The organism is Kitasatospora sp. NBC_01250, from assembly GCF_036226465.1.
Classification (GTDB): domain Bacteria; phylum Actinomycetota; class Actinomycetes; order Streptomycetales; family Streptomycetaceae; genus Kitasatospora.
This window is the reverse complement of the sequence record NZ_CP108476.1, coordinates 2,680,521-3,603,266: the sequence shown is the minus strand read 5'-3', so window position 1 is coordinate 3,603,266 and position 922,746 is coordinate 2,680,521. Positions and strand designations below refer to the sequence as shown.

The 922,746-nt window shown below is 72.2% G+C and carries 703 protein-coding genes, 7 tRNA genes, 9 rRNA genes, 12 pseudogenes and 1 riboswitch (2 of these 732 running past the window's edge); of the genes and pseudogenes, 406 read left to right on the top strand and 325 right to left on the bottom strand.

Features of this window, described 5'->3' with window-relative positions; all coding sequences use genetic code 11:
* The 3 genes from OG500_RS14580 to OG500_RS14570 all read left to right on the top strand — a co-directional run.
* On the top strand, positions 1-1,177 hold the 3' portion of the coding sequence (locus OG500_RS14580; protein ID WP_329580492.1) for a hypothetical protein. The gene continues 122 nt to the left of window position 1, outside the view; 1,177 of the gene's 1,299 nt are visible here — the last part of the coding sequence; its start codon lies beyond the left edge, outside the window; its stop codon occupies positions 1,175-1,177.
* 198 nt (positions 1,178-1,375) lie between these two features.
* Positions 1,376-2,587 (top strand): DUF445 domain-containing protein, encoded by a 1,212-nt coding sequence (locus tag OG500_RS14575; RefSeq protein WP_327071562.1) that lies wholly within the window; start codon positions 1,376-1,378, stop codon positions 2,585-2,587.
* Between the two features lie 68 nt (positions 2,588-2,655).
* Entirely contained in the window at positions 2,656-3,696 is a 1,041-nt protein-coding gene (locus OG500_RS14570; RefSeq protein WP_327067108.1) for an adenosine deaminase, read from the top strand.
* Here the strand turns inward: OG500_RS14570 and OG500_RS14565 are convergent.
* The 4 genes from OG500_RS14565 to OG500_RS14550 form a co-directional block, all read right to left on the bottom strand.
* The gene (locus tag OG500_RS14565) at positions 3,669-4,550 is read right to left on the bottom strand and encodes a YidC/Oxa1 family membrane protein insertase (RefSeq protein WP_327067107.1); all 882 of its coding nucleotides are present in this window, start codon (positions 4,548-4,550) and stop codon (positions 3,669-3,671) included. The genes OG500_RS14570 and OG500_RS14565 overlap by 28 nt on opposite strands.
* 123 nt (positions 4,551-4,673) lie before the next feature.
* A complete protein-coding gene (locus tag OG500_RS14560) occupies positions 4,674-4,970 on the bottom strand; it encodes a DUF6412 domain-containing protein (protein ID WP_327067106.1) in 297 nt (98 codons plus the stop codon).
* Between the two features lie 124 nt (positions 4,971-5,094).
* Positions 5,095-6,165 carry a Gfo/Idh/MocA family oxidoreductase gene (locus OG500_RS14555; protein WP_329580483.1) on the bottom strand — a complete coding sequence of 357 codons (1,071 nt, stop codon included), beginning with the start codon at positions 6,163-6,165 and terminating at the stop codon, positions 5,095-5,097.
* A 90-nt stretch (positions 6,166-6,255) separates the two neighbouring features.
* Complete coding sequence (locus OG500_RS14550; protein WP_329580480.1) at positions 6,256-6,834, bottom strand: dTDP-4-dehydrorhamnose 3,5-epimerase family protein; 579 nt, start codon at positions 6,832-6,834, stop codon at positions 6,256-6,258.
* A gap of 250 nt (positions 6,835-7,084) precedes the next feature.
* On the opposite strand from OG500_RS14550, the gene OG500_RS14545 reads away from it, so the two are divergent.
* The gene (locus OG500_RS14545) at positions 7,085-8,089 is read left to right on the top strand and encodes an NAD-dependent epimerase/dehydratase family protein (protein WP_329580476.1); all 1,005 of its coding nucleotides are present in this window, start codon (positions 7,085-7,087) and stop codon (positions 8,087-8,089) included.
* A gap of 16 nt (positions 8,090-8,105) precedes the next feature.
* On the opposite strand, the gene OG500_RS14540 is transcribed toward OG500_RS14545, so the two are convergent.
* A complete protein-coding gene (locus OG500_RS14540; RefSeq protein WP_329580473.1) occupies positions 8,106-9,323 on the bottom strand; it encodes a class I SAM-dependent methyltransferase in 1,218 nt (405 codons plus the stop codon).
* Between the two features lie 182 nt (positions 9,324-9,505).
* Complete coding sequence (locus OG500_RS14535) at positions 9,506-10,483, bottom strand: NAD-dependent epimerase/dehydratase family protein (protein WP_329580470.1); 978 nt, start codon at positions 10,481-10,483, stop codon at positions 9,506-9,508.
* A gap of 140 nt (positions 10,484-10,623) precedes the next feature.
* On the opposite strand from OG500_RS14535, the gene OG500_RS14530 reads away from it, so the two are divergent.
* Entirely contained in the window at positions 10,624-11,241 is a 618-nt protein-coding gene (locus OG500_RS14530) for a dTDP-4-dehydrorhamnose 3,5-epimerase family protein (RefSeq protein ID WP_329580467.1), read from the top strand.
* An 85-nt stretch (positions 11,242-11,326) separates the two neighbouring features.
* On the opposite strand, the gene OG500_RS14525 is transcribed toward OG500_RS14530, so the two are convergent.
* The 14 genes from OG500_RS14525 to OG500_RS14460 all read right to left on the bottom strand — a co-directional run bounded on the left by OG500_RS14525 (position 11,327) and on the right by OG500_RS14460 (position 28,259).
* A complete protein-coding gene (locus tag OG500_RS14525; RefSeq protein ID WP_329580464.1) occupies positions 11,327-13,015 on the bottom strand; it encodes an FAD-dependent oxidoreductase in 1,689 nt (562 codons plus the stop codon).
* On the bottom strand, positions 13,012-13,992 hold the full coding sequence (gene rfbB / locus OG500_RS14520) for a dTDP-glucose 4,6-dehydratase (RefSeq protein WP_329580461.1): 981 nt from the start codon (positions 13,990-13,992) through the stop codon (positions 13,012-13,014). Before rfbB (OG500_RS14520) ends, OG500_RS14525 begins: the two co-directional genes overlap by 4 nt.
* Before the next feature lie 43 nt (positions 13,993-14,035).
* Positions 14,036-14,938 (bottom strand): glucose-1-phosphate thymidylyltransferase RfbA, encoded by a 903-nt coding sequence (gene rfbA / locus OG500_RS14515; RefSeq protein ID WP_329580458.1) that lies wholly within the window; start codon positions 14,936-14,938, stop codon positions 14,036-14,038.
* Between the two features lie 66 nt (positions 14,939-15,004).
* Positions 15,005-16,216 (bottom strand): nucleotide disphospho-sugar-binding domain-containing protein, encoded by a 1,212-nt coding sequence (locus OG500_RS14510; protein ID WP_329580455.1) that lies wholly within the window; start codon positions 16,214-16,216, stop codon positions 15,005-15,007.
* 112 nt (positions 16,217-16,328) lie between these two features.
* A complete protein-coding gene (locus tag OG500_RS14505) occupies positions 16,329-17,096 on the bottom strand; it encodes an alpha/beta fold hydrolase (RefSeq protein WP_329580452.1) in 768 nt (255 codons plus the stop codon).
* A gap of 15 nt (positions 17,097-17,111) precedes the next feature.
* Positions 17,112-20,270: a non-ribosomal peptide synthetase gene (locus OG500_RS14500; protein ID WP_329580449.1), complete on the bottom strand. Its 3,159-nt coding sequence runs from the start codon at positions 20,268-20,270 to the stop codon at positions 17,112-17,114.
* Positions 20,257-20,703, bottom strand: a complete 447-nt coding sequence (locus tag OG500_RS14495; protein ID WP_329580445.1) for a nuclear transport factor 2 family protein — start codon at positions 20,701-20,703, stop codon at positions 20,257-20,259. The genes OG500_RS14500 and OG500_RS14495 overlap by 14 nt, the downstream gene beginning before the upstream one ends.
* A 26-nt stretch (positions 20,704-20,729) precedes the next feature.
* Positions 20,730-21,773, bottom strand: coding sequence for a methyltransferase (locus OG500_RS14490; RefSeq protein WP_329580442.1), 1,044 nt, complete (start codon positions 21,771-21,773; stop codon positions 20,730-20,732).
* Positions 21,774-21,937: 164 nt separating this feature from the next.
* On the bottom strand, positions 21,938-22,717 hold the full coding sequence (locus OG500_RS14485) for a cyclase family protein (RefSeq protein WP_329580439.1): 780 nt from the start codon (positions 22,715-22,717) through the stop codon (positions 21,938-21,940).
* Between the two features lie 6 nt (positions 22,718-22,723).
* A complete protein-coding gene (locus OG500_RS14480) occupies positions 22,724-23,977 on the bottom strand; it encodes an FAD-dependent monooxygenase (protein WP_329580438.1) in 1,254 nt (417 codons plus the stop codon).
* A 24-nt stretch (positions 23,978-24,001) separates the two neighbouring features.
* Positions 24,002-25,231, bottom strand: coding sequence for a beta-ketoacyl synthase N-terminal-like domain-containing protein (locus OG500_RS14475; protein ID WP_329580436.1), 1,230 nt, complete (start codon positions 25,229-25,231; stop codon positions 24,002-24,004).
* Positions 25,228-26,493 carry a beta-ketoacyl-[acyl-carrier-protein] synthase family protein gene (locus tag OG500_RS14470; RefSeq protein WP_329580434.1) on the bottom strand — a complete coding sequence of 422 codons (1,266 nt, stop codon included), beginning with the start codon at positions 26,491-26,493 and terminating at the stop codon, positions 25,228-25,230. The genes OG500_RS14475 and OG500_RS14470 overlap by 4 nt, the downstream gene beginning before the upstream one ends.
* Positions 26,494-26,524: 31 nt before the next feature.
* The gene (locus tag OG500_RS14465; RefSeq protein ID WP_329580432.1) at positions 26,525-27,256 is read right to left on the bottom strand and encodes a thioesterase II family protein; all 732 of its coding nucleotides are present in this window, start codon (positions 27,254-27,256) and stop codon (positions 26,525-26,527) included.
* 199 nt (positions 27,257-27,455) lie between these two features.
* Positions 27,456-28,259, bottom strand: coding sequence for an AfsR/SARP family transcriptional regulator (locus OG500_RS14460; protein WP_329580430.1), 804 nt, complete (start codon positions 28,257-28,259; stop codon positions 27,456-27,458).
* Positions 28,260-28,924: 665 nt separating this feature from the next.
* On the opposite strand from OG500_RS14460, the gene fabG (OG500_RS14455) reads away from it, so the two are divergent.
* The 8 genes and pseudogenes from fabG (OG500_RS14455) to OG500_RS14420 all read left to right on the top strand — a co-directional run.
* Positions 28,925-29,710, top strand: coding sequence for a 3-oxoacyl-ACP reductase FabG (gene fabG / locus OG500_RS14455; RefSeq protein ID WP_329587575.1), 786 nt, complete (start codon positions 28,925-28,927; stop codon positions 29,708-29,710).
* Positions 29,697-30,713 (top strand): aromatase/cyclase, encoded by a 1,017-nt coding sequence (locus OG500_RS14450; RefSeq protein ID WP_329580427.1) that lies wholly within the window; start codon positions 29,697-29,699, stop codon positions 30,711-30,713. The genes fabG (OG500_RS14455) and OG500_RS14450 overlap by 14 nt, the downstream gene beginning before the upstream one ends.
* On the top strand, positions 30,706-32,571 hold the full coding sequence (locus OG500_RS14445; protein ID WP_329580424.1) for an AMP-binding protein: 1,866 nt from the start codon (positions 30,706-30,708) through the stop codon (positions 32,569-32,571). Before OG500_RS14450 ends, OG500_RS14445 begins: the two co-directional genes overlap by 8 nt.
* Entirely contained in the window at positions 32,568-33,335 is a 768-nt protein-coding gene (locus OG500_RS14440) for an SDR family oxidoreductase (protein WP_329580421.1), read from the top strand. Before OG500_RS14445 ends, OG500_RS14440 begins: the two co-directional genes overlap by 4 nt.
* Before the next feature lie 140 nt (positions 33,336-33,475).
* Positions 33,476-34,519: a Gfo/Idh/MocA family protein gene (locus tag OG500_RS14435; RefSeq protein WP_329580418.1), complete on the top strand. Its 1,044-nt coding sequence runs from the start codon at positions 33,476-33,478 to the stop codon at positions 34,517-34,519.
* A gap of 123 nt (positions 34,520-34,642) precedes the next feature.
* The gene (locus tag OG500_RS14430; RefSeq protein WP_329580415.1) at positions 34,643-35,806 is read left to right on the top strand and encodes a nucleotide disphospho-sugar-binding domain-containing protein; all 1,164 of its coding nucleotides are present in this window, start codon (positions 34,643-34,645) and stop codon (positions 35,804-35,806) included.
* Positions 35,803-36,306 carry a PH domain-containing protein gene (locus OG500_RS14425; protein ID WP_329580412.1) on the top strand — a complete coding sequence of 168 codons (504 nt, stop codon included), beginning with the start codon at positions 35,803-35,805 and terminating at the stop codon, positions 36,304-36,306. Before OG500_RS14430 ends, OG500_RS14425 begins: the two co-directional genes overlap by 4 nt.
* Positions 36,303-37,643 (top strand): annotated as a pseudogene (locus tag OG500_RS14420) (PH domain-containing protein); the annotation flags it as partial. The gene OG500_RS14425 and the pseudogene OG500_RS14420, both read left to right, overlap by 4 nt.
* A gap of 41 nt (positions 37,644-37,684) precedes the next feature.
* On the opposite strand, the gene OG500_RS14415 reads toward OG500_RS14420, so the two are convergent.
* Positions 37,685-38,986, bottom strand: coding sequence for a nucleotide disphospho-sugar-binding domain-containing protein (locus tag OG500_RS14415; RefSeq protein WP_329580409.1), 1,302 nt, complete (start codon positions 38,984-38,986; stop codon positions 37,685-37,687).
* Positions 38,983-40,125 carry a nucleotide disphospho-sugar-binding domain-containing protein gene (locus OG500_RS14410; protein WP_329580406.1) on the bottom strand — a complete coding sequence of 381 codons (1,143 nt, stop codon included), beginning with the start codon at positions 40,123-40,125 and terminating at the stop codon, positions 38,983-38,985. The genes OG500_RS14415 and OG500_RS14410 overlap by 4 nt, the downstream gene beginning before the upstream one ends.
* Positions 40,126-40,310: 185 nt before the next feature.
* On the opposite strand from OG500_RS14410, the gene OG500_RS14405 reads away from it, so the two are divergent.
* Positions 40,311-41,441 (top strand): polysaccharide pyruvyl transferase family protein, encoded by a 1,131-nt coding sequence (locus tag OG500_RS14405; protein WP_329580403.1) that lies wholly within the window; start codon positions 40,311-40,313, stop codon positions 41,439-41,441.
* Positions 41,442-41,507: 66 nt separating this feature from the next.
* On the opposite strand, the gene OG500_RS14400 is transcribed toward OG500_RS14405, so the two are convergent.
* From OG500_RS14400 to OG500_RS14385, 4 genes are read right to left on the bottom strand one after another with little or no spacing between them, the layout of a single operon-like run.
* The gene (locus OG500_RS14400) at positions 41,508-42,737 is read right to left on the bottom strand and encodes a nucleotide disphospho-sugar-binding domain-containing protein (RefSeq protein WP_329580400.1); all 1,230 of its coding nucleotides are present in this window, start codon (positions 42,735-42,737) and stop codon (positions 41,508-41,510) included.
* A gap of 52 nt (positions 42,738-42,789) precedes the next feature.
* Entirely contained in the window at positions 42,790-43,617 is an 828-nt protein-coding gene (locus OG500_RS14395; protein ID WP_329580396.1) for an ABC transporter permease, read from the bottom strand.
* Positions 43,614-44,618, bottom strand: coding sequence for an ATP-binding cassette domain-containing protein (locus OG500_RS14390; RefSeq protein WP_329580393.1), 1,005 nt, complete (start codon positions 44,616-44,618; stop codon positions 43,614-43,616). Before OG500_RS14390 ends, OG500_RS14395 begins: the two co-directional genes overlap by 4 nt.
* 44 nt (positions 44,619-44,662) lie before the next feature.
* Entirely contained in the window at positions 44,663-46,363 is a 1,701-nt protein-coding gene (locus OG500_RS14385; protein ID WP_329580390.1) for an FAD-dependent monooxygenase, read from the bottom strand.
* A 113-nt stretch (positions 46,364-46,476) separates the two neighbouring features.
* Between OG500_RS14385 and OG500_RS14380 the strand changes: the two genes are divergently transcribed.
* From OG500_RS14380 to OG500_RS14370, 3 genes are read left to right on the top strand one after another with little or no spacing between them, the layout of a single operon-like run.
* Positions 46,477-47,523, top strand: a complete 1,047-nt coding sequence (locus OG500_RS14380; RefSeq protein WP_329580387.1) for a class I SAM-dependent methyltransferase — start codon at positions 46,477-46,479, stop codon at positions 47,521-47,523.
* A gap of 34 nt (positions 47,524-47,557) precedes the next feature.
* Entirely contained in the window at positions 47,558-48,742 is a 1,185-nt protein-coding gene (locus OG500_RS14375; RefSeq protein WP_329580384.1) for an acyl-CoA dehydrogenase family protein, read from the top strand.
* Positions 48,735-49,784, top strand: coding sequence for a methyltransferase (locus tag OG500_RS14370; protein WP_329580381.1), 1,050 nt, complete (start codon positions 48,735-48,737; stop codon positions 49,782-49,784). The genes OG500_RS14375 and OG500_RS14370 overlap by 8 nt, the downstream gene beginning before the upstream one ends.
* 30 nt (positions 49,785-49,814) lie before the next feature.
* Here OG500_RS14370 and OG500_RS14365 read toward each other — a convergent pair whose 3' ends face one another.
* The gene (locus tag OG500_RS14365; RefSeq protein ID WP_329580378.1) at positions 49,815-53,081 is read right to left on the bottom strand and encodes a BTAD domain-containing putative transcriptional regulator; all 3,267 of its coding nucleotides are present in this window, start codon (positions 53,079-53,081) and stop codon (positions 49,815-49,817) included.
* A 268-nt stretch (positions 53,082-53,349) separates the two neighbouring features.
* On the opposite strand from OG500_RS14365, the gene OG500_RS14360 reads away from it, so the two are divergent.
* The gene (locus OG500_RS14360; RefSeq protein ID WP_329580375.1) at positions 53,350-54,633 is read left to right on the top strand and encodes an NDP-hexose 2,3-dehydratase family protein; all 1,284 of its coding nucleotides are present in this window, start codon (positions 53,350-53,352) and stop codon (positions 54,631-54,633) included.
* A gap of 45 nt (positions 54,634-54,678) precedes the next feature.
* Here OG500_RS14360 and OG500_RS14355 read toward each other — a convergent pair whose 3' ends face one another.
* Entirely contained in the window at positions 54,679-57,747 is a 3,069-nt protein-coding gene (locus tag OG500_RS14355; protein WP_329580372.1) for an AMP-binding protein, read from the bottom strand.
* 242 nt (positions 57,748-57,989) lie between these two features.
* Between OG500_RS14355 and OG500_RS14350 the strand changes: the two genes are divergently transcribed.
* The 5 genes from OG500_RS14350 (at position 57,990) to rfbH (ending at position 63,807) form a co-directional block, all read left to right on the top strand.
* Positions 57,990-58,748, top strand: a complete 759-nt coding sequence (locus OG500_RS14350) for an SDR family NAD(P)-dependent oxidoreductase (RefSeq protein ID WP_329580370.1) — start codon at positions 57,990-57,992, stop codon at positions 58,746-58,748.
* A gap of 39 nt (positions 58,749-58,787) precedes the next feature.
* Positions 58,788-59,831 (top strand): ketoacyl-ACP synthase III family protein, encoded by a 1,044-nt coding sequence (locus OG500_RS14345; RefSeq protein ID WP_329580367.1) that lies wholly within the window; start codon positions 58,788-58,790, stop codon positions 59,829-59,831.
* Between the two features lie 20 nt (positions 59,832-59,851).
* Entirely contained in the window at positions 59,852-61,099 is a 1,248-nt protein-coding gene (locus OG500_RS14340; RefSeq protein WP_329580363.1) for a nucleotide disphospho-sugar-binding domain-containing protein, read from the top strand.
* Entirely contained in the window at positions 61,078-62,421 is a 1,344-nt protein-coding gene (locus OG500_RS14335; RefSeq protein WP_329580360.1) for an NDP-hexose 2,3-dehydratase family protein, read from the top strand. The genes OG500_RS14340 and OG500_RS14335 overlap by 22 nt, the downstream gene beginning before the upstream one ends.
* Before the next feature lie 84 nt (positions 62,422-62,505).
* Positions 62,506-63,807 (top strand): lipopolysaccharide biosynthesis protein RfbH, encoded by a 1,302-nt coding sequence (rfbH, locus tag OG500_RS14330; RefSeq protein WP_329580357.1) that lies wholly within the window; start codon positions 62,506-62,508, stop codon positions 63,805-63,807.
* A gap of 77 nt (positions 63,808-63,884) precedes the next feature.
* Here the strand turns inward: rfbH and OG500_RS14325 are convergent, their stop codons facing one another.
* Both OG500_RS14325 and OG500_RS14320 read right to left on the bottom strand, forming a co-directional pair.
* Positions 63,885-65,135, bottom strand: a complete 1,251-nt coding sequence (locus OG500_RS14325) for a nucleotide disphospho-sugar-binding domain-containing protein (RefSeq protein WP_329580354.1) — start codon at positions 65,133-65,135, stop codon at positions 63,885-63,887.
* 5 nt (positions 65,136-65,140) lie between these two features.
* Positions 65,141-66,403 carry a nucleotide disphospho-sugar-binding domain-containing protein gene (locus OG500_RS14320; RefSeq protein WP_329580351.1) on the bottom strand — a complete coding sequence of 421 codons (1,263 nt, stop codon included), beginning with the start codon at positions 66,401-66,403 and terminating at the stop codon, positions 65,141-65,143.
* A 155-nt stretch (positions 66,404-66,558) separates the two neighbouring features.
* Here OG500_RS14320 and OG500_RS14315 point away from each other — a divergent pair, with 155 nt between their 5' ends.
* From OG500_RS14315 to OG500_RS14275, 9 genes are all read left to right on the top strand, one after another.
* Entirely contained in the window at positions 66,559-67,197 is a 639-nt protein-coding gene (locus OG500_RS14315) for an SDR family NAD(P)-dependent oxidoreductase (RefSeq protein WP_329580348.1), read from the top strand.
* Between the two features lie 25 nt (positions 67,198-67,222).
* A complete protein-coding gene (locus OG500_RS14310; RefSeq protein ID WP_329580345.1) occupies positions 67,223-68,449 on the top strand; it encodes a nucleotide disphospho-sugar-binding domain-containing protein in 1,227 nt (408 codons plus the stop codon).
* A gap of 52 nt (positions 68,450-68,501) precedes the next feature.
* On the top strand, positions 68,502-69,182 hold the full coding sequence (locus tag OG500_RS14305) for a TylF/MycF/NovP-related O-methyltransferase (protein ID WP_442907038.1): 681 nt from the start codon (positions 68,502-68,504) through the stop codon (positions 69,180-69,182).
* Entirely contained in the window at positions 69,183-69,950 is a 768-nt protein-coding gene (locus OG500_RS14300; protein ID WP_329580338.1) for an NAD-dependent epimerase/dehydratase family protein, read from the top strand.
* A 20-nt stretch (positions 69,951-69,970) separates the two neighbouring features.
* Positions 69,971-71,470: an FAD-dependent monooxygenase gene (locus OG500_RS14295; RefSeq protein WP_329580335.1), complete on the top strand. Its 1,500-nt coding sequence runs from the start codon at positions 69,971-69,973 to the stop codon at positions 71,468-71,470.
* A gap of 60 nt (positions 71,471-71,530) precedes the next feature.
* Positions 71,531-71,788 (top strand): acyl carrier protein, encoded by a 258-nt coding sequence (locus OG500_RS14290; RefSeq protein ID WP_329580332.1) that lies wholly within the window; start codon positions 71,531-71,533, stop codon positions 71,786-71,788.
* Positions 71,789-72,109: 321 nt separating this feature from the next.
* A complete protein-coding gene (locus tag OG500_RS14285) occupies positions 72,110-72,889 on the top strand; it encodes an HAD-IIA family hydrolase (RefSeq protein WP_327067104.1) in 780 nt (259 codons plus the stop codon).
* Between the two features lie 170 nt (positions 72,890-73,059).
* Entirely contained in the window at positions 73,060-73,761 is a 702-nt protein-coding gene (locus OG500_RS14280) for a uracil-DNA glycosylase (RefSeq protein WP_442789332.1), read from the top strand.
* A gap of 137 nt (positions 73,762-73,898) precedes the next feature.
* On the top strand, positions 73,899-74,816 hold the full coding sequence (locus OG500_RS14275) for an alpha/beta fold hydrolase (RefSeq protein ID WP_329580328.1): 918 nt from the start codon (positions 73,899-73,901) through the stop codon (positions 74,814-74,816).
* A 4-nt stretch (positions 74,817-74,820) separates the two neighbouring features.
* Here the strand turns inward: OG500_RS14275 and OG500_RS14270 are convergent, their stop codons facing one another.
* From OG500_RS14270 to OG500_RS14260, 3 genes are all read right to left on the bottom strand, one after another.
* Positions 74,821-76,137 (bottom strand): hypothetical protein, encoded by a 1,317-nt coding sequence (locus tag OG500_RS14270; RefSeq protein ID WP_329580325.1) that lies wholly within the window; start codon positions 76,135-76,137, stop codon positions 74,821-74,823.
* A gap of 282 nt (positions 76,138-76,419) precedes the next feature.
* A complete protein-coding gene (locus tag OG500_RS14265) occupies positions 76,420-77,016 on the bottom strand; it encodes a DedA family protein (protein WP_329580322.1) in 597 nt (198 codons plus the stop codon).
* A 403-nt stretch (positions 77,017-77,419) separates the two neighbouring features.
* Positions 77,420-78,694, bottom strand: a complete 1,275-nt coding sequence (locus tag OG500_RS14260; RefSeq protein WP_329580319.1) for a multidrug effflux MFS transporter — start codon at positions 78,692-78,694, stop codon at positions 77,420-77,422.
* A gap of 121 nt (positions 78,695-78,815) precedes the next feature.
* Between OG500_RS14260 and OG500_RS14255 the strand changes: the two genes are divergently transcribed.
* The gene (locus tag OG500_RS14255) at positions 78,816-79,901 is read left to right on the top strand and encodes an LLM class flavin-dependent oxidoreductase (protein WP_329580316.1); all 1,086 of its coding nucleotides are present in this window, start codon (positions 78,816-78,818) and stop codon (positions 79,899-79,901) included.
* On the opposite strand, the gene OG500_RS14250 is transcribed toward OG500_RS14255, so the two are convergent.
* The 3 genes from OG500_RS14250 to OG500_RS14240 all read right to left on the bottom strand — a co-directional run bounded on the left by OG500_RS14250 (position 79,898) and on the right by OG500_RS14240 (position 83,428).
* Positions 79,898-81,877, bottom strand: coding sequence for a putative bifunctional diguanylate cyclase/phosphodiesterase (locus OG500_RS14250; RefSeq protein ID WP_329580312.1), 1,980 nt, complete (start codon positions 81,875-81,877; stop codon positions 79,898-79,900). The genes OG500_RS14255 and OG500_RS14250 overlap by 4 nt on opposite strands.
* 275 nt (positions 81,878-82,152) lie before the next feature.
* Complete coding sequence (locus OG500_RS14245; RefSeq protein ID WP_329580309.1) at positions 82,153-82,578, bottom strand: OsmC family protein; 426 nt, start codon at positions 82,576-82,578, stop codon at positions 82,153-82,155.
* A gap of 82 nt (positions 82,579-82,660) precedes the next feature.
* Positions 82,661-83,428 carry a VOC family protein gene (locus OG500_RS14240; RefSeq protein ID WP_329580306.1) on the bottom strand — a complete coding sequence of 256 codons (768 nt, stop codon included), beginning with the start codon at positions 83,426-83,428 and terminating at the stop codon, positions 82,661-82,663.
* A 300-nt stretch (positions 83,429-83,728) separates the two neighbouring features.
* Here OG500_RS14240 and OG500_RS14235 point away from each other — a divergent pair, with 300 nt between their 5' ends.
* Positions 83,729-84,109 (top strand): chorismate mutase, encoded by a 381-nt coding sequence (locus OG500_RS14235; RefSeq protein WP_329580303.1) that lies wholly within the window; start codon positions 83,729-83,731, stop codon positions 84,107-84,109.
* A 59-nt stretch (positions 84,110-84,168) separates the two neighbouring features.
* Here OG500_RS14235 and OG500_RS14230 read toward each other — a convergent pair whose 3' ends face one another.
* The 8 genes from OG500_RS14230 to OG500_RS14195 all read right to left on the bottom strand — a co-directional run bounded on the left by OG500_RS14230 (position 84,169) and on the right by OG500_RS14195 (position 92,069).
* Positions 84,169-84,471: a hypothetical protein gene (locus OG500_RS14230; RefSeq protein WP_329580300.1), complete on the bottom strand. Its 303-nt coding sequence runs from the start codon at positions 84,469-84,471 to the stop codon at positions 84,169-84,171.
* A 1-nt stretch (position 84,472) separates the two neighbouring features.
* Positions 84,473-84,628: a hypothetical protein gene (locus tag OG500_RS14225; protein WP_327067094.1), complete on the bottom strand. Its 156-nt coding sequence runs from the start codon at positions 84,626-84,628 to the stop codon at positions 84,473-84,475.
* Positions 84,629-84,670: 42 nt separating this feature from the next.
* Positions 84,671-85,660, bottom strand: a complete 990-nt coding sequence (locus tag OG500_RS14220) for an EamA family transporter (protein ID WP_329580297.1) — start codon at positions 85,658-85,660, stop codon at positions 84,671-84,673.
* 78 nt (positions 85,661-85,738) lie between these two features.
* Positions 85,739-88,084: a transglycosylase domain-containing protein gene (locus OG500_RS14215; RefSeq protein ID WP_329580293.1), complete on the bottom strand. Its 2,346-nt coding sequence runs from the start codon at positions 88,082-88,084 to the stop codon at positions 85,739-85,741.
* A 145-nt stretch (positions 88,085-88,229) separates the two neighbouring features.
* Complete coding sequence (locus OG500_RS14210) at positions 88,230-89,426, bottom strand: sensor histidine kinase (protein WP_327067091.1); 1,197 nt, start codon at positions 89,424-89,426, stop codon at positions 88,230-88,232.
* Positions 89,427-89,584: 158 nt separating this feature from the next.
* The gene (locus OG500_RS14205) at positions 89,585-91,228 is read right to left on the bottom strand and encodes an MFS transporter (RefSeq protein ID WP_329580289.1); all 1,644 of its coding nucleotides are present in this window, start codon (positions 91,226-91,228) and stop codon (positions 89,585-89,587) included.
* A gap of 257 nt (positions 91,229-91,485) precedes the next feature.
* Positions 91,486-91,559: transfer RNA gene (locus OG500_RS14200), tRNA-Lys, on the bottom strand.
* A gap of 69 nt (positions 91,560-91,628) precedes the next feature.
* Complete coding sequence (locus OG500_RS14195) at positions 91,629-92,069, bottom strand: MarR family winged helix-turn-helix transcriptional regulator (RefSeq protein ID WP_329580286.1); 441 nt, start codon at positions 92,067-92,069, stop codon at positions 91,629-91,631.
* 69 nt (positions 92,070-92,138) lie between these two features.
* On the opposite strand from OG500_RS14195, the gene OG500_RS14190 reads away from it, so the two are divergent.
* Positions 92,139-92,546 carry a VOC family protein gene (locus tag OG500_RS14190; RefSeq protein ID WP_329580283.1) on the top strand — a complete coding sequence of 136 codons (408 nt, stop codon included), beginning with the start codon at positions 92,139-92,141 and terminating at the stop codon, positions 92,544-92,546.
* A 50-nt stretch (positions 92,547-92,596) separates the two neighbouring features.
* Here OG500_RS14190 and OG500_RS14185 read toward each other — a convergent pair whose 3' ends face one another.
* From OG500_RS14185 to OG500_RS14145, 9 genes are all read right to left on the bottom strand, one after another.
* Positions 92,597-93,163 carry a DJ-1/PfpI family protein gene (locus tag OG500_RS14185; RefSeq protein WP_329580280.1) on the bottom strand — a complete coding sequence of 189 codons (567 nt, stop codon included), beginning with the start codon at positions 93,161-93,163 and terminating at the stop codon, positions 92,597-92,599.
* 167 nt (positions 93,164-93,330) lie between these two features.
* Positions 93,331-93,404, bottom strand: a tRNA-Lys gene (locus OG500_RS14180).
* A gap of 93 nt (positions 93,405-93,497) precedes the next feature.
* A complete protein-coding gene (locus tag OG500_RS14175) occupies positions 93,498-94,856 on the bottom strand; it encodes a nitrate/nitrite transporter (RefSeq protein WP_329580278.1) in 1,359 nt (452 codons plus the stop codon).
* Positions 94,857-94,884: 28 nt separating this feature from the next.
* A complete protein-coding gene (locus tag OG500_RS14170; protein ID WP_327067085.1) occupies positions 94,885-95,229 on the bottom strand; it encodes a hypothetical protein in 345 nt (114 codons plus the stop codon).
* On the bottom strand, positions 95,226-95,894 hold the full coding sequence (locus tag OG500_RS14165; protein ID WP_442789168.1) for a Rieske (2Fe-2S) protein: 669 nt from the start codon (positions 95,892-95,894) through the stop codon (positions 95,226-95,228). The genes OG500_RS14170 and OG500_RS14165 overlap by 4 nt, the downstream gene beginning before the upstream one ends.
* Before the next feature lie 55 nt (positions 95,895-95,949).
* On the bottom strand, positions 95,950-97,128 hold the full coding sequence (locus tag OG500_RS14160) for an MFS transporter (protein ID WP_329580275.1): 1,179 nt from the start codon (positions 97,126-97,128) through the stop codon (positions 95,950-95,952).
* A 146-nt stretch (positions 97,129-97,274) separates the two neighbouring features.
* Positions 97,275-99,353, bottom strand: coding sequence for an ABC transporter ATP-binding protein (locus tag OG500_RS14155; protein ID WP_329580271.1), 2,079 nt, complete (start codon positions 99,351-99,353; stop codon positions 97,275-97,277).
* Positions 99,353-100,324 carry an ABC transporter permease gene (locus tag OG500_RS14150; RefSeq protein WP_442907037.1) on the bottom strand — a complete coding sequence of 324 codons (972 nt, stop codon included), beginning with the start codon at positions 100,322-100,324 and terminating at the stop codon, positions 99,353-99,355. The genes OG500_RS14155 and OG500_RS14150 overlap by 1 nt, the downstream gene beginning before the upstream one ends.
* A complete protein-coding gene (locus OG500_RS14145) occupies positions 100,324-101,304 on the bottom strand; it encodes an ABC transporter permease (protein ID WP_327067082.1) in 981 nt (326 codons plus the stop codon). The genes OG500_RS14150 and OG500_RS14145 overlap by 1 nt, the downstream gene beginning before the upstream one ends.
* A 414-nt stretch (positions 101,305-101,718) precedes the next feature.
* Here OG500_RS14145 and OG500_RS14140 point away from each other — a divergent pair, with 414 nt between their 5' ends.
* The 3 genes from OG500_RS14140 to OG500_RS14130 all read left to right on the top strand — a co-directional run bounded on the left by OG500_RS14140 (position 101,719) and on the right by OG500_RS14130 (position 105,810).
* Positions 101,719-103,434 carry an ABC transporter family substrate-binding protein gene (locus OG500_RS14140; protein WP_327067081.1) on the top strand — a complete coding sequence of 572 codons (1,716 nt, stop codon included), beginning with the start codon at positions 101,719-101,721 and terminating at the stop codon, positions 103,432-103,434.
* Positions 103,435-103,907: 473 nt separating this feature from the next.
* Positions 103,908-105,098, top strand: coding sequence for a low temperature requirement protein A (locus OG500_RS14135; protein WP_329580268.1), 1,191 nt, complete (start codon positions 103,908-103,910; stop codon positions 105,096-105,098).
* 73 nt (positions 105,099-105,171) lie between these two features.
* The gene (locus tag OG500_RS14130; RefSeq protein ID WP_329580265.1) at positions 105,172-105,810 is read left to right on the top strand and encodes a pentapeptide repeat-containing protein; all 639 of its coding nucleotides are present in this window, start codon (positions 105,172-105,174) and stop codon (positions 105,808-105,810) included.
* A 126-nt stretch (positions 105,811-105,936) separates the two neighbouring features.
* Here OG500_RS14130 and OG500_RS14125 read toward each other — a convergent pair whose 3' ends face one another.
* On the bottom strand, positions 105,937-106,863 hold the full coding sequence (locus tag OG500_RS14125; protein WP_327067078.1) for an SDR family oxidoreductase: 927 nt from the start codon (positions 106,861-106,863) through the stop codon (positions 105,937-105,939).
* Positions 106,864-106,954: 91 nt separating this feature from the next.
* Between OG500_RS14125 and OG500_RS14120 the strand changes: the two genes are divergently transcribed.
* Positions 106,955-107,521 (top strand): TetR/AcrR family transcriptional regulator, encoded by a 567-nt coding sequence (locus tag OG500_RS14120; protein WP_327067077.1) that lies wholly within the window; start codon positions 106,955-106,957, stop codon positions 107,519-107,521.
* Here the strand turns inward: OG500_RS14120 and OG500_RS14115 are convergent.
* The gene (locus OG500_RS14115; protein ID WP_329580261.1) at positions 107,518-107,724 is read right to left on the bottom strand and encodes a hypothetical protein; all 207 of its coding nucleotides are present in this window, start codon (positions 107,722-107,724) and stop codon (positions 107,518-107,520) included. The genes OG500_RS14120 and OG500_RS14115 overlap by 4 nt on opposite strands.
* A 101-nt stretch (positions 107,725-107,825) precedes the next feature.
* Between OG500_RS14115 and OG500_RS14110 the strand changes: the two genes are divergently transcribed.
* A complete protein-coding gene (locus OG500_RS14110) occupies positions 107,826-108,146 on the top strand; it encodes a hypothetical protein (RefSeq protein ID WP_329580258.1) in 321 nt (106 codons plus the stop codon).
* Between the two features lie 35 nt (positions 108,147-108,181).
* On the opposite strand, the gene OG500_RS14105 is transcribed toward OG500_RS14110, so the two are convergent.
* The 7 genes from OG500_RS14105 to OG500_RS14075 form a co-directional block, all read right to left on the bottom strand.
* Positions 108,182-108,904 (bottom strand): class I SAM-dependent methyltransferase, encoded by a 723-nt coding sequence (locus OG500_RS14105; protein ID WP_329580255.1) that lies wholly within the window; start codon positions 108,902-108,904, stop codon positions 108,182-108,184.
* An 84-nt stretch (positions 108,905-108,988) separates the two neighbouring features.
* Positions 108,989-109,195, bottom strand: a complete 207-nt coding sequence (locus tag OG500_RS14100) for a DUF397 domain-containing protein (protein ID WP_329580253.1) — start codon at positions 109,193-109,195, stop codon at positions 108,989-108,991.
* 25 nt (positions 109,196-109,220) lie between these two features.
* On the bottom strand, positions 109,221-109,427 hold the full coding sequence (locus OG500_RS14095; protein WP_327067073.1) for a DUF397 domain-containing protein: 207 nt from the start codon (positions 109,425-109,427) through the stop codon (positions 109,221-109,223).
* 26 nt (positions 109,428-109,453) lie between these two features.
* Positions 109,454-109,660: a DUF397 domain-containing protein gene (locus OG500_RS14090; RefSeq protein WP_327067072.1), complete on the bottom strand. Its 207-nt coding sequence runs from the start codon at positions 109,658-109,660 to the stop codon at positions 109,454-109,456.
* Between the two features lie 25 nt (positions 109,661-109,685).
* Complete coding sequence (locus tag OG500_RS14085; RefSeq protein WP_329580250.1) at positions 109,686-109,892, bottom strand: DUF397 domain-containing protein; 207 nt, start codon at positions 109,890-109,892, stop codon at positions 109,686-109,688.
* Positions 109,893-109,918: 26 nt separating this feature from the next.
* Complete coding sequence (locus OG500_RS14080) at positions 109,919-110,128, bottom strand: DUF397 domain-containing protein (RefSeq protein WP_327067070.1); 210 nt, start codon at positions 110,126-110,128, stop codon at positions 109,919-109,921.
* Positions 110,125-110,955 carry a helix-turn-helix domain-containing protein gene (locus tag OG500_RS14075; protein WP_329580247.1) on the bottom strand — a complete coding sequence of 277 codons (831 nt, stop codon included), beginning with the start codon at positions 110,953-110,955 and terminating at the stop codon, positions 110,125-110,127. Before OG500_RS14075 ends, OG500_RS14080 begins: the two co-directional genes overlap by 4 nt.
* 140 nt (positions 110,956-111,095) lie before the next feature.
* On the opposite strand from OG500_RS14075, the gene OG500_RS14070 reads away from it, so the two are divergent.
* On the top strand, positions 111,096-111,446 hold the full coding sequence (locus OG500_RS14070; RefSeq protein WP_327067069.1) for a hypothetical protein: 351 nt from the start codon (positions 111,096-111,098) through the stop codon (positions 111,444-111,446).
* Positions 111,443-111,631 (top strand): hypothetical protein, encoded by a 189-nt coding sequence (locus OG500_RS14065; RefSeq protein ID WP_327067068.1) that lies wholly within the window; start codon positions 111,443-111,445, stop codon positions 111,629-111,631. The genes OG500_RS14070 and OG500_RS14065 overlap by 4 nt, the downstream gene beginning before the upstream one ends.
* Here the strand turns inward: OG500_RS14065 and OG500_RS14060 are convergent.
* Positions 111,618-112,064, bottom strand: coding sequence for a MarR family winged helix-turn-helix transcriptional regulator (locus OG500_RS14060; protein WP_329580242.1), 447 nt, complete (start codon positions 112,062-112,064; stop codon positions 111,618-111,620). The genes OG500_RS14065 and OG500_RS14060 overlap by 14 nt on opposite strands.
* 68 nt (positions 112,065-112,132) lie before the next feature.
* Here OG500_RS14060 and OG500_RS14055 point away from each other — a divergent pair, with 68 nt between their 5' ends.
* Positions 112,133-112,999, top strand: coding sequence for an SDR family oxidoreductase (locus tag OG500_RS14055; RefSeq protein WP_329580239.1), 867 nt, complete (start codon positions 112,133-112,135; stop codon positions 112,997-112,999).
* 97 nt (positions 113,000-113,096) lie between these two features.
* On the top strand, positions 113,097-113,345 hold the full coding sequence (locus OG500_RS14050) for a hypothetical protein (protein WP_327067065.1): 249 nt from the start codon (positions 113,097-113,099) through the stop codon (positions 113,343-113,345).
* Between the two features lie 117 nt (positions 113,346-113,462).
* Here the strand turns inward: OG500_RS14050 and OG500_RS14045 are convergent, their stop codons facing one another.
* Positions 113,463-116,660, bottom strand: coding sequence for a S41 family peptidase (locus tag OG500_RS14045; protein WP_329580236.1), 3,198 nt, complete (start codon positions 116,658-116,660; stop codon positions 113,463-113,465).
* A 58-nt stretch (positions 116,661-116,718) separates the two neighbouring features.
* Positions 116,719-117,705, bottom strand: coding sequence for a dTDP-glucose 4,6-dehydratase (rfbB, locus tag OG500_RS14040; RefSeq protein ID WP_327067063.1), 987 nt, complete (start codon positions 117,703-117,705; stop codon positions 116,719-116,721).
* On the opposite strand from rfbB (OG500_RS14040), the pseudogene OG500_RS38180 reads away from it, so the two are divergent.
* The 3 genes and pseudogenes from OG500_RS38180 to OG500_RS14030 all read left to right on the top strand — a co-directional run.
* A pseudogene (locus tag OG500_RS38180) lies at positions 117,661-117,804 on the top strand (hypothetical protein); the annotation flags it as partial. The gene rfbB (OG500_RS14040) and the pseudogene OG500_RS38180 overlap by 45 nt on opposite strands.
* 52 nt (positions 117,805-117,856) lie before the next feature.
* Positions 117,857-117,979, top strand: a pseudogene (locus OG500_RS14035) (carboxyl transferase domain-containing protein); the annotation flags it as partial.
* Positions 117,956-118,132, top strand: a complete 177-nt coding sequence (locus OG500_RS14030; RefSeq protein WP_329587566.1) for an acyl-CoA carboxylase epsilon subunit — start codon at positions 117,956-117,958, stop codon at positions 118,130-118,132. The pseudogene OG500_RS14035 and the gene OG500_RS14030, both read left to right, overlap by 24 nt.
* On the opposite strand, the gene OG500_RS14025 is transcribed toward OG500_RS14030, so the two are convergent.
* Entirely contained in the window at positions 118,133-118,582 is a 450-nt protein-coding gene (locus tag OG500_RS14025) for a hypothetical protein (RefSeq protein ID WP_327067062.1), read from the bottom strand.
* Between the two features lie 151 nt (positions 118,583-118,733).
* On the opposite strand from OG500_RS14025, the gene OG500_RS14020 reads away from it, so the two are divergent.
* A complete protein-coding gene (locus OG500_RS14020; protein WP_329580231.1) occupies positions 118,734-119,378 on the top strand; it encodes a TetR family transcriptional regulator in 645 nt (214 codons plus the stop codon).
* Positions 119,379-119,477: 99 nt separating this feature from the next.
* Here the strand turns inward: OG500_RS14020 and OG500_RS14015 are convergent.
* Positions 119,478-119,551 (bottom strand) — tRNA-Lys (locus OG500_RS14015).
* A 160-nt stretch (positions 119,552-119,711) separates the two neighbouring features.
* Between OG500_RS14015 and OG500_RS14010 the strand changes: the two genes are divergently transcribed.
* Both OG500_RS14010 and pgi read left to right on the top strand, forming a co-directional pair.
* Positions 119,712-121,292: a Na+/H+ antiporter gene (locus OG500_RS14010; RefSeq protein WP_327067060.1), complete on the top strand. Its 1,581-nt coding sequence runs from the start codon at positions 119,712-119,714 to the stop codon at positions 121,290-121,292.
* A gap of 97 nt (positions 121,293-121,389) precedes the next feature.
* The gene (gene pgi / locus OG500_RS14005; protein WP_329580229.1) at positions 121,390-123,039 is read left to right on the top strand and encodes a glucose-6-phosphate isomerase; all 1,650 of its coding nucleotides are present in this window, start codon (positions 121,390-121,392) and stop codon (positions 123,037-123,039) included.
* A 179-nt stretch (positions 123,040-123,218) separates the two neighbouring features.
* Here pgi and OG500_RS14000 read toward each other — a convergent pair.
* From OG500_RS14000 to OG500_RS13975, 6 genes are all read right to left on the bottom strand, one after another.
* Positions 123,219-123,292: transfer RNA gene (locus tag OG500_RS14000), tRNA-Lys, on the bottom strand.
* A 30-nt stretch (positions 123,293-123,322) separates the two neighbouring features.
* The gene (locus OG500_RS13995; protein WP_327067058.1) at positions 123,323-123,955 is read right to left on the bottom strand and encodes a bifunctional DNA primase/polymerase; all 633 of its coding nucleotides are present in this window, start codon (positions 123,953-123,955) and stop codon (positions 123,323-123,325) included.
* Positions 123,956-124,156: 201 nt separating this feature from the next.
* Complete coding sequence (locus OG500_RS13990; protein WP_327067057.1) at positions 124,157-124,504, bottom strand: hypothetical protein; 348 nt, start codon at positions 124,502-124,504, stop codon at positions 124,157-124,159.
* A 184-nt stretch (positions 124,505-124,688) separates the two neighbouring features.
* Complete coding sequence (locus OG500_RS13985) at positions 124,689-126,173, bottom strand: AAA family ATPase (protein ID WP_442907036.1); 1,485 nt, start codon at positions 126,171-126,173, stop codon at positions 124,689-124,691.
* Positions 126,164-127,825: a hypothetical protein gene (locus OG500_RS13980; RefSeq protein ID WP_329580222.1), complete on the bottom strand. Its 1,662-nt coding sequence runs from the start codon at positions 127,823-127,825 to the stop codon at positions 126,164-126,166. The genes OG500_RS13985 and OG500_RS13980 overlap by 10 nt, the downstream gene beginning before the upstream one ends.
* Complete coding sequence (locus tag OG500_RS13975) at positions 127,822-129,132, bottom strand: hypothetical protein (RefSeq protein WP_329580219.1); 1,311 nt, start codon at positions 129,130-129,132, stop codon at positions 127,822-127,824. The genes OG500_RS13980 and OG500_RS13975 overlap by 4 nt, the downstream gene beginning before the upstream one ends.
* A gap of 169 nt (positions 129,133-129,301) precedes the next feature.
* Between OG500_RS13975 and OG500_RS13970 the strand changes: the two genes are divergently transcribed.
* Entirely contained in the window at positions 129,302-129,952 is a 651-nt protein-coding gene (locus OG500_RS13970; RefSeq protein ID WP_327067053.1) for a histidine phosphatase family protein, read from the top strand.
* Positions 129,953-129,972: 20 nt separating this feature from the next.
* Here the strand turns inward: OG500_RS13970 and OG500_RS13965 are convergent, their stop codons facing one another.
* A complete protein-coding gene (locus OG500_RS13965; RefSeq protein ID WP_329580216.1) occupies positions 129,973-131,409 on the bottom strand; it encodes a tetratricopeptide repeat protein in 1,437 nt (478 codons plus the stop codon).
* 469 nt (positions 131,410-131,878) lie between these two features.
* Between OG500_RS13965 and OG500_RS13960 the strand changes: the two genes are divergently transcribed.
* Positions 131,879-132,280 carry a hypothetical protein gene (locus tag OG500_RS13960; RefSeq protein ID WP_327067051.1) on the top strand — a complete coding sequence of 134 codons (402 nt, stop codon included), beginning with the start codon at positions 131,879-131,881 and terminating at the stop codon, positions 132,278-132,280.
* A 107-nt stretch (positions 132,281-132,387) separates the two neighbouring features.
* A complete protein-coding gene (locus tag OG500_RS13955) occupies positions 132,388-133,290 on the top strand; it encodes a spermidine synthase (RefSeq protein WP_329580213.1) in 903 nt (300 codons plus the stop codon).
* A gap of 66 nt (positions 133,291-133,356) precedes the next feature.
* Here OG500_RS13955 and OG500_RS13950 read toward each other — a convergent pair whose 3' ends face one another.
* The 6 genes and pseudogenes from OG500_RS13950 to OG500_RS13925 all read right to left on the bottom strand — a co-directional run bounded on the left by OG500_RS13950 (position 133,357) and on the right by OG500_RS13925 (position 141,301).
* Positions 133,357-134,427 (bottom strand): hypothetical protein, encoded by a 1,071-nt coding sequence (locus OG500_RS13950; RefSeq protein WP_329580211.1) that lies wholly within the window; start codon positions 134,425-134,427, stop codon positions 133,357-133,359.
* 324 nt (positions 134,428-134,751) lie between these two features.
* On the bottom strand, positions 134,752-135,198 hold the full coding sequence (locus OG500_RS13945) for a DUF4442 domain-containing protein (protein ID WP_327067048.1): 447 nt from the start codon (positions 135,196-135,198) through the stop codon (positions 134,752-134,754).
* Positions 135,199-135,319: 121 nt separating this feature from the next.
* A tRNA-His gene (locus OG500_RS13940) sits at positions 135,320-135,395 on the bottom strand.
* A 160-nt stretch (positions 135,396-135,555) separates the two neighbouring features.
* Positions 135,556-136,158, bottom strand: a complete 603-nt coding sequence (gene orn / locus OG500_RS13935; RefSeq protein WP_329580208.1) for an oligoribonuclease — start codon at positions 136,156-136,158, stop codon at positions 135,556-135,558.
* Between the two features lie 1,649 nt (positions 136,159-137,807).
* Positions 137,808-138,864 (bottom strand): annotated as a pseudogene (locus tag OG500_RS13930) (helix-turn-helix domain-containing protein); the annotation flags it as partial.
* A gap of 1,639 nt (positions 138,865-140,503) precedes the next feature.
* Complete coding sequence (locus OG500_RS13925; protein WP_329580205.1) at positions 140,504-141,301, bottom strand: HAD family hydrolase; 798 nt, start codon at positions 141,299-141,301, stop codon at positions 140,504-140,506.
* 841 nt (positions 141,302-142,142) lie between these two features.
* Between OG500_RS13925 and OG500_RS13920 the strand changes: the two genes are divergently transcribed.
* Positions 142,143-142,595, top strand: a complete 453-nt coding sequence (locus OG500_RS13920; protein ID WP_327071555.1) for a universal stress protein — start codon at positions 142,143-142,145, stop codon at positions 142,593-142,595.
* A 341-nt stretch (positions 142,596-142,936) separates the two neighbouring features.
* Here the strand turns inward: OG500_RS13920 and OG500_RS13915 are convergent, their stop codons facing one another.
* From OG500_RS13915 to OG500_RS13900, 4 genes are all read right to left on the bottom strand, one after another.
* Complete coding sequence (locus tag OG500_RS13915; protein ID WP_329580202.1) at positions 142,937-144,127, bottom strand: acyl-CoA dehydrogenase family protein; 1,191 nt, start codon at positions 144,125-144,127, stop codon at positions 142,937-142,939.
* A gap of 173 nt (positions 144,128-144,300) precedes the next feature.
* Complete coding sequence (locus OG500_RS13910; protein WP_329580199.1) at positions 144,301-145,353, bottom strand: hydroxymethylglutaryl-CoA lyase; 1,053 nt, start codon at positions 145,351-145,353, stop codon at positions 144,301-144,303.
* The gene (locus OG500_RS13905) at positions 145,350-147,629 is read right to left on the bottom strand and encodes an acetyl/propionyl/methylcrotonyl-CoA carboxylase subunit alpha (protein WP_329580196.1); all 2,280 of its coding nucleotides are present in this window, start codon (positions 147,627-147,629) and stop codon (positions 145,350-145,352) included. The genes OG500_RS13910 and OG500_RS13905 overlap by 4 nt, the downstream gene beginning before the upstream one ends.
* A gap of 104 nt (positions 147,630-147,733) precedes the next feature.
* Positions 147,734-149,428, bottom strand: coding sequence for a carboxyl transferase domain-containing protein (locus OG500_RS13900; protein ID WP_327071554.1), 1,695 nt, complete (start codon positions 149,426-149,428; stop codon positions 147,734-147,736).
* A gap of 205 nt (positions 149,429-149,633) precedes the next feature.
* On the opposite strand from OG500_RS13900, the gene OG500_RS13895 reads away from it, so the two are divergent.
* The 3 genes from OG500_RS13895 (at position 149,634) to OG500_RS13885 (ending at position 156,260) form a co-directional block, all read left to right on the top strand.
* A complete protein-coding gene (locus OG500_RS13895; RefSeq protein ID WP_327067042.1) occupies positions 149,634-150,272 on the top strand; it encodes a TetR/AcrR family transcriptional regulator in 639 nt (212 codons plus the stop codon).
* A 446-nt stretch (positions 150,273-150,718) separates the two neighbouring features.
* Complete coding sequence (locus tag OG500_RS13890; protein WP_442907035.1) at positions 150,719-154,627, top strand: ABC transporter transmembrane domain-containing protein; 3,909 nt, start codon at positions 150,719-150,721, stop codon at positions 154,625-154,627.
* 208 nt (positions 154,628-154,835) lie between these two features.
* Complete coding sequence (locus OG500_RS13885; RefSeq protein WP_329580193.1) at positions 154,836-156,260, top strand: MFS transporter; 1,425 nt, start codon at positions 154,836-154,838, stop codon at positions 156,258-156,260.
* A 55-nt stretch (positions 156,261-156,315) separates the two neighbouring features.
* Here OG500_RS13885 and OG500_RS13880 read toward each other — a convergent pair whose 3' ends face one another.
* A complete protein-coding gene (locus OG500_RS13880; RefSeq protein WP_327067039.1) occupies positions 156,316-157,296 on the bottom strand; it encodes an ATP-grasp domain-containing protein in 981 nt (326 codons plus the stop codon).
* 188 nt (positions 157,297-157,484) lie between these two features.
* Entirely contained in the window at positions 157,485-158,486 is a 1,002-nt protein-coding gene (locus tag OG500_RS13875; RefSeq protein ID WP_329580190.1) for a hypothetical protein, read from the bottom strand.
* Between the two features lie 355 nt (positions 158,487-158,841).
* Between OG500_RS13875 and OG500_RS13870 the strand changes: the two genes are divergently transcribed.
* From OG500_RS13870 to OG500_RS13845, 6 genes are all read left to right on the top strand, one after another.
* Entirely contained in the window at positions 158,842-159,819 is a 978-nt protein-coding gene (locus OG500_RS13870; RefSeq protein ID WP_329580187.1) for a S66 peptidase family protein, read from the top strand.
* Positions 159,820-159,825: 6 nt separating this feature from the next.
* Complete coding sequence (locus OG500_RS13865; protein ID WP_329580184.1) at positions 159,826-160,518, top strand: nucleoside/nucleotide kinase family protein; 693 nt, start codon at positions 159,826-159,828, stop codon at positions 160,516-160,518.
* A gap of 602 nt (positions 160,519-161,120) precedes the next feature.
* Positions 161,121-162,642 (top strand): 16S ribosomal RNA (locus OG500_RS13860).
* Positions 162,643-162,919: 277 nt separating this feature from the next.
* Positions 162,920-166,039, top strand: a 23S ribosomal RNA gene (locus OG500_RS13855).
* An 87-nt stretch (positions 166,040-166,126) separates the two neighbouring features.
* A 5S ribosomal RNA gene (rrf, locus tag OG500_RS13850) occupies positions 166,127-166,243 on the top strand.
* Together the 16S, 23S and 5S rRNA genes form the textbook arrangement of a ribosomal RNA operon.
* A 119-nt stretch (positions 166,244-166,362) precedes the next feature.
* On the top strand, positions 166,363-167,220 hold the full coding sequence (locus tag OG500_RS13845) for a phosphatase PAP2 family protein (protein WP_327067035.1): 858 nt from the start codon (positions 166,363-166,365) through the stop codon (positions 167,218-167,220).
* On the opposite strand, the gene OG500_RS13840 is transcribed toward OG500_RS13845, so the two are convergent.
* Together OG500_RS13840 and OG500_RS13835 are read right to left on the bottom strand one after the other, a co-directional pair.
* Positions 167,213-167,782: an acetate uptake transporter gene (locus OG500_RS13840; protein ID WP_327067034.1), complete on the bottom strand. Its 570-nt coding sequence runs from the start codon at positions 167,780-167,782 to the stop codon at positions 167,213-167,215. The genes OG500_RS13845 and OG500_RS13840 overlap by 8 nt on opposite strands.
* Before the next feature lie 410 nt (positions 167,783-168,192).
* Positions 168,193-170,745 (bottom strand): SpoIIE family protein phosphatase, encoded by a 2,553-nt coding sequence (locus OG500_RS13835; RefSeq protein ID WP_329580178.1) that lies wholly within the window; start codon positions 170,743-170,745, stop codon positions 168,193-168,195.
* 551 nt (positions 170,746-171,296) lie between these two features.
* On the opposite strand from OG500_RS13835, the gene OG500_RS13830 reads away from it, so the two are divergent.
* From OG500_RS13830 to OG500_RS13790, 9 genes are all read left to right on the top strand, one after another.
* Positions 171,297-175,823, top strand: a complete 4,527-nt coding sequence (locus OG500_RS13830) for a HAMP domain-containing protein (protein ID WP_327071553.1) — start codon at positions 171,297-171,299, stop codon at positions 175,821-175,823.
* A 259-nt stretch (positions 175,824-176,082) separates the two neighbouring features.
* Positions 176,083-176,727 carry a response regulator gene (locus OG500_RS13825; RefSeq protein ID WP_327067032.1) on the top strand — a complete coding sequence of 215 codons (645 nt, stop codon included), beginning with the start codon at positions 176,083-176,085 and terminating at the stop codon, positions 176,725-176,727.
* Between the two features lie 140 nt (positions 176,728-176,867).
* Entirely contained in the window at positions 176,868-179,669 is a 2,802-nt protein-coding gene (locus OG500_RS13820) for a DNA translocase FtsK (RefSeq protein ID WP_329580174.1), read from the top strand.
* A 148-nt stretch (positions 179,670-179,817) separates the two neighbouring features.
* Positions 179,818-180,702, top strand: coding sequence for a helix-turn-helix domain-containing protein (locus OG500_RS13815; protein ID WP_329580171.1), 885 nt, complete (start codon positions 179,818-179,820; stop codon positions 180,700-180,702).
* Positions 180,703-180,788: 86 nt separating this feature from the next.
* Entirely contained in the window at positions 180,789-182,267 is a 1,479-nt protein-coding gene (rimO, locus tag OG500_RS13810) for a 30S ribosomal protein S12 methylthiotransferase RimO (RefSeq protein ID WP_329580168.1), read from the top strand.
* Positions 182,264-182,902, top strand: coding sequence for a CDP-diacylglycerol--glycerol-3-phosphate 3-phosphatidyltransferase (gene pgsA, locus OG500_RS13805; protein WP_327067028.1), 639 nt, complete (start codon positions 182,264-182,266; stop codon positions 182,900-182,902). Before rimO ends, pgsA begins: the two co-directional genes overlap by 4 nt.
* Positions 182,899-183,411, top strand: a complete 513-nt coding sequence (locus tag OG500_RS13800) for a CinA family protein (RefSeq protein ID WP_327067027.1) — start codon at positions 182,899-182,901, stop codon at positions 183,409-183,411. Before pgsA ends, OG500_RS13800 begins: the two co-directional genes overlap by 4 nt.
* Before the next feature lie 195 nt (positions 183,412-183,606).
* Entirely contained in the window at positions 183,607-183,975 is a 369-nt protein-coding gene (locus OG500_RS13795; protein WP_184937956.1) for a helix-turn-helix domain-containing protein, read from the top strand.
* Positions 183,976-184,082: 107 nt separating this feature from the next.
* Positions 184,083-184,346 carry a hypothetical protein gene (locus OG500_RS13790; RefSeq protein WP_329580163.1) on the top strand — a complete coding sequence of 88 codons (264 nt, stop codon included), beginning with the start codon at positions 184,083-184,085 and terminating at the stop codon, positions 184,344-184,346.
* Here OG500_RS13790 and OG500_RS13785 read toward each other — a convergent pair.
* Complete coding sequence (locus OG500_RS13785) at positions 184,275-188,981, bottom strand: ATP-dependent helicase (protein ID WP_329580160.1); 4,707 nt, start codon at positions 188,979-188,981, stop codon at positions 184,275-184,277. The two genes, OG500_RS13790 and OG500_RS13785, sit on opposite strands and share 72 nt — an antisense overlap.
* A gap of 214 nt (positions 188,982-189,195) precedes the next feature.
* On the opposite strand from OG500_RS13785, the gene OG500_RS13780 reads away from it, so the two are divergent.
* The 4 genes from OG500_RS13780 (at position 189,196) to recX (ending at position 193,217) form a co-directional block, all read left to right on the top strand.
* Positions 189,196-190,779, top strand: a complete 1,584-nt coding sequence (locus tag OG500_RS13780; RefSeq protein WP_329580157.1) for a S8 family serine peptidase — start codon at positions 189,196-189,198, stop codon at positions 190,777-190,779.
* Positions 190,780-190,841: 62 nt separating this feature from the next.
* Entirely contained in the window at positions 190,842-191,036 is a 195-nt protein-coding gene (locus tag OG500_RS13775) for a DUF3046 domain-containing protein (protein WP_327067023.1), read from the top strand.
* Positions 191,037-191,218: 182 nt separating this feature from the next.
* The gene (gene recA, locus OG500_RS13770) at positions 191,219-192,337 is read left to right on the top strand and encodes a recombinase RecA (RefSeq protein WP_329580154.1); all 1,119 of its coding nucleotides are present in this window, start codon (positions 191,219-191,221) and stop codon (positions 192,335-192,337) included.
* Between the two features lie 148 nt (positions 192,338-192,485).
* Positions 192,486-193,217: a recombination regulator RecX gene (gene recX / locus OG500_RS13765; protein ID WP_442907136.1), complete on the top strand. Its 732-nt coding sequence runs from the start codon at positions 192,486-192,488 to the stop codon at positions 193,215-193,217.
* A gap of 96 nt (positions 193,218-193,313) precedes the next feature.
* Here recX and OG500_RS13760 read toward each other — a convergent pair whose 3' ends face one another.
* Positions 193,314-195,005 (bottom strand): FAD-dependent monooxygenase, encoded by a 1,692-nt coding sequence (locus OG500_RS13760; RefSeq protein ID WP_329580148.1) that lies wholly within the window; start codon positions 195,003-195,005, stop codon positions 193,314-193,316.
* A gap of 684 nt (positions 195,006-195,689) precedes the next feature.
* On the opposite strand from OG500_RS13760, the gene OG500_RS13755 reads away from it, so the two are divergent.
* Together OG500_RS13755 and OG500_RS13750 are read left to right on the top strand one after the other, a co-directional pair.
* The gene (locus OG500_RS13755; RefSeq protein WP_327067019.1) at positions 195,690-196,550 is read left to right on the top strand and encodes a response regulator transcription factor; all 861 of its coding nucleotides are present in this window, start codon (positions 195,690-195,692) and stop codon (positions 196,548-196,550) included.
* A gap of 2 nt (positions 196,551-196,552) precedes the next feature.
* Positions 196,553-197,986 (top strand): sensor histidine kinase, encoded by a 1,434-nt coding sequence (locus tag OG500_RS13750; RefSeq protein ID WP_327067018.1) that lies wholly within the window; start codon positions 196,553-196,555, stop codon positions 197,984-197,986.
* 36 nt (positions 197,987-198,022) lie between these two features.
* Here OG500_RS13750 and OG500_RS13745 read toward each other — a convergent pair whose 3' ends face one another.
* On the bottom strand, positions 198,023-199,015 hold the full coding sequence (locus OG500_RS13745) for a TAXI family TRAP transporter solute-binding subunit (protein WP_327067017.1): 993 nt from the start codon (positions 199,013-199,015) through the stop codon (positions 198,023-198,025).
* A gap of 101 nt (positions 199,016-199,116) precedes the next feature.
* On the opposite strand from OG500_RS13745, the gene miaB reads away from it, so the two are divergent.
* Both miaB and OG500_RS13735 read left to right on the top strand, forming a co-directional pair.
* On the top strand, positions 199,117-200,646 hold the full coding sequence (gene miaB, locus OG500_RS13740) for a tRNA (N6-isopentenyl adenosine(37)-C2)-methylthiotransferase MiaB (RefSeq protein WP_327071552.1): 1,530 nt from the start codon (positions 199,117-199,119) through the stop codon (positions 200,644-200,646).
* Between the two features lie 48 nt (positions 200,647-200,694).
* Complete coding sequence (locus OG500_RS13735; RefSeq protein WP_329580144.1) at positions 200,695-201,393, top strand: class III extradiol dioxygenase subunit B-like domain-containing protein; 699 nt, start codon at positions 200,695-200,697, stop codon at positions 201,391-201,393.
* Between the two features lie 120 nt (positions 201,394-201,513).
* Here OG500_RS13735 and OG500_RS13730 read toward each other — a convergent pair whose 3' ends face one another.
* Positions 201,514-202,254: an antitoxin gene (locus OG500_RS13730; protein ID WP_329580142.1), complete on the bottom strand. Its 741-nt coding sequence runs from the start codon at positions 202,252-202,254 to the stop codon at positions 201,514-201,516.
* 170 nt (positions 202,255-202,424) lie between these two features.
* Here OG500_RS13730 and miaA point away from each other — a divergent pair, with 170 nt between their 5' ends.
* From miaA to hflX, 5 genes are all read left to right on the top strand, one after another.
* Positions 202,425-203,360, top strand: coding sequence for a tRNA (adenosine(37)-N6)-dimethylallyltransferase MiaA (miaA, locus tag OG500_RS13725; protein ID WP_327067014.1), 936 nt, complete (start codon positions 202,425-202,427; stop codon positions 203,358-203,360).
* Positions 203,361-203,611: 251 nt separating this feature from the next.
* Positions 203,612-204,238, top strand: a complete 627-nt coding sequence (locus OG500_RS13720) for a hypothetical protein (RefSeq protein ID WP_329580139.1) — start codon at positions 203,612-203,614, stop codon at positions 204,236-204,238.
* 86 nt (positions 204,239-204,324) lie between these two features.
* The gene (gene dapF, locus OG500_RS13715; RefSeq protein ID WP_329580136.1) at positions 204,325-205,212 is read left to right on the top strand and encodes a diaminopimelate epimerase; all 888 of its coding nucleotides are present in this window, start codon (positions 204,325-204,327) and stop codon (positions 205,210-205,212) included.
* 164 nt (positions 205,213-205,376) lie between these two features.
* Positions 205,377-207,833, top strand: a complete 2,457-nt coding sequence (locus OG500_RS13710; RefSeq protein WP_329580133.1) for a RelA/SpoT family protein — start codon at positions 205,377-205,379, stop codon at positions 207,831-207,833.
* 55 nt (positions 207,834-207,888) lie between these two features.
* Complete coding sequence (gene hflX / locus OG500_RS13705; protein ID WP_327067010.1) at positions 207,889-209,409, top strand: GTPase HflX; 1,521 nt, start codon at positions 207,889-207,891, stop codon at positions 209,407-209,409.
* Positions 209,410-209,472: 63 nt separating this feature from the next.
* Here hflX and OG500_RS13700 read toward each other — a convergent pair whose 3' ends face one another.
* Both OG500_RS13700 and OG500_RS13695 read right to left on the bottom strand, forming a co-directional pair.
* Positions 209,473-210,582: a trypsin-like serine peptidase gene (locus tag OG500_RS13700; protein WP_327067009.1), complete on the bottom strand. Its 1,110-nt coding sequence runs from the start codon at positions 210,580-210,582 to the stop codon at positions 209,473-209,475.
* Positions 210,582-211,751, bottom strand: a complete 1,170-nt coding sequence (locus OG500_RS13695; protein ID WP_329580127.1) for a trypsin-like serine peptidase — start codon at positions 211,749-211,751, stop codon at positions 210,582-210,584. The genes OG500_RS13700 and OG500_RS13695 overlap by 1 nt, the downstream gene beginning before the upstream one ends.
* 224 nt (positions 211,752-211,975) lie before the next feature.
* Here OG500_RS13695 and OG500_RS13690 point away from each other — a divergent pair, with 224 nt between their 5' ends.
* The 5 genes from OG500_RS13690 to OG500_RS13670 are packed head-to-tail and all read left to right on the top strand — an operon-like array spanning position 211,976 to position 219,667.
* Positions 211,976-213,853 (top strand): IucA/IucC family protein, encoded by a 1,878-nt coding sequence (locus OG500_RS13690; protein WP_442907034.1) that lies wholly within the window; start codon positions 211,976-211,978, stop codon positions 213,851-213,853.
* On the top strand, positions 213,850-214,392 hold the full coding sequence (locus tag OG500_RS13685; protein WP_442789163.1) for a GNAT family N-acetyltransferase: 543 nt from the start codon (positions 213,850-213,852) through the stop codon (positions 214,390-214,392). The genes OG500_RS13690 and OG500_RS13685 overlap by 4 nt, the downstream gene beginning before the upstream one ends.
* Entirely contained in the window at positions 214,392-215,759 is a 1,368-nt protein-coding gene (locus OG500_RS13680) for a lysine N(6)-hydroxylase/L-ornithine N(5)-oxygenase family protein (protein WP_329580122.1), read from the top strand. The genes OG500_RS13685 and OG500_RS13680 overlap by 1 nt, the downstream gene beginning before the upstream one ends.
* Entirely contained in the window at positions 215,737-217,566 is a 1,830-nt protein-coding gene (locus tag OG500_RS13675) for an IucA/IucC family protein (protein ID WP_329580118.1), read from the top strand. Before OG500_RS13680 ends, OG500_RS13675 begins: the two co-directional genes overlap by 23 nt.
* A 13-nt stretch (positions 217,567-217,579) precedes the next feature.
* Entirely contained in the window at positions 217,580-219,667 is a 2,088-nt protein-coding gene (locus tag OG500_RS13670) for an ATP-dependent DNA helicase (RefSeq protein ID WP_327067004.1), read from the top strand.
* Positions 219,668-219,763: 96 nt separating this feature from the next.
* Here the strand turns inward: OG500_RS13670 and lexA are convergent, their stop codons facing one another.
* Positions 219,764-220,471, bottom strand: coding sequence for a transcriptional repressor LexA (gene lexA, locus OG500_RS13665; RefSeq protein WP_327071550.1), 708 nt, complete (start codon positions 220,469-220,471; stop codon positions 219,764-219,766).
* A 715-nt stretch (positions 220,472-221,186) separates the two neighbouring features.
* Between lexA and nrdR the strand changes: the two genes are divergently transcribed.
* The 11 genes from nrdR (at position 221,187) to OG500_RS13610 (ending at position 234,582) form a co-directional block, all read left to right on the top strand.
* The gene (nrdR, locus tag OG500_RS13660; protein WP_329580115.1) at positions 221,187-221,684 is read left to right on the top strand and encodes a transcriptional regulator NrdR; all 498 of its coding nucleotides are present in this window, start codon (positions 221,187-221,189) and stop codon (positions 221,682-221,684) included.
* A 188-nt stretch (positions 221,685-221,872) separates the two neighbouring features.
* On the top strand, positions 221,873-224,785 hold the full coding sequence (locus OG500_RS13655; protein ID WP_329580111.1) for a vitamin B12-dependent ribonucleotide reductase: 2,913 nt from the start codon (positions 221,873-221,875) through the stop codon (positions 224,783-224,785).
* Between the two features lie 289 nt (positions 224,786-225,074).
* Positions 225,075-226,877, top strand: coding sequence for a sensor histidine kinase (locus OG500_RS13650; protein ID WP_329580109.1), 1,803 nt, complete (start codon positions 225,075-225,077; stop codon positions 226,875-226,877).
* The gene (locus OG500_RS13645; RefSeq protein WP_327067000.1) at positions 226,877-227,296 is read left to right on the top strand and encodes a roadblock/LC7 domain-containing protein; all 420 of its coding nucleotides are present in this window, start codon (positions 226,877-226,879) and stop codon (positions 227,294-227,296) included. Before OG500_RS13650 ends, OG500_RS13645 begins: the two co-directional genes overlap by 1 nt.
* A complete protein-coding gene (locus tag OG500_RS13640; protein ID WP_327066999.1) occupies positions 227,293-227,661 on the top strand; it encodes a DUF742 domain-containing protein in 369 nt (122 codons plus the stop codon). Before OG500_RS13645 ends, OG500_RS13640 begins: the two co-directional genes overlap by 4 nt.
* Entirely contained in the window at positions 227,642-228,307 is a 666-nt protein-coding gene (locus OG500_RS13635) for a GTP-binding protein (protein ID WP_327066998.1), read from the top strand. The genes OG500_RS13640 and OG500_RS13635 overlap by 20 nt, the downstream gene beginning before the upstream one ends.
* On the top strand, positions 228,304-229,563 hold the full coding sequence (locus OG500_RS13630) for a cytochrome P450 (RefSeq protein WP_329580102.1): 1,260 nt from the start codon (positions 228,304-228,306) through the stop codon (positions 229,561-229,563). Before OG500_RS13635 ends, OG500_RS13630 begins: the two co-directional genes overlap by 4 nt.
* Positions 229,560-230,768, top strand: a complete 1,209-nt coding sequence (locus OG500_RS13625) for a cytochrome P450 family protein (RefSeq protein ID WP_329580099.1) — start codon at positions 229,560-229,562, stop codon at positions 230,766-230,768. The genes OG500_RS13630 and OG500_RS13625 overlap by 4 nt, the downstream gene beginning before the upstream one ends.
* Before the next feature lie 340 nt (positions 230,769-231,108).
* Complete coding sequence (locus tag OG500_RS13620; RefSeq protein WP_329580096.1) at positions 231,109-232,488, top strand: ABC transporter substrate-binding protein; 1,380 nt, start codon at positions 231,109-231,111, stop codon at positions 232,486-232,488.
* 133 nt (positions 232,489-232,621) lie between these two features.
* Positions 232,622-233,629 (top strand): carbohydrate ABC transporter permease, encoded by a 1,008-nt coding sequence (locus tag OG500_RS13615; protein WP_329580093.1) that lies wholly within the window; start codon positions 232,622-232,624, stop codon positions 233,627-233,629.
* Positions 233,626-234,582: a carbohydrate ABC transporter permease gene (locus OG500_RS13610; RefSeq protein WP_327066993.1), complete on the top strand. Its 957-nt coding sequence runs from the start codon at positions 233,626-233,628 to the stop codon at positions 234,580-234,582. The genes OG500_RS13615 and OG500_RS13610 overlap by 4 nt, the downstream gene beginning before the upstream one ends.
* Before the next feature lie 60 nt (positions 234,583-234,642).
* On the opposite strand, the gene OG500_RS13605 is transcribed toward OG500_RS13610, so the two are convergent.
* Positions 234,643-236,187, bottom strand: coding sequence for an MFS transporter (locus tag OG500_RS13605; RefSeq protein ID WP_329580088.1), 1,545 nt, complete (start codon positions 236,185-236,187; stop codon positions 234,643-234,645).
* Between the two features lie 218 nt (positions 236,188-236,405).
* On the opposite strand from OG500_RS13605, the gene OG500_RS13600 reads away from it, so the two are divergent.
* The 3 genes from OG500_RS13600 (at position 236,406) to OG500_RS13590 (ending at position 238,655) form a co-directional block, all read left to right on the top strand.
* The gene (locus OG500_RS13600) at positions 236,406-237,044 is read left to right on the top strand and encodes a TetR/AcrR family transcriptional regulator (RefSeq protein WP_329580085.1); all 639 of its coding nucleotides are present in this window, start codon (positions 236,406-236,408) and stop codon (positions 237,042-237,044) included.
* Positions 237,045-237,170: 126 nt separating this feature from the next.
* Entirely contained in the window at positions 237,171-237,863 is a 693-nt protein-coding gene (locus tag OG500_RS13595) for a ribonuclease HII (RefSeq protein ID WP_327066990.1), read from the top strand.
* Positions 237,864-237,977: 114 nt separating this feature from the next.
* Positions 237,978-238,655, top strand: a complete 678-nt coding sequence (locus tag OG500_RS13590; RefSeq protein WP_327066989.1) for a hypothetical protein — start codon at positions 237,978-237,980, stop codon at positions 238,653-238,655.
* Positions 238,656-238,697: 42 nt separating this feature from the next.
* Here the strand turns inward: OG500_RS13590 and OG500_RS13585 are convergent, their stop codons facing one another.
* Both OG500_RS13585 and OG500_RS13580 read right to left on the bottom strand, forming a co-directional pair.
* Complete coding sequence (locus tag OG500_RS13585) at positions 238,698-239,354, bottom strand: hypothetical protein (protein WP_442789162.1); 657 nt, start codon at positions 239,352-239,354, stop codon at positions 238,698-238,700.
* 229 nt (positions 239,355-239,583) lie between these two features.
* Entirely contained in the window at positions 239,584-241,800 is a 2,217-nt protein-coding gene (locus OG500_RS13580) for a RecQ family ATP-dependent DNA helicase (RefSeq protein ID WP_329580080.1), read from the bottom strand.
* 182 nt (positions 241,801-241,982) lie between these two features.
* Between OG500_RS13580 and OG500_RS13575 the strand changes: the two genes are divergently transcribed.
* Positions 241,983-243,611, top strand: a complete 1,629-nt coding sequence (locus tag OG500_RS13575) for a DUF4192 domain-containing protein (protein WP_329580077.1) — start codon at positions 241,983-241,985, stop codon at positions 243,609-243,611.
* A 398-nt stretch (positions 243,612-244,009) separates the two neighbouring features.
* Here OG500_RS13575 and OG500_RS13570 read toward each other — a convergent pair whose 3' ends face one another.
* Positions 244,010-245,323: an alpha/beta fold hydrolase gene (locus tag OG500_RS13570; protein ID WP_329580074.1), complete on the bottom strand. Its 1,314-nt coding sequence runs from the start codon at positions 245,321-245,323 to the stop codon at positions 244,010-244,012.
* Between the two features lie 693 nt (positions 245,324-246,016).
* Here OG500_RS13570 and OG500_RS13565 point away from each other — a divergent pair.
* The 7 genes from OG500_RS13565 (at position 246,017) to OG500_RS13535 (ending at position 255,388) form a co-directional block, all read left to right on the top strand.
* Positions 246,017-247,969, top strand: coding sequence for a glycogen debranching N-terminal domain-containing protein (locus tag OG500_RS13565; RefSeq protein ID WP_442907135.1), 1,953 nt, complete (start codon positions 246,017-246,019; stop codon positions 247,967-247,969).
* A 146-nt stretch (positions 247,970-248,115) separates the two neighbouring features.
* A complete protein-coding gene (locus tag OG500_RS13560; protein ID WP_327066983.1) occupies positions 248,116-248,859 on the top strand; it encodes an NUDIX hydrolase in 744 nt (247 codons plus the stop codon).
* 226 nt (positions 248,860-249,085) lie between these two features.
* Entirely contained in the window at positions 249,086-250,378 is a 1,293-nt protein-coding gene (locus tag OG500_RS13555) for an ATP-binding cassette domain-containing protein (protein WP_329580069.1), read from the top strand.
* Positions 250,379-250,382: 4 nt separating this feature from the next.
* Positions 250,383-251,120 (top strand): hypothetical protein, encoded by a 738-nt coding sequence (locus OG500_RS13550; protein WP_329580067.1) that lies wholly within the window; start codon positions 250,383-250,385, stop codon positions 251,118-251,120.
* A 147-nt stretch (positions 251,121-251,267) separates the two neighbouring features.
* On the top strand, positions 251,268-252,200 hold the full coding sequence (locus tag OG500_RS13545) for a FadR/GntR family transcriptional regulator (RefSeq protein ID WP_327066980.1): 933 nt from the start codon (positions 251,268-251,270) through the stop codon (positions 252,198-252,200).
* Between the two features lie 482 nt (positions 252,201-252,682).
* On the top strand, positions 252,683-254,305 hold the full coding sequence (locus tag OG500_RS13540; RefSeq protein ID WP_327066979.1) for an RNA polymerase sigma factor: 1,623 nt from the start codon (positions 252,683-252,685) through the stop codon (positions 254,303-254,305).
* A 201-nt stretch (positions 254,306-254,506) separates the two neighbouring features.
* Positions 254,507-255,388 carry a S1 family peptidase gene (locus OG500_RS13535; RefSeq protein WP_327066978.1) on the top strand — a complete coding sequence of 294 codons (882 nt, stop codon included), beginning with the start codon at positions 254,507-254,509 and terminating at the stop codon, positions 255,386-255,388.
* Between the two features lie 238 nt (positions 255,389-255,626).
* Here the strand turns inward: OG500_RS13535 and OG500_RS13530 are convergent, their stop codons facing one another.
* Positions 255,627-255,857, bottom strand: coding sequence for a DUF7455 domain-containing protein (locus tag OG500_RS13530; RefSeq protein ID WP_327066977.1), 231 nt, complete (start codon positions 255,855-255,857; stop codon positions 255,627-255,629).
* A gap of 501 nt (positions 255,858-256,358) precedes the next feature.
* On the opposite strand from OG500_RS13530, the gene OG500_RS13525 reads away from it, so the two are divergent.
* The 6 genes from OG500_RS13525 to OG500_RS13500 all read left to right on the top strand — a co-directional run bounded on the left by OG500_RS13525 (position 256,359) and on the right by OG500_RS13500 (position 263,451).
* Entirely contained in the window at positions 256,359-258,470 is a 2,112-nt protein-coding gene (locus tag OG500_RS13525) for a DNA gyrase/topoisomerase IV subunit B (protein WP_329580063.1), read from the top strand.
* 143 nt (positions 258,471-258,613) lie between these two features.
* A complete protein-coding gene (locus OG500_RS13520; protein ID WP_327066975.1) occupies positions 258,614-259,099 on the top strand; it encodes a DUF1453 domain-containing protein in 486 nt (161 codons plus the stop codon).
* A 33-nt stretch (positions 259,100-259,132) separates the two neighbouring features.
* A complete protein-coding gene (locus tag OG500_RS13515; RefSeq protein WP_327066974.1) occupies positions 259,133-260,299 on the top strand; it encodes a sensor histidine kinase in 1,167 nt (388 codons plus the stop codon).
* A 168-nt stretch (positions 260,300-260,467) separates the two neighbouring features.
* Positions 260,468-261,124, top strand: a complete 657-nt coding sequence (locus OG500_RS13510) for a response regulator (RefSeq protein WP_442907134.1) — start codon at positions 260,468-260,470, stop codon at positions 261,122-261,124.
* A 186-nt stretch (positions 261,125-261,310) separates the two neighbouring features.
* On the top strand, positions 261,311-261,817 hold the full coding sequence (locus OG500_RS13505; protein WP_327066972.1) for a DUF485 domain-containing protein: 507 nt from the start codon (positions 261,311-261,313) through the stop codon (positions 261,815-261,817).
* Positions 261,814-263,451 (top strand): solute symporter family protein, encoded by a 1,638-nt coding sequence (locus tag OG500_RS13500; protein ID WP_327066971.1) that lies wholly within the window; start codon positions 261,814-261,816, stop codon positions 263,449-263,451. Before OG500_RS13505 ends, OG500_RS13500 begins: the two co-directional genes overlap by 4 nt.
* A gap of 100 nt (positions 263,452-263,551) precedes the next feature.
* Here OG500_RS13500 and OG500_RS13495 read toward each other — a convergent pair whose 3' ends face one another.
* The 3 genes from OG500_RS13495 to OG500_RS13485 all read right to left on the bottom strand — a co-directional run bounded on the left by OG500_RS13495 (position 263,552) and on the right by OG500_RS13485 (position 268,244).
* Positions 263,552-264,607: an NlpC/P60 family protein gene (locus OG500_RS13495; protein ID WP_329580054.1), complete on the bottom strand. Its 1,056-nt coding sequence runs from the start codon at positions 264,605-264,607 to the stop codon at positions 263,552-263,554.
* Positions 264,608-264,841: 234 nt separating this feature from the next.
* Positions 264,842-265,744: a sucrase ferredoxin gene (locus OG500_RS13490; RefSeq protein WP_329580051.1), complete on the bottom strand. Its 903-nt coding sequence runs from the start codon at positions 265,742-265,744 to the stop codon at positions 264,842-264,844.
* A gap of 52 nt (positions 265,745-265,796) precedes the next feature.
* Entirely contained in the window at positions 265,797-268,244 is a 2,448-nt protein-coding gene (locus OG500_RS13485; protein WP_329580048.1) for a DNA gyrase/topoisomerase IV subunit A, read from the bottom strand.
* 276 nt (positions 268,245-268,520) lie between these two features.
* On the opposite strand from OG500_RS13485, the gene OG500_RS13480 reads away from it, so the two are divergent.
* The 3 genes from OG500_RS13480 (at position 268,521) to OG500_RS13470 (ending at position 272,856) form a co-directional block, all read left to right on the top strand.
* Positions 268,521-269,891, top strand: coding sequence for a M16 family metallopeptidase (locus OG500_RS13480; protein ID WP_442907033.1), 1,371 nt, complete (start codon positions 268,521-268,523; stop codon positions 269,889-269,891).
* Positions 269,888-271,276, top strand: coding sequence for a M16 family metallopeptidase (locus tag OG500_RS13475; protein ID WP_442789160.1), 1,389 nt, complete (start codon positions 269,888-269,890; stop codon positions 271,274-271,276). The genes OG500_RS13480 and OG500_RS13475 overlap by 4 nt, the downstream gene beginning before the upstream one ends.
* 386 nt (positions 271,277-271,662) lie before the next feature.
* Entirely contained in the window at positions 271,663-272,856 is a 1,194-nt protein-coding gene (locus tag OG500_RS13470) for an RtcB family protein (protein WP_329580045.1), read from the top strand.
* Positions 272,857-272,880: 24 nt separating this feature from the next.
* Here the strand turns inward: OG500_RS13470 and OG500_RS13465 are convergent, their stop codons facing one another.
* On the bottom strand, positions 272,881-273,633 hold the full coding sequence (locus tag OG500_RS13465) for an SAM-dependent methyltransferase (protein WP_329580042.1): 753 nt from the start codon (positions 273,631-273,633) through the stop codon (positions 272,881-272,883).
* A gap of 154 nt (positions 273,634-273,787) precedes the next feature.
* Positions 273,788-274,069: an HPr family phosphocarrier protein gene (locus tag OG500_RS13460; RefSeq protein ID WP_327066965.1), complete on the bottom strand. Its 282-nt coding sequence runs from the start codon at positions 274,067-274,069 to the stop codon at positions 273,788-273,790.
* 169 nt (positions 274,070-274,238) lie between these two features.
* Here OG500_RS13460 and OG500_RS13455 point away from each other — a divergent pair, with 169 nt between their 5' ends.
* The 4 genes from OG500_RS13455 (at position 274,239) to OG500_RS13440 (ending at position 279,699) form a co-directional block, all read left to right on the top strand.
* Entirely contained in the window at positions 274,239-277,076 is a 2,838-nt protein-coding gene (locus OG500_RS13455) for a bifunctional acetate--CoA ligase family protein/GNAT family N-acetyltransferase (RefSeq protein WP_442907032.1), read from the top strand.
* Positions 277,077-277,180: 104 nt separating this feature from the next.
* Entirely contained in the window at positions 277,181-277,768 is a 588-nt protein-coding gene (locus tag OG500_RS13450; RefSeq protein ID WP_327066964.1) for a DUF5998 family protein, read from the top strand.
* Positions 277,769-277,778: 10 nt separating this feature from the next.
* Positions 277,779-278,966, top strand: coding sequence for an alkaline phosphatase family protein (locus OG500_RS13445; protein WP_329580037.1), 1,188 nt, complete (start codon positions 277,779-277,781; stop codon positions 278,964-278,966).
* A gap of 82 nt (positions 278,967-279,048) precedes the next feature.
* Complete coding sequence (locus OG500_RS13440; RefSeq protein ID WP_327066962.1) at positions 279,049-279,699, top strand: thymidine kinase; 651 nt, start codon at positions 279,049-279,051, stop codon at positions 279,697-279,699.
* 4 nt (positions 279,700-279,703) lie between these two features.
* On the opposite strand, the gene OG500_RS13435 is transcribed toward OG500_RS13440, so the two are convergent.
* The gene (locus OG500_RS13435; protein WP_327066961.1) at positions 279,704-280,480 is read right to left on the bottom strand and encodes a VOC family protein; all 777 of its coding nucleotides are present in this window, start codon (positions 280,478-280,480) and stop codon (positions 279,704-279,706) included.
* A 178-nt stretch (positions 280,481-280,658) separates the two neighbouring features.
* Between OG500_RS13435 and OG500_RS13430 the strand changes: the two genes are divergently transcribed.
* Positions 280,659-281,567, top strand: coding sequence for a sulfurtransferase (locus OG500_RS13430; RefSeq protein ID WP_329580033.1), 909 nt, complete (start codon positions 280,659-280,661; stop codon positions 281,565-281,567).
* Positions 281,568-281,631: 64 nt separating this feature from the next.
* Here the strand turns inward: OG500_RS13430 and sepH are convergent, their stop codons facing one another.
* Positions 281,632-282,720: a septation protein SepH gene (gene sepH / locus OG500_RS13425; RefSeq protein WP_327066959.1), complete on the bottom strand. Its 1,089-nt coding sequence runs from the start codon at positions 282,718-282,720 to the stop codon at positions 281,632-281,634.
* A gap of 593 nt (positions 282,721-283,313) precedes the next feature.
* On the opposite strand from sepH, the gene OG500_RS13420 reads away from it, so the two are divergent.
* Complete coding sequence (locus tag OG500_RS13420; RefSeq protein ID WP_329580030.1) at positions 283,314-284,273, top strand: hypothetical protein; 960 nt, start codon at positions 283,314-283,316, stop codon at positions 284,271-284,273.
* Positions 284,274-284,302: 29 nt separating this feature from the next.
* Here the strand turns inward: OG500_RS13420 and OG500_RS13415 are convergent, their stop codons facing one another.
* Both OG500_RS13415 and OG500_RS13410 read right to left on the bottom strand, forming a co-directional pair.
* Positions 284,303-285,619, bottom strand: a complete 1,317-nt coding sequence (locus tag OG500_RS13415; RefSeq protein WP_329580027.1) for a D-arabinono-1,4-lactone oxidase — start codon at positions 285,617-285,619, stop codon at positions 284,303-284,305.
* 67 nt (positions 285,620-285,686) lie between these two features.
* The gene (locus OG500_RS13410; RefSeq protein ID WP_329580024.1) at positions 285,687-286,952 is read right to left on the bottom strand and encodes an MFS transporter; all 1,266 of its coding nucleotides are present in this window, start codon (positions 286,950-286,952) and stop codon (positions 285,687-285,689) included.
* A 182-nt stretch (positions 286,953-287,134) separates the two neighbouring features.
* Between OG500_RS13410 and OG500_RS13405 the strand changes: the two genes are divergently transcribed.
* On the top strand, positions 287,135-288,280 hold the full coding sequence (locus OG500_RS13405) for a ferrochelatase (protein WP_327066955.1): 1,146 nt from the start codon (positions 287,135-287,137) through the stop codon (positions 288,278-288,280).
* A 40-nt stretch (positions 288,281-288,320) separates the two neighbouring features.
* Complete coding sequence (locus OG500_RS13400; protein WP_329587552.1) at positions 288,321-289,157, top strand: inositol monophosphatase family protein; 837 nt, start codon at positions 288,321-288,323, stop codon at positions 289,155-289,157.
* A gap of 133 nt (positions 289,158-289,290) precedes the next feature.
* On the opposite strand, the gene OG500_RS13395 is transcribed toward OG500_RS13400, so the two are convergent.
* Positions 289,291-289,473 carry a hypothetical protein gene (locus OG500_RS13395; protein ID WP_327066954.1) on the bottom strand — a complete coding sequence of 61 codons (183 nt, stop codon included), beginning with the start codon at positions 289,471-289,473 and terminating at the stop codon, positions 289,291-289,293.
* Between the two features lie 449 nt (positions 289,474-289,922).
* Between OG500_RS13395 and OG500_RS13390 the strand changes: the two genes are divergently transcribed.
* From OG500_RS13390 to OG500_RS13375, 4 genes are all read left to right on the top strand, one after another.
* Complete coding sequence (locus OG500_RS13390) at positions 289,923-290,576, top strand: response regulator transcription factor (RefSeq protein WP_035846216.1); 654 nt, start codon at positions 289,923-289,925, stop codon at positions 290,574-290,576.
* A gap of 37 nt (positions 290,577-290,613) precedes the next feature.
* Positions 290,614-291,918, top strand: a complete 1,305-nt coding sequence (locus OG500_RS13385; protein WP_329580019.1) for a sensor histidine kinase — start codon at positions 290,614-290,616, stop codon at positions 291,916-291,918.
* A 160-nt stretch (positions 291,919-292,078) separates the two neighbouring features.
* Positions 292,079-293,062, top strand: coding sequence for an acyl-ACP desaturase (locus OG500_RS13380; RefSeq protein WP_327066952.1), 984 nt, complete (start codon positions 292,079-292,081; stop codon positions 293,060-293,062).
* 588 nt (positions 293,063-293,650) lie between these two features.
* Entirely contained in the window at positions 293,651-293,947 is a 297-nt protein-coding gene (locus OG500_RS13375; protein ID WP_327066951.1) for a DUF4193 domain-containing protein, read from the top strand.
* A gap of 214 nt (positions 293,948-294,161) precedes the next feature.
* On the opposite strand, the gene OG500_RS13370 is transcribed toward OG500_RS13375, so the two are convergent.
* Positions 294,162-294,599 carry a DUF3093 domain-containing protein gene (locus OG500_RS13370; RefSeq protein ID WP_327066950.1) on the bottom strand — a complete coding sequence of 146 codons (438 nt, stop codon included), beginning with the start codon at positions 294,597-294,599 and terminating at the stop codon, positions 294,162-294,164.
* Between the two features lie 178 nt (positions 294,600-294,777).
* On the opposite strand from OG500_RS13370, the gene OG500_RS13365 reads away from it, so the two are divergent.
* From OG500_RS13365 to rrf (OG500_RS13340), 6 genes are all read left to right on the top strand, one after another.
* Positions 294,778-295,350, top strand: coding sequence for a PaaI family thioesterase (locus OG500_RS13365; protein WP_327071545.1), 573 nt, complete (start codon positions 294,778-294,780; stop codon positions 295,348-295,350).
* Positions 295,347-295,814 carry a dUTP diphosphatase gene (dut, locus tag OG500_RS13360; protein WP_327066949.1) on the top strand — a complete coding sequence of 156 codons (468 nt, stop codon included), beginning with the start codon at positions 295,347-295,349 and terminating at the stop codon, positions 295,812-295,814. Before OG500_RS13365 ends, dut begins: the two co-directional genes overlap by 4 nt.
* A 91-nt stretch (positions 295,815-295,905) precedes the next feature.
* Positions 295,906-296,733 carry a DUF3710 domain-containing protein gene (locus tag OG500_RS13355; protein ID WP_327066948.1) on the top strand — a complete coding sequence of 276 codons (828 nt, stop codon included), beginning with the start codon at positions 295,906-295,908 and terminating at the stop codon, positions 296,731-296,733.
* Positions 296,734-297,237: 504 nt separating this feature from the next.
* Positions 297,238-298,758 (top strand): 16S ribosomal RNA (locus tag OG500_RS13350).
* Between the two features lie 277 nt (positions 298,759-299,035).
* Positions 299,036-302,155, top strand: a 23S ribosomal RNA gene (locus OG500_RS13345).
* Between the two features lie 87 nt (positions 302,156-302,242).
* Positions 302,243-302,359, top strand: a 5S ribosomal RNA gene (gene rrf / locus OG500_RS13340).
* Between the two features lie 50 nt (positions 302,360-302,409).
* On the opposite strand, the gene OG500_RS13335 is transcribed toward rrf (OG500_RS13340), so the two are convergent.
* Positions 302,410-303,198, bottom strand: coding sequence for a VOC family protein (locus tag OG500_RS13335; RefSeq protein WP_329580012.1), 789 nt, complete (start codon positions 303,196-303,198; stop codon positions 302,410-302,412).
* Between the two features lie 262 nt (positions 303,199-303,460).
* Between OG500_RS13335 and recD2 the strand changes: the two genes are divergently transcribed.
* From recD2 to OG500_RS13320, 3 genes are all read left to right on the top strand, one after another.
* On the top strand, positions 303,461-305,716 hold the full coding sequence (gene recD2 / locus OG500_RS13330; RefSeq protein WP_327066946.1) for an SF1B family DNA helicase RecD2: 2,256 nt from the start codon (positions 303,461-303,463) through the stop codon (positions 305,714-305,716).
* Between the two features lie 217 nt (positions 305,717-305,933).
* Entirely contained in the window at positions 305,934-307,244 is a 1,311-nt protein-coding gene (locus OG500_RS13325) for a citrate synthase (RefSeq protein ID WP_376778505.1), read from the top strand.
* 506 nt (positions 307,245-307,750) lie between these two features.
* On the top strand, positions 307,751-308,470 hold the full coding sequence (locus OG500_RS13320) for an SDR family NAD(P)-dependent oxidoreductase (protein WP_327066945.1): 720 nt from the start codon (positions 307,751-307,753) through the stop codon (positions 308,468-308,470).
* 51 nt (positions 308,471-308,521) lie between these two features.
* Here OG500_RS13320 and OG500_RS13315 read toward each other — a convergent pair whose 3' ends face one another.
* Entirely contained in the window at positions 308,522-310,792 is a 2,271-nt protein-coding gene (locus OG500_RS13315) for a heavy metal translocating P-type ATPase (RefSeq protein ID WP_329580004.1), read from the bottom strand.
* A gap of 98 nt (positions 310,793-310,890) precedes the next feature.
* Positions 310,891-311,109, bottom strand: coding sequence for a heavy-metal-associated domain-containing protein (locus tag OG500_RS13310; protein ID WP_327066943.1), 219 nt, complete (start codon positions 311,107-311,109; stop codon positions 310,891-310,893).
* A 270-nt stretch (positions 311,110-311,379) separates the two neighbouring features.
* On the opposite strand from OG500_RS13310, the gene OG500_RS13305 reads away from it, so the two are divergent.
* Positions 311,380-312,549 (top strand): PP2C family protein-serine/threonine phosphatase, encoded by a 1,170-nt coding sequence (locus OG500_RS13305; RefSeq protein WP_329580001.1) that lies wholly within the window; start codon positions 311,380-311,382, stop codon positions 312,547-312,549.
* A gap of 30 nt (positions 312,550-312,579) precedes the next feature.
* Here the strand turns inward: OG500_RS13305 and dhaL are convergent, their stop codons facing one another.
* On the bottom strand, positions 312,580-313,218 hold the full coding sequence (gene dhaL / locus OG500_RS13300) for a dihydroxyacetone kinase subunit DhaL (protein WP_327066941.1): 639 nt from the start codon (positions 313,216-313,218) through the stop codon (positions 312,580-312,582).
* 89 nt (positions 313,219-313,307) lie between these two features.
* Positions 313,308-314,303 (bottom strand): dihydroxyacetone kinase subunit DhaK, encoded by a 996-nt coding sequence (dhaK, locus tag OG500_RS13295; RefSeq protein WP_329579998.1) that lies wholly within the window; start codon positions 314,301-314,303, stop codon positions 313,308-313,310.
* 127 nt (positions 314,304-314,430) lie between these two features.
* On the opposite strand from dhaK, the gene dhaM reads away from it, so the two are divergent.
* Positions 314,431-314,823, top strand: a complete 393-nt coding sequence (gene dhaM, locus OG500_RS13290) for a dihydroxyacetone kinase phosphoryl donor subunit DhaM (RefSeq protein WP_327066939.1) — start codon at positions 314,431-314,433, stop codon at positions 314,821-314,823.
* A 9-nt stretch (positions 314,824-314,832) separates the two neighbouring features.
* On the opposite strand, the gene OG500_RS13285 is transcribed toward dhaM, so the two are convergent.
* Positions 314,833-316,545, bottom strand: a complete 1,713-nt coding sequence (locus tag OG500_RS13285; RefSeq protein ID WP_327066938.1) for a bifunctional 3'-5' exonuclease/DNA polymerase — start codon at positions 316,543-316,545, stop codon at positions 314,833-314,835.
* A gap of 147 nt (positions 316,546-316,692) precedes the next feature.
* On the opposite strand from OG500_RS13285, the gene OG500_RS13280 reads away from it, so the two are divergent.
* Positions 316,693-318,720, top strand: coding sequence for a M3 family metallopeptidase (locus OG500_RS13280; protein ID WP_327066937.1), 2,028 nt, complete (start codon positions 316,693-316,695; stop codon positions 318,718-318,720).
* A gap of 97 nt (positions 318,721-318,817) precedes the next feature.
* Here OG500_RS13280 and OG500_RS13275 read toward each other — a convergent pair whose 3' ends face one another.
* Entirely contained in the window at positions 318,818-319,525 is a 708-nt protein-coding gene (locus OG500_RS13275; RefSeq protein WP_327066936.1) for a G1 family glutamic endopeptidase, read from the bottom strand.
* Positions 319,526-319,742: 217 nt separating this feature from the next.
* Positions 319,743-320,513 (bottom strand): G1 family glutamic endopeptidase, encoded by a 771-nt coding sequence (locus tag OG500_RS13270; RefSeq protein WP_327066935.1) that lies wholly within the window; start codon positions 320,511-320,513, stop codon positions 319,743-319,745.
* A gap of 266 nt (positions 320,514-320,779) precedes the next feature.
* Between OG500_RS13270 and OG500_RS13265 the strand changes: the two genes are divergently transcribed.
* A complete protein-coding gene (locus OG500_RS13265) occupies positions 320,780-321,745 on the top strand; it encodes a LuxR C-terminal-related transcriptional regulator (RefSeq protein ID WP_327066934.1) in 966 nt (321 codons plus the stop codon).
* 22 nt (positions 321,746-321,767) lie between these two features.
* Here OG500_RS13265 and OG500_RS13260 read toward each other — a convergent pair whose 3' ends face one another.
* Positions 321,768-323,321, bottom strand: coding sequence for a glycoside hydrolase family 5 protein (locus tag OG500_RS13260; protein WP_329579993.1), 1,554 nt, complete (start codon positions 323,319-323,321; stop codon positions 321,768-321,770).
* Positions 323,322-323,402: 81 nt separating this feature from the next.
* Positions 323,403-324,074, bottom strand: coding sequence for a TetR family transcriptional regulator (locus tag OG500_RS13255; protein ID WP_327066932.1), 672 nt, complete (start codon positions 324,072-324,074; stop codon positions 323,403-323,405).
* Positions 324,075-324,321: 247 nt separating this feature from the next.
* Between OG500_RS13255 and OG500_RS13250 the strand changes: the two genes are divergently transcribed.
* Positions 324,322-325,587 carry an acyl-CoA dehydrogenase family protein gene (locus tag OG500_RS13250; protein WP_327066931.1) on the top strand — a complete coding sequence of 422 codons (1,266 nt, stop codon included), beginning with the start codon at positions 324,322-324,324 and terminating at the stop codon, positions 325,585-325,587.
* 19 nt (positions 325,588-325,606) lie between these two features.
* Here the strand turns inward: OG500_RS13250 and OG500_RS13245 are convergent, their stop codons facing one another.
* Together OG500_RS13245 and OG500_RS13240 are read right to left on the bottom strand one after the other, a co-directional pair.
* A complete protein-coding gene (locus tag OG500_RS13245) occupies positions 325,607-325,798 on the bottom strand; it encodes a DUF1918 domain-containing protein (protein ID WP_327066930.1) in 192 nt (63 codons plus the stop codon).
* A 102-nt stretch (positions 325,799-325,900) separates the two neighbouring features.
* A complete protein-coding gene (locus OG500_RS13240) occupies positions 325,901-326,830 on the bottom strand; it encodes an enoyl-CoA hydratase/isomerase family protein (protein WP_327066929.1) in 930 nt (309 codons plus the stop codon).
* A 175-nt stretch (positions 326,831-327,005) separates the two neighbouring features.
* Here OG500_RS13240 and OG500_RS13235 point away from each other — a divergent pair, with 175 nt between their 5' ends.
* Positions 327,006-327,497, top strand: coding sequence for an NUDIX hydrolase (locus tag OG500_RS13235; protein WP_327066928.1), 492 nt, complete (start codon positions 327,006-327,008; stop codon positions 327,495-327,497).
* 114 nt (positions 327,498-327,611) lie between these two features.
* Positions 327,612-328,448, top strand: a complete 837-nt coding sequence (locus OG500_RS13230; RefSeq protein WP_329579987.1) for a 4'-phosphopantetheinyl transferase family protein — start codon at positions 327,612-327,614, stop codon at positions 328,446-328,448.
* A 31-nt stretch (positions 328,449-328,479) separates the two neighbouring features.
* Here OG500_RS13230 and OG500_RS13225 read toward each other — a convergent pair whose 3' ends face one another.
* Positions 328,480-329,460, bottom strand: coding sequence for a LysR family transcriptional regulator (locus tag OG500_RS13225; RefSeq protein WP_329579984.1), 981 nt, complete (start codon positions 329,458-329,460; stop codon positions 328,480-328,482).
* Between the two features lie 302 nt (positions 329,461-329,762).
* Between OG500_RS13225 and OG500_RS13220 the strand changes: the two genes are divergently transcribed.
* The 6 genes from OG500_RS13220 (at position 329,763) to OG500_RS13195 (ending at position 340,553) form a co-directional block, all read left to right on the top strand.
* A complete protein-coding gene (locus OG500_RS13220; RefSeq protein WP_329579981.1) occupies positions 329,763-330,452 on the top strand; it encodes a hypothetical protein in 690 nt (229 codons plus the stop codon).
* A gap of 140 nt (positions 330,453-330,592) precedes the next feature.
* The gene (locus OG500_RS13215) at positions 330,593-332,182 is read left to right on the top strand and encodes a TIGR02677 family protein (RefSeq protein WP_329579978.1); all 1,590 of its coding nucleotides are present in this window, start codon (positions 330,593-330,595) and stop codon (positions 332,180-332,182) included.
* Entirely contained in the window at positions 332,179-333,375 is a 1,197-nt protein-coding gene (locus OG500_RS13210) for a TIGR02678 family protein (protein ID WP_327066923.1), read from the top strand. The genes OG500_RS13215 and OG500_RS13210 overlap by 4 nt, the downstream gene beginning before the upstream one ends.
* On the top strand, positions 333,372-337,499 hold the full coding sequence (locus OG500_RS13205; RefSeq protein ID WP_329579973.1) for a TIGR02680 family protein: 4,128 nt from the start codon (positions 333,372-333,374) through the stop codon (positions 337,497-337,499). The genes OG500_RS13210 and OG500_RS13205 overlap by 4 nt, the downstream gene beginning before the upstream one ends.
* 4 nt (positions 337,500-337,503) lie before the next feature.
* Positions 337,504-338,775, top strand: coding sequence for a TIGR02679 family protein (locus OG500_RS13200; RefSeq protein WP_329579970.1), 1,272 nt, complete (start codon positions 337,504-337,506; stop codon positions 338,773-338,775).
* An 869-nt stretch (positions 338,776-339,644) separates the two neighbouring features.
* Complete coding sequence (locus OG500_RS13195) at positions 339,645-340,553, top strand: GNAT family N-acetyltransferase (RefSeq protein ID WP_329579967.1); 909 nt, start codon at positions 339,645-339,647, stop codon at positions 340,551-340,553.
* A 398-nt stretch (positions 340,554-340,951) separates the two neighbouring features.
* Here OG500_RS13195 and OG500_RS13190 read toward each other — a convergent pair.
* Positions 340,952-341,024: transfer RNA gene (locus OG500_RS13190), tRNA-Arg, on the bottom strand.
* Between the two features lie 623 nt (positions 341,025-341,647).
* Here OG500_RS13190 and OG500_RS13185 point away from each other — a divergent pair.
* The 5 genes from OG500_RS13185 (at position 341,648) to OG500_RS13165 (ending at position 348,278) form a co-directional block, all read left to right on the top strand.
* Positions 341,648-342,580: a single-stranded DNA-binding protein gene (locus OG500_RS13185; RefSeq protein WP_329579964.1), complete on the top strand. Its 933-nt coding sequence runs from the start codon at positions 341,648-341,650 to the stop codon at positions 342,578-342,580.
* A 641-nt stretch (positions 342,581-343,221) separates the two neighbouring features.
* Positions 343,222-344,706, top strand: coding sequence for a Cys-Gln thioester bond-forming surface protein (locus OG500_RS13180; protein WP_327066758.1), 1,485 nt, complete (start codon positions 343,222-343,224; stop codon positions 344,704-344,706).
* A 464-nt stretch (positions 344,707-345,170) separates the two neighbouring features.
* The gene (ettA, locus tag OG500_RS13175) at positions 345,171-346,835 is read left to right on the top strand and encodes an energy-dependent translational throttle protein EttA (protein WP_327066757.1); all 1,665 of its coding nucleotides are present in this window, start codon (positions 345,171-345,173) and stop codon (positions 346,833-346,835) included.
* Positions 346,836-346,930: 95 nt separating this feature from the next.
* A complete protein-coding gene (locus tag OG500_RS13170) occupies positions 346,931-347,401 on the top strand; it encodes an acyl-CoA thioesterase (RefSeq protein ID WP_327066756.1) in 471 nt (156 codons plus the stop codon).
* Between the two features lie 28 nt (positions 347,402-347,429).
* Entirely contained in the window at positions 347,430-348,278 is an 849-nt protein-coding gene (locus OG500_RS13165; RefSeq protein ID WP_442907031.1) for a hypothetical protein, read from the top strand.
* A 106-nt stretch (positions 348,279-348,384) separates the two neighbouring features.
* On the opposite strand, the gene OG500_RS13160 is transcribed toward OG500_RS13165, so the two are convergent.
* From OG500_RS13160 to OG500_RS13110, 11 genes are all read right to left on the bottom strand, one after another.
* Complete coding sequence (locus tag OG500_RS13160; RefSeq protein WP_442789326.1) at positions 348,385-349,398, bottom strand: ABC transporter ATP-binding protein; 1,014 nt, start codon at positions 349,396-349,398, stop codon at positions 348,385-348,387.
* Between the two features lie 47 nt (positions 349,399-349,445).
* Positions 349,446-352,430: an FtsX-like permease family protein gene (locus tag OG500_RS13155; RefSeq protein WP_329579959.1), complete on the bottom strand. Its 2,985-nt coding sequence runs from the start codon at positions 352,428-352,430 to the stop codon at positions 349,446-349,448.
* The gene (locus tag OG500_RS13150) at positions 352,427-355,825 is read right to left on the bottom strand and encodes an FtsX-like permease family protein (protein WP_329579957.1); all 3,399 of its coding nucleotides are present in this window, start codon (positions 355,823-355,825) and stop codon (positions 352,427-352,429) included. Before OG500_RS13150 ends, OG500_RS13155 begins: the two co-directional genes overlap by 4 nt.
* 239 nt (positions 355,826-356,064) lie before the next feature.
* Positions 356,065-356,466, bottom strand: coding sequence for a globin (locus OG500_RS13145; protein WP_329579954.1), 402 nt, complete (start codon positions 356,464-356,466; stop codon positions 356,065-356,067).
* Between the two features lie 76 nt (positions 356,467-356,542).
* The gene (locus tag OG500_RS13140; protein ID WP_327066752.1) at positions 356,543-357,607 is read right to left on the bottom strand and encodes an FHA domain-containing protein; all 1,065 of its coding nucleotides are present in this window, start codon (positions 357,605-357,607) and stop codon (positions 356,543-356,545) included.
* 55 nt (positions 357,608-357,662) lie between these two features.
* Complete coding sequence (locus OG500_RS13135) at positions 357,663-359,009, bottom strand: vWA domain-containing protein (protein WP_327066751.1); 1,347 nt, start codon at positions 359,007-359,009, stop codon at positions 357,663-357,665.
* 53 nt (positions 359,010-359,062) lie between these two features.
* Complete coding sequence (locus OG500_RS13130) at positions 359,063-360,256, bottom strand: PP2C family serine/threonine-protein phosphatase (protein ID WP_327066750.1); 1,194 nt, start codon at positions 360,254-360,256, stop codon at positions 359,063-359,065.
* A 4-nt stretch (positions 360,257-360,260) separates the two neighbouring features.
* Positions 360,261-362,795 carry a serine/threonine-protein kinase gene (locus OG500_RS13125; RefSeq protein WP_329579950.1) on the bottom strand — a complete coding sequence of 845 codons (2,535 nt, stop codon included), beginning with the start codon at positions 362,793-362,795 and terminating at the stop codon, positions 360,261-360,263.
* A gap of 5 nt (positions 362,796-362,800) precedes the next feature.
* Positions 362,801-364,150, bottom strand: a complete 1,350-nt coding sequence (locus OG500_RS13120; protein WP_327066748.1) for a hypothetical protein — start codon at positions 364,148-364,150, stop codon at positions 362,801-362,803.
* A gap of 98 nt (positions 364,151-364,248) precedes the next feature.
* Entirely contained in the window at positions 364,249-365,214 is a 966-nt protein-coding gene (locus OG500_RS13115; RefSeq protein WP_329579947.1) for a glutamate ABC transporter substrate-binding protein, read from the bottom strand.
* 50 nt (positions 365,215-365,264) lie between these two features.
* Complete coding sequence (locus tag OG500_RS13110; RefSeq protein ID WP_329579944.1) at positions 365,265-366,662, bottom strand: hypothetical protein; 1,398 nt, start codon at positions 366,660-366,662, stop codon at positions 365,265-365,267.
* Positions 366,663-366,979: 317 nt separating this feature from the next.
* On the opposite strand from OG500_RS13110, the gene OG500_RS13105 reads away from it, so the two are divergent.
* The 4 genes from OG500_RS13105 to OG500_RS13090 all read left to right on the top strand — a co-directional run bounded on the left by OG500_RS13105 (position 366,980) and on the right by OG500_RS13090 (position 369,688).
* The gene (locus tag OG500_RS13105; protein ID WP_329579940.1) at positions 366,980-368,002 is read left to right on the top strand and encodes a cytochrome c oxidase assembly protein; all 1,023 of its coding nucleotides are present in this window, start codon (positions 366,980-366,982) and stop codon (positions 368,000-368,002) included.
* A gap of 69 nt (positions 368,003-368,071) precedes the next feature.
* Positions 368,072-368,644 (top strand): nucleosidase, encoded by a 573-nt coding sequence (locus tag OG500_RS13100; protein WP_327066744.1) that lies wholly within the window; start codon positions 368,072-368,074, stop codon positions 368,642-368,644.
* Positions 368,645-368,718: 74 nt separating this feature from the next.
* Entirely contained in the window at positions 368,719-368,976 is a 258-nt protein-coding gene (locus OG500_RS38175; protein ID WP_442907030.1) for a hypothetical protein, read from the top strand.
* Positions 368,977-369,043: 67 nt separating this feature from the next.
* Complete coding sequence (locus OG500_RS13090) at positions 369,044-369,688, top strand: DedA family protein (RefSeq protein ID WP_327066742.1); 645 nt, start codon at positions 369,044-369,046, stop codon at positions 369,686-369,688.
* Positions 369,689-369,716: 28 nt separating this feature from the next.
* On the opposite strand, the gene OG500_RS13085 is transcribed toward OG500_RS13090, so the two are convergent.
* The 8 genes from OG500_RS13085 to OG500_RS13050 all read right to left on the bottom strand — a co-directional run bounded on the left by OG500_RS13085 (position 369,717) and on the right by OG500_RS13050 (position 378,725).
* Complete coding sequence (locus tag OG500_RS13085; protein ID WP_327066741.1) at positions 369,717-370,298, bottom strand: TetR/AcrR family transcriptional regulator; 582 nt, start codon at positions 370,296-370,298, stop codon at positions 369,717-369,719.
* A 150-nt stretch (positions 370,299-370,448) separates the two neighbouring features.
* On the bottom strand, positions 370,449-371,519 hold the full coding sequence (locus OG500_RS13080; protein ID WP_329579936.1) for an N-acetylglucosamine kinase: 1,071 nt from the start codon (positions 371,517-371,519) through the stop codon (positions 370,449-370,451).
* Between the two features lie 80 nt (positions 371,520-371,599).
* Positions 371,600-372,889, bottom strand: a complete 1,290-nt coding sequence (locus OG500_RS13075) for a family 4 glycosyl hydrolase (protein WP_327066739.1) — start codon at positions 372,887-372,889, stop codon at positions 371,600-371,602.
* Position 372,890: 1 nt separating this feature from the next.
* Complete coding sequence (locus OG500_RS13070; protein ID WP_327066738.1) at positions 372,891-373,793, bottom strand: carbohydrate ABC transporter permease; 903 nt, start codon at positions 373,791-373,793, stop codon at positions 372,891-372,893.
* A gap of 3 nt (positions 373,794-373,796) precedes the next feature.
* Positions 373,797-374,756: a carbohydrate ABC transporter permease gene (locus tag OG500_RS13065; RefSeq protein WP_327066737.1), complete on the bottom strand. Its 960-nt coding sequence runs from the start codon at positions 374,754-374,756 to the stop codon at positions 373,797-373,799.
* A 7-nt stretch (positions 374,757-374,763) separates the two neighbouring features.
* Positions 374,764-376,140, bottom strand: coding sequence for an extracellular solute-binding protein (locus tag OG500_RS13060; RefSeq protein WP_329579931.1), 1,377 nt, complete (start codon positions 376,138-376,140; stop codon positions 374,764-374,766).
* Positions 376,141-376,231: 91 nt separating this feature from the next.
* On the bottom strand, positions 376,232-377,419 hold the full coding sequence (locus OG500_RS13055) for an ROK family transcriptional regulator (RefSeq protein ID WP_329579928.1): 1,188 nt from the start codon (positions 377,417-377,419) through the stop codon (positions 376,232-376,234).
* Positions 377,420-377,609: 190 nt separating this feature from the next.
* Entirely contained in the window at positions 377,610-378,725 is a 1,116-nt protein-coding gene (locus OG500_RS13050) for a mechanosensitive ion channel family protein (protein WP_442789156.1), read from the bottom strand.
* A 380-nt stretch (positions 378,726-379,105) separates the two neighbouring features.
* Here OG500_RS13050 and OG500_RS13045 point away from each other — a divergent pair, with 380 nt between their 5' ends.
* Positions 379,106-379,723 (top strand): HNH endonuclease, encoded by a 618-nt coding sequence (locus OG500_RS13045; RefSeq protein WP_327066734.1) that lies wholly within the window; start codon positions 379,106-379,108, stop codon positions 379,721-379,723.
* A gap of 117 nt (positions 379,724-379,840) precedes the next feature.
* On the opposite strand, the gene OG500_RS13040 is transcribed toward OG500_RS13045, so the two are convergent.
* On the bottom strand, positions 379,841-384,055 hold the full coding sequence (locus tag OG500_RS13040) for a beta-N-acetylglucosaminidase domain-containing protein (RefSeq protein ID WP_329579924.1): 4,215 nt from the start codon (positions 384,053-384,055) through the stop codon (positions 379,841-379,843).
* A 349-nt stretch (positions 384,056-384,404) separates the two neighbouring features.
* Here OG500_RS13040 and malQ point away from each other — a divergent pair, with 349 nt between their 5' ends.
* Both malQ and OG500_RS13030 read left to right on the top strand, forming a co-directional pair.
* A complete protein-coding gene (malQ, locus tag OG500_RS13035) occupies positions 384,405-386,654 on the top strand; it encodes a 4-alpha-glucanotransferase (RefSeq protein WP_442907029.1) in 2,250 nt (749 codons plus the stop codon).
* 12 nt (positions 386,655-386,666) lie between these two features.
* On the top strand, positions 386,667-386,915 hold the full coding sequence (locus tag OG500_RS13030) for a hypothetical protein (RefSeq protein WP_327066732.1): 249 nt from the start codon (positions 386,667-386,669) through the stop codon (positions 386,913-386,915).
* A gap of 95 nt (positions 386,916-387,010) precedes the next feature.
* Here OG500_RS13030 and OG500_RS13025 read toward each other — a convergent pair whose 3' ends face one another.
* The 4 genes from OG500_RS13025 to OG500_RS13010 form a co-directional block, all read right to left on the bottom strand.
* Entirely contained in the window at positions 387,011-387,706 is a 696-nt protein-coding gene (locus tag OG500_RS13025) for a VIT1/CCC1 transporter family protein (protein WP_329579920.1), read from the bottom strand.
* 62 nt (positions 387,707-387,768) lie between these two features.
* Positions 387,769-388,551 (bottom strand): FAD:protein FMN transferase, encoded by a 783-nt coding sequence (locus OG500_RS13020; protein ID WP_329579917.1) that lies wholly within the window; start codon positions 388,549-388,551, stop codon positions 387,769-387,771.
* Positions 388,551-389,093, bottom strand: coding sequence for an FMN-binding protein (locus OG500_RS13015; RefSeq protein ID WP_329579914.1), 543 nt, complete (start codon positions 389,091-389,093; stop codon positions 388,551-388,553). The genes OG500_RS13020 and OG500_RS13015 overlap by 1 nt, the downstream gene beginning before the upstream one ends.
* Positions 389,094-389,107: 14 nt before the next feature.
* Positions 389,108-390,499 carry a ferredoxin reductase family protein gene (locus tag OG500_RS13010; RefSeq protein WP_442907028.1) on the bottom strand — a complete coding sequence of 464 codons (1,392 nt, stop codon included), beginning with the start codon at positions 390,497-390,499 and terminating at the stop codon, positions 389,108-389,110.
* Between the two features lie 182 nt (positions 390,500-390,681).
* Here OG500_RS13010 and OG500_RS13005 point away from each other — a divergent pair, with 182 nt between their 5' ends.
* Positions 390,682-391,443, top strand: coding sequence for a response regulator transcription factor (locus OG500_RS13005; protein ID WP_442907027.1), 762 nt, complete (start codon positions 390,682-390,684; stop codon positions 391,441-391,443).
* Positions 391,440-392,933 carry a sensor histidine kinase gene (locus OG500_RS13000; RefSeq protein ID WP_329579908.1) on the top strand — a complete coding sequence of 498 codons (1,494 nt, stop codon included), beginning with the start codon at positions 391,440-391,442 and terminating at the stop codon, positions 392,931-392,933. Before OG500_RS13005 ends, OG500_RS13000 begins: the two co-directional genes overlap by 4 nt.
* Before the next feature lie 79 nt (positions 392,934-393,012).
* Here OG500_RS13000 and pepN read toward each other — a convergent pair whose 3' ends face one another.
* Positions 393,013-395,586 carry an aminopeptidase N gene (gene pepN / locus OG500_RS12995; RefSeq protein ID WP_329579905.1) on the bottom strand — a complete coding sequence of 858 codons (2,574 nt, stop codon included), beginning with the start codon at positions 395,584-395,586 and terminating at the stop codon, positions 393,013-393,015.
* A gap of 138 nt (positions 395,587-395,724) precedes the next feature.
* Entirely contained in the window at positions 395,725-397,494 is a 1,770-nt protein-coding gene (locus OG500_RS12990; RefSeq protein ID WP_329579902.1) for an outer membrane protein assembly factor BamB family protein, read from the bottom strand.
* 451 nt (positions 397,495-397,945) lie between these two features.
* On the opposite strand from OG500_RS12990, the gene OG500_RS12985 reads away from it, so the two are divergent.
* From OG500_RS12985 to OG500_RS12960, 6 genes and pseudogenes are all read left to right on the top strand, one after another.
* Entirely contained in the window at positions 397,946-399,142 is a 1,197-nt protein-coding gene (locus tag OG500_RS12985) for an ROK family transcriptional regulator (protein WP_327071538.1), read from the top strand.
* A gap of 209 nt (positions 399,143-399,351) precedes the next feature.
* A complete protein-coding gene (locus OG500_RS12980) occupies positions 399,352-400,446 on the top strand; it encodes a sugar ABC transporter substrate-binding protein (protein ID WP_327066724.1) in 1,095 nt (364 codons plus the stop codon).
* A 117-nt stretch (positions 400,447-400,563) separates the two neighbouring features.
* Positions 400,564-401,340 (top strand): annotated as a pseudogene (locus OG500_RS12975) (ATP-binding cassette domain-containing protein); the annotation flags it as partial.
* Between the two features lie 113 nt (positions 401,341-401,453).
* On the top strand, positions 401,454-402,704 hold the full coding sequence (locus OG500_RS12970) for a sugar ABC transporter permease (protein WP_327066723.1): 1,251 nt from the start codon (positions 401,454-401,456) through the stop codon (positions 402,702-402,704).
* 219 nt (positions 402,705-402,923) lie between these two features.
* The gene (dxs, locus tag OG500_RS12965; RefSeq protein WP_329579898.1) at positions 402,924-404,855 is read left to right on the top strand and encodes a 1-deoxy-D-xylulose-5-phosphate synthase; all 1,932 of its coding nucleotides are present in this window, start codon (positions 402,924-402,926) and stop codon (positions 404,853-404,855) included.
* A 115-nt stretch (positions 404,856-404,970) separates the two neighbouring features.
* On the top strand, positions 404,971-406,482 hold the full coding sequence (locus tag OG500_RS12960; protein WP_327066721.1) for an ArnT family glycosyltransferase: 1,512 nt from the start codon (positions 404,971-404,973) through the stop codon (positions 406,480-406,482).
* A gap of 24 nt (positions 406,483-406,506) precedes the next feature.
* On the opposite strand, the gene OG500_RS12955 is transcribed toward OG500_RS12960, so the two are convergent.
* The 6 genes from OG500_RS12955 to OG500_RS12930 form a co-directional block, all read right to left on the bottom strand.
* Positions 406,507-406,956 carry an SPW repeat protein gene (locus OG500_RS12955; protein ID WP_327066720.1) on the bottom strand — a complete coding sequence of 150 codons (450 nt, stop codon included), beginning with the start codon at positions 406,954-406,956 and terminating at the stop codon, positions 406,507-406,509.
* A gap of 185 nt (positions 406,957-407,141) precedes the next feature.
* Positions 407,142-409,289: a 3-hydroxyacyl-CoA dehydrogenase NAD-binding domain-containing protein gene (locus OG500_RS12950; protein ID WP_329579893.1), complete on the bottom strand. Its 2,148-nt coding sequence runs from the start codon at positions 409,287-409,289 to the stop codon at positions 407,142-407,144.
* A gap of 2 nt (positions 409,290-409,291) precedes the next feature.
* Positions 409,292-410,509: a thiolase family protein gene (locus OG500_RS12945; RefSeq protein ID WP_327066718.1), complete on the bottom strand. Its 1,218-nt coding sequence runs from the start codon at positions 410,507-410,509 to the stop codon at positions 409,292-409,294.
* Positions 410,510-410,699: 190 nt separating this feature from the next.
* Positions 410,700-411,944 carry an HRDC domain-containing protein gene (locus OG500_RS12940; protein WP_327066717.1) on the bottom strand — a complete coding sequence of 415 codons (1,245 nt, stop codon included), beginning with the start codon at positions 411,942-411,944 and terminating at the stop codon, positions 410,700-410,702.
* 115 nt (positions 411,945-412,059) lie between these two features.
* Entirely contained in the window at positions 412,060-412,776 is a 717-nt protein-coding gene (locus tag OG500_RS12935; RefSeq protein ID WP_327066716.1) for a response regulator transcription factor, read from the bottom strand.
* Between the two features lie 344 nt (positions 412,777-413,120).
* Positions 413,121-413,771, bottom strand: a complete 651-nt coding sequence (locus tag OG500_RS12930; protein ID WP_327066715.1) for a DUF3000 domain-containing protein — start codon at positions 413,769-413,771, stop codon at positions 413,121-413,123.
* A 180-nt stretch (positions 413,772-413,951) separates the two neighbouring features.
* Between OG500_RS12930 and hemE the strand changes: the two genes are divergently transcribed.
* From hemE to hemQ, 3 genes are read left to right on the top strand one after another with little or no spacing between them, the layout of a single operon-like run.
* A complete protein-coding gene (gene hemE, locus OG500_RS12925; RefSeq protein ID WP_327071537.1) occupies positions 413,952-415,022 on the top strand; it encodes a uroporphyrinogen decarboxylase in 1,071 nt (356 codons plus the stop codon).
* Between the two features lie 54 nt (positions 415,023-415,076).
* A complete protein-coding gene (hemG, locus tag OG500_RS12920; protein WP_329579886.1) occupies positions 415,077-416,507 on the top strand; it encodes a protoporphyrinogen oxidase in 1,431 nt (476 codons plus the stop codon).
* Entirely contained in the window at positions 416,504-417,217 is a 714-nt protein-coding gene (gene hemQ / locus OG500_RS12915; protein WP_327066713.1) for a hydrogen peroxide-dependent heme synthase, read from the top strand. Before hemG ends, hemQ begins: the two co-directional genes overlap by 4 nt.
* Positions 417,218-417,219: 2 nt before the next feature.
* On the opposite strand, the gene OG500_RS12910 is transcribed toward hemQ, so the two are convergent.
* The 7 genes from OG500_RS12910 to OG500_RS12880 form a co-directional block, all read right to left on the bottom strand.
* Positions 417,220-417,999, bottom strand: a complete 780-nt coding sequence (locus tag OG500_RS12910) for a TIGR04222 domain-containing membrane protein (RefSeq protein ID WP_327066712.1) — start codon at positions 417,997-417,999, stop codon at positions 417,220-417,222.
* A gap of 81 nt (positions 418,000-418,080) precedes the next feature.
* Complete coding sequence (locus tag OG500_RS12905; RefSeq protein WP_327066711.1) at positions 418,081-418,578, bottom strand: SigE family RNA polymerase sigma factor; 498 nt, start codon at positions 418,576-418,578, stop codon at positions 418,081-418,083.
* Positions 418,579-418,669: 91 nt separating this feature from the next.
* Positions 418,670-419,455, bottom strand: a complete 786-nt coding sequence (locus OG500_RS12900; protein ID WP_329579882.1) for a hypothetical protein — start codon at positions 419,453-419,455, stop codon at positions 418,670-418,672.
* Between the two features lie 132 nt (positions 419,456-419,587).
* Positions 419,588-419,995: a peptide-methionine (R)-S-oxide reductase MsrB gene (gene msrB / locus OG500_RS12895; RefSeq protein WP_327066709.1), complete on the bottom strand. Its 408-nt coding sequence runs from the start codon at positions 419,993-419,995 to the stop codon at positions 419,588-419,590.
* Between the two features lie 51 nt (positions 419,996-420,046).
* Entirely contained in the window at positions 420,047-421,444 is a 1,398-nt protein-coding gene (gene murC / locus OG500_RS12890) for a UDP-N-acetylmuramate--L-alanine ligase (protein WP_327066708.1), read from the bottom strand.
* Between the two features lie 127 nt (positions 421,445-421,571).
* Entirely contained in the window at positions 421,572-422,030 is a 459-nt protein-coding gene (locus OG500_RS12885; RefSeq protein WP_327066707.1) for an indole-3-glycerol phosphate synthase, read from the bottom strand.
* 174 nt (positions 422,031-422,204) lie between these two features.
* Positions 422,205-422,999 carry a pyrimidine reductase family protein gene (locus OG500_RS12880; protein WP_327066706.1) on the bottom strand — a complete coding sequence of 265 codons (795 nt, stop codon included), beginning with the start codon at positions 422,997-422,999 and terminating at the stop codon, positions 422,205-422,207.
* 37 nt (positions 423,000-423,036) lie between these two features.
* Between OG500_RS12880 and zapE the strand changes: the two genes are divergently transcribed.
* The 4 genes from zapE to OG500_RS12860 all read left to right on the top strand — a co-directional run bounded on the left by zapE (position 423,037) and on the right by OG500_RS12860 (position 428,164).
* A complete protein-coding gene (gene zapE / locus OG500_RS12875; RefSeq protein ID WP_327066705.1) occupies positions 423,037-424,107 on the top strand; it encodes a cell division protein ZapE in 1,071 nt (356 codons plus the stop codon).
* 61 nt (positions 424,108-424,168) lie between these two features.
* Positions 424,169-426,259: an excinuclease ABC subunit UvrB gene (uvrB, locus tag OG500_RS12870; RefSeq protein WP_327066704.1), complete on the top strand. Its 2,091-nt coding sequence runs from the start codon at positions 424,169-424,171 to the stop codon at positions 426,257-426,259.
* Between the two features lie 205 nt (positions 426,260-426,464).
* Complete coding sequence (locus tag OG500_RS12865) at positions 426,465-427,046, top strand: TerD family protein (RefSeq protein ID WP_327066703.1); 582 nt, start codon at positions 426,465-426,467, stop codon at positions 427,044-427,046.
* 218 nt (positions 427,047-427,264) lie between these two features.
* Entirely contained in the window at positions 427,265-428,164 is a 900-nt protein-coding gene (locus OG500_RS12860; protein ID WP_329579870.1) for a TerC family protein, read from the top strand.
* Positions 428,165-428,259: 95 nt separating this feature from the next.
* Here OG500_RS12860 and OG500_RS12855 read toward each other — a convergent pair whose 3' ends face one another.
* Both OG500_RS12855 and OG500_RS12850 read right to left on the bottom strand, forming a co-directional pair.
* Positions 428,260-428,913 (bottom strand): MBL fold metallo-hydrolase, encoded by a 654-nt coding sequence (locus tag OG500_RS12855; protein WP_329579867.1) that lies wholly within the window; start codon positions 428,911-428,913, stop codon positions 428,260-428,262.
* 54 nt (positions 428,914-428,967) lie between these two features.
* Complete coding sequence (locus tag OG500_RS12850) at positions 428,968-429,729, bottom strand: maleylpyruvate isomerase family mycothiol-dependent enzyme (RefSeq protein ID WP_327066699.1); 762 nt, start codon at positions 429,727-429,729, stop codon at positions 428,968-428,970.
* A gap of 247 nt (positions 429,730-429,976) precedes the next feature.
* Here OG500_RS12850 and uvrA point away from each other — a divergent pair, with 247 nt between their 5' ends.
* From uvrA to OG500_RS12775, 15 genes are all read left to right on the top strand, one after another.
* The gene (gene uvrA / locus OG500_RS12845) at positions 429,977-432,880 is read left to right on the top strand and encodes an excinuclease ABC subunit UvrA (protein ID WP_327066698.1); all 2,904 of its coding nucleotides are present in this window, start codon (positions 429,977-429,979) and stop codon (positions 432,878-432,880) included.
* Positions 432,881-432,998: 118 nt separating this feature from the next.
* The gene (locus OG500_RS12840; protein WP_327066697.1) at positions 432,999-433,439 is read left to right on the top strand and encodes a Rieske (2Fe-2S) protein; all 441 of its coding nucleotides are present in this window, start codon (positions 432,999-433,001) and stop codon (positions 433,437-433,439) included.
* A 78-nt stretch (positions 433,440-433,517) separates the two neighbouring features.
* On the top strand, positions 433,518-435,572 hold the full coding sequence (gene uvrC, locus OG500_RS12835; protein ID WP_327066696.1) for an excinuclease ABC subunit UvrC: 2,055 nt from the start codon (positions 433,518-433,520) through the stop codon (positions 435,570-435,572).
* 57 nt (positions 435,573-435,629) lie between these two features.
* Positions 435,630-436,514: an RNase adapter RapZ gene (rapZ, locus tag OG500_RS12830; RefSeq protein WP_442789152.1), complete on the top strand. Its 885-nt coding sequence runs from the start codon at positions 435,630-435,632 to the stop codon at positions 436,512-436,514.
* 46 nt (positions 436,515-436,560) lie between these two features.
* Positions 436,561-437,640 carry a gluconeogenesis factor YvcK family protein gene (locus OG500_RS12825; RefSeq protein WP_442789151.1) on the top strand — a complete coding sequence of 360 codons (1,080 nt, stop codon included), beginning with the start codon at positions 436,561-436,563 and terminating at the stop codon, positions 437,638-437,640.
* The gene (gene whiA, locus OG500_RS12820; RefSeq protein WP_035841998.1) at positions 437,631-438,611 is read left to right on the top strand and encodes a DNA-binding protein WhiA; all 981 of its coding nucleotides are present in this window, start codon (positions 437,631-437,633) and stop codon (positions 438,609-438,611) included. Before OG500_RS12825 ends, whiA begins: the two co-directional genes overlap by 10 nt.
* 203 nt (positions 438,612-438,814) lie before the next feature.
* On the top strand, positions 438,815-439,819 hold the full coding sequence (gene gap, locus OG500_RS12815; RefSeq protein ID WP_327066695.1) for a type I glyceraldehyde-3-phosphate dehydrogenase: 1,005 nt from the start codon (positions 438,815-438,817) through the stop codon (positions 439,817-439,819).
* A gap of 177 nt (positions 439,820-439,996) precedes the next feature.
* Complete coding sequence (locus OG500_RS12810; RefSeq protein WP_327066694.1) at positions 439,997-441,208, top strand: phosphoglycerate kinase; 1,212 nt, start codon at positions 439,997-439,999, stop codon at positions 441,206-441,208.
* 3 nt (positions 441,209-441,211) lie between these two features.
* The gene (gene tpiA / locus OG500_RS12805; protein ID WP_327066693.1) at positions 441,212-441,997 is read left to right on the top strand and encodes a triose-phosphate isomerase; all 786 of its coding nucleotides are present in this window, start codon (positions 441,212-441,214) and stop codon (positions 441,995-441,997) included.
* Between the two features lie 93 nt (positions 441,998-442,090).
* Positions 442,091-442,327 carry a preprotein translocase subunit SecG gene (secG, locus tag OG500_RS12800; RefSeq protein WP_327066692.1) on the top strand — a complete coding sequence of 79 codons (237 nt, stop codon included), beginning with the start codon at positions 442,091-442,093 and terminating at the stop codon, positions 442,325-442,327.
* 141 nt (positions 442,328-442,468) lie between these two features.
* The gene (locus OG500_RS12795; protein WP_184938344.1) at positions 442,469-442,804 is read left to right on the top strand and encodes an RNA polymerase-binding protein RbpA; all 336 of its coding nucleotides are present in this window, start codon (positions 442,469-442,471) and stop codon (positions 442,802-442,804) included.
* A gap of 85 nt (positions 442,805-442,889) precedes the next feature.
* A complete protein-coding gene (locus tag OG500_RS12790) occupies positions 442,890-443,405 on the top strand; it encodes a GNAT family N-acetyltransferase (protein ID WP_327066691.1) in 516 nt (171 codons plus the stop codon).
* A 124-nt stretch (positions 443,406-443,529) separates the two neighbouring features.
* Positions 443,530-443,952 carry a GntR family transcriptional regulator gene (locus OG500_RS12785; RefSeq protein ID WP_327071534.1) on the top strand — a complete coding sequence of 141 codons (423 nt, stop codon included), beginning with the start codon at positions 443,530-443,532 and terminating at the stop codon, positions 443,950-443,952.
* Positions 443,949-444,881, top strand: a complete 933-nt coding sequence (locus OG500_RS12780; RefSeq protein WP_327066690.1) for an ABC transporter ATP-binding protein — start codon at positions 443,949-443,951, stop codon at positions 444,879-444,881. The genes OG500_RS12785 and OG500_RS12780 overlap by 4 nt, the downstream gene beginning before the upstream one ends.
* Positions 444,878-445,897 (top strand): ABC transporter permease, encoded by a 1,020-nt coding sequence (locus OG500_RS12775; protein ID WP_327066689.1) that lies wholly within the window; start codon positions 444,878-444,880, stop codon positions 445,895-445,897. The genes OG500_RS12780 and OG500_RS12775 overlap by 4 nt, the downstream gene beginning before the upstream one ends.
* Positions 445,898-445,963: 66 nt before the next feature.
* On the opposite strand, the gene pgl is transcribed toward OG500_RS12775, so the two are convergent.
* The 5 genes from pgl to tkt all read right to left on the bottom strand — a co-directional run bounded on the left by pgl (position 445,964) and on the right by tkt (position 452,844).
* A complete protein-coding gene (gene pgl, locus OG500_RS12770) occupies positions 445,964-446,749 on the bottom strand; it encodes a 6-phosphogluconolactonase (protein ID WP_327066688.1) in 786 nt (261 codons plus the stop codon).
* On the bottom strand, positions 446,746-447,915 hold the full coding sequence (gene opcA / locus OG500_RS12765) for a glucose-6-phosphate dehydrogenase assembly protein OpcA (protein WP_327066687.1): 1,170 nt from the start codon (positions 447,913-447,915) through the stop codon (positions 446,746-446,748). Before opcA ends, pgl begins: the two co-directional genes overlap by 4 nt.
* Positions 447,912-449,456 carry a glucose-6-phosphate dehydrogenase gene (gene zwf, locus OG500_RS12760; RefSeq protein WP_327071533.1) on the bottom strand — a complete coding sequence of 515 codons (1,545 nt, stop codon included), beginning with the start codon at positions 449,454-449,456 and terminating at the stop codon, positions 447,912-447,914. Before zwf ends, opcA begins: the two co-directional genes overlap by 4 nt.
* 79 nt (positions 449,457-449,535) lie before the next feature.
* Positions 449,536-450,678, bottom strand: a complete 1,143-nt coding sequence (gene tal / locus OG500_RS12755; RefSeq protein WP_327066686.1) for a transaldolase — start codon at positions 450,676-450,678, stop codon at positions 449,536-449,538.
* Between the two features lie 66 nt (positions 450,679-450,744).
* Positions 450,745-452,844 (bottom strand): transketolase, encoded by a 2,100-nt coding sequence (tkt, locus tag OG500_RS12750; protein WP_327066685.1) that lies wholly within the window; start codon positions 452,842-452,844, stop codon positions 450,745-450,747.
* 426 nt (positions 452,845-453,270) lie between these two features.
* Here tkt and OG500_RS12745 point away from each other — a divergent pair, with 426 nt between their 5' ends.
* The gene (locus tag OG500_RS12745; protein WP_327066684.1) at positions 453,271-454,218 is read left to right on the top strand and encodes a heme o synthase; all 948 of its coding nucleotides are present in this window, start codon (positions 453,271-453,273) and stop codon (positions 454,216-454,218) included.
* A 162-nt stretch (positions 454,219-454,380) separates the two neighbouring features.
* The gene (locus tag OG500_RS12740; protein ID WP_442789150.1) at positions 454,381-454,716 is read left to right on the top strand and encodes a hypothetical protein; all 336 of its coding nucleotides are present in this window, start codon (positions 454,381-454,383) and stop codon (positions 454,714-454,716) included.
* 97 nt (positions 454,717-454,813) lie between these two features.
* Here OG500_RS12740 and OG500_RS12735 read toward each other — a convergent pair whose 3' ends face one another.
* Positions 454,814-455,725, bottom strand: coding sequence for a COX15/CtaA family protein (locus OG500_RS12735; protein ID WP_327071532.1), 912 nt, complete (start codon positions 455,723-455,725; stop codon positions 454,814-454,816).
* Positions 455,726-455,922: 197 nt separating this feature from the next.
* Here OG500_RS12735 and OG500_RS12730 point away from each other — a divergent pair, with 197 nt between their 5' ends.
* Both OG500_RS12730 and OG500_RS12725 read left to right on the top strand, forming a co-directional pair.
* Positions 455,923-457,341, top strand: a complete 1,419-nt coding sequence (locus OG500_RS12730; RefSeq protein WP_329579844.1) for a choice-of-anchor A family protein — start codon at positions 455,923-455,925, stop codon at positions 457,339-457,341.
* Between the two features lie 334 nt (positions 457,342-457,675).
* Entirely contained in the window at positions 457,676-458,416 is a 741-nt protein-coding gene (locus OG500_RS12725; protein WP_327066681.1) for an LPXTG cell wall anchor domain-containing protein, read from the top strand.
* A 73-nt stretch (positions 458,417-458,489) separates the two neighbouring features.
* On the opposite strand, the gene OG500_RS12720 is transcribed toward OG500_RS12725, so the two are convergent.
* Positions 458,490-459,209 carry an ABC transporter permease gene (locus OG500_RS12720; RefSeq protein ID WP_329587537.1) on the bottom strand — a complete coding sequence of 240 codons (720 nt, stop codon included), beginning with the start codon at positions 459,207-459,209 and terminating at the stop codon, positions 458,490-458,492.
* Positions 459,210-459,250: 41 nt separating this feature from the next.
* Positions 459,251-460,177, bottom strand: a complete 927-nt coding sequence (locus tag OG500_RS12715) for an ABC transporter ATP-binding protein (RefSeq protein WP_329579841.1) — start codon at positions 460,175-460,177, stop codon at positions 459,251-459,253.
* Positions 460,178-460,342: 165 nt separating this feature from the next.
* On the opposite strand from OG500_RS12715, the gene OG500_RS12710 reads away from it, so the two are divergent.
* From OG500_RS12710 to OG500_RS12670, 9 genes are all read left to right on the top strand, one after another.
* Positions 460,343-461,191 carry a helix-turn-helix transcriptional regulator gene (locus OG500_RS12710; protein WP_327066679.1) on the top strand — a complete coding sequence of 283 codons (849 nt, stop codon included), beginning with the start codon at positions 460,343-460,345 and terminating at the stop codon, positions 461,189-461,191.
* Positions 461,188-462,603: a Fe-S cluster assembly protein SufB gene (sufB, locus tag OG500_RS12705; protein WP_329579837.1), complete on the top strand. Its 1,416-nt coding sequence runs from the start codon at positions 461,188-461,190 to the stop codon at positions 462,601-462,603. Before OG500_RS12710 ends, sufB begins: the two co-directional genes overlap by 4 nt.
* Before the next feature lie 59 nt (positions 462,604-462,662).
* Positions 462,663-463,910, top strand: a complete 1,248-nt coding sequence (gene sufD / locus OG500_RS12700) for a Fe-S cluster assembly protein SufD (RefSeq protein WP_327066677.1) — start codon at positions 462,663-462,665, stop codon at positions 463,908-463,910.
* The gene (locus tag OG500_RS12695; protein WP_327066676.1) at positions 463,907-464,227 is read left to right on the top strand and encodes a non-heme iron oxygenase ferredoxin subunit; all 321 of its coding nucleotides are present in this window, start codon (positions 463,907-463,909) and stop codon (positions 464,225-464,227) included. Before sufD ends, OG500_RS12695 begins: the two co-directional genes overlap by 4 nt.
* Before the next feature lie 2 nt (positions 464,228-464,229).
* Positions 464,230-464,994, top strand: a complete 765-nt coding sequence (gene sufC, locus OG500_RS12690) for a Fe-S cluster assembly ATPase SufC (protein ID WP_327066675.1) — start codon at positions 464,230-464,232, stop codon at positions 464,992-464,994.
* 2 nt (positions 464,995-464,996) lie between these two features.
* Positions 464,997-466,262, top strand: a complete 1,266-nt coding sequence (locus tag OG500_RS12685) for a cysteine desulfurase (RefSeq protein ID WP_327071530.1) — start codon at positions 464,997-464,999, stop codon at positions 466,260-466,262.
* 16 nt (positions 466,263-466,278) lie between these two features.
* Positions 466,279-466,731, top strand: coding sequence for a Fe-S cluster assembly sulfur transfer protein SufU (sufU, locus tag OG500_RS12680; protein ID WP_327066674.1), 453 nt, complete (start codon positions 466,279-466,281; stop codon positions 466,729-466,731).
* A gap of 55 nt (positions 466,732-466,786) precedes the next feature.
* Complete coding sequence (locus OG500_RS12675; protein ID WP_327066673.1) at positions 466,787-467,185, top strand: metal-sulfur cluster assembly factor; 399 nt, start codon at positions 466,787-466,789, stop codon at positions 467,183-467,185.
* Between the two features lie 171 nt (positions 467,186-467,356).
* Positions 467,357-467,527 (top strand): hypothetical protein, encoded by a 171-nt coding sequence (locus tag OG500_RS12670; RefSeq protein WP_329579832.1) that lies wholly within the window; start codon positions 467,357-467,359, stop codon positions 467,525-467,527.
* On the opposite strand, the gene OG500_RS12665 is transcribed toward OG500_RS12670, so the two are convergent.
* Positions 467,524-468,846, bottom strand: a complete 1,323-nt coding sequence (locus OG500_RS12665) for an MFS transporter (protein ID WP_327066671.1) — start codon at positions 468,844-468,846, stop codon at positions 467,524-467,526. The two genes, OG500_RS12670 and OG500_RS12665, sit on opposite strands and share 4 nt — an antisense overlap.
* A 384-nt stretch (positions 468,847-469,230) precedes the next feature.
* Between OG500_RS12665 and OG500_RS12660 the strand changes: the two genes are divergently transcribed.
* Positions 469,231-470,856, top strand: coding sequence for a hypothetical protein (locus tag OG500_RS12660; RefSeq protein WP_327066670.1), 1,626 nt, complete (start codon positions 469,231-469,233; stop codon positions 470,854-470,856).
* A gap of 25 nt (positions 470,857-470,881) precedes the next feature.
* Here the strand turns inward: OG500_RS12660 and OG500_RS12655 are convergent, their stop codons facing one another.
* Both OG500_RS12655 and OG500_RS12650 read right to left on the bottom strand, forming a co-directional pair.
* Positions 470,882-471,352, bottom strand: coding sequence for an SRPBCC family protein (locus OG500_RS12655; protein WP_329587533.1), 471 nt, complete (start codon positions 471,350-471,352; stop codon positions 470,882-470,884).
* Positions 471,349-471,804 (bottom strand): VOC family protein, encoded by a 456-nt coding sequence (locus OG500_RS12650; protein WP_329579828.1) that lies wholly within the window; start codon positions 471,802-471,804, stop codon positions 471,349-471,351. The genes OG500_RS12655 and OG500_RS12650 overlap by 4 nt, the downstream gene beginning before the upstream one ends.
* A gap of 245 nt (positions 471,805-472,049) precedes the next feature.
* Between OG500_RS12650 and OG500_RS12645 the strand changes: the two genes are divergently transcribed.
* Complete coding sequence (locus OG500_RS12645) at positions 472,050-473,270, top strand: hypothetical protein (RefSeq protein WP_327066668.1); 1,221 nt, start codon at positions 472,050-472,052, stop codon at positions 473,268-473,270.
* 55 nt (positions 473,271-473,325) lie between these two features.
* On the opposite strand, the gene OG500_RS12640 is transcribed toward OG500_RS12645, so the two are convergent.
* Positions 473,326-474,966, bottom strand: coding sequence for a PucR family transcriptional regulator (locus OG500_RS12640; protein ID WP_327066667.1), 1,641 nt, complete (start codon positions 474,964-474,966; stop codon positions 473,326-473,328).
* Positions 474,967-475,153: 187 nt separating this feature from the next.
* Here OG500_RS12640 and pruA point away from each other — a divergent pair, with 187 nt between their 5' ends.
* The 3 genes from pruA (at position 475,154) to OG500_RS12625 (ending at position 478,827) form a co-directional block, all read left to right on the top strand.
* Positions 475,154-476,782, top strand: a complete 1,629-nt coding sequence (gene pruA, locus OG500_RS12635; protein ID WP_327066666.1) for an L-glutamate gamma-semialdehyde dehydrogenase — start codon at positions 475,154-475,156, stop codon at positions 476,780-476,782.
* A 127-nt stretch (positions 476,783-476,909) separates the two neighbouring features.
* Positions 476,910-477,839 (top strand): proline dehydrogenase family protein, encoded by a 930-nt coding sequence (locus OG500_RS12630; RefSeq protein WP_327066665.1) that lies wholly within the window; start codon positions 476,910-476,912, stop codon positions 477,837-477,839.
* Between the two features lie 223 nt (positions 477,840-478,062).
* A complete protein-coding gene (locus tag OG500_RS12625) occupies positions 478,063-478,827 on the top strand; it encodes a CDP-alcohol phosphatidyltransferase family protein (protein ID WP_327066664.1) in 765 nt (254 codons plus the stop codon).
* A 112-nt stretch (positions 478,828-478,939) separates the two neighbouring features.
* Here the strand turns inward: OG500_RS12625 and OG500_RS12620 are convergent, their stop codons facing one another.
* From OG500_RS12620 to OG500_RS38170, 3 genes are all read right to left on the bottom strand, one after another.
* Positions 478,940-479,266 (bottom strand): nuclear transport factor 2 family protein, encoded by a 327-nt coding sequence (locus OG500_RS12620; protein ID WP_327066663.1) that lies wholly within the window; start codon positions 479,264-479,266, stop codon positions 478,940-478,942.
* Between the two features lie 18 nt (positions 479,267-479,284).
* The gene (locus OG500_RS12615; RefSeq protein WP_329579821.1) at positions 479,285-480,469 is read right to left on the bottom strand and encodes a M20 metallopeptidase family protein; all 1,185 of its coding nucleotides are present in this window, start codon (positions 480,467-480,469) and stop codon (positions 479,285-479,287) included.
* A gap of 308 nt (positions 480,470-480,777) precedes the next feature.
* Positions 480,778-481,533 carry a helix-turn-helix domain-containing protein gene (locus OG500_RS38170; protein WP_442907026.1) on the bottom strand — a complete coding sequence of 252 codons (756 nt, stop codon included), beginning with the start codon at positions 481,531-481,533 and terminating at the stop codon, positions 480,778-480,780.
* A 238-nt stretch (positions 481,534-481,771) separates the two neighbouring features.
* Here OG500_RS38170 and OG500_RS12595 point away from each other — a divergent pair, with 238 nt between their 5' ends.
* Positions 481,772-482,437, top strand: coding sequence for a DUF4097 family beta strand repeat-containing protein (locus OG500_RS12595; RefSeq protein WP_329579819.1), 666 nt, complete (start codon positions 481,772-481,774; stop codon positions 482,435-482,437).
* Between the two features lie 171 nt (positions 482,438-482,608).
* Here the strand turns inward: OG500_RS12595 and OG500_RS12590 are convergent, their stop codons facing one another.
* The 13 genes from OG500_RS12590 to OG500_RS12530 form a co-directional block, all read right to left on the bottom strand.
* A complete protein-coding gene (locus OG500_RS12590; RefSeq protein ID WP_329579816.1) occupies positions 482,609-483,655 on the bottom strand; it encodes a trypsin-like serine peptidase in 1,047 nt (348 codons plus the stop codon).
* 48 nt (positions 483,656-483,703) lie between these two features.
* The gene (locus OG500_RS12585) at positions 483,704-484,828 is read right to left on the bottom strand and encodes a trypsin-like serine peptidase (protein ID WP_329579813.1); all 1,125 of its coding nucleotides are present in this window, start codon (positions 484,826-484,828) and stop codon (positions 483,704-483,706) included.
* 218 nt (positions 484,829-485,046) lie between these two features.
* Complete coding sequence (locus tag OG500_RS12580; RefSeq protein WP_327066658.1) at positions 485,047-485,337, bottom strand: hypothetical protein; 291 nt, start codon at positions 485,335-485,337, stop codon at positions 485,047-485,049.
* Between the two features lie 273 nt (positions 485,338-485,610).
* On the bottom strand, positions 485,611-486,468 hold the full coding sequence (locus OG500_RS12575; protein WP_329579810.1) for a hypothetical protein: 858 nt from the start codon (positions 486,466-486,468) through the stop codon (positions 485,611-485,613).
* A gap of 146 nt (positions 486,469-486,614) precedes the next feature.
* Positions 486,615-486,809, bottom strand: a complete 195-nt coding sequence (locus OG500_RS12570; RefSeq protein ID WP_329579806.1) for a DUF6879 family protein — start codon at positions 486,807-486,809, stop codon at positions 486,615-486,617.
* Positions 486,793-487,314, bottom strand: coding sequence for a DUF6879 family protein (locus tag OG500_RS12565; RefSeq protein ID WP_329579803.1), 522 nt, complete (start codon positions 487,312-487,314; stop codon positions 486,793-486,795). Before OG500_RS12565 ends, OG500_RS12570 begins: the two co-directional genes overlap by 17 nt.
* The gene (locus tag OG500_RS12560) at positions 487,298-487,840 is read right to left on the bottom strand and encodes a DUF6879 family protein (protein WP_329579800.1); all 543 of its coding nucleotides are present in this window, start codon (positions 487,838-487,840) and stop codon (positions 487,298-487,300) included. Before OG500_RS12560 ends, OG500_RS12565 begins: the two co-directional genes overlap by 17 nt.
* Positions 487,841-487,908: 68 nt before the next feature.
* Positions 487,909-488,454 carry a DUF6879 family protein gene (locus OG500_RS12555; protein ID WP_329579797.1) on the bottom strand — a complete coding sequence of 182 codons (546 nt, stop codon included), beginning with the start codon at positions 488,452-488,454 and terminating at the stop codon, positions 487,909-487,911.
* A 169-nt stretch (positions 488,455-488,623) separates the two neighbouring features.
* Positions 488,624-489,838, bottom strand: a complete 1,215-nt coding sequence (locus OG500_RS12550; protein ID WP_329579794.1) for a methyltransferase domain-containing protein — start codon at positions 489,836-489,838, stop codon at positions 488,624-488,626.
* A complete protein-coding gene (locus OG500_RS12545; protein ID WP_327066650.1) occupies positions 489,835-489,957 on the bottom strand; it encodes a hypothetical protein in 123 nt (40 codons plus the stop codon). Before OG500_RS12545 ends, OG500_RS12550 begins: the two co-directional genes overlap by 4 nt.
* Before the next feature lie 103 nt (positions 489,958-490,060).
* A complete protein-coding gene (locus OG500_RS12540) occupies positions 490,061-490,888 on the bottom strand; it encodes a helix-turn-helix domain-containing protein (protein WP_327066649.1) in 828 nt (275 codons plus the stop codon).
* Complete coding sequence (locus OG500_RS12535) at positions 490,885-491,400, bottom strand: DUF6879 family protein (RefSeq protein WP_327066648.1); 516 nt, start codon at positions 491,398-491,400, stop codon at positions 490,885-490,887. The genes OG500_RS12540 and OG500_RS12535 overlap by 4 nt, the downstream gene beginning before the upstream one ends.
* A complete protein-coding gene (locus OG500_RS12530) occupies positions 491,384-491,587 on the bottom strand; it encodes a hypothetical protein (RefSeq protein ID WP_327066647.1) in 204 nt (67 codons plus the stop codon). The genes OG500_RS12535 and OG500_RS12530 overlap by 17 nt, the downstream gene beginning before the upstream one ends.
* 673 nt (positions 491,588-492,260) lie before the next feature.
* On the opposite strand from OG500_RS12530, the gene OG500_RS12525 reads away from it, so the two are divergent.
* Entirely contained in the window at positions 492,261-492,635 is a 375-nt protein-coding gene (locus OG500_RS12525; protein ID WP_329579786.1) for a hypothetical protein, read from the top strand.
* Between the two features lie 46 nt (positions 492,636-492,681).
* On the opposite strand, the gene OG500_RS12520 is transcribed toward OG500_RS12525, so the two are convergent.
* From OG500_RS12520 to OG500_RS12510, 3 genes are read right to left on the bottom strand one after another with little or no spacing between them, the layout of a single operon-like run.
* Entirely contained in the window at positions 492,682-492,894 is a 213-nt protein-coding gene (locus OG500_RS12520) for a hypothetical protein (protein WP_329579783.1), read from the bottom strand.
* 53 nt (positions 492,895-492,947) lie between these two features.
* Positions 492,948-493,193: a DUF397 domain-containing protein gene (locus OG500_RS12515; protein ID WP_329579778.1), complete on the bottom strand. Its 246-nt coding sequence runs from the start codon at positions 493,191-493,193 to the stop codon at positions 492,948-492,950.
* A complete protein-coding gene (locus tag OG500_RS12510) occupies positions 493,190-494,110 on the bottom strand; it encodes a helix-turn-helix domain-containing protein (protein ID WP_442789148.1) in 921 nt (306 codons plus the stop codon). The genes OG500_RS12515 and OG500_RS12510 overlap by 4 nt, the downstream gene beginning before the upstream one ends.
* Before the next feature lie 109 nt (positions 494,111-494,219).
* On the opposite strand from OG500_RS12510, the gene OG500_RS12505 reads away from it, so the two are divergent.
* Positions 494,220-494,687, top strand: coding sequence for an ATP-binding protein (locus tag OG500_RS12505; RefSeq protein ID WP_329579775.1), 468 nt, complete (start codon positions 494,220-494,222; stop codon positions 494,685-494,687).
* Positions 494,688-494,848: 161 nt separating this feature from the next.
* Positions 494,849-495,799: a hypothetical protein gene (locus tag OG500_RS12500; RefSeq protein ID WP_329579773.1), complete on the top strand. Its 951-nt coding sequence runs from the start codon at positions 494,849-494,851 to the stop codon at positions 495,797-495,799.
* Between the two features lie 7 nt (positions 495,800-495,806).
* Here the strand turns inward: OG500_RS12500 and OG500_RS12495 are convergent, their stop codons facing one another.
* On the bottom strand, positions 495,807-496,646 hold the full coding sequence (locus tag OG500_RS12495; RefSeq protein ID WP_329579770.1) for a putative protein N(5)-glutamine methyltransferase: 840 nt from the start codon (positions 496,644-496,646) through the stop codon (positions 495,807-495,809).
* Between the two features lie 270 nt (positions 496,647-496,916).
* On the opposite strand from OG500_RS12495, the gene OG500_RS12490 reads away from it, so the two are divergent.
* From OG500_RS12490 to OG500_RS12480, 3 genes are all read left to right on the top strand, one after another.
* On the top strand, positions 496,917-497,234 hold the full coding sequence (locus OG500_RS12490; protein WP_327066641.1) for a DUF6247 family protein: 318 nt from the start codon (positions 496,917-496,919) through the stop codon (positions 497,232-497,234).
* 124 nt (positions 497,235-497,358) lie between these two features.
* Positions 497,359-498,075, top strand: a complete 717-nt coding sequence (locus OG500_RS12485; RefSeq protein ID WP_329579767.1) for a TetR/AcrR family transcriptional regulator — start codon at positions 497,359-497,361, stop codon at positions 498,073-498,075.
* Positions 498,072-499,589, top strand: coding sequence for a glycosyltransferase family 39 protein (locus tag OG500_RS12480; RefSeq protein WP_329579764.1), 1,518 nt, complete (start codon positions 498,072-498,074; stop codon positions 499,587-499,589). The genes OG500_RS12485 and OG500_RS12480 overlap by 4 nt, the downstream gene beginning before the upstream one ends.
* Before the next feature lie 34 nt (positions 499,590-499,623).
* Here the strand turns inward: OG500_RS12480 and OG500_RS12475 are convergent, their stop codons facing one another.
* Together OG500_RS12475 and OG500_RS12470 are read right to left on the bottom strand one after the other, a co-directional pair.
* Positions 499,624-500,820 (bottom strand): TerD family protein, encoded by a 1,197-nt coding sequence (locus tag OG500_RS12475; RefSeq protein WP_327071526.1) that lies wholly within the window; start codon positions 500,818-500,820, stop codon positions 499,624-499,626.
* Between the two features lie 154 nt (positions 500,821-500,974).
* Complete coding sequence (locus OG500_RS12470) at positions 500,975-502,507, bottom strand: hypothetical protein (protein ID WP_329579762.1); 1,533 nt, start codon at positions 502,505-502,507, stop codon at positions 500,975-500,977.
* Between the two features lie 479 nt (positions 502,508-502,986).
* Between OG500_RS12470 and OG500_RS12465 the strand changes: the two genes are divergently transcribed.
* Positions 502,987-503,499 (top strand): SsgA family sporulation/cell division regulator, encoded by a 513-nt coding sequence (locus tag OG500_RS12465; RefSeq protein WP_327066637.1) that lies wholly within the window; start codon positions 502,987-502,989, stop codon positions 503,497-503,499.
* A gap of 43 nt (positions 503,500-503,542) precedes the next feature.
* On the opposite strand, the gene OG500_RS12460 is transcribed toward OG500_RS12465, so the two are convergent.
* The 3 genes from OG500_RS12460 to OG500_RS12450 all read right to left on the bottom strand — a co-directional run bounded on the left by OG500_RS12460 (position 503,543) and on the right by OG500_RS12450 (position 506,866).
* Positions 503,543-505,051, bottom strand: a complete 1,509-nt coding sequence (locus OG500_RS12460; protein ID WP_327066636.1) for a helix-turn-helix domain-containing protein — start codon at positions 505,049-505,051, stop codon at positions 503,543-503,545.
* 283 nt (positions 505,052-505,334) lie between these two features.
* Positions 505,335-506,447, bottom strand: coding sequence for a M48 family metalloprotease (locus OG500_RS12455; protein WP_329579759.1), 1,113 nt, complete (start codon positions 506,445-506,447; stop codon positions 505,335-505,337).
* Complete coding sequence (locus tag OG500_RS12450; protein ID WP_327066634.1) at positions 506,444-506,866, bottom strand: BlaI/MecI/CopY family transcriptional regulator; 423 nt, start codon at positions 506,864-506,866, stop codon at positions 506,444-506,446. The genes OG500_RS12455 and OG500_RS12450 overlap by 4 nt, the downstream gene beginning before the upstream one ends.
* A gap of 95 nt (positions 506,867-506,961) precedes the next feature.
* Between OG500_RS12450 and OG500_RS12445 the strand changes: the two genes are divergently transcribed.
* The 9 genes from OG500_RS12445 (at position 506,962) to OG500_RS12405 (ending at position 514,947) form a co-directional block, all read left to right on the top strand.
* Positions 506,962-507,654 (top strand): DedA family protein, encoded by a 693-nt coding sequence (locus tag OG500_RS12445; protein ID WP_327066633.1) that lies wholly within the window; start codon positions 506,962-506,964, stop codon positions 507,652-507,654.
* A complete protein-coding gene (locus OG500_RS12440; protein WP_327066632.1) occupies positions 507,654-508,271 on the top strand; it encodes a phosphatase PAP2 family protein in 618 nt (205 codons plus the stop codon). Before OG500_RS12445 ends, OG500_RS12440 begins: the two co-directional genes overlap by 1 nt.
* Positions 508,272-508,464: 193 nt before the next feature.
* The gene (locus OG500_RS12435) at positions 508,465-509,001 is read left to right on the top strand and encodes a pyridoxamine 5'-phosphate oxidase family protein (RefSeq protein WP_327066631.1); all 537 of its coding nucleotides are present in this window, start codon (positions 508,465-508,467) and stop codon (positions 508,999-509,001) included.
* A gap of 144 nt (positions 509,002-509,145) precedes the next feature.
* Complete coding sequence (locus OG500_RS12430; RefSeq protein ID WP_327066630.1) at positions 509,146-510,267, top strand: TIGR03364 family FAD-dependent oxidoreductase; 1,122 nt, start codon at positions 509,146-509,148, stop codon at positions 510,265-510,267.
* 12 nt (positions 510,268-510,279) lie between these two features.
* Positions 510,280-510,984, top strand: coding sequence for a phosphonatase-like hydrolase (locus OG500_RS12425; RefSeq protein ID WP_327066629.1), 705 nt, complete (start codon positions 510,280-510,282; stop codon positions 510,982-510,984).
* 227 nt (positions 510,985-511,211) lie between these two features.
* Positions 511,212-512,252 (top strand): hypothetical protein, encoded by a 1,041-nt coding sequence (locus OG500_RS12420; RefSeq protein ID WP_329579752.1) that lies wholly within the window; start codon positions 511,212-511,214, stop codon positions 512,250-512,252.
* 20 nt (positions 512,253-512,272) lie between these two features.
* On the top strand, positions 512,273-513,508 hold the full coding sequence (locus tag OG500_RS12415) for a hypothetical protein (RefSeq protein ID WP_329579749.1): 1,236 nt from the start codon (positions 512,273-512,275) through the stop codon (positions 513,506-513,508).
* A gap of 105 nt (positions 513,509-513,613) precedes the next feature.
* Positions 513,614-513,982, top strand: a complete 369-nt coding sequence (locus OG500_RS12410; protein WP_327066626.1) for an effector-associated constant component EACC1 — start codon at positions 513,614-513,616, stop codon at positions 513,980-513,982.
* Positions 513,979-514,947 (top strand): caspase, EACC1-associated type, encoded by a 969-nt coding sequence (locus OG500_RS12405; RefSeq protein ID WP_329579745.1) that lies wholly within the window; start codon positions 513,979-513,981, stop codon positions 514,945-514,947. The genes OG500_RS12410 and OG500_RS12405 overlap by 4 nt, the downstream gene beginning before the upstream one ends.
* Before the next feature lie 79 nt (positions 514,948-515,026).
* On the opposite strand, the gene OG500_RS12400 is transcribed toward OG500_RS12405, so the two are convergent.
* On the bottom strand, positions 515,027-516,280 hold the full coding sequence (locus tag OG500_RS12400; RefSeq protein ID WP_327066624.1) for an MFS transporter: 1,254 nt from the start codon (positions 516,278-516,280) through the stop codon (positions 515,027-515,029).
* A 181-nt stretch (positions 516,281-516,461) separates the two neighbouring features.
* On the opposite strand from OG500_RS12400, the gene OG500_RS12395 reads away from it, so the two are divergent.
* The gene (locus tag OG500_RS12395; protein ID WP_327066623.1) at positions 516,462-518,096 is read left to right on the top strand and encodes an APC family permease; all 1,635 of its coding nucleotides are present in this window, start codon (positions 516,462-516,464) and stop codon (positions 518,094-518,096) included.
* A gap of 238 nt (positions 518,097-518,334) precedes the next feature.
* Here the strand turns inward: OG500_RS12395 and OG500_RS12390 are convergent, their stop codons facing one another.
* From OG500_RS12390 to OG500_RS12355, 8 genes are all read right to left on the bottom strand, one after another.
* Positions 518,335-520,329 carry a phosphocholine-specific phospholipase C gene (locus OG500_RS12390; RefSeq protein WP_329579742.1) on the bottom strand — a complete coding sequence of 665 codons (1,995 nt, stop codon included), beginning with the start codon at positions 520,327-520,329 and terminating at the stop codon, positions 518,335-518,337.
* A 14-nt stretch (positions 520,330-520,343) separates the two neighbouring features.
* Positions 520,344-521,765, bottom strand: coding sequence for an endonuclease/exonuclease/phosphatase family protein (locus tag OG500_RS12385; RefSeq protein WP_329579739.1), 1,422 nt, complete (start codon positions 521,763-521,765; stop codon positions 520,344-520,346).
* Positions 521,766-521,997: 232 nt separating this feature from the next.
* Complete coding sequence (locus tag OG500_RS12380; RefSeq protein ID WP_327066620.1) at positions 521,998-522,318, bottom strand: DMT family transporter; 321 nt, start codon at positions 522,316-522,318, stop codon at positions 521,998-522,000.
* A gap of 5 nt (positions 522,319-522,323) precedes the next feature.
* Positions 522,324-523,010, bottom strand: a complete 687-nt coding sequence (locus OG500_RS12375) for an HAD family hydrolase (protein ID WP_327066619.1) — start codon at positions 523,008-523,010, stop codon at positions 522,324-522,326.
* Positions 523,011-523,018: 8 nt separating this feature from the next.
* On the bottom strand, positions 523,019-524,110 hold the full coding sequence (locus OG500_RS12370) for an ABC transporter ATP-binding protein (RefSeq protein ID WP_327066618.1): 1,092 nt from the start codon (positions 524,108-524,110) through the stop codon (positions 523,019-523,021).
* A gap of 31 nt (positions 524,111-524,141) precedes the next feature.
* On the bottom strand, positions 524,142-524,981 hold the full coding sequence (locus OG500_RS12365) for an ABC transporter permease (RefSeq protein WP_442789147.1): 840 nt from the start codon (positions 524,979-524,981) through the stop codon (positions 524,142-524,144).
* The gene (locus OG500_RS12360; protein WP_327066617.1) at positions 524,969-525,943 is read right to left on the bottom strand and encodes an ABC transporter permease; all 975 of its coding nucleotides are present in this window, start codon (positions 525,941-525,943) and stop codon (positions 524,969-524,971) included. The genes OG500_RS12365 and OG500_RS12360 overlap by 13 nt, the downstream gene beginning before the upstream one ends.
* A gap of 8 nt (positions 525,944-525,951) precedes the next feature.
* On the bottom strand, positions 525,952-527,109 hold the full coding sequence (locus tag OG500_RS12355; RefSeq protein WP_327066616.1) for an ABC transporter substrate-binding protein: 1,158 nt from the start codon (positions 527,107-527,109) through the stop codon (positions 525,952-525,954).
* Between the two features lie 374 nt (positions 527,110-527,483).
* Between OG500_RS12355 and OG500_RS12350 the strand changes: the two genes are divergently transcribed.
* Entirely contained in the window at positions 527,484-528,278 is a 795-nt protein-coding gene (locus tag OG500_RS12350; protein ID WP_327071524.1) for a GntR family transcriptional regulator, read from the top strand.
* 19 nt (positions 528,279-528,297) lie between these two features.
* Here OG500_RS12350 and tmpA read toward each other — a convergent pair whose 3' ends face one another.
* Both tmpA and OG500_RS12340 read right to left on the bottom strand, forming a co-directional pair.
* Positions 528,298-529,929, bottom strand: a complete 1,632-nt coding sequence (gene tmpA, locus OG500_RS12345) for a 2-trimethylaminoethylphosphonate dioxygenase (protein WP_329579732.1) — start codon at positions 529,927-529,929, stop codon at positions 528,298-528,300.
* A gap of 278 nt (positions 529,930-530,207) precedes the next feature.
* Positions 530,208-531,605 carry an FAD-binding oxidoreductase gene (locus tag OG500_RS12340; protein ID WP_329579730.1) on the bottom strand — a complete coding sequence of 466 codons (1,398 nt, stop codon included), beginning with the start codon at positions 531,603-531,605 and terminating at the stop codon, positions 530,208-530,210.
* 531 nt (positions 531,606-532,136) lie between these two features.
* Between OG500_RS12340 and OG500_RS12335 the strand changes: the two genes are divergently transcribed.
* From OG500_RS12335 to glnII, 5 genes are all read left to right on the top strand, one after another.
* Positions 532,137-533,228: an amidohydrolase family protein gene (locus OG500_RS12335; protein WP_327066613.1), complete on the top strand. Its 1,092-nt coding sequence runs from the start codon at positions 532,137-532,139 to the stop codon at positions 533,226-533,228.
* Between the two features lie 145 nt (positions 533,229-533,373).
* Entirely contained in the window at positions 533,374-534,051 is a 678-nt protein-coding gene (locus tag OG500_RS12330) for a uracil-DNA glycosylase (protein ID WP_327066612.1), read from the top strand.
* Positions 534,051-534,509, top strand: coding sequence for a hypothetical protein (locus OG500_RS12325; RefSeq protein ID WP_329579725.1), 459 nt, complete (start codon positions 534,051-534,053; stop codon positions 534,507-534,509). The genes OG500_RS12330 and OG500_RS12325 overlap by 1 nt, the downstream gene beginning before the upstream one ends.
* A 143-nt stretch (positions 534,510-534,652) precedes the next feature.
* Complete coding sequence (locus OG500_RS12320) at positions 534,653-535,852, top strand: SCO1860 family LAETG-anchored protein (RefSeq protein WP_329579723.1); 1,200 nt, start codon at positions 534,653-534,655, stop codon at positions 535,850-535,852.
* A 183-nt stretch (positions 535,853-536,035) separates the two neighbouring features.
* Positions 536,036-537,058, top strand: a complete 1,023-nt coding sequence (glnII, locus tag OG500_RS12315; protein WP_327066609.1) for a glutamine synthetase — start codon at positions 536,036-536,038, stop codon at positions 537,056-537,058.
* A gap of 82 nt (positions 537,059-537,140) precedes the next feature.
* On the opposite strand, the gene OG500_RS12310 is transcribed toward glnII, so the two are convergent.
* Entirely contained in the window at positions 537,141-538,520 is a 1,380-nt protein-coding gene (locus tag OG500_RS12310) for an MFS transporter (protein WP_327066608.1), read from the bottom strand.
* 71 nt (positions 538,521-538,591) lie between these two features.
* On the opposite strand from OG500_RS12310, the gene OG500_RS12305 reads away from it, so the two are divergent.
* Positions 538,592-539,581, top strand: coding sequence for an ArsR/SmtB family transcription factor (locus tag OG500_RS12305; RefSeq protein ID WP_329579718.1), 990 nt, complete (start codon positions 538,592-538,594; stop codon positions 539,579-539,581).
* Between the two features lie 7 nt (positions 539,582-539,588).
* Here the strand turns inward: OG500_RS12305 and cobC are convergent, their stop codons facing one another.
* The 3 genes from cobC to OG500_RS12290 all read right to left on the bottom strand — a co-directional run bounded on the left by cobC (position 539,589) and on the right by OG500_RS12290 (position 543,580).
* A complete protein-coding gene (gene cobC, locus OG500_RS12300; RefSeq protein WP_329579716.1) occupies positions 539,589-541,076 on the bottom strand; it encodes an Rv2231c family pyridoxal phosphate-dependent protein CobC in 1,488 nt (495 codons plus the stop codon).
* A gap of 125 nt (positions 541,077-541,201) precedes the next feature.
* Positions 541,202-542,920: a glycoside hydrolase family 27 protein gene (locus OG500_RS12295; RefSeq protein ID WP_329579713.1), complete on the bottom strand. Its 1,719-nt coding sequence runs from the start codon at positions 542,918-542,920 to the stop codon at positions 541,202-541,204.
* A 153-nt stretch (positions 542,921-543,073) separates the two neighbouring features.
* Positions 543,074-543,580, bottom strand: coding sequence for a MarR family winged helix-turn-helix transcriptional regulator (locus OG500_RS12290; RefSeq protein WP_329579710.1), 507 nt, complete (start codon positions 543,578-543,580; stop codon positions 543,074-543,076).
* A gap of 47 nt (positions 543,581-543,627) precedes the next feature.
* Between OG500_RS12290 and OG500_RS12285 the strand changes: the two genes are divergently transcribed.
* The gene (locus OG500_RS12285; protein WP_327066603.1) at positions 543,628-544,374 is read left to right on the top strand and encodes an SDR family NAD(P)-dependent oxidoreductase; all 747 of its coding nucleotides are present in this window, start codon (positions 543,628-543,630) and stop codon (positions 544,372-544,374) included.
* 3 nt (positions 544,375-544,377) lie between these two features.
* Here the strand turns inward: OG500_RS12285 and OG500_RS12280 are convergent, their stop codons facing one another.
* The 4 genes from OG500_RS12280 to OG500_RS12265 form a co-directional block, all read right to left on the bottom strand.
* The gene (locus OG500_RS12280; protein WP_329579705.1) at positions 544,378-545,817 is read right to left on the bottom strand and encodes a phosphatidylinositol-specific phospholipase C domain-containing protein; all 1,440 of its coding nucleotides are present in this window, start codon (positions 545,815-545,817) and stop codon (positions 544,378-544,380) included.
* A gap of 131 nt (positions 545,818-545,948) precedes the next feature.
* A complete protein-coding gene (locus OG500_RS12275) occupies positions 545,949-546,470 on the bottom strand; it encodes a Uma2 family endonuclease (RefSeq protein ID WP_329579702.1) in 522 nt (173 codons plus the stop codon).
* 69 nt (positions 546,471-546,539) lie between these two features.
* Complete coding sequence (locus OG500_RS12270) at positions 546,540-547,535, bottom strand: Lrp/AsnC family transcriptional regulator (RefSeq protein ID WP_329579699.1); 996 nt, start codon at positions 547,533-547,535, stop codon at positions 546,540-546,542.
* A 58-nt stretch (positions 547,536-547,593) separates the two neighbouring features.
* Complete coding sequence (locus OG500_RS12265) at positions 547,594-548,625, bottom strand: MDR family NADP-dependent oxidoreductase (protein ID WP_329579696.1); 1,032 nt, start codon at positions 548,623-548,625, stop codon at positions 547,594-547,596.
* 365 nt (positions 548,626-548,990) lie between these two features.
* Here OG500_RS12265 and OG500_RS12260 point away from each other — a divergent pair, with 365 nt between their 5' ends.
* Complete coding sequence (locus OG500_RS12260) at positions 548,991-550,553, top strand: hypothetical protein (RefSeq protein WP_329579694.1); 1,563 nt, start codon at positions 548,991-548,993, stop codon at positions 550,551-550,553.
* 6 nt (positions 550,554-550,559) lie between these two features.
* Here OG500_RS12260 and OG500_RS12255 read toward each other — a convergent pair whose 3' ends face one another.
* From OG500_RS12255 to OG500_RS12235, 5 genes are read right to left on the bottom strand one after another with little or no spacing between them, the layout of a single operon-like run.
* Entirely contained in the window at positions 550,560-551,921 is a 1,362-nt protein-coding gene (locus OG500_RS12255; protein ID WP_329579692.1) for a cobyrinate a,c-diamide synthase, read from the bottom strand.
* Between the two features lie 8 nt (positions 551,922-551,929).
* The gene (gene cobO / locus OG500_RS12250; RefSeq protein WP_329579689.1) at positions 551,930-552,526 is read right to left on the bottom strand and encodes a cob(I)yrinic acid a,c-diamide adenosyltransferase; all 597 of its coding nucleotides are present in this window, start codon (positions 552,524-552,526) and stop codon (positions 551,930-551,932) included.
* Positions 552,527-552,530: 4 nt separating this feature from the next.
* Positions 552,531-554,639 (bottom strand): putative cobaltochelatase, encoded by a 2,109-nt coding sequence (locus tag OG500_RS12245; protein ID WP_329587525.1) that lies wholly within the window; start codon positions 554,637-554,639, stop codon positions 552,531-552,533.
* Positions 554,640-554,674: 35 nt separating this feature from the next.
* A complete protein-coding gene (locus OG500_RS12240; RefSeq protein ID WP_327066594.1) occupies positions 554,675-556,201 on the bottom strand; it encodes a cobyric acid synthase in 1,527 nt (508 codons plus the stop codon).
* Entirely contained in the window at positions 556,198-557,163 is a 966-nt protein-coding gene (locus OG500_RS12235) for a cobalamin biosynthesis protein (protein ID WP_329579686.1), read from the bottom strand. The genes OG500_RS12240 and OG500_RS12235 overlap by 4 nt, the downstream gene beginning before the upstream one ends.
* A 32-nt stretch (positions 557,164-557,195) precedes the next feature.
* Positions 557,196-557,377: riboswitch (cobalamin riboswitch) on the bottom strand.
* A 211-nt stretch (positions 557,378-557,588) separates the two neighbouring features.
* On the opposite strand from OG500_RS12235, the gene OG500_RS12230 reads away from it, so the two are divergent.
* Positions 557,589-558,314 (top strand): XRE family transcriptional regulator, encoded by a 726-nt coding sequence (locus OG500_RS12230; RefSeq protein WP_329579683.1) that lies wholly within the window; start codon positions 557,589-557,591, stop codon positions 558,312-558,314.
* A gap of 24 nt (positions 558,315-558,338) precedes the next feature.
* Here OG500_RS12230 and OG500_RS12225 read toward each other — a convergent pair whose 3' ends face one another.
* The 3 genes from OG500_RS12225 to OG500_RS12215 are packed head-to-tail and all read right to left on the bottom strand — an operon-like array spanning position 558,339 to position 560,165.
* Entirely contained in the window at positions 558,339-558,569 is a 231-nt protein-coding gene (locus OG500_RS12225; protein WP_327066591.1) for a hypothetical protein, read from the bottom strand.
* Positions 558,570-558,620: 51 nt separating this feature from the next.
* Positions 558,621-559,805: a WXG100 family type VII secretion target gene (locus OG500_RS12220; RefSeq protein WP_329579680.1), complete on the bottom strand. Its 1,185-nt coding sequence runs from the start codon at positions 559,803-559,805 to the stop codon at positions 558,621-558,623.
* 12 nt (positions 559,806-559,817) lie between these two features.
* Positions 559,818-560,165: a type VII secretion target gene (locus OG500_RS12215; RefSeq protein WP_327066589.1), complete on the bottom strand. Its 348-nt coding sequence runs from the start codon at positions 560,163-560,165 to the stop codon at positions 559,818-559,820.
* 280 nt (positions 560,166-560,445) lie between these two features.
* On the opposite strand from OG500_RS12215, the gene OG500_RS12210 reads away from it, so the two are divergent.
* Positions 560,446-561,573, top strand: coding sequence for an alpha/beta hydrolase (locus tag OG500_RS12210; RefSeq protein ID WP_329579675.1), 1,128 nt, complete (start codon positions 560,446-560,448; stop codon positions 561,571-561,573).
* Positions 561,574-561,887: 314 nt separating this feature from the next.
* Complete coding sequence (locus OG500_RS12205; RefSeq protein ID WP_329579672.1) at positions 561,888-563,339, top strand: hypothetical protein; 1,452 nt, start codon at positions 561,888-561,890, stop codon at positions 563,337-563,339.
* A gap of 140 nt (positions 563,340-563,479) precedes the next feature.
* Here OG500_RS12205 and OG500_RS12200 read toward each other — a convergent pair whose 3' ends face one another.
* From OG500_RS12200 to OG500_RS12160, 9 genes are all read right to left on the bottom strand, one after another.
* The gene (locus OG500_RS12200; RefSeq protein ID WP_391447205.1) at positions 563,480-564,376 is read right to left on the bottom strand and encodes a CDP-alcohol phosphatidyltransferase family protein; all 897 of its coding nucleotides are present in this window, start codon (positions 564,374-564,376) and stop codon (positions 563,480-563,482) included.
* The gene (locus OG500_RS12195; protein ID WP_327066586.1) at positions 564,363-565,055 is read right to left on the bottom strand and encodes a phosphatidylserine decarboxylase; all 693 of its coding nucleotides are present in this window, start codon (positions 565,053-565,055) and stop codon (positions 564,363-564,365) included. Before OG500_RS12195 ends, OG500_RS12200 begins: the two co-directional genes overlap by 14 nt.
* Positions 565,056-565,340: 285 nt before the next feature.
* Positions 565,341-566,543 (bottom strand): acyl-CoA dehydrogenase family protein, encoded by a 1,203-nt coding sequence (locus OG500_RS12190; protein ID WP_327066585.1) that lies wholly within the window; start codon positions 566,541-566,543, stop codon positions 565,341-565,343.
* A gap of 147 nt (positions 566,544-566,690) precedes the next feature.
* The gene (locus OG500_RS12185) at positions 566,691-567,194 is read right to left on the bottom strand and encodes a MaoC family dehydratase (RefSeq protein WP_329579670.1); all 504 of its coding nucleotides are present in this window, start codon (positions 567,192-567,194) and stop codon (positions 566,691-566,693) included.
* A gap of 16 nt (positions 567,195-567,210) precedes the next feature.
* Positions 567,211-568,224, bottom strand: a complete 1,014-nt coding sequence (locus OG500_RS12180) for an HpcH/HpaI aldolase/citrate lyase family protein (RefSeq protein ID WP_327066583.1) — start codon at positions 568,222-568,224, stop codon at positions 567,211-567,213.
* Entirely contained in the window at positions 568,221-570,263 is a 2,043-nt protein-coding gene (locus OG500_RS12175) for a protein meaA (protein WP_329579665.1), read from the bottom strand. Before OG500_RS12175 ends, OG500_RS12180 begins: the two co-directional genes overlap by 4 nt.
* Complete coding sequence (gene ccrA / locus OG500_RS12170) at positions 570,263-571,633, bottom strand: crotonyl-CoA carboxylase/reductase (RefSeq protein ID WP_327066581.1); 1,371 nt, start codon at positions 571,631-571,633, stop codon at positions 570,263-570,265. Before ccrA ends, OG500_RS12175 begins: the two co-directional genes overlap by 1 nt.
* 309 nt (positions 571,634-571,942) lie before the next feature.
* The gene (locus tag OG500_RS12165; RefSeq protein WP_329579661.1) at positions 571,943-572,845 is read right to left on the bottom strand and encodes a TetR family transcriptional regulator; all 903 of its coding nucleotides are present in this window, start codon (positions 572,843-572,845) and stop codon (positions 571,943-571,945) included.
* A gap of 191 nt (positions 572,846-573,036) precedes the next feature.
* The gene (locus OG500_RS12160; RefSeq protein WP_329579658.1) at positions 573,037-574,845 is read right to left on the bottom strand and encodes a 3-hydroxyacyl-CoA dehydrogenase family protein; all 1,809 of its coding nucleotides are present in this window, start codon (positions 574,843-574,845) and stop codon (positions 573,037-573,039) included.
* Between the two features lie 566 nt (positions 574,846-575,411).
* On the opposite strand from OG500_RS12160, the gene OG500_RS12155 reads away from it, so the two are divergent.
* Positions 575,412-576,857 carry a glutamine synthetase family protein gene (locus OG500_RS12155; RefSeq protein WP_329579654.1) on the top strand — a complete coding sequence of 482 codons (1,446 nt, stop codon included), beginning with the start codon at positions 575,412-575,414 and terminating at the stop codon, positions 576,855-576,857.
* A gap of 9 nt (positions 576,858-576,866) precedes the next feature.
* On the opposite strand, the gene OG500_RS12150 is transcribed toward OG500_RS12155, so the two are convergent.
* From OG500_RS12150 to OG500_RS12125, 6 genes are all read right to left on the bottom strand, one after another.
* Positions 576,867-577,199, bottom strand: coding sequence for an ArsR/SmtB family transcription factor (locus tag OG500_RS12150; RefSeq protein ID WP_327066577.1), 333 nt, complete (start codon positions 577,197-577,199; stop codon positions 576,867-576,869).
* Between the two features lie 78 nt (positions 577,200-577,277).
* A complete protein-coding gene (locus tag OG500_RS12145; protein ID WP_329579649.1) occupies positions 577,278-578,057 on the bottom strand; it encodes a hypothetical protein in 780 nt (259 codons plus the stop codon).
* Positions 578,058-578,136: 79 nt separating this feature from the next.
* Complete coding sequence (locus tag OG500_RS12140) at positions 578,137-578,469, bottom strand: helix-turn-helix domain-containing protein (RefSeq protein WP_329579646.1); 333 nt, start codon at positions 578,467-578,469, stop codon at positions 578,137-578,139.
* Positions 578,470-578,689: 220 nt separating this feature from the next.
* A complete protein-coding gene (locus OG500_RS12135) occupies positions 578,690-582,892 on the bottom strand; it encodes a WD40 repeat domain-containing protein (RefSeq protein WP_329579644.1) in 4,203 nt (1,400 codons plus the stop codon).
* Positions 582,889-583,248 carry a CU044_2847 family protein gene (locus tag OG500_RS12130; RefSeq protein ID WP_329579642.1) on the bottom strand — a complete coding sequence of 120 codons (360 nt, stop codon included), beginning with the start codon at positions 583,246-583,248 and terminating at the stop codon, positions 582,889-582,891. The genes OG500_RS12135 and OG500_RS12130 overlap by 4 nt, the downstream gene beginning before the upstream one ends.
* Before the next feature lie 224 nt (positions 583,249-583,472).
* On the bottom strand, positions 583,473-584,354 hold the full coding sequence (locus OG500_RS12125; protein ID WP_329579639.1) for a HipA family kinase: 882 nt from the start codon (positions 584,352-584,354) through the stop codon (positions 583,473-583,475).
* Positions 584,355-584,420: 66 nt separating this feature from the next.
* On the opposite strand from OG500_RS12125, the gene OG500_RS12120 reads away from it, so the two are divergent.
* From OG500_RS12120 to OG500_RS12080, 9 genes are all read left to right on the top strand, one after another.
* Entirely contained in the window at positions 584,421-584,861 is a 441-nt protein-coding gene (locus OG500_RS12120; protein ID WP_327066571.1) for an SRPBCC family protein, read from the top strand.
* A gap of 250 nt (positions 584,862-585,111) precedes the next feature.
* Entirely contained in the window at positions 585,112-586,239 is a 1,128-nt protein-coding gene (locus tag OG500_RS12115) for a glycosyltransferase family 4 protein (protein WP_329579636.1), read from the top strand.
* A gap of 437 nt (positions 586,240-586,676) precedes the next feature.
* Positions 586,677-588,185, top strand: coding sequence for an exopolysaccharide biosynthesis polyprenyl glycosylphosphotransferase (locus tag OG500_RS12110; protein ID WP_329579633.1), 1,509 nt, complete (start codon positions 586,677-586,679; stop codon positions 588,183-588,185).
* Between the two features lie 7 nt (positions 588,186-588,192).
* Positions 588,193-589,560 (top strand): O-antigen ligase family protein, encoded by a 1,368-nt coding sequence (locus OG500_RS12105; RefSeq protein ID WP_329579629.1) that lies wholly within the window; start codon positions 588,193-588,195, stop codon positions 589,558-589,560.
* Positions 589,557-591,305: a lipid II flippase MurJ gene (locus OG500_RS12100; protein WP_329579626.1), complete on the top strand. Its 1,749-nt coding sequence runs from the start codon at positions 589,557-589,559 to the stop codon at positions 591,303-591,305. The genes OG500_RS12105 and OG500_RS12100 overlap by 4 nt, the downstream gene beginning before the upstream one ends.
* Positions 591,295-592,086 carry a polysaccharide deacetylase family protein gene (locus OG500_RS12095; RefSeq protein WP_329579623.1) on the top strand — a complete coding sequence of 264 codons (792 nt, stop codon included), beginning with the start codon at positions 591,295-591,297 and terminating at the stop codon, positions 592,084-592,086. The genes OG500_RS12100 and OG500_RS12095 overlap by 11 nt, the downstream gene beginning before the upstream one ends.
* Entirely contained in the window at positions 592,083-593,213 is a 1,131-nt protein-coding gene (locus OG500_RS12090) for a glycosyltransferase (RefSeq protein WP_327066565.1), read from the top strand. The genes OG500_RS12095 and OG500_RS12090 overlap by 4 nt, the downstream gene beginning before the upstream one ends.
* Positions 593,210-593,926 carry a Wzz/FepE/Etk N-terminal domain-containing protein gene (locus OG500_RS12085; protein WP_329579619.1) on the top strand — a complete coding sequence of 239 codons (717 nt, stop codon included), beginning with the start codon at positions 593,210-593,212 and terminating at the stop codon, positions 593,924-593,926. The genes OG500_RS12090 and OG500_RS12085 overlap by 4 nt, the downstream gene beginning before the upstream one ends.
* Positions 593,923-595,095: a GNAT family N-acetyltransferase gene (locus tag OG500_RS12080; RefSeq protein ID WP_327066563.1), complete on the top strand. Its 1,173-nt coding sequence runs from the start codon at positions 593,923-593,925 to the stop codon at positions 595,093-595,095. The genes OG500_RS12085 and OG500_RS12080 overlap by 4 nt, the downstream gene beginning before the upstream one ends.
* Here OG500_RS12080 and OG500_RS12075 read toward each other — a convergent pair.
* A complete protein-coding gene (locus OG500_RS12075) occupies positions 595,067-596,542 on the bottom strand; it encodes a glycoside hydrolase family 26 protein (RefSeq protein WP_329579616.1) in 1,476 nt (491 codons plus the stop codon). The genes OG500_RS12080 and OG500_RS12075 overlap by 29 nt on opposite strands.
* A 426-nt stretch (positions 596,543-596,968) precedes the next feature.
* Here OG500_RS12075 and OG500_RS12070 point away from each other — a divergent pair, with 426 nt between their 5' ends.
* From OG500_RS12070 to OG500_RS12035, 8 genes and pseudogenes are all read left to right on the top strand, one after another.
* On the top strand, positions 596,969-597,907 hold the full coding sequence (locus OG500_RS12070) for a hypothetical protein (protein ID WP_327066561.1): 939 nt from the start codon (positions 596,969-596,971) through the stop codon (positions 597,905-597,907).
* A gap of 230 nt (positions 597,908-598,137) precedes the next feature.
* Complete coding sequence (locus OG500_RS12065) at positions 598,138-599,736, top strand: ABC-F family ATP-binding cassette domain-containing protein (protein ID WP_327066560.1); 1,599 nt, start codon at positions 598,138-598,140, stop codon at positions 599,734-599,736.
* Positions 599,737-600,173: 437 nt separating this feature from the next.
* Positions 600,174-600,407, top strand: a complete 234-nt coding sequence (locus OG500_RS12060; RefSeq protein ID WP_035843861.1) for a helix-turn-helix domain-containing protein — start codon at positions 600,174-600,176, stop codon at positions 600,405-600,407.
* 274 nt (positions 600,408-600,681) lie between these two features.
* Positions 600,682-601,491: an enoyl-CoA hydratase/isomerase family protein gene (locus OG500_RS12055; protein ID WP_327066559.1), complete on the top strand. Its 810-nt coding sequence runs from the start codon at positions 600,682-600,684 to the stop codon at positions 601,489-601,491.
* 188 nt (positions 601,492-601,679) lie between these two features.
* Positions 601,680-602,111, top strand: a pseudogene (locus tag OG500_RS12050) (Asp23/Gls24 family envelope stress response protein); the annotation flags it as partial.
* Positions 602,112-602,344: 233 nt separating this feature from the next.
* Complete coding sequence (locus tag OG500_RS12045) at positions 602,345-602,728, top strand: hypothetical protein (protein ID WP_329579610.1); 384 nt, start codon at positions 602,345-602,347, stop codon at positions 602,726-602,728.
* Positions 602,721-603,323, top strand: coding sequence for a DUF6286 domain-containing protein (locus OG500_RS12040; protein WP_327066555.1), 603 nt, complete (start codon positions 602,721-602,723; stop codon positions 603,321-603,323). Before OG500_RS12045 ends, OG500_RS12040 begins: the two co-directional genes overlap by 8 nt.
* 38 nt (positions 603,324-603,361) lie before the next feature.
* Complete coding sequence (locus tag OG500_RS12035) at positions 603,362-604,021, top strand: alkaline shock response membrane anchor protein AmaP (RefSeq protein ID WP_327066554.1); 660 nt, start codon at positions 603,362-603,364, stop codon at positions 604,019-604,021.
* A gap of 66 nt (positions 604,022-604,087) precedes the next feature.
* On the opposite strand, the gene OG500_RS12030 is transcribed toward OG500_RS12035, so the two are convergent.
* A complete protein-coding gene (locus tag OG500_RS12030) occupies positions 604,088-604,858 on the bottom strand; it encodes an SDR family oxidoreductase (protein ID WP_329579604.1) in 771 nt (256 codons plus the stop codon).
* Positions 604,859-604,974: 116 nt separating this feature from the next.
* Positions 604,975-605,979 (bottom strand): DEDDh family exonuclease, encoded by a 1,005-nt coding sequence (locus OG500_RS12025; protein WP_327066552.1) that lies wholly within the window; start codon positions 605,977-605,979, stop codon positions 604,975-604,977.
* A gap of 145 nt (positions 605,980-606,124) precedes the next feature.
* Here OG500_RS12025 and OG500_RS12020 point away from each other — a divergent pair, with 145 nt between their 5' ends.
* The 4 genes from OG500_RS12020 (at position 606,125) to moaA (ending at position 610,635) form a co-directional block, all read left to right on the top strand.
* Entirely contained in the window at positions 606,125-607,168 is a 1,044-nt protein-coding gene (locus tag OG500_RS12020) for a zinc-dependent alcohol dehydrogenase family protein (RefSeq protein ID WP_329579601.1), read from the top strand.
* A gap of 358 nt (positions 607,169-607,526) precedes the next feature.
* Positions 607,527-607,922, top strand: a complete 396-nt coding sequence (locus tag OG500_RS12015; RefSeq protein WP_327066550.1) for a DUF485 domain-containing protein — start codon at positions 607,527-607,529, stop codon at positions 607,920-607,922.
* The gene (locus OG500_RS12010) at positions 607,919-609,541 is read left to right on the top strand and encodes a solute symporter family protein (protein ID WP_329579598.1); all 1,623 of its coding nucleotides are present in this window, start codon (positions 607,919-607,921) and stop codon (positions 609,539-609,541) included. The genes OG500_RS12015 and OG500_RS12010 overlap by 4 nt, the downstream gene beginning before the upstream one ends.
* A gap of 104 nt (positions 609,542-609,645) precedes the next feature.
* On the top strand, positions 609,646-610,635 hold the full coding sequence (gene moaA / locus OG500_RS12005) for a GTP 3',8-cyclase MoaA (RefSeq protein WP_327071522.1): 990 nt from the start codon (positions 609,646-609,648) through the stop codon (positions 610,633-610,635).
* Between the two features lie 7 nt (positions 610,636-610,642).
* Here moaA and OG500_RS12000 read toward each other — a convergent pair whose 3' ends face one another.
* The 6 genes from OG500_RS12000 to OG500_RS11975 all read right to left on the bottom strand — a co-directional run bounded on the left by OG500_RS12000 (position 610,643) and on the right by OG500_RS11975 (position 616,582).
* A complete protein-coding gene (locus tag OG500_RS12000; protein ID WP_329579595.1) occupies positions 610,643-610,906 on the bottom strand; it encodes a hypothetical protein in 264 nt (87 codons plus the stop codon).
* A 312-nt stretch (positions 610,907-611,218) separates the two neighbouring features.
* On the bottom strand, positions 611,219-611,617 hold the full coding sequence (locus tag OG500_RS11995; protein WP_442789146.1) for a DUF3099 domain-containing protein: 399 nt from the start codon (positions 611,615-611,617) through the stop codon (positions 611,219-611,221).
* 106 nt (positions 611,618-611,723) lie between these two features.
* Complete coding sequence (locus OG500_RS11990; protein WP_327066546.1) at positions 611,724-612,287, bottom strand: RNA 2'-phosphotransferase; 564 nt, start codon at positions 612,285-612,287, stop codon at positions 611,724-611,726.
* A 14-nt stretch (positions 612,288-612,301) separates the two neighbouring features.
* The gene (locus OG500_RS11985; RefSeq protein ID WP_327066545.1) at positions 612,302-613,714 is read right to left on the bottom strand and encodes a metallopeptidase TldD-related protein; all 1,413 of its coding nucleotides are present in this window, start codon (positions 613,712-613,714) and stop codon (positions 612,302-612,304) included.
* The gene (locus OG500_RS11980; protein WP_329579591.1) at positions 613,714-615,294 is read right to left on the bottom strand and encodes a TldD/PmbA family protein; all 1,581 of its coding nucleotides are present in this window, start codon (positions 615,292-615,294) and stop codon (positions 613,714-613,716) included. The genes OG500_RS11985 and OG500_RS11980 overlap by 1 nt, the downstream gene beginning before the upstream one ends.
* Before the next feature lie 142 nt (positions 615,295-615,436).
* Positions 615,437-616,582 (bottom strand): MBL fold metallo-hydrolase, encoded by a 1,146-nt coding sequence (locus OG500_RS11975; RefSeq protein WP_327066543.1) that lies wholly within the window; start codon positions 616,580-616,582, stop codon positions 615,437-615,439.
* Between the two features lie 274 nt (positions 616,583-616,856).
* On the opposite strand from OG500_RS11975, the gene fabG (OG500_RS11970) reads away from it, so the two are divergent.
* Together fabG (OG500_RS11970) and fabI are read left to right on the top strand one after the other, a co-directional pair.
* Entirely contained in the window at positions 616,857-617,576 is a 720-nt protein-coding gene (fabG, locus tag OG500_RS11970) for a 3-oxoacyl-[acyl-carrier-protein] reductase (RefSeq protein WP_327066542.1), read from the top strand.
* A gap of 4 nt (positions 617,577-617,580) precedes the next feature.
* Complete coding sequence (gene fabI / locus OG500_RS11965) at positions 617,581-618,354, top strand: enoyl-ACP reductase FabI (protein WP_327066541.1); 774 nt, start codon at positions 617,581-617,583, stop codon at positions 618,352-618,354.
* A gap of 131 nt (positions 618,355-618,485) precedes the next feature.
* On the opposite strand, the gene OG500_RS11960 is transcribed toward fabI, so the two are convergent.
* Entirely contained in the window at positions 618,486-619,169 is a 684-nt protein-coding gene (locus OG500_RS11960) for a FadR/GntR family transcriptional regulator (protein WP_327066540.1), read from the bottom strand.
* Positions 619,170-619,319: 150 nt separating this feature from the next.
* On the opposite strand from OG500_RS11960, the gene OG500_RS11955 reads away from it, so the two are divergent.
* The 3 genes from OG500_RS11955 (at position 619,320) to OG500_RS11945 (ending at position 621,450) form a co-directional block, all read left to right on the top strand.
* Positions 619,320-620,681: an MFS transporter gene (locus OG500_RS11955; RefSeq protein WP_329579584.1), complete on the top strand. Its 1,362-nt coding sequence runs from the start codon at positions 619,320-619,322 to the stop codon at positions 620,679-620,681.
* A 69-nt stretch (positions 620,682-620,750) separates the two neighbouring features.
* A complete protein-coding gene (locus OG500_RS11950) occupies positions 620,751-620,873 on the top strand; it encodes an SGM_5486 family transporter-associated protein (protein ID WP_281404038.1) in 123 nt (40 codons plus the stop codon).
* 49 nt (positions 620,874-620,922) lie between these two features.
* Positions 620,923-621,450 (top strand): SixA phosphatase family protein, encoded by a 528-nt coding sequence (locus tag OG500_RS11945; protein ID WP_329579576.1) that lies wholly within the window; start codon positions 620,923-620,925, stop codon positions 621,448-621,450.
* A 76-nt stretch (positions 621,451-621,526) separates the two neighbouring features.
* On the opposite strand, the gene serB is transcribed toward OG500_RS11945, so the two are convergent.
* Positions 621,527-622,795 (bottom strand): phosphoserine phosphatase SerB, encoded by a 1,269-nt coding sequence (gene serB, locus OG500_RS11940; RefSeq protein WP_327066537.1) that lies wholly within the window; start codon positions 622,793-622,795, stop codon positions 621,527-621,529.
* A gap of 286 nt (positions 622,796-623,081) precedes the next feature.
* On the opposite strand from serB, the gene OG500_RS11935 reads away from it, so the two are divergent.
* Positions 623,082-625,805 (top strand): FHA domain-containing protein, encoded by a 2,724-nt coding sequence (locus tag OG500_RS11935; RefSeq protein ID WP_329579571.1) that lies wholly within the window; start codon positions 623,082-623,084, stop codon positions 625,803-625,805.
* Positions 625,806-625,904: 99 nt separating this feature from the next.
* Positions 625,905-627,434, top strand: a complete 1,530-nt coding sequence (locus OG500_RS11930; protein WP_327066535.1) for a helix-turn-helix domain-containing protein — start codon at positions 625,905-625,907, stop codon at positions 627,432-627,434.
* A gap of 18 nt (positions 627,435-627,452) precedes the next feature.
* Here OG500_RS11930 and OG500_RS11925 read toward each other — a convergent pair whose 3' ends face one another.
* Positions 627,453-627,806, bottom strand: a complete 354-nt coding sequence (locus OG500_RS11925; protein ID WP_329579568.1) for a hypothetical protein — start codon at positions 627,804-627,806, stop codon at positions 627,453-627,455.
* A gap of 185 nt (positions 627,807-627,991) precedes the next feature.
* Here OG500_RS11925 and OG500_RS11920 point away from each other — a divergent pair, with 185 nt between their 5' ends.
* On the top strand, positions 627,992-628,564 hold the full coding sequence (locus OG500_RS11920) for a Uma2 family endonuclease (RefSeq protein WP_327066532.1): 573 nt from the start codon (positions 627,992-627,994) through the stop codon (positions 628,562-628,564).
* A 72-nt stretch (positions 628,565-628,636) separates the two neighbouring features.
* Here OG500_RS11920 and OG500_RS11915 read toward each other — a convergent pair whose 3' ends face one another.
* The gene (locus OG500_RS11915; RefSeq protein WP_329579563.1) at positions 628,637-629,506 is read right to left on the bottom strand and encodes a TIGR03619 family F420-dependent LLM class oxidoreductase; all 870 of its coding nucleotides are present in this window, start codon (positions 629,504-629,506) and stop codon (positions 628,637-628,639) included.
* A 211-nt stretch (positions 629,507-629,717) separates the two neighbouring features.
* Between OG500_RS11915 and OG500_RS11910 the strand changes: the two genes are divergently transcribed.
* The 5 genes from OG500_RS11910 to OG500_RS11890 all read left to right on the top strand — a co-directional run bounded on the left by OG500_RS11910 (position 629,718) and on the right by OG500_RS11890 (position 634,775).
* The gene (locus OG500_RS11910) at positions 629,718-631,283 is read left to right on the top strand and encodes a phytoene desaturase family protein (RefSeq protein ID WP_329579560.1); all 1,566 of its coding nucleotides are present in this window, start codon (positions 629,718-629,720) and stop codon (positions 631,281-631,283) included.
* Positions 631,284-631,466: 183 nt separating this feature from the next.
* Positions 631,467-631,658, top strand: coding sequence for a ferredoxin (locus OG500_RS11905; protein WP_329579557.1), 192 nt, complete (start codon positions 631,467-631,469; stop codon positions 631,656-631,658).
* A 169-nt stretch (positions 631,659-631,827) separates the two neighbouring features.
* Positions 631,828-632,868, top strand: a complete 1,041-nt coding sequence (locus tag OG500_RS11900; RefSeq protein ID WP_329579554.1) for a hypothetical protein — start codon at positions 631,828-631,830, stop codon at positions 632,866-632,868.
* Positions 632,858-633,721 (top strand): alpha/beta fold hydrolase, encoded by an 864-nt coding sequence (locus tag OG500_RS11895; protein ID WP_329579551.1) that lies wholly within the window; start codon positions 632,858-632,860, stop codon positions 633,719-633,721. The genes OG500_RS11900 and OG500_RS11895 overlap by 11 nt, the downstream gene beginning before the upstream one ends.
* A gap of 172 nt (positions 633,722-633,893) precedes the next feature.
* The gene (locus OG500_RS11890; RefSeq protein ID WP_329579548.1) at positions 633,894-634,775 is read left to right on the top strand and encodes a HEAT repeat domain-containing protein; all 882 of its coding nucleotides are present in this window, start codon (positions 633,894-633,896) and stop codon (positions 634,773-634,775) included.
* A gap of 143 nt (positions 634,776-634,918) precedes the next feature.
* On the opposite strand, the gene OG500_RS11885 is transcribed toward OG500_RS11890, so the two are convergent.
* From OG500_RS11885 to OG500_RS11870, 4 genes are all read right to left on the bottom strand, one after another.
* On the bottom strand, positions 634,919-635,110 hold the full coding sequence (locus OG500_RS11885) for a DUF397 domain-containing protein (RefSeq protein WP_329579546.1): 192 nt from the start codon (positions 635,108-635,110) through the stop codon (positions 634,919-634,921).
* Positions 635,107-635,988: a helix-turn-helix domain-containing protein gene (locus tag OG500_RS11880; protein ID WP_329579543.1), complete on the bottom strand. Its 882-nt coding sequence runs from the start codon at positions 635,986-635,988 to the stop codon at positions 635,107-635,109. The genes OG500_RS11885 and OG500_RS11880 overlap by 4 nt, the downstream gene beginning before the upstream one ends.
* 108 nt (positions 635,989-636,096) lie before the next feature.
* On the bottom strand, positions 636,097-636,966 hold the full coding sequence (locus OG500_RS11875) for an ABC transporter permease subunit (RefSeq protein WP_327066522.1): 870 nt from the start codon (positions 636,964-636,966) through the stop codon (positions 636,097-636,099).
* A complete protein-coding gene (locus OG500_RS11870) occupies positions 636,963-637,874 on the bottom strand; it encodes an ABC transporter ATP-binding protein (RefSeq protein WP_329579538.1) in 912 nt (303 codons plus the stop codon). Before OG500_RS11870 ends, OG500_RS11875 begins: the two co-directional genes overlap by 4 nt.
* A gap of 132 nt (positions 637,875-638,006) precedes the next feature.
* Here OG500_RS11870 and OG500_RS11865 point away from each other — a divergent pair, with 132 nt between their 5' ends.
* Together OG500_RS11865 and OG500_RS11860 are read left to right on the top strand one after the other, a co-directional pair.
* Complete coding sequence (locus tag OG500_RS11865) at positions 638,007-639,221, top strand: sensor histidine kinase (RefSeq protein ID WP_329579535.1); 1,215 nt, start codon at positions 638,007-638,009, stop codon at positions 639,219-639,221.
* On the top strand, positions 639,218-639,889 hold the full coding sequence (locus tag OG500_RS11860; protein WP_329579532.1) for a response regulator transcription factor: 672 nt from the start codon (positions 639,218-639,220) through the stop codon (positions 639,887-639,889). The genes OG500_RS11865 and OG500_RS11860 overlap by 4 nt, the downstream gene beginning before the upstream one ends.
* 7 nt (positions 639,890-639,896) lie before the next feature.
* Here the strand turns inward: OG500_RS11860 and OG500_RS11855 are convergent, their stop codons facing one another.
* Complete coding sequence (locus tag OG500_RS11855) at positions 639,897-642,563, bottom strand: hypothetical protein (RefSeq protein WP_329579530.1); 2,667 nt, start codon at positions 642,561-642,563, stop codon at positions 639,897-639,899.
* Positions 642,564-642,627: 64 nt separating this feature from the next.
* Entirely contained in the window at positions 642,628-646,584 is a 3,957-nt protein-coding gene (eccCa, locus tag OG500_RS11850) for a type VII secretion protein EccCa (RefSeq protein WP_442907025.1), read from the bottom strand.
* Between the two features lie 169 nt (positions 646,585-646,753).
* On the opposite strand from eccCa, the gene eccD reads away from it, so the two are divergent.
* The 14 genes from eccD (at position 646,754) to OG500_RS11780 (ending at position 697,512) form a co-directional block, all read left to right on the top strand.
* The gene (gene eccD, locus OG500_RS11845) at positions 646,754-648,136 is read left to right on the top strand and encodes a type VII secretion integral membrane protein EccD (protein WP_329579526.1); all 1,383 of its coding nucleotides are present in this window, start codon (positions 646,754-646,756) and stop codon (positions 648,134-648,136) included.
* A gap of 79 nt (positions 648,137-648,215) precedes the next feature.
* The gene (eccB, locus tag OG500_RS11840) at positions 648,216-649,667 is read left to right on the top strand and encodes a type VII secretion protein EccB (protein ID WP_327066516.1); all 1,452 of its coding nucleotides are present in this window, start codon (positions 648,216-648,218) and stop codon (positions 649,665-649,667) included.
* A gap of 62 nt (positions 649,668-649,729) precedes the next feature.
* Positions 649,730-650,074 (top strand): hypothetical protein, encoded by a 345-nt coding sequence (locus tag OG500_RS11835; RefSeq protein WP_327066515.1) that lies wholly within the window; start codon positions 649,730-649,732, stop codon positions 650,072-650,074.
* A 60-nt stretch (positions 650,075-650,134) separates the two neighbouring features.
* The gene (locus OG500_RS11830; protein ID WP_327066514.1) at positions 650,135-650,419 is read left to right on the top strand and encodes a WXG100 family type VII secretion target; all 285 of its coding nucleotides are present in this window, start codon (positions 650,135-650,137) and stop codon (positions 650,417-650,419) included.
* A gap of 10 nt (positions 650,420-650,429) precedes the next feature.
* Positions 650,430-650,849, top strand: coding sequence for a hypothetical protein (locus tag OG500_RS11825; protein ID WP_327066513.1), 420 nt, complete (start codon positions 650,430-650,432; stop codon positions 650,847-650,849).
* 112 nt (positions 650,850-650,961) lie between these two features.
* On the top strand, positions 650,962-653,166 hold the full coding sequence (locus OG500_RS11820) for a hypothetical protein (protein ID WP_329579519.1): 2,205 nt from the start codon (positions 650,962-650,964) through the stop codon (positions 653,164-653,166).
* 146 nt (positions 653,167-653,312) lie between these two features.
* Complete coding sequence (locus tag OG500_RS11815; RefSeq protein WP_327066511.1) at positions 653,313-653,756, top strand: YbaB/EbfC family nucleoid-associated protein; 444 nt, start codon at positions 653,313-653,315, stop codon at positions 653,754-653,756.
* Entirely contained in the window at positions 653,749-654,054 is a 306-nt protein-coding gene (locus tag OG500_RS11810; RefSeq protein WP_327066510.1) for a hypothetical protein, read from the top strand. The genes OG500_RS11815 and OG500_RS11810 overlap by 8 nt, the downstream gene beginning before the upstream one ends.
* A gap of 56 nt (positions 654,055-654,110) precedes the next feature.
* Positions 654,111-689,222 carry a protein-glutamine glutaminase family protein gene (locus tag OG500_RS11805; protein WP_329579515.1) on the top strand — a complete coding sequence of 11,704 codons (35,112 nt, stop codon included), beginning with the start codon at positions 654,111-654,113 and terminating at the stop codon, positions 689,220-689,222.
* Positions 689,223-689,241: 19 nt separating this feature from the next.
* On the top strand, positions 689,242-689,721 hold the full coding sequence (locus tag OG500_RS11800; protein WP_327066508.1) for a hypothetical protein: 480 nt from the start codon (positions 689,242-689,244) through the stop codon (positions 689,719-689,721).
* A gap of 157 nt (positions 689,722-689,878) precedes the next feature.
* Positions 689,879-691,465: a hypothetical protein gene (locus tag OG500_RS11795; RefSeq protein ID WP_329579512.1), complete on the top strand. Its 1,587-nt coding sequence runs from the start codon at positions 689,879-689,881 to the stop codon at positions 691,463-691,465.
* Between the two features lie 79 nt (positions 691,466-691,544).
* The gene (locus OG500_RS11790) at positions 691,545-694,913 is read left to right on the top strand and encodes a right-handed parallel beta-helix repeat-containing protein (protein ID WP_329579509.1); all 3,369 of its coding nucleotides are present in this window, start codon (positions 691,545-691,547) and stop codon (positions 694,911-694,913) included.
* A gap of 14 nt (positions 694,914-694,927) precedes the next feature.
* The gene (locus OG500_RS11785) at positions 694,928-696,217 is read left to right on the top strand and encodes a S8 family serine peptidase (protein WP_329579506.1); all 1,290 of its coding nucleotides are present in this window, start codon (positions 694,928-694,930) and stop codon (positions 696,215-696,217) included.
* Between the two features lie 215 nt (positions 696,218-696,432).
* The gene (locus OG500_RS11780) at positions 696,433-697,512 is read left to right on the top strand and encodes an alpha/beta hydrolase (protein WP_329579503.1); all 1,080 of its coding nucleotides are present in this window, start codon (positions 696,433-696,435) and stop codon (positions 697,510-697,512) included.
* 72 nt (positions 697,513-697,584) lie between these two features.
* Here OG500_RS11780 and OG500_RS11775 read toward each other — a convergent pair whose 3' ends face one another.
* Together OG500_RS11775 and OG500_RS11770 are read right to left on the bottom strand one after the other, a co-directional pair.
* A complete protein-coding gene (locus OG500_RS11775) occupies positions 697,585-697,818 on the bottom strand; it encodes a DUF397 domain-containing protein (protein ID WP_329579500.1) in 234 nt (77 codons plus the stop codon).
* Entirely contained in the window at positions 697,815-698,669 is an 855-nt protein-coding gene (locus tag OG500_RS11770; RefSeq protein ID WP_327066502.1) for a DUF5753 domain-containing protein, read from the bottom strand. The genes OG500_RS11775 and OG500_RS11770 overlap by 4 nt, the downstream gene beginning before the upstream one ends.
* Positions 698,670-698,893: 224 nt before the next feature.
* Here OG500_RS11770 and OG500_RS11765 point away from each other — a divergent pair, with 224 nt between their 5' ends.
* From OG500_RS11765 to OG500_RS11750, 4 genes are all read left to right on the top strand, one after another.
* Positions 698,894-699,391 (top strand): ATP-binding protein, encoded by a 498-nt coding sequence (locus tag OG500_RS11765; protein WP_329579497.1) that lies wholly within the window; start codon positions 698,894-698,896, stop codon positions 699,389-699,391.
* 63 nt (positions 699,392-699,454) lie between these two features.
* The gene (locus OG500_RS11760; RefSeq protein WP_329579495.1) at positions 699,455-700,375 is read left to right on the top strand and encodes a radical SAM/SPASM domain-containing protein; all 921 of its coding nucleotides are present in this window, start codon (positions 699,455-699,457) and stop codon (positions 700,373-700,375) included.
* A 92-nt stretch (positions 700,376-700,467) separates the two neighbouring features.
* Entirely contained in the window at positions 700,468-701,400 is a 933-nt protein-coding gene (locus OG500_RS11755; RefSeq protein ID WP_329579493.1) for a mevalonate kinase family protein, read from the top strand.
* An 82-nt stretch (positions 701,401-701,482) separates the two neighbouring features.
* Complete coding sequence (locus tag OG500_RS11750; RefSeq protein WP_329579490.1) at positions 701,483-702,832, top strand: phosphomannomutase/phosphoglucomutase; 1,350 nt, start codon at positions 701,483-701,485, stop codon at positions 702,830-702,832.
* A gap of 17 nt (positions 702,833-702,849) precedes the next feature.
* Here the strand turns inward: OG500_RS11750 and OG500_RS11745 are convergent, their stop codons facing one another.
* A complete protein-coding gene (locus OG500_RS11745) occupies positions 702,850-704,244 on the bottom strand; it encodes a MinD/ParA family ATP-binding protein (RefSeq protein ID WP_329579487.1) in 1,395 nt (464 codons plus the stop codon).
* A 274-nt stretch (positions 704,245-704,518) separates the two neighbouring features.
* On the opposite strand from OG500_RS11745, the gene OG500_RS11740 reads away from it, so the two are divergent.
* Positions 704,519-704,827 (top strand): hypothetical protein, encoded by a 309-nt coding sequence (locus OG500_RS11740; protein WP_327066496.1) that lies wholly within the window; start codon positions 704,519-704,521, stop codon positions 704,825-704,827.
* Positions 704,828-705,090: 263 nt separating this feature from the next.
* Positions 705,091-705,756, top strand: coding sequence for a sigma-70 family RNA polymerase sigma factor (locus OG500_RS11735; RefSeq protein WP_329579482.1), 666 nt, complete (start codon positions 705,091-705,093; stop codon positions 705,754-705,756).
* A gap of 91 nt (positions 705,757-705,847) precedes the next feature.
* Here the strand turns inward: OG500_RS11735 and OG500_RS11730 are convergent, their stop codons facing one another.
* Positions 705,848-708,943: an AfsR/SARP family transcriptional regulator gene (locus OG500_RS11730; protein WP_329579480.1), complete on the bottom strand. Its 3,096-nt coding sequence runs from the start codon at positions 708,941-708,943 to the stop codon at positions 705,848-705,850.
* 262 nt (positions 708,944-709,205) lie between these two features.
* Between OG500_RS11730 and OG500_RS11725 the strand changes: the two genes are divergently transcribed.
* From OG500_RS11725 to OG500_RS11715, 3 genes are all read left to right on the top strand, one after another.
* The gene (locus OG500_RS11725; RefSeq protein ID WP_329579477.1) at positions 709,206-712,169 is read left to right on the top strand and encodes an AfsR/SARP family transcriptional regulator; all 2,964 of its coding nucleotides are present in this window, start codon (positions 709,206-709,208) and stop codon (positions 712,167-712,169) included.
* Between the two features lie 220 nt (positions 712,170-712,389).
* Positions 712,390-713,466 carry a GAF domain-containing sensor histidine kinase gene (locus OG500_RS11720; protein ID WP_327071520.1) on the top strand — a complete coding sequence of 359 codons (1,077 nt, stop codon included), beginning with the start codon at positions 712,390-712,392 and terminating at the stop codon, positions 713,464-713,466.
* The gene (locus OG500_RS11715) at positions 713,459-714,106 is read left to right on the top strand and encodes a response regulator transcription factor (protein ID WP_327066492.1); all 648 of its coding nucleotides are present in this window, start codon (positions 713,459-713,461) and stop codon (positions 714,104-714,106) included. Before OG500_RS11720 ends, OG500_RS11715 begins: the two co-directional genes overlap by 8 nt.
* A gap of 32 nt (positions 714,107-714,138) precedes the next feature.
* Here OG500_RS11715 and OG500_RS11710 read toward each other — a convergent pair whose 3' ends face one another.
* Complete coding sequence (locus tag OG500_RS11710; protein ID WP_327071519.1) at positions 714,139-714,915, bottom strand: hypothetical protein; 777 nt, start codon at positions 714,913-714,915, stop codon at positions 714,139-714,141.
* A 290-nt stretch (positions 714,916-715,205) separates the two neighbouring features.
* Between OG500_RS11710 and OG500_RS11705 the strand changes: the two genes are divergently transcribed.
* The 6 genes from OG500_RS11705 (at position 715,206) to OG500_RS11680 (ending at position 721,139) form a co-directional block, all read left to right on the top strand.
* A complete protein-coding gene (locus OG500_RS11705; protein ID WP_327066491.1) occupies positions 715,206-715,997 on the top strand; it encodes an ABC transporter ATP-binding protein in 792 nt (263 codons plus the stop codon).
* Between the two features lie 215 nt (positions 715,998-716,212).
* Entirely contained in the window at positions 716,213-716,635 is a 423-nt protein-coding gene (locus OG500_RS11700; protein ID WP_327066490.1) for an NfeD family protein, read from the top strand.
* Positions 716,636-716,695: 60 nt separating this feature from the next.
* A complete protein-coding gene (locus OG500_RS11695; protein ID WP_327066489.1) occupies positions 716,696-717,754 on the top strand; it encodes an SPFH domain-containing protein in 1,059 nt (352 codons plus the stop codon).
* 167 nt (positions 717,755-717,921) lie between these two features.
* Complete coding sequence (locus OG500_RS11690) at positions 717,922-718,680, top strand: sulfite exporter TauE/SafE family protein (protein WP_327066488.1); 759 nt, start codon at positions 717,922-717,924, stop codon at positions 718,678-718,680.
* A gap of 100 nt (positions 718,681-718,780) precedes the next feature.
* Positions 718,781-719,080 carry a 4a-hydroxytetrahydrobiopterin dehydratase gene (locus OG500_RS11685; protein ID WP_327066487.1) on the top strand — a complete coding sequence of 100 codons (300 nt, stop codon included), beginning with the start codon at positions 718,781-718,783 and terminating at the stop codon, positions 719,078-719,080.
* Positions 719,081-719,219: 139 nt separating this feature from the next.
* A complete protein-coding gene (locus tag OG500_RS11680) occupies positions 719,220-721,139 on the top strand; it encodes an outer membrane protein assembly factor BamB family protein (RefSeq protein WP_329579471.1) in 1,920 nt (639 codons plus the stop codon).
* A 107-nt stretch (positions 721,140-721,246) separates the two neighbouring features.
* On the opposite strand, the gene OG500_RS11675 is transcribed toward OG500_RS11680, so the two are convergent.
* A complete protein-coding gene (locus OG500_RS11675) occupies positions 721,247-721,795 on the bottom strand; it encodes an HNH endonuclease (RefSeq protein WP_329579468.1) in 549 nt (182 codons plus the stop codon).
* A gap of 172 nt (positions 721,796-721,967) precedes the next feature.
* Between OG500_RS11675 and OG500_RS11670 the strand changes: the two genes are divergently transcribed.
* The 7 genes and pseudogenes from OG500_RS11670 to OG500_RS11640 all read left to right on the top strand — a co-directional run bounded on the left by OG500_RS11670 (position 721,968) and on the right by OG500_RS11640 (position 732,392).
* A complete protein-coding gene (locus OG500_RS11670; RefSeq protein WP_442907024.1) occupies positions 721,968-722,633 on the top strand; it encodes a DNA-3-methyladenine glycosylase in 666 nt (221 codons plus the stop codon).
* 99 nt (positions 722,634-722,732) lie between these two features.
* Positions 722,733-723,998 carry a tyrosine--tRNA ligase gene (tyrS, locus tag OG500_RS11665; RefSeq protein ID WP_327066484.1) on the top strand — a complete coding sequence of 422 codons (1,266 nt, stop codon included), beginning with the start codon at positions 722,733-722,735 and terminating at the stop codon, positions 723,996-723,998.
* A gap of 641 nt (positions 723,999-724,639) precedes the next feature.
* Positions 724,640-726,161: ribosomal RNA gene (locus OG500_RS11660) — 16S ribosomal RNA — on the top strand.
* 275 nt (positions 726,162-726,436) lie between these two features.
* Positions 726,437-729,556: ribosomal RNA gene (locus OG500_RS11655) — 23S ribosomal RNA — on the top strand.
* A gap of 163 nt (positions 729,557-729,719) precedes the next feature.
* A 5S ribosomal RNA gene (gene rrf, locus OG500_RS11650) occupies positions 729,720-729,836 on the top strand.
* A gap of 621 nt (positions 729,837-730,457) precedes the next feature.
* A pseudogene (locus OG500_RS38165) lies at positions 730,458-730,919 on the top strand (DEAD/DEAH box helicase); the annotation flags it as partial.
* A 555-nt stretch (positions 730,920-731,474) separates the two neighbouring features.
* Positions 731,475-732,392 carry a tetratricopeptide repeat protein gene (locus tag OG500_RS11640; protein WP_327071517.1) on the top strand — a complete coding sequence of 306 codons (918 nt, stop codon included), beginning with the start codon at positions 731,475-731,477 and terminating at the stop codon, positions 732,390-732,392.
* A gap of 93 nt (positions 732,393-732,485) precedes the next feature.
* Here the strand turns inward: OG500_RS11640 and OG500_RS11635 are convergent, their stop codons facing one another.
* Entirely contained in the window at positions 732,486-733,865 is a 1,380-nt protein-coding gene (locus OG500_RS11635; RefSeq protein ID WP_329579465.1) for a DUF1015 domain-containing protein, read from the bottom strand.
* Between the two features lie 359 nt (positions 733,866-734,224).
* Here OG500_RS11635 and OG500_RS11630 point away from each other — a divergent pair, with 359 nt between their 5' ends.
* Together OG500_RS11630 and OG500_RS11625 are read left to right on the top strand one after the other, a co-directional pair.
* Positions 734,225-734,767: a tetratricopeptide repeat protein gene (locus OG500_RS11630; protein ID WP_329579461.1), complete on the top strand. Its 543-nt coding sequence runs from the start codon at positions 734,225-734,227 to the stop codon at positions 734,765-734,767.
* Positions 734,764-735,807 (top strand): HAD-IIA family hydrolase, encoded by a 1,044-nt coding sequence (locus OG500_RS11625; protein ID WP_327066481.1) that lies wholly within the window; start codon positions 734,764-734,766, stop codon positions 735,805-735,807. Before OG500_RS11630 ends, OG500_RS11625 begins: the two co-directional genes overlap by 4 nt.
* A 22-nt stretch (positions 735,808-735,829) precedes the next feature.
* On the opposite strand, the gene OG500_RS11620 is transcribed toward OG500_RS11625, so the two are convergent.
* A complete protein-coding gene (locus OG500_RS11620; protein WP_327066480.1) occupies positions 735,830-736,177 on the bottom strand; it encodes a sterol-binding protein in 348 nt (115 codons plus the stop codon).
* Positions 736,178-736,328: 151 nt separating this feature from the next.
* Between OG500_RS11620 and OG500_RS11615 the strand changes: the two genes are divergently transcribed.
* The 4 genes from OG500_RS11615 (at position 736,329) to OG500_RS11600 (ending at position 739,255) form a co-directional block, all read left to right on the top strand.
* Positions 736,329-737,162, top strand: a complete 834-nt coding sequence (locus OG500_RS11615) for a hypothetical protein (protein ID WP_329579456.1) — start codon at positions 736,329-736,331, stop codon at positions 737,160-737,162.
* Positions 737,155-737,436 carry a hypothetical protein gene (locus tag OG500_RS11610; RefSeq protein WP_327066478.1) on the top strand — a complete coding sequence of 94 codons (282 nt, stop codon included), beginning with the start codon at positions 737,155-737,157 and terminating at the stop codon, positions 737,434-737,436. The genes OG500_RS11615 and OG500_RS11610 overlap by 8 nt, the downstream gene beginning before the upstream one ends.
* Before the next feature lie 20 nt (positions 737,437-737,456).
* Positions 737,457-738,263, top strand: coding sequence for a TlyA family RNA methyltransferase (locus OG500_RS11605; RefSeq protein WP_327071516.1), 807 nt, complete (start codon positions 737,457-737,459; stop codon positions 738,261-738,263).
* A gap of 92 nt (positions 738,264-738,355) precedes the next feature.
* The gene (locus OG500_RS11600; protein ID WP_327066477.1) at positions 738,356-739,255 is read left to right on the top strand and encodes an NAD kinase; all 900 of its coding nucleotides are present in this window, start codon (positions 738,356-738,358) and stop codon (positions 739,253-739,255) included.
* 13 nt (positions 739,256-739,268) lie between these two features.
* Here OG500_RS11600 and yczR read toward each other — a convergent pair whose 3' ends face one another.
* Positions 739,269-740,777: a MocR-like transcription factor YczR gene (gene yczR, locus OG500_RS11595; RefSeq protein WP_329579452.1), complete on the bottom strand. Its 1,509-nt coding sequence runs from the start codon at positions 740,775-740,777 to the stop codon at positions 739,269-739,271.
* 117 nt (positions 740,778-740,894) lie between these two features.
* On the opposite strand from yczR, the gene yczE reads away from it, so the two are divergent.
* From yczE to OG500_RS11580, 3 genes are all read left to right on the top strand, one after another.
* The gene (yczE, locus tag OG500_RS11590; RefSeq protein ID WP_329579449.1) at positions 740,895-741,524 is read left to right on the top strand and encodes a membrane protein YczE; all 630 of its coding nucleotides are present in this window, start codon (positions 740,895-740,897) and stop codon (positions 741,522-741,524) included.
* A gap of 75 nt (positions 741,525-741,599) precedes the next feature.
* Positions 741,600-743,333 carry a DNA repair protein RecN gene (recN, locus tag OG500_RS11585; RefSeq protein WP_329587509.1) on the top strand — a complete coding sequence of 578 codons (1,734 nt, stop codon included), beginning with the start codon at positions 741,600-741,602 and terminating at the stop codon, positions 743,331-743,333.
* Between the two features lie 87 nt (positions 743,334-743,420).
* Positions 743,421-744,605: a glycosyltransferase family 4 protein gene (locus OG500_RS11580; protein ID WP_327066474.1), complete on the top strand. Its 1,185-nt coding sequence runs from the start codon at positions 743,421-743,423 to the stop codon at positions 744,603-744,605.
* 76 nt (positions 744,606-744,681) lie between these two features.
* Here OG500_RS11580 and OG500_RS11575 read toward each other — a convergent pair whose 3' ends face one another.
* Entirely contained in the window at positions 744,682-746,685 is a 2,004-nt protein-coding gene (locus OG500_RS11575) for a glycoside hydrolase family 15 protein (protein ID WP_327071514.1), read from the bottom strand.
* A gap of 675 nt (positions 746,686-747,360) precedes the next feature.
* Here OG500_RS11575 and OG500_RS11570 point away from each other — a divergent pair.
* The 10 genes from OG500_RS11570 (at position 747,361) to OG500_RS11525 (ending at position 759,790) form a co-directional block, all read left to right on the top strand.
* A complete protein-coding gene (locus OG500_RS11570; protein WP_327066473.1) occupies positions 747,361-749,037 on the top strand; it encodes a CTP synthase in 1,677 nt (558 codons plus the stop codon).
* 114 nt (positions 749,038-749,151) lie between these two features.
* The gene (locus tag OG500_RS11565; protein ID WP_329579445.1) at positions 749,152-749,802 is read left to right on the top strand and encodes an NUDIX hydrolase; all 651 of its coding nucleotides are present in this window, start codon (positions 749,152-749,154) and stop codon (positions 749,800-749,802) included.
* 192 nt (positions 749,803-749,994) lie between these two features.
* Positions 749,995-751,824 (top strand): AAA family ATPase, encoded by a 1,830-nt coding sequence (locus OG500_RS11560; RefSeq protein WP_329579442.1) that lies wholly within the window; start codon positions 749,995-749,997, stop codon positions 751,822-751,824.
* 356 nt (positions 751,825-752,180) lie between these two features.
* Complete coding sequence (gene ald / locus OG500_RS11555) at positions 752,181-753,299, top strand: alanine dehydrogenase (RefSeq protein ID WP_442789143.1); 1,119 nt, start codon at positions 752,181-752,183, stop codon at positions 753,297-753,299.
* A gap of 420 nt (positions 753,300-753,719) precedes the next feature.
* Positions 753,720-754,775: a ParA family protein gene (locus OG500_RS11550; RefSeq protein WP_442789324.1), complete on the top strand. Its 1,056-nt coding sequence runs from the start codon at positions 753,720-753,722 to the stop codon at positions 754,773-754,775.
* 41 nt (positions 754,776-754,816) lie between these two features.
* On the top strand, positions 754,817-755,344 hold the full coding sequence (locus OG500_RS11545) for a hypothetical protein (RefSeq protein ID WP_329587506.1): 528 nt from the start codon (positions 754,817-754,819) through the stop codon (positions 755,342-755,344).
* Positions 755,345-755,373: 29 nt separating this feature from the next.
* Positions 755,374-756,297: a segregation and condensation protein A gene (locus tag OG500_RS11540; RefSeq protein ID WP_329579437.1), complete on the top strand. Its 924-nt coding sequence runs from the start codon at positions 755,374-755,376 to the stop codon at positions 756,295-756,297.
* Between the two features lie 253 nt (positions 756,298-756,550).
* A complete protein-coding gene (scpB, locus tag OG500_RS11535) occupies positions 756,551-757,198 on the top strand; it encodes an SMC-Scp complex subunit ScpB (RefSeq protein ID WP_329587503.1) in 648 nt (215 codons plus the stop codon).
* A 52-nt stretch (positions 757,199-757,250) separates the two neighbouring features.
* A complete protein-coding gene (locus OG500_RS11530) occupies positions 757,251-758,615 on the top strand; it encodes a pseudouridine synthase (RefSeq protein WP_329579434.1) in 1,365 nt (454 codons plus the stop codon).
* Positions 758,616-758,809: 194 nt separating this feature from the next.
* Complete coding sequence (locus OG500_RS11525; protein ID WP_329579432.1) at positions 758,810-759,790, top strand: helix-turn-helix domain-containing protein; 981 nt, start codon at positions 758,810-758,812, stop codon at positions 759,788-759,790.
* A gap of 40 nt (positions 759,791-759,830) precedes the next feature.
* On the opposite strand, the gene OG500_RS11520 is transcribed toward OG500_RS11525, so the two are convergent.
* The 3 genes from OG500_RS11520 to OG500_RS11510 are packed head-to-tail and all read right to left on the bottom strand — an operon-like array spanning position 759,831 to position 763,979.
* Positions 759,831-760,193, bottom strand: coding sequence for a DUF952 domain-containing protein (locus tag OG500_RS11520; protein WP_329579429.1), 363 nt, complete (start codon positions 760,191-760,193; stop codon positions 759,831-759,833).
* A gap of 20 nt (positions 760,194-760,213) precedes the next feature.
* Complete coding sequence (locus tag OG500_RS11515) at positions 760,214-761,830, bottom strand: mucoidy inhibitor MuiA family protein (RefSeq protein ID WP_329579426.1); 1,617 nt, start codon at positions 761,828-761,830, stop codon at positions 760,214-760,216.
* A 4-nt stretch (positions 761,831-761,834) separates the two neighbouring features.
* The gene (locus OG500_RS11510; RefSeq protein ID WP_329579424.1) at positions 761,835-763,979 is read right to left on the bottom strand and encodes a DUF4139 domain-containing protein; all 2,145 of its coding nucleotides are present in this window, start codon (positions 763,977-763,979) and stop codon (positions 761,835-761,837) included.
* On the opposite strand from OG500_RS11510, the gene OG500_RS11505 reads away from it, so the two are divergent.
* The 3 genes from OG500_RS11505 to der all read left to right on the top strand — a co-directional run bounded on the left by OG500_RS11505 (position 763,946) and on the right by der (position 767,642).
* The gene (locus OG500_RS11505) at positions 763,946-765,268 is read left to right on the top strand and encodes a prephenate dehydrogenase (protein WP_329579422.1); all 1,323 of its coding nucleotides are present in this window, start codon (positions 763,946-763,948) and stop codon (positions 765,266-765,268) included. The two genes, OG500_RS11510 and OG500_RS11505, sit on opposite strands and share 34 nt — an antisense overlap.
* 95 nt (positions 765,269-765,363) lie before the next feature.
* On the top strand, positions 765,364-766,080 hold the full coding sequence (cmk, locus tag OG500_RS11500) for a (d)CMP kinase (protein ID WP_327066461.1): 717 nt from the start codon (positions 765,364-765,366) through the stop codon (positions 766,078-766,080).
* Positions 766,081-766,187: 107 nt separating this feature from the next.
* The gene (der, locus tag OG500_RS11495) at positions 766,188-767,642 is read left to right on the top strand and encodes a ribosome biogenesis GTPase Der (protein ID WP_327066460.1); all 1,455 of its coding nucleotides are present in this window, start codon (positions 766,188-766,190) and stop codon (positions 767,640-767,642) included.
* Positions 767,643-767,759: 117 nt separating this feature from the next.
* Here der and OG500_RS11490 read toward each other — a convergent pair whose 3' ends face one another.
* Positions 767,760-768,425 (bottom strand): hypothetical protein, encoded by a 666-nt coding sequence (locus OG500_RS11490; protein WP_329587957.1) that lies wholly within the window; start codon positions 768,423-768,425, stop codon positions 767,760-767,762.
* Between the two features lie 184 nt (positions 768,426-768,609).
* A complete protein-coding gene (locus OG500_RS11485; RefSeq protein ID WP_442907023.1) occupies positions 768,610-769,617 on the bottom strand; it encodes a hypothetical protein in 1,008 nt (335 codons plus the stop codon).
* A gap of 584 nt (positions 769,618-770,201) precedes the next feature.
* Here OG500_RS11485 and OG500_RS11480 point away from each other — a divergent pair.
* The 8 genes from OG500_RS11480 (at position 770,202) to OG500_RS11445 (ending at position 777,368) form a co-directional block, all read left to right on the top strand.
* On the top strand, positions 770,202-770,972 hold the full coding sequence (locus tag OG500_RS11480; RefSeq protein ID WP_329579414.1) for a transglycosylase family protein: 771 nt from the start codon (positions 770,202-770,204) through the stop codon (positions 770,970-770,972).
* Positions 770,973-771,317: 345 nt separating this feature from the next.
* Positions 771,318-771,767, top strand: coding sequence for a transglycosylase family protein (locus tag OG500_RS11475; RefSeq protein ID WP_329579411.1), 450 nt, complete (start codon positions 771,318-771,320; stop codon positions 771,765-771,767).
* A gap of 120 nt (positions 771,768-771,887) precedes the next feature.
* Positions 771,888-772,787, top strand: coding sequence for a ribokinase (locus OG500_RS11470; protein WP_329579408.1), 900 nt, complete (start codon positions 771,888-771,890; stop codon positions 772,785-772,787).
* 67 nt (positions 772,788-772,854) lie between these two features.
* Positions 772,855-773,658: an alpha-ketoglutarate-dependent dioxygenase AlkB gene (locus OG500_RS11465; RefSeq protein ID WP_329587500.1), complete on the top strand. Its 804-nt coding sequence runs from the start codon at positions 772,855-772,857 to the stop codon at positions 773,656-773,658.
* A 225-nt stretch (positions 773,659-773,883) separates the two neighbouring features.
* Entirely contained in the window at positions 773,884-774,747 is an 864-nt protein-coding gene (locus OG500_RS11460; RefSeq protein ID WP_327066455.1) for an acyl-CoA thioesterase, read from the top strand.
* A 131-nt stretch (positions 774,748-774,878) separates the two neighbouring features.
* Positions 774,879-775,664, top strand: a complete 786-nt coding sequence (locus OG500_RS11455) for a DUF1684 domain-containing protein (RefSeq protein WP_327066454.1) — start codon at positions 774,879-774,881, stop codon at positions 775,662-775,664.
* A gap of 76 nt (positions 775,665-775,740) precedes the next feature.
* Positions 775,741-777,144 carry an MFS transporter gene (locus tag OG500_RS11450; RefSeq protein ID WP_442907022.1) on the top strand — a complete coding sequence of 468 codons (1,404 nt, stop codon included), beginning with the start codon at positions 775,741-775,743 and terminating at the stop codon, positions 777,142-777,144.
* A gap of 150 nt (positions 777,145-777,294) precedes the next feature.
* Positions 777,295-777,368 (top strand) — tRNA-Pro (locus tag OG500_RS11445).
* A gap of 612 nt (positions 777,369-777,980) precedes the next feature.
* Here OG500_RS11445 and OG500_RS11440 read toward each other — a convergent pair.
* A complete protein-coding gene (locus tag OG500_RS11440; RefSeq protein ID WP_329579403.1) occupies positions 777,981-778,964 on the bottom strand; it encodes a site-specific integrase in 984 nt (327 codons plus the stop codon).
* A gap of 408 nt (positions 778,965-779,372) precedes the next feature.
* Here OG500_RS11440 and OG500_RS11435 point away from each other — a divergent pair, with 408 nt between their 5' ends.
* Positions 779,373-780,458 carry a Fic family protein gene (locus OG500_RS11435; RefSeq protein ID WP_329579400.1) on the top strand — a complete coding sequence of 362 codons (1,086 nt, stop codon included), beginning with the start codon at positions 779,373-779,375 and terminating at the stop codon, positions 780,456-780,458.
* 143 nt (positions 780,459-780,601) lie between these two features.
* On the opposite strand, the gene OG500_RS11430 is transcribed toward OG500_RS11435, so the two are convergent.
* Together OG500_RS11430 and mycP are read right to left on the bottom strand one after the other, a co-directional pair.
* Positions 780,602-781,144, bottom strand: coding sequence for a hypothetical protein (locus OG500_RS11430; protein WP_329579397.1), 543 nt, complete (start codon positions 781,142-781,144; stop codon positions 780,602-780,604).
* A 31-nt stretch (positions 781,145-781,175) separates the two neighbouring features.
* A complete protein-coding gene (gene mycP / locus OG500_RS11425) occupies positions 781,176-782,339 on the bottom strand; it encodes a type VII secretion-associated serine protease mycosin (protein ID WP_329579394.1) in 1,164 nt (387 codons plus the stop codon).
* A gap of 915 nt (positions 782,340-783,254) precedes the next feature.
* Here mycP and OG500_RS11420 point away from each other — a divergent pair.
* Positions 783,255-794,450 (top strand): LamG-like jellyroll fold domain-containing protein, encoded by an 11,196-nt coding sequence (locus OG500_RS11420; protein WP_329579391.1) that lies wholly within the window; start codon positions 783,255-783,257, stop codon positions 794,448-794,450.
* Positions 794,451-795,043: 593 nt separating this feature from the next.
* Here the strand turns inward: OG500_RS11420 and OG500_RS11415 are convergent.
* Positions 795,044-795,169: pseudogene (locus OG500_RS11415) on the bottom strand (IS982 family transposase); the annotation flags it as partial.
* A gap of 317 nt (positions 795,170-795,486) precedes the next feature.
* Here OG500_RS11415 and OG500_RS11410 point away from each other — a divergent pair.
* Positions 795,487-796,182, top strand: a complete 696-nt coding sequence (locus OG500_RS11410) for a hypothetical protein (RefSeq protein ID WP_329579385.1) — start codon at positions 795,487-795,489, stop codon at positions 796,180-796,182.
* A gap of 19 nt (positions 796,183-796,201) precedes the next feature.
* On the opposite strand, the pseudogene OG500_RS11405 reads toward OG500_RS11410, so the two are convergent.
* Both OG500_RS11405 and OG500_RS11400 read right to left on the bottom strand, forming a co-directional pair.
* Positions 796,202-797,198 (bottom strand): annotated as a pseudogene (locus OG500_RS11405) (IS5 family transposase).
* Between the two features lie 113 nt (positions 797,199-797,311).
* Positions 797,312-798,919 carry an IS1182 family transposase gene (locus OG500_RS11400; protein ID WP_329578021.1) on the bottom strand — a complete coding sequence of 536 codons (1,608 nt, stop codon included), beginning with the start codon at positions 798,917-798,919 and terminating at the stop codon, positions 797,312-797,314.
* A 288-nt stretch (positions 798,920-799,207) separates the two neighbouring features.
* On the opposite strand from OG500_RS11400, the gene OG500_RS11395 reads away from it, so the two are divergent.
* The gene (locus OG500_RS11395) at positions 799,208-799,522 is read left to right on the top strand and encodes a hypothetical protein (protein ID WP_329579382.1); all 315 of its coding nucleotides are present in this window, start codon (positions 799,208-799,210) and stop codon (positions 799,520-799,522) included.
* A gap of 1,360 nt (positions 799,523-800,882) precedes the next feature.
* On the opposite strand, the gene OG500_RS11390 is transcribed toward OG500_RS11395, so the two are convergent.
* Positions 800,883-801,863: a tyrosine-type recombinase/integrase gene (locus OG500_RS11390; RefSeq protein WP_329579379.1), complete on the bottom strand. Its 981-nt coding sequence runs from the start codon at positions 801,861-801,863 to the stop codon at positions 800,883-800,885.
* 368 nt (positions 801,864-802,231) lie between these two features.
* On the opposite strand from OG500_RS11390, the gene OG500_RS11385 reads away from it, so the two are divergent.
* Positions 802,232-803,365: a Fic family protein gene (locus OG500_RS11385; RefSeq protein WP_329579376.1), complete on the top strand. Its 1,134-nt coding sequence runs from the start codon at positions 802,232-802,234 to the stop codon at positions 803,363-803,365.
* Between the two features lie 127 nt (positions 803,366-803,492).
* Here OG500_RS11385 and OG500_RS11380 read toward each other — a convergent pair whose 3' ends face one another.
* From OG500_RS11380 to OG500_RS11355, 6 genes are all read right to left on the bottom strand, one after another.
* Positions 803,493-805,325, bottom strand: coding sequence for an AAA family ATPase (locus OG500_RS11380; RefSeq protein WP_329579373.1), 1,833 nt, complete (start codon positions 805,323-805,325; stop codon positions 803,493-803,495).
* Positions 805,318-805,791 (bottom strand): ABC-three component system middle component 2, encoded by a 474-nt coding sequence (locus OG500_RS11375; protein WP_329579371.1) that lies wholly within the window; start codon positions 805,789-805,791, stop codon positions 805,318-805,320. Before OG500_RS11375 ends, OG500_RS11380 begins: the two co-directional genes overlap by 8 nt.
* Positions 805,788-806,849, bottom strand: coding sequence for an ABC-three component system protein (locus OG500_RS11370; RefSeq protein WP_329579369.1), 1,062 nt, complete (start codon positions 806,847-806,849; stop codon positions 805,788-805,790). The genes OG500_RS11375 and OG500_RS11370 overlap by 4 nt, the downstream gene beginning before the upstream one ends.
* Positions 806,850-807,128: 279 nt before the next feature.
* Entirely contained in the window at positions 807,129-807,422 is a 294-nt protein-coding gene (locus OG500_RS11365) for a restriction endonuclease (RefSeq protein WP_329579366.1), read from the bottom strand.
* Positions 807,423-807,459: 37 nt separating this feature from the next.
* The gene (locus OG500_RS11360) at positions 807,460-807,864 is read right to left on the bottom strand and encodes an N-terminal phage integrase SAM-like domain-containing protein (RefSeq protein WP_329579363.1); all 405 of its coding nucleotides are present in this window, start codon (positions 807,862-807,864) and stop codon (positions 807,460-807,462) included.
* Between the two features lie 199 nt (positions 807,865-808,063).
* Complete coding sequence (locus tag OG500_RS11355) at positions 808,064-810,313, bottom strand: MMPL family transporter (RefSeq protein ID WP_329579360.1); 2,250 nt, start codon at positions 810,311-810,313, stop codon at positions 808,064-808,066.
* 281 nt (positions 810,314-810,594) lie between these two features.
* Here OG500_RS11355 and OG500_RS11350 point away from each other — a divergent pair, with 281 nt between their 5' ends.
* Entirely contained in the window at positions 810,595-811,830 is a 1,236-nt protein-coding gene (locus tag OG500_RS11350; protein ID WP_327066430.1) for a sensor histidine kinase, read from the top strand.
* On the top strand, positions 811,827-812,528 hold the full coding sequence (locus OG500_RS11345; protein WP_327066429.1) for a response regulator transcription factor: 702 nt from the start codon (positions 811,827-811,829) through the stop codon (positions 812,526-812,528). Before OG500_RS11350 ends, OG500_RS11345 begins: the two co-directional genes overlap by 4 nt.
* A 98-nt stretch (positions 812,529-812,626) precedes the next feature.
* Here the strand turns inward: OG500_RS11345 and OG500_RS11340 are convergent, their stop codons facing one another.
* The 3 genes from OG500_RS11340 to OG500_RS11330 form a co-directional block, all read right to left on the bottom strand.
* Complete coding sequence (locus tag OG500_RS11340) at positions 812,627-813,799, bottom strand: serine hydrolase domain-containing protein (protein WP_442789140.1); 1,173 nt, start codon at positions 813,797-813,799, stop codon at positions 812,627-812,629.
* A gap of 112 nt (positions 813,800-813,911) precedes the next feature.
* A complete protein-coding gene (locus OG500_RS11335; RefSeq protein WP_442789139.1) occupies positions 813,912-815,078 on the bottom strand; it encodes a serine hydrolase domain-containing protein in 1,167 nt (388 codons plus the stop codon).
* A gap of 161 nt (positions 815,079-815,239) precedes the next feature.
* Positions 815,240-815,371 (bottom strand): DUF6192 family protein, encoded by a 132-nt coding sequence (locus OG500_RS11330; protein ID WP_327066428.1) that lies wholly within the window; start codon positions 815,369-815,371, stop codon positions 815,240-815,242.
* A 266-nt stretch (positions 815,372-815,637) separates the two neighbouring features.
* On the opposite strand from OG500_RS11330, the gene OG500_RS11325 reads away from it, so the two are divergent.
* On the top strand, positions 815,638-816,456 hold the full coding sequence (locus OG500_RS11325) for an SDR family NAD(P)-dependent oxidoreductase (RefSeq protein WP_329579355.1): 819 nt from the start codon (positions 815,638-815,640) through the stop codon (positions 816,454-816,456).
* Between the two features lie 857 nt (positions 816,457-817,313).
* Here the strand turns inward: OG500_RS11325 and OG500_RS11315 are convergent.
* Entirely contained in the window at positions 817,314-817,985 is a 672-nt protein-coding gene (locus OG500_RS11315; protein WP_327066426.1) for a hypothetical protein, read from the bottom strand.
* A 112-nt stretch (positions 817,986-818,097) separates the two neighbouring features.
* Here OG500_RS11315 and OG500_RS11310 point away from each other — a divergent pair, with 112 nt between their 5' ends.
* The 4 genes from OG500_RS11310 (at position 818,098) to OG500_RS11295 (ending at position 819,849) form a co-directional block, all read left to right on the top strand.
* A complete protein-coding gene (locus OG500_RS11310) occupies positions 818,098-818,532 on the top strand; it encodes an Hsp20/alpha crystallin family protein (protein WP_327066425.1) in 435 nt (144 codons plus the stop codon).
* A 114-nt stretch (positions 818,533-818,646) separates the two neighbouring features.
* Positions 818,647-818,940, top strand: coding sequence for an STAS domain-containing protein (locus OG500_RS11305; protein WP_327066424.1), 294 nt, complete (start codon positions 818,647-818,649; stop codon positions 818,938-818,940).
* Positions 818,941-818,992: 52 nt separating this feature from the next.
* Positions 818,993-819,397, top strand: a complete 405-nt coding sequence (locus OG500_RS11300; protein WP_329579351.1) for a DUF2267 domain-containing protein — start codon at positions 818,993-818,995, stop codon at positions 819,395-819,397.
* 56 nt (positions 819,398-819,453) lie between these two features.
* Complete coding sequence (locus OG500_RS11295; protein ID WP_327066422.1) at positions 819,454-819,849, top strand: DUF2267 domain-containing protein; 396 nt, start codon at positions 819,454-819,456, stop codon at positions 819,847-819,849.
* A gap of 224 nt (positions 819,850-820,073) precedes the next feature.
* Here OG500_RS11295 and OG500_RS11290 read toward each other — a convergent pair whose 3' ends face one another.
* The gene (locus OG500_RS11290) at positions 820,074-820,244 is read right to left on the bottom strand and encodes a hydrophobic protein (RefSeq protein WP_327071506.1); all 171 of its coding nucleotides are present in this window, start codon (positions 820,242-820,244) and stop codon (positions 820,074-820,076) included.
* 128 nt (positions 820,245-820,372) lie between these two features.
* Here OG500_RS11290 and OG500_RS11285 point away from each other — a divergent pair, with 128 nt between their 5' ends.
* Positions 820,373-820,546 carry a CsbD family protein gene (locus OG500_RS11285; protein WP_327066421.1) on the top strand — a complete coding sequence of 58 codons (174 nt, stop codon included), beginning with the start codon at positions 820,373-820,375 and terminating at the stop codon, positions 820,544-820,546.
* A gap of 126 nt (positions 820,547-820,672) precedes the next feature.
* On the opposite strand, the gene OG500_RS11280 is transcribed toward OG500_RS11285, so the two are convergent.
* The 3 genes from OG500_RS11280 to OG500_RS11270 all read right to left on the bottom strand — a co-directional run bounded on the left by OG500_RS11280 (position 820,673) and on the right by OG500_RS11270 (position 822,785).
* Positions 820,673-821,035 (bottom strand): hypothetical protein, encoded by a 363-nt coding sequence (locus OG500_RS11280; protein ID WP_327066420.1) that lies wholly within the window; start codon positions 821,033-821,035, stop codon positions 820,673-820,675.
* A gap of 161 nt (positions 821,036-821,196) precedes the next feature.
* Positions 821,197-822,168 (bottom strand): amidohydrolase family protein, encoded by a 972-nt coding sequence (locus OG500_RS11275; RefSeq protein WP_329579346.1) that lies wholly within the window; start codon positions 822,166-822,168, stop codon positions 821,197-821,199.
* Positions 822,165-822,785 (bottom strand): NAD(P)-dependent oxidoreductase, encoded by a 621-nt coding sequence (locus tag OG500_RS11270; RefSeq protein ID WP_327066417.1) that lies wholly within the window; start codon positions 822,783-822,785, stop codon positions 822,165-822,167. Before OG500_RS11270 ends, OG500_RS11275 begins: the two co-directional genes overlap by 4 nt.
* 123 nt (positions 822,786-822,908) lie before the next feature.
* On the opposite strand from OG500_RS11270, the gene OG500_RS11265 reads away from it, so the two are divergent.
* The 3 genes and pseudogenes from OG500_RS11265 (at position 822,909) to OG500_RS11255 (ending at position 824,470) form a co-directional block, all read left to right on the top strand.
* Positions 822,909-823,586, top strand: coding sequence for a TetR/AcrR family transcriptional regulator (locus OG500_RS11265; RefSeq protein WP_327066416.1), 678 nt, complete (start codon positions 822,909-822,911; stop codon positions 823,584-823,586).
* Positions 823,587-823,772: 186 nt separating this feature from the next.
* A pseudogene (locus tag OG500_RS11260) lies at positions 823,773-823,973 on the top strand (hypothetical protein); the annotation flags it as partial.
* A gap of 224 nt (positions 823,974-824,197) precedes the next feature.
* The gene (locus OG500_RS11255; protein WP_327066415.1) at positions 824,198-824,470 is read left to right on the top strand and encodes a hypothetical protein; all 273 of its coding nucleotides are present in this window, start codon (positions 824,198-824,200) and stop codon (positions 824,468-824,470) included.
* A 29-nt stretch (positions 824,471-824,499) separates the two neighbouring features.
* Here OG500_RS11255 and OG500_RS11250 read toward each other — a convergent pair whose 3' ends face one another.
* Positions 824,500-825,318, bottom strand: a complete 819-nt coding sequence (locus OG500_RS11250) for an alpha/beta fold hydrolase (RefSeq protein ID WP_329579341.1) — start codon at positions 825,316-825,318, stop codon at positions 824,500-824,502.
* 2 nt (positions 825,319-825,320) lie between these two features.
* Positions 825,321-826,139, bottom strand: a complete 819-nt coding sequence (locus OG500_RS11245; RefSeq protein ID WP_329579338.1) for an alpha/beta fold hydrolase — start codon at positions 826,137-826,139, stop codon at positions 825,321-825,323.
* 113 nt (positions 826,140-826,252) lie between these two features.
* On the opposite strand from OG500_RS11245, the gene OG500_RS11240 reads away from it, so the two are divergent.
* The gene (locus tag OG500_RS11240) at positions 826,253-826,840 is read left to right on the top strand and encodes a TetR/AcrR family transcriptional regulator (protein WP_327071505.1); all 588 of its coding nucleotides are present in this window, start codon (positions 826,253-826,255) and stop codon (positions 826,838-826,840) included.
* Here OG500_RS11240 and OG500_RS11235 read toward each other — a convergent pair.
* Positions 826,816-827,745, bottom strand: coding sequence for an alpha/beta fold hydrolase (locus OG500_RS11235; RefSeq protein WP_329587494.1), 930 nt, complete (start codon positions 827,743-827,745; stop codon positions 826,816-826,818). The genes OG500_RS11240 and OG500_RS11235 overlap by 25 nt on opposite strands.
* Positions 827,746-827,838: 93 nt before the next feature.
* Between OG500_RS11235 and OG500_RS11230 the strand changes: the two genes are divergently transcribed.
* Together OG500_RS11230 and OG500_RS11225 are read left to right on the top strand one after the other, a co-directional pair.
* Entirely contained in the window at positions 827,839-828,246 is a 408-nt protein-coding gene (locus OG500_RS11230) for a winged helix-turn-helix transcriptional regulator (protein ID WP_442907021.1), read from the top strand.
* A 76-nt stretch (positions 828,247-828,322) separates the two neighbouring features.
* On the top strand, positions 828,323-828,754 hold the full coding sequence (locus tag OG500_RS11225; RefSeq protein WP_327066412.1) for an SRPBCC family protein: 432 nt from the start codon (positions 828,323-828,325) through the stop codon (positions 828,752-828,754).
* Positions 828,755-828,780: 26 nt separating this feature from the next.
* On the opposite strand, the gene OG500_RS11220 is transcribed toward OG500_RS11225, so the two are convergent.
* Both OG500_RS11220 and OG500_RS11215 read right to left on the bottom strand, forming a co-directional pair.
* Complete coding sequence (locus tag OG500_RS11220; protein WP_327066411.1) at positions 828,781-829,200, bottom strand: hypothetical protein; 420 nt, start codon at positions 829,198-829,200, stop codon at positions 828,781-828,783.
* 264 nt (positions 829,201-829,464) lie between these two features.
* Positions 829,465-829,746 carry a helix-turn-helix domain-containing protein gene (locus tag OG500_RS11215; protein ID WP_327071503.1) on the bottom strand — a complete coding sequence of 94 codons (282 nt, stop codon included), beginning with the start codon at positions 829,744-829,746 and terminating at the stop codon, positions 829,465-829,467.
* Positions 829,747-830,559: 813 nt separating this feature from the next.
* Here OG500_RS11215 and OG500_RS11210 point away from each other — a divergent pair.
* On the top strand, positions 830,560-830,784 hold the full coding sequence (locus tag OG500_RS11210) for a hypothetical protein (RefSeq protein WP_329579334.1): 225 nt from the start codon (positions 830,560-830,562) through the stop codon (positions 830,782-830,784).
* A gap of 277 nt (positions 830,785-831,061) precedes the next feature.
* On the opposite strand, the gene OG500_RS11205 is transcribed toward OG500_RS11210, so the two are convergent.
* On the bottom strand, positions 831,062-831,460 hold the full coding sequence (locus OG500_RS11205) for an STAS domain-containing protein (protein WP_327066409.1): 399 nt from the start codon (positions 831,458-831,460) through the stop codon (positions 831,062-831,064).
* A gap of 359 nt (positions 831,461-831,819) precedes the next feature.
* Here OG500_RS11205 and OG500_RS11200 point away from each other — a divergent pair, with 359 nt between their 5' ends.
* The 5 genes from OG500_RS11200 (at position 831,820) to OG500_RS11180 (ending at position 835,743) form a co-directional block, all read left to right on the top strand.
* Positions 831,820-832,881, top strand: a complete 1,062-nt coding sequence (locus tag OG500_RS11200) for an acyl-CoA dehydrogenase family protein (RefSeq protein ID WP_329579332.1) — start codon at positions 831,820-831,822, stop codon at positions 832,879-832,881.
* Positions 832,878-833,690, top strand: a complete 813-nt coding sequence (locus OG500_RS11195; RefSeq protein ID WP_329579329.1) for a PIG-L deacetylase family protein — start codon at positions 832,878-832,880, stop codon at positions 833,688-833,690. The genes OG500_RS11200 and OG500_RS11195 overlap by 4 nt, the downstream gene beginning before the upstream one ends.
* Positions 833,687-834,352, top strand: coding sequence for an SAM-dependent methyltransferase (locus tag OG500_RS11190; RefSeq protein WP_329579326.1), 666 nt, complete (start codon positions 833,687-833,689; stop codon positions 834,350-834,352). Before OG500_RS11195 ends, OG500_RS11190 begins: the two co-directional genes overlap by 4 nt.
* Positions 834,349-835,065 carry a glycosyltransferase gene (locus OG500_RS11185; protein ID WP_329579322.1) on the top strand — a complete coding sequence of 239 codons (717 nt, stop codon included), beginning with the start codon at positions 834,349-834,351 and terminating at the stop codon, positions 835,063-835,065. Before OG500_RS11190 ends, OG500_RS11185 begins: the two co-directional genes overlap by 4 nt.
* Positions 835,066-835,206: 141 nt before the next feature.
* Positions 835,207-835,743 (top strand): ferritin-like domain-containing protein, encoded by a 537-nt coding sequence (locus tag OG500_RS11180; RefSeq protein ID WP_329579319.1) that lies wholly within the window; start codon positions 835,207-835,209, stop codon positions 835,741-835,743.
* 228 nt (positions 835,744-835,971) lie between these two features.
* Here OG500_RS11180 and OG500_RS11175 read toward each other — a convergent pair whose 3' ends face one another.
* On the bottom strand, positions 835,972-836,199 hold the full coding sequence (locus OG500_RS11175; protein ID WP_327066403.1) for a hypothetical protein: 228 nt from the start codon (positions 836,197-836,199) through the stop codon (positions 835,972-835,974).
* Positions 836,200-836,697: 498 nt separating this feature from the next.
* On the opposite strand from OG500_RS11175, the gene OG500_RS11170 reads away from it, so the two are divergent.
* The 7 genes from OG500_RS11170 to OG500_RS11140 all read left to right on the top strand — a co-directional run bounded on the left by OG500_RS11170 (position 836,698) and on the right by OG500_RS11140 (position 841,036).
* Positions 836,698-836,901, top strand: a complete 204-nt coding sequence (locus OG500_RS11170; protein WP_099897249.1) for a cold-shock protein — start codon at positions 836,698-836,700, stop codon at positions 836,899-836,901.
* Positions 836,902-837,279: 378 nt separating this feature from the next.
* Entirely contained in the window at positions 837,280-838,839 is a 1,560-nt protein-coding gene (locus OG500_RS11165) for a DEAD/DEAH box helicase (RefSeq protein ID WP_329579305.1), read from the top strand.
* Between the two features lie 202 nt (positions 838,840-839,041).
* Positions 839,042-839,413, top strand: coding sequence for a CBS domain-containing protein (locus OG500_RS11160; protein WP_327066401.1), 372 nt, complete (start codon positions 839,042-839,044; stop codon positions 839,411-839,413).
* 388 nt (positions 839,414-839,801) lie between these two features.
* Positions 839,802-840,215 (top strand): CBS domain-containing protein, encoded by a 414-nt coding sequence (locus tag OG500_RS11155; RefSeq protein ID WP_327066400.1) that lies wholly within the window; start codon positions 839,802-839,804, stop codon positions 840,213-840,215.
* A 111-nt stretch (positions 840,216-840,326) separates the two neighbouring features.
* Positions 840,327-840,560: a hypothetical protein gene (locus OG500_RS11150; protein WP_329579301.1), complete on the top strand. Its 234-nt coding sequence runs from the start codon at positions 840,327-840,329 to the stop codon at positions 840,558-840,560.
* A gap of 89 nt (positions 840,561-840,649) precedes the next feature.
* Positions 840,650-840,853 carry a CsbD family protein gene (locus OG500_RS11145; protein WP_327066398.1) on the top strand — a complete coding sequence of 68 codons (204 nt, stop codon included), beginning with the start codon at positions 840,650-840,652 and terminating at the stop codon, positions 840,851-840,853.
* Between the two features lie 18 nt (positions 840,854-840,871).
* On the top strand, positions 840,872-841,036 hold the full coding sequence (locus OG500_RS11140) for a hypothetical protein (protein WP_327066396.1): 165 nt from the start codon (positions 840,872-840,874) through the stop codon (positions 841,034-841,036).
* A gap of 165 nt (positions 841,037-841,201) precedes the next feature.
* Here OG500_RS11140 and OG500_RS11135 read toward each other — a convergent pair whose 3' ends face one another.
* Together OG500_RS11135 and OG500_RS11130 are read right to left on the bottom strand one after the other, a co-directional pair.
* The gene (locus OG500_RS11135) at positions 841,202-841,843 is read right to left on the bottom strand and encodes a carbonic anhydrase (protein WP_329579298.1); all 642 of its coding nucleotides are present in this window, start codon (positions 841,841-841,843) and stop codon (positions 841,202-841,204) included.
* 134 nt (positions 841,844-841,977) lie between these two features.
* Positions 841,978-842,733, bottom strand: a complete 756-nt coding sequence (locus OG500_RS11130; RefSeq protein WP_329579294.1) for a TetR/AcrR family transcriptional regulator — start codon at positions 842,731-842,733, stop codon at positions 841,978-841,980.
* A 95-nt stretch (positions 842,734-842,828) separates the two neighbouring features.
* On the opposite strand from OG500_RS11130, the gene OG500_RS11125 reads away from it, so the two are divergent.
* Positions 842,829-843,953, top strand: coding sequence for an FAD-dependent oxidoreductase (locus OG500_RS11125; RefSeq protein ID WP_329579291.1), 1,125 nt, complete (start codon positions 842,829-842,831; stop codon positions 843,951-843,953).
* 412 nt (positions 843,954-844,365) lie between these two features.
* Positions 844,366-845,217 (top strand): NDP-sugar synthase, encoded by an 852-nt coding sequence (locus OG500_RS11120; RefSeq protein ID WP_327066392.1) that lies wholly within the window; start codon positions 844,366-844,368, stop codon positions 845,215-845,217.
* 9 nt (positions 845,218-845,226) lie between these two features.
* Here OG500_RS11120 and OG500_RS11115 read toward each other — a convergent pair whose 3' ends face one another.
* The 8 genes from OG500_RS11115 to OG500_RS11080 form a co-directional block, all read right to left on the bottom strand.
* Positions 845,227-846,039: an inositol monophosphatase family protein gene (locus OG500_RS11115; protein ID WP_329579287.1), complete on the bottom strand. Its 813-nt coding sequence runs from the start codon at positions 846,037-846,039 to the stop codon at positions 845,227-845,229.
* Entirely contained in the window at positions 846,036-847,214 is a 1,179-nt protein-coding gene (locus tag OG500_RS11110; RefSeq protein WP_327066390.1) for a phosphotransferase, read from the bottom strand. The genes OG500_RS11115 and OG500_RS11110 overlap by 4 nt, the downstream gene beginning before the upstream one ends.
* A gap of 6 nt (positions 847,215-847,220) precedes the next feature.
* A complete protein-coding gene (locus OG500_RS11105; protein ID WP_329579282.1) occupies positions 847,221-848,867 on the bottom strand; it encodes a 1-deoxy-D-xylulose-5-phosphate synthase N-terminal domain-containing protein in 1,647 nt (548 codons plus the stop codon).
* A 74-nt stretch (positions 848,868-848,941) separates the two neighbouring features.
* Positions 848,942-850,222: an aromatic ring-hydroxylating dioxygenase subunit alpha gene (locus OG500_RS11100; protein ID WP_329579279.1), complete on the bottom strand. Its 1,281-nt coding sequence runs from the start codon at positions 850,220-850,222 to the stop codon at positions 848,942-848,944.
* 126 nt (positions 850,223-850,348) lie between these two features.
* Positions 850,349-852,739 carry a peptidase domain-containing ABC transporter gene (locus OG500_RS11095; RefSeq protein ID WP_329579274.1) on the bottom strand — a complete coding sequence of 797 codons (2,391 nt, stop codon included), beginning with the start codon at positions 852,737-852,739 and terminating at the stop codon, positions 850,349-850,351.
* Positions 852,740-852,793: 54 nt separating this feature from the next.
* The gene (locus OG500_RS11090) at positions 852,794-854,092 is read right to left on the bottom strand and encodes a condensation domain-containing protein (RefSeq protein WP_329579272.1); all 1,299 of its coding nucleotides are present in this window, start codon (positions 854,090-854,092) and stop codon (positions 852,794-852,796) included.
* 276 nt (positions 854,093-854,368) lie between these two features.
* Positions 854,369-854,881 carry a phosphopantetheine-binding protein gene (locus OG500_RS11085; protein WP_329579269.1) on the bottom strand — a complete coding sequence of 171 codons (513 nt, stop codon included), beginning with the start codon at positions 854,879-854,881 and terminating at the stop codon, positions 854,369-854,371.
* A complete protein-coding gene (locus OG500_RS11080; protein ID WP_329579266.1) occupies positions 854,865-856,424 on the bottom strand; it encodes a class I adenylate-forming enzyme family protein in 1,560 nt (519 codons plus the stop codon). The genes OG500_RS11085 and OG500_RS11080 overlap by 17 nt, the downstream gene beginning before the upstream one ends.
* 127 nt (positions 856,425-856,551) lie before the next feature.
* On the opposite strand from OG500_RS11080, the gene OG500_RS11075 reads away from it, so the two are divergent.
* The 9 genes and pseudogenes from OG500_RS11075 to OG500_RS11040 all read left to right on the top strand — a co-directional run bounded on the left by OG500_RS11075 (position 856,552) and on the right by OG500_RS11040 (position 863,140).
* Positions 856,552-858,975, top strand: a complete 2,424-nt coding sequence (locus OG500_RS11075; protein WP_329579263.1) for an ROK family protein — start codon at positions 856,552-856,554, stop codon at positions 858,973-858,975.
* On the top strand, positions 858,972-860,048 hold the full coding sequence (locus OG500_RS11070) for a hypothetical protein (RefSeq protein ID WP_329579260.1): 1,077 nt from the start codon (positions 858,972-858,974) through the stop codon (positions 860,046-860,048). The genes OG500_RS11075 and OG500_RS11070 overlap by 4 nt, the downstream gene beginning before the upstream one ends.
* Positions 860,041-860,286, top strand: a pseudogene (locus OG500_RS38160) (alcohol dehydrogenase catalytic domain-containing protein); the annotation flags it as partial. The gene OG500_RS11070 and the pseudogene OG500_RS38160, both read left to right, overlap by 8 nt.
* A gap of 18 nt (positions 860,287-860,304) precedes the next feature.
* Complete coding sequence (locus OG500_RS11065) at positions 860,305-861,060, top strand: FAD-dependent monooxygenase (protein ID WP_329579257.1); 756 nt, start codon at positions 860,305-860,307, stop codon at positions 861,058-861,060.
* Positions 861,061-861,176: 116 nt separating this feature from the next.
* A pseudogene (locus OG500_RS38155) lies at positions 861,177-861,659 on the top strand (phosphopantetheine-binding protein); the annotation flags it as partial.
* Between the two features lie 245 nt (positions 861,660-861,904).
* Complete coding sequence (locus tag OG500_RS11055) at positions 861,905-862,123, top strand: MbtH family protein (protein WP_329579254.1); 219 nt, start codon at positions 861,905-861,907, stop codon at positions 862,121-862,123.
* Positions 862,124-862,184: 61 nt separating this feature from the next.
* Positions 862,185-862,541, top strand: a complete 357-nt coding sequence (locus OG500_RS11050; protein ID WP_327066378.1) for a nuclear transport factor 2 family protein — start codon at positions 862,185-862,187, stop codon at positions 862,539-862,541.
* Between the two features lie 48 nt (positions 862,542-862,589).
* The gene (locus tag OG500_RS11045; protein ID WP_329579251.1) at positions 862,590-862,904 is read left to right on the top strand and encodes a hypothetical protein; all 315 of its coding nucleotides are present in this window, start codon (positions 862,590-862,592) and stop codon (positions 862,902-862,904) included.
* Positions 862,905-862,906: 2 nt separating this feature from the next.
* Positions 862,907-863,140, top strand: coding sequence for a hypothetical protein (locus OG500_RS11040; protein ID WP_329579248.1), 234 nt, complete (start codon positions 862,907-862,909; stop codon positions 863,138-863,140).
* Positions 863,141-863,571: 431 nt separating this feature from the next.
* Here OG500_RS11040 and OG500_RS11035 read toward each other — a convergent pair whose 3' ends face one another.
* Positions 863,572-864,537: a phosphatase PAP2 family protein gene (locus tag OG500_RS11035; RefSeq protein ID WP_329579245.1), complete on the bottom strand. Its 966-nt coding sequence runs from the start codon at positions 864,535-864,537 to the stop codon at positions 863,572-863,574.
* A 486-nt stretch (positions 864,538-865,023) separates the two neighbouring features.
* On the opposite strand from OG500_RS11035, the gene argB reads away from it, so the two are divergent.
* From argB to OG500_RS11020, 3 genes are all read left to right on the top strand, one after another.
* Positions 865,024-865,851 carry an acetylglutamate kinase gene (argB, locus tag OG500_RS11030; protein ID WP_329579242.1) on the top strand — a complete coding sequence of 276 codons (828 nt, stop codon included), beginning with the start codon at positions 865,024-865,026 and terminating at the stop codon, positions 865,849-865,851.
* A 347-nt stretch (positions 865,852-866,198) separates the two neighbouring features.
* Positions 866,199-877,427 carry a non-ribosomal peptide synthetase gene (locus OG500_RS11025; protein ID WP_329579239.1) on the top strand — a complete coding sequence of 3,743 codons (11,229 nt, stop codon included), beginning with the start codon at positions 866,199-866,201 and terminating at the stop codon, positions 877,425-877,427.
* Entirely contained in the window at positions 877,397-889,609 is a 12,213-nt protein-coding gene (locus OG500_RS11020) for a non-ribosomal peptide synthetase (RefSeq protein WP_329579236.1), read from the top strand. The genes OG500_RS11025 and OG500_RS11020 overlap by 31 nt, the downstream gene beginning before the upstream one ends.
* Positions 889,610-889,790: 181 nt before the next feature.
* Here the strand turns inward: OG500_RS11020 and OG500_RS11015 are convergent, their stop codons facing one another.
* Positions 889,791-890,585, bottom strand: a complete 795-nt coding sequence (locus OG500_RS11015) for a thioesterase II family protein (protein ID WP_329579233.1) — start codon at positions 890,583-890,585, stop codon at positions 889,791-889,793.
* A gap of 548 nt (positions 890,586-891,133) precedes the next feature.
* On the opposite strand from OG500_RS11015, the gene OG500_RS11010 reads away from it, so the two are divergent.
* Both OG500_RS11010 and OG500_RS11005 read left to right on the top strand, forming a co-directional pair.
* On the top strand, positions 891,134-891,922 hold the full coding sequence (locus OG500_RS11010) for an SDR family NAD(P)-dependent oxidoreductase (protein WP_329579230.1): 789 nt from the start codon (positions 891,134-891,136) through the stop codon (positions 891,920-891,922).
* Positions 891,923-892,011: 89 nt separating this feature from the next.
* Positions 892,012-892,548, top strand: a complete 537-nt coding sequence (locus OG500_RS11005; RefSeq protein WP_329579227.1) for a GNAT family N-acetyltransferase — start codon at positions 892,012-892,014, stop codon at positions 892,546-892,548.
* Here OG500_RS11005 and OG500_RS11000 read toward each other — a convergent pair.
* The 6 genes from OG500_RS11000 to OG500_RS10975 form a co-directional block, all read right to left on the bottom strand.
* Positions 892,532-893,260 (bottom strand): class I SAM-dependent methyltransferase, encoded by a 729-nt coding sequence (locus tag OG500_RS11000; protein WP_329579224.1) that lies wholly within the window; start codon positions 893,258-893,260, stop codon positions 892,532-892,534. The two genes, OG500_RS11005 and OG500_RS11000, sit on opposite strands and share 17 nt — an antisense overlap.
* The gene (locus OG500_RS10995; RefSeq protein ID WP_329579221.1) at positions 893,257-894,120 is read right to left on the bottom strand and encodes an alpha/beta fold hydrolase; all 864 of its coding nucleotides are present in this window, start codon (positions 894,118-894,120) and stop codon (positions 893,257-893,259) included. The genes OG500_RS11000 and OG500_RS10995 overlap by 4 nt, the downstream gene beginning before the upstream one ends.
* Before the next feature lie 678 nt (positions 894,121-894,798).
* On the bottom strand, positions 894,799-897,591 hold the full coding sequence (locus tag OG500_RS10990; protein ID WP_329579218.1) for a helix-turn-helix transcriptional regulator: 2,793 nt from the start codon (positions 897,589-897,591) through the stop codon (positions 894,799-894,801).
* A 222-nt stretch (positions 897,592-897,813) separates the two neighbouring features.
* Positions 897,814-898,005, bottom strand: a complete 192-nt coding sequence (locus tag OG500_RS10985) for a ferredoxin (RefSeq protein ID WP_327066366.1) — start codon at positions 898,003-898,005, stop codon at positions 897,814-897,816.
* A 32-nt stretch (positions 898,006-898,037) separates the two neighbouring features.
* Positions 898,038-899,258 carry a cytochrome P450 gene (locus tag OG500_RS10980; protein WP_329579213.1) on the bottom strand — a complete coding sequence of 407 codons (1,221 nt, stop codon included), beginning with the start codon at positions 899,256-899,258 and terminating at the stop codon, positions 898,038-898,040.
* Between the two features lie 48 nt (positions 899,259-899,306).
* On the bottom strand, positions 899,307-900,536 hold the full coding sequence (locus OG500_RS10975) for a cytochrome P450 (protein WP_327066364.1): 1,230 nt from the start codon (positions 900,534-900,536) through the stop codon (positions 899,307-899,309).
* Positions 900,537-900,848: 312 nt separating this feature from the next.
* Here OG500_RS10975 and OG500_RS10970 point away from each other — a divergent pair, with 312 nt between their 5' ends.
* The 10 genes from OG500_RS10970 to OG500_RS10925 all read left to right on the top strand — a co-directional run.
* Positions 900,849-901,799 (top strand): proline iminopeptidase-family hydrolase, encoded by a 951-nt coding sequence (locus tag OG500_RS10970; RefSeq protein ID WP_329579210.1) that lies wholly within the window; start codon positions 900,849-900,851, stop codon positions 901,797-901,799.
* On the top strand, positions 901,796-902,731 hold the full coding sequence (locus OG500_RS10965) for an ACP S-malonyltransferase (RefSeq protein WP_329579207.1): 936 nt from the start codon (positions 901,796-901,798) through the stop codon (positions 902,729-902,731). Before OG500_RS10970 ends, OG500_RS10965 begins: the two co-directional genes overlap by 4 nt.
* A 72-nt stretch (positions 902,732-902,803) precedes the next feature.
* Complete coding sequence (locus OG500_RS10960; RefSeq protein WP_327066361.1) at positions 902,804-903,055, top strand: phosphopantetheine-binding protein; 252 nt, start codon at positions 902,804-902,806, stop codon at positions 903,053-903,055.
* A gap of 36 nt (positions 903,056-903,091) precedes the next feature.
* Entirely contained in the window at positions 903,092-904,618 is a 1,527-nt protein-coding gene (locus OG500_RS10955; protein ID WP_329579203.1) for an AMP-binding protein, read from the top strand.
* 31 nt (positions 904,619-904,649) lie between these two features.
* The gene (locus OG500_RS10950; RefSeq protein ID WP_327066359.1) at positions 904,650-906,179 is read left to right on the top strand and encodes an AMP-binding protein; all 1,530 of its coding nucleotides are present in this window, start codon (positions 904,650-904,652) and stop codon (positions 906,177-906,179) included.
* On the top strand, positions 906,176-907,414 hold the full coding sequence (locus OG500_RS10945; protein WP_327066358.1) for a type III PLP-dependent enzyme: 1,239 nt from the start codon (positions 906,176-906,178) through the stop codon (positions 907,412-907,414). Before OG500_RS10950 ends, OG500_RS10945 begins: the two co-directional genes overlap by 4 nt.
* Positions 907,414-907,926 (top strand): cobalamin B12-binding domain-containing protein, encoded by a 513-nt coding sequence (locus tag OG500_RS10940; RefSeq protein WP_329579200.1) that lies wholly within the window; start codon positions 907,414-907,416, stop codon positions 907,924-907,926. The genes OG500_RS10945 and OG500_RS10940 overlap by 1 nt, the downstream gene beginning before the upstream one ends.
* The gene (locus tag OG500_RS10935; protein WP_329579198.1) at positions 907,923-909,218 is read left to right on the top strand and encodes a methylaspartate mutase; all 1,296 of its coding nucleotides are present in this window, start codon (positions 907,923-907,925) and stop codon (positions 909,216-909,218) included. Before OG500_RS10940 ends, OG500_RS10935 begins: the two co-directional genes overlap by 4 nt.
* Positions 909,219-909,349: 131 nt before the next feature.
* A complete protein-coding gene (locus OG500_RS10930) occupies positions 909,350-920,173 on the top strand; it encodes a type I polyketide synthase (RefSeq protein WP_329579195.1) in 10,824 nt (3,607 codons plus the stop codon).
* Between the two features lie 19 nt (positions 920,174-920,192).
* On the top strand, positions 920,193-922,746 hold the 5' end (the start) of the coding sequence (locus OG500_RS10925; protein WP_329579192.1) for a type I polyketide synthase. 7,940 nt of this gene lie beyond the right edge of the window; only the first 2,554 of its 10,494 coding nucleotides appear in the window; the start codon lies at positions 920,193-920,195; the stop codon falls past the right edge of the window.

Below are 922,746 nucleotides of genomic sequence, written 5' to 3'. Positions count from 1 at the left end.
GTCGATCCGACGCCGGCGCTCCGGCGCGCTGGAGGTGCTGGCCGTCGCCGACTGTGCCCACGGTCCGGCCGACCACTGCGCCACCGACTGCGCTGCGGGCCTGCGGCTGCGCGGCTGGGCCGAGCGGTACCCGGACCTGGTCCGAGCGGTCGAGCCGGCGGCCGCCGGGCAGCTGGCCGAGCTGGCGCGCGGGCGGTACCTGCTCCTGCTCGGCCCCGAGGAGCCGCTCGCCGCCCAGGCGCTGGAGCGCCTGGTGGCGCTGGCCGACCGGACCCGCGCCGACGTGGTGCTGGGGCGGCGGGCGTGGGACCGGCGGGCGATCTTCGACCGGTCCTGGACCCGGGTCGAGGCGGTGGACTGTGTGCTCTCCGGGGCGCTCGGCGCGGTCGCGCTGCTCCGGCGCGACCTGCTGACCGGCGCCGGGCTGCGTCCGCGGCTGGAGCTCGGAGAGCACGCGGCCCGCCCCCTCACCCTGGCGGCCTGCCTGAGCTCGCGCCGGATCGCGGTGCTGGGTGGGGAGGACTGCCTGGTGGCGGCCGAACCGGACGAGGCGACGGACGAGGCGGACGCGGCCACGGACGGGCCCACGGACGAGGAGCAGGATCGGGCAGCGGGAGGCCGGGCGGCCGGGCCGGTGGCCGGCCCCGGGCGGCCCCGGCACGAGGAGCGGCTGCGCGGGGTGGCCGCGCTGGTGGAGGTGGTCCGGCAGCTGGCCGAGCCGGGGGCGGAGCTGGCGGTGCTGCTGGACTGGGTGTTCGGCTGGGAGCTGCCGCAGCTGCTGTGCACCGACTTCCTGACGCTGGAGGTCGCGGCGCAGCGGCGGCTCTGCGCCGGGGTGGGCCGGCTGGTCGAGCGGCACTGCCCGCCGGTGCGGTTGCAGGCGGTGGCCGCCCGGGACCGGCTGCGGCTCGAACTGGCCTGCCGCGGCCGGGTGGCGGCGCTGCGCCGGTTGATCCGCTATCAGGCGGCCTACGGCGAGCCGGCCATGCACCTGGTCGCGGGGGAGCGGGCGGCGCAGCCCCTGGCGGTGGCCGCACCGGATGCCTCGACGCCGGCCGAGCCCGCGCTGGTGGTGCAGGTGTGGCGCGGGCTGGTGCCGGTCCAGCTGCGGCGGCGGCTGCGGCGGCAGCCCGCCTGGCGCGGCTTCGTGAACCGGGCCTACGCGCGCTGGGGCTGAGCCCGGCGCGGGCCGGGAGGGCCCCGGCCGGCGGGGGCTCAGGGTGAGGTCAGGGTGAGGTCAGGGACGGGAGAACGCTTGATCGCCCCGTCGATCGGTGACACTGGTCGGGTGGAGAGCGAGAACAGCGCGCAGGCAGCCGGGGCGGGCGTCCGGTTCACCGCGGCGGACGAGGAGAAGCGCCGCGGCGTGCGCCGGATGAAGGCGATCGCGACCGGGTTCCTGGCGGTGGCCTCCGTGGTCTACGCCCTGTCCACCTGGGCCGGCGCGGCCGGCTGGGGCAGCTGGACCGGTTACGTCTCGGCCGCCGCCGAGGCCGGCATGGTCGGCGCGCTGGCCGACTGGTTCGCCGTCACCGCGCTCTTCCGGCGTCCGTTCGGCCTGCCGATCCCGCACACCGCGATCATCCCGACCAAGAAGGACGCCTTCGGCCGTTCGCTGGGCCAGTTCGTCGGCGAGAACTTCCTCTCCGCGCAGGTGGTGCGCAGCCGGCTGGCCGCGCTCGGCGTCGCCCGTCGGCTTGGCGAGTGGCTGGCGGTGCCCGCCAACGCCGACCGGGTCACCACCGAGGCGTCGGCGGCGCTGCGCGGGGTGCTCGCGGTGCTGCGCGACGAGGACGTGCAGGCGGTGGTCGGCGAGGCGATCACCAGGCGGGCGGCGGCCACCCAGGTCGCCGAGCCGATCGGACGGCTGCTCGGCAAGGTGGTCGCCGACGGCGGCCACCACGGCGTGGTCGACCTGGTCGCCGTCCGGGCGCACGACTGGCTGAGCGAGCACCACCAGGACGTGGTCTCGAAGGTCGCCATAAAGTCGCCGGGCTGGACGCCCAGGTTCATCGACCACCAGGTCGGCGAGCGGGTCTACAAGGAGCTGATGCGGTTCGTCACGGCGATCCGGGACGACCCGCAGCACCCGGCCCGCGGCGCGATCGACACCTTCCTCGCCGACTTCGCGGTGGAGCTGCAGACCGATGCCGCCACCCAGGCCAGGGTCGAGCGGGCCAAGGCCGAGCTGCTGGCCCGCGACGAGGTGCAGGAGCTGATCGCCTCCTCCTGGAGCGCGGTGCGCACCCTGGTGCTGAACGCCGCCGAGGACGAGCAGAGCGAGCTGCGCCGCCGGATCCGCGCGGGGGTCGGCTCGTTCGGGCGGCGGCTGGCCACCGACGAGCGTCTGCAGGCCAAGACCGACGGCTGGCTGCAGGACGCGGCGCAGTACGTGGTGGAGACCTACCGGTCGGAGATCACCTCGCTGATCTCGGACACCGTGGCGGGCTGGGACGCCGCCGACGCCTCGCGCAAGATCGAGGCCAACGTGGGGCGTGACCTGCAGTTCATCCGGATCAACGGCACGGTGGTCGGGGCGCTGGCCGGTCTGCTGATCCACACCGTGGCCACCGCACTGGGCGGGTAGGCCGTGGCGCCGTCCGGCATGCCATGATGCGAAGTCTGTCCAGCCGGACGACCAAGGAGAAGATCAGCATGCCCCGAGGGACCGACGGGATCCAGGCGTTCATCGCCGGACTGCCCAAGGCGGAACTGCACGTGCACCACGTGGGTTCCGCCTCGCCGCGGGTGGTGGCCGAGCTGGCCGCCCGCTACGAGGGCCGCAGCCAGGTGCCGGCGGATCCCGAGGCGCTCGCGGAGTACTTCACCTTCACCGACTTCGCGCACTTCATCCAGGTCTACCTCTCGGTGGTCGACCTGGTCCGCGACGCCGAGGACGTGCGCACGCTCACCTACGGCGTGGCCCGGGACATGGCCCGCCAGCAGATCCGCTACGCGGAGCTGACCGTCACCCCGTACAGCTCGGTCCGCCGGGGCATCCCGGACGTGGCGTTCATGGAGGCCATCGAGGACGCCCGCACGTGCGCCGAGCGGGACTTCGGCGTGGTGCTGCGCTGGTGCTTCGACATCCCGGGCGAGGCGGGTCTGGCCTCGGCGGAGGAGACGGCGCGGCTGGCGCTCGAGGTCGGCGCCGAGGGGCTGGTCAGCTTCGGCCTCGGCGGGCCGGAGATCGGGGTGCCCAGGCCGCAGTTCAAGCCCTACTTCGACCGGGCCAGGGCGGCGGGCCTGCACAGCGTGCCGCACGCCGGGGAGTCCACCGGGCCGCAGACGGTCTGGGACGCGATCCGCGAGCTGGGCGCCGAGCGGATCGGGCACGGCACGCAGTCGTACCAGGACCCGGCGCTGATGGACTACCTGGGCGAGCACCGGATCCCGCTGGAGGTCTGCCCGACCTCCAACCTGGCGACCCGGGTGGTGGAGCGGCTGGAGGAGCACCCGATCAAGCGGTTCGTGGACGCGGGCCTGCTGGTCACCGTGAACAGCGACGACCCGCCGATGTTCGGCACCGACCTGAACACCGAGTACGCGGTCGCCGCGAACCTGCTCGGGCTGGACGAGGCGGGCGTGGCCGCCCTGGCCAAGAACGCGGTGGAGGCCTCGTTCCTGGACCGGAGCGGCAAGCAGCGGATCGCCGGCGAGATCGACGCCTACCTCGCGGGCTGGGACCGCCGCTGACGGGCCGGCCGGGCGGCGGTCTTCGCCGCCGGCCGGGGCGCGGGCAGGGCGGGCGCCTTGGCCCGGGCGGATCCCTTGACCGGGGCAGCTGCCTTGGTCCGGGCGGATCCCTTGGCCCGGACGACTGCCGTGGCCGGGGCGGATTCCTCGACCGGGGCGGCCGGCACGCCGGCCGCCCCGGTGCCGCGGTGCAGCAGGGCGCGCTCGGCGGCGGACCAGGCGCTGGTGGTCAGCAGGTAGAGCGCGGCGGCCAGCGGGACCAGGGCCGCGAACAGCACCGTGCCGAACGCGAGGTAGGGCGCGATCGCCGCGCCGGGAGCCTGCGGCGCGGCCTGGGCGGCGGCCCTGGCCCGGCGGAAGCCCACGTAGCCGACCGCGGCCAGCGCCGCGTAGAGCACGCCGAACACGGCGTACTGGCCCACCCCGTGCGCGGCGCCCAGGTGGGTGCCGAGCGGCACGCCGGCCAGCGTGTGCCCGAGCAGGTCGTTGTGGACGCCGTCGACGGTGGGCAGCGTGAAGAGGCGGTACATCACCGAGAAGAACGGGATCTGCACCAGCATCGGCAGGCAGCCCGCGAACGGTGAGGCCTGCTCCTCGCGGTACAGCTCGGCGAGCGCGGCCTGCAACTGCTCGGGACGGCCCTTGTGCTTCTTGTTGAGCTCGGCGACCCGCGGTGCCAGGCGGGTGCGGCTCTTCTCGCCGCGGGCCGCGGCCCGGGCCAGCGGGTGCAGTGCCAGGCGCACGCAGATGGTGAAGAGCACGATCGCGGCCGCGGCTGGCACGACGTGCGCGAAGGCGCCGACCACGGTGTGGGCGAGGCCGATGGCGGGATCGAAGATCGAGAAGATGGACATGCGGGGTGGGCCCTCCGGCGTCTGACGGGATGTGAGACGGCGGACGGCCGCGCAGCGCGCGGTGGTACGCGGGGGTGCCCGGACGTGGGTGCCGGACGGTGCCGGGAGGCTGGTCCCGGAAGGCTACGCGGCCGCCAGGGCCGCGCCCGGTGCCCTGGGCCGGCGGCGGCCCCGGGCGTCCGGATCGCGTTGCGGCAGGAAGGCGGTGCGCAGGGCGTGCCGCCGCAGGGTGCCGTCGCGCACCGCGTGCGGGGCGCGCGAGCCGAGCAGCCGGGCCAGCACGAACGTGGCCGAGAGCACACCGGCCAGCACCACCAGGGTGGCGGCCGTGGCCAGCGCGGTGAGGCCGCTGCTGCCACCGGGCAGCAGGTCGCCGGTCAGCAGCCGGAGCAGGCCGAGCAGCAGGACGAGCGGATGCACGACCGACCTCCTCGGGGCTGCGGCGGGGACGCGGGACACGACGCGGGACGCGGCGTGGGAATCAGACCTTCAGGCCGATGGTACGACAACCGGGGTCGGTCACCCAGGGTGTCGCCGGGGGCGTTCAGTGCAGCAGGACGGTGTTGCCGGTCGCGGCGCTCTGCCGGGCGGCCTCCAGCACGCCCAGCGTGGCGACCGCGTCCAGCGGGTCCACCGGGGGCGGGGTTCCGGTGGCCAGCGCATGGGCCAGGCCGGCGTAGAAGGCGGGGTAGTCGCCGGGGTCGGTGACCAGCTGCGTCGCGTGCTCGTCGGTGCCCAGGGTGCCGTGCCGGGCGGGGTCCTCGACGCCCCACGGCCGGCCGTCGCCCGGGCGCCGGCCGGCCCGCAGGTCCGCCTCCTGCGGGTCCAGGCCGTCCTTGACGTAGCCGGCACGGTCGCCGAGCACCCGCAGCCGGGGCCCGGCCAGGGGAGCGATCGCGCTGGTCCACAGGTGCGAGCGGACGCCGCCGGTGTGGCTGAGGGCGAGGAAGGCGTCGTCGTCGACCACCGCGCCGTCGCGCCGCACGTCGATCTCCGCGTAGACGCTGCCGACCGGCCCGAACAGGGTCAGCGCCTGGTCCACCAGGTGGCTGCCCAGGTCGTAGAGGGTGCCGCCGGCCTCGGCCGGGTCGGCCAGCTCGCGCCAGCCGGCCTTCGGCTTGGGCCGGAACCGCTCGAAGCGGGACTCGAAGCGGTGCACCCGGCCCAGCGCGCCGGCCTCGATCAGCCGCCGGGCGGTGCGGAAGTCGTTGTCCCAGCGCCGGTTCTGGAAGACGGTCAGCAGCGTGCCGCGGGCCTCGGCGAAGCCGCACAGCGCGCGGGCCTCCTCGGCGGTGGTGGCCAGCGGCTTGTCCACCACGGTGGCCAGGCCCACGGTCAGTGCCGCCCGGGCCAGCGGCAGGTGGGTGCGGTTCGGGGTGGCGACGACCGCGACGTCGTACTCGCCGGCCTCGGCGAACAGCTGCTCGGGGGTGTCCAGCGCGCGGGCGCCCGGGTGCTCCGCGGCCAGCCGGGCGCGGCGCTCGGGGTTGGCCGTGACCACCGTGGAGAGGCTCAGGCCCGGGGTGGTGGCGATCAGCGGGGCGTGGAAGGCGGCGCCGGCCAGACCGTAGCCGATCAGGGCGACGCGGTACGGGGCGGGGGAAGCGGCGGTCATGCTCCTCACTCCATCACGCGGGCCCGGGTCCGGTGGGCGGGACGCGCTGCCGCGGCGTGGACGGACCGGCGGGACACCCTTGCGGTCCGGTCAGGGGCGTGGTGGCGTGTAGCGGGGAAGTCGGCCGAGCTGGCGCGCTTGCGCGAGGGTCGGGGCCTGAGCGTCGCGCTCGGACAGGTTGGGTTCCAGGCCGGTGGGCCAGGGCAGGGCCAGGTCAGGGTCGAAGGGGTGGATGGTGCGCTCGCGCTCGGCGGCGTACGGGGCCGAGCACAGATAGAGAACCGTGGCCTGTTCGGTCAGCGCGGTGAACGCGTGGCCGAGGCCCTCGGTGAGGTAGAGGGCCCGCCAGTGGCCGGGGCCCAGACGCAGCGAGTCCCACTGGCCGAAGGTGGGTGAGCCCGTGCGGATGTCCACCGTGAAGTCGAGGATCTCGCCGGACACGCAGGTGACGTACCGGGCTTGGCCTGGGGGCGTCTCGACGTAGTGGACGCCCCGGACGACGCCGCGGCGAGAGATCGAGACGGCGGCCAGCGCGACCGGCAGCGGTGTGCCCAGGGCCTCGGCGAAGGCTCCCTGCGCATACCATTCGGCGAAGGTGCCCCGCTCGTCGTGGTGCGGGTCGAGCTCGATCTCCCAGGCGCCGGGCACCGTGAGCTGACGTGTCTTCATGACTCCTCCGGGCCGGGGGCGGAGATCCCCGGCCACCCGACCATGGCAGAGCGGAGCACACCGTGGCCAGAGCCGGCGGGCCTGCCTCGGTCCACCGTCGAGCGGTAGTCGAAGAGGACTCGAGCGGGCGTCGACCGAGGATCGAGCGGGGCTCGTCACTCCGCTGACAGAACTGGCGGTGGGCCGGACCGCCCGCGACTCGGTGAGCCGTGGACGCCTCCCGTTGGCCGGCCCGGAGAGGATGAGGACGATGCTTCCCACCAGGCCGCTCGTCGTGGTGCTCGGTGCGTCCGGCTACATCGGATCGGCGGTCGCGGCGGAGCTCGCCCGGCGGCCGGTCCAGCTGCGGTTGGTGGGGCGGCGGCCCTGCCTCGTCCCGCAGCCGGGTGCTGCGGCGGTCGAGGTCCGCACGGCCGACCTGGCGGCACCCGGTGCGGTGGCCCGGGCCGTGGCGGACGCCGACATCGTGGTCCACCTGGTCGCGCACATCGCCGAAGGGGTGAACTGGAGGGCGGCGGAGGGTGATCAGGTCGCCGAGCGGATCAACGTGGGCCTGGCGCACGAGGTGGTCCGAGCGCTGCGGGCGAGCCGTCGGCTCGAACGGCGCCCGCCGGTGCTGATCTTCGCCGGCTCGGCCTCCCAGGTGGGCCGGCCCGGGCGGATCGACGGCAGCGAACCGGACGAGCCGGTGACCACCTACGCTCGACAGAAGCTGGACGCCGAACGGGCGTTGAAGGCCGCCACCGCCGAGGGCGTCCTGCGGGGCATCTCGCTGCGGTTGCCCACCGTGTACGGCTGCGCCCCGGGCGTGGAGGGGCGCGGCGTCGTCACCACGATGGCGACGATGGCCCTGGCCGGCCGGCCGCTCACGATGTGGGGTGCGGGAGCGGTGGAGCGCGATCTGGTCCACGTGACCGATGCCGCGCGCGCCTTCGCCGCCTGCCTGGACCACGTGGACGCGCTGGCCGGGAGGCACTGGCTGGTCGGAACCGGGGAACCGGTGACGGTCGCCGATCTCTTCACCGCCATCGCCGGCAGTGTGTCCGGGCGGACCGGGCTGCCGCCGGTGCCCGTGCTGTCGGTCCAGCCGCCGGAGACGGCGACGGCGGCGGATTTCCGCGGCACTGTCGTCGACTCCTCGGCGTTCCGGGCGGTCACCGGCTGGCAGCCGCGGCTGTCACTGCGAGAGGCACTGGACGAGCTGGTGGCGGCTCTCGGGGAGCCGGTGACCGAGGGTCCGGCCTCCGGTCGGTAGCCGTGGGCGGGGTTGGTCAGCGGATGTGGACCTTGGGGACGTAGAGGATCCACTGGCCGCCCTGGCTCTGGAAGCGGCTCTCCTTGTGCATGATCTCCTGCGCGTGGTTCCAGGCGAACAACAGCGCGTAGTCGGGGTAGTCCTGGGCGAACTCCTCCGGGGAGCGCACCGGGATGTGCGTGCCGGGGCTGAGCAGGCCCTGCTTGGTGGGCGAGTTGTCACAGATGTAGGAGACCAGGTCGGGGCCGATGCCGCAGAAGTTGGTGACGGTGGCGCTCTTCGCGGTGGCGCCGTAGCCCGCGACGCTCTTGCCCTGCTCACGGCAGCGCAGCAGCAGGTCGCGCAGACTGTCGCGCAGCTGATGGATGTTGGCGGCGAAGCGGTCCAGGGTCCGCTGCTCGGCGATTCCGGTGAGGCGCTCGCGCTCCAGGTACCGGGCGACCGCGGGGCTCGGCGTACGGGCGCCGGGGCGTGCCACGGTGTAGCGGATCTCGCCGCCGTGCACGGTCAGGTACTCCACGTCGACCAGTTCGAAGCCGTACTGGGCGGCCATCGCCTGCACGGAGCGCACGGTGAAGAAGTAGTAGTGCTCGTCGTAGATCTGGTCGAACGAGGTCTTCTCGACGATGTCGGCCAGGTACGGATCCTCGAAGACGAAGATTCCGTCGGCGGAGAGCAGCACGTCGACGCCGCGGAAGATCGAGTCGACGTAGTCGACGTGCGAGAAGGTGTTGGCGGCGTAGATCACCTTGGCCGGGCCCTGTGCGGCGAAGATCTCGGTCGCCGTGGACTCTTCGAAGAAGGCGTTGCGCACCTCGATGCCCTTGGCGGCGGCGGCCTCGGCCACCCTCGTGGAGGGCTCCACGCCGAGGTGACGCACCCCCGCCCGGGCGACGGTCTCCAGCATGATGCCGTCGTTGCTGCCGAACTCGACGATGAAGGAGCCGGGATCCTTGAGCTCGTTGTCCAGGAAGTGCTGGGCGACGCCCTGGAAGTGGGCCTGCATCGCGGTCGAGCCCGACGCCAGGTACGGGTAGTCGGTGTGGAACATGCGCTCGCGCGGGATGCCTTCGACCAGTTGCATCATCGTGCAGGTCGCGCACATCGCGACCGCCAGCCGGTAGAAGAACTCGTTGGCGAGGTCCTTCGGGGCCACGAACGCGTCAGCCACCGGCTGGCGTCCGAAGTCGAAGGCCTCGCGAAGCGTACCGCCGCAGATGCGGCAGCTGGGCATGGCAGACATGGTATGTTCCTCAGCTCTTGTCGAAGACGCAACGTCCTGGGCCAGGCAGCGCCGCACGTCGGCGCGTTCCGAGAGGTCCTGCACGGTTTTGGGTATCGGGGCACCGTCCGTTCTGGCCGAGATCATCGCTGGCGGGGTTCGACAATCGCTTGAGGTTGGGCAGGACGCCGCTGTCAGCCGGCCGTCTCCAGCAGGTCGCGCAGCGACTGCTTCAGCGGCCAACGCGGATACCAGTGCAGCAGGCGGCGGGCACGGGTGATGTCGACCTGTTGCCACTGCGCGCCGGCGCGTTCACCGGGCGCCTCGTGCTCCTCGATCACCGAGGCGTCCAGCCCGCTGAGGGCGATCAACTGGTCGACCAGCCGGCGCACGCTGACCGCTCGACCGCAGCCGATGTTGACGATCCGTCCGCCCGCCGGCTCGTCGAACGCGGCCGTGGCGCAGGCGACCACCGCGGCGCCCACGTCGCGCACGTCGACGAAGTCCCGCCGCGCGCGCAGGGGGGACAGCCGCAGCGCCGGCATCGGCTGCTGACCGTGGTGCCGGGCGACGGCGATCAGGTGCGCGGCGATCAAGCCGAGCAGGCTGCCGCGCGGCGCGTGCGGGCCGAAGACGTTGGCGATCCGCAGCACCACGCCGTCCAGCCGCTGCTCCCTGGTGGCTTGCAGGACGGCCTCGGTGGCGAGCAGCTTGGAACGCCCGTAGGGGTTCGCCGGGTGGGGCGGATGGTCCTCGGCCAGGGCGGCGCCGGGAGCGCCGACGCCGTACTCGTGGACCGAGCCGAGGTGGATCAGCCGGGGCCGGCGGTCCAGCCGGGACACCGCGTCGACCAGGTTCCGGGTGAGCTCGACGTTGCCCTGGAACAGCTGCTCCTGCGTCACCCCCCAGACCGCGCCCGCCGCGTTGACAACGGTGTCGGCCCGATGCTCGCGCAGCAGCGCGGCCACTTTCTCCGGCGGGGCGCTGCTCAGGTCGAGCGGCACGGTGGGGGGCGCCGTGCCCGGCGCCGGTACCGACCTGGCGACCCCCAGGACACGAGCTCCCCGGTCCGTGAAGGCCTCACAGACGTGCCGGCCCACGAAACCGCCGGAACCCAGCACCACAACCGAGAGACGGTCGTTCTGGGACACTCTCCGCACCTCCCCGTGCATGTACCCGCGGCCGGTTCCGCGTCCTCATCCCGAACCAGGGAATCGTGACCGAAGCAGCTTGAGAACGGATCGACGGGGAAGGGGGCCGATGGTGGTGCGCGCTACCGGCATTCGATCGGCGCCCCCTACAGTCCGGCGTCATGGGTATTCATGAGATGGCCGTGCTCGATGCCTACCGCGTGACTCCGCAACTGATCGTCGACGAACGCGGCAGCTTCCACGAGTCCTACAAGTACCAGGAGCTCGCCCACGCCACCGGTCATGCCTTCCGCCCGTTGCAGGTCAACTACTCGGTCTCGTCGCGCAACACGCTGCGCGGGATCCACGGTGTGGTCATCCCGCCGGGACAGGCCAAGCTGGTGAGTTGCGTGCGGGGCAAGCTGCTGGACGTGGTGGTGGACCTGCGGCTGGGGTCGCCGACCTTTGGCCGGCACGACACCACGGTGCTCGACGCGAGGGAGGGGACGGCGGTCTTCATCGCTGAGGGCCTCGCGCACGGCTTCGTGGCGCTCACCGCCGACGCTTGCATCAGCTATCTCTGCTCCACCGAGTTCGTCCCCGGCACGCAGTTCGACATCAACCCCTTCGACCCGGAGCTGGCACTGCCCTGGGACACCGCGCTCACCGGCGCGCCGTTGCTCTCCGCGAAGGACGAACAGGCACCGACCGTGGCGCAGGCTGCGGAGCGGGGGCTGCTGGCGCGCTACGACGAGTGCCGTGCGCTGTACCGGCGGCTGCGGCTCGACGCGGTTCGGTAGGGCCGGACCGGCGGCACGCGGCGGCCGGCCGGGTCCGCACCATCAGGTGCGGACCCGGCCGGCCAGGTCGTGCGCGGTCGGCGGGTCAGCGCTCCAGGGCCGCTGCCTCGGGCACCGCCGAGGGGCGTGGTCCCACCGCCCGCAGGGCGGCCATGGCCGTCCCGGGGCCCTGGCCGGCGAGCCGGGTGCCACGCGCCGCCACGTACCCGTCGGGCCGGATCAGTACCCAGGCGCCGGTGACGGCGCCAAGGTCGGTGCGCAGGTGGTTGCCGGGGTCGGGCAGCGGCCCGAGCCGGCTGTCGTCGTCGGTGTTCCCGCTCGCGGACCCGACGGTACGCACCCGTAGGAAGCCCGCGTACTCGTCGGCGAGCGAGCGCAGGAGACGCCCGCCCTGGTCGCCCTGGTCGCCGGGGGAGACGAAGGCGAGCAGGCTCCAGTGCGGCTCGCGCAACTCCGCCACGAGTTGTCGCCAGCCGGCGGAGCCGTCCAGCCGCGCTGCGGTGACCTTGGCCGCCCGTTCCCCACAGTCCGTCCCGGCCGTGGCCGCGAGGGTCAGCGGGCTGGCGGCGTAGGAGAGGTCGAGCGCTGACATACCGCCCATGATCTTGCGTTGGATCTTGGACTTGAGCGGCGGCACGGACCGGACCACGGTGAACATCGTGCGCAGCCCGGCCGCCGCGTAGCGGTTGCGCAGCTGCACCAGGACGGTGGCCATCCGGGTCGACTTGAGCAGGGCGGCACCCACCGGGACGCGCTCAGCGCTGTAGCTGTCCAGCAGTGACTCGTCGGCCCCGCCGCGGATGACGTCCGCGAGCTTCCAGGCGAGGTTGACGGCATCCTGGACGCCGGTGTTCATGCCCTGGCCGGACGCCGGGCTGTGCACGTGAGCGGCGTCCCCGGCCACGAAGCAGCGGCCCGAGCGCATGTTCGGGATCATTCGCTGCTGGATGGTGAACACCGAGACCCAGCTGGGTGGGTGGACCTTGACCGCGCGGCCGCAGCCGGCCTCGATCTTCCGGGCGAAGCGCTCGGCCAGCGCCTGTTCGTCCGGGTAGTCGATCTCCGCGGTGTCCAGCAGCCGCCACTTGCCCGGCTGCGGGAAGGGGACCATCATCACCGTGCCGGTCGAGGTACGCAGCCAGTGGATGCTGTCGCGGGGCAGGTCGCAGTCGATGACCGCGTCGGCGATCAGCCAGGTGTCGGTGCTGGTGCCGGTCAGCTGCAGGCCCAGTTGCTTCCGGACCGTGCTGTGGCCGCCATCGCAGCCCACCAGCCACTGCGCGGTGACCTGCTCGGCATTGCCACCCGGGTGCCGCAGCACCGCCGTGACCTCCTCGCCGTGGTCCTCGAACTCCTCCAGCCTGACGCCCCATTCGACAGTGACGCCGTGCCGGGCGGCGGCCGCGCGCAGCACCTCCTCCGTGATCGCCTGGTCGACCATCAGGGTGAAGGGGAAGCGGGTGGGCAGCCGACTGTAGTCGGTATCGAAGCGCACCAGCCGTCGGCCGTTCTGGTGCAGGGTGAAGTGCTCCACCCGTTGTCCGCGTGGCAGCAGGTCGTCCAACACACCCATCTGGTCGTAGACCTCAAGGGTCCGGGCATGGGTGGCCAGGGCCCGGCTGGTGGTCGCCGGGCCGTCGGCGGCGTCGACGAGCCGTACCCGGATCCCGCGCCGGGCCAGCTCGTGTGCGGTAACCAGGCCGACCGGGCCCGCCCCCACCACGAGCACCTGGGGGTGCGCGGCCATGGTGTCGGCTGTCGGCTCGGCCGTCATCGCCGGGCCGCCTGCGGCAGCAGGGGCTTCCACCAGCCCGGGTTGTCCCGGTACCAGGCCGTGGTCGCCGCCAGCCCGTCCTCGAAGGAGATCTGCGGGCAGTAGCCCAGCTCCTCGCGGATCTTGCTGTCGTCCAGCGAGTACCGCAGGTCGTGGCCCTTGCGGTCGGCCACCGGCTCGACGCTGCTCCAATCGGCCCCGAACAGGTCCAGCAGGAGCTCGGTGAGTTGCCGGTTCGACTGCTCGCTGCCACCGCCGATGTTGTACGTCTCGCCGGCCCGGCCCTGGGTGAGCACCAGCTGGACCGCTCGGCAGTGGTCATCCACGTGCAGCCACTCGCGGACGTTCCGACCGTCCCCGTACAGCGGCAGCCGACCGCCTTCCAGCAAGCTGGTGGTGAACCGCGGGATCAGCTTCTCCGGGTGCTGGTGCGGACCGTAGTTGTTGCTGCACCGGGTGATCGACATGTCCAGGCCGTGGCTGCTCCAGTAGGCGCGAGCGATCAGGTCGGAGGCCGCCTTCGAAGCCGCATAGGGGGAGTTGGGCAGCAGTGGGCTCTGCTCGGTCCAGGATCCCTGGTCGATGGAGCCGTACACCTCGTCGGTGGAGACGTGTACCACCCGCTGGACCTTCGCGGCCACGCAGGCGTCCAGCAGGGTCTGCGTCCCGGCGACGTTGGTGCGCACGAACTCGGCGGCGGAGTGCAACGACCGGTCGACGTGCGACTCGGCGGCGAAGTGCACGACGGCGTCGTGTCCCGGCAGGACCTCCAGCAGCAGGGCGGGATCGCAGATGTCCCCCGTCACGAAGGTCAGCCGGGGATGACTCGCCGGCAGGTTGGCGCGGTTGCCGGCGTAGGTGATCTTGTCGATCACCGTGACCTCGGCCGTCTCGTAGCCGTCGTAGCCGCCGTCGAGGAGCGTGCGGACGTAGTGGGAGCCGATGAACCCGGCCGCTCCCGTGACCAGGACTCTCATCCTGCCGGTCCTTCCCATGTGGTTGTGAGCACGAATGATGGCGTCAAGGGGACACCGCGGTGGGGATGCGCTGAAGTCCGGTGGCCGCCGCGGTGGCCATGACGTACTGGCCGTAGCCGGAGTTGCCGAGCGCCTCGCCCAGTCGGTAGCACGCGTCGACGTCGATGAAGCCCATCCGCAGGGCCACCTCCTCCAGACAGGCGATCCGGATGCCCTGGCGGTGCTCAAGGGTCTGGATGTACTGGCCCGCGTCCATCAACGAGTCGTGGGTTCCGGTGTCCAGCCAGGCGAAACCGCGGCCCAGATTGACGAGTTGGGCACTACCCGCTTCGAGGTAGCGCAGGTTGATGTCGGTGATCTCCAACTCGCCGCGGGCGGACGGGCGCAGCCCGCGGGCGATCTCCACGACCTGGGAGTCGTAGAAGTACAGGCCCGTGATGGCCAGGTTCGACCTGGGGACCACGGGCTTCTCCTCGATGGAGACGAGTCGGCCCTCGGCGTCCAGCTCGCCGATCCCGTACCGCTGCGGATCGGCCACCGGGTGGCCGAACAGGACACAGCCGTTGGTCAATGATGTGTGCGCGTGCAGGAGTTCGGAGAACCGGTTGCCGTGGAAGATGTTGTCGCCCAGCACCAGAGCGCACGACTCGCCCGCGAGGAAGTCGGCACCGAGCAGGAACGCCTCGGCGATGCCTCGGGGCTCCTGCTGCTCGGCGTACTGGATGTCCAGGCCGAGCGTGGAGCCGTCGCCGAGCAGCCGCTGGAACAGCGGCAGATCCCGGGGTGCGGAGATGAGGAGGATCTCCCGGATGCCCGCCAGCATGAGGACGGACAGCGGGTAGTACACCATGGGTTTGTCGTAGACCGGCAGTAGTTGCTTGGAGATGCCTCGGGTGATCGGGTGAAGCCTGCTCCCGCTCCCGCCGGCGAGGATGATGCCACGCATGACCAGGTGCCTCCTTTGGGTACCGATGCCGCAGTGTGGTTCCGAGACTCGCCCGGCCGCGTCGAATCAGTTCGGAGCGCTGGTGGAGCGTGCCGACGCGACCTCGGCAAGGACCTCGACGACGGTGGCGGGGGTGGGCATCCGAGCGATCTCGGCAGCGATGCCGGCCGCCTTCTCCCGCAGGTCCGGGTCGTCGACGACAGCCAGTGTGGCCGCAGTGACCGCCTCGACGTCGGCCTCCGCGTCGGTGCGCACCAGCAGCCCGGCCCCGGCCGCCGCCACCTGGGTCCCCCACTGGCGATGCATGGGGTGGTGGGCCAGCACCAGCTGCGGGACGCCCAGCGCAAGGCTGGTGGTGCCGGTGCCGGTGCCGCCGTGGTGGATCACAGCGGCGCAGGTCGGCAGCAGGACGTTGAGCGGGAAGGACTCCATCACCCGGATGCCGTCCGGCAGTTGGCGCACTGCCGGGTGGTCCGCGTTCTTCACTGCCAGGACCACCTCGCAGCCGCGGCGCAGCAGGGTGTCGACCACCGTCTGCTGGACCGTGTCGTTCCACAGCGACCCGTCGTCGACCGAGATCCCGCTGGTCAGGCAGACGCGGGGGCCGCGCTGCTCACGCCACAGCCAGTCGGGGACCACCCCGGGGCCGCTGTAGGGCGTGTACCGGATGTCGATCCGTTCGATCGGCAGCGGTGAGCGCATGCTCGGCACGGTCGGATCGATCCACACCGGGGCGGCGCTCGGGATCTTGGCGCCGAACTTCTCGAAGAGCGGGGCGAAGTAGGGGTGGATGTGCTCGTCGGCGACGTCGAAGATGCCGTCGCCGGTGGCGCCCCAGATCTGACCGAACGAGGGCACGCCGGCCACCTCGGCGGCGACGATGCCCACCAGTGCTCCGGTGTCGTGCACGACCAGGGACGGACGCCAGGCCCGGACCAGCGCCACCGCGTCGTCCGCCATGCCCTCGGCGATCGCGACCATCTTGCGGCCGCCCGCGATCAGCATCTCGGTCTCGTTCGGTACGAACACGCTGCCGCCCTCCGCGGCGACGCGGCGGCCGACCTGGGCGAAGAGCTCGTCCTTGACCTGTTGGCTCAGCGCGGCGATGCGCTCCTCATCGCCGAGCGCCACCGCCGGCAGTCCGGCTCGGGTGACCTGGTCGACGCAGTACGACCTGGTCGCCACCAGGACCTCGTGGCCCGCTAGTTGGGCCGCCCAGGCGAGCGGTATCTGCCACTGCACATGTGACGGCCCCTGAGCTATGAACAGAAAGCGCATGGCGACTCCTCCAAGGAGAGTGCTTGACAAGGGTGGTGTGCGGGAACGAGGCCGACGCGTCCCGGACGCGTCGGCCTCGTTCCCGCGTGGGGGAGTGGCCGGCCTCGGGGACTCAGCTCAGCGGGAAGACCAGCATCTGCTGTTCCTCGCGCAGGAAGTCGAGCAGCATCAGGTTCACGAGTTCCGGTTTCTCCAGCGGTAGGGCGTGCGAGGCGCCTGGCACGACCGCGAGTTGGGCATCGGGAAGCGTGCGGGTCATGGCGAGGCTGTGCTCCACCGTGGTGCCGTCGTGGTCGCCCTGCATGACCAGCGTGGGTGTGGTGACCTCGGACAGGTCTTCGAGCTGGAGCAGCGGGCCCGCCTGCCACATCCGCATCAACTTCTCCAGCACGACGGGGAAGTGTGCCGGACCGTCCGGCGACAGCGCCGCGTAGGGTCCGTAGAACATCTGGGTGAGCACATCGCGGTTGGCGTCACTCACCAGCTCCAGGGTGGCTTCGGTGGCACCGTCCATGGTGACGCCGGCTCCGATCAGCACCTGCCTGGAGACCAGGTCCGGCCGACGCAGCGTGAGGTGAATGGCCACGATCCCGCCGTCGCTCCAGCCGACCACGCGGACCGGGCCCAGGCCCAGTTCCTCGATGAACGCGGCCGTGTCGTCGGCCATCAGGGGGAAGGAGATGGGCCCGTCCACATCGGGGGTCCGGCCGTGGCCGCGCCGCTCCGGGACGTAGACCCGGTAGTGCTGAGCGAGCACGGGCAGTTGTGCGTACCAGCTGTCCGCGGTGACGCCGCCGCCGTGCAGGAGCAGCAATGGTTCGCCCTCGCCCTGTACCTCGTAGTACGTCCGCAAGCCCCGCACGGTCACGTACGAACCCATTTCCAGCTCCCTCTCTCAGTCCTGAACCACCAGGGCCAGCTCGCGTAGAGCCGCCGCATCAATCTTGCCGTTGTCCGTCATCGGGAAGTCGTCCACGACGGCCCACCAGGCGGGTACGGCATAGCTGGGCAGCTCCTCGGCGGCGAACCGGCGCAGGTCCGCGACCGAGGGCGCCTCCTGCCGCGGAGTGACGGCGGCGAGGATGCGGCGCGAGTCGGCCGAGTCGCCGACTGTCAGGACGAGCGCGTCCCGCACGGCGGGATGGTCCAGCAACCGCCCCCGGATCGCGTCGAGTTCGATCCGGAAGCCGCGGACCTTCACCTGGTGGTCGCGGCGGCCCAGGAACCGCAGCCGCCCCTGGCCGTCCCAGCGGACGATGTCGCCGGTGCGGTACAGGCGGCCGCTGTCCAGCGGGCCGGCCGCGAGGAAGGCCCGTCGGGTCTGTTCCTCGTCCCCGAAGTAGTCCACCGCGAGACCGGGGCCGCCCACGTACAACTCGCCGATGCCGCCGGGCGGCACCAGCCGACCGTCCTCGTCGAGCACCAGCACGTGGTTTCCGGCCAGCGGTCGCCCGATCGGCAGTGGGGCGCTGATCTCACACACGTCGTCGAGATGGTGGGCGGTGGTGAGCGAGGTGTTCTCGGTCGGGCCGTAGGCGTCGGTGACCCGCAGCCCGGGGAAGCGTTCGAGCAGGGCCCGGACGTGTTCGACCGGGACGACCTCACCGCCGGTCATCACCTGCCGGACCGTGGCGAAGGCCGACGGGCGGTGTTCGGCCACCAGCCGGAAGAGTCCGGTGGTGAGGAACGCGATCGTCACGGCCTGCTGGTTGAGGAAGTCGGCGAGCTCGGCCGCCCCCAACGGTCCCTCGGGACAGACCTCGATGCTGCTGCCCGCCGCGAGCGGGACGAACAGCTCCAGGGTGGCGGCGTCGAAGGACAGCGGAGCCAGCCGCAGGAACCGGTCGTCCGGTCCGGTCTTCCAGCAGTCCGGGTCCATCGTCAGACGGACCACAGCACGGTGTGTGGCCCGCACCGCCTTCGGCAGTCCGGTCGACCCGGAGGTGAAGGTCAGGTAGGCCACCCGGTCGGGGTCGGCCGGGGCCGGATCGGGCACTGGCCCGGCCATGTCGTGGGGGCCCGCCGGGGGTACCAGCGGGCAGCCGGCGGCGGCCGCCAGTTCGCGCGCTCGTTCGTCGGAACCGATCACCGCCTTGGGAGCGCACAGCCGTAGCAGGCGGTGGGTGACGTTCTCGGGGTAGCCGGGGTTCAGTGAGGTGAAGGCGGCGCCCAGACGCAACGTCCCCAGGACGGCGGTGACTTCGTCGGCCGACCGGGGCACGGCCAGCACCACCTGGTCCCCGGCGCCGACACCTGCGGCGGCCAGCGCCGCTGACTGGGCCTCGGCGGCGCTGCGCAGCCGGGCGTAGCTGAGTGTGGTGCCGCTACCGCTGTCCCGGACGGCCACCCGGTCGGCGTGAGCGTCGACGCTGCGCTCGAATAGTTGCCACAGGCCCTGCTCGGCATCGACCTCGATGCCCGCGCCCAACTCCAGCACCCGCTGCCGCTGGCGCTCCGAGAGCCCGCGCACGGCGGACAGCAGGCCGTCCGGCTGCGCTGCCATCTCGGTGAGCGTGCTGCGGAACGACTCGGCCAGCTCTGCGGCTTCGAGCGGTGAGAAGGCCGAGGTCGCGTACTCTAGGGCCAGCCGGGGCAGGTCACCCCAGCGCTGGACGTACAGGGAGAGGTCCAACGCGGCGCCGCTGCAGTGGCCCTGATGGGAGATCAGTTCAAGGTTTGCGGTGCGCAGCCGGTGCGGGACGAAGTCGTGCTGACCGGAGAAGGCCGCTTGGACCAGCGGAACGCGGCTGGTCTCGGGCATGCCGCCCAGCCTGGAGACCAGGTCTCCGAACGGCACGTCCACCGCTGCCACCGCTTCGGCCAATGAACTCGAGGTGGCTCGCAGGTAGTCGATCGCGTTGGCGTCGTCGGCGATCCGGACGCCGACCGGGATCAGCACGGCGCACGGTCCCATGGTGCGCCGGATCTCGGCGTTCGCCCGGCGGGCCGCGGCGGTGCCCAGGATCAGCTCGGACACTGCGGCCCGGCGGGCGAGGGTCAGGGCCCAGGTGGCGAAGAGGACCACGGTCTTCGTCACTCCGGCGGCGGCGGCCAGTTGCTCGCAGGCGGCGCGCTCCGCGTCCGTCAGCTCGAAGCAGAGGCGCTCTCCCCGCAGGTCGAAGACTTCGGGACGGACGAGATCGCTCGGTACCTCCAGCACCTTGGGGAAGTCGGCCAGCTGGGCGACCCGCCGGTCGCGCTGCGCGGCCAGGTCGGTCGCCGATCGCCGGCCGGCCTGCTCGAGGACGACTTCGGAGGACAGTGTGGTGGGTTCCTCGACGTCCTGTCCCGCGAGCAGGGTGTCGTACAGGGCGGCGAGCTCGCGCCACATCATGCCGATGCCCCAGCCGTCGATCAGCGAGGCATGGTGGACGAAGGACAGCAGATGCCGCTCCTCGCCCAGGTCGGTGAGGACGAAGGTGTACGGTGGCCGGCCGAAAGTGTCGATGAACTGGCGGCTGGTGGAACCGAGTTGGGCGTGCACGGCGTCGACCGCGTCTGTGCCGCCCGGTGCCTTGACCCGCTGGCGTACCAGCGGCGGCCGCCAGGCCGCCAGGATCCGGCGGTGGAAGCCGCCGCCCTGTGCCACGAAGACCGTGCGCAGGGCGTCGTGTCGGTCGACCAGGAGCTGCAGTGCCCTGTCCAGCACCGCCACGTCCAACGGACCCACGAACTCGAGGCTCAGCAGCATGTGCAGGGAGGTTCCCCCGGCGTACTGCTGCATCATCAGCATGGTGTCCTGCCCTGGAAGGACAGGCCGCAGGCCGGAACCGGCACTCGGCGGCGCGTCCTGCGCGGCGGCCGCGGCGGCCGCGGCGGCGACGGGTGCGGCGGCCGCGAGGACCTCGGCCAGCGGGGCCAGGCTGAGCAGCTCGCCCAGATCGACGATCAGCCCGAGCTGGTCTGCGGCCTGTGCGACGAGGGACGCCGCACTGAGCGAGTTGCCGCCGAGTTCGACGAAGGAACGGTTCCCGATCAGCTCGCGCCAGCTGGCGGCCGGGGCGGCGCCCACGGCCGCGCAGGCGAGGGAGTCCAGTACGTCAGGCGATGTCATCACGGGTGACCTTCCGGTCCAGCACGAGCAGGGAGCCGTCCTCGCCGCGCACCAGGCGGTCCTCGCAGACGGTGCTGCGGTGCAGCACGGACGCACCGCCCAACTGGGTCTGGATGACCAGCGCGTACGACCGAGCGGAAACGCTGCCATCCGGCTGCGCCGTCACGGTCAGCATCCCCAGCCAGTGCCGGTGCACCAGCCCTTCGGCGGCCAGCCGGTCGCCGGCGGCCTTCGCGGCTGCGGCGATGGCCGCCCGGCCCTTGGCGGGCGCGGGCAGCCCATTGGCGTCGAACACCCCGTCCGGGGCGAAGGTGGCGGCCCACTCGTCGCAGCTGCGGCGATCGAGTAGCTGCATCTGCCGGGCGTAGTAGTGCTCGACCTCGGTGTGCAGGTCGGCGTCGGTCGCGGTGGCGGGGTGCGCGGAGGTGGTCATGATGTGTCCTTCGGTCGGGGGACGGCTCAGGCGGCGACGGCTTCGATGATGTTGTCGTTGGGCAGGTACGGGACCTTGAGCACGTTGGTGATCCGCAGGCCGGCGCCGGCGCAGAGGCTGGTGTACTCGGCAAGGGTGCGCTCGCCGTGACTGAGCGTCATCAGCTCGATGTCGCTGAGCGCGGCGTACTGGAACGCCGAAGGATCGTCCACGGGCCCCGGCTCGGGGAGCAGGGTAGCCACGATGAGGACCTTTCCGTCGGCGGCCATGGCCTGGCGGCAGTTGCCGAGGATGCGGACGCAGTCGGCGTCGCCCCATTCGTGCAGGACATTCTTCAGCAGGTAGATGTCGCCGCCGGCCGGAGCCGTGGCCAGGAAGTCACCGCTCTCACCGGTGCAACGGTCCGCGACACCCAGGCGCTCGGCGGTGGCGGGCAACTGCTCCAGTGCCTCGGGACTGTCGAACACCACGCCGTGCGCCTGCGGGTGGGCTGCGAGCAGCGAACCGAGCAGGGTGCCGGTGCCGCCGCCGACGTCCACGATGCGACGGCTCGCGCTCCAGTCGTAGGCCATCTGAAGCAGCGGCGCGAGCATGGCGGTGCCCCAGGGAAGGCCGTGGTGGTAGCTCTGCGCGAAGTCCGGGTCCTTGGCGAAGTACTCGAAGAAGCCCGCATCGGTGACCTTGGTGAAGGCTGGGCCGCCCGTGCGAATGGACTCCTCCAGGGCGCCGAACGCCTGCCACACCAGCGGTTCACCGAAGAACGCCACCAGGCCGCGGGCTTCGCCCGGGGCGTCCTCGCGCAGCTCCGCGCCGGTCTCGGTGAGGGCGAATCGCTGCCCGTCCTCGGTGTACCGCAGCAGACCGAACGCGACCAACGCGCGCAGCAGCCGGTGCAGATTGGCCTCGTCCGCGCCCAGCACAGTGGCGAGTTCGGCGGTGGACCGGGGTGTGTCCCCGATCGCGTCGGGCACGCCCAGGCGAACCGCCGTGGTGTGCACCTGGAAGGCGAGGAGCTGGAAGATGAGCGGGGCGAACGCGGTCGCCGCACCGCCCGGGGGAGTCTGGGACATGCTTCCTCCGAGTGTCTGTTCAAGGTTCGCGGCACTGGCCCGGTCGGCCTCGCACCCCGTGTGCCCGGTCCGCACAGCGACCACCCTGGTCGGTCCGCTTCGCACGCGGTTCAAGGACAGATCGTGGTTCGCGCCCGCACGTGTCCGGCTGCGTCGGGTTGCGGTCAGTCCTCGATCAGGGCGACCGCCCGGGTCCAGCCGGCCCCGGCCCCGGCCAGCTTCACCGGCAGGCAGGACAGGCGGAACCCGTGGGCCGTCGGCAAGGCGTCGAGGTTGTGCAACCGCTCGATCTGGCAGTACTCGCGGCGGCGGCCGGCGAAGTGGGCGGGCCACAGCACGCCGCGGTCCCCGGTTTCGTGGTAGCGCCTGATCATGTCGCCGAACGGGGCGTCGAGGCTGAAGGCGTCCGTGCCGATGACCTTCACCCCGAGGTCGAGCAGATAGTCCACGGCGGCGCCCGTGAGCCCGGTGAAGTCGGTGAAGTAGCGCTGGGTGCCCGCGTAGTGCCAGGCGCCGGTGTGGAGCAGCACGATGTCCAGCGGCCCGGGCCGGTGGCCGGCCCGGGCGATGGCCTTCTCGAGAACCGGCACATCGGCCGCCCCGGTGGGCTCCGCCCGCAGGTCCAGGACGACGGCCGGCCGCAGGAACCAGTCCAGTGGCAGCTGGTCGATGGTCCTGGGCTCGCCGTACTCGGTCACGGCGGCCGAACCGTAGTGGGCCGGGGCGTCCACGTGGGTCCCGGTGTGGCTGGTGAGCGTGAAGGTGTCCAGCGACAGCAACTCACCGCCCGGCAGGGCGGCCGGGTCGAAGTCGATGCCGAAGTGCGCCTTCATCTCCTCGGCCATGTGCCGGGCGCCCTCGGCGGGCGTGAGGATCGTGTGGACTACCGGGTCGGGCTCCCAAGCCGATGCGTCGACCGGGCTGGACAAATCGATCATGCGCATCGGGTTTCAGGCCCTCGCCTTCGTGTGGTGGTCGGATTCGAACAGGTCGGTGCGTACCTGGACCGGGGTCCGCCCGTGGGCGATCCGGCGGGTGAGGAACCCGCCCAGAGCGGTCCGCGAGATCAGCCGGGCGAGCACCGGACGGACCGTGTCGGCCACTGGGTTCGGCCGGCCGAGCATGGCCTTGGACTGCGTGACCTGGAAGCGGAAGACGGCGTCGATGTCGGGGGCGCGCAGTGTGGTGAAGCGGTCCAGCGCCCGGGGGTCCACCGCCCCTTCGCAGAGCGCGTCGAGCAGCACGGGATGCAGCACGGCCGCGTCCTGGAGCGCCAGGTTGATGCCCTGGGCGCCGAGCGGGCTGTGGGTGTGCGCGGCGTCGCCGATGAGGACCAGTCCGTCGCGCACCCACTGCCCGGCCCGGCCCGCGAAGACGTCGAGCAGGGTCAGGTCCGACAGCTCGGTGATCTGTTCCTCGATCAGGTCGGCGTACTCCGGCAGGGCGGTGGAAAGCTCCCGCTTGACCGCGAGGATGCCGCGAGCGGCGACCGCGGACCAGCTGCCGTGCGGCACGGTCCAGCCGATCTGCAGGTGGTCCGGGTACGAGCCGTAGACCAGCATGGCCTGTCCCGAGCGCCGGTGGACCCGCACCCGGTCGACGGTCACGCCGGGGGCGTGCACCTTGAACCAGACGACGTCCTGGTCGAAGACGTCCATCCGCCCGGGGTCGATGCCGGCCAGCCGCCGGGCCTTGGAATACCGTCCGTCGGCACCGACCACCACCCGCGCCCGAACGGTGCGGCGTTCACCCGCGCCGCCCACCGCCACAGCGCCGGCGAACCGGTTGCCCTCGCGCGGCAGTTCGGCCAACCGGTAGCCGCCCCAGTACGTGAAGGCAGGGTGGCGGCGGCAGGCGGACAGCAGTTCCTCGAGCACGTGCCGCTGCCCCACGGCCAACAGGTGGTCGTAGGGCGGACCGAGCCGGCGGTAGTCGATGTCCAGCAGGGTCTTGGCGCCATCGAGGAGCTGGAAGCCATGATGGGCGCGGGAACCGCGCTCGCTCGCGGCGGACAGCACGCCCAGTGCGTCGAGCACCGCCATGCCGCCGGGTTGCAGGATCTCGCCGCGGAACTCGCGGTCGAAGCCGGAGGCGCGTTCGATCAGGGTGACCCGCACTCCGGAGCGCAGCAGGAGCAGGGACAGCGCGAGACCGGCCGGGCCCGCGCCAACGACGCACACGTCCGTCGGATGATGGTCGGTCATGGAGAACTCCAGTCGCAGGGGTGATCAGCCGGCTGAGCTGACGACGCACGCCGAGTGGAAGCCCCCGCGTTCGCGCGCGAGCACCAGAAGGTGGCGCAGCTCGGCCGGCCTCGGAGTGCCGGTCACCAGGTCCAGGGTGTGCTCGGGCGCGGGCGTGGTGTGGATGGTCGGCGGCACCACCTGGTCGCGCAGCGCGCACATGGCCGCCGCGAGGTCGAGCGCCGCACCGCCCGCCGCGAGCCGCCCGGTCATCGTCTTGGGCGCGGTCACCGGTACCCCGTACGGTCCGAACAACTCGCGGATGGCGTCCGCCTCGGCGCGGTCCGCCTCCGGCATGCCCGCGGCGTCCGCGAAAACCGCGTCCACCTCGGCTGCGCTGATCCCCGCGTCGGTCAAGGCCGCTTCGGCTGCCCGCCGCAGGCCGCCCTGGTCGCCGGTGGGGTCGAAGGCCGCCCCGCAGCCGGTCACCGCGCCGTAGACGGTGGCGCCCCGGTCCCGGGCCGTCGCCGCGTCCTCCAGGACCAGCAGGGCCCCGCCCTCGCCGGCCACGTAGCCACCGGCGCCGCCGGCGAACGGACGGTAGGCGGCGGCCGGACGGTCGTCAGGGCTGAGCCCGCCGCCGGCCAGTCGAGCCGTCCACCCCCAGGGACACAGGGCAGAGTCGATGCCGCCGCTGATCATCAGGCGGGTGCCCCGGCGCAGGTGGCGGCGGGCCTGGGCCATCGCGTCCAGGCCGCCGGCGTCCCCGCTCACCACCACCGCGCTGGGACCGCGGAACTGGTGCCGGATAGAGATCTGGCCACTGTTCACGGCGTAGAACCAGGCGAAGGACTGGTAGACGCTGACGTATTCGCTGCCCTGGCTCCACAGCGCCTGCAACTCGCGTTGTCCGAACTCGAATCCGCCCGCAGAGCTCGCTGTCACCACCCCGGCCGCGTAGTCGGGCAGCGTGCTGGGGTCGACCCGGGCGTCGGCGAGTGCCTCGGCCGCCGCGTAGAGGGCCAGCCGGGTCATCCGGTCGGTCTGCGGCAGTAGTCGGCCCGGTATGTGCGCGGCGTCGTCGAATCCGGGCACCTCGCCGGCCAGTTTGGCGGGATAACTGTCCGTGTCGAACTGGGTGAGCGGGCGGATCCCGCTGCGGCCTTCCCGGACGGATTCCCACCAGGCTTTGGTGCCCAGGCCGTTGGGGGCGGCGACCCCGATGCCGGTGACCACGGCGGTGCCGGTCGCCGGCCGGGCGGTCGAGGTGGTCATGGGAGGTCCTTCCTGGGGGCGGTGAGCACCATCGCGCTCTGGAACCCGCCGAACCCGCTGCCGACGGTCAGCACGGTGTCGATCTGCTGGCTGCGGGCCACCAGCGGGGTGTAGTCCAGGTCGCACTCGGGGTCCGGCTCGTGCAGGTTGGCCGTTGGGGGGATCAGGCTGTTCTCGATGGCGAGCGCACAGGCGGCGATCTCCAGCGCGCCGATCGCTCCGAGCGAGTGCCCGATCATTGACTTGATGGAGCTCACCGGTACGCGGTAGGCGTGGTCGCCGAAGCTGCGCTTGAAGGCCGCGGTCTCGTGGCGGTCGTTCTGCTTGGTGCCGGAGCCGTGGGCGTTGATGTAGCCCACGGCCGTCGGGTCGATCCGGGCCTCCAGCAACGCCTGGGAGATCGCCTCGGCCATCTCCCGGCCGTCCGGCCGCAGGCCGGTCATGTGGAAGGCGTTGGACCTGTTGGCGAAGCCGGCGATCTCCGCATAGGCGTGAGCGCCGCGCCGGCGGGCGTGTTCCAGTTCCTCCAGCACGAACACGGCAGCCCCCTCGCCGAGCACGAAGCCGTTGCGGCTGCGGTCGAAGGGGCGTGAGGCGGACTGCGGCTCGTCGTTGCGCGGCGAGGTGGCGCGGATCGCGTCGAAGCAGGCGAGTGTGATCGGGGAAATGGGAGCCTCGGTCGCACCCGCGATCATGACGTCGGCGGAGCCCTCGCGGATCAGCTCCACGGCATGGCCCACCGAGTCCAGGCCGGAGGTGCAGCCCGTGGATACCATCGTGGCGGGGCCCAGCGCGCCGACCCGCCGGGCCACCTCAGCGGCCATGGAGCTGGGCACGAAGTAGTCGTAGAGCCAGGGGACCGCGCGGGTGTGGTCCACCTCCCAGTGCCGGCCGGACTCACTGACCACGGCGTATTCGCGGTCGAGGCCGGTGGTGCAGCCCACCGCGCTGCCCAGCGTCACGCCGGTGCGCAGCGGGTCGAGCTCCCCGGCCAACCCGCTGGTGTCGAGCGCCTCGTCGGCTGCGACCAGCGCGAACTGCACAGCCCGGTCGAGCCGCTGGATCTCCTCACCGCTGAATCCGTGGGCGGCCGGCGCGAAGTCACACTCGGCCGCGATGCGCGAACGGAACCCGGAGGCGTCGAACAGCGAGATGGGCCGGGTGGCGGTGCGGCCCTCGCTGAGCAGCGACCAGAACTCCTTGACACCTGTTCCGCCGGGCGCGACCACGCCCATCCCGGTGATAACGACCCGCCTGTTCATGATGCGGTCTCCAAGCTGATCTCTCCTGCGGTCAGGCCGTACCGGGTGCGATTCGCACGGCACGGGTGGTGGACTCCGGAGCACGGGTGACGGCCGCCAGGGCATCCATCAGGAGACCGGGGAGAGCCGTCTCCCGCACGAAGTAGTGGTCGCCCGGGATGGTGCGCTGGGTAAAGGCGGCGGTGGTCCAGCGAGACCACCCCGCCATCGTGTCGGGGCCGGCCAGCTCGTCCCGGGTGCCGCTCAGCGCGAGCAGCGGCACGTCGGCCGGCCGCTCGGCGGCCAGCCGCAGCGCCCGGGCCAAGGCCAGGTCGTCGCGCAGCAGCGGCAGGATCCGGGTCTGCAGCACCTCGACGGGTAGCGCTCGCGCGCCGGAGTGGCCGAGCAGCCGCAGCAGTTGGTGCTCGCTGGGCAGGGCGTCGTCGATGACCGGCACACGCATGTCCGGGGGTGGGGAGGCCCCCACGACGAGCAGTTGGGGTGGGGTAGGTGCGAACCGCTGCCACTGGTCCGCGACATGGTGGGCTACCAGCGCGCCCAGACTGTGCCCGTACAGTGCGTACGGCACAGGTGGACGGCTGTCGAAGACATTGCGCACCTCACGGTGCAGGTCGGTCAGTTCGGTGATGCGTGGTTCGTGGATCCGGGCGTCGCGCCCGGGGAGCAGGACCGGGACCACTTCGAACGAGGGCCCCAGCAGCCGGGGCCAGGGTGCGAACGATGTCGTGCCCGCGCCGGCATGGTGAAAGCAGTACAGCCGCATGCGAGGATCATGCAGGTCATCGATCGAGTGCCGTTCGAAAGGTGGTGGCCGCTGGGCCTGGTTCCCCGGGGCAATCCAAGGCCGTGGGCCTCGGGCATGGAAATGGCGCTGTTCGGCCGTGCCGAGGATCCGTCAGGGAGTTGAACAGGTCATGATAAAATGTTAGATCCATGGCCTGGGAAATGTGGAGCTGCGAGGGTTACGCGCTGCTGCCCACCGAAAGGACGTCGTGCTGCAGCTTCTGCAGTTCCGGTGAGGGGGCGAGGCCGAGTTCCCGGTCCAGCGTCTGGCGCAGCGCCTGGTAGGCCTGCAGCGACTCGCCGCGGCGCCCAGACCGGCTCAGTGCCAGGATGAGCTTGCCGTGGAACCATTCGTTGAGCGGATAGCGCGAGACCAGGGAACGCAGTTCGGCGATCAGCGCGCGGTGGCGGCCGAGCTGCAGGTCGGCCTCGATCCGGAGCTGGATCGCGTGAACGCGCTCCTCCTCCAAGTGGGCGACGGTGCCTTCCAGGAGGCGGCCGGGCGAGACGTTCGCCAGCGCGGGCCCACTCCACAGCCGCAGTGCCTCGGACAGTGCCTGCGCCGCGTCGGCCGGCCGGTTCTCCGAGAGCAGCTGCCGGCCCTTCTTGGTCAGCCGCTCGAAGTCATTCAGGTCGAGTTGGTCGGGGCTGATCCGCAGGGCGTAGCCGGGCGGGCGGGTGATGAAGAGTTCGTCAACGGATTCGCCGACCTGTCGGTCAAAGAGGCGCCGGAGATGGTAGATGTAGGTCTGCGCGGTGGTGATCGCGCTGCGCGGGGGCTTCTCGCCCCAGAGCTCCTCGATGATCGAGTTCGTGTCCACCACATGGTTCGCCCGGAGAATGAGAAGGGCGAGCACGCTGCGAACCTTCGGCGCGGTGGGCGTACAACTGGAGTCGAGGTGTGTGACTTCCAGCGGGCCGAGCACCCGGAATTTGAGATCCTGCGGCTGGAATGTGGTGCGAGTGAGCTCTTTGACTGCCATCCTTTTCCCCCTGATAGGCGAGGCGGTAACCTCAACGGTTACTTCTACCGCGACTCATGTCTCAATGGAACGATGGATTGTGGGCTCTTTTTGTGGATTTTTGCAGCGGCATTTTGGCGGCCGTGGAGAGAGTCGCCAAAATGCCGCCCGATGCCCGTCCGCCGTGCGCGCATGGCGGGTCGGCAGATTTTGGGCATGCGAAATCCCATAGGGCTCGGGAGAGTGAAACCTGAGCTCAGCTGCCGGCTGCGCGCCGAGAAGGCGGGGGCGCTGAGTTCGGACGCCACTTCGATGCGGGCATGTCAAAGACTTTTACCCTGAAGTACACACACGCCAGCACGCTCGTAGGCACGATCTCTTTCCCCCGTGATCGCATTCGCTGAACTGTTCGCCAGGCGGCCCGGACGCGGTCCGGCGTCACCTGGGTTCCTACGTATCAGGTCTCCGTTAGCCGCCCCCGCTGGAGTGGGAGTTGAGCGGCTCTCGTTCCAGTCGAGAGTACACAGACATGACGCAGTCGTGAAGGGGAACCGAAGCGGCCTTTAGCGATCCTCGAAGCCCGACGGCCGGGTCTGTGAGGTGGTCAAGGCGCCCGCCGCACAGCCTCGGATCGTTCTCGGTCCGGCATCGACTCCCCCTTGAAGCTGGCTTGCAAGGCTCCGGCCATGACTAACGAACATCGCCGCGTGGCCCTGGTCACCGGGGCAACACAGGGTATTGGTCTCGCTGTGACCCGCGCGCTGGCCGGCGCCGGCGCGCAGGTGTTCATCTGTGCCCGGGACGCCGACGCGGTGGCCGCCACGGTCAAGGAGCTGACCGCCGAGGGGCATGACGTGGCCGGCGCCGCGTGCGACGTGCGGCGGCGGGAGGAGGTGGCGGATCTGGTGCGGGCGACGGTGGACCGTTTCGGTCCGATCGACATCCTCGTCAACAACGCCGGGCGCAATGGCGGTGGTGTCACCGCGGATCTGCCGGACGACATCTGGTACGACGTCATCGACACCAATCTCAACAGTGTCTTCCTGGTGACCCGTGAGGTCCTGAACACCGGTGGCCTGCGCGGCCGTTCGTGGGGTCGGATCATCAACATCGCCTCCACGGGCGGAAAGCAGGGCGTCGTTCTGGGGGCGCCGTATTCGGCCTCCAAGCACGGAGTCGTCGGATTCACCAAAGCACTCGGCAACGAGCTGGCGAAGTCCGGCATCACCGTCAACGCGGTGTGCCCCGGCTACGTCGAGACGCCGATGGCACAGCGGGTCCGGGCCGGCTACGCGGACCACTGGGAGGTGAGCGAGGAGGAGGTGCTGAGCCGCTTCGAGGCGAAGATCCCGCTCGGCCGCTACAGCACCCCCGAGGAGGTCGCCGCCCTGGTCGGCTACCTGGCCACCGACGCGGCTGCCCCGATCACCGCGCAGGCCCTCAACGTCTGTGGCGGGCTTGGCAATTACTGAGGACTCCGGCGAGCCGATCGACGGACCGGGCGAACATGGGGAAAGAGGAGCGGTGGTAGAGCCGAAGACGCACTTCACGGAACACTCGGTCACGATCGCGGCACCGGCCGAGGTCGTCTACGACTTGCTCGCCGATGTCACGGGCTGGCCTAGCCTGTTCGGCCCGACGGTGCACGCGCAGCGGGTGTCGGGTGGCGCGCTGCAGGAGCAGATCCGGCTCTGGGCGCTGGCCAACGGCGAGGTGCGCAGCTGGACGTCGCGCCGCGAGCTGGACCGGGACGGGCTGCGCATCGCGTTCCGCCAGGAGGTGTCCCAGCCGCCGGTGGCTTCGATGGGCGGGGAGTGGCGGATCACCCCCGGTGCGGGTGGAACCTGCACAGTGGTGCTCGCCCACGACTTCGCGGCCGTCGGCGACGATCCGGACGGGCTGGACTGGATCGAGAAGGCCGTCGAACGCAACAGTCGCGCGGAGCTCGCCGCTCTGCAGAGCGGGGCCGAATCGCGCGAGCAGAAACCGGAGTTGGTGTTCACCTTTGACGACAGCGTCACGATCGACGGCCCGGCCGAGGAGGTCTACGCCTTCATTGCCCGTTGTGACCTGTGGCCCGAGCGGCTGCCGCACGTCTCCCGGTTGGCTCTCACCGAGGCCGCGCCCGGCCTGCAGGTGATCTCCATGGACACCCGGGCCCCCGACGGCACCGTCCACACGACGGAGTCGGTGCGGGTCTGCTTCAAGGCCGATCGGATCGTCTACAAGCAGACCCGGGTCCCGGCGCTGCTGACCGCGCACACCGGTGAGTGGTTCTTCCAGCCGACCGCCGAGGGGGCACGGGCCACGTCACGGCACACGGTGGCGATCAACCCCGGCGCCGTGACGGAACTGCTGGGCGAGCAGGCGAGCACTGCCGACGCGCGCGCCTACGTCCGCAACGCGCTGGGCTCCAACAGCCTCGCCACGCTGAGGTTGGCGAAGGCCCATGTCGAAGGCGGCGGGCATGCCTGAACCACGCACCGCCGCCGGCACGCCGCCCGCGGCACCGCCGGCCAGGCTGGACGACCTGCTCGCACGGGCGGCGCGCCGCCACGGCGACCGTACGGCGGTGCGTACCGACCGCGGGGCGCTCAGCTTCACCGAGCTGGATGCGGCCGCCACCCGCTGTGCGGCCGCCGTCCAAGCCCTGGTGGGCTCCACCGGCGCGGTGGTGGCCCTGGCATCCCCACTGGATCCGCTGTTCGCCGCGGCCTTCCACGGGATCGTCCGCAGTGGGAACGTCGTCGCGCCAGTCAACCCGCTGCTGCGCGCCGCCGAGCTGCGACACCTGCTGGGCACCACCCGGGCCGCGCTGGCCATCGTCACGCCCGCGATCCTCGCCGAACTTGAGCCGGTCCGAGGCGAGTTGCCAGACCTCCTGGACGCTGTGGTGCTTGACGGGCAGTGGCCCGACCAGGAGCCGGCCGAGGTGGCGGCCGGTGGCGACATCGCCTGCCTGCAGTTCACCAGCGGTACCACCGGCCCGCCCAAGGCGGCCGTGCTCACCCATCGCAACCTGCTGGTGAACGCGGCCCAGGTGGCCGAGGCACACCGGCTGGGCGCGGGGTCGGTGGTGCTGAACCACCTGCCGAAGTACCACCTGATGCACCTGAACTCGGCGCTGTACGCCGGGGCGACGCAGGTGCTGTGCGCGGAGTCGGATCCGGTCGAGGCGGTTCATGCGGCGAACCGGTCCGGGGCCACCCACTACTACAGCATCCCGATGCGGCTGATCCGGCTGGCCGCCGACGAGCGGCTGCCCGAGCTGCGGTTCGACAGCACCAGGATGATCGCCTCCGGTGGCGCGGCACTGCCGTCGCAGGCCGCCGAGGCGCTTCGCCGGCACTTCGGCGTCCCGGTCTTCCAGGGCTACGGGCTCGCCGAGACCTCGCCGCTCACCCACTCGGACGGCCCCGACCGCCCGAGGCCCGGTTCGGTCGGCCCAGTCGTGTGCGACACCGAGTGCCGGATCGTCGAGCTCGACACCCGCCGGGTGCTGTCGGCCGGCGAGGCGGGCGAGGTCGAGGTGCGCGGCCCGCAGGTGATGCGCGGTTACCTGCACGGTGAGCCGCCGCTGGACGCCGAAGGGTGGCTGTCCACCGGGGACGTCGGATACACAGACGAGGACGGATACCTGTTCCTGGTCGACCGGATCAAGGACGTCTTCAAGTGTGACAACTACCTGGTCTCGCCGACCGAGGTGGAGAAGACACTGCGTGGCCACCCCGCGGTCGCCGACTGCGTGGTGTTCGACGTCCCCGACCCGGTGAGTGGCGCGGTCGCCGCCGCGTTCGTGGTGCTCGCCGACGTTCCGGCCGACGCCGCGGCCGGTGCCCTGGACGCGGTGCTGGCCGCCGCGAACGCGCGGCTGCCGTACTACCAGCACGTCCGGGCCGCCCGGGCGGTGGACGCGATCGCGCGTTCGACCAACGGAAAGATCCAACGCAGAGAGCTGCGCGAGCAGTTCATCGCCCGGCGGGAGACCGTCCCGCCCCGTCACGGAGGTGCCCAAGTGTCCGAGTCCGCCCAGACGATCGTCGCTGTCACCAGGTTCACCGTCAAGGCAGAGCCGGCCGAGTTCGAGCAGGCGTTCAAGCAGCACGCGGAGTTCATGCGCAGCCGGCCGGGCTTCCAGCGCGCGCAGTTGGTCCGCTCCGCACGGAGCCCCGAGGTGTACATCAACATCGGCTGGTGGGATGACCGCGCCTCGTACTTCGCGGTGCTCCAGTCCGACGAATTCAAGGGGCACCTCGGTCTCTTCGGGCAGCTGGCAGACGTTGAGCCGCAGATGGGTCCGGTGCTGCTCGAACTGGAGCCGGGGGACGCATGAGCCGAACGACAACGCCCAGCACGCTGGCCCTGGACGGCCGGACTGCTCTGGTCACCGGTGCCACCCGGGGCTTGGGCCTGGCCATCGCGCGCAAGCTGTGCGCCTGTGGCTGCGACGTGGTGCTCAACTACGGGAGCAGTGAGGCGGATGCCGAACGGGCCCTCGAATCGCTGGCCGGACTGAAGGGCACCGCCACGGCGATCCGGGCCGACCTGCGTGACCAACAGGCCATGCCCGAGCTGCTGAAGACGGTCCGTCAGCAATTCGGTCGACTGGATGTGCTGGTGCACAACGCCGCCACCTTCTCGCCGATGGCCGGCCAGTCGGTCGACCTCGGCGTCCTGCATCAGGACCTGGCCATCTCGCTCGAACCCCTTCTCAGCGCGGCCGCACTGCTGCCCGAACTGATGGGCAGGCAGGGCCGGGTGGTCGCGGTGTCCAGCACCGGAGCCCACCGGGTGGTGCCCGGATACGTGAGTCTCGGTGTGGCCAAGGCCGCGCTGGAGTCCCTGGTGCGCTATCTGGCCGTCGAGCTCGCCGAGCACGGCATCGTGGTCAACGCGGTGTCCACGGCCAAGCTGGACAAGGGGCCGGGGACGGTGAACGCGCGGGCGGCCGCCGTGCTGGCCGAGCGCACCCCGGGCGGCCGGCTGACCGTTCCCGCCGACGTCGCCGACGTGGTGGCGCTGCTCTGCGCGGACGAGGCGGCCTGGCTGCGCGGCCAGGTCGTGACCGCGGACGGCGGTCTGAGTCTGCGCGCCTGACCCCTCGCCGGCACGGGCTCCCACACGCGGTGGCGGTGGGGGCCCGCGCCGGTGTGGGCGAGGCCCGCGGTCCCACCGCTCCCTCGAGGATGACTCGAAGCGGTTGGGGCAGGATCCCTCACGATGAGGGAGGCGAAGGTATGACAGACGGGAAGAGCGCAAACCGGCAGCTCACCGGCGGACAGGAGACCCGACAGGCGTCCACCGGGACGGTAGGCCTGGGGGTCATCGGGTGCGCGAGCATCGCCTGGCGGCGCACCCTGCCGGCGGCCGTCGCGGACCCGCTGACGCGGGTTGTGGCGGTGGCGGGCCGGGACCCGGAGAAGACGGACCGGTTCGCTCGACAGTTCGACTGCCAAGCGGTCTATGACTACCAGCAGTTGCTGCAGTGCGAGGACATCGACGCGGTGTACGTCCCGCTGCCCGCCGCGTTGCACGCCCGGTGGATCGAGGCGGCGCTGCACGCGGGCAAGCACGTGCTGGCCGAGAAGCCGCTCGCCACGGACGCCGACACCGCCGCGCGGCTGGTGTCGTTGGCCCGCGCCAAGGGGCTGCTGCTCATCGAGAACTACATGTTCACCCATCACGCGCAGCACCGGGCCGTACGGCAGCTCGTCGCGGACGGCACGATCGGTGAACTGCGCGCCTTCTCCGCCGCGTTCACCATCCCGCAGCTGCCGCCCGACGACATTCGCCACCAACGCGGCCTGGGTGGCGGGGCGTTGCTGGACGTGGCCGGCTACCCGATCAGGGCTGCCGAACTGTTTCTCGGTGACGGCCTGGAGGTCGTCGGCGCGGTGCTGCGCCACCATCCGCTGTGGGAGGTGGACACCGGCGGCGCGGCCCTGCTGCGCACGGCATCGGGGGTAACCGCCCACATCACGTTCGGGATTGAGAACGCCTACCATTCCTCGTATGAACTCTGGGGGAGCGTCGGGCGGATCACGGTGGACCGGGCCTTCACCCCGCCTGCCGACCATGCGCCGGTGGTCCGGGTCGAGCGTCAGGACGGCGTACGGGAGCACCTGCTTCCCTGCGACGACCAGTTCGCCCGGGTGATCCGTGCTTTCAGCCGCGCGGTGCTCGATGGTGCGTACGACCTGCCGGCCGGGGGCGGGCACCGGATGGTTGAGATCGTGCCGCACGCCCGCCTGGTCGACGCCGTCCGCGCGCTCAGCTCCTGACCCGCGGGCGCCCGACAAGATCCGCCGGACAGGCCCCAGTCCGACCCGACCAGCCAAGCTCCTGGAGGCTCCGCCATGCGCGTACTGTTCACCACTTATGCTGCGCGTCCACACTTCTATCCGATGGTGCCGCTCGCCTGGGCCTGCCTGAACGCCGGACACGAGGTGCGCTTCGCCAGTACCCCGTCACTGATGGACACCGTTCACGAGTCGGGTCTGCCGGGCGTCTCGGTCGGGCGGGACATCGACGCCGATTCCTGGTACCGGCGCGGCACCTTCGTGCCCAAGCCGGCCGCTGACGACGAGCCCGAGATCGCCGCCTGGATGCGGGTCACCGACCAGCTGGCGGCCAAGCAGTTCAGCGTATGCGAGCACATGGTGGACGAACTGGTGGACTACTGCCGTGACTGGCGGCCCGACCTCATCGTCCATGACCCGGTGACCTTCGCAGGTCCGGTGGCGGGCCGTGTCCTGGGCATTCCGACGGTCAGTCACCTGTACGGACTCGCACGGCTGTTGCGGCTCGACATCAAGGACTGGGTGGGCACCGAGCACCGCACCGGCTACCTGGACCTGTTCACCCGCTGGGGGGTCGAGCCGCTGCTGCACCCGGACGCCTGGATCGACCCGTGTCCGCCCAGCCTGCGCTGGCCCGGCCAACAGGAGATCGACCGGGTCCAGATGCGCTACATCCCGTACAACGGTCCCGGCATCGAGCAGGACTGGCTGCGCGAGCCGCCGAGGCGGCCGAGGGTCCTGGTCTCCTGGGGTACCTCCCAGCAGAAGAAGCTGGGCACCAGCATCATCGAGCTCTTCGGGAATATCGCCCGGAGCGTGGCCTCGCTCGACACCGAGGTGATCCTCACCGTGGGGGCCATGGAACCGGACCACCGCCGGTACCTGGGCGAGCTGCCGCCGAACGTGCGTACCGTGGACTGGGTGCCGCTCACCACCCTGGTGCAGAGCTGCCAGGCCATCGTGCACACCGGCGGTACCGGGATGATGATGACCGCCGCCGCTCACGGGGTACCGCAGTTGGGCATCACGAAGATCCCGGAGGGCCGGTTCAACGTGGAGCGCCTGGTCGCCGTCGGTGCCGGGCGGCACCTGGCACAGGACGAGGCGGACGCCGAAGCGGTCCGCGGAGAGGTCGCGGCACTCCTGACGGACGACGGGTACCGGCGCAGTGCCGCGACCCTGCGGCAGGACGTGGAGGCGCAACCGCTCCCCGCCACTGTCGTGCCCGTACTGGAGGAGCTCGTGGCCAAGGCGGAGGTGGCCAAGTGAGCGCCCCGGTCGCGCCGGTGCTGCGCCGGCCCGAGCACCAGGTCAGCCGCCAGGCGGTCGCCTACTGGACCGTCCGCGCGCTGAGTTGCTGGGTGCTGGCTCTGGTGGCGCAGGCCGTCTGGCTCGTGCTCGACGACGGTTCCCGGGCCGGTTGGCACTGGCTGGGTATCGCCGCCACCGTGCTGCTGGGCGTGTCGCACTGCGCGGTGATGCCCCGGTGGCGCTACCGGGTGCATCGTTGGGAGACCGCGCCAGGGGCGCTCTACGTCCAGACCGGCTGGCTGGTGCAGGACCGTCGGATCGCTGCGGTATCGCGGATCCAGACGGTCGACAGCAGCCGCGGCCCGCTGGAGCAGCACTTCGGACTCACCAACGTCACCGTCACCACGGCTTCGGCGGCGGGGCCGCTGGTCATCCAGGGGCTTGCGGACGACGTGGCCTCCCGCTTGGTCGCGGAGCTCACGGAGCAGGTCAAAACCACGAAGGGTGACGCCACATGACCGCCACCGCGTCGTCCGGCAGCCAGCTGTCCGACAGTGAGCAGCTCTGGCGCCGGCTGCACCCCCGGATGCTGGTCGTCCATCCGCTGCACGAACTGCTCCGCGCGCTGCCGCTCCTGGTCGCGACGCTGGTTATCGGCGTCAGCACCGGCAGCGGCGAGGGCTGGTCCCTGCTCGCCTCGGTCGGCGCGGTTCTGCTGGGCCCCGCCCGCTGGTACACCACGGAATTCCGGATCGCCGACGGCCAGGTGCAGTTGCGCCGCGGCCTGTTGCAGCGCCAGGTGACCCGGGTCCCGCTGAGCCGTATCCGAAGCGTCGATGTGACGGCGCATCCGCTGCACCGACTGCTGGGACTGGCTCGGGTCGAGATCGGTACCGGCAGTCGTGACCTGAAGGGTGAGGACCGGCTGAAGCTCGACGCGCTGAGCCTGGCGCAGGCCGAACAGCTGTGCGCGGAGCTTTTTCCGGCCGGCGCGCCGCGAACCGACGATCGCGAGTTGGCCAGGGCACACTCGGGATGGCTGAGGTACGCGCCGCTGAACATCGGGGGACCGGTGTTGCTCGGGCTGTGTCTTGTGATCCTGCACGAGGCCCGCCTGGACCTCTGGCACACCGCGCCGGCCCACGCCCTCGCGGACCAGCTGCGGGGCCCGCACCCCTGGGGTGGTGTGTTGCTGGCGGCCGGGGTCGCGCTGGCGGCCACCACGGTGGCGTCCACCCTGTTCTACGCCGTGATGTTCGGCAACTTCCGGCTGGTGCGGCTGCCCGACGGCACCCTGCGGACCTCGCACGGCCTGCTCACCACCCGCACGGTCGCGCTCCAGGAGGAACGGATCCGGGGCGTGGAGATCGCCGAGACCCTCCCGGTCCGCCTGGTGGGCGGTGCGCGCTGCCTGGCCATCACCAACGGGACGCGGGGCCGGCGGGGCGGTGCGCTGCTGGTGCCGTCCGCGCCGGCCGAGCAGGTCCGCCGGGTCGCCGCCGAGGTGCTGCGCGATCCGGCGCCGGTGCGCAGCCCGCTGGTGCCCCACCCGCCCAGGGCACGGCGTCGGCGGTTGGTCCGGGCGCTGTCCCTCAGCACGGTGGCCGCCGCGCTCTTCGCGGCGGCCACAGCCGACTCCCTGCTGCCGAGCTGGCCGTGGCCGCTGTTTGTCGCGATGTTCCCGCTCGGCCTGCTGGCGGCGCTCGACGGCTACCGCGGACTGGGGCACCAGGTGGTGGGCCGTTACCTGGTGGGCCGCTCAGGGGTGCTGGTGCGGCGCCACTGGGCGTTGTCACAGGAGGGGATCGTCGGGGTCCGGCTGCGCCAGTCCATCTTCCAGCGGCGAGCCGGCCTGATCACCGTGATGGCCACAACGGCTGCCGGGCGCGGCCGTTGTCAGCTCTTCGACGTCGCCACCGGGGACGCGACGCGGATCCTGTGCGAGGTACTGCCCGGTCCGCTGGCGCCATTTCTGGAGCCTGCCGGGTCGGCGAACCCGGCCAGCACGGACACCAGTTCCGCCGGCGTCGGCTGAGCGGCGATCTCCTCGGCGAGCTCGCGCGCCCGGTCCCGGTGCGCGGGCTCGCCGAGGAGCCGGCGGGCTTCGTCCCGCAGCGCCTGCGGATTGGTGCGGGCCTCGCCCTCCAGGATCCGGCCGGCACCCTGACGGGCCAGACCCCGCGCGCAGTCGAGCAGGGCGGGATGCTCGGGCGGCAGCAGCAGTTGGGGCACCCCGCGGGCGCACGCGGTCATCGCGGTGCCGGTGCCGCCGTGGTGGACGACCAGATCGCTCTGTGCGAGCACGGCGTCGAGCGGGACCCGGTCGACCAGCCTGACCCACGGTGGTACGGCGCTCAGCATGTCGTGGACCTGCGCCGGTGCGGTCATCACCACGTCGTGCTCCGACCACGGCCGCAGCGCCTCGGTGATCGCGTCGAGGAGCTGCGGCAGGTTGCCGCCCGCCACGAAGTCCGCCCCGGTCATCGCGGCCTGGCTGCCGAACAGCCCGAAGGTGACGCAGATCCGGCGCCGTGACGACCGGGTGTGCGCCCAGCCCGGCACCGATTGCGAGCCATTGTACGGCACGAAGCGCATCGACTGTACCGGCGTGGTGGTGTCCGACCGCAGGCTCGGCGGGCAGGGGTCCAACGTTGCTGCCGGTGCCGGGAGTTCACCGACCAGCCCGAGGCCGGCGCTCAGCTCGGCGAGGATCCCGCGGGCTCGGGTGATCGCCTCGGCGCTCATCGAGTCCGGGCCGCCCCAGCGCTGCACGACGACCGGAATGCCGAGCAGGCCGCCGGTGACCAGGCCGGCAAACTCGATCGGGTCACAGAGGATCACCTCGGCCCGCCATCGCTGGGCGAGGGTGATATAGCCGTCGATGACCCGGGCGACCCGGACCTGCCAGGGGTGTCCGCCAGAGGTCCAGCGCTGCCCGGCGAAGCCGCGCAACTGTTCCCCGGCCAGCATCTCCGCCATCCTGGGCAGGGCCGGCACGGTGAGGGCCGGCCCTGCCGTCGGGGGCGCCACCGACAGCTCGGTGATCTCGGCGGCGGGCAGTCCGGCCTCGACGGCGGCCCGCGCCACCTCGGCGCGCCCGGCGACCAGGACCTCGTGCCCGGCCGCCCGGGCCGCCCACGCCAGCGGGACCATGCAGAGCAGGTGGCTCGGGGCGAGCGCGGTGACCAGGAGTCTCATCGGCCCTCCCGCCGCGCCGCCAGCTGCTCCAGCCCGCCGACCAGTTCGGCCGGATCAGGCAGCGCGGCCATCTCGTCGGCGAGCTTGCGCCCGGCCGCCGCGTAGGAGGGGTCCTCCAGTAGGTCGCGCACCGCCTCGCGGACGGCCGCCGGGTCGTCCTGGGCGGCCGGATCGGTGAGTTCGCGCGCCAGGCCGTAGTCGCGCAGCCGGGCGGCCCACAGCGACTCGTTGCCGATCTGCGGCAGCACCAGTTGGGGCAGGCCGAAGGCACACGCGGTCAGCGAGGTCCCGGTACCGCCGTGGTGCACGATGGCGGCGCAGGAGTCCAGGAGCAGGTTGAGCGGGATCGGTTCGACCACGTGGGTGTCCGGGCCCACCGGGCCCAGCGCCTCGTGGTGTGCGCCCGGCAGCGTCACCACCGGCTCGACCCCGGCCAGGCCCTCCAGGGCGTCGACGACCGAGCGGAACAGCGGAACACCGTTGAGCGCTGCGGTCAGCCCACCCAGGCTCACCGCCACGCGGCCCGGGCCGGTCGGCCGGGTCAGCCACTGCGGGAGCGTGCCGGCTCCGTTGTACGGGACGTAGCGTACGGACCGCGCGGGCGGCTGCTGTCCGGCCGGCTCCTGACTCCGCAGCGAGGGCGGACAGGAATCCAGCACCAGCTCGGGGCCGGGAAGTTCGCCGCTCAGGCCGTGCCGGGCGAACCGGGCGCCGAGCAGCTGGCGCGCCATGGCGAGCGGCTGCGCGCCCAACGGGTCGATGTCCCACCGGTGGTGGACCACGGGAACGCCCAGCACGCCGCCGATGAGCAGGGCGCTGAACTCCATCGGGTCGCTGACCACGAGATCGGGACGCCACCGCGTGGCGAGGTCCAGGTAGTCCATCATCAGATAGCGGGCGTGCATGATCCATGGCATGACGAGGGTGAACGGCGCCGCGTCCGAAGTCTGCGCGCGCCCAGCCTGGTTGGGGCGCTGCCCGGCGGGCAGCCGGGAGGTGATCGCCTCGACGGCGTCGAAGCGGTCGCCGGTCTGCGTGGCCGGCAGCCCGGCGGCGAGCGCCGCGTCGACGATGTCCGGCTGCCCCAGGACCATGACCTCGTGTCCCGCCGAACGCAGTGCCCAGGCGAGTGGGACCATCGGAGTGAAATGACTGGGCACAGGTGTGGCCATGAACAGCACCCGCATTGGGCCTCCTCGTCGGTGTGGACGGGCGATCCTCCTCGCGCCGCTCCGCGAGTAGTGTCGGGGCCGACGTTCGACGCGCGTTCAAGGAGCGGCATGCCCTCGAAAGGGACTCGAAGGCCCTGTGGGGGGATGGGGGCATGGTGGATGGAGAGCGGTGTGAGTATTACCTGGTCTGTCCGGCGGGAATTCCCAACTACGGCGACGAGCTGATAGCGGCGACCTGGCTGAGGCATCTGGCGCAGGTCGCCCCGGACGCGGACGTGGTGGTGGACTGTCTCGGTCCCCAGGCAGCTGCGGATCGGCTACGCGGGCTGCACCCGCGGGTACGGTTCCAGAACGTGCTGTGGCAGCTGTGCGTGGACCACTGGTCGCCGGACCCGGCCGCAACGGCGCGGGCCGTGGCCGCCACGGTCGATGCGGCGGGCCGGCCGGCCGCCGCCGACGGGCTGGGGGCGCTGCGGCACGCGCGGGTGGTGCACCTGCTCGGCGGCGGCTTCATCAATGCCATCTGGGCGCCGTTCGCCGGCCTGCTGGCGGGGATCACGGCCGCGACCCGGCGCTCCGGCGGCCGTGCCGCGATGACCGGGCAGGGCCTGTGGCCGCCCGCCGAGGGGAAGAGTGGCCTGATCCGCTCCCTGGCGGAGGGTTTCGAGGTTGTCGATGTGCGGGACGAGGCCTCCGCCGAACTCGTCGGCTGTGCGGCGTCCCGCAGTTGCGATGACGTCTTCCTGGGCATGGGGCCGCACTTGTTCGACAGCAGGGACGAGGTGCCCGAGGTGATGGTGAGCCTGCAGTCGCTGCTCGCCGAGACCGGCCCGCAGGACCTGGTCGGGTTCGTCGTCAGGACGCTGCGGGAGTGGGGCGCGGACCGGGTCGGTCTGCTGGAGTGCGCCCCGGACCAGGACGTGGACGTCCTGGCGGCCGCCCGGCAGGCGCTGCCCGACGCTCGGGTGTACTCCATGGCGGATGTCCTGCGCGACGGCCTGCCGGCCCGTCCCGGCCAGGCTTGGCTGACCACCCGCTTCCATCCGCACCTGGTCGCCGCGGCGGCCGGAGCGGCCGGCGTGGCGCTGAGCATCAAGCCCGACTACTACGGGATCAAGCACCGCTCGCTCACCGACATCGGGTCCAAATGGCGGTTGCTGGAGGGCCTGGACGTGCCCGAGCGCCCCACGGCGGGCGGCTACCGCCCCGAGGATCTGACGCGGCTGCGGGCTGCCAAGCGCGCGGTCGCGGACCGCGTCTACGCCCCGGACACCGCCGGCTGACCGGCGACGCGCCGGTGTCCCCGATCCCACCGGTAGGTGGGATCGGGGACACCGGCGTTTGCGGCATCAGCCCAGGCGCACCAGGGCCTCCAAGGTGGGGACCAGCGCGCTGGGCGGCGGGGCGTCGCGCATCTCGGCTCGCAGCGCCAGTGCCGCGCCCGCGTGACCAGGGTCTTCCAGCAGGGCGTCCACGGCACTCATGACCTGCGCCGCAGTGGCCGACAGGCCTTCGAGCGCGATCACGGATCCGGTGCGCGCGAGCCGGCGGCTGAACGTGATCTGGTCACTGGCCAGGGCCAGGGCCAGTTGCGGCACTCCCGCGATCGCGCCGTTCATCAGGCAGTTGTCGCTGCCGTGGTGGATCAGTGCGTCGCTGGAGGAGAGCAGAAGGTCGAGCGGGAAGTCCTGGAGCACCCTGACCTCGTCAGGCAGTCCGCCGAGCGCGCGCACCTGCTCCGCGCTCGCGGTGAGCACCACCTCGGCGCCGCCGCGAAGGGCGGCCGACACCGCCTCGCGCAGTGAGGGGACGTCGGGCCCGTAGATCCCGGTCGCCGACCGGCCCCACACCACGCACACCCGGGGCCGGTCCCGGGGGCTGTGGGCCCACTCGGGCAGCGGGCCGGGGCCGTTGTAGGGCACGTAGCGCATGGGCAGCCGGGTGGCCGACCCGAGTGGTGGGATCACCGAGCCGGGCGACGGGTCGATCACGTGGCTGATCTGCTCCCGGCCCCAGGGCTCCACGCCCGGTCGGGACAGGTTGTTCACCAGGTCCAGCAACCCCAGGTCCAGCCCCAACTCCTCGTCGACGGTGCCGAACAGGCCAGGGGCGACGTAGACGCTCGGCACGCCCGCGTCCCGCGCCACCAGGGCGCCGGTCTCGGCGAGCACGTCGTGGCAGACCAGGTGCGGCCGCCAGGAGCGGGCGAACCGCGCAGTCTGCTCGTAGCCGGCCAGCACGGATTTCCCGTACTCCTGGGAGAACGCCTTCTGGGCGGTGGCCACGTCGAACTCGTCGAGGTGGGTGACCCGTTGTCCAGTGCCCGGATGCAGTGGCAGACCCGGGAGCCGGACCTGGCCCTCGGCGACCCGGGCGTACAGGTTGAGCCGCGACATGTACATCATGTCCAGGCTCTCGAGGACCGGGACGGGCACCAGCCCAGCCCGGCCGATCGTGCCGGCCTGATCCTGACTGCACACCACCCGGACCTCGTGGCCGGCCGCTTGGAGGGCCCATCCGAGCGGAACCATGCAGAAGTAGTGGCCGGCCCAGTTCGAGGTCGTGAACAGGATCCGCAAGCTTCTCTCCTCATCAGTGTGGCGTTCGCTGTGGAGGTGGTCCGGCGCCCGGTCAGCGGCGCCGGGCCAGGCCCCGCAGCGCCAGCGGTGCGAACAGCAGGCCCACGACGGCCGAGGAGAGCAGCGTGTAGCAGACCGGCCGGGCCACGGCTCCGCCCAGCAGTACCCCGCGCTCCGCGGTGCCGAGCCAGGTGACCGGGTTGAGCTTGACGAACACCTGGAGCCAGCCCGGCATGGTCTTGGGCTCGGCGAACGCGCCACTGATGAACGACAGCGGGATGGTGCAGAGGAAGGAGAGCATCTGGACCGTCTCCACGGACCGCACCGACAGACCGATGGCCATCGCCAGCCAGGTCAGGCCGAAGGAGAACGCGGCCAGGAGCAACACCGCGAAGCCCAGGTTCCACCAGTGCGTCATGATCCGGAAGCCGAGCGCGAAACCCACGCCGAGCACCAGGACCAGGGCCCACATCTGGAGCATCAGGTCACCGCAGTAGCGGGCGAGCAGCGGTGCGGTGCGGGCGATCGGCATGGACCGGAAGCGGTCGAAGACGCCTCGTCCGACATCGCCGAAGAGGGCGGGCGCGCCTGCCATTGTCGCGAACACCGCGTTGTAGCCCATCATCCCGGGCACCTCGTACTGCAGGTAGGCGTGGCTGGACCCGGCCATCTCCCCGCCGTAGATGTACGTGGACAGCAGCAGGAAGAGGATTGGCTGCACACCGAGGAGGAAGAGCGGCTCCGGGTTGTGGCGGACCTGGGTGATGATGCGCCAGGTGAGCGCCGCGGTATGGCGCATCAGCCGGATCGGGCCGATCCGGCGTGCCTCGGGGATCAGGATGCCGGCCGGGGCGGCCGGGGCGTTCAGCGTCGTGCTCATGCGGCGTGCTCCTTGCTGGTGTTGGCGGCTACCGGGGTCCGCTGGTCGGTCCCGGCCGTCTCGTCCTGCTCGGGCATGGCGGTTTCGCCCAGGATGGCCAGGAACGCCTCGTCGAGGCTCGGCTTGCGCAGGCCCGCCTCGTCCACCTCCACGCCGGCCGCCGACAGACTGCCCAGCACCGCCGACAGCAGGGCGGCGTCCGCAGAGCCGACCACCACGGTGCTGTCCTCCTCGGTGGCGCGGGCCGCCACCGCCTGGGCGGCGGTCAGGGCCGTGCCCAGCTTGTCGGGGTCGCTCGGCCGGATGACCAGGGTGCGTCCGCCGGTCTGCGCCTTCAGCGCCTCGGCGGTGCCGCTGGCCGCGACCCGCCCCTTGTTGATCACCAGGAGATCGTCCGCGAGCTGGTCGGCCTCCTCCAGGTACTGAGTGGTGAGCAGCACCGAGGTGCCTTCGGCCGCCAGGCGGCGCACCGCCCGCCACAGCTCGAAGCGACTCTTCGGATCGAGGCCCGTGGTGGGTTCGTCCAGGAACAGCACCCGCGGCCGGCCCACCAGGCTCGCCGCCAGGTCGAGCCGGCGGCGCATGCCGCCCGAGTAGGTCCGCGCGGTGCGCCGGCCCGCCTCGGTCAACCCGAAGGTCTCCAGCAGCTCCGCTGCCCGCAGGCGGGCCTGCGACCGGTTCAGCTCCAGCAGCCGACCCATCAGCACCAGGTTCTCGGTGCCGGTGAGGTTCTCGTCGACCGCCGCGTACTGGCCGGTGAGTGCGATGAGTTGACGCACCCGGGCGGCATCACGGACGACGTCGTACCCGTAGATCCGTGCCTGCCCCGCGTCCGGCTTGGTCAGGGTGCTGAGGATACGCACGGCGGTGGTCTTGCCGGAGCCGTTCGGCCCGAGCAGGCCCAGGACCTGGCCGGGGCGGATCCGCAAGTCGACCCCGTCGAGGGCGGTCACCTCGCCGAATCGCTTGCAGAGTCCTTCGGCGAGAATCGCCTCGGTCATGGCTGGGTTCCCTCTCTGTGATCATGCGTTGCCGACTTCATGGTTCAAAGCGCCTCTGATGTGGCGCTGACACGACTGACAGGGCGCTGATATGGGTCCTGACACCAAGGTCCGGCGCTCTCGGACCAGCCGAGCAGCCGCGCGAACACGGTGTCGAGCGTCTGCCGCCCGGTTCCCTCCGGGGCCTGGTCGGTGGCCCGCCAGCCGACGAAGCCGTCGGGCCGCACCAGCACCGCGCCGCGATCCGTGATCCCGTGCGCGCTCGCGAAGTCGCCGCTCTCGTCGTGTAGTTCATCGCCGATCCGGTAGACCCGAAGCCCCAGCCGGTCCGCGAGCCGCCGTCCGGCGGCGGCCCAGTGCTCGCCCTCGGACCCGCAGAGCAGAACGAATCCGCCGCGATACAGGTCCAGCGTGGAGAGCGGCTCGGTCCCGCGCAGCACGCGATGGTGCGGGGCCCGGCTGCCTGGTTCCCCGGCGAACTCCAGGGACGGCGGCGGGGGCGTGGCTGTGCCGTCCTCGGCCGCGACGGCGGCCGAGCGGTAGCGATATCCGAGTACCGCTGTCAGCGGGTGCGCGACCGGGCCCTGAGGCCGGGCCGAGTCGGCCGAGCGCCGGCTCAACTGCTGGCGCACCGACTGCTCGCACGCCGCCAGGGCGACCGGCCGGCGTTCCTGCTCGTAGCTGTCCAGCAGGCTCAGTTGTGCGGTGCCGCGCAGCACTGCGGCCAGCTTCCAGGCCAGATTGTGCGCGTCCTGCACACCGGTGTTCCCGCCCAGGCCGCCGGCGGGTGCCATTACGTGCGCGGCGTCGCCGGCCAGCAGCACCCGGCCTGTCCGGTAGCGGTCGGCGGTCCACGAGGCGAGCTCCCAGGTCTGCACGGTGGTCACGGCCGACGGATCGGTGCGGGTGCCGAGCGCCAGGGGAGCCGGGAGGAGGTCGGGAACCCCGGTCGCCGCCCGGATCAGTTCCAGGCACCGGGACGGTGTGAAGTCCTCGGCCCGCTCACCGCTTTCCGGTCGGTAGGGCACCATGAGGACCCAGTGCTCGGGGTGGTCGAACCGGGTCAGCATGGTGTGCGGCACCGGCTGGTTGAGATAGCACAGGGCCAGGCGCCGGCCACGCAGCGGGCCGGCGAGATCCGCCCGGAACGGGATGTTCACGTAGTGCGCGATGCTGCCCGTCCCGCTGGTGCCGATGCCGAGGGCGGCTCGCACGGTCGAACGGTGCCCGTCGGCGGCCACCAGGTAGTCGGCCCGCACCACCTGCTCGGCGCCGGTGGCGCGGTCACACAGCTGGACGGTGACCCCGTCGGCATCCGGTCGGAAGGATCGCAGTCGGGTGCCGAACCGCAGTTCAGCGCCACGTAGTTGGGCCTGTTCGCGGAGCACTGGCTCCACGTCGTTCTGGTCGCACATCAGCGGCGTGGTCGGGCTGAGCGCGGTGAAGGACTCCAGCGCGGGGCGGGCGGCGTGGAAGAGCTGGTCCCCCGCCAGAGTGTCGGCCCGTGCGATCTCCGGCAGGTCACGCAGGACCGAGGCGGGCGCGCCGCGCAGCGCCGCCTCGATGCCGGCGGCACGCAGGACCTCCATGGTCCGCAGGTTCAGTCCGCGGCCGCGGGGGAGCGTCGACGGGCCGTCGTGCTGCTCGACCAGCAGGGTCCGTACCCCCTGGTCGGCGAGGAAGAGAGCCAGTGACAGGCCCACCAGCCCGCCCCCCGCGATCACTACCGAGACTTCACTGTCCATGCCGTTTCCCGTCACGTCGGAGGTGGTCGGGTCAGCGTGACGGGCGTTCTTCGAACGTCCCTCGAAGTTCCGCCACGACCATGTGCTCACTTGTCCAGCCATGGAAGGTAGTCATGACCACCACCGAACAGCCCGGTTCCCAGGTGCCCGCCGTCGACACCAAGCAGTTGCACGACATCGCCCGCGGTTACGTCAAGACCGCGCTCCTGCGCACCGCCTTCGACCTACGGTTGTTCGACCCGCTCGGGGACGGTCCGCTGACCGCGGACCAGCTGGCCGCGCACACCGACGTCAACCCGCGCGGCATGCGGATCCTGCTCGACGCACTGGCCGCCATCGGCCTGCTGCGCGCCGACGGCGGCCAGTACGCCCTGCCGCAGGGCGGTCGGGAGCTGCTGATCAGCACGAGCCCCCGGTTCTTCGGTGGCGCGGTCCGGCTCGGTGCCAGCGACTGGGAGTGGGACGCCCAGAAGACGCTGATCGACGCGGTGCGGCACGGCGGCACCGTCGCTCCGACCCACGCGCTCACCCCGGACTTCGACTACTGGCAGGAATTCGCCACTAGCACGACCTGGTTCAACAACGGTGCGGCCGAGCTGATGACCCAGCAGCTGCTGCCGTGGGCCAAGGACCGTGAGACGCTGGACGTGCTCGACATCGCCTGCAGTCACGGAAGTTACGGCTTCACCTTCGCGCAGGCCGAGCCGCGTGCCACGATCACGGGCCTGGACTGGCCGAACGTCCTGGAGATCACCCAGCGCCACGCCGAACGGCTCGGGCTGGGCGACCGCTTCAAGACCATCGCCGGCGACATGTTCAAGACGCCGCTGGGCGGCCCCTACGACCTGGTGATGCTCACCAACGTGCTGCACCACTTCTCCCAGGAGGAGGCCACCGAGCTGCTGCGGCGCGCGGCCACCGCCGTCAAGCCGGGCGGCCGGATCGCGGTGGTCGGCCACACCACCGACGAGGGCGACACCCCGCACACCAACCCGCTGCCGTACATGTTCTCGGTGATCATGCTGGTGCAGACGCACCAGGGTGAGACCCACTCGGTGGACACCTACCAGCAGATGCTGACCGAGGCCGGCTTCGTCAACCCCACAAGCCACCGCAGTGAGGCGGCCATGCACCGGCTGTTCCTCGCCGACCGGCCCTGACGACACTAGGAGGCCACTCATGTGGGATATCGGCGTGTCCACGATCCCCGAGCCGCGCCCCGGGCAGCCGGGGCCACTGGCCGCTGCCGCCGTCACCGCCCGGTCGGTCGTCGAGCCGCTGGCACTCCAGGCGGACCGCGATCGCCAGCTGGCCTCCAAGGCGGTCGAGGCGCTGACCGACGCTGGGTTCAGCCGGCACTTCGTGCCCCGGCGGTTCGGTGGTTCGGCCGGTACGTTCAGCGACTTCGTCGCCGCAACGACCGAGGTGTCGCAGGGCTGCGCCGCCGCCGGTTGGTGCGCCTCACTGTTCGCCTCACACGCCCGCCTCGCCGCCTACCTGCCGGCCGAAGGCCAGCAGGCAGTGTGGCGGGAGGGGCCGGACGCCCGGATCTCGGCGGGCTTCGTGCCGAACGGCGAGGCCCGGTCGGTCTCCGGCGGCTGGCGGCTGAGCGGCAGCTGGAACTTCATCAGTGGCGTGGACTTCGCGCACTGGGTCTTGCTGACGGCCTGGGAGCCGGGTATCGCGGAGAAGCGGTTGCGTTTCTTCGCGGTACCGCGCCGTGACTGCGCGGTTGAGGACACCTGGTTCACGGTCGGACTGCGCGGCACGGGCAGCCGGACCGTCATCCTCGACGACGTGTTCGTGCCGGTCGCCCGGACGTTCAGCCAGGCCGTCCTGCTGGCCGGTACAGCCCCCGAGACGGAGCCGGTCGGTTGCCATGGGGTGCCCCTGCGCCTGGTCAACGGGCTCACCATGCTCACCCCCGCGTTCGGATCGGCCCTGGGAGCGCTGTCCGCCTGGACGGGGTGGATCGGCCGCAAGACCGAGGTGCTGATGGGGCGTACGGTGCAGGCGGCGGAGAAGCCGTCGGTGCAGTCGGTGCTGGCCCGCGCCTCGTTCGCAATCGATGCCGCGGGTCTGCTGCTCGGCCGGATCGCGGCCCAGGCCGACGCTGGTGCCGGGCCGCAGACCGTTCCCCGCAACCACCGTGACTTCGCCCTCATCGCCGAGACACTGACCGAGGCGGTGGACCGGTTGCAGCACGGCAGCGGCGCGCGCGGGCAGCTGGAGGGCAGTGCGGTGGAAAGGGCCTGGCGGGACGTGCACGCGGCTGCCAGCCATGCCGCTCTGGAGTTCGACAGCAATGTCGGCGTCTACGCCCGGAGCGTCCTTGCGACAGCCGGGCCCACCACTAAGGAGGAACCGTCCCATGGCTGAGTCGCCAGAGATGATCGAGCCCGAGGTCGCGGCGCCGCTGCGGCTGCACTCCTTGGCGTACAGCCTCGGTGTGACCGCCGCGATCACCGCGGCCGCTCGGCTGGAACTGGCCGACGCGCTCGGCGAGCAGCCGCTGACCGTCGGCGCGCTCGCGTCGGCGGTCGGCGCCGATGAGGAGGCGCTCGGCCAGTTGCTGCGGGCGCTCGCCTGCCAGGGGTTGTTCCGGGAGACCACCGAGGGTGTGTACGCCCACACCGAGCTCTCCCGGCTCCTGCGCGCGGACGCGCCCGGCGGGCGCCGGCCGATGGCCCTGCTCGCCGGGGCGCCGTTTGCCTGGCAGATCTGGTCGCGACTGGACGAGGCGGTCCGCACCGGCCGCAGCGTCTTCCCCGAGGTGTACGGGACGACGCTCTTCACCCACCTGCACGAGGAGGAACCGGAGCTCGGGGCACTCTTCGATCGGGCGATGGCCAAGTCCGGCGAGATCACGGCGGCCGCGGTGGCCGAGGCCTTGGATCTGGCGGACTGCGGGACGGTGGCCGACATCGGCGGGGGCCGCGGCACCCTGCTGAGGGCCCTGCTGGAGCGGTGGCCCCAGCTGCGCGGGGTCCTCTTCGACCTGGAGCGGGTGGTGTCCACCACGGATCCCGCGCTGCTCGACGGCGGGGAGCTGGGCGACCGCTGCGCGGTGCTGGCCGGCGACTGCCACCAGGACATCCCGGTGAAGGCGGACACGTACCTGCTCAAGGGCGTGCTGCACATGTGGGACGACGACACGGCGGTCGCCGTCCTGCGCACGCTGGCCAGCAGTGCTCCGGCGGGAGCCAGGGTCGTGCTGATCGAGCAGGTCCTGGACCTCTCCCGCACACCGGAGATCGCCACCGTGATGAACCTGCTGATGCTGGTCAGCCAGGGTGGCCGGGAGCGCACCAGCGGCCAGTTCCGCGCGCTGTTCGAGCAGGCCGGGCTGGAGTTCCGGCAGATCACGGGTACTGGCAGTCAGGTGCACCTGGTCGAGGGTGTCGTGCCCGCCGCCCGCTGAGCAGCGCCCGCGGCCGGTACGCGTGGGCCGTCAGGTCCTCCTGATGGCCGCGAAGACGCCCGCCAGTGTGGTCTCGGCCGCGCACGAAATCCCCCACTGGTGGGCCGCGGTCAGCTCTGTGTCGCTCAGTACCATCGCGCAGCGTTCCCGGATCCGCGTCATGTCGAGGTGGCCCGCCGCCAACGCCGCTGTCCCGGCCGTGACGCCGAGCAGGCGCATCGCTCGCTCGGCCTCGCCCCGGGCGGCGGCGATGTCGGCGGCCAGCAGTGCCACACGACCGGCCACCCGCGCGTCACCCAGCAGGAGGGAGTGCGACAGGGCCTCCTCGCAGTGGTCCCCGGCCAGGCCCAGGTGGTCTCGCGCCACCTCAACATGGCCCAGGCCGCACAGCAGCAGGGCGAGCTGTCCCACGTCAGGGCGCGGGGCGGCCCGCAGTGCGGCGATGCTTCGCGCGAGGCAGGCCGCGGCCACCGGAAGGTCGCGCTGCCAGCGGGCGATCTCGGCGAAGGCCCCGCGGATGTGCGGCAGGCAGCGGGTGACCCCGCTCTGCCGGGCCGTGCGCAGCCCGGTCTCCAGCAGGGCACGTGCCCCGGGCAGGTCACCGCTCCCGGCCAACACACTGCCGAGTCGTGCCCGTAGCAGCACCTGGTCCTCCAAGGCGCCCAACTCCGCCGCCAGCCGCAGCGCGTCCTCCAGCAACTCGATCGCCTCGCTCGGTCCGGCGGTGCTGGCGGCGATGTCGGCCAGCGCGCTGAGCGCCTGGATCTGCCCCCACCGCTCGCCGATGCTCCGCGACTCCCGCAGCGCGGCCCGGAAGTGCCAGATGGCGCGTGGACCGTCGCGCCGGGCGGAGTAGAGGTGGCCGCAGTTGAGATGCCCACAGGAGCGCACCCAGGCGTGCGGAGCCCGGGTGAGCTGCGCCATGGCGTCGAGTGCGCCGTCGGGGTCCTGGTCGAGCACGCTCAGCATGCCCCGGAACGCGGTGAGTTCTGGGCGTTCCTCAGTGCCTGGCGAGCAGCTCTGCTCGGCCAGGTCCAACCAGGAACGAATGCTCGCCAGCGCGTCGGCCATCCCCTGTGGCGAAGCGGTGGGCGCGAGCGCGGACATGATCATGACGATGGCGCGGGCATCGGCCGGGGCGTCCTCGCCCGGCACGGCCAACGCCCGGTCCGCCCAGTCCGCGGCCTCGATCTGCTGGCCGCACAGCGACCAGTACCTGCCCAGGGCAGCCACCAGGCGGATCGCCAGCGCACCCTCGCCGGCGGCGAGGGACCAGCGCAGCGCCGCCTGCAGGTTGTCGTGGTCGGCGGCTACCCGGCCCAGCCAGAGGGCCTGGTCCACCCCGATCAATCGCTGTTCGGCCGTCTCCGCCAGCTGGGCGAAATGCCTTGCGTGCGTGGCCCGCAAGGCCGCCTCCTCGCCCTCGTCGTCGAGCCGCTCGGCCAGATAGCCGCGCACGGTCTCCAGGGTGTGGTAGCGCGCCTGTGGTCCGGATTCGTCGAGCTGGACCAGCGACTTGTCCACCAGTGCCGTCAGCAGATCGACCACGTTGCGGGGAACAACCCCGACCCCCGGGTCGGTGCAGATCTCCTCCACCGCCCTCAGCGTCGCCCCGCCGGAGAACACCGCCAGCCGGCGGGCCAGTACCCGCTCCTCCAGGCGGAGCAGTCCCCAGCTCCAGCCGACGGCGGCGTGCAGCGTGCGATGCCGCTCCGGGCGGCCCCGAAGATCGCTGGAGAGGATCCGGAAGTGGTCGTCCAACCGTTCGGCGACCTCGGCCGGCGACAGGGCCCGCAGCCGTGCCGCGGCCAGTTCCAGGGCCAACGGCAGGCCGTCGAGCCGCCGGCAGATCCGCGCCACGTCCGCCGCGTTGCCCTCGTCCACCTGGAACGAGGAGCGCACCGCCCTGGTGCGTTCGGTCAGCAGCTGGACGGCCGGGCTGTCGCGCACCTGGTGGAGCGTGGCCTTGACGGGTGGCAGGGGCAGCGGTCGCACGGACAGCAACTGCTCGCCGTCGGTGGCCAACGGCTCCCGGCTGGTGGCCAGGATCCGCACCCCGGGGCACCACTGGAACAGTTCGTCGGCCAGTTCTGCCACCGCGTCGATCACGTGCTCGCAGTTGTCCAGGACCAGCAGCAGCTCGCGGTCCCCGACCGCGTCGATCAGCCGCTCGTACGGAGTGGCAACGGGTACCTCTGCGGCCCCCAGCACCGCCGGACTGCTCGCGGCGAGGGCGGCCAGCACGGTCTCCGGCACCCGGGCGGGATCCTCGACCGCGGCTAGCGCCACCCACCACACGCCGTCCTCGAAACGGTTCGTGAGAGTCTGCGCCGCCTCCACGCCGAGCCGGGTCTTGCCGACGCCGCCGGGGCCGATCAGGGTGACCAGGCGTGCTTCGACGAGCAGTTGGGAGAGCTCGGAGAGTTCCGCCGCCCGCCCGAGGACGCGGGTGAGCCGCATCGGCGCAACGGAGCGCATCGTGCCGGTGCGCCGCGCCCGGGCGGCGGTGGGCCGGCTCACCGCGGCCGGCTGCACGGCGGCGACCACCGCCGGTTCCTCGCGCAGTACCGCGAGGTGGGCCCGTTCCAGGTCCGGCGACGGGTCCAGGCCCAGCTCGTGGCTGAGTCGGCCGCGCACCCGGGCGTATACGTCCAGTGCCTCGGCCTTGCGCCCGGCCGCGTGCAGGGCCCGCATCAGCCGGGCGTGGCACAATTCGTCGATCGGCGCCGAGGCGGCCAACTGCTCCAGTTCGGGGACTATCTCGGCCCCGCACCCCAACGCCAGGTCGGCATCGATCCGGTCGCCGAGGACGGTGCGCCGCAGCTCCGTCACCCGGGCCGCCGCGGCCTGGACGAACAGGGCGCCGGCCGCTTCGCTGAATTCCTCGCCGCGCCACAGCTCCAGGGCCTCGCGCAAGGTCCGGGCCGCGAGCTCCGGCTCGGCGGCGAGCTCGGTGTGGCCGCGCCGCGCCAACTCCTCGAACCGCCAGAGGTCCACCGCGTCGCCCGGCACGTCCAGCGCGTACCCCGACGGGCCGGAGGTGATGGGCAGGGCGGGCGCCAGCCGGCGCAGCCGGGACACCAACGCCTGCAGGGCGTTGAGCGGGCGGGCGGGCGGCGCGGCACCCCACAGGTCGTCGATGAGACGTTCGGCGCTGACCGGACGGCGGTGGGCCAGCACGAGGCGGATCACCAATGAGCCGACCCGGGCACCGGGCAGGTCGACGGGATCACCCTGCGGGCCGCGGACCACCAGCGGCCCGAGGACGGCTACCTGGATCCCGGTCGCTGTACTCATGGCTCGACCCACTTTATCCCGTCGCGCCTGCGGCGGACCCCGGTGCCTCCCGCGGACCTGGTCCCGCCCGCTCCGCACGGGTCCTGTCCCCTCCCTCGGCCGCTCCTTGAGCGCCGCTCGGAGCAGACTCGTTAGGGTGCGCTGCGCCCACCCACACGAGGAGAAGGTCCGTCGTATGTCTGCTCCTTCCACGGATTTCGACAGCAGTGCGGAAACGGCCGAACAGGACCGCCGACTGGCCGTATCGGCGTTGGCGGTGGACAGTCCGGTGACACCGAACGCGTGGTTCGACTCCTGGTTCGCCGCGCACCGCCGGCGCAGCGGCTTCCGGGTGGCGCGCATCGCGTTCGACCGGCTCGTAGGCTGGGGCTTCGACCCGGGAGCGGGCACGCTGACGCACGACAGCGGCCGATTCTTCTCCGTGGAGGGGCTGCGGGTGGAGGCCGGCGACGAGGTCGGCACCTGGGAGCAGCCGATCCTGGTGCAGCGCGAGATCGGGATACTCGGCATCGTCGTGCGGGAGTTCGACGGAGTCCTGCATTTTCTGATGCAGGCCAAGCTGGAGCCCGGCAACACTGGCGCGGTGCGGCTGTCGCCGACGGTCCAGGCGACCCGGAGCAACTACACCGGGGTGCACCAGGGCAGGGCCATCCCGTACATCGAGCACTTCGTCGCGCCGCGCTCCGGCCGGCTGCTGGTCGACGGCCTGCAGTCCGAGCGCAGCAGCTGGTTCCTGCGCAAGCGCAACCGCCACATGGTGGTGGAGGCCGTCGGGGAGGTCGCGGCGCACCAGGACTTCTGCTGGCTGACCCTCGGCCAGCTTCGTCGCCTGCTGCTGCGGGACAACACCCTGAGCATGGAGGCCTGTTCGGTGCTGTCCTGCCTGCCGGGCAGTGCGCCGTCGGAGGGCGGCCGGCCGCGGCACGGCATCAGCGAGGTGCTCGGCGTGCTCTGCGAGGTGAAGGCCCGCCACGAGGTGGGGCAGCACCGGATTCCGCTGGCTTCGGTGACGTCCTGGCGCCGTCTCGACGACGAGATCTCCCGCACCGACGGAAGGTTCTTCAAGGTGATCGCCGCGGAGGTGTACGCGGACAGCCGGGAGATCCTGCACTGGACCCAGCCGTTGCTCGCGCCGGCCCCTGGTGGTGTGGCCGTGCTGCTGACCCGCAGGTTCGCCGGGGTACGGCACGTGCTGCTACATGCCCGGGTGGAAGCCGGTTCGCTGGACGTGGCGGAGTTCGGGCCGACCGTCCAGTGCACGCCGAGCAACTACCGGGACCTGCCCGTGCACCGGCGGCCGCGGTTCCTGGAGCTCGCGCTGTCCGCAGCGCCCGAGCGGATTCTGTACGACACCGTGCAGTCGGAGGAGGGGGCCCGCTTCCACCATGCCGAGAGCCGCTACCGGATCATCGACGTGGCCGATGAACTGGACGACGTGCCAGACGACTTCGTCTGGGTGACGGCTGGCCAGATCGCCCGGCTGTTGACCTACGGCTACCACCTGAACATGCAGGCGCGCACGCTCGTCGCGGCGCTGCACGCGCTGGCGTGATCCCTCGCCGCCCGTCCTTGGGCGGGCGGCGAGGGATCACGTGGATCAGCCAGGCAGGCCGCTGAGCACGGCCGCCTCGGTCGGCACTTGGGCGGCCAGCCGCTCAGCGTCGGCGGCCGACAGCACGTCGGTGCGATAGCGGATCAGACCGCCGAGGTCGGGGTGCGGCCGCAGCTCCAGGTGGACCTCCGGAATCCAGGTCTGCGGGGCGACCCGGATCTGCTCGCCGTGCAGCCCGTCGGCGATGTCCACCCGGGACGGCGGAACCTCCTCCAGAACGAAGTACGCCTGGAGCAGCGGGTGGCGCCCCGATGTGTCCAGAGGCCTGGGAAGCTGGAGATCGATCGACAGCAGGGGCGCGCTCATCGCCTCCCGCAGCTGCTCAGCGGCCTGCCGCAGCAGGACTCGGGGGGCGGCAGCTGGCGACAGGCGCAGCGCGATCATGCTCGCGTAGCAGCCGATCGAGTCGGCGCTGGCCGGCAGGAACCGGCCGGAGACCGGAGTGCAGAAGGCCAGGTCCGTGGCACCGGTGTGGGCGCCGAGCACGCGCGCCCAGGCGGCCAGGAACACCGCGCTCGCAGTGCCGCCGACTGCCGCCGCGGCGCGGCCGGCGCCGGCCATGAGCTCCGGAGTCAGCGCCAGGTCCACCTCGGCCGTCGGTCCGTAGCGCGGCACCTCGCGCGCGCCGGGGAACGCGATCGGGGCGATGTCGGCCACTCGCTCGCGCCAGGTTCGGGCGGCTGCCGGCCGCTGCTCCGCATGGGCCCGCAGCTGGTCCTGATAGGTGGCAAAGAAGGAGGCGGCCGGCTCTTCGAACGCGGGTCGTCCGTGTGCAATCGCCCGGTAGGCGTCGAAGAGGTCCCGCCAGAACACCTGGGTCGACCACGCGTCGAAGGCGATGTGGTGCCCCACGACGGCCAACAGCCGGTCGCCGCCGGTCGTGGCCAGCAGCCGCGCCCTGATCGGCAGGCCGTCGCGCAGCGTGAACGGCGCTGTGAGCCAGCGGCGCGCCTCGCGCTCGGCGCCGTCGAACGACCGTGGGACGGAGTCCACCTGGAGCACGCCGGTGGTCTCGGCCGGTGCCGCCACTTCGGCCCGCAGCCCCTTGGCGCCCGGGCCGAACCGGGCCCGCAGCACGTCGTGGCGCGCCACCACGGCGTCGAGCGCCGCCCGCAGGCGGGCCACGTCGAGGCTGCCGCGCAGCACGAACAGCATCGGCATGATGCTCTCGTGCAGGTCGGGCTCGTGTTCCGCCATGCGCCAGAACTTCTCCAGTGCGAACAGCGAGTACTCCGGCTCCACCGGGTCGGCCGCTGCCGGGCTCGCGGCCGTGGCCGGGCGCTGGTCCGTGCGGTGGGCCAGCAACGCGCCGATGGACCGGGCCTTGAGAACGTCCGTCTCGGTCACCTGCCGGTCGAGTGCCCGGGACAGCCGGGTCGCCAGCCGGATCGCGGTCATCGAGGTCGCCCCGCCGTCGAACAGGTCCTCGTCCGATGAAACGGGATGGCCCATGACGCCAGCGGCGATCGTAAGGGCCGTGACCAGGGCGCTCTGCTCGGCCGCGCTGTCCCCGGTCGGCGCCGATTCCCCGGCCGGCGCCGATTCGGGCGCGGCGGCTGCTGCCTCGCGGGGCGCGCGGGGCAGCAGTGCGGTCAGCGCCCGGTAGTCGACCTTTCCGTTGGGCAGCTTCGGCATCCGGTCGACCGGCAGGACGAGTTCGGGGACGAAGGCGGCTGGGAAGGCCGCGGCGACGGTCTTGGTGACCAGGTCCGCTGATGGTTGCGCACCGCCCTCGCTGCTCACCACCGCGGCGAGGCCGATCGCCCGGTCGGTGTCGTCACGCAGCGCCAGCACGGTCGCCCGGCTCACGCCTGGGACCTGTTCGATGACCGCCTCCACCTCGGTGGGCTCGATCCTGACCCCGCGGATCTTGAGCTGTCGGTCACGGCGGCCGATGAAGATCAGCCGCCCTTGCGGGTCGCGGCGGGCCAGATCCCCGGTGAGGTAGGCACGTTGCCTGACCCCGCCCAGCTCCAGGGTGGGAAAGCGCCGTCCGGTTGACTCCGGGTCGCCGAGGTAGCCGTTGGCCAGGCCCTGGCCGGTGATGACGATCTCGCCGGTCGCGCCCTCGGCGACCAGGCGATGCTCCTCGTCGAGGAGCCAGACCTCGGTGCCGGACACCGGCCGGCCGATCGGGACCTGGGTTCCGTCCTGCGGGTGGACCCGGTGCATGGTCGTGTACGTGGTGTTCTCAGCGGGCCCGTAGGTCTGCTGGAGCCGCAGCTGTGGGAAGTGCCGCAGGCACTCGGTGAGGTGGCGCGCGGAGTGCCGCTCGCCACCCGTGATGAGCAGGTCGAGGCCGCTCAGGCAGTCGATGTCGTCGTCGACCAGCGCGTTGAAGATCACGGTGTTCAGAAACAGTGCGTTGGTGCCCTCGGCGATGGCGGCGCGCACGCGCGGCCCGGTCGGGTGCGTTCCACCCGACAGCACGCAGGTGCCGCCGCTGACCAGCGGGGTCCACAGCTCCCAGCAGAGGGCGTCCCAGGCGCTCGACGCGGTCTGATAGGTCACCAGGTCGCCGACGACTGTGCAGTCCGCGTCGAAGGCGAGTCGCACGACGCCCCGGTGCGGCGCGAGGACGCCCTTGGGTGCGCCGGTACTGCCCGAGGTGAAGAACACGCACAGAGTGTCGGTTCCGCTCAACTCCGTTTCGGTGAAGGGGAACGGGTCATCGGGGGCAAGCCGGCCCAGGGCCTCCTCGACCGTAATGGTGGGCACGCCCGCCACCGCCGGGGTGCCCGGCTCGACCACGCACAGCCGCACCTCGGGGAAGGCGGCGATCTGTTCGAAACGGCCGGCGGGCCAGTCGGGCGGCACGAGCGTGTAGGCGGCGCCGCACCAGACGATGCCGAGCAGCAGCTTCACCGTGTCCGGCACGCAGGCGGCCCGGACCGCCACCACATCGCCACGGCCCAGGCCTCGCGCAGCGAGGAAGCCGGCGCTGCGGCGGGCCGCCTCGACCAGCTCGCGGTAGGACGTGTCCACCCCGTTCCAGCGCAGCGCGGTCGCGGTGGGTGTGCGCTGGGCGTGGCCGACGACCCACTGATGTGCCAACTCGCGCTCCAGTGGACGGTCCGCGCTCGTCGGCCCCCCCGCTGCGGATGGTTTCTGCCTTACCACGATGACCTCCTGAGCGACGGTCCTGATACGGGCGACACCCCAGCCTGTCCCGCGGACTTCGAGCACCCGTCGAATCGATGCGGCCTGGACCGAGCCTCGAAGGCGGGTCAGCAGGCTCATCAGGCCAAGGGTGGTGGTCGTGAGCCACCGCCCCACCTGCCGTTTGGAGGACCATCGTGGACTTGGGACTGGCTGACCGCGTCGTGCTGCTGACCGGGGCCACTCGGGGCATCGGCCTGGCCACCGCCCGGGCCTTCGCGGCGGAGGGCGCGCGGGTGGTCCTGACCTACCGCCGGGGGAAGGCGGAGGCCGACGCGCTGGTCGCCGAACTGGGTGGCCCTGAGCGGGCATTGGCAGTGCGGTACGCGCTGGACGAGCCCGGGTCGCCCGAGCAGGCCGTGGCCGAGGCGAGCCGCCGTTGGGGCGGCGTCGACGCACTGGTCGCCAACGCCTACCGGCGTGGTGGCCGTCGCCCCGCCAGCGAGCGGTTCGAGGAGGTGCCCGCCGAGGAGTGGCGGGCCGTGCTGACCGACAACCTGGCCGGTACGGTGCGCACCGCGCAACTGGTGCTGCCCGGCATGCGAGAGCGTGGCTGGGGCCGGGTGGTGCTGATTTCCTCGCACATCGCCACCCACGGCCGCCGGGGCCAGGAGGTCTACGGCGCCGCGAAGGCGGCGCTGCACGGACTGACCCGCAGCCTGGCCTGGGAGGCCGGCGCGGACGGTGTCCTGGTCAACGTCGTCGCACCCGGGCTCACACTCACCGAAGGCGTGCTGGAGATGCTGCCCGAGGCACTGCGCGAGCAGGAGCGGGAGCGCACGCCCACCGCCCGCCTGTCCGAGCCGGACTCGGTGGCCAGGGCGGTCGTCTTCCTCTCCTCCGCCGCGAACTCGAACATCAGTGGTCAGGTGCTCCATGTCGACGGCGGGCGCTGAGCAGCACGTCTGGCCGCACTCATCGACCGGGAGAGGGCGTTGAAGGTACAGGACATCTACATCGACTCCGTCGGCACGTACGTGCCGGAGATCTTCAGCTCCGCTGACGCCGTGGCGCAGGGACTCTACGACGCGGACATGTACGAGGAGGCGGAGCTCACCGGCGTCGCGATATCGCCGGGCGTCTCCGGCCCCGACATGGCGGTGCGTGCGGCCCAGCAGGCGTTCGAGCGGGCCACCCTGACCCGCGCGGACATCGACGCCGTGTTCCACGCGTCCTGCTTCTACGAGGGGCCGGACGCGTGGTGCGCCCAGAACTACGTGCAGTTGAAGGCGGTGGGGGAGGCCGTGGGCCACAGCGTGCCCGCCTTCGAGGTCCGGCACGGCTGCAACGGCATGTTCGACGCGTTCGAGCTGGCCGTCTGCTACCTGCGGGCCTCCGAGGACCGGGACACCGCGTTGATCACCACGGGCGACAACATGGACTCGCCCCTGATGGACCGCTGGCGGTCGGTGCCGTTCCAGCTGATCGGCGACGCAGGCGCCGCGACGGTACTGACCAAGCGCGGTGGCTTCGCCCGGCTTCGCTCGGTCGGCACAGTGCTGGTCCAGGAACTGGAGGGGCTGCACCGGGGCGCCGAGCCGCTGTTCCCACCGCCCCCGACCACCCGCGTCCCGCTCGACATGGCGACCAGGTCCGCGCAGTACTTCGCCGGCCGACCGTACGGGGAGTTCAACGAGCTCAGCCTGGGCGGACTGAACACCTTGGTCGCCCGTCTCACCGAGGAGGCGGGTGTCAAGCTCGCGGACATCGCCCGGGTCTCGTACATGAGCGTGTCGCGGGATTTCACCGAGCAGCGGCTGATGGTGCCGCTCGGGCTGCCGATGGAGAAGTCCAGCTGGGAGTACGCGCGGGGAGTCGGCCACCTGGCCACATCCGACCACCTGGCCGCCTTCGACCACCTGGTGGGGACGGGCGCCCTGGTGCCGGGTGACCTGATGCTCATGATCGGTCTGGCGCACGGCCTGTCCATCGCCGGTGCGGTCATCGAGATCACCGCCACTCCGCCATGGCTCCGCTGACCGGCCGGGGGAGACCGACCATGCGCATTCTCTTCGCGACCTGGGCCGCGCCCGGCCACTTCTACCCCTTCGTTCCGCTGGCCTGGGCCTGTCAGGCCGCAGGGCTGGAGGTCAGAGTGGCGGCTCCGCCGTCCTGCCAGGCCATGGTGCGCGCCGCCGGGCTGTCGGCCGTCGCGGTAGGCCCGGACAACGAGAAGCCCCCGAGCAAGGAGGCGGTCCGCCACGTCAGGTCCTGGGGCAGCGATCGTCCGTGGCCCGACGGCTGGACGGCCCGCCCCGAGCTGCTGGACGACCGGCAGACGCTGGTCCTCGACTACACCGCTGGCAAGCAGGTGGCGTTGGCCGCCGCCATGGCCGAGGACCTGGTGTCCTTCGCCCGGTGGTGGCGGCCCGACCTGGTGGTCTGCGACACGCTGTGCTTCGCGGGCCCCGTGGCCGCGGCGGCGATTGGGGTACCGCACGTCGCCGTCGGCTGGGAGCTGGCCACGCTGGTGCGCTCCGAGCGCGCCGGTCGGGGCCAGGGCTGGCTGCCCGGCTACGCCGAGTTGTTCGAGGCCTTCGGGGTGGCGCCCCGGGCCTGTGCCGACCGAGTGATCGAGATGAGCCCGCCCAGTCTGCGGATCGACGAGTCGTTCCCGTTGAGCCGCATCCCGATGCGCTACGTGCCCTTCAACGGGGCCGGCACTGCGCCGTCCTGGCTCGCCGACCAGCCCCGCCGACCGCGGGTCTGCGTGACCAGCGGTGTCTCGCTCGCCCGGTACGACGCCGGCACAGGAGCCGAGGTCACCCGCAAGCTGGCGGAGTCGGTCAGCGAACTCGGGCTGGACCTGGTGATCGCCGCGAGCCGTGGTACGGACCTCACCGGCCTGCCGCCCGGCACCCGGGTCGTCGAGGGGATCCCCTTCCACCTGCTGCTGCCCACCTGCGCCGCGGTGGTCCACCACGGCGGCGCGGGCACGGCGATGACCGCGGTCGCCTCCGGCGTGCCGCAGCTGATCATCCCCCAGTCACCGATGTACGCGGAGATCGGCCACCGGGTCCGGTCGGCCGGCGCCGGTGCGGTGACCGATGCCGACAGCACCCCCGAACAGGTGGGTGCCGCGCTGGCCGAGCTGCTCGAGAACCAGCGATACGCGAGCAGCCTGGCCGCAGTCAGGGTCGAGATGGCCGCCATGCCGGCCCCCGCCGACGTGGTGCGCGAGCTGACCGCCCAGGCCTTCACCCGCCGCTCCCAGGAAGGAATCCCATGCCCGACGACAACACGGTAGACCCGCTCGGCCGCTTCCACCGATGGTTCGGCCAGCGGGCCAGGGCCACCGACTACGCGGTGCGGGAAACGCCACTGGGCGCCCTCGACGGCTGGCGGGTGGACCGGAGCACCGGCGACATCGTGCACCGTACCGGCCGGTTCTACACCGTCGAGGGCCTGCGGGTGACCGCTTTGGACGGGACCGAACGCAGCTGGTCGCAGCCCATCATCCGGCAGCCCGAGATCGGCATCCTGGGTTTGCTGGTCAAGGAGTTCGACGGCGTCCCGCACCTGCTCATGCAGGCGAAGATGGAGCCCGGGAACATCAACACGCTGCAGTTGTCGCCCACCGTCCAGGCCACGCACAGCAACTACACCCGGGTGCACCAGGGGAACCCGGTCCCCTACGTCGAGTACTTCACCGTGCCGGGGCGCGGACGGCCGCTGGCCGACGCCCTCCAGTCCGAGCAGGGCTCGTGGTTCCTGGGTAAGCGGAACCGCAACATCATCGTCGAGACCACCGAGGAGGTGCCGCTCCTGGACGGCTTCCACTGGCTCTCGCTCGCCGAGCTCGACGCGCTGCTGCGGCTGGACAACGTGGTCAACATGGACTCTCGCAGCGTGCTCGCGGCCTATCCCGCGCCGCCGCGCGCCGCCGTCGCCGACGAGGACTCCTTCCGCGGGGCGCTGGCCCGTTCGGCGGCCGCGCCGGCCGACCGCACCGACCTGTTGAGCCGGTTCACTGCCGCCAAGGCCGCCCGCTCGCTGACCCGGGAGCGGGTCCCGCTCAACGACTTGCCGGGCTGGCACGACGACTCCGGGCGCGTCGTCCGTGAGGACGGACGCTACTTCGCGATCCTTGGGGTCGACGTCGAGGCCGCCGACCGCGAGGTGCCGCGCTGGTCGCAGCCGCTGCTGGCGCCGGTCGGCCGCGGTGTCATCGCGCTGCTGACCAGGCGCGTCGACGGAGTGCTGCACCTGCTGCTGCGTGCCCGCACCGAGGCCGGCACCTTCGACGTGGCCGAGTTGGGCCCCACCGTGCAGTGCGTTCCGGAGAACTACCAGGAGCCCGAGGCCTCGCAACCCCCTTTCCTCGACTACGTGTTGTCACTGCCGCAGGACCAGGTGCGGTTCGACGCCGTGCACTCGGAGGAGGGCGGCCGCTTCTACCACGCGGAGAACCGCTACCTCGTGGTCGAGGCGGATGACGACTTCCCGTTGGAGCTGCCCGACGGATACCTGTGGGCCACCCTGCGGGACATGACCGAACTGGTCCGGCACAGCCACTATCTCAACGTGGAGGCACGCTGCTTGCTTGCCTGCCTGAACACCCTTCGATGACCGAGGCGCGGCGGGACCTCCACTGGGCGGCAGCGGGCTTCCGGCGGCTCGGAGAACGTCCCCGTTCCCAGGAAGAGACGTGACATGAGTGAGGGAAAGACACATATCCTCGAGCTGGTACGCAAGTATCACCGGGAGAGCGCACAGCAGGAGTTCGTGCCGGGAATCACCCCCATCTTCCCGTCCGGGGCGACCTTGGACGAGGACGACCGGGTCGCGCTGACCGAGGCGGCCCTCGACATGCGGATCGCGGCCGGCGTGAGTTCTCGCCGGTTCGAGCGCGAGTTCGCCAGAGTGCTCGGTCTGCGCAAGGCACACATGACCAACTCCGGCTCGTCCGCGAACCTGCTGGCGCTCTCGGCGCTGATGTCGCCGCAGCTGGGGGACCGCAGGCTGCGGCGCGGCGATGAGGTGATCACCGTGGCGGCTGGCTTTCCCACGACGGTCAACCCGATCATCCAGAACGGGCTGCTCCCGGTCTTCGTCGACGTGGAGCTCGGCACGTACAACACCACGCCCGAGCGGATCGCCGAAGCCATCACGCCGAAGACCAAGGCAATCATGATCGCGCACGCGCTGGGCAATCCCTTCGCGGCGGAGGAGGTGGCCAAGCTCGCCGCCGACCACGGGCTCTTCCTCATCGAGGACAACTGTGACGCGGTGGGCTCGCTCTACCGGTCCAAGCCCACCGGGTCGTTCGGCGACCTGGCCACCGCAAGCTTCTACCCGGCCCACCACATCACCACGGGCGAAGGGGGTAGTGTCGCGACCGGGAACCTGGCGCTGGCCAGGATCGTGGAGCAACTGCGCGACTGGGGCCGGGACTGCTGGTGCGAACCGGGGCAGGACAACACCTGCTTCAAGCGGTTCGACTACCAGTTGGGGACGCTGCCACACGGCTACGACCACAAGTACATCTTCTCGCACATCGGGTACAACCTGAAGTCGACCGACCTGCAGGCGGCTCTCGGGCTGAGTCAACTGGCCAAGCTGGACCACTTCACCGAGGCGCGCAAGCGCAACTGGCAGCGTATGTGGGAGGGACTGGCCGAGGTGCCGGGCTTGCTGCTGCCGCGCGCGACGCCGGACAGCGACCCGAGCTGGTTCGGCTTCGTCCTCACGGTGCTGCCTGACGCGCCCTTCACCCGGCGGCAGTTGGGGGACTTCCTGGAGGCACGGCGGATCGGCACCCGTCGGTTCTTCGGCGGCAACCTCACCCGGCACCCCGCCTACCTCGACGAGCCGCACCGGGTCGTGGGCGACCTGGCCAATTCCGACATCATCACCGAGCGCACCTTCTGGCTCGGTGTCTACCCGTCGCTGACCGGCGAGATGATCGACTATGTGACCCGGTCCATCAGGGAGTTCGCCGCCGCGGCGGCCTGACCGGTGGCGGGGCCCAGCCACCGGTCACGACAACGGCTCCCCCTGCGGCACCCGACCGGGTGCCGCAGGGGGAGCCGTCACCGGTAGCAGGGCAGGTCGGCCGCCGTCAGCCGGCCGGTCCTCGCCAGCCGTTCGAGCGGGGCGACCAACTGCGCCGGAGTCGGCTGAGCCCGGATCACCTCACGCAGCTCGGCCGCCGCCTGCCGCGGACCGCTCGGCGAGAGCAGCCGCTCGGCGGCCGCCGCCACGTCGGCGGGATCGCTTCGCAGCGCGGACAGCGCGATGGCCGCCCCCGTGGCCGCCATGCGCCGGCTCACCGCCATCCCCTCGTCGGTGTACGCGAGGGCGAGCTGCGGTGTCCCCGAAGAGGCCGCGGTCATCAGCGCATTGGCGCTGCCGTGGTGGACGAGGGCGTCGCTGGCCTCCAGCAGCAGGCGCAGCGGGAAGCTGTGGAGCACCCGCACCTCTTCCGGCAGCCGCAGTGCTTCGGCCTGTGCCGGAGTCGTGGTCAGTACGACCTCCGCGCCCTGGCTGAGCAGCGCCGTGATCGCGGTCCGCAGCGGCGGGATGTCTGCGGCCTCCGCGGCGATCGACTCGCTCACCAGGACCGCGGCCCTGGGCCGGTCCCGCTCCCGGGTCAGCCACTCGGGCAGCACCGCGGGGCCGTTGTACGGGATGTAGCGCACCGGGAGCCGCAGCGCGGACCTCATCGGCGGCATCGCGCTGTCCGGCGACGTGTCGATGATGTAGTCGACATGACTGGTGTTCCAGCGTGGCCGGCCGTACCGGGGAAACGAGCCGGAGGGATCACCGTCGCCGAGGTCCACCCCTGGCTCGGTCTCGGCAATGCCGTGCATTCCCGGCGGGTAGTAGACGGAGGGGCAGCCGGTGAGCTGGGCGGCGAGCGCGCCCTCCGGCGCGGTCAGGTCGTGCACCACCAGATCGGGCCGCCAGCTCTTGGCGAAGGAGACGGCCCCGTCGTAGCTGCGCCGGATCGCCTGGTGTGCCTGCTCCTGGAACCGGGGCGCCTCGGCCGCCACGTCGAACTCGTCCAGGGAACGGACGGGTCGGCCGGTGTACGGGTGGAGCGGAAGCCCTGGCCGCTGGCCCGACATGGTCTCCAGGTAGCGGAACATCCGGCCCATGGTCGTCATGTCGACGCACTCCAGGACCGGGGCGGCCACCAGCCCGGTGCGGCTGACCGACTCGGCCTGACTGGGCGGGCAGGCCACCCTGACCTCGTGGCCGGCCGCCTGCAACGCCCAGCCCAGCGGGACCATGCAGTAGTAGTGTCCGCGCCAGTCCGACACGGTGAACAGGACTCGCACGGGTCTCACCACCCCGCCGTGACGAGTGCCTGGTCCCAGTGGCCGGTGCGGGCCAGCTGTTCCAGTCCGGGGACCAGGGCCGCCGGTGAGGGCCGTGCCGCCAGATCGGCCGCCACCTGCCCGGCCGCGCGCCGTAGGTCCTCGTCCGCCAGGACGGCGGCCACCCCGGCGTGGATCTCCTGCGGGGTCGAGGTGAGGGCCGACATGGCCAGGGCGCCGCCGCCGCGTGTCACCCGTTCCCGGTAGACGGGCTGGTCGATGCTCAGGGTGAGGCAGAGCTGCGGCACGCCCGCGGCGTAGGCGTTCATGACGGTGCCGGCGCCCCCGTGGTGGATCACCGCGTCGCAGCCGGCGAGCAGCAGCTGGACCGGGAAACCGGTCAGCACTCGGATCTGCTGGGGGAGTTCGCCCAGCGCCGCCACCTGTTCCCGGCTCGCGGTCAGCACCACCTCGGCACCCGTCGCCACGGCCGCCTCCAGCGCGTGGCGCAGCGCGGGGACGTAGGGCCCGTACATCGCCGTTGCCGAGTAGCCCCACAGCACGCAGATGCGCTGACCGGCCCGGGGCTCGATCAGCCAGTCCGGAACGGAACCGGTGCCGTTGTACGGGACGGGCCGCACAGGGATGCGCAGGGCGGTGCCGTGCGGTGGTACGGCCTGGTCCGGCGAGGGGTCGAGGACGTAGGAGATCTGTTCGCGGCTCCACGGCTCGGCGCCGTGGCGGGCGAACGAGCCGGTGGGGTCGCCCAGGCCGGTGTTGAGCACCGGATCGGTCTCCGCGGCGCCGAACAGGCCCGCCGAATGGTAGAGGGCGGGGACGCCCGCCAGCCGGGCCGCCAGCGCGCCCTCCGGGGCCATCAGATCGTGGACGACAAGGTCCGGCGGCCACGCCCGGCTGAGCCGCACCACCGCGTCGTAGCTGTCCATCACGCGCCGCCCGGCGTCCTGCCAAAAGGCGGTGGTCTGCGCCGCGATGTCGAACTCGGCGAGGTCGCCGACGGGTGCTCCGGTGACCGGATGCAGCGGCGGCCCCGGCAGCGCGCTCGTCCCGTCCACGGCCTCCTGGTAGCGGATCAGCCGGGTGCAGTAGGTCATGTCAGGGCCGTCCAGCACGGGGGCGGGGATCAGGCCGGCGCTGCTGACCGCCGCCGCCTGCGCGGGCGGGCAGGCCACCCGGACTTCGTGTCCCGCGGCCTGCAGGGCCCAGCCCAGCGGGACCATGCAGAAGTAGTGGCCGGCCCAGTCGGACACGGTGAACAGTGCTCTCATTCAGTGCTCCCGGCTCATCGATGTCGTGCCGTCAGCGTGCCGAGTCGGCTTCGACCGGAGGTAGAAGGGCCTTCGAGTCGCGCTCGGTGCGGCCCCGACCGCGATCGCCGGAACCTATAACGTGGCTCGAAGAGGCGCCCGTAGATTCTGTGGCCATGATGCAGTTGTCGTTGGACTCCAAGATCGCCGTGGTCACCGGGGCAGAGACGGAAACCGGTGCGGCCATTGCCGCGGAACTCGCCCGGAGGGGTGCCGCCGTCGCCGTGCAGTACCTCTCCTCATTCCCCCGTGCCAAGCAACTGGTTCGGGACATCGAGCAGGCCGGCGGGCAGGCCGTCGCCATCAAGGCCGATTTGCGCGACCCGCAGCAGACCAGACTGCTGTGCATGAAGGCGGCCGGCGCGTTCGGTGACATCGACGTCGTGGTGGCGGTCGAACCGGCCGACACCACGTCCGGCACCCCCGGCGCCGATCCGGTCGCGGAACTCGCCGAGGGGGTGCGGGCGCGGCTGGTGACCGGCCTCGGCCCGATGTACGCGGCGCTGCCCGACATGGTGGGCCGCGGCACCGGCGCGCTGGTGTACGTCGCGGCTTCCGCGCTGCCGGAGTCGGCCGAACCGGATCTGGTGCAGAGTGTCTCGCGTGCCGCGCTGCGTGAGGCGATGTCCCGACTCGAGACGGAGTTCGGCCCGTTCGGCGTATCAATGCACGCCCTGCCGGCCAGCTCCGCGCAGCAGGTCGCCCACGACGTCGCGCTGCTGGCCGCCGATGCGGTCAACGGCGCGACGGTGTGAGAGGCGGGCCGTCGCGATGAGGGTGATGTTCACCGCGACGAACTGGAAGGGCATCTACTTCTGCATGGTGCCGCTGGGCTGGGCGTTGCAGGCCGCCGGGCACGAGGTGCGGGTGGTCTGCGCCGAGGAGCAGGCACCGACCATTGCCCGGGCGGGACTCACCCCGGCGCCGGTACTCGAAGGCTTCGAGCTGATGGGGGTGGAGCGCATGTCGCGCTACGCCGCCGCGGTGGGCTCTCCCGGTGAGTTCGCGGCGGTGCCGCCGGTCCACCCGGTCACCGGGCAGTCGGTGGCCGACTACGCCGAGTACGACATCGCCAAGGAGCGGGAGGCCTTCGCGCGCCGCTACGACGAGACGATGGGGCGCAACTGTGACGCGGCCGTGGCGTTCGCGAGAGCGTGGCGGCCCGATCTGGTGGTGCACGACCTGATGACCCCCGAGGGCGTGCTGGCGGCCGAGGTCCTGTCGGTGCCGTCGGTCTACCACTCGCCCGGCCTGTTCGGAAGCGTGGAGGCCGGGCTGCACGACCCCACCGGGGCCTTCCCCCGGCACGGCGTCCACGGCTGGGACCGGTCGCGGATCGCCTACGCCATCGACCCCTCGCCGGACATGATGGCGCCGGACCTGGGGAACGCGCTGCGGCTGCCGGTCCGCTACGTCCCGTACAACGGGCCCGGTGCGATGGAGCCTTGGCTGATGGAGCGTCCCACCCGCCCGCGGGTCTGCCTTCTGTGGGGCAACTCGGCCTCCGGCATCTTCGGCACCTCGGTGCCGGCCCTGCGGTACGCGATCGACGCGGTGGTCGAGGCTGGTGCCGAGCTGGTGCTCACTGCGGCTCCCGAGCAGATCGCTGCGCTCGGGCTGCTTCCTGAGGGTGTCCGTGCCCTGCGCGACCAGCCGCTCCACCTCCTGCTGGAGCACTGCGACGCGGTCATCCACCAGGGCAGCGTCAATCCGATGATGACCGCAGCGGGGCTGCCGCAGCTCATTCTCGCGCTCACCGACGACCAGATCGAGATAGGCCGGCGGTTCGCCACCGGAGGGTCGGCGATCCTGCTGCCCGGGATCGACGCCACGGCGCCCCAGGTGCGGGAGGCGGTCGGGCGGCTGCTCACCGACGACTTGTTGCGTGCGGCGGCCATCCGCGTGCGAGCCGACGCCGACCGCCACCCGACTGTCGCCGAGCTGGTGCCGGCGCTCGAACAGCTTGCCCGTACCGGCGCGCTCCGTGCTGCCGACCTCCCCGGGTGACCGGCTGCCCGCCCGTTTTCGACCGATGACCTACGACAGCGAGGAAGAACCAGTGACGACGACCAAGCAGGCGGCTGACGAACGCGACCTGGAGGATCTGCGCGAGTGGCTACTGCGCGAGCACGGTGAGACCGTCGACCCCGACCGCCTCCGGTTCGTCCGGGCCGAGGTCGAACGCATCGTCGCGGAGGGCGTGCCCGGTGCGGTGGTGGAGCTCGGCTGCTTCCGCGGCGCGATGACGCTGTGGATCCGGTCGATCCTGGACGCGCTGGGCGACGACCGGCCGGTACACGCCTTCGACTCCTTCCAGGGCCTGCCCGACAGCACCGAGGAGGACGAGATCGTCATGCCGCTCGGGGCGATGTCGGCAAGCCAGGCGGAGGTCCTGGCGACCTTCGCCGAGCGGGGCAAGACCCCGCCGCTGATGTACCCCGGGTGGTTCGAGGACACGCTGCCCACCCAGCTGCCGGAGCAGATCGCGTTCGGCTACCTCGACGGCGACCTCTACAGCTCGACGGTGGTCTCGCTCGCCGAGTGCGTGCCGCGGCTCGCGCTCGGCGGGGCGGTCCTTTTCGACGACTACGCGGACCCCGAGGCCAACCCGCTGACCGTGGTCAAGTTCCCCGGCGTTAAGACCGCTTGCGACGAGTACTTCGGCTCGCCCTCGCCGGTCGAGGTGCTGATCGGCGAGGGTGATCTCGCCTACGGACGCTACGTGCGGCCGCTGTCCTGAATGGATATCGTCGGCAATGGGTTTCTGGCCGGGCACCTGGCGGCCATGGCGGAACGCCACAGCAAGGTGGTGGTCGCCGCGGCCGGGGTCTCCGCAGCCCAGCACACCGCACCCGAGGCCTTCCGGAGGGAGGCGGCACTCGTGCGCGGCCTGGTCGACCGCTGCCTGTGCAGTGGTGAGCGCCTGGTCTTCTTCTCCACGGCGTCCAGCGGCATCTACAACCAGCCCGGATCCCCGGGAACCGAGGACGGCTTGGTGTCCCCCGGTACCGCGTACGGGCGTCACAAGTACAGCCTGGAGCAGGAGCTGGCCGCCTCCACGGTGGACTGCCTGATCCTGCGGCTGGGCCACGTGGTGGGTCCGGACCAGCCGGCCCACCAACTGCTGCCCGCGCTGGCGGCGCAGGTACGGTCCGGCCGCGTGCGGATCCTCTCGGGTGCGCGCCGGGACCTGATCGACGTCGGCGACGTGGTGAGGATCATCGACGCGCTGCTCGCCGCGGGCGTGAGCCGTACCACGGTCAACGTGGCGTCGGGCCACGCCGTGCCCGTCGAGCGCATCGTCGAGCGCATCCAGTCGCGGCTCGGGGTGACGGCGGAGTGGAGCTACAGCGCGCCCGGCGTCACCCAGGAGATCTGCATTGCGAAGCTGCGCCGCCTCGTCTCGGCGGTGGACTCCATGGGCTTCGGCCCCGACTACTACCGCGGGGTCCTTGACAAGTACCTCCCGCTCGGCCGGCTCGACGAGCCGACCGGGTCACCCACGTAACTCCCTGTGAGGAGGACCAGATGGCTGATGTGATCATCGCCGGCGGCGGACCGGTGGGCATGCTGCTCGCCTGCGAACTGCGGCTACGGGACATCGATGTGGTGGTGCTGGAGAAGCTGCCCCAGCCCAGCCCGCACTCGCGTGCCTTCCGACTGCAGCCGCGGACGATGGAGCTGCTCGACTACCGCGGCCTGGCGGAGCGGTTCCGTCAGGGCCGCAAGGAGTGGCCCAAGGCCCATTTCGCCGGGCTGCAGCCGCTGCTGGAGCTGGGTGAGTTGGACAGTGAGCACCCCTACTCGCTGCTGATCCCGCAAGCGGAGACCGAGCGGTTGCTGGCCGCGCGGGCCGCCGAGCTGGGCGCCGTCGTCCGGCGCGGTCACGCGGTCGTCGCGCTGGACCAGCACGACGAGGGCGTGCGCGTCGAGGTGGCGGGTGACGATGGCCCGTACACCCTGCGGGCACGGTTCCTGGTGGGGTGCGACGGCGGCCGCAGCACCGTGCGCAGGCTGGCCGGCTTCGCCTTCCCCGGGTCCGAGGCCCAGGTGACCGCGCTGCTCGGTGACGTGGCCCTGCCGGATCCCGTACAGCTGCCGATGGGTCTGCCCGGTACCGCGCGCACTCCGCGTGGCCTGCTGATGGCGGTGGCCCTCCAGCCCTCCGTGACCCGTGTCCTGACAACCGAGTTCATCTCACCGCGGGCTGAGAGCGATGCCCCGGTCACTGTCGACGAGCTGCGCGCGGCCATCGACCGGGTCATCGGCCGGCCGGTCGACATCGGTGAGGCGCACTGGTTGTCGCGCTTCAGTGATGCCACGCGGCTGGTCGAGGAGTACCGCCGGGGGCGGGTCCTGCTGGCCGGCGACGCCGCGCACATCCACTTCCCGATCGGGGCGCAGGGCCTCAGCCTGGGTCTGCAGGAGGCGATGAACCTGGGCTGGAAGCTCGCGGCCGAGGTGCGCGGGGAAGCGCCGGCCGGACTGCTTGACAGCTACCACTTGGAGCGTCACCCCGTCGCCCGGCGGGTCCTGCGCGAGACCAGGGTCCAACTGGCACTGATGAACCCCGACGAGAGCACCGACCCGCTGCGGGAGGTCTTCGGTGAGTTGCTGGCCATCCCCGCCGTCAACCGGCACCTGGCCGCCCTGGTCTCCGGAACCGACGTCCGCTACGCGGCTGACGGGGATGATCACGCCCTGGTCGGCTGCCCCGCACCCGTGCTGGACCTGAAGACCGACGACGGCCGGACCACCCGGATCCCCGAGTTGCTCGCCTCCGGCAGGGGAGTGCTCCTGGTCCTGGCGGAGTCCGCGGCCGGGCAGCACCGCACACCCGTGCCGCTGCCAGACGGTGTCGACCTGGTGGTTGCCACCACCTCGCGGGATCCCGGCGTCGACGCGCTGCTGCTACGCCCGGACGGCCATGTCGCCTGGGCCGGCAGTGTGGACGACCTGGCGCTGCCCAGGGCCCTTGCGGCCTGGTTCGCGACGGATCTCGAAGCCGGCTTGAAGCGGGATACCTAGAGTGACCGAGTTCCTGGCGAACGGACACAGCCGACCAGCAGGACGGGAAAGGGAGAGCACATGAAGGAGTTCACTCTCGAGGACGTACGCCGCATCATGCGGTCCTGCGCCGGCGAGGACGACACGCTGAACCTGGCGGGCGACATCCTCGACGTCCGGTTCACCGAACTCGGCTACGACTCGCTGGCCCTCTTGGAAGCGGCGGCCGTCATCGAGCGGGAGTGTGGCGTTGAGCTCCCCGACGAGGGCCTGCACGAGCTCGACACCCCGGGCAAGCTCATTGACTTTGTGGGTGAGAGCCTCACCGTCTCGTCATGAGGCCTGCGGCTGGGCGCTGGACGGGGATCCACCCCGTAGGCGACAAACGCCCGTTCGGAATGTCGAACGGGCGTTTCGCCGTGCCGGCGGAGGAAGTCTCCGGTGACGTGGATCCGGCGGCCCGGGGTGATCGCCCGCTCCCTTGAACCCGCACCGGCGCACGGTCGACCTGGCATGCCACCCGACCGCACTGTGTGTCTCGATGATGGGCGACTACTCTGGTCCGCGTTGGGGCAGCCCGTGCTGGCCGGCCGAAGGTGTCCGGTCCGGAGCGATGTGCAAGATCGTTCAGAGCTTTTGCAAGACCGAGGAGACACCTGCATGGCAGAGCGCAAGCCGATCGAGTCCTGGCTGACCGACATGGACGGGGTCCTGATCCACGAGGGCACCCCGATCCCGGGCGCCGACGAGTTCATCCGCCGGCTCAAGGAGTCCGGCAAGCCGTTCCTGGTGCTGACCAACAACTCGATCTACACCCCGCGCGACCTGGCCGCCCGGCTCTCCGGGATGGGCCTGGAGGTGCCGGAGGAGTGCATCTGGACCTCCGCGCTGGCCACCGCGAAGTTCCTGGCCGGCCAGCGCCCCGGCGGCACCGCCTACGTGATCGGCGAGGCGGGCCTGACCACCGCGCTGTACCAGGCGGGTTACGTGCTGACCGACAACAACCCGGACTACGTGGTGCTGGGCGAGACCCGCACCTACAGCTTCGAGGCGCTGACCAAGGCGATCCGGCTGATCAACGCCGGGTCCCGGTTCATCTGCACCAACCCGGACGAGACCGGTCCGTCCACCGAGGGGGTGCTGCCGGCCACCGGCTCGGTGGCCGCGCTGATCACCAAGGCCACCGGCGTCGAGCCGTACTTCGTCGGCAAGCCCAACCCGCTGATGATGCGCGAGGCGCTGAACACCGCCGGGGCGCACTCGGAGAGCGCGGTGATGATCGGCGACCGGATGGACACCGACATCGTGGCCGGCCTGGAGGCGGGCATGGAGACGGTGCTGGTGCTCACCGGGCTGACCGCCGCCGAGGACGTGGAGCGGTTCCCGTACCGGCCGACCCGGGTGGTCAAGTCGATCGCCGACCTGATCGAGCTGGTCTGACGCACGGTCACGCGGCGGCCCGGTGCTGCCGGGCCGCCCGCCGCACCCGCGGGCGCGGCTGTTGTCGGCGCGGCTGTGTAGCGTTCGCGGTGAACGGTTGACGGGCGGGCCGGTTGGCCCGGTGTGGGAAGGTTGATGTGGTGACCGAGGTCGCTGAGGTGGATGCCGCCGTGTCGGGAGTCGAGCCCGGGGGAGAGTTCGAACTGCCGGACTCCTGGCGGGAGGTGCTGGCCGGGGAGACCGAGCAGCCGTACTTCGCCGAGCTGGCCGGCTACGTCGCCGCCGAGCGGGCCGAGCACGAGGTGTTCCCGCCGCGCGGGCAGGTCTTCTCGGCGCTGGCCGCCACCGCCTACCAGGACGTGCGGGTGCTGGTGCTCGGCCAGGACCCGTACCACGACAACGGCCAGGCGCACGGCATGAGCTTCTCGGTGCTGCCGGGGACCAGGACCCCGCCCTCGCTGCGCAACATGTTCAAGGAGCTCAACACCGACCTCGGCCTGCCGGTGCCGGACAACGGCTACCTGATGCCCTGGGCCGAGCAGGGCGTGCTGCTGCTCAACGCGGTGCTCACGGTGCGCGCGCACGAGGCCAACTCGCACAAGGGCAAGGGCTGGGAGAAGTTCACCGACGCGGTGATCAAGGCGGTCAGCGCCCGTCCCGAGCCGTGCGTCTTCGTGCTCTGGGGCAACTACGCCAAGAAGAAGCTGCCGCTGATCGACACCGAGCGGCACGTCGTGGTCCAGGGGGCGCACCCCTCGCCGCTGTCGGCCCGGCTCTTCCTCGGCAGCAAGCCGTTCTCGCAGATCAACGACGCGCTGACCGGCTTCGGCAGCGAGCCGGTTGACTGGCGCATCCCGGACCTCAAGGGCTGACGGGCGCCGGGCGGCCGACGGCGCCCGAGGTGGTGACGGGCACCACTGCGGGGCGCCGAGGGGGGTTGGCCGACGCCATGTCGGGGGGTGCCGGGGCGGCGGTACGGTGCCGGGACCCCAGCTGGAAGGTGGCGTCGATGAGGTCCGACCGGTCCGCGTGTCCGTCCGTGGTCGAGGAGGTGGCGGTCGCGGTTCCCGGCGGCGAGTTGGCCGTGCTGCGCTGGCCGGGGTCCGAGCCCGGTGCTCCGGTGGTGCTGGCGTTGCACGGCATCACCGCGAACGGGCGGGCCTGGGACCTGGTGGCCCGCGAACTGGCCGGGCGGGTCACGCTGCTGGCGCCCGACCTGCGCGGCCGGGCCGGCAGTGCGGGGCTCGGCGGCCCGTACGGGATGGCCCGGCACGCGGACGACATGGCCTCGGTGCTGCGCCAACTGGCGGGCGGGGCGGGCCCGGTGGTGGTGGCGGGGCACTCCATGGGGGCCTTCGTGACCACCCGGCTGGCGGTGCGGCACCCCGAACTGGTGCGCCGGGTGGTGCTGGTGGACGGCGGGGTCGGGTTTCCGCTGCCGACCGGGACCGGTCCCGAGGCGCTCGCCGCGATGCTCGGCCCGGCGGTGGCCCGGCTCTCGATGACCTTCGCGGACGTGGCGGCCTACCGTGCCTTCTGGCAGGCGCACCCGGCCTGGCCGAGCCTGGACGAGACGGTGGCGCAGGCCTATCTGCTGCGCGATCTGACCGGTAGCGAGCCGCTGTTGCGCTCCGGGTGCGAGCGCGAGGCGGTGGAGGCCGACGGCACGCAGCTGCTGCTCGACCCGCAGGCCGCCGCCGCGGTGCGCCAACTGCCGTGCCCCGCCGAGCTGCTCTGGGCCGAGCGCGGTCTGTTCGACGAGCCCGAGGCGGTCTACGACGAGAAGCGGCTGGCCAGGGCCGAACTGACCGGCCCTGACCTGGCGCTGCGCCAGGTCAGGGGCAGCAATCACTACTCGATCCTGATGGGCCGGGCCGGTGCCCCGCTGGTCGCCGAGCGGATCCTGGCGGCCGCGAACCCGGCCTGACGGACTACTGGGCCGCCGGGCTGCCGGAGGCGGGGGCGGCGCCGGGGGCGCCGAGGAAGCTCTCCCAGCCGCCGGCCGGCGCCTGGCCGATGCCCAGCGAGCGCAGCTTGCGCAGGGTGGACTCGTCCTGCACCTCCAGCCACTCGACCAGCTGGCGGAAGGACACCATCCGCACCTCGGGCTTGCCGGCGATGGCCTTGATGGTCGCCTCCACGGCGTCCATGTAGATGCCGCCGTTCCACTGCTCGAAGTGGTTGCCGACGAAGAACGGTGCCCGGTTGCCGTTGTAGGCGCGGTTGAAGCCGGCCAGGTAGGAGCCGGCCGCCGCGTCGCGCCACTCGTTGAACTTGCCCGGGTCGCCCTTGGGGTCGCCGTTCGACTGGTTGGCCATGATGTTGTAGTCCATCGAGAGCACCTCGAAGGAGTGCCCCGGGTACGGGATGGACTGCAGCGGGAAGTTCCAGATCGCGCCGTTCTGCACCTTCTGCGGCCAGACCTGCTTCTCGCCCGGCGAGCTGGCGTCGTACTTCCAGCCGAGCTTGGCGGCGGTCGGCAGCAGGTTCTTCTGCCCGTCCAGGCAGGGGGTGCGACCGCCGATCAGTTCCTTGGTGTAGTCGAAGGGCAGCGGCGGCAGGTCGGTGAAGCCGGTGTTGGTCTTCCACTGGGTGACGAAGGAGACCGCCTGCTGGATCTCGCTCTCCCAGTCCTCCGGCGACCACTTGTTGACGCCGTTGTGGTCGGGGCGGGTGGAGCAGAAGTGGCCGTTGAAGTGGGTGCCGATCTCGTGCCCCGCGAGCCAGGCCTGGCTGACCATCTTGATGGTGTTGCGTATCGCGCCGTCGGACAGGTACGGGATGTCGGAGGCGCCGACCGAGTGCTGCGGCGGGTGGTAGAGGCTGGTCTTCGTCTTGGGCAGCGTGTAGATGCCGGAGAGGAAGAAGGTGAAGGTGGCCTTGTACTGGTCGGCGAGCTTGAGGAAGCGGTCGAACTGGCCGTCGTCGGTGGCGCCGGCGCCGTCCCAGGAGAAGACCACGAACTGCGGGGGGCGCTCGCCGGGCTTGAGCTTCTCGGCCTTGGGCTGGTTCGGCTGCGGGCCGGTGTCGGAGGTCGAGCCGTCGCCGATCGGGGTCACCTTGCCGGACGGCGAGCCGGAGGGCGAGGGGGCCGGGCTGCCGCCGCCGGACGCGCCGCCCGGGCTGCCGGCGCCGCCCGGCGCGCTGTCGGAGTGTGAGGCACTGCTGCTGCCGCACGCGGTGAGTGCCCCGAGGGCGGCCGTGGCCGCCCCGGCGCCCAGTACGGTCCTGCGCGAGATGCTGCTCATGGTCTCCCCAGCCAGCTCGAACCAGGCCGCTTCCGCGGGCATTGCGGAAGCTGCCAGGGTAATTACGGCATTTGATCAGATTATTTAAACCAGGATGTCATGCGGCACTGGTTGGATCCAGGAGCAACCGTACCCGCGCCGCCTCTGGAGATGACGCCAAAAGTCGGCCGATGGCTGCGTCGGCGGGGTTCTGTTGCAGTCCTGGGACATTTCGGACGTGCGAGCGGGCAGGGGCAGGGGCAACACCCCGGCGGCCGTGGGGAACCCGGGGCCCGGTGGGTCTCAGACGGGGTCGACGGGCAGCGCGGCGGCCAGCCGCCGGTGCCGGCGGACCAGGCGCGCGACGGCGGCGCTGATCGCGGTCGCGGCGGCGCAGGAGACCGCCATGCTCAGCCAAGTGGTGTTGAACCAGTGGCTGTTCAGCCAGCCCAGGGTCACGATGTAGCCGGCCCAGACCAGGGCGGCCAGCGCCGACCAGCGCAGGAAGCGGTGCGAGGGGGCCGGCGAGTGGCCGATCGCCAGGTCCAGCACGGTGCGGCCACCCGGCACGAAGCGGGCCACGATCACCACGGCGGCGGCGGTCCGGTTGGTCCGCCCGTCCAGTGCGTGCTGCACCCGGCGGATGTTGCCGGCCATCTTCGGCCGCTTCGCCAGCCGGCGCCGCACGAAGGGTGCGCCGCGCCGGGCCAGGGCGAGCAGCAGCACGTCGCCGAGGAAGGAGGAGAGGGCGACGGCGCCGGCCAGGATCAGCGGCGCACCGGCTATCCGGTCGGTCTTCAGGACGGCCAGGATCACCAGGGTGCCGCTGGGCAGGAAGGGCAGGAAGGCGTCGCCGAGGACGGCCAGCACGGCCAGCACACAGAACCAGGACGACGTCACGAGCGCCGCGCTTCCCAATGGATCCAACTCCCTCCGGACCGCCCGGAGGAGAACAGGTGGCTCAGGGGTACCACGCTATCGGCTCTGTATGAACGCTTGCTGAGGGCCCCCTGCGCTGCGCGCTCCTCGGGTACCGGGCGGCGCCGCGGACAGGCGTGGACAGGCGTGGACCCCCGCGACGGGGTGTCCGTCGCGGGGGTCCACGAGGGTCGCCCGGAACTGGTCCAGTCCACTGGCGTGACTGAGGCGCGGGCGCTGATCGGCGCCCCGCTGCGGCATCCAGCCTGCCCGACCCGAGGGGCGCTTAGCGAGATCGGCGGCTGGCGAGAACCGGCGCTGGCGTGATCCCGCCAACACGCAGGGCGACGATGCGCAGCCGGCGGGCCGCCCCGCTGACACCGGATCAGCCGCGCAGCGGGTCCGGCACCGCCTGCCAGGGCCGGACCAGCAGCACGAAGGAGGCCAGCGTCGCCAGTGCCATGCCGAGGATCACCACCGCCATCGGCAGCGCGCTGTCGTGCCCGCCGAGGCCGACCAGGGCCGGCGCGATCGCCCCGGTGAGGAACTGCATGGTGCCCAGCAGCGCGGAGGCGGTGCCGGCCGCGTGCGGGGCGCGCTGCAGGGCCAGCGCCGAACTCGGCGTGCTGACGATGCCGAGCCCGGCCGCCATCACGAAGAGCCCCGCGGTGATCCCGGGCAGGCCGCCGTGGTGCCCGGCCGCCATCAGCACCAGCGCCACCCCGGAGAGTGCGAGCAGCAGGGCCCCGGCGAGCTGGATCAGGTGCGAGGGGAACCGGCCCAGCAGCCGGCGGCCGGTCAGCTGGGACAGGCCCGCCAGCCCGACCTGGACCAGCGCGAAGACCAGGCTGTAGCGCTGCGCCGAGCCGTGGTAGACCTCCTGCACCACGTAGGGCGAGCCGGCGATGAAGGCGAACAGCGCGCCGAAGCCGAAGGACACCGTCAGCAGGTAGGCGCTGAACAGCCGGTCGGCCAGCAGGCCGCGCATGGTCCGCAGGGTGTCGCGCAGCCCGCCGGTGCGGCGCTGCCCGGGCGGCAGCGTCTCGCGCACCAGCAGCACGGAGGTGACCAGGATCACCAGGCCGAGCACGGTGAGCACCCCGAACACCCCGCGCCAGGAGGTGACGCGCAGCAGCTGCCCGCCGAGCACCGGCGCCACCAGCGGTGCCGAACCGGAGATCAGCATCAGCGAGGAGGCGAACCGGGCGGCGGCCAGACCGTCGAACAGGTCGCGCACCACGGCCCGCGAGATCACGATCCCGGCCGCGCCGGACAGGCCCTGCAGCACCCGGCAGGCGATCAGCACCCGGACGTCCACCGCGAGCGCGCAGCAGGCGGTGGAGAGCACGTACAGGCTCATGCCCACCAGCAGCGGGCGGCGCCGCCCGAGCGCGTCGCTGAGCGGCCCCGCCACCAACTGGCCGAGCGCGAGGCCGACCAGGCAGGCCGTCAGGGTCAGCTGGACCATGGCGTCCGAGGTGTGCAGGCCGGTGGTGATGCCGGGCAGCGACGGGAGGTACATGTCCATCGAGAGCGGCGCCAGCGCGCTCAGCGAGCCCAGCACCAGGGTCAGCAGCAGGCCGACCGACTGGACGGTGGTGAGGGGTTCCGGGGCGCGGGCGGGCGCCGGGGTGGTCGCGAGGCGGCGGCTGTCAGGCATCACCCCACCGTAGGGCCTGTACCGATGTCTCGAACACCACAACGGCCGCCCCGGGGAACAGGCGCCGGGCGCGCGCTGTTGTCCCGCTGCGGAACGGCAGTGCGAAGCGGAAGGTTGACCCATGACCGGCGAGGACCAGCGGCAGACCAGGCAGGACATCCGGGGGGTCGCGCGCGGCACCGCCCCCGCCCCGCTCTCGATCCTCGACCTCGCCCCGGTGGGTGCCGGCTACACCGCGGCCCAGGCGCTGACCGCCACCACCGAGCTGGCCCGCGGCGCCGAGCGCTGGGGCTACCACCGCTTCTGGGTGGCCGAGCACCACGGCATGCCGGGGGTGGCCAGCTCCACGCCCGCCGTGCTGATCGCCCACCTCGGGGCGCACACCAGCACGCTGCGGCTCGGCTCCGGCGGCGTGATGCTGCCCAACCACGCGCCGCTCGCCATCGCCGAGCAGTTCGGCCTGCTGGAGGCGCTGCACCCGGGCCGGATCGACCTGGGCCTGGGCCGGGCGCCCGGCACCGACCCGGCCACCGCCCGGGCGCTGCGCCGCGGCGAGCACGAGGACCCGGACGACTTCCCGCGCCGGCTGTCCGAGCTGACCCACTTCCTGGACGGCGACTTCCCCGCCGGGCACCCCTACGCCCGGCTCAGCGCGGTGCCGAACGGTCCCGAGCGCCCGCCGGTGTGGCTGCTCGGCTCCTCCGGCTTCAGCGCCCAGCTGGCCGGGCGGCTCGGCCTGCCGTTCGCCTTCGCGCACCACTTCAGCGCGGAGAACACGGTGCCCGCGCTGGAGCTGTACCGCAGCAGCTTCCAGCCCTCCGAGGTGCTGGCCGAGCCGTACGCGCTGATCGGCGTCAGCGCGGTGGCCGTGCCGGAGGGCGGGCGGCAGGCCGCGCGCCGGCTGGCCGCCTCGGCCGGGCTCGGCATGCTGCGGCTGCGCCGGGGCATGCCCGGGAAGATCCCCACCCCCGAGGAGGCCGCCGCCTACCCCTACAGCCCAGCCGAGGCCGACTTCCTGGAGAACTGGCTCGGCAACGTGGTGCTGGGCGCTCCGGAGGAGGTGGCCGAGGGGCTGGAGGAGCTGCGCAAGCGCACCGGCGCCGACGAGCTGATGGTCACCTCGCACGTGCACGGCCACCAGGCACGGCTGCTCTCCTACGAGTTGATCGCCCAGGCCTACGGCCTGGCGGCCGGCCAGGAGGGTTAGGGCCGCAGCGCGGGGTGGTCGGAGCCGGGCAGCTGGATCCGGCCCTCGCGCAGTATCCCGGCGACCAGTGAGGCCTCGCCGGGGCGGGCGAAGTACCAGCCCTGCGCGGTGTCGCAGCCGGTCAGCCGCAGCCGCTCGGCCTGGGCCGCGTTCTCGATGCCTTCGGCCGTCACGGTCAGGCCCAGGTCGTGGGCCAGGCGCACCATCGCGCCCACGATCTGCTCGTCCGCCTCGCTGCGGCGCGAGCGCAGGTCGGGGCGGCCGACCGGGGCCGGGTCGCGGAAGCCCTCGATGAAGGTGCCGTCCAGCTTCAGCGCGTGCACTGGCAGGCGGGAGAGGTAGGCGAGGTTGGAGTAGCCGGTGCCGAAGTCGTCGATGGCGATCCGCACGCCCATGTCGGCCAGCGCCTGCAGGGCCTGCAGCGGCCGGCCGCTGGGGCCGAGCACGGCGCTCTCGGTCAGCTCCAGCTGGAGCAGCCGGGCGGGCAGCCCGGTGCGCTCCAGCACCTGGGCGACGTCCGCGACCACGTCGGAGTCCCAGACCTGACGGGCCGCCAGGTTGACGCTGACGAAGGCCTCGGTGTCGGGGAACTCCGCCAGCCAGCCGCGCGCCTGCCGGCAGGACTCCTCCAGCACCCATTTGCCGAGCGGCACGATCGCCCCCGACTCCTCGGCCAGCGGGATGAACCGGTCCGGTGACAGGGTGCCGAACCGGGGGTGGCGCCAGCGCACCAGCGCCTCGGCGCCGTGCACGGTGCCGTCCGCCAGGCCCACCAGCGGCTGGTACTCCACGGTGAACTCGCCGCGCTCCAGCGCCGGGCGCAGCGCGGTGGTGAGCAGCCGGCGGGTCAGCTGGTGGGCACCGCGGTCGCGGTCGTAGAGGGTCCAGCGGGCGCGGCCGTCGGACTTGGACCAGTAGAGCGTGGCGTCGGCGTCCTTCACCAGGTCGGTGGGGCTGGTGCCCTGCACCGGGCGCTCCACCACCCCGACGCTGGCGGTGACCGCGAGCCGGTGCCCGGCCACCTCGAAGGGCCGCTCCAGCAGGGTGAGCAGCTGGGCGGCGAGGCCGGTCAGCTGCTCGCTGCCCTCGCTGTCGGCGACCAGCACGGCGAACTCGTCGCCGCCCAGGCGCGCCACCAGCAGCCCCTCGCCGGTGACGAAGCGCCGCTCCAGCCGGGCCGCGACGGCGCTCAGCAGCTGGTCGCCGATGTGGTGGCCGAGGGTGTCGTTGATCGCCGCGAAGCCGTCCAGGTCCACGTAGCAGACGCCGACCCGGCGCCCCGCGCCGTCGCCGGGGCGCTGCGGGTCGGGCAGGCAGGCGGCGTTGAGCCGGTCGAAGAAGAAGGTGCGGTTGGGCAGCCGGGTCAGCGGATCGTGCAGTGCCTGGTAGGCGAGGCGGTCGCCGAGCCGGCGCCGCTCGGTGATGTCCTCGAACATCGCCAGGGTGTAGAAGGGCTTGCCCTGGGCGTCGCGGACCAGCGTGATGGTCACGTTGCTCCAGACCTCGCGCCCCTCGCGGTGCTTGAGCTGCTTCTCCACCCGCAGCCGGTCGCGCTTGCCGTTCACCAGCTCCAGGTAGAGCCGGCGCGGGGTGTCCTCGGGGTCGATGATCTCGTGCAGGTGCATCCGGACCAGTTCGCCGACCTCGCGGCCGAGCATCGCGGCGAAGGCGGGGTTGGCCTCGATCACCAGGTCGTCGGTGTCGATCAGCAGCATGCCGATGCCCGCATCGGCGAAGGCGGCCCGGAACCGGGACTCGCTGGCGCGCAGGGCGGCGAGCAGCTCGTCGGTGTCGGCCGCCAGTGGTGCGCCCCGCTCGGCCGCGGCCGCGGGCACCGCCGCGGACAGGGGGGCCGCGCAGTTGGGGCAACAGGCGGGGGAGGGCAACCGGGTCGGTGGCGGCTCGGTGATGGGGAGCAGCGTGTCGGGACGCACGCCGTTGCGGTGTGCGTCGGCCCCCTCGTTCCGGCCTCGCACTGCACGCTCCCGTCCGCCGCTGACGCTCGCTTGCTCACGCTCTTCAGGGGCGCTGCTGATTGACGACGCGTCAGCCGGGTGGGCCGGACGGCTGTCAAGAGCAGAGCACTGTGCCCGATCATAGGGCGCCGGGGGAAGCCGGGGCCACAGCCGTCAGGGTGAATCACGGCTTCCGGTGGGAGCACGGGCGGGGACGGATACGCCCCCGGCGGGCACCGTGTGGTGCCCGCCGGGGGCGTGCGCGGGGCGGACGAGCCCCGGTCGGGCCGGGAGCCTCAGGCCAGCTTCGCGCTGAGCGTGATGGTGGTGCCTGCCAGCGCCTTGCTCACCGGGCAGTTGGCCTTGGCGTTCTCGGCGGCCTTGACGAAGCCGGCCTCGTCCAGGCCCGGCACCTCGCCGACCACGGTCAGGTGGATCCCGGTGATGCCGGGGCCCGGCTGGAAGGTGACCTCCGCCTGCACGTCGAGCTTGGTGGGCGGGGTGCCGGCACCGGCCAGGCCGTGCGAGAGGGCCATCGAGAAGCAGGCCGAGTGGGCGCCCGCGATGAGCTCCTCGGGGCTGGTCCTGCCGTTCGGCTCCTCGGACCGGGCCGGCCAGGAGACCGGGAACTGCCCGATGCCGGAAGAGGCGAAGGTCACCTCGCCACTGCCGTCGAGAAGGTTCCCCTGCCATGCGGTGCGAGCGGTGCGAACAGTTGCCACGATCGGTACCTCCTGCTGCTCTGATGCTCTGGAAAGAGACGTCGGTATGACAGATCCGGTCACGCCGGTCCCAGACTACTGGTCAGGGCAACTGGCAGAAGGTCACCTTGGCGCCGCCGGGGTCGGTGCACGGCACCATCCGTCCGTACGGCGAGTCGAACGGGTCGCGCAGCACCCGGCCGCCCAGGCCCGTCACCTGGTCGGCCGCGTGGTCCGCCTCGGGCACCGCGAAGTACACCGACCAGTACGGCTGGGGAACCGCGGCCCGGTAGCGGCCGCAGACCGGCAGGCCGTCCGTGCCGGGCACGCTCCAGGCGGTGTAGTCGAACGCGCTCCCGTCGCCGACCTGCTTCTGCTGGTAGGGGAAGAGCTCGGCGTAGAAGGCGTCCGCCTGGTCGGCCTCGGGGGTGGTGAGGTCGTGCCAGCACATCGCGCCCGGCTCCCCGTAGACCGCCGCGCCCGGGTGGCCGCCCGGCTGCCAGAGCCCGAAGGCGGCGCCGGCCGGGTCGTAGCCGAAGGCGAGGCTTCCTGCGCCCGGCACCCGGTGCGGGCCGAAGACCGCCGTGCCGCCCACCCGGGTCACCCGGTCGTAGACCGCGTCGAGTTCACCGGCGGCCAGGTAGACGTTCCAGGACCAGGGCAACTGCTCGGCGCCGGCCGGCGGTGGCAGCAGTCCGGCCGCGGGCCGGCCGTCGAGCAGGCACATGGTGTAGCCGTTGTACTCGGCCCCGAGCTGCTCGAACTCCCAGCCCAGGATGGGGCCGTAGAAATCCGCGGCGTCCAGCGGGTCGGCACAGGTCAGGTCGGTCCAGCAGGGAGCGCCGTCGGGGTAGGAGTCGCGCAGGGGCATGGGGGCGGGCCTTTCCGTGGGGGAGCTGTCTCTGCGTCAGAATCCGGCCGGTTGTCACTGTCCGCAACTGGAGGGTGATCGCATGCGATCGGGGGGAGCCGGTCGCGGCGGCGCTGACCGCGGTGCCGGGCGCCGGGTCGCCCGGCGGTTGTCCGGATGGTGGGCGATCCGGGCAATTGGGGAGAGTCCGGGCCGGGCCGCCTGTTAGATTTGCCCGGCCCGCGCGCCGGGCAGTCCCCAGGCCACCGGCCCCTTTCGCGCCCGGCCCCGTGGCCCGGCGCCCGAACCGGAGCAGACGCGATGACCGAGCAGCCCGCGACCGAACCCACCGCCGCGACGGCGGACGTCGACGACGCCGTCCGCGAGGAGCTGGCCGACCTGCGCCAGAGCATCGACAACATCGACGCCGCGGTCGTCCACATGCTCGCCGAGCGGTTCAAGGCCACTCAGCGGGTCGGCACGCTCAAGGCGGCCCACAAGCTGCCCGCCGCCGATCCGGCCCGCGAGCGGGACCAGATCCGGCGGCTGCGGCAGCTGGCGGCCGGTGCGCGGCTCGACCCGGTCTTCGCGGAGAAGTTCCTCAACTTCATCATCGCCGAGGTGATCCGCCACCACGAGGCGATCGCCAGCGACGCCGCGACCGGCGGGCCTTGCGACAGCCGAGGGCCCGCCGACAACTGAGGGCTCGCCGACAACTGAGGGCGCGCCGACAGCTGAGGGCGCGCCGGTCGCGGCCGGGATCAGTGCAGCCGGGACCGGCCGCCGCCGGGCGCCGTGGCACCGCGGCGGGTGCGGGCGGGGCGGGACGGGCGGACGTCCGGCCGGCTCGGCCGGTCCTCGGTGGGCGGGGCCGCCGCGCGCTGGCGGGCGCCGAGCAGGGCCAGGGCCGCGGCCGCGGGGGGCTCGGTGACGCCGAGTTCGCGCATGGCGGCCTGGTGCTCGGTGCACCACAGCGGGCTGGCCGGACTGCCGTCGGCGTAGCCGAGGCCCTCGGGCGGGAGGTAGTGGACCCCGCACTCGGTGCACTGGAAGAGGAGCCGCATCTCAGTTCACGTGTCCCTTCCCGCCGCAGTGGGCACAGGGGGACAGGTAGTTCTCCTGCTTGGGCTGCCGCGTGCCGTCGGGCTCGGTCTCGACGGTGTGTCGGATCTTCTCGGTGACGCCAGTACCGCCGCACCGCGGGCAGATCTGGTGACTCACGGTGCCGACGCTACTCCTGACGGCCGATGCCCGGGAGGGGTTTCACACGTTCGTGGGAATGCTCGCCGCGGGCGGGTCGAGGGCCACCTGGTCGGGCTCCGCGCCGCCGCCCGATCCGCCGGCCTGGGCGGCGAAGGCGCCGAGCAGCACCAGCAGGCCGCCGAACAGCTGCAGGGTGCCGAGGTGTTCGTCCAGCAGGAACCAGGCCGTGACGGTGGCGACCACTGCCTCGATGTTGGCCACCACCCCGGCCACCGGCGGCGAGAGGTGGCGCACCGAGACCACACCGGTCAGGTAGGCGAGGACGGTGGCGACGAGGATCATCCAGGCCGCGGGCAGCAGCGCGGGGACCTGGTGCCCGGCCATGGTGACGTGGCCGCCGAGCTTGCTCCAGTGGCCCTGCCAGGGGCGGGCGACCACGGTGAGCACGAGCGCGCCGATCAGCAGCCCGAAGGCCGCCATCCCCAGCGGGTCGGCGGGCTTCTCGCCCCGGCCGCCGGCGTCGGCGAGCACGAAGTAGCCGACCTGGCAGCAGGCCGCGCCGAGCGCGAAGAGCACGCCGACGGCGTCGAAGCTCAGCCCCTGCCAGACCTCCACCACGCAGGCCAGCCCGGTGACCGCGACCGCGGCGCCGACCGCCGCGCCGCGGCTGACCGGGCGGCGCTGGACGAAGCGCACGTAGCCGAGCAGCAGCGGCGGCCCGAGGTACTCGATCAGCAGCGCGACGCCGACGGGTATCCGGGATATCGCCGCGAAGTAGCAGGCCTGCACCCCGGAGACGCCGAGCAGCCCGAAGCCGAGCACCAGCGCCGGGCGCTCGCGCAGCACCGCACGGTGGCGCCAGGCCACCGGCAGCAGCACCAGGGCCGCGCCGGTCGCCCGCAGCCAGACCACCTGGAGCGGGGACAGGCCCGCCTCGATCAGCGGTTTGGCCGCCGTGCCGGAGCCGCCGAAGGAGACGGCGGAGATCAGCGCCAGGGTGAGGCCGACGGCCCGGCGGGAGGGCGGTGCGGAGGCCGGGGTGGAGTGCATCGGATCATTCTGCCAGCAGCCCGAACACCTGTGCCGATGGCCAGGAGCTGGGCTGGGCCGGGTTGTGCGGGGCAGGGGTTAGCCGACCCCGGCCGGGACCGGCGGGGTGCTGCCTGCCCCGGAGGGCTGGGCGGGCGTCGTCGGTGTCGTCGGCGGACGGGACGGCTCGGCGGTGACCGGGGGCCGGGACGGCCGGCTCGGCGAGGTGGGCGGCGCCACCGGGGTGGACGGCGTCGACGGCTCCGCGGGCCGGGTCGCCGGCGGGCCCGGGGTCGGCTCGCTCGGCGCCTCGGGGGTGGCCGGGCTGCTCGACGGCCGGCTGTCGGCCGAGGGGCCGGTGCTGTCCGGGGCCGTGGGGCGGGAGGTGCTCGGCCTGGTCGCGCGCGGCGAGGCGGCGGACGACGCAGCGGGGGTGTCCTGTGCCGCCGCGGTGGTGCCGGGCGGGGTGAAGCCGCCGACCGGGGTGCCCAGATGCGCGGCCTTCATGTAGTCGGTCCAGATCTGTGCCGGGTAGCCGCCGCCGTTGACCCGCCCGCCGCCGGCCGTGCCCGAGAGCGTGACCTGCTTGCCGCTGCCCGCCTGCTCGCCGAACATCGCCACCGAGGTCACCAGCTCGGGCGTGTAGCCGACGAACCAGGCCGAGCGGTTGCCGTCGGTGGTCCCGGTCTTGCCGGCCGCCGGGCGGCCCAGCTCCTTGGCGCGCCACCCGGTGCCGCCCGGGTCGGCCACCACGCCCTGCAGCATGTCGGTGACCTGCCGGGCCGTCTGCTCGCTCACCGCACGGCCGCCGTTCTGCCGGGACGGCAGCGGCAGGTCGACGCCGTCCCGCTGGAGCGACTGGACCAGGTACGGGGTCTGCTGCCGCCCGTCGTTGTCCAGCGTCGCGTAGACCCCGGCCATGTCCAGCACGCTCGGCATCGAGACGCCCAGCGGCAGCGAGGGCACGGCGTTCAGCTCGTTGGTGTCGGCGGGCAGGCCGAGCGCGATCGCGCTCTGCTTCACCTTCTCCAGGCCGGTGTCCTGGGCGAGTTGGGCGAAGACGGTGTTGACCGACCAGTCGGTGGCCTGGCGCAGCGTGATCTGGCCGTACTCGGCCTCGCCCTCGTTCGGCGGCGCGTACGGCGGCTTGGCCGTACCGCCGCGCACCGGGCGGCGGTTGGCGCCGTCGTAGACCGTGTCGGGGGTGATGGTCCGCCCCTCCTGGGTCTTCGCGCCGCTCTCCAGGGCGGCGGCCAGCGCGATCGGCTTGAAGGTCGAACCGGCCTGGTAGTCGCGGCGGGTGGCGTTGTTGACGAAGTGCCGGGTGTAGTCGGTGCCGCCGTACATGGCCAGCACCGCACCGGTCTTCGGGTCCAGCGAGACCGCGCCGGCCTGGATGTCGCCGTCGCCCGGGCGCTTGGCCGCGTCCAGCTTGTCGGTCAACTGCCGCTGCACGGCGGTCTGCAGGTCCGCCTGGCGGGCCGGATCGATGCTCAGGGTGATCCGGTGGCCGCCCTTGGCGAGCGCCGCCTCGTCCACCAGCTTGTGCGAGACCAGGTACTCCTTGGCGGCGTCCACCAGGTAGCCGGCCTGTCCGGCCAGGCCGAGGGCCGGCTGCGGGGCGCGGACCTGCGGGAAGGTGGTCGCCGACCGGTCGGCGGCGGACAGCCAGCCCTCCTGGACCATGCCGTCCAGCACGTAGTTCCAGCGGGCGGTGGCCGCGCGCCTGCCCGCCTCGTTCGCGGTCGAGACGTCGTAGACCGAGGGTGCGTTGAGCAGCGTCGCGAGGTAGGCGCCCTGCGCGGCGTCGAGCCTGCTCGCGTCCACCCCGAAGTAGGCCTGCGCCGCGGCCTGGATGCCGTAGGCGCCGCGCCCGTAGTAGGTGGTGTTCAGGTAGCTCGCCAGGATCTCCTGCTTGTCGAGCGTGGCGTCCACCTTGAGCGCGATGAAGACCTCCTTGATCTTCCGGCTGACCGTCTGCTCCTGGGTCAGGTAGGCGTTCTTGACGTACTGCTGGGTGATCGTCGAGCCGCCCTGGGCGCCCTTGCCGGTGGCGGTGTTCCAGCCGGCCCGCAGCAGTGCGGCCGGGTTGACGGCGCCCTCGCGGTAGAAGCCGCGATCCTCGGCGGCCAGCACCGCGTGCTGGGCCTCGGGGGAGATCTGGTCCAGCGGCACGCTCTCCCGGTTGGTCTCGCCGGTCTGTGCGAGCACCGTGCCGTCCCGGTAGAGCCAGGTGTTGCGCTGCGCGGTGGCGGCGGCGTGCGCGTCCGGGACCTTGACCAGCAGTACGCCGAGCGCGAAGAACCCGGTGGCGAGCAGCAGTACGGACAGGGTGGCGAAGAGGCTGAACCGCCAGGTCGGCACCGCCCGGCGCCAGCCGCGGCGGCGCGGGCGCCCCGAGTGCAGCAGACGGCGTGGCAGGGAACGGGCGGCGGGTCGCGGCACGAGGCCATTCCTCTCAGCCAGGGCAGGGGACCGTGAAAGCCTGCCTGGCACCGCCCGGGGAACGGTAGGGACTTTTGTCCCTTCTGAGGGAAGTGGCGGGAGAACAGCTGATTGATGGTGAATTCGCCCCTTGGTGCAGGGGCGACTAGGCGGCCTGGTGCTCCGTCAGGTCCGTGGCCACCTCGGGCAGCGGCAGCCAGAGCCGCACCGCGAAGCCACCGCCGCACTCGGGCGCCGCCTCGATCGTGCCGCCCAGCAGGGCGGCCCGCTCGCGCAGCCCGATCAGGCCGTGCCGCCCACCGGGCAGGCCGGAGTCCGGACAGGGCCCGGCCGGTGCCTCGTTGCGCACGCTGACGTGCAGCGCCTCGGCGGTGATCCTGACCAGCACCTCGGTCCGGGCACCCGGCGCGTGCTTGCGCACGTTGGTCAGCGCCTCCTGCACCGTGCGGTAGGCCGCGCGCTCGACCGGCTCGGGCAGCGTCCGCTCCAGGCACCCGTCCACCTGCAGCGTGGCGGCCACCTCGGCCGCGCCCACCAGGCGGGGCAGGTCGGCCAGCCGGGGCTGCGGCACCAGCTCGGTGGGCCCGGCCCCCGCCGCGCGCAGCACCAGGATCATCGAGCGCAGCTCCTCCAGGGTGGCCACCGCCAGGCCGCGCAGGGTGGCGGCGGTCTCCCGGGTCACCGGGTCCTTGGTGGTCACCTGGAGGGCGCCGGCCTGCACCGCGATCAGCCCGGCCTGGTGCGAGACCACGTCGTGCATCTCGCGGGCTATCCGGGCCCGCTCCTCGGCGATCACGGTCTTCGCGTAGAGCGCGCGCTCGTGGTCGCGCAGTTCGGCGAGCTCGGCGACCCGCTCGGAGAGGTCCCGCTTGGTCTGGGCGAGCAGCCCGAGCGCCACCGGGCCGACGCCCAGCATGGTCGCGAAGATCAGCTGCTGGGTGATGCTGCTCAGGCTCTCGGTCCGGAACGCGGTGATCGGCCAGGGCAGGAAGCTGCCCAGCACCACCAGCAGCGCCGCGAGCGAGCGCTGCCAGCGCGCGCGCTCGGTCCGGGCCACCGTGTACGCGGCGATCACGGCGGCGACCAGCGCGTTGCCCGCGTACAGGCCGGGGAGGGTGAGCAGCAGCACGGTGCGCGGGAAGGGGCGGCGCAGCACCAGGACGGCGGCGGCCAGCAGCGAGACCGCGAAGTGCCAGTCGTGCGTGGACGGCACGTTGAGCAGGGCGTCGAGCGAGGCGGGGACCACCAGGAGGGTGTCCACCAGCCACGGGTGCCAGCGCCGCTCAGGACGCCAGAGCCGGCCCATCGACCGCTCGGTCCACCCCTTCGCTCTGGCTGCCACGCTGCTCGCTCCGATCCTGCCCGACCTGCCCCGACCTGCCCGGGCACTCTGGCGACGGTACCGCACCGCTTCGGGCGGTGCGGGCCGTGCGTCCAGGGGTTGGGACCCGCGCAGCACCGTGGTCGGTTCCCGGGCGGGCGGCCGGCCGGGGCGCGGTGTCAGCAGGCGCTGCCCCGGGGCAGCCGGTAGCGCGCGTCGACCTGGTAGTCGCCCGGGGCGGTCACGGTCAGCCTGGTCCAGTCGCCGTCCTGGCTCAGGCAGGCGCCGCCCGGACCGTGCACGGTGAGCCAGGGCGAGTAGGGGATGCGCAGCTGCACCTGGCCCGCGGCACCGACGGTGAGCTGGATCCGCTCCGCGTCCGCCCGCAGCACGGTGGCCGGCCCGTCGGCCAGCGGCTGGGCGTCGGTGAACCGGAAGAGCCGCCAGTGCTCGTCGTGCCAGACCTCCTCCAGGTAGCCGAGGCCGCCGCGCACCAGTGCGGCCTCGGCGTCGCCGGCGATGTCGGTGGGGCCGGAGGGCAGCGCGACGTAGCCCACCGCCCAGCGCTGCAGCCAGTCGTGGTAGCTGGCCGGGGTGAGCGTCCTGTCGTAGAAGAGCGGGTTGCGCTGGACGTCGGCCTGGCGGTTCCAGCCGCGGGCCAGCTGGGTGACGTCGGCCAGCCGCCAGGACTCGTAGTGGTTGAGCATCGGGACCGCCTCCACGCGGGCCCGCTCGGCGTGCAGCTGCTGCAGCTCGGCGACGAGCGCGTCCGCCTGGTGGGTGGGCGAGGGGGTCGGGATGCCGATGATGTTCGCGGTGATCGTCCAGTAGGCCGCCAGGCCGAACCCGGCGACCAGGGCGGTGACGCGCCGCCAGGACCGCAGGGGGCGCCACTGTTCGTTGCCGAGCAGGGCCAGCAGCACGACGCCGCCGAAGATCAGCGCCAGGCGCTGCACGTTCATGCCGATCGGCGTCGGGAAGGCCAGGGTCAGCGCGGAACCCAGCGCGTACACCAAGGCGCCCAGGCGCACCGCGCGCCACGGCCGGGGGACCAGCAGCGCCACCACCAGTGCGGTGCCCGCCGAGAAGACGGCGGTGGAGGCGGAGATCGGGTCGACCCCGAAGAACGGGAAGAGCGCGGCGCAGCCCAGCACCACCACCGGCGGCGGCACGGCCATCGCCCAGCCGGTCCGGTAGCGCCGGGTGAGCAGCAGCGCGGCGGCGGCCACGTCGACGAAGAGGCCGGCCACCGGGCTGGCCGTGGTCGCCAGCAGCGCGCACAGGGCGACCGCCGCGACCCGCCACCAGCTCGCCCTGCGCTGCTGACCGGCCACCACCACAGCGGCCAGGCCGAACATCAGGCCGAGCGCGAAGGTCACCCGCCCGGCGGCGATGTCGCAGGTCAGCGCGAAGGCTCCCCAGAGCGCGGCGGGCAGCGGCCGGCGCACGTGGGAGCGCTCCAGCAGTACCGCGAGCAGCGCGGTCGAGAGCACGGCCGCCGCGACCGCCGTGGTGCGCACCCCGAACAGGGCCATCAGCCACGGGGCGAGGACGCTGTAGGAGGCGGGGTGCATGCCGCCGTACCAGGAGAAGTCGTACGCCGAGCCCGGGTGCTTGCCCACGAAGTCGGCCCAGGCGAACTGCGCGGAGAGGTCGGCGGTGACCCCGGCCATGAGGCGTGCCCAGAGCAGGCCCATCAGCAGCGCGACCGCGGTGGAGACCGCGACGGGGGTGGTCCAGCGTCTCCAGCCGTCGCGTCGCTCCGCCGGGGCGGTGGGCTCCGGCGGCGTCGGGGGTGCGGTGGGCTGCTGCAGAACGCTCACTGCGCGTGGTTCTCCCGTCTTGGTGGGGCGCCGGGGTCGGCCAGGTCGACCGGTGCCCGCGATGCCGGGTAGCTCCGGCTCCCGTGAGCTGTCACCGCCTGATCGTCCATCTTGCGACGATGCTCCCGTGCCGCCGCCACCGGGGGTCGGCGCCGTACCGGGGAGAACGGATCGGCGGGCGGGAGCGGCTCACCGCACCGTGGCCGGGAAAGCCGGATGGGCCGCTCTCCCGAAGGAGAGCGGCCCATCCCGTGTTGTGCGCCGCCAGGGACTCGAACCCCGGACCCGCTGATTAAGAGTCAGCTGCTCTAACCAACTGAGCTAGCGGCGCTTGTTCAACGCGGAGAACAGTACCCGACCAGGGGGCCTATGCCGAAATCGGGCGGTACCGGCACTCCCGTCACGGGGCGCCGCCCGCCCGGAGGACCCGCAGCAGCAGCCCGTGCAACTGCTCCCGCTCGGTGGTGGAGAGCGGGGCCAGCACCTCGTCCTGCACGGCCGCCGCCTCGTCGTGGAGCTCGCCGAGGGCGGTGCGGCCGGCCGGGGTGAGCGCGACCTGCATGCGGCGGCGGTCGGCGGTGGAACGCGTGCGCTCGACCAGGCCGGCCCGGCTCAGCTCGTCCAGCAGGCGTACCAGGTCGCTCGCGTCGATACCCAGGCGTTCGGCCAGCTCGCGCTGGGCGTGCGGGCCGAAGTCGGCGAGCGAGGCCAGGACGGACAGGTGCCACAGGCGCAGCTCCCGCTCGGCGAGCCGGGCCGCCAGCCGGCCCCTGGCCCGGCGCCCGGTCTGGGCCAGCAGGTAGCTGGTGAGGTCGAGCAGGCTCGGGGGTGTGGCATCCATGGCAGGGATTGTAGGGTGATCACCAATGATGGGTGGTCACCCATTGATTTTCGCAGCCCGGAGGCTCCGTTGGACGCGCTCTACCCACGCCTGCTGGTCACTCGCTTCGCCGACTGCTTCCGCTTCTACGACGCCGTCCTGCCCGAACTGCTGGGTGCGGTGCGGCAGAAGGGCGACGAGTCGGGCCCGTACGCCAACTGGGACGTGGCCGACCAGGCCGTCCTGGTGCTCTACGACCGCGCCGCGCTGGCCGCCGCCGTCGGGACCGGCGAGCTGCCGCCGCTGGCACCGCCCGCGCAGGAAGCCGCGATGCTGGTCTCCCGGGTCGCGGACGTCGATGCCGCGCTCGCCCTCTGCCTGGCGAACGGCGCCACCCCGGTGACGCCGGCCACCGACCGCCCGGAGTGGGGGCCGACCCTGCGCTCGGCCCATCTGCGCGACCCCGAGGGCCACTTGATCGAGCTGCAGTCGTACTGAGCGGATCCGCGGGGGTGGGCCGGCCTGCCGGCGCACCCCCGCGGGCGGGGTCAGGCCGCCGGGGCCTTGGTCCGCAGCACCTCGATGAACGCGCGCAGCCAGCCCGGGTGGTCCGGCCAGGCGCGCGCCGAGACCAGCACGCCGTCCACCACGGCCTCGCCGTCGCGGTAGGTCGCGCCGGCGGCTCGCACGTCCGGCTCCAGGGCCGGGTAGGCGGCGGTGGTCCGCCCCTGGAGCACGCCGGCCGCCGCGGTGATCTGCGGGCCGTGGCAGATCTGCGCCACCGGCTTGTCGGTCTCGAAGAAGTGGCGGGTGATCCGCTGCACCTCGGGGTCGTTGCGCAGGTACTCGGGCGCCCGGCCGCCGGGGATCACCAGGGCGGCGTACCCGGCCGGGTCGACCTCGTCGAAGGCCAGGTCGGCGGGCCAGGTGTAGCCCGGCTTCTCGGTGTAGGTGTCGAAGCCGTCCTCGAAGTCGTGCACCACGAAGCGCAGCTTCTTTTGGCTCGGGGCGGCGATGTCCACCTGGTACCCCTCCTCGCGCAGCCGCTGGTAGGGGTAGAGCACCTCCAGCGACTCCGCGGCGTCCCCGGTGATGAGCAGCACCTTCACAGCCATCCATGGCCTCGATTCAGACGTTCCAAGGGGGTGGGCGATGCGCGCGGGCACGGTAGCCGCCCGCTCACGCAGCGGCACCGTCCCTCCGGCCCCGCGTACCTCCCCGCCCGGCAGCCCCGGGAAACGCCGAAGGCCCCTCGCTCTCGCGAGGGGCCTTCGACCGTCTGTGCGCCGCCAGGGACTCGAACCCCGGACCCGCTGATTAAGAGTCAGCTGCTCTAACCAACTGAGCTAGCGGCGCTTGCTGACGTCGAAGACTTTACACGGCCCGGTCGGAATCACCGAATCGTCACCGGGCCGTCGCGCACTGTCAAGGCTGCGTACGCGGGCGGGCTCAGCCCGGCGCCGGTGCCCCGTCCCGGGCGTAGCACCACCAGCAGACCGCCAGGCAGAGCGCGTAGAAGGCGACGAAGACGTAGAGCGCGTCGGTGGCGGGGGCGAGCGCGAACATCGCCGGGACGAAGAAGGCGCCGCAGGCCGCCACCGCGGTGCCGAGGCCGGCGGTGGCCGACAGCTCCGCGGGGCCCAGCGGCAGGCGGGAGAGCTGGCGCAGGCCGGAGCCGGTGCCGAGGCCGGCGAAGAGGAAGAGCAGCAGGAAAGCGGCGCAGCCGAGCCGGAAGTTGCCCGGATCGCCGGGCGAGGGCAGCGCCCGGACCGCCACGATGACGGCGAGCGCCAGCCCCGCGAAGCAGATCGTGGTGCACCAGGCGCCGCCCGCCCGTCTGCCCAGCCGACCGCCGAGCGGGCGGGCCAGCACGCCGACCAGCGGGCCGATCCAGACGAACCCGGTGGCCGAGCAGCCGGGGTCGGCCGCGGTGAAGGTGCGGTCGAGCAGGTTCGGCAGGGCGGCGGCGAAGCCGAGGAAGGAGCCGAGGGTGCCGAGCCGGAGCAGCGCCAGCAGCCAGGTGTGCCGGCGGCGCAGCACGGACCGGTACGGCGTGGTCGGCGCGCCGGGCACCCGCAGGTCGTTCATCAGGAACCAGGCCAGCACCGCCAGCAGCGCCAGCGGCGTGACCCACCCGAAGGCGGCGTTCGGCAGCCAGGCCTCGCCGCCGCCGTGCGTGGCCCGCCCCCGCCCGGCCGGTGCGCCGAGGAACCCGGTGGTGATCACGATCGGCGTGAGCGCCTGCACCAGGGCGATGCCGAGATCGCCCGCACCGGCGCTGCGGCCGCGGGCCCGGCCCTGCAGCGCCGGCGGGTAGAAGGGGTCGAGCGTGGCCTGCGCGGAGGAGGCGACGGCGCCGCCCAGCCCGCACAGCGCGGCGAGCGCCAGCAGCACCCCGTACGGCGTGCCGGTGTCGCGCACCGCCAGGCCGAGGCCGAGCAGCGGGCCGATCAGGACCGCCGTGCTGAGCGCCGTCCAGCGGCGCCGGCCGACCGCCGGGCCGAGCAGCGCGTAGCCGGCCCGCAGGATCGCGCCGGTCAGGCCCGGCAGCGCGGCCAGCCAGAACCGCTGCCCGCCGGAGAGCGCGAAGGCCGCCCGGCCGAGCTCCACCACCAGCACCGACCAGATCTGCCAGACCGCCGTGGCCAGCAGCAGGGCCGGCGCGGAGACCGCCAGGTTGCGCGCCGCCACCCGGCGGCCGGCGGTGGACCAGAACCGCGGGTCGCACGGGGTCCAGCGGCGGATGGTGGCCCCGGGCCGGAGATCCGGCCGGGGCCGGGACACCGCGGGCTCGTCGACAACGCTCAACGGTGCTCCCGGGAAAGGCGGTCGGCGGTCAGCGGTCCCCGCGTGGCGCGCGCCACCACAGGAGCAGCACGGCCAGGAAGGAGCCGATCGAGAAGGCCGTGGTCCACCAGGCGGTGTCGGTGTCGCCGACCATCCAGGCGTTGGTGGCCACCGTCAACGCCCACAACTGGCCGACCAGGACGGCCAGGGCGAGCACCGAGCGCGCCGCGAGCAGGGCCGGGCGATCGGCACCGCCCGATCGCCCGGCCCTGCTCGCGGCGCGGCCGGCCGGCGGGCGCAGGCGCGGCCGGCGGGCCGGGGTGCGGCGGTCGGCGCGCCGCCCGGCGCCGGCCGGGGGGTACGCGGGGGGCGGGGCGTCCTGGTGGTCCGTCATGTGCTGGCCACCGCCGTGGCGCTGGCGCTGGCCGGAGCCGAGGCGGGGGCGCCGGGCGCGTCGTTGCAGCCCGCCTGGTCGGCGAGTTGCGGATCGCGCTCGCGCAGCTGGCGGCAGAGGCCGTTCTCCTCGCTCTCGCCGGAGCGGGCGGTGCCGATCGCCCAGATGCCGCCGGCCGAGTCCTCCACCAGCACCACCTTCGGCAGTCCGCGCGGCGGCGGCCCGCCCGTCACGTCACCGGTCCGCACGTCGAAGGTGCCCTGGTGGCACGGGCAGTAGAGCTCGCCGGCGGTGCCGCCGTCGGGGCGCCAGAGCACCCCGCAGGCCCGGTGGGTGCAGACGGAGGAGTAGCCGACCACCGCGCCGTTGGCCAGCCGGATGCCGATCGCGCGGTCCTGCGCGGTGGGGTACTCGAAGGTCACCGTCTCGCCGGGGTCGAGCTGGTCGGCGACCTTGAGCGGGTCCGCGCCGCCGTCGCCGTGCCGGGGCAGCACGCCCGCGGCCACCACGGTGGAGCCGACCGCGAGGCCGCCCGAGACGGTGGCCAGCAGGCGCAGGCAGTCGCGGCGGGTGGCGCCGGGGTTGCCCTGGCCGAAGGCCGGGGGCAGGGCGGTGCCGGCCTCCTCGGGCCGGCCGGGCTGCTCCTCGGGGGGCGGCACGGTCACGCGGACACTCCCTTCCCGGACGCCCGGCGTCCGGTGGCTGCGATGCGCGCGGCGGTCACCTGGCGTCCCGTCGCGGCTGGGCGAAGTAGGCGTCACCGCGCAGCAGGCGCCGGCAGCGCCCGCAGTACGCGGCCCACCGGTCGAGGCCGAGGCGCGGCAGCAGGAGGCGGGCCCGCAGGGGGTCGGCGTCGGCTCCGGTGCGTTCGGCCCCGGCGTGCCCGGCGCCGGCGGGGGCGATCGCCTCACCGCAGCGGCGGCAGGCGAAGGCCGCGCCGCGCTGCCGGCCGGGCCCGGTCAGGCCCGCGAGCACGGCCGGCCGAAGGCGCGCGGCGGCCGGGCGCGGCAGTGGCCGGGTGAAGACGCCGAACGGCAGCAGGACCAGGGTCGGCACCACCGCGGCCAGGTGCAGCACGGCCAGGAACTGGTAGCCGCCGCCGTGCAGCGCGAGCGCCGAGAAGGTCAGCAGCAGGCCGGTCACCGCGATGGTCAGCAGCGCGATCAGCGGCAGGAACGCGGGGCCCGGCCGTGACCCCGCGCCGCTCGCGCCGTCGCGCGGGCGCTGCCACAGGAGGTAGCCGGCGCCCGCGATCACCAGCACCGCCGCCAGGTCCAGGCCGTGGAAGAGCACCCAGCCGAGCAGGCCGTCGGCGTCGAAGCCGAGGATGCGAAAGCCCCACACCCGCAGCTGGTAGCCGGAGCCGGTCGGGTCGGGCACGGTGCAGGTGAGCCAGCCCCAGGTCAGCGGAACGGTGATCACGGTGGCGAGCAGCGTGCCCCAGAAGATCAGCTGGTGGGCGACCCGGCGCCGCGGCGCGTCCGCGCCGGTGGGCGGTCGCAGGCCGATCAGCGCGAGCGCGCGGCGCGGCAGCGCGGCCGCCGCGGTGCGCAGCCCGCGGAAGGAGCGCGCGGCCCGTCCGCCCGTCCGCCCGCCCAGCCACAGGGAGCAGCGGTGGGCCAGGCCGAAGGCGAGGAAGACGGTGCCCACCGTGTAGGGGAGCAGCGTGATGTCGAAGTCGCGCAGGCCCCGGCTGCCCAGCAGGATCGCCGCCACCACCGCCAGCACCGTCAGCGTGCCCGCCAGCGAGGCCCGTTGGGCGGGGGAGCGGGTGAAGCGGTCCGGCTCGGCCCAGGGCGGCGGGTCGGCGTCGAGCGGGTCGCCGTCGGGCGGGCCGGGGACCGGTGGCTCGGCGTCCGGCGGCTGGGACGCGGCCCTCTCCTGATCGGACACGGCCACCTGGGGACCTCCACGGACGGCTGCCGCGCACGTCCGCCCGGCACTCCCTGGCACGTTAGGCGGCCCGCGGGTGCGCCGCCCGTGGGGGCGGGCGTCCGGGTGACGCGGGGTCAGTGACGGGCTGATGCCGCGTCAGCCATGACGGGTCACAGCTCCGGGTAGTGGCAGGCCGCCGCGTGGTCGACGTCCGGGGCGGCGGGGGTCAGTGGTGGCGGGGTCGTCTCGCAGGCGGGGCGGCGTTCGGGGGACAGGGTGGCGTAGACCGGGCAGCGGGTGCGGAAGGCGCAGCCGGTGGGGCGGCTGGTCGGGGAGGGCGGGTCGCCGGGGAGCAGCAGGCGGGTGCGGCCCCGCTCGGCGACCGGGTCGGGGACCGGCACGGCGGAGAGCAGCGCGCGGGTGTAGGGGTGGCGCGGGGACTCGAACACGGCGTCGACGGCGCCGTGTTCGACCGTGCGGCCCAGGTACATCACGCTCACCCGGTCGGCCAGGTGGCGGATCACCGACAGGTCGTGCGAGACGAAGAGGTAGGCCAGGCCGAGCTCGGCCTTCAGCCGGCGCAGCAGGTTCAGCACGCCGGCCTGGATCGAGACGTCGAGCGCGGAGACCGGCTCGTCCAGCACCAGGAGCTGGGGCTCGACGGCCAGGGCCCGGGCGATGGAGATGCGCTGGCGCTGACCGCCGGAGAACTCGTGCGGGTAGCGGGTGGCGTGGGCCGCCTCCAGGCCGACCTGGTGCAGCAGTTCGGGGATCCGGCGGGCGATCAGGGCGCGGTCGGCGCCCTGGGCCTGGAGCGGCTCGGCGATGATGTCGCCGATCGGCATCCGCGGGTCCAGGCTGGCCATCGGGTCCTGGAAGACGATCTGCAGCCGTCCCCGCAGCCGGTGCGCGGCCTTGGCGTCGAGGGCGGCGGTGGACTCGCCGAGGAACTCGATCCGGCCGGCCTCGGGGGCCCGCAGGCCGAGGACCTCGAAGAGCGTGGTGGACTTGCCGGAGCCGGACTCGCCGACCAGGCCCAGGGTTTCACCGTGCCGGATGTCCAGCGTGACGCCGTCCACCGCGTAGACCTCGCCGACCTTGCGCTTGAAGACGGTGCCCTTGAGCACCGGGAAGGTCTTGGCCAGGTCGGTGATGCTGAGCACGGCGGGCAGCGATGCGCGCGGGACGGGCGCGGCGGCGGGCTCGGGTGCGGCGGGCAGCTCGGGGACGGGGTAGACCTCGGCCGGGGCCGGCCGGTCGGCGGCCAGCTCGGCGGCGCGCAGGCAGGCGGCCCGGTGGTCCACCGGCCCGGTGAGCGCGGGCTCCGCCTCGCGGCAGCGGTCCTCCACCAGCGGGCAGCGGGCCGCGAAGGGGCAGCCGGGCGGCAGGTCGGTCAGGGCCGGCGGGTTGCCGGGGATCGGCACCAGCGGCCCGCCGCGCCGGTCCAGGCGCGGCACGGCACCGATCAGGCCCAGGGTGTAGGGGTGTTGGGGCGCGCTGAACAGCTCGTCCACCGAGGTGTTCTCCACCACCCGTCCGGCGTACATCACCGCGACCCGGTCGGCCATCTGGGCGATCACCCCGAGGTCGTGGCTGACCAGGACCAGGGAGGCGCCGGTCTCGCGCTGGGCGGTGCGCAGCACGTCCAGGACCTGGGCCTGGATGGTGACGTCCAGCGCCGTGGTCGGCTCGTCGGCGAGCAGGATGTCGGGCTCGTTGGCCACGGCCATGGCGATCATCGCGCGCTGGCGCATGCCGCCGCTGAACTCGTGCGGGAAGCCGTCGAGCGCCCGCTGCGGGTCGGGGATGCCGACCAGGTCGAGCAGTTCGGCGGCGCGGCGGCGGGCGGCGGCCTTGTCGAGGCGCTGGTGGACCTGGACGGCCTCGGCGATCTGGTCGCCGATCCGGTAGACGGGGGTGAAGGCGGAGAGCGGGTCCTGGAAGACCATCGCGATCCGGCGGCCCCGGATCCGCGACAACTCCCGCCCCGGCAGGCCGATCAGCTCGTGCCCGTCGAGCTCGACCGAGCCGCGCACGGTGGCGGTGCCGGGCAGCAGGCCCAGGATCGCGAGCGCCGTGACGGACTTGCCGGAGCCGGACTCGCCGACGATGCCCAGCGTCTCGCCGCGGCCGAGCGTCAGGTCGACGCCGCGCACGGCGGTGGTGGCGGCCTTGCCGCGGGCGCCGGCGAAGTCCACCCGCAGGTCGCGGACGGCCAGCAGCGGGGTGGCGGTGGTGGTGGTGCTCATCAGGCGTTGCCCTTGACTCGGTCCGTGCGGCGCTTGCGAGGTGAACTACTGCGCCCGGCGCGGGCGGTGGGGTCGAGCGCGTCGCGCAGCCCGTCGCCGATCAGGTTGACGGCCAGGACGAAGAGGACCAGCAGGCCGGCGGCGAAGTAGAACATCCAGGGGTAGGTGGGGGCGGCCTCGGTGCCGTCGGCGATCAGGGTGCCGAGCGAGACGTCGGGGGCCTTGACGCCGAAGCCGAAGTAGGAGAGCGCGGTCTCGCTCATCACCGCGGCGCCGACCGCGATGGTGGCGTCCACGATCAGGTAGGAGGCGGCGTTCGGCAGGATGTGCCGCCAGATGATCCGCAGCGGCCGCACGCCCATGAACTGGGCGGCGCGCACGAATTCGCGCTCCTTGAGGGAGATGGTCATGGAGCGCACCACCCGGGCGGTGATCATCCAGTTGAAGGCGGCGAGCAGCACCACGAAGGCGATCCAGCCGGTGTTCTGCAGCCGGGGCGAGACGATCGCGATGATCAGGAAGCTCGGGAAGACCAGCATCAGGTCGACGAAGAAGATCAGCAGCCGGTCGGTCCAGCCGCCGAAGTAGCCCGCGCAGGCGCCGACCGCGCCGGCCAGCACGGTGGAGAGCAGCGCCACCAGCAGGCCGATGATCAGCGACTTCTGCAGCCCGCGCAGGGTCTGGGCGTAGACGTCCTGGCCGAGGCTGCCGGTGCCGAACCAGTGGGTGCCGGAGGGGGGTTCGCGCAGCGCCGTGTAGTCGACGTCGGTGTAGCTCCAGTGCGTCAGGTACGGGCCGACGAAGGCGAGCAGGAAGAGCAGCACCACCAGGGCCAGGCCCACCAGCGCGCCGGGGGCGCCCAGCAGCCGGCGCAGCACCAGGCGGCCCCGGCCGACCGGTCCGGCGGGGGCGGCGTCGCCCGGGGCGGGCGGCGCGTCGAGGGCGGCGGTTGTCACGGCGGCATCTCCCATCACACACGCACCCGCGGGTCGAGGGCGGCGTGCAGCGTGTCGGCCAGGAAACCCGAGGCCAGGATCGTCACGGCGGTGAAGAGGTTGACGGCCACCACCGCGTTGATGTCGTTCTCCTGGACCGAGCTGATGAACCACTCACCCATGCCGTGCCAGCCGAAGATCACCTCGGTGAAGGTGGCGCCGGTGAAGATGCTCAGGATGTTGTAGGCGAAGAGGGTCGACATCGGGATCACCGCGGTGCGCAGCCCGTGCTTGAGCAGCACCTTGCGGCGGCTCAGGCCCTTGGCCTCGGCGGTGCGCAGGTAGTCCGAGCCGAGCACGTCGAGCATGGTGCTGCGCTGGTAGCGGCTGTAGGTGGCGATGCCGGTGAGCGCCAGCGAGAGGGTGGGCAGCAGCAGGTGCACGCCCCAGTCGAGCAGGTGGGCGCCGAGCCCGCCGCTGAGCCCCGGGGTCTCGTAGCCGGTGAAGTTGATCAGCTGGTGGCCCGAGGCCTGGTTGACCGCGATCGCGCCGTTCTTCAGGAAGAGCGCGATCAGGAAGACCGGCGAGGAGAGCAGGACGAAGGAGAAGACGGTCAGCGCCCGGTCGGAGAGCCGGTACTGGCGCACCGCGCCCCAGGCGCCGGCCGCGACGCCGAGGACGGTGCCGAGCAGACTGCCGATCACCAGCAGCCGCAGCGAGACGCCGAGCCGGCGGCCGAAGTCGGCGTTGACCGAGGTGTTGTGGATGGTCTGGCCGAGGTCGCCGTGCAGCACGCCGTCGGCCCAGTGCTCGAAGCGCACCACCACCGGGGTGTGGTCGTTGATCCCGAGCGTCGTCAACTGCCGGTCCACCGCGGCGGCCGAGGGCCGGGGCTGCTTGTTCTCGAAGTAGGCGCGGGGGTTGAGCGCGGCGCTGGAGAGCGCGTAGGCCAGGAAGACCGCGACGACCAGGAGGACCACGTAGTAGGCGAATCGTTTCGCCAGATAGCGCAGCATCAGCGCCCTCTTCTGGCGCAGCAGAAGCCGCGACTCCCGATAGTCATGCTCAATTGCCTTCGCTCGATGGGTCTTCGGAGCAGCTTCGTGCAGCGGAATTCTGGGACCGACCTGTCGGCCGGTCAAGACCACGCGCACGGACTACTTCGACGGGTTCGGCGAAGCAGCAGGTCAGAGTCTTACAGTCAGTCGCAGCCGGGGTGTTGCCGCTGTGTTGCGCCCTGTTGCGATTCGATCAGAAGTGATCACATCCCTCTGGTCGCCGACCTGATCGGCTGTTACGTTCTGCTGGCTGGACACCCACTTGGCTGCCCACGTTCAAGTGCTGCCACACCTGGCTGCCGCACGCCGATCCGCACACCTGATCCGTCCCGCGCAGCCCGATCCACCCCTGATGCCTGAGGAGAACCCTCCATGGATGCCAACCAGCGGCCCGGCCGCACCCGTTCGCGGTTCCTGCGGTCGATGGTCCCGGCCGCCGCGCTCGCCATGGTGATCACCGGCTGCGGCTCCGGCGGCTCGGGATCGGGGTCGCAGGCGGCGCCGAGCGCGGTGCCCAAGCTCAACGCGGAGGACATCAACCCGCAGCCGCTGGACAACGTCAAGGACGGCGGCGAGTTCCGCGAGCCGCTGCAGCAGTGGATCGACCAGTGGAACCCGCTGCAGGTGGACGGCACCTACGGCGACTCGGTCGAGATCATGAAGATGGTCGAGCCGATGCTCTTCCGGATCGACGCCAGCGGCACCTTCCAGCCGGTCCCGGACTTCCTGCAGTCCGCGACCGTGGTCTCCACCTCGCCGCAGGTGGTGCTCTACAAGCTCAACCCCAAGGCGCACTGGTCGGACGGCAAGGCGCTCAGCTACCTGGACTTCAAGGCCCAGTGGCAGGCCGCCAACGGCAAGAACCCGGCCTTCAACGTGGCCACCACCGCCGGCTACGACCAGATCAGCGACGTCTCCCAGGGTGACGACCCGACCCAGGTCAAGGTCACCTTCGACAAGCCGTTCGCGGACTGGCAGAACCTGTTCTACCCGCTGCTGCCGGCCGCCGGGATCTCCACCCCGGACCAGTTCAACAAGGGCTGGATCGACCAGATCCCGATCACGGGCGGGGCCTTCAAGCTCGGCTCGCAGGACAAGGCCGCGCAGACCCTCACCGTGGTGCCCGACCCCAACTGGTGGGGCCAGAAGCCCAAGTTGGACAAGTTCGTCTACCGGGTGCTGTCCTCCTCGGCGATCACCCAGGCCTTCCTGAACAACGAGATCGACTACGCGAGCGCCGGCCGCGCGGACGCCTACAGCCAGCTCAAGGCCGACTCGAACGCGGTGATCCGCACCGCCGGGCCGTGGGACGAGGTGCACATCTCGTTCGGCTCCAACGGCGCGTTGGCCGACCAGAAGGTCCGCCAGGCGCTGGGCAAGGCGATCGACCGCAACGCGCTGATCCAGGTGGCCAGCAAGGGCGTTCCGGTGGTCTTCCCGGCGCTGGGCAACCACATCCTGATGACCAACCAGGCCGGCTACCAGGACAACTCCGGCGAGTGGGGCAAGTTCGACCCGGCCGCCGCCAAGCAACTGCTCACCCAGGCCGGGTGGCAGGACGCCGGGTCCGGCAGGACGCGCACCAAGGACGGGCAGCAGCTGGAGCTGCACTACGTCATGCCGCAGGGCTCCCCGCAGCAGGCGGTCGACATCGCCACCGCGACCCAGAACATGCTGGCGCAGGTCGGGGTGAAGCTCGACGTCGACCGGGTGCCGGACAACGACTACAGCGAGAAGTACATCAACGTCGGCAAGTTCGACCTCGCGAGCTGGCGCAACACCGGGTCCTTCCCGCCCTCGGTGGCCATTCCGAACTACCAGATGCCCAGCGGCGACAACGTCTACCAGAACTTCTCCAAGCTGAGCACGCCGGAGATCGACGGTCTGCTCAAGCAGGCCGCCTCCACCCTGGACCCGGCCGCCGCCGCGAAGCTCTACAACCAGGCGGACGCCAAGATCTGGGAGCTGGGCCACACCCTGGAGATCTACCAGCGACCGCAGGTGACCGCGTTCCGCAAGGGCCTGGCCAACTACGGGGCCGCCGGTCTGGCGGACATCGACTACACGAAGGTCGGCTGGCAGAAGTAGGACCGGGTGGACATCGGAACGGCGCGCTGTCGGGCAGCGCGGTGATCACGAGGCCGGTGCGGACCGGCGGGGGTGTGCCTTCCCCGCCGCTGCCGTACCGACCTTGACCTTCCGCGTTGCCCGCAGGACGCCTCTCTCGCTGTTTCCCTGGGAGGGAATCTATCGGGACATTCGGGGCGATCGCACCACGCGACACCCCAGGCAGGCGTGGCGGCGGGGACGCTGTCACCCGGTTCGCGCACTGCTTCGTCAACTCTCCTTGACCGCCGGACGGTCGTCGGCGGGGCGGTTGCGCGGGCCAGGTGACGCTTCCCGGTGGCGTGCCGCCGCGGTGCGTGCGCGGACCACCCCCGACTGCCACGATCGGCCGGGAACGCCGAGCGTGTTGGGAGTGTCGAGCGTGTTGGGAGTGGCGCAGCGATGACCGGAGAAGCCGTACCCGGGGTCCGAGGGAACCGGGCAGGAGCAGTCCGATGAGTACCGGGGCCGCCGAGCAGGGCGGTGCCACCCGGGAGCCCGTGGTGCGGCGCATGGTGCCGCGCAGGCGGGAGGAGGCGCACCGCACCGCCACCTCGCTGGAGCTCTTCTTCGACCTCTGCTTCGTGGTCGCGGTGGCCCAGGGCGGACGCCAGCTGGCGAGCGCGCTGGGCGAGGGGCACCTGCGGGTGGCGCTCCTCGGCTACCTGCTGGTCTTCTTCGCGGTGTGGTGGGCCTGGATGAACTTCACCTGGTTCGCCTCCGCCTACGACTGCGACGACGTGCCGTACCGGCTCACCACGCTGCTCCAGATCACCGGTGCGCTGATCCTGGCGGCCGGGATCCCGCGGATGTTCCTGAACCGGGACTTCACCCTCGGCGTGCTGGGCTACCTGGTGATGCGCCTCGCGCTGGTCAGCCAGTGGCTGCGCGCCTCGCGCGGCGAGACCGGCGCGGCGCGCTCGATGACGCGGCGCTACGCGGCCGGGATCGCGCTGGTGCAGGCGGGCTGGGTGGTGGTGCTGTTCCTGCCGAGTTCGGTGGTCCCGTGGGTGCTGCCGCTGGGGGTGATCGCCGAGCTGTCGGTGCCCGCGATCGCCGAGCGGCAGGTGCAGAGCGCCTGGCACCCGCACCACATCGCCGAGCGCTACGGGCTCTTCACGCTGATCGTGCTCGGCGAGACGGTCTCGGCGGCCACCGTCGCGGTGCAGAGCGCGGTGGACGAGCACGAGGCGCTGGGCAAGCTGATCCCGGTCGCGATCGGCGGCATCCTGATCTGCTTCGCGGCCTGGTGGATCTACTTCGCCGCGCCGATCCACGAACACCTGCGCACCAACCGGCAGGCCTTCCTCTGGGGATACGGCCACTATCTGATCTTCGGATCGGCGGCGGCGATCGGTGCCGGGCTGGAGGTGGCCGTCGAGTACGCGGTCGGCAAGGCGCACATCTCCGCCGTCGCCGCCACCGCCACGGTGACCGTGCCCACCGCGCTCTACCTGGTCACCGTCTGGGCGCTGCACTCGCGGCACAGCAAGACCGGGGCCGAGCAGTGGGTGCTGCCGGTGCTCGCCCTCGCGGTGCTGGCCTGCACGGCGGTCGGCGAGTCGGGGGTGCTGGTGGCCGGACTGGTCGTGGCGGCGGCGATCGGGGTGGGGGTGTGGCTGCACAGCCGGCCCACGGCGAGGTGAGCGGGCGGGCGGTTGTCGGCGTCGCCTGCGAGGATGCCGTGACCCTTGTGTCCCGCCGCTGAGGAGCCCCCTCGTGTCACTCGCCGACCTGCCCTACGCGCACCTGCTCCAGCCGCACGCCGGACCGCTGCGCCGGGACCACCGGTACGACACGGTGCACTTCGACGGGCTCACCGTCGAGGGCGAACAGGCCGGCGGCACGCTCTTCCTGGAGTGCGCCTTCACCGACGTCACGCTCACCGAGGTGAAGCTGCGCCAGGCCCGCTTCACCGAGGTCTGGCTGGAGCGCTTCCGCCTGGTGGCCTGCGAGCTGGTGGAGAGCGAGTGGCAGGACGTCACCGCGCTGGGCGGGCTGCTCGCCGGGATCTCGGCCTACGGGGCGCAGCTGCGCCGGGTGACGCTGCGCCAGTGCAAGCTGGAGGCGGTCAACCTGCGCGGGGCGGTGCTGCGCGAAGTGGTCTTCGAGGACTGCCAGCTGCGGGACGTGGACTTCGGCGGCGCGAAGCTGACGGGCGTGAGCTTCCCCGGCAGCTCGCTGGAGGAGGTGCGGTTCGGCGGCGCCACACTGGCCAGGACCGACCTGCGCGGGGCGAGCCGGCTGCTGCTGCCGGACGGTCACGAGGGCCTGCGCGGTGCGCTGATCTCCTCGGCGCAGCTGATCGAGCTGGCGCCGCAGTTCGCCCAGGCGCTGGGCGTGCAGGTGCGCGACTGACGGACGGACGCGCGACTGCCGGCCGGGGGGCGTCGGGTGGCTGAGTGCAGGGGGCGCTTGCCGGGGGCGTGCTCGGGCGGCGGCCTGCCCCCCCACGGGCAGGCCGCCGCGGTGCGTCCGGTCCGGTCAGGCGGGCTGGGTGCGGAAGTAGTGGCCCGCGTCGAGGTCTTCGAGCAGGGACGGGCGGGTGGGCTGCCAGGCGAGTCGGGTGCGGGTCAGGTCCGCGGAGGCGGGGCTGTCGAGGGCGGCCAGGGCGCCCAGGAAGCCGAAGTGGTCGGTGGCCTGCTCGGGGGAGACGGACTCGACCGGCAGGTTCAGGTGCTTGCCGATCAGCTCGGCGATGCTGCGGAACGGCACCCCGGCGTCGTCGACCGCGTGCAGGGTCGAGCCGGCCGGGGCCTGCTCCAGGGCGAGGCGGAACAGATGGGCGGCGTCGAGGCGGTGCACGGCGGGCCAGCGGTTGGAGCCGTCGCCGACGTAGGCCGAGACGCCCTTGGCGCGGGCGGTGCCGATCAGCGCGGGCAGGAAGCCGTTGTCCCCTTCGCCGTGGCAGGTCGGCGGCAGCCGCAGGACGGACGAGCGCACGCCGCGGGCGGCCAGCGCGAGCGTCGCCTCGGCGTTGGCGTGGCGGACCGCTACGCCGGTCGCCGGGGTGCCGTGCAGGCCGTGGCCGTCGCGCTCGGTCGCCACCTGCCCAGAGGTCACGCCGAGCAGGCCGGAGGCGATGACGAACGGGCGGTCGGAGCCGGCGAGCGCCTCGCCGAAGGTGTCGATGGCGCGGCGGTCCGCATCGGCGGCGCCCTGGAAGTCGCCGGAGAAGGCGATGTCGTGCTTGAACGCGAGGTGGAGCACGCCGTCCGAGGCGGCGGCCGCCTCGCGAAGGACGTCGAGATCGTCCAGCGAGCCGTGCAGGGCCTCGGCGCCGGCCTTGGTGAGGGCGTCGGCCGAGGCCTGTGAGCGGGCCAGGCCGACGACCTGGTGGCCCGCGTCGATGAGTTCGGGGACGACGGCTGAGCCGAGCCAGCCGGACGCGCCGGTGACGAACACGCGCATGGGAAACCTCCACTGAGGACAGTGATGTCAGGTGCTGACATCACCAGCGTAGCTCTGATGTCAGCGGATGTCATCACGTATGATCTGGCCCATGGGTCGATGGGAGCCGAACGCGCGGGGCCGGCTGGAGCAGGCGGCCCTGGAGCTCTATGTGGAGCGCGGGTACGTGCAGACCACCGTCGCGGAGATCGCCGCACGGGCGGGTCTGACCGAGCGCACGTTCTTCCGGCACTTCGCCGACAAGCGCGAGGTCCTGTTCGGGGGCGCGGGCGGGCTGCGCGATCTCATGGTGGGCGCCGTGGTGGATGCCCCCGACTCGGCCGCCCCGATGGAGGCGGTCGCCGCGGCGCTGCGGGCTGCCGGCGCGATGTTCGAGGAGCGGCACGAGGGCGCCCGGCTCCGGCAGAGCGTGATTTCCGCGAACGCCGAGCTGCAGGAGCGCGAGCTGATCAAGCTGGCCTCGCTCGGCGCGGCGCTGGCCGAGGCGCTGCGCGGGCGGGGCGTTGGCGACCCGGCGGCGAGCCTGGCGGCGGAGGCCGGGATCGCGGTGTTCCGGGTCGGGTTCGAGCAGTGGATCAACGGGCCCGGCGAGCCGCCGATTTCGGAGGTCATGGCGGCGGCGCTCGGCGAGCTGAAGGCCGTGGTGGCTGGCGGTTAGCGCTGGCGCGCTGCACTGTCCGTGAGGCGTCCGAGCCGGACGAAGGTGACGACCGCCTGGGCCGCGAGTGCCACCAGGACGGCGGGGAGCACGGTCCACGGCAGCACCCCGGCGATCGCCAGCGCTGTGAAGACGACCAGCGCGGTCGCGAGGGTGGGCAGGGCGGCGGACAGGGCGATGCCGAGTCGGGCGCGGCGGGTCATGAGCACTCCTCTGGGCACGTGGTCGAGCGAGGAGATCAACGATGCTCCCTGACGTCGCGTGAGGTGCAAGCCCGGGGCGGGCTGGTGGGAGGGTGAGGGGCATGGGTGACGTGGGTGGGGTGTGGCGGTTGCTGCGGGGTGGGGAGGCCGTGGGAGCGGTGGAAGTCGACGAGGTCGACTTTCCGTGGCTGCGTGGGATGTTCGTGGCGGAGCCGGGCTTCGAGGGGGTGCGGCCCTGGTTCGAGGAGGCTCTCGCGGCGATCGAGGGTGAGGAGTTCGAGCGGTTCGAGGCTGTGTACGACCGGATCGAGGGGGAGCTGACGCTGGTGGCGCCGGACGGGCGGCCGGTGTCGTTCCTGCTGCATGTGGCGGGCGAGCGGGCCTGGTTCCGGTGGGACGACGAGGCGGCTGGCCCGGCGTGAGTGGGAAGTCGGCCGGGTCGACTTTCCGGTGACGGTCAGGCGAGGCGGGCGCGGATCACGAGGAAGGGGGGCAGGCCGACGCGCTGTGGCTGGTGGGCTGCCACGGCGGCGGTCGGGGTCGGCTCGGTGACGGCTTCCAGAACGAAGCCGTGCCGGAGCAGCGCGGTCAGGTAGGTGGACAGCGTCCGGTGCTGGTTGCCGGCCCGGCGGACGGCGGTGGGGTTGGCGGAGCGCCAGAAGCCCTCGGCGAGGTAGTCGCCGACCACCCTGCGGGCGGTGCCCTCGGTGGCCTGGGTCCAGGTGGCGTGGGGCGCTTCGAAGCAGGGGCGCGGGACGCTGAAGACCAGCACCCCCTGGGGCATCAGCACGCGCCGCACGGCGGTGAGCGCGCTTGCGAGGCTGGGCACGTGGTTCAGGGACAGCCCGGCGGTCACCCAGCCCACCGAGTCGTCGGCGACGGTGTCGAGCACGCATCCGTCGTCGACCGTGTAGAGCACTGTGCCCGGCCCGGTTGTCCGGGCGGCGCGGGCGTGTTCGATGAGGCGTGCCGCCGGGTCGATGCCGATGACGGCAGCCCCGCGAGCGGCGACCGCGCGGGCGATGATCCCCTCGCCGCACCCGAGGTCGAGGACGCGGTGGCCGCGAAGGTCGTCGGGGAGGTGGTCGAGCAGAGCATCCCGGTTGAAGTCGTTCAGGGCGGAGCCGGTCCGCAGGTGTTCGGCGTACCAGTCGGCGATGGTGTCCCAGGTGTCAGTCATCAAAGCCTGGAGGCTACTTGCACCTTCCGGCTGCCTCCACCGGTTTTCGCCCCGCCAGCCCGGGGGTGGCGGGGCGTCCGTGGATCAGGAGGTGGCGAGGTCTCCGCGCTTCACGGCTGCGAGGAAGGAAGTGAAGGAGGTGGCGGGGAAGGCGAGGGCGGGGCCGGTGGGGCTCTTGGAGTCGCGCACGGGGATGTGGCGGGGGAGGTTGAGGGCGACCTCGACGCAGTTGCCGCCGCCACCGCTGTGGCGGGACTTGGTCCAGTGGGGTTCGGTCGGGGTGGTGTGCACTCAAGTTCCTTCCAGGCGTGGTGGGTCAGGAGGTGGCGAGGTCTCCGCGCTTCACGGCTGCGAGGAAGGAACTGAAGGCGGTGGCAGGGAAGGCGAGGGCGGGGCCGGTGGGGCTCTTCGAGTCACGGACGGGGACGAGGCCGGGGATGTCGGGGGCGATCTCGACGCACTCACCGCCGTTGCCGCTGTGGCGGGACTTGATCCAGCGGGTGCTGCTCAGGTCGAAGTCCATGCGAGTCCCTTCCAGGGGTCCTGGGCTCAGGAGTTGTCGAACTGTCCGCTTTTGACACCGGCGACGAAGGAAGCGAAGGCCACCGAGGGGAAGATGAGGGCAGGCCCGGCGGGGTTCTTGCTGTCACGCACGGGGGCGGCGTCGGGGACGTTCGTGGCGACCTCGACGCAGTTGCCGCCGTTGTCGCTGTGGCGGGACGTGATCCAGTGGGGCTCGGCCGGGGTGGTGTGCACGCAAGTTCCTTCCGAGGACGGCGGATCAGACGGTGTCGAACTCGCCGTCCTTGATGCGGGCGAGGAAGGCTGCGAAGGAGGTGGTGGGGAAGGCGAGGGCGGGGCCGGTCGGGTTCTTGGAGTCACGGACGGGGACGAGGCCGGGGAAGTTGGGGGCGACCTCGATGCAGTTGCCGCCGTTGCCGCTGTGGCGGGACTTGATCCAGTGGGTGCTGCTCAGGTCGAGGTCCATGCGAGTCCCTTCCAGGGGTTCTGGGCTCAGGAGTTGTCGAACTGTCCGTTTTTGACACCGGCGACGAAGGAAGCGAAGGCCCTCGTGGGGAAGATGAGGGCAGGCCCGGCGGGGTTCTTGCTGTCACGCACGGGGACGGTGTCGGGGACGTTCGCGGCTACCTCAACGCAGTTGCCGCCGTTGTTGCTGTGGGTGGACTTGAACCAAGCGGCGCCGGACAGGTCGGGGGTAGTCATGAGAGAAGATCCTTTCGAGCCTTACGAATTAGAGCCAGGGATGCGGTCTTCGACAGCGCTTCCACTTGCAGGTGATCGTACGCTCTCTCCCATGCCGCAAGGGTGTCTCGTGCGCGTTCGAGGTGTCCTCGCGCCTGCGACTCGGCATAGCCAACTAGTTGCCGGTTGGGGAGGGTCAGTAGGACGACGGGCATGGTGAAGGGGAGGTGCTCCCCGAGCTCGAATGGCGCCACCTGAAGGGTGATGTTGGGTCTGGTTGCCAACTCCTCAAGGTGGTGGAACTGCTCCAGCATCACGCTCGGGCCGCCGACTGGTCGGACGAGGCAGCTCTGATCCATCACCGTCTGGATGATCGGCGGGGACTTCTGTTCCAGTAGGCGCTGGCGGGCGGCCAGGTACCCGATGCGCTCGTCGGCTTCGTCCTGGGTGATGGCGCCGCGCTCCACAGCTGCGGAAGCCAAGGCAGCCGCATAAGAGGGGACTTGAAACAGGCCAGGGACTACCGTCAGCTCGAACTCACGTAGGCGGATGCAGCGAGCCTCGGCGTCGGCGAACTCGGGGAAGCCTTCGAGGAGAGCGGCGGCGGCGCATCGGCGCCACAGCTCGACGAAGGTGCCACCCGTCTCGAAGAGCTCGTCGGCTTTAACAGCGAATTTGCGTGATGGTGGTCGCTTCACTCGTTCGATGTACGAGACCAGGGCGTTCGAGTAGCCCATGCGCCTCCCGAGTTCAACCTGCGACCAGCCTCGTGCGCGCCTTGACCTGCGAAGTTCCAGGGCGAAGCGCACTTGCGGTGATGATGCTGCGTCAGTTTCCTTGACGTTCAAGATCGTCAGATCCTTGCTACACGCCAGTTTCGTCAAAGTGCAAGCCCTATCGATCCTAGGGCTCCATGCCGATTCTTGTAGTGGAACGACTACAGAGCGCACTCTCTTCCCGATCGGTGCGCGAGAAGCAGGGGACCGTCATGACCTCAGACCTCACGCCCCAGGCTGCCAGCCACATCGAGACCTGGCGCCCCCCGTCCCTCGACCGCGGCCTGCCCGAGTGCGCGTGTCCCGCCGGCTGCGGTGGGCGCCCCGAGGCGATGATCCGCCTCGCGCCGGCGTACCCCACGATCGTCCCCGGCGACCTTCGTCCGCCGACCGACCCCTACGAACCCACCACGAGGGGCGAGTTGGTCTACGACGCGCTGAACCGCCGTACCGGCTCCCTGATGGCGCGGCTCGGCGGTGTGGCCTACCTGCGTCCCGAGGGCGGTGGTGTGGAGTGGGAGGTCCCGCTGTCCTGGTTGCAGCGGCCGGGGGTGGACTCGTGAACCCCGTGCGCCGTCAGTTCCGCTCCTCCGTCGCCGAGTTGACCGATGCGCTGGCGGCGAGGGGTGTCGAAATCGCGCCGCTCGCCGACGGCTTCCGGCTCACCGAGACCGGTACGGTCCTGATCGTCCTGCGCCCCCTGCTCCCGGCCGAGATCACGCAACTCGCGAAGGTCATCCGGGAGTAGTCGCCGGGCCCTGCTCGTCGAGCATCAGTGCGAGCAGGTCGCGCAGGGTCTCGCGCTGCTCCTGGCTCAGCGGCTCCAGGGGGTGGCTGGCGAAGGGCATGCGGGCGCGCAGGTCGGCGATCACCGTCAGGCCCGTTTCGGTGGCTGCGACGAGCTTGACCCGGCGGTCGCCCGGGCTCGGGCGGCGTTCGGCCAGGCCGCGGGCCTCCAGGCGGTCGACGATGGCGGTGACGTTGGACGGCTCGGCGTGCAGGTACTCGGCGAGGCGGCGCATCGCGACCGGCTCCTCGGCGGCGAGCAGGGCCTTGGCCTGGAGGGGGGTCAGCTCGTACGGGGTGGCGGCGGCCTCGGACTCGCGGGCGTAGCGGCGGTTGATCGCGGCGAAGAGGGCCACGACCTGGGAGGTCAGTTCATCCGAGGGCACGGGAGGCATGACACCAGTCTACCGAGATGCTTGACAACGGAAAACATCGGCCTGCATAGTTATCGAGCCAGGTAGTTATGGTTAATAAGTATGAGGAATGGACCACCGTGAAGACTGTTCTGATCACCGGCACCTCCTCCGGCATCGGTCTGGCCACCGCCGTCGCCGCTGCTCAGGCGGGCTGGCGGGCCGTGGCCACGATGCGGGACACCTCGAAGGCCGACGCACTGCTGAAGGCCGCCGAGGCCGCCGGTGTGCGCGACCGCGTCGAGGTCCGGGTGCTGGACGTGACCGATCCCATCTCGGTCGAGACCTGTCTGGCGCAGGTCGTCGCCGACCACGGGGGTCTGGACGCGGTGGTCAACAACGCCGGGGCCGGCCATCTCGGGACGATCGAGGAGGAGACGGTCGAGGACGTCCGCTCCGTGATGGAGGTCAACTTCTTCGGCGTGGTCCAGGTGACCCGGGCCGCGATGCCGCTGTTGCGCGCCGCCGGCGGCCGGTTGCTCGCCGTGACCAGCGTCGGCGGCGTGGTCGGGCAGCCGTTCAATGAGGCGTACTGCGCGGCCAAGTTCGCCGTGGAGGGCTTCATGGAGTCGCTCGCGCCGGTGGCCGCCACCGTGGGCGTCAAGGTGAGCGTGGTCGAGCCGGGTGCGGTGGCCAGCGAGTTCGTCGCCAACGTCGGGTTCGACCCGACGGCGGAGCCGGCCCCGGGCCCCTACGCGCCCGCGCTGTCCGCCTACCTGTCCCACGCCATGGCGGCCTTCGGCGCCGCGCAGACCATCGAGCAGGCCGCGGCCTCGATCATCGAGGTGCTGACCGCCGAGCAGCCCGCGTTCCGGGTGCAGACCTCGGAGGCGGCCCGTCGCTTCACGGCCGTCAAGCTCGCCGACCAGGACGGGTCCGCCGTTCGGGCGTTCACCGCGCCCTGGGTGGTGAAGTAGCGCGAGCCCGCCCGACCTCCTCCGAATGCGGCTGCGCGCGAGCGGTGACATGTTGGTGACAGCCCTGGTCGACGAACCGCGAGGAGGAGCCATGGGCATGATGGACAGGATCAAGGAGATGCTCGGCGGCCACAGCGAGAAGGCCACCGACATGGCGGACACCGCCAAGGGGCGGGCCACCGACGCCGGTCAGCAGACCGCCGACCAGGCCCAGCAGCATCTGCCGGGCCCGGCCTCCGATGCCATGGGGAACATGACCGGCCGGGCGAAGCAGGGCGGCGAGAGCGACATCCAGCAGGCCGAGTCGGACATGGAGAGCGAGGGCGGCCACGAGTGGGAGAAGTAGCCCACCCGAGCGGACCACGCAGGCCGAAGCAGAGCAGGCCGAAGCAGAGCAGACCGAAGCAGAGCGGGCGGGGCGCATCCGAGGACCGGATGCGCCCCGCCCGCTGTGCCGACCCGCTCACCCCCGGGGCGGCAGCGGCGGCCGGCGCAGGTCCGGGTGCGGGGTGTCGGCCGGCGGCGGGGCGGCGGCCGGGTGGGCGCGCAGCAGCTCCAGGGCGACCCGGACGGCCTCGGCCAGCTCGGTGTTGTGCCCGGTCGCCCAGTCGGCGGGGGAGCGCAGCACCGGGATGTCCGGCTCGACGCCCCGGTTCTCCATGCCGAAGCCGTAACCGCCGCTGAACCAGGAGGCGTTGGCGGGCACCGAGATCTGGGTGCCGTCGCCGAGGGTGTGCCGGCCGATGGTGCCGACCACGCCGCCCCAGGTCCGGCGGCCCACCACCGGGCCGAGGCGGAGCAGTTGGACGGCGGCGATGATCACGTCCCCGTCCGAGCTGGTGGCCTCGTCGGCCAGCGCCACCACCGGCCCGCGCGGCGCGTCGCGCGGCCAGCGGGCCGGGCGGCGCCCGCGGGTGTGGTCCCAGGCGAGCACCCGGCGGCTGAGCTTCTCCAGGACCAGTTCGGAGACGTTGCCGCCGGCGTTGCCGCGCACGTCCAGCACCACGGCGGGGCGGTCGAGTTCGCGGCGCAGGTCGCGGTTGAACTGGGCCCAGCCGGAGCCGCCGAGGTCCGGGATGTGCAGGTAGCCGCAGAGCCCGTCGCTGAACTCCCGGACCAGGGCGCGGCGTTTGGCCACCCAGTCCTGGTAGCGCAGCGGCCGTTCGTCGGTCAGCGGGGTGATCGCCACCCGGCGCACCGGCGCGTCGGGGCCGCGCCGGAAGGCGACTTCGAGGGTGCTGCCGCCGGCCCCGGCCAGCAGCGGGGCCGGGCCGCGCACCGGGTCCGGGGTGCGGCCCGCGATCGACACCAACTCGTCGCCCTCGCGCACCTGGTGGCCCGCCAGCGGGGCCCGGGCGCGCGGGTCGGAGGACTCGCCGAGCAGCACCCGGTCCAGCAGCCAGCGCCCGTCCGGCTCCTGGTGCACCCCGGCGCCGAGCAGCCCGAGCGCCTGCTGCACCGGGGCGGGCCCCTCGCCGCGCCGGGCCGGGGTGACGTAGGCGTGCGAGGTGCCCAGCTCGCCGAGGAGTTCGCGCAGCAGGTCGGCGAAGTCGTCGGGGGAGGCGATCCGTTCCACCAGCGGCTCGTACTGGGCGACCAGCACGGGCCAGTCCAGGCCGCCCAGCGCCGGGTCCCAGAACTGCTCGCGGACCACCCGGGCCGCCTCGTGGTAGGCCTGCTGCCACTCGGGGCCCGGGTGCACGGTGTGGGTGATCCGGCGCAGGTCCACGGTGGCCGCGCCGCCGCCGGCGCCCAGCGGCAGCAGCTTGAGCACCCCGGAGGCGAAGGTGGAGACCGCCGAGCCGTCCCCGGCCACCGCGTAGCCGTCCACCTGCTCCTGCACGGTGCTGCGGGTGGCGGTGGCCAGGTCGAAGTGCTCCAGCGCGGGGCGCCCGGAGATGTCGGTGGGGCTGGCGAAGGTCTCGCCGAGGGTGCCGGAGATCGGCCAGCGCAGCCAGAGCAGGCCGCCGCGCACCGGCGCGGGGGTGGAGTACTTGGAGGCGATCACCGGGAACGGCACCAGGCGCTCGGCCAGGCCCTCGGCGTCCACCAGCACGCTGCCGTCGCCGGGTGCCGGGTCGGCCTCGTCGCCCACCGGGGCGGCGAACGGCGAGGGCGTGTCGGCGGCCAGCGGCACCAGGTAGGGGCGGCAGCCCAGCGGGAAGGAGAGGTCGCCGGTGTGCACGTCGTGCACCGGGTCGAAGCCGCGCCAGGAGAGGAAGACCAGGTAGCGCCCGTCCCGGGTGAAGACCGGCTGCTCGTCCTCGAACCGCCCGTCGGTGACGTCCAGCGGCAGGGCCTCCGCGCTGTCCAGGCGCAGCAGCCTGATCCGGCGCAGCGAGCGTCCGGCCACCGGCTGCGACCAGGCCAGCCAGCGCGAGTCGGGGGAGAAGGCCAGGCCACGGATCGGCCCGTAGCCGGCCCTGGCCAGCTCGCGCACCTCGCCGTCGGCGCAGGTCACCAGCAGCAGCCGGCCGTCCCCGGCGGCCACCGCCAGGCTGTGCCCGTCCGGGCTCGCGACCAGCTCCAGCACCCGGCCCAGGCTTCCGGCGGCTATCCGGCGCGCGGGCGGCTGGCTCTGGCTGCCGGGCAGCGCGGCCAGTTCGATCGCGTCCTCGCCCTCGGCGTCGGTGACCCAGGCGATCTGGCCGGTGCGGCCGAGCACGGCGGGCAGCCGGGCCCGCACGCCGGGCGTGTCGGCCAGTGCCCGGGTCGGGCCGTCGCGGTGGGTGAGCCAGTACAGGCTGCCGCGCACCCCGACCACCCCGGCCCGTCCGGTGCTGTCGCAGACCAGGTCGTTGAGGTGGCGGGCGGCGTTCACCTGGTACGGGCGGCGCCCGGTGCGGGCGCCGCCGAGGCGGACGACCAGGCGGCGCGGGGCGGGGGCGTCCAGGCCGTCCAGCAGCCACAGGTCGCCGGCGTGCTGGTAGACCACCCGGTGGCCGTCGGTGGCGGCCTCGCGCGCGTAGAAGGTGGCGTGGTCGGTGTGCCGGCGCAGGTCGGTGGCGTCCGGGCGGCAGGAGTAGAGGTTGGCGATGCCCTCGTGGTCGCTGAGGAAGGCCACCCGGTCGCCGACCAGCATCGGCGAGGAGAGGTGCCCGGGCAGCTCGGGCAGCAGCTGCTCGCCGTCCAGCCACAGGCGCCCGGTGGCGCCGCCCCGGTAGCGCTTCCAGGCGGCGGGCTCGTGCGGGGCGGCGCCGGTCAGCAGCAGGGTGTGGTCGGCGGTCAGGTGGGCGTCGCGCACCGGGCCGAAGGGCAGCCGGCGGCCCGGCGCACCGTCCGGCGGCAGCGCGCGGGCCCAGGTGTAGTGGGCGAACGGCTCGTGGTACGAGGTGACCGCGAGCACCTCGCCGCTCGGCAGCCAGCCGCGCACCCGGGTGTCCTGGCTGCCGAAGTAGGACAGCCGCACCGACTCGCCGCCGTCGGTCGGGGCCGTCCACACCTCGGGGGTGAGCGCGGCCCAGCTGGTCCAGGCGATGGTGCGCCCGTCGGGGGAGAGCCGGGGGTGGCTGACCCGGGTGCGGTCGCAGCTGACCCGCCAGGCGCGGCCGCACGAGCCGTCGGGATCGAGCGGGGCGAGCCAGACGTCGTCCTCGGCGGTCAGGGTCAGCAGGTTGCCGCCCAGGTGCGGGTGGCGCAGGTATCCGGGCTTCTCGCTCATCTCTCCCATGGTTCGGCGGTGCCGGGGGCGCGGCAACCGGAAGCGGACGCGCGGCCGGTCAGGTGGCGCTCCGCCGAGCGCGCTGCAGGGCCGCCTGCCACCAGGCCCGGTTCTCCCGGTACCAGGCCGCGGTCTGCGCCAGGCCCTCGGCGAAGTCGATCCGCGGTGCCCAGCCCAGCTGCTCGCGGATCTTCGTCGCATCCAGCGAGTAGCGCAGGTCGTGGCCCTTGCGGTCGGCCACCCGCCGGATCGCGCCCTGGTCGGCGCCGAGCAGCTCCAGCAGCTGCTCGGTGACCTGGAGGTTGGTCAACTCGGTTCCGCTGCCCACGTTGTAGACCTCGCCGGCGCGGCCGTGGGTCAGGACGAGCTGGATCGCCCGGCAGTGGTCGTCCACGTGCAGCCACTCGCGCACGTTGCGGCCCTCGCCGTAGAGCGGGACCTGCTCGCCCGCCAGCAGGTTGGTGACGAAGAGCGGGATCAGCTTCTCCGGGTGCTGGTAGGGCCCGTAGTTGTTGGAACAGCGGGTGATCGACAGGTCGATCCCGTGGGTGCGCCAGAAGGAGCGGGCGATCAGGTCCGAGCCGGCCTTGGAGGCGGCGTAGGGGGAGTTGGGCAGCAGCGGCGAGTCCTCGGTCCAGGAGCCCTGGTCGATCGAGCCGTACACCTCGTCGGTGGAAACGTGCACTACCCGCCCGACGCCGGTTCGCAGGGCGGCCTCCAGGACGTTCTGGGTGCCGCCGACGTTGGTGCGCACGAACTCCGCGGCCGACTCCAGCGAGCGGTCCACGTGCGACTCGGCCGCGAAGTGCACCACCGCGTCATGGCCGGGCAGCAGCTGGAGCAGCAGGTCGAGGTCGTTGACGTCGCCCGGCACGAAGTCCAGCCGCCGCTCCCCGTGGGGCAGGTTGTCCCGGTTGCCCGCGTAGGTCAGCTTGTCCAGCACGGTGACCCGGGCGTCCGGGGTGCCCGGGTAGCCACCCGCCAGCAGGGTGCGCACGTAGTGCGAACCGATGAAACCGGCCCCGCCGGTGACCAGGACCCTCATGCCGCGTTCTCCATCCGGTCAGTATCCGGGGCTGCCCGCGCCGGGGCCCGGACCGGGGAGGGTGCCACGGCGCCGGCCGGCTACGGCGGCATCTTCCAGCGCAACATCCGCGCCTCCGGGATGATCCCGCAGATCTCCGTGATGCTCGGGCAGCGAGCTGATGCACCCGTACTACGCGGTCGAACGCAGCCTGGTGGACGACGTCATCGACCCCGCCGAGACCCGCGCCGTCCTCGCCCACGCCCTGGCCATGCTCCGCACCAAGCACGCCGACCAGTCCGACGAGGAGCTCGCCGCCCTCACCGCCGTCCTGCTCACCCGCGCCGCTGCGAACGCCGCCGCCGCGGCGCCGCCCGCGCGGCCGATGCTCCGGCCGGCCCCGCACCTGGCCTACCGCTCCCCGGTGAGCTGGCTGCAGGCGGCCTGATCAGCCCTGGCCGGGCCGCTCGCTGCCGGTCGGCCACACCTCGTGCACCCAGAGCCCGGCCCGGCGGGTCAGCCCCGCGATCTCGGCGGGCTCGCCGCCGGGGGTGCCGTCCCAGACCGCGATCAGCTCGTCCACCATGCCGACCAGGGCCCGGCCGAGGTCGTCCCCGAGTCCGCCGGCCGCGACCGGCGCCAGCCGGTGCACGGCGGTCGCCTCGCGGGCGAGCCGGGTGTCCGGCAGCGGCCCGGCGCCGGCCGGCAGGATGATCTCCACCTTGCCGCCGTGCTCGCGCACCGCCCCGGCGAACCAGGTCTCGGGGCCGGGGCGCAGCGCGGTGACGCCGACCAGTTCGTACGGTCCGTAAGCGGTCACCAGGCGCCACAGCTCGCCGCGCACCAGCAACTCGGTCAGGTCGGAGAGCCCTTGGTACCCGGTGATTCCGACGCGCATTCTCGTGCCCTTCGGTCAGGGCCGTGCCGCCGCCCAGAATAGCCCTGGCGGCTCCGCCGGGTCGGCGGGGTGCCCTGGTGCCGGCGCTCCGGAAAAACATCACCGAGTCACAAACGTAACTCGGTATCGCAGTGCCTGCTAGGGTGCTCGCATGGAACCCGTGCCAGGCCTGCGTGAGCAGAAGAAACAGCGCACCCGCGAGCACCTCGCCGCCACCGCCCTGCGGCTCTTCCTGGAGCGCGGCTTCGACGAGGTGTCGGTGGTGGACGTGGCGGCGGCCGCGCAGGTGTCGAAGCCGACCCTGTTCCGGTACTTCCCCAGCAAGGAGGACCTGCTCCTGGACCGGTTCGCCGACCACCAGGGCGAGGCGGCGCGGGTGGTGCGGGCCCGGCCGGCCGGGCAGACCCCGGTGCAGGCGCTGCACGAGCACTTCCTGGACCGGCTGCGCGAGCACGATCCGGCCACCGGGTTGAGCGATCATCCGGACGTGGTGGCCTTCCAGCGGCTGCTCTACGGCACGGCGAGCCTGCAGAGCCGGCTCCTGCACTACCTCGCCGGCGATGTCGAGCTGCTCGCCGAGGAGTTGGCGACGGTCTTCGCGGACCCGCTCGGCGCACGACTGGCCGCACTCCACCTGCTGGCGGTGCGCAACGAGCTGGGCCGGCGGAACTTCGAGCGGATCGCGGCGGGGTGCAGTGCGGCCGAGGCCTACCCGGCCGCGGTGGCGGACGCCGGCCTGGCCTACGGGATGCTGGCCGAGGGCATCGGCGGCGTCGGGATCGCGCCGGGCGCCTGAGCGGCGGTCGCTTGAATGCTGGGCGCCCGGGCGCCCGGGCGCCGGAAACTACTCAAGGCCTCTCTCGCCGAAGCGAGAGAGGCCTTGAGTACCGACAGGTGCGCCGCCAGGGACTCGAACCCCGGACCCGCTGATTAAGAGTCAGCTGCTCTAACCAACTGAGCTAGCGGCGCCTGCTGACGAAGAGAACATTACCTGGTCAGCAGCCGATTCTCCGAATCGGCCACCGGCCCCGGGCGGCCCCGGGCGCCGGCCCCCCGTCGGCGCGGCGGGGCAGGTCGCGTCGGTTTGTCATATCTACACTCTCCCTGTCCGATAGGAGAGGATCCGCGCGTGGCCCAGCTGTCCCTGCTCTTCCTGGTGCTGCTCGCCTCCGTGGTCACCATGCCGCTGGGCCGCCGCACCGGCGTTCCGCAGCCGGTGCTGATGACGGTGCTCGGCCTGGTGATGGCGCTGGTCCCGCAGATCCCCAACGTCGCGGTCGACCCCGACCTGATCCTGCCGCTGGTGCTGCCGCCGCTGATCTTCGCGGTGGCCCGGCGCGCCTCGCTCGCCTACTTCCGGGCCAATCTGCGCTCGATCCTGCTGCTGGCCGTCGCCCTGGTGGTGGTCACCACCACCGCGGTCGCCGCGGCCTTCCACCAGCTGGCGCCCGCGCTGCCGGTGGCCGCCGCGGTGGCGCTGGGCGCCCTGGTCTCGCCGCCCGACCCGGTGGCCGCGGTGGCGGTGGCCGGCAGCGTCGGCCTGCCCCGGCGGCTGGTGTCGGTCCTGGAGAGCGAGGGGCTGTTCAACGACGTGACCGCGATCGTGGTCTATGCGCTGGCCGTCGAGGCGGTGGTGGACGGCGACTTCTCGGTGCCGCACGCGCTGCTGCGCTTCGTGCTGTCGGCGGTGGTGGCCGTGCTGGTCGGCGGCGTGGTCGGCTGGCTGGCCACGAAGATCGGCTCGCTGCTCGACGACCCCACCCAGCAGGTGGCACTCAACCTGCTGGTGCCGTTCGCCGCCTACACCCTGGCCGAGGAGATCGAGGGCTCGGGCGTGCTGGCCGTCGTGGTGGTCGGTCTCTACCTGGCCGACCGGGCGGCGGACGCCGCCGACGTCTCCTACCGGCTGGTGGGCGGCGCCTTCTGGGACATCGTGGAGACCCTGATCACCGGTGTCGCCTTCGGCCTGATCGGCCTGGAACTGGCCACCGTGCTCAAGGACGCCGGAGCCGGCTGGCACTCGATGCTCGGTGACGCGGCGCTGGTGATCGCCGTGGTGGTGCTGGTCCGCCTGATCTGGCTGCTGCCGGCCGCCTGGCTCTCCCGACGGCTCAGCCGCGGCGAGGAGGACACCCCGATCAGCTGGCGCGAGACCGTGGTGCTCTGGTGGTCGGGCATGCGCGGGGTGGCCACCGTGGCGCTCGCGCTGGCCATCCCGTTCACCACGCACGGCGGCCACGACTTCCCCGGGCGCGGCCGGATCGTCTTCACGGCGTTCAGCGTGGTGCTCTTCACCCTGCTGGTGCAGGGGCTCTCGCTGCCCTGGCTGGTCCGGCGGCTCGGCATCGACCCGCACCTCGACCTGCGCGAGCAGGAGCAGCGGCGGCTGTGGGGCCGGGCGGCCCACGCGGCGCTGGCGCGGCTGGCCGAACTGGAGGAGGCGGACCAACTGCCGATCGAACTCGTGGAGAAGCTCCGGGAACGCCAGCACGACCGGCTGAAGCGGCTCTGCCCGGAGCAGTACGAGGAGGACGAGGCGGCCGAGGCCCGGCAGCGGGTCTCGCGGCTGCGCAAACTGCGCGAGGTGGAGCAGGAGTTGCTGGCCGCCTCGCGCCGCGAGGTGCTGCTCGCGCGCGGCGAGCCGGGCGCGGACCCGGAGCTGGTCGACCAGGTGCTGCGCGGTCTGGACCTGCGCTCGGACCGGAAATGACGGCACTGCGTCAGGTGCGGGTGGCGTGAGCAGCCCTGACTGTTCCGTAGGCTGTCCCCGACTGACGACATGCGGCGCAGAGACCGAGGAGAAACCGATGGCCGACGGCCGAACCCCCCTGGACCGTACCCCGCAGTGGGCCGCCCTCGGGAAGCACCGGGAGGAGATCGGCGAGCTGCACCTGCGTGAGCTGTTCGCCGCCGACCCCGAGCGCGGCAGCCGCTACACCCTGCAGGTCGGCGACCTGTACCTGGACTACTCCAAGCACCTGGTGACCGACCGGACCCTGGAGCTGCTGCGCGAGCTGGCCGAGGCGATGGACGTGGCGGGCCTGCGGGACGCGATGTTCCGCGGCGAGAAGATCAACGTCACCGAGGACCGCGCCGTGCTGCACACCGCGCTGCGCGCCCCGCGCGGCGCCGTGGTCGAGGCGGACGGCGTCAACGTGGTGCCCGAGGTGCACGCCGTCCTGGACAAGATGGCCGCCTTCTCGGACCGGGTGCGCAGCGGCGCCTGGACCGGCCACACCGGCAAGCGGATCAAGAACGTCGTCAACATCGGCATCGGCGGCTCCGACCTCGGCCCCGCGATGGCCTACGAGGTGCTGCGCTCCTACACCCAGCGCGACCTCACCGTCCGCTTCGTCTCCAACGTCGACGGCGCCGACCTGCACGAGGCGGTGCGCGATCTGGACGCCGCCGAGACGCTCTTCATCGTCGCCTCCAAGACCTTCACCACGATCGAGACGATCACCAACGCCACCTCGGCCCGGGACTGGCTGCTGGGGCAGCTGGGTGCCGGCCAGGAGGCGGTGGCCAAGCACTTCGTGGCACTGTCCACCAACGGCCAGGGCGTGGCCGACTTCGGCATCGACGTCGAGAACATGTTCGAGTTCTGGGACTGGGTCGGTGGCCGCTACTCCTACGACTCGGCGATCGGCCTGTCGCTGATGATCGCGATCGGCCCGGAGCGCTTCCAGGAGATGCTGGACGGCTTCCGCCTGGTCGACGACCACTTCCGCACCGCCCCGGCGGCCGAGAACGTCCCGCTGCTGCTCGGCCTGCTCGGCATCTGGTACGGCCAGTTCTTCGACGCCCAGTCGCACGCGGTGCTGCCGTACTCGCACTACCTCTCCAAGTTCACCGCCTACCTGCAGCAGCTGGACATGGAGTCCAACGGCAAGTCGGTGCAGCGCGACGGCAACCCGGTCGGCTGGACCACCGGCCCGGTCGTCTGGGGCACCCCCGGCACCAACGGCCAGCACGCCTACTACCAGCTGCTGCACCAGGGCACCAAGGTGATCCCGGCCGACCTCATCGGCTTCGCCAAGCCGGTCGCCGACCTGACCCCCGGCCTGGTCGCCCAGCACGACCTGCTGATGGCCAACTTCTTCGCCCAGGCGCAGGCCTTCGCCTTCGGCAAGACCGCCGAGGAGGTCCGCGCCGAGGGCGTGGCCGAGTTCCAGGTCGCGCACCGCACCTTCCGCGGCAACCACCCGACCACGGTCTTCCTCGCCGAGGAGCTGACCCCCTCGGTGCTCGGCCAGCTGATCGCGCTCTACGAGCACAAGGTCTTCGTCCAGGGTGCGATCTGGAACATCGACTCCTTCGACCAGTGGGGCGTGGAGCTCGGCAAGGTGCTCGCCAAGAAGATCGAGCCGGTGCTGCTGACCGGTGAGGGCGGCGACCACCTGGACAGCTCCAGCGCGACCCTGGTCGCCAAGTACCGCACGCTGCGCGGGCGCTGAGCACGGCTCGGAACCAGGCGAAGGGCCCCCGGACAGCCGTCCGGGGGCCCTTCGGCCACCCGGTGCCACCGGGAGGCAGCAACGGGAAACGCGGGAAACGGCTCCGGGAAACAGGCCGGGAAACAGGCCCAGGAAACGCCGAAGGCCCCTCGCTCTCGCGAGAGGCCTTCGACCGTCTGTGCGCCGCCAGGGACTCGAACCCCGGACCCGCTGATTAAGAGTCAGCTGCTCTAACCAACTGAGCTAGCGGCGCGTGCTGACAGAGAAGACTCTAGCAGCGGCCTCAGGCGGAGCCAAAATCGAATACCGCCAGGGGGGCGCCGTCCGCCGCTGCACCGGCCGGATCGGCGGCCGGCCCGGTCGCCGGATCGGCGGCCCGGCCGGAGGCCTGCCCCGCGGCACCCCGGGCCGCCCGCACGCAGGCCCAGAGCAGCACGCCGGCGCTCGGCAGCCAGGGCTCCCGGGCGTCCGGGGCGACGATCCAGCGCCCCGCCGCCGCCGGTGCGACCGACGGCTCCGCCGCCCGCCGCACCGGCGGCACGGTGACCGCGTCCCCGAGCCCGTGGCAGAGCAGCGGCGGAACGTCCCGGGCCCACTCCTCCCAGGCGAGCAGCGTGCGCAGCCGGGGTGCGGCACCGGGCTGGACGAACAGCAGGGTGCGCCCCCGGTGCTCGGCCACCGGTCCACAGCCCGGCCCCGAGGACCACAGTTCGTCCAGCACCCGGCGGCCGAACAGCGCCGGCAGGCTGATCACGTCGAAGGCCCGGCCGCAGGGCAGCACGGTCGGCGCCCAGGGCCGGGCCTCCCACAGCGCCCGCAGGCTGCGCGGGTACTGGCTGGCCGAGGCCAGCCAGGCCTCGCCCGCCGGGGTGAGGTGCGCCACGGACCGCTCTGATTGCTCCGTCCAGATATCCACGCGCAGCAGGGTGCGCCGACTCGCGCCGGGGCCGCAACGAAAGCCGGATTCGCCGGACAGGGCCGGGGCGGTCGGCGTAGGCTTCCCTCCCGCATATGCCAGCGGCCCGGTGGGGGCCGCTGCCCGAGCCGGTGTCCGACCCGGTGCTCAGGCCCGTGCTCAGGCCGGTGCGTGCGGGCCGCGCGGGGCTCCCGGCGGTGCTCAGTCCTCGTCGGGCCGACGCGGGCGCAGCAGACCGCGGCCGTACTCGACCATCCGGGCCGCGTAGTCCGCCGTCCAGTCCGCCCGGGCCGCCACCTCGGCGGGCGTCAGGGCGTCGAACCGGCGCGGATCGGCCAGCTGGGCGGCGGCGATGGCCTGGAAGTCAGTGGCCCGCTCGGCCGCCGCCCGGAATGCGAGCGCCAACTCGGTCGACCGGCGCAGCAGTTCCGCCGGGTCCTCGATGCTCTCCAACTGGAAGAACCGCTCCGGTTCGGCGACCAGGGCATCGGGCTCGAAGAGCAGCGGAGCCGGCCGCAGGCGGCGCGGCGGGTCTTGGCGATCGGGCATGCGAGGGCACCTTTGATGACGGGGACCGGCAGCATCGCCGGTCGGCGAGTGGCCGTCGTCCGTTCGGCCGTCGTCCATTGTCGCTCGTGCCCCACCCCGGACGGAACGGTGCCAAGACGGGCGCTCCCGCGGATACCGCGCCGGGGGGCGCGTGACCGGCCCGTTCGTACCGGTCCGACCGGTCCTACAGTCGCACCCGGTGCTCGCCCAGGTGCTGGAGCACCTGGTAGTTGGCCTCCCAGCCATCGGGGAAGTGGGCCCCGACCCGCTCCAGCAGCGGGATCATCCGGCTCCCGATCTGCTCGTCCCAGCCGGGCGGGACGCGCAGCGCGCTGCCCAGTTGCACCGGCTCGGTGGCCGGATGCTCGTCCAGCAGCTCGGGGATCCCGGCCCTGGCCACCACGATGCAGGCGTGCCGGTGGCGCGAGGCCAGCACGCAGAGCCGGCCGGTCTCCAGGTGGAAGGCGGTGGCGTCCGGGCGCCCGGAGAGCGGGTGCAGCACCACCGTCACGTCGTACTCGCGCCCCTGCAACCGGTTGGCGGTGTCCACGGTCACGGCCGGGCCGACCACCGGGTCCACCGGGACGCCGAGCCCGGTGAGCGCGGCCCGCACGGCTGCCGCCTGGTCGCGGTGCGCGGTGCCGACCGCGATCCGCCCGGGGGTCAGCGTGGTCCGGCCCTGCTCCGAGCTGGCCGTGAGGCCCCGGTCCAGCAGCCGGCGCACGGTGGCCGCGACCGCCGCCACCGCCTGCGGATCGGTGCGCACGGTACGCCGGGCGGGCAGTTCGAGCAGCGCCCAGCCGTGTTCGACGGCCTCGTCGATCGCCGCGTCCACCGGCCCGCCGTCGGCCCGCTCGCGCGGAACCAGCAGCCGGTCACCGGGCCCGGTTCCCGAACGGAACGGCGTGTACGGGTAGAACGCCTGCGAGATCAGCGGCGCCGCCGAGGCCGGCAGCCGCCAGGAGACCGGCAGCCGGTGCGGCACGATGGCCGGGTTGTGCGTGAGCAGGGTGACCACCGCACTGCTGGAGGGGTCGTAGGAGAGCCCCGTCCACTGCTCGGTGCCGACCACCGTGAACGGGTCGAGCTGCCCGGGGTCGCCGACGAACAGCGCCCGCTCGAAGAGCCGGGCGACGGCCAGCAGCGCGTCCGAGCGCATCTGGTACGCCTCGTCCACGATCGCGTGCCGCCAGGGCTCGACGTCCTTGACCCACTGCCACTTGGCGGCGGTGGAGACCACCACGTCCAGCTCCAGCAGGTCGCCCGGCTTGCTGCTCGCCGTCACGTTCGGGTGCCGCAGCGCCTCGGCCGCCGGGTGGGCGTCCCCGCTGTGCAGGCGGCCCACCGTCAGCTCGGGGCCCTTGGCGGCCAGCCGGTCGACCAGGTCGTCGACCTGACTGTTCGTCTGGGCCACGATCATCAGCCGCTCACCGGCCGCGACCAGCTCCCGGGCCGCCTTGACCACGAGTGTCGACTTGCCGGCGCCGGGGGGCGAGTCGACCACCACGCCGCGCGGTGCGCCGGGGGCGGGTCGGACGGTGGCCGCCAGGATCGCCGCGACGGCGGCGTCGGCCGCCGCGGACGGGTCGGCAGCGGCGGTCGCACCGGTGGCGGCGGTCGGGTCGGCGGGGCCGGGCGTCAGAAGGCTCACAGTGCTGCTCATGCCCATTCCTCCACTCCGGAAGTCGAACTCCGGGCGGCCGACGGCGGACCGCCGTGTGTCCACGGAGTGTCGGCCGGCTCGGGCAGCGGGGCGGACTGGCGCGGGGTCAGCTCGAAGAGGGTGAACACCACGGTCTGACCGGGCTCGGGCAGACTGCCGGGCTCGGGCTCCTTGCGGCGCCCCATCCCGGTCAGCACCCGCAGCGTGACCAGCCCCGCCGCCGGGTCGAACGCCACCACCTCGGCCTTCTGCGCGGTGGGTGCCGAGGCGCGGTGCACCTCCCGGCCCGGATCGGCGTGCGGCTGGTCGGCGGTGCGCAGCACCAGCAGCGGACGCGGCTTGGGGGAGCGACCGCTGGTGTCGTACTCCGGCACCACCTCGACCACCACCGCGCTGAACGCCTCGCCCGAGAGCCGCCGTTCGGCCATCGCCAGTGGATCGTCCAGCGCCTCCTGCACCTCGACCCGGACCTGCTCGCGCTCGCGCTGGGCGAGCTTGCGGGCCGCCGTCACCGCGTCGTCCACCCGCGGCTGGGGCGGCTCACCGGCCGCCAGGCGGTCCCGGTGACCGGTGTAGGACCAGCGGTCCCCCTCCCAGCGCTCACCGACGTGTCCGCCCGGCGGCAGCCCGCGCAGCAGGTCGAGCCCGCGCCAGACGTCCTCCCAGGTGGGCAGCAGCACCCCGAGCAGCAGTCGGCGCAGCTCAGCGACGCTCTCCCGCACCGCAGCCTCGGCCTCCCGCACCCGCGCCCCCTCGCCGCCCAGGACCGTTCCCCCCGCCACGTCCCCTGCTACGTCCTCGGCCACGGCCCCGGCCGCAGCGTGACGGCCGCGGGCCTGGCGCAGCGCGGCCAGCGCCGCGTCATGGCGGGTGATCGCCGGGGCCAGCAGCTTCTCGTCGAAGCGCGGGTCGGTGGCCGGTCCGGCCGGCGGGTGCAGCAGCTGGCCGCGCCCGTCCCGGGCGGTCTCGGCCAGCTCGGCCTGCTCCGCGCCGGTGGTCCCGGGCGGCGGGCTGTGCCAGGCCAGCTGGGCGGCCAGCTGCTGGTCCTCCAGCAGGCTCTGGCCGGTCGCCCAGTGCCGGGCCAGCAGCCCGGTCATCGGCAGCAGCAGGCTGGCCCCGGGCACCTGGGCGCGCTCGGTGAGGTGGGTGAGCCAGCGGCCCAGCAGCGGCACCCGGGCCGGTGCGGGGTAGGGGCCCGGAGCGGGCTCCTCCGCCGTGCGGCGGAACCGGGTGGCCCGCCCGAGCAGCGCCAGGTGCCGCACCGAGCCGGCGTTGGGCACGATCAGCTGCGGCGCGTCGGCGCACAGCTCGCGGGTGACCGGGGTCTTCTCGCCGGTGGCGGGGTCCTTCTCGGAGCCCTCGATCAGCTCTACGGTCCCGGCGTAGGACTCCAGGTAGGGCAGCAACTCGTCGGCCAGGGCGGCCAGGAACTCCGCGCGACCGTCCCGGTTGAGCGGCTGCGGCACGAAGTGCAGCCGCGGCTCGGCGCGGTCGGTGCCGAGCAGCACGGCCAGCGGCGCGCCGTCCTCCGCCGCGGTGGCGAGCGGGATCAGCACCATCGGTGAGTCCGAGAGGTGCCGGTGCCGCACGGTGGCCAGCGGCTCGGCGTGCCCGCTGCGGATCGCCTCCAGCCGGGCGAGCGTGCTCAGCAGGCTCACCCGGACACCGCCGCCGGCCCGACCGCCGCCGGCCCGACCGCTACCGGCTCGACCGCCACCGGCCCGGCATCGGTGACCAGCGCGGGCCCGCCCAGCGCCTCGGCGCGCAACGCGGCGGCGTACCGCAGCCGCTCGGCCGCCTCGTCACCGTCGCCGCCCACCGCACCGCCTCCGTCGCCGCCCGCGCTCTCCTGACGCGCTGCCGCCGCCCCCGGGCAGGCCGCCGCCAGCACGCCGTCCACCGTGCGCAGGTCGCCGAGGTCGGCCCGCACCCCGCGCCCCAGCTGCTCGACCGCGCCCGCCGCCCGCGCCTGCGCCCGGCAGTGGAACCCCAACTCGCAGGCCGACAGGCACTCCGGACCGTAGTCGGCCGGCACGGAGTCCACCGCCGTCGCCAGTTCGGCCACCGGCCGGGTCGGCCGGCCCGCGTCGTCCGGCGCGAGGTCGAAGGTGGTCCCGGGCGGCAGGGTGTCCAGCAGCTCCTCGATCCGGGTCATCCGGGCCAGCTGGCGCCGGGTGGTGGCCACCTCGCGCCGGACGTCGATCGCGGCGGCCACCGGCGTCTGTCCGAAGTCCTTGGGGCAGACCAGCAGCACCACGGGCTCCGGGGCACCGGGCAGGGCCGGGGCCGGCGGCTCGGGGAAGGCGGGCCCGTGCCGCTCGTCGTGCCCGGCCGCCGCCAACAGCGCCAGGACGTAGACCGCGGCCTGCCGGGTGGCCGCGCCGACCTTCGCGGGGTCGGCCGAACCGTCCAGCACCGGGAAGGACTTGATCTCGACCACGGTGCACCGCCCGCCGTGCACCAGGACCGCGTCCGGCTCCAGGTAGGCGGGTGCGCCGGCCACGGTGAGCCGAAGCAGCGGGTGGTCGAGCAGCGTCCAGCACCCCGGGTCCGCCAGCGAGGCGGCGACCGCCGCGGCCAGTGCCTCGGCGGTGCGCGCCGCCCGCACCGCCGGACCGGAACGGGGCAGCAGGTCCGGGGTGTCCAGCCGGGTGCCGTCGTCGGCCGGAAGGCCGAGGTGCCGGCGCAGCGGCTCCAGCAGCGCCGCACAGCCGTCGGCCTTCAGCCGGGCCTCGAAGACCGTGCCGCGGGCGATCGCGAAGGGTGAGCGGCCGAAGGGAGCGGGCCGGCCGAGCCGGCCCGCCACGGCGCCCTTGTCCACCCCGGCGGCGTCCAGCAGGGCCCGGCGCCGGCAGCCGGGATTGGCCGCCAGCGCGGCCAGCGCCCGGGCGTCCAGGCCGCGCTGCTCGGCGGTGCCGCGCAGGACCGAGAGCCGCGGACCGTGATCGGTGAGCGAGACGTTCATGGTGCTCGCCAGTCTCGCACCCGGCACCGACAACCCGGGCAGCACCCCGCCGGACCTCGCGCAGTGCCCGGGGCCGCCCCGGCAGGGGTGTACCGATCGGTAACCGACGGGTAGGGAATCATGGCAGTGCACCGACCGCTTCACCGCACCTAGTCCTCAGGAGTCCGCGATGCCCGCTCGACTGATCCTTGTCCGCCACGGTGAGACCGCCTGGTCGGCGAGCGGCCAGCACACCGGTCGGACCGACATCCCGCTGACCGAGGAGGGCCGGCAGATGGCCCGCGCCGTCGGTGCCCGGCTGCACCGCGCGCCGTGGTCCGGGCTGCCGGAGGCCGACGTCTACACCAGCCCGCTCTCCCGCGCCCGGGAGACCTGCGAGCTGGCCGGCTTCGGCGACCGCGCGGTGGACCGGCCCGAGCTGCTCGAGTGGGACTACGGCGCCTACGAGGGCCGCACCGGTGCCGAGATCCGCGAGCACGACCACCCCGGCTGGCTGATCTGGCGCGACGGCGTGCCGCAGGGCGAGAAGCTGGCGGAGGTCGGCGCCCGGGCCGACGCCTTCCTCGCCGGGATCGAGGAGGACCACGGCACCCCGCACCCCGAGACCACCACGATGCACGCCGCCGACCGCGACGTGATCGTCTTCGCGCACGGCCACCTGCTGCGGGTCCTGGCCGCCCGCTGGCTGGGCCAGGCACCGGAGTTCGGCCAGCGGCTCAAGCTCGGCACGGCGGCGCTCTCGGTGCTCTCCTGGGAGTACGGCCTGCCCGCCGTCGAGATCTGGAACGACCACAGCCACCTGGACACGCCGACCGCCTGAGGCCGGGCCGGGCCGCCGGATCAGGCCGCCGCGCGGTCGAAGCCGGCCAGGAACACCCCGACCTCGCGCACTCCCCGGAAGGGGCGCAGCCGCTCGGCCGTGTCCGCGAGCATGCCGCGGATCCGCGCCGAGCGGACGTCGCCGAGCAGGGCGACCGCCGCGCTGCCGTGCCCGGCGGCGCCGGCCAGGTCGCCGCGGCCGAGCCGGTCGTGGGCCAACTCGGCGGTGTACAGGGCCCGGTTGCGCACGAAGTGCGGCTCCTGGAGCGCTATCGCCAGCCCGGCCCGCTCGCTGGCCAGGTCCCACTCGCCCAGTGCCGACCAGCACTGCGCCTCCAGGCCGGCGATCTCGGCCTCGCCGTAGAAGGACATCCACTCCGGGTCGGACTCGCTCTCGCCGCGTTCGAAGAGCGTGTACGCCCGGGCCAGCGCCCGCTCGCAGGCACTCCGGTCGCGCAGCAGCGCCCAGCCGCCCGCCTCGCGCATCACCAGCAGCGAGAGCAGGCGCTCGGAGTCCAGGTGGCGGGCGGCGCTCTGGCCGGCCTGGGCGGCCCGCAGCGCCTCGCGCGGGCGCCCCGCGTCCCGGGCCAGGAAGGCGCTGTTGCAGAAGACATGGGCCTCCAGCGCCGAGTCGTTCGCCATCCGCGCGGTGGCCAGCGCCTCGGCGTAGAACGAGCGGGCATCGGCCAGCCGTTGTGAGTCGTGCGCCAACCAGCCCACCGAGATGGCCAGTTCGCCGGCCGTCGACTGCAACCGCCGCTCGGTGGCGAGGGTGTAGTCGCCCTCGTTGAGCAGCACGTACGCCTGCCGCAGCGACTGCCCGGCCCGCTCGAACAGGGTGTCGCCGCCACGCACGTCATCGGCCAACCGGATCTCCCGGACGGCCTCTTCGACGATCTGGACGTCGGCTCCGCCGACCTTGCGCGGTGCGGGCAGCGGCGGCAGCGGCGGCAGGCCGGGCAGCGGCAGCGCGGCGGGTGCGGCGGCGGCCGCGCGGGCCGGCGCATCGAGGCCGAGCACGGTGGCCAGGGCGGTCGGACCGCCACTCAGGAACGTACGGCGACGCACGTCGTCGTTCTCCTCGTCGGGATGGTGCGGGGAGAGCCGCAGGGCGGCCGGCCGGGCCGGCACGACCCCGCCGGCCGGGCGACCGCGGACGGCCGTCCTGGGGGAGAAGCCGAGGTCCTGCAGCGAACGGTCCGGCCACATATGGCGGAACACCCGCTCGTACGCGTAGTTGGGACAGCGGATCGCGCCGGCCTCGACCCGGCCGATGTACCGGGCGTCGCACGACACGTGCTCGCCGATCTCCCGCGCGGCGCGGCGGATCGCGGTGGCGAACTCGGCGGGGGAGAGGTCGCCGCGCAGCTCGCGCATCGCGGTGTTGGGCGTCGGCGCGTGGGTGGTCGTGGTCGCGGGACCGGTCACAGGTGCGGGCGCGGCGATTGTGGGGGCCATGGTGCGCTCCGGGGCGAGACGGTGCTAGCCGTACGGTCGGCGCCCGTCCGGTAACAGGGCGGGCGGCTGAGCCTCGATGGACCGAAGCGGCCCGGTGAGGCACAGCTCGACAGTACCGGCTGTCATCAGGTGATCACGATGGGTTTCCGGGAAAATAACCACTATTCAGTGGCAAATCCGACATATCTCAAGGGTTCTGCCATGAAATGCCATGGCTTGCTGTAGGAAGCCCCGTGGCTAATCCGGGCTCGGTTCCGTTGTGTTGATATCGGGCGGCCAGTGGGGACGGTCTCCCGACGCACCACCCATCCATCGTTCAGCTTCAGTAGCCATTCATACCATCAGTTCACTTCTCTCACTGACAGTCCCTCAGTCTGTCCTGTACGAGGGGGAGTTCGACGGCGGGCGGTCGAACGTGGGGGAAAGCGGACGTGAGCGGCGAGGAGCGAACCGAACCAGGAGGGCCCACATGATGGTCACCGGGATGCCGCAGTTCCGTACGTTCCTCACCGGGGAGTTGCCACGCCGCCGGGAGGGCGGGCAGCGCTGCGACACGGTCATCGTGCCGCTGCGGCTCGGCCTGGAGACGCTCGACATCCTCAGACTGCGCCGGGCCTGCGGTTCGGTCGCCCAGGGAGCCGGCGGCGCCAGCGTCAGCTTCCTGGTGCCGGCCGGCACCGCCGAGCGCTGGCACCTGCCCGGCACCTGCTGTCTGCCCGGCGCCATGCCGCTGGCCGCCACCGACCCGCGCTGGCTGGTGCCGCCCGCCGGTGCCGAGTCCGCCGTGGCCACCACCGACCCCTGGGTGCTGCGCTCGGCACTCTGCGAGGCCGCCCGCACCCTCACCGCGAGCGGCCTCGGTCCGTTCTGAGCCCGGTCCCCCCCGTCCGGGTCCGCTCTCCCCGCAGTCCGGCCCCCGAGCCGTCGCGTTGGCTCCCACCTGCGCGTTCACCCGGAAGCCGGGGGATACTTCGTTCCATGGGACGAGAGCAACGAGCCCCCCGCAGGCGTTCGACCACCCCCGAGGAGCCCGCCGCCACCGGCCCTCGTTCGCACCACACCGAGTTCGGCCTGGCCGAGCTCCTCCCCGACCGCGACCACCCGCAGGCCTGGTCACTGCTGCTCGACGGCGCCCCGCAGTCGCACGTCGACCTCGCCGACCCGACCCGGCTCGCCTTCGAGTACCAGCGCCGGCTCGGCCACCTCATCGACCTCGCCGCCGCCCCCGGCAAGCCGATCCGGGTGCTGCACCTGGGCGGTGGCGCACTGACCCTGGCCCGCTACACCGCCGCCACCCGCCCGCGCTCGCGGCAGCAGGTCGCGGAGCTGGACACCGCGCTCACCGAGTGGATCCGGGCCGAACTCCCCACCCCGCCCGGCTGGCAGATCAAGGTCCGCGGCGGTGACGCCCGCGCCGTGCTGGAACGCGCCCCCGAGGCCGGCGCCGACCTGGTGATCGCCGACGTCTTCGCCGGTGCCCGGGTGCCCGCCCACTGCACCACGGTGGAGTTCGCCACCCTCGCCGCCCGCGCGCTCGCGCCCGGCGGCTGCTACGCCGTCAACATCGCCGACGGCGGCGCGCTGGCCTTCGCCCGCTGCCAGGTCGCCACCCTCCTCGCGGTCTTCCCCGAGGTGGCGCTGATCGCCGACCCCGCGGTGCTGCGCGGCAAGCGGTTCGGCAACCTGATCCTGGCCGCCTCCCACGCCCCGCTGCCGATCGCGGAGTTGAGCCGCCGCACGGCCGGGGACGCCGCCCTCGCCCGACTGGAGCACGGCCGCGAGCTCGCCGCCTTCACCGGCGGCGCCCCGGTGGCCACGGACGCCTCGGCGGCCCCGTCGCCCGCGCCGCCGCCGGACACCTTCAAGCACGTGGGGCGCTGAGCCGTCCGGCGGCCGGGGAGTCTCAGCAGCCCGGGGCGAGCGGCCGGTGTGTCGCTGGTCGGCGCGTCAGTGGCCGCGCGGCAGTCCGCGGTGCTTGTACATCGCGGCCCCCGTCAGCAGCAGCCCGGCCGCGATCGGCATCAGTACCGCGTCCTGTGAGCCGGTCGCCGCGAGCGGCTCGGCGGACGTGGTGCCCCCTTCGGCCGCGGTGCCGCCCGGCGGGCGCGAGCCGCCGCGGCCCGCTGCCCCGGTTCCGGCGCCCCCGCCGGTCGTGTTCGGTCCGCCGACGGAGGCCGAACGTCCGCCGTCCCGTGAGGCGGTGAGCTCCACCGTGTGCGCGGAGGCCGCGAGCCCGGACAGTCCGTCGGCCGTCGGGCTCCCCGCGCGGGCGCCGGTGGAGCCGCCCGCGGCGCCCGCGCTCCGGGCCTGCGCGGCGGTGCTCCAGCCATCCGCCAGGCCCCCCTGGCCCTGGGTCGTCGTTCCGGTGGGCGGCAGCCCACCGCGCGGCAGCGGCAGGCGGGGGAGCGCGCCGCCCCGACCGGTCACGCCGGTCTGCGCGGCGGACTGCCCGTCCCCCGCGCCCGAGCGCGCGTCCTGCGGCGAGCGGCCCTGCGGCGGCACGGACGGGAGCAGGACGCCCGCGATCGCGAACGCGTCGGGCACCGCCTTCGTCGCCTGCCCGGGCAACGGCAGGTCGCCGGCCCGGATCCGGCTGTGCAGCAGCTGGTTGACGTCCCCGGTCCCGCCGGTCGCGCCGACGGCCGTGCCGGTCGCCGTGCCGGCGGCCTCGCCGAGTCCGGTCGAGCCGAGCACGCCCGATCCGTTCGGCTCGACCGCATCCGCCGCGCCGGGGGCCCGGATCGGCGTCGACCCGTCGGTGAGCCCGGCCGGCGGGGTTCCCGAGCCGCCGCCCGGCGCGCTGCCCGTGGCCGGGTCGTTCGCCGCCGGTCCGTGCGTCGTGCGCCGGGCGGGCGAGGCGGCGGTGTCGCGCGCGCGGGTCGTGGTCGTCCTGACCACCTGGGCCGGTGCCGCGGCGCGAGCGGGCTCGACCGCCCGGACCGGTCCGGCCGGCGGGCCGACGGCCGCGGCGTGCCCGGCGCCGAATCCCAGCCCCAGACCCCAGACCTGTGCCAGCACCGCACCACCGGCCGCCAGGACACGGGCGGGCGAGCGCCGGCTGCTCCGTAACCCGCGCTGTGCTGGCAGGACCGCCGCCGACCGCGAGGCAGACGACGGCTCGGGCGCGGGGAACGGATGATTGGCTCGCACGTGAGGGGAGAACGAGCCCACCCGCCGGAAGGTCACGCGGAAGGCTGACGCCAGGGACGGCCGAACGCGCCAACGAGGTCGATTTCCAGCCGATCCGGCGTCAAGTCGGCGGGAGGGGGCGCGCGCCGCCGCGGGCGGTCGGCGCGGGGCGCCCGCGGGTCGGCCCCGCGGTGCCCGAGTGCCCTGTGCGGCTCAGGAGTTGGGCCGCAGCGTCCAGAGCACGCTCATCTCGCCGGTCACCGCGCCGTCCGCGCGGGTGATCTCCACCGTGACCGGGAACTCCGGGCGCTGACCCGCGTCCAGCTCCGCGATGATCTCCGCGATCGGGCGCCCCAGCGTCGCGGTCGCGGTCACCTCGCCCTTCGCCAGCTTCTTGTAGGCGATCTGCGCGCTGACCGCGAGCGGCACGGCCCGCGAGAGCTGGTCGCCGAAGGCCGCCAGCACGATGCACCCGCTGGCCGACTCGCCCAGCGTGAACATCGCACCGGCGTGCGGGCCGCCCACGTGGTTGTGGAAGTCCGGCTGGTCCGGCAGGCGCAGCACCGCCCGCTCGGGGGTCGTCTCCAGGTACTCCAGGTTCAGCGTCCGGGCCATCGGGACGGTGGAGGCGAGCAGCTGGCCGATCGTGGGTGTCGTCATGGGCGCTATGTTACTTGCCGGTAGCCTGTCGCGGCAGGGGGGTCCTGCGACTGCTCTCCGCCCGGCCGCCCGGAAACGACTGAGGGCCTGATCTCCGACTGGAGATCAGGCCCTCAACTGATGGGGTGAGTGACGGGACTCGAACCCGCGGCCACCTGGACCACAACCAGGTGCTCTACCAACTGAGCTACACCCACCATCTGTCTTGCGCGTTCCCGCGCTGACAGGAAGAACTCTACAGGATCCGAGAGGGTGCTCGCGCCAGGGTTTCCGTGCCCGCCCAGGTGGGCGGCGGTGGCCGGCGCCGGAGGTGACCTGGGCCACAACGCCGGCGCCGGGACGGGCGGACGCCGGGGTTCAGTCCGACGACTGCTGGTACTTGGCCGCGATCTCGCGGGCCGCGTCACCGTCCGGGCCGGGCTGCGGGACGAACACCGCCTCGCGGTAGTACCGCAGTTCGGCGATGCTCTCCCGGATGTCCGCCAGCGCCCGGTGACTGCCGCCCTTCGGGGGGCTGTTGTAGTACGCCTTCGGGTACCAGCGGCGGGCCAGCTCCTTGATCGAGGAGACGTCCACGATCCGGTAGTGCAGGTGCCCCTCCAGGGCCGGCATGTCCCGGGAGAGGAACCCGCGGTCGGTGGCCACGGAGTTGCCGCACAGCGGGGTCCGCCCGGCCTCCGGGGCGTGCTGGCGGACGTAGTCGAGCACCAGCTGCTCGGCCTCGGCCAGCGTCACCCCGTCCGCGAGCTCGTCGAGCAGGCCGGAGGAGGTGTGCATCTCGCGTACCACCTCCGGCATGGTCACGAGCGCCTCCTGCGGCGGGCGGATCACGACGTCCACGCCCTCGCCGAGGATGTTGAGCTCGGAGTCGGTGACCAGCGCGGCCACCTCGATCAGCGCATCGCGCTCGAGGTCGAGGCCGGTCATTTCACAGTCGATCCATACCAAACGGTCGTTCACATGACTCACCCTACGGTGCAAGCCCACCGCGCGGGCAGCACCAGTACCGCCATCGTTGCCGTTGCCGTTCCCGTTGCCGCACCCGCCGGGCCGGCCGGCGCACATCCGGGCGCGGGGCCGCGCCCGGAATCCGCGGGCCGGGTCACCGAGAGGCTCCCCGGCTCGGACACCTGCTCAACCGGCCCCCCGCCCGGGCCGCTTGCAGGGGCCGACGGGACGCCGTGCCCGGCCCCCTCCGGGCCGAGCACCGTACGCCTTCCCGTCCCGGGGGCTCGCCCGTCGGCCGACCGGGACTTCTCGCGTGCAGCCGCCGGGCGGGTGAGGCCGGGCATCCTGCTCTCAGCCCTCGGCTCTCCGCCCTCAGGTATCCGCCGGGGCACCTCCCTGACCCTTCGGTCGGGAGGTGCCCCGGCGGAGCCGTCCACCGATCCGACGTGAACCGTCGGACAGGCCCTACTCGGCCGCGCTGTCGGCCCCGGTGTCCACCGCGTCCATGGCGTCCATCGCCTCCATGGCATCGGTGAGGTCCCGTCGGGACGGCGTGCCCGCCGACGGCTGGGCCCGGCGCTGCTCCGACCCACCCGGAGCGGTCTCCCCGGTGAACGCGCCGCCAGGACGGGCCGCCGGGTTCGGCAGGCCGTACCCGGCGCCCCGAGCGGCGGGCCGCTGACTGCCCGACAGCCCGGGGCGGTCCGCGTGATCGGCCGTGCCGCGACCAGCTGTCGGCCGAGTGCCACCGTCGGCCGGCCCTGGACCGCCGGACGCGCCGGTCACCCCGGCCGCCCGACCACCGGGCACGGCCCGGCCGCTCCGCTCTGCCGCAGCCCGCTCGGCTGCGAGCCGGTCCGTGGCCGAGCGGTCCACCTTCGACCGGTCCACTGCCGACCGGTCAGCCGCCGAGCGGTCCACTGCCGGGCGCTCGGTGCGATGCCCGCCGCCGGTGCCCCGAGCGCTCGGCTGCGAGTGGCCGTCCTCCGCCACCGCGTGCTCGACCGGTCGCGGCGGACCGGCCGGACCACGTCGGGTGGCCGGACCGGGCTGCGGCGGAACCAGCGGCCGTATCCGGTTCTTGCCCGGAGGCGGCAGCGCGCCGGGCGGCAGTCCCCGCCCGGTCGCGGCCGACCCGTTCACGCCCGGCCGACCGGTGCCCCGGGGAGCGCCGGTTCCCGCCGGGCCCTGGACCGCGCCGCTGTCGGCCGCTCCGTGGCCGGGCGGCAGTCCGCCGTAGCCCTTCCCCGCGCTCTTCCCAGCACCCTTCCCGGCCGCACCGGCGCCGCCCGCGGCGAGCGGGCCGGTGGCGCCGACCGGACTGCCGGGCGTCCCGGGGGCCGCGGCCCCCGGTCCCGCGGATCCGCCGCCCGCACCGCCGACGCCGCCGCCGACGCTGCCGCCCAGGGCACCGCCGGACGCCGCCGCGCCGCCGACAGCCGTGAAGCCCCCGGCCGGTGCCGCCGTCCCGCCGGGAGTGCCGGCGACACCGACAGCGCCGGAGACCCCGACGCCCGTGGCGCCGCCCACGCCGGTACCGCCGCCGAAACCCGCACCGACGGCCGGGGCTCCCGGTCCGCCGGTGGTTCCCGTCGCCCGCTCGGCAGCGCGGTCACCGCCGCGCTCGGCCGACCCGCCCTGTGCGGGCACGCCGACCACCGGGCCGGGCCCCGGGCGGCGAGCCCGGTAGCTGGTCCGGTAGGCGGCCGGTGAGACGCCGAGCTGGCGGCGGAAGTGCCCGCGCAGCGCGACCGGCGAGCGGAACCCGCAGCGCCGGGCGACGTCGTCGACCGAGAGCTCGGAGGTCTCCAGCAGCCGCTGTGCCTGCAACACCCGCTGGGTGATCAGCCACTGCAGCGGCGCGCTGCCGGTGAGCGTGCGGAACCGCCGGTCGAAGGTCCGCCGGCTCATGTACGCGCGTGCCGCCAGCACCTCGACGTCGAACTGCTGGTTGAGGTTCTCCAGCGCCCAGGTCACCACCTCGGCGAGCGGGTCGTTGCCGATCTCTTCTGGTAATGACTGATCGATGTACTGGGCCTGACCGCCCCCGCTGCGCCGGTTGGGCACCACCAGGCGGCGGGCCAGGGCGTTGGCGGCCTCGGCGCCGTGATCGCTGCGGACCACGTGCAGGCACAGGTCGATGCCGGCCGCGGTGCCCGCCGAGGTCAGCACGTCGCCGTCGTCGACGAAGAGTTCGCGCGGATCGACGTGCACCCGCGGGTACCGCTTGGCGAGCGTCGGCGCGTACATCCAGTGGGTGGTCGCGGGCCGTCCGTCCAGGAGCCCGGCGGCGGCCAGGACGAAGGCGCCGGTGCAGAGTCCGATGATCCGCGCGCCCTCGTGATGGGCCTTGCGCAGGGCGGCGATCGCCTCCACCGGCGGCGGCTGCGAGATCGAGCGCCATGCGGGCACCACGATGGTGCCGGCCCTGGCCAGTGCCTCCAGGCCGAACGGGGCGGTCAGGGTCACCCCACCCGTGGTGGTCAGCGGTCCGTCCTCGCCCGCGCAGACCAGCAGCCGGTAGCGCGGCACACCCGCGTCCTGGCGGTCGACGCCGAAGACCGAGAGCGGGATGGAGCTCTCGAAGATCGGTGCCCCGCTGAAGATCAGCACGGCGACGGTCTCACGCCGTCGCCGCCCGGCGAGCTTGCGCGGTGCGACGCTGACGGCGGGTGCACCGGAGCCGCCGGCCGTGCCGAGGCCGGGCGTTCCGCCCAGCGCACCGCCGCTCGCGCCGCTGCCGCTCAGCGCTCCGCCACCAAGTCCGTTGCCCCCCAAGCCGTTCCCGCTCAACCCGCCGGCCCCCAAGCCACTGCCCCCCAAAGCACTGCCCCCCAAAGCACTGCCCCCCAAGCCGCCGAGCCCACTGCCGCCCAGCCCGTTCGGGCCGCCCGGGGCCGGATTGCCCAACCCGCCGTGGCCGGTCGGCCCCAGCGGTCCACCGAGGCCGCCGCCGAGCGCGGAAGCGCCGCCGAGGCCGGAGCTGACAGGGTGTCCGCCCAGGACGCCGCCTTCGTTCGAGCCACCGATCGGACCTGATGCCACACCGCGTCCCAGGCCGATCCCGGCCACCGCACCCGCGCTCGTCGTCCTGGCCGTGGCCGCCGCCTGCTGGACGGCGAAGAGCAGCGCCTCCGGTCGGCCGGGGAAGGCCTCGCCGAAGGACTGCTGACGACCGGAGGGCTCCTGACGAGCCGTCCGGTTCCGCTCGGCCCCACTGCCGCCGGAGACGAGGGGGAGACGGGGCGAGGACGGGGAGCGGGGCGCGACCGCCGGCGGGGTGAGCGAAGCCGACGGGGCGAGCGGGGCCGCACCTCTCGGTGCGTGGCCAACATGGCCGGCCGGGGACTGGCCGCTGTCAGGACCTGTCTCGCTCCTGCTCACCCTGTTCAAGGCGCCCAAGCCCCCTCGGTGGTGTGGTGTGGTGATGCGGCACTGCTCAACAAGATCGAATCTAGTGGGTGCACCGTCGCCGTTGTGACAAGTTCACCATCCGACGCTATGTCGACATGGCAATTTGGCGTGATGCATTCGATCACGAAGCGTGGCACCCGTCGACCCCTCTGGGAAGGGGGCGGGCACGCGGGTGGCTGGTTGCGGTACGGCGGATCCCTGCGAGGAGCGGATCGTTGACCTCCTGAGGCGTCGTCGGCTGGAGGTATCTCCAACCTCAGTCGCTCGGCCCAAAACTGACTGAAAACAGGCGTTGCGGAGTTGGGGCGTGCAGTGTCCGCGTGCGCCTTGCGGACCGGTGACGAGCGCCCCGTTCTGCTGCCGGGCCCGGTCGGTCGGGCGATCGCCGCCGGTCGGAGCGCCGCTTCACCGATGATCCGGCTTGTCCGGGGGCCGCCGGAGCCGGCTCGAACAGGCCACGCGCCTCCGGGGTCGCGGGGCCGGCGGCGGGGCGGTCGGGCGAGCGATCGGTGGGGTTGCCGACAGGCCGGCCGTCGGCGCCGGGATGGTGCAGCCGAGTGGGCCGGCGGCTGGTGCCTTCGGCGGCAGGTGGCCCGCGGGCGGCGATTCCGGTGGAATTCCCGCCGGACGCCGTGGGCGACTCCGGATATCGGATCACTATTTCCCGATGGATCAATCATGCGCGCCATGATCTCTGTAGCCGAACTGACAGTAATACGAATAACCACTCGACGTCGTCCCTCCTCCCTATCCATCCCCTTCGCCCTCCTCCGTCGCAGAGAGTCGCTGCCCCCACGCGGACGATTACCCTGACGCTCATTCCGAGGGCGTCCTGCCGCGCTCCGTAGAGCCGCCCATCGCTGTGCGCGCTTCCGCACTCGAACGTCGCCCGCGTCCCGCGGCGCTCGTTTTTCTCCGTCCACAGTCGAACGGCTGCCGCGGGTCAGCCGACGGTGACGGCGATCGCCGCGGCGGCCGCCGGGCTGTCGCGCCCGGCCAGCCGCTCGAGCGGCACCAGGGCGGGCCCGCCGACCTCCTCGGCCCCTTCGGCCCACTGGCCGGCCTTCTCGGCCCACTGTCCGGCCTTCTCGGCCTGCCGAGCGGCGCCGGCTGCCTGGGCGCTCCCCTTCCCCTTCCCCTTCCTCTGTGCGTCGTTCGGTGCGGCCGCTGCTGCCGCCGGTACGGCCGCTCCCTCGGCCAGGACCAGGGCGACGGCCTCCGGCAGCGTCGCGGCGCTGTGCGTGGGCCGGTAGGCCTGCTCGGACCACGGGCGGCCGTGGTGCAGCCAGACGCTCCGCAGGCCCGCCGCGGCGGCGCCGGCGATGTCCGCGGGAGCGTGGTCGCCGATCACCCAGGCGTCGGCGGTCCAGTCGGTCGCGAGGTCGATGCCGCAGCGCTGTGCCGCCGTCTCGAAGATCAGCGGGTCCGGCTTGGCGCAGCCGGCCTCCTCCGACACCACCCAGGCGTCGACCAGCGAACCGAGCCCGGTCCGGCGGATCTTCGCCAACTGAGCGGTGGTCCCGCCGTTGCTCACGATGGCGATCGTCCAGCCTGCCGCCCGGGCGGCGCGCAGCGCCCGCAGGTGGTCGCCGGGGCAGCTGATGTGGGAGTTCATCCCCCTCCTGTAGTGGGTGAGGAGGCTGTCCAGGGACAGGTCGAGGCCGTAACGCCGCCGGGTGGCACCCAGCACCGTGCTCCGCGGGACGTAGCCGCCGCCGTCCATGACGGTGAGCCACCCCACGTCGCCGGGGGGGGAGCCCGAACTCTCCGAGAAAGCCTGCGGCCCAGGCCTGGAAGGCGGCGTCGCGCGGGAGCAGGGTGTTGTCCAGATCGAGCAGTAACAGCGGCATGGCGTGCATGCTGCCAGTGCGGACTGCCAGGAGGAAGCGTGCCTGCCTGGTGGAGGCCTCAGGCACCACATTCATCTCATCAACCCCAGGGGTCCCCGAAGTTCGTGCCTCTGGTCTGTGGTCGACCTGTTGCATCGGCAGACTCCGTCAGGCAAGCTCCTGGGAACCACGCGAGGGCGGGGCGTGATCTGGCTGCTGCGGGGCGCGTGCTGATTACCTCGCGCCGCTGCCATTAGCGGGATCATTGTCATACCTTGCCGCAATGGCTGGGCGACTACGCTCCCCCGTCGTACTCTGAAAGGAACAGGTCACTTACGGTGCCGCTCGGCCACAACCGACCACGTGCCAATGAATGGCCTGCCGCCTGGGCAGCGCTGTCCTTCCTGTCGGCCCATCTCACTCGAAGAGTCTCGATTCATGGCCGGTTTTGAGTCTCCGCGATCTGCGGACCCGTTCCGCATTCTCGGCGCGGCGGATTTCTCCTCCACGGATTCGCTGCCCGATTCCACCTGGTGTCGGCAGTCCCCGCCGACACCGCAGTCACGTCCCGGTGGTGCAAGGGCGCGCCGGGTTTGGCCCAAGCCACGGCAGCGTCGCGAGGAGTCGGCGGCCGCTGCGGCGGGGGGTTCGGATGGCGCCGGTACCGCACCTGGCGCCGGTCAGAATGGTGGAGGCGACGTGAAGTCCCGGCACTCCAAGCAGACTGTTCCGCTCGGCGGGCAGGCTCCCGACGTGCAGTCCGAGCCGGTCCGGCCGTGCGATCCGGCCTTCCAGCACGGCGTGGTGGTCGGCTTCGACGGCTCGCTCTCCAGCGAGCGGGCACTCGCCTACGCGGTGGGCATGGCCCGCCGCTCCCACTGCGGCCTGGTCATCGTGCACGTGGCCAACCGCCTGCCCGCCACCGTCTGGGCCGGCTGTGAGCCACCGGTCTTCGTCGACCTGCCCGACCACCGCACCGAGGTGCTCGGCCTGGAGCTGGCCTGTGCGGACTTCCTGTCCGGCGTGCCCTGGATCCTGGTCGAGCGTGGCGGAGACATCTGTCACGAGATCGAGGAGGTCGGGAAGGAGTACGCCGCCGACGCGATCGTGGTCGGTACGACGCACGGCCTGCTCGGCCGCCTCTTCGGTTCGGTCTCGGGCCGTCTCGCCCGGCGGGCCAACCGCCCGGTGATCGTGATCCCCTGATCCGCGCTCAGCTGCTCGACGAGACGCGGTTCTGAATGCCCCGAGGGTGATGGGCGGGCCATCGAGTGGAATGGCCAGCCGATATTCCGTCATTTCCGCGCCCAGGCGGGCGGCGCCTCCAAGCCGTGTGCCGCTGCCGCGAACTACGGGTCGTCGCTGGAGGGGACTGGCGGCGGGGTGGTCGAGCGGCCCCGCCAGAGCGCTCTGACGAAGGATCACCGCCCGACCGTCCACCAGTCGTCCTCATGCACAGCCGTCCCACGCGACGGCTCTCCCACCCCCGGCCGTCCGCACCGGGCCGTCCCCGTGCCTCCTGGCCGGCCTGCTCCTGGTGGCCAGCGTCAGGAGGACATCCCCAACTCGCGGGCGATCAGCATGCGCTGGACCTCGGAGGTGCCCTCTCCGATCTCCAGGATCTTGCTGTCGCGCCAGAAGCGGGCAACGGGATACTCGTTCATGAAGCCGTAGCCGCCGTGGATCTGGGTGGCCTCGCGGGCGTTGTCGACCGCAGCTTCGGAGGAGTAGAGCTTTGCGATGGCGGCCTCCTTCTTGAAGGGCTCGGCGAGCAGCAGCCGGGAGGCCGCGTCCCGCCAGGCGAGGCGTGCGAGGTGCGTCCGCATCTCCATGTCGGAGATCTTGAACTGGATCGCCTGGTTGGCCCCGATCGGGCGGCCGAAGGCGCGCCTGGTCGCGGCGTACTGGAGCGACTGGTCGACGCAGCCCTGAGCAAGGCCTGTGGACAGAGCTGCGATGGCAATGCGGCCCTCGTCGAGGATCCGCAGGAACTGGGCGAAGCCGCGGCCTCGCTGGCCGAGCAGGTTGGCCTCGGGGACTCGGCAGTCGGCGAAGGACAGTTCGCGGGTGTCGGAGGCGTTCCACCCGACCTTGGAGTACTTCTTCGACACCTGGAACCCGGGGGTGCCGACAGGCACGATGATGGAGGAGATCTCGCGCTTTGACGAGCCCTCGCCGCCGCCTTCACTCGAACGAGCGATCGGTTCGGTCAGGGCGGTCACGGTCACCAGGCCGGTGATGTCGGTGCCGGAGTTGGTGATGAAGCACTTGGTGCCGTTGATCACCCACTCCCGGGTGGCCTCGTCGAACCGGGCCGTGGTCCGGGTGGCGCCCGCGTCGGAGCCGCCCTCGGGCTCGGTCAGGCCGAACGCGCCGAGCATCTCGCCCGAGGCGAGCTTCGGCAGCCACTCGCGCTTCTGCTCCTCGGTGCCGAAGCGGTAGATCGGCATCGCGCCCAGCGAGACGCCGGCCTCCAGGGTGATGGCCACCGAGGAGTCCACCCGGGCGAGTTCCTCGAGGACCAGGCAGAGCGCGAAGTAGTCGCCGCCCATGCCGCCGTACTCCTCCGGGAACGGCAGGCCGAACAGGCCCATCCGGCCCATCTCCTTGACGATCTCGTACGGGAACTCCTCCCGCTCGTAGAAGTCGCCGATCGTCGGAGCGATCACGTCGGCGGCGAACTCGGCCACCGTGCGGCGCAGCTCCTCGTACTCGGAATCCAGTCGGTGGTCGAGCATCTGATCCTCCAGTCGTTCGCCCGGGTCGGATGGTCCGGGCGCAGAGTGGTGCGAAGGGCGGAAACGGGTGCCACGGGCGCGTGTTGAGAGCGCTCAGCGGCGCGTGGCAGAAGGGTGCGCCGACCGGCGCCACCAGCCAGTCGGCAAGGTGACGCCGGTCGGCGATGGACTTGTCAGTTGGCCGGGGACACGGTTCCGGCCAGTGCCTGCACGGCACGTGAGGGGCTGGGACGGCCGAGCTGCCCGGCCAGCCAGACGCTGGTGCCGACGAGTGCCGGGAGGTCCACGCCGGTCTCGATGCCGAGGCCGTGCAGCATCCAGACCAGGTCCTCGGTGGCGAGGTTGCCGGTGGCGCTCTTCGCGTACGGGCAGCCGCCCAACCCGCCGGCCGAGGAGTCGACCACGGTCACGCCGTGGCGCAGCGCGGTGAGCGTGTTGGACAGCGCCTGCCCGTACGTGTCGTGGAAGTGGACGGCGAGCTGCCCGACCGGCACCCCGCCCCGGGCGAACGCCGTGAGCAGCTGCGCCACCTGGCCGGGCGTGGCGACGCCGATGGTGTCCCCGAGGCTCAACTCCGTGCAGCCGAGCTCGATCAGCGCCCGCCCGGCCTCGACCACCTGCTCGGGCGCGACCGGCCCCTCCCAGGGGTCGCCGAAGCACATCGAGAGGTAGCCGCGGACCTTGAGGCCGTGCTCGGTCGCCCGCCCGACCACCGGGCGGAACATCTCCAGCACCTCGGCCATCGAGCGGTTGAGGTTGCGCCGCGCGAACGTCTCGGTCGCGCTGGCGAAGACGGCGACCTCGTCGGCGCCGTGCGCCAGTGCGCGGTCCAGGCCGCGCTCGTTGGGGACCAGCACGGGCAGCCGCAGTCCGGGGTACCGCGTGCGCAGCTCGGCCAGCCGGGGCAGCAGCTCCTCGGCGTCGGCCAACTGGGGGACCCACTTCGGGTGCACGAAGCTGGTCGCCTCGATGGTCCGCAACCCGGCGGCGGCGAGCCGCGCGATGAACTCGGCCTTCACCTCGACCGGGACCGGGGCGCTCTCGTTCTGCAGCCCGTCGCGGGCGCCCACCTCGTGGATGCGGATCCGGGCCGGCAGTGCCGGGTCCCTGAGCACGCTGGGCAGGCCCAGGTCGAGCGTGCTCGGGTCGCCGGCCGGTTGCGCCGTCCGGGTGGTTTCCGCGTCCTGGGATCCGTGCGGGCCCGCTGTCACCTGATCGGCGGTCATGAGTTCACCTCTGCGGATTCGTCGGCCTCGGCGGACTCCTCGGGGAGGACGACCGCGAGCAGCTGCTCCATCGCGACCGTGGCGCCCGCCACGGCGTGCAGTTCGCTGACCACGCCGTCGTGCGGCGCGGCGATCACGTGCTCCATCTTCATGGCTTCCAGGACCATCAGTGCCTGTCCGCGCCGGACCACCTCGCCGACCGCGGCCTTGACCACGGTGACCGTGCCCGGCATCGGCGCGGTGAGGGCGCCGTGATGGGCGGCGGTGGCCGAACCGCGCTCGGCCACCGGGTCGTACGGGTGCACCGCCCAGCTGTCGCCGCCGATGCCCAGCCAGAGCACCGGGCTGCCGCCGGGCGCCGAGGCGGAGTTGTCGGTCGCGTACGCGAAGGTGGTGCGCAAGCCGTCGACGGTGAGGGCGAGATCGGTGGCGCCGAGCACGGCGCGGGCCCGGCGGACCGGACCATCGCCCAGACGGACCAACAGATCCGAGAAACCACTTGAAGAAGTGTCGGTGGCCTCCACTACGGTGTCGGCACTGACAGGTCGTACTCGTACCGGCACCGGCTCCTGCCCGGGGATCCGCAGTCGGTGCGTCGTCCAGGCCGGCTCGCCGGCCAGGCGCCAACCGGAAGGGAGCGAGAACGGGTCGGTCCAGCCGTCGGAGGCGACGGCCGGTGCGAGCCCGAGGTGCCGCACGAGTGCCGCGGCGATCAGTACGGCCTCCGATGCCGCGGTGGCGTTCTGCGCCGCGCGGTCGCCCGGTTCGACCAGCAGTTCGGGGTGCTGCTGGACGAGTCGCTCGACCAGACCGGTGTCGAGCCGCCCGGCCACCACGTCGGGGTGGGCGAGGAGTCGGCGCAGGAAGCCGGCGTTGGTGGTGATGCCCAGGATCCGGGTGTCCGCGAGGGCGGTGCGCAGCCGCAGCAGCGCGGTGGCGCGATCTGGGCCGTAGGCGATGACCTTGCCGAGCATCGGGTCGTACGCGCTGGTGACCGTGGTGCCCGCGGTGAGTCCGGAGTCCACCCGGACCCCCTCGCCACGCGGCTCGTCCAGCAGCAGGATCCGGCCGCCGGTCGGCAGGAACTCCCGCGCGGGGTCCTCCGCGCAGATCCGAGCCTCTACGGCATGACCGAGAAAGGAGACGTCCGACTGGGCGAACGACAACGACTCACCAGCGGCGACGCGCAGTTGCCACTCGACCAGGTCGAGACGCTCGACGGCCGGTGCCCAGCCGGCGGGCGTTCCGTCCGGGGCCGGGCGGGTGATCGCGACCGCCAGCTCGGTCACCGGGTGCTCCACCTGGAGCCGGGTGTTCATCTCCATGAAGAAGAACTCGCGGACCGCGTCCGTCCCATCCTCGTCAGCCTTGCCCGAAGCCGAACCCGCGTGCTGGGCAGGGGAGATCTGGTCGGGGTCGTCGCCGGGCACGATGAACTCCACCGTGCCGGCGCCGGTGTAGCCGCAGGCCTCGGCGGCTCGCACAGCGGCGGCGCCCATCGCGGCCCTGGTCCGCTCGTCCAGGAGAACGGAGGGTGCCTCTTCGATCAGCTTCTGATGACGGCGCTGCAGGCTGCACTCGCGCTCGCCGAGGTGCACGGTGGTCCCGTGGGCGTCCGCGAGGACCTGGACCTCGATGTGCCGGGGGCGGTCGACCCAGCGCTCCAGGAGCAGGGTGTCGTCGCCGAAGGCGGTGCGGGCCACCCGGCGGGCCGCGGCGAGCTCGGAGGGGAGTTCGGCCGGGTCGCGGACCAGCCGCATGCCCTTGCCGCCGCCGCCAGCGGACGGCTTGATCAGCACCGGGTAGCCGATCTCCTCGGCCGCGCGGATCAGGTCCTCGTCGCTCGTCGCCCCGCCCCGGCTGCCGGGCACCACGGGGACGCCGACCGTGCGGACGGCCTCCTTGGCGTTGATCTTGTCGCCCATCAGCTCGACCGCCTCGGCGGGCGGGCCGATGAAGACCAGCCCCGCCTCGGCGCAGGCGCGGGCGAAGCCCGGGTTCTCGGCCAGGAAGCCGTAGCCGGGGTGGATGGCCTGGGCTCCGGTGCGCAGTGCCGCGGCGATGATCTGATCACCGCGCAGATAGGTCTCGGTGGCGGTGCTGTCGCTCCGGTCGGCCGGCCCGAGCCGGACGGCCAGGTCGGCCTCGCGGACGTGCCCCGCGTCGGCGTCGGCGTCGCTGTACACGGCGACCGACCGGATGCTGAGCCGCCGCAGGGTACGGATCACCCGGACGGCGATCTCACCGCGGTTGGCGACCAGGACGGTGTCGAACATAGGAGGCGTTCCTCCGGGACGAGGGGAGTGGTGCGAGGGAAGACGATCAACGGGACGGTGGCCAGGGGCTCACCCCCGGTGGTGACCAGGGGCTCACCTCCGGCTCACATCCGGAACACGCCGTACGGTGCGGGCGGCGCGAGCGGGGCGTTGGCACAGGCGGTCAGGGCGAGGCCGACCACGGTGCGGGTGTCCATCGGGTCGATCACCCCGTCGTCCCAGAGCCGCGCGGTGGCGTAGTACGCGTTGCCCTGCCGCTCGTACTGCTCGCGCACCGGCCGCTTGAACTCCTCCTCGGCCTCGGCGGCCCACTCCTCGCCGCGGGCCTCGAACTGGTCGCGGCGGACGGTGGCGAGGACCGAGGCGGCCTGCTCGCCGCCCATCACGGAGATCTTGGCGCCCGGCCACATCCACAGGAAGCGCGGCGAGTAGGCCCGGCCGCACATCGAGTAGTTGCCGGCCCCGTACGAGCCGCCGATCACCACGGTCAGCTTCGGGACCCTGGTGCAGGCGACCGCCGTCACCATCTTCGCCCCGTGCTTGGCGATGCCACCCGCCTCGTACTGGCGGCCGACCATGAAGCCGGTGATGTTCTGCAGGAAGAGCAGCGGGATGCCGCGCTGGTCACAGAGTTCGATGAAGTGCGCGCCCTTGAGCGCGGATTCGGCGAAGAGCACGCCGTTGTTGGCGACGATGCCCACCGGGTGGCCGTGGATCCGGGCGAAGCCGGTGACCAGGGTGGCGCCGTACTCGGCCTTGAACTCGGCGAAGCGGCTGCCGTCGACCAGACGGGAGATCACCTCGCGGACGTCGTAGGGCGTGCGCGGGTCCACCGGCACCGCACCGTACAACTCGGCCGGGTCGACGGCCGGGGGCTCGACCGGGGCGAGCGGCCAGGGCTGCGCGCTGCGCGGGCCGAGCCCGGCCACGATCGTGCGCACGATGTCGAGCGCGTGGCCGTCGTCCTCGGCCAGGTGGTCCGTCACGCCGGAGGTGCGGGAGTGCAGTTCGCCGCCGCCGAGCTCCTCGGCCGTGACCACCTCACCCGTCGCCGCCTTCACCAGCGGCGGGCCGCCGAGGAAGATCGTGCCCTGGTTGCGGACGATCACGGCCTGGTCGCTCATCGCCGGGACGTACGCGCCACCGGCCGTGCAGGAGCCGAGCACGGCCGCGATCTGCGGGATCCCGGCGGCCGAGAGGCGCGCCTGGTTGTAGAAGATCCGGCCGAAGTGGTCGCGGTCGGGGAACACCTCGTCCTGCATCGGCAGGAACGCGCCGCCCGAGTCCACCAGGTAGACGCAGGGCAGCCGGTTCTCCAGCGCCACCTCCTGCGCCCGCAGGTGCTTCTTCACCGTCATCGGGTAGTAGGTGCCGCCCTTGACGGTGGCGTCGTTGGCGACCACCACCACCTCGCGCCCGGCCACCCGGCCGATCCCGGCGATCACGCCGGCCGCCGGTGCGGCGCCGTCGTAGAGGCCGTCGGCGGCCAGCGGGCACAGCTCCAGGAACGGGGAGCCGGGATCCAGCAGTGTGTCCACCCGGTCGCGCGGCAGCAGCTTGCCGCGGGCGGTGTGCCGGTCACGCGCCTTGAGGCCGCCGCCGAGTGCGGCGGCGGCGAGCTTGCCGCGCAGCTCGGTCACCAGTGCCTGGTGCGCCTCGGTGTTCGCCTGGAAGGCGGCCGAGCCGGCGTCGACCGTGGAACGCAGGCGCGGCGCTGGGGCAGCGGCGGCCGGTGACGTGACGTGGCCGCCCACGGCGGCTGACAGCGGGCCGGGCGGCGGTGAGCCGGCCGCACGCATGCCGGCCGTCGCCGCTCCCGGGGTTCCGGCGGGCTCCCAGGGGTGCGGGGAGGTGTAGCCGGAGGTCGACAGGGCCATCCCAAGAGCTCCTTGCTCCAGGAACCCGCGGACGCGGAAGCCGGTGGGCCCCGCGCCCCCAAGTTAATGGTGGTTAACTCCTGCCGCCAGGTTAACCACCGATAACCGCGCTGTCTACGATGGATCCATGTCGAACGCTCCGGTGGCTCCCACGACCCCTCGCCGTGACCAGATCCGCCGCGAGGCGGCTCGGCTCTTCGCGGCACGCGGCTTCCTGGGTGTCGGGGTCGACGAGATCGGCAAGGCGGTCGGGATCAGCGGCCCCGGTCTCTACCGGCATTTCTCCGGCAAGGAAGCGATGCTGGCCGACCTGCTGGTCGGCATCAGCGAGCGACTGCTGGAGGAGGGCAGCCGCCGGGCCGAGACCCCGGGCGGACCGCAGGCCGTGCTGGACGCACTGATCAGTGGACATGTCGACTTCTCGCTCAATGATCCGGACCTGATCACGCTGCACGACCGCGAGCTGCTCCACCTCAAGGAGGAGGACCGCCGACGGGTGCGGCGGCTGCAGCGCGGTTACGTCGAGCTCTGGGTGGCGGCGGTCCGGGCCGCCTTCCCGGCGCTGGCCGTCGTCGAGGCCGAGTCGGCCGCGCGGGCGGCCGTGCACGCGGTGTTCGGGCTGCTGAACTCCACCCCGCACAGCATCGGCCGGCCCGCCCCCGGTGACCGCGCCGGTCTGCTGTCGCCCGCCGAGCTGGCGGCGCTGCTGCACCGCCTGGCCCAGGGAGCCTTCGCGGCCGCCGCCGACGGCTGGTCGCGCGCGTAGGCCGAAGCGGACGTCGAGCCAGGCGCAGGCGCTGAAGCAGGCGCTGAAGCAGGCGCCGAAGCTGGCATCGACGGCCCGGCTCGCGCCCACCGCCATCGCGGCCCCCGGTCCCCGGCCGCGCGCGCCCCGTGCACCCCAGCGTGCGACCTACCCGAATGGACGTAGGCCGAGCGCCCCGCTTGCCGTCCGTCGTGCGACCGGTGCGCCCCCAGCCTCCGAAAGAGCAGGCTGATCGGGAAGGAAAGTCGACGTCAGGCCGTTGGTTCGTGCCAGGGCCGCTTGGCAGCGCCGAATACGTCGTGGACGACCGCCTCATGAAATGGTTAGTATCCCTAAATATGCCTGAGACTCATGGCTCCACCAGGGAGATACCCGCGGAACCCGCCACCACGGCCGCGAGTCCCACCCCCACAGCCCGCACAGCCGCCGCCGAAGCGACCATCGCAGTGACCGCCGAAGCGACCGCCCCCGGCGCCCCGGCTCCGTCGGCCGCCCAGCCGTCCGGCGTCGACCCCGCCACCGGCTGGCTGCGTCGCCTGTCCGCCTACTGCTGGCGCTACCGGCGCAACTTTCTGCTCTCCTTCGGCGCCTCGCTCGGCGGCATGGCGGTCACCGCGATCGTCCCCCTGATCACCAAGCTGATCATCGACGACGTCATCACCACCCACACCCGCTCCCTGATGCCGTGGGCGATCACGCTGGTCGTGGCCGCCGTGCTGGTCTTCGGTTTCACCCAGATCCGCCGCTACACGGCCGGTCAGCTCGCCGTCGACGTCCAGCAGGACCTGCGGGTGGAACTGTTCCGCTCGCTGACCCGGCTCGACGGCGCCCGGCAGGACCGGCTCGACACCGGTCAGGTGGTCAGCCGGGCCAGCTCCGACCTGCAGCTGGTCAACGGCCTGCTGTCGATGATGCCGATGATGACCGGCAACCTGCTGCTCTTCGTCATGTCGATCATCGTGATGCTCTGGCTCTCGCTGCCGCTCACCCTGATCGCCCTGGTGATGGGGCCGGTGCTGTGGTGGGTCGCGACGCTCAGCCGCAAGCGCCTGTTCCCGGCGACCTGGGCGGCCCAGCAGGAGGCCGCCGCGGTGGCCGGCGTGGTCGACGCGGCGATCGGCGGCGTCCGGGTGGTCAAGGGCTTCGGGCAGGAGGCTCAGGAGCTCGACAAGCTGGAGAGCGCCTCCCGCACGCTGTACGGCGCGCGGCTGCGTGCGATCCGGCTCAACAGCCGCTTCGGCCCGGCGATGCAGGCGATCCCCGCGTTCGGGCAGGTCGCCGTGCTGGCGCTGGGCGGCTGGCTGGCGGTGCGCGGCTCGGTGACGCTGGGCACCTTCGTCGCCTTCTCCACCTACGTGGCCCAGATGACCGGCCCGGTCCGGATGCTGACCATGGTGCTGACCGTCGGGCAGCAGGCCCGAGCGGGCGTGGAGCGCGTCTTCGAGCTGATCGACGAGCGGCCGGTGGTCACCGACGCCCCCGACGCCCGCCCGCTGCGGCCGACCGCGCCCGAGCAGCGCGTCCCGGCACTGGAACTCGACCAGGTCGACTTCCACTACCAGGTGTCCCCGCAGGCCATGGCCGATCCCGACGGCGACGCGGCCGAGCCGATACCCGTGCTGCGCGGCCTCAGCCTCAAGGTCGCGCAGGGCGAGACACTGGCCGTGGTCGGGGCCTCGGGCTCGGGCAAGTCCACGCTCGCCCAGCTGATCCCCCGGTTCTACGACCCCACGGCGGGCAGCATCCGGCTCTACGGGCAGGACCTGCGCGAGGTCACGCTCGACTCGATCCGCTCCGTGGTCGGCATCGTGCCGGAGGACAGCTTCCTCTTCTCCGACACCGTGCGCGCCAACATCGCCTACGGCCGCCCGGGTGCCACCGACGCCGAGGTCGAGGCGGCGGCCCGCGCCGCGCAGGCGGACGGCTTCGTCCGCGAACTGCCGAACGGCTACGACACCACGGTGGGGGAGCAGGGCCTGACCCTCTCCGGCGGCCAGCGCCAGCGGATCGCGCTGGCCCGCGCGATCCTCGCCGACCCCAGGCTCCTCCTGCTGGACGACGCCACCTCGGCGGTCGACCCGAGGATCGAGGCCGAGATCCACGAGGCGCTGCGCACGGTGATGGTCGGCCGGACCACGGTGCTGATCGCGCACCGCCGCTCGACCCTGCAGCTCGCCGACCGCATCGCGGTGCTGGACCGCGGCCACCTGCTCGACCTGGGCACGCACGACGAGCTGGTGGCCCGATGTCCCCAGTACCGGGCTCTGATCACCGACCCCGAGGCGCTGGCCGGTCACCGTCCCCCGGCCACCGACACCCTCGAAGCCGTCCCCGGCTCCCGGGCGCTCCCGGGCGCCCCGGCGGTCTCCGCCACCACCACCTCGGCCCCGCCGGTTGCGTCCGTCCCGGCGTCGGGCACCGCGCCCAGGCGGAGCACGGCCGGCTCGATGGCCGGCCGCTCCGCCGACCCCGAGCTGCTCGCGCGGGTCGCGGCGCTGGCCCCGGCCACCGACACCCCCGACGTCCCGCTCGCCACGGCCTCCGCCGGTGACCCGGACTTCTCGCTCGGCCGCCTGCTCAAGCCCTTCCGCCCCGCTCTCGCACTGGCCTTCGTGCTGCTCGCACTCGACGCGGGCGCCAGCCTGGTGGTCCCGGTGCTGATCCGGCACGGCATCGACGACGGCGTCTCCAAGGGCCTGATGGCCGGCGTCACCGCCGCCTCGCTGACCGCCCTGCTGGTGGTCGTGCTCGACTGGCTGGTGCAGAGCGCCGAGAACCGGGTGAGCGGTCGCACCGGCGAACGCGTCCTCTACACCCTGCGGTTGAAGATCTTCGCGCACCTCAACCGGCTCGGCCTGGACTACTACGAGCGCGAGCTCACCGGTCGGATCATGACCCGGATGACGACCGACGTCGACGCCTTGTCGAGCTTCCTGCAGACCGGCGTGGTGACCGGCGTGGTCAGCCTGCTGACCTTCGTCGGGATCTTCGCGGCGCTGCTGATCATCGATGTCGGCCTCGGGCTGACCGTCTTCACCGTGCTGCCGGTGCTGGCCATCGCGACCGTGGTGTTCCGCCGCAAGTCGACGGCGCAGTACCAGGCCTCGCGCGAACTGATCAGCGCGGTCAACGCCGACCTGCAGGAGAACGTCTCCGGGATGCGCATCGTGCAGGCGTTCCGCCGTGAGACGGACACCGTCGCGCGGTTCGTCGAACGCGGGCGGGCGTACCGGCAGGCACGCGTCCAGGCGCAGTTCTACATCTCGCTCTACTTCCCGTTCGTCCAGTTCCTGTCCAGCGTGGCCGCCGCCCTGGTGCTGATCGCCGGCGCCTCACGGGTGGACGCCGGGACGCTCACGGTCGGTGCGCTGGTCGCGTACCTGCTCTACATCGACCTGTTCTTCGCCCCGGTCAACCAGCTCTCGCAGATCTTCGACGGCTACCAGCAGGCGGCGGTCGGCCTCGGCCGGGTCCGCGAGCTGCTGCGGACCCCGACCAGCACGCCGCAGGCCGAGGAGCCGGTCGCCACCGAGCGGCTGAGCGGCGAGATCCACTTCGACGGCGTCAGCTTCGCCTACAACGGCGGCGGCGAGGGCAACCCCGACGTGCTGACCGGCATCGACCTGCGGATCCCGGCCGGTCAGACGGTCGCGCTGGTCGGCGAGACCGGCGCCGGCAAGTCGACGCTGGTCAAGCTGGTCGCCCGGTTCTACGACGCGACGGGCGGCACGGTGCGGATCGACGGCACCGACATCACCCGCTTCGCCCTGGCCGACTACCGCCACCGGCTGGGCGTGGTGCCGCAGGAGGCCTACCTCTTCGCGGGCACGGTCCGGGACGCGATCGCCTACGGCCGGCCCGGCGCCACCGACGCGGAGGTCGAGCTGGCGGCCAAGTCGGTCGGCGCGCACGACATGATCAGCGCACTGTCGGACGGCTACCAGCACGAGGTGGCCGCGCGGGGCCGCAACCTCTCCGCCGGACAGCGTCAGTTGATCGCGCTGGCCCGGGCCGAGCTGGTCGACCCCGACATCCTGCTGCTCGACGAGGCGACCGCCGCCCTCGACCTGGCCACCGAGTTGGCGGTCAACAACGCCTCCGACCGGCTGCGCGACGGCCGTGGCGACCGGCCGGGCGGCCGCACCACCCTGGTCATCGCGCACCGCCTGACCACGGCCGAACGGGCGGACCGGGTGGTCGTGCTGGACCACGGCCGGGTGGTGGAGGACGGAACGCACACCGAACTCCTCGCCGCCGACGGCACGTACGCCAGGCTCTGGCGGGCGTTCATCGCGGACGGGCACCCCGAGCCGCTGCCCGCCGCCGAACCGGAGCCTGCCGAACTGACTGGCTGAGTCGACCGGTTGAGCCGGGTGATCAGTCACAGCCGTGGTTGTTCGATTGCGGATCGACAGCGCGGTAGGCCAACCAGGGTGACATGGGGTTCTCGGGGTGCCACCTGGTATCAGGGTGGTGCCCCGAGTGGTAGACAGGCGGGGCGACCGCGCGGACAGCGGTCTGCGACCTCCTTAGTGCCACCCTCAGGTCGAGAGGCCCCTGCCCATGTCTTCGCGCGCTCGCGAGGCGGGGCGCAGCACTGCGCACCACGCTCCAACCCCCGCACCCGGCCCGATCCCCGAGCCCGGCCCGGCCACCGAGGCGATCCCGCTGCCGCCCCTGGTGGCCCTCTTCGCGGTCGGCTGCCTGCCGGCCTATCTGCTCCCCACCATCGTCGGCCGACTGGGCGGCGAGTTCGGCCTGACGCCCACGCAGGCCGGCGGCGTCGGCAGCGCTCTGCTGCTCGCCGCGGGCGGCACCGGGCTGACGCTGGCCGGCCGGGTCCGCGGGCTCGGCGCGGCCCGGGTGGCCAGGGCCGGGCTGGCGCTGGTGACCGCGGGCTTCACCATCGCGGCGCTGGTGCCCACGGGCTCGCTGGCGGTGCTGGTCGTGGGCTGTCTGGTCGGTGGGATCGGGGCGGGGACGGCCTCCGCCGTCGCCGGCACGAGCGTTGCCGCCGCAGCCGACCCACACCGGGCCACCGTGCTGGGGCTGCTCGCCACCTCCACCATCGCGGCCGGGCTCTACCTGGTGCTGCCCCGGCTCGGCGCCGCCCACCCGATTCCGTACCTGGCGGTGGCGCTGCTCGGTCTGCTGGCGCTGCCGCTGACGACCATCCCGCTGCGGCCTTCCGTCGCCGCTCCACCAGCCGCAGTCCCGCCGCCAGCCGACGCACCAGCCGCAGTCCCGTCGGCAGCCGTCCCGCCGGCCGCCGCGCCGACAGCCGACGCACCGAATGCCGCCGCACCGGCCCCGCCCGCCCGGCACCCCCTGCCGCACCGCGCCGCCGGTCTGGTCATGGCGTCGACCATGGTGCTCTGGGCGGTCGCGCAGAACGCGCTCTGGGGCGTCAGCGGGCAGATCGGCCGCCGCCTGGGCCTCTCGGAACGGGACCTCGGCCTGGTCTTCGCCCTCGCACTGGGCGCCGCGCTGCTCGGTGTGCTGGCCTCCGGCGCGCTGGGTACCCGGTTCGGCCGGGCGCTGCCGATCGGCCTCGGCACCGCGGCGATCGCGGCCTGCGTGGCGCTGAGCGCGGGCGCCGGCTCGGTGGCCGGGTTCGCGGGCGGCGAGGTGCTCTGGAACGCGCTCTACCCGCTGGTCCTGAGCTACCTGATCGGCCTGGCCACCGAGCTGGACCCCGCCGGGCGGTGGACGGTCCTGGTCGGCGCCGCCACCACGCTGGGCGGGGCGGCCGGCCCGTTGACCGGCGCGACGCTCTTCGTCCAGCTCGGCCCCCCGCTGCTGGCCGCCGCGCTCGGCGGCACCCTGCTGCTCACCACAGTCCCCCTGGTGCTGCTGGCCCGCACCTTCGGCACAGCACGGGCGGTGCAGCGCACGGCGCAGGACGAGGCGCTCGCCCCGGTCACCCCGATCCCGGCCCAGCGGGCCGTGGATTCGCCCGACGAGCCGGCCGCCCCCAACGTCGCCTGACGGCTCGTCCGGCGCCTGCGCCGGTACCCCGTCCGCAGCTGGTGTCCGCCGATCCTCAGGTGGAGATCAGCGAGGAGAGCAGCCCGGAGACCTCGGTGCCCCGCGGCAGATCGCTCACCTGGCCGTCCCCGACCTCCACCACCATCCAGCCGCCGCCGTCCGCCCGCAGCGCGAGGTCGGTGGTGACGAACCGGCAGCCCAGCGCGCGGACCAGGGAACGCACCTGGGTGAGGTCGGGCGCGTGAAAGGCCTCGGGGGTGTCGGGGTGCGGCCCGGTCAGCACCGGCTCGCCGTCCACCCACCAGACCCGCGCCTCGGCGGCGGGCCCGGCGCCGTCCACCGGCGGTGTGCCACCGGCCACCGGTCTCACGCGCCCGCGGTTCGGTCTGCTGCGACCCCAGCCGCCGCCGACGGCCTGCTCCTCCTCGTCCGCCGCGCCGGCCGGGGCGAAGGCGTGGAACCGCCGCAGCACCACCCCGCCGGCCAGGAACTCGCCCTGCAGTTCGACGAACCGGCCCACCACCCGGGCGACCGCCGGCAGGTCGGCGAGCTCGGGGATGAAGCAGGCCTCGTGCCACTCGTGCTTGCGGGACTTCACGAAGTCCTTGACGATCGCCGGCCCCTGCCCGCCCAGCCGTGCCACCGCCGCGGCGAGTTCGGCCGGCCCGTGGGCGGCGGCGAGCCAGACGCTGTCCGGGGTGGCCCCCTCGAAGGTGCTGTACCAGCCGGGCAGCTCATGGGCGGTGGCGTAGGCGGCCGCACTGGTCAGCAGATGACAGCCGCGATCGGCGAGCGCGTGGACGAAGGCGGCGTACGCCGCCACCGGCAGCATCCAGCCGCGGTACCAGGCGGGCCCGGTGCCGTCCGGCACCCGGCGGACGCCTTCGGCGGCATCCCCGGCGAGCAACGCGTCGTGGTTCACCAACGCGGTCTCGCCGCCCAGCCCGCGGACCAGCTGGGCCTCGTAGGAGTAGTGCGGGTCGACGCGCCGGGGATTCAGCGGATCCTGGGGCAGCAGGATGGTCGGGGCTGGCATGGCCCACAGGGTAGCGGCGTGCCGGGCTCCTGACCGGGGCTTTGACGACCCGCGCGTCGGGCGCACGGTGAACAGGAGCGCCGCGGCGTGCATCAGGAGAAGAGGAGAGCGCACCAGTGCTCAACTGGCGCGCGGTGTGCGCCGAGCGCGAGCCGGTAGCGCGTTGCGCGCCCACCGGCGGGCAGGGGTCAGCCGCGGCGGCGCCGGCCTGAGCCGTGGTCCGGTGCGACCTGCCAGTCGCGGGGCCGCAACTCCCGGTCGTGCAGCGCTTCCGTGTTGATCAGCACGGTCAACTCGGCCCGGGCGAGTTCCTCGTACCCCAGGCCGGTGGCCTCGAGCAGCAACTCGGTGGGGACCGAGACGGCGATCGACGGCCGCCAGGCGGGGAGCACGGCCAGGGTGGTGCCCCGACCCACCCGGATCAGCTGGGCGGTGACGCGCCGCCAGCGCTGCCCCTCCAGCCGCTCGGCCGACGCAGGCACCGGGCGCGGACCGCCGATCAGGATCCCCAGCGGCGCCTCCGCCCCCGCGGCCTCGGCCGCCTCGTCCGGCTCCACCGCCTCGTCGCCCGGGGCCGGCGCCGAGGCCGGTGCCGCGGCACCGGCGTCCGGCTCGACCGCGGCCGGCCGTGAGACGGCCGCGGCGCCGTATCCCGGGACACCGGCCGCGGAGCCCGCCGGTGCAACAGCACCGGGACGCCCGGCCAGTCGCCGCGGCGGCGAGGGACGCCGGATCCGTGGCCTCGGGCGGGCACTGGAGGGACGCCAGCCGTCGTCCGGCTGGGCGGCGCCCCTCAGCTCCTCGCCCGGACCCCCCTGGTCCGCACCCGTGGAAAGCTCGCCGGTCAACCCGTGGCGCTGAGGCGGCACCATCCCCGCCCGCCCGGTCCGGTCCGCCGCCGGTCGCGTCCGGGCGGCGGCGGGATCGACTCCGGCCAGGGTCAGCAACTGCTCGACCTCGGCGATGGACTGGTGACTGGCCGCTGCCAACTCGTCCAGGTCGGCACCCTGTTCGTAGGCGGAGCGTAGCCGCGAGGCCAGCCCGGCGCGCAGGTTCGCCGTGGTCGCGGCGCCGGCGTCGCGCCGCTTGGGCTCCGCCGCCGGTGACACCTGGCTCGGCGCGGGGGGCGGGCAGACCTGTGACGGCTCGGCCGCCGCCTCACCGGCCGGGGGCTGGTTCGGTGTGTCCATAGGTATGAACGACGAGGTCATCGGTGAGGTCCTCCGGTGTACAGTCCGCCCGAATCCTGCCGTACCGGAGGGTGAACGTCCATGGGACCCTGGGTTCAACCGCATACGTCCGACTGCTGTCCGGTAACGGAACCGCCGTGGCGCCGACGGCGGTTCGTCAAGTCTTCTGACATAGAACCAAACTGACGTGTCATCGGTCACACGAGTCACAGGATTCTCATCCGGGCGACGCCCTTTGACCAGGTCACGGCACCCGGCAGGCCACAATGAGGACGAACGCACGACGGCGCGACGGCGTGGCAGCGCCGCATCGGCCGCCTGCCACCGCCCCGCCACCGGAAGGACGGACGGACCAATGGCCACGCCCGCTCACCCGCCACTCGGCCTGACCCGCCCCCGCAGACTGATACCCGGCGACCGGGTGGCCATCGTCGCCCCGAGCGGTCCGATCGACCCCGACCGGCTCGACGCGGGCTGCGCCGTCCTGCGTACCTGGGGCCTGGAACCCGTGCTCGGCGCGCACGTCCTGGACCACCACCCGCGGCTGCGCCACCTCGCGGGCACCGACGAGGACCGCGCCGCCGACTTCCAGCAGGCCTGGCTCGACCCCACCGTGGCCGCCGTCCTCTGCGCCCGCGGCGGCTTCGGCGCCCAACGCGTCAGCGACCTGCTCGACTGGGACGCGCTGGCCGCGGTCCCGCCCAAACTCCTGATCGGCTTCAGCGACGTCACGGTGCTGCACGAGCAGGTCGCGGGCCGGCTCGGCCTCGCCTCGCTGTACGGGCCGATGGGCGCGGCCTCCTCCTTCATCGCCGACCCGGCCACCGCCGAGCACCTGCGCCGCACCCTCTTCGACCCCGCTGCCGTGCGCACCCTGACCGGACCCGAGGCCGCCCCGCTCGTCCCCGGCCGCGCGTACGGGATCACCGCCGGCGGCTGCGCCTCGCTCCTCGCGGTGGAGCGCGGTACGCCGGGTGCCCGCCCGTCCTTCGCCGGCACGATCCTGCTGTTGGAAGACGTCAACGAGCACCCCTACGCCATCGACCGCATCCTCACCCAGCTGCTGCGCTCGGGTGCCCTGGACGGGATCCGCGGGGTGGCCCTCGGCTCCTGGGCCGGGTGCGGTGCGCCGGAGCGGCTCCGTGACGTCTTCCTCGAACGGCTCGGCCCGCTCGGCGTGCCCATCCTCTGGGAGCTGGGCTTCGGCCACGGCCCGTTTACCCTCACCGTCCCGCTCGGCCTGCCGGCCGCGCTGGACGCCGACGCCGGAACCCTCACCCTGGACCTGCCGGCCCTGGCCGACCGAGCCGGTCCAGCCGATCGAGACGGATGAATGAGCGTGCACCAGTCCAGTACCGTCCCGCAGGAGCAGCCCATCACGCGGCCCGCCGACCTGGCGGCCGAACTGCTCGCGACGCTGCGCACCGCCCGCCCCGGTGGGCGGACCCTGCTCGGTCTGACCGGTGCCCCCGGCGCCGGCAAGTCCACGCTCGCCCGCTTCCTGGTCGCCACGGTGAACCGGGCCGAGGGAGCGGGGACGGCCGCGTACGTCCCGATGGACGGATTCCACCTCTCCAACACCCAGCTCGACCGGCTGGGCCTGCGGCACCGCAAGGGCTCCCCGCCCAGCTTCGACGCCCGCGGCTACCTCGCCCTGCTGGAGCGGCTGGCCGGCGACCGCTTCCATGACATCTATGTCCCCGATTTCGACCGCGAGCTCGACGAGCCCGTGGCGGCCCGACACCTGGTCACCCCCAGCACCCGGCTCATCGTCACGGAGGGCAACTACCTCGCGGCCGACTCACCCGACTGGGCCAAGGCGCGCTCGCTGCTCCGCGAGGTCTGGTACCTCGACGTCGACGACGAGCTCCGCACCGACCGCCTGGTCCGCCGCCACCAGGAGAACGGGCGCGACGAACGGGCGGCACGCGACTGGGTCGCCTCGAACGACCAGCCGAACGGTGAGTACGTGAAGCTGAGCCGCGCCCGCTGCACCCGCACCATCCGGGTGGCCGAGTTGCCGCAGTCCTGATCCAGGCGTAGTGTTCCCTAGTCGCTCGGCAGGGAGCACCGGACACGCATCGGCGCGGACGGTCCCGGGGCGGCCACTTTCCTGAAACACCATTCCCGACATCAATGTCGGCCACCGGCGTGCTGCTTTTGCGCCTTTCGGTGGCTGGCTTCTTTTGTCGTGCCGGTATTTCGGTGAGTGGGCCGGATTCGCTTTTCGGAGCGGGGCTGGGCTAAAGTTCAACACGTCGGACAGGCCGTCAGGTCGGTTACGGCGAAGGCCTCTTGAGGCCGAGCGGTGCGGAAGACCTGGTAAGGTTGGAAACACCGAGAGCGAGTCGGGAAACGCCGAGAGGCGGGTCTGATAAGCTCGAAGAGAAGAAAGAACGAAGCGCCCGGAGGGGCCACGGGAGTGGCTGTAAAGGAAGCGTCCGTTCCTTGAGAACTCAACAGCGTGCCAAAAGTCAACGCCAGATATGTTGACATCCCCGGCCTCGATCGCTTGATCGGGGTTGGAGATTCCTTTTGAAGTAAAACACTAGCGAGGACGCAGTGCGCGAGGCCACCCTATTCCGGTGGTTGTCGTGCCGCTCGACGCGGGTGTTGCTCGATTACGAGCAGACATTCACGGAGAGTTTGATCCTGGCTCAGGACGAACGCTGGCGGCGTGCTTAACACATGCAAGTCGAACGGTGAAGCCCTTCGGGGTGGATCAGTGGCGAACGGGTGAGTAACACGTGGGCAATCTGCCCTGCACTCTGGGACAAGCCCTGGAAACGGGGTCTAATACCGGATACGACCTTCCTCTGCATGGGGGTTGGTGGAAAGCTCCGGCGGTGCAGGATGAGCCCGCGGCCTATCAGCTTGTTGGTGGGGTAATGGCCTACCAAGGCGACGACGGGTAGCCGGCCTGAGAGGGCGACCGGCCACACTGGGACTGAGACACGGCCCAGACTCCTACGGGAGGCAGCAGTGGGGAATATTGCACAATGGGCGAAAGCCTGATGCAGCGACGCCGCGTGAGGGATGACGGCCTTCGGGTTGTAAACCTCTTTCAGCAGGGAAGAAGCGCAAGTGACGGTACCTGCAGAAGAAGCACCGGCTAACTACGTGCCAGCAGCCGCGGTAATACGTAGGGTGCGAGCGTTGTCCGGAATTATTGGGCGTAAAGAGCTCGTAGGCGGCCTGTCGCGTCGGATGTGAAAGCCCGGGGCTTAACCCCGGGTCTGCATTCGATACGGGCAGGCTAGAGTGTGGTAGGGGAGATCGGAATTCCTGGTGTAGCGGTGAAATGCGCAGATATCAGGAGGAACACCGGTGGCGAAGGCGGATCTCTGGGCCATTACTGACGCTGAGGAGCGAAAGCGTGGGGAGCGAACAGGATTAGATACCCTGGTAGTCCACGCCGTAAACGTTGGGAACTAGGTGTTGGCGACATTCCACGTCGTCGGTGCCGCAGCTAACGCATTAAGTTCCCCGCCTGGGGAGTACGGCCGCAAGGCTAAAACTCAAAGGAATTGACGGGGGCCCGCACAAGCAGCGGAGCATGTGGCTTAATTCGACGCAACGCGAAGAACCTTACCAAGGCTTGACATATACCGGAAACGGCTAGAGATAGTCGCCCCCTTGTGGTCGGTATACAGGTGGTGCATGGTTGTCGTCAGCTCGTGTCGTGAGATGTTGGGTTAAGTCCCGCAACGAGCGCAACCCTTGTTCTGTGTTGCCAGCATGCCTTTCGGGGTGATGGGGACTCACAGGAGACTGCCGGGGTCAACTCGGAGGAAGGTGGGGACGACGTCAAATCATCATGCCCCTTATGTCTTGGGCTGCACACGTGCTACAATGGTCGGTACAAAGGGCTGCGATACCGTGAGGTGGAGCGAATCCCAAAAAGCCGGCCTCAGTTCGGATTGGGGTCTGCAACTCGACCCCATGAAGTTGGAGTTGCTAGTAATCGCAGATCAGCATGCTGCGGTGAATACGTTCCCGGGCCTTGTACACACCGCCCGTCACGTCACGAAAGTCGGTAACACCCGAAGCCGGTGGCCTAACCCTTGGGAGGGAGCCGTCGAAGGTGGGACCAGCGATTGGGACGAAGTCGTAACAAGGTAGCCGTACCGGAAGGTGCGGCTGGATCACCTCCTTTCTAAGGAGCACATGGCCGGATGCGAGCGAATGTCTCGCACGGTTGCTCATGGGTGGAACGTTGACTATTCGGCACACAGGGTTGGTTGTTTCCTAGTACTGCTTCGGCGTGGAACGGTTTCGGGTGATCTGGTGTGTCGGGCACGTTGTTGGGTCCTGAGGGAACGAGTAATCGTTGTCTCAGTGCCGGTCTCACGGACACGCCGGGTTTTTGCTTGGTTGTGTAGGTGGGTGTCTGGTCGTTGTTTGAGAACTGCACAGTGGACGCGAGCATCTGTGGCCAAGTTTTTAAGGGCGCACGGTGGATGCCTTGGCACTAGGAACCGATGAAGGACGTGGGAGGCCGCGATAGGCCCCGGGGAGCTGTCAACCGAGCTTTGATCCGGGGGTGTCCGAATGGGGAAACCCGGCAGTCGTCATGGGCTGTCACCCATACCTGAACACATAGGGTATGTGGAGGGAACGCGGGGAAGTGAAACATCTCAGTACCCGCAGGAAGAGAAAACAACCGTGATTCCGGGAGTAGTGGCGAGCGAAACCGGATGAGGCTAAACCGTTGTGGTGTGAGACCCGGCAGGGGTTGCCACTTCGGGGTCGTGGGAAAGTTCTTCGGTCGTCTGCCGGCGATCGGGTGAGTCAGAAACCGTATGGGTAGTCGAAGGACATGCGAAAGGTCCGGCGTAGAGGGTAAGACCCCCGTAGACGAAACTTGTACGGCTCACTTGAGCTTCTCCCAAGTAGCACGGAGCCCGAGAAATTCCGTGTGAATCTGGCGGGACCACCCGCTAAGCCTAAATATTCCCTAGTGACCGATAGCGGATAGTACCGTGAGGGAATGGTGAAAAGTACCGCGGGAGCGGAGTGAAATAGTACCTGAAACCGTGTGCCTACAAGCCGTGGGAGCGTCGTTGGTCAGCTTGCTGATCAGCCGTGACTGCGTGCCTTTTGAAGAATGAGCCTGCGAGTTTGCGGTGTGTAGCGAGGTTAACCCGTGTGGGGTAGCCGTAGCGAAAGCGAGTCCGAATAGGGCGGTTGAGTTGCATGCCCAAGACCCGAAGCGGAGTGATCTAGCCATGGGCAGGTTGAAGCGCGGGTAAGACCGCGTGGAGGACCGAACCCACCAGGGTTGAAAACCTGGGGGATGACCTGTGGTTAGGGGTGAAAGGCCAATCAAACTCCGTGATAGCTGGTTCTCCCCGAAATGCATTTAGGTGCAGCGTCACGTGTTTCTTGCCGGAGGTAGAGCACTGGATAGGCGATGGGCCTTACCGGGTTACTGACCTTAGCCAAACTCCGAATGCCGGTAAGTGAGAGCGTGGCAGTGAGACTGTGGGGGATAAGCTCCATGGTCGAGAGGGAAACAGCCCAGAACACCGACTAAGGTCCCTAAGCGTGTGCTAAGTGGGAAAGGATGTGGAGTCGCAGAGACAACCAGGAGGTTGGCTTAGAAGCAGCCACCCTTGAAAGAGTGCGTAATAGCTCACTGGTCAAGTGATTCCGCGCCGACAATGTAGCGGGGCTCAAGCACACCACCGAAGTCGTGTCATTCACAGAATACGCCCAACGGCGCTGTGGATGGGTAGGGGAGCGTCGTGTGCCGGGTGAAGCGGCGGAGGAATCCAGTCGTGGACGGTATACGAGTGAGAATGCAGGCATGAGTAGCGATACAAGAGTGGGAAACTCTTGCGCCGATTGACCAAGGGTTCCTGGGTCAAGCTGATCTGCCCAGGGTAAGTCGGGACCTAAGGCGAGGCCGACAGGCGTAGTCGATGGACAACGGGTTGATATTCCCGTACCCGCTTTGAAGCGCCAACGCTGAACCTCTGAATGCTAAAGCCGTGAAGCCGGCCCGGAGTCTTCGGACAATGGGACGTGGTGGAGCCGCTGATCCAACAGGGTATTAGGTGAGCGATGGGGTGACGCAGGAAGGTAGTCCAGCCCGGGCGGTGGTTGTCCCGGGGTAAGGGTGTAGGACGCAAGGTAGGCAAATCCGCCTTGCACATAGTCTGAGACCTGATGCCGAGCCGATTGTGGTGAAGTGGATGATCCTATGCTGTCGAGAAAAGCCTCTAGCGAGTTTCATGGCGGCCCGTACCCCAAACCGACTCAGGTGGTCAGGTAGAGAATACCGAGGCGTTCGGGTGAACTATGGTTAAGGAACTCGGCAAAATGCCCCCGTAACTTCGGGAGAAGGGGGGCCGGAACTGGTGGAGGCACTTGCTGCCCGAGCTGGGGCCGGCCGCAGAGACCAGCGAGAAGCGACTGTTTACTAAAAACACAGGTCCGTGCGAAGCCGTAAGGCGATGTATACGGACTGACGCCTGCCCGGTGCTGGAACGTTAAGGGGACCGGTTAGCTCTGATTCGTCGGGGCGAAGCTGAGAACTTAAGCGCCAGTAAACGGCGGTGGTAACTATAACCATCCTAAGGTAGCGAAATTCCTTGTCGGGTAAGTTCCGACCTGCACGAATGGCGTAACGACTTCTCGACTGTCTCAACCATAGGCCCGGTGAAATTGCATTACGAGTAAAGATGCTCGTTTCGCGCAGCAGGACGGAAAGACCCCGGGACCTTTACTATAGCTTGATATTGGTGTTCGGTTCGGCTTGTGTAGGATAGGTGGGAGACTTTGAAGCGGCAACGCCAGTTGTTGTGGAGTCGACGTTGAAATACCACTCTGGTCGTGCTGGATGTCTAACCTGGGTCCGTGATCCGGATCAGGGACAGTGTCTGGTGGGTAGTTTAACTGGGGCGGTTGCCTCCTAAAGAGTAACGGAGGCGCCCAAAGGTTCCCTCAGCCTGGTTGGCAATCAGGTGTTGAGTGTAAGTGCACAAGGGAGCTTGACTGTGAGACCGACGGGTCGAGCAGGTGCGAAAGCAGGGACTAGTGATCCGGCGGTGGCTTGTGGAAGCGCCGTCGCTCAACGGATAAAAGGTACCCCGGGGATAACAGGCTGATCTTCCCCAAGAGTCCATATCGACGGGATGGTTTGGCACCTCGATGTCGGCTCGTCGCATCCTGGGGCTGGAGTAGGTCCCAAGGGTTGGGCTGTTCGCCCATTAAAGCGGTACGCGAGCTGGGTTTAGAACGTCGTGAGACAGTTCGGTCCCTATCCGCTGTGCGCGTAGGAGTGTTGAGAAGGGCTGTCCCTAGTACGAGAGGACCGGGACGGACGAACCTCTGGTGTGCCAGTTGTCCTGCCAAGGGCATGGCTGGTTGGCTACGTTCGGGAGGGATAACCGCTGAAAGCATCTAAGCGGGAAGCCTGCTTCGAGATGAGCACTCCCACCTCCTTGAGAGGGTAAGGCTCCCAGTAGACGACTGGGTTGATAGGCCGGATGTGGAAGCCCTGTAAGGGGTGGAGCTGACCGGTACTAATAGGCCGAGGGCTTGTCCTCAGTTGCTCGCGTCCACTGTGTTGTTCTGAAACAACGACCCCCGCCAGGGAAAGAACGGGCGGGTTGCGGTCGACAGTTTCATAGTGTTTCGGTGGTCATAGCGTGAGGGAAACGCCCGGTTACATTCCGAACCCGGAAGCTAAGCCTCACAGCGCCGATGGTACTGCAGGGGGGACCCTGTGGGAGAGTAGGACGCCGCCGAACAATCATTCCAAGAAAGCCCCCTTCCTTCGGGAAGGGGGCTTTCTTGCGTTCAGGGTCGGGCACGCTACCCTCTCTGCCACGCAGCAGCAGCTGGATCAGCAGGCGGAGAGGCACCGGCATTGCAGAACCTGACCCTGTCCTGGCAGAGTGCCGGCGCTACGGGGGCGGCACTCCTCGGGGCCGCCTACGCCGTCCACCGCACCCTGCCGACCCGTCGGACCGCGGTGGCCCTGCTGCGCGAAGCCGGCATCCTGCTGGCCCTGTTCGCGCTCTGGCAACTGGTCGGCCAGCTCTCTCTGATGAGCACCGACCACGCACTCGACCGGGCCGAGTGGATCCACCGCACCGAGCTGAGACTCGGCCTGCCGGACGAAGCGTCCTGGCAGCGGGCGGTCCTGCCCCACTCGATTCTGGTCCGGCTGGCGAACGACTACTACGCGACCATGCACTTCGCGGTGATGATCGCGGTCCTGCTCTGGGTCTTCCTGCGGCACCGGGCACGCTACCCGTGGGTGCGGACCACGGTCGTGCTGGTGACCGCGGCCTGCCTGATGATCCAGTTCATCCCGGTCGCGCCCCCGCGGATGCTGCCGGACGCCGGTTTCGTCGACGTGGCGGCGCAGTACGGCCAGTCCGTCTACAACGGCGGCATCGGCGGTCTGCGCGCGGACGAGTTGTCGGCGATGCCGTCCGTCCACGTCGCCTGGTGCGTGCTGGTGGCCGTCGCGGTCATCCGGGTGAGTCGGTCGCCCTGGCGCTGGCTGATCCTGGTGCATCCCGTGCTGACCGTCGTCGTCGTGGTGGTGACGGCCAACCACTTCTGGGCCGACGGCCTGGTGGCCACCACGCTGCTGCTGCTCGCGTACGCCGTGCAGTACGGCGCCGGCCGGCTCGGCGGGCGAAGCCGGCGCAGCAGTGGGCGGGGCCTCCTGGGGAGGCCCCGCCCACCGGCATCCGGCGCCGAGCAGGTCACTTGACCGGCAGCGCCGCCCGGCCCCAGTGGTGGTTGGTCAGCGCTGCCGTGGCCCAGTACCAGCTGATCAGCCCGGCCACCGCCGCGATCCAGCCGGCCGCCTTGACCAGCCCGTCGGAGGTGGTGAGCACGCCGATCGCGTTCAGCAGCAGCGAGAGCGTCAGCAGACCGAAGACGGCCCGGTTGAAGAGACCGGTCTGCCAGCTCGCGGCCGTCAGGGTGAAGGCCAGCATGGCCCAGAGCAGCAGGAAGAGCCCGGCCGCGTTCTTGCCGCCGGCCGCCGAACCCGCGCCCATGGACCAGACCGCCCAGAAGGCGCCCAGCCCGGCGAACGCGGTGCCGTTGAGAGTGTCACCGCTGCGCAGCTGCCAGAGGCCGGCGATGAAGAGCGCGACCCCGCCGAGCAGGTGCGCGAGGCCCGCGGCATCGGCTACCTGGGTGTGGTGCAGGAGCCCGGTCTGCAGCAGGCCGTAGCCGAGCAGGGTCAGACCGAGCGCGAGGTATCCGAGGGGTCCCGCGTCGAGCGAGGCGGGTCGGGCATTGGCCCCGGTAGCGTCAGTGCTCACCGGAGGCTCCTTTCTGGTCGTTCCATGGATGGATCTGACACGTCGGATCCGACCCGTCGGTCCGCGGCCGGAATGGGCACAGCCAGGACGGGTGCGGCCAGGACGGGGCGGCGCCCGGGCGGCGCGGCTGCGCTGCGGGGCGCGCGGGGATGCGCGAGATGGACGGAGAGTGATGGCGACGGCGGACATGGCAGCCGTCGCGATGGCACGCCGTAGGCGTCCACGAGAAGCGTGCGGGCGGTGCCGACCTGCTGCGTCCCCGCAGCTCAGCTGCCGGGACTGGGCTCGCCGGGGAAACCCCCGGTCAGCTGGTCTCTACCCGGGCCGTGAGGCTTGTACCCTTGTGAATCACAGAATTTGTTCGTTTGTCAGCCGATTCGTCGTCAGTCCGTGACAAACAGTGACCCGGCTCAGCCCCGTCGCTGGAGCGGCACCCGGAGCGCGATGATCGCCATGTCGTCCGAGGGGGGCTCCGGCGCGAACCGTTCGACGGCGCGCTGCACCCGGGCCGCGACGGCTCCGGCCGTCAGTCCGGTGCACCCGGTGAGCACCTCGGCCAGCCCGTCCTCGCCGAGCATCCGCAGCCCCTCACGCCGCTCGGTCACCCCGTCCGTGACGCAGAGCAGCACCTCGCCCGGCTCCAGCACCACCTGCTCGGCCGTCAGCTCCAGCTCCTCCATCACGCCCAGCAGCGGCTGCGAGGTGGCTGCCGGGCTCACCTGGCCGTCGCCGCGCAGCCGCAGTGGCAGCGGGTGCCCGGCGCAGACCAGGCTCAGCGCGGTGCTGCCGTCCAGGCGGGGCGTCAGCTCGCCGTAGAGCAGGGTCAGGAAGCGGCCCCGGTCGCCCTCGTCGAGGATCGCCCGGTTGAGCCGGGAGAGCACCTGCGGGGCGTCCAGCCCCTCACGGGCCAGCAGGCGCAGGGAGTTCCGGGCCAGCCCGGTGACCGAGGCGGCCTGCGGGCCGGTGCCGCAGACGTCGCCGATCGCGAAGCCGTAGGTGCCCTCGCGGATCGAGAAGAGGTCGTAGAAGTCGCCGCCGACCTCGTTGCCCTCCCCGGCGGCCTGGTAGAAGACCTCCACCTCGACACCGGGGATCTTCGGCAGCTCCGGGGGCAGCAGGCTGCGCTGCAGGGCCTGGCTGATCGCGGTCCGCTCCGAGTAGAGCCGGGAGTTGTCCAGGGCCAGGGCGGCGCGGCGGGACAGGTCCTCGGCCAGCTCCAGGATCTCCTGGCGGAACGTCACCCCGGCCTTGGTGCCGAGCGCCAGCAGGCCGATCACCCGGTTGCGCGCGAACAGCGGCAGCGCCACGCACTGGCCGATCAGCCCGGCGGGTTCGGCGCCGGTGAGGGCCCCGGCCGGGGCGGGCCAGGGCGCGGCGCCGCCGCCCACCAGGCCCGCCGGCGGGTCGATGCGCCGCAGCAGGGCGCGCAGCGGGTCGATCTGCTCCTCGTCCTCGTGCAGCACGAAGGCCAGCTCGGCGAACTCGGCCTGCTCCGCGATGGTGTAGACGGCGCACCAGGCGGCGAGCGTGGGCACCGCCATCTGCGCCACCAGGGCGAGGGTCTGCTGGTGCTCCAGGGTGCCGGCCAGCAGGTCGGAGGCCTCCACCAGGAAGGAGAGCGCGCCGCGCCGCAGCCGCTCCCGCTCGGCCAGCCGGGCGTTCTCGACGGTCAGCGCGATCCGGTCGGCGGCGAACTGCAGCCGCAGCGCCTGGTCGTTGTCGTACTGTCCGGCCCGGTTGGCGGCCACCCCGAGCGAGCCGATCAGCCGGCCCTCCACCTTGAGCGGGACGGTGATCAGCGAGCGCAGCCCGGAGCCGCCGAGCAGCGGGGCCGCGCCCGGACGCACCGAGAGGTCCTCGTGGACGGCGGGCAGCCGGGCGGAGTCGTAGCGGCCGTTGCCGGAGTCGACCGGGAGCCGGACGTCCTTGGTGTGCCCGGCCGGCAGCCCGGTGGCCGCCCTGACCTCGAACTCGCTCTCGTCCTCGGTGATCAGCAGCAGGTAGGCCGCGTCCCCGTCGAGCAGGTCGCGGGCTCGTTCCACGGTCTGCTGGAGCATGCCTGACAGGTCGTCGGCGGGCACGCCGTCGAGCAGCAGGTCGATCGGCTCGACGGCGCCCGGCACGGGGCCGGTGGTGGCGATCCGGGTCGGCGTGTGCAGCACGGCCCGGTCGCGTTCGCGGACCAGCAGGCAGAGCGTGGAGGGAGCGCCGGTGGAGTCCAGCACGCGGACCTGGGAGCCGTAGACCTCGATGGTCCGCTGATCGCTCCGGCGGATACCGAAGGCTCCTTCCCAGCGGGCCAGTTGGAGCACCTCGGGCAGGCCGGTCTGCTCGCCGGGGGCTTGCGGCCAGACCACCAGGTCGGCCCAGGGCCGGTCGAGCGCTTCGGTGGCCGGCTGGCGGAACAGCTCTTCGGCGTCGGCGTTCCAGGCCCGCACCAGCCCCTGGGCGTCCACCTGCACGACGGCCACCAGCACCGTGCCGTCGGTGCTGGGCAGCACCTCGCCGGGGGCCTGCGGCAGCGCGTAGCGGGTGCCGGGCAGGGCACGCTGCAGCGGCAGCCGGAACCAGACGGTCTTCTGCCCGGCCGAGTACTCCACGCCCCAGCGGCTGGAGAGCGCCGAGCACATCAGCAGGCCGCGCCCGCCCTCGCCCTCGGCGTCGGCGAAGTGCTCGGAGACCGCGTCGCCCGCGACCGGCCCGGCGAAGGCGGGCAGCCCGCGCTCGGGGTGCCGGTCGGTGACGCCGATCTGGACCGAGTCCTCCTCGCGCAGGCAGCTCACCTCGGCGGCGGTCCCGGCGTGCACCACGGCGTTGGTGACCAGTTCGCTGACCAGGACCACGGCATCGTCGACGACCTCGGGCAGCCCCCAACCCAGCAGCGCGTCGCGGACGAAGCCGCGCGCGGCGGAGGCCGAGCGGCCGTCCGGCTCGAAGGTGGCGGCTGCGCGCGCGGTGACCACGGGCTGCTTCTCCTCTGGTTCGGGTACGGCTGCTCGGCGCCTGGTGTGCCACCCGGCTGCGGGTGGGCGGTCCCGGTGGCTCAGGCCAGGGCGAGGTGCAGCGCTCCACCCTACTTTCCGGCTGGTCTCCCCGGAGGCAAGGGGGAGTGAAACGGGCACTCGGGAGTGATTCTCCCCACGCCGCCCACACAGAACCTGCCTGGCATGTACTCCTGGACGGCGGATGAGCCTGGCCAAGGGGGCCAATTCGGTCGGTGGGTGCTGTCAGACTGGGGGATCCGCGGGAACGGCCTCGGTCCGACCCGGCGGACACCAGCCAGTCGCGACATGGGAGGGTCCCGTTGAGTTCGGCCACCAAGGACGCTACCGGTCAGAGCACGTCCGGACAGAACGCTGCCGGAGCAGGCACCGCAGGGCAGAAGAGCGCTCCCGGCGCGGCGCGCGGCGCGCGTTCGGTGACCGCGCCCCGCGGCGGGGCCGGGCGCCGTCCTGGGCACAACCGCGGGGCCGAGCCGGCCGAGCTGCGCAAGCTGCTCGGTGCGCTGACGGCGATGCGCGACGGCAACTTCCGGCGCCGACTGACGGTGCCGGGCGATGGCCCGATGGCCGAGATCGCGGCGATGTTCAACGAGGTCGCCGAGCGCAACCAGCACCTGACCGGCGAGCTGGCCCGGGTGCGCCGCGCGGTGGGCCGTGAGGGGCGGCTGACGGCGCGGCTGGAGAACGGCGCGGGGGAGGGCGCCTGGGCCTCGGCGGTGGACAACTGCAACGCGCTGATCGACGACCTGGCCCGTCCGATGGCCGAGGTCGGGCGGGTGCTCGCCTCGATCGCCGAGGGTGACCTGGACCAGCGGATGGAGCTGCGCTCCAACCAGCCGGACGGCGGCAGCCACCCGTTGCGCGGCGAGTTCCTCAAGGTCGGCCGGACCGTGAACGGCCTGGTGGACCAGCTCTCGGAGTTCACCGACGAGGTGACCCGGGTGGCCATCGAGGTCGGCACCGAGGGCAAGCTCGGCGGCCAGGCCCGGGTGCGCTCGATGTCCGGCAGCTGGAAGGACCTGGCCGACTCCGTCAACACCATGGCGGGCCGGCTCACCGCGCAGGTGCGCAACATTGCCGAGGTCACCACCGCGGTGGCCAAGGGCGACCTCTCGCACAAGGTCACCGTGGACGTGGCCGGCGAGATGCTGGAGCTGAAGAACACCGTCAACACGATGGTCGACCAGCTGAACTCGTTCGCCGCGCAGGTGACCCGGGTGGCGCGGGACGTGGGGACCGAGGGGCGTCTGGGTGGTCAGGCGCAGGTGCCCGGGGTGGCCGGGGTGTGGCGTGATCTGACCGATTCGGTCAACTTCATGGCCAACAACCTCACGGATCAGGTCCGAAATATTGCGCAGGTGACCACGGCGGTGGCGCGTGGTGATCTGTCGCAGAAGATCGAGGTCGATGCCCGGGGCGAGATCCTGGAGCTCAAGAACACCATCAACACCATGGTGGATCAGCTTTCCGCCTTCGCCGCGCAGGTGACCCGGGTGGCGCGGGACGTGGGGACCGAGGGGCGTCTGGGTGGTCAGGCGCAGGTGCCCGGGGTGGCCGGGGTGTGGCGTGATCTGACCGATTCGGTCAACTTCATGGCCAACAACCTCACGGATCAGGTGCGAAACATTGCGCAGGTGACCACGGCGGTGGCGCGTGGTGATCTGTCGCAGAAGATCCAGGTCGATGCCCGGGGCGAGATCCTGGAGCTCAAGAACACCATCAACACCATGGTCGACCAGCTCTCCGCCTTCGCGGACGAGGTCACCAGGGTGGCCAGGGACGTCGGCACCGAGGGCATCCTGGGCGGTCAGGCCAGCGTGCCCGGCGTCTCCGGGACCTGGAAGGACCTGACCAACAGCGTCAACCTGATGGCCAACAACCTGACCAGTCAGGTGCGCAACATCGCCGAAGTGACCACGGCGGTGGCCCGCGGCGACGTCTCCAAGAAGATCACCGTGGACGCCCGCGGCGAGATCCTCGAACTGGTCACCACCGTCAACACGATGGTCGACCAGCTGAGCGCCTTCGCCGACGAGGTGACCCGGGTGGCCCGCGAGGTGGGCACCGACGGGATCCTGGGCGGCCAGGCCCGGGTGCGCGGCGTCTCGGGCATCTGGAAGGACCTGACCGACAACGTCAACTTCATGGCGTCCAACCTGACCAGCCAGGTGCGCAACATCGCCGAGGTGGCCACCGCGGTGGCCCGCGGTGACCTGTCCAAGAAGATCACCATCGAGGCGCAGGGCGAGGTCGCGGCGCTGGCCGGCACCCTGAACACGATGGTCGACCAGCTGAGCGCCTTCGCCGTCCAGGTGACCCGGGTGGCCCGCGAGGTGGGCACCGACGGCATCCTGGGCGGCCAGGCGGACGTCCCGGGCGTCGCCGGCATCTGGAAGGACCTGACCGACAACGTCAACTTCATGGCCTCCAACCTGACCAGCCAGGTGCGCAACATCGCCCTGGTGATCACGGCGGTGGCCCGCGGCGACCTGTCGCAGAAGATCGACGTCGACGCGGCCGGCGAGATCCTGGAGCTGAAGACCAGCATCAACACGATGGTCGACCAGCTGAGCGCCTTCGCCGACGAGGTGACCCGGGTGGCCCGCGAGGTGGGCACCGACGGGCGGCTCGGCGGCCAGGCCCGGGTACCCGGCGCGGACGGCACCTGGCAGGACCTCACCGAGTCGGTGAACGAGCTGGCCAACAACCTGACCAGGCAGGTGCGGGCCATCGCCCAGGTGGCCACCGCGGTGACCCGCGGCGACCTGTCCTTGCGGATCGACGTCGACGCCTCGGGCGAGATCGACGAGCTCAAGGACAACATCAACCAGATGATCGCCAACCTGCGCGAGACCACGCGCACCAACCAGGAGCAGGACTGGCTGAAGACCAACATGGCCCGGTTCTCCGGCCTGCTGCAGGGCCGGCGCGACCTGGAGGCGGTCGCCTCGCTGATCATGTCCGAGCTGACCCCGGTGGTCTCGGCCCAGCACGGTGCCTTCTTCCTGGCCCAGCCGGCCGGGCGCACCGCGGAGATGATCACCGAGGACGACGACGAGTCCGACACCGTGCTGCGCCTGATCGGCTCCTACGGCTACCAGCGCCGCTCGATGCCGACCACCTTCCGCCCCGGCGAGTCGCTGGTCGGCCAGGCGGCGGTGGAGAAGCGCCCGATCAGCCTCACCGAGGCGCCTCCCGGCTACCTGCGGATCTCCTCCGGCCTCGGCGAGGCCTCGCCCGCGCACGTGGTGGTGCTGCCGGTGCTCTTCGAGGGCCGGCTGCTCGGGGTGATCGAGCTGGCGACCTTCGCCTCCTTCACCACGGTGGTGATGGACTTCCTGAACCAGATCGCCGATCTGATCGGGGTCACCGTCAACACCATCAGCGTCAACACCAAGACCGAGGGACTGCTCCTGGAGTCCCAGCGACTGACCGCCGAACTCTCCATGCGGTCGGCAGAGTTGGAGGCGCGTCAGGAGGAGCTGGAGCGCACCAACGAGGAGCTCCAGGAGAAGGCCGAGCAACTGGCCCAGCAGAACCGCGACATCGAGATCAAGAACAGCGAGATCGAGGAGGCCCGCAAGGTCCTGGAGGAGCGCGCCGAGCAGCTGGCCCTCGCCTCGCGCTACAAGAGCGAGTTCCTGGCCAACATGTCGCACGAGCTGCGCACCCCGCTCAACTCGCTGCTGATCCTGGCCAAGCTGCTCTCCGACAACAACGAGGGCAACCTCTCCTCCAAGCAGGTCGAGTTCGCCGACACCATCCACGGCGCCGGCTCTGACCTGCTGCAGCTGATCAACGACATCCTGGACCTGTCCAAGGTCGAGGCCGGCAAGATGGACGTCCGCCCGGCGAAGATCGCCCTGGTCCAGCTCACCGACTACGTGGAGGCGGCGTTCCGGCCGCTGACCGCGGACAAGGGCCTGGACTTCACGGTCACCGTCTCGCCCGAGCTGCCGCCCACCCTGCACACCGACGAGCAGCGGCTCCAGCAGGTGCTGCGCAACCTGCTCTCCAACGCCGTGAAGTTCACCGACAGCGGCGCGGTGCACCTGGACATCGAACCGGCCGGGTCGGTGGTGCCGCAGCACGTGCGCGAGCAACTGCTGGAGTCGGGTCAGATCGACGACCCCGACGCCACACTGGTGGCCTTCGCGGTGACCGACACCGGCATCGGCATCCCCGGGAACAAGCTGCGCGAGATCTTCGAGGCGTTCAAGCAGGCCGACGGCGGCACCAGCCGCAAGTACGGCGGCACCGGCCTGGGCCTGTCGATCAGCCGGGAGATCGCCCGGCTGCTCGGCGGCGAGATCCACGCCGAGAGCGAGCTCGGCGAGGGCAGCACCTTCACCCTCTACCTGCCGTTGCGCAGTGACGCGCCGCAGGGCTCGGCGGACCGTGAGCGGCCCGGTGCCGCGCCCGCGTCCGGCAGTGCGCTGCGGGCCGCGGTCGGCGTGACCCCCACCGGCCTGCCGGTGCCGGTCGGTGAGAGCCCGGCCGACCACTGGGCGCAGGAGGTGCGGGAGCTGGCGCTGGAGCGCCGCCGGGACGCGGCCGAGCGCCGCCGCACGGCCGAGAGCGCACCGGTGGCCGCCCGGCACGCGGAGGAGGAGGTGCCCGCGCCGCGGGCCGGGGCCGGACCGCAGTTCGAGGGCCGGTTCGGCGGCGAGGAGGTGCTGATCGTCGACGACGACGTGCGCAACGTCTTCGCCCTCACCAGCGTGCTGGAGCAGTACGGGCTGACGGTGCTGTACGCGGAGAACGGCCGCGAGGGGATCGAGGTCCTGGAGCAGCACGAGAACGTGGCGCTGGTCCTGATGGACATCATGATGCCGGAGATGGACGGCTACGCGACCACCGAGGCGATCCGCCGGATGCCCCAGTTCGCCGGCCTGCCGATCATCGCGCTGACCGCCAAGGCGATGAAGGGCGACCGGGAGAAGAGCATCGAGGCGGGCGCCTCCGACCACGTGACCAAGCCGGTGGACACCGACCACCTGTTGAACGTGATGCGCCAGTGGCTGGGGGCGCGTGGTTAGCTCGCGGGCATCGGCGTTTACTGGCGGGCCGGACCGGGAACCCGCTAGGGTCACTCATCGTTGCGAACAGTAACCGAATGGCGACGGTGTGCAGGAAAGCACCCGGGTCCTTCGGGGCGGCAGGCGCTTCGACGGCCTGTTGGGACTATCCGATAGGGCAGGGCTTGGGGGTGCGGCTAGCATGACCGGGTCGGTAGCAGGCGGTACACGGGTGCCGTCGCGCGCAAAACAGGTGGGCTATCCGGCAGGAGGGCGGGTCGTGGTGCAGAAAGCGAAGATCCTCCTGGTCGACGACCGACCGGAGAACCTCCTCGCGCTGGAGGCGATCCTCTCAGCGCTGGACCAGACGCTGGTGCGCGCGGTCTCCGGTGAGGAGGCGCTCAAGGCGCTGCTCACCGACGACTTCGCGGTGATCCTGCTGGACGTCCAGATGCCGGGCATGGACGGCTTCGAGACCGCCGCGCACATCAAGCGCCGCGAGCGCACCAGAGACATCCCGATCATCTTCCTGACGGCGATCAACCACGGCCCGCACCACACCTTCCGGGGCTACGCGGCCGGCGCGGTGGACTACATCTCCAAGCCGTTCGACCCCTGGGTGCTGCGCGCCAAGGTCTCCGTCTTCGTCGATCTCTACGTGAAGAACTGCCAGCTCAAGGAGCAGGCAGCGCTGCTGCGGCTGCAGTTGGAGGACGACCGGCAGGGCCGGGACCGCTCGGAGCCGCTGCTGACCGAGCTCTCCGCGCGGCTGGCCTCGGTCGAGGAGCAGGCCGAGGCGCTGACCAAGCAGCTGGGCGACTCGCCCGACGCCGGGGCGGCGGCCACCGCGGCCCACCTGGAGCGCAAGCTGGCCGGCCTGCGGGCGGCGCTGGAGGCGCTGCGCCCCGGCGCGGATCAGGCCTGAGGGGATTTCAGCCCGCGGCTGCGCCGGCCGGGTGACTTCGGATCGCGCCGACGGTGTGTCGCAGTGCGTCCGCGACACGCCAGGGTCATGACGGTCGGTCATGTGTCCACGGCTCAGGGCCGCCGGTAGGCTCTGGTGCCATGGCCCCACGGACGCCCGGCAGCACCGCACGCACCACGAGTCCGGGACCGGCGAAGAAGGCCGCCCCGGCGAAGAAGTCCGCGACCCGCAAGCCGGCCGCGAAACCCGCTGCGAAGCCGGCCGGGAAGGCGTCCGCCAAGGCAGGCCCGGCCAAGCCGGCCGGGAAACCCGCCGGCAGGCCCGCCGCGCGCAAGGCGGCCGCGAAGCCGGCCGCCCCCACCCCGGCCCCCGCCCGCCCCGCCAGGTCGAAGCAGCCCATACTCTTCCGCGCCGTCCGGGCCTGCTGGTTGGGCCTGGCCCACAGCATCGGCGCGGTGTTCCGCGGCGTCGGCGACGGCGCCAAGGGGTTGCACCCGGTGCACCGCAAGGACGGCCAGGCGCTGCTGCTGCTGGCGCTGGCCCTGGTCACCGCGGCCGGCACCTGGTTCAGCCCGCAGGGCTGGCTGGGCGGCGTGGCCACCAGCGTGGTCAGCGGCCTGTTCGGGCGCATGGACGTGCTGATCCCGCTGCTGCTCGCGGCGATCGCGATCCGGCTGATGCGCCACCCGGAGCTGCCGGAGGCCAACGGACGGGTCGCCATCGGCCTGAGCACCCTGGTGATCGGCGTGCTCGGCCTGATCCACATCGGCTGCGGTGCCCCGGGGATGCAGAGCGGTGCGACCCGGATCCGGCAGGCTGGCGGCATCCTCGGCTGGGCCGCCTCGACACCGATGATGGCTGCCGCCGGCCCGCCGCTGGCGGTGCCGTTGCTGCTGCTGCTGACCTTCTTCGGCCTGCTGGTGGTCACCGCCACCCCGGTCAACAAGATCCCCGAGCGGCTTCGGCTGCTCGGCGAGCGCCTCGGCGTGGTGGAGCCCGCGTCGGTGGACGAGCTGGACGGCTACGGCGAGTACGACGAGTTCGGCGAGTACGCCACCGGCGACCGCGAGCTGTCCACCGAACCGCCGGAGGACGCCGACCCCGACGCGCTGCCCTACACGGTGGAGGAGGACCCGGACGACGAGGTGGGCGCCCGGCGCCGCCGGCGCGGGCGCCGCAAGCAGGTGGACGAGCCGGAGCTCGCACCCGCCGTGCCGGACATGTTCCTCAAGGACCCGTTCCAGACCCGCGACCTGGCCGCCGGAGTGGCCGCCGACCTGGACGGCGCACTGCTGCACGGCGTGCCGGCCTCGCCCGCGGTGGCCAGCATCATGCACCAGGTCCAGGACCGCACCGCCGTGCCGGAGGAGCCGGCCGTTCCGCCGGCGCGCACGCCGGCGCCCGGCTCGCCCGGCGACCCGGCGGCCCCCGAGCACGGCGAGGCGCCGAGCCGGATGGAGCAGCTCCAGCTGCACAGCGGGGGCGGCTACGTGCTGCCCTCGCTGGACCTGCTGGAGCGCGGCGGCCCGGGCAAGACCCGCAGCGCGCTGAACGACCAGGTGGTCGCCCAGCTCACCTCGACCTTCGCCGAGTTCAAGGTGGACGCGAAGGTCACCGGCTTCACCCGGGGGCCGACGGTCACCCGCTACGAGGTGGAGCTGGGCCCGGCCGTCAAGGTCGAGCGGATCACCGCGCTGGGCAAGAACATCGCCTACGCGGTGGCCAGCCCGGACGTGCGGATCATCAGCCCGATCCCGGGCAAGTCCGCGGTGGGCATCGAGATCCCCAACGGGGACCGCGAGATGGTCAACCTCGGCGACCTGCTGCGCTCGCGCAGCGCCGCCGAGGACAGCCACCCGATGGTGGTCGGCATGGGCAAGGACGTCGAGGGCCACACGGTGCTCGCCAACCTGGCCAAGATGCCGCACATCCTGGTCGCCGGCGCCACCGGCGCGGGCAAGTCCTCGTGCATCAACTGCCTGATCACCTCGGTGCTGGCCCGGGCCACCCCGGACGAGGTGCGGATGGTGCTGGTCGACCCCAAGCGGGTCGAGCTGACCGCCTACGAGGGCATCCCGCACCTGATCACCCCGATCATCACCAACCCCAAGAAGGCCGCCGAGGCGCTGCAGTGGGTGGTCCGCGAGATGGACCTGCGCTACGACGACCTCGCGGCCTACGGCTTCCGCCACGTGGACGACTTCAACGCCGCGGTCAAGGCCGGCAAGGTGACCCCGCCGCTGGGCAGCGAGCGGGAGCTGACGCCGTACCCGTACCTGCTGGTGATCGTCGACGAGCTGGCCGATCTGATGATGGTCGCCCCGCGCGACGTCGAGGACTCGGTGGTCCGGATCACCCAGCTGGCCCGGGCCGCCGGCATCCACCTGGTGCTCGCCACCCAGCGGCCCTCGGTGGACGTGGTGACCGGCCTGATCAAGGCCAACGTGCCCTCCCGGCTGGCCTTCGCCACCTCGGCGATGGCCGACTCCCGGGTGATCCTCGATCAGCCGGGCGCGGAGAAGCTGATCGGCAAGGGTGACGCGCTCTTCCTGCCGATGGGTGCGAGCAAGCCGGTCCGGATGCAGGGCGCGTTCGTCACCGAGGCCGAGATCGCGGCGATCGTGCAGCACTGCAAGGACCAGCTGACCGCGGTCTACCGCGACGACGTCACGGTCGGCGGCGGCCCCAAGAAGGAGATCGACGAGGAGATCGGCGACGACCTGGACCTGCTCATCCAGGCCGCCGAGCTGGTCGTCTCCACCCAGTTCGGTTCGACCTCGATGCTGCAGCGCAAGCTGCGGGTCGGCTTCGCCAAGGCCGGCCGGCTGATGGACCTGATGGAGTCGCGCGGCATCGTGGGGCCGAGCGAGGGGTCCAAGGCCCGCGACGTGCTGGTCAAACCGGACGAACTGGACGGGGTGCTGGCCATCATCCGCGGGTAGTGCTCTGAAGGGGCGTCAGCGGTCCTGTGGGGCCGTTGGTGCGCCTGGGCAGAGGGCGCGCGTTCGGTCGAACTCCGGTTGAGAAACGATTCGCCCCCGCCCCTAGACTGTGTCCTCAGCAGGTGGCTCCGCTCGAAAGGCGCGCCCAGTGACCATCGGCAAGTCTTCCCACCGCGACCACGGCCGATCCTCCGACGCCCGCTCGGCCGAGACCGACAGCGCGGCCGGCCCGCAGCCCGGCGCCGTCTCGGATGCTGCACCGACCATCGGCCGGGTGCTGGCCGATGCCCGCCTCGCCGCCGGGCTGACGGTGGACGAGGTGAGCGCCAGTACCCGGGTCAGGGTGCCGATCGTGCACGCGATCGAGGAGGACGACTTCAGCCGCTGCGGCGGCGACTTCTACGCCCGCGGGCACCTGCGCTCGCTGGCCCGCGCCGTTGGCGCCGACGGCGACGCCCTGGTGGCCCGTTACGACGAGCTCCACGGCACCGCTCCGGTGGTGCTGGCGCCGGTGGCCAGGCTGGACGCCAAGCGGATCCGGCCCGACCGCGGCCGAGCGACCTGGACCGGCGCGATGCTGGTGGCGATCGCCGCGGTGGTACTGCTGATCGTTTTCAACCTGTTCAGCAGCAGGCCCGCCAAGGTCGCGGCCGGTGCCGCCTCCTCGCCGCTGCCCAGCGTCGCGGCCTCCGCCCCGCCCTCGTCCAGCGCCTCGCCCGCCCAGCCGCCGGCGCCCGCGCCGAGCGTGGCCCCGATCGCCGCCGCGCCGGCCGACAAGGTGACCGTGAAGCTGGTCGCCGAGGGCGGCACCAGCTGGGTCTCGGCGATGGACGGCGACGGCAACTCGCTCTTCCAGAACGACATGGACGACGGCTCGAACCAGACCTTCACCGATCCCAAGCAGATCAAGCTGGTGATCGGCAACGCGGCGGCCGTGCACCTGTACGTCAACGGCAAGGATCTGGGTCCTGCGGGCAAGGACGGGCAGGTGGTGCACCTCACCTACACCCCCGGCGACCCGCAGGCCGGCTAGCCGGCGCGGCGCCCCGAGCCATCCGATCATCGCCGCGCGGCCTCCGGGGGAAACGACACCGGGGGCCGCGCGTTAATCTTGGCCCTATGCCTGAACGCCGTACTGTCGCACTGGTCACGCTCGGATGCGCCCGCAACGAGGTCGACTCCGAGGAACTCGCCGGGCGACTGGAAGCCGATGGCTGGCAACTGGTCGACGACGCGAGCGAGGCGGACGTCGCCGTCGTCAACACCTGCGGCTTCGTCGAAGCCGCCAAGAAGGACTCCGTCGACGCCCTGCTGGAGGCCAACGACCTCAAGGGCCACGGCCGCACCCAGGCCGTGGTGGCGGTCGGCTGCATGGCCGAGCGCTACGGCAAGGAGCTGGCCGACGCCCTGCCGGAGGCCGACGGCGTGCTCGGCTTCGACGACTACACCGACATCAGCGACCGCCTGCAGACCATCCTGTCCGGCGGCCACCACGCCCCGCACCTGCCGCGCGACCGCCGCAAGCTGCTCCCGCTGACCCCCGTCGAGCGGCAGGCCGCCGCGGCCGAGGTCGCGCTGCCGGGCCACGGTGCGCCGGAGGACCTGCCCGAGGGCGTGGCCCCGGCCTCCGGGCCGCGCACCCTGCGCAAGCGGCTGGACGACAACCCGGTGGCCTCGATCAAGCTGGCCTCCGGCTGCGACCGGCGCTGCTCGTTCTGCGCCATCCCGGCCTTCCGCGGCTCGTTCATCTCCCGCCGCCCCTCGGACGTGCTGAACGAGGCCGTCTGGCTGGCCGAGCAGGGCGTCAGCGAGGTGGTCCTGGTCAGCGAGAACAACACCTCGTACGGCAAGGACCTGGGCGACATCCGCCTGCTGGAGACGCTGCTGAGCGAGATCGCGGCCGTCCCCGGCATCGAGCGGGTCCGGGTCAGCTACCTGCAGCCCGCCGAGATGCGCCCGGGCCTGATCGAGGCGATGACCTCGACAGCCGGTGTGGTGCCCTACTTCGACCTGTCCTTCCAGCACTCGGCTCCCGCCGTGCTGCGCCGGATGCGCCGGTTCGGCAACACCGACCAGTTCCTCGACCTGCTGAAGACCATCCGGGACAAGGCCCCGCAGGCCGGTGCCCGGTCCAACTTCATCGTCGGGTTCCCGGGCGAGAGCGAGCAGGACTTCGCCGAGCTGGAACGGTTCGTCACCGAGGCCGGGCTGGACGCGATCGGCGTCTTCGGCTACTCGGACGAGGACGGCACCGAGGCGGCCACCTTCGAGGGCAAGCTCCCCGAGGACGTGGTGGCCGAGCGGCTGGCCAAGCTGTCCCGGCTCGCCGAGGAGCTGACCGCGCAGCGTGCCGAGCAGCGGATCGGCACCGAGGTGGACGTGCTGGTGGAGGCCGTCCTGGTGGCGGAGGACGACGGCGAGCAGCTGATCGAGGGCCGCTCGGCGCACCAGGCGCCGGAGACCGACGGCCTGACCACGTTGATCGGCGCGCCCGAGGCCGAGGTCGGCCAGTACTACCGGGCCCGCGTGGTCGCCAGCGAAGGCGTCGACCTGGTCGCCGAGGCGATCGAGCTCGTCCGCAAGGCGGCCGCGGCATGACCGGCGGGCCGGGCAGCCCGGCAGCGGCCCGCCCGGCCCAGCAGGGGACGGCGCAAGTTGCGGTGCCCCCGCTGTGGAACCTCGCGAACCTGCTGACCATGCTCCGGCTCGCCCTGGTGCCGGTCTTCGCGTTCCTGCTGTTCGCGGACGGCGGGCACGACCCGAAGTGGCGCGCGGTGGCCTGGGCCTCGTTCGCGATCGCCATGATCACGGACCTGTTCGACGGGGAGATCGCCCGGCGCAAGGGACTGGTCACCGACTTCGGCAAGATCGCCGATCCGATCGCCGACAAGGCGATCATGGGCGCCGCGCTGATCGGCCTCTCGGTGCTGGGCGATCTGCCGTGGTGGATCACCGCGGTGATCCTGGCCCGTGAGCTGGGCATCACGCTGCTGCGGTTCTGGGTGATCCGCTACAGCGTGATCCCGGCCAGCCGGGGCGGCAAGCTCAAGACCCTCACCCAGGGCATCGCGGTGGGGATGTACGTGCTGCCGCTGACCGGCTGGCTGGCCACCGGGCGTGCGGTGCTGATGGGGCTCGCGGTGGTGCTGACGGTGGCCACCGGGGCCGACTACGTGCGCCAGGCCGTCCGGCTGCGGCGCGAGGGCATGGCCCGGGAGAGGCAGGCTCGATGACCGAGTACGTTCCGCTCGCCGAGCGGGTGCACGCCGAGTTGCGGACGCTGGGCGCCACGGTGGCGGTCGCCGAGTCGCTGACCGGTGGTCTGCTCTCCGCGCAGCTGGTCGAGGTCGCCGGGGCCTCGGAGACCTTCCGCGGCTCGGTCACCGCCTACGCCACCGAGCTCAAGGCCGCGGTGCTGGGCGTGGACGAGGGGCTGCTGGCGGTGTACGGGCCGGTCCACCCGGTGGTGGCGCGCCAGATGGCCGAGGGGGTGCGCCGACTGCTGGGCGCCACCTACGGGCTGGGCACCACCGGCGTGGCCGGGCCGACCGAACAGGACGGTCACGCAGTCGGCACAGTACATCTGGGATTCGCCGGTCCGGGGGGAACTGCGGTGAGATCGCCCCGGCTGTCGGGGGACCGTGCCACAATCCGACGCAAGGCGGTGGCGGGCGCGCTGGAGCTGCTGCTCGAGCGGATCGCCGTCGGGGCGGGCGCAACCGGCACCACACGCGTCAACTGAACAACGGCTGAACAGGCAGAATCCGGGAAGCCTTTTCATACAAGGGGCGTGCTGGCGCCCGGGGCGGGAACAACAGGGGAGGGCAGAGGCTTGCAGCCCAGAGTGAACACGACCACGGTCCCCGCACACGAAGCGGGCAAGGCGGTACGGTGGGGACGTGACATCTCGATCCGCAGTCCGAGGAGGGAGCCACCGATGATCCTGCTCCGTCGCCTCTTGGGTGACGTGCTGCGTCGGCAGCGCCAGCGCCAGGGCCGCACACTTCGCGAGGTGTCGGCCGCCGCACGAGTGTCGCTCGGATACCTCTCCGAGGTCGAGCGCGGGCAGAAGGAGGCCTCCTCGGAGCTGCTCTCCGCGATCTGCGACGCGCTTGACGTCCGGATGTCCGAGGTCATGCGCGAGGTGAGCGACGAGCTGTCGCTGGCCGAGCTCGCCGCGATGACCGCGCTCTCCGAAGACGGCCTGCTGCGTCCGGTGCTGGAGCCCGTGCAGCTGCCGGCCCCGGGTGAGCGGATGAGCTCGATCACTCCTAAGGCCGCTGCGGTGGACGTCGTCGCTGCCTGACCTCACCCTGCAAGAGGGGCTGAGTGAAGGAGCCGCACGTGCACCGGTCGACCGAGGACCGTTCCCCAGCTCGAATAGGCCGGACCGGTCGACGTAAGCCCTCGGCTGTGCACGGTCTGCGCCGCTGGGCGCCGGCCGTGCTGTTCGGCACCGTCGTACTCGGCACCCTCTGCTGGTTCCTGCTGCCGCAGACCGCTCGACCGGGCGGGCCGGGTGCACTCCTCGCGCTGCTGGGCGGCTGGGGACTCGGGCTGCTCCCGGTGCACAGCGACCGGCGCAACCAGGGACCGGCCCGCCGGCTAGCCGCGCAGCCGCAGCCCGCGCGGGGTGGCGTGGAACCCGCCGGCCTCCAGCGCGGCGCCGAGCACTGAGCCCAGCGCGCTCTCGCCGTTCGTCCGCTCCACGGTCAGACCGCTCAGCAGGCCGCGCCGCACCGCGTCGGCCAGCGCCTGCACCGCCGCCGTCAGCACCGCTTCGCGCTCGGCCCAGCAGAGCAGCGACTTGCCGCCGCGTTCCAGGTAGAGCGCGAGTTCGCCGTCGACCAGGACCACCAGCGCACCCGCCTTGCGGCCGGGGCGGTGGGCGCCGGACTGCGCACCCGGTGGCTCGGGCCAGGGCAGCGCCGCCCCGTACGCGTTGGCCGGGTCGGCCGCGGCCAGCACCTGCGCCTGAGGCCGGGCCTGGGAATGGGCCTGGGGCGACTGGCGGGGCGCACCGATCGGCGTCGCGCCGGTGGCCGCGGGCCAGCCCGTGGCGTCGAGGCGCTCCAGCCGGCCGTTGACCGAGCGGAGCCGGTCGACCGCGCCGTCCAGCGCGAACTGCGCACCGCCCAGCCCCTCGACCAGGTAGCCGCGGCGGGCCCGGCCGCGCTCCTCGAAGGCGGCCAGCACCCGGTAGACCGCGGCGAAGCCGCCCTGGATCCGCTCGGCCTGCACGGCGCCCCGGGTGAGCACGCCGTACCGGTCCAGCAGCACCTGTGCCTGGGCGGCGGCCCGGGCGGTCGGCTCGGCGGGCTCGGGCAGCAGCGACCAGCGACCGCCCACCGTGGGGTCGGCGAGCCGGGCCGGTGTGCGGCCCAGCGCGCCGTAGCGGCCGCGCGGGACGCTGCGCGGCGCCCGGTGCGCTGTGGCGCCCGCCGTGCGGGCCGAGCCCAGCAGGGCCCGCACCGGGCCGAGGGTGTCGTTGGTGACCCGGCCGGCCCAGACCAGGTCCCACAGGGCGGCGGTCAGCTCCGGATCCGCGGCGTCCGGCACCTGCTCGCGCAGCTGGCGGAAGTTCAGCCCGTAGCCGCTGGCCAGCGCGGCCAGCAGCGCCTCGTGCAGGGGCGTGCGGGTGAGCGGGAGCGGCTCGGGGCGCACCAGATCGGCGCTCTCGCCCAGGTGCAGGCTGATCCAGCCGTCCTTGCCGGGCAGTGCACCGGCACCGGTCCAGCCGATCTCGCCGTCGGTCATCAGCTTGTCGAGCAGGCCGGGCCGGTAGTCGTCGAGCCGGCCCGGGAGCACCAGGCGCTCCAGCGCCGAGGCCGGCACGGCGGCGCCCTGGAGCTGCTCGACCACCCGGAACAGGCCGTCCTCGCCCCGCAGCTGATGGCCACTCAGGTGCTGCCACTGGGGCAGGAAGGCGGCCAGCGCCCGCGCCGGTACCGCCTCCACCTCCTGGCGCAGCGCGGCCAGCGAGCGGCGCCGCAGCCGGCGCAGCGCCTCGGCGTCGCACCACTCGGCCTCGCCGGTGCCGCCGGCCTCCACCGGGCGGAACTCGCCCGCCACCAGGCGTCCGGCGGCGGTCAGGCGCTGCAGCGCGCCGGTGACCACGGCGGTGCCGAGGCCGAACCGGGTGGCGGCCTGCTGGGCGGTGAACGGTCCGTTGGTGCGTGCGTGGCGGGCCAGCAGGTCGCCGAGCGGGTCCTTGACCGGCTCGGTGAACGCCTCCGGGATGCCCACCGGCAGCGGGGTGCCGAGCGCGTCGCTGAGCCGGCCGGCGTCCTCGATGGCGGCCCAGCGCTGCTCGCCCGCGATCCTGACCTGGATGGCCCGGCGGGCGGCCTGGAGTTCGGTGGCCCAGCCCGGCTCGGCGCCGCGCACGGCCAGCTCGGCGGTGCTGAGCGGGCCGAGCAGGCGCAGGGCGTCGGCGACGCCCTCGACGTCCTTGATCCGGCGCTCGGGGGTGAGCCGCTGCAGCTCGGCCTCCAGCTCGGCCAGCACCACCGGATCGATCAGCTCGCGCAGCTCGGCCTGCCCGAGCAGCTCGGCGAGCAGCCGGGAGTCCAGGGCGAGCGCGGCGGCCCGGCGCTCGGCGAGGGGCGAGTCGCCCTCGTAGAGGTACTGGGCGACGTAGCCGAAGAGCAGGGAGCGGGCGAACGGGGAGGGCTCGGGTGTGGTGACCTCGACCAGCCGGACGGCGCGCGACTCCAGGTCGCGCATCAACTCGACCAGCCCGGGGAGGTCGAAGACGTCCTGGAGGCACTCGCGGACCGCCTCCAGCACGATCGGGAAGGAGCCGAACTCGCTGGCCACCTCCAGCAGCTGGGCGGCCCGCTGGCGCTGCTGCCAGAGCGGGGTGCGCTTGCCGGGGCTGCGCCGGGGCAGCAGCAGGGCCCGCCCGGCGCACTCGCGGAACCGGGAGGCGAACAGTGCCGAGCCGCCGACCTGGTCGGTGACCAGCTGCTCGATCTCGGCGGGGTCGAACAGCGCGGCATCGGCGCCCACCGGCGCCTCGTCGGCCGGGGGCGCGTCGGGTGACGGGAAGTCGAGCAGGTCGGCGTCGGGCAGCCGGAGCACGATGCCGTCGTCGCCGTGCATCACCTGGGGGTCCAGGCCGTGCCGCTCGCGCAGCCGGGCGCCGAGCGCCAGCGCCCAGGGGGCGTGCACCTGGGCACCGAACGGGGAGTGGATGACGATCCGCCAGTCGCCCAGCTCGTCGCGGAAGCGCTCGACCACGATGGTGCGGTCGTCGGGCAGGTGGCCGGCCGCCTCGCGCTGCTCGGCGAGGTAACTGAGCAGGTTGCCCGCCGCCCAGTCGTCCAGGCCGGCGCCGAGCAGGCGCTCCTTCGCCTGCGGCTCGGGCAGCGCGCCCAGCTCGCGGACGAAGGCGCCCAGCGCCCGGCCCAGTTCCAGCGGGCGGCCCAGCGAGTCGCCCTTCCAGAACGGGAGCCGTCCGGGCACCCCGGGGGCCGGGGTGACCAGCACCTTGTCGTGGGTGATCTCCTGGATCCGCCAGGAGCTGGTGCCCAGGGTGAAGACGTCGCCGACCCGGGACTCGTAGACCATCTCCTCGTCGAGCTCCCCGACCCGGCCGCCGCCCTTCTTCGGGTCGGCGCCGGCGATGAAGACGCCGAAGAGCCCGCGGTCGGGGATGGTGCCGCCGGAGGTGACGGCCAGGCGCTGGGCGCCGGGGCGCCCGCTGACGGTGCCGGCGACGCGGTCCCAGACCAGCCGGGGGCGCAGCTCGGCGAAGGCGTCCGAGGGGTAGCGCCCGGCCAGCATGTCGAGCACCGAGTCGAAGGCGGACTGCGGCAGGGAGCTGAACGGCGCGGCGCGGCGGACCAGGGCGAGCAGCTCGGTCACGTCCCAGGTGTCGAGCGCGGTGATCGCCACCAGCTGCTGGGCGAGCACGTCCAGCGGGTTGCGCGGCACCCGCAGCGCCTCGATCTGCCCGGCCCGCATCCGCTCGGTGACCACGGCGGACTGCACCAGGTCGCCCCGGTACTTGGGGAAGACCACGCCGGTGGAGACGGCGCCCACCTGGTGGCCGGCCCGGCCGACCCGCTGCAGCCCCGAGGCCACCGAGGGCGGCGACTCGACCTGGACCACCAGGTCGACGGCGCCCATGTCGATGCCCAGCTCCAGGCTGGAGGTGGCGACCACGGCGGGCAGCCGGCCGGCCTTCAGATCCTCCTCCACCTGGGCGCGCTGCTCCTTGGAGACCGAGCCGTGGTGGGCCCGGGCCAGCACCGGGGGCGCGCCCTTGGTGACGCCGGACTCCGCCATCAGCTGGGCGGGGGCGTGCGACTCGGGCAGCGGCCCGCCGGTGGCCCGCTCGTGGGCGATCTCGTTGAGCCGGTTGCACAGGCGCTCGGCCAGGCGGCGCGAGTTGGCGAAGACGATGGTCGAGCGGTGCGCCTGCACCAGATCGACGATCCGCTCCTCGACGTGCGGCCAGATCGAGGCGGCCCTGGCCGGATCCGGCTCGCCGTCGGAGGGGGCGGCGCCGCGCGGGCCGCCGGGCGGCCCTTGCGCCGGGCTGGGGGAGAGCTCGCCCAGGTCGGCGACCGGGACCACCACGGAGAGGTCGAAGCGCTTGGCGGACGGCGGCTGGACGATGGCCGCCTCGCGCTGCGGACTCAGGAAGCGGGCCACCTCCGCCACCGGGCGGACGGTGGCGGACAGGCCGATCCGGCGGGCCGGGCGCTCCAGCAGCTGGTCCAGCCGCTCCAGGCTCAGCGCGAGGTGGGCGCCGCGCTTGGTGCCGGCCACCGCGTGCACCTCGTCGAGGATCACCGTGTCGATGCCGCGCAGCGCCTCCCGGGAGGCGGAGGTCAGGAGCAGGAAGAGCGACTCGGGGGTGGTGATCAGGATGTCGGGCGGGTGGCTCTGGAACTTGCGCCGCTCGGGGGCGGGGGTGTCTCCCGAGCGGATGCCGACCTGCACCTCCGGCTCGGGCAGCCCGAGCCGGACGGCGGCCTGCCGCAGACCGGTCAGCGGCGCGCGCAGATTACGTTCGACGTCGACGGCGAGCGCCTTCAGCGGTGAGATGTAGAGGACGCGCAGCCGCCGGCGGGGGTCGGCGGGCGGCGGGGTGCTGCTGAGGTGGTCCAGGGCGGAGAGGAAGGCGGCGAGGGTCTTGCCGGAGCCGGTGGGGGCGACCACCAGGACGTCGTTCTGCTCGCGGATGGCCGCCCACGCGCCGGCCTGGGCGCTGGTCGGGCCGTCGAACGCGGCCTCGAACCAGGCCCGGGTGGCCGGGGCGAAGCCGGCCAGCGGGTCGGGGTGGGGGTGCTGTTCCGCCATGCTCCCCATGGTGCCGCGTGCCACTGACAAGCAGGAGCGGACGGCGCCGAGGGGGAGCGCGGCGGAACAGCGGGCGGTGGGGCCGGTGCGGCCGGATGGCGGCGGCAGCCGTTCTGAAAAATGGTCATACAGGATATTCCGCTCATATGGTGATGCTTCGTGAGAGCACGGCTGTGCCACGTGAGGGCAGGCCGCGAGGAGCGGAGGACACCCGATGGCCGAGGTGCGGCTGGTCTCCCGTCGTCCGCTGCGCCGCCGGTGGCTGCTGCTGCGCAGTGCGCCGGCCATGCTCGCGGCGGCCCTGCTGCTGGGCGGCGCCGTCCCCTATCTCTCCGGGACCGACCAGGGCTACCTCAGCTACCTGGTGCTGGCCGACCGGCCGGACGGCCAGGGCTCGGCCGCCGCGCAGACCGAGGTGCGCGCGGCGGGCGGACAGGTGGTCCAGGACTACCCGCAGGTCGGTGCCGTGCTGGCCTACGCCAACGAAGCCGGGTTCGCCGCCAGGCTGCGCGGCCGGCCCGGCATCGTCGCCGTCGGGGCGACCCGGACCGTGCCGGTGCCCGGGCCGCCTGGCGTGCTGGCCGGCTCCGGCGACTTCCGCCGCCCCGGCGGTGACGCGGCCGCGGCGTCCGGGACGGTCGAAGGGGACAACACCACGACTGTGCCCGACCCCGGGGAAAGCGGCGCCTGGAACCTCGCCATGATGGGCGGCGGGCAGAACTCCCCGCCCCAGGCGGGGCTGCTCGCCGGCACGGCGCCGAGCACCGCCGCACCGATCCACGCCGCGCCGAGCTCCGGCAGGCCGGCCCTCGGCATGCCGGCCCCGGGCGCGGTGACCACGAGCAGGGCGCTGCGCCAGGTCCTGGTGGCCGTGCTCGATTCCGGGGTCGACGACACTCATCCCGACCTGCGCGACGCGGTCAGCCCGGCCGACTCCGCCTCCTGCGCCGACGGCCGTCCCGACGCCCGGTTCGGCGCCTGGCGCCCCGACGGCGGGGTCGCCGAGAGCGGCCACGGCACCCATGTGGCCGGGCTGATCGGCGCGGCCCGGGACGGGCACGGCGTGGTCGGGGTGGCCCCGGGGGTGCGCATCGCGGCCGTGCGACTGCTCGGCCCGCTCGGGCAGTACTACCCGGAGAACATCGTCTGCGGGCTGCTCTGGGCCGCCGACCACGGGGCGGTGGCGGTCAACGACAGCTACTTCGCGGACCCGTGGAAGTACAACTGCCCCGAGGACCCGGACCAGGGCGCGATGATCCAGGCGGTGGGCCGCGCGGTCGCCTATGCCCAGCGCCACGCGCTGGTGGTCGCCTCGGCCGGGAACGACGCCCAGGACCTGGGCGCGGTGCGGGTCGACCAGCGCAGCCCGAACGACCGCGTCAGCGGCCCGGCCCGGGATCGCCGGCTCGGCACCGAGTGCGTCCGGCTGCCCGGCGAACTGCCCGGGGTGCTGTCGGTCAGCGCGGTGACCCGCAGCGGTGCCGTCGCGGCCTACTCGAACTACGGCGAGGGGCGGATCGCGCTGGCCGCGCCGGGCGGCGATCCGGACGGCGGGCCGGACGAGGCGATCGTCTCGGACTGGCCGGGCGGGCGGTACGCGGCGCTGGCCGGCACCTCGATGAGCGCCGCGGAGGTCACCGGCGCGATCGCGGTGGCCGCGGCGCTGCACCCGGGCTGGGGACCGGAGCGCCTGCACGAGCTGCTGCTGTCCCAGGCCCAGGCGAACTGCCCCGTCGGCCCGGGCGTCTGCCGGGACCGCGCGACCTACGGCGCGGGGATCGTCGCGCTGCCGCACTAGAGCTTGTCGGACGGATCTCGCCGGGCCTCGGGGGCGGGTGGGGCTCGGGGATACTGGGCGGCATGAGGCTGACCGAGTTCTGGCGACGGATGGACGAGCACTTCGGCCCGGGGTACGCGGAGTCGTTCGCCCGTGACCACGTGATGAGCGAGCTCGGCGGTCGCACGGTGCACCAGGCGCTGGACGCGGGGTGGGAGGCCAAGGACGTCTGGCGGGTGGTCTGCCAGGTGATGGGGGTGTCCGCGCGACTGCGCTGATCGGCGTGGTGCGACCGCGTCGTAGGCGTTCGGGTGCGGGCGTGATATCGAACAGGTGTTCCCTATACTGGGTTTCCCGGCGAGTTTTCCACAGGCCGAGCCCGTCCGGAGCCGATTGTCGGTGGGACGCGCTAGCGTCGAGGACGATGAAGCGCACAGCACAGAACCCGAGGGTGGAAGCCATGGCAGGCACGGACCGCGAGAAGGCTCTTGAGACCGCACTCGCCCAGATTGAGCGGCAGTTCGGCAAGGGCTCGGTGATGCGTCTGGGCGACCAGTCCCGTGCCCCGATCGACGTGATCCCCACCGGCTCCACCGCGCTGGACGTCGCGCTCGGCGTCGGCGGGCTGCCCCGCGGCCGGGTGATCGAGATCTACGGCCCCGAGTCCTCCGGCAAGACCACGCTGACCCTGCACGCCGCGGCCAGCGCGCAGAAGCTCGGCGGCACCGTCGCCTTCGTCGACGCCGAGCACGCCCTGGACCCGGAGTACGCCCGCAAGCTCGGCGTCGACACCGATGCCCTGCTGGTCTCCCAGCCGGACACCGGTGAGCAGGCGCTGGAGATCACCGACATGCTGATCCGCTCCGGCGCGATCGACCTGATCATCATCGACTCGGTGGCCGCGCTGGTGCCGCGCGCCGAGATCGAGGGCGAGATGGGCGACTCGCACGTCGGCCTGCAGGCCCGGCTCATGAGCCAGGCGCTGCGGAAGATCGCCGGTGCGCTGAACCAGTCGAACACCACCGCGATCTTCATCAACCAGCTGCGCGAGAAGATCGGTGTGATGTTCGGTTCGCCGGAGACCACCACGGGTGGCCGGGCGCTGAAGTTCTACGCCTCGGTGCGCCTGGACATCCGCCGGATCGAGACCCTGAAGGACGGCACCGAGGCGGTCGGCAACCGCACCCGGGTGAAGGTCGTCAAGAACAAGGTCGCCGCGCCCTTCAAGCAGGCCGAGTTCGACATCCTCTACGGTCACGGCATCAGCTGGGAGGGTGGTCTGATCGACATGGGTGTCGAGCACGGCTTCATCCGCAAGGCCGGCGCCTGGTACACCTACGAGGGCGACCAGCTGGGTCAGGGCAAGGAGAACGCCCGCAACTTCCTGCGCGACAACCCGGCGCTGGCCGAGGAGATCGAGAAGAAGATCAAGGTCAAGCTCGGCATCGGCGTCGACCCCAACGCCGCCGCCGAGGGCGAGGTCCCGGCCCCGGCCGAGGCGGACGGCGCGGTCAAGCCGATCACGGCCACGGCGGCGAAGACGGCGGCGGCCAAGAAGACGGCGGCTGCGAAGGCCTGATCAGCGGATGAGGAACGTGTGGAGTCCGGGCGAAGGGGAGCGCCCGGACCGGTGGATGGTGGAGGCCAAGGGCGAGGAGGAGGGGGAGCGCCCCGACTGGGTGGTCAACGCCCGCGGACCGAGGCCCGCCGCCGAGGCCGAGCCGTCGGTGGCGAGACCCGTCGAGCCGTCCGACAAGCCGGTGCGCCCGCGGAGTTCGCGCCCGGTCGGCCGTCGGACCGAGCCTGAGGCCAGGCCCGGCCGGTCGGAGCAGCCGGACTGGGTGGCCGAGGCCGAGGCCGAGCTGGCCGCCGCCAGCACGCGGGGGCGCCGTCGGCGCTCCGGGCGCCCGGAGCGCGGGGCCGGGCCGACCGCCCCGCCGGCCGCGGAGGCCGATCCCGCCGCCCGGGCCCGCGACATCTGCCTGCGCCTGCTCACCGGTACCCCGAGGACCCGCGGGCAACTGGCCACCGCCCTGCGCAAGCGGGAGATCCCGGACGAGGTCGCCGAGGAGGTGCTCTCCCGTTTCGAGGAGGTCGGCCTGATCGACGACGCCGCCTTCGCCGCCGCCTGGGTCGAGTCCCGGCACCACGGGCGAGGACTGGCCCGCCGCGCGCTGGCCCGGGAACTGCGCACCCGTGGCGTCGCCGGCGCGCTGGTCGAGGAGGCGGTGGCCCAGCTCGACCCGGACGAGGAGGCGGCCACGGCCCGCGCCCTGGTGGAGCGCAAGCTGCGGGCGACCACGGGACTGGAGCGCCAGGCCCGCTTGCGGCGGCTGGTCGGCATGCTGGCCCGCCGCGGCTACTCCGAGGGCCTCGCCTTCCGGGTGGTGCGCGAGGTGCTGGACGCGGAGGGCGAGAGCACCGAGGAGCTGGAGGAGTGGTCGCTCGGGTCGGAGTGACCCGGCCCGGCCGACCGTCAGCTCATCGGGTGACGCCGCGTCGGCCCGGCCCGCGTGACGCCGAACCGGTGACGCGCGCCGACACCCGGGAGACCCTCAGACCGACTGCTCCGCGCCCGCCAACGGCGTGGGCCCGCCGCGCGCCCGGTCGGCCAGCGCCTGCAGGTCCTCGGCCTTGCAGCCCTGGGTGACCCCGACCAGGTGCCCGTCCGGCCGGATCAGCAGCACCGTGTGCGCGCCGGCCCCCGGGTACTCCTCGGTGACCAGGACCTCGGTCGGCACCGGCAGCGCGGTCGCCACCTCGGCCAGCCGGGGCATCAGCCCCGCGCCCATCCAGTGGTCGGCCGACCAGACCGCCGTGCCCGGTGCGACCAGCAGCAGCAGGAAGGTCGCGCCCAGCCGCGCGTACAGCTGGTCCGGCACGCCCTCGGTGGTGACCACCGGAAGGTTCGGCACCAGCACCCCGGGTGCCGTGGCCGGCAGCTGCTCGCTCAGCGCGGTGCCCCGCCCGCCCCCGCGCTGCACCGGCACCCCGGCCGCCCGCCCCGGCACGCCGGAGGGCACCGCCGGATAGGCCGGTGCACCGCCGAACCGCCCGGTGCCGAGCAGCCCGTCGGTGAGCAGCGGCGCGTGCTTGCGGAACGAACCGGTCAGCAGCGAGCGCCGGGTCTGCTGCCAGCCTCGCAGCGGACGCAGCAGCGGCATCGCCTGGTCCACCGCGCGCAGCCGGGCCCCGACCGCCCCGCGCCGCTCCGCCTCGTACCCGTCCAGCAGCGACCCGCCGGGCTGTGGTCCGCCGACGTGCAGGTGCCAGGCGACCGCGAGCCGCCAGGCCAGGTTGTCCACGTCGCGCAGGCCGTCGGCCAGGTTCTGCATGCCGAGCGCGCCGTGCAGGTGGGCCGCGTCGCCGGCCAGGAAGCAGCGCCCGCTGCGGAACCGGGCGGCCAGCCGTTGCTGGGCGGTGTGGTCGGCAGCCGCGAGCAGCTCGTAGCGCGGCAGTTGGCCGCACCAGCCGGTCAGGGTGGCCTTGACCCGGGTCAGCAGGGTGTCGCCGGTGACCAGCCCGGGCCAGGTGGCGTGCGGGTCCACCGGCTCGCTGGGCGCGGGGCGCCCGATCGGCAGGCGCCAGTCCAGGCGCCACAGGCCGTCCGGCAGCGGTCGGGCCGAGGCCTCGCGGTCGCCGCGCCAGGGCGGCTCGCGGTGCAGCCGGGCCTCGCCCGCGAACGGCAGGTCGACCCGGACGGTGGCGATGGCGTGCCGGTCCACCGCCGGGCGGCCGGGGAACCGGATGCCCAGCAGCTTGCGCACCGTCGAGCGGGCCCCGTCGCAGCCGACCAGGTGGCTGGCCCGCCACCAGGTGTCGGTGCCGTTCTGCGGGTGCCGGCCGCGCACGCTGACCCCGTCCTGGTCCTGGTCGATCTCCTCCACCCGGGAGTGCGGCACCAGCTGGATCAGACCGGTGGCGCTGGCCGCGTCGCGCAGCCCGCGCTGCAGCCGGTGCTGGGGCAGGTGGAGGACCGGATGGTCGGTCAGGTCCACCCCCAGGACCTCCTGGCGCCGCCGCCAGACGCTCAGCCGCTCCCAGCGCGCGGCGTCCGAGGTGGCACGCAGATAGCCGAGCCGTTCGAGGAAGGCGGTGCTCTCGGTGCCGAGCACGGCGCTGCGCGGTCCTTCGGGGCAGAGGCCGCTGCCCTGGTCGAGGACGATGCTCGGGACGTCGTGCCGGGCCAGCGCGAGCGCCATCGCCAGGCCCACGGGGCCGGCCCCGACCACGATCACCGGGTCCACGGACGGCCTCCGCGCCGGGGCTGTGGGCAGCGCGAGAGCGCTCCGGTGGCGGGGGGAGCGGCGCAGGTCCCGGGTGGTGTCACGAAGAGCAATGCAACAGAGTGCCTGGGAGTCCGTCAAGCAGCGGTCGGTGTGCGCCGGTTCGTGCCGCGGCGCCCGGAGGAGGCCCGGCCGGGCGGCTTTCGGCCATCGGGGGCCGACGGGCGGGAGCGGGAAATCCCTGGTGCGTCGGCCCTGCGGAACACATCCGGGCGGGCGGGGCGGCCGTCGGCCCGGTGATCCGGCCACTGGCGCCGAGGCCCGGCCGGTGGGTGGCACGGCGGGCGAAAACCATCTCATGGGTGACCACCAAGCCGGTCACCCCTTGGGGTGGACGCGGCATCGGGGGCTGTGGCCGGCGGAGCACGCAGCCCCCGATGAGCCGACCCTAGGGGTGAGCGTCGGCCGGCGTCAGGCGATCTGAGCGGAACTTGAGCATCACGAAAGGGCTACGTGCGTCCCGGGCTGCCCCCGAGGGGCTGGCCGCGGCGGTGCGCCGTGGGGGAGGATGGCCGCTCCGCCGGCACACCAGGGCTGCCGGCCGGTGCCTGCAGGGCGGGGAACCCGGAGCCGGGAGACCCGCGGAGCGGGGCCCCGGGGCGGGGCGCGTCGGAGCGGGAAACCAGAGATGGGAAAGGTGTGGGCATGCGGCTGCTGCTTGTCGAGGACGACGACCGGGTCGCGGCGGCGCTGGTCGCCGTCCTCAGCCGGCACGGCTTCCAGGTGCGGCACGCGCGAAGCGGGCACGAGGCGCTCGACGCGCTGGTGCCGGACGGCAGCGACCCGTACCGGGTGGTGCTGCTCGACCTCGGCCTGCCCGACCGCGACGGGTTCGAGGTGTGCAGCCGGATCAGGGCCGGCAGCGGGGTGCCGGTGATCATGGTGACCGCCCGGGCGGACATCCGCTCGCGGATCCACGGCCTCAACCTCGGGGCCGACGACTACATCACCAAGCCCTACGACATGGGCGAGCTGCTGGCCCGGATCCACGCGGTGGCCCGGCGCTTCCAGCCTGCCGCGACCACCCCCGCACCGGACGGCCCGGCGGCGCCCGCAGGGCCGGGCTCGCTGGAGTCCTGGGGGATCAGCATCGACCGTGAGCGCCGCCGGGTCAGCGTGGCGGGGCGGGAGGTGCCGCTCACCCGCAAGGAGTTCGACCTGCTGGCGCTGCTCGCGCAGAGCCCCGGAGTGGTCTACCGGCGCGAGCAGATCTTCAGCGAGGTGTGGCGCAGCGGCTGGGAGGGCAACGGGCGGACCCTGGAGGTGCACATCGGTTCGCTGCGCACCAAGCTCGCGCTGCCCGGCCTGGTCGAGGCGGTGCGCGGGGTCGGCTACCGGCTGATCCCGCAGTCGCCCGCCCCGGCGGAGGGCGCGGCGGTGCCTCCTCCCGCGGGGACCCGTCCCACCGGGACACGCCCCGCAGCGGCCCGCAGACCCGGGACGGCGGCCGGTGGTGCCGGTCCGGCCGCGCGCGGTGCGGGCGACCCGGCGGCGGGGACCTCCTAGGCATGCGCAACCGCCTGCTCGGCATCCTGCTGACCCTGATGGCCTGCGTGCTGGCGGCGCTGGGCGTCCCACTGGCCGCCGCGATGGCCGCCGCCGAGCAGAGCCGGACCGTGGTGGACCGGATGGACGACGTGGCGCGCTTCGCCCAGGAACTGCCGACCCAGGGACTGCCCTCGCGCGGTGCGGTCGGCTCCGACCCCGCCGTGCCGACCGCCCTGGACGCGATCCAGCTGCACCAGCTGCAGCTGGAGGTCAGCCGCTACCAGGAGCTCTACGGGATAAGCATCGCGCTGACCCTGGCCGACGGCCGTCAGCTCGCCGTCGCGCCCGCGGACTGGCACCTGCCGACCAGCGGATCGGGCGGCGAGGCCGTCCAGGAGGCCCGGGACGGCCGGCGCAGCCACAACCCGCCGCAGGTCTGGCCCTGGACCCCGAACAGCACGCTGACCATCGCCTCGCCGGTGGTGCGCGACGGCGACGTGGTGGCGCTGGTGGTCACCCAGTCGCCGACCGGCCCGCTGCGGGCCCGGATCCTGCACCGCTGGCTGGTGCTGGGCGGCGGCGAGGCGATCGCGATGATCGCCGCCACGCTGCTCGCGGTCCGGCTGACCGGGTGGGTGCTGCGGCCGGTACGCACCCTGGACCGGGTCACCCACGACATCGCCACCGGGCGGATGAACGCCCGGGTCGCCTCCGTCAGCGGTCCGCCCGAACTGCGACGACTGGTCGGCTCGTTCAACGACATGGCCGACCACGTGGTGCTCGCCCTGGACCAGCAGCGGGCCTTCGTCGCCGACGCCTCGCACCAGCTGCGCAACCCGCTGGCCGCTCTGCTGCTGCGGGTCGAGCTGCTGGGCCTGGAGCTGCCCGAGCAGCACGAGGCCGAACTGGGGCAGGTCCGCGAGGAGGGTGCCCGGCTGGCCCGGGTGCTGGACGACCTGCTGGGCCTGGCCACCGCCGAGGGCAGCCGGCCCCAGCCGGAGCCGGTGGACCTGACCGCGCTGGTGCTGGCCAGGACCGACGCCTGGCAGCCGCTGGCCGCCCAGCGCGGGGTCCTGCTGGCCTGCGGCACCCCGCCGCTGGCCAAGGCCTGGGCGGATCCGATCGGCTTCGGTAGCGCGCTGGACGCGGTGCTCGACAACGCGGTCAAGTTCAGTCCCTCGGACAGCACGGTGGCGGTCACGGTGCGGGTGGGCAAGCACCAGGTGGCGGTGACGGTGACGGACAGCGGCCCGGGCCTCACCGAGGAGGAGCTGGCCCGGGTCGGCGACCGGTTCTGGCGCAGCCCCCGGCACCAGAACGCGGACGGTTCGGGCCTGGGCCTGTCGATCGCCCGCACCCTGCTGCTGGCCGGCGGCGGTTCGCTGGACTTCGCGCGGGCCGAGCCGGGGGGCCTGGCCGTGACGCTGAGCGTGCCCCGCCAGCGCGGCGACTGACCGCGCGGTGGCGCGGCGGCCCGGCCGGGGCCCGCCCTACGGCTTGGCGGAGCGGTAGTAGCGCTCGGCGCCCTCGGAGAGCGGCAGCGGGTCGGTGTAGACGGCGGTGCGCAGGTCCACCAGCTGCGCCGAGTGGACCTGGATGCCGATCCAGTCGCGGCTGTCGATCACGGCCCGGGTGAGGCCCTCGACCAGGCTCGAGTTCACGTCGGCCCGGGTGATCAGCAGGTTCGGCACCGCCATGGTGAGCACCGCCTGGCTGTTCGGGTAGACCCCGGCCGGCAGCACGGCGGTCCGGTAGGCGTCGGTGTCGCCGTTCTCCTGGTGCAGCTTGTCGGTCAGGCTGCCCAGCGGCACGATCCGGATCGGGAACTTGGTGGCCAGGTCGGTCAGCGCGGCGGTGGGCAGGCCGCCGGACCAGAAGAAGGCGTCCAGCCGCCCGTCGGCCAGTTGCGCGGCCGCGTCGCTGACCCCGAGCGTGTAGGGCGTGATGCCGGTGTCCGGGTCGATCCCGGCCACGTCGAGCAGTTGGCGGGTCACCAGGGTCACCCCGGACTTGGGCTCGCCGATCCCGACCCGCTTGCCCTTGAGGTCGCCGACCTGCTGGATCGGGGAGCCGGCGGGCACCACCAGCTGCATGTAGTCGTCGTAGAGCCGGGCGATGGCCCGCAGCCCGGTCTTGCCGGGGCCGGTGTAGTCGGCCACCGCGTCGGCGGTGGCGATCGCGAAGGAGTCCTGGCCGGAGGCGACCCGTTCCAGGTTGTCCACCGACCCCTCGCTGCTGTCCAGGCGCAGCTCGACGCCGGGCATCGCGGTGTGCAGGTAGGACTGCAGCAGCTGTCCGTACCGGTCGTAGACGCCCTCCTGGACACCGGTGGCGAAGCCGCTGACGCCCCTGGGGTAGCCGGACGGGCCGCGGCTGCTCACCCACCAGCCGCCGACCGAGCCCACCACGAGCAGCAGCGCGGCCAGCACCGGCCACAGCCGGGGCCGCAGGGCCGCACGCAGGCGATCGGTGGTCGACGTCATGCGGGGGATCCTGCCAGGTGATGCTGATGATCGGGAGGGGGGCGGTCAGGACGGCTCCGCCCGGCGGTCGCCCGGCTGCCCTTACCCTTGCTGCTGTGGGTATGGGAGAGAGCTTGCGAACTTACAAGGTCGTCACGCACGGCTGTCAGATGAACGTCCACGACTCCGAGCGGCTGGCCGGGCTGCTGGAGGACGCCGGATACGTGAAGGCCGACCAGGGCGGGGACCCCGACCTGGTGGTCTTCAACACCTGCGCGGTGCGCGAGAACGCCGACAACAAGCTGTACGGCAACCTCGGCCAGCTCGCGCCGGCCAAGTCGGCCCGGAAGGACATGCAGATCGCCGTCGGCGGCTGCCTGGCGCAGAAGGACCGCGAGACCATCGTGCGCAAGGCGCCGTGGGTCGACGTGGTCTTCGGCACCCACAACATCGGGCACCTGCCCGCGCTGCTGGAGCGGGCCCGGGTCGAGCGCAAGGCCCAGGTGGAGATCCTGGAGTCGCTGGAGACCTTCCCCTCCACGCTGCCCACCCGGCGCGAGTCGGCCTACGCGGCCTGGGTGGCGATCTCGGTCGGCTGCAACAACACCTGCACCTTCTGCATCGTCCCGGCGCTGCGCGGCAAGGAGGAGGACCGCCGCCCCGGCGACGTGCTCGCCGAGGTCGAGGCGCTGGTCGGCGAGGGCGTCATCGAGGTGACCCTGCTCGGCCAGAACGTCAACGCCTACGGGTCCGACCTGGGCGACCGCGAGGCCTTCTCCAAGCTGCTGCGCGCCTGCGGCCAGATCGAGGGCCTGGAGCGGGTGCGCTTCACCTCCCCGCACCCGCGCGACTTCACCGACGACGTGATCGCCGCGATGGCCGAGACCCCCAACGTGATGCACCAGCTGCACATGCCGCTGCAGTCCGGTTCGGACACCGTGCTGCGGGCGATGAAGCGCTCCTACCGCCAGGAGCGGTTCCTCGGGATCATCGAGAAGGTGCGCGCGGCGATGCCGGACGCCGCCATCTCCACCGACATCATCGTGGGCTTCCCCGGGGAGACCGAGGAGGACTTCGAGCAGACCATGCACGTGGTCCGCGAGGCCCGGTTCACCAACGCCTTCACCTTCCAGTACTCCAAGCGGCCCGGCACCCCGGCCGCCGAGATGGCGGACCAGGTGCCGAAGGCCGTGGTGCAGGCGCGCTACGAGCGCTTGGTCGCCCTCCAGGAGGAGATCTCCTGGGAGGAGAACAAGAAGCAGGTCGGCCGCACCCTGGAGGTCCTGGTCGCCGAGGGCGAGGGCAAGAAGGACGACCGGACCGACCGGCTCTCCGGCCGCGCGCCGGACAACCGCCTGGTGCACTTCAACCCGAGCTTGCGAGGGGTGAACGACGAGCACAGCACCCGGCCCGCCGAGCCGGTGCGCCCGGGCGACGTGGTGACCGTCGAGATCACCTACGCCGCCCCGCACCACCTGCTGGCCGAGGGCCCGGCGCTCGGTGTGCGGCGCACCCGTGCGGGCGACGCCTGGGAGAAGCGCACCGCCGCGCCCGTGGCCAAGCCGGCCGGGGTGATGCTCGGGCTGCCGACCATCGGTGCCCCGGCCCTGCCGGCCGCCGCACCGACCGGTGGCTGCTGCCCCACCGACTGACGTCCGCTCGGCCCTGCCCGGGCATCCGGCCCGGGTAGGGTGATCGCCATGCTGGTTGCCGCCGCCGTCTGCCCCTGCCCGCCCCTGCTGGTGCCCGAGGTCGCCGCCGGCGCCGCCGCCGAACTCGACAGCCTGCGCGCGGCCTGCGCCGAGGCCGTCGAGGAGCTGCTGGCCGCCGGGCCCGAGCTGCTGGTGCTGGTCGGCGAGGGGCCGCAGGCCGAGGTGTGGACCGAGGGCGGCGCCGGGAGCTTCCAGCAGTACGGCGTGCCGATCGGTGCGCGGCTGCCCACCGGCGGCGTGAGCGGTCCGGAGCTGAGCCCGGCGCTCACCATCGGCGCCTGGCTGCTGACGCAGGCCGGCGCACAGCTGCCCACGCACGCCTGTGCCGTGCCGGCCGACGCGCCGGTGGAGCGGATGCTCGGGCTGGGCGAGGGGCTGGCCGGCCTCGCCGACCGGGTCGGGCTGCTGGTCCTCGGCGACGGCAGCGCCTGCCGCTCGCTGAAGGCGCCCGGCTACCTGGACGACCGGGCCGAGGCCTACGACGCGCAGGTCGCACGGGCACTGGGCGCGGCGGACACCGCGGCGCTGGCCGGGCTCGATCCGCGGCTGAGCGCCGAGCTGCTCGCGGCCGGCCGGGCGCCGTGGCAGGTGCTGGCCGGCGCCGGCCAGCAGGCCGGACTCGGCGGCCGGCTGCGCTACGACGAGGCGCCGTACGGGGTCGGGTACTTCGTGGCGTCCTGGAGCTGATGCCGGTCGGAGCTGACGGCGGTCGTAGCTGACCGCGGACAATGCGGAGCGGGGTCGGACGGAGGAATCCGTCCGACCCCGCTCCGGTGGCCAGGGCGTGTTCCGCCCGGGGCCGCCCGCTCAGGCCTGCGGGCCGCCGTTGCCCTCGGGGCTGGGGGCCGCGGTGCCGCCGGAGCCGTCGGCGGGGCCGGCGGGGTCGGCCGGCTGCGGGGAGCCCGGCTTCTCGGCGAAGCCGTCCACCGCGTCCTTGGTCTTCTCGGTGCCGGTGGCGATCTTGTCGCTGTACTTGCCCTTGGTGGCCTTGTCGAGCGCGTCGCCCGCCTTGTCGACGAACTCGTCGATCTTCTCGTTGTGCTGGCCCGCCAGGTGGCTCGCCTTCTCCTTGAGCTCCCCCGCCAGCTCCTCGGCCTTGCCCTTGAGGTTGTCCATCAGGCCCATGGCTTCGTCTCCTGTGTCAGGCCGCTCGGGTCGGCTCTGCGGTTGGGCGTCCCCGGCCGGCTCCACGCCCTGCGAGGCCGCCGCGAGCGCTGCCGCGAGCAGCTCGGCCACGTCCGGCGCGAGCACCGGAGGAGCCGGCACCCCCGCCGTCCCGGTCTCGTCGGACTCGGCCGTACCCACCTCGGCCGAGCCTGCGTTGACCACGGCCAGGGCCGAGGCCACCACGGACTCGACCGGGTCGGACTCGGCCTCCGGAGCGCTGCGAGCGGCCGGCACCCCGGGCGGCGACTCCTGCTCCGCACCCTCGGTCGGCTCCGGCGCCGACCGCTGCGGCGCGGTGAGCACCGCGACCGAACCGCCGTCCGCCGCCCCGCTCGGCGGCGCCTCGGCGGCACGACGACGGAACCAGCTGAAAACACCCATATCTTCTCCCAACCTACGCGGTCTGCGGCGGACCCGGGGGCCGGTTCTGCGGCGAGCCGGTGCAGGGTGCCGCCCATCCGGGGAACGAGCGGGCCGGTGGCCGGTCACGTCCCCCGTTCGGATGAGGGGTCGCCCCGGGTGGGACTTGACGGTTTGCGAGACTTGACCGTGTGAGCAGCTCTCTTCCCCGCATCCCGGTGGTCTCCGTGGTCGGCGCCACCGCGGCCGGCAAGTCCGATCTGGCCGTCGCGCTGGCCCGCGCGCTGGGCGGCGAGGTGATCAACACCGACTCGATGCAGCTGTACCGGGGCATGGACATCGGCACCGCCAAGCTCACCCACGCCGAGCGCGAGGGGATCCCGCACCACCTGCTGGACATCTGGGAGGTCACCGAGACCGCCAGCGTGGCCGAGTACCAGCGGCTGGCCAGGGCCGAGATCGACCGCCTGCTGGCCGCGGGGCGCCCGGCGGTGCTGGTCGGCGGCTCGGGCCTGTACGTGCGGGCGGCGATCGACGAGATGGAGTTCCCGGGGACCGAGCCGGTGGTGCGGGCCCGGCTGGAGGCCGAGCTGGAGGAGCACGGGCCGGCCGTGCTGCACGCCCGGCTGGCCGTGCTCGACCCGGCCGCCGCAGCCGCGATCCTGGCCAGCAACGGGCGGCGGATCGTGCGGGCGCTGGAGGTCATCGAGCTGACCGGGCGTCCGTTCACCGCGAACCTGCCGAGCAACCGGGCGGTCTACCCGGCGGTCCAGATCGGCGTGGCCGTCCCGCGTCCGGAGCTGGACGAGCGGATCACCCTGCGGGTGGACCGGATGTGGCAGGCCGGTCTGCTGGACGAGGTGCGGACGCTGGAGGAGCGCGGGTTGCGCGAGGGGCTGACGGCGGGTCGGGCCCTCGGTTACCAACAGGTGCTGGCGCACTTCTCCGGTGAGTGCACGGAAGAGGAAGCGCGGGCCGAGACGGTGCGCGCCACCAAGCGGTTCGCACGCCGTCAGGAGTCCTGGTTCCGCCGGGACGAGCGGATCCACTGGCTCTCCAGGCCCGCCGGGGCGGACCCGGCCGACCTGCTGGAACGCTCGCTGAAGCTGGTCGAAGAGTCGTTCTGACGACGGGTTCAGGCCGGGCGGGGCACCGGATTCGGCCATCCGCCGGTGCAGCTGCGCTCGCACGTGCAGGTGCAGGAGGAAGCCGGGATCACGGCCGGATCACGTCATGGCCACGGATCACCCGGTGACCCGCGTTACGCGCTGTGAGCGCGTTGGGACATGCCATTATCGAGACAAGAGGGGCCGGTCGCGCGGGCCGGTCCCATCCGTTCGCGAGTTCCGGCTCGTGTCGAACTGTCAGGGGAGGCCGCGTGTCCACGGGTCCCGGCCCCGAAACCGAACAGTTCCCGCACCATGCCCTGGGCATGCCCGGGGCGGCGCACGGCCTCGATGCACCGGAGGCCGGCCGCGGCACGACCACTGATCTGGCCGAGGAGGCATTCGCCCTGCCGCCCACCGACCTGTTGCCCCCCGCCGAGCTGCTGCCGCCGACCGAGCTGCTGCCGCCCACCGGTCTGCTGGGCGGCGACGCACTGCTCGGCGACGCGTCGATCGACGCGGACCCGGACGCCCCGCTCGGCCCGCTGGGCGACCCGGTGGTGCTGGAGCGTGAGATCAGACCGCGCCGTCGGCTGCGCTGGTGGCAGCTGCTGCCGATCGTGCTGATCGGTGTCGCCGGCTCGCTGATGTTCGCCTTCCCGCTGGCCTTCGGCTCGGGTGACGGCGGCGCGATGGTCGGCATGCTCGGTCTGCTGCTCACCTCCGCGTCGGTCGGCTGGGGCGGCATGGCGGCCCGCCGGGCGGGCTACGCCTGGCCGGGGCTGCCCCGGCGCGGCTCCGGGCGGCGCGCGGCCTGGCAGGCCATCGCCGTCTACACGCTGATCGCGTGCACCGCCTTCGGGCTCGCCGTCTGGCGGGTCGTCCAGCTGCGGTCCTGAGACCGCCTCCCCCCGGGAGACCGCCGCTCTCCGGGACCGGCCGACCGGGCCGACCCGGCAACGCCCCTGGTGAGTACCATCGCGGGGTGAGCGCATCCACCCCGCAGGGCCTGCCCTACCTCAAGGGCCACGGCACCGAGAACGACTTCGTGATCGTCCCCGACCCCGACGGCCGGCTGCGGCTGGGCCCGGCCGAGGTGGCCCGGCTCTGCGACCGCCGCGCGGGCATCGGCGGCGACGGCCTGCTGCGCGTGGTCCGCTCGGCCAGGGACGAGGCCGCGGCGGCGCTGGCCGACCAGGCCGAGTGGTTCATGGACTACCGCAACTCCGACGGCAGCATCGCCGAGATGTGCGGCAACGGCGTGCGGGTCTTCGCCCGGTACCTGGTGCACGCCGGGCTGGCCGCACCCGGACCGCTCGCGGTGGCCACCCGGGCCGGGGTGCGGCAGGTGGTGGTCGCCGAGGACGGCCCGGACGGCACGCCCGGCGAGGTCACCGTGGAGATGGGCCGGGCGCTGCTGCCCGGTCCGCAGGACATCGAGGTGGCGGTGGGGGAGCGGCGCTGGCCGGCCCGCAACGTCAACATGGGCAACCCGCACGCGGTGGCCTTCGTCGCCGACCTCGCCGAGGCCGGCAACCTGTACGACGCGCCGCAGGTCAGCCCCGCGGGGGTCTACCCGCAGGGCGTCAACGTCGAGTTCGTGGTCGACCGGGGCGAGCGCCACGTGGCGATGCGGGTGCACGAGCGCGGCTCGGGCGAGACCCGCTCCTGCGGCACCGGCGCCTGCGCGGTGGCGGTGGCCACGGCCCGCCGGGACGGGCTCGACCCGGCGGTCACCGGGGAGGCGGTCAGCTACACCGTGGACGTCCCCGGTGGTCGGCTGGTGATCACCGAGCGGCCGGACGGACGGGTCGAGATGACCGGGCCCGCCGTGCTGGTGGCCGCCGGTGTGACGGAGCCCGGCTGGCTCTGAGGCCGCCGGGGCGGCCCGCTTTCCCCGTTCCGCGCGGGCGCGAATCCGCCCGTTCGAGTGATCCCGCTAACAGAGCGGAAGCAGGGCCTCGCGGAACGTGTTGTGCTCGGTAGCATGGACCACCGGGGCAGCGAGCGCTCCGGTGCTCGCTGCCGGAGGTTGCCATGACCGTTGAGACCGGCCGGCCCACCAGCCCGGCCCCGTCCGCAGAGTCGCAGTCACCCCAATCCCAGTCCCAGCCCCGACCGGAAGCCGGATCCGAATCCCGGCCCCGGGCGCCCGAGCCCGCGCCCGTCGAGGCGGTGGAGCCGCCGCCGCAGGGCCTTCGGCTGCTCGGCCGGGCCGCCCTCGGCCGTGCCGGCCGGGCCGCGCTGCTGGCCACCGGCCGCCCCCCGGTACCGGACGCCATCGAGCCGATCGTCCAGGCGCACCGCCGCCACCACCCGCAGGCCGACCTCGCGCTGCTCAGCCGCGCCTACCGGACGGCCGAGGCCAGCCACCGCGGTCAGAAGCGCAAGAGCGGCGAGCCGTTCATCACCCACCCGCTGGCCGTGACGATGATCCTGGCCCAACTCGGCGCCGAGACCACCACCCTGGTCGCCTCTCTGCTGCACGACACCGTCGAGGACACCGAGGTGACGCTCGATCAGGTCGCGGAGGCCTTCGGCCCCGAGGTCGCCTACCTGGTGGACGGGGTGACCAAGTTGGAGAAGGTGGACTTCGGTGCGGCGGCAGAGGCGGAAACGTTCCGCAAGATGCTCGTCGCCACCGGGGACGACGTGCGGGTCATGGTGATCAAGCTGGCCGACCGGCTGCACAACATGCGGACGATCCGTCACATGAAGCCCGCCAGCCAGGTGCGGATCGCCAAGGTCACCAGGGACGTGCTGATCCCGCTGGCCGAGCGGCTGGGCATCCAGGTGGTCAAGACGGAGCTCGAGGACATCGTCTTCGCCACCCTGCACCCCGAGGAGTACGCCGGGACCAGGGCCCAGATCGCCGCCCAGGAAACCGCGCAGGACGCGCTGCTCACCCCGTTCGCCGTCGCACTGCGCCGGCAGCTGGCCGAGTCCGGGGTGGTGGCGGAGGTCACCGTGCGGCCCCGGCACTGCGTCTCGGTGCACCGGGCGCTGCTGCGCGGCGGCCGGCCCGAGGCCGACCGCCCCGGGCCGGCTGACCTGGCCCGGCTGCTGGTGGTGGTCGAGGAGCAGGCCGACTGCTACGCCGTCCTCGGTGAACTGCACACCTGCTGGACCCCGCTGCCCGGTGAGTTCAAGGACTTCGTGGCCGCCCCCAAGTTCAACCTCTACCAGTCGCTGCACACCGCGGTCTCGGTGGACGGCGAGGTGGTCGAGGTGCTGGTCCGCACACCCCGGATGCACCAGGTCGCCGAGTTCGGGGTGGTCGCGCTCGGCAGCCCGCACGCGGGCGGGGCGCAGCAGCCGGGCGCCGAGCAGGCGGGCCGGGACGAGCTGGACGGCACCGACCCGGCCCGGCCCGGCTGGCTGCGCCGACTGCTGGAGTGGCAGCAGGAGACCCCGGACCCGGACGCCTTCTGGTCCACGCTGACCGCGGACCTCTCCGACGACCGGGAGATCACCGCCGTCACCGAGGAGGGCGCCACCCTGGTGCTGCCGGCCGGTGCCAGCTGTGTGGACGCGGCCTACCAGCTGGGCGAGGAGACCGGCCACCGCTGCATCGGCGCCCGGGTGAACGGGCGCCTGGTGGCGCTGGCCACCCTGCTGCTGGACGGGGACGTGCTGGGGGTGCTGACCGAGCCGGGTGGTGGGCCCGGGGCGCCGGAGCCCTCCGGGCCCAGCCCGCAGTGGCTGGAGTTCGCGCACACGCCGGTGGCCCGGCTGGCCATCGAGCGTTGGCTGGCCGGCCATCCGGCCGCCGCGGCGCCCGAGGCCCCGGCCGAGGCCGCCCACGGGGCCGGGCCGGGCGGCGCACCCGCGGCGTACGCCGCGGCCGAGCGGCTGCCCTCCGGCCGGCCGCACCTCGGGCACGGCCGGCTGGTGATCGCGCCGGGCCATCCCGGTGCGGCCGTGCGGCTGGCCCGCTGTTGCACGCCGGTGCCGCCGGACCGGGTGACCGGCTTCCAGATCCGTGGCGGTTCGATCGCCGTGCACCGCAGCGACTGCCCCACCGGTGAGCGGATGCGCGGTGCCGGGCGCGGTCCGGTGCAGCTGGACTGGGCGCCCGGAGCCGCGGTCGGGCCGGCCGGCGGCCCGGCGGCGCCGTTCCGGGTCACCCTGCAGGCCGAGGCGCTGAACCGCCCCGGCCTGCTGGCCGACCTCACGGCGGCGATGTCGGCCACCGGCCTGGACATCGTCTCGGCCGTGGTCGAACCGCCCCAGCAGCTGCGGGTCCGCCACACCTACACGGTGGAGTTGCCGGGAGCCGCGACGCTGCCGGTGGTGATGCGGGCGATGCTGCGGGTCTCCGGGGTCTACGATGTCCGCCGGCCCGGTCTGGAGGCCCCGCGCCCGCCCAGGCTGCGTCCGCTCGTCCGGTCCGCCGGAAATGCTGGTGACCCGGCCCCCGCGCCCGTGCGACCATCGAAGGGAATTCGGGACCGCTCCGCCGCGTTACGCGCTGTGGAGGGACAGCCCGAATAGTCCCGCCTCCTGTCAGTCCCGCCCCCCTGTGCCTCGTCGAGATATTAAGGACACGATGACCTCCACGTTCGAAGACCGCGACAATTCCAGCGCGACCCCTGGCCGCGGTGCCCGGCGTCCCGCTGACCTCCGGGCCGAAGCCCTGATGGACGAGGACCTCGCGGCCATCGACGAGGACCTCGGCCAGTACAACTACGACGGCGACCAGTACGACCGCAGCGAGCGTGCCGCGCTCCGCCGCGTGGCCGGACTCTCCACCGAGCTCGAGGACGTCACCGAGGTCGAGTACCGCCAGCTGCGCCTGGAGCGCGTGGTGCTGGTGGGCGTCTGGACCGACGGCACCGCCGAGGAGGCCGAGAACTCGCTCGCCGAGCTCGCCGCCCTGGCCGAGACCGCCGGCTCCCAGGTGCTCGACGGGGTGATCCAGCGCCGCGACAAGCCCGACGCCGCCACCTACATCGGGTCCGGCAAGGCCAAGGAGCTGCGCGACATCGTCGCCGCCACCGGCGCCGACACCGTGGTCTGCGACGGTGAGCTGACCCCTGGGCAGCTGATCCACCTCGAGGACGTGGTGAAGGTCAAGGTGGTCGACCGGACCGCGCTGATCCTCGACATCTTCGCCCAGCACGCCAAGTCCCGGGAGGGCAAGGCCCAGGTCTCGCTCGCGCAGATGCAGTACATGCTGCCGCGCCTGCGCGGTTGGGGTCAGTCGCTGTCCCGGCAGATGGGTGGTGGCGGCGCCGGCTCGTCCGGCGGCGGCATGGCGACGCGTGGTCCCGGTGAGACCAAGATCGAGACCGACCGGCGCCGGATCCGCGAGAAGATGGCGAAGCTCCGCCGGGAGATCGCCGACATGAAGAAGGGCCGGGACACCAAGCGCCAGGAGCGCAAGCGCCACCAGGTACCGTCGGTGGCCATCGCGGGCTACACCAACGCCGGCAAGTCCTCGCTGCTCAACCGGCTCACCGGCGCCGGTGTCCTGGTGGAGAACGCGCTGTTCGCCACCCTGGACCCGACCGTGCGCCGGGCCCAGACCCCGAGCGGCCGGCTCTACACGCTGGCCGACACCGTCGGATTCGTCCGGCACCTGCCGCACCACCTGGTCGAGGCCTTCCGCTCGACCATGGAGGAGGTCGCCGACGCCGACCTGATCCTGCACGTGGTGGACGGTTCGCACCCCGAGCCGGAGACCCAGCTGGCGGCGGTCCGCGAGGTGATCGTCTCGGTCGACGCGCAGAACGTGCCGGAGCTGGTGGTGATCAACAAGGCCGACGCCGCCGACCCGCACGTGCTGCAGCGCCTGCTGCGCCGCGAGCCGCACGCCATCGTGGTGTCGGCCCGTACCGGCGCGGGGATCGAGGAGCTGCTCGCGCTGATCGACCAGGAGCTGCCGCGCCCGTCGGTCGAGGTCCAGGCGCTGGTCCCGTACACCCGGGGCGACCTGGTCTCGCGGGTGCACGCCGAGGGCGAGCTGCTGGAGACCGAGCACACCGGTGAGGGCACGCTGCTGCGCGCCATGGTGGCGGCCGAGCTGGCCGCCGAGCTGGAGCGCTACGCGGTGGCCGTCCAGCACTGAGCGCACCCGTGACACGCGAAGGGCCCCGGATCTCCGGGGCCCTTCGCGCTGCCGCGACCCGTCTCAGCCGAGCTGGGTCATGGTGGTGAACATCTGCCGCGCCTCGTCGTCCAGCTCCGGACCGGCCACCCAGGCCGCCGGGCTGGGCCCGATCGAGGTGTTGCTCACCAGCGCCGGCCGGCCGTCGGGGCCGGTCGCCAGCCAGCCGCCGCCGCTGGCCCCGCCGGTCATGGTGCAGCCGATGGTCAGCATGGTGGGCCGGGACGGATCGTAGGAGAGCCGGCTCGGGCGGCCACCGGCGCAGGAGTCCAGCTCCTGGCCGTCGAACGGCTTGGTGGCCGGGAACCCGTAGGCGGTCACCGCGGCCAGTTGCGCGCGCGGGGCGTCGAACCAGATCGGCACCGAGCCGCCGACCTCCTCCTCCAGGGACTTCCCGGGCAGGTCCGGGTCGGTCACCCGGATGATCCCCGAGTCGTACTGGTTGACCGAGCCGCCCGAGTCCCCGCCCTCCGCCATCCACTGCGGCGAGACCATGGCGTAGTTCGCCCACCAGCGGCCGTACGGCGCGACCTCGGCCAAGGTGGCCTGCCGGCCGTCGCTGGCCGCGCCCGAGCTGTTGTAGTCCGGGACGAAGGCGATGTTCTTCAGCCAGTCGGCGCCCTTGCCGCCGTGCAGGCAGTGCCCGGCGGTCCACACCAGGTTGCTCTTGCCCGGGTGCTGCGGGTCGCTCACCACCGTGCCGGAGCAGACGTAGGTGCCCTGCGGGCTCTTGGCGAAGAGCTTGCCGAAGACCGCGAGCGGGGCCGGGTAGGGGTGCTGCTCGGCCTGTGCCTGCACGGGCGCGGGCAGCGGGTCGTTCTGGGTGTCCTGGGCGCTCGCCGTGCCGGTGGGGGCCGAGGCCGCAGGCTGCGGGGAGGGGAGCGGCGGCGGGGTCGGGGCGGCCCGGTCGGCCGGGGTGGCCTCCTTCATGGCGGCCGGCGACCAGAGGTCCTTGGCGATCTCGTTCTTCAACAGGTGCTGGTGGGCCCAGCGGGACCAGTCGGCGGCGCTCCAGCTGCGCAGGTTGCGCAGGTCAGCGCGGTGCTCGGGGCCGCTGCCGCAGCCGGCGACCAGGGTCAGGGCGACGGCCAGCGCCGCGCCGAGCGGGGCCCGGGCCATCGGGTGCCCGCCCATCAGTTCTTCTTGCTGATGTAGTCCAGCGCGCTCTTCGCCACGTCGTCCAGGTAGGGACCGGCCAGCCAGCCGCTCTCCTCCGGGCCGATCGAGGTGTTGCTGACCAGCGCGGGCTTGCCGTCCTTGACCGCGAACCAGCCGCCGCCGCTGGAGCCGGCCGTCATGGTGCAGCCGATCACCTCCATCGCCGGGCGGGAGGCGTCGAAGGAGAGCCGGGAGGGCTGGCCGCCGTTGCAGCGCTCCATCTCCATGCCGTCGAAGGGCGCGGCCGAGGGGTAGCCGACCGCGGTGATCTTCAGCTGGTCGCGCGGGGCGTTGAACCAGACCGGCACCGAGCCGCCGACCGTCTCCTCCAGCGACTTGCCGTTGCCGTCCGGGTTGGCCACCTTCATGATGGCGAAGTCGTACTGGCTGGCCGCGCTGCCGGTCTCGCCGCCCTCGGCCGTCCACTGCGGCGAGGTGATCGCGGCGCTGACGTCCCAGACGCCGAACGGCGCGAACTGGCTCTTGTCGGTGGGCTGTCGGCCGTGGCTGACCTCGCCGGAGCTGTTGAAGGCCGGTACGAAGGCGATGTTGCTGTACTGCTGGCCGGTCTTGCCGCTGGTCAGGCAGTGCCCGGCGGTCCAGATCAGGTTGCTCTTGCCCGGGTGCTGCGGGTCGGAGATGACGGTGGCCGAGCAGACGGCGTGCTTGTCGGGGCCGATGTCGAAGAAGACCTTGCCGTCCACCGGGTTCTGGCTGTACGGGTGGGCTATCGCCTGGGCCTGGATCGCGCTGGGCAGCGGGTCGTTGCCGCCGTCGGTGGGCTGCTGCGGCGGGGCGACGGGGTCGGCGGGCTTGGCCTGGAGCATCTTCTGCAGGTCCCAGAAGCCCTTGACCGCCTGGGTGAGCACATGCTGCTGCTTGGCCCAGGTGTCCCAGTCGTGGGCGTTCCACTTCTTCAGGTCGGACAGGCTGGGCAGGCTGCCCAGCAGGCCGCTCGGGCTCGCGCTCGCGACGCTGGCCGTGGCCGGGGCCGGGGCGGGCGCGCTCGGGGCCGCCTTCGGTGAACTGCCGCTCGATCCGCAGGCGGTGGCGGCGAAGAGGGTCAGCGCGGCGGCTGCCGCGGTGGTCGTGGCGCGCCGGAGCCGCGGTCCGGTGCCGGGACGGTGGCGCTCTGTCAGTGACATCTGTTCGGTTCCCCCATGCGGAATGTCTCGCGACGGCGTTCAGCAGGCCGCCATCGGGCATCAGAGGAGTCTGCCATGCGGCGCGGACGGCGGTGGCGCGGCCCTTGGCACCCGGGGTTGACGGCCGGTCACCGGATCGCGGACCCAGGACCGGCGACCCGGTGTCCCCGACTCGTGGCGGCCAGGCCGTGATTGGCGGGCGACCCGCTCGTTGGACCGATCGGATGCCCCCCGCCGGGGTGGCCACACGCCGGCGGTGCCCTCCCCATGCGCACCGAGGAGCTGCCTTGAGCACCGCCCTGACCGGAGCCCCGGCCACCGTCCCCCGCCAGCTGGACCAGTCCGCCGAGTCCGATCCGCTGCTGCACCAGGATCCCGCGGTCGCGGCCGAGCAGGCTGGCGTGGAGGCGTTGCTGCGCTGCTGGTGCCGGGAGACCGGAGCCGGCCCCGGCCAGGACGGCCTGCTGCGGATCCCGGTGCTGGACGGGGCGGCCCACCTGCTGGCGCCGGTGCGCCACTGGTCGCCGTGCGGCTGGCACCGGTTCGGCCCGGCGGTGCTGGCACCGGGGGCGGGCGACAGCTGCGAGCCGGTGGGCGGCACCCCGCTGGACGCGGTCACCGCCGCGGCGCTGCTGGCCCGTTCGGCCACCGGCCACCCCGACCCCGAGCAGATCGCCGACCTGGCGGGCCGGGTCGCCGACTCGGTGCGGCGCACCGCCGACCTGCTGCTGCACCGTCGCAGCCACCCCGATGCGGGACCGGAGAGCGTCTTCCTGCGCGGCGAGCAGGCCCTGCTGCTCGGCCACCCGCTGCACCCCACGCCCAAGAGCCGCGACGGGCTCGGGCCGGCCCAGAGCGCCGCCTACTCGCCCGAGCTGCGCGGCTCGTTCGCGTTGCACTGGTACGCGGTGGACCGCGAGCTGCTGGCCGCCGACTCGGCGCTGCCGGTCAGCGCCGAGCAGCTGACGGCCGGACTGCTCGACGCCCCGCGGCTGCTGCCGCCCGGCACCGCCGCACTGCCGCTGCACCCCTGGCAGGCGCAGGAGTTGGAGCGCCGACCGGGGATCGCCCGGCTGCTGGCCGAGGGCGCGCTGCACGACCTCGGCCGGCACGGCGACCCCTGGTACCCGACCTCCTCGGTGCGCACCGTCTGCCGGCCCGGCACGCCGTGGATGCTGAAGCTCTCGCTCGGCCTGCGGATCACCAACTCGCGGCGGGAGAACCTGCGCAAGGAGCTGCGCCGGGGCCTGGAGGCGCACCGGCTGCTGGAGGCCGGCCTGGGCGCCGAGTGGCGGGCGGCGCACCCGGGCTTCGACATCGTGCGCGATCCGGCCTGGATCGGCGTGGACCTGCCCGGCGCCGACCCCGGCGAGCCCAGCGGGCTGGACACGGTGCTGCGCTGCCAGCCGTTCGCCACCGGGGACCGGGCGCTCTGCGTGGCCGGCCTGGTCGCCGAGCGGCCACTGGGTGAACCCGCCCGCGGTGTGCCCTCCGAACTGGGCGACCTGCTGCGCGCGCTGGCCCGCCGGTGCGGGCGGCCGTTGCCGACGGTGGCCGCCGAATGGTTCCTGCGCTACCTGGACGCGGTGGTGCTGCCGGTGCTCTGGCTGGACGGGCAGGCCGGGATCGCGCTGGAGGCCCACCAGCAGAACAGCCTGGTCCTGCTGGACGCCGACGGCTGGCCCACCGGCGGCCGGTACCGCGACAACCAGGGCTACTACTTCCGGGTCTCGCACGCCGCCCGGCTGGAGCGCCGGCTGCCGGGCCTCGGGAAGGAGAGCGACACCTTCGTCGAGGACGCGGTCGCCGACGAGCGGTTCGCCTACTACCTGGGGATCAATCATATCCTGGGCCTGATCGGCGCGTTCGGCTCGCAGCGGCTGGCGGACGAGCGGGTGCTGATCGCGGCGCTGCGCCGGTTCCTGGCCGGCCCCGCCGCCCGGGCCACCGGCTCCACCCTGCCGGCCCATCTGCTGCACGCGCCGAGCCTGCGCTGCAAGGCCAACCTGCTGACCCGGCTGCACGGCCTGGACGAGCTGGTCGGACCGGTGGAGACGCAGTCCGTGTACGTCACCGTCCCCAATCCGGTGGTGGCGGGATGACCGCGCTGACCACCCGGGCCGGGGAGTTGCGGCTGCGCATCGTGCGGCCCGGGGACCTGCCGCTGATCACCGCCTGGATGAACGACCCGGTGGTGGACGCCTTCTGGGAGCTGGCCGGACCGCCGGAGGTCACCGAGCGGCACGTGAGTGCCCAACTGGTCGCGGACAGCCACAGCGTGCCGCAGCTCGGCCTGCTGAACGGCGTGCCGGTGAGCTACTGGGAGGTCTATCGGGTCGAACAGGACCGGCTGGCCGGCTACTACCCGGCGGACCCCGGCGACATCGGCCTGCACCTGCTGCTGGGACCGCGCGAGAGCCGCGGCCGGGGCCTGGGGACCGTCCTGCTCAGCGCGATGGCCGAGCACCTGCTGCGCACCAGCCCGCGGGTGGTGGCCGAACCGGACGTGCGCAACACGCCGTCGGTGCGGGCCTTCGCCCGGGCCGGCTTCCAGCACGCCGGCGAGATCGACCTGCCCGACAAGCGCGCGGCGCTGATGATGCGTGAGCGCCCGAGCGCCCCGAGTACGAGGGACACCTGATGGACCGCCAGGACAGCGGATACGACCTGCTCGGCGTCGGCATCGGTCCGTTCAACCTGGCGCTGGCCGCGTTGGCCGACCAGGTGCCGGGGCTGCGCGCGCTCTTCTGCGACCGGAAGCCGGAGTTCCGCTGGCACCCGGGCATGCTGGTGGCGGGGGCCAGGATGCAGGTGCCGTTCCTGGCCGACCTGGTCTCGCTGGTGGACCCGACCAACCCGTGGTCCTTCCTGAACTACCTGCGGGTGCACGAGCGGCTCTTCCCGTTCTACTTCGCCGAGCGTTTCCAGCTGCCGCGGCGCGAGTACGACCACTACTGCCGCTGGGCCGCCGAGCACCTGGCCGCCTGCCAGTTCGGCACCGAGGTCACCCAGGTGCACTGGACCGGGCAGGCGTTCCGCGCCACGCTGCGCTCGCCCGCGGGCGACTGGAGCGTGCAGGCCCGCAACCTGGTGCTCGGGGTGGGGACCGAGCCGGTGCGTCCGGCCGCCTTCGACGCGCTGGCGGGGCGGCCGACGGTCTTCCACTCCGGCGAGTACCTGGAGCGCCGCGGCGCGCTGGCCGGCGCCCGGGACATCACCGTGGTGGGCTCGGGGCAGTCCGGCGCCGAGGTCTTCCTGGACCTGCTGCGCGCCAGGGAGGGCGACGGCACCCGGCTGCGCTGGCTGACCCGGAGCCGGGCGCTGGCGCCGATGGAGTACTCCAAGCTCGGCCTGGAGCACTTCACCCCCGACTACACCCGCTACTTCCACGCGCTGCCCGAGCCGGTCCGCGACCGCCTGGTGGCCGAGCAGTGGCAGCTGCACAAGGCGGCCAGCGCCGAGACCCTGGCCGAGATCCACGACCTGCTCTACGAGCGGACCATCGGCCTGCCGCTCGGGGCGGCGGCGGCCGAGATCATCCCCGGCACCGCGGTGACCGAGGCGCTGCCGGGGCCGTGCGGCGGTCTGGAACTGCGCTGCCTGCACCGCGACTCCGGGGCCGCCCGGGTGGTGCGCACCGATGCGGTGGTGCTGGCCACCGGCTACCGGGCGGCTCCTCCGGCCGCCCTCACGCCGTTGGCCGAGCTGATCGACTGGGACGAGCAGGGCCGGTTCCGGGTCGACCTGGACCACCGGGTGGCCACCGTGCCCGAGTTGACCGGCGGTCTGTATGTGCAGAACGCCGAGCTGCACACCCACGGCGTCGGCGCCCCCGACCTCGGCCTCGGCGCCCACCGCGCGGCCGTGATCCTCAACGCGCTCACCGGGCGCCGGGTGCACCGGCTGCCCGCCCGGACCGCTTGGACCAGCTTCGCCCCGGCCACCCTGCCCGCCCAGGGGGTCGCCTTCCCCGAGGAGTGGAACCGTGCCCCGTCCGCCCGTCGTTGACCCGTCCGCCGTCGGTCCGCTGACCCGGCCGCGCTGGCGGCAGGCCTGCCGCGCCCTGCTGGCCAAGCTGCTCGGGGAGTTCGCGTACGAGGAGCTGCTGCACCCCGAGCCGGTCCCCGGCGGCTACCGGCTCCCGCTGCCCGAGGGCCCCGAGTACCGCTTCACCGCGCGGCGCGGGGCGTACGGCAGCTGGCGGGTCGACCCGGACTCGGTCAGCGCCGACGGAGCGCCCGCCGACGACCCGTTCGAGTTCCTGCTCGCGGCCCGCCGCTTACTCGGCCTCTCCGGGGACACCGTCGGCCACCTGGTCCGGGAGCTGACCGCCACGCTGCTGGCGGACGTCCGGCTGGCCGCCGGCGCGCTGAGCGCGGCCGAGCTGGCCGAGCTGGACCACACCACGCTGGAGGGCTACCAGAGCGGGCACCCGTGGCTGGTGCTGAACAAGGGCCGGCTCGGCTTCGCCGCCTCCGACAGCGTGGCCTGGACGCCCGAGGCCCGGATGCTCCAGCCGCTGGGCTGGCTGGCCGTCCACCGCGACCTGGCCGAGTACCGGGGCACCGGAGCGCTGGCCGAGGCCGAGGCGCTCTACCGCACCGAGCTGGACCCCGAGGTGCTGGCCGGCTACCGGCTGCTGCTGGCCGGGCGCGGCCTGGACCCCGCGGCCTACCTGCTGCTGCCGGTGCACCCCTGGCAGTGGGACGAGACGGTGCTGCCGCTCTTCGCGCCCTGGGTGGCCGAGGGGCGGATCGTGCCGCTGCCCGCCGACCGGGACCTGCGGCTGCCCCAGCAGTCCATCCGCTCGTTCTTCAACGTCACCAGCCCGCACCGGCACACCGTGAAGCTGCCGCTCTCGGTGCTCAACACGCTGGTCTGGCGCGGGCTGCCGACCGAGCGGACGCTGGCCGCGCCCGCCGTCACCGCCTGGATCCACGCGGTCCGCGACCAGGACGCCTTCCTGCGCGAGGAGTGCGCGGTGGTGCTGCTCGGCGAGGTCGCCTCGGTCACTATCGAGCACCCCTACTACGCGCGGCTGCCCGAGGCGCCCTACCAGTACAAGGAGCTGCTGGGCGCGATCTGGCGCGAGCCGCTCGGCAGCCGGCTGCGGGCCGGGGAGCGCGGGCGCACCCTGGCCGCCCTGCTGCAGACCGGGGCGGACGGGCGGGCGCTGGCGACCGAGCTGATCACCCGCTCGGGGCTGTCGGCGCGGGACTGGACGGCCCGGCTGTTCGGCGTGATGCTGCCGCCGCTGCTGCACTTCCTGTACCGCTACGGCACCGTCTTCTCGCCGCACGGCGAGAACGCGATCCTGATCTTCGACGCCCGGGACGTGCCGGTCCGCCTGGCGATCAAGGACTTCGTGGACGACGTCAACCTCAGCGACCAGGACCTGCCCGAGCTGCGCGGGCTGCCGCCCGAGGTCGCCGGGGTGCTGCTGCGCGAGCCGCCGGCGAAGCTGTGCCAGTTCCTGCACGCGGGCCTGTTCATCGGCGTCTACCGCTACCTCGCCCCGCTGCTGGAGGAGGGGCTCCAGCTGCCCGAGCCGGAGTTCTGGGGGCTGCTGCAGGCCGAGATCCTCGCCTACCAGGCACGGTTCCCCGAGCTGGCCGAGCGGTTCGCACTCTTCGACCTGCTCACCCCGGCCATCGACCGGCTCTGCCTGAACCGCAACCGGCTGCTGCTGGACGGCTACCGGGACCGGCCCGAGCGCCCGCACGCGGCGGTCCACGGACAGGTGGCGAACCCGCTGGCGGTCCGGCCGGCCGGTCTGCCCGCTCCACGGGACCGCGTTGTCAGTCCGGCCCCGTAGGCTGGGGAGCGTCATGACGAACGACTCCGCACCCCAGCTGCTGCCGGACTCCGGCGCTCCCGCGGCGACCGGCCGCATTCCCGAGCTGCTGCACGCCGCCGTGACCGCGGTCGGCGGCGTCGAGCGACCCGGGCAGATCCGGATGGCCGAGGCCGTCGCCGAAGCGGTCGACGGCGCCGAGCACCTGCTCGTGCAGGCCGGCACCGGCACCGGCAAGTCCCTCGCCTACCTGGTCCCGGCCCTCGCGCACGGCGACCGCGTGGTGGTGGCCACCGCCACGCTCGCCCTGCAACGCCAGCTGGTGGAGCGGGACTTGCCGCGCACCGTGGAGGCGCTGCACCCGATCCTGCGGCGCCGCCCGCTGTTCGCGATGCTCAAGGGCCGCTCCAACTACCTCTGCCTGCACCGGGCCAACGAGGGCACCCCGAGCGACGAGGGCGAGGGGCTGTTCGACCCGGTCGAGGCGCTGGGCGGTCCGAGCGGCAAGCTCGGCCAGGACGTGCTGCGACTGCGCGAGTGGGCGGACGAGACCGAGACCGGCGACCGGGACGACCTGACCCCGGGTGTCTCCGACAAGGCCTGGGCCCAACTCTCCGTCAACTCCCGCGAGTGCCTGGGTGCCAGCCGCTGCGCCTACGGCCAGGAGTGCTTCGCCGAGAAGGCGCGCGAGCGCGCCAAGCTCGCCGACGTGGTGGTCACCAACCACGCGCTGCTCGCCATCGACGCGATCGAGGGCGCCCCGGTGCTGCCCGAGCATGAGCTCCTGATCATCGACGAGGCGCACGAGCTGGTGAACCGGGTGACCGGCGCGGCCACCGCCGAGCTGACCGTCGGCGCGGTCAACCGGGCGGTCAAGCGCGCCGCCCGGCTGGCCAACGAGAAGGCGGTGGACGCGCTGCAGGCCGCGGCCGAGAGCTACCACGGCCTGATGGAGACGGCCCAGCCCGGCAAGGTCGACGAGCTGCCCGAGTACCTCGGCTACGCGGTGGCCGCGATCCGGGACGCCAGCCGCCAGGTGATCACCTCGCTCGGCGAGACCCGGGACAAGGGCCTGTCCGACGAGGACGCGGTGCGCAAGCAGGCGATGGCCGCCGCCGAGACGCTGCACGACACCACCGAGCGGCTGCTCTCCGAGTCGCCCTACGACGTGGTCTGGATCGAGCGCAACGACCGCTACGGCTTGGTCCCGGCCTCGCTGCGGGTGGCGCCGATGAGCGTCTCCGGGCTGCTGCGGGAGAACCTCTACAAGGAGCGCTCGGTGGTGCTCACCTCGGCCACCCTCAAGCTGGGCGGCGACTTCAACGGCGTGGCCGCCTCGGTGGGCCTGCCGGGGGAGGGCCGGCTGCCGCAGGAGCGCACGGCCGAGGAGCCGGAGCGCGAGCAGGGCGAGGACGCGCCGCCGTACTGGCGCGGGCTGGACGTCGGTTCGCCGTTCTCCTACCCCAAGCAGGGCATCCTCTACGTCGCCAAGCACCTGCCGCCGCCGGGCCGGGAGCCGGAGCGGCCGCAGATGCTGGACGAGCTGGCCGAGCTGATCGGTGCGGCCGGCGGGCGCACGCTGGGCCTGTTCTCCTCGATGCGGGCCGCCCAGACGGCGGCCGAGCAGCTGCGCGAGCGCCTGGACGTGCCGATCCTGCTGCAGGGCGAGGACACCCTGGGCGAGCTCATCAGGGCGTTCGCGAGCGACTCGGAGACCTGCCTGTTCGGCACCCTGTCGCTCTGGCAGGGGGTGGACGTGCCCGGCTCCGCCTGCCAGCTGGTGGTGATGGACCGGATCCCGTTCCCGCGCCCGGACGACCCGCTGATGAGCGCGCGGCAGAAGGCGGTCGAGGAGGCCGGCGGCAACGGCTTCATGGCGGTGGCCGCCACGCACGCCGCGCTGCTGATGGCGCAGGGCGCGGGCCGGCTGGTGCGGGCGGCCGACGACCGGGGCGTGGTGGCGGTGCTGGACCCGCGGCTGGCGACGGCGCGGTACGGCGGCTTCTTCCGGGCCTCGATGCCGGACTTCTGGTACACCACCGACCGCAACCAGGTGCGCCGCTCGCTGGCGGCGATCGCGCAGAGCGCGCCGCCGGTGCGGCCGGTCGCCCCGCGCGGCTGACGCAGGCCGTCCGCCCGGCGCCCGGCGCGATCGACGAACGCCTTGGGGCCCCGCACTGTCACCCAGTGCGGGGCCCCAAGGCGACCGGCGGCGCGATCAGAGCCTGCGCAGCACCGCGACGACCTTGCCGAGGATGGTCGCGTTGTCACCGGGGATGGGCTCGTAGGCAGGGTTGTGCGGCAGCAGCCAGATCCGGCCGTCCTCGCGCTTGAGGCGCTTGACGGTGGCCTCGCCGTCGATCATCGCCGCCACGATGTCGCCGTTCTCCGCGACCGGCTGGCGGCGCACGGTGACCCAGTCGCCGTCGCAGATGGCCGCCTCGATCATCGAGTCGCCGCGTACGGTGAGTGCGAACAGCTCGCCCTCGCCGACCAGTTGGCGGGGCAGCGGGAAGACGTCCTCGACCGTCTGCTCGGCCAGGATCGGGCCGCCGGCGGCGATCCGGCCGACCAGCGGGACGTAGGAGGTGGCGGGCCGACCGGCCGCCTCGGCGGTGTTCGGCCGGGTCACCTCGACGCCGCGCACCTCGTAGGCCCGCGGGCGGTGCGGGTCGCGCCGCAGGAAGCCCTTACGCTCCAGTGCCATCAGCTGATGGGCGACCGAGGAGGTGGAGGAGAGGCCGACGGCTTGGCCGATCTCGCGCATGCTCGGCGGGTAGCCGCGGCGCTGCACGGAGTCCCGGATGACGTCGATCACCCGGCGCTGGCGCTCGGTGAGCCCGGCCTCGTCGGTGCGGATGCCGGGGGGACGGCCGGGCAGGGAGCGCAGCTGGCCGTTCGGCAGGCCCAGTGGGACGTCCTGCACCGAGGCGTGCTCGACGCCCTGGTCGGGGAGGTAGCCCGGGGCGGGGCCGAGGCCGGGGGCTCCTCCGGACGGAGTCTGGTGGGTGTCGGTGCGATCCATGCTCTGGTCCAAGCTCTGCTGGTCCACGGCGGTGCGCCCCAGCAGGTGCTGGGCGCGGTCCTGCACCGGGATACCGCGGGTGTCGGCGACGGTGTTCACGGGCGTCTGGAAGGCGCCGGCAACGGCGCTGGAACTGGTGCTGCTGGTCTGAACGGTGCTCACGGCGGCCCCTCTCGTCGGGCGTACTCCCTTGCCTGCCCAGCCCAACGGCAGCACCTATCGAAAGGTTGCGCCAAACACACGTTCGAGTGAATTATCGGGGAGTTGGCTGACTTGATCAAGGCATTCGGTGTATGTCGAGTAAATGTTCGATCGATGCCAATTCTAAGGGGCGGTTCCGGGCGGGGCGGGGGCCGGGTCGTGATCGGCGGCAATCGGCTGAAATCGTCTGCTCGGCTGTCCGGGTGAGGCTCGGCGACTGACCAGCGCCGATTGCGCGCGGTGAGCCCGAGGCTACCCGGATCCGGCGTGTCCGAGCGGCATGTTCACCTAGATCTAGTGGTTACATAGGTGCTCGTGGCCCACAGGTTGTGGTCCCCCGGTAGTCGATCATGGTGGGCGTCGCCTAGACTGGAGGCCGCTCGCCCGCCAGTCCAGCCAGGAAGGGAGTCAACCCGTGCACTGCCCCTTCTGCCGGCACTCCGACAGCCGTGTGGTCGACAGTCGGACCACCGAGGACGGCAGCTCGATCCGCCGTCGCCGCCAGTGCCCGGACTGCAGTCGGCGCTTCACCACGGTGGAGACCGCCACGCTGATGGTGATCAAGCGCAGCGGGGTGACCGAGCCGTTCAGCCGGGAGAAGGTGATCTCCGGAGTCCGCAAGGCCTGTCAGGGCCGGCCGGTCACCGAGGACGCCCTCGCGCTGCTCGGCCAGCGGGTCGAGGAGTGCGTGCGGGCCAGTGGCAGCGCGGAACTCTCCACCCACGATGTGGGATTGGCCATACTCGGTCCGCTCAAGGATCTGGACGTCGTCGCGTACCTTCGATTCGCGTCGGTCTACCAGGCCTACGACGGACTTGCAGACTTCGAGGCCGCCATCGCCGAGTTGCGTGGCGCTGAGCCTCCCACCGCGTCGGAGGACGACGCCGCCGTCGTCTCCGTCGCCGCGCCCTAGGGCGCCACGCAGCCTTGGCCTCCCTTGGCCGAGGCATGCCTGAAAACAGGGTGCAAACCCACACAAACCGTGCGAAGCGGTCGGTGTTCCCGGCTGCCTGCCCGCACACCAGGAGAAGCGAAGCAGCGATACCCCAGAGGCGACAATTGGGGTGTTCGGGGCGTTTTGCCCAGGAGGAGGAGTACGAAGTGACAGACACGACGAGCGGTTCCGCACGCGGGTCGAAGTCCGACAAGGCCGCGAAGGGTGCCGGCAAGGCGTCCAAGGGCGGGCTGCGGATCGAGCGCATCTACACCACTCCCGGGGTCCACCCCTATGACGAGGTCAGCTGGGAGCGGCGCGACGTCGTCATGACCAACTGGCGGGACGGCTCGATCAACTTCGAGCAGCGCGGCGTCGAGTTCCCCGACTTCTGGTCGGTCAACGCGGTCAACATCGTCACCAGCAAGTACTTCCGCGGTGCGGTCGGCACCGAGCAGCGCGAGTGGAGCCTCAAGCAGATCATCGACCGCGTGGTGCTCACCTACCGCGCCGCCGGTGAGAAGAACGGCTACTTCGCCTCGCCCGCCGACGCCGAGGTCTTCGAGCACGAGCTGACCCACGCCCTCCTCCACCAGGTCTTCAGCTTCAACTCGCCGGTCTGGTTCAACGTCGGCACCAAGCAGCCCCAGCAGGTCAGCGCCTGCTTCATCCTGGCCGTCGACGACTCCATGGACTCGATCCTCGACTGGTACAAGGAAGAGGGGATGATCTTCAAGGGCGGCTCCGGCGCCGGCCTGAACCTCTCCCGGATCCGCTCCTCCAAGGAGCTGCTCTCCTCCGGCGGCAACGCCTCCGGCCCGGTCTCCTTCATGCGCGGCGCCGACGCCTCCGCCGGCACCATCAAGTCCGGTGGCGCCACCCGCCGCGCGGCCAAGATGGTCGTGCTGGACGTCGACCACCCCGACGTCGAGGCCTTCATCGAGACCAAGGTGAAGGAGGAGGAGAAGATCCGCGCGCTGCGCGACGCCGGGTTCGACATGGACCTCGGCGGGGACGACATCACCTCCGTGCAGTACCAGAACGCCAACAACTCGGTCCGGGTCTCCGACGAGTTCATGACGGCGGTCGAGAACGGCGGCGAGTTCGGCCTGCGGGCGCGGATGACCGGCGAGGTCATCGAGACCGTCGACGCCAAGAAGCTGTTCCGCAAGATGGCCGAGGCCGCCTGGGCCTGCGCCGACCCGGGCATCCAGTACGACTCGACCATCAACCACTGGCACACCTGCCCCGAGTCGGGCCGGATCAACGCCTCCAACCCGTGCTCCGAGTACATGCACCTGGACAACTCCAGCTGCAACCTCGCCTCGCTGAACCTGATGAAGTTCCTGCGCGACGACGACACGTTCGACGCGGAGAACTTCGCCAAGGTGGTCGAGCTGGTCATCACCGCGATGGACATCTCGATCTGCTTCGCCGACTTCCCCACCGAGAAGATCGGCGAGACCACCCGCGCCTACCGCCAGCTGGGCATCGGCTACGCCAACCTCGGCGCCCTGCTGATGGCCACCGGCCACGCCTACGACTCGAACGGTGGCCGTGCGCTGGCCGGTGCGATCACCTCGCTGATGACCGGCACCGCCTACCGCCGCGGCGCCGAGCTCGCCGGCGTGGTCGGCGCGTACGACGGCTACGCCCGCAACGCGGCCCCGCACCAGCGGGTCATGAAGCAGCACGCGGACGCCAGCAGCGCCGCCGTCGCGGTGGACGACCTGGACGCCCCGGTCTGGGCCGCGGCCACCGAGACCTGGCAGGACGTGCTTCGCCTGGGTGCGCGCAACGGCTTCCGCAACGCCCAGGCCTCGGTGCTCGCCCCCACCGGCACCATCGGCCTGATGATGGACTGCGACACCACCGGTGTGGAGCCGGACCTGGCGCTGGTCAAGTTCAAGAAGCTGGTCGGCGGCGGCTCGATGCAGATCGTCAACAACACCGTGCCGCGGGCGCTGACGCGCCTGGGCTACCACGGTGAGTCGGTGGAGGCGATCGTCGCCCACATCGCCGAGCACGGCAACGTGATCGACGCCCCCGGCCTGAAGGCCGAGCACTACGAGGTCTTCGACTGCGCGATGGGCGAGCGCTCCATCTCGCCGATGGGCCACGTGCGAATGATGTCCGCGATCCAGCCGTGGATCTCCGGTGCGATCTCCAAGACGGTCAACATGCCGCAGGACGCCACCGTCGAAGAGGTCGAGGAGATCTACTTCGAGGCGTGGAAGCTCGGCGTCAAGGCGCTGGCGATCTACCGCGACAACTGCAAGGTCGGCCAGCCGCTCTCGGCCAAGACCAAGGCCCCGGCCGCGGTCGAGCCGGCCGCGGCCCCGCAGCCGGCGGAGCAGGTCGTGGAGAAGGTCATCGAGTACCGCCCGGTCCGCAAGCGCCTGCCCAAGGGCCGTCCCGGCATCACCACCTCCTTCACCGTGGGTGGCGCCGAGGGCTACATGACCGCCAACTCCTACCCGGACGACGGCCTGGGCGAGGTCTTCCTGAAGATGTCCAAGCAGGGCTCGACCCTCGCGGGCATGATGGACGCCTTCTCGATCGCCGTCTCGGTCGGCATGCAGTACGGCGTGCCGCTGGAGACCTACGTCTCGAAGTTCACCAACATGCGCTTCGAGCCGGCCGGTCTGACCGACGACCCGGACGTGCGGATGGCGCAGTCGATCGTCGACTACATCTTCCGCCGCCTGGCGCTCGACTTCCTGCCGTTCGAGACCCGCTCGGCGCTCGGCATCCACTCCGTCGAGGAGCGCCAGCGCCACCTGGAGACCGGCTCCTACGAGCCGCTCGAGGAGGACGTGGACGTCACGGGCCTGGCCCAGTCCGCTCCGCGGGCCGTCGAGCCGGCCGCCGCGAAGCCGGAGGCGCCGGCCCCCGCCCCCGCCGCCGCCCCCGCCCCCGTGGCCGCCGCCAAGGCTCCGCACAACTCGACCGAGCTGCTGGAGATCCAGCTCGGCCTGAACGCGGACGCCCCGCTCTGCTTCTCCTGCGGCACCAAGATGCGCCGCGCGGGCAGCTGCTACCTCTGCGAGGGCTGCGGCTCCACCAGCGGCTGCAGCTGACGGCGGGCGCGCGGCCGCGTTGAGCGGGCCGGGGCGGGGAGGTCGGTGACAACCGGCCTCCCCGCCCCGGCCTTTTGCGCTGTCCGAGCGCCGCCGGGCCCGGTGGTGCGCCGACTGCGCTCAGTGGTCGTGTCGATACATAGACATCACGTCAACTAGCCGGTCGATCGGCTTATCTGAGTCGTTATGATTTGTTGACCGCGTGAACTGATCATGGGTCTCCAGCTGCTGCCGGAGGCCGGTGCGCGCTCGCCTGCCCTGCCTCCGACGCCCGCCGAGGAACCGCGCCATGACCGCACGCTCCCGCCAGTCCGGTAAACCGGCCGCGCTGGCCACCGCCCTGGTGGCAGTGGTCGTGGCCGGCGCCGCGGTAGTCGCGGCCGTCAGCAGTGCGCAGGCCGGGAACGGCCTGGCGGTCGGCCTCTGGTCCTCGCTGGCGGCGGCGGTGTGGTGCCTGACGGTCGGCGCGGTCCTGTTGCAGTGGCGCCGGGCCAGGCGGCTGGCGGTCGGACTGGCCACCGTCCGCACCAAGGGCGAGGCCGCGCTGGCCGCGGTGCTGCGGGCGGAGGCGGCCACCGCGGTGGCGATGGCCGAGGCGCGGGCCGCCCGGGCGCACGCCGCGGCGGCGCAGCGCGAGGCGGAGGCGGCCAGGGCCGAGATGCTCGCCGCTCGTGCCGAGGCCATCGAGGCGCGCAGCGAGGCGGCTGCCGCCCGGGCCGCGGCCGACGACGAGCGGGAGGAGCTCGCGCGGCTGGCCGAGCAGAGCATCCCGGAGGTGGTGCGCCGACTGCGCGCCGGGGCTTCGGTGGAGACCGTCCTGGTGGCCCATCGGCACACCGCGCACGAAGGCCTGCTCGCGCTGCTCGCCAAGGAGATCGGGTACGGCGAGCGCCAGCGCGCCGCGGCCCTGGCGGTCTGTGCGACGGCGGCCGGCCGGGTCCAGGCACTGGCCACCAGCATGCACGCGGAACTGCGCGAGATGGAGCACCGGCACGGCGAGGAGGTGCTCGGCGACCTGCTCCGGCTCGACCACAGCACCGCGCAGGCCGGCCGGATGGCCGACAGCATCGCCGTGCTGACCGGTGCCCGCAGTGGCCGGCGGTGGAGCCGGCCGATCCCGGTGGAGAGCGTTCTGCGCGGGGCGCTCGGGCGGATCAACGGCTACCAGCGGGTGCGGCTGCACTCGGCGAGCGGCGCGGCCGTGGCCGGCTACGCGGCCGAGGGCGTGATGCACGTGCTGGCCGAGCTGATGGACAACGCCGCCAACTTCTCGGCGCCGCCGGCCGAGGTGCACGTCTACGTCGAGGAGCTGCACGCGGGGCTCGCGGTCACCGTGGAGGACGGCGGGCTCGGGCTCTCCGAGGTCTGGCTGCGGCGGGCCGAGCAGGCGGTCTCGGGGGAGCCGCTGGACCTGACCACGCTCTCGGCGGGGACCCGGCTCGGTTTCGCGGTGGTGGGCGCGCTGGCACGCAAGCACGGGCTGGCGATCTCCTTCCGGCCGTCCTCGCGCGGCGGCACGGGGGTGGTGGTCCTGCTGCCCGAGCAGCTGATCACCCACCAGGAGCGGGAGGCGGAGCCGGAGCCGGAGCGCGCCGAGGAGGCGAGGCCGCCGGCCGGGGCCCGGCCGACCGCACCGGCCGTCTCGGCGGTGCCGGCGCTGCCGCGTTCCGCGGGGGCGGGGGGCGCGGTGGAACCGGCGTCCCCGTCCGCCTCGTCCTCCTCCACAGCACCGAAGACACCGGCCGCCCTCGGCGGGGCGGACGGCCTGCCCCGGCGGCGGCGCGGTCAGACGCTGGCGGCGGCCGGCGGCGTGGCACCCACGGTGGTCCGGGGGCCCGCCCGGCTGCCCGTCCGGACCGCCGGGCCGACCGACCGGACGGCGGACCGGAGGGCGGACGGCGGGGCGGACGAGGCGGGGGCGGTGGCCACCGCCGGCCGGTTCGGCGCCTTCCGCCAGGCCGCCCTGGGGGCGCGGCCGGCCGCACCGAGCACGCCTGCGGTGCCGCGCACCACCCCGGCGGCGGACGCTCCCGCGTCGCCCGACCACGCATCACCCGCGCACATCCCGAACACGGTGGAGGACAACACCTGATGACCAGCTCGACCGACCGCGACCTCGACTGGCTGTTGGAGAACCTGCTGGCCAACACGCCCGGCTCCCGGTACGCCCTGGTGCTCTCGGCGGACGGCCTGAAGCTCTGCCACAGCTCCGGCCTGAGTGCCGATCAGGCCGACCAGCTGGCCGCGATAGCCTCCGGCATCCAGAGCCTGGCGCACGGCGCCTCGATCGAGTTCGGCGACGGCAGCGGCGGGGTCCGGCAGTCGATGACCGAGTTCCACGGCGGCATCCTGTGCATCGTGGAGACCGGCCACGGCGCGCACCTGGCGGTGGTCACCGAGGAGAGCTCGGACGTGGGCGTGGTCGGCCACAACATGCATGGCCTGGTCGAGCAGATCGGCGAGTTCCTGAGCGCGCCGCCGCGCGGGAACGACACCACCGCGGGCGCGTGAGGCCGCCCCTGCGGCCGGGCGGCCTCGACGACGGCCCGGACCGGCTGTACACGGTGACCCAGGGGCGCAGCCGGCCCGGTTCGCACGCCTTCGACGTGGTGACCCTGATCGTCACCGAGCGGGCGCCGACCCCCGGCATGCAGTCCGAGCACGCCCGGATCCTGCGCCTGTGCGAGCGGCCGACCGCGGTGGTGGAGGTGGCGGCCGAGCTGAAGCTGCCGATCAGCGTGGTGAAGATCCTGCTCGGCGATCTGCTGGAAGCCGGGCGGATCACCGCCCGGCACCCGCGGTTCAGCCCCGCCCAGGCCCAGTTGCCCGATCTCGACACGTTGAAGCAGGTGCTGCATGGACTCCAACGGCTCTGAGGCCGGGGCCCGCACGCCGCCCCCGCGCATCCCGCTGCGGAGCACCGCCGACAACGCCTGGAAGATCGTGGTGGTCGGCGGGTTCGGCGTCGGCAAGACCACCCTGGTGGGGTCGGTGAGCGAGATCCGGCCGCTGGCCACCGAGGAGATCATGACCCGGGCCGGGATCGGCATCGACGACCCCTCCGCGGTGCGGGACAAGCGCGCCACCACGGTGGCCTTCGACTTCGGCCGGATCACCCTGTCGCCCGAGAGCGTGCTCTACCTGTTCGGTGCGCCCGGGCAGGAGCGCTTCTGGTTCCTGTGGGACCGGTTGTTCAGCGGTGCGCTCGGCGCGGTGGTGCTGGTCGACGAACGACGGCTGGCCGACTCCTGGTACGCGATCGACCGGCTGGAGCACCACGGGACGCCGTTCGTGGTGGCGCGCAACCTCTTCGGGCCGCCCACCCACTCGCTGGAGCAGGTCCGCGCGGCGCTGGACCTGTCGCCGCAGGTGCCGCTGCTGGACTGCGACGCACGCGAGCGCGCGTCCGGCAAGCAGGTGCTGATCGAGCTGGTGAGCCATCTCTACGCGCGTACCGAAGCCGGAATCCACGAGCGGGCGGCAGCGCACCGCGAGCCCGCAGAAGAGGAGAGCCACTCGTGACCGAGTCGGTGCCCACCCCGCCGCCCGGCTGCCCCGCGCACCGCGCCGCCGCGCCGCTGTACGGGCCGCGGTTCCAGACCGACCCGACCCAGGTCTACCGCGAGCTGCGGGCCGCGCACGGACCGGTCGCGCCGGTCGAACTGGCCGGCGGGGTACCGGCGTGGCTGGTGATCGGCTACCGCGAACTCCAGCTGGTGACCAGCCAGCCCAAGCTGTTCGGCCGCGACTCCAGCCGATGGAACGCCTGGCCCCGGATCCCGGCCGACTGGCCGCTGCGCCCGATGATGACCCCGGTGCCGTCGATCCTCTACACCGAGGGCACCGAGCACCAGCGCCGCTCCTCGGCGATCACCGACACCCTGGCCGCGGTCGACCCGTACGAGCTGAAGAAGTACTGCGAGCGGATCGCCGACCGGCTGATCGACTCCTTCGCCGGGCGCGGGGAGGCGGACCTGGTCGCCGAGTACGCGCACCGGATGCCGCTGCTGGTGCTCTGCTGGCTGCTCGGCCTGGACGACGCCCAGGTGCCGGTGCTGATCGAGAACCTGCTGGCGATGCTGGACGGCGGACCCGACGCGCAGCAGGCCTCGCAGCGGCTGCTGACGGTGATGCTGGAGCTGGTCGAGGCCAAGCGGGCCGAGCCCGGGGCGGACCTCACCTCCCGGTTGTTGGTCCACCCGGCCGGGCTGAGCGACGACGAGGTGGTGCGCGACCTGCGGGTGCTGCTGGCCGCCGGCCACCAGCCCACCGCGTACTGGATCGCCAACGCGCTGCGGCTGATGCTGACCGACGACCGGTTCGCGGCCTCGCTCGTGGGGGGTCGGCGCAGCGTGGGGCAGGCGCTCGGCGAGGCGCTGTGGGAGGACACGCCCACCCAGATCTTCGCCGGCCGCTGGGCGGTGCGGGACACCCAGCTGGGCGGGCAGCGGATCGCGGCCGGTGATCTGGTGCTGCTCGGGCTCGCGGGGGCCAACGCGGACCCGGCCGTGCGCCAGCCCACCGGGGAGGCGGCCGAGGGCAACCGGGCGCACCTGAGCTTCTCGCACGGCGAACACCGCTGCCCGTTCCCGGCGCAGGAGGCGGCCGAGGTGATCGCCGCGACGGCGGTCGAGGTGCTGCTGGACCGGCTGCCGGACCTGCGGCTCGCGGTCGCCGAGCACGCGCTCGTCTGGCGGCCCTCGGCCTGGGTGCGGGCCCTGGTGGCGCTGCCCGTCGGGTTCACGCCGTCGACGACGACCGGAGGAGCATTCGGATGACCAGCTTGGTGGCGCTCGACCCGCTGGCGCGTGACAACGCGGGGGAGGGGGCGGTGCTGCGCGCCGCAGGGGCGGTGGTGCGGGTGGAGCTGCCGGGGGGTGTGCGGGCCTGGGCAGTGGCGCGGCATGCGGCGGCCCGGGCGCTGCTGACCGATTCCCGGCTGGTCAAGGACGCCCGGCACTGGGCGGCCTACCAGCGCGGGGAGATACCGGGCGACTGGCCGCTGATCGGCCTGGCGGTGCCGGGACCGAGCATGGTGACCGCGGACGGCGAGCAGCACCGGCGGCTGCGCGCTTTGGTGGCACAGGCCTTCACCCCGCGGCGGGTCGAACTGATGCGGCCCCAGGTGGAACGGCTGACGGCCGAGTTGCTGGACGGCCTGGCGGCGGGGGAGCCGGCGGTCGACCTGAAGTCGGCCTTCGCCTTTCCGCTGCCGATGACGGTGATCGGCACGCTGCTCGGCGTCGACCCGGCCGACCACGGGTATCTGCGCGAGCTCTACGAGCGGTTCTTCAGCAGCGTGCCGGATCCGGAGGGGATCCAGGTCGTCATCGCGGCGCTGAACGCCTTCGTCAACGACCTGGTGCGGCAGCGGCGGGCGGCGCCCGGGGACGATCTGACCAGCGCGCTGCTGGCCGCCGATGTCGAGGGCAGCGAACTGACGGACGCCGAGGCGGCTGCGACGCTGCGGGTGATCATCGCGGCCGGGCACGAGACCACGGTCAACCTGATCACCAACGCGGTGCGCGCCCTGCTGGGGCACCCGGAGCAGCTGGCGCTGGTCCGCTCGGGGGCGGTGGGCTGGGGTGCGGTGGTGGAGGAGTCGCTCCGCTGGACGCCGCCGACCAGCAACTTCCTGTTCCGGTACGCGACGCAGGACATCGCGGTGGACGGGGTCGTGGTGCCGGCCGGAGAGCCGGTGCTGATCTCGTACAACGCGATCGGGCGCGATCCGCTGCAGCACGGGGACAGCGCCGAACTGTTCGACGTCACCCGGGAGGCGAGCCGGCACCTGTCCTTCGGGCACGGGCCGCACGTCTGCCCCGGCTCGCCGCTGGCCCGCCTGGAGGCGCAGGTGGCGCTGCCCGCGCTCTTCGAGCGCTTTCCCGATCTGGCGCTGGCGGTGCCGGATGCCGAACTGCGGCCGGGTGCTTCGATCGTGGTGAACAGCCTGCGCGAGCTGCCGGTGCTGCTGAGGGGCTGACAGCAGGTCAGAGCCCGCTGTGCTGACTCTGCTTGGGTGCGAGAAGTCGATCTCTCGGACTTCTCGCACCCTTGGCGTTTTCAGGCCTAGGACGGGTAGATATGCGCGGGCACGGACCGGTGGCGGTGCCGGCGCAGCCGGCGGGCTGTCCGGCCGGCGTCAGAAGGTGAAGTCGCGCCGGTGAAAGCTGAACGCTCCCTTGGCGCGGGGTGATAGGTGGGTTAACGTCTTCAAGCCAGTTGCCGTCGACTCGGCCGAGGCCAGTACCGCCGCGGCCCTTTCCTCGACCTTCGGTTCAGCGCAGTGTCATGTGGTTCGTCTCAGGCCGCAGGAGAACGCTTTGAACATCACGATGAGTGCCCGGCTTCGACATCGACTCCTGGTGGCTCCGGCGCTGCTGGGACTCGCTCTGACGGCTGCCTGCTCCAACAGTTCCGGGGGCGGTGGGAACAATGCCAGTTCGGGGCCGCCGCTGTCGGGCGCCTGTGCCAAGTACCAGCCCTACGCCGGGCACGCCGGGACCAAGGTGACGATGTTCGCCTCGATCCTGAGCCCGGAGTCGGACTCGCTGGAGAAGTCCTGGGCCGAGTTCAGTTCTTGTACCGGGATCAAGATCTCCTACGAGGGCTCCAACGACTTCGAGTCCCAACTGCCGGTCCGGGTCAGCGGGGGCAACGCGCCGGACCTCGCGGTCATCCCGCAGCCCGGTCTGCTGGCCCAGATGGTCAAGACCGGAAAGGTCGTCAAGCCGCCGGCCCAGACCGTGACGAACGAGAACCAGTGGAACCCGGTCTGGAAGACCTACGGTTCGGTCAACGGGACCTTCTACGCGGCGCCGATGAGCGCCAACATGAAGTCGCTCGTCTGGTACTCGCCCAAGGCGTTCCAGCAGGCGGGCTACACCGTGCCGAAGACCTGGGACGAGCTGATGTCGCTCAGCGACAAGATCGCCAAGGCGGGCGCCAACGCGAGCAAGCCCTGGTGCGGCGGCATCGGTTCCGGCACCGCGACCGGCTGGCCGGCCACCGACTGGCTGGAGGAGGTCGTGCTCGGCAGCCAGGGCGGTGACGTGTACGACCAGTGGGTGAGCCACAAGGTCAAGTTCAGCGACCCGCCGATCATCAACTCCATGCAGACGGTGGCGAACTGGATGCAGAACCCGGCCTGGGTCAACGGTGGGATCGGGGACGTGAAGTCGATCGCCACCACCACGTTCCAGGACGCGGGTGCGCCGATCCTCACGGGCAAGTGCTGGATGCTCCAGCAGGCCTCGTTCTACGAGGCGCAGTGGCCGCAGGGCACCAAGGTCGCCCCGGACGGCGACGTCTACGCCTTCGAGCTGCCGCAGACCAGCGCCTCGATCCCCCGGCCGGTCGAGGGCGGCGGCGAGTTCGTCACCGCCTTCTCCAGCCGGCCCGAGGTGCAGGCGGTGCAGAACTACCTCTCCACGGCGGACTGGGCCACCAGCCGGGTGAAGGTCGCCCCCGGTTGGGTCTCGGCGAACCGGGGCGTGGACAAGAGCCTCTACACCGACCCGATCGACAAGCTGTCGGCTGATGCGCTGACGGACCCGACGGCCACCTTCCGCTTCGACGCCTCGGACATGATGCCCGCGGCAGTCGGCTCCGGCGCGGAGTGGACGGCGTTCACGGCCTGGTTCGCGGAGGGCAAGCCGATCAAGCAGGTGGCTTCGGACATCGACGCCGCCTGGCCGCAGTAGGCGCCGCCGGTCGGTCAGCCGCTTAGTGGACCAGCCGGTCGATCAGTCCGTCGATCGGCTGGTCGACCGGCTGATCGACTGGCTCGCCGACCGGTAACGGGAGGACCCCGCTCGTCGGAAGGACACCGCTCGCATGCCTGTGACCAGTGCTCAATTCGCCGACTCGGCGTGGAGCGACGCCGCGATCAAGCTGGGAAACAGCTTCGGAGCGATAGCCGGCTTCCTCGGCATCCTGCTGGTGATCTTCTTCGCGGCCGGGCGGGCGACCGGGCGATTCGGCCGCCCGCTGGCCCTCCTGATCTTCCTGGGACCAGCAGTGCTGCTGCTCCTGGTCGGACTGGTGGTGCCGTTGATCCGGACGATCTATCTGAGCTTCCGCAACGACGACAGCAGCAGGTTCCTCGGCGTCAAGAACTACAGCTGGGCGCTGACCGACCAGTCGATCCATCAGGTGCTGCTCAACACCTTGCTCTGGCTGGTCATCGCCCCGCTGGCAGCCACCGGCCTCGGGCTTGCGCTGGCCCTGCTGGTGGATCGGATGCGCTGGCAGGCGCTCTACAAGTCGCTGATCTTCATGCCGATGGCGATCTCACTGGTCGGCGCGAGCATCATCTGGAAGTTCGTCTATGACACCCGCGACTCCGCACAGCGCCAGACCGGTCTGCTCAGCCAACTGGCCGTCTGGCTCGGGTGGAAGAGCCCACCGAACTGGATCCTGTCCCATCCGCTGAACAACTTCCTGCTCATGGTGGTCATGGTCTGGGTCCAGACCGGCTTCGCGATGGTGGTCCTCTCGGCGGCGATCAAGGCGATCCCGGACGAAGTCACCGAGGCCGCCCGGCTCGACGGTGCCAGCGGCCTGCGGCTCTTCTGGTACGTCACGGTGCCGATGATCCGCACCACCCTGGTCGTCGTCCTGACCACCGTCATGATCGTCACGCTGAAGGCCTTCGACATCGTCCGCACCATGACCGGCGGCAACTTCGGCACCCAGGTGCTGGCGAACGAGATGTACTCGCAGTCCTTCGTGCAGTTCAACGTCGGCCGGGGGAGCGCGCTCGCAGTGATCCTCTTCCTCGCGGTGCTGCCGCTGGTCGGCTACAACATCGTCCAGCTGCGCAAGGAGCGGGCCACCCGATGAGCAGTCAGACGCCAGATCAGGCAGCGACTTCCGGTACCGCTCCGCTGCCTGCCGCCAAGGCCATCCGGAAATCCTTCAGCAGCCCGCTCGGCTCCTTCTTCGTCATCGTGGTCACGATCCTGTGGACGATCCCCACCGTCGGGCTCCTGGCCACCTCTCTGCGCCCCAAGCAGGATGTCGCCGACAGTGGTTGGTGGTCCGTCTTCGCCCATCCGCATCTGATCCTCTCCAACTACCACACCGTCCTCTTCGACGGTGGGTTCGGCGTCAGCGGCGGCTTGATGCCCTACATGGTCAACTCGCTGGCGATCAGCGTTCCGGCGACGATCTTCCCTCTGGTACTGGCGGCGATGGCCGCCTACGCGCTGGCCTGGGTGCGCTTCCGGGGAAGCGACACGCTGTTCTTTCTGATCTTCGCCCTGCAGGTGGTGCCACTGCAGATGGCGTTGATCCCGCTACTTCAACTCTTCTCGGGCGGTGCCCACCTGGGCGGGGTGACGATCATCCCGCAGTTCAACCTGAGCGGTACCTACGCCCCGGTCTGGCTGGCGCACACCATGTTCGCGCTGCCGCTGGCCACCTTCCTGCTGCACAACTTCATCGCCCAGCTGCCCCGGGATCTGATGGAGGCCGCGGTGGTCGACGGTGCCTCGCACTTCAAGATCTTCCGGTCCATCGTGCTGCCGCTCTGCGCGCCGGCCCTCGCCTCCTTCGCGATCTTTCAGTTCCTCTGGGTCTGGAACGACCTCCTGGTGGCACTGACCTTCGCCGGCGGCACCCCCGATGTGGCGCCGATGACGGTCCGGCTGGCCCAGCTCGCCGGCTCCTTCGGTGGCCGCTGGGAGCTGCTGACGGCCGGGGCGTTCCTGTCGATCATCATTCCGCTGTTGGTCTTCTTCGGCCTGCAGCGGTACTTCGTGCGCGGGCTGCTGGCGGGGTCGGTCAAGGGCTGAGCCGGTGTGGGGTTGAGCTCCCCGGGCGGCGCCGGGAGCTCAACCCCTCGGCTGTCTGCTTCAGAGGCCCATCCCCACCGCCTCGGTCGGGAGGTCGCCCGGCTTGGCCTTGATGACCACGGCGGCTATCAGCAGGGCCACGCCGGACATCGCGGCGCCGACCACGAAGGCGTGTGAAATGCCGTACGCCAGGACTTCGTTCGCCCAGCTGGTGCCGACCGGGAACTGCTTGGTCGTGCCGAACTCGGCCAGCTGCGGGCCGGTCGCGTGTGCCCGGAAGTCCGGGAAGAGCGCTGTGCCCTTACGTGTGGATGCGCGGGCGAAGACGGTGGTGAGAATCGACAGGCCGAGCGATCCACCGATCTGCTGCATCGAGTTGAGCAGGCCGGAGGCGGCTCCGGTCTCGTGGGCCGCGATGCCGGCGACCGAGAGCAGCATCACCGGTACGAAGATCAGTCCCATGCCCAGGCCGAACAGCACCGTGGGGCCGAGCACTCCGTCGATGTAGCCGCTGGTCGCGCTCGTCTGGGTGAGCCAGGTCAGGCCGCCGGTGACCAGGAGCGAACCGCCGAGCATGAACGGTTTGGCGCCGAACCGGGCTTGAAAGCGAGAGGCCAGCTGGGCGGAGATGATGATCGCGACACTGATCGGCAGGAAGGCCACGCCGGCCTTCAGCGGGCCGTAGCCGAGGACACGTTGGACGAAGATCGTGATGTAGAAGAAGATCCCGAACATCGCCGCGGCCAGGCAGAGCATCATCACCAGGCCGCCGGTGCGGTTGCGGTCGGCGAACAAGTGCAGCGGGGTGATCGGCTGGTCCGTACGCCGCTCGATGACGACGAAGCCGGCCAGTAGGACCGCCCCGACGACGAACGAGACCAGGGTGCCGGTGTCGCTCCATCCGTCGGAGGCGGCTCGGATGAAGCCGTAGACCAGACCGACCAGGCCGAGCGTCGAGGTGAGGGCGCCCGAGAGGTCGAACCGGCCGCTCCGGCGCTCGGACTCGTTGATGTACAGCGGAGCGGCCAGCGCGATGGCGATTGCGATCGGCACGTTGACGAAGAGCACCCAGCGCCAGTTGAGGTACTGGGTCAGCAGCCCGCCGGCCAGCAGGCCGATGGCGGCGCCCGAGCCGGCCACTGCCGAGAAGACGCCGAAGGCGCGATTGCGCTCCGGGCCCTCCTCGAAATTGGTCGCGATCAGGGCGAAGGCGGTGGGGGAGCAGATCGCGCCACCGATGCCCTGCAGCGCGCGCGAGGCGAGCAGCATGTCGCCGTTCTGTGCGAAGCCGCCGAGCAGGGAGGCGAAACCGAAGAGCAGCACGCCGGTGATGAAGACCCGGCGGCGGCCCAGGATGTCGCCGGCCCGGCCGCCGAGCAGCAGGAGGCCGCCAAAGGCCAGGGTGTAGGCATTGATGACCCAGGAGAGGTTGGTGGTGGAGAACTTCAGGGCGTCCTGGATGTGCGGAAGGGCGATGTTCACGATCGTCGCGTCGAGAACGACCATGAGCTGGGTGGCCGCGATGACCGTCAGGGCGATGCCCTTGTGCTGGCCGCGGCTGGCCGTGGGAGGTGAGACCTTGCTGAGCGTGTCGGAGATAGCCATGTGATTCCCCCTGCTGGCGATGGTGTCAGGCTCGCTAGGGCGTCGCTGACGTGCTGGATCGGCAGAGCTGTTCAGGCATAGCTGTTCGGGCATAGCTGTTCGGGCATAGCTGCTGAGCTGGGCCGGCAGCGCCAAGGGAAGGAACGCTACCGTTCACTATGGTGGAACCATAGCGTGTCGAGTATTGTGAACGCAAGCGTTCCCTAAGATTGGCGACAATGAAGCAGACAACGGCTCGTCCGGGGGCCGGTGAGCCCGCGGCGCCCCCCGCCGCGACGGCCCGTCGCCGCGGGAAAGCACTTGAGCAGGCGATCTTCGAGGCCGCCCTGGAGCAGTTGACCTCCGGCGGCTATGCCCGCCTGACGATGGAGGGCGTCGCCGGCGCGGCCCAGACCGGCAAGGCGGCGCTCTACCGGCGCTGGCCGTCGAAGTTGGAGCTTGCTCTCGATGCGCTGGGCTCCACTCTGCCACCTCTGACGGACGTTCCCGATCTCGGCTCCGTCCGTGCCGAGTTGAGGCAGCTCATCGGCACCTTCCAGGTGGCCATGGACTCCCCGGCCGGCTCCGCGATGCGCGCGCTGATGGCCGAGGTGGACCACGGTGGCGGCGGGCTCCTCAAGGACTTCGTCATGGCCCGGTTGGTGGGGCCGGCGAGGCGGGCCGGGCTGGAGGTGCTGCGGCGCGGTGAGCGGCGCGGCGAGGTCCGCTCCGGTGCGGTCAACGAGATGGTCGCGGACGTCTGGCCGGCGATGCTGCTGTACCGGACGAAGTTCGGCGCGGAGTCGGTCGACGCCGAGTTCTGTGACCATTTGCTGGAGGATGTCCTGCTGCCGCTGATCCGCCCGCAGGCGGGCTGAACCACTGCGCGACCGCCGTAGGGTGGAGGGCGCGGGGCCCAGTCCTGCGCACCGCCCGCTGCCCTGTTCCACACCGCCCGCACTGCCCGTCGTTCTGACCGCCCGACCAGAAATGGACCGCCCGCCATGCCGTACCAGCCGCCGACTCACAGCGTGGAGCGTTCCCTGCGCCGGGCCGGAGCGACGATCGTGGCGGGCCTGGACGAGGTGGGCCGTGGCGCCTGGGCCGGTCCGGTCACGGTCGGCGCGGCGGTGACCGGCCTGCGGCGGCCTCCCGAGGGGCTGACCGACTCCAAGTTGCTGACCCCGCGCCGCCGCGAGCAGCTGGCCCCGTTGCTGGCGGACTGGGTCACGGCTCACGCACTGGGCCACGCCTCCGCCCTGGAGTGCGACGAGCTCGGCATGACCGCCGCGCTGCGGCTCGCCGCGGTGCGAGCCCTGGAGGCGCTCCCGGTGCGTCCGGACGCCGTGATCCTGGACGGCAAGCACGACTACCTGGGTGGACCCTGGCGAGTGCGGACGGTGATCAAGGGCGACCAGAGCTGCGTCTGCGTCTCCGCCGCCTCGGTGCTCGCCAAGGTGCACCGGGACGGCCTGATGGCCGAGTTGGCGCCGGAGTTCCCGCAGTTCGGCTTCGAGGACAATGCCGGATACCCCTCCCCGGTGCACCGTGCGGCACTGGAGGAGTTCGGCCCCACGGAGCACCACCGGCTCTCCTGGTCCTACCTGGATGCGCTGCCGCAGTGGAGCCATCTCAAGCGCTCGCGCCTCGTGATGGAGACAGCGGACGGCGACGAACAGCTCACTCTCGGCTTCTGACGGATCATCAGGAGCGTTCGACGGCGGTACGTTCCGCTGATCGGGTCGAGCCCGCGGTGCCCAACAGGTGGGGCGCCCGTGCGCATCCGACCGGCATTTGATAGATATCCGGGTATGCCTGTCTTCCCCGAGGAGCCGGAGATTCACGAGAGCATCCCGGGCCCCGGCGTTCCCTTCCCCCGCGAGTCGGACGCACAAGCCCTCAGCACGCCTGCCGCCGGCAGCGCGTCCCCTGTCAGCCCCACTGTCGAAGCGCCCGCCGCGGCCCGGCCGACCCCGGCGTCCGTCCAGGTGCCCGGCCCTCGTCCGGGCCCGCCCCGGCCGGCCGCGCCCCGGCCCGGCCCGCGAGCCGCGCAGATCCCGAAGCCCGGCCCGCGGCCGACTCCGGCCGGTCCGACCGTCCAACTGGTCCCCAGCGCCGTCGGTGCGGCTCTGGAGCGGGCCGATGAGGCCGTTGACCTGCTGTTGGAGTCAGGGCGCGAACCTGGCGACATCCTGGTCCTCACCTCGGACGGCCCGCACCCCTGGCAGCAGCATGAGATGTCCTTCGGTGAGGACCACTACTGGGCCCAGCTCGCCGAAGGCGGTGACGTCTTCTACGCGGATCTCGCGCTGACCCGGCCCGCCCGACGCGAGGTGGTCGTCCTCGTCCTCGGGGCGAGCGAGCCGGGCCGCGCGGTCCTGGCGCTGGAGAAGGCGCGCACCCACGCGGCGTCGCTGCTGGTGGTCTGCGGCACGACGGCGCAGCTGACCGAAGGGTCGGCAGTCGGAGGCCAGCCGGTCCCGGCCTGAGTGCAGCCGGTTGTGAGCATCCCGTGGCCGCGCCGCCCGTGTTCAGCGGGCGGCGCGCCGGACCGGCCCCGGGGTCGTCTCCTGGCCGGCCGGCCACGGTGCAGCGGGGTGGGCGTACGCCGTTGCCGGACGGACGCTCGGGGGCACTCGACTCGGCAGCTCGGAGACGGTGTGCACTGGCCGCTCGGACCAGGAACCCGCGTGCGGGGTACGCCCGGTGCGTCCGTCGCCGAGCACCAGCCAGCCGGACGGAGTCAGCGTCAGATAGGCGCCACAGCGCAGACCGTGCAGTGAGGCGGCGTCGCGCAGTGCCCACATCCAGGCCCCGTCCTGCTCCGTCCAGCCGGACACACCGTCACGGCAGCGCAGCAGCACGGCCGTCCGGCGCGGTGCGGGCAGTCGAAGGTCGTGCGGGATCACCCGCCGCAACTGGGTGAGCAGCGCGTTGCGGTGGAGCCAGCCGTCGGTGACGTGCGGTCGGGGAGTGAGGGCGGCGGAGGCGACCACCCGGTGGTCGATGTCCAGCACCGCGATCACGCTGGTCCCCGGTTGTGGCAGATGGCGCTGGTGAAGCCCGACCACCAGGTCCCGCGGATCGCGCAGCGACGGCACCTCCGTGCTCGACCAGCTCTCCAGATCCAGGCATCGACCTGTGGCGGAGGGAAGCTGACCTCGGTCGACCCCATGGATCATTGTCATCCTTCCCCGGCCTGTGAACGCGCAGGCACGTGTGTACGCCGAAGTCCGGTCCGGGGACCAGCAGCGGGGTACGCGGCAATTCTCACGTCAGATGGCCGGAGCGGCAACGACGAGGTGGCCAATTCCGCCCGAAAGCCGCGGTTCTGCCGGATATATTCCCCGGATGGCTCAAGCTCCGCTTGATCGCTCCCGCATCAGGAGAACTCAGCCGTCCCACACGGCCGTCCGATTACCCCTGCACTGCCAGAACCAGCGGCAACACGGCCTGCGCGCCGGCCCGGCGCAGCAGCCGCGCGGCCACGGTCACCGTCCATCCGCTGTCGACCAGGTCGTCCACCAGCAGCACCGGCCCGGGCGCACCGGCCAGCGAAGCCGCCAGCTCGGCGGGCAGTACCAGGGCACTTGCGAGGGAGTTCAGCCGCTGGGCACTGTTGCTGCGCGCGCCGTAGGGCGGTCGCCCGTCCGCGTACTCGATCCGGCCGAGCAGTGGCAGACGGCCGACCTCCGCGATTCGCGCCCCCAAGGTGCCCACCAGCTCCGGCCGGGAGGCGGACGCCATCGTGACCACGCCCACCGGGCGGCCGGTCTCCGGAGCACTGCTGGCCCAGCCACCCGGGCCGCGGGCCCAGTCGGCCAGGACGCTGACCAGGGCGTCCAGCACGTCCTTGGGCACGGCGCAGTCGGGTGCGCCCTCGGCGAGCAGGGCCCGCAGCCGGCCACCCCAGCCGATGTCGGAGAGCCGGCCGAGGGCCCGGCCGACCTGTGCCTGCTCATCGGCCGGGATCCGCCCCTTGAGGGGCACACCGAGGGCCTCCATGCCGGTGGGCCAGAGCCGACGCGCCTCGAAGCTGACCCCGGGGCGCCCCAGGGCGGCCCGGGCGGCTTCGAGGGCCTGCGTCGAGACGGAATCGCTGTGCCGGGGCCCGGCACAGACGTCGCAGCGCCCGCACGGCACGGCCTGTTCGTCGTCCAGTTGGCGGCGCAGGAACTCCATCCGGCAGTGCTGCCCGCCCGCGTACTCGCGCATGGCCTGCTGTTCGTCCGTCCGGGCCCGGGCGACCTTGGCGTAGCGCTCGCCGTCGTAGACCCACGGCACGCCGGTGGCCTGCCAGCCGCCGCGCACCCGCTGAACGGCGCCGTCCACGTCAAGGACCTTGAGCATGGTCTCCAGCCGGGCACGGCGCAGGTCGACGCGGGTCTCCAGGGCGGCTGTCGAAAGCGGCCGACCGGCTTCGGCCAGTGCGTCGAGCGTGCGCCTGACCTGCTCCTCGGCGGGGAAGCCGAGGGAGGCGAAGTACCGCCAGATCGCCTCGTCCTCGCGGCCGGGCAGCAGCAGGACCTCGGCGCGGTCCACGCCGCGGCCGGCTCGGCCGACCTGCTGGTAGTAGGCGATCGGTGAGCCCGGCGACCCCAGGTGCACCACGAAGCCGAGGTCGGGCTTGTCGAAGCCCATGCCGAGGGCCGAGGTGGCCACCAGGGCCTTGACACGATTGGCCAGCAGATCGGCCTCGGCGGTGCGCCGCTCGGCGTCCTCGGTGCGCCCCGAGTAGGAGGCCACGGCGAAACCGCGACCACGCAGGAAGTCGGTGACCTCCTCGGCGGCGGCCACCGTCAGGGTGTAGATGATGCCGGAGCCGGGCAGCTCGTCCAGGTGGTCGGCGAGCCAGCCCAGGCGGTGGGCAGGATCGGGCAGCGAGAGCACCGCCAGGCTCAGGCTCTCCCGGTCGAGCGGGCCGCGCAGCACCAGCGCCCGACCGTCGGAGCCGGCCGTGCCCAACTGCTCGGCGACGTCCTCGGTGACCCGCGCGTTGGCGGTGGCGGTCGTCGCCAGCACCGGGACACCGGGGGAGAGGTCGGCGAGCATGGTCCGCAGCCGGCGGTAGTCGGGGCGGAAGTCGTGGCCCCAGTCCGAGATGCAGTGCGCCTCGTCGACCACCAGTAGGCCGGTGGAGGCCGCGAGCTTGGGCAGGACCTGGTCACGGAAGTCGGGGTTGTTCAGCCGCTCCGGGCTGACCAGCAGGATGTCCACGGTGCCGGCTGCCACCTCGGCCTGGATCTCCTCCCACTCCTGCGGATTGGCGGAGTTGATCGTGCGGGCCTGGATCCCGGCCCGGGCCGCGGAGTCGACCTGGTTGCGCATCAGTGCGAGCAGCGGGGAGACGATCACCGTGGGCCCGGCACCGCCGGACCGCAGCAGGGCGGTGGCGATGAAGTAGACGGCCGACTTTCCCCAGCCGGTGCGCTGGACGACCAGAGCGCGGCGGTGGTCGACCACCAGGGCCTCGATGGCCAGCCACTGGTCCTCGCGCAGCCGGGCGTCCGGCCCCGCGAGCTCGCGCAGCACGGCCTCGGCGCGGGCGCGCACGGCCGCGCGATCGCCGCCGCCCGGAGCGGGGGCTTCGTGGGCGGGGCTGTGCTGGCTGGGGGCGGGCACCGACTGGTCCATGGCCCCTATGTAACCCTGCCGGGCGGACGAGAGGCGAACCGGCGGCCCCGGCTGTGGACAACTCGCCTACCCGGCAGCCCGATTCACTCACACGGCGGCAACCGGTTGTCCACAGGGCCGGGGTTTTCCACAGCCGTGGAGAGATTTCCCCGGGACGCGGCTGCGCGCCGCACGCTTCCCCCATGACACACGACGACTCGACGAACGCGTCCCAGAACGAACTCTCCGGGCTCTCCGGGCACCAGCTGGTGCGTATGCGGGGCCCGGCCGACATGGCCGCCATGCTGCCGTACCTGCTGGGCTTCTACCCGGACGACAGCATCGTGGCGGTCGGGCTGCACGGCCCGGCCGCCCGGCAGGGCGGAGCGATCCGGCTCGACATCCCCGAGGATCCGGACCAGTGGCCGCTCATCGCGGTCGAGCTCGCCCGGTTGCTGATCTCCCTCTCCGAGCGGCGCCAGCGACGGCCTGATGCGGTCCTGCTCTACCTGTGCCGGGATCCCGAGCCGGGGGCCCGGCCGGCCCGCAGGCAGCTGAGGCCGCTGGCCGACCAGTTGCTCCGGGTGTTCCGCGAATTCGAGGTGCCGGTGAAGGAGTCGCTCTGCCTCTCCGGCGGTCGCTGGTGGTCCTTCCTCTGTACTGACCCGGCCTGCTGCGATCCGGGCGGCACCGCGGTCTTCGCAGGCCAGGACCCGCTGGCCGTGGTGGCCGCTGCCACCTACGCCGGACTCGCGCCGCGCGGCAGCCGCAAGGCGATCGGCGTCGCGCTGGACCCGATCGGCCCACCGCAGAGCGCGGCGCAGCGCGAGGCCCTGGAGCTGCAGATGAGCTCCCTGATCGGGGACCTCAGCCGGCCGGACGGCAGCGAGCGGACGCACGAAGCCGTGGCGCGGCTGATCGCCGAGGCCATCGCCGACTCCCAGGCCGGGGCGCCGATGCCGGACGACACGCGTGCCGCCCGGCTGATCGTGGCCCTGCAGGACCGGGCGAACCGGGACCGGGCGGCCGAGTACGCAGAGCCGGACGAGCTGGCCGCCGCCCAGCGTCTGTGGCGGTTCCTCAGCAGACGCTGCGTGTCGCCCTACGAGGCCTTCGCGAAAGCGCCGCTGACGCTGCTGGCCTGGACGTCGTGGCTGGCCGGCGACACCGCCACCAGCCGGGTCGCCCTCGGCAAGGCACTCGATCTCGATCCCTCGTACACCCTGGCCGACCTGCTCTACCGCTCACTGAACGGCGGATTGGAGCCCGAGGGACTGCTCAGCATCGTGCGGGCGGAGCGTGCCCGGCGGGGCGATCCGGGCTCGTCCCCCGGTAGCGCCGAGACTCCGGGCTGGGCGGCCGGTCTGGGCGGTGGGCCCTTCCCGCGGCGCCCCGGTGATCCCGCTGCCCCGGTTGAGGCCGCCCAGGAGTCCGACGCGGCACCGGCGCCCGAGAGCTTCGAGACCCCGCCGGGAGATCCCGGCCCGCCGCCGCGGCCCGCGCGGGGCCCCGCGAGCCCACGCAGTCGAGGTCGTGCCGGCCCTCGCCCGGGTCCAGCCGACGCCGGTTCGGCGCACGGATCAGCCGGCGGATCAACCGGCTCGTCGCACCGGGCCACGCCGGCGGACCGGGGCTTGATCCCGCCGCAGCGCTCCCGGGACGGATCGAGGAAGCAGCGGCCTCCGCGGCCCCCCGACTCCTCGCCCGACACCGACCAGCCGCCAAGCGCCCGCATCGACCCGCCGCTGCCGGGCCGCCTCGCCCAGCAGACCCGTCGCGGCGGCCAGTTCCGCCGGAAGTCCACCACCAGCACGATTCGGAGCCTGACATGACCAGCCACCCCGCCACGTACCCGACCGCACTGGTGCTCGAGCCGATGCCCGCCGCGCCCACACCGACGTCCGCGCCGGTGGGCGGGACCAGGCCGGAGGCCACTCCCGCCCCATGGATGGTCGCCCGCCCGTTCCTGCGGCGCCCCGGTCGGCAGGCGGCGACGCCTGCTCCCGCCACGGGTGACCACGAACACGGAGCCGGACGTCAGGGCGCCGCCCGCGCCCCGGCAGGCCCGGCTCCTGCTCCAGCCACCCGCTGCGCCCCGGTCTCGACGCGAGCGCGCCGCCGGCCGAGGTCGGCGCTCGGTCCGCGCAGCCGCTGTTCCGCACGTGCCGTGCGCCGGCCGGCGCGGAACCCACCGCGCCGGCCACCGCACCGCTGGTACCGGCGACGGCCGCTACAGCTGTCCGCGGACCATCCGGATCAGCCGGTCCAGGACCTGCCCGCCGCTGACCCGCAGTCCGTCGTGCTCCCACTCGTTGGACACCCAGGTCCGCAGCCCCCGCACGGCATCGGCCGTCGCCAGCGAGTCGGCGGTGTCCACGTACATGTCGTCGTGGTACACGGCTGCGGCCACCGGGACCTCGTTCGCGGCCAGGACCGCCGGTGCGTAGAGGTCGGGCCATTCCGTGCGCTGGGCCAGCAGGTTCGCGGCTTCCTGAAGCGGGCGCAGGGCGGGGTCGGTCTCGAACATCCAGGGGTAGATCATCTCCCCGGTGAACCGCACCGGCGTGCCCTCCTCCAGAGCCCGGGCCGCGTCGAACTCCGGGAACTCCTTGCGGACCTGTTCGGCCGCCCAGCCCGTCGGTCCGGGGTTCACCGACCGCTGTCCGTAGATGGACTCGTGCAGCACGGCGTAGAGCGGGCCGTCCGCGAAGGAGAGCTTCGACTGGGCGCCGGTCAGGAAGGTGTCGGACAGTTCGAGCCCGGCGCTGCCCCGGACCCAGGCGTCCTCCAGCAGGTAGTGCAGCGAGTCGGAACCGGTGCCGGAGCCGAGCATCAGTCCGAGAGCCTGGAATGCCGGCACGGTCAGCAGCCCGCCGCCGGGCAGCTGGGCGGGCGCCACGGCCAGGTGCTCGACGACCCGCCGCACCGCCTCGACGTCCTGCGGGTAGCGCGCGTAGTGTGCGGTGTTCTTGCGGGCCACCCGTGGGTACGCCGCCCGGTAGACGTCCGTGGCGCTGCTCTGCAGACCGGCCAGGCCGCCGGTGATCAGCGCCTCGCGCAGTCCCTCGGGCGCCAGCGACAGGTAGGTGAGGGTGCAGAAGCCGCCGAAGCTCTGCCCGAGCAGGCTCCACTGCCCCCGGTCACCCAGCAGTTGACGCCGGATCAGCTCGGCGTCGCGGACGATCGAGTCCGCGCGGAAGTACGAGAGGTACTCGGCCTGCTCGGCGGCGCCGCCACGCAGCGGCAGGGTCTGCCGGGTCGCCGGCGTCGAGCGCCCGGTGCCGCGCTGGTCCAGCAGCAGGACCCGGTAGTCGTCCAGGGCGCGGTCGAGCCAGCTGTCCCGGCCGAGCGGCCGTGCCGCTCGGCCACCGGGGCCGCCCTGCAGGTAGAGCAGCCAGGGCAGGTCGGACCGCTCCTTGCCCGCCGCGACCACCTCACGGGCGTAGACCTCGATCTGCTCCCCTTGCGGTGCGGCGTGATCCAGCGGCACCTGGAAGAGATGATCGGTCAGGACGACGCCGGGCTGTCGGATCACGACGCTCATGAGACTCCTCGGTCAGTGCTCGGTGCGGCGGGTGCTCGCACGTTTCCGCAAGTGCCGTCGCCAAGGGCGGCACCCGAGCGGCGCCCGGGGGCCGATCGACGCCGACCTGTGGACTTCCCGGTACGGGCGGTGCCACGTCGGCACCGTATCCTGACGCCGAGTGAGCGCCTCCGGTGCCGTCCCTCGGAACCAGACGGTGCCCTCACAAGATCCCGGACCGCTCCACAGGCCACGGTCGCTTGTTCGGGATTCGCCCCCGGGGAGGTCCATCGAGCAGCGGGGCGTGACCTGTGCACCGTGCGCTGCGTTCACTCTGAGGGTCGCCACCGGCCCTGCCGCGGCCACAGGCTTCACCGACGGGGGAACACAGGGCCGGTGGATCCGGGCCGGGGCGCCGGTCTTCCCGGTGAGCCGGGCGATCCGCCGGGAGGTGCTTGCCCGGGCCCGCGCCTCGATGAGACCACCTGCGGTAGTCGTGGCCTGCGGGCCCGCCCTGCCGCTCGACAGGAGGAGAGTCCGGTGACGGCGCCCAGGCCAGTCCAGACCGCGCTGCCGGCCGAGACGGTCGGTGGCTCCCGGCCCACCCCGGGGCGGCCCGACCCCGTTGTCGCCGGTGCCGGCCGCCCCGCGCTGCCGGCCCGCCGACTGCCCGCATCGGCGCACGCCGATGTCCTCTGCGTCAGCGCCCCGGCGATGGCCGCTTCCGGTTCCGACGGTCAGCTGCGCGGCCACGGACTGCACGGCTTCTTCCGGTCCGGCATCCGTACGCTGAGCCGGATGGAGGTGCGGGTCGGCGGCGTTGAACCGCTCGCCCTGCAAGGCGCCCTCACCTCGGCGGCGCAGGCCAGGTTCCTCGGTGCGGTGCGGGTGCCCGGTGAACTCGACCCCGATCCGGCCCTCACCGTGGAGCGGTTGCGCCACGCCGACGGGGTGGAGACCCTCACGGTGCGCAACGCCGGCAGCCGAGCTGCCAGGCTGCCGCTGGAGATCGCGCTCGGGACGGATCTCGGCAGTCTTGCGGACATCGCCGCCGGAGCCAGGCCGCCGGACGTGGCGGGCCAGGTCCAGTCCTCGGGGCTGCGCTGGATCGGCCGCGGGCACAGCGCGACCGTGAGCGCCAAGCCCTCGCCGCACGCGGTCCTGGCCGGGGCGGGGGTGCTCCGCTGGGACTTGGAGGTCCAGCCCGGTGCCCGCTGGTCGGTGGAGCTGCGGGTGGAGGTCGAGGCCGCCGCGACCGCCCTCCGTCCGCCGGTCGGCCGTGGCGCCGGGGTGCCCGCGCCGTGGACCGAGCCCGCGATCCGCTGCGACGATCCCCGCGCCGAGCTCCTCGTCAGGCGCTCGCTGGACGCGCTCGGCGGTCTGCTGCTCGCCGACCCCGATCGGCCGACCGACCTCTACACGGCGTCGGGCGCGCCCTGGCGGTTCGGACTGGCGCCCGCCGACGCGCTCTGGGCGGCCCGCCTCACGCTCCCGCTCGGCGTCCGGCTGGCGGGCGGCACACTGCGGGCGCTGGCCCGCCGCCAGCAGACGGCGAACGCGGCCGGGGGCAGGGAGGAGGGGATCATCCCCGGCCCACTGCGCCATGCCGGCCCCGAGTTGCCCCCGTCCTGCACGGCCACCGAGGCGACCCTGCTCTTCGTCACGGTGCTGGCCGAGGCCTGGCGCTGGGGCCTGCCCCGGCAGGAGGTCACCGAGTTGCTGCCGGCTGCCGAGCGCGCCCTGGGCGCGCTGCGGTCGACGATGGCGAACAGTCCGATCGACGGCTTCGTCACCGATCTCGGCCGTTACCAGGACGACCGCACGGGGAAACCACCCACCGCACGCTGCGAGGTCCAGGCCCAGGCGCACCGGGCCGCCCTGCACGGTGCGGAGCTGCTGGAGGCGTTCGGGCGACCGGGAGCCGCGGACTGGCGGGAGTGGGCGCAGGGGCTGCGCGGCCGGTTCCGTGAGCGGTTCTGGGTGGACGACCTGTCCGGCGGACGCCCGGCCGCTGCGCTGACCGTCGATGGTCGTCCGCTCTCCGCGGTGACCGCCTCCTTCGGCCACCTCCTTGACCTGGGGCTCGCGGCGGAGGGCGCCGCGCTGCCGGGCCTGCTCGACCGTGAGCAGACCCGGCTGCTGGCCCAGCGGTTGGCCGCGCCCGAGCTGGACTGCGGCTGGGGGCTTCGAACCCTGAGCGCCAAGTCCCCGCGCTTCAATCCGCTGGGGCACCGCAGCGGGGCGGTCCGGGTCCAGGAGACGGCCCTCGCGGTTGCCGGGCTGGCCGAAGCCGGGTTCGAGCGCGAGGCCGGAGCCCTGCTGGAGGGGCTGCTGGCCGCCTCCGCACACTTCGCCGGGCGACTGCCGGAGATGTACGCCGGGGAGCAGCGACTACCGGACTGCCCACCGGTACCGCATCCGGCTGCCTGCCGCCCCGCTGCGGGGTCCGCGGCAGGCGCCGCGCACGCGGTCTTCGCGCTGGCCGGAGTGCGGCCCGACGTTCCCGCCGGGCGGGTCGTGGTCCGTCCGGCCAGTACCGCGCCCCTCGGCGAACTCGAACTTGGCGGCCTGCGGGTCGCGGGGGAGCCGTTCTCGGTCCGGGTGAGCCGAATCGGCGTGGCCGTCGTCGAGGAGGCCTCCGCGGAGCTCCAACTCGGCGCGAGCTGACGGCAGGTCAGCCACTCGGGTCGGCGGGTCCGATATGTGTGCTGCTCCGCCGTTCCGCGCGGCTGCGCTGCCCCGGAGCCTCACGCTCGGTTCGGGATTACTGCCGCCCCGTGTTTATCGTCAGAAAGACGACTATGATCGACGCCATGTCGCGCTATGACCCGTCGGCCTTTCCCCCGTTCGCTGTCACGGTCGACCTGGTGGTGCTGACGGTCCGGGAGCACGAACTCTGCGCGCTGCTGGTGCGCCGGGGCGAGCCTCCCTTCCAGGGCTACTGGGCGCTGCCCGGCGGCTTCGTGCGGCCGGGCGAGGGGCTCGGCGAGGCGGCCTCGCGGGAGCTGGCCGAGGAGACCGGACTGCGTGCCCACTCGTCGGCCGGTCAGGCGGCGGCCGGGGCACACCTGGAGCAGCTGGCCACCTATGGGCACCCGCAGCGTGACCCGCGGATGCGCGTGGTGAGCGTGGCGCACCTGGCGCTGGCCCCGGACCTGCCGACCCCCAAGCCGGGCGGCGACGCGCGCGGAGCCCGCTGGGCGCCGGTCAGCGAGCTGCTCGGCCCCGGCCCGGCCGATCGCGAGCCGCTCGCCTTCGACCATGCCCTGATCCTCGCCGACGGCGTCGAGCGCGCCCGGTCGAAGATCGAGTACTCCGCACTGGCCACCGCCTTCTGCGCCGAGGAGTTCACCGTCGGCGAGCTGCGCCGGGTCTACGAAGCGGTCTGGGGCGTGGTGCTGGACCCGCGCAACTTCCACCGCAAGGTGACCGGGACTCCCGGCTTCCTGGTGCCGTCCGGCGGCACGACGACCCGTCAGGGCGGGCGTCCCGCGCAGCTGTTCAGGGCAGGCGGAGCGACCGTGCTCAACCCGCCGATGCTGCGCCCGGAGTCCTGAGCCCGACCAGGACCTGGGCGACCCGCCGGTGCTGCCCGTGCCATGGGGTGAACAACGGTGCGGCCACTGTCCCCTGATCGAGTGAGCTGGGCAGCCGGGTGGCCCGCGCCGTCTCCGCAATGCCCGAAATCTCCCGATGTTCGCCCTAGGGTGCTGAATCCGGAGCAGGTGCTGAAACCGGAGCGGCCCGCGCCGCCGGGGCAGCCGGAGCACGTGGGAGCAGCCAGTGACGATCCAGGTCCATGGACTCACCAAGGTCTACCGCCGCGGTCAGGACCCCGCGGTGGCCGACCTCGGCTTCGACGTGGGCCCCGGCTCGGTGGTGGCGCTGCTCGGCCCCGAGGGGGCGGGCAAGACCACGACGCTGCGGCTCATGCTGGAGCTGGAGCGAGGCAAGGGCGTGACGCTCTTCAACGGGCGCACCTACCGTCGACTGCGCCGCCCCGAACGCGAGGTCGGGGTGCTCCTGCAGACGGTGCACCAGTTGCCCGGCAGCCCAGGTCGAACGGCCCGCGGTCATCTGCGGATGCTGGCCGCCGCGGTCGGTGTCCCGGCGCGGCGGGCCGACGAACTGCTGGAGCAGACCAGGCTGGCCGGCGTCGCCGAACACCGCCTGCGCTCCTTCTCCCCGGGCATGAACCGCCGACTCGCCCTGGCCGTCGCCCTGCTCGGCGCCCCCGAGGCGTTGCTGCTGGACGCGCCGTCCGAGGGGCTGTCCCCGCGCAACGCCGAGTGGCTGCACGCCTTCATCCGGGCCTTCCCGGCCGGCGGCGGATCGGTGGTGATCACGACCCGCGAACCCCGGGAGGCGGCGCTGCTGGCCGACCGGGTGGTGACACTGGACGCCGGTCGGATGGTCGCGGACCAGCCGGTCGCGGAATTCCGTCGCACCAGGCTGCAGCCCGAGGTGTCGGTCCGCGGACCGCAGATGGCCCGCCTGGCGGACCTGCTGGTGTCCCAAGGGGCCGAGGTCCGCCGGGACGGCGGTGCCGGCCTCGCGGTCAGCGGCCTCGGACGCACCGAGATCGGCGAGCTCGCCTACCGCAGCGGCATCCTGCTGCACGAACTGGCCGACCGCGTGGTCGAGCAGCCGGCGCCCCGCACGGTCCTGCCGCCTGCGGCGCAGCCGGGAGTGGTGTCCACCGTGAAGCTGCGCCGGGTCACCTCGCTCACCGCCCGGGAGCGGACCATGGCCCTGGCCGCGGTGAGTCCGGGGCGGGTGGCCGCGGCCGAACCGCAGGCGGTACTCCCGGCCTCGTCCCCGGCCGACCGCGCCCCGAGCCAGCCGCTTCCGGCTCCCCCCACATCCGGCCTCGCGCTCGACGCCGCGCCGTCCACCCCTGCGCCGTCCACTCCTGCGCCCTCCGGGTCACCGTTGTCCACGGCTGCGTCGACCGGCCCCGTGCCGTCCGCTCCGACCGGCCCTGCCGCGCTGCTCCCGGCCCCGGTGGCAGCTGCCGACCCCGTCACCGAACCGATTCCCCAGCCCCTGACCGGGCCCGATCACTGGAACGGATGATCCCGTGCGCGTACTGGCCTACGAAGTCCGACGCCTGCTGGGTCTTCGGTCGACCTGGCTGATCCTCGCCGCCACGCTGCTCGCCGGCTCCGCCCAGAGCGCCCTGCTCGCCCGGCGGATCGCTCCCGGCCCGCTGCACGTGTCCGAGGCCGTGGAACTGGTCACGGGCGTGCTCCCGCTGCTGGGCCTCCCGCTCGCGGCCCTCGGCGCCGGGCTGCTCGGCGCACTGGCCTCGGCCCACGAGGTCAGGTGTCCCGGGTTGGCGGCTTCGCAGGTTCGCTACGCGTCCCGGCTGCGCCTGCTGCTCGCCAAGCTCGCGGTCGTCGGGGCCGTTGCCGCGCTGCTCGCCCTGGCGTCCTTCCTGATCGGCGGCCTGACGGCCCGAGTCGCGGACGCGTCCGCCGCTGCGCCCGCGCGCCTGCTGCTGCCCCACCTGCTCCGCACCGACCACAGCCCGCTGCTGGCACTCGCGACCTTCACCGGCCTCGTCGTCGCGGCTGCCTGGATCGGCATCCTGACTGCGGCACTGACCCGCAGCGCGGTGGCCGGGGTGCTGCTGTTCTGCGCGCTGCCGATGCTGGTCGACGGATTCGCCCTGCCCCGGACGCTGGACCTGTTGCGGCACGAGGGCCTGAACTGGGGGCCGACCGCTTCGGCCCAGGCCCTCACCGTGCTGTTGCTGCCGGCTGCACTGCTGCTGGCGGCCTGCCTGGCGGTCCAGGCCCGACGCCGCTCGTACTGATGATCCGTCAGTCTGCTTCCGCGGTAGCTGACTCGGCGCAGGCCATGGTCGCAAAAGTCGGCGAACCGCTGGCAACTCGCTGCCCGATATGGCCATTTCTTCCTAATAAGAAGTCAATTATCCAACCATGGGCGATCACCCTTTCGTGTGCTTTTCACGAGAATCCTCAAGTCGTGCCTGCCGATCGCCGACAAAGGACGTGTGAGTACCCTTGCGCACCCCGCCATGACCGTCGCCCGCACCGCCGAGTCCACCGCGCCCGGCGCCAGCGAGCTCGACCGTTTCTCCTACGCCGATCGGCCGACCCCTCCTGTCCCCCGCTGGGACGGGGCGGAGAGTGATCTCGCCCGGGTCGGCCGCAAGACTGCCAGCAGCCGAGGCCGTGGGCTGCACGGGCAGCTCGTCCAGCAGCTCGGTCAGATGATCGTCTCCGGCGACCTGGGGGCCGACCGCCCGCTGGTGCCCGAGGAGATCGGCCAGCGCTTCGAGGTGTCGCGCACCGTGGTGCGCGAGTCACTGCGCGTCCTGGAGGCCAAGGGCCTGGTCAGCGCGCGTCCCAACGTCGGCACCCGGGTGCGTCCGGTCGCCGACTGGAACCTCCTCGACCCGGACATCATCGAGTGGCGCGCCTTCGGCCCGCAGCGTGACGAGCAGCGCCGCGAGCTGTTCGAGATGCGCTGGGCGATCGAGCCGCTGGCCGCCCGCCTCGCCGCCGGTCACGGCCGCGAGGAGATCCAGCAGCGGCTGGCCGAGATGACCGAGATCATGGGCCACGCAGCGGCCCAGGGCGATCTGATCACCTTCTCGCGCGCCGACGCCGAGCTGCACGTCCTGGTCCTGCAGATGGCCGGCAATCGGATGCTGGAGCACCTCTCCAGCATCGTGGCCGCCGCGCTCCAGGTCAGTGGTGGCCCGGCCACCGCCTGCGAGCGGCCGTCGGAGACCTCGGTGAGCCTGCACGCCCGCCTGGTCGACGCACTCGGCACCGGGGACGGCACGGCGGCCGAGGCGGCCATGCGCGCGCTGCTCACCGTGCACCCGGACGTCGAGCACGCGGTGCCGGCGCCTCGCGAGCACTGAGCGCGGCAGACCGAGCCGCGAGCGCCCGGGGCAGAGCCACTGGGCCGCGAGCGCCTGCGCGAACACCGAGTCGTGAACACTGAGTGAGGCCGGCCACGGAGCCATCGGATCTGGACAGTGCCCTCCGGATGCCCGCGCGAGACACATCGCGTCCACCCGGAGGGCCCGCGGCTGTGACGGCCGACGGTCCGGGACCTCAGTCCGGGGAGGCGTGTGACCTGTGCCACGAGCGGCATGCGTAACACTTGGGGAGCGGCAGCGATGTGTACGGAGCGGAAGCAGCTCCGGAATACCCGCGCCATGTCAGAATGCTGTGTTGGTCTGCGGCGCTGCTGCCGTCCCACCTACCCAGCGTCCTGCTAACCCAGTCCTCAAGTCCGAGCCGGTCGGAACCTGTCGTGCCCCGTGGCGCGTCTTTCCTCCTCGCCCACTCGGGCGGTCCGGTACGGGTTCGAGTCCACTCTTCGTCCGAGAGGTTGTTCGTGTCGGCCAGCACATCCCGTTCGCTCCCCCCCGAGATCGCAGAGTCCGCGGCCCTGCTGGCGCTCATCGAGCGGGGCAAGGCCCAGGGGCAGATCGCCGGTGACGACGTGCGCCAGGCCTTCGAGGCGGACCAGATCCCGGTCACCAAGTGGAAGAACGTCATGCGCAGCCTCAACCAGGTGTTGATTGAGGAAGGGGTGGACCTGATGGTGAGCGCGGCCGAGCCGTCCGCCGCCAAGCGCAAGAGCGTTGCGGCCAAGAGCACCACCAAGCGCACCGCCACCAAGGCGGTCACCACGCGTACCCCGGTTGCCCAGACCAAGCCCCCGGTGCGGATCGCGCCCGCCGCGACGGTGGCTCCGGCGGCCGTCGCCTCTGTGGTCTCGGTCACCGTGGACACCGCACTGGACGCGCAGTCGGACCTCGGCTCGACCCCCATGGTCGCGAAGAAGGTCGCCGCTGCCGCCCCCGCGAAGAAGGCCGTGGCGAAGAAGGCCGCCGCTCCCGCCAAGAAGGCGGTCGCCAAGAAGACCGCCGCCAAGGGGGAGAAGGGCGACGAGGAGCTGCTCGGCGATGACGAGCTGCTCGAGGACGTGGCGACCCCGGCCGGGAAGACCGACGGCGACGCGGAGCCCGAGGAGGAGTCGGAGGGCTTCGTCCTCTCCGACGACGACGAGGACGACGCGCCTGCCCAGCAGGTCGCCGTCGCCGGTGCCACCGCCGACCCGGTCAAGGACTACCTGAAGCAGATCGGCAAGGTCCCGCTGCTCAACGCCGAGCAGGAGGTCGAGCTCGCCAAGCGCATCGAGGCCGGCCTGTTCGCCGAGGACAAGCTCAGCCAGGCCGACAAGCTCGCCCCCAAGCTCAAGCGCGAGCTGGAGATCATCGCCGAGGACGGCCGCCGGGCCAAGAACCACCTGCTGGAGGCCAACCTCCGCCTGGTGGTCTCACTGGCGAAGCGTTACACCGGTCGCGGCATGCTCTTCCTGGACCTGATCCAGGAGGGCAACCTCGGTCTGATCCGTGCGGTCGAGAAGTTCGACTACACCAAGGGCTACAAGTTCTCGACCTACGCGACCTGGTGGATCCGTCAGGCGATCACCCGCGCCATGGCCGACCAGGCCCGCACCATCCGTATCCCGGTGCACATGGTCGAGGTCATCAACAAGCTGGCCCGCGTGCAGCGCCAGATGCTCCAGGACCTGGGTCGCGAGCCCACCCCGGAGGAGCTGGCCAAGGAACTCGACATGACCCCCGAGAAGGTCATCGAGGTCCAGAAGTACGGCCGCGAGCCGATCTCGCTGCACACCCCGCTCGGCGAGGACGGCGACAGCGAGTTCGGTGACCTGATCGAGGACTCCGAGGCGGTCGTCCCGGCCGACGCGGTCTCCTTCACCCTGCTCCAGGAGCAGCTGCACTCGGTGCTCGACACCCTGAGCGAGCGCGAGGCCGGCGTGGTCTCGATGCGCTTCGGCCTGACCGACGGCCAGCCGAAGACGCTGGACGAGATCGGCAAGGTCTACGGGGTCACCCGTGAGCGCATCCGCCAGATCGAGTCGAAGACCATGTCCAAGCTGCGTCACCCCTCGCGCTCGCAGGTGCTGCGCGACTACCTGGACTGATCCCGTACGCGAAGGCCCGGAGCAGCGCGTCTGCTCCGGGCCTTCGCGCGTTCTGGGCTCGGGGTCCGACTGCGGGCGTCATCCGGCCGCCTCGGATATCCCTCGTCCGGGTGTTTGAACGCCGACTCATGGAAACTCAGGGTGAGATTGTGACTACGCTGTGGCGGTTGCCTGCTGCCGAATCGCCCGGAGTGCACTGTGATGTCCATCTCGTCCGTTTCGACCGGCCCTGATGTCCGCCGCACGCCGCCGCCGGGGCCGGTGCCCCGGCGGCGGGTAGTGGTGGCGGCCCTGCTGGCCGCACTGCCGGTGGCGCTGGTCTCGGTGGGTGCCACGCCGGCCCAGGCGGACCGCCGGATCGTGGGTGGCCGCTCCGACAGCACCCTGCAGCGGCCGTGGATGGTCGCGGTGGCCAGTCGGCCGGAGTTCGGCGACGCCCGCTCGGGCCAGTTCTGCGGCGGCACGCTGGTCACCCCGACCAAGGTGGTGACGGCTGCGCACTGCTTCTACGACGAGCGCGAGGGCCGCATCGTGGAGCGCCCGGACCTGCGGGTGATCGTCGGTCGGACCGACCTGACCGGTCAGGACGGCGCCGAGGTGCCCGTGACCAACGTCTGGGTCCATCCGCAGTACTCGTTCCAGCAGAACATGCAGGACGTGGCGGTGCTCACGCTGGCCGCCCCGCAGGAGGGCCGGGCGGTCCTGCCGATGGTCGGGCAGGGAGAGACGCTGCCGTATGCCGCCGGTACGCGGGCGCAGGTCTACGGCTGGGGCGACACCACCGGCCGCGCGCGGTACGCCGACAGCCTGCGCAGCGTCGATGTGCCGATGGTGGCCGACTCGGTGTGTGCGCGTGACTACCCGGGTGGCCCCGACGGGGCCTTCGATCCGCGCGGCATGGTCTGCGCCGGCGAGGCACGGGGTGGCAAGGACGCGTGCCAGGGCGACAGTGGTGGCCCGCTGGTGGTCAACGGGCGACTGGTCGGCCTGGTCTCCTGGGGGACCGGTTGTGCGGAGGCGAACCATCCGGGTGTCTACACCCGGTTGTCGGCCGTCGCGGACGAGGTCGGCACCCAGCTGTGATCAGGGTGATGGTGTGAGCAGGGTCGCGCCAACGCCGCCGCTCGGCTCGGTCAAGGCCGACGGCGGGTCAGCTCCCGGATGAGGTGGCCGTCTTGCCGCGACGCCCGTAGCCCGAAGTGACCGGACGGTCACGGACTGGCAGATCCGGGTATGACGCTGGGCGGCAGGCCCTACGGCCTGCCGCCCAGTGGCCGGCCCGCAAGGGCCGACCTCAGCGCGTCAAGGGAGCGCCGAACGCTCAGCGCTCGTCGCTGGCGGCCGAGGCCGCCGTGGTGGCGAGACGACCGCTCTCGTCCTGTATTTCCACGGCGATCTTCTTGAGCTCCGGCTCGAACTTCCGCCCGTGGTGGGCGCAGAAGAGCAGCTCTCCGCCACTGGCCAGTACGACGCGCAGGTATGCCTGGGCGCCGCAGCGGTCGCAGCGGTCAGCCGCGGTGAGCGGGCTCGCAGGTGTCAGAACAGTAGTCACGTCGCCTCTTCTCTAGCTCGACGAGCTGTCGTACCAGGGTCAACATCCAACCAGGCCGAAAACGTTCCCGCTCGTGGCTTTTCTTCTCTGAGGATTCTGCTGTGTTGATGAGGACGTGCCCCGGGCGCCGGTGGTTCATGCGCGCCGGAAACCGCGACCTCTCCATCACTCGAACGCATCTTCGAACTGTTGTCCGAAGGTGGGCGTAGCATAATCCCCTACTGGGTTGGAGCATAAGCCCCGCCCCAAGCCCGGGTAGCCTGCATCTCGGCAGTTCCAGCGCTCGCGGACGGCTCGACGGTCCGCCAGGACCCGTCGGGCGCGGGCGAGATGGCACTCCCGCCGACCGGACCGGGCTCGACCCGTGTTCGCGCAGCGCGTACAAGCTGCGGAGTCGGGGCGGATCATGCAGTGGCCGGCCGTGCGCGAAAGCGGGCGCCGCCGGGGGAGATCCGGGAATCGCCGGACCGAGTCAGAAGTCTCTTTGGAGGAGTGCACCGCGTGAGCGCCGAAACGACCGTGCCGCCTGCCCTGCGTGCCACGGAAGACGGATCCAACTACACCGCTCGGCATCTGCTCGTCCTCGAGGGGCTCGAGGCGGTCCGCAAGCGGCCCGGCATGTACATCGGTTCCACCGACAGCCGCGGCCTGATGCACTGCCTCTGGGAGATCATCGACAACGCGGTGGACGAGGCGCTCGGCGGGTTCTGCGACCGGATCGAGGTCGTGCTGCACGACGACGGCTCGGTGGAGGTGCGCGACAACGGCCGCGGCATCCCGGTGGACGTGGAGCCGAAGACCGGGCTGTCCGGCGTCGAGGTCGTGCTGACCAAGCTGCACGCGGGCGGCAAGTTCGGCGGCGGCTCCTACGCGGCCTCCGGCGGCCTGCACGGCGTCGGTGCCTCCGTGGTCAACGCACTCTCCGCCCGGCTCGACGTGGAGGTGGACCGCAGTGGCCACACCCACGCCATCAGCTTCCGCCGCGGCACCCCGGGTGTGTTCACCGAACTCAGCCCGGACGCCCCGTTCGACCCGGCCAGCGGCCTCACCAAGGCCCGCAAGGTGCCCAAGACCCGCACCGGCACCCGGATCCGCTACTGGGCCGACCGGCAGATCTTCCTCAAGGAGGCCAAGCTCTCCCTGGAGAACCTGCACAACCGCGCCCGCCAGACCGCCTTCCTGGTCCCCGGCCTGACCATCGTGGTGCGTGACGAGCGGCTGACGGAGAGCGACAAGGTCGAGGAGTCCACCTTCCGCTTCGACGGCGGGATCGGCGAGTTCTGCGAGTTCCTGGCGCCCGACAAGCCGGTCTGCGACGTGCTGCGGCTGCGCGGCGAGGGGACCTTCAAGGAGACCGTTCCGGTCCTGGACGACCTCGGCCACATGACCCCCACCGAGGTCACCCGTGAGCTCGGCGTGGACATCGCGCTGCGCTGGGGCGCCGGCTACGACACGACGCTGCGTTCCTTCGTCAACATCATCGCCACGCCCAAGGGCGGTACCCACGTCACCGGCTTCGAGCGCTCGCTGGCCAAGACGGTCAACGAGGCGCTGCGCGCGGCCAAGCTGCTGCGGGTCGCCGAGGACGACATCACCAAGGACGACGCCACCGAGGGCCTGACCGCCGTGGTCACCGTCCGGCTGGCCGAGCCGCAGTTCGAGGGGCAGACCAAGGAGGTGCTCGGCACCTCGGCCGCCAACCGGATCGTGGCCGCGGTGGTCGCCCGAGAGCTCAAGGCCTTCCTGACCTCGTCCAAGAAGGACGAGAAGGTCCAGGCCAGGGCGGTGCTGGAGAAGGTCGTGGCAGCCGCCAGGACCAGGGTCGCCGCGCGCCAGCACAAGGAGGCCCAGCGCCGCAAGACCGCGCTGGAGACCTCCTCGCTGCCCGCCAAGCTGGCCGACTGCCGCAGCGACGACGTGGAGCGCAGCGAGCTGTTCATCGTCGAGGGCGACTCCGCGCTCGGCACCGCCAAGCTGGCCCGCAACTCCGAGTTCCAGGCGCTGCTGCCGATCCGCGGCAAGATCCTCAACGTCCAGAAGGCCTCGGTCTCGGACATGCTCAAGAACGCCGAGTGCGCGGCGATCATCCAGGTGATAGGAGCGGGCTCCGGCCGCACCTTCGACATCGACCAGGCCCGCTACGGCCGGGTGATCTTCATGGCCGACGCCGATGTCGACGGATCACACATCCGGATCCTGCTGCTGACGCTCTTTCAGCGCTACATGCGGCCGATGGTCGAGCAGGGCCGGGTCTTCGCGGCGGTCCCGCCGCTGCACCGGATCGAGCTCACCAACCCCAAGCGCGGCCAGGAGAAGTACCACTACACGTACTCCGACGCGGAGCTGCGCCGGACCCTGCTGGAGTTCCAGGCCAAGGGCCTGCGCTGGAAGGAGCCGGTGCAGCGGTACAAGGGCCTGGGCGAGATGGACGCCGACCAGCTGGCCGAGACCACGATGGACCCGCGCCACCGCACGCTGCGCCGGATCAACCTCGGCGACCTGCCCGCGGCCGAGCAGGTCTTCGACCTGCTGATGGGCAACGACGTGGCCCCTCGCAAGGAGTTCATCGTCGACTCGGCGGCCACCTTGGACCGCTCGCGGATCGACGCCTGACGGTGATCGCGAGGGGGGCTCTCCACCCAGGGGTGGAGAGCCCCCCTCGGCGTTGAATCAACCCTGGAGCCGATCAGCCGGCGGCGCGCGATCCGTAGCGTCGAGAGCGTCAGAAACCTCTCCGTTCGAGATGGAGCGCTCCGATGGTCGCGCTGAGCAACATCCTCATCATTCTCGTGGTGGTCGTCTTCATCGCCCGCCGCCAGTTCCAGGCGCGCAAGGTCAACACCGAGCGTCGCTTCTGGGTCCTGCCGGTGGTCCTCGGTGCGCTGGCGCTGCGTGACCCGCACCTGATCGACCCGGCCCACCGGGGGACGGCGATCGGCCTGCTGCTCGCCTCGGTCGTGGTCGTGGTGGCCATGGGCTCGGCCTGGGGCTGGACGGTCAGGATCTGGCGGGAGAGCGACGGCGCGATCTGGGTCAAGGGCACTGTCGCCACGGTCGCCGCGTGGGCGGGCCTGATCGTCCTGCGGGTGGGTCTGTACGGGCTCGGCAGCGCGATGCACGTGCACCAGAACTCCAGCTCGCTGCTGCTCACGCTGGGCGCGCTGCTGCTGGTGCGCGGTGTCGTGGTCAACTGGAGGGCCCGCATGCTGGACGGCTCGCAGAACCTGCGTGCGGTGGTCTGAATCATCGACGCCACCCTGGAAGGACCACTGCCCGTGCCGCTGGACACCTGGACGCGCTGGCCCTCGCGGGAGGCCCTGTCCCGGGAGAAGCGGTCGCTGCCCGGCCTGATGCTCTCCGGCGTCGGCCGGCTGGCCATGCTGACGGGGCTGGTCCTGGGGACCTTCAACGGCGACCGGTTGGCCGGGGGCGCCGGGACCGTCGCCGGGGCGGCGGTCCTGCTGGTCGCCGCGGTCGCCCTGCTCCAGTTGTTCTACCGGACCACCCGCCGGCACCGGATCCGCTGGTCGCTGGCGGTCGCCGGGCAGCTGCTGGTCCTGGCCCCGCTCGCGCACCACATCGGGGCCGACACCCTGGCCGACGTGATCTGGTGCGTGCTCGCGGTGGTGGCCCTGCAGCGCCTGCCGCTCGCGGCCGCGCTGCCCACCTGCGCGGCCGCTCTCGCCTCGTTCGCGGTGACCGGCGGGAACACCTTCCTCGCACTGCTCGCCACCGTGGCGGGCCTGCTCCTGCTGGGCTACCTGCTGCGACTGGACGCCGAGGCCCGTGGCACCGCGCAGCGCCTGCTCCAGCAGGAACAGGCGGCCCGGGCGGCCGAGGCGGAGAGCGCGGCGCTGGCCGAGCGGGCCAGGATCGCCCGGGAGATCCACGACGTGCTGGCGCACAGTCTCTCGGCGCAGCTGGTCCATCTGGAGGCAGCCCGGCTGATGCTGGACGGCGGGGCCGACCGGGAGCAGATCAGGGAGCGTGTGGTGGCGGCCCGCAGGATGGCCCAGGACGGGCTCAAGGAGACCAAGCAGGCGCTCTCCGCGCTGCGCGGCGAGTTCACCCCGGTCGGTGAGTTCCTGGTGGAGCTGGCCCAGCAGGAGCAGGCCCGGCTGACCGTGACCGGCACGCCCCGCCCGCTCAACGCCGAGGTCGGCCTGGCGGTGCGGCGCACGGCGCAGGAGGCGCTCACCAACATCCGCAAGCACGCGCCGCGGGCCCACCGCACGGTGGAACTGCAGTACCTCGACCAGGAGGTGGAGCTGCTGGTCCGCAACGACGGCGGACCGGCCGGGGGCGGGTTGTCGGAGCTGGCCGCCAGCGGAAACGGTTACGGACTGCTGGGCATGCGCGAGCGGGCCGAACTGATCGGCGGCAGTCTGCAGGCCGGCCCCGAGGCGGACGGCTGGCTGGTGCGGCTGCGGCTGCCTGCGTGACCGCGACGCGCCCGGCGCGGTAAGAAGGAGCGGTAGGCAGGACGGAACGAGCGCGCGCAGCGCGGAACGGGGTGGCCGGTGCACGAGCGGAGCGGGGCGAAGGACGCGGCGTCACAGACACGGGTGCTGGTCGCCGACGATCAGACCGTGGTGCGCGAGGGCATCGTGATGCTGCTGGGCCTGCTGCCCGGGATCACGGTGGTGGGTGCGGCGGCGGACGGCGAGGAGGCGGTGCGGATGGTCGCCGAGCACGCCCCGGACGTGGTGCTGATGGACCTGCGGATGCCGCGCTGCGACGGGGTGGAGGCCACCCGGCTGATCCGGGCGGACCACCCGGGCACCGAGGTGGTGGTGCTCACCACCTACGCGGAGGACGACTCGCTCTTCCCCGCACTGCAGGCGGGTGCGCGGGGCTACCTCACCAAGGACGCCGGCGCCGAGGAGATCGCCCGGGCCATCGCCGATGTCCGGGCGGGTGCGGCGGGTCTCTCGCCCCAGGTGCAGCGACGGTTGCTGGAGCGGCTCGCCGGTGCCGCGCCGGCCGCGCCCGCAGCACCGGGTGAGCCGCACCAGGCCGAGCCGGCGGCCCAGGCGCCGGCCGGCCAGCGCCCGCTGCCCGACGGACTGACGGCGCGTGAGGCCGAGGTGCTGGCGCTGATCGCCGAGGGATTGTCCAACGCGGAGATCGCCGAGGCACTGTTCGTCAGCCCGGCGACCGTCAAGACGCATATCAACAACCTCTTCGCGAAAACCGCCGTCCGGGACCGTGCGCAAGCGGTCAGCTATGCCTTCAGGCATGGGATTTCCGGTAGTTCGCGAACCTAGTGATCTCACCTCATCGGGTGAAAATCCTGGCTGAATGCCACATTTCGGTTTCTGACTTGCCATCATGGTTCCCGTCAGGGCGCCGTCGGTACGCCGCATGGATCTTCGGGGCGGGTCGTCCGGAGTGCCCGGTGCCGATACCCGACGCCCCACCGCTCGGTGGTGCATCCCGGGCCAGGAGCAGCATTGGCACAGCACGAAGTCACCGGATCGACCGGCCGGACGCCCCGGCAGGGCCAGCGATTTGACTGGTGGTCGACCCCAGGTGCGTCCGGTCCCCCCGGCGCGGCCGTCCGGCCCGCCACCCGCGAGGTCGCGACCCGCAGCGCGGTTCCTGCCCAGCGGCCACTCCAACCCGTCGAACCCGCCCCGGATCCGGCCGCCGCCGAGGTCTACCGCGAGGTCCAGCAGAGCGCCGCGTTCCAGGAGATCCGCCGCAACTACCGGACCTTCGTCTTCCCGGCCACCGCCGTCTTCCTCGGCTGGTACCTCTTCTACGTCACGGCCCAGGCGGCGGCGCCCGACCTGATGCGCACCCCGGTCGCCGGCCCGTTCAGCATCGCCTGGCTGCTGGGTGTGCTCCAGTTCGTCTCGACCTTCCTGATCACCTGGCTGTACGCCCGAAACGCCCGCACCAAGCGCGACCGAGCCGCCCTCGGCCTGCGCTGGGAGACCCAGGACCAGCTGCGATGACTCCTACCCCACACGCCGCTGTTCCCTCGATCGGCTCCGGGGACCACCACGGCCTGGCCGTCGTGCTCTTCGCGCTGGTGGTCGTGGTGACCCTGGCCATCACCCTGTGGGTGGGGCGGCGCGGTCAGGCCGCCGAGGACTTCTACACCGGGGGCCGCGACTTCGGTGCGCTGCAGAACGGCATCGCGCTCTCCGGCGACTACCTCTCCGCGGCCTCCTTCCTCGGGGTCACCGGACTGATCGCGCTGTACGGCTACGACGGCATGCTGTACAGCATCGGCTTCCTGGTGGCCTGGCTGGTCGTCCTGATGTGGGTGGCCGAGCTGGTGCGCAACACCGGCCGCTACACCCTGGCCGACGTGCTGGCCACCCGGATGCGGCAGCGTCCGGTCCGGGCGGCGGCCGGCAGCGCCAGCGTGGTGGTCACCCTGCTCTACCTGATCGCCCAGATGGTCGGCGCGGGCAGTCTGGTGGGACTGCTGCTGGGCACCACCGGGGCCGCCGCCAACACCTGGACCATCGTCGCCGTCGGCGCCCTGATGATCATTTATGTGACGGTCGGCGGCATGCGTGCCACCACCTGGATCCAGATCGTCAAGGCGCTGATGCTGATGACCGGCGCCGTCCTGCTCACCTGCTGGGTCCTGGTGCGCTTCCAGTTCGACCTCGCCGAGCTGATGCACGCCGCGGCGCGCAGCAGCGGCGCGGGTGACCGCTACCTGGAGCCCGGACTCAAGTACGGCGGCTCCGCCACCAGCCGGCTCGACTTCGTCAGCCTGGGCCTGGCCCTGGTGCTGGGCACCGCCGGCCTGCCGCACATCCTCTCCCGCTTCTACACCGTGCCCACCGCCAGGGCCGCCCGCCGCTCCACCATCTGGGCGATCGGCCTGGTCGGCTGCTTCTACCTGATGACCGTCGTCCTGGGTCTCGGGGCCACCGCGCTGGTGGGCTCCAAGGCGGTGAAGGCCGCCAACTCGGCGGGCAACACGGCGGTCCCGCTGCTCGCGCTCAACCTGGGCGGTGGCGAGGGCAGCACCGGCGGCACCCTGCTGTTCGCCCTCACCTCGGCGATCGCCTTCGCCACCATCCTCGCGGTGGTCGCCGGCCTGACCCTGGCCTCCTCCGTCTCCTTCGCCCACGACCTCTACGCCCAGGCCTTCCGCCGTGCGGACCGGCCGGCGGTGACGGAGCGCCAGGAGGTGGTGGTGGCACGGCTGGCCGCCGTGCTGATCGGCGGCGTGGCGATCGTGCTGAGCCTGTTCGCCCAGCGGCTCAACGTCGCCTTCCTGGTCAGTCTGGCCTTCGCGGTGGCGGCCTCGGCCAATCTGCCCACCCTGATCTACAATCTCTTCTGGCGCCGCTTCACCACCCGCGGCGCCTGCTGGGCCACCTACGGCGGGCTGGTGCCGGCACTGGTGCTGGTGTTCTTCTCGCCGGTGGTCTCCGGCAGCAAGACCGCGATGTTCCCCGCGGTGGACTTCCACTGGTTCCCCTTGGAGAACCCCGGGTTGATCTCGATCCCGCTGGGCTTCCTGCTCGGCTGGGTCGGCACGGTCAGCGGCGAGGAGCGGGCGGACGCGGACAAGTTCGCCGAACTGGAGGTCCGCTCGCTGACCGGGGCCGGCGCGGTCTGACTCCGGCCCCGTCCCCGGATCGGCGGGTGCTGTCACCCGTGTGGACCCCGGCCGCGCACGCGGCCGGGGTCCACACGGTGTTCACCAGGGGCGCGGCGGGTCACACGCGGCCGATGAAGGTCGGGAAGTAGCCGCTGTTCAGCGTGGAGATCCGGACGTAGGTGCCCGGGTGCGCGGCCTCGATGTAGCGGTTGTTGCCCAGGTAGAGCGCGGCGTGGTGGATGCCGCGGACGCTGCCGTCGTACGACCAGAACAGCAGGTCGCCGCGGCGCATCCGGCTCGCGGTGACCGGCGTGGTCGCGGCGTACTGGTCGTTGGCGATCCGGGGCAGTGAGATGCCGGCGTGCCGGAAGGCCGCGTGGATGAGGCCGGAGCAGTCGTAGCCGTCGGGGCCGTTGCCGCCCCAGACGAAGGGCTTGCCGAGTTGTGCCTCGGCGAAGTCGATGGCCGCCTCGACGCTGCCGCTGCTCGCGGCCTGCCCGGCGCGGGTGTCCGGCGACTCGGCCGTGCCGGAGTCGGTGCCACCGTTGCCGTCGCCGTCGTCCGCGCCGGTCGGGCCGGTCCGGCTCAGGTAGACGCCGCGGTCGCTGGTGTAGCGCCACTCGCCGCTGCCGTTGCGGAACCAGTAGACCGAGCCGTCCCAGCCCTGCTGGATGTCGCCGCTGGTCGCGCTGTCGCCGCCGCCGGCGGTCCCGTCCGGGGTCGCCTGGCCGGTGGCGCCGTCCTGGGTGGTGCTCTGGTCCTGGGTGGTGCCTTGGTCCTGGGAGGTGTCGGCCAGGGCCGCGCCCTGGTCGGTGCCCTCGTTCGTCGCCCCGTCCGTCAGCAGAGCGCTGTCGCCGGCCGCGTCGGTGTCGGTGCCGTCGCCGGTCGAGGCGTCGTCCCCGTTCACCGGGTCGTCGGCGCTGACCAGCCCAGGGCTGCTGTTCACGTGCTCGGGGGCGGGCGCCGCGCTCGCGAGATCGGCGCCCAGGCCGATCGATCCGGCTCCGGCGACGATCGCGGCGGCCAGGCCGACCCGGTGGCGCAGCCGGGTGGCCCGCTGGTGCGCGCCGTCCGCAGGGGGCGGGCTGTCGGCGGCGGGGGTCCCCGCCTCGGCCGCGCCGCGGTCGGGTATCTGGTCGGCAGAGGTCAGGTCCGGGCTCAGGTCCTGCTTCATATCCGGTGCATTCCTTCCGTGCGCCCGGCCGGGCGGCCGGGACGGCGGAACCGGGCCGGGAGCGACCGGTTCCGCACGGCACTACGGCTCCCGTTCGAGGCGAGCGGAAGCCGTTGCGCGGGCGGAGGCCCACGGCCGCCACGCTAGGCGGCCCGGGGCCCGTCCGGCGCCGTGGATTGCGCCGACAGAGGGTGCACGCTCGGTGACAGGGTGTCCCGGCAGGGCGGGCCGCACTCAGCTCCGCCGCACCGAGCGCACCTCCATGCGCACCGGTGTGCCCGGGGCCTTGCCGCAGCTCTCCGGCCGGGGCGGCTCGCTGAGCTTCCGCACCACCTCGACCAGCCAGCAGCGGCCGTCGACGTGCCGCACCAGGCAGCGCCACGCGCCCTCGGCCAGCAGGTCCTGGGTCACCGTCAGCGTCTCGGCGGCGTGCTCCCCGGTCAGCTCGCGCACCGCCTGCTCGGCCGCCTGGGCCGGGCGGTCCCAGCAGGAGCGGCCGCGGGAGAGGGCCGGCCACATCTGCCCGGCGGTGGTGACGGCGAGCACCTCCTTGGCCGTGGCCTCGGTCAACCGCCCGTACGCATAGCCGTAGGGCAGGACCAGCATGGTGGGGGAGAAGCGGTGTCCGCCCAGATGGGTGACCTCCCAGACCTCGCTGTGGCCGGCGGCGGCCAACTCCGCGGCCAGCGGGCGGCCGAGCAGTGCGCAGCAGCGGTCGCGCCGGCCGTTGGTGCACACCAGGGCGAGCGGCCCGCCGGTGTGCGCGGTGCCGAAGCCGCCGTGGTCGCCCGCTCCGGCGGCGGCCAGGTCCAGCGCCGACAGCTCCGTCAGGTCGGCCGATTCGGCCCGCCGGATCCAGCTCCGCCCCGGCACGGTGTGCGCGAGGATCACCTGGTGACGGGCCGCCGGCCGGTTGTCGGCGTGCCGTCCGGGGCGCCGGATCAGCGCCACCCGGACGCCCGTCCCCGCGCTGGCGGCCTCCAGCTCCCGGCCGAGCCGACTGTCGAGGTGGCTCTCGGTGAGTGCCTTGGCTCCCCAGGGGCCGCTCTGCTCGATCAGGAGCCAGGTCCGCGCGGTCGCGGCAGTGGCGGCCAGCGGCTCGGCCAGTTCAGCGGAGAGGTTCGTGCAGGTGCTCACTCGGGCACCCTACCGCCGCGCGGTCGGCTGCCCGAGTGGGGTTTTCCGCAGGTCAGACCGGCCCTGCCGCTGCCGAGACCGGCGTGCTCAACGGCGTGCCCGAACCGTCGCGGCGCGGGTCGCGCTCCGGCAGGGTGATCGGCGAGCCGCCTGCCGCCGACGCGCGGGCGGGAGCGGGCCCGGCCCAGGCGAAGGCCAGCGCGTCCTCCCCGCGCAGGAAGCGCTGGCAGCGCACCCCGCCGGTGGCCCGGCCCTTGCGCGGGTAGAGCTCGAACGGCGTGACCTTCCAGCTGCTCTGGGCCTCCCCGGTCAGGGTGCCCGAGGCACCCGCGACCGAGACCACCACCGCGTCCGCCGCCGGGTCCACCGCCGTGAACGACAGCACCCGGGCGCCGTCGGCCAGCTTGATCCCGGCCATGCCGCCGGCCGGACGGCCCTGCGGGCGGACCTGGCCCGCCGGGTAGCGCAGCAGCTGGGCGTCGCTGGTGATGAAGACCAGGTCCTCCTCGCCGGTGCGCAGCTCCACCGCGCCGACCAGCTCGTCGCCGTCCTTGAGCGCGATCACCTCGAACTCGTCCTTGTTGGACGGCCACTCCGGGACCACCCGCTTGACCACGCCCTGCACGGTGCCCAGTGCCAGGCCCGGGGAGGACTCGTCCAGCGTGGTCAGTGCGATCACCCGCTCGTCGGCGGTCAGCCGCAGGAACTCGCTCACCTGGGCGCCACCGGCCAGCGACAGCGCGGGCTGCGGGGGCAGCGCGGGCAGGTCGATCACCGGCAGCCGCAGCACCCGGCCGCTGGAGGTCACCGCGCCCACATCGCCGCGCGCGGTGGCCGGCACCGCGCTGACGATCACATCGTGCTTCGAGCGATCGGCGCCCTGCCCTGCCTCGCCGTCCGCGGTGCGGGCCAGCAGGCCGGTGGCGGAGAGCAGCACCCGGCACGGGTCGTCCGCCACCTCCAGCGGCACCGTGAGCGCCGCCGAGGAGACCGCGCCGGCCTCCAGCAGCACCGTGCGCCGCTCGGTGCCGAACTGCTTGGCCACCGCGCCCAGCTCGCTGGAGACCACGGAGCGCAGCTTGGTGTCCGACTCCAGGATCTCGGTCAGCTCGGCGATCTCCGTGGTCAGCTTGGACTGCTCGGCCTCCAGCTCCACCCGATCGAAGCGGGTGAGCCGGCGCAGCGGGGTGTCCAGGATGTACGCGGTCTGCGTCTCGGAGAGCGAGAAGCGCTCCATCAGGCGCTCCTTGGCCTGGGCCGCGTTGTCGCTGGACCGGATCAGCGCGATGACCTCGTCGATGTCGACCAGGGCCACCAGCAGGCCCTCGACCAGGTGCAGCCGCTCCTGGCGCTTGCGGCGCCGGAACTCGCTGCGCCGGCGGACCACCTCGAAGCGGTGGTCGACGTAGACCTCGAGCAGCTCCTTGAGGCCCAGGGTGAGCGGCTGCCCGTCCACCAGCGCCACGTTGTTGATGCCGAAGGTCTCCTCCATCGGCGTCAGCTTGTAGAGCTGCTCCAGCAGGGCCTCGGGCACGAAGCCGTTCTTGACCTCGATCACCAGCCGCAGGCCGTGCTCACGGTCCGTCAGGTCCTTGACGTCCGCGATGCCCTGCAGCTTCTTGGCGTTGACCAGGTCCTTGATCTTGCCGATCACCTTCTCCGGGCCGACCGTGAACGGCAGCTCGGTCACCACGATGCCCTTGCGGCGGGCGGTGACGTTCTCCACCGTCGTGGTGGCGCGGATCTTGAAGGTGCCGCGGCCGCTCTGGTAGGCGTCCCGGATGCCCGACAGGCCCACGATCCGGCCGCCGGTGGGCAGGTCGGGGCCGGGGACGAAGCGCATCAGGGTGTCGAGGTCGGCGCTCGGGTGCTTGATCAGGTGGCGGGCGGCGGCCACCACCTCGCTCAGGTTGTGCGGCGGCATGTTGGTCGCCATCCCGACCGCGATCCCGGAGGTGCCGTTGACCAGCAGGTTCGGGAAGGCGGCCGGGAGGACCACCGGCTCCTGCTCGCTGCCGTCGTAGTTGGGACCGAAGTCGACGGTGTCCTCGTGGATCGACTCCACCAGCGCCATCGAGGCCGCGGTCAGCCGCGACTCGGTGTATCGCATCGCGGCCGGCGGGTCGTCGTTGCCGAGCGAGCCGAAGTTGCCGTGCCCGTCGATCAGCGGCACCCGCATCGAGAACGGCTGAGCCATCCGGACGATCGAGTCGTAGATCGACGCGTCCCCGTGCGGGTGCAGCCGACCCATCACCTCGCCGACCACGCGGGCGCACTTCACGTGCGCGCGCTCCGGGCGCAGGCCCATCTCGTTGGCCTGGTACAGGATGCGCCGGTGCACCGGCTTGAGACCGTCCCGCGCGTCCGGCAGGGCGCGCGAGTAGATCACGGAGTAGGCGTACTCAAGGAAGGAACCCTGCATCTCGTCCACGACATCGACGTCGAGGATCCGCTCCTCGAAGTCTCCGGGCGGCGGGGTCGGCGAACTGCGGCGGGCCATCGCGGCGGGGCTCCCTTGCGTCTGTCAGCTGCTTCACATGTCGTCACCGGAGGGTACGGCGCCCCCCATTGTGGACCCTCGCACGGACAGCCCCGGCCAACGGTCACCTCGCCGGTGGCCCCGGTGGCCGTTCGCGCGGTCCCGGAACGAACCGGACGGCTTCCGCCGGTGGCGAACGGGCCGCCTGCGCGGACACATCCCGGCGGCCTGCGCGTTACACCACAATGGGGGGCGGAAGAGACCCCCGAGCCAACCTGACGGGAAGGATCCGAGCGCATGGCCAACCCGGCCCCCGCCTCCCACGGAGCCAGTTCAGCTAGTCACACCAGTTCAGGAAGCCAAGGCTTCGCCATCACGGAGCACCGGTTGGCCAACGGTCTGCGGGTGGTGCTCTCCGAGGACCACCTGACCCCGGTCGCCGCGGTCTGCCTCTGGTACGACGTCGGCTCCCGGCACGAGGTGAAGGGCCGCACCGGTCTGGCTCACCTGTTCGAGCACCTGATGTTCCAGGGCTCCGCCAACGTCTCCAACAACGGGCACTTCGAGCTGGTCCAGGGCGCCGGCGGCTCCCTCAACGGGACCACCAGCTTCGAGCGCACCAACTACTTCGAGACCATGCCCACCCACCAGCTGGAGCTCGCCCTCTGGCTGGAGGCCGACCGGATGGGCTCGCTGCTGGCCGCCCTCGACGACACGTCGATGGAGAACCAGCGCGACGTGGTCAAGAACGAGCGCCGCCAGCGCTACGACAACGTCCCGTACGGCACCGCCTTCGAGAAGCTCACCGCACTCTCCTTCCCCGACGGTCACCCCTACCACCACACCCCGATCGGCTCGATGGCCGACCTGGACGCCGCCACGCTGGAGGACGCCCGCACGTTCTTCCGCACCTACTACGCGCCCAACAACGCGGTGCTCTCGGTGGTCGGCGACATCGACGTCGAGCAGACCATCGCGTGGGTGGAGAAGTACTTCGGCACCATCCCGGCCCACGACGGCAAGCAGCCGCCGCGCGACGGCACGCTGCCCGAGGTCATCGGCCAGGAGATCCGCGAGCTGGTCGAGGAGGAGGTCCCCTCCCGCGCGCTGATGGCCGCCTACCGGCTGCCCCACGACGGCACCCGCGAGGCTGACGCCGCCGACCTGGCGCTGACCGTGCTCGGCTCCGGCGAGTCCAGCCGCCTCTACAACCGGCTGGTCCGCCGCGACCGCACCGCCGTCTCGGCCGGCTTCGGCCTGCTGCGGCTGACCGGCGCCCCTTCGCTCGGCTGGCTGGACGTGAAGACCTCCGGCGAGGCGACGGTCGAGCAGATCGAGCTGGCCGTGGACGAGGAGCTGGCCCGGTTCGCCGCCGAGGGCCCCACCGCGGAGGAGCTGGAGCGGGCGCAGGCCCAGATCGAGCGCGAGTGGCTGGACCGGCTCACCACCGTCGCCGGGCGCGCCGACGAGCTGTGCCGGTACGCCGTGCTCTTCGGCGACCCCAAGCTGGTGAACGGCGCGCTGGACCGGGTGCTGGAGGTCACCGCCGAGGAGGTGCAGGCGGTCGCCGCGGCGCGCCTGCGCCCCGACAACCGGGCGGTCCTGGTCTACGAGCCGCTCCCCGCCACCGCTGACGACGACGCCGCCGACGAGGAGGACGCCGCATGACCGCCTTCGTTCCCACCATGACGTTCCACCCGCAGCCGCAGCCGGGCACGCCCACCCCCTGGGCCTTCCCCGCGCCCGAGCGCGCCGCGCTGGCCAACGGCCTGACGGTGCTGCACTGCGACCGCCCCGGGCAGCAGCTGGTCGCCGTCGAGGTGTTGCTCGACGCCCCGCTCGCCGCCGAGCCGGAGGGCCTGGACGGCGTCGCCACCATCCTGTCCCGGGCGCTGAGCGAGGGCACCGACACGCTCACCGCCGAGGAGTTCGCCGCCGAGCTGGAGCGGGCCGGCGCGACCATGGACGCGCACGCCGACCACCCGTGCATCCGGGTCGCCCTGGAGGTGCCCGCCTCCCGTCTGGAGCGCGGCCTGACCCTGCTGGCCGACGCGCTGCGGGCGCCCGCGCTGCCCGCCGACGAGATCGAGCGCCTGGTCGCCAACCGGCTGGACGAGATCGTCCACGAGCAGGCCAACCCGGCCCGGCGCGCCGCCAAGGCGCTCTACGCCGAGCTGTTCGACGCCGCCGACCGGCTCTCCCGGCCGCGCTCGGGCACCGCCGAGACCGTCAAGCGGATCGACCGTGCGGCTGTCCAGGCCTTCTACAACGAGCACATCCGGCCCTCCACCGCCACCCTGGTGATCGTCGGCGACCTCACCGGCGTCGACCTGCCGGCGCTGCTGGAGTCCACCCTCGGCCGCTGGAGCGGTGAGCAGACCGCCCCCAGCAAGGCCGCCGCCGTCAGCGCCGACGACGCCGGGCGGGTGATCATCGTCGACCGGCCGGGCTCGGTGCAGACCCAGCTGCTGATCGGCCGGATCGGTCCGGACCGGCACGACCCAAGCTGGGCCGCGCAGACCCTGGGCGCCTACTGCCTGGGCGGCACCCTCACCTCCCGGCTCGACCGGGTGCTGCGCGAGGAGAAGGGCTACACCTACGGCGTGCGGGCCTTCGCCCAGCCGCTGCGCTCCAACGCCGAGGGCTCGGGGCGCGCGCTGCTGGCGATCAGCGGCTCGGTGGACACCGCCTCCACCGCCCCCGCGCTGGCCGACACCTGGACCATCCTGCGCACCCTGGCCGCGGAGGGGCTGACCGACGGCGAGCGCGAGGAGGCCGTGCAGTTCCTGGTCGGCGTCGCGCCGCTGAAGTACGAGACGGCCGGATCGGTGGCCGCGACCCTGGCCGACCAGGTCGAGCAGTACCTGGCCGACGACTTCCAGGCCGAGGTCTACCGGGAGCTGGCCGAGCTCGACACGGCGGCGGCCACCGCCGCCGTGGTGGCGGCGTTCCCCACCGACCGGCTGGTCACCGTGCTGGTCGGGGACGCCTCGGTGATCGCCGACCAGGTCAAGGAGCTCGGCATCGGTGAGGTCACCGTGGTCGCCAACTGAGGCTGACGGCTGATCAGAGGGCCTGGCGGGCACACCCGCCAGGCCCTCGCGTTATTGCGTTGCGCCGACCGGCCGGACTGTGGGTTGATAGCCCCGTCGCACCGGGCGGCACCCTGAACGGACGGAGAGGAGGCGGTCACCATGCGGGTCGAGCAACCAGGCAGGCGTATCGACGCCCGACGCTCCCCGAGGCCGTCTGCTCCCGCTTCGTGCCGCACCACCGCCTGAGCGCGGTGCCGCGCCTGCCGCGCGATCCTGGGCCCCGCTGAGCACTGCCGGGCCCGCTGGTCCTCGCTGGGCCTTCCTCCGTCTTCCCGAGCCACGCCGGACGCCTCGCGTGGCGGTCCTACCCTTGATCCTGTCGACCTTTGGGGGTCAGTTACACCATGTCGTACACCGAGGTACCCGGCGCGCGGGTCCCCATCCGGATGTGGGCCGACCCGGCCACCGTCGAAGGCGCCGCCATGCAGCAGCTGCGCAACATCTCCACCTTGCCCTGGCTGCACGGCCTGGCCGTGATGCCGGACGTCCACCTGGGCAAGGGCGCCACCGTCGGCTCCGTGATCGCGATGAACGGCGCGGTCTGCCCGGCCGCGGTCGGCGTGGACATCGGCTGCGGGATGAGCGCGGTCAAGACCTCGCTCACCACCCGCGACCTGCCCGACGACCTGAGCCGGCTGCGCTCGAAGATCGAGCAGGTGATCCCGGTCGGGCGTGGTCTGCACGACGAGCCGGTCGACCCGCGCACGCTGCACGGATTCCAGACGGCGGGCTGGGACGACTTCTGGGACCGGTTCGAGGGCGTGGCGCCGGAGGTGAAGTGGCGGCGCGAGCGGGCCATGCAGCAGATGGGGACGCTGGGCTCGGGGAATCACTTCACCGAACTCACGTTCGACACCGAGGGTGCGATCTGGCTGATGCTGCACTCCGGTTCGCGCAACATCGGCAAGGAGCTGGCTGAGCACCACATGACGGTCGCCCGGTCGCTTCCGCACAACCAGGGGCTTGTCGACCGCGACCTCGCGGTCTTCATCTCGGACACCCCGCAGATGAACGCCTATCGGCAGGACCTGTTCTGGGCGCAGGAGTACGCAAGCCGTAACCGGGCGATGATGATGGCGCTCTTCCAGGACGTGATCCGCAACGAGTTCCGCCGGGCCAAGGTCGGCTTCGAGCCGGTGATCAGCTGCCACCACAACTACGTGGCCGAGGAGCGCTATGACGGCGTCGACCTGCTGGTCACCCGCAAGGGCGCGATCCGGGCCGGCTCCGGCGACTACGGGATCATCCCGGGGTCGATGGGCACCGGTTCCTACATCGTCCGCGGTCTGGGCAACCCCGCCTCGTTCAACTCCGCCTCCCACGGCGCGGGTCGCAAGATGAGCCGGACGGCCGCCAAGAAGCGGTTCACCACGCGCGATCTGGTCGAGCAGACCAAGGGCGTGGAGTGCCGCAAGGACAGCGGTGTGGTGGACGAGATCCCGGGGGCGTACAAGTCCATCGAGAAGGTCATGGAGCAGCAGCAGGACCTGGTCGAGGTGGTCGCCCACCTCAAGCAACTCATCTGCGTGAAGGGTTGAGCGTGTGCCGGGCGGGAGGGCTGGTCAGTCCGCCCGGCGCAGCAGGAGGGTGACGAAGCCGATGGCGTCGCGGTAGCCGGTCAGCCAGTTGGTGCGGTGTTCGGCGGCGAGTTGGTGGGTGCCGGGGGCGTCGGGGTGGGTGGGGTGGTCCAGGGCCCACTCGGTGAGGGCGCCGGTGCGGGACCACTCGTAGTCGTCGAGTTCGTCGCGGGTGCTGGTGTGGGCGTGGACCGGGGCCCAGCCGGCGGTGGTGATCCGCTCGACCAGGGTCGGCAGGTCGTCGAAGTCGAAGTCGGCGGAGGCGGCGCCGAGGCCGGTCAGGGCCGCCTGGTCGGGCGGGCGCTGCCAGTAGCCCTCGCCGAGCAGCAGGGTGCCGCCGGGGGCGAGGTGGCGGTCGGCGGCGGCGAGGGTGGGCAGCAGGCCGCCGAAGGCCTCGCCGGTGCCGACGCAGAGCACCAGGTCGTAGGGGCGGGCCGGGTCGAATTCGGCGAGTGGCCGGTGGTGCAGGCCCAGGCGGCGGATCACGCCCAGGTGTTCCGCGGTGATGCGGGCCCGGGTCAGGGCCGCCGGGTCGGGGTCGACGCCGTCGGCGGTCAGCCCCGGGTGGGCGGCCAGCGCGCGCAGCAGCCAGGCGCCCTGGCCGCAACCGAGCTCCAGGACCCGCTCGTCGCCGCGGGGCAGGGCCCGGCGCAGCAGTGCGGCCACACTCTCGTCGGCGAGCGGAGCGGCGACGGGGTGGTGGGTATGGGCGAGGCGGGCGAGCTCCTGGCGGTCCACCGGTTCAGCCTGGCAGCTGCGGGCCCGATCCGCACGGGGTTCGGCCGGATCCGCGGCGCCCGGCGTCCCGGCTCGCCCGGGCAGGCCGAAGGGGCGTCCCGCGGCGATCGGGACGCCCCTTCGGAGCGTGGGGAGTGCGCGAGGCGCCCCGGGCTCAGGCCGCGGGGAGCTCGTCCAGGCCCTCCTGGACCATCTTGGCCAGGCGGTCCAGCGCGGCGTCCGCGTCGGGGGCGTCGGAGGCCAGCACGACCTCCTCGCCGCCCTCGGCGCCGAGCGCCAGCAGGCCGAGCATGGAGGCGGCGTTGACGGGGTTGCCGCCGGCGGCCTTGGTGATGGTGACGGGCACGCCCACGGCGGCGGCCGCCCGGACGAAGACCGAGGCGGGACGGGCGTGCAGGCCCTCGGGCCAACCGATGGTGACGCGGCGCTCAGCCATGTGACGTGCCTTTCAGGTGGTGCTGTGTGCAGACATGTTGTCTAGACCATTCTGGCACGGGTGGCGCGGAATGTGGCTCCGGGCGGCCACGCGTCCGCAAACCGGGGTCCACCCTGACGGGCGCGCACGCCGGGCGCCATCCGGCTCGCCGCCCGATAGCCTGGCGGCTGTGGACGACCCTCAGGACCCGCAGGCTCCGCAGGACCCGCCGGCTCCGCCCCCTGGCTCCCCGGCCGCGCCGGCCGACCCCGGCTATCCGCAGCACTGGGAGGCCGACATCCTGCTGCGCGACGGCGGCACCGCCCGGATCCGCCCGATCGTGCCCGCGGACGCCGAACGCCTGGTGGAGTTCTACTCCCAGGTCTCCGACCAGTCGAAGTACTTCCGGTTCTTCGCGCCCTACCCCCGGCTCTCCGCCAAGGACGTGCGGCGCTTCACCCACCACGACTTCGTGGACCGGGTGGCGCTGGCCGTGGTGGTGCGCGACCGGTTCATCGCCACCGTCCGCTACGACCGGATCGACACCTCGGGCCGGCCCAGTCAGGAGGGCACCGACGCCGAGGTGGCCTTCCTGGTCCAGGACGCGCACCAGGGCCGCGGCGTGGCCTCCGCACTGCTGGAGCACATCGCGGCGGTCGCCCAGGAACGCGGGATCCGCCGCTTCGTCGCGGAGGTGCTGCCGGAGAACCGGAAGATGACCAAGGTCTTCACGGACGCCGGCTACACCCAGAAGCGCAGCTTCGCCGACGGTCTGGTCCACCTGGAGTTCGACCTGGAGCCCACCGCCGCCTCGCTGGCGGTGATGCGGGGGCGCGAGCACCGCGCCGAGGCCCACTCGGTGCAACGGCTGCTGACGCCGCGCTCGGTCGCGGTGATCGGGGTGTCGCGCACCGAGCAGTCGGCCGGACGGGCGCTGCTGCGCGCGCTGCTCGGCGGCTTCCAGGGGCCGCTGTACGCGGTGAACAGGGCCGCCCCGCCCGGCACCGAGCTGGAGGGCGTGCCGGTGCACCGCTCGGTGCTGGAGATCCCCGGCCCGGTGGATCTGGCCGTGATCGCGGTGCCGGTGGACGCGGTGCCCGGGGTGGTCGCCGAGTGCGGTGCGCACGGAGTGCGCGGCCTGGTGGTGGTGACCGCCGGCTACGCCGAGACCGGGCCGGACGGGCGCGAGCGGCAGCGTGCGCTGGTCCGCCAGGCCCGGGCCGCCGGCATGCGGGTGATCGGCCCGAACGCCTTCGGCCTGCTGAGCACCAACCCCGAGCACCCGCTGAACGCCTCGCTGGCGCCGGTGCTGCCCGCGGCGGGGCGGTTCGGGATCTTCTGCCAGTCCGGCGCGATCGGGGTGGCGCTGCTGGAGGGGGCGCACCGGCGCGGGCTCGGCGTCTCCTCCTTCGTCTCGGTCGGCAACCGCGCGGACGTCTCCGGCAACGACCTGCTGCAGTACTGGGAGGAGGACCCGGCCACCGACGTGGTGCTGCTCTACCTGGAGTCCTTCGGCAACCCCCGCAAGTTCACCCGGATCGCCCGGCGACTGGCCGGCACCAAGCCGATCGTGGTGGTCAAGGGCGCCCGGCACACCGGCAGCCTGCCGCCCGGGCACGCCGTGCCGGCCGTCGCCAGCTCGCTGCGCGACGCCACGGTGGACGCGCTGTTCCAGCAGGCCGGCGTGGTGCGGGTCGAGACCATCACCGAACTCTTCGACACCGGTGAGCTGTTGGCCCGCCAGCCGCTGCCGGCCGGCGACCGGGTCGCGGTGGTGGGCAACTCGGACTCGCTCGGCCTGCTCACCCATGACGCCTGCCTCAGCGCGGGCCTGCGCCCACGCGCGCCGGTGGACCTGACCACCGGAGCGACCGGCGAGAACTTCCGGGTGGCGCTGGAGACCGCGCTGCGCGACCCCGGGGTGGACGCGGTGATCGCGGTGGCGATCCCGCCGATCGTCAGCCCGAGCATCGCGATCGGTGAGGAGCCGTCGCTGCCCGCCACCGACCCGGCGATCGGCGAGGGCCTGCTGGCCGCGGCGGCGATGGCCCGGGTGCTGGGCAAGCCGCTGCTGCTCACCCACCTCGCGCTGACCGACCTGCCGGCCGTGCTGAGCGCGGGGGAGTACCCCGTCCCCGCCTACCCCGCGCCCGAGCGCGCCGTGCGGGCGCTTGCGCATGCCGTGCGCTACGGCGAGTGGCGGCACACCGCCGAGACCGCCGAGCAGACCGCGCGGGTGCCCGAGCTGGAGGGGATCGACGACGCCGCGGCCCGGAGCCTGGTCGAGCGGGCGCTGGACTCCCCGATCGGGCAGGCCGCCCGTACCCAGCCCGGCGGCGCCCGGTTCGCGCTGTCCGACCAGCAGGCCGCCGAGCTCCTCGGGCACTACGGCATCCAGGTGCAGCGGGCGCTGCCCGCCCCGGACGAGCAGAGCGCGGTGGCAGCGGCGAGCGCGCTCGGCTACCCGGTGGCCCTCAAGGCCACCGCCGCCCACCTGCGCCACCGCCCGGACCTGGGCGGGGTGCGGCTCGACCTGACGGACGAGGAGGGGCTGCGCCGCGCGCACCGCGAGGTGGCCGAGCTGCTCGGCGGCGCGGCGCGGGCCGACCTGGTGGTGCAGAAGATGGCCGCGCGCGGGGTGGACACGGTGATCGGCGCCACGGTGGACCCGGCGGCGGGCGCGATCCTCTCCTTCGGGCTGGCCGGTGCACCGTCCGAGCTGCTCGGCGACCTGGCGCACCGGCTGGTGCCCGCCACCGACCTGGAGGTGGCCGCGCTGGTGCGCGAGGTGCGGGCGGCTCCGCTGCTGTTCGGCTGGCGCGGCGCCGACCCGGTGGACACCGATGCGCTGGAGGAGCTGCTGCTGCGGGTCTCCCAGCTGGTCGACGACCTGCCGGAGGTGGCCGCGGTGGATCTCGAGCCGGTGGTGGTGGCGCCGCACGGTCTGGCGGTGCTGCGGGCCCAGGTCCGGCTCGCACCGCTGCCGGTCCGCAGCGATCTGGGCCCGCGCGCCATGAGCACCCTGTAGCCTTCCTGGGTTGCGCCCGTGCGCGCGGCGGCCGGGGGCCGGTTCGCGCGGACGTACGGCGCAGTCCAGCCCGTCGCGTCGGCGGGGCATGCCAGGATGGAGTTATGGCGAAGACCGGTACCACCACCACGCAGGACCTGCGCTCGGCGATCGAGCGCAGTGGTTACTACCCCGCGCTGGTGTCCGAGGCCGTGGAGTCCGCGGTGGGCCCCGAGCCGATCACCTCCTACCTGGTCCACCAGGAGACCACCTTCGACGCCAACGAGGTCCGCCGGCACGTGACCGTGCTGGTGCTGACCGCCACCAGGTTCGTGGTGAGCCACACCGACGAGCAGGCCGCCGACGCCACCAGCCCGGTGCCGTACGCGACCACCTCCACCGAGTGCGTGCGGGTGGACCGGATCGGCTCGGTGGTGCTGAGCCGGATGGTGGCCAACCCCGAGACGTACACCCCGGGCCGGCTGCCGCGCGAGGTGGTGCTGACCATCGGATGGGGCGCGGTGCAGCGGATCGACCTGGAGCCGGCCGGCTGCTCGGACCCGAACTGCGAGGCGGACCACGGCTACACCGGCTCGGCCACCGCCGACGACCTGTCGCTGCGGGTCAGCGAGGCGGGGGACGGCCCGGAGACGGTGGCCCAGGCGCTGGTCTTCGCCCGGGCGCTGTCCGAGGCCACCATCAGCAGGGCCTGAGGCCCCTGTGATGTCCTACCTCCCGGCGCACGACCACGACGACTTCCAGCTCCTCGACCCGGCCGAAGCGCCCGCTCCGGGCTACGGCAGCGGTTCGCTCAGCGACCTGCTGCCCTCGGTGGCCGCGAACATGGGCGTGCCCGGCTTCACCAGCACGCTGCCGCTCGCCCCGGCCGACCGGGTCTGCGTCTTCCTGGTGGACGGCATGGGGTGGGAGCTCATCCGCCGCCACCCCGAGTACGCCCCCTTCCTGCACTCGCTGCTGGGCGGCTCGCTGGGCGGCTCGGGCCGTCCGCTCACCGCCGGCTTCCCCTCCACCACCGCGACCTCGCTGGCCTCGGTCGGCACCGGGCTGCCGCCGGGCCTGCACGGCCTGGCCGGTTACGCGGTGGCGATCCCGGGCCGCAACGAGCTGATGAACCAGCTGCGTTGGCAGCCGCCGGTGGACCCGCGCAGCTGGCAGCCCTATCCGACGGTCTTCCAGCGGGTGCAGGACGCGGGGGTGGCGGCCAGCCAGGTCTCCTCGCCGCTGTTCGCGCAGACCCCGCTGACCCAGGTGGCGCTCTCCGGCGGCCAGTTCCTCGGCCGCACCACGGGCGAGGAGCGGATGGACCTGGCGGCTCGTCAGCTGGCCTGTGCCGACCGCGCGTTGGTCTACACCTACGTCAGCGAGCTGGACGGCATGGGCCACCGCTACGGGGTGGACTCGGACGAGTGGCGGATGATGCTCAACACCGTCGACCGGCTGGCCCAGCGGCTGGCCGAACAGCTGCCGCCGCGCTCGGCGATGTACGTCACGGCCGACCACGGCATGATCGACATCGCCCCCGAGGACCGGATCGACTTCGACGAGGACTGGGAACTGAGCGCGGGCGTGGCCCTGCTCGGCGGCGAGGGCCGGGCCCGGCACGTCTACGCGGTGCCCGGTGCTGCCGCCGACGTGCACACGGTCTGGTCCGAGGTGCTCGGCGACCGGATGTGGGTGGCCACCCGCGACCAGGCGATCGAGGCCGGCTGGTTCGGCCCGGCCGTGGACGACCGGGTGTACCACCGGATCGGCGACGTGGTCGCCGCCGCCCGGGACGACGTCGCGGTGATCGCCTCCCGCAGCGAGCCGGGGGAGTCCGCGATGATCGGGCTGCACGGGTCGATGACCCCGGTCGAACAGCTCGTCCCGTTGCTCGAAGTCCGTCCCTGACCGCTCTTCGGCCCGACCCGGTCCACCGCCCCGCCGGTGGTCCGACCGACCATCAGTCTGATGAAAGGCCCGCGCACCACCCATGGCTGACCTGGTGTTCTTCTCCGGCACGATGGATTGTGGCAAGTCCACCCTGGCGCTGCAGATGAACCACAACCACGCCGCCCGCGGCCGGCAGGGCATCATCTTCGCCCGGCACGACCGGGCGGGCGCCTCCACCATCTCCAGCCGGCTCGGGCTGCGCGCCGAGGCGGTCGAGGTGACCGACGGCTTCGACTTCCAGCACTACGTGGTGCAGTTGCTCTCGGCCGGCGGCAAGGTCGACTACCTGATCTGCGACGAGGCCAACTTCTACGCCGCCGAGCAGGTCGACCAGCTGGCCCGGGTGGTGGACGAGTTGGGCATCGACGTCTTCACCTTCGGCATCACCACCGACTTCCGCACCCGGCTCTTCCCCGGCTCCCAGCGGCTGATCGAGCTGGCCGACCGGGTGGAGATCCTCCAGGTCGAGGCGCTCTGCTGGTGCGGGGCGCGGGCCACCCACAACGCGCGCACGGTCGGCGGGGTGATGGTCGTGGAGGGGCCGCAGGTGGTGGTCGGGGATGTCACGGTGAGCGAGGACGAGGTCGGCTACGAGGTGCTCTGCCGCCGCCACCACCGCCGCCGGCTCACCGCTGCCACGGCCAGGGCGGCCGCCCTGTCGCCGGACGTGCTCCCGTTCGAGCGCGGCTGACCGGTCAGGGCAGCCTGACCACCGAGAACCGCCCGCCCTCCGGGTCGGCCAGCCTGGCCACCCGTCCGTACGGGGTGTCGTGCGCGGCCACCAGCAGTGCACCGCCCAGCTCCAGGCACCGGCGCACCGTCAGGTCGACGTCCTCGACGGCGAAGTAGATCCGCCAGCGCGGCGGACCGTCGCGCAGGTCGGTGGTCTGCTTGATCCCCGCCACCCGGTGGCCCTCCACCTGCAGGGTGGCGTCCTCCTCGCCGCGGGCCACCGCCGAGGGGTCCGCCTCGACCACCGCGCGGCCGAAGACCGAGCCGTAGAAGGCGGCGGCCAGCGGCTCGTCCTTGGTGACCAGCTCGTTCCAGACGGGCGCGCCCGGCTCGCCGACCACCTCCCAGCCCAGGTGCTCCTGTGCCTCCCACAGGCCGAAGAAGGCACCCGAGAGGTCGGCCGCCACGGCCAGCCGCCCGGCCTGCCCCGAACTCAGCGGGCCGACCGCCACCGTGCCGCCGCACTCGCGCACCCGCGCCGCGGCCTGGTCGGCGTTGTCCACCGCGAAGTAGGTGGTCCACTCGGTGGGCAGGGCCGAGTGGGCGGGTGCCACCCCGATCCCGGCCACCTTGGCCCCGTTCAGGCTGGCGCGCACGTAGCCGCCCGGCTCGCTGGGGCCCGGGGTGAAGCTCCAGCCCAGCAGCGGACCGTAGAACGCCTCGGCCCGCTCCCGATCGTGGACCAACAGGCTCACCCAGCAGGGCGTGCCGTGGGCGATCCTGACCTTCAGCGCCGTCATTCCAGACCTCCTCGCGGGGGCGCCCGGCCCGGCGGCTCGGGCCCCAGCCAGATGGTCCCACCTGGCTGGGTGACAGACCGGGCGACGGCGCGGAAATCATGGCAAAGAGCGCACAAAGGAGCACGGAACGCCACCGGGCGACCGCCAAAGGTGTGAACGAGGCGTCAGAATGACGCCCATGGACAAGAATTCCGCGCTGAAATCCCCGCTGATCACGGTCGACGACCTGGTGAAGGAACTGGCCGGCGAGCGACCGCCGGTGCTGCTGGACATCCGCTGGCAGCTGACGGCGCCCGCCGCCGGAGCGGGCGGCGCCACCGGGCGGGGCGCGGCGGTCGGCGCCGCCGAGTACGCGGCCGGACACCTGCCCGGCGCCGTCTTCGTGGACCTGGACGAGGTGCTGGCCGCGCCGCCCGGGGCCGGTGGCCGCCACCCGCTGCCCGATCCCGACGGGCTCGGTGCGGCGCTGCGCCTGGCCGGGGTGTCGGTGGACCGGCCGGTGGTGGTCTACGACGGGGGACCGGCCACCTCGGCCGCCCGCGCCTGGTGGGTGCTGAGCTGGGCGGGGCACCCGGAGGTCCGGGTGCTGGACGGCGGCTTCGCGGCCTGGCGCGCGGCCGGACAGCCGGAGAGCACCGAGGCGCCCGAGCCCGCCCCGGGTGACTTCACGCCGAGCCCGGGCCGGCTGCCCACGCTGGACGCCGACCAGGCCGCGGAGCTGGCCAGGACCGGCCTGCTGCTGGATGCCCGGGCGGGCGAGCGCTACCGGGGCGAGGTGGAGCCGCTCGACCCGCGGGCCGGGCACATCCCGGGCGCGGTCAGCGCGCCGACCTTCGAGAACAACGCCGCCGACGGGCGGTTCAAGCCCGCCGCCGAGCTGGTGGAGCGATTCCGCGCGCTCGGCGTCGAAGAGCAGGAGGCCGGCGGGCAGCAGGTCGGGGTGTACTGCGGCTCGGGGGTGACGGCGGCGCACCAGGCGCTCGCGCTCGCCGTCGCGGGGCACCGGGCGGCGCTCTACCCGGGCTCGTGGAGCGAGTGGTCGAACGACCCGCACCGCCCGGTGGCCACCGGGGCGGACCGGGGCTGAGACGTCGTCACGCGGCGGTGGCCGCCCTGGTCCGGGCCGGCCACCGTCGCGTGATCGAGAACCGCTACTCCGTCTTCTTGCGGCGGCTGCCGAAGACGATCTCGTCCCAGCTGGGCACGGTGGCCCGGCGGCCCGGGCGCACGCCGTCCGCCTCGGCCTGGCGGTCGGTGGTGCCGACCAGCCGCTCACGGTGCGGGGCGACCGCGCGTGGCATCAGGATGTCCGCGTACGCCGAGCCCGCGCCGACGGCCGGGGCGGCGGCGGCAGCGGCGGCCGGTTCCTCGACCTCCTGCTCCTCCTCCACCGGGGCGGCCTCGATCGCCGAGGGGCCCACCGCCAGGTCGCCGCGGAACGCGGGGACCACGTCCAGCAGGCTGGTCAGCGAATCCCTGCTCTCGGCGGCCGCGACGGCCTCGCGGGCCGGCAGCCGATCGGGCGGCGACATGATCCGGTCGGCGGAGGGCCGCTCGATCATCGGGCGCAGCGGTCGGTCGTGGGGCAGCCGGGCGATCCGCGGGATGAACGGGAAGACCGACTCCTCCTCGCGCTCGACGCTCTCGCCGATCAGTGCGCGGGCCTCGTCGTCGTTGGGCTGGACCAGCCGCCGGGGCGGGTCGTAGGTCCAGCTCGCGGTGCGGCCCTCGCCGTCCGAGCGGTAGGAGAGGACGACCTCCCAGGTGCCGTCGTCGCGCCGCCAGGAGTCCCAGCGCTCGGTGTCCTTCTCGGCCGCGCGCAGCACCAGGCGCTCGCCGACGGCCTCGCCGAGCTGCGGGCCGGTGGACTCGCCGGGGCGGCGGATGGGGGTCTTACGGGCGCGCTCGGCCATGAAGGCACGCTCGGCGAGCACCGGGCCCTCGAAGCGGCGCACCCGGTCGACCGAGATGCCGGCCGCCTGGGCGACCTCCTCGGCGGAGGCACCGGCTCGTATCCGCGCCTGGATGTCGCGCGGGCGCAGGTGGCTCTCGACCTCGATCTCGATCTGGCCGAGGCGCGGGCGGTCACCGCGGATGGCAGCGCGCAGCCGCTCGTCGATGGCGAGGGTGTACTCCGTGCTGTCGGCAGCCTTGAGCACCAGCCGTGTGCCGTCGTTGCTGACGGCCACGACGCGCAGTTCGGGCACGGTTACCTCCCGGGTGGTGCCTGCCGACGTCACCTGCGTCGCTGCTCCCGTACTGAGTGTGGCCTGCCCACTGGCGACTTGCCACAACCTTGCAGAGTTCTCCGGCGTGTCGGACTTCCGTCCGGTCATGCCGCTGTGGCACGGTGGCCTGTTCGCCGCGTCATCAGGTGACACCGCGTCAGGCATTCCCGGCCGTTCCCCGCACGTGGATGTGGAGCGACGGTTCGGGTCGAGCGCCGCCGTGCGTGCCTGGACCGAGGCTGTCATATCGACTGTCGATGTCGTGGCAGTCGAGAGGATGACCGAAGGCTCAGGCTCCACGAACAGTACTCCATTCGTGGCATCCACAGGGGCGGCTCGCCGCTCAAGTCTCCCGCGATTCACGGGAATCTCAAGAGCGAAGACTCCGATGGCGGACCGCCGATCAGTTGACGGTGATCATCTTCACATATATCGACTTCAAGAAACCGGATTTTCGACCCTTGTGTCCTTCTTTGTGCACAATGGGCGGGCTTATCGGATCGGCCGACGAGTCCGCTGGACCGACCTGACGACTTACCGACCGAACTGCTGAGCGACTTCCCGACGCCGCTGGGCGGCCGACCGAACCGAGACTGAGAGCACCGATGCCCGAACAGAGTGAGCGGGCCGCCGCCCCGTCGACCGACCAGGGCAGGCGGCGGATCGACCTGAGCCTGGCCCAGGTGACGGCCAGTGCGCTGGCCGCCGTGGTCGGCGCAGTGCTCGCCTCGGAGCTCGGCGTCTACGGGACGATCATCGGCGCGGCGGTGGTCAGCATCGGCGCCACCACCGGCGGCGCGCTCTTCCAGCACCTGTTCCGGCGCACCGGGGAGCAGTTGCGGGAGGCCGCCGACCGGGGGCCCGGCAGGACGGTCAACGGGCTGCAGCAGGTTCCGCTCACCGAGACGGCGCCGCTGCCGAGCGCCTGGCGCTCCGAGGGCGGGCCGGCGGACGGCGACCGGGCGGAGCGCGACCGGGCGGTGGCGGGCGGCTGGAACGACTCCGGGGTGTTCCGGGCCCGGCGCCGCCGGAGCTGGAAGACCTACGCGGCGCTCTCCGCGCTGGTCTTCGTGCTGGCGATGACGCCGATCCTGATCGTCGAGCAGGCCACCGGCAAGACCGTGCACGACATCACCACCGGTCAGGACGGCGGCGGCAACTCGCTCTTCCCCGGCGGTGGCGGCAGGAGCGGCGACCGGGCGCCCGTGAAGCCGGGGGCCGGTGACCCGGCGGCGCCCAGCCGCGCCGCCGAGACCGGGTCGGGGGCGACCAGCGGCTCCGGCGGGGCGGGGGCCTCGCCCAGTCCGTCCGGCTCGGGCGGTGCCGGTGCGTCGGCCACGCCGTCGGCGCCGGCCACCCCGTCCGGCAGCCCGAGCCCGACGCCGCAGGGCTCTTCGTCCCCCTCGCCTTCGAGCGGGTCGACGAGCAGCTCCGGCGCGTCGCCGCAGACGGGCGCCGCCACGCCGCCGGCCTCCACCCGACCGCTGCCGCCGGCCGCCACCCCGCCGGCCGCCACCCCCGCCGATGCGCCGACCGGCCAGCCCGGCGCCGCCGCGACGCCCTGAACCCGGGCCGACCGGATCGGGCGGGTGCGCTACGCCCCAAGCACCCGGCGCAGGTAGGCGTTGGCGAACCGCCGCTCCGGGTCGACCCGGTCGCGCAGCGCCGTGAAGTCCTTGAAGTGCGGGTAGACGTCGGCCAGGTACTCGGCGTCCCGGCTGTGCAGCTTGCCCCAGTGCGGGCGGCCCTGGTACGCCGTCATCAGCTGCTCGACGGCCGTGAAGTAGCCCTGCTCGGCGGTGCCCCGGTAGAGGTGGACGGCGATGTAGACGGTGTCGCGGCCGTTGGCGGTGGAGAGCCACAGGTCGTCGGCCGGGGCGCAGCGCACCTCCACGGGGAAGCTGATCCGCCAGTCGCTGCGCTCCACCAGTGCCTTCAGCTCGCGCAGCACCTCGGTGGCCGCCGCGCGCGACACCGCGTACTCCATCTCGATGAAGCGCACCTTGCGCGGGCTGGTGAACACCTTGTGCGCCGTGTCGGTGTAGCTGCGCTCGGACCAGGCCCGGCTGGCGACGGTGGCGATGACCGGGATGGTGCGGGGGAAGGCGCGGCCGATCCGGCAGGCGCCCTCCCAGACGGTGTTGGAGAGGAAGTCGTCCTCCAGCCAGGCCTTGGCGGCGGGCAGCGGGGCGGCCGGCCCGTGGCTGCGGTTGTTGCGCTTGGTGCTGCACCGGTCGGTGTGCGGGAACCAGTAGAACTCGAAGTGCTCGTTGACCGAGCTCAGCTCCTCGAACCGGTCGAGCACCTCGGCGAAGCCCATCGGCTGCTCCTGGGCAGTGAGCAGGAAGGCCGGCTCGACCCCGAAGGTGACCGTGCTGAGCACGCCGAGCGCGCCCAGGCCCAGCCGGGCGCCCGCGAAGAGCTCCGGGTCCTCGGTGGGGGAGCAGCGGCGGACGGAGCCGTCGGCCAGCACCAGCTCGACCGCCTTGATCTGCGCGGCCAGTGAGGCCGAGTCGCGGCCGGTGCCGTGGGTACCGGTGCTGGTCGCGCCGGCCACGGTCTGCACGTCGATGTCGCCCATGTTGGTCAGCGCCAGTCCGGCCGTGGCCAGCAGCCGGTTGAGCCGGTTGAGCGGCAGGCCGGCCTCCACGGTGACCGTACCGGCGGCCCGGTCCAGCTCGTGCACGGCGCACAGCCCCTCGGGCCGCACCAGTACGCCGCCCTCGGCCGAGGCTATCGCCGTGAAGGAGTGACCGGACCCGATGGCCTTGACGGTGCGGCCCTGCTCGGCGGCCTGCCGGACCACCGCGGCCAACTCCTCGGCCGAACCGGGGCTGACCACCTGAGCCGGCGCGGCGCTCTGGTTGCCCGCCCAGTTGGTCCAGCGGCCGGCGGTGATGGTGGCGGGCATGCGGAGCCTCCCAGCGACGGGTGCATTACCAGTGGGTAGGGAGCCTAGCCACCGGTGCCCGCACGGTCTATGGTCGCGCGGGCTCGCCCGACGGGGCCAGCGTGCCCGGCTCCACCGGTGCGGGCTCCGCGCCGGCCGTGCGCAGCCGCTGGCCGCCGGCCAGGGCGACCAGCACGCCGAAGGCCGCCGCGGCCATCGGCACCTGGTAGCCGGCCGCCGCCCCGGCGGCGTCCACCCGCCAGCCGGCCAGCGAGGAGCCGCCGGCCACGCCGAGGGCGAGCCCGGTGGTGGTCCAGCTCATCCCCTCGGTCAGCTGGGCGGGCGGCACCAGCCGGGCGACCAGCCCCATGGTGGTGATCATGGTCGGGGCGATCGAGAGCCCGGAGAGGAAGAGCGCGGCGCCCACCGCGAGCATGCCCACCGGACCGGTGCACCAGCGCGCGGCCAGCACCAGCGGCAGCATGCTCAGCGCCATCACCCCGATGCCCAGCTGGAACCGCCGGTCGGCCGGGCCGCGCGGGTGCAGCGTGCCGAAGACGGCCCCGGCCAGGCCCGAACCGAGCGCGTAGACGGCCAGCACCAGGCTGGCGGCACCCTTGTGCCCCTGTGCCTGGGCGAAGGCGACGGTGACCACCTCGACCGCACCGAAGATCGCTCCGGTGGCGATGAAGGTGAGCATCAGCACCCGCAGTCCGGGCGAGCGGATCGCCGAGCCGCCCGACTCCCGGGCCGTGCGGTGCACCGGCGGCTCGGTGCCGCGCTGCGCGGTGAAGAGCAGCACCCCGGCCGCGAGGAAGATCCCGGCCAGCAGCACGCCGGCCTCCGGGAAGAACGAGGTGGCCAGGCCGATCGAGAGGATCGGCCCGACGATGAAGATGATCTCGTCGACCACCGACTCCAACGCGTAGGCGGTGTGCAGCTTGCCCGGGTCCGAGCGGTAGAGGTGCGCCCAGCGGGCCCGCACCAGCGCCCCGGTGCTCGGCATGGTGCCCATGCCGACCGCGCTGAGGAAGAGCGTCCAGTCGGGGGCGCCGGAGCGCGCGCAGAGCAGCAGCGCGACGGTGGACACGGTGGTGGCCGCGGTCGCGGGCAGCGCCACCCGGCGCTGGCCGTGCCGGTCGACCAGCCGGGAGATCTGCGGCCCGATGGCCGCGGCCGCCAGCGCCATCACCGCCGAGACCGCGCCGGCCACCCCGTAGGAGCCGCGCAGCTGGGAGAGCATGGTGACGATCCCGATGCCGACCATGGAGATCGGCAGGCGGGAGAGGAAGCCGGTCGCCGAGAAGGCGAGGCTGCCGGGGGCGGCGAAGATCTGGCGGTAGTTGGACAGCACGGCGGCTCCTGGGTGGGAAGAGCCAGGGAGGGCCCGGTGGGTTGCGACGGCGGCCACGGTTCCGCTGGGTAAGGAACATGGCTCCTCTACACAGCTTACGGAACGTGGCAAACGGAATTCCGGCCGCGGCCGGGCCCCGCCCTGCCCGCGCGCCCGAACGGCGCGGTGGCAGGATCGGTGCCATGCCCGAGATCCACAGCGAGCCCGCCCCGGCCGCCGCCGCTCCCTATGACGCCCTGCTGCTGCTCTCCTTCGGCGGCCCGGAAGGGCCCGAGGAGGTGGTGCCGTTCCTGGAGAACGTGACCCGGGGCCGCGGCATCCCCAAGGAGCGGCTGGCCGAGGTCGGCCAGCACTACTTCCGCTTCGGCGGGATCAGCCCGATCAACGAGCAGAACCGCGAACTGCTCGCCGCGCTGCGCGCCGACTTCGCAGCGGCCGGCCTGGAACTGCCGGTCTACTGGGGCAACCGGAACTGGGCGCCGTTCCTGGTCGACACCCTGCGGGAGATGGCTGAGGACGGCCACCGCCGGATCGCGGTGCTCGCCACCAGCGCCTACGCCGGCTACTCGGGCTGCCGCCAGTACCGGGAGAACCTGGCCGACGCGCTCGCCACGCTGGCCGCGGAGGGCCGCCCGGCGCTGCGGGTGGACAAGCTGCGGCACTTCTACAACCACCCCGGCTTCGTCGAGCCGATGATCGACGCGACCCTGGCGGCGCTGGCCGAGCTGCCCGCCGACCTGCGCGAGGGCGCCGAGCTCGCCTTCACCACCCACTCGATCCCCACCGCGATGGCCGAGAGCTCCGGGGCGCCCGAGGACCCGGCGCGCGGCACCGCGGGGGGCGCGTACGTGGCCCAGCACCTGTCGGTGGCCGAGCTGGTCGCCGAGGCGGTCGCCAAGGCCACCGGCGTGGCCGACCGCCCGTGGCAGCTGGTCTACCAGTCGCGCAGCGGGGCCCCGCACATCCCGTGGCTGGAGCCGGACATCTGCGACCACCTGGCGGAGCGTCAGCAGGACGGCGCCCGGGCCGTGGTGATGATCCCGATCGGCTTCGTCTCGGACCACATGGAGGTCAAGTACGACCTCGACACCGAGGCGGTCGCCAAGGCCGCCGAACTCGGCCTGCCGGTGGCCCGGGCGGCCACGGTCGGCACCGACCCGCGCTTCACCGCCGCCGTGCGCGAGCTGGTGCTGGAGCGGGCGGCCACCGAACGCGGCCTGGCGCCCCGGCGCTGCGCCCTGGGCGCACTCGGCGCCAGCCACGACGTGTGCGCCGTGGACTGCTGCCCCAACCCGCGCGCCCCCCGGCCTGCCGCCGCGCAGGCCTGACCGATCCCACACCGAGCCTAGGAGTACCGTGCCCGACCAGATGCCGAGCGACCGGCAGCAGTCCGACCGGCCCCAGCCCGACGCCGCCCTGCTCGACGAACTGCTCGCGCTCGCTCTGGAGGCCGCCCGGCTGGCCGGGGCGCTGCTGCGCGACGGCCGCCCCGCCGACCTGGGCGTCGCGGCCACCAAGAGCAGCCCGGTCGACGTGGTCACCGAGATGGACCTGGCCTCCGAGAAGCTGATCGTGGAGCTGATCACCGGCCGTCGCCCGCAGGACGGCTACCTGGGCGAGGAGGGCACCGAGCGGTCGGGCACCAGCGGGGTGCGCTGGGTGGTCGACCCGCTCGACGGAACGGTCAACTACCTTTACGGGCTGCCGAACTGGGGCGTCAGTGTGGCTGCCGAGTACCACGGGCAGGTCGTGGTCGGTGTGGTCGACGCCCCGGCCAGGAGGGAGCTGTTCCAGGCGGTGCTGGGCCGTGGCGCCACGCTGGACGGGCGCACGCTGAGCGGGCGGCCCACTCCGCCCTGGGGGCAGGCGCTGGTCGCCACCGGTTTCAACTACGTGCTGCCGAACCGGGTGCACCAGGCCGAGGTACTGCACCGCCTGATGCCCGAGGTGCGGGACATCCGGCGCGGGGGAGCGGCCGCCATCGACCTCTGCGACCTGGCGGCGGGCCGGCTGGACGGCTACTACGAGCGCGGCCTGGCCCCGTGGGACCTGGCGGCCGGTGGCCTGATCGCCCGCGAGGCGGGCCTGTTCACCGGGGGCCGACCCGGCGAGCCGGCCTCCGGTGAGCTGGTGGTGGCTGCCGGACCCGGCGTCTTCGAGCCGTTGCAGGCGCGGCTGGAGGAGCTGGGCGCCTGGCACGACTGAGCTGGATGCGGACAGCGTGGCAGATGTGGTGAGCCCCGGCGCACGGAGCGCCGGGGCTCACCACAGGTCGAGGGGTCAGCGGGCGGGGGCCGGTCTGTCGGCCGCGGTGAAGTGGTCGGCGACGAGCGCCGGGTCAGGCACTGCGGGGCAGGGAGAGGACCGGATCGACACCGTGGTCGGTGGCGATCCGACGCAGGTCGTCCAGTTCGGACTGTTCGACCTCGGCGAGGAACTCGTCCCCGGACTCGAGTGCGCGGTGCAGATCCTGCTCGGTGTTCCTTATGCGCTGCAGGATTCCGGCGGTGAAGGCGTCCATGCGGCAGACCCCCTTACGGTGTCGGACGTGCGCGGTCGAGCGTTCTCCGGTTGGGAGGTGCGGCATTCCAGCGGCTGCGCTCCACCGGCCGGCAGGCACCGGTGCGAACGCTGATGCGGCCTCGGGGCCGCTCCGTGGGACCTGATCCCCCAGCCGGTGCGGATGAACGCGCGGCGGGTGGGTGCGATCGCCTGACGGCGTGATCGCGGGTGTGCAGTCGTCCTCCCCAGTCAGGGGGACGGGAAACCTCACGGCCGCGAGAAACCGGAGAAAGTTGCCGCTGTCACATTCGAGCGGCGCCCTGGTGTGCGGGCCCGGGGGCGGGGGCGTACCGCCTTACCGGTGCTTTACGCCGCAAGGAGGCAGGATGGAGGCACCGTCGGAGTCGCAGGCCCGCGTACGGGACCTTCCGATCCCGCCGCGCGTGCCCCAGAGAAGGGACAACCGCTGTGCGGGTTCTTGTCGTCGAGGACGAGCAGCTGCTCGCCGAAGCCGTGGCCACCGGTCTGCGCCGGGAGGCCATGGCCGTCGACGTGGTGTACGACGGCGAGGCCGCGTTGCAGCGGATCGCGGTCAACGACTACGACGTCGTGGTGCTCGACCGGGACCTGCCGCTGGTGCACGGCGACGACGTCTGCCGCAGCGTGGTGGAGCAGGGCCTGGCGACCCGGGTGATCATGCTGACGGCCTCCGGGGACATCAGCGACCGGGTCGAGGGCCTGGAGATCGGCGCTGACGACTATCTGCCCAAGCCGTTCGCTTTCAGCGAACTCGTGGCCCGGGTGCGCGCGCTGGGCCGACGCGCCACCGTCCCGCTGCCGCCGGTCCTGGACCGGGCCGGGATCACCCTCGACCCCGGCCGCCGCGAGGTGTTGCGCGACGGCCGCTCGATCCAGCTGGCGCCGAAGGAGTTCGCCGTCCTCGAGGTCCTGATGCGGGCCGGCGGGGCGGTGGTCTCCGCGGAGCAGCTGCTGGAGAAGGCCTGGGACGAGCACACGGACCCGTTCACCAACGTGGTGCGGGTGACCGTGATGACCCTGCGGCGAAAGCTCGGCGATCCCGCCGTGATCGTCACCGTGCCCGGTTCCGGCTACCGGATCTGACTCCCGTCCGCTCTTCCACCGCAAGGGGACGACACTCATGACCACCCCGCCCACCACCGGCGGGCCCTCCGGCAGTTCCCGCACGTTGCCGCCGCGGCCCGGCCACCCACCGCGTCCCGAGCAGCCGCCGCGTCCGGCCGCCGCGGAGCAGCACGCCCCTTACCGGCCCGGCGAGGGGCTGAGCTGGCTGCCCTTCCGGCCGACCATCAGGATCCGCCTCACCCTGCTCTACGGCGGCATGTTCCTGATGGCAGGGGTGGTGCTGCTGCTGCTCATGTACGTCCTGGTGCGCAACGCCTTCCAGAGCCCCACCCTGCCGCCGATCTTCATCGATCCGAGCATCACGGCCCGGATCAACAACCAGGTGGTGACCGGCGACCAGTTCAACCAGTACCTGCAGAACCAGATGAGGCTCGGGCAGCACAGCGAGCTCGACCTGCTGCTGCGCCAGGCGCTGACCGTGCTGGTCGTGCTCGCCGTGATCGCCTTCGCGGCCGGCTACGCGATGGCGGGGCGGGTGCTGCGCCCGCTGGGCCGGATCACCCGCGCCGCCCGCGAGGTGGCCGGTTCCGACCTGCACCGCCGGATCGAGCTGGAGGGGCCCGACGACGAGCTCAAGGAGCTCGCCGACACCTTCGACGAGATGCTCGACCGGCTGGACCGCTCCTTCGACTCCCAGCGCAGGTTCGTCGCCAACGCCTCGCACGAGCTGCGCACCCCGCTGGCGATCAACCGGACGCTGCTGGAGGTGCAGCTCTCCGATCCCAACACCTCGGCCGACCTGCAGCAGCTCGGCAAGACGCTGCTGGCCACCAACGAGCGCAGCGAGCAGTTGGTGGAGGGCCTGCTGCTGCTGGCCCGCAGCGACAACGAGCTGGTCGACCGGCGGCCGGTCGAGCTGTCCGAGGTGGCGCTGCGGGCGGTCGAGCAGACCCGCGCGGAGGCGGCCGACCGGGAGGTGGAGATCCGCTCCGAGCTGCACCAGGTGGCGGTCTCGGGCAACGGCGTGCTGCTGGAGCGGATCGCGCTCAACCTGCTGCAGAACGCGGTGCGCTACAACGTCGCCGACGGCTGGGTGGAGATCACCACCGCGCCCCGCCCCGGCGGCTTCGGCGAGCTGGTGGTGAGCAACACCGGGCCGGTGGTCCCGGGCTACGAGCTGGAGCACATCTTCGAGCCGTTCCGGCGGGTCAAGGGCGCGGACCGGACGCGCAGCGACAAGGGCGTCGGGCTCGGCCTGTCGATCGTCCGCTCGGTGGTCCGTGCGCACGGCGGCTCCATCGAGGCCGCGGCGCGCCCGGGCGGGGGGCTGACCATGCGGGTACGAATCCCCGGAAGCTGAATCCCGCACCCCGTCGGCCTTGCGCCCTGGTACGCCCGTCACCTGCACGAAGGGCCGGACCAGGGCGCTTGTCATATCCGGCTCCGACAACTTACGGTGTCGTAACCTACGCTTGCGTAAGTGACGCGTCCGTAAGTCCCCTCCCTCAGGAGCCCCCGTCGTGACCATCGCCCCCGCCCAGCGCACCGGCTCGACCGCCTGGACCGATGCCCGGCTGATCCTCGCTCTGGAAGAGGTGGTCGAGACCGAGCTCAACCGCCACCTGAAGGTCGCCAAGGAGTGGATGCCGCACGAGTACATCCCGTGGAGCCAGGGGCGGGACTTCGACGGCGTGCTCGGCGGCGAGGCCTGGGAGGTCGGCCAGTCCAAGGTGACCCCGCTCGGCCGGGTCTCGCTGGTCGTCAACCTGCTGACCGAGGACAACCTCCCCAGCTACCACCACGAGATCGCCTCCATGTTCGGCCGCGAGGGCGCCTGGGGGACCTGGGTGCACCGCTGGACGGCCGAGGAGGGCCGGCACGGCATAGCGCTCCGGGACTACCTGCTGGCCACCCGGGCGGTGGACCCGGTGGCTCTGGAGCGCTCCCGGATGGAGCACATGTCGGCCGGCTTCGAGTCCGACAACGCGCACAGCATGCTGCACTCGGTGGCCTACGTGGCCTTCCAGGAGCTCGCCACCCGGATCTCGCACCGCAACACCGGCCACTACGCCGGCGACCCGCTCTGCGAGCAGCTGCTGGCGAAGATCGCCAACGACGAGAACCTGCACATGGTCTTCTACCGCAACCTGCTCAAGGCGGCGCTGGACCTGGCCCCGGACCTGGCCCTGCAGGCCATCCGCGACGTGGTGACCGACTTCCGGATGCCCGGCCACGGCATGTCCGGCTTCGAGCGCGCGGCCGCGCAGATCGCCATCGGCGGCATCTACAACCTGCGGATCCACCACGACGACGTGCTCCAGCCGGTGCTGCGGCACCTCAAGGTGATGGAGCTGGGCGGCCTCGGCCCGGCGGGCCTGCAGGCCCAGCAGGAGCTCGGTCTCTACCTCGACGGGCTGGACACCCAGGCCACCCGGTTCGACGAGCGCCAGGCCGCGCTGCTGGCCCGCCGGGCCGAGGCCGCGGAGCGCCGGGCGGCCGGCTGAGCGGAGTCGGGGCGGCCCGTGGCCCGCGTCCGCGCCCACGGTGGCGCGGACGCGGGCCACGGCTCTGCGGGGGCCGATCGTGGGCGGACGGAAAGACCCGAAGCCCGGGATTGGGTCGTACCGGGGCGCTCGGACGGTGGGCGGTTTGCGGCGCTTTTGGCCAAAAAATTCTCCCCCGTGACCAACGTCACATCAGTGGTCCGCACTCGTTCGGATGATCTCTCTGAGTGATCAGACGATCGGGGTTGATCATTGCACTGGGTAGTTGGAATCGGTGGATCGCACTCCCGTGCGATCGGCCGGAAAGTACGGCCCCACCTGGGTCAAGCCGGTCTGGCGCACGGGGTTTTCGAGGCGTACCATCACCATCCGTATTCGGCAGTGAGTGCCCGTCGGCCGCCGGTGGCCACTGTCCGCAAGCCCCGGGAAGGCGCCCCCGACCGCCCGGCCGGGCTCGCCGCTGAGTGTCGATTGAGTAACAGGGCTTGAAGTAAGGCACAATCTCGGCCTCGGGTCGGGCACAAGACCGGCCCCTCATGCGTTACGTGCGCTGGAGATACCGCACACACCCAGAGGGGGAGAGCGAACATGGCGACGGACTACGACACCCCACGCAAGACCGACGACGACATCAACGAGGACAGCATCGAGGAGCTCAAGGCTCGTCGAAACGAGAAGTCGACGACCGCCGCCGACGTCGACTACGACGACTCCGCCGAGAGTCTCGAGCTGCCCGGCGCGGACCTTTCCAACGAGGAGCTGTCCGTCCGGGTGCTGCCCCGGCAGGCCGACGAGTTCACCTGCATGAGCTGCTTCCTGGTGCACCACCGCAGCCAGCTGGCCGGCGAGAAGAACGGCCAGGCCTACTGCAGGGACTGCTCCTGAAGATCGCGCGGCCCGAGCCCGGCGATCGTGCCGCGGCAGACCGGCCCCGACTGGGCACCCCGCCCCGTCGGAGCGGGTCACCGCGGCGGTCGGACGCGGACCGCTTCGGCGGCAGTGCACGAACGGCGATGGGGCGGTCCGTCATGACGGACCGCCCCATCGCCGTTCGTGCAACTCCTGCGCTGCCCCGCCTGTGCCGCCTGCCCGCGCAGGATCAGGAGCGGGCCGCGCCGATCGCGGCGGCCAGCGCCTCGGGATCGCGGGTGGACAGGTAGAGGTAGGGAGTGGGGTCGGCCGGATCGGTGACCTCCACCCGCAGCGCGGTCGGTACGTAGCTGCGCAGCAGCATGAAGGCGCGCGGGTCGGCCTTGGCCGAGCGCCAGGCCACCGCCTCCTTGGCATCCAGCGGCCGCGCCTCGCCGAGCACGTCGAGCGGGATCCTGGCCTTGCCGGCCACGAGCGAGCCCTGCACCACACGGATCCGCGCGGAACCGTACGAGCTGAGTCCGACGGCCGCGGCGACGAGTCCCGCCACCAGACCGACCAGTCCGGGCATCGGGCCGTAGCGCAGCAGGATCAGGCCGATCGACAGGCCGGCCGCGACCGGCAGCAGCCACCAGGAGCGGGGCGCGGTGAGGCGTTCGTCGTACATGCCCCCCATTGTGGGTGCCGTTCCAACCAGCTCGGCACGGCCCCCCGGTCCAAGGGGCGGAATCGCCTGGCGCATCCGTTACTACCGGCGGGTAGGGTCTGGCGCTGTGACTGGATCCACTGCCCCCACACCGGCTCCGCAGGGCTCCGCGGACCCTGCCGAGCGCCCCCACAGAATCCTGACGCCGACCACTGCGCCGGACGACGCCGTGGCGGCGGTCCGTCACCCCGAGGCGCCGGCACCCGGCACCCCGCTCGGCTCGCACTATGTGCACTGCTTCGGGTGCGGACCGCAGCAGACCAGCGGCCTGCAGATTGATGTCCGCGCCGGCCAAGGAGTGGACGTCACCGCCGAGTTCGTCGTCAAGGCGGTGCACCAGGGCGGCCCGGGCCTGGCCCACGGCGGCATCCTGACCACGGCGATGGACGAGACCCTCGGCTCGCTCAACTGGATCCTGCACACCGCCTCGGTCACGGGCCGGCTGGAGACCGACTTCGTGCGCCCGGTGCCCGTCGACTCGCGGTTGCACATCCGCGCCTGGGCGACCGGTGTGCACGGCCGCAAGCTCTACTGCGCCGGCGAGGGACGTATCGGCGGACCCGAGGGACCGGTCGCGATCCGGGCCGCGGCGCTCTTCGTTCAGGTGAAACTGGAACACTTCACCACGCACGGTCGTCCGCAGGACATCAAGGCTGCCCTGGACGACCCCGACCTGTTCAAACGAGCAAGAGCCTTTGAGGTGAATCCGTGAGTTCCACCGCCCGCCCGCCGGTCGAGGTCCTGATCCGGCGACTCGACCCCGAGCTGCCGCTGCCCAGCTATGCCCAGCCGGGCGACGCCGGCGCGGACCTGTGCGCCGCCGTCGACGCCGACCTCGAACCGGGCGAGCGCACGGTGATCCCGACCGGCATCGCCATCGCGTTGCCCGACGGCTACGCCGCGTTCGTCCACCCCCGTTCCGGACTGGCAGCTCGTTGCGGAGTTGCGCTCGTGAACGCCCCAGGGACGGTCGATGCCGGGTACCGTGGTGAGATCAAGGTGATCGTCGTCAACCTGGATCCGCGCGAGCGGGTCAGTTTCCGACGTGGGGACCGGATCGCGCAGCTGGTCATCCAGCAGGTCGAGAAGGCTCGCTTCCACGAGGTGACCGAACTGCCGGGGTCCGCACGCGCCGAGGGTGGGTTCGGGTCGACTGGTGGCCACGCGGCGGTTTAACATGCCGCGGCCGTGCAGGCCGCAGCCGAGCAGGTAGCCAAAGGTACGAGCAGGATTTCGCATCGGTCTTGGACCGGGAAGGACAGTGACCGTGTTCCGTCGTCGCCACAAGAGCGAGGACGCTGTCGAGCAGCTCGCCGAGGACGCCATCAGCGCCGACGAGACGGCCGATGACGTCGAAGGTTCCGCCGACTCCGAGAGCGAGACGCCGAACGACGTTGACTCCGTCGAGGAGACGGAGGAGGACCCGGCCGACCGTGTCGGTCTGCCGCCGGCCCCGCGTCCCGATGGTCCCTGGGACGACTCCGAGCTGGAGAGCCCGCACGAGGGTCGGGTCGACCTGGGCGGTCTGCTGGTCCCCGGTGTCGAGGGCATGGAGCTGCGGGTCGAGGTGGCCGGCGACGCGATCGTGGCCGCCACCCTGGTGCTCGGCAACAGCGCCATCCAGCTCCAGGCCTTTGCCGCGCCGAAGTCCGAGGGCATCTGGAGCGAGGTCCGCGACGAGATCGCGACCGGCATCCGGAGCCAGGGCGGCCTCGTCGAAGAGGAGGAGGGCCCGCTCGGCTGGCACCTGCGGGCCCAGGTCCCGGTCCAGCTGCCGGACGGCACGCAGGGCGTGCAGCTGGTCCGCTTCGTCGGCTGCGACGGCCCGCGCTGGTTCCTGCGCGGCGTGATCTCCGGCCAGGCCGCGGTGCAGCCCGAGTCGGCGGACGTGCTGGAGCAGGTGTTCCGGCAGACCGTGGTCGTGCGTGGCGAGGCTCCGATGGCGCCCCGCGACCCGATCGTGCTCAAGCTCCCCGAGGACGCCCAGATGGTGGCGGACGGCGGTGTCGGCGCCCCGGAGGGTGAGGCCTCGCGCTTCGGTGACGCCTCGCTGAGCCCGTTCGCCCGTGGCCCGGAGATCACCGAGGTCCGCTGAGGCGGGTTCATCAGCCGTATCGACCGGCCCCGGACAGCTCGGCTGTCCGGGGCCGGTTTGACTCCCGGCAGGCCGGTGCGTAGGGTTCTCCGAGTTGCCCGGACCACGTGATGTGGCGGCGAGTAAATCTGATGAGCGTGAAAATCGCGAGACAGAAACTCTGCTAGAGTCTGGGAGCGCCGAAAGCCGAAAGGCCGGAAGCGAAATGCGGAAAGCGAAGCGGAAAAGGCACTGAGCCGGATCTGATAAGCTGGAAACACGAAAGAACGAAGCGCCCGGAGGGGCCACGGAAGTGGCTGCGAAGGAAGCGTCCGTTCCTTGAGAACTCAACAGCGTGCCAAAAGTCAACGCCAGATATGTTGACATCCCCGGCCTTGGTCTTCGGACTGGGGTTGGAGATTCCTTTTGAAGTAGAACACTAGCGAGGACGCAGTGCGCGAGGCCACCCTATTCCGGTGGTTGTCGTGCCGCTCGACGCGGGTGTTGCTCGATTACGAGCAGACATTCACGGAGAGTTTGATCCTGGCTCAGGACGAACGCTGGCGGCGTGCTTAACACATGCAAGTCGAACGGTGAAGCCCTTCGGGGTGGATCAGTGGCGAACGGGTGAGTAACACGTGGGCAATCTGCCCTGCACTCTGGGACAAGCCCTGGAAACGGGGTCTAATACCGGATACGACCTTCCTCTGCATGGGGGTTGGTGGAAAGCTCCGGCGGTGCAGGATGAGCCCGCGGCCTATCAGCTTGTTGGTGGGGTAATGGCCTACCAAGGCGACGACGGGTAGCCGGCCTGAGAGGGCGACCGGCCACACTGGGACTGAGACACGGCCCAGACTCCTACGGGAGGCAGCAGTGGGGAATATTGCACAATGGGCGAAAGCCTGATGCAGCGACGCCGCGTGAGGGATGACGGCCTTCGGGTTGTAAACCTCTTTCAGCAGGGAAGAAGCGCAAGTGACGGTACCTGCAGAAGAAGCACCGGCTAACTACGTGCCAGCAGCCGCGGTAATACGTAGGGTGCGAGCGTTGTCCGGAATTATTGGGCGTAAAGAGCTCGTAGGCGGCCTGTCGCGTCGGATGTGAAAGCCCGGGGCTTAACCCCGGGTCTGCATTCGATACGGGCAGGCTAGAGTGTGGTAGGGGAGATCGGAATTCCTGGTGTAGCGGTGAAATGCGCAGATATCAGGAGGAACACCGGTGGCGAAGGCGGATCTCTGGGCCATTACTGACGCTGAGGAGCGAAAGCGTGGGGAGCGAACAGGATTAGATACCCTGGTAGTCCACGCCGTAAACGTTGGGAACTAGGTGTTGGCGACATTCCACGTCGTCGGTGCCGCAGCTAACGCATTAAGTTCCCCGCCTGGGGAGTACGGCCGCAAGGCTAAAACTCAAAGGAATTGACGGGGGCCCGCACAAGCAGCGGAGCATGTGGCTTAATTCGACGCAACGCGAAGAACCTTACCAAGGCTTGACATATACCGGAAACGGCTAGAGATAGTCGCCCCCTTGTGGTCGGTATACAGGTGGTGCATGGTTGTCGTCAGCTCGTGTCGTGAGATGTTGGGTTAAGTCCCGCAACGAGCGCAACCCTTGTTCTGTGTTGCCAGCATGCCTTTCGGGGTGATGGGGACTCACAGGAGACTGCCGGGGTCAACTCGGAGGAAGGTGGGGACGACGTCAAATCATCATGCCCCTTATGTCTTGGGCTGCACACGTGCTACAATGGTCGGTACAAAGGGCTGCGATACCGTGAGGTGGAGCGAATCCCAAAAGCCGGCCTCAGTTCGGATTGGGGTCTGCAACTCGACCCCATGAAGTTGGAGTTGCTAGTAATCGCAGATCAGCATGCTGCGGTGAATACGTTCCCGGGCCTTGTACACACCGCCCGTCACGTCACGAAAGTCGGTAACACCCGAAGCCGGTGGCCTAACCCTTGGGAGGGAGCCGTCGAAGGTGGGACCAGCGATTGGGACGAAGTCGTAACAAGGTAGCCGTACCGGAAGGTGCGGCTGGATCACCTCCTTTCTAAGGAGCACATGGCCGGATGCGAGCGAATGTCTCGCACGGTTGCTCATGGGTGGAACGTTGACTATTCGGCACACAGGGTTGGTTGTTTCCTAGTACTGCTTCGGCGTGGAACGGTTTCGGGTGATCTGGTGTGTCGGGCACGTTGTTGGGTCCTGAGGGAACGAGTAATCGTTGTCTCAGTGCCGGTCTCACGGACACGCCGGGTTTTTGCTTGGTTGTGTAGGTGGGTGTCTGGTCGTTGTTTGAGAACTGCACAGTGGACGCGAGCATCTGTGGCCAAGTTTTTAAGGGCGCACGGTGGATGCCTTGGCACTAGGAACCGATGAAGGACGTGGGAGGCCGCGATAGGCCCCGGGGAGCTGTCAACCGAGCTTTGATCCGGGGGTGTCCGAATGGGGAAACCCGGCAGTCGTCATGGGCTGTCACCCATACCTGAACACATAGGGTATGTGGAGGGAACGCGGGGAAGTGAAACATCTCAGTACCCGCAGGAAGAGAAAACAACCGTGATTCCGGGAGTAGTGGCGAGCGAAACCGGATGAGGCTAAACCGTTGTGGTGTGAGACCCGGCAGGGGTTGCCACTTCGGGGTCGTGGGAAAGTTCTTCGGTCGTCTGCCGGCGATCGGGTGAGTCAGAAACCGTATGGGTAGTCGAAGGACATGCGAAAGGTCCGGCGTAGAGGGTAAGACCCCCGTAGACGAAACTTGTACGGCTCACTTGAGCTTCTCCCAAGTAGCACGGAGCCCGAGAAATTCCGTGTGAATCTGGCGGGACCACCCGCTAAGCCTAAATATTCCCTAGTGACCGATAGCGGATAGTACCGTGAGGGAATGGTGAAAAGTACCGCGGGAGCGGAGTGAAATAGTACCTGAAACCGTGTGCCTACAAGCCGTGGGAGCGTCGTTGGTCAGCTTGCTGATCAGCCGTGACTGCGTGCCTTTTGAAGAATGAGCCTGCGAGTTTGCGGTGTGTAGCGAGGTTAACCCGTGTGGGGTAGCCGTAGCGAAAGCGAGTCCGAATAGGGCGGTTGAGTTGCATGCCCAAGACCCGAAGCGGAGTGATCTAGCCATGGGCAGGTTGAAGCGCGGGTAAGACCGCGTGGAGGACCGAACCCACCAGGGTTGAAAACCTGGGGGATGACCTGTGGTTAGGGGTGAAAGGCCAATCAAACTCCGTGATAGCTGGTTCTCCCCGAAATGCATTTAGGTGCAGCGTCACGTGTTTCTTGCCGGAGGTAGAGCACTGGATAGGCGATGGGCCTTACCGGGTTACTGACCTTAGCCAAACTCCGAATGCCGGTAAGTGAGAGCGTGGCAGTGAGACTGTGGGGGATAAGCTCCATGGTCGAGAGGGAAACAGCCCAGAACACCGACTAAGGTCCCTAAGCGTGTGCTAAGTGGGAAAGGATGTGGAGTCGCAGAGACAACCAGGAGGTTGGCTTAGAAGCAGCCACCCTTGAAAGAGTGCGTAATAGCTCACTGGTCAAGTGATTCCGCGCCGACAATGTAGCGGGGCTCAAGCACACCACCGAAGTCGTGTCATTCACAGAATACGCCCAACGGCGCTGTGGATGGGTAGGGGAGCGTCGTGTGCCGGGTGAAGCGGCGGAGGAATCCAGTCGTGGACGGTATACGAGTGAGAATGCAGGCATGAGTAGCGATACAAGAGTGGGAAACTCTTGCGCCGATTGACCAAGGGTTCCTGGGTCAAGCTGATCTGCCCAGGGTAAGTCGGGACCTAAGGCGAGGCCGACAGGCGTAGTCGATGGACAACGGGTTGATATTCCCGTACCCGCTTTGAAGCGCCAACGCTGAACCTCTGAATGCTAAAGCCGTGAAGCCGGCCCGGAGTCTTCGGACAATGGGACGTGGTGGAGCCGCTGATCCAACAGGGTATTAGGTGAGCGATGGGGTGACGCAGGAAGGTAGTCCAGCCCGGGCGGTGGTTGTCCCGGGGTAAGGGTGTAGGACGCAAGGTAGGCAAATCCGCCTTGCACATAGTCTGAGACCTGATGCCGAGCCGATTGTGGTGAAGTGGATGATCCTATGCTGTCGAGAAAAGCCTCTAGCGAGTTTCATGGCGGCCCGTACCCCAAACCGACTCAGGTGGTCAGGTAGAGAATACCGAGGCGTTCGGGTGAACTATGGTTAAGGAACTCGGCAAAATGCCCCCGTAACTTCGGGAGAAGGGGGGCCGGAACTGGTGGAGGCACTTGCTGCCCGAGCTGGGGCCGGCCGCAGAGACCAGCGAGAAGCGACTGTTTACTAAAAACACAGGTCCGTGCGAAGCCGTAAGGCGATGTATACGGACTGACGCCTGCCCGGTGCTGGAACGTTAAGGGGACCGGTTAGCTCTGATTCGTCGGGGCGAAGCTGAGAACTTAAGCGCCAGTAAACGGCGGTGGTAACTATAACCATCCTAAGGTAGCGAAATTCCTTGTCGGGTAAGTTCCGACCTGCACGAATGGCGTAACGACTTCTCGACTGTCTCAACCATAGGCCCGGTGAAATTGCATTACGAGTAAAGATGCTCGTTTCGCGCAGCAGGACGGAAAGACCCCGGGACCTTTACTATAGCTTGATATTGGTGTTCGGTTCGGCTTGTGTAGGATAGGTGGGAGACTTTGAAGCGGCAACGCCAGTTGTTGTGGAGTCGACGTTGAAATACCACTCTGGTCGTGCTGGATGTCTAACCTGGGTCCGTGATCCGGATCAGGGACAGTGTCTGGTGGGTAGTTTAACTGGGGCGGTTGCCTCCTAAAGAGTAACGGAGGCGCCCAAAGGTTCCCTCAGCCTGGTTGGCAATCAGGTGTTGAGTGTAAGTGCACAAGGGAGCTTGACTGTGAGACCGACGGGTCGAGCAGGTGCGAAAGCAGGGACTAGTGATCCGGCGGTGGCTTGTGGAAGCGCCGTCGCTCAACGGATAAAAGGTACCCCGGGGATAACAGGCTGATCTTCCCCAAGAGTCCATATCGACGGGATGGTTTGGCACCTCGATGTCGGCTCGTCGCATCCTGGGGCTGGAGTAGGTCCCAAGGGTTGGGCTGTTCGCCCATTAAAGCGGTACGCGAGCTGGGTTTAGAACGTCGTGAGACAGTTCGGTCCCTATCCGCTGTGCGCGTAGGAGTGTTGAGAAGGGCTGTCCCTAGTACGAGAGGACCGGGACGGACGAACCTCTGGTGTGCCAGTTGTCCTGCCAAGGGCATGGCTGGTTGGCTACGTTCGGGAGGGATAACCGCTGAAAGCATCTAAGCGGGAAGCCTGCTTCGAGATGAGCACTCCCACCTCCTTGAGAGGGTAAGGCTCCCAGTAGACGACTGGGTTGATAGGCCGGATGTGGAAGCCCTGTAAGGGGTGGAGCTGACCGGTACTAATAGGCCGAGGGCTTGTCCTCAGTTGCTCGCGTCCACTGTGTTGTTCTGAAACAACGACCCCCGCCAGGGAAAGAACGGGCGGGTTGCGGTCGGCAGTTTCATAGTGTTTCGGTGGTCATAGCGTGAGGGAAACGCCCGGTTACATTCCGAACCCGGAAGCTAAGCCTCACAGCGCCGATGGTACTGCAGGGGGGACCCTGTGGGAGAGTAGGACGCCGCCGAACAATCATTCCAAGAAAGCCCCCTTCCTTCGGGAAGGGGGCTTTCTTGCGTTTTACGAGCCGGCGGGGACGCTCTTGATGATCGAGAAGACCGCTCCGTGCGGGTCGGCGAGCTGAGCGAGCCGACCGACGCCCGGGGCGTCCACCGCGGGGGCACGCACCGCGCCGCCGAGCTCCTGGGTGCGGGCGATCACGGCGTCGGGGTCCTCGACCTCGAAGTACGGCAGCCAGTAGGAGCCGCCGGCTGCCTTGTCCTCGGGAAGCAGGCCGACGATGCCGCCCTGACTGGCGTCCGTGCCGCCGCCGGTGGGGGTGACCACGGTGTAGGTGAAGTCGCCGAACGGGACGTCCTGCGTCTGCCAGTCGAAGACGCTCGCGTAGAACCGCTTGGCCGCGTCGGGGCCGCTGGTGTGCAACTCGGTCCAGCAGAGCGTGCCGACCGAGGTGACGGCCTCCAGGCCGGCGGTCTCGCCGGGCTGCCAGACGGCGAAGCGGGCGCCGGTCGAGTCGGTGTAACCGGCCATCCGGCCGTCGGTGAAGACGTCGAACGGGCCGAACCGGACCGCGCCGCCGGCCTGCTCGACGAGCTTGCCGGTCTGGTCGGCGTCGTCGGTCTTGAAGTAGAGCGTCCAGGCGGGGCGGGCGCCCTCCTCGGTGAGCGGCCCGAGTGCGCCGACGGTCCGCCCGTCGAGACGGAAGAAGCCGTAGCCGCCCGCATTGGGGCCGGCGGATTCGAAGGTCCAGCCGAGCAGGCTGGTGTAGAAGGTCTCGGAGGCCTGGAGATCGGGGCTGCCGAGGTCGAGCCAGTTCGGGGCGCCAGGGATGTAGCTGGTGGTCAGCATGGTGTTTTCCGCTTCTCTGCGGGCCCGGCGCGGTGGTCTGCGGCCACGGGGGGTCGAACCTGGGCCGGGCAGGACGGGATCGGTCCTCCACGTTCATGGTCGGCCTTGCACCGGGCGGTGACAATCGCGGGACCCGGCAGGCCCGGAGCGTCGGCGGGGTGTCACCGCGGCGGGGTAGCGTTCCTCACGCAGGGTTTGGCTTCGACACAGAACACGTGACACCGGACGAGTGGCACCGGCAGTGGCATGAGGGGGTCCCCGGATGGCCGGGCAGCGGTCCCAGACGGCGCAGGGGCAGGCGGCGGGCCAGGTGCCGGCCCAGCGGCAGCTGGCCGAGGTCGAGGGCGTGCTGGAACGGATCACCTATGCCAACGAGGAGACCGGCTACACGGTGGCCCGGGTCGACACCGGGCGCGGTGGCAACGACCTGCTGACGGTGGTCGGCGCGCTCCTCGGCGCGCAGGTGGGCGAGTCGCTGCGGCTGCACGGCCGGTGGGGTTCGCACCCGCAGTACGGGCGGCAGTTCACGGTCGAGAACTACACCACGGTGCTGCCGGCCACGGTCCAGGGCATCCAGCGCTACCTCGGCTCGGGACTGATCAAGGGCATCGGGCCGCGCTTCGCCGAGCGGATCGTGGAGCACTTCGGCGTCGACACGCTGACCGTGATCGAGGAACAGCCGGGCCGGCTGGTGGAGGTCCCGGGGCTCGGGCCGAAGCGGACCAAGATGATCGCCGCGGCCTGGGAGGAGCAGAAGGCGATCAAGGAGGTGATGGTCTTCCTCCAGGGGGTGGGCGTCTCCACCTCGCTCGCCGTGCGGATCTACAAGAAGTACGGCGACAGTTCGATCGGGGTGGTGAAGAACGAGCCCTACCGGCTGGCCTCGGACGTGTGGGGCATCGGCTTCCTGACCGCCGACCGGATCGCGCAGGCGGTGGGGATCCCGCACGACAGCCCGGAGCGGGTCAAGGCCGGGCTGCAGTACGCGCTGTCGCAGAGCAGCGACCAGGGGCACTGCTACCTGCCCGAGGAGCGGCTGATCGCCGACGGGGTCAAGCTCCTCCAGGTGGACGTCGGCCTGGTGATCGAGTGCCTGGCCGAACTGGTGGCGGAGGAGGGGGTGGTCCGCGAGAGCCTGCCGGGCGAGGGCGGCGAGCCGGTGGTCGCCGTCTACCTGGTGCCGTTCCACCGCGCCGAGATCTCGCTGTCGAACCAGCTGCTGCGGCTGCTGCGTTCGGAGACCGACCGGATGCCCGGCTTCGCGGACGTGGACTGGACGAAGGCGCTGGCCTGGCTGGCCCAGCGCACCGGGGCGGAGCTCGCGCCCGAGCAGGAGCAGTCGGTCCGGCTCGCGCTGACCGAGAGGGTCGCGGTGCTGACCGGGGGGCCTGGCTGCGGCAAGTCGTTCACCGTGAAGTCGATCGTCGCGCTCGCGCTGGCCAAGCGGGCCAAGGTGCTGCTGGCCGCCCCGACCGGGCGGGCGGCCAAGCGGCTGGCGGAGCTGACCGGCCATCAGGCCTCCACGGTGCACCGCCTGTTGGAGCTTCGGCCGGGCGGTGATGCGGCGTACGACCGGGACCGCCCGCTGGACGCGGACCTGGTGGTGGTGGACGAGGCCTCGATGCTGGACCTGATCCTGGCGAACAAGCTGGTGAAGGCGGTGGCGCCCGGCGCTCACCTGCTCTTCGTGGGCGATGTGGACCAGCTGCCCTCGGTGGGCGCGGGGGAGGTGCTGCGCGACATGCTGGCGGACGGCAGTCCGATCCCCTCGGTCCGGCTGACCCGGATCTTCCGCCAGGCCCAGCAGTCGGGGGTGGTGGTCAACGCGCACCGGATCAACGAGGGGCAGCCGCCGCTGACCGAGGGGCTGCCCGACTTCTTCCTCTTCGTGGAGGACGACACCGAGCGTGCGGCGGGCCTGGTGGTGGACGTGGTGGCCCGCCGGATCCCGCAGCGGTTCCGGCTGGACCCGCGCCGGGACGTGCAGGTGCTGGCCCCGATGCACCGGGGACCGGCCGGCGCGGGCAACCTCAACACGCTGCTGCAGGCCGCGGTCACCCCGGGCCGGGAGGGGCTGGCCGAGAAGCGCTTCGGTGGGCGGACCTTCCGGGTCGGCGACAAGGTGACCCAGATCCGCAACAACTACGAGAAGGGCCAGAACGGCGTCTTCAACGGAACGGTCGGCGTGGTGACCGCACTGAGCGTGGAGGACCAGCGCCTGACCGTGCTGACCGACGAGGACGAGGAGGTGCCGTACGACTTCGACGAGCTCGACGAGCTGCAGCACGCCTACGCCGTCACGATCCACCGTTCACAGGGCAGCGAGTATCCGGCGGTGGTGATTCCGGTCACCACCTCGGCCTGGACGATGCTGCAGCGCAACCTGCTCTACACGGCGGTCACCCGGGCGAAGAAGCTGGTGGTGCTGGTGGGCTCGCGCAAGGCGATCGGGCAGGCGGTGCGCACGGTGAGCGCGGGGCGGCGCCACTCGGCACTCGATCACCGGCTGGCCGGCTGAGGGCGAATGGGGTCAAGGGCTCCTGCGGGGGTATCTTGACGTGAAGAAATTGATGGACCAGCCTAGTCTTGTCACGATCTTGTCCGGTTCGTATGGGCGGGAGCATCGGTTCTTGTAGTACAGGGCTCTTTTGGGCCACCCCGGGTGCGCGGTCGTCCTCCGGATGGGGGAGGGTGGACGGGCAGGGCACCTTGGGAAGCGGATTTTCATTTCGTAGGTGAGGAAGCGCGTGAGCGAGAACAGTCAGGAATCTGTAGTACTGCGGTACCAGGGCGGCGAGTACGAGTACCCCGTCGTCGAGAGCACTGCAGGGAACTCCGGCTTCGACATCTCGAAGCTGCTCCCGCAGACCGGCCTGGTCACCCTGGACAACGGCTTCGGCAACACCGCTGCCTACAAGTCCGCGATCACCTTCGTGGACGGCGACAACGGCATCCTCCGCTACCGCGGCTTCCCGATCGAGCAGCTGGCCGAGAAGGGCAGCTTCATCGAGACCGCGTACCTCCTGATCAACGGTGAGCTGCCCACCGCCGACCAGCTGGCGGAGTTCAACAGCGAGATCACCCAGCACACCCTGCTGCACGAGGACGTCAAGCGCTTCTACCAGGGCTTCCCCCGGGACGCGCACCCGATGGCGATGCTCTCCTCGGTGGTCGGTGCGCTGTCGACCTTCTACCAGGACAGCCACAACCCGTTCGACGCGGCCCAGCGCCACCTGTCGACCGTGCGCCTGCTCGCCAAGCTGCCGACCATCGCGGCCTACGCGTACAAGAAGTCGGTCGGCCAGCCGTTCGTCTACCCGCGCAACGACCTGAGCTACGTCGAGAACTTCCTGCGGATGACCTTCGCGGTCCCCGCCCAGGACTACGAGCTCAACCCGGTGATCGTCAACGCGCTGGACAAGCTCTTCATCCTGCACGCCGACCACGAGCAGAACTGCTCCACCTCCACGGTGCGCCTGGTCGGTTCCAGCCACGCCAACCAGTTCGCCTCGATCTCGGCCGGCATCTCGGCGCTCTGGGGCCCGCTGCACGGCGGCGCCAACCAGGCCGTGCTGGAGATGCTGGAGCAGATCCAGAAGGACGGCGGCGACGTCGACGCCTTCATCCGCAAGGTGAAGAACCGCGAGGACGGCGTCAAGCTGATGGGCTTCGGCCACCGCGTGTACAAGGCCTTCGACCCGCGCGCCGCGCTGGTCAAGGGCCTGGCGCACGACGTGCTGGCCCAGCTGGGCAAGTCGGACGAGCTGCTGGAGATCGCGCTCAAGCTGGAGGAGCACGCGCTCAGCGACGACTTCTTCATCTCCCGCAAGCTGTACCCGAACGTCGACTTCTACACCGGCCTGATCTACCGCGCGATGGGCTTCCCGACCAGCATGTTCACCGTGCTGTTCGCGCTCGGCCGGCTGCCGGGCTGGATCGCCCACTGGCACGAGATGATCAACGACCCGACCAGCCGGATCGGCCGTCCGCGCCAGATCTACACCGGCACCGCGATCCGGGACTACGTCGCGCTCGACAAGCGCTGAGCCCTCTCCCGCACCGCACCTCGAAGGCCTCGCAGCACCGCTGCGGGGCCTTCGGCGTACCCGGCCGCCGAGCAGGGGCCGGAACAACAACGCACGGCGACCGGGGAGTGGACAAGGCCGGGAACGGCCGCTCAAAGCGTTCCCGGTCACCCCACTGCCCGGCGCCGTGCGCGCCGACCACCGCCGAGGCGACGGTCTTCCCGGGGCCCGCCGGGACCCCTTTGGCGGTGTGCCGACCGCGGGCGCGCGCCCCTCCCCGGGGGGAGGCGGGACGCGCGGTGCCGTTCCACGGTCGTACAGCCGCACTCACCAAGGTAAGACGTATCTGGGTCGGCAAAGTTACGTCCGGGGGGTGTGAGTTGCCTCTCGCTGCGTTCCGCGCCCCCTGCTTCACCCGCCCATACCACATGACTTCGGGCGCTCGGCGTCACCCTCCCCGCAGTGATGGCAACCCAGCGTGATAGGAATCGTGGCATTCCGGTACGGACAGGGCGGGAGAGACACAGATGGCCAGGAACGTTGTCGTCACGGGTGGTGGCACCGGAATCGGCCTCGAGATCGCCCGGCGGTTCGCCGACGCCGGCGACGCGGTGGTGATCGTCGGGCGGCGCCGCGCGGTGCTGGAGGCGGCGGCCGAACGGCTCGGCCCCACCGTCACCCCGCTGGTCTGCGACCTGGCCGACCCGGACGAGGTGGAGGCGGCGCTGACCAGGCTGCCGGCCCGGATCGACGTCCTGGTCAACAATGCCGGCAGCCGGGAGACCGGCTTCGGGGCCGGCCCGCACGCGCTGTTGGCCCGCTGGCGCGGCGACTTCGAGCGCAATGTGCTGACCGCCGTGCTGCTCACCGAGTCGGTCCGCGACCGGCTCACCCCGGGCGAGGGCCGGGTGATCACGATCAGCTCGATCGCCGCGCTGCGCGGGGCCGGCTCCTACGGGGCAGCCAAGGCCTCGCTGCACGCCTGGAACCACTTCCTGGCCGCCCAGCTCGGCCCCTCCGGGATCACCGCCAACCTGGTGGCGCCCGGCACGGTGGCCGGCACCGAGTTCTTCGGGCCGCGGCTGGACGAGGCCGAGGTCTCCCGGCGGGCCGCCCGCACGCTGCTGGGGCGGATCGGGGAGACCGGCGAGGTGGCCGCCGCCGTGCACTTCCTGGCCTCGCCCGAGGCCGGCTTCATCACCGGCGAGATCCTGCACTGCAACGGCGGCGAGCTCCTCGGGCGCTGACGGCCCGGCGTCCGCCGGACAGGCCCCGGGAACCCGCCGCGGGCGCGGGGGTCAGGCGCCGAAGCGGCGCAGCCGCAGGCTGTTGCTGACCACGAAGACCGAGGAGAAGGCCATCGTGGCGCTGGCGACCACCGGGTTGAGCAGGCCGGTGGCGGCCAGCGGGAGGGCGGCCACGTTGTAGGCGAAGGCCCAGAACAGGTTGCCCTTGATGGTGCCCAGGGTCCGCCGGGAGAGCCGGATCGCGTCGGCCGCCACCCGCAGGTCGCCGCGGACCAGGGTCAGGTCCCCGGCCTCGATCGCCGCGTCGGTGCCGGTGCCCATGGCCAGGCCCAGGTCGGCCTGGGCGAGCGCGGCGGCGTCGTTGACGCCGTCGCCGACCATCGCCACCGACCGCCCCTCGCCCTGCAGCCGCTTGATCACCGCGACCTTGGCCTCGGGCAGCACCTCGGCGATCACGTCGGCCGGCTCGATGCCGACCTCGGCGGCCACCGCGCGGGCCACCGCGCCGTGGTCGCCGGTCAGCAGCACCGGCCGCAGGCCGAGGGCGCGCAGCTCGCGCACCGCCGCCGCACTGGTGGGCTTGACGGTGTCGGCGACCACCAGCAGCGCGCGGGCGGCCCCGTCCCAGCCGATCGCGACGGTGCTGCGCCCGGCGGCCTCGGCGGCGGCCCGGGCCGCGGCCAGCTCGGCGGGCAGCGGCTGTGCCCGGTCGGCCAGCAGGCTCGGGCGCCCGGCGAGCACCGCGTGCCCGTCCACCACGCCCTGCACGCCCAGGCCCGGCAGGTTCGCGAAGCCCTCGACGGCGGGCAGCGGGCCCAGCTCGGCGGCGGCCGCGGCGGCGATGGCCCGGGCGATCGGGTGCTCGGAGGCGTGCTCCAGGGCACCGGCCAGGCGCAGCGCCTGCTCGCGGGAGACGCCCGAAGCGGTGTGCACCGCGGTCAGCGCCATCGCGCCGGTGGTGACGGTGCCGGTCTTGTCGAGCACGATGGTGTCCACCCGGCGGGTGGTCTCCAGCACCTCGGGGCCCTTGATCAGGATGCCCAGCTGGGCGCCGCGCCCGGTGCCGACCAGCAGCGCGGTCGGGGTGGCCAGGCCCAGGGCGCAGGGGCAGGCGATGATCAGCACGGCGACGGCCGCGGTGAAGGCCTCGGTGGCGCTGCCGGTGGCCAGCAGCCAGCCGATCAGGGTGCCCAGCGCGATCAGGATCACCACCGGCACGAAGACCGCGGAGATCCGGTCGGCCAGCCGCTGGGCGGCGGCCTTGCCGTTCTGCGCCTGCTGGACGAGCTCGGCCATCCGGGCGAGCTGGGTGTCCGCGCCGATCCGGCGGGCCTCGACCACCAGCCGCCCGCCCGCGTTGACGGTGGCGCCGGTGACCTGGTCGCCGACGGCGACCTCGACCGGGACGGACTCGCCGGTCAGCATCGAGGCGTCCACCGCGGAGCTGCCCTCGACGACCACGCCGTCGGTGGCGATCTTCTCGCCCGGGCGGACCACGAAACGGGTGCCGACGGTCAGTTCGGCCACCGGGACGCGGATCTCGCGGCCCTCGCGCAGCACCGCCACGTCCTTGGCCCCCAGGTCGAGCAGGGCGTGCAGGGCGGCCCCGGCCCGGCGCTTGGAGCGGGCCTCCAGCCAGCGGCCGAGCAGGATCAGGGTGGTGACGGCGGCGGCGGTCTCCAGGTAGAGGGCCGAGCCGGCGTCACCGCGGGTTATCGAGAGGGTGAACTCGTGCTTCATCCCCGGGTGGCCCGCGTCGCCCAGGAACAGCGCCCAGGTCGACCAGCCGAAGGCCGCCAGGGTGCCGAGCGAGACCAGGGTGTCCATGGTGGCCGCGCCGTGGCGCAGGTTGGTCCAGGCCGCCTGGTGGAAGGGCCGGCCGCCGTAGGCCACCACCGGGCCGGTGAGCGCGAAGGCCAGCCACTGCCAGTTGGTGAACTGCAGGGCCGGGACCATCGAGAGCAGGATCACCGGGAGGGTGAGCACGGCGCTGAGCAGCAGCCGGTCGCGCTGCGGGTCGCCGGCCGCGGCTGCCGCGGTGCCGGTGGCCGGGGCGTCGGGGGCGCTGGGGGCGGGTGGCGGCGCGGGGAGTTCGGCGGTGTAGCCGGTGCGCTCGACGGTGGCGATCAGGTCGGCCACGCTGACGCCGGGTCCGAAGTCGACCCGGGCCTTCTCGGTGGCGAAGTTGACGCTGGCCGCGACGCCGTCCATCCGGTTGAGCTTCTTCTCGATCCTCGCCGCGCAGGAGGCGCAGGTCATGCCGCCGATCGCGAGCTCGACGCGGTCGCTCGTGCCGACGGGGGCGGAGATGGCGGTGCTCATCGTGCGGGCTCCTTCGGGACCTTCGAGGAGGGGGAGGGGCGGGGGTGCCGGGGCCGGTCCGGCCCCGACCCCCGCGGGCGGCCTGACGGCGCGTGGCCTCAGGCCGCGGGGCCGACCAGCTCGTAGCCTGCCTCGTCGATGGCGGCGCGCACGTCGGCCACCTCCAGGGGCTGCTCGGAGGAGACGGTGACGGTGCCGGCCTTGGCGTCGGCGGCCACCTCGGTGACACCCTGCAGAGCGGCGAGTTCGGCACTGACCGACTTCTCGCAGTGGCCGCAGCTCATGCCGGTGACGGTGTAGGTGACGGTGTTGGACATCGCAGCCTCCAAAAGGGTGAGGGGCGCCGGGGACGGCGCGCCGTACTGTCGAGAACACGATACCCCCTAGGGGTATTCCAGGGGGAGGGTGGACGCCTGACGCGGTGAGACGGTCGCCATGGTCCGACGACCGACAGTAGCCCCACTGGTACCAGGCGTCGCTCTCCGCCGCTCGCGCTCCCCCGGACGGGCTGCGCTCCGGTCCGCCCGCCCGCCGATCGAGGGACGCGAAGGTGGGCGTCCGGGCGCAATGTCCGTAATGTTCGGCGGGTGCTCAGCTTCCGCCGCCCCAGCCCGCTGCTGGCCCCCGACCTCAAGGGGTTGCCCCGGGCGCGTCGGCGGAGCGCGCTGGCCGCCGTCGACCTGCGGGACCTGTCCTGGCGGCGGCGGGCCACGCCGGCGCTGCTGGCCATCGTCGGCGTCTGCATCGCGGACCTGTCCACCGGGCGGGAGCGTTACCTGGCCCCGCTGATGACGGTGGTGCCCTCGGTCGCCGCGCTCACCCTGTCGGCGATCGGCGTGCTCGGGGTCTGCGCCGTGGGCCTGGTGGCGCTGATCGGGCTCAACCACTACGACCAGGTCACCGCCGTGCACGACCAGCGCTTCCTGTTCGGCTCGATGATCACCTATGCCGCACTGACCGTGTTCAGCGCCTATGTCGCGGAGATCCGGATGCGCCGGGCGGCGGCCTTCGCCGCCGTCAGCTCGGTGGCCGAGGCGGCCCAGCGCGCGCTGCTGCGCCGGCCGGGGCCCGAGGTCGGCCCGCTGCGGCTGGCGGTGCGCTACGCCTCGGCGGCCGACGAGGCGCGGATCGGCGGCGACCTCTACTCGGTGCTCGACACCCCGCACGGCACCCGCGCGGTGGTCGGCGACGTGCGCGGCAAGGGGCTGGACGCCGTGCAGACGGCCGCCGTGGTGCTCGGCGCGTTCCGGGAGGCCGCCTATGACGAGCCGGGCCTGCGCCAGGTGGCCGCCCGGATCGAGGCGAGCGTCGAACGGCACGCGCCGGACGGGGAGTTCACCACCGCGCTCTTCGTGGAGGTGCGCGGCGGCGGGGCGATGGAGCTGCTGCAGTACGGGCACGTGCCGCCGCTGTGGGTGGGCGCGGACGGCTCGGTGACGGTGCTGGAGGCCCCCGATCCGTGGGTGCCGCTCGGGCTCGGTCGCCTGGCCCCGGGCCAACCGCAGAGCTGGGACCAGCGGTTCGGCGCCGGGGACGTGCTGGTGCTCTGCACCGACGGCGTGGTGGAGGCCAGGCGCAAGGGGAGCGGGGAGTTCTATCCGCTGGACCAGCGGGTCGGCGCGCTGGTCGCGGGGGCCGGCGGCTCGGTCTCCGAGCTGGACGACGCGGTCGGGCGGCTGTACGCCGACCTGCTCGCGCACACCGGCGGCGAACTCAACGACGACGCGCTGCTGCTGCTGGTCAGCCGGATCGACTGACCGGCAGCACGCGGCCGGGGCAGGCGGTGGTCAGGCGGTGACGGCCTCGGCCAGGGCGCGGAAGATCAGCGCGGTGGAGGTGGCGCCCGGGTCCTGGTGGCCGATGCTGCGCGGGCCCAGGTAGGAGGCGCGGCCCTTGCGGGCCTGCAACGGGGTGGTGGCCCGGGCGCCCGCCTCGGCGGCCTCGGCAGCCAGCGCGCTCGCCTCGCGCAGCGTGAAGCCGTCGAAGGCGGCGCGCTCCAGGGCGGCCACGCCCGGTTCGAAGGCGTCGACCATGGTCTTGTCGCCGACCGCGGCGCCACCCAGCTTCTGCACCGCGCCCAGCCCGGCCCGCAGGGCCTCGGCCAGAGCGGTCAGGTCCGCGCTCGGCGCCGGCAGGGCCGCCCCCGCGACGCGCAGCGCGGTGCCGTAGAGCGGCCCGGAGGCGCCGCCGACCTTGGAGATCAGCGTGCTGCCGGCCTTGCCGAGCACGGTGCCGGGCGTGGCGTCGGCATCCAGCGCGTCCACGGCGGCGGTCACGGCGGCGAAGCCGCGCCGCAGGTTGCTGCCGTGGTCGCCGTCGCCGATCGCCGCGTCCAGCGCGGTGAGTTCCTCGTGCTGCCGGTCGATGGCGGCGGCTGCGGCGCGCAGCCAGCCGAGCGCGAGTTCGCGGTCCAGGTCGTTGCGCATGCGGGCTTTCCTCGAAGGGCTCGGGTCCGGGCGGGCGTCGGGGCGGGGGGTGGTCCGGGCGGTGGTGCTCCTGGCAGCGGGGCGGCCGGTCAGTCGCGGCGCAGGGCCGCGGTGCGCACGGGGGCGTCCCACAGCTCCAGGAGGTCGGGGTCGACCTTGGTGAGGGTGAGCGAGAAGCCGGCCATGTCCAGGCTGGTGACGTAGTTGCCGACCAGGTTGCGCACGATGGTGATGCCGCGCTCGGCCAGCCGGGCGGCCACCTCGGCGTAGACGATGTACAGCTCCAGCAGCGGGGTCGCGCCGAGGCCGTTGACCAGGGCGATCACCTCGTCGCCGGCGGTCAGGGTGTGGTCGGCGAGGATGGTCTCCACCACCTCGGCGACAAGCTCGGCGGCCGGACGCAGCGGCGCGCGGCGGCGTCCCGGCTCACCGTGGATGCCGACGCCGACCTCGATCTCGTCCTCGGGCAGCTCGAAGCCGGGGCGCCCGGCGGCCGGCACGGTGGCGGCGGTCAGCGCCACCGCGAAGGAGCGCGAGGCGGCCACCGCGCGCTCGCCCATCGAGGCGACCTCGGCCGCCTTGGCGCCGCGCTCGGCCAGGGCGCCGGTCACCTTCTCGACCACCACGGTGGCGCCGGTGCCGCGCCGCCCGGCGGTGTAGGTGGAGTCCTGCACGGCGACGTCGTCGTCGACCAGCACGGTGCGGACCTCGGTGCCCTCCTCGGCGGCCAGTTCGGCGGCGAGCGAGAAGTTCATGACGTCGCCGGTGTAGTTCTTCACCACGAAGACCACCCCGGCACCGCCGTCGGTGGCGTGGACGGCGGCCAGCAGCTGGTCGGGCACCGGGGAGGTGAACACCTCGCCGGGGCAGGCCGCGTCCAGCATGCCGGGGCCGACGAATCCGCCGTGCAGCGGCTCGTGGCCCGAGCCGCCGCCGGAGATCACGGCGACCTTGCCGGGCCGGGGTGCGTCGGCCCGGTGGATCACCCGGTTCGCCCGGTCCACCGTCAACTCCGGGTGGGCGGCGGCGATTCCGGCCAGGGTGTCGTCGAGCACGGACTCGGGGGTGTTGATCAGCTTCTTCATCGGTGTCTCCGGTGGGGGCGATTGGACCGGCTCGCCTCCGAACCTACGCCACCCGGGGAGGGTTCCTCAGACGTTCGCCAGGACGTGGCGTGGCGGGCCCGGCACGGTCGGTCTAGGCTCGGTCGGCATGAGGAGCTCGGTGGGAATCGTCCTGGTGTCGCACAGTCCGCTGCTGGGCGCGGGGGTGCGCGAGCTGGTGGAGCAACTGGGCGGGGGCTCGGTGGCGGTGGAGGTGGCGGCCGGGACCGAGGACGGCGGGATCGGGACCAGCTACGAGCTGATCGCCGAGAGCGTGCGCAAGGTGGACGGTGGCGCGGGGGTGGTGCTGCTGCCGGACCTCGGCAGCTCGGTGCTGACCGCCCGGGCCGTGCTGGCCGACCTGGAGCGGGCGGAGCTGGTGCTGGTGGATGCGCCGTTCGTGGAGGGGGCGGTGGCCGCGGTGGTCACGGCCTCGACCGGGGCCGCGCTGGCCGAGGTGGTCCGCTCGGCGCAGGAGGCCTGGCAGGCGCACAAGTTCTGACGGGCAGCGCTATTTGGCGTCGGCGTAGCACTCCACCACGGCGGTGCTCATCGGGAACCTGACCGGGCTCGCCCCGAAGACCAGCCGGCTGGCCTCGTCCGCCGCGGCGGTGACGGCGGCGGCCACCTGATCGGCCGTATCGGCAGGGCTGTGCACCACCACCTCGTCGTGCTGGAAGAAGACCAGGTGCGGGCGGGACCCGGGGCGCTCCAGCTCGGCCAGCCGGCGGCGCAGTGCGGCCAGCAGGGCCAGCGCCCAGTCCGCCGCGCTGGCCTGGATCACGAAGTTGCGGGTGAACCGGCCGCGGGCCCGGGTGGAGCGCCCGCCCTGCTCGCCGCCCTCGCTGCCGGGCTCGGCGGTGCTCTCGGCCAGGTCGAGCCAGGCGTCGGAGGGCGGCGGGCAGGGGCGGCCCAGCCGGGAGCTGACGATGCCGCCGTCCTCACCGGTACGGGCGGCGGCCTCGACGTAGCCCATCGCGGCCGGATAGCGCTGGCGCAGGGTGGCCAGCAGCGGGCCGATGTCCCCGCTGGTCTGCCCGTACATCGCGCCGAGCAGGCCGAGCTTGGCCTTGTCCCGGTCGCCCTGGAAGGCGGTGGCGGCCAGCGCCTGGTACAGGTCGCCGCCGGCGGCGGTGCGGGCCAGCGCGGCGTCCCCCGAGAGGGCGGCCAGCACCCGGGGCTCCAGCTGGGCGGCGTCGGCCACCACCAGCCGCCAGCCGGGATCGGCCACCACCGCGCGGCGCAGGATCCGCGGGATCTGCAGCGCGCCGCCGCCGCGGCTGGCCCAGCGCCCGGAGACCACCCCGCCGACCACGTACTCGGGGCGGAAACGGCCGCCGCGCGTCCAGGCGTCCTGCCAGGCCCAGCCGTGCGCGGCGTGGATCCGGGACAGCTCCTTGTAACGGATCATCAGCTCGGCGGCCGGGTGGTCCACCTCGCGCAGCTCCCAGGAACGGGTGGAGGTGAGCCGGACGCCCTGCTCGGCGAAGGCGCGCAGCACCTGGGTGTGCGAGTCGGGGTTGAACGGCTTGCCGCCGAGCACCTGCTGGAGCCGCACGGAGAGCTCCGCCAGCCGGGCCGGCTGGGTGCCGGCGATGTGCGGGCGGGGGCCGAGCAGCTCGGTGAGCAGCCGGTCGTGCACCTCGGTGCGCCAGGGCAGGCCGTCCTCGGCCATCTCGGCGGCGGCCAGGGCGCCGGCCGACTCGGCGGCCACCAGCAGCCGGAAGCGTGCGCGGGCCTCGTCACCCTCGATGGCGCGCAGCCGGCGCTGCTGGTCCGCGTGGACCTCCAGCACGGCCGCCAGCGGATCGACGCCGGGCGGCAGTTGCAGGCGGTCGGGGGCGAAGAGGGTGTCCTGGGCCTCGCTCGGGCCGGCCTCGGGCAGGTCGGCGGGCACCGGCAGGCCGCGCAGCCGGGCCACGGCGGCGCCGAGCGAGCGCGGCGCGCCCCAGCGGCCCTCGTGCGCCAGCAGCAGGGCCTCGACCAGCCGCAGGTCGTGGCAGCGGCCGAGCCGGTGCGGGAGCTGGGGCAGCAGCGGGGCGTACCCGGACTCGGCGGCGGCCCAGACCCAGCGCGGGTGCTCGGCAGCCTCCAACTCGGCGACGGTGCTGGCGAGCTCGGCGGTGCGCAGCGGAGCGCCGACCGGCTCGCCCGCCTCGGTGAGGCGGTGCAGGCGGCCACCGCGCCCGTGGGCGTCGGGGACCAGGGCGATCCTGGCGGGCACGGCGGGACTCCGTATCGGTACGAGCGAGTGGTGCGGGGCGGGCGGGTGGTGCGGACAGGCGGGGCAGCAGCTGGGGCGGCGGGCCGGGGTGCTGCCCAGCCCCGACCGTAGCGCGCGGCACTGACAGCGGCGCGTAGGGTCGGCGGAATGACGGACAATCCCTTCTTCGCACCCAGCCGGCTGCCCTACGGACTGCCGCCCTTCGCCGAGATCCGCGTGGAGCACTACCGGCCGGCCCTGGAGGCGGGCATGGCCGGGCAGCTGGCCGAGATCGCCCGGATCACCGCGAATCCCGAGCCCGCCACCTTCGAGAACACCGTGGTGGCCCTGGAGCGCACCGGGGAGCTGCTGCGCCGGGTGCTGGCGGTGTTCGAGGTCAAGACGGCCGCCGACACCGATGCAGTCCTGCAGGAGCTGGACGCCGAGTTCAAGCCCCGGCTGGCCGCGCACCGCGACGCGGTCCACCTGGACCGCGCGCTCTTCGCCCGGATCGACGCGGTGCACGCCGAGCGCGCCGGGCTGGAGCTGGACGCCGAGTCGCTGCGCCTGCTGGAGCGCCATCACAGCCGCTTCGTGCGGGACGGGGCGCAGCTGCCCGAGGCCGACCAGCAGCGGCTGCGCGAGCTGAACGCCGAGCTGGCCGCGGCGACCGCCGCGTTCGGGCAGAACCTGTACGCCGCCAACGCGCAGGGCGCGCTGGTGCTGGAGCGGGCCGAGGAGCTGGCCGGGCTCTCCGAGGCCGCGATCGAGGCCGCGGCCGACAACGGCCGGGCCCGCGGGTACGAGGGCAGGTACGTGCTGAGCCTGCTCAACTTCACCGAGCAGCCCGCGCTGGCCCAGCTGACCGACCGTGAGGTCCGGCGCCGGCTGCTGGCCGCCTCGGTGGACCGGGCGCTCGCCACGAACGGGCCGGTGGCCGCGCGGATGGCCGCGCTGCGCGCCGAGCGGGCCGCGCTCTTCGGCCACCCGAGCCACGCCGCCTACGTGGTGGAGGACGAGACCGCGGGGAGCGTGGCTGCGGTCACCGAGCTGCTGGAGCGGCTGGTGCCGCCGGCGGTGGCCAACGCCGAGCGGGAGCTGGAGCGGCTGCGGGCGGCCGCCGAGGCCGACGGCGTCACCGACTTCGGCCCGCACGACCTGGCGTACTACGCCGAGCGGGTGCGGCTGGCCGAGTACGACCTGGACAGCGCCGCGCTGCGCCCGTACTACGAGTTGGAGCGGGTGCTGCACGACGGGGTGTTCCACGCGGCCGGCCTGGTCTACGGGCTGAGCTTCACCGAGCGCCCCGAGCTGGTCGGCTACCACCCCGACACCCGGGTGTTCGAGGTCTTCGAGCAGGACGGCACCCCGTTGGGTCTCTTCCTGGCCGACTTCTTCGCCCGGCCGTCCAAGCGCGGGGGTGCCTGGATGGACGAACTCGTGCTGCAGAACGGCCTGTTCGACCATCGGCCGGTGGTCTACAACAACCTGAACATCACCAAGCCGGCGCCCGGCTCCCCGGCGCTGCTGAACGCCGACGAGGTCCGCACGGTGTTCCACGAGTTCGGCCACGCGCTGCACGGCCTGTTCTCGGCGGTGCGCTACCCGCTGCTGGCCGGCACCCAGGTGCCGCGCGACTTCGTGGAGTTCCCCTCGCAGGTCAACGAGATGTGGGCGAACTGGCCCGAGGTGCGGGCCAACTACGCCCGGCACCACGAGACGGGCGAGCCGCTGCCGGCCGAGCTGGTGGACCGGCTCGCCGAGGCCCAGCAGTTCGGCGAGGGCTACCGGACCGTCTCCTACCTGGCCGCCACGCTGCTGGACTGGGCCTGGCACACCCTGCCGGCCGGCGAACTCGTCGAGGACGCGGGCGCGTTCGAGGCCGCGGCGCTGGAGCGGGCCGGCCTGGCGCTTCCCGCGGTGCCGCCGCGCTACCGGACGGCGTACTTCAGCCACCTGTTCACCAACGGCTACAGCGCGGGCTACTACGCCTACATCTGGTCGGAGGTGCTGGACGCCGACACGGTCGAGTGGTTCCGCGGCAACGGGCGGCCGGTGCGCGAGAGCGGGGAGCTGTTCCGGCGCGAACTGCTCGCCCGGGGCAACACGGTGCCGGCGCTGGCGGCGTTCCGCGCGGTGGTCGGGCGCGAGCCCGATGCCGCGCCGCTGCTGGCCCGGCGCGGGCTGGCCGGGTAGACCGGGTCATGCGGACGCGGGTGCGTCACGAGCGGACTCGTGGCGCACCCGCGCACCCGCGCACCCGCGCGGCCCGGGCCCGGCCCGGGGTGACGGCTCAGCCCGGGATGATCGAGAAGGCGCCGCCCTGCAGCGGGGTCTCGGTGTACTGGCCGCTGTCGATGGCCTGCGGCCCGTAGTTCGAGAAGCTCTGGCCGTTCACCGTGAGGTTGGCGAAGTCCAGCTCGTTGAAGGACGGGTAGCTCTGGCTCGGCGACTCGATGACCGCCTCGGCGCTGACGTTCTGGGCGCGCAGGGTCTTGGTGACGGTCTTGGTCCAGCCCTTGGTCACGTCGGTGAGCGTCAGCGTGTAGCTGCTGCGGCTGGTGTTCACCACGCTGGCGTTGAAGGTGTCGCCGGCGCTGACCGGGTTGCTGAAGTACTGCGGCGGCGCCGGGTACATCTCGTACCAGGCGGAGTAGACCGGGGAGCCGCTGGAGCAGTCCGCCTGGACACCGGTCTGCTCGACCGTCGACGAGCCGTAGCCGTCGATGCCGATCCACGGGGCGAACAGGTCGTTGGTGGTGTTGCACTGGACGTCCGGCATGGTCCAGGAGCCGGTGATGCTCTTGAAGCCGCTGCCCTGGGCGACGTAGCCGCCCCAGTTGCTGTCGCCGGAGAACGGCTGGCCGCCCCAGGTGTGGTGCGGGGCGTAGAAGTGCGGGGTGGCGGCCTGGGCCGCGGGGGCGGCGAAGGCGGCACCGGAGAGGGCGAGCAGCGCGGCTATGGCGGCGCGGGCGGGCTTGCGCAGGCGAGTGCTGGTCATGTGGGGCTGCTCCTTGAAACGTGGGGGGTCGACACGCCGAGCAGCCCTCGGGTGGGGCCTGAGGACTGCCGGGTGTGCGGATCAGCGTGCGGTCCGGTGGTCACCGGCTGGAAGGCGGAAAGGGGGACAGGAATCTGCCATGGCGGAAACATGACAGCTTGTCGGAACTCCTGGTAGTCGCCCTGGCGCACTCCGACACCGGATCGGCGATGGTCCGTCAGATGTGCCTGGCCGAGTCCCAGTTGCCGCCGCCCGCCGGGACGATGGCGAACGATCCGTTCTGCAGCCCGGTCTCGGTGTACTGGCCGCTGTCGATGGCCTGCGGCGCGAAGCTGTCGAAGACCTGGTTGTTCACCGTGACGTTGGAGAAGTCCAGCTCGTCGAAGGACGGGTAGCTCTGGCTCGGCGACTCGATGACCGCCTCGGCGCTGACGTTCTGCGCGCCCAGGTTCTGCGTGGTGTTCTCGGTCCAGCCGAGGGTGTTGTCGGTCAGCGTCAGCGTGTAGTTGCCGTTGCCGTCGGTGGTCACGCTGCCGGTGAAGCTGTCGCCGGTGTTCACCGGGTCGCTGAAGTACTGCGGCGGCGCCGGGTACATCTCGTACCAGCCGGAGAGCACCGGCGAGCCGCTGGAGCAGTCCACCTGGACGCCGGTCTGCTCGACGGTCTGCGAGCCGTAGCCGTCGATGCCGACCCAGGGGGCGAACAGGTCGTTGCTGGTGTTGCAGGTGACCTGCGGCATCGTCCAGGAACCGGAGATGCTGGTGAAGTTGCTGCCCTGGGCGACGTAACCGCCCCAGACGCCGCCGTCGTAGCGGCGCGCGCCGTGGCCGTAGCGCAGCGCGGTGTGCGAGCCGTGCTGGGCGGGGCCGAAGGTCGTGGTGGAGCCCGGGGCCGCGGCGAAGGCCGGCGTGGCGAGCGCGGCCCCGGAGACGGTGAGTGCGGCGGCGACGGCGAACCGCAGTGCACGAACGGTGCGAAGACTGGACACGGGGTACTCCTCATCCGTGGGGGTGGAGCACCGCGGCTGCCCTCGGGTGGGGGCCTGACGGCTGCCGGGCGATGCGGCTCAGCGTGCGGCCCCGTGGTGACCCGCTGGAAGGTGGAGGCCGGGGCCGGAATGCGACATGGCGGTAACATGACAGCTGTCAGAACTCTTGATTTCCGCCCTGACGTGCACCAAAGTCGGGTCGACAACAGGCCGGACGCCGAGGTGAGAGGCCGGTCGCGGAGCAGTGTGAGCCGGGGGCAGGGCAGGTGGCCGAGCAGTGGACGGGGCGGTTCGGTGGCCTGGGACTGGCCGCCGACCAGGAGTTGCTCTACCTCCACCTGCTGTCCAGCCCGGGCCTGAGCGCGGCTCAGCTCGCCGGCGCGCTCGGGATCGCCGCCGAGCAGGCACAGGCGGCGCTCGGCGCGCTGGCCGAACTCGGCCTGGTCGAGCGGCCGGTGGCGGACGGCGGGGTGTGGAGCGCGGCGGCCCCCGACGTGGCGCTGGAGGAGCTGCTGCTCCGTCGCGAGCTGGAGCTGCGCCGCACCCGCGGGCGGATCACCGAACTGCTGCGCACCTACCGGCGTACCAGCAGCGGCCCCGAGGGCGAGCTGGTCGAGGTGATCACCGGGCGCGAGTCGATCTCCGAACTGTGGCGCAGTCTCCAGGTGGGCGTGCGGCAGCAGTTGCGGGTGCTGGACAAGCCGCCGTACATCCGACGCTCCGACCCGGAGCTCGAACTCGCCGCGCTCGGCCGGGGGGTGCGGATGCGGGTGGTCTACGAGAGCCAGGTGCTGCGCGACCCCGAGCGGGTGGCCGAGATCCAGCTGTACGCCGGGGCCGGCGAGCAGGCCCGGGTACTGCCCGCCCTGCCGCTGAAACTGGCGCTGGTGGACGACCGTTGGGCGCTGCTGCCGGTCAGTTCGGGCACCGAGCTGCAGAGCGTGCTGCTGGTGCGCCCCTCCTCGCTGCTGGACGCGCTGGCGGGGCTGTTCGAGCTGTACTGGTCGCGGGCGATGCGGGTGCCCGCGGCCGACTCCACCGACCTGCCGCGCGACCGGCACCGCCAGTTGCTGACACTGCTCGCGGCCGGGCTGACGGACGAGAGCATCGCGCGGCAGATGGGCGTCTCGACGCGGACGGTGCAGCGCTGGGTGCGGGAGCTGATGGACCGGTTCGGCGCGCGCACCCGGTTCCAGGCCGGGATCCAGGCGGCGCGCGCCGACCTGCTCTGAGGGCTCCTTCGACCGGGGCCCCTCAGCTCGTGACCGTCAGGGTGGCCTCGGTGCCACGGGGGAGCCGGACCCGCGGGTGCCCGGGGGTGCGGGTGTCGAGGGTCGCCCGGTCCGTGCCGGTGACGGTGATCCTGGCGGTGGGCGGGGCGGCCAGCTCGGTCCAGCCGCCGTCGGCCCGGAAGGTGACGGTGTAGGAGCCGGCCGCCCAGCTCTCGTGCTCGGGGCGCCCGGCCAGGACGGGCGCGTACGGTCCGAAGGCCGGGCCGTCCCCGGGCGCGGGCGCCGCGTCCGTCCCCAACGCGCAGTAGCCGCCGTCGCCCTGGCACCAGTACCACATGGTCCAGGCGCTCGCGAAGCCCGCCATCGCGGCGATCTGCTGGCGCACCAGCTCGGTGTTGCCCGGGGTGCGGGAGTTCGGCGGGCCCCACTCGCCGACCAGCAGCGGCATCCGGTGGGCACTCGGGTAGGTGCTGATCGCGGCGGTGTAGGAGGCGATGAAGCCGTCGGCCGGGTTCCAGTCGGCGCCGTCCTCGACCGCGGTGTCGTAGAAGTGCGGGGCGTAGCCGAGCCGCGGCGGGCCCGGGCGCGGGTCGGTGAAGCCCGGCAGCCGGGTCGGCACGCCCTCGCCGACCAGGACGGTCGGCTCGACGAAGAGCCAACTGCGCTGGTCCACCGCGCGGATCGCGCCGATCAGCCGCTGGTACATGGCCGCCAGGCGTCCCTGTTCGAGCTGTGCCGAGGCGGCGGCGAGCACCGCCGGGTCGCTCGGGTCGCCGTCGACCGGTCCGAACGGCTCGTTGAACAGGTCGTAGCCCAGCAGCGAGCGGTGGCCGCGCAGTTCGGTGGCCAGGTGGGTGTAGAACTCGGCCTGCCAGCGGCGCAGGTCGGCGTCGTCGTAGAGGTGGCGGAAGGCGGCCTGCACGGCGGGCTGGAAGTAGCCGGCGAACCAGTCGTTCGGGTCCGGGACGAACGGCAGTCCGTCGTCCCGGGTGGCCCAGGGCGGGATGCCCCGGTCGCCGCCGCCGAAGGCCGGGCCGTAGACGTCCTGGTGGAAGTCGATCACGGCGAGCAGGCCGTAGCTGTCGGCCCAGCCCAGCAGGCGCTGGAGCTTGGCGAGTTCGGCCTGGTCGTCGTGGCCGCGGGCGGGCTCCAGGCGGTCCCAGGAGACCGCCACCCGGATCAGCGTGAAGCCGCGGTCGGCGATGGAGCGCAGGTCGGCCTCGGTGGTCTCGTCGTACTTGTCGAGATCGAAGCCGCGCGGTTCGAGGACCCGCCCCGACCGGTCGGTGAAGAGCACCCGGCCGTCGGGGGTGGGGCTCGCGCCGGTGGGGAAGTCGGCACGGGGGTAGCCGGGCTGCGGGGCACCGGAGTGCGGGGTGCCCGGTTGGGCGAGCGCGGGGGGCGCGCCGATCAGCAGGGCGGCGGCGGTCAGCAGGCTCAGCAGCAGGGCGGCGGTGCGGCGGGTGGCGGTGCGGCGGGCGGCGGTACGGGTGGCGGGGACGGAGGGGGGATCGGTGTGGCGGGCGGCGGTACGGAGGGCAGTGATGCGCAGGGCGGCGGTACGGAGGGTGTGCACGGACACCTCGCACGGGCGGCGGGCAGGATGGGCGCCGATGCTCGCGCACCGGCGCCGCCGCGCGCAAGAGTGCCGCCGTCGCTACGCGCCGTCCGCCGGCGGAGCAGGGATCTCGGGCGGCGAGGCGGAGGTGCCGCCCGGCAGCGGGGCCGCCGGCAGGGGCGCGGCGGCGGCCAGCCGTCCCCAGAGCAGGTCGGCCAGTGCCTGCACCATCCGGGCCCGGGGGCAGGGCCGCTGCTCCAGCCACCAGTCCCCGGCGGCCAGCACCATGCCGGTGATGCCCCGCCCCCAGGCCTCGGAGAGCAGCGGTCCGTCGGGGCCGAGGTCGACCTGGGCGGTGACCGCCCGGGTGATCTCCTCGGCGATCTGCCGCAGCGCGGGCGCCAGCGCGTTGCCCACGCCGTGGGGGTCGCCCGGCTCCGGGTGGGTGAGCAGTTGGTAGACCTGCGGACGGGACTCGATGCCGGCCAGGTAGGTGTCCAGCACGTGCTCCACCCGCTCGCGGCGCTCCAGCGGTTCGTCGAGCGCGGTGCGCACGGCGGCCAGCAGGCCGGAGGTGTGACGCTCGGTCAGCGCCTGGAAGAGTCCGCTGCGATCGCCGAAGTGCCGGTAGAGGATCGGCTTGGTGATGCCCGCCTCGGCGGCGATCGCGTTCATGCTCGCGCCCGGGCCCTCCCGGCCGACCACCCGGTCGGCGGCGTTGAGCAGCTGCTCCCGGCGCGGTTCCTCGCGCGGTTCCTCCAGGGCGGTCACCCGGCCCTCCGTTCTCTCGGCTCCCCGTTGCGCTGTGCGTTGACAGCCGTGAGCTATCAGTAGCAGACTCCGACCATGTTACCCGGGGTAACACCCCACGGGTCCCCGGTGGGTGTGGCCCCGTGCGGCACGCCGGTCCACACCCCGGGCGGCCCGGCGAGCGGCACCCCGGACAGCACACGAACAGCACACGGAACAGCGCGCGGACAGCACACCGCACGGCGCGATCTTGATCCTGGAGGACTTCATGAACCCCTTCTCGCTGGCGCTCGGCGAGGACCAGCTCGCCGTCCGCGACTGGCTGCACGGTTTCGCCGCCGACGTGATGCGCCCGGCCGCCGCCGAGTGGGACGAGCGCGAGGAGACCCCCTGGCCGATCATCCAGGAGGCCGCCAAGCTCGGGATCTACTCGCTCGACTTCTACGCGCAGCAGTACTTCGACCCCTCCGGCGTCGGGATACCGGTGGCCATGGAGGAGCTCTTCTGGGGCGACGCGGGCATCGGCCTGTCGATCGTCGGCACCACGCTGGCGGCCGTGGCCGTGCTGGCCAACGGGACCGACGAGCAGATCGGCACCTGGGCCCCGCAGATGTTCGGCACCCCCGAGGACGTCAAGGTGGCCGCCTTCTGCTCCTCCGAGCCGGACGCCGGCTCGGACGTGTCGGCGTTGCGCACCCGGGCCGTCTACGACCAGGCCAAGGACGAGTGGGTGCTGAACGGCACCAAGACCTGGGCCACCAACGGCGGCATCGCCGCGGTGCACGTGGTGGTCGCCACCGTCGACCCGGCGCTCGGTGCCCGCGGGCAGGCCTCCTTCGTGGTGCCGCCGGGCACGCCGGGGCTGGCGCAGGGGCAGAAGTTCAAGAAGCACGGCATCCGCGCCTCGCACACCGCCGAGGTGGTGCTGGACGACGTGCGGGTGCCCGGGCACTGCCTGCTGGGCGGCAAGGAGAAGCTGGACGAGCGCCTGGCCCGCGCGCGGGAGCGGGCGGCCGGCGGCGAGGCTGCCGGTGATGGGGCGCGGGGTGGTCAGGCGCGGGGCGGCGCGGGCAAGAACGCCGCGATGGCCACCTTCGAGGCCTCGCGCCCGGCGGTGGGCGCGCAGGCGATCGGGATCGCGCGGGCCGCCTACGAGGTGGCGCTGGACTACGCGAAGACCCGGGTGCAGTTCGGCCGCCCGATCATCGACAACCAGGGGGTGGCGTTCACCCTGGCCGACATGCGCACCCGGATCGACGCGGCGCGGCTGCTGGTCTGGCGGGCCTCCTGGATGGCCGCCAACCAGCAGCCGTTCACCGCGGCCGAGGGGTCGATGTCCAAGCTCTACGCCGGCGAGACCGCCAAGTGGGTGACGTCGCAGGCGATGCAGCTGCTGGGTGGCAACGGCTTCACCCGCGAGTACCCCGTGGAGCGGATGCACCGGGACAGCGCGATCTACACGATCTTCGAGGGGACCAGCGAGATCCAGCGGCTGGTGATCGCGCGGACCATCTCCGGGATGCCGATCCGCTGACGGCGGTCGAGCGGGCCGGTCAGGTGCGGTGCCGCTGCTCGACCGTGCAGTCGGGACCGGGGAAGATCAGCGTCTGCGTACCGTCGTCGAACCTGACCAGGTACGGGGGTTCGCCCTGGTCGCCGTGCACCTCGATGACCTCGCCCTCGCGGTCCACGATGCCGACCGCTCGGCTGTGGATATGCAGCCGGTCGCCCACGTCTGCGTGCATCTGCGGGACTCCTTTCGATGGTGGTTCCCGGTGGTGGATGGTCCTGCCGGGGGCAGTTCCTGAGGGCATCCCATCAGAGCGCGACCGTTCGCACGCCTTGCGTTACTCCGTCCGGCCGGGGATGTGGCCGGCGCCGGGGAGGGGGTCGGCGAGGGAGTCGGAGACGGGGGAGTGGGCGGCGGCGGTGGCAGCGGCGGCTGGGACGGGTGCGGGCGGCGCGAAGCGGGGTTCGCGGCGCTCCAGGAACGCGGCCAGGCCCTCGCGGACGTCCGGCGCCTCGCGGGAGCGGCGCTCCCAGGGGGCGAGGGCGGCGCGGGCGGCAGCCGGATCGGGCGCGGCCAGCGCCGCCTTGGCCGCGCCGATGGTCTGCGGCGAGCGGGCGGCCAGCAGCCGGGCGAACGCCAGGGCGCGGGCGTCGAGCAGCTGCGGCGGGTGCACCTCGTCCAGCAGGCCGAACCGCTCGGCGCGCTCGGCGTCCACCAACTCGCCGGAGAAGAGCAGGTACTTGGCCCTGGCCGGCCCGACCAGGCCGGCCAGCCGGGCGGTGGGGACCGCCGGGTAGACCACGCCGAGCTTGGCCGGGGTGATCCCCAGCCGCGCGTCCGCCGCGCCGAACCGCAGGTCGCAGGCGAGCGCGAGCTGGCAGCCGCCGCCCACGCAGGCGCCGTGCACCACGGCCAGCGTGGGGTGCGGGAAGGCGGCCAGCGCCTGCTCCGCCTCGACGTTGCGCGCGTGGTAGGCGTCGGCGCGGGCCGGATCGGCGTACACGGTGGAGAGTTCGGCGATGTCGGCCCCCGCGCTGAAGGTCCCCGCGGCGCCGGCGACCAGCAGGGTCCGCACGCCCGGTCGGGCCGCGAGGCCGGCCAGCAGTTCGGGGATCGCCTGCCACATCGCGAGGGTCACGGCGTTGCGCCGCTTCGGCCGGTCGAGGACGAGCACGGCCACGCCGTCCGCCTCGTCGTGGAAGACGCGCAGCCCCTCGGTGGGGGAGGGGAGTTCGGCGCGGTCGGCGGTGAGGGTCTGGTCGGTCATGCGGCCAACTCTCGCAGGTGGATGCGGTGGCCGACGGTGGTGGGCATGGTTGAATGCGCGGGACGGTGAGGGTGCGACCGAGCCGTGCCTGTCCGCGTTGTGCGTTGCCCGAGCTGTGCCTCTCCGCATTGTGCGTTGCCCCAGCCCGCCGAACCGGCAGACGAGGAGTCGATCAGTGGACCAGGAAAAGCTGCTGTCCCGGGACGCCTGGCTCGCCTCGCTGCCCCGCTCCTACACCGCCGCCGGCACCCTGCTGACCGACGAGGCGGGCCGGGTGCTGGTGGTCAAGCCCAACTACCGCCCCGGCTGGCAGTTCGCCGGCGGCGTCATCGACCTGGGCGAGGACGCGCTGGAGTGCGCGCGGCGGGAGCTGCGGGAGGAGACCGGGCTCGACCGGGAGATCGGCCACCTGCTGGTGGTCGGCTGGATCCACCCCTCCGAGCAGCTGAACCACCCCTCGGTGCACTTCCTCTTCGACGCGGGGAGCGTGCCGGTCGGCACCGAGATCACCCTCCAGGAGGCCGAACTGGAGGAGTACCGCTGGGTCGAGCCGGAGCAGGCCTGCGAACTCCTCGGCGAGGCACGCGCTCCCCGGCTGCGGGCCGCGCTGGCGGCCAGGGCGGACGGCGTGGTGCGGATCGTGTCCGGGACGGTGTCGGGGATCTGAGGCGCGGGCGCTTCGGGGCCTGACCGGTTGAGACGTGGCGGTGCGGAGTTGGTGAGCGAAGTGGGCATGGGGACGGGCATGGGTGTGGGGAGCGGAACGGACATGGGGACGGGCGTGGGTACCGGGACGGGCATGGGCTCGGGGGCGCTGGCGCCTGGGCAGGTCGAGGTCGGCTGGGTCGCGGTCACGGCGGCGAACGCAGCAGCCGCCGGCGCTGCCGCGGCCGGGGTGCTCGACGAGGCGGAGCGGCAGCGCGCCGCGGCGTTCCGGCGGGACGAGGACCGGGCGCTCTACCAGGTCGCCCACGTGGCGCTGCGCAAGGTGCTGGCCGAGCGCCTCGGCCGCGACGCCGCGGCGGTGACATTCCGGCGGGCCGTCTGCCCGGGCTGCGGCCAACTGCACGGCCGGCCCGAGCCGGTGGACGCGCCGGGCCTGGAGTTCTCGCTCTCGCACAGCGGCGACCTCGCGCTGATCGCGCTGGCCGCGCACCCGGTCGGCGCGGACGTCGAGCGGGCCGACGCCTTCGCGCCCGGCGCCGGTGCCGAGGTCGCCACCCAGCTGCACCCGGCCGAGCAGGCCGAACTGGCCGCGCTGGCCGATCCGTCGCCGCAGCGCTGGGCGGCTGCGGCGGTGCGCTGCTGGGTGCGCAAGGAGGCGTACCTGAAGGGGACGGGCATGGGCCTCGGGCGGGGCGTCGGCGTCGACTACGTGGGCCTCGGGCCCGGGTTCGGGACGGCGGCGAGGGGGTCCGGTGCGCTGCCGTCGGGTGCACAGGCGTTGGGTGCACAACCGTCGGGTGCACAACCGTCCGGTGCGCTGCCGCCCGCCGGGTGGGAGCTGCGGGCGGTCGAGGTGCCGCCCGGTTACGACGCGGCGATCGCGCTGCGGCTGCCGCCGGGCCTGTCGGGCGAGGCGGTCCGGGTACGTTCGGTGGAGTTGCGCCTGAGCTGACGGAACGTCGGGTGGTCCGATCCCTCCCGGGCTATTCGGTCCGGGTGCGCTCGCTCGGGTCGACCAGCCGCGGCCGGACCCTGGGCTCGCGTTCCAGCAGCCCCAGCCCGGCCATCCGTTCGGCCGCCAGCAGCACCGCCTGCTGCAGCGCCTCGGCCGTCGCCTCGACCGCCGGCACCGCCCCCGACGGCCCGGTGCGCCGCAGCAGGCGCACGACGTAGCCGCCGGGCACCGCGAGCCCGGCCACCACTCCGTGGGTCAGCCGGCTCGCGGCCGTTGCGGTCAGGATCGCCGGGCCGAGTCGAGCCGCCAGCATGCTGTAGACCGCGAACGGATAGCGGGCCACGTGCTGGACGGACGGCACGATGCCGTGCTCCGCGGCCAGCCGCTGGAAGACCACGCCCCGCGGTGAGTCGGCCGGTGCTCCGATCCACGGCCGGCCCGACAGTTCGGCCCAGTCGGCCGGCTCCGCCCACCCGTCGGGCAGCACGAGCCGGTACTCGTCCTCCAGCAGCGCCGTGGCCCGGACTCCGGGCGGCAGCGGGGTGGGTGCGTCCTGGTCGTCGGCGATGACCAGGGCGTCCAGCTCACCGAGCCGCAGCGCACGCAGGCCCTCGGCCGGCCCTGTTTCGACCAACCGCGGCTGCAGGGCCGGATGCGCCGTGGCGAGCAGGTGCAGGGCGGTCGTCGCGAAGTAGCTGATCGCGGTTGCCGGAACGCCGATCGCCACCGGCCCCGCCGCCTGCTCGCCCAGCGCGTTCAACTCCCGGGTGGCGTCGGTGAGGGCCTGCTGGATCCGTTCGCCCGCCTGGGCCAGCAGCCGCCCCGAGGCGGTCAGTTCGGCCCGTCCGCCGGTGCGGTCCACCAGCGGGACGCCCGTCTCCCGCTCCAGCCGGTTCAGTTGCTGCGACACCGCCGACGGCGTGTGCCCCAGGGCCCGCGCCGCGGCCGCCACGCCGCCGCCCTCGGCTATCGCCCGCAGGATCATCAGCCTTTTCGGATCGAGCTCCATTGCGCCACCTCTCCCGTCTCTCCCGTCCATGTGCGTCCCGGCGCCGGCCCTGGCTCTGCGCTGGCCCGGCCCGTGCTGCCGTGCCCGTGCTGCTCGGTCCGCGTTGCCGTGCCGTGCCGTGCCCGTGCTGCTCGGTCCGCGTTGCCGTGCCGTGCCCGTCGCACCGTTAGCGAACCTACCGGGGGCATGCAGCTGTGCTGTCTTCCGGCAGCCCGGGCGGTCGGCCACAGTGAGGACGCCCTCGTCGGGCCTCGCCCCGCCTGCCGCCCGCCTGCTCACCCCGTGCCTCTCGGAGACCGCTCATGCCGCTGCCCCGTCCGCTCACCGCCGTCTGTACCGGAGTCCTCCTCGCCGCCGCAGTGACGGGCTGCCAGTCCGGCGGCGGCCCGGGGCGCACAGCCGGCACAGCCGGCGCGGCTGCCACGGCTGCCACGGCGGCTGCAGCTGCCGAGGCCGCCCGCTGGACGATCGCCATGCCCCCGGTGGCCAACGGCTACCAGCAGCAGCAGCCCACCGCCGCCCAGTTGAGCAAGATCAACGACACCATGGCCAAGCTGACCGCCCAGCTCCACCTCGACGGCCAGACCGTCACGGGCCTCTACGACGACCCCGCCGAGGACGCCTGGCTGATCGTCACCGGAGTCAACGGCAGCGGCTTCGACCAGAACGCCCTGCAGACCCTGATCAAGTCCCCCGCCATCAGCGGCGACGGCGCCGGGGACAAGTTCAGCACCACCTACCAGTCGGTCGACCCCGGCCCGCACGGCGGCAGCGACACCTGCCAGCAGACCCTGGAGACCAGCCCGAGCATCTACGGCACCCTGGCCGTCGAGTCCACCACCTGCATGTGGCTCACCCCGACCACCTTCGGCGCCGTCTACTTCGACAACAAGCGGGACGGCAAGATCGACTCCCACTCCTCCGCGATCACCCCCGCGATCGCCGGCCCGATCATGCGGGGCATCCGGGACAGCGTCGAGCACAAGTCCTGAGCCGGGGCGGTAGTGGTACCGCTCCGGATCGGCGGTGGCGCGGGAGGTTGCCCGGTGGGTCGCCGCACGAAGTGGGTCGTATGCAAGCGGCTTTCGGTGAACCGGCCCAGGGCCGAAACGACTCTGGGATACTGAAGCGTGTGACCACCGCGCCGCCGCCGCAGCCCTTCGCCTACCTGAACGCCCCCAAAGCCCAGTTGCACGGCCAGGTGCTGGGCGTGTTCGCACAGGCGAGGGAACGGTTCACGGTGCACCTGCGGCCCGAGGACGTCGTCGCCGAGCTCCGACAGGCGCCTGAGCAGCAGGCCTTCTCGCTGGAGGCGGTCGGCGCTTCGCTGGAGCAACTGGTGGAGTGGGGCAACCTGCGGGCTGACGCCGACACCGGCCGGGTCACCTCCGTCGAGGACTTCCACCGTGCTCGCTACCTGTACCAGTTGACCCGGCACGGCCAGGCGGCGCTGCGTGCCGTCGCGCTCTACGAGGAAGCGCTCGGGCAACGCGGCCAACTGCAGTCCGTCGCCCTCGCCGACATCGCGGAGCAGCTCGGTCCGCTGCTGGCGCTCGCCGAGCAGGAGGACCCGGACCCGGCCAAGGTGCACCTGGCGCTTCTTCAACTGGCCGACCGCTTCGGCAGCCTGGCGGACAACGCGCAGGCGTTCATGGCCTCGCTGCGTCGCACGGTCGACTTCCAGGACGGTGACGAGGAGGCGTTCATCGCCTACAAGGACCGGCTGGTGGAGTACATCGAGCGCTTCATCGCGGACCTGGCCAACCGGGGCGCGCAGATCGCCGACCTGATCGACCGCCTGGAGGTGGCCGGGGTGGGCCGACTGCTGCTGGCGGCTGCCCAGCGCGAGGCCGTCGACGCCGTTCCGCTGGGCGATGAGGGTGCGGACGAGGCCGAGGCCGATCGGGCCAGGCAGGCGGCTCTGGCGCCGGCGCTGGCGGCCTGGGAGAACCGGTGGCGTGGGCTGTCCGACTGGTTCCTCAGCCGCTCCAGCCGCCGGCCCTCCCAGGCGAAGCTGCTGCGCGGTGCCGCGGTCAGCGCCATCACCGGGCTGGTCAACACCGTCGCTGCGCTCAACGAGCGGCGCGGCGGCCGTAGCGACCGCTCGGCCGATTTCCGGGCGCTGGCCCGGTTCTTCGCCGAGGCACCCGACGACGCGGCGGCGCACCGGCTGTGGCGCGCGGCCTTCGCGCTGACCCCGGCCCGGCACCTGACCGTGGACGCGACGACCGAGGCGGCGTGGCAGGACGCGGATCTCGCGCCGGCCACACCCTGGGGTGAGGCACCGCCGCTGGAGATCAGTCCGCGGCTGCGCGAGACCGGTTCGTACGAGCGGCGCGGCGCGCCCAACCGGGTCGCCGACCGGACCGCGGCCCGGCAGGCGCTGGCCGAGCAGGTCGAGCGGGAGGCGGCGCAGACGGCTGCCGCGAGGGCGAGGCTGGCCACCGACGGTCCGGTACTGCTGTCCGCCCTCGCGGGCCCGGACGGGCTGGACACCCAGGAGTTCCGGCTCTTCCTGGCCGTGCTGGGTGACGCGCTGTCGGCCCGGGTGCCGGGGGAGAGCGAGTCGTCCGCGATCACGGGCGACGGGACGATGGAGGTCCGGTTGAAGCTGGTGGACGCGGAACAGGTGGTCGAGATCCGCACGGTGGACGGTGTGCTGTCCGGCCCCGAGCACGTGGTCGAGATCATCGACCTCGCCCCGGCAGGAGACCCCGAGTGAGCGCCGTGCCGCTGGTCGACGCCCAGGCGGAGCGCCGCCGCGCGGCCCGGGCCCTGCTCGCCGCGCCGCTGCTGACCATCGTCGACGAGGCCGCCAAGGAGGACTTCCGGCTGGTGCGCAAGTACGCGGCCGAGCTCGCGGCCTGGTTCACCCAGGAGACCGGCTGGCGGCTGGTGGTCGACACCGAGACGGCCCGGCTGTTCAAGACGCCCGCACGACTGGACGACGCGACCCGCCCCGCCCGCGCGCCGCGCACCAAGGTGGCGTTCACCCGCCGGCGCTACGTCCTGCTCTGCCTGGCCCTGGCCGTGCTGGAGCGTGCCGACGCGCAGGTCACGCTCGGCCGGCTCGCCGAAGGCGTGCTGACCGCCGCGGCGGATCCGGCGCTGGCGTCGGCCGGCGTCGAGTTCCGGATGGAGCGCCGGGAGGAGCGCTCCGACCTGGTGGCGGCAGTCCGCCTGCTGCTGGAGTGGGGCGTGCTGCACCGGGTGGCGGGCGACGAGGAGGCGTACCTGTCCGCCTCCGCCAACGACGTGCTGTACGACGTGCGTCGGCGGGTGCTGGCGGGCCTGCTGGCCACGACCCGCGGTCCCTCCACCGTCACCGCGGCCGAGCCCGAGCGGCGGCTGCTTGCGCTGACCGAGGAGGTCCTGCCGGACACCGACGAGTTGCGGTTGCGCTCGCTGCGCCACCGGCTGACCCGGCGACTGCTGGACGACCCGGTCGTGTACTACGACGAACTGCCCGAGGACGAACGCGCCTACCTGGTCTCCCAGCGGCACGCGATCACCCGTCGGATCACCGAACTCACCGGCTTGGTGGCCGAGTCGCGCGCCGAGGGTGTCGCCATGGTGGACCCCGACGACGAGTTGACCGATGTGCGGATGCCGGAGCAGGGGACCGAGGGTCATGTCACCCTGCTCATCGCCGCGCACCTCGCCACCACGGACGGTCCGCACACCGAAGCGGAGCTGGTCCGGCTGGTGCGCGAGCTCGCCCTCCAGCACACCGCGTACTGGCGCAAGTCCGCCGCCGAACCGGCCGCCGCTGCCGACCTGCTGACGCAGGCCCTGGACCGCCTGAGCGCCCTGGACCTCGTCACCCGGGACGCCGACCGGGTCGGCGCCAAGCCCGCCCTCGTCCGCTACGCCCTCGCCGCCCCGACCATCCGGAAGGCCCGCACCCGCTCATGACGCTGCCGCAGCCGACCAAGACCCGCTGGCAGCCGTTGCGCGCCGGGCTGGTCGACATCTTCTACTACGACGCCGAGGAGTTCCGCTTCCACGACGGCCGACTGCTGCTGCGCGGCAACAACGGCACCGGGAAGTCCAAGGTGCTCGCCCTCACCCTGCCGTTCCTCCTCGACGGCGAACTGGCGCCGAACCGGGTCGAGCCGGACGGCGACCGGGCCAAGCGGATGGAGTGGAACCTGCTGCTCGGCGGCAAGCACCCCCACGACGAGCGCACCGGCTACACCTGGCTGGAGTTCGGTCGGATCGGCGAGGACGGCCTGCCGCAGTACCGGACCATCGGCTGCGGGCTGAAGGCCGTCAAGGGACGCGGCATCGCCAAGCACTGGTTCTTCACCACCCCGCTGCGGATCGGCCCCGAGCTGCCGCTGCTCTCCGCGACCCGGGTCCCGTTCACCCGGGAGCGGCTGCGCGACGCCCTGGGCGGCCGCGGACTGGTGCACGACACCGCCACCGAGTACCGCCGCGCGGTCGACGAACAGCTCTTCGGCCTGGGCCAGGAGCGCTACGAGGCACTGGTCGGGCTGCTGATCCAGCTGCGCCAGCCGCAGCTGTCCAAGAAGCCGGACGAGAAGCTGCTGTCGAAGGCGCTGACCGAGTCGCTCCCGCCGCTGGACGCGGCTCTGGTCGGCGAGGTCGCCGAGGCGTTCCGGGGCCTGGACGAGGAGCGGCATGCGCTGGCGGCGCTGTCCGAGGCGTCCGGTGCCGCCGCGAGCTTCCTCACCCACTACCGCCGCTACGCACAGATCGCCGCCAAGCGCCAGGCCGGCGTGCTGCGCGTCGCACACAGCCGCTACGAGCACCTGGGTCGCGACCTCGGCGAGGCGGAGGCCGAACACGGCACCGCCGAGCAGGAGCTGGCGCACGCCGAGCAGAGCCTCGCGGAGCTGGAGGACAGCCGGGTCCGCCTGACGGCCGCCCGTGACGCGCTGAACCGCAGCCCCGAGATGGACGCGGCCCGCGAGCTGGAGCAGGCCGCCCGCACGGCCGAGACGTTCGGCCGGGCCGCGCTCGACCGGGAGGCCGCCCGGGAGGCCGCCCGGCGCACCGCAGCCGACTGGAGCCGTCGCGGCGCCGCCGCGCTCGCCCAGACCACGACCGACCAGCACGTTCTCGACCAGGCCCAGCTCGCCGCCCGCCAGTGCGCCGAGGAGGCGGGACTCGACCACCGGGCGGTCGCCGAGGCGCTGGAACGCGATCACGCGCCCTACCAGGACACCCGCCGCACCGGCGAGCGGGCGCTCGAACGCCGCCGCCAGGCCGTCACCGGCCTGACCGAGCTGCTCGCCGCCACCGAACGGGCTCGCGGCCGGGCCCGTGACGCCCAGGTGGAGGCGGGCCGCCGGGCCTCGGACCTGGAGGCCGGGCGGGAACGCGTCGCGCTCGCCGATCAGGCCGTCCTCGGCCAGGGCGGCGAACTGGTGACCTTGTACCGGGCCTGGACCCTGGGCACCACCGAACTCCGGCTCGCCGACCCGGACCAGGCGTTGGCCGCCCTGGAGGCGTGGACCGAGAGCCTGGACGGACCGAACCCGGCGGCCGAGGCCGCGGCTCTCGCGCACCGGGATCACGCGGCCGTCCTGACCCGCAGGGAGACCGAGCTCGACGCCGAGCGCGCCGCCGTCCGGCGCGAGCAGGGCGCGGTGGCGGAGGAGATCGCCCGTCTGGAGTCAGGTGGTCACGACGCCCCGCCCGCCGTGCACACGCGCGACCACCACGGCCGCTCCGACCGCCCCGGCGCACCGCTGTGGCGGGCGGTGGACTTCGCCGACACCGTTCCGCCGGCGGAACGGGCCGGGATCGAGGCGGCCCTGGAGGCAGCCGGCCTTCTCGACGCCTGGCTCACGCCCGACGGCGCCCTGCTGGACCCGCGGACCCACGATGCCGTGCTGCTGCCCGGCCCACCCGCCGGGGGCGCATCGTTGGCGGCCGTCCTGCGCCCGGCCGTCGACCGGGACGACCCGCAGGCCGCCGCCCTCGGCGACGAAGCGGTGCTCGCCGTGCTCGCGGCGGTCGGACTGGGAGCGGACTCGCCGTGTGCGAGCTGGGTGGCCGCTGACGGTGGCTACCGGCTCGGTGTGCTCGCCGGCTCCTGGAGCAAGCCCGCCGCCGGCTACATCGGTGAGGGCTCCCGCGAGGCGGCCCGCCGCGCCCGGCTTGCCGAGCTGACCGAACGTCGCGTCGAACTCGCCGCCGCTCTGGGCATCTTGGACGAGCAGCGGGCGGTGGTCCGGGAACGCGCGGTGGTCCTTGCCGCCGAGTTGCGCGCCGCCCCCGCCGACCAGGCGCTTCGGGAGGCGCACGCCCGCCGTGGCCACGAGGCGGAGACGGTGCGACGCCTGTCGGAACGTCAGATCGAGGCGGAGGGCGAGGCGGTGACTCGGCGCGAGGAGGCCGAGGAGGCCGCCGCTCGGGCCGAGGAGTACGCCGCCGACACCGGCCTGACGGCCGATCGGGAGGCGCTCGACGCCGTGCGCGAGGCCCTGTCCGGTTACCGCGCCGCCCTCGCCGCGCTGCTGCCCGCGGCTGTGGCCCGGGCCCGCTCCGCTGCCGACGCCGCCGAGGCCGCCGCGGAGGCGGAGTCGGCCGCGCAGACCCTGGCCGATGCCGTCGAAGCCGCCGAGGGCGCGCGCCGCACGGCCGAGGCTGCCGCCGAACGGCACCGGGTACTGGGCGAGACCGTCGGGGCGAGCGTGGAGGAGCTCTTCCGGCGCCTGGCCGAGACGGACGCCGCCCTTGAGCGGCGCGACGGCGCCGAGAAGGCCGCCCGGGCCGCGCGCGACACGGCCCTGGCCGCGCGGGCGAGGGCGGAGGGCCGGTACACCGAGATCCGCGCCCGGATCGGCGAGGCCACCGGGGAGCGGGAGCGCGCGGTCACCGCACTGCGGGCCTTTGCCGCCACCGGCCTGCTCGCCACCGCCGTCCCCGGGCTCACCGTCCCGCCCTCGGACGAGCCCTGGGTCCCGACCCCGGCCGTCGCGCTGGCCCGGTCCGTCCACCAGGAACTGGAGGCCGTCGACGATGCCGACCGGCGCTGGGAGCTGATCCAGCAGCGGATCACCGCCGAACACAAGATCCTCACCGACGCGCTCGCCCGGCACGGCCACTCGGTGGGCATGACGCTCCACGAGGGCGTCATGGTCGTCGACGTGCTCTTCCAGGGCCGCAGCCACGACGTTCCCGCGCTCGCCGCCTCGCTGGGCGAGGAGGTCGAACAGCGGGGCCGCCTGCTCTCCGCGAAGGAGCGCGAACTCCTGGAGAACCACCTGGTGGGGGAGGTCGCCGGTGCCCTGCAGGAGCTGATCGCCGGTGCCGAGGAACAGGTCCAGGCGATGAACCGGGACCTGGCGGAGCGCCCCACCTCCACCGGTATGGCGCTGCGCCTGCTCTGGCAGCCCGCCAAGGACGCACCGCAGGGCCTCGAAGCCGTCCGCACCCGCCTGCTGCGCCAGTCCTCGGACGCCTGGCGTCCGGCCGACCGGGCGCTGGTCGGTGAGTTCCTGCAGGCCAGGATCGCGCAGGATCGCGAGGAGCACCCCGGCGACTCCTGGGCCGACCAGCTCACCCGCGCGCTGGACTACCGGGCGTGGCACATGTTCACCATCCAGCGCCGGCAGGACGGCCAGTGGAAGCCCGCCACCGGTCCGGCCTCCGGTGGGGAGCGGGTGCTGGCCGCCTCGGTACCGCTGTTCGCCGCCGCCTCCTCGCACTACTCCTCCGGCAGCCCGCACGCACCGCGGCTGATCGCCCTCGACGAGGCGTTCGCCGGGGTGGACGACGACTCCCGCGCCAAGTGCCTGGGCCTGCTCGCCTCCTTCGACCTCGACGTGGTGATGACCAGCGAGCGCGAGTGGGCCTGCTACCCCACCGTGCCCGGGATCGGGATCGCCCAGCTGACCCGGCGTGAGGGCTTCGACGCGGTGCTCGTCACCCCGTGGCGCTGGGACGGGCGCGAGCGCTCGCGGGAGCAGCGGCCGGTGCCGCACGTGCCGGCTGCGGCGCACGTGCCGGCAGTGGCGGTGAAGGCGGTACCGCAGTCCGACCTGTTCGAGTTCGAGGAGGCGTAGGCCGGTGGCCGACCTGCCCCGGCTGCGCCGCATGCTCGGTGGTCCCGAGACCGCCTGGCTGGTCGAGCGGGTGCGCGAGCGGCTGGCGGCGGGACGCCCGCTGGACACCGCGGTCGTCCTGGCCGCCGCCTCCGTCGAGCAGCGGCGCGCCGTCGAGCTGCTGCTCGGCCGCCGGCTGCGGGCCGGCCGCTCGCTCTCGGTGCCGCTGGCCGATGTGGACCGGGTGCTCCGCGAGTCCCTGGCCTGCTCGGACGGGCTCGCGGCCGCCGTAGTCCTGCTCACCGGGCCGGTCGCCGACCGCCGGGCCGAGGCGCTGGCCTCGGCCGAGGCGTGGCGGGCCGCGTTCGTGCCCCTGGACGCCGCCTGCGACCGGCCCGACCTAGCGCCCTGGCGCGCGCGGGTGGAGTCCACCGGCCTGCTCAAGCGGATCGCTGCGGGAGATCCTTCGGTGGCAGGTCGGTTGGCCGACCAGGCTGCGCGCGTGCTGGCCGAGCTGACCGCTGACGAGCTGTCCGCCGGCCCCGGGGCCGCGCTGACCCTGCCCGTCCTCGCCGCCCGCTGCCTCGGCGACGCGCACGCACTCGACGAGGGGCGGCCGCTCGCCTCGCTCGTCTGGTCCGCCGTCAAGGCGCTGGCCGGGCTGTCGGACGAGGAGGCCGGTGGCGCCGAGGGCCGCCGCGCGGGCTGGGCCGCGGTCGGTGTGGCGACCGACGAGCTCTCCTCGCGGGTGCTGACCCTGGGCCTGCCCGGATCGACCCACGGCACCACCGGCCGGATCCTCGCCGCCGCGCGGGAGGGCGGCGAACCCTGCGTGCTGACGCTGCGCCAACTCGCAGCTGGGGTTGGAGCGGTGCCCGAGTCGGTCCGGGTCTGCGAGAACCCGGCGGTGGTCGCGGCGGCGGCCGCCTCGCTCGGCGCGGACTGCCCGCCGCTGGTCTGCGTCGAGGGCAACGTCTCGCTGGCGGCGCGCACGCTGCTCGGCCGGCTCGCCGAGCGCGGCAGCCGGCTCGCCTACCACGGCGACTTCGACTGGGGCGGCGTCCGGATCGCCGCAGGTCTGCTGCGCCTGCCCGGTGCTGTCCCGTGGCGCTACGATCACGCCGCCTACCTCGCGGCGGTCGAACGCGGCCTCGGCGCGCCGCTCACCACCGGGACCCCGGCGCCCACACTCTGGGACCCCGCGTTGCGCGAGGCCATCGAGGCGCACGGGGTCAGGGTGGAGGAGGAGCTTGTGCTCGGTGAACTCCTGGCCGACCTGCGCGGGTCGTGCGGGTAGCGAGGCGGCCCCTCGCTCGGGTCGGGTCTCGGGTTGGGTGGCGAGGGGCCGGGTGCCGGGGCAGGCGGTGGAGTCGGCGTGGTGGTCGAACTCGCCGTCCTGGACGCCTTGGGTCCCAGGCGTCCAGGTAGGCGACGCCACGCTCGGGCGGCAGGGGCTCGCCCGTACCACTGTCCGTGCAGGACGCGTTGAAGACCTCGGCGGCGCTGAGCGGGAGCAGGCGACCTCCGCGCACGGCCCAGCCCCGGAGTTCCTTGACGGGGATCCGGAGCCCCGCTTCGGTGGTGATGGCGGTGCGGTCGGTGAAGGCACGCAGCAGTACGCCGGCGGCGTGGCCGTGGTCGAGCATGAGGCGGAGCGAGGCGGCCACGTTCGGCAGCTCGACTTCGGGGGCGCCGGTCTCGTCGATCCGGACCCCGGCGGTCATCTCGTTGACTGTCAGGATCCTGGTGCTGCCAGGTCCGCACGGTTCGACGAGGGCACGGACCAACTCCTCTACCCGCTGCCTCGGCAGCGTCTGCGCCAGTGCGAACAGGCCCAGCCGCCGCGCTCGCTCGGTGCCGCCCCGCGCCTCACCGTCCGTCTGGACGTCGGGCCGGCCTCGGAAGCCACCGGGTGTCTGCGCCTTGTCGCAACCGTCGTTCGAGCAGGTGGTCGTGATGCGGGGGGACTCCCCGGACGTGCTCATCGCAGCTTCCTCGGCAGCCGGGGCCGAACGCGGCCCCACCTGATGAACAATCTGTCACGGGAGGCTGACAATCCGTTCCGGGGCCGTGTTCCCGACTGCGGCCGGCGCTGCTGGGTGCATTGTCAGTGGCACTCCTTAGCGTAGTCGCATGGTCACGCCATGGAGTATCGCGGCAGGTCGAGTGCACGAGCGTCTGGGGTCGGCTGCCGGGCTGCGCCCGGTCGTTCTCGGGGAGGGGCGGCGATTCGCCCTGTGGGAGCTCGCCTCGCTCGCGGAGGGCGCGCTGGGCGAGCAGGTCGAGCCTGACGCGTTGACACCGTCAGCCGAGCGAGAGCTGCGCGCTCGGTCCGGGGCCGCGGGCCGGGAGGCTCCCGACTGTGGCCGCTATCGCCGGCGGTACTGGATCCTCGGGGCGAGCGGGTCGCCGGTCGGCACCATCGCCGTGGACAACTGGCCCAAGTGGGCCGGACAGTTGGGCCTGTCATCGCTGTACCTCCGTCCGTCCGCTCGCGGCCGGGGGTTCGGCGGTGCGGCGCTGGACACGGTGTACCGGGTCACTCTGGCCGAGGGTCTGCGCGGATTCCGACTGGATGCGCACTGGACCTGGCAACGCGCCGTCCACTACTACCTCAGGCGCGGCCTGTGGGTGGTCCTCTGGAAGCACGACCTCGGGTTCGCGCGGACGCCCCAGCTCCCCCGCTACGAGGTCCGGGGCGAGAGCGACCGCCTGGTCTTCCTGGTCGAGGAGGAGCGCTCCGGGTTCACGCCGCTGCTGGTCGCCCGGCGCGAGCGGCAGTGGCTGCGATTGCGGGAGACCGAGGCGTCCCGGCGAATGGAGGCGAGCGACGCGGGCAGTTGGGTCCACGGCTATGCCCGGTCCACGTTCGCACTGCAGCTCGCGGTACGGGGTTGGCCGCTGGTGCGGAGCTCCGAGAGCTGGGCGCAGGCGTGGCGGTGGTCCGATATCGGCGAGCCGGAGGGGCTCGCCTACAAGATCGAGCTCTTCGAGGCGGCTGCCCGCGACGACGGTTGGCGCGTCGACACCGCCTACCGCCCGGTGCCCGTGGAGGATCTCGCGGACGGGAGTTGACGAGGCGCGGGTCCGAGCGGGCGCAACGATCCGATGGCCGTCTTCGGGCGTCTTCCACCATCGCCACCGCCGGGATTCCAACCTCCCAGGCTCTCGGCCCCGCCGCCGGCAGACGACCGCGGGCCGGCGAGCGGCATGCCTGCGGTCGTCGCCCGCACTCCTGCTTGTACTCCGGTTCAAAGATCAACCCGAGGTCGCTTCTATCTGACCGATCGTGCGGTCGCTGACCGTACCGCGAGTGTGCCGCGGACCGCCCCGGAACCGACGCCGTCAGCCGCGAACGCTCGGATGGGTGTTCGATGCAGGGCTCCAGCCGCCTCCGGCAAGGTGGCCGCACGGTCGTGCTCCGACCTGCGAAACGCCCCGTCGGTCCGGTGTGGACCGACGGGGCGCAGGGGTGCCCCCGGCAGGACTCGAACCTGCGGCCAAGTGCTTAGAAGGCACCTGCTCTATCCGCTGAGCTACGGGGGCGGGGCGGGCGTTGGGCCCGGGGTGGGGCGGGTGGGGCCTTGTGAGCGTCCGGTGCCTAATCCCCTGGGGTGGGGTTGAGGAGTCCCTTGCCCTGCCGGGGACAGGATAAGGGGGTGGCGCTGCCTTGCTCGGCTTTCCACCGCTGGGATGGGTGTGTCGGCCTCGCGAGAGCGGTCTGATAATCGCAGGTGGAGAGGCAGGGTGCAGCATTGTGGGGGGTGTTGCCGCCGGACGTTGTGCAGTCGTTACGGCGATGTCTCCTCACCCGTTATGGACCTGCCGTGCTGGTAGCGGGGTGTGCTGGGAACGTGACGGTTGAGCAGCGGCGGCGCGGGGTGAGATTTCGGTTCCTCCGGTCGGATGACGTGGACAGAGCGTCCTTGCGGCCACTCGTTCAGGGGTGGGCGGGGGAGGGGGCGGGGGCTTTTGTCATGGACGCAGAGCGCCATCCTAGGTAATTGTGGAAATAATATCACCAAGGGATGGCAAATTTATCCACAGGGGCTTGGTTATCCACAGAAATCAAATCCATTCACCGCAGTTGTGGCGGGACGGGGCAACATCGTCGACAGCAGGTCAATTCTCCCGGTGCAGGAGAAACACGAGAAATGCGAGGGCATGCCGTGAACGAGACTCTGGTGACGATGATCGGAAATGTCGCCTCGACGGTGAGCTACGGGCAGACCGCCGCCGGGGTGCCGATGGCGAACTTCCGGCTGGCGGCGACGGAGCGGCGCTACGACCGGGCGCGCGGTGAGTGGGTCGACGGGGACACCAACTGGGTCACGGTGAACGCGTGGCGCTGGCTGGCGGCGAATGTGGTGAGTTCGCTCGGCAAGGGCGATCCGGTGGTGGTCAGTGGGCGGCTGCGGGTGCGGGAGTGGGAGGACGGCGGTAAGCGGAGATCGGTGGTGGAGATCGATGCACGGGTGGTGGGCCACGACCTCGGCCGGGGCACCTCGGCCTTCCGCTGGGCGGTCCGCGGCAGGGCGGAGTTGACGCCGGCGCAGCCGGTCGGCGAGGCGGTGCCGGAGTGGATCGTGGAGGCGGTCCGGGCGCACCGGGCGGCCGATGCGACGGCCACGGCGGGTGCCGGCCGGGCGGAGTCGGTGGTGGCGGGAGGTTCCGTCGCCGCAGGGGAGTTGGAGGGGGCCGGGGCTGCGGGCCGAAGCCCCGGGGGTGGTGCGGCGGCGCTGGCGTCGCCGGCGCGGCGGGTGGCGATCGAGCCGGCCGGCATGGCGGGAGGAGGCGCGGGCGGAGCAGCGGCTGGAGCGGGCGCAGTTGGAGGGGTGGGCGGGGCGGCGGAGGGCGGGGTGCCGGTGGCTCCGGCGGCAACTGGAGCGGTGGGGGTGTCGCGTTCCACCCGGTCGGCCCGGAGCGTGCGTGGCCCCGCCGTGGAGCGACCGCCCCGCTCGGCCGCGGCGGCCAGGGCGGCCAGGGCAAGTCGCGCTACTGGTGGGCCGGTCGGGCCGGCGGAGGTGGGCTCGCAGGTCGGAACCGGGTCGCCCGGGGGGCCGGACGAGGCGGGTTGGGCGGGAGAGGTGGTGCCGATGTGAGGAAGTGATGGTGAGGAGGGGGCAGGGGCAGGAGCGGCGAGAAGGACGAGAGGGGTGAGAGGTTGGCGAGGGGTGGGGCTTGAGGGAGTGTCGGGCGGGGCGGTGGCCGGCGGGGTGTCAGGCCGGCGGGGTGGTGCGAGTCCGCCGTGGGGTGCTCCGCCTCTGCTGTCTCCCCCACCCTCGTGCCGGGGCTGCGGAGCAAGTGCTGACCCGAACTCCGGAGCCTCGAAGCGCAGGTGGGCGAAGTGCCGGGCGGCTAGTGCGCGTAGCAACCACTACACGACGGTATCGATCAGACTGGCTCTAGCTCTTGAGCGTTAGTTGAGCTTTCATCGACACTAGTCGTCGGGCATCGTGCATTGGCGGGTCAGAGAGTCGATAAAGTGACGAATATCTGGCGACCCGTCAGTCTGCCGCCCGGGCAACCGGCTTGATAACAATTCCGATACGGAAGTCGCAACCCCTGGAATTTCGGTTTGCGCGCCCTGGGTTCTCCATATGATGCGTCTGGTTCAGACAAGTGCGGCGGCGCCACAATGGGCGCGGCATTGCGCGGCGGGCCGTCATGGGCGCGGCCCTGCCCGGAGGGGTCCTTCATGTACCACATGCAACGGCGGGGTATCTCCCGCATAGCTGCTGTCATGCTCACGTCGAGCATGATGGTCGGCGGCGGGTTCGTTCTGGCGGGTGCGGCCGTCGCGGATGGCGGCACCGGTGCCGGAGCGACCGCGACACTTCAGGACGGCCTGAAGTTCGGCGGCCAGATCAAGATCAATGACGGCGACTGGAACGCCGGCGGCGGTCTGATCGTCCTCAAGAACGCGGACGGCACCGAGTTCGACACGTACTGCATCGATCTCAACATGGAGACGAAGCCGCACGCCAAGTACCAGGAGACCGCCTGGTCCGGCACCTCGCTGGCGACCAACCCCGACGCCGGCAAGATCAACTGGATCCTGCAGAACTCGTACCCGCAGGTCTCCGACCTCCACAAGCTGGGCAGCGAGGTCGGTGTCCCCTCGCTCGACGCCAACGAGGCCGCCGCCGGTACCCAGGCTGCGATCTGGCACTTCTCGGACCACGTCAAGGCCGTCCCGCTGGACGCCGGCGCCGCGACCCTCGCCAGCTACCTGATCAGCCACGTGCAGGACGTCAAGGAGCCGGCTCCCTCGCTGACCCTGTCCCCGTCGTCGGTCTCCGGCAAGAGCGGCTCGCTGCTCGGCCCGATCACCGTCGCCAGCACGGGCAACTCCGTCAGCGCCTCGCTCGACAGCACCTCCAGTGCGGCCGGCGTGGTCCTCACCGACAAGAGCGGCAACGTTCTGTCCGACCAGAGCGGAGCCCTGACCAAGCCCGTCCAGAACGGTGACCAGCTCTTCGTGAAGGCCCCGGCCGGCGCGAACGCGGGTACGGCGACGGTCAGCGCCAAGGCGTCGGCCGACGTCCAGGTCGGTCGTGCGTTCACCAGCCTCGGCTACACGCCCTCGAACCACAGCCAGACGCTGATCCTCGCGGGCACCCAGACCGACACCGTGACCGCCAGTGCCACCGCCACCTGGGCGCCGACCGGTCCGGTCCTCGCCTTCTCGGCGATGGTCGACTGCACCAAGAGCGGCGTCGTCGTCACCGCCACCAACAATGGTGACCAGCCCTTCACCGTCGGTGTGACCGACGAGGGCAGCGGCATGCCGTCCCTCACGGTCGCCCCGGGCCAGACCCAGAGCGAGGTCGTCCCGGTCGGCGAGGGTGCGGCCTACGACATCAAGGTCACCGGCCCCAAGGGCCAGCAGGAGTTCCAGGGCATCCGCAACTGCCAGGTCGCCCCGAGCCACTCCCCGAGCCCGAGCACCTCGGCCACTCCGGTGACCTCGGCGACCCCGAGCAGCTCCAGCAGCAGCCCGGCCACCGCGACCCCGAGCAGCTCGGCCAGCGCCAGCAGCCCGGCCGTCGTGGCCCCGAGCGCCTCGGCCAGCCCGACCAGCACGAACGGCAAGACCCTCGCCTTCACCGGTGGCGGCAGCAACTCCGGCCTGATCGCCGGTGTCGCCGGTGCGCTGGTCCTGCTCGGCGGTGGCGCGGTCTACACGATGCGTCGTCGGGGCCGTCACAGCCGCACCACGGCCTGACGCCGATCGCCCGCACCGATCGCCCGACAGCGACAGCTGCCCATAAGTAGCTGAAGCCGAAGCGGTCCGCGTAGCCGCCCGAGCGGCGGCGAACGCAGCCCAGTGGCCTGATCCCCTGCACCAGGGGATCAGGCCACTGGCGTTCCGGCGCTCAGACGTCGCCGCCGGGCCAGGGCCAGGGGCAGGGGCAGGGGCAGGGGGGCAGGGCAGGGCAGGTCCGGGGCAGGGGCAGGGACAGGCCAGGTCCGGGACAGGGGTCAGGTCAGGGCCCGGACCCGGGCCGGGGCGCGGATCGGGGGCGGGGGTCGTAGCGCTGCGATACCGCAGCGCTACGACGCCGGAACGCCGCACACCGGAACCTCCGCCTGAGCTCCGGGGAGCGGGTTCGGGATGGGAGCCCGGGTGCGGCACAATGGAACGCTGACAGCCTGAAACACTCCTCGACGACGCCGGAGCGATCTCACGTGGCGGAATACATCTACACCATGCGCAAGTTGCGCAAGGCGCACGGCGACAAGGTCATCCTTGACGACGTGACGCTCAGTTTCCTCCCCGGAGCGAAGATCGGCGTTGTCGGCCCCAACGGCGCCGGTAAGTCCACCGTCCTCAAGATGATGGCCGGCCTGGAGCAGCCCTCCAACGGTGACGCCTTCCTTTCGCCCGGATTCACCGTCGGCATGCTCCTGCAGGAGCCGCCGTTGGACGAGTCCAAGACGGTCCTGGAGAACGTCCAGGACGGCGTCAAGGAGGTCAAGGGCAAGCTCGACCGGTTCAACGAGATCGCCGAGCTGATGGCGACCGACTACTCGGACGCGCTGCTGGACGAGATGGGCAAGCTCCAGGAGGAGCTGGACCACTCCAACGCCTGGGACCTCGAGGCCCAGCTGGAGCAGGCCATGGACGCGCTGGGCTGCCCGCCCGGCGACTGGCCGGTCACCAGCCTCTCCGGTGGTGAGCGCCGCCGCGTCGCGCTCTGCAAGCTGCTGCTCGAGGCGCCCGACCTGCTGCTGCTCGACGAGCCCACCAACCACCTCGACGCCGAGTCGGTGAACTGGCTGGAGCAGCACCTGGCCAAGTACGCCGGTACCGTCGTCGCGGTCACCCACGACCGGTACTTCCTGGACCACGTCGCGCAGTGGATCCTGGAGCTGGACCGCGGCCGGGCCCTGTCCTACGAGGGCAACTACTCCACCTACCTGGAGTCCAAGCAGTCGCGCCTCAAGGTCGAGGGCCAGAAGGACGCCAAGCGCGCCAAGCGGCTCAAGGAAGAGCTCGAGTGGGTCCGCTCCAACGCCAAGGGCCGCCAGGCCAAGTCCAAGGCCCGCCTCGCCCGTTACGAGGAGATGGCGGCCGAGGCCGACAAGATGCGGAAGCTGGACTTCGAGGAGATCCAGATCCCGCCGGGCCCGCGTCTGGGCAGTGTCGTGGTCGAGGTCGACAAGCTCAACAAGGCCTTCGGCGAGAAGGTCCTGATCGACGACCTCAGCTTCACCCTGCCGCGCAACGGCATCGTCGGCGTGATCGGCCCCAACGGCGCCGGCAAGACCACGCTCTTCAAGATGCTGCAGGGCCTGGAGACCCCGGACTCCGGCGACGTCAAGGTCGGCGAGACCGTCAAGATCAGCTACGTCGACCAGGGCCGTTCCAACATCGACCCGAAGAAGACCCTGTGGGAGGTCGTCTCCGACGGCCTCGACTGGATCAACGTCGGCCAGGTCGAGATGCCCTCGCGCGCCTACGTCTCGGCGTTCGGTTTCAAGGGTCCGGACCAGCAGAAGCCGGCCGGTGTGCTCTCCGGTGGTGAGCGCAACCGCCTCAACCTGGCACTCACCCTCAAGCAGGGCGGCAACCTGCTGCTCCTCGACGAGCCGACCAACGACCTCGACGTCGAGACGCTCTCCTCGCTGGAGAACGCGCTGCTGGAGTTCCCGGGCTGCGCCGTGGTCATCTCCCACGACCGCTGGTTCCTGGACCGAGTGGCCACCCACATCCTCGCCTACGAGGGCGAGAGCAAGTGGTTCTGGTTCGAGGGCAACTTCGAGTCGTACGAGAAGAACAAGATCGAGCGCCTGGGCGCCGATGCGGCCCGTCCGCACCGCGCGACCTACAAGAAGCTGACCCGAGGCTGACCTCGCCCCGGCCTGTGCGGCAGCGGCCCGGTCGGGTGCCCGTTGGGTACCCGGCCGGGCCGCTCGAAGTGACCGGAAGAGAAGGAGAGACGTTCGTGGCGCGCCACATCTACGCCTGCCCGTTGCGGTGGTCCGACATGGACGCCTTCGGCCACGTGAACAACGTGGTCTTCCTGCGCTACCTGGAGGAGGCCCGGATCGACTTCATGTTCACCCAGGCCACCGCCGCCGGTGCGGGGGAGTTCGCGGGCGGCTCGGTGGTCGCGCGGCACGAGATCGACTACAAGGTGCCGCTGGTGCACCGCCCGGAGCCGGTGACCATCGAGACCTGGGTGACCAGGATCGGTGGCGCCTCGCTCACGGTCAGCTACGAGGTGAAGGACCGGGCCGAGGACGGCACCGAGACGGTGTACGTCCGGGCGTCGACCATCGTGGTCCCGTACGACCTGAAGGCCGCCCGGCCGCGCCGGATCAGCCCGGTGGAGCGGGAGTTCCTCAGCCGCTTCATGGACGAGCCCGCCGAAGCGAAGAGCAGGGCGGACCAGGTCGCGGTGGCCGCGGCCTGAGCCGGTCGCGAACCGTGGCAGCAGGCGTGTGGTCGAGTCCGAGACCCAGCCCGAGACCCAGCCCGAGACCGAGACCCAGCCCGAGACGCAGCGCGAACAGAACGAAGTGAGTGTTCCCGTGATCAGTACGGCCCGGTTCGTCCTTGCCGACTCCCGCGAGGCGGCCGATCTCGGTGCGTTCCTGAGCCGCCTGCTGCGGTTCGACCGGGCGGCCGCGGTGCGGCTGCAGTTGGTCGCCGACGAGGCGGGCGGCCCCGGTGTGCTGGCCGTCTACGGGCGGTTGCCGCTGGGCGCCGCCGGGGTGCTCGCGCTGCGCACCACCCGGCTCGCCGCCGCCGAGCCGCTGCCGGGCGCCCCAGAGACCGAGCCGCTGCCGGGCGCCACGGAGACCGGGGCTCTGCCGGGTACCACCGACCTGACCGTCTCGGCGGGCCAGCTGCTGGAGGGGGTCGACGAGGCGGGGGCCGCGCTCGCCGTGCCGCCGCCGGTCACCGGACCCGCCTGGGCGGGACTGCTGCCGCCGCGCCGCGGCTGGCAGCAGCTGGGCGAGGTCGGCGCCGGGCTGGTGGTCCCGCAGGTGATGGCGGCCGTCGCCGAGTTCAAGGAGCGCACCGCCCAGGTGCCGGAGCACCACCGGACCCGCGAGGTACTGGACCGGCTCGCCGACGAGATCTGGTCGCGCCCGCTCGGCGCGCTCCCGGCGCTGCCGCTGCGCGCGGCCCACGCCGCCTACCGGATCGGCTTCCTGCACCCGGACGCCCGACTGACGGCGCACCGCGCGGGCAGCTGGCTGCGGCTGACCGCACCGCACGGGACGGTCGCGCTGCGGGCCACGGCCGCCCCGGGCGCGGGCCTGGGGCTGACCCCGCTGCGCTGAGCCGGAGAGCTCCGCAGCGGACGGCTCCGAGCCGCTCACGTCCGGGGCGGGGCGGCCCGAGCAGCCCGGGCCGCCCGAGCAGCCCGAGCCGCCCGAGCAGCCCGCCTCACGCCTCCTGCTGGTCGTCCGGCCGCACCGCGATGTGATCGGCGACCAGGTCGACCGCGACCCGGTGCTCCATCCCGAGCGCCGTGAGGAACTCGCGCGGCAGCTGCACCCGCCCGGTGCGGTCCAGCATCACGTACTCCCGCTCGTTGACGCGTTCCGTGCCGTCCGCCTCGGTCACGGTCCGGCGCAGCACCTCGGAGGCGGTGCGCCCGTCACGGATCGCCACCGTGCGGCGGACCTCCCCGGCCACCATGGGGTCGTGCGTCACGATCACCACGGTGGCGCCCAGCTCGCGGTTGACGGTGCGGAACGCCTCGAAGATCCCGGCGGCGGTCTCGGAGTCCAGTTCACCGGTCGGCTCGTCGGCCAGCACCACCGAGGGGTTGTTGGCCATCGCCACCGCGATCGCCACCCGCTGCTGCTCGCCGCCGGAGAGCTGGGCGGGCCGCCGGTCGGCCAGGTGGTCGATGCCGAGCGCGGCCAGCAGCTCACCGGCCCGGGCGGCGCGGCGCTTGGCCCGTCCCGCCGACCAGCGCTCGCCGTTCAGCTGCATCGGCAGCGCCACGTTCTGGGCCGCCGTCAGGAACGGCATCAGGTTCCTGGCGGTCTGCTGCCAGACGAAGCCGACCACCTCCCGGCGGTAGCGCAGGCGCTCCTTGGACGTCATGGTCAGCAGGTCGCAGCCGGCCACGGTGGCCGAGCCGGCGGACGGGACGTCGAGGCCGGCCAGGATGTTGAGCAGGGTGGACTTGCCGCTTCCGGAGGCGCCGACCAGGGCGATCAGGTCCCCCTTGCCGACCAGCAGGTCCAGGCCCTGGAGGGCCTGCACCTCGACCCGGTCGGCGCTGAAGATCCGCACCACCCGGTCGCAGGCGATCACCGAGTCCTGCCCGTAGGCCGGGGCGTCGCGGGCGCTCAGGGCCCGCTGCCGCAGCTCGTCGAGCGTGACGTCCGGCGCGGCGGGATCCGCCACCCCCGCCGCGCCGCCGGCCGCCGAGGTGTCACCCGCCAAGCCGTCAGCCCCGTCCGTCCCACGCCGCTTGCCGCTCGTCGGTGTGCTCACCGCTGGTCACCCGCTCTCAACTCGGTATTGATCTGCCGCCGCCCGGCGAACAGCGTCTCCGCGACCACGACCCCCGTGGACAGCCCGGCCAGGATCAGTGCCTGCCAGGCCACCTGCCCGGGGGCCGCCCGCAGCCCGCCGGGCACGCTCGCCCCGACCATGGCCGACAGGTTGACCGCCGTGCCCAGCAGCGGCGCGGACAGGCAGGCGATGCCGGCTCCGGCGACCGCGGCCACCAGGGTCTGCGGCAGCGCCTCGACCAGGATGAGGACCAGGCCCTGGCGCGGACGCAGGCCCATGGTGCGCAGCCGGGCCAGCAGCGCCGAGCGTTCGGGCGCCGCGCGCAGCAGGGTCAGCAGCAGCGAGAGCACGCAGTACCCGGCAGCGGCGACGACCGAGGCCCAGAACAGCTGCTCCGCCGAGCGCTGCAGCGGGTTGTCGGCCATCTCCCGGGCGTAGTCGTCCCGGGTGGCGATGTTGAAGCCGGCGTTCACCTGGGCGGTTGCGTCCTTGCCCGCACCCAGCTCCTGGTTCAGCAGCCCGCGCAGCGCCGCACCGGTGATCCCGTCGCCGGTGCCGAACCACGCGGTCGGTGCGTTCGCCAGCGCCGCCGCCGCCGGCCGCTGGCGGGCCACCGCGTCGCTCGACACCAGGAGCACCGGCCGCTCGCCGAGGACCGGCACCGCGGGGGTGGCCTGGATGGTGCCGACCACCTGGATCTTCAGCCTGCCGTAGGCGTTCGGCAGCTGGACGTAGTTGCCCTGGGTACCGAGCCGGCTCGCGTAGGTGGTGTTGACCAGGGCGGGCACCATGGCATCGGGGTCGGCCGGGGCCTTCAGCAGCGCCGGGTCGAACTGCCCGTAGCCCACGTCCCGGGCCAGCGCCGCATAGCTCTCCGGATCGACCATGACGAGGATCATGTCGGGCAGCGCGCTGCCGTCCGCGGTCCCGGTCGTCGCCCCGTCGTCGATCACCGCCGCGGTGCCGGAGCGCACTCCGGGCAGCTTGGCGGCGGCCGGGACGAACCCGTTCGGCAGCGTGCCGGAGTCGTTCGCCAGCACCCGGGCATCGCCGCCCACCGCCTGACGGACCGCCACCTGGCGCGCCGCGTCGGCGGAGCTGAGCATGGTGACCCCGAAGCCGGCGGTGGTGACCGCGAGCAGCAGCGCCAGCAGCGGCAGCATGGTCGGTCCAGGCCGGGCCGCCGTGCCGTCGCCGGCACCGGTGGACCCGCCGCCGGCGCCGCTCGCCGCCCCGGTCCGGGTGGCCCGGGCCAGGCCCAGAAAGCCGACCGCACCGGGCCGCCGGGCCGCCCAGCGCACGCCGGGGGTGAGCAGCAGCGGGAAGAGCCTGGCCAGCAGCACCGCCCCGGCCACCGCCAGCAGCAGCGGCGCGGCGGTCAGCAGCAGGTCGAGCGAGCTGCCCGGCGGCGCCATCCCGCGCCGCCGCACCGCGAGGACGGCGGCTGCGGCCAGCGCCAGCGCGGCCAGCTCGGCCACCAGCCGGCGCGGGCTGCCCAGCAGCCGGGTGAACCGCCGGCGCCGGGTGGGCCGGGTCGCACCGGCGGCGCGACCCTTGCCGCGCGGACCGCTGGCGCGCAGCAGCAGGACCGCCCGCAGCGGGAACGGCAGCAGCGCGAGCAGACCGACCAGCACGCCGGTCAGCACCGCCGCCGTCCAGCGCGGGGCGGGCAGCAGGAGCAGGGCGAGCGCCGTGCCGAGCCCTGCGGCGGGCACGGTCAGAACGGCGGTCTCGGCGAGCAGTCGCCCGCCGATCGCGGGCAGCGAGCCGCCGCGGGCCCGCAGCAGGATCAGTTCGGCGCGGCGGCGGTCCACCGCGAGCCCGGCGGCCAGCAGCAGGACCACCAGCGCCACCGTGCCGGCGCCGATCGGTCCGATCGCGTGCAGCGGGGCGGCGGCGGACTGCTGGTTCAGCGCCTTGGTGAACGCGTCCGGCAGCATCGAGCTGGGGCGCAGGCTGGGGACCTTGATGCTGGTGCCCAGGGAAGCGGCCAGCGGGCCGTCCAGCATGGAGCCGATCAGCTGCTGTGCCTGGCCGACCTGGTAGCTGTGCAGGTGGTGCGGGTCGATCGGGATCTGCCAGAACAGCTTGGCCCCGTTCCACTGGGGCAGCGCGGTCAGATCCGTGGGGGCGACCAGGGCATCGACGTCCCAGTAGGGCTCCGGCGGCGCGCCGACGGCCTCCAGACAGGGAGTCAGGAGGCAGCCGGCGGTGGACCAGATCGCCTGCTTCGCGTCGGTCGGCTCGAAGAGGCCGACCACCACGGCCTGGACCGAGTGCTCCGGCTGGTGCGGCCTGGACCGGCCGAGGGCCGAGAGCATGCTGGTGTTCAGGGCGGAGCCGACGCCGACCCCGAGGCGGTCGGCCACCGCTTTGGTGAGCGCGACGTCGAACTCGAGGTTGCCGTCGACGTCGAGGGTGTGGCCCTCGGGCAGCTTCCCGGCCACCAGCCGCAGGTGGGAGTCCTGGTCGTGCAGGGTGTAGAGGCTGAGCACCGGGTCCTGGCCGACACCGGGCCGGGGCAGCGCGGGGTCGGTCAGGTAACGGGTGCCGCTGCTCGCGCCGTAGGAGTCGTCGGCGGGCAGGGGCGCCAGTGGTGCGGTCAGGTCGCCGCGCAGCTTCTCGGCGACCTGGTCCAGGGTCTGCTGGTTGTACGCCGAGGTTCCGGTGCTGGGATCGGTGGTGTCGGAGCTCAGGGCGGCCGTCAGGCTGCGGGCCTGGGGCGTGGTGCTGCTGAGCACCTTGGTCAGCGCCCGGTCGCCGTCCCGGTCCAGGGTCCGCGGGAGCGCGGCGGCCAGGAAGGCGGTGCCGAGTACCAGCAGGGCCAGCAGCAGGGCGGCGGACCGGCTGGTGTGCAGCCTGGTCCTGACCCAGGGCGCGGGGGTGCGCCCGGCCGTGGCGCCGCGGGCGGTCCGCTCGGCGGCGGGCTCGCGATCGAGCGGTTCGCGATCGGGGCTCACATCTCCTCCGAGTAACGCAGACGGGCGATGGTCTCGCCGGGCCGGGCAGGGCGCAGCACCCGGTGGACGGTGAGCAGGACGGGCAGTGCGGCCACCGCTGCGAGCAGCACCAGGACCTGCCCCATGGGCAGCACCACCAGCACCGAGGGCATCGGCCGGTGGGCGTCCGTGGTGAGGACGGTCAGCGGTACCACCAGGTGGACCAGCGCCGTTCCGAGCGCGAGGCCGACGCCGAGGCCGAGGGCGATCAGGATGCCCTGCTCGGCGGCGGCGGTCCTGGCCAGCTGCCGGTGCGGGGTGCCGAGCGCGCGCAGCACGGCGAACTCGGCGGCCCGTTCGCCGGCGGCGCCCACCGCGGCGGCGGCGAAGCCGATCGCCGCCAGCACCGCGGCCGCGACGGTCAGGGCCAGCAGCCCGCTCTGCGGGGCGGCGCCCAGCGGATCGTCCTGCAGGCCGGTCACGAGCTCCTGGTACACCTGCAACTGCGCGGGGACGGTGCCCGCCCGCAGCGCGGTGGCGGCCTGGGCCGGCACGGGGTCGGCCGGTCCGGTGCCGGGCAGCCACCACTCGGTGGGGGGCAGCGGGGGGTTCTGGGCGGCGCCCAGCATCCGGTTCACGGTGGTCAGGTCGACCATCAGCGCGGTGGTCGGGCCGCCGGTCCCGCCGCCGACGCCGGGCAGCGTGGGCACCACGGCGGCGATCCTGACCTTCAGGCTGGCGGTGCCGAGCGACAGCGGCACCTCCTGGCCGACGGCGGCGCCGGTGGCGGTCAGGTAGTCCTTGGTGGCGAGCGCGTCGAGCACGGCCGGCGGGGCACTGCCCGGTGCGCCCACGGTCAGCTGGGTGGTGTTGTCCAGCTGGCCCTTCCCGGCCTTGTAGGTCACGCCGAACAGGTCCTGTCCGTTCGCCGGGGCGAGGGTGGAGCCGTCCAGGACCGACCAGCCCTGTCCCGCCGTGCTGATCGCCGTGGTCGCGCCGCTGTCCACGTCGGTCCCGGTCATCCGGTGGACCGTCAGCTGCTGTTGCATGGCGGCGAACGCGGGGCCGTCGTAGGTGAGTTTCACGCCGGCCAGGGTGAGCGGGTAGGCGGCCCGGCCGGCCGGGGAGCCGATCAGCGGGGCCAGATCGGCGGAGACGGCGACGTCGCCGTCGGCCGGGACGCCGGGGAGCACGGCCTCGAAGGGGAGCCCGTGCCGGTCCCGCAGTTCGAGCTTGACGGAGGGGGCGTGGATCGACGGGTCGACGTAGAACTCGCCGTCGGCCGACGGTGGTCCGGCGGACGTGCTGGTCCGCACCGACAGGTCCAGGTTCAGCCGGATCGGCTTGCCCGGCAGCACGAGCCCGCCGCCGTCGGTGCCCCCGGAGCCGGAGCCGGAGCCGGAGCCGGAGCCGGAGTCAGCGCCGGTGCCGGTCAGCGGGGCGAAGAACTGGGCCGGGGTGCGCCCGCCGGTCAGGTCCGGGCGCATCCGCACCGAGGTGGCGGCGGCCTTGGTGTCGATCGCCAGCAACTGGCCGATCCGGCCGGCCTGCAGCGGCAGGTCCTGCCGGGAGACGGGCAGGAACCGGGAGCCGCCGGGCAGTTGGTCCAGCACCCCGCCCTGGCCGAGGGCGGGCACCGCAAGGTTGGCCACCCGCAGCCCGCCGAGGCTGGCGAAGGCGGACTGGTCGCGCTGCGAGGCGCTCAGCGAGGCGCCCTGGCCGAGCGCCAGCATGCCCATCGAGACGGCGAAGACCATCAGCAGCACCGGGCCGGCGTTGCGCCGGGGCCGGCGGGCGAACTGCCAGCCGGCCAGCGCGCCGGGCAGCCCGCGCCGGCGCCCGGCCCACCGCTCGCCGAGCCGGGCGGCCAGCGGCAGCAGCCGCAGGGCCAGCACGGTGCCGGCGCACAGCGCCAGGGTGGGCGCGGTGACCAGCACCGGGTCCAGGCCGAGCCGCCCGGAGGCGTCCGCGGACAGGGCACCGCCACCGGCCGCGGCGCTGCCCGCCGCCGTGGCGGAGACGCTGCTGCTCGGCCCGGAGCCGTAGTGCGCGAGCTGGAAGTAGGCGAGTGCGGCCAGGGCGAACAGCGCGAGGTCGCTGCCGGAGCGGCCGAGCGCGGAGGCCAGTGCCTGGCGTCGCCCGGCCCGGCGCTGGAAGACCGCGCCGCCCAGCACCCGCGCGACCGCGGGCACCAGCACCACCAGCACCGCGCCGATGCCGACCCCGAGCGATAGCAGCCAGGAGACGGGCGAGAGCCCGCCGCTCAGCCGCATCTTCGCGTGGGCCAGCGGACCGATGTGGCTCAGCAACGACAGCAGCGCGGGGGTGAGCAGGGGGGCGAGCAGCACCGCGGGCAGCGCCAGCAGACCGGCCTCCAGCGCGGTCAGCCCGGCGATCCGGCGCCAGGTGGCGCCGCGACCGGTGAGCAGCGCGTTCTCGGAGGCCTGGCGCTCGCCCAGCAGCCGGGTCACCAGGACCAGGGCGGCGATCGCGAGGACGGCCAGCTGGAGCGCGCCGATCACCAGGGTGGAGCGGGCCACCAGCAGGTCGTTGTGCAGGTCGTCCAGGGCGGCGCTCAGCGACGTGGTCGCGGTCATTCCGGTGCCGGCCTGGAAGGCGTTGATCTGCTTGGCCACCCGGTCGCGCAGCGCGTCCAGGTCGGCGGCCTTGGCGTGCGAGAAGTCGCCGGTCAGCAGCAGGCCGAGGGTCTGCTGCTGGACCGTGCCGCCGGTGAAGACGGAGTCCTGGACCAGCAGCGGGCCGTAGGTGGTGAAGCCGCTGACGGAGACGCCGCGCCCGGCCAGCGGGTCGAGCTGCCAGTACGGGTCGGTGGTGTCGGTGGGGTGGTAGACGCCGGTGATCAGCACGTCCAGCGCCGAGCCGTCGTAGCGGTCGACCAGGTGCAGTGCGGTGGGAAGTGCCTCGGGCCGCAGGCCGAGGCGGTGGGTCACGGCGTCGGGCACGGCCACTTGGACCGGGCCGCCGGGGGCGGCGGCCTGCGGCAGCCGGCCCGCGCTGAGCGTGACCTCGGCCGGGTCGAGCGAGGCGAGCAGCGTCAGGTCCGGGTCGACGGGCTGGCCGTCCGCGCCGGTGGCGCCGGTGGCCGGCAGGCCGTAGGCGTGGCTGCGGCCGAGCTCGTGCAGCTGGGCGGGCAGCGAGCCGAAGATCCGGCTCGCCAGCCCCCGGACCTGCTGTTCGGCCGCCGCCCGGCCGGAGCTCGCGACGTCGTCGGAGACTTGGACGGTGGACCTGGCCCGGTCCTGGACGGCCAGCGCGCGGCGCACCCCGGCATCGCCGACCCCGGATTCGAAGGCGTTCAGCGTGCAGAGCACGGTCGCCGTCAAGACGATGGTCAGCACCGCCGAAGCGGCCAGTGCCAGCCTGCTGCGCAGTCTGCGCAGGACGAAGCCGCCCATGGTCGATGCCCCTCCCCGAAGCCTCGGTCTGCCCCCGTGCGGTGCCATGTCCGGGTCCACCGGACATGGCAGCGGCCATGTACCGGCGTACGGGACCCCTGCACCGAATAACGGGCGATGCTGTCAGAGAAGGTTCAGCCGGGGAAGGGTTTTGTAAAAAAGCGGTCAGTAACGAAACTAAATACGCACAGGGCATGTCAAAGACGTAATCGCCCGATGCTCAGTGCGAGTTGACCGTCTCAGTGCGAGTTCACCATCGAGGCCGCCGCGTAGCTCAGGTAGTCCCACAGCTGCCGCTCGGCCTCCGGGGCCAGGGCGAGCTCGTCCACCGCCACCCGCATGTGCCGCAGCCAGGCGTCGTGCGCGGCCTGGTCGACCTTGAACGGGACGTGGCGCATCCGCAGCCGCGGGTGCCCGCGCTGCTCGCTGTAGGTGCGCGGCCCGCCCCAGTACTGGATCAGGAACAGGGCCAGCCGCTCCTCGGCGCCGGCCAGGTCCTGCTCGGGGTACATCGGGCGCAGCAACTCGTCCTCGGCCACGCCCTGGTAGAAGCGGTGCACCAGCCGACGGAAGGTGGCCTCGCCGCCCACCGCCTCGAAGAAGCTCTCCTCGTGACTCTCCGCACGCCCGATCTCAGTCATCCGACCATGGTCGCAGACCGCCGCGGAAAGCCGGAACCGGCCTTTGGTCGTACGACCGAAGGCCGGTTCCGCGCGGTCAGGCGCGCAGCAGGGTGATGGTGGTCCAGGCGCCGATGTGGATCCGGTCGCCCTCGTTCAGCGGGATCGCGGTGTGCGGGGCCAGCGGATCGGCGCCGCCGTTGAGCGTGGTGCCGTTGGTGGAGTCCTGGTCGACCAGCACCCAGCTGCCGTCCGGCTGCTCGGCCAGCAGCGCGTGCTGGTGCGAGGCGCCCGGGTCCTCCGGCGGCACCGACAGGTCGATCTCCGGGACGGTGCCCCGGTGCTGGCTGCGCCGGCCGATCCGCAGCTGGCCGCGGCCGGTGATCGGGATCCGCCGCTCGGGGCAGTACGGCGGGAAGAAGAGACCCGAGGCCTCGGGACCGCTGCGCGCCATCATGTCGGTGAAGTACTGCCGGTCGGCGCTGACCACGGCCACCCAGGTGGAACGCACCGGCTCCGGCTGCACCTGGGCCGAGGGCGGTGCCAGGTGGAACGAGGTGCCGTACGGGTCGCGGGACGGCTGCTCGGGCGCGGGCGGGTAGCCGGGCGGACCGGGCTGCTCGGGTGGCGGCGGGTAGCCGGGCAGGCCGTGCGGCTGCTCGGGCGCCGGCGGGTACCCGCCCTGGTGCTCGGGCGCGGGGTGGTAGCCGGGCGGCCCCGGCTGCTCGGGCGGCGGCGGGTAGCCACCCGGCTGCTCGGGCACGGGGTGGTACCCCGGCGCACCTTGCTGCGGGTAGCCGTAGCCGCCCTGCGGGGCCGCAGCGGGCTGCTGGTAGCCGAACCCCTGGTGCTGCGGCGGCGCGGTGGCGGCGAGCTCGTAGTCGTAGCCGCACTCCTCGCAGTACCGCCCGGTCTGCGGGGTCCGGCAGATCGGGCAGGTGACCAGGCCCTCGGTCGCACCGGCGTAGCCGCCGGGCATCCCGGGGGCGCCGGGGTGCATGCCGGGCGGCGGGCCGGGCGGCATCGGCGGTGGTGGCGGCGCCTGGTAGGGGTCCATGCCGACCGACCCCGGCACCTGGCCGGAGGCCGGGTGCATCGGGAAGCCGCAGAAGTCGCACCAGTCCTCGGCCTGCGACTCATGGCCCCTAGGGCAGATCGGCATCAAGTCCCCCACATCTGAGCAGGTCCGGCCCGGAGCGGTACCAGGTCACGAAAGGTCACTTCTTCACACGAACGGTTTTGGTGGAGCGGGTCTCCAGCGTCATGGAGTCGGCCTCGCTCACATCCTTACGGAACCGAACCGTACCCTCCTTCGGGTCCACCACATCCACCACCTTCTGCAGAAGCTTGAAGGTGCCCTCGTTTCCGGTCTGGTGGGCCAGCTTGACGGCGGCGCCCAGCTTGGCGGTGGCCCGGTCCAGATCCCCGGCCCGGTGGGCCTCCAGGCCTTCCTGGATCGATTCGGCGAGCTCGGCCTGGCCGGTGTAGTGCGCGACCTGCGGGCTGATCCTGGTGGAGGAGGACAGGTCGTCGGTCCAGACCGCCTTGACCAGCCCTTGGGAGAGCACCTCGGTGCTGCCGTCGGGCTGCGGCAGCACCAGCGAGATCCGGGCGGCGAGCATCTCGTTGCCCACCGCGGCCGCGGGGACCTCCACGCAGACGTGGTAGTCGCGGCTCTCGTCGCCCCAGGACCCGGTGGGGTAGTCGCCGGCCCGCGGCCCGGCCTCGATCCGGCGCTCGGTGAGGTCCTCCAGGTTCGGGGCGACCTGCTTGACGAACCGGACGCTCGCGTTGGCCGGCGTCCAGACCCGCAGCGCCACGTCGGCGACCTGCTTGCCCATGGCGGCCTCCATCATCGAGCGGAAGTCGTCCGCCAGCCCCGAGGGCTCGGCCACGATGTCGACGGTGCCCAGCAGCGCGGAGGAGATCCGGCGCAGCTCGGCGATCTCCCAGTCCGTCCCCACCCCGCGGCAGTCGGCGGTGAAGTGGCCGCTCACCCGCTCCAGGACGCGCTGCAGGTCCTCCGGCTTCTCGTGCTCGTTGCGCCCGTCGGTGAGCAGGATGCCGTGCCGGATGGCGAAGTCACGGCGGGTCAGGAAGAGCCTGTCGGCCAGCGTCAGCCAGGTGCCGATGGCGGTGCCGCCGCCCGCGGTGAGCTTGCGCAGCGACTGCTTGGCCGCCTCCCGGGTGGCCTTCGACGCTATCGCCAGGCCGCCGTCGCCCGGGTAGACCTCCTTGGCCTCGTGGGTGCCGGCCACCACCGCGAAGGCCACGCCGTCGCGCACGGTGTCGATCGCCACGGCGGTGGCGTCGCGGGCGTTGCGCATCTTGGTCGGCGGGTAGTCCATCGAGCCGGAGCAGTCCACCATCAGCACCACGGCCGCGTTCTGGCCCGCGCCGGCCGCGCCGTCGGTGGCGCCCAGCGGCCGGCCGCCGGTGGTACCGCCGCCGGTGGCGGTGACGGTGACGATCGCGTTGACCTCGCGGGCACCCTCGGCGAGGTACTCGTTCTGGAAGATGTCGGTGCTGAACCGGGGCAGGTTGGACTTGGCGAGACTGGCCATGGCCGTGGACTCCTGAGGAGGGGAAAAGGGATGGGGATGGCCGGGGAGCGTGGTCAGCGCGGCGGGAGCGGGGGGTGCGGCGGCAGCGGCGGTGCGGCCGGCGGCGCGGGCGCGGGCACGGCGGCCGGTGGCTCGGACGGGGCCGGCGCGGTGATCACCGGGAGGTCGAGCAGGGTGTCGGTGTAGCCGCCGGCCGGGTCGGGCACGATCGGCAGCAGCGCCACCGTGATGTTGTCGTGGCCGCCGGCCGCGACCGCGAAGGCGACCAGCGCCCGGGCCGCGCGCAGCGGGTCCTGCCGGGCGTCGAAGCGCACCAGGTCGGCCAGCTCGGTGGCTGCCTCGGCGTAGTTCCACAGCCCGTCGGTGCAGATCAGCAGCACCCCGGGGACGTGCGGGGTGAAGGCGACGGTGTGCGGCTCGACCTCTTCGGCGTCCGCCCCCAGCCACCCGGTGATCGCGTGCGCGCGGGCGTCCGCGTAGGCCTCGGCCTCGGTCATCAGGCCCGCCGCCACCATGCCGGCCGCCCAGGAGTCGTCCTCGGTCAGCCGGTAGGGCTCGGCGCCGGTGCGGTCGTCCGGGATCCAGTAGGCCCGGCTGTCGCCGACCCAGCCCACCGTGACCACCCCGGCCGCCGCGACCGCGCCCACGAAGGTGCAGGCCGGGGCGTTGCGCCCGACCTGCCGGGAGCCGTCGCGGCCCAGCTCGGCCACGGCCTCGGCGGCCGTCATGATCGCCTGGCGCATCGCCTGCTCCGGCACCCGGCCGTGTTCCAGCGCGGTCAGCAGTGCCTCGCTGGCGCTGTCGGCGGCGGCCTGGGACGCCTCGTCGGGCCGGGAGGCCGAGGAGACCCCGTCGCAGACCACCGCGACCTGGGCGCTCTCGCCGCCCGGCAGCGAGGTGGCCGCGACCGCGAAGGCGTCCTCGTTGCGGTGGTGGCGCACGCCCCGGTCGCTCACCCCGGCGACTCCGGACAGCTCGCGCTCCTGGTGGTCGCGCGGGCGCGGCTGGACACCCCCGCAGGTCTCGCAGTAGCCGTCGGAGATCCGCGGCGAGCCGCAGTGCACGCAGCCGTCCGGGGCCGGCAGCTCGACGTCGTCGAGCTCCCCGGCCGCCGGGCCCGCCGCGGCGGAGCCCGGCGCCTGGGCACGGTCGGGGGGTGCGGCCAGCGCGCGTCCGCAGGCGCCGCAGAAGGCGTCCTCGGCGTCGAGCGGCTCGGCACAGAACGGGCAGACCCTCTGATCATCCATCAGCTCACACCCACGTTCGCGGTCGGGTCCGGTTGGCCTGTTCGACCAGCTCGATCCTGGTGGCAGGCTGCTCGGCCAGCCGGGCCAGCACGCGGTAGGACCGCTCCAGGGCGAACCGCAGGTCGCGCTCGACGGCGCCGTGCCCGAGCACGGTCACCTCCGGGCCGCCGGGCCTGCCGGACAGCGTCCAGCCGAGCGCGGCGTGCAGTACCTCCACCGAGAGCTCCTCGCGCCGCCGGTCGTCCAGGCCGAGCGCGGTCAGCTGGGTCGAGCTGGCGGCCAGGTCGGCGCCGAGCGGCTCGGTGCCGGAGCGCTCCCGCAGCCGGGCGCGGATGCCCGCGACCCGGGCGGCGGTGTAGTGGCTGGAGGTCTCCGGCACCGACTCCAGGACGCGCACCGCGCCGGCCCGGTCGCCGGCCGCCAGGCTCACCCGGGCCAGGCCGAAGGCGGCGCTGACGTAGGAGTGGTCGCAGGTCCACACCAGGCGGTAGAACTCGGCCGCGTCCTCGCCGCGGCCCAGCAGCTCGGCGCAGACGGCCAGCGCCAGCTTGGGCGCTGCCTCGCCGGGGAAGGCGTCGTAGATCGCGTCGAAGGCCTCGGCGGCGGCCTCGGCCAGCGCCCGGGACTGCGCGGTGCCCTCGGTGTCTCCCGCTGCTCGACCTGCCGCCGTCAGCTGGGAGAGGCCGCGGTACCAGACCACCCGCCAGTCGTCCGCGTGGTCGGACTGCAGCTCGGCCAGCGCCTGGGCGGCGTCGGTGTGCCGGCCCAGCTCGGTCAGCGCCCGCAGCTCGCGCAGCCGGCGCTCCACCGAGTTGACCGGCGCGCTCTGCAGCGCGCTGAGCACGTCGGCGGGCCGGGTGGCCATTAGGGCGGCCAGGAAGCCGGAGTTGGGGTCGTTCGGGTCCACCCGGGGCACCGGCAGGGCGAGCGCGGCGGCTGCGGCGTCGAGTGCGGCCAGCCTTGGCCGGCCCGGCGCCGTCGGCTCGCCGTCGGTCACCAACTCGGTGTCGACCACCCGCAGTTCGGGGCCGAACAGGGTGGACGGGGCGGGCCGCTGGCCGCCGTCCTTGAGCGCCAGGATCTCCCGCAGCACGCCGGTGAGCTGATCGGCCATCTCCTCGGCGGAGGAGAACCGGCGGCCGGGGTCCGGGTCGGTGGCGCGCACCAGCAGGCGGTAGAAGGACTCGTACTCGGCGAAGACCGGCACCTCTTCGGGGCCGGGCAGCTCGTCCACCCAGGTGGTGCTGTAGCCCTGGAAGTCGAAGCTGAGCACGGCCAGGGTGCGGGCCACCGTGAAGAGGTCGGAGGCGGGCGAGGGGCCGTCGGTGGCGATCTCGGGGGCCTGGTAGCCGACCGTGCCGTAGATCGGGCCGTCGTCGTCGAAGCGGCGCACCGCGCCCATGTCGATGATCTTGAGCGAGTCCTCGCTCTGGATCACGTTGTCGATCTTGAAGTCGCAGTAGACCAGACCACGGCCGTGCAGGTAGCCCAGCGCCGGCAGCGCCTCCAGCGCGTACGCGATGGCCTGCTCGACCGGCAGCGGCTCGCGCCGCCCGTCGGGCGTGCGCCGCTCGTTGGCGATGTCCTTGAGCGACTTGCCGCCGACGTACTCCATCACGATGTAGCCGTCGACCGAGCCGGAGCCCAGGTCCGGGTGCTCGACGAAGTTGATGATGCGCACGATGTTCGGGTGGTCCACCTCGGCGAGGAAGCGCCGCTCGGCGATCGCCACCGCCAGCGCGTCCTCGTCACCGGTGTCCAGCAGGCCCTTGAGCACCACCCAGCGGTCGGAGACCCGGCGGTCCACCGCCAGGTAGATCCAGCCCAGGCCGCCGTGCGCCAGGCAGCCGAGCACCTCGTACTGGCCGCCCACCAGGTCGCCGTGGCGCAGCTTGGGGGTGAACGAGTACGCCGTGCCGCAGTTGGTGCAGAAGCCGTCCGGGCGGCCCGGGCGGCCGTTCTTCTCCCGGCCCACCGGACGCTCGCAACTGCTGCAGTACCGCTTGCGCTCGGGGACCTCCGGGTTCTCCAGCACGGCCTGGGCCGGGTCGGCGCGCGGCACCGGAGGCACCGTCACCAGGCCGGCGCCCAGCCGGCTGCGGCTGCCCGAGGTGCCGGTGGACTTGCTGCTGCGCACCGAGACCGAGCCGCGGGTGCCGGTGCGGGTGGAGCGGTGCGAGCGGGAGCGGCCCGACATCGAACGCGAGCCGGTGCGGCTGGAGGGTATCGAGCGCACCGAGGAGGAGTCGGCGCCGCCCGAGCCGGCGGCGGGCGCCGGGACCGGGGCCGATCCGCCCGTCACGGGGGCCAGGCCGCACTCGTCGCAGAACCCGTCCGCGTCGATGGTGCCCGAGCAGCCGGGACGCCCGCAGGGCGAGCCGGGCCCGGCGGCCACCGCGCCGGCGGTCTTGGCCGCACCGGTACCGGTACCGGCCCTGGCGGCCGGTACCGCCTGCGGCGCCAGGCCGCACTCGGTGCAGTAGCCGTCCTCGTCGATCACCCCGCCGGAGCAGTCCGGCCGCACACATGCTTCGCCCATGGCTCTCAATCCCCCTGTCCGTCGTACCGCCGGGCGTCCTGCGGCGCCGCCGCCGGACGCAGCGCCTGCTGGAACCTGGCCACCGCGGCGGCTGCCGCGCGCAGATCGCACGGCGCGCTCCACAGCAGCCACCGGGCCTTCTCGTACCGCTCGATCACCTCGGGGTCCTCGGCCACCCCGAGCCTGGCCGCCATCGCCTTGTAGGCGTCCAGCCGCCCGCGCAGCTCGGCGCGCACCGCCAGCGGCGCGGTCACCTCGGTCAGCGACTGCCGGGCCCGGGTCAGCTCCTGGGCGGCCTGCTCCTCCAGGGCGTCCAGCAGCGGCGCCAGCCGGTGCCACTGCCCGCTCTGGCGCAGCTCCGCCGCCTGGTGCACGCCGTCGCGCAGCGCCGCCAGCGGCCCCGGCACGGCCGGCACCTCGGTGGCCGCGATCTTGGCCAGCACCTCGCCGCGGGCCTGCCGGGCCTCGCCCAGCGTGGCGTCCGCGCGCCGCAGCAGGTCGCCGACCTGGTGCAGCCGCTCGGTGGCCTCGTCGCGCAGCCGCAGCAGCTGCTCCAGCTCGACCCGGACGCTGTCCAGCGCCCGGCCCGCCCGGTCGAACCGCTCGGTGTCCACCACGCCGGCCGCGCCGGCCTGCGCGAGGCTCAGCTCGGTGCTGGTCTCCCGGCCGCGCTGCGCGGGCACCCGGGCCGGGCGCCACAGCGCCAGCGGATCGGCCAGCACCTCGGCCCGCAGTGCGCTCAACCCCTGCTCCAGCCGGGTCAGCTCGTCACCGAGCGGGTGCGCGCCGGGCCGCACGCCGACCGAGCCGGCCAGCGAGGACACCCGGCGCAGCTCGGCCAGCAGCAGATCGATCCGGGCCGGCAGCGCGGACCAGACCGCGTCGGCGGCGTTGACCACCTCCAGCACGGTGGCGTACCAGCTGTTCATCCGGTCCATCAGCTCGGTGAGGCTGATCTGCTCCACCAGCCGGGCCGGGCCCGCCAGTTGCCGGGCCACGTCGGGCAGTTGGCCGCCCGAGACGGTGACCGCCCGGCCGCGCAGCAGCTCGGTCAGCTCGGCCAGCTCGGGCGAACTCGGGCGCACCCGGCGCGAGCGCACCGCACGGGCGGCGGCCAGCGCCTCGGAGTAGCGGTCGAAGAAGGCCCACAGCAGGGCGAGCCCCGGTGCGGCCACCGCCCACCGCTCCTCGGTGCGCCCGGACAGGGCCGCGCCCTCCAGCAGGCGCCGGCCAGGGTGGTCCTGGAGCGCGAGCAGCGCGGCCTCGACGGCCTCGCGCTCGGCGCTCAGCCGGGCCAGCTCGCGGTCCACCTCCTCCCGGCTCAGCACCGGGCCAGCGGATCCTGTCAACGCCACGCCCTTCTCTCCTCAGGTCAGCAGTCGTGTTCTGGTTCGGCGTTCCTGTCCGGATCAGTCTCCACCCGGCGCCTGGTGAGCCGTCAGGCAGGTCGCCATCAGGGCAGGTAGTGGGCCGGCGGCGGGCCCGCGGAGGGGCCGAGGTAGGCGGCGAGCCACCGGTCGTAGCTCGCCTGCCAGCCGCCGCCGCTGCGGTAGTCGGCCAGCACCTGGTTGACCCGGGCCACCAGGTCGGGGGCGTTCTTCGCCATCGCGATCCCGTAGGGCTCATTGGTGATGGCGGGTCCGATCACCTGCACCGTCGGGTCCTGGGCGGCCTGGCCGACCGCGATCGCGTTGTCCGTCAAGGTGGCGTCCACCTGCCCGAGCTGCATCAGCACCAGGCAGTCGAGGTCGTTGCCGACCACCTTGACCGCCGCCGCACCGCGCGGGTTCCGGTGGAGCTCGTCCTGTGCGGTGGAGGAGCTCGACACGCACACCCTCTTCCCCTTCAGGGCGTCGTCGATGCTCTTCGCCCCGGCCGCCTTCGGCACCACCACCTGCTGGCCGGCCTGGAAGTACACCGTGGAGAAGGCGACGTCGGCGAGCCGGTCGCAGGTGATCGTCATGGTGCGCGCCACCAGGTCGACCTCACCGCTCTGGACGGCCTGCACCCGGTCGGCGGTCGGCACCGTCTTGAACTGGACCTTGTCCGGATCGCCCAGGATCGCCTGCGCGATCGCGCGCACGAGGTCGATGTCGAAGCCCTCCAACTGCCCGGTGGCCGGATCGCGGAAGCCCCAGTGGTAGTTGTTCTGGTCGACGCCGGCGATCAGCACGCCGCGCTTGCGGATCGCGCTCACGGCCGGGCCGCTGTCGCTGCTGCTCGGCGGCAGGCTCTTGGTCGGGTCGCAGTCCGGGGCGCCGGCCGCGGCATCGGCCCGCACGCCGGGTCCGGCCGCTGCCGCCAGCGCCGCGGGCCGCTCGGGGGCGCCCGAGGCCGCGCCCGCGAGGGTGAGCGGGGCGAGCAGGGCGGTGGCGAGCAGCAGGGTGCGGGCCCGCCGCGGCAGGTGTCCCCTGGTCATCGGTGCTCCGCTCATGGGTCCGCTCATGGGGCGGCTCGTGGGTCCGGTGCTCATCGGTACTCCGCCAGACGCCGGCCGAGGCCGCGCAGCACGCCGGCCGCGGCGAGCAGGGTGAGCAGGCTCGCGGCGGGGACGACGGTCGTGGTGGCGTCCCGTCCTCGCTGTGCCGCGCTCAGGAAGTCGGCCTGCTCGACCTTGACGGCGTCCGCGAGGTGCTGGTCCAGCTCCTGGTAGACCGGCTGGGTGCTGTCCGCGCCGGTGCCCACGGTGGCGTCCAGCGCGCCCTGGTAGTCGCCGGCGTTGTTCTTGGCGTCGGCCGCGTCGTGCCGCTGCGTCCAGAGCGCGAACTGGTCGCGGGCGGCCCCGATGGCGCTCGCCGCGCTCTGCGGAGCCAGCAGTTGGGCGGCGGCCAGCGCCGTGCTGTCGTCCTTCACCGCGCCGGTCCACTGGGTCGCGTACTGGGTGGTGGAGCCGCGGGCGACCAGGTTGAGGTTCTCCGCGGTGCGGGCCCGCAGCGCGTCGCTCCGGGCCAGGTCGAGCGCCTGGAGCGGGGTCGCGCCGTGCTCGAGGCTGTCGGCCAGCGCCGAGTCGGCCGCCCGCATCCCGCCGGTCAGCCAGAGAAGGGTGACCAGCACCGCCGCCGTGGCGGTCAGCAGCCCGGGGTTGAAGATCCGGTTGGTGCGCCGGAAGAGCCGCAGCTGGCACCAGAACAGCGCGGCCAGCACCAGGACCCCGAGCGCGTAGGCCGCCCAGGGGGTGGCCCGCGCATCGGCGTAGTCCTGGCCCAGCCGGGCCGCTTCGGCGTCTGCGAGCTGCTGGGCGACCGGCAGCAGCTGGGTCTGCATCGAGGTGGAGGCGTAGCTCAGGTAGGCCGCGCCGAGCGGCAGGCCCTGCCGGTCGTCGGTCCGCGCCGTCTCCACCAGGCCGGAGTAGACAGGCAGTTGCTGGTTGAGCAGGCTGATCGAGGCCTGCGCCTGGGCGGATCCGCCGCTCTGCGCGGCGGCCTGGCTGAGCAGCCGGGCGGCGCTCGCGAGGTCGTCCTGGTAGCGCTGGCGCACCTGTGGCGGCTCGCTGCCGGCCAGCAGGAAGCCGGCGGCAGCGGTGGTGTCGGCGTCCGCGAGCGAACGGTGGATCTCGGCCGCCTGCTGGCTCAGCGGCTGGCTGCGGGTGACCAGCCGGTCGGCGGCCTGGCTGCGACCGGTCAGCTGCCAGCCGGTCAGCGCGCCGAAGCCGAGCACCAGGACGACCAGGCCGACCGAGGCCAGCCGCAGCCGGCCCGGGGCGCTGTCGGCCGCCGCCCGCCACCGGTCGCGCCGCCGCGGGCGCGGTGCGGCCGCGGGCCGGCCGGGTGTGGCCGGCTGCTGCCCCGGAGCCTGCCCGGGCCGTGACGGCGGCGAGCCGCCGCCCTGCCCCGGCGGCCGAGCCGCCGTCTGCGCTGGTGTCGCCACCTGCCCCACCCTCCCCGGTGGGCCGCCCCGACGATCGGGGAGCGGCCCGTTGCCAGCAGTATGGCCATCAGGTCCGACGGCCACACGTGACGTGTGCTGCAGTTGTGACGCATCTGTGGCTTCCCGGGCGGCCCCGGCAGGTCCAAGACGCGAGGGGCACCTTATGCGGTTCCGGCCCCGGCGGGGGAGGGGTTCGGACCCTCCCTTACGGATCTTGCCGGGCCCGCGACACGGTGCCCCGCCGACCGTGATCGTCTTCCGGTCGGCCATGATGGCTCGGGAACCGCCGCACCCCGGCGGAGCATGGAGCGCGAACGATGCAGAGCACAGCAGTCCTGACCACGGCGGCCGGCTACCACGGGCCGCCGCCCTGGCAGTGGGCCGACCTGGCCACCTCGTGGACCGCCGAGCCGGTGGTGCTGACGCTGGCCGTGCTGCTCGGCGGCGGGTACCTGCTGGGCGTGCGGAAGCTGGCCCGGTCCGGCACCTGCTGGCAGCCCACCCGCACGCTGGCCTTCCTCGGCGGACTGCTGCTCTGGGTCTGGGCCACCTGCTCGGGCCTGGGCGTCTACGAGCGGATCCTGTTCACCGACCGGGCCGTGCAGGTGGTCCTGCTGCTGATGCTGGTCCCGCTCTTCCTCGCGCTCGGCGCGCCGGTCTCGCTGCTCGCCGAGAGCGCCTCGCCGGTGTGGCGGGAGCGGATCCTGCGGGCGCTGCGCAGCCGGCCGTCCAAGGTGCTGATGTTCCCGGCCGTCTCGACCGCGCTGCTGATGGCGCCGCCCTGGCTGCTCTACTTCACGCCCTGGTACGAGAAGTCGCTCAGCAGCGGGGCCTGGAACATCGGACTGCACGTGTCGCTGGTGCTGCTCGGGCTGGCGTACTTCTGGCCGCGCCTGCAGATCGACCCGGTCGGGCACGAGTACCCGCACCTGGTCGGACTCTTCATCACCTTCGCCGAGGTGATCTTCGACGCGGCCCTGGGCATCGTGCTCATCTACGGCGGCCACATCGTCGCCGAGCACTACTACGTGACGCTGGCCCGCCCGTGGGGCCCGAGCATCGCCCAGGACCAGACCTGGGGCGGCAACAGCCTCTGGGTGCTGGGCGACCTGGTGGGCCTGCCGTTCATCTGCGCGCTGGTCCGGCGCATGATCGTGCTGGGGCGCGAGGAGACCGCGGCGGTGGACGCGGAGCTGGACGCGCAGTACGAGGCGGCCCTCGCCGCCGCGGCGACCCAGGGCGCCGAGGCGACGGCCGCGGTGGGGGACGGCGAGGTGGGCCTGCGCCCGTGGTGGCTCGACGACCCCAACCTGAAGCACCGCTACGGCGCGGAGAGCTGAGCGCCGCGGGGCGGACGCCGCCCGGACGCCGGGGCGGGCGGCCCGCGGCGGCTGACTACGATCGGCAGCATGCAGCTGATCGGAACCGTCGCCCCTGACCGCCCGCTCCTCGTCCTGGCCGTGCCCGAGGAGGCCGCGCACCTGGACCAGGAGCTGCCGGTGCTGCTCACCGGCATCGGCAAGGTGAACGCCGCCGCCGCGCTGACCGCCGTGCTGGCGGGCGGCCCGCACCCGAGCCAGGTGATCAATCTGGGCACCGCGGGCGCGCTGCGGCCCGGCCTGGACGGGCGGTTCCACGAGATCGGCACGGTGCTCCAGCACGACCTGGACACCGAGGTGCTGCACACGCTCACCGGCCGCAGCTACGGCGGCCCCCTCACGCTGGCCGCCGAGGGCCTCACCCTGGCCACCGGTGACCTCTTCGTCTCCGACTCCGCGGCCCGCGAGCGGCTGGCCGCCGAGGCCGACCTGGTCGACATGGAGGGCTACGCGCTGGTGGAGGCGGCCCGGCGCGCGGATGTGCCGGTGCGGCTGGTCAAGTACGTCAGCGACCAGGCCGGCGAGGGTGCCGACCAGGTCTGGCGCGAGGCGGTCGACGGCTGCGCCCGGCGGCTCGCGCAGTGGGTCGGCGAGCACCTCTGACGGACGGGGCCACCGGGCGGAGGGTCCGCAAAAACCGGCGGCGACCGCCCGGCCGGGCGGGGCAGACTGGCCCCGTGCAGACGAGTGATCAGGTGACGGCGCCGCCGCAGCGGCAGATCAGGGCCGCGTACACCGAAGGGACGGTGACGGTCTACCAGGCCTACCCGCCGGAGATCGGCGGGCCCGCGGTGCGCGACGTGACGCCGCTCGCCCACGAGGTGCACCGGCTGGTGCGCTCCGGCGACCGGGCGGGCGCCGCCGCGCTGCTGCCCGCCGAGGCGCCCTACCCGCGGCCCGCCGAGTCGACCGCCCGGGAACTGCGGCTCTGCTGAGCCCGGCTGCGCCGCGCGGGGCACCGCGTACGGTGGGGAGGGACACGACGCGGAAGGAGCGGCGGCCATGGGCTCGATCACCCACTGGCTCGGCGGGCTCTCCGGGCCCCTGGTGTACGCGGTGGTGGCGGCGCTGGTCTTCGCCGAGGACGCGCTCTTCGTCGGCTTCGTGCTGCCGGGCGAGACCGCGGCGGTCCTCGGCGGCACCATCGCGGCCGCCCACCGCGGGGTGGACCTGCCGCTGATGATGCTGGTCGTGGTGCTGGCGGCGATCCTGGGCGACACCGTCGGCTACGCGGTCGGGCGGTACTTCGGGCCCCGGCTGCTGGAGACCGGGCCGGCGCTGCGGCACAAGGGCAAGCTCGACCGGGCCCGCGGCTTCATCCGGGAGAAGGGCCCCGCGGCGGTCTTCTTCGGCCGCTTCGTCGCGCTCTTCCGCGCCCTGGTGCCGACCCTGTCCGGCGCCTCGCACATGCCCTACAAGCGGTTCGCCGTCTTCAACGTGGCCGGCGGCACGCTCTGGGGCGTCGGCTTCACCCTGCTCGGCTTCGCGGCGGGCAGCGCGTACGCCCGGGTCGAGCACCTGGTCGGCACGGTGGCGGCGGTGGTGGTCGGGGCGCTGGTGGTGCTGGCGCTGGGCATCTGGCTCTGGCGCCGGCACCGGCGCGAGGCGGACGAGCCGGCCGCGCGGGCCGGCGAGCGATCGGAGTAGCCGGCGGGCGAGCGGGCCGCGGGCGGGCTCAGGAGGCCTGGGCACCCGGCCGCGCCTGGGCGGCGAGCAGACCGAGCACGCCGTCGACGGCCTCGGTGAACGGCTCGGTGGAGTCGGCGGCGCGGGCCAGCACGTAGCCGCCCTGGAGCACCGCGACGATGGTGGAGGCGGTGGCGACCGGGTCGAGCGACGGGTCGAACTCGCCGCGCTCGCGGCCCTCGGCCAGCAGCCCGGCGAGCCGGCCGCGCAACCAGCCGAAGGTCTCCCGGACCGGCCCGCGCAGCGTGGCATCGGCCATCACCTCGGGGTCCTGGGTGAGCCGCCCGACCGGGCAGCCCCGCAGTACGTCCCGCTCCCGGCGCAGGTAGACCGCCAGGCGGTCCAGGGCGCTGCCGGGGGCGTCGAGCTCCAGCGCCGCCTTGGCGCGCATCTCCTCGGCGGTGCGGGTGATCGCGGCGAGCGCCAGGTCGGGCTTGCCGTCGAAGTGGTGGTACATGCTGCCCTGGCCCACGCCCGAGTGCTGCTGGATGGCCTTGGGGCTGGTGCCGACGTAGCCGCGCTCCCAGAGCAGTTCGCGGGTGCTTTCGATGAGGCGCTCCGAGGTACTCACGCCCGTATCGTACCTACCAGTAGGTACAGATGCAAGAACGGTGCCCCCCCGGATGGCCACCCCGAGCGGCAGGGCGCCGGCCCTGGGTGCACCGGCGGCGCCGGCTCCCACCACCCCGGCCGGCGCCGCCGGTTGACGTCGGGCCCGGCCTCAGGCGGCCATCGCCGCCGGGCTGCCGTACGCCTCGCGCAGCCGCTGCTGGGCGCCGGGGCCGCCGCCCAGGCCCTCGGCCGCCAGCCGGTCCAGGCCGAGCAGTGCCGCGCCCAGCACCGGCGGCGCGGTGACGATCCGCGGCTGTGCCCACGGGGTGAGGGCGCGCAGCCGCTCGGTCAGGTTGTCCAGCAGCAGCGGGTGCCCGGCCGCCAGCACCCCGCCGCCGAGCACCAGCGGGGTGGGCTCGCCGAGCAGCTCCAGGCGGCCGAGTGCGACGAAGGCCAGCCGGCTGATCTCCTCGGCCTGGCGGTCGATCAGCTCCAGCGCGGTGGCGTCCCCCTCGGCCGCGCAGTCGAAGATCAGCGGGGCGACCTCGTGCAGCCGCTCCCGGGCCAGCTCGCCCAGGTGCATCGCGGCTGCCACCGCATTGGCGCCGGGCAGCGCGAAGTGCGCGGCGATCGCGCCGGTCAGCGTGGTGGCGGGCCCGCGGCCGTCCTCGGCCCTGGCCGCGTGCCACATCGCCTCGGCGGCGAGCCCGCCGCCGCCGCCCCAGTCGCCGGTCAGCTGGCCGAGCGCCGGGAAGCGCGCGGTGCGGCCGTCCGGCAGCAGGCCCACGCAGTTGATCCCGGCGCCGCAGACCACGGCCACCCCGCGCGGGCTGTCGGTGCCGGCCCGCAGCAGGCCGAAGGTGTCGTTGGCGACCGCGACCGTGCGGCCCCAGCCGTGCGCGGCCAGCGCCCGCTCCAGCCGCTCCTCCTCGATAGGGAGATCGGCGTTGGCCAGGCAGGCGTGGAGGTGCTGGACCGGCGCGCCGGGGGCGAGGGCGGGGCCGGCCTGTTCGGCCGCCGCCGCGACCAGCGGGGCGAGCGCGGCGACGGCCGCCTCGGGCCCGGTCAGCTGCGGGGCGAAGCCGCCGCCCCGGGCGGTGCCGAGCAGCCGGCCGTCCGCGGCCACGAAGGCGACGTCGGTCTTGCTGTTGCCGGCGTCGATCGCGAGCACGGCGGCGGGGCCGGCTCCCCCGGCTCCCTCGGCAAGGGTCGGGTCTGGTTCCAGCTGGTGGTGCTCCATCGGGCCCCCGGGCTCGTACGTGGGGCCCCGGCCGGTCCGGCCGGGGCTGGGTGTCAGGTGGCGCTCGGGCCTTCGGCCGGTCAGGCCCAGTCCAGGTGCTGGCGATTGTGCGCCAGCAGGCGGTCCGTCAGCTGCTCGGCCAGGTCGAGCTGGCCCACCAGCGGGTGCGCGAGGAGGGCGTCGAAGACCCGGTCCCGGCCGCCCTTCAGGGCCGCGGCCAGGGCCAGCTCCTCGTAGGCGGTGACGGCCGCGATCAGGCCCCGGTAGAGCGGTTCCACCGGGCGCTGCGGCAGCGCGGTCACGCCGCCCGCGCCGACCTCGGCGGGCACCTCGATCACCGCCTCGTCCGGCAGGAAGGGCAGGATCCCGTCGTTGCGGGTGTTGACCACCTGCACGTCGTGCGCCACCCCGCCGGTGCCGAGCAGCGCCGCGAGCAGCTGCACCGCAGCCTCCGAGTAGAAGGCGCCGCCGCGCTCGGCGAGCAGCTCGGGCTTGGTGTCCAGCGCCGGGTCCGCGTACATGGTCAGCAGCTCGCGCTCGATCGCGGCCACCTGGCCGGCCCGCGAGCCCTTCTCGCGCAGCTCCTGGACCACCTGGTCGTGCTGGTAGAAGTAGCGCAGGTAGTACGAGGGCACCACGCCGAGCCGCTGGATCACCGGCAGCGGCAGCAGCAGGTCCTCGGCGATCTGCGGGCCGAAGCCGCCGAGCAGCTCCGGCAGCACCTCGCGCCCGCCGGCCGCGCCGGGGGCGTCCAGCAGCGTGACGCCGCGCTCCCAGGTCAGGTGGTTCAGCCCGACGTGGTCCAGGCGGATCAACTCCGGTGCCACGCCCAGGTGGGCGGCGAACTTGCGCTGGAACCCGATCGCCACGTTGCACAGGCCCACGGCCTTGTGGCCGGCCTCCAGCAGGGCCCGGGTGACGATGCCCACCGGGTTGGTGAAGTCCACGATCCAGGCCGCCGGGTTGGCCCGGCGGACCTTCTCGGCGATGTCCAGCACCACCGGCACGGTGCGCAGCGCCTTGGCCAACCCGCCCGCGCCGGTGGTCTCCTGGCCCACGCAGCCGCACTCCAGCGGCCAGGTCTCGTCCTCGCCGCGGGCCGCCTGCCCGCCGATCCGCAGCTGCAGCAGGACGGCGTCCGCGTCGGCCACGCCGGCGTCCAGGTCCTGGGTCGTGGTGATGGTGCCCGGGTGACCCTGCTTGGCGAAGATCCGCCGGGCCAGGCCGCCGATCAGCTCCAGCCGCTCGGCGGCCGGGTCGATCAGCACCAGCTCGCCGATCGGCAGCCGGTCGCGCAACCGGGCGAAGCCGTCGATGAGTTCGGGCGTGTAGGTGGAACCGCCGCCGACGATGGCGAGTTTGAGAGACATATCAGCCCTTGACCCCTGTGAGTGTGACGCCTTCGATGAAGGCCTTCTGAGCGAAGAAGAAGAGAACGATGACGGGCGCCATGATCAGCAGGGTGGCCGCCATGGTCAGGTTCCAGTTGGTGTGGTGCGCGCCCTTGAAGGACTCCAGGCCGTAGGAGAGAGTCCAGGCACCGGGGTTCTCGCTCGCGTAGATCTGCGGCCCGAAGTAGTCGTTCCAGCAGTAGAAGAACTGGAACAGGGCGACGGCGGCGATGGCCGGGCGGGCCATCGGCAGGATCACCCGCAGCAGCGTCCGCAGCTCCCCGCAGCCGTCCACCCGGGCCGCCTCGGTGTACTCCCTGGGGATGGTCAGCAGGAACTGCCGCAGCAGGAAGATGGTGAAGGCGTCGCCGAAGGCCATCGGGATGATCAGCGGCCAGAGCGTGCCGGTCAGGTGCATCTGCTTGGCCCAGAACAGGTACATCGGGATGACCGTCACCTGGGGCGGCAGCATCATCATCGAGATGACCGCCATCAGGGCCAGGTTGCGGCCGCGGAACCGGAACCGGGCCAGCGCGTAGGCGACCGGCAGGCTGGAGACCACGGTCAGTACCGTCCCGGCGACCGCGTACACCAGGGTGTTGCGCCACCAGGTCAGGAAGCCCGGGGTCCGCCACACCTTGACGTAGTTGCCCCAGTCCCAGTGCTGCGGCCAGTAGTCGGTGGTCAGGGCCTGGCGGTCCGACATCACCGAGGTGAGGAAGACGAAGAGGAAGGGCAGCAGGAAGAAGAGCGCGGCGGCGATCGCGGTGGTGTGCACGGCCACCCAGTGCAGGGCGGCGCGGCGGCGGGCGGTGCGGTGCGCGGTGGTGCGGGCGGGCGCGTCGAGCGGCCGGCCCAGGCTGGGGGAGGAGGTCACGGCCATGGGTCAGTCCTCGCTGGTCACGAAGCCGGCCCGACGGCGCAGCAACAGACTGGTGAAGGCCATCGAGATGGCGAAGAGGATCAGGGCCACCACGCAGGCCGAGCCGGTGTCGAAGCGCTGGAAGCCGAGGTTGTAGACCATCTGCGGCAGCGTCCAGGTGGAGCCGCGCGGGTAGCCGGGCTCGAACTGCTCGCCGGAGCCGCCGATCACACCGCTGGCCACCTTCCCGGCCACGATCGCCTGGGTGTAGTACTGCATCGTCTGGATCACGCCGGTCACCACCGCGAAGACCACGATCGGCGAGATGTGCGGGACGGTGACGAAGCGGAACTTCTGCCAGGCCCCGGCGCCGTCCAACTCGGCCGCCTCGTACTGCTCCTGGGGGACGTCCAGCAGGGCGGCCAGGAAGATCACCATCAGGTCGCCGATGCCCCACAGCGCGAGCAGCGTCAGGGCCGGCTTGGACCAGCCGGGGTCGTTGAACCAGCCGGGCTGCGGCAGGCCGAGCCGGCCCAGCGCGTGGTTCACCGGCCCGGTGCCCGGGTTGAGCAGGAACGCGAAGGCGATCGTGGCGGCCACCGGCGGGGCCAGGTAGGGCAGGTAGAACGCGGTGCGGAAGAAGCCGGCGCCGCTCTTCACCTTGGTGATCAGCAGGCCGACGCCCAGACCGAAGACGACCCGCAGCGAGACCATCACCACCACCAGCCAGAGCGTGTTGCCCAGGCCCTGCCAGAAGAAGGGGTAGTGGCCCAGGACGTAGTTCCAGTTCCGCAGGCCGGTGAAGACGGGGGCGGTGAAGCCGTCGTACTTCATGAAGGAGAAGTACACGGTGGAGAGCAGCGGATAGGCGAAGAAGAAGCCGAAGCCGAGCAGCCAGGGGGAGAGGAAGGCGAGCGTGCGCCAGGCCTCGCGGCGGTGCTTGCGGCGCAGTGCGGCGGGCCGGGGTGTGCTGGTCAGGGCCATCGGGGGATCACTTCGCCTGGGCCACGGCGTCGTCGATCTCCTTGTCGGTGGCCGCGAGGCCGGCCGCCAGATCGGTCTTCTTGCCGCTCTCCACGTCGTAGGCGAAGTTCTGCAGGCTCACCTGGTAGGCGCCGCCGTTGATACTGGCGGGCGTGGTCGAGGAGTTGGGGTTGCGAGCCACGTCCAGGAAGGTCTTGAAGTTCGGATCGGCCGTCAGCTTGGGCGAGTTGAGCGCGGCTATGGTGCTGGGCACGTTGTGGATCGCGTTGGCGAAGCTCACCACCGCGTCCGTGTCGGTGGTCAGGTACTTCACCAACTGCCAGGCGGCGGCCTGCTTCTGGGAGCTGCGGGCGATGCCGATGATGGTGCCGGTCAGGTAGCCGCGGCCGTAACTGGCGGCCTGCGCGTCGGGCACCGGGAAGGGCGCGGTGGCCCAGTCGACGGAGGCGTTGTCGTCGGCGATCGACTGGGTCCGCCACTCGCCGTCGATCGCCATCGCCACCTGGCCGGTCTCGAACGGGTTCTTGGCGCTGAACTCGTCGCCGAAGGTGGTGCGGAACTTCTCCAGCTTGTCGTAGCCGCCCAGTTGGTTCACCAGGCTCCGCTGCCAGCCGAGCATGTCGGCCACCGTCGGGTCGGTGGCCAGGTCCGCCTTGCCGTCCGGGCCGAAGTAGCTGGTGCCCCACTGGCCCAAGTAGTGTGCGGGAGAGGACTCGTAGCCGTGGTAGTCGGGCATGAAGCCGAGCTGCTGGTAGCCGTCGCCGCTGGGGACGGTCAGCTTCACCGCGTCGGCGTCGAACTCGCTCAGGGTCTTCGGCGGGGCGGTGATCCCGGCGGCGGCGAACGCCTTCTTGTTGTAGTAGAGCCCGTAGGCGTCGCCGAGCAGCGGCAGCGAGCACTGGTCGCCCTGGAACTGGCTGTACTTGAGCATCTGGGCGGGGAAGGTGGCGGCCGGGTCGATGTTGTCCTGCTTGAGCAGGGGGTTGAGGTCGATCCAGATCTTGGAGTTGCAGAACGCGCCGACGTTGTCGGTGGTGAAGGAGGAGACCACGTCGGGGGCGTCGGAGCCGCCGGCCCGCAGCGCCTGCTCGCTCTTGTCGTCGGAGACGTTGGCGACCACCTTGACGTGGATGTTCGGGTGCAGCTGCTCGAAGGCGGCGATGTTGGCGTTGATCGCCTTGGTCTCGTTGTCCTGGCTCCAGCCGTGCCAGAAGGTGATGGTGACGTCCTTGCCGTTGGCGGACCGGTCGGTGCCGGTGGAGTCGGTGCCGGTGCAGCCGGTGGCCAGCAGCGCGACGCTCGCGCCGAGGGCCACCGCGGCGGCGAGCCGGTGGGTGCGGATCTGGGACACGCGTCCTCCTGGGAGTACGGGGGCGGGCGGCATCGCCCGTCGCCCCGGCGGGGGAAGGGGGGAGGCAGTGCGGGTGCGCGGACATCGGGCATGACGGTGGATCGGTTGCGGGTCACGAGGCGGATCAGGCGGTGGTGAAGGCCCTCTCCCGTGCGGCGGTCAGGGCGAGCTGCAGCGCGCCGTGCAGCACCGGCGAGCCGGGCACCGTGCTGCTGAGCAGCCGGGGACGCGGCACCGCGAGGCCGGTGAGCTCCTCCTGGACGAGCTCGCGCAGCGTCTCACCGCCCGCGGTCGGGATCCCGCCGCAGAGCACGACGAGTTCGGGGTCGACCACCGCGACGATCGCCGCCAGACCGGTGGCCAGCCGGTTGGCCAGCTCGGCCAGGAACTCCTCGCCCGCGCCGGGGGTGGCGAGGGCGCGGGTGACCGCCGCCTCGGCCGTGCGGCCGGGCAGCTTGTACCGCTTGGCCAGGGCCAGGACCGCGTTGGCTCCGGCCAGTTCCTGGAAGCCGCCGGAGTTCTCCCGGCGGACGTTGCGGACCACCGGTGCGCCGGGCACCGGCATGTAGCCGACCTCGCCGGCGCCGCCGGTGAAGCCGCGGTGCAGCCGGCCGCCGATGGTGATCGCGGCGCCGATGCCCTCCTCGGCCCAGAGCAGCACGAAGTCCGCGCAGCCGCGGGCCGAGCCGAGCGCCCGCTCGGCCACCGCGGCGAGGTTGACGTCGTTCTCGATCGCCACCGGCGCGCCGAGCGCCGCGCGCAGCTCCTCGGCCAGCCTGGGGGAGTGCCAGCCGGGCAGGTGGGCGGCGTAGCGCAGCTTGCCGGTGGCCGGGTCGAGCGCGCCGGGGGTGCCGATCGCGATCTCGCTCAGGCAGCCGGGCCGCAGACCGGCCTGGCGCACCGTCTGGGCGAGCCCCTCGGCGACCCGGTCGACGGTGCCGGCGGCATGCCGTCCGGGGGTGGGCAGCAGGTGTTCGGCCAGGGTGGTGCCGGTGATGTCGGCCACCGCGAAGCGGACGTGGGTGGTGGTCACGTCCAGCCCCGCCACGTACCCGGCGGCCGGATTGAGCTGGTACAGCTGCGCGTTGGGCCCGGGGCCGCCCGCGCTGGTGCCCACCGGGACGACCAGGTGGGCCGCCTCCAGGCGGGCCAGCAGCTGGGAGGCGGTGGGCTTGGAGAGCCCGGTCAGCGCCCCGATCCTGGTCCGGGACAGGGGGCCGTGCTCAAGCAGGAGGTCGAGCGCCGCCCGGTCGTTGATGGCTCGCAGTCGGCTGGGAGTGCCGGGGCGGGGGGTGCTGGTGGTGTCGGTCACGAGCTTGATCCTCCTCCATCGGCCGTGGTCGGTGCGGGGGTGGTGGCGCTCCCGATGATTGGAAACTTTACTAACAGTTCCTCCCCGGCTGTCAATGACTTCGGCGACTCTCGCGACCCTGGGCCGCGGAAAACGCGGCAGCCCCGCGACCCGGGTGGGTCGTGGGGCTGCTGGGCGGAGCGGGCGCCAGCTAGGGCAGCTTGCCGAAGGCCTGCTGCTCCTCCGGCGTGGGCGCCGGTATCGGCCGGGCGGCCAGCGAACGGGCCGAGGCCGGGTCGGCCAGCGCGGAGGGCGGCAGCGCGTCCGCCGGGGCGGCCGGCGCGGGGATCGGCGCGGCGACCTCCTCCTTCAGCTTGATGCCGGCGTCGTCGAAGGCGGTCTTGAGCCGCTGGCGCAGACCCCGGGTGACCAGGACCGCCTTGCCCGGCATGGTCCTGGCCTGCACCCGCAGCACGACGGTGTCGGAGGCGACGGACTCCACGCCCAGCACCTCCACCGGGTCCCAGAGCACCTCGTCCCAGGGCGCTTCCTTGGCGAACTGCTCGGCGGTCTGCAGGATCAGCTCGGTCACCCGGTCGAGCGGCTCCCGGTAGCCCACCTGGACGTCCACGGTGGCGGTCGACCAGCCCTGGCTCATGTTGGCGATCCGCTTCACCTCGCCGTTGCGGATGTACCAGATCTCGCCGTTCGCGCCGCGCAGCTTGGTCACCCGCAGGCCCACCTCCAGCACGGTGCCGGTGGCCACGCCGGTGTCGATCTCGTCCCCGACGCCGTACTGGTCCTCCATGATCATGAAGACCCCGGAGAGGAAGTCCGTCACCAGGTTGCGGGCGCCGAAACCGATCGCCACACCGGCCACACCGGCACTGGCCAGCAGCGGTGCGAGGTCCATGCCGAGCGCCGAGAGCACCATCAGCGCGGCGGTGCCCATGATGGTGAACGAGGCCACGCTGCGCAGCACCGAGCCGATCGCGGCCGAGCGCTGCTGGCGCCGCTCGGTGTTGACGAGCAGTCCGCCCAGCCGGCTGGGCCCGTCCTCGTCACCCTGCGGTTCGCGGGTCATACGGTGTATGAACTGCGAGATCAGCTTGCGCACCGCGGCTCTGAGCAGCAGCGCGAGCACCACGATGATGACGATCCGGACCGCGCCCTCGACCCAGCTCTGCCAGTTGGTGTCGAGCCAGGAGGCCGCCTGCCGGGTGCTGTCCGACACGTCGCTGGCGCTGGTGGGCAGCCGCAGGACGGGTGTCTCGGCGGGCGGACTGGGGGCCGCGGAGAGAAGGGCCGGGAGACCGGACCAGCTCACGGTGGAACCTTCCTGCAGACGGGCACACGGCCGGCCCCGCGGGACACGCCGCCCGCGCGGACCGTGCGACTCAGCCTAGCGCCCGGGCGGGCCCCCGATTTCCCCCGCCGCCGGCCGCCCGCCCCACCGGCGGGTCCCGGCGGGTGATCTTCGTAGGCCGCTCAGCGGCGCCGGGTGGACCGTTCGAGTGCGGCGCGCCGCACGCTTGGGCATAGAGATCAGTACGACCGGCGATGACCGAAGCCTCTTCGGGCCGTTACCCGGTAGTGGTGGCGCCGTACAAAGTCGTAAGGCGACACTGGGGGTGATCGCGCAGCGATGCGCGGTCATCCGCTCGTCCCGGCGCGAGCCACGCGCCGCAGGCGTCCAAGGAGGCATCCGTGCCGCATGTCCTGGTCCTCAACGCGTCCTACGAGCCACTCGGCGTCGTATCGACGCGCCGCGCCCTCATCCTCGTCCTCAACCACAAGGCGGTCAGCCTGGAGGACTCGGGTGTCACTCTGCACAGCGCCACCAGCGCCGTTACGGCGCCCTCCGTGGTCCGGCTCACCCGGTTCGTCCGGGTGCCGTTCTGCGGGCCCGTCCCTCTCACCCGCCGCGCTCTGTTCGCCCGAGACCACGGGCGCTGCGTCTACTGCGGGGCCGCCGCTACCAGCGTCGACCACGTGATCCCGCGCAGCCGCGGCGGGCAGCACCGCTGGGAGAACGTGGTGGCGGCCTGCCGCCGCTGCAACCACATGAAGGCCGATCGCCACCTGACCGAGCTCGGGTGGCGGATGAAGCGACCACCGGCCCCGCCCAGCGGGCTCGCCTGGCGCATCATCGGAACCGGGATCAAGGACCCGCGCTGGCGGCCCTACCTGGAGCCGTACGGCGGCACGGACCAGTTCCGTGACTTCGAACACCACGACCATACCGATCACGCGGGAGCACCGGTTCCGCTGGGCCGGTCCCGTCCCGTCCACCGCGGTGAGCACCCGGAGGCACTCACCGCCTGACCAGCGAGGGCCGAACGGTGCCTCATGGGCCGGTGGCGCGCATCGACGAGCGCGCCACCGGCCCGCCGCTGTCCCGGGGCAGCGGCGGGCCCCTGACCGGGGCCCAGCGCCGCCGGCTCAGTGCGGCTGAGCAGCCGTCCCGCTCGGGCTCGGCGAGGGGCCCGCGCCCGGGGAACCGCTGGGCTGCGGGGCCGGGGAGCCGCTGGGCTGCGCACTGGGCGTCGGCGTCGGGGCGGTGGACGGCGTGGGCGCAGCGGTGGACGGGCTGGGCACCGCCACCGGGGGCGTCGGCAGCCCGCCGCCCGGGCTCGGCGGCGCGCTCGGCACCCCGCTGGGCGTCGGGGTCGGCACCGGCACGCCCACCGGGGGCGCCGTCGGCGCCGGGCCGGTGCCGCCCGACTGGTCGGCGACCGCGTACAGCTCGATCCCGTACAGCGAGTAGCCGTACTTGGTGGCCCGGCCGACCCCCTGCATCCGCAGGTACACCGCGTCGGGTGCGTCGAAGCGGATGGTCTCGGTGCCGCCGTGGCCACTGGTGACGGTGGCCACCGTGGTCCAGGTGACGCCGTCCTGGGAGCTCTGCAACTGGTAGGCGCTGGCGTAGGCGTCCTGCCAGTGCAGCACCGCCTCGCCCAGGTGGGTGGCCTGCGGCAGCTTCAGCTGCACCCAGGCGTCGTCCACCGCGGGGGAGGACCAGCGGGTGGCCGGGTTGCCGTCGTTGACGGCCGAGGCCGGGAACTTCGCCGCCTCGTCGCCCGAGGAGCTCGCCGTCGCGGTCGGCGCCAGGTCCGGGCCGCCGGTCGGCGGCACCACGTGCACCCGCAGGGTCTGCTCGATCGTCGCCGAGCCGGCCACGAAGTCCACCGGCACCTGGTAGGTCCCCGGCGGGGTGGTGGCCGCCGCGGTGATCTGCACCGGGGTGCTGGCCCGCCCGCCGCGCGGCACGCCGACCGGCGAGCCGGGCTGGCCGGGCGCGGGCGCGGGGGAGACGGTGATACCGGCCACCCCGGAGGGCGCCGCGGCCCGGATCTCCCCGGTGGCGCCGTCGGGGCGCAGCGCGTCCACCACGGCCTGGGTCTGCGCGGGCGCCGTCGCTCCGGCGATCACGTCGAGCGACTGGTCGGCCAGCGAGAGGCGGGCCACCGGGGTGTCCGCGTACCAGGGCACGATCTGGTTGACCACCGGCGCGTCGCCGCCCGGCTGCCAGGTCAGCCGCACCGCGTCGGCCTGCTGGCCGCCGGCCGGCAGCTCGTTGTAACCGGGGTGCAGGGTGCCGATGTCGCTCCAGCTGCCGTCCTCCTTGCGCACCGCGACGGTGGCGGTGGCGTTCACGGTCGGGTCGGTCAGCACGGTGAGCCGGTCCAGCGGGCGCAGCGTGCCGAGCTCGACGGTGAGCGGGGCGTCGGCGGCGGTCGGTGCGGACGCCGCCCGGTAGGCGGTGTCCGGGTCGCCGTCCAGCACGGCGGAGGCCGAGGAGCCGGCCGCCGCGGGCGGCCCGCCGACCACGGTGATCTGGGCGCTGCCTGGTGCGGTCACGCTGAAGTCGCGCACCGCGACGGCCGTCTGCTGCGTCTTGGTGGCGCGCAGCCGGATCGCCTTGACCACCGCGCCGCCGGGCAGCTGGGCGGTGACGGTCTTCTGCTGGTGCACCGCCATCAGCTGGTGCCAGACGCCGTCGCCGGTGGTGTACTCGAGCACCCCGTCGTGCAGGTAGTCGTCGACCGCCGCGGCGGTGTCGCTGTCGGCGCTGGCGCTCCCGGCGGCGGCGCTGTCGGCCGACCCCATGGTGACGGTCACGCTGCCCACCGGACGCCCGTCGCCCAGGTTCACGCCGATGGCGTCGCCGGGCTGCGGCGGGGCCGCGCTCCAGTAGAAGGTGTCCGGCGAGGAGTCGGTCATCAGGGCCGGCGGGTGGTCGCCGGCGGTGCCCATGGTGCTGGTCGGCGTCAGGCTGCCCGCGCTCACCCCCGACCAGGTGTCGGCGGCCCGGGTGGCCCGGTCCAGGAAGGGGTCGAGCACCCCGGCGCCCACGGTGACCGCACCCTGGCCGAGCTGGGTGCGCAGCGCGCGCAGCTTGACCCTGGCCTGCCAGGCCGCCGCGCCGTCGCCGCGGTGCTGGGCCAGCAGCATGTCCAGCGCCGCCTGGCCGGCCCGTCCGTACAGGCCCAGCCTGGACAGCCACGGACCGGTCTCCTGGGTCAGGGTGTTGCCGGCCATGCCGGGGCCCGCCTGGTTGTCGGTGCCGCGCAGCGCGTCCAGGGCGCCGGCCATGGTGGTGAAGGCGGCCCGCAGCGGGTCGGCGGCCTGCTGGAGCCTGGCCAGGTCGGTGCTGCCGCCGCCGGTGGGCTGCAGGGTTGCCCAGAACGCGTCGATCAGCGGGGTCAGGTAGCCGGACTCCTGGGCGGACAGCGGGGAGGAGGAGCTGTTGCCCGCCAGCGCGGTGAGCGCGGCCAGCGCCGGTCCGGTGCCCGCGTCCGCCGCGCTGCCGGGCACCGTCTCGGCGGCCAGGGTGCGCAGCGCGTACTGCCAGGAGGCGTCGGACCGGTAGCCGGTGGGGTTCCAGGCGTAGTCCGCGGCGGTGGCCAGCGGCAGCTGCGAGGCGGCGGCCTGCTGCATGCCCGCCGTCAGCAGCATCGCCGAGCGGGCGGCCACCTCGGGGTCGCGCCCGGTGTAGGGGCCGAGGAAGAGCCGGTCGGGGGTCGAGTCGTTGACCGGGTAGTTGTCCATGGTGACCAGCGGGTGGCCGAAGAGCGCCGCGGTGTCGGTGGTCTGACCGGCCGTGATCTTGCCCGGGATCACCCCCACTCCGCTCCAGGCCACCTGGACGGCCTTCGGCAGCGCGGCGGCCAGCGCGGTGCGGTAGGGGCTGCTGCCCTGCTGGTGGAACTCGGTCGGGACGATCGAGAGCGCGGCCAGGTCCTGGTGCTGGTCGATCAGCCGCTGCTGCACGGCCGCGGCCAGCTTGGCCTGCGCCTTGGCGGCGGCGGCCGGGCCGGTGCCGAATTCGTCCTCGTCGGCCGAGCAGTGCCACTCGTCGTAGCTGACGTCGTCGAACTGCAGCTGGAAGGCGCCGAAGCCCAGGTCGCGCATGGCCGACAGCTTGGCCACCAGCGCGTCCACGTCCTTGCCCGAGCTGTAGCAGAAGTTCTGGCTGGGGGAGATCGCGTAGCCGAGGGTGACGTGGTCGGTCTTGGCCCGCTCGGCCAGCGTGCGCAGGTCGTGCTGCTGCGCGGCGGGGTAGGGGTCGCGCCACAGGTCCTGGCGGTACGGGTCGTCACCGGGGGAGTAGAGGTAGAAGTTCTGCTTGGTCCGGCCCAGGAAGTCGAGCAGGTCGAGGCGCTGGGCGGTGGTCCACGGGGTGCCGTAGAAGCTCTCGGCGGTGCCGCGCACCGGTGACCCGGTGGGCCAGTCGCGCAGCGTCAGGCCGGGGAAGCCGTAACTGCCGGGCCCCTGGCCCTGGCCGGCCGGGACGGCGGTGAGCAGCTGGCGCAGGCTCTGCGCGGCGTAGAAGGTGCCGGTGGCGTCCACGCCGGCGAGCACCACCGCGCCGTAGCTGCCGCCCGGGGTGGGCAGCTGACCGGTCGCCAGCGCGTAGCCGCCGTCCGGCAGCCCGTCCGGGGCGCCGCCGCCGAGCGTCTGCAGCACCTGGGCGGCGGCCGGGTCGGGCTGCTCCTCGGCGCCGCCGACGTAGACCACCAGCGAGCCGGGCGCGGGGGTGGGGGCGGCGGCCAGCGGGGTGACCAGGCTGGTGGCGCCCGCCTCGATCAGCACCTCGCGCACGGCCGCCAGCGCGCCCGGATCCGCCTGGGCGCCCGCCACCAGGGTCACGTCCGCGGGGACCGTCACCGGCTTGCCGGACTGCTGGAGCTGCTGCGGGCGCGGGAAGACCTGAGGGTCGGTCAGGCTGCCGAGCGGGGTGGGCACCGGAGTGCTGCTGACCGCGTAGGACGCCGGCTGTGCGGTGGCCGCCCCGGCCGGGACGGCGGTGGCCAGCGCGCCGATCACGGCGGCGGCCGAGAGGGTGGCGGCGATCCGCAGCGCGGCCCTGCGGTGCGAGAGCGCCTCGGGGTGCGCCGTGCCGGTGCCGCTGACGGTGCGTCCGGTGGGCTGCGCCTCGCGCTCGGCCCGGACGGCGGCGAGCAGCGGCTCGGTGCCCTTCAGGTCGGAGATCAGCCGGTCCGCCGTGCGCGGCGCGACCAGGCGGGCGGTGCGAGCGGTGGCTCGACGGGTGACATGGACGGCGGGATGCTGCAGGACCTCGCGCAGAACCGGGCTGGCTTCGAGCTGCTGCCGCAATCGCCGCCCGGCGGCTGCGGACACACGGGTCTGCACGGGGGCCTCCTCGCGACCGGGGCAATCGGCCGAACGGGGTGATCGACGGGCGTGCGACGACTGCCCCACGGCCCCCCGACCGACACGCCAGCCCTCGCTGCCACAGCCCACCAGGTGCGCATGTGCACTGTCAACGCGAGCCGGTCCGATGACCGTTCCATCCCATTTTGTCGCGCGTGTCGCATGCTCGGGCGGCGGCGCTCGCCGCGCCGCCGCGCCCCCGCCTCCGGCGCGCCGTTGCGGATGGTCGCCGGGCGGGCCGGGTAGGAGTGGAGCCTGACTGACGCTCACCCGGCCGCAGCAGCCGTACCGCACCGCGCAGTTGTCCTCGAACCTCAGGGAGACCGTGTTGGCCGCCTATCTCGACCACCATGACGAGAACAGTGACGCCTCCTCAGGGCCGGTACCGGACCATACGGACAGCGCGGAGGCGGGCGAGGAGACCCCCGGTCCCGCGCTGATCGCGCTGGCCCACGCGCACGGCGTGGACAGCAGCTACGACCCCGGCGAGGGCGAGCCGGTCCAGGTCGGCGCCGCCACCCTGATCGCCGTGCTCGGCGCGCTGGGCGTGGACGCGAGCAGCCCGCAGGCCGTCGAGCGGGAGCTGGCCGCGCACCGGGCCGCCGTCGCCGCCCGGCTGCTGCCGCCCTGCCTGGTGGTGCGGGCCGGCCGCCGTACCGCGCTGGACGTGCCCGCCGCCACCCGGCTGCGGATCGCGCTGGAGGACGGCGGCGAGTGGCAGCTGCCCTCGGCCCGGGCGCACTGGCTGCCGGCCGACCTGCCGCTCGGCCGGCACACCCTGCACCTCGACCTGGCCGGGCGCGCCGAGTCCGCCACCCTGATCGTGGCCCCCGAGCGGCTGGCCGCGCTGCCCGGGCGCGGCTGGGGGCTGCTGGCCCAGCTCTACTCGGTGCTCTCCGAGCGCTCCTGGGGCATGGGCGACCTCGGCGACCTGACCGAACTCGTCCAGTGGTCGGGCGGCACGCTCGGCGCGGACTTCGTCCAGATCAACCCGCTGCACGCGGCGCTGCCCACCGTCCCCTCCGACCCCTCGCCCTACCGCCCCTCCTCGCGGCGCTTCGCCGACCCGGTCCACCTGCGCATCGAGGCGGTGCCCGAGTACGCGTACGTCGAGGCGGCCGACCGCGCCGCGCTGGACGAGCTGGCGCAGCGCGGCGCCCGGCTGCGCGCCGAGGTGCTGGCGCACGACGGACTGATCGACCGGGACGCGGTGTGGACGGTCAAGCGCGCGGCGCTCGAACTGCTGCACGCCGTCCCGCGCGGCCCGGGCCGGGAGGCCGCCTACCAGGCCTACGTCCGGCGCGAGGGCCGCTGGCTGGAGCGCTACGCCACCTGGAACGCGCTGGCCGAGGTGCACGGCAGCGACTGGCGGCACTGGCCGCACGGCCTGCGCCACCCCGACTCGCCCCAGGTGGCCGCCGCCCGCGCCGAGCTGGCCGGGGCCGTCGCGTTCCACCGCTGGCTCTGCTGGCAGCTGGACGAGCAGCTCGGCGCCGCCCAGCGGGCCGCCGAAGCGGCCGGCATGGCGCTCGGCCTGATCCACGACCTGGCGATCGGCGCCCATCCCGACGGCGCCGACGCCTGGGTGCTGCAGGACCACCTGGCCGCCGGCATCTCGGTCGGCGCCCCGCCGGACGCCTTCAACGCGCACGGCCAGGACTGGGGCCTGCCGCCCTGGCGCCCCGACGCGCTGGCCGCCGCCGGCTACGCCCCGTACGCCGAGCTGCTGCGCGCCGCCGCCCGGCATGCGGGGGCGATCCGGATCGACCACGTGATGGGCCTGTTCCGGCTCTGGTGGGTGCCCGAGGGCCGCCCGCCCACCGAGGGCGCCTACGTGCGCTACGACGCCGCGGCGATGCTCGGCGTGCTCGCCCTGGAGGCGCACCGGGCCGGCACCGCGGTGATCGGCGAGGACCTCGGCACGGTCGAGCCCGGGGTGCGCGAGGAGCTGACGGCGCGCGGCGTGCTGGGCACCTCGGTGCTCTGGTTCGAACGGGACTGGACCGGCAAGGAGGGCGCCAAGGGCGCGCCGCTGGTGCCCGAGCACTGGCGACCCGGCTGCCTGGCCACCCTGACCACCCACGACCTGCCGAGCACCGCCGCCCGGCTGTCCGGCGATCACGTCCGACTGCGTCACCAACTCGGCCTGCTGGCAAGGCCATTGGCCGAAGAGGAGCAGGCCGCGGCGGGCGAGCTGGCCGACTGGCGGGCCGAGCTGACCCGGCTCGGCCTGCTGGCCGAGGGTGCCGAGCTCGATGCGGCCGCGCTCTACCGGTTCCTGCTGGCCACACCGGCCGAGCTGGTCGGCCTCTGGCTGCCCGACACGGTCGGCGATCCGCGGCCGCAGAACCTGCCCGGTACCTGGGACCAGTACCCGAACTGGCGACTGCCCGTGGCGGACGGCACCGGAACCCCCGTCACCCTGGAGCGGCTGGCCGCCGGAGCCGGTGCCGCCGAGCTGGGCGGACTGCTGCGCGAGGGGCTGGCGGCCTGGCGGGCCCAGCAGCGGGCGGGGCTGCCCGGGCGTGCGGCGACGGGTGAACTCGGAAGGCCGACCCCGCCGAGCGACCCCCAGTAAAGGGCCGGTACCTTGAGGAACGTGGACAAGAGGAACGCTATGCGCGCCGGTGCGGTCTCCGCGGCGGCCACGCTGATGATGCTGCTGTCGTCGCCGGCCTTCGCCGCGACCGGGACCGGGACCGAGGAGCAGGCGAGCCTGAGCGTCGCCCAGTCCCTCGGCCTGTTCGTCGCGACGCCGATCGTGCTGTTCGCGATCATCGCCGGCCTGGTCGTGCTGGGCACCTCCAGCGGCAACAAGGCCAAGGCCAAGAAGAAGTAACCCGTACCGTCCCGTCCGCCCCGCCGACCGTCGCCGGTCGGCGGGGCGGACGTGTGGCTGCCGCCCGGTTCCCGTGCCGCCGGTGAACGGCCCGGTCAGACCCCCGCCGCGCCCAGCAGTGCGCCGGCCGCGTAGGTCACCGCCATCGCCAGGCCGCCGCCCAGCACGTTGCGCAGCACCGAGGGCCGCAGCGGCGCCTCGCCGAGCCGGGCGCTCGTCCAGCCGGTGAGCAGCAGCGCGCAGAGCACCGCCAGGACCGTCACCGGCACCCGCAGCGCCACCGGTGGCAGCACGATCGCCAGCAGCGGCAGCAGCGCGCCCACCGTGAAGGACAGGAAGCTGGCCCAGGCCGCGTGCCAGGGATTGACGATCTGCTCGGGGTCGATGCCCAGCTCGACCCGGGCGTGCGCGGTCAGCGCGTCCCGCGCGGTGAGTTGCTCGGCGACCTCCCTGGCCACCTCGCGGGTCAGCCCGCGGTCCACCAACAGCCCGGTCAGCTCGTCGAGTTCCTCCTCCGGCTGCTCGGCCAGCTCGCGCTCCTCGTAGGCGAGCGCGGCCTGCTCGGAGTCGCGTTGGGCGCTCACCGAGACGTACTCGCCGGAGGCCATCGAGAGCGACCCCGCCAGCAGGCCGGCCAGGCCCGCGGTCAGCAGGGCGTCGGAGGACGAGGTCGCCCCCGCGACGCCGACCACCAGGCCGGCGGTCGACACGATGCCGTCGTTGGCGCCGAGCACCGCGGCGCGCAGCCAGTTCAGCCTGGTCCCCAGGGCGCCGTTTCGGCTCTCGTCCACGCTCCAGTGTCGCCAGCCGGGGTGCGGCGGCGCACCGACCCGGCGGTCGGCGGCGTGTCGGATCAGTCCTCGGCGTCGACCAGGTAGCCGCCCAGGCCGGGGGTGCCGAGCCGGCGGCCGTCGGGCAGCACCGCCAGCGCCTCGTAGCCGTCCTGGGCCGTCACCCAGTCCAGCGCCCGCAGCGGGCCCATCGCGAAGGCCGCCGTGGCGTAGGCGTCGGTGCGGGCCAGGCGCCGGCCGATCAGGGTCAGCGAGCGCAGCCCGCGGGCCGGGCCGCCGTGCTTGGGGTCCACGATGTGCCCGCCGCGCTCGGCGGTGCCCGAGGTGGCGACGGCGAAGCCTGCCGCGTGCTCGCCCTGGTCGGACCGCTGTGCGAGGACGGCCGCCAGGAACCCCGTACGGTCCGGGTCCGCCACGCCCACCCGCCACGGCTGCCCGGGCGCCGCCTCGCCGCTGGCCTGCACGTCGCCGCCGCCGGTCACGCTGTGGTGCCGGTAGCCGGCCTCGAGCAGCAGGTCGGAGGCCCGTTCGACGGCCCAGCCCTTCACCCAGCCGGAGGGGTCGAGCCGCCCGCCGGGTCGTGCGGTGAACCAGCCGCCGGTCTCGGCCGCGACCGCCGCGCAGTGCTCCAGCGCCTCGCCGACCAGCGGGTCGCACTGGGCGAGGGTCAGCTCGCCGCGGGCCAGCCGGCTGAGCTGGCTGTGCGGCAGGTAGGGGGAGAAGAGCGCGTCCAGGCGGTGCAGCTCGGCGAGCGCGGGGCCCAGGATGCCGGGCCGCCCCGGTTCCGCGTCGCGCACCGCGAAGGAGAAGACCGTGCCCATCGCCGCCTCGGCGTGCCGCAGCATCAGTGCGTGCCGGCCTGGTCGAGTGCGCTCTGCAGGGAGCGGGTGTAGCCCTGGCTGGTGTAGGTGGCGCCGGAGACCGCGTCGATCCGGGCGCTGCCGGCGGCGATCGCCTCCTGGTTCAGCTGGGGCAGCGCGTAGCTGTTGATCTCCTCGTCGCGGTTGGTGTCCGAGGGGTACTGCAGGACGTCGACCTTGCTGAGCTTGCCGCCGGTGAGGGTGATCCTGACCTGGACCGGGCCGTAGCGGGTGTCGATGGCGCTGCCGGTGACGGTCCTGGTGGCGGCGCCCGCGCTCGCGTTGGGGGCCGCGCTTGCACTGGAAGTCGGTCCGGTCGACGTTCCGTTCGACGGCTGGTCGGGGGCGACCGTCGCTCCGGTGTCGGAGGAGATCACCGGCGTGCTCTGCGCCGACGAACTCCCGTGCGGCTTGAGGGAGAGCAGCAGCACGACCCCGGCCGCCGTGGCCGCGGTGGTGACGATGGTTCGGCGCATCAGCCGGTGCTCCTTCAGCAGACTCAGGTTCAGCAGGTTCAGCAGGCTCAATGGGTTCAGCAGACTCAGAAGACGAAGGACTCGTGGTGGATCCGGTGGCGCGGCACCCCCGCCGCCCGCAGCTCCCGGATCGTCGCCGCGGTGAACCCGTCCGGCCCGCACACGTAGACCTCGTGCCCGGTCAGCCGCGGTACCGTCCGGGTCAGCCGGGCCGCCGTGAACGGATCGTCCAGCTCCGCCCGGCTGCCGACCAGGAAGGCCAGCCGGGCCCGTCGCCGCGCCGCCACCTCCTCCAGCTCCTCGCGGAAGATCAGGTCCTCGGCCCGTCGGGCCCGGTAGAGCAGGGTCAGCTCGCCGGGGCGGGCCGGGACCGTCTCGAAGAGCGCCCGGATCGGGGTGATCCCGACGCCCGCCGCGATCAGCAGCACCGGCCGCGCGCCGCCCCGGCGCGCCGTGAACGCGCCGTACGGGCCCTCGGTGCGCACCCGTACGCCCGGTTGCAGCGCGGCCACCGCCGCACTGTGCCCGCCGAGGTCCTTCACCGTGAACCGCAGGAAGCGCGGGTGCGGCGGCGCGGAGAGCGAGTACGGGTTGGCCGCCCAGCGCAGGCCCGGCGCCAGGAACTGGAGCCGGAAGAACTGGCCGGGGCGGCACCGCAGTTCGTCCAGCCGCTCGCCGGTCAGGAAGACCGACACCACGCCGGGCGCCTCCGGCCGCACCTCGGCGACCCGCAGCCGGTGCCGCCGGTCGCGCAGGAACGGCACCGCCAGCCGGTACCAGCCGAGCAGGGCGAAGGACCCCAGGTAGAGCCCCCACCAGCCGAGCAGCCCCACGCCCTCGGCCAGGTCGGCGCCGTTGGCCAACTGGTGGGCGAAGGCCAGCGCGATCGCCAGGTAGGTCGCCAGGTGCAGGTAGTACCAGGCCTCGTAGCTCAGCCGGCGGCGCGCCGCCCGCGCCGAGACGGCGCCGGTGCCCAGCATCAGCAGGGTGCCGATGGTCGCCTTGAGCATCTCCGGGTAGTGGAAGACCAGTTGGACGCCTTCCGGGAGCACCCCGCGGTGCGCCGTCAGCGCGTAGCCCCAGGTCACCGTCAGCACGTGCGCGGTGACCAGGCCCACCAGGTAGCGGCCGCCCAGCGCGTGCCAGCGGGCCAGCCGGTCGGCGCCCACCTCGCGCTCCAGCACCGGGATCCGGGCCATCAGCAGGAGCAGCACCGGCGCCGCGTACCCCGCCAGCAGTCCGGTGATCCGTGCCGCGCCGGTCAGCCACTGGTCGGCCCCGGTCACGGCGTAGGTGTCCCGCCACCAGAGCGCCAGGATGCCCAGCGCGCCCGCCGCGATCAGGGCCGGCACCAGGGCCGCCAGGTTCGCCAGGATCAGGCCCACTCCCGGCAGCTCGCGGGGCTGGTCCTCCGTGGGCGCGGCCTGCCGGGTGCGGCGGTGGGTGGCGGTGCTCACAAGCTGTTCTCCTCGTGCTACGGGCTTGGCCACAGTGCCAGGAAAAGCTCTCAATTCCCTCTGATCCCGAACCGTCCACACCCGGGCTCCAGGGCATTTGTGCAGGTCAGGGCGGTTCACCTGACTGAGACATCTCACCGTCTTCTCATCGGGACCCCGCAGACTGGACCCGTTCCCCGACAATGGGGAGGCCCGTCCCCCCGTCGCCCCCGAACGGACCCCACGACCTCATGACCCCACGCCGCATCCTGGTTGTCGACGACGAACCCGATCTGATCGAGGTCCTGTGCGGCGCGCTGCGTTACGAGGGCTGGCAGGCACGCGGCGCCGCGACCGGCGAGCAGGCCGTCGCCGCCGCGCTCGACTGGGCCCCCGACGCGGTCGTGCTCGACATGATGCTGCCCGACCTGGACGGCCTGGCGGTGCTCGCCCGGATCCACGCCGAGCGCCCCGAGGTCCGAGTGCTCTTCCTCACCGCCCGGGACGCCGTCGAGGACCGGATCGCCGGCATCACGGCCGGCGGCGACGACTACGTGACCAAGCCGTTCAGCCTGGCCGAGGTGGTGGTCCGGCTGCGCGGCCTGCTGCGCCGGGCCGAGCCCGCCCCCGTCGCGCCGCCGCCGGACGCGCTGGCGGTGGGGGACCTGGTGCTGGTCGAGTCGGCCCGCGAGGTGACCCGGGCCGGCGACCCGGTCGAGCTCAGCCCCACCGAGTACGCGCTGCTGCGCTACCTGATGAGCCACCCGCGCCAGGTGCTGAGCAAGGCCCAGCTGCTGGAGGCCGTCTGGTCCTACGACTTCGGCGGCCGGGCGCACGTGGTGGAGCTGTACATCAGCTACCTGCGCAAGAAGATCGACGCCGGGCGGCCGCCGATGATCCACACCGTCCGCGGGGTCGGTTACCTGCTCAAGCCCGCCGCCACCGCCGCCACCGCCGCGCCGTGAGCCGCCCCGCCCAGCGGCTGCGCCCGTCCGCGCTGCGCCCGCGCACCCTGCGGGCGCGGCTGATCACGGGCCTGGTCGCGCTGCTGCTGGTGATCTTCGCCGGGGTCGGCCTGGCGGTCACCACCGCGCTCCAGCACTACCTGCTGGTCCGCCTCGACCAGCAGCTCTCCGACACCGGCGGCCGCTACGCAGCCAGCCTCGAACACGGCGCCGTCGTCCCCGGCCAGCTCATGGACCCGCGCGACACCCGCGCCCAGGCCCCCGGCACCTTCGGCGCCCGGCTGCTGCACGGCAGCGTCACCGCCGCCGGCGTGGTGGACGGCGACGCGGACGACGCGGGCGTGGAGGCCGGCACCATTCCCGCCGACACCGACGACCTGGTCAAGCTCGGCCCCGCCGGCCAGCGCACCCTGGCCGCCCTGCCGGTCGCCGGGCCCGCCCGCACCGTCGAGCTGGCCAACCTCGGCTCCTACCGGGTCCGCGCGGTGGCCGGCCAGGACGGCGACGTGCTCGTCACCGGCCTGCCGCTGCGCCCGCTGACCGACACCGTGCACCAGGCGATCCTGGTCGAGGCCACCGTCTTCGCCGCCGCGCTCGGCGTCGCCGGCCTGGCCGGCGTGCTCTGGCTGCGCCTGGCGCTGCGCCCGCTGGACCGGATCGCGGTGACCGCCGAGCGGGTGAGCGCGCTCCCGCTGGCCCGCGGCGAGGTGGTGCTCTCCGAACGCGTGCCGGGCACCGCCGCCGATCCGGCCACCGAGACCGGCCGGGTGGGCCTGGCCCTCAACCGGATGCTCGGCCACGTCGAGGACGCCCTCGCCCAGCGCCACGCCGTCGAGGACCGCCTGCGCTCCTTCGCCGCCGACGCCGGCCACGAACTGCGCACCCCCGTCGCCACCGTGCGCGGCCACGCCGAACTGGCCCTGCGCCACCCCGAGCCGATCGCCCCGCCCGTGCGCCACGCCCTCGAACGCGTCGAGGCCGAGGCCCGCCGGATGGGCGCCATCGTCGACGACCTGCTCCTGCTCGCCCGCCTGGACGCCGGCCGCCCGCTCGCCGCCGCCGAGGTCGACCTCACCCGCCTCGCCCTGGACTGCACCGACGACGCCCGCGCCGCCGCCACCACCCACCACTGGCGCCTGGACCTGCCCGCCGAACCCGTCCTGGTCACCGGCGACGAGGACCGCCTGCGCCAGGTCCTCGCCAACCTCCTCGCCAACGCCCACTGCCACACCCCGCCCGGCACCACCGTCACCCTCCAACTCGCCGGCCACCGCCTCACCGTCACCGACGACGGCCCTGGCATCCCCCCGGACCTGGCCCCCCACGTCTTCGACCGCTTCGTCCGCGGCGACCACACCCGCTCCCGCACCACCGGCACCACCGGCCTCGGCCTCGCCATCGCCCACGCCATCGCCGCCGCCCACGGCGGCTCGCTGACGCTGCGTCAGATCGACGGCCCGGGAGCGGTGTTCGTGCTGGACCTGCCGTAGCGGCCCGGGAAAGACCGAGGGGCTGCCCTTCCGGAAGGAAGGGCAGCCCCTCGGCTGTGGCAAGGCCGGGCGTCAGGCGTCAGCCCGCCGCGCGGTCCGCCTCGCGGGCCTTGAGGGCGCGCTCCACGCCGGCGCGGGACTCGATGACCAGGCGGGCCAGGGCCGGGGCCGGGTCGGCGGTGGCGAGCCAGGTGTCGGTGGCTTCCAGGGTGGCGGGAGAGACCTGGTAGCTGGGGTAGAGGCCCACGATGATCTGCTGCGCGATCTCGTGGCTGCGGGTCTCCCAGACGCCGATGAGCGCATCGAAGTACCGTGCCGTGTACGGCGCCAGCAGCTCGCGGTGGTCGGCGATGTTGAAGCCGGTGATGACCGCGTCCTGGACGTAGTTGGTCAGGGTGTCGGAGTCGACGACCGAGGCCCAGGCGGCTGCCTTGGCGTCCGCGGTGGGGCGGGCGGCGCGGCAGGTGGCGGCCTTCTCCTGGCCCGCGGCGGTGTTGTCGCGGGCGAGTTCCGCCTCGATGGCGGCCTCGTCGGCGCGGCCGACCGCGACCAGGCGGATGAGCAGCTCCCAGCGCAGGTCGGTGTCGACGGCCAGGCCCTGCAGCTCGACCGAACCGTCCAGCAGGCCCGCCAGCAGGTCGAGTTGACCGTCGGTGCGGGCGACGGCGGCCAGCGCCTTGGCCCAGGCGAGCTGGTGGTCGCTGCCGGGGGCGGCGGCACGCAGCTGCTCCTCGGTGGCGGCGGCCCAGACGAGCAGGCCCTCCTCGCGCCAGGCGGGGTCGGCGTAGAGCTCGAGGGCGAGCTTGGCCTGGCGGTGCACCGACTGGACCACGCCGATGTCGGACTCCTCCGGCAGGCCGGCGACGGCGAGCGCGAGGTAGTCGCGGGTGGGCAGTTCGCCGTCCCGGGTCATGTCCCAGGCGGCGGCCCAGACCAGCGCGCGCGGCAGCGGCTCGGCGAAGGCACCCAGGTGCTCGGTGACCACGGCGAGCGAGTCGGCGTCCAGGCGCAGCTTGGCGTAGGACAGGTCGTCGTCGTTGAGCAGGACGACGGACGGACGCGCGCGCCCGGTCAGCTGCGGCACCGCGGTCAGCTCGCCGTCCACGTCGAGTTCGACGCGGTCGGTGCGGACCAGCTTGCCCTCGGTGAGCTCGTAGCAGCCGATGGCGATCCGGTGCGGGCGCAGGGCGGCCGAGCCCTTGGCGCCGGCCGGCAGCGCGGGCGCCTCCTGGCGGACCGCGAAGGAGGTGATGACGCCGTCGGCGTCGGTCTCGATCTCGGGGCGCAGGATGTTGATCCCGGCGGTCTCCAGCCAGGCCTTGGACCAGGCCCGCAGGTCGCGCCCGCTGGCCTTCTCCAGTGCGCCGAGCAGGTCGGCGAGGGTGGTGTTGCCCCAGGCGTGCTGCTTGAAGTAGGCGCGCACGCCCTCGAAGAAGGCGTCCTGGCCGACGTAGGCCACCAGCTGCTTGAGGACGGAGGCGCCCTTGGCGTAGGTGATGCCGTCGAAGTTGACCTGGACGTCCTCCAGGTCGTTGATCTCGGCCATGATCGGGTGGGTGGAGGGCAGCTGGTCCTGCCGGTAGGCCCAGGTCTTCATCTGGTTGGCGAAGGTGGTCCAGCCGTTGGGCCACTTGGTGCCGGTCGGCTCGACCAGCGAGACCATCTCCGCGTAGGTGGCGAACGACTCGTTGAGCCAGAGGTCGTTCCACCACTCCATGGTGACCAGGTTGCCGAACCACATGTGGGCCAGCTCGTGCAGGATCGTGGTGGCACGGGCCTCGTAGGAGGCGTCCGTGACCTTCGAGCGGAAGACGTACTGGTCGCGGAAGGTGACCGCGCCCGCGTTCTCCATCGCGCCGGCGTTGAACTCCGGGACGAAGAGCTGGTCGTACTTCTCGAACGGGTAGGCGAAGTCGAACTTCTCCTGGAAGTACGTGAAGCCCTGCCGGGTGACGTCGAAGATCGCCTCGGCGTCCAGGAACTCCCGCAGCGAGGGGCGGCAGTAGATGCCCAGCGGGACGACCTGGTCGCCGTCGGTGAACGAGTCGAAGACGCCGACGTAGGGGCCCGCGATGATGGCGGTGATGTAGCTGGAGATCCGGCCGGTCGGGGAGAACGACCAGACCTGGGTGTCGCCGTCGCCACTCGGCCGGGGGGTGGGCGAGTTGGAGACGACCACCCAGCCGCGCGGAGCGGTCACGGTGAAGGTGAAGCTCGCCTTGAGGTCGGGCTGCTCGAAGGAGGCGAACACCCGCCGGGCGTCCGGCACCTCGAACTGGCTGTACAGGTAGGTCTCGCCGTCCACCGGGTCGACGAACCGGTGCAGGCCCTCACCGGTGTTGGTGTACGCGCAGTCGGCGACCACCCGCAGCTCGTTCTCGGCGGCCAGGCCGGTCAGCGCGATCCGGCTGTCGGCGAAGGCGGACAGTGCCACCTGCTCGCCGTTCAGCACGATCTCGCGCACCTCGGGGGCGACCAGGTCGATGAAGGTGGTGGCGCCGGGCTCCTCGGCCGTGAACCGGACCACGGTGGTGGACCGGAACGTAGCACTGTCACGGGCCGAGCTCAGGTCGAGCTCGATGTCGTACGCATCCACATGGAGGAGAGCCGCTCGGGTGCGGGCCTCCTCACGGGTCAAGTTGGTGCCAGGCACTCGCAGGACTCCTTCGTCAGGCTTCTTGGGCGCATCCTCCCACGCCGCCCGAGCGGAGCCCGAGTGCTTTGTCCGGGAGGGCAATCCGGTTGCCCTCCCGGAACGGACCGACCGTGATGTCCGGTCAGCTCTTCGTGCTCAGCCCTTGCTGTACATGGTGGCGGTGTTCTCCATCGGCAGCTGCGGGATGTTGAGCACCCGGCCGTCGCTGAGGTAGAAGACCTCCGCGCCCTGGAACGGCATGAAGCTGCTGGCGTTCGCCTTGCTGCTGAAGGCGGCGAGCTGGGTCACGCTGCCGTCGACCGGGCTCAGCGAGACCACCCGGCCGCTCTTGCCGAAGCCGTCCATGGTGACCGCGGTCGGCGTGGACGGGTTGTCCACCAGGCGCAGGCCGTTCTCGGCGCCGCCGTCGACGGTCCACAGGGTCTTGCCGCCGACCAGGTCGATGGCCCGGATCGCGGTCTTGCCGCTCTGGTCGACCTCGACGTAGAGGTTGTTGCCGATCACCAGGCTCTTGGTCATCGGGTCCGAGGCGGCGGAGAGCTGCAGCCGGTCCTGCCCGGTGACCTTCAGCGGGATCTTGGCCTCCGGGTTGCCCGAGGAGTCCACGCCGACGAAGTAGTCGTTGTCGTAGCCCGAGGAGATCTGCACCACCAGCGGCGAGGCCGAGACGATGTTGGTGAGCCGCTCGCCGCTGCCGAGGTTGAAGGTTTCGGTGGTCTTGCCGGTGTTGGCGTCCAGGAGCGTCAGCTGCTGCTCCGGGGAGGCCTCGGCGCAGTCGTCGCTGACCGCGATCACGGCGCCGGCCGCGTCGGCGTTGTCCGAGCAGTACTTGGCGCGGTCGTTGTAGTGCCAGACGGAGCTGCCGTCGGTCAGGTTGAAGCCGGCCAGCAGCGAGCCGCTGGCGGCGGCGAGCGTGGTGTCGGTGACGGTGACCTGGGTCTGGAAGCTCTTGCTGCTGAGCGGCGAGCCGACCTTGTAGATCAGCCGCCCGGTGGTGGCGTCGATGGCGCCGACCGCCGCGCAGTCGTCGTCGCCGAGGTTGAAGCTGACGCCGCCGATGTTGTTCTTGTTGACGCTCTTGGACATGCTGCAGAACGACTTGGTGCCGTCCGGCACCTTCAGCGTCCAGGCGACCTTGCCGTCGCTCAGGTTGTAGCCGGTCAGGCCGGTGGCGTCGCCGCGGACCAGCAGCTTGTCGGTGGTCCACAGGCCGATGGTGCGCTGGTCGCTGGCGCTGCCGTCGACCTTGGGGACGGTCCAGGAGACGGCGAGCTTGCCGGCGTCACCCCCACCGCCCCCGCCGCCGGTGGTCCCGCCGCTGGTGTTGTGCGTCGGCTTGTTGCCGCCGAACAGCACCACCAGGCCGATCACGATGGCGATCGACAGCACGGTGCCGGCGATCGCGCCGAAGACCATCACGGGGTTGCGCTGCTTGGTCGGCGCGGGGCCGACCTGGACGGCGGGCCCGGGGAAGCCGTAGCCCGTGGCGCCCTGCTGGCCGTAGCCGCCCTGCTGCGCGCCGAAGACGGGCTGGACGGGCGGCGCGGGCTGGGCGTAACCGCCCTGCTGCGCACCGAAGACGGGCGGCGCGGGCGGCTGCTGCGGAGCGGTCTGCGGGTAGCCGTAGGACGAACCGCCCCGCGGGTCGTACGGGCCCACCGGCGCACCCGGGGGCGGCGTGGCGCCCGGCTGCGCGGGGAAGGCGGCGGCGGTCGGCTGGTAGCTGAGGTTGGCCGCCGCACCAGGCGCCGCCCCCGGCGCACCACCCGGAGCGCCCGCCGGCTGCGGCGGTACGGCAGGCGCGCCCGGTGGCGCCTGGGCCGGTACCGGCGCTCCGCCGAGCTGCGTCATCTGGTCCGCGACCGCCGCCGGGTCGACTCCCGCGCCGCGCTGATCCCCTGCCATGTGATGCCCCGTCATTATGCGTCTGGAAGGCCGTCCGCCCCGCCCGCTGTGGCTCGGGGGGCTGGATGGACGGTCGAGAATTACAGGACATCGTAAGGGCGCGGGGTTTTCGGACACTCCCAGGTCCTGCCCGGCACGCCCGCTTCCCGGGCCGGTGCGTCCCGCGGGCCCGTCCCGCCTCCCGTCCCGCCTCCCGGCCCGGCGGGCCGGGCCGCCGTCGGCACTGACTGCGCGGTTGAGCCGCCGCTGAGCTTTCCCGCCCACCGGGTGGCAGCCTTGACGAAGCCGTGCGCGGGTCACTCGGCATAGAGTTCAGAAGTTGAAGGTGACCTTGTCGGGCACCGGTGCCGACGGCAGCGGCGGCCGACGGCGGCGCGGAACCGACCGCAACGGCGCGGTGAGGGGCGGGAACCGTCGGGTTCCCGCGCCCGAAGGAGGGTATTTCATGTCCATGGACACGCCGGGTTCGCAGTCCTCGCTGCACCGCGCCAACCTCGAACGGGTGCTGCGCGCGGTGCGGATGGCGGGTTCGCTGACCCAGGCCGAGATCGCCCGGGCCACCGGACTCTCGGCGGCGACGGTCTCCAACATCGTCCGCGAGCTCAAGGAGGGCGGCACGGTGGTGGTGGCCGACACCTCCTCCGGCGGCCGCCGGGCCCGCAGTGTCTCGCTCAGCGGGGATGCCGGGATCGTGGTCGGGGTCGACTTCGGCCACTCGCACCTGCGGGTGGCGGTGGGCAACCTGGCGCACCGGGTGCTCGCCGAGGAGAGCGAGCCGATGAACGTGGACGTCTCCGCCGAGCAGGGCTTCGCCCGGGCCGAGGCGCTGGTGGAGCGGTTGCTGGCGCAGGCCGGCTTCCGCCCGGACAAGGTGATCGGGGTGGGCCTGGGCGTGCCGGGCCCGATCGACGTGGAGACCGGGGCGCTGGGCTCGACGGCGATCCTGCCCGGCTGGACGGGCATCGCGCCGGGCCGGGAGCTGTCCAAGCGCCTGGGCATGGAGGTCTACGTCGACAACGACGCCAACCTCGGCGCGCTCGGCGAGCTGGTCTGGGGCGCGGGCCGGGGGGTGAGCGACCTGGCCTACATCAAGGTGGCCAGCGGCGTCGGCTCCGGCCTGGTGATCAACGGCCAGATCTACCGGGGCCAGGGCGGCACCGCCGGCGAGATCGGGCACATCACGCTGGACGAGTCGGGCCCGGTCTGCCGCTGCGGCAATCGCGGCTGCCTGGAGACCTTCGTCGGCTCGCGCTACCTGCTCAACCTCTTGAACGCGAGCCATGAGCGCGAGTTGACGCTCTCCTCAATGGTGCAGCTGGCGCAGCAGGGCGATCTGGGCTGCCGACGGGTGATCGCGGACGCGGGCCGGCAGATCGGCACCGGTGTCGCGACGCTGTGCAACCTGCTGAACCCGCGTCGGGTGATCCTGGGCGGGGACCTGGCCGAGGCCGGTGAGCTGGTGCTTTCCCCGATCCGGGACTCCGTGGCGCGGTATGCGATCCCGTCCGCGGCACGGCAGTTGTCGATCGTCCCGGGCACGCTGGGTGGCCGGGCCGAGGTGCTCGGCTCGCTCGCGCTGGTGATGAGCGAGATGGGCGAAACCGGTGCAATCGGGCACAACTCGCAGGCGGTCGGCGCGCGCGGCTGAGTCGCGAAGTCCCGTGACACAAAGGGGCGAAAAGGACATTCGCTGAGTGGGGGCCGAGTATTTGGTCTCGGCTTAGGATTCACGAAGATAACGAAAGGGTCTGAATCCGCAGAGCGCTGGGTTTACTTGTTGACGGCAAGCGGGGTGGCGGGTTTGACTCCCTCCACCTCGCCGCGACGTTGCGGCTCTGTCAGGGAGGCACCCCCACCATGAACGCAATGATGCGTCGCGTCGTCATCGGCACTGCCGCGGTCTCGATGGCCCTCACCATGGCCGCCTGTGGCAAGGCCGGTGGCAGCAGCTCGAACTCCGCGAGCTCGGGTGGCAACAAGACCATCGGCCTGCTCCTGCCGGAGAACTCCTCGTCCATCCGCTACGAGTCCTTCGACAAGCCGCTCATCGAGGCCAAGGTCAAGGCCCTGTGCAGCGAGTGCTCCGTTCAGTACAACAACGCCAACAACGACGCGTCGACGCAGAAGCAGCAGTTCGACACGATGGTCTCGCAGGGCATCAAGGTGATCCTGCTGGACGCGGTGAACGCCCCCGGCACCGCCTCCTGGATCACCGACGCGGCGAAGAAGGGCGTCAAGGTCATCGCGTACGACCGGCTGGCCACCGGCCCGGTCTCCGCCTACGTCTCGTTCGACAACGAGAAGGTCGGCGAGCTGCAGGGCCAGGCGCTGGTGGACGCGCTGGGCGCGAACGCCAAGTCCGCCAACGTCGTCATGATCAACGGCTCCGAGACCGACCCGAACGCGGGTCAGTTCAAGGCCGGTGCGCACAAGGTGCTGGACACCGGCGTGGGCAAGATCGTCTACGAGCAGTCCGGTGAGTGGCAGCCCACCGTGGCCAGCCAGAAGATCGGTGCCGCGATCACCGCGCTGGGCAAGAACGGCTTCCAGGCCGTCTACTCCGCCAACGACGGCATGGCCGCCGCCATCATCACCGCCCTCAAGGCGAACGGCATCAACAACATCCCGGTCGGCGGCCAGGACGCCGCCCCCGACGCGATCCAGCGGATCCTGACGGGCGACCAGGCCTACACCATCTACAAGGCCTACAAGCCTGAGGCCGAGGGCGCCGCCACCATCGCGGTCGACCTGATCAACAACGTGAGCGTCACCGGCACCGCGACCGCCACCACCAACAGCGGCGGCACCAGCGTCCCCTCGCTGCTGCTGACCCCGGTCGTGGTGACCAAGAACAACATCAAGGACACCGTGATCGCCGACGGCCTGTACAAGGTCTCGGACATCTGCACCGCCCAGTACGCCGACGCCTGCAAGGCCGCGGGTATCCAGTAACAGACGCGCCTTCAGCAAGAGGCGGGCCGGCCGGGCCAGTTGGCCCGGCCGCCCCGCCGGCATCTCGGCGTGCGGGCTAGAGCCACGTGCGCCCCTTGACTCCCGAAGGAGCCATCGATGGTTCAGTCAGACATACCCGTCCTCGCCCTGCGGGGCGTCTCCAAGCGCTTCGGTGCGGTCCAGGTGCTCACCGGGGTGGACCTGGAGGTGCACGCGGGTCAGGTGGTCGCGCTGGTCGGCGACAACGGCGCCGGCAAGTCCACCCTGGTCAAGACGATCGCCGGGGTGCACCCGATCGACGAGGGCACCATCGAGTGGGCCGGCAAGCAGGTCCACCTGACCCGCCCGCAGGACGCCCAGGCGCTCGGCGTCGCGACGGTCTACCAGGACCTCGCGCTCTGCGACAACCTCGACGTGGTCGCCAACCTCTTCCTGGGCCGGGAGCTGATCCGCGGCGGCCGGCTGGACGAGGTGGCGATGGAGAAGCGCGCCAAGGAGCTGCTCGACACCCTCTCCATCCGGATCCCCAGCGTGCGGATCCCGGTGGCCGCGCTCTCCGGCGGTCAGCGCCAGGTGGTGGCCATCGCCCGCGCGCTGATCGGCGAGCCGAAGATCGTGATCCTGGACGAGCCGACCGCGGCGCTGGGCGTCGAGCAGACCGCCCAGGTGCTCGACCTGGTCGAGCGGCTTCGTGACCGGGGCCTGGGCGTGATCCTGATCAGCCACAACATGGCGGACGTGCGCGCGGTGGCCGACCAGGTCGCCGTGCTGCGGCTGGGCCGCAACAACGGCGTCTTCCCGGTGGCCGACACCAGCCACGAGACGATCATCTCGGCCATCACCGGCGCCACCGACAACGCGGTGACCCGGCGCCAGGCCCGCGTCGCGGACGCGACCAATCAGGCGAGCGCGGACGCGACCCATCAGGCGAGCGCGGACGCACCCGCCCAGGCGAGCGCGGAGGCGACCAAGTGAGCAAGAACGCCACGACCCCGAAGGCTGAGACGGTGACCGAGATATCCGACAGTGCGGCGCCCATCCCCGCCGTCGACCCCCGGCTGCTGGTGCGCGAGCAGGGCCTGGCCGGCTACCTGGAGGAGTTCAAGCGCAAGCTGCGCTCCGGCGACCTCGGCTCGGTGCCGGTGGTGCTCGGACTGATCCTGATCGCGGCCGTCTTCCAGGGGATCACCGGCAAGTTCCTCACCGCCGGCAACCTGTCCAACATCACCCTCTACATCGCGGGGCCCGGCCTGATCTCGGTCGGCATCGTCTTCGTGCTGCTGCTCGGCGAGATCGACCTCTCGCTCGGCTCGGTGGCCGGTGTCTCGGCCGCCGTCTCCGCGGTGCTCTCGATCCAGCACGGCCTCAACGAGTACCTGGCCGCGGGCATCGCGGTGCTCTGCGCGCTGGCGATCGGCGCGCTGCACGGCTTCTTCTTCGCCAAGATCGGCGTGCCCGCCTTCGTCGTGACGCTGGCCGGCCTGCTCGGCTGGAGCGGCCTGCAGGGCTACGTGATGGGCAACACCGGCACGCTCAACAACCTCCCCAACGGCTTCATCGCCAACCTGGACAACTACTTCTTCGACGATGTCGCCGCCGCCTACGGCCTGGCCGCCGTCGGCGTGGCCGGCTACCTGGTGGCCGCGCTGCTCGGCGCCCGCAGCCGCCGCGAGGCCGGGCTGCCGGCCCGCCCGGTGAGCGAGATCGCGCTGCGCACCGTGCTGCTCGCGGTCCTCGCCTTCGGTGCCGCCTACACCCTCAACCAGGACCGCGGCCTGCCGCTGGCGCTGGTGGTCTTCCTCGGTGTGGTCATCGTCACGGACTTCGTGCTGCGCCGCACCTCCTACGGCCGCAAGGTGTTCGCGGTCGGCGGCGGCGTGGAGGCGGCCCGCCGGGCCGGCATCAACGTGGCCTGGGTGCGGATCTCGGTCTTCATGATCTCGGCCGGGCTGGCCGCGGTCGGCGGTCTGTTCATCGCCTCGCAGTCCGGCTTCGCGGACAAGTCGCTGGGCGGCGGCAACGTGCTGATGAACTCGATCGCGGCGGCCGTGATCGGCGGCACCAGCCTGTTCGGCGGCCGTGGCAAGACCTGGTCGGCGCTGCTGGGCATGCTGGTGATCCAGTCCATCGTCACCGGTCTCGACCTGCAGGGCATCAGCCAGTCGATCCAGTACATGATCACCGGCGCGGTGCTGCTGGGCGCGGTGGTGCTGGACTCGGTCTCCCGCCGGACCCAGAAGTCCGCCGGCCGCGGCTGAACCGGCGGGGACGTCGGCCGCTGTGGTGAGCCGAGCCCGGGACGCGCCCGACCCAAGGGGCGCGTCCCGGGCCTTCGCACGCCTGGTCAAAGCCCACCGAATGCCCCGCGCCGCGAACCGTCGCACGGGCGGAGATTAGACTCGACCGCCGGGTACGGGCACAGATGCGCCCGCGAACGTCCCGACGAGCCGGACACGTAACTGACTGAGGAGGACCGGGTGCCGTTGCTGACCCGCATTCGGGGACCGCGCGATCTCGACCGGCTCACCCCGGGGCAGCTGACTGCCCTGGCCGAGGAGATCCGCGGCTTCCTGATCGAAGAGGTCGCCAAGACCGGCGGACACCTGGGCCCGAACCTCGGTGTGGTGGAGCTGACCATCGCGCTGCACCGGGTCTTCGACTCGCCTCGCGAGCGGATCCTCTTCGACACCGGGCACCAGTCCTACGTGCACAAGATGCTGACGGGGCGTCAGGACTTCAGCCGGCTCAAGATGAAGGGCGGCCTGTCCGGCTACCCCTCGCGCGCCGAGTCCGAGCACGACGTGATCGAGAACTCGCACGCCTCCACCGTGCTCGGCTACGCCGACGGCATCGCCAAGGCCAACCAGTTGCTCGGTCACACCGACCGCCCGGTGGTCGCGGTCACCGGTGACGGCGCGCTCACCGGCGGCATGGCCTGGGAGGCGCTGAACAACATCGCCGACGGCAAGGACCGCCCGGTGGTGATCGTGGTCAACGACAACGAGCGCTCCTACTCGCCGACCATCGGCGGCCTGGCCAACCACCTCTCCACGCTGCGCACCACCCAGGGCTACGAGCGCTTCCTCAGCTGGGGCCGCGACACCCTGCAGCGCACCCCCGTGGTCGGCCAGCCGCTGGCCGACGCGCTGCACGGCGCGAAGAAGGGCCTGAAGGACTTCATCGCCCCGCAGGGCATGTTCGAGGACCTGGGCCTGAAGTACCTCGGCCCGATCGACGGCCACGACATCGCCGCGGTGGAGTCCGCGCTGCGCAAGGCGCGCGGCTTCGGCGGCCCGGTGATCGTGCACGTCATCACCGAGAAGGGCCGCGGCTACCACGCGGCGCTGCAGAACGAGGAGGACCGCTTCCACGCGGTCGGCGTCATCCACCCCGACACCGGCCTGCCGGTGAAGACCTCCGGCAAGGACTGGACCTCGGTCTTCAGCGAGGAGATGGTCCAGCTCGGCCGCGAGCGCGAGGACCTGGTGGCGATCACCGCCGCGATGCTGCACCCGGTGGGCCTGGCCGACTTCGCCAAGGCCTTCCCGGAGCGCACCTTCGACGTCGGCATCGCCGAGCAGCACGCGGCCGTCTCGGCGGCGGGTCTGGCCACCGCGGGCCTGCACCCGGTGGTCGCGGTCTACGCGACCTTCCTCAACCGGGCCTTCGACCAGGTCCTGATGGACGTCGCGCTGCACAAGCTGGGTGTCACCTTCGTGCTGGACCGGGCCGGGGTCACCGGTACCGACGGCGCCTCGCACAACGGCATGTGGGACATGTCGATCCTCCAGGTGGTGCCCGGGCTGCGGCTGGCCGCCCCGCGCGACGCCGAGCAGGTCAAGGCCCAGCTGCGCGAGGCGCTGGAGGTCAAGGACGCGCCGACGGTGCTGCGCTACTCCAAGGGCTCGGTGGGCCCGGCGGTCGCCGCCGTCGGCCGGATCGGCGGCATGGACGTGCTGCACGGCAGCGCCGAGCCGCTGGACCGGGCTCAGGTCGCCGCGGGCGAGCGCCGGGCGGACGTGCTGATCGTCTCGGTCGGCGCGCTGGCCCCGATCTGCCTGGAGACGGCCGCGCTGCTGGACGCCCAGGGGATCAGCGCCACCGTGGTCGACCCGCGCTGGGTCAAGCCGGTGGACGCCGCGCTGCCGGGTCTGGCCGCCGAGCACCGCGTGGTGGTCACGGTCGAGGACAACGGACGGGCCGGCGGCGTCGGCTCGGCGATCGCCCAGGCGCTGCGCGACGCGGAGGTCGACCTGCCGCTGCGCGACTTCGGGATCCCGCAGGAGTTCCTGGACCACGCCAAGCGCGAGGAGGTCATGGCCGAGATCGGCCTGACCGCCCCGGACATCGCCCGCCAGGTGACCGCACTGGTCTCCCGGCTGGACGGCGCAGCGGTGGTCCAGGCCTGAGCATCCGCGTGATGCAACCAGGCGGGACTTTCCGACGTTCGAGTCAATATGACATTCATATCTGAATCCGGGACCGGCACCTCTTCTGCCGGTCCCGCCCGGTAGGTTGTCCCTCGTGCCCACCTCGACCTCGACCCCCAAGCGCCTTGCCATGCTCGCTGCCCGGCTTCGCTCGGGGTACTGGACCCGGCTGGTCCCGGTGCTGGCCGTGGTGGCCACGCTGACCCACATCCCCTCGTTCATGCGCCCGGTGTGGAGCCCGGACGAGGGGTACCTGGCGACCCAGGCCCGGATGCTGGCCAGCGGCGGGGTGCTCTACGACACCGTCGTGGACCGCAAGCCGCCGCTGCTGCCGTGGCTCTACGAGGCCTGCTTCTCGGTCTTCGGCTCCCTCTCGCTCTGGCCGCTGCGCACCCTGGCGATCGTGGCGCACGTGGTCACCGCCGTGCTGCTGGTCTCCATCGCGCGCGGTCGCTGGGGCAACCGGGCGGGCGGTGCGGCCGGGGTGCTCTACCTGCTGCTCTCGATCGGCCTCTCCCCGGAGGACACCCAGGCGGCGACCTTCGAGGTCTTCATGCTGCCCGCGATGGTGGCCGCCTTCCGCTACGCCGAGCGCCGCCGCTGGCTGGCCGCCGGGATCGCGGTGGCGGTCAGCTCGCTGACCAAGCAGACCGGCGGCGCGGTGCTGCTGCCGGTGCTCTGGATGCTCTTCCAGGACGCCCGCCTGCGCGGCGTGCGGTGGCGCAGCGCGCTGCTCAAGGTGGGCTTCGGCTTCGCGCTGCCGATAGCTGTGGTCGCGGTGATCCTCACCAAGCCCAAGGGCTTCCTGTTCTGGGTGGTGACCGGCAGCGGCGACTACGCCTCGCTGGGCGGGGACTGGCTGCAGATGATCGGCCGGGCGCTGGGCAACTCGGCGATCCTGCTGGCGGCCGGCCTCGGCTTCCTCTTCCCGCTCGGCCACCGGCTCTGGGTACGGCTGCGCACCGGCCGCTCGCTGCCGACCCGCGGCGAGTCGCACGGCGCGCCCAGCGACCTGTGGGTCTGGCTGGTCTCCTCGGTGGTCGGGGTCGCCACCGGCTTCCACTTCTTCGGCCACTACTACCTGCAGCTGATGCCGCCACTGGTGCTGCTCGGCGTCGGCGCCGTCTCGGTCTCGGCGGTGCGCTGGAAGCCGGTGCTGGTCTACAGCACGGTGGCCGCCAGCGCCTTCTGGGTGCTCGCCATGGCCTGGCCGGGCGAGCAGCTCAACCAGACCACCCAGGTGGCCACCGCGGTCGCCGAGCGCAGCACGGCGCAGGACACCGTGCTGGTCTGGGGCATGCACCCCGAGCTCTACTGGCTCTCCGACCGCAAGCCCGCCACCCGCTACCTGACGGCCGGCTTTCTGACGAACTTCAGTGGCGGCAAGGGCACCCAGGACGTCGGCGAGCAGTACAGCGTGCCGGACGCCTGGCAGACCTTCGACAAGGAGTTGGCCACCAACGGCCTGCCGGAGATCGTGGTGGACGACTCCGGGCGCGCGCCCTACCAGCCGCTGCTGGTGCCCAAGATCGAGAACCTGCTGGACGACCACTACGAGGTGGTCGGCGCCTACGGCGACACGGTGGTCTACCGGCTCAAGAAGTGAGCCGGTAGACCACCGGGCGAGGCGTCAGATCCGGCGTCGGCTCGCGCCCAGCACCATCCCTGCCGCGGTGAAGGCGAGCAGGCAGGTCAGTCCGCCCACGATCACCTGGTTCCAGATCATGCCCCGGGTCGCGGTGTGGCCCACGGTCACCACCCAGGGGGAGATGATCAGGAACACGCCGGTGGCGGCCATGGCCCAGGTCAGCCCGAACATCCGGGCCGGAGCGATGGTCAGGCCCAGACCGAGGGCGGCGATCCCGATCCCGAGGATCAGGTTGCAGATCACCAACTCGTGGCTGGCCGCACTGAAGTGCACCACGTAGGGCGAGATGGCCAGGTAGAGGCCGGTCAGCACGACCAGCCCGTCCACGGCGACTCCCTGGGGTCCGTCCATCATGCGCGCGTACCGGGTCCGCATCTCCGAGATGTCCGGATGGGTGGAGATGTCACCGGTTCGATGTGAGACGTCGGCCATACGACTCGCCTCCTCAGGTCTGCAAGTTCGTCTGCTTGGCCTAACGGTATTATGCGCTTTGTCCTGATTTGGTGTATACCGCAGCGGCTGCTGAACCTGCGGCCGGCGCAGGGCGGAGCCGGACATGCCGAAGGGCGGCCCGCTCCCTGGGGGGAGCGGGCCGCCCTCGTGGGCTCAGCCGTCTATCAGGCCGGGACGCTGGCCAGGCCGGGGGCCAGGAACTTCTTCCCGTTCACCCGCTCGGAGACGCCCGCGCGGTCCAGGTACGGGGTGATCCCGCCCAGGTGGAAGGGCCAGCCCGCGCCGGTGATCATGCACAGGTCGATGTCCTGCGCCTCGCCGACCACGCCCTCGTCGAGCATCAGGCCGATCTCCTGCGCGACCGCGTTCAGCGCCCGCTCGCGGACCTGCTCCTCGGTCAGCGCGCTGTCGCCGAAGGTGAGGAGCGCCAGCACCTCGGGGTCCAGGACCTGCTGGCCGTCCTGCCAGATGTAGAAGCCGCGCTTGCCGGCCTTGACCACCTCGGCGAGGTTCTCGGAGACGGTGAACCGCTCCGGGAAGGCGCCGTGCAGCGTCTCCGAGACGTGCAGCGCGATGGCCGGACCGACCAGCTCGAGCAGCGCGATCGGGGACATCGGCAGGCCGAGCGGCTGCACGGCCTTCTCGACGGTCTCGAACGAGGTGCCCTCGTCGATGATGTTCTGGATCTCGCCCATGAAGCGGGTCAGGATCCGGTTCACCACGAACGCCGGGGCGTCCTTGGTGAGGACGGCCGTCTTCTTCAGCTTCTTGGCCACACCGAAGGCGGTGGCCAGCGAGGCGTCGTCGGTCTTCTCGGCCCGGACGATCTCCAGCAGCGGCAGGATCGCGACCGGGTTGAAGAAGTGGAAGCCGACCACGCGCTCCGGGTGCTGGAGCTTGGAGGCCATCTCGGTGACCGACAGCGAGGAGGTGTTGGTCGCCAGGATGGTGGTCGGCGAGACCACCGCCTCCAGCTCGGCGAGGACGTTCTGCTTGACGCCCATCTCCTCGAAGACGGCCTCGATCACGAAGTCCGCGTCGCCGAACGCCGCCGCCTTGTCCAGGTGGCCGCTGACCAGGCCCTTGAGCTTGTTGGCCTTGTCGTTGCCGATCCGGCCCTTGGCGAGCAGCTTGTCGACCTCGGCGTGCACGTAGCCGACGCCCTTGTCGATCCGCGCCTGGTCGATGTCGGTGAGGACCACCGGCACCTCCAGGCGGCGCGCGAAGAGCAGCGCCAGCTGGGAGGCCATCAGACCGGCGCCGACCACGCCGACCTTGCTGACCGGGCGGGCCAGCGACTTGTCCGGGGCACCGAAGGGCTTCTTGGCCCGACGCTGCACCAGGTTGAAGGAGTAGATGCCGGCCCGCAGCTCGCCGCCCATGATCAGGTCGGCCAGCGCGGCGTCCTCGGCGTCGAAGCCCTGCTGCAGACCGGCTGCATCCCCGAGGCTGGCGTTCTTGGCGGCCGCCATGATGTCCAGCGCCCGGTAGGCGGCCGGAGCCGCGCCGTGCACCTTGGCGTCGGCGACCGCGCGGCCCCAGGCGATGCACTGGTCCCAGTTGTCGCCGCGGTCGATCTCGGGACGCTCGACCGTGATCTCGCCCTTGAGGACCTTGGCGGCCCACAGGATCGACTGCTCCAGGAAGTCGGCCGGCTCGAAGATCGCGTCCGCGATGCCGAGCTCGAACACCTCCTTGCCCTTGAGCTGCTTGTTCTGGCTCATCGAGTTCTCGATGATGACCTTGACCGCGTTGGCCGGGCCGACCAGGTTCGGCAGGATGGTGCAGCCGCCCCAGCCGGGGACCAGGCCGAGGAAGACCTCGGGCAGCGAGAAGGCCGGCACACCGGAGCTGACGGTGCGGTAGCTGCAGTGCAGACCGATCTCCACGCCGCCGCCCATCGCGGCGCCGTTGTAGAAGGTGAAGGTCGGCACCGGCAGCGCGGCGATCCGCTTGAAGACCTCGTGGCCGCCCTTGCCGATGGCCAGCGCGTCGCCGTGCTCCTTGAGCAGCTCGACGCCCTTGAGGTCGGCGCCCACCGCGAAGATGAACGGCTTGCCGGTGATCGCGACCGCGACCACCTTGCCGTCCGCGGCCTCCGCCTCGACCTGGTCCAGCGCCTCTTCGAGCTTGAGCAGCGAGCCCGGGCCGAAGGTGGTCGGCTTGGTGTGGTCGAAGCCGTTGTCCAGGGTGATCAGCGCCAGCTTGCCGGCCTGCAGCGGCAGGTCCAGGTGGCGGACGTGCGCAGTGGTGACGACCTCGCCCGGGAACAGCTCGGCGCCGCGCTTGAGGAGCTCAGTGGTGTTGCTCATGATCACTTACCACCCTCGAAGTGCGGGTTCTCCCAGATGATGGTCCCGCCCATGCCGAACCCGATGCACATCGTGGTCAGGCCGTAGCGGACGTCCGGGCGCTGCTCGAAGCGGCGGGCCAGCTGGTTCATCAGGCGCACGCCGGAGGAGGCCAGCGGGTGGCCGAAGGCGATCGCGCCGCCGAACGGGTTGACCCGCTCGTCGTCGTCCGCGATGCCGTAGTGGTCCAGGAAGGAGAGGACCTGCACGGCGAACGCCTCGTTGACCTCGAACGCGCCGATGTCATCGATCGTCAGACCGGCCTTGGCCAGCGCCTTCTCGGTGGCCGGCACCGGACCGATGCCCATCACCTCGGGCTCGACGCCGGCGAAGGCGAACGAGACCAGGCGCATCTTGATCGGCAGGCCGAGCTCCTCGGCCACGTCCTCGGCGGCCAGCAGCGAGGCGGTCGCGCCGTCGTTGAGACCGGCCGAGTTGCCCGCGGTGATGTTGCCGTGCGGGCGGAAGGGGGTCTTGAGGTTCGCCAGCGACTCCATCGTGGTGCCCGGGCGCAGCGGCTCGTCCACGGTGGCCAGGCCCCAGCCGGTCTCGCCGACCTCGGGGTTGGTGTTGCGGACGGTGATCGGCACCAGGTCGGGCTGGATGTCGCCGTTGGCGTAGGCCTTGGCCGCCTTCTCCTGGGAGCGCACGGCGTAGGCGTCGCACCGCTCCTTGGTCAGGTGCGGGAAGCGGTCGTGCAGGTTCTCCGCGGTCATGCCCATGAACAGGGCGGACTCGTCGACCAGCTTCTCGGAGACGAAGCGCGGGTTCGGGTCCACGCCCTCGCCCATCGGGTGGCGGCCCATGTGCTCGACACCGCCGGCCACCACGACGTCGTAGGCGCCGAAGGCGATGCCGCCGGCGGTGGTGGTGACGGCGGTCAGCGCGCCGGCACACATCCGGTCGATCGCGTAGCCGGGGACCGACTTCGGCAGGCCGGCGAGGAGGGCGGCGGTGCGGCCGATGGTCAGCCCCTGGTCGCCGATCTGCGTGGTGGCGGCCACGGCCACCTCGTCGATGCGCTCGACGGGCAGGTTCGGGTTGCGGCGCACGAGCTCCCGGATGCACTTGACGACCATGTCGTCGGCACGGGTCTCGTGGTAGATGCCCTTCGGGCCGGCCTTGCCGAACGGGGTGCGGACGCCGTCGACAAAGACGACGTCCCTCGCGGTACGAGGCACGGGGGCTCTCCTCCCAGGGGACATGGCATGGTGCGCAGACGCGCGCTCTCACGAGGCAGCGCTGCTTCACCGCCATGCTACTGGTCGGTAACCAACTTGCCCAGGGCCGGGTCCGGTGGGGCGGGTGTGTCCCGCGCCACGTGGGCGGATGTCTCTCCGTGCACCTTGCGCGGCCGGCCCGGGCGGCTGCCTACTGCGCGCCCTCGGTCGCCGCCCGGAAGGCCTCGGCCATCACCGGTGCGACGAGTTCGACCTGCCAGTGCCGGGCGCCCAGCGCGGTCAGCGCCCGGGCCACGGCCGGGGCGCCGGCCTCGGCGGGCGGCTCCCAGGAGACCCGGCGGACCAGGTCGGGGGTGATCAGGTTCTCGGTGGGCAGGTTGCGCTGCTCGGCCAGCTCGGCGACGGCGGCCTTGGCCCCGGCGAGCCGGGCGGCGGCCACCGGGTCCTTGTCGGCCCAGGCGCGCGGCGGCGGCGGGCCCTCGTGCGGCGCGGCGGCGGGCGGCAGCTGGGCCTCGGGGATCGCCCGGGCCCGGTCGAGCGCGGCCAGCCACAGCTCCAGCTGGCGGCGGTGCACCCGGGGGCCGAAGCCCTGGACGCTCTGCAGCACCGGCACGCTGGTCGGCATGGCCAGCGCGGCGGCCACGATCGCGGCGTCCGAGAGCACCCGGCCCGGCGAGACGTCGCGCTCCTGGGCCTGCTTGTCCCGGGCCTGCCACAGCTCCCGCACGGCCGCGAGCTGGCGGCGCCGGCGCACCTTGTGCAGCCCGGAGGTCCGCCGCCAGGGGTCGACCCGGGGGGTGGGACGCGGGGCGGCGGCGATCGCGGCGAACTCCTCCAGCGCCCAGTCGAGCTTGTCCTGGCCGGTCAGCTCCTGCTCCAGCGCGTCACGCAGCTCGACCAGCACCTCGACGTCCAGTGCCGCGTAGCGCAGCCAGGGCTCGGGCAGCGGGCGGGTGGACCAGTCCACCGCCGAGTGCTCCTTGGCCAGCGTGTAGCCGAGCACGCTCTCGGTCATCGGCCCGAGGCCGACCCGGGCGAAACCGGCGATCCGGCCCGCGAGTTCGGTGTCGAAGAGCCGGGCCGGGCGCATGCCGACCTCGGCCAGACAGGGCAGGTCCTGGGTGGCGGCGTGCACCACCCACTCCGCGTCCGCCAGGGCCGCGCCGAGGGCGCTCAGGTCGGGGCAGGCGATCGGGTCGATCAGGGCGGTGCCGGCGCCGGCCCGGCGCAGCTGGATCAGGTAGGCGCGCTGGCCGTAGCGGTAGCCGGAGGCCCGCTCGGCGTCGACGGCGACGGGGCCGGTGCCCGCCGCGAAGGCCTCGACCACCGCGGCCAGCGCCGTCTCGTCCGCCACCACTGGTGGCAGGCCCTCCCGCGGTTCGAGCAGCGGCACCGGGGTGGTCTCTAGGGCGATGGCTTCTGCGGCGTCGGTCACCCACCAAGGGTACGACGAGCCCCGCCGGCGGGACCCTGGTCGGCGGTGGTTGGGACCTGGCCGAATGCCAGTGGCGGCCCGGATGAAACGTTCCTCCGGACCGCCACGCGGTCACTCAGTGGATGATGCCGGTCCGCAACGCGACGGCGACCATGCCGGCCCGGTCGCCGGTGCCCAGCTTCCGGGCGATCCGGGCCAGGTGGCTCTTCACGGTGAGCGCGGACAGGCCCATGGCCACGCCGATCGCCTTGTTCGACTGGCCCTCGGCCACCAGCCGCAGCACCTCGACCTCGCGCCCCGACAGCTCGCGGTAGGCGGCGGGCTGGGTGCCGGGGGCGCCGGGCGCACCGCCGGCCCCGGGAGCGCCCAGGTGGCCGGGGGTGCCCGGCATGCCGGGGCGGCGCATCCGGCCGGCCAGGCCCGCCGCGCCCAGCGGCAGACCGGGGCGGCCCGGCATCGCGACGTTGGTCCTGGTCCCGGTGACCACGTAGCCCTTGACGCCGCCGGCCAGCGCGCTGCGCACCGCGCCGATGTCGTCGGCGGCCGACAGGGCCAGGCCGTTGGGCCAGCCCGCGGCGCGGGTCTCGGCCAGGATGGTGAGCCCCGAGCCGTCCGGCAGGTGGACATCGGCCACGCAGATGTCGCGGGGTGTGGAGACCCGGGGGCGGGCCTCGGCGATCGAGGAGACCTCGATGACGTCACGCACGCCGAGCGCCCACAGATGGCGGGTGACGGTGTTGCGGACCCGGGGGTCGGCGATCACCACCATCGCCGTGGGCTTGGTCGGGCGGTAGGCGACCACGTTAGCGGGGTGCTCTAGCAGGACCGACACCGTGCCTCCTGAGGGGAGTGGCGGACGGAACCCCGATGGGCGAAGGAGTCGGAGTGTTCCGCGTGTGGAAAGGGTCACAGACTGCTTCGGCATCATCCGTGCCCGGCTTTAGCGAATGATCACGATCTAGTGAGTCACAATACGGACAAATCGCTCGGGCGAATGATCCGACATGCCATCAGGACGGTATAAATCGATCGCAAACCGGAGGAAAAGGTCACTCGACGGTGATCGGTTGACGGCCTGTGCGGCGGCGTGGTGCCGCCCGCGAGGCTCTGAGCAGGCCAATGGCCCGCCGTGGGGATCGGCGGGTCGGCGACGGGGCGGTGAGGCCCCGTCAGCCTTCAGTGTGAGCGGGGCCGCCGTCGGGCCGGCATCGGGACCACTCCGCCGAGTGACGGCGCGTCGGACGTCGACAGGGGCGCGGGCGGGCTCGGCGGCAGCCCCGCGCAGACGCAGAGCAGATCGGCCCAGGCCGTCAGGTGCCGTTCGAACCGGCCGCCGGTGGGCGTCCAGGAGGCACGCAGCTCGATCTCGGTGGAGGAGGGCCGCTCGGCCAGCGCGCCGAAGTACTGCGAAGCGCACCTGGTCACCGTGCCGCCGGGGGCGGTGAAGCCCGCGCCGTGCGTCTGCAGCGCGTCCATCAGCCAGGCCCAGCCCACCTCGCCGACCATCGGGTCGCCGGCGATCTCCGGCTCCAGCTCGGCCCTGGTCATGGTGACCACCCGGAACTCGCCCTGCCAGGCCTCCTGCCCGGCCGGGTCGTGCAGCAGGACGAACCGGCCGTCCGCCAGCTCCTCGCCCTCCACCTCCACCTCGGCCGTGACCGCCCAGCTGAACGGGGCCAGCCGCCGCGGCGCCGGGGTGGCGGACAGGCGCACCTCGGGGCGCGGCCGAACGGCCGTCAGCGCCTCGACGGCGCTGCGGAACCCGACCGGCGCCGACTCCTTGCTCGTTCCGCCCTGCTGTGCGTGGTTCCCGCCGACCGCTGCCATGAGCTGAAGACTAGGCCCTGTCCGACAGTTCCCGGCGGAGCGGCACGCAGACCCGGCACCGGTGGCCGTGCCCTGCCGGGCCGAAGCCCCTGGAGGATCGCACCAGTGGGCCGCGGCGGTGATCAAAGGTGCGCGTGGGAGTATGGCGGCGTGACTGAGAAGACCGCAGCCCAGCCTGCCGTGCCGACCCCCGCAGCCCCGTCCGCCGAGCACGGCCCGGCCCACGACTCCGTCTTCCTGCGAGCCTGCCGGCACGAGCCGGTGGAGCACACCCCGGTCTGGTTCATGCGCCAGGCGGGCCGCTCGCTGCCCGAGTACCTGAAGGTCCGCGAGGGCATCGCGATGCTCGACTCCTGCATGCGGCCCGAGCTGGTCAAGGAGATCACCCTGCAGCCGGTGCGCCGGCACAAGGTGGACGCGGCGATCTTCTTCAGCGACATCGTGGTGCCGCTCAAGGCGGTCGGCATCGACGTGGACATCAAGCCCGGCGTCGGCCCGGTCATCGCCGACCCGATCCGCACCGCGGCCGACCTGCAGCGGCTGCGCCCGCTGGAGCCGGACGACGTCCCCTACGTCACCGAGGCGGTCGGCCTGCTCGTCGCCGAGCTGGGCGCCACCCCGCTGATCGGCTTCGCCGGTGCGCCGTACACGCTGGCCAGCTACCTGGTCGAGGGCGGCCCCTCGAAGAACCACGAGCGCACCAAGGCGATGATGTACGGCGCCCCCGAGCTGTGGGCCGAGCTGGTGGACCGGCTCGCCGTGATCACCGCGGGCTTCCTCAAGGTGCAGATCGCGGCGGGCGTCTCGGCGGTCCAGCTCTTCGACTCCTGGGTCGGCTCGCTCGCCCCGGACGACTACCGGCGCTCGGTCATGCCGGCCAGCACCAAGGTCTTCGACGCGGTCGCCGACCTCGGTGTGCCGCGGATCCACTTCGGGGTCGGCACCGGCGAGCTGCTCGGCCTGATGGGCGAGGCGGGCGCCGACGTGGTCGGGGTGGACTGGCGGGTCCCGCTGAACGTGGCCTCCGAGCGGGTGGGCCCGGGCAAGGCGCTGCAGGGCAACCTCGACCCGGCGGTGCTCTTCGCGCCGACCAAGGTGGTGGAGACCAAGGCCCGCGAGGTGCTGCACGCGGCCAACGCGCTCGGCACCAGCGGCCACATCTTCAACCTCGGCCACGGCGTGCTGCCGAGCATGGACCCGGACGCGCTGACCCGGCTGGTCGCCTTCGTGCACGAGGCCAGCGCGCGCTGACCTGTGGTGGGGCGGCCGGTCGGCGGCCGCCCGCCCTCTGCGAGACTGCGGGACATGGCAGAAGCACTACCGAAGGTCGTTGTGATCGGCGGCGGCATCGCGGGCCTGGCCGCGGCCGCCCACCTCGGCGGCGCGGCCGGCGGGCCGGCCCGGGCGGCGGTCACGCTGCTGGAGGCCGGCGAGCGGGTCGGCGGCAAGCTGCTCACCGGTGAGGTCGGCGGGGTCCAGGTGGACCTCGGCGCCGAGTCGGTGCTGGCCCGCCGCCCCGAGGCCGTCGAACTCGCGCGGGAAGTCGGCCTGGCCGACTTCCTGGAACCGCCCAGCACCGCCAAGGCCGCCGTCTGGACCCGCGGTGCACTGCACCCGCTGCCCGGCGGCCAGCTTATGGGCGTCCCCGGTGACCTCGCGGCGCTGGCCGCCTCCGGGGTGCTCACCCCCGAGGGCCTGGCCCGGGCCGCGGCCGAACCCGCGACGGCGCACGGTGTCGGCGAGGACGTGGCGATCGGCGCGTACGTGGCCGAGCGGCTCGGCCAGGAGGTGGTGGACCGGCTGGTCGAGCCGCTGCTCGGCGGCGTCTACGCGGGCCGGGCCGAGGAGATCTCGCTGCGCGCCGCGGTGCCGCAACTGCTCGCCATCGCCCAGGGCGGCGGTTCGCTGGTGGCCGGCGTGCACGCGCTGCTGGCCCGCCCGCAGGCTGGCGGCCCGGTCTTCCAGGGCCTGCGCGGCGGGATCGGCACGCTGCCCACCGCGGTCGCCGCCGCCTGCGAGCGGGCCGGGGTGGAGCTGCGGCTGCGCACGGCCGTCAGCGCGCTGCGGCGCACCGCCACCGGCTGGCAGGTGGTCACCGCCGACGGCGTCATCGAGGCCGACGCGGTGCTGCTGGCCGTGCCCGCCCCCGCGGCCGCCGCGCTGCTGGCCGCCGAGGCCCCGGCCGCCGCGGCCGAGCTGGCCGGGGTGGAGTACGCCGGGATGGCGCTGGTCACCCTCGCCTTCCGGCGCGCCGAGCTGCCCGGCCCGCCGCCCGGCAGCGGCTTCCTGGTCCCCCCGGTGGACGGCCGCTCGATCAAGGCCGCCACCTTCTCCAGCCAGAAGTGGGGCTGGCTGGAGCGCTCGGCGCCGGAGGCCTTCGTGCTGCGCACCTCACTGGGCCGCTACCGGGACGAGGCCGCGCTGGACCTCGACGACGCCGAACTCGTCGAGCGCTCGCTCACCGACCTGCGCGCGGCCGTGGGCCTGACCGCCCGCCCGTACGCGAGCGCCGTGACCCGCTGGCGCGCCGGGCTGCCGCAGTACCCGGTGGGCCATCAGGACCGGGTCGCCCGGATCCGGGCCGCCGCCCGCTGCCTGGGCGGCCTGGCACTGGCCGGCGCGGCCTACGACGGGGTGGGCATCCCGGCCTGCGTGGCCAGTGCCCGGCGGGCCGCCGACGAGCTGACGACCCCGCAATCAGGAGTTCCAGGCATGGAAGGGACAATGAGGGCATGACCGATACCGCAGAGCAGACGCCGCAGAAGAAGAAGGCCCGGGACCTCAACCAGGTCATCCGCTACACCATGTGGTCGGTGTTCCGCCTCAAGGACGCGCTCCCCGAGGACCGCGCCGCGCTGGCCGCCGAGGTCGAGGAGCTGTTCGAGCAGCTCGCCGCCAAGGACGTCACCGTGCGCGGCAGTTACGACGTCTCGGGCCTGCGGGCCGACGCCGATCTGATGATCTGGTGGCACGCCGCCTCCTCCGACGACCTGCAGGAGGCGTACAACCGCTTCCGCCGCACGGGCCTTGGCCGCCTGCTGGCGCCGGTCTGGTCGAACATGGCGCTGCACCGCCCCGCGGAGTTCAACAAGTCGCACATCCCGGCCTTCCTGGCCGACGAGCACGCCCGCGAGTACGTCTGCGTCTACCCGTTCGTCCGCTCCTACGAGTGGTACCTGCTCCCCGACGAGGAGCGCCGGGCGATGCTGGCCGAGCACGGCCAGATGGCCCGCGGCTACCCCGACGTGCGGGCCAACACGGTCGCCTCGTTCGCGCTGGGCGACTACGAGTGGCTGCTCGCCTTCGAGGCGGACGAGCTGCACCGGATCGTGGACCTGATGCGCGACCTGCGCCCGTCCCGCGCGCGGCTGCACGTGCGCGAGGAGGTCCCGTTCTACACCGGGCGCCGCAAGCCGATCAGCGAGCTGCTGGGCGGCCTCGCCTGAGCTCAGCCGCGCAGCGCCGCCCGTAGCCGGGCGTCCGGCACCGCGTCGGTGCCGTCGATCGCCACGGCGGTCAGCAACCGGCGCTCGGCGTCGCCTTCGCCGCCCCCGCCGCCCGAGCGGCGCGGGCGGCGCAGCTGTGCCAGCACCTCGGCGCCGGCCGGCGCCGCCCAGCGGGTGTAGGGGTGCACGTCCACCCGGGCCATCAGCAGGGTCCCGGTGGTGAGGATCAGCGGCAGCGAGAACCAGGCCAGGGTGGCGCCGGTGTCCTGGGCGCCCGGCCCGGTCAGGGTCAGCGCCGCCAGCAGCAGCACCAGCGAGAGCAGCAGCGCCTGGCGGACCTGGCGCACCGCCAGCTGGGTGCTCTCCCGGACCGCCACCGGCGTGGCCAGGCCGGCCAGCGAGAGCCGCGACCCTATCTCGGCGACCGTCGGATGCTCGGTCAGCGCCTCGCGCAGCTCGGCGGTGCGGCACTGCCCCTCGGGCCCGATCTCCTCGATCAGCGCGCGCTCCAGGCGGTTGCGGCCCTGCGGGTCGACCACCGTGGTCCAGCCGGTGTGCGCCAGGTGCAGCCGGCCGCGTCCGCTCATCAGCACCAGCGCGAGGTCCACCACCCGGTCCGGGCCGCCGGCCAGGTAGGCCGTCTCGTACAGCCCGATCGCCGTCCGGTCCATCTCGTCCTCCGACAGCTCCGCCAGGGTGTCGGCGACCGCGGCGGCGCGGATCAGGCGCAGACAGGCGAGCACCGCGACGACGCAGCACGGGACCAGGAAGAGCAACCACATGGGCCTTGTTCTAGACCCCCTGGGCACGAGCTGGGAACAGACTGTGGGCACGATATCGAATCGTGACCGGATCCGGCCGGTTCAGGAGCCCAGCAGGGTCCGGTCGCCGAGGTGGCGGCGGAGCACGGCCAGCGCGCGCATGCTCTGCGACTTCACCACCGAGGTGCTCAGGCCGAGGATCTCGGCGGTCGACTCCACGCTCTGGTCCTCCCAGTAGCGCAGCAGCACGATCGCGCGGTCCCGGCGCGGGAGCAGCTCCAGGGCGTCGAGCAGGGTCAGCCGCTCGGCCGTGGGCTCGCCGCCGTACTCCGCGCGGTCCGGCAGCTGGTCCACGGTCAGCTCGCTGCTGCTGCGCAGCCGCTTGTGGTCGAGCAGCGAGTTGAGCAGCACCTTGCGCGCGTACCCGAAGGGGTCGTTGCTCTGGCGGGCCAGCCGGTTCCAGGCGAGGTACATCTTGGTCAGGGTGGTCTGGGTCAGGTCCTGGGCCAGGTGCCAGTCCCGGCACATCAGAAAGGCGATCTGCCGCAGGCGGATCGCGTTGGCCTCGGCGAAGGCGGTGAATTCGGCTTCGTTGCGCACCGTCGGGCTCCTGGTCGGGATGAGGGCTGGGGCGGGAGCGTGGAAGCCGCGGCCCCACCTGGCTGGCGGGGGCGCGGCGACTGACGGCGGGTCAGGAAAGGGCGGGCAGGTTCGGATACTTGGCGTCGGCGGCTTGGACGAAGCCGACGGGCATCTCGGTTGCGAACCCTGGTGCCTGGGCCATGGCGATTGCCTGCTCCACGGTCAGGACCTCGATGCCGGGCGGATTGACCTGCTTCTGCGGGTCCCAGGACAGGCAGGTGCCGAGCTGGATGGAGACCAGGAGGTTGTTCGGGCGCTGCACCGTGACGAGGGTCGACTCGATGCAGTTGCCGGTCGTCTTGACGACCTGGTAGCGATCGCCGTCGGGCGAGGTCCCGCAGGCGGTGTCAGCGGTGCTCCCGCACGTGAGCGAACCCGAACTGAGTGTCACCTGGACCAGGCCGGTGCCCTGCGTGGTGGTCAGGTCGAGCCGGGTCATCAGGGCGTTGGGTCCGCTGTAGGTGGTGTAGTTGCCGCTCTGCCCGCCGATTGGCAGCGCGTTCAGCGCGGCGGCCAGCAGTGCGGGGCCGTCGGCCGGCACCAGCCCGGAGGTGCTGGGCTCCGGTGAGCTCGGTGCCGCGGCCGCCGGCTGCTGGACCGTCCGGCCCGGGCCACCGCCCGCCAGTGGCCAGAAGGCCAGCAGCGAGGCGATGGCGGCCACCGCGGTCACCGAACCGGCGACCGCGGTGAAGGTGCGTCGTCGCCGCTGCCGGCGGCCGAGATAGGTGGCCTGGGCGACCAGGTCGCCCAGCGGCGGCGGGGTGAGCGCGGCCAGCTCGGTACTGAGGGTGAAGCGGAACTCGTCGTCGGGGAGTTCTTCGAACTCGTCGTTCATCTCGGATGGTTCCTCTGGTGATCACCCGCACGCCGGCCATGCGGACCCGCTCTTGCGCGGGGCTCTGCTCAGCTAGACGTGTCGGAGTACCGGTTCGGTCGCACTGTGCTGCCGAACCGGTCCACCACCGGCTCAGCCCTCGGCCGGCCGCAGGGTCAGCGAGATGCTGTTGATGCAGTACCGCTGATCGGTCGGCGTCGCGTAGCCCTCGCCCTCGAAGACGTGGCCCAGGTGGCCGCCGCAGCGCGCGCAGCGGACCTCGACCCGGCGCATGCCGAGGGTGGTGTCCTCGATGTACTCGACCCGGTCCTCGGCCAGCGGCGCGTAGTAGGAGGGCCAGCCGCAGTGGCTCTCGAACTTGGTCTCGGAGCTGAACAGCTCGCTGCCGCACGCCCGGCAGCTGTAGACGCCCACCGTCTTGGTGTCGGTGTACTCGCCGACGAACGGGCGCTCGGTGCCGGCCTCGCGCAGCACGTGGTACTCCGCGGGGCTGAGCTGGGCGCGCCAGTCGGCCTCGGACTTCTCGATCTCGTAGCTCATGTCATTCCTCCCGGGTCCTGGACCGCCTTGGGACCGCAAGCACCGTGCTGCTCAGACAGCAACAGCGGCGAGCCGGGAAAGAATTTCCGGGCCCAGGTTGGTGACGTCGCCCGCGCCCATGGTGAGCACCAGGTCGCCGGGCCGGGCCAGGGCGGCCACCGCCGCGGGGGCGGCGGCGAACTCGTGCTCGGCGGTGACCTCGGCGCCCGCGCGCAGGGCCGCGTCGATGATCAGCCCGCTGGTCACGCCCGGGATCGGGTCCTCGCGGGCCGGGTAGATGTCCAGCACCACCGAGGCGTCGGCCAGCGCCAGCGCCTGGCCCATCTCCTCGGCCAGCTGCTGGGTGCGGCTGAACAGGTGCGGCTGGAAGACCACCAGGACCCGCCCTGCGGTCGCCTCCCGGATCGCCTCCAGGTCGGCGGTCATCTCGGTGGGGTGGTGCGCGTAGGAGTCGATCACCTGCACGCCGCGGGCCTCGCCCTTGAGCTGCAGCCGCCGGCGCACGCCGGTGTACGAGCCGAGCGCCTTGGCCAGCTGCTCCGCCGGGACGCCGAGCGCGACGCCGGCCGCCAGCGCGGCGACCGCGTTGTGCGCGTAGTGCCGCCCGGGCACCGAGACCGTGAAGGTCAGCGGGGCGCCGTCCAGCTCGACGGTGACCTCGCTGGTCATGCCGCGCGGCACCACCGAGAGCACCCGGACGGTGGCGTCCTCGGCGGCGCCGACGGTGACCACGTGCAGGCCCTCGCGCCCCGCCAGCCGCGCGGTCAGCTCGCGGGCACCGGCGTGGTCGGCGGAGACGACCAGGGTGCCGCCGGGCTGGACGCGGTGCACGAAGGTCTCGAAGGAGTCGTAGATCTCGTCCATCGACGCGTAGTTGGCGTGGTGGTCGAGCTCCACGTTGAGGATGATCGCCACCTCGGGGGCGTACTTGTGGAAGCTGCGGTCGCTCTCGTCCGCCTCGGCCACGAAGATCTCGCCCGCACCGTGGTGCGCGTTGCTGCCCGGCGCGTCCAGGTCGCCGCCGATCGCGTAGGAGGGGTCCAGGCCCAGGGTGTCCAGGGCGACGGCCAGCATGCTGGTGGTGGTGGTCTTGCCGTGCGTGCCGGCCACCGCCAGCGCGCGCCGGCCGCCCATCAGCGCGGCGAGCGCGTCGGAGCGGTGCACCACCGGGATGCCGCGCTCGCGGGCGGCGACCAGCTCCGGGTTGTCGGCGCGGATCGCGCTGGAGACCACGATGCTGCTGGCGCCGGACGGCACGTTCTCGGCGGCGTGGCCGACCCGGACGGCTGCGCCCAGCTCGCGCAGCGCCAGCACGGTCTCGGACTCCTTGGCGTCACTGCCGGAGACCTTGGCACCGCGGACCGCGAGGATCTTCGCCAGACCGGACATGCCGGCCCCGCCGATGCCGATGAAGTGCGGGGCGTGCAGGTCGTGGGCGGCGTCGTTCAAGGGAGTTCTCCGTAGCTGGGAAGGCGAATCGTCCTCGCGGAGCCCGGGGCCGACCCGGGTGTGCCCGGGTGGTTGCCCGGGACCGCAAGGACGATTCTGCACCACGCGGGCGCGGGGGCGGTGCGGCTCAGGCCTCGCTGGCGAAGAGCTTCAGCACCGGGACGCCGACCTTGTGCCGGGCCTTGGAGGCCCAGTCGCGGTGGAAGAACTCCTCCACGAAGTGCGGCGCGGTGAGCACCAGCACCTCGTCCGCCGAGGTCTCCTCGACCACCGAGCGCAGGCTGTCCAGCGGATCCGTCTCCACCACCCGGCCCACCGCCTCGGCGCCGGCCCGGCGCAGGTGCCGCAGGCTGTGCTCCAGCGACTCGGCCGCCACGGCCGCACCGTTCGGCTCCTCGTGCTCGTGCACCACCTTGTCCAGGTGTCCGAGGGCGACGTCGTCAAGGGCGCGCAGCAGCTCGTCCTGCTTGCCGCGGGGTTGCATCAGGACGACGAAGGAGACCTTCTCCTCGCCGTGGAGGGTGGTGACCAGCTCCACGTCCGCGTCGGAGAGCGCCTTTTCGATCATCAGTACGGTCTTGAACACAAGAGTCCCTTCCGTGTTGCAGGCCCCCGGGGTCCGGTGTCCCCTCCCATAGTGCCCGGAGGAAGCTTTCCTCACGCGGCACACGTGGCACTCGGGCCACGGGGGAGTGATCGCCGAACCGGGCCGCTGACGCCGGTGCGTTCAGGGGTGGTTCAGCGGCGATTCAAGGAACGGTTACCCGGGGGTACGGCAGTAGCGGGTGAAGAGGAAACCTTTCTGCTCGATCAATGAGACCAGCCGCATCCGTTGCGCGTCTGCCATTTCCGCACCGTGCATGATCCGTGGCGCCGCGCCCGCGGTCAGCAGCGGTGCCAGCGACAGGCAGAGCTCGTCGAGCAGGCCCGCGGCGGCCAGCTGACCCAGCAGGCGCGGGCCGCCCTCGGTGAGCTGGCGGGTCCAGCCGCGAGCGGTCAGCGCGGCCTGGGCCGCCACCAGGTCGACCGCGCCGCGGCCCACCGTGATCAGGTCGGCCACCTCGGCGACGGCGGCGCGGGCCTCGGCCGGCGCGTCCGCCGGCGCGATCACCACGGTGCGCACCAGCGGCTCGGTGAACAGCGGGGCGCCCAGGTCGAGCGAGAGGCTCCGGCTGACCACCGCGATGACCGGGGCCGGGGTCTGCCCCGCCGCCGCGCGGGCGGCGGCGAAGTCGGCCCGCGCGCGGGCCGGGCGGTAGCCCTCGGCGCGGACCGTCTCGGCGCCCACGATCACCACGTCGCACAGAGCCCGCAGCACGCCGAAGATCCGCTTGTCGGCCTCGCTGGACAGCCCCTCGGAGAGGCCGGCCAGCCGGGCCGCCCCGTCCAGCGAGCCGACCATGTTGGCGCGCAGCCAGGGCCGTCCCGACCGCACCGACTCGGGGTAGGCGTAGACCTCGGCCAGCTCGGCGAGCGAGCTGAGCGCCGCCCCTTCGGTGTCGGCGGGGTCGGCGTGTTCGACCGGGGAGTGTGACGGACGGATCAGCTGGCGCATGCCAGGCAGTCTTCCACGGCCAGTAGGCTTTATTACCGTGTCCGCAGCCTCCCACCCCGAAGCCATAGCGACCGGAGCGACCGCTACGGTCACCGGTGCCCCCATCGCGCTGACCGAGCGCCGCCCGGTGGTCCCGGCGCAGCGGCTGGTCGCGGAGATGGTCCCGCCGCCGCGGTTCGCCGGGGTCAGCTTCGGCTCCTACCTGCCGGACGCCACCCAGCCCAGCCAGCTGGAGGCGGTGCGGGTGCTGGAGGAGTTCGCGGCCGGTCTGAACGCGACGGCGGCCCCCAAGCGCGGCTGGTTCCGCAAGGCGGCGGCGCCCACCGGCCCGGCCGGGGTCTACCTGGACGGCGGCTACGGCGTGGGCAAGACCCATCTGCTGGCCTCGCTCTGGCACGCGGTGCCCGGTCCCAAGGCGTTCGGCACCTTCGTGGAGCTGACCAACCTGGTGGGCGCGCTCGGCTTCCAGCAGGCGGTGCAGACGCTCTCCGAGCACAAGCTGCTCTGCATCGACGAGTTCGAGCTGGACGACCCGGGCGACACCGTGCTGGTCTCCACCCTGCTCTCGCGCCTGGTGGAGGCCGGGGTCAAGCTGGCCGCCACCTCCAACACGCTGCCCGAGAAGCTCGGCGAGGGCCGGTTCGCGGCTGCCGACTTCCTGCGCGAGATCCAGGGGCTCTCCGCGCACTTCCGCCCGGTGCGGATCGACGGGCAGGACTACCGCCACCGCGGGCTGCCGGCCGCCCCGCCGCCGTACACCGACGAGCAGGTGGCCGAGCGCGCCGCCGGCACCCCGGGCGCGGCGCTGGACGACTTCGGCGCGCTGCTCGGCCACCTCTCGGTGGTGCACCCCAGCCGGTACGGCGCGCTGCTCGACGACGTGCACGCCGTCTTCCTGCGCGGGGTCTGCCCGGTGACCGACCAGTCCACGGCGCTGCGCCTGGTGGTGCTGGCCGACCGGATGTACGACCGGGAACTGCCGATCACGGCCTCCGGCATCCCCTTCGACCAGGTCTTCTCCGAGGAGATGCTGGCCGGCGGCTACCGCAAGAAGTACCTGCGGGCGATCTCCCGCCTGGTGGCGCTGGCCCGGGACTCCGCCCGCTAGCGCCTTCTGCGGATCCTGCCGGGCGTCTCCGCTTGTCGGTGCCGGGTCGTACGGTGGTCTCGTGCGACCCATCACGAACATTGAGCGGACCACGGCGCCCTTCGAGGTCGTCAGCCCCTACCAGCCCAACGGCGACCAGCCGGCGGCCATCGCCGAGCTGGAGCGCCGCATCCGCGCGGGCGAGAAGGACGTCGTCCTGCTCGGCGCCACCGGCACCGGCAAGTCGGCCACCACCGCGTGGATGATCGAGAAGCTCCAGCGGCCCACGCTGGTGATGGCGCCGAACAAGACGCTGGCCGCCCAGCTCGCCAACGAGTTCCGCGAGCTGCTGCCCAACAACGCCGTCGAGTACTTCGTCTCGTACTACGACTACTACCAGCCCGAGGCGTATGTCCCGCAGACGGACACCTACATCGAGAAGGACTCCTCGATCAACGAGGAGGTCGAACGGCTGCGCCACTCGGCCACCAACTCGCTGCTCACCCGGCGCGACGTGGTCGTGGTCGCCTCGGTCTCCTGCATCTACGGCCTCGGCACCCCGCAGGAGTACGTGGACCGGATGGTGCGGCTGAACGTCGGCGAGGAGATCGACCGGGACGCCCTGCTGCGGCGCTTCGTCGACATCCAGTACACCCGCAACGACCTGGCCTTCACCCGCGGCACCTTCCGGGTGCGCGGCGACACCGTGGAGATCTTCCCGGTCTACGAGGAACTGGCGCTGCGGATCGAGATGTTCGGCGACGAGATCGAGTCGCTCTACACGCTGCACCCGCTCACCGGTGAGATCATCAGCCAGCACGAGGCGATCCACGTCTTCCCCGCCACCCACTACGTCGCGGGCCCGGAGCGGATGGAGCGCGCGGTCGCCGGCATCGAGCAGGAGCTGGCGCAGCGGCTGGCCGTGCTGGAGAAGCAGGGCAAGCTGCTGGAGGCCCAGCGGCTGCGGATGCGCACCACCTACGACATCGAGATGCTCCGTCAGATCGGCAGCTGCTCGGGCGTGGAGAACTACTCGATGCACTTCGACGGCCGCGAGCCGGGCACCGCGCCCAACACGCTGCTGGACTACTTCCCGGAGGACTTCCTCCTGGTGATCGACGAGTCGCACGTGACCGTCCCGCAGATCGGCGCGATGTACGAGGGCGACGCCTCGCGCAAGCGCACCCTGGTGGAGCACGGCTTCCGGCTGCCCTCGGCGCTCGACAACCGCCCGCTCAAGTGGGAGGAGTTCCTGGAGCGGGTCGGCCAGACCGTCTACCTGTCGGCCACCCCCGGCCCCTACGAGCTGTCCCGCGGCGACGGCCAGGTCGAGCAGATCATCCGCCCCACCGGCCTGATCGACCCGGAGGTGATCGTCAAGCCGACCGAGGGCCAGATCGACGACCTGGTGCACGAGATCCGGCTGCGGGTCGAGCGGGACGAGCGGGTGCTGGTCACCACGCTCACCAAGAAGATGTCCGAGGACCTCACCGACTACCTGGTCGGCCTGGACATCCGGGTCCGCTACCTGCACAGCGACATCGACACGCTGCGCCGGGTGGAGCTGCTGCGCGAGCTGCGGGCCGGCAAGTACGACGTGCTGGTCGGCATCAACCTGCTGCGCGAGGGCCTGGACCTGCCCGAGGTCTCGCTGGTGGCGATCCTGGACGCCGACAAGGAGGGCTTCCTGCGCTCGGGCACCTCGCTGATCCAGACCATCGGCCGTGCCGCCCGCAACGTCTCCGGCCAGGTCCACATGTACGCGGACAAGATCACCGCGGCGATGGAGAGGGCGATCGAGGAGACCAACCGCCGCCGGGTCGTCCAGCAGGCCTACAACGAGAAGCACGGCATCGACCCGCAGCCGCTGCGCAAGAAGATCGGCGACATCCTGGACACCCTGGCCCGTGAGGAGGTGGACACCGAGGAGCTGCTGAACACCGGCTACCGGGACGGCGCGAAGGCCAAGGCCCCGGTCCCCGCGCTCGGTGCGGCCCGGGCCAAGGGCGGCAGCCGGCCGGCCACCGAGCTGGCCGACACGATCCAGGAGATGACCGAGCGGATGCACGCCGCCGCCGCCTCGCTCCAGTTCGAGGTGGCCGCCAGGTTGCGGGACGAGGTCAAGGACCTGAAGAAGGAGTTGCGCCGGTTGAAGGAGACGGGCATCGCCTGAGACCAGGCGTGATCCTCTTCCAACACGCCTCTTGACGCGCGGGGGGGCGCCCCTGGTGGGGGCGACCCCCAGGCCCTAGGGTTGGCAGGCGACGTATCCAGGCGGACAGCAGCCCGGGGGGCCTCAGCCGGGGGACGGCAGCGGGGTGATCCGACGCTGGTCCGTGCGCGAATCGCGTACGGGCCGAGATGAAGGGGAGAACACCGTGTCGGTGAATCTGACCAAGGGTCAGCAGGTGAGCCTGCGGAAGGTCAGCGGCGAGTCGCTGAGCGTGGTCCGGATGGGCCTGGGATGGCGCGCGGCGCCCAAGCGGGGCCTGTTCGGCAGCCGGAGCCGACAGATCGACCTGGACGCCTCGGCCCTGCTGTACGCCGAGCACACCCCCGCCGACGTGGTCTTCTTCCAGCAGCTGGTGAGCAAGGACGGCTCGGTGCGGCACACCGGGGACAACCTGGTGGGCGGCGCGGGCGCCGGTGGCGACGACGAGTCGATCGTGGTGGACCTGGCCCGCATCCCGGCCCAGATCACCCAGGTGGTCTTCACCGTCAGCTCCTACACCGGCCAGACCTTCGCCGAGGTGCGGCACGCGCACTGCCGGCTGATCGACGAGACCAGCGGCCAGGAGCTGGCCCGCTACGAGCTGAGCGGCGGCGGCGGGCACACCGGCCAGATCATGGCCAAGGTGTACCGCGACCCGGCCGGCGGCTGGGGGATGCAGGCGATCGGTGCCCCGGCGAAGGCACGGACCTTCCAGGACCTGCTGCCGGCCATCGAGCCGTTCCTGTAGCCGGTGCCGGGGCCGTCTTTACCTTCTCTTGGTACTAGCTGTTACTCTTCTTGGAACGGAGGGGAGTATTCCCCCTACGGTGTTCCCGTCATCACGGCGACCGCGTATCGGTCGGCCCGGGGCACCGGTCCTCGGCGGCGCCGGCCCTTGCGGCCCTTGCGCGGCCCGCAGGACGGAAGAGACCTCCGGCAGACGATGGATGCCGGAGGACCAGCTTCATGGACGTTTCCCTCGCCCTGTGGGCGACCACCATCGGGGTGCTGATCGCCCTGATCGCCGCCGACTTCTTCATCGGTGGCCGCAAGCCGCACGAGGTCTCCATCAAGGAGGCCGGCATCTGGACCGTGGTCTGGGTGGTGCTGGCGCTGCTCTTCGGCGGCTTCCTGTGGTGGTACGGCGGCGGGCAGCCGGCCGGTGAGTTCTTCGCCGGCTACGTCACCGAGAAGTCGCTGAGCGTCGACAACCTCTTCGTCTTCGTGCTGATCATGGCCAAGTTCGCGGTGCCCAGGATCCACCAGCAGCGGGTGCTGATGGTCGGGGTGCTGATAGCGCTGGTGCTGCGGGCGGTCTTCATCGCCGGCGGCGCGGCGCTGATCGCGAGCTTCTCCTGGGTCTTCTACTTCTTCGGCGCGTTCCTGATCTGGACGGCCTGGAAGCTGATCAAGGAGGCCCGGGGTGGCCATCAGGACGACGAGTTCGAGGAGAGCAAGCTGCTGACGGCGGTCCGCCGGCGCTTCCCGGCGATCTCCGCGATGACCGTGGTGATGCTGGCCATCGGCACCACCGACGTGCTCTTCGCGCTGGACTCGATCCCGGCCATCTTCGGTCTGACCCAGGACCCGTACATCGTCTTCACCGCCAACGCCTTCGCGCTGATGGGCCTGCGCCAGCTGTACTTCCTGATCGGCGGCCTGCTGAAGCGCCTGGTCCACCTGTCCTACGGGCTCTCGCTGATCCTCGGCTTCATCGGCGTGAAGCTGGTGCTGCACGCGCTGCACGAGAGCGGGCTGCACGTGCCGCAGATCGGGATCCCGGTCTCCCTCGGCTTCATCGTGCTGGTCCTGGGCGTCACCACGGTCACCAGCCTGCGCGCCTCCAGGCGCCAGGCGATCGGCTGAGGCGGGACGACGGTGCCGCCTCGCGCGGGATGCCCCGCCGGAACCGATTCCGGCGGGGCATCCCGGTGGTGTGACGGCGAGGATCGGCGGCGGTGTCACCAGCCGCGGTCGCGCCACTCGGTGAGGTGGGGGCGCTCGGTGCCGAGGGTGGTGTCCTTGCCGTGGCCGGGGTAGACCCAGGACTCGTCGGGCAGGGCGTCGAAGAGCTTGGTGGTGACGTCCCGGTAGAGGCTCTCGAAGGCGGCCTTGTCCTGGTGGGTGTTGCCGATGCCGCCGGGGAAGAGGCAGTCGCCGGTGAAGACGTGGGGGTGGCCCTCGGGGTCGTCGTAGACCAGCACGATGGCGCCGGGGGTGTGGCCGACCAGGTGGCGCACGGTGAGGGTCGCCTCGCCGACCCGCAGGGTGTCGCCGTCGTCCAGCAGCAGGTCGGTGGGGACGGGGATGCCCTCGGCGTCGTGGCGGCCCGCCGCCGTGCGGGCGCCGGTGGCCGCGACCACCTCGGCCAGCCCGGCCCAGTGGTCCTGGTGGCGGTGGGTGGTGACCACGGTGGCCAGCTGGTCACCGACGGTCTCCAGCAGCGTCGGGGCGTCGGCGGCCGCGTCGATCAGCAGCTGCTCGTCGGTGGCCCGGCAGCGCAGCAGGTAGGCGTTGTTGTCGAACGGGCCGACCGCCACCTTGGTGATGATCAGATGGGCGAGTTCGCGGACGTCCGGCGGACCGCCGACCTTGACGGCTCCGTGGTAGCTCAAGGGGTGCTCCTTCTGGCTGTTCCGGCCAATGGGTACGGGGCCTATGATCGCGCGTCAGCCCATCGGGGGGAGCGCGGGCAGGGCCGAGCGCGGGTCGGCCAGCGCGCCGCCGTCGCGGTGCACCTGCAGGCCGTCGCCGTCCGAGCGGCCGGAGAGCCAGGCGGTCAGGGCGCGCACCGGGCCCTCGGCCCGCTGCTCGGGCACCGCGCCCTCGCGGGTGCCGAGACTGGCCTTGGCACCGGTGTCCTCGGCGAGCAGTTCGAGCGGCGGCAGGCCGTCCAGCTGGGCGAACCGGGCCGCCAGCTTGCCGAACTCGACCGCGGCGAACTCCTCGGGCCAGTGCGCGGGGCTGTAGCCGACGGCCAGGTCGACGTGGTGGTACTCCAGTTCGGCCAGCCGCTTCCAGGGCAGGTCGCGCGCGGGGAAGACGTAGCCGAGCCGGTGCTTGAGCTGGGCGCCCCAGGCCGCCTCGGGCAGTGTGGCGACGGCCTCGGCCAGCCGCACGGCGCTGGCCCGCAGGTCGGCCAGCTGCTCGACGAGCGGACGCCCGGCGCCCTTCTCGATGTCCTCGTCGCGGGCCTGGCTGCTGGCGTACTGCGGGATGTCCCGGCCGGTGCGGGCCGACTCGACCAGGTTGACCAGCGAGTCGGCGTTGCGGGCGAGGTGGGTGAGCACGTGGCCGCGGGTCCAGCCGGGCAGCGCGGACGGCTCGGCGAGCGCGGCCGGATCGAGGGCGGCGACGGTGTGCAGCAGGCGCTCGGTGCTCTCCGCGACCTTGGCCAGGTCGGCGTGCGGGTCGGGCTGGGTGGTGGTCATCGAGGGCCCCCTCTTGGCGTGCGTGACGTGGCAGGCCCGGGCTCGTTGGGCCGTGCAGGGCGAAGGCTATCGCTGGGCCGGGCGCCGAGCAGGGGGGGTTCCCGGGATCCGGACGGTTGTCAGTGGGGTGCGCTTCACTCGTACGGGTGGACCCGACTGGACGCGATCGTTGTTCGAACGCATGAGCGATACGCTGATCGGTGACACTGGAAGCAATGCCCGTTCCCGGAGAAAGGCGCCAGAAGCAGTGGCCGACCGCCTCATCGTCCGCGGTGCTCGCGAGCACAACCTCAAGAACGTCTCGCTCGACCTGCCCCGGGACTCCCTGATCGTCTTCACGGGTCTCTCCGGGTCGGGCAAGTCGTCATTGGCCTTCGACACGATCTTCGCCGAGGGGCAGCGGCGTTACGTCGAGTCGCTGTCCTCCTACGCCCGGCAGTTCCTCGGCCAGATGGACAAGCCGGACGTCGACTTCATCGAGGGCCTCTCGCCGGCCGTCTCGATCGACCAGAAGTCCACCAACCGCAACCCCCGGTCCACGGTCGGCACCATCACCGAGGTCTACGACTACCTGCGGCTGCTCTTCGCCCGGGTGGGCAAGCCGCACTGCCCGCACTGCGGGCGCCCGATCGCCAAGCAGTCCCCGCAGGCGATCGTGGACAAGGTGCTGGAGCTCGCCGAGGGCACCAGGTTCCAGGTGCTCAGCCCGGTGGTGCGCGAGCGCAAGGGCGAGTTCGTCGACCTCTTCGCCGACCTGCAGTCCAAGGGCTACGCCCGGGCCCGGGTGGACGGCGAGACGGTCCAGCTGGCCGAGCCGCCCAAGCTCAAGAAGCAGGAGAAGCACACCATCGAGGTGGTCATCGACCGCCTCACCGTCAAGGAGAGCGCCAAGCGCCGCCTGACCGACTCGGTGGAGACGGCGCTCAAGCTCTCCGGCGGCATGGTGGTGCTGGACTTCGTCGACCTCGACGCGGACGACCCCGAGCGTGAGCGGATGTACTCCGAGCACCTCTACTGCCCGTACGACGACGTCTCCTTCGAGGAGCTGGAGCCGCGCTCGTTCTCCTTCAACTCCCCGTTCGGCGCCTGCCCCGAGTGCACCGGCCTCGGCAGCCGGATGGAGGTGGACCCCGAGCTGGTGGTCCCCGACGACCAGAAGTCGCTGGACGAGGGCGCCATCCACCCGTGGACCGGCGGCCACCTGCGCGAGTACTTCGGCCACCTGATCGACGCACTCGCCACCGAGGTCGGCTTCCGGACCGACATCCCGTGGGCCGGGCTGCCGGCCCGGGCCAAGAAGGCGCTGCTCTACGGCCACAAGGCCAAGGTCGAGGTCCGCTACAACAACCGCTACGGCAAGGCCCGGTCCTGGGTCACCGGGTTCGAGGGCGTGATCCCGTTCGTCCAGCGCAAGCACAACGAGGCGGAGACCGACAGCGGTCGCGAGCGCTTCGAGGGCTACATGCGCGAGGTGCCGTGCCCCACCTGCGAGGGCACCCGGCTCAAGCCGGTGGTGCTCGCGGTCACCGTGCAGGGCAAGTCGATCGCCGAGGTCTCGGCGATGTCGATCAGCGACTGCGCCGACTTCCTGAGCGCGATGAAGCTCACCGCCCGGGACAAGAAGATCGCCGAGCGGGTGCTGAAGGAGGTCAACGAGCGGCTGCGGTTCCTGGTCGACGTCGGCCTCGACTACCTCTCGCTCAACCGCGCGGCCGGCACCCTGTCCGGCGGTGAGGCGCAGCGGATCCGGCTCGCCACCCAGATCGGCTCCGGCCTGGTCGGCGTGCTCTACGTGCTGGACGAGCCGTCCATCGGCCTGCACCAGCGCGACAACCACCGGCTGATCGAGACCCTGGTCCGGCTGCGCGACATCGGCAACACGCTGATCGTGGTCGAGCACGACGAGGACACCATCAAGACCGCCGACTGGGTGGTCGACATCGGCCCCGGCGCCGGCGAGCACGGCGGCAAGGTGGTGCACTCCGGCGGGCTGAAGGAGCTGCTGGCCAACGAGCAGTCGCTGACCGGCCAGTACCTCTCCGGCAAGCGCTCGATCCCGATCCCCACCGTGCGCCGCCCGCGCGACAAGAAGCGCCAGATCGTGGTGCACGGCGCCCGCGAGCACAACCTCAAGGACGTCACGGTCGGCTTCCCGCTGGGGATGTTCACCGCGATCACCGGCGTCTCGGGCTCGGGCAAGTCCACCCTGGTCAACGACATCCTCTACACCCACCTGGCGCGCGAGCTGAACGGCGCGCGCAGCGTGCCGGGCCGGCACACCCGGGTCACCGGCACCGATCTGGTGGACAAGGTGGTGCACGTCGACCAGTCGCCGATCGGCCGCACCCCGCGGTCCAACCCGGCCACCTACACCGGCGTCTTCGACCACGTCCGCAAGCTCTTCGCGGAGACCGCCGAGGCGAAGGTGCGCGGTTACCTGCAGGGCCGGTTCTCCTTCAACGTCAAGGGCGGCCGCTGCGAGAACTGCTCGGGCGACGGCACCATCAAGATCGAGATGAACTTCCTGCCGGACGTCTACGTCCCGTGCGAGGTCTGCCACGGCGCCCGCTACAACCGCGAGACGCTGGAGGTGCACTACAAGGGCAAGTCCATCGCCGAGGTGCTGGACATGCCGATCGAGGAGGCGCTGCACTTCTTCGAGGCGGTCCCGGCGATCGCCCGCCACCTGCGCACCCTCAACGACGTCGGCCTCGGCTACGTCCGGCTCGGCCAGAGCGCGCCGACCCTCTCCGGCGGTGAGGCGCAGCGCGTCAAGCTCGCCGCCGAGCTGCAGAAGCGCTCCACCGGGCGGACCGTCTACGTGCTGGACGAGCCGACCACCGGCCTGCACTTCGAGGACATCAGCAAGCTGATCAAGGTGCTCTCCGGTCTGGTCGAAAAGGGCAACACGGTGATCGTCATCGAGCACAACCTCGATGTGATCAAGACCGCCGACTGGATCGTGGACATGGGTCCCGAGGGCGGCAACGGCGGTGGCACGGTGATCGCCGAGGGCACCCCCGAGGAGATCGCCGCCACCACGGACAGCCACACCGGCAAGTTCCTGCGCGACATCCTGGGCGACCGGGTGAGCGACGCGCCGGTCCCGGCCCCGCGGGCCGCCCGCAAGCGCGCGGCGGCCAAGAAGTAACGGCCACCCTCCCGGGGCCGTCCCTCGGCGGGCGGCCCCGGGGGCGGGGTCCGGCCCATGGGAGAGGGCCTAGACTGCCGCCCGTCCACCCGCCCCACCCCCGCAGGGAGCCAGCACCATGTCCGAGGCCGACCAGACGCCCACCACCACCCGCCGCACCCTGCTCTGCTGCGGCGCGGCAGCGCTGGCCGGCGGCTCCGCCCTCGTCCTGAGCGGCTGCGAGAGCTCGGGCGGCAGCAAGAGCCAGGCGAAGGCCGCGCCCACGCCGGTGGACCTGGGCGACGCCTCGGCCGTGCCGGTGGGCGGCGGCAAGGTCTACGCCGACCAGCGGATCGTGGTCACCCAGCCCAGCGCCGGCGAGTACAAGGCGTTCAGCGCCCGCTGCACGCACGCCGGCTGCCTGGTCGACCAGGTCAAGAACAACCAGATCCAGTGCCCGTGCCACGGCAGCCGTTTCAACATCGCCGACGGCTCGGTCGCCGACGGCCCGGCGCCGAGCCCGCTGCCCAGCTACCAGGTCGCGGTGGCCGGCGGCAAGCTCACCGTGACGCCGAGCTGATCTCGGCCGGCCGGCCCCGGCCGTCGGCCCCGGGAGCTAGGGTTTTAGCAGTCACAGCGCAGCACGAGGGGGACCACGATGGCCGACCCGTCCACCTACCGCCCGGCGCCGGGAGCGATCCCACCCTCGCCCGGGGTCTACCGGTTCCGGGACGAGCACGGCCGGGTGATCTACGTGGGCAAGGCCAAGAGCCTGCGCCCGCGCCTGTCCTCGTACTTCCAGGACCTGGCGAACCTGCACCCGCGCACCGCCACCATGGTCACCACCGCCGCCTCGGTGGAGTGGACCGTGGTCGGCACCGAGGTCGAGGCGCTCCAGCTGGAGTACTCCTGGATCAAGGAGTTCGACCCCCGGTTCAACGTCAAGTACCGCGACGACAAGAGCTATCCCGAGCTCGCGGTGACGCTGAACGAGGAGTTCCCCCGGGTGCAGGTGATGCGCGGGGCACACAAGAAGGGCGTGCGCTACTTCGGCCCGTACGGGCACGCCTGGGCGATCCGCGAGACCGTCGACCTGCTGCTGCGCGTCTTCCCGGTGCGCACCTGCTCCACCGGGGTCTTCAAGCGCGCCAAGCAGGTCGGCCGCCCCTGCCTGCTGGGCTACATCGGCAAGTGCGCCGCGCCCTGCGTCGGCAAGGTCAGCGCCGACGAACACCGGGAGCTGGCCGAGGAGTTCTGCGACTTCATGGCCGGGCGCACCGGCAACCACCTGCGCCGCCTGGAGGAGCAGATGGCCGAGGCCGCCGCCGAGATGGAGTACGAGAAGGCGGCCCGGCTGCGCGACGACATCGGGGCGCTCAAGCGGGCCATGGAGAAGAACGCCGTGGTGCTCGCGGACGGCACCGACGCCGACCTGCTCGCGCTGGCCGAGGACGAACTCGAGGCCGCGGTACAGATCTTCCACGTCCGCGGCGGCCGGGTGCGCGGCCAGCGCGGCTGGGTCACCGACAAGGTCGAGGACGTGGACACCGCCGCGCTGGTCGAGCACGCCCTGCAGCAGCTCTACGGCGGCGGCAGCGAGGCGGTGCCGCGCGAGGTGCTGGTGCCCGCGCTGCCCGAGCCGGCCGAGCCGGTGCGCGAGTGGCTGACCGGCCTGCGCGGCAGCCAGGTCGACCTGCGGGTGCCGCAACGCGGCGACAAGAAGGACCTGATGGCCACCGTCGGGCGCAACGCCCAGCAGGCGCTGGCGCTGCACAAGACCAAGCGGGCCTCGGACCTGACCACCCGCAGCCGGGCGCTGCAGGAGATCGCCGACGCGCTGGAGCTGGACTCGGTGCCGCTGCGGATCGAGTGCTTCGACATCTCGCACCTGCAGGGCGAGGACGTGGTCGCCTCGATGGTGGTCTTCGAGGACGGCCTGGCCCGCAAGAGCGAGTACCGGCGCTTCCAGATCAAGGGCTTCGAGGGCCAGGACGACGTCCGCTCGATGCACGAGGTGATCAGCCGCCGGTTCCGCCGCTACCTCCAGGAGCGCGAGCGGACCGGCGAGTGGGCGGTGCCCGAGCAGAGCCTGCCCGGCGACGGCGACGGCGGTGTGGACGACGACGCGCTGCCCGGCGGCCCGGTCGATCCGGAGACCGGGCGCCCGCGCCGCTTCGCCTACCCGCCGCAGCTGCTGGTGGTCGACGGCGGCCAGCCCCAGGTGGCCGCCGCCAGGCGCGCGCTGGACGAACTCGGCATCGACGACGTCGCGCTGTGCGGGCTGGCCAAGCGCCTGGAGGAGGTCTGGCTGCCCGACCAGGACGACCCGGTGGTGCTGCCGCGCAGCAGCGAGGGCCTCTACCTGCTGCAGCGGGTGCGCGACGAGGCGCACCGGTTCGCCATCTCCTACCAGCGCAGCAAGCGCGCCAAGCGGCTGACCGGATCCGGCGGCCTGGACGCCGTGCCCGGCCTGGGGGAGACCCGACGCACCGCGCTGCTCAAGCACTTCGGCTCGGTGAAGAAGCTGCGCGCCGCCAGCGTGGAGGAGATCTGCGCCGTCCCCGGCATCGGGCGCCGCACGGCGGAGACTGTTGTCCAGGCGTTGGCGTCCCGGCAACCCGCGGCATTCGCGGTGAACACCGCCACAGGCGAGATCATGGAGGATGGCCCTGCCGACCCGGTCCAGCCGACCGTGCGACCGGGCCAGGCGTGACGTCGAGCGCGGCGCACACGTTTTTACAGCAGATGCACGCGAGAGCGGGGAACCGAAGTGACAGTGTCTGATGTGGGCGAGACCCCACCGGAGCTGGTGATCATCTCCGGCATGTCCGGAGCCGGCCGCAGCACGGCCGCCAAGTGCCTGGAGGACCTCGGCTGGTTCGTGGTCGACAACCTGCCGCCGGCCCTCATCCCCACCATGGTCGACCTCGGCGCCCGCTCGCAGGGCGCGGTGGCCCGGATCGGCGTGGTGGTCGACGTCCGGGGGCGGCAGTTCTTCGACGACCTGCGGGCCTCGCTGGAGGAGCTGGACAAGCGCGGCATCCGGATGCGCGTGGTCTACCTGGAGTCCGGTGACGACGCCCTGGTGCGCCGCTTCGAGAGCGTGCGCCGCCCGCACCCGCTGCAGGGTGAGGGCCGGATCGTCGACGGCATCGCGCAGGAGCGCGACCTGCTGCGCGAGTTGCGCGGCGAGGCCGACCTGGTGATCGACACCTCGGACCTCAACGTCCACCAGCTGCGGGCCAAGCTGGACGCCCAGTTCGCCGACCACGACGAGCCCGAGCTGCGCTGCACCGTGATGTCCTTCGGTTTCAAGTACGGCCTGCCGGTCGACGCGGACCTCGTGGTGGACTGCCGGTTCCTGCCCAATCCGCACTGGGTGCCGGAACTACGGGCACGAACCGGTACGGATACGGACGTCGCGGACTACGTGTTCCAGCAGCCCGGTGCCAAGGAGTTCCTGGACGGTTACGCCGAGCTTCTGCGCATTGTCACCGAGGGTTATCGCCGAGAGGGTAAGCGCTACATGACGCTTGCCGTAGGCTGCACCGGTGGCAAGCATCGCAGCGTGGCCATGTCGGAGCGGCTGACGAAGCGTCTGATCGCCGACGGCGTGGAAACGGTGCTGGTGCACCGCGACATGGGACGGGAGTAGCGGCGGTCCCCCAGCACCGCCGACAGCACAGGAACGTGGGGTAGGTGTGACGGGATACTCGCCAGGGCGGCAATACCAGCACAAGGCCGCCGAGCGGGGTTCCCCGGGCGCACAGAAGAGGTCGGTCTCCGCGACGAAGGGGGCGGCGCCGCGGATCACCGCGCTCGGCGGCGGCCAGGGCCTGTCCGCCTCGCTCTCCGCGCTGCGCCGCCTCACCTCCGACCTGACCGCCGTGGTCACGGTGGCCGACGACGGCGGCTCCAGCGGGCGGCTGCGCGCCGAGCTCGGCGTGCTGCCCCCCGGCGACCTGCGCAAGGCGCTGGCCGCGCTGTGCGGTGACGACGACTGGGGCCGCACCTGGTCCGAGGTGATCCAGCAGCGCTTCACCGGCTCCGGCGAGCTGGGCGGCCACGCGGTGGGCAACCTGCTGATCGTGGCGCTCTGGGAGAAGCTCGGCGATCCGGTCGCCGCCCTGGAGTGGGTGGGCCGGCTGCTCAACGTGCAGGGCCGGGTGCTGCCGATGTCCGCCGTCCCGCTGGACATCGAGGCCCAGGTGCGCGGCCACGACCCGGCCCACCCCGCGCGGGTGACCGCCGTGCGCGGCCAGGCCGACGTGGCCATCACCCCGGGCACCGTGCAGTCGGTCCGGCTGCTGCCCGAGGAGCCGCCGGCGGTGCCGGAGGCGGTGGCGGCGGTCCTGGAGGCGGACTGGGTGGTGCTCGGACCCGGCTCCTGGTTCACCAGCGTGCTGCCGCACCTGCTGGTCCCCGAGCTGGCCAAGGCGCTGATCGAGACCAAGGCCCGCCGCCTGCTGACCCTGAACCTGGCCCCGCAGCCCGGCGAGACCGAGGGCTTCACCCCGCAGCGCCACCTGGAGGTCATCGCCGACCACGCTCCGGAACTGGGTGTGGATGCGATCCTGGTGGACGAGCGCGCGGTGACCGGCGGCGCCTTCGGGGTGGCCGACCTGGCCGGCCTGGAGAAGGCGGCCGAGCGGATGGGGGCCGCGCTGGTGCTGGACAAGGTGGCCGGCGCCGACGGGACCCCGCGACACGACCCGGAGCTTCTGGCCGCCGCGTACGACCGGATTTTCCGGACACATGGAAGGATCGGCCCATGGCGATGACGGCAGCGGTGAAGGACGAAATCAGCCGGCTCCCCGTCACCCGGGCCTGCTGTCGCAAGGCTGAGGTGTCGGCGATCCTGCGATTCGCGGGCGGACTGCACATTGTGAGCGGTCGGATCGTGATCGAGGCGGAGCTCGACACCGGCATTGCGGCCCGGCGGCTGCGCAAGGACCTGCTGGAGATCTTCGGCCACGCCTCCGAACTGGTGGTGATGGCCCCCAGCGGCCTGCGGCGCGGCAGCCGGTACGTGGTCCGGGTGATCAAGGACGGTGAGTTGCTGGCCCGGCAGACCGGGCTGGTGGACGGCCGGGGTCGACCGATCCGGGGCCTGCCCCCGGCGGTGGTCTCCGGCGCGACCTGTGACGCCGAGGCGGCCTGGCGCGGCGCCTTCCTGGCGCACGGCTCGCTGACCGAGCCGGGCCGCTCCTCCTCGCTGGAGATCACCTGCCCCGGCTCCGAGGCGGCGCTCGCGCTGGTCGGCGCCGCCCGCCGGCTCGGCATCCCGGCCAAGGCCCGCGAGGTGCGCGGCGCGGACCGGGTGGTGATCCGCGACGGCGACGCGATCGGCGCGCTGCTCACCCGGCTCGGCGCGCACGAGTCGGTGCTGGCCTGGGAGGAGCGCCGGCTGCGCCGCGAGGTGCGGGCCACCGCGAACCGGCTGGCCAACTTCGACGACGCCAACCTGCGCCGCTCGGCCCGCGCGGCGGTGGCCGCCGGGGCTCGGGTGCAGCGGGCGCTGGAGATCCTCGGCGACGAGGTGCCCGAGCACCTCGCGGCGGCCGGCCAGTTGCGGATGCAGCACAAGCAGGCCTCGCTGGAGGAGCTCGGCGCGCTCGCCGATCCGCCGCTGACCAAGGACGCGGTGGCGGGCCGGATCCGGCGGCTGCTGGCGATGGCCGACAAGCGGGCGATGGAGCTGGGACTGCCCAGCACCGAGGCCAACCTGACGGAGGAGATGGCGCTCAACTAGCCCGTGGGGCGGCTCCCGGCGCGGATATCGGTGCACATCGGCGAACATGGCGTGGCGTATTCCGAAATACGCCACGCCAGGGTCTTGACGAAGGGCGGATGTGCCTAGGCGACCGCGTGCGGGGTAGGGTCAGTGGTGGTCGGGGACATCCCAATTTCCACCCCCGTCGGCATAGCCCGGCGTACCTTAGAGGAGATCGGTTCGTGACGATCCGGGTAGGCATCAACGGATTCGGCCGCATCGGCCGCAACTTCTTCCGCGCGGTCAAGTCCCAGGGCGCGGACATCGAGATCGTCGGCGTCAACGACCTCACCGACACCAAGACCCTCGCTCACCTGCTCAAGTACGACTCGATCCTGGGCACCCTCCAGGCCGAGGTGAGCCACACCGCCGACAGCATCACGGTGGACGGCCACACGTTCAAGGTGATCGCCGAGCGCGACCCGGCCAACCTCCCCTGGGGTGAGCTGGGCGTCGACATCGTGATCGAGTCCACCGGTATCTTCACCAAGGCCGACCAGGCAAAGAAGCACGTCGCCGCCGGTGCGAAGAAGGTCATCATCTCGGCCCCGGCCACCGACGAGGACGTCACCATCGTCATGGGCGTCAACGACGAGAAGTACGACGCCGCCAAGCACACCGTCATCTCCAACGCCTCCTGCACCACCAACTGTGTGGCGCCGCTGGCCAAGGTGCTGAACGAGAACTTCGGCATCGTCAAGGGTCTGATGACCACCGTCCACGCCTACACCAACGACCAGGTCACCCTTGACTTCCCGCACAAGGACCTGCGCCGTGCCCGTGCCGCCGCGCTGAACATCATCCCGACCTCCACCGGTGCCGCCAAGGCCACCGCGCTGGTGCTGCCGGAGCTCAAGGGCAAGCTGGACGGCACCTCGCTGCGCGTCCCGGTCCCGACCGGTTCGATCACCGACCTGGTCGTCACCCTGGAGCGCGAGGTCACCGTCGAGGAGGTCAACGCGGCCTTCCAGAAGGCCTCCGAGGGCTCCCTCAAGGGCATCCTGCAGTACACGGAGGACCCGATCGTCTCCTCCGACATCGTCAACTCGCCGTTCTCCACGATCTTCGACTCGCTGATGACCATGGTCCAGGGCAACCAGGTCAAGGTCTTCGGCTGGTACGACAACGAGTGGGGCTACTCGAACCGCCTCGTCAACCTGACCACCCTCGTCGGTGGCCAGCTCTGACGCAGCGGAAGCTGACGTGATGTGAGGAGCAGGGCCCGGAGCGCGGACACCGCGTCCGGGCCCTGCCCCTGCCCACGCACCCTCTTCCCTGCGGGTGTTCCCGAGTTGCCGGGCGCTGCGCCACTCCCAGCGCCACTGTTCCTGGGCCCCCTCTCTCCCCCCTGGAGAACGAAGACCGTGAAGACCATCGACGAACTCATTCAAGACGGTGTGGAAGGCAAGCGGGTTTTCGTCCGCGCCGACCTGAACGTGCCGCTGGAGGGCACCACCATCACCGACGACGGCCGGATCCGCGCCGTCGCCCCGACCATCGCCAAGCTGGCCGAGGCCGGCGCCAAGGTGATCGTCGCCTCCCACCTCGGCCGTCCCAAGGGCGCGCCGGACCCGCAGTTCTCGCTCGCGCCGGTTGCCGTGCGCCTGGGCGAGATCCTCGACAGGAACGTCTCCTTCGCGAGCGACACCGTGGGGGACAGCGCGAAGGCCACCGTTGCCGCTCTGGCCAACGGCGAGGTCACGCTGCTGGAGAACCTGCGCTTCAACGCCGGTGAGACGAGCAAGGACGACGCCGAGCGCGGCGCCTTCGCCGATCAACTCGCCGCTCTGTCCGACCTCTACGTCGGCGACGGCTTCGGCGCGGTGCACCGCAAGCACGCCTCGGTCTTCGACCTGCCGGCCCGGCTGCCGCACGCGGTCGGCGACCTGATCGCCACCGAGCTCGCCGTGCTGAAGAAGCTCACCGACGAGGTGGCCCGCCCGTACGTGGTGGTGCTCGGCGGCGCCAAGGTCTCCGACAAGCTCGGGGTGATCGACAACCTGCTGGAGAAGGCCGACCGGATCCTGATCGGCGGCGGCATGGCGTACACCTTCCTCGCGGCCAAGGGCCACGAGGTGGGCATCTCGCTGCTGCAGAAGGACCAGATCCCGGTCTGCCTGGAGTACCTGGCCCGGGCCGAGAAGCGGGGCGTGGAGTTCGTCCTGCCGGTGGACGTCCTGGTCTCCTCGGACTTCCCCGACCTCAAGACCAAGGCTCCGGCCAATCCGGAGCTGGTCGCGAGCGACGCGATTCCGGCCGACAAGGAGGGCCTGGACATCGGCCCGAAGACGCGGGAGCTGTTCGCCGAGAAGCTGGCGGACGCGGGCACCGTCTTCTGGAACGGCCCGATGGGTGTCTTCGAGCACCCGGACTACGCCAACGGCACCAAGGCCGTTGCCCAGGGGCTGCTCGGCAGCCCGGGGTTCACCGTGGTCGGTGGCGGCGACTCGGCAGCAGCCGTGCGCATCCTCGGCTTCGACGAGAACGCGTTCGGACACATCTCGACCGGCGGTGGCGCGAGCCTCGAGTACCTGGAGGGCAAGACGCTCCCCGGTATCGCCGCCCTGGAAGGCTGATCAATGAGTGAGCGCCTCCCGCTGATGGCGGGCAACTGGAAGATGAACCTCAACCACCTCGAGGCCATCCAGCACACCCAGAAGCTGGCGTTCGCGCTGGCCGACAAGGACTACGACGCGGTCGAGGTGGCGGTGCTCACGCCGTTCACCGACCTGCGCTCGGTGCAGACCCTGGTCGACGGCGACAAGCTGAAGATCAAGTACGGCTCGCAGGACATCTCGGCGCACGACTCCGGTGCCTACACCGGCGAGGTCTCGGGCCCGATGCTCGCGAAGCTGAAGTGCACCTTCGCGGTGATCGGCCACTCGGAGCGCCGCCAGTACCACGGCGAGACCGAGGAGATCGTCAACGCCAAGGTCAAGGCCGCCTACCGCAGCGGGATCACCCCGATCCTGTGCGTGGGCGAGCCGCTGGAGGTGCGCAAGGCCGGCACCCACGTCGAGCACACGCTGGCCCAGCTGGACGGCGCGCTGGACGGCGTCCCGGCCGCGCACGCCGAGAGCATCGTCGTCGCCTACGAGCCGGTCTGGGCGATCGGCACCGGCGAGGTGGCCACCCCCGAGGACGCGCAGGAGGTCTGCGCCGCGATCCGGGCCCGGCTGGCCGAGCTGTACGACGCCGAGCTGGCCGGAAAGGTCCGTATCCTGTACGGCGGTTCGGTGAAGTCCTCCAGTGCGGCCGGCCTGATGGCCAAGCCGGACGTGGACGGCGCCCTGGTCGGTGGGGCCTCGCTGGACGCCGACGAGTTCGTCAAGATCGTGCGGTACCGTGAGCAGGCGGTAGGCTAACGCCCCCGCAGCAACGTAGTCTTTGGGCCGGGCCTCCGAGGGGGGTCCGGCCCTTAGCCCATGACCCAATAGAACGAGAGAGTTGGTCCCGCCGTGGTTCTCGGGTTCTCGATTGCCCTGATCATCTTCAGCCTGATCATGGTCCTGCTGGTGCTGCTGCACAAGGGCAAGGGCGGCGGTCTGTCCGACATGTTCGGTGGCGGCGCGATGTCGGCCGGCGGCGGTTCCGCGGTGGCCGAGCGCAACCTGGACCGCATCACCGTCATCGTGGGCCTCTGCTGGTTCGCCTGCATCGTCGTACTGGGTCTGCTGATCAAGGTCAAGAGCTGATCAGGCCTCAGTTCTGAAGGCGGTGCGGACAGATCCTTATTCGCTCCGTACACTAGGACAACTTGCCACTGTCCGCAGCGGGCGGCCGGTCGGCAGCGCTTGGGTTAACCAGGCGGATAAGGGCACGCAGGGAGTCAGACCGTGGCAAGTGGCAACGCCATCCGTGGCAGCAGGGTCGGGGCCGGCCCGATGGGTGAGGCGGAGCGCGGCGAGTCCGCCCCGCGCAATCGGATCTCCTTCTGGTGCGCCAACAAGCACGAGACGCGCCCCAGCTTCGCCGCCGAGGCGGTCATCCCGGACACCTGGGACTGCCCGCGCTGCGGGTTCCCGGCCGGTCAGGACGAGGACAACCCGCCGGCTCCCTCGCGCAACGAGCCGTACAAGACGCACCTCGCCTACGTCCGTGAGCGGCGCACGGACGCCGACGGCGAGGCGATCCTGGCCGAGGCGCTCGCCAAGCTGCGGGGCGAGATCTGAGCTGGTGGCGCGCTGCTTTCAGCGCGGTGGCGCGGGTGGTGGACCACGGGTCCACCACCCGCGTTCTTCATGTTCCGGGGGACGGATGAGAGACATCGAACCGATCGCCACCGAGCGGTTGGAGCTGCTGCCGCTGGGCGTCGAGCACGCTGCGGTGCTGCACGGGGTGCTGGACGATCCGGGGCTGCACGGCTTCATCGGGGGAGAGCCGGAGAGCCTGCGGGCACTGACCGAGCGCTACCGCCGGTGGTCGGCGGGTTCACCCGATCCGGCACAACGCTGGCTCAACTGGGTGATCCGCGTGGTCGCCGAGGACCGGCTGATCGGCACCCTGCAGGCCACCGTGGACGGCACCGGGGCCGAGGTGGCCTGGGTGGTCGGGACCGGCTGGCAGGGCCGCGGCTACGCCCGCGAGGCGGCCCGGGCGCTGGTCGGGTGGCTGGCGGGGGCGGGCGTGCGGCGGGTGGTCGCCCATGTGCACCCGGAGCACCACGCCTCCGCGGCGGTGGCCGCCGCCGCGGGGCTCACGGCGACCGAGCGGTTCCAGGACGGCGAGCGGTGCTGGGAGCTGCTGCTGCAGTCCGGGACGGGCTCCGGCTGACCCGGTCCGGGAGGGTGTTGACATCCGGGAGGGTGTGACACGCCCCGTCGTCGACGCAGCTTGACGGCGGGGCTCTTTTCCATCACCATTTCACTAATGCCTTAGTGAAATGGTGATGCTGACGATGGACTACCGCATCGACCGGCACAGCGGCGTGGCCACCTATCTCCAGATCGTCCAGCAGACCAAGCACGCCCTGCGGCTGGGGCTGCTGGAGCCGGGCGACCGGCTGCCGACCGCCAAGGAGGTGGTGGCGGCCACCGCGATCAACCCGAACACCGTGCTCAAGGCCTACCGCGAGCTGGAGCGCGAGGGACTGGTCGAACCGCGGCCGGGGCTCGGCACTTTCGTGCTGCGCTCGCTGGCCCGCGAGGAGGCGGGCAGCGACTCGCCGCTGCGGGCCGAGTTGGCCGACTGGGCCGCCCGGTCCCGCACGGCCGGGCTGGACCGGGAGGACGTCGAGGCGCTGATGGCGTCCGTGGTCGAGCAGGAGTTCGGCGGCCCGCGGGCCGACGGCCGCAAGGACACGAGCAAGGGGAACCGATGACCGAGCAACACCCCGCCTTGGCCGCCCACGGCCTCGGCAGGCACTACCGGCGCGGCTGGGCGCTGCGGAACTGCTCGTTCAGGCTGCCGGCCGGGCGGATCTGCGCCCTGGTCGGCCCGAACGGAGCGGGCAAGAGCACGCTGATGGGGCTGGCCGCCGGGCTGCTGAGCCCCAGCGAGGGGCGGATCGAGGTGGACGGGCGGGTGCCCCGCCCCGGCGGCAGCCCCGAGGTGGCCTTCGTCGCCCAGGACAAGCCGCTCTACCCGCGCTTCACGGTGGCCGAGACGCTGCGGATGGGCCGGGAGCTCAACCCGCGCTGGGAGCAGGGCGCGGCGGAGGAGGTGCTGGCCGGGGCCTTCCCGCTGACCGCCAAGGTCGGCTCGCTCTCCGGCGGCCAGCGCACCCGGGTCGCGATGGCGCTGGCCATCGGCAAGCGGCCCGACCTGCTGATCCTGGACGAGCCGATGGCCGACCTGGACCCGCTGGCCCGCCACGAGCTGATGGGCCGGCTGATGGCCGAGGCGGCCGAGCGCGGCCTGACCGTGCTGATGTCCTCGCACGTGGTGGCCGAGCTCCAGGAGTCGTGCGACTACCTGGTGCTGCTGGCGGGCGGGCGGGTGCGGCTGGCCGGTGACATCGAGGAACTGCTGGCCGCCCACCGGTTGGTGGTCGGCCCGCAGCGCGCCGCTGCCACCCTGGCCGGCCACCAGCTGGTGGAGAGCCGGGAGAACGGCCGCGGGGTCACCGTGCTGCTGCGCCCGAGCGGTGAGCTGGACGACCAGTGGGAGGGCGGCGAGCCGACGCTGGAGGAACTGCTGCTCGCGCACCTGCGCGCGCCCGACATCCCGGCCCTGCTGACCGCCGAGGCGCGGGTGCAGCCGAACGACCTGCCCGACCGGACCGCCCGTACGACCGAGGTGACCGCATGACCAGCACCCTGGCCCCCCGCCCCGTCGGCGCCACCGGGCCCGCCGTCCGCCGCGGGCTGCGGCCGCGCGGGATCACCTGGCTGATGTGGCGCCAGAACCGGCTGCTGATCTGTGGACTGCTGCTGGCGCTGGTCGTGCTGGCGATCGCGGCCCCGGTCCTGCGGGCCGAGATGGTCTCCTTCATCGACAGCCACCACATCAAGGGCTGCGCCATGATCAGCGCCGACCCGGCCTGTCAGCAGCCGAACCTCCAGCAGGCGGTGATGGACTTCCGCGCCGGCTACGGGGACATGCTGCGGGGGATCGGTCTGCTGCTGCTCCTGCTCCCGGCCGGGGCGGGGGCCGGCCTTGGGGCCACGCTGCTGGCCAGGGAGCTGGAGAACGGCACCTGGAAGCTGGTGCTGTCGCAGTCGGTGAGCCGGGACCGCTGGGTGGCCGCCAAGCTGGTCACCGCCGCCCTGATCGCCCTGGTCGCCACGGCGGTGCCGGCCGCGCTGATGCACTGGGTCTGGCTGCCCAGTGCCAACGACGTCTCCGGGGTCGCCTGGAACAGCCTGTTCTTCTACACCTCCGGCGGTCCGGTGCTGGTGGCGACCACGCTGCTGGCGCTCTCCGTCGGGGTGCTGGCGGGGGTCGCGCTGCGTCAGGTGCTGCCCGCGATGGGCCTGACCATCGTGCTGGTCGGCCTGCTCCAGTACGGGCTGGCCGCGCTGCGCCCGCACCTGTGGAGCTGGCAGACGCTGGTCGCGTCGCCGTCCGAACTGCCCAACAGCGTCTGGGGGTTCGCCCAGGGGATCATCCTGCCGGACGGCCGGAAGCTGTCGGCGGGCGTCTGCGACCAGGCGCTCGACTACGCGGCCTGCATGGGCAAGTACCCCGGGGCCCAGGAGTACAGCGAGGTGCACCGGGCGGCGGACTACTGGCCGCTGCAGCTGGTCGAGTCGGGGATCTGCCTGGCGCTGGCCGCGGCTCTGACCGCGGTGACCGTGCTGTGGGTGCGCAAGCGGCTCGCCTGAGGCGCACGGACACGCGGAAGGGGCGGTGCGCTCGATCGAGCGCACCGCCCCTTGGGCGTTGATCCGTCAGGCCGAGGCCGGCGGGTAGAGCTGCGCGGGCAGCTTGGCGGCCGCCGCGCGGTCCAGCAGCCAGAGCGTGCGGCTGGTGCCGTACGCGCCGGAGGCCGGGGCCTGCAGCTCGCCCGGGCTGGACAGGGCCAGCGCGACCGCGTCCGCCTTGTCCTCGCCGGCCGCCAGCAGCCAGACCTCGCGCGCCGCCCGGATGGCCGGCAGGGTCAGCGAGATCCGGGTGGGCGGCGGCTTGGGCGCCCCGCGCACCCCGACCACCGTGCGCGCGGTCTCCCGCACGCCCGGGTGCTCGGGGAAGAGCGAGGCCACGTGGGTGTCCGGGCCGACGCCGAGCAGCAGCACGTCGAAGGCGGGCACCAGGGCGCGGTCCTCGGGACCCGCGGCCTTGGCCAGCTCCTCGGCGTACCGCTCGGCGGCGGCCTCCACGTCGGCACCGTCCACGCCGTCCGAGGCGGGCATGTAGTGCACCTTGGCCGGGTCGAGCGGAACCCGGGCGAGCAGCTCGTCGGCAGCCTGCACCGCGTTCCGCTCCGGGTCGGCGGACGGCACGAACCGCTCGTCGCCCCACCAGAGTTCCAGGCGCGACCAGTCCACCGCGTCGCGCGCCGGGGAGGCGGCGATCGCGGCGAGCAGCGCGTTGCCGTTGCGCCCGCCGGTGAGCACCACGGAGGCGGTGCCCCGGGCGGCCTGCGCGTCGACGATCTTGGTGATCAGTCGGGCGGCGGCCGCCTGGGCCATCAGCTCCTTGTCCCGGTGCACGACCAGCTGCGGTACCGGGGTCATGCGCCGCTCCGCTTGCGGGGCGCCGCCTTCTTGCCGGTGCCGCCCTTGTCCGCCGAGGCCTTCTTGGTGGTGGCCTTCTTGGCCGCCGGCGCCTTCTTGGCCGGGACCTTGGCGGTCACCCGGGGGGTGATCACCGAGGCCTCGACCACGGGGGCGGAGGCCGCCTCGGCAGTCGCCTCGGCACTCGCCTCGGCGGCATCGTCGACCTGGGCCGGCGTGATGCCGTAGCTGGCCTGGGTCGGCTCCTGCAGCCGCTCCACGCCGGTGCGCACGGCCGCCGCGTAGATGGCGTCCTCGTCCAGGCGGCGCAGCTCCTCGGCGATCAGCTCGGCCGTCTCGCGGCGCTTGAGCGCCACCAGGCGGTCCGGCGAGCCGGGGATGGACAGCGTGCCCATCAGCCCGTCCGGCCGGTCGAGCACGATCTCGCCGTCCTCGCTGCGCAGCCGCACGGCGGTGATGCCGGGGCCGTCGGTGACCACCCGCTCGACCGGCACGTGCAGCCGGTCGGTCAGCCACAGGCCGAGCAGCTCGACGCTGGGGTTGTACGACTCGCCCTCGACCACGGCCGAGGTGACCTTGGTGGGCCGCTGGTCCAGGGCCGCCGCCAGCATCGAGCGCCAGCTGGTGATCCTGGTCCAGGCGAGGTCGGTGTCGCCGGGGGTGTAGTTCTCGGCGCGCACCGCCAGCTGGTCGACCGGGGACTCGGCGGTCACCGCGTCGGTGATCCGGCGCTGGGCGATCGCACCGAGCGGGTCCTGGGCCGGGTGCAGCGGCGCGTTCTCCGGCCACCAGACCACCACGGGGGCGTCGGGCAGCAGCAGCGGCAGCACCACCGACTGGGCGTGCGAGGTCAGTTCGCCGTGCATCCGCAGGATCGCGGTCTCGCCCGAGCCGGCATCGCTGCCGACCAGGATCTCCGCGTCCAGCCGGGCGCCGGCCCGGGCCCGGGGGGAGCGGCCCTCGCGCTTGATCACCGCGAGGATCCGCGAGGGGTGCTCGTGCGAGGCGTCGTTCGCGGCCCGCAGGGCGTCGTAGGCGCTGCCCTCGTCGGTCACGATGACCAGCGTCAGGACCATGCCGGCCGCGGTCGAGCCGCCGGCCCGGCGCGCGTCCATCAACGCGCTGTTGATCTTGCTGGACGTGGTGTCCGTCAGGTCGATCTTCATGGCCGGCGCCAGCTCCTGCCGTCTCGTGCGAGCATCTCGTCCGCCTCGGCCGGACCCCAGGTGCCGGCCGGGTACTGCGCGGGCTTGCCGTGCTGGTCCCAGTACTTCTCGATCGGGTCGAGGATCTCCCAGGAGAGCTCGACCTCCTGGTGCCTGGGGAAGAGGTTGGCGTCGCCGAGCAGCACATCGAGGATGAGCCGCTCGTACGCCTCCGGGCTCGACTCGGTGAAGGACTCGCCGTAGGCGAAGTCCATCGTGACGTCGCGCACCTCCATCGAGGTGCCCGGCACCTTGGAACCGAACCGCACCGTGACGCCCTCGTCCGGCTGCACCCGGATCACCAGGGCGTTCTGCCCCAGCTCCTCGGTGGCGTAGGAGTCGAACGGCAGGTACGGGGCGCGCTGGAAGACCACCGCGATCTCGGTCACCCGGCGGCCCAGGCGCTTGCCCGTGCGCAGGTAGAACGGGACCCCGGCCCAGCGCCGGTTGTTGATCTCCAGCTTGATCGCCGCGTAGGTGTCGGTCTTGGACTCGGGGTTGATGCCCTCCTCGTCCAGGTACCCGACCACCTCCTCGCCGCCCTGCCAGCCGGCCGAGTACTGGCCGCGCACGGTGTGCTTGCCCAGGTCCTTGGGGAGCTGCACGGCGCTGAGCACCTTGAGCTTCTCGGCGACCAGGGCCTTGGGGTGGAAGGAGGCCGGCTCCTCGATGGCGGTGAGCGCCATCAGCTGGAGCAGGTGGTTCTGGATGACGTCACGGGCCGAGCCGATGCCGTCGTAGTACCCGGCACGTCCGCCGATGCCGATGTCCTCGGCCATGGTGATCTGCACGTGGTCCACGTAGGACCGGTTCCAGATCGGCTCGAACATCGTGTTGGCGAACCGCAGCGCCAGGATGTTCTGGACCGTCTCCTTGCCGAGGTAGTGGTCGATCCGGAAGACCTCGTCCCGGGGGAAGACCTCGTGGACGACCTTGTTCAACTCCTGGGCGCTGGCCAGGTCGTGGCCGAACGGCTTCTCGATCACCGCGCGGCGCCAGGAGCCGGGCGGCGGGTCGGCCAGGCCGTGCTTCTTCAGCTGCTGGACCACGTTGGGGAAGAACTTCGGCGGCACCGAGAGGTAGAACGCGAAGTTGCCGCCGGTGCCCTGCGCCTTGTCGAGGTCCTCGATGGTCTCGCGCAGGGTGTCGAAGGCGGTGTCGTCGTCGAAGGTGCCCTGGACGAACCGCATGCCCTTGGCCAGCTGCTGCCACACCTCCTCGCGGAAGGGGGTGCGCGCGTGGTCCTTGACGGCGTCGTGCACCTCCTTCGCGAAGTCCTCGTCCTCCCACTCACGGCGAGCGAAGCCCACCAGGGAGAAACCCGGCGGCAGCAGGCCGCGGTTGGCCAGGTCGTAGATCGCCGGCATCAGCTTCTTGCGGGAGAGGTCCCCCGTGACGCCGAAGATGACCAGGCCGGACGGCCCCGCGATCCGCGGCAGCCGGCGGTCGGCCGGATCGCGCAGCGGGTTGGCAGGTTGCTGCGGAAGATCTCCTTGCGTCACCTCGGCCCCCTCCAGGTCGGGAAATGCCTGTGCATTGCTCACTGCTGGGCTCCGCTTCAATGCGTCGTGCGAGCGGGTGTCACTTGCCGTCGGAGAAGGAGGCCAGCGACGCCGTCACGGTGTCCAGCAGCTCCTGCCAGGAGACCTCGAACTTGGAGACGCCCTCGTCCTCCAGGACCTGGACGACGTCGTCGTAGTCCACGCCGGCCGCGGCCAGCGCGTCCAGCACCCCCTGGGCGTCGGCGTAGGCGCCGGTGATGGTGTCGCCGGTGACCTGGCCGTGGTCGCCGGTGGCGTCCAGGGTGGCCTCGGGCATGGTGTTGACGGTGCCCGGCGCGACCAGCTCGGTCACGTACAGGGTGTCCGGCAGGGCCGGGTCCTTGACACCGGTGGAGGCCCACAGCGGGCGCTGCGGCTTGGCGCCGGCCGCCTCCAGGGCGGTCCAGCGGGCGCTGGCCGGCTTCTTGCCGTCCACCGAGCCGAAGACCTCCTCGTACGCCTGGTAGGCCAGGCGGGCGTTGGCCAGCGCGGCCTTGGAGCGCAGCTTGACGGCGTCGCCGCCGATCGCCTCCAGGCGCTTGTCGATCTCGGTGTCCACCCGGGAGACGAAGAACGAGGCGACCGACTCGATCGAGGACAGGTCGATGCCCTTGGCCTTGGCCTGCTCCAGGCCGGTCAGGTAGGCGTCGACCACGGCCTGGTAGCGCTCCAGCGAGAAGATCAGCGTGACGTTGACGCTGATGCCCTTCGCGATGACCTCGGTGATGGCCGGCAGGCCGGCCTTGGTCGCGGGGATCTTGATGAACACGTTGGGACGGTCCACCAGCCACCACAGCTGCTTGGCCTCGGCCACGGTGGGCGCGGTCTGGTGGGCCAGGCGCGGGTCGACCTCGATGGAGACCCGGCCGTCGCGGCCGTTGCTGGCGTCGTAGACCGGGCGCAGCACGTCGGCGGCGTCCCGCACGTCCGAGGTGGTGATCATGCGGATCGCCTCGTCGGTGGTGACCTTGCGCACCGCCAGGTCGCGCAGCTGCGCGTCGTAGGAGGTGTCGCCGCTGCCGGCGATGGCCTTCTGGAAGATGGTCGGGTTGGTGGTGACACCGACGACGTGCATGTTCTGCACGAGCTCGGCCAGGTTGCCGGAGTTCAGGCGGGTGCGGCTGAGGTCGTCCAGCCAGATCGCCACGCCTTCGTCGCTGAGGCGCTTCAATGCGTCAGTCATGCTGTTCAGTCCTTAAGGTCTATCGGAAAATCAGTCAGGAACCGGGGAGCGGCCGGGCCGCCGCACTCAGCGGTTGACGGCTTCCAGCGAGCGCAGCGACTTGTGCGCCGCGTGCGCCACGGCCTCGGCCGTGATGCCGAACTCCTGGTAGAGCACCTTGTAGTCGGCCGAGGCGCCGAAGTGCTCCAGGCTGATGATCTGGCCGTGGTCGCCGACCAGCTCGCGCCAGCCCTGGGCGATGCCGGCCTCGACCGAGACGCGGGCCTTGACGGTGGGCGGCAGCACCTGGTCGCGGTAGGCCTGGTCCTGCTCGTTGAACCACTCGACGGACGGCATCGAGACGACCCGGGTCGGGATGCCCTCCGCCTCCAGGGTCTCGCGGGCCTGGACGGCCAGCTGCACCTCGGAGCCGGTGCCGATGAGGATGACCTTCGGGGCGTTGTCCGAGGCCTCGGCCAGCACGTAGCCGCCGCGGGCGGTGCCCTCGGCGGAGCCGAAGACCTCGCGGTCGTAGGTCGGCACGCCCTGGCGGGTCAGCGCCAGTCCCACCGGGCCGGGGTGGCTGGTGTGGCGCTCCAGGATGGTGCGCCAGGCGACCGCCGTCTCGTTGGCGTCGCCGGGGCGGACCACCGACAGGCCCGGGATGGCGCGCAGCGCGGCCAGGTGCTCGACCGGCTGGTGGGTCGGACCGTCCTCGCCCAGGCCGATCGAGTCGTGCGTCCAGACGTAGGTGACCGGCAGCTTCATCAGCGCGGCCAGTCGCACCGCCGGGCGCATGTAGTCGGAGAAGACCAGGAAGGTGCCGCCGTAGACACGGGTCTTGCCGTGCAGCGCGATGCCGTTCATGGTCGAGCCCATGGCGTGCTCGCGGATGCCGAAGTGGATCGTCCGGCCGTAGGGGCTCGCGCCCTTGAGCGGGTTGCCCACCGGCAGGAACGAGCTGCCCTCGTCGATCGTGGTGAGGTTGGACTCCGCGAGGTCGGCCGAGCCGCCCCACAGCTCCGGGATCACCGCGCCGAGCGCCTTGAGGGCGTCACCGCTGGCCTTGCGGGTGGCGACGTCCTTGCCGGCCGGGAAGGAGGGGAGCTCCTTGCGCCAGCCGTTCGGCAGCTCGCCGGCCTGGATCCGGTCGAACTCGGCGGAGCGGGCGGGGTTGGCGGTGCGCCAGGCGGTGAAGGACTTCTCCCACTCGGCGCGGGTGGCCTTGCCGCGCTGGATCACCGCGCGGGCGTGGCTGAGCACCGCGTCGGAGACCTCGAAGGTGCGCTCGGGGTCGAAGCCGAGGACCTTCTTGGTGGCCGCGATCTCGGCGTCGCCCAGGGCGGAGCCGTGCGCCTTGGCGGTGTTCTGCGCGTCCGGGGCCGGCCAGGCGATGATGGTGCGCATCGCGATCATGGACGGGCGCGAGGTCTCGGCCTTGGCGGCGTCCAGCGCGGCGGCCAGCGCCTGCACGTCGATGTCGCCGTTCGCCTTGGGGGCCACGCGCTGCACGTGCCAGCCGTAGGCCTCGTAGCGGGCGAGGACGTCCTCGGAGAAGGCGGTGTGGGTGTCGCCCTCGATCGAGATGTGGTTGTCGTCGTAGAGCGCGACCAGGTTGCCGAGCTTCTGGTGGCCGGCCAGCGAGGAGGCCTCGGCGGAGATGCCCTCCTCCAGGTCGCCGTCCGAGACGATGGCCCAGATGGTGTGGTCGAACGGGGAGGCGCCCTCGGCGGCCTCCGGGTCGAACAGGCCGCGCTCGTAGCGGGCGGCCATCGCCATGCCCACCGCGTTGGCGATGCCCTGGCCGAGCGGCCCGGTGGTGGTCTCCACGCCGGCCGTGTGGCCGTGCTCGGGGTGACCGGGGGTGCGGCTGCCCGCGACCCGGAAGGACTTCAGGTCGTCCAGCTCCAGGCCGTAGCCGGAGAGGAAGAGCTGGGTGTACAGCGTCATGCTGGTGTGGCCCGGGGACAGGACGAAGCGGTCGCGCCCCGCCCAGTTCGGGTCGGTGGGGTCGTGTCGCAGGAAGCGCTGGAAAATGAGGTAGGCCGCGGGGGCGAGGGCCATCGCCGTCCCCGGGTGCCCGTTCCCGACCTTCTGCACCGCGTCCATGGCCAGGACCCGGGCGGTGTCGACCGTCCGCTCGTCCAGCTCGGACCACTCGATTACGTTCGTCGGCGTCGTGCTCACCCTTCTCAGGGCTCCTTCCGTATTGAGGTGTGACCCCGTGAAGGGACCGGGTCGGCCACGACACTGTGGGCCTGACGCATGTTCGGTAGTGCCGGTCACGGAGGGTTTCCCGCTTCTCCGGGCGAGCCTACCGCCCAGCCCGGGGCACGCCTTCCGTACGGGGAGAACCCGGAGTTTCGTGACCCGATTCCCATGTGTACTGAGTGCAGTGCGCCGCTGCCACCGGAACCACCTTGACCCGGTTTGTCCGGTGCCGCCCTTCGGTGAACTGGGCAGTTCACCCACGGGGGTGCGGCGCGGCCCCGTCAGCGGACCCCGCGGCGGATCGGGATCTATGCACCGTCTAAGGTGGCGTGGTACGCGCAGGTGAACGGATTCACGAGCAATCGACCCGTGGACGCCTGCGAAGTTTCATCTTCAGTTGGGGTGTTCGTGACCGCCGTCGAATCCCGCCCCGCCGGGGTCCTCGGGACGACCCCCGCGCGTCGGCCGCTCGGGGCCCGTGTCGGGGCATTTGTCGCACTGACCAAGCCTCGGATCATCGAGCTGCTGCTGATGAGCACGGTTCCGGTGATGTTCCTGGCGAAGCGCGGGGTGCCCAACCTCTGGCTGGTGCTGGCGGTCGTCATCGGGGGCTACCTCTCCGCGGGTGGTGCCAACGCGCTCAACATGTACATCGACCGCGACATCGACGCGGTGATGAGCCGCACCGAGCGCCGCCCGCTGGTGACGGGGATGGTCTCGCCGCGCGAGGCGATGGTCTTCGGCATCAGCCTGGGCGTGATCTCCACGCTGTGGCTGGGCTACTTCGTCAACTGGCTGGCCTCCGGGCTGGCGCTGGCGGGACTGCTCTTCTACGTCTTCGTCTACACCCTGGGGCTCAAGCGCCGCACCGCGCAGAACATCGTGTGGGGCGGCATCGCCGGCTGCATGCCGGTGCTGGTCGGCTGGGCGGCGGTGACCGGCTCGCTGAGCTGGGCGCCGTTCGTGCTGTTCCTGGTGATCTTCTTCTGGACGCCGCCGCATTACTGGCCCCTGTCGATGAAGGTCCGGGAGGACTACGAGAAGGCCGGCATCCCGATGCTCCCGGTCACCGCCGGCAACCTGGCGGTTGCCCGGCAGATCGTCATCTACTCCTGGGTCATGGTGGCGGTCTCGCTGGCGCTCTGGCCGCTGGCGCACACCAGCTGGCTCTACCCCGTCTCCGCCGTGGTGCTCGGCGCCCTCTGGCTCAAGGAGGCGCACGGCCTGTACTCCCGCGCCAAGGCCGGGGTGGTGGGGGCCAAGCTCAAGGAGATGCGGCTGTTCCACTGGTCGATCACCTACCTGACGCTGCTGATGGTCGCGATCGCGATCGACCCGTTCCTGCGGTAGGCGCCGGTACGCCGGTACTCGGCCGACGGCCCCGGGGTGTCCCTGCGACACGCCGGGGCCGTCGGCGTTCTGCGGGGTGGCGCGGCGCGGACGGGCGTTTGTGGCCCGCGGCACATCGCGAAGCCGTCGCCAGCTGGGCTACCCGTGGGTAGCATGCCGGACATGAGCAGCGCAGAGACCTCCGCACCCGCCGCCGACGCCCGTACCGAGCGTCGGGCCAAGCGCGTCGCCAAGCACCTGACCGCCTTCAGCAAGCAGCACGGCGGCAACGCCGACGGCGTGGTGGAGTACGTGGGCGCGGTGGCGACCCGGATCGTGCTGGTGGGTCAGGACGGCGCCTGGGGCGACCAGGTGGCGCCCAGCTACGCCGTCGGCCGCCGGGCCGCCGAGCTGGCCGGGATCACGCTGCACGACTCCTTCGAGGGCGAGCTCGCCCTGAAGGTACGGACCGGACCGTACGAGTGGAAGCGGATGGCGGGCATCCAGCTCGGCGGCTGACCGCCGTTCGGTACGGCTCCCGGTCCGAAGGCGAAGGCCCCGGCCCCCCGGTGCGGTGGGGGTCGGGGCCTTCGCGGTCTGTCGGCCGTGACGGTGCTCAGACCGCCGCGGTCTGCGGCGCGGTCCGGGCGGGCGGCGCGTCGACGGGCTCCTCGGCGCGGGTGCGCAGCGCCAGCGGGACCCGCAGCACGGCGATCCAGGTCAGTGCGGCGCCCAGCATGTGCACGCCGACCAGCAGCTCCGGCGCGTCGGTGAAGTACTGCACGAAGCCCACCAGGCCCTGTGCCATCAGCACCGCGAACAGCTCCCGGGCCCGGGCCCGGGCGGCCGGGGGGGCCTTGACGGCGGCCAGCACGAAGATCACCGCGAGTGACAGTCCGACCGTCACGCAGGCGAAGTCGGTGTGCAGCTGGGCCAGCCGGTCGTAGCTGATCGGCACCCGCGGAACGTCGCTGGAGTCGCCCGGGTGGTGGCCCGCGCCGGTCACCAGGGTGCCGGCCACCACCAGCGCGCCGGTGGCGGCCACCAGCAGGTGGCTCAGCTGCCGGACCGGTCCGGTGACCAGCGGCCGGGGCGGCCCGTCGCCCTCCTTGGCCCGCTCCCAGGTCACCACCGCCACCCAGACCAGGGCCAGCGCCGAGAGCATGTGGCAGGCGACCACGTACGGGTTGAGATGGACCAGCACGGTGATCCCGCCGAGCACGGCGTTGCTCATCACCACCCAGAACTGCCACCAGCCCAGCCGGGTCAGCGACCGCCGCCACGGCTCGGCGCAGCGGGCCGCCAGGATGGCCCAGCCGATCGCCGCGCAGAGCACGTAGGTGAGCATCCGGTTGGTGAACTCGATGATCCCGTGCACGCCCATCGCGGGGGTGGGGGTGACGCTGTCCCCGGTGCAGGTCGGCCAGGTCTTGCAGCCGAGCCCGGAGCCGGTCAGGCGGACCGCGCCGCCGGTGACCACGATGACGACGCTCATCACCAGCGCGGCGAGTGCGGCGCGCCGCACCATGGTGGCGGACGGGTGCCAGCGCTCGGCGAGCTGGGAGAAGGGATTGAACACGGATTCATCCTAGGTTGCGCTGTTGCCGATCTTGCGGCGGGGGCGGCCTGCCGGTCCGGCGCGCCGCGCGGGGGCAAAGACGACTGTTGGGGCGGATCGGACATTGGTCTTGACCAATGCCGGAGATCGTCGACAGAGTGCGCGACATGCGCATATCCGCTCCCATCTCGGCCCTCGCGCTCGGCGGTTCGCTCGCGCTGGGCCTTGCCGTGGCGCCGGCCGCTCTTGCCGCGCCCGCCCCGCAGCCCTGCCAGAGCCTGGGGACCGCCAACCTGTACGGCGAGTTCGTCGAGGGCGACGACACCCACGCGCCGGATGCCGAGGGTGCCGTCGCGGTCGGCGGCAACGCCGACTTCAGCGGCGGCTTCAGCGTCGGCCAGGAGCTCACGGACGCCCAGGTGAAGGCGCTGCCGGGCGGCAACGCGCTGGTGGTGGGCGGCAACATCACGGTGGGCGGCGGCAACACCGAGGTGATGAAGGGCAACGGCGTCTACGCCGGCCAGAAGATCGGCGGCGGCCGGCTGGAGGGCCACGCCGGCACGGTGACCCGCGGTCCCTCGCCGATCGACTTCGCCGCCGAGTTCGCCAAGCTGCGCGCGCTCTCCGCCGGGCTCGCCGCGCAGGGCGCCACCGCCGGCACCACGGTGACCGCCGAGGGGCAGGGCGGCGCTGCCACCCTGACGCTGACCGGGACGAACGCCGCGTACAACAGCTTCGTGGTGAGCGCGGGCCAACTGCAGGGCGCCAAGGCCCTGCGGGTGCAGGTGCCGGCCGGGGCCACCGCGGTGGTCAACGTGACCGGTGACGGCTACGACTCGCGGGCGGCCGGCACCACCTCGGTCTGGCTCTGGGACCACGGCAAGCAGAGCTGGGTCGAGGACGACAAGCTGCAGAGCGCGGACGGCGGCGCGGTGCGCGCGTCGCTGCTGTGGAACTTCCCGACCGCCACCAAGGTGGTCAAGAACAGCGCGCTCGCCTGGGCGGGCAGCATCCTGGCCCCGAACGCGGCCGTCGACCTGGGCAGCGGCGGCCCGGTCAACGGCTCGGTGATCGCGCACTCGCTGACCGGCAGCGGGGGAGCGGAGACCCACCACTACCCGTTCACCGCCTGCCTGCCGATCCCCGGCGGGCCCACGGTGGCGCCGAGCGCCCCGGCCACCGGGCCGGCGGCGCCCTCCGCGACCGCTCCGGCCGCCGGGCCGGTGACCGCTGCGGCGAGCACGGCGCCCGCCGGTGGCGCCACGCCGGGTGCGCCGGTCACCGCGCCAGGGGCCGGGCCGACGGGGTCGGCCGGGCCGTCCGGTGCTCCGAGCAGCCGCCCCTCGGCCGGCGGCAGCGCCCCGGCCACGGCGACCCCCGCCCCGAGTGGCAGCGCCGGCGGGGTGCTGCCGGTGGGTGCGACCGGCGGCAGCCCGAGCCCGGCGCCCACGGCGCCCGCGCACGGCGGACTCGCCTTCACGGGAGCCTCCGGTGTGATCCCGCTGACCGTGGGGGGCGTCCTGGTGCTCGGGGCCGGCGCGGGGATCGTGGTCGCGACCCGTCGCCGCACGGCCAGAAAGGCCTGACCTTCCGCTGATCGTTGTCGGCTGTCCTGAACCGGCCCCCCTGTGATCGACGTGTATCACCGGGGGGCCGGCTCATTTCTTCGAACGCGAGGGAGAGGCCAGGAGAAAGGTTCGCCCGGGTGCAGGAACGTTGTTCCCGGTGAATCACGAGGTCAGCTCCGCCAGCACGCCAATGCCACCGCGGACAGGCGGAATTCAGCCGTTCGGTGGGGGTGGTGTGCCGGCTGTGGGCCGGTAGAGTCCCCCGCACCAGGTGTAGCCGGTCGCTCACAGATCATCCAACGGTCCATCAACGACCGCGCTGCACAGCCTCATTCGGAAGGATCATCACGTTATGGCGCGACAAGCGCGGATAACCGGCCGCACCTTTGCGGGGGCCGCTGTGCTCGCGGTGGCTGCCACCGGCCTGCTGGCCGGCAGCGCTTCGGCGCACACGAACTCGGTCACCGAGACCTGCTCGTCGCTGACGGTCAATCTGGCCAACTACAACGCGAACGTGAAGAACACGATCACGGTGACCGTCGACGGCAAGACCGTCGTGGACCACCAGGCGTTCAAGAGCACCTTCGCGCAGACGTTCCCGGTGGACCCCAAGCACGCCGCCACGGTCGATGCGACGGTCGCGGTCGTCGCGGGTGACGACCCGACGACGAAGGAGGGCTGGACCTTCACCAAGCAGGTGCAGATCCCGGTCTGCCCGCCGGCCAGCCCCAGCCCCAGCCCGAGCACCTCGGTGCCGAGCAGCCCGAGCCCGAGCCCGAGCACCTCCGTGCCGAGCAGCCCGAGCCCGAGCCCGACCAAGCCGGCTCCGACCACCCCGGCGCCGACCACTGCGGCTCCCACCACCCCGGCGGCGAGCCCCACGCCGACCGCCCCGGCGGCGAGCCCCACCACCGTGGCGCCCGTCTCGGCGACCACCCCGGCGGCGCCCAAGCCGAGCAGCACCTCGCCCTCGCTGGCCTTCACCGGCGGTGGCAGCTCGGCCGGCCCGATCGCGGCCGCGGGAGCGGCAGTGATCGCGCTCGGTGGCGGTCTGCTCTTCCTGGCCCGTCGCAAGAAGGCCGCGCGTCACTGACGCACAGGCCTGAGTAAGCGCTGAGGGGGTGGGGACCGGATCCGGTCCCCACCCCCTCAGCGCTTGGGGCCGCCTACTCCCAGCGGAAGAACCGCGCGGCGGCGGCCAGCGCGAGCACTGCCCAGCCGGCCAGGATCCCGAGGTCCGACCAGGGCACCCCGGCGCCGTTCTGCAGCACCGAGCGCAGCCCGTCCGAGAGGGCGCTGATCGGCAGCAGGTCGAGCACCCCGCGCACCGCGGCGGGGAACTTCGACAGCGGCACGACCACCCCGCCGGCCAGCAGCAGCAGGATGAAGACCAGGTTGGCGGCGGCCAGCGTGGCCTCGGCCTTCAGGGTGCCGGCCATCAGCAGCCCGAGCCCGGAGAAGGCGGCGGTGCCGAGCACCAGCAGCGCGACCACCGAGAACGGGTCGCCGTGCGGCGACCAGCCCAGCGCCAGCGCGATCACCGAGAGCAGTGCGACCTGGAGCACCTCGGTGACCAGCACGCAGCCGGTCTTGGCGGCCAGCAGCGCCCAGCGCGGCAGCGGGCTGGCGCCGAGCCGCTTGAGCACGCCGTAGCGGCGCTCGAAGCCGGTGGCGATGGCCTGCCCGGTGAAGGCGGTGGACATCACCGCGAGCGCCAGCAGGCCCGGGGCCAGGAAGTCGACCCGCTTGCCGGGGCCGGTCACCGAGACCACGTCCACGGCGCTGAAGAGCACCAGCAGCACGGTCGGGATCACCACGGTGAGCAGCAGCTGCTCGCCGTTGCGCAGCAGCATCTTCGTCTCGAAGGCGGTCTGCGCGAGCAGCATCCTGTGGACGGGGGCGGCGCCGGGCCGCGGTGCGTAGGTACTCACGAGCGCAGATCCCGTCCGGTCAGTTCGAGGAAGACGTCTTCGAGGCTGCGCCGCTGCACGGTCAGCTTCTCGGGCAGTACGCCGGCGTCGGCGCACCAGGCGGTCACGGTGGCGACCAGCTTGGGGTCCATCGGAGCCTCGACCCGGTAGTTCCCGGGCGCCAGTTCGACGGCTGACGCTCCGTCAGGGAGCACCTTGGTCAGCGCGCCCAGGTCGAGGCCGGCGGGCCCCTGGAAGTGCAGGCTGCTCTCCGCGCCGCCGCGGCAGAGCTCCTCGGGGGTGCCGGCGGCGATCACCCGGCCGTGGTCGACGATGGCGACGGCGTCGGCGAGCTGCTCGGCCTCGTCCATGTAGTGGGTGGTGACCACCACGGTGACGCCGTCCCGGCGCAGGTCGCGGACCAGCTCCCAGGTGGCGTGGCGGGCCTGCGGGTCCAGGCCCGCGGTCGGCTCGTCCAGGAAGACCAGCTCGGGGCGGCCGACCACGGCCATCGCGAGGGCGAGCCGCTGCTGCTGGCCGCCGGAGAGCCGGCGGTAGGTGGTGCGGCCGGTCGCGGCCAGGCCCAGGCGCTCGACCAGGGCGTCCACGTCGAGCGGGTGGGCGTGCAGCCGGGCGGTGTGCCGGAGCATCTCGACGGCCCGGGCGCCGGCGTAGACGCCACCCGACTGGAGCATCACGCCGATCCGGGGTCGCAGCTCGGCGGCCTGCCGGACCGGGTCGAGGCCGAGCACCCGCACGGTGCCGGCGTCGGGGCGGCGGTAGCCCTCGCAGGTCTCGATGGTGGTGGTCTTGCCGGCGCCGTTGGGGCCGAGCACGGCGGTGACGGTGCCGCGCTCGATGCGCAGGTCCAGGCCGTCCACCGCGGTCTTGTCGCCGTACCGCTTGACCAGCCCGGCGATCTCGACGGCGGGTGAGTTCTGCATACCCGCGAGTGTAGGAGGCCCGGCCGAGGGGCCGGCACGGCGACCCGACTTGATCGTTTACGCAGGTCAGGTAAGGCTTACCTGCGTGACCGATCCCACCGCTGAGGCGTGGATCACGGCTTGTTCGGTCGGAAGTAATTACGCAACAATGGTGTTGTGAAAAACATGCGCGAGCACACGCAGGACCTGGAGGCCGAGTCGGCCCCCGGGTTCCCGGTGCCCGCGACCTCGGCGGAGGTGCTGCTGGAGGGCCACCGGGCCACCCGTGACCGGGTCGCCCGCTCGATCCTGGACCACGGCCCCTCCTCCGCCGCCGATCTTGCCAGCCGGCTGGGCCTGACCGCCGCGGCGGTCCGCCGTCACCTGGATGGCCTGCTCGCCGCGGGTCTGGTCGAGTCCCGCGAGCAGCGGGTCTACGGCAGCCGTGGCCGCGGCCGTCCGGCCAAGGTCTTCGCGCTCACCGAGTGCGGCCGGGACGCCTTCTACCAGGCCTACGACCAGCTGGCCGCCGACGCGCTGCGCTGGATCGCCGAGGCGGTCGGCGGCGGCAAGGCGGGCGAGGAGGCGGTCGCCGCCTTCGCCCGGGCCCGGTTCGGCAAGCAGGGGCAGAAGTACCTGAGCGCCCTGGAGCGGGCCTCGGCCGGCGAGCGGACCGAGGCACTCGCTCAGGCTTTGAGTGCCGACGGGTACGCTGCCACGGTGCGCAGAGTGCCCTCTGCCGGTCAGGCCGCCAAGGCTCCGGCCGGCGCCCAGCTCTGTCAGCACCACTGCCCGGTGGCGCACATCGCCGAGCAGTTCCCCCAGCTCTGCGAGGCGGAGACCGAGGTCTTCTCCCAGCTGCTGGGCACCCACGTACAACGGCTGGCCACCATCGCCCACGGCGACGGGGTCTGCACCACCTATGTGCCGGCACCCGGTGCCGCACCGTCGCCCGCTCCGGGCACCGGTGCAGCGCCGACTGCCGGTACGACCACCGAACCACCCGCTACGTCCGCGCGGAGGAACCCCGCATGACTGACACCGTTTCCCACCCGGAGCTCGAGGGTCTGGGCACCTACGAGTACGGCTGGTCGGACCCCGACGCGGCCGGCTCGGTGGCCAAGCGCGGCCTGAGCGAGGAGGTCGTCCGCGACATCTCGGCGAAGAAGTCCGAGGCGGAGTGGATGCTCAACCTGCGCCTCAAGGGTCTGAAGCTGTTCGGGAAGAAGCCCATGCCGACCTGGGGCTCGGACCTGTCCGGCATCGACTTCGACAACATCAAGTACTTCGTGCGCTCGACCGAGAAGCAGGCGGAGTCCTGGGAGGACCTGCCCGCCGACATCAAGGCGACCTACGACAAGCTCGGCATCCCGGAGGCGGAGAAGCAGCGCCTGGTCGCGGGCGTCGCCGCCCAGTACGAGTCCGAGGTCGTCTACCACCAGATCCGCGAGGACCTGGAGCAGCAGGGCGTGATCTTCCTCGACACGGACACCGCGCTCAAGGAGCACCCGGAGCTCTTCAAGGAGTACTTCGGCACGGTGATCCCGGTCGGCGACAACAAGTTCGCCTCGCTGAACACGGCCGTGTGGTCCGGCGGCTCGTTCATCTACGTGCCGAAGGGCGTGCACGTGGACATCCCGCTGCAGGCCTACTTCCGGATCAACACCGAGAACATGGGCCAGTTCGAGCGGACGCTGATCATCGTCGACGAGGACGCCTACGTCCACTACGTCGAGGGCTGCACCGCGCCGATCTACTCCTCGGACTCGCTGCACAGCGCCGTGGTGGAGATCATCGTCAAGAAGGGCGGCCGCTGCCGCTACACGACCATCCAGAACTGGTCGAACAACGTCTACAACCTGGTGACCAAGCGGGCCGTGGCCTACGAGGGCGCGACCATGGAGTGGGTCGACGGCAACATCGGCTCCAAGGTCACCATGAAGTACCCGGCCGTCTACCTGATGGGCGAGCACGCCAAGGGCGAGACCCTGTCGATCGCCTTCGCGGGCGAGGGCCAGCACCAGGACGCCGGCGCCAAGATGGTGCACATGGCGCCGAACACCTCCTCCAACATCGTCTCCAAGTCGGTGGCGCGCGGCGGTGGCCGCACCTCCTACCGCGGTCTGATCGAGATCGGCGAGGGCTCCAAGGGCGCCAAGTCCAACGTGCTCTGTGACGCGCTGCTGGTGGACACCGTCTCCCGCTCGGACACCTACCCGTACGTGGAGGTCCGCGAGGACGACGTGTCGATGGGCCACGAGGCGACCGTCTCCAAGGTCAGCGAGGACCAGCTCTTCTACCTGATGAGCCGGGGCATGACCGAGTTCGAGGCGATGGCGATGATCGTGCGCGGCTTCGTCGAGCCGATCGCGCGCGAGCTGCCGATGGAGTACGCGCTCGAGCTCAACCGGCTGATCGAGCTGCAGATGGAGGGTTCGGTCGGCTGACGTCCAGTCAGCAGTCCGACACCGCCCACACTTTCAGGAAGAGAGCAACACGAACAGCCATGGCTGACACGCCTTTGAATGTCGCAGCGAACACCCCCGGCTCCACCACCGCCGGCTCGATCGAGGTCGGCACCGCCGGTGCCGGCGCGCAGCTCGCCGGGCCCGGCACCGGCCGGGACAGCGTGCGGCAGCCGATCGACGCCCGCGTCGCGGTCCAGCCCTCCTACGACGTGAACGACTTCCCGGTGCCCACCGGCCGCGAGGAGGACTGGCGGTTCACCCCGCTGCACCGCCTGGCCGGCCTGCACGACGGCACCGCGGCCGGTAACGCCGCTGGTGAGGACAAGGTCGAGTTCGGCCTGCCGGAGGGCGTCACCGCCGACCTGGTCGGCCGCGACGACGAGCGGATCGGCAAGGCCGGCAAGCCCGTCGACCGGGTCGCCGCGCAGGCGTTCAGCGCCTTCGAGCAGGCGCTGGTGGTCACCGTCCCCAAGGACGCGGTGCTCACCGAGCCGGTCCGGATCGACGTGCACGGCGAGGGCGGCGTCAAGTTCGCCCACGTGGTGATCGACGTCAAGCCGTTCGCCGAGGCCGTCGTGGTGCTGAACCACACCGGTACCGGCACCCGGGCCGCCAACGTCGAGCTGCTGGTCGGCGACGGCGCCAAGCTGACCTTCGTCTCGATCCAGGACTGGGACCGCGACGCGGTGCACGCCTCCCAGCAGACCGCGCTGATCGGCCGGGACGCCGCGCTCAAGTCGGTCGTGGTGACCTTCGGCGGCGACCTGGTGCGCATCCACCCCCGGGTCACCTACGCGGCCCCCGGCGGCGAGGCCGAGCTGTTCGGCCTCTACTTCGCGGACGCCGGCCAGCACCTGGAGCACCGCCTGCAGATCGACCACGACACCCCGCACTGCCGGTCCAACGTGGTCTACAAGGGCGCCCTGCAGGGCCAGGACGCGCACGCGGTCTGGGTCGGCGACGTGCTGATCCGCGCCGCCGCGACCGGCACCGACACCTACGAGCACAACCGCAACCTGGTGCTCACCGACGGCGCCCGGGTCGACTCGATCCCGAACCTGGAGATCGAGACCGGCGAGATCGTCGGCGCGGGCCACGCCTCGGCGACCGGCCGCTTCGACGACGAGCAGCTCTTCTACCTGCAGTCGCGCGGCATCCCGCAGGAGGAGGCGCGCCGACTGGTGGTGCGCGGCTTCTTCGCCGAACTGGTGCAGCAGATCGGCGTGGCCGAGCTCCACGACCAGCTGATGGCCAAGATCGAGGCCGAACTGGCGGGCGTGGCATGAGCTACCAGCGTGTCTGCTCGCTGAGCGAGCTGGGCGAGGACACCCCCAAGCGGGTGGAGCTGGGCGGCGGTCTGGCGATCTCCGTCGTGCGCACCGAGGGGGAGGTGTTCGCGATCAACGACATCTGCTCGCACGCGAACGTCTCGCTCTCCGAGGGCGAGGTCGAGGACTGCCGGATCGAGTGCTGGCTGCACGGCTCCACGTTCGACCTGCGCACCGGCAAGCCCTCGGGACTGCCCGCCACCCGGCCGGTCCCCGTTTACCCCGTAAAGATCGAAGGGGACGATGTGCTCGTCTCCGTCACCCAGGAGTCCTGAGCATGGCAACCCTTGAAATCCGTGACCTGCACGTCTCCGTCGAGACCGAGTCGGGCCCGCGCGAGATCCTGCGCGGCGTCGACCTGACGGTCAAGCAGGGCGAGACCCACGCCATCATGGGCCCCAACGGCTCCGGCAAGTCCACCCTGGCCTACACCCTGGCCGGTCACCCGAAGTACACCGTCACCAGCGGCGAGGTGCTGCTGGACGGCGAGGACGTGCTCGCGATGTCCGTCGACGAGCGCGCCCGGGCCGGTGTCTTCCTGGCCATGCAGTACCCGGTCGAGGTTCCCGGCGTCTCGGTCTCCAACTTCCTGCGCACCGCGGCCACCGCGATCCGCGGCGAGGCCCCCAAGCTGCGCACCTGGGTGAAGGAGGTCAAGGAGGCCATGGCGACGCTGCAGATGGACCCGGCCTTCGCCGAGCGCAACGTCAACGAGGGCTTCTCCGGCGGTGAGAAGAAGCGCCACGAGATCCTCCAGCTGGAGCTGCTCAAGCCGAAGATCGCGATCCTGGACGAGACCGACTCGGGCCTGGACGTCGACGCGCTGCGCCAGGTCTCCGAGGGCATCAACCGGGTGCGCGCGACCGGCGAGGTCGGCACCCTGCTGGTCACCCACTACACCCGCATCCTGCGGTACATCAAGCCCGACTACGTTCACGTCTTCTCGGCCGGCCGGATCGTCGAGTCCGGTGGCGCGGAGCTGGCCGACAAGCTGGAGAACGAGGGCTACGAGGCTTACGTGAAGGGCGGCGCTTCCGAGTGACAATCCTCTCCGGCTCGGCGCTGAGCGGTCTGCTCGACACCGACGCGATCCGCAAGGACTTCCCGGTCCTGCAGCGCGTGCTGCACGACGGCAAGCCCCTGGTCTACCTGGACAACGCGGCCACCTCGCAGAAGCCCCGGCAGGTGCTGGAGGCGCTCAACGCGTACTACGAGCAGCACAACGCCAACGTGCACCGCGGCGTGCACGTGCTGGCCGAAGAGGCCACCGCGCTGTACGAGGGTGCCCGGGACAAGGTCGCGGCGTTCATCAACGCGCCGAGCCGGGACGAGGTGATCTTCACCAAGAACGCCTCGGAGTCGCTCAACCTGGTTGCCAACATGCTCGGTTGGGCCGACGAGCCGTACCGCGTCGACGCGGACGCGGAGATCGTCATCACCGAGATGGAGCACCACTCCAACATCGTGCCGTGGCAGCTGCTCTCGCAGCGCACCGGCGCGAAGCTGAAGTGGTTCGGGCTGACCGACGAGGGCCGGCTCGACCTGTCCAACATCGAGCAGCTGATCACCGAGAAGACGAAGATCGTCTCCTTCACGCTGGTCTCCAACCTGCTCGGCACCGTCAACCCGGTCGAGGCGATCGTCCGCCGCGCCCAGGACGTCGGCGCGCTGGTGCTGATCGACGCCTCCCAGGCCGCCCCGCACATGGTGCTGGACGTGCAGGCGCTGGAGGCCGACTTCGTCGCCTTCACCGGTCACAAGATGCTCGGGCCCACCGGCATCGGCGTGCTCTGGGGGCGCCAGGAGCTGCTGGAGGACCTGCCGCCGTTCCTCGGCGGCGGCGAGATGATCGAGACCGTCACCATGGGCTCGTCCACCTACGCCCCCGCGCCGCACAAGTTCGAGGCCGGCACCCCGCCGATCGCCCAGGCGGTCGGGCTCGGCGCGGCCATCGACTACCTGTCGAACATCGGCATGGAGCGGATCGCCGCGCACGAGCACGCGATCACCGAGTACGCGGTCAACCGCCTGCAGGAGGTCCCGGACCTGCGCATCATCGGCCCGCGCACGGCCGTGGACCGCGGTGCCGCGATCTCCTTCGTGCTCGGCGACGTGCACCCGCACGACGTGGGCCAGGTGCTGGACGAGCAGGGCATCGCCGTGCGCGTCGGTCACCACTGCGCGCGGCCGGTCTGCCTGCGGTACGGAATTCCGGCGACCACCCGGGCGTCGTTCTACCTGTACTCGACGCCGGGCGAGGTCGACCAGCTGATCGACGGCCTGCACCACGTCCGCAACTTCTTCGGCTGAGGAGGGTGACGCCGCCATGAAGCTCGACTCCATGTACCAGGAGATCATCCTGGACCACTACCGCAACCCCCACGGCAAGGGGCTGCGGGACGGCGACGCCGAGGTGCACCACGTCAACCCGACCTGCGGTGACGAGATCACCCTGCGGGTGCGGCTGGACGGTCCGGTGGTCGCGGACATCTCCTACGAGTCGCAGGGCTGCTCGATCAGCCAGGCCAGCGCCTCGGTGCTGAACGACCTGGTGGTCGGCAAGACGGTCGGCGACGCGCAGGCCATCCAGGAGGCGTTCCTGGAACTGATGCAGAGCAAGGGCCAGGGCGAGGGCGACGAGGAGGTGCTGGAGGACGCGGTCGCGTTCGCCGGCGTCTCCAAGTACCCCGCCCGGGTCAAGTGCGCCCTGCTGAGCTGGATGGCCTGGAAGGACGCCACCGCGAAGGCGCTGGCCGAGCAGCCCGCCATCACCGACTGACCGACCGGCCGGCTTCCTGCCGACCATCTGTCGACTTTCTGAGGACCGATTGCGTATGAGCGACACCGAGGCCGGCACCCCGGCCGCCGCTGAGGCCGAGGCCCCGACCGAGGGCCCGACGGTCATCGTCGGCACCACGGCCGGCACCGTCTCCGTCGAGGACCTGACCGAGGCCCTGATGGACGTCGTCGACCCCGAGCTGGGCATCGACGTGGTCAACCTGGGCCTGATCTACGGCATCCACATCGACGAGTCCGACGTGGCCACCATCGACATGACGCTGACCTCCGCGGCCTGCCCGCTGACCGACGTCATCGAGGACCAGGCCAGGACGGCCACCGACGGCCTCGTCCAGGACCTGCGGATCAACTGGGTCTGGATGCCGCCGTGGGGCCCGGACAAGATCACCGACGACGGTCGCGAGCAGCTGCGGGCGCTGGGGTTCAACGTCTGAGGCTCGCCGTACGGTCAATCCACTGCCGCGTGACTCGCTCCTTCGGGGGAATGAGTCACGCGGCAGTGGTATGTCTGCCTACCCTGGGTGCTGTGTCCGAAGCCGCGATCGCGCACTTCCCGTTGCCTGACTTCCCGTATGTGATGTGGCTGCGGGGCGAGTTGGCCGACTGTGATCGATCGGGACCCGAAGCGGTCGGGGATCACCCTGTACGGCAACCCCGACCGCTTCGCAGGCCGTTACGAGGAGCTGCGGAGCTGGAAGTTCGGCGAGCCGGTGCGGTTGCCCGAGCCGTTCGACGTCGAGTTCCGCACCGAGCTCTGGCGCCCCTGGGACGACTAGCGTCGGCGCAGCACGGCGCCCGCCAGGGCGAGGCAGGCGGTGGCGGCGATGACGGCGAAGCCGCTGACGGCCGGGAGGAGGCCGTAGTGCTGGGAGAGGGCGCCGACGGCGACGATGGGGAGCGAGCTGCCGAGGTAGACGATGACCCAGAGGGTGCTCATCTCGCTGGCGCGGCGGGCCGGGTCCATGGCGGCGACGGCGGTGGTGAACAGGGAGCGGAAGGCGATGCCCTGGCAGGCGCCGCCGAGGACGCTGCCGAGGAAGAGCAGGGCCGGCTGGTGGGCGTACTGGGCGGTGACCACCAGGGCCAGGCCGAGGGCGAGGCCGGTCATGCCCAGGGCGATCAGGCGGCGGTCGGTGGTGGGCGGTATGAGGAGCTGGGCGAGGGCCGAGGAGCCGAGCAGCAGGGCGGCGACCACGGCGCCGACCATGCGTGAGTGGGTGTGCAGCAGGCCGGCCGAGAAGGCCGGGGCCAGGCTCAGGTAGACGCCGAAGACGGCGTAGGAGACGAAGCCGGCGCCGGCCGCGAGCAGGAAGGTGCGGCGGCCCTGGGCGGGCAGCGCCAGGCGGCGCGGGCGCAGGTGGAGCGGGGCGGTGACGCGCGGGGGCGCGTTGTGCGGGCGGCGGGCGCCGGGCATCCGGGGGTGCACCAGGGCCAGCGGGACGCAGAGCACCAGCAGCGCGACCGCATGGGCCAGGAAGGGCGTCAGCAGGGGGTGGGAGCCGCCCGCGAGCGAGGCGCCGACCACGGGGCCCAGCGCCACGCCGCCGGCCGAGCAGGCCAGGGTGAGCTTGGCGGCCAGCGTCGGGTGGTCGGGCAGCAGGTCGCCGAGCGCCGCGCCGGCGGCGCCGGTGGCCAGCGCGACCGCGATGCCCTGGACGGCCCGGCCCGCGGCCAGCTGGCCGAAGCTGTTGGCGGTGGCGAAGATCGCGTCGCCGCTGGCGGCCAGGCAGACGGCCGGCAGGATCAGCGCGCGGCGGCCGACCAGGTCGGACCAGTGGCCCACCGCGGCGAGCACCGGCACCAGCGCGAAGACGTAGACCGTGAAGAGCAGCGTGGTGTCGAAGGCGGTCAGACCGAGCCGCTGCTGGAGCAGGGGGTAGACCGGGGTGGCGAGGTTGGCTCCGATCAGGAGCAGGAGGAGGGCGGCGGCACAGAGGCCGACGCGCACGCCGCGCAGTGCGTTCCAGCGGCTGACCGCGGCGAGTTGGAGCTGGGTGCGTGGTGCGAGCTCCAGGGGGAGCAGGGCCTCCGAGAGCCGGGTACCGGACAACTGCGCGTTGGGCAGGCCGGGACCGGCAGGGGAGAGGTCCGCCATGGCAGGGGTCTCCTGTGGCCGGGCACCACCGCGGGCCGGCGTGGGAGGCCGACGCGCCCGTCCGGTGGCGCTGTGGTGGTGGCCATGGTGCGGGAGATCCGTGGTGGTGCGAGCTGTGCTGACGAGAGCTGGGCGGCTTTGCCCAGGCAGGACCGCGCGCGGGGTGTGCACGGGGTCCAGTCGAAGGATACGGGGTGGCGCGACAGGGGCGCGCATGAGTGGCGCGCGCCCCCCGCAGGACGGGCGCCGCCGCCGGTCCGGCCGATACGCTGATCGCAGTGCGCCCCGCCGTGACACCCCGCCGTGACACCCTGCTGTGACACCGTGCAGACCCGCCTTGACGTAGTGCAGTGCAGACCCGCCCTCATGAGGAGAACGCGCCCGATGGCCGCTCGACGCCGCAAGAACCCTGACCACCCGTCGGCGACCGGGCCTGACGCACAGCCCGGCGAGAGCCTGCTGCCTGCCGACTTCGAGCTCGCCGACCTCTACGGCGCGCACGGTTCGGACGAGGAGGAGGACCTCGACGACCTCGCCGTGCTGGTGCCGCCGGTGCGGCTGCTGCCCGAGGCCGAGCTGGCCGCCGCCGCGCTGGCCGTCCCGCTGATCGCCCACGCGGTCAAGCTGGCCCGGTGGAGCGCCCCGACCCGTCCGGTGGACGAGCTGGGCGACCTGCTGGACGCCGACCGCGAGGCCGCCGCCCGGTTCCTGGGCCTGGCCCCGGCCGAGGGCGAGGTTTCCGAGGAGGCGGTGCTGGAGGCGATGCGGGTCTGGTCGCTGGCCAGTGACCTGGAGCTGGTGCTGGTCGCCCACGACGAGGCCGGTCAGCGCTCGGCGGGCCCCAGCCAGGAGCTGGCCCCGGTGGAGCAGGGCGATCCGGAGTCGGTGCTGGAGCTGTGGCTGGCCGCCGCCGACGTGATCGCCGAGCTGGCCGTCGAGATCGAGCCGCTGGACGCCGAGCCGGACGCCGGTGAGCGCGCCGACGACGAGCGGGCCGAGGAGCTGCTCGCGCAGTACGAGGAGGTCCAGGAGCAGGCCGCGGAGCTGCTGGACGAGGCCCTGCAGGTGCTCTACGAGGCCACCGCCTTCGCCGAGCCGGGCCAGGAGACGGTGCCGCTGGGCGTACTGGCCGCGCTGCTGGTGGTGCCCGAGGGCGAGGAGCCGGACGAGGAGATGCTCGGCGACATCACCGATGTGATGGTCGCCCTGGACCCGATGCTGGCCGACCTCGCCGAGATCGGGCTGCTGGAGTACCAGCCGATCGATCCGGAGCTCTTCGACGAGGAGGAGGGCGAGGAGGCGGCGCAGGGCGCGGCGGCCGAGCAGGCCCTGGACGAGGCGGAGGCGGCCCGGTTCGGCCTGGTCAAGCTGACTCCGCTGGGCCAGTACGGGGTGCGCCAGTGGCTGCTGGACGAGGGCTACGAGGCGCCGCTGATCGGCGAGCTGGCCACCGGTGACGCCGCCGCGCTGCTGCAGGGCATCGCGGAGGCCGGCAACGTGCTGCCCGAGCAGGAGATCCGGGTCTGGCTGGCGGACCGCGAGCCGCTGACCGCCGCCCGGGAGCTGCTGGCCGCCGCGCGCGGCGAGGACCGCACCGCGCCGCTGCGCCGGATGCTGGCCCAGCTGGCGCTGGGCGAGCTGGGCGAGGCGGCCGAGCCGGCCGCCCGGGAGGTGCTCGGCGACCCGGAGCTGGGCGGCGGGGTGCGGGCCTGGCTGGTCTCCCGCGGGGCCGAGGACGTGCCCGCCCCGGACCGCACGATGGTGCTGTGGACCACGGTGGACACCTTCGCCGCCCAGCTGCTGGACAGCGAGGGCGACGCCGAGCTGCTGCGCGAGCTGATCTCCGGGATGCCGGTGACCGACAACCCGGCGAGCTTCTTCGGCGAGCTGTGGCGGGTCGAGCACCCCTACACCGCGCGGGTGCTGGAGGCGGTCGGGGAGCTGCACCTGGACCGGCAGGTGGCCAAGGAGGCCCGCAAGGCGGCGTTCAAGGCGCGGTCGCGGCAGTAGGGCTGCCGCAGGACGGCGTGCGCCGCTACCCGCCGTCGAGCAGGTAGCGGCGCAGGCCGCGATGGCCGGCGCGCATCATCAGCGCGTGGTTGGCGAGGAAGAGCGGCCGGGCGGGCAGCGCGAGCAGCCGCATCAGCGGCCGGCCGCCGCGCACGTCCTCCTCGAAGACGGCCAGCGCGGCGCCGGGCCCGTCCGGGCGCACCGTCCAGCGGGACCAGCCGGCCAGATCGCCGGCCAGCGCGGCCTCCAGGACCCCGCCCCGGCCGCCCGGGGCCGCCTCCTCGCGGCGCGCGGTGGCGGTGAGGAGCAGCTCGTAGGGCAGCACCGAGCGGATCCGCAGCCGCCCCGAGTCGGCGTCCAGCTGCCGGACCTCGCGGACCTGCGGCCACCAGCGCGGATAGTGCTCCACCTCGCGCAGCACCCGGTAGACCTGCGCGGCGGGTGCGGGCAGCTGCCAGGCGCTGGTCAGCCGGTAGTGGTTGAAGTCGGTCTTCAGGGCAGGTCCAGCCGGCCGTCGGCGGTGAACGCGAAGGACGGGTTGTGGGCCAGCTCCCAGAGGTGGCCGTCCGGGTCCTCGAAGTAGCCGCCGTAGCCGCCCCAGTCGGTGGCGGCCGGCGGCTTGACCACGCCGGCGCCCGCCGCCACGGCGACCGCGAACGCCTCGTCCACCGCCCGGGGCGACTCCAGGTTGACCGCCAGCGTCACGCCGCGGAAGGCCGGCTCGCCGCCCGCCGGGATGCCGGCGTCGGCGGCCAGCTGCTCGGAGGGGACGAGGCCGAGCGCCGAGTCGGCGGTGCGGAACCAGGCGATCTCGGGGGTGGAGGCGGTGGAGCGCCGCCAGCCCAGCGCCTGGTAGAAGGCGGTGCTGGCGGCCAGGTCGGCCACGCCCAGGGTGATGATGCTGATCCGGGCGGGCACCCGCGGGGCGCCCTCGTCGCTGCTCGTCATGGTGTCCAGCCTAGGCCGCGTCCAGGGGTGCGGCACCGGGTACGGGATGGTGGCGCGACACCTTAGGCCGGATCGCCGCGCGGCGGGAGGGAGCGGGCGATCTGCCAACCGTACGAGGGAAGCTGATGGCCCCGCAGGTCACGCGCACGTATCGTGGGCGGACGCGGTCCGACCTGCCGGATACCCCCCGGCCCGCGGTCGGCCGCGGGACCGGACGAGGGCGAAACCGCGGGGGTGCGGCGAAGGTGACGATCAGCAGCGGGAGCTGGGCCGCGGAGCCGGACGACGACGCCCTGCGGGCGCTGACCGAGCGGGACCAGGAGCAGGGCCTCGACCCGGTCGCGGTCTTCGAGGAGCTCGACTTCCTGGTGTACAGCGTGAACCGGGCCGGGCGCGGTGCGCGCGGGGTCGCGCAGGTTCGGGCGCCGCTGCCGCAGGAGGCCGCCGAGCCGGTGGCGGGCGGTGCGGCGCCGGCCGTGGACAGCGATGCGATGACCGGCTGCGAGAGTGCGGGCGGCGAGCTCTGCTGGGTCGAGCTGCGCTCCGGCGACTGGACCTCGCTGGAGGGCCCGTACGTCACCGTGCGCACCTACCAGCCCGGCGTGCAGCGCTACACCCCGCTGCCCGAGCTGGAGGAGCTGGTGGAGCGCGAGCGCGACCGGGTCTACGAGCAGCTCGGCATCGACGAGGGCGACAGCCCGGGCCAGGTGCGGGCGATGCGCGAGTGGATCAGCGTGGAGGGCGAGCCGGTCGCCGTGCAGATCCACGAGGAACGCGGCGCGGGCAACGGCCCGTCGGCGCAGGCCAGGACGGTGTGGGCCGGGCGGCTGCTGGTCTACGGCTCGGTGGTGCTGATCTGCGGCCGCGGCATCGGACCCGCCGACATCGAGCTGAGCCACCTGCGGCACGACGACTACGAGCGCTTCACGGTGGGCCGCACCGCGCTGCTGCGCCAGGTGCGGGACCGCCGGCTGGCGCGGGTGGCCCAGGCCCAGCGCAGCCGGCTGGCGCTGACCGGGATGGACGCGCACCGGGCGCTGCTGGAGTTCAGCGTGGAGCGGGCGATGGCGCACCGGGCGCACCGGCTCTCCTGCGGCCGCACCAAGCTGCCGCGCCGGTTGCGGGTGGCCGAGCCGCCCGAGCAGTGGGAGGCGGCGATCCGCCAGCAGATGCGCTACGCCGGGGAGGACCGGGCCGAGGCGGGCGAGGCGGTCGGGCTGATGGTCGCCCACCTGCTGGCGCTGGCCGAGCGGGTGGAGTGGCTGGTCGGCGGCCAGGCGGGCCGGGACGCGCTGGAGGAGCTGATCCGCTACACCGTCTTCGCCAGTCAGGTGCCGAGCCTGCCGGCCCAGGCGGCGTGGGCGGAGCTGGTCGCCAGCCGGGGGCTTGGGCCGGAGGCGGTCGAGCAGGCCGAGCGGCTCTGGCTGGCGGCCTGGGAGCGGTGGCGCCGGGAGCGCGCGCACTGAGGCGGCGCGCACTGAGGTGCCGGGCCGCTCCGGGGTCGGAGCGGCTGGAGCGGCGCTACTGCTCCTCGTCGGCGGGGAGCCGCAGTTGGAGCATCGCCAGCAGCCGCTGCTGCGGCTGGGCGAGGTCGATGCCGGTCAACTGCTCGGCCCGGCGCACCCGGTAGCGCAGGGTGTTGGGGTGGATGTGCAACGCCTGTGCGGCCACCCGTACTTCGCCCAGCGCGTCCAGCCAGGCCAGCACCGACTCGGCGAGCCGGGTGCCGTGCCGCGCGTCGTACTCGGTGAGCGCGGACAGCCGCGGGTCGCGCAGCGCCGGGCGCTCCTGGAGCAGCGCCAGCACCTCGCTGACCAGCACCTCGGCCTGCACGTCGATCAGCGCGGCGACCTCGGGCACCACGCCGCCGCGCCCCATCGCGTCCAGGATCCGGTCCGCCTGGGCGCGGGAGGCGGGCACCGCGCCCAGCCCGTTGACGGTGCTGCCGATCGCGGCCCGCAGCTCGACGCCGAGGTGGTCGCGGGCGGCGTCCACCACCTCCTGGGCCCAGGCCCGCACGGTGGCCATCGGCAGGCCGGCGGGCAGTTCGGGCAGCAGCACGTAGATCCGGGTGTCGATGGGCGCCAGCAGCGCACCGCGGTGGCGGGCGGCGGCGTGCACCGAGATCAGCCCGGTCACCTCGCTGCGGTTGAGGTCCGCACCGACGGCCGCGTACCCCAGCACGGTGGCCGGGCGGTGCTGGTGCAGGCCGAGGTGGGTGGCCAGCGACTGCGGTCCGGTGCTGCCCTCCAGCAGTCCGGTGAGCAGGGTCTGGGTCAGCCGGACGTCCGCGGAGACCTCGCGCCGGCGGCGCATCAGCTGGGCGGCGGCCACCCGGGCCGCGCCGACCAGCGCCTGCTCGGCCTGTCCGGTGAGCGGCTGCGAGCCCTCCTGGACCCAGATGGTGCCGAGCGGCTGGGCACCGGCCCGGATGCCGATCGCCAGGCGCCGGCGCAGGCCCAGCTCCGGGTGCGGCTCGACCGCGATCACGGTGTCCGAGGTGCGCAGGTGCTGGAAGATGCCCCACTCGCGGAGCTTGGACAGGTAGGGCTCGGGCCCCTGCCAGCCCAGGATGGACAGCCGTCGCAGGTCGTCCACCTCGTCGGAGTCGGCCGAGCGGGAGTAGGCGAGCACCCGGCTGGAGGTGTCCTCGATGGAGACGATGCCGCCGGTCAGCACGGCGGTGGTCTGGGCCAGCGAGAAGAGGTCGCCGGTGCCGGAGCCCGAGGACGGATTCTCGGCGCTCTCCGGTGCGTCCGGGCCGCCGATGACCGCCCTGGCCAGCGCGTCCAGGTGCTCCCAGCGGGTCTCGCGGCGCACCGAGAGCAGCGCCACGCCCGCCTCGGTGGCCGCCTCGCGCAGCGCGTCGGCCTGCCCCGGGGCGTCCAGCTTGACGGCGACGGCGGCGGCCCTGGCGCGTCCGGCGGCGCGCAGCGCGGGCAGCGCGGCCCGGCCGCGGGCGCCGATGGCGAGGATGAGCTCGCCGGGGTTGGCGGTGGCCGGGTCCTCGGGGTCGAGGATCGCCACGTCCTGGACGAGCACGTCGAGTCCGGCCGGCGCGGCCTGCAGCTCGACCAGCGGCTCGCCGAGCGACATCAGCAGTTGGCGCAGCGGGATGCCGCGGAGCGGGAGGCCGGGGACGGGGAGGCCGGGAGCGGGCATCCGGGGCCTCCTTCGGGGTGTTGCCGCGCGGGCTGCGTGATGTTCATCCACTCGGACAATGCCGTACGGATGACTTTAGCCGCCTGGCCAACCATCGTGGTCCGGCCCGCGGCTTAACGTTCCTCCATGGCCCGCGTGTGACCCCCGCACTGGCCGTCCCCCACGACTCGAAGGAGAGCGCGCGCTCATGGATGCTGTGACCCAGGTCCCCGCGCCGGTGAACGAGCCGGTCCACAGCTACGCCCCCGGCACCCCCGAACGGGCCCGCCTGGAGGCGAAGCTGAAGGAGCTGGGGGGCCAGGAGCCCGTCCAGCTGACCATGACGATCAACGGTGAGCGCCGGATGGGTGGCGGCACCGAGATCCACGTCGTCCAGCCGCACAACCACGCGGCTCGGCTCGGCACCCTGCGCAACGCCACCCAGGACGACGCGCAGGAGGCCATCGACACTGCCCTGGCGGCGGCCCCCGCCTGGCAGGCGCTCTCCTTCGACTCGCGCGCCGCGATCTTCCTCAAGGCCGCCGACCTGCTGGCCGGCCCGTGGCGCGAGACGCTGGCCGCGGCCACCATGCTCGGCCAGTCCAAGACCGCGCAGCAGGCCGAGATCGACTCCTCCTGCGAGCTGATCGACTTCCTGCGCTTCAACGTGCACTTCGCCCGGCAGATCATCGCCGAGCAGCCGCTCTCCTCGGACGGCGTGTGGAACCGCAGCGACCACCGCCCGCTGGAGGGCTTCGTCTACGCGATCACCCCGTTCAACTTCACCGCCATCGCGGGCAACCTGCCCACCGCCCCGGCGCTGATGGGCAACGTGGTGCTCTGGAAGCCGTCGCCCACCCAGCAGTTCTCCGCGCACCTGCTGATGCAGCTGCTGGAGGAGGCGGGCCTGCCCAAGGGCGTCATCAACATGGTGACCGGCGACGGCCTGGCCGTCTCCGAGGTGGCCCTCAAGCACCCGGCGCTGGCCGCCATCCACTTCACCGGCTCCACCCCGACCTTCCAGCACCTGTGGCGCGAGGTCGGCAACAACATCGCCGGCTACCGCACCTACCCGCGGATCGTCGGCGAGACCGGTGGCAAGGACTTCCTGGTCGCGCACCCGTCGGCCGACCCGAAGGTGCTGAAGACCGCGATGACCCGCGGCGCCTTCGAGTTCCAGGGCCAGAAGTGCTCGGCGCTCTCCCGCGCCTACGTCCCCGCCTCGATCTGGGCCGGTCTCAAGGACGAGTTCAAGGCCGAGGTCGAGGGCCTGACCATGGGCGACGTCACCGACCTGGCGAACTTCATGAGCGCCGTGATCGACGACCGCTCGTTCGCCAAGAACAAGGCCGCCATCGACCGCGCCCAGGCCGACCCGGCCGTCGAGGTGCTGGCCGGCGGCACCTACGACGACTCGGTGGGCTACTTCGTCCGTCCGACCGTGCTGGTCTGCACCGACCCGGCCGCCGAGTACTTCCGTGACGAGTACTTCGGCCCGATCCTCGCGGTGTACGTGTACGAGGACGAGAAGTACGAGGAGATGCTGGCCCAGATGGAGTCGGTCTCCCCCTACGGCCTGACCGGCTCGATCATCTCCCAGGACCGCGCGGCGGCCCAGGACGCGATGCACAAGCTGCGCTTCGCGGCCGGCAACTTCTACATCAACGACAAGCCCACCGGTGCGGTCGTCGGCCAGCAGCCGTTCGGCGGCGGCCGGGCCTCGGGGACCAACGACAAGGCCGGCGCCAAGCAGAACCTGGCCCGCTGGACCTCGACCCGCTCCATCAAGGAGACCTTCGTCCCGCCGACGGACTACCGCTACCCGCACATGGGCTGACGGTCCGTCAGTCACACCCCGAGGTCCTCTCCTCCTGCCGACCTCACCTCCCGGGGCGGCGGCCCGACCCTCGGCCGCCGCCCCACCCCTCTCTTCCTCCCCCACACCCTGTGATCCAGGAGTACCGATGCTCCGTTCCGCCCTCCTTGCCGCGTCGCGCTCGCCGCAGGTGCGCACCGTCGTGGAGAAGTTCCCGCCGACCCACGCGATAGTCGAGCGCTTCGTCGCCGGCGAGCTGCTCGACGACGCCGTGACCGCCTGCGACGACCTGGTCGCCACCGGCCGCAAGGTCACCCTCGACCACCTCGGCGAGGACACCAAGGACGCCGCGCAGGCGGCCGGCACGGCCGAGGCGTACGAGCACCTGCTCGCCGCGCTGAAGGAGACCGGCCTGGCGGCGGGCGCCGAGGTCTCGGTCAAGCTCTCGGCGGTGGGCCAGTTCCTCCCGGTGGACGGCGAGAAGATCGCGCTGGAGAACGCCCGGCGGATCTGCGAGGCCGCGGCCGACGCGGGCACCACGGTCACCCTGGACATGGAGGACCACACCACCACCGACTCCACCCTGTCGATCGCGCGCGAGCTGCGCGCCGACTTCCCGTGGCTCGGCGTGGTGCTGCAGGCCTACCTGCGCCGTACCGAGGAGGACTGCAAGGAGTTCGCCGCGGCCGGCTCCCGGGTCCGGCTGTGCAAGGGCGCCTACAAGGAGCCCGAGTCGGTCGCCTTCCAGGGCAAGCACGACGTCGACCTGGCCTACGTCCGCGCCCTCAAGGTGCTGATGGCGGGCGAGGGCTACCCGATGATCGCCTCGCACGACCCCAACATGATCAAGATCGCCGGCCAGCTGGCCGAGTGGAACGGCCGCGCCCGCGACAGCTTCGAGTACCAGATGCTCTACGGCATCCGCCCCGAGGAGCAGCTGCGCCTGGCCCAGGCCGGCAACACCATGCGGGTGTACCTGCCGTACGGGCAGGAGTGGTACGGCTACTTCATGCGCCGCCTGGCCGAGCGTCCGGCCAACCTGACCTTCTTCCTGCGCGCGATGGCGACGCGGGGCTGATCAGCCGGTGGTCGAGCTGCGGCGGAGTCGGATTCGGCTCCGCCGCAGTCGTGTTCGGTGCGGGCGCGGCCGGGGCGGGGAGCTGCGGCGGTGCAGGTTCGGGGGAGGAGCGGGCCAGCAGCGGGGGCCGGGTCGTTTGCGCTCGCGTTGTTCCCTAGGCTTGCGCTGATCACGTTCGCGGCCGCAGCGGCCGGGCGGATCTTCGGCCAGACACGGAGACAGCATGAGCAGGGTCCAACTCGAAGAACTGCGCGGTGTGATCCACCCGCCGGGCAAGCTCGACAGCAGGGCGGAACACTGGGCCGGGCGGCTCTACATGCGCTCCGTCTCGCTGCGGGTCACCCGGCTGATGCTGGACACGCGCTGGTCGCCGAACCAGATCACCGGTGTGATGGTGGTCGCAGGCGTGCTCTCCGGCGCCGCGCTGCTGATCCCGGGGCTGACCGGGGCGGTGCTCTGCGTCCTGTTCATGCAGCTCTACCTGCTGCTCGACTGCGTCGATGGTGAAGTCGCCCGCTGGCGCCAGCAGTTCAGCCCGCTCGGGGTCTACCTGGACCGGCTCGGCGCCTATCTGGCGGACGCCGCGGTGATGATCGGCATGGGTTTCCGGGCCTCCTCGCTCGGGCTCTCGCCGTACCTGGTGGCCGGGATGTCGGCCGCCGTCGGCGTGCTGCTGCTCAAGGCCTCCTCCGACCTGGTGCACGTGGCGCGCTCGGACAGCGGACTGGCGAAGGCCACCGACCAGTCGGTGGTGCCGCGTTCCTCCGGGATCGCCCGGCTGCGGCGGCTGGCCTCGGGCGTCCAGCTGCACCGGCTCTGCAACGGGATCGAGTGCACCCTGCTGCTGCTGGTCGCGGCGGTGGTCGACCAGGCGCGCGGTGACCTGCGGGCCACCAAGGTCGCCGTGATCGTGGTCACGGCGATCGTGTGGGTGCTGGTGCCCGCGCACGTGGTGTCGATCCTCTCCTCGTCGCGGCTGAAGAAGTAGCGGCCGGGGAAGGAACGGATGACGTGGCAGCGGCCGGCGGGGGCGGCTGCTGCGGACGGCTGTTGCCGACGGCGGCCGGTCGGGCTCCTCGGGGCCCGGCCGGCCGCCGTGTTCAGCCGAGGAAGTCGACGCGGTCGATGAGGCCTTCGCGCACCCGGTAGGCCACCAGCACGCGGAGCGGCTCGTCGGCCAGGCCGTGGGCGACCTCGTGGTCGACCACCCAGTCGCCCTCCGTGAGCCGTCCCACGATCTCCGCCCGGCAGCGGCCTTCGGCGAACTGTCCGGTGTACGTGTCGCGCAGCGCCTGATGCCCCTGCAGCGGGCTGCCGGTGCGCCGGTTGATCACGACGTCCTCGGCGTAGGTGGCGACGAAGGCGTCGATGTCGTGGCTGTTGTAGGCGGCGAGCTGCTGCTCGACGACCTCGCGGGGGTCGGTCATGGCTGTGGTCCTTCCTGTTCAGGCCGCGAGGCGGCGGGTGGCGAGTTCGGCGTAGAGCGCGGCGCCGTCCGGGAGCACCGCGTCGTCGAACTCCGCGTAGGGCGAGTGGTTGAGCGGCAGGTCCTCCGGGTCGACCCCCTTCGGGGCGGCGCCGAGCCAGGCGTACGAGCCCGGCACGGCGTCCAGGACCCGGGAGAAGTCCTCCGACCCGGTCATCGGGTTCGGCATCGCCTGGTAGCGCTCCTCGCCGAAGACCTCCCGGACGGTGTCCGCCAGGAAGTCGGTCTCGGCCCCGTCGTTCACGGTCACCGGGTACTGGGGGAGGTACTCGACCTCGGCCCGCAGGCCGTGGGCGGCCGCGATGGCCCGGATCAGCTCCACCGTGGTGTCGGCGACCTTGGACTCCGCCTCGGCGGAGAAGGCGCGCACGGTCGCCTCGAAGTAGGCGGTCTCGGGGATGATGTTGCGCTGGGTGCCGGCCTGGATCAGCCCGACGGTCACCACCACCGGGTCGAACACGTCGAACCGGCGGGTCACCATGGTCTGCAGCGCGGTGACCATCTCGCAGGCCGCGGGGATGGGGTCCTTGGCCCGGTGCGGCACCGAGCCGTGGCCGCCCGCACCGTGGACCGTGACGTTCAGCGAACCGGAGGCGGCCATGATGGGTCCGCGCCGGGAGCTGAACTCCCCGTGCGGCATGGCCGTCGCCACGTGCAGGGCGTAGGCGGCGACGGGGTGTCGGCCGGCCGCGTCCAGCACGCCCTCGGCCAGCATGGCGCCGGCGCCGTCCCACCCCTCCTCGCCGGGCTGGAACATGAACACGACGTCGCCGTGCAGTTGCTCGCGCCGTGCGGCCAGCAGCTGCGCGGCGCCCGCGAGCATGGCGGTGTGCAGGTCGTGTCCGCAGGCGTGCATGGCGCCGTTGGCGGCGGCGAACGGCACCGGGGCCTTCTCGGCGACCGGCAGGCCGTCCATGTCGCCGCGCAGCAGCACCGCCGGGCCCGGCTTGCCGCCGCGCAGCACCGCGGTGACCGAGCTCAGCGACGCGCCCAGGCTCACCTCCAGCGGCAGGCCGTCGAGGGCCTGCAGCACCCGCTCCTGGGTGCGCGGCAGGGCCAGGCCCAGCTCGGGGAAGCGGTGCAGGTCGTGCCGGAGCCGGACCAGGTCCGGGGCCAGCGCGAGAGCGTCGTCGTAGAGGGACACGGTTGTCTCCGGGATCTTGGTCGATGCGATCTCGTGCGATGCGATCTTGTTCGGCGATTCTGAGTCTTTCGGCCGGAGTCTCCGGAGATTCGCAGGATCATGCCAGGAAGCGGCCCTCTGATGAACGAATCCACCGGTGGTCGTGGACTGGCGCGCCCCGGTTCCGCGAGCGGTGAACCGGGGCGAGGTGACGGTACGTCAGAACAAGTGCAGCCCCCGCTGTATGCCGGGTGCCGGGACCCTGCCCGGCACCCGGCGCTCTACGCGGGTCTCTGCGTGGGTCTCCAGGTGGGTCTCTGCGTGGGTCTCTACGTGGGGTCGGAGCTCGGCGCGGCAGCATCGCCCGAGGCCGCGGCGGGTCGGGTGTAGAGGATCTCGCGGGCCTGCTCCGCGGTGCGGGTGAGGCCCTCGGAGACGAAGTCGAGGAAGCGGGCGACGTTTTCGAGGCGGGTGGCGGCCGGCGTGCCGCGCCCGAGGAGGTCGGCGCCCTGCCGTGCGGTCTCGATGAACCGGGTGTTGGAGCGGGCGCTGCGGATCATCGACTGGTACCAGAGGTCGTCGTCGACGATGTAGCGCTCGCGGCGGCGTTCGTCGCGTTCCCGGCGGACGAGCTCCATGCTGTCCAGGAAGCTGATCGCCTTGGAGACGGACGCCGGGCTGACCTGGAGGCGCTGGGCGAGTTCGGCTGCGGTGAGGCTGCCCGAGTCGGTGGTGTAGAGGCAGGCCAGCACCCGGGACATCATCCTGGGCAGGCCCGACTGGACGAGCACGAGGGTGAGTTCCTCCTCGTACGCGCGAACGGCGTCCGCGTTGCGCCCGGCCGGCTGGGGGGCCGACTCCGGCCCTCGGGCGGTGGCGGGGCTGCGCCGGTGGGCGCGGCGCTCGGTGGCGCGGTGGGCGAGGTCCGCGCGGTAGGCGGTGGGGCCGCCGTTGCGCATCACCTCGCGCGTGACCGTCGAGGTCGGGCGTTCGAGGCGCCGGGCGATCTCGGCGTAGGGGAGGCCGTCGGCCAGCCCCAGCGCGATCTGCTGGCGTTCCTGCTGAGTGAGCCTGCCTCCCGGCATCGGGATCTCCCTGGTGGTCCTTCGTGCTGGTTCCTGACTCCCCCAGAGTAGCGTTCACTTCCATCTCATTGCAATGAGTGGGGTGGGCGTCGTTGCGTTACTGGCTAGATCGTTGCAACAGTTTCCCGCTATCTGCCTGCAGTTATGCGGTTTTGGCGCAACGAGTCCGTTGCCGAGATGTGGAAAGCAACGTAGCGTTTCCGTTGTCAGAAACGAGGAACGAGCTCAGGAGAGCACGATGCAGACGTTCGCCACCACCGCCCCGATCACCGCCGTCCTGGACGTCCCGGCCGGGCGCGTCCAGCTCATCGCCGCCGACCGCGCCGACACCGTCGTCGAGGTCCGGCCCGCCAACCCCGACAAGAGCCGCGACGTGCGGGCCGCCGAGCAGGCGACCGTCGAGTACGCCGACGGCGTCCTGCGGATCCGCACCGCGGACCCCAAGAACCAGCTCTTCGGCCCGAGCGGATCGCTGGAGGTCACCGTCAAGCTGCCGGCCGGCTCGCGGGTCGAGGCCAGGACCGGTGCCTGCGAACTGCGCGGCGTCGGGCGCCTGGGCGATGTCGCCTTCGAGGGCGCGTACCGGCAGATCAAGCTCGACGAGGCGGGGAGCCTGCGGCTGACCGCGGTCGACGGCGACGTCGAGGTCGGCCGACTGGGCGGCCCCGCCCAGATCAGCACCGCACGGGGCGACATCCGGATCACCGAGGCCCTGCGCGGCGAGCTGGCGCTGCGCACCGAGTCCGGCGACATCTCGGTCGGCGCCGCCGCCGGCGTCTCGGCCGCGCTGGACGCCGGCACCGCCTCCGGCCGGATCAGCAACGCCCTCAGGAACGACGGCACCACCGGACTCGCGATCCGCGCCACCACCTCCTGCGGCGACATCACCGCGCGCAGCCTCTGACCGGCCGCTGGTCGGCCGCTGACCGGCCGTCGCCGAGGCGGTGCGGGAGGCCGCCGTTCCGGGGCGCTGACGAGGGCGACGGTCTTGGGCTTGTCCGGCCCCTTGGGCCTGACTTGGGCCGAGGCCGGGTGGACCTCGGCCCGTGGTGGGTGGACGGACTGCTCGGGGTGGTCAGGCCGGGCGGGTCTGCGCCCAGGCGTAGAGGCGGTGGGCGCTGTCGCCGAGCCGGGTGGCGTAGAGCGTGTCGGCCGGTCCGCCCGCGAGGTCGTCGGTGGTGGTGGTGACGCCGACGACGGTGCCGACGCCGGTCCTGGTGTCGAACTGCGCGAGGTGCGGGCCGCCGCTCGCGCCGTGGGACATGTCGCAGCGCTCACCCCACAGGAGCGGGGCCTTGGGGCCGGGCTCGGCCGGTCCGGCGCAATGGATCATGCGGGAACCGGCGTACTTGCTGCTGGGGTTGTTGAGCCGGTCCTTCGGATACCCGAAGGTGTGGATGAACTCGCCCTTGACGGGCTTGGTGAACGCGATCCGCTGGCTGCCGGTGACGTCCGCGATCCGCCGTCCGTCGGCGGCGGGGTTCGCCACCAGGACTCCGGTGTCGTAGCCGGCGACGGCCACCTGCTCGGAGCTGGTACTGCTCGGATCGGCGTCCCAACGGGAGGCGGTGGCAACGGACTTGATGCTGAAGCCGCCGAGCGGCTTCGTCCCGTTGCGGTAGCCGGGCACGAAGTACAGGTTGTGGTTCCACGTGGTGTCGGTGGCGGGAGCCCCGACGCCCCGCAGACAGTGCGCTGCCGTGACGAGGGTGCTGCGGTTGGCGCTGGTGACGACGGTCGCGGTGCAACTGCCGCCGTAGCCGTCGGAGAAGGTGAAGAAGAGACGGCCGATGCTCCGGTCCGCCGCCCCGCCGTGCGCCCAAACCGCCCCGGGATCGGGCGTGTTCGGGGGGAGCGGGGTCGGATCGTCGGGCGTGTTGTCGTCCGCGGGCACCGGGGTGACCTCGGGGACCAGGGCGCCGGCCAGCTTCATCCGGGTCGGGGTCCAGTAGCCGTCGATCCGGCTGCGCTCCTGGTCGGTGGTGGCGCCGGCGTGCGTGGTGATGGGCTCCGGCTCCGCGGCGAGCGCCGCGGTGGGCAGCAGGACCGCCGTCGTGGTCGCGCTCAGCAGGAGGGCTCCCGCGGCAGCGAGCCTACCGGGGAGGGTGGGGTGTGTGGACATCGTCGCCAATCCTGGGTGGGGTGCGGTTTGCTTCAACGCGCTTGCTGCTCAAGCGCGTTCGGCGGCCTGGTACAGCGGCTTGGTGATCGCGGAGGTGAACTGCGGGCCGACCAGGTGCCGGGTGCAGTCGGTGGTGCCGGCGGTGCAGACCTGGCCCGAGGCGTCGAGGTACGGGCCCAGGGTGTCGTCGCCCACCACCGTGCCGATCCCCGAGGACGGGTCGAGGCCGGCGATGCGGGGGCCGCCGCTGGAGCCGCCGCCCATCACGCAGGGGGCGCCCCACTGGCCGCGGGGCTCCGGGTACTCCTTGGTACCGGGGTTCTCGCGGGTCTGCCCCGCGCAGTACGCGAGCCGGGCCCCGGTGTACTCGGGCAGGCCCGCGCGCGCCGGATCGCCCGCCGCCGCCCGCGGATAGCCGAACTCGTGGACCGACGCGGCGCCCGGCCGGTCGAAGCCGATGCGCTGTGCGGCGCCGACCGCGTCCTGCACGCGCTTGCCCGCGGCGTTGCCGTTCAGGACCAGGAAGGCCTGGTCGTACGCGTCGAACTTCAGGGGGCTCTGCTCGTCGTTGAGCAGCCAGGTGGCGTCGGCGACCCCGGCGCGGGCGACGAACCTGCCGTACGGCGCGAGACCGTCGTGGTAGCCCGGGACGAACATCTCGTTCGTCAGCCACTCGTCGTTGTCACCGAGGAGGTCGGGGCTGTTGACGCAGTGCCCCGCCGTCACGACGGTGCTGCGGTTGGCGCTGTTCACGACGGTCGCGGTGCAGCTCTCGTCCTCACCGTGGTTGGTGAAGAAGAGCCGGCCCACCGTCCTGCTCAGGGCGTCGGCCCCGGTCCACGGAGCGCCGTCGGGGCCGCTCTTGGCCGGGTTGCCGGACGACGGCGTGGTCAGGGCGGCGGTCCGCTCGGGGGTCCAGTAGTCCAGCACGGCCTGCTGCTGCGCGGGGGTGATGGCCTCGGGGTGGACGGCGACCTGGCTGGGGGCGGGGGCGGGGGTGGGGGTGGCTCCGGCGGGGGTGGCGGCTTCTGCGGGGGTGGCGAGGGCGAGGCCTGCGGTTAACAGGGCTGCTGCCAGGGCGGTTTGGGTGCGGGTGCGGGTGCGGGTGCGGGTGCGGGTGCGGGTGCGGGTGGTGGCGGGGTGGCCGTCGGTCCGGCCGTGCGTGGTTGGCATGTGCGGCACGGTAGTGACGAGGTGTCAGATACCTGTCTGGGGAAGGTCTCAGTCGTTCGGCGGTTGCGGCAGGGTGCGGTAACGAGCGTTGCATCCGTGTATCGGTCATCGGGTCCCACCAGTGGCCGGCCGCGTCGGGGTGGGGTGGGTCCGGGCGTGACGTGCCCGCCGGTGTGGGCCGGCGGGCGTTTTCGGGAGGTGGGCGGGCGAGTGGGGTGCTATGGGGCGCGGCGCAGCCAGCGGGCCAGGGTGTGGCCCAGGGCCAGGTAGACGAGCGCGGGGATGCCGTAGTTGAGCAGGGTCCGCAGCCAGCCCTGGGCCGGGGTGAACAGGTCGTGCGCCCAGGCACCCAGCCAGTCGGCCGCCTCGTGGACCCAGTGCGCCAGGTCGTTGGAGGGATTCGCGCTCAGCAGGTACAGGACGATCCACAGTCCCAAGATCCCCGCGACGACGTCGGTGACGACCATGACCGTGCGGGCCGCGCCCGCCCCTCGGTATCTGCCATCCATGAGTGGCGTGTAGCCGCGATCGGGGGCGGCAAACATGCGGGGGGCCAACTAGGCTGTGGAGAGTACCGGTTGACGGGAGGGAGGCGTGCCATGCGGTCGAGCGTGCCCAGCTTCGCCGAGCTGCTGGGCGGGTGCGAGCACCACCTGTTCGACGTGGGGCAGGCCGGGGGCTGCCAGTAGTCGGCGTACGGGATCGCGTGGACCGGGAACCGGGCGCGGCCGCGACACGGGAGGTGTCGCAGGGCCGCGCCCGTCCGCCGGGTGGGCGGCGGATCAGCCGCGGCCCCAGGTCCCGGTGGACCAGATGGCGCCGCCCGGGTCGCTGCGGCCCTGGAGGTAGACGACGACGTTGGCGTCGTCCTGCACCTTGAGGTAGGAGGACTCGCGCAGGTCCCCGCTCTGGCTGGACCAGAGGTCCCCGCCCCCGGTGCTGACGGTCAGTCGGCCGCCGCTGATCACGGCGAAGGCGCCGGGGTGGTTCCAGGTGCCGCTGGCCCACAGCACCGCGCCGTCGCGCTTGCGGTAGAGCACCAGGTTGCCGTCGGCCTGCATGACCAGCCAGACCGACGCCGACTCGGCATAGGTCTTGGACGACATCATGCCGGTCACTGTGCCACCGTAGAGGGTGTTCGAGTAGCCCTGCCAGTGGATACCGCTGATGCCCCCGACGCTGAGCGTGCCGTTGGCGATCCCGACGGTGTTGCCCGGGTTGCCCCAGGTCCCGGAGGACCAGAGAGCGCCGTCCGGGTCGCTGCGGCCCTGGCGGTAGACGACGAAGTTGCCGTCGGCCTGCATCACCGCGTAGGCCCCGGGGTTGCCGTAGGTGCCGGAATTCCAGAGCGCCGGGCCTTGGTTGCCGTAGGGGCCGACCAGGTAGAGCACGAGGTTGCCGTCGTCCTGCATGACGAGGGTCATCTCACCGTTCACCAGGCTCTGGCCCGGCTGCAGGGACTGACCCGACTGCAGAAGCGACTGGCCTGCCGAGGTGGAGCCGGTCGCGAGCATCGTGGTGGCCGCCGCCGGCGCAGCCACGGCCGCGGGTGCGGCGGTCGCGAGTGCGGTCGCCCCGAGCAGGACGGCGGCGGCGGCGCGTCTGAGCGCTGCGGGCCTTCTGTCGCGTGTAGTTCGCATGAACATCCCCTCCGGAAGTTACTGATCCACTTCTTACACCGTCGGGGTCGGACTCCTGCCACCGGGCTCCCTGCGGCGAACCGCGCAGAGTGCGGCACGTCCCGTCGACTCGTTTCGATCGCCGGGGGCGGGAGCATCCGGGCAGGTCAGGATGGGGTGATGAGCGCGGGGTTGCCCCCGTGGCCGCCGCCTTCGGTCTCGGGCATGTCGTACCTTCCGGTGGTGGGATCGGACTCGGCACGTTCGCCGGCGACGTCGTAGCGGTCCCGGGTCTCCATCTTGAAGGCGGAGGAGGTGAAGGTCTGGAACAGGTCGTTGAAGTCGTCACCCGTGAGCAGCATGCACGTACTCCTCGAAGGGGACGGAGGCGGTGATCGCGATGCGCTGGTACTCCCGGTACTGCTCGGGGTCACCGTTGTGCAGCTCGCGGCTGAGCTGGGTGCCGTCGGCGGCGTAGTGCATGAGGACGATCTCCGCCCGGTCGAACATCCAGAAGTCCTGGACTCCGGCCAGCGGGTTCTCGCGGTCGGTCACGTCCAGGATGCGGATGTCGTCCCCGGCCCACAGGTGGGGGAGGTAGTACATGAACTCGTAACGGAGGTAGTCGGAGAGCGGTCGGGTGACGATGTGCACCCGGCCCTTGGCCCTGCCGTCGCGGCGGACTTGCTTCAGGTGTTCGGTGTAGTCGGAGGAGTAGGTGTGTGGGTCGATGCGGTGGCCGGCGAGGAAGTCCCGGATCTCCGCTTCCTCCTGCGGAACCCGGTAGACGGGCAGGGTTTCGAGCCACCAGGCCTCCGAGCGGAAATCGCGACACCTGGCTTGCCACTGGTCACCGTCCAGGAACACAGGGGGTCTCCTCTCCGTACCGCTCCCACCACTCGGCGAAGGGCACCGCGTGCTGGAGGGCGGTGTCGCGATGCGTCAGCCAATCATGGGCGGATGGTTGCAGGTCGGCGCCCTTGAACGAGCCGGAGGGGGTGTAGGACATGGTGACCACAGCGGTCTCGTCGAAGGCCCAGAAGTCCGGTACGCCTTCGAGTGGGTTGGGCTGCTCGGTCGTGTCGAGGATGAAGAACTCCTCACCGGCCGTGCTGTTCTTGACGTAGCCCCAGCCGAGTTCGAACCGGAGGTAGGGCGTCAGCGGGCGGCGGAGGATGTGGACGCGGTACATGCGTTTGCCGGCGCGGGTGTTGGCGCGGACCTCGTCGGCCCAGGCTTGGTTGTAGTCGGCCGGTTGGGGTTCGGCAGCGAAGAAGGCGCGGAGGCTCTCGGGGTTCGAGGAGCCGTTGTAGTCGTCCAGGGTCTCCAGGCGGAATGCTTCGCGCTGGAAGTCGGAGAACAGCTTTTCGAAGTCGTCACGCGAGATGTGCATCGGCATCTCCAGATCTGGCTGGATGGGACGTCGGATCGGCGGACTTCTGGGGCATCGGACATCGGCGCTCAGGTGGCGGACGGTACTTTCGCGCTGAACCCGTGGTGCGGGGTGGCGAAGTGCCAGGCAGCGTCGCGTACCTGGCAGGCGCGGGCCACCGGCACCGGGTCGGTGAGCAGCTCCACACCGGTCAGATCGTCGTCGGCGTCGAAGTGCAGCAGGGCGATCACGCGTGAGTCGAACAGCCAGGTGTCCTCGCCCGGAAGGCTCAGGCGGTCGGCATCAGCGCGCCAGAGGTACCGGATGTCCTCGCCGACGGCACTGTTGCGCTTGGCGTTGTCGAGCAGATAGCGCTGCCCGGGGGTGGGCGGGTTGTCCGTGATCCGGACCCGTTCGAAGCGCTTGCCCATGGCCACCTGCTCGCGGCGCGAACGGCACCAGGGGTCGTCCAAGTCCCAGTCGGCTTCCCGCCCGGCGGCGAACCGGTGGTAGGTCTCCGTGTGTTCGTCGGAGCGGTACCGGCGGCGGGTCTCCAAGCGGAAGGCCGCGTGCTGGAAGCTCTCGAACATGCCGTCGAACTCATCGAAGCTGATGTACCGCAGTCGTCGGCTCACAGCCGCTCCCCTCGCTGTCGTGGAATCGTCCCAGAGCGTGGCTGCGCGTGTGGGCGATTCGGAGCGGCTATCTGCTTCCGGTGGTGGCCTCAACGTCGGGCCGGCGGACTTCTGGGGCGTCGGAGGCGTAGCTGCAGGGCTCGTCGGGGCCGCGGGTGTGGAGCTGTTGTCACGGCTGCTCGTCCACGTGGCCGTGGCGGGGCACGGGGTGGTCGGGGGTGTCGAGCCAGGGGGTGTGGTGGCCGTCGCTGACGGTCAGGCCGAAGCGGTGGATGGCAGGGCGGTCGTGCTCGTCCCACCAGTCGAGGGTGCGTTCGACGGCCCGCCAGAGGCGGCGGGGACCGGCCTGGTAGACGGTGCTCGTGGTCGGTGGTCCGTCGGTGGGCCAGGTCACGGCGGCCCAGGAGCTGTCGGTCAGCGAGTAGAACCAGGCGGTGGTGGAGCGTCCGGCGTCGTCCTGCGCGAGGACATGGGTGATGTCGGGGACGGCGAGGCCGATCACGAAGGACTGCACGTCCCAGGAGTCGCCGAGGTCGGCGGCGGTGCGAGTGGTCCGGTGGGTGGTGTCGGCGTTGCCGGGGAACTCGGTTACGTGGGTGGCGTGTTCGGGGTAGGGGGTGCGTTGGTCGCGGGCCTTCATGAAGCCGACGAGTTGGGTGAAGCGGCCCGAGGCGGAGTGGTGGTCCTCGGCGACGGTCAGTCTCACGACGGCGTCGCGCTGGCTGTAGTGGGTGCCCCAGGGCGCGAGGATGATGCCGCCGGGCCTGGTCTGTTGAAGCCAGCTGCCAGGGATGCGGCGCAGGCCGTAGGTGGCGATGACCCGGTCGTACGGCGCACCGGCGGGCCAGCCAGACTCGCCGTCGCCGGTGACGATGTGCGGGCTGAGGCCGACTGTGGCGAGGTTGGCTCGAGCCTGGGCGGCGATGGCGGGGTCGACCTCGATGCTGACGACCTGTCGGGAGCCGAGGCGCTGGGCGAGCAGGCCGACGTTCCAGCCCGTCCCGGCACCGGCCTCCAGGACTTTCAGGCCGGGGCGTACGTCGAGATCGCGCAGCATCGACATGACCAGGCTGGGCTGGCTGGTGCTGCTGGTGGAGAGTCGGCCGGGCTCGGGGCCGGTGTGGTGGCCGTCGTCCCACTGGGTGACGAGCGGGATGTCGGTATGCACGGCGGCGAGCCAGCCGTCCGGGTCGTTGGCCCGGTCGACGGCGACGCTGCGGCCCTGCTCCTCGTTCCAGGCCCAGGCCAGGTCGGGGACGAAGCGCGAGCGGGGGACGGCGGCGAAGGCGGGCGCCCAATCGGGTGACATGGCACCGGTGTTGAGGAGGAGCCGCCCCAGCTCCTGGCCGGGGCGGTCCGTTCCCTCGGAGAGGGGGAGAGTCACTTGCGGTGGCCTCCGTTGCCGGGCGGCGGGCCGCTGTCGGGCGAGGGGGTGGGCGGCCAGGGCATGGGCGGGGTGGGCGCGGGGCTGCCCCCGTGGCCGCCGCCTTCAGGCTCGGGCATGTCGTACCTCCGGTGGTGCGGTTGGGCCCGGCAGGGGATTCTGACGGGTCGTCGGGGTCACCACGGTAGGGCCGGAGGCGAGGGGGTTCGAGGCCCTTTCCTGTTACCGCAAGAATCCGTCTCGGATGGGCTCGATCAGGCTCAGCATTTCTTCGCCGTAGGCGGCTGCCGAGGAGAATCGGTCGAACGTTTCGACGTATATATCAAGGTCCTTGGGGTCTCTTGTGGTGACCTCGGAGTGGAACGTCTCCACGATCACAATGTGATCGTCGTATGAGCTGAAGCAGGTCATCGGGAAGTCGGGCATGCGGCGGCTGAGCGGGAGGATGCCGATGCGGACGTTGGGCAGGCGAGAGAATGAGACCAGCCGATCCAGTTGGGTTGCCATGACCAGCTGGTCGCAGATGAGCCATCGCAGGACGTGTTCACAGATGAGAAAGTGAAACGACTTGGTGGGGTCGTAGAGGACTGCCTGCCGCTCTGTCCGGGCCGCCACCGTCCTCGCCCTGGAGTCCGGTGACTGCCCTGGGATGAGGGAGAAGACCGCTGACATGTATTCGGGGGTCTGGAGCAGGCCGGGGATCAACTGCCCCTGGAACACCTTGAGTGCGGTGGTACGAGCCTCGATCGCCATGATGGACTGCTGGTGCTTGGGCGGCCCCAGACGGCGCAGGACACGCCACACGGTTGCCTCCGTGACGGCGGCTCGCGCCTGGGTCAGGAACGCGGCCTTTGCGGACTCGGAGACACCGAGCGCTGTCAGGATGAGCTCGACGTCGGTCACGGTCGGCAAGATCCGACCGTTCTCGATCTTGCTGAGCTTCCCCGGAGACATGGAAGCCCTGCGGGCGACGAAGTCACCGGTAACGCCCGATGCTGTTCGAAGTGCCCGCAGGGCTTTGCCCAGCTCCTGGCCGTCGGGGGCGGTCAAGCCGGTTGCCGCCAGTAGTCGGCGTACGGGATCGCGTGGCGCCAGGCGGTGTCGCGGTAGGCGAGGTATTGCGGGAGCAGGTCCTGGTGGAGGGGTTCGGCGCCGAGGAACTCGTCGTCGGTGCTGTAGTGCATGCGGTAGGCGCGGGAGTCGTCGAAGAGCCAGAAGTCGTGGTCGGGGAGGCCGGTGACGTTGAGTTCGGCGAGGTCGATGATCCTGATGTCCTCGCCGGCCCGGGCGTTCCCGACGTAGCCCCAGCCGAGCTCGAAGCGCAGGTAGTCGGTCAGCGGCGAGCGGAGGATGTGGACTCGGCGCAGGCTCTTGCCCGCGCCGGTCATCGACCGCACCCAGGGGCTGTCCTCCCACTCCTTGGGCATGTCGGCGCCATCGAGGAAGGCCTGGTACTCGGCACGTTCTCCGGCGACGTCGTAGCGGTCCCGGGTCTCCATCTTGAAAGCGGAGGAGGCGAAGGTCCGGAACAGGTCGTTGAAGTCGTCACCCGTGAGAAGCACCGAAGTATCCCTCCAGCAGCTCGGCCGTCACCTCGACGGCCGTCTCGTTCTCCGGCAGGCCGAGTTGTGACAGGCGCTCGGCGTCGAGCACCTTGTAGCCCTGGACAATGTACCGGCCGTCCTCGGTGCGCCACAGGGTCGGGCACGGTCCTTCGCGGCAGTCGCTGATCAGTTTGGTGAGCGCCAAGGCTCCCCCTCCTCATTCGAGTCGGCTGTTCCGTCCGATACTCCCGATTCACCGTATACAGGGTCAAGGGCAGCGGCTTTCCATTACAGGAAAGGGCACTTGGGGCCCTTCAAGGGAGGGAGAGCGTGTAGGGACGCCGTGGAGATGTGCGAGGCCGCAGTGCTTCCAGGCTCGCGGAGTGCGGTGGTGGCCTCAACGTCGGGCTGGCCGACTTTTGGGTCGGAGGAGCGCGGTGCTCATGTGCAGGGCGGTACCTCCGTGCTGAACTCGTTTTGCGGGGTGGCGAAGCGGCGGGCAGCGTCCCGCATCTGGCAGGTGCGGCCACCGGTATCGGGTCGGTGATCAGTTCCGCGGCGGTCGGATCGGCGCCGAACGGGCTGTCGGTTGTGCTGCGCATGGCTGAAGCGCTCAGGTCGACCCAGGAAGGAGCGGGGCAGTGCAGTGTGAGCGTGCTGAGGGACAGCCTCTGGGAGTCGGATGTGACGGCTTCAGGGCGGCTGCTCGCGCTGGGGGCGAAGGTCGGGGGTTGGTGGCTGGGTGGTGCGCCGGGGGTGCTTCGTGTTCAATCTAATGGGGGGTTTGGCTCAAGTCGTTGGTGTGGAGCGCCGATTCTGGAGGTGGAGGGCCGGTCCTGATCGTGGGCCTGCCGTGTTTCGCGAAGGAGAAGACGCTGATGATGCGGAGCAAGCTCGTGCTGGGCGCGTGTGCGATGGCGCTGACGCTGGCCGGGGGTGTGGGCTGGGCGGTGCAGGCGAACGCCGATGCGGCCGGGGCGCAGCAGAAGAGTGAGCCGGCCTCGACCCGGGCTATCGCGGGCTACGAGATCGTCAAGCTGGACAACGCGAACGTGGGCAACTTCCAGCGGCGGGTCGTCAACTGCCCCGGTGAGAAGGTGGCCATCGGCGGCGGCGCCGAGGCCCGGGGCGACGACTCGGTGCTGAACGGCAGCTTCCCGACCGACAACGGCCGGGGCTGGATCGGCATCGGCCACCAGCCCGGTGCGGACGGCGTGGGCATCAGCGTCTTCGTGGTCTGCGCCGACCGCTGACAGGCTCCACGGGACTGACGGGACGGCAGCTGGGGCTGCCGTCCCGTCAGTTCGCATGTGCGTGTACGGCAGCCGGTTCCTCCTCGGTGAACGCGCCGTGCTGCCTTTCGTGGTAGCGAAGCTCGTTGCCGAGTCGCTGGTGTCCGATCTCCCGGGCGACCGCCTCGGTGACGTAGCTGGGGATGTCGGCCATGAGCTTCTTCAGCTCGGCGACCTGTTCGGTCGGCAGGGTGACGGTGATCCGGGTGGTGGCTGCCATAGGACGCGAAGTGCCCGCCGGGTCGGGATGGCGGGCACTTCGCGGGTGGGGTGTCAGAGGGTGGTGGCGAGGGTGAGGAAGGCGGACCAGGTGGCCGGGGAGAAGGTGAGGTGGGGGCCGGCCTTGTCCTTGGAGTCGCGGACGTGGACGTGGGGGCAGGTGGGGGTGGCGGCTACCTCGATGCAGTTGCCACCTTCGCCGCTGCTGTGGGTGCTCTTGGTCCAGGCGATCTCGATGCAGTCGCCACCCTCGGCGTTGCTGTAGCTGCTCTTGAACCAGGCGAGTTCCGCGGTGCTCATAGTTCTCCCAGCATCTTCTCGATCAGAGCCTGGGTCTCCAGCGGCGTGAGTGCCTGGGCCCTGAGGCTGCCGTACTGTGCAGCCAGGATACGGACCTCCTCTGGATCTTTGGTGAGATGGCTGAAGCTCTGGACCTCGATGTAGCCGAGCTGCGGCTTGCCCTTAGGGGTGAGGAGGACGAATGGGCCGCTCATGCCCGCATGTTCGGGACGTTCGGTCGGCATCACCTGGATTTCCACGTTGCGCTTGCGGCTGACGTGGAGCAGCTTTTCGAGCTGGTGGCGGTGTACCTCTCGACCGCCAACGGGGCGGCGCAGCACTGCCTCCTCGATGATCCAGCTTGTGTCACAGAACGGCCAGACCTCCAGAATCTGTTGGCGCGCCATGCGCGCCAACACCCGCTCCTCGATGGTTGCTTCAGCGAGGAGCGGTCTGCGCGCAGAGAACAGGGCCCGCGCGTGCTCCTCGGTTTGGAGTAGGCCCGGGATGTCGTGAGTGCTGTACTGGTGCCGCTCGATGGCCTGGGCCTCCAGCAGTGCGTAGTCGCGGAACCAGGCCGGATGCCGGATCTTCGCCTTCTGCTGGGCCTTGTCGATCTCCTCTTGGGTGACCACCATGATGCCCTCGGCCTTGAGGAGCTTGTCGACCGCGAGCATGTAGTCCTTCTGCGGCACCCGCCGCCCGCGCTCCAGCGACGACACCAGGTCCTCGCTGTAGCCCAAGATGTGCGCGACCTCCCGCTGCGTCAATCCCTGGCGCTCGCGCAGGAGTTTGAGCTGTTTGCCGATCGCGCGGAAGAACTCGGAGCTGTCGTCCGAGTCGTCCGGCGCGTCCGGTCGCTGCTCGGGGAGCTCTGGGGTTGCTGTCTGGTCCGCTGTCGTCATCACGACCACCACCCGTGTGCTGTGTGCCCGCATCTGGTAACGGTCGAAGGGTCGGACTGGCAACACTCTGCTCTGGTACCCGTACGCTCCGTACCGGATCTCACTCTGGTCAGCGTACGCTTCAGTTGCCACGCTCGGTGACATGACGACCGAAATCACCCTTGCCCAATCGTCCTTGACCTCGCTCTGCGCCGGTTGGCAGTTCGTCTCGTCGAGACGAGGGGCCTGGCAGGCCCGGCTCGCGGCCGGGCGACAGTTGACTTCCTGGGGCTGGAGTCAGGCCGAGGAGCTGTATCACGACGTCGCGCTGATCGTGTCCGAGCTGGCGTCAAATGCCGTGACGCACGGTCACATTTGCGGCCGGGACTTCCAGTTGCACATGCTGCTCGGGCCCTGCCCCGGCCTGGCGACGGTGCTGCGGATCGAGGTCTCCGATTCGCGCGGCGAGCGGATGCCCCAGCTTCCGACGGCGCCGGAGTACGGTGCGGAGGCCGGGCGCGGGCTGCTGCTGGTGGACGCGCTGGTGGACCGGTGGGGGGCGGTGGCACGGCCGCCGTCAGGGAAAACGCTCTGGTGCGAGCTGGATCTGACGGCAAGTCAGCAAGAGTGATCAGTTGCGGAACGTGGCTGGACGGACACGGAGTGTGTGGATACCGTGGCCGCAAAAGCGCGGTTGCCCCTGCACAGAGATGGGGCGAGCCCGGTTGGTGTTAGCAGCACCAGTCCGGGCTCTTCATCGCCGCGTGGAGATGCTCAGGAGTACCCGCGGAGATGCTTAGGCATGTTATCGCGCCCACGCGCGACTTCACCCAGATCTCGAACGACCACATCTGGAATGACGATCTGTCAGACACCGCCTTCCGGTTGCTGGTAAGGGCCCTCGCCCTGTCGCCCGCCAAGGCCCGCGCCACCACCGTCACCGAGCTGGCCGCCGGCCTGAGCGGTGGACGGATCACCGCTGATCGGGCGCGCAAGCAGCTCGCGCGCGCCGGTCTGCTGAACTCCACGCGCTGGCGCTGCCGGGGCGGGCAGGTGCGGACGGAGTCGATGATCTCCAACGTCCCCGTGGATGACGGTGATGCGGAACGGATGTTCGCCGCGCACTTCGACCGGGAGGACACGCGGCGGGAGGACGATCGGCGGGACGGCGAGCGACGGGAGGAGGGGCGGCGGGACGACGACCGGCGAGGCGGACCGGGTGCCGGAGGGCGAGGGGGCGGCCCGCCCGCAGCGTCGTCGGACGGCACCGCCCTCCCTTCAGGAGTAACACTGACGGAGGAGAACACTTCCCCCCTCCCGGTCCCCGCGATCGAGGCGGAGGCCGAGCGGGTGCTGCTCTCGTTGCGGCAGTCCGATCCGCGCCTCGTGCTGGGCGGGCGCGAGGTGCGGCGGCTGCTGCCGCTGGCCGTGGAGTGGCTGCTCAGGGGCGTGAGTTCGGCGTCGTTGCGGCACGGGATCAGCGACGGACTGCCGCAGGAGCTGAAAAGTCCGTATGCGGTGCTGCGGTACCGGCTGATCGAGAAGATGCCGGAACAGCCCACCGTGCTGGAGCTGGTGGGCTGTTCCGGCTGCGAGCGGGTGTTCCGCCCGGTGAGTGGCGAGGAGCGGTGCGGGGCCTGTCGCAGTGAGGTGGCCGCGGAGAGGCCCGGGGGCCGGGGTGTCGGTCAGGTGGGTTGGCGGGAGCGGCTGGCCATGCTCAACGCTGCCACCGAAGGCGGCTGACGGCGGATCAGTTGGTGGCGACCACCACGGTGGCGTCCAGCTCGTCGTCCGTCCGGACGTCGGCGCGCAGCCCGGCACGGGTCACGACGTCGACGGCGTGCGGGACTTGGCGTTCACTGGTCTCGAAGAGCAGGTGGCCGCCCGGCGCCAGCCACTGCGGCGCTGCCGCCGCGACCCGGCGCAGCACGTCCAGGCCGTCCGCGCCGCCGTCCAGCGCGACGCGGGCCTCGTGCACCCGGGCCTCGGCGGGGAGCAGCTCGATCGCGTCGGTCGGTACGTAGGGGACGTTGGCGAGCAGGGTGTCGATCCGGCCGCGCAGCGCGGTGGGCAGCGGGTCGAAGAGGTCGCCCTGGTAGACGGCGCCGACCGCAGGCGGGATGTTGCGGCGGGCGCTGGCCACGGCGGCGGGGTCGATGTCGGTGGCGTGCAGGTCGACGGCGTGCAGGTCGGTGCCTCCGACCGCCGCCGGGTCCGCCGCCGCGACCGCCGCCGCGAGCGCCGCGCCGAGGGCGCCCGCGCCGCAGCACAGGTCGACCACCAGGGCGCCGGGCGAGGTGAAGGTGGTGGCGACGTCGACCAGGAACTCGGTGCGGCGACGGGGCACGAAGACGCCGGGCCCGACGCTGATCCGCAGCCCGTGGAAGGAGGCCCAGCCGAGCACGTGCTCCAGCGGGAGGCCCTGGACGCGCTGCTCGACCATGGCGGCGAGCTGTTCGGCGGTGGTGGCGGTTTGGAGGATCAGCTCGGCCTCGTCCTCGGCGAAGACGCAGCCGGCGGCGCGCAGCGTGGTGACGATGACGGCGTAGGGCAGCGGGGCGGAGGCGGCAGTGGAACGGGAGAGCGACATGAGAGCGGTGAGACGCCTTTCGGGACAAACCGAAGGGGCTCTCGCGACCGTCTGGAGGGCCTCGATCAGGCCGACGGACCGTGCGGGGAGAGCACCCAGCCTGCGACAGCGGTAATGGGTCTCACCTCCTGGGTCGGTCCGGGTCCTGCGGAGGGCCCAGGCTAGCAGAGCGGCGGGGCGGGCCGGAGCGAGTCCGATGGGCGTTGAAGGGGGCGGGCATGGGGCGGCCGGAGTTGTTGGAGAAGGGCAAGTGAGAGGCCAGGAGGAATGATGTCCGTTCTGACCACCGAGGCGGCACTCCGAGCGGCGGTGAACCGTCTGCACGCGCCGTCCGGAGCCCTGTTCGAGCAGGAGTTTCGGGCCGCGTGGGAAGAGGCGATCCAGACCGAGAGCGTCGTGCCCATGCACGTCTTCCTGCACCGCTGGGCCGTGTGGGTGTGCATCGAGAGGCACCCGGGCAAGGCCGACCGCCAGCATGAGCTGGAGCGCATCGTCGGCACCTCCGAGGACGTCCGCGCTCGGCGCGCGGCGGCCATCGAACTCGCCTCCATGCTTTCCTGGGCGCAGCAGGAGCTGGAGCGGGCCTGACGGTCCATGAGGGCGGGCCGGTTGCGGAGACCACCCCTTGGTGGCAGAAGTGGTAGGGCAGGGCCGTTTCGTAGCTGGCTCCGACCCGTTGATTGACTGACTCGGTCAGTCTATGGTGACTCCCATGCGTGGACGGATGCCGATGCGGCCGTTGGAGGAGATCGCCGATGCGGCGGTCGCCGTGTTCCTGGAGCGGGGGTTCCGGCCTGCGGGGATCTCGGACGTGGCTGCTGCGCTCGGGCTCAGCCATGGCGCCGTCTACACGTATGCGAAGAGCAAGCAGGCGCTGTTCCACCTGGCGCTGACGCGGGTGCTGCAGCCGGGGGCGGTGGGCGGGATGGCGGTGCCGGTGCCCAGTCCGAGTGCCGGGGAGATCATCGCGCTGGTCGAGAGCTGGGCGGGCGACCGGAGCGGGCTGGCGCTGCTGACCGAGGCCGCGTCCGGGCCGTCCGAGTCGTCCGGGCGGCTGTCGGCGGCGGCGGAAGTCGAGGCGCTGGTCGACGAGTTGTACACGTTCGTCGAGCGGAACCGGGTGGCGCTGCAGTTGGTCGAGCGCTGTGCCGAGGAGCTGCCCGAGCTGGCGCAGTGGTACTTCGTGCAGTGGCGGCGTTCGACGATCGAGCTGATCGGTGCGTTCCTGGCCACCCGGATCGAGGCCGGTCTGCTGCGGCCGGTGCCCGATGTGCCGGTCGCCGCCCGGTTCATCGTCGAGACGGTCGCCTGGTTCGCGATGCACCGCCACGGCGACCCGGACTCGCGGATGCTGGCCGACGACGACTGCCGCCGCACCGTGCGCCACCTGCTTGTCGCCGCGTTTCCGACCACCGGGGGAGAGTCATGACCGAGACCGTTGACCGTGCTTTAGACCCCACCGACCCTGCGATACCCGGCCGCGAGCGGCTGGCGTGGCGCCCTGTGGGGCTGATCGCGTTGGCCGTCGCGCTGGTGCACCTGGCGGTCGCCGCCCGCTACGGCTGGCACCGCGACGAGTTCTCCTACGTGATCTGCGGCCGGCACCCGGACTGGGGTTACGCCGACCAGCCGCCGCTGGCCCCGCTGCTCGCCGCAGGCGCCGCCGCCCTGCCCGGCGGCGTGCTGCCACTGCGGGTGCTGGCGATCGCCACGCAGGTCGGCTGCGTGCTGCTCGCGCCCGTGCTGGCGGCCGAGTTCGGCGGCGGGCGGCGTGCGCAGACCCTCACCGCGGCGGCGATCGCAGCCTGCCCGGCGTACGTGGCCTCCTCGCTGCTGTTCGGCACGACCGTGCTGGACCAGGTGGTGTGGGTGGCCGTGCTGGTGCTGGTCGCGCGGGCCCTGCGGCTGCGGACGGCCGGGGCCTGGCTGGCGGCCGGTGCGATGGCGGGCATCGGGCTGGAGAACAAGGACACCGTGGCCGTGCTGCTGCTCGGCATCCTGGTCGGCCTGGCGCTGCTGCGGCGCGAGGCGCTGCGCACCGCAGGGCCGTGGCTCGCCGGGGTTGTGACGCTCGCGCTGGCCGCGCCGAACGTGCTCTGGGACGCCGGGCACGGCTGGCCGAACCTGCGGATGGCCCGGTCGCTCGCCGCCGGGCAGGGTGGTCAACTCGGCTCGCTGGCCCAGCTTCCGGTGCTCGCCCTGCTGTTGGCCGGGCCACCGATGATCATGCTCTGGGTGTTCGGGGTGCGCTGGCTGGCCTCGCCGGCCGGCCGGGCGCACCGGTGGGTGCTGGTGGTCGCGGCGGTGGCCGTGGTGGTGTTCACCGCGAGCGGCGGGAAGGCGTACTACCCGGCCCCCGTCCTGGCCGGGCTGTTCGCGGCGGGGGCGGTGCGGATGGAGTCGGCGGGGCAGCTGCAGCCGCGGGCCTGGGGGAGAGGCGGCTGGGCGTGGCCGATCGGGGCGTGCGCCCTGGTCGCGCTGCTGATCGGGCTGCCGGTGCTGCCGGTGAGCGCGGCCAATGCCATCCGGGCGGTGAACCCGACGCTGGTCGAGACGTACGGGTGGCCGGGGTTCGTCGCGCAGGTGCGGCAGGCCGCCGCCGCGCTGCCGCCCGGCACCCCGATCTTCACCAGCAACTACGGCGAGGCGGGCGCCCTGACGATCCTCGGCCCGGCGCAGGGCCTGCGGCAGCCGGTGGTCACCGCGCAGAACACCTACGCCCTGTGGGGCCCGCCGGCCGGGCGCCCGGATGTCGCCCTGTGCGTGGGCGAGTTCGGGCCCGCCCAGCTCCACCGCTCGTGGGACGAGGTCACCGAGGTCGCCCCGATCCGGATGAACGGGGTGCACGACGAGGAGACTTCGAAGCACGCCGCCCTCTACGTCTGCCGCCAGCCGCACGGCAGCTGGGCCCAACTCTGGCCGGGCCTGGTGCACTTCGACTGAGCGCGCGAGCGGAGCGGGGCGGCGGAGCGGGCCGTCAGAGCAGGGCGGCGGCGGGTTTGACCATGCCGCGGGCGGTCTTGGCGTCCACGTACTCGCCGAGGGCGGTCATCACCCACTCGCCGGAGAGCTGGCGGACCAGCTTGCACATGACGACGCCGGTGTGGGGTTCGGCGTTGGTCAGGTCGAAGCGGACCAGCTCCTCGCCGGTGGTGGCGTCGAGCAGGCGGCAGTAGGCGTCGCGGACGTCGGTGAAGCGCTGGCCGGAGAAGGAGTTGACCACGAAGGCCAGGCCGACGACCTCGGGCGGCAGGCCGTCGAGGTGGACGTCGATGGCCTCGTCGTCGCCGGTGCCGCCGCCGGTGAGGTTGTCGCCGGTGTGCTGGATCGCGCCGTTGAAGACGTTGAGCTTCATGAACCAGACCGTCTCCAGCCGCTCGCGCCGGGCGTCGAAGGCGATGCAGGAGGCGTCCAGGTCGATGTTGCGGCCGCGGCGGGCGGGCTGCCAGCCGAGCGCCATCCGGACCGAACTGAGCAGCGCGTGGCCGCCCTTGACCAGGGAGACGGAGCCGCCCTTGACCAGCGAGACCCGGCCCTTGTCCAGGGTGACGCGCGGGGCGGCGGCGGGGGCGGGCGTGTAGGCGGGCATCGGCGGGACGTGCGCGGGGGAGGAGGGCGGCGGCGGGGTCGGCGGGGCGTACTCGGGCACCGGGGGAGCGGCGGCCGTCGCGGGGCCGGCCACCTCGTCGATCGAGACGCCGAAGTCGGAGGCGATCCCGGCCAGTCCGTTGGCGTAGCCCTGGCCGACCGCGCGGATCTTCCACTCCGCGCCGCGCCGGTAGACCTCGACCAGCACCAGGGCGGTCTCGCGGCCCAGGCGGGGCGGGGTGAAGGTGGCCAGGACGCGGCCGGTGTCGGCGTCCAGCACGGTGGCGGTCGGCTCGATGCCCGCGAAGGTGGCGCCCTGCCCGTCCAGGCTGGCGGTGATCACGACGGTGGCGACGTCCGAGGGCACCGCCCAGGTGTCCACGGTGATCGCGTCGGCCTGCGAGCCGCCGGCCGGGTTGTGGGTGACGCCCGGACCGCGCGGGGCGTTGTAGAAGACCAGGTCCGCGTCCGAACGGACCTTGCCGGTCTTGGTGATCAGCAGGCCCGACACGTCCAGGCGCTGACGGGCGGTCACCTCGATGCGTACCCGGACGGCGGTCAGCGGCGCGTTCGCGCCTTGGGACAGGGCCGTGGCCACGTGATCCTCCTCAACTGGGCGAACGCGACGGGACGGACGGAACGTCCCGCTGCCCGGCGCGAGGGGTGCGTGCTGCGAGCGCTCGATGCGCCCCGGTGCGCCGGTGCAGGGCCAGCCTAGCCAAGGGGAGGTCGGGGTGGGGTCAGCGGCCGGGAGAGGCGCCGACGAGGGTGCGGGGCAGGGGCGCTGGGGTGCCGGCGAGGGTGGCCGACGGGGCGCCCGGGGCGGTGGCCGGGGTGGGCTTGGCGCTCGGGGCGGCCGGGGCGCTCGGGGCGCTCGGGCCGAAGGCACCGAGGGCGGCCACCGCGCGGGGGTCGTCCAGGGCGAAGCCGGAGGCCGTCCAGCCGCCGGCGACCAGACGGCCGACGGCGGTGGTGGCAGCGGTGGCGGGGGCGCCCTGGACGGTGAAGGTGTAGGTGCCCGGGGCGACGTCCGCGCCGGGCGGCGGGGCGAAGCGGTAGATCACGGCGGAGCCGCGCGCCAGCAGCGTCACCCGGGCGCCGGGGAGGGTGCTCCAGGCCAGCGCGCCGGGGCCCGCGTCGGCGCGGTCCAGGCGCAGTTCGACCTCGGTGGCGGTGAGCTCCTCGGCGACGGTGAGGGTCACGGTGCGGGCCCGGCCGCCGCCGGGGAGGGTGGTGGTGCTGCCCTGGCCGGTGAGGGCGGGGGCGTCCTCGGCGGGGGTGCTGCTGTCGGGGGCGTCCGTGCCGGGAGCGGACGCGCCGTCGGTGGCCGTCGGGTCCGGGGCGGGGCGCGGCGCCGGGATCAGCGGGCGCGCGGGGGAGGTCGGCGTCAGCGGCGCGGGAGGCGTGCGCGCGGGCGGCACGGTGACCGGGGGCAGGGGCTGGTCGGCCGCGTCGCCGCCGGTGGTGGTGACGTTCGGGCGGGTGCCGTGCGGCGCGCCGGCGGACGGCGTCGGACTGGGCGAGGCCTGGGCCTGCTGGGCCTGGGCCTGGGCCTGAGGCTGCTGGGGCTGCTGAGTCTGCTGGCCGAGTGCCCCGGCGGCGGGGGTGGCGCCCGGGCTGACGGGAGCGTTCAAGGGGCTGGCGCTCGCCACGGAGGGCGTGGGCGAGGGCGAGTACGCCGGAGCGATCGGGGCGCCCGCGACCGGCGCGGGGCCGGTCGGCCCGGCGCCCGGAGCGGCTCCGGTGGTGGATCCGGTACTTCCGGTGCTGCTCCCGGTGGTGGCTCCCGCGTTGACTCCGCTCAGCGGCAGCGCGGTGGTCGGGCCGGCCGTCGGGCCGGTGGCGCCGGTCGTGGGCCCGGCGACGGGGCGGCTGCCCGGTCCGCCGACCACGGTGCCGGTACCGGTCAGCCGGGCGCCGGTCGGGCCGGTACCGGTCGGGGCGGCCCCGGTCGGGCCGGTGGTGGCCGGGGCGGCTCCGCCGCCCGCGAGCGGCACGGCCGCCGGCTCGGGCGTGCCGGTACCGGTGGGGGTGGCGCCGACGGTGGACATCCGCACGCCGTAGCCGATCCGCTGCTGACTGCTGACCAGCCAGGTGGTCGCGATGCTGATGCCGACCACGGTGGACATCGCCATCGCGGCGCCGGAGACCCTGATCGCGGGCAGTCGCAACTGCCCGCCCAGCGGCTTGGGCCGGCTGTGCCGACCGTGTGGCAGCGGCGGGTGCTCGTCGGTGTGCCGCGCCGCCGCGGGGGTGCCTTCCCGGTGCGTCACCGGACTCCTCTCCTCCCCAGCCGGCCTCCCCGGCCGACTGACGCTGCCCCGCTCCAGGTCTCGCTGTCCGTCGGTACGGCCCTGCCGAACCGCCATCGGTACGCCGTGCTGAACCGACCGGCCCCGGCCGTCCGTAGGGACTGTCAGGGCACTCGTCCGCCGTCGGTGGCCGCCACCCCCCGTGCAGGCCAGCCGGATCGGCGGAGTGACGAGAGTACCAGCGCGGCGGCGGTGAGTGACGGGACCGGTCCCACCAGTTCGGGTACCCGGTGTCAGCTGCCCGTTAACGGGCTCACGGCGTGTGGTGGGACCTGATGCACAGGAAGTTGACGTACCGTCGGACGGTCGGTGGACGCACGGCGGGCGGGGCGCCGGAGCCGGCCCGAACGGCGGTGCGTTGCAACCCCCTGCAACCTTTGCGGCGCGCGACGGCGGCGGAGCAGGCTGGGCCGGTCCCGCCTCGCCCCGGAGAAACAGCCATGCCGCGCGATCCACTGTCCGCCAGCGGCGGAGCCCCGTACCAAGCCACCTACCCCGCCACCCAAGCAGCCCGGCAGCAGCTGCCGTTCCGTCCGGCCTCGCCGGTGGAGGAGATCCTCACCCTGCGCATCGCGCTGGGCCGGGACAAGGTGGGCACCGTCCCCACCCGGTTCCGCTACGAGCCCGCGCGGCCCTACGAGGTGCTGGTCACCTTCCACCTGGGCCGCCCCGACGAGGTCGACTGGGTCTTCTCCCGCGAGCTGCTGCGCGACGGCCTGATCGGTCTGACCGGTCAGGGCGACGTGCGGCTGTGGCCCGCGCACTGCCCCTGCCACGGCGCGACCCTGCACCTGGCGCTGGAATCCCCCTACGGCAGCGCGCTGCTGGAGGCCTCCGCACCCCGGGTGCGGGACTGGCTGGAGCGCACGTACGCCGAGGTGCCCGAGGGCGCCGAGCCGGACTGCGCCCCGACGGACGAGCAGTTGACGGCGTTCCTGTTCGGGGACTGCTGACGGCTCGCGCCGCCGATCGGCCCGGTCCGCTGCCCGGTCGGCCTCATCGGCCCGGTCGGGTGCCGGGTTTCAGGGCGCCGGCCTCTTCGAGTGCGCCGGATTCGAGTGCGCTGCGTTCGAGGGCGCCGGCCGGCCGTCTGGGGCTCGGCACCTGACTGCCCGTCATGCCGCCCTCCGGTCCGCCCTGGCTGGCGATCCGGCAGCCGGGCAGTAGCGCCGAACCGCTGTCCAGCACCGCGCGCAGGCGGCGGATGCCGGGCGCCGAGGAGGCGGGCAACAGCTGGTAGGAGTCGGCCGGGTGGACCACCTCCACCTGCACCGACTCGGCGAACCGGTACGGCCGGTGCTCCAGCAGGCCGCCCAGGTAGCGGCGCAGCCGGGAGAGTTCGGCCCGGACGGTGACCACCCGGGACGGGTCGCCGAACAGCCCTTCGGCCAACTGGGCCGCCGTGCGGCCGCTCTGGTGGGTGGCCAGCAGCAGGAGCAGCTCGGCGTGCCGCGGGCTGAGCGCGTGCGACCAGCTGCCGACGCCGCCGCGCACCGAGACCTCCGGGCGGGCGGTGTTGCTCAGGTCGAGCACCAGCCGGGCCCCCACGGCCTGTTCGGAGACGGCCTGCGGTGAGCTGGTGAGCGGGCGGACCAACCAGCCGTCGGCCAGCGGTTCGACCGCGCACTCGCCGAGCGAGGGCAGCCAGTGGATCGGCGCGGAGGCCCAGCCCTCGGCGGGCAGCCGCAGCCGGTTGACCGGCGGCAGGCCGGCGGCGGCGGCCGTCCAGCCGTCCCGGTCGACCACCAGGGCCGGCCCGGCGGCCTGGGCCAGCACCGGTGCCGCCACCGTGCGCAGCCGGTGCAGCGACTCCAACTGGGCGGCGCGCAGCTCGGTCTCGGCCAGCCGGGCGGCGGTCACGGCGAGCGCGAGCAGCTGCGGGTGGACACCGCGGGCCGGTCCGCTGAGGTCGACCACGCCGGCCACCCGGCCGGTGCGCGGGTCGCGGACGGGGGCGCCGACGCAGGTCCAGGCGTGCTGGTTGCGCACGTAGTGCTCGGTGGAGTGCACGCGCAGCGGGCGCCCGGTGCGCGCCACCGTGCCGATCCCGTTGGTGCCGACCGCCTCCTCGTCCCAGCGGCCACCGGTCATGAAGCCGATCAGGTCACCGCTGCGGCGCAGTTGACGTGGTCCCTCGTGCCAGAGCAGGGTGCCCTGGGCGTCGGCGACGGCGAGGATCAGCGGCAGGTCGGTGACCGGGTCGAGGAGCGTGCCGCGCAGCGTGGGCATCACGGCGTCCAGGCCGCTGGCCCGGCGGCGGTGCTCGATCTCGGCGGTGCCCAGGTGCTCCGGGTCCCGGCCGCGATCGGGGTCCAGGCCGAGGCGGCGCAGGCGCTCCCAGGAGTCGCCGATCTCGGGGCGCGGGGCCTGGCGGGGGATCTCGCCCAGCACGGCCTGCTCGTGCGTTCTGGCCTGCTCGGCCGGGGAGCGGAGGGCGAACTCGTCGGATCGGCCCAGGTGGGCCGCGTCGGCGTGCGACGTGTCCCGGTGTGCCGTGTCCCGCATGGTGGCTCCCCTCGCCGCATGTCCGGTCCCAACTCGGCCGGAGCAGGGCCGGGCAAGCCCTGTCGCCCACAGCGTACGGGTGCCGGGAGCCGGTCGGTCGAGCGATCCTCGCACGAGCAGGCCGGGTTGACGCCCCCTCGGGCGCGGTCCGGGTGGGGGTGGGGTGGCGCGGGGGAGCGGACAGGGTGGCGCGGGGGAGCGAAGGACGCTGGCGCGCCCGGCCCGGACCAGCGGGAGGTCCGGGCGGGGGCCGGGTGAGGTCCGGGTGAGGTCCGGGTGAGGGCTAGCGGGATCCGCTGCCGGCTTCGGTGTCCGGGGTCTGCGCGTCCTGCTGCTGGGCGCGCTCGACGGTGCGGTGCAGGTCGTGGGTGGCCGTCATGGTGGCGGCCGTGCTGACCGCGAGGCAGCAGCCGAGCAGCAGGCCGGCGGTCGCCAGGCGGCGGGTGCCGGTGCGCGCGCGGCGGCGCGGGCGCGCGGGTGCGGGCGGGGCGAGCAGGGCGGCGACCCGGCGGGGGACCGGCCCCGCGGCGGCGGCCGGGGCCAGCAGGGGGCGTGCCGGGCGCGGGCTGCGGGCGGCGGCCAGGGCGGCGCGGCCCACCGCCCGGGCGGTCACCGCGCGGTCGCCGACCGCCGCGGCGGCGGACTCGTCGGCCCAGCGCTCCAGGTGGAAGCCGAGCGGCGCGCGCAGCTGGCCGAGCGCCGGGTGGAGCACGGCGGCGTACTCGGCGGCGGCCAGCAGCAGGTGGTGGCGGCCGTGCAGGTGCGCTCGCTCGTGGGCGAGCAGCGCGGCCCGCTCGGGGCCGGTCAGCGCGCGCAGCATGCCGGTGGTGACCACGATCCGGCCCGGTCGGCCGAGCCGGCCGGGCAGCGCGTAGGCGTCGGCGCGGTCGTCGGTGAGGACGGTGAGGGGGTGGTGCGCGGCGGGGCTGAGCAGCGCGCGCAGCGCGGCCAGGGAGAGCGGGCCGGCGGGTGCGTGCGAGGGGGCGGGTGCGTGCGGGTCGGCGGAGGCCGCGGCGTCGGGGTGCTCGCCGAGGGCGGTGCGGGCCCGGTGCAGGTCGGTGTACTGGCGGTGCGCGGTGCGCAGGGTCAGTCCGCCGGCCACCAGCAGCGCGAGGGCCGCCGGTGCGGCCAGGAAGAGGGCGGCGGGCGAGGCCCGGTCGAGCCAGGGCAGCGAGAGGTGGCCGAGGGCCGCGACCGGCGGCAGCCGCAGCAGCCCCGCGAGCGCGAGCAGGCCGAGCGAGGCGGCGCTGGCGACGGCCAGCACGGCCCCGGTGGCGCTCAGCACCCAGGAGGCGGCGCGCGGCGCCAGCGCGTCGGCCAGGCGGCGGGCGGCCGGGGCAGCGAGGAAGGGGACGACGAAGGGGAGCAGGAAGGGGAGCCAGACCGCGAGGATCACCGGACACCACCCAGGGCCTGCCCGCCGCCGTCGCCCGGCACGGCGTCGCCGTGCCCGTCGCCGAGGAGCTCGCGCAGCAGCCGCTCGTCGTCGGCGGAGAGGTCGGAGACGAAGCGGGCCAGCACCGTGGAGCGGTCCTGCTCGCGGTCCAGCTCGGTGCGCATCCGGCGGGCGGCCAGGCCGGCCGGGTCCTGGACGGTCGGCGTGTAGGCGTAGGCGCGCCCGGCCCGGGTGCGGCCGACGGTGCCCTTCTCGTGCAGCCGGGCCAGGATCGTGGCGATCGTGGTGCGGGCGAGCTCACCGCCGAGGGCAGCCTGCACGTCGTGCGGGGTCAGGGGCCGGTCGGCGGCCCAGAGGGCCGCGAGGACCTGGGCTTCGAGTTCCCCGGAGGAGCGGCGGGCGGCGGGCACTTCGGGCATATCGACGTGACCTCCAGTCATCGTCTACAGTCGTGTAGACCGTCTACGTCACTGTAGACGGTCGGGGCGCGTTCCGCAGGACCGCCTCGACCAGTATGAGAGGTCCGCCGAACGTGCTTTCTGCCTCCACCCTGCAAGCGGTGAATGTGCTCGACGCCTCATCGCTGCTCGCCGCCTTCGGTGCGCTCGGCATCGCCGTGGTGCTCTTCGCGGAGACCGGCCTGCTGGTCGGGTTCTTCCTGCCCGGCGACTCGCTGCTCTTCACCGCCGGGCTGCTCTGCGTCTCCGGCAGCCACAGCGGGCCGCACCTGGTGCTCTGGCAGGTGGTGGTGGCCGCACTCGTCGGCGCGCTGGCCGGCGCCCAGGTGGGCTACCTGATCGGCCGCCGCGGCGGCCGGACGCTGCTCGCCCGCTCCCGGGCCAAGGCGCTGCACAAGGGGGTCGCGCGGGCCGAGGAGCTGCTGAACAGCTACGGCCACGGCAAGGCGATCGTGCTGGCCCGGTTCATCCCCGTGGTGCGCACCGTGCTCAACCCGCTCGCGGGCGTGCTGGAGGTGCCGGTGCGGACCTTCACGCTGTGGCAGGTGGTCGGCGGCACGGTGTGGAGCGTGGGCGTGGTGCTGGCCGGCTACGGTCTCGGGTCCTCGGTGCCCAGTATCGACACGTACCTCCTGCCGATCATCGGTCTGGTAGTAGTTGTCTCTGTGATCCCGATTGCGCTCGAATTGCTCCGTGCCCGCCGCGAGGCCCGCAGGGCCGCCAGCCCCCGTGAGCGGGGTGACGTCTGATGGCGGCGACCCTGCTCGCCTACGACGGCAGCACCATCGACGGCGGTTTCTACAGCACCGTGACCGGCTGGGCGGCGCACGCGCCGCACTGGCTCGACCAGGTGATCAAGACCTGGTCGGCGCTGGGGCTCGGCCTCTTCGCGGTCTTCATGGTCTGGGGCTGGTGGCAGGCCCGGCGGGCGGACTCGGTGGTGATGGCCCGGGTGCTCGCCTCGCCGCTCATCGTGATCGTGGCCTACCTGGTCAACTCGGTGCTCAAGAGCATGGTGGACGAGGTCCGGCCGTGCCAGCAGCTGCCCAGCACCGTGACGCTGGAGACCTGCCCGGCGCCCGGCGACTGGTCGTTCCCGAGCAACCACTCGGTGATCGCGTTCGCCGCGGCCGTCGCGCTCTGGTTCGCGTTCCGCCGGCTGGGCTGGATCGCGCTGGTCTTCGCCGCGCTGATGGCGGCCTCCCGGGTCTGGGTGGGCGTGCACTACCCGCACGACGTGGTGGTGGGCGCGCTGGTCGGCACGGTGGCCGCGCTCGCGCTGGCACCGGTCGCCCGGCGGGCGGCGCCACTGGTGGACAAGCTGCGGGGCGGGGCGCTGGGGCCGGTGCTGGGGGCCGGCGCGTAGGGCGTTCCCCTTGATGACAGGAGCCGGGTTCGGGCGCACGGGCGCCCGGGCCCGGCTCCTTCGTACGGGTGCGGTGCCGCCCGGCCCGCGGCGGTGATCCGCACCCTTGTGCGGCCGGGGCCGCGGGAGCAGCATGAGACCCCGGGCCGACGCCCCCTGTGCCGGTCCCACTGGTCGGTCGAAGGGGACGCGCATGCCGTACCGGCTCGACAACATCCAGGGCGACTGGCCCGCCGAGGAACTCCGCAAGGGCGTGGAAGGCCTGCTGGCCGAATCCATGGTGCTGACCCTGGCCACCGCGGGGCCCGAGCACGGCCCGCACGCCAACCTCGCCTTCTACGCGTTCGACGACGACCTGGTGCTCTATTTCGTCAGCGAGCGCTCGACCCGGCACAGCCTGCACCTGTCGGAGCAGGCGCGGGCGGCGGCCACGGTCTTCCTGCCGCCGCCGGTCTTCGGCGAGCAGCTGCGCGGGGTGCAGCTGGCCGGGCGGGCGGGCGAGGCCTGGGGGCACCAGGCCGAGGCGGCGCTGGCGGCGTACCAGGGGCGGTACCCGAGCTTCGCGCAGGATCCGCAGGTGCGGGCGCAGTTCCTGGCCGGGGGCGGGGCGGCGGCGCTCTACCGGTTCCAGGTGGAGGAGCTGACGGCGGTGGACGAGCCGCACTTCGGGCGGCGCAACTACCTGCGGGCGAGAGTGGTGCGGGAAGGCGGCCGGGTGACCGCCGACTGAGGGGGTGTGGCCCGGCGATTGTGAAGTTGGCTGTACAACTTCTCCCGGTTTGGGCCTGGGTTGGCTGTACAACTTGATAACTATTCGCTCTCTCGTGGCGAGTCGGCCACCTCGCGGCCACCTGGGCCACGCAGGCTGGACGCCATGAGAGTCATAGTCGTTGGAGCAGGCGTACTCGGCACCATGCACGCCTGGCAGGCCGTCGAGCGCGGCCATGAGGTGGTCCACATCGAGCGTGAAGCCGAGGCCCGTGGCGCCTCGGTACGCAACTTCGGCCTGGTGTGGGTCGGTGGCCGCGCCGGTGGCGAGGAGCTGGCGACCGCGCTGCGCGCCCGCGAGCTGTGGGAGCGGATCGGCGAGCGGGTGCCGGCGCTCGGCTTCCGTCCGGCCGGCTCGCTCACCGTGGTCCGCACCGAGGCCGAGCTGGCCGTCGCCGAGCAGGCGCTGACCCTGCCCGATGCCGAGCAGCGCGGCTACCGGCTGCTCGACGAGGCCCGGACGCGGGCGCTCAACCCCGCGCTGCGCGGCAAGCTGCTGGGCGCGCTGCACTGCGAGCGCGACGGCGCCGTGGAGCCGCGCACCGCGCAGCCCGCGCTGCGCGAGGCGCTGCTGGCCAGCGGCCGCTACACCTTCTTGCCCGGGCGCGAGGTGCGCGAGGTGATCGGCGAGAACGCGGTCCGCGACGACCACGGTCAGGTGCACACCGGCGACGTCGTGGTGCTGTGCACCGGCGCCTGGCTCGGCGGCCTGGTCCGCGAGCTGGTCCCCGACCTGCCGGTGCGCCGGGTCCGGCTGCAGATGATGCAGACCGACCCGCTGGGCGAGGAGCTGACCACGGCCGTCGCCGACGCGGACAGCTTCCGCTACTACCCCGCCTACACGGGCAGCGCGCTCAGCGGCCTGCAGCAGGCGCAGCCGCAGCCGCCGGTGGCCGCCGAGCACAAGATGCAGCTGCTGGTGGTGCAGCGCAAGGACGGCGGCCTGACCATCGGCGACACCCACGAGTACGAGCACCCGTTCAACTTCGACGTGGTCGAGGAGCCGTACGAGCACCTGACCACCGTGGCCGAGGAGCTGCTGGGCCGCCCGCTGCCGCGGATCCGCCGCCGCTGGGCCGGGGTGTACGCGCAGTGCACCGACACCACCCGGGTGGTCCACCGCCAGCAGGTGCGCGACGGCGTCTGGCTGGTCACCGGGCCCGGCGGGCGCGGCATGACCTGCTCCCCGGCGATCGCCGAGACCACCGCCGACCAGATCAACCTGTGAGGAACAGCACTGATGACGACTGACAACACCGCCGAGTCCATCCGCCTGGTCGTGCTCGACATGGCCGGTACCACCGTGGCCGACGACGGCCTGGTCGAGCAGGCCTTCCAGGCCGCGGCCGGCGCGCTGGGCGTGGTGGCCGGCAGCGACGAGCACCAGGAGATGCTGGCGTACGTCCGCACCACCATGGGCGAGTCCAAGATCTCGGTCTTCCGCCACCTGTTCGGCGAGGAGGAGAAGGCCCAGCGGGCCAACGCCGCCTTCGAGCAGGCCTACCACGACCTGGTCGACGCCGGGCACTGCGCCGCACTGCCGGGCGCGGCCGAGGCGATCGCCGAACTGCGCGCCCAGGGCCGCAAGGTGGTGCTCACCACCGGCTTCTCCCGGGCCACCCAGGACCGGATCCTGTCGGCGCTCGGCTGGCAGGAGATCGCCGACCTGACGCTCTGCCCGGCCGACGCGGGCCGCGGCCGCCCGTTCCCGGACCTGGCGCTCACCGCGCTGCTGCGCACCGGGACCGACTCGGTGCGCCAGGTCGCGGTGGTCGGCGACACCGGCTACGACATGCTCACCGGCACCCGGGCGGGGGCGAGCGTGGTGGCGGGCGTGCTGACCGGCGCGCACCAGGCCGAGCGGCTGCGGGCGGACGGCGCGACGCACGTGCTGGGCTCGATCGCCGAGCTGCCGGCGCTGCTGGCGGGCGCTGACGGGCGCTGACGGGCGTCGAAGGGCGTTGACGGTCCGTCGGACAACTCCGCCTGACAACTCCGCCTGACAACTCCGTCGGACAACTCCGTCGGACAACGTCGGACAACGGGGTGGCCAGGGTTCTGCAACACCTTGGTCACCCTGTCCGTCGGGGCGGTCACCGCAGGTGACAGCATCGGCGGCCATGTGCCACGATGCACAGCGCAGTTGACGGCCTGTTGGATCGGGGGACACACATGCCATTCGGAAACGCGCTGCCGGTACCCGGCTGGGTCGGGGGTGACGGCAACGCCGCGTATCTGGACAAGACACTGAGGCACGAGCAGGTCGAGACAGCGCTGGACGACCGGGTCTCCGGGCGGACGGTGCTCCAGCTCTGGCTGCGCGCGGCGCTGATCTCCTGGATCGCGCTGCTCGTCCAACTTCCCTTCCTCATCATGTCGTTGGCCGGAAGCACCGATTCGGGCCAGTACGGGGAGAGCAGCGGCTCCTCGATCGGGGGCTTCGCGCTGTTCGTGGTCTTCGACGTGCCGGTGATATTCCTGCTGGTGCTCTTCTGCGGCAAGCTCACCGAGCCGATCGGCGAGTGGCGGGTGCTGCTGGAGAACCGCAGCGAGCAGGACGTGCAGTCGACCTACTACAAGATCTGCGGCGTGGTGGCCCGGCGGTCCTTCCCGCTCGGCGTCAACTACCGCCGCCTGAAGACCGGTTACGGTGCCCAGCAGTCCAACGGCCGGCTCGCGCTGAGCAACGGCGACTGCGAGGCGGTCATCTCGGTCTTCCGGTACGGCGACAGCCTGTACCTGGGGTGGCAGATGTGGCGCACCCGGCGTGGCTGGCGGCTGATCGCGCGCTTCGTCGGGGACTCGCTCGGCAGCGTCTTCGGGCAGGCCGACCTGGCCTGGGCGATGCTGCGCACCGAGAACGTGCGGGCGATGCGGGAGGCGGTGCACGCGGTCTGCCGGGAGGGGCTGGTGACCGCGATCGAACGCGAAGAGGTGCCGGAGCAGTTCGGCTTCGGCGGTGGCCGCGCGCCGCAGGTGGAGCACCCGCGGACGTCCGGCCCGGTCGCCGCCGCGGCGCCTGCGCCGGCGCCGTACCTGGAGCGTGCGACGGCCGCCGCGCCGGCACCGGTGCCCGGCCCGGTCGTCCCCGGCCCGGTCGTCCCTGGTCCTGTCGTGCCGGGGCCGGTCGTGCCCGCGCCCGCACCGGAGCAGCCGCAGGGGCCGCCGACCATCGGGGACGGCTGGAGCACCGGCGAGCCGGCCCGGCCGTGACGCGGCCGGTGACCCCGGGCGTGCTGTCGCACACCACGGAGGCCGGCAGCTGGGCCTGGGTCGGGCTGCGCCTGGCGCCGGCCCGCTCGCTGCACGCCCACCGCGGCTATGCCGACGTGCCCGAGGAGGAGCGCCGGCGACAGGCCTCGGCGGCCGAACTCGCCTGGCTGGCCGGGCTGTGCCGCCCCGGCGAGGCGGTCCGCTTCGAGCTGCGCCACATCAGCGAGCCGGGGCGCGGCCTGCTGCGCTGCGTGCTGCTCGGCCAGGCGGCGGGCGCCACGCCCGAGGCGGCGCAGGCGCTCGCCGGTGCGCTGCGGGGACGGCTGGCGCAGCTGCCGCCGCACGTGGTGGGCCAGGAGATCACCGAGGAAGGCGAGTTGCTGGCCGAACTCGATCCGTTCGGTGGCAGCACCGGCGCCGGTGCCAGTGCTGGTAGCGGCGCCGGTGACAGCGCCGGTGGCGAGCGGCGGGCGGCGGTGGTGGTCGAGCTGCGCAAGCGGTTGACGGCCCGGCCGCTGAGCCGGACCGACACCGACCGCAGTCATGCCGTGGTGGCCCACAACCTCGCCGGGGCTGGCGTCGGTTGGGAGCCGTTCTGGGCGGCGCTGGCCGACCGGCCGGAGCGCACCGTGCTCTCGGTTGCGCTGGCGGCGCAGCAGCTGGCCCGGCCCGAGATCGACGAACTGGCCCGCTACGCCCAGGAGTACCAGCGGCTGGCCGCGCCCGCGCGGACGGCCTCGACCTGGCAGCTGAGCCGGCCGGGCGACCCGGCGGCGCACGAGGCCGCCGGGTGCCTGGCGCAGGCGGTGCAGCGCGCGGTGCACCCGGGCTACCGGATGCGGCTCACCCTGGTCGGCGCCGAGCAGCAACGGGCGGGCTCGACAGCCGAGTTGGCGCACCTGCTGGCCGGGCTGCTGGGCGGCCCGGCGGCTCCGGCCGCGGTGCTGCCGGTGCTCGGGGCGGAGCGGGCGGCGGCGCTGGCCAACCTCGCCGCGGTCAACCTGGAACCGCTGCCGCACACCTATGCGCAGGGGCTGCCCCCGGGCCACTACGGCTGGGTGGAGCAGACGCTGAGCGCGTTCGGCGACCTCGGCGAGGCGGCCGGGGCGCTGCGGCTGCCGTACCAGGTGCTCAGCCACCGCCCGCTCTTCGACGACCGCTTCGTCGCCACCGGCGCCGGCCCGGTGGCGAACGGGTCGGCGCCCGCCGCGCCGCCTCGGCCGCCGGGCCCCGCGCCCGCCCGTCCGCAGTTCTGAGCCGCAGCCGAGCCGCCGTCCCGAGCCGCCGTCCCGAGCCGCGGTTCCGAGCCGCGGTTCCGAGCCGCGGTTCCGAGCCTTCTTCGACCACCAGGAGCCCTCCCGATGACCGAGTTTCTGATCAGCTTCGACGGCGACCCCGACGAGGTCGACACCGACGCCCGCGACCTGCGCGAATTCCTCAGCCAGGACGGCGCGTTGCGCGGCCGGGTGACCAACCGGCTGGTCCCGCCCGGGCCGGGGGAGCAGGGCGGGGTGGCCGACGCCGTGCAGTACGCCACCGAACTCGGGCCGCTGGTGCTGCAGCCGTTCACGCTCTGGCTCGCCTCCCGGCTGCGCCGCGGCAAGGGCCAGGTGAAGATCACCCTGCACCGGCCCGACGGCACCGAGCTGAAGATCAGCGCGGACGGCCTCGCGGACGTCCAGGCGGTGCTCGACCGGGTCGAGGGGTTCCTCGATCCCGAGGACGAGTGAGCGGGGCGGTGGACTGGCCGCCGCTGCTGCCCGATCCCGCGCGCTCCTCGGCGGTGCTGGTCTCGGTCGGCACTTTCCACGCCGAGGGGCTGGACCCGCTGCCCCAGGCCCACGCCGCCGTCGACGAGTTGGCGGACGCGCTGGCCGGGGCCCACGGGCCGCTCGACTGGGACCGGGTGATCAGGATCAGCGACCCGCAGAGCCCGGGCGAGGTGCTCGGCCCGCTCGCGGCCGTCGCCGCGGGCAGCGAGGACCTGCTGCTCTTCTACTACGCGGGCCACGGCGTGCTGGACGCGGGCGGGCGGCTGCACTTCGCGCTGCCGGGCACCGAGGAGCAGCGGGCGCCGAGCACGGCGCTGCCCGCCGCGGCCGTGCTGGAGCTGCTGGCGGGCCCGGAGAGCCGCGCGCGCCACCGGCTGGCCTGGCTGGACTGCTGCTTCGCCGGGCGGGCGCTGGACCTGCCCGCCGCCGGTGACGTCAACCTGCTCACCGCCGCCGACCGTACGCGCAAGGCGCTGGCCCCGCCCGCCGCGCGCACCACCAGCTTCGCCGCCCACCTGGTCGAGCTGCTGCGGGACGGCGTGCCGGACGGGCCGCCCCACCTGGACCTGCCGCTGATCCACCGCCGGATCGAGGTGGCGCTGGGCCGGGTGCCGGACGACATGCCGAACCGGCGCCGGATCCTGGCGCCCAACCCGTGCCACCGGATCACCCACACCAGCGCCGACCTGGCGCTGACCCGCAACGCCGCCCACGGCACCGCGCGCAGCCGCGAAGGACTGCTGGCGCGCAGCCGGTTCGCGGTCCAGGTGGCCGAGGCCGACCGGCCGGGCCGCGCAGCCCAGGCCGTCCAGCTGTTCACGGCGATCCTGCAGGACGCCGAGCAGGCGCTCGGGCCGCGGGACCCGGACACCCAGCGGGTGCGCGAGGCGCTGCGCTGGGCGCAGCACCGGGCAGCGGGCTGACGGTGCGTCCGGGCCTGTCCGGTGGATCCTGCCGGGCGCGGGACGCCGGGCAGGATCCACCGGACAGGCTCTGGAAGGCTCAGGCCGCGAGTGCGGCGTGGCGATCAGCCGGGAGCGCCCGCAGGTGGTGCAGCCAGGCCGCGCCGGCCGCGGAGAACAGGCCGAAGGCCGTGCAGCAGGCCCAGGGCAGCCAGGCCCGGCCGGTGTGCCGGGCCAGGTCCATGGTCCAGCCGACCAGGAAGTTGCCGCCGGCCGAGGCGAAGCCGGAGAAGAGGTAGAAGAGCCCGAAGTAGGTGCCGGTCAGGTCGGTGCGGCCGAACTTGGGGATCAGCTCCATCACCGCCGGCTGCGCCACCATGACGCCGAAGTACAGCACGCAGGCGCCCGCGCAGACCGGCACCAGGCGCACCGCGATCGCGGCGAGACCGGGCGGGTGGTGCAGCCCGGCCACCAGGGCGGGCGGCAGGAACCCCAGGCCCATCAGCGCCAGGCCGGGACCGACCCACCGCCCGATGTCGCCGCCCGCCCGCACGCGGCGGGTGATCCGCAGTTGGAGGGCGAGGTTGGCGAGGGTGCCCAGGGTCGGCGGGATGGCACCCGCGCCGTCCCAGCCGGAGGCCGCCCGGGCGCCGTCCGGCATCAGCAGGAACATCTGGTTCTCCATCGTGGCCATTCCCACCATGGTGGCCGAGAAGGCGAGAAAGCCGCGATTGCCGAGAGCCTCGCGCAATTCCTCCAGCACGCCCGGACGGGCGCTGACGGTCTGCTGGCGGGGCAATGCGAAGATCTGCGCGACGGTCAATACGGCGAACATCACCGTGGCGGCCAGTGCGCACAGGCGGAAGTCGAGCAGGATCAGCATGCTGCCCAGGGCCAGACCCGCCAGGCTGCCCGCGGTGGAGACAATGTTCAGCAGCCCGAATGCCTCGGCCGCGCGATCGCCGGATTCCACCGTCAGATAGGCGCGGACGGACGGATAGAAGAGTGCGGCCGAGAGCCCGGTGAGGGCGGAGGCGGCGAGCACCAGGTGGATGCCGTCGCCGCAGGCGAAGAGCCCGAATCCGACCGTGCGCAGCAGGCAGCCGGCCGGGATGACCAGGTGTGCGCCGAGCCGGTCGGTGGCGCTGCCGCCCAGGACGAACAGGCACTGCGAGCAGAGGTTGCGCACCCCGAGGATCAATCCGATCAAGGCCGCCGACATTCCGAGATCCCGGTCGAGGTGGGTTGCGAGATAGGGGATCAGTACGTAGAAGCCCAGATCAACACCGAACTGGTTGACCAGGAGCAGGCGTACCGACATGGGAAAGCTGCGAAAGGAGTTGAGTGTTCCCATATCGGCAGATTAGGGAGACTCCCGGGGGGTGAGTGCCCGGTCACTCTTTTCAGCTACAGTTGCCATATTTACGGTACCCAGATGAGGACGTTTCCTGGCGCCGGTGGACCGACTACTGCGTCCCAGTGACAGAGTGCTCTCTATACGCATGGTCATTTCATCGTCGCGGTAGAGATGGGGGATGTCCTCCTCTTCGCAGCCCGTCCCGCGGGATTCGCCGCCGTCCGCCGATACGGCCCGGTGCGGAACGCAGGAAGGGGGTGCGGCGCACGGCCAGGAGCGCAGGCTCCATCGCCAGCTGGGGTACTGGCGGCTGGCGGGGATCGGGCTCGGGGACATCATCGGCTCCGGCTGGCTGTTCGCCGCGATGTACGCGGCGCGGATCGCCGGGCCGCTCTCCCTGCTCTGCTGGCTGGCCGGCGGCGCGCTGGCCGCGCTGGTCGCCCTGGTGATGGTGGACCTGGGCGCCTCGCGCCCCGAGGCCGGCGGCACGGTGCGCTGGCCGCTGTACGCCAACGGACCGCTGGTGGCCGCCATGCTCGGCTGGGCCGTGCTGCTGGCGGTGGGGGCCAACGCCGCCGAGGTCGCGGCGATCGTGCAGTACCTCGCGCACTGGCGGCCCCAGCTGTACGACGGCTCGCGGCTGACCTGGAGCGGGGTGCTGCTGGCGCTGGCCATCACCGTGCTGCTCGGCGTGCTCAACGCCTTCGGCGTGCGGCTGTTCGCCCGGGTCAACCTGCTGGTGACCGCGGTCAAGCTGGTGGTCCCGGTGCTCACGGTGGTGCTGCTGCTGGTCAGCGCGCGCTTCGAGCCGGGGCGGCTGAGCGGGCACGGGCACGGCGGCTTCGCCCCCTACGGCTGGTCGGCCGGGCTGACCGCGCTCTCGGTGGGCGGCATCGTCTACGCCTTCAACGGCTTCCAGTCGCCGGTGGAGTTCTCCGGCGAGGTCCGCGACCCGCGCCGGGACGTGCCGCGCTCGGTGCTCACCGGCCTGGCCCTGGCGGTGGTGCTGTACCTGGGGCTGCAGCTGGCCTTCCTGGTCGCCGTGCCGGAGCGCGACCTGGCGGGCGGCTGGCAGGGGGTGGCGTTCGACTCGCCCTTTGCGGAGCTGGCCCTGCTGCTCAACCTGCACTGGCTCTCCATGGTGATGTACGCGGACGCCGTGCTGTCGCCCGGCGGCTCCGCGCTGGTGGGGCTGGCGGCCACCGCCCGGCGCACCTACGCACTGGCGAAGAACGGCACGCTGCCGCGCTGGTTCCGGCGGGTGCATGCCGGCTCCGGCATCCCCCGGCGGGCGCTGGTGCTCAACACGGCGATCACCGCGATGTTCCTGGTGCCGCTCGGCGGCTGGCAGGACATCGTCAGCACCCTCGGGGACCTGCTGCTGATGGTGTACGCGACCTCCGCCGTCGCCGCCCGCACGCTGCGCGTGGGCGACCCGGCGCGGGCGGCCGGGCGCTCGCCCGCACTGCGCTGGGTGGCGCCGCTCGCCTTCGTGGTGGCCACCCTGTTCGTCTACTGGTCGGCCTGGCACCGGCTGCGGGTGACCGTGCCGCTGACCCTGCTGGGGCTGCCGCTGTTCTGGGTCACCCGGCGCGGGGAGCCGGCCGCCCAGCTGCTGCGCGAACTGCGCAAGGGCGCCTGGCTGATCGCCTGGCTGCTCGCGCTGCTGGCGTTCTCCGCGGTCGGCGGCTTCGGCGGCAGCAACCTGGTGCCCAAGCCCTACGACTCGCTCGCGGTCGGCGGCTGCGGCCTGGCGGCCTTCTTCTGGGGCGTGCGTTCGGGCCGCAGCCATCTGGCGGAGACCGCGGGGTAGCGGGTCGCGCCCGGCGCGGGCCCGCGGAAAGGCGGAATTCCGGTTGCCGGAACGCCCGGGATCTTTCGCCGAGTGGATCGCACATTGATCGAATCTTCGGGGTCCGAACCTGATTCGAGAGGAACGGCGGATTCCAGGTCGGGTCGGCCCGGGAGTATTTGCGGCCGTGTGTGGTCGACGAGAATACGGGCTGCCGTGCTGCGGTCCGACAGACCGCAGCACGGCCATTCGGCTCCGGTCAGCGCTGCGGGTGCGCCCAGCCCGCGTAGCGCTGGGCGAAGCGGGTGCCGGTGCCGGCCGTGACCGTGACGTCGTAGCGGCCCTGCGGGTCGAGCGGCCAGTCGATCCGGGTGGTGCGCCCGGCGCCGACCCAGACGGTCTGCGGCGTGCCCGCGAAGTCGTTGCCGGTGGCGGTGAAGCTCACCTGCCCCGCGCCGTCGTTGGCCAGCTCGAAGCGGATCGACTTCGGGTCGCGCAGGTCCGCCGAGACGATCGGCACCGCCACGTCCTCCTGCTCCAGGCGGGTCACCGTGCCGGCGAACCGGGTGACGAAGCCGTCGGCGCCGTGCACCGTGAAGTCGTAGCGGCCGTCGGTGGTCGAGGCGTCCCAGACGTAGGTCTTGCTCGCGCCCGGCTCCACGGTGAACGGGGTCGCGGCGAAAGGCAGTTGGATGTTCGGGTAGACCATGAAGGAGTAGCCGACCGTGCCGAAGTTGGTCATCGTGCAGGTGACCCTGCCACTGGCCCGGTCCACGTCGATGTCGGCCCACGGGCGGTACGGCAGGGTGCGGTGCGGGCGGTCGCCGCGCTCCTGGGGCGGCATCGACTGGGTTCCGCTCTTGGGCAGCGCGACCGGCGGGAGCGAGGCGTTCGCGTCCGCCTTGGCCATCAGTGCGGTGGTGTCGGGCAGTTGCGGGATCGAGAAGTCCGGCTTGGTGAAGTCGAAGCAGCTGGTCAGGTCGCCGCAGACGGTGCGCCGCCACTGCGAGATGTTCGGCTCCTGCACCCCGGTGACCTGCTCGAGGAACCGCAGCACCGAGGTGTGGTCGAAGACCTGGGAGTTGACCCAGCCGCCGCGCGACCAGGGCGAGGCGACCCAGAGCGGCACCCGGTTGCCGAGCCCGATCGCCCGTCCCTGGGTGAACTCCTCGGGGGTGCCGGGCTCGGGGGCGGGCGGGACGTGGTGGTCGAAGTAGCCGTCGTTCTCGTCGTACATGACCAGGAAGACGGTGTGCTGCCAGACCTCCGGGTTGGACATCAGCGACTGCAGTGCGGTGTTCACCCAGTGGGCGCCGTAGTCCGGGCTGGCGTTGGGGTGTTCGCAGAACAGGTAGGGCGCGACCAGCCAGGAGACGGTGGGCAGCGAGCCGTCCTTGCAGTGCCGGTCGAAGTCGGTGGGGTCGAACTTCGTCATCGCGTTGATGTAACGCGGGTCGGTGGTGGGGAAGTTGTGGAACTGCTTGAAGTAGCTCAGCGCGTTGTCGTCGTAGTCGCCGGTGCGGTCGTCCTCGCTCGGGTTGTGGTAGACCCGCCAGCTGATGCCGGCCGCTTCGAGCCGCTCGGCGTAGGTGGTCCAGTCGGCCACCGGGTTCTGGGTGACCGGGGTGTTGTCGATCCACGGGCCGGTGGTGCCGTCCCGCCCCGGGCCCGAGGTGCCGGTCCACAGGTAGAGGCGGTTCGGGTCGGTGGGGCCGGCCAGCGAGCAGAAGTACGCGTCGCAGAGGGTGAACGCGTCGGCCAGCGCGTACTGGTAGGGGATGTCCTCGCGGGTGAAGTAGCCCATGGTGCGCTCGCCCTTGGCGGCCACCCACTTGTTCATCGCGCCGTTGTTGATCGCCTGGTGGCCGGTGGCCCAGTCGTGCGCGAGGCCGGCGGCGTTCTGCGCGTTGTACCGGGTGGTGTCCATCCGGTACGGCAGCATCACGCCGCCGTCGCTGCGGCCCGGGTCCGGCTGCCGGAAGACCGGGTCGCCGTTCGGGAAGGTCAGCGCCTGCTTGTCGGCGAAGCCGCGCACGCCGTTCAGCGAGCCGAAGTAGTGGTCGAAGCTGCGGTTCTCCTGCATCAGGACGACCACGTGCTTGACGTCGGTGACGTCACCGGCGTGGCTGCCCCTGCCACTGGCGCCCTTGCCGTCGGTCTCCTTGGCCTGCGCGGTGCCGGGGAGTCCGACCACGGCGGCGGCGGCCGTCGCGGCGGCGGCGCCCATGACGGTACGGCGGTTCAACTCGGTCATCAGGTGTGGCCCTTTCAGAGCGCGAAGGTCGCGACGGCGGCGGCGGTGTCCGAAGGCCAGCCGTTGGCGGCGGTGTCCGGGTCCGCGGCGGGCCAGCCGGTGGCGATCACGTGCGCCTCGCGCAGCTCGATCCGCCCGGTGTCGGCGTAGAGGACGTAGTCGATCCGGTCCTGCGGCTCGGGCCTGCCGCCGCGTGCCTTGCGGGTGGGCGACCAGGTGGTGCCGGGGGTCCTGGCCGGGTCCGGGTGGTCCTCGCGGAAGCTGTCGGTCAGCCCGGCGGCCTGGAACGCCTCGCTGACCGGCCAGGCGAGCGCGGTGCCGCGGGTGGCCGCGGTCCAGTCCAGGTGCGAGGGCGAGGAGAGCTCGCCGGCCAGGATCACCGGGCCCTTGTTCTCCGCCTTGATCGCGGCCACCAGCGCCTGGGCCTGCTGGTAGCGCACCGAGGCGGTCTCGGCGGCGATCACCTCGGCCGGCGTGCGGCCGTCCTGGATCGCGTACGGGCCGTAGGAGTTCTCGTCCAGGTGCACCGTCCACAGCCGGATGCCGGTGCCGTTCGGCAGCTGCACGGTGACCCCGGCGGCGGGCAGCGCGGCGGTCGCCGGGGTGACGTCGGCCAGCGGGTAGCGGCTCAGCACGCCGACGCTGCCCGCGCTCTGGTAGGCGTACCAGCCGAGCGCGTCGGCCAGTCGCTGCGCGCCCGCACCGGCGGTCTCCTGCAGGCCCACCACGTCCCAGCCCTGGGTGAGGATCACCCGCAACTGCTTCTCGAAGCCGTCGGTGCTGTGCGTGCCGGCGTCCCAGAGGTTCCAACTGGCCACCTTGAGAGTCTGCTTGCCCTTCGGCTCGACGACCGGCAGCTGCACGGTGACGGTGTCCTGCGCCCCCGCGCTGTCGCGCACCCCGACCGTGACGACCGCGGGGCGCGCGAGCGCCGTGCCCGGCGCGGTGCCGGTGACCGTGCCGTCCGCGGCGACCGAGAGCCAGGAGTCGCCGCCGGCCCGCCGGAACGTCGCGCTCCCCGCCGGGTTCCCGGCCGGCCGCGCCCACAGCCCGCCCAGCGCGATGCGCACCGGGGCGCCCGGCGCCGCCGGCGTCGCGGTCAGCGCGTCCACCGCGCTGTGCGGCGGGACGACGGCGGGCTTGGGCGCGAAGCTGAACGGCGCGCTCTGCGCGAGGACCGCGTAGCCGTCCTTGGCCAGCAGGTAGGCCGTGTACGGGCCGCCGGTCAGCGCGGAGGTGTCGAGCGTGAGGTCGCCCGAGGTGCCGGGGGTGTACTTCCAGACGAGGGAGGAGCCGTTGCCCGGCTGGCGGGTGCCGTCGTAGATCCCGACCCAGTTGGTGGCGTCGGGCACGTCGGTGCTCCAGTGGAAGGTGAGCTTGTCACCCTCGGTGGGGCTGGGCGGGCTGCTGAGCGCGAGGGAGCTGCCTGTGGCCACGGGAATCCTGTCGGTCAGGGGCTTCGACACGGCCCGAGTTGGCTGAACAACTCGGGCCGCAGAACACTGCCCACATTCAGGCGATCCGTGACGGACGGTGCATGAACGCCGTATGACGGACAGTCGGGAATCCGTCGAACTCGCCGCTCGCGGCCGGGGAAAGGCTCGCGGCCGGGGAAAGGCTCGAGCCCCGGGACGGGGTCCCAGGGCTCGAAGGGTGTGCGGAGGTGCGTCAGTGCGAGGCGCGCAGGTTGAGCAGCACCACGCCCAGGATGATGAGCGCGATCCCCGCCAGCTGCGGTTTGCCCAGTTGCTCGCCGAAGGCGGCCACGCCGATCGCGGCCACCGCCGCCGTCCCGGCGCCGGACCAGACGGCGTAGGCGACCGAGACCGGTATGTGCTTCAGTGCCCGGCCCAGCAGCACGAAGGAGAGCACATAGCCGATCCCCACGCCCACGCTGGGCCACAGCCTGCTGAAGCCGTCGGTGAGTTTCAGGCAGCTGGTGGCGCAGACCTCGCTCAGGATGGCGAAGGTGAGGAGCAGATAGGGCATGAGCGCTATTCTCGCGGACCGGTCAGCCCGGCCAGCAACGGCAGGTCCGCCTCGGTGAGGCTGCCCAGCAGGGTGATCCCGGGGCCGGACGGCATCGTGACCGCGGAGGAGGGCACCGCCAGCACCGCGCAGCCCGCCGCGTGCGCGGAGGCGACGCCGGTCGGGGTGTCCTCGACCGCCACGCAGGCCGCCGGGTCCAGGCCCAGGTGGGCGGCGGCGGCCAGGTAGGGCGCGGGGTCCGGCTTGGTGCGCGGGGTGTCCTCGGCGGCCAGCGTGACGGCGAACCAGTCGGCCCCCAGGTGGGTGAGGACCAGGTCGACCACCTGCCGGGGCGAGGCGGAGACCAGCGCGGTGGGCACCGCGGCCTCGCGCAGCCGGCTCAGCAGGGCCAGCGCCCCGGGGCGCGGCACCACCTGGGCGGCGACCCTGGTGATGAACGCCTCGTTGAGCCGGGCGGCCAGCACGGTCGCGCCCGGGGAGTGGGCCACCACCCGGTCCAGGTGGGCCGCGGTGTGCTCGACGGCGTGGCCGAGCACCTCGGACTGGTCCGAATCGCCGAGCCGGTGGCCCAGTTCGGCGGCGATCTCGGCGGTGGCCGACCACCAGAGGTGCTCGGTGTCGACCAGGGTGCCGTCCATGTCGAACAGGACGGCTTGGGGCAGTCCGGCCTGGGGCTGCAGCGCAGTGGTCATCGCGGCGATCACTGCCCGGCGCCGGCGCGGACGTCCACCAGGACGGGGCGCTCGGGCAGGCTCACGGTGGCGCCGCCGCCGATCGGAAGCGCGGCGGCCTCCTCGGTGGGCAGGTCCGACTTGACCTCGGTGCCGTCGGTGAGCCGGACGGTCAGCCGGGTGACCGCGCCCAGGAAGCTGGCGCCGACGACCACCGCGTTGCCCGTCCCGTCCGGGGTCAGGCCGACGTTCTCGGGCCGGACCAGGACGTCCAGCTCGCCGGCGGCGGGCACCGCGCCGTCCACCGCGTGGCGGCGGCCGAGCACCTCGACGCCGTCGCCGGAGCGGGCGGCGGGGATGCGGCTCATGGTGCCGACGAACTGGGCGACGAAGGCGGTGGTGGGGCGGGCGTAGAGCTGGCTGGGGGTGTCGCACTGCTCCAGGCGCCCGGCGCGCAGCACCGCGACCCGGTCGGCCATCGACAGTGCCTCCTCCTGGTCGTGGGTCACGAACAGGGTGGTGATGCCGAGCTCCTGCTGCAGCCGGCGGATCTCCTCGCGCAGGTTGAGCCGGACCTTGGCGTCCAGCGCCGAGAGCGGCTCGTCCAGCAGCAGCACCCGCGGCTGCAGGGCCAGCGCCCGGGCCAGCGCGATGCGCTGCTGCTGGCCGCCGGACATCTGGTGCGGGTAGTGCCCGGCGCGCTGCGGCAGGCCGACCAGCTCCAGCAGCTCCAGCGCCCGCTTGCGGCGCTCCTCCTTGCCCACGCCCCGCATCTTGAGCCCGAACGAGACGTTGTCCACGGCGGTCAGGTGCGGGAAGAGGCTGTAGGACTGGAACACCATGCCCGCGTCGCGCTTGTGCGCCGGGATCCGGGTGACGTCCGTGCCGTCGACCAGCACCTCGCCCGAGTCGTGGGTCTCGAAGCCCGCCAGGATCCGCAGCGCGGTGGTCTTGCCGCAGCCGGAGGGGCCCAGCAGGGCGAGCAGCTCGCCCGGGTGGACGGTCAGGTCGAGCCCGTCCAGTGCGACGGTCGAGCCGAACGCCCGCCGCAGCGAGCGGAATTCGACGGTGGCACTACCTGGTGCGAGGGGGACGCCGGCGATGGCGGTGGCCGTGGTCATGGGAAGAACTCCTGGAGAAGTGCGTGGGGGATCAGGAACGCGCGGACTTGCGGCGGCCGCTGCCGAGCGCGGACATCAGCAGCAGCACGATCCAGACGACCATCAGGCTGATCATCGAGACCGCGACGGACATCTGGCCGTCGGTCTTGCCGTAGGTGTTGATCCACACCGAGAAGGGCTGGAAGCCGAGGATGGAGGCGGTGGTGAACTCGCCGAGCACCAGGGCCACGGTGAGCACCGAGGCGCTCAGCAGCGCGCTGCGCAGGTTGGGCAGGACCACCGAGAGGACCGCGCGCGGGTAGCTGGCGCCGCAGTTGCGGGCCGCCTCCACCAGCGTCACGACGTCCACGCCGCGCAGTCCGCCGTCCAGCGCCCGGTAGGCGAAGGGCAGCGCCATCAGCACGTAGGCGATCAGCAGGACCACCGGGAAGTCCGGGTTCTGGATCGCCACGAAGGTCTGGAAGAACGGCGAGTTCGCGAAGTAGTCCGGGCCCCAGCGCAGCACCCCGACGATGCCGGTGGTGAGCGCGACCACCGGGACGACCAGCGGCAGCGAGCACATCACCTCCACCACCGGGCGCAGTCTGGGCGCACCGAGCCGGGCGGCGAGCAGCGCGGGCACCAGCACCAGCAGCAGCACCACGACGGTGGCGCCGGCCAGCTCCAGGCTCAGGTAGAGGCTGTCCAGGAAGCCGGGCGCGGAGAGCAACTCGGTGTAGGCGTGGAAGGTGAAGCCGCCGTGGTAGTCGTCGATGCTGAAGAACAGCGAGGCGGCCATCGGCACCGCGAAGTAGACGCCGCAGATCAGCAGCACCAGACCGCGGCCGACGCGCAGGCGGCTCAGGGGAGCGGGAATCTTCAGCTGAGCCACTTGGCACTCCGGCGCTGGAGGGGCAGGTAGACGGCCATCACCAGGCCGGCCACCACGATCATGTCGAGGCCGAGCGCGAGGGCCAGGTTGCCCTGGCCGACCAGCACGTTGCCGGAGAGCGCGTCGCCGATCTGCATCGAGATCAGCGGGATCGAGCTGCCGACCATGGCCTCGGCGGTGGCGTACGCGGCGAACGAGGCGCCGAAGAGCAGCACGTAGCCGCCCAGCAGCGAGGGCAGCAGCACCGGCAGCGCCACGTACCGCCAGTACTGGAAGGTGGTCGCGCCGTTGTTGGCGGCGGCCTCGCGCCACTGCACCCGCAGGCCCTCCAGGGCCGGGGTGATGGTGAGGATCATCAGCGGGATCAGGAAGTACAGGTAGACGATCGCGAGACCGTCGAAGGTGTACAGGCTCCAGCCGTACTTCTTCAGACCCAGGCCGGTGGTGACCTCGCCCGCGTTGCCGAGGGTGGCCACGAACATGAACGCCAGCGGCACGCCGCCGAAGTTGGCCAGCACGCCGGAGCCGGACAGCACCGCCTCGCGCACGATGCGGAACCGGGAGGTGGCCACCGCCTGGGCCAGCGGCAGGCCGATCACGGTGCCGATCAGGGCGGTCAGCGCGGAGAGCTTGACACTGCCGAGCAGCGCGGTGAAGTAGGCGCCCTGGAGCGAGGCGGTGAGGTTGGAGAGGGTGAAGGTACCGCCGCCGCCCGGGGCGTCGGAGGAGGTGGTGAACGCGCCGATGGCGATCGCGACGGCGGGCAGGCCGAACCCGATGGCGAAGAAGACCATCAGGGGCAGCGCGCCGAGCCAGGCACGGTTGCCCGAGCGGCGCTTGCCGCCCTTGGGGCGGTCGGCCGTGGGGGCGGCCTCGGAAGCGGGAGCGGTACCGGGGGTCCCCGCGCCGCCGTTGCTGTCAACGGCGGCGGGGGCCGGCACCGGGGTGGGAGCCGTAGTCATGGTGTGGGTCAGCCCCCGATGGCCTTGGCCCAGTTGGACGTGATGGCCGTCTTGGCGGCGTCCTGCTGCGACTGGGACGGGAAGGTGGTGAACGGCTTGGCGATGTTCGGCAGCTTGGCGACGGCGGTCGCGTCCAGGGTGCCGGCGGTCTTCATCGAGTCGAACAGGGCCGGGGTGGCGTAGCCGCCCAGGAAGCCGTTCTGGCCCTCGGCGCTGTAGAGGTACTCCTCCCACAGGCGGGCGGCGGCCGGGTGCGGCGCGTCCTTGTTGATCGCCTGGTTGTAGTACTGGGCGAAGCTGCCGTCCGAGGGGATCGAGACCTTCCAGTCGATGCCCTTGCTGGCGTACTGGCTGGTGTAGCCGGTGTTCAGGTACGACCAGTCGATGGTGATCGGGGTCTCGCCGTTCTGCACGGTGGCGGAGGTGGCCTCGACCGGGTTGAAGTTGCCGATCTGCTTCAGCTTGCCGAAGAAGTCGATGCCGGGCTGGATGTTGTCCAGCGAACCGCCGTTGGCCAGCGAGGCCGCCCAGACGGCGCTGAGCGCGGCGTTGGCCTTGGTCGGGTTGCCGTTGAGGGCGACCATGCCCTTGTAGGCCGGGTTCAGCAGGTCCGCGAAGGTCTGCGGGCAGGGGTTGACCTTCTTGGCGTCGCAGCCGATCGAGATGTAGCCGCCGTAGTCGTTGTAGGTGTTGCCGTTGGCGTCCTTCATGGAGGCCGGGATCTGGTCGAAGCCCGCGACCTTGTACGGCGCGAACAGGCCCTGCTGGGTGCCGGAGATCGCGAAGGCGCTGCCCAGGTCGACCACGTCGGGCGCGCGGTTCTGGCCCTTGCGGGAGGTGATCGCGTTGATCTCGTCCTGGCTGGAGCCGTCCGGGTTCTCGTCCTCGATCTTGATGCCGTACTTCTTGGTGAAGCCGTCCATCAGGGTGCCGTAGTTGGCCCAGTCCCGCGGGAGGGTGATGACGTGCAGGTTCCCCTCCTTCTTGGCGGCGGCGACCAGCGCGTCCATGCCGCCGAAGTCGGCGGCCGAGGTGGCGGTCTTCGCGTCCTTGCCGCCGCTGCTCGCGGTCGAGGAGCTGCTGGCGGAACCGCAGGCGGTGAGGGAGAGCGCGGCGGCGGTCAGCACCGCCGCGAAGGCGGCGGCACGGGCACGGTGCACGGTCACGGGAGGATCTCCTGGATCGAGGTGCGCAGGGGTCGCAAGGGGCAGGATGCGGGGCTGCGACTGCGAGGAAAGGGAGCCGGGATCAAGTTGGTCAGCCAACTTCGTCCGACACCGGACAGTACGCCGGAGCTTGGTGACCAGAAGGTGAACGGGCGCCCCAGAACAGGGGTCGGCTGTGGGAACGGTCAAGGCCGGTCGGCCGATATCCGCCCATCCGCCGCGCCGGGGGCCCGCGCGAAGCGGATATGGTCGGAACGTCCTGAGCTGCACGAGACCCTGAGGCCTGAGGGCCGGGCGCGCGGGACACTGAAGTCGCAAGGAGACCGAAGTCGAGGGGGGATCTGGTGGTGGGAGGCACGGTGACCGGGAGCGCTATGCAGCTCGACGGGCAGGAGGTGCAGGAGACGCCGGACGGTGGTGCCGCCGGCGGCGCCCTGTACCGCCAGGTCGCGGCCGACCTGCGGGAGGCGATCACCACCGGCGCCTACGGCGAGGCGGGCCGGCTGCCCGCCGAAGGCGCGCTGGCCGAGCGGTACGGCGTCTCGCGCGGCACGGTGCGCCAGGCGCTGGCGGTGCTGCGCGCCGACGGCCTGGTGACCTCGCGGCGCGGCACCCGGCGGGTGGTGCTCGGCAACGCCCGGGTGCAGAGCTTCTCCGAGCTGCTGAGCTTCACCCACTGGGCCCGCGCGATGGGCGAGGAGCCCGGCGGCCGGCTGGAGTCGCTGGTGCGCCGCCCGGCCGACGCCGCCGAGCGCGAGCAGCTGCGCCTCGCGCCGGGCGCCGAGGTCTACGTGACGCTGCGGCTGCGCACCCTGTCGGGCAGCGCGGTGATGGTCGAGCGCACCGTCTACCCGCCGCACGTCGGAGTGCTGGTGGCCCAGCTGCCGCCGGACGTGGTCTCGCACACCGAGCACCTGCGGGAGCACGGCATCCTGTTCACCGACGCCGACCACACCATCGACGTGGTGGCCGCCAACGCCGAGGACGCCAAGCTGCTCGGCTGCCGGCGCGGCGCCCCGCTGCTGCGCGAGCGCCGCCGCACGACCGACCCCACCGGGTGCCCGGTGGAGTGGTCGCAGGACCGCTACCTGCCGGGCACGGTCGCCTTCAGCGTGCACAACTCGATGGTCACCTCGGCGCTCTCGCGGCACGCGCGGGCGGGCGACTGACGGCCCGACCGGTCGGTGCTCAGTCCAGCAGCCTGGCGAGCAGCGGCCGGAAGTGCTCGAAGCCGGGGGTGTCCGCGTCGGCCACCTTGGCCGCGTCGTCCCACCGCCGCACCGCCACCGCCTCTGCTGCGCCCGGCAGTTCGGCGAAGGCGGCGGCCTGCTCCGGGGTCATCGGGCCGCCCTGCACCTGCAGGGTGTACTCGGAGGCCGCGGAGAGCCCCGCCCGGTAGGCGGGCTCGACCGCGCACAGGTAGCGCTTGGCGGACACGTGCAGCCGCACCGGCTCGGTGACCCCGGGGGCGAACCACTGGGCCAGCCAGTCGGCGCCGGTGTGGCTGTGGCGGTTGTCCTGGCCCTCCATCAGCTGACGGCCCGTCATCACGCCCTGGCTGTCCTTGTCGAAGAAGTGGCCGACATCGTGCAGCAGGGCCGCCGCCACCAGGTGGTCCGGGGCGCCCTCGCGCTGGGCCAGGGCGGCGGCCTGGAGCATGTGCTCGGCCTGGGTGACCGCCTCGCCCAGGTACTCGGCCGCGCCCGCGCCCTCGAACAGCTCCTGGATCCGGTCCAGCGCGGCGGCGCGCCGGTCCAGTACGGCGAGGGTGGAGGCGAGGCCGTCCAGGTCGGCGTAGCAGCCCTGCAGGTGGCGCCGACCGTCCTGTTCGAAGGCCGTACGGGCGTGCAGCAGACGGACGTTGTCGAAGATCAGGCAGTCGCCTGGGTCGAGCCGGAAGTCCAGCTGCAGCTCGGGGCGCAGGGTGATCGCGGCGAACTTCCGGTAGGCGGTGTAGAAGGCGTCCAACTCGGCGTCGGGCAGCTGGAGTCGGCCGATCGAGCGGTTGTTGAACCGCACCTCGCGGATCCGCCCCAGCGGGTCGGTCCCGATCAGCGGCCGGTCCGCGCGCAGCTCGGTGTCGCGGTCGCGGAAGACGAACGGCACCAGGGTGCGGGTCAGCACCTCGAAGTCGGCCGGGGCCTCGGCGCGCAGCAGTGCGGCGGCCTGGAAGCCGTCGACCAGGCCCGAGTCACCGCCGGCCGCGGCGTTCTCCAGGCAGTGCAGCAGTTGCAGGGTGGGCACCGGGTCGCGGTAGGGGTTGTCGGTGTGCGGGCTGATCGCCACGCTGGTGAAGGCGAGGTTGTTGGGGTCGGGCTCGACCCGGACGTCGAAGATCTCGCCGTAGTTGGTCTGCCGGACGTAGCCGAAGCTCGCCGCGACCTCAAGCACCTGCCGCTCCACGGTGGGTACTTCGCGCAGCACCGCGAAGCCGAGCCGCTGCACGGCGCGCAGCACCGCGGCCCGCTCGGCGGGGTCGGCCAGGTAGTCGCTCCAGCGTGCCTCGGGGATCCCGGCGGCGAAGTCGGCGGCCCGCCAGAGCCGCTTGCCCGCCTCGCTGCGGCGGTCGCCGGTGGCGGGCTGCTCGGGCGTGATCCGGTCGGGCGCGGCGAACCAGTCGAGCGGGTAGCGCGAGCGGTGGCCGTCGGACCAGAGCACCTCCCGCCGGCCGTCCTGCTCGATCTCCGCGGAGATGCCCAACTCCGCTGGGAGATCGGTGATCTGGAAGAGCTTCTGGCCGTTGCGCGGGTCGCGGCACTCGGCGCACGGGCAGTTGTCGCGCAGCCAGTACAGGGAGCGCGACGCGATGGCGTCAGACATGGAACGGGTCCTTCGGCAGGTGAGATGGCCGCCAAGTTGTATAGCCAACTTGGCCTCGGAAGGACCCTTTCGGGCGATGGTGAGCACGGAGTGGCGCGCAGTTGGCGCGCAGCCGAACAAAGCACCACAGCGTGGTGGTCGGGGCATGGCGGGGCCCGGCCGCCGGGGAGGAGGTGCGGCGGCCGGGCCGGTCCAGGGGCGCACCGGCTCGGCCGGAGCGGGGGTGCACGGTTCGGCTGGTGCGGAGGTGCTCCGGTTCGGCCGGTGCGGAGGTGGTGTCAGCCGTTGCCGGCCGGCAGGGCGGGCACGCCGGAGAAGACGGCCGCCGGGTCGAAGCGGCGCTTGACGGCCAGCAGCCGCTCGGCGTTGGCCCCGAAGCCGAGCAGCGCGCGCTCGCTCTCGTCCGCGCCCATCAGGTTGGGGTAGCCGCCCGGCAGCGCGTGCCCGGCCAGGTCCGCGGAGAGCCGGCGGGCCCACTGCCGGTGCGCCTCGCCCGCGATGTCGCCCGGCGCCCAGGAGGCCGCGATCTCCACCAGCAGGTGGTCCTGGCGCAGTCCGAAGGCGGTGTCGGCCGGCGGCACCCGGCTCGCCGCGCCGTGGAAGTGGTGCAGGAAGATCCCGGAGTACGGCGCCGCCATCCGGGCGGCGGCCTCGGTCAGCACGGCGATGGACTCCTCGCCCAGCGCGGGCAGCCAGCGGGTGCGCATCTCGGTGTGCCGGCCGTTCGCGACGCTGTCGTCGAAGAGGCCGGCCACCTGGAGGTAGGGCACCTGGGTGAACTCCCCGGCCACCGCGCCGCCCAGCTTCGCCAGCAGTGAGGCCCAGGGTGCGGCGGCGGCCGGCTCGCCGGCCCAGAGCGGCAGCAGGAAGGCCAGCGGCTCGGCGTCCGGCACCGCGAAGAAGCCCGCCATCACGGTGAGTTCGTCCGGCGCCTCGGCGACGATCTCGGCGTGGTGGCGCAGCACGGCTGCCGCCCGCTCCAGCGGGTAGAGCAGCAGGCCGCTGGTCACCGTGGTGAGCGGGTGCACCCGGAGGCGCAGCGAGGTCAGCACGCCGAAGTTGCCGCCGCCGCCGCGCAGCGCCCAGAACAGGTCCGGGTTCTCCTCGGGGCTCGCGGTCACCGCGCGGCCGTCGGCCAGCACCACCCGGGCGCTCAGCAGGTTGTCGCAGGCCAGCCCGTGCGCACCGGCGAGCAGCCCGTAACCGCCGCCCAGGGTCAGCCCCGTCACGCCGACCGCCTTGACCGTGCCGGTCACCGGCGCGAAGCCGTGCGCCTGTGCCGCGCCGATCACGTCCCCGGCCCGTACCCCGCCCTGCACCTCGGCGGTGCCGCTCGCCGGATCCACCGTCACCTCGCGCAGCCCGGACAGGTCGAGCACCACCCCGCCCTCGCGCAGCGCGCGCCCGGCCCAGTCGTGGCCGCCGCCGCGCACCGAGAGCGGCAGACCATGCTCGCGGGCGATCCGCACCGCGGCCACCACGTCCGGCTCGCCGGTGCAGCGGGCGAGCACCGCGGGCCGGTGGTCCACCGCGGCGTTCCAGAGCTGCCGGGCCTCCCGGTAACCGGGGTCGGCGGCCATCAGGACCTCTCCGGCGAGCGCGGCTCGCAGGGCGGCGGCGGCCCCGGTGGCCGCTCTCGACAGGTCGGCGCCGGACAGGGCGGGGGAGCTGGTCATCGCGGGTCCTCACTCGGTCGTCGTGGTTGCTCTCGCGCGGTCGGGGTGGTCAAGGTGGCCGGGGCGCGGCTCGTGGTGAGGGGTCGGACCGTGGGAGGCAGCCTCGGTGGCCGCGCCCGGGGCCGGGCGACCGGGGGATGTGGTCGCTCGGCCCCGGGTTGCGGGGGCTCACCGGCGGTGACGGCATCGCGCACGTCGGCGGGCGGTGAGCCGGCGGTCGGGGGCGGCCGGGCGGATGGCGGCCCCGGACCGGGTCTGGGGTGTGGCGCTGGGCGGTGCGCGGGAGCTTGCTCGGGTGGTGCGCGGGCGATGCTCGGGGAGGTGCTCGGGAGGTGCGAGGCCTTGCGGTGAAGGGAGTCAATCACGTCAGTCATGCCGAGTCAATCGATCTGTCGAGATCGATTCCCAAGGCTTCCCGCTATTTCTGCTGATGTGTCCGAGATTGCCAAAATAGGTGGGGGAGAATAGGGGTAATAAAGATGACGACAATTGACGATCGAAGTCATAAAGTGGCTGCGATAGAGTGCCGCCATGACGGATGGCGCGGTGCTGCACATCACGGGCCGGGTGCTGGTCGGCCCCGACGAGGTCCGGGACGAACTCTGGGTGCTCGACGGCCGGGTGACCTACCAGCGGCCCGCGGGCGCCCGCGACGTCCGCACGGTGCACGGCTGGGTGCTGCCCGGCCTGGTGGACGCGCACTGCCACGTCGGCCTGGACGCGCACGGCGCGGTGGACGAGGCGACCAGCGAGAAGCAGGCACTGACCGATCTCGGCGCGGGCACCCTGCTGATCCGCGACGCCGGCTCGGCCGCCGACACCCGCTGGATCGACGAGCGCGAGGACCTGCCGAAAATCATCCGGGCCGGCCGGCACATCGCCCGCACCCGCCGCTATCTGCGCAATTACGCGCACGAGATCGAGCCCGGCGATCTGACCGCCTACGTGGTCCAGGAGGCCCGCCGCGGTGACGGCTGGGTCAAGCTGGTCGGCGACTGGATCGACCGCGAGCGCGGCGACCTGGCCGCCTGCTGGCCCGGCGACGCGCTGCGCGAGGCGATCGCGGCGGCGCACGCCGAGGGCGCGCGGGTCACCGCGCACTGCTTTGCGGCCGAGTCGCTGCCCGACCTGCTGGCGGCCGGCATCGACTGCGTCGAGCACGCCACCGGCCTGACCGAGGAGTTGATCCCGGTCTTCGCCGAGCGCTCGGTGGCGATCGTGCCGACGCTGGTCAACATCGCGACCTTCCCGAGCCTGGCGGCCGGCGGCGAGGCCAAGTTCCCCGCCTGGGCGGCCCACCTGCGCCGCCTGCACGAGCGCCGCTACGACACGGTGGGCGCCGCGCACGACGCGGGCGTGCCGATCTACGTCGGCACCGACGCGGGCGGCTCGCTGGCCCACGGCCTGGTCGCGGCCGAGGTGGCCGAGCTGGTCAAGGCCGGGCTGAGCGCCACCGAGGCGCTCTCGGCGGCCAGTTGGGGAGCGCGGGCCTGGCTCGGCCGGGACGCGCTGAGCGAGGGGGCACCGGCCGACCTGGTGGTCTACGCCGAGGACCCGCGCGCGGACGTGCGGGTGCTGGCCGACCCGCAGCTGGTGGTGCTGCGCGGCCGGCCGTTGGGCTGAGCCGCCGCACCGGGCTGCCCTCCGGGTTGCCGAGCCGGGTTGCCGTGCCGGGGCGCCGCACCGGGTTGCCTCGCCGGGGCGCTGACCTGGGCCGGGCCGCCAGGCGCCCTCGTGGCGGGCTGCCTTGGGCCGATAGGGTGATGCCATGGCACCGCGTCCTCTGCATGAGATCGTCGAACCAGGCTGGGCCCAGGCCCTGCAACCGGTGGCCGGGCAGGTCACCGCCATGGGTGAGTTCCTGCGCGGCGAGCTGGCCGCCGGGCGCACCTACCTGCCGGCCGGGCCCGACGTGCTGCGCGCCTTCCAGCAGCCGTTCGACCAGGTGAGAGTCCTGATCATGGGTCAGGACCCGTACCCGACGCCGGGCCACGCGGTGGGGCTGAGCTTCTCGGTGGCGCCGCAGGTGCGGCCGATCCCGGGCAGCCTGATCAACATCTACCGCGAGTACGGCCAGGACCTCGGCTTCCCGCCGCCCGCCAACGGCGATCTGACGCCGTGGACCCGGCAGGGCGTGCTGCTGCTCAACCGGGCGCTGACCACCGCGCCCGGCAAGCCGGCCGCGCACCGGGGCAAGGGCTGGGAGCAGGTCACCGAGCAGGCGATCCGGGCGCTGGTGGCCCGCGGCACGCCGCTGGTGGCGATCCTGTGGGGGCGGGACGCGCGCAACCTGCGTCCGCTGCTGGGCTCGCTGCCGGCCATCGAGTCGGCGCACCCGAGCCCGATGTCGGCGGACCGCGGCTTCTTCGGCTCGCGGCCGTTCAGCCGGGCCAACGAGCTGCTGGTGCAGCAGGGGGCTCAGCCGGTGGATTGGCGGCTCTCCTGATGGCGACGCCTGCTGAGCCCACGCAGGCTGCGCAGTCCACGCAGGCTGCGCAACTGACCAAGGAGCCCGCCGGGGCTGCTCAGCCCGCGGCCGGTCAGCCCGCGCAGCCGGTGCCGTCCGGGCCGGCGGCCGTGCTGGCGGCGGTCGGGTTCGGCCTGCTGATGGTCTTCCTGGGCGTGCTCGGCTGGGACGGCAACTCCCAGCTGCCCAGCATGGCACAGACCGCCCCCGGCCTGGTGGCCGCGCTGCTCGGCGCGGTGATCAACCCCGGCCACACGGTGCGGCAGCCGGTCTGGAGCGGCCTGGCGACCTGTGCGCTGCTCGCGGCCGGCTCGGCCGGCCTGGCCGTCCTGGTCGACCCGCGGCATCCGGACGCCGTGCCGGCGCTGACCGCGTCGGTGGCCGCGTTCGCCGGTCTCTTCGTCAACACCAGCAAGATCACCCACGCCAGTGGGTGAAGTGGGCCTGGTTCACTCCAATGAGTGAACCAGGGGCGGTAGTTGCCCTCGGGACGGTTGAACCGCCCCGAGGATGACGGGATTCCGCAGCCGGTGCCGTCTCCGTGCCCGGCTCAAGTTCCGTACTCCGTGGGGGTTCCACCGTGCTGTCCGCTGCCCGTCCCGTCCACCGCCGCGCCGCCGTCGTGCTGGCCGCCACCGCCCTCGCGGCGCTGCCGGTCCCGGCCTTCGCCGCCACCCCCGACACTGGTCGGGCCAGTGCGGTGACCGCCGAACTCAGCCTCGACGTCAGCCTGTTGAACAATGCGGTGGACGTGCCGGTGGACGTCGCGCTGAACAAGGTGCAGTCCCCGGCCGAGGCGAACGGCGCGATGCTCACCGCGGACGTCGCCGGGGTCGGGCAGTCCGGGCCGATCGACCTGGTGCGGGCCGAGGTCGGCAAGTCGGTCACCCATGTCGACGCCCAAGGCGCCAGCGCCGCTGTCCAGTTGGTCAACGCCAACGTGAACGTCCCCGGTCTGCCCGGCAGCGCGCTGCTCGGACTGCAGGCGCTCGGCAGCTCGGTGAGCTGCCCGGTGGACGGCCAGCCGACCGCCACGGTGACCTCGCCCGCCAAGCTCACCGTGCTGGGCCACTCGGTCACCTTGAAGCTGGACGGGACGACCCAGGTGAGTGTGCCCGGGGTCGGCGAGGTCGACATCGACTTCTCGCCACGCAGCACCACCTCCACCTCTGCGGCGGCTGCCGCGCTCACCGTGCGGGTGGCCCTGAACCCGCTGAACCTCAACGTCGCCAAGGTGACGGGGACGGTCACGGTGGCGTCGGTGAGCTGCCAGAAGCCGACCGGGGCGGGCGGGGCGCCGTCCGGCTCGTCCGCGCCGTCCGCGCCCGCCTCGGTGAGCGCGCCGTCCGCGGGCCCCTCGGACTCGTCCAACCCGTCCACCCCGTCCACCCCGTCCGCCGCGCCGTCCGGGTCCGGGCCGGCGGGGGCCGGGTCCTCGGGCGGTCCGTCGGTGGGCGCCTCCACGGGCGCGCCGTCGGCGGGTGGCCCGGCGAGCACCGGCGGCTCCGGCAGCTCCGGCGGCTCCGGTGGCGCCGGGGTGCCGGTGAGCGGTGAGCCCGTTGCCCAGCTCGGCGTCGGCGGCTCGGGTGCCCCGAGCGCGGCCGCCTCCGGCAACCCGGCCCCGAGCGTGGCGTCCGGCGGGACCTCGAAGGCCTCCGGCCTTGCCTTCACCGGCGCGGCCGGCACCATCCCGGCGCTCGCCGGCGGCAGTGCGCTGGTGGTGGTCGGGGTGGCCACCGTCCTGCTGGCCCGCCGTCGTCGGGCCGCGCACCGCCGCTGAGCTGCGACGATCCGGACGAGCGCCGGTCAGCGCGGCCGTCCGTCCGGTTGGTGACACCTTCGCACTGTGAGGGTGTCACTTCGGACAGTCGGTTCACATGCTGGTTACACAAGAGGAACAACGGGGAAACGGCGGCTTGCGACGCTACGCGGGCACCCACCGAGACATGCGAGGTAGACCGCCGTGGCAATCAAGGCCGAGTACATCTGGATCGACGGCACGCAGCCGACCGCCAAGCTCCGCTCCAAGACTCGGATCCTGGCCAACGCCGACAAGCTGCCGACCTGGGGCTTCGACGGTTCCTCCACCAACCAGGCCGAGGGCCACGCCTCGGACCGGGTGCTCGAGCCGGTCGCCTCCTTCCCGGACCCGATCCGCGGCGGCGACCACATCCTGGTGCTCTGCGAGGTCAACGAGACGGACGGCACCCCGCACGTCTCCAACACCCGCGCCCTGCTGCGTCCGATCGCCGAGCGGTTCGCCGCGCAGGAGTCGATCTTCGGTATCGAGCAGGAGTACACCTTCTTCAAGGGCTCGCGCCCGCTCGGCTTCCCCGAGGGCGGCTTCCCGGCCCCGCAGGGCGGCTACTACTGCGGGATCGGCGCCGAGGAGGTCTTCGGCCGCGAGATCGTCGAGCTGCACCTGGACCGCTGCCTGGGCGCGGGCCTGGCGATCTGCGGCATCAACGCCGAGGTCATGCCCGGCCAGTGGGAGTTCCAGATCGGCCCGGTCGACGCGCTGACCGCCTCCGACCACCTGTGGGTCGCCCGCTACCTGCTGTACCGCACCGCCGAGGAGTTCGGCATCGACGCCACCCTGGACGCCAAGCCGGTGCGCGGCGACTGGAACGGCGCGGGCGCGCACACCAACTTCTCCACCAAGGCGATGCGCGAGGGCTACGACGCGATCATCACCGCCTGCGAGTCGCTCGGCGCCTCCCAGGACATCGTGCTGGAGCACGTCAGCCAGTACGGCGACGACATCCAGGCCCGCCTGACCGGCAAGCACGAGACCGCCCCGTGGAACGTCTACTCCTACGGCGTCTCGGACCGCGGTGCCTCGGTCCGCATCCCGTGGCAGGTCGAGGTGGAGAAGAAGGGCTACATCGAGGACCGTCGCCCGAACGCCAACGTCGACCCGTACGTGGTGACCCGCCTGCTGGTCAACACCTGCTGCTCCGCGCTGGAGAAGGCCGGCCAGGTCTGAGCACCCGACCAGCCGCCGAGCTGCTGACGCACCGCTGCCCGGCCACCCCCCGTGGGTGGCCGGGCAGCGGTGTCGGGCGCCCTCATCCGGCGGCCGCCGCGGTGCGGCCGCGCACCGCCCGGGAGAGCAGGAGCGGCAGCCCCGCCCCCACCAGGCCGAGCACCGCGCAGCTCCACCAGAGCGCCGCCGGACCCAGGCCCGCGTAGACCGCCGAGCCCAGCACCAGGGCGACGAGCCGGGCCAGACCGCGGGCCCACCCCGAGGCGCCCTGGTAGCGGCCCTGGGCGTCGGCCGGTGCCAGGTCGGCGACGATCGAGGTGTAGAGCCCGCTGGCGAAGACCTCGCCCAGGCTCCACACCACCACCGTCAGCGCGAACCCCCAGGCGCTGTCCGCGATCCCGGTCAGCGCGACGCCAGCACTCACCAGCACGATGGCCACCGACCAGAGCCGGAGCCGGTCGAAGCGGACCAGCCAGACCGAGGCGATCGGCTGCAGCGTCACCACCAGCAGCGCGTTGACCACGGCCGCCAGACCGAAGACGGTGGCCGGCAGGGCGTGGTCGCGGATCGCCAGCGGCAGCGTGAACTCGGTCTGCGCGTAGATGCCTTCGGCCAGCACGATGGGCAGCAGCAGGGAGAGCAGCAGCCGGTCGCGCAGCACGACCCGGTAGCCGCCGCCGTCCGCGGCCGCCCGCCGGTCCGCGGCCCGCCCCGCCGAGCGCGGCAGCAGGGTGGCCGCCAACAGGGCGTAGCCCAGGCAGGTGGCCGCGTCGAGCGCGAAGAGCAACCCGTAGCCGTGCTCGGCCAGGAACCCGCCGATCGCACCCGCCACCGCCGTACCGACGTTGATCGACCAGTGGAACAGCCCGAACGCGACCCGCCGCCGCTCGGGCCCGGTCGCGCCGGCCACCAGCGTGGCGGCGCCGGGCAGGTGCAGGCTGCCCGCCGCGCCCAGGGCCACCGCCGCCAGCGTGAGGGTGGCCAGGTTCGGAGCGGCGAAGAGCAGGCCCTGCGAGGCGGCCGTGCCGATCATCCCGGTGACCATCGCGGCGCGGCTGCCGAGGCGGTCGGTCAGCAGCCCGCCGAGCACCGGGCCGAGCAGCCCGCCGAGCCCGAGCGCGCCCAGCACGAAGGGGATCCGGTCGGTGGCGATGTGCCGGGAGCCGAGGAAGAAGACCAGGAATGGCAGCACCATGTTGCCCACCCGGTTCACCGCCGTGCCGCCGATCACCACCCAGAACGGGCCGCCGAAGCCGCCGAACCGGGCGCGGAGCCGGTCGGTTCGGCGGGGCCCGGCCGGCAGCGCGGCAGGGGAGGTGGGCGTGGAGACGGCGTCGACCAGGGCGGACGCGTCGGGGAGGGCCGCGACGGCGACGGACTCGACAGGGAGGGATTCGGAGGGGAGGATCCAGGCGGGGGCAGCGTCGAGGGGGGCCTCGACGGCCGTGGTGTGCGGGGTCATGGCGGGAATCCTGCGCGGGTCACCGAAGTTGCACCATTCATTCAGGCAGGGCCGAATCCAAGGGGGAGACCGTGCTCGAACTGGCCTTTTCGGCCCGCGACCTGGCCCACACCAGACTGGCGCTCTCGCCGCTCTGGGAGGTGGTGACCAGCCTTCGGGTGCTCGCCTCGCCCACCGCCCGCCCGCTGCACCGGCGCTGGGCCGACCGGACGCTGCCGCGGCTGGCCGCCGCCGGCCTGCCCGGCGCTCTGCTGGCCGACCTGGTCCCGGCCCAGGGCTACATCCCCGACTTCCTCAACCCGCCGCCGCCCTCGCTCACCCCCAGCCCGCGCGCCGACCTCGCGCTGGAGGGCGAGCTGGCCGTGCTGGCCGCCGCCACCCCCGAGCAGATCCGCGCCGACCTCGGCCGGCTGGCGCCCTGGACCCCCGCCGTGCGGGCCTTCGACGAGGACCCGGCGGCCGTCCTGCCGCAGCTGATCGACGAGCTGCGCCGGTACTGGGAGGTCGCGCTCGCCCCCTCCTGGCCGCGGCTGCGCACCGTGCTGGAGGCGGACGTGCTGCACCAGTCGCGGCGCTTCGCCGCCGGGGGCGCGGCGGCCGTGCTGGGCGAGCTGGACGCGCGGGTGGAGTGGTGCTCGGAGGTGCTGCGGCTGCCGCAGAACACCTGCGACCACAAGGGCACGCTGTCCGGGCGCGGGCTGCTGCTGGTCCCCTCGGCCTTCGTGGGGCCCTCGGTGCTGCTGATCAACCGGCCGACGGAGGTGGTCCAGCTCTGCTACCCGAGCCGGGGCGTCGGCATGCTCTGGGAGCAGCCCAGTGCCGAGGTGCCGGACGCGGTGGCCGCCGTGCTCGGCCGCTCGCGCGCCCTGCTGCTCACCGAGCTGGCCGCCCCGGCCTCCACCACCGAACTCTCGCACCGCACCGGGATGTCCGCCGCCGGGGTCTCCCAGCACCTCACCGCGCTGCGGGCGGCCGGCATCGTCTCCTCGCAGCGCTCCGGCCGCTCGGTCTTCTACCAGCGCACCCAGCTCGCCGACTCGCTGCTCGGCGCGTCCGGCTGACGGTCCGTCAGACAGCTTGGGCGAGCGCCGCGCGGAACGCGTCCACGGTGGCCCGGTCCCGCACGGCCAGTCGCAGCCAGTCCCGGCCCAGCCCCGGGAAGGTGTCCCCGCGCCGGACGGCGAAGCCCGCCGCCCGCAGCCGCTCGCGCACCCCGTCGGCGCCGGGCAGCCGGATCAGCACGAAGGAGGCGGCCGGTTCGCCGTGCACCCGGATGCCCGGCAGCTCGGCCAGCCGCTTCAGCAAGTACCCGCGGTCCTCGGCGAGTCGGCCGGCCGCCGCCTCGGCCTCGGCCAACGCGGCCGGGGCGCTGCAGAGTTCGGCGGCCAGCAGGCCCAGGCTGGAGACCGGCCACAGCGGCTGGCTGCGGGCCAGCTCCGCGACCAGGGCGGGCGGCGCCAGCAGATAGCCGATCCGCAGCCCGGCCAGCCCCCAGGTCTTCGTGAGGCTGCGCAACACCACGACCTGGCCGGGCAGTTCCCGCAAGGAGGCGAGCGAGGCCGGCTCGCCGGGCACGGTGTCCATGAAGGCCTCGTCCACCACCAGGGTGCGCCCGGGCCGGGCCAGGGCGATCAGGCCGGCGGCGGGGTGCAGCACCGAGGTCGGGTTGGTCGGGTTGCCGATCACCACCAGGTCGGCCTCCTCGGGCACCGCGCCCGCGGTGAGCCGGAAGCCGTCCTCGGGCCGCAGCAGCGCCCGGTGCACGGTGATCCCCGCGTCGCGCAGCGCGGCCTCGGGCTCGGTGAACTGCGGGTGCACGACCACCGCGTGACGCGGGCGCAGGGTGCGGGCCAGTAGCACGAAGGCCTCGGCGGCGCCCGCGGTGAGCAGCACCTCCTCGACCGGGCGGCCGTGCCGGGCGGCGACGGCGGCGCGGGCGGTGGTCTGCTCGGGGTAGGCGGCGAGGTCGCCGAGCGCCTCGGCCAGCGCGGTGCGCAGCCAGCTGGGCGGCGTGCCGGTGCGGACGTTGACCGCGAGGTCGACCAGGCCCGGGGCGCGGACCTCGGCGTCGCCGTGGTGGCGCAGGTCCGGCTCGGTGGCGGGCTGCGGGTCGGCGGGCTGCGGTCCGGTGGGCTGCGGGTCGGTGGGCTGCGGGTCGGCGGGCTCGCGCGGACCGCCGGGCAGCGTCGCGACGGCCACCGTCGACCGGCCCGACTTCCGCTTCCCGACAAGGAGCTCCCCGCCGCCGAGCAGTGCCGCCGCCTCCGCCACGCTCGCCGTCCCGGTGGCGGCCAGCACCCGGGCCGAGGGGTTGGGCACCGCGACCGCGCCCAGCTCCGCTGCCGGATGACCGACCAGTGGGACCCCCAACGCCCTTGCCGCACCCAGCAGTCCGGGCTCGGCACGGCGCCCGTCGACGGTGGCGAGCCGCCGCACCGCCGCGGCCGGCAGACCGGCGGCGGCCAGTGCCTCGGTGATCAGCGTGAGCACCTCGTCCTCGGCCACTCCGGCGCTCGCACCGACCCCGACCACCACGCCGTCCGTAGCATCGCTCACCTGTTGGTTCTCCCTCCGCGCCCCGGAATACCACCACGTGGCGCGGAGGGAGGTCAATCACGGCCGTGCCGGTCAGGGGCGCCGGTCAGGGCCGCTGGTCAGTGGCACAGGTCGGGCGGCGCGGGTCACTGCTGGGTCCAGCGCTGGTTGGCGCCACCGTTGCAGGAGTAGACCTCGACCGGGACGCCGTTCACGTTGCCGGACGGCAGATTGCCGCCGGTGACGTCCAGGCAGAGCCCGTAGGCGCTCGGCGTGGTGATCGAGCCGTCGCCGTTCACCGTCCACTTCTGCGCGGCGCTGCCGTCACAGGGCTCGACCGTCACCGGGGTGCCCGAGGCGAGGCCGCCGCCGGCCGTGCCCAGGCACTGGGTTCCGCCGTAGGTGCGCAGGTCGCCGTCGGAGCCGGCCGCCCAGCGCTGGTTGGCGCCGCCGTTGCAGTCCCAGATCTCCAGCTTGGTGCCCGGAGCGGTCTGGTTGTCGTAGGCGTCCAGGCAGCGGTCCGAGGACTGCGAGACCAGCAGGTGCGAGGCGCCGACGGTGACGTTCAACGGCGTGACCCGGTACATCACCGAGCCGCCGGGCGGCACGCTCGCGGACATGGTCCCGTCCTGGCTGACGGTGCTGGTGTGCGCCCACAGGTCGTCGAGCCGATAGCCGCCGACCGCCGACGGCAGGCCGAGCGCCGAGGCGGTGGTGGAGATGGTGGCCGGGGCACCGGTCTCGTTGAAGAGCACGGTCGCCACGTCGCCGTCGGCCAGCGGCCGGCGCAGCACGTCGAGGCCGCCGGTGCCGCTCACCTCGGTGCCCTGGACGCCGAGCGCGTCCTGGTCGACCGCGATGACGTCCTTGTCCAGGTAGAGCCCGAGCATCTGCTGGGTGATCGGGTAGCCCGGGTCGGCGGGGGTGGCCGCGGCCCGCAGGTCGGCGCCGGAGATCAGCGGGGCCGCCAGCACGGCCGCCAGCGACAGCTCGGACTTGGACTCGTCATAGGTCAGCTGGGCGGACGGGTCGGCGTAGTTGCCGGTGGTGAGCATGTCGATGTCGTTCCAGGCGCCCGGGCCGGCGTCCTGGGACTTGTCGAGATCGGCGTGCACCAGCCGGGTGAGCCCGGCGAAGGAGGAGTCGCGGTCGCCGTCGATCCGCCACAGGTTGGCCACGCTCCTGCCCCAGACCCAGGGGGTCTCGCCCTGCGCGGCCGGCTGCAGCGAGAGGCTCAGCACGATCGGGCGGCCGGTGGCGGCCAGCGCGTCGCGCATCCAGCCGTCGCGGGTCTCCAGCGGCAGCTTCTCGTCGCCGACCCGCTGGTCGGGGTCGCTGGCGAGGCAGTTGTCGTACTTGAGGTAGTCCACGCCCCAGGAGGCGAAGGTCCGCGCGTCCTGCTGCTCGTGGTCCAGGCTGCCGGGGAAGCCCTGGCAGGTGTGCAGGGTGGGGCTCTCGTAGAGGCCGAACTTCAGCCCCTTGCTGTGCACGTAGGCGGCGGTGGCGGCCATGCCGTCGGGGAACTTCGCCGGGTCGGCGACCAGGTTGCCGTTGGCGTCGCGGCTGCGGGAGAGCCAGCAGTCGTCGACGTTGACGTACTGGTAGCCGGCGTCGCGCAGCCCGGAGGAGGCCATGAAGTCGGCGGTCTCCTTGACCAGGGCCTCGCTGGTGTTGCAGCCGAAGGTGTTCCAGTCGTCCCAGCCCATCGGCGGGGTCAGGGCGACGCCGTTGTCCAGCGCGTGTGCGGGGGTCGGGGCGAGCAGGGCGCCCGCGCCCAGGCCGGGCAGCGCGAGGGCGAGGGCGAGCAGGGTGCGGCCGAGCAGCGTGCGAGGGGTCAGCGACCGCAGGTGACGGTGGGGCGTCATGGGCGCTCCTGTTTGATTGAGAGTGGAATCCGATGGGTGGGGGATCAGATTCCAACGCGATGCGACACAAGCTAGCGATGTGACATTGCAGTGGCAAGGCTTCGTGCAAGGCCTGCCGTCAATATCCGGTGCCGACCCCTGCCGACTCCCCGCTCACTCCCGGGGCAGGGCTGCCAGCAGCCTGGCCAGCAGGCGCGCCAGTTCGCGCTGCTCCGGGCCGTCCAGTGCGGCGTCCACCAACTGCTGCTCGTGCCGCAGCAGATCGCCCACCGCCGCCTCGACGGCCGCGTGCCCGGCCGCCGTCAGCTCCACCGGCACCGCGCGGCTGCCCGGCTCGGCGGGCAACCGCCGGACCAGTCCCGCCCGTTCGGCCCGGTCCACCCGCTGGGTGACCGCACCGGCGGTGATCAGCGAGCGGGCGGCCAGTTCGCGGGTGGGCAGCCGATAGGGCGGCCCGGCCCGGCGCAGGGTGCTGAGCAGGTCGAGGGTGGCGTCGTCCATCGCGACCCGGGCCAGGGTGCGGCGCCGGTCGTCGGTCAGCAGCTTGGCGGCCTGCCGGATCCGGGTCAGGATCGGGATCGAGCCGACGGGCAGCTGTGGCTGCTCGCGCTGCCAGGCCCGCGCGATCGCTGCGGCGAGGTCGTCCTCGGGTTCACTCATGCTGCTAGTGTGCCATTCACGTTTAGGTCTAAACGAGGGGATGCGCCATGAGCCGGACCGCACGTCAGATCGTCGTCACCGGGGGAGGCACCGGCATCGGACGGGCGGTCGCCGCCGCCTTCGCCGAACAGGGCGACCGGGTGGTGATCACCGGCCGCCGCAAGGGCGTGCTGGCCGAGGCCGCCGCCGAACTCGGCCCCACCGTGAGCGCCGTCGCCTTCGACGCCGCCGACCCGGCCCAGGTGGCGGCCGCGATGGCCGAACTCCCGGACCAGGTCGACGTGTTGGTCAACAACGCGGGCGGCAACACGGACATCGGCGCCGAGCCGGCCGAGGAGCTGCCCGCCCTTCAGGCCCTGGCCGCCGCCTGGCTGGCCAACCTCAACGCCAACCTGCTCTCCGCCGTCCTGGTCACCACCGCGCTGCGCGAACGGCTGCGCCCGGGCGGCGCGGTGATCAACCTCGGCTCGATCGCCGCCCACCGCGGCGGCTCCGGCTCCTACGGCGCGGCCAAGGCCGCGGTGGAGGCCTGGAACCTGACCCTGGCCCAGCAGCTCGGCCCCGAGGGGATCACCGCCAACGTGATCGCCCCCGGCTACATCGAGGAGACCGAGTTCTTCGGCGCCGGCATCGCGCCCGAGCGCCGCGCCTGGAACATCGCGAACGCCCTCAACCAGCGCGCCGGCACCCCCGCCGACATCGCCGGCACCGCGCTCTACCTGGCCTCACCGGCCGCGAGCCACCTGACCGGCCAGACACTGCACGTCAACGGGGGTACCTTCAGCGGGCGTTGAGCGCTACGGCAGCGCCCAGCGCTGGGCGGCCGTCCCGTTGCAGGACCAGATCCGCAGCCGGGTGCCGTCGGTCGTGCTGGATGACGGATCGTCAAGGCACGTACCGGACTGGGCACTCACCAGTGCGCCGCCCGCAGTCACGCTCCACTGCTGGTTCGCCCCGCCGTTGCACGGCCACAGCTCGACCGGCGTTCCCGGGGCGGTGGCCGCGCCGGTGACGTCCAGGCACTGGCCGTTGATCCGCAGCGTGCCGTCGGTGGCCGGGCGCCACTGCTGGGCCGGGGTGCCGTTGCAGGTGTACAGGTCGACGGCGGCACCGTTGGCGGTCGCGTCGCCGTAGTCGTCCAGGCACTTGCCCACGATGCCCGAAGTCACCTGCCCGGTCCGCCAGATGCCCGGATTGCGGTCGATCAGCCCGGCGATCACCGCCCACCCGGGGAAGTCCATCCGCAGCACGCCGGTCTTCCCCGGGCCGGCCGCGTCCAGGTAGTCGAGCAGGCGCTGGTTCTCGCCCTCGCCACCCAGGTAGCCGCCCGCCATGTCGGCCGGATCCGCGCCGAACGGGGCGCAGTTGGACGAGGTGTAGGTGACGTAGAGGGCGCCGGAGGTGTCGTTCGCGGCGTTCGTCAGGTTGCTCTGCGCCTCGCCCCACTTCTTCGCCAGGTCGCACTGGCCCCAGTCGTTCTCCACCGTGCTGCCCGAGTCGCCGCCGGGCAGCTGGGACAGCCCGAAGCCCGCGTACACCTCGCCGCTCGGGCCGGTGAAGTCGGCCAGCACGATGTGGCCGCGCGCCTGGCCGAGCGTGGGGGTGGCGGCGGTGCTGCCGCCGGTCACGGTCGGCGCGTAGAACAGGCCCGGGTAGCGGGCCAGATAGCCGTCGAAGATGCGGATCCGGTCGGCCTCGGTGGTGTTCGACGGATCGTCGGCACAGTGCCCGATCGAACCCGTCCCGCTGCCGCCCTCCGTGGTGTCCGCGTCGCACTCGCCGTGCAGGTTCATCACGACGGTCTCGCTGGGATGCGCACTCAGGAAGGCCTGCGCGTGCGTGAGCACGTCGTCGAAGTTGGCATCCTGGTACACATCGGTGTGATGGATGGCGAACGCCCCGCCGATCACCCGCACCCGGATGTCGACGGCACGGATCCCGGCGTCCAACTGCGCGGTGAGCGTGGCGGCACTGTCCCCGTGATCCTCCTGCGCCTCGTACGCCCAGGGCGCCAGCCCGCCGTGGATGGCGAGCGTGTCGTGCGTGCCGGGAATCGACATCGCGGCCAGACTCGTGCCGTCCGGCACCTGCGCCATCCAGTCCGGATGGCTCTGCCCGGTCAGGCTGTTGAACGCGTCCGAGGACGAACTCGGCTGGGCGACGGCCACATCGGGCGCCGCCAGCAGCGCCCCGCTCGCGGCGGCGAGCGTGGCGGCGACGGCGACGGCGGCTCTCATGGCACGCGGCGGCAGTAACGGGGGGAAGCGCACGGGGGTCCTCCTGGGGTGGGGGAGAGGTCGGTCGCCCGACCGACGGTCGGGCGACCGTGCGATTCTCCGCCCTGGGCCCCGGCCTGGGAAGGCCGCCGTCAGTCGCCGTAGGGCACGAGCGTGTCCAGCTCCAGCTCGAACCCGAACGGCTCGGGGATCCGGATCCGGTCGCCGAACTTCCGGTCGCTGCGGGTGTGGTACTCGTCGTGGTTCGGCTCCGAGAAGAGCGTCACCGTCTGCTGGCGCGGGTCGATGATCAGGTAGAGAGGGATCCGCATCACCGCGTAGTCCCGCAGCTTGTCCATCCGGTCGTTCCCCGGGTTGGACTTCGACACGACCTCCACGGCGATGACCGCTTCGTCGGCCGCGAGGCAGCTCAGGTCCGGGACCCGCGCCATAGCCATGTCCGAGCTCGCGACCGCGCTGTCGTTGCCGAACAGATAGCCCGCGGGTGCATGCTGCTCGAACTGGCGCTGCACGAGGCCGACGTTCCGCTGGTGGATGCTGGACGGCGCGGCCTGAATGATCAGGGTGTCGCCGGACCACTCGATCCGGACACCTTCGGGGGCGGTTCGCTGCAGGTCCTCCACGAAGTGGCGGTGCTTCTCGTAGAAGCCCACGGTGTCCTCCCAGGGGTTGCCCCGACCACCGTACGGCAGCCGGGGCGTGGCGGGTGGTCGGGCACGAGGTCACCCCCGGCGGCGGGGTGGGGCGGGGAGGACGGGGCCGGCGGCCTTGAGGGTCCGCAGTACGGGTGAGGACTCCAGGCAGTGGATGCCCCGGAGCGCGCCGAGCCGGTGGGCCAGGTAGGCGTGCAGGTCGGCGGGGCCGCTGCAGAGGGCGTTGGCGACCAGGTTGGTCGGGCCGGTGGTGGCGGCGACGTAGGCCAGCTCCGGGTGCCGGGCCAGGGCGGTGGCCACCTCGTGCAGACGGCCCGGGGCGACCGACAGCCAGAGCAGCGCCTGGGTGGCAGCGCCGAACAGGGTGCTGTCGACCTCCACGTCGAAGAAGAGCGTGCCGCCGGCCCGCAGCTCCGCCAGCCGGCGGGCGATGGTGGCGGGCGACCAGCCGGTGGCGGCGGCCAACTCGGCGAGGCCGGCCCGGCCGTCCCGCTGCAGGGCGGCGAGCAGGTGGTGGTCCGCGTCACCGAGTCCGCCCGGTCCGGCGGCCGGCCCGGGCCCGGCGGCGCCGCCCTCGCCCGGCGCCAGCCGCAGCTGCTGCTCCGCGGTGAGCGCGGTGCCGGTGGCCTGCCAGCCGGTGGGGCCGCCGAGGTAGGTGTGCAGCAGACAGTGCGCGGAGACGGCGGTGATGCTCGCCGTCCGGGGGATGTCCCGGAGCAGCAGGGTGTGGCTGGTGGAGGAGAGCGTGGTGTTCACGATCGCGGTGATCTCGGTGCCGCCGGAGGTGAGCTTCACCCAACTGGTGTCGGGCCGGCGGACCAGCGCCTGCGCCACGTCCTGGGCCGAGTGCGGACTCGCGCTGAGCCGTACCAGCCACTGGGCCCGCCCCGTCCGCTCCGGATCGGCCAGACCGACCACGCGCAGCGAGGCCTCGGCGCGCAGCTGCCGGTACCGGCGGCCGACCGTCTGCGGTGAGACGTCGAGCACGGCGGCGATCCTGCTGAACGGCGAGCGCCCGTCGATGCGCAGCGCGTGGATCAGAGCGCGGTCGAGGTCGTCGAGCATGGTTCAGTATGGCAGGGCCGGTGCCTGGTGGCCGGCGCCCGGTGGCGGCGTGGCCGGGCTACAACTCCACGACGACCAGGCCAAGATGCCCACCGCGGACGACCTCGCAGGCAGCCTGCGGAGCCCGTTCGATGCCGTCGATCCGCACGTGCGGGACGGCGATCTCGCCGCTCCGCAGCCACCCGGCCAACCGGGCCGTCCACTCGGCTCGGGCGGTGGTGGCGACGTCGTCGGCACTGAAGCCGCGCAGGGTGATCCGCTTGAGGATGAGCTGGAAGGAGTCGAGCTCCACCGGGGAGCCGGTACCGGGCCGTGCGGGGTCGAGCTGCCCGGAGAGCGCGCCGACCAGGACGTACCGGGCCCCGGGCCGCGCCACCCGCACGGCCGCCTGGAGCTGGTCGCCGCCGACGCTGTCGAGGAGGACGTCGATGCCGTCCGGCGCGGCCAGCGCCAGCTGCTCCGCCAGCGGTGCCTGCGCACTGCGCACCACGGCGGCGTCGTAGCCGAGTTCGGCGACCAGCCGCTCGGCCTTCGCCGGGGAGCCGGTGCTGCCGATCACCCGTCCGGCGCCGAGCAGTCGGGCGATCCGGCCGGCCATCGAGCCGATGGCGCCGGCCCCGCTGGAGACGAACACCGTGTCACCGGGCCGGAGTTCGACGCCCCGGGTCAGGGCGGCATAGGCGGTCCAGCCCATCGAGAGGCTCGCGACCGGGTCCGGCAGGTCCGCGTCCAGCGGGGTGCACTCGGCGGCGGGCACCACCGCGTACTCGCGCCAGCCCGACCAGTGGGTGACCAGGTCGCCGGACTGCAGGCCGGTGCCCCCGGGCGCCGTCACCACCTCGCCGACCGCCGCACCGACCAGCGTGTCACCGGGGCGCAGGACCGGGAAAGGGGTGCCCTCGGTGGCCCCGGCGATCAGCATCCGCAAGGTGCCGGCGACGTGGAAGAGCCGGTTGCGGACCAGCACCTCGCCGGGCCCCGGCAGCGGCAGCGGAGCCTCGACCACGGCGAAGTCCTCAGGCCGCGGAAGCCCGTGCGGCACGGCGGCGAGGCGGACTTCACGGTGCGTCGTGGGGAGGGCGGTGGGCATGGGAGCTCCTCGGCGTGGAAGGGGACGCTGCCCTGGCGCTGCTGGTCACAGCCCGGGCCGGTGGTTCCCATGGACGGTCACCGGCCCGGGCTGCGACCAGCAACGGGGTCCGCTTGGTGGATTCCTTCCATCCGAGCGCCCCCCAGCCGCGATTTCTCACACCGCCGCTCTCTCCTGTGCCCGTACTTCGGGGGTGCGTGAGCTGACCGAGGATGACGGCACAGCAGTTCGCCGATGCGATGCCGGTACGAAAAGCCCCGCCGGAGCATCGCTCGAACGACTGATGTCCACCTGCGCAGTCCGGTGGCCGACGGAGTGGCGGCGGACAATTGCGGGGTGGTCGGCTAGCGATTCGGGGGAGTCCTATGCACAACACATGGCACTACGATCGATGGATCGACGTCACTGTCCTGCTCCGCGATGACGGTGTCTCCTGCGAACGGGCGATCAAGGCGTTCACAGCTCGCGGTTGGACGATGGCACCTGCCACCAGCGAGGGACGCGACAGCCCGTTCCGGGCCGGCTATCGAGCCCATGTCGTCACGGTCGGCCGCGACGGTGGTCGGTGGCGGGCCCGAGCCGCTGCCGTCTGTGAGGTAGCCGAGCTCATTCGTGTCGCTGGGCTGCGTGGTGCGGAAGTCAGAGATGCCGACTTTCCCGAACGCACCGACGACAATTATCTCTACCGCCTGCACCGTGTTTGGCGGCACACGCACTCCGCGCCGCAGCGGATGATCGGGAGGTGCGCCTGTGCGCTTGGCCTCCTGGACACCGGTGACGTCGCCAGACTGCGGCCGGGAGACAACATCAGAGCGGAGGCCGACCGGCTCGAACGGCTGCGGGGCCATCGGGTCGGCGATCACATGCTCCGAGAGACCTGGATGGATCAACCGCCCAAGCCGCGCGACCCGGCCGCTGCGAGCCGCGAGGCGGCGAGCGAGGCACCGAGGATCAGTGATGAGGCGGGGTCCGTCCTGTTTCTCGCCCTGTTCACGATGTCCCTTCTCCTCGGTGCCGAACTGCCGCCGGCCCGTACCGCGAACGTGCGCGCTCTGCTGGCGGCGGCACTCCTGCTGACACTCCTGGGGGCCATGGCCTTCGTCCACTGCAGCGGGCGCCGCCGCGACGGGCTGCCCATGCTTCGGCTCATCGCCCTGACGTGCTTCGCAAGCGCGGCCATCACGGTCATCCCCGCCACCTTGGGCGCCGTCCTGAGCAGCAGAGTTCCCCACCTGGGGCCGAAGGTGCCGGTCCAGATCGTCCTGGTGCTGTTCGGGGCCGTCGGAACGGCGTTGCTGGCCCGTCGCTCCTGGCTCGTGCGGGCCGGCCTGGTTGCCGTGCCCGTGGCGCTCACACTGCTGCGGCCGGTGCTGCCCGTCGGCGCGAGCACGCTCTATGAGGTGTACCTGGAGGACTTCGGCCTGAGGGCGGCCGAGCTGCCCGTCTCCACCCTCTGGCGCACCCTTGCGGGACTGAGTGTCGTCTTCCTCGTCCTCAAGGTGCTGCTGGTACCGCTGGGCGCACTGGGATGGCTGCGCTACTTCCATGTCAGGTTCCGGCCAGCCATGACGGCTTACCCCGTGGTGGCCCTCTTCCTCATGACATGGGTGCTCCTGACCATCCAGGGCGCCATGAATCATCCGGCGCACGCCGCGGACAAGCTCCGCTCGCAGGCTGTCGCCGGGCGGCCGCCAACCGCGTACTTCGGTGTCCAGCCACGTCTGGTCTGTGTCAGGGCGCTGTCTGCGAACATCCCGATCGACGGTGAGAGCCTGCCGACGGCACGGCCGCTGCTCTGGTTCGGCACGGTCACCGACCGCGCACCGCTCTGGGATCCACGGACGGGTGAGACCACCCGTCCGTTCGCGCGCGATGTGGCGATCGTTCCGGCGCACCCTGACGCGACCACCGGGGCACTCGGCTGCTGAGGCCCCTCAGCGCCCAGCCGCAGCCTCGGTGAGCCGCTGTGCCACGCTCGGTGCTCCTGCCCAGTGCAGGTGGAGGTAGCTCGCGTGGACGTTGTCCGCTGTGAAGCCCTCGGTGTGGGGGGTGCCGGTCGGGGTGCGCCAGGCCCAGGCGGGGGTGGGGCCGTTGCCCGGGGTGCAGGTGGTGCGGTGGAACTCGTGGCCGCGGATGCGGGTGCCGGCGGCGGCGAGTGGGCTGTCGTGCAGGGCGACGGCCTCGCGGTAGCCGAGGGTGAGGCGCTCGGTCATCCGGGCGGTGGTGTCGAGCACGCCGCACATCGGGCGCCCGTCCAACTCGCGTCCCAGGTAGAGCAGTCCGGCGCACTCGGCGGCGATCGGGGCGCCGCCGGCGGCGAGGTCGGCGATCGCCGCGCGCAGCGGGGCGTTGTCGCTCAGCTGGGCCGCGTAGACCTCGGGGAACCCGCCGCCGATCACCAGGGCGGACGTGCCGTCGGGCAGGCGGGTGTCGTGCAGCGGGTCGAAGGGGAGCAGCTCCGCCCCTGCGGCGGTGAGGAGTTCGGCGTTCTCCGCGTAGGAGAAGGAGAAGGCGGGGCCGGCGGCCAGCGCGATTCGGGGGCGGCCGGCGACCGGGGTGACTTCGGCGGCCGGGTCCCAGGCCTCGGCGCGCAGCGGCGGGGCGGAGCGGGCCAGCGCCAGCACGGCGTCCAGGTCCACCGAGGCGGCGATGAGGTCGCCCATCTCGGCGACGGCGCGCAGCGCCTCGGCGGAGCGCTCCACCACCGGCACCAGGCCCAGGTGGCGGGAGGGCGTGGCGACGGCCGCGGTGCGGCGCACCGCGCCGAGCACCGGCACGCCAGCGCCCTCCTCCAGGGCCTCGCGCAGCAGGTGCTCGTGCCGGTCGGAGGCGACCCGGTTGAGGATCACCCCGGCCAGGCGCACTTCGGGGTCCCAGGAGGCGAAGCCGTGCACCAGCGCGGCCACCGAGCGGGACTGCGAGGAGCCGTCCACCACCAGGACCACCGGCGCCCGCAGCAGCTTGGCGACCTGCGCGGTGGAGGCCAGCTCGCCGCGCCCGGAGGCGCCGTCGAACATCCCCATGACGCCCTCGACCACCGCCAGGTCGGCCCCGGCGGCGCCGTGCCGCAGCAGCGGCTCGATCCGCTCGGGTCCGCACAGGAAGGCGTCCAGGTTGCGCCCCGGCCGGCCGGTGGCCAGGCCGTGGTAGCCCGGGTCGATGTAGTCGGGGCCGACCTTGTGGGGGGAGACCTTCAGGCCGCGCGCGGTGAGCGCGGCCATCAGGCCGGTGGCGACGGTGGTCTTGCCCGCGCCCGAGGAGGGGGCGGCGATCACGACCCGGGGGAGGTGCGGCACAGCTGTTCCTACCACTCGATCCCGCGCTGGCCCTTGCGGCCGGCGTCCATCGGATGCTTCACCTTGGTCATCTCGGTGACCAGGTCGGCCAGTTCGAGCAGCGGCTCGGGTGCGTAGCGGCCGGTGATCACGACGTGCTGGGAGCCGGGACGCTCCCGCAGCACCTCCACCACCTCGGCGACGTCCACCCAGCCCCAGTGCATGGGGTAGGTGAACTCGTCCAGCACGTACAGCCGGTAGGTCTCGGCGGCGAGGTCGCGCTTGACCTGCTGCCAACCCTCCTTCGCCGCCTCCTCGCTGGACTCCAGATCCCGCTGCACCCAGGACCAGCCCTCGCCCATCTTGTGCCAGGTGACGCTGCCGCCCTCGCCGGAGGCGCCCAGCACCTTCAGCGCGTTCTCCTCGCCCACCTTCCACTTGGCGGACTTGACGAACTGGAACACCCCGATCGGCCAGCCCTGGTTCCAGGCGCGCAGCGCGAGCCCGAAGGCGGCGGTCGACTTGCCCTTGCCAGGACCGGTGTGCACGGCGGTGATCGGCTGGGTACGGCGCTGACGGGTCGTCAGGCCGTCGTCGGGGACGGTCTCGGGCTTGCCCTGGGGCATCGGGTCACGCTGCCTTTCGCGCGGAGGGGAGGGCGGAGGAACGGGCGGAGGGGAGGGAGGGGGAACGGTGGGCGTGCACCAGGGCGGCCACGCCCTCGGCGCGCAGCTCGTCCAAGGTGACAGTGGTGGCGCGCAGTTGGGCCGCCAGGGTGCCGGCGAGGCCGAGCCGCACCGGCCCCGACTCGCAGTCCAGCACCACGGCGGCGGTGCCTTGGGCGGCCAGCAGGCCGGCGGCCCGGCCCGCCTCGCCGAGCGCCGCGCGCCCGCCGGTGGCCCGTCCGTCGGTGACCACGACGAGCAGCGGGCGGCGCAGCGGATCGCGCAGCCGCTCCAGCCGCAGCACCTCGTGGGCCCGCAGCAGCCCGGCGGCCAGCGGGGTGCGGCCGCCGGTGGGCAACTGCTCCAGGCGGGCCGCGCCGACCTCCACCGAGGAGGTGGGCGGCAGCGCCAGTTCGGCCCCGGCGCCGCGGAAGGTGATCAGGCCGATCTTGTCCCGGCGCTGGTAGGCGTCCATCAGCAGCGAGAGCACCGCGCCCTTGACCGCGGTCATCCGCTGCCGGGCCGCCATCGAGCCGGAGGCGTCGACCACGAAGAGCACCAGGTTGGACTCCCGTCCGTGGCGCACCTGTTCGCGGAAGTCGTCGCTGCGCAGCTCCAGCGCCCGCCCCGCCCGGCCCCGGGCCAGCTGGTGCGGAGCGGCGGCCCGCAGGGTGGCGGACAGGTGCAGCCGGGTCAGCGTGCCCTGCGGGCGCCGGGCGCGCACCGTGTGGCCGCCGTCGGTCTCGGCGGGCGAGCGCCGGCCCTGGGTGCCGTGGCCGGTGTCGGGGACCTTGAACAGCCTTGTCCGGTAAGGGTGTTCGGCTGCCACGGGGGCGGACTCGCGGGACGGCGCGGCCGGGTTGGGCAGCCGCGGCGGGGTGTCGGTGGCGGGTTCGGCCGGTGCCGAGGGCTCGGCGGGCTGCGACGCGGCGGGGTCGGGCGCACCACCGCCGTCCGGCCCGCCCTCGGGCCCGCCGTCCGGTCCGTCGTGGTCCGGACCGCCTTCCGGCCCGTCGCCGCCGTCCTGCGGGCCACCGTCGTCCGGACCGCTGCCCTGCGGCCCGTCGCCCTCCGGCGGCTCCGGCTCCTCGCCGCCCTGCTGGCCGTGCTCGTCCAGCGTCCGCTCCAGCTGCTCCTCGTCCAGCCCGGGCGCGTCGAACGGATTGCGCCGGCGCCGGTGCGGCAGCGCGAGCCGCGCCGCCATGCGGACGTCGTCCTCGGCCACCGCCGTGCGCCCGTCCCAGGCCGCCAGCGCGACCGCCGTGCGGGCCATCACGATGTCGGCGCGCAGCCCGTCCACCTCGAAGGCCGCGCAGACGGCGGTGATCTGCCGCAGCGCCGCGTCGCCGAGCACCACCGAGGGCAGCAGCCCGCGCGCGGTGGTGATCCGCTCGGCCAGCGCCCGCTCCTCGTCCTGGTAGCGGGCCGCGAAGCCGGCCGGGTCCGCGTCGTAGGCGAGCCGGCGGCGCACCACCTCGGCCCGCTCCACCGGGTCCCGGGTGGCCGCGATCTCCACGGTCAGCCCGAACCGGTCGAGCAGCTGCGGACGCAGCTCGCCCTCCTCCGGGTTCATCGTGCCCACCAGCAGGAACCGCGCCGCGTGCCGCACCGAGACGCCCTCGCGCTCCACGTACGAGCGCCCCATCGCCGCGGCGTCCAGCAGCAGGTCCACCACGTGGTCCTGGAGCAGGTTGACCTCGTCGATGTAGAGCACGCCGCGGTGCGCCTGGGCCAGCAGGCCGGGCTCGTAGGCCTTCACGCCCTGGGCGAGGGCCCGCTCCAGGTCCAGCGAGCCGACGATCCGGTCCTCGGTCACCCCGACCGGCAGCTCCACCAGGCTTGCGGGGCGCGCCAGTTCACCCGGCGCGGGGTGCGGGCCGTCCGGGCACTGCGGGTCCGGCGCCGCCGGGTCGCAGGCGAAGCGGCAGCCGTCGACCACCGTGATCGAGGGCAGCAGCCCGGCCAGCGCGCGCACCATGGTCGACTTGGCGGTGCCCTTCTCGCCGCGCACCAGCACCCCGCCGACGGCCGGCGAGACGGCGTTCAGCAGCAGGCCGAGCCGCAGGTCCGCCATGCCGACGATCGCGGTGAAGGGGTATCGGACGTCGCTCACGGGCGGTCACCTTCCATAGTGCGCGCAGCCGGCGCGCCCGGGGGTACGAACGGTGCGTCGCCGACGACGCCGCCCTCGATCAGCCGCCACAGCGCGTCGGTGTCGGCGTGCTCCTCGATCAGGTCGCCCAGCCGGTCCAGCCGGGCCTCGCGGGCGGCGGCGAACGCGGTGTCGGGGGCCGGGGTGAAGTCCCGTCCGGCGAGCGCGGCCACCTCGCGCAGGAACGCCCGGCGGAAGCCGTCGTTCTCCAGCGCCCCGTGCCAGGTGGTGCCCCAGACCGCGCCCTCGCGGCAGCCGTCCAGGAAGGCCTCTCCGCCCTCCACGGTCACCACCCCGTGGTGGATCTCGTAGCCCTCGACCCGCTCGCCGAAGGCCTCGCCGACCGGTCGGGCGAGCACCTTCTCCGGGCCGAACTCGACCGCGGTCGGCAGCAGCCCCAGACCGTCCACCTGCCCCGCGCCCGACTCCACGACGTCGGTGATCCGCCGCCCCAGCATCTGGTAGCCGCCGCAGATCCCGAGCACCGGGCGTCCGGCGGCGGCCCGCTCGCGCAGCGTCCGCTCCAGGCCGCGCTCGCGCAGCCAGGCGAGGTCGGCGACGGTGGCCCGGGTGCCGGGCAGCACCACGAGGTCGGCGTCGGCCAGCTCCTCGGGGCGGGTGGCCCAGCGCACCAGCACCCCGGGTTCCTGGGCCAGCGCGTCCAGGTCGGTGAAGTTGGACAGCCGGGGGAAGCGCGGCACGGCCACCCGCAGCACGTCCGCGCCGTACGGGCCGACCGCCTCCGTGTGCGCCACCGCGGTGGACAGGTCCAGCGAGTCCTCGGCGTCCAGCCACAGGCCCGCCAGCATCGGCAGGGTGCCGAGCACCGGACGGCCGGTCAGCTCGTGCAGCATGTCCAGGCCGGGCTTCAGCAGCCGGGCGTCGCCGCGGAACTTGTTCACCAGCCAGCCCGCCACCAGGCGCTGGTCCTCGGCCGAGAGCAGCGCCAGGGTGCCGAACATCGCGGCGAACACCCCGCCGCGGTCGATGTCGCCGACCACCACCACCGGCAGCTCGGCGGCCCTGGCCAGGCCCATGTTGGCGATGTCGCCGGCGCGCAGGTTGATCTCGGCGGGCGAGCCCGCGCCCTCGCAGATCACCACGTCGAAGCGGCGGCGCAGGTCCGCCAGGCACTCCAGCGAGCGCTCCAGCAGATAGGGCTTGCGGTCCCGGTAGTCGAGCGCGCCGACCTCGCCGACCGGGCGGCCGAGCAGCACCACCTGGCTGCGCCCGTCGGCGCCCGGCTTGAGCAGCACCGGGTTCATCGCCGCCTCCGGCTCGACCCGGGCCGCCTGGGCCTGCATCACCTGGGCGCGCCCGATCTCGGCGCCGTCCAGGGTGACCATCGAGTTGAGCGACATGTTCTGCGCCTTGAACGGGGCCACCTTGACGCCCCGGCGCACCAGCCAGCGGCAGATCCCGGCGGTCACCACGCTCTTGCCGGCATCCGAGGTGGTACCGGCCACCAGCAGTGCGTTGCTCATATCCGCTCCTTGTGGGTCAGCGTCCGCACGGCCAGGCGCAGCGCCACCGTGGTCCCCAGCGCCAGCAGCCCGACCCGGCGCGAGAGCCGGCAGGCCCGCTCGATGTCCGCCACCGCGACCGGGCGCAGTTCGGCGCCGAGCACCGGCCGGTGCTCCACCTTGGCGCCGTAGTGCAGCGTGCCGCCCAGGCGTACGCCCAGCGCGCCCGCGAAGGCCGATTCGGCCTGCCCGGCGTTCGGGCTCGGGTGCGCGCCGCCGTCGCGCCGCCAGACGCGCCAGGCGGTGTCCCGGCGCTCCGCCGCGGCCACCGTGAGCAGCGCGGTCAGCCGGGCGCCGGGCCAGCCGGCCACGTCGTCCAGCCGGGCCGCGGCCCAGCCGAACCGGCGGTAGCGCGCCGACTTGTGACCCACCATCGCGTCCAGCGTGTTGACGGCCCGGAACGCGAGCAGCCCGGGGGCGCCCGCGACCGCGCCCCAGACCAGGGCGTTGACCACGGCGTCGGCGGTGTTCTCGGCCACCGACTCGACCACGGCGCGGGCCAGCTGCTGCTCGTCCAGCGCGCTCGGGTCGCGCCCGCACAGGTGCGGCAGGCGCCGGCGGGCGGCTGCCAGATCGCCGGCGGTCAGCGCGGTGCCGACGGTACGGGCCTCGCGGGCGAGCGAACTGCCGCCGAGCACGGTCCAGGTGGCGGCGGCGGTCAGCGCGGCGGCGCCCGCCCGGTGCCGGCCGGCCAGCTGCTGCACGCCCGCCGCGCCCGCCGCCACCGCGGTGACGCAGAGCGCGGTGTGCAGCGCCCCCGCCCCGCGGTGGTCGCGCCAGAGCGCGCGTTCCAGCCGTCCGGCCGCCCGGCCGAAGGCGGCCACCGGGTGGCCGCGGCGCGGGTCGCCGAACCGGGCGTCGGCGGCGTAGCCGGCCAGGGCGCCGAGGGCGTACGGCAGCGCGCGGTGGGAAACCCCCGCCATCTGTTGCGTGTCCTCACTCAGGGTCCGCGCCCTGGATCGACGAAACGGGGGCGAGAGTCTCCTGGCTCCCGGGTGGTGACGCACCCCCGGGCCTTCCAACGGCCCTGTGGCGGACCGCCGTGACCGTTCGTCGGGCGTGCTCCCCGGTGACAGTGGCGGGACCGCGCCGGATTCGCACCGGCTTCCTCTCCATGCCTCCGATTGGCCCAAGGATCCCATCACGCGCGCGAAGCGGGAGTCAACCAGGTCACCGGCCGAGTCGGTCACACCACCGGGGCGCCCGGGCCGGTACCGGACCAGCGGCGGGGGCGCCGGCCTCGCGCCGCAGCCGCTGGCCGATCGTCCAACGGCGGTCGGCGGGCCGCCGACCGGCTTCGTGCGTTCCGCGGGTGGGGGCGCCGCGACCCCGACTCTAGCGTCGGCCCATGCGAAGAAGCAGGCCACCGGCCCCCACCCCGGTCCCGTTCTCCCCGCGGGCCGCCCGCGCCCACCGGGAGAGCCTCGGCCTGACGCCCGAACAGGTGGTGCGCGCGATGTCCGCGCACGGCGTGCGCCTGCTCGCGCCCCACCTGACCGCCTGGGAGAGCGGCGAGCTGCGCCCCACCGAGCGGGAGTTCATCGCGCTGGCCCGGGCCCTGTGGTGCCCGGCGGCCGAGCTGATGGGCGCACCGCCCGCCTCGCTGCGCGACTTCCGGGTGGCCCGGGAGCTGACCGCGGAGCAGGCCGCGGCCCGGATCGGGATGGGCCCGGACGCCTACCTCGGCGCCGAGCGCACCGGGCGCTGGAGCGGAACCCCGGAGCAGAGCGCCGCGCTGGTCGAGGTGCTCGGCCTGACCCTGCGGGACCTGGTGCTGCGGGTGTGCGGCGCGGGCGAGGCGCTCGACCAGCGGCTGCGGAGTTGCGTCGAGGGGCGCTGGCAGGCCCAGCTGCCGGCGGTGGCGGCGCTGGTGCCGGTGCCGCGGCCGAGCCTGGCCGCGGTGCTGGCCGCGCTCCCGGGCGAGTACCAGGTGGCCTCGCACTGGGGCGCCGGCTCCTGGGGCACCCCGGCGCCCGCCGCAAAGGGCCCGCGGTCCGCGGAGCCGGCGGTGCCGCGGCTCGACCGCTTCTGGGCGCTGCTGGCCCGCCAGGACACCGGCGGGATCCCGGTCTGACCTGCCGCCGGGGTGCTCCGCGGCTCAGAAGAGCGCGTAGCCCAGCCACCCCGCCAGCAGGCCCGCCGCCAGCAGCACCGTGCCGAGCCCGTAGGCCCGCCCCCGCTTGTCCGAGTGGCGGGCCAGCAGGAAGAGGAAGACCAGGCCGAACCCCGCCAGCAGCACGGCCACCACCATCACGGCCCCGCCGAGGACGGGCCCCAGCGTGCCGGAGTGGTCCGCGGGATTGGGGTGCGCTATCGCGGCAAGTTCCACAGCGCCGTCCTATTCTGTTCTCATCTGTTCCCACCGCGGCCGGGCCGCGGACTAACCCGTCGGCTGTTCGGCCGGCGGGAGGTTGATCTTCGGCATGTCCTTGAGGCCGGCCTCGATCTTGGACAGTGTCTGCACGTCCGACTCGATACCGCCGCCAGCAGCATAGATGGCCGTGTTGAGACCGGTGCTGTAGCCGTCCTTGGCGCCGGTCTCGCGCAGGGTGGCGCGGTAGCTGAGGTTCTCACCGCCCAGCAGGCCCTTCTCCTCCAGGGCGTTGAAGACCTCGTGGTTGGTCGCGTTGCCGAGGCCGCCGGTGGCGGCGTTGGTGAGCGCGTCCTGCCAGTCCTGGCTGCCGGTGGCGCCGCCCCACAGGTCGGCGGTGAGTCCGCCGGAGACGTTGCCCAGCGCGCCGTTGACGGTGGTGCCCAGCCGGCCGTCCCCACTGAGGATGTCGGCCAGCTTCCCGGATGCGCTCGGCGCCAGGCCCGCGCCGAGGCCGGTGACGACCGCGGTGCCGAGCGCTTCGCGCGACCCGGTGGTCATGTCCCCGGTGAGGTCGACCTTCTGGCCGGTGGCAGCCTGGTTGAGCGCCATCGCGCCGGTGTCGGCCACGAAGTTGGTGACGAAGGCTTCGCCGCCCTTCTTGAGGAAGGCGGCCCCGAACTTCGCCACGAAGACCAGCATCTTCTCCAACAGCTGCGCGTACTTCTCGGCCATTCCGGTGAACTTCGCGATCAGCGCGGCGACCTTCTCGGCCGCCGTGGTAAAGGCCTTCACCAGGTCCGTGATCTTGGCGACCTTGGAGACCACCGCCGCGTTGGCCAGCAGGTCGGACAGGAATCCGGTGAAGAGCGAGAGCGCGGCCCCCGCCACCTCCATCTCGGCGATCTGCACCCCGATGTCGATGATCTGCTCGTTGATCGAGTCGATCGTGTCGGCGTACTCGCGCAGACCGGCGGCGACCTGGTGGAAGTTGCCGGCGACATCCTGGATGACCTTCTTCTGGGCGGCCCATGCCTGTCCGAAGGCCGCGCGGGCCGCGCCCGACCAGTCCTTCTGGTCCAGGCCCTCGATGGCGAGGTCGATGCCGGTGGCCAAGCCGGTGAGCTCATCGCCCATCGCGTCCCAGGCAGCCGCCATCTTGCGCAGCTGGTCGCCGTCGCCGCCCGGCAGCTCCACGCCGCAGGCCTGCAGGACCTCAAGGACCTTGTGGTCTATCGCACCGTTGAACGACATGCCGTCAGCCTCTCAGGCCGTCTGTCCGACGGAGGACATCTTCTGGTGCGCGGCGGCCTCCGCCGCCGCGTAGGCGGACGCGGTCGCCCGCAGCCGGTCGGCGTTGCCGCCCAGCACCTGGTGCAGCTGCCCGAGCGCCTTGGTGGTGCTGCCGAGCAGGCTCTGGTACTGGCTCAGCGCGCCGTCGCAGGCCCCGAGCAGGCCGAACGCCTGGCCGGCGGTGTCCGCGGCCGAGGTGAAGGAGGACACCTGCCCGTTGAACTGCCCGGCCTCGGTGTCGAACCTGCCGGCCAGCGAGGTAAGTGAGGCCGGGTGGACCTCGAACTGGCCGCCCCCGCCGCCGTCTGTGCCCGCGTTCATCGCTGTTCTCCCGTTGCTCCGGCGTTCAGGCCCCCGTGGCCGCAGTCGCGCGCATCATGTTAGAGCGTCCCTCCAGCCGCGGACGGCCGGGTCCCCGACACCCGCGCAGAGCTTGCGCAAGACCGCCGCGGGGTCCGACCAATGGTGCCGATGCGGTGCGCCCGAGGTGCCCGGACGGCGGTGCTGCGGTGGCCGGACGGCATGACGCGCGGTGGACTGGGAAGGTCGTGTCCGACCCGCCGTCGCCGTGTACACCGCCGTCACCAGTCCCGGGAGAGCCATGCGTTGGGGAACCGCCGTCGTCGCAGCCACCGCCGTCGCCGCCGCCGCGGGGGCGGCGGCCCTGCTGATCGGGCGCCGGGTCGCCGATCTGAGTCTGCGCCCCGAGCTCGCCGAGGACGGCGGCCTCAAGGGCGAGCCCGCCCTGCGGGTGCTGGAGGTCGGCGCCCAGGAGGTGAGCCTGACCCGCACTCAGGCCGGCCTGCGCCGCGGTCGCTACGCGCTGGACTGGCCGGGCGGCCACGCGGTCGTCGGCCAGGTGCTGCGCACCGGCCCGCGCAGCGTCACCCGCCGCCTGGAGCTGACGGCCGGCGCCCCGCTGACGGCGGGCACCGAGGTGGAGCTGAGCCCCCGGGTGCTGCGCGGCGACCCGGGCTCGGCCTGCGGCCTGGACTACATGGACGTGATCGTCGACGGCGAGCTCGGCGCGCTGCCCGCCTGGTACGTGCCGGCGGTCCGCGGCACCTGGGTGATCGCGGTGCACGGCCGGCTCGCCGACCGCCGCCAGGCGCTGCCGGTGCTGCCGGTGCTCAAGCGGCTCAACCTGCCCGCGCTGGTGGTCAGCTACCGCGGCGACCAGGGCGCCCCGGCCTCGCCGGACGGGATCGGGCACTTCGGCGAGACCGAGTGGCACGACGTGGAGGCGGCGATCCGGTTCGCCAAGGAGGCGGGCGCCGGGCGGATCGTGCTCTACGGCTGGTCGGTGGGCGCGTCGACGGTGCTGCAGACCGCCGCCCGCTCCGACTACCGCGAGTCGGTGGCCGGTCTGGTGCTGGACTCGCCGGTGCTCGACTGGTCGGCCTCGGTGCGCGGGGTGGCCGCCCGGTCCGGCGTGCAGGGCGCGCTGGCGGGGAAGCTGGGGGCCTGGTCGGCCGAGGCCCGCACCGGCGTGGACCAGGACGCCTTCGCCCGGATCGCCGACGGCGCCGAGCTGGCCGCGCCCACCCTGCTGCTGCACAGCCCGCAGGACACCGTGGTGCCGTTCGCCGCCGCCCAGCGCCTGGCCGACCGCCGCCCGGACCTGGTAAGCCTGTACCCGGTGCCGGACGCCGGGCACGCCGCGCTGTGGAACGCCGACCCGCACGGGTACGAGGAGCGGCTGCGGCGCTTCCTGACGCCGCTGCTCTGATCCGGCCGCCGCGCTGATCCGGCGCCGCTCCGATCCGGGGGCAGCCGCCCGTGCCGGATGCGCGCACTGGGTCACCCCTTGACCACGGTCCGTGCCCCCCACTAGTGTCGTGCACAAGTCACGCGGCCGTCCCTGGGCCCGGTTTGGCCGCTCTTGCCCCGAGTCCGCCCGGCCGGCCACCCCAGTCCGTCGAAGACGCGCCGAACTCGATGTGACAGAAGCCCCGTACACGGGGAAGACTGCACGGCGTGACGTCTCGGAATCCGCGCGACCGTGATGCCCCGCTCCCGCCGACCACGGGTACCGGCGCGACGGTGACCCGTCTACCCGGTACGACCCGGCGCGTCGACGGCACCCAGCCGGGCCGCCCCGCCGCCCCGCGCCGGCGCCCGCCCAAGCCGGCCCCCGGCCGCGGCCGGCTCCCGGTGCCCGAGGGCTTCCCCGGCCCCGCCGAGCTCGCCCCGCTGGCCCGCCGGATGCTCACCGACGCGGTGCGCATCGCGCGCTGGGCCGGCGAGCTGGAGGCCGTCGACAAGCGCGGCGAACTGCTCCCCGACGACGCCCGCGCGGCCGGCCGCGCGCTGGCCATGACGGTCGGCGCCGCGGCCAAGGCCTGGGGCCAGGCCCTGCTGGTCGGCCTGGTCGAGCCGCGGGACGGCGGCGCCGCCCCCGGCTGGCGGCTGCACGCCTGGGAGCACGACGACGAGGCCGTGCTGCGCGGCTGGTCCGCGCTCTTCGACGCCTGGACCCTGCTCGCCCCGGTGCCGCCCGCCGCGCTGCGCGGCGTCTTCGCGGTGCTCGCCGGGCAGGCCGTGGACCAGGCGCCCCAGCTGCTCTCCTTCCTCCACCTGGTGGACGGCCCGGTGGCCGAGAGCGAGCTGATGGAGCTGCTGCGGCGCGGCCTCGGGGCGCCCCCCGGCCACCAGGCCCACGGCGCCGCTGCGGGCTTCGTGAGCCTGTCGCCGGTGCCGCACGCGGCCTCCGCCGTCTCGGCCGTGCGCGGCACCTGCCGCGAGCCGCAGATCGACACCCCGCCCGCGCCCTCCGACATCGCCGCCGTACTGGACTGGATGCTGGACGGCCTGACCGCCGTCGGCGCCGTGGTGCGGGCCGACGCCGCCGCCGAGCTCTCCTCGCTGGGCCACTGGGCGGTGCGCGCCAAGCTGGAGGAGATCTGCACGGTCGCCCAGACCGCCGCCGGCCACATCGAGCAGAGCGCGCTGGAACTGCTGGACGCCTGCGCCCACTACTCCCCGGGCCCGGCCCGGGCCGAGTACCGGGCCTGGGTCGCCGCCCGCCCGGTGGACCGCGCCGTCCACGAGCTCCTGGAGGCCGCCCGCGGCGAGGACGCGCTGCTGCGCGGGCTCGCCTTCGAGGCGCTGCGGGTGGCCGGCGGCACCGCCGAGCAGGCCGTGCGGGCCGCGGTCGACGAGCCGGTGCTGCGCCCGTACGCGCTGCTCTGGCTGGCCGAGCAGCTGGACGAGGACGGCGTGGTGCCGTCCGACGTGCTGAGCGCCGAGGACGCCGCCTGGCTCTGGGTGGACACCGCCGCCGCCGTGCTGGACCACGGCGAGGTCGAGCTGCTGGTGGGCCACGTGGAGGGGGCCAGCGCCGGAGACCCGGTGCGGCTGTTCGCCCGGGCCCGCCAGTCCGGCCACGCGCGTGCGGCCTCGGTGCTCACGGCGGTGGCCGGCGTGCACCCCGACGCCGCGGTCGCCCGGGCGGCCCGGCGCTCGGCGTTCAGCGTCCACCACGGCGGCGCCTGACCGGCCGCCCACGGCCATGACAGCCACGACGGCCACGACGGGGCCCGCGGCCACGACGACGGAGCCCGCGCCCGCAGCAACGACCGCGGCCCCCTGATCCGGTGTGGATCAGGGGGCCGCGGTCGTTGCCGGGTGGCGGATCAGCAGCCGCGGGACTCCGCGCGGCGGGCCCGCACGTCGCCGACCTTCTGGCCGACCTTGCGGCGGATCACCAGCAGCGGGGCCATGGCGGCCAGCGCGATCTGGGCGACGGCGCCGATGTGCATCAGCACGTCACCGCCGGGCAGACCGGCGGCCCAGGCGGCCAGGCAGCCGATCGAGACCACGATCCAGGCCAGCGTGGCGGTGGCCAGCAGGCCCTGCGGCTTGGGGTACTCGACCTTGCTGACCATCAGGTAGGCCACGCCGAAGATGGCCAGCAGGCCGGCCAGGAACGGCGGGTCGAGCAGCACGATGGCGATCACCGTCATCGCGCCCATCGGGCAGGGCATGCCCTGGAAGACGCCGGGGCGCATCTTGACCGCGGAGAACCGGGCCAGTCGCAGCACCACCGAGAGCAGCACGGTCAGCGCGATGAAGGCGGACAGGCCCTGGCCGTTGCCGCCCGAGCCGCCGACGATGCCCCAGACGGCGACGAAGTAGGCGGGGGCGATGCCGAAGCTGATCAGGTCGGCCAGGTTGTCCAGCTCCGCGCCCAGCGCCGAGGAGCGCAGCTTGCGGGCCACCAGGCCGTCGAAGAGGTCGCACATCGAGCCGAGCAGCAGCAGGGTCACGGCGGTGGCCGCACCGTGGCGGATCATGCCGCCGGTGCCGTCACCGGTGCCGCTGATGTGCGGGATGAGCATGTTGGTGGTGATCGAGTAGATCGCCAGGAAACCGCAGACGGCGTTGCCCAGGGTCAGGAAGTCCGCCGTGGACAGGGTCTGCGGTGAACGCGGCGCGCGTAGCTCGCGGTCGCGTGCCCAGCGGCGCCGGCGCAGCTCGGTCTCCTCCGAGTCGCCGATGCCCACCAGGGTCTCGGGATCAGTCACGGTCAAGGCGTGTCACCCCCGCGGTCGTCTTCTGGCCGACCTCGACGCCGACCTCGACGCCGGGCGGCAGGTAGGTGTCGACGCGGGAGCCGAAGCGGATCAGGCCGATCCGCTCGCCCTGCTCGACCTTGGTGCCGGCGGGCACGTACGGCACGATGCGGCGCGCCACGGCGCCGGCGATCTGCACCATCTCGATGTCGCCGAGCTCGGTGTCGAAGTGCCAGACGACCCGCTCGTTGCGGTCGCTGTCCTTGTTGAACGCGGGGACGAAGCCGCCGGCGATGTGCTCGACGGAGGTCACGGTGCCCGGCAGCGGAGCCCGGTTGACGTGCACGTTGAGCGGGCTCATGAAGATCGCCACCCGGGTGCGGCCGTCGGGCCAGGCGTCGATGCTCTGCACCACGCCATCGGCCGGCGAGATCACTCTGCCGGCGCCGATCTCGCGCTCGGGGTCGCGGAAGAACCACAGCATGCCCGCGCTGAGCGCGCAGGTCGGTACCGCCGCGAGAGCCCACTTGCCGTTCCGCTTGGTGAGAGCGGTGGTCAGGGCCGCGGTGGCCAGGGTCGGGACGAACCAGGGGGTGGCTCCGCGCGCGATGGTGACGCGGGGTCGCCGGCCGGCCGTCTCGGGAGCGAGGGCATCGCGTTCCGTGACGGAGGAGCGTGGGGACGGGCTGATGGGCATCGAAGACCTTTATCGCGGGGGATCTTGGCCTGCACGGGGGCCAACCGCGGGGATCGGGTGATAAGGGGACAGCTGCTGTCCCGGTGGATGCTATCGGGAGCAGGTGGTGGGTGGGCAACCCGCCTGCTCGTTCAACTGTCTCCTACCGTGCCGGAGCACACGCGCTATGTATACGACCGTAGCGGGCCGGTGGTCGGTTCCCAAGGGACCGTCAAGATCCGTGAAACATCTCTCAGCCCCGTGGGCGGGCCTCGCGCGCGGCGGCGGCCCACCCACGGGTGGTCGCTACTCGGCGAGCCGGTACTCCTCCAGCAGGCGGCGGCCGACGATCATCTTCTGGATCTCCGCGGTGCCCTCGCCGATCAGCAGCATCGGCGCCTCGCGGTACAGGCGCTCGATCTCGTACTCCTTGGAGAAGCCGTAGCCGCCGTGGATCCGGAAGGAGTCCTCGACGACCTCCTTGCAGTACTCGGAGGCGAGGTACTTGGCCATGCCGGCCTCGAGGTCGTTGCGCTCGCCGCTGTCCTTCTTGCGGGCGGCCATCACCATCATCTGGTGCGCGGCCTCGACCTTGGTGGCCATTTCGGCCAGCTTGAACTGGATCGCCTGGTGCTCGGCGATCTTCTTGCCGAAGGTGGAGCGCTGCTGGGCGTAGGAGATGCCGAGCTCGAAGGCGCGCCGGGCCACTCCGCAGCCGCGCGCGGCCACGTTGACCCGGCCGACCTCGACGCCGTCCATCATCTGGTAGAAGCCCTTGCCGGGGACGCCGCCGAGGATCCGGTTGGCCGGAATTCGTACGTCCTGGAGCACCAGCTCGGTGGTGTCGACGCCCTTGTAGCCCATCTTCTCGATCTTGCCGGGCACGGTCAGACCGGGGACGGTCGGGTTCGGGCCGAAGCCGGGCGTCTTCTCGATCAGGAAGGTGGTCATGTTGCGGTAGGGGGTGTCGGCGCCCTCGTCCGTCTTGCAGAGCACCGCGACCAGGGTGGAGGTGCCGCCGTTGGTCAGCCACATCTTCTGGCCGTTGAGGACGTAGAACTCGCCGTCCTTGACGCCCTTGGTGCTGATCGCCGAGACGTCCGAGCCCAGGCCCGGCTCGGACATCGAGAAGGCGCCGCGGATCTCGCCGGCGGCCATCCTGGGCAGGAAGTACTCCTTCTGCTCCTGGGTGCCGTGGGCGTTGATCATGTGGGCCACGATGAAGTGGGTGTTGACGATGCCGGACACCGACATCCAGCCACGGGCGATCTCCTCGACCACCAGGGCGTAGGTGAGCAGCGACTCACCGAGGCCGCCGAACTCCTCGGGGATGGTCAGGCCGAACAGGCCCAGCTGCTTCATCCCCTCCACGATCGCGGCGGGGTACTCGTCCTTGTGCTCCAGCTCGGTGGCGACCGGGATGATCTCCTTGTCGACAAAATCCCGCACGGTGGCGAGGATGTCCCGCTGGATCTCGGTGAGGCCGTCGGTCTGTGCGAGGCGTCCCATCGTGCGGCTCCGAATGCTCTGGGTGTTCAGGAAAAGGCTCGGGAGGGGGTCGGGGGCCCCGCGAAGCGTGACTTTCGCGGAGCCCCCTGGACCGGCCAGGGGCCGATGACGGCGGCCCCTGACCGGGGGCATGGCGGGTGCGGCCGGTCAGGCCAGCGGGGTCGGGCGGCCGGGCTGCTCGCCGCCGCGCGCCTGGGTGTAGGTGGTGGTCGGCACCATCACCTTGCGGCGGAAGAGGCAGACGACGGTGCCGTCCTGCTTGTAGCCCTTGGTCTCGACGTAGACGATGCCGCGGTCGTCCTTGGACTTGGACGGCCACTTGTCCAGCACCGTGGTCTCGCCGTACAGGGTGTCGCCGTGGAAGGTCGGCGCGATGTGCCGCAGCGACTCGATCTCCAGGTTGGCGATCGCCTTGCCCGAGACGTCCGGGACGGACATGCCGAGCAGCAGCGAGTAGATGTAGTTGCCGACCACGACGTTCTTGCCGAAGTCCGTCGTCTTCTCCGCATAGTTGGTGTCCATGTGGAGGGGGTGGTGGTTCATGGTCAGCAGGCAGAAGAGGTGATCGTCGTACTCGGTGACGGTCTTCCCGGGCCAGTGCTTGTAGACCGCGCCGACCTCGAACTCCTCGTAGGTGCGTCCGAACTGCATCTCAGATCCCTCTTCCCTATGCCTGCGGGGGCTCGAACTTGGAGGTGCGCTCCATGCCCGCGGCACGGCCCTTGCCGGAGATCACCAGCGCCATCTTGCGGCTGGCCTCGTCGATCATCTCGTCGCCGAGCATCGCCGAGCCCTTGAAGCCGCCGGCCTCCGAGGTGCACCAGTCGTAGGCGTCCAGGATCAGCTCGGCGTGGTCGTAGTCCTCCTGGGAGGGCGAGTAGATCTCGTTCGCCGCGGCGACCTGGTCCGGGTGCAGCACCCACTTGCCGTCGAAGCCCAGCGCGGCGGACCGCCCGGCCACCTCGCGGTAGCCCTCGGCGTTGCGGATCTGCAGGTAGGGGCCGTCGATCGCCTGCAGGTCGTTGGCCCGGGCGGCCATCAGGATGCGCATCAGGATGTAGTGGTAGGCGTCGGCGTTGTAGCCGGGCGGCTGCTCGCCGACCACCAGGGACTTCATGTTGATCGAGGCCATGAAGTCGGCCGGGCCGAAGATGATGGTCTCCAGCCGCGGCGAGGCGGTGGCGATCGCGTCGACGTTGATCAGGCCCTTGGCGTTCTCGATCTGCGCCTCGATGCCGATCCTGCCGACCTCGAAGCCCATCGTCTTCTCGATCTGGGTGAGCAGCAGGTCCAGCGCCTTGACCTGCTCGGCGTCCTGCACCTTGGGCAGCATGATGCAGTCCAGGTTCGGGCCGGCGCCCTCGACCACCGTGATCACGTCGCGGTAGGTCCAGTGCGTGGTCCAGTCGTTGACCCGCACGACCTTGGTCTTCTTGCCCCAGTCGCCGTTGTTCAGCGCGTCCACGATGCTGTGCCGGGCGCTCTCCTTGACCAGGGGGGCGCAGGCGTCCTCCAGGTCGAGGAAGACCTGGTCGGCGGGCAGGCCCTGGGCCTTCTCCAGGAAGCGCGGGTTGCTGCCGGGGACGGCGAGACAGGAGCGGCGCGGGCGCAGGCGGTTGGGGGCGGCGGCGGAGCCGCTCGAAAGGAGGGTGGCGGCGGGCGACGGGTGGGCGTTGGTCATGAGGCGAGGGTCTCTTCCTTGGTCGGGGCCAGGTGGTTGGCCAGGCGGATCTCGTCGACGATCCGGCCGATGATGGTGGTGATGCCGAAGTCCTTCGGGGTGAACACGGCAGCGACGCCGGCGGCCTTGAGAGCCTCGCCGTCCGCTGCCGGGATGATGCCACCCACGATCACTGGCACATCCTCCACCCCGGCCCGGCGCAGCCGCCGCAGCACATCGGGGACCAACTCGGCGTGCGCGCCGGAGAGGATCGACAGGCCCACGCAGTGCACGTCCTCGGCCACCGCCGCCGCCACGATCTGCTCGGGGGTCAGCCGGATGCCCTGGTAGACCACCTCGAAGCCGGCGTCCCGGGCGCGCACCGCGATCTGCTCGGCACCGTTGGAGTGCCCGTCCAGGCCGGGCTTGCCGACCAGCAGGCGCAGCTTGCCGCAGCCCAGCTCGGCCGCCGTGGCGGCGACCGCCGCGCGCACCGCCGCCAGCTCGCCGCCGGGCTCGGCCGGCACCGCGACCGGCGCGCCGCCGACCCCGGTGGGGGCCCGGTACTCGCCGAAGACCTCGCGCAGCGCGAAGGCCCACTCGCCGGTGGTCACCCCGGCCCGCACGCAGTCGAGGGTGGCCGCCATCAGGTTGACCCCGGTGCCGGCGACCGCCTTGAGCTCGGCCAGCGCGCGCTGGGCCGCCGCGTCGTCGCGGGTCGCCTTCCAGGCCGCCAGGCTGTCCAGCACGCCCTGCTCGGCGGCCGGGTCGACCACCATGATCGCGGCGTCCAGGTCGGCGGTGAGCGGGTTCTCCTCGGTGGTGTCGAAGCAGTTCACCCCGACGATCTTGTCCTCGCCGCTCTCGATCCGGGCCCGGCGCTCGGCGTGCGAGGCGACCAGCGCGGACTTCAGGTAGCCGGACTCGACGGCGGGGATGATGCCCTCCCGCCCGTCACCGCTGCCCATGCCCAGCACCTTGGTGATCTCCGCCTCGGCGCCGGCCAGCAGCTCGGCGGTCTTCGCCTCGACCACGTGCGAGCCGGCGAACAGGTCCTCGTACTCCAGCAGGTCCGACTCGTAGGCCAGCACCTGCTGGATCCGCAGCGACCACTGCTGGTCCCAGGGCCGGGGCAGGCCCAGCGCCTCGTTCCAGGCGGGCAGCTGGACGGCGCGGGCGCGCGCGTCCTTGGAGAGCGTGACGCCCAGCATCTCCAGCACGATCCGCTGGACGTTGTTCTCCGGCTGCGCCTCGGTCAGACCCAGCGAGTTGACCTGCACGCCGTAGCGGAACCGGCGCTGCTTGGGGTCCTGGATGCCGTAGCGCTCCAGGGCGACCTTCTCCCAGAGCCGGCCGAAGGCCCGCAGCTTGCACATCTCCTCGACGAAGCGGACGCCCGCGTTGACGAAGAAGGAGATCCGGCCGACCACCTCGCCCATCCGCTCCTGGGGCACCTGGCCGCTGTCGCGGACCGCGTCCAGGACGGTGATCGCGGTGCACATCGCGAAGGCGATCTCCTGCACCGGGGTGGCGCCGGCCTCCTGCAGGTGGTAGCTGCAGATGTTGATCGGGTTCCACTTGGGGATCCCGGCCACCGTGTAGGCGATCATGTCGGTGATCAGCCGGATGGAGGGCCCGGGCGGGAAGACGTGCGTCCCGCGCGACAGGTACTCCTTGACGATGTCGTTCTGGGTGGTGCCGGTGAGCCTGGTGATGTCCGCGCCCTGCTCCTCGGCGACCACCTGGTAGAGCGCCAGCAGCCACATCGCGGTGGCGTTGATGGTCATCGAGGTGTTGGTGCGCTCCAGCGGGATCCCGTCGAAGAGCGCGCGCATGTCGCCGATGTGGCCCACCGGGACGCCGACCCGGCCGACCTCGCCGCGGGCCAGCACGTGGTCCGAGTCGTAGCCGGTCTGGGTGGGCAGGTCGAAGGCGACCGAGAGGCCGGTCTGGCCCTTGGCCAGGTTGCGCCGGTAGAGCGCGTTGGAGTCCGCGGCGGTGGAGTGGCCGGCGTAGGTGCGCATCAGCCAGGGCCGGTCGCGGTTCTGACGATCGGTCATCAGATGTCCCGGCTGCCCTGGTGCTTCCGCTCGTCGAGCTCGCGGAAGATGTTGATCGCCGGCAGGTGCTTGGCGCGCAGCTCGGCGTCGCGCACGCCCAGGCCCTCCTCGGGGGCCAGGCAGAGCACGCCCACCTTGCCCTGGTGCTTGTTGTGGTGGACGTCGAGGGCGGCCTGGCCGGTCTCCTCCAGGGAGTAGACCTTGGAGACGGTGGGGTGGATCTTTCCCTTGGCGATCAGGCGGTTGGCCTCCCACGCCTCGCGGTAGTTGGCGAAGTGCGAGCCGACGATCTTCTTGAGCGACATCCACAGGTAGCGGTTGTCGTACTGGTGCATGAAGCCGGAGGTGGAGGCGCAGGTGACGATGGTGCCGCCCTTGCGGGTGACGTAGACGCTGGCGCCGAAGGTCTCGCGGCCCGGGTGCTCGAAGACGATGTCCACGTCCTCGCCGCCGGTCAGCTCGCGGATCCGGCCGCCCAGGCGCTTCCACTCGCGCGGGTCCTGGGTGTTCTCGTCCTTCCAGAACTTGTAGGCCTCGGCGCTGCGGTCGATGATCGCCTCGGCGCCCATCGCCCGGCAGATCTCGGCCTTCTGGGGGCTGGAGACCACGCAGATCGGGGTGGCGCCGCCGGCCAGCGCGTACTGGGTCGCGTAGGAGCCGAGGCCGCCGCTGGCGCCCCAGATCAGCACGTTGTCGCCCTGCTTCATGCCGGCGCCGTTGCGGCTGACCAGCTGGCGGTAGGCGGTGGAGTTGACCAGGCCGGGGGAGGCGGCCTCCTCCCAGGTGAGGTGCGCGGGCTTGGGCATCAGCTGGTTGGTCTTCACCAGGGCCAGCTGGGCCAGGCCGCCGAAGTTCGTCTCGAAGCCCCAGATCCGCTGCTCCGGGTCCATCATCGTGTCGTCGTGGCCGTCCGGGCTCTCCAGCTCGACCGAGAGGCAGTGCGCGACCACCTCGTCGCCCGGCTTCCAGGCGTTGACGCCCGCGCCGGTGCGCAGCACCACGCCGGCCAGGTCCGAGCCGAGCACGTGGTACGGCAGGTCGTGGCGCTTGGTCAGCGGGGACAGCCGCCCGTAGCGCTCCAGGAAGCCGAAGGTGGAGACCGGCTCGTAGATCGAGGACCACACGGTGTTGTAGTTGACGGCGCTGGCCATCACGGCCACCAGGGCCTCGCCCGGGCCCAGTTCGGGCACCGCGACCTCGTCCAGGTGGAGCGAGCGGCGCGGGTCCTTGTCCCGGCTCTCCAGCCCGGCGAACATCTGCTCCTCGTCCTTGTGGAGCGTCACCGCCCGGTAGGACTCGGGCAGTTTCAGCGCGGCGAAGTCCGCCGCCACGCTGTCGGCGCTGAGGATCGCGTCGAGGATTTCCTTCATGGCTGCCTCCGAAGGCGTACCTGTGAGGGCGCACAGGGCGTCTGGGGGAGCCGGGAGCGGACACCGGCTTCGCTGGGTGGACTGCTGGCCCCCGGGGTGTGGGGACGCCGGACGGCGGCGCGCCGAGGTGGGGAGCCGCGGCGCCGCGACTGGTGAGTAACAAGCTACTGGCACCCTGTGCCACTCGTAAAGACACTGGGTGCCATGATTTTTGAGCCCGCTGCGAGGGCGTTCCGGCCAGCTCCGAGGCAGCCGAAAGGCCCACCCCGAATCTCGGAATGGGCCTTCTGACCTGCGGTTATCCGGCGCTCAGCGACTGAGCGCGGCCTTGATGCTGTCCAGCACCTGCTCCAGCGGCGCGTCGGTTCTGGCCACTGTGATGACCACCTCACCGCCCGGGGTGGCACTGAGGGCACTCGCGGCCAGCGGTTCCAGCGCGGCCTCGGCACCCTCGGTGGCACCGGGTGCCACAAGCGTGCCGCGGCGCCGCACCCCGCGCGGCGCGGTGGCCCAGAAGGTCCCCCGGATCACCTCGAAGGAGTGCTCCAGCTGCGCCTCCACGTCCCCGTGGCCGCCGGCCCGCAGCCAGCGGCGCAGCACGTGGTTGTGGGCCGCGACCACGGCCGCCGCCGAGACCTCGGCGAGCATCGAGTCGTCGTCCCCGCCGTGCTGCCAGCCCGGCGGGATCGCCGTCCCCTCCGTGCCCGTCCCCACCGCCGCGTCGAACCGCCCGAGCAGGTACCGCGTGAACAGCCGCTCGTAGCGGGCCACCACCGCGATCTCCCGCTCGCGCAGCGCCGGCACCTGACGGATCAGCTGGTAGCGCGCCACCGAGACGGCAGGGGTGGCCGCGTACATGTGCAGCACCTCCTTGATGCCGCGGCAGACCACGTCCAGCGGGTGCTCCTCGGGCTCCGCGCTGGCCAGCAGGTCGGCCACCCGGACCAGGGTGTCGTCGTGGTCCGGGAAGATCGCCTCCTCCTTGGAACGGAAGTAGCGGAAGAAGGTGCGCCGGGCCACCCCCGCGGCGGCCGCGATCTGATCGACCGTGGTCTCCTCGTACCCCTGGGTGGCGAACAGCTCCATCGCGGCCTGCGCGAGGTCCTGACGCATCTGCTGGCGCTGCGCGGCGGCCCGGCGATGGCCAGGGGCGTGTTCGGCGACCGCGGTGGTGCGCCCGCCCCGCTCGGTGGCTGACTGTTCCGCATCCATGGCTGGAACGCTACACGCCTGGGCGAGCGCTCCCGGCGCCGTTGCCCGGACCGGTCGCCGCACCGCGGCGGCGGCCGGGCTCACCGCGGGGCGGGGCCAGCGGCTCGCGACGGCCGCCTCGTCCCAGACCGGGCGCAGCGGGCGCGGGGGGCCGGGCCGGGTGGGCTCCTGGCCGGCGCCCTGGGTGCCGGTCATCGGCGCGCGTGGTCGCGGAAGCCGCGGCCCGTCTTGCGGCCCAGGCAGCCGGCCGCCACCAGGTGCTCCAGCAGCGGCGCCGCGGCCAGCCCCGGTTCGCGGAACTCCTGGTGCAGCACCCGCTCGATGGTCAGCGAGACGTCCAGGCCGACCACGTCGAGGAGCTCGAAGGGGCCCATCGGGTAGCCGCAGCCCAGCTTCATCGCGGTGTCGATGTCGTCGACCGTCGCGTAGTGCTCCTCCAGCATCCGCACCGCGTCGTTCAGGTAGGGGAAGAGCAGGGCGTTGACGATGAAGCCGGCCCGGTCGCCGCACTCCACCGGATGCTTGCGGACCCTGGCGCAGACCTCCAGCACGGTCGCGGTGACGTCCGGGGCGGTCAGCACCGTGGAGACCACCTCGACCAGCTTCATCGCGGGCGCCGGGTTGAAGAAGTGCATCCCGACCACGTCGCGCGGTCGCCCGGTGGCGGTGGCACAGCTGATCACCGGCAGGCTGGAGGTGGTGGTGGCCAGCACGGCGCCGGGCCGGCAGATCTTGTCCAGGGTGGCGAACAGCTCGCGCTTGACGGCCAGGTCCTCGGCCACCGCCTCCAGCACCAGGTCGGCCTCGGCCAGGTCGGTCAGCTGGGCGGCCGGCGTCACCAGGGCGAGCGCCGCCTCGCGCTGCTCCTCGGTGAGCCGGCCCTTCTCCACCGAGCGGGCCAGCGAGCGGGCCAGCTGGGACTTGGCCCGGTCGGCCTTCTCCTGGCTGCGGGCGACCAGGGTGACCTGGTAGCCGGCCTTGGCGAAGACCTCGGCGATGCCGGTGGCCATCGTCCCCGAGCCGCAGACGCCGACCCGCTCGACCACGCGCCCGGCGGTCCTCGCGACGGTGCCCGCGCCCGGTTCGGCCACCACCTTGGAGGAGCCCGGCGCCTCGTAGGTGTAGAAGCCGCGCCCGGTCTTGCGGCCGAGCAGGCCGGCCGCGACCAGCTGGCCGAGGATCGGCGCCGGGGCGTGCAGCCGGTCCCTGGACTGCTCGTACATCGCCTCCAGCACGGTGCGGGCGGTGTCCACGCCGATCAGGTCGAGCAGCGCGAGCGGGCCCATCGGCAGGCCGCAGCCCAGCCGCATCGCCGCGTCGATGTCCTCCCGGGTGGCGTACTTGGACTCGTACATGGCCGCCGCCTGGTTGAGGTAGGCGAAGAGCAGCCCGTTCACCACGAAGCCGGCCCGGTCGCCGGCGGCCACCGGCTCCTTGCCCAGCGAGCGGGCGAACCCGGCCGCCTCCTCGGCGACCTGGCCGGCGGTCAGCACGGTGCGGACCACCTCGACCAGCTTCATCGCGTGCACCGGGTTGAAGAAGTGCAGCCCGAGCACCCGGTCCGGGCGCCCGGTGGCGGCGGCGATCCGGGTCACCGAGAGCGAGGTGGTGCCGGTGGCCAGCACGGTGTGCGGCGGGCAGATCTTGTCCAGCTCGGCGAACAGGTCGCGCTTGAGCTCCAGTTGCTCGGGGATCTCCTCGATCACCAGGTCCGCCGCGGCGGCGGCGTCGAGCTGCGCGCCGACGCCGATCAGCGCGAGCAGCGCGGTGCGCTCCTCGGCGGTGAGCCGCTCGCGCTCCACCGCATGGGCGGTGGCGGCCTCGATCCGGGCCAGCGCCCGGGCGGCGCCGGCGGCGTCGGCCTCGATGCCGATCACGCGGCGGCCGCTGCGGGCGATCGCCACGGCGACCCCGGCGCCCATGGTGCCCAGGCCCACCACCGCGACGGTGGGGAAGGGCTGCGCGGTGGTGCTGCTGCTGGCAGAGTCGGGAGCCTGCATCTTTGCTGGTCCTTTCGGGAGGCCCGACCGGACTGCCGAGGCGGTGGCCGGGGGCGGGCGGGGCAGCCCGTGGGCGCGTGGCGCCGCACCGGGGCGGTGGCTGGACGGGCGCAGGCGTGCGGCGGTGGCGCGCTGGCGGCTGCTGCCGCGACGGCTGCGGGGGCGGTGGCGCACGGTTCGGCGCACCGAGGGGCGGCGCGCGGTCCGGCGCGCCTGGGCGTCAACGGGTGTGAGGCGCGGCTCCCGGGCCGGTCCGGTCCGCTCCGGCCGTACCACGAGATCACCGCAGGCCAGCACGGCCCCTGGGATCAGGCGGCCCGGCTGGTGAATGACGCAGAAGTGGCACCCGCCGCAGGCGTGACCCGCGGTGACTCGCCGGTGCGGCTCCCGAAGCCCGGCGGTGGTGCGTGCGGTCACTGTAGCGAAGTTGCCGGGACGCCGGAAGAGGGCATCCGAGCCCGGTGCGGGTGATCGCCGTCGCATCCGACGGACCGTCAGCTTCCGGAGAGCAGAACCACTCCTGCGGGTAATGGCCGGGAACCGGACCGCGCGACAGCATGGGTCGTATGAGCACCACCACGGCCGAGCAGGCGGAATCCTGGAGCAGCGAGCAGGTCGGCGAGCCGCCGTTCGGCGACGAGCCGCTCACCGCCGAGCTGCGGGCCGAGCGGGCCGCCCGGGCGCGGGTGGCCGCCGCCCGGCTGGCCGCCGAGGGCGTCGAGGGCGTGATCCTCGGCTGGGTGGACAACGCCGGCCTGGCCCGGGTCAAGACCGTCCCGGTCCGCCGTCTCGAACAGGCGGCCGCCTGGGGCGTCGGCGCCGCCCCCTCCTTCGACGTCTTCCTGGTGGACGACTCGATCACCACCAGCCGCCACATCGGCGGTCCGGCCGGCGACCTGCGGCTGATCCCCGATCTCGGCCGGCTGACCAGGCTGGCCGCCCAGCCCGGCTGGGCCTGGGCCCCCGCCGACCGGTACGCCCAGGACGGCACCGTGCACCCCGGCTGCCAGCGCCGCTTCGCCCAGCGGATGATCCACGCGGCCCGGTTGCGCGGCCTCGACCTGCGGGCCGGGATCGAGATCGAGTGGGTGGTGGCGCTGGCCGACGCCCCCGAGCAGCCGCCGGTCTACCCCACCCACGGCCCCGCCTACGGCCTGCACCGCCTGGTCGACCTCTCCGACTACCTGCGCGACCTGCTGCACGCCTTCGACGAGCAGGGCCTGTCCGTGCTCCAGCTCCACCCCGAGTACGCCCCCGGCCAGTTCGAGCTCTCGCTGGCCGCCCAGGGCCCGCTGGGCGCCGCCGACACCACTGTGCTGGCCCGCCAGACCATCCGCGCGGTGGGCCGCCGGCACGGCCTGCGCACCTCCTACGCCCCCGCCGTCGAGCCCGGCGGCGTCGGCAACGGCGGCCACCTGCACCTCTCGCTCTGGCGTGAGGGGCGCAACCTCGCCCAGGGCGGCCCCGGGCCCTACGGCCTCAACGGCGAGGCCGAGTCCTTCCTGGCCGGGGTGCTGGCCGAACTGCCCGCACTCCTGGCCCTCGGCGCGCCCAGCCCCGCGAGCTACCTGCGGCTGCTCCCGCAGCGCTGGGCCGGCGCCTTCCAGTGCTGGGGCATGGAGAACCGCGAGGCCGCGCTCCGCCTGATCCCCGGCCCGCCCGGCGAGGGCGCCGGCAGCGCCAACGCCGAGTTCAAGTGCTTCGACGCCGCCGCCAACCCGTACCTGCTGCTCGGCGCCGTGCTCGCCGCGGGCCTGACCGGAGTCGACGCCCGCCGCGCACTGCCCGCCGAGACCTGCGACGACCCGGCGCTGCTGCCGGAGGGCGAAGTCCCGCGGCTGCCCGGCACCCTGGCCGAGTCGGTGGCCGCATACCGCACCTCGGGCGTGCTGCGGGAGGCGATGGGCGATCCGCTCTACGAGGCGGTGCTGGCGGTGCGGCTGGGCGAGATCGAACTCTTCGCGGGCCACAGCCCCGAGCAGTTGGCCGCGGCCACCCGCTGGCGGTACTGAGTACCGCGATCAGGCGGCGGACAGAGCACGGTCGGAGATCACGCCGCTCAGCACCGCGTCCAGCAGCCCGGGGTAGCGGGCGTCCAGGTCCTCGCGGCGCAGCGAGAGCAGGTGCTCCCGCCCGGCCGGCCGCTGCCGGATGACCCCGCTCTCGCGCAGCACCCGCCAGTGGTGCGTCATGGTCGACTTCGACGGCACGCTCAGGGTGCGCAGCACGCTGCTGCAGTTGTGCTCACCGGTGCCGTCGAGCAAGCGGATCACGGCGAGCCGCAGGGGACTGCCCAGGGCCGACAGGACGCTGTCGATCCGGATCTGCTCGCGCTCTGGATGGTGCAGGGTCATGTCACCACGGTACCGCGCGGCTCGAACTGGGCTGCCCTGCCTTCGACTTCCGGTGTCATGGCGCCCCGCGCGCGGAGCTCAGCAGTGGCAGAGGAGCTGCACGAGCAGCGCGTCCTCGGGCAGCCCGCGCAGGTAGGCGTCGGCCAGCCGCCAGTACGCGCCGCCCTCGGACTCCTCCGGGCGCACCTCGCCCAGCGGACGCGCGTTCCACTGGTCGGCCCACTGGCCGGCCAGGGTCAGCAGCGCGGTGGTCGGCACCGCAACCGCCGCCGCCCGCTCGACGTACTCCTGCTCGGTCCCCGAGAAGAGCGCGACGGGATCGTGCATCACGAAGCTGTTCGGATAGTGCTCGTCCCCACCGGTGACCGCGTACTGCGCCAGCGCCTGCACCAGCGGCTGCGCCAGGTGCTCCCGCTTGGCCCGCTCCAGATCGGGCGAGGCGGCCTCGGCGTCCACCCCGTAGCGCGCGAGGAACGCCGACCGCGGCTCGGCCGGCGGATGCTGAGCGGCAAAGCGCGCCCACACCGCCCAGGTGGCCGCCGCATCCGCCGCACTGATCGCCCGCATCCCGTCCAGGTCGAGCAACCCGCGCGGCCCTCCGTCGCACCGCAGCGAACCGCGCGGCCGCGGCTCCCCGTTCGGCCGCACCGCCTGGTGGATCAGCCGCGGGTCCCCGTCGTGCGCCGGCAGCACCACCAGGTTGTCGTAGCTCGATATCTGCCACCAGTCCCACTCGCCCTGGGGATTGAACCCGTCCCCACCGGTGGCCGGATCGACGTTCATGTCGAAGGGACGCATCGCCTCGGCGATCGCCGCCAGCGGATCAGCCTGCGCGGCAGCCGGCAACGTGACAGTCACCCGGAACTTCGCCATACATCCCCCATGCTCACCGGTTTCACAGCAGGTCAGCAGCCTACGGGATGGCGGGCCGGCGCTCTCAGGCAGCGTGCGGCGTGAAGACGACGCTGGACGTGCCGTCATCGAGCGCGATGTTCAGGGACGCATCCAGCGCCTTGGCAAGGCGCGCCAGCAGCGGCAGGGTCGGCACGGTTCCACCCAGTTCGAGCTTCGACACCTGGGGCTGCGTCATGTTCGCCCGCATGGCCAGTTCCGCCTGGGACAGACCCAGAGCAGTCCGGCGATCGTAGACAGCCTGGCCAAGGTCGAAGGCCAGGCGGATCTCCGTGCGCATCGCCTCGACCTCGGGCGCTTCCCGCCGCCCCTCGGCAACTGCGCGCTCGCGGGCGAGCTTCCAGCGCGTGTGGTTCATCGTGCTTCTCCCTTCGTCATCGCCCGGCTGAACTCATCGTGTGCGGTGTGCCGTTCAGCCTCGCATGCCTTCCTGGCCTGCTGGGCGCGATCCACTTCGGCGCTTTGTCAATGCCGCGATGCGGCAGATGGCAGAGACGGGGGCGGCGGGCGCGCGGTCCGCCCGCTTGGATGCCGGGAGCGCCGCCGAGGTCGAGGCCGAGCCGCGGCGAGCGTGACTGTCAGGTATCGGCGTCCGGCGGGAGGGCGATGGCCATCACGCCGGTTTCGAGGCCGATGACGAGGGTGTCGCCGACCTGGACCAGGTCCTGCGGAGCCTGCCGGACCGGGATTTCCAGGACCTGGTGCAGGGAGTTCGGCTCCCAGAGCCTGATCGTTCGGTCGTCCTGGCCGACCGTTGCCAGTAGGTGGGCACCGTCGACCTCGACGACGCGTACGGAATTGACCCAGCCACGATGGACCTCCCGGCTGCGGACCACCTCTCCCGTGAGCGGGTCGGAGAGGGAGAGCCAACCGATTCTGAGCTCGTCGTCCGAATCGTCGTGGACATGGGAGACGGTTGCCAGCAGTGTGGTTCCGTCGATATCCAGTGCGTGCATTGTCGAGTACGAGGTGCCGGTCACCTTCATGGTCCGGACGGAATCGCCGGTCGAAGGGTCCCAGAGACATACCCGCGTGTCGTCATACGAGTCGGCCTCGCAGTTGACGGCGAGGAGCGCCCGTCCAGCGACCGTGATGGTGCCGAGGCGGTGAATACTGGATGCGGCAATGTCGATTTCCCTGACGAGCGTGCTTTCGAGTGGATCCCAGAGCTGCACTTTGGCGGGCTTGCTGGAGCCCGAAACGCCAAGTGCCAGGAGCAACCGCCCATCGACGTCGACCGTGCACATGGCCTGGACCCAGTGCAGGTCTTCCGCGACAATGCTGACCGGACTTTCCTCGCCGGGAGCAATGACGTGTATCGCGTCCGTCTCGCCATTGCGGCAACTGGCAACCACGTAGGAGCGGTCTCCGCACTTCAGTGCGCAGATGTCGCGGATGTAGCCGGGAAAAGCATGCGTGCGAACCCGGTGTCCCGTGGTCGGATCCCAGAGCACGACCGCCGAATCGGCGATGCCGGCGACCAGAGTACGGCCGACGGCGTCCACGGTGCAGAGGTCTCCGACCCGACCGATGGGGTCGGCGCCGTCCGCCGTATCGGACTGTGAGTCCAGGTCCCAGAGACGCACCATGCCGTCCTGTCCACCTGTGACGATCAGCTCGCGACCGTCAGCCTCGACATTGCACAGAGCCCAGACCCAGCCGCCATGGCCCTCCAGGGTGCCGATGGCGCTCCCCGTCGCGATATCCCAGATGATCGCGCTGCCGCATTCGTCCTCGCCGTAGCCTGCGGCCAGCACGCGGTGGCCGCGGAAGGTGAAGCTGCGCAGGGAATGAACCGACCCGACACCGCCGTCGAACCAATCAATGGCCCGGCCTGACGTCGGATCGATCAGCTCCACACCGTCCTCATCCGTGGCGCCCGAACTGAGCGCAAGGAGATCACGGCCCGCGAGTTCAACCCGGCAGATCTGCCGGAACCAGCCGCCTCGCGTCCTGATGGTGCGGCTGGTCTTCCCGAGAACGGGGTCCCAGAGCCGCACGAACCACCTGTCGATGCCGCCACTCAAGAGGGCGAGATGCGTGCGGCCGTCGAATCGAATCGGGCAGAGGGCCTTTACGGCGTGCACCCGTCCGCGGAACGTCTGGAGCAATTCTCCGGTGGCCGGGTCCCAGACCCGCAGGCGCCGGTCGCGGCCTGCGCTGGCAATCAGGCTACGGCCGTCAATCTGGAAGGAGCAGAGCGCAGAGACCAGCTGATCGTGGCCCTGCAAGGTACGGAGCAGCGCACCGGTATCGAGGTCCCAGAGCCGGATCAGTCCATCTCTACCAGCACTGGCGATGGCGACGGTGCCGTCGACCGGCACTGCGCAGACCGACTGGATCCAGCCTTCGTGGTCGAACACATGCACCGGCTCACCGGTGGCGGCGTCCCAGGTCCGAACGGTGCGGTCGTTGCCGGCGCTGACGATCAGCTGGCGGCCACCGACACCGGCCGCGCAGAGGTCGGCAACATGCCCGTTGTGGCCTTCGAGGATCGCCAGTTGAGCCGGCACCCGGTCCACCGCCGCCCACACCGCACGGTACGGCGCCCGCACCGCGCTCTCCCGGAACGCGCTCCCCAGCTCCTCCTGGGCCTCCGTCACGCTGAACTGCGCGACCCGCTCCGCCGCCGAGGCCCCGATCGCGCGCGGCGTCTTCCGCAGCAGCCTGGCGAGTTCGCGCCCTCGGGGAGTCTGCGCCCGCATCGCCAGCGGGACCAGCCGCCGCAGGTCAGCGTGGAGCAGGTACCGCTCGTCGGTCAGCAGCTCGTCGATGATGCCGCCTCGCACGGCGTGGAAACCGAGCGAACCCAGTAGGTACGACGGCGCGTTCTCCCAGCCGCACCGCCGCCGCTGCGCCATGAACGCACGGGCGAGGGCCGCTTCGTCGTCGGCCCGGGAGGCGGTCTCGGCACGGGCCCGCCCCAGCGACTCGTTCAGCGCGTAGTGGAAGGGTCGGAAGACCTCCTCGTCGTCGCTGGAAACCCCGCTCACCAGAACGAAGTTCGCTGCCGAGGACCGCACGAAGCGAAGCAGCTCCGCAGGATCGGGAGCCTGCGAGTACAGGGCCGCGATGGCCGTCCGCCACAGGCCCAGGGACAGGCCCGACCCCTCCGCGAGCGCCAGCGCGGTGAGCACCTCCGTCGCGGAGAGCGTTCCTACGTCGGGCAGGCGGCCGAGATAGCCGCTCAGCGCGGCGTCCAGCGTGGCAGGGAAGGAAATGAGACCCGGCCGGACCGCCTCCTTGTCGTGCAGCCCGTGCCCGCGCGCGACGAGGCCCGCCACCAGGAAGTTGCCCGCCGCCAGCGCCGCGATCCGCCGTGCGACCGGCGCGGCCACCGCCGCCTCGGCGTAGGGGTTGTCACTGCGCTCGTCGCCCGTCAGCCGCAGCGTGGCCATCGCGTAGGCCTCGAGATCGGCCTGCGCGAAGAACTCCGGGTCGTCAAGGTCCAGGACGTGCGCTGCCGGTCCGAAGACGGTGAGCAGATCCCCGGCGTCGTCCCTGCGTCGGGTGCCGACGATCACGCGCACGCCCAGGTCGCCCGCGCAGGTCTCCACCAGGGGCAGCACGATGCCGCGCACGATCGTGCGGGCCTCCGCCGGTGTGACCGCCTCGTCCAGTGCGTCGATCACCAGCGTGAACGGTCGACGCGCCCCGTCGGCCGGCGGCTCCAGGCTCTCCAGGGCCTCCCGCAGGGCCGTCGCGAGATCATCGGGACGGGCCGGCAGCGCGGCGGAGGCGGCCCGGGCTATCTCGTGGGCGACCTCCACGGCCGTCTTGCCCTTAGCGTGCACGGCGCAGGAGACCGAGCCCGGCGGCATGCGGACGGCCGTGTCGGTGGCGGGGAGCTCCGCCGCGGCCTCGGGGTCGGCGGTGGTCACCACGCGTCCGAGGACCGCCGACTTCCCGGATCCCGGGCGCCCGGTGAGCACCTGGGCCTGGCGCGGCGGGTTCGTGTCGGTGAGCCACGCGGCGATGGCCCTGAGCACCGCCGTCCGGCCGCTGAACCGGTGGCCGCGCTCGGCACCGGTGCTCACGCCCCGGGCACGCGGGTGCCAGTGCTGTCGCGCCTCGGGGTCCGTCCCCAGCGCCCAGCCCCAGGCCGTCCGGGCCGTCTCGTCAGCGGTCCTGAGCGACCAGTCGGTCAGCAGCTGGAGGCGCTGCTCCGGCAGAGCCGCAGCGACGGCCCGCAGGCTGAGGGCGAGGGCGTCCCCCGTGCTGCCCTGGGCCTGCCCCACCATGCCGACCACCGCCTGGTAGTCGTGCGACCACACCGCCGCACCGCTGTAGCCGGCCTTCACCGGTGAGCCGCTGCCTCCGGTGTCCAGCCGGGCCCAGAGGTAGGCCAGCGCCTCGCCGACCAGGCCGCTCGCCGAATTTCCGATCGAGCCGTTGGGGAAGCCGAACGCCCACCAGGCGGTGCCCACCAGATCTTCCGGCGCCGGTTGCCGCAGCGGGGCGGCGAGGTGGCCCGGCAGGTCCGCGTCGAGATCGAGGAGCAGGGCCGCCGCGTCCTGCAGCTCGTGGTCCTGCTCCGGCGGAGCGAGGACCTCCCGCACCCGGACGCGACGGTGCATCAGCTCCTCCGCCTTCGGGAAGGCGATCCACAACTCCCCGCTCCTGGACCACTCCGGCCACGCCACGTGGGCGCAGGTGAGCACCCTGCGGCCGTCGATCAGGAAGCCCGAACCGATCGGCGCCCGGTCGTGCTCGGTGCGGTGGACGGCCACCACCCAGGTGTCCGAGCCGGGACGCGGCCCGGCCCCGGGCGATCGGGTCATGCGGTGCCGGACTCCCCGCCGCCCGACTCCCCGCCGCCCGACTCGCCGGGCGCGGTCGGGGCCGAGGGCTTCCAGGTCAGAGTGATCTCGAAGTTGGCCTCGGTGGCGGCCTTGGCGACCAGCCAGTTGGCCGTCCCATTGACCTTGATGCCGAACTTGACCTCCACCGCGGCCGGCTGGAGCTCAGCCACCCGCTCCAGCACGGTGCGGGCGGCGGCCACGGCCGGGCGGACGGCGTCCCGCACGCGGCCGACGATCTCGTCCGTGCCGACCGGGTGCCAGTCGTCCGTGGGCTCGACCTCGAAACGGACCACCGTCTCCTCGTCCAGCGCGTAGGACACGATCTGTGACGCCATGCCATCTCCCCCCTCGGAGCTGAGTAGGCAGAGCCTACTGCGATGCCGGCAGGCCGATTCGTGCCGGGCGCGCGACGCGCAGTGGGCCGCCGCCACCCAGCTGGAGGCCCGCCCGGGGGTGACCCCCGCGGCACTGCTCACGCTGCGCGCCTACGACCGCGCGGCCCGGCTGAGCCGCCCGAGCCGGAGCGCGACAGGCTCGGCTGAGCGGAAGCCGACGGCGCTCAGCGCTCCCCGTGCAGATCGGGCACCTGCTGCAGCCAGGCCGGCCGCCCCGCCTGGGCGCGCCGGACGCGGGCGGCCTCGGCGGCGCGCAGCTGCTCCTCGGTGGCGAACTCGCGCGGCAGCCAGTGCGCGGAGGCCGCCGCCCGGGCCGCCAGGTGCCGGACGTACGCCTCGCGCAGCTCGGCCGCATCCGCGAAGCCGTCCTCCGCGGGGGCCAGCCACTCCTCGGGGACCAGGGCGACGACCTCGCGCAGCAGTTCCTCGGTCACCTGCGGCGCGAGTTCGGAGTCGGCGGCGGGCAGGTCGGGGGAGTAGCCGCCGAGCGCGTGGCCGCTGAGGTCGTAGGCCCGCTCGACGACGGCGCCGGCGGCGGACCAGCGGTGGTGGAAGACCAGCGCGGCGCCGTTGTCGATCAGCCAGAGCCGCCGGTGCCAGACCATGAGGTTGGGGTTGGCGCGGGTGCGGTCGACGTTGGCGGTCAGCGCGTCCAGCCAGACCACCCGTCCGGCCTCCAGCGGGTCCACCGTGGGCAGCACGGGCTCGGCGGCCCTGAAGTCGCGGGCTCCCGGCAGGTAGTCCATGCCGAGGTTGAGCCCGGTGGAGGCCCGCAGCAGGTCCTGGATCTCGGTGTCCGGCTCGTGCTCGGCGACCGCCGGGTCGAAGTCGACCAGCACCAGCTCCGGCACCCGCAGGCCCAGCCGCCTGGCCAGTTCGCCGACGATCACCTCGGCCACCAGGGCCTTGTGGCCCTGGGCGGCGCCGGTGAACTTGACCACGTAGGTGCCCAGGTCATCGGTCTCGACGATGCCTGGCACCGAGCCGCCGGCGCGCAGCGGGGCGAGGTAGTGCAGGGCGGTCACCCGGGTCAGCTGTGAAGACACCCGGCCAGCCTAAGCTGTGCCCCGACGCACACCACCACGTATTTCGGCACCGAAGGAGCTCCACCCATGGCCCAGGTCCAGGCCCGCACCGAGCGGACCTACTCCGCCACCCCCGAGCAGGTGTACGAGGCGATCGCCGACTACAGCACCGTCCGGCCGACCCTGCTGCCCGCGCAGTACAGCGAGTACGAGGTGCGGGCCGGCGGCATCGGCGCCGGCACCCAGGTGCACTGGAAGCTGCAGGCCACCGAGAAGCGGGTCCGGGACTGCCTCTTCACCGTCAGCGCCCCCGCGCCCGGCACCCTGGTGGAGAAGGACGCCAACTCCTCGATGGTGATCACCTGGACCGTCTCCGGCGCCGGTGCCGACCGGACCACCGTGGCGATCGAGACCACCTGGCAGGGCGCCGGCGGCATCGGCGGCTTCTTCGAGCGCACCTTCGCGCCCAAGGGCCTGAACCGGATCCACGACGAGGTGCTCGCCAAGCTCGCCGACCACCTGAAGTAGGCCGGTCGCCTGCCACAGGCTTCCTGCCGCAGGAAGTCTGCCGCAGGAAGTCTGAAGCAGGAAGTCTGAAGCAGGAGATCTGGAGCGGGGAGCCCGGACCGGCCCGAGCGGCCGGAGATCCGAACAACGCGGACACCCGTACGACCTGCCCGCCCGTACGAGTGGACCGCGCCCCCGGGCGGGTGACGGCAGGCGGTCCGCCGCGCCGCGCCACCCTAGGCTCGCGGCCGTGCATCTGACGATCCTTCACGTGTCCCAGCCCGTCGACGGCGGCGTGGCCCAGGTGGTCACCGACCTGGTGCGCGGGCAGCGGGCGGCCGGCTACCGGGTGCTGCTGGCCTGCCCGCCCGGCGGCCGGCTGGCCGCCGGGGCCACGGCGGCGGGCGCCGAGCTGCTGGAGTGGCCGGCCCGCCGGTCGCCGGGTGCGAGCGTGCCGGCCGAGACCGCCCGGCTGCGCCGGCTGGTGCGCAACTCCGCGCCCGACCTGGTCCACCTGCACAGTGCCAAGGCGGGTCTGGCCGGGCGGCTGGCGCTGCGCGGCCGGCTGCCCACCGTGTTCCAGCCGCACGCCTGGTCCTTCGCCGCCGCCACCGGTGCGCTGGCCACCGCCAGCACGCGCTGGGAGCGGTACGCGACCCGCTGGGCCACCAGTGTGCTCTGCGTCAGCGAGCAGGAGCGGCTGGACGGTGAGGCGGCCGGGATCAGCGCCCCGTTCGCCGTGGTGCCCAACGGGGTGGACCTCGGCCACCACACGCCGGCCGAACGCCGGGCCGCACGGCTCTCGTTGGGCCTGGACCTGTCCGATCCGCTGGCGGTCTGCGTGGGGCGGCTGTGCCGGCAGAAGGGCCAGGACCTGCTGCTTGCCTGCTGGCCCGCGGTGCTGCGCCGGGTGCCGGGCGCCCGGCTGGCGCTGGTCGGCGGCGGTCCGGACGCGCAGGCGCTGGCCGCGCAGGCCCGGGCGCTGCCCGAGCCCTACCGGGTGCGGCTGGCGGGCGAGGTGCTCGACCCGCGGCCCTGGCTGGCGGCGGCCGATCTGGTGGTGCTGCCCTCGCGCTGGGAGGGGATGGCGCTGGCGCCGCTGGAGGCGATGGCGATGGCCCGCCCGGTGCTGGTGGCGGAGGTGCCCGGTGCGCGTGAGCAACTGCCGCCGGAGCAGCGGGAGACCGGGCTGATCCCGGTGCAGGATCCGGCGGCGCTGACCAATGCGCTGGCCGAGGCGCTGTCCGACCCGCTGGAGTGCGCCCGCCGGGGGGCGGTCGCCCGGGAGTGGGTGGCGGCCCGGCACGACGTGCGCACGGTGGTCGCGCGAGTGTCGGATCTCTATCAGAAGTCGATCAGTGGAGGCCAGTCGACTCCCCGTGTCCCCGCGCGGATCTGATCGTTTCTCAGGCAGTGAAAAGCAGGCCGTTCCGATCGGGTGCGGATGCGTTCTTTCCGTTTGGCGGCGCTTGTCGCCTTTTTCGGACAGGCGTGCCCAACGACCCGTACGGGCGTGCGCGTTGCCCGGATCGCCCTCGCCGCTCACCCTTTTCGGTCGCGCCCAGCGACCAAATCGGAAATTCCTATTAATGGGCGGGTGGAATGAAATGGCAAGTCAGCTTCCGGAAATGTAGCAGACATTCGGTAATGTCTGATTTTGCCTGCTTCGTTCTCCATGTGCGAGAACCTTGACCGCCCCGGTGGTCGAGAACCCTCACCGCTCACACGGCAGCAGGTGCTACCCGGACCGCGCCCACGGAACCGGGCTCCGCGGTGCCGGGCACCCGGTGCCGGGATCCGCCACCAAGGGCACACAGCAGGGGAGTTCGTGCGCTGATGACCATTGACCACGAGAGCGTGCCGCGGCCTGGGCGAGTCGCGGCCGACAGCCGGCGGCTGGCGACCGAGTTGCTGGAGCGGCCGAGCCGGCCCGCGCAGTCCCGGACGGCGACCCAGCTGGGCCGCCACCGCCGGGGCCTGCGCTCCGCGGTGGCGCTGCCCGCGGCGCTGTTCGTGGTCGACGTGCTGGCCACCTGCGCGAGCGCGGTCGGCTGCACCGCCGAGTCCGGCTACCCGGTGGGCACCGCGGCCGCCGTACTGCCGGTCCTGCTGCCGCTCAACCTGGCCGGCGGCCTCTACCGCACCCGGATGACCCCGTCCGTGCTGGACGAACTGCCCGCGCTGATCGGCCGCGCGGCCGTCGCGCTCGCCTTCGCCGTCACCCTCTCCGGCTGCCTGCCCGGCGCCTGGCCGGCCTGCGGTCCGCTGGGCTGGGCCCGGCTGCTCGCCCTGCTCACCGCGCTGACCGCGCTCGCCGCGCTCGGCCGCGGGATGGTCTACGCCCTGCTGCGCCGCCTGCACCGGCGGCGTCCGGTGCCCGTGCTGGTGCTCGGCGCGGGAGCGCTCGGCCAGCGGGTGACGGCGGCGCTGCGCGAGCACCCCGAGTACGGGATGCGCCCGATCGGCTACCTGGACCCGGACCCGGTGCTGCTGCCCGGCGACTCCCCGGTGCCGGTGCTCGGGGGCCGCGAGGCGCTGGAGCGCGAGGTGCGCCGGCACGGCGTGGTGCGGCTGATCGCCACGGCCGGCGCCGCGGACGAGGCGGAGACGGCCGTGGCGATGCGCGAGGCGGTGCGGCTCGGCTGCCAGGTCTGGCTGGTCCCGGCCCTGCGCGAGCACGCCGCGCTGGGCGCCGGAGCCCGGCAGCTGCCCGACCACCTGTGGGGCTACCCCTGCCTGCGGCTGCCGCGCCCGCCGCGCCGCCGGCCCGGCTGGCTGGTCAAGCGGGCCGTCGACATCGCCGCCGCCGCCCTGGGCCTGATCGCCATCTCCCCGGTGCTGGCCCTCTGCGCGCTGGCCGTCCGCCTCGACACCGGCCCCGGCGTGCTCTTCCGCCAGCAGCGCACCGGGCTGGACGGCCAGGTCTTCACCCTGCTCAAGTTCCGCACCCTGCGCCCCGCCAACGAGCACGAGTCCGCCACCCACTGGAACATCTCCCAGGACCACCGGATGAGCGCGGTCGGCCGGCTGCTGCGCCGCAGCTCGCTGGACGAGCTGCCGCAGCTGTGGAACGTGCTGCGCGGCGACATGACCCTGGTGGGCCCGCGCCCCGAGCGCCCGTACTTCGTCATGCGGTTCAGCCAGGCCTACCCGGAGTACGCCGACCGGCACCGGGTCCCGGTCGGACTGACCGGCCTGGCCCAGGTCAACGGGCTGCGCGGGGACACCTCGATCGAGGACCGGGCCCGCTTCGACAACCGCTACATCGAGAGCTGGAGCCTCTGGCAGGACGTCAAGGTCCTGCTGCGCACCGCCGTGCTGATGCTCCGCCCGGACGGGAGCTGACCCCACCGTGGCCCTGACCCTTGCGCCGCATCCCGCTTTAGCCGCCGCCCGCCCGCCGGCCGACCGGCGCCCGGCCGATCGGCCGCCGACCGCCCTGCCGCGTGCGGCGGTCGCCGCCGTGCTGCGCCGCCCGAGCCTGCTGGTCGCGCTGACCGTCCTGCTCGTCTGCGTCCCCACCGGCGAGGAGAACGTCACCGCCGCCGTCCACATCACCCCCGCCGACCTCGCCTCGCTCGCGCTGGTGGGCCTGCTCGGCGTGGACCTGCTGCGCGGGCGCCCCCCGGCGCTGAGCCGGTCCGCCTGCCTGGTCCTCAGCGGCGTGGTCGCCGCTGCCGCCGCCGCCACGATCACCTCGGTCGACCCCGCCGCCAGCCTGACCGGCTTCATCCGCCTGGTGCAGATCTTCGTACTGGTCCCGGCCGCGGTGCTGACCGCGCTGCGCGACCGCACGGACCTGCGGCTGGTGCTGGGCGCCTTCGTGCTCGCCGCGCTGATCGAGGGCGGCCTGGGCGCCGAGCAGTACCTCACCGGCACCGGCGCCTCCTACACCGGTGAGCCGATCCGGGCGGTGGGCACCTTCGGCGCGCTCGACATCATGGCGATGTCCGGCGTGGTCAGCTTCGGCCTGCTGGCCGCCCTGGCCCTAGGACTGATGGAGCCTCAGAGGACGTGGTGGCGGCGCGGGTTGCTGGCCGCGGCGGCCTTCCTGGTGTTCCCGCTCGCGGTCTCCTTCAGCCGGGGCAGCTGGATCGCCACCGCGGTGGCCGCCGCCGTGCTGCTGCTCAAGGCGGACGCCCGGCTCGCGCTGCGCTGGGCGGGCCTGGGGCTGGCGGCGGCGATCGTGCTGGTCGGCGGGCTCGGCGCGGGCGGCGGTGGCGTGGCCGAGCGGCTGAGCAGCATCGGCTCGGTCTCCGGCGGCAACGAGGACCACTCGGTCAGCGACCGGTACGACCTGTGGGCCACCGCCCGGTCGATCTGGGCCGATCACCCCGCCACCGGCGCCGGACCCAAGAGCTTCCCCCAACTGCGCGACTCCCACGCCCCGTTGCGGCTCTCCTCGGGCAGCGACGCGGCCGACGCCACGATCGGCTTCGAGCGCGAGCCGCTGCTCTCGCCGCACAACATGTACTTCCTGGTGCTCTGCGAGCAGGGCCTGGTCGGCATCGTCGCGTACGGCGGGCTCTTCCTGTCCCTGCTGCTCGGCTGCCTGCGCCGCGCCGGGGCCGCGGGCCCCGCGGCGCTCGGGCTGCTCTGCTGGGTGCTGGTCGACTTCCTCTACGCCGACATCGGCGGCACCACCACGGTGCTGACCTCGGTGATCCTGGGGGTGGCCGCCAGCTGGGCGCTGCCCGCCGAGCGGGAGCAGATGGCATGACGATCAGTCAGGAACTGCCCACCGTGGCGCCGGTGGCACCGGACCCGGTCCGCCGCGGCCCGTCCTTCCTCGCCAAGGCCTTCGGGATCACCGCCGTGCTCAGCGCGGCCGGCTCCGGGCTCGGTCTGCTGCGTGACCTGCTGCTGGCCCGGTTCTTCGGCGCGGACGAGGGGACGGACGCGTTCCTGGTCTCCTGGACCGTGCCGGAGACCGCCGCGCCGCTGCTGATCGAGGACGCGATGACGTTCCTCATGGTCCCGGCCTTCAGCCTGGCCCTGGTGCTGCGCGAGGAGCGGCCCGAGGGCGCCGACCCGGTGCGGCAGCTGACCGCCGACACGCTGCCCTGGCTGCTGGGCGGTCTGTGCGCGCTGTCCGGTGCCACCGTCCTCTGGGCCCCCGAGGTGGTGCGGCTGCTGGCCCCCGGCCTGGCCGACCCCGGGCTCGCGGTGACCTGCACCCGGATCACCGCCCTCACGGTGCTGCCGTTCGGCCTGGCCGGCTACCTGGGCGCCGCGCTCCGCGCCCACCACCGGTTCACCGCGCCGGCCGCCATCTACGTGGCGTACAACCTCGGCATCCTCGCGGTGCTGACCCTGCTCCACCTGGCCCTCGGGGTGCGGGCCGCCGCGCTCGGCGTGGCCTTCGGCAGCCTGCTGATGGCCGGGCTGCTGATCGCGCCGTTCCTGCGGGCCCTGCGCGCGGGCCCTGCGCGCGGGCGCGCCGCCCGCGGCGGGCGCGGACTGCTGCTCAGCCCGCTGGCGCTGCTGCCGGTGGCGGCCTTCACGATCACCCGGCAGTCCCAGGTCTTCATCGAGCGCTCGCTCGGCTCCGACCTGCCGGTCGGCACCATCTCGCACCTCAACTACGCGGCCAAGGTCTCCCAGCTGGCGATGACCACCGCCCTGCTGATCTGCACGGTGACCTTCCCGCTGGTCGCGCGGGCGCTGGCCGCCGGCGACCTGGCGGCGGCCCGGGACCGGGTGGAGAAGGACCTCGGGCAGGCCGCGGCCGTGGTGCTGGCCGGCACCGCCTTCCTGATCGCCTGCGCGCACCCCGTGGTCGCCCTGCTCTTCCAGCGCGGCGCGTTCGGCCCGGCCGACACCACCGCCACCGCCCAGGTGATCCAGGTCTACAGCTGCGGGCTGCTGGCCCAGGCGCTGATCGGCGTGATGGTCCGGCCGTTCTTCTCGATGCGCCCGGCCGTGCGCCGGGCGGACGACCCGCGCCCGATCCAGGCGGGCCACCCGCTGCTCGACTGGTACCCGGTGGCCGCGATGGTGATCGGCCTGGCCGTCACCACCTCGGTCGGGGTGCTCAGCACCCACCGGTTCGGCGCACTCGGGCTGGCCGCGGGCAACGCGGCGGGCATCACCACCACCGCCGTGCTGCTGCTGCGCGGGCTCGCACTGCGCGGCATCGCGCTGCGGATGCCCACGGTGCTGGCCGGCCAGGCCCGGCTGCTCGCGGCGGCCGGCGGTGCGGCGGTGGCCGGCACGCTGACGGCCCGGCTGGTCCACGCCGAGGCGCCGTCCATCGCGGCCGGCGGGGCCGTGGTGCTCGCCGTCTACCTGGCGCTCGGCGGGCTGCTCGGCGCCCACGAGCTCACCGCACCGCTCACCAGGGCACTCGCCATGGCCCGCGGCCGGCGGGCCCGGACCGGGCCGCAGGCCCACGCAGGGCCGGGGGGACGGCGTTCGGCAGGAGAAGAACTCCTGGAGGAAGGAACGGTCCCCGATGGTTGCTGAACTCGTCCACCGGCCGCAGCTGCCGCGCCAGGGCGGTGCCACCGCCCGATGGCCCAGGGCGCCGTGGATCCTGATGTACCACTCGGTGGCCGTCGAGGAGGAGGATCCGTACCTGCTCACGGTCAGCCCCGACCGGTTCGCCGCCCAGCTGCGCTGGCTGGCCGCCCGCGGCTGGCGCGGCGTCAGCATCCGTGAGCTGCTGCGTGCCCGCGCCGAGGGCCGCCGCGAGCGCCTGGTCGGGCTGACCTTCGACGACGGCTACGCCGACTTCGCCGGGCACGTGGTCCCGGTGCTGCGCGGCTACGGATTCACCGCCACCGTCTTCGTGGTGGCCGACCGGCTCGGCGGCGACAACTTCTGGGACGCCGAGGGCCCCCGCAAGCCGCTGCTCAGCGTCGAGCAGGTGCGCGAACTGGCCCGCAGCGGCTGGGAGATCGGTTCGCACGGGATGAGCCACCTGGCCCTGCCCGGCCTCCCGGCCGGCCTGCTGCGCTCGGAGGTGCGGGAGAGCCGGCGGGCGCTGAGCGAGCTGCTCGGCGGCCCGGTCGGCGGCTTCTGCTACCCGTACGGCGCGGTGGACGAGCCCGCCGCCCGCGCGGTCGAGGAGGCCGGCTACGACTACGCGGTGGCGATCGGCCACAGCACGCTGGCCGGCCGCTTCGCGCTGCCCCGCTGCTACGTGGGCGACCGCGACGGCGCGTGGCGGCTGCGGGCCAAACGCGGCCGGTGCGGGCTGCGGGACGTGGTCACCGAGCTGCGGCGGCGAGGGGAGCAGCGATGAGAGTGCTGCACGTGATCACCGGCCTGGCGGCGGGCGGCGCCGAGCAGCAGCTGCTGCTGACGGTCCGGCACCTGCCGCCGTCGGTCGAGTGCGAGGTGGCCACGCTGACCAACCCCGGCAGCGTGGCCGCGGCGCTGCGCGCCGAGGGCGTCACCGTGCACGAGCTCGCGATGCGCGGCAACCGCGACCTCGCGGTGCTGCCCCGCCTGGTCCGGCTGATCCGCCGGGGCCGCTACGACGTGGTGCACACCCACCTGTACCGGGCCGGCCTCTACGGCCGGCTGGCCGCCCGGCTGGCCGGGGTGCGCACGGTGCTGGCCACCGAGCACTCGCTGCACGCCGGGACGATCGAGGGCCGGCCGGTCGGCACCGGGGTCAAGTCCCTCTACCTGGCGGCCGAGCGGCTCGGCGTCACCACCGTGGCGGTCTCCGGGCGGGTGGCGGGCACGCTGACCGCGTGGGGCGTGCCGGCGCAGCGGGTGGCGGTGCTGCCGAACGGCATCGAGGCGGCGAGCTTCGCGGTGCCCTGGGACCGGCGGACGGCGGTGCGGCGCAGGCTCGGCATCGCGGCCGATGCCGTGGTGATCGGCGCGGTGGGGCGGCTGGTGCCCGGCAAGCGGTTCGACGTGCTGGTGCAGGCGCTCACCGTGCTGCCCGAGGCGGTGCTGCTGGTGGTGGGGGAGGGGCCCGAGCGTGCTGCGCTCACCGAGCTGGCCCGCGAGCTCGGGATCGGAGCCCGGGTCCTGCTGATCGGCGAACGCGCCGACGTGCCCGACCTGTTGAGCGCGATGGACGTGCTGGCCGCGCCCTCGGTGGAGGAGACCTTCGGCCTGGCGGTGCTCGAAGGGCTGGCCGCCGGCCTGCCCGTGCTGCACAGCGGCTGCCCGGCGCTGGAGGAACTGCCCGCCGCGGACGCACCCGGCGCCCGCAAGCTGCCGTCGACGGTGGCGGCCTACCAGGAGGCGCTGCTGGCGCTCGGCCCGGCGCCGCTGGCCGTCCCGCTGCCCCGGCCACCGGCGGTGGCGCACTACGACATTGTCCGCACAGCGGCCCGACTGGGCGAGTTGTACGAGCGGCTGGGGCAGGCCGAGCGGCCTGTACCGGCCGGGAGGGAGTCTGGAAGATGACCGAGCAAGGGATGGCCGGGCCGACGAAGCGCGACCGGGTCCTGACGGCGGCCAAGCGCTGGTGGCCGCTGGCCGCCGCCGTCCCGCTGGGCGCGGTGGCGGGGGCCGGCTACGCGGTGCTCGCGCCGCCGGTCTACACGGCCAACTCCTACGTGGTGGTGGTCCCGGACAGCAGCGGAGAGGCGGGCCTCGCGGTCAACTTCGCCCAGGCGTACGGCCGGCTCGCGGCCCAGCCGCAGGTGCTGGCGATGGCGGCCCCGGACGCCGGACGCACCGGGGCCGAGCTGGCCAGCCAGGTCACCGGGACCACCTCGCCGGACGCCCCGGTGATCGAGATCGCCGGCAGCGGCCGGCACCCGGACCAGGCGGTGAAGGCCGCCGACGCGGTGGCCAAGGCGCTGGTCTCGTTCGCCAACACGAGCAGCAAGGAGACCGGCGTCAAGCTGGTGCCGCTGGCCGCCGCGGCCGACCCGGACAAGCCGACCACGCCGAGCCGGCAGCTCGACGTCGCGGTGGGCGGCGCGGCCGGGGTGCTGGTCGGGTCGCTGGCGATGATGGCCCGGCGCCGGGCGACGGGCGAGGCCGGGGCGGCCGGACCGGTGGCCGGACCCGTGACCGGCGAACCCGTCGCCGCCGTGCCCACCCCGAGCCGGGAGCCGAGCGAGGGGCCGGAGAAGGCCGAGAACACGGCGAAAGCGGGGAGCGCGACATGACGGCCCTGCACCCGGGCCCCGCGGCACCGGCGGAGCCCGGAGGACCTGCCGCGCCCACCGGGTGGACCACCGAGACGCACCGGGACGACCAGGCGCTGACCCGGCTCGCCCCCGAGTGGGATGCGCTGGCCGCCCGCTGCCGCACCGCCACACCGTTCCAGTCGGCCGCCTGGCAGGCCTCCTGGTGGCGCGGCTACGGCCGCCCCGGCGCGCTGCGGGTGGTGCTGGTGCGCCGGGACGGCGTGCTGGTCGGGGCCGCCGCCCTGATGCGGACCAGGACCGGCACGCTGACCGGCCTGGGCGGCGGGCTGATCGACTTCACCGACGTGCTGCTCGACGAATCCTGCGCCGCCGAGGCCGCCGCCGCGCTGGCCCGCGCGCTGCCGCTGCGCCGGCCCTGGCAGGCCCTGGACCTGCGCGAGGTGCGGCCCGGCTCGGCGGCGCACCAGGTGTACGCGCACTGGCACGGGCGGCGCCACCAGCTGCTCGACTCGGTCTGCCAGCAACTGCCGGCCGTCCCGATGGAGCAGTTGCTGTCCCGCCTGCCGGGGCGCACCGCGCAGCGCAGCCGGGCCAAGCAGCGCAAGCTGCTGGAGAGCGGGGTGGTGGCCCGCCGGGTGCCGGCCGAGGAGGTCGGCCCGGCGATGGACGACCTGCTGCGGCTGCACGCGCTGCAGTGGCAGGGCCGGACGGTCACCGCCGAGCACACCAGTGAGCGGTTCGCCACCCACCTGCGCGAGTCCACCGCCGCGCTGGCGCTGGCCGGCCAGGCGGTGGTCTACCGCTACTACCTGGATGAGGAGCTGATGGCGGTGGACCTGCTGCTCTGCTGCCGCTCCTTCGCCGGCCTCTACCTCTACGGCGCGCACCCGCAGCTGCGCGAGCGGATCGACATCGCGGGCCTGCTCTTCGGCACCTCGCTGGAGGAGACGGTGCGCGCGGGCATCCCGGAGATAAGCCTGATGCGCGGCGAGGAGCCGTACAAGGAGCGCTGGCGCCCCGAACGCGAGCACAACCACCGGCTGCTGCTCGGGCCGCGCCACTTCGCCGGCGCGCTGAGCCTGCGGCTGTCGCTGGCCCGGGTCCGCGCGGCGGCCGTGCCCAGGCTGCGCGGACCGGTCCGCCGGCTGCGCGGGCTGCTCAGCCGTCCAACGACCGCCAGCCACTGATCGCCGGCGGGGTCGAGGACGGGGCCGCCGGTCGCGACGGCGTCGTGGAGGGCTTGGCCGACGGCGTGGCCGCGGTGCCGGCGGACGGCGAGGGTGCCGCGGAGGGCGCCGGGGCGGCCGTGGCGGACGGGCTGGGCGAGGGCGAGGCGGAGGTCGCCGCGTCGGTCGGCGTCGCCGAGCCGCTCGGCCCGGTCGGCAGGCCGGTCGGCAGCCCGGTCGGCAGTGCGGTCGGTGAGGTGCTCGCCGACGGTGCGGCCGGGGTGGCCGGGCTGCCCGCGCCTGCGGGCTGCCCCTGGCCGGAGCAGCCCCGGGAGAAGAGCGGCGGGCGCAGTCCGGGCCGGTTCGGCAGCGCCCCGAGGCCCGGCAGCCGGCACGGCGGCTCGGTCGGCACCGGCGCGCCCTTGGAGCCGCTGAGCAGCTCCCGGTAGACGGCGCTCGAGCGCGGATTGCTGCGGCACTGCCAGAAGCCGTGCGGACAGTAGTCGGTGACGGTCTGGTAGAGGGTGTCGTGGGTGCGCATCCAGTCGACCATCCGCCGCACGAACTCGGGGTTGTCGCCGTTGCGGAACAGCCCCCACTCCGGGTAGGAGACCGGCTTGCCGCGCCGGGCCGCGAACTCGACCTGGTCCTCCAGGCCGTAGGGCTCGTGCACGTAGTCGTCGAAGGTCGCGCCGGCCGGCTGGTCGTAGCTGTCGGTGCCGATCACGTCCACCACGTCGTCGCCGGGGTAGCACTTGGTCCAGGCGATCGCGTCCAGGCCGCGGTTGGGGGTGAAGTCGAAGCGGAACTTCTGCCCGGGCACCGAGCGCATCACACCGATGATCCGCCGCCAGTACGCCTTCCAGGCAGCCGGGTCGGGCCCGCAGCGGCTGGTGTAGGTGATGCCGTTCATCTCCCAGCCGAGCACGATCACGGTGTCGTTGCCGCCGAGCGCGACCAGCCTGCGGGCCAGCCGCAGGAAGTGCTGGTCGAAGGCGCCGTGCGCGCCCTGGTTTAGCAGCTCGGCGACCTGGTCGTCGGGCAGGTCGCCCTCGTTGGGCACCAGCATCGGCACGTTGAGCACCAGCGTCCGGCCCTGGTCGCTCATCCGCCACTGCGACCAGAGCGCCAGCACCTTGGCGTCGCCCTCGACGTCGGCCCAGCTGTTTCCGGCCAGATAGGTGTGGCCGACCTGGAGGTTGGCGCCGTCCAGCCAGCTGGAGAGCCGGGCGATCTGCGGGATGTAGTTGTCCCAGGAACCGACGAAGGCGCCGAACGCGACCTCGTGGCTGGCCCGCCGGGTGCTCGGCCGGGGTGCGGCCGAGCGCGGCCGGGCGCCGGGGCCCGCCGCCTGGTCGCCGCCCGGCCAGCGGTCGGCGGCGGTGAGCGGAGCGCCGCCGGCGCCGAGCCCGGCCGTGGTGAGCAGGAGCAGGGCGGAGGCGGCCAAGGCCAGCCGGCCGATTCGCATGGTCTCTCCTCCACCACGGATTGAGTTCCGCTTCATGGACTGTTCCTTCGCTGCGGGCGGGTGCCGCCTCGTTCCTCGGCGACCCCCACCCTTCGCTGCGTCGCAGCCCAGCCGCGGGAGGGACGCCGATCCGGACGCCAGTCGTAGGCATCCGCCTACCGACAGTAAGCTGAGGCGCATTCAGAAAAGCCGAATGTCACCCTAAAGTGGACAATTGTCGCGAGCCTGGTCGACCTCGACTGGTGATCCGGAGCGCCTTGATCGATCGTCAGCACTTTCCGGTCGCCACGGACGGCCCGACGGCCGTGCGCGAGGCGCTCGATCCCCGTCCACCGACCCCCGCCGAATGTCCGGTTATCCGTCGGTAGGCCCGCGGGGTGGCCCCGCCATGCTGACGGTCGAGCGCCCACCAGGTACCCTCCCGAGGTGTCCTGGAAGCCGCTTCGTACCCTGACCCCCCGCTCCGCCCTGCCTGCCGTGGCGGTGCTGCTGGTGCTCGGCGTGGGCGCCGCGGCGCACGCCAACCGCCCGGTCCCGTTCGGCGACCAGGTCTCGGAACCCGGTAACGCGCAGGCCAGCCCGGTGGGCGCCCAGTCGGCGGATCCGGTCGTCCCGGACTTCCGGGTGGGCCCCGGCCTGGAGGCGTACGACCCTTCGAGCGGCACGCTGCTCTGGTCCTACCGGCGCGACGGCGCCACCGCGCTGCACGTGACCCTGGTCGGCCAGAGCGCCATAGTGGTCTGGGACGACGGCATGGTCACCTCGGTGGAGATCAGCGACCACGAGGTCCGCTGGCACCGCGCGATGCCGGGCCTGGCCGAGTGGCTGCACGGGGACGGGGAGCCGGGCGCCGACCAGCGCACCGCGGCCCAGCGCAAGCAGCTGGAGCTGACCCGGGCCGCCGCCGCGGTGCAGGTCGCCTCGCAGACCCAGCCCTGGGTGCAGGTGCTCAGCCCCGGTCTGACCATGGGCTTCCGCGACAGCGACGGGGACCTGCGGTTCAACGCCCGCCCGCAGGCCGGCTGCGTCTTCGACGTGCTGGGCGCGGTCAGCACCGACGGCGCCGTGCTGGTGCCGCGCACCTGCACCGGCACCACCGGCTCCGGTCACCCGCTGCCCGGCTCGATCACCGGGTTCCGGATGGACCAGCCCGGCTACGTGCTCAACGCGGGCCCCACCGTCAAGCTCACCAAGCTGGACGGCACCCGGGTGCTGATCGACGACGGCCCGGTGCTCGGCAGCCGGGTCTTCGACACCGATCAGGGCGCCTCCGCGATCCCGTGCGGCAGCCCCGAGGAGCCGTTCGCCGCGGTCAAGCCGCCGGCCGGCTGCCCGGTGGCGGGCGGCGACAGCGGCGCCCACTGACCGGAAATTCATCGAGGGACGTCCGGCGCGCCCGGTAGACTGGCCGGCATGGCTGTTCTCCTCGGGCATTAGCGGCGGCAGTCGGTAGGCAAATCGGTCCGCGTCGGTAGTCGCGGGCCGCTGCCGTGCCGGACCGCCCAGCACCGCCCATACCCCCGCCGCGTCCCCGTGTCCGACCGCGCTGCCGCCCGCGTGCGCCGGTCCGCCCAGTTTCAGGAGTCTTCCCAGCCATGATTGCCGCCAACGCCCTCGAACTGCGCGCCGGTGCCCGCATCCTGATCGAGTCCGCCAGCTTCCGGGTCACCCCCGGTGACCGGATCGGTCTGGTCGGGCGCAACGGCGCCGGCAAGACCACGCTGACCAAGGTGCTGGCCGGCGAGGGCCTGCCGGCCTCCGGCACCGTCACCCGCTCCGGCGAGGTGGGCTACCTGCCGCAGGACCCGCGCACCGGCGACCTCGACGTGCTGGCCCGCGACCGGATCCTGTCGGCCCGCGGCCTCGACACCGTGCTCAAGAAGATGCGCGAGAACGAGGAGCGGATGGCCACCGGCAAGGGCGCCACCCGCGACAACGCGATGAAGAAGTACTCGCGCCTGGAGACCGAGTTCCTCACCAAGGGCGGGTACGCCGCCGAGGCCGAGGCCGCCACCATCGCCGCCGCGCTCGGGCTGCCCGACCGGATCCTCGGCCAGGAGCTGCACACGCTCTCCGGTGGCCAGCGCCGCCGGGTCGAGCTGGCCCGGATCCTCTTCTCGGACTCCGACGTGCTGCTGCTGGACGAGCCGACCAACCACCTCGACGCCGACTCGATCGCCTGGCTGCGCGACTTCCTGAAGACCTACAAGGGCGGCTTCATCGTGATCTCGCACGATGTCGAGCTGGTCGAGACGGTCGTCAACAAGGTCTTCTACCTGGACGCGAACCGCTCCTGCATCGACGTCTACAACATGGGCTGGAAGCAGTACCAGCAGCAGCGCGAGGACGACGAGAAGCGCCGCAAGCGCGAGCGGGCCAACGCCGAGAAGAAGGCGGCCACCCTCAACGCGCAGGCCGACAAGATGCGCGCCAAGGCCACCAAGACGGTCGCCGCGCAGAACATGGCCCGCCGTGCCGAGAAGCTGCTCTCCGGCCTGGAGGAGGTGCGGGCCTCCGACAAGGTGGCCAAGCTGCGCTTCCCCGACCCGGCCCCGTGCGGCAAGACCCCGCTGACGGCCAGGGACCTGTCCAAGTCCTACGGCTCGCTGGAGATCTTCACCGGCGTCGACCTGGCCATCGACCGCGGCTCGCGGGTCGTGGTGCTGGGCCTCAACGGCGCGGGCAAGACCACCCTGCTGCGGATGCTGGCCGGGGTGGAGGCGCCGGACACCGGCGAGGTGATCCCCGGCCACGGCCTGAAGATCGGCTACTACGCCCAGGAGCACGAGACGCTCGACCCCGAGCGCACCGTGCTGGAGAACATGCGTTCGTCCGCGCCGGACACCGACCTGGTGCAGATCCGCAAGATCCTCGGCTCCTTCCTGTTCTCCGGCGACGACGTCGACAAGCCGGCCGGCGTGCTCTCGGGCGGCGAGAAGACCCGCCTGGCGCTGGCCGCGCTGGTGGTCTCCTCGGCCAACGTGCTGCTGCTCGACGAGCCGACCAACAACCTGGACCCGGCCAGCCGTGAGGAGATCCTCGGCGCGCTGCGCACCTTCACCGGTGCGGTGGTGCTGGTCACCCACGACGAGGGCGCCGTGGACGCGCTGGAGCCGGAGCGGATCATCCTGCTGCCGGACGGCGTCGAGGACCTGTGGACCCCGGCGTACCACGATCTCGTCTCGCTGGCCTGACCGGCGGATCACCGGCCCCGACCGGTGACCGCCGGCGCTGATTTCCGCGTCGGATCCGCGCTGTCGCGGATCACCGCTCTGACCTCGCCCGTGACCGGTCCGCCGGTCGCGGGCGCTCGGCTTTCGTAGACACACGCTCCTGCATCCGGCCGAGCCTTTCTCATCAGAGATCCCCAATCGGGAATCCCGGGGCCTCGGATTCCGTTTTATTCGGACCCGCTGCTTTCACCGCCGGTCCGACCCTGCTGATCAGCTCTTTCGTCCGCCGACGCGGATTCGGCCGGGGTCGTGTACACCCAGGGTGAGCGCCACGACGCGCGCAAGGCGCCCCCGGGCGGAGCCCTTTTCGCAGGACAGACCTTGTCGAATGGGTGGCCAGGACGCTGGGGATGGGTGATCATGGGAATCTGACCGAGCACAGCTACGAGGAGGCACGGGTGGCCGAGACTCTGAAAAAGGGCAGCCGGGTGACAGGTGCCGCGCGTGAGAAGCTCGCGGCCGAGCTGAAGAAAAAGTACGACTCCGGCGCGAGCATTCGCGCACTCGCGGAGGAGACCGGCCGCTCGTACGGCTTCGTGCACCGGATGCTGAGCGAGTCCGGAGTCAATCTCCGGGGTCGTGGTGGCGCCACGCGTGGAAAGGCCAAGGCTGCTGCGGCAGCCGGTTCCTGACGTATCGTCAGACCGGGACGGTGGCCCTTCCTCCCGGTCGGCCGGTCGACACAGGCAGCAGGTTCCGACAGTTCGTCAGCACACCCCGACGCATCGGCGACCGTGACAGGTGCCCTCCCCCAGCCTCTGGCCGGGGGGACCCCCATGGCCGCCGATCGTCATGCCCGCGAGCTGCCGCGGATGGCGGTATCCAAGGCGCGGGCAATTAAGTTACTCTCCGGTAGATGAGTGGGCAGCGCGCTGGAGCCTGTCCCGACCCGTGCCGGAGGTGCCCATGACCGCGCCCGTCTCCACCCCTGCCACGCCGGACGCGTGGCGGCAGGCCGGTGTCGGCCTGGAGGTCGAGGGCGAACTCGCGACGGTGACGCTCTGCCACCCCCAGCGGCGCAACGCCCAGACTCCCGCGATGTGGCGCGCGCTGGCCGCGATCGGCCGCGAGCTGCCCGCGACCGTGCGGGTGGTGCTGCTCCAGGCCGAGGGCCTGTCCTTCTCGGCCGGCCTGGACCGGGCCATGTTCACCCCCGAGGGCCTGCCCGGCGAGCCGAACTTCCTGGCCCTGGCCGCGAGCCCGGACCAGGAGCTGGACGCCGCGATCGCCGGGTTCCAGGAGGCGTTCAGCTGGTGGCGCCGTCCCGACGTGATCACGATCGCCGCCGTGCAGGGGCATGCGGTGGGCGCCGGGTTCCAGCTCGCACTCGCCTGTGACCTGCGGATCTGCGCCGAGGACGCGCAGTTCGCGATGCGTGAGACCTCGCTCGGCCTGGTCCCCGACCTGACCGGCACCAAGCCGCTCACCGACCTGGTCGGCTACGCCAGGGCGCTGGAGATCTGTGCCACCGGCCGCTGGGTGCCCGCCGCCGAGGCGGTCGCGATCGGACTGGCCAACCAGGTGGTGCCGGGCACCGAGCTTTCCGGCGCGGCGCGCACGCTCGCCGCCGCGCTGCTCGCGGCGCCGCGCAACGCCGTGATCGAGACCAAGGCCCTGCTGCTCGGCGCGGGCGACCGCTGCTACGAGGAGCAGCGGGCCGCCGAGCGCGCGGCGCAGGCCCGTCGGCTGCGCGACCTGGCGGGGATCGGCGACTGACGCCGACCTGGACCGTCGGCCGCCCCTCGGGGCGGCCGCGATGCTGTGGGGCCCGGCTCTTGGAGGGGGAGAGCCGGGCCCCACTGTCATGCTCCGGAGGGCAGGCTCCGGGCGCGGGTTTCGTGGCGGAATGTCAGAGTTGGGACAGATTGCGGTATAGCTAGGGACATCCTTCAGGAGGCACCCCCATGCCCGAGACCCCCAAACCGTCCGATCTGACCAAGCCCGGGACCGCGCAGCACGGCACCCCTGCCGAGGAGCGCGGGCGCACCGCGCTGGCCGACGGAGTGGTGGAGAAGATCGCCGGCATGGCGGCCCGGGAGGTCCCGGGGATCCACGCGCTCGGCTCGGGACTGGCCAGGACCTTCGGGGCGGTGCGCGACCGGGTGCCCGGCGGGCGCTCCAGCATCTCGCGCGGCATCAAGGCCGAGGTGGGCGAGCGGCAGACGGCGATCGACATCGCGCTGGTCGTGGAGTACGGGGTGGTGATCCCGGAACTGGCGGCGACCGTGCGGCGCAACATCATCCAGGCGGTGGAGCGGATGACCGGCCTGGAGGTGGTCGAGGTGAACATCGCCGTCAACGACGTCCACCTGCCCGACGAGCCGGACGAGGAGGAGGGCGAGCCGCCCTCCTCGGAGCGCACCGCTCGGGAGCTCATCTTGAATCTCGCCTTCATCGGCCTGGTCGCCGGCATGGCCCTGGGCTTCGCCGGCTACTTCGGCGGCTTCGCGGCCTTCCTGCTGGTCGCCGTGCTCGGCGCGGTGGGATTCGTGGTCGGGCGGGTGCTGGAGGGCGACCTCGACCTCGGCGACCTCGGCGACCTGCTGCGCAGCCGCGACCGGCGCCACTGATGACGGCCGGGGCGGGCGGCTCGGCCGGCTCCGCGATCGAGCGGGGCTGGGGGCGGGACACCGGCCGGGCCACACCGGCGGCCCGGCGCGGACGCCTGCGGATCGCCGACCGGGTGCTGACCCGGATCGCCCTGGTCGCGGCGCGCGGTGCGCTCGGGCACGGCGGTGCCGGGGAGGAGCCCCGGGTGGCGGCGGCCGTGGCGGACGGCGTGGCACGGGTGCGGGTGGGGGTGGACCTGCCGTTCCCCAGCGACCTGACCGCGCAGGCCGCGGCCGTGCAGGCGGCGGTCGCCGACCGGGTCGGCGCGCTGACCGGGATCCCGGTGCGCGAGGTGGTCGTGGTGGTGGAGCGCCTGCATCCGGTGGGCGGATCCGGTGACTGACCTCGCGCCGCAGCCCGCGGGCCCGCAGGAGCCGCCGCCGGCTCCCGGGGAGCGCCCGAGCGGGCCCGGCTACCGGGCGCCGCGCTCGCCCCGCACCAGGGCGGCCGCCCTGGTGGCGGTGCTGCTGCTGGCCGGCAGCGGGGTGCTGCTCTACGACGCGGCCTCCTCCTGGGCCGGGCACCGGCCCGGCAGCTGGCGCAGCTGGCTGGCCGGGCAGCTCGCCACCCGGCCGGTGGACTCCGGATGGGTGCGCGGCGGTGCGGTCGTGGTGCTGCTGCTCGGCGGCTGGCTGCTGTGGCTGGCCGTGGCCTCCGGCTCGCGGCGCTGGCTGGTGCTGCGCCAGGCCCCCTGGGTGGTGATCGACCGGATGGGGGTGGCGGCGCTGCTGGAGACCCGGGCGCTGGACCTGCCCATGGTGGCGGCGGCCCGGGTGCGGGTGGGACGGCGGCGGGTGCGGGTGACGGTGCACGGCAGCGCCGACCTGGCCGCCGCCCGGTCGGCGCTCGCGGCCGAGCTGGCGGCGGTCGGGCTGCTCCGGGAGCCGGGTCTGCAGGTGCGGGGCCGACCGGCCAAGCACCGGCCGCCGATGCACTAGGGCTTGTCCGGGGCGCGTTTCATCGAGGAGGTGTGGTGATGAGCCGAGCCACCGTCAACCGGTTGCTGCTCGGGCTGGTCGGACTGGTGCTGGTGCTGGGCACGCTGCTGGTGCTGGCCGGCGGCCTGCACGTGTACCGGCACCTGGGGGTGACGCCGCCGCGATGGTGGCCGCTGACCTCGCCGGGCCGACCGGTGCTGAGCACCGCCTCGCGCACCCGCTGGCGGGACCGGGGCTGGTGGTGGCCCGCGGTGGTGGCGGGCCTCGCCGCGGTGGCGCTGCTCTCGCTGGCCTGGCTGGTGGCGCAGCTGCGCCGCCCCGCGCCGGCCGAGCTGGAGCTGCCCACCCCCGGGGTGCCGGGCCTGCGGCTGCGGCTGCGCGGTGCGGCCTTGGCGGCGGCGGTCCAGTACGCGGCGCTGGACGTGCCGCAGGTGACGGCGGCGCGGGTGAGCCTGGTGGGAGGCGGCAAGGGGCTGCGGCTGCGCGCGCTGCTGCTGCTGGAACCCGGGGCCCGGGTGACGCGGGCGGTGCGGGAGTTCCGGTCCGGACCGCTCGACCACGCGGCGGCGGCGCTCGCCCACCAGGGCGAGCTGCCGCAGGACCTGCGGATCCAGGTGGCCCCGACCGAGCCGCCCCGCCCCCCGCGGCCCCCGCGGCAGCCGCGCGGCCGGGCCGGGCGGGCCGCCCGGGTGCGGTGAGCCGCGCGGGCTCGGTGACCGGGTTGGTCACCGGATCGCTCACCGGGTCGCTCACCGGGCGGGCGGTCAGAGAGCGTGCAGGGCACCGCCGTCGACCGGGATCATCAGGCCGGTGAGGTAGGAGGCGGCGGGGGAGAGCGCGAAGGCGGCGACGTTGCCGAACTCCTCGGGGGTGCCGTAGCGGCCCAGCGGGATCCGGGCACTGGCGGCGGTGCGGGCGGCGGCGGGGTCCGGGGCGAGGGAGTCCAGCTCGCGGACCCGGTCGGTGTCGATCCGGGCCGGCAGCAGGCCCAGCACCCGGATGCCACGCGGGCCCAGCTCGCCGGCCAGCGCCTTGGCGGCCATCGCCAGACCCGGGCGCAGGCCGTTGGAGATCCCGAGACCGGGGATCGGCTCGCGCACCGAGCTGGAGAGCACGAAGGCGATCACGCCACCCTCGGTCAGCACGGCGGCGGCCGCACGGGCCAGCCGCAGGGCGCCGAGGAAGACCGTCTCGAAGGAGTCGCGCCAGGTCTCGTCGGTGGCGCTGAGCACCGGGCCGGCGGGCGGGCCGCCGACGCTGATCAGGATGCCGTCCAGCCGGCCGAAGCGGCGCACCGCGGCGGCCACCACCTGCTCGGCGGCGGCCGGGTCGTTGTTGTCGGCGACCAGCGCGGCGGCCGGACCGTCGGGCGCGCCGCCGCCCAGGGCGGTCACGGCGGCGTCCAGGGACTCCTGCCGACGGCCCGTCAGAAGCACCTTGGCGCCGTCGGCGGTCAGCGCGCGGGCGGCGGCGAAGCCGAGTCCGCGGCTGGCGCCGGTGACCACGTACACCTTGTCCTGCAGTCCGAGATCCATGGCCTCATCCTGCCGCAGGGCGGTCCGGGGGTGCTGGGGCGGGCACCGGACGTCGGTTCGCGGGGCGCTGGGGAGTGCCCGCTCGATCCCGTCGGATCGGCGTGCGGAGCCGCAGGTCAGGCGTCCGGGTGCGGTGAGACGTCGGCCAGCAGCTGGAGGAAGGCGTCCTCGCCGATCACCGGGGTGCCCAGCTCGCGGGCCTTGCGGGCCTTGCCGCTCCAGCTGCCCGGCTCGTTGGTGACCAGCACGCTGGTGAGCCGGCTGACCGAGCTCGCGATGTGCAGGCCGGCCGCGATCGCGCGGTCCTCCAGCAGCTCGCGGTCGGTGGCGGTGTCGCCGGTGATCGCCACCCGCATGCCCTGGACCAGCGGGCCGTCCTGCTGCCAGCGCCCCGGGTTCGGGTACGGGCACGGCGGGCGCTTGCGGCTGGGGCGGTAGGAGGAGGACCACGAGCCGCGGGCGGCGGAGGGGGCGGGTGCGGTGGCGTCCTCGCCCAGGTCGGTCACGGCCACGCAGGTGGTCAGCGGCAGCGGCACCCCGCCGCTGAGGGCCAGCTGCAGGCTGGGCCGGAAGGCCTCGGCGAGCACCCGGGCGTCGTCGAGCGCGTTGTGCGCGTTGCGCTGCTGGACGCCGAAGTACTCCGCGAGGGTGGCGAGCTTGCCGTTGGCCAGCGGCAGGCCGAGGTCGCGGGAGAGGACCATGGTGCACAGCCGCTGCTCCACCGGGGCGCGCAGCCCGGCGCGGGAGTACTCACGGGAGATCATGTTCCAGTCGAAGAGCGCGTTGTGGGCGACCATGACCCGGTCGCGCAGCCGCTCGGCCAGCTCCTCGGCGATCTGCGGGAAGGTCGGCGCGTCGGCCAGCATCGCGGTGGTCAGGCCGTGGATCCAGACCGGGCCCGGGTCGCGCTCGGGGTTGACCAGGGTGTACCAGTGGTCGACCACCTCGCCCTCGGCGTCCAGCCGGTAGACGCCCGCGGAGATCACCCGGTCGGTCCGGCCCAGGCCCGTGGTCTCGACGTCGACCACCGCGTAGCCCGCGGGGCTCTCCTGCGGCAGGGCCGCGGGCGCGCCGGTGCGCTGGGTCGGGAACGGGCGAGCCGTGGGCTGGAGCGGATGCATGGTGCACCACTTTAAGGGGCGTCACCGTCGGCGCACGACGTGATCGTCCGGCACGCTGGTCGGGCGGGGCGGGAATAGAGTGGCCGAGGGGGCGGTCGTACTTGCGGAGCAAGGTATTCCGTTTCTCTGTTCGAAGGACATCGACATGCGTGCCACCGTGATCCACGGCCCCCGTGACATCCGGATCGAGGAGGTCCCCGACCCGGTGGTCCAGCGGCCGACCGATGCCGTGGTGCGGGTGGTCAACGCCTGCATCTGCGGCAGTGATCTGTGGGCCTACCGCGGGGTGGCCGCCCGTGAGCCGGGGCAGCGGATCGGGCACGAGTTCCTCGGCATCGTCGAGGAGGTGGGCTCCGAGGTCGGCCGGTTCGAGGCCGGGGACTTCGTGGTCGCACCGTTCGTCTGGTCGGACGGCACCTGTGACTTCTGTCGCGACGGGCTGCAGACGTCCTGTCCGCACGGCGGCTTCTGGGGCAGTGTCGGCTCGGACGGCGGGCAGGGCGAGGCGGTGCGGGTTCCGTTCGCCGACGGCACCCTGGTCAAGCTGCCCAGGGACGCGGCCACCGACCAGGCGCTGCTGCCCAGCCTGCTCGCGCTCTCCGACGTGATGGCCACCGGGCACCACGCGGCGGTCTGCGCCAGGGTCCGCCCGGGGTCGACGGTGGCGGTGGTGGGCGACGGCGCGGTGGGCCTGTGCGGGGTGCTGGCCGCGCACCGGCTCGGCGCCGGCCGGATCATCGCGCTGGGCCGCCACGAGATGCGCACCGGGATCGCGCGCAGGTTCGGCGCCACCGACGTGGTGCCGGACCGCGGTGAGGCGGCGGTCGAGAAGGTGCGCGAGCTGACCGGCGGTCAGGGCGCGCACGCGGTGCTGGAGGCGGTGGGCACCGAGGAGTCGATGCGCACCGCGATCTCGATCGCCCGGGACGGCGGTGCCGTCGGCTACGTCGGGGTGCCGCACGGCGGCAGCGCGGGCGTGGACATCGGCCAGATGTTCGGCCGCAACGTGACGCTGGGCGGCGGCGTGGCACCGGCCCGCGCGTACATCCCCGAGCTGCTCGCCGATGTGCTGGCCGGGGACATCGAGCCGGGCCTGGTCTTCGACCGCACGGTCGGGCTGGCCGAGGTGCCGCAGGGGTACCAGGCGATGGACGACCGCTCGGCGCTCAAGGTGCGGATCGCGTTCTAGGGCCCGTGCGGCGGCCCGTGCGGTGCGGGACCGGCTGAGGTCATCCGGATAATCTGATAAGACGTCAACTCCTTGAGGGGCTTTACCAGTTATTGGTGAAGCCCCTCAAGTCGTGTCCGAAGATCGGCGCTGGACGGCGCCTTTCGGCCAGTTTCCTACGGCGCCGGTGTGAAGAGTGCGCCGAACGTGTCCAATTCGCGTTTCGCAGGGAACCACTCGCTCTTAGCATGCATCGGCACGCACAGGACGCGTGATGCCCATCACGTCCCAGGTGCCCCACCGGCGCAGCTCCGCGCGGTCGTTCCCCGTCCCCCCTTGGCCGCGCGGCCTGTCCCCCCAAGACGTCAGGAGAGACGGAGTGGACCATCCCCCGCAGCCCGGAATCCGACCCGACGGCCCCGCCGCCGGTCCCGCTCCCACCACCGGTGCGGTGGCGCAGATCGAGCGGAGTCCCGAGTTCCGCGCCCTGCGCAGCGCCTTCCACGGCTTCGCCTTCCCGGTGACCGTGGCCTTCCTGTTCTGGTACCTGCTGTACGTGCTGCTGTCCTGCTACGCGCACGACTTCATGGCCACCACCCTGTTCGGGCACGTCAACACGGCCCTGCTGCTCGGGCTGCTGCAGTTCGCGAGCACCTTCGCGATCGCCGCCCGGTACGCCGGCTTCGCCGCCCGTCGGCTCGACCCGCGCGCCGCGGAGCTGCGAGAACGCCATAGTTCCGCCATGCCCGCCCCCTCCCGGGAGGCAGTCGAATGACCCACCCGAGCAGCCTCGCGCTGGCCGGCCCCGCCGACCACCGAGCCCTGACCATCTCGCTGTTCGCCCTGTTCGTGCTGGCCACCCTGGCCATCACGCTCCGGGCCGGGCGGCAGACCAGGACCGCGACCGACTTCTACGCCGGCGGGCGCGGCTTCAGCGGCCTGCAGAACGGGCTCGCGATCTCCGGCGACTACATGTCCGCCGCCTCGTTCCTCGGCATCGCCGGCGCCATCGCGCTGGCCGGCTACGACGGCTTCCTCTACTCGATCGGCTTCCTGGTGGCCTGGCTGGTCGCGCTGCTGCTGATCGCCGAACCGCTGCGCAACTCCGGCCGCTACACGATGGCGGACGTGCTGGCCTTCCGGATGCGCCAGCGCCCGGTGCGCACCGCGGCGGGCATCTCCACCATCGTGGTCTCGGTCTTCTACCTGCTGGCCCAGATGGTCGGGGCCGGCTCGCTGGTCGCCCTGCTGCTCGGCGTCCACGGCGAGGCCGCCCAGCGCTGGACGGTGGTGGCGGTCGGCGCGCTGATGGTGCTGTACGTCACCGTCGGCGGGATGAAGGGCACCACCTGGGTGCAGATCGTCAAGGCGGTGCTGCTGATCCTGGGCGCCGCCCTGATGACGGTCCTGGTGCTGGCCAGGTACGACTTCAACCCCTCCACCCTGCTGGGCGCCGCCGCGCACGCCAGCGGCAAGGGCTCGGCGTTCCTGTCCCCCGGGCTCAAGTACGGGGTGAGCGGCACCAGTCGGCTGGACTTCGTCAGCCTGGCCCTGGCCCTGGTGCTCGGCACCGCCGGACTGCCGCACGTGCTGGTCCGCTTCTACACCGTGCCCACCGCGCGCACGGCCCGGACCTCGGTGCTCTGGGCGATCGGGATCATCGGCGTCTTCTACCTGATGACGCTGGTGCTCGGCTTCGGCGCGGCGGCCCTGGTCGGGCCGAAGGCGATCAAGGCCTCCAACGCGGCGGGCAACACCGCGGCCCCGCTGCTGGCCCAGCAACTGGGCGGCGGCGCGGGCTCCACCGGCGGCGCGCTGCTGCTCGCGGTGATCTCGGCGGTGGCCTTCGCCACCATCCTCGCCGTGGTCGCCGGGCTCACCCTGGCCTCCTCCGCCTCCTTCGCCCATGACCTCTATGCCGGAGTGCTGCGCCGGGGCCGGGTCAGCGAGGGCGAGGAGGTCCGCTCGGCCAAGCTGGCGGCGGTGGTGATCGGGGCGGTGGCGATCGCGCTGAGCATCTACGCGGACAAGCTGAACACTGCCGCCCTGGTCGCGCTGGCCTTCGCGGTGGCGGCCTCGGCCAACCTGCCGACGCTGCTCTACTCGCTGTTCTGGCGGCGCTTCACCACCAGCGGCGCGGTCTGCTCGATCTATGCGGGGCTGGTCAGCTCGGTGCTGCTGGTGGTCTTCTCGCCGGTGGTCTCGGGCAGCCCGGCCGCGCTCTTCCCGCACGCGGACTTCCACTGGTTCCCGTTGGAGAACCCCGGGCTGGTCTCGATCCCGGTCGGCTTCCTGGCCGGCTGGCTCGGCACCCTGTTCTCCCGCCGCCCGGCCGATCCGGCGAAGTACGCTGAACTGGAGGTTCGTTCCCTCACCGGGATCGGCGCGCACTGAGCCCGAGATCCCGCCGGTCTATGCTTGCGCCCGGTCCGCCGTCGGCGGGCCGGGCGCCGGTTCGGCGCTGGGGAGCGCCGGACGAGAAGGGACTGGTGGGCACCGTGCTGCTGGACAGCCATGGACGGCAGGCCGTCGACCTGCGGGTCTCGCTCACCGACCGGTGCAACCTGCGGTGCACGTACTGCATGCCCGAGGAGGGCCTGCAGTGGCTCGGCAAGCCGGAGCTGCTGACCGACGAGGAGATCGTCCGCCTGGTCTCGCTCGCGGTGACCGCGCTCGGGGTGCGCGAGGTGCGGTTCACCGGGGGTGAGCCGCTGCTGCGGCCCGGGCTGGTCGGCATCGTCGCGGCCTGCGCACAGCTGGCGCCGCGTCCCGAGCTCTCGCTCACCAGCAACGGCATCGGCCTGGCGCGCACCGCGCGGGCGCTGCGGGAGGCGGGTCTGGACCGGGTCAACGTCTCGCTGGACACGCTGGATCCGCAGACCTTCCACACCCTGACCCGCCGCCGTCGCCACCAGGACGTGCTCGACGGCCTGGCCGCGGCCGAGGCCGCGGGGCTGACGCCGGTCAAGCTCAACGCGGTGCTGATGCGCGGGGTCAACGACCACGAGGCGCCCGAGCTGCTCGCCTGGTGCCTGGAGCGCGGCTACCAGCTGCGGTTCATCGAGCAGATGCCGCTGGACGCGCAGCACGGCTGGGACCGCTCCCGGATGGTCACCGCCGAGGAGATCCTCGACCTGCTCGCCGCCCGCTTCACCCTCACCCCCGAGCCCAGCACGGTGCGCGGGGCCGCGCCGGCCGAGCGCTGGGTGGTCGACGGCGGGCCCGGGACGGTCGGGGTGATCGCCTCGGTCACCCGCCCGTTCTGCCGGGCCTGCGACCGGACCCGGCTGACCGCCGACGGCCAGGTGCGCAACTGCCTCTTCGCCACCGGCGAGACCGACCTGCGCACCGCGCTGCGGGCGGGCGCCTCGGACGCCGAGCTGGGCGACCTGTGGCGGGCGGCGATGTGGGGCAAGAAGGCGGGCGCGGGGATAGACGACCCGCAGTTCCACCAGCCGGACCGGCCGATGTCGGCGATCGGCGGCTGACCGGCGGTCAGCGCTCCTGGGGAGTGTCCGACTGCGCCGCCCAGTCGGCCAGGGCCACCACCTCGCGCAGGAAGCCGCGCACGCCCAGGAACTGGGACAGGTGCTCGCGGTGCTCGGCGCAGGCGAGCCAGGTCTTGCGGCGCTCGGGGGTGTGCAGCTTGGGGTTGTTCCACACCAGCACCCAGACGGCGTCCGCCTGGCAGCCCTTGGCCGAGCAGACGGGGGGACCGGAGGGGCCGCCGGCCGCGTTGCCGAAGAAGTCGATGCTCATGATCGAAGTTTCTCACCCGGCGGGGCTGAGCAGGATTGCACCATGCTCTTGAAGTGGACATGGCGTCGCGTGGACATGGCGACGCCGGGCAGCCACGGGGGGAGCCGCCCGGCGTCGGTCCATCGCCCCGACGGGGGATGCGGAGCGCGTACGCAGTATGTCACGGAAAGGAGGGGGTTTGGCTAGAGCCCGCATGACTTATTTGAGCTTCTCCTGAGGTTCAGCGGCCCCATAGGGCAGCAAAATTGGGCAATCCGGGCACAGCTGATATGAAACCTCAGCTGTGCCGTCGACGTGCCTGTGTACGGAGAGTCAGCATGCGGTGCTTGTGTCCGGCTCGCCGTCCGCGGGGCCGGTGGCGGTCTCGGCGCCCAGCGGGCCGGTGCCGAGCGGGCCGGTGCCGCCCGGGCCGAGCATCAGGGGGGTGGCGGCCGGCACGTCGAAGGTGCTCGGCAGACCCGGGGCGCGCTCGCGCCCGGCGTTGGCGATGATCACCGCGAAGTACGGCAGCAGCACCCCGCCGACCAGTGCGCCGATCGCCACGTAGCGTTCGACGTTCCACAGGGCCACCGCCAGCAGCACGCAGAGGGTGCGGACCAGCATCGAGATCACATAGCGGCGCTGGCGCCCGCGGACGTCCTCGGTGAGGCTGGTCCGGGCCCCGGTGATCCGGAAGACCTGCTTGTCGTCCGTGCTCCTGCCCACCTGCATCGCCGCCTCAGCTCCCGCCGCTCCCACCCGCGCGACACCGATTCCGCCCGGTTTGGTCCACGGTACGCCGGGCCGCGCCCGGGAAGGAGAGCGGGGGAGCCGGCCGTTACGGCGCGCCGGTCGGGGTGTGAACGGTGAGGTGGGTGGGCGGGACGTGGTCGGTGAGCCAGACGCCGTTGTCGCTGCGCCGGAACCGGTGCCCGGCGGCGGCCAGCGCGGCGGCGTCGACCCGCAGCACCACCGGGCTCCCGTGCCGGGCACCGACCTTGAGCGCGGTCGCCACGTCGGCCGAGAGGTGGACGTCCTGACGGCTCATCGGGCGCAGGCCCTCGGCGAAGATGGCCGGCAGCGAGCGGCCGGCGGTGCCGTGGTAGAGCACCGCGGGCGGCTCGGCCGCGGCCAGGCCGAGGTCGACGGCCACCGAGTGGCCCTGGTTGGCGCGGATCCGCCGCCCGTCCTCGGAGAAGCCGAAGCGCTGCTTGTCGCTGGTGGCCACGATGTGGTCCAGGTCGGCGCGGCCGAGCCGGTTGCCGTGCCGGGCGAGGGCGGCGAGCAGCGCGTCGATCGCCACCCAGCCGCCCTCGTCCAGGGTCAGGCCGACGGATCCCGGGTCGTGCCGGAGTATCCGGGAGAGCCGCTTGGAGGCCTTGACCGTGTGCTTGTCGTCCAAGAAGGGTTCCTTGCCTAGGAGGCCTGGCTGACCGAGCTCATGTTGAAGTCCTTGACCCGCACCGGGGGCATCGCGGCGCGGCTGAACCAGTCGCTCCACTCGCGGGGCAGGCAGTGCTCGGTGCGGCCGGCCTCGGTGATCCGGCCGAGCAGGTCGACCGGGGACTCGTTGAAGCGGAAGTTGTTGACCTCGCCGACCACCCGGCCGTCCTCGACCAGGTAGACGCCGTCCCGGGTCAGGCCGGTGAGCAGCAGGGTGGCCGGGTCCACCTCGCGGATGTACCAGAGGCAGGTGAGCAGCAGCCCGCGCTCGGTGCTCGCGACCAGCTCGGCCATGGTCGGGGCGGCGCGCTGGTCGGCCAGTTCGAGGATCAGGTTGTCGGCCGCCGGGCGCAGCGGCAGGCCGGTGACGGCGGCGGTGTGCCGGGTGGTCTGCAGGCCGGCCACCTCGCCCTTGGAGATCCACTCGGTGGCGCCCACCGGCAGGCCGTTGTCGAAGACCGAGCGGTCGTCGTGCGAGGCGTGCGCGAGGACGAACGGCGCGCTCTGCAGGCCGGGTTCGGCCGGGTCGGAGCGCAGCGTCAGCGGCAGGTCGGTGAGCCGCTCGCCCAGCCGGGTGCCGCCGCCGGGGCGGCTGAAGACGGTGCGGCCCTCGGCGGCCTCGCGGGCATCCATCGCCCAGCACAGCGAGATCATCAGGTCGGCCAGCGCGGAGGGCGGCAGCAGGGTCTCGTAGCGGCCGGCCGGCAGCTCGATCCGGCGCTTGCCCCACTCCAGGCGCTCGGTGAGCGAGGCCTGCAGGGCGGCCACGTCCACGTCGGTGAAGTCGCGGGTGGCGGCCCCGGCCCAGGCGGAGGAGCCGTGCGCCTTGGCGTTCAGCTCCACGGTGCCGGTGGGCTGGTCGTGGCGCAGCCGCAGGCCGGTGGAGCTGCCCAGGTAGGTGCTGGTCAGCTCGTGGTGGGCGAAGCCGTAGAGCGCCTGGCCGGCGGACCTGGCCCGGGCGAAGGCCGCGCCGAGCTCGGGGGCGAGGGCGGCGAAGACGTCGATCGAGGTCTCGGCGGGCGGCGCGGTGAAGTCGGCGGAGACCGGAGCCGCGGGCAGCAGCGGCTGGGCGTCCTCGGCCGGGCCGGCCGCCCGCGCTGCGTCCTCGGCGGCGCGGACCAGCTCCGCCAGCTCGTCTCCGGTGACCGCCTCCCGGGAGACCACGCCGGCGGCGGTGCCCTCGGTGCCGTCCACGGTGGCCACCACGGTCACCCAGCGGCCACGGGTCACGCCGTTGGTGGTCAGCGCGCTGCCGGGGCGCGAGTCCACCGCGGCCCAGCGCAGGTTGGCGGTGGACTTTTCGTCGACCAGGACCACGCAGCCGTCGGCCCGGGACAGCTCCAGGGCGCGTTCGACCAGCTCGTGGGGGGTGTGCTGGGTGGCCATCAGTGCGCCGCCTCCTGCTGCGTGTTGAGGATGCTGACCTGCTCGAAGAGGGCGGACGGGCAGCCGTGGCTGACCGCGGCGATCTGACCCGGCTGCGCCTTGCCGCAGTTGAAGGCGCCGGCCAGCAGGTAGGTCTGCGGCCCGCCCACCGCGCGCATCGAGCGCCAGAAGTCGGTGGTGGTCGCCTGGTAGGCGAAGTCCTTGACCTGGCCGCCGAGCCGGCCGTTCTTGATGGTGTAGGCCCGCTGCGCGGTGAACTGGAAGTTGTACCGCTGCATGTCGATCGACCAGGAGCGGTCGCCGACCAGGTAGAGCCCGTTCTCGACCCCGGCGAACAGCTCGGCGGTGTCCGGCCCGTCGGCGGCCGGCTGGAGCGAGACGTTGGCCATCCGCTGCACCGGGACGTGCGCGGGGGAGTCGGCGAAGGCGCACCCGTTGGACCGGCCCAGGCCCTTCGCCTTCGCCATCCGGCGGTCGAGCTGGTACCCGGTCAGGACGCCGTCGGTGACCAGGTCCCAGGACTGGGTGGCCACCCCCTCGTCGTCGTAGCCGATGGTGGCCAGGCCGTGTTCGGCGGTCCGGTCGCCGGTGACGTGCATCAGCTCCGAGCCGTAGCGCAGCGTGCCGAGCTGGTCGAAGGTGGCGAAGGAGGTGCCGGCGTAGGCGGCCTCGTAGCCGAGCGCGCGGTCCAGCTCGGTGGCGTGGCCGATCGACTCGTGGATGGTCAGCCAGAGGTTGGTGGGGTCGATCACCAGGTCGTAGCGGCCCGCCCGGACGCTGGGGGCCTTGACCTTCTCCGCCAGGTGCTCGGGCAGCTGGGCCAGTTCGCCCTGCCAGTCCCAGCCGGTGGCGTGGCGGCCGGGTCCGGCGCCCGGGGCCCCGGCGAGGTACTCCCAGCCGCGCCCCATCGGCGGGGCCAGGGTGCGCATCGACTCGAAGGCGCCGGTGCGCTCGTCCACCGAGACCGCCTCCAGCGTGGGATTCAGCCGGATCCGCTGCTGGGTGGTGACGGTGCCGGCGCTGTCGGCGTAGAACTTGTTCTCCTGCACGGTCATCAGCTGGGCGTCCACGTGCGAGACGCCCCCGGCGGCCAGCAGGCGGGCGCTCCAGTCGGCCAGCAGGCCGGTCTTCTCGGCGTCCGGCACGTCGAAGGGGTTGATCTCGTAGGAGGAGACCCAGGTGGCGTCGGCGTGCACCGGCTCGTCGGCCAGTTCCACCAGGTCGTCGGAGCCGGCCGCCCGGCTGATCCGGGCCGACAACCGGGCCACCGCGACGGCCTGTTCGGCCACCTTGGCGGCGGCCTGCTCGGTGAGGTCGACCCCGGCGGCGAAGCCCCAGGCGCCGTCCAGCACCACCCGCACCGCGTAGCCGAGGCTCAGCGTGTCGGCGCTGCCGGCCGGCTTGGCGTCGCGCAGTCGCAGGGTGCCGTTGCGCACCCGCTCCAGGCGGAAGTCGGCATGGGAGGCGCCGAGTTGCCCGGCCCGCTCGAGGGCGGCGGCGGCCAGCCGATGCAGCGGCAGGGCGAGGAAGAGCGGATCGACCGGGCGGCCGGACGGTGCGCTGCTGGTGGTCGGCGGCATCGGACTCCCTGGGTGTGACACGGCGATGCGGGGCCCCTTGAGTACAACAGGGGCTCCCGCATCGAATCATGTCCTGTCACCGGGGTTCTCGGCCAGGAAATATCGCGCCGTCTGCCTGATGGAACGTCAGATTCCGGCCGTCTCAGGCCAGGTCGGCCCACCAGGGGTCGAGCTCCGGCGGGTCGGCCACGTCGACCCGCTCACCCGGACGCGGCACGGCGACCGGCACGCCCTGGGCCTTGGCCTCCGCCAGCAGCCGCTCGACCGGCTCGGCCCACGGGTGCAGGCCCAGGTTGAAGGTGCACCAGTGCACCGGGACCAGCAGCCCGCCGCCCAGCTCCCGGTGGGCCAGGACGGCGTCCTCGGGGCTCAGGTGGATGTCCGCCCAGTACTGGTCGTAGGCGCCGATCTGCACCAGGGCGGCGTCGAACGGGCCGTGCGCGGCGCCGATCGCGGTGTAGCCCTCGAAGTACCCGGAGTCGCCGGTGTAGAAGACCTTGCGGGTGGGCCCGGCGATCACCCAGGAGCCCCAGAGGGTGGTGTTGCGGGTCAGCGAGCGGCCGGAGAAGTGGTGTGCGGCGGTGAGCGTGACGGTCAGCTCGCCCAGCGTGCACTTCTCGTCCCAGTCCAGCTCGATGATCCGGTGCTCCGGCACGCCCCAGCGCCGCAGGTGGCCGCCGATGCCCAGCGGTACCGCGAAGGGCGCGGACTGGCTGCGCAGCAGGCGCTTGACCGTCGGCATGTCCAGGTGGTCGTAGTGGTCGTGCGAGATCAGCACGACGTCCACGGCCGGCAGGTCCTCCAGCTCGACCGGCACCGGGTGCAGCCGCTTGGGGCCGACCAGGCCCGAGGGCGAGCAGCGCTCGCTCCAGATCGGGTCGAGCAGCACCCGGGTGCCCTCGATCTCGACCAGCGCGGAGGCGTGGCCGTACCAGGTGATCGCCACGCCGGAGGCGGCGGGCTGCGCCGACAACTGGTCGGCCAGCGGGATCGGGCGCCTGGGTGCGCGCCCGGCGCGCTCGGTGAGGAACCGGCGCAGGGTGCTGGTGTTGAGCGGGGAGAACCCCAGGGGGGTGCGGGCGAGCTCGGACGGGGAGTTGTGGAAACTGCCGTCGGCGAACTGCGGGGAGTTACGGATGCGGTCGTCGTGCTCGGCGTCCGGGGTCCGGCCGAAAGCGGCGGGGACCTCGCGCAGGGCCCAGGCCGCGGCGCCGAGGCCGGCGGCCACGGTGGCCAGGGTGAGCAGCCGGCCCCGGTGCCAAGAGGTCCGGGGGTTTGCCTCGCTCATCGGGATGCCGCCCTTTTCTGGAGAGTTCTCGGCAGTCGGTCGGGGCACAGGCTACGACTGCACCGGCCCGCACCGACAGGGCAACGGGTACTCGGCGTTCGGCGTTCCCGACAGTACCCGGGGGTCGGCCGGACGGGCGAATTGTCGGAATGTGACAGAACCGGACCGGATCACCTGTGGAGGCCCGATTCGCCGCGGTACTGATGCGACCGATAGCGTCACAGTGCGTACGTTCGCCTGCGCGCCACAGGACACGACAGGGAGAGGTGGATCGTTGAGCCGCTCGGTTCTCGTCACCGGAGGTAACCGGGGCATTGGCCTCGCCATCGCCCAGGCCTTCGCCGAGGCGGGCGACAAGGTCGCCATCACCAGCCGTTCCGGCGAGGTCCCCGAGGAGCTGGCCAAGTTCGGCGTCCTCGCGGTGCGCTGCGACATCAACGACGCCGAGCAGGTGAACGCCGCCTTCACCGAGGTGGAGGCAGCCAACGGCCCGGTCGAGGTGCTGGTCGCGAACGCCGGCATCACCAAGGACATCCTGATGCTGCGGATGACCGAGGAGGACTTCACCTCGGTGGTGGACACCAACCTCACCGGTACCTTCCGGGTGGTCAAGCGTGCTTCGGCGAAGATGCTGCGGGCGCGCAAGGGGCGCATCGTGCTGGTCTCCTCGGTGGTCGGCCTGACCGGCTCGCCGGGCCAGGCGAACTACGCGGCCTCCAAGGCCGGCCTGGTCGGCTTCGCCCGCTCGCTGGCCCGTGAGTTCGGCCCGCGCAGCATCACCGTCAACGTGGTCGCCCCCGGCTTCGTGGACACCGACATGACCGCGGTGCTCAGCGAGGAGCGCCGCGCGGAGATCGTCTCGGGAGTGCCGCTGGGCCGGTACGCCGCGCCTGCCGAGGTCGCCTCCACCGTGCGGTTCCTCGCCTCCGACGAGGCCGCGTACATCACCGGAGCCGTCATTCCCGTGGACGGCGGATTGGGCATGGGTCACTGAGGACATGAGCGGAATTCTCGACGGCAAGCGGATCCTGATCACCGGAGTGTTGATGGAGTCCTCCATCGCCTTCCACACCGCGAAGCTGGCTCAGGAGCAGGGTGCCGAGATCATCCTGACCGCCTTCCCCCGGCCCAGCCTGACCGAGCGGATCGCCAGGAAGCTGCCGCGCCCGGAGAACGTCAAGGTGCTGGAGCTGGACGTCAGCAACACCGAGCAGCTGGACGGCCTGGCCGACCAGGTGCGCGAGCACCTCGGCAGCCTGGACGGCGTGGTCCACTCGATCGGCTTCGCGCCGCAGGACGCGCTCGGCGGCAACTTCCTGAACACGCCGTGGGAGTCGGTGGCCACCGCGATGCACGTCTCGGCGTACTCGCTCAAGGCGCTGACCATGGCCTGCCTGCCGCTGATGCCCGAGGGCGGCTCGGTGGTCGGCCTGACCTTCGACGCGCAGGTCGCCTGGCCGCAGTACGACTGGATGGGCCCCGCCAAGGCCGCGCTGGAGGCGACCTCCCGCTACCTGGCCCGTGACCTCGGCAAGCAGAACGTGCGCTGCAACCTGATCTCGGCCGGCCCGATCGGCTCGATGGCCGCCAAGTCGATCCCGGGCTTCGGTCAGCTGGCCGACACCTGGAACGCCCGCTCGCCGCTGCCCTGGGACGTCTCGGACCCCGAGCCGGCCGGGCGCGGTGTGGTGGCGCTGCTGTCGGACTGGTTCCCGAAGACCACGGGAGAGATCATCCACGTGGACGGCGGGCTGCACGCGATCGGCGCCTGAGGCTTTAGGCCGTGTCTCACAATTCCCGCCAGGCGCGCGTTGTGAGACACGGCCCAGCGCCGAGCAACGGTGAACGCCCCCTGGTCGGGACCAGGGGGCGTTCACCGTTTCCGGGTTCCGGTGCGGGCCGGTCAGTGGCCGGCCCGCTCCATCCGCTCGCAGGCGCCGATCACGGTGGAGGAGTGGGTGGCCGCGGCCGCCGCGTCGCCGGCCCGGATGGCAGTCAGGATGCCGTCGTGGCCGACGTAGCGCTCGGGGGAGAGCACCGGGCCGATGTCCTGGCGCAGGTGCGCGCGGGTCACCTCGCCGAGGTCGGCGTAGAGCGCGGCCAGCACGTCGTTGTGGGAAGCGGCCACCACGGCCTGGTGGAAGGCGGCGTCGGCCTGGACGAAGAGCTCGGTGTCGCCGCCGAACCAGGCCTCCTCGCGCCGGGCGAGGGTGGTCTCCAGCAGCGCCAGGTCCCGCTCGGTGCGCCGCTCGGCGGCCAGTGCCGCCGCCGATGCCTCCAGCAGCGAGCGCAGCTCGGCGACCTGGTCCGGCTCGGCGTCGGCGAACCGGCGGTGCATCACCCCGGCCAGCTCGCTGGTGGCCAGCACGTACGTCCCCGAGCCCTGGCGGATGTCCAGCAGCCCGTTGTGCGCCAGCGCCCGGACCGCCTCGCGCACGGTGTTGCGGGCCACGCCCAGCTGTTCGACCAGCGCCGTCTCGGTGGGGATGCGGGAGCCGACCGGCCACTCGCCCGAGGTGATCTGGGCCCGCAGCTGGGCGATGACCTGATCGGCCAGCGGGGTCCGCCGGGGCGAGGACAGCGTCATGGTGCTCCTTGGATGGCTCGGGTGGGGACCATCTTCCCTCCTCCGGCCCGGGTCCGGGTGATGGGTGCGGGAGTGGATTCCGGGGAATGGATGTCAGGGAGTGGATCAAAACGGGTGGCTAAATCATCCCATCATTCTATGATGGCGCTCATGTCCTCCGCAGCAGACACCACGACCGATCCGACCGCGCCGGCCGCCGGCCCTGCCACCGACGGCCCGGCGGCCGTGGCCGACCACCCCCGCGCCCGCCTGCTCGGCGTGCTGCTGGCCGTCGCGGTGGCGCTGGCCGCTGTCAATCTGCGCCCCGTCGTCAGCAGCCTCGGCCCGCTGCTCCAGCGGGTCCGGGACGATCTGCACATGAGCGCCGCGGTGGCCGGGCTGCTCACCGCGGTGCCCTCGTTCTGCTTCGCGGTGCTCGGCTTCGCGGCTCCCGTGCTGGCCCGCCGGTTCGGGCCGATCGTGGTGGTCGCCGCCGGGATGGGCGCGATCACGGCCGGCGTCGCCGCGCGCTCGTTCGCGGGCGGGACGGCCGTCTTCCTGCTGCTCACCGCGCTCGCGCTGGCCGGGGTGGCGGTGTCCAACGTGCTGATCCCGGTGGTGATCAAGCGGTACTTCCCCGAGCGGGTCGGTCCGATGATCGGCCTGTACTCGATGGCGCTGTCGGCCGGCACCGCGCTCGCCGCCGCCGTCACCGTGCCGCTGACCAGCGCGCTCGGCGGCAGCTGGCGGGTGGGCCTGGGCATCTGGGCGGTGCTGGGCGGGCTCGGGCTGCTGAGCTGGCTGCTGGTCCTGCTGCTGCGGCGCGACGGACGGCGGGGCGGTCCGGCGGGCGTTCGGGCGGGCGTTGAGGCGGGCGGTCGGCCGGACGTCCAGGCGGGCGGGGGGCCGGGCGGGCAGTCGGCAGCCGCGGAGGCTGCGGCGGGTGACCGGCTGGCGATCACCCGCAGCCGGACCGCCTGGGCGCTGGCCTGCTTCTTCGGCATCCAGGCCACCGGCGCCTACGCGGTGATGGGCTGGCTCTCGAAGATCTTCCAGGACGCCGGGGTGAGCGCCGGCACCTCGGGCCTGCTGCTGGCGCTCACCATGGCGGTCGGGGTGCCGGTCTCCTTCGTGCTGCCCAACTGGGCCGCCCGGCGCGGCGACCAGCGGATCTTCGTGGTGGCGCTGGCCGCCTGCGGGGTCGCCGCCTACCTGGGCCTGATGATCGCGCCGGTCGGCGGGGCGTGGCTGTGGGCGGTGCTGCTGGGCCTGTCGAACTGCGCCTTCCCGCTGACCCTGACCATGATCGGCCTGCGGGCGCGGACCAGCGGTGGCGTCTCGCAGCTGTCCGCGTTCTCCCAGGGGGTCGGCTACCTGATCTCCATCCCCGGCCCGATCCTGGTCGGCGCGCTGTACCAGAGCACCAACGGCTGGACGGTGCCGCTCGGGTTCCTGGCGGTGCTGCTGGTGCCGCAGGTGCTGATCGGGCTGCGCGCGGCCCGGGCCCGGCACATCGAGGACGAGGTCGGCTGAGGGCCGTTGCCGCGGGTGTCCGTCCACCCCGGGTGCCGTCCGGTCGGGAACGGGTGCGAGACTCTGGCCATGCCAGTTCTCGAACCCAACCCCACCGACGGCCGCAAGAAGCTGCTGCTGGTCTTCGCGGCGATCATCGGCATCGTGGTCCTGATCTCGATCATCGCGACCATCGCCCAGTCGATGGGCTGAGAGGTCCGCCGACCCGCGGCCGGGCGGGGTTTTCTGCGAAGCTTTTCCAATGAGCGTCAACGCGTCCCGCAGGATCATCGTGCTCCGACACGCCAAGGCCGACTGGCCGGAGGTGACCGACCACGAGCGGCCACTGGCCGACCGCGGCCGGCACCAGGCACCGGCGGCCGGCCGGTGGCTGGCCGACTCGGGGATCGACCCCGACTACGTGCTCTGCTCCACCTCCCTGCGCACCCGGGAGACCTGGAAGCTGGCGGCACACGAGCTGCCCAAGCGGGCCCGGAAGACGGTCTTCGAGGACCGGATCTACGACGCGACCGTGGGCGAGATCATCGAGGTCCTGCAGGAGACCCCGGACGCGTACGCGGACGTGCTGCTGGTCGGCCACAACCCCGGGGTGCAGAACCTGACCGAGGTGCTGGCCGGGGACGCGAGCCTGGGCGACGAGCTGGTCCAGCTGCGCCGGGGCGGCTTCCCGACCGCCGGCATCGTGGTGCTGACCTTCGAAGGGGCCTGGAAGGACGTCGAGCCGGGCGTGGCCACGCTGGTCTCGTACTTCGCGCCGGCGCAGGACTGAGCGGCGAGCTGCCGCCTGGCCACCTCGGACGGGCCCGGTACGCCTCGCGCACCGGGCCCGTCCGGGTGGTCGGGGCTCAGGACCCCGGGAGGTCCTGCGGCTCGTACTCCGGCGGGGTGCCGTGCAGCTCGTCGGCGGCCTCGACCTCCTCGCGGGTGATCCCCAGCAGGTAGAGCACGGTGTCCAGGAACGGCACGTTGACCGCCGTGTCCGCCGCCTCCCGGACCACCGGCTTGGCGTTGAAGGCGACCCCGAGCCCGGCGGCGTTGAGCATGTCCAGGTCGTTGGCGCCATCGCCGATCGCCACCGTCTGCTCCAGCGGCACCCGGGCCCGCTCGGCGAACCTGGTCAGCCAGCGCGCCTTGCCGGCCCGGTCCACGATCTCGCCGGTGACCCGCCCGGTGAAGCGGCCGTCGGCCACCTCCAGGGTGTTGGCCGCGGCGAAGTCCAGTCCGAGCAGCTCCACCAGGTAGTCGGTGACCTGGGTGAACCCGCCGGAGACGATCCCGACCTGGTAGCCCAGCCGCTGCAGGGTGCGGATCAGTGTGCGCGCCCCCGGCGTGAGCCGGACCTCCGAGCGGACCTTCTCCACCACCCCCGCGTCCAGCCCGGCCAGCAGCTCGACCCGGGCCCGCAGCGACTCGCCGAAGTCCAGCTCGCCGCGCATCGCCGCCGCCGTCACCTCGGCGACCTCGGCCTCGCAGCCCGCGTGGGCGGCGAACAGCTCGATCACCTCGTCCTGGATCAGCGTGGAGTCCACGTCCATCACGACCAGGCGCTTGGCCCGCCGCTCCAGGCCGGCCGCGACCACCGCGATGTCCACCCGCTGGGCGGCGGCCTCCAGGGCGAGCACCGCCCGCAGCCGGTCGGTGGCCACGCCCGAGACCGCCAGCTCGACGGCGGTCACCGGGTACTTGGCCAGGCGGAACATGCGGTCGATGTTGCCGCCCTCGGCGGTGATCTGGTGGGCCAGCGCGCAGACGGCCGCGGCGGTCAGCGGGTGGCCGAGCACGGTGACGTGCGAACGCCCCTCGGCGCGCGGCCGGTTGTCGCCGGTGCCGGAGATGATCTCGGCCTGGAGGTGCTGCTCCTCGGCCCAGCGGTGCACGGTGACGCGCAGTGCGCCCTCGGCGCCGGGGCCGCCGCCGGTCGGCGGGGTGACCAGGGCACAGAGCGTTATCCGGCCCCGGGTGACCACCTGTTCGAGGTCGATCACATCGACCTCGAAAGCGGCCAGCGTGGCGAAGAGTCCAGTGGTGAGGCCCGGGCGGTCCTTGCCGAACACCTTGACCAGCAGAGTGCGCTTGTCGTCGGCGGACCGGGGCTGCGGGGGTGTGGTGTCCATGGTACGGACCACGCTACCCGGACCGGGCGCGGGAGCCGGTGCGCGTCCGTCCCGTGGACGCCCGGTGTGCACCGTGAACCGGTCCGGTGGACCCGGCGGGCACCGGGCCGGGCGGGCTGTCACCGGGGGAACCTGGGAACGTTGCCGCCTGGTCACAGTCGTCGGGGGCGACTTTTCGCCCTCCGGGCCAAGCTGGAATGATTACCCCCCGTCAGACGCGATATTCCTCACCCTCCCCGCTCACGGGGAAACCATCGGGGGACCGAGAGAGCGGGGCAGGCGGACAGTGCCGCAACTCGTACTAGAGATCAACGGGCAGCAACGGACCCTCGAACCGGGGCGTGCCTACACCATCGGACGGGACCCGCAGGCGGACTTCCCGTTCGAGGACGCCAGGGTCTCCTGGCGGCATGCCACCATTTCGTTCACCGGCGCCGCTTGGCAGTTGGAGGACCACGGCAGCACCAACGGGACCTGGGTCGCCGGCGGACGCACCCTGCACGCGCAGCTGGTGCCCGGCACGGTGCTGAACCTGGGCAACGGCGAGAACGGGCCGCGGCTGGTCTTCTCGGCGCCGGCCGCCGCGGTGCCCGCCCAGCAGGGCGCGCCCGGCTACCAGGCCGCGCCCGCGCAGACGGCTCCGGCGCAGGCCGCACCGGTGCAGGCAGCTCCGGCGCAGGCGGGGGTGCAGGGGGCGCCGCCGCAGTGGCAGGGCGGGCCGCCGGCCCAGCCGCAGCACGGGTACCAGCAGCAGGGGTACCCGCAGGGATACCAGCAGCCGCCGGCCTTCCCGCAGCAGCAGGGGCAGCCGCCCCAGCAGGGCTACCCGCAGCAGGGGCAGCCGCCCCAGCAGGGCTACCCGCAGCAGGGGCAGCCGCAGGCCGGGTACGCGCAGGCGTCCGCGCCGTCGCCCGCGTACGCGCAGCCGGGCCCGCCGGCCTATCAGCAGGGGGCGGCGCAGCCGCAGTTCGCCGATGCTCCGGGCACCGGCCTGGGCGAGCGCAACCCCACGATGGTCCGCAACCTCACCGCGGGCATGCGGATCGTCCGGATCGGCCGCGCCCTCGACAACGACGTCGTCGTCTCCGACCTCCAGGTCTCCCGCCACCACGCCGAGCTGCGCCAGCTGCCGGACGGCCGGTACGAGATCGTCGACCTCGGCTCGCACAACGGGATCTTCGTCAACGGCATGCCCGCGCAGCGCCAGCTGCTCGGCCCGCAGGACCGCCTGACGGTCGGCCACTCCTCGTTCCAGCTGGTCGGCGACCAGCTGCAGGAGTTCATCGACAACGGCCCGGTCTCCTTCTCCGCCCACCACCTGACGGTGGAGGTGGAGCACAAGGGTGCCAAGAAGATCCTGCTCAACGACGTCAGCTTCGGCGTGCCGGAGAAGTCGCTGGTCGCCGTGATCGGCCCGTCCGGCTCCGGCAAGTCCACCCTGCTGCGCGCGCTGACCGGCTACCGCCCCGCCGACCGCGGCGAGGTGCTCTACGACGGCCGCAACCTCTACAAGCAGTTCGCCGAGCTGCGCCAGCGGATCGGCCTGGTGCCGCAGTCGGAGATCCTGCACAAGGAGCTGACCGTCCGCACCGGCCTGAAGTACGCGGCCCGGCTGCGGTTCCCCGGTGACACCGAGCCCGCCGAGCGGCAGCGCCGGATCGACGAGGTGCTCTACGAGCTGCGCCTGGACAAGCGCGCCGACAACCGGATCACCGCGCTCTCGGGCGGCCAGCAGAAGCGCGTCTCGGTCGCTCTCGAACTGCTCACCAAGCCTTCGCTGATCTTCCTGGACGAGCCCACCTCGGGCCTGGACCCGGGCATGGACCGCGAGGTCATGCAGATGCTGCGGGGCCTGGCCGACGACGGCCGCACGATCCTGGTGGTCACCCACTCGGTGGCCGAACTCGCGCTCTGCGACCGCCTGTTGGTGATGGCGCCGGGCGGTTCGGTGGCCTACTTCGGCCCGCCGGACGAGGCGCTGCACTTCTTCGGCTACGAGACCTGGGCGGACGTGTTCCAGGCCTTCGAGAACTACCCCGACCACGACTGGGCGGGCCGCTACCGCGGTTCGGTGCACTTCCAGCAGTACTCGGCGGACGTGGACGCCGTCGCCGTGCAGCACGCGCCGGTCAACCACCAGCCGGTGCAGCTCTCCAAGCCGCAGAGCTGGGGCTCCCAGCTGTGGACGCTGATCCGCCGCTACCTGTCGGTGATCGCCTCCGACCGGGGCTTCCTGGCGCTGTCGGTGCTGCTGCCCGCGGTGCTCGGCGTGGTCTCCACGGTCGTCCCGGCCACCCACGGCCTGGCGCCCAATCCGCAGGGCGGCTCCAACAACGCGGCCGGCACCATCATGCTGGTGCTCGCGATCGGCGCCTGCTTCTCCGGGGCGGCCAACTCGGTCCGTGAGCTGATCAAGGAACGGGCGATCTACGAACGAGAACGCGCCACCGGCCTGTCCCGGTCCGCGTACCTGATGTCGAAGATCATCGTGCTCGGCATCTTCAGCGTGCTGCAGGGCGCGATCATCGCGGCGGTGGGCTTCTCCACCCGGGCGCTGCCCACCCAGGGCCTGATCTTCAAGAACGCGCCCGCCATCGAGATGGCGATCGGCATCATCCTGCTGAGCTTCGCCTCGATGATGTTCGGCCTGGTCATCTCGGCCCTGGTGAAGACCGCCGAGAAGACCATGCCGCTGCTGGTGATGTTCGCGATCATCCAGGTCGTCTTCACCGGCTGCCTCTTCCAGCTCTTCGACAAGGCCGGGCTGGCGCAGTTCGCCTGGCTGATGCCGGCCCGCTGGGGCGTCGCGGTGGTCGGCACCACGCTGGACCTGGGCCACATGATGATCCTCGATCCGGCGCACATGAACGAGCATGACGGCCTGTGGAAGCACTCGGTGCTGCAGTGGTCGATCGACTCGGCGATGCTCGTGGTGCTCTCCACCGCGCTGGCCTTCCTGGTGCTGCGGCTGCTGCGGCGGCACGAGCCGGAGGTCATGCAGAAGGGCTGAGGCGCCTGACGCGTCTTCATCGCAGGTCAGGGCGGGCGGTACTCCGAACGGGGGGTGCCGCCCGCGCCCGTATCTCATACGTGAGATATCGTCTCGGCTATGGCAGATGACTACCTCTCGCGCATCGGCAAGCTCATCCGTGACGCTCGCAAGCACCGTGGCTGGACGCAGGCGGAGCTGGGGACCGCTCTCGGCACCAGTCAGAGCGCGGTCAACCGGATCGAGAACGGCGGACAGAACATCAGCCTTGAGATGATCGCCCGCATCAGTGAGGCCCTGGACAGCGAGATCGTCTCGCTCGGCTACGCCGGTCCGATGCACCTTCGGGTGGTCGGCGGGCGCCGCCTGTCGGGCAGCATCGACGTCAAGACGAGCAAGAACGCGTGCGTCGCGCTGCTCTGCGCCTCGCTGCTCACCACCGGGCGCACCACGCTGCGCCGCGTCGCCCGGATCGAGGAGGTCTACCGCCTGCTGGAGGTGCTGCACAGCATCGGCGTGAAGACCCGTTGGATCAACGACGGCGCCGACCTGGAGATCACCCCGCCGGCCGAGCTGGACCTGGACGCGATGGACCAGGACGCGGCCCGCCGCACCCGGTCGATCATCATGTTCCTCGGCCCGCTGATGCACCGGGTGGACCGCTTCAAGCTCCCCTACGCGGGCGGCTGCGACCTCGGCACCCGCACCGTGGAGCCGCACATGGCCGCGCTGCGCCGCTTCGGCCTGGAGGTCACCGCCACCACCGGCCTCTACCACGCCGAGGTCGACCGCACCGTCAGCCCCGAGCGCCCGATCGTGCTGACCGAGCGCGGCGACACCGTGACCGAGAACGCGCTGCTCGCCGCCGCCCGGCACGACGGCATCTCGGTGATCCGCAACGCCAGCCCCAACTACATGGTCCAGGACCTGTGCTTCTTCCTGGAGCGCCTGGGCGTCAAGATCGAGGGCATCGGCACCACCACGCTCACCGTGCACGGCCGGGCCGTCATCGACTGCGACGTGGACTACGCACCCTCCGAGGACCCGGTGGAGGCGATGAGCCTGCTGGCCGCCGCCGTGGTCACCGAGTCCGAGCTGACGGTCTGCCGGGCGCCCGTGGAGTTCCTGGAGATCGAGCTCGCGGTGCTGGAGGAGATGGGCCTGGACTACGACCGCGGCCCCGAGTACTTCGCCGACAACGGCCGCACCCGGCTGGTCGACCTGACGGTCCGCCCGTCCAAGCTGCACGCGCCGATCGACAAGATCCACCCGATGCCGTTCCCCGGCATCAACATCGACAACGTCCCGTTCTTCGCGGCGATCGCCGCCACCGCACAGGGCTCCACGCTGATCCACGACTGGGTCTACGACAACCGCGCCATCTACCTCACCGAGCTGACCCGCCTCGGCGCCAACGTCCAGCTGATGGACCCGCACCGGGTGCTGGTGGAGGGGCCGACGCGGTGGCGCGCCGCCGAGATGATGTGTCCGCCGGCGCTGCGCCCCGCGGTGGTGGTGCTGCTGGCGATGCTGGCGACCGAGGGGACCTCGGTGCTGCGCAACGTGTACGTGATCAACCGGGGGTACGAGGACCTGGCGGACCGGCTGAACTCGATCGGGGCGCAGATCGAGACGTTCCGGGACATCTGAACTCCCAGGTCCACTGGCTCACGCTGAGATCTCCTGGCCGGCCTCGGCCAGCAGGGCGGCGAGCTCGAGAGCCGCGGCACGCCGCTCGGCGGGATCTTCGGACTGGGCCACCAGCCGTTCGCAGCTGTGGAAGCGCTCCGCCCGAGCGGGCACGCGCTCGATCGCGACGATGACGCCCCACTTGCGGTGGAAGAGGTGGACCGGCGCCAGGCTGTCACGCTCGGAGGCCCAGGTGAAAGCCTGCTGCATGTCCTCGAACAGCTCGGGCAGGCGGGACGGAACGAGCACCGCCACCGCCTTCCGGAGAGCCGGGTACTCCAGGGGTGGCATCGGGATACGAGGCTCGTCGGAGTGGTGCGCTGCGCTGGTCACGGTGGACTCCAGGGGCTGTGCGGCCACCGTACGGCAACGGGGTGGTGGGGCGCCAAGAGCGACGGGCTCAGTGGGTGGGGCCGGATGAACTCGATCGGGGTGCAGAACGCGACGGTCCGGGACATCTGAGGAGGCGGGTGGCTAGGGTCGTGGGCGGAACAGCTTGGTAGAGGGAGGTTCTGCCCGTGATCGGGAGCGGTGATCGGGCGCAGCTGTGGCCCGAGGCGTTCGAGGAACTCGCCCGTGCTGCCCACCGGGTGGCGGAGGGGCTGCGGCTTGAGTATCTGGACGGGAAGCTGCGGGCAAAGCCAGGAGCGGACGGCAGCCACGCGACGATGGTCGGGTGGCTGACACGGGTCCTGCTGATGGAGCGGCCGGAGGCGTTCCTGCACAAGCAGGGCCTGCGGATTCCAGCCGGGTACGCCTGCCCGGATCGGGTGTTCGCTGTGAGTGATGCCTTCGCGGGGCTGGGGGAGTGGGCGAGCGCCGGGGACGTGCTGATGGCGGTGGAGGCCACGGCGGGCGAGGCTGACGCCGATCGCTCGGCGAGGGTTGAGAAGCCGCGTGTCTATGCGGTGGCCGGGATCCCGGTCTATCTGCTGATCGACCGGGATTCGTGTGAGGTGAAGGTCTACAGCGAGCCCGACGGGGTCCGGTACGAGAACCTCCAGATCGTGCCGTTCGGGAAGTCGGTGACGCTGCCGGACCCGGTGGGGATCACGCTGGAGACGGAGCCGCTCAAGGAGTGGGTCCGGTGAGCTGCGGGCGGTCCCGTCGGGCAGTCCGCCGGAACGTCGTGGTCCAGGGGTAGCTGCCGCCCGGAGGGCTGCTCAGTGGGCGGGGTGGAGCCAGTGGGCGGCGAGGGCGTCGACCCAGGCGGCGGCTTCGTGCGGGGCGGCTGGTGGGGCGCCGACCACGACCAGTTCGGTCACTCCTGCCGAGGCCAGCGCGGGGAGCAGGTCCGGGGTGCCGTCGGTCAGGGCGACCGCGACCGAGAAACCCGCCGGGCCCTGGTCGAGCCGCGCGCCGTGTGCGGCAAGGGTGTTGACGTGGGCGGCGACCTCGGCGGCCGGGAGGTTGAAGCCGTACCAGCCGTCTGCGAGGGTGGCCGCCCGGCGCAGGGCCGCCTCGCTGTTGCCGCCCAGCACGACCGGCAGCTGCCGGTCCCGCACCGGCCGGGGGTTGACCCTGATCCCTTCGAAGCGGACGAACTCCCCCTCGAAGGAGGCGACATCGTCGGACCAGAGCACCCGCATCGCGGCGAGGTACTCCGCCGTGCGCCGGCCGCGACGGGCGAAGGGCACGCCGAGCGCGGCGAACTCCTCGGCGGACCAGCCGACGCCGACGCCGAGGGTGAACCGCCCCGCGGAGAGCACGTCCAGCGTCGCGGCCTGCTTGGCGACCAGCACCGGGTTGTGCTCGGGCAGCAGCAGGACACCGGTGGCCAGCTCGATCCGGCTGGTCGCCGCCGCGGCGAAGGCGAGGGTGAGCAGCGGGTCCAGCCAGTCGGCATCGGCGGGGACGGGAATGCTGCCGTCGGCGGCATAGGGGTAGCGGGACCGTGGTTCGTCCACCAGCACCACGTGCTCGCCCACCCAGAGCCGCGCGAAACCGCGGGCCTCGGCGGTGCTCGCCACCGCCCGGATCACCTCGGGGCGGGCGCCGTCTCCGATGCCCAGCGCGTGCAGTCCGATCTGCATCGTCCCACCTCCTGCGGCCGCACCGCCGTACGGGCGGGAACCGGGGAGGGGCTCACCCGACGGGACTGGGGGCCTACCCGTCGATCGTAACGAGGACGGCGCGGCGGTCGCCAACGCTCGCGCTCGGAGTGCGGAGCCAGGAGCCCGGCAGGACCGGGTCGGGTCGGACACGCACCTAGCCGGTCGGGATGGCTGCGTGTTACCAAGGGGTATGGCGACGTATGACGCGGTGATCGTCGGTGGTGGCCACAACGGGCTGGTCGCGGCGGCCTATCTGGCCCGGGCCGGGCGGCGGGTGGTCGTGCTGGAGCGGCTCGGGCGGACCGGGGGTGCGGCGGTCTCCACGCGGCTGTTCCCCGGGGTCGACGCCCGGGTCTCGGCCTACTCCTATCTGGTCAGCCTGCTGCCGTCGAAGATCGTGACGGACCTCGGGCTGCGCTTCGCCGTGCGCAAGCGTGCGGTCGCCTCCTACTCACCCGCCGTGCGGGCCGGGCGGCCGACCGGGCTGCTGGTGGAGCGCGATCCGGTGCGCACCCGCGAGTCGTTCGCCCGGTTCACCGGCTCGGACAAGGAGTACGACTCCTGGCAGCGGTTCCAGGGCATGCTCGGGCAGGTGGCCGAGCGGGTCTTTCCGACCCTGACGGAGCCGCTGCCCACGCGCGGCGAACTCCGTGCCCGCGTTGATGATCCGGCGGCCTGGGAGGCGCTCTTCGAGCGCCCCATCGGCGAGGCGATCGAGGCGGCCTTCGAGGACGACCTGGTGCGCGGCACGGTGCTCACCGACGCGCTCGTGGGCACCTTCACCCACGCCCACGACCCCTCCCTGCGGCAGAACCGCTGCTTCCTCTACCACGTGATCGGCGGTGGCACCGGCGACTGGGACGTCCCCGTGGGCGGGATGGGAGCCCTGACCGACGCCCTCGCCGACGCGGCCCGTGCGGCTGGTGCGGACATCCGCACCGCGTGTGAGGTGACGGGCATCGCCACGGACGGCAGGACGGCCGAAGTGACCTCCACGGGCGGCACGTTCGCGGCGCGGCACGTCCTGGTCAACGCCGCCCCGCACGAGCTGGCCCGGCTGTTGGGGGAGCAGGCTCCGCCGCCGTCCGAGGGGTCCCAGCTCAAGGTCAACATGCTGCTGCGGCGGCTGCCGAGGCTGCGCGACAGCGCCGTCGAACCGCGCGCCGCCTTTGCGGGGACCTTCCACATCAGCGAGGGGTACGAGGAGTTGGAGACCGCCTACCGGCAGGCGGACGCGGGCCGGATCCCGTCGGCCCCGCCGTCGGAGATCTACTGCCACTCGCTGACGGACCCCTCCATCCTCGGCCCCGAGCTGGCCCGCGAGGGGTATCACACCCTCACCCTCTTCGGCCTGCACGCTCCCGCCCGGCTGTTCACCGCCGACCACGGGACCACGCGCGAGCAGCTGCTCCGGGCCACGCTGGACCAGCTCGACTCCCACCTCGCCGAGCCGATCGCCGACTGCCTGGCCCTCGACAGCGACGGCCGTCCGTGCTTGGAGGCCAAGAGCCCGCTGGACGTGGAGCGGGAGATCGGGCTGCCCGGCGGCAACATCTTCCACACCGCGCTCGACTTCCCCTACGCGGAGGGCAGCGGGGAGGGGGAAGGGGAGAGCGAGAGGGAAGGGGCGGCGGCCCGGTGGGGGGTCGGGACCGCCCACGCCAACGTGCTGCTGTGCGGGTCGGGCGCGGCACGGGGCGGCGGGGTCAGCGGCATCCCCGGCCACAACGCGGCGATGGCGGTGCTGGGGCGGTGAGGGGCTGTGAGGGGCGGGGAGAGGCGGGAGAGGCGGGGTGGGGTGGGGAGGTTCGGGGAGGTCCGGGGAAGGCCGGGGAGGTGGGATCGCGGGTCCGGGCAATCGCCTGACGGCTGGTCATGCCGGTCCCTATGCTTCGACCGCTGTTGACGATCGAGCTGACGTCCTAGCTGTGGAGGCACGATGAGAATCTCCGTGGACCATGACCACTGCATTGGCTCCGGGATGTGCGAGGTGACCGCACCGAAGGTGTTCACCCTGAACGACGACGGATACGCCGAGATCATCCCCGGGGCGCAGGACGGCGCGGGCGACCCGATGGTGAAGGAGGCCGTGCGGGGGTGTCCGGTGCAGGCCATCAAGATCGGCGAGTAGTGGGCGAGTAGAGGTCCGGAACGGGCCGGTTGTGGCCGGGGGTTGCCGGCCACAACCGGCCCGTTCGCCGCGCGGCGCGGGGCGGTGAACCGAGGAGTGGTCCGGGGCGTTGTTCGGGGTGGGCGCGTGTGCTGCCCATCGTGTGTGCGGCGACCTCGGGAGGACAGCGGTGCTCAGGTTCGAAGGTGCGTGGCGGATCACCGTGCTGAGCAAGAACGCCGACTTCGAGCAGCGCGCGGTGGTGCGGGGGAAGTACGGCGCCAAGGTGCTGCCCGGGGTGGCCGGGGCCAGCATCGAGGTCGACATGGAGAGCTGGGGCCTCGCGCTGGAGCACCTGTTGTGGGGGCGCAACTGGGAGCAGAACCTGCGGACCATTCCCGGGCCGGTCACCGAGCAGGGTGGGGTGCGCAGTCAGGTGCTGACGAGCAACGACTGCCACTGGCCCGGGAAGGCGATGGACTACCCCAACTTCGTGGTGCGGCTGGACCAGGTGGTGGCGGAGAAGGTCGAGCGGCGCGCGGCGTCCGGGGTTGCGCCGGTGCCGGCCGCGACGCAGCGTGTACGGACCTCGACGGGGTCGGGGGAGGGGTTCGGGGCGGTGCCGGGGGTGCCAGGAATTCCTGGGGTGCCTGGGGTGCCGGGGGTGCCGGTCGCGGGGGCGGGGGCGGGGCCTGCGCAGGGGTGGCGGACGGGGACGTCCGAGGCGGAGCTGTCCGGTGCGCAGCAGGCTGTGCAGCCCAGGCCGGTGCCCGCTTGGCGGCGTTCCGGCCCGGTGGCTCCGGCGGTCGGGGAGGCGCTGGCCACCGGTGGAGCCGCAGGGGAGCGTGGGGCGATGGGGGTGGGGCAGCAGAGTTCCCCGGGGGTTCCGGCGCAGCCCGGGGCGGGGCAGGGGGCGGGGCAGGGCGTCGGCAGGGCCGAGCGCGGGGTGCCGCCGGTGCTGGGGACTGCGGGGATCGCGGGGATTCCGGCAGAGCGTGCGGTGCGGCCTGCTGGGGCGGATGGGGTGCGGGGGAATCTGGTGCCGGGGGTGCGGAAGGCGCGGTCGGTCGCACCAGGGGTTCCGGCGCAGCCCGCCGTGCGGCCGGGTGTGAGGCCTGAGGCTGGTGGGAGTGCGGTGGGTGGGAGCGATGGATGGTGGCCGAGTACGGTGAGTCCGGGGGAGGATCTCGGTAGCCTGATCGAGCGGGAGTTGCGTGCTGATGGGTCGTGAGAAGCCCGTTCTTGAGCGGGTCACCATTCAAGTGGGCCCGCATGCGCATGGTGCGTTGGCAGCCGGCCCGGTCGAGGGCGAGCTCGTGCTGTTGCTGCACGGCTGGCCCGAGTTCGCGGACTGCTGGACGCCGGTGCTGCGCGCGCTGGGCGCGGCCGGGCTGCGGGCCGTCGCCGTCGACCAGCGGGGATACGCCCCCGGTGCCCGGCCCGGCCGGATCGCCGACTACGCCGTGGCCGAGTTGGTCGCGGATGCCTTGGCCTTCGCCGACGCGCTGGGCGCCGCACGGTTCCACCTGGTCGCCCACGACTGGGGCGGCCTGGTGGCCTGGGTGCTCGCCGCCGAGCATCCGGAGCGGCTCAAGTCACTGACCGTGCTGGCCACTCCGCATCCGAACGCGCTGGCCCGGGCCGCCGCCGAGGACGAGACCCAGGACCGCCGGCTCGACTACGTGCGTGTGTTCCGCAGGGAGGGCGGCGTCGCGGAGGCCCGCCTGCTCGCCGAGGGCGCGGCTCGGCTGCGGGCCCTCTACGGTGGCCGGGTGGCGGCGGAGTTGGTGGAGGAGAACGTCCGGCGGCTCTCCGAGCCCGGTGCGCTCACCGCCACGCTCAACTGGTACCGGGCGCCGTCTGGTCCGCTGGCCGTCGAGGCCGGGCGGATCACCGTGCCGACGCTGTTCCTCTGGGGCAGCGAGGACGCGGCCCTCGGACGCGGCGCGGCCGAGGCCACGGGCGACTGGGTGGACGGCCCGTACCGGTTCGAGGCGCTGGAGGGCGCGAGCCACTGGCTGCCCGAGGAGGAGCCCGCGTTGGTGGCCTCCCGGGTGTTGGAGCACCTGTCCGGCTCGGCCTGACCCGAGCCGGACAGGGCAGAAGGCCCGGACGATCTGTGGGGGATCGTCCGGGCCGTGCGGCGGGCGCGGGGAGCCCGCCACCCGCTGTGCCGAACGGCCGCGGTGCGGGCCGGGCCCGGTGGCTCAGGGGCGACAGGACACGATGGTTCGAGCGACGGTTGGGCGGTAGCTGATGGTGTCGAAGGATCTGGCCGGTGGCGAGGTGGCTGGTGGCGAGGACGATCTCGAAGTCCTGCGCGCCGCAGCGCTGCTGGATCCGGACGAGCACGAGCAGTGGGATGTCGTCCACGCCTTCCAGAAGCGCGCGGATCGGTCGGCCTTCGAGGCCGCGCGGGTGCTGGTTCGCGCTGCTGACGCGCGCGAGCGGGTGATCGGTCTGACCATCCTGGCCCAGTTCGGCAGCCGCGCCGATCGCCTGTTCCTGGAGGAGCGCCTGTCGATCGCCATCGAAGCCTGCGCCGATCCGCAGGCCGAGGTGATCCGGTCAGCGGTCCTGGCCCTGGCGCACCTCGGCGATCCGCGAGGACTTGCCGCCGCGCTGGGACAGGAGGGGCACCCCGACGAGGACGTGCGCCAGGCGGTGGCGTTCGCGCTGCCGTCGGTCGGTGGAGACCCCGCCTGCCCGGACGCCGTCGCCGCGCTGATCCGGCTCAGCGGCGACCGGTCGGACTACGTCCGCGACTGGGCGACCTTCGGCCTGGGACTGGAATCGGCGGGTGACGGCGAGCGGATCCGTCGCGCCCTGCTGGAGCGGGTGGGCGATCCCGACCGGGACACGGCGGCGGAGGCGTTCCTCGGCCTGGCCCAGCGTGGTGACCGGCGCATGCTGTCGGCGCTCGGCGTGGCATTGGAGGGACCTGACCCCGCCGACAAAGTCATCGAGGCTGCAGCCGAGTTGGCCGCGCCGGAGCTGCTTCCCGCGTTGCATCGGCTCAAGCAGCGGGCAGGGGCCGATGCCGACTTGCGGGCGTCGACGATCGACGAGGCCATCAGCGCGTGCTCCGCTGCTGCGGCGGCGCACGCGGGTGGCGGCCCGGAACCGGAGGCGCCCTGATCCCGGATCGCGGTCAGGGGCGTGCTGGGGGGCGACGGGGGCGCTGGGCTGGGGAGCGGGGGGAGATGAGGACGTGGTGACGGGGGCGGCCCGGACGATCTGTGGGGGATCGTCCGGGCCGTTGTGTGTTCGCGGGGCGCGGGTTAGAGGGCGGTGGCGAGGGTGAGGAAGGCGGTCCAGCTGGTGGGGGTGATGGTGAGCTGGGGTCCGGCCTGGTCTTTGGAGTCGCGGATGTGGATGGTGTTGGGGGTGGCGGCGATTTCGATGCACTCGCCGCCCTCGTTGCCGCTGTAGCTGCTCTTGAACCAGGTGAGTTGGGGCGCTTCGATGTTCATAGTTCTCCCAGCATCTTCTCGATCAGGGTCTGTGACTCCCGAGGCGTGAGTGCTTGCGCTCGCATGGTCCCATACTTCGCAGCGAGCAGCCGGACCTCCTCGAAATCGGTGATCAGGCGGCTGACCTGCTGGACTTCGACGTAGCCAACCTGCGGTCCGCCCTTAGGAGTCAGCAAGGTGAAGGAACCGTCAAGGGCAGTGTGATCCTGACAGCTTGTCGGCATGACCTGGAGTTCGCCGTTTCTCAACGTACTGAACGTCAGGAGGCTTTCCAACTGCCCTTTCTGAATCTGCCTGCCGCCGATCGGGCGTTGCAGAACCGACTCTTCGATGAGACAGCTCACCATGGGTGGTGGCCACTTTCGGTTCATGATTTCCTGCCGGGCCAAGCGCGCTGCCAGGCGCCACTCGATTGTCTGCTCATCCCAGAGTGGGCGCCGGACATTGAAGAGGTGGCGGGCATACTCGGGGGTCTGGAGCAGTCCAGGGACGGCCATGGTGCTGTAGTAGCTCAGCTCCACCGCCTCCGGCTCCAGGCGGGCGTAGTCCCGGAAGAAGACCGGATGCCGCACACGTGGTTTCTTGGCCTTCTTCGTGTCCTCGACGCCGGCCTTCAACAGGCCTCCGGCGTCCAGGAAGTCGTCAGCTGCGATGAGCAGGTCCTCCTGCGCATTGCGGCGACCGCGTTCGATGGAGGAGATCAAGTCTTCGCTGTAGCCGAGCTGGACGGCCAGTTCGCGCTGGGTCAGGCCCTTACGTTCGCGCAGGATCTTCAGTTGTTTGCCCAGGATGGTGGAGAGCGCCTGGGACTCGTCCGCAGCTTCGTCATCATCCAACTCGATTGGCTGCTCCGGGATCTGCCCCTCCGGAACGGTCACCGTGACCACCGCCTCGCCCGCGTGCGTTTGTTTGCTGGCGAGCGTACGCGCGGCCGTGCGAGGCGGACGGGGAACAGCGGAACTGAACTCGTTTGGAGTAGTCGGTAGTCAGTGGTCCCGGTGGCGGACGATCAGGAGGGGGAGCAGCACCGCGACCAGCGGCCAGAGCAGGAAGACCACGGCTGACCCCGTCAGCGTCGGGTGGAAGCCGGGGTCGCCCAGCATGTCGGCATCGAGGACGAAGACCAGGCGCTGCCAGGCGGCGATGGGTGTGGCGTTGTGGAGGTCGATGACCCACTGGTGGAGGCTGCTGTTGAGGAGGGTCGGCAGCAGGAGGAGCGCCACGGAGACCATCACCATGGTGGTCGCGCTGTGCCGGATCAGGGCACCCAGGCCGAGCCCGACCAGTGCGCAGACCACCGGGAACACCGCGTCCGCGAGGATGCAGCGCAGGGCGTGCGGCTGGCTGATCGAGATGCCGATGTGCTGGGTGGACAGGATGGCCTGGGAGATCCAGAACGAGCCGAAGGCCATCACCAGGCCCGCGACCAGCATCAGCGCGGTCAGCACGACCACCTTGGCGGCCAGTACCGCCCGGCGGGCCGGGACGGCCGCGAAGGTGGTGCGGATCATGCCGCTGCTGTACTCGCCGACGATCGCGATGGCGCCGATGCTGCCGGTGGCCAGGGCCAGGATGAACGAGGAGTTGTTGGGGAACGCGTCGCCCATCGACCAGAGCGGGACGAAGTCGGCCTTGGTCGACGGCGGATAGTCGGGCCAGTTGCTGAGGTCGGAGCGGGCCGCGTTGGCGCTGATGGCGAGCACCGCCAGCACGGTGGTCAGCAGGGCCCAGCGGATCGAGCGCAGGGACCAGAGCTTGGTCCACTCGGAGGCGAGCAGGTCGCGGAACCGGGCGCGGGGATCGTCGACGATCTGCGGGGAGGCCGGGGTGGAGATCGAGGCGTGAAGGGCGGTCATCGGGGGTCTCCGGCGAGGTATTCGACGCTGTCGGCGGTCAGTTCCATGAACGCCTGCTCCAACGAGGCGTGGCGGGTGGTCAGTTCGTTCAGGCGCAGCTGGTGCTGGAAGGCGAGTTCGCCGATCCGGTCGGCGTCCAGGCCGGTCACCGTGAGCTGGTCGGGCCCGTCCTGGTGGACGCCGGCGCCGTGGCCGAGCAGCAGGGCGGTCAGTGCGGCGGCCTGCGGGGTGCGGACGGCCACGCTCGCCCCCGTGGCGCGGGCCGCGAACTCCGCGATGGTGGCGTCCGCGAGGAGTTCGCCGCGGCCGATCACGATCAACTGCTCAGCGGTGCTCTCCATCTCGCTCATCAGGTGGCTGGAGACGAAGACGGTGCGCCCCTCGGCGGCCAGCCGCTGGAAGAGGCCGCGCACCCAGAGCACGCCCTCGGGGTCGAGGCCGTTGAACGGCTCGTCGAAGAGCAGCACCGGCGGGTCGCCGAGCAACGCGGTGGCGATGCCCAGGCGTTGGCGCATGCCGAGCGAGAAGCCGCCGATCCGGCGCCCCGCCGCGCCGGCCAGGCCGACCTCGCGCAGCACCTCCTCGACCCGGGTGCGCGGGATCCGGTTGCTCTGGGCCAGCGCCGTCAGGTGGGCCCGGGCGCTGCGTCCGCCGTGCACGTCGCTCGCGTCGAGCAGGGCGCCGACGTGGCGCAGGCCGCGCGGGTGGTGCTGGAAGGGGCGTCCGTCGATGGTGGCGGTGCCGCTGGTGGGCGAGTTGAGGCCGAGCAGCAGGCGCAGCGTGGTGCTCTTGCCCGCGCCATTGGGGCCGAGGAACCCGGTGACGTGGCCCGGGCGGACGGTGAAGCTCAGCTGGTTGACGGCGGTGGTGCGGCCGTAACGCTTCGTCAGTTCGTTGACTTCGATCACGGGATCCACCGTGCCCCCCGGCGGTGCCGCCGCGCATGGGGCCGTGGGCTGCACCGGTGGGGGCAGAGTAGCCCCGGGGTGTAAGCCCGTGGGCCCATGCCTGGTCAGCGGGCTGACGGCTACCATCGCGGGGTGAAAACACCCTTGCTCAAGCGGATACCTGCCAGGGTATGGACCGGCCTGGTGTGGGGAGTGGTGCTGGCCTCGCCCGTCGCGCTGTTGCTGACCGTGCGCCCCGGGGTGCAGGCGGGTACGCAGGCGGTCCTTCCCGTGCTCGCCACCCTGCTGCCGCTGGTGCTGCTGCGCCGACAGCCGCTGCTCGGGCTGGCGTTGATGCTGGGCGCCGCGTACTTCGGAGTCGTGACGTTCTGGTGGTGGTGGTTCGGGGCGATCGAGTGCCTGGCCGCGGACCTGGCGCTGGTGTACATCGCCCGCAGCAGGCCGCGCCGGGAGTCGCTCTGGAGCGCGGCGCTGATCTGCGTCGCGATGGCGGGCGCGGTGCCCAACTGGCTCGGGGCGCACGGCCTCGGGTACCGCGGGTTCGACTACTCGCTGGGGGTTCCGTTGGCGCTCGTCTACCTGCTGGCGACCTGCCTCGCCTGGCTGGTCGGCCGCTACCTGCACCAGCACCGCGCCTACACCGAGTCGCTGCGCAGCCAACGCGCCGCTCAGGCGGCCACGGCCGAACGACTGCAGATCGCCCGCGAGTTGCACGACATGGTCGCGCACAGCATCGGCATCATCGCGATCCAGGCCGGGGTGGGCAGTCGGGTGATGGACACCCAGCCGGAGGAGGCCCGCAATGCGCTGCGGGCGATCGAGGCGACCAGCCGGGAGACCCTGGCGGGGCTGCGGCGCACCCTCGGCGCGCTGCGCCAGCCGGTCGCGGGCCAGAGTGCGGGAGCCTCGCCGCGGGAGCCGGCGCCCGGGCTCGGGGACGTCGAGCGGCTGGCGGAGGCGACCGGGCAGGCGGGGGTGCGGGTCGCGGTGCGGTGGACCGGGGAGCGGCGTGCGCTGGCGCCGGAAGTCGACCTGGCCGCCTTTCGGATCATCCAGGAGGGGCTGACCAATGTGGTGCGGCACGCCGGGGTGATGTCGTGTCAGGTGCTGATCGACTGTCGGGAGGAGGAGTTGGTCATCGAGATCACGGATCGCGGGAACGGTGGCGGCAACGTGGGTATGAGCGGGGCCGGGTACGGGCTGATCGGGATGCGTGAGCGGGTGGCGCTGTTGCACGGTGAGTTCGCGGCCGGGCCGCGGGACGGGGGCGGGTACCGGGTGGCGGCGCGGCTGCCGCTGGTGGCGGGTGCGCGTGCGGGAGCAGGAGCGGGGGCGGGGAGCCGATGACGGTACGGGTGGTGCTGGCCGATGACCAGCCGCTGGTGCGGGCCGGGCTGCGGGTGCTGGCGGCGGACACCGAGGACCTGGTGGTCGTCGGCGAGGCGGGGACCGGGACCGAGGCGGTGCGGCTGGCCCGGGAGGAGCAGCCGGACGTGGTGGTGATGGACATCCGGATGCCCGGCATGGACGGGATCGAGGCCACCCGGGCGATCACCGCCGGGGGCGGTCCGGTGCGGGTGCTGATGCTGACCACCTTCGACGAGGACGACTACGTCTACGCCGCGCTGCGCGCCGGGGCGAGCGGGTTTTTGGTCAAGGACATGGCGCTGGAGGACATCCTCGGCGGCATCCGGGTGGTCGCCGCCGGGGACGCGCTGATCGCGCCGGCTGTCACGCGGCGGCTGATCGAGGAGTTCGTCAGCCGGCCCGAGCGGCCGGGAGCCCTGCACGTGCCACCGGCGGTCGAGGGGATCACCGAGCGCGAGCGCGAGGTGCTGACGCTGGTGGGGCGGGGGCTCTCCAACAGCGAGATCGCGGCCGAGCTGTTCATCAGCGTGGCCACGGCCAAGGCCCATGTGGCGCGGCTGTTCAGCAAGTTGGCGGCGCGCGATCGGGTGCAGCTGGTGATCACGGCGTACGAGCTGGGGCTGGTGAGGGTGGGGGAGCGGGGGTAGGGCCTGGTCAGGCGGCGCCGAGGTCGAGGTGGAAGTGGTCCGGGTGGGCCGGGCGGACGCGGGCGTCGGGGGTGGTGGCGTCGCGGCGGGCGAGCCAGGCGCGCAGGCGCTCGGGGGACGGGCGGGGGCCGGCGATCTCGTGGAGCAGGACGCGGGTCGGGCGGTTGACCGAGAGGTCGGCGGGCTCGACTTCCAGGACCTCGAAGGTGCTGCCCGGGGCGAAGACCACGGTGGGCTGCTCACCGGGCTCGCCGAAGGCCGAGGTGCGGCGGCCGGTGGCGGACCAGAGGGCGAACTCGACCTCGACGTCCTCGCCCAGGTCGGCTGCCACGGCGCTGATCCCGCTGATCGGGGCGGACTCGGTGAGCAGCGCGCCCGGGGTGTAGCGGTCCAGCTCGAAGGGGCCCGGCGGGGCGCCGACCAGCACCGCGCCGTGGTGGCTGGGCAGTCGGCGCAGGCCGGCGGCGAGGCAGCGCAGGTAGGGGAGCAGGGTGCCCGGGTTGCCGGAGCGGGCAGCGGCGGCCAGCGCGGTGCGGGAGGCGGGGACGGGGGCGTCGACGTGGTGGAGCAGCACGGCGACGAGCTCGGGGCGGAGGTCCTCGCCGGCGGCCGGGCGCAGGCCGGGGAGGCGGGTGGCCACCTGGTCGGCGCGGCTGGCCCAGCGGATGTAGGGCTGGCCGAGGAGGGCGACCAGGGCCTCGCGGTCCTCGTAGGGGGTGGTGGAGGGGGCGGGAGCGGGTGTGGGAGTGGGTGGGGTGGGAGCGGGTTCCGGGGCCGGGGCGGGCTCGGGGAGGGGTTCAGGGGCAGGGGTCGGCTCGGGCTCGGGGGTGGGCTCCGGGGCAGGGGTCGGCTCGGGGGTGGGTTCAGGTTCGGGCGTGGGCTCCGGCTCCGGGACGGGCTCGGGCTCGGGCTCGGGCTCGCGGACGGGCTCCGGGACGGAGGTCGCCTCGGGGGCAGGCGTCGGCTCGGGCGTGGGCTCCGGCTCCGGGACGGGGGTGGGCTCGGGTTCGGGTGCCGGCTCGGGTTCGCGGGCGGGCTCGGGTGCCGGCTCGGGCTCGGGGGTGGGGGCAGGCTCAGGGGTCGGCTCGGGTTCGGGCGTCGGCTCGGGCTCGCGGGCGGGCTCGGGGGCAGGCGTCGGCTCGGGCTCGGGGGTCGGGGTGCGGACCGGGGACATGGAGAGGGTGGGGACGTCGTCCGGGTTGGCCGTGCTCAGCATCGTGGTGGGCCGGTCGGCCGAGGTGGGGATGGGAATGGCCAGGCCTGCCATCTCCGACGCGGTGGGGATCGGGATGGGGAGCTCCGGCTCCGGCGCGAGGGGTGCGACGGGCGCCGGGGCCGGAACAACCACCGGCTCCGCTACCGGTACCGGCTCCGCTACCGGCGCCGGAACAGCCGCAGGCGCCGCCCGCCGCACCGCCCCCTCCGTGCCCAGCCAGGTGAGCTTGTGGATCCGTGCGCTGAACCGCCCCACCGTCTCCGACTCGGCGTCCATCGACCCCGCCACCGCGACCGCCAGCCCCAGCGGCCCGCTCGGCCCGGCGCCGAGCGGGGGGAAGCCCGGGAGCAGCGTGCCCAGGTGCTCCCAGACCTCCTGGGTCACCGGGAACCCGGCCGCGCCGACCACCAGCACCGGCTGCGCCGGGTCGGGTCGGCGCAGCCGGGGGGCGCGGTCGGCGGTGCCGATCGCCGGGCGCAGCCAGAGGCCGGCCGAGATGGCCTCCAACTCCCAACCGGGGAAGGCGTGGTAGCGCGCCGGTCCGGCCGGTGCCCAGGAGGGGTGGCCGCGCCAGGCGACGGCGGTCACGCTGCGCCTGACCGGGCAGGCGGTCAGCTCGGTCAGGTAGGGCTCCCAGCCGGGCGTGCCGTCGGGGGCGAGGTGCACGCTGGAGTAGCCGCTCGCGGTGAGCAGCGGCAGGCCGATGGCGGCGTGCACCTCGCGGTCGAGCGAGGCGGCCAGGATCGCGGAGAGTTCGACCAGGGCGACGGGGTCGGCCCAGGGGGCGCTGAGCAGCAGCCGCAGGTCTCCGGCGGTGGGGGCGGCGGTGGCGAGCAGCGATGCTGCCACCGAGGCGAGTTGCACGCCGGTGGGCAGCGGCGCGCCGGGCTCGCCGAGCACCAGGAGCAGGGTCCCGGTCGGGGCCGAGGCGAAGTCGAGGATGGCGGGCGCGAAGGCGGGGGCGGTGGCGGTGATCCAGACGCCGCCGCTGCGCAGCGGGTTGATCGCCGCGTCGCCCGGCCAGCGCTCGCCGAGCGCCTCGGGCTCGCCCGCCGGCCGGCAGCGCCACCAGGAGCCGCCCGTCACCAGCAGGGTCCCGTCCGGCTCGATGGAGACCAGCGCGTCCGGTGCCACCACCGTCAACCCGGTTCGCTGGGCCAGGAGTTCGGCCGGACGCCGGCCGTCGGGGCCGCTCGCGCCGAGCCCGGAGGCGGCCAGCACCAGGGTGTCGGCCCCCCGGGCACCCGCGTTGCGGGTCAGCTCGCCCAGCGATTCGCGCAGCACCGGGGCGGCGTCCGGCGCGGCGGCGAGCAGCACCAGGGCCCGGGGGTCGGCGCGCACCGGGCCCATGGCCGCGGCCAGGCCCTCCTGCTCGGCGCCCGGCGGCGCGATGAGGAAGTGCGGACCCACCGCGCGCAACGTGGACCGCTCGGTGACCTGGGATTTTGCCGAGTCCATGGCCTGGCCTCCGTTCTGCTGAGTGAGCCCCAGCCGGGACTACGGGCCCGTCACCCCCGCCGGTTCACCCGTCCTTGCCCAGGTGCCCGGTCTGCACCTGCACGGTGCGCCGGCGGGTGATGTAGAGGCCGCGGCCGGTGGTGAGCTGCCTGGGCTTGATGTTGCCGAACAGGTAGCCCTCGGAGGGCGGGCAGGACATCAGCAGGGCCGGCGAGTTGACCTCCTGCAGCTTGCGCAGCAGCGGGTCGCTCATCGCCCGCCCGATGCCGTTGGCGCCGCGCGCCACGATCAGGTGCAGGCCGATCTCGGCGCCCTGGGCCAGGTTGTCGAGCACCGCGGCGAAGGGGTGGCTGCCGGAGCCCGCGCCGACCAGGTCGTAGTCGTCGACCAGGATGAACAGCTCCGGACCCTCCCACCAGTCGCGCAGCTTGAGCCGGGCGGGGCTGATGTCGTCGGCGGGGATCCGGTTCTTCATCGCACGCGCCGCGCCGTCGACGATCTGGCGCAGCATGTCGACGGCCACCGCGTAGCCGAGCTGGTACTCCTTGGGCACCACGTCGTAGAGCCCGCGGCGGTAGTCGACCACCATGATCCGGGCCTCGGCGGGCGTGTAGGCCCGGGTGATGGACTGGGCCATCAGCTTCAGCAGGTTGGTCTTGCCGGACTCGGTGTCGCCGATGACCAGCAGGTGCGGGTTCTCCTCGAAGTCGTGCCAGAGCGGCGCGACCTCGGTGTCCTCCAGGCCGATCGGCACCCGCAGGCGTCCCTCGGGCGCCGGCAGGTCGGCGGCGTCCAGGGTGAGCGGCAGCATCCGCACCTCGGGGGCGCGCGGCCCGGTCCAGTGCGCGGCGATGGCGTCGACCAGGTCGGCGATGCCCTCGCCGAGGTCCTCGGTGGTGCCGGTGCCGTCGATCCGCGGCAGCGCGGTGAGGAAGTGCAACTGCTCGTCGGTCAGGCCGCGGCCCGGACTCTTGGGCACCTTGCCCGCCGCGCGCATGTTGATCACCGAGTCGACCGGGTCGCCCAGCCGCAGCTCGAACCGGGTCTGCAGCAGGTCGCGCAGTCCGGCGGTGACCTCGCCCCAGCGCGTGGTGGCGACCATCAGGTGGACGCCGTAGTTGATGCCGCGCTGGGCGATCAGGGTGAGCACCTGGGCCAGGTCGTTGAACTCCTGGCGCAGCGTGTTCCAGCCGTCGATCACCAGGAAGACGTCACCGTGCGGGTCCTCGGCCAGCTGGCCGGCCGCCTTGCGGCGGCGGAAGTTGGCGATCGAGTCGATGCCCAGCTCGGCGAAGTACTTCTCGCGCCGGGTGATGACCCCGTTCACCTCGGCGATGGTGCGCAGCACCCGCTCGCCGTCGTGCCGCCCGGTCACCCCGCCCAGGTGCGGCAGGCCGCGCAGGGTGGAGAGCGTGCCACCGCCGAAGTCCAGGCAGTAGAACTGGACCTCGCGCGGGGTGTGGGTGAGCGCGAGACCGGTGATCAGGGTCCGCAGCAGCGTGCTCTTGCCGCTCTGCGGGGCACCGGCGATGCCGACGTGGCCGCCGGCGCCCGACAGGTCGGCGGTCATCAGGTCGCGCAGCTGGTGGAACGGGCGGTCGATCACGCCGACCGGGACGTTGAGCGCGCCGTGCGTCTGGGCCGCCTCGGTGGTCAGGCCGCGCTCGGGGTGCGCGGTGAGCGGCGGCAGCAGCTCGTCCAGGGTGGGCGGCACGTCCAGCGGCGGCAGCCAGACCCGGTAGGCGGGCGGGCCGACGTCGTAGAGCTTGGCGGCCGCGATCTCCAGCAGCGTGCCGGCCGCCTCCTCCTCCACCGGCTCCTCGGCGACGACGGGAAGCTGCTGGGGCGCCACGTAGTTCGTGCCGTACGCGACCACCTGGCCTTCGAGCACCGCCTGCTGGGCCGCCCGGCGCTTGGGCTTGTACGGGCCCGAGACGTAGGCCGCCTTGAAGCGGGTCAGGGTGGAGATGTCGCTGCGCAGGAAGCCGTTGCCGGGGGCCGAGGGCAGCTGGTAGGCGTCCGGGACGCCGAGCACGCCGCGGCTCTCCATCGCGGAGAAGGTGCGCAGACCGATCCGGTAGGAGAGGTGGGACTCCAGCGCGTTCATCCGGCCCTCGTCCAGGCGCTGCGAGGCCAGCAGCAGGTGCACGCCCAGCGAGCGGCCGAGCCGGCCGATCATGATGAACAGCTCCATGAAGTCGCGGTGCGCGGCGAGCAGTTCGCTGAACTCGTCGACCACCACGAAGAGCACGGGCATCGGCTGCAGCGGGGTGCCGTTGGCTCGCGCGGTCTCGTACTCGAGCAGCGAGGCGTAGTTGCCGGCTGCCCGCAGCCACTCCTGGCGGCGGACCATCTCGCCGTGCAGCGCGTCGCGCATCCGGTCCACCAGGGAGGCCTCGTCGGCCAGGTTGGTGATCACGGCCGAGGTGTGCGGCAGTGCGTCCAGGCCGAGGAAGGTCGCGCCACCCTTGAAGTCGACCAGGACGAAGTTGAGCACCTCGGAGGAGTGCGTCACGGCCAGCGCCAGCACCAGGGTGCGCAGCAGCTCGGACTTGCCGGAGCCGGTGGCGCCGATCAGCATGCCGTGCGGGCCCATGCCGCCCTGCGCGGACTCCTTGAGGTCCAGGTCCACCGGGCGGCCGTCCGGGCCCAGGCCCAGCGGCACCCGCAGCCGCTGCGGGATGCCGCGCTGGGCCCAGAGCGCCTCGACGTCCAGCTTGTGCAGGTCCGCGATGCCGAGCAGCGCGGTCAGGTCGAAGTCGGTGGCCAGCGGCTCGGCGGCCTCCACCGTGTCGCCGATCCGGTAGCGGGCCAGCCGGGTCGCCAGGTGGGTGGCCTGACGGGCGGTCAGCAGGTCGGGGCGGCCGAGGTCGGTGACGGTGTCCTTGCGGTTGCGGTCCGCGCCGATCATCGTGAGGCGTCCCTCGGTGATCCGCAGCCGCAGCGTGGTGCGGGCCGGGCGCCACTCCAGGCTCTCGGTCAGGTCGATCAGCACGGTGTTGCGGTAGCCGGTCAGTACGGCCCGGCTGCTCGCGTGCGCCCCGGGGCCGTCCAGCACCAGGACGGTGAACGGCTCGTCGCGGTTCGGCGTGGCGTCCGGCTCGTAGCCCGGGCGGCCGGTGAACTCCTCACCGAGCAGCTGCTCGGCCTCGCCCAGACTGGCCGCCACCAGGCGCAGCGGCCCGGCGCCGTCGCTCTCGCTCGGGTGCAGCGCGTGCGGCAGCCACTTGGCCCACTCCCACTGCGCGCGGTGCTCCGGGGCCGCCACGATGGCGACCCGCAGCTCGTCCGGGCCGTGCACCACGGTGAGCTGGGCCAGGATCGCGCGCACCATCGCCCGGGCGGCGGAGGGATCGTCGGCGCGCAGCAGCACCTGCGCGAAGCCGCGCAGGTGGATCGCGATCGGCTGGTCGTCCAGCGTGCCGTAGGCGTGGATGAAGCGGCGCAGCGCGTGCGCGCAGAGCGGCTCCAGGTCCTCCACCGGCTTGGTGGAGAGCGGGGCGAGCGGGGTGGCCAGGCGCTGCGGCCCGGTACCGATCCGCACGTCACTGAAGTCCGGGTGGGCGGCGCGCCGCTCCCACAGCCGGGAGGTGTCCACCAGCGAGGAGAGCTCGCGCGGCTCCGGGTGCCGCCAGGCCAGTGCCTGCTGCTGCGCGGCGATCGACTTGCGCACCTGGCGACGGATCTGCGAGAGGTAGCGCAGGTAGTCGCGGCGCTCGCCGCGCAACTGCTGCTTGCGGTCGCTGGAGCCGCGGATCAGCTGGGTGACCAGCATGCCGATGGCGGAGAGCGCCATCATGCCCATCCCCAGGTAGCTCATGGCGCCGCCGCCCTCACCGCCCGGGCGCAGGAACATGAAGACCATGGAGAGCGAGCCGAGCGCCATCGGCGCCATGCTGATGATGCTGGACATGCCGCTCTGCTTCTCCGGCAGGACCGGCGGCTCCTGCAACTGGATCTCGCCGTCGGGCATCTCGGGCCCCGGACGCCGAGGCGTTCGGTTGACCAGGACCACGCTCACCTAACAGCTCCCTTGCTCGCGCAACCGTCCTCAGGAGGTGACGGGTGGTGGGGCGAGGCGGGTTCACCAGGTTTGAACCCGGCTGAACGCGTCGCGGCATCCGGCCCGTACAGCTGGGAGGAGTGGGCCTTTCGTGGAGTGGGCCCCCGTGGAGCTTGTGGGGAGTGGCGTGAACAGCAGTGCCGTCGCCGGGCTGTGCCGGTTGAGGTTCCACGCACCGGGGACGGCCTTCGAACTCGCCGTCCCCGCCGACGTGCCGTTGGCCGACCTGCTGCCGGCCGTGCTCGGCCACGCCGGACCGGAGCTGGCCGAGGCCGGCCTGGACCACGGCGGCTGGGTGCTCCAGCGGCTCGGCGAGGAGCCGCTGGACGAGGAGCAGAGCGCCGAGGCGCATCTGCTGCACGACGGCGACGCGCTCTACCTGCGCCCGCGTCGCGAGGCCCTGCCGCCGGTGCACTTCGACGACCTGGTGGACGGCGTGGCCACCGGCATGAACGAGCGCGGCGACAGCTGGCGGCCGGCGCTGACCCACCGGCTGGCGCTCGCGGTGACCATGCTGGCGCTGGCCGGGGGCTGGCTGCTGCTCGCCGTGCCGGGCGCCAGCGGGCCGCGCGAGGCGGTGGCCGCCGCCACGGCGGTGCTGCTCCTGCTCGGCGCGACCAGTGCCGCGCGGGCGATGGCCGACCCGGCCGCGGGCACCGCGCTGGGCGCCGCCGCCGTCCCGTTCCTGACCCTGGCCGCGCTGCTGCTGCCCAGCGGGCCCACCGGCGAGGTGCTGCTCGGCGCCCGGGTGCTGGCGGCGGCCTCGGGCGCGGCCGGTGCCTCGGTGCTCGCGCTGGCGGCGGTCGGCGGCTCCGCGCCGCTCTTCCTGGGCCTGGTGCTGGTGGCGCTGCTCGGGATGGTGGGCGGCGGGCTGGTGCTGGCCGGGATGTCGCTGGACCAGCTGATGGCGGTCATCGCGGTGGTGGCCGTGCTGGTCGGCTCGTTCGTCCCGTCGATCTCCTTCCGGCTCTCCGGCCTGCGGCTGCCGATGCTGCCGCGCAACGCCGAGGAGCTGCAGGAGAACATCGAGCCGTTCCCGGCCCCCGCGGTGCTGAGCCGCAGCCTGATCGCCGACGACTACCTGATGGCGCTGTACACGGCGATCGGCGCGGTCTGCGCGGTCAGCCTGACGCTGCTCGCCTTCACCCGCGGCTGGGCGGGCCCGGCCCAGGCCGGCGCGCTGAGCCTGCTGCTCCTGCTGCACGGTCGGGCGATCGGCAGCATCCGGCAGCGGCTGAGCGTGCTGCTGCCGGGCGTCTACGGTGTGGTGGTGCTGGGCGTCAAGCTGGCGATGAGCCAGCCGGCGAGCGGGCGGCTGATGCTGCTGGGCGGTCTGCTGGCGGTGGCCGCGGCGCTGCTGGTGGTGGCGTGGACGGTGCCGGGGCGCAGGCTGCTGCCGTACTGGGGGCGGCTCGCGGACGTGCTGCACACGCTGAGCGCGGTGGCGCTGCTGCCGCTGGCGCTGCTGGCCTGCGGGGTCTACCACACGCTGCGGGCGATGAACGGCTGAGTCGTACCGGCTGGTTGGAGCGGCTGGTCGTACCGGCCGGGTGTGCGTTGAGTCAGGGCCGAACCCGAGGAGAAGCAGGATGCAGTCCCGACGCGACCAGGTGCAGGCTCACCTGTTCGTGATGAGCAGGCTCGCCTCCGGCATGCTGCGGGCCGAGCCCGACGCGCCGGACACCCCCACCGGACGCACCACCCGCGGCGCCCTCACCGGCCTCGCGCTGGGCATCGTGATCGCGCTGGTGGTGACCGTCTACGGGGTGATGAAGCCCGGCGGCAGCACCAGCTGGCAGAAGCCCGGTGCGCTGGTGATGGTCGAGGAGAGCGGCGCGCGCTACCTCTACCTGGGCGGGGTACTGCACCCGGTGCTCAACCAGGCCAGCGCCAAGCTGCTGGCGGGTGACCAGATGACGCTCCAGCAGGTGAGCGAGGGCTCGCTGAGCGGCGTGCAGCGCGGCGCCCCCGTCGGCCTGGTCGGCGCGCCGGACGCGCTGCCGACGGCGGCCGAGCTGAAGCCGGCCGCCTGGCTGGCCTGCGGCCTCCAGCAGCCCGCCACCACCCCCGGTGGCAGCAGCAAGCCGCAGCTGGCCCTCAGCATCGCCGCGGCGCAGCAGGGCACCGCGCTGACCCCCGGTCAGGGCGCGCTGGTCAGCGCCCCGGACGGCAACACCTACCTGCTCTGGCAGGGCCGCCGGCTGCGGGTCGACAAGCAGAACAGCGCGCTACAGGCGCTCGGCTACCCGACCGCGACGCCGTTCCCGGTCACCGCCGCGATGCTCGGCACGCTGCCGGCCGGCCCCGACCTGGCCTCGCCCGACATCCCCGGGCGCGGCGGTGCGGGCCCCACGCTGGCGGGCCGTCCCACCAAGGTCGGCCAGCTCTTCACCGACCCGACCGGCAGCCACTACGTGCTGAGCTCGGCGGGCCTGGTGCCGCTCACCGTGCTCCAGTACGACCTGCTGCTCGGCGACCCGCGCACCCAGGACAAGGCCTACGGCGGCTCGGCCGGCACCCCCGCGCCGATCGGGCCCGCGGACCTGGCGGCGCACACCGCGGCCGGCCCCGGCCTGCCCGGCGGACTGCCCGCCGAGCCGCCCGCGCTGGTCGACCCCGGCCAGAACCAGGCGCTCTGCGCCGACCTGCACCCGAGCACCGACGGCAACCCCGTCACCTCCGTCGCCGTGCTGGACGCCGGCGCGCTCGGCGGCCAGGCGCCGGACAGCGAGCCCGGCGTGGCGCCCGGCTGCGCCGCCGCCGACAGGATCGCGGTGCGGCCCGGCGCGGGCGCGCTGGTCCGCGCGCTGTCGGGGTCGGGGGCCGGGACGAGCCAGTACCTGGTGGCGGACAACGGCGTGAAGTATCCGCTGCCCTCGGCCGCCGCGGCCAAGCAGCTGGGGTACGCGGCCGTGGCGACCCAGGCGGTGCCGCAGGCGTTGCTGGCGCTGCTGCCCAGCGGGCCGAGCCTGGACCCGAGCGTGCTGTCGGGGGCCCAGATCGTCTCCCCGGCGGCCGGTGGTAACGGCTGTTCCGGCTGAACCGCCCTGCGCGGCAAGGCCGTTCTCATCACTGACAGATTCCCCGACAGAGGAGATCCGCGATGACCACGCCCGGTGGCAACATGTTGAAGACGAGCGACCAGTCCATCCAGAACGCGCTGATGAGTCTGGAGGGTCAGATCTCCGCGATGATCAGCTCCGGCCAGACGGTCGAGCGGATCAACGAGGAGATCGCCGCCCACTACGTCTCCGGCGCGAGCACCGCCTTCCAGGGCAAGATCAACGACTGGGTCACGCGCTACAAGAAGATCATGCAGGCCTTCCAGCAGCTCTCCGAGAGCACCCAGGGCGCGAGCAAGACGCTCACCAAGGCCGAGGAGGACGCCCATGTGATCGGCGGCAACTGGGGCGCCTCGGACGGCGTCTACAGCGCGCTGAACGGCTGACCGCTGCTCCGGTAGCCGACCACCCCCTCTCCCTTCCAGTGACAGCGAGGACCCATTCCCATGGCTGACATCCAACTCCAGCACGAGTCGATCGACCAGGCCTACACAGATCTGCTCCAGGCGGCCCACACCATGGAGAGCAACCTCAACGAGCTGGTCCAGCGGCTCACCCCGCTCCGCGAGGAGTTCCAGGGTGCCGCTGGTACCGCGTTCGAGGAGTTCTTCAAGGTGGTGCAGGGGAACGAGGGCCAGATGCACGAGGACATCCACCAGGGCGCCCAGATCCTGGACCAGATGAACCACACCATGAAGTACGCGGACCAAGCCGCCGCACAGGGCTTCTGAGTAGGCCGGCATGGGCGACACGCTCAAGGTCACAGACGACATCCTGACGGGGTACGCGAACGGCCCGGTCGCGGAGCTGTACCACCGGTTCAACGGGGACAGCACCGTCGACACGGACGGAGCGGCGCTGATCCAGCTCCTCAACGAGTACGCCAACGGCTCGACGCCCGGGAAGGACAGCCTGGGCAACTACACCATGCTGATGGGCGGAACCTCCGTCGAGGCGAAAGCCATGCAGGACAAGTTCAAGGCCTACGCCGGAAACATCGTCGCGCAGTTCACCGCGCTGAAGAACGACATGACCACGCTCTCGACCGCCATCAGCAATGCGAAGACGACCCTTAACAACGCTGAGGAAGACGCCCTCACCGCTGCCCAGATGTTCGAGATCCTCGGCGGCTCGCCCCTGACGCCGCCCCCGAAGCCCTGAGGCACTCTCCCCGTCGCGTGGGTCCGGCTCCTGACGGCAGGTCCGGAGCCGGACCCGCGCGACGGGCCCGTATCCCTGATCAACCATCCAACGCGCTGGGAGTCGAACACACGTGGGAGCCTGGGAAGACACCATGAAGAGCCTGGCCGGTACCGACGTGGCCGGCGGCTCCGTCGACCGGGGGGACGTGGCCAAGCCCGGCAACGGCGACTGGGTGACGGGTTACGGAGTCTCCATCGTCGACGCCTCCACATGGAACTGGGACAAGCCCCCGTGGGACGTCAACTGGCTCTCCGACGCCTTCCAGGTCACGACCCACACCACGGCGAGCGGCAATCCGCACCGGGACGACTACGTCCCGGCCGGTTCCTCCACCGGGGTCTACTACGTGGTGGCCCACTGCAACACCAACTGGTCCGACAGCGGTATGAGTGACAACAGCAAGTGGTCCAAATTCGTCAGCTTTCCGAGATCCATTCTGCCCCTGCTGGTCAACAGCCCGCACGAGACCCTGGGCAGCACGAGTCTGCCGAGCTTCGACGCGGCCGCCGCGATCTTCGGCAAGGTGAGCACCTTCATTACGAACCAGCAGAAGTACATCAGTGACTGGGCCAAGGAGGTCGACAGCGAGGACAGCGACTTCCAGGGCAGCGCGGCCGGGGAGCTCAGGTCCTACCTCGACAGCCTCGGCACGGCCCTCGGGGACCTCCAGCACCAGATCAACTGGCCCAACGATCCGGTTGCGGCGATCAACGCTGCCAGTACGGCGCTCCGGGGCCCCAATGGCTTCCTGGCTCTGCAGAACGCGTACAACGCGTGGTACCCCGTCGCCAGCCCCGTCTACCAACTGAAGCTCGCGCTGCGGGATGCCATCTGTGGAACGACGGGCGGTAAGCCGACGGTCAAGCTGAACAGCCTGACCGACTACTCGATCACCACGTTCGACGGCAAGGCCGTCAACAGCCAGGACTTCTTCAACGCGGTCGAGACGAGCGGCAAGAACTACTGGATCAACTCGATCGTGACCAACCTGGACGCCGGCGTGACGACGTACGCGAAGGTCGCCGCCCCTGCCTTCACCGCCGTCAAGAGCGCGGTCGACAAGACGCTCACGGTGCAGAGCCCGAAGGGCACCGCGATAACGCCGCCCGGTGGTGGCGACGGCGGTGGTGGCGACGGCGGAGGTGGTGGCGGCGGTGGAGCCGGTGGTGGTGACGGCGGCGGCGGTGCGCCGCCGCCCCCCAACGTCAAGGACCTCGGGCCCGGTGCGGGCGGTGGCGGTGGGAACAACCCGAACCTGCACATGCCGCCGCCACCGCCCACGGTCACCGACCTCGGCCCCGGCGGCGGTCAGCAGCGGCAGCAGTTGCTCGGCCCGAACGGCCAGCCGCTGCCGGGTATGACGGCGCCGCCCGGCTCGCACATCGACGCCAACGGTCATGTGATCGGCCCGGACGGCAAGCCGGTGCTGGGTCCGGACGGCAAGCCGGAGATCGTGCCGAAGGGCAGCACGATCGGTCCGCCGATCGCCTCGTCCTTCGGCGGCGGCCCGTACATGGTGCCGGCCGGGTCGCACGTCGACGACAACGGGATGGTGATCGGCCCGGACGGCAAGCCGGTGCTGGACCGCAACGGCAACCGCGTGTACGCCGGCAAGGGCGCCAAGATCGACAAGGACGGCAAGGTCCTCGACCCCAACGGCAACCCGGTCGACGATCAGAGCCAGCTGCTGGCCGACGAGGAACACGCGATGGGTGACTCGATCTCGCCGCTGAACCCGAACCTCGGTGGTGGCGGCGGCATCGGTTACCTGCCGCCCCCGCACGAGATCTTCGGCAGCTCGCCGCTCAGCTCGGGCCTCGGCGGATTCTCGGGGGACTCGTACGCGCCGAGCATCAGTGGGCTCGGTGGTGGACTCGGCGGCGAGTTCGGTGCCGGACTCGCCGGTACTTCGTCGCGGCCGCTCCCGGCCGGCAGCATCAGCAACGGCGAGGGCGTCATGGCCCTGAGTCCCAGGGCGGTGGCCTCCGGCGCGACGCTCTCGCCCAAGGAAATCGCGGCACAGGAGGCCGCCCAGCAGGCGCAGGCCGAGCGGGCCGCGGCCAGCGAGCAGGCCGAGGAGGCCCAAATGATGGGCCGCTCCGTCGCCACCACCGGCGGCGCCGGAATGCCGCCGATGATGCCGCCGGGCGGGGCGGGCGCGGGGGCAGGAGCCGGACAGAACGACAAGGAGCGGCAGCGCACCACCTGGCTGTCCGAGGAGGAAGAGGTCTGGGGCACCGACAGCGGGACGATCGGCGGTGTGATCGGGCGCTGAACGGCATCCGGTGCCACAGCCGTAGCGAGCTGAACGGTACCCGGCGCCACAGCCGTAGGTACCAGATGACGAGCTGTGCGCCGACGCGCATCGGCCCCCGGGGAAATCCGGGGGCCGATGCGCGTCGCCGAATCGAGAGGTGCGAGATGGCGGTTTCCCCGTTCGCGGAGCAGATCGAGCAGACCATGGCCAACCTGCGCGAGCAGCAGATCAAGATTGCCGAGGCCACCAAGGAGTTGCAGGCGAGCACCGCCTCGATCACCTCCAAGGACCGGATGGTCACCGCCGTGGTGGGCGCGCAGGGCCAGGTCGTCTCGCTCACCTTCCACACCACCGCCTACCGCTCTATGGCCCCGGCCGAGCTGTCGAAGGTCCTCACCGACGTGCTCAACGAGGCCCGCGCCGACATGGGCGCGAAGGTCACCGAGTCGATGCGTTCCTTCCAGGGCCTCGGCGAGATGCTGCGGAACTCGATGACCGGCGGGACCGAGCTGGACGAGCTGCTCGCCCCGCTCCAGGCGATGCGCCCCAGCGTGGCGAGGGGCCAGGCGGAGCGTCAGCACGGACGGCAGGAGGAGTTCCGTGGCTAACCGGCTCTCCGCCCTCTCGGACCTGCAGGGATTCAGCAAGTTCGGCGACGCCTCGGACATCCTCAAGCGGATGCAGAAGAAGGTCGACGAGATCAACAAGTACAACAAGGACTCGGCCGGCAACGACGACATCGGCAAGCAGTACCACCAGACGGTCGACCAGCCGACCTCGGACCTCACCGACCTGCTCGGCCAGGTCAGTGACGCGCTCGAGAAGGTCCGCCAGAGCGGCAAGTCGACCTCCGACCTCTTCAACAGCTCCGATCAGGACCTGGCGGACAACGTCAACGGGTCCTGATCCGACGCCGCCGACGCCACTGCCGCCACTGCCGCCACACCAGGAGTGCCACCCGCATGTCGATTGAGATCTCGGACGGGCTCGCCAAGCTCTTTTCGGGCCTGACCGGCATGCAGTGGCCGCAGGCGGACGAGGACAAGCTGCGCGCCGTGGGCGACGACTACAACGACGTCTCTCAGGACATGCCCCAACTGAGGGACGACATAGCCCAGTTGGTGTACTACTGCACCACCCAGATCGAGGGCCAGGCGGCCGACGCGTTCGTCTCGACCATGGGCCAGCTGATCGGCAACGGCGGTGGCGACGACTACCTCAGCGCGGCCGGCAAGCAGGCCGCCGACCTGGCGAAGACCGCGCACGACACCGCCAACCAGGTCGAGTACGCGAAGTGGATGACGATCGCCCAGCTGGTCCAGCTGCTGGCCGAGATCGCCTGGGCGATCGCCTGGGCGCCGTTCACCGGCGGCGCCTCCCTGGGCGAGATCGTGGCCGAGAAGCTGATCGCGGAAGGGATCATCCGCAAGATCTTCGCCTGGCTGCTCGACAAGATCGCCATGCACACCTTCCTGAGCATCGTGGGCGGCGTGGGCCTGGACGCGATCATCCAGATGGTGCAGATCGCCGAGGGGCACAAGAGTTGGAGCGACTGGGACACCAAGTCCACCCTCCAGGCACTGGAGTTCGGTGCGCTCAACGGCCTCATCGGCGGACCGCTCGACCTGCTCGGCGGCGCGCTGGGCAAGCTCTTCAAGAACACGATCGGCAAGAGCCTGGGCAAGGACGCGCTCGAAACCGCGTTCAAGGACCTGTCGAACGGACTCGCCAAGGACGGGCTCAAGACGCTCTCCTCGGACGCGCTCAAGACCATCGAGAACGACCTGCTCAAGACCGTCGAGAAGGACGGCCTCAAGACCGTCTCCAACGATGCCGCCAAGACCGTCGAGAAGGACGCCGCCAATGCGGCCGAGAGCAGCGCGGCCAGGGAGATCCAGCAGACGGCGGCGCGGAAGGCCGAGCAGTCCGCGGAGAAAACCGCGGAGGCCGCGGCGGAGAAGACCACCGCGGCTCAGAAGGCGGCCATCGCCCAGGCGGAGAAGACCGCCGAGTCGGTGTCCCACGTAATGTCCGAAGGCCTGTCGCGGGCGACCAAGGACGGCGAGGCCTGGCTGGAGAAGGAGGCCGCCCAGAAGTTCGGCCGTGAGCTGGGCCAGACGATCGGCCGCTTCTCCCACGAGTTCGGCACCCACTTCATGTCCGCCGCCGAGAAGTTGGACGAGAAGGCGCTCGCCAAGTTCGAGGGCGAGATGGGCAAGGTGTTCCAGGAGCACCTCAGCGGTCTGCTCGGCAAGGAGGAGTCGCAGCAGCTCGGCAAGGACTTCGGCAAGGTGCTGGCCACGGCCAGGGCCGCCGAGGCCAAGGGGCTCGGCACCCTGGACGGCGGGATGCGCGACGTCCTCAAGAACGCGGGGATGCACGGCGGTGCGATCGACACGCTGGCCAAGCAGGTGCCCGGCCTGCTCGACAAGGTCGGCGGCAACACCCCGCTGTTCAAGCTGGGCGCCGCACTCGGCGACTACCTGAAGAGCGGGGTGCACAACAGCCTGACCGAGGGCTTCTACAACCTCACCTTCGGCGACGACCACACCTTCTCGCTCACCTGGCAGACCTTCGTGTCGGGCATCGGCATGGGGGCCCTCGGGCACGGGCTCCACGTGGCGGCCGACCACACGTTCGGCAAGAAGTACGTGGCGTGGGCGAAGGACTATCTGGAGGAGGAGAACAAGGGCGCGAGCGGGAAGTTCTACGGACCGCTGCACCCGCTCACCCTGATCTCGCTGCTGGGCAACCTCAGCGGGCACTCGGCGCCGTTCCCGGTGCCGCGGCCCAGGAGCACGCAGGAGGGGGAGAACGAGGGGTCGGGGAGGAAGTCGGGGTCGGCGTCGGGGTCCGCCTCCGGCCGGCCGAGGACGCAGTCCGCGGGCGAGGAGGAGCAGCTGCCGGCGTACTCCCCCGAGCGACTGCCGGAGTACACCCCCGCCGAGGCGCCGCCGACCTACTCCGCCGGCCCGACGGAGTCGTCCGGCTCGACGCATTCGTCCGGCGAGGAGCCGGTGGGGGCGCCGCAGCGGCGGTCGACGGTCTCGCCCGGGGGCGGGCAGGAGCAGCAGCACGAGCAGACCGAGCAGCCGCCGGCCACCGAGCCGAAGACGGCCACCGCCGGGAGCGAGATCCCCGCTCCGGCGCGGCCGCGGATGACCTCCTCGGACTCGCCCACGCCCGCGCCCACGCATCGCGAACCGGCGCCGGAGCCCAGGCTGTCGGAGCCCAAGCCGTCCGAGCAGCCGAAGGCGTCGGAGCTGCCCGAGGTCCCGGCGCCGCCCAAGGCGTCCGAGCGGCCGCAGACCTCGGTGGACCACGAGCAGCAGCCGAACTCGGCCGAGCTGCCCACTGCGCCCCGCGCACCCCACCACAGCGACCCGCCCATCGTGCCGTCCGGGCCCCGCGAGAGGGTGGTGACCGAGCAGATCGGCCGGCCCGGCCAGCCGCAGCAGACGTATCGAATCCACCAGCCCGACCAGCCCGACCAGCCCGACCAGCCCGACCAGCCTCGGCAGCCCGAGCAGACCCACGAGTCCGACCAGCCCAACCAGTCCGGGCACACGGACCCGTCGCAGCAGCACCAGGGCCCGGTGCCGCCGGTCCACGAGACCAACGAGCAGCCCGACCCGCAGCAGCCGCAGCCCGAGCCCACCCGCTCGTACCACTACACGCCCGCGCCCGAGTTCACCAAGAGCGTGCCGGAGGCTCGGCGCAAGGAGGTCGACGAGCGCGCCGAGCAGTGGCAGCAGGCGCAGCGCGACCTGCAGGACGCGTACGACGCCAAGCTCCGCGAAGCGCTCAAGAACCCGTCGCCGAGCCCCGAGGACGGCGAGCAGCCGGCCGCCCCGGCGGACGCGGAGGCCGAGGCGAAGCTGACCGAGTCCGTCGGTCGCAGCCTGCCCGGGGGCGTCGACCAGCGGGTCGCCGAGGCGGTCCGGCAGCGGGCCAAGAACCTGATGTACGAGCAGCTGAAGGCTCGTCCGGAGGAGCGCGAGCAGGTGCTCGCCGAACTGGACGGGCTGGCCCGGCTCGCCGGTGTCCGCGAGGCGGCGCTGCAGGTCGCGATGGAGCGCTTCGACCGCGCGGTGACGCTGTGGGGCACCCCGTCCCGTCGCCTGGGCGACGGCGGCGAGGGCGAGGCGCCGACCGGCGGGGCCCGCAGGGACATCCCGCCGACCACCCTGGCCAAGATCCGTCGTGAGATGTCCGGCCGGTTCCGCAACGACGCCGAGAAGGCCGTCACCGAGCTGTACGCCAAGCCGGAGGACGCCGCCCAGGAGGGCAACGCCAGGGCCGCCCAGCGGGAGCTGGCGGGGATGCTCACCCGACTGAATCACGACCTCGACCTGCGGGCCGACTACGAGACGGCGCTGGACCAGGTCGAGCGCCTGACGACGGAGACCGCACGGTCCTGGCGTTCGCGCGTCGACGAGACGGACAGCGAACTGCTGGCCTCCGTCAAGCTCCCGGAGAAGGCCGAGCTCTCCGAGGAGAGCCTGGAGCTGATCAAGGAGTCGCTGCGCGACAAGCTCTCCGCCGACTTCGAGGAGATCGCCGGCTCGACCCGCTCGGCCGCCGGCCACTTCGCGCGGGCGCTGGCCGCCCACGCCGACGGGCTGCCGCACGAGTTCGCCGTCCAGGCGACGCGGGAGGCGGCGATCCGCCGGGCCGTCGAGGCCACCGAGAAGGCCGTCTCGACCTGGGGCAAGGACGGCGGCCAGGACCGGCTCGTCCCGGAGCTGGCCAAGACCCTCGGACTGACCGACCTGCAGATCCACCAGGCGCGCGGCGTGGTCGGCCGCGAGCTGGCGAAGGAGCTGGACGAGCAGGTCACCGTCCACCTGAGCCTGCTCAGGGGCGACCGGAGGACGGTCTCCGTCGAGCCCGGCGAGGAGGTCGTCGAACTCGACGTCCGCGACAAGAGCACTGCCCCCGGCGAGTCCGACGGGGCCGCCGCCGAGCCCGGCACCGAAGGCAAGGCCCCCGCTGCCGCCGAGGCCGATCTCGCCAAGAAGATCGCCGAACTCACCGACCCCAAGCGCCTGTACGACCGGCTGAACCTCGAGGCCGCCCGTCAGGCCATGACGAGGAACGCCGAGGCGGCCGCCGGCGACGCCGCAACGCGCGGCGGGCTCCCCCCGGGGAGCCGTGAGCGGGTCCGGCAGGCCCACGTCCGCCGGGTCGGCGAAGCCTTCGAGAAGATGTTCCGGCGGCCGGGTGACCTCAGCCAGGGCCGTGTCCGCCAGGCCGTCGAGGCCTACGAGAAGCTGTCCCGGCAGTCGGGGGACCTCGGGGCTCCCGAGTCCGCGGGGGGCTGGAAGGCCCTCCAGGCGGACCTCGACGCCCTGTTGACGTCGCATGTCCTCTTCGAGACCGAGGTCATGCCCGCGCTCAAGGACGCGGCCGAGGGCTTCGAGGACCTCGCCGCGGAGCACAGCGGGAGCGAGGCGGCGAAGGCCGCGGGCCACAGCGCCACCGAGGCGGCGATCGCCGACCTCAAGCGCGAGTACGGCGCGGACTTCTTCGACAAGTACCACGAGCTGTGGGGCCCGGGAGACCTGGACACGGCCCGCTGGCGCGAGCACGAGCGCGCGGACGGGGACGTCTTCGCGCACCAGGAACGGCCGGTCGAGCGGCGCACCGAATCCGCGGAGCCGACCGAGGAGCAGCACGCCGAGCAGCAGCACGCCGAGGAACCGCACACCGAGCAGCAGCACGCCGAGGAGCACGTCGAGGCCTCGGAGAGCGAGCGGCGCGTCGCCACGATCGAGGACATCCTCAACGGCACCGCGCCGGCGCGGCAGGAGGCCCCCCAGCGGCCGGACGAGCGGCAGGAGCCGCAGAGCCGGCTCCCCGACCTCGCGTACGTCGACCTCGCCAATCCGCGGATGGAGGAGGCGCTCTACGACTTCCCGGTCGACAAGGAGCACTTCGTCATCGCCCTGGAGGTCGGCAAGGACGGCCCGCTGGCCTCCGTCGCCCAGGTGGTCGAGGACCTCCACCAGGCGTACCTCGACGACCGCTGGGACAACACCGTCCCGGTGCGCTTCGTGGCCTGTGGGCTTGCCCACGACCACGAGGCGTACGTGCATGCCGTGGTCGACACCATGCGCGCCGAGCACGGGCTGGGCATGGACGCGAAGGCGGCGAACGGGCCGGTCCTGTTCGCGCCCAGCCGCACCGGCGGCGCGGGCGAGCTGGTGGTGGCGCAGCACGTCGGCTACGACGCCGACGGGCGCCCGGTGGTCTTCGGCGCCGGCCACTGGCAGGAGTACAGCTCCGGCCTGGCCAAGGCCCCGGTGGTGGAGTCCGGGGTGCCGGAGGGCTACCGGGAGGTGGCCACCAAGGACGAGATCGACACGCTGTTCAAGGGTGTCGTCGCGTTCGGCGCCAACCGCGAGCTCTACAAGGACCCGGCGTACGTCACCAAGTCCAAGGAGTTCGAGACCCGGCTGGGCGGCTACGCCTACGGCCGTCCCGAAGCGGTGAAGGCGGCGCGCGGGGTCGTCACCCGGCTCTTCGAGGTGCTGAAGGCGGCCCACGAGGACCCGACCGGGGAGACGGTCTACAAGGTCTTCCTCAACGACGCGGTGAGCTCGGCCGGCCAGGTCGGCACGCACCTGACGCTGGACGAGTTCACCGAGATGCTCGCCCACGGCAACCCGCGCGAGCTGATGACGGCGTTCTACAACGCGGCCTACGTCAACGACTCCAGGTTCAACCTCAAGAACCTGCTCGTCGAGGTGGCCGGCTCCCGCGACCTGCAGAGGGGTGAGCAACTCGGCCTCAATCTCCATGAGTTGAAGGCCCACGGCGACTTCCTGAACAGCAACGTCCGCTCGCTGCTGGACGCTTCCGTCAACACGTTCACCAGCAAGCGGGAGTACACCTTCGCGAAGGACCCGTTCGCCACCGGTGCCTCGATGGCCCGCTCGGGCAAGGCCCTGGAGTACCTCAAGAGCAACTCGGCGCGGAAGGTGATCCCCGCCGATCAGCGGACCCTCAACCACCTGCCGTCCGACTACGACCTGCTCGGCGCGTCGCTCAGCCCGCGCGAGACCGAGTTCCAGAACCGGCAGCAGGACCCGCAGAGCCCGCAGGGGCCGCAGCGCTCGCTCACCTGGCACGCGGGCCGCGACGCACTGGCGCTCAAGGAGAACTCCTGGACCAAGCAGACCGCCGACAAGGGCCTGTCGACCATCGCCGGCCTCTCCGCGACCGCCGCCAAGATGATGGGCGGCTACAAGGTGCTGGACGTCGAGGGGGTCTCGCCGAAGGACATGACGCTGGCGCTCTTCGGGTGGATGCTCACCCCGGGCGACCACTCGGTCTACGAGATCCTCAAGGGCATCGAGCTGTCGGGCGAGAAGCTGGACCTGCCGTCGGGCGCGCTGGACGACGCGGCCACCATGCTCCAGCACCTGCCCGGCATCACGCCGGACCAGCTGCGGGCCCAGGTGGGCGAGAACGGCATGCTCCCGCACGAGGTGGTCTACCACGACAAGGTCAACCTGCGGGAGCGCAGGGCGGATCTGGAGACGCGGATCGGGGTCGTCGAGGCGGCCGAGGCCCTGGGTCACGACGAGGGTCGGCAGGAGTCGCTGCGTCAGCTGAAGGAGGAGCTGGCGGCGCTGCCGCCGGCGGACTCCGGCTTCGGTGAGCCGGGTTCGGGATCGCTGGCGAAGGTGCGTGCCCGTCGGGCGGCCTTCCAGGCGATCGCGGACGGCAACCGGGCTGGTCGCGGCCGGGACACGCAGGAGCTGATCGATCAGCTGGACCGCTGGCTGGCGGACAACGGGATGACCGCGGCCGAGGTGCTGCGGACGATGACTCCGGCGCACTTCGAGGCGCTGGCGGTGTACACCGGTCCGGCCTTCAAGCTGATCAACCCGCTGATGAGGGCCCCCGGCCGGATGAGCCAGCTGGTGCTGCGCAGCGAGGCCCACAAGGTGCTCCGGATGCTCCCCAAGGACGTCCCGGCCGTGCTGAAGGACCACCCGGACCTGCGGGACCTGGTGCGGCAGCCGCTGCACCGGCTGACGGGCCAGCAGAAGGCCGAACGCCTGGCGAAGATGGACGAGATCGCCGACCGGCTGATGCCCGCCATCGAGAAGGAGATGCGGGAGCACATCGAGCTGGTCAAGGAGGCGCTGAAGCAGCTGCCGCCGGTCAAGGGCACGGTCTACCGCGGCGGCACGGCCGTGGGCTCGAGGGCGAGGTCGCTGGAGAACAACGACCTGATGAGCACCAGCCGCGAGCAGAGCGTCGGCAAGAACTTCACGCAGTCCGCGAAGCCCCACCCGGCCGCGCACCGGATCCTGATGGAGATCGAGCTGAGCGGCGCCGGGGCCGGGCGGGACGTCTCGGCGTTCTCGGTGATGCCTCCCGAGAAGGAGGTGCTGGTCGAGCCCGGGAGCTCGTTCAAGGTGACCGGGCGCCGGGCCGGTGAGACGGACGAGGCGTACAACCCCAAGCCCTACGAAGTGGTCAGCGCCAAGGAGCGCGATCCCGAGTTCCCGGCCGAGAACGGCCCGAACCCGGCGGTGAACCGGGCGGACGCGCAGGAGCTGTCCTCCGCGCTGGCCGACCTGGCGGGCGTGACGCGGGTGGAGCGCCGCGAGGACCTGTGGCCGCTGGCGGAGAAGATCGGGGCCGGGCACGGGGCGTCGGGCTCCGCGCAGGTCACCCACCTGCTGCTGCCGGGCGCGGCGATCCGTGCCGCGGGCCTGCGGACCTGGTGGACGGGCCGGCTGGCGGCCGATCTGCACGGCGGCGTGGACAGCCTGACCGTCGAGCAGCTGACGGCCGTGCGGCGAGCGGCGGACGTGGTCCGTGCGGACCTGGGCCTCAAGCACGACGCCCAGGTCGGCAAGGATGAACTGGACAGCTACATCCGGAAGTTGAACGGCTCGCCGGACGATGCCCGGGTCAGTCCCGCGGACCGGCAGCGGCTGGTGGAGACGGTGGCCGGGCTCAAGCAGCCGGGTCGCCGGGTCACCGGCCAGGAGGTGGCGGCCGCCTGGGGTGGCGGGAGCACGGACCACTCGGCGCACGACGCCGCCGCAGGGCCGGGGCCGCGGCCGCGGGTGGCGTGGATCGGGGACGCGCACCCGGAGCAACTGCGGCTGACCGGCGAGGTGTTCGCCAACTTCCCGGCGGACGACCGGTTCCAGCCGGTGGCGATGCACACCAGGGACGGTGTGCCGACGCGCAACGGCGAGCCGATCCCGGCCGTCGAGCTGGCGAACGAGCTGCTGGGGATGGCCGATTGGGACCGTGCCACGCCGCTGCAGTTCGTCGCCTGCGACCTGGGCAGGATCGACTCGGCCTATCTGGCCGAGGTGATGACCGAGCTGTGGAAGCACGGAGCCACCGCGGACGCCTACGCGGCTGACGCGCCGGTCTGGTTCGCCCCGAAGGTGCCGACCCCCGGCACGCACGACGGCCCCGGGGCGGGCGACCTGGTGGTCACGGCGAAGCTCGGCTTCGACGCCAACGGCCGCCAGGTGCTGGTGCCGGGCGGTCACTGGATCAAGTTCAGCCGGCCCAAGGACGGTTCGCTCGAACCGGTCACCGAGCGGCTGGGCGCCACCCTGCCGCTGGAGGGCGGCTCGCGTCCGCGCCCGGACAACTACCTGCCCGCGGCCGAGGACAGGATCACCGGGGACATACCCGGCGCGGTCAAGTTCGGGGCCGGCGCCGCGAAGAGGGGGCCGGAGCCGGAGCCGGCCCGGCCGCTGACCGATCCGTCGGTGGAGGATCCGCTGACCCGGCCGGACGTGGAGCCGTGGCTCGAACCCGGGCACGAGTCGGAGTCGGAGGACGGGTTCGAGGCGGAGCCGCAGGCCGAGCCGGACTTCGGGCCGGAGCCGGCGCGTCCGCTCACGGACTCGTCGGTGGAGGACCCGCTGACCCGGCCGGACGTGGAGCCGTGGCTCGCGTCCGCGCACGAGTCGGAGCAGCAGCACGAGCAGGAGCAGGTCGCCGAGCAGCAGCAGGCCGTCCAGCAGCACGTGGAGGCCGAGCAGGAGCACCGGGAGGTCGTCGAGGAGGCCCAGCAGCAGGTCACCGAACAGCAGCAGGAGCAGGAGCCGGACCAGCACGTCACGCAGCAGCAGGACGAGCCGGTCACCCAGCAGGAGCAGGTCACCCAGGAGCAGGTCGCCCAGCAGCCCCAGCACGACCAGGCCGCCCAGCAGCAGGTCACCCACCAGCCCCAGCACGACGAGATCACCGAGCTGGTCGTCGCCCCCGCCCCCACCCTCGTCCCCCCGCACGCCCCGGCCCCGGAGCGGCCGACCGGCCCCGAGGCCCCTCAGCGGTTCGCGGACCACCACCTGGCCGCCTATGACGTGCTGCGCGGTCTGGACCACGACGAGGCCGTCATCGACCAGCTCACCCAGCGGTTCTCCCAGGCGCTGCACGGCGACGAGCCGGCCGCGCGGACCCTGGCCGAGTACCTGTTCGGCAGCGACACCCTGCAGCCGAAGCTGTCCGCGCTCTCCCGCGGCGATGCCTGGGAGGTGCCGTTCTCGGCCGGCAACTGGTCGGGCACCGTCCGGGTCCGGGCCTCGGTCGAGGGCGGCGAGTACCTGGAGACGGTCGACAAGTTCGAGTTCGAGTACGGCACGGAGCACCAGTCCTCGGTGGGCATCACCGGTGACACGCTCTGGCAGTTGAGCCTGGGCGGGCAGGCGAAGTTCAAGTTCGGCAGCAACGGTGACCTCACCGAGGCGCTCGCCTACCAGCACGGCTGGATGCGCGGCAAGAGCAGCGTCGACGCCAGCCGGACCATCGCCCGGGGCAAGACCGTCGAGCCGGCCGCGCTCTTCCGGACCAGGTTCAACCTCGCGGTGGAGTTCCGCGACGCCAAGCACTTCGGGGTCGACCGTCCCGTGGCGGTGACCCACCAGGATCCGCTGGAGCTCACCGGTCAGGTGGCCGTTCCGGTCCGGGAGACCGGCAGCGAGCCGAAGGTCCTCGACCAGCACTTCACGGTCCCCACGCAGGTCGTCGAGCAGCACCGGCTGGCCGGTTCGCACATCGTCAGTGACGTCTGGGTCCTCAAGGACCCGGCCGAGACGCCCGTGACCGCGGCCCCTGGCGAGGGGGCGCCGCAGCATCAGTTCGACGACTTCGTCGCGCAGTTCGACGAGCAGGCCCGGGAGTTCTTCGGCAGCGAGTGGCCCGACCTCAGGGCCAAGCTGGTCGACGAGGTCGACCTGGTCACGCTGCACCAGGAGCTCAAGGGCCTGATGTCGGGCCAGGAGCACTCCGTCGAGCTGGTCGGCCCCGCGCTGGTCAGCAGGAGCGGCGTGAGCCAGTTGGCCCGGGACGTCAAGAACCTGCTGCCGGGGCAGGAGCGGTCCGCCGAGTCGGGCGGGCTCAACCGTCCCAGCTCCGTGATCACCTTCAAGCGGGCCACCGTCGCGAAGATGCAGCAGGTGGACAACCTGCCGACCACCGAGTTCACCATCGGTACCGCGACCTCCCGTTCGCAGGCGAAGCAGGCCACCGACAGCGACAGCCTGCAGCTGCCGTTCCCCGGCACCGGCAACGGCGCCGCGAAGGCGGGCTACGGCGGCGGCAGTGGCGGCCTGCGGTTCGGCCGGGACAAGGTCGACCTGAAGGGCACCGGCGACGACCTGGCGCTCACCACCAAGCTCAAGTCGCCCGCCGTCGTCTACCAGGGCGAGGCGAGGCTGCAGATCGAGTTCCGGCAGACCACGCGCGTCGGCTCCGTCAAGGAGGAGACGGCGCTGGCCGGCCTGGGCTTCCGGGCCGTGGTCGACCGGGCAGAGGCGCAGGAGGTGGCGATCACCACCGACCCGCTGACCCAGGAGCGCTCGCGGCCGCCCGTCTTCGAGGTTCCCGAGGCGCCAGAGGCGCCCATGGTCCCCGAGGTTCCCGAGGCGACCCAGCACGAGACGGCGCCCGACGAGATCGAGCTGACCCCCCTCCACCCGTCCGGGCCCGCGGCCACCACCGAGCCCGACTCCAGCTCCGTCTCCGAGTCGGTCTCCGAGTCGGTCTCCGAGTCCGAGACCACCGTCGAGTACCCGAGCCCGCCGGACGAGGTCTGGAGCGAGGACCCGGACACCACGGGTCTGCCCGACACCACCACCGTCCGCGACCTGCGCGACATCTCCCCGCTGCACACCCAGTTGGACCGGGCCGGGCGGGAACTGCTCGGCGAGAAGCGCTGGCGGGAGATCCGCGGTGAGGTCCTGCAGACCTTCTCGCACTCCTCCGTCTCCGCCCACCTGACCGCGATGACGCGCAAGGTCTCGCTGCACACCCCCGAGGTGACGGCCGGACCGCTGAAGAACGTGCACATCTCGCTGGTCGCCAAGGTGACGGAGATGGCGCACAAGCGGCCCCAGGAGCTGGCCGACCTGAACACGGTGCGCGAGAGCAGCATCTTCCAGTCCTCCCGTCGCCTGCTCTCCGACACCAAGAGCGTCCAGGTGCAGGGCGGCGGCAAGATCCCGCTGAAGCAGGAGGAGGAGCTCAGGGACATCCACGGGAAGGCGCTGAAGGACAGCCTGCAGATCAGCCCCACGGTCAGCCGCGAGGTCCGCGACCGCGACGGCTGGCGGGACGGCGAGTCCACCAAGAGCTACGCGAGCGGCAAGTTCCGCAGTCCGCAGGAGCTCTTCGACTCCAAGGTCGAGCTGGAGCTGACGTTCAGCCACGGCGACCGCACCGCGCCGGTGGACCCGATCGAGCTCCGGGCCGAGCTCGGCCTGGAGCAGAAGCTCACCCACAACCACCCGGAGGGTGCGAACGACCAGGGCGCGGGCGGCGTCTTCACCGGCCCGGCCCGGCGGACCGAGGAGCAGGCGGAGGAGCAGTCCGACCAGCACGTCGGGGAGCATGCTGAGCAGCAGTCCGACCAGCAGTCCGACACGTCGTCGGTGCAGGCGCCGAACGCTCCGAAGCGGCTGGCGGGCGGCCGGCTGGACCACTCCGACGTGCTGGTCAGCCTGGGCAACGGCGGCCACAAGGTGCTCGCCGCGGTGAAGAACACTCTGACCGACCAGCTCGGGAGGGTGCCGGCGGAGCTGGCCGGGGACCTCGCCCAGCGGCTCGACCCGTTCGCGCTCAAGTCGGCGCTGTCCCGGCTGAGCCGGGGCGGGGACATCCGCGTCCCCGTCGACTACGGCGGCTGGCACGGCGACGTGGTGGTGAAGGCCAGGCTGGACCGCTTCGCGCACCAGGAGTCCGTGACGGGCTTCGAGTTCGAGCTGGGCGGCCAGCAGCGCACCTCGGCCGGGTTCACCTGGGACAAGCTCACCCGCACCAAGATGAAGATCGCGGTCAAGGGCAACGGCTGGCACCTGACGGCCAGCGGCGAGTACGCCCGCACGACGGACTCGGTGCGGGGGCTGAGCGTCGACCGGACCGGCGGCACCGGGAGCCGTGGCAAGAGCGTCGAAGCGGCCGATCTCTTCGACGGGAACGCGAAGTTCGACATCACCTTCCGGCCCAAGCGGCTGAGCCGGGCCCTGCCCAAGCCGCCGGACGTCGACGTGCCGGCCGTGGTCGCGGTGCCGCACCGCGACGTGGTCCGGGACGAGGCGCAGCGGGAGGCGGAGCGGGCGGCGCAGGCGGCGGTCGCCGCGGGGCAGCCCGAACCGCCGGCAGCGCCGAACCTGATCGACGCGCGGGGCGGCCGGCTCGGCTCCTCCGACATCGTGACCAGCGTCGTCCCGCTCACCGAGGTGCGCCCCGGGCAGCGCCAGGTGGACGCGGTCATCGACCGGATGGACACCTGGGGGAAGAAGGTCCTCGGCTTCGACTGGCCGGGGATGAAGACGAAGCTGGCGGCGGAGCTGGACTTCGAGCGGCTGCACGCGCTGCTCAAGCCGATGATGTCGGGCCACGAGATCCTGGTGACGCACAACGGCGCCAAGGCGTGGGTCTCGGCCGAGCTGGCCACCCTGACGCACGAGGGTGACGCCCCCGAGGTCGAGTTCAACACCGGGACCAGCGCCCAGACTTCGCTCACCAGCTCGGACGGCGCGACCAACACCGGCGGCGGCCACGCGAACGCGATCACCGTGGCCCTGCTGGGCACCAGCGACCCGCTGGGCACCGGCACGGCGCTGACCGGCGGCGTCAGCGTGACCGGTGCCCGGGGCGTCGACCACCTGGACCAGCAGAGCGGGTCGTCCAGCACCGGCACGGCCGTCAAGGCCAAGCTGGCGGCCGATGCCCTGGACGGCACGGTCCGGCTGAAGGTCCGCATCGAGCGCAGCCCGCTGGTGAAGGTGGCGAGCCCCGACAAGGTGCTGCCGGGCTGGGCGCGCAGGTGGCAGGCCGAGCGCTCCCGGGGCGAGTCCGAGCAGGCGAGCCCGTTCAAGAAGGTGCTCGACGCCGGCAAGGGCATCGTCGCGCGGATCGGCTTCTACCAGCAGTACCACGCCAGGGTCGAGGTCGGCGTCAAGGTGCTGGCCGAGTCCGGCCGGTACCGGCTGCCGGTCGAGCACACCCCGACCACCGAGCACGCTCCCGCGACCGAGCACACCGCGCTCACCGAGCATCAGCCGGTGCCGCAGAAGACCGTGTACGCACCGCCGTCGGGGGTCTTCACCCACGGCCTGCGGGACGTGGACGTGCTGCGCTGGATCCAGGACTCCTCCGGCGTGCGGGACCTGATGAGGAACTACGGCCCGCGCGCCTTCGGCCGCCGGGACTGGAAGTCGATCGAGGCGCTGACCCGGAACTCGCACAGCCACGCCCAGCTCTCGGCCCGGTTCGGCACGACCTTCTCGACGCCCTCCTCGGGCCACCGCCGGCTCGTCGACGACCTGAGCGTCAAGGCGACCTTCAAGGTCGTCCACCTGGACTACCAGGGCGAGAACAAGAAGGCCGCCCTGAGCCCGGCGAACGAGAGCTCGGGCGGTGCGCGGCACATCCGCCTGGACTGGCAGCAGGAGAGCGGCCAGCTGCAGTTCGGGGCGCAGAGCGAACTGCGGGGCGGCTACGACGTCACCGCGACGGCCAGCGCCGGTCTGAGCCACCGCGGGCGCGAGGGGGCGAGCGAGGGCACCGGCGGCAAGGTGGTGGCCGGCGCGAAGATCCCGACCGAGATGATCCGCTACGAGGGCAGCGCGCAGGTCGAGCTGACCTTCAAGAAGGGCGACAAGGAGTGGGTCGAGCGCGGCCTGGTCCCGGTCGAGCTGGAGATCCCGAAGGCGGACACCACGCCGACCGTGGTGGCGAGCGACCGGCAGGTCTTCTTCACCCCGGAGAACCACAGCGGCGTCGCCCGGGTCGCGGACATGGCCCGCGCCCTGGCGACCGGCCACGGGCCGGCCGACGTGCACTGGCCGATCGAGCCGCTGAAGGGGGACGAGAGCGAGAGCACCCTGCGCAGCCGGCGGGAGATCGAGGAGGCGCTCGCCCACATCACGCCGGACCCCGACTCGTTCACCCTCGCGTACCACAGCACGAGCGGCCACGGCGGCCCGACCTGGGAAGGCCGCCCGGTGTCGGCGGCGGAGCTGGCCGACGTGCTGCTCGACCTCCACGACCGGGGCGTCTGGGACGGCCGCCCGCTGCGGCTGCTGGGCTGTGACGCGGGCACCAGCGACACCCGGCGCCCGGCCGGTGCACCGGACACCCCGCGCACCGAGCCGCATGCCGAGGCCTCCTTCGCCGCCTCGGTGCTGAAGGAGATCCACAAGCGGCGCCCCGACATGGCGCTGGAGTCGCTGGCGCCCGCCGGACAGCTCTGGGTGATCAGGCCGGAGCACACACCGGACGGCCGGAGCCGGATGCTGGTGGGCTCGGCGGTCGGCTTCGACGCGGCCGGCCACCCGGTGGTCACCCCGGACGGGCACTTCCGGCGGATCACGCTGCCCGCGGGCCGGGACGCCAGGCTGACGGCGACCGACCTGCCGGTCGAGCCGCACGAGCAGGCCACCGGTGCCCAGCAGATCGTGCGCCCCATCCCGGAGGGCGGGGCGACGGTGTTCGGCCTGCCCAAGCAGCCGCTCTACGCGAACGACCACTATGCGGCGCACGCCAAGGAGTTCGAGGAGAGCCTCGGCGCATTCGCGTTCCGGCACCCGAAGGCCCGGCAGGCGGCGGGCAACAGCGTGCGCCGGCTCTTCGAGGCGCTGAAGGCCGCCCATCCGGAGCTGGACGAGGCGCAGGTCGCCCAGGTCTTCCTCAAGGACGACAAGGGCTCGGCCGGACAGGTCGGTGAGAACCTGTCCCTGGAGCAGTTCCACGAGATGCTGCGGAACGGCAACCCCAGGGAGCTGATGACCGCGTTCTTCAACGCGGCCTACGCCAAGGACTCGCTGCTCGGCCTCAAGGCCGTCCTGCTGGACGTCCTGGCGAAGAACGACGAGGCGCGCGCCAGCGCCATGGGGCTGGACCTGCACGAGGTGCGTGCGCAGTCGGACTTCCTCAACGGCGGGCTGCGCGCCACCCTGGAGAAGCTGCCCGGCGTCGGCACGATGGCGCAGAAGGACTTCTTCGCCACCGCGGGCGTCATCAAGCAGGGCGATGCGCCGCTGAAGAACGCCGCGGAGTACCTGAGCAGCCTGAAGGCCCGGGTCCGGCGGGAGGACGCGCTCAACACCCTGACCGTCGACGAGCTCAACCGGCGCGGTATGCCGCTGAGTTCGCGCGAAGCGGCGTTCCAGACCGGGCCCGACGGCCGGGTCGGGCTGCAGTGGCAGGCCGGCGCGGACCTCTACCGGCTCAACGACAAGACCGGCTGGTACGCCGGGGCCCACGACGACAAGGGCATGGCGCTGAGCACCGGCATCTCGGCCACCACGGCGAAGATGCTGAACGCCTTCAAGCTGCTCAAGGTCGAGAACACCAGCTCGCAGGAGATGCTGCTCGCGCTGATCGGATGGATGCTGCCGGTCGGTGACCACTCGCTGTACGAGATCCTCAAGGGCGCCGAACTGCTGGACGAGCTGCCGCCGCTGCCGCCGCACGCGCTGGCGGACGCGGCGACGATGTACCAGCACATCCCGGGCGTCTCGCAGCAGGAGGTGCGGGAGCAGGTGGCGGTGGAGGGCATGCTGCCGCACGAGCACGGCTACGACGCCCTGGTCAACACCCCTCGTGAGCAGGGCGGTTACTTCGACGACAAGATGGTCAAGGCCCGGCAGAACCGGCAGCAGTTCGAGGCCGCGCGCGACGGCGATCCCGACGTGAAGCAGGGCGTCACCGACTGGCTGGCCCACAACAACCTGACGGCCGCCGAACTCCTGGACAAGCTGACGGTGGCGCACTTCGAGGCGCTGGCCGTCTACACCGGGCCGACCTTCCCGCTGATCAACGTGCTGCTGCGGCACGGCCCGGCCACCCGGCAGGCCGCGCTGGCGTTCCAGGTCAAGAGCCTGCTGGACGACAAGCTGCTGAACCAGGTGCCCTCCATCCTCAAGGAGAACCCGACCCTCAAGGCACTGCTGAACAACACCCAGCCGAGGAACCGGACGCTCGAGCAGAAGACTCAACTTGCGCTGGCGATACCGAAGCTGGTCCCCGAGATCGAGCGGGAGCTGCTGGTCCACACCGAGCTGATCAAGGAGTCGCTGGAGAAGCTGCCGCCGGTGTCGCAGCCGCTGTGGCGCGGCGACCGCGGCTGGCTGCGGCGGGACTCGGCGTTCAGCGGCCGGCTGCTGAGCAGCAGGCTGGTCAACCGCGACTTCCTCAGCACCAGCACCGACCGCTCGGTGGCCGAGAGCTTCGCGAACGGCCGCAAGCAACTCCCCACCACCCACAAGGTGCTGATCCAGTTCGAGCTGAAGGGCGGCGGCAGCGCCTACGACATCGAGCCGTTCTCGGTCAGCGCGGGCGAGAAGGAGGTCCTGATCAAGCCGGGCGCCTCCTTCGAGCTGTCCGCGCCGCACGGGCAGCAGCGGACGGATCCGTTCGAGGTGGTCGTCGCCACCGAGTCGACGCCCCCGCCGCCGCCGTTCCCGCACGACGGTGACGAGAACCGGGCGTTGCACGAGGTGCTGACCAAGCTCGCCAACGTGCCCGAGCTGAAGACCCACGAGGACCTGTGGCCGCTGGCCGAGCACATCGGTGCCGACCACCGGCGCGGGCTCGCCGGTCAGGTCACCGACCTGATCGCCGGGCCCGAGGCCCGCCGCGCGGCGACCGAGCACGCCTGGCGCACCGCCAAGCTCACCCTGGAGCTGACCGGAACGCCCGAGCGGGTGACCCTGGACGAGCTCACCAAGGTGCGCCGTACTGCCGACCTGGCCCGTGAGGAGCTGGGGCTCGACGCCGACCGCCAGCTCACCAAGGCCGACCTGGAGCGCTACGTCCGCCGGCTGAACGGCTCGGCGGAGACGCACCCGGTCGCGCCCCGCGACCTCGACCGGCTGGTCGGGCTGGTCGACACCCTCAAGCGCCCGGGCCACGCCGTCACCCGGCAGGAGGTGCGGCAGGCCTGGAACCACGAGGCTCCCCGGGCGACCGACCTGGTCGCGATCCCCCAGCAGCCGCACACCTACTGGATCGGCACCCGGCACGGCGACTGGAACCACCTGACCCGCGAGGTGTTCGGCCGGTTCCCGGACGCCGACAAGTACCTCACCCTCGCCATGCACACGGTCGACGGCCTGCCCGTGCTGGACCACGCCGCACTGGCACCCATGGACATCGCCCGCGAGCTGCTCAGGCTCCGCGACGAAGGCCTCTGGGACGAGGACAAGCCGCTGCGCTTCGTCGCCTGCGACCTCAACTCGGAGCTGAACGGCGGGTACGCCCAGGAGGTCATGCAGCACCTGTGGGACGCGGGCCTGACCAAGGCCGTGGCGTACGCGGCCGACGGTCCGGTCTGGTTCAGCGACGCGCTCACCGAGCAGGGCGCGGCCGACCGCGGGGTCAACGGCCACCTGCTGGTGACCGCCAAGGTCGGGCTCACCGCCGCCGGTCGTCCGGTGATCACGGAGGGCGGCAACTGGCTCAGGATCAGCCACGGTGCCGCGACCCCGGAGAAGCTCGGCCCACGCCTGCCGGAGGACACCGGCGCCGCGCGCTACCCGGAGGTCCCCGAGCACCGGATCACCGCCCCGATGCCGGGCGCCGTCCGGTTCGCGATCAGCCGTCAGCAGGCCGACACGCTGTTCCACGACCTCGTGGCCCGGGCCGCCACCGCGCCACCCCCGGACCCCTTCGCCGTCAACGAAGCCGACTTGCCGATCTCCTTCGACCACCCCGACGACGGGTGCTACAACCGGGCGCACCAGATGGCCCTGCACCTCGATGCCCAGGGCGTCCAGTGCAAGAAGATCTTCGTCACCTACCGGACCGGTACGCCGACGAACTACTCCGAGGCCCTCGCGGTGTCGTCCGACCTCAGCCGCACCGCGCTCCCGGGCTGGCCGGGCCCGATCAACTGGGGCTACCACGTCGCGGTGGTCGTCCAGGTGCTGGAGCACGGCTCGACCGTCCCCAGGGAGATGGTCGTCGATCCGTCGATCAACTCCACCCACCTGGTGACCACGGACGAGTGGCTGCAGTCGATGGGTGTCACCCCGGGGACGTACGACCGGATCGGCGAGTCCTTCAACGAGGCGCTCCAGAACCTGGGCACGCGCTACGCGGGCCAGCCGACCGTACGGAGCTACCCCCTCAACAGGGCGGTCGTCTGCACCACCGAGAGCGACGTCTACCTCGCGCCGGAGTACGACAACAACGGCCAGCCGTACCCGGCGATCAGGCTGCACGAGCCGGCGTTCTTCACCCGCTTCATGGACTACCGCACGGAGGTGACGGACCACGCACTGGAGGTCCCGCGCCTCGCCCAGCTGCGGCAGGCCGTCACCGTGCCAGGACCGCACACCACCCGTCAGCTCCTCGATCAGCACGGCAATCCGCTGCGGTTGGTCACGGTCAGGTCCACGCTCTACCCGCACACCACAGACCACACGCAGCCGGCCGCCAGCACGGTCGCGCTCTACAGCCACGACTTGGGGCCGACGCAGACGCTGCTCAGCAGCAACGGTCAGCCACTGATCCCGGTCCACACCGCTCAGGACCCCTTCGCCGGCCTACTGCCGATGAGGGCCAGCGCCGTCCTCTGGGGAGCGCAGGGCCAGCCCCCGGTGACGCACACCAGCCGCACGCTGCTGGACGACCAGGGCAACCCGATCCTCACGGTCACCACGGCCGTGACGGTCCTCGACCGGAACAGCCAGGTCATCCAGCCGGCCGGCACCACCAGCACCACCGTCAACTTCGCGCTCGACACCGGCGACCCGACGGACGCCGTGATCCAGTTGCAGCACAACGGCAACCCGCTCCCGGTCGCGGCCACGGTCGTGTACGACGGGACCGGTGGGCTCGCGATCGGCCCCACCGTTGGCCTCGACAGCACCGGCCAGCCCCTGGAGCCGGTCGTCAGGACCGACACGACCGACCAGCACCAGCTGACCCAGGTCACGCACCCCGGCGCGCCCGCACCCGACCACACCGAGAGCCTGTACGTTCCGGAGAACCTGTCGGGCACCCTGCACGACCTGGTCGCCGCGGAGCAGGCTTCGCGGTGGGCGCAGCCGGTGGAGCATCCGGTCACCGTCGACCAGTGGCAGCACCGGCGTGGTTCGGCGCCGGCGGTGGTGCGGCACACCGAGCGGTTCGCTCCGTCGGACAAGCCGTTCGAGAACCGTCGGCCGGGTCTGCTCGACGGCCGGATGGTGTACGTCCGTAACACGGTGCGGCGGATCCAGGCGGACGACGGGCGCTGGGTGCGGGTGGTCTCCTTCCACCTGCCGGTGAAGTACGGCACGGGCATGTCGCACGACCAGCTGGAGGGCTTCCAGCAGCGGGCCCGTGACCTGCTCGACCGGCACCTCAACATCGGCCATGTGCTGCCGCGTTCGGGCGACCAGGTGCACTTCGAGGTGAGCTTCAGCCACGCCCCCGGGCACGGCGAGGCGATCGAGCTGACCGACGCGCCGGTGTCGCCCGTCACCGGCCGCCCGGGCCGGGCCGACCAGCTCCACCTGGACCTCAAGCACAGCAATGCGGTGGTGCTGCACGAGCTGCTGCACTACGCGGGCCTGCGGGACGAGTACCGCAGCAGCACCTCGCTGTTCCGCAACACGGCGGCGAAGTCGCAGCGGACCGGGTTGATGGCGGATGTCCTCACCCCGCTCACCAAGGCTCTCCCGCACCGCTACCTGAGCGAGATCGAGACGCTCAGCGAGGACGGCGCGCCGTTGCGCGACCACCCCCTGACCACCCGCGAGGAGCAGTCACTCCCGACGGTCGGCGACACGCCGGCGCCCGGCGAGCACGAGCCCACCCACCCCGCGGCGCCGATGCCCGAGGAGTCGCCCTCCGGCTCCTCGGCGAACCCGCCTGCCGCTCCCCACCACGAGCAGCCCCCGGCCGGGCAGCACGAGCAGCAGCACGAGCAGCAGCCGCCCGCCGAGCAGCAGCCTGCCGCGCAGCCGCCCGCCGAGCCGCAGCAGCCGGTGCTGGAGCAGGTCGTGACGGAGCAGCGCGCCCGCGACGCGTTCCAGGAGATCTTCGCCCGCCGGTTCATCGAGCTGCGACCGGAGAGCATCGCCGGGGTGCCCGAGCCGGGACTGACGGTCCCGTTCGACCACCCCGAGGACGGCTGCTTCAACCGGGCGCACCAGATGGCCATGCACCTCAACAGCCTGGGCATCGCCAACAAGAAGATCTTCATCACGTACTGGACCGGTACGCCCGCAGCGCCGAAGCAGTCCCTCATGGTGCGTTCCGGGAACGCCCGGACCGCGCTCCCGGGCATGCCCGCGGAGGTCAACTGGGGCTACCACGTCGCGGTGGCTGTCCGGGTGCGGGAGGAGGGCCAGACTCCCGAGGGTCAGAGCACCGAGGGCCAGAGCACCGAGGGTCAGAGCGCCGGGGGCGAGGACACCGGGAAGGAGATGGTCTTCGACCCGTCGATCCACCCCGAAGGCCCGGTGCCCACCGAGACCTGGCTGCAGTCCATGGGCCTCGCCCCCGGGATGTACGACCGGATCGGCGAGTCCTTCAGCGAGGCGAGCCAGTACCTGGTCGGTCTCGATCAGACGAGCCCCCCGGGTGAACTCCACCAGGGATACCCCCTCAACCGGGGGATCCTCCTCACCAGCGAGAGCCACATCTACAACCGGCCGGGGATGTGGCCCTACAACGGGGCCAACCTGCCGTTCGACCCGATCGACCTGTCCACCAACGACCAGAAGCGGACGGAGTACCGCGACACCACGCTGCAGCACGCGCAGGAGGCGAGCGTCCGAAGGGCGGTGCGCCAGGCCGTCACGGCGCCGGAGGGCCGCACCGCACGACCGGTGGGAGTGCCGGAGACGAGCACCCCCAGGCTCGTCGACCACTACGGCAACCCGCTGAGGCTGGTCGCGACCGCCACCACGCTGTACGAGCGCGGTGTTCCCGATGCGTCGTCGGCCCACGAGGAGCCGGTCGCCAGCACGGTCGCGCTCTACGTCCACGGCGAGCCGGTCGAGCACGCGGCAACGGCCCAGGTGATCGACGTCAGCAACCGGAGGATCCTGCCGCCGACCGCCGTCAGCGAGGACCTGCTGCCGGCCACGGTCAGGGCCACGCTGCACGGCCCCCACGGCGAGCCGCTCAAGCCGACGACCCCGACCACCGTCACGATCCTCGACGGCAACGGCCGGCCCCTGCGGTCGGTCACCACGGTCGTCACGTTCTACGGCCGCTCCGGCGAGCCCCTGCTGCCGACCGGCGCGATCACCAGCCTGCACGGCGAGTCCGCCGACGGTCCGCCGTCGTACGCCACCGTCGATGTCTTCCGCAACGGCATCACGGTGAAGCCGATCGCCTCGGCGCTGTACGGCGCCGACGACAAGTTCCTGCGCAGGCTCCCCACGGGGTCGGATCCCGCGGGATCGAACACCGCCGAGAACCTGCCGACGACCCTCTCCACCAACGTCGTGTTCGAGCCACCGATGATCTCGGCCTTCGACCCCAACGCTCCCCAGCCGATGGCCGGCGAGTCGATGGAAGGGATCGAACAGGGGGGCGTCCCGCAGCCTCCGGCTCAGCTGCCCGGTGGGGACACGACCATGGCGGCGCCGCCCGTCGCGCTCTTCGACACCAACGTGGTGATGTCGGCCGACGAGATCGATGCGCTCTTCGACAACAGTGCTTTCCTGCCCGGGGGCGAGTTCTACGGCGTGGGCACCAACGCTCTGATGTCGGAAGCCGAGATGGCGGCGTTCTTCGCTGCCACCGGCCCGCTGCCCGGGGACCAGCTCCTCGGCACGGGGAACAACGCGGGGATCGCGGGCACCGATCCGCTGGACTTCTTCGCCGGCGGGGGCGGTTCCACGCACGAGTCCACGAACCAGCCCACCGACCAGTCCACCGACCAGTCCACGCACGGGTCCACGCACGAGTTCTCGCACGATTCCGCGCAGGAGCCGGAGCAGTCCGAGGGCCTGTACCTGCCCGGGAACGTGTCGGGCACGCTGCACGATCTGGTGGCCACGCACGAGCCTTCGCGGTGGGCGCAGCCGGTCGAGCACCCGGTCACCGTCGACCAGTGGCAGCATCGGCGTGGTTCGGCGCCGGCTGTGGTGCGGCACACCGAGCGGTTCGCTCCCTCGGACAAGCCGTTCGAGAAGCACCCGGCGGGTTATCTGAACGGCCGGATGGTGTACGTCCGTAACACGGTGCGGCGGATCCAGGCGGACGACGGGCGCTGGGTGCGTGTGGTCTCGTTCCACCTGCCGGTGAAGTACGGCACGGGCATGTCGCACGACCAGCTTGAGGGATTCCAGCAGCGGGCCCGTGATCTGCTCGACCGGCACCTCAACATCGGCCACGTGCTGCCGCGTTCGGGTGATCAGGTGCACTTCGAGGTGGCCTTCAGTCACGTCCCGGCGCACCGTGAGGCGATCGAGCTGACCGATGCGCCGGTGTCGCCCGTCACGGGCCGCCCGGCTCGGGCCGATCAGCGTCACCTGGACCTCAAGCACAGCAATGCGGTGGTGCTGCACGAGTTGCTGCACTACGCGGGTCTGCGGGACGAGGCGCAGAGCGCCACCTCGCTGTTCCGCAGCACGGCGGCGAAGTCCGAGCGGACCGGGTTGATGGCGGACGTCCTCAGCCCGCTCGGCCAGGGGATCCCGCACCGCTACCTGAGCGAGATCGAGACGCTCAGCGAGGACGGCGCCCCGCTGCGCGACCACCCGCTGACGTCCACGGGCCGGCCGTCGGCGACCGTCGGTGACACGCCGGCGCCCGGCGACACCGAACTCACCCACGAGGCGGCGCAGATGCCGCCGGATTCGACCCCCGGCAGCTCCGTGAACGAGCCTGCCGCGCCCCACAACGAACAACCGCCGGCCGCTCAGCACGTCCAGCCCCCGGCCGGGCAGCACGAGCAGCAGCAGTCCGCCGACCAGAGCAACCCCCCGGCCGCCGGCGAGCAGCGGCCGGTTCCACAGCGGGTCGTGACCCACGAACGAGCCAATGAGCTGTTCCAGGAGATCTTCGCCCGCCGGTTCACCGAGCTGCGACCGGAGACCATCGCGGGCGTACCCGAGCTGGGACTGACGGTCCCGTTCGACCACCCCGAGGACGGCTGCTTCAACCGGGCGCACCAGATGGCCACGCACCTCAACAGTCTGGGCGTCTTCAACAAGAAGATCTTCGTCACCTACTGGACCGGTACGCCCGCAGCGCCGAAGCAGTCGCTCAGGGTGGAGTCCGCGAACGCCCGGAGCGCGCTTCCGGGCATGCGCGCGGAGCTCAACTGGGGCTACCACGTCGCCGTGGCCGTCCGGGTGCGGGAGGAGGGCCGGCCGGCCGGCAGCGAGGGCCAGGAAGCCACCACGGAGATGGTGTTCGATCCGTCGATCCATCCCGAAGGCCCGGTGCCCACGGCTACCTGGCTGACGTCCATGGGCCTGACGGAGACGATGTACGACCGGATCGGCGAGTCCTTCGACGACACGGGCCGCGCCCTGATGGATCTCTATACGAACCATCCGGATGGGACCCACCAGGGGTACCCCCTCAACCGGGCGGTCGTCTGCACCACCGAGAGCCAGATCTACAACCGGCCGGGGGTCTGGGTCTTCGACGGAGACAACATCCCCCGTCTGTTCGACAAGATCGAGCTGGCCACCAACGACGACAGCCGGACGAAGTACCGCGCGACCACGCTGGAGCACGCACAGGAGACGAAGGTCAGAAGGGCGGTGCGAGACGCCGTCATCCCGCCGAACAACAGCACCTCCAAGCTCCTCGACCGCTTCGGCAACCCGCTGCGGCTGGAAGCCACAGCCATCACGCTGTACGAGCGCGGCGGCGGTGCCGGAGAGCCGGTCGCCAGCACGGTCGAGCTCTACAGTCACGATGAGCAGCCGCAGCCGCAGCCGCAGCCGACTCAGCAGCCGGGCCAGCCGCTGGAGGTGCCGGCCCAGCAACAGGGGCTGGCCCCGGTGCTCCACGACAGCAACAGCAGGGCCCTGCAGCCGGTCGCCGGCTCTGGGGACCTCCTGCCGCCCGCTGCCAGGGCCACGCTCTTCGGCCCCCTCGGCGAGCCCCTCCACCCGACGACGCCCACCACCGTCACGTTCTTCGGCCCCGCCGGTGAGCACCTGCGATCGTTCACCACGGCCGTCACGGTCTACGACAGCCTCGGCGCGCGCATGCGGCCGGCCCGCGTCGTCACCAACCTCCAAGGCAGGACCGCCGACGATCCGCCGTCGCATGCCACCGTGGATGTCTTCCACAACACCGCCCCTGTGAAGCCGATCGTCTCGGCGCTGTACAACGCCGACGGCATCTTTGTGCGGAAGCTCAGCTCGGAGTCGGATCTTGCTGCAGGCGTGCGGCCGACCATCACCACCAGTGCCACGTTCGAGCCACCGCACATCACGCTCACCAACCACGACGCTCCTCAGCCGGTGGCCGGCGAGTCGATGGAAGGGATCGAACAGGGGGGCGTCGACTTCAACGTGGTGATGTCGGATGCCGAGCTTGCGGCGCTCTTCGACAGCACTGGCCTGTTGTCCGGGGGCGAGCTCCTCGGCGCGGGCACCAGCACTCAGATGTCGGATGCCGAGTTCGATGCGCTTCTCACCAATGGTGCCTTCCTGCCCGGGGGGGAGTTCTCCGACGTGGGCACCAACGCTCTGATGTCGGAAGCCGAGATGGCGGCGTTCCTCGGTGTCACCGGCTCGCTGCCGGGGGATCAGCTTCTCGGCGCGGGGAACACCGCAGGGCCCTCGGGCACCGATCCGCTGGACTTCTTCATGGGTGGGGGCGGCTCCATGGACTCGTCCATGGACGAGTCCATGCACGATTCCGCGCAGCAGCCCGAGCAGCCGGAGCGGTCCGAGGGCCTGTACGTTCCGGAGAACCTGTCGGGCACGCTGCACGATCTGGTGGCCGCGCACGAGCCTTCGCGGTGGGCGCAGCCGGTCGAGCACCCGGTCACCGTCGACCAGTGGCAGCATCGGCGTGGTTCGGCGCCGGCGGTGGTGCGGCACACCGAGCGGTTCGCTCCGTCGGACAAGCCGTTCGAGAACCGTCGGCCGGGTCTGCTCGACGGCCGGATGGTGTACGTCCGTAACACGGTGCGCCGGATCCAGGCGGACGACGGGCGCTGGGTGCGGGTGGTCTCGTTCCACCTGCCGGTGAAGTACGGCACGGGCATGTCGCACGACCAGCTGGAGGGCTTCCAGCAGCGGGCCCGTGATCTGCTCGACCGGCACCTCAACGTCGGTCATGTGCTGCCGCGTTCGGGTGATCAGGTGCACTTCGAGGTGGCGTTCAGTCACGTCCCGGCGCACCGGGAGGCGATCGAGCTGACCGATGCGCCGGTGTCGCCCGTCACGGGCCGCCCGGCTCGGGCCGATCAGCGTCACTTGGACCTCAAGCACAGCAATGCGGTGGTGCTGCACGAGTTGCTGCACTACGCGGGTCTGCGGGACGAGTACCGCAGCAGCACCTCGCTATTCCGCAATACGGCGGCGAAGTCCGAGCGGACCGGGTTGATGGCGGACGTCCTCAGCCCGCTCGGCCAGGGGATCCCGCACCGCTACCTGAGCGAGATCGAGACGCTCAGCGAGGACGGCGCCCCGCTGCGCGACCATCCGCTGACGTCCACGGGCCGGCCGTCGGCGACCGTCGGTGACACGCCGGCGCCCGGTGACCACGAACTCACCCACGAGGCAGCGCAGATGCCGCCGGCGCCGATCCCCGGCACCTCGGTGTTCCGGGTGGAGCCGCCGGCCGCCAACGGGCCCGCCGCCCCCGTGCAGCAGCATCCGGTGGCCGAGGTGCGGGGCATGCTGCCCGGCGCCGTACGGGACCTCGCGGCCGAGCTGCACCGGCAGTTGACGGCCGCGCAGCTCAACCCGACCGCCGTCCACGTGCTGTTGGACAGCCTGGACGGTGACCCGAGGAACGTGGCCGCGCTGGAGCGGCGCTACCGGCAGGAGTTCGGGTCCTCGCTCACGGCGACGCTCTTCGAGGCGGCGCAGAGCGGCCGGTTGGGAGCGGGCCCCGACGCGGCGCGGCAGGCCGTCTCCGACCTGCTCGGGATGACGCAGACCTTCGCCCTCGGCGGGCTGCGGGAAGTGCCGTCCACGCACGAGGAGTTCGTGGCGCTGGCCCAGCGGGTGCGGACCGCGATCGGCAACCGCAACCAGCGCGAACTGCTCGGGCTGATCCGCCCGTTGCGGCGCGACCTGCCGGTGCTGTGGCGGCTGGCCGACACCTACCAGGGCCTGCACCACACCTCGCTCTCCGAGCACGCCCGGGCCAACCTGCCCGAGGCGCCGTTCCTGCACTCGTACCTGCTGGGCAGCGAGGCGCTGGAGCGGCAGACCCAGACCCGGGCGCAGGCCGAGGACCTGTTCCGGCAGTTGGCGCAGCTGCAGTTCACCAGCCGGACCGGTGACTCCATCCAGGTTCCGTACGACCACCCGGAGACCGGCTGCGCCGACCGGGCCCACTTGATGGCCATGCACCTCACCAAGCTGGGCATCGCCAACAAGAAGATCTTCGCCAACCACATGCGCTCCGACGGGTCGGCGCTGCAGGTGCAGTCCGAGAACGCCCGCGACGCTTTCCAGGGCGTCCCCCTGCCGGTCGTCTGGCGGTACCACGTCGCCGTGGTGATCCATGTGGAGGAGGCCGGGCAGCTGGTGGAGATGGTGATCGACCCGTCGGTCGCCGACGGCCCGCTGACCACGCACGAGTGGCTCTCACTCATGGGCATCCGGCCGGACGAGGCGGTGCAGCGGGTCGGGGAGAGCTACCACGAGGCGCTCGGCTTCCTCCAGGCCGCTGCCGGCCTGGGGATGCACATCGATCCTCATGCCGGGTACCCCTACGACGTGCCGATCGTCTTCACGGCCGAGCGGCACACGTACACCAGGCCGGCGCTCGGTCAGCACGCACAACCGGAGGCGGACCTGCGGGCCGCCAACGCTTTCTTCCGGACCTCGGGCGTGCAGACGGCCGAGGAGCACGCGGCGGAGGCCGAGCGCAGGCGGCAGGAGCGGGCGCAGCTCGATGCCCTCTGGGAGCAGCATGCGCAAGCCGCCCTCCAGAACTGGCAGCCGCACGAGCCGGCGCAGGCCGGTGACGTCAACGCCGTTGCCCAGCCCGGATTCGACGACCTCGCGAACCTGCTCTTCGGGGACCTGGGCCTGGGCAACGCCAACCCGCAGCCCGAGGTCCAGCACCTGGAGAACCTGCTCTTCGGCGACCTGAACCTCGGCGACGGCAACCCCCCGTTCGACCCGGGCCCGTTCGGCGGTCCGGGCAACGGCGGTCCGGGCAGCGGCGGGCTGCCGGGGGCCGCCCACTTCGGCCTGCCGCAGCGCGACCTGTCGGTGCCCTACCAGGGCGGCCACGAGCTGCTGGCGGACCTCGGCGACACCAGCACGGTGCCGGACCTCCGGGAGCTCCCGCAGCAGCCGGGGCCGATCGGCGTCGACCTGTTCGGGATCCTGCAGCCGCGTCCGGCACCGGAGTTCATGACCGACCCGGCGACCGGAAAGGCGTACGACTACCGCGATCTGACGGCAGATCAGCTCACGCCCTTGATGGACGCGATGGACATGCGCCATGACGTCGACCCCACGCGGATGGATCCGGCCTCGCCGGCCTGGCAGAAGCAGCCCGGCACCTTCAGCAGCGTCCACGACCGCGAGGACGCCCGGTGGGCGCCGAGTGCCGACGCGCCCGAGCCGGCCTCCGCGCGGGTGCAGATCCCGCTGGTGGTGCACGCGGTCTGGTTCGGCCCGTTCCGCGAGCAGGGGGCCTCGGCCACCTTCTGGCACGGGTACGGGGAGTCGGCGAAGTACTTCAAGGACGAGGCCGCGTTCGTCCTGTGGACCGACGTGCCGCGCGAGCACTTCGCGGCCGTCCGCGACCTGACCGAGGCGCCGCAGGACCCGCAGCTGGCCGACGCCTGGAGGATGCTCCAGTGGGCCGACGAGGGCGACATCCGTTTGGTCAACCCGTTCGAGGTGTTCCACAGCGAGCGGCCGATGAGCCTGCACGACGAGGTGCTGACCGAGCTGGCCAAGCAGACCGGGGCGGGCAGGGCGGCGGCCAGCGGCGCGTTCCGGGTGGTGATCGGCGAGGAGTTCGGCGGTCTCTACAGCGACGGCGAGAACCAGATCCTCTCGTTGGACGACCTCTACGAGGTCGGGAGCACCGAGGCCGGCTTCGCCGTGCACGCCGGGGCCGGTGAGAACGGCGAGGCGGCCACCTTCGGCGACTCCGCCTTCGTCGCGCCCAAGGGGCACCCGTACCTCCTGGGGCTGCGGGACGAGATCCAGGCGAACTACCGCAAGACGCAGGCCGAGTTGGACCACGAGGCGCCCGGGCTCGCGCCGGTGGCCAGGAAGCTCGGCTACAGGAGCGCCGCCGACCTGCCCGCGCTGGACCGGACGAAGATCACCGTGGAGTCCGACAGCAGCCGGCCGCACCCCGAGCACACCGAGCTGCCGCGCGAGTGGTCGGCCCAGGAGACGCTGGAGTTCAGCCAGCGGGTGGTGCACACCCTGGTCCGCGACCTGTTCGACCGCAACGGTGATCTGCACCTGACCCAGGTCCACGAGGCGATCGCGCAGCACCCGCACCCCGAGCAGATCTGGCACGCCGCGCTGCACTACCTGGCCGGGCGCGAGGACCTGCGCGCGCTGGTCAAGGGCGTGACCCGGACCAAGGTGGCGAACGACGGGACCACCACCGTGGTCGAACTCCCGTCGAGCGTCGCGCACTTGCTCCAGCCGCAGCACGACGTGCCGGCCCCGGTCGGCGACCGGGACGGCTGGCGGCTCTCCGAGAAGTCGGAGCCGGTCTCGCTGCTCGCGCCCGTCGTCGAGCACGTCGAGCCTGTCGCGCAGATCGCGCACATCGCGCACGAGGACGTGCCGTTGTCGGATCTCGGTGGTGCGGCGCACGGTCGGTGGATCCGCAGCTCCACGGGTTCGCCGGAGGCGGATGCGGCGGTGCGTGCGGCGTTGGCGCATCTGCCGGTGCGGGAGGGTGTGTTCACGGTTGCGGTGCACACCGATCCGCGTACGGGGTTGCCGGTGCGCGACGGGCGGCCGATCAGTGCGGAGGAGTTCGCCGGGCTGCTGAAGAAGTGGTTCGACGACAAGGTGTGGAACGGCACCGACCGGATCGAGTTCGTCTCCTGCGGTCTGGGTCTGACCGGTGCGCGCAGTTATGTGCCGAAGGTGTTGGAGAAGCTCGCCGAGTACGGGATCCACGCGTCGGCGCGGGCGGCGACGGAGACGGTCTGGTTCGTGCCGAAGGTGGACGGGTCGGGCAGGGTGCTGCCGGATGCGCAGGGGCATCTGGTCTCGGCGAAGGCGGTCGGGTTCGGTCCGGACGGGCGTCCGGCGATCACCGAGGGTGGTCAGTGGCTGGAGTTCGACGGCCCGGGGCAGGCGCCGCGCGTGGTCGGCCAGCAGTTGCCCGAGGGGTACGGACACGCGACGGCGGAGGAGCTGGCCAAGCTCCCGGGCCGGGCGAGGTTCACGCTGGGGTCCGATGACGAGGATCCCGAGCACGGCCGTCCCCCGACCGCCGAGGAGGAGAGGCAGCTCGCCGTTCCCGGGGGACGGCACCTCGGGCCCAACCGCCCGCTGGCCGACCAGGTCCTGTTCAAGCCGTCCATCGAGGGGAAGCCCGGCGGATTCGCGTTCCAGCGCGTTCCGGGGACGCTCCCTCCCGAGACCCTGCGGCGTGAGGCGGAGCTTGCCTCGGTCGTGTACCGGGGTGTGGTCGAAACGGAGCCCGGCCCGGACGGTGCCCCGTACGTCCGGCTGTACACCACGATCTTCAAGCGCGAGGGAGCGCTCGCGGACGTCGACCCTGAGACCGGTCTGGCGACCTCCGATCACAAGGACGTCCATCAGGACCCCGCGTCCGGACGGATCCTGATCTCGCCGGGGGACGGCGACGGGGTCTTCTGGATCGGTGCCGGTAGTCCATTGCGGGCGATGAAGTGGGCCGAGAAGTACCGCGCCCAGGCGCCGGAGACGAAGAACGGGGTGCGGCAGCCGGAGGAGGAGGTCGCCCGGCCGCTGGTCCGCTCCTACCTCGTGCCGTTGCAGACGTACCACGAGGTGTTCGGTCACGCGATCCACGAGGACGACCGCCGGAACTGGCCGATGAGCGACGAGCAGATCGCGAACCTGGGTGATCTGAAGGCCGAATACGAGCGGAAGATCGGGCAGGCACGCGATGCGGGAGCCAATGCGGACCAGCTGGCGTTCGTGCGCTGGAACACACCGGACGAATTGCTCAAGGAGCCCAAGCGCCTCAAGGAGCAGACCCGCTCACCTCTCTTCGAGAGGCCGTTCAATGTGGACCACCGTGGCGAGGAGAACCAGTTCGGAGTCCGTGGGGAGGCGCTGAGGGCGCTGAGCGCCAACGCCCTGGCGAAGTCCCTGGTCACCTACCACTACGACGACACGACGCCGCCGCCGCCCGGCGAGGGCGACAGGTTCGCGAGGGACGGCAGGGTTCAGCACATCAACGTGCTGCGCGAGTCGGTCGGTGCGCCGACGCTCGACTTCCCTCCGCCGAAGGGCATGGACCCGTGGCTGAGTGGCACCGGGTTCCAGATCAAGGCCGGCGAACTGAACAGGATCGCCCTGACGCTGCGTCTGCATCTGGTGACCTGGCGCCAGTTCCATCAGGAGCCGGAGGATCGCCGTCCCGAGGCGCTGCTGGACGGGGCCAAATTCGTCGACCAGTTCGCGAACCGGCTGGTGCAGCTCAACAAGTTCCTCGAGGAGAACGATCTGCCGGACATGACCCCGGAGGACCCAGGGGGCCGCATCAGCGAGTTCATGACGAAGCGGGTGGAGCCCTGGGCGAACCAGGCGGCCATCGGCGAACTGCTCTCCCGTGGCTTCGACGAGCTGCAGGCGAGCTTCGACGTGCTCCGGGAGTCCAGCCCGACCGACTACCTCGCCCTGTTGGAACGCCTCCCGGAGGAGAGGAGCCTCCAGTGGTGGGTGGGCGAGAAGCTGACCCGGAGCTGGCACGCGGGCGCGGATCCGTCCGAGATGATCAGGACGATCACGGAGAACTTCCCCCACCTGGTCCGCAAGTACGACGAGATCGCCGCCGCCAGCGAGAAGTACACCTTCCACGCGCACGCCCAGATGGTGCTCGGCCAGTACCGCAAGCTCGTCGAGGGCTCGGCTGCGAAGCGCTTCGTCCCGCAGGAGGTGATGGCCAAGGCGATCCTCTTCCACGACATCCAGAAGCAGAACTCCAAGGACATGTTCCCCTCCCCGAAGGGCGCAAGGATTCCGCACGACCGGGAGCCCGAGCACATCGGCTCGGTCGAGATGATCAGGAACCTGCGCCACCTGTGGACCGCCGAGTTCGAGCCGAGGGCCGAGGAGCGCCCGTCGGACTCGAACGAGGAGTACTGGGGTTCCGACGAGCACCTGCGGTCGACCGACGAGCGTCAACTGCTGGCCGCCGCCCTGCTGGTGGACTCCGACCCGATCGGGTTTTTCCTGCGCAACGACCACTCGGCGGACACGGCCTTCGGCTACATCGCCCAGAGCACCCTGCGGATCAGGGGCGAGGACCCGCGGGCCGCGGAGCTGACCGAGGAGCAGGCACAGGACGTCCAGCGCTTCTTCCACGAGTTCCACCAGTACTACCAGGCCGACTTCTCCTCCTACACCAGGTCCAGCAGCTACCTGGACGCCGAGGGCAACAGGCGGACCGGCAAGTCGACCTTCGACAGGTCGTTCTCCTTCGTCGACGCAACGGGGAACGAGCTGCGCACCATGGCGACGCCGGCCGGGCGCCGCTTCGTCTACAACGAGGACTACGAGCAGAGGATCGCCGGGCTGACGGGCCTGTTCGACGACACCCGCAGCATCCAGGAGAAGTTCCGGACGCTCGTCCAGGCACGGTCGGAGCGGGAGCGGCGCGAGCTGAGCACCACGAGGGCGGAGCGCGTCAAGCTCCAGCCGACGGAGCCGGTGGTGGAGGAGGAGGTGGACTACGGCGGCCTGGGCTTCGACGAGCCCGACCCGTCGGACGACGAGGGGCTGACCTTCGCCGAGCACTTCGAGGACGACGAGGACGACGAGCACGCCGAGGACGCCGCGCACCCCGAGAGCCCGGAGGGCCCCGAGCTCCCGCCCGCACCGAGCGAGGTCGTCGAGTACCCCCTCCTCGACTCCGGCAGCCACCTGTCCAACAGCGCCGGCGAGCAGCACGGCTGGTGGATCGGCGACAAGAACCTGCCCGCCGCCACCCGGTCGGACCTGGAGGCGATCCTCCGTCGGTTCCCGTCCCGTCCCGGCCGCTTCCTGCTGGCCGCCCACGGTGACCCCGAGACCCACCGCCCGGTCCAGGACGGGAAGCCGATGACCGAGGGCGATCTGGTGGACCTGATCGTCCAGCTGAAGAAGGCCGATCACTGGAACGGCAAGGACGAGCTGCAGTTCGTCTCGTGCGGGCTGGGCGCCGCCCCGGACCACGAGTACCTGCGGGCGGTGATGAAGCAGCTGAGCGACACGTACGGGATCCACGCCACCATCCGGGTCGCCAAGCAGGCTGCCTGGTGGGCGCCGAAGCTGAACACGAAGGGCGAGGAGGAGGCCGGCGACGGCGTCGTCGTGGTCGCCGCCGCCCTGGGGATCAACGCGGCCGGCAAGCCCGCGGTGACCCTGGACGGCTCGTGGCTGGTCTTCGACAAGGAGGGCGGCGAGCCGACCGAGGAGCCCCAGAAGCAGCCGCAGGGCTACCTCGCGGCCAAGGAGGGCGAGAAGCTCCGCGAGCTGTGGGGCAGCCAGAAGTTCTCGGCCGACCCACCGGCCACCACCGGCCGTCCGGAGCCGGAGCCGGAGCCGGAGCCGGAGCCGGAGCCGGAGCCCGAACCCGAGCCGGAGCCCGAGCCGGTCGCCCCCGTTGCCCCCGTCGACCTGATCGAGCAGATCCTCTCCGGCCGCCGGCACCCGGAGCCCGACAGCGACGAGCCGCCCGCCAAGCGGCCGCACACCCGCGCCTACGAGCTGACCGACGGCCCGCTCGACGCCCGCGGCCTCAAGCGCTGGACCGAGGAGCAGGAGGCGCAGCTGCACACGTACCTCGACGACCTCGGCGAGGGCTACCACCCGCCGACCGAGAAGCTGCTCGAACTGATCAACCCGCACGACCTCGCCGAGGACGGCGCCACGCTGCACCACTGCCTGGAGACGGTCAGCGCCCTGCGCGACACGCACTACGGGAACCGGCGCCCGGCCGCGCTCCCGAAGGAGGGTGTGCCGGAGCCCAGGCCGGCCTGGACCCTGCAGAAGCTCCACGGCCTGACCCAGGACCACGGGCTCGGCGACGACGCCCTCGCCGACCTGGTGCACAAGGTCGAGGAGGCCGGCCCCGGCACGTTCGCGACCGTCCTGCTGGTCCGCCCGGACCAGCAGGAGGGCCACGCCCTGGCCCTGGTCCACGGCGAGGACGGCAAGCTGCGCTGGGTCGACCCGAGCCAGCGCAAGGTGCGCGTGGTGGGGGAGGAGCACCCGGACCCGCTGCCGTCCGGGTTCACCTCCGACACCCAGGTCCGCTCGTCCGCCACGGACGCCGACGACTGGCCGCTGCCGGGCCACGCCGACCTGAGCCTCTTCGAGGAGGGCGCGCCCCTCTTCGGAGCGTTCGAGCCGACCCCGGAGCAGGAGGCGAGGGCTCGGGTCAACATCACGCACCTCGCCCAGACGTTGTACGGCGGCGTGCGGGACGCGGGTGCGACAACGGGTGTCTGCAGTCTGCGGATCGACGGTCAGGAGGCCTGGACCTCTCCCGTCTACCGAAGCGGGCAGCCCGACGCCACCGACATGGAGCATTCCACCGGGGCGGCCTCGGATTCCGCCACGACATGGAGCGTTCGCAAGGGCTTCCGCACGCAGCGGAACGACGCGGAGGTCAAGGTGATCAACGCAGCCTACGAGCGACTCACGGACTGGGGCTACGGTCCGGGCACGGAGGCAGCCAGGACCGTTACCGGCGAGCTGGCAGTGCTGTCCACGCAGGGGACCTGCGAGAGTTGCCGACGGGTGATAGCCGACTTCCGCCGGGCCTATCCGAACATCCGCACGTATGTGGCATATCCGGATGGAGGAGAGGGGTCGCGGAAGAAGGTGAGCCGGGAGAACGAGGACACCGGGGCCAAGATCGAGTTCTACTACGGCCTGCCCGAGGGCGATCTGAAGAAGGCGGAACGGATCTCGCCGACCATCCCGACGATGTACTGGCGAACCGATGTGCAGCAGCAGCCGGCCGCCGCTGCGCCGGGGGCGGCGGGAGCCGACGCCGTGCGGGCCGCCCTGGGAGACCAGGCACTGAACGTCCCGCAGCGGGCGGTCCTGACGAATCTCACCCGGACGTTCGACCGCCAGCCCGCGGACTTCGAGAAGGAGCTCAACAAGGGACTCAAGACAGCGGTCGGAAGGAAGCTGCCCGCGGAGTTCGTCCAGGCCGTGCTGCGGTGGTACCGGGCCGAGCACACGAAGGCCCCGGCTGAACGCACGCCGCTTACCCTGCCGTAGACAGAGACGTAGCAGCAGGATGATCCACAGGACGGAGCAGTACACGATGACGGAGCGGCCCGAGCACGCGACCTTGTCCACCCCGTTCCAGCTCGCGGCGGTGTTCGACAAGGTGGACCCGGTGACCGGGCCGGCCTTCGCCGAGGACCACCCGCGGCTCGCGGACGGGCCCGAGCGCGCGGTGGTCGCCGACTACCTGCGGTCGGGGCCGCACGTGCTGATGACCCCGATGCTGATGGACGACGTGCTGGACCCCGAGCGGCGCGGCGTGGTGCCGATGAGCTTCCGCACCGACGGCGAGTGGATCTGGACCGACACCATCGCCTACTACCTCGACGAGTACGGCCTGGCCCCCGAGCCCGGACTGCTCGCGCACATCCGGGCGCAGGCCGACGTGCAGCGTGCCGAGCCGGCGCCCGAGGTGCTGGAGCAGGCCGTCGCGTTCATCCTCACCCCGCCCGCCGAGGAGGACGAGCCGGTCTGGAACGTGGGGCAGTAGAGCGGGCCGGCGAACACCGGGCAGCAGCGGTGCTGAACCCTGCCCACCTCCCCGTCCGTCACACCGGCAGGAGTGTTGTCGAAGGCAGGGGACGACGGTGGGCGAGGAAAAGCGCGGCTCTGGGGAGCAGCCGGCGCGTGGGTACCAGCTTCCGGCGGTGAGCTGGGCATTCGAGGAGGAGGCCGAGCCGGCGCCTTCTCCTGCTGCTGCCCCGGTGCCGCAGGAGCAGAAGGCTCCGGCGGTGCCCGGCCAGGCCGCGAAGCCGCCTGCGGCCTCGGCTGTGATCGGCGCTGCGCCCGAGATCGCGGCCCCGGCCGCGCCGGGCACCGATGCCAAGGCAGGCGCCGATACCAAGGCGGGCAGCGACGCCAAGGCGGACGCCGACCCGAAGAAGTCCCCGGGGACCGCCGCCCCGGCCGCTGCCGCCAGCACCTCTGCCGCCGCTGCCGCCACCTCCGCCGCCGCTGCCAAGGCGGCCCCCGCCGCCGGTGCGGCCGGGACGGTCGCGGCCTCCGCCGCCGGCCGGGCGCTGCCCCAGGTCGAGGCCGCCGCCGACCTCGCCACGGGAGCCGAACCCGCCGATCCCGAGAACGGGCCCAAGCCGGGCCGGATCTCCAAGCCGATGATCGCCGCCGCCGTCGCGGTGGGCCTGGTGCTGGTCGGCGTGCCGCTGGGGCTCACCCAGCTCGGCGGCGACAAGCCGCCGCACGGGCCGAACCAGGGCAGTGCCCCGATGGGGTACAGCCAGCAGGGCGGCAACGGGGGCGGCAACGGCTTCGTCCCCGGCTTCGACTCGCACGGTGACACGGGCGGCGCCGCCGCGTCCGGCTCGTCCTCCCCCTCCCCGTCGGCATCCGCCGGCTCGCCCGCCGCCGGCGCCTCCGGCTCGCCCGCGCCGGGCCAGAGCAGCCCGAACGGCCAGAGCAGTCAGGGCAGTTCGAACAGTCCGACGGGCACGGCCAACCAGGCCAACCACCCCGCCGGCGGGGCGAGCTCCGGCGGTTCGACCTCCGGTGGCTCCAACTCCGGTGGTGGCTCGGGCGGTTCGGGCGGCTCCAGCGGCGGCGGTGCCGGTGGCTCCGGCGGCGGCAGCTCCAGCGGCGGCTCCGGCGGGACCAGCGGTGGCGGCGGTACCGGTGGCGGCAGCGGCAGCAGCAGCGCCCCCCAGCAGCCCGCCCCGCAGCAGCCCGCGCCCACCACCGCCGCCGCCCAGCAGCCCGCTCCGCCGGTCGCCCCGCCGCCGCCCGCCCCGGTGGTCGCCGTGGCCGCCCCGTTCTGCACCTCCGGCGGCGGCTCCATCACCTCGGCCGGCTCCGGCTCCGGCTCCGGCTGGGGCACCAACAGCGCCGGCGGGTTCACCGGCAGCGGCTGCAACGGCAAGTACTGGTCGGTGCCCATGTCGGGCGACGCCAACAAGGACGACGGCTCCAACTGGGTCCGCTGGACCTTCAACGTCAGCTCGGTCGGCAGCTGCGACATCGCCGTCTACGTCCCGGACAACGGCAACGTCCAGCAGGTCGGCGGCAACCCGACCTACTACACGGTCAACAACGGCAACGGCGGCATCGGCTCGTTCTCGATCAGCCAGGTCAACAGCACGGGCCAGTGGGTGGACGAGGGCAGGTTCCCCTACAGCGGTTCGCTCTCGGTGACCATGCACAGCCGGGGCCAGGACTGGAACAACAGCGGCAAGACCAACGCCCACCACGCCGCCGACGCGGTGCGGGCCACCTGCACGGCCTGACCCGCTCCGGCCCCAGCACGTCACGAGCGGCTGCCCGCCCCAGGGCAGCGCTCACCACCAACGAAGGGAACCCCTGGCAATGTCGCGCCCGGTGCTGACGGTCTGCGCGGAACAGCGGGAGTCCGGCTCCTACCGCACGATCGGTGAAGCCTTGCAGGCCGCCCGCAGCGGTGCGGTGATCTCGGTGCGTCCCGGCCGCTACGAGGAGAACCTGGTGATCACCAAGATGGTGACCATCACCGCCGAGGACGTGCGCGGCAGCGTGCGGATCAGCCCCAAGCGCGGCGCGGTGCTCCAGGTGGTCGCCGAGGCGGTGCAGCTGACCGGCCTGGTGCTGCACGGGCAGGACGACGACCTGCCCACCGTGGACGTGCCGCGCGGCCAGCTCGCACTGCAGGACTGCGAGGTGATCGGCAACTCGTGGACCGCGGTGCTCACCCGCCAGCAGGGCTCGCTGGCGATGCGCGGCTGCCGGGTGGTCAACTCGGCCGGCGCGGGCCTGGTGGAGACCTCCAGCGGCACCAGCGTGATCGAGGACAGCGTGATCGAGCACCTGGGCACCTCCGCCCTGGTGATCGGCGAGCGGGCCAACCCCACCGTGCGGCGCTGCGTGATGCGCGACGCGCGCGGCAACGGCATCTGCGCCAACGGCGAGTCCCGCGGGGTGATCGAGGACTGCGAGATCTCGGCCACCGACAAGCCGGCCGTCGCGCTGGAGGAGAACAGCACCACGCGCCTGCTGCGCACCGAGATCCGGGACAGCGCGCTGGGCGTCTACCTCAGCTCCACCGCCCAGGTGGTGCTGGAGGAGGTCACCGTCACCGGGGTGCGCGGCCACGGCATCGCCCTCGCCAACGGCACCGACCCGCTGCTGCGCCGCTGCCGCGCGGTGCGCACCCAGGGCCACGGCCTGCACATCGCCGGCCGCGCCCGGGGCACCTTCGAGGACTGCGAGGTGATCGGCGCCGCCCAGGTCGGCATCCACGTCGGGGAGTCGGCCGGCCCCTCGCTGGTGCGCGCGGTGGTGCGCGACAGCGGGTCCGACGGCGTCGAGCTGACCGGGGAGAGCAGCGCCGAGTTCGACCGTCTGGAGGTGTACGACGCCTCGGGCAACGGGGTCGTGGTGCGCGAGGGCGCCAACCCGCTGCTGCGCCGGATCACGGTGAACGGTGCGACCGGCCACGGCGTGGCCGTGCTGCGCGACGGGCGCGGCCGGCTGGAGGACGCCACCGTGGTCGACGCGGGCCGGGCGGGCGTGTGGATCGCCGAGGGCGGCAACAGCTACCTCGGCAGCTGCACCGTGCGCGGCAGCGGCGCCGGCGGGATCGTGATCGGCGACGACGGGATCGCCACCCTGCGCGACTGCGAGAGCGCCGACAACTCCTACGACGGCGTCAGCGTCGAGCGGGGCGGCGAGCTGACGGCGACCAGGTGCCGGCTGCGCGCCAACCGTCGGCACGGCCTGCACCTGCAGGCCGGCTCCCGGGCCACCCTGACGGACTGCCGGCTGACCGACAACACGGTGGACGGCGCCCGGGTGGAGACCACCGAGGCGGTCCGGCTCACCGACTGCCTGGTCGCCGAGAACCAGGGCGCCGGGCTGCGCCAGAGCGAGCCGAGCGACCGCCTCGCGGTGGAGAACCTGGACAGCCGCGACAACCGCTCGCCGGACGCGCACGGCACCGCCACCGCCGCCCCGACCGCCGGCGGCCCGGGCGGGAGCGACGACCCGTCCGGGGAGCAGCACCAGCAGGCCGCCGCCCCCGCCGAGGTACGCGGACCGCAGGCCGTGCTGCAGACCCTGGTCGGCCTGGAGGGCGTCAAGGAGCAGGTCGCGACCCTGGTCAACCTCAACAAGCTGGCCAAGCGCCGCGAGCAGGCCGGCATGCCGGCGCTGCCGATGAGCCGCCACCTGGTCTTCGCGGGCCCGCCCGGCACCGGCAAGACCACCGTGGCCCGCCTCTACGGCGCGATCCTGGCCGAGCTGGGCGTGCTGCGCAGCGGCCACCTGGTCGAGGTGGCCCGCGCCGACCTGGTCGCCTCGATCATCGGCGGCACCGCGCTGAAGACCACCGAGGTGGTCAAGGAGGCGTTCGGCGGGGTGCTCTTCATCGACGAGGCCTACACCCTGTCGGCCGGCTCCAACGGCGGCACCGGCCCCGACTTCGGCCGGGAGGCGATCGACACCCTGGTCAAGCTGATGGAGGACCACCGGGACGACCTGGTGGTGATCGTGGCCGGCTACCAGGAGGAGATCCAGGAGTTCCTGGCCTCCAACCCGGGCCTGGCCTCCCGGTTCAGCCGCACCATCGAGTTCGAGAACTACAGCGTCGAGGAGCTGGCCACCATCGTGGAGATGGCGGCCACCGGCCACGGCTACGAACTCGCCGAGGGCACCCGCGAAGCGCTCGTCCTGCACTTCGAGGCGGTGCCGCGCGGCGCCGACTTCGGCAACGGGCGCGCGGCCCGCAAGGTCTTCGAGGAGATGGTGGACCGCCAGGCCTCCCGGCTCGCCACGCTGGAGAGCTTCGACAACGCCGCCATGGCGCTGCTGCTCCCCGAGGACGTCGGCGAGCTGGCCGCCGCCGCACTGGCGAAGGCCAACGGCGCGGAGCAGGAGCCCGAAGGTCCGGGCCTGCTCGACCAGTTGCGCGACATGGTCGGGCTCAGCGAGGCCAAGGAGCAGGTCGAGGACCTGGTCAACCTCACCCAGCAGACCCGCCGCCGGGTGGAGGCCGGGCTGCCCGCCCCGCAGATCAGCCACCACGTGGTCTTCTCCGGCCCGCCCGGCACCGGCAAGACCACGGTGGCCCGCCTCTACGGCCAGCTGCTGGCCGAGCTGGGCGTGCTGCCGACCGGCCAGCTGATCGAGACGGCCCGCGCCGACCTGGTCGGCCGCTACATCGGCCACACCGCCCAGCTGACCAAGGAGGTCTTCGACAAGGCCCGCGGCGGCGTGCTCTTCATCGACGAGGCCTACACCCTGACCCCGCGCTCGGGCGGCGGCGGCGACTTCGGCCAGGAGGCCGTCGACACCCTGATGAAGCTGATGGAGGACCACCGCGACGAGGTGGTGGTGATCGTGGCCGGCTACCAGGAGGAGATGCAGGGCTTCCTGGCCTCCAACCCGGGCCTGGCCTCCCGGTTCTCCCGGGAGATCACCTTCGCGCACTACTCGGACGAGGAACTGGTCACCATCGTGCGCCTGCAGGCCGAGAAGGCCGGCTACCACTGCGCACCGGAGACCATCGCCGCGCTCCTCGCGATGTTCCAGTCCGTCGCGCGCGACCGCACCTTCGGCAACGGCCGGTTCGCCCGGCAGACCCTGGAGGCGATGATCACCCGCCAGGCCGGGCGCCTGGCCAAGCTGGACGTCTCGGACCTGGCCGAGCTGAGCCTGCTGCTGCCGCAGGACATCCCGGCCCAGCGGATCGGCAGCCTCGCGTGAGGCGGGGACGCCGGGTGGCGACCGTCGCCGTGCTGGCCGGCGCCCTGCTGCTGCCCACCGGCGCGGCGCTGGCCAGCGGACCGGGGGCCTCGCCCTCGCCGTCCGGCTCCGGCTCCTCCTCCGCCTCCTCGGACGACACCCTGCCCGGCGTCACCCAGCTGCTCACCTCCCAGAACGGACAGGCCCCCTCCTGCCTGACCCCGTCGACCAAGAACACCCAGGCCACGCCCTGGCCGCAGACCTTCCTGCGGCCCGACCAGGCCTGGCAGCTGAGCCAGGGCGCGGGCGTCACGGTCGCGGTGCTCGGCTCCGGGGTGAGCGACGGCGCCGGGCTGCTCTCCGGCCGGCTCGACGACGCCCCGAAGCTGCCCGGCGGCGGCGACCCGGCGCACGACTGCGTGGGCCACGGCAGCTTCCTGGCCGGCCTGATCGCCGCCGCTCCCCGCGGTGGCACGGGCTTCGCGGGCCTGGCGCCCGGGGCCCGGATCCTCGCGGTCGGCGTCACCGACAACACCGGCGCCAGCAGCCCCGACCTGCTCGCCAAGGGCATCAGGGCCGCCAGCGACAAGGGCGCCCGGGTGATCGACGTGGGCGTCACCCTGCCGGGCGGCAGCGACGCGCTCGCGGCGGCCGTGCACGACGCGGTGGGCAAGGGCGCGCTGATCGTGGCCCCGGCGGCGGTCGACACGGTGCCCCAGACCCAGGACGGCTCCTCGCCGCCGCCCCCCGCGCCCGTCTACCCGGCCGCCTACCCGGAGGTCCTCGCCGTCCGCGACCTCGGCCCGGGAGGCACCCTCACCCAGGGCAGCACCCCGGTCGGCGGCCGGGTCGACCTCGCCGCCCCGGGCGACGCCGTGATGAGCGTCGGCCCGGCCGGCAGCGGCTACTACACGGGCGCGGGCGCCAGCTTCGCGACGGCCTTCGTGGCGGGCTCCGCCGCGCTGGCGCTCTCCTACCGGCCCGACCAGACCGAGGCCCAGCTCGCCCACCGCCTGGAGGCCACCGCCTACCGCCTGGGCGGCGCCCTGCCGGACCCGCAGTTCGGCTACGGCTCGGTGGACCCGGTGGCCGCCGTCACCACCGTCCTCCCCACCCCCTCCGGCGCCGCCCCGACCGTCCGGGCCGCCAAGCTCGCCATGCCCCCGGCCCGCCCGGCCTCCAGCGCCCCGAGCACCGCGGTCACCGTGGCCCTGGCCGCCCTCGCGGTGATCGCCCTGGCCGCCCTGGCCGCCGTCGTCGTCCCCCGGGGCCGCGCCCGCGGCTGGCAGCCGCCGCAGCGCGGGACGCAACGCGAGTTCGGTTAGTCATTCAGGAAACTGTCAGGGTTGATCCAGCGTCCTACCTCCAGGACGGCGTCCCGCTCCAGCCGGAGCAGGTGCGCCGTCCCGAGGTCGGGAGGAGTGCAACCCGGCAGCCCGCCGCCGGTCCACCGGCTCACTGCTCGCGACCTCCCGCCCCACTCGGGGGCCACCGCCCGGATCCGTCCGGCCGGGCGTGCTATCGATCGGAGAGTTCCACCGTGCAGCCGCAGCAGTCGCAGCCGCAGTCGCAGCCCACCCGCACCCGCGCCGTCCTGGTCGGTATCACTGCGCTCGCACTGTCCGCCGCGCTGGCCGCCTGCAGCAGTGGCAGCAGCAAACCGGCCGCCGCGCCCAAGCCGGGCGGCAACGCGGCAGCAGTGGCCACCCCGCCCGCCGGCAGCCCGGCCGCCACCCCGGGCGCCCCGGCGAGCAGCGCGCCGCCGGCGGACGGCAAGGTCGTGATGCCGACCGGCCCGGCCGCCGACCTGAAGAAGGACCATGACACCAAGGCCGGCCCGATCATGGTGACCACCCTGGCGGGCCAGAAGTCCGGCGTCTCCGGCCGTGTCTGGGTCTGGCTGCCGCCGCAGTACAACGACCCGAAGTACGCCAAGTTCGGCTTCCCCGTGCTCACCCTCTTCGCGGGCGGTCAGAGCAACGGCTACAACACCTGGACGGACGAGAAGCAGCTGCCGATCGAGGAGATCGACGCCCAGCTCTCCCAGCAGCAGCAGGCGCACCCCTTCATCATGATCATGCCGGTGCAGAACCTGACCAGCGACGAGCACAAGTCCTTCGACTGCTCGGACATCCCCGGCCAGCCCAAGATGGGCACCTGGCTGTCCCAGGACATCCCGGACTTCGTGCACGCCAACTTCCGCACCCTCAAGGGCCGCGACAGCTGGGGCCTGATGGGCGCCTCCAGCGGCGCCGACTGCAGCGCCAAGCTGGCCATGCAGCACCCCGACCTCTACAAGGCCGCCGTGCCGATCGACGGCGACTTCAAGGCGGACTCCACCCTCTGGAAGGGCCACGAGGCCGAGCAGGCCGCCAACAGCCCCGACAAGCTGATCTCCACCAGCAAGGCCGACGTCAAGATGCTCGCCACCGCCGGCGGCGGCAGCGCCTACGAGGTCGGCGTGGTCAAGAAGTGGGTCGCCAGCGCCGCCGCCCCGACCACCGTCGAGTACTACGAGGAGCCGGGCGGCAAGCACCTCACCACGGACTTCGAGAAGCTGATCCCGATGTCCCTCCAGTGGCTCACCAAGAACCTCACCGGCCCCCAGAGCGACAGCTGAACGGCCGAACAGCGGGAAGGCCCCGGCCCCCTGGGATACCCAGAGGGGGCCGGGGCCTTCCCGCTCTGGTCGCTACGGCGTGAACCGCGGGTCGCGCGCCTCGATGGCGGCCACGACGGCGGCCCACTCGTCACGGCGGAAGGCGAGGTGCGGCCTGGTCAGGTCCTTGTCGTCGCCGAGCCAGATGTCCCCGTTCGGAAACCGAGCACTGAGAACGCAGTTGCCGCTGCCGTCCCCGGAGAACGGGGACTTGCCCCAGTCGGCCTCGGAGGGGTCGTGGTCGTAGGGGTCGTGCTGCTCGCTCATGTGATCTCTTCCAACTTGCGCTCAAGAGCTGTGATGGTGTCCTCCGGCGACAACGCGTACCGCTTCACGCGGTTGAAGGCCCGCTCGGCTCGCCGCACATCGCGTCCCGACCTACGCGGGAGCATACCGCCCACCGCCTCGATGAAGACGAACTCCGCATCTGCCCCTTGCGGGAACCGCAGAAGCGTGACGCCCGAGGCCAGGACCGCCGGCCGACCGGCACTCAACGGGATCATCCGCAGTGTCACGTTCGGGTACCGGGCCACCTTGATGGCGTGCCTGATCTGTTCGGCCAGGACCTCCTGGTCGCCTGCGATCAAGAGCGTGACTTCTCCGAAGTACGCCTCGACAGTGAGGATCGGTTCCTCGGTCAGCCTGCGTTGACGGAGCATTCGAACTTCGGTCGCAGCCTCGATCTGCTCCTCGCCCGGGCTGTCGAGCCCCGCCGCGATCATCTCGTTGGCGTAGCCCTCGGTCTGAACCATGCCGGGAAACCCGGTAGGGAAGTACTCCATCATGTGCGCCGCTTCGGCTTCGAGGCCGAGATACTCGGCGTACGCAGCGGTGATCGTGTCGTTGAAGTCGCGCCACCAGCGCCTGGACGGGCCGTCCTCCAGCAGGCCCTCCATCTCCTCGCGCTCCTGGCCCGTGATCCCGCAGTGGTCCAGGAGTTCGGCGAGGTCGGCTGCCGTGATCGGTAGTAGGGCGCGTTCGACCTTGCTGAGCCGGGCCGCATCCCAGCCCTTCAGGCCGGCTGTCGCCTCGGCGAGCGTCTTGCTGTTCTCCAGCCGCCAGCTGCGCAGGTCGTCCCCGAGACGGATCTTCTTGTAGGCGGACAGGTCTTTGCCCACTCAGCCCCTCCTTCCGATGCAGCTGCCAGTCTCTCCGGACGGCTGCGCCAGCTCAACCCTCAAACTTTTTCCAATTTGGTTCACCGTTTGAGTTGCAATTTTCTGTGCATGCCCGCCACACTCAACGTGACGACACAGAGCAGTCACTGACTAGCTGTCAGTGACTTTGCCCGTGCCCTGGCCGTGCTGCGCCCAAGTCGGCGACCGGGGATCTGGTTCACCACATGACCGCCGCGCCCGGGCTACGCCTTGGCCATCGGCGAAGGGACTGGACTGTGGACATCATCAGTAGAGCGGTGCTGCGGCGGTGCCAGCTGGAGCTGGCGGCAGATCCGCGCTCGGCCGGCCTGGCCCGCCGTCAGGTGCGGGAAGTCCTCGCGGAGTGGGGCTGGACCGGTGAGCGGGTGGACGACGTGCTGACGGTCTGTTCGGAGCTGGTGGCGAACGCGGTGGAACACGCGAGCCCGCCCGGCGCCGTGGTGGTGGTCCGGCTGCAGGAGATCCGTGGCGATTGCCGTCTCGAGGTGGTCGACGGGCGTGCCGATCTGTGGCCCAGGGAGCGTTCGGCGGCGCTGGGGGAGAGGGGTCGGGGCCTGCTGCTGGTGCGCTTGCTCTCGGAGGACTTCGGCGTGGTGCGGCAGCTGCGGCAGGGCCGGAAGACGGTCTGGTCCCGGATCCTGCTGGGCCGCCCGATGGATGGAGAACCGGGGGTCGCGGCCTGAACCACCGGACCCGTGCCGGGGCAACCGCCAACCACGTCACGTGACTTCGAGTAAGGACTCGCCATGGCTGAGCCGCTCTTCCTGGCCGGTGCCGTCATCCCGACAGTGCGCCCGCACCTTCCGGTGGTCCCACCGCCGGACCGACCGCTGGCGGGTGTGCGGTATGCGGAGATCGAGACTTCGCGGCTGTGCAACCGCTCGTGCTCCTGGTGCCCGACGGGGCAGACCGTCTGGCGCAAGCACCAAGAGCTGATGGACTGGGGCCTGTTCGCGAAGGTCACCGCCGAACTCGGAGCCGTCGGCTTCGACGGATACTTCGCGTTCCACAACTACAACGAGCCTTTGGCCAATCCGAGGCTGCTGCGCGAAGTCGTCCGGGTCCGGACCGAGGTGCCCCGGGCGAAGCCTTCGGTCTACACGAACGGCGACCTGCTCAAGCGCGACCTGCTGATGCAACTGCGCGACGAGGGCGTGAAGTACATCAGAGTCACCCGCTACCCGCACCGTGCAACCACGGTCCCGACGTACGAGGCGCTGCGACGCTGGCTGAAGCTGGCCGGGCTCGACGGCCCGGAATTCGACTGGCGGTTCTCCGAGGTCCGGCAGGGGCTGGCCGCTACTTGGACGGACACGGTCACCGGGATCAGGACCGAGGTCATCCGGCCGGCGATCGACACCTACAACGACCGCGGCGGCACGGCGGTGGTGCCGAAGAGTGGTGAGCCCCGCAGGTCCCCGTGCCTGATGACGGCAACCTCGATCAGCGTCAACTACCTGGGCGACGTCAAGATGTGCTGCAATGTCGAGCCGCTTGAGGATCAGCACCGGCAGTACGTCGTGGGCAATGTGCGCGACGCGAGCCTCGGCGAGTTGTTCGGCGGGCCGCTGATGGCTCTCTGGCGTGAGCGGCAGGCCCAGGCGGACTGGTCCGCTTCCGCGGCCTGCCGCACCTGTGTTCAGCCACTGCCGGAGACCCGGCGATGACCGACCTGGCACTCCGGGTCGTGACGGCCTCCGCACCAGGGCGGCTCTGCCTGGCGGGGGAGTCGTTGGACTGGATGACGGGCGGCTCCTCGGTGGTCGCCGCGGTGCCGCTGCGAACCCGGGTGAGCGCATGGCGAGCTCCAGGTGGCGACGCCTTGGCCCTCTCCTCGGGTGCACCGCTGCACCGTACTCGACTGCTGCCCGCCCAGCGCGCGGCCGAACGCCGTTACGACGGCGACGAGCTGGACCACCTCCAGGCAGCGGCTCGGGTCGCCCTGCGCGAAGTCGGCCGCATCGCCGGAACCGTCCTCACCGCGACCACCGACCTCCCCGTCTCCGCCGGGCTGTCCTCCAGCGCCGCTCTGACCCTGTCGGCGGTCGCCGCGCTGGCCGGCCTGAGTGGCGCAGCACTTGACGTGGACGCCGTCTGCCGCCTGGCTCGCCGGGCCGAGGTGAGCGAACTCGGTTCGGGGGCGGGCTGGATGGACTTCCTGGCGTGCGCGCACGGTGGCGTCAACCAGGTGGATGCCGGTGAAGTCCCAGGTATCCGGCGCCTGGCGGCCACCCTCGGTGTTCCTGTGATCCTCATCGACACCCGGCAGCGCCGCGCCACCGGGACTGTCCTCGCCGCCAAGCGCGACCGATTCCAGGCACGCGAGCCGGGCATGATCGCGTACTCCCGGGAGGCTCCGCTACTGGTCGACGCGCTGACCGGCGTGCTCACCGCCTCAGCGGTCGACTTCCGGGAGGCCGGACGCCTCGTCAGCGCTTACCACGGCCTCCTGCGGGACAAGGTGCGCTGTTCCACCGATCTGATCGATACGTGCGCTCAACTGGTTGTCGCGGCAGGCGCATTCGGCGCCAAGCTCAGCGGATCCGGACATGGCGGCTGCCTGTTCGCCTTGGTCCCCGGCGACGCCGTGACGTCGGTCCTGCGGTCCCTGGCGGACCTGCCCGTCCACACCATCGTGCTGCCCGATGGCGAGCCTGACGGGCTGATCGTCAACGGGCGGTCGGCCGGGTAGACCCTCTTCCCTTCCGAACTGTGGCGATCCGGCCACGGTCGGTAATCTCCTCCTAAGGTCCAGCAATCCAGGAAGGCACCTCATGCCCGACTACTCCCGCCTCGTGAAGGCGTACGACATCCGCGGCCAGGTCCCCGAGCAGCTGAACACCGAGATCGCCACCAAGGTCGGTGCGTTGTTCATCCGTCTCACCGGGGCGGACCGAATCGTGGTCGCCCAGGACATGCGCACCACCTCCCCGGCGCTGGCCGAGGCGTTCGCGGCCGGGGCCAACAGTGCGGGAGCCGAGGTGATCGACGCCGGACTCGGTTCGACCGACTATCTGTACTACTGCTCCGGCAGTCTCGACCTCCCCGGTGTGATGATCACCGCGAGCCACAATCCGGCCCGCGACAACGGCATCAAGCTCTGCCGCAAGGGGGCCGCCCCGATCGGCGAGGACACCGGCCTGGCCCAGATCCGCACCTGGCTGGAGACCGACGACCTCCCCGCCCCTGCACCGACGCCCGGCACCACCACCCGGCGCGAGCTGCTCACCGAGTACGCGGCCCACCTGAACTCGCTGGTGGACCTGTCCGGCAGTCGCCGCCTGAAGGTCGTAGCCGACGCCGGGAACGGCATGGCCGGGCACACCGTCCCCGCGGTGTTTGCCGGCCTGCCGATCGACCTGGTGCCGCTCTACTTCGAACTCGACGGCAGCTTCCCCCACCACGAGGCCAATCCGCTGGAGCCGAAGAACCTCCTCGACCTCCAGGCCAAGGTCACGGAGGTCGGCGCGGACATCGGTCTGGCCTTCGACGGCGATGCCGACCGGTGCTTCTTCATCGACGAGAAGGGCGAAGCCGTCCCGCCCTCGGCGATCGTCGGCCTGGTCGCCGTCCGCGAGCTTGCCAAGGACCCCGGGTCGGCCATCATCCACAACGTCATCACCAGCGCCGCGGCCGTGGAGATCATCCGTGAGCACGGTGGCACCCCGGTCCGTTCCCGCGTCGGCCACTCCTTCATGAAAGCCCTGATGGCCGAGCACGACGCGGTCTTCGGCGGCGAGCACTCCGGGCACTACTACTTCCGCGACTTCTGGCGCGCCGACACCGGCATGCTCACCGCCCTGCACGTCCTGGCGGCGCTCGGCGAACAGGAGCGACCCCTGTCGGAGCTGGTCGCGGACTACTCCCGCTACGTCGCCTCCGGGGAGATCAACTCCGAGGTCGCCGATGTGCCCGGGGCGCTCGACGAGGTCGAGGCCGCCTACCGGAAGGCCGACCAGGTCACGAGCGACCGCCTGGACGGCCTCACCGTCGACTTCGGCGACGGCCGGTGGTTCAACCTCCGCCCCTCCAACACCGAACCCCTGCTGCGGCTCAACGTCGAAGCGCCTGACGAGCGGTCCATGGCGGCCCTGCGGGACGAAGTTCTCGCCCTCATCCGCTGATCCGGCTTCTGGCCCTGCTACCAGGGCCCGGCGGCCGGTGGCTGCTGCCGGGCCATCGCCTTGCCCACCAGGGCGGCCAGCTCCAGGCAGGCCTGGCGGGTCCTGGGCTTGAGCCTGGCCGGGTCCACCTCGCCGCCCGCCGCGAGGTGGGCGTCCGCGGGGATCACCGCCACGCCGCCGCAGCGGGTGCGGAAGTGTGCGGCCAGCTCCTGGGCGGGCAGCGGTCGGCCCTGGCCGGCCTCGGTGGCCGGGACGGTGGAGATCACCGTGACGCTGGTGCGGACCAGCTCCCCGTGGCCCTGGGCGACCAGCTGGTCCAGGGTGGCGGTCGCGCCGTCGGCGCCCGCCACCGACGCGCTCGCGCAGATCACCAGCTGGTCGGCGAGTTCGACCGCGGCCCGCCGCACGCCCTCCGGCGCGGTGCCCGTGTCGCTGAGGATCACCGGGTACTGGCTGCTCAGCACCGACAGCACCTGCCGGTAGCCGTACTCGTCGAAGCCGGCCCCCGGTGCGCCCGGCAGTTCGGCCAGCACCTCCAGGCCGCTGGCCGCGCGCGAGGTGAAGGCGCGCAGCTGCTGGTAGCTGTTGAGCGAGGGCAGTACCGCGAGCAGGTCGCCCAGGCTCCGCGTGGTCTCCCGGCGCACCCGGGCGCCCAGGTTCTTCGCCGGCCCGCCCGAACCTGCTCCGGCGAGATCGAGGGCGATCACCCGGTCCGGGCGGTTGGCGGCCAGCAGCGTGCCGAGGGTCAGGGTGACGGCGGTCTGCCCGGTGCCGGCCGGGTGGCCGAGCACCGCGATCCGGTGGCAGCCGTGCAACGGGGTGCGGATGCTCTCCAGCAGGCGCCGCTGCTCCTCCTGTCCGCCGCCCGCGAACGGCCGCCGCAGGGCGCGCGGGCCGCGGGCCGCCGCGCGCCGCAGCAGCCGCTCGGGGCTCAACTCGTGGGCGGCGGCGCGCCCGAGCGAGAGGTCCGGGCGCGGAATGAGCCGGTTCGGGGGCTCGGCGGGGCCGCCCACCGCGGGCACGGCCGCGCCGAACGCCGGCGGCGCGGACGCCTGGACCGGTGGCGGCCCGACCACCGGCAGCGGACCAGCCACCGGCAGCTGCACCGGCAGCGGAGAAGCCGCCGGCTCCGCCCCCGGCCCGCGGGTCAGCACCGCCCGGACGTTCGGCGGGATCAGCACCGTGCCGAGCGGGTCCAGCGGCGTCCGGGCGACCACCACCACGGCCTCGGGCCAGCGCGCTGGGGTGTAGTCGGGTGCGTCCGCCCTGCCGGCCTCCGGCCCCAGCCGCAGGATCGCCGCCACCGGGCCCGCCCCGGCCACCGTCCCGCCGCCCCCGACAGTCCCAGCAGCCCAGCCCGCCCAGCCCGACCCACCCGTCACACCCGGGGCACCGCCCGAAAGAACCGTCATGTGTCCTCCCGCTTTCCGGCTCGCCCCCATGACCCCCGTCCAGTCAGGGAGAACGGCTTTTCGGTCCGCCCCGGTTCATCCTGCCCGCCGATATACGCCTGCTGAACCGGGCTACCACCCGGTACCGTCCCTCTTGGATGGCACGCGAGCCCGGGTGCCATGACAGGTCGACAGGTCGGGCCCGGCAGCGGGCGGACGTCCCGCCGCGGGACAGGGGGAGGTGCTGATGTCCGGAGACGGGTCGTCATCGAGACCGCGTCAGCTCATCGCGTCCTTGGTCTCCCGGCCGCAGGAGAGCCTGCCGGGGCAGCCCGCGCTGCCGGTGCCCGAGGCCCCGGCGGCCGAGGTGATCGCCACCGCGCAGCGGATCACCCAGCTCGGCCGGCCCGGTGAGCGGGCCTGCCCGACCCCGCGGCCCGACCTGCTGCGCCTGGCGACGGTGCTGGTGGTGGACGAGCACCCGTCCGCGCCGGGCTGGTCGGCGGCGGACCGGGGCGCGCTGAGCCGCTGGGTCGCGGTACTGATCGAACGGCGCGGGGAGGACGGCGTGCAGCACCTGATCAGGGCGCTCAACCGGGCCTGAACCGTCGTCCACCTGCACGTACGCCCTGCCGGCGCCCCCGCAGACACCCCGCCGACGTGGCCGCCCAGGCGGCCGCCAAGGTGCGCCAATGTAACGGCCAAGGTCGCCGCGCCCCCGCATTGGCGCCGACGTTGGTGGCTCGTTGGTGCATCCTTGGCGCTCCCCGGCAACGTACTTCTGGCGAGGCCGGGGGACCCCCGCCCGGCCTCGCCCAGGCCCCGCCCGGCCTGCTTCGAGACCCCGCCGGACCCAAGAGGTAGTGCGTGTCCACTAAGCCCGTCGCCCCGCCCGTCGTGCCCGCCGCCCTGCCGCCCGCCGACTCGTCGGCCGCCCCGGCCGCCGTGCGCCCCACCCTCGACCAGGAGACGCTCGCCGAGCTGTACCGCCTGCACGGCGGTTACCTGCTGCGCGCCCTGCTGCGGGTGACCAACGGTGACCGCGGCAAGGCCGAGGACATCCTGCAGGAGACCCTGCTGCGTGCCTGGCAGCACCCGGAGGCGATCTCCCGCGGTCCCGAGCACAGCCGGCCCTGGCTGTTCACGGTGGCCCGCCGGATCGCCATCGACCACTTCCGGATGGCCGCCGCCCGCGCCCAGGAGGTGGCCGGCGAGATGCTGGAGGACCGGCCGCTCGCCGAGGACCCCTACGAACAGGTGCTCGCTTCCCGGGACATCGCGCAGGTGCTGGAGCGGCTGCAGCCGCACCACCGCGACGTGCTGGTCGAGCTGCACCTCAAGGACCGCTCGGTGCTGGAGGCGGCCGAACGCCTCGGCGTGCCGCCGGGCACGGTCAAGTCCCGCAACTTCTACGCGATCCGGGCGCTGCGCCCGGTGCTGGCGGCGCAGAGCGAGTACGCCCCGTCCGTGCTGCCGACCGGCCGGAGCAAGTCCGCCGCCAAGGCCACCGGCAAGGCGGGCGCCGCGGCCTGACGCGCCGGCGCCCGACCGGCTCGCTCAGCAGGGCTCCAGTCGCTGCCAGGCCCTGTCGTCAAACCCCCTTCTGTTCGGCGACAGGCCCTGGCTAGGGCAGCGACCGGCTGCCCGGCCGGCAGATCAGCGACTGCTCGACCACCGCGAGCAGGTCGGTGACGGCCCCCGCCAGATGGCCGTGCAGCCGGTAGAGCCGGACGGCCGCACGCAGGTGCTCGGCCGCCTCCCGCTCCCGGCCCAGGGCCAACAGGAAGGTGGCGTACGACTGTTCGGAGATGGCGTGCAGGTGCAGGAAGCCCGCCTCCTGGCAGGTGGTCAGCAGTCGTGACCAGACCCGCTCGGAATCCTCGGTGGCGCCCAGCGCCTGCAGGGCCTGTGCCTCGGTCAGCATCGCCCAGGCGTGGATGGTGGCGCCCGGGTGGCCGGCCAGCAGCCGCTGCGACTCGCGGGACTCGCGCAGCGCCGCCTCGGCCTCGCCGGTCATCAGGTTGATCGCGGCGGCGTAGCCGAGCACGAAGGAGAGCTGGGTGGGCGAGCAGCTCGCCTTGGTCAGCTCGACGGCCGCGGCCGACAGCCGCACGGCCTCGGCCGGGTCGCCGAGGGCCGCGCTGATCAGCGCCAGGGTGACCTGCGAGCGGGTGTGCGCGAAGCCGTCCGCCGGCGTCGTCCCGGCCACCGCCCGCTGCGCCAGCTCGAGGGCCTCCTGCGGACGTTCGACGCCGATCAGGGCGTTGGCCATGGTGCTGCAGAGCAGCGCGGCAGCCGCCGTGGAGCCGCACTGCTCGGCGGCCCGCTGCCCGGCGCGCAGGCAGCTCAGCCAGTCGGTCAGCCGGCTGGCGCCGTAGTACAGCGGGCTCGCCGCCAGGCTCAGCCGCCAGGCCCGCTCCGGGTCGGCCGCGACGCCCGCGGTGACCAGGGCGCGGATCGTCGGCTCCTCGGCCCGGAACCAGTCCAGCGCGGTGCGGGCGTCCGCTGGCCGCGGCAGCGCCGCGGGCGGGTGGGACCGCTCCCCGAAGGGGCCGAGGCTCGGCTCCAGGTGGTCGCCGCAGCGCAGGGACGCCGCAACGTAGTAGTCCAGCAGCCGCTCGGAGCTGAGCCGTCGCACCTCGGCGGGCTGCTCGGCGAACAGCTCCACGCCGAACAGCCGGATCAGGTCGTGCCGGCTGTAGCGGCCCGGGGTGCTCTCGGTGAGCAGGTGGTAGGCGGCCAGCTCGCCGAGCGCGCCGCGGGCGGTGGCCGGGTCGGTGCCGAGCAGCGCGGCCCCGGCGAAGGTGTCCACCTCGCAGCCCGGGTGCGCGGCCAGCACGGTGAGCAACCGGGCCGCCTCGGCGGAGAGGTGGCGGTAGGTCAACGTCAGGGCGGTGCGGATGCTGACCGCCCCCTGGGTGTCCAGGGTGAGCAACCGGGTGCGCTCGTCGGCCAGTTCGGCCACCAGGTCGGCAATCGTCCAGTCCGGCCGGGCGGCCAGCCGGGAGGCCGCGATCCGCAGTGCCAGCGGCAGGTGGTCGCAGAGCTCGATCAGCTGCTCGGCCGCGGCCACCTCGGTGTGCACCCGCCCGGGGGTCAGCCCGCGTTCGAGCAGCCGCAGCGCGTCGCCCCCGGGCAGCGCCTCCAGCCGCAGCAGCGCGGCGCCTTCGGTGACCACCAGGTCCTCCAGCGTGTTGCGGCTGGTGACCACGGCGGCGCAGTCGGGCCCGCTGGGCAGCAGGTCGGTGACGTGTTCGGCGCTGCGCGCGTTGTCCAGCACGACCAGCAGCGCGCGGGTGCCGGTGCGGGCGCGGTAGAGCGCGACGCGGCCGGGCAGGTCCTCGGGCACGGCGGACTCCGCGACGCCCAGGGCGAGCAGGAACCGGCCGAGCACCTCGGCCGGTTCCGCCGGTCCGGCCGGATCGAAGCCGCCCAGGTCGACGAAGAGCTGGCCGTCCGGGAAGCCCGCGGCGACCTGGTGCGCCCAACGGATCACGGTGGCGCTCTTGCCCGCCCCGGCGGGGCCGACCACCAGCGCCAGGCCGTCGCCGGTGCGCTCGGGCCCGCACTCCCGGTCCAGCCAGCGCGACTCCAGCGTGCGGCCGACGAAACCGGCCGGCTGGCGGGGGAGCTGGCGGGGCGCCGGCGGCTCGACGGAGTCGGGCTCCGGGTCGGCCTCCTCGGTGAGGGCCTCCACTGCCGGGAGCACCGGGGTCAGCGCGCTCCCCGGCAGCATCGGAACCAGCAGCCCGTGCTCGGCCGCGTCCCCCTCGCCGTCCCCGGCGTCCTCCGGTCTGCCGCCCGGGTACTCGCCGCCCGGGTGCTCGACGGCGCCGTACGCGACGCCCCCGTACCCGGCGCCCGGGTAGCGGACCTCCCCGAGCCCCGCGTTCTCCTCGGCGAGCACCTGCGCGAACGCCGCCTGCAGCTCCGCGCCCGGCAGCATGCCGAGCTCGCTGTCGAGCAGCTCGCGGGCGTGCTGGTAGGCCGTCAGTGCGTCGGAGGGCCGCCCGGCCTGGTGCAGGCAGCGGATCAGCAGGGCCACCACCGACTCCCGCAGCCCGTCGGCCCGCACGCTCTGCTCCAGGGCCGGCACCGCGGCCGCCCCGGTGCCCCGGCGCAGCCGCAGCTCGGCCCAGTTGATCAGCACCCTGGTCCGCGCCTCGTCCAGCTGTCCGACCATGGCCCGGCGCAGCTCGGTGTCGGGCAGGTCGGCCAGCGCGGCCCCGGTCCACAGGCCCAGCGCCTGTTCCAGCAGCCCGATCGCCTCGGCGTCCGCGGCCCGGCCGTCGTCTCCCGGCCGGTCCGCCGCCTGGCCGAGCCCTGCCTGCCCGAGCCCTGACCCTCCGGCCGCCACCGCCTGCCCACCGCCGCCCGCCGCGCGCTCCCGGGCCGCTGCCGCGAGCGCCTCGAAGCGCAGCACGTCCACCAGCTCGGCCGGCCCGATGAGCAGATAGCCCGGCGCCCGGGTGTGCAGCGTGAACGTGGTGTCGGCGAGCACCTTGCGCAGCGCGGCGATGTGCCCCTGCAGCGCGGCCCGGGCGCGGGCCGGCGGCTCCTCGCCCCAGAGCAGCTCGAAGAAGTGGTCCACCGCCACGACCCGCCCCAGGCGCAGCGCCAGCAGGGCGAGCACCGCGCGCCGCTGGGAGCCGGAGAGCGGTACGAGCACGCCGCCGCGGGTCTTCCGCAGCTCTACCGGACCGAGGAGCCGGATGCCCATGCGTCCCCCACAGTCGCCCACCCCGAAGCCGTCGGGCTCGATTCTTGGACTGCAGTCTAGCCACGCCGTTCGACTGACCAGGACGCCTGCCCGGGCCCGGGGAAGCGTGGATAAGATTGCCGCCCCCGGCGACCGGATCAGCGGCCCGACACGTCTTATCCTCTGACGGAATCGGGCCCCACCGGCCCGACCACGGGGGCGGGGCGACAAGTCGGACGTGAACTGCCAGGTATGAGCTGTCAGGCGTGAACTAGGGGCGTGGATGCGGATCGATCTGCTCGGCGCGGTCGCCGTCCGGTACGACGACGGGGCCGCGGCCACGCCCTCGGCGCCCAAACGCCGCGCGCTGCTCGCCGCCCTCGCCGTCCGGCTCGGCCGCCTGACGCCCACCGAGCAGCTGATCGAGCTGGTCTGGGACGGCAGCCCGCCGCCGACCGCCCGGGCCGCGCTGCAGGGCCACATCGCCGAGCTGCGGCGGCTGCTGGACGGCCGCCTGGAGCTGGCCACCCGGGGCGCCGGCTACCTGCTGGCCGGTGACCCGGACCAGGTGGACGCGCTGCGCTTCGAGCGCCTGTGCCGCGAGGCCGGCCTGTTGCTGCCCGACCCGGCCGCGCCCGCTGCCGCCCGCGCTGCCGCCCGCGCCGCCGCCGACCCGGTCGCCGCCGCCCCGCCCGCCGGGAGCGAGCCCGACCCCGCGCTGCCCCTGCTGCGCGCGGCCCTCGACCTGTGGCGCGGCCCGGCCCTGACCGATTGCGGCTCCGCCCTGCTGCGCGAGCGGACCGCGCCCCGGCTGACCGACCTGCGCCTGCGCGCCCTGGACCGGCTGGCCGACGGGCTGCGCCGGCGCGGCCGCGGCGCCGAGCTCATCGCCGAGCTCACCGAGGCCGTGCCGGCCCACCCCACCCATGAGCAGCTGGCCGTGCACCTGCTGGCCTGCCTCGATCAGGCCGGGCGCGGCGCGGAGGCGCTGGAGTGGTACGACCGGGTGGCGGCCCAGCTGCCGGCCGCCCCGGGCCCGGCGCTGCGCGCCGCCCGCGACCGCCTCGCCCGCACGCCGTCGCCGGTCCCCGGCGGGGCCGTCGCCTACGCCGACGACGCCAGCTCCCCGCGCACCGCGACGCCGTCCGGGGCGAGGGCCGCGGTCGCCCCGCCCCGGCACCTGACGCCCGCCCAACTGCCGCGCGCCAACCGGCGCTTCGTCGGCCGGACCGGCGAGCTCGACCACCTCGACGGTGCGATCGCCGCCGGGCGCGAGAACCGTCCGATCCTGGTCACCGGGCCGGCCGGGGTCGGCAAGACCAGCCTGGTCCAGCACTGGGCGCACCGGGTCGCCCACCGCTTCCCCGACGGCCAGCTCTACGCCGACCTGCGCGGCTTCGACGAGACCGAACCGCGCGAGGCGGCCGAGGTGCTGGCCTGCTTCCTGGCCGCGCTCGGGGTCGCCGAGAGCGCGATGCCCAGCACGCTGGAGGACCGCTCCCGGCGGTACCGCGCACTCCTCTCCGGCCGGCGGCTGCTGGTCGTGCTCGACAACGCGCGCTCCTACGAGCAGCTCTCCCCGCTGCTGCCCGACCCGCCCGCCGACGACGCCGCGCCCGACGGCGGTCCGGTCACCGTCATCACCAGCCGCAGCCGGCTCGGCGACCTGCTCGTCCAGGAGGGCGCCGCCCCGCTCTCGCTGGACGTGCTGACCCCGGCCGAGGCCCTGGAACTGCTGGCCCGGGTGCTGGACCCGGCCCGGGTCGCCGCCGAACCGCAGGCCGCCGCCGAACTGGCCGAGCGCTGCGACCGGCTGCCGCTGGCGCTGCGCCTGGCCGCCGCCCGGCTGGCCACCCGCCCGGGCTGGGCGCTGCGCGACCTGGTGACGGAGATCTCCGACGAGCAGGCCAGACTCGCCTCGCTCTCCTGCGCGGGCCGCGGCTCGCTGGGCGTGGCGGCCACCCTCAACCTCACCTGCCGGGCGCTGCCGGCCGCGGCGGTGCAGCTGTTCACCCTGCTCGGCCTGCACCCGGGCGCGGTGATAGACGCGCACACCGCCGCCGTGCTCGCCGACGTGCCGCCGGTCGAGGTCCGCGGCGTGCTCGCCCAGCTCGACGCCGCCCACCTGATCGAGGAGACCGCGCCCGGCCTGTTCGCCCGGCACGACCTGGTGCGCCTCTACGGTGCCCAGCTGGCCGCCGAACTCACCTGTGACGAGCGGCTGGCGGCGATGGACCGGATGATCGACCACTACCTCGCCGCGACCGCCGCCGCCTGCGCGGGCCTGAACACCCACAGCGTGCTGCCCACCGGCACCCCCGCAGCCGCCGGCACCGCCATGTCCGCCGGCACCCCCGCACCCGCCGGCTCCGCCGCGTCCGCCGTCGCCTCGCCGTCCACCATCACCTCGCCGTCCACCGCCAGCCTGCCGCCGCTGGCCACCCCGGGCCAGGCCGTCGACTGGTTCCGCCGCGAGGAGCGCGCGGTGCGCGGCGTGGTGCTCTGCGCCGAGCACTACGAGCGCTCCGCCGCCGCCTGGCAACTCGCCCACCAGGCCGGGGTGCTGTACTACAACGCCAACCACGGCCGCCCCGAGTGGCGCAGCACCGCCGAGGCCGGCCTGCGCGCGGCCCGCGCCTGCGCCGACCCCGCCGCCCTGGTGCGGATGCACGCCGACCTCGCCGTGGTCCTCATCGACCAACGCGAGTTCCGCGCCGCCTCCGACCACCTCGACCAGGCCATCGCCCTCGCCGACGAACTGGGCGACCCGGTGCTGCGCCACCAGTGCCGCACCCGGCTGGCCAACGGCCTGGTCCGGGCCGGCCGGCAGGCCAGCGCGATCCCGCTGATGACCGACATCGTGGACCGCGCCCGCGAGCTGACCGACGACCGGCTGCTCGCCCAGGCCCTCAACAACCTCGCCAACGCCCTGGTGATCGCCGGCACCCCCGAGCTCGCCCTGCCACACGCCGACGAGGCCGTCCGCATCCTCACCGCCCGCCCCGAGGACCCCAAGCTCCCGCTCGCCGCCCACACCCGCGCCGAGGTGCTGCACGCCCTCGGCCGCCACAACGCGGCCCTCGCCGCCGCCCGCCACGCCCTCGCCCTCGGCCGCGCCCAGGGCAACCTGCGCATCGAGTCCCAGGCCCACGCCCTGCTCGCCACCCTCCTGCACGCCCTCAGCCGCACCGCCGAAGCCCTCGCCGAGGAGCGCCTGGCCGACACCCTGCCCCCCGACGCCGGCTGAGCCCGCGCCCCCGGCTGCGGCACCACCTCCGCCGCACGCCCTACGCCCCCCGTCCCACCCGCGCCCCGCCCACCGCCCCACGCCCGCTCCCGCACCCCGGCGGTACGGTGGCCGCATGGGGATCAAGCACCAGCCACCGTGCGAGCACCCGCTCGACGACCCGTGCCTGGACGACGCGTGCCTGGACGGCCTCGAAGCGGTGAGCGACGCGGTGCTCGCGATGAGCGCGCACCTCGAAGTGCGCGAGGTGCTGCGCCGCATCACCGCTTCCGCGCGCTCGCTGCTCGGCGCCCGGTACGCCGCGCTCGGGGTGCCGGACGACCACGGCGGCTTCGCCCAGTTCGTGGTGGACGGGGTGACCGACGAGCAGTGGAAGGCGATCGGGCCGCTGCCGCGCCAGCACGGGGTGCTCGCCACCATGCTGCACGAGAGGGGGCCCACCCGGCTGGCCGATGTCCGCAAGGCACCGGCGTTCGGCGGCTGGCCCAGCGCGCACCCGGAGCTGACGGACTTCCTCGGGATGCCGATCCTGGACGGCGAGGAGATCCTCGGCGCGATCTTCCTGGCCAACAAGGAGGGCGGCTTCACCGTCCACGACGAGCGGCTGCTGCGGATCCTGGCCGCGCACGCCTCGATAGCGCTGGCCAACGCCCGGCTCTACGAACGCAGCCGCGAGCTGACGCTGGCCGGCGAGCGGGCCCGGATCGCGCACGACCTGCACGACGCGGTCTCGCAGAAGCTGTTCAGCCTGCGGCTGACCGCCAAGGCCGCCGCCAAGCTGCTGGACCGCGACCCCGAGCGGGCCAGGGCCGAGCTGACCGAGGTGGCCCGGCTGGCCGCCGAGGCCGCGGACGAGCTGCGGGCCGTGGTGGTCGAGCTGCGCCCGGCCGCGCTCGACGAGGACGGTCTGGTGGCCACCCTCGCCTCCCAGGTGCAGGTGCTGGACCGCGCGCACACCGCCGGCGTCGAGTTCACCGACGACGGCGGGGTGCGCACGCTGCCGCCGGCCCAGGAGGCGGCGGTGCTGCGGATCGCCCAGGAGGCGCTGCACAACGCGCTGCGGCACGCCGACGCGACCAAGGTCACGGTCACGCTGCGCGGCACCGCCGGCCGCGGCGCCGTCCTGCGGATCACCGACGACGGACGCGGCTTCGACCCGGACGCGGTCCACCGGGCCGGCCGGCACCTCGGGCTGGTCTCGATGCGCGACCGCGCGCAGAGCGTCGGCGGCCGGCTCACCCTCACCTCGGCCGCCGGCCGGGGCACGGTCATCGAACTGGAGGTTCCCGGTGCCTGAGACCCACGCGCCGATCCGCGTCCTGCTGGTCGACGACCACCAGGTGGTCCGCCGCGGGCTGCGCACATTCCTGGAGGTGCAGGACGACATCGAGGTGGTCGGCGAGGCGGCCGACGGCGCCGAAGGCGTGACGAAGGCCCAGGAGCTGGCCCCGAACGTGGTCCTGATGGACCTCAAGATGCCGGGGGTGGACGGGCTGGAGGCGCTCAAGCGCCTGAAGGCGGAGGGCAATCCGGCCCGGGTGCTGATCGTCACCAGCTTCACCGAGCACCGCACCGTGGTCCCGGCGCTGCGCGCGGGCGCGGCCGGGTACGTGTACAAGGACGTCGACCCGGAGGCGCTGGCCGGGGCGATCCGCTCGGTGCACGCCGGACACGTGCTGCTCCAGCCCGAGTTGGCCGGCGCGCTGCTGGCCGACGACGCCCCGCGCGCTCCGCAGGGCCGGGGCGGGACCCTGACGGAGCGCGAGCGCGAGGTGCTCGGCCACCTCGCGGACGGCCGCTCCAACCGGGAGATCGCCCGCAGCCTCAGCCTGTCGGAGAAGACGGTCAAGACGCACGTCTCCAACATCCTGATGAAGCTGGACCTGGCCGACCGCACCCAGGCCGCCCTCTGGGCGGTCCGCCACGGCGAGGGCTGAACGCCCCCGAACACGCCCCCGACCGGAGCCCCTCAGTCCTCCCGCTCGTCCACCAGCGCGTTGTACGCCGCCACCTGTGCCCGCCGCGCGATCCGCCGCAGCGGCGCCAGCACCGCCGCCCGCGCCGTCATCTCGGCGGCGCTGACCGCCGCGCCGTGGCCGCCGGCCGCGATCGACAGCAGCGCCGAGACCTGCCGCGCCGACTCCAGCACCCGCACCGCGCGCGGCGGGTAGCCGGGGGCCAGCAGCTTGCTGTGCCCGCGGCGCCGGTACTGCTCCAGCGCGCGCAGCGCCTCCGGCCCGGCCCCGGCCACGTCCAGCCGGGAGAGCAGCACGGTCGCCTCGCGCAGCCCCTCCACCAGCTCCCGCTCGGCCTCGTGCAGCGAGGGGACGTCGGCGGGCGGCGCCGGGCGCACCTCGTGGCAGCGCCACAGCACGGTCACCGCCTGGTCGCCGGGCGGCCCGTACACCTCGATCTCCGGGACCAGCCCCAGCGGCACGCCGACCGCCAGCACCGCCTCGCCCACCGCGAGCGCCGCGGCGTTGAAGGGGGCCGGCCCGGTCAGCCCGAGCGGATGCCCCTCGGCGGGCAGCGCCAGGCGCAATCCGGTCACCCCGAGCACCCGCAGCCGGCCCAGCGCCCAGCTGAGCGCGTGCTGCTCGCCCTCGACGTCGCCGGGCAGGCCGATCACGCGGTGTCTCTCGTCCTTGCCGACGACCTCCTCCACCACGTGGTCGGGCGGGGCGAAGCCGGCCAGCAGCGAGTTGCCCCACGCGGTCAGCCGCGCGGAGCGCGCCTCGGCGAACAGGCCGGCGGACGGGTCGGCGAACGGGTTTTCGGCAGGAGTCAGCGGCATCCCGCCAGCCTACGGACAACCCGGCCACCCGCGTGGCGTAGGTTGGCCCTGTGCTGTGCGAGTAACCGCGCTGCCGTGCGAGTGGCGGCGCTCCCTCCCGCCTACCCGGTCGGCGGAGTAGGCTGCCCGCCCGCACCGACTTGTCGACACGAGTGGACCGCACCCCGAGGACCCCGCCGCGCCGCACCCCGCCGCGTAGGACCCCGGACGGCCGAAAATCTGTATTGGGGAAGGCGTTAGGCATGAGCGACGTGCTGGAGCTGGTGGACGTTTCCGTGGTCCGGGATGGACGTGCGCTGATCAGCCAGGTCTCCTGGTCGGTCGCCGAGGGGGAGCGCTGGGTGATCCTGGGCCCCAACGGCGCCGGCAAGACCACCCTGCTCCAGGTCGCGTCCAGTTACCTGCACCCCACCAGCGGCACCGTCGCGGTGCTGGGGGAGAAGCTCGGCTCGGTCGACGTCTTCGAGCTGCGCCAGCGGATCGGCCTGGCCGGCGCCTCGCTGCTGGACCGCATCCCGCGCGAGCAGACCGTGCTGCAGACGGTGCTCACCGCCGCCTACGGCATGACCGCCACCTGGCAGGAGACCTACGACAAGGTGGACGAGTCGCGCGCGCTGCTGCTGCTCGACCGGCTCGGCATGGGCGGCTACGAGCAGCGCAGCTTCGGCACCCTCTCCGAGGGCGAGCGCAAGCGCACCCTGATCGCCCGCGGCCTGATGACCGACCCCGAGCTGCTGCTGCTCGACGAGCCGGCCGCCGGCCTGGACCTGGGCGGTCGCGAGGACCTGGTCCGCCGCCTGGGCGCGCTCGCCCAGGACCCCTACGCGCCGGCCATGGCCGTGGTCACCCACCACGTCGAGGAGATCGCGCCCGGCTTCACCCACGTCCTGATGATCCGTCAGGGCAAGGTGCTGACCGCGGGCCCGATCGACACCGAGCTGACGGCCCGCAACCTCTCGCTCTGCTTCGGGCTGCCGCTCACCCTGGAGCGTCACGGCGACCGCTGGTCCGCGCAGGGCCTGCCGCTCGGCTGACCCCGCCCGCGGACACAGCCCGCGGACCCCGCCCCGGGCCAGCCCGCCGCCGAACCGGCGCCGGCCGCACCGGGCTGCCCGCCGCCGGGCCGAACCACCGTGCCGGCCCGCTCCGTTGACCAGGCGCGGGCCCGGCGGCCCCGGCTGATCGGTTTCCCTCCGTCCACCTGCGGGAACCCACCCACCGGACATCGTTTCCTCCCTAGGATGGCCCTGTGGACAGCTGGGTGTGGTGGCTCGTGCTCGCCGTCGGTCTTGGCATACCGCTGGCGATCACCGCGCTGCCGGAATTCGGCCTGTTCGCGGTCGGCGCCGCCGGCGCCGCGATCGCCGCCGGGGTGGGGGCCGGGGTGGTCTGGCAGTTCCTGACCTTCATCGTCGTCTCGGTCGCGATGCTGACCGTGGTGCGGCCGATCGCCTATCGCAAGCTCGACCGGAGCCCGCGGGTCCGGATGGGGATCGAGGCGCTGGCCGGCGCACGGGCCGTGGTGCAGGAGCGGGTGGACGAGCACGGCGGCCGGATCAAGCTCAACGGCGAGATCTGGTCGGCACGGGCGCTGCACCCCGACCACGTGTACGAGCCGGGCCAGCAGGTGGATGTCGTGGAAATCCAGGGCGCGACCGCCCTGGTCGACTAGCGGCCCTCCCGGCCTGCCAGTCGTCCGAGTTGCCCGTCGTAGATGTCCAGGGGAGACACTGTGGAACCCGTCCTGATCGTGCTGATCGTTCTGGTGGTGGTGGCGTTCATCGCACTGATCCGGACGATTCAGGTGATCCCGCAGGCGAGCGCGGCGATCGTGGAGCGCTTCGGCCGCTACACCCGCACCCTCAACGCCGGCCTCAACATCGTGGTGCCGTTCATCGACACCATCCGCAACCGGATCGACCTGCGCGAGCAGGTCGTGCCGTTCCCGCCGCAGCCGGTGATCACCCAGGACAACCTGGTGGTCAACATCGACACCGTCATCTACTACCAGGTGACCGACGCCCGGGCGGCGACCTACGAGGTGGCCAGCTTCATCCAGGCCATCGAGCAGCTCACCGTCACCACGCTGCGCAACATCATCGGCTCGATGGACCTGGAGTCCACCCTGACCTCCCGTGAGGTGATCAACGCCGGGCTGCGCGGGGTGCTGGACGAGGCCACCGGCAAGTGGGGCATCCGGGTCAACCGGGTCGAGCTGAAGGCGATCGAGCCGCCGACCTCCATCCAGGACTCGATGGAGAAGCAGATGCGTGCCGAGCGGGACAAGCGCGCGGCGGTGCTCACCGCCGAGGGCGCCCGGCAGGCCGCGATCCTGCGGGCCGAGGGTGAGAAGCAGGCCGCGGTGCTGAGCGCCGAGGGCGAGGCGCAGGCCGCCGTGCTGCGCGCCGACGGTGAGGCCGCCGCGATCCGCACCGTCTTCGAGGCCATCCACGACGGCGACGCCGACCAGAAGCTGCTCGCCTACCAGTACCTGCAGACCCTGCCCGAGTTGGCCAAGGGCGACGCCAACAAGCTCTGGATCATCCCGAGCGAGGTCGGCGACGCGCTCAAGGGCCTGGGCGGCGCGTTCGGCGGCCTCACCGGCCAGGGCGCCGGACCGGGCGCGGGCCCGGACCTGACCAAGCCGCCGGTGGCGGCGCCCGAGGGCAACGGCAGCCGCCCCGGCGTCGCCGGCGGCGGCGGGCCGCGCCCGGTGGACACCGACCAGAGCGGTGCGGCCCGGCCCCGGGTCACCCCGCCCCGGGAGTACCCGAAGATCGACCCGGAGTAGCGCCCGTGGCTCCGGGCAGTCCCCGGCAGGACCGGCCGGGACTCCCCGGAGCCGGGAAACCCGGTCTCTGATCCTGGAACCCACTGGGCACCCGGCCCGCTGTCCGGCATGATCGCGACCGCCGCCACCCCACCGGGGGCGGACACGCGAGAAGTAAGGACGAGTCCATGACTCCTTGGGAAGGGCTGGCGGTCTTCGCGGCCGGAGCCGGCGCGGGCACCATCAACGTCATCGTGGGATCGGGAACGCTGATCACGTTCCCGGTCCTGCTGGCGGTCGGGCTGCCCCCGGTCACCGCCAACGTCTCCAACACCCTCGGCCTGGTGCCCGGTTCGGTCAGCGGAGCGATCGGCTACCGCCGCGAACTGGCCGACCAGCGCGGCCGCCTGGTGCGGCTGGGCACGGCCGCACTGCTCGGCGGACTGGTCGGCGCCGTGCTGCTGACCCGGCTGCCCCAGGGTGCCTTCAACGCCATCGTCCCGGGGCTGATCCTGCTGGCCCTGGTGCTGGTGGTGATCCAGCCGCGGGTGGCCCGTGCGGTGGCGGCCCGCGGTGGCAAGGTCGCCGACCCGGACGGCAGCCCGCTGCTGGTCACCGGCATCTTCCTGACCGGCATCTACGGCGGCTACTTCGGCGCCGCGCAGGGCGTGCTGATGCTCGCGCTGATGGGCATGCTGCTCCGCGACGACCTGCAGCGGATGAACGCGGTCAAGAACGTGCTGGCGCTGATCGTCAACGCGGTCGCGGCGGTCTTCTTCATGTTCACCGCCTCCATGGACTGGCTGGCGGCGCTGCTGATCGCGGTCGGCTCGGCGCTCGGCGGCTTGGTGGGCGCCAAGGTCGGCCGCCGGCTGCCGCCGGTCGCGCTGCGCACGCTGATCGTGGTGGTGGGCCTGGCCGCGGTCACCAAGCTCCTGCTGGCATGACGCCGCTCGCGCCCGGGCGCCGGCTCCCGGACCGACGCGGGGTCAGCCACTAGCATCACTGTGGCCCGCCTGACCTGGAGCGACGGACCGGAGTGACGCGATGACCAACAGCCCCCTGCTGACCGAGGACGAGATCACCGCGGGCCTGGCCGCACTGCCGGGCTGGCAGCGACAGGGCGCGGCGATCACCCGCACCGCCGACGCTGCCGACTTCCCGTCCGCGATCCGCGTGGTGGTGGCGGTGGCCGAGGCGGCCGAGGAGATGAACCACCACCCGGACATCGACATCCGCTGGCGCACCCTCACCTTCGCCCTCAGCACCCACAGTGCGGGCGGCGTGACCGACCTGGACCTCCGACTGGCGGCCAGGATCGATGCGGCGTTCAACCAGCAGAGCTGACGGGTTCATTCACCGTACCGACACGTTCGCCGACCGTACCGACCGTTGCAGCGGGCCCTGTTGCCAGCCGAACGGTCGGTACGGGTGGGCGGCGTGAGATGCTGTCCGTCGTTGTACGCAGTCGGGACGGACGGAACGCATGGCTCAGGACTTCCCCCCAGCCGCCGACCGGGGGTACCCCCAGGACAGCAGCGGGCCTGATCCCGCCGCCTACGGGCAGCAGCAGGGCTGGTACCCGAACGAGCAGCAGCCCTACGGGACGGCGCAGCCCTACCCGGGGGAGCAGTACGCGGGCGAGCAGTACGCCGCCGACCCGTACGCCCCCGGCGAGTACCCCAACGCCCAGCACCCCGGCGAGCAGTACGCCGGAGAGCAGTACGCCGGCGACGGGCAGCCCTGGGAGTGGCCCGAGGCCTACCAGGGCATCCCCGAGCAGCAGCACTACCAGGCGGGCGAGGAGTTCGGCCGGCCGAGCGAGCCGCCGCTCTACGCCGACCAGTTCGCCGCCGGGCCCGGCACGGAGGAGAGCGCGGTGACCACCACCGCGGAGTTCTCCGCCGTCGAGTCGCCCGACACCCCCGGATCCGCCGCCGACCCCGAGGCGCCCGTCGATCCCGAGGCGCCCCCCGCGAAGCCGTCCCGCTCCCGCCGTGGCGGCGGCAGTGCTGCGGCCGCCACCGACGGCTCGCTGATCGGCCGCGTGCGCGGCGCCGCGCAGGGCGCGCTCGGTTCCGTGCTCAACACCGAGGGCGCCCCCGGCCACCGGACGCTGCTGATCCGGGTCGCCGCCGGCGTCGCCGCCCTCGGCGTCCTGGTGACCGCCGGCGTGGTCGCCACCAGCGGCGGCAGCACGCACCACGACAACACCGCGGCCCCCTCCAGCGACCCCGGCTTCGCCGTCGCGCACAACAAGATCTGGTCCGCCCAGCCCGCCGGCGCACCGCAGGCAGGCGCCGACGACACCCTGATCGGCAGCTGGCTGCTGGCCGACGCGCTGGTCCGCGCGGACGGCAGCGGCGTGCACGCCTACGATCCGGCCACCGGCAAGCCCACCTGGAACCTGGACGCCCCCGCGGCCGGTGCCACCCCCTGCGGCATGTCGCCCACCGTCAACCCCTCCGGGATCGGCGCCGTGCTCTTCCACGCCCAGGCCGATCCGAAGAGCCCCTGCACCCAGCTCGCCGCCGTGGACACCAAGGCCGGCAAGACCGCCTGGACCAAGCAGCTCTCCGACCACAACCCCTACGCGGCCCAGGTCGCGGTCACCGACGACAAGGTGGTCGCGGTCGGCGACGACAAGGCCATCGCCTGGGGCTCCGCCGACGGCAAGGACGCCTGGCAGTACGGCGGCCAGGGCAAGTTCTGCACGCTGTCCGGCAGCGCCTCCGGTGCCACCGTCCTGCTGCACAGCAGCTGCGTCGACAGCAACCCGGGCGACCAGGTGGTCGCGCTGGGCACCGCCGACGGCAAGACGCTCTGGGCCAAGGGCCTGCCCACCCAGCCCAGGACCGCCACCGTGCTCTCCGCCGAGCCGGCCGTGATGCTGACCACCGGGGACCAGCCGACCGACGACAAGGTGCTCACCTGGAACGCCAACGGCGACCAGGCCGCCACCATCCCGGTCAGCGACCCCGGCGGCGGCCGGCTGGACGTCACCCGCGGCACCTTCGACGCGCTGCCCGGCGTCTTCTTCCAGGACCACAGCATGGTCACCACGCTGGTCGGCGCCGCCGGCGGCCCGACCTCGGCGGTCGCCTTCGACGTCACCAACGGCAAGCAGCTGTGGCGCACCCCGGCCAGCGAGAAGGGCACCGTCCGGGCCGTCGGCCTGGACAACGGCACCCTGGTGCTGGCCGCCGACGAGCGCACCGACCAGCCGGCCCACCTGAGCCGCATCACCCTGACCACCGGTCAGGAGAGCGTCGGCGGCGGCTTCCCGCCCGCCACCGGCTCGCTGCTCACCTCGGGCCGGGTGCTGATGGGCGCCGACCGGGTCGTCGCCGTCCCCGGCCACTCGGCCAACTTCGGTGTGGCCACGGCCTTCCAGGCCAAGGGCTGATCGCGCGCGAGCCCGGTGGTGATCCGGTGGGCCGGCCTGTCCCCTGAGCAGGCCGGTCCACCGGACGTCCGTGCCCCCCGGTCCGGTGGGCCCGCGCGGTCGTCGCCTCAGCCCACGGCGACCGCGACCGGCTGGGCCCCGCCCGGCTGGGCGGCGCGCGGCAGCCAGGGAGCCAACTCGCCGGCCTCACCGGCCCGCAGGCCCAGCGCCAGCAGCAGGGTGGCCTCCGGGGTCGGCTCGAACGGGCGCCGCAGCAGCGCCATCCCGGCCTGCTCCGGAGTCCGGTCGGCCTTGCGCTGGTTGTCGGTGGCGCACGCCGCCACGGTGTTCAGCCAGCTGTCGGCGCCCCCGCGCGACTTGGGCAGGACGTGGTCCACCGTGGTCGCCCGGCGCCCGCAGTAGGCGCACAGGTGCTGGTCCCGCACCAGCACGCCCCGCCGCGACCACGGGGCCCGTTGTCGGAACGGCACTCTGACGTACCGCCGCAGTCTGATCACCCGGGGCACCGGTACCGAGAGCCCGGCGGCACGCATCGCACGCAGGGGATGAACCTGCTCGACCACGGCCTTGTCCTGGAGCACCAGCACCACTGCACGCTGCAGGGACACCGTCGACAGCGGCTCGTAGCTCGCGTTCAGCACCAACGTGTTGCGCATTCCGGACACCTCCCAGGCCCGTCCGCCACCCCGGCGGACCCGACCACTGTGACCGCCAAGCACCTTGTCCGACAACGGAATTTCCCCCGCTCAGCCGCCGGGTGACGGCGGGCGGGCCGCCCCCCTGCCGCCGCCCGGCCGACTGTCGGCGCCCGCCGTTAGGCTCGGACCCGTGGCCACCGACAGCTCCGCCGAGCACCCCGACGACGGGCCCGCCGCCCTGCCGCGCGCCTTCTTCGACCGCCCCTCCACCGAGGTCGCCCCCGAGCTGCTCGGCCGCCGGCTGCGCTGCACGCTGCCCACGGGCACCGTCGAGCTGCGGCTGACCGAGGTCGAGGCCTACCAGGGTCCGGACGACCCCGCCTCGCACGCGTTCCGTGGGCCCACCGCGCGCAACGCCGTGATGTTCGGCCCACCCGGCCACGCCTACGTCTACTTCACCTACGGCATGCACTACTGCCTCAACCTGGTCTGCGGCCCCGCCCTGCACCCCGGCGGGGTCCTGCTGCGAGCCGGCGAGGTGACGGCGGGAGCGGAGCTGGCCCGCACCCGCCGGCCCACCAGCCGCCGCGACCACGACCTCGCCCAGGGCCCGGCCCGGTTGGCCCAGGCGCTCGGCGTCGACCGGGCCCAGAACGGCGAGGACGTGATCGAGGGCCCGGTCTTCCGCCTGCTGCCCGGCACCCCGCCGCCCGCCGCGCTGATCCGCTCCGGCCCGCGCACCGGGGTCTCCACCGCCGCCGACACGCCCTGGCGCTTCTGGATCGAGGGCGAGCCGTCCGTCAGCCCCTACCGGGCCCACACCCCGCGGCGCAGGCCGCTGGGTAAAACCGCGTAGCGCGGACCGCGTAGTCTCGGACAGGCTGGAACCCGACGGAATTCCCTTCCCGGACCGCCCCCCAGCCGCGGCCCGGACCGACCAAGGAGAAGCGTGACCGTGACGGACATCGTCGACGAGCTGCGGTGGCGAGGGCTGATCGCCCTGTCCACCGACGAGGACGCATTGCGCAAGGCGTTCGCGGACGGCCCGGTCACCTTCTATTGCGGATTCGACCCGACCGCGCCGAGCCTGCACCTCGGCAACCTGGTGCAGATCCTCACGATGCGCCGGATCCAGCAGGCCGGAAACCTGCCGCTGGGCCTGGTCGGCGGTGCGACGGGCCTGATCGGTGATCCCAAGCCGACGGCCGAGCGGGTGCTCAACGCCCCCGAGACGGTGGCCGCCTGGGTGGACCGGCTGCGCGGCCAGATCGAGAAGTTCCTCGACTTCGAGGGTCCGTTCGCCGCCCGCATGGTCAACAACCTGGACTGGACCTCGGGCCTGTCCGCGATCAACCTGCTGCGCGACATCGGCAAGTACTTCCGGGTCAACAACATGATCGCCAAGGAGGCCGTCGCCCGGCGGCTCAACTCCGACGCGGGCATCAGCTACACCGAGTTCAGCTACCAGATCCTGCAGGGCATGGACTACCTGGAGCTGAACCGCCGCTACGACTGCACCCTGCAGACCGGCGGCAGCGACCAGTGGGGCAACCTGACGGCCGGCACGGACCTGATCCGCAAGGCCGACGGCAAGTCCGCGCACGCGCTGGCCACCCCGCTGATCGTCAAGGCGGACGGCACCAAGTTCGGCAAGACGGAGACCGGCACGATCTGGCTCGACCCCGAGCTGACCACGCCGTACGCCTTCTACCAGTTCTGGCTCAACACGGACGACCGCGACGTCTCCAACTTCCTGCGGATCTTCAGCTTCCGCTCGAAGGAGGAGATCGAGGAGCTGGAGCGGGAGACCGCCGAGCGCCCGGCCGCCCGGCTCGCCCAGCGCGCCCTGGCCGAGGAGCTGACCACCATGCTCCACGGCGCCGAGCAGTACCAGCGCGTGGTGGCGGCCTCCAAGGCGCTGTTCGGCCAGGGCGACCTCGCCGAGCTGGAGCCCGCGACGCTGACCTCCGCGCTGGCCGAGGTGCCCAAGGCCACCGTCACCGAGCTGGCCCCGATGGCCGATCTGCTGGTGGCCGTCGGCCTGGCTCCCAGCCGCTCGGCCGCCCGCCGGACGCTGAAGGAGGGCGGCGCCTACCTCAACAACGCGAAGGTCGCGGACGAGGACGCGGTGCCGACCACCGACGACCTGCTGCACGGCCGCTGGCTGGTGCTGCGTCGCGGAAAGCGGAACCTCGCCGCGGTCGAGCTGACGGGTGCATGAGTCAACCGAGAACTGACGCCAGCTCACGCCGACGAAGCGTGAGTATGCGTCAGGTGGCTTGAAATGCATCGCCACTGAGCTGCGACTGCTTGCCCGAGGGGCCAGATCTGGTCAGATCTGGCCCCTCAGTGTTTGACGCGACCGCCCAGCTGGCCTAGTGTTGTCCGAGTCGCCTGATCCGGACGGACGGAAGGGGCAGCCGAGAGGCCGGCCCGAACCCACCCGGAGCGACCATCAGATTTGCCGATTTAAAACCTCGCTTATTCCTCCGGGATTCAGCATGGTCCGGACCCGATCCGGAAATACGGTAAAGTGGCGGTCGCCGCGGAAAAGGCGGACCTGGCCAGCCAGGAAGTCGGAAAAGGCACTGAGCCGGATCTGATAAGCTGGAAACACGAAAGAACGAAGCGCCCGGAGGGGCCACGGAAGTGGCTGCAAAGGAAGCGTCCGTTCCTTGAGAACTCAACAGCGTGCCAAAAGTCAACGCCAGATATGTTGACATCCCCGGCCTTGGTCTTCGGACTGGGGTTGGAGATTCCTTTTGAAGTAAAACACTAGCGAGGACGCAGTGCGCGAGGCCACCCTATTCCGGTGGTTGTCGTGCCGCTCGACGCGGGTGTCGACCCGATTACGGGTAAACATTCACGGAGAGTTTGATCCTGGCTCAGGACGAACGCTGGCGGCGTGCTTAACACATGCAAGTCGAACGGTGAAGCCCTTCGGGGTGGATCAGTGGCGAACGGGTGAGTAACACGTGGGCAATCTGCCCTGCACTCTGGGACAAGCCCTGGAAACGGGGTCTAATACCGGATACGACCTTCCTCTGCATGGGGGTTGGTGGAAAGCTCCGGCGGTGCAGGATGAGCCCGCGGCCTATCAGCTTGTTGGTGGGGTAATGGCCTACCAAGGCGACGACGGGTAGCCGGCCTGAGAGGGCGACCGGCCACACTGGGACTGAGACACGGCCCAGACTCCTACGGGAGGCAGCAGTGGGGAATATTGCACAATGGGCGAAAGCCTGATGCAGCGACGCCGCGTGAGGGATGACGGCCTTCGGGTTGTAAACCTCTTTCAGCAGGGAAGAAGCGCAAGTGACGGTACCTGCAGAAGAAGCACCGGCTAACTACGTGCCAGCAGCCGCGGTAATACGTAGGGTGCGAGCGTTGTCCGGAATTATTGGGCGTAAAGAGCTCGTAGGCGGCCTGTCGCGTCGGATGTGAAAGCCCGGGGCTTAACCCCGGGTCTGCATTCGATACGGGCAGGCTAGAGTGTGGTAGGGGAGATCGGAATTCCTGGTGTAGCGGTGAAATGCGCAGATATCAGGAGGAACACCGGTGGCGAAGGCGGATCTCTGGGCCATTACTGACGCTGAGGAGCGAAAGCGTGGGGAGCGAACAGGATTAGATACCCTGGTAGTCCACGCCGTAAACGTTGGGAACTAGGTGTTGGCGACATTCCACGTCGTCGGTGCCGCAGCTAACGCATTAAGTTCCCCGCCTGGGGAGTACGGCCGCAAGGCTAAAACTCAAAGGAATTGACGGGGGCCCGCACAAGCAGCGGAGCATGTGGCTTAATTCGACGCAACGCGAAGAACCTTACCAAGGCTTGACATATACCGGAAACGGCTAGAGATAGTCGCCCCCTTGTGGTCGGTATACAGGTGGTGCATGGTTGTCGTCAGCTCGTGTCGTGAGATGTTGGGTTAAGTCCCGCAACGAGCGCAACCCTTGTTCTGTGTTGCCAGCATGCCTTTCGGGGTGATGGGGACTCACAGGAGACTGCCGGGGTCAACTCGGAGGAAGGTGGGGACGACGTCAAATCATCATGCCCCTTATGTCTTGGGCTGCACACGTGCTACAATGGTCGGTACAAAGGGCTGCGATACCGTGAGGTGGAGCGAATCCCAAAAAGCCGGCCTCAGTTCGGATTGGGGTCTGCAACTCGACCCCATGAAGTTGGAGTTGCTAGTAATCGCAGATCAGCATGCTGCGGTGAATACGTTCCCGGGCCTTGTACACACCGCCCGTCACGTCACGAAAGTCGGTAACACCCGAAGCCGGTGGCCTAACCCTTGGGAGGGAGCCGTCGAAGGTGGGACCAGCGATTGGGACGAAGTCGTAACAAGGTAGCCGTACCGGAAGGTGCGGCTGGATCACCTCCTTTCTAAGGAGCACATGGCCGGATGCGAGCGAATGTCTCGCACGGTTGCTCATGGGTGGAACGTTGACTATTCGGCACACTGGGTGATGGTTCGTGAGTACTGCTTCGGCGTGGAAAGCGTTCTTGAGTCTGGTGTGTCGGGCACGTTGTTGGGTCCTGAGGGAACGAGTAATCGTTGTCTCAGTGCCGGTCCCACGGACCGACCTGGTGTTTGCCGGGTTGTGTAGGTGGGTGTCTGGTCGTTGTTTGAGAACTGCACAGTGGACGCGAGCATCTGTGGCCAAGTTTTTAAGGGCGCACGGTGGATGCCTTGGCACTAGGAACCGATGAAGGACGTGGGAGGCCGCGATAGGCCCCGGGGAGCTGTCAACCGAGCTTTGATCCGGGGGTGTCCGAATGGGGAAACCCGGCAGTCGTCATGGGCTGTCACCCATACCTGAACACATAGGGTATGTGGAGGGAACGCGGGGAAGTGAAACATCTCAGTACCCGCAGGAAGAGAAAACAACCGTGATTCCGGGAGTAGTGGCGAGCGAAACCGGATGAGGCTAAACCGTTGTGGTGTGAGACCCGGCAGGGGTTGCCACTTCGGGGTCGTGGGAAAGTTCTTCGGTCGTCTGCCGGCGATCGGGTGAGTCAGAAACCGTATGGGTAGTCGAAGGACATGCGAAAGGTCCGGCGTAGAGGGTAAGACCCCCGTAGACGAAACTTGTACGGCTCACTTGAGCTTCTCCCAAGTAGCACGGAGCCCGAGAAATTCCGTGTGAATCTGGCGGGACCACCCGCTAAGCCTAAATATTCCCTAGTGACCGATAGCGGATAGTACCGTGAGGGAATGGTGAAAAGTACCGCGGGAGCGGAGTGAAATAGTACCTGAAACCGTGTGCCTACAAGCCGTGGGAGCGTCGTTGGTCAGCTTGCTGATCAGCCGTGACTGCGTGCCTTTTGAAGAATGAGCCTGCGAGTTTGCGGTGTGTAGCGAGGTTAACCCGTGTGGGGTAGCCGTAGCGAAAGCGAGTCCGAATAGGGCGGTTGAGTTGCATGCCCAAGACCCGAAGCGGAGTGATCTAGCCATGGGCAGGTTGAAGCGCGGGTAAGACCGCGTGGAGGACCGAACCCACCAGGGTTGAAAACCTGGGGGATGACCTGTGGTTAGGGGTGAAAGGCCAATCAAACTCCGTGATAGCTGGTTCTCCCCGAAATGCATTTAGGTGCAGCGTCACGTGTTTCTTGCCGGAGGTAGAGCACTGGATAGGCGATGGGCCTTACCGGGTTACTGACCTTAGCCAAACTCCGAATGCCGGTAAGTGAGAGCGTGGCAGTGAGACTGTGGGGGATAAGCTCCATGGTCGAGAGGGAAACAGCCCAGAACACCGACTAAGGTCCCTAAGCGTGTGCTAAGTGGGAAAGGATGTGGAGTCGCAGAGACAACCAGGAGGTTGGCTTAGAAGCAGCCACCCTTGAAAGAGTGCGTAATAGCTCACTGGTCAAGTGATTCCGCGCCGACAATGTAGCGGGGCTCAAGCACACCACCGAAGTCGTGTCATTCACAGAATACGCCCAACGGCGCTGTGGATGGGTAGGGGAGCGTCGTGTGCCGGGTGAAGCGGCGGAGGAATCCAGTCGTGGACGGTATACGAGTGAGAATGCAGGCATGAGTAGCGATACAAGAGTGGGAAACTCTTGCGCCGATTGACCAAGGGTTCCTGGGTCAAGCTGATCTGCCCAGGGTAAGTCGGGACCTAAGGCGAGGCCGACAGGCGTAGTCGATGGACAACGGGTTGATATTCCCGTACCCGCTTTGAAGCGCCAACGCTGAACCTCTGAATGCTAAAGCCGTGAAGCCGGCCCGGAGTCTTCGGACAATGGGACGTGGTGGAGCCGCTGATCCAACAGGGTATTAGGTGAGCGATGGGGTGACGCAGGAAGGTAGTCCAGCCCGGGCGGTGGTTGTCCCGGGGTAAGGGTGTAGGCCGAGTGATAGGCAAATCCGTCACTCATTAAGGCTGAGACCTGATGCCGAGCCGATTGTGGTGAAGTGGATGATCCTATGCTGTCGAGAAAAGCCTCTAGCGAGTTTCATGGCGGCCCGTACCCCAAACCGACTCAGGTGGTCAGGTAGAGAATACCGAGGCGTTCGGGTGAACTATGGTTAAGGAACTCGGCAAAATGCCCCCGTAACTTCGGGAGAAGGGGGGCCGGAACTGGTGGAGGCACTTGCTGCCCGAGCTGGGGCCGGCCGCAGAGACCAGCGAGAAGCGACTGTTTACTAAAAACACAGGTCCGTGCGAAGCCGTAAGGCGATGTATACGGACTGACGCCTGCCCGGTGCTGGAACGTTAAGGGGACCGGTTAGCTCTGATTCGTCGGGGCGAAGCTGAGAACTTAAGCGCCAGTAAACGGCGGTGGTAACTATAACCATCCTAAGGTAGCGAAATTCCTTGTCGGGTAAGTTCCGACCTGCACGAATGGCGTAACGACTTCTCGACTGTCTCAACCATAGGCCCGGTGAAATTGCATTACGAGTAAAGATGCTCGTTTCGCGCAGCAGGACGGAAAGACCCCGGGACCTTTACTATAGCTTGATATTGGTGTTCGGTTCGGCTTGTGTAGGATAGGTGGGAGACTTTGAAGCGGCAACGCCAGTTGTTGTGGAGTCGACGTTGAAATACCACTCTGGTCGTGCTGGATGTCTAACCTGGGTCCGTGATCCGGATCAGGGACAGTGTCTGGTGGGTAGTTTAACTGGGGCGGTTGCCTCCTAAAGAGTAACGGAGGCGCCCAAAGGTTCCCTCAGCCTGGTTGGCAATCAGGTGTTGAGTGTAAGTGCACAAGGGAGCTTGACTGTGAGACCGACGGGTCGAGCAGGTGCGAAAGCAGGGACTAGTGATCCGGCGGTGGCTTGTGGAAGCGCCGTCGCTCAACGGATAAAAGGTACCCCGGGGATAACAGGCTGATCTTCCCCAAGAGTCCATATCGACGGGATGGTTTGGCACCTCGATGTCGGCTCGTCGCATCCTGGGGCTGGAGTAGGTCCCAAGGGTTGGGCTGTTCGCCCATTAAAGCGGTACGCGAGCTGGGTTTAGAACGTCGTGAGACAGTTCGGTCCCTATCCGCTGTGCGCGTAGGAGTGTTGAGAAGGGCTGTCCCTAGTACGAGAGGACCGGGACGGACGAACCTCTGGTGTGCCAGTTGTCCTGCCAAGGGCATGGCTGGTTGGCTACGTTCGGGAGGGATAACCGCTGAAAGCATCTAAGCGGGAAGCCTGCTTCGAGATGAGCACTCCCACCTCCTTGAGAGGGTAAGGCTCCCAGTAGACGACTGGGTTGATAGGCCGGATGTGGAAGCCCTGTAAGGGGTGGAGCTGACCGGTACTAATAGGCCGAGGGCTTGTCCTCAGACGCTCGCGTTCACTGTGTGGTTCCCGGGTAGCGAACAGCTATCGCCGGCGAACACTGAGCCGATTTATCGGCTCTGCCACTGGGTCGATTTATTTCGACTCCGGCAAACAAAGAAACACTTATCAACTGAAAAGTGTGTTCGCTGAATACCCAATAGGGTTTCGGTGGTCATAGCATGAGGGAAACGCCCGGTTACATTCCGAACCCGGAAGCTAAGCCTCATAGCGCCGATGGTACTGCAGGGGGGACCCTGTGGGAGAGTAGGACGCCGCCGAACAATTATTCAAAGGCCGTGGCCCCAGCGATGAGCTGGGGCCACGGCCTTTTTGTTTTTCACGAACCACTTGATCCCGCGCAGCCCGCCCGCTGTCCCCCAGCGCGAGCCTGCTGCTGATGCTTGACAATGAAGAAGGTGCCTGGCCCAGCGGCCGGCATCGTGCCGCGTCGGGCATCCCCCTGCCCGACCTGCGGCGAAGCTGATGATGTAGAAGGAGTCACCGCGATGTCGAACCCGCCCCAGGACCGCCCCGACCGTCGATCGGACGATGGCCGAGGCCACGAGTCCCGCTCGCGCGGTGGCTGGTCGAACGACCGTGGCCCGCGCCGCGACGACCGTCCCTCCACCGGTGACCGTGGCGGCTTCCGTCGCGACGACCGTCCGTCCTACGGTGACCGCGACCGCGGTGGCGACCGTGGCGGGGACCGCGGTGGTGACCGTGGTGGGTTCCGTCGTGACGACCGTCCCTCGACCGGTGACCGTGGCGGCTTCCGTCGTGACGACCGTCCGTCCTACGGTGACCGTGACCGCGGTGGCGACCGTGGTGGGTTCCGTCGTGACGACCGTCCCTCGACCGGTGACCGTGGTGGGTTCCGTCGTGACGACCGTCCGTCCACGGGTGACCGTGGCGGCTTCCGTCGTGACGACCGCCCCTCGTTCGGTGACCGTGACCGCGGTGGCGACCGTGGTGGGTTCCGTCGTGACGACCGTCCCTCGACCGGCGACCGTGGCGGCTTCCGTCGTGACGACCGTCCGTCCACGGGTGACCGTGGCGGCTTCCGTCGTGACGACCGCCCGTCCTACGGTGACCGTGACCGCGGTGGCGACCGTGGTGGGTTCCGTCGTGACGACCGTCCCTCGACCGGCGACCGTGGCGGCTTCCGTCGTGACGACCGTCCCTCGACCGGTGACCGTGGTGGGTTCCGTCGTGACGACCGTCCCTCGACCGGTGACCGTGGTGGGTTCCGTCGTGACGACCGTCCGTCCACGGGTGACCGTGGCGGCTTCCGCCGTGACGACCGTCCGTCCTACGGTGACCGTGACCGCGGTGGCGACCGTGGCGGGTTCCGTCGTGACGACCGTCCCTCGACCGGTGACCGTGGTGGGTTCCGTCGTGATGACCGTCCCTCGACCGGCGACCGTGGTGGCTTCCGTCGTGACGACCGTCCGTCCACGGGTGACCGTGGCGGCTTCCGTCGCAATGACCGTCCGTCCTACGGTGACCGTGACCGCGGTGGCGACCGTGGTGGGTTCCGTCGTGATGACCGTCCCTCGACCGGCGACCGTGGCGGCTTCCGTCGTGATGACCGTCCGTCCACGGGTGACCGTGGTGGGTTCCGTCGTGATGACCGTCCCTCGACCGGTGACCGTGGTGGGTTCCGTCGTGACGACCGTCCCTCGACCGGCGACCGTGGCGGCTTCCGTCGTGACGACCGCCCCTCGTTCGGTGACCGTGACCGCGGTGGCGACCGTGGCGGCTTCCGCCGCGAGGGTGGCCGCCCCTCCGGTGACCGCGACCGTGGCGGGGACCGCGGCGGCCGTTCCTACGGCGACCGTGGTGGCCGGTTCGAGGGGCGCCGTGACGACCGTGGCGGCGACCGTGGTGGCTACGACGACCGTCGCGGCCACCAGGAGCCGGTGCAGCGCCTCGCCATCCCCGAGGACGTCACCGGGACGGAGATCGACGGGGACGTGCGCCAGGAGCTGCTGAGCCTGCCCAAGACGCTCGCCGACGATGTGGCGCGCAACCTGGTGATGGTCGCCCGCCTGCTCGACAGCGAGCCGGAGGAGGCCTACAAGTACGCCCGCGTGGCGCTCCGCCTGGCCTCCCGCGTGCCGTCGGTGCGCGAGGCGGCGGGCTTCGCGGCCTACATGACGCAGCGCTACTCCGAGGCGCTGACCGAGTTCCGCGCCGCGCGCCGGATGACCGGTCGCTCGGACCTCTGGCCGGTGATGGCCGACTGCGAGCGCGGTCTGGGCCGTCCGGAGCGGGCGCTGGCGATGGCCGGCGAGCCCGAGGTGAAGCAGCTGGACAAGGCCGGCCAGGTCGAGATGCGCCTGGTCGCGGCCGGTGCCCGCGCCGACCTGGGCCAGTTCGAGGCTGCCGTGGTCACCCTGCAGAGCCCGGAGCTCGCCTCCAGCGCGCTGCACCCGTGGACCGCCCGCCTGCGCTACGCCTACGCCGAGGCGCTGATCGCCGCCGACCGTGCGGACGAGGCGCGCGACTGGTTCGCCAAGGCCGCCGACGCCGACCCGGACGGCACCACCAACGCCTCCGAGCGGCTGGCCGAGATCGACGGGCTGGAGTTCGTCGACACCCTCGACCCGGAGCTCGAGGACGAGGCCGCCGAGGGCGAGGAGGACGAGGTGGCCGAGGCCGCCGAGCGCCCCGAGCCGCGCGGCCGTCGTACCGACCGCGAGGAGGGCACGGACGAGGTCATCTTCGAGGACGACGAGGACGTCGAGGAGTACTACGACGAGGACGACCTGGAGATGGAAGAGGCCGACGAGGCCGAGGTCGCCCGCGCCCTGCGTGACCGCGAGGACAACCGCTGAGCACCAGTTGCCGGTGAGTAGTGCGTGACAGGGGAGGAGGCTCCCGCCCGGCCGGGCAGGAGCCTCCTCCCTTTCGCTACTTCCTCGGGCGGGTCAGCCCAGTTCGAGGCTCCGCAGCACCAGCCCGGTGGCGGGCTTGGGGCCGAAGGAGGTGGACTTGCGCGGCATGGTGACCCCCTGCTCGGCGAGCCGGCGCACCACGCCCTCGTCCACCGGGTGCAGCAGGACGGCGGTGCCACCGGTTCTCGCCGCCTCCCGCTCGGCGGCCACGGCCGCGTGCAGGTAGCCGATGTCGTCCGGGCCGTCGGGGACCTGCCAGACGTGCTCCAGCAGGGTGGCGTGCAGCACGGTGGCGTCCAGGTGCCGCCACTCCTCGGGCTTCTCCTTGGGCACGGTGGCGTTGAGCAGCGCCTCGTCGGGGCCGGTGAGCAGGTGGTAGACCGAATCGCCGGCGGTGAGCACGAAGGCGTTGCCGCCCGCCAGCTTGGCCGCCGCCAGGGCGTCCAGTGCTTCGTTCAGGCCCCCGGACAGCTTCTCCAGCTGCCAGCCGTCCTCGGCCGTGTTCAGCGCCACCAGCGCGCGTTCGAGCGGCAGCCGGAAGAGCACCCGGTGGATCGCCCGCACCCGCAGCGGGTAGCGGGCGGTGTCCACCAGCAGAACCATGCCGCGGTCCCAGGGGCTGAACGGCAGGTGGCGGTGCTCGCGCTGGAGCCGCAGGTACATCTCCCAGCGGTGGTGCCCGTCGGCGATCAGGGCACGGCAGGTGGCCAGATCACGGGTGACCTCGGCCAGCTGGGCACGGTCGGTGACGGCCCACAGGCGGTGGCGGGTGCCGTCCGAGGTGGTGGTGGTGAGCAGCGGTTCCCGTTCCACGGTCCGCTCGATCACGGCCGCCGCGCCGCCCTTGCCCCGGTAGGTGAGCAGCAGCGGCTCCAGGTTGGCCCGGGTGGTGCGCATCAGGCCGACCCGGTCGGCGACCGGCCGGGGCATCACGTCCTCGTGCGGCAGCACCACCCCGCTCTCCCGGCCGCTGACGGCCAGGGCGCCGATCAGCCCGCGCTGCAGCAGCTCCCCGCTGGGGCTGTCGGCGGCGGTGCGCTGCTCGTAGACGTAGAGGGCCGGCTTCGGATCGGGCGCCAGCACGCCCTCGCCGAGCCAGCGCTTCAGCAGCCGGGCGGCGTGCCGGTAGCGGGTGTCCCGGTCGGGGCGCTCGCCGGTGTCGTCGGGTTCGGGGCGCGGGAGGATCAGGCGGACCACGTTGTGCGGGTCGGCGGTCTCCAGGCTGAGCCGCCGGTGCGGGTCGACCACGTCGTAGGGCGGGGAGGTGACGGCGGCCAGCGTGCCGACCCGTTCGGGGACGTACCGCAACCCGCGGAAGGGCGACAGGGACAGGCCCGCGGCCGCGACGTGTCCCGGGTTGCCGGGGCCGCCGTGCGGGGGTGTCGCGCCGCTTCCTGCACTGGGTGCACTCATCAGATCTCTCCCGTCGGGCTCCGGCCTGGTGGGCCGGGGAGGGTGGGGTCTCGGTCGGACCGTTGGACCGGAGGAGCAGGACGCCGGACTACGGGTCGTACGAGGGGTGGTGCACGCCGTGGTCGGCGCCTGCGGACTTGACAGCTTAGTTTCCGTCGCGGGTCCGCCGGATGGCCCGGTGGTGGCCGGGAACGGAAAGCCCCCTCCCGGATCCGCAGTGGCCTCGTCACTGTGAGGTGACCGGTGATCAAACCTGGGAAGGGTATCCGAGAACGGCGTTGTTTCCGAGATGGTGCGGGCTCCCACGATCGTTCGTACGAGCGGGAGCCGGTGGCAGGACGAGAGAAGTGAGGCCGAGCATGAGTGGTGGGCAGGAGCAGGCCGCGGGCGGAGCGGGCGAGCCGCCGGTGACCGGCAGCGCGGACGGGACCCCGCTGGGTGACGTGTACGACTGGTTCCGCCGGGGCGAGCAGCTGCTGGCCGAGGGCCATCCGGCGGCGGCCGAGCAGCTGCTGGCGCGGGCGGCGGCGGCCGAGCCGTCCTCCAGGAGCATCCGGGAGGCGCTGGCCAGGGCCCAGTTCGACGTGGGCTCCTACCGGGCGGCGCTGGAGAGCTTCCGGGTGGTGGCGCTGGCCGATCCGTCCGACGACTACGCTCAGTTCGGCTGGGGGATCGCAGCCGCCAGACTCGGCGACTTCGAGACCTCGGTCGAACACCTGGCGCTGGCCGTGGCGATGCAGCCGCAGGTCGCGCACTACCAGGCGGCGCTGCGCCAGAGCAGGGCCACCCTGGCGGCCCGGGCGGGCGCCTTCGGCCCGCTGCTGCCCGGCGCCCCGGGCTACCTGCCGCCGCAGTCGGGCGGCCGGTCCACCGATTCCGACGATAGGGAAGATCAGGCATGACGAACCCGCAGGCTCCCGGCCACAGTGACAAGCCGCTGATGGCGGCCTACGACACGGCGCTGCTCGACCTGGACGGCGTGGTCTACGCCGGCCCGTCGGCGATCGAGCACGCGGTGGACTCGCTGGACGCGGCCCGGGCGGCCGGCATGCGGCTGGCCTACGTCACCAACAACGCCTCGCGTCCGCCCCGGGTGGTCGCCGAGCACCTCACCGAGCTGGGCGTGCCGGCGGCGGCGAGCGACGTGATCAACTCCGCCCAGGCCGCCGCCCGGCTCGTCGCCGAGAAGGTGCCGGCGGGCTCGAAGGTGCTGGTCGTCGGCGGCCCGGGGCTGGTGGAGGCGCTCGCCGAGCGGGGGCTGGTGGCGGTCGAGTCGCTGGCCGACGGTCCGGCGGCCGTGGTGCAGGGCTTCGACCCCTCGGTGGGCTGGGAGCGCCTCGCCGAGGCCGCCTACGCGGTGGCTGCGGGCCTGCCCTGGGTGGCGTCCAACACCGACATGTCGATCCCCACCGCGCGCGGGGTGGCGCCGGGCAACGGGACGCTGGTGGCCGCCGTCCGGGCCGCGACCGGGGCCGAGCCGGAGGTGGCGGGCAAGCCGCTGCCGCCGATGCACCGCGAGACGGTGCTGCGCACGGGGGCCGAGCGCCCGCTGGTGGTCGGCGACCGGCTGGACACCGACATCGAGGGTGCCTACAACGGCGGGGTGGACAGCCTGCTGGTCTTCACCGGGGTCAGCACCCCCGCCCAGCTGCTCGCCGCGCCGCGGCAGCACCGGCCCACCTACCTGGCCGCCGACCTGCGCGGGCTGCTGGAGCCGCACCCGGCGGTGACGGCGGCGGCGGACGGCGGCTTCGAGTGCCGTGGCCGGTCCGCCCGCGTGGTGGACGGCGAGCTGCGCCTGGGCGGTGCCGGCGCGGCGCAGGGGTCCCAGGACGGGCGGTACGACGGGCTGCGGGCACTGTGCGCGGCGGCGTGGGCGGAGCTGGACCGTGGCGGGGAGCCGCTGGACGGGCGCAAGGTGCTGGCCGAGCTCGGGTTCTGAGCCGCCCTGCCGCCGGGCCGGGTCAGAGCAGGGCGCGCAGGCGCAGCAGGTCGCGGAAGCCGGCCTCCAGCCTGACCCGCCCTGCGGCCCAGGCGCCGGCGAAGTTCAGCCGGCCGCCGACCAGGGCCACCAGGTCGTCGCTGGTCATGGCCAGCCGGATCGCGGCCTTCTCGGTCGGTGCGCCGGGTGCGTGGACGAGGTCCTGGATCCGGCCCTCGCGCAGCATGCCGGTGAAGGTCAGATCGAGGTCGGTGAGCCAGCAGCTGAGCGAGCGGTCCAGCGCGGCGGCCTTGCGGACGTTGCCTTCGGCCTGCGCCATGTTCCGGCTGAGCTGCTCCAGCGCCGCGCGGCATGCGTCGGTGTCGGCCATGATCGGATTCTCCCGGCTCCGGCTGAGGGGTATTCGAGCCACGGTACCCGCTGCGGGCGTTGCTCCTGACGCCGGTTGCTGCCGCGCCCGGCCGGGTGGACACGGTAGCGTCACTTCCGGGGATCAGGACGGCTCGAGGAGGCACCGGGAGATGCGGCAGATGCTTCGGGGGTATGTGGAGTTGGCCGCCGGGCTCGCGGAGGCGGCCGGCAAGCGCGTGGTGGGCACGGCGGTCGAGCTGCTGGAGCGGGCCGGGGTGGACGTGGAGGGGGCCGAGCGGGCCGTCACCACCCAGCTGCCGCCGGCCGTGCAGAAGCTGGAGACCCTCGCCCAGGAGGTCGTCACGGTCGGCCGGGGCGGGCTCGACCTGGCCGTCGGGCTGGCGCGGGCCGAGGCGGAGAAGGCGGTCGAACGGGTCGGCAAGCTGGGCGACCAAGTGGTGAAGGCGGGCGTGGTGCTGGCCTACCTGGAGGGCAAGCTGCGCGATCTGGCCGGCGACGGCCAGGGCAGCGGTGCGGGCGGCGGCACGGCGCCGACCGAGCAGGCGCAGCAGGAGTCGGCGGGGTCGACGTCCGGGGCGCCGAGGCCGGGCCGGGCGGAGTCGCTGTTCGCGGCGGACTGGCAGCCGGAGGCGGACCTGGAGCCGGAGCCCGGCCTGGACGCCGAGCCGGACTGGGACGACGCGCAGACCGGGGCGGCCGGCTGGTACATCCCGCCGGAGCCGGCGGCCGAGCCGACGGCGCCCCGGAAGCGGACGGTGCCGAAGGCCGCGGTGAAGACCCCGGCGGCGAAGACCCCGGCGGTGAAGAAGACGGCGGCGAAGAAGACGGCCGCGAAGCCGACGGTCGCGAAGAAGAGCGCGGCCAAGAAGACCGTGGCGGAGAAGACCGCCGCGAAGCAGACGGCCACAAAGAAGACCGCTGCCAAGAAGACCGCCACGAAGAAGGCCACCCCCAGGAAGCCGGCAGGCGACAGCGATGACTGAGCCCGCCGCCCCCCAGCCTGCCGTCGCGGAGCCCCAGCCCGCCCCTGACGACCTCCCGCCGCTCCCCACCCTGTGGGCCCCCGAACCCGCCCCGCTCGGTGTGGAGATCGAGCCCACCGGCCACCCTGAGGTGGACGCCGCGCTGGAGCCGCTGGCCGCCCTCGACGGGGCCCCCACCACGGAGCACGCCGCAGTGTACGAAAATGTCCAGCAGAGCCTCAGTACCATCCTCACCTCGCTGGACGACAGCAACGGCGAGCGCAACAGCAGCTAGGAGCTGAACCACCCGTGGCAGTGGCACGACGCCGACTCGACGCAGAGCTCGTCCGCCGCAATCTGGCCCGCTCGCGCGAGCACGCCAGTGAGCTGATCGCCGCCGGCCGGGTGAGCGTGGGCGGCGCGACGGCGACCAAGCCCGCCACCCAGGTGGAGACCGCGGCGGCCGTCGTGGTGGCGAAGGACGAGAACGACCCCGACTACGTCTCGCGCGGCGGCCACAAGCTCGCCGGCGCGTTCGCGGCCTTCGTCCCGCAGGGCCTGGTGGTCGAGGGCCGCCGGGCGCTGGACGCGGGCGCCTCCACCGGCGGCTTCACCGACGTGCTGCTGCGCGCGGGGGCGGCCGGGGTGCTCGCGGTGGACGTCGGCTACGGCCAGCTCGCCTGGTCGCTGCAGAGCGACGACCGGGTGACCGTGATGGACCGCACCAATGTGCGCGAGCTGACCCTGGAGCTGATCGGCGGCGAGCCGGTGGACCTGGTGGTCGGCGACCTCTCGTTCATCTCGCTGGGCCTGGTGCTCCCGGCACTGGCGGCCTGTGCGGCGCCCGACGCCGACCTGGTCCTGATGGTCAAGCCGCAGTTCGAGATCGGCAAGGAGCGCCTCGGCAGCGGCGGGGTGGTCCGCAGCCCGCAGCTGCGGGCCGAGATGGTCCGTCAGGTCGCGGGCCAGGCCTGGGAGTTGGGTCTGGGTGTGCGGGCCGTGACGGCCAGCCCGCTGCCGGGCCCGTCCGGTAACGTCGAGTACTTCCTGTGGCTGCGCCGTGACGCTGCGCAGCTCGATCCGGCCGAGGCGGACCGGGCCGTGGCCGAGGGGCCCCGCTAGGCTGCCGGGACAGGTGCGTCGAGGCCGGCGCCGCAACAGCGGGGGGACCGGTCCAGGGCCAAAGATGACCCGGTGGACGTTGGGAGAGGGCATTGAGCGAGGGACGTACGGTCTTCCTGATCGCGCACACCGGTCGTGAGGCCGCGCTGCGCAGCGTCGAGCAGTTGGTGGAGGGGCTGCTGAAGGCCGGAATCAGGATCAGACTGCTCGCCGCAGAGGCGGTCGACCTCGACCTTCCCGACGGGGTGGAGACCGTGCAGTCCGGCCACGGTGCGGCCGACGGCTGTGAGCTGATCCTGGTGGCGGGCGGCGACGGCACGCTGCTGCGCGGCGCCGAGCTGGCCCGCGACACCGGCCTGCCGATGCTCGGCATCAACCTGGGCCGGGTCGGCTTCCTGGCCGAGGCCGAGCGCGACGATCTGGCGGTGGTGGTCGACCGGGTGGTGGACGGGGCCTACGAGGTCGAGGAGCGGATGACGCTCGACGTGCTGGTCCGCACCAACGGTGACGTGGTGCACGAGGACTGGGCGCTGAACGAGGCCTCGGTGGAGAAGATCTCCCGGGAGCGGATGCTGGAGGTGGTCACCGAGGTGGACGGCCGCCCGGTGTCCACCTTCGGCTGCGACGGCGTGGTGCTCTCCACGCCCACCGGCTCCACCGCCTACGCGTTCTCCGGTGGCGGCCCGGTGGTCTGGCCGGAGGTCGAGGCGCTGCTGATGGTGCCGATCAGCGCGCACGCGCTGTTCGCCCGGCCGCTGGTCACCTCGCCGAACTCGGTGCTGGCCGTGGAGGTGCAGCCGAAGACGCCGCACGGTGTGCTCTGGTGCGACGGGCGGCGCTCCTTCGAGCTGCCGGCCGGCGCCCGGGTGGAGGTGCGCCGCGGCCGGGTGCCGGTGCGGCTGGCCCGGTTGCACCAGGCGCCGTTCACCGACCGCCTGGTGGCCAAGTTCGCGCTTCCGGTGACCGGTTGGCGGGGCCGCTCGCGCTGCTGAGGCCGGTCGGCCGTCAGACGGCCAGCGTGGTGACCGGTGGGGCGCCGCGCCAGTCCCGCTCGGCCGTCCGGGCCGCCGCCGCCAGCCGTGCGGCGGCCTGGGCGGCGCTGTGGGCGGGCACGGTCAGCGGGACGCGGATGAAGCCCTCGAAGGCGCCGTCCGCCCCGAACTGCGAGCCTGCCGCGATCCGCAGCCCGGCCTGGTCGCCGGCGTGCGAGAGCGCCGCGCCGGACAGGCCCGCGGTGTCGATCCAGAGCGTCATGCCGCCGACCGGCTCGGCGAAGCGCCACTGCGGCAGCCACTCGCGCAGCGCCGGCAGCAGCGCCGCGGTGTCCGCGCGCAGCTGCGCCAGCCGGTGTTCGCGGACCTCGGTGAAGCGCTCGCCCAGCAGGTCCGCGCAGATCAGCTGGTCCAGCACGGGGGTGCCGACGTCGGTGTGGATCCGGTCGGCGGCCAGCCGGCGGACCAGCGCCGGCGCGGCCCTGATCCAGCCGACCCGCAGGCCGCCCCAGAGCAGCTTGCTGGCCGAACCCACGGTCACCACCTGGGCGGCCCGGTCCAGCGCGGCCATCGGCCGGGGCAGCTGCTCGGTGCCCCACCCCAGCTCGGCCATGGTCTCGTCCACCAGCACCACGCTCCCCACCGTCCGCGCGGCGGCCAGCAGTCGGCGGCGCTGGTCCTCACCGATCAGCGCACCGGTCGGGTTGTGGAAGTCCGGGATCAGGTAGACCAGCTTCGGACTCGCCCCTTGCAGCACCCGGTGCCAGTCGGTCAGGTCCCAGCACGGCAGCTGCTCGGGCCCCTCGGGCCGGTGCTGCGGGACCGGCACCAGGCGGGCCTCGGCCTGCCGCAGCGCCCGCAGCACGTGCGCGTAGCTGGGCGACTCGACGGCCACCCGGTCGCCGCGCCGCAGCAGGGAGCGCCGCACCAGGTGGAGCGCGCTCATCGCGCCGGTGGTGATCAGGATCTGGTCGGGGGTGGTGGGCAGCCCGCGCTCGGTGAACCGCCGGGCCACCACCTCGCGCAGCACCGGGACGCCGGTGGGGTAGGTGCCGTGGCCCAGCGCATAGGCGGGCAGCAGCTCGGCGGCACCGGCGGCGGCCTCGGCGAGCATGGGCTGCGGGGCCGCGGGGGAGGCGGCGCCCAGGTCGATCAGCTGCCCGTGGGAGTCGTCGGGCGGCAGCGGGAACAGTGCGTCGGTGGGCGGGGTGCTGCCGGCCGGCAGGGCCGTCCAGCTGCCCGCGCCGCGCCGGCTGTGCAGGTAGCCCTCGCTGCGCAGCGTCTCGTAGGCGGTGGCGATGGTGGTGCGGCTCAGTGCCAGGGCGGCGGCCAGTTCGCGTTCGGCGGGCATCCGGGTGCCGACCGGCAGCCGGCCCTCGCCGATCAGCCGCCGGACCTGGTCGGCCAGCGACCGGTAGGCGGGGCGGCGGGCCGGGGCGTCCGCCGCGGTGGGCGCCGGGCCGGTGGCGCGCAGCAGCCGGGCGAGCGCGGGCGGGGTGATGGTGCTCTGCCAGTCGGCCACGCGGATCAGTCCACCTGAGTCGAATTGGACCTGTCGAGCAGGTAAGTGGACTTCCCATGATGGCAGAGCGCCCGGCCGGTGTGCGGCCGATGCCCAGCACCACGACAAGGAGCCCTCATGGCGATCCTCGCCCTGCCGAGCGACACCGCAGCACTCGGCCGCCGTCTGCCGCAACTCTTCGCCGGCCTGGTCCTGTACGGCGTCAGCATGGGCCTGATGTACCGCGCGAGCCTCGGGCTCGACCCGTGGGACGTGTTCCACCAGGGCGTGGCCCGCCTGGTGGGGCTGAGCATCGGCACGGTGGTGGTACTCACCGGCGCGGCCGTGCTGCTGCTGTGGATCCCGCTGCGCCAGCGCCCCGGCATCGGCACCGTGGCCAACGTGCTGGTGCTGGGCGTGGCGATGGACCGCACGCTGGCGCTGCTGCCCGCCCAGCACGCGCTGGCGCCGCGGATCGCACTGCTGGCCGCCGGGATCGTGCTCAACGGGCTGGCCACCGGCCTCTACATCGGCGCCGAACTCGGCCCGGGCCCGCGCGACGGGCTGATGACCGGGCTGCACCGGCGCACCGGGCGCTCGCTGCGGCTGCTGCGTACCGGCCTGGAGCTGACGGTGCTGCTGGTCGGAGTGCTGATGGGCGGCAACGCGGGGGTGGGTACGGTCGCCTACGCGGTGTCGATCGGCCCGCTGGCGCAGTTCTTCCTGCGCTGGTGCACAGGTGCGCGGCCACGGCCCCGGAAGGAATGAACTTCGCCTCCCAAGACCGCCGCTCGTCGCGCGCCGGGGCCGCGGTCTCGTAAGGTCGTCTCCGTGTTGGACGAGATGCGGATACGGGATCTTGGTGTCATCGACGACGCGGTGGTGGAGCTGGCTCCCGGCTTCACGGTCGTGACCGGTGAGACCGGCGCGGGCAAGACCATGGTCGTCACCAGCCTCGGTCTGCTGCTGGGCGGCCGCGCCGACCCCGCGCTGGTGCGCAACGGTGCCGACCGGGCCGTGGTGGAGGGCCGCCTGACGCTGGCCGCCGACTCGCCGGTGGCCGCCCGCGCGCTGGAGGCCGGCGCCGAGCTGGACGACGGCGCGCTGCTGATCAGCCGGACCGTGTCGGCCGAGGGCCGCTCGCGCGCGCACCTCGGCGGCCGCTCGGTCCCGGTGGGGCTGCTCACCGAGCTGGGTGAGGACCTGATCGCGGTGCACGGCCAGAGCGACCAGCAGCGCCTGCTGCGCCCGGCCCGCCAGCGCGGTGCGCTGGACCGCTACGCCGGCGCCGCGCTGGCCGAGCCGCTGGCCCGCTACCGGAGCGGCTACCGGCGGCTGCGCGAGGTCAGCACGCTGCTCGCGGAGCTGACCACCCAGGCCCGCGAGCGGGCCCAGGAGGCCGACCTGCTGCGCTTCGGCCTGGAGGAGATCGCCGCCGCCGAGCCGGTGGCCGGCGAGGAGCTGGAGCTCGCCGCCGAGGCCGAGCGGCTGGGCCACGCCGACGCGCTCTCCTCGGCCGCCGTGCTGGCGCACGCCGCGCTGGCCGGCGACCCGGCCGATCCCGACCTGCTGGACGCCGGCACCCTGCTCGGCCAGGCGCGCCGGGCGCTGGACGGCGTGCGCGGCCATGACGAGCGCCTGGCGGCGCTGGCCGACCGGCTGGCCGAACTCGGCTACCTCTTCGCCGACGTGGCCGGCGACCTCGCGCTCTACGCCGACGGCCTGGACGCCGACCCGATGCGGCTGGCCACCGTGGAGGAGCGCCGGGCGGTGCTGGCCCAGCTGATCCGCAAGTACGGCGACACCGAGGGGACCACCGCCGAGGTGGTCGCCTGGGCGGAGCAGGGCGCGCTGCGGCTGGCCGAGCTGGACGGCGACGACGAGCGGATCGAGGAGCTGGCCGCCGAGGAGGCCGAGCTGCGCGCCGCGCTGGCGGTGCTGGCCGCCGAGGTCTCCGCGGCCCGGCAGGCCGCCGCGGCCCGGTTCGCCGAGGCGGTCTCGGACGAGCTGACCGAACTGGCCATGCCGCACGCCAGGGTCACCTTCGACCTGAGCCGGATCGACGACCCGGCGGGCCTGGAGCTGGACGGGCGCACCGTCGCCTACGGATCGCACGGCGTGGACGAGGTGGAGGTGCTGCTCGCCCCGCACCCGGGCGCGCCACCGCGCCCGATCGCCAAGGGTGCCTCCGGCGGCGAGCTCTCCCGGGTGATGCTCGCCGTCGAGGTGGTCTTCGCTGGTGCGGACCCGGTGCCGACCTACCTCTTCGACGAGGTGGACGCGGGCGTCGGCGGCAAGGCGGCCGTCGAGATCGGCCGCCGGCTGGCCAAGCTGGCCCGCAGCGCGCAGGTCGTGGTGGTCACCCATCTGCCACAGGTCGCGGCTTTCGCGGACCGCCACCTGGTGGTGGAGAAGACCGTCGACGGCACCGTCACCCGAAGCGGGGTCAAGACCCTCAGCGACGAGCAGCGGGTGCGCGAACTCTCCCGCATGCTGGCCGGACTGGAGGACTCCGAGCTGGGCCGTGCGCACGCCGAGGAACTGCTCGCCGCCGCCCGCGGTCCTCAGGAGGCCTGAGGCCCTCCCGTGGCGCCGACTGTCCAAGAGCCCTCGGGACCTGGCATGGTGGCGACGGAATCAGATGTGAGCGGGATCCCAGAACTGATGTCGGAGCGAAACGACGTGGACCATTCCTCCGCCCGGGAGAGTGCGAACGGCCCGGGCCCGGGCCAGTTGCACGTGGTGCTGGTGCTGTCCGCCGGCAGCGGCGGGATCGGCGCCCATGTGCGCTCGCTGGCCCAGGGCCTGACCGCGCACGGCGTGAAAGTCACGGTGTGCGCGCCGGCCGAGTCCGATGCGCTCTTCGGCTTCTCCCGCACCGGCGCTGTCTTCCATCCGGTGGAGATCACCGCGACCTCGGGCGCCCGCAGCGACGCCAACGCGATCGGGGAGCTGCGCCGCGCCTTCACCAGTGCCGACCTGGTGCACGCGCACGGTCTGCGGGCCGGGCTGCTGGCCGACCTCGCGCTGCGCACCGCCGGGCGGCTGCCCGGGCTGCGGCCCGAGACGCCGCTGGTGGTGACGTTCCACCACGCCCTGCTGGCCACCGGCCTGGAGCGGCGGCTGCAGCGGCTGATGGAGCGCCGGGTGGCCAGGGCCGCCGACCTGGTGCTCGGTGCCTCCTCCGACCTGGTGGCCCGGGCCCGCGAGCTGGGCGCCACCGACGCCCGGCTCGGCCCGGTGGCCGCCCCGCCGCCGGCCGTCGGTCACCTGGACCGGGCGGCGGCCCGGGCCGCGCTGCTGGGCCCCGGCGAGCTGGACCGCCCGCTGGTGCTGGCCGTCGGCCGGCTCGTCCCGCACAAGGGGTTTGGCCAGCTGCTGGAGGCCACCCGGGAACTGACCGGCGAGCCGCGCCCGCTGGTGCTGCTGGCCGGGGACGGTCCGCTGGCCCTGGAGCTGGCGGAGCGGGCGGCCGCCGAGCGGCTGCCGGTGCGGCTGCTCGGGCACCGCACCGACGTGCCCGGACTGCTGGCCGCCGCCGACCTGGTGGTGATCAGCAGCCGCTGGGAGGCCCGCTCGCTGGTCGCCCAGGAGGCGCTGCGGGCGGGCGTGCCGCTGGTGGCCACCGCCGTCGGCGGGATTCCCGAGCTGGTGGGCGACGCGGCGGTGCTGGTGCCCGGCGGTGACCCGGCGGCGCTGGGCGGCGCGGTGCGCGAGCTGCTGGCCGACCCCGCGCGCCGGGCCGCGCTGGCCAAGGCGGGCCCGGCCCAGGCCGAGACCTGGCCGGACGAGGCCGCCACCGTCGCGCAGGTGCTCAGCACCTACGACGAGCTGGTCCAGCGCGGCTGAGCCGGTCCGCCCCCCAGGGCTTGTCCGAGGGAATTGTCAGACAAGCCCTGACGGCGCGGGGCGGACCGGCCCGGGGTCAGGCCGGCTGCTGCGCGCTGTGCTGCGTGCCCTGCCGGGCGGCGGCTTCGGCGGCCAGCGGCTGCGGTGCCAGGAAGGCGGCGCCGCAGGCGGTCAGCCGCAGCGCGGTGTCGATCAGCGGCACGTGGCTGAAGGCCTGCGGGAAGTTGCCGACCTGCCGCTTGAGCCGCGGGTCCCACTCCTCGGCCAGCAGGCCCAGGTCGTTGCGCAGCGCGAGCAGCCGGTCGAACAGCTCGCGGGCCTCGGCCACCCGTCCGATCATCGCCAGGTCGTCGGCGAGCCAGAACGAGCAGGCCAGGAACGCGCCCTCGTGGCCGGAGAGCCCGTCGACGTTCTCGCCCGACTCGTCGTGGGTGGGGTAGCGCAGCACGAAGCCGTCCTCGGTGGACAGTTCGCGCTGGATCGCCTCGATGGTGCCGATCACCCGCTTGTCGTCCGGCGGCAGGAAGCCCACCTGCGGGATCAGCAGCAGCGAGGCGTCCAGCTCGGTGCCGCCGTAGTACTGGGTGAAGGTGTTGCGCTCGGGGTCGTAGCCCTTCTCGCAGACGTCCGCGTGGATCTCGTCGCGCAGCGCCCGCCAGCGCTCCAGCGGGCCCTCGGCCTCGGTCTGTTCGATCAGCTTGATGGTGCGGTCCACCGCGACCCAGGCCATCACCTTGGAGTGGACGAAGTGCCGGCGCGGCCCGCGCACCTCCCAGATCCCCTCGTCGGGGGCCTTCCAGTGCTCCTCCAGGTAGCCGATCAGGCGCAGTTGGAGCAGGTGGGCGTGGTCGCTGCGGGACAGTCCGGTCATCTGAGCCAGGTAGAGCGCCTCGACCACCTCGCCGTAGACGTCCAGTTGGAGCTGGTCGGCGGCGCCGTTGCCGACCCGCACCGGCTGGGAGCCCTCGTAGCCGGGCAGCCAGTCGAGCACCGACTCGTTCAACTCGCGCTGGCCGGTGATGCTGTACATGATCTGCAGGTTCTCCGGGTCGCCGGCCACCGCGCGCAGCAGCCACTCGCGCCAGGCCCGCGCCTCCTCCCGGTAGCCGGTGCGCAGCAGCGAGGAGAGGGTGATCGCGGCGTCCCGCAGCCAGGTGTAGCGGTAGTCCCAGTTGCGCTCGCCGCCGATGTCCTCGGGCAGCGAGGTGGTGGGTGCGGCGACGATGCCGCCGGTGGGGGCGTAGGTGAGCGCCTTGAGGGTGATCAGCGAGCGGACCACGGCGTCGCGGTAGGGGCCCTGGTAGGTGCACTGGGCGACCCAGTCGAGCCAGAACTCCTCGGTCAGCGTCAGCGAGCCCTCGGGGTCGGGGATCTCCGGGGGCGGCAGGTGGGAGGCCTGCCAGGTGAGCGCGAAGGCCACCCGCTCGCCGGCCGTGATGGTGAAGTCGGCATAGGTGGTGAGGTTGCGCCCGTAGGTCTCGGCCTCGCCGTCCAGCCAGACCGAGTCGGGCCCGGCCACCGCGGCGGTGCGGTGCACGTCGCCCTGCTCGACCCGGTGCACCCAGGGAACGATCTTTCCGTAGCTGAAGCGCATCCGAACGGCCGAGCGCATCCGCACCTGGCCCGAGACGCCCTCCACGATCCGGATCATCTGCGGCACCGGCTCCTGCCCGCTCAGGTGCCGCGGCGGCATGAAGTCGATCACCCGCACGCTGCCGCGCGGGGTGTCCCACTCCTGCTCCAGGATCAGCGAATCGCCCCGGTAACGGCGCCGGTCGGCCGGCACGGCGGGAGCCGCCGCGCTGCTCGGCACGGCCTTGAGATCACTCGTATCGGTGAACGGCGCACGCGGCGCGGGTGCGGTCGGCACCGCGCCGGCCTGGCTCTGGGGAGCAACGGGGGCGGCCTCGGCGGGGCCGATCCGCCAGAAGCCGTGTTCATCGGTGCCCAGCAGGCCGGCGAAGACGGCGGGGGAGTCGAAGCGGGGCAGGCAGAGCCAGTCCACGGCGCCGTCTCTGCTGACCAGCGCGGCGGTCTGCATGTCTCCGATAAGTGCGTAGTCCTCGATACGGCCGGCCACGTGCATCTCCAGTTCGCGGTAGTGCTCGGCGGTCGCCGACGGAGGCGAGAGCGTCACTGCGGGGCCGGGGGTGATGCGGATACCAGGGCCAGGGCCGCTCGGAACCGCTGGTGACGGTGGCCGAGGAGGGGCCGCGCGAGGGTGTCGGTGAACAGCGCACGGTGGGTTTCTGGACTTGCCTGGCAATGAACTGGTGGTGCGGGGAGTCCGGTCGCGCATCGGGGACGGAGAGGTGTCGTCCGGACCCCTCGTCCTCGGCTTTTGCTCTGCTGTCGGCGATGCGTCCGTGCAGGATACGACGCCAGGGCTGGGCTCAGCACCCGGAAACGATCAGGTACCGCCGTCTGCTCAGGCGCAAGGGGTGAAAGTAGCCCGCATGGGTGAGAGGAGCCGCCGGACGGGGCATCCGGCAGTGATCACTGCGGGCCATCCCGCCCTGGTCAGCTCGGCGGACGGCGCCCTGCGCCTGCGGGCGGACCGGCACCCTTCCGGGCCATCGGACGGGCGTGGGACCGCGCGCTGTCCTGCTCGCTGATACCCTGGTATCCCGTGGACTGGTGGATAAACCGCCCCGGACCCGCTGACTGACGACCCCGGTTTTTCGGCCTCTCGTCGGCTCTGCGGACCGCACATCCACCGGCGTCATCCTCGACAGCGACCCACGGGAGCCCCCTCTTGGCACAGCCCCATTCCGGCAAGGCGGCGAACGGCCGCGCCGTGACGACCAAGCACCTCTTCGTCACCGGGGGTGTTGCCTCATCGCTGGGCAAGGGCCTCACGGCCTCCAGCCTCGGTGCCCTGCTCAAGGCCCGCGGCCTTCGAGTGACGATGCAGAAGCTCGACCCGTACCTGAACGTGGACCCGGGCACGATGAACCCCTTCCAGCACGGTGAGGTGTTCGTCACCGACGACGGTGCCGAGACCGACCTGGACATCGGTCACTACGAGCGCTTCCTCGACACCAACCTGCACGGCTCGGCCAACGTGACCACCGGTCAGGTGTACTCGACGGTGATCGCCAAGGAGCGGCGCGGCGAGTACCTGGGCGACACCGTCCAGGTCATCCCGCACATCACCAACGAGATCAAGTCCCGGATCCGCCGGATGGCGACCGAGGACGTCGACGTGGTGATCACCGAGGTCGGCGGCACCGTCGGCGACATCGAGTCGCTGCCGTTCCTGGAGGCCGTGCGCCAGGTGCGCCACGAGGTCGGCCGGGACAACGTCTTCTTCGTGCACGTCTCGCTGCTGCCCTACATCGGCCCCTCCGGCGAGCTGAAGACCAAGCCCACCCAGCACTCGGTGGCCGCGCTGCGCAACATCGGCATCCAGCCGGACGCCATCGTGCTGCGCGCCGACCGCGAGGTGCCGCAGGCCATCAAGCGCAAGATCTCGCTGATGTGCGACGTGGACGAGGAGGCCGTGGTCGCGGCCATCGACGCCAAGTCCATCTACGACATCCCCAAGGTGCTGCACGGCGAGGGCCTGGACGCCTACGTGGTGCGCCGGCTCGACCTGCCGTTCCGCGACGTGGACTGGACCACCTGGGACGACCTGCTGCGCCGGGTCCACGAGCCGCAGCACATCGTCAAGGTGGCGCTGGTCGGCAAGTACATCGACCTGCCCGACGCCTACCTGTCGGTCACCGAGGCGCTGCGGGCCGGCGGCTTCGCCAACAACGCCCGGGTCGAGATCAAGTGGGTCACCTCCGACGACTGCGAGACGCCCGAGGGCGCGGCCGAGCAGCTGGGCGACGTGGACGCGATCTGCATCCCCGGTGGCTTCGGCGACCGCGGTGTGACCGGCAAGGTCGCCGCGATCACCTACGCCCGGGAGAACAGGATCCCGCTGCTCGGACTCTGCCTGGGTCTGCAGTGCGTGGTCATCGAGGCCGCCCGCAACCTGGCCGGCCTGCCCGAGGCCAACTCCACCGAGTTCGAGCCGGCCGCCAAGCACCCGGTCATCTCCACCATGGCCGAGCAGCTGGCGATCGTGGACGGCAAGGGCGACCTGGGCGGCACCATGCGCCTGGGCCTCTACCCGGCCAAGCTCGCCGAGGGCTCGATCGTGCGCGAGGTCTACGGCGGCGAGCAGTACGTGGACGAGCGACACCGCCACCGCTACGAGGTCAACAACGCCTACCGCGCCGACCTGGAGAAGACCGGCCTGGTCTTCTCGGGCCTGTCGCCCAAGGGTGACCTGGTGGAGTACGTCGAGTACCCGCGCGAGGTGCACCCCTACCTGGTCGCCACCCAGGCGCACCCGGAGCTGAAGTCCCGTCCGACCCGCCCGCACCCGCTGTTCGCGGGTCTGGTGGCCGCGGCGATCAAGATCAAGACCGGCGCCGAGTAGCACGGCGGCGCCTCTCTGAACGTCGGCTCGTGCCGAACGGCGGCCTCGCGGACCACGCGGGGCCGCCGTTCGGCGTTAGATTGTGTCGTACTGACGAGAAGTGGGGAGATCGCAATGCCTGACGGGATCGGGGAGCACGGGATTCGGGACGTGGCGGAGCAGTGGGAGGTGCGGGCCACCGAGCTCCCGTTCCAGGGCCGGGTCACCGGGGTGCGCAGCGACGAGGTGCTGATGCCCGACGGCAGCTACGCCCGCCGGGACTACCAGACCCACCCGGGCTCGGTCGCGGTGCTCGCGCTGGACGACCAGCAGCGGGTGCTCCTGGTGCGCCAGTACCGCCACCCGGTGCGCCAGCGCCTGTGGGAGCTGCCGGCCGGGCTGCTCGACGTGCCGGGGGAGAACCCGCTGCACGCCGCCCAGCGCGAGCTGTACGAGGAGGCGCACTGCAAGGCGGAGACCTGGCGGGTGCTGGTCGACTTCTACTCCTCGCCCGGCGGCACGGACGAGGCGCTGCGGCTCTTCCTGGCCACCGACCTGGCCGAGTCCGCGCAGGAGAGGTACGAGGCGCAGGGCGAGGAGCTGGAGATCCAGACCGCCCAGGTGCCGCTCGCGCGGCTGGTGGAGCTGATCCTGGCCGGCGAGCTGCACAACCCGACCCTGATCACCGGCACCCTCGCACTGCACGCGGCGCTGACCGGCGCCGGCCCGGCGGCACTGCGCCCGGCCGACGCCCCCTGGCCGGCCAGGCCCTTCACCACTGCTTAGGTCGTGCGCGGACTCCCTCGTGAGGGTCATCTTCAGGAGGGAGTTGACGCATCGTCTAGTGCGGTTGGGTGATTTGCCACTTGGTCATACCGATGTCCGCTCGGCCCGGTGCTCCCAGCGAACTACGCTTCGCTGACGGGAAGCTGGGCGACCGGGTCGGGAGTGGCGCAGGTGGCGAGAAAGACGGCGACGATGGACGCACGTCCGGCCCCCGACGGGCCGGTGGCCGGCCTGCCGCCGGGCCCCGAGCCGTTCGCCGGGCGGGCGGCCGAGCTGGCCGCGCTGCGCACCGAGGCCGGCCGCCCGGCCGGGGCCGCCTGCCGGGTGCTGGTGGTCAGCGGTCGCGCCGGCTCCGGGCGCACCGCGCTGGCCCGCCGCTTCGCCCGTTCGGTGGCCGGCGGGCGCCGGGTGCTGGTCGCCTCGCTCAGCGCGCCCGACGGCAGCGCCGTGGCGCCCGGGGCCGTGGCCCGGCGCCTGCTGGCCGCGCTCGACCACTGTCCGGCCGCCGCCCCGCCGCCGGACGGCGCACCCGGCGAGGCCGAGGATCCGGCCTGCGCGGGCCTGCGGGAGGCGCTGACCGGGCGGGAGACCCTGCTGCTGCTGGACGACGTGGCCAGCGCCGAGCAGCTGCGCCCGCTGCTGCCCGCCGAGCCGCGCTGCCTGGTGCTGGCGGTCACCAGCGGGCCGCTCAGCGCGCTGGCCGACCGCTTCCGGGTCGACCCGGTGATCCTGCGCGGCCTGGACGAGCCGGCCGCGATCGAGCTGCTCACCACGCTGGTCGGCGGCACCCGGATCAGCTGCGACCCGGTGGGCGCGGCCGAGCTGGCCGAGGCCTGCGCCGGGCGGCCCGCCCCCCTACGGCTGATGGCGTACTGGTTGCGGGCCCACCCCAAGGCGGCCGTGCCCGAGGCGGCCGCGGCGCTGCGCGAGGCGGGCGAGGAACTGGGCGGGGAGGGCGGCGGCGAGGTGCTGGCCGCCGCGTTCATGCTGCGCTACCGGGCGCTGCCGGTGGCGCAGGCCCGGCTGCTGCGGACCCTCACGCTGGCCCCCGACGGCGTGGCGGACCTGCGCACCGCCTCCGCGCTGGGGGGCTGCCCGGCCCCGGAGGCCGCCGCCGCGCTGCACGCGCTGGCCGAGGGCGAGCTGCTGGAGCAGCTGGAGGCGGCGGCCGACGGCACCGCGCGGTACCGGGTGCCGGGCCGGTTCTTCGCCCAGCTGACCGCGATGCGGAGCGAGCTGGACCGCCCCGGTGAGGTGCAGCTGGCCCGCGCCCGGCTGCTGGAGCGGCTGGTGCGGCTGGTGGACTCGGCCCGCGCACTGCTCGACCCCGGCCGGCAGTCACCCGATCCGCTGCCCGGGCCGCTGCGGCTGCGGACCGCGGCCCACGCCCGCCACTGGCTGCTGGGGGAGCGCGAGTCGCTGCTGGTGACGGCCGAGCTGGCGATCGGGCAGGGCGATCTGGACGGCTCGGCGGCCCGGCTGACCAGCGCGCTGCTGCGGGCGCTGCCGCTGGCCGGCCCGCTCGCGCCCACCGACGCGGTGCGGCTGCACCAGCTGGTGCTGACCTGGGCCGAGCGGCAGGGCGCGGCGCGCCGGGCGGCGGCGGCACTGCTCAACCTGGCCGAGCTGCGGGCCGCGGCCGGGCAGTGGGCCCGGGCCTGCGAGGACTACCGGGCGGCCCTCGCGCACAGCAGGGATCCGCTGGACGATTCGGTCGCGGCCCGCGCGCTGGAGGGGGTGGGCGAGTGCCACCGGGCGCTGGGCGACGCGGTGCGGGCGGCCGACAGCTACGGCCGGGCGCTGGCGCTGCGGCGCGGCCTGGACGAGCCGGCGGCCCAGGCCCGGCTGCTGGCCCGGATCGGCGAGGCGCACGCCGCCCAGCGCCGTTTCGAGGAGGCGGCCCGGGAGTACCGGGCGGCGCTGGGGCTGCTGCGCCGGCTCGGTGACGAGCGCGGCACGCAGGCGGTCGCGGCGGCGCTGGCGGCCCTGGCGCCGCGCTCCGCGACGGACCGGGCCCGCTAGGGCCCGGCGGGCCCGTCCGGGGCTGCCCAGGGCGTCGGCCGGTGCTCCACGGGGCTCCGGCCAGCGGTTTTCGCGGTCACCGGCCGCCGGTCTTGCGGCCGGTCCCGGGCGGGATGGGAAGGTTTGCCGGTTCTGGGCGGGTTTGCCAGGAAAACCCAGAGGCATGCCTACGAATCTGCCAACGTGTCCAGCGGATTTAGTCACTTTGGAAGGCTGGCGGATCTGCTGGGCTTCATTACACTCGACATTGTCGCGCAGTGCAGCGTGTCCCGGCCATGCCGGAGGCCTGCCCGCGTGCGGCACCCGCCGGTCTTCCCCCGGTTGGGACTCCCATGGCAAGAGGGACGTGTTTAACCGTGACCAAGGTCGGCATCCCCCGCGAGGTCAAGAACCACGAGTACCGCGTGGCCATCACGCCGGCCGGCGTGCATGAGCTGGTCCGCAACGGCCACGAGGTCTTCATCGAGGACGGCGCCGGCGTCGGCTCCTCCATCCCCAACGAGGAGTACGTGGCCGCCGGTGCCACCATCCTCGCCACCGCCGACGAGGTGTGGGCCACCGCCGACCTGCTGCTGAAGGTCAAGGAGCCGATCGCTCAGGAGTACCACCGCCTGCGCAAGGGCCAGACGCTCTTCACCTACCTGCACCTGGCGGCCGACCGGGCCGGCACCGACGCGCTGGTCGCCTCCGGCACCACCGCGATCGCCTACGAGACCGTGCAGCTGGCCAACGGCGCGCTGCCGCTGCTCGCCCCGATGTCCGAGGTCGCGGGCCGGCTGGCCCCGCAGGTCGGCTCCTACCACCTGATGCGCCCGGCCGGCGGCCGCGGCGTGCTGCCCGGTGGCGTGCCCGGCACCCACCCGGCCAAGTGCGTCGTCATCGGCGGCGGCGTCTCCGGCTGGCACGCGGCGACCATCGCGATCGGCATGGGCTACGACGTGACCCTGCTGGACCGCGACATCAACAAGCTGCGCGAGGCCGACCGGATCTTCGGCAACAAGATCAAGGCGATCGCCTCCAACTCCTTCGAGCTGGAGAAGGCCGTCATCGAGGCCGACCTGGTGATCGGCGCGGTGCTGATCCCGGGCGCCAAGGCCCCCAAGCTGGTCACCAACGAGCTGGTCTCCCGGATGAAGCCGGGCTCCGTGCTCGTCGACATCGCGATCGACCAGGGCGGCTGCTTCGAGGACTCCCGTGCCACCACGCACGCCGAGCCGACCTTCGAGGTCCACAACTCGGTCTTCTACTGCGTGGCCAACATGCCGGGCGCCGTCCCGAACACCTCCACCTACGCGCTGACCAACGCCACCCTGCCCTACATCGTGGAGCTGGCCAACCGGGGCTGGAAGGAGGCGCTGCGCCGCGACGCCGCGCTGGCCAAGGGCCTGAACGTGCACGAGGGCCAGATCACCTACGGCGCCGTCGCCGAGGCGTTCGGCCTGCCCTCCATCTCCCTGGACAGCGTGCTCGCCTGACACACCGCCAGGGTGGCCTGACACCCCGGCAGGACGCCCGGCGACCGCCGCGCGGTCGTCCGTCGGACCCCCGAAGGCCCCTGGTCGGCAGCAGCCGACCGGGGGCTTCGGCATGCGTCAACGCGCCGAGGGTCGGCTCACCCGCCCCTTGACAGAACCCGGTCGGGCGGCCGACACATCGGGCCCACTACCGTGGATTGTGTTGCTGCGAACGCCCGAAACGGCCTAGAGTCGCAAACCGTCGGCATGGTGTCAGGCTGACGAATCGACATAATGCCCTGGATGCCCAAGGAGGTAAGACGACTTGTGAATGAGTCGACATTTGCTCCCGGGGGTGGTCAGCCAGGACTGGCGGAGCGCGTCTCCGGACAGCCGACCGACGACACCGGGGCCGCATATTCCACCGTCGGAGCCAGCGAGATCGGCACGGTCGCCGTGCGGACCTTCGAGGCCCGGCAGGCCGCCGCGCACAGCGCCGGCCCCGATGTCTACGAGGCCGATCTGAGCTCCGCACAGCATCTGGGCTACAGCGAATTCGCCTACGGTTCCTACGACGACCCGGACGCCGAGTACGAGCCGGACCCGGAGTACGCCGCCACGCTGGCCCCCGACGCGGCCCGCCAGCGCCGTGAGCGGATCGGTCCCACCGGTCGCCCGCTGCCGTACTTCCCGATCCCCGCGCCGCTGGCCGAGCACGGCCCCGCGCAGATCATCGCGATGTGCAACCAGAAGGGCGGCGTCGGCAAGACCACCTCCACCATCAACCTGGGCGCCGCGCTGGCCGAGTACGGCCGCCGGGTACTGCTGGTCGACTTCGACCCGCAGGGCGCGCTCTCGGTGGGGCTCGGGGTCAACCCGATGGAGCTGGACGTCACGGTCTACAACCTGCTCATGGAGCGGGGCCTGACCGCCGACGAGGTGCTGCTGAAGACCGCCGTGCCGGGCATGGACCTGCTGCCCTCCAACATCGACCTGTCGGCCGCCGAGGTGCAGCTGGTCAGCGAGGTGGCCCGGGAGTCGGCGCTGGCGCGCGCGCTCAAGCCGCTGCTGCCCGACTACGACTACGTGATCATCGACTGCCAGCCCTCGCTGGGCCTGCTGACGGTCAACGCGCTCACCGCGGCGCACAGCGTCATCGTGCCGCTGGAGTGCGAGTTCTTCGCGCTGCGCGGGGTCGCGCTGCTGACCGAGACGATCGAGAAGGTCTGCGAGCGGCTCAACCCCGAGCTGCGCCTGGACGGCATCCTGGCCACCATGTACGACTCGCGCACCGTGCACAGCCGCGAGGTGCTGGCACGCGTGGTCGAGGCCTTCGGCGACCACGTCTTCCACACGGTGATCGGGCGCACCGTCCGGTTCCCCGAGACCACGGTGGCCGGCGAGCCGATCACCACGTACGCGACCAACTCGGTGGGCGCTGCCGCCTACCGGCAGCTCGCCAGGGAGGTGCTCGACCGGTGCCGCCCCGTCGAGTGAGCCTCCCGGGGGCCGACGAGCTGTTCCGCACCACCGGGGGGATGGCGCTCTCGCCCTCCCTGGCCAGTCGCTCGGCCGCCGACCCGGTGGACGGCGGCAGCGGTGCGCAGCAGCCCGACGCCACTTCGGCGGACGCTCCCTCGGCGGACACCGGGACGGGCGCTGTCGGCGCGACCGTGCAGCGCCCCCGCATCGAGCGGGTGCCGGGTGTCCCCGGCGTCCCCGCCGGCACGGCCGGCAGCGCCCCGCTCAGGGCCCCGCAGGGCGGCGTGCCCGCACCGGCCGGGTCCGAGGAGCAGCAGAGCGGCGACGGCGCGGCCAGGCGTCGTCCGCGCGGGCGCGCGCCCCGGCGCCCCAGCGGGCGCGAGCGGCACGACGAGAAGATCACCGTGTACGTCTCCGCCGAGGAACTGATGGACCTGGAGCACGCGCGCCTGGTGCTGCGCGGCGAGCACGGCCTCGCGGTGGACCGCGGCCGGGTCGTGCGGGAGGCCATCGCGGTCGTCCTGGCCGACCTGGAGCAACGGGGTGAGGCCAGCATCCTGGTCCGGCGGTTGCGCGGCCGTTGAGCGCGGTCGGCGTGTGAGGATGGGCCGCGATGTCCAGCACCCGCACGGATCCCGCAGCAGCCCCGGCCGAAGCCCCGTCCGGCGTCCCTGACGCCGCCGTCGGTGGCGGCGCCGATGCGGCGCGCGGTGCGTTCCAGGTGCGGCTGGCCAACTTCGAAGGGCCCTTCGACCTGCTGCTCGGTCTGATCGCCAAGCACAAGATGGACGTCACCGAGGTCGCCCTCGCCCAGGTCACCGACGAGTTCATGGCCCACCTGCGCGCCATGGGGCCGGACTGGGACTTGGACGCGACCACCGAGTTCCTGGTGGTCGCGGCCACCCTGCTCGACCTCAAGGCGGCCCGGCTGCTGCCCGTCGCCGAGGTCGAGGACGAGGCGGACCTCGCGCTGCTCGAAGCCCGTGACCTGCTCTTCGCCCGCCTGCTGCAGTACCGCGCGTACAAGCGGGTGGCCGACGTCCTGGAGCAGCGCTGGGCCGAGGAGCAGCGGCTGCGCCCGCGCACCGTGGGCCTGGAGCCGCAGCACGCCGAGCTGCTGCCGGAGGTGGTGATCCACGTCGGCCTGGAGCGCTTCGCGCAGCTGGCCGCCAAGGCGATGACGCCCAGACCCAAGCCGGCCGTCTACGTGGACCACATCCACACCCCGGCGGTCAGCGTCCGCGAGCAGGCCGCGCTGGTCACGGCGTACCTCACCGCGCACGGCTCGGCCGGCTTCGCGGCCCTGGTGGCCGACGCCGGGGACACCCTGGTGGTGGTGGCCCGGTTCCTGGCCCTGCTGGAGCTCTACCGCGAGCGGGCGCTGGCCTTCGAGCAGCCCGAGGCGCTGGGGGAGCTGACGGTCCATTGGGTGGCCGACCCGCAGCGGACGGTGATCGAGGTGACGGACGAGTTCGACGGCGGCGCAGGCGAGGCGCCCGGGCGAGGAGAGGGAGCCGGGGATGAGCGGGACCGCTGAGGACCACGGGGCCGCCGGGCAGGGCGGCCGGCCCGCGCGCCGCGCGCTCGGCCTGCCGGGCCAGGCGCGCGAGGGCGAGTGGCAGGAGTCGGCCTATCCCGGCGCGGTGGAGGACGGCCCGGCGGGCGAGGCCGCGCAGTGGGTGGAGCCGGCCGCGGCCGAGCCGCTGCCGGTGCCGCCGCAGGCCGTCCCCGAGACGGGGGCAGCGCTCGACCTTCCCGACCTCCCTGAGGGCCCTGGGGGCTCTGAGGGCCTGGCGGACCCCGAGGCTTTCGCGGAGGCGCCGGTCGAGGCGCCGGCCGGGCCGGCGGTCGCGCTGCGGCCCGCGCTGGAGGCGGTGCTGATGCTCGCCGACGAGCCGGTCACCGAGGCGCGCCTGGCGCAGGTGGTGGAGCGCCCGCGCGCCGAGGTGGCCGCCGTGCTGCGCGAGCTGGCGGCGGAGTACACCGCGCAGGGGCGGGGATTCGAGCTGCGGCTGGTGGCCGGCGGGTGGCGCTACTACAGCGCGGCGGCCTGCGCGCCGGTGGTCGAGCGCTACGTGTTGGACGGTCAGCAGGCACGGCTGACCCAGGCCGCCCTGGAGACGCTGGCGGTGGTCGCCTACCGGCAACCGGTGTCCAGATCCCGGGTCTCCGCGGTACGCGGTGTGAACTGTGACGGCGTGATGCGTACCCTGGTACAGCGAGGACTGGTGGAAGAGACCGGATCCGAGCCCGAAACAGGTGCGATCCTGTATCGGACGACGAACTACTTCCTGGAACGGATGGGGCTGCGCGGCTTGGACGAGCTGCCGGAGCTCGCGCCCTTCCTGCCCGAGGTCGACGACGTGGAAGCGGAGTCCCTCGAAGGCACGGTGCTCGCGGACGCGGTGGCCGCTGCGGGCGCACGGGAAGTGCAGTGAGGTCGGCCGGCACGACCCGCACTTTCCGATGGAATCGACGTACGGACATTTGATGCGTAGCAGTGGCAGCGGTAACGGCAGGAACAGCGGCGGCGGTAGCCGGGGAGGCTTCGGCGGCGGCAGTGGGCGGGGCGGCAGCAGCAGCGGCGGCGGCTACGGCGGCCGGGGCGGCAGTGGTGGCGGCAGCAGCAGCAGCGGCGGCGGTTACGGCGGTCGTAGCGGTGGTGGCAGCAGCAGCGGCGGCGGCCGGGGCGGCAGCAGCGGCGGCTACGGCGGCCGGGGCAGCAGCGGTGGTGGCAGCAGCAGCGGCGGCTACGGCGGTCGTGGTGGCAGCGGCGGCGGCGGTGGTTACGGCGGCGGCAGCGGTGCCGGCCGCGGGCGCAGCGGTGGCGGGAGCACGGGCGGCGGTCGGGACGACCGCCGCGACGACCGCCGGCAGTACCCCGACCGTCCGCTGCGCCCCGAGGAGCGCCGCTACGACCGTCCCGAGTACGGCGGCGGCCCCAACGCCACCCCCGCCCGCGGCGGCTTCGCCGGCCGGCGTCCCGGCCCCGCGCCGCGCCCGCGCCGCGAGGGCCAGGGCGCCCCTGGCGACCCGCGCCGCCAGCCGCCGCAGCGCTCGCGCGAGCTGCAGGCCAAGATCGAGGACGCGGTGCTGCGCCGCCACGACGGCCCCGGTGCCAAGGCGAGCAGCGAGGAGGGCGAGCGCCTGCAGAAGGTGCTGGCCCGGGCCGGCGTCGGCAGCCGCCGCGCCTGCGAGGAGCTGATCGAGCAGGGCCGGGTCGAGGTCAACGGCTCGCTGGTCACCGAGCAGGGCAAGCGGGTCGACCCCGAGAACGACGAGATCAAGGTGGACGGCCTGACCGTCGCCACCCAGTCGTACCTGTTCTTCGCGCTGAACAAGCCGGCCGGCGTGGTCTCCACCATGGAGGACCCGGACGGCCGCCAGTGCCTGGGCGACTACGTGACCAACCGGGAGACCCGGCTGTTCCACGTGGGCCGGCTGGACACCGAGACCGAGGGCATCATCCTGCTCACCAACCACGGCGAGCTGGCCCACCGGCTGACCCACCCGCGCTACGGCGTGACCAAGACCTACCTGGCCGCGATCCAGGGCCCGATCCCGCGCGACCTGGGCAAGCAGCTGGCCCAGGGCATCGAGCTGGAGGACGGCTTCGCCCGCGCCGACAGCTTCAAGGTCGTCTCCAACGTCGGCAAGAACTACCTGGTCGAGGTCACCCTGCACGAGGGCCGCAAGCACATCGTGCGCCGGATGCTCGCCGAGGCCGGCTTCCCGGTGGAGAAGCTGGTCCGCACCCACTTCGGCCCGATCGCGCTCGGGGACCAGAAGTCGGGCTGGCTGCGCCGGCTGACCAACCCCGAGGTCGGCCAGCTGATGCGCGAGGTCGGTCTCTGACCCCGCCCCGCCAGCCGTCCAGGGGCCGCGCATCCGTCGGGTGCGCGGCCCCTGCCGTGTCCGCCGGGATTCCGTGCCGGATTGCGCGGGTCGGCCGGGGCGGGTTGTCACGGGGAACGTCCGTGGCAGAAGATGGCCACGAAAACATCACTCGACAATTGGCGTGAAGCCGCCATGTGTGGGGAGGGGACGTCATGCTTGACGCTTTCAGCGCGCTCGGGCTCTCCGAGCCCGACGGTCAGGTCTACGCCGCACTGGTGGCCGCCCCGCAGTCCACCGCCGCCGAACTCGCCGCCCGCTGCGGCCTGACCGCCCAGCAGAGCGGCAAGGCGCTCAGCCGGCTCGCCCAGCACGGCATGGCCACCCGGGCGCCGGTCGAGCGGGACCGCTACCTGGCCGTGGCACCCGACGTCGCCATCGGCACCCTGATCGGCCACCGCGAGGCCGAACTGCGCAGCGCGCGGGCCGAGATGCACCGGTTGATGGACGCCTTCCGCGAGGCGTCGCGGTTCACCGACCCGGCCCGTTCGGTCGAGGTGCTCACCGGCGGCGAGGCGATCGCGCAGCGCCTGGCGCACCTGCAGGACACCAGCATCCAGCAGGTGCGCGGCTTCGACTGCCCGCCCTACGTGCAGGACCCGGTGGCCAACCTGACCCGCCAGCGCACCCGGCTCAAGGCGGGCGTGCGGTACCGCACCGTCTACGACCGGGAGGCGGTGGCCTGGCCCGGGCGGCTGGAGAACGAGATCCTGATCGGGGTCCAGGACGGGGAGGAGGCCCGGGTGCGCAGCACCCTGCCGATGAAGATGATCCTCTCCGACCTCCGGATGGCGATCATCCCGATCAGCATCGGGGACAGCGTGCTGGACGCCGCCTACGTGATCCACCCCTCCGCGCTGCTGCAGGCCCTGGACGGGCTCTTCGAGGCGGAGTGGGACCGGGCGGTGCCGCTGCAGGCCGCGCTCGGCACCGAGCCGGGGCCGAACGAGCCGGAGTCGGACCAGCGCAAGCTGCTCGGCCTGCTCGCGGCGGGCCTGACCGACGAGTCGATCGCCCGCTCGCTGGGCTGGAGCGCGCGCACCACCCAGCGCCGGCTGCAGGGGCTGATGCGCGAGTTGGGTGCGACCACCCGGTTCCAGGCCGGCATGGCGGCCCGCGAGCGCGGCTGGCTGTAGCCGGCCGGTCGAGGGCCGGGGCCCAGGCCGGCCGCGCCGGTCAGCTCCAGGGCTCGAAGCGGGCCCAGCGTCCGTGCGAACCGCGTTCCAGCTTGGCCAGGCCCTTGACGGCGCTGCGGTTGAGCCGCCCGTAGATGTGCGGGAAGAGCACGTCGGGTGCCACCCCCAGCGGGCGCTCGCCGCTGGGCGCCTCCCAGCGGAGCATCGGCTCCACCTCCTCCGGGTCGATCAGCAGGGCCATCAGCGGATCCGGCGCCGTGGCGAAGAACAGGTTCGCCACGGCCAGGGTGGTCGGCTCGTCCGGCGAGCAGTGGATGAAGCCGTCCGTCAGCAGTGAGCCGGCGCTGTACGGCCGGCCGGGATCGCGGAGCCAGTCGTCCAGGGGTGCGAGGTGCAGGATCATAGGTCTTTTGTACCTGACGGCTACGCGGTCAGCCCCGCGACCTTGGCCGAAGCGAGCACCTCGTACACCAGGGTGACGGTCCGTCGGCCCCCGGGCGGCAGCGGCAGCTCCCAGCGGACCACGCCCTCGGCGTCCACCTCCGCCGGGGCCGGGTCGCACTCCTGCGCGCGCAGCCGCACTTCGACCGCCGAGACCTCGGAGACCGGGATCCGCTCGCGCAGCGTCAGGGACCGCTCGCCCTGCTCGCCCGGTGCGGAGAGCCGCGAGACGTAAACCCGCACCGTGCGGGTCAGCACGCTGCGCTGGCCCAGACCCGGCAGGCCCGAGCTGCTGCGGCTCTCCGCGACCTCGCGGAACAGCCGGTAGTCGTCCGCTCCGGGGAAGGCCAGCTCGGCCGTCGCCCCGGTGGCGGTGAAGCGCAGCTCGCCGCGGCCGACGTAGCCGCTGTCGCGGACCAGCTCGACCGGGCCGGCCAGCAGCGGGTGGCCGGCCAGGTTGCCGAACCGCACCACCTCGCTGACCAGCGCGGAGAGCTCGGGGGCCGCGGTCAGCTCGGCGCCGGCCGGTGCGCTGAAACCGGCCAGCGGGATCCGGTGCGCCCGACCGTCGCCGGGCAGGTTCGCCGGGGCCGGGGCGGTCAGCACCCGCACCTCGCCGCCGTCGTCCACCCCGGGCAGGTCGCCCGCGGCAGCCGTCGCCGCGGTGCCCGGGGCGGTGCCGTCCGGGCCGAGCGTGCCGATCTCCTCCTCGCGCAGTTCGACCTCCACGGTGCGGCGCTCGGCGCTGCTCAACTCCCGCAGCGTCAGCCGGTCCTCGACCAGCAGCGGCGGCTCGGCGGCGAGCGCGGAGCGGGCGGTGGAGAGGGTCAGCCGCACCCCGGACCAGTCCTCGCCGGTGGCCTGCCAGAGCACCGCGTCCGACTCCAGCCGCAGCTCCTTGCCGGCCAGCACCGCCCGGTAGGCCGGGCGCCAGAGCGCGCAGGGCGTCAGGTGGCGCACCGTCAGGGCGGCGGTGGCGGGGCGGTCGGCCAGCACGGTGAGGTCCAGGTAGGCGGTCAGCTCCCGGGGCTGCGACTCGGCGTCGGCCAGGGCCTGCCGCGCGGCCTGCTCCTGCTCCGCGAGCTCGGCCAGCTCCGCCTCCAGCGCGCGCAGCCGCTCGCCGTGGGTGTCCTGCTCCTCGGCCACCCGGTCCAGCTCCCGCGACCAGCGCGCCGGTTCGGCCTCGCCCAGGCCGGTGCCCTCGCCGATCTCGCGCAGCAGGTCGGCGTCCAGCTGGTCGAGCAGCGCCAGGCGGGCGGTCAGCCGGTCCCGCCGCTGGGCGCCGGTGCGCAGCGCCGTCTCCAGCTCGTGCAGGCGGTGGCGCAGCGCGGAGTCCCCGGCGCCGGGCGGGCCCACCTCGCGCGGGGTCCAGCTGCGGGTCAGCCGGGCGTCCAGCACCCGGGCGGTGGCGTCGGCGGCGGCCAGCTCGGTGCGCAGGCTGTGGTCGACGGCCAGCGGGCTGACCGGGCCAAGGCGCAGCCGCTGCTGGCCCGCGGCGAGGGTGAGGGTGGCGGTGCGCTCGACGTGGGCGCGGTCCTCCAGGCAGGTGACGGCGGTGACGGGGAGCGGGGTGGTCGGGTGGACCTCGGGCGTGGGCATCTGGTCAGCTCCTTCGGTTTCCGCCGGTCAGGGCCTTGCCGGCCGGAATGCGGATCTCGTAGCCGGCGCTGAGCGCGACCCGGCCGCCGGGCGGCAGGTCGACCTGCCAGAGCCGGCTGCCCGGCGGATGGATCTCCAAGGGGGTGGCCGGGGCGGACCAGGGCGGGGTGCCGGGGCGCTCCTCGATCCTGATCTCCTTCTCGCCGGTCACCGGGATCCGCTCGCGGACCTCGACCGTCACCGGGCGGGTCAGCCGGTTGGCCAGCTCCAGGTGGATCTGCTCGGTGAGCACCGTGGTGGAGCCGCGCAGGCCGGCCGTGGACTCCTGCGACTCGGTCCGCCGGGTCACCCGCACGCTCTCCGCCACGCCAAGGCCGATCCGGCGGGTGGCGCCCGGGGCGAGCGTGGGCAGCGCGGTGGTCAGCAGGAACGCGTCGTCCACGGTGACCTCCAACGGGCCGGCCAGCAGCGCGCGGTCACCGGTGTTGGCCAGCAGCAGGGTGGCGTAGACGGTCGGGTCGACGGCCGGCACGCAGACGTACTCGGGGCGCAGCGCCACCGGGAGCCGGCCGAGGCCGACGGTGTGCCAGACGCCGTCGGAGGGCACGTCGGTGCGGGCCTCGGCGTCGTGGCGCTGGTCGAAGGAGCCGGCCGAGACCCGGGGCGGGACGGCGTGCGGGGGCAGCGCGGGCGCGAGGGCGTGGTCCGCGGCGGTGCGGTGCCGGGCGCCGGGGTGCAGCCGCCCGCGCCGGCCGGCCGGGGCGGTGGGCCCGGCCAGGGTGAGGCCGGCGTAGTCGAGCAGATCGGGGGCCGGGTGCGGGGGCTGCGGCTCCGGCGGCGCGGGTGCGCCGGGCGCGGGCGGGGCCGGCGGAGCGCCGTCGAACGAGGCCAGCTGGGCGTGCATGAGGCGGGGCGCCCCGGCGCCGGGAGGGGGACCGGAGGGCGTGGGCGCGGACTGGGGCGCGCTCGGCGCGGCGGGCGCCGCAGCGGCGGGCGGCGGTCCGCTCGGGACCGCGCCGTAGGACCTGGGGCCGGCGGCGCGATGCCTGAGCTGCTCGGGCCGGGGCGCCCCGGCCGGTGCGGCGCCCAGCGCGACGGGCTGCGGGCGCGGGGCGGGCGCGGTCGGCCGCGGGACGCTGTCGTAGTCCGCGAAGAGGTCGCCGAGGCCGCTCGGCGGTTCGCGCCAGCCGGAGGGCGCGGGGGCGGGCTGGCGTCGGCCGATCCGGATCGAGCGGAGCTCGGGCAGCCCGGCCGGGCGGTGCAGGTCGGCGCTGGAGAAGGCGATCCGGACCCCGCTCCAGTCCTCGCCGGTGCGCTGGGCGACGGCGGCGCGCAGCAGCAGGGTGCCGCTCGCGCCGTCCTGCCGGTGGTCCAGTTGATAGGTCGGCACCCAGCGGGCGTCCGGGACCCGGTACTCCAGCGCGACGGCGATCGGCTCGGCGGGCAGCGGCCGGGCGTCCTCGTCCGGGGTGAGGGTGAGCAGCACCACCGCGCTGGTCCCGACCGGGGTGGTGGGCTCGGCGCTGGAGGCGCGGGCCAGCCGGTCGGCGAGCAGTTCGCGCTCGCGGGTGGCCTGCCGCAGCTGCTCGCCGAGCGCCTCGGCCTCGGCGTGCAGCACGGTCAGCCGCTCGTCGACGAAGTCGGCGAGGGTGAGCAGCGCCTCGGCGGGCGCGCGGCGCAGCGGCTGGGCGCCCTGGCCCGGGGCGGCGGGGCGCCCGGGGTCGGTCGGGTGCTGTGGTGGGGGCACGGCGTGCAGCTCGGCGGTCTGGGCGATCCGGGTGGCCAGCCGCCCGCTGCGCGACCACAGGGCGGCCTCGGCCTGCTCGGCCTGCGTCAGCCGGGTGCGCAGCTCGGGCAGCTGCTCGGGCTCGGTCAGCCGGGCCTCGGCCTCCTGGCGGACCTCGGTGATCCGCCAGCCGGCCGGGCCCTCGGGCAGCGCGGCGCGCAGCGAGTCGGGGCGCAGCGAGGAGGGCAGGCCGGTCAGCCGCAGCCGGCGCGGGGCGGGCGGGCTGCCCTCGGGCGCGCTCTGGACCGGGAGGGTGCCGTGCGCCAGGCGCCGGCAGACGGCGCCCGAGGCGTGGACCACCACGCTGTCCAGCACGGTGGGCCAGGCCGGTGGCGCGGTGGTGTCTGTTCGCTCGTCGGTCATGCCGTCTCCCCTGGTGCACCGCTGTTTCCGGACCGCTGCGATGGCCCAGTCTGCCCGTCGTAGGTGACAGCTGTCACAGGCACGCGGCACGCATACGGGCCGGGGCCTGTCCCAGGGGGCGGGGGAGCAGAGCCGGGACGGGTGCGGGAGGATGTGGAGATCGTCCATCGTCCCCTCCAGGAACGCAGGAGAACAGCAGCGCCATGCGTACTGTCGCCGTCGTCGGCACCGGTCTGATCGGCACCTCCGCCGCACTCGCGCTGACCGGGCGGGGCATAGCGGTCCACCTGTCCGACGCCGACCCCGACGCGGCCCGCACCGCCGCCTCGCTGGGCGCGGGCATCGTCGAGGAGCCCACCGAGCCGGTGGACCTGGCGATCATCGCCGTCCCGCCCGCGCTGGTCGGCAAGGTGCTGGCGGACTGCCAGCGCAGCGGCCTGGCCCGCTCCTACACCGACGTGGCGAGCGTGAAGTCCGGACCGCGCGCCGAGGTCGCCGCGCTGGGCTGCGACACCGTGCACTACATCGGCGGCCACCCGATGGCCGGCCGTGAGCAGTCCGGGCCGCTGGCCGCGCGCGCCGACCTGTTCGAGGGCCGGCCCTGGGTGCTCACCCCCACCGCCGACACCGACACCGGGACGCTCAACGCCGCGCTGGAGCTGGTCGCGCTCTGCGGCGCGATGCCGGTGGTGATGGACGCCGCCGCGCACGACCGCGCCGTCGCGCTGGTCTCGCACACCCCGCAGCTGCTCTCCTCGCTGGTCGCCGCCCGCCTGGAGCACGCCGACGAGACGGCCGTGCGCCTGGCCGGGCAGGGGGTGCGGGACGTCACCAGGATCGCCGCCTCCAACCCGCGGATGTGGCTGGACATCCTGTCCGCCAACGCCGGGGTGGTGGCCGACATCCTGGAGGAGCTGGCTGCCGACCTGGGCACCACGGTCGCCGCGCTGCGCGCGCTGGAAACCGGCGACGAGACGGTCCGGCAGGCGGGCAGCGCGGACATCGAGGCGGTGATGCGCCGTGGCAACCACGGCCAGGCGCGGATCCCAGGCAAGCACGGCGCCCCGCCCACCCGCTACGAGACCGTGGTGGTGGCGATCGGCGACCAGCCGGGCGAGCTGAGCCGGCTCTTCCGGGAGGCCGCCCGGGCCGGGGTCAACATCGAGGACGTGGCGATCGACCACTCGGCCGGCCAGCGGGTCGGCCTGGTCCAGCTCCAGGTGGAGCCCACGGCCGTGCGGCGGCTGGTGGAGGCGCTGGGGGAGCGCGGCTGGGACGTGCGGGACTAGGCCGGGGCAGGTCCGGCGGCAGCGGCAGCGGGAGGGGTGTCCGCGGTCGTCTAACCTTGAGGTAACTCCCCGGGTGTTGAGAAGAGAGGTTCCCTGTGGACACTGCCGACCGAGCGCACGCCGCGGTCGTCGTCGCCATCGACGGACCCTCCGGCTCCGGCAAGTCGACCGTCTCCCGCGCGGTGGCGACCCGGCTCGGCCTCAGCTTCCTCGACACCGGTGCCATGTACCGGGCGATGACCTGGTGGATGCTGGCCAACGAGGTCGACGTGGAGGACCCGGAGGCGGTGGCCATCGCCTGCGGCAAGCCGGTGATCGTCTCCGGCACGGACGCCGACGGCCCGACCATCACGGTCGACGGCCAGGACGTCTCCGGCCCGATCCGCGGCCCCGAGGTGACCGCCAAGGTCAGCGCGGTCGCCGCCGTCCCGCAGGTGCGGACCCGGCTGGTCGAGCTGCAGCGCGGTTGTGCCGGGCACGCCGAGCGGGGCATCGTCGCCGAGGGCCGGGACATGGGCACGGTGGTCTTCCCCGACGCCACGGCGAAGATCTTCCTGACCGCCTCCGAGGCCGCCCGGGCCGAGCGGCGCGCGGCCGAGCTGCGGGCCAAGGGCGTGGACGAGGCGACCATCGCCGCGATGGCGGCCGACCTGGGCCGCCGCGACGCCGCCGACTCCTCGCGGGCCACCGCACCACTGACCCAGGCCGCGGACGCCGTCCTGGTGGACACCAGCGACCTGACACTGCAGCAGGTCATCGACACCATCGCCGAGTTGGTGGAGCAGCGGGCCGGCCAGCGTTCGGCCGCCTAGAGCCCCTGCCTGACGAGTTTTTTTACGCGCTGCCCGACGTTCGCGTCCGGGCAGGTACGCACGGTCCGTCCGGTCGACGGGCGGACCGGGAAATGGAACAGACGAAGATGAGCAACGAGCACGTCGCCGACGGTGCCGACCACGGTGAGCTGGATCCGGCCGAGTACGCCGAGTTCATGAGCCTGGCCGCGGAGGAGGGCTTCGACGGCGAGGACCTCGACCTGGCCGAGCACGAGCACGTCCCGCTGCCGGTGCTGGCCGTCGTCGGCCGCCCCAATGTCGGCAAGTCGACCCTGGTCAACCGGATCATCGGCCGCCGCGAGGCGGTCGTCGAGGACAAGCCCGGCGTCACCCGCGACCGGGTGAGCTACGAGGCGACCTGGAACGGGCGCCGCTTCAAGGTGGTCGACACCGGCGGCTGGGAGATCGACGTCCTCGGCATCGACGCCATGGTGGCCGCGCAGGCCGAGCTGGGCATCGAGACCGCCGACGCCGTGCTCTTCGTGGTGGACGCCAACGTCGGCGCCACCGACACCGACGAGGCCCTGATCAAGGTGGTCCGCCGGGCCGGCAAGCCGACCGTGCTCTGCGCCAACAAGGTCGACGGCCCGTCGAGCGAGGCCGAGGCCTCCTACCTGTGGTCGCTGGGCCTGGGCGAGCCGTACCCCGTCTCCGCGCTGCACGGGCGCGGCTCCGGCGACCTGCTGGACGCCGTGATGGAGGCGCTGCCCGAGGCTCCGCCGCAGACCTTCGGCGTGGCCGTCGGTGGCCCGCGCCGGGTCGCGCTGATCGGCCGCCCGAACGTCGGCAAGTCCAGCCTGCTGAACAAGGTGGCCGGCGAGGAGCGGGTCGTCGTCAACGAGCTGGCCGGCACCACCCGCGACCCGGTCGACGAGCTGATCCAGCTGGGCGGCAAGACCTGGAAGTTCATCGACACCGCCGGTATCCGCCGCCGGGTCCACCTGACCTCCGGCGCCGACTTCTACGCCTCGCTGCGCACCTCCGCCGCGCTGGACAAGGCCGAGGTCGCGGTCATCCTGATCGACTCCAGCGAGCCGCTCGCCGAGCAGGACACCCGGATCATCTCGATGGCTGTCGAGGCCGGGCGTGCCGTCGTGGTCGCCTACAACAAGTGGGACCAGATGGACGAGGAGCGCCGCTACTACCTGGAGCGCGAGATCGAGCAGGATCTCGTCCAGGTGCAGTGGGCGCCCCGGGTCAACGTCTCGGCGCTGACCGGCCGGCACATGGAGAAGCTGGTCCCGGCGATCGAGACGGCGCTGGCTGGCTGGGAGACCCGGATCTCCACCGCCAAGCTGAACGCCTTCCTCGGTGAGCTGGTCGCCGCCCACCCGCACCCGATCCGGGGCGGCAAGCAGCCGCGCATCCTGTTCGGGACCCAGGCCGGCACCCGGCCGCCGCGGTTCGTGCTCTTCGCCTCGGGCTTCCTGGAGGCGGGCTACCGGCGGTTCGTGGAGCGCCGGCTGCGCGAGGAGTTCGGGTTCGTCGGGACGCCGATCTCCATCTCGGTGCGGGTGCGGGAGAAGCGCAAGCGCAAGTAGTGGTCGCTCGTCCCTCTCTTCCTCTTCCTTTAAATAGGGGAGGGGAGGACGGGCAACGCGGAACGTGAACGGTCCGGTGGCTGGAGCAGCCACCGGACCGTTCTGTCTGTGCGCGGGTCAGCTGCGGCCCGGGGGGAGCGAGAGCAGCGCGCCGCGGTGGCGGCCCGGGGTCGCCGGGGCGGGGGCGGCCGGTGCCGGGGCGGCGACCGGGGAGAGGTAGCCGGCGGCGACCCAGCCCTGGCCGGTGCTGGCCTGGCCCTGCGGGTGCTGGTGCTGATGCTGGTTGGGCTGGTGCTGCTGGGGGTTCTGGTGCTGTTGGTGCGGCTGATGGTGTGCGGGGTGGGGCTGGTAACCGGTGTTCTGGAACTGCTGGTGACCGGTCTGGTGGTGGACCGCCTGCTGCTGCGGCACGAACTGCGGGGCGCCCGCCGGCTGCCCCGCGTGGGTGGGGAACGCCTGGTGGTGCGGGAACGCGGCGAACTGGTGGTCCGCGGCGAGGGAGGTACGGCTGCCGTACGGGTCCCGGTAGCCGTCCAGCTGGCCGAGGTGCGGGGCATGGAGCGAGCCGGCGTGCGGTCCGGAGTGCGGGCCCAGGTGTGCGCTGGCGTGCGAGCCGGGGAAGGGGCGCTCGCGCACCGCGAAGCCGGTGAACCGGAGGTCCTCCTCGCCGCTGCGGTCGCCCGGCAGGGCGCGGAAGAGGCGGCGGTACTCGGAGTACAGCTCGTCGTAGATCGGCGTCGGGGTGGGGGCGACCGGATGATCCCCGTCGTACGACGGCCTCATCGCCGGGATCCCTCGGGTTGCGGTGGTCTGGCGGAAGGCTGAGGTCACGTCGTAGCTGTACACGCAGAGCCCAACGAGCGAAGCCTGACGGGGATGCGGCCGGGGCGGCGGGCGCCCGGGGCACCGGGGCGTGATGGGCGCTTGCGGTCCGTCGCGCGCCGGTGCCCCCGGGGCTCGTGGTCGCTCAGGTACCGGCCAGCGGGAGGCTGGCGGCCACCAGCAGGCCCTGGGCCGCCGCGCGGTCCAGTGCGTTGCGCAGCAGGTCCTCCCGGGGCTGGCGGCCGATCGTCCCGGCGGGCGCGGCGTACATGATCACCTCGGACTGCCGGGCCGCCGCCGCGCGCCAGGCGTCGGTGACCACCAGCGGCTGGTGCGCCTGCCACCAGGCGCTGTTGCCGACCGCGGACGGCTGCAGGATCGCGTGCAGCCGCCCCATCGCGACCAGCACCGACCAACCCGCCAGCCGGGCCGGCGGCTTGTCGACGTCGTTGATCGGCAGGAAGCCGTGGTCGCAGAGCAGCGGGAGGAACTCGTCCGCGCCGGTCACCGTGCCCGGCCGGCCGACAAGCCCGGTCGGCTCCACGACCAGCGCGGCGTGGCCGGTGTCGCCGCAGAGCACCAGTCCGCAGGTGACGCCGAGGACGGCCGGCTCGCCCGGAGCCGGGACCCTGGCGCCCTGGTCGGCGGCGGGAGCGGCCGGGGCGGTCGACGGGGCCGGAGCGGGGGCGGTGGGGGCCGGGGCGGCTGCGGCGGGGCTGGGGGCCTGGGGCGCGGGCACGGCGTGGGACGGGGTGACCGGCAGGCCCAGGGCGTCCACGGCGGCGGCTGGGACCGCGCCGGCCGGGTCGACCGCGGCCCCCGGGACGCCGGGCTGGGCGTAGGGGTCCGCCGGGTAGCCCGCCTGGGTCGGCTGTCCGCTGCCCTGCGCCTGGCTGATGCTGCGCACCGCCCCGAGCAACTGCTCCTCGGAGACCGGCACGACCTGCGAGGGGATGCACCGTGCGTGGGCGAACGCCAGCACCGCCGTCTCGTCACCGACGAAGAGCACGGTGCTGGTCGGCTCGCTCTGGGAGTCGCCGGGGGTCCGACAGGAGGTGCAGTCGTAGGTGTCTGGGGTGTGGGCCCCGCCGAGAAGTTGGTCGGCCTCGTCGTCGCCGATCTCGGCTCGGACCTCGTCGCTGACATCGAGCATGCGCGGCAACAGGACTCCTAGATTCGTTGGCTGGGCGGCCCGGGCAGGCCCGGCCGCCATTACCAACGGCGGGCTGTGGTCGGAGTCACGGGTTGGGGGGTCGAGTGTCGCTTTTTTCCGTATCGACGACTGCGGGTGGTACCCGTCCGATCACATTCTGTCGACAATGTGGCCAGGCTCACACTCCACAAAGAGTGGTCGGCGTCACGTCGGCCAGAGGTTTGAGTCATGGAAAAGGTTACAAAACGGACATTGGACCTTGGAACCGTCTGATCGTTACCGCGGGTAACATTGCGCTGACCTGGCTGAACCTTGACCGGACCATGAATTTGTTGATTCGGGGCAGCCTCGCGGCCTAGCTTCATCCCCGGTGCAACGAGCACCACCCGGGCTCACTCCCCGAGGCACCGCACCTGGTGCCCACCACGCCGGCGACACGTCTGTGCCGGCGGTGATGGCGGAGTGGCCGGGGCGGCGCGGTACGTCGGACACGTACTCGGCCGCCCACAGGACGCCGCATGCGCAACCGGCCCCTCACCGGGCCTGGTTCCGCCTGCCCGCCCGGGGCTGCCGAGAGGGATTCCATGACTTTCCGTAACGAGAACGCCGCTGCCACCACCGCTGCCACCAAGCGCAACCGCGTTCGGCTGGCTGTTCTGGGCGGCGCGGTTGCCGTCCTTCCGGTGGCGGGCCTCGTCACGGCCACCACGGCCTCCGCCGCCTCGACCTCGACCTGGGACGCCGTCGCCCAGTGCGAGAGCACCGGCAACTGGAGCATCAACAGTGGTAACGGCTTCTACGGAGGCCTGCAGTTCACGTCCAGCACCTGGGCCGCCTACGGCGGTACCCAGTACGCCGCGCAGGCCAACCAGGCCACCAAGGCCCAGCAGATCGCCGTGGCCGAGAAGGTCCTGGCCAGCCAGGGCCCCGGCGCCTGGCCCGTCTGCTCGGTGAAGGCCGGCCTGACCGCCGGTGGCGCCCCCGCCGCCGTCGACACCTCGGCCCCGGCCCCGGCTGCGAAGGCCGCCGCCGCGCCGCAGGCTCCCGCCAAGCAGACCCCGGCGCCGCAGGCCCCGGCCAAGCAGGCGCCCAAGCAGGCTCCGGCCCAGTCGGCCCCGGCCCAGGACTCGAAGCCGGCCGCGAAGCCCACCAAGCCGGCCAAGCCCGCCAAGCCGGCGGACAACGGCGGCAACTCCGCGAAGTCCGCGGGTGGTTACACCGTCAAGGCCGGCGACACGCTGAGCGGGATCGCCGCCGCGCACGGCACCGACTGGCAGTCGCTGTACCAGAAGAACGCCCAGGTCATCGGCGCTGACGCCGACCTGATCATGCCTGGCCAGGTGCTCTCCGTCTGAGCCCTCGACCGCTGACGCCCCGTCGCTGCCGCGGCGGGCGGAAGCGGGGTCAAGCGCGCTGAAGTCGTACGTGGTTCGACCGTCGTCCCGATCGGGGCGACGGTCGAACGCGTTGGTGCGGGTGCGGTGGTGCGGTGCGGGATCGGTGCGGGTGCGGGTGCGGGGGTGGTGGCGGGGTAGGCGGGCCGGGTAGGCGGGCGGCTCTGATGGCGTAGCCAGGGGCGGGCCCGCTCGCGGGTGGGCGGGTGGCTCGGGGACAGTCGGAGGATGCGATCCGGTCGGTCGGGCAGGCGCCGAACAGCGGCCAAGGCCCGAATACCCGTCAGCGTTCGAAGAGCCGTCAGAGTGCGAAGCCGCGTCAGGCCTCGACTGCTCGCGATGCTCTGCGGCGCCGCGTTCGTCCTCGCGACCCCCGCCAGGTCCGTCTCCGCAGGCGGGCCGGTCCCGGTCGCGGACGCCACCTGGGACCAGGTCGCCGACTGCGAGAGCGACGGCGACTGGGCCGCCGACACCGGCAACGGCTACTACGGCGGTCTGCAGATCTGGCCGCCGACCTGGCGGGAGACCGGTGGTCTGCGCTACGCCACCCGTCCGGACCTGGCGAGCCGGCGCCAGCAAATCACGGTGGCCCAGGAGATCCTGAACGAGCAGGGCTGGCAGGCCTGGTCCGCCTGTGCCCGCGAGCTGGGGCTGCTGCCCGCCCGGCCGCCGACGGGGACGGGCGGGGGGAGCGGCGCGGGGGCGGGAACGGGCGCGGGTGCGGGGACGGATCCGAGGCATGCCGACGAGCGCTGAGGGCTGCCTGCCCCCGGGCGGTGTGGGTGCCGGGTGCGAAGCTGGTGCTGAGGCTGGCGACAGGGCCGGCGACGGGACCGGCGTGGTGGCCGGCGGCTGGTGGCGTGGAGGTGGGATCCGGTGGCGGTGGATGTCGTGGTGGTGGGCAGCGTCAACCTCGACCAGGTGATCGAGGTCGAGTCCCTGCCCGTTCCCGGGGAGACCGTCCAGGGCGGTCCGATCATCCGACTCGGCGGCGGCAAGGGGGCCAACCAGGCGGTGGCCGCCGCCCGGCTGGGCTGCTCGGTGGCCTTCGTCGGTGCCGTCGGTACGGATACCGACAGCGCGCAGTTGCGCGCCGAACTCCTCGCCGAGGGCGTGGACCTCACCCGGCTCGCGGCCGTGGACGGCCCGCCCGGCCACGCCGTCGTCCTGGTCGACCGGCAGGCGGAGAACGTCGTCGTGGTCTCGCCCGGGGCCAACGCCCGGCTCGATGCCGCCGCCGTCGAGGACGCCGGTGAACTGCTCGACGGCGCCTCGGTGGTGGTCGCACAGTTGGAGATTCCGCTGCCCGCCGTGCTGGCCGCCGCCCGGCTCGCGGGCGGCGCCACCTTCGTCCTCAACCCCGCGCCGGCGCCTGCCGGACTGCCCGACGAACTCTGGCCGCTGGTCGACGTCCTGGTGCCCAACCGCACCGAGCTGGCCCGGCTGTGCGGCGTCCCCGACAGCGCGCTGCGGGCGCCCGGCGAGGTGGCCCGGCTGGCCGCCGGACTGCCGTGCGAGCGGGTGGTGGTCACGCTGGGCGCAGAGGGCGCACTGGTCCGCGACGGCGCCCGGACCGAGCTGATCGCCGCGCCGACCGTGCGCGCTGTCGACACCACCGGCGCCGGCGACACCTTCTGCGGCGCGCTGGCCGTCGCGCTGGCGGAGGGCCGGGGCCTGGCCGACGCCGCGCGCTTCGCGGTCCGGGCCGCCGCGCTGAGCGTCGAGCGGACCGGTGCCCGCACCGCGATGCCGACCCGGGCGCGGCTGGCGGGGTGAGCGGTATGGCGGGGTGATGGGTTGATGGGACGTCTCGTGGTCTCGTGCTCTGGTGGGTGGTGAAGCGGTGACGGGTGAGCTGTTCGGGCGGTCGAGGAGGTGGCTCGCGCCCGGTGCCGTGCTGCTGCCCGACTGGCTGGACGCCGCCGAGCAGCGCGAACTGGTCCGCGCGTGCCGCGAATGGGCCCGGCCGCCCGCCGGACTGCGGACCGTGCGGCTGCCCGGTGGCGCGGAGATGTCGGTCCGCCAGCTCTGCCTCGGCTGGCACTGGGGCGTGGTCCCCCGCTGTCCGACCTGCGGGGTCGCGCGCAAGGTGGTGGCCGACTGCCCGCAGCACTGGTTCCCGTACGCGTACACGCGCCGGGTGCACGACGGCGACGGGGCGCCGGTCAAGCCGTTCCCGGCGCTGCTCGACACCCTGGCCCGGCGCGCCGTCGTGGCCGCGTACGGGGCGGCGGGGGACGGGGACGGGCGGGTGGGAGCTGGAGGCGAAGGGGTTGCCGGTGCCGTCGGGTACGCGCCCGACGTGGCGCTGGTGAACCACTACGCCGCCGGTGCCCGGATGGGCCTGCACCAGGACCGCGAGGAGCGGACCGACGCCCCCGTCGTCTCGTTCTCCCTCGGCGACTCCTGCGTCTTCCGGCTCGGCGGCAGCCAGGACCGGACCGGCCCGTGGACCGACGTCGAGCTGCGCAGCGGTGACCTGCTGGTCTTCGGCGGCCCGGCGCGCTACGCCTACCACGGCGTCCTGCGCACCCTGCCCGGCACGGCCGATCCCGAGCTGCGGCTCGGCGAACCCGGCCCCGCGCTCAGCGGGCGGCTCAACATCACGGTGCGGCAGTCCGGGCTGGCGGCGCCGTCGGCCGGGTAGCCGTCGTGTGACCACGGGGGGCGGTCAGGGGCGGTCACAGGTGGCCGTCAGGGACGGTCGTGGTCAGCGGTCCGTCACCGGTCGGTGGCTGTGGGTGGGATCATCGCCGTTCTTCGGCTGGCGCGCCGACCTGCGGGAATTCCCCGGTGGTGCGCAGACTTCCACTGGACAGCAGCGGTATGCCGCCGGCTCCTCCGGCGTGCCCGTTGGGAGAGGACGCACACCATGGGAACGCCTGTCGATCAACTCGTCGACCTGCTCGATCTGGAGCAGATCGAGCTCAACATCTTCCGCGGCCGCAGCCCCGAGGAGTCGCTGCAGCGAACCTTCGGCGGGCAGGTGGCCGGCCAGGCGCTGGTGGCAGCCGGTCGTACGGTGGCGGACGACCGTCCCGTCCACTCGCTGCACGCCTACTTCCTGCGCCCCGGGGTCCCCGGGGTCCCGATCGTCTACCAGGTCGACCGGATCCGGGACGGCCGTTCGTTCACCACCCGCCGGGTCCTCGGTATCCAGCAGGGCCGCAGCATCTTCGCGCTCACCGCCGACTTCCACGTCCCCGAGCCCGGCGGCATCGAGCACCAGGAGGCGATGCCCGTCGTCCCCGCCCCCGAGGAGCTGCCCAGCGCGCTGGAGGAGGTCGGCCAGCGGCTCGGCGAACTCCCGCCGTTCATCAGCCGCCGCCAGCCGTTCGACATCCGCTACGTCGAGCGGCTGCGCTGGACGCAGGAGGAGCTGGCCGGCGTCGAACCGCGCAGCGGGGTCTGGCTGCGGACCAACGGCGCCCTCCCGGACAACCCGCTGATCCACGTCTGCGCGCTGACCTACGCCAGCGACATGACCCTGCTGGACTCGGTCCGCGCCCCCGTCGAACCGCTCTGGGGCCGACGGAACTTCGACATGGCCTCGCTCGACCACGCGATGTGGTTCCACCAGCCGTTCCGCGCCGACGAGTGGCTGCTCTACCAGCAGGAGTCCCCGATCGCGCAGGGTGCGCGGGGCCTGGCCCGTGGCCAGATCTTCGACCGTGACGGCCGGTTGGTGGTCTCGGTGGTGCAGGAGGGGCTATTCCGGCCGCTGCGGGAGAGCTGACGTGCGGGAGGCTGACGTTCGGGAGGGCTGGCAACCGTCCAGTACTCGAGTACGCAAGCACCCAGGCATGCAAGCACCCAGGTATGCAAGCACCCAGCTACGCAAGCACCCAGGTATCAGGAGAGCTTTCCATGACGACCGACGCCGAGGAATGGCAGCGCTGGACCGAGGCCCGGGTGGCGTCCGTGAGCGCGCCGCACGGCGTGCTGGCGCTCACCGGCACGCACTGGCTGAGCGCGGACCCGGCCGCGATACCCGGCGTCCCCGGCCGCTGGTCCGCGGAGCCGGACGGCGTGCGGGTCTCGGCCTCGGCCGCCGACGGCCTGCGGGGCGGCGCCGGTGACGAGGTGGTGGCGGGCGAGCCGCTGTTGCGTCCCGACACCCACCCCGAGGCCGCCGTGGTCCGCTACGGGGAGGTGCTGCTGATCCCGATCGAGCGGGAGGGGGAGCTCGCGCTGCGGGTCTTCGACCCCGACGCCGAGGGCCGGGTGCACTTCGCGGGCATCTCCACCTTCCCGTACGCGCCGGAGTGGAGCGTGCCGGCCGTCTTCACCCCGTACGAGACCGGCGCGCGCACGGTGACCGTCCCGAACGCCGACGGCCGGGAACGGCCGCTGGCCGTCGCCGGTCAGGTCGCCTTCCGGCTGGCCGGCGAGTCGTACTCGCTCACGGTGAGCCACTCGGGCGACCAGCTGAGCGCCGTGTTCGCCGACGCCGGCAGCGGACGGGAGAGCTACCGCTTCCGTTTCATCACCCTGCCCGGCCCGGACGCCGAGGGCCACACCGTGCTGGACCTGAACCGCGCCTACCTGCCGCCGTGCGCCTTCGCGGACCACTTCATCTGCCCGTTCCCGCCCCCGGGCAACCGGCTGCCGGTCGCCGTGCGGGCGGGGGAGAAGGCGGTGCTGAGCGGCTGAGCGGCTGCGCGGCCGGGCGGCCGGGAACGGGACCCGGTGACGGGGCGCGGGGGAGCGGGGGTGACGATAGGTCGTTGTGTCGACCAATCATCCCACCTCTTCCGCGTCCGGCCCGGACGCGCCGGACTCTGCTGCTGCCGCTGACGCCGCTGCTGTCGTCGCTCCAGCTGCTGGTGCCGCTGCTGGTGCCGCCCCTGGTGCTGCCGCTGACAGTCCGCAGAGCCCGACCCGCATACGGCGGCTGCTGCGGGGCGCGGTCGCCGACCTCACCCCGCTGCGCGCGAGCGCGGACTACCGGCGGATCTGGTTCGGCCAGGCCGTCTCCTCGATCGGGCAGCAGATGACCGCCGTCGCGGTCTCGGTCCAGGTGTACGCACTCACCGGCTCCACCCTCGCCACCGGCGCGGTCGGGCTCTGCTCGCTCCTCCCGCTGCTCGCCTTCGGCCTGTACGGCGGGGCGATCGCCGACACCGTGGACCGCCGCAAGCTGGGCCTGACCGGCGCCGCCGGCCTCGCCGTGGTCTCCGCACTGCTGGCCACCCAGGCCCTGCTCGACCTGCGCCAGGTCGCCCTGCTGTACCTGGCCGTGGCGCTGCAGGGCGGCTTCTACGCGATCTCCTCGCCCGCCCGCTCCTCGATGATCCCGCGCCTGCTCCCCGCCGAGCAGCTGCCCGCCGCCAACGCCCTCAACACGATCAGCATGAACCTGGGCATGACGATGGGTCCGATGCTCGGCGGTCTGCTGATCGGAACATACGGCGGACAGGCCGCGTACCTGGTCGACACCGTGGCGTTCACCGCCACCCTGTACGCGATGTGGCGCCTGCCGGCGATGCGCCCCGAGCGCGCGGGCGGCGCCGCCGGGCGCGCCTCGGTGCTGGACGGCCTGCGCTTCCTGCGCGCGCAGCCCAACCTGCGGACCAGCTTCCTGGCCGACCTGGCCGCGATGATCTTCGGCCTGCCACGCTCGCTCTTCCCCGCCCTCGCCGCCGCCTACTACGGCGGCCATGCGGGCACCGTCGGCCTGCTGGTCGCCGCCCCCGCCGTCGGCGCCCTGACCGGTGCCCTCTTCTCCGGCTGGATCTCCCGGGTCCAACGGCACGGCGTCGCCGTCCTCGCCGCCGTCACCGCCTGGGGCCTGTCCATCGCCGCCTTCGGCCTCACCGCCGGCCACCTCTGGCTGGGCCTGGCCCTGCTCGCCGTGGCCGGCTGCGCGGACACCGTCAGCATGATCTTCCGGAACACGATGATGCAGGTCGCCGCCCCCGACGAGATGCGCGGCCGGCTCCAGGGCGTCTTCATGGTCGTGGTGGTCGGCGGCCCCCGCCTCGGCGACTTCGAATCCGGCACCGTCGCCACCCTCACCACGCCCACCGTCTCGGTGATCTCCGGCGGCCTCGCCTGCGTCGCCGTCATCGCCCTCCTCGCCGCCCGCCGCCCCGCCTTCCTCCGCTACGACGCCCGCCACCCCACCCCCTGACCCCCACCCCCAGCTCCCCCGCCACCCACTTCGTGACCTGCACCGGAACCTGGCAGCGAGCACCCCCCGCCGTGCTGTATTGTTTTCCACGTCGCCGGGACACCGGGGACAAGGTCGAGAAGCCGGGAGTCGATCCCGGCAGCGAGACCACGGGACGTGGCGCAGCTTGGTAGCGCACTTGACTGGGGGTCAAGGGGTCGCAGGTTCAAATCCTGTCGTCCCGACTGTAAAGTCGCAGGTCAGAGGCGGTTTGCTCGCAAAGAGCAAGCCGCCTCTGGCAGTTTTCGGACATCCCAAATCGGACATCTGGCCTCAGGTGCCCGTGTGTCGTCCTTGGAATTTAAGGAAGATTGCCGTCTCTGTGGTGTGATCAATCCGTTTTGGGAGAGCTTCCCTTTGGATCACTGGCGAGCCTGCCCGTGGCGCACTTGACCGGGCGATAGGCTGGGTCAAGTGGGCAAGTGTCTGGTCCGAGCGGAGAATGACCAGGTCAGAGGGTATGTGCCTGGCGATCTGTCAGGTTTTGCAATCCCAAAGGGCATCGCGGAGCAGGTTGCCAAGGGAGAGCTGGTGCGAAATGGCCCGATTCGAGTCGGAATTCCACTACTGACGGTGACCGATGTCGGATCGCGATCTGCGATCGTCGACGATCCCGTGTTGTAACTGTCTGGCATGTTCGGTGAGTTGAGTAAGGTCGGCTGATTCTGGCAGGGCCTCAGATGAACTGGTGATGTCTCGTCAGGCGCTTGAGGGTGGGGGTTCATCGCCTTCGCGCTTATGGTCGAGCGGGTGTGGGAGGGCTGATGTGGCTTCGTGGTTCATGTGATCCCGTGGGTCTACCAGCGCTGGGGGATCTGTCCGTTGAGTCGGAGTTGCTCGACGAGGTGGCGGGTGAGGGCTTCGCCGGCTTTGGTGAGTTCACGGATGTCCGGGTGGAAGTAGCGCTGGGTGGTGGTGATCTCCTTGTGGCCGGCGATCTGTTGAAGGATGTGGAGCGGGACCCCGGCGTCGGCCATCCAGGTCAGGCCGGTGTGGCGCAGGTCGTGGCGGCGTAGGTGTTCGTATCCGAGGACGTGGGTGACGTCGCCCCAGTGGGTGGCGTCGCGCAGGACGGCGGTGCTGATGCGGCCACCGCGGGGGCCGGTGTAGAGGCGGGCGTCGGGGTCGCCGCGGGTGGCTCGTAGGCGTCGGATGATCTGCGGGCGTAGCGGTTCGATGATCGGGATGTAGCGGGCGACTCCGCCCTTGGTGTGTTTGTCCATGAGGCCGCCGGGTGCCGGGGTGGTCTGGTGGCGGCAGGTCAGGAGCCAGTTGGCGGTGTCGATGTCGCGGGCCCGGGCTCCGGAGACCTCGCCGATACGGGTGGCGGTGCAGGCGCTGTGGATGACGACGTCGCCCCAGCCGCGGTAGTGGTTGTAGGAGGCTTCGACCAGCGCGTCGGCGAGTTCGGTGAGGGAATCCCAGTTGCTCAGGGCGAGGGCCCGAGGGTCCAGGAGCTCGTCCTCGGCCTGCTGGTAGGCGTGTTGCCAGCCGGTGACGTGTGCGGGGGGTCGCTCGATGAGACCGTCCACGACGGCCTGCTCGAGGATGCGGAAGAGCATGGCGAGGGTGTTCTTGATCGTGGATCGGCTGCAGTCCTCTGAGATCCAGCTGTCGATCGCGGTGGCGATCGCGCCGGTGGTGACCAGGCGGATGGGGAGGTGGCCGAGGTCGGGCTCGATCCGGTGGTGCCATCCGGCGAGGTAGGGGACGTGGGTTGTGCTCTCGAGGCCGGCCAGGATGCTCGGGAGGCGGAGCTCGACGTATTTGGTCGTGGACATCGACGCAAGGGAGGGGAGCACAGGACTGCCGGTGGCGTCGGCGAGGATGGTCAGCCATTGGGTGACCAGTGTCGGGTCGAGGCCGTTGCGGACGGCCTCGGCCAGGAACTTGGCCCAGGCGTGCGTCTGGGTCGGGCTGACTGTAACGGACGTCGGGAGCCTCGGCTCGGCTCCAGGGGCCGGATCCAGACGTGTGCTGCGGAACGGGGGGTGATAGGTGATGGGTGGGGTGGGAGCAGTGCTGGTTGCTGCCCTCCGGGCTGGTTCTGAAGTATTCGCAAAAGGCATTGACGTGTTCATATCTCACGGTTGCACCAGATTGCTCTTGACGGCTTGACGCCGTCATGGTGACATTGCTTCATGCTCTATGCTCTGCCGACACTGCACGCAGTCGACCAAGCCGTCCTCGTGGAGATCGAGGAGATGCGGAGCCGCCTGCGCCTGCACCTGCGCACGCCTCGGCGTTGGGAGGGGCAGCTGCGGCGCAATCTCACAGCGCGGGCCATCGCTGGGTCGAACACGATCGAGGGCTACGCGGCGAGCGTGTCGGATGTCGAGGACATCATGGTCGGCGAGGCGCCGATCGATGCGAACGACACTGTCGCGGCCGAGATCGAGGGCTACCGGCAGGCGATGACCTACATCCAGCGCCTGGCCGAGGCCGGCGACGACTTCGCCTACAGCAAGGGCCTGCTCAACTCGCTGCACTTCATGATGCAGGGCCACCACCTGCTCAAGCGGCCCGGCTGGTGGCGTACCGGGCCGGTGTACGTCACCTCCGCCGAGGACCCGACGATCGCCGCGTACACGGCTCCCGACGCGGAGCAGGTGCCAGCGCTGACCAGCGAGCTGGTGGAGTGGCTGAATGAAGGCGACCTCGACGCACCTGGGCTGGTGCGGGCGTCGATGGCGCACCTGAACCTCGTGGCGATCCACCCGTGGTCGGACGGCAACGGCCGGATGTCACGCGCCCTGCACACCCTGGTCCTCGCGCGGGAGGGGATCATGGCACCCGAGTTCTCCAGCATCGAGGAATGGCTCGGCCGGGCCCGCAACACCTACCGCTACTACGACATCCTCGCCGAAGCTGGCGGCCCCGTCTGGACCCCGGAACGGAACACACTGCCGTGGGTGCGGTTCTGCCTACGCGCCCACCACCAGCAAGCCCAGACCGTCGAGCGCCAGGTGAACACCACCCGCGAAGTCTGGAGCGCCCTGGATGAGGCCGTCGAGCAACACGGCTGGCCCGACCGCATGCTCTACGCCCTCTATCCGGCCGCCATGGGCAACCGGGTCCGCCGCGCCACCTACCAGGCCGACGCCGAGCTGAGCGAACAGCAGGCCCAGCGCGACATCCGTGAACTCGTCCGAGCTGGCTGGCTCGCCGCGAAGGGTGAGGCCCAGGGCCGCTACTACACGGCGGGCCAGGGCCTGCCGGAGGAGATCACCTGCGGAGTCCGGGAGCCTCGGCCGCTGCGCGACCCCTACGCGTAGCGGTAGTGGGCGAGGAGAAAGAGCTGGTGGCTACCTGGCCCTGGGCCGGATCTGTCGTCGCCGGTGTATTCGGCGAGGGTTCCGCCAGGTCGTGGACTCCGCTGCAGCTGGCGCTCGACGAGGAGGAACTGGTGGTGCTGCGCTCAGGACCCGGATGCAGTCGAGTGCCGAAGGGCCAGGACCTGCTGCTGCACCCGCGCGGCAGCCTGGTCCATGGGCACCAGCGTCACGCTGGTGGCTGGTGCGGTCAGCGACGAGTCAACAGCAGTGAACTGTGCTGCAGGGGCAGCCTTGGCGATGGCCTGAATTGCCTGCCCGAACGTGGGGCCGACGGTGACGATCAGATCGCAGCGCTGGCTGACCAGTCCGGCCAGGTAGGGCTGCGCCTGCTCCGCGGTGGTGGCAGGCTGGATGACCTGCTGCACGTTCTTTCCGCCCTGCGTCCCCGCGCTCTGCATCGCGGCCCAGATCTTGGCGACGTCCTTGCTCTTGCCGGCCGTGGTGGTATCCGTCGCCAGGCACGCTGTGGCCCGGCCGGAGTAGTCGTTGGCCACGACCTTCGGTGGAGCGGAAATATGGTGTCGAGGCTGCAGGAGGATCACCATTGAGACCGTGACTGCTGCCGCGCCTGCACAGCCACCCGCGATCAGGTAGGTGCGGGGCCGGAAGGGTGAACGTATGGGCATCGGCGGATCCTTGAGTTTGGTGGGCCGGTGATCAGCGTGAACGGCTGCCGGAGCGCGACTTGGTCTTGGTGTCCGCCTTGGAAGGGGCCGTTGACTTGCCCCGAGCGCCCGTGTTCTCCCGCTGCCGCGCGCTCGCCGGAGCGATGCTCCGGATTCGACGCCGTCGCAGAGTAATCCCACCAGCGGCGCAGAGGAGGGCACCAAGTGCCGCTCCGCCGATGACGATGACATTGGAGTTCCCCGCCGCGGAAGCTGGTGCGGCATCAGGATGCAGCAGCGGATTCTCGGGGCTCCCGGGATCCCCGGTCGCGCTGAGTGCCGCCAATGGATCGAGTTCCCCGAACCCGATCTTGGCATCGGGGCGCGCGTGGTGCTGGCTGGTCGTGCTGATAAGTCGCCTGACTACCTGGCCAGCCGACAGATGCGGTTCGTGGGAGCGAACCAGGGCAGCCGCAGCAGAGACGTAAGCAGTGGCGTAGCTGGTGCCGTCTGCGTGCACGTACTGGCTCTGATCATTGGTGGAGTAGATATCGGTGGCGGGAGCGGCGAGGGTGATCCCGTGTCCGGATTCGCTGGGCGCCCAGAAAGCGCCGCTCTCATCCGTCCCGGATACCGAAACCACCCCGGGATACGCTGCGGGGTACATCGGGGCGTTCCCGCTCTGGCCCCCGTTGCCGGCAGCGGCGACGAGGACGATGTCCTTGCCCAGGGCGTAGTTGACGGCCTTCTGCAGGAGGGGGTCGGGGCTGGCCGTGCCCATGGACAAGTTGATGACCTGCGCTCCGTGGTCGGCGGCCCAGACGATCCCTTGGGCCAGTGTTTCGGGTGCAATTTGGCTACCGACTGCGACGCGGACGGGCATGATCTTCACTGCGGGCGCCAGCCCGTACATCCCGCCTGCGGGTGGAGGGCCCCCAGTGCCGGCGATGATGCCCGCGATGGCGGTGCCATGTGAGTCGCCTGAGGCATCGGTTCGCCCGTCCCCACCGTCACCCAGCAGGCTTGCGCCGGGCAGAATTTGGCCAGCGAGATCGGGATGGGTTGCTGAGACGCCACTGTCGATAACGGCGACGGTCACGCCGGCACCGCGGGAAACCTTCCATACTGAGTCAGCCTGGAAGTGGTGACTGTCCAGAGGCCACTCGCTGCTGCGGACGGGGTCGGTGGCGTAGGCCGCGGACGTACCAAGGCACATTGCTGCGAGAGCCAGGAGCGCGGACGCGCATCGAGCTGTCCAGCTGCGTTCTGCGAACAGTTGAGGTGCTCCTTGGATTGGGTCGGGAGAGGCCTTCGGGTTGGTGCTGCTCCTCGCTCATGCGGAGCACAGTCGATGGCTCACGTGATCGTACCGATGATGAGTCGGGACCGGGTCACGTTCCCTCGACCCTTCAATCGCTGGCAATGCGCATCTCATTTTGCACACGTGTAGACAACGGTTTGGAAAGATCATTTTCCCATCAACCTGCCAAGACTGGTGCGAACCGGGCCACGCCAAGCGGTTTTCACCTGGACGGAGCGCCGGTTGCAACGATAAAAATTCCCTCTCTGCCCACGATCTGATGGGCTGTCTGGTCTGTGCTTTAGGGGGACGGCTGTGCGCCGCTCGTCGCTCAACTCCCACGTGGAACGTGTCCGGAAGGCAGCGCGGGTGATCATGCGTTGCGTGTCGCGGATCACGTGCCGTCATCTGCCCAGTTGGGGCGGGCGTACTGTTCTGCGGCGGGTCGCGATCCTGATCGGCCTGGTGCTGATGATGACCACAGTGACGCAGCCCGCCGATGCCTTCGTGCGGCTGCAGGCAGAAGCCTCTGAGGCATCTTCGGCAGTGACTCCTCCTGGCCAGTTGAGTGGGACGGCCGAGAACCGCGGTCACCAGGTATCGGCAGCGAGTACGTCGCGCAATGGCGCCGGTCCGGTTGGTGGACACCAGCCGGGGGCCGGGGAACTGCCGGCCGCGAAGGACCCGAATCCGGGTCTGCCCACAACGCAGCAGTCCACCGACAGTCGCCAAGCACAGCCGGTCAAACCGACGACCCCTCCCGAGTCGGTGCAAGTCCGGCCGCACACGCCGAAGCCCAGCACACCCAAGCCGCCTGGCGCCAGGAAGGCCATGGCTGCCCTGCAGGCCGACGCCCCGGGTTCCAACGGCGCCTCCTCCTCGACGGGATCCCCGGGAACTGAGCCCGAAGGACCGGAGGACACCGCTGCGCGTACTGCGTCGACGTCGACCTTCGTCGATGACGACGGCACCAAGACCATGCGGGTCTACCCACGCCCGGTTCACTTCCAGAAGCCTGACGGCACCTGGGCTGACATCGACACCAACTTCGTGGTGGGCGCAGGCGGTCGCTGGTCGGAGGCGGCCAACAGTCAGCAGGCATCGTTTGCGGCCAGTGCCGACGATCCCGCGCTGATCACGCTGCAGATCGACGCCGCCCATCGGATCTCCTACGGGCTCCAGGGTGCCGTACCGAGCAAGGGCGCGGCTCAGGGCGACACCCTGACGTATCCGTCCGCGGCACCTTCGACGGATCTCGTCTACAACGGACTTGCCAGCGGTATCAAGGAGACGCTGGTTCTGCATGATGCTTCGGCTCCGACCAGCTTCGTGTTCCCGCTGAACCTCACCGGGCTGACGGCGGGCCTGAGCGCTACCGGCGACGTTCAGTTCAAGGATGCGGCCGGGGTGGTCCGAGTGACCATGCCGCGCGGGTTCATGGAGGACGCGGACAAGGATCCGCACTCCGGCCTCGGTGCCATGTCGGACGGTGTCACCTATCAGCTGACCACCGTCAATGGTCAGCCCGCGCTTCAGGTCAACCTGGATGCGGCATGGATTCACGATGCCAAGCGCGTCTTCCCGGTCAAGGTCGACCCGAGTACCAACCCGCGTCTGAACGCAGGGCAGTCGACCTGGGTGATGAGCCCCTTCACCGCCAACAACTCGACCCTTACGGATCTGCGTGTCGGCACGTACGACTCCGGGACCAATGTGGCCAACAGCTACATCACCTTTCCGGCGGTCTCCTCCGCGCTGCAGAACGACTTCATCGAAGGCGTCAAGCTGCATGTGGATGCTCTGCACTCGTATGACTGCAATGCGCACTCCCTGTATGTCAGTCAGATCGCGAGCGCCTGGGACCCGTCCTCGATCAACACCTACCCCGGGCTGACCGTCGGTCAGCAGCTCGGGGTGAACACGATCTCCCTGGGGGACAGCTGCGGGGGACCGGCCTATGAGACGTTCGACCTGGGGGACTCCCAGAACGATCCCGGTTCGCAGTTGGTGAACACCTGGTCCCACGGCGGTACGAACTGGGGACTGGCACTGACGGCGTCGCCGACCGACTCCACGTCATGGAAGATCTTCGCCAGCGCTGCCTCGGCGAATCCGCCCTACCTGGAGGTCACCTACGCGGATTGGGCCGCGAGCTACTCCACTGCGAGTACGTATGTCGCTCCCACCGCGGTGAGTCCTGGGTCGCAGCAGATCACCATGACCAATCTCGGGGCGAACTGGTGGACCCCGGCGAGCATGAAGGTGCTGCCGAGGTTCTTCGACGCCAACTGGCATGAGGTGTGGCCGGCCGGCAACGCCCCGTTCACCTCGGTGCCCGGGACGGTGGCCACCGGTCAGTCGACGACGTTCACCGCGACGATCCCGCCGATCCGCCCCGGGCAGAGCTACCAGATGTGCTGGGACGGCTATGTTGGCGGGACCTCCTCGCTCTACGACAACTACAGGATCCAGTATCAGAACTGCACCTGGGTGTCGTCGCAGAACGTGCCGCCCCAGCTCGACTACCTCACGCCGCTGAGCAACTCTGTTCTCGGCACGTTGACCCCGCAGTTGGCCGCGGTCGGGCACGATCCGGACAACTATCCCGGCACGGGTCTGCAGTACGACTTCAGTGTGTTCAACAGCAGTTGGCAGTCGGTCGCCACCTCCGGGTGGATACCGAACCAGTCGTGGACGGTGCCCGCGAACAAGCTTGCCTGGAACAGTACGTACTTCTGGCAGGCCGAGATCGGTGACGGTGTCACGGGGAGTCCCTGGTCGGCGAATTACTCGTTCTCCACACAGGTCCAGCAGCCACCGATCACCTCGCACCTTGGTGGTGCGGCGAGTGATGGCCAGGGCCACACGTTCGATCCGCAGGTGGGTAACTACACCACCGCCGTGACGGACGCTTCGGTGAAGGCGACCGGGCCGGCACTTGAGATCACGCGGTCCTACAACTCGCTGGACCCGCGCACCAACACGCTGTTCGGCGACGGCTGGACCTCCGCGCTGGACATGCGGGTGCAGATGGACGGCGACGGTTCCAATGCCGTCGTACTCACGGATGCTTCGGGCCGCACGGAGCGGCTGGGCCTGTCCTCGACGGACGGTTCCGGCACTGCGCACTACCTGCCGGCGCAGGGTGAGTACGAGACCCTGACGGGTTCGCAGGGCGGCTGGGGCGGCTTCGTACTGCTGCTGAAGAACGGCATGCAGTACACGTTCTCCGCGAACAGCAGCTGGTACGCCGTGACCTCGGTGCAGGATGCCGCGGGGCATGTGCAGAGCCTGCACTGGAACACGGCGGGGCAGCTGGACACCATCACCGACAAGGCGTCGGGCCGGGCGCTGCACCTGGCGTGGACGGCGGACGGTCACCACGTGGCTGCGGTGTCGACGGATCCCGTCACGGGGACGGACGCTTCGACGGCCCTGACGTGGACCTACACCTACAACTCGTCGAACCCGGACGAGCTGGACAAGGTGTGCGCGCCGCCGACGGGCGGCAACTCGGCGCCCTCGTGCACGACGTACTCGTACTCGGCAGGATCCCACCTGCGCTCGGCGGTGCTCGATGCGGCACCGACCTCGTACTGGCGCCTGGGCGACTACTGGGGGCCCACGGCGACCAGCGAGATCATCCAGAACCAGGGCACGGACAACGCCCGCTACTCCGGCGGCGTGACGCTGGGCAGCGCCGGTCCGGTGCCGACCGCGCCGCCGGTGGCGACCGCGTTCGACGGACAGTCCGGTGTCGTCGTGCTGCCCGCGACCCAGAGCGACATCTCGTCCTACGTGTCGCTGGGACTGTGGTTCAAGACCTCGTCCTCGGGGGTGCTGTACAGCTACCAGACCGACTCCTTCCCCGCCGGCACGACGGGCCACCCCTACACGCCCGCGCTGTACGTGGGCAGTTCCGGCTACCTGCACGGCGAGTTCTACCAGGGCAGCGCCGCCACCCCGATGACCTCCAGCCAGCGGGTGAACGACGGCCAGTGGCACTTCGCGATGCTCACCGCAGCCGGGGCCTCACAGACCCTGTACCTGGACGGCAACCAGCAGGGCACCCTGAACGGGCCCGTGGTGGCCAACGGTCAGCACGCGCAGAACGTGGGCGGCGGATTCATCGGCGGCTACTGGCCCGACGAGCCGTTCAACAACACCGGTGACAACACCGGCCACGCCTGGTACTTCAACGGCTCCATCTCCGACGTCTCCTTCTACAACCACACCCTGGGCCAGCCGGCGGTGACGACGCTGTGGCAGACCGGCCACACCCCCTCGCCGGAGCTGGCCTCCGTGAAGCTGCCCTCGGGCAAGACAGCGGCGGCGATCTCCTACGACGGCTGGAAGGACCGGGCCAACCAGGTCACCGACGCCAACGGCGGCACGTGGAAGATCGCCGCGCCCTCGGTGAACGGTTCGGCGCAGGAGTACCGCGGCCAGGTCAACAGCTCCGACCCGCAGGACTACTGGCGCCTGTCGGAGCAGGCCGGCACCCAGGCCGCCAACGACGTCTACATACCCAGGCCCGTCCCCAACAACGGCACGTACGCGAACGTGACGCTGGGTGCGGCAGGCCCGATGACGGGTTCGGCCGGTGCCGCCTCGTTCGACGGCAGCACGTCCTCGGTCCAGCTGCCCGCCTCGATGATCCCCACCCAGGGGCCCGAAGGCATCGCGCTGTGGTTCAAGACCACCACCGCGGGCACCCTGGTCGGCTACCAGAGCACCCCGCTGGATGCGCCGCAGGCACCCGGCAGCGCGGCCTGGAACCCGGCACTGTACGTCGGCACCGACGGCAAGCTGCACGCCGAGCTGTGGACCGGCTCGGTGGTGCCGATGGCGAGCTCGGCCACCGTGAACGACGGCAAATGGCACTTCGCCGTGCTCTCCGGTGACAACCTCAGCTCCCAGACCCTCTACCTCGACGGGAAGCTGAGCGCAGGCCCGCTCAGCGGAACCATCGGCACCAACGGCACCCAGTACCTCTACCTCGGCGCCGGAAACGAGAACGGCTGGCCCAACGCCTCCACCACGCCGTTCGGGCACTTCAACGGCCAGATCGCCAACGCCGCGATCTTCCCGCACGGCCTGACCGCCGGCACCGTCTCCGCCCTCTACACCCAGGCCACCAACCAGACCGCCGCCCAGGGCGCGAGTGCGGCCCGACCCTCCGCGTACGACACCGCGATCATCTCCGCCCACCCCTGCGGCTACTGGCGCTTGGACGACGCCGGCGGCAACCAGGCCACCGAACTGCTCTCCAGCGCCGCGCTCGCCCAGAACCAGGGCACCGAGAACAGCACCACCACCGGCCAGAGCGGCCCGTGGGCCTCCGGCAGCGCCACCGCCACCGCCTTCAACGGCACCAGCTCCGCCATCCAGCTGCCCGCCGCCGCACTCCCGGCACCCAACAGCAACACCAGCATCTCGCTCTGGTTCAAGACCACCGGCCCCGGCGTGATGTACAGCTACCAGAACGCCCCACTCGGCCAAGGCCCCTCCCAGTACAACCCCACCCTCTACGTCGGCACCGACGGCAAACTCCGCGGCGCCACCACCGCCACCCCCAACCCCACCACCTCCGCCACCACCGTCACCGACAACACCTGGCACTACGCCGTCCTGACCGTCAACGGAACCACCCAACAGCTCTACCTCGACGGACAGGCCAGCGGCACCCCCATCACCCTGACCGACACCTACAACGGCTCCGGCTACGCCTACCTCGGCGCCGGCACCATCGGCGGTGGCTGGCCCGCCCACCCCGCCGACGGCAGCGGCCACTTCAACGGCACCCTCGCCGACTTCGCCCTCTACCAGTACGCCCTGAGCCCGGCCACGATCACCGGCCTGTACCAGGCAGCGACCACCGCCACCGGCGCGGCCGGTGGCCTCGATGCGGCCAGCGCCTACCGGGCTGCGACCGTACAGGCCAGCCCGTGGGGCTACTGGCGACTCGACGACCCGACGGGCGCCTCCTACGCGGCCGACGAACTCGGCACCGCGCTGCCCGACAGCACCGCCGGCACCTACACCAACGTCGGGCTCGGCAACGCCGGCCCCTCCGGTGACCCGGCGGAGCTGTCCGCGACCTTCAACGGCACCAACTCCGAACTGCAGCTGCCCTCGAACGCCGCCCCCACCAAGGGCGCGGCCACCATGGAACTCTGGTTCAAGACCACGGTCGCCGCCGGCGTCCTCTACGGCTACCAGGACTTCCCCGCCGCCAGCCCCAACACCCCGGGCGTCAACACCTGGAACCCAGCCATCTACGTGGGCACCGACGGACACCTGCACGGCGAGTTCTGGCTCGGCTCACCCAGCTACGCCATGACCTCGGACCGCACCGTCACCGACGGCCAATGGCACCAAGTCGTCCTCACCGCCGACAGCACCGGCCAGACCATGTACCTGGACGGCACCCAGACCGCCAACAACACCGCGGGCGTCCCGATCACCTTCAACGGCACCCCGTACGTGTACCTCGGCGTCGGCAACGACGACAACTGGCCCCAGGCCGGCACAGGCTTCTTCAACGGCTCCATCGCCGAAGCCTCCTACTACCCCAGCAGGCTCAACGCGGCCACCGTCGCCGGGCACTACGCGGCCATGCGCAACGGCGCCGGCCCGGTGCCCGTCACCACCGTCACGGTCACCGACCCCGGCAGCAACACCAGCACCTACAAGTACGACACCCGCACCGCCCGGCTGGCCTCCTACGCCGACGCGAACGGCAACACCACCAACTACACCTACGACACCAACGGCTACCTCTACACCGTCACCGACCCCGACGGACACACCGTCACCACCGGTCACGACGCCCGCGGCAACACCGTCTCCACCACCACCTGCCAGAACCCGTCCAGCTGCCACACCAGCTACGCGACGTACTTCCTGGATGCCAACAACCCGGTCGACGTGCTCAACGACACGATGACCTCCTCCAGCGACCCACGCTCCAACGGGCCCGGCGACACCACCTACCGCACCACGTACACCTACAACGCGGCAGGCCAGCTCACCTCCACCACCACCCCCGCGACCCCGGACTTCCCCAAGGGCCGCACCAGCTACACCACGTACACCGCCGGGACCGAAGCCGCGACAGGTGGCGGCACCGTGCCACCGGGCCTGCCGCTCGCCACCAGCAACCCGGTCGACGCGAACGCCGACCCCCAGGCCTCGAACGTCCCGGCCAACCAGACCACGCAGTACGCGTACGACGCGCACGGCAACCTCGCCCAGTCCACCAGCCCGCTCGGCCTGACCACCGCCCACACCTACGACAACCTCGGCCGCACCTCGACGACGACCGAGAACTGCACCAACTGCGGCCAGGGCCAGACCGCCACCACCACAGCCACCAGCTACACGTGGGACGGCTGGGGCAACCCGCTCACCGAGACCGACCCGGCCACCACCGACGCGGTCACCGGCACCACCCACACCCCGCAGACCAGCTGGGCGTACGACGCGGACGGCGACAAGACCAGCCAGACCGTCGCCGACACCACCGGCGGCGACAAGCCCCGCACCACCAGCTGGGCCTACTACAGCACCATGGACCGCCTCTGGCAGGTCACCGACCCCGCGGGCAGCAAGACCACCTACACCTACGACGCCTACGGCAACACCGCCACCAAGACGGACGCCGCCGGCACCAACTACCAGTACACCTACTCCCCGCAGGGCTGGCTCCAGCAGACCGCCATCGCCAACTACACCGGCAACCCCAACAACCCGGTGACCGCGCGCTGGCAGATCACCGACTCGCGCGCCTACGACCCGGCCGGCCGCCTGGCCACCGACACCGACGCGATGGGCCGCACCACCCACACGTACTACAACGACGACAACACCGTCGCCGAGATCGACCTCGACTCCTTCCACAACTACAACCCCACCACCCAGCAGTTCGACGGCACCACCCGCAACATCGTCCTGCAGACCAACACCTACGACCCGGCCGGCAACCTCACCCAGCGCACCACCGGCGGCGGCAAGACCACCGTCGTCAACACCTACGACGCCACGAACCGCGCCACCAGCACCACCCTCGACCCCGGCGGCCTCAACCGCACCACCAGCACCACCTACAACGCCGCCGGCAACACCCTCACCACCAAGCTCACCGACGGCACCACCACCCGCGAAACCGACACCACCTACGACACCGCCGGCGACGCCCTCACCACCACCGTCGTCAACAGCCCCCAGAACTCCGTCACCACACACACCTACGACCAGCGCGGCCTGGTCCTGACCACCACCAGCCCCAACGGCAACGTCCAGGGCGCCACCCCCGCCAACTACACCACCACCTACACCCACGACCCCGTCGGCCACCTCACCATCACCGACGCCCCACCCACCCCCACCACCACCTTCAACACCACCACCGGCCAACCCGTCACCCTCCCCGCTGCCATCGCCGAAACCCGCACCGGCTACAACACTTACGGCGAACCCACCGAATCCAAGGACCCCCTCGGCAACATCACCACCACCACCCACACCTACGACACCACCGGCGAACACCTCTCCGTCGCCAGCAACAGCTACACCACCCCCGACGGCACCAGCACCTTCACCGCCGTCACCCAGACCGACTACGACAGCCTGGGCCGCCCCGCCAAGGTCACCGACCCCAAGGGCAACATCACCACCAGCAAGTACGACCAACTCGGCAACCTCGTCGAAACCGACCTCCCCGCCCTCGCCGGCACCACGCCCAAGTGGCTCTACACCTACGACCTCGACGGCGAGAAGCAGTCCATCACCGACCCCACCGGCGCACTCACCCTCTCCACCTACGACGACCTGGGTCGCCTGATCACGCTCAGCCAACAGGAGCGACAGACCAGCCACACCGCACCATCCACGCCCGCCATCTACACAAGCACCTTCGGTTACGACGACGCCGGGAACCGGACACGAGCCATCACGCCCAGCGGCGAGGCGAGCGGCACGGCGTACAACGCCGCCGGCGAGCGGACGAGCACCACTGATCCGGTCGGCAGCACCACCGCATACAGCTACGACGTCAGCGGTGCCGCGGTGAAGGTAGTGCTGCCCGCCGACACGACGGGAGGTACGGGCCGGTCCACACTTACCACCTATGACCAGGCCGGACGGCCTACCGGAACCGCGAAGCTGGACGCGACAGGCGCCACGATGGCCACGTCGTCGACGAGTTACGACGCGAACGGCAACCCCGTCTCCACAACAGACCCCGATCACAACACCGCAACGGCGACCTTTGATGCCCTGGGCAGGGTGACCCAGCGCGTCCAGCCGGTCGACACCACCCACACCATCACCACCACCTTCGGCTACGACGCTCTCGGCAACCGCACCGACTACCACGACGGCAACGGCCACGACACCTACACCACGTACAACACGCTCGGCCTTCCCGAGTCCGTCATCGAACCGGCCACCGCCGCTTACCCCAACCTCGTCGACCGCACCTACACCAGGACCTACGACCAGTCCGGTCTCGCGGTTAGCGAGAGCCAGCCCGGCGGCGTCAAGACCACCCAGACATACGATGCTGCAGGGCACGTGACCGGCCAGAGCGGAACCGGCAGCGAGGCAGCCACGCCCACCCGCAGCCTTGGCTACGACCTCGATGGCCGCCTCACCTCGCTCGCAGCAACCACCGGCACCCAGAAGTACACCTACACCGACCGCGGCGGTCTGTGGACGTCCAACGGGCCACTCGGCAACGCCAGCCTGACCTACAACCAGGACGGAGCCCTCGCCAGCCGCACCGATGCGGCAGGCACCATCTCCTACACATACGACCAGGACGGCCGACTGAAGACCCTGGCCGACCCACTCACAGGCGCCACCCTCTCCTACGCCTACTACCCCTCCGGCATGCCGCAGTCCGTCAACTACGGCAACGGCACCAGCCAGACCTTCGGCTATGACGGCCAGAACAACCTCACCAGCGACCTCCTGACGACGAGTAGCGGCACCGAAGCCTCACTCACCTACGGCTACGACCCAGCAGGTCGCGTGACCAGTCAGGGGAGCACCGGCGGCGCCGCCACACCCAGCAACAGCTTCACCTATGACCAAGCCGGTCGCATCAGCAGCTGGAACAACGGCACCACCACCACCGCCTATGGCTACGACGCCAACGGCAACCTCACGCAGTCGGGCAGCGCCAGCGCCACGTACAACGAGCGCAACGAGCTCGCTGCTGCGGGAGGCACCACATACACCTACACGGCCCGCGGTACCCGTGCCTCGGTCATCACTGGCATGAGCACAACAGCGGCTACCTACGACGCCTACGACGATCTGGTCACCGACGGCTCCCAGAGCTACAGCTACGACTCCCTGGGGCGTCTGGCCAGCACAGGTACCCGCACCTTCAGCTATGAGGGCACCTCTGACAGCCTCGCCTCCGACGGAACCGAGACCTACTCCCGCGCTCCCGGGGGCGGCCTGATCGGTGTCAGCGCGGGCGGCTCCTCTGCCCTCGCCTACACCGACCTCCACGGTGACCTCGTAGGAACCTTCACCCCCACCAGCAGCACCCTGGCAGGCTCAAACGCCTACGACCCGTGGGGCAAGCCAGTCGCCACCACCGGCACCACACACGACCTCGGCTACCAAGGCGACTGGACCGACCCCACCACCGGCCAGGTAAAGACCGCCAGCCGCTGGTACGACCCCAGCACCGCCGACTTCACCAGCCAGGACACCGCGCCCCTCAACCCCAGTAGCTCAGTCGCCGGCAACCTCTACGCCTACGGAAACGACGACCCGCTTTCCCAAGCCGACCCAAGCGGACACAGCGCCTGTACCCCGTTCCACGCTCCTACCCCCGTCAACAGCACCCCGCCGCCCTGGTCTCCCCCGCAGATAGCGCCGCCGCCCACGCCCCAAAACCCGCAAGCGCCCGTGGACCCATGGAACGGCATGGCGCCCAAGGGATCATGGAGCGTTGATCCATACCCGAGTATGGCCCCGTCGACGTCATCCAGTCCCAGCTTGGCCCAGAAGCTCAAGCAGGGCCTGCACGACGGCTACGACTGGCTGTACCACGAGCTGCACATCTACAACGTGCCGTCCGGCAGCTCCGGGGGCCTGTTCGGTGGCGGACTCCTCGGAGCCGGCGGAGGTGGCCTGCTGGCATTCGCGTCCGACAGCTGCGACACCTCATACCCGAGTCACCCGACGGGACACGCACACCCGGTCCTGTCCGTCCCCAAGATCGACCTCTCCGCACTCAACCCCAGCCACGCCTTCGACGGCATCGGCGGCACCGCCACACACGGCGCCGACAGCAGCAACGGTCCCGAAGTCGGAGCAACCAACACTGCCACCGCCATGGGTAATGCAGCAGCCGTGGGTGCAAGCGCTTTTGTCGCTCAGTCTTTGACCGCCGAACAGTCACCAGGTCTAGGAATCACCACATTCCCCGGGGCGCAGGACGCTGGCCTCGGAACAACCCTCGACAACCCAGGTGACCCCACCGCCGGATCTGGCATCACTCTCGATAATCCAATTAACCAATCTGCATCTAGCGGAAATACGCTTATAAACCCGGCATCCTTGCATCTGGGCCACATACTCTCAGCACTTTCTGGCTATGCCGTCACGGGGGTAAGTTGCGGCTGCGAGCCGACCTTGGGCGGGGAGGTCCCTGTCTGGCAGCGCGCAGGGGTAGGCAATGCAGGGGGAAGTACGAACTATAGAAAGACGTTCTATGGAGCTAATCCTGGCACGGAGGGGAATGTATGGGTGCATCATGCTATTGAGCAGCAGGTCCTAATGCGCTATCCCGGCCTATTTTCGTCAGATGAGATTCATTCCATTGAAAATCTCCGAGGGATCCCCAAGGGGGTAATCAATAATCGGGTCCATCTGAGTGCTATCCGCAATCTATGGAATGACTTCTACGAGCAAAATGCATCACCGACGCGGCAGGAGGTGCTAGATTATGCGACAGGCATCGATGATCAGCTGGGTCAGTGGTTCAACCCCCGGATCCGCTAGGCAGGAGTAAGCCATGTTTAAGTACTACCGAGTGAGCCCAGAGGTAGCGGGGGGCCTAGGCGTCGAAACGATCATGGATCGATCGGAACATCCGCCCAGGGTCGCGAAGCTGCACTACGAAGTCATTGACTGGCTTGGCGACTCCATTGTTCAAAGCTTCCCCTGCTACCTCGTAGTTCGCAGCTTGGCGCAGAGTATGAGTAGTGCCGGGCTTAGTGGATTTAGCATTGCCAGTGCAGTTATCTCTGAGGCAAGTGAGTTTCGGGAATTCAATCCAGAGGGCGAGCTTCCTGACCTGGTTTGGCTGATCCCTGACGGAGTGCCAGGCGTACACGATGTCGCTGTCAATGAAAAGGGACATTTGATTGCAAGTGAGACGTTTGTAAGTATGATTAACTGTGCAGGCTTCAGGCATGGCAGTGCAAAGCCTTGGGCCCAATGACCGATTGCCGCAATGGCGATAATTGGACTCGTGAACCCCCGTTCAGTCTATTTATTTCTGATAGTGTGAATAGCTGAGTCGTGAAGTGGGGTGGCTATCTTAGCTGCAGTGCACCTCCCCTGCATGCCGTTCTCATATGGGTCCAATGTGATCAGTGATCAAATTCGATCAGCGATCGGGTGACCGGTGCGTCGATTTGGTTGCTGCGCCAGATCGCGGCCGCCGGTGCGAGGACGCGCTGGGCGACCCGGATCGCGATGCCCTCGAAGGTTGTCCCGTGTGGTCGGGGTTGCGGTCGTCGCGTGTTGCTGCGGCTGCGCTCGGGTTCCACGGTTCCGAGGGTGTGCGGTTGCCCTCCTTCCTGGTCCTTGGTCGGTATCGGCCATGGGTGGTCAGGTGGGAGGGCAGGGCGCCGAGGCGGTGCCAGCAGGTGGTGAAGGCATCGCGCCAGGGCCATGTCCGGGACACGGGGGGCAGCAGCGGCGGGCGTGGCGAGTGAGCTTGGCTGGCAGGTGGTAGGGGCGGTAGCACATGGTGGCGGGCTCGGCGCTGGCCGGATCGAGGACGTCGCGCAGGCCGAGGAGTCGGGTCCAGGTGCTCGTCGAAGGCGCGCTGTGCGATCTCGGCTCAGTGATCCTCATCGCCGCCCGGGCAAGCCGCCAAGACCCCGACGGCGTCTACGAGCAAGCCGTGGTCGAAGCCATCAAATCCGGTGCTGTCGTCAGCGAGTTCGCCCGCCTCGGGCCACCGTGTGGCAACACCGTGGACATGCTCTACCGCAACGCCAGCGCCCACGCCTCCATAGCCGTCGACGACCACGGCATCACCGCCACCCGCCGGGAGATACGCGATGGCCGTCTCGTGTCAAGCAAGACCGTCTCCCTGACGGATGCGGAGTTCGGCGAGGAACTCCTCGCCCTGTATGAGCTGCTCCTGGCGCTCCAACTCGCCCTTCTGCCATGGATGACAGGGCACAGTGATCCCAACATGGCCACCGCGGTCGCCACGGCCACCGCCTCGGCACGTCAACGCGACCAGATCCTCGCCCTGATCGCCGGCCTGGCCGGGATGAGCAACGTCACCGTGGCAACCGCCGAGGGCCACCTGACGATCAGGGCGGCTCCGCCCGTCACTGGAGCCGGCGACCGGTCGGAGACGAAGGTGCTCAGCGTGGTCCCAGTCGCTTTCGGCACTACACCGAGACCGGCGACCGTCACCCTGGACCTGACCGGCCTGCACCCGGTGACCTTCACACACGACGAGTTCGCCGTCCTCCACGATCCGGACTAGGGAGTGTTCTGAGTTCGGATCATGATGCGGGTCTCAGGCTGCGGAGCCAGATGACGGCACCGCACAGGTGCAGGCCGGCTTCGTAGCTGGCCGGGGTCTTGTCGTAGCGGGTCGCTAGGCCCCGCCAGTTCTTGATCTTGTTGATGGCGCGCTCGACGGTGTTGCGGTCGCGTAGAGGTCCGCGTCGTGGCTGACGGGCCGTCCGCCGCTACTGCCCTTCTTCTTGCGGTTGGCGGCCTGGTCGTCCTTCTCCGGGATCACCGCCTTGATGCGGCGTCTGCGCAGGTAGGTGCGGGTACCGCGGGCGGAGTACGCCTTGTCGGCGGAGACCGCGTCGGGGCGGGTGCGGGGCCGGCCGACCGGGCCGCGGACCTTGATCTTGTCCATGACGGCGGCGAACTGCGGATTGTCCGCGCTCTGGCCCGGCGTGACCACGAAGGACAGCGGACGGCAGCGCCGCTCGGCCGCCAGATGGGTCTTCGTGGTCAGCCCGCCCCGCGAACGCCCCAGCGCGGCTGCCTTGAGCCGCGCCCGGCGGCGCCGACGCATGCGGCGCTTTCCTTCCCGCGCGGCCTCGTCCGCAGCACTGCCCTGGTCGGCTACCGGCCCGGTTTGTCCCTTCGCAGGATCCCCTTTTCCTCAGCGACTGCCTTCTCCAACTCCTCCAGCAACTCGGCGTCCATGACCATCCCGGCCGCGTGGTGGTGCGCTCGGGCGACGGTGGAGTCCACGCTGACCAGCGACAAGTCGACCTGGCCGCGCGCGGCGGCCTCAGCGATCATCCCGTCCATCAGCGCCTGGAAGACGCCCTTGAGCGCCCAGGAGTGGAACTGGCCGTAGATCGTGGACCAGTTGCCGTACCGCTCGGGGACATCCCGCCAGGGGCTGCCCACCCGGAACCGCCACATGATCGCATCGAACTGCCGCCGCAGGTCCGGGATCGGCCCTGTCGCCGCCATCGGCAGAAACGGCTCGACCAGCTCCCACTCACCGTCCGTCAGATCTCCGCGTGTCATGGCCTTCTTCTACCAGCAGCAGCACCGCCGAAGCACCCGAATCCACGAACTCATGATCCGAATTCAGAACAGTCCCTAAGCTTGACTCTGTCGGGGATCTTGGACGACGGGGCTCAAGTACCGAGGGCGCGCCAGGACTTCGTCCGGGGGATGTCGTTCTCGTCCAGGTAGGTCTGGAAGGCGGTCGGCGGTCTCGGCGGGAGAGCTCCCTCGGTGACGGGTTGGCCGCTGAGTCGTTCGATGTTCACGGCGATGGCTGTGAGTACGTGCTGCAGGTGGGCTTTCGGCCGGCCTCGGTAGCGGCAGTGGCGCATGCCGTGTCCGTGGGCGAACTCGTTCATGGTGCCCTCGATACCGGAGCGGACCGCGTAGCGGGCCTTCCACTCCGGTGTCTGCTGCTCTGTTCGGACGTGGACTTGCAGGTCGCGGAGTTCTCGCGGGGGGAAGCCCACGTTGCGGGCGTCACCGGAGCTGGTGCAGCGGGGGCGGTCCGGACACGGCTGGCACTGGCTCTTGGTGAACCGTGCCACGATCAGGGGTGCCGCGGTGGGCGAGGAGGTCGGGTAGGGACCGTGCCATCCGGCGCTGACCTGGCCGTTGGGGCAGGTGACCTGTCGGCGGTCGAAGTCGATGTGGAAGTCGTCGCGGTCGAACCCTTCGTTCTTGCGGTGCTGGCGGGTGGGGTTGCCCGGCAGGGGTCCGCTGATGGTGACCTGGTGTTCGCGGGCGGCTCGTTCCAGGTGGACGAGGGAGGTGTAGCCGCCGTCAACCAGGTGCTCGGCGGGCAGCAGTTCGCGGCGTGCCAGGCGGGTGTGGATGCCGGGCAAGGCTTGGCCGTCGTTGGTGGCGGCCGAGGTGGTGGCCACGTCCGTGATCACGTTGACGCTGTCGGGGGCACAGGTCTCGGTGACGTGCGCGGCGAAGCCTTTCCAGCTGATGATGTGCCCGTGGCGGACGTAGCGCGCCGTGGTGTCGTAGGGGGAGACGATCGCCGAGGCGGAGGGCGGCAGGCCACCGTCGTCGGCGGTGCGCCAGCGCAGGCGGCCCGCCGCGTCACGGTAGTAGTTCTGCACGAGGATCTGCCGTAGGGCTTCGGCCTGCGGGCCGGGCCGGTAGGCCGGTCCGTGCTCGTGGAGGTGTTCCAGCAGGCGGCAGGCGTCGTCACCGGCGGTGAGGATCCTGGTCTTGGGCCGGGTGGGGTTCTTGCCCAGGCGGACCGGGCGGCCGTAGCGACGCCCCCAGTCCTCGTCGACCAGGCCGGTCAGCAGGTGCGAAGCGGTCCGGGCCGCCTCTTCCAGGACGGCACGGACGGCCTCGGTGACCATTTCCAGCCGGGTCAGTTCGCGCACCGCGGCCAGGACGTGGGTGGAGTCGGTGCGCTGAGTGGTGCGCTCGCGCACGAGTCCGGCCTCCTTCAGGCGCGCGAGTGCCAGATCGAGGAGGCGGTCGGCTCGGTCCTCCAGGACCAGGCGCTCACGGAAGTCGGCCAGCACGCTGTGGTGGAAGCCGGGATCGTCCAGTTCCATGGCCATCGCGTACTTGAAGTCGATGCGGCAGCGCACCGCTTCGGCCGCTTGCCGGTCCGACAGGCCGAGCAGGAACTGCAGCACGCTGACGGTGGCCAGCTGGGCGGGCGAGATGCCGGGGCGTCCGTCGCGCGGGTACCAGCCCGCGAAGTCCTCGTCGCGCCACAGCCCGTCCAGCCGGTCTCTGACCCACATCGCCGTCGTGCCGCCGGGGTTGCTCGCCCGCGCGATTTGCGCGGTCAGAGCCGGAACTTGCTCACCGGAGCGCGGATGGAGCGACAACTGACACCTCGACAACTGCAGGTCTTCGATCAGCCCGAGCATGCCCGCTGATCAGGCGGGCACACCGGGAACGCTCCAAGATCCCCGACAGAGTCAAGCTAAGCGCCAGACACCGAAACGGCACTGGGAGCTGTAACGGCGCGCTGGCTCTTGGAAAGCTCTGGAACGCTCAGCCCCCGTGGCGAAGCGACCTATGTCACGGTGCCGCTCGTCGACCTGTACATGCGCTGCGCCAAGCTCGCGCCCGCCCACCAGGAGGCCGCGCTTCGCACGCTCCGAACAGCCCGGGCCCGCGTGGTCGAGGTGATCGCCGAAGACCGACGGTCGCTTCTGACGCGCTCCGGCATCAGCCAGATCGACATCATGATCGACTTCCTGGCTGGGCTTGCTCCAGGAGGTGACGCGCCAGAGGGTTCCGAGGAAGCCCACACGCGGGCACGACAGGCGGTCATAGCCCTCAATGAAGCCCACCGTGTCGGTGAACAGGCCCGGGTGATTCGCGACGCTCCACGATGAGCAGTCAGCTCCACGCGATGGATGGACGCGAGGACTGGCAGGCTGCCCAGTCCTGAGGCCCATGTCGAGGCTGCGGCAGGTGTCGTCGTCGCAGCGGAAGCCGTAGCGGAACTTGTAGGGCACCCATTCCGGCGGTCGGCGGTCGGGGTGCAGAAGGTCGGCCTGGCTGACGATGCCGTGCTGGACAGGAGTCCAGGGGCGAGCGTCTGCGAGTCGGAAGGAGTCGATGTGGTCGGGGCGGAAGAGGCTGAGCGAGGTGCCAGCGTGCTCCTGGCTGCGTTTGATCGCGCACGGGGACGGCGCGATCAGCGGTCTGGCGTGTCGAACGCGCGCTCCAGCCGTCTCGGCTGCTGACCGTGCCGACGATCTCGAGTGTCTCAAGGTTCGGGCGAAGACTCTCCGGCCGACGGTCGACGTGATGGCGGTGGACATCGACCTCCATGATCGTGTGAAGAGTGGCCGCGGACCGGGAGAAGGCGGTCTGCTGGTAGCCATGGGTTGTTGGGCTCGTACAGCCCGGAGCATGCGCGGTGCGGCGGCGAGCCGCCTCGGGTCGGTCTTCAGAGTGCGCTACGGAGAGCGCCGAGAATTCCGCGAGCCCACAGGGGATGTGCGAGGACGGGATTAAGTGGTCATTTTCTGGCTGGCTTTTGGCTCGGAGGACATTGATTTCGCTCGGCGGTGCCGCCCCCCCTGTCCGGTGACTTTCTGGGAGACTGTCGGGAATCGCTGGATCCTCGCTCGGAGTGGCGCTACTCTGGAGGTATGAACGCCACTCGGACCCTCCGTCAAGCCCCTGACCTGGGGACCAGCTGGGGACCACACGTCATGCGCGCTGCCGCACGAGGTGCGCGAAACATGCTCATCTGCACACGCACGACGTGTGCGCGAGCGCATTTCAGGCAGGAATAGGGGAGCACTTCCTGACTGGGGGTCAAGGGGTTGCAGGTTCAAATCCTGTCGTCCCGACTGTGAAGTCGGTTGTGAGAGCGGGTACTTGGGAATCCAGGTGCCCGCTTTTGCTGGTTTTCGGGGCCCTTTTTTGGTCCCGGGCGGTCCCAATATGGTCCCCAGGTTTGGCCGCGGGTGCGTCGCCACTCGCTCCTCCAGTGGCTGGTCTGTGGATTGCTCTTCGATCTCAAGTGAAGTGCGAGAGCTCCTTGCCGTTTTGCTGGAGCGAGGTATGGTGGCGCACTTGACCTTCGGTCAAGTGCGCCGGGCGCGGGTCAAGTGGGTCGAACTGTTTCATATCGGGGCATGTACAAGGCATTTCTGGCGCCTACGGCTTGCCGTGGAGTGGCTCGGGCCGCCTCGAAGCGGCTTGGCAGCGGCCATTTCGAGGCGATGGCGTCACGGTGTGTTACCGGCGGCGGGTAATCTGGCCGTCGTGTTGGAGTTTCTCGAGGTGATGGGTGAGGGCTTGGCCAGCTTCAAGGATGCGGAGCACGTCGGGGTGGAAGTAGCGCTGGGTGGTGGTGATGAGCCGGTGTCCCGCGATTTCCATGAGGATGTGGGGAAGGAATCCGGCGTCGGCCATCCAAGTGAGCCTGGTGTGGCGCAGATCGTGGCGTCGTAGGTGCTCGTAGCCGAGGTCGCGGGTGACCTCGTCCCAGTGCATGGCGTCGCGTAGGACGGCGGTGCTGATGCGGCCGCCGCGCGGGCCGGTGTAGAGGCGGGCGTCGGGGTCGCCGCGGGCGGCCTGCAGTCGGCGGGCGATGAGCGGGCGCAGTGGCTCGATGATCGGGATGAAGCGGGCGATCCGGCCTTTGGTGTGCTTGTCGACCAGGCCGCCGGGTGCGGGGGTGGTCTGTCGGCGGCAGGTCAGGAGCCACTTATCGGTGTCGACGTCGCGGGCCCGAACTCCAGAGACTTCTCCGATGCGGGTGGCGGTGCAGGCGCCGTGGACGACGACGTCGCCCCAGCCGCGATAGCGGTTGTACGAGGCTTCGACCAGCGCGTCAGCGAGTTCGATGAGAGCGTCCCAGTCGCGCAGTGCGAGGGTACGGGGGTCTCGCAGTTCGTCCTCGGCCTGCTGGAACTGGTGCTGCCAGCCGGCGATGTGGGCGGGATTGCGGTCGAAGATGCCGTCCCCGATGGCCTGCTCGAAAGTGCGGGAGAGCATGGCGAGGGTGTTCTTGATGGTGGAGCGGCTGCAGCCGTCGGCGATCCAGCGGAGGACTGCGCCGGTGATGAGGCTGGTGGTGATCAGGCGCAAGGGGAGGTGCCCGAGCTCGGGCTCGATCCGCAGGTGCCAGCCGGCGAGGTACGGAACGTGCGTGGTGGCTTCCAAGCCGGTCACGATGGCCGGGAGGCGGAGGTTGACGTAGTCGGCCAGCGGCATGGAGACCAGGGAAGGGAGTCTGGGCTGCCGGTCGCATCGGCCAGGACGGTCAGCCACTGGGTGACCAGCGTTAGGTCGAGCCCGTTGCGGACGGCTTCTGCCAGGAAGTTGGCCCAGGCCTGCGTTTGAGCGGGGGCGGCGCGGGTGGGCGGTTTGAGCGGGGGCGGCCTGGGTGGGCGGCTGACGGTGGTTGATGAGTGGGCGTGCGGCCCGGCGGCGGGTGGTCGGCGGAGCCAGGTGGTCGGCGGCAGTGATCTTGTTGAACGGATCCGGGACGAGAGGCTTCCAAGTAGGTGTTGAAGTACTCATGAGTCATCGTTGCGCCGGTCTGCCTTGACTTGATGATGCCGTCATGGTGTCATCGCCTCATGCTCTACGGTGTGCCCACGCTGCACGACATCGACCAGGCCGTTCTTGCGGAGATCGGAGAGATGCGGGACCGTCTGCGTCTGCGTCTGCGCACCCCGCGCCGCTGGGAGGGGCAGCTGCGCCGTAACCTCACGGCGCGGGCGATCGCCGGCTCGAACACGATCGAGGGCTACGCGGCGAGCGTCTCGGACGTCGAGGACATCATGGTCGGCGAGGCGCCGATCGACGCGAACGACACTGTCACGGCCGAGATCGGGGGCTATCGGCAGGCGATGACCTACATCCAGCGCCTGGCGGAGGCTGGCGACGACTTCGCCTACAGCAAGGGCCTGCTCAACTCGCTCCACTTCATGATGCAGGGGCACCACCTGCTCAAGCGGCCGGGCTGGTGGCGCTCAGGGCCTGTGTACGTGACCTCCGCCGAGGACCCGACAATCGCTGCCTACACCGCCCCCGATGCCCAGCAGGTGCCCGAACTGACTGGCGAGCTGGTGGACTGGCTGAACAACAGCGACCTGGACGCACCGGCGTTGGTCCGGGCGTCGATGGCGCACCTGAACCTGGTGGCGATCCACCCGTGGTCGGACGGCAGCGGCCGGATGTCCCGGGCTCTGCACGCCCTGGTCCTGGCCCGTGAAGGCATCATGGCACCCGAGTTTTCGAGCATCGAGGAGTGGCTCGGCCGGGCTCGCAACACCTACCGCTACTACGACATCCTCGCCGAGGTCGGCGGCCCCGTCTGGACGCCCGCCCGCACCACCCTCCCCTGGGTCCGCTTCTGCCTGCGCGCCCACCACCAGCAGGCGCAGACGGTCGAACGTCAGGTGAACACCACCCGCGAGGTCTGGAGTGCTCTCGACGAAGCCGTTGCCCAACGCGGCTGGCCTGACCGCATGCTCTACGCCCTCTACCCGGCCGCCATGGGCAACCGCGTCCGCCGCGCCACCTATCAGGCCGACGCCGAGCTGAGCGAGCAACAGGCGCAACGCGACATCCGTGAGTTGGTCCGCGCGGGTTGGCTGGCGGCCAAGGGTGAGGCACAGGGGCGTTACTACACTGCCGACTCGGACCTCCCAGATGAGATCACCCGTGGAGTCCGAGAGCCGAGGCCCCTGCATGACCCGTACGCGTAGATGGACGCCCTGAAGCGTGGGCGCTGGATTGGATGGACTTCACTAGCTCGTCTTGGGTCTGCCAGCTGTACAGCGATAGCCGCGGGATGCCAGCATGCCTCCGGCATTGGTCACCGTTGTGATCGGATCAGCCGACAGTCTCGAAAGGCAGTGGGAAGAACCCGTGTCGCCCGGTGCCGTTCCTACGGAACATCACAACATGGGCCTGCTCGACGACTTCGGGCGGAGGTGGGGTGTTCTCGACGATGATGGTCTGCCCGGGGGAGGTGAGGAAGTGGCGGTAGAAGCTGTCGTGGACTTCCGGGGAGAGGTCGTCCTCGTCCGCGTCACGCAACTCGCCGTAGGTGACCAGCGGGGAATCCAGGACAAGGAATCCCAGGTTCGGAAGCCGTCGCTCCAGGCAGTACTGGGCCAGCGCTGCTGAGAAGGCGGATCGGAGGAGTGCCTGCATCCCTCGGCCGTGTTCTGCTCGTGCGTGTCCGCCGGCACGGATGTCTCCGCCGTACGGGTCGTAGCCGGCGTTTTCTGCTCCCGGGAGGTGCCAGCGCTCGATGATTTGCTGGAGCACCCTGTCGAAGGCATCCACCACGCTGGTCGGAACGAAGGACTCGACTCGGTTGGACGGCACGGCCCCGGCAGCGACCAACTCGGCACGGTGTTCGTCTAGTTCCTCGATACGGGCGAGAAGTTCAAGGTCGCGTTCGATGGCGGACCGCTCGGTAAGAATCTGGTCCAGCTCTGCCTTGGCAGGGAGGAGCCGGGCCTCGATCAACTCGATGGCGTGGTCGAGCTCCTGGCTCTGTACCCGCATCAACTCGTGCTGCCTGGATAGTTCATTCAGCTGGAGTTCGAGATCAGCGATGGTGGCTTTGAGATCAGTCAGGAGTGCCTGGGTCTTGGTGCTCTCAGCTGTGATTGCTTCATGCAGGTGAGTGGTCTCCTCGATGCCGTGCCGAGGATCCTGGTGCTCTGGTTCGGCGCCGCAGAAGACGCAGCGGCCGACCTGGAAGTAGCCAAGGAGGCTGCCAGCCTCGCTGACCATTTCGAGCCGGGCGAGATCGGATTCGTACTGCTGCCTGAGGATCCCGAAGCGTTTGAGTAGGTCCGAGATCTCGCCGAGTCGGATGGCGACTGTTTCCGTGTGCTCGGCGTGCTGGGCTCGTTCGGCGACTGCTTGTGCCTGGTTGGCGGACACCTCACGCAGCGATCGGGTCGCTGCGGCCAGGGTCTCCTCGAGGCGGCGCTGCCGAACCCGTAGTTCGGACGCGGTCTCGTGCGTGCTCTGCTTGGCGGAAAGTCCGATCACGAGGTGGTCAATGAGGGTGATCTTGCTTTTCTGGATGCGCCGTTGGACGACGTTCGGGACCTTGCTGGCGGGAGGCTCGTCCTCTCCGGTCAGGAGGAGCTGCATCACGGACCGGGCGGCCGTCTTGGCGGCGCTGCCTCTATTACGGTGGGAAACCGGCGTCTGGTCAACCATTCTGGCGTCGGTGACCACTGCCAAGCGGGTGAGGTCCACGATCTTGAGGAGTTCGGTGTTCCCAGCCTCGCTGGTGCGGATGTAGCTCTCTTCCAGCCCGAGGTAGCTCAGGAGTTGCTGCGAGATATCGCGCTTGCTCTTGGTCCGACGAGCCGAGAGAAGGATGTCTGGTACGGCGTGGACGAGGTCCCGCAGGTCGGAGCTGTGGAGATGGATGCTGTTGCTGCCAGGGGCGCGGACGAGGGTGACAGGACTTCCGTCCGGGAGCTTGAGGCCGAGCAGGATCTGACTGTAGCCGTCGGCGTGGGGGATCGTCGGGGCGGCATGTCCGCCGAGCATGTAGTCGATGGAGTCGACGATGAACGACTTGCCAGTGTTGGAGTCGCCACAGATCAGGGTGAAGCCGGGGGAGAACGTGACACTGGCATTCGGCCGACCGGAGCCGGCATAGGTGAGGTGAGTGAGAGTGAGATTACGCATCGTGCTCCCCCAGAGGTTGGGCGGTGCCAGTGAATCGCTCGTGCCACTGGGTTGTGAAGCCGTGCATGGACTCGCGAGGATCGGCGTGGGGTGCGAACTGCTCGACTGCCCAGGTGGCGCGCTCCCGCAACTGGCCTACGTACGGTGCTTCAAGGATCCCGACGAAGCTGGAGCCACGATCGGTGGCCCGGTAGACCAGCCCGTCGGTAGTCGCGTCGATCGAGGCAAGGCCTGCACGCATGAGGACGGCGAGCCCCTCATGCAGGAGTTGACGTTTCCTGCCGAGTTCCCCCGGTTGGGCGGGGAGTTCAGGGAGGAGGCTGGGAGGGCCGTCGAACTCCTCACTATGCAGTACGGCGTGGTCAAGCACGACGAGCGAGGCGATGTCCAGCGCCTCCGGACTCGCCTGGGCCAGCAGCACCAGCGCACGCATGCCCAGCTCCACCGGGCTGTTGAGGGGATTCACCGGTTATCCCCCGGACACCACATGAGCTTGTTGTCGTTGGCGAACTGATGGCACATGCCCTTGCGTTCAAGGTTCTTGAAGTGGGACGCGATCACCGAACCAACCACCTGGAGTTGCCCGGAGGCTTGGATGACCTCATGCAACCGTTCCCAGCCGGAGTCGAAAGTCCTCTCTGCCACCTCCACGAGGTTGTCCAGCACGTCGCTCTGGAGTTCCGCGTACGCGTCGCCGGGAACGCTGTCGCGTGTGCGCATGCGGAGCGTCTCGGCCGCGTAGAAGGCTTCCCGCTGCCGCCTCAGGTGCCCACCGGTATCGGAATGGCTGAAGGCGGCGTCCACGCTGGCGATGTGCGCACCGAACCTCTCCTGGTACACATCGACAAGTTGCTCCAGGAAGCGGGCCTCGTCCTTGGATGGCTCTGGCGGCACTGAAGGTCTGGCAGGCCTGCCGGAGGGCGGGAGGTTGAACCGGGAAGCGAAGAGCGGGGACTTGCTGTAGACCTCCAACACGTCGTCCAGGTTGACCGTCCAGAACATCGAGAAGTCGGTGGCGGAGGCTAGTTGCTTGACGCGTTCGAGAGTCTCCGCCGACAGTTTCACGGCTACCTGGCGGCGATCCAGGTGGGCCAAGAACCGTGCCTTCAGTTCGTCAGGAGTGAGGACGAGGTCCTTCAACCTCGGGTGGATCCTCGGGGCGACGAAGGTGTACCGCGTGGGCAGAGTCCTGGTCGTCTCGACCGCGGCAGCGAACGGCTTGATCATTTCGGGTAGGGCGTCAGTCAGTGCCAACTCCTCGGAGTAGTGCTTGCACTGGTAGCAGTGCCACTCGCCGTTGAGCTTCTGGTCGCTGAAGAAGGCAACGACATCGGCCCCTCGGTCGTTGCCGCCACCGATGATCTCGGCGCCGAGGTAGCCCTCCTCCACCGCGCGCATGCGGACCCATTCGTAGGTGAACTGCTCCCACTGATCGGGAGACCAGTACCAGACCTGCTGAAGCGGGGTGCGAGTGTCGAACTGGTTTGGCGGCAATGCCTGAGCGGGCACGGCGTACTGCGACACCGATACGTTGCTCGCGTGCCGCCTCGGCGGACTGATTGACAGCTCTTCCATCCCCACCCCATGCGTGATGCCGACCAAGCGCAGGTGATGTTTACCACCAAGCCTCACTCACGAAAACGCCACGGGTTGGAGAGCTCGTCGAGAGAAGTCGCCGGGGATCCGGGGATCAGGCGCCGCGACCTGCGAGCTGCGTGCTCGCCTCCTCGACCGGTGCCAGTGCCATCCCGGTCGGGGCGGGCCCGCAGGCGACCTACAGCTGTGGTACGAGGTCCCGCCGCGTCAGGTGATGTCGGTCGGCTGCCAGCCCTGGGGGGCCTTGGGCAGGCCGCTCAGGACGTCGAGGCCAAGGTGTCCCAGCAGGAGCGCCTTGAGGTTCCAGCCGTCGATGAGGTCCAGCTTCCGGCCGTTGCGCTGCACCCAGTCGTAGCTCGCCTTGCCGAACCAGGACGTGGTGACGAGGACACCGCGCACGGCGTCCGTGTCGTCGTCGGTGGCGTACAGGGCGCGGACGGTTTCGGGGCTGACGACGTTCTTCGTTCGCTTGGCCTGCACCGCGAGAACAGTGACACCCACCGGGTCGCTCTTGACCGCGACGGCGGCCAAGCCGTCGTCACGCGAGTTCTGAGTGGACGGTGACTCTGCCGCGGCCGTGTTGCAGTTGGGCGGTGACGAAGGTGCTGAGGTGGCGGCGGGTGAGGTCGTCGAGGGGGATGGTGCCGAGGGCGGGGATGAGGTCTTGTTCGATGTAGGCGCGGTAGCGGGCGATGGTGGTGGGCTTGAGGTGGAGCTCTTTCTCGGCGAGCCAGGCGGTGAGGTAGTCGGCGGTGCTCTGGCGCGGGTCGATGATCACGCAGGCGGGCATGGAGTCGTTGAGGCGCCGCAGGTTGATGCGTGCGTTGAGTTCGTCGGGGAAGCCGGCGCGGCGGATGGTGTGGCGGTGGTCGTCGCGGCAGCCGCAGCGCCGGTAGACGCGTCCTCGGTCTCGGTTGCCTGAGGGGTTGGGTGAGCAGCGCATGGTGATCGCCTCGGAGGGTCGCGCGCGGGACCCTCCACTCCCGGTCTGCGCTCGCGGGACGACCACTATGCGCGCTGACCTGCTGATCTCCCTTGATCAGCGACAGACCTCGGACTCCATCACGGCGGCACCCGCTGGCAAGTCCGAGCCACCGCCTGACGGCGGCAGCCCGGACCACACCAGGACCTGCATCTGTCTTCTAGGGGTAGTAGGTGTCCTGGTGCTGCGGCGCGGGCCACTGGGACAGGGGCGCCGAATGCGGCGAGTGCGGTGCGTCCGTGCGGTGCCGGCTGGCGGGTCGGGCGGTCGTGCGTCCGGGGCGCAGGGGCCACCACAGGCTGCGGCCGAGGATCGCGGCCAGGGCGGGCACCAGCACGATGGACAGCAGGAACGCGGAGAGCAGGATGCCGAGCGCGGTGGCGAAGCCGATCTGCTGGGTGGAGGGTTGCGGGGTCACCGCGAGGCTGCCGAAGGAGCCGGCCAGGACGAGGCCCGCCGTCGCGATGGCCGGGGCGGTGTGCCGCAGGGCGCGTGCGACCGCGGCCCGGGGCGGCCCGGGGTGTTCCATCTCCTCCCGGATGCGGTCGCTGATCAGGATGTTGTAGTCGGTGCCGAGCGCGACCACGAACAGGAACAGGACCAGCGGCAGCGTGAAGTTGACGCCCGGCTTGTCCATCGCGTGCTGGAACAGCAGGGCGGCCGCGCCGAGGGTGGCCGCGAAGCCGAGGCCGACGGAGAGCATCAGGATCACCGGTGCCAGCAGGCTGCGCAGCAGCAGGAGCAGGATCACGCCGATCAGTACCGCCGCGACCGGGAAGACCAGCCGGAGGTCGTGGTCGACGGCGGTGGAGACGTCGGCGAAGACCGCCGGGGTGCCGCCGACGTGCGCGGTCAGGTCGGCGGGTGTGCTCTGGGCGACGGTTGCGCGGATCGGGCCGGAGACCAGGTCACGGGCCTGCTTCGACTGCGGGTCCGCGGTGAGGAACAGGTCGATCCGCGCGGCCTGCCGGTCCTCGCTCAGGACCGGCTCGGCCACCTGGCCGACGCCGGCGACCCGGGTGAGGTGCTGGGTCAGGCCGTCGAGCGTGCCGGGGGAGAGCGGGCCGGCGTTCTTGGTTTCGACGTAGACGCTGGTCGGGTCGGCCACGCCGGCGGGCAGGGCGCGGGAGATCTCGAGGGCGGTGCTCTGGGACGCGGTGCGGGGGCCGCCGCCCAGGCCGTAGTCCATCTTGATCCCGGCCAGCCCGCCGGCCAGGGCGGCCAGCAGGGCGAGCGAGGCGAGGACCATGGTCAGCGGTCGGCGGGTCACCAGGTCGCCGAACCGGGCCGCGGCGCCCTCGCGGGGTTCGGCCTCGAGGGCGCGGGAGGGCCAGAAGAGCTTGCGTCCGCAGGCTGCGAGCACGGCGGGCATCAGGGTGAGGCTGGCCAGCAGCATGACCAGGACGGAGACCGCGATGGCCGGGCCGAGCACCCGGAACTGGCCGAAGCTGGCGACCCCGAGGGTGGCGAAGGCGGCGACGATGGTCAGCGCGGCCGAGGTGATCGCGGTGCCGACCTTCTGGCTGACCGCGGCGGCGGTGGCGCGGTGGTGGCGATCGGGGTGGGCCCGCAGCTGCTCGCGGAAGCGGAACATCAGGAAGAGGAAGTAGTCGATGCCGATGCCCAGGAGCACCACGGCGATCAGGTCCGGTACGGAGGGGTCGATCTTGATGCCGGTGAGCAGTGCGGTGCCCACGACCGCGCCGCTGGCCGCGCCGCTGATCAGGGTCACCGAGATCAGCGGCAGCAGGGCGGCCAGCACGCTGCGGAACACGAGGATGTGGAGCAGCACGATCAGGGCGAAGGCGCAGGCGCCGGCGACGGTCTTGAGGGTCTTCCCGTCGTCGGTGGAGTCGACCTGGTCGGCGAGTGCGCCGGTGAAGCCGGTTCGCAGGCCCTGGGCGGCGAACTCCGCCCGGGCGTTGTCCCGGAACGCCCGGAAGGTGCTCGCCAGGCCAGGGTCAGCGGAGTTTCCGGTGAGGTTGGCGGAGAGCAGCTCGAAGGTTCCGTCAGGTGCCGTCATGGCCGGACCGACCTGGGGGATCTGCGAGTAGTCCTGCTGGAGGGGCGCCGCGTCCTTGGTCCTGGGCATGGTGACCTTGAGGCGGCTCAGCCGCTGCGCCCCGGCGTCGATCTGCGCCTTGTCCGCGGGAGTCAGGGCCCGGCCCTCGGTCCGCGCGACCAGGATGGTCACCGGGTTGGCGTCCGGCTTCGTTCCGAAGCGGTCGTGGGCGATCTGCATGGCAGCGGCCGAGTCGTAGCTCTTCGGCAGGAAGTCGGCCGTCTGGGTCTGGGTCACCCGGTAGATCAGGGTCTGGCCCAGGACGGTCAGGAGCATTCCCAGGACCGCCCAGACGGCGATCACCTTCCACGGATTCCTGGTGGAGAATCCGGTCAGGGCGCGGATCACGATGTCCTCCGGCTGTGGTGCGTCAGCCGGCGAGTTCCGGCACGTCTTCAGACCATCACGGCGTACCGGGCGCTCTCGTCCGTGCGCGGGAGGAGAACGCCGTCAGGACCTGAGCCCGGTGCACGGCCCTGACCAGGACCAGGGGCCTGGTCGGGGATCGGTCCGGGGCGCCTGCCCGGGGCTGGGAGCCGCTGCGAGAATGGACCGCGAGAACATTCCCCCCCCCGAGGATCGCGGGCGAAGGCCGGTGCCGACCGGCCGCAGAAAGGACCACCACCAGCATGTCGACGCACCACCGGCCGCTGCCGCTGCCGCCGTCGCCGAGAGCCGACGGCCTGCCCTGGACGGCCAGTGACGCGCTGCTGGCCGTCGGGGCGGCCGCCCTGGACCTCATCGGCTACACGCTCGGCGGTCCCGACGGAAGCCAGCCGATCGCCCTGACCGCCCTGGTCCTGCTCGTGCTGGCGGCCATGCCGCTGCTCACCAGGCGCCGCTATCCGCTGGCGTCACTGGCGGTCGTGCTGGTCCTCGGCGTGGCACTGAACCTGAGCGGGCCGGTGCCGCACCACTTCAACTGCACGCTGTGCGTCGCGCTGTTCGCCGTGGCCCGCTCCCGCGGCATCGCGGTGGCGGCGCCGGCCGCCCTGGTGGCGGCCGCCGTGCCACTGCTGGGTCGGGGGCATCCGCTGCCCCCGCCGGTGGTGGAGGTGGCGGCCAACGTGCTCGCCGCGGCGCTGGTCATCGTCGCGGCCGTGGTGCTGAAGCGTTGGCAGCAGGAGGTGGAGGTCAGGCGCAGGCTGCTGGCCGACCGTGCGGTGGCGCAGGAACGGCGCCGCATCGCACGGGAGTTGCACGACATCGTGGCCCACCACATCACCACCATGCAGCTGATGGCCGGCGGCGCCAGGGCGAACCTCGGGCGTGACACCGAGGTGGTGCGCGACGCCCTGGTCACGCTGGAGGGCTCCGGGCGGATGGCGCTGCGCGAGATGCGCCAACTGCTCGACGTGCTGCGGGAGGGCGACGCGCCGGGGGAGGCGGACCGGGCGCCGTCCGCGCCGCAGCCCGGTGTCGGGCACCTCGGAGAGCTCGTCGAGGAGTCCCGCAGGGCCGGTCTGCCCACGGAGTTCGCCGTCCTGGGGGAGGAGCGTCCGCTGCCGCCGAGCACCGGCCTGGCGGTGTTCCGGATCGTTCAGGAGTCCCTCACCAACACCCGCAAGCATGCCGGCCGGGCCGAGGCGCGGGTCCGGCTGACGTACCACCCGGACCGGGTCACCGTCGAGGTGTCCGACAACGGCGCCGCCGCGCCGGCCGACACCCTGGTGGGAGCCGTGGCGGGGGCGGGCGGTGCGGCCGGACCGAGGGCGGGCCGCGCCGGGTACGGTCTGATCGGCATGCGCGAACGCGTCGCGCTGCAGGGCGGCAGCATGGTGGCCGGCGCCGTCGACGGGGGTGGCTTCCGGGTTGTGGCCGACCTGCCGGTGGCGCCGGGCGACGGAGAGGAACGGCTCGGATGACGGGTGCCCAGGAGCGGATCAGGGTGCTGATCGCGGACGACCAGCCGCTGGTGCGGCGGGGCCTGGCCCTGATCCTGGCACCGGACCCGGCGTTCGAGGTGGTGGCCGAGGCGGACGACGGGCAGCGGGCGGTCGACCTCGCGCACCGGCACCGGCCGGACGTCGTGGTGATGGACATCCGGATGCCGGTTCTCGACGGGGTCCAGGCGACCGAGCGGATCGTGCGGGAGCTGCCCGCGTGCCGGGTCCTGGCGCTGAGCACCTTCGACATGGACGAGTACGTGGTGGCCGCCCTGCGCGCCGGCGCCTCCGGGTTCCTGCCCAAGGACGTCTCCCCGGAGGAGCTCTCGGCGGCCGTGCGGACCGTGCACACCGGGGAGGCGGCGGTGGCGCCGCGCCTGCTCACCCGGTTGATCTCCGCTTACGTCACCACACCCCGCCTGCCGCAGTCGCCGTCGCCGGTGCTGGTGTCCGACCTGGGTGAACTGACGCCCCGTGAGGTCGAGGTGTGGCGCCTGCTGGCCACCGGCCTCGACAACGCCGAGATCGCTGCGGCGATGGGCATCAGCGTCTCCACGGTCAAGAACTACATCACCAGCATCTTCGCCAAGCTGAGCGTCCGCGACCGCGCCCAGGCGGTGATCGCGGCCTACGAGACCGGCCTGGTGGAGCCCCGGAGCGCGAACCCGGCGGGCTGAAGCGCAGCAGTACTTCGCGGACGGCACCGCGGCCCCCGATCACGGAAGCCGCGGGGCCGTCCGCCCGGTGCCCGGCACCCCGAACGCGCCGGGGCGGGTCAGCGGCAGAGGGCCGCGTCCAGGGCGTCCGCCATGCGCTGCGCGCCGGCGTCGCCGGGGATGGTGGTGACCGTGATGCTGGCGGCACGGCCGTCGTCGGTGACCCCGCCGCGGGAGCGGTAGCCCGGAATGGTCCCGCCATGGCCCCAGAGGAGGCCGCCGCAGGAGAGCGGCTTGCTCTGCAGGCCCAGCCCGTAGCGGACGCCCGGGCCCAGGAGCTCGGCGGGGACGGTGGTGCGCATCTCGGCGAGCTGCGCCGCGGGCAGGAGCCGGCCGCCGAGGAGCGCGGTGAAGAACGAGTTGAGGTCGCTGTTGGTGGAGACGATCGCCCCCGCCGCCCAGGCCATCGAGGGGTCCATCTCGGTGTAGTCGTGGAGCGAGCCGTCGGCGTCCTGGTTGTACCCCTCGGGGTGGGCCTCGTGGATGGTCATGTCCCCCGGGGTGGGGAAGTAGGTGTGGCGCAGGCCGATGCGGTCGATGACGCGCTTGGTGATCTCCTCGCCGACGGGCCGCCCGGTGACCTTCTGGATCAGGAGTCCGGCGACAATGTAGTTGGTGTTGCTGTACTCCCAGCGCGCGCCCGGGGCGAAGCGGGCCTTCTGGGCGAGGGCGCCGTCGAGGAGCTCGCGGGGCTCGAAGTAGCGGTGCTGGATCGTGCTGAAATCCGAGAGCGCGGGGGCGTCCGTGTAGTCGGGCAGTCCGCTGGTGTGCTGGAGCAGTTGGCGGACGGTGATGTTGCGTCCGTCGATGCCGTCGCCGCGCAGCAGGCCGGGGAGGTAGGTGTCGACGGAGGCGTCGAGGCCGATCTTTCCTTCGGCGACGAGCTGGAGGGCGACGACGGCGGTGAAGGTCTTGGTGTTGCTGCCGATCCGGATCTGCCCGTCCACCGGGACCTTGGCCTTGGTGGTGAGGTTGCCGACGCCGGCGGTGTAGTTGTGGGTGCGGCCGTCGCGGCCCTTGACGGTGGCCAGCGCGGCGGGCACGCCGTCGTCCTTCACCAGCGCGTTCAGGCTCGACTGGACGCTGTCCGGCCGGCCGCCCGCGAACGCCGCGGTCGGCGCCAGGGGCGAGGCCGCCACGACGCCGGCGGCCACGGTGGCCACGGCCACCGCCAAGCCGCGCCGGCCCCGATGGCGCAGCTTGGCCCGGTTGTGCTGTACGTGCTCGTTCACGGGGGAACTCCTCTGCTGGAGGGGGAAGTTGGTGGGGGCGGGTTCTGCGCGCAGGCGCGCGCAGAACCCGCTGGTCGTACCGGTGCCGACGCTCAGGCCGGATCGGGTGGGGTCAGTGGCACAGGGCGGAGTCCACTGCGGCCTCCACGCCCTTCCCGGCCGCGTCACCCGGGATCATGGTCACCGCGAGGTTGACGGCGCGGCCGTCGTCGGTGGCGCCCCCGGCGGTGAAGTAGCCCGGAATGGTCCCGCCGTGGCCCCAGAACACGCCTCCGCACGACAGCGGCCTGCTCATCAGGCCCAGCCCGTAGCGGACGCCCGGACCCGCCTCGTCCGCGGGGACGGTGGTGCGCATCTCGGCGAGCTGGGCCGCCGGGAGGAGCCGGCCGCCGAGCAGCGCCGTGTAGAAGCGGACGATGTCGCTGTTGGTGGAGACGACGGCGCCCGCCGCCCAGCCCCAGGACGGGTCGAGCTCGGTGTAGTCGTGGAACGAGCCGTCGGCGTCCTGGTTGTACCCCTCGGGGTGGGCCTCGTGGATGGTCATGTCCCCCGGGGTGGGGAAGTAGGTGTGCCGCAGGCCGATGCGGTCGACGATGCGCTGGTCGACCTCCTCGCCGAGCGGCCGCCCGGTGACCTTCTGGATGATCAGGCCCGCCACCAGGTAGTTGGTGTTGCTGTACTCCCAGCGGGCGCCCGGGGCGAAGTGGGCCTTCTGGGCGAGCGCCGCGTCGAGCAGGTCACGCGGTTCGAAGTACCGCTTCGGATCGGCGAGGATCGCGCCCTTGTCCACGTAGTCGGGCAGTCCGCTGGTGTGCTGGAGCAGTTGGCGGACGGTGATGTTGCGTCCGTCGATGCCGTCGCCGCGCAGCAGGCCGGGGAGGTAGGTGTCGACGGAGGCGTCGAGGCCGATCTTTCCTTCGGCGACGAGCTGGAGGGCGACGACGGCGGTGAAGGTCTTGGTGTTGCTGCCGATCCGGATCTGCCCGTCCACCGGGACCTTGGCCTTGGTGGTGAGGTTGCCGACGCCGGCGGTGTAGTTGTGGGTGCGGCCGTCGCGGCCCTTGACGGTGGCCAGCGCGGCGGGCACGCCGTCGTCCTTCACCAGCGCGTTCAGGCTCGACTGGACGCTGTCCGGCCGGCCGCCCGCGAACGCCGCGGTCGGCGCCAGCGCCGCGACCGTGATGCCCACGGCGGCCACAGCGGTCACGACCGCCGCCGCGCGGTGCCGGCTGCCCCGACGGGAGAGCGGGAAGCGGCTGTGCGGTGCATGCTCGTACACGAAAGGACCCCTCCGATGAATGGTGCCGGTGATTCCCGGCCTTGATCAAGAGGACCATTCGGGGACAGGGGAGTTCGTCCGTACCCAGGACGAAACCGCGCCCGGGAGCAGACTCCGGGAGCCGTCCCCGGCCAGGACCGTACTCCTGGCCACGGGTGCCGCTACTCGCCCCGCAGCAGTGCGGCCGGGCCCTCGTCCAGGCTCGAGTTGCCGGTCGTGACCGCGGACTCCACCCAGTCGGAGGCGTTGCGGACCCGGGACAGGTCGCGGTTGACCGTGTGGGGTTCCAACACTTCCGCACTCGCTCTGACCTGGCTTTGCGTCAGCTGTTCTGATCTTCGTCAGGCGGTGTTGCGGTACGCGTGGACGAGTCCGCCGAGGACGTCGTGGCGAGCTTCCGAACGGCACAGGACCAGCGCCATCTTCTCCATGCGCTGCGCGTGTTCGAGACGCGAACCAATCGACAACCCGGAACAGAGCGCTCGCCTCGACATGCGACCGGGGTGCTTACGTATGATTACCCTGCGTATGTGACATCTTCTTGTGGAGGCTGAGTTCCATGGCGGATCAGCGAGTTGTCGTCGTTACCGGTGGTGGCACAGGAATCGGCGCCGCTACGGCTCGGCTCTTGCGTGAGGCTGGTCATCAGGTGGTCGTTTCCGGGCGTCGGGCCGAGCCCCTGGAGCGGGTCGCGGCGGAGACGGGAGCTCTGGCCTACCCCGCCGATGCGGCGGAACCGGCCGCGGTGCGGGGACTGGTCGAGACGACGGTGGCCACTTTCGGTCGACTGGACGGGGTGGTGCTCAACGCGGGGATCGGGCGCAGTGGGGGAGTGGGTGAGCTTTCGGACGAGGACTGGGAGGCGGTGATGCGCACCAACGTGACCGGCCCCTTCCTGCTCCTGCGCGCAGCGCTCGGGCACTTGTTGCAGGCCCGGGGCTCGGTGGTGGCGGTCGCTTCGGTGTCGGCGTTGCGCAACGGGACGGGCAACGCCGCGTACGCGACCTCCAAGGCCGCGCTGCTCCAGCTGACGCGATCCGTGGCGGTGGACTACGGGGGGCAGGGTGTTCGGGCGAACATCGTGTGTCCCAGCTGGGTGCGCACCGAGATGGCAGACCGGCGGATGAGTCGGTTCGCCGAGGAGACCGGAGGGCCGGGTGATGGCGTCGAGGCGGCCTACCAGGAGGCGACCCGGCTCGTGCCCATGGGCCGCCCCGGAGATCCGCGTGAGGTGGCCGAGACCGTTTCCTGGCTGCTGTCGCCCGCCGCCTCCTTCGTCAACGGAGCGGTACTGACCGTCGACGGTGGTGTCACGGCGCTCGACCCGGGGACCGTTGCGTTCGACTACCACCTCGAACCGCGCAACGCTGGGCGTTGACTTTCGCCCACCCTGTGGGGTTCGGAAAGCGTGGATGCGGCGGTCGGGTGCCCGAGGCGGGCCGGCTCGCCCTGGATCCGCTTGTGGCCCCACCCGGCGTTTTCCCGAGCCAGGCGTAGCACGAGGTTCTTGACCACCGCTGCAGCACCTCGGGGAAGGACAGCAACTTGCGCGCCACCTTGTACAGCATCGAAGCGAGCGCGTGGACATGGTGCCAGCCGAGGTCTCCCTACTCATCCCACCTGTGGCGATGACTTTCCGAGCCCGACAGGATCTCCCTCGACCAGCGGGTGGGGACGTGTCGGGGGGCAGCGCTGACAGCGGTCACCAGGAATGGACTGATCACCAGGGTGGCCCGGTCGGTCGGTCAGTGCGGCAGGACCAGGGAGGGGTGGCCGGCGATGAATGTCGTCCAGGGGGGCGAGGGCCGGCGGTGTTCGCCCGCGCCGTTCACCGGCGACCCGTCACAGCGACCGGGAGGTGGAGAGGGTTGGGGTCAAGTGGCTTGCTCACGGGCGGACTTCTGGCGGAGAGCGGCGGTCCGGGGTGGTTGAACCACCCTGGGGGTGAACCGCCTCCGGGCCTTTTCGATCGTGGATCGGCGGTCTTCGGATGACGAGGTTCTCGCGTGAGGGACGGCATCCGGGGTTGCGCTGTCTCCTTCGGTGTCCGGCGGATCCGTGAGGTGGCTCCAGGGGTGGTCGGCGAGGTGGCGGCGCAGGGTGTCGAGCTTGGTCAGGCAGGCGTCGATCGAGGCGATGGCGTCGCTGGTCTCGGCTCGCGCGCGGGCTCGGGCCTGGGCCAGCTGGTCCTCGATGTGGTGCCAGCGGATCTTGTGGTGGGTGTCGTGGGTGGGGTCAGGCGCGTCGGCGGTTGCTGTCGTGTCGGAGCTCGGCGGTGTGGTTGGTGAGGTCGTCGAGGCGGGTGGTGAGGTCGGGGTGGCCGGCGCGGAGGTGGGGGCGCATGGAGGCAAGGGGCGCGATGAGGTCGGCGGCATCGGGGGCTCCGAGGGCGGTGCGCACGGCGTTCTGGTCCGGTCGGGCTTCGGGTGGCAGGTCGGTGAGGGCGGAGATCTGGGCGGCGAGGACGCGTAGGTCGGCGGCGTTGTCGCGGGCCCAGGCGGTGACGGTGCGCTCGGCGGCCCGGCGGTCGCGTACGGCCTTGACGCGCTCGGCGCCGGTCGCAGTCGTCTGGGGCGCAGTGGGGGCGGGGCGCAGGCGCAGGTAGCGGTTCTCGGCGGCCTGGCGGCTGGCGACGCCCATGGGCTGGGCGAGGTCGGCCCAGGTGGCACCGGTGGCGCGGGCGAACTCCACCAGCCCTGCCTCCCAGCCGGCGAGTTCGGTGCGCAGTTCGCGCAGCAGCACCAGGGCGGCCAGGGCGGGTTCGGGTCCGTCCGCTGTCTCGAGGCCCGTCGGGTGGGTGGGTGCCGGGGTTCGGGTGGTGCGGACGGCGTCGTCTATGGCTGCCAGTGCTGCGGCGGCAGCGAGGAAGGAGACCGGCTCGGTGGGCGGGGTGGGTGTCTCTCGCATCTGTGTCACTCTCTGGGCGACGGTGGAGGTTGTCATCGGATGGATGACATGTTAGAACAGTTTCAGACCAAGCGCACTGGCACCCCTTTGAACCGACTGGAGGTGTTTCGCGATGCTGATGCGCACTGACCCGTTTCGCGAGCTGGACCGTCTGACCCAGCAGTTCCTCGGCAGCACTGGTACCTGGTCGCGTCCGGCCCCGATGCCCTTGGACGCCTACCGCGCCGGCGACGAGTACGTGATCTGCTTCGACCTGCCCGGGGTGGACCCGGATGCGATCGACATCGACGTCGAGCGGAACATGCTGACCGTCAAGGCCGAGCGCCGCCCGCGCCATCAGGGCGAGGGCGTGAAGTGGGAACTCGCGGAGCGCCCCCTCGGGATCTTCTCCCGCCAGGTCATGCTTTCCGACACCCTCGACCCCGAGGGGATCAGCGCCGACTACGACGCCGGCGTGCTGACCCTGAAGATCCCGGTCGCGGAGAAGGCCAAGCCCCGGAAGATCGAGATCAGCCGCAGCGGCGACCGCAAGCAGATCCGGGCCTGACCGAGCAGCCGAAGCCGTTCCGCGCCGCCCGTCCCCCCGGGGCGGCGCGGAACACCCCGCCGACCTCGCACCCTGGCCAGGCGCGGACCGGGCCGATCGGCAGCGGGAGACATCATGCGTGACCGGAGCTCCACTCCCACCGTGGTGAGGCCGAGCGGCGACATCGATTTCGACACCGCCCCCGCGCTGGAGCGCGCCCTGGCCGACGCACTGCGCTCGCACCGCGAGGTCGTGCTCGACCTGTCGGAGGTGACGTTCATGGACTGCGCGGGCCTGAACGTGATCGTCGCGGCCCGCAACCAGGCAGACCGGCACGGTCGGCGGCTGGTCCTGAGCGGCGTCGGCCACCGCGTGGTCCGGCTGCTGAAACTCACCGGCCTGCACCGCCACCTGACCGTCGGGTCCTGACCGAAGTGCCGAGGGCGTTCGCGCCCACCCCGGAAACGGAGGGAGAACCGCGGTGACTCTTCGATGGGAGGCGTTCCTGGACGCGGTCCAGGAGCGCGGCGAATACGACACATCCCAGGAAGCCGAGCGGGCCACCCGCGTGGTCCTGGCCCTGCTCGGCGCCCACCTGGTCGGCGAGGTGCGCGCCCATCTCGCGGCCCGCCTGCCCGAGACCCTCGCCCTGATCCTGCTCAACCCCCTGCAGGCCGCCGAACCGCTCACGCCCGACCGGTTCGTGCGCGCCACCGCCGCCTGGATCGAAGGCGCCACCGAGACCACCGCCCTGTGGGACATCGGCGCCGTCCTGTCCACCGCGGCCGACGCCGCAGGCGACGACCTCACCGAACGCATCCTGCTCCAACTGCCCCCCGGCTACGACCTCCTCTTCGGCCGGCCCGCTCCCGGCCAACGCCCCTGACCACCCACGCAGCCCCGCCTCCGGCGGGGCACGGCACGCCCGGAAGGCCAACCGCCATGACATGGCACCACCTCGTCCAACAGGTGCGCGACCTCGGCCGCTATGAGACCGACCAGGAGGCCGAACGCGTCCTGCACACCGTCCTGACCGTCCTCGGCGGCCAGCTCGTCGGCGAGGAACGCTGCGACCTGGCCGCCGCCCTGCCCGAACCGGCCCGCACCACCTTCGCCTCGCAGCTGCCCCTCACCCAACCACTGGACGCCCACACCTTCGTCGACACCGTCGCCGCCACCCTGGGCACCACCACCCACGCCGCCCGCTGGCACACCGGCGCCGTCCTCGCCGCACTCGCCGACCTGGCGGGCGAACCCCTGAACGGCCGCCTCCTGACCCAACTCCCCAACGGCTACGCACTCCTCTTCGGCCGCGCCGATCTCACCGCCGCCGCCTAGTGACGCGTCGGGCAGCCTTTGCGCGGCGGGGCGAAGGCTGCCTGGCGCGGCACCAGCAGAGGCCACACCGGCGGGCCACACCGCAACGGGTCGATGACGGACGTCCCCCGCCGACCACAGGCGGTGGCAGGGCAGGGTCTCCGACCACACCTTCCTGTATCCGGTCATGACGGAGCGGGGCGCGCAGATGGGCGCGCCCCGCTCCGTCATCACCTGGCGAGGTCCTACCAGCGGTACCAGCGTCCGCGGGTGCCGGAGGCACCGGCGCCCCGCGCGACGAATCCCAGCAGCCAGAACACCAGGACGACGATCGCCACCCACCACAGTGCCTTGAGTGCGAAACCGGCACCGAACAGGATCAGGGCCAGAAGAAGAACGAGAAGAAGGGGAACCACTTCGACCTCCACAGTCAGCCAGCGTCGGGGACCGTGTGCCCTGCCCCGGGCCGGATATTCGCAGGAATCCTGCAGGCCCGCCGGGGCAGGCATGGCGTCACCACAACCGCGACGCACAGGAGGCTGACATGAGTGCCGGCGACACGATCGAAAACACCGCGGACAAGGCCATGGGCGCGATCAAGGAAGGCGTCGGCAAGGCGACCGGCAACGAGCGCCTGCAGGCCCAGGGCAAGGCCGACCAGATCAAGGGCGATCTGAAGCAGGTGGGTGAGCACGTCAAGGACGCGTTCGGCCACTGACCCAGGGGCGGGGCGGCCGGTCAAGGGAGGGTCGTCGGCCGCCCCGGCACATGGCCGGGACGGCGGACGCGTGACTCCGGGACGTGGGATGCGAAGCCTGGGCAGCCACTTGGCCTGCCGCGACCATCAGGTGTCGGAGTAGCTGAGGTCTCCGACTGTCCAGCTGCTGACGTCTTCGATGGCGATGCGGTACATGCCGCCCGTGTGGGGCAGCCCGAAGTCGCCCTGCAGGATTTGCGCCCGGTGGAGGTGGAGGTGGGTGGGCCGCGCGGGCGGGCTCTCTCCGGGTGGGGCGAAGAGGGCGGCGAACGGCTTCAGGTGATCCGAGGCCTGGAGGACCTCCGCCACCCGCTCCCACCACAGGGACACCGGGGCGAGCCTGCCGGTGATCACCGCGCCGGGGACCACTACGGTCAAGGACATCTGATTGCTGTGCTCGGACTCGACCATCGCGGCGATGTCGACGAGCAGCCCGTCAGGGTTCGACATGATCCCCAGGATAAGTCACGGTCTCCGGGCCCCTGCCCGCGTTGGGGCCGGGAGACCCCAGCGGGCCACAGGCCTGCCACCGGCTGAGCGGCCGGGCGCCTACCCGTCAGTTCTCCGACGCTCACGCACGGGTGGGCCGCAGCCGGCTCCCGCCTGGGACCTCAGAGACGCAGCAGGCGCCGCGCGTTGCCGGAACCGATCTTCTGCCTGTCGGCATCCGAGAGAGCGGTTCGTTCGAGGGCGGCGATGGCCGAAGCGGATGTCTCGTAGGGGTAGTCGATCGCGAACAGGACTGCGTCGGCGCCGATCACGTGGACGAGCGCCTCGACCGCGGCGGGGGACAGGACACCGCTCGTGGTGACGACCACATTCGTCCCGAAGTACTCGGACGGCGGCCGTTGCAGCGGGTTCGGGACGGCGAGGGTCGCGTAGCGGGAGTCGAACCTGGAGAGCTGGAAGGGCAGGAACTCGCCCGCGTGGCCGAGGATCATCCTCGCGTCCGGGTGGCGGTCGAAGACCCCTGCCATGATCACGCGCATCGCGTGTCCACCGGTGGTGGCCTGCCAGCTCCAGAGGGCGCCGTCGAGTTCGGGATGCCCGTCGAGGACGTGCCAGCTGTCCGCGGGAGGCATGCCCGGATGCAGATACAAGGGCACGTCGAGCTCGGCCAGCGTCGCCCACAGCCGGTCGAAGGCGGGGTCGTCGAGGTATCTGCCCTGAACGTGGTCGTTGACCAGGGCGCCCTTGAACCCGAGGTGCTCGACGGCGCGGCGCAGTTCGGTCACGGCGGCGCCGGGGTCCTGAAGGGGGAGCGCGGCGAACGCCGCGAACCTGTCGGGGTGGGCGTGGACGATCTCTGCGAGCGAGTCGTTGACGTAGCGGGCGTTGTCCACTGCGCGTTGCGCGTCGGGGTCGGCTTCGATCCCGGGGACGGTGAGGGAGAGCACCTGCATCGCGACGCCGTTCGCGTCCATGTCCGGCAGACGCAGGTCTGCGACGTCGGGAAGCCGCGCCATCACGTGTTCGACGAACGCCGGGTCGATGGTGCCGGGCAGCGTGATCGGCGGCCGACGTTCGGCGAGGCCCGGGACGGCGACGGCCTCTTCGACGGCGATGTAGCCGTTGCCGGTCATCGCGCGTTCCCCACGGGGACGAGGATCGTGGCGCCGTGGGTGGGGCGTTCGGCTTCGTCGAGCATGAGCGCGGCGGCGGTCGCGCGCGAGACGCGGGGCGGCCAGAACGGCTTCGGGTACTTCTCCAGCGGTATGTTGCGGCGGCCGGGGCTGATGCCGCCGACCTGCAGGTCGGGGGCGTGGAAGACGGTCGCCCCGCCGTTGAGGGCGATCGTGTCGGCGGCCGCCTTCTCCGGGAGCTGTCTGCCGATGACCATCTTCATGATCGCCTGGTACATCCCGCCGCCGGCGCCGGCCGAGGTTCCGGAGCCGAGCGCGCCGAGCGCGAGCGTGCGGACCGGCAGGCCGGCGAGCATCTTCGCGCCGGAGAGGAGTGTCCCGGGTTCGTCGCCCGTGCTGATCCCGAGGGCGGAGATCACGACGTCCACGTCGCCGAGGCCGGGGAACGATTCGGGCTTGGTGACGTCGGCCTGCCGGACCTCGACGGCGCCCTGCCCGGGCGGTGCGTAGGCCTGCGGGCTGCGCACCAGCGCGACGACTTCGTGGCCGCGTTCGACGGCCTGCTCGACGATCAGGCGCCCGACTTTGCCGGTGGCGCCGAGTACTGCGACACGCATGAACCGCTCCTCTGGCCGAACAGCTGTTGGTGATGTAAGTGAACAAGTGTTGGTTACGGGTGTCAAGTGCGGCCCCCCACTAGACTGAACAGTCGTTGGCGAACAGGCGGAAGGAGCGGGGCCTTGGAAGACGGCAGGCGGCGGCGCAACCCGCGCGGGCAGGGCGGACTGCTCCGCGACCAGTTGATCGAGGCGACGGCACGTCTGCTCGCGACCATGGACCGTCCGGAGACGCTCACGCTGCGCCAGGTCGCCCGCGAGGTCGGCGTCGCACCCGCGAGCATCTACAGTCACTTCCCCGACCTGACGGCACTCGTCGAGCACGTCCTGAAGCTGCGCTACGACGAACTCGGACGCCTGATGAACGACGCCGCTGCCGCCGCCACGACGCCGCTCGCCGAGCTCGTGGCCAGGTGCGCGGCGTACGTCCACTGGGGCGTCGAGCACCCCGGCGAGTACCGCACGATCATCGGCGGCGCGATGCCCGAACAGCTCGGCCCGCTCAACGCGCACGGCGCCGGCGAGGAGCTGCTCCAAGCTCTCGTCGTCGCGCTCGACCGCGCCGACGAGCGAGATGACGAGCCGGCCACGCCGGAGATGCAGTGGCGGGCCGGACTCGTCCTCTGGACCGGGATGCACGGACTGGTGTCGCTCTACAACAGTCACGGCACCATGCCCTGGCCGGCACTCGACGAACTCCTGGCCCGACTTCTCGGCCTCCACACCGGCTGTCCGGCAGCCACGATCCACGACCTCATCGCGGGCGCCCGAGCCGAAGCGCACACGGCGCGCACGGATTGACCCCCTGACTGTACGTACGTACTTCGACCCCGGCCGGTCCGTGCAACCGAAGCCGGGCCTGCTGCGCGCCGAATGGGATGCGTTCCGCGAGGGCGGGTTCACCACCGTGCGCTCGTTGGAGGAGGCACTCGTCGGCAATGTCCGCAAGGCACTGGCTGACGGCCCGATCGTGGAACGAAGCACAGCATGGCCTGGAGCACTGACGACGCTCCCCGGACCTTCACAGCACGAGGCGGACGAAACCACATGTCTGACACACCGGACGCCACGGTCGCGGCGCGCGGAGCCAGGGCCGTCGGCAAGCGGGAGGCGATCCTGCACGTCGCTGAGCGCCCCTTCGCCCTGAAGGGCTACGACGGCACAACGATGCGGCAAACCGCCGAGGTCGCAGGCATCCAACTCTCGCTCGTCGTCTACCACTTCACCTCGAAGATCGGCCTGTGCACTGCGATCTTCGAGGAGCGGCGGTATGTCAACGACGAACGGCTGGTGCGATTGATGACGATCTCCGACCTGCACGCCGACGACGCCGTCGAGAAGATCGTCGACGCCTTCACAGGCCCGGTCCTCGCCCTGACGAGGACCCGGACGACATCTGGTTCGCCCACCTCGTGCTGCGGGAGAGCTCCGATTCCTCAAGCCAGGAGCGTCCCGTCATCCGGGAGCACTCCGACCCGCTGGCCCGTGAGTTCATCAAGGCGCTCCAGGTGGCGCTGCCCGGGAAACCCGAAGGTTTCCACCAGTGGGCCTACCTGTTCTCCGTCGGTGCACTCACCCAAATCGCCTCCGACACCCGCATGCTGGCCCCGGCCGGGAACCCCGGTGACGACCACAAGCACGACTGGCTCCGGTCCTGTCTGGTCGCCGCCCTCCGAGACGGCTGAAAGTCTGGAGCCGGCTGCGGTTCATGTGCTCAACGAGTATCAATCGGTTGGAGCCGGATGAAGTCGAGGACGGTCTTCGCGACGGCCGCCGGGTCCTCCAACGGCATCGCATGGCTGAGCCCGGCCATCGTGAGGCAGGAGGCGTTGCGGAGGCGGCGGGCGAGCGCGCGGTTGCGTGCGCGGTACGGGCTGCCCAGGCGCTCGCCCTCGCCGCCGTCGACCAGCAGCACCGGTTGTTCGAGAGTCTCGACGCCCGCGGTACCGCTGTCCCACCCGACCAGTGCCGCGATTTCACGGTCGAAGAAGTACCGGCCACTTGCGACGGATTCGGCCAGGCCTCGGGCGCCGAGGGCGCGGGCGAGCACGTCCCGGTAGCCCGGGCTCATCACGTCGCCCAGGAACAGGTCGAAAGCGCGCTCCAAGTCCCCCTCGTGGGCGGCGGAGATCGCCTGGCCGATCGCCGGATTCCGCGTTTCACCGGCGGCGGGGGGCGCGGCGGGTTCCAGCGCGATCAGCGAGTGCACCAGGTCCGGGTACGCGCCGGCCAGGTGCAGCGCGATGCTTGCGCCGCTGGAGTGGCCCACCACGTGCGCGCGGTCGATCCCGGCGCCGTGCAGGACTTCGGCGAGGTGCCTGGCGTGATCGGCGACGGTCAGATGCCCGCTCAGGTCGCGGCCGGCGCCGTAACCCGCGCGGTGCGTGCGCACCACGCGGTGGCCCGGCAGCAGCGCGGCGAGCGGCGCGAACCAATCGGCGCCGAAGGACGCGTGCACCAGCAACACCGGTTCGCCGGCGCCCTCATCCCAGTACACGATGCTCGCGTCGGTGCTCAGATGGGTGGCGGCCACGGTCAGTTGCCCTCGCTGTGGCGGTCGATGAAGGAGCTGACGACCTCGAAGTAGCGCTCCGACTGCTCGATCTCGATCAACTCGCCGGCGTCTTGGAAGACGACCAGCTCCGATGCCGGTATTTCGCGTGCGAGTTCCTCGGACAGCGGCATCGGGGTGCAGTGATTGTTGTCACCGCACAGCACCAGCGTCGGCCGGGTGATCTCGCCGAGGCGGGCCGAGGTGTCGTGGGCCGCGATCATGTCGATCCGCTTGAGGTCGATCTCGCGGTCGCCGGGCCCCGTGTGCATGCTGCTCGCGATCTCGATCCAGTCGGCCACGCGGTCGGGGTGCTCGAAGGTGAACCGCGGCGAGAAGAGGAACAGGGCGTATGCGGAGATGACGTCGAAGCGGTCCCACTCCGCGGCGATCTTGCGCCGGATCTCGAACTCGCGGTGCATGAACGCGTCGAACCGCGCGAACGAGGAGGAGAGCGTGAGCGAGCGGACGAGGTCGGGGCGCTCGAGCGCGAGGTGCTGCGCGATGGCCCCGCCGGTGGAGGCACCCACGATGTGCACCGAGTCCAGGCCGAGGCGCTCGATGAGCGCAAGCATGTCCAGGGCCAGACGGCCGGTGGTGTATCCGGTCTCGGCGCGCGTGCTGCGCCCGGTGCCACGCTGGTCGGGCAGGATCACGAAGTACCGCTCGGCGAAGCGGTCGATCTGCGGTCCCCAGCTGCGCCCGACGCCGCCGAGGCCCGAGATCAGGAGCACCGGCGGATGGGCGGGGTCGCCGTGGGTCTCGTAGTACTGGTCGATGTCCTGCATGCTGAACGTAGCCATGGTCGTGGCCTTCCCGTTGATTCGGAACAGATCTGCTCCGTTTCGAAATGTACGCCGCGCGCCAGGCGGAACGCAACAGCCCTGTTCCGTTATAGAGTCGGAGGGTGGATTCCATGCAGCGCGCGGCCGGACGACGGCGCGACCCCCGCACCGACACCGCCGCCCTCGACGCGGTGCTCGACCTCGTCGCCGCGGGCGCGACCTTGTCCGGCCTTTCGCTGGTCACCATCGCCGAGCACGCCGGGGTCTCGCGCAACTCCCTCTACCGGCGATGGAAGACCAAGGACGCCCTCTACCTCGACGTCCTCGACGCGATCAACCGGGCACTTCCCGAGTTCACCGGGCCCTCGGTCCGCGAAGACCTCGCCGCGTATCTCGCGGAACTGATACGACGCACGCTCGACCCGCGCGCCGCGGCAGTCCTGCGTGCCTTGCAGGCTGAGGCCGCGGCCTTCCCGGAGTTGCACCGCCGCTACTTCGACGAGATCGTCGCCCCCCGCCGCCGAGCCGTCTACGGCATTCTGCGGCGGGGTGTCGACTCGGGCGAACTCAGGCCCGACCTGGATGTCGAGTTCGCCGGTGAGGTTCTCGTCGCGCCCGTGTTGGCCCGCCTCGGCACCGGTACCGTCGAAACCCTCGACCCGGCCGCGACCAGCCGCCGGATCGTCGACCTGCTCTACGGCGGCATCGAAGCGCGCTGAGGCCTGAACTTCGACCCAGACCGTGGCGCCGACCGCTCTCCCGTCCTGTCACTCGTGCCCGGAGCGACTCGGCCGAGGAACCCGGTGAGGAGTTCGACCAGTGCGTCGGGCCTGTCGAGTGGGATGATGTGCCCGCATTCGGGGATGACATGTCCGGTCAGGTCATCGGCGACGGGCTGGAGTTGGCGATGCAGCGCCGCGCCGACGGGATGGGCGCCGACGGCGAGAGCCGGGACGGTCAGGCGGCCGTGGGCGACGGCCGATTCGATCTGCCGGGCGCTCGCGGGCATCGCGCGGTAGTGCTCGAACGCGCAGCGCAGGGAATCGGCGCCGGTGTAGGCGGAGACGAAGGCGTCGCGGATGTCGGTGCGGATCTCGCGTGCCTGGAGGCCGGTGGTGAGGAACCAGTCCACGTACTCGGCCTCGTGTCCGAGGAGAACCGTCTCGGCCAGGCCTGGTACGGCGTGGAAGCCGAACCACCACGGTTGGCCGCCGGCCAGGAAGCCTTCGGCTCCGGGAAGCCGGCCGAGCAGGGCCTCGATGAGTACCAGTCGGCGCACGCGGCGAGGTCGACGCATCGCCAGCAGGAAGGCCGGGGCGGCACCGGCGTCGATGCCCACGACGGCGGCGTCCCGTGCGCCGAGCGCGGCCAGCACGCCTTCGGCGTCGGCGGCGAGGTTCTCGGCGTCGTAGCCGTCGGCGGCGCGCGTGCTCTCGCCGAGTCCGCGCAGGTCAGGGGCGATGACGCGGTACCGCGTGGCCAGTGGATCCATGATGTCGCTCCACAGCCTCCAGGTGTGCGGGAAGCCGTGCAGCAGGAGGAGCGTCGGGCCGGTTCCGCACACTGCCACGTTCACCTCGATGCCGTTGGCGGTCAGGCGACGAAGGTCGACGGGTAGGGGCATGCACGCTCCCTGGGTGGTTACGATCGGATACTCAGTGACCGTAGGGGAGCTGTTTTGCGAGGCCAAGACGGCACTTTTTCGTCAGGCGGTGAGGTGAAGGTGACCGACTCTTCGACAGGCGCGCGAGGTGATCTGTTCGATCCGGCGTGCCCGACCAGGCAGTTGCTGGACCGGATCGGCTCGAAGTGGACCTCCATGGCGGTCAAGGTGCTTGCTGCGGCGGCGCCGGGAGAGGTGCGGTTCGCCGAACTGCGGCGCCGCATGCCCGGTGTGTCGCAGAAGATGCTTTCGGTGACTCTGCAGAGCCTGGTCGGGGACGGTCTCGTCGCCCGGCGCGTCGAGCCGACCGTCCCGCCTCGGGTCCATTACCGGCTGACCGAGCTCGGACTCTCCTTGGAGGAGCCGCTCTCCGCGCTTCGCGCATGGGCCGAGGAGCACATGGGCGAGATCGATCGCGCCAACCGTCGAACCGGCGGCTGCGAGCGTTCCGGGGAGTCTTGACCGTATCAAGGTCCAATCCATCCGGCGCTCGGCGACGAATGAGGGGGACGGACGGAGCTGTCGGAAGGAGTACGACGTGGTTGCGGTTTCCCGCACTTTCACAGTCCACCAGCCCGTGGAGAAGGTCGTGGACTATCTGGCGGACTTCGCGAACGCGCGCGACTGGGATCCCGGGACGCTCAGCTGTGTGCGCGAAGACACCGGGCCGCTGCGCGTCGGCTCACAATGGGTCAACACCTCCGCGTTCATGGGCCGCAGAACGGTTCTGACGTACCGCCTCGAGACGCTCGAGCCGCGGCACCTGGCGTTCCAGGGCACGAATGAGTCGGCTACCAGCCGCGACGACCTCCGCTTCGCCGAGGTGCCGCGCGGCACCGAGATCACCTACCGTGCCGAGATCACGTTCGCCGGCGCACTGCGCATGCTCAGCCCCCTTCTACGCCTGCCCTTCGAGCGCCTCGCCGACCGCGTCGTCGCGCAGATGACCCACGTCGTCGATGCCCTTTGACACTGAGGCCGAACGCCCCGGCCGAGCTAGCTAGCTAGCTCGGCGACGCCGACCGCCGGGCGCGCCGGTCGACTGCGCCGTGGTGCAGGGCAGGTGGGAGTGGCCGCGATGGCTGGTGTGGCGCCCGGATCGAGTGGGTTCGCGGTGACGAGCAGGTCGGCTCCGAGGGTGGTGACGGTGAAGCCCGCGGCGTCGAGGACCTCCGAGAGGGCCAGCATGAGCGCGCCGCGGATACCGCGGAACTCGGTGCGCCCGGCGGCGTCGGCGGGATGCGGGCAGGCGTGGAGTGTCGGTCCGATCAGATCCTCGCCCGGCCTCCATCCCAGTACCAGGCCGGCCCCTGGGCGCAGCCGGACGGAGAGCCCGGCCGCCCGCGGCGGTGCCAGCTCGAACCCGTGGAGAGAGAGAACTTCGCAGACAGACACAAACAGATGTTTGTCATCCACGCGAAGATTCTAGCGCCTGTATGGCCAGCCGATAACCGCTAGTGACGGATCGTCACGCAGCTCGCCGGGTATCACCGGTACCGCTTCGGATCGGGAGCGGGGGGATGCCCGTTCGACAGAGGTGACCGTGAACTCTGCTGCGCTGCCACGCTTGTCACCGCCCGCGCTCTCACCGCCGGCCCGGCGGCGTCGTCTTCCGCGGGGCGGCCTGCGGTGAGCACCTGTCGCTCACCGCGGACCGGTCTCATCGGCCTGGCGGGCGGGTCAGGTGTCGGCGGCGGGCTCCTGGCCGGGCTGGGAGCGGCGGAGTTGTTCGTTGATGCGCAGGGCTTCTTCGAGTTGGTCTTCGAGGATGACGATGCGGCAGGCGGCGTCGACGGCGGTGCCCTGGTCGACGAGATCGCGGGCACGCATGGCGATGCGCAACTGGTAACGGGAGTAGCGGCGGTGGCCTCCGTCGGAGCGAAGTGGGGTGATGAGGCCCTGTTCGCCGAGGGAGCGCAGGAAGCCGGGGGTGGTTCCGGTCATCTCGGCGGCGCGGCCCATGGTGTAGGCGGGGTAGTCGTCGTCGAGGGAGTCGGGGGTGTGGGGTCGGATGGTTGCCGTGGTCACTGCACCTCTTCTTGATCGTGTCGGGGACGCGCTGAGGGGCCCCGGGGCCATTGCGGCTCCCGGGGCCCCGAAGGGTATTTACACCATCTACCGGCCTTGAGGCCGGGTTCCTTATGTCCGCACGGCCCCGGGGGAGGGGGCGTGCGGGGATCGCGTATGCGTGACCGGAAACCACCGTCCTTGCCTTGGGGTCTTCGGATTCCGCCCGGGTGAATGCCTCACGGGCCGGGCGATCCTGATGGCGCTCTGTCCCCTCCATTCATCCTCTGTACTGACTGGACTACTGCGAACTGCGGGTACTTCCAACTGCCGGGTAACGCGACCTGCTCGGTACGGCTGAACTGCCAACCGCTGGTCAACCCAACTTCACCTGCTGGTAGTGCACTTGCTGAACTGCGGTACCGCTGATGGCGGCCCCTGATACCCGCGGGCCGCCCGGCCCGGCCGCCGGTCCTGTCGCCTCACTGCACCATTCCTGGCTTCAGAACCCTGCAACCGTGCCGACCTGCGAACTTCCGTACTGCTGACCGCCAGTTCGTGTCTGGCGGGTACCGCTCGACCGCGTCTACGAGAGAAACCCTAGCCACGGATCGGGGCAATGTCTACTCCAGCGAGCACAGATTTTTCCATGGCGGTCGGGGAGGTATTCTCCGTCCCGCGCGGGGGCGGGCCGGTCCCGCAGCCGCGCCCCTGCCGCAGGACGCCGCGTGCAGCGGCCCAGGACTACGAATGAATGGGAGGCGAGCGGTGGAAGGGCCGCAGGCCGCGCCGCACGTGCGCATCCCCGACCCCCATACCCAGGCGTCGCTGGCGGCGGCCATCGCCGAAGCCGTGCGCGACCAGGACGAGCGGGTCCTGCGCAGGCTGCTGGCCCGCTTCGCCGAGCAGGCCGTCATCGCCGACCTGCCCGCCCTGCGCGACGCCCTCGACGCCACCCGGCAGCACAGCAGTCGGCCGCCGGCACCCCGGTAGTCGGCCTGGCGCCACAGCGCCCGCTGGGTCGGAGCGCCCCGAACGATCGCGAGGATCCGCTGGTGGTCCGGCGGCAGCGCGTCCACGTCCACGCCGGGCCCGCGGTGCGGGACCAGCGAGCTCTGCCCGGTCCCGGGCCACGGTAGGACGGTAGGGGGGCTCGGGCCCGAAGGGTCGCTAGGTGAGCCTTCGGGCCGCAGCCGCGCAGGGCGGCCCTTCGGGCGGTGGGGTCAACGCTGGCAGCCAGCAGCCCTGCGGAGGATGTCCATCGGCGATGTCACGGAGCGCCCTGGGAACTCGTGGACACCGGATCGAGGGTGGCCAGTGCCGACTCGACATCAGGCTGGACCGGGTGGGTGAGACCGATTCCGGTGAGGCGGAAGAGCTTGTCGACGGTGGGAGTCAGAGCCGTAAGCGTCAGACTCCCGCCGGCCAGCCTTGTCTCGCGCATCGAGCGGATGATGACGTTCAGGCCCGACGAGTCCATGAACGGCACTCCGCTCAGATCCACGATCACGTGCTTGCGGCCGTGGGACAGCTGGTTGGCGAGGTGGACGTAGAGCAACGGCCCGGTGTCGATGTCGAGTTCACCGGTCACCGACAGCACGGCTACCTGATCCCGGATCACACAGCTCACGGTCAGCCCGGTGGTGCCGTCGGAGATCGGGGTGGACATCGGTCAAGCCTCCTGAGCGTCTGGCGGGGTCGCCCTCGTCTGCCCCGACCGCGCGGAGCCATGCCTGCGCCTTCGGGCGGATCGGCGACACGGCGCACCGCTGCGCCGATGTGAAGCTCCTGAAGCGAGGCCGATCGGTCGGGTCGCCGCTCGGGGCGGGGCCGCTCCGGGCGTGCGGGCGCCCGGCGTGCGGTGCAGAGTCGGAGCAACGTCGAGTGTCTGCGCCGCTCCGCCCGGCGCAATGGTGAGGAGTACGACGTGATCGCTGGATCGTCCTTGCGGCCCTCCGTCCTGCCGCCATGGCCTGCGCGGTCCCCGCGGCAGCCTGATCCCCGCAGGACCGACAGGGCCGGTAGCCCATGAGCGCCACCGAAACGGGAGTCGGCGTGCGGGGCAGCTGGAACGAGGCCGCCAGGACCGGTGCCGGTGCGGAGGACCACCGCCGGTGCGTCGCCGAGGCGTTCACACGGATGGCGGCCTGCGGCGAGCTGGATCTGCCGCTGCCCGGCGGGGGGCGGACCCGTGCCCGTTGGGAGGCGCTCACCCGCTGGGCTCAGTGGGACCTGTCGCTGGCCCGGCTTGCCGAGGGCCACACGGACGCCGTCGCGATCCTCGCCGAACTCGGCATACCGGCAACGGAAGACCTGCCGACGGCTGCGGACGGCGCCCGCTGGGGGGTGTGGGCGGCCGAACCGCCCGGCTACACCCTGGAGGCACGCCGGCTGCCGGGCGGATGGCGGCTCTTCGGCGTGAAACCCTTCTGCTCGGGCGCCCGGGTGTGCACGCACGCGCTCGTGACCGCCCGCGAAGGGGAGCGGCGGCGTCTGTTCGCCGTCGAGGTCGAGCAGCCTGGTGTCGGCCCGCTGCCGGACAGCTGGCCCGGCCCGGGCATGGCGGGCAGCGACACCCTGGACGTGAACCTCGACGGCGTCCGGGCCAGCCCGGTCGGAGAGCCGGGCGCCTACCTGGAGCGTCCCGGATTCCACCACGGAGGGATCGGTGTCGCGGCTTGCTGGCACGGCGGTGCCCGCGCGGTCGCCCGCACGCTGCTGACCGCCTCGCGCACGTGGGACCTGGACCCGCACGCCCTGGCGCACCTCGGCGCCGTCGACGCCCGTCTGGCCACCGTCGACACGCTGCTTGCCAGTGCCGCCGCGGCCGTGGACGCCGATCCCCTCGACACGGACGGCACCGCGCACCGTCGCACGATGCGCGTGCGTGCCGCCGTCGAGAACGCCGCCGCCGACGTCCTGGCCCGGGTCGGCCGGGCGCTGGGCGCCGCCCCGCTGGGCCATGACGCCGTTCATGCCCGCGCCGTCGCGGACCTGACGGTCTACCTGCGCCAGCACCATGGCGAGCGTGACCTGGCCGCCCTCGGCAAGGCCGCCAGCGGCACCCGACTGGAATGGGAGGAGATGTGACGAGCCACCCGGCCCCGCCACCGACCGCTCTCGCCCCGAAGCGGACTGCAGCCGACCCCATCCAGGAGACCGGGACGCCCGAAGAGGACTGGCAGACCTGGCCCGCACTTCGCAGCCTTCCCGTCATCGACCCGCTCGCCTGCCTGCCGGCCCCGCGGGACCGTCCCCCGAGGGTCCTGGTGGTGGCCGCCCACCCCGACGACGAGGTCCTCGGCTTCGGCGGCACGATCGCCGTCCTCGCGGCAGCCGGCGTCCGGGTGCGCCTGGTGTCCGTCACCGACGGCGAGGCCTCCCACCCGCACAGCACCGCCCCCGCGGCCCGCAACCTCGCGGCCGTCCGCACACGGGAACTGCGCCAAGCGCTGGGCCAGTTGGGTGCCGACGTGCAGAGCGTGGCACTGGGCCTGCCCGACAGCGGGCTCGCCCGGCACGAACAGGGACTGACCAGTGAGCTGGCCGGACTGCTGGCGGACTGCGACCTGTGCGTGGCGCCGTTCAGCCGGGACCTGCACCCGGACCACGAGGCCGCGGGCCGCGCAGCACTGGCGGCCGGCACGGCACGGGGCGTGCCCGTGTGGGAGTACCCGGTGTGGGCGTGGCACTGGGCGGTGCCCGGCGATCGACGGCTGCCCTGGCACCGCGCGGCCCGCATCGCGCTGCCTCCGGCCGCCCGGGCCCGCAAGCGCGCGGCACTGCAGTGCTTCCGCAGCCAGATCGAGCCGCTCGGCGATGGGCCGCAGGACGAGGCGATCCTGCCTCCCGCCGAACTTGCCCATTTCAGCCGCGACTTCGAGGTGATCTGGCGATGACCACGCCCCACGCGACCACGGGAGCACAGCCGCAGGACACCGGAACGCCGGGGACCTACTTCACCCGCATGTATGCCGATCACGACGATCCCTGGCAGCTCGCGGAACGCTGGTACGAGCAGCGCAAGTACGCCCTGACGCTCGCGGCCCTCCCCGAGCCGGTCTACCGCAGCGCGTTCGAGCCGGGCTGCTCGGTCGGAGTCCTGTCCGCCATGCTCGCCGATCGCTGCCAGGCCCTCCTGTCCTGCGACCGGGAGGAGCGCGCCCTCGCGCAGGCACGGGTCCGCCTCGCCCAGCTACCGCACGTGCAGGTGGAGCACCGTCTGCTGCCCGACGATTGGCCCGCGAAGAGCTTCGACCTCATCGTGCTGTCCGAGCTGCTGTACTACTTCACCACCGCCGCCACCGCCGACATCCTGGACCGCGCGGTGCACTCCCTGGAGCCGGGAGGGACCGTGCTGCTCGTCCACTGGCGCCACCCGGTCGCCGACCACGCCCGCAGCGCCGAAGCCGTTCACGACCAGGCCCGCAGCCATCCCGCCCTGGTGCGGATCGCCGCGCACACCGAGCCGGACTTCCTCCTCGACGTCTTCACCCGGCCCGAACAGCCCGGCACCCCGGCGGCCCGCCTCTCGGTCGCCGCCTTGGAGGGGCTGACGTGATCCGTGCGCTGGCTGCCGTCGTCCCCGCCCGCGACGAGGAGGAACTGCTCGGCGACTGCCTGGACGCGCTGCACCGGGCCATCCGCCACCCGCGCGTACGCGACCTGCCCAGCCGGGTGATCGTGGTGGCCGACGCCTGCACGGACGGCACCGCGGCCATCGCCCGCGGGCACGGTGCGGAACTGCTGGAACTGACCGCGGGCAACGTCGGGGCGGCTCGCGCGGCCGGCAGCGACCGCGCCCTGGACAGCACCCTCGCCTCCTGGCCGGGTCTCACCCTGGACAGTGTGTGGCTGGCCCACACCGACGCCGACTCCCGAGTCCCGGCCGACTGGCTCGCCCACCAGCTCGCCCACGCGGCCCGCGGCTGGCACGCGGTCGTGGGCACCGTCCGCGTCGCGGACTGGACCGGCCACCCGGAAGGCGCCGCCGCCGCCTTCCGACGGCACTACCAGCGCAAGTGGACCGCTGACGGGCATCGCCACGTCCACGGGGCGAACCTCGCCGTGCGGGCCGACGCCTACCGCGCAGCCGGCGGCTTCCGGCCGCTGCCCGCCGGCGAGGACAGCGCCCTGGTCACCGCCCTGGAAGCCGCCGGCCACCGCATCCAACGCACTGCCCGCAGCCCCGTCACCACCTCCGCGCGACGCAATCCCCGCGCCCGCGGCGGATTCGGTGACTTCCTGCGCGACCTCGACCCCCTGACCGGCTGACACCCCGAGCGGCCCAACCGTGAGCGGAAACGGCATCGGTGTGGTGCGAATCGGTGGTGTCGTGCCCGTCCCGGTGTCACGTCGCCCGGCATCGGGAAGGCGTCTGCGGACCCTCCCCCCTCCACCACTTGGGAGTACCGCATGGCAGGCGACGACTTCGTCATCGACGTGACCCGGATCCGGGACGAGGCCCGGCAGAAAATGGCCGAAGGAGCCGTGACCAGCACCTACGGCTTGGACGCCGAGAAAGTGATCGCCGTACTGAACGACGTGGTCGCCACCGAGGTGGTCTGCTGGCTGCGCTACACGCGGCACGCGATCTCCGCCGCCGGCATCGACCGCGCCCAGGTGGCCGCGGAGTTCACCGAGCATGCCGCCGAGGAGATGCAGCACGCCCTGCGGGCCGCCGGGCGGATCGCCCAGCTCGGCGGCGAACCCGACTTCGACCCCGCCACCCTCGCCCAGCGCGCCCACACCGACTACACCACGCCGGCCGAGAAGGACCTCAGGGCCATGCTGGAGCACAACCTGCTGGCCGAGCGGATCGTCATCTCCACCTACCAGGAGATCGCCCGCTGGCTCGGCGACCACGACCCCACCACCCGGCGTCTCATCGAGTCCATCCTCGAAGAAGAGGAAGAACACGCCGACGACCTCACCGACCTGCTCGCCGGCTGACCTGGACGGGTTGGCAGCGGACTCAGGGCCGGCCGTTCCCTGGCCGGGCAGCCGCACGAGAGCCGGCCGGCCAGGGCAGTCACAGCCACGGAGGAGATCGCGATGGTGAAACTCCTCCACAAGCCTCGGCGCTGACGGTGAAGCCCGCGGCGTCGAGGACCTCCGACAGGGCCGGCACGAGCGCGCCGCGGATACCGCGGAACTCGGTACGCCCGGCGGCGCCCTGGGTCAGAGTTTGAACATGGCGGTGTACGGCTGGGTGATGCGTTCTTGCCGCGATCCGAAGTCGACGAGTACGGCGATGTCGCTGTCGCCTTCGACGCCGATGGCCCGGCCGAGGCCGTAGCGGTCGTGGGTGACGCGGTCGCCCACGGCGAACCGCTTCAGGGGCGCCTCGACCCGGGCCTTGAAGGGACTGGTGGGCAGGGGCCGGCGGACTGCTACTGATTTCGTCATTCCTTGCAGTATGCGCCGGAAATCGCGGGGCGGGCCCGTTCGCCGGGACCCGACTGCGAATGAGGTGGAGTTTCGGATCGGTTCGCGCTGTCTCCGCTGCTGCCGATGACGGCTGGCACGGTGGCCGACCCGTGTCCGGGGTCGGCGTGTCGGGGGCTTGTCCGCGTCGCACCGCTGGCGGAGCCACCGCTCCGGAGAGGCCACCAGGCGATCAACAAGCCTGTTCACACGGTGTGTTGATGCTCCTGGCTGCTCGGGTCGGCGGCCCGGCGGGGGAGGGTCCTGCGAAACTGGGGGTGACATATTCCGCCGTGGCGGGCCCGGGGCTGCTAGAGTCTTCTTAGTTGCAGTAGTGGTTCCCATGAACTTTGTGTGCGCCTGCTGATGTTTCGCAGGCGCATTTCTGTTTCCCGGCTCTTCCCCGGGTGGGTGCTCATCGCGGCGACTCGGAGCCCGCGCTGTGCGTGCTCCGGACAGCCCCTTGAAGGAGAATTTTTTATGGCTAATGGCACTGTGAAGTGGTTCAACGCGGAAAAGGGCTTCGGCTTCATCGAGCAGGACGGTGGCGGCGCTGACGTCTTCGCCCACTACTCGAACATCAACGCCAACGGCTTCCGTGAGCTGCTCGAGGGCCAGAAGGTCGAGTTCGACGTCACGCAGGGCCAGAAGGGCCCGCAGGCCGAGAACATTCGTCCGCTGTAGTTTTTCTGCCATGGCACCCGCCTAGCAGCGAGGGGCCCGCACCGCGTACATGATGCCCGGTGCGGGCCCCTCGGCCTTGCGCCACCATGCTTTTACCCGGCCGTTCAGGCCCCCTGGCTCCGCCACCGGCGGCCATCCCCACGCGAGACGCCCAGCGCCGCGTCCGGATCGGCGCCGCCCTGCCGTGACATCCCACGGTTCGAGGTCCTCGCTCCCGCCCCTTCGCGGTGAGCGCCGACCGTAGGTGACGTGCCGCACGGTTCTACCGTCCACGCCCCGCCTGTCACATCTCTCGGCCCGTTCCCTTGCGGTCTCCCGTCGGCGCCCCGCGCCGCGGAGCCTTCCTTGCGACGTGCCGCCCTGAGGAAGGTCTCCCGCATGAATCGTTCCAGTCGCTCCTCGTACCAGAACGCCAACTCCCGCTCCGGCGCAGGCTCCCGCTCCGGCGGCGGCTACGGATCCCGCTCCGGCGGCAGCTCCTTCTACGGCGACAGGCCCACCGGCGGCCGGAACTCCTCCGGCCGCGGTGCCCGTCAGAACTCCTCCCCGCAGGGCGAGTTCGCGATGCCGGTCAGTACCACCCCGGCGCTGCCGGCCGTCGAGTCGTTCGACGAACTGGACATGCCCAAGGCGCTGCTGTCGGTGCTGACCCGCCAGGGCGTCACCTCGCCGTTCCCGATCCAGGCCGCGACGCTGCCGAACTCGCTGGCCGGACGCGACGTGCTGGGACGCGGCCGCACCGGCTCCGGCAAGACCATCGCGTTCGGTCTCGCGGTGCTCGCCCGCACCGCCGGCCAGCGGGCCGAGCCGCGCCGGCCGCTGGCCCTGGTGCTGGTGCCCACCCGCGAGTTGGCGCAGCAGGTCACCGACGCCCTCACCCCCTTCGCCCACGCGGTGCGGCTGCGGATGGCGGCCGTGGTGGGCGGGATGTCGATCGGCCGCCAGGCCCAGGTGCTGAACCGCGGGGCGGAGGTCGTGGTGGCCACCCCCGGCCGCCTCAAGGACCTGATCCAGCGCGGCGACTGCCAGCTCGACGGCGTCGGCATCACCGTGCTGGACGAGGCCGACCAGATGGCCGACATGGGCTTTCTGCCGCAGGTGACCGAGCTTCTCGACCAGGTCGCCGAGGGCTGCCAGACGATGCTGTTCTCGGCCACCCTGGACCGCAACGTCGACCGGCTGGTGCGGCGCTTCCTCACCGACCCGGTCACCCACTCGGTGGACCCCTCGGCCGCGGCGGTCAGCACCATGGAGCACCACGTCCTGCACGTCCAGAGCCGGGACAAGGACGCCACGATCGCGCACATCGCCTCGCGCGAGGGCGGCGTGATCATGTTCACCGACACCAAGCACGGCGCCGACCGCCTGGTGGACCACCTGCTCTCCACCGGGGTGAAGGCCGCGGCGCTGCACGGGGGCAAGTCCCAGCCGCAGCGCACCCGCACCCTGGAGCAGTTCCGCACCGGCGCGGTGACCGCGCTGATCGCCACCAACGTCGCCGCCCGCGGCATCCACATCGACGGGCTCGACCTGGTCGTCAACCTGGACCCGCCGAGCGACCACAAGGACTACCTGCACCGCGGCGGACGCACCGCCCGGGCCGGCGAGTCCGGCACCGTCGTCACCCTCGTCCTGCCCAACCAACGCCGTGAGATGGCCCGCATGATGACCACCGCCGGCATCACCCCCGAATCCACCCGGGTCACTGCCGGCGACGAGGAACTGGCTCGGATCACCGGCGCCCGCGTGCCCACCGGCGTCCCCACCGCGATCGCCGACCCCGTCGTCGAGCGCCCTCGTCGCAGCCCGTCCACGGGACGCAACCGCCGCAGCCGCCCCGCCTACGCCGGCGGCGACGCCCGGGCCGCTGCCGGTCGCGACAACCAGGGCTCCTCCGGCCGTCGCCGGGCGCCCAGGCGCGTCGCCCTCGCCGCGTAGCACCCAGCCCAGCGGGCCCGGCTCGCAGTGCGGACCGGGCCCGCGCAGCTCGCCGAGTTGGCGACACCGGCTTCCTGCGACAGCCGCTCACGGAATCCGTCGGGAGCGCCGCAACCCCATCCGGCGAATCACGCAGGCCCTCCCACCACCAGTGCCCTGATCGCCACCGCCACCGGCGCGAGCGACACGAAGGAGTCCCTCCATGACCATCACCCTCGAACGCCCCGCGACGGTCGGCGACCTCATGAAGGACCCGGAACTGCAGATCAGTGACGACGTCATGGTCGACACGGCGATGGACATCCTGCAGAGCTCCGGCGCGGACCACCTCCTGGTCCGCGACGACGACGGCCGCTGCGCCGGACTGCTGACCCGCGTGCACCTCGCGCCGTTCCAGGCCCGCTCCTGGTACACCGAGCGCACCGCGGTGCGCGACATCGTCCTCGACCGTGCCCCGTTCGCCACCGCCGACATGCCCGCCACCGACGCGGTCGCCGCCATGCGCTCCCGCCGAATGGACACGTGGCCGGTGGTGGACCACGACGGCCACGCCATCGGCCTGCTCACCTTCTGAGGTCGACAGCAGGCGCCCCACGCCGGCATCCAAGCCGCTGTGGGTGCGATGACCGCGCCACCGACCCCGAGGCTGGCCCTGCGGTCTCGCCGACACCTGGCGGAGCTCCCGCAGACAGGTTGGACGGTGCCCGACGGCACGGCTTCCGCGGCCGGCTTCCTGACTTGTCCACACTGACAGTGGAATTGAACCGGCAGCGGGATCGGGTGCCCGGCACCACCATGAACCCCGCGCCGTGGCCACACCTCCCACGACGGGCCCCAGCCGCAGGTCACAGCGCCCAGACGCCCGCGCTCGTGGCGCTCGGCCCGGGCGAGACCCACACCGTCACGGCAGCCGCCCTGATCACTGTCGGCCGCGGCGAGTGCGACGCGAAGGAGCTTCGCCGATGACCTTCACCCTCGAACCCCCGATGGCGCGCGTGAGCGCCGGCGCGAACCTGGCCGCCACCGTGGGCGACCTCATGGGGGCTCCACAGCTGCAGATCAGCGACGATGTCACGGTCGACACGGCCATGGACATCCTGCACAGCGCCGGGACGGACCAGGTCCTGGTGCGGGGCGAGGACGGACGGTGCGCCGGTATGGTGACCCGCGCTCAGCTCGCGCCCTTCAGCTCCCGGTCCTGGTACACCGAACGCAGCGCGGTCCGCGACATCGCCCACGACCGCGCACCGTTCGCCACCGCCGACATGCCCGCAACGGTGGCGTTTGTCGCGATGTACTTCCGGGGCTTGGACGTGTGGCCGGTGGTCGACGACGACGGCCACGTCATCGGCCTGCTGAACCGACGCGTGCCGTAGACCAGCCGGGATCGGTGCGCCCGGGGACTTCAAGGCGGCGGCGTCGGGCCAGCAGCACGCCCTGGGGGCCTGGGGGCCTGGGGGCCTTGGTGCTCGCGCGCCCCGATTCCCGTGGACCGGGCGGTCGCCGCTTCCGCCTTCGTCGAGGCCATCGCCCCCAACCTCAACACCACGCTCGCAGGCGCCCGTTGGGACGCAGCCTGCGTCCTGACCGCCATCGCCGACCTCGTCGGCGATCGGCTCACCGACCATCTGCCGGCCTGCCTGCCGCGCGGCTACGCGCTCCTGTTCGGCCGCGCCGATCTCACCCCGCCGCCTGACTCCTGTCGGCCATGGCGGCTGTGATCCATCCCGCGCGCATGAAAGCGCCGATATCGGTAAAAAGGGGATGAAAGGTGGTGCGACTGCGCCGCCGGCGGAGACTGGAGGAATCGATGAGCGACCTGTCGAACAAGGCGCAGGGCCTGGCCGGCAAGGCGAAGGAGAAGGCCGGCGACCTGACCGGGGACGAGGAACTCAAGGGCGAGGGCCAGGCCGACCAGGTCGAGTCGAAGGTCAAGCAGGCCGCCGACGGCGTCAAGGATGCCGTGCAGGGTGCCGCCGACCGGGTGAAGGGCGCACTCAAGCGCAACGACTGACCAAAGGAGGTGGCCGACATGGCCCTGTTCCTGTTCATCCTGCTCATCGCCGTGGTGTTCGGCTTCGTCGGCGCCTTGGTGAAGGGCCTGCTGTGGTTGCTCGTCATCGGCGCCGTGCTGTTCGTCGCCGCCCTGGTCCTGGGCGGCATGCGCCTGGGCCGCAGGCGCGAAGCACGCAGGTAGGAACGGCGCGACGCCGCAGGCCCGCACCCGGGACGTGCCTCCCGGGTGCGGGCCTGCGGACCTGCGCAACGATCCTTTGGGCGGGACAGCTCTCGCGGCTGTCCCGCCCCGCCTGTGTCCTTCCGCCGTGTCCTTCCGGAGCTGGAGGAACGCTGAGCAACCCGGTCAGGCCGCCGCACCGGCAGACAGGTCCAGGCCGCGGGTGGTGACCAGGTGGGCTGTACCGTCGGCCAGCCGGTAGGACAGCCCGACGACGGCGACCCGGCCCTCCTCGACCGCTTCGGCGAGCGCGCGGGAGCGGTCCAGCAGCAGATCGACGGTGTGCCGTATGTGCTCGGCGACGAACTCCGCGTCCTCGGTGTGCCCGGCCGCGCGGGCGGCCAGCACGCTCGGGGTCACCTTCTCGACCACGTCCCGCACGTAGCCGCCGGCGGTGGTGCCGTCGGCGACAGCGGCACGGGTGGCCGCCACGGCCCCGCACGCGTCGTGGCCGAGCACCACGACCAGCGGCGTACCGAGCACGCCCACCCCGTACTCGATGCTGCCGAGCACCTCCGGCCCGGCGACGTGTCCGGCGGTGCGGACCACGAACAGGTCACCCAGCCCCCGGTCGAAGATGATTTCGGCGGCCAGCCGGGAATCCGAGCACCCGAACAGCACTGCGAACGGGCTCTGAGCCGGTGCGATCTCGGTACGGCGGGCAGCGTCCTGGTTCGGGTGCTCCGGGAAACCGGTGACGAACCGCCGGTTGCCGGCCAACAGCGTCTCGAAGGCTTCCTGGGGCGTCGCATTGAGGGCATCGATCATGGCCGCAGACTATGCCCCGGCCTCAGTGGTGCGCACGGGCGCCCCTTCCCCACACAGTGGCCTCCTTGGTCTTCGCCAGCAGGCCGGCGGTGCCGGACTTGGCGGCGGTTCACCTTCGATCACGCAGTTGGTGATCATTCCGGCCGCGGACGGCCGGTTCCGGAGTGACGGGATGCGGGCCGCAGATTGTTCATGAGCTGGCCGAGGGCGAACTCGAAGCGGTCGTGTCCGGTGCCGGAGATCAGCTCGGCGGCGTGGCGTCGAGTGTGCGGAAACTGCTCGGCGGGCAGTGCGGTGAAGCGGTCCAGCAACTCCTCGTCGCCGAGCACCCATTCCTGATTCGGCTGCCGGCGCCGTTGCCGGACCAGCGACTGCTCCAGTGCGTAGGCGCTGACGTGGAGGGACAGCGCGTCGCGGGCCCAGCCGGCCGTCCTCGGTTCGACGCCGCCCGCGAGCAGGATCGCCAGGATCCCTTCGCCGACCCGCAGCGTTTCCAGGTTGGTCGGCACCATGGCCAGTGCGGCGCGCGAGACTCCGGGGTATTTCAGGTACAGGTCGCGGATCTGCGTGTACACCCCGAGCAGCTGCTCGCGCCAGGCGGCCGGGTCCGGTTCGGGGAGCACGACCTCGGCGTAGAGCCTGCCGATCAGCAGGTCGTCGATGTCGTCCTTGTTGACGATGTGCGCGTACAGCGAGGACGGGCCAGTGCCGAGCACGGCGGCGACCCGGCGGATGGTCAGCGCGTCGTACCCCTCGGTGGCGACGACTTCCAGGGCGGCGTCGGTGATCCGTTCGACGGTGATCGGCTTCTTGCGCGGCGCCGACGCGGCGACCTCCGCCGCGGGTTGGGCGTGGCGAGCTGCGCGGCGTTGGCGGGGATCGGCGGACATGCCGACCACTCTACCTTGACACGATCTAAGTTCGCTGAGTAGAACTTAGATCGTCAGAACGAACTAAGTTCGTGTCAGTGGCGCGGAGGTGTGCGATGCGAGTTTCCGTTGTCGGAGCCGGTCTGGGAGGTCTGGCTCTCGCGCAGGGTCTGCGTGGTGCCGGGATCGAGGCCGACGTGTTCGAACGCGACCCGGGGATCGTCGCGCGGTTCCAGGGCTACCGCCTCGTGCTGGATCCGGTCGGTCTCCAGGCGGTGCGCGACTGCCTGCCGACGCGCTGGCACCCGCTGCTGGACGAGATCGTCATGGAGGCCTCCGCCGAGCAGCTGATCCTGGACCCGCGGCTGAACGAGATCGGCAGGCTCGGCGCGGGCCGGACCGGCATCGTGGTCGACCGGCAGGTGCTGCGGCACCTGTTGCTGACCGGCCTCACCGTGCACACCGATGCCGCGCTGACCGGCTACGACGTGCTGGCCGACGGCAATGTCCGGGCCCGGTTCGCCCGCCGCGGCCCGGCCACCGCCGACCTGCTCGTCGGCGCCGACGGCGTCGCCTCCGCGGTCCGCGGGGTGTTGTCGCCGCAGACCACCCCGACCGACACCGGCGTCCGATTCGTCATCGGCCGCACCCCGCTGACCGACGAGTTCGCCGGCCTGTCCAAGGCATACGGCTCGAAGATCGCGGGCGACGGCGTCAGCCTGCTGCTCGGCGCGATGCGCTTCCGTACCCCGCCGAAGCAGGCCGCCGAGCAACTGGCCCCCGAAGTCACACTGCCCGACATCGGCGACTACGTGCGCTGGGCCATGATCCTGCCGCCGAACGGCTCGCTGGAGAACCTGACCGCGCAGGACGCCGTGCTGTCCAGGATGGAAGGCTGGCACTCGGAGCTGCGCGCGCTGATCGAGCAGGCCGACCCGGACAACAGCACCCTGCTGTCCATCCGGGTGGTCAGGCCCGGCGAGCGCTGGGCGGCCGGCCCGGTCACCCTGCTCGGCGACGCGATCCACGCCACCTCCCCGACCGGCGGCAACGGCGCGAACACCGCACTGCGCGACGCCGACCTGCTGCGCCGCTGCCTGATCGAGGCAGGCGAAGGCCGCCGGGATCTGCTCGGCGCGGTCGACGACTACGAGCGGCAGATGTTCGAGTACGGCGCGGAGGCCGTGCGCAGCAGTCTCGAGAAGCTGCCCGCCTTCGCCCCCGAATCGCAACTGTCCTGAGGTCGAAGCAACTGTCGAAGTCCCAAGTGTCGGAGATGGCAGCGCACTTGGCCGAGTGGGTCGCCGAGTTCCGCAACCGTCCGGGCCGACCAGCGGCGCTGCATCGGCACGTACGAGCCGGAACGGACTCTCGGGATCGCCAGGTCGACGGTCCCGACGCGGGTGTCCACCACGATGTGCCTCGTGCGGCCGTTCACCGGACCCCGGAAGCGGCCTGCCGGACGAATCGACCGGGCGTCACGAAAGCGGGCCCGTACGCCCGTTGTCACAGGTGGTCCGGGACAGCCTCGGACGGGGCAATGTAGGGTTCACCAGGCAAGTGCTCCGGTCCTCTGGAGGTCTCGGCGCGTCGGGGCCAGCACTCGGATCCGCCTGGTGAACAGCCCGGGCCAGATCGTTCATAAGGGGAGTCATGTCCGCCGATCGCGTGGTTGATCAGCTGAGCGACGTGTGGGTGGCCATGCCGATCGGCGGCATGGCCACCCGGGCCAGGGAGATGACCAACGACGCCGTCCCCAAGCACCTGCTGCGCCTCGACAGCGGTGAAACGATCCTGTCGACCATCTGCCGCGAATTGCAGCGGATCGGCTTTCGACGGTTCGTGTTCTGCGTGGGGCATCTGTGCGATCAGATCGTCGAGCACCTGCGGGGCGAGGAGTGGATATGGAAAGAGGGTGTTTCCTATGTCTTCTCCGAGGAACGGACCCCGCTCGGGCCCGATGGCGCGGTGCTCGCGGCGGTCAAGCGCTGGCAGTTGCAGGGCCAGGTCCTGATGATGCCGGGCGACCTGCTGCTTCCCTGGGACGAGGTCGCCGAGATGACCTTGGCCCATGCCCGTCGTGAGCCGTCGATGACGGCTGCTGTCACGAGCCACATAACTCCTCGCACCACCGATGTCGGGCGGTTCATCGTCGATGCCGCCACCTGGCGCCTTCGGCATGTCTACGACCGCAGCCAGCCGGTGTCGCCCACGGCGCCCGGCGAACTGGCACTCACCAGTGCCGGCGCGATCGTGCTGTCGACGGATCACTTCGTCGAGGTGTGCGAGGGGTACGCCGAGGCCCACGCGGGCGAGAACGGCCCGCTGGGACTCCGTGACAACGTGTTCCCCTGGGCCATCGAGAGCGGCGGCTTCAACATGTACGCCCACGACCTCCGGGGCGAGTTGCTCGACCTGGGCACTCCCGCGAACATCCGCCACGGCCGGGAGAACTGGCAGCGCTATGTGAGTACCCAGGTCGCCGGGATCCGGTCGTCACGGTAGCTGCCGGGCTCAGCGGTCTCCCCGGCCGTGGGCCAGCGCCAGCAGGATGTCACAGGTGCGTTCGGCCCCGACCACGAGGACGGACGAGCCGCTGTCGAGGCTCTCGATGGCGACCACGGCTCCGGCCTCCTTCGCGATGACGAGGCCGGCGGCGATGTCGATGTACTTGTCCTCGGTGAGTCCCCAGCTGAGGTATCCGCCGAAGTGCCCCTGGGCGAGCCAGGCGAGAGCCAGCGAACCGGACCCGATGCTTCGCACCCGGTAGAACGAGTGGAACAGCTCGGCCAGCAGGTCGTCCTGCCGTGCTTTTCTCGCCGGATCGTCCTGGCGCATGAAGAAGTCGATGGCCAGCTGCATCCGGGCCGGATCCGCGGGAGCGCTGTACGAGAGCCGGCGGCCGTTGAGGTGGGCGCCGCGGCCTTCCATGGCCGTGTAGAGCTGCCTGCTGACCGGGTTGTATATCACCCCGAATATCGGGGTGCCGTCTTTTTCGAGACTTACCGTCACACTCCATATCGGCACTTCATGGACGAAGTTCTTCGTCCCGTCGATCGGGTCTATGTTCCAGGTGTAGCCGTTGCTGCTGCCCGTGCTCAGCTCGGGCAGCTCCTCCCCCCTGAAACCGCATCCGGGAAAGAGGTCGCGGCACAGTCCGTGGAACGCTCGTTCGATCTCACGGTCAAGGTTGGTGGCCAGGTCGCCGCCGATGTCCTTGATCTCGACGACATCGAAGCTCCGCCACCGGTCGAGGGCCGAGTCGCCGGCCGACTTCACGAAGTCGATGACCTGTTCAAAATGATGGTCGGCAAATTCCAGCATCATGGTGCCCGCACGATCGAGGGGAGGAGGACGCTTCGGGCCGATGCGTCGGGATCGGCTTCTTCGAGCAGATCCAGGTGGTCGTTGGCCGCCTCCAGGTGGTAGAGCAGCAACGGCAGGGCCATCTCCGGCCGTGCGGTCGGGATGAAGGTGTGCGCGGCGGCGAGGGCGTGGAGGTCGGCGGCGAGGACGGCCCGGTCGAGGAGTCCCGGGTCGGCGACCAGATCGGCCGCGAATATCTCGGGCAGCACGTCCTCGATCACGGCTCGCACGATCTCCCTGGAGCGGAGGCCGAGATCGGGGTCGATGAAGCTCTTCAGGGCTCCGACCGTGATGTCGCCGCCACGTGACGACACGGTCGGCAGGACGAGCTTCTTCTCGTAAGAAGGCTCGAGATAGTCCAGCGAGAGGATGAGCTTGCCGATGTCGTAGGCCATGTCGCCCCCGGCGTGAAAGCCGTTCGGGTCGAAGAACAGCGGCTTGTCCGTCCCCTCCCTGATCATGATGTTCCCCAGATGGGGATCACCGTGTATGAGCCGCATCGAACCCTGCCGGGGCACCATGGTCCGCATCAGGGACGGGGTGGCCCTGATCCTGTCCACAATGGCGAGCGGCGTGAGCAGCCTGCGCCCGTTGAGCGAGATGGACGGTCGGCTGATGATGTCCCTGAAGAGCGGATCCAGCTGCATGCTGGTCAGCTCGCCGGCGTTGGCACCGGTGATGTCGAGGACCCGGTCGGTCCGGCCGGTGTACCGGTCGACCCGCTTCGCCACCCGATCGATGTAGTACGTGCGGGCGAACGCGCCGGGCTGCTCGGTGGAGGGATGCGCATACAGCGTCGTCTTGAGGGCCGTGATGCTCGCCCTGATATGGCTGACCGACTCGACGACCCCGATGTTCCCATCGACAGCGATGTGCCGGAGCAGCCTTCCCTCGTAATAGGGCATGTCGTACGAAAAACTTCGACCGGGCACATCCCGCTCGGCCCTGGTGACCTGGCAGAAGTATTCTCTGGCCGGCCCCGGCAGGGTTTCGCGAATAAAGGCCGCTTCGTTCTCCAGCTTATCGTCCCCCGGATATGCGGAGAACTTCCTGACGAACGGTTCGCTACTCGCGTCGAGGCCGTACCACAGTTCGGTGAATTCCCCCTTGTGGAGTAGTCGTGCTGTCTCTGGCATCGTGTCCTACGCGTTCATGAGCTGCTGCGCTGCCGCCAGCACCGCCGCATCGTCGAAACCGATGTCCTCGAACACCTCGTCCAGCGTGCCGATGCCCGGGAAGCGGTCCCGGATCCCGAGGATCTCGTAGCGCATCGGCTTGTGCAGGAGGCTGGCGACAATGTGCTGCCCGATGCCCGACCGCACAAAGCCGTCCTCCAGGATCAGCATCCTGCTGCTGTCGCCCATGGCGCGCTGGAGTGCGTCGAGGTCGACGGGCGCGACCTTCTGGATGTGCAGGACCTGGACGTCGCCCAGCGCGTCGGCCAGGCGGACTGCCTTGCCCAGGGTGTTCCCGATGGAGATGACACTGAGCCTGCCGCCGTCCCGTACTTCGACGACACCGCTCTCCGTGACGCCGGCCTCGATGTCCTCGCCGGGCTTGTGGAGGAAGACCGGACCGTTGTGTTCGTGTTCGAGCGCCCGGTCGAGGAGCCGGTCGAAATCGGCCAGGCTTGACGGGTGGTACAGCGTGGCGTGAGGAATCGCATTGAGGATCGGCAGGGTGTAGATCCCCTGCAGGGTCTGCCCCTGGGCTGAGATGCCCGATCCCGGCAGAACGAACACCATGGGGACCCGCAGCATGCACGCGTCGGTGATCTGGTCCAGCGCCCGGGGGAAGAAGGTCGCGGGGACAAAGCAGATCACCTTGTTGCCGTTCAGGGCCAGGCCGGCGGAGAACGTCACGCAGTGCTGCTCGTTGATCCCCGTGTCGAAGACATGGTCGGGGTAGATCTTCTTGAGCTCCTTGAGGCCCGTGCTCCGGGCGGCGGCGGGCGAGACCCAGTACACCTCCCCGTGCTTCTCCGCCAGTTCGGGTGCCTTCTTGAGGATCAGGTCCCGGAACTTGTTGACGGGCTTCTTCTTGAGCGCGCCCGTTTCGAGGTCGAACGGATCGAGCCAGTGGAACGTGACGGGGTCCCGGAGGGCGGGCTCGTAGCCCTTGCCCTTGACGGTCTTCACATGGAGGAACACCGGGTGCTTCCGCTGCTTGATGTCGTCGAGCAGCTCGATCAGCTGCTGCGTGTCGTGGCCGTCCACGGCGCCCACGTAGTCGAAGCCCAGGCTCTCGCTGAACTCGCGCACGGTGTTGTGGGTGTGGAGGTACCCGACGGTCTCCGTGACGGCGAAGTCGTTGTCGTTGTAGATGACCAGCAGGTTCGACGCGAGAGCACCGGCGTGGTTGAGCGCCTCATAGGGCTGTCCGGCGGTCATGGAGCCATCGCCGAGCAGTGCGATCGACTTGTACTCGGGGTGGTTGACGGCGTAGCCGAGCGCGGCCGAGATGGAGATCCCGATGCGGCCGCCGATGTAGAAGTCGTACGGGCTCTCGTGGATGTCGGCGTACTCGCCGATGCCGCCGCGGTGGTCCATGGTGGCGAAGGCCTCGGCGCGGTCGGTCAGCAGCTTGTAGGCGTGCATCTGGTGGGCGCCGTCGAAGACGATCTTGTCCTTGGGGAAGTCGAAGACCTCGACCAATGCCTGGATCAGCTCGATGACCGCCAGCGGCGAGCCGACGTGGCCGCCGTCGACGGACATCTTTTCGATGATCAACTTCCGCATGTCCGCAGCCTCTGTGACCAGTTGGGCGGCCGACTTCCTGTTCACCGACATACTCTCTCCTTCGTGGCACTCACGACGCTGACCGTGCTCAAGGCTCATACGGCTGTACGGCTGTACGACACTGACTACGGCACTGACTTGGGGGCTTGGGCGGTCAGGAAGTCCTGACTGATCCCCATGGCCTTCTCGAATGCGTGCCGCACGTGTGCCGGCTGCCCGGCCTGCATGGCATAGGACGGATCGTCGCTGAGCCGCCAGTCGAACACCCTCTTGAGGCGCCACTCGAAGAACTCGCGATCGACTCCTTCGCGGTACAGCTGGGGCCGGTCCAAGGGCAGCGCGATGCAGGTGTTCAGCTCGGGATCGCGGACGATTCCGCGCGGGTCCTCGCCCTGGGAGACGCGCTCGATGTCCGCGAAGAGCCGCTTGCGGAGCAGGATGATCCCCTCGTCGCTGCGACCCAGGTGCTCGCTGGTGCGGTCGGCTATCACGCCCTGGCCCACCCAGGCCGCGAAGTCCTGGTTCAGGATGTGACTGGTGATCAGCTCGCCGTTGTCGTCCGTCACGGGCCCGTACCAGTGGGGGACCGGATCCTGATCGACCGCGGGCATGTCCTTCGGAAGCGGAGCGTAGTGCCAGACGATGTTGAGCGTGCGGGTGTCGTCCACCGGAACGCGCCACTCCAGGCTGCTTCCGGCGTAGAGCACGTTCGGCCACAGGCACGCGATGCCGCTGCTGTCCAACTGGTTCGTCGGGGCGAGCGGAATGGGCAGGACGGGGGTCGTCAGCTCGGCCTGCCGGGCCACGGCGATGCCGAACTCGAATTCCTGGAACTCGATGTCCGTGTGGCGGGGGCCGACCTCGGGGTTCTCGGGGTTCCCCGCGCGCGCGACGTAGTTGGTGTGCCGCCACTCGAAGTGCACCGGGTCCACGCCGTTCTCATGGCACTGCAGCCAGTTGCACGGGAGTTCGGACAGGATGACCTGGACGAAGCCGCGGTCCCAGGTGAACGGTTCGAACATGGGGATGAGCGGGGCCGGCGCCGGGCCCAGGTAGGCCCAGACCATGCCGGCGAACCCGACGGCCTGGTACGAGGTGACCTTCACCTTGTCCCGGAACGGCGCGGACGACTCGGCGAGGTCTTCGTAGGGCTGCTCGACGCACGTTCCGGCTTGATCGAACAGCCAGCCGTGGTACGAGCAGCGCAGGCTCCGGCCTTCGACCCAGCCTTGGCCGAGGTCCGCGCCACGATGGGGACAGCCTCGCTGCACCAGGCCGTACTCGTCGGTGTCGGTCCGGTAGAGGACCAGGTCCTCGCCCAGCAACCGAAGCGTCTTCACGCTCTTCTCGGCGAGCTCCGAGACCGCGGCGATCGGGTGCCAGTACCGGCGCAACAGTTCACCCATGGGAGTCCCCGGGCCGACCTGGGTCAACATCTGATTCTTCGCTTCGGAGAGCAACTCGCCACTTTCCCTTCGGTCCAGGGCACATGCCTAGGAGTAACGCCTACAGCTGCAGAACGGACGGCCGGCTCAGGCCGGGGATTCCCCTTGGCCCACGAGTGTGCGCATGGCCGGGGAATTGGCCATGAGATCCGCGTAGTCACCCTGGGCGACCACCCGGCCGGCCTCGACGACGATCACCTGGTCGGTGGCTTCGAGCACGGTCAGGCGGTGGGCGATGACGATCAGGGTGTGGTCGAGGGCGGCCAGTCCGTTGAAGACGGCCTGCTCGGTCGCGCTGTCCAGTGCGCTCGTCGCCTCGTCGAGGACCAGCAGTTGGGGCTTGCGGATCAACCCGCGGGCCAGGGCGATGCGCTGGCGCTGGCCGCCCGACAGGCCCAGGCCGCCCGGGCCGAGCAGGGTGTCGTAGCGCATGGGCAGCGCCATGATGTCCTCGTGGATGCACGCCAGTGTCGCGGCCTGTTTGATGTCCTCGAACGTGGAGCCGGGCTGGGCGTAGGTGATGTTCTCCCAGATGGTGCCGGCGAAGATCCTGGAGTCCTGTGAGACGTAGGAGATCGAGCGCCGCAGGGACACGCGGTCGAGTCGGTCCATGGGGTGGCCGTCGATGTGGACGGATCCGCTGGTGGGGGTCTGGAGGCCGGCGATGACGGAGGCCATCGTGGACTTGCCGGAGCCCGAGCGTCCCAGGATCGCGGTGAACTTCCCGCCGCCGAAGCGGACATCGACCTGGCTGAGGACCGGTGTGGTGCTCCCGGGGTAGGCGAAGGAGACGTCGCGGAGCTCGACGGGGCCGCTCACGTCCTCCAGCACGAGGGCATCGGCCGGGCGCTGCTCGGGTTCGGTGCCGAGCACGTCGGTGAGCCTGGCCAGGGTGGCGCCGAGGCCGGCGACCTGGAGTGCGCTCTGGACGACGCCGGCCAGGGGGACGAACATGCCCACGGCGAGGGAGGTGAAGCCCACCACGGAGCTCAGCGACGCGGTGCCGTTGGAGATCCTGTAGTAGCCCAGGTCGAGGACCGCGAGCGGGGCGAGGAACTGGATCGTGGCGCTGAGCGCCGAGCCGATGACCTGGTTCCTGCGGCTGCGGCCGCGCTGGTTGATCTCGTCGATGACGGTGTGGCTCCAGCGGTCGTGCGCGGTGTCCTCCAGGCCGCAGGCCTTGATCGTCTGCAGTCCGTCGAGGAGTTCGAGGAGCGCGCCCTCCGCGATGGACTGGCGTTCCAGTTCCTCCGCGGAGAGGTAGCGCTGCTTCTTCCAGAACACGACGAGGACGGTCACCATCACGGCGGCCAGGGCCATGCTGATCAGGGCGAACTGCAGGTCGATCACCAGGAGCAGGGTCAGGTAGACCAGCACCAGGGTGCCGTCGAACACCGCGGACAGGGCCGCGCCGGTCAGGACCTGGCGGACGGCCGAGCTGGTGCGCACCCGCAGTGCGAGGTCGCCGGGGTTGCGGCGGGTGAAGTAGTCGTAGGGCAGGGAGAGCAGGTGGCCGAAGACGCCGAGTGTGACGCGCCGGTCCGCGATCGACTGGAGCGCGATGAGTGCCAGTCCGCGCACGATCTGCAGCAGCGCGAAGGTGGCGCCGCCCACGAGTGCGAGGCACAGGATGACCAGGGCCTGGCCGGACTGCCCTCCGCTGCCGACGTGGGCGACCAGGTAGGAGGAGGCGTAGGGGGTGGCGAAGTTGAAGACGAGCAGCAGGAACGAGGCGAGGGCCAGGCCGATCCAGCGGCGGTCGCGGGTGACGAACAGTTTGAGGTACTGCCAGGAGCTGTGGGCGACGCCCGGTGTGCGGCGGCGTGCCGGTGTGCCGGTGTCGGTGAGCGGTGCCTCGAATTCCAGTGCCACGCCGGTGAAGACGTCGGCGACCTCGCCCAGGGTCAGGCGCCGGCGTCCCAGCGCCGGGTCGACGATGAAGGCGTGCGTTGCGGTCACCTGTTCGAGGACGACGAAGTGGTTGAAGTTCCAGAACAGGATGCTGCCGGTCTTCAGGCGGTCGAGTCCGCCGGTGCCGACCCGCACGCCGCGTCCCAGGGCCCCGAAGTGCCTGGCCGCCTGGAGGAGTGCGCGCGCCGAGACCCCTGCCTGGCTGCTGTTGAGCTGGCGCCGTACGGCGGTGATGTCGGCGTCGATGCCCAGGTAGGCCAGGACCATCGCCAGGCTCGTGGGTCCGCAGTCGGCGCTCTCGGTCTGGTAGTAGACCGGAACCCGCTGGCGGCGTCGCCGCGGCAGCGCCGCCGAGCCCGCCGCCATGAGCTTGTGCAGGCGGCCCTGCGGGCGCTCCGTGAGCAGTCCGGGCAGGGCGAGGGCGTCTCCCAGGCGCCGGCCGGCGGCGCGCTTCTCGGCCGCCTGGCGGCTGAACCTGGCCCGGCCCACCGGCCCCGGAACCGGAGCCGGAGCCGGGGGCTGGGGCTGGGACTGCTCGGCTTCGGTCGCCTCATTGGATTCGATCACGGACGGCGCCTCCCTTCGGGCGTGGTGGTCTGGTCGGATGACAGGGCGGCTGGCTCAGCCCAGCAGGATCCGCTCGACGTCGGCCGTCAGCCGGCGCGCCGCACGCTCGGTGAGGCGGGAGCGGTTGAACAGCAGACGGAAGTGGACGCTGTCGTCCCAGCTGCCGGCCTTGAGCTGCACTCCGCTGACCACGCGCTCGATCGAGGGCGGGTAGGCGCCGTAGTGCACGGCGAGACCGCCCACCGTGTCCCTGATCCTGTTGCGGGGATGGCTGACGTAGGCGAAGCGCACGCCGCGCTCCGGGCCGCCCACCAGGTCTCCCAGCGCGGCGACCTGGCTGGCGTCGACGGTCTGGCGGGTGACCCGGCGGTGCTTGAGCGTGTCGAACCAGTCACCGGTGAGGGCCCGCACGAGATCGGGCGGCGTGGCAGCGCGGTCGACGACCGTCGGCAGGCCCAGGGTGAGCATGCCCAGCAGCCGGCGCTGCCGCGTGCCGCGGGTGTCGACGGGCAGCCAGAGCGCGATGGAGTCCGCGTCGGTGTGCTCGAACACCGCTGACGCCAGGGCGTGCTGGATCCAGATGAACTCGGTGGCGCCGTTCGACCGCGCCGCCTGCCGCATCGTGCGCAGCCGCTCGCCCTCGAGGACGAAGCCCGTCTCCAGGGTGCCGGTCGCAGCACGGTCGGGGGTGCTGGGAGCGGAGGAGGCGAGGAATGCCAGGTCCTCGGGTATCCGGGCGTACCGGTGGCGCCAGAAGTCGGCGATGTCACGACTCTCGGCGCCCGGGGCCTCGCGTTCCGCGGCCGTGTCCAGGAACTGCGGACCCGGTTCGGCGACGGCCTCGTGATCGCCCAGACGCCGGCGGTACGCCCGCCACAGGTCCCCGCCGAAGATCGCCCGAACACTGCCGTCGACCGCGAGCTGGGAGAAGGTCGCGATGAACGCGTGAAGACCGGGTGAGTACTGGAGCAGCCGCAGCCGGAACGGGAACTCCGTGCGCAGATCCCAGCTCTCGGAGACGTCCTTCGTCGCCAGGCCGCAGACATACCGGGAGAACCGCTCCTCGGACCCGGCCGTGACCTTCTGGCAGGTGACCAGCTCGGCCGGCGGGGGTGTCGGCCTCGCCCACTGGTGCGGCCCGAGGGCCCCGCACCCGCAGACGGCCAACCGCAACGCGTCGTGGCCGGCGACGACCTCGCCCACGCTCGCGATGAATGCCGGGACGTCCAGCGGTCCTTCGATACGGTACGACAGTTCCAGGGTCGGTCCGGGATCCGTGCTGTCGCGCAGAGTCCGGTGGATCAAAAGCTGCGGGAGCGTCAGCGGTACCGCTTCCTGGCCCTGGTGGTGCATTCCGTCGTCTCCATATCGCTGAAAATCTTGGCTGGCATCCGGGATCCCGGATGCCAGCCAAGATTCAGTTACTGCCTACTACGCGACACAGTGCCCGTTGACCTTGGCACCGCCGACGATGTCGTCGAGGGCCTCGTCGGACAGGGACTCGATGTCCACGATCTCCGTGTTGAAGTACTCCATGGTTTTCACCTCCACAAAGGAATCGGATTTTTATGGTTCCATCCTCCGCGCGGGCCGCACACCGGAGTGGCGGGCCCGAGCAAGGATGAGTCTCTAGGGCCGGGACCGCTCGTGGACGAGCGCTGCCAGCCGGGCGACGGTGAAGTTGTCGCCGATGTCGAAGAAGCCGATCCGGGCACCGTACTCCTGAGCCAGGAATTCGATGGTCTCAACCGCCCCGAGGGAGTCTCCGCCGTGCTCCCAGAAATCATCGGAAGCACCGACCTCCGGCACTTCGAGAAGCTCCTCCCAGAACTTCGCGAGAGCCTGCTCCAGCGGGCCCGACGGCTGGGTGTAGACGTATTCGAATGGCGCTTCCGGTGACCCGTCGGCCAGGGCGGCTCCTTGGTCGCACCAGCCGTCCGCCGGCCATTCGAGCCCGCGGACGAACAGGACCCGCCGGACGTCCACGCCGTAGCACCGGCGGAACGCCGCGCGGATGTCGACGCCGGACCGGTTGCCACTGGTGGACACGTGGACGGTGGGTTCGGGGCTCTCCTGGTAGGAGGCACCGAGGGCGTCGGGGCAGACCTTGCGGAACAGGGAGACGTCAAGCTGTCGAGCCACGAGGCACCTCCTCTTCAAAGGGGGACGTCACCGGAGTGCGGGTTTCCCGAGAACCGGCGGAGCTGAAAATCGCCCTTATCGCCGTGGCGTCGGGCTTGCCGATCTCCGACCGGGGTATCTCGGCCACCTGCAAGTGGATCCGGGGGAACCTGTGACCGCCCGCCTGGGTGGCGCAGAACCGCTCGAGCTCCGCGAGATCGGGGACAGCCCGGGGGTCGCGGGTGACGAGCAGCATTCCCACGTCGACCTGGCCGTCGTCCGTGAGCGCGATGCACTCGGCGTCCAGGATGTCCGGGTGGGTCCGCAGGACCAGCGACAGACGTCCGAGCCAGGCGACCCCGCTGGCGGTGGCGGTCTGGTTGGCCGCACGGTCGAAGACGTAGAGGTACCCGTCCTCGTCGACCCACCCCATGTCGCCCAGGCTCACGAAGCCGTCAGAAGTGCTCCGGAGCCAGGGGGTCGCCGCGTGGGTGCGCGCGGAGGCGCCGAACCGGCGAAGGTAGATCTGGCCGATGCCGTCCTCACCGCGCTCCAGGCCCTGCGCATCACCGATCCGTATGTCCGTCAGCAGTCCACGCCCGACCGATCCGGGCTTCGCCAGCCATTCGGAGCCGCTGATCACCGTGACGCCGACGCCTTCGGTGCCCCCGTACATCTCGAAGACGCGTTCGCCGCCCAGGAGGTCCAGCCAGGCCTGCTTCAGCGGCGCAGGACACGGCAGCGCGGTGTGGAGAAGTCCGTTCAGGCTGTTCAGGCGCTCGGGGCGACGCGCGGCGGCCGGCAGCAGGTGCCTCAGGTAGTTCGGGGTCAGCATGAGCCACTCGATCCGGCGGTCCGCGATCGCGTCGAGCATCTCCTCCGGGTCCAGCTGATTGGCCAGGAAGAGCTGGTTCCGGTCCAGCACACCCTGGATGAGAGCGGCCACCGTCCCGATGTGGTAGATCGGAAGCACGATGAGCTGCTTCTGCCCGCTCTGCCACTTGCAGGTCCGGAAGACGACATCGGGCACGGCCCTGGGGTCGTAGCCGCCGAAATTCCGGAACGGAACGAGCTTCGGGATTCCCGTCGATCCGCTCGTCGCCAGGAGATAGTGTGGACGGCGCCCTTCGGCGGGGTGTTCCCAGCGCGTCATGCGGACCGTCGCACCCGGTCCCTGGTCGGTCTCGGGTGCCCCGGGCATCCGGACGCTTCGGAGGTGACCGCTCAGCCCGGCCCGGCTCAGCGCACTGGAAAGCACCTCGGCATCGATCAGCGGTGCGTGCGGCAGTACGGTGACGCCCGCACACAGCGCGGCCAGGATGGTCTTCGCCGACTCGATGGAGACCGACGCCGGATGACAGATGACGGCGTCACCGTCCATGTCGCGGTTCCAGGAGTCGAAGAGCCCGGCGAGCGCAGAGACGTCTTCGAAGAGGCGCCGGTACGTGATTTCGCGGTACGTGCCGCCGGCGGCCAGTTCGGTGATCGCAGGGCGGTCCGGAGTTTCGGCCGCCAGCTCGGACAGTCTCTCTGATATCGATTGCACACCCGTGCCGCGTCGCATCGCCCCTCCTTGCCGCCTCTTGGTTACAGCACTTTTGCTTGACAGCGCTTTTCCTGCGTATTGAGCCGGGCTCGCGGAGAAAGGCGCCGAATAATCACCGGCCATCGTTGTTCTATGATTTCGAACCATGATCAGCAACTTGTTTGCAGATCCAATCATGGGGGTTCGGGCGGCGTCAAGAGCCTCGCTTCCTGCCCTTTCGGGCATTTCTTACGGCCCTGACTTGACGGTTGCTATTATCCTGAGGATCGCATCGCCGACGGCATACATCCTGTTCGTCATAGGGAGACCCGCATTTCATGTGTTCCATGACTCTGAGCCGTCCTTGCTCGGACTCTGTTACTCCTGCCGAAGCACTCCGGCACCAGCTGTCGGCACCGGCATCGGTACGGGTGCACTCATGACGACCAACGATGCCGTGGTGGTCTTCGACGTCGGCGGGACCCATGCGCGCTCGGCGGTGCTGGACGGCGAGGGCCGGCTGCACGATCTCGCCGTGCGGGCGACGCCGTCCTGGGCCAGCTGCCCGGGTGAGGGGGCGGCCGCGCTGCACCAGCGTCTCGTGGACCTGGTCGTCGCCGATGCGCGTCGGCTGGCCCGCCGCCACCGGGCGACCGCGGTCGGGGTGTCGCTGGGCGCGGCGATCGATGCACGGACCGGCATGACGGTGGGGTCCGGCCCGCTCTGGGGCGACGGAGACGGGCAGCGGTTCGACACCGCCGGGGCACTGCGGGATGCGGCGCCCGAGTTCCGCTGGACGGTCGTCAACGACGTCACGGCGAGCGCGGTGGCACTGGCCGCCCGGCCGGACGCCCAGCACCTGCGCCGACTGGCTGCCGTCGTCGTCGGCAGCGGTATCGGGCTGCGCACCGTCGAGGTCGGCACCGGCAGGGTCCCGGTATCCGCGGACACCGGCCTGCAGGGGGAGATCGGGCATCTGCCGGCCGGGTTCCGCATCGGCGCGCGGGAGATCGTGTCGCACTGCGACTGCGGAGCGACCGGGCACCTCAGCGCGTACGCATCGGGTCGTGGCATCGACCGGATCCTGAAGCTGCTCGCCGCCGAGGGCACCTCCTGGCTGGCCGGCGACGCTCCACTGAACAGCCAGTTCGCCCAGGCCGTGGCCGCTGGTGACGGAGAGGCGCTCACGGTGCTCGAAGCCGTGACCCGGCCGCTCGCGCACGCACTGCTCTCGGTGCTCAGCACCGACGCCGAGATCGACCGGGTGGTTCTCACCGGTGGAGTGCCGGCGGGGCTCGGTCGTGCGTACCTGGAGTCCCTGACGGCCCAGATGGACGCGGTGGGGCTCTACGGACGGTCGGGCTCGCTGGCCGGCACGATCCAGGTGGCCGCACCCGATGCCGAGCTCGCGCTGCACGGAGCCGGGATGCTGGCCCGCTCCGGCGCCGCCGGGGCGCGAAGCTGGATCGTGCCGGGTGACAACCCGAAGTCCTACAGCGTGGTCATGGCTCCGGACACGCTCGCTTCCGGCCGGGGCACGTCGCAGGTCATGGCAAGGCCGGGCCGGGACGGTGCCGCCCGGCGACTCGTCGTGGCCGACAAGCGGGTGTGGAAGCTCTACGGGGACGCGCTGACGAACGCGCTGACGGGCGGATCGCAGGCCGTCGCCCTCGAAACGCTGCTTCTCGAACCGGACGAGTCGGGCAAGAACCTGGCCGCGGTGTCCGATCTGGTGGACGCCTTCGACCGGTTCGGTCTGCTGCGCCGCTCCGAACCGGTCATCGCGGTGGGCGGCGGCGTGCTGCTCGATCTCGTGGGCTTCACCGCCAGCATCTACCGGCGCGGTGTTCCGCTCATCAAGGTGCCGACCACCCTGCTCGGGATGATCGATGCCGGCATCGGCGTCAAGACGGCGATCAACTACGGCGGGCAGAAGAGCCGGCTGGGCACCTACAGCCGTCCGGGCCAGGTCGTCATCGACCCGGGATTCCTGCCCACCCTGGATCCCCGTGAGTACCGCTGCGGTCTCGGCGAGGCGATCAAGATAGCGGTCGTGGCCGATGCGGTGCTGTTCGACCTGCTCGACGCGCACAGCCGTCCGCTGGCCGCGGGCACACCGGACCCACGCGTGGAGTCCGAGGTCATCGAGCGCAGCATCGCGGCCATGCTCGGCGAACTCGTCGGAAATCTCGGCGAGGACCGGCTGGAGCGGCTCGCGGACATCGGGCACGCGTTCTCCGGCGCGCTGGAAATGTCCCTGGAGCCCACGCTCCTGCACGGGGAAGCCGTCGCCATCGACCTCGCCGTGACCGTCATGCTCTCGCGGAACCGGGGTCTTCTGCCGTCGGCCGTCGCCGACCGCGTCATCCGCGTGCTGACCGACCTGGGACTGCCGACGTTCCACCGGGAGATGACCCTCGACCTGCTGGTCGAAGCCTTGGCCCACACCAGCCTGCACCGTGACGGCCAGCAGCGCCTGCCCCTGCTGGAGGACGTCGGCCGAGCGGTGTTCGTCAACGATGTGACCGAGGCGGAACTGGGCGAGGCGCTGGCAGCGCTCCAGACCCGACAGCTGCAGGTGATGTCGTGACCGGGTGGCAGCTGGTCCGCTCCGGCCGTCAGGTCCGGATCGTGCCGATGGAGAGGCCGCGGGGTGATCAGCCGTACGTGTCGATGCTCGCCGTAGGGCTGTGCGGCACCGATGTCCAGATCGGCGCGGGCCACCGGGGAGACGTGGCCGCGGTGCTCGGCCACGAAGGCATCGGGATTCTGCACGGCGCTCCCGGTGGCGATCGGACGGTCGTGTTCAACCCCGTGGACGTGCGCGACCAGGACTCGATTCTCGGCCACAGCTTCGACGGGCTGTTCCGCAGCTGGGTCCCGCTGGGGCCGGAGCTGCCGCTCGGCGCGTTGCAGGAGGTCGAACCGCTGGACCCGGTGGCGGTCCTCGCGCTGTGCGAGCCGCTCGGCACCGTCCTCTACTCGTGGGAGCTGATCGGGCGCTCGGCCCCGGCCGGCCCCCTGTCGGTCGGGGTCTGGGGCGGGGGACCGATCGGGTTGCTCCACGTCCGCAGGGCGATCGATCTGGGACACGAGGTCGAGCTGGTCGAGGCGCGGCCGGAGCGTCTGGCCTGGGTGGAGAACCATTCCCGCCTCGCGCCCACCCACCTCTCCACGGCCGGGCACCGTACGCCGCGGCCGGTCGACGTGGCGATCGTCTGCTCCCCGCGGCCGGCGATGGCGAGTGCGGTCCGGCAGGCGGCGGACGCCCTGCGACCCGGCGGGACGATGGTGCTCGTCACCGCGCTCGACGCGACCGCCGCAGCCGCCACCTTCGTCGACGCCACCGTCGGCCGGGTGCGCCGGCACAATGTCTGCGGCAGCGTCGATCCCGAGCTGGGCACGGTCACGGCGGTCACGCACGAGGGCAAACCGCTGGTGCTCACCGGCCACCGGGGGACCTCTCGGGCCCAGTTGCACACGGCGGATTCGCTCCTGCGCGCGGATCCCGACGGGTACAGCGCCCTCATCACCCATGAACTGACTCCCGAGGACGCGGTGGATGTGATCAACCGTCGGCTCGACGGGCGGTTCCGGACCGACGACGGCGCTGAGATCGTCAAGGTCGTCGTCCGCTTCCCCGACAGCGGTCGCCATGGGTGAATCCTCAAGCAGCGGCTTGGAGTTGGTGCCCGGCGGGGTTCGGCTCACCACCGGTCCGTGGCCGTGCCCGACCTCCCCGTCATGGGTGCTGGTCCTGCCACGGACCGTGGGGCTGTGCAGCTCGGACCTCAAGGAGGTCCGCCGGAGCCGGGACGTGCGGTCCGACTTCGGCCACGAAATGGTCGGGCTCGTCCACAGCAGCAGCACGGACGACCTTCCACCCGGTCTGAGGGTGTGCTTGGACCCGCACATCCCGGTGACCCGGACGACCGCCTTCGGTGAGACGACGCTGCTGGAAGGACCGCCCGACCAGCTGCGCGCTGCCCTGCCCGCCGTGCTCGACGGCACTCCGGACGACCGGGCGGTCTTCACCGAGCCCCTCGCGTGCGCCGTGCACTGCGCCGGCAACGTCCTGGCCGGTTCCGACGTGGCGATCGTCGGTGCGGGGACCGCCGGGGTGCTGCTGGCGGTCCTGCTGAGGCTGAAGGGGTGCCAGGTCACCCTGGTCAACAGGAGCCCCGAACGGCTGACCGCCCTCTCCGCCACGGCGTTGCTGCGAGAGGTGCCGAAGCTTCTCACCAGCGAGGTGGGAACGCGCACCTTCGGCACCGTGGTCGTGACCACGGCGCTGCTCGACGACAGCACCTTCGACAGCGCCTGGGGCCTGTTGCCGCGCGACGGCGGACGTCTCGTCCTGTTCGGCGGCATCAGGCCGGACTGGCGGGTACCGGGCACGCGCGTGCTGTTGGACGGCATCCGGCGCGGCGAAGAGGTGCGCGAGCTGGAGCTGGGCGGCCGCCGCGCGCTGGTGGTGGGGACGCACGGCGCCACCGGCGCCGACTTCGCCGCGGCCGGCGCGGTGCTGGCGGCGCCGCTTCCCTGGACGGCCGGCCACATCGAGGAGCTCATCGTGAACCGGGTGCCCCTGCCCGCTCTGGCCGCGCTGCTCAACGAGGCGGTCAGGACGGGCGTGGATCCGATCGGGAAGCACGTGGTGGACATCGGCCGGTAGCGGAGTCCGGCGCACCGCGCCGGGAGCGGGGCGGGGCGTCAGGTTTCCGGGGTGAGGAATCCCTGCAGCGCGTCGCGGCGGAGCCGCTGCGTCAGGGTGAGCTGCTCGCGGAGCAGGTGTTCGTGGTTGGCCCGACACCATGTCGGTCCCCACTCCAGCCACTTCCCCCGGTCGGCTTCGGGGATGCCCACGAGCTCGCAGATGACGGTGATCGACAAGGGGGAGGCAAGGTGCTCGATGAGATCGACGACGCCGTCCTCGGCACGACCGGGGAGTTCGGAGAGCAGTTCGTCGGTGATCTGCTCGACGCGTGGCCGGAGTTCACTGATGCGCCGAGCGGTGAAGGCCCTGGAGACGAGCCGGCGCAACCGCAGGTGGTCCTCGCCGTCGGCATTGAGCATGATGCCGAGCAGGTACTTGTGGACCTCCTCCGGGAAGCCCCGCATGCTCATCAGCCCACCGCGGGGGTCTGCGCCGCTGTGTCCGGGGACCGCGGCCGGGTGCCCGAGGTGGGGCTGGAGGACGACTTCTTCGACCTGGGCGGGCACGCGTTCGCCGCCACCCGCCTGGTCGCCCGGATCCGGGCGGCGCTGGGGGCCGACCTGTCCCTCCGGACCGTATCCGAAAGCCCGACGGTCGCCGCGCTGGCCGCCCGGCTGGACGAGGTGTCGAATCACGGTGCCTTCGAATCCGTACTGCCCCTGCGTCAGGGCGGATCCCTGCCGCCGCTCTTCTGCCTGCACCCGGCCCGAGGTTTCGGCCGGTGCTGTTCTGGCCTGGTCTCGAAGGTGGAGAAGGACCGGCCGGTCTACGGCCTCCGGATTCACCGAAAGGCAAGGACATCATGGGCAACCCGTTCGAGAAGGAAGACGGCAGCTACTTCGTGCTCACCAACTCGGAGGGGCAGCACTCCCTCCGGCCGGTCTTCGCCGAGATCCCGGCCGGCTGGTCGGCCGTCTACGGCGAGGCCGACCGGGCGGCCTGCCTGGAGTACGTCACCATGCACCGGACCGACCTGCGGCCCCTTTCACTGATCGAGGCCATGGCCGCCGCCGAGAAGTAGCCGAGAATTGAGCGCCCCGCCGACCGGACCGGGGGCGGGCCCCATCCCAAGGAGTAGACATATGGCACTGAACCGCGCGGAGAAGGTGCGCGAGTACTACGAGCGGGTCGACGCCGCCGACTACGAGGCCGTGTTCGAGATGTTCTGCGACGACGTGGTGTACGAGCGTGGTGGCACCGAACCGATCGTCGGCATGGAGGAATTCAAGCGGTTCTACCTCGCCGACCGGATCATCGAGTCCGGTCGCCACGAGGTCGAGGCGGTCGTCGACAACGGGGACTGGGTGGCGGCCCGGGGCGTCTTCTCCGGCCGCCTCAAGAACGCCGAACTGGTCACCGTCCGGTGGGCCGACTTCCACCTCTTCAAGGGCGAGAAGATCTGGCGCCGCTACACCTACTTCGCCGATCGGGCTGTCTAGCAGTCCTCGTCGGCCCTCAGGAATTCCCGTGCGGCACACGCGCAGGGCGTGCGGGTCACGGTGGAGTCCCTGCTGGCGGGCTCGGTCCGGACGATCGAGGCGGACGCCGTCGTCTACGCCACCGGCTACCGGCCGAGCGACCCGCTCTGGCTCCTGGAGGGGCTGATCTCCGAGTGCAAGCGCGACGAGGAGGGCCGGCCGAACGTGGCGCGCGACTACCGGATCGTCACCTCGGACTCGGTGTGCTGCGGGATCTACCTGCAGGGTGCGAGCACCGAGCACCGAGCACTCGCACGGCCTGTGGGCCGGTCTCCTGTCCAACACCGCGGTCCGCTCCGGCGAGATCGCCGGCTCCCTGCTTAAGGGTGTACCTCGATCTGCTCACCCACCAGGTGGCCGCGTACCACGGCTCGGCACCGGCCTGGGGCGGCGACGTCGTCAACGTCGTGTCCGCCGACAGCGCGTTCCAGGGGGAGTGGCCGGGTGCCCGGAACACCCGGGTGGAGCGCGTCGCAACCGATCGGCCGACCCTGCTCGCCGACGCGCACACGCGCGAGGTGGTGCTGGCCGTCCTGGCGGAGTCCGCCGGACGGGACTGACGTCGGGGCGGTAACGGCTCGGTGGACCGGCGTCCGGCTTTCGTGAGCCGGCGTCCGGCTGCTGATCCGTCGTCACCTATGGCGGTGCCCCTGAGGCGCGCAACCTTTTCAGCGGTGGTGCGGAGAAGCGGGGCGGCCGGCGCGGTCCGTCGTCGGCCGCTCCGGTGCCAGGATTCCCCGGGTGTGCTCACCGGGGTTCTTCCGAACGCTTGGCATAGCTCGCCGGACCGGAACGGAATTCCACGCCGGCGGCGGACGAACGGGGGATTTCGCGACGGTCGCCGCGTATTCCGTCGGACCAGGTGGTGACGGGATACGCCGCTGACAGGGACAGGTCGTGAGAGGACCTCACAAGCCCTTGATGGTGTCAGCGCTCTGACAGGATCATGGGGTCCTCCGGGATGGGCGCGCCTACTCGTCAGTATGGGAGGTCAATCCTTCAGCCGCACGGTCCGAGCGGGGGTGAAGGCCCCGGCGGCGTCGTCCTCCGCCGCGTCCTGCTGCGGCATCCGGACCGGTTCCGCCGACGGCGCCGCACGGTAGACCGGCCGTCCTTGCAGGATGCGCTGGACCAGGAAGGCGGCAGCCAGGGTGACCAGGCCGCCGACCGCGTCCAGGACGTAGTGGTTGGCCGTCGAGATGATGACGGTGAAGGTCGCCACCGGGTAGAGGATGCCCAGGACCTTCACCCACTTGCGCTTGGCCAGGTGGGCGATCGCCAGGGCGCACCAGACCGACCAGCCGATGTGGAGGGACGGCATCGCGGCGAACTCGTTCGTCATCGAGCCGGACAGGCCCGCGACACCGCTGCAGGTCTGCTCGCCCCAGGTGTGGTGGACGCAGAACGTGTCGATGAACCGGGTCGGGTCGAGCAGGCGAGGCGGGGCGACGGCATAGAGGTAGAAGCCGATCAGCGCCACGCCGTTCATCGCGAACATCACGGTGCGGACCGCGCGGTAGCGGTCGGGGAACTTGAGGTAGACCCAGACGAAGACCGCTATCGTCACGATGAAGTGGAGCGTCGCGTAGTAGTAGTTCATCCCCACGATCAGCCAGTCGATCTTGGCGACCGTGTGGTTGAGCCAGTGCTCGATGTCGATGTGGAGCACGCGCTCCAGGCTCAGGATGTCCCGGCCCCGGCGGAAGGGGGACTGGCCACTGGTGCTCGCCGCGTTCTGCGTCACCCGGTAGCAGTAGTAGGCGATGCCGATGAGCGCGATCTCGATCCACATGGTGGGGCGGTTCACCGGGCGCAGCCGGGCCGGCAGGATCGGGCCGATCTTCGGGAAACGGCGCTTCGTGCCCGTCCCTGCGCCGTTCGTCCCGTTCTCGTTCCCGGCGCCGGTGCCGCTCCTTGTGGACTCTGTTTGTTTGTCAAGCGGTTGCGTCGTCGTCATGATCTGAAATGCTAGCCCCGATCAATCCGGCCGCCTCCTCGGCCCGGTCCGTCGCGCGCCTCGACGCAACGCCTTCCTGGGGGAACGCGACCCGGCCCCGTCGTCGGTCCCGACGCCTTCCGCGGCCACCGGCACGACCGCACCCGAGGCCTCCTGCACGAATACCACCAGGTCGGGTGTCTTTTCGGCATCCTCCGAGGCACTCCGGAGCGAAGATCAAAAGGATTGCAGCCCGGCGGGGCGACTTGTAGGGTCGAAAAGCTGATCTTGGTTGTCAGTACCCTGACATGCCACCACTGTCAGTGCTCCGGTTGTCACAGCGGGCGCTCGCGGCGGGCAACGGTCCGCCGGTGGAAGACGCGGAACTGCTGGTCGAGTCGAGGGAAGGGAATCGCCGTCAACACGCCGATAGCTCAACAGCAGGCCGGCAGTGCCGGAGCCGTCACCGAACCGCTCGCCGTGCCGGGCGCCGCCCCGGTGAGCCCGGTGGACGCAGCGCAGGACACTCCGGTGATCGTCGTCAAGTACGGCGGTGCCGCATTCGACAGCAGCCTCCTGTCGCCCTCGGCCGCGCGGAACCTCGCCACCCTCGTGCGCGGCGGCCGTCGCGTGCTGCTGGTGCACGGCGGCGGCCGCGCGGTGACGGAGGAGGCGGCCCGGCGCGGCCTCTCCACCCGCTTCGTGGACGGACTGCGGGCGACCGACCGGGAGATGCTCGACGTGGTCCGGACGGTCATGGTCGGCCGCCTGAACAAGGACCTGGTCGGGCAGCTCGGCCGCAGCGGCGTGCGCGCGGTCGGCCTGTCCGGCGAGGACGCGGGGATGATCCGGGCCCGCACGGTCCGCCTGGGCGGAACCGTGGACCTCGGCTACGTCGGCGAGCCGGCCGAGGTGCGCACGGACGTCCTGCACATGGTGTGGCGGGCCGGCATGGTGCCAGTGGTCGCGAGCGTGGCCGCCGACGAGGCGGGAGTCCCGCACAACATCAACGCGGACTCCGCCGCCGCCGCCCTCGCCGCGGCCCTGCGCGCCGAGCGCCTCGTCTACGTGACCGACGTGGACGGACTGCTGCGGGACCCGGCCGACCCGGAGTCCCGGATCGTCCGGCTGAGCAGTCCGGAGCTCGACGAACTGCTGCGCAGGCAGCCGCCCGAGGGCGGCATGCTTCCCAAGCTCACTGCCGCGCTCGACGCGCTGCGCTCCGGTGTGCGCCAGGTGCGGATCGTCGGCGCCCGCCAGGAGGACGCCGTCCTTCTCGCCGCCACCACCGATACCGCCGTCGGAACGACCCTGACGGCCGTGAGCGATGAGTGACGGGCGTCAAGGGGCTGGGCGGTGAACCCGTCCGGAAATGACGCCGCGAGTTCTTCGCGCTGCGTCGTCCATTCCTGTGTCTGAAATACGACGAATATACGGGACCGCGGTCTTTCCCCCGATCGCGGCGCCCGGTCGGCTCGACAACACCCGCCGCTGATACTCCGTCAACGTACACATCCGCTTCACGACTTGCGAAAGCCGATGCGAACAGGAGTCCGATAGGCTCCCGCTGGCCGCATGATCACTTGAACACGTGTCCACTTCTGGGGGGAAGGTCCGACGATGTGCGACACGACGCTGCTCACTGGTCAGAAGTCTGTCCGTTTTCGTTGGAAGGCGCACGCATGTCCGGTTCTGTAAACGGTGAACTCAACCTGATGGCGAGCCAGGAGGGCGTGTGGTTCGCCCAACAGTTCGCTCCTGCCGGCATGACGTACCAGATCGCCGAGTACGTGGAGATCCATGGCGCGGTGGACCTGGCCCTGTTCGAGGCGGCGCTGCGGAAGACGGTGGCGGAGGCCGAGACGCTGTCGCTGCGCTTCCGCCAGGTCGGGGACCGGGTGAGCCAGGTCCTCGATCCGCGGCCGGACTGGCCGCTCGACGTGGTGGACGTCAGTGGCGCGGACGATCCGTTGGCCGATGCGCTCGCCCGGATGCGTGCGGAGACCGCCCGTCCGATGGACCTGGAGCACGGACCGCTCTACACCGTGGTGCTGTTCGTGGCCGGCCCGGACCGGCTCCTGTGGTACCAGCGCGGACATCACCTGGTGGGCGACGGCTACACCGGATCCCTGTTGGCCCGACGGGTCGCCGAGATCTACACGGCCATGACCGAGGGGCTGGACGACTTCGGGGCCGCGCTGCCACCGCTGCGCCACCTGCTGGAGCAGGATGCGGCCTACCGCGCGTCCGAACGGTTCGCGGCCGACCGGGAGTACTGGACGCAGGCGCTGGCGGATGCGCCGGAGCCGGTCAGCCTGGCCGGACGCATGGCCCCGGCCTCGAAGAGCTTCCTGCGCCACACCGTCGACATGGCACCGGACACGGCGGAGCGGCTGCGTGCGGCGGCCAGGGGCTACCGCACCGCGCTGCCGGTCCTGGTGATGGCCGCGGCGGCCCTGTACACAGCCCGGCTGACCGGGAGCGCCGAGGCGGTGCTCGGCCTGCCGGTGAGCGCCCGCACCAGCGAACTGCAGCGCACCATCCCCGGAGACCTTGCGAACGCGCTTCCCCTGCGCATACCGGTGGACCCCGGTGCCACGCTGGCCGACCTGATGCGACAGGTCAGCGCCGTCATGCGCGGCGCGCTGCGCCACCAGAACTACCGGCTCGAGGACATGCGCCGAGACCTCGGCCGCGTCGGGATGGGTGGAGACCTCTTCGGGTCGAGCGTCAACGTGATGGCGCTCGACGAGGATGCGCTTCGCTTCGCCGGCCACCACGCCACGGTGCACAACCTGTCCAACGGGGCGGTCAAGAACCTGGACTTCGTGGTCTACGACCGCGGGCGGCACGGGATCCGCTTGACGATCAACGCGAACCCGGCGATCTACGGGGCCGACGACGTGGCCGCGCACACCGAGCGCTTTGCCCGGCTGCTCGAAACGCTGGTGGCGGCGGATCCGGGCGTGCGGGTCTCGGGCGTTGAGGTGTTGGACGCGGTCGAGCGTGAGCGGGTGTTGGTGGCGTGGAACGACACGGCTGTCGAGGTGCCGGCGTTGGCCGGGACGTTGCCGGGTCTGTTCGAGGCGCAGGTGGTGAGGTCTCCGGGTGCGGTTGCGGTGGTGTTCGAGGGGCGGGAGGTGTCGTACGGGGAGTTGAATGCGCGGGCGAATCGGCTTGCGCGGTTGTTGGTTGGTCGGGGTGTGGGGCCGGAGTCGCTGGTTGCGGTGGTGATGGAGCGGTCGGTCGAGTTGGTGGTGGCGTTGCTGGCGGTGGTGAAGGCCGGTGGTGCGTATGTGCCGATCGATCCGGCGTATCCGGTGGACCGGATCGGCTACATGCTCCAGGACGCTGCTCCGGTACTGGCGTTGTGTGATGCCGCTGCTGGGCGGGTGGTGGCTGGTCTGGTCGGGGCGTTGCCGGTGGTGGTGGTGGATGATCCGGCGGTGTCGGGGGTGCTGGCCGGTTTTGGTTCGGTGGATGTGTCCGATGCCGAGCGGACTGTGTCGCTTCTGCCGACGCATCCGGCGTATGTGATCTATACGTCGGGTTCGACGGGGCGTCCGAAGGGTGTGGTGGTTGCGCATCGGGGGGTGGTCAATTATGTGGTGTGGTGTTGGGGGGCGTATCCGGAGTTGTCGGGTAGCACGTTGTTGCATGCGTCGGCGTCGTTCGATGCGGGTGTGACGGGGCTCTATGGTGCGTTGACGTGTGGTGGGCGGGTGTTGCTGGCCGGGCTGGACGAGGGGTTGCCGCGGGCGGCTGCTGGGGTGGGCGGGTTCACGTTTTTGAAGGCGACGCCGAGTGGGTTGGCGTTGCTGGGGGCGTTGGGGGAGGGGTGTGTGCCCAGTGGTCTGATGATGGTGGGTGGTGAGGCGGTCAGTGGTGCGCAGTTGCGGGAGTGGCGGCGTGATCATCCGTCGGTGGGGTTGGTCAATCACTATGGGCCGACCGAGGCGACGGTGGGGTGTATCGACTTTGCGATGGGGGTGGGTGATCGGATTCCTGAGGGTGTTGTGCCGATCGGTCGGCCGATGGCCAATACGCGGGTGTATGTGCTGGATGATGCGTTGGGTCCGGTGCCGGTGGGTGTGGTGGGTGAGTTGTACATCGCTGGTGTTCAGTTGGCGCGGGGGTATCTGGGGCGTGCGGGTCTGACGTCGGAGCGTTTTGTGGCGTGTCCGTTCGGTGGGCCGGGTGAGCGGATGTATCGCACGGGTGACCTGGCGCGGTGGAACGGTGAGGGGGCGCTGGAGTTCCTGGGGCGTGCGGACGACCAGGTGAAGATCCGTGGGTACCGGATCGAGTTGGGTGAGGTCGAGTCGGTGCTGGCCTCGCACCCGCAGGTCGCTCACGGTGTCGTGGTGGTGCGGGAGGACCGGCCGGGGGACAAGCGCCTGGTCGGGTACGCGGTCCCGGCTGTCGGTGCTTCGGTTGATCCGGCGGGGCTGCGTGCTCATGTAGCTGCTGTGCTGCCGGATTACATGGTTCCGGCGGCGGTGGTGGTGCTGGATGCGTTGCCGGTGACGGTGAACGGGAAGTTGGACCGTCGTGCGCTGCCGGTGCCGGAGTACGGGGTGGGTTCGGGTGGTGGGCGTGGTCCGGTGGATGCGCGTGAGGAGGTTCTGTGTCAGGTGTTTGCCGAGGTGCTGGGTGTGCCTGCGGTGGGTGTGGATGACAACTTCTTTGATCTGGGTGGGCATTCGCTGTTGGCGACGCGGTTGGTGAGTCGTGTTCGTGTGGTGTTGGGTGTGGAGGTGGGGATTCGGGCGTTGTTCGAGTTTCCGACGGTGGCTGGGTTTGCGCGGCAGGTGGTGGGGGCTGGGGTGGCGCGTCCGGCGGTGGTTGCTGTGGTGCGGCCTGAGGTGGTGCCGTTGTCGTTTGCGCAGCAGCGGTTGTGGTTTTTGGGGCAGTTGGAGGGGCCGAGTGCGACGTACAACATGCCGGTGGCTTTGCGGTTGAGTGGTGGGTTGGATGTTGTGGCGTTGGATGCGGCGTTGCGTGATGTGGTGGGTCGTCATGAGGCGTTGCGGACGGTGTTCTCGGTGGTGGATGGGCGGCCGTGTCAGCGGGTGGTGGGGGTTGAGGAGGTTGGTGCGCTGGTCACGGTTGTTGATGGTTCGGGGTTGGGTGAGGCGGGTTTGGCGGAGGCGGTGGCGGGGGTTGCGCGGTGTCCGTTTGATTTGTCGGTCGAGGTTCCGTTGCGTGCCAGTGTGTTCACTCTTTCTCCGGGGGAGTGTGTGCTGGTGGTGGTGATGCACCATATTGCGGGTGACGGCTGGTCGTCGGCGATTTTGGGGCGGGATGTTTCGGCGGCGTATGCGGCGCGGGTCGGGGGAGGTGTGCCGCGGTGGGGGGTGTTGCCGGTGCAGTATGCGGATTATGCGTTGTGGCAGCGGGAGTTGTTGGGGGACGTCGACGATCCGGGCAGTGTGGTGTCGGAGCAGTTGGCGTATTGGCGTGGGGTTTTGGCGGGTGTGCCGGAGGAGTTGGTGCTGCCGGTTGATCGGGTGCGTCCGGCGGTGGCTTCTCATCGTGGTGGTTCGGTTCGGTTGGTGGTTCCGGCTGGTGTGCACGGGGGTTTGGTGCGGTTGGCGCGGGCTGAGGGTGTGACGTTGCACATGGTGTTGCAGGCGGCGTTGGGGGTGTTGTTGTCGCGGCTTGGTGCGGGGGCCGATATTCCGGTGGGTACGGCGATTGCGGGGCGTACTGATCAGGCGTTGGATGATCTGGTCGGGGTTTTCGTCAATACGTTGGTGTTGCGGACTGATGTGTCGGGTGATCCGGTGTTCACCGAGTTGCTCGGGCGGGTGCGGGCTGCTGCGTTGGCGGCGCACGGGTTTCAGGATGTGCCGTTCGAGCGGTTGGTGGAGGAGCTTGCTCCGGTTCGGTCGATGGCGCGGCATCCGTTGTTCCAGGTGATGTTGGTGGTGCAGAACAATGCGGAGACGGTGCTGGATCTGCCCGGGGTCGTTTCGGTGCCGTTCTCTTCGGGTGAGCCTGCCGCGAAGTTCGACCTGTCCTTCGATGTGAGTGAGCGGGCTGGTGTTGGGGGGTTGGACGGGTCGTTGACCTTTGCGCGGGATCTGTTCGACCAGGTCACTGCCGAGCAGATCGTGGCGCGGTTCGTGCGGGTGCTCGAGGCGGTGGCGGCGGATCCGGGCGTGCGGGTCTCGGGCGTTGAGGTGTTGGACGCGGTCGAGCGTGAGCGGGTGTTGGTGGCGTGGAACGACACCGCGGTGCCGGTGCCGACTGCGACGCTGCCGGAGTTGTTCGAGGCGCAGGCCGCGAAGTCCCCCGATGCGACTGCGCTCGTGTTCGAGGGCCAGGCGGTGTCGTACGGCGAGTTGAATGCGCGGGCGAACCGGCTTGCCCGCCTGCTGGTCGGCCGGGGTGTCGGGCCGGAGTCGCTGGTTGCGGTGGTGATGGAGCGCTCGGTCGACCTGATGGTGGCGTTGCTGGCGGTGGTGAAGGCCGGCGGTGCGCATGTGACGATCGATGCGGCGTATCCGGCGGACCGGATCGCCTACATGCTCCGCGAGGCCCGGCCGGCCATGGCGCTGATCGACCAGGCTGCCGGGAGTGTGGGCACGGTCCGGGAGTGTCTTGCCGATGCGGCCGTGGCGGTGCTGGTGCTCGACACGGTGGACGCGCGGGAGGCGATGGCCGGGTTCGACGCGGCCGATGTGTCCGATGCCGAGCGGACTGTGCCGCTTTCGCCGGAGCATCCGGCGTACGTGATCTACACCTCCGGTTCCACCGGCCGTCCCAAGGGCGTGGTCGTCACCCAGCAGGACGTCGTGGAGCTGGCGGGGGACCGTCGGTTCGACGGTGATGGGAGCAGGTGCGTGCTTCTGCACTCGCCCCACACGTTCGATGCCTTGACCTATGAGTTCTGGGTTCCGGCGCTCAACGGAGGACGCGTCGTCATAGCCCCGCCTGGGTCCAGGGATCCGTTCCAGCTGGTGCGGTTGGCGGCCGAGTACGAGGTCACCGCCATGTGGCTGACCGCGGGCCTCTTCAATGTGGTGGCGGCGGAGGATCCGGCATCGCTGGGCACGCTGCGCCAGGTCTGGTCGGGCGGCGACGTGTTGCCCCCGACCGCGGTTGAACGGGTGATCAGCGCGTGCCCCGGTCTTACGGTCGTCAACGGCTATGGGCCGACCGAGACAACGGTCTTCGCCACCACGCATGCCATGTCCACCCCGCCGGACCTCGCGCGGTCGGTGCCGATCGGTCGTCCGATAGCCAACATGCGTCTGTATGTGCTCGATGATGCGCTGAACCCGGTGCCGGTCGGTGTCGCGGGTGAGTTGTACGTGGCGGGCTCCGGGCTGGCGCGGGGCTATGTGGGGCGTGCGGGTCTGACGGCGGAGCGTTTTGTGGCGTGTCCGTTCGGCGTGGCCGGCGAGCGGATGTACCGCACCGGTGATGTGGTGCGCTGGAACCGCGACGGTCGACTGGAGTTTGTGGGGCGTGCGGACGACCAGGTGAAGATCCGGGGCTTCCGGATCGAGTTGGGCGAGGTCGAATCGGTGCTGGCCTCGCACCCCTCGGTGGCGCAGGCCGCGGTGGTGGTGCGGGAGGACCGGCCGGGGGACAAGCGGCTGGTCGGCTATGTGGTCCCGGGCGTCGGCGCTTCGGTTGATGTGGCGGGGCTGCGTGTTCATGTAGCTGCTGTGCTGCCGGATTACATGGTTCCGGCGGCCCTGGTGGTGCTGGATGCGTTGCCGGTGACGGTGAACGGGAAGCTGGACCGGCGTGCGCTGCCCGCACCGGTGTATGCGGCGGGCTCCGGTGGTGGGCGTGGTCCGGCGAATGCGCGTGAAGAGGTTCTGTGTCAGGTGTTCGCCGAGGTGCTCGGTGTTCCCGAGGTCGGCGTGGATGACGACTTCTTCGATCTGGGCGGGCATTCGCTGTTGGCGGTGTCGTTGGTCGAGCGGTTGCGTGCGCGTGGTGTGTCGGTGGAGATCCGGGCGCTGTTCTCGTCGCCGACGGTGGCCGGGCTTGCCGGGTCGGTGGCGGGCCGGGCCGAGGTGGTGGTGCCGGCGAATCTGATTCCGGTCGGTGCGCGGGTGATCACTCCGGAGATGCTGCCGCTGGTGGAGTTGACCGGTGCGGAGATCGACCGGGTGGTGGCTGCGGTCGGTGGTGTGGCGGCGGAGGTCGCGGATGTGTATCCGTTGGCGCCGTTGCAGGAGGGGATCTTCTTCCACCATCTGATGCAGGCCGAGCACGGCGCGGATGTGTATGTGTCGCCGGCGGTGCTGGGTTTTGATTCGCGTGGGCGGTTGGAGGGTTTCCTGGCTGCGTTGCAGAAGGTGGTGGATCGTCACGACATTCTGCGTACGGCGGTGGTGTGGGAGGGGCTGCCGGAGCCGGTCCAGGTGGTGCTGCGTCGTGCCGAGGTGCCGGTCGTCGAAGTCGAGCTGGCGGCCGGACTGGCGGGTCATGAGGCGGTGGAGCAGCTGCTGGCTCTCGGCGACGCGGTGATGGACATCCGTCGGGCGCCGTTGATGCGGGCGTGGGTCGCCCAGGAGCCGGGCAGCGAGCGCTGGTTGCTGCTGCTGCGGCAGCACCACCTGGTCACGGACCACACCACGTTGGAGGTGCTGTTCGGCGAGTTGCGGGCGTTCGTGGAGGGGGATGTCGAGCGTCTGCCGGTGCCGTTGCCGTTCCGTGAGTACGTGGCGCAGTCGCGGCTGCGGATCACCCGGCAGGAGCATGAGGAGTTCTTCGCGGGTCTGCTGGCGGATGTGGAGGAGCCGACCGCCCCGTTCGGTGTGCTGGATGTGCGGGGTGACGGCTCTGGGCTGCGTGAGGTTCGTCGTGCCCTGTCGCCTGAGCTGGCCAAGCGGGTGCGGGAGGGTGCGCGTGGGCTCGGGGTGAGTGCGGCGACGTTGTTCCATGTGGTGTGGGCGCGGGTGGTGGCGGCGACCTCGGGTCGTGAGGACGTGGTGTTCGGCACGGTGCTGTTCGGCCGGATGAGTGCGGGTGTGGGTGCCGACCGCGTCCCTGGCCTGTTCATCAACACGCTGCCGGTGCGGTTGTCGGCCGGGCTCGGTGTCGGTGAGGCCGTGCAGACGATGCGTGGGCGTCTTGCCGACCTGCTGGAGCATGAGCACGCACCGTTGGCGCTGGCGCAGAAGGCCAGTGGCGTCAGCGGTCAACTACCGCTGTTCACCTCCCTGTTGAACTATCGGCACAGCCCCGACATGGACGCTGTCCATGACAGCCTGGAGGGCGTCGAACTCCTCCATTCGCACGAGGCCACCAACTACGCGCTCACCGTTTCGGTGGATGACACCGGCGACGGGTTCCTGCTGACCGTGCAGGCGGTGGAGCGCATCGATGCCCAGGCGGTCGCTGACCTGACGGACACCGCTCTGGACAGCCTGCTTGCCGCTCTGGAGCGTGATCCGGGCCTGCCTCTGGCGCAGGTGGCGGTCCTGGACCGGGTCGAGCGTGAGCGGGTGCTGGTGGGGTTGAACGACCTCACTGTCGAGGTGCCGGCGTTGGCCGGGACGTTGCCGGGTCTGTTCGAGGCGCAGGTGGTGAGGTCTCCGGGTGCGGTTGCGGTGGTGTTCGAGGGGCGGGAGGTGTCGTACGGGGAGTTGAATGCGCGGGCGAATCGGCTTGCGCGGTTGTTGGTTGGTCGGGGTGTGGGGCCGGAGTCGCTGGTTGCGGTGGTGATGGAGCGGTCGGTCGAGTTGGTGGTGGCGTTGCTGGCGGTGGTGAAGGCCGGTGGTGCGTATGTGCCGATCGATCCGGCGTATCCGGTGGACCGGATCGGCTACATGCTCCAGGACGCCCAGCCGACGCTGGCCGTGTGTGATGTCGCAAGCGCCGAGGTCGTGGCTGCCGTCGTCAGCACGCTGCCTGTCGTGTCGGTTGATGAGTTCGCGGCCGGCTGTGACGGGCTGCCGGACAACGACCTGGTCGACGCTGAGCGGACCGCGGCGCTCTCGCCGGCGCATCCGGCGTATGTGATCTACACGTCGGGTTCCACCGGCCGCCCCAAGGGTGTCATGATCCCGCACGCCGGTATCGTCAACCAGCTGCACGGGATGCAGATCCAGTACGGGCTGGCGGTCGATGACCGGGTGCTGCAGAAGACGCCGTCGGGCTTCGATGTCTCGGTCCGCGAGTTCTTCTGGCCGCTGACCAAGGGCGCGACGCTCATCGTCGCACGGCCGGAAGGCCACCGGGATCCGGCCTACCTCGCTGCCCTGATCCGCAGTGAGCGCGTGACCCTTGCCGACTTCGTTCCGTCGATGCTGCGGGCGTTCCTCCAGGAGTCGACGACCGCCGGATCCGCCGCGACGACGCTGCGACGCGTGAACGCCGGCGGTGAAGAACTCGCCGTGGATACGGTGCACACGTTCTTCGAGATCTTCGGTGCTGGGACGAAGCTGTACAACCAGTACGGCCCCACCGAGGCCTCGATCGAGGTCACGGAATGGGAGTGCCGGCCCGGGCAGGTTCTGTCAGGTGTGCCGATCGGTCACCCTCTGGCCAACACGCGGGTGTATGTGCTTGATGCGCAGCTGCAGCCTGTCCCGGTGGGTGTCGCAGGTGAGTTGTATCTGGCGGGCGTCCAGTTGGCGCGGGGGTATCTGGGGCGTGCGGGTCTGACGTCGGAGCGCTTTGTGGCGTGTCCGTTCGGCGTGGCCGGCGAGCGGATGTATCGCACCGGTGATGTGGTGCGGTGGAACCGCGAGGGCGCGCTGGAGTTCGTGAGCCGGGCGGATGAGCAGGTGAAGATCCGGGGGTTCCGGATCGAGCTGGGCGAGGTTCAGACGGCGCTCGCCTCGCACCCCTCGGTGGCGCAAGCGGTGGTGGTGGTCCGTGAGGACCAGCCGGGGGACAAGCGGCTGATCGGTTATGTAGTCCCCGCCGCTGGGGTGTTGGAGGGTCTGGCCGGTCGGGTGCGGGATCACCTGGCGGATCTGCTGCCGGATTACATGGTTCCGGCGGCGGTGGTGGTGCTGGATGCGTTGCCGGTGACGGTGAACGGGAAGTTGGACCGTCGTGCGCTGCCGGTGCCGGAGTACGGGGTGGGTTCGGGTGGTGGGCGTGGTCCGGTGGATGCGCGTGAGGAGGTTCTGTGTCAGGTGTTTGCCGAGGTGCTGGGTGTGCCTGCGGTGGGTGTGGATGACAACTTCTTTGATCTGGGTGGGCATTCGCTGTTGGCGACGCGGTTGGTGAGTCGTGTTCGTGTGGTGTTGGGTGTGGAGGTGGGGATTCGGGCGTTGTTCGAGTTTCCGACGGTGGCTGGGTTTGCGCGGCAGGTGGTGGGGGCTGGGGTGGCGCGTCCGGCGGTGGTTGCTGTGGTGCGGCCTGAGGTGGTGCCGTTGTCGTTTGCGCAGCAGCGGTTGTGGTTTTTGGGGCAGTTGGAGGGGCCGAGTGCGACGTACAACATGCCGGTGGCTTTGCGGTTGAGTGGTGGGTTGGATGTTGTGGCGTTGGATGCGGCGTTGCGTGATGTGGTGGGTCGTCATGAGGCGTTGCGGACGGTGTTCTCGGTGGTGGATGGGCGGCCGTGTCAGCGGGTGGTGGGGGTTGAGGAGGTTGGTGCGCTGGTCACGGTTGTTGATGGTTCGGGGTTGGGTGAGGCGGGTTTGGCGGAGGCGGTGGCGGGGGTTGCGCGGTGTCCGTTTGATTTGTCGGTCGAGGTTCCGTTGCGTGCCAGTGTGTTCACTCTTTCTCCGGGGGAGTGTGTGCTGGTGGTGGTGATGCACCATATTGCGGGTGACGGCTGGTCGTCGGCGATTTTGGGGCGGGATGTTTCGGCGGCGTATGCGGCGCGGGTCGGGGGAGGTGTGCCGCGGTGGGGGGTGTTGCCGGTGCAGTATGCGGATTATGCGTTGTGGCAGCGGGAGTTGTTGGGGGACGTCGACGATCCGGGCAGTGTGGTGTCGGAGCAGTTGGCGTATTGGCGTGGGGTTTTGGCGGGTGTGCCGGAGGAGTTGGTGCTGCCGGTTGATCGGGTGCGTCCGGCGGTGGCTTCTCATCGTGGTGGTTCGGTTCGGTTGGTGGTTCCGGCTGGTGTGCACGGGGGTTTGGTGCGGTTGGCGCGGGCTGAGGGTGTGACGTTGCACATGGTGTTGCAGGCGGCGTTGGGGGTGTTGTTGTCGCGGCTTGGTGCGGGGGCCGATATTCCGGTGGGTACGGCGATTGCGGGGCGTACTGATCAGGCGTTGGATGATCTGGTCGGGGTTTTCGTCAATACGTTGGTGTTGCGGACTGATGTGTCGGGTGATCCGGTGTTCACCGAGTTGCTCGGGCGGGTGCGGGCTGCTGCGTTGGCGGCGCACGGGTTTCAGGATGTGCCGTTCGAGCGGTTGGTGGAGGAGCTTGCTCCGGTTCGGTCGATGGCGCGGCATCCGTTGTTCCAGGTGATGTTGGTGGTGCAGAACAATGCGGAGACGGTGTTGGATCTGCCCGGGGTCGTTTCGGTGCCGTTTTCTTCGGGTGAGCCTGCCGCGAAGTTCGACCTGTCGTTCCATGTGAGTGAGCGGGCTGGTGTTGGGGGGTTGGACGGGTCGTTGACCTTTGCGCGGGATCTGTTCGACCAGGTCACTGCCGAGCAGATCGTGGCGCGGTTCGTGCGGGTGCTCGAGGCGGTGGCGGCGGATCCGGGCGTGCGGGTCTCGGGCGTTGAGGTGTTGGACGCGGTCGAGCGTGAGCGGGTGTTGGTGGCGTGGAACGACACGGCTGTCGAGGTGCCGGCGTTGGCCGGGACGTTGCCGGGTCTGTTCGAGGCGCAGGTGGTGAGGTCTCCGGGTGCGGTTGCGGTGGTGTTCGAGGGGCGGGAGGTGTCGTACGGGGAGTTGAATGCGCGGGCGAATCGGCTTGCGCGGTTGTTGGTTGGTCGGGGGTGGGGCCGGAGTCGCTGGTTGCGGTGGTGATGGAGCGGTCGGTCGAGTTGGTGGTGGCGTTGCTGGCGGTGGTGAAGGCCGGTGGTGCGTATGTGCCGATCGATCCGGCGTATCCGGTGGACCGGATCGGCTACATGCTCCAGGACGCCCAGCCGACGCTGGCCGTGTGTGATGTCGCAAGCGCCGAGGTCGTGGCTGCCGTCGTCAGCACGCTGCCTGTCGTGTCGGTTGATGAGTTCGCGGCCGGCTGCAACGGGCTGCCGGACAGCGACTTGTCCGATGCCGAGCGGACTGTGCCGCTTCTGCCGACGCATCCGGCGTATGTGATCTATACGTCGGGTTCGACGGGGCGTCCGAAGGGTGTGGTGGTTGCGCATCGGGGGGTGGTCAATTATGTGGTGTGGTGTTGGGGGGCGTATCCGGAGTTGTCGGGTAGCACGTTGTTGCATGCGTCGGCGTCGTTCGATGCGGGTGTGACGGGGCTCTATGGTGCGCTGACGTGTGGTGGGCGGGTGTTGCTGGCCGGGCTGGACGAGGGGTTGCCGCGGGCGGCTGCTGGGGTGGGCGGGTTCACGTTCTTGAAGGCGACGCCGAGTGGGTTGGCGTTGCTGGGGGCGTTGGGCGATGAGTGTGTGCCCAGCGGTCTGATGATGGTGGGTGGTGAGGCCGTCAGTGGTGCGCAGTTGCGGGAGTGGCGGCGTGATCATCCGTCGGTGGGGTTGGTCAATCACTATGGGCCGACCGAGGCGACGGTGGGGTGTATCGACTTTGCGATGGGGGTGGGTGATCGGATTCCTGAGGGTGTTGTGCCGATCGGTCGGCCGATGGCCAATACGCGGGTGTATGTGCTGGATGATGCGTTGGGTCCGGTGCCGGTGGGTGTGGTGGGTGAGTTGTACATCGCCGGTGTTCAGTTGGCGCGGGGGTATCTGGGGCGTGCGGGTCTGACGGCGGAGCGTTTTGTGGCGTGTCCGTTCGGTGGGCCGGGTGAACGGATGTATCGCACGGGTGACCTGGCGCGGTGGAACGGTGAGGGGGCGCTGGAGTTCCTGGGGCGTGCGGACGACCAGGTGAAGATCCGTGGGTACCGGATCGAGTTGGGCGAGGTCGAGTCGGTGCTGGCCTCGCACCCGCAGGTCGCTCACGGTGTCGTGGTGGTGCGGGAGGACCGGCCGGGGGACAAGCGGCTGGTCGGCTATGTGGTCCCGGGCGCTGATGCTGGGGTGTCGGAGGATCTGGCCGGCCGGTTGCGCGGTCATATGGCGGGTGTGCTGCCGGATTACATGGTTCCGGCGGTGGTGGTGGTGCTGGATGCGTTGCCGGTGACGGTGAACGGGAAGCTGGACCGGCGTGCGCTGCCCGCGCCCGAGTATGCGGCGGGCTCCGGTGGTGGGCGTGGTCCGGCGAATGCGCGTGAAGAGGTTCTGTGTCAGGTGTTCGCCGAGGTGCTCGGTGTTCCCGAGGTCGGCGTGGACGACAACTTCTTCGATCTGGGCGGGCATTCGCTGTTGGCGGTGTCGTTGGTCGAGCGGTTGCGTGCGCGTGGTGTGTCGGTGGAGATCCGGGCGCTGTTCTCGTCGCCGACGGTGGCCGGGCTTGCCGGGTCGGTGGCGGGCCGGGCCGAGGTGGTGGTGCCGGCGAATCTGATTCCGGTCGGTGCGCGGGTGATCACTCCGGAGATGCTGCCGCTGGTGGAGCTGACTGCCGAGGAGATCGACCGTGTGGTGGCTGCGGTCGGTGGTGTGGCGGCGGAGGTCGCGGACGTGTATCCGTTGGCGCCGCTGCAGGAGGGGATCTTCTTCCATCACCTAATGCAGGCCGAGCACGGCGCGGATGTGTATGTGTCTCCGGCGGTGCTGGGTTTCGATTCGCGTGGGCGGTTGGAGGGTTTCCTGGCCGCGTTGCAGAAGGTGGTGGATCGTCACGACATTCTGCGTACGGCGGTGGTGTGGGAGGGGCTGCCGGAGCCGGTCCAGGTGGTGCTGCGTCGTGCCGAGGTGCCGGTCGTCGAAGTCGAGCTTGCGGCCGGGGACGCGGTGGAGCAGCTCTTGGTTCTCGGCGAGGCGGCGATGGACATCCGTCGGGCGCCGTTGCTGCGGGCATGGGTCGCCCAGGAGCCGGGCAGCGAGCGCTGGTTGCTGCTGCTGCAGCGACACCACCTGGTCACGGACCACACCGCCTTGGAGGTGTTGCTCGGCGAGCTGCGGGCATTCGTGGAAGGCACCGAAGCCCGTCTGCCCGAGCCGTTGCCGTTCCGTGAGCATGTGGCGCAGTCGCGGCTGCGGATTTCGCGGCAGGAGCACGAGGAGTTCTTCGCGGGTCTGCTGGCGGATGTGGAGGAGCCGACCGCTCCGTTCGGTGTGCTGGATGTGCGGGGGGACGGCTCCGGGCTGGGCGAGGTTCGACGCGTGCTCGCCCCTGAGTTGGCGAAGCGGGTGCGGGAGGGTGCGCGTGGGCTCGGGGTGAGTGCGGCGACCTTGTTCCATGTGGTGTGGGCGCGGGTGGTGGCGGCGACTTCGGGTCGTGAGGACGTGGTGTTCGGCACGGTGCTGTTCGGCCGGATGAGTGCGGGCGTGGGCGCCGACCGGGTGCCCGGTCTGTTCATCAACACGCTGCCGGTGCGGTTGTCGGCCGGGCTCGGTGTCGGTGAGGCGGTGCGGACGATGCGTGGGCGTCTTGCCGACCTGCTGGAGCACGAGCACGCACCGTTGGCGCTGGCGCAGAAGGCCAGTGGTGTCAGCGGCCAACTGCCGCTGTTCACCTCGCTGTTGAACTACCGGCACGGCCCCGATGCGGATGCTGCCGGCGAAGGCCTGGAGGGCGTCGAGTTCCTCCGATCGCACGACGGCACCAACTTCCCGCTGTCTCTCTCGGTGGACGACACCGGCAGTGGGTTCGCGCTGACCGTGCAGGCGGTGGAGCCAGTCGATGCGCAGGCCGTTGTCGACCTCGCGTACACCGCTCTGGACAGCCTGTTGACCGCGCTGGAGCGTGACCCGGGCCTGCCTCTGGCACAGGTGGCGGTCCTGGACCGGACGCGGCGTGAGCGGGTACTGGTGGGGTTGAACGGCACCGAGGTGCCGGTGCCGGCTGCGACGTTGCCGGGCCTGTTCGAGGCGCAGGTGGCGAAGTCCCCGGATGCGACCGCGGTGGTGTTCGCGGGCCAGCAGGTGTCGTACGGGGAGTTGAATGCGCGGGCGAACCGGCTCGCGCGGTTGTTGGTCGGTCGGGGTGTGGGGCCGGAGTCGCTGGTCGCGGTGGTGATGGAGCGGTCGGTCGAGCTGGTGGTGGCGTTGCTGGCAGTGGTGAAGGCCGGTGGTGCGTATGTGCCGATCGACCCGGCCTACCCGACCGACCGGATCGGCTACATGCTCCAGGACGCCGCTCCGGCGCTGGCCCTGTGCGACCAGGCCGCTGGGCAGGTGGTCGCTGCTCTGGTCGAGGCGCTGCCGATCGTGGTGGTGGATGATCCGGCCGTGTCCGAGCTGCTCGCCGGGTTCGGTTCGGCGGATGTGTCCGACCCCGAGCGGACCGTGCCGCTTTCGCCGGCGCATCCGGCGTATGTGATCTACACGTCGGGTTCCACCGGCCGCCCCAAGGGCGCCGTGATCCCGCACGCCGGTATCGCCAACCGGCTGCACTGGATGCAGGCCGAGTACGAGCTGGCGGCCGATGACCGGGTGCTGCAGAAGACGCCGTCGGGCTTCGATGTTTCGGTCCGGGAGCTCTTCTGGCCGCTGACCCGGGGCGCGACGCTCGTCGTCGCACGGCCGGAAGGCCACCGGGATCCGGCCTACCTCGCTGCCCTGATCCGCAGTGAGCGCGTGACCGTCGCCGACTTCGTCCCCTCGATGCTGCGGGCGTTCCTCCAGGAGTCGATGACCGCCGGATCTGCTGCGACGACGTTGCGATGCGTGACCTGCGGTGGTGAGGAACTCCCCGTGGCCGCGGTGCACTCGTTCTTCAAGCAGGTCGGTGCCGGCACGGAGCTGCACAACCTGTACGGCCCCACCGAGGCCTCGATCGAGGTCACGGCTTATGAGTGCCGACCGGGGGAGGTTCTGTCGGGTGTGCCGATCGGTCGCCCGCTGACCAATACGCGGGTGTATGTGCTGGATGATGCGTTGGGTCCGGTGCCGGTGGGTGTGGTGGGTGAGTTGTACATCGCCGGTGTTCAGTTGGCGCGGGGGTATCTGGGGCGTGCGGGTCTGACGTCGGAGCGCTTTGTGGCGTGTCCGTTCGGTGGGCCGGGTGAGCGGATGTATCGCACCGGTGACCTGGCGCGGTGGAACCGCGACGGCCAACTGGAGTTCCTGGGCCGGGCGGACGACCAGGTGAAGATCCGGGGGTTCCGGATCGAGCTCGGCGAGATCGAGAACGCACTGCTGGCCCATCCGCTGGTCGGGCAGGCCGTGGTGGTCGTGCGTGAGGACCGGCCGGGGGACAAGCGGCTGGTCGGCTATGTGGTCCCCAGTGTCGGTGCTTCGGTTGATGTGGCGGGGCTGCGTGCTCATGTAGCCGCTGGGTTGCCGGATTACATGGTTCCGGCGGCGGTGGTGGTGCTGGATGCGTTGCCGGTGACGGTGAACGGGAAGCTGGACCGGCGTGCGTTGCCCGCGCCCGAGTATGCGGCGGGCTCCGGTGGTGGGCGTGGTCCGGCGAATGCGCGCGAGGAGATCCTGTGTCAGGTGTTCGCCGAGGTGCTCGGTGTGCCTGCGGTGGGCGTGGATGACAACTTCTTTGATCTGGGCGGGCATTCGCTGTTGGCGGTGTCGTTGGTCGAGCGGTTGCGTGCGCGTGGTGTGTCGGTGGAGATCCGGGCGCTGTTCTCGTCGCCGACGGTGGCCGGCCTTGCCGGGGCGCTGGCGGATCGGCGGGAGGTGGTGGTGCCGGCGAATCTGATTCCGGTCGGTGCGCGGGTGATCACTCCGGAGATGCTGCCGCTGGTGGAGTTGACCGGTGCGGAGATCGACCGGGTGGTGGCTGCGGTCGGTGGTGTGGCGGCGGAGGTCGCGGACGTGTATCCGTTGGCGCCGCTGCAGGAGGGGATCTTCTTCCATCACCTGATGCAGGCCGAGCACGGCGCGGATGTGTATGTGTCGCCGGCGGTGCTGGGTTTCGATTCGCGTGGGCGGTTGGAGGGTTTCCTGGCTGCGTTGCAGAAGGTGGTGGATCGTCACGACATTCTGCGTACGGCGGTGGTGTGGGAGGGGCTGCCGGAGCCGGTCCAGGTGGTGCTGCGTCGTGCCGAGGTGCCGGTCGTCGAAGTCGAGCTGGCGGCCGGACTGGCGGGTCATGAGGCGGTGGAGCAGTTGGTGGCTCTCGGCGAGGCGGTGATGGACATCCGTCGGGCGCCGATGCTGCGGGCATGGGTCGCCCAGGAGCCGGGCAACGAGCGCTGGTTGCTGTTGCTGCGGCACCACCATCTGGTCATGGACCACACCACGTTGGAGGTGCTGTTCGGAGAGCTGCGGGCGTTCGTGCAAGGGGAGGTGGAGCGTCTGCCCGAGCCGTTGCCGTTCCGTGAGTACGTGGCGCAGTCGCGGCTGCGGATCTCGCGGCAGGAGCACGAGGAGTTCTTCGCGGGTCTGCTGGCGGATGTGGAGGAGCCCACCGCTCCGTTCGGTGTGCTGGACGTGCGTGGGGACGGCTCCGGGCTGGGCGAGGTTCGACGCGTGCTCGCCCCTGAGTTGGCCAAGCGGGTGCGGGAGGGCGCACGGCGGCTCGGGGTGAGTGCGGCCACCTTGTTCCATGTGGTGTGGGCGCGGGTGGTGGCGGCGACCTCGGGTCGTGAGGACGTGGTGTTCGGCACGGTGCTGTTCGGCCGGATGAGCGCGGGCGTGGGCGCGGACCGCGTCCCTGGCCTGTTTATCAACACGTTGCCGGTGCGGTTGTCGGCCGGGCTCGGTGTCGGTGAGGCGGTGCGGACGATGCGTGGGCGTCTTGCCGACCTGCTGGAGCACGAGCACGCACCGTTGGCGCTGGCGCAGAAGGCCAGTGGCGTCAGCGGTCAACTACCCCTGTTCACCTCCCTGTTGAACTACCGGCACAGCCCTGCCACGGATGCTGCCGGCGAAGGCTTGGCGGGCGTCGAGTTCCTGCACGGGCACGAGAGCACCAACTTCCCGCTCATCGCTGCGGTGGACGACACCGGCAGCGGGTTCGCGCTGACCGTCCAGGCGGTCGAGTCCATCGATGCCCGGGCGGTCGCGGATCTTGCGCACACCGCTCTGGACAGCCTGTTGACCGCGCTGGAGCGTGATCCCGGTCTGCCTCTGGCGCAGGTGGCGGTGCTGGACCGGGTCGAGCGTGACCGGGTTCTGGTGGGGTTGAACGACCTCACCGTCGAGGTGCCGGCTGCGACGCTGCCGGAGCTGTTCGAGGCGCAGGTGGTGAAGTCCCCGGATGCGACCGCGGTGGTGTTCGAGGGCCAGCAGGTGCCGTACCGCGAGTTGAATGCGCGGGCGAACCGGCTCGCCCGCCTGCTGGTCGGTCGGGGTGTGGGGCCGGAGGCGCTGGTCGCGGTGGTGATGGAGCGGTCGGTCGAGCTGGTGGTGGCGTTGCTGGCGGTGGTGAAGACCGGCGGCGCGTACGTCTCGATCGACCCGACCTACCCGACCGACCGGATCGCCTACATGCTCCAGGACTGCCAACCGGTCATCGCCCTGTGCGACCGGGGCGCGGGGGAGACGGTGGCGGCCCTCGTCGACACGCTGCCGATCGTGTCGGCCGACGATTTCGCGGCCGGCTGTGACGGGCTGCCGGACAACGACCTGGTGGACGGTGAGCGGACCGCGGCGCTCTCGCCGGCGCATCCGGCGTATGTGATCTACACGTCGGGTTCCACCGGTCGTCCCAAGGGCGTCATGATCCCGCACGCCGGTCTCGTCACCCGGTTGTACGGGATGCAGGTCCAGTACGAGCTGGCGGTCGATGACCGGGTGCTGCAGAAGACGCCGTCGGGCTTCGATGTCTCGGTCCGGGAGTTCTTCTGGCCGCTGACCCGGGGTGCGACGCTCGTCGTCGCGCGGCCGGAAGGCCATCGGGATCCGGCGTACCTCGCTGCCCTGATCCGCAGTGAGGGCGTGACCTTTGTCGACTTCGTTCCGTCGATGCTGCGGGCGTTCCTCCAGGAGTCGACGACCGCCGGATCCGCCGCGACGACGCTGCGACGCGTGAACGCCGGCGGTGAGGAACTTGCCGTGGACGCGGTGCACAAGTTCTTCGAGCTCTTCGGTGGCACGAAGCTGTACAACCAGTACGGCCCCACCGAGGTGTCGATCGAGGTCACGGAGTGGGAGTGCCGGCCCGGGCAGGACCTGTCGGGTGTGCCGATCGGTCGTCCTCTGGCCAACACCCTTCTGTACGTGCTGGATGATGCGCTGAACCCGGTGCCGATCGGTGTCGCGGGTGAGCTGTATCTGGCCGGTGTCCAGTTGGCGCGGGGCTATCTCGGGCGTGCGGGCCTGACGTCGGAGCGCTTTGTGGCGTGTCCGTTCGGCGGGCCGGGGGAGCGGATGTACCGCACCGGTGATGTGGTGCGGTGGAACCGCGAGGGCGCGCTGGAGTTCCTGGGCCGGGCGGATGAGCAGGTGAAGATCCGGGGGTTCCGGATCGAGCTGGGCGAGGTTCAGACGGCGCTCGCCTCGCACCCGTCGGTGGCGCAGGGCGTGGTGGTGGTCCGTGAGGACCAGCCGGGGGACAAGCGCCTGGTCGGTTACGTGGTCCCCGGTGTCGGCGCTTCGGTCGATCCGGCGGGGCTGCGGGGTCACATGGCCGAGGCGTTGCCGGAGTACATGGTTCCGGCGGCGGTGGTGACGCTCGATGCGTTGCCGGTGACGGCGAACGGCAAGCTGGATCGGCGTGCGCTGCCCGCACCGGACTATTCGGTCGGCTCAGGTGGCGGTGGCCGTGGCCGTGGTCCGGTCGACGCGCGTGAAGAGGTTCTGTGTCAGGTGTTCGCCGAGGTGCTCGGTGTTCCCGAGGTCGGCGTGGACGACAACTTCTTTGATCTGGGCGGGCATTCGCTGCTGGCGGTGTCGCTGGTCGAGCGGCTGCGTGCCCGTGGTGTGTCGGTCGACATCCGGGCCCTGTTCTCGGCGCCGACGGTGGCCGGCCTTGCGGCCGCGGTTGCGGATCGGCGGGAGGTGGTGGTGCCGGCGAACCTGATTCCGGCCGATGCCCAGGTGATCACTCCCGAGATGCTGCCACTGGTGGAGCTGACCGGTGAGGAGATCGACCGGATGGTGGCCGCGGTCGGCGGTGCGGCGGCGAACATCGCGGACGTGTACCCGTTGGCGCCGCTGCAGGAGGGCATCTTCTTCCATCACCTGATGCAGGCCGGGCACGGCGCCGATGTCTACGTGGCGCCGGTGGTGCTGGGCTTCGACTCGCGTGGGCGGCTGGAGGGTTTCCTGGCCGCCTTGCAGAAGGTGGTGGACCGGCACGACATTCTGCGTACCGCGGTGGCGTGGGAGGGGCTGCCGGAGCCGGTCCAGGTGGTGCTGCGTCGTGCCGAGGTGCCGGTCGTCGAGGTCGAGCTGGCGGCCGGGGACGCGGTGGAGCAGCTGATGGCTCTGGGCGGGACGGTGATGGACATCCGTCGGGCGCCGTTGCTGCGGGCGTGGGTCGCCCAGGAGCCGGGCAGCGAGCGCTGGCTGCTGTTGCTGCAGCACCACCATCTGGTCATGGACCACACCGCCTTGTACGTGCTGTTCGGTGAGTTGCGGGCGTTCGTGCAGGGGGAGGCGGAACGTCTGCCCGAGCCGCTGCCGTTCCGTGAGCATGTGGCGCAGTCCCGGTTGCGGATCTCGCGGCAGGAGCACGAGGAGTTCTTCGCGGGTCTGCTGGCGGATGTGGAGGAACCGACCGCTCCGTTCGGTGTGCTGGACGTGCGTGGGGGCGGGTTCGAGGTCGGCGAGGTCCGGCGGATGCTCGCGCCCGAACTGGCCGTGCGGGTGCGGGAGTGTGCACGTGGGCTCGGGGTGAGTGCGGCCACCTTGTTCCATGTGGTGTGGGCGCGGGTGGTGGCGGCGACCTCGGGTCGTGAGGACGTGGTGTTCGGCACGGTGCTGTTCGGCCGGATGGGCTCGGGTGCCGGCGCCGACCGGGTGCCCGGTCTGTTCATCAACACGCTGCCGGTGCGGTTGTCGGCCGGGCTCGGTGTCGGTGAGGCCGTGCAGACGATGCGTGGGCGTCTTGCCGACCTGCTGGAGCACGAGCACGCACCGTTGGCGCTGGCGCAGAAGGCCAGTGGTGTCAGCGGTCAACTGCCGCTGTTCACCTCCCTGTTCAACTACCGGCACAGCCCCGACACGGATGCCGCCAGCGAGGGTCTGGAGGGCGTCGAGCGTCTGCACGGGCAGGAGAGCAACAACTACCCGCTGACAGCTGCGGTGGACGACACCGGCAGCGGGTTCGAGTTGAGCGTGCGGGCGGTCGTGTCCATCGATGTGCAGGCGGTCGCGGATCTTGCCTGCACTGCTCTGGACGGCCTGCTCACCGCGCTGGAGCGTGATCCCGGCCTGCCCCTGGCACAGGTGGCGATGCTGGACCAGGCGCAGCGTGAGCGGGTGTTGGTGGCGTGGAACGACACGGCTGTCGAGGTGCCGGCGTTGGCCGGGACGTTGCCGGGTCTGTTCGAGGCGCAGGTGGTGAGGTCTCCGGGTGCGGTTGCGGTGGTGTTCGAGGGGCGGGAGGTGTCGTACGGGGAGTTGAATGCGCGGGCGAATCGGCTTGCGCGGTTGTTGGTTGGTCGGGGTGTGGGGCCGGAGTCGCTGGTTGCGGTGGTGATGGAGCGGTCGGTCGAGTTGGTGGTGGCGTTGCTGGCGGTGGTGAAGGCCGGTGGTGCGTATGTGCCGATCGATCCGGCGTATCCGGTGGACCGGATCGGCTACATGCTCCAGGACGCTGCTCCGGTACTGGCGTTGTGTGATGCCGCTGCTGGGCGGGTGGTGGCTGGTCTGGTCGGGGCGTTGCCGGTGGTGGTGGTGGATGATCCGGCGGTGTCGGGGGTGCTGGCCGGTTTTGGTTCGGTGGATGTGTCCGATGCCGAGCGGACTGTGTCGCTTCTGCCGACGCATCCGGCGTATGTGATCTATACGTCGGGTTCGACGGGGCGTCCGAAGGGTGTGGTGGTTGCGCATCGGGGGGTGGTCAATTATGTGGTGTGGTGTTGGGGGGCGTATCCGGAGTTGTCGGGTAGCACGTTGTTGCATGCGTCGGCGTCGTTCGATGCGGGTGTGACGGGGCTCTATGGTGCGTTGACGTGTGGTGGGCGGGTGTTGCTGGCCGGGCTGGACGAGGGGTTGCCGCGGGCGGCTGCTGGGGTGGGCGGGTTCACGTTTTTGAAGGCGACGCCGAGTGGGTTGGCGTTGCTGGGGGCGTTGGGGGAGGGGTGTGTGCCCAGTGGTCTGATGATGGTGGGTGGTGAGGCGGTCAGTGGTGCGCAGTTGCGGGAGTGGCGGCGTGATCATCCGTCGGTGGGGTTGGTCAATCACTATGGGCCGACCGAGGCGACGGTGGGGTGTATCGACTTTGCGATGGGGGTGGGTGATCGGATTCCTGAGGGTGTTGTGCCGATCGGTCGGCCGATGGCCAATACGCGGGTGTATGTGCTGGATGATGCGTTGGGTCCGGTGCCGGTGGGTGTGGTGGGTGAGTTGTACATCGCCGGTGTTCAGTTGGCGCGGGGGTATCTGGGGCGTGCGGGTCTGACGTCGGAGCGCTTTGTGGCGTGTCCGTTCGGTGGGCCGGGTGAACGGATGTATCGCACGGGTGACCTGGCGCGGTGGAACGGTGAGGGGGCGCTGGAGTTCCTGGGGCGTGCGGACGACCAGGTGAAGATCCGTGGGTACCGGATCGAGTTGGGCGAGGTCGAGTCGGTGCTGGCCTCGCACCCGCAGGTCGCTCACGGTGTCGTGGTGGTGCGGGAGGACCGGCCGGGGGACAAGCGGCTGGTCGGCTATGTGGTCCCGGGCGCTGATGCTGGGGTGTCGGAGGATCTGGCCGGCCGGTTGCGCGGTCATATGGCGGGTGTGCTGCCGGATTACATGGTTCCGGCGGCGGTGGTGGTGCTGGATGCGTTGCCGGTGACGGTGAACGGGAAGCTGGACCGGCGTGCGCTGCCCGCGCCCGAGTATGCGGCGGGCTCCGGTGGTGGGCGTGGTCCGGCGAATGCGCGTGAAGAGGTTCTGTGTCAGGTGTTCGCCGAGGTGCTCGGTGTTCCCGAGGTCGGCGTGGACGACAACTTCTTCGACCTGGGCGGGCATTCGCTGCTGGCGGTGTCGCTGGTCGAGCGGTTGCGTGCGCGTGGCGTGTCGGTCGACATCCGGGCGCTGTTCTCGGCGCCGACGGTGGCCGGGCTCGCACAGCAGGTGCAGCAGGGGACCAGGCGGGACGACCTGGAGGTGCTGCTGCCGTTCCGCACGACCGGCAGCCGGCCGCCGCTGTTCTGCGTCCACCACGGGTTCGGGTTCGGTTGGAACTACCGGGAACTGCTGCCGCACCTGCCGGCCGACCAGCCGCTCTACGCTCTCCAGGCGCGCAGCCTGCGCGAAGCCGACGGCCTGCCGGACAGTGTCGCAGCGATGGCCGCGGGCTATCTGGAGCACATCCGCGCCGTGCAGCCCAACGGCCCTTACCAGCTCCTCGGATGGTCCTTCGGTGGGCTCGTCGCCCACGAGATGGCCGTTCAGCTGCGACAGCAGGGTGAGCAGGTGAGCCTGCTGGCCATCCTCGACAGCTATCCGCGGGTGGAGGAGTCGCAGGGCGATGCGCCGGACTTCGACGAGTCAGCCGCACTCGCGGGCATCGCCCGGGCGCTGGATCTCGATGCGGACCCCGGATCCGGGCAGCCGTGGACGGCCGCTGAGATCACCCGCGTCCTGCGGGAGCGCGGCGACGGACCGGCGGAGTTGAGCACCACCGATGTCATGGCGGCGGCCGCCGCCTCCTCGCGGGTCCACAACATGAAGCTCGTGCGCGGTCACCGGCCCGGAGCCTTCGACGGCGATGCCCTGTTCTTCGTCGCCACCGAGGGCCGGCCGCCGCAGGCACCCACGGCCGACAGCTGGCACGCCCATGTCCGCGGAAAGGTCGTCAGCAGCGATGTTCCCTGCAGCCACACCGAGATGATGGAGCCGCATGCCCTGACGCACATCGCCCCGATCCTCACGGCTGCGCTGGACCGGGCGAGTTCCCGGGAGGCCTAGCGAAGGGGGAGGGGAGTCCCGGAGGACGGACTGCTGGTGAGGCAGGCCAGGGGAGTGCCCGGCGAGAACGGCTGGGCACTCCCCTGGGCCTCGGGCCGCCGGACGGCAGCGGCGGGCGCACGTGCGCGGGTTCGCGACCCGCGAGCAAGGCAGCGCTGGACGTCGCGCTCGCGCTGGCCCCCTACCGTGGTCGGGCAGGACCCGTCGCGGTGGCCGGTCCGCTGCCGAGGCTTGCGAAGAGGTGCGCCAGCAGCTCCTGGCGGTGGTCTGCGAGGTAGAAATGACCGCCGTCGAACGAACGCACGGTGAAGGTGGCAGCGGTCACCGACGACCACGCCGCAACGGAATCGCGGTCCAGGTCCGCCTCGTCGTCGCCGTAGTAGGCGACGACCGGGGTGTCGAGGGGGGCGTGGCTCGTCAGCGCCCGGTAGCCGTCGACCAGACGGTAGTCGGCGCGGATGGCGGGGAGCACCAGCCCTCGCAGCTCCGGGTTCGCGAAGGTCCGCGCATCGGTGCCGCCCTGCAGGGCGATGTCTTCGATCAGTTCGTCGTCGCTGGCCAGGGAGAGGCTCCGGTGCTTCTCCCGTCCGGGTGCCGGGCGGCTGGAGACGAAGAGCCCGGCCAGGACGGCACCGTGCGCCGCCCGGAGCCGCAGGGCCACCTCGTAGGCGACCGACGCGCCCATGCTGTGACCGAACAACGCCAAGGGGGCGTCGAGGAATCGGGAGCACCCGTCGGCTATCGGGTCGGCCAGCTCCGCCATGGTCCCGGCCGGCGGGTCGAGGAGCCGGTCCTCGCGTCCGGGATAGCGGACAGCGATGAGCTCCACGTCGTCCGGCACGAACTCGGCCCACGAGCGGAAGAAGCTCGCCGCCCCTCCCGCGTGGGGAAAGCAGATGATCCGGACACGTGGAGTGGGACAGCGCTGCACGGTCCGAAACCATCGATCGGCCGAACCGTTTTCGGTACTGCGCATGCCCACTCTCCTCGACCGGTGCGAATCAAAGGTTCGTTCAGCCCCTGTTGCCGCCTGATTCACTACCGGGCCATTCATCGTCGTGCACGTTCTTCCCGGGTGCTGTGCGGAGAGTCCCGGAATTCTGCACGCGTTCGGCAGTGTTCATGATCAGCTTCGCGATGCTACAAGGCGGCTTGTCCGGGCTGCAAGGGCGAACCCGCCGCGCTCGGCTCCCGCCTGCCCACCGGTGCCGCACTCCTGGCCGTGGCCGCCCTCGGCATCACGTGATCAAACCGGGCAGATCCACTGAATGGCGCCGCCCTGCACGAAATCCTCCCTTAATGTCTTCGGCTTCTCCTTCGGCGGGCGTCAGTTCCGCGGACCGTAGCTGTCGCTGCATCAACTCGCTTACGCAGATGGTTGGACAGATCATTCTTCAGGGGATACGGTGCATCTCCTGAGGCTCTGCAGTACCCGAGGATGGCAAACTGCGCGGAATGGCCGTGCTTCGGTCGCCCTTTTCGCGGGCCCGGATCCGTCATTCATTCCGATCAGGAGGCCTGTGGGTGAAGAGTATTCCGCAAGCGTCTGCCGCTCTTGTCACCGGAGCCTCGTCCGGATTCGGAGCAGCGATCGCCCGATCCCTCGCCAAAGAGGGCCGGCCGGTCATCGGGCTGGCCCGGCGCTCCGCACGGCTTGAACAGCTGCGCGAGGAGATCGGCGCGGACCTGTTCCACCCGGTCGCGGTCGACGTACGTGACGCCGATGCGGTGGCGGCGGCGCTCGACGGCCTGCCGGAACGATTCGCCGACATCGGCATACTCGTCAACAATGCCGGTCTGTCCAAGGGATTCGGCCCGGTCCAGCACGCGGCCTCCGCGGACTGGCAGGAAATGGTCGAGACCAACATCAACGGTGTCCTCAACTGCACCAGGGCAGTGCTGCCGCGCATGCTCGCGGCGGGATACGGCCACATCGTGAACCTGGGCTCGATCGCGGCGAGTTATCCCTACCTCGGCGGCAATGTGTACGGGGCCACCAAGGCCTTCGTGCGGCAGCTCAGTCTCAATCTGCGTACCGACCTCGACGGCACGGGCCTGCGGGTCACCTGCGTCGAGCCGGGCATGGCCGAGACGGAGTTCGCGCTGGTGCGGTACGACGGTGACCAGGACCGCGCGCGTGCGCTCTACGAAAACCTCACGCCCCTGAGTGCGGAGGATGTCGCGAACGCCGTCGTGTGGTGTCTGGCCCAGCCTGTTCACGTCAATGTCAACCTCATCGAACTCATGCCGACCCAGCAGCTGTTCGGTCTCGGTTTCAGTGGTGCTGCCGTCCCGGAGAAAGTCCGGAAATGAGCCTCGGGGTCCGGAGCGCTGATGCCGGCCGCCGCCCCTGCCATTCGATGCCGATGAACCCGGAACCGACAGCCTCCGCCAGGACCTCCGTGCGCGGGGCGCGCGTCGGCGACATCGAGGCCGTCATCCGGCTGTCCGAACCGCATGCACGCACCGGTGCGCTGCGACGGCGCTCGCCCGATGATTTCGTCCGGCAGCTGGGCGACTACCAGGTGGCCGAAGCCGACGGCGCGGTCCGCGGTTGCTACGCCTTGGAACTGATCGACGGATCCGAGCGGCGCTGCGCATTCCTGTACAACCTGTGCGTGGACGAATCGTGGCACGGTCGGGGGCTCGGCAGCCGGCTCCTGGGGCACGCGGTCGACCGGCTGGCCGAACGCGGTGTCACCGTCCTCTACACGGCGACGAACCGGCGCGACCGCTGGTTCGAGCAGCGCGGGTTCCGGCTCCCGGAGCCCAGGTCGGCCGAGCCTGAGGTGAGCCGGCGGCTGGTGCCGGAGCGGCGCTCCCGGCTGCTGGAACTGGACCTGGCCGCAAGCGCGGACCCGCACGTCGTGCGTGGTGCGGCCGGATCATCGCTCGACTGCCGTGACGGCGGGGATCCGCTCCTCACGTCCCACGCTTGACGCCGCCGAAGATCGCGTGACCGGCCTCCAGCCAGTACGCGTCGACCTGGGCGAAACCGGCCGCCCGCAGCCAGTCCAGCTGGTCCACCAGGGTGGACGGCTGGTCCAGCGGGTCGGGGAACTGACAGCCGTTCCACTCCAGTTCACGGAACGTGCGGTGGAGCCCGGTGTCCCCGGTGGCCTGGCGGGACTGCGCCTCCACGGCCTCGTCCCACATCCGCCGGGCCAGGTCGAGACCGAGGTCGCCGGCGGGCTCGACCAGGTCGACGACCACGAAGGCCCCGCCCGGACGGAGCATCGCGTACACGTCGCGGAAGAGCGCTTGCTTCCCCGGCCCGTCCAGGTGGTGGATGGCGAGCGAGGACACCACCGCGTACGGGGCTTCGTCCCGCTCCCGCCAGTCGGTCGCGCCCAGGTCGAACCGCTCGGTGCGGAAGCGCCCGCCGTACTCGGCCAGTTCGCTGGCCGCGGTGGAGAGCATCGCGGGGCTGAGGTCGAGGCCGGTCACCGTGACCGAGGGGAAGGCCTTGAGCAGGGTGCCGCTCAACCGCCCCTCCCCGCAGCAGAGATCGAGCACCACGGCGGGGCCCTCGGGCGCCCGGATGACCGAGGCGACCACGTCCGTCCGGGTCTGCCGCTCGGGGGCGGAGTACTCCCCGTACGCGACGAAGTCGTCGGAGTCCTGCTCCTGCCACTCGGCCCCGGTGCTCACGGCTGCGTCCTTTCGGCGGTGCCATCAAGGTTTTCAAGGAAGTCCAGTACGGCGCGGCGTACCGGCCCGGGCGCGTCCACCTGCGACATGTGACCCGCGCCGGGGAGCACCCGCACCCGCGCACCCGGGATCACCGCGGCGAGCTCGTCCGCGTGCTCGGGCCCGGCGTACGGGTCGCGGTCGCCGGTGAGCACGAGGGTGGGGCAGGCGATCGCCGCGGCGGCCCAGGTGACGTCGAGCCGCGGGAAGACCTGCTGGTTGAAGAAGAGCGCGGCGTCCGGGTTGACGGTCAGCGTGCGGCTCAGGGCCGCCCAGTCGGCTCCGGCGGTCTCGGGGCGAGCCAGCCAGAGCGGCAGGATCTCGGCGATCCGCCGGCCCAGTTCCCGGGGTGAGGAGTACGCGTCGCCGTCCGGCTCGTCGAGTGCGGCCAGCGCTGCCGCGACACCCGGCTCGCCCTCGCGGGAGGCGAAGAACTCGGCAGCCCGCTGCTCGGCCCGGCCGCCGCCGTAGGCGGGGGTGTTCAGCAGGACCAGCGCGTTCACCCGCTCGGGATGGGCAGCCGCGTACCGTGCGGCGACGATGCCGCCGTGCGCGTGCCCGAGCAGGTCCAGCCGCTCGAGCCCGAGGTGACGGCGGGTCAGTTCGAGGTCGGCGACGTAGTCGTCGATCCGATAGGCGGCGCGATCCGCGGGGGCCGGCGAGCGGCCGGTGCCGCGGGGGTGGAGCAGCGTGACGGTGCGGCTGCCCGAGAGCTCGCGCAGGCTCCGCAGGTAGTCGGGAGGGAAGCCGGGTCCGCCGGGCATGCAGACCAGTCGTTCCCCGCTGCCTTCTTCTTCGAATGCCAGGACTGCGGCGGTCATGGTGTGGGTTCCTCGGGGATCAGGAAGCGGGCGCTCAGTGCGGGGATCGTCCGTGCTGGAATCCGTGCTGCGATCCGTGCTGGGATCCGTGGGACGAGCCGCGGTACGAGCTGCGGTACGAGCCGTGGCGCGGGCCGCGGTGGGCTCCGCGGTGCGGTTCACGGGTGGTTCACGTGTGCTGCGCCCGGCCCTGTGCGGGCCGGACCCCGAGCGTGTCGGACGCGGTGCCGTGCTGGTCGGGGGCGGTGCGGCGGCAACACTGCCAGACCCGGGCGGCGGCGGGCCAGCACGAGTTTCGGCCACCCACCGCCGCCGGATCGGTGAACGGCCCCGCACCGGAGGCCTGTCCGACGGCGCCTGCCGATCCGCGGACCGGGCCGCCGAGCCGCCCCGGCGTCCGCCTGCGGCGGTGCTCCGGGTCCGGTCCGCGGCGTGGCGCAGGGCCGACGGGATGGCCGGAACCGGGCGATTACCTAATCACGGCGCCCGGTGGGCGCGTTGGGTTGGGTAGCCGGAACGCGTAGTTCTACGGATGGTCGGTGCCGCGGCATCGGCCACAGTCGTCGTGGGCACCCGATCCCGGACCGAGAGGCGACGACCAGGCGATGGCGGCAATGGCGGCAATGGCTGCGAGGTCGGCGAGGTCGGCGATGGCTGCGACGGACGACCGGGCCGGGGTCACCCCGACCCCAGCAGCGCGCGGGTCAGGCTCGCCCGGTTGGAGACGCCGAGCTTGCGGTAGATCCGGCCGAGGTGGCTGTCGACCGTGCGCACGCTGAGGAAGAGCGTGCCGGCGATCTCCGCGCTGGTCAGGCCGGTGCTGGCGAGGCGGGCGATCTCCCGTTCCCGTCCGGTGAGCGGGCTCAGCACAGCCGGGTCCGCACCGCCCCGGGCGTCGGAGGCGACGGGCGGGACGGGAGCGGCGGTTGCGGCGGGAGCGGTCGGCACGGAGCTCAACCGGGCACGCTGGTGGGCGACTTCGTCGGCCAGCCGGGCCGAGTCGCACTGCTGGGCCAGCGCCGCGGCGCGGTCCAGCCACCCGTCCACCTGCTCGGTCCGCCTGGCGTCCAGCGCGAGCGCGGCCACCGCGACCAGCGTGCGGCCCACCTCGATGCGCTCACCGCCGACGGTGAAGTCCGCGACCGCCGCCAGCCCACTGTGCCGGGCCCGCTCGAAGTCCCCGAGCATGCTGTGGGCCCACATCCGGGCGCGTGCGGCGTACCCGCGCCGACTCGCGGAAGGCAGCTCGTCGACCCGGGCCTCGGCGAGCCGAGCCCACTGCTCGGCCGCCGCCCGGTCGCCCTCGGCGACCGCGGCCCGCACCAGGGTCTCGTAGCAGCGCGGTTGGCGCCAGGTGGTGATCCGGGGCAGCTCGACGCCGCCCGCGGCCTCCAGCAGCAGCCCGCCCGCCCGGGCCGGATCACCGGTGAGCAGCAGGAGTTCGGCGTAGAAGCAGCGGACGTTGACGGCCCAGGCGGTGGGCCGGCCGTCGGCGAGCGCCGCGGCGCGATCGGCCGACGCGAGCACCTCGCGCCACCCGGTGGAACCGCCCTTCCACAGCAGGACCTCGGCGCGGACCATCGCCAGCACCGCCTGGATCGCCGGGTTGCCGTCGAGCTCGGCGTGCCGGTCGGCCTCGTCGAGCGTGGCCAGCGTGTGGCGCAGGTTCCCGCTGCGCAGTTGGGTGTTGGCCAGCGCCATCAGGAGCGCGGGTCGGATGTACGTCTGGCCGGTGCGCCGGGACAGCGCCGCGCCCCGGGTGAGGTGGCGCTCGGAGGCGGCCAGGCGGCCGAGGATCCCTTCGGCCATGCCCACCTGGTACAGGGCCTCCAGATTGGTCAGCAGGGTGGCGTCGGAGGTGGCGTCGACGAGTTCGACCGCGCTGTCCGCCGTGCGGTCGGCCGCCGCCAGGTCCCCGGTGAACAGGTGGGCGAGCGAGACCTGGGCCAGCGACTTGGCCTCGTTGACCCGGTCGTGGTTCCGGCGCGCGATCGCGGCGGCCGTCTCGGCGTGCTGCCGGCAGCTCTCGTAGTCCTGCAGGTCGTAGGCGCAGTCGGCGAGTTCGGCGTGCAGTGCGGCTGCGGTGGCGCCGTCGCGGTCGGCCAGGGCCGCGAGCCCGGCGCGGGCGACGGCACCGGCCTCGGTGTAGCGGCCGAGCTGGCGTTCGACCCGGCTCGCATCGGCGAGCGCGGTCAGGTCGTGACCCTCGTGCGGAGGCCGGCCGCCGACGGGCCGGCGCAGCGCGTCGAGCAGGGCCCGGCTCTCGGCGGCGTCGCCGGTCAGCAGCCGGGTCTGGGCGAGCAGCACCCGCGCTTCGTGCCAGTGCTCGCCGCCCTCCCGGAGCAGCGGCAGGGCGACCTCCAGATACCCGGCCGACACCGCCGGAGAGGTGTGCAGCGCGTCCCGCGCGGCGGCGATCAGGGTGGTGAGGTGCTCCGGCTCGTTCGGGTCGAGGGACCGCGCCACGTGGTGGGCCCGCCGGGCGATCGGCACGGCCAGCTTGGCGAGCGCATCCGCCGAGCGGCGGTGCAGGTCCTGGCGCCGACTGGGGCCGAGCTGCTGGTAGACGACCGCACCCACCGCCGGGTGGCGCAGGATCATCTTCGCCCCGACCTCGGCGGGCCGCACCAGGTCGAGGCCGGTGAGCAGGTCCAGCGCCCGCATGGTCTCGGTCAGCTCCAGCTCCAGGGCCGCGGCGAGCAGCTCCGGGTGGAACGCGTGATCGAAGACCGCCGCGGCCTGGAGCACCGTGAGCGCGGTGTCGTCGAGGCCGGCCAGCTCACCGAGGATCGCCGTGCCGGCCGCGGCGATCGCCCGGTCGTCGGCGGCCATGATCCTCAGGTACTGCGGATTGCCCTGGCCCTCGCGGTGGAGCTCGTCGAGGTCGGGGCGCTCGCCGAGCAGCTCCCGGGTCGCCGCCCGGGAGAGCGGCCCGACCTCCCACACCTCCAGCAGGCCGGCGGACATCGCGCGGGACAGCACGGCGGCGAGCGCGGGCGAGAGCTGGCGCTGCCGGTAGGCCAGCAGGCAGAGCAGCGGACCGGTGGCGGTCGCCCGGAGCAGCTGCTCCAGGCCCGGGATCTGATCGGCCGCGAGGTGGTGCAGGTCGTCCACGGCCACCACCGCGGCGCCGCCCTGCGCCACCTGCGCGCGCACGTCGCAGTGCCCGCCCAGCAGTGGCCGCAGGCCCGGGAGCGCGGGTGCGATCGCGTGCTGCCCCTGCGCCGCCTCCACCCGCACTCCGGCGGCCCTGGCGTGCGCGACGGCCGTGAACATCAGCGCGCTTTTGCCGATGCCCGGCTCCCCGACCAGGGCGATCGCCCGTCCGCCCGCCGTCTTGAGGCCGCCCAGCACCTTCAGCAGGGCCTCGACCTCCCCCGCCCGCCCGGACAGCTGCCGCCCCCCGGCGGGCACCCCCCACGCCGGTGAACCCTGGAGAAGGGTTGCGCCGTTCCGTATGTCATCCGCCATGACCGGCACCTTAGTGGTACCGGGTGTCAGGGATACCAGTCACGCACCGGAGCAGTGGGCTTGACGGCTGGTCACCGTCTTCGCAGCCGCTGTCGCGGACGTCACGGCAGCCGCTGTCACGGCCGTCGCCGCAGCCGCAGCCGTCGGCGCGCACGCGCCGCGCCCCGCCGAACGTGTGGGGCGTTCGGCGGGGCGGTCGGTGGGGGCGGTGACGGCAGCGGGCTACTCGGTGATCTGGATGAGCCGGACCGGGCAGAGCGAGGCGGTCTGCCTGACCACCGTGTGCAGCTCTGCGGGCGGCTCCGCCTGGAGCAGGGTCACGATGCCGTCGTCGTCCTGGTCGAAGACGTCGGGGGCGAGCATGACGCACTGGCCGGCCGACACGCAGCGGTCGGGGTCGACGCTGACACGCATAGTGGGTGTACCTCGCTCTGTCGGGTGAACGGTCACCAGGTGACGGGGAGTTCGTGGACGCCGTAGACCAGCGCCTCGTCCTTGAACCTGAGCTCGGACATCGGGACGGCCAGCTTGAGGCCGGGGATGCGCCGGAACAGGGTGCCGTAGACGATTTCGAGTTCGATCCGGGCCAGGTTCTGGCCGATGCACTGGTGGATGCCGTAGCCGAAGGCGAGGTGGCTGCGGGCCTCCTCGCGCCGGATGTCCAGGGTGTCGGCGTCGGGGAAGACGCTCTCGTCGTGGTTGGCGGAGTTGTTGAGCGACAGGATGCCCTCGCCCGCCTTGATGACGACGCCGTCGAGCTCGATGTCCTCCAGCGCGACCCGGGCGGTGCCGGAGTCGGAGATGCTGAAGAAGCGCAGCAGCTCCTCCACCGCGCCGGGCAGCAGCTCGGGGTCGGCCTTGACGGCATCCAGCTGCTCGGGGTGCTCCAGCAGGCCGAGTACGCCGAGCGAGATCATGTTGGCGGTGGTCTCGTGCCCGCCGACCAGCATCAGCCGGGCCATGGTGACGATGTCGGTGTGGTCGGCGATCGGCTCTTCGCGGTTCTTCTCGATGAACCGGCTGATCAGGTCGTCGCCGGGCTCGGCCTCCTTGGCGGTGATCAGCTTGTCCAGGTACATGTCCAGGCCGACGACCGCGGCGCCGTACTCCTCCGGGCTGATGTCGTGGTTCATCATCAGCGCCGACCACTCCTCGAACTGCGGGTGGTCCTCGTAGGGGACGCCGAGCAGCTCGCAGATCACCAGCGAGGGCACCGGCAGCGCGAGGGCGGACACCAGGTCCACCGGTCCGCCGGCCGCGAGGATCGCGTCGATCCGGGCGTCCACGATCTCCTGGATCCGCGGGCGCAGCGCACGCATCCGCCGGGCGGTGAACTCGGGGATCAGGTAGCGGCGCTGGGCGGTGTGGTCCGGCGGGTCCATGGAGAGCAGCATGAGGCGGACCTCGCGCAGCATCTCCTCGGGGATGTGGAACTGGTGCGGGTAGCCCGGCAGTTTGAGGTTGGAGCTCACGCGGGAGTCGCCGAGCACCGCCTTGACGTGCTCGTGCGTGGTGACCAGCCAGGCGGGCTTGCCGGTGACCTTGAGGACCGCCTGGGAGAGCGGCTCGCTCTCCCGGAGCTTGGCGTACTGCGCCGGCGGGCTGAACGGACAGGTGCGGGTCATCGGGAAGTTCGGCAGTTCGGTGGCCAGGTGGTCCTGGGTCATGGTGCCCTCTCGGAGTCGGGTTCGACTGGTCGGATCAGTCCGTCTGGGTCACCAGGTGACGGGCAGCTCGTACATGCCGTAGACGATGGCGTCGTCCTTGAACTTGAGCTCGGACAGCGGGGCGTCGAGCTTGAGGCCGGGGATGCGCCGGAACAGGGTCTCGTAGACGATTTCGAGTTCGATCCGGGCCAGGTTCTGGCCGATGCACTGGTGGATGCCGTAGCCGAAGGCGAGGTGGCTGCGGGCCTCGCGCCGGATGTCGAGGGTATCGGCGTCGGGGAAGACGCTCTCGTCGTGGTTGGCGGAGTTGTTGAGCGGCAGGATGCCCTCGCCCGCCTTGATGACGACGCCGTCGATCTCGATGTCCTCCAGCGCGACCCGGGCGGTGCCGGAGTCGGAGATGCTGAAGAAGCGCAGCAGTTCCTCGACGGCCTTGGGCAGCAGGGCGGGGTCGGCCTGGACGGCGGCGAGCTGGTCGGGGTGCTCCAGCAGGGCCAGGGTGCCCAGCGCGATCATGTTGGCGGTGGTCTCGTGGCCGGTGACCAGCATCAGCCGGGCCATGCTCACGATGTCGGCGTGCTCGACGGAGGGCTCGGCGCGGTTGGCCGCGATCAGCCGGCTGATCATGTCGTCGCCCGGCGTGGTCTCCTTGATGGTGACCAACTGGTCGACGTACTGGTCGAGTTCGTAGTGCGCCAGGCCGCGCTCCGCGTCGCTGATGTCCTGGTTCATGATCTGGCCGGCCCAGTGCTCGAAGCGCGGGTGGTCCTCGTAGGGGACGCCGAGCAGCTCGCAGATCACCAGCGAGGGCACCGGCAGCGCGAGCGCGGCCACCAGGTCCAGCGGGCCGCCCTTGGCGAGCATCGCGTCGATCCGGTCGTCCACGATCTGCTGGATCCCCGGCCGCAGCGCGCGCATCTGGCGCAGGCTGAACTCGGGTGCCAGCAGCCGGCGCTGGACGGTGTGTTCGGGCTGGTCCATGGAGAGGAAGGTGAGCGGAACGGCCTGCAGCATCTCCTCGGGCACCGGCACCTGCAGCGGGTAGCCGGGCAGCTTGAGGTTGGCGCTCACCCGGGAGTCGCCGAGGATCTTCTTCAGGCTCTCGTAGGTGCTGACCAGCCAGGTGGGCTTGCCGTTGACCTTGAGGACCGCCCGGGAGACCGGCTCGCTCTCACGGAGCTTGGCGTACTGCGCCGGGGGGCTGAAGGGGCAGGAGCGCGGCATCGGGAAGGCCGGCGGCTCGGTGGCCGCGCGGTCCTGGTCGGCAGTCTGGGTCATGGTGCCCTCTCGAACTCACTCGAACGAACTCGCATACGGCGACGAACTCGCATACGTCGGAACCCGCGTGTGTCGTATGCGCGAGCACGCTGATTGGCGCATTCGACCGCTGTTCGCACGTTAGGCGCCCCGGTCGCCGCACCACACCCCCCTGCCGACCCCTACCGTGCGGCCTGCGCGGTCGCCCGGACCGGGCCCCCTGCCGGCCTAGGGGCCGCTAGGGGTCCAGTGGGGCCGTCGCAGCGCGTTAGCGTCGGGACCGGATCACGATCCCGTGCACCCCGAACACGTCTGTCGACTGAGGTGGTTACCGTGCCCCTGGAACCCAGCGCCAAGGGAACCGTCCCGTTCGGGGAGTACCGAACCTGGTACCGGGTCACCGGTGATCTCCACGCGGACAGGCCGGCCGTGGTGGTGGTGCACGGCGGTCCCGGCAGCACCCACGACTACCTGCTGCAGCTGACCGAACTCGCCGAGCAGGGCTGGCCGGTGGTGCACTACGACCAGCTCGGCAACGGCGGCTCGACCCATCTGCCCGACAAGGGGGCCGACTTCTGGAAGGTCGACCTCTTCGCTGCCGAACTGACCAACCTGCTGAACGAGTTGGGCATCGCCGACAACTACGTGCTGTTCGGCCAGTCCTGGGGCGGCCTGCTCGCCGCGAAGCACGCGATGGGCCGGCCGGCCGGACTGCGCGGTCTGGTGGTCGCCAACTCGCCCGCCTCCTACCCGCTGTGGCTCAGCGAGATGGCCGTGCTGCGCGCGCAGCTGCCGCCGGACGTGCAGGAGAGCCTGCTGCGGCACGAGGCGGCCGAGACCTTCGAGTCGCCCGAGTACCTGGCCGCCATGCGGGTCTTCTACGACCGCCACGTGTGCCGGATCCTGCCCTGGCCGAGGGACTTCCTCTCCTCCTTCATGGAGATCTACAACGACCCGACCGTGTACTACACGATGAACGGGCCCAACGAGTTCCACGTGATCGGCACCCTGAAGGACTGGTCGATCATCGACGAACTGAACGCGATCCGGACGCCGACGCTGCTGGTCAGCGGCAAGTACGACGAGGCCACCCCGGTGACGATGCAGCCCTACTTCGACCGCATCCCCACCGTGCGCTGGGAGATCTTCGAGAACTCCAGCCACTGCCCGCACCTGGAGGAGCCCGAGCGCTTCACCGAGGTCATGGTGGGCTTCCTGGCCGAGCTGGCGGAGTTGGCGCAGCCGGCCGAGCGGGCGCTGCAGGCGGGGGAGCGCCGGTCATGACGAAGCGGACAGCGATGGTCTTCCCCGGCATGGGCCCGGCCGCCTTCAACGACGTCGGCCGGTTCATGGTGGCCAACCGCTTCGCCAGGGAACTGGTCGCGGTCGCCGACGAGGTCCTCGGCTACTCCCTGGTGGACGCCTTCCGCGAGGCCGAGGGCGACTACTCCGAGGCGGCCCAGGTGGCCTTCCTGGTCAACTGCCTGGCCAGCGCCGACTGGGCGCAGGACGCCCTCGGCGTCGAGGCCGAGGCCGTCCTCGGCCCCAGCTTCGGCGAGAAGGCGGCAGTCGCCTTCGCCCAGGCGCTCCCGCTGCCCGAGGCCGTGCGGATGACCGCCGAACTCGCGCGCTGCATGGAGGAGTACTTCAGCCAGGAGCACACCGACGTCGTGGTGCTCTCCTTCGTCCGCACCCCCGCGGAGAAGCTGGGTGAGATCCTCGCCGAGCTGGACGAGCAGGGCGAGTGGCACGACATCTCCTGCTACATCGACGAGGGCTTCCACATGCTCTCGCTGCGCGAGTCCCGGGTGGAGTGGATGCAGCAGCGGCTGCGCGCGGTCGGCGGGATGCCGCTCTACACCATGCGTCCGCCGCTGCACTCGGGCGCCTTCGCCGGGCTGCGGGACAAGGCCGAGCGCGAGGTGCTGTCCACCCTGCACTTCACCGACCCGAAGCTGCCGGTGGTGGCCGACCAGGACGGCGCGCTGCTCACCACGGCCGAGCAGGTGCGCACGATGCTGCTGGACAGCATCGTGCGGCCGCTGCGCTGGCCGGACGCGGTGGCCGGGCTCAAGCGGTTCGGCATCGAGCGGGTCTGTGTCGCGGGCCCGGACAGCCTGTTCGGCCGAGTCCCGTGCACCACCGCGAACTTCGAGGTCCTGCCGGCCAACCCCCGGCTGGCGATGACCCCCAGGCGCCGGTCAGTCGTCGCCTGAGCGCCGAAGCGCGGGTCCGCCCGCTGAACGCACCTACTGGAACGCAAGAACACCAACAGTGATGGAGTCGCCATGTGGGACGAGAAGTTCGAAGAGACGCTGCGCCGCTTCCTGCCCTTCCTGCCCCCGGGCGAGCAGTTGGCGAGCGACACCCCGCTGCGTGAGCTGGGCCTGGACTCGCTCGGCACGGTCGAGCTGCTGGGCAACCTGGAGAACGCCTACGACATCCGCTTCCTGGACGACGCGCTGACCCTGGAGACCTTCGAGACCCCCGCCGTGCTCTGGAAGACCGTGTCGGGCCTGCTGCCCGGCACCGCGGCCTGAGGGACGACGGGACATTCGAGCGAAAGGCCCACCACGATGGATGACACCGTGGACCTCGCGCTGTCCGGGCGCTTCCTGCGCGGACTCGCCAAGTCGGCGGACCGCCCTGCGCTGCTGGCCGGCGGGGTCAGCCTGACCTACCAGGAGCTGCACGAGCGCGCGCTGCTGCTGGCCGGTTCGCTGCTGGCGCACCTGCCGTCGCGGCCCGCGGCGATCGGCGTGCTGGCGGGCAAGGGCCCCTCGGCCTACGCGTCGGTGCTGGCCGGCCTGTACACCGGGATCACCATGGTCCCGCTGCAGCCGGCCTTCCCCGCCGCCCGCACCCGGCAGATGATCGAGGCGAGCGGGGTCGGTGCGCTCATCGCCGACGACGGCTCGCTGCCGGCGCTGGTCGGGCTGCGGGAGGAGGGCGTCGACCTCCCGGTGCTCTTCGCCCCGGGCGGTCAGCCGCAGCCGGCCGTGCCGCTGGCGGCGGGCAGCGCGCTGTCCGCGCCGGTGCCGGTGCGCGGCGAGGACACCGCGTACGTCCTGTTCACCTCGGGCTCGACCGGCCGGCCCAAGGGCGTGCCGGTCACCCACGCCAACACCCACCACTACTTCGGCCTGCTCGACGAGCGGTACGACTTCGGTCCCGAGGACGTCTTCTCGCAGAACTTCGACCTCAACTTCGACTGCGCGATGTTCGACCTGTTCTGCGCCTGGGGCGCCGGTGGCACGCTGGTCGTTCCGCCGCCGCAGGCCTACCGGGACATGCCGGGGTTCATCGCCGACCAGGGCCTGACCGTCTGGTTCTCCACCCCCAGCGCGATCGCGCTGGTGCGGCGGATGGGGGGCCTGGGGCCCGCCAGTATGCCCTCGCTGCGCTGGAGCTTCTTCGCCGGCGAGGCGCTGAGCTGCCAGGACGCGGGCGACTGGCTGGCGGCGGCACCGGAGTCGACGCTGGAGAACCTCTACGGGCCGACCGAGCTGACCATCACCGTCGCCGCCCACCGCTGGGCGGGCGAGGAGGCGCTCAACGGCATGGTGCCGATCGGCTCGGTGCACGGCGGACACCAGGTCCTGCTGCTCGACCCGAGCGGCGAGGACAGCGCCGTCGAGGGGGAACTGTGCATCGCCGGGCCGCAGTTGACCGCCGGGTACCTGGACCCGGGCGACGACGCGGGGCGGTTCTTCGACCGCGGCGGTCGGCGCTACTACCGCACCGGGGACCGGGTGCGCCGGGCGGACGGCGGCGAGCTGCTCTACCTGGGGCGGGACGACGCGCAGGTGCAGGTGCTGGGGGTGCGGGTGGAGCTGGCCGAGGTGGACGCCGCGGTTCGCAACTGCCCCGGCGTCCAGGACGCGGTCACCGTGGCGGTGGCGGCCCAGGGCTCGGTGGAGCTGGCGGTCTTCTACACCGGCGAGGTCGTGCCGCCCGCCCGACTCGCCGGCGACCTGAGGAAGGTGCTGCCGGTGGCGATCGTCCCCAAGCGCTACCAGCACCTGTCCGAGTTCCCGCTCAACTCGAACCGGAAGATCGACCGCAAGCAGCTCGCACGCCAGGCCGCGACCACATCCGAGTGAGGCCCAAAGATGGAGAGGACGTACACACGCCGTGAGTCGTAACGCGATACCGCAGGCCGAGCCCGCCGTGCTGGTGCACGGGGTGCTCGACGAGGCGACGGCGGACGCCGCGCCCGGTGCCGTCGCGGTCGGCGACCGGGACGGGCGCTGGACCTACCGCGAGCTCAGCGAGCACAGCCACGCGGTCGACGCGTGGCTGGAGGCGCGCGGCGTGCGCGCCGGTGACCGGGTGCTGGTCCAACTGCCGAGCAACCGCGCGCTGGTGGCGCTGTTCTACGGCACGGCCCGGCGCGGCGCGGTGCTGGTGCCGCTGAACCCGGGCATGAAGGAGTACCACCTGCGCTCGGTGCTCGCCAACGCCGAACCCCGGCTGGTGATCGTCGCCGACGAAGCGGTGGACCGGATCGCCGGGTTCTCGCCGGCCCCGGTGCTGGGCTTCGGCGCGGTCTGGCCCGAGGTGACCGCGCTGCAGGGCGCCGGCGCGCGGGCGGCCGTCCAGCAGGTCGACGCCGACGAGGTCGCCGTCCTGGTCTACACCTCCGGCAGCACCGCCGCGCCCAAGGGCGTGATCTGCCCGCACCGCCAGATGGTCTTCGCCTCCCGGGCGATCAACGAGGAGCTCGGCTACCGCCCCGACGACGTGGTGTTCTGCCGCTTCCCGATCTCCTGGGACTACGGGCTCTACAAGATCCTGCTCGCCGCGCTCGGCCGCTCCGAACTGGTGCTGGCCGACACCGACTCGGACCTGGTGCTGCTGCGGCGGATCCGCGAGAGCGGCGCGACCGTGGTGCCGATCGTGCCCTCGCTGGCGGCGATGATCTGCTCCCTCGCCGAGCGCGACCCGGGCGGCTCCTCGAAGGTGCGGATGTTCACCAACACCGGTGCCGCGCTGCCGAAGACCACGGTGGACGCGCTGCGCACGGCGTTCCCCGGCGCCGAGGTGATCCGCCAGTTCGGCCAGACCGAGTGCAAGCGCATCTCGGTGCTGCCGCCCGAGTTCGAGGACAGCAAGCCCACCTCGGTGGGCCGTCCGCTGCCGGGGACCAGGGTGCTGATCCTCGACGAGGACGGCAACGAGGTGCCCACCGGCGCGGCCGGCGAGATCGTGGTCGAGGGCCCGCACGTGATGCCCGGCTACTGGCGGGCGCCCGAGCTCACCGCCAAGGCCTTCCGCACCGACCCGGTCACCGGCCAACGGCGGCTGCACACCGGCGACTTCGGCAGCGTGGACGAGGACGGGTTCCTCTACTACGAGGGCCGCCGGGACGACATGTTCAAGCGCAAGGGCGTGCGGATGAGCACGATCGAGATCGAGGCGGCCGCGACGGACATCCCCGGTGTCCAGGCCGCCGCGGTGCTGCCGCCGACCGAGGGCCGCGACCTCGCGATCTGCGTGGTGGGCGAGCTGGCGCCGCACACCGTGCTGCGGGAGCTGTCGCTGCGCCTGGAGCCGGCCAAGGTGCCGGGCCTGTGCCAGGGGGTCGACGAGCTGCCGCTCACCCTGCACGGCAAGCACGATCGCAGGAAGCTCGCTCTCCTCTTCGAAGGGACCACCCCGTGACCGGCTACGCCGAGCTCGCCAAGCGCTTCGGTACTCCGTCGTACGTCTACGACCTGGACCGCATCGCGGCTGCCCGACGCGACCTGTTCGCCGCGCTGCCCGAGGAGGTCGAACTCTTCTACGCGGCGAAGGCGAACCCGCACCCCGAGCTGCTGCGCGAGATGCGCGCCGGCGAGGGCCGGCGCTGCCGGGCGGAGATCAGCTCCACCGGTGAGCTGGCTGCGGTGCTGAAGGCCGGCTTCGGCGCCGACGAGATCCTCTACACCGGCCCCGGCAAGACCGACGAGGAGCTGACCGAGGCGCTGGGCGCCGGGGTGCGGCTCTTCTCGGTCGAGTCGCTGGGCGATCTGCGCAACATCGGCGCGGTCGCCAGCCGGCTCGGCACCGTCGCCACCTGCCTGTTGCGGGTCAACAGCGCCAACGCCAGCGCCACGTCGAGCATCCGGATGACCGGCGTGCCCTCCCAGTTCGGCTTCGACAGCGAGACGCTGCCGGAGCTGCGCGAGCAGCTCTTCGACGTGCCCGGGACGGACGTGGCGGGTGCGCACTTCTTCCCGCTCAGCAACGCCAAGGACGAGGCGAGCCTGATCGGGGAGTTCCAGCACACCATCTCGGTGGCCGCCCGGCTGCAGGACGAGCTCGGCACCCGCTTCCGCTTCGTCGACATCGGCGGCGGCTTCTCGGTGCCCTACGCGGTCAGCGGTGAGCGGCCGGTGTACGGCAACCTGCGCGAGGCGATGGCGGGTTCGCTGGACGAGTGGTTCCCCGGCTGGCGCAGCGGCGAGGTGAGGTTCGCGGTCGAGTCCGGGCGCTACCTGGTGGGCGACAGCGGCACCCTGATGGTCGGCGTGGTCAACCTCAAGGAGAGCCGCGGCCGGCGCTTCGTGATCCTGGACGGCGGGATCAACACCTTCGGCGGCATGTCGGGCCTGGGTCGGATCATGCCGGTCTCGGTACGCCTGGACGACGAGGGGATCCCGCTCGAGCAGATCGCCAGCCTGGTCGGCCCGCTCTGCACCCCGGGCGATGTGCTCGGCCGCGACATCGAGCTGCCCGCGCTGGCGCCCGGGGACGTGGTGAACATCCCCAACGCCGGTGCCTACGGCCCGACCGCCAGCCTGCTGATGTTCCTCGGCCGCCCCGCACCGACCGAGATCCTGGTCCGCGGCGAGGAGTTGGTCTCGGTGTCGCGGATCGAGCACACCCGCGCCTACGAGCTCGGCCAGGAGCTGTGATGCCGCTGCCCGCCGAGCAGGACAGCACCGTGCCGGCCGAGCGGCGCGAGCCCGCCGCCACCGGGTCGGACAAGCCCGCGGTGGTCAAGCGGGACGCGACGGTGATCGTCGCGGGCGGCACCTCCGACTCGCACACCTGGAACCTGGTCTTCCTGCAACTGCTGCTGGAGGAGCTGGGGTTCGACGTGGTGAACCTCGGTCCGTGCGTGCCCACCGACCTGCTGGTCGCCGAGAGCCTGGCGCGGCGCCCGGCCCTGCTGGTGGTCAGCAGCGTCAACGGGCACGGCTACCAGGACGGCATCCGGATGATCGGCAAGGTGCGCGAGTGCGCCGAGCTGAGCGCCCTGCCGGCGGTGATCGGCGGCAAGTTGGGCATCGCCGGTGCCCAGAGCGCCGAGCAGCTGGCCGAGTTGATCGCCGCCGGCTACGACGCGGTCTTCGACGACGGGGCGGAGGGAATCGCCTCCTTCCAGCGGCTGCTCGACTCGCTCCCGCAGCGGGTGCTGACGTGAGCGGGGGCGGGTTCGGCGGGTTCGGTGCGTTCGTCCGCCGGGCGCACCAGGCGGGTGAGCTCGTGGTGCAGCCCCGGATGGGGATGAGCGACCCGGAGCTGATGCGGGCCGGACTGCTGGCCACCAAGGGCGCCGCCGGGCGCACGGTCGGCACCGTCACGCTGGACAGCTACACCCGGGTGAACGACCTGGAGTCGGCCGAACTCGCCCTGCTGGAAGGTGTTTCGCTCAACGGCTACCCGATCGTCAGCCACGACCTGGAGACCACCAGGCGGGTGCTGGACGGGATCCACGGCGCGGACTTCCCGGTGCAGGTCCGGCACGGCTCGGCCGCGCCGCTGGCCATCTTCCGGGCGCTGATGACGGTGGGACTGGACGCCTCGGAGGGCGGCCCGGTCTCCTACTGCCTGCCGTACGGGCGGATCCCGCTGCACGAGTCGCTGGCGAACTGGGAGCGTTCCTGCGACCTGTTCAGCCGCCTGCGCGAACTGGGGCGGGAGCCGCACCTGGAGACCTTCGGCGGCTGCATGCTCGGCCAACTCTGCCCGCCCAGCCAGCTGGTGGCGATCAGCGCGCTCGAAGCGCTCTTCTTCCACCAGCACGGGCTGCGCTCGATCTCGGCCAGCTACGCCCAGCAGACGCACCCCGGTCAGGACGTGGAGGCCGTGTTCGCGCTGCGCCGGCTCTGCGCCGAGCTGCTGCCCGACACGGACTGGCACGTCGTCATCTACGCCTACATGGGCGTCTACCCCACCACGGCGCGCGGATCGCTGGCGCTGCTCGGCGGTGCGGCCGAGCTGGCCGCCGCGACCGGCTCGGAGCGGCTGATCGTGAAGACCGTCGCCGAGTCCGTGCGGATCCCGACGGTGGCGGAGAACGTCAGCGCGCTGGAGCACGCGGCGGCGCGCGCGGCCCGCACCGAGCGGGTCGCCGACGACGGCGGCGACTCGCAGACCTACGCGGAGGCCGCGGCGCTGGTCTCCGCGGTGCTGAACCTGGACCCGGACGTCGGGCGGGCGATGCTGCTGGCGTTCCAGCGCGGGTACCTGGACATCCCCTACTGCCTGCACCCCGACAACCAGGGGCGCACCCGCAGCTACCTGGACGGGGAGGGGCGGCTGCGCTGGGCGGACATCGGCAGGCTGCCGCTGGCCGGGGTGGTGGAGGCCGGCGAGTCCCACACCGTCACCTCCGGCGAGCTGCTGGGGTCACTGTCCTACATCCGCTGGAAGTTCGACAACGAAGCGATTGCCGCCGGGCAGAGCCATGCGCTCGCCGGCGGTGCCGCCTGAGCCGGCCGGGCTCGGGAGCCGGGCGCTGAGAGCGGCGCGGCGTGATGGGGGCGATGCGCGGCCGGGCGCCGATGCCCCCGCGTAACTGTTCGTCTGGTAAACGGTCTTGGCCGAATGTGGGAGATGCGCGGATGAATGAGTCCAGTTCCGATTCAGTACTGGCCCGGCTGCTGGCCGCTGCCGCGCCGTCGGAGCACCGGAGGTTGGTTCTCGACCTCGTGAGCAGCACGGCGGTGGCGGCGCTGAAGGCCGCACGCCCGGAGGCGGCCGAGACCCTGGACACCGCGCTCGCCTTCACCGAGCTCGGCTTCGACTCGCTGGCCTCGGTCGACCTGCAGGCCCGCCTGGTCGCGGCCACCGGTCTCGACCTGCCGGTCACCGTGGTCTACGAGTGCCCGACCCCGGCCGCGCTGGTCGACCGGCTGCTCGCCGCGGCGCTCGGCGTCGTCACCCCCGAACCGGCCCCGACCGCCAACCTCGGTGCGGCGGACGAGCCGATCGCGATCGTGGGCATCGGCTGCCGGTTCGCGGGCGGGGTGGACTCGCCGGACGCGCTGTGGCAGCTGCTGCTCGACGGCGGCGAGGTGCTCTCCGACTTCCCCGAGGACCGCGGCTGGGACCTCGAGCGGATGTTCGACGAGGACCCGGACACCCCCGGCAGCAGCTATGTCCGCAGCGGCGGATTCCTCGACACGGCAACCGAGTTCGACGCCGACTTCTTCGGCATCAGCCCGCGCGAGGCGCTGGCCATGGACCCGCAGCAGCGGCTGGTCCTGGAGACCGCCTGGCAGGCGCTGGAGCACGCCGGTGTCGACCCGCTGGCGCTGCGCGGCACCGAGGCCGGGATGTTCTTCGGCGCCGAGGTGCAGGAGTACGGCCCGCGGCTGCACGAGGCCCCCGACGGCCTGGACGCCTACCTGATGACCGGCAACGCGCCCAGCGTCATCTCCGGGCGGGTGGCCTATGTGCTCGGCGCGGTGGGCCCCGCGGTCACCGTCGACACCGCCTGCTCGGCCTCGCTGGTCGCCATCCACCTGGCCTGCCAGTCGCTGCGCGCGGGCGAGTCCTCGCTGGCGCTGGCCGGCGGCGTCGCGGTGATGGGCGGCCCGGGCGTCTTCACCGCCTTCAGCCGGCAGCGCGGCCTGGCCCCCGACGGCCGCTGCAAGGCCTTCGCGGCGGCGGCGGACGGTACGGGCTTCGCCGAGGGCGTCGGCGTGCTGGTCCTGGAGCGGCTCTCCGAGGCGCGGCGCAACAACCACCAGGTGCTGGCCGTGGTGCGCGGCTCGGCGGTCAACCAGGACGGTGCCAGCAACGGGCTCACCGCGCCCAGCGGCACCTCGCAGCAGCGGCTGATCCGCCAGGCCCTGGCGAACGCCGGTCTGCGCGCCGCCGAGGTGGACGCCGTCGACGCGCACGGCACCGGCACCACGCTGGGCGACCCGATCGAGGCGAGCGCGCTGATCGCCACCTACGGGCAGGACCGGCCCGAGGGCGCACCGCTGCTGCTCGGCTCGGCCAAGTCGAACCTGGGCCACACCCAGGGCGCCGCCGGTGTGGCCGGTGTGATCAAGATGGTGCTGAGCATGCGCAACGGCTTCCTGCCGAAGAGCCTGCACATCGACGCCCCGAGCCCGCACGTCAACTGGTCGGCCGGCGCGGTCGAACTGCTCACCGAGGGCCGGCCGTGGCCGCGGACCGGGGCGCCGCGCCGTGCCGGTGTCTCCTCCTTCGGCGTCAGCGGCACCAACGCCCACCTCCTGCTGGAGCACGAGGCCGAGGCCGAGCAGCCCGCCGCCGAGGGGGACGCCGCCGACCCGGCCGGCCCCACCCCCTCCGGCGTGCTGCCGTACGTGCTGTCGGCGCGCGGTGAGCAGGCGCTGCGCCAACGGGCCGCGGACCTGCTCCCGCTACTGGACCGCGACGAGATGCGACTCGCCGACCTGTCCTACTCGCTGGCCACCACCCGGGCCGGCCTGGCGAACCGGGCCGCGATCGTTGCCGAGGACCGCGAGGAGCTGCGCGCCGCGCTGAGCGCGATCGCCTCCGGCGCGGCCTCCTCCGGCGCGGCCCTCTCCGGTGTCGCCGGCCCCGGCAAGCTCGCCTTCCTGTTCACCGGGCAGGGCAGCCAGCGCCTGGCGATGGGGCGTGAACTGATCGACGCCTTCCCGGTGTTCGCCGGCGCCCTGGAGCAGGCCTGCGGCTACCTGGACCTCCACCTGGAGCTGCCGCTCACCGAGGTGCTGTTCGCGGCCGAGGGCTCGGCCGGGGCCGAGCTGCTGCACCGCACCGAGTACGCCCAGCCGGCCCTGTTCGCGATCGAGGTCGCCCTGTTCCGGCTGGCCGAGAGCTGGGGCCTGCGCCCCGACTACCTGGCCGGACACTCCATCGGCGAGCTGGCCGCCGCGCACGTGGCCGGGGTCCTCACGCTGGAGGACGCCGCCATCCTGGTGGCCGCGCGCGGCCGGCTGATGCAGGCGCTGCCGGCGGGCGGCGCGATGGTCGCGGTGCAGGCCACCGAGGCCGAGGTGGCGCCGCTGCTCACCGGGCAGGTCGGCCTCGCTGCGGTGAACGGCCCGCGTGCGGTGGTGCTCTCCGGCGCCGAGCAGGAGGTGCTGCGGATCGCCGAGGAGCTGGCCGCGGCCGGGCACCGGACCAAGCGGCTGCGGGTGAGCCACGCGTTCCACTCACCGCTGATGGAGCCGATGCTCACCGAGTTCCGCCGGATCGCCAGGGTCCTGGCGTACGCCGCGCCGAAGATCCCGATCGTCTCCACGGTCACCGGCGAGCTGTGCTCCGAGCAGCTGGCGACGCCCGAGTACTGGGTCGAGCACGTGGCCGCGCAGGTGCGGTTCGCCGACGCCATGACGGAGCTGGCCGGCGCCGGGGTCGGCACCTTCCTGGAGATCGGTCCGGACGGCGTGCTCTGCGCCATGGGCCAGGAGTGCCTGGAGGACTCCGCGGCCGTCTTCGCCCCGCTGCTGCGCCGCGAGCACCCCGAGCCGCGGCAGGCCGTGCTGGCCCTGGCGGCGGCCTACCGCGCCGGTGTGCCGGTGGACTGGGCCCGCTTCCACGCCGGTCGCGACGGGCAGCGGATCGACCTGCCGAACTACCCCTTCCAGCGCAGGCGGTTCTGGCTGGAACCTGGCTCGGCCCGTGCGGACCTCGCCGACCTCGGCCAGCTGCCCGCCAGTCACCCGCTGTTGAGTGCGGTGGTGGCCGTCGGCGCGGACGGTGTGGTGCTGACCGGACACCTCTCGCTGCGGTCCCGGCCCTGGCTGGGCGATCACGTCATCGCCGGGCGGGTGCTCTTCCCCGGCACCGCCTTCGTGGAGCTGGCCGTGCGCGCGGGCGACCACGTGGGCGCGGGTGCGATCGAGGAACTCACCCTGGGCGCCCCGCTGGTGCTGCCGGCCGAGGGCGGCACGGGCATCCAGGTCGCCGTCGGCGAGCCGGACGAGAGCGGGCGCCGGCAGCTGACCATCCACTCCAGGGCGGACGGCGCGGACGCGGGGCAGTGGACCCAGCACGCCAGCGGTGTGCTGGCACCCGCCGCCGAACCGCTGCCGCAGCCGCTGGACAGCTGGCCGCCGCAGGGCGCCGAGGCGATCGACCTCACCGGCGTCTACGAGACCCTGGCGGCCCAGGGCTACGGCTACGGCCCGGCGTTCCAGGGGCTGCGGGCAGCCTGGCGGCACGGCGGCGAGATCTTCGCCGAGGTCGCGCTGACCGCCGAACTCGCCGCCGAGGCAGGAGAGTTCGGCCTGCACCCGGCGCTGCTGGACGCCGCCCTGCACGCCGCCGACCTAGAGCCCGTCCGGGGCGCCGAGCCCCGCGCCGAGGTGCTGGTGCCGTTCGCCTGGACCGGGGTGTCGCTGTACGCCGCCGGTGCCGCCGCGGTGCGGGTGCGGATCTCCCACCCGGGCCAGGACACCCTCGCGCTCGACTTCGCGGACGCCACCGGCGCGCCGCTGGCCACCGTGCGGGGCCTGGTCTCCCGCCCGGTCTCGGACGACGAAGTCCTCTACGCCGTACGGCAGTCGCCGCTGGGCGTGCCGAGCGCGCCGGAGCCGCTGCGGATCGCGGTGCTGGCCGGCGAGCCTGCCGAGACCGGCCTCGCGGGCCTCGCCGACCCGCTGCCGCAGGCGGTCGTGCTCCACGCGGCCGCCGACGCCGGGGCCCTGCCGCTCGCGACCAGGAACGCCACCGCCCGGGTACTGCGGGTCCTCCAGGCCTGGCTGGCCGAGGACCGCTTCGCCGACGTCACGCTGGTGGTGGTCACCTCGCCCGCGCTCGCCCAGGCGCCGATCCGCGGCCTGGTGCGCTCCGCGCAGGCGGAGAACCCCGGGCGCTTCGTCCTGATCGAGCACGCCGACCTGCCCACCGACGCCGAGCTGACCGCTGCGCTGGCCACCGGCGAGCCCGAACTGTCGCTGCTCGGTGGTGAGTTCACCGCCCCCCGGCTGACCGTGCTGCCGTCGGCGGCGAACGAGGCGCCCGAGTGGGGGAGGGTCCTGATCACCGGCGGCACCGGCGGCCTGGGCGGACTGCTGGCCCGGCACCTGGTCACCGAGCACGGTGTGCGCCGCCTGGTGCTGGCCGGGCGCCGCGGCTCGGCTCCCGAACTCGCGGCCGAGTTGGCCGAGTTGGGCGCCGAGGTGGCCGTGGTCGGCTGCGACGTGGGCGACCGCGCCGCGGTGGCCGCGCTGCTGGCCGCCCACCCGGTCGACTCGGTGGTCCACGCCGCCGGCGCGGTGCGCGACGGGGTGATCGGCTCGCTCACCGAGGAGGCGCTGGAGGAGGTGTTCCGGGCCAAGGTGGACGGCGCCTGCCACCTGCACGAGCTCACCGCCGGGCTCGACCTGAAGGCCTTCGTGCTCTTCTCCTCGCTCGCCGCCGTCCTCGACGGCGCCGGCCAGGGCAACTACGCGGCGGCCAACGCCTTCCTGGACGCGCTGGCCGAGCACCGTGCCTCGCTGGGCCTGCCCGCCACCGCCCTGGCCTGGGGCCTGTGGACGGGTGAGGCGGGCATGGGCGCCGCGCTCGACGGGGCGACGCTGGCCCGGATCGCCCGCTACGGACTGCCCGGACTGGACGCCGCGCACTCGCTGCGCCTGTTCGACGCCGCGGTGCGCACCGGCGAGGCCAGGGTGGTCCCCGTCGAGGTGGACGCCGCCGCCGTGCGCGGCCGCGCGGACGGCATCCCCGCGCTGCTCAGCGGCCTGGTGCGGCCGGCCAACCGCCGGGCGTCGGCGGCCCGCGGCACCCGCGACCTGGCCGCCGACAGCGCGCTCGCCGCGCTGCCCGCCGCCGAGCGGGAGCGCGCGCTGCTGGAGCTGGTCCGCACCGAGGTGGCCGCCGTGCTGCGGCACGAGGGCGCGGCGGCGATCAGCCCGACCCGGGCGTTCACCGAGCTCGGCTTCGACTCGCTGGCCGCCGTGGAGCTGCGCAACCGCCTCAACTCGGCGACCGGGCTGCGGCTGCCGGCCACCCTGGTCTTCGACTACCCGTCACCGAAGCTGCTGGCCGAGCACATCCGCGACACCCTGTTCGGCAGCGCGTCCGCGGAGCAGGCCGCCCCGGCGGTGACGTCCGCCGGCCTGGCCGAGGACCCGATCGTGATCGTCGGGATGAGCTGCCGCTACCCCGGCGGCGTCGAGTCGCCGGAGGATCTCTGGCGCCTGGTCGCCGACGGCGTCGACACCATCGCGGACTTCCCCACCGACCGCGGCTGGGACACCGAGGCGATCTTCGACCCGGAGCCGGGCACGCCCGGCAAGACCTACTCCCGTGAGGGCGGGTTCCTCTACCGGGCCGCGGAGTTCGACGCCGACTTCTTCGGCATCTCGCCGCGCGAAGCGGTCGCGATGGACCCGCAGCAGCGCCTGCTGCTGGAGGTCTCCTGGGAGGCGTTCGAACGCGCGGGCATCGATCCGGCGACGGTCCGCGGGACCGCGACCGGGGTGTTCGCCGGGGTGATGTACCACGACTACGGCAGCTGGCTCACCGAGGCCCCCGAGGAGGTGGCCGCCTACTTCGGCAACGGCACCCTCGGCAGCGTGGTCTCCGGACGCGTCGCCTACGCGCTCGGGCTCGAAGGACCGGCGGTCACCGTCGACACCGCCTGCTCCTCCTCGCTGGTCACCCTGCACCTGGCCGCGCAGGCGCTGCGCGGCGGCGAGTGCACGCTGGCGCTGGCCGGCGGTGTCACCGTGATGTCCACCCCCGACACCTTCATCGACTTCAGCCGCCAGCGCGGCCAGGCCGCCGACGGGCGCTGCAAGTCCTTCGCGGCTGCGGCGGACGGCACCGGCTGGGGCGAGGGCGTCGGCATGCTGGTGCTGGAGCGGCGCTCCGACGCCGAGCGCAACGGGCACCGGGTGCTCGCCGTGCTGCGGGGCAGCGCGATCAACCAGGACGGCGCCTCCAACGGCCTGACCGCCCCCAACGGCCCCTCCCAGCAGCGGGTGATCCGCCAGGCGCTGGCCAGTGCCGGGCTGTCGGCGGCCGAGGTCGACGTGGTGGAGGCGCACGGCACCGGCACCACGCTGGGCGACCCGATCGAGGCGCAGGCCCTGCTCGCGACGTACGGGCAGGAGCACGCGGCGGACCGGCCGCTCTGGCTGGGCTCGATCAAGTCCAACATCGGCCACACCCAGGCCGCCGCGGGCGTGGCCGGGGTGATCAAGATGGTCCAGGCGATGCGCCACGGCGTGCTGCCCAGGACCCTGCACGTGGACGCCCCCTCGGACCAGGTGGACTGGACGGCGGGCGCCGTCGAACTGCTCACCGAGTCCCGGCCCTGGCCGACCGACGGCGGCCCGCGCCGCGCCGCCGTCTCCTCCTTCGGCATCAGCGGCACCAACGCGCACGTGATCCTCGAAGAGGCGCAGCCCGTCGAGGACACCCCGGCCACCGGCACCCCGCCCACCCTGGTGGCGCTGCCGCTCTCGGCCCGCAGCCCCGAGGCACTGGGCGCCCAGGCCGAGCGGCTGGCCGCCACCGGCGAGCCGGCCCTCGCCGACCTGGGCCTCGCACTGGCCACCACCCGCAGCGCGCACCCCTACCGCGCGGTGGTGCTGGCCACCGAGCGCGCCGAACTCGACGCCGCGCTCGCCGCGCTGAGCGCAGGGCAGGAGGCGCCCGGGCTGGTCACCGGCACGGTCGGCGAGGGCGGCCTGGCGTTCCTCTTCTCCGGCCAGGGCTCGCAGCGCCCGGGCATGGGACGCCAGTGGTACGAGGCCTTCCCGGTCTTCGCCGAGCACTTCGACCGCGCCGCCGCCCACCTGGACCCGGCGCTGGAGCGGCCGCTGGCCGAGGTGGTCTTCGGCACGGACGCCGAGCTGCTGAGCCGGACGGCCTACACCCAGGCCGCGCTCTTCGCCACCGAGGTGGCGCTCTTCCGGCTGCTGGAGTCGTTCGGCCTGCGCCCGGACTTCCTGGCGGGCCACTCGATCGGCGAGCTGGCCGCGGCGCACGTCAGCGGCGTCTGGTCGCTGGCGGACGCGGCGAAGGCGGTCGCCGCCCGGGGCCGGCTGATGCAGGCGCTGCCCGAGGGCGGCGCGATGGTCGCGGTGCGGGCGGGCGAGGCCGAGGTGCTGCCGCTGCTGGACGAGCGGGTCGGCATCGCGGCGGTCAACGGACCGCGCTCCGTGGTGGTCTCCGGCGACACCGAGGCGGTGCTGGAACTGGCGGCCCGCTTCGAGCGCTCCAAGCGGCTGACCGTCTCGCACGCCTTCCACTCGCCCCGGATGGACGGCATGCTGGCCGAGTTCGGCGCGGTGCTGGCCGAACTCGACTACGCCGAGCCGGTCATCCCGATCGTCTCCACCCTGACCGGCCGACCGGCCACCGCGGCCGAGCTGGGCACGCCCGAGTACTGGGTCCGGCACGTGCGGGAGGGCGTGCGCTTCGCCGACGGCATCGCCGCGCTGGCCGGCCAGGGGGTCACCACCTTCCTGGAGCTGGGCCCGGACGCCGTGCTGAGCGCGCTGGGCCCGGACTGCGTGGCCGAGGACGCGGACGCCGTCTTCGTCCCGGTCGCCCGCAAGGACAAGCCCGAGGTGGCGGAGCTGCTGGGCGCCCTCGCGCTGGCCCACACCCGCGGCGCCGCACTGGACTGGCCCGCGCTCTACGGCGACTACACCGCCCGGGCGGTCGAGCTGCCCACCTACGCCTTCCAGCACCGGCGGTTCTGGCTGGACGCCCCGGCCGCCAAGGGCGACGCGGGCAGCCTGGGCCAGGCGCCGGTGGACCACCCGCTGGTCGGCGCCGAGATCCGGCTGGCCGCCTCCGACGAGGTGGTGCTGACCGGGCGGGTGTCGCGGGCCACCCACCCGATGCTCGCCGAGCACGCCGTCCTCGGCACGGTCCTGCTGCCGGGGACCGCGCTGGTCGACCTCGCGATCCGGGCCGGCGACCTGCTCGGCCTGCCGGTCCTGGAGGAACTCACCCTCCAGGCGCCGCTGCTGCTGCCGGAGTCGAGGGCCGTGCAGCTCCAGGTGGTGGCCGCGCGCGGCGGAGCCGTGCAGATCTTCTCCCGCCCGGCGGGCGACGAGGAGGCCGGCTGGACCACCAACGCCACCGGCCTGCTCGCCGAGCGCGGCACCGTCCGCCCCGAGCCGTCCGCCCCGTGGCCGCCGGCCGGCGCGACCGAGGTCGACGTCACCGGCCTGTACGAGCGGATGCGCACCGAGGGCTACGAGTACGGCCCGGTCTTCCAGGGCGTCAAGGCGGCCTGGCGGCGCGGCGAGGAGGTCTTCACCGAGCTCGAACTCCCCGCCGCCGAACGGCCCGACGCCGCTCGCTTCGGCCTGCACCCCGCGCTGCTGGACGCCGCCCTGCACGCCACCGCGCTGCTGGACGAGGAGCGTCCTGCGGACGGCAAGGTGCTGCTCCCGTTCGCCTGGAACGGGGTCGAACTGCACGCCGGCGGCGCCTCGGCGGCCCGGGTGCGGCTGACCCGCGAAGGCGGCGAGGGCATCCGGATCGAGCTTTCCGACGGCGCCGGGACCCCGGTCGCCACCGTCTCCTCCTTCGTGACCCGGCCGGTGGCGGCCGGCCAACTCGGCCCCCAGCAGGACTCGCTGTACACCGTGGAGCTGACGCCACGCCCCGATCTCACCGCCCAGGGCGTGGGCAACCGGCAGTTCGCGGTGCTCGGCACCGACGGCCTCGGCCTCGACGTGCCCGTCCACCCGGAGCTGACCGCGCTCGGCGACGCCGTCCCCGACGTGGTGCTGCTGCCGGTGCCGACGGCGGCCGAGGGCCCGGTGCCCACGGCCGTGCGCGCCGCGCTGCACGCCGTGCTCGGCCCCGTCCAGGAGTGGCTGCGCGAGGACCGGTACGCCAAGGCGACGCTGGTGGTGCTGACCGCCCAGGGACTGGCGGACGCCGCCGTGCGCGGCCTGGTCCGTGCGGCGCAGGCCGAGGACCCGGGCCGGATCGTCCTGGTGGACGTCGCGGGCCTGGGCGAGGAGCCGCTCACGCTGCCGCTGCTGGCCGCCGCGCTCGACTCGGGCGAGCCCGAACTGGCGCTGCGCGAGGGCGGGATCCAGGTGCCGCGGCTGGCCAGGGTCCAGCTGCCGCAGGCCGATCAGGAGGGCCCCGACTGGGGCACCGTGCTGATCACCGGCGGCACCGGCGGCCTGGGCGCGCTGGTGGCCAGGCACCTGGTGCGCCAGCACGCGGTCACCAGCCTGGTGCTGGCCGGGCGCCGGGGCCTGCAGGCCCCCGAGGCACGGGAGTTGCAGGCCGAGCTGGCCGAACTGGGCGCCCAGGTGGCGGTGGTGGCCTGCGACGTCGCCGACCGGGCGGCGCTGGCCGCACTGCTCGCCGAGCACCCGGTGCGCAGCATCGTGCACACCGCGGGCGTCCTGGACGACGCGCTGATCGGCTCGCTGACCCCCGAGCGGATCGACCCGGTGCTGCGGCCCAAGGTCGACGGGGCCTGGCACCTGCACGAGTTGACCCTGGAGCGGGAGATCAGCAGGTTCGTGCTGTTCTCCTCGGCGGCCGGCACGCTGGACGCCACCGGGCAGGGCAACTACGCGGCGGCCAACGTCTTCCTGGACGCGCTGGCCGAGCAGCGGGTCGCGGCCGGCCTGCCGGCCACCGCGCTGGCCTGGGGCCTGTGGGCGGGCGCCGGCGGGATGGGCGGCGGGCTCGGCGAGGCCGACCTGGAGCGGATCGAGCGCTCCGGCATCGGCGCGCTGGACCCGGCCGAGGGGCTGGCCCTGTTCGACGCGGCGCTGCGCGCCGAGCGTGCCACCCTGGTGCCGGCCCGCCTGGACCTGGCGGCGCTGCGCGGGCGCGGCGAGGAGATCCCCGCCGTGCTGCGCGCCCTGGTGCGGCCCACCGTGCGCCGGGACGCGGCCACCGGGGCCGGCGGCTCGGGCGGCTCCGGCGGTGCGGCCTCGCTGGCCCAGCGCCTGAGCACGCTGCCGGCCGCCGACCACGAGCACGCGGTGCTGGAGGCGGTCCGCTCGCAGGTGGCCGCCGTGCTCGGGCACGACGGTCCGTCCTCCGTCCAACCCCGGCGCGCCTTCACCGAGTTGGGCTTCGACTCGCTCGCCGCGGTGGAGCTGCGCAACAAGCTGAACGCGGTCAGCGGGCTGCGCCTGCCGTCCACGCTGATCTTCGACTACGCCACCCCGGCGGCGCTGGCCGGCTACCTGCTGGACAGGTTGCGGCCGGAGAAGAGCCGGGCGGCGGCCGAGGAGCCCGACGACGCCCGGGTGGCCGAACTGCTGGCCGGCATCCCGGTGGCCAGGCTCCGCGAGTCCGGGCTGCTGGAGCGCCTGCTGGAGCTCTCCGGGACCGCCCCCGCCGACGCGAAGCCGGCCGCGCCCGGCGCGCCTGCCGAAGCGCAGGCGGAGGCCGACCGGAGCTCGGCCATCAAGAACATGGACATCAACGACCTCATCCGCACTGCGCTCGACCGTAGCGACGCCAAGTAATCAGGGAGCGACACCGACCGTGGATACATCTGTCGAGCAGATCGTCGAGGCGCTGCGCGAGTCGTTGCTGGAGAACGAACGCCTGCGCCAGCAGAACACGCGGATCGAGGCGGCGGCGCAGGAGCCGATCGCGATCGTGGCGATGAGCTGCCGCTACCCCGGCGGCGTCAGCTCGCCCGAGCAGTTGTGGCAGCTGGTCGACCAGGGCGTGGACGCGGTGGGGGACTTCCCCGCCGACCGCGACTGGGACGTCGAGGGGCTCTACGACCCGGACCCGGACGCGCCGGGCAAGACCCACGTGCGTGAGGGCGGCTTCCTCTACGACGCACCGCGCTTCGACGCCGCGTTCTTCGGCATCTCGCCGCGCGAGGCGATCGCGATGGACCCGCAGCAGCGCCTGCTGCTCGAGGTCTCCTGGGAGGCGTTCGAGCGGGCCAACATCGACCCGCACACCCTGCGCGGCAGCCGGACCGGCATCTTCGCCGGGGTGATGTACCACGACTACGGCAGCTGGCTGGCCGAGGTGCCCGAGGGCGTCGAGGGCTACCTCGGCAACGGCAACCTGGGCAGTGTCGCCTCCGGCCGGGTCTCCTACACGCTGGGCCTGGAGGGGCCCGCCGTCACGGTGGACACCGCCTGCTCCTCCTCGCTGGTCGCGCTGCACCTGGCGGTCCAGGCGCTGCGCACCGGCGAGTGCGCCTACGCGCTGGCCGGCGGTGTCACCGTGATGTCCACCCCGGACACCTTCGTGGACTTCAGCCGCCAGCGCGGGCTCTCGCTGGACGGCCGGTGCAAGTCCTTCGCCGCCACGGCGGACGGCACCGGCTGGGGCGAGGGCGTCGGCATGGTGCTGCTGGAGCGCCTGTCGGACGCCGAGCGCAACGGGCACCGGGTGCTGGCCGTGGTCCGCGGCAGCGCGATCAACCAGGACGGCGCCTCCAACGGCCTGACCGCCCCCAACGGGCCGTCCCAGCAGCGGGTGATCCGCCAGGCGCTGGCCAACGCCCGGCTCAGCGCCGACCAGGTGCACCTGGTGGAGGCGCACGGCACCGGCACCCCGCTGGGCGACCCGATCGAGGCGCAGGCGCTGCTCGCGACCTACGGGCAGGAGCGCGCCGGCGGTGAGCCGCTGTGGCTCGGCTCGATCAAGTCCAACATCGGCCACACCCAGGCGGCGGCGGGCGTCGCCGGGGTGATCAAGCTGGTGATGGCGATGCGCCACGGCCGGATGCCGAAGACGCTGCACGTCGAGGAGCCCACCCCGCAGGTGGACTGGACCGAGGGCGCGGTCGAACTGCTCACCGAGGCCAGGGACTGGCCCGAGCGCGGCGAGGCCCGGCGGGCCGCGGTCTCCTCCTTCGGCATCAGCGGCACCAACGCCCACGTGATCCTGGAGAGCGTGCCCGAGCCCGAGCTGCCGCCGCGCGCCACCGAACCGGCCGGACCGCTGCCGCTGGTGCTCTCCGGCAAGGGCGAGCAGGGCCTGGCCGGCCAGGCGCAGCGGCTGCTCGACCACCTGGACAGCGCGCCACTGCCCGACCTCGCCTGGACGCTGGCCACCTCCCGGGCCGCCCTCGGCGACCGCGCGGTGGTGATCGGCGCGGACCGCGCCGCGCTGGCCGCCGGGCTGACCGAGCTGGCCGCCGGGCGCGCCGCGGCGAACGTGGTGCAGGGCAGCCGCCAGAGCGAGTCCCGGATCGCCTTCGTCTTCCCCGGGCAGGGCTCGCAGTGGATCGGCATGGCGGCCGAACTGCTGGACTCCGCACCGGTGTTCGCCGCCAGGATGGCCGAGTGCGCCCAGGCGCTGGCCCCGCACGCGGACTGGGACCTGCTGGAGGTCATCCGCGGCGCGGGCTCGCTGGAGCGGGTGGAGGTGGTGCAGCCCGTGCTCTGGGCGGTCATGGTCTCGCTGGCCGAGCTGTGGCGCTCCTACGGGGTGCGCCCGGCCGCCGTGATCGGGCACTCGCAGGGCGAGATCGCCGCCGCCTGCGTGGCCGGGGCGCTCTCGCTGGCCGACGGCGCCAAGGTGGTGGCCCTGCGCAGCCTGGCCATCGCGGACGACCTGTCCGCGCGCGGCGGCATGATGTCGGTGGCGCTGGCGGCCGAGCAGGTCCGTGCGCGGCTCGCCGCGTACCAGGGGCGGCTCTCGGTGGCCGCCGTCAACGGCGCGGCCTCGGTGGTGGTCTCCGGCGACGCCGACGCCCTGGACCAGCTGCACGCCGGGCTGAAGCAGGACGGCGTGCGGGCCAAGCGGCTGCCGGTGGACTACGCCTCGCACTCGGCCCAGGTCGAGTCGATCCGCGAGCGGCTGCTGAAGGAGCTCTCCGGGCTCGCCCCGCGCTCCGCCGAGGTGCCGTTCTACTCCACGGTGACCGGCGAACTCTTCGACACCGCGGGCCTGGACGCCGACTACTGGTACACCAACCTGCGCCAGAGCGTGCTCTTCGAGGGCACCACCCAGGTGCTGCTCGACAGCGGCTACGGCGTCTTCGTCGAGTGCAGCCCGCACCCGGTGCTGCTGCACAGCGTGGCGGAGACGGCGGAGGCGCTGAACGCCGAGGCCGTGGGGATCG

Excerpts from the sequence above, each read along its gene's own strand:
- OG500_RS14575 (WP_327071562.1), top strand. The coding sequence starts at position 1,376 with ATGAAGGCGATCGCGACCGGGTTCCTGGCGGTGGCCTCCGTGGTCTAC.
- OG500_RS14570 (WP_327067108.1), top strand. The coding sequence starts at position 2,656 with ATGCCCCGAGGGACCGACGGGATCCAGGCGTTCATCGCCGGACTGCCC.
- OG500_RS14565 (WP_327067107.1), bottom strand. The coding sequence starts at position 4,550 with ATGTCCATCTTCTCGATCTTCGATCCCGCCATCGGCCTCGCCCACACC.
- OG500_RS14555 (WP_329580483.1), bottom strand. The coding sequence starts at position 6,165 with ATGACCGCCGCTTCCCCCGCCCCGTACCGCGTCGCCCTGATCGGCTAC.
- OG500_RS14550 (WP_329580480.1), bottom strand. The coding sequence starts at position 6,834 with ATGAAGACACGTCAGCTCACGGTGCCCGGCGCCTGGGAGATCGAGCTC.
- OG500_RS14545 (WP_329580476.1), top strand. The coding sequence starts at position 7,085 with ATGCTTCCCACCAGGCCGCTCGTCGTGGTGCTCGGTGCGTCCGGCTAC.
- OG500_RS14540 (WP_329580473.1), bottom strand. The coding sequence starts at position 9,323 with ATGCCCAGCTGCCGCATCTGCGGCGGTACGCTTCGCGAGGCCTTCGAC.
- OG500_RS14535 (WP_329580470.1), bottom strand. The coding sequence starts at position 10,483 with ATGCACGGGGAGGTGCGGAGAGTGTCCCAGAACGACCGTCTCTCGGTT.
- OG500_RS14530 (WP_329580467.1), top strand. The coding sequence starts at position 10,624 with ATGGGTATTCATGAGATGGCCGTGCTCGATGCCTACCGCGTGACTCCG.
- OG500_RS14525 (WP_329580464.1), bottom strand. The coding sequence starts at position 13,015 with ATGACGGCCGAGCCGACAGCCGACACCATGGCCGCGCACCCCCAGGTG.
- rfbB (WP_329580461.1), bottom strand. The coding sequence starts at position 13,992 with ATGAGAGTCCTGGTCACGGGAGCGGCCGGGTTCATCGGCTCCCACTAC.
- rfbA (WP_329580458.1), bottom strand. The coding sequence starts at position 14,938 with ATGCGTGGCATCATCCTCGCCGGCGGGAGCGGGAGCAGGCTTCACCCG.
- OG500_RS14510 (WP_329580455.1), bottom strand. The coding sequence starts at position 16,216 with ATGCGCTTTCTGTTCATAGCTCAGGGGCCGTCACATGTGCAGTGGCAG.
- OG500_RS14505 (WP_329580452.1), bottom strand. The coding sequence starts at position 17,096 with ATGGGTTCGTACGTGACCGTGCGGGGCTTGCGGACGTACTACGAGGTA.
- OG500_RS14500 (WP_329580449.1), bottom strand. The coding sequence starts at position 20,270 with ATGACATCGCCTGACGTACTGGACTCCCTCGCCTGCGCGGCCGTGGGC.
- OG500_RS14495 (WP_329580445.1), bottom strand. The coding sequence starts at position 20,703 with ATGACCACCTCCGCGCACCCCGCCACCGCGACCGACGCCGACCTGCAC.
- OG500_RS14490 (WP_329580442.1), bottom strand. The coding sequence starts at position 21,773 with ATGTCCCAGACTCCCCCGGGCGGTGCGGCGACCGCGTTCGCCCCGCTC.
- OG500_RS14485 (WP_329580439.1), bottom strand. The coding sequence starts at position 22,717 with ATGCGCATGATCGATTTGTCCAGCCCGGTCGACGCATCGGCTTGGGAG.
- OG500_RS14480 (WP_329580438.1), bottom strand. The coding sequence starts at position 23,977 with ATGACCGACCATCATCCGACGGACGTGTGCGTCGTTGGCGCGGGCCCG.
- OG500_RS14475 (WP_329580436.1), bottom strand. The coding sequence starts at position 25,231 with ATGACCACCTCGACCGCCCGGCCGGCGACCGGCACCGCCGTGGTCACC.
- OG500_RS14470 (WP_329580434.1), bottom strand. The coding sequence starts at position 26,493 with ATGAACAGGCGGGTCGTTATCACCGGGATGGGCGTGGTCGCGCCCGGC.
- OG500_RS14465 (WP_329580432.1), bottom strand. The coding sequence starts at position 27,256 with ATGCGGCTGTACTGCTTTCACCATGCCGGCGCGGGCACGACATCGTTC.
- OG500_RS14460 (WP_329580430.1), bottom strand. The coding sequence starts at position 28,259 with ATGGCAGTCAAAGAGCTCACTCGCACCACATTCCAGCCGCAGGATCTC.
- fabG (WP_329587575.1), top strand. The coding sequence starts at position 28,925 with ATGACTAACGAACATCGCCGCGTGGCCCTGGTCACCGGGGCAACACAG.
- OG500_RS14445 (WP_329580424.1), top strand. The coding sequence starts at position 30,706 with ATGCCTGAACCACGCACCGCCGCCGGCACGCCGCCCGCGGCACCGCCG.
- OG500_RS14440 (WP_329580421.1), top strand. The coding sequence starts at position 32,568 with ATGAGCCGAACGACAACGCCCAGCACGCTGGCCCTGGACGGCCGGACT.
- OG500_RS14435 (WP_329580418.1), top strand. The coding sequence starts at position 33,476 with ATGACAGACGGGAAGAGCGCAAACCGGCAGCTCACCGGCGGACAGGAG.
- OG500_RS14430 (WP_329580415.1), top strand. The coding sequence starts at position 34,643 with ATGGTGCCGCTCGCCTGGGCCTGCCTGAACGCCGGACACGAGGTGCGC.
- OG500_RS14415 (WP_329580409.1), bottom strand. The coding sequence starts at position 38,986 with ATGAGACTCCTGGTCACCGCGCTCGCCCCGAGCCACCTGCTCTGCATG.
- OG500_RS14410 (WP_329580406.1), bottom strand. The coding sequence starts at position 40,125 with ATGGTCCCACTCGCCTGGGCACTGCGTTCGGCGGGACACGAGGTCATG.
- OG500_RS14405 (WP_329580403.1), top strand. The coding sequence starts at position 40,311 with ATGGTGGATGGAGAGCGGTGTGAGTATTACCTGGTCTGTCCGGCGGGA.
- OG500_RS14395 (WP_329580396.1), bottom strand. The coding sequence starts at position 43,617 with ATGAGCACGACGCTGAACGCCCCGGCCGCCCCGGCCGGCATCCTGATC.
- OG500_RS14390 (WP_329580393.1), bottom strand. The coding sequence starts at position 44,618 with ATGACCGAGGCGATTCTCGCCGAAGGACTCTGCAAGCGATTCGGCGAG.
- OG500_RS14385 (WP_329580390.1), bottom strand. The coding sequence starts at position 46,363 with ATGGACAGTGAAGTCTCGGTAGTGATCGCGGGGGGCGGGCTGGTGGGC.
- OG500_RS14380 (WP_329580387.1), top strand. The coding sequence starts at position 46,477 with ATGACCACCACCGAACAGCCCGGTTCCCAGGTGCCCGCCGTCGACACC.
- OG500_RS14370 (WP_329580381.1), top strand. The coding sequence starts at position 48,735 with ATGGCTGAGTCGCCAGAGATGATCGAGCCCGAGGTCGCGGCGCCGCTG.
- OG500_RS14365 (WP_329580378.1), bottom strand. The coding sequence starts at position 53,081 with ATGAGTACAGCGACCGGGATCCAGGTAGCCGTCCTCGGGCCGCTGGTG.
- OG500_RS14340 (WP_329580363.1), top strand. The coding sequence starts at position 59,852 with ATGCGCATTCTCTTCGCGACCTGGGCCGCGCCCGGCCACTTCTACCCC.
- OG500_RS14335 (WP_329580360.1), top strand. The coding sequence starts at position 61,078 with ATGCCCGACGACAACACGGTAGACCCGCTCGGCCGCTTCCACCGATGG.
- rfbH (WP_329580357.1), top strand. The coding sequence starts at position 62,506 with ATGAGTGAGGGAAAGACACATATCCTCGAGCTGGTACGCAAGTATCAC.
- OG500_RS14320 (WP_329580351.1), bottom strand. The coding sequence starts at position 66,403 with ATGAGAGCACTGTTCACCGTGTCCGACTGGGCCGGCCACTACTTCTGC.
- OG500_RS14315 (WP_329580348.1), top strand. The coding sequence starts at position 66,559 with ATGATGCAGTTGTCGTTGGACTCCAAGATCGCCGTGGTCACCGGGGCA.
- OG500_RS14310 (WP_329580345.1), top strand. The coding sequence starts at position 67,223 with ATGTTCACCGCGACGAACTGGAAGGGCATCTACTTCTGCATGGTGCCG.
- OG500_RS14300 (WP_329580338.1), top strand. The coding sequence starts at position 69,183 with ATGGATATCGTCGGCAATGGGTTTCTGGCCGGGCACCTGGCGGCCATG.
- OG500_RS14295 (WP_329580335.1), top strand. The coding sequence starts at position 69,971 with ATGGCTGATGTGATCATCGCCGGCGGCGGACCGGTGGGCATGCTGCTC.
- OG500_RS14290 (WP_329580332.1), top strand. The coding sequence starts at position 71,531 with ATGAAGGAGTTCACTCTCGAGGACGTACGCCGCATCATGCGGTCCTGC.
- OG500_RS14285 (WP_327067104.1), top strand. The coding sequence starts at position 72,110 with ATGGCAGAGCGCAAGCCGATCGAGTCCTGGCTGACCGACATGGACGGG.
- OG500_RS14275 (WP_329580328.1), top strand. The coding sequence starts at position 73,899 with ATGAGGTCCGACCGGTCCGCGTGTCCGTCCGTGGTCGAGGAGGTGGCG.
- OG500_RS14270 (WP_329580325.1), bottom strand. The coding sequence starts at position 76,137 with ATGAGCAGCATCTCGCGCAGGACCGTACTGGGCGCCGGGGCGGCCACG.
- OG500_RS14260 (WP_329580319.1), bottom strand. The coding sequence starts at position 78,694 with ATGCCTGACAGCCGCCGCCTCGCGACCACCCCGGCGCCCGCCCGCGCC.
- OG500_RS14255 (WP_329580316.1), top strand. The coding sequence starts at position 78,816 with ATGACCGGCGAGGACCAGCGGCAGACCAGGCAGGACATCCGGGGGGTC.
- OG500_RS14240 (WP_329580306.1), bottom strand. The coding sequence starts at position 83,428 with ATGCCCCTGCGCGACTCCTACCCCGACGGCGCTCCCTGCTGGACCGAC.
- OG500_RS14235 (WP_329580303.1), top strand. The coding sequence starts at position 83,729 with ATGACCGAGCAGCCCGCGACCGAACCCACCGCCGCGACGGCGGACGTC.
- OG500_RS14230 (WP_329580300.1), bottom strand. The coding sequence starts at position 84,471 with ATGCGGCTCCTCTTCCAGTGCACCGAGTGCGGGGTCCACTACCTCCCG.
- OG500_RS14220 (WP_329580297.1), bottom strand. The coding sequence starts at position 85,660 with ATGCACTCCACCCCGGCCTCCGCACCGCCCTCCCGCCGGGCCGTCGGC.
- OG500_RS14195 (WP_329580286.1), bottom strand. The coding sequence starts at position 92,069 with ATGGATGCCACACCCCCGAGCCTGCTCGACCTCACCAGCTACCTGCTG.
- OG500_RS14185 (WP_329580280.1), bottom strand. The coding sequence starts at position 93,163 with ATGGCTGTGAAGGTGCTGCTCATCACCGGGGACGCCGCGGAGTCGCTG.
- OG500_RS14170 (WP_327067085.1), bottom strand. The coding sequence starts at position 95,229 with ATGACGGACCACCAGGACGCCCCGCCCCCCGCGTACCCCCCGGCCGGC.
- OG500_RS14155 (WP_329580271.1), bottom strand. The coding sequence starts at position 99,353 with ATGAGCACCACCACCACCGCCACCCCGCTGCTGGCCGTCCGCGACCTG.
- OG500_RS14150 (WP_442907037.1), bottom strand. The coding sequence starts at position 100,324 with ATGGGAGATGCCGCCGTGACAACCGCCGCCCTCGACGCGCCGCCCGCC.
- OG500_RS14145 (WP_327067082.1), bottom strand. The coding sequence starts at position 101,304 with ATGCTGCGCTATCTGGCGAAACGATTCGCCTACTACGTGGTCCTCCTG.
- OG500_RS14140 (WP_327067081.1), top strand. The coding sequence starts at position 101,719 with ATGGATGCCAACCAGCGGCCCGGCCGCACCCGTTCGCGGTTCCTGCGG.
- OG500_RS14135 (WP_329580268.1), top strand. The coding sequence starts at position 103,908 with ATGAGTACCGGGGCCGCCGAGCAGGGCGGTGCCACCCGGGAGCCCGTG.
- OG500_RS14125 (WP_327067078.1), bottom strand. The coding sequence starts at position 106,863 with ATGCGCGTGTTCGTCACCGGCGCGTCCGGCTGGCTCGGCTCAGCCGTC.
- OG500_RS14120 (WP_327067077.1), top strand. The coding sequence starts at position 106,955 with ATGGGTCGATGGGAGCCGAACGCGCGGGGCCGGCTGGAGCAGGCGGCC.
- OG500_RS14115 (WP_329580261.1), bottom strand. The coding sequence starts at position 107,724 with ATGACCCGCCGCGCCCGACTCGGCATCGCCCTGTCCGCCGCCCTGCCC.
- OG500_RS14110 (WP_329580258.1), top strand. The coding sequence starts at position 107,826 with ATGGGTGACGTGGGTGGGGTGTGGCGGTTGCTGCGGGGTGGGGAGGCC.
- OG500_RS14105 (WP_329580255.1), bottom strand. The coding sequence starts at position 108,904 with ATGACTGACACCTGGGACACCATCGCCGACTGGTACGCCGAACACCTG.
- OG500_RS14095 (WP_327067073.1), bottom strand. The coding sequence starts at position 109,427 with ATGGACTTCGACCTGAGCAGCACCCGCTGGATCAAGTCCCGCCACAGC.
- OG500_RS14085 (WP_329580250.1), bottom strand. The coding sequence starts at position 109,892 with ATGGACCTCGACCTGAGCAGCACCCACTGGATCAAGTCCCGCCACAGC.
- OG500_RS14080 (WP_327067070.1), bottom strand. The coding sequence starts at position 110,128 with ATGACTACCCCCGACCTGTCCGGCGCCGCTTGGTTCAAGTCCACCCAC.
- OG500_RS14070 (WP_327067069.1), top strand. The coding sequence starts at position 111,096 with ATGACCTCAGACCTCACGCCCCAGGCTGCCAGCCACATCGAGACCTGG.
- OG500_RS14060 (WP_329580242.1), bottom strand. The coding sequence starts at position 112,064 with ATGCCTCCCGTGCCCTCGGATGAACTGACCTCCCAGGTCGTGGCCCTC.
- OG500_RS14055 (WP_329580239.1), top strand. The coding sequence starts at position 112,133 with ATGGTTAATAAGTATGAGGAATGGACCACCGTGAAGACTGTTCTGATC.
- OG500_RS14050 (WP_327067065.1), top strand. The coding sequence starts at position 113,097 with ATGATGGACAGGATCAAGGAGATGCTCGGCGGCCACAGCGAGAAGGCC.
- OG500_RS14045 (WP_329580236.1), bottom strand. The coding sequence starts at position 116,660 with ATGAGCGAGAAGCCCGGATACCTGCGCCACCCGCACCTGGGCGGCAAC.
- rfbB (WP_327067063.1), bottom strand. The coding sequence starts at position 117,705 with ATGAGGGTCCTGGTCACCGGCGGGGCCGGTTTCATCGGTTCGCACTAC.
- OG500_RS14030 (WP_329587566.1), top strand. The coding sequence starts at position 117,956 with ATGCTCCGCACCAAGCACGCCGACCAGTCCGACGAGGAGCTCGCCGCC.
- OG500_RS14025 (WP_327067062.1), bottom strand. The coding sequence starts at position 118,582 with ATGCGCGTCGGAATCACCGGGTACCAAGGGCTCTCCGACCTGACCGAG.
- OG500_RS14020 (WP_329580231.1), top strand. The coding sequence starts at position 118,734 with ATGGAACCCGTGCCAGGCCTGCGTGAGCAGAAGAAACAGCGCACCCGC.
- pgi (WP_329580229.1), top strand. The coding sequence starts at position 121,390 with ATGGCCGACGGCCGAACCCCCCTGGACCGTACCCCGCAGTGGGCCGCC.
- OG500_RS13990 (WP_327067057.1), bottom strand. The coding sequence starts at position 124,504 with ATGCCCGATCGCCAAGACCCGCCGCGCCGCCTGCGGCCGGCTCCGCTG.
- OG500_RS13985 (WP_442907036.1), bottom strand. The coding sequence starts at position 126,173 with ATGGGCATGAGCAGCACTGTGAGCCTTCTGACGCCCGGCCCCGCCGAC.
- OG500_RS13975 (WP_329580219.1), bottom strand. The coding sequence starts at position 129,132 with ATGAACGTCTCGCTCACCGATCACGGTCCGCGGCTCTCGGTCCTGCGC.
- OG500_RS13970 (WP_327067053.1), top strand. The coding sequence starts at position 129,302 with ATGCCCGCTCGACTGATCCTTGTCCGCCACGGTGAGACCGCCTGGTCG.
- OG500_RS13965 (WP_329580216.1), bottom strand. The coding sequence starts at position 131,409 with ATGGCCCCCACAATCGCCGCGCCCGCACCTGTGACCGGTCCCGCGACC.
- OG500_RS13960 (WP_327067051.1), top strand. The coding sequence starts at position 131,879 with ATGATGGTCACCGGGATGCCGCAGTTCCGTACGTTCCTCACCGGGGAG.
- OG500_RS13955 (WP_329580213.1), top strand. The coding sequence starts at position 132,388 with ATGGGACGAGAGCAACGAGCCCCCCGCAGGCGTTCGACCACCCCCGAG.
- OG500_RS13945 (WP_327067048.1), bottom strand. The coding sequence starts at position 135,198 with ATGACGACACCCACGATCGGCCAGCTGCTCGCCTCCACCGTCCCGATG.
- OG500_RS13915 (WP_329580202.1), bottom strand. The coding sequence starts at position 144,127 with ATGCTCGACCACCGACTGGATTCCGAGTACGAGGAGCTGCGCCGCACG.
- OG500_RS13910 (WP_329580199.1), bottom strand. The coding sequence starts at position 145,353 with ATGACCGCCGATCAGGTGACAGCGGGCCCGCACGGATCCCAGGACGCG.
- OG500_RS13905 (WP_329580196.1), bottom strand. The coding sequence starts at position 147,629 with ATGTTCGACACCGTCCTGGTCGCCAACCGCGGTGAGATCGCCGTCCGG.
- OG500_RS13900 (WP_327071554.1), bottom strand. The coding sequence starts at position 149,428 with ATGCGTGCGGCCGGCTCACCGCCGCCCGGCCCGCTGTCAGCCGCCGTG.
- OG500_RS13895 (WP_327067042.1), top strand. The coding sequence starts at position 149,634 with ATGTCGAACGCTCCGGTGGCTCCCACGACCCCTCGCCGTGACCAGATC.
- OG500_RS13885 (WP_329580193.1), top strand. The coding sequence starts at position 154,836 with ATGTCTTCGCGCGCTCGCGAGGCGGGGCGCAGCACTGCGCACCACGCT.
- OG500_RS13880 (WP_327067039.1), bottom strand. The coding sequence starts at position 157,296 with ATGCCAGCCCCGACCATCCTGCTGCCCCAGGATCCGCTGAATCCCCGG.
- OG500_RS13875 (WP_329580190.1), bottom strand. The coding sequence starts at position 158,486 with ATGGACACACCGAACCAGCCCCCGGCCGGTGAGGCGGCGGCCGAGCCG.
- OG500_RS13870 (WP_329580187.1), top strand. The coding sequence starts at position 158,842 with ATGGCCACGCCCGCTCACCCGCCACTCGGCCTGACCCGCCCCCGCAGA.
- OG500_RS13830 (WP_327071553.1), top strand. The coding sequence starts at position 171,297 with ATGCGCGACGGCAACTTCCGGCGCCGACTGACGGTGCCGGGCGATGGC.
- OG500_RS13820 (WP_329580174.1), top strand. The coding sequence starts at position 176,868 with ATGGCCCCACGGACGCCCGGCAGCACCGCACGCACCACGAGTCCGGGA.
- rimO (WP_329580168.1), top strand. The coding sequence starts at position 180,789 with ATGCCTGAACGCCGTACTGTCGCACTGGTCACGCTCGGATGCGCCCGC.
- pgsA (WP_327067028.1), top strand. The coding sequence starts at position 182,264 with ATGACCGGCGGGCCGGGCAGCCCGGCAGCGGCCCGCCCGGCCCAGCAG.
- OG500_RS13800 (WP_327067027.1), top strand. The coding sequence starts at position 182,899 with ATGACCGAGTACGTTCCGCTCGCCGAGCGGGTGCACGCCGAGTTGCGG.
- OG500_RS13795 (WP_184937956.1), top strand. The coding sequence starts at position 183,607 with ATGATCCTGCTCCGTCGCCTCTTGGGTGACGTGCTGCGTCGGCAGCGC.
- OG500_RS13785 (WP_329580160.1), bottom strand. The coding sequence starts at position 188,981 with ATGGCGGAACAGCACCCCCACCCCGACCCGCTGGCCGGCTTCGCCCCG.
- OG500_RS13780 (WP_329580157.1), top strand. The coding sequence starts at position 189,196 with ATGGCCGAGGTGCGGCTGGTCTCCCGTCGTCCGCTGCGCCGCCGGTGG.
- OG500_RS13775 (WP_327067023.1), top strand. The coding sequence starts at position 190,842 with ATGAGGCTGACCGAGTTCTGGCGACGGATGGACGAGCACTTCGGCCCG.
- recA (WP_329580154.1), top strand. The coding sequence starts at position 191,219 with ATGGCAGGCACGGACCGCGAGAAGGCTCTTGAGACCGCACTCGCCCAG.
- OG500_RS13755 (WP_327067019.1), top strand. The coding sequence starts at position 195,690 with ATGCGGCTGCTGCTTGTCGAGGACGACGACCGGGTCGCGGCGGCGCTG.
- OG500_RS13750 (WP_327067018.1), top strand. The coding sequence starts at position 196,553 with ATGCGCAACCGCCTGCTCGGCATCCTGCTGACCCTGATGGCCTGCGTG.
- OG500_RS13745 (WP_327067017.1), bottom strand. The coding sequence starts at position 199,015 with ATGACGTCGACCACCGATCGCCTGCGTGCGGCCCTGCGGCCCCGGCTG.
- miaB (WP_327071552.1), top strand. The coding sequence starts at position 199,117 with ATGGGAGAGAGCTTGCGAACTTACAAGGTCGTCACGCACGGCTGTCAG.
- OG500_RS13735 (WP_329580144.1), top strand. The coding sequence starts at position 200,695 with ATGCTGGTTGCCGCCGCCGTCTGCCCCTGCCCGCCCCTGCTGGTGCCC.
- OG500_RS13730 (WP_329580142.1), bottom strand. The coding sequence starts at position 202,254 with ATGGGTGTTTTCAGCTGGTTCCGTCGTCGTGCCGCCGAGGCGCCGCCG.
- OG500_RS13710 (WP_329580133.1), top strand. The coding sequence starts at position 205,377 with ATGACCGTTGAGACCGGCCGGCCCACCAGCCCGGCCCCGTCCGCAGAG.
- hflX (WP_327067010.1), top strand. The coding sequence starts at position 207,889 with ATGACCTCCACGTTCGAAGACCGCGACAATTCCAGCGCGACCCCTGGC.
- OG500_RS13700 (WP_327067009.1), bottom strand. The coding sequence starts at position 210,582 with ATGGGCGGGCACCCGATGGCCCGGGCCCCGCTCGGCGCGGCGCTGGCC.
- OG500_RS13695 (WP_329580127.1), bottom strand. The coding sequence starts at position 211,751 with ATGTCACTGACAGAGCGCCACCGTCCCGGCACCGGACCGCGGCTCCGG.
- OG500_RS13690 (WP_442907034.1), top strand. The coding sequence starts at position 211,976 with ATGCCCCCCGCCGGGGTGGCCACACGCCGGCGGTGCCCTCCCCATGCG.
- OG500_RS13685 (WP_442789163.1), top strand. The coding sequence starts at position 213,850 with ATGACCGCGCTGACCACCCGGGCCGGGGAGTTGCGGCTGCGCATCGTG.
- OG500_RS13680 (WP_329580122.1), top strand. The coding sequence starts at position 214,392 with ATGGACCGCCAGGACAGCGGATACGACCTGCTCGGCGTCGGCATCGGT.
- OG500_RS13670 (WP_327067004.1), top strand. The coding sequence starts at position 217,580 with ATGACGAACGACTCCGCACCCCAGCTGCTGCCGGACTCCGGCGCTCCC.
- OG500_RS13650 (WP_329580109.1), top strand. The coding sequence starts at position 225,075 with ATGACCGCACGCTCCCGCCAGTCCGGTAAACCGGCCGCGCTGGCCACC.
- OG500_RS13645 (WP_327067000.1), top strand. The coding sequence starts at position 226,877 with ATGACCAGCTCGACCGACCGCGACCTCGACTGGCTGTTGGAGAACCTG.
- OG500_RS13635 (WP_327066998.1), top strand. The coding sequence starts at position 227,642 with ATGGACTCCAACGGCTCTGAGGCCGGGGCCCGCACGCCGCCCCCGCGC.
- OG500_RS13625 (WP_329580099.1), top strand. The coding sequence starts at position 229,560 with ATGACCAGCTTGGTGGCGCTCGACCCGCTGGCGCGTGACAACGCGGGG.
- OG500_RS13615 (WP_329580093.1), top strand. The coding sequence starts at position 232,622 with ATGCCTGTGACCAGTGCTCAATTCGCCGACTCGGCGTGGAGCGACGCC.
- OG500_RS13610 (WP_327066993.1), top strand. The coding sequence starts at position 233,626 with ATGAGCAGTCAGACGCCAGATCAGGCAGCGACTTCCGGTACCGCTCCG.
- OG500_RS13605 (WP_329580088.1), bottom strand. The coding sequence starts at position 236,187 with ATGGCTATCTCCGACACGCTCAGCAAGGTCTCACCTCCCACGGCCAGC.
- OG500_RS13600 (WP_329580085.1), top strand. The coding sequence starts at position 236,406 with ATGAAGCAGACAACGGCTCGTCCGGGGGCCGGTGAGCCCGCGGCGCCC.
- OG500_RS13595 (WP_327066990.1), top strand. The coding sequence starts at position 237,171 with ATGCCGTACCAGCCGCCGACTCACAGCGTGGAGCGTTCCCTGCGCCGG.
- OG500_RS13590 (WP_327066989.1), top strand. The coding sequence starts at position 237,978 with ATGCCTGTCTTCCCCGAGGAGCCGGAGATTCACGAGAGCATCCCGGGC.
- OG500_RS13585 (WP_442789162.1), bottom strand. The coding sequence starts at position 239,354 with ATGACAATGATCCATGGGGTCGACCGAGGTCAGCTTCCCTCCGCCACA.
- OG500_RS13580 (WP_329580080.1), bottom strand. The coding sequence starts at position 241,800 with ATGGACCAGTCGGTGCCCGCCCCCAGCCAGCACAGCCCCGCCCACGAA.
- OG500_RS13575 (WP_329580077.1), top strand. The coding sequence starts at position 241,983 with ATGACACACGACGACTCGACGAACGCGTCCCAGAACGAACTCTCCGGG.
- OG500_RS13570 (WP_329580074.1), bottom strand. The coding sequence starts at position 245,323 with ATGAGCGTCGTGATCCGACAGCCCGGCGTCGTCCTGACCGATCATCTC.
- OG500_RS13565 (WP_442907135.1), top strand. The coding sequence starts at position 246,017 with ATGGCCGCTTCCGGTTCCGACGGTCAGCTGCGCGGCCACGGACTGCAC.
- OG500_RS13560 (WP_327066983.1), top strand. The coding sequence starts at position 248,116 with ATGTCGCGCTATGACCCGTCGGCCTTTCCCCCGTTCGCTGTCACGGTC.
- OG500_RS13535 (WP_327066978.1), top strand. The coding sequence starts at position 254,507 with ATGTCCATCTCGTCCGTTTCGACCGGCCCTGATGTCCGCCGCACGCCG.
- OG500_RS13520 (WP_327066975.1), top strand. The coding sequence starts at position 258,614 with ATGGTCGCGCTGAGCAACATCCTCATCATTCTCGTGGTGGTCGTCTTC.
- OG500_RS13510 (WP_442907134.1), top strand. The coding sequence starts at position 260,468 with ATGCTGCTGGGCCTGCTGCCCGGGATCACGGTGGTGGGTGCGGCGGCG.
- OG500_RS13500 (WP_327066971.1), top strand. The coding sequence starts at position 261,814 with ATGACTCCTACCCCACACGCCGCTGTTCCCTCGATCGGCTCCGGGGAC.
- OG500_RS13495 (WP_329580054.1), bottom strand. The coding sequence starts at position 264,607 with ATGAAGCAGGACCTGAGCCCGGACCTGACCTCTGCCGACCAGATACCC.
- OG500_RS13485 (WP_329580048.1), bottom strand. The coding sequence starts at position 268,244 with ATGGCCCGCCGCAGTTCGCCGACCCCGCCGCCCGGAGACTTCGAGGAG.
- OG500_RS13480 (WP_442907033.1), top strand. The coding sequence starts at position 268,521 with ATGGCCAACCCGGCCCCCGCCTCCCACGGAGCCAGTTCAGCTAGTCAC.
- OG500_RS13475 (WP_442789160.1), top strand. The coding sequence starts at position 269,888 with ATGACCGCCTTCGTTCCCACCATGACGTTCCACCCGCAGCCGCAGCCG.
- OG500_RS13470 (WP_329580045.1), top strand. The coding sequence starts at position 271,663 with ATGTCGTACACCGAGGTACCCGGCGCGCGGGTCCCCATCCGGATGTGG.
- OG500_RS13460 (WP_327066965.1), bottom strand. The coding sequence starts at position 274,069 with ATGGCTGAGCGCCGCGTCACCATCGGTTGGCCCGAGGGCCTGCACGCC.
- OG500_RS13450 (WP_327066964.1), top strand. The coding sequence starts at position 277,181 with ATGGCGAAGACCGGTACCACCACCACGCAGGACCTGCGCTCGGCGATC.
- OG500_RS13445 (WP_329580037.1), top strand. The coding sequence starts at position 277,779 with ATGTCCTACCTCCCGGCGCACGACCACGACGACTTCCAGCTCCTCGAC.
- OG500_RS13440 (WP_327066962.1), top strand. The coding sequence starts at position 279,049 with ATGGCTGACCTGGTGTTCTTCTCCGGCACGATGGATTGTGGCAAGTCC.
- OG500_RS13435 (WP_327066961.1), bottom strand. The coding sequence starts at position 280,480 with ATGACGGCGCTGAAGGTCAGGATCGCCCACGGCACGCCCTGCTGGGTG.
- OG500_RS13430 (WP_329580033.1), top strand. The coding sequence starts at position 280,659 with ATGGACAAGAATTCCGCGCTGAAATCCCCGCTGATCACGGTCGACGAC.
- OG500_RS13420 (WP_329580030.1), top strand. The coding sequence starts at position 283,314 with ATGCCCGAACAGAGTGAGCGGGCCGCCGCCCCGTCGACCGACCAGGGC.
- OG500_RS13415 (WP_329580027.1), bottom strand. The coding sequence starts at position 285,619 with ATGCCCGCCACCATCACCGCCGGCCGCTGGACCAACTGGGCGGGCAAC.
- OG500_RS13405 (WP_327066955.1), top strand. The coding sequence starts at position 287,135 with ATGCCCGAGATCCACAGCGAGCCCGCCCCGGCCGCCGCCGCTCCCTAT.
- OG500_RS13400 (WP_329587552.1), top strand. The coding sequence starts at position 288,321 with ATGCCGAGCGACCGGCAGCAGTCCGACCGGCCCCAGCCCGACGCCGCC.
- OG500_RS13395 (WP_327066954.1), bottom strand. The coding sequence starts at position 289,473 with ATGGACGCCTTCACCGCCGGAATCCTGCAGCGCATAAGGAACACCGAG.
- OG500_RS13385 (WP_329580019.1), top strand. The coding sequence starts at position 290,614 with ATGACCACCCCGCCCACCACCGGCGGGCCCTCCGGCAGTTCCCGCACG.
- OG500_RS13375 (WP_327066951.1), top strand. The coding sequence starts at position 293,651 with ATGGCGACGGACTACGACACCCCACGCAAGACCGACGACGACATCAAC.
- OG500_RS13370 (WP_327066950.1), bottom strand. The coding sequence starts at position 294,599 with ATGTACGACGAACGCCTCACCGCGCCCCGCTCCTGGTGGCTGCTGCCG.
- OG500_RS13335 (WP_329580012.1), bottom strand. The coding sequence starts at position 303,198 with ATGCTGACCACCAGCTACATCCCTGGCGCCCCGAACTGGCTCGACCTC.
- recD2 (WP_327066946.1), top strand. The coding sequence starts at position 303,461 with ATGGCCGGGCAGCGGTCCCAGACGGCGCAGGGGCAGGCGGCGGGCCAG.
- OG500_RS13320 (WP_327066945.1), top strand. The coding sequence starts at position 307,751 with ATGGCCAGGAACGTTGTCGTCACGGGTGGTGGCACCGGAATCGGCCTC.
- OG500_RS13315 (WP_329580004.1), bottom strand. The coding sequence starts at position 310,792 with ATGAGCACCGCCATCTCCGCCCCCGTCGGCACGAGCGACCGCGTCGAG.
- OG500_RS13310 (WP_327066943.1), bottom strand. The coding sequence starts at position 311,109 with ATGTCCAACACCGTCACCTACACCGTCACCGGCATGAGCTGCGGCCAC.
- dhaL (WP_327066941.1), bottom strand. The coding sequence starts at position 313,218 with ATGCGCAACGACCTGGACCGCGAACTCGCGCTCGGCTGGCTGCGCGCC.
- dhaK (WP_329579998.1), bottom strand. The coding sequence starts at position 314,303 with ATGAAGAAGCTGATCAACACCCCCGAGTCCGTGCTCGACGACACCCTG.
- dhaM (WP_327066939.1), top strand. The coding sequence starts at position 314,431 with ATGAGGAGCTCGGTGGGAATCGTCCTGGTGTCGCACAGTCCGCTGCTG.
- OG500_RS13280 (WP_327066937.1), top strand. The coding sequence starts at position 316,693 with ATGACGGACAATCCCTTCTTCGCACCCAGCCGGCTGCCCTACGGACTG.
- OG500_RS13275 (WP_327066936.1), bottom strand. The coding sequence starts at position 319,525 with ATGACCAGCACTCGCCTGCGCAAGCCCGCCCGCGCCGCCATAGCCGCG.
- OG500_RS13250 (WP_327066931.1), top strand. The coding sequence starts at position 324,322 with ATGAACCCCTTCTCGCTGGCGCTCGGCGAGGACCAGCTCGCCGTCCGC.
- OG500_RS13245 (WP_327066930.1), bottom strand. The coding sequence starts at position 325,798 with ATGCACGCAGACGTGGGCGACCGGCTGCATATCCACAGCCGAGCGGTC.
- OG500_RS13240 (WP_327066929.1), bottom strand. The coding sequence starts at position 326,830 with ATGACCGACCAGACCCTCACCGCCGACCGCGCCGAACTCCCCTCCCCC.
- OG500_RS13225 (WP_329579984.1), bottom strand. The coding sequence starts at position 329,460 with ATGGAGCTCGATCCGAAAAGGCTGATGATCCTGCGGGCGATAGCCGAG.
- OG500_RS13220 (WP_329579981.1), top strand. The coding sequence starts at position 329,763 with ATGCCGCTGCCCCGTCCGCTCACCGCCGTCTGTACCGGAGTCCTCCTC.
- OG500_RS13205 (WP_329579973.1), top strand. The coding sequence starts at position 333,372 with ATGACGCTGCCGCAGCCGACCAAGACCCGCTGGCAGCCGTTGCGCGCC.
- OG500_RS13180 (WP_327066758.1), top strand. The coding sequence starts at position 343,222 with ATGCTCACGTCGAGCATGATGGTCGGCGGCGGGTTCGTTCTGGCGGGT.
- OG500_RS13150 (WP_329579957.1), bottom strand. The coding sequence starts at position 355,825 with ATGGGCGGCTTCGTCCTGCGCAGACTGCGCAGCAGGCTGGCACTGGCC.
- OG500_RS13145 (WP_329579954.1), bottom strand. The coding sequence starts at position 356,466 with ATGACTGAGATCGGGCGTGCGGAGAGTCACGAGGAGAGCTTCTTCGAG.
- OG500_RS13140 (WP_327066752.1), bottom strand. The coding sequence starts at position 357,607 with ATGCCGATCTGCCCTAGGGGCCATGAGTCGCAGGCCGAGGACTGGTGC.
- OG500_RS13135 (WP_327066751.1), bottom strand. The coding sequence starts at position 359,009 with ATGGCCAGTCTCGCCAAGTCCAACCTGCCCCGGTTCAGCACCGACATC.
- OG500_RS13130 (WP_327066750.1), bottom strand. The coding sequence starts at position 360,256 with ATGGATGATCAGAGGGTCTGCCCGTTCTGTGCCGAGCCGCTCGACGCC.
- OG500_RS13125 (WP_329579950.1), bottom strand. The coding sequence starts at position 362,795 with ATGGGCGAAGCATGTGTGCGGCCGGACTGCTCCGGCGGGGTGATCGAC.
- OG500_RS13115 (WP_329579947.1), bottom strand. The coding sequence starts at position 365,214 with ATGACCAGGGGACACCTGCCGCGGCGGGCCCGCACCCTGCTGCTCGCC.
- OG500_RS13105 (WP_329579940.1), top strand. The coding sequence starts at position 366,980 with ATGCAGAGCACAGCAGTCCTGACCACGGCGGCCGGCTACCACGGGCCG.
- OG500_RS13100 (WP_327066744.1), top strand. The coding sequence starts at position 368,072 with ATGCAGCTGATCGGAACCGTCGCCCCTGACCGCCCGCTCCTCGTCCTG.
- OG500_RS13090 (WP_327066742.1), top strand. The coding sequence starts at position 369,044 with ATGGGCTCGATCACCCACTGGCTCGGCGGGCTCTCCGGGCCCCTGGTG.
- OG500_RS13080 (WP_329579936.1), bottom strand. The coding sequence starts at position 371,519 with ATGGAGCACCACCAGCTGGAACCAGACCCGACCCTTGCCGAGGGAGCC.
- OG500_RS13075 (WP_327066739.1), bottom strand. The coding sequence starts at position 372,889 with ATGTCTCTCAAACTCGCCATCGTCGGCGGCGGTTCCACCTACACGCCC.
- OG500_RS13070 (WP_327066738.1), bottom strand. The coding sequence starts at position 373,793 with ATGGCCGTGACCTCCTCCCCCAGCCTGGGCCGGCCGCTCGACGCGCCC.
- OG500_RS13065 (WP_327066737.1), bottom strand. The coding sequence starts at position 374,756 with ATGGCCCTGACCAGCACACCCCGGCCCGCCGCACTGCGCCGCAAGCAC.
- OG500_RS13060 (WP_329579931.1), bottom strand. The coding sequence starts at position 376,140 with ATGCCGCCCGCCCCCGTACTCCCAGGAGGACGCGTGTCCCAGATCCGC.
- OG500_RS13020 (WP_329579917.1), bottom strand. The coding sequence starts at position 388,551 with ATGCTGCGGCACGCCGAGGCGGCGATGGGCACGGTCTTCTCCTTCGCG.
- OG500_RS13005 (WP_442907027.1), top strand. The coding sequence starts at position 390,682 with ATGGGGAGGCCCGTCCCCCCGTCGCCCCCGAACGGACCCCACGACCTC.
- OG500_RS12990 (WP_329579902.1), bottom strand. The coding sequence starts at position 397,494 with ATGGCAGGGGATCAGCGCGGCGCGGGAGTCGACCCGGCGGCGGTCGCG.
- OG500_RS12985 (WP_327071538.1), top strand. The coding sequence starts at position 397,946 with ATGGACACGCCGGGTTCGCAGTCCTCGCTGCACCGCGCCAACCTCGAA.
- OG500_RS12980 (WP_327066724.1), top strand. The coding sequence starts at position 399,352 with ATGAACGCAATGATGCGTCGCGTCGTCATCGGCACTGCCGCGGTCTCG.
- OG500_RS12955 (WP_327066720.1), bottom strand. The coding sequence starts at position 406,956 with ATGGCCGACGTCTCACATCGAACCGGTGACATCTCCACCCATCCGGAC.
- OG500_RS12950 (WP_329579893.1), bottom strand. The coding sequence starts at position 409,289 with ATGAGCAACACCACTGAGCTCCTCAAGCGCGGCGCCGAGCTGTTCCCG.
- OG500_RS12930 (WP_327066715.1), bottom strand. The coding sequence starts at position 413,771 with ATGGCAGCGGTCGGCGGGAACCACGCACAGCAGGGCGGAACGAGCAAG.
- hemG (WP_329579886.1), top strand. The coding sequence starts at position 415,077 with ATGGCAGAAGCACTACCGAAGGTCGTTGTGATCGGCGGCGGCATCGCG.
- hemQ (WP_327066713.1), top strand. The coding sequence starts at position 416,504 with ATGACCGATACCGCAGAGCAGACGCCGCAGAAGAAGAAGGCCCGGGAC.
- OG500_RS12910 (WP_327066712.1), bottom strand. The coding sequence starts at position 417,999 with ATGTGGTTGCTCTTCCTGGTCCCGTGCTGCGTCGTCGCGGTGCTCGCC.
- OG500_RS12900 (WP_329579882.1), bottom strand. The coding sequence starts at position 419,455 with ATGAACGACGAGTTCGAAGAACTCCCCGACGACGAGTTCCGCTTCACC.
- msrB (WP_327066709.1), bottom strand. The coding sequence starts at position 419,995 with ATGAGCTACGAGATCGAGAAGTCCGAGGCCGACTGGCGCGCCCAGCTC.
- OG500_RS12880 (WP_327066706.1), bottom strand. The coding sequence starts at position 422,999 with ATGCGCCAGCTGATCCGTCCGTCACACTCCCCGGTCGAACACGCCGAC.
- OG500_RS12860 (WP_329579870.1), top strand. The coding sequence starts at position 427,265 with ATGGACGTTTCCCTCGCCCTGTGGGCGACCACCATCGGGGTGCTGATC.
- OG500_RS12850 (WP_327066699.1), bottom strand. The coding sequence starts at position 429,729 with ATGACCACCACCCAGCCCGACCCGCACGCCGACCTGGCCAAGGTCGCG.
- OG500_RS12840 (WP_327066697.1), top strand. The coding sequence starts at position 432,999 with ATGTCCGAGGCCGACCAGACGCCCACCACCACCCGCCGCACCCTGCTC.
- uvrC (WP_327066696.1), top strand. The coding sequence starts at position 433,518 with ATGGCCGACCCGTCCACCTACCGCCCGGCGCCGGGAGCGATCCCACCC.
- whiA (WP_035841998.1), top strand. The coding sequence starts at position 437,631 with ATGGCGATGACGGCAGCGGTGAAGGACGAAATCAGCCGGCTCCCCGTC.
- tpiA (WP_327066693.1), top strand. The coding sequence starts at position 441,212 with ATGAGTGAGCGCCTCCCGCTGATGGCGGGCAACTGGAAGATGAACCTC.
- OG500_RS12790 (WP_327066691.1), top strand. The coding sequence starts at position 442,890 with ATGAGAGACATCGAACCGATCGCCACCGAGCGGTTGGAGCTGCTGCCG.
- OG500_RS12785 (WP_327071534.1), top strand. The coding sequence starts at position 443,530 with ATGGACTACCGCATCGACCGGCACAGCGGCGTGGCCACCTATCTCCAG.
- OG500_RS12780 (WP_327066690.1), top strand. The coding sequence starts at position 443,949 with ATGACCGAGCAACACCCCGCCTTGGCCGCCCACGGCCTCGGCAGGCAC.
- OG500_RS12775 (WP_327066689.1), top strand. The coding sequence starts at position 444,878 with ATGACCAGCACCCTGGCCCCCCGCCCCGTCGGCGCCACCGGGCCCGCC.
- pgl (WP_327066688.1), bottom strand. The coding sequence starts at position 446,749 with ATGACCCCGGTACCGCAGCTGGTCGTGCACCGGGACAAGGAGCTGATG.
- opcA (WP_327066687.1), bottom strand. The coding sequence starts at position 447,915 with ATGAAGATCGACCTGACGGACACCACGTCCAGCAAGATCAACAGCGCG.
- tal (WP_327066686.1), bottom strand. The coding sequence starts at position 450,678 with ATGACTGACGCATTGAAGCGCCTCAGCGACGAAGGCGTGGCGATCTGG.
- OG500_RS12740 (WP_442789150.1), top strand. The coding sequence starts at position 454,381 with ATGAGCAGCGCAGAGACCTCCGCACCCGCCGCCGACGCCCGTACCGAG.
- OG500_RS12735 (WP_327071532.1), bottom strand. The coding sequence starts at position 455,725 with ATGGTGCGGCGCGCCGCACTCGCCGCGCTGGTGATGAGCGTCGTCATC.
- OG500_RS12730 (WP_329579844.1), top strand. The coding sequence starts at position 455,923 with ATGCGCATATCCGCTCCCATCTCGGCCCTCGCGCTCGGCGGTTCGCTC.
- OG500_RS12725 (WP_327066681.1), top strand. The coding sequence starts at position 457,676 with ATGGCGCGACAAGCGCGGATAACCGGCCGCACCTTTGCGGGGGCCGCT.
- OG500_RS12720 (WP_329587537.1), bottom strand. The coding sequence starts at position 459,209 with ATGCTGCTCGCGCAGACCGCCTTCGAGACGAAGATGCTGCTGCGCAAC.
- OG500_RS12715 (WP_329579841.1), bottom strand. The coding sequence starts at position 460,177 with ATGCAGAACTCACCCGCCGTCGAGATCGCCGGGCTGGTCAAGCGGTAC.
- OG500_RS12710 (WP_327066679.1), top strand. The coding sequence starts at position 460,343 with ATGCGCGAGCACACGCAGGACCTGGAGGCCGAGTCGGCCCCCGGGTTC.
- sufB (WP_329579837.1), top strand. The coding sequence starts at position 461,188 with ATGACTGACACCGTTTCCCACCCGGAGCTCGAGGGTCTGGGCACCTAC.
- sufD (WP_327066677.1), top strand. The coding sequence starts at position 462,663 with ATGGCTGACACGCCTTTGAATGTCGCAGCGAACACCCCCGGCTCCACC.
- OG500_RS12695 (WP_327066676.1), top strand. The coding sequence starts at position 463,907 with ATGAGCTACCAGCGTGTCTGCTCGCTGAGCGAGCTGGGCGAGGACACC.
- sufC (WP_327066675.1), top strand. The coding sequence starts at position 464,230 with ATGGCAACCCTTGAAATCCGTGACCTGCACGTCTCCGTCGAGACCGAG.
- sufU (WP_327066674.1), top strand. The coding sequence starts at position 466,279 with ATGAAGCTCGACTCCATGTACCAGGAGATCATCCTGGACCACTACCGC.
- OG500_RS12675 (WP_327066673.1), top strand. The coding sequence starts at position 466,787 with ATGAGCGACACCGAGGCCGGCACCCCGGCCGCCGCTGAGGCCGAGGCC.
- OG500_RS12665 (WP_327066671.1), bottom strand. The coding sequence starts at position 468,846 with ATGGCGGACCTCTCCCCTGCCGGTCCCGGCCTGCCCAACGCGCAGTTG.
- OG500_RS12660 (WP_327066670.1), top strand. The coding sequence starts at position 469,231 with ATGGCCGCTCGACGCCGCAAGAACCCTGACCACCCGTCGGCGACCGGG.
- OG500_RS12650 (WP_329579828.1), bottom strand. The coding sequence starts at position 471,804 with ATGACGAGCAGCGACGAGGGCGCCCCGCGGGTGCCCGCCCGGATCAGC.
- OG500_RS12640 (WP_327066667.1), bottom strand. The coding sequence starts at position 474,966 with ATGCCCGCTCCCGGCCTCCCCGTCCCCGGCCTCCCGCTCCGCGGCATC.
- pruA (WP_327066666.1), top strand. The coding sequence starts at position 475,154 with ATGGATGCTGTGACCCAGGTCCCCGCGCCGGTGAACGAGCCGGTCCAC.
- OG500_RS12630 (WP_327066665.1), top strand. The coding sequence starts at position 476,910 with ATGCTCCGTTCCGCCCTCCTTGCCGCGTCGCGCTCGCCGCAGGTGCGC.
- OG500_RS12625 (WP_327066664.1), top strand. The coding sequence starts at position 478,063 with ATGAGCAGGGTCCAACTCGAAGAACTGCGCGGTGTGATCCACCCGCCG.
- OG500_RS12620 (WP_327066663.1), bottom strand. The coding sequence starts at position 479,266 with ATGACCGACCCCCGCGAGGTCGTCGAGCAGCAGCTCGCCGCCTACAAC.
- OG500_RS38170 (WP_442907026.1), bottom strand. The coding sequence starts at position 481,533 with ATGCCGGGAGGCAGGCTCACTCAGCAGGAACGCCAGCAGATCGCGCTG.
- OG500_RS12595 (WP_329579819.1), top strand. The coding sequence starts at position 481,772 with ATGCAGACGTTCGCCACCACCGCCCCGATCACCGCCGTCCTGGACGTC.
- OG500_RS12590 (WP_329579816.1), bottom strand. The coding sequence starts at position 483,655 with ATGTCCACACACCCCACCCTCCCCGGTAGGCTCGCTGCCGCGGGAGCC.
- OG500_RS12585 (WP_329579813.1), bottom strand. The coding sequence starts at position 484,828 with ATGCCAACCACGCACGGCCGGACCGACGGCCACCCCGCCACCACCCGC.
- OG500_RS12580 (WP_327066658.1), bottom strand. The coding sequence starts at position 485,337 with ATGGATGGCAGATACCGAGGGGCGGGCGCGGCCCGCACGGTCATGGTC.
- OG500_RS12575 (WP_329579810.1), bottom strand. The coding sequence starts at position 486,468 with ATGCGAACTACACGCGACAGAAGGCCCGCAGCGCTCAGACGCGCCGCC.
- OG500_RS12570 (WP_329579806.1), bottom strand. The coding sequence starts at position 486,809 with ATGCTGCTCACGGGTGACGACTTCAACGACCTGTTCCAGACCTTCACC.
- OG500_RS12560 (WP_329579800.1), bottom strand. The coding sequence starts at position 487,840 with ATGCACATCTCGCGTGACGACTTCGAAAAGCTGTTCTCCGACTTCCAG.
- OG500_RS12545 (WP_327066650.1), bottom strand. The coding sequence starts at position 489,957 with ATGCCCGAGCCTGAAGGCGGCGGCCACGGGGGCAGCCCCGCGCCCACC.
- OG500_RS12525 (WP_329579786.1), top strand. The coding sequence starts at position 492,261 with ATGATGCGGAGCAAGCTCGTGCTGGGCGCGTGTGCGATGGCGCTGACG.
- OG500_RS12520 (WP_329579783.1), bottom strand. The coding sequence starts at position 492,894 with ATGGCAGCCACCACCCGGATCACCGTCACCCTGCCGACCGAACAGGTC.
- OG500_RS12515 (WP_329579778.1), bottom strand. The coding sequence starts at position 493,193 with ATGAGCACCGCGGAACTCGCCTGGTTCAAGAGCAGCTACAGCAACGCC.
- OG500_RS12510 (WP_442789148.1), bottom strand. The coding sequence starts at position 494,110 with ATGCGGGCACACAGCACACGGGTGGTGGTCGTGATGACGACAGCGGAC.
- OG500_RS12505 (WP_329579775.1), top strand. The coding sequence starts at position 494,220 with ATGACGACCGAAATCACCCTTGCCCAATCGTCCTTGACCTCGCTCTGC.
- OG500_RS12500 (WP_329579773.1), top strand. The coding sequence starts at position 494,849 with ATGCTTAGGCATGTTATCGCGCCCACGCGCGACTTCACCCAGATCTCG.
- OG500_RS12495 (WP_329579770.1), bottom strand. The coding sequence starts at position 496,646 with ATGTCGCTCTCCCGTTCCACTGCCGCCTCCGCCCCGCTGCCCTACGCC.
- OG500_RS12490 (WP_327066641.1), top strand. The coding sequence starts at position 496,917 with ATGTCCGTTCTGACCACCGAGGCGGCACTCCGAGCGGCGGTGAACCGT.
- OG500_RS12485 (WP_329579767.1), top strand. The coding sequence starts at position 497,359 with ATGCGTGGACGGATGCCGATGCGGCCGTTGGAGGAGATCGCCGATGCG.
- OG500_RS12480 (WP_329579764.1), top strand. The coding sequence starts at position 498,072 with ATGACCGAGACCGTTGACCGTGCTTTAGACCCCACCGACCCTGCGATA.
- OG500_RS12465 (WP_327066637.1), top strand. The coding sequence starts at position 502,987 with ATGCCGCGCGATCCACTGTCCGCCAGCGGCGGAGCCCCGTACCAAGCC.
- OG500_RS12460 (WP_327066636.1), bottom strand. The coding sequence starts at position 505,051 with ATGCGGGACACGGCACACCGGGACACGTCGCACGCCGACGCGGCCCAC.
- OG500_RS12450 (WP_327066634.1), bottom strand. The coding sequence starts at position 506,866 with ATGCCCGAAGTGCCCGCCGCCCGCCGCTCCTCCGGGGAACTCGAAGCC.
- OG500_RS12445 (WP_327066633.1), top strand. The coding sequence starts at position 506,962 with ATGAGAGGTCCGCCGAACGTGCTTTCTGCCTCCACCCTGCAAGCGGTG.
- OG500_RS12440 (WP_327066632.1), top strand. The coding sequence starts at position 507,654 with ATGGCGGCGACCCTGCTCGCCTACGACGGCAGCACCATCGACGGCGGT.
- OG500_RS12435 (WP_327066631.1), top strand. The coding sequence starts at position 508,465 with ATGCCGTACCGGCTCGACAACATCCAGGGCGACTGGCCCGCCGAGGAA.
- OG500_RS12430 (WP_327066630.1), top strand. The coding sequence starts at position 509,146 with ATGAGAGTCATAGTCGTTGGAGCAGGCGTACTCGGCACCATGCACGCC.
- OG500_RS12425 (WP_327066629.1), top strand. The coding sequence starts at position 510,280 with ATGACGACTGACAACACCGCCGAGTCCATCCGCCTGGTCGTGCTCGAC.
- OG500_RS12420 (WP_329579752.1), top strand. The coding sequence starts at position 511,212 with ATGCCATTCGGAAACGCGCTGCCGGTACCCGGCTGGGTCGGGGGTGAC.
- OG500_RS12410 (WP_327066626.1), top strand. The coding sequence starts at position 513,614 with ATGACCGAGTTTCTGATCAGCTTCGACGGCGACCCCGACGAGGTCGAC.
- OG500_RS12400 (WP_327066624.1), bottom strand. The coding sequence starts at position 516,280 with ATGGGAACACTCAACTCCTTTCGCAGCTTTCCCATGTCGGTACGCCTG.
- OG500_RS12395 (WP_327066623.1), top strand. The coding sequence starts at position 516,462 with ATGTCCTCCTCTTCGCAGCCCGTCCCGCGGGATTCGCCGCCGTCCGCC.
- OG500_RS12390 (WP_329579742.1), bottom strand. The coding sequence starts at position 520,329 with ATGACCGAGTTGAACCGCCGTACCGTCATGGGCGCCGCCGCCGCGACG.
- OG500_RS12380 (WP_327066620.1), bottom strand. The coding sequence starts at position 522,318 with ATGCCCTATCTGCTCCTCACCTTCGCCATCCTGAGCGAGGTCTGCGCC.
- OG500_RS12375 (WP_327066619.1), bottom strand. The coding sequence starts at position 523,010 with ATGACCACTGCGCTGCAGCCCCAGGCCGGACTGCCCCAAGCCGTCCTG.
- OG500_RS12370 (WP_327066618.1), bottom strand. The coding sequence starts at position 524,110 with ATGACCACGGCCACCGCCATCGCCGGCGTCCCCCTCGCACCAGGTAGT.
- OG500_RS12360 (WP_327066617.1), bottom strand. The coding sequence starts at position 525,943 with ATGACTACGGCTCCCACCCCGGTGCCGGCCCCCGCCGCCGTTGACAGC.
- OG500_RS12350 (WP_327071524.1), top strand. The coding sequence starts at position 527,484 with ATGCAGCTCGACGGGCAGGAGGTGCAGGAGACGCCGGACGGTGGTGCC.
- tmpA (WP_329579732.1), bottom strand. The coding sequence starts at position 529,929 with ATGTCTGACGCCATCGCGTCGCGCTCCCTGTACTGGCTGCGCGACAAC.
- OG500_RS12340 (WP_329579730.1), bottom strand. The coding sequence starts at position 531,605 with ATGACCAGCTCCCCCGCCCTGTCCGGCGCCGACCTGTCGAGAGCGGCC.
- OG500_RS12335 (WP_327066613.1), top strand. The coding sequence starts at position 532,137 with ATGACGGATGGCGCGGTGCTGCACATCACGGGCCGGGTGCTGGTCGGC.
- OG500_RS12330 (WP_327066612.1), top strand. The coding sequence starts at position 533,374 with ATGGCACCGCGTCCTCTGCATGAGATCGTCGAACCAGGCTGGGCCCAG.
- OG500_RS12325 (WP_329579725.1), top strand. The coding sequence starts at position 534,051 with ATGGCGACGCCTGCTGAGCCCACGCAGGCTGCGCAGTCCACGCAGGCT.
- OG500_RS12310 (WP_327066608.1), bottom strand. The coding sequence starts at position 538,520 with ATGACCCCGCACACCACGGCCGTCGAGGCCCCCCTCGACGCTGCCCCC.
- OG500_RS12295 (WP_329579713.1), bottom strand. The coding sequence starts at position 542,920 with ATGACGCCCCACCGTCACCTGCGGTCGCTGACCCCTCGCACGCTGCTC.
- OG500_RS12290 (WP_329579710.1), bottom strand. The coding sequence starts at position 543,580 with ATGAGTGAACCCGAGGACGACCTCGCCGCAGCGATCGCGCGGGCCTGG.
- OG500_RS12285 (WP_327066603.1), top strand. The coding sequence starts at position 543,628 with ATGAGCCGGACCGCACGTCAGATCGTCGTCACCGGGGGAGGCACCGGC.
- OG500_RS12280 (WP_329579705.1), bottom strand. The coding sequence starts at position 545,817 with ATGAGAGCCGCCGTCGCCGTCGCCGCCACGCTCGCCGCCGCGAGCGGG.
- OG500_RS12270 (WP_329579699.1), bottom strand. The coding sequence starts at position 547,535 with ATGCTCGACGACCTCGACCGCGCTCTGATCCACGCGCTGCGCATCGAC.
- OG500_RS12265 (WP_329579696.1), bottom strand. The coding sequence starts at position 548,625 with ATGCCCACCGCCCTCCCCACGACGCACCGTGAAGTCCGCCTCGCCGCC.
- OG500_RS12260 (WP_329579694.1), top strand. The coding sequence starts at position 548,991 with ATGCACAACACATGGCACTACGATCGATGGATCGACGTCACTGTCCTG.
- cobO (WP_329579689.1), bottom strand. The coding sequence starts at position 552,526 with ATGCCCCAGGGCAAGCCCGAGACCGTCCCCGACGACGGCCTGACGACC.
- OG500_RS12245 (WP_329587525.1), bottom strand. The coding sequence starts at position 554,639 with ATGGCGGACCTGCGGCTCGGCCTGCTGCTGAACGCCGTCTCGCCGGCC.
- OG500_RS12240 (WP_327066594.1), bottom strand. The coding sequence starts at position 556,201 with ATGAGCAACGCACTGCTGGTGGCCGGTACCACCTCGGATGCCGGCAAG.
- OG500_RS12235 (WP_329579686.1), bottom strand. The coding sequence starts at position 557,163 with ATGGCGGGGGTTTCCCACCGCGCGCTGCCGTACGCCCTCGGCGCCCTG.
- OG500_RS12230 (WP_329579683.1), top strand. The coding sequence starts at position 557,589 with ATGCGAAGAAGCAGGCCACCGGCCCCCACCCCGGTCCCGTTCTCCCCG.
- OG500_RS12220 (WP_329579680.1), bottom strand. The coding sequence starts at position 559,805 with ATGTCGTTCAACGGTGCGATAGACCACAAGGTCCTTGAGGTCCTGCAG.
- OG500_RS12215 (WP_327066589.1), bottom strand. The coding sequence starts at position 560,165 with ATGAACGCGGGCACAGACGGCGGCGGGGGCGGCCAGTTCGAGGTCCAC.
- OG500_RS12210 (WP_329579675.1), top strand. The coding sequence starts at position 560,446 with ATGCGTTGGGGAACCGCCGTCGTCGCAGCCACCGCCGTCGCCGCCGCC.
- OG500_RS12195 (WP_327066586.1), bottom strand. The coding sequence starts at position 565,055 with ATGCCCATCAGCCCGTCCCCACGCTCCTCCGTCACGGAACGCGATGCC.
- OG500_RS12190 (WP_327066585.1), bottom strand. The coding sequence starts at position 566,543 with ATGGGACGCCTCGCACAGACCGACGGCCTCACCGAGATCCAGCGGGAC.
- OG500_RS12185 (WP_329579670.1), bottom strand. The coding sequence starts at position 567,194 with ATGCAGTTCGGACGCACCTACGAGGAGTTCGAGGTCGGCGCGGTCTAC.
- OG500_RS12180 (WP_327066583.1), bottom strand. The coding sequence starts at position 568,224 with ATGACCAACGCCCACCCGTCGCCCGCCGCCACCCTCCTTTCGAGCGGC.
- OG500_RS12175 (WP_329579665.1), bottom strand. The coding sequence starts at position 570,263 with ATGACCGATCGTCAGAACCGCGACCGGCCCTGGCTGATGCGCACCTAC.
- ccrA (WP_327066581.1), bottom strand. The coding sequence starts at position 571,633 with ATGAAGGAAATCCTCGACGCGATCCTCAGCGCCGACAGCGTGGCGGCG.
- OG500_RS12165 (WP_329579661.1), bottom strand. The coding sequence starts at position 572,845 with ATGGATGCGGAACAGTCAGCCACCGAGCGGGGCGGGCGCACCACCGCG.
- OG500_RS12160 (WP_329579658.1), bottom strand. The coding sequence starts at position 574,845 with ATGCAGGCTCCCGACTCTGCCAGCAGCAGCACCACCGCGCAGCCCTTC.
- OG500_RS12155 (WP_329579654.1), top strand. The coding sequence starts at position 575,412 with ATGAGCACCACCACGGCCGAGCAGGCGGAATCCTGGAGCAGCGAGCAG.
- OG500_RS12150 (WP_327066577.1), bottom strand. The coding sequence starts at position 577,199 with ATGACCCTGCACCATCCAGAGCGCGAGCAGATCCGGATCGACAGCGTC.
- OG500_RS12140 (WP_329579646.1), bottom strand. The coding sequence starts at position 578,469 with ATGAACCACACGCGCTGGAAGCTCGCCCGCGAGCGCGCAGTTGCCGAG.
- OG500_RS12135 (WP_329579644.1), bottom strand. The coding sequence starts at position 582,892 with ATGACCCGATCGCCCGGGGCCGGGCCGCGTCCCGGCTCGGACACCTGG.
- OG500_RS12130 (WP_329579642.1), bottom strand. The coding sequence starts at position 583,248 with ATGGCGTCACAGATCGTGTCCTACGCGCTGGACGAGGAGACGGTGGTC.
- OG500_RS12120 (WP_327066571.1), top strand. The coding sequence starts at position 584,421 with ATGGCCCAGGTCCAGGCCCGCACCGAGCGGACCTACTCCGCCACCCCC.
- OG500_RS12110 (WP_329579633.1), top strand. The coding sequence starts at position 586,677 with ATGACCATTGACCACGAGAGCGTGCCGCGGCCTGGGCGAGTCGCGGCC.
- OG500_RS12100 (WP_329579626.1), top strand. The coding sequence starts at position 589,557 with ATGACGATCAGTCAGGAACTGCCCACCGTGGCGCCGGTGGCACCGGAC.
- OG500_RS12095 (WP_329579623.1), top strand. The coding sequence starts at position 591,295 with ATGGTTGCTGAACTCGTCCACCGGCCGCAGCTGCCGCGCCAGGGCGGT.
- OG500_RS12090 (WP_327066565.1), top strand. The coding sequence starts at position 592,083 with ATGAGAGTGCTGCACGTGATCACCGGCCTGGCGGCGGGCGGCGCCGAG.
- OG500_RS12085 (WP_329579619.1), top strand. The coding sequence starts at position 593,210 with ATGACCGAGCAAGGGATGGCCGGGCCGACGAAGCGCGACCGGGTCCTG.
- OG500_RS12080 (WP_327066563.1), top strand. The coding sequence starts at position 593,923 with ATGACGGCCCTGCACCCGGGCCCCGCGGCACCGGCGGAGCCCGGAGGA.
- OG500_RS12075 (WP_329579616.1), bottom strand. The coding sequence starts at position 596,542 with ATGCGAATCGGCCGGCTGGCCTTGGCCGCCTCCGCCCTGCTCCTGCTC.
- OG500_RS12065 (WP_327066560.1), top strand. The coding sequence starts at position 598,138 with ATGATTGCCGCCAACGCCCTCGAACTGCGCGCCGGTGCCCGCATCCTG.
- OG500_RS12055 (WP_327066559.1), top strand. The coding sequence starts at position 600,682 with ATGACCGCGCCCGTCTCCACCCCTGCCACGCCGGACGCGTGGCGGCAG.
- OG500_RS12045 (WP_329579610.1), top strand. The coding sequence starts at position 602,345 with ATGACGGCCGGGGCGGGCGGCTCGGCCGGCTCCGCGATCGAGCGGGGC.
- OG500_RS12035 (WP_327066554.1), top strand. The coding sequence starts at position 603,362 with ATGAGCCGAGCCACCGTCAACCGGTTGCTGCTCGGGCTGGTCGGACTG.
- OG500_RS12030 (WP_329579604.1), bottom strand. The coding sequence starts at position 604,858 with ATGGATCTCGGACTGCAGGACAAGGTGTACGTGGTCACCGGCGCCAGC.
- OG500_RS12025 (WP_327066552.1), bottom strand. The coding sequence starts at position 605,979 with ATGCATCCGCTCCAGCCCACGGCTCGCCCGTTCCCGACCCAGCGCACC.
- OG500_RS12020 (WP_329579601.1), top strand. The coding sequence starts at position 606,125 with ATGCGTGCCACCGTGATCCACGGCCCCCGTGACATCCGGATCGAGGAG.
- OG500_RS12010 (WP_329579598.1), top strand. The coding sequence starts at position 607,919 with ATGACCCACCCGAGCAGCCTCGCGCTGGCCGGCCCCGCCGACCACCGA.
- OG500_RS12000 (WP_329579595.1), bottom strand. The coding sequence starts at position 610,906 with ATGAGCATCGACTTCTTCGGCAACGCGGCCGGCGGCCCCTCCGGTCCC.
- OG500_RS11995 (WP_442789146.1), bottom strand. The coding sequence starts at position 611,617 with ATGCAGGTGGGCAGGAGCACGGACGACAAGCAGGTCTTCCGGATCACC.
- OG500_RS11985 (WP_327066545.1), bottom strand. The coding sequence starts at position 613,714 with ATGGCCACCCAGCACACCCCCCACGAGCTGGTCGAACGCGCCCTGGAG.
- OG500_RS11980 (WP_329579591.1), bottom strand. The coding sequence starts at position 615,294 with ATGCCGCCGACCACCAGCAGCGCACCGTCCGGCCGCCCGGTCGATCCG.
- OG500_RS11975 (WP_327066543.1), bottom strand. The coding sequence starts at position 616,582 with ATGAGCGAGGCAAACCCCCGGACCTCTTGGCACCGGGGCCGGCTGCTC.
- fabI (WP_327066541.1), top strand. The coding sequence starts at position 617,581 with ATGAGCGGAATTCTCGACGGCAAGCGGATCCTGATCACCGGAGTGTTG.
- OG500_RS11960 (WP_327066540.1), bottom strand. The coding sequence starts at position 619,169 with ATGACGCTGTCCTCGCCCCGGCGGACCCCGCTGGCCGATCAGGTCATC.
- OG500_RS11955 (WP_329579584.1), top strand. The coding sequence starts at position 619,320 with ATGTCCTCCGCAGCAGACACCACGACCGATCCGACCGCGCCGGCCGCC.
- OG500_RS11950 (WP_281404038.1), top strand. The coding sequence starts at position 620,751 with ATGCCAGTTCTCGAACCCAACCCCACCGACGGCCGCAAGAAGCTGCTG.
- OG500_RS11945 (WP_329579576.1), top strand. The coding sequence starts at position 620,923 with ATGAGCGTCAACGCGTCCCGCAGGATCATCGTGCTCCGACACGCCAAG.
- serB (WP_327066537.1), bottom strand. The coding sequence starts at position 622,795 with ATGGACACCACACCCCCGCAGCCCCGGTCCGCCGACGACAAGCGCACT.
- OG500_RS11930 (WP_327066535.1), top strand. The coding sequence starts at position 625,905 with ATGGCAGATGACTACCTCTCGCGCATCGGCAAGCTCATCCGTGACGCT.
- OG500_RS11915 (WP_329579563.1), bottom strand. The coding sequence starts at position 629,506 with ATGCAGATCGGACTGCACGCGCTGGGCATCGGAGACGGCGCCCGCCCC.
- OG500_RS11910 (WP_329579560.1), top strand. The coding sequence starts at position 629,718 with ATGGCGACGTATGACGCGGTGATCGTCGGTGGTGGCCACAACGGGCTG.
- OG500_RS11905 (WP_329579557.1), top strand. The coding sequence starts at position 631,467 with ATGAGAATCTCCGTGGACCATGACCACTGCATTGGCTCCGGGATGTGC.
- OG500_RS11895 (WP_329579551.1), top strand. The coding sequence starts at position 632,858 with ATGGGTCGTGAGAAGCCCGTTCTTGAGCGGGTCACCATTCAAGTGGGC.
- OG500_RS11890 (WP_329579548.1), top strand. The coding sequence starts at position 633,894 with ATGGTGTCGAAGGATCTGGCCGGTGGCGAGGTGGCTGGTGGCGAGGAC.
- OG500_RS11885 (WP_329579546.1), bottom strand. The coding sequence starts at position 635,110 with ATGAACATCGAAGCGCCCCAACTCACCTGGTTCAAGAGCAGCTACAGC.
- OG500_RS11875 (WP_327066522.1), bottom strand. The coding sequence starts at position 636,966 with ATGACCGCCCTTCACGCCTCGATCTCCACCCCGGCCTCCCCGCAGATC.
- OG500_RS11860 (WP_329579532.1), top strand. The coding sequence starts at position 639,218 with ATGACGGTACGGGTGGTGCTGGCCGATGACCAGCCGCTGGTGCGGGCC.
- OG500_RS11855 (WP_329579530.1), bottom strand. The coding sequence starts at position 642,563 with ATGGACTCGGCAAAATCCCAGGTCACCGAGCGGTCCACGTTGCGCGCG.
- eccB (WP_327066516.1), top strand. The coding sequence starts at position 648,216 with ATGCAGTCCCGACGCGACCAGGTGCAGGCTCACCTGTTCGTGATGAGC.
- OG500_RS11835 (WP_327066515.1), top strand. The coding sequence starts at position 649,730 with ATGACCACGCCCGGTGGCAACATGTTGAAGACGAGCGACCAGTCCATC.
- OG500_RS11830 (WP_327066514.1), top strand. The coding sequence starts at position 650,135 with ATGGCTGACATCCAACTCCAGCACGAGTCGATCGACCAGGCCTACACA.
- OG500_RS11825 (WP_327066513.1), top strand. The coding sequence starts at position 650,430 with ATGGGCGACACGCTCAAGGTCACAGACGACATCCTGACGGGGTACGCG.
- OG500_RS11815 (WP_327066511.1), top strand. The coding sequence starts at position 653,313 with ATGGCGGTTTCCCCGTTCGCGGAGCAGATCGAGCAGACCATGGCCAAC.
- OG500_RS11805 (WP_329579515.1), top strand. The coding sequence starts at position 654,111 with ATGTCGATTGAGATCTCGGACGGGCTCGCCAAGCTCTTTTCGGGCCTG.
- OG500_RS11800 (WP_327066508.1), top strand. The coding sequence starts at position 689,242 with ATGATCCACAGGACGGAGCAGTACACGATGACGGAGCGGCCCGAGCAC.
- OG500_RS11790 (WP_329579509.1), top strand. The coding sequence starts at position 691,545 with ATGTCGCGCCCGGTGCTGACGGTCTGCGCGGAACAGCGGGAGTCCGGC.
- OG500_RS11775 (WP_329579500.1), bottom strand. The coding sequence starts at position 697,818 with ATGAGCGAGCAGCACGACCCCTACGACCACGACCCCTCCGAGGCCGAC.
- OG500_RS11765 (WP_329579497.1), top strand. The coding sequence starts at position 698,894 with ATGACCGCCGCGCCCGGGCTACGCCTTGGCCATCGGCGAAGGGACTGG.
- OG500_RS11760 (WP_329579495.1), top strand. The coding sequence starts at position 699,455 with ATGGCTGAGCCGCTCTTCCTGGCCGGTGCCGTCATCCCGACAGTGCGC.
- OG500_RS11750 (WP_329579490.1), top strand. The coding sequence starts at position 701,483 with ATGCCCGACTACTCCCGCCTCGTGAAGGCGTACGACATCCGCGGCCAG.
- OG500_RS11745 (WP_329579487.1), bottom strand. The coding sequence starts at position 704,244 with ATGACGGTTCTTTCGGGCGGTGCCCCGGGTGTGACGGGTGGGTCGGGC.
- OG500_RS11730 (WP_329579480.1), bottom strand. The coding sequence starts at position 708,943 with ATGGGCATCCGGCTCCTCGGTCCGGTAGAGCTGCGGAAGACCCGCGGC.
- OG500_RS11725 (WP_329579477.1), top strand. The coding sequence starts at position 709,206 with ATGCGGATCGATCTGCTCGGCGCGGTCGCCGTCCGGTACGACGACGGG.
- OG500_RS11720 (WP_327071520.1), top strand. The coding sequence starts at position 712,390 with ATGAGCGCGCACCTCGAAGTGCGCGAGGTGCTGCGCCGCATCACCGCT.
- OG500_RS11705 (WP_327066491.1), top strand. The coding sequence starts at position 715,206 with ATGAGCGACGTGCTGGAGCTGGTGGACGTTTCCGTGGTCCGGGATGGA.
- OG500_RS11690 (WP_327066488.1), top strand. The coding sequence starts at position 717,922 with ATGACTCCTTGGGAAGGGCTGGCGGTCTTCGCGGCCGGAGCCGGCGCG.
- OG500_RS11685 (WP_327066487.1), top strand. The coding sequence starts at position 718,781 with ATGACCAACAGCCCCCTGCTGACCGAGGACGAGATCACCGCGGGCCTG.
- OG500_RS11680 (WP_329579471.1), top strand. The coding sequence starts at position 719,220 with ATGGCTCAGGACTTCCCCCCAGCCGCCGACCGGGGGTACCCCCAGGAC.
- OG500_RS11675 (WP_329579468.1), bottom strand. The coding sequence starts at position 721,795 with ATGCGCAACACGTTGGTGCTGAACGCGAGCTACGAGCCGCTGTCGACG.
- OG500_RS11635 (WP_329579465.1), bottom strand. The coding sequence starts at position 733,865 with ATGAGTGCACCCAGTGCAGGAAGCGGCGCGACACCCCCGCACGGCGGC.
- OG500_RS11630 (WP_329579461.1), top strand. The coding sequence starts at position 734,225 with ATGAGTGGTGGGCAGGAGCAGGCCGCGGGCGGAGCGGGCGAGCCGCCG.
- OG500_RS11625 (WP_327066481.1), top strand. The coding sequence starts at position 734,764 with ATGACGAACCCGCAGGCTCCCGGCCACAGTGACAAGCCGCTGATGGCG.
- OG500_RS11620 (WP_327066480.1), bottom strand. The coding sequence starts at position 736,177 with ATGGCCGACACCGACGCATGCCGCGCGGCGCTGGAGCAGCTCAGCCGG.
- OG500_RS11615 (WP_329579456.1), top strand. The coding sequence starts at position 736,329 with ATGCGGCAGATGCTTCGGGGGTATGTGGAGTTGGCCGCCGGGCTCGCG.
- OG500_RS11610 (WP_327066478.1), top strand. The coding sequence starts at position 737,155 with ATGACTGAGCCCGCCGCCCCCCAGCCTGCCGTCGCGGAGCCCCAGCCC.
- yczE (WP_329579449.1), top strand. The coding sequence starts at position 740,895 with ATGGCGATCCTCGCCCTGCCGAGCGACACCGCAGCACTCGGCCGCCGT.
- recN (WP_329587509.1), top strand. The coding sequence starts at position 741,600 with ATGCGGATACGGGATCTTGGTGTCATCGACGACGCGGTGGTGGAGCTG.
- OG500_RS11580 (WP_327066474.1), top strand. The coding sequence starts at position 743,421 with ATGTCGGAGCGAAACGACGTGGACCATTCCTCCGCCCGGGAGAGTGCG.
- OG500_RS11565 (WP_329579445.1), top strand. The coding sequence starts at position 749,152 with ATGCCTGACGGGATCGGGGAGCACGGGATTCGGGACGTGGCGGAGCAG.
- OG500_RS11560 (WP_329579442.1), top strand. The coding sequence starts at position 749,995 with ATGGACGCACGTCCGGCCCCCGACGGGCCGGTGGCCGGCCTGCCGCCG.
- OG500_RS11545 (WP_329587506.1), top strand. The coding sequence starts at position 754,817 with ATGGCGCTCTCGCCCTCCCTGGCCAGTCGCTCGGCCGCCGACCCGGTG.
- OG500_RS11540 (WP_329579437.1), top strand. The coding sequence starts at position 755,374 with ATGTCCAGCACCCGCACGGATCCCGCAGCAGCCCCGGCCGAAGCCCCG.
- OG500_RS11530 (WP_329579434.1), top strand. The coding sequence starts at position 757,251 with ATGCGTAGCAGTGGCAGCGGTAACGGCAGGAACAGCGGCGGCGGTAGC.
- OG500_RS11525 (WP_329579432.1), top strand. The coding sequence starts at position 758,810 with ATGCTTGACGCTTTCAGCGCGCTCGGGCTCTCCGAGCCCGACGGTCAG.
- OG500_RS11520 (WP_329579429.1), bottom strand. The coding sequence starts at position 760,193 with ATGATCCTGCACCTCGCACCCCTGGACGACTGGCTCCGCGATCCCGGC.
- OG500_RS11515 (WP_329579426.1), bottom strand. The coding sequence starts at position 761,830 with ATGCCCACGCCCGAGGTCCACCCGACCACCCCGCTCCCCGTCACCGCC.
- OG500_RS11510 (WP_329579424.1), bottom strand. The coding sequence starts at position 763,979 with ATGACCGACGAGCGAACAGACACCACCGCGCCACCGGCCTGGCCCACC.
- der (WP_327066460.1), top strand. The coding sequence starts at position 766,188 with ATGAGCAACGAGCACGTCGCCGACGGTGCCGACCACGGTGAGCTGGAT.
- OG500_RS11490 (WP_329587957.1), bottom strand. The coding sequence starts at position 768,425 with ATGAGGCCGTCGTACGACGGGGATCATCCGGTCGCCCCCACCCCGACG.
- OG500_RS11485 (WP_442907023.1), bottom strand. The coding sequence starts at position 769,617 with ATGCTCGATGTCAGCGACGAGGTCCGAGCCGAGATCGGCGACGACGAG.
- OG500_RS11480 (WP_329579414.1), top strand. The coding sequence starts at position 770,202 with ATGACTTTCCGTAACGAGAACGCCGCTGCCACCACCGCTGCCACCAAG.
- OG500_RS11460 (WP_327066455.1), top strand. The coding sequence starts at position 773,884 with ATGGGAACGCCTGTCGATCAACTCGTCGACCTGCTCGATCTGGAGCAG.
- OG500_RS11455 (WP_327066454.1), top strand. The coding sequence starts at position 774,879 with ATGACGACCGACGCCGAGGAATGGCAGCGCTGGACCGAGGCCCGGGTG.
- OG500_RS11440 (WP_329579403.1), bottom strand. The coding sequence starts at position 778,964 with ATGTCCACGACCAAATACGTCGAGCTCCGCCTCCCGAGCATCCTGGCC.
- OG500_RS11430 (WP_329579397.1), bottom strand. The coding sequence starts at position 781,144 with ATGCCCATACGTTCACCCTTCCGGCCCCGCACCTACCTGATCGCGGGT.
- mycP (WP_329579394.1), bottom strand. The coding sequence starts at position 782,339 with ATGTGCCTTGGTACGTCCGCGGCCTACGCCACCGACCCCGTCCGCAGC.
- OG500_RS11420 (WP_329579391.1), top strand. The coding sequence starts at position 783,255 with ATGGCTGCCCTGCAGGCCGACGCCCCGGGTTCCAACGGCGCCTCCTCC.
- OG500_RS11400 (WP_329578021.1), bottom strand. The coding sequence starts at position 798,919 with ATGTGGGTCAGAGACCGGCTGGACGGGCTGTGGCGCGACGAGGACTTC.
- OG500_RS11390 (WP_329579379.1), bottom strand. The coding sequence starts at position 801,863 with ATGCCGCTGGCCGACTACGTCAACCTCCGCCTCCCGGCCATCGTGACC.
- OG500_RS11385 (WP_329579376.1), top strand. The coding sequence starts at position 802,232 with ATGCTCTACGGTGTGCCCACGCTGCACGACATCGACCAGGCCGTTCTT.
- OG500_RS11380 (WP_329579373.1), bottom strand. The coding sequence starts at position 805,325 with ATGCGTAATCTCACTCTCACTCACCTCACCTATGCCGGCTCCGGTCGG.
- OG500_RS11360 (WP_329579363.1), bottom strand. The coding sequence starts at position 807,864 with ATGCGCTGCTCACCCAACCCCTCAGGCAACCGAGACCGAGGACGCGTC.
- OG500_RS11350 (WP_327066430.1), top strand. The coding sequence starts at position 810,595 with ATGTCGACGCACCACCGGCCGCTGCCGCTGCCGCCGTCGCCGAGAGCC.
- OG500_RS11345 (WP_327066429.1), top strand. The coding sequence starts at position 811,827 with ATGACGGGTGCCCAGGAGCGGATCAGGGTGCTGATCGCGGACGACCAG.
- OG500_RS11325 (WP_329579355.1), top strand. The coding sequence starts at position 815,638 with ATGGCGGATCAGCGAGTTGTCGTCGTTACCGGTGGTGGCACAGGAATC.
- OG500_RS11315 (WP_327066426.1), bottom strand. The coding sequence starts at position 817,985 with ATGCGAGAGACACCCACCCCGCCCACCGAGCCGGTCTCCTTCCTCGCT.
- OG500_RS11310 (WP_327066425.1), top strand. The coding sequence starts at position 818,098 with ATGCTGATGCGCACTGACCCGTTTCGCGAGCTGGACCGTCTGACCCAG.
- OG500_RS11305 (WP_327066424.1), top strand. The coding sequence starts at position 818,647 with ATGCGTGACCGGAGCTCCACTCCCACCGTGGTGAGGCCGAGCGGCGAC.
- OG500_RS11295 (WP_327066422.1), top strand. The coding sequence starts at position 819,454 with ATGACATGGCACCACCTCGTCCAACAGGTGCGCGACCTCGGCCGCTAT.
- OG500_RS11285 (WP_327066421.1), top strand. The coding sequence starts at position 820,373 with ATGAGTGCCGGCGACACGATCGAAAACACCGCGGACAAGGCCATGGGC.
- OG500_RS11280 (WP_327066420.1), bottom strand. The coding sequence starts at position 821,035 with ATGTCGAACCCTGACGGGCTGCTCGTCGACATCGCCGCGATGGTCGAG.
- OG500_RS11275 (WP_329579346.1), bottom strand. The coding sequence starts at position 822,168 with ATGACCGGCAACGGCTACATCGCCGTCGAAGAGGCCGTCGCCGTCCCG.
- OG500_RS11270 (WP_327066417.1), bottom strand. The coding sequence starts at position 822,785 with ATGCGTGTCGCAGTACTCGGCGCCACCGGCAAAGTCGGGCGCCTGATC.
- OG500_RS11245 (WP_329579338.1), bottom strand. The coding sequence starts at position 826,139 with ATGGCTACGTTCAGCATGCAGGACATCGACCAGTACTACGAGACCCAC.
- OG500_RS11240 (WP_327071505.1), top strand. The coding sequence starts at position 826,253 with ATGCAGCGCGCGGCCGGACGACGGCGCGACCCCCGCACCGACACCGCC.
- OG500_RS11235 (WP_329587494.1), bottom strand. The coding sequence starts at position 827,745 with ATGCCCCTACCCGTCGACCTTCGTCGCCTGACCGCCAACGGCATCGAG.
- OG500_RS11215 (WP_327071503.1), bottom strand. The coding sequence starts at position 829,746 with ATGGGCCGCGCCGCCGAGATGACCGGAACCACCCCCGGCTTCCTGCGC.
- OG500_RS11205 (WP_327066409.1), bottom strand. The coding sequence starts at position 831,460 with ATGTCCACCCCGATCTCCGACGGCACCACCGGGCTGACCGTGAGCTGT.
- OG500_RS11200 (WP_329579332.1), top strand. The coding sequence starts at position 831,820 with ATGAGCGCCACCGAAACGGGAGTCGGCGTGCGGGGCAGCTGGAACGAG.
- OG500_RS11190 (WP_329579326.1), top strand. The coding sequence starts at position 833,687 with ATGACCACGCCCCACGCGACCACGGGAGCACAGCCGCAGGACACCGGA.
- OG500_RS11180 (WP_329579319.1), top strand. The coding sequence starts at position 835,207 with ATGGCAGGCGACGACTTCGTCATCGACGTGACCCGGATCCGGGACGAG.
- OG500_RS11175 (WP_327066403.1), bottom strand. The coding sequence starts at position 836,199 with ATGACGAAATCAGTAGCAGTCCGCCGGCCCCTGCCCACCAGTCCCTTC.
- OG500_RS11170 (WP_099897249.1), top strand. The coding sequence starts at position 836,698 with ATGGCTAATGGCACTGTGAAGTGGTTCAACGCGGAAAAGGGCTTCGGC.
- OG500_RS11165 (WP_329579305.1), top strand. The coding sequence starts at position 837,280 with ATGAATCGTTCCAGTCGCTCCTCGTACCAGAACGCCAACTCCCGCTCC.
- OG500_RS11160 (WP_327066401.1), top strand. The coding sequence starts at position 839,042 with ATGACCATCACCCTCGAACGCCCCGCGACGGTCGGCGACCTCATGAAG.
- OG500_RS11155 (WP_327066400.1), top strand. The coding sequence starts at position 839,802 with ATGACCTTCACCCTCGAACCCCCGATGGCGCGCGTGAGCGCCGGCGCG.
- OG500_RS11145 (WP_327066398.1), top strand. The coding sequence starts at position 840,650 with ATGAGCGACCTGTCGAACAAGGCGCAGGGCCTGGCCGGCAAGGCGAAG.
- OG500_RS11140 (WP_327066396.1), top strand. The coding sequence starts at position 840,872 with ATGGCCCTGTTCCTGTTCATCCTGCTCATCGCCGTGGTGTTCGGCTTC.
- OG500_RS11135 (WP_329579298.1), bottom strand. The coding sequence starts at position 841,843 with ATGATCGATGCCCTCAATGCGACGCCCCAGGAAGCCTTCGAGACGCTG.
- OG500_RS11130 (WP_329579294.1), bottom strand. The coding sequence starts at position 842,733 with ATGTCCGCCGATCCCCGCCAACGCCGCGCAGCTCGCCACGCCCAACCC.
- OG500_RS11125 (WP_329579291.1), top strand. The coding sequence starts at position 842,829 with ATGCGAGTTTCCGTTGTCGGAGCCGGTCTGGGAGGTCTGGCTCTCGCG.
- OG500_RS11120 (WP_327066392.1), top strand. The coding sequence starts at position 844,366 with ATGTCCGCCGATCGCGTGGTTGATCAGCTGAGCGACGTGTGGGTGGCC.
- OG500_RS11115 (WP_329579287.1), bottom strand. The coding sequence starts at position 846,039 with ATGATGCTGGAATTTGCCGACCATCATTTTGAACAGGTCATCGACTTC.
- OG500_RS11110 (WP_327066390.1), bottom strand. The coding sequence starts at position 847,214 with ATGCCAGAGACAGCACGACTACTCCACAAGGGGGAATTCACCGAACTG.
- OG500_RS11105 (WP_329579282.1), bottom strand. The coding sequence starts at position 848,867 with ATGTCGGTGAACAGGAAGTCGGCCGCCCAACTGGTCACAGAGGCTGCG.
- OG500_RS11100 (WP_329579279.1), bottom strand. The coding sequence starts at position 850,222 with ATGGGTGAACTGTTGCGCCGGTACTGGCACCCGATCGCCGCGGTCTCG.
- OG500_RS11090 (WP_329579272.1), bottom strand. The coding sequence starts at position 854,092 with ATGCACCACCAGGGCCAGGAAGCGGTACCGCTGACGCTCCCGCAGCTT.
- OG500_RS11080 (WP_329579266.1), bottom strand. The coding sequence starts at position 856,424 with ATGCGACGCGGCACGGGTGTGCAATCGATATCAGAGAGACTGTCCGAG.
- OG500_RS11075 (WP_329579263.1), top strand. The coding sequence starts at position 856,552 with ATGATCAGCAACTTGTTTGCAGATCCAATCATGGGGGTTCGGGCGGCG.
- OG500_RS11055 (WP_329579254.1), top strand. The coding sequence starts at position 861,905 with ATGGGCAACCCGTTCGAGAAGGAAGACGGCAGCTACTTCGTGCTCACC.
- OG500_RS11050 (WP_327066378.1), top strand. The coding sequence starts at position 862,185 with ATGGCACTGAACCGCGCGGAGAAGGTGCGCGAGTACTACGAGCGGGTC.
- OG500_RS11035 (WP_329579245.1), bottom strand. The coding sequence starts at position 864,537 with ATGACGACGACGCAACCGCTTGACAAACAAACAGAGTCCACAAGGAGC.
- OG500_RS11025 (WP_329579239.1), top strand. The coding sequence starts at position 866,199 with ATGTCCGGTTCTGTAAACGGTGAACTCAACCTGATGGCGAGCCAGGAG.
- OG500_RS11015 (WP_329579233.1), bottom strand. The coding sequence starts at position 890,585 with ATGCGCAGTACCGAAAACGGTTCGGCCGATCGATGGTTTCGGACCGTG.
- OG500_RS10995 (WP_329579221.1), bottom strand. The coding sequence starts at position 894,120 with ATGACCGCCGCAGTCCTGGCATTCGAAGAAGAAGGCAGCGGGGAACGA.
- OG500_RS10990 (WP_329579218.1), bottom strand. The coding sequence starts at position 897,591 with ATGGCGGATGACATACGGAACGGCGCAACCCTTCTCCAGGGTTCACCG.
- OG500_RS10985 (WP_327066366.1), bottom strand. The coding sequence starts at position 898,005 with ATGCGTGTCAGCGTCGACCCCGACCGCTGCGTGTCGGCCGGCCAGTGC.
- OG500_RS10980 (WP_329579213.1), bottom strand. The coding sequence starts at position 899,258 with ATGACCCAGGACCACCTGGCCACCGAACTGCCGAACTTCCCGATGACC.
- OG500_RS10975 (WP_327066364.1), bottom strand. The coding sequence starts at position 900,536 with ATGACCCAGACTGCCGACCAGGACCGCGCGGCCACCGAGCCGCCGGCC.
- OG500_RS10965 (WP_329579207.1), top strand. The coding sequence starts at position 901,796 with ATGACGAAGCGGACAGCGATGGTCTTCCCCGGCATGGGCCCGGCCGCC.
- OG500_RS10960 (WP_327066361.1), top strand. The coding sequence starts at position 902,804 with ATGTGGGACGAGAAGTTCGAAGAGACGCTGCGCCGCTTCCTGCCCTTC.
- OG500_RS10955 (WP_329579203.1), top strand. The coding sequence starts at position 903,092 with ATGGATGACACCGTGGACCTCGCGCTGTCCGGGCGCTTCCTGCGCGGA.
- OG500_RS10940 (WP_329579200.1), top strand. The coding sequence starts at position 907,414 with ATGCCGCTGCCCGCCGAGCAGGACAGCACCGTGCCGGCCGAGCGGCGC.
- OG500_RS10930 (WP_329579195.1), top strand. The coding sequence starts at position 909,350 with ATGAATGAGTCCAGTTCCGATTCAGTACTGGCCCGGCTGCTGGCCGCT.